The 901,793-nt window shown below is 67.2% G+C and carries 848 protein-coding genes, 5 tRNA genes, 15 pseudogenes and 1 riboswitch (2 of these 869 only partly in view); of the genes and pseudogenes, 455 read left to right on the plus strand and 413 right to left on the minus strand.

Features of this window, described 5'->3' with window-relative positions; all coding sequences use genetic code 11:
• From CSW62_RS09930 to CSW62_RS09990, 13 genes are all read right to left on the minus strand, one after another.
• Positions 1–597, minus strand: partial view of an ATP-binding protein gene (locus tag CSW62_RS09930; protein ID WP_099577337.1) — the 5' end (the start) only. Its footprint begins 726 nt before the window's first position; 597 of the gene's 1,323 nt are visible here — the first part of the coding sequence; the start codon lies at positions 595–597; its stop codon lies beyond the left edge, outside the window.
• 13 nt (positions 598–610) lie between these two features.
• Positions 611–1,381 carry a response regulator gene (locus CSW62_RS09935; protein ID WP_099577339.1) on the minus strand — a complete coding sequence of 257 codons (771 nt, stop codon included), beginning with the start codon at positions 1,379–1,381 and terminating at the stop codon, positions 611–613.
• A 197-nt stretch (positions 1,382–1,578) separates the two neighbouring features.
• Positions 1,579–1,806: a hypothetical protein gene (locus tag CSW62_RS09940; RefSeq protein ID WP_099577341.1), complete on the minus strand. Its 228-nt coding sequence runs from the start codon at positions 1,804–1,806 to the stop codon at positions 1,579–1,581.
• 31 nt (positions 1,807–1,837) lie between these two features.
• The gene (locus tag CSW62_RS09945) at positions 1,838–2,485 is read right to left on the minus strand and encodes a hypothetical protein (RefSeq protein WP_099577343.1); all 648 of its coding nucleotides are present in this window, start codon (positions 2,483–2,485) and stop codon (positions 1,838–1,840) included.
• A 139-nt stretch (positions 2,486–2,624) separates the two neighbouring features.
• Positions 2,625–3,791: an alpha-hydroxy-acid oxidizing protein gene (locus tag CSW62_RS09950; protein ID WP_099577345.1), complete on the minus strand. Its 1,167-nt coding sequence runs from the start codon at positions 3,789–3,791 to the stop codon at positions 2,625–2,627.
• Between the two features lie 87 nt (positions 3,792–3,878).
• The gene (locus CSW62_RS09955; RefSeq protein ID WP_099577347.1) at positions 3,879–5,585 is read right to left on the minus strand and encodes a hypothetical protein; all 1,707 of its coding nucleotides are present in this window, start codon (positions 5,583–5,585) and stop codon (positions 3,879–3,881) included.
• Entirely contained in the window at positions 5,582–7,708 is a 2,127-nt protein-coding gene (locus tag CSW62_RS09960; protein WP_099577349.1) for a DUF4175 family protein, read from the minus strand. The genes CSW62_RS09955 and CSW62_RS09960 overlap by 4 nt, the downstream gene beginning before the upstream one ends.
• Positions 7,705–8,862, minus strand: a complete 1,158-nt coding sequence (locus tag CSW62_RS09965; protein WP_099577351.1) for a BatA domain-containing protein — start codon at positions 8,860–8,862, stop codon at positions 7,705–7,707. Before CSW62_RS09965 ends, CSW62_RS09960 begins: the two co-directional genes overlap by 4 nt.
• Positions 8,859–9,746, minus strand: coding sequence for a DUF58 domain-containing protein (locus CSW62_RS09970; protein WP_099577353.1), 888 nt, complete (start codon positions 9,744–9,746; stop codon positions 8,859–8,861). The genes CSW62_RS09965 and CSW62_RS09970 overlap by 4 nt, the downstream gene beginning before the upstream one ends.
• 6 nt (positions 9,747–9,752) lie before the next feature.
• The gene (locus tag CSW62_RS09975; protein ID WP_099577355.1) at positions 9,753–10,754 is read right to left on the minus strand and encodes a MoxR family ATPase; all 1,002 of its coding nucleotides are present in this window, start codon (positions 10,752–10,754) and stop codon (positions 9,753–9,755) included.
• A gap of 28 nt (positions 10,755–10,782) precedes the next feature.
• Complete coding sequence (locus CSW62_RS09980) at positions 10,783–11,502, minus strand: DUF4159 domain-containing protein (protein WP_099577357.1); 720 nt, start codon at positions 11,500–11,502, stop codon at positions 10,783–10,785.
• 7 nt (positions 11,503–11,509) lie between these two features.
• Positions 11,510–12,841: a TldD/PmbA family protein gene (locus CSW62_RS09985; RefSeq protein WP_099577359.1), complete on the minus strand. Its 1,332-nt coding sequence runs from the start codon at positions 12,839–12,841 to the stop codon at positions 11,510–11,512.
• A gap of 22 nt (positions 12,842–12,863) precedes the next feature.
• Positions 12,864–14,495 carry a TldD/PmbA family protein gene (locus CSW62_RS09990; protein WP_099577362.1) on the minus strand — a complete coding sequence of 544 codons (1,632 nt, stop codon included), beginning with the start codon at positions 14,493–14,495 and terminating at the stop codon, positions 12,864–12,866.
• A gap of 258 nt (positions 14,496–14,753) precedes the next feature.
• On the opposite strand from CSW62_RS09990, the gene CSW62_RS09995 reads away from it, so the two are divergent.
• Positions 14,754–15,650 (plus strand): LysR family transcriptional regulator, encoded by an 897-nt coding sequence (locus CSW62_RS09995; RefSeq protein ID WP_099577364.1) that lies wholly within the window; start codon positions 14,754–14,756, stop codon positions 15,648–15,650.
• A 1-nt stretch (position 15,651) separates the two neighbouring features.
• On the opposite strand, the gene CSW62_RS26395 is transcribed toward CSW62_RS09995, so the two are convergent.
• The gene (locus tag CSW62_RS26395) at positions 15,652–15,822 is read right to left on the minus strand and encodes a hypothetical protein (protein WP_158235419.1); all 171 of its coding nucleotides are present in this window, start codon (positions 15,820–15,822) and stop codon (positions 15,652–15,654) included.
• 171 nt (positions 15,823–15,993) lie between these two features.
• On the opposite strand from CSW62_RS26395, the gene CSW62_RS10000 reads away from it, so the two are divergent.
• The 3 genes from CSW62_RS10000 to CSW62_RS10010 are packed head-to-tail and all read left to right on the plus strand — an operon-like array spanning position 15,994 to position 19,210.
• Positions 15,994–16,656, plus strand: coding sequence for a glutathione S-transferase family protein (locus tag CSW62_RS10000; RefSeq protein ID WP_233206652.1), 663 nt, complete (start codon positions 15,994–15,996; stop codon positions 16,654–16,656).
• A 24-nt stretch (positions 16,657–16,680) separates the two neighbouring features.
• Positions 16,681–18,729 (plus strand): pyridoxamine 5'-phosphate oxidase family protein, encoded by a 2,049-nt coding sequence (locus CSW62_RS10005; protein ID WP_099577366.1) that lies wholly within the window; start codon positions 16,681–16,683, stop codon positions 18,727–18,729.
• 16 nt (positions 18,730–18,745) lie between these two features.
• The gene (locus CSW62_RS10010) at positions 18,746–19,210 is read left to right on the plus strand and encodes a DUF1348 family protein (protein ID WP_099577368.1); all 465 of its coding nucleotides are present in this window, start codon (positions 18,746–18,748) and stop codon (positions 19,208–19,210) included.
• Positions 19,211–19,266: 56 nt separating this feature from the next.
• Here CSW62_RS10010 and CSW62_RS10015 read toward each other — a convergent pair whose 3' ends face one another.
• Positions 19,267–20,163 carry a LysR family transcriptional regulator gene (locus CSW62_RS10015; RefSeq protein ID WP_099577371.1) on the minus strand — a complete coding sequence of 299 codons (897 nt, stop codon included), beginning with the start codon at positions 20,161–20,163 and terminating at the stop codon, positions 19,267–19,269.
• 95 nt (positions 20,164–20,258) lie between these two features.
• Between CSW62_RS10015 and ilvD the strand changes: the two genes are divergently transcribed.
• The gene (ilvD, locus tag CSW62_RS10020) at positions 20,259–22,106 is read left to right on the plus strand and encodes a dihydroxy-acid dehydratase (RefSeq protein ID WP_099577373.1); all 1,848 of its coding nucleotides are present in this window, start codon (positions 20,259–20,261) and stop codon (positions 22,104–22,106) included.
• Positions 22,107–22,115: 9 nt separating this feature from the next.
• On the opposite strand, the gene CSW62_RS10025 is transcribed toward ilvD, so the two are convergent.
• On the minus strand, positions 22,116–23,063 hold the full coding sequence (locus CSW62_RS10025) for a LysR family transcriptional regulator (RefSeq protein ID WP_099577375.1): 948 nt from the start codon (positions 23,061–23,063) through the stop codon (positions 22,116–22,118).
• 121 nt (positions 23,064–23,184) lie between these two features.
• Here CSW62_RS10025 and CSW62_RS10030 point away from each other — a divergent pair, with 121 nt between their 5' ends.
• The 4 genes from CSW62_RS10030 (at position 23,185) to CSW62_RS10045 (ending at position 27,806) form a co-directional block, all read left to right on the plus strand.
• Positions 23,185–24,267, plus strand: coding sequence for an HlyD family secretion protein (locus CSW62_RS10030; RefSeq protein ID WP_099582235.1), 1,083 nt, complete (start codon positions 23,185–23,187; stop codon positions 24,265–24,267).
• Positions 24,264–25,802, plus strand: a complete 1,539-nt coding sequence (locus tag CSW62_RS10035; protein WP_099577377.1) for a DHA2 family efflux MFS transporter permease subunit — start codon at positions 24,264–24,266, stop codon at positions 25,800–25,802. The genes CSW62_RS10030 and CSW62_RS10035 overlap by 4 nt, the downstream gene beginning before the upstream one ends.
• A complete protein-coding gene (locus CSW62_RS10040; RefSeq protein WP_099577379.1) occupies positions 25,786–27,231 on the plus strand; it encodes an efflux transporter outer membrane subunit in 1,446 nt (481 codons plus the stop codon). Before CSW62_RS10035 ends, CSW62_RS10040 begins: the two co-directional genes overlap by 17 nt.
• A gap of 125 nt (positions 27,232–27,356) precedes the next feature.
• Entirely contained in the window at positions 27,357–27,806 is a 450-nt protein-coding gene (locus tag CSW62_RS10045; protein ID WP_233206653.1) for a DUF2147 domain-containing protein, read from the plus strand.
• Here the strand turns inward: CSW62_RS10045 and CSW62_RS10050 are convergent.
• The 4 genes from CSW62_RS10050 to CSW62_RS10065 are packed head-to-tail and all read right to left on the minus strand — an operon-like array spanning position 27,803 to position 31,547.
• Positions 27,803–28,132: a hypothetical protein gene (locus tag CSW62_RS10050; protein ID WP_099577383.1), complete on the minus strand. Its 330-nt coding sequence runs from the start codon at positions 28,130–28,132 to the stop codon at positions 27,803–27,805. The genes CSW62_RS10045 and CSW62_RS10050 overlap by 4 nt on opposite strands.
• Entirely contained in the window at positions 28,129–29,652 is a 1,524-nt protein-coding gene (locus CSW62_RS10055) for an FAD-dependent oxidoreductase (RefSeq protein ID WP_099577385.1), read from the minus strand. The genes CSW62_RS10050 and CSW62_RS10055 overlap by 4 nt, the downstream gene beginning before the upstream one ends.
• A 46-nt stretch (positions 29,653–29,698) precedes the next feature.
• A complete protein-coding gene (locus tag CSW62_RS10060; protein ID WP_099577387.1) occupies positions 29,699–31,174 on the minus strand; it encodes a M56 family metallopeptidase in 1,476 nt (491 codons plus the stop codon).
• Positions 31,164–31,547, minus strand: coding sequence for a BlaI/MecI/CopY family transcriptional regulator (locus tag CSW62_RS10065; protein WP_099577389.1), 384 nt, complete (start codon positions 31,545–31,547; stop codon positions 31,164–31,166). Before CSW62_RS10065 ends, CSW62_RS10060 begins: the two co-directional genes overlap by 11 nt.
• A 140-nt stretch (positions 31,548–31,687) precedes the next feature.
• On the opposite strand from CSW62_RS10065, the gene CSW62_RS10070 reads away from it, so the two are divergent.
• From CSW62_RS10070 to CSW62_RS10140, 15 genes are all read left to right on the plus strand, one after another.
• Entirely contained in the window at positions 31,688–32,269 is a 582-nt protein-coding gene (locus CSW62_RS10070; protein ID WP_099577391.1) for a 2'-5' RNA ligase family protein, read from the plus strand.
• Positions 32,270–32,301: 32 nt separating this feature from the next.
• Complete coding sequence (locus CSW62_RS10075; protein WP_099577393.1) at positions 32,302–32,649, plus strand: ArsC family reductase; 348 nt, start codon at positions 32,302–32,304, stop codon at positions 32,647–32,649.
• A 127-nt stretch (positions 32,650–32,776) separates the two neighbouring features.
• Complete coding sequence (locus CSW62_RS10080) at positions 32,777–33,442, plus strand: HAD family hydrolase (protein ID WP_099577395.1); 666 nt, start codon at positions 32,777–32,779, stop codon at positions 33,440–33,442.
• Positions 33,443–33,487: 45 nt separating this feature from the next.
• The gene (locus CSW62_RS10085) at positions 33,488–33,667 is read left to right on the plus strand and encodes a hypothetical protein (RefSeq protein ID WP_143324366.1); all 180 of its coding nucleotides are present in this window, start codon (positions 33,488–33,490) and stop codon (positions 33,665–33,667) included.
• Positions 33,668–33,676: 9 nt separating this feature from the next.
• Entirely contained in the window at positions 33,677–34,090 is a 414-nt protein-coding gene (locus CSW62_RS10090) for a hypothetical protein (protein WP_099577398.1), read from the plus strand.
• Complete coding sequence (locus CSW62_RS10095; protein ID WP_099577400.1) at positions 34,090–34,605, plus strand: RNA polymerase sigma factor; 516 nt, start codon at positions 34,090–34,092, stop codon at positions 34,603–34,605. The genes CSW62_RS10090 and CSW62_RS10095 overlap by 1 nt, the downstream gene beginning before the upstream one ends.
• On the plus strand, positions 34,602–34,910 hold the full coding sequence (locus CSW62_RS10100; RefSeq protein WP_099577402.1) for a hypothetical protein: 309 nt from the start codon (positions 34,602–34,604) through the stop codon (positions 34,908–34,910). Before CSW62_RS10095 ends, CSW62_RS10100 begins: the two co-directional genes overlap by 4 nt.
• A gap of 118 nt (positions 34,911–35,028) precedes the next feature.
• Positions 35,029–35,415, plus strand: coding sequence for a DUF6249 domain-containing protein (locus tag CSW62_RS10105; RefSeq protein ID WP_099577404.1), 387 nt, complete (start codon positions 35,029–35,031; stop codon positions 35,413–35,415).
• Between the two features lie 33 nt (positions 35,416–35,448).
• Positions 35,449–36,036, plus strand: a complete 588-nt coding sequence (locus CSW62_RS10110) for an RNA polymerase sigma factor (RefSeq protein WP_099582237.1) — start codon at positions 35,449–35,451, stop codon at positions 36,034–36,036.
• Positions 36,029–36,409 (plus strand): hypothetical protein, encoded by a 381-nt coding sequence (locus CSW62_RS10115; RefSeq protein ID WP_199170562.1) that lies wholly within the window; start codon positions 36,029–36,031, stop codon positions 36,407–36,409. The genes CSW62_RS10110 and CSW62_RS10115 overlap by 8 nt, the downstream gene beginning before the upstream one ends.
• Before the next feature lie 123 nt (positions 36,410–36,532).
• On the plus strand, positions 36,533–37,360 hold the full coding sequence (gene panB / locus CSW62_RS10120) for a 3-methyl-2-oxobutanoate hydroxymethyltransferase (protein ID WP_099577408.1): 828 nt from the start codon (positions 36,533–36,535) through the stop codon (positions 37,358–37,360).
• Positions 37,361–37,554: 194 nt separating this feature from the next.
• On the plus strand, positions 37,555–38,316 hold the full coding sequence (locus tag CSW62_RS10125) for a tetratricopeptide repeat protein (protein WP_099577410.1): 762 nt from the start codon (positions 37,555–37,557) through the stop codon (positions 38,314–38,316).
• Positions 38,313–39,743 (plus strand): PQQ-like beta-propeller repeat protein, encoded by a 1,431-nt coding sequence (locus CSW62_RS10130; RefSeq protein WP_099577412.1) that lies wholly within the window; start codon positions 38,313–38,315, stop codon positions 39,741–39,743. The genes CSW62_RS10125 and CSW62_RS10130 overlap by 4 nt, the downstream gene beginning before the upstream one ends.
• 132 nt (positions 39,744–39,875) lie before the next feature.
• Positions 39,876–41,654, plus strand: coding sequence for a ribosome biogenesis GTPase Der (gene der, locus CSW62_RS10135; RefSeq protein WP_099577414.1), 1,779 nt, complete (start codon positions 39,876–39,878; stop codon positions 41,652–41,654).
• An 84-nt stretch (positions 41,655–41,738) separates the two neighbouring features.
• A complete protein-coding gene (locus tag CSW62_RS10140; protein WP_158235420.1) occupies positions 41,739–42,839 on the plus strand; it encodes a serine hydrolase in 1,101 nt (366 codons plus the stop codon).
• Here CSW62_RS10140 and CSW62_RS10145 read toward each other — a convergent pair.
• The 6 genes from CSW62_RS10145 to radA form a co-directional block, all read right to left on the minus strand.
• Positions 42,836–44,305, minus strand: coding sequence for a methyl-accepting chemotaxis protein (locus tag CSW62_RS10145; protein ID WP_099577418.1), 1,470 nt, complete (start codon positions 44,303–44,305; stop codon positions 42,836–42,838). The two genes, CSW62_RS10140 and CSW62_RS10145, sit on opposite strands and share 4 nt — an antisense overlap.
• A gap of 193 nt (positions 44,306–44,498) precedes the next feature.
• Positions 44,499–45,254, minus strand: coding sequence for an SDR family NAD(P)-dependent oxidoreductase (locus CSW62_RS10150; protein ID WP_099577420.1), 756 nt, complete (start codon positions 45,252–45,254; stop codon positions 44,499–44,501).
• Positions 45,255–45,302: 48 nt separating this feature from the next.
• Complete coding sequence (locus CSW62_RS10155) at positions 45,303–46,292, minus strand: bile acid:sodium symporter family protein (protein ID WP_099577425.1); 990 nt, start codon at positions 46,290–46,292, stop codon at positions 45,303–45,305.
• A gap of 8 nt (positions 46,293–46,300) precedes the next feature.
• Positions 46,301–47,800 carry an amidophosphoribosyltransferase gene (gene purF, locus CSW62_RS10160; protein WP_099577427.1) on the minus strand — a complete coding sequence of 500 codons (1,500 nt, stop codon included), beginning with the start codon at positions 47,798–47,800 and terminating at the stop codon, positions 46,301–46,303.
• On the minus strand, positions 47,797–48,414 hold the full coding sequence (locus CSW62_RS10165) for a CvpA family protein (RefSeq protein WP_099577429.1): 618 nt from the start codon (positions 48,412–48,414) through the stop codon (positions 47,797–47,799). Before CSW62_RS10165 ends, purF begins: the two co-directional genes overlap by 4 nt.
• A complete protein-coding gene (radA, locus tag CSW62_RS10170) occupies positions 48,411–49,793 on the minus strand; it encodes a DNA repair protein RadA (protein WP_099577431.1) in 1,383 nt (460 codons plus the stop codon). The genes CSW62_RS10165 and radA overlap by 4 nt, the downstream gene beginning before the upstream one ends.
• A 122-nt stretch (positions 49,794–49,915) precedes the next feature.
• Here radA and CSW62_RS10175 point away from each other — a divergent pair, with 122 nt between their 5' ends.
• Positions 49,916–50,530, plus strand: coding sequence for a hypothetical protein (locus CSW62_RS10175; protein ID WP_099577434.1), 615 nt, complete (start codon positions 49,916–49,918; stop codon positions 50,528–50,530).
• 10 nt (positions 50,531–50,540) lie between these two features.
• Here CSW62_RS10175 and CSW62_RS10180 read toward each other — a convergent pair whose 3' ends face one another.
• From CSW62_RS10180 to rpsF, 8 genes are all read right to left on the minus strand, one after another.
• Positions 50,541–52,718 carry a hypothetical protein gene (locus CSW62_RS10180; RefSeq protein ID WP_099577436.1) on the minus strand — a complete coding sequence of 726 codons (2,178 nt, stop codon included), beginning with the start codon at positions 52,716–52,718 and terminating at the stop codon, positions 50,541–50,543.
• A 39-nt stretch (positions 52,719–52,757) separates the two neighbouring features.
• On the minus strand, positions 52,758–53,846 hold the full coding sequence (gene alr / locus CSW62_RS10185) for an alanine racemase (protein ID WP_099577438.1): 1,089 nt from the start codon (positions 53,844–53,846) through the stop codon (positions 52,758–52,760).
• A 39-nt stretch (positions 53,847–53,885) separates the two neighbouring features.
• Positions 53,886–54,572 carry a MarC family protein gene (locus tag CSW62_RS10190; protein ID WP_099577440.1) on the minus strand — a complete coding sequence of 229 codons (687 nt, stop codon included), beginning with the start codon at positions 54,570–54,572 and terminating at the stop codon, positions 53,886–53,888.
• A gap of 112 nt (positions 54,573–54,684) precedes the next feature.
• Positions 54,685–56,202, minus strand: a complete 1,518-nt coding sequence (locus CSW62_RS10195) for a replicative DNA helicase (RefSeq protein WP_099577442.1) — start codon at positions 56,200–56,202, stop codon at positions 54,685–54,687.
• A 213-nt stretch (positions 56,203–56,415) separates the two neighbouring features.
• Positions 56,416–58,857, minus strand: a complete 2,442-nt coding sequence (locus CSW62_RS10200) for a TonB-dependent siderophore receptor (RefSeq protein ID WP_099577444.1) — start codon at positions 58,855–58,857, stop codon at positions 56,416–56,418.
• Between the two features lie 197 nt (positions 58,858–59,054).
• On the minus strand, positions 59,055–59,639 hold the full coding sequence (rplI, locus tag CSW62_RS10205) for a 50S ribosomal protein L9 (RefSeq protein ID WP_099577447.1): 585 nt from the start codon (positions 59,637–59,639) through the stop codon (positions 59,055–59,057).
• 13 nt (positions 59,640–59,652) lie between these two features.
• Entirely contained in the window at positions 59,653–59,931 is a 279-nt protein-coding gene (gene rpsR / locus CSW62_RS10210) for a 30S ribosomal protein S18 (RefSeq protein ID WP_004615089.1), read from the minus strand.
• 14 nt (positions 59,932–59,945) lie between these two features.
• Positions 59,946–60,326 (minus strand): 30S ribosomal protein S6, encoded by a 381-nt coding sequence (gene rpsF, locus CSW62_RS10215; protein WP_099577449.1) that lies wholly within the window; start codon positions 60,324–60,326, stop codon positions 59,946–59,948.
• Between the two features lie 269 nt (positions 60,327–60,595).
• On the opposite strand from rpsF, the gene CSW62_RS10220 reads away from it, so the two are divergent.
• On the plus strand, positions 60,596–61,255 hold the full coding sequence (locus tag CSW62_RS10220) for a hypothetical protein (protein ID WP_099577451.1): 660 nt from the start codon (positions 60,596–60,598) through the stop codon (positions 61,253–61,255).
• On the opposite strand, the gene CSW62_RS10225 is transcribed toward CSW62_RS10220, so the two are convergent.
• The 3 genes from CSW62_RS10225 to CSW62_RS10235 form a co-directional block, all read right to left on the minus strand.
• Positions 61,230–62,054 carry a sterol desaturase family protein gene (locus CSW62_RS10225; protein WP_099577454.1) on the minus strand — a complete coding sequence of 275 codons (825 nt, stop codon included), beginning with the start codon at positions 62,052–62,054 and terminating at the stop codon, positions 61,230–61,232. The genes CSW62_RS10220 and CSW62_RS10225 overlap by 26 nt on opposite strands.
• A 73-nt stretch (positions 62,055–62,127) precedes the next feature.
• Entirely contained in the window at positions 62,128–63,255 is a 1,128-nt protein-coding gene (locus CSW62_RS10230) for an AraC family transcriptional regulator (protein ID WP_099577456.1), read from the minus strand.
• Positions 63,256–63,341: 86 nt separating this feature from the next.
• Positions 63,342–63,881, minus strand: a complete 540-nt coding sequence (locus CSW62_RS10235) for a peroxiredoxin (RefSeq protein ID WP_099577458.1) — start codon at positions 63,879–63,881, stop codon at positions 63,342–63,344.
• Positions 63,882–63,991: 110 nt separating this feature from the next.
• Between CSW62_RS10235 and CSW62_RS10240 the strand changes: the two genes are divergently transcribed.
• The 8 genes from CSW62_RS10240 to gmk all read left to right on the plus strand — a co-directional run bounded on the left by CSW62_RS10240 (position 63,992) and on the right by gmk (position 70,828).
• Entirely contained in the window at positions 63,992–64,471 is a 480-nt protein-coding gene (locus CSW62_RS10240; protein ID WP_099582238.1) for a group II truncated hemoglobin, read from the plus strand.
• Positions 64,472–64,553: 82 nt separating this feature from the next.
• Positions 64,554–65,498 carry an ACP S-malonyltransferase gene (gene fabD, locus CSW62_RS10245; protein ID WP_099577460.1) on the plus strand — a complete coding sequence of 315 codons (945 nt, stop codon included), beginning with the start codon at positions 64,554–64,556 and terminating at the stop codon, positions 65,496–65,498.
• 19 nt (positions 65,499–65,517) lie between these two features.
• Entirely contained in the window at positions 65,518–66,258 is a 741-nt protein-coding gene (fabG, locus tag CSW62_RS10250; protein ID WP_099577463.1) for a 3-oxoacyl-[acyl-carrier-protein] reductase, read from the plus strand.
• A gap of 252 nt (positions 66,259–66,510) precedes the next feature.
• Positions 66,511–66,747 carry an acyl carrier protein gene (locus CSW62_RS10255; protein ID WP_004615098.1) on the plus strand — a complete coding sequence of 79 codons (237 nt, stop codon included), beginning with the start codon at positions 66,511–66,513 and terminating at the stop codon, positions 66,745–66,747.
• A gap of 180 nt (positions 66,748–66,927) precedes the next feature.
• Entirely contained in the window at positions 66,928–68,208 is a 1,281-nt protein-coding gene (gene fabF, locus CSW62_RS10260; RefSeq protein WP_099577465.1) for a beta-ketoacyl-ACP synthase II, read from the plus strand.
• Positions 68,205–69,308 (plus strand): endolytic transglycosylase MltG, encoded by a 1,104-nt coding sequence (gene mltG / locus CSW62_RS10265; RefSeq protein ID WP_099577467.1) that lies wholly within the window; start codon positions 68,205–68,207, stop codon positions 69,306–69,308. Before fabF ends, mltG begins: the two co-directional genes overlap by 4 nt.
• Positions 69,309–69,312: 4 nt before the next feature.
• A complete protein-coding gene (locus CSW62_RS10270; RefSeq protein WP_099577469.1) occupies positions 69,313–70,194 on the plus strand; it encodes a YicC/YloC family endoribonuclease in 882 nt (293 codons plus the stop codon).
• Positions 70,187–70,828, plus strand: coding sequence for a guanylate kinase (gene gmk / locus CSW62_RS10275; RefSeq protein WP_099577471.1), 642 nt, complete (start codon positions 70,187–70,189; stop codon positions 70,826–70,828). Before CSW62_RS10270 ends, gmk begins: the two co-directional genes overlap by 8 nt.
• Before the next feature lie 117 nt (positions 70,829–70,945).
• On the opposite strand, the gene CSW62_RS10280 is transcribed toward gmk, so the two are convergent.
• The 9 genes from CSW62_RS10280 to lptF all read right to left on the minus strand — a co-directional run bounded on the left by CSW62_RS10280 (position 70,946) and on the right by lptF (position 81,802).
• On the minus strand, positions 70,946–71,203 hold the full coding sequence (locus tag CSW62_RS10280; protein WP_099577473.1) for a GlsB/YeaQ/YmgE family stress response membrane protein: 258 nt from the start codon (positions 71,201–71,203) through the stop codon (positions 70,946–70,948).
• Positions 71,204–71,484: 281 nt separating this feature from the next.
• Positions 71,485–73,113, minus strand: coding sequence for a sensor histidine kinase (locus CSW62_RS10285; RefSeq protein ID WP_099577475.1), 1,629 nt, complete (start codon positions 73,111–73,113; stop codon positions 71,485–71,487).
• A 165-nt stretch (positions 73,114–73,278) separates the two neighbouring features.
• Positions 73,279–73,680, minus strand: a complete 402-nt coding sequence (locus CSW62_RS10290; protein ID WP_199170563.1) for a GNAT family N-acetyltransferase — start codon at positions 73,678–73,680, stop codon at positions 73,279–73,281.
• A gap of 60 nt (positions 73,681–73,740) precedes the next feature.
• The gene (gene rsmA, locus CSW62_RS10295; RefSeq protein ID WP_099577480.1) at positions 73,741–74,559 is read right to left on the minus strand and encodes a 16S rRNA (adenine(1518)-N(6)/adenine(1519)-N(6))-dimethyltransferase RsmA; all 819 of its coding nucleotides are present in this window, start codon (positions 74,557–74,559) and stop codon (positions 73,741–73,743) included.
• Between the two features lie 12 nt (positions 74,560–74,571).
• Positions 74,572–75,573 (minus strand): 4-hydroxythreonine-4-phosphate dehydrogenase PdxA, encoded by a 1,002-nt coding sequence (gene pdxA, locus CSW62_RS10300; protein ID WP_099577482.1) that lies wholly within the window; start codon positions 75,571–75,573, stop codon positions 74,572–74,574.
• Between the two features lie 11 nt (positions 75,574–75,584).
• On the minus strand, positions 75,585–76,955 hold the full coding sequence (locus CSW62_RS10305; protein WP_233206655.1) for a peptidylprolyl isomerase: 1,371 nt from the start codon (positions 76,953–76,955) through the stop codon (positions 75,585–75,587).
• Positions 76,956–77,134: 179 nt separating this feature from the next.
• Positions 77,135–79,567 (minus strand): LPS-assembly protein LptD, encoded by a 2,433-nt coding sequence (locus CSW62_RS10310; RefSeq protein ID WP_099577486.1) that lies wholly within the window; start codon positions 79,565–79,567, stop codon positions 77,135–77,137.
• Complete coding sequence (lptG, locus tag CSW62_RS10315) at positions 79,560–80,666, minus strand: LPS export ABC transporter permease LptG (protein ID WP_099577488.1); 1,107 nt, start codon at positions 80,664–80,666, stop codon at positions 79,560–79,562. The genes CSW62_RS10310 and lptG overlap by 8 nt, the downstream gene beginning before the upstream one ends.
• On the minus strand, positions 80,663–81,802 hold the full coding sequence (gene lptF, locus CSW62_RS10320; protein WP_099577490.1) for an LPS export ABC transporter permease LptF: 1,140 nt from the start codon (positions 81,800–81,802) through the stop codon (positions 80,663–80,665). Before lptF ends, lptG begins: the two co-directional genes overlap by 4 nt.
• A 226-nt stretch (positions 81,803–82,028) precedes the next feature.
• Between lptF and CSW62_RS10325 the strand changes: the two genes are divergently transcribed.
• From CSW62_RS10325 to CSW62_RS10340, 4 genes are all read left to right on the plus strand, one after another.
• Positions 82,029–83,510 carry a leucyl aminopeptidase gene (locus CSW62_RS10325; RefSeq protein WP_099582239.1) on the plus strand — a complete coding sequence of 494 codons (1,482 nt, stop codon included), beginning with the start codon at positions 82,029–82,031 and terminating at the stop codon, positions 83,508–83,510.
• Positions 83,511–83,512: 2 nt separating this feature from the next.
• Positions 83,513–83,974: a DNA polymerase III subunit chi gene (locus tag CSW62_RS10330; protein ID WP_099577492.1), complete on the plus strand. Its 462-nt coding sequence runs from the start codon at positions 83,513–83,515 to the stop codon at positions 83,972–83,974.
• Positions 83,974–84,333 carry a peptidase inhibitor I78 gene (locus CSW62_RS10335; protein WP_369827546.1) on the plus strand — a complete coding sequence of 120 codons (360 nt, stop codon included), beginning with the start codon at positions 83,974–83,976 and terminating at the stop codon, positions 84,331–84,333. The genes CSW62_RS10330 and CSW62_RS10335 overlap by 1 nt, the downstream gene beginning before the upstream one ends.
• A gap of 90 nt (positions 84,334–84,423) precedes the next feature.
• The gene (locus CSW62_RS10340; protein WP_099577496.1) at positions 84,424–86,898 is read left to right on the plus strand and encodes an MASE1 domain-containing protein; all 2,475 of its coding nucleotides are present in this window, start codon (positions 84,424–84,426) and stop codon (positions 86,896–86,898) included.
• Here the strand turns inward: CSW62_RS10340 and CSW62_RS10345 are convergent.
• Positions 86,895–87,293 (minus strand): hypothetical protein, encoded by a 399-nt coding sequence (locus CSW62_RS10345; RefSeq protein WP_099577498.1) that lies wholly within the window; start codon positions 87,291–87,293, stop codon positions 86,895–86,897. The two genes, CSW62_RS10340 and CSW62_RS10345, sit on opposite strands and share 4 nt — an antisense overlap.
• Before the next feature lie 92 nt (positions 87,294–87,385).
• Positions 87,386–89,248 (minus strand): ABC-F family ATP-binding cassette domain-containing protein, encoded by a 1,863-nt coding sequence (locus CSW62_RS10350; protein ID WP_099577500.1) that lies wholly within the window; start codon positions 89,246–89,248, stop codon positions 87,386–87,388.
• Between the two features lie 94 nt (positions 89,249–89,342).
• Between CSW62_RS10350 and ndk the strand changes: the two genes are divergently transcribed.
• The 3 genes from ndk to CSW62_RS10365 all read left to right on the plus strand — a co-directional run bounded on the left by ndk (position 89,343) and on the right by CSW62_RS10365 (position 92,180).
• The gene (gene ndk, locus CSW62_RS10355; RefSeq protein WP_099577503.1) at positions 89,343–89,762 is read left to right on the plus strand and encodes a nucleoside-diphosphate kinase; all 420 of its coding nucleotides are present in this window, start codon (positions 89,343–89,345) and stop codon (positions 89,760–89,762) included.
• A 145-nt stretch (positions 89,763–89,907) separates the two neighbouring features.
• Complete coding sequence (locus tag CSW62_RS10360) at positions 89,908–91,473, plus strand: lipopolysaccharide assembly protein LapB (RefSeq protein ID WP_099577505.1); 1,566 nt, start codon at positions 89,908–89,910, stop codon at positions 91,471–91,473.
• A 65-nt stretch (positions 91,474–91,538) separates the two neighbouring features.
• Complete coding sequence (locus CSW62_RS10365; protein WP_099577507.1) at positions 91,539–92,180, plus strand: YoaK family protein; 642 nt, start codon at positions 91,539–91,541, stop codon at positions 92,178–92,180.
• On the opposite strand, the gene purN is transcribed toward CSW62_RS10365, so the two are convergent.
• From purN to purM, 3 genes and pseudogenes are all read right to left on the minus strand, one after another.
• Positions 92,177–92,758, minus strand: coding sequence for a phosphoribosylglycinamide formyltransferase (gene purN / locus CSW62_RS10370; protein ID WP_099577509.1), 582 nt, complete (start codon positions 92,756–92,758; stop codon positions 92,177–92,179). The two genes, CSW62_RS10365 and purN, sit on opposite strands and share 4 nt — an antisense overlap.
• 15 nt (positions 92,759–92,773) lie before the next feature.
• Positions 92,774–92,859, minus strand: a pseudogene (locus CSW62_RS27445) (hypothetical protein); the annotation flags it as partial.
• A gap of 10 nt (positions 92,860–92,869) precedes the next feature.
• Positions 92,870–93,895, minus strand: coding sequence for a phosphoribosylformylglycinamidine cyclo-ligase (purM, locus tag CSW62_RS10375; protein ID WP_099577511.1), 1,026 nt, complete (start codon positions 93,893–93,895; stop codon positions 92,870–92,872).
• A gap of 134 nt (positions 93,896–94,029) precedes the next feature.
• Between purM and rnd the strand changes: the two genes are divergently transcribed.
• The 4 genes and pseudogenes from rnd to CSW62_RS26110 form a co-directional block, all read left to right on the plus strand.
• Positions 94,030–95,199, plus strand: coding sequence for a ribonuclease D (gene rnd / locus CSW62_RS10380; RefSeq protein WP_099577513.1), 1,170 nt, complete (start codon positions 94,030–94,032; stop codon positions 95,197–95,199).
• Positions 95,200–95,370: 171 nt separating this feature from the next.
• Positions 95,371–97,056, plus strand: a complete 1,686-nt coding sequence (locus tag CSW62_RS10385; RefSeq protein WP_099577515.1) for an ATP-binding protein — start codon at positions 95,371–95,373, stop codon at positions 97,054–97,056.
• A 129-nt stretch (positions 97,057–97,185) separates the two neighbouring features.
• Positions 97,186–98,475 (plus strand): serine hydrolase, encoded by a 1,290-nt coding sequence (locus tag CSW62_RS10390; RefSeq protein ID WP_199170566.1) that lies wholly within the window; start codon positions 97,186–97,188, stop codon positions 98,473–98,475.
• Positions 98,476–98,641, plus strand: a pseudogene (locus tag CSW62_RS26110) (hypothetical protein); the annotation flags it as partial.
• A 6-nt stretch (positions 98,642–98,647) separates the two neighbouring features.
• Here the strand turns inward: CSW62_RS26110 and CSW62_RS10395 are convergent.
• Both CSW62_RS10395 and CSW62_RS10400 read right to left on the minus strand, forming a co-directional pair.
• Positions 98,648–98,920, minus strand: a complete 273-nt coding sequence (locus CSW62_RS10395) for a hypothetical protein (RefSeq protein ID WP_099577517.1) — start codon at positions 98,918–98,920, stop codon at positions 98,648–98,650.
• Positions 98,921–99,076: 156 nt separating this feature from the next.
• Complete coding sequence (locus CSW62_RS10400) at positions 99,077–100,579, minus strand: Ppx/GppA phosphatase family protein (RefSeq protein WP_099577520.1); 1,503 nt, start codon at positions 100,577–100,579, stop codon at positions 99,077–99,079.
• Positions 100,580–100,759: 180 nt separating this feature from the next.
• Here CSW62_RS10400 and CSW62_RS10405 point away from each other — a divergent pair, with 180 nt between their 5' ends.
• The gene (locus CSW62_RS10405) at positions 100,760–101,770 is read left to right on the plus strand and encodes a phosphotransferase (RefSeq protein ID WP_099577522.1); all 1,011 of its coding nucleotides are present in this window, start codon (positions 100,760–100,762) and stop codon (positions 101,768–101,770) included.
• 107 nt (positions 101,771–101,877) lie between these two features.
• Here CSW62_RS10405 and CSW62_RS10410 read toward each other — a convergent pair whose 3' ends face one another.
• From CSW62_RS10410 to CSW62_RS10420, 3 genes are all read right to left on the minus strand, one after another.
• Complete coding sequence (locus CSW62_RS10410; RefSeq protein WP_099577524.1) at positions 101,878–102,264, minus strand: hypothetical protein; 387 nt, start codon at positions 102,262–102,264, stop codon at positions 101,878–101,880.
• Entirely contained in the window at positions 102,261–104,510 is a 2,250-nt protein-coding gene (locus CSW62_RS10415; protein ID WP_233206656.1) for an RNA degradosome polyphosphate kinase, read from the minus strand. The genes CSW62_RS10410 and CSW62_RS10415 overlap by 4 nt, the downstream gene beginning before the upstream one ends.
• 228 nt (positions 104,511–104,738) lie before the next feature.
• On the minus strand, positions 104,739–105,431 hold the full coding sequence (locus tag CSW62_RS10420) for a chromosomal replication initiator DnaA (protein WP_099577526.1): 693 nt from the start codon (positions 105,429–105,431) through the stop codon (positions 104,739–104,741).
• A gap of 198 nt (positions 105,432–105,629) precedes the next feature.
• Between CSW62_RS10420 and CSW62_RS10425 the strand changes: the two genes are divergently transcribed.
• The 3 genes and pseudogenes from CSW62_RS10425 to CSW62_RS10430 form a co-directional block, all read left to right on the plus strand.
• Positions 105,630–106,730, plus strand: coding sequence for an ATP/GTP-binding protein (locus tag CSW62_RS10425; RefSeq protein WP_099577528.1), 1,101 nt, complete (start codon positions 105,630–105,632; stop codon positions 106,728–106,730).
• 2 nt (positions 106,731–106,732) lie between these two features.
• Positions 106,733–107,344: a DUF3226 domain-containing protein gene (locus tag CSW62_RS26115; RefSeq protein ID WP_143324367.1), complete on the plus strand. Its 612-nt coding sequence runs from the start codon at positions 106,733–106,735 to the stop codon at positions 107,342–107,344.
• A pseudogene (locus CSW62_RS10430) lies at positions 107,341–107,523 on the plus strand (EcsC family protein); the annotation flags it as partial. The gene CSW62_RS26115 and the pseudogene CSW62_RS10430, both read left to right, overlap by 4 nt.
• A 184-nt stretch (positions 107,524–107,707) precedes the next feature.
• Here CSW62_RS10430 and CSW62_RS10435 read toward each other — a convergent pair.
• On the minus strand, positions 107,708–108,052 hold the full coding sequence (locus CSW62_RS10435; RefSeq protein ID WP_099577530.1) for a hypothetical protein: 345 nt from the start codon (positions 108,050–108,052) through the stop codon (positions 107,708–107,710).
• 62 nt (positions 108,053–108,114) lie between these two features.
• On the opposite strand from CSW62_RS10435, the pseudogene CSW62_RS26890 reads away from it, so the two are divergent.
• Positions 108,115–108,207 (plus strand): annotated as a pseudogene (locus tag CSW62_RS26890) (hypothetical protein); the annotation flags it as partial.
• A 63-nt stretch (positions 108,208–108,270) separates the two neighbouring features.
• Positions 108,271–109,020 carry an EcsC family protein gene (locus tag CSW62_RS10445; RefSeq protein WP_099577532.1) on the plus strand — a complete coding sequence of 250 codons (750 nt, stop codon included), beginning with the start codon at positions 108,271–108,273 and terminating at the stop codon, positions 109,018–109,020.
• 876 nt (positions 109,021–109,896) lie between these two features.
• Here CSW62_RS10445 and parE read toward each other — a convergent pair.
• The 3 genes from parE to CSW62_RS10465 form a co-directional block, all read right to left on the minus strand.
• On the minus strand, positions 109,897–112,008 hold the full coding sequence (parE, locus tag CSW62_RS10455) for a DNA topoisomerase IV subunit B (protein WP_099577534.1): 2,112 nt from the start codon (positions 112,006–112,008) through the stop codon (positions 109,897–109,899).
• Positions 112,009–112,127: 119 nt separating this feature from the next.
• Positions 112,128–113,480, minus strand: coding sequence for an amidohydrolase family protein (locus CSW62_RS10460; protein WP_099577536.1), 1,353 nt, complete (start codon positions 113,478–113,480; stop codon positions 112,128–112,130).
• Entirely contained in the window at positions 113,480–114,952 is a 1,473-nt protein-coding gene (locus CSW62_RS10465) for an amidohydrolase (protein WP_099577538.1), read from the minus strand. Before CSW62_RS10465 ends, CSW62_RS10460 begins: the two co-directional genes overlap by 1 nt.
• A gap of 124 nt (positions 114,953–115,076) precedes the next feature.
• On the opposite strand from CSW62_RS10465, the gene CSW62_RS10470 reads away from it, so the two are divergent.
• Positions 115,077–115,430 (plus strand): Kazal-type serine protease inhibitor family protein, encoded by a 354-nt coding sequence (locus CSW62_RS10470; protein ID WP_099582242.1) that lies wholly within the window; start codon positions 115,077–115,079, stop codon positions 115,428–115,430.
• Between the two features lie 57 nt (positions 115,431–115,487).
• Positions 115,488–115,889 carry a putative quinol monooxygenase gene (locus CSW62_RS10475; protein WP_099577540.1) on the plus strand — a complete coding sequence of 134 codons (402 nt, stop codon included), beginning with the start codon at positions 115,488–115,490 and terminating at the stop codon, positions 115,887–115,889.
• Between the two features lie 61 nt (positions 115,890–115,950).
• On the opposite strand, the gene CSW62_RS10480 is transcribed toward CSW62_RS10475, so the two are convergent.
• From CSW62_RS10480 to CSW62_RS10490, 3 genes are all read right to left on the minus strand, one after another.
• A complete protein-coding gene (locus tag CSW62_RS10480; protein ID WP_099577542.1) occupies positions 115,951–118,128 on the minus strand; it encodes a TonB-dependent receptor in 2,178 nt (725 codons plus the stop codon).
• A 376-nt stretch (positions 118,129–118,504) separates the two neighbouring features.
• Positions 118,505–119,914, minus strand: a complete 1,410-nt coding sequence (glnA, locus tag CSW62_RS10485) for a type I glutamate--ammonia ligase (protein ID WP_099577545.1) — start codon at positions 119,912–119,914, stop codon at positions 118,505–118,507.
• Positions 119,915–119,961: 47 nt separating this feature from the next.
• Positions 119,962–120,300, minus strand: a complete 339-nt coding sequence (locus CSW62_RS10490) for a P-II family nitrogen regulator (RefSeq protein ID WP_099577548.1) — start codon at positions 120,298–120,300, stop codon at positions 119,962–119,964.
• 234 nt (positions 120,301–120,534) lie between these two features.
• Here CSW62_RS10490 and CSW62_RS10495 point away from each other — a divergent pair, with 234 nt between their 5' ends.
• The 6 genes from CSW62_RS10495 to CSW62_RS10520 all read left to right on the plus strand — a co-directional run bounded on the left by CSW62_RS10495 (position 120,535) and on the right by CSW62_RS10520 (position 126,611).
• Entirely contained in the window at positions 120,535–122,085 is a 1,551-nt protein-coding gene (locus CSW62_RS10495) for an acetyl-CoA acetyltransferase (RefSeq protein ID WP_099577550.1), read from the plus strand.
• A 3-nt stretch (positions 122,086–122,088) separates the two neighbouring features.
• Entirely contained in the window at positions 122,089–122,652 is a 564-nt protein-coding gene (locus tag CSW62_RS10500) for a histidine phosphatase family protein (protein ID WP_099577553.1), read from the plus strand.
• Between the two features lie 24 nt (positions 122,653–122,676).
• Complete coding sequence (locus CSW62_RS10505; RefSeq protein WP_099577555.1) at positions 122,677–124,146, plus strand: NAD(P)H-hydrate dehydratase; 1,470 nt, start codon at positions 122,677–122,679, stop codon at positions 124,144–124,146.
• 12 nt (positions 124,147–124,158) lie between these two features.
• Positions 124,159–124,243: transfer RNA gene (locus tag CSW62_RS10510), tRNA-Leu, on the plus strand.
• A gap of 186 nt (positions 124,244–124,429) precedes the next feature.
• Positions 124,430–125,788, plus strand: a complete 1,359-nt coding sequence (tig, locus tag CSW62_RS10515; RefSeq protein WP_304441777.1) for a trigger factor — start codon at positions 124,430–124,432, stop codon at positions 125,786–125,788.
• 184 nt (positions 125,789–125,972) lie between these two features.
• Positions 125,973–126,611, plus strand: coding sequence for an ATP-dependent Clp protease proteolytic subunit (locus CSW62_RS10520; RefSeq protein WP_199170567.1), 639 nt, complete (start codon positions 125,973–125,975; stop codon positions 126,609–126,611).
• Positions 126,612–126,691: 80 nt separating this feature from the next.
• Here the strand turns inward: CSW62_RS10520 and CSW62_RS10525 are convergent, their stop codons facing one another.
• Entirely contained in the window at positions 126,692–127,363 is a 672-nt protein-coding gene (locus CSW62_RS10525; RefSeq protein WP_099577560.1) for an HAD-IB family hydrolase, read from the minus strand.
• Between the two features lie 339 nt (positions 127,364–127,702).
• Between CSW62_RS10525 and clpX the strand changes: the two genes are divergently transcribed.
• The 6 genes from clpX (at position 127,703) to CSW62_RS10555 (ending at position 134,860) form a co-directional block, all read left to right on the plus strand.
• Positions 127,703–128,965 (plus strand): ATP-dependent protease ATP-binding subunit ClpX, encoded by a 1,263-nt coding sequence (gene clpX, locus CSW62_RS10530; protein ID WP_099577562.1) that lies wholly within the window; start codon positions 127,703–127,705, stop codon positions 128,963–128,965.
• A gap of 397 nt (positions 128,966–129,362) precedes the next feature.
• Entirely contained in the window at positions 129,363–131,762 is a 2,400-nt protein-coding gene (gene lon / locus CSW62_RS10535; RefSeq protein ID WP_099577564.1) for an endopeptidase La, read from the plus strand.
• A gap of 142 nt (positions 131,763–131,904) precedes the next feature.
• The gene (locus CSW62_RS10540) at positions 131,905–132,183 is read left to right on the plus strand and encodes an HU family DNA-binding protein (protein ID WP_099577566.1); all 279 of its coding nucleotides are present in this window, start codon (positions 131,905–131,907) and stop codon (positions 132,181–132,183) included.
• 109 nt (positions 132,184–132,292) lie between these two features.
• Positions 132,293–132,367: transfer RNA gene (locus CSW62_RS10545), tRNA-Val, on the plus strand.
• A 126-nt stretch (positions 132,368–132,493) separates the two neighbouring features.
• Positions 132,494–133,381 (plus strand): SPFH domain-containing protein, encoded by an 888-nt coding sequence (locus tag CSW62_RS10550; RefSeq protein WP_099577568.1) that lies wholly within the window; start codon positions 132,494–132,496, stop codon positions 133,379–133,381.
• Between the two features lie 267 nt (positions 133,382–133,648).
• Complete coding sequence (locus tag CSW62_RS10555) at positions 133,649–134,860, plus strand: glycosyltransferase (protein WP_369827453.1); 1,212 nt, start codon at positions 133,649–133,651, stop codon at positions 134,858–134,860.
• Here the strand turns inward: CSW62_RS10555 and CSW62_RS10560 are convergent.
• The 3 genes from CSW62_RS10560 to CSW62_RS10570 all read right to left on the minus strand — a co-directional run bounded on the left by CSW62_RS10560 (position 134,857) and on the right by CSW62_RS10570 (position 136,158).
• The gene (locus CSW62_RS10560) at positions 134,857–135,849 is read right to left on the minus strand and encodes an LLM class flavin-dependent oxidoreductase (protein ID WP_099577572.1); all 993 of its coding nucleotides are present in this window, start codon (positions 135,847–135,849) and stop codon (positions 134,857–134,859) included. The genes CSW62_RS10555 and CSW62_RS10560 overlap by 4 nt on opposite strands.
• An 82-nt stretch (positions 135,850–135,931) precedes the next feature.
• A tRNA-Asp gene (locus CSW62_RS10565) sits at positions 135,932–136,008 on the minus strand.
• Between the two features lie 73 nt (positions 136,009–136,081).
• Positions 136,082–136,158 (minus strand) — tRNA-Asp (locus tag CSW62_RS10570).
• Between the two features lie 313 nt (positions 136,159–136,471).
• On the opposite strand from CSW62_RS10570, the gene CSW62_RS10575 reads away from it, so the two are divergent.
• The 27 genes from CSW62_RS10575 to CSW62_RS10710 all read left to right on the plus strand — a co-directional run bounded on the left by CSW62_RS10575 (position 136,472) and on the right by CSW62_RS10710 (position 160,976).
• A complete protein-coding gene (locus tag CSW62_RS10575; protein WP_099577576.1) occupies positions 136,472–136,849 on the plus strand; it encodes an NADH-quinone oxidoreductase subunit A in 378 nt (125 codons plus the stop codon).
• Positions 136,819–137,436 (plus strand): NADH-quinone oxidoreductase subunit B family protein, encoded by a 618-nt coding sequence (locus CSW62_RS10580; protein ID WP_099577578.1) that lies wholly within the window; start codon positions 136,819–136,821, stop codon positions 137,434–137,436. The genes CSW62_RS10575 and CSW62_RS10580 overlap by 31 nt, the downstream gene beginning before the upstream one ends.
• The gene (locus tag CSW62_RS10585; RefSeq protein ID WP_099577580.1) at positions 137,433–138,071 is read left to right on the plus strand and encodes an NADH-quinone oxidoreductase subunit C; all 639 of its coding nucleotides are present in this window, start codon (positions 137,433–137,435) and stop codon (positions 138,069–138,071) included. Before CSW62_RS10580 ends, CSW62_RS10585 begins: the two co-directional genes overlap by 4 nt.
• A 3-nt stretch (positions 138,072–138,074) precedes the next feature.
• On the plus strand, positions 138,075–139,325 hold the full coding sequence (locus CSW62_RS10590) for an NADH-quinone oxidoreductase subunit D (RefSeq protein WP_099577582.1): 1,251 nt from the start codon (positions 138,075–138,077) through the stop codon (positions 139,323–139,325).
• Entirely contained in the window at positions 139,322–139,669 is a 348-nt protein-coding gene (locus CSW62_RS10595) for a nuclear transport factor 2 family protein (protein ID WP_099577584.1), read from the plus strand. Before CSW62_RS10590 ends, CSW62_RS10595 begins: the two co-directional genes overlap by 4 nt.
• Positions 139,670–139,679: 10 nt before the next feature.
• Positions 139,680–140,387 (plus strand): NADH-quinone oxidoreductase subunit NuoE, encoded by a 708-nt coding sequence (gene nuoE, locus CSW62_RS10600; protein ID WP_099577586.1) that lies wholly within the window; start codon positions 139,680–139,682, stop codon positions 140,385–140,387.
• Between the two features lies 1 nt (position 140,388).
• Positions 140,389–140,613 carry a hypothetical protein gene (locus CSW62_RS10605; RefSeq protein WP_099577588.1) on the plus strand — a complete coding sequence of 75 codons (225 nt, stop codon included), beginning with the start codon at positions 140,389–140,391 and terminating at the stop codon, positions 140,611–140,613.
• Entirely contained in the window at positions 140,610–140,876 is a 267-nt protein-coding gene (locus CSW62_RS10610; RefSeq protein WP_099577590.1) for a hypothetical protein, read from the plus strand. The genes CSW62_RS10605 and CSW62_RS10610 overlap by 4 nt, the downstream gene beginning before the upstream one ends.
• 3 nt (positions 140,877–140,879) lie before the next feature.
• The gene (gene nuoF, locus CSW62_RS10615; protein WP_099577592.1) at positions 140,880–142,199 is read left to right on the plus strand and encodes an NADH-quinone oxidoreductase subunit NuoF; all 1,320 of its coding nucleotides are present in this window, start codon (positions 140,880–140,882) and stop codon (positions 142,197–142,199) included.
• Positions 142,200–142,204: 5 nt separating this feature from the next.
• Positions 142,205–144,265: an NADH-quinone oxidoreductase subunit NuoG gene (nuoG, locus tag CSW62_RS10620; protein WP_099577594.1), complete on the plus strand. Its 2,061-nt coding sequence runs from the start codon at positions 142,205–142,207 to the stop codon at positions 144,263–144,265.
• Positions 144,266–145,327, plus strand: a complete 1,062-nt coding sequence (gene nuoH / locus CSW62_RS10625; protein WP_099577596.1) for an NADH-quinone oxidoreductase subunit NuoH — start codon at positions 144,266–144,268, stop codon at positions 145,325–145,327. It begins immediately after the preceding gene.
• The gene (locus tag CSW62_RS10630) at positions 145,327–145,566 is read left to right on the plus strand and encodes a hypothetical protein (protein WP_099577598.1); all 240 of its coding nucleotides are present in this window, start codon (positions 145,327–145,329) and stop codon (positions 145,564–145,566) included. The genes nuoH and CSW62_RS10630 overlap by 1 nt, the downstream gene beginning before the upstream one ends.
• Before the next feature lie 72 nt (positions 145,567–145,638).
• Positions 145,639–146,130, plus strand: coding sequence for an NADH-quinone oxidoreductase subunit NuoI (gene nuoI, locus CSW62_RS10635; protein ID WP_056051151.1), 492 nt, complete (start codon positions 145,639–145,641; stop codon positions 146,128–146,130).
• A gap of 82 nt (positions 146,131–146,212) precedes the next feature.
• Positions 146,213–146,830, plus strand: a complete 618-nt coding sequence (locus CSW62_RS10640; RefSeq protein ID WP_099577600.1) for an NADH-quinone oxidoreductase subunit J — start codon at positions 146,213–146,215, stop codon at positions 146,828–146,830.
• Positions 146,827–147,132: an NADH-quinone oxidoreductase subunit NuoK gene (gene nuoK, locus CSW62_RS10645; protein ID WP_099577602.1), complete on the plus strand. Its 306-nt coding sequence runs from the start codon at positions 146,827–146,829 to the stop codon at positions 147,130–147,132. The genes CSW62_RS10640 and nuoK overlap by 4 nt, the downstream gene beginning before the upstream one ends.
• An 8-nt stretch (positions 147,133–147,140) precedes the next feature.
• Positions 147,141–149,240: an NADH-quinone oxidoreductase subunit L gene (nuoL, locus tag CSW62_RS10650; RefSeq protein WP_099577604.1), complete on the plus strand. Its 2,100-nt coding sequence runs from the start codon at positions 147,141–147,143 to the stop codon at positions 149,238–149,240.
• Positions 149,237–150,739, plus strand: a complete 1,503-nt coding sequence (locus tag CSW62_RS10655; RefSeq protein ID WP_199170568.1) for an NADH-quinone oxidoreductase subunit M — start codon at positions 149,237–149,239, stop codon at positions 150,737–150,739. The genes nuoL and CSW62_RS10655 overlap by 4 nt, the downstream gene beginning before the upstream one ends.
• A 7-nt stretch (positions 150,740–150,746) precedes the next feature.
• On the plus strand, positions 150,747–152,192 hold the full coding sequence (gene nuoN / locus CSW62_RS10660; RefSeq protein ID WP_099577608.1) for an NADH-quinone oxidoreductase subunit NuoN: 1,446 nt from the start codon (positions 150,747–150,749) through the stop codon (positions 152,190–152,192).
• Position 152,193: 1 nt separating this feature from the next.
• Positions 152,194–152,949, plus strand: coding sequence for a biotin--[acetyl-CoA-carboxylase] ligase (locus CSW62_RS10665; protein WP_099582243.1), 756 nt, complete (start codon positions 152,194–152,196; stop codon positions 152,947–152,949).
• Positions 152,946–153,731 (plus strand): type III pantothenate kinase, encoded by a 786-nt coding sequence (locus CSW62_RS10670; protein ID WP_099577610.1) that lies wholly within the window; start codon positions 152,946–152,948, stop codon positions 153,729–153,731. Before CSW62_RS10665 ends, CSW62_RS10670 begins: the two co-directional genes overlap by 4 nt.
• Complete coding sequence (locus CSW62_RS10675; protein WP_099577612.1) at positions 153,731–155,410, plus strand: ribonuclease J; 1,680 nt, start codon at positions 153,731–153,733, stop codon at positions 155,408–155,410. Before CSW62_RS10670 ends, CSW62_RS10675 begins: the two co-directional genes overlap by 1 nt.
• Positions 155,407–156,651 carry a radical SAM/SPASM domain-containing protein gene (locus CSW62_RS10680; RefSeq protein ID WP_099577614.1) on the plus strand — a complete coding sequence of 415 codons (1,245 nt, stop codon included), beginning with the start codon at positions 155,407–155,409 and terminating at the stop codon, positions 156,649–156,651. Before CSW62_RS10675 ends, CSW62_RS10680 begins: the two co-directional genes overlap by 4 nt.
• Before the next feature lie 11 nt (positions 156,652–156,662).
• A complete protein-coding gene (gene mce, locus CSW62_RS10685) occupies positions 156,663–157,079 on the plus strand; it encodes a methylmalonyl-CoA epimerase (RefSeq protein WP_099577617.1) in 417 nt (138 codons plus the stop codon).
• Entirely contained in the window at positions 157,079–157,345 is a 267-nt protein-coding gene (locus CSW62_RS10690) for a DUF1467 family protein (RefSeq protein WP_099577619.1), read from the plus strand. The genes mce and CSW62_RS10690 overlap by 1 nt, the downstream gene beginning before the upstream one ends.
• Positions 157,346–157,673: 328 nt before the next feature.
• On the plus strand, positions 157,674–159,002 hold the full coding sequence (proS, locus tag CSW62_RS10700) for a proline--tRNA ligase (protein WP_099577621.1): 1,329 nt from the start codon (positions 157,674–157,676) through the stop codon (positions 159,000–159,002).
• Complete coding sequence (locus CSW62_RS10705) at positions 159,002–160,282, plus strand: lipoprotein-releasing ABC transporter permease subunit (RefSeq protein WP_099577623.1); 1,281 nt, start codon at positions 159,002–159,004, stop codon at positions 160,280–160,282. Before proS ends, CSW62_RS10705 begins: the two co-directional genes overlap by 1 nt.
• Complete coding sequence (locus tag CSW62_RS10710) at positions 160,275–160,976, plus strand: ABC transporter ATP-binding protein (protein ID WP_099577625.1); 702 nt, start codon at positions 160,275–160,277, stop codon at positions 160,974–160,976. Before CSW62_RS10705 ends, CSW62_RS10710 begins: the two co-directional genes overlap by 8 nt.
• A 14-nt stretch (positions 160,977–160,990) precedes the next feature.
• Here CSW62_RS10710 and CSW62_RS10715 read toward each other — a convergent pair whose 3' ends face one another.
• Positions 160,991–162,187: a hypothetical protein gene (locus CSW62_RS10715; RefSeq protein WP_099577627.1), complete on the minus strand. Its 1,197-nt coding sequence runs from the start codon at positions 162,185–162,187 to the stop codon at positions 160,991–160,993.
• 77 nt (positions 162,188–162,264) lie between these two features.
• Entirely contained in the window at positions 162,265–163,224 is a 960-nt protein-coding gene (locus CSW62_RS10720) for a nucleoside hydrolase (RefSeq protein ID WP_099582244.1), read from the minus strand.
• Positions 163,225–163,392: 168 nt separating this feature from the next.
• On the opposite strand from CSW62_RS10720, the gene sidA reads away from it, so the two are divergent.
• From sidA to CSW62_RS26900, 5 genes are all read left to right on the plus strand, one after another.
• Positions 163,393–163,482, plus strand: coding sequence for a cell division inhibitor SidA (gene sidA / locus CSW62_RS10725; protein ID WP_099577629.1), 90 nt, complete (start codon positions 163,393–163,395; stop codon positions 163,480–163,482).
• Positions 163,483–163,517: 35 nt separating this feature from the next.
• A complete protein-coding gene (gene dnaE / locus CSW62_RS10730; protein WP_099577631.1) occupies positions 163,518–166,949 on the plus strand; it encodes a DNA polymerase III subunit alpha in 3,432 nt (1,143 codons plus the stop codon).
• 110 nt (positions 166,950–167,059) lie between these two features.
• Complete coding sequence (locus tag CSW62_RS27240) at positions 167,060–167,191, plus strand: hypothetical protein (RefSeq protein ID WP_255408346.1); 132 nt, start codon at positions 167,060–167,062, stop codon at positions 167,189–167,191.
• Positions 167,192–167,620: 429 nt separating this feature from the next.
• Positions 167,621–167,980, plus strand: coding sequence for a bifunctional 2-polyprenyl-6-hydroxyphenol methylase/3-demethylubiquinol 3-O-methyltransferase UbiG (locus CSW62_RS26895; RefSeq protein ID WP_233206658.1), 360 nt, complete (start codon positions 167,621–167,623; stop codon positions 167,978–167,980).
• Complete coding sequence (locus tag CSW62_RS26900; RefSeq protein WP_233206809.1) at positions 167,893–168,231, plus strand: class I SAM-dependent methyltransferase; 339 nt, start codon at positions 167,893–167,895, stop codon at positions 168,229–168,231. Before CSW62_RS26895 ends, CSW62_RS26900 begins: the two co-directional genes overlap by 88 nt.
• Positions 168,232–168,271: 40 nt before the next feature.
• Here the strand turns inward: CSW62_RS26900 and CSW62_RS10745 are convergent, their stop codons facing one another.
• Positions 168,272–168,922, minus strand: a complete 651-nt coding sequence (locus tag CSW62_RS10745) for a haloacid dehalogenase-like hydrolase (RefSeq protein WP_099577633.1) — start codon at positions 168,920–168,922, stop codon at positions 168,272–168,274.
• Between the two features lie 356 nt (positions 168,923–169,278).
• Here CSW62_RS10745 and rpsB point away from each other — a divergent pair, with 356 nt between their 5' ends.
• The 15 genes from rpsB to lpxB all read left to right on the plus strand — a co-directional run bounded on the left by rpsB (position 169,279) and on the right by lpxB (position 184,226).
• Positions 169,279–170,172, plus strand: a complete 894-nt coding sequence (rpsB, locus tag CSW62_RS10755) for a 30S ribosomal protein S2 (protein WP_099577635.1) — start codon at positions 169,279–169,281, stop codon at positions 170,170–170,172.
• A gap of 149 nt (positions 170,173–170,321) precedes the next feature.
• Positions 170,322–171,260 (plus strand): translation elongation factor Ts, encoded by a 939-nt coding sequence (gene tsf / locus CSW62_RS10760; protein ID WP_099577637.1) that lies wholly within the window; start codon positions 170,322–170,324, stop codon positions 171,258–171,260.
• Between the two features lie 186 nt (positions 171,261–171,446).
• Positions 171,447–172,187: a UMP kinase gene (gene pyrH / locus CSW62_RS10765; protein WP_099577639.1), complete on the plus strand. Its 741-nt coding sequence runs from the start codon at positions 171,447–171,449 to the stop codon at positions 172,185–172,187.
• Positions 172,188–172,215: 28 nt separating this feature from the next.
• On the plus strand, positions 172,216–172,782 hold the full coding sequence (gene frr, locus CSW62_RS10770; protein WP_099577641.1) for a ribosome recycling factor: 567 nt from the start codon (positions 172,216–172,218) through the stop codon (positions 172,780–172,782).
• 50 nt (positions 172,783–172,832) lie between these two features.
• On the plus strand, positions 172,833–173,612 hold the full coding sequence (gene uppS / locus CSW62_RS10775) for a polyprenyl diphosphate synthase (protein ID WP_099577643.1): 780 nt from the start codon (positions 172,833–172,835) through the stop codon (positions 173,610–173,612).
• The gene (locus CSW62_RS10780) at positions 173,590–174,420 is read left to right on the plus strand and encodes a phosphatidate cytidylyltransferase (protein WP_099577645.1); all 831 of its coding nucleotides are present in this window, start codon (positions 173,590–173,592) and stop codon (positions 174,418–174,420) included. Before uppS ends, CSW62_RS10780 begins: the two co-directional genes overlap by 23 nt.
• Positions 174,408–175,607: a 1-deoxy-D-xylulose-5-phosphate reductoisomerase gene (gene dxr, locus CSW62_RS10785; RefSeq protein ID WP_099577646.1), complete on the plus strand. Its 1,200-nt coding sequence runs from the start codon at positions 174,408–174,410 to the stop codon at positions 175,605–175,607. The genes CSW62_RS10780 and dxr overlap by 13 nt, the downstream gene beginning before the upstream one ends.
• A gap of 21 nt (positions 175,608–175,628) precedes the next feature.
• Positions 175,629–176,825 carry an RIP metalloprotease gene (locus CSW62_RS10790; protein WP_099577647.1) on the plus strand — a complete coding sequence of 399 codons (1,197 nt, stop codon included), beginning with the start codon at positions 175,629–175,631 and terminating at the stop codon, positions 176,823–176,825.
• Positions 176,826–176,842: 17 nt separating this feature from the next.
• Positions 176,843–179,209 carry an outer membrane protein assembly factor BamA gene (bamA, locus tag CSW62_RS10795; RefSeq protein ID WP_099582245.1) on the plus strand — a complete coding sequence of 789 codons (2,367 nt, stop codon included), beginning with the start codon at positions 176,843–176,845 and terminating at the stop codon, positions 179,207–179,209.
• A gap of 2 nt (positions 179,210–179,211) precedes the next feature.
• A complete protein-coding gene (locus CSW62_RS10800) occupies positions 179,212–179,850 on the plus strand; it encodes an OmpH family outer membrane protein (protein ID WP_099577648.1) in 639 nt (212 codons plus the stop codon).
• A 50-nt stretch (positions 179,851–179,900) separates the two neighbouring features.
• Positions 179,901–180,941: a UDP-3-O-(3-hydroxymyristoyl)glucosamine N-acyltransferase gene (gene lpxD / locus CSW62_RS10805; protein WP_099577649.1), complete on the plus strand. Its 1,041-nt coding sequence runs from the start codon at positions 179,901–179,903 to the stop codon at positions 180,939–180,941.
• Positions 180,938–181,417 carry a 3-hydroxyacyl-ACP dehydratase FabZ gene (gene fabZ, locus CSW62_RS10810; RefSeq protein ID WP_099577650.1) on the plus strand — a complete coding sequence of 160 codons (480 nt, stop codon included), beginning with the start codon at positions 180,938–180,940 and terminating at the stop codon, positions 181,415–181,417. The genes lpxD and fabZ overlap by 4 nt, the downstream gene beginning before the upstream one ends.
• Positions 181,414–182,205 carry an acyl-ACP--UDP-N-acetylglucosamine O-acyltransferase gene (lpxA, locus tag CSW62_RS10815; RefSeq protein WP_099577651.1) on the plus strand — a complete coding sequence of 264 codons (792 nt, stop codon included), beginning with the start codon at positions 181,414–181,416 and terminating at the stop codon, positions 182,203–182,205. The genes fabZ and lpxA overlap by 4 nt, the downstream gene beginning before the upstream one ends.
• A gap of 9 nt (positions 182,206–182,214) precedes the next feature.
• Complete coding sequence (locus CSW62_RS10820) at positions 182,215–183,057, plus strand: LpxI family protein (RefSeq protein WP_099577652.1); 843 nt, start codon at positions 182,215–182,217, stop codon at positions 183,055–183,057.
• On the plus strand, positions 183,057–184,226 hold the full coding sequence (gene lpxB / locus CSW62_RS10825; RefSeq protein WP_099577653.1) for a lipid-A-disaccharide synthase: 1,170 nt from the start codon (positions 183,057–183,059) through the stop codon (positions 184,224–184,226). The genes CSW62_RS10820 and lpxB overlap by 1 nt, the downstream gene beginning before the upstream one ends.
• Here the strand turns inward: lpxB and CSW62_RS10830 are convergent.
• Positions 184,185–185,927, minus strand: a complete 1,743-nt coding sequence (locus tag CSW62_RS10830) for an ATP-binding protein (protein WP_233206659.1) — start codon at positions 185,925–185,927, stop codon at positions 184,185–184,187. The two genes, lpxB and CSW62_RS10830, sit on opposite strands and share 42 nt — an antisense overlap.
• A gap of 118 nt (positions 185,928–186,045) precedes the next feature.
• On the opposite strand from CSW62_RS10830, the gene CSW62_RS10835 reads away from it, so the two are divergent.
• Both CSW62_RS10835 and CSW62_RS10840 read left to right on the plus strand, forming a co-directional pair.
• Complete coding sequence (locus tag CSW62_RS10835) at positions 186,046–187,788, plus strand: flagellar hook-length control protein FliK (protein ID WP_099577654.1); 1,743 nt, start codon at positions 186,046–186,048, stop codon at positions 187,786–187,788.
• Complete coding sequence (locus CSW62_RS10840) at positions 187,785–188,048, plus strand: EscU/YscU/HrcU family type III secretion system export apparatus switch protein (RefSeq protein WP_099577655.1); 264 nt, start codon at positions 187,785–187,787, stop codon at positions 188,046–188,048. Before CSW62_RS10835 ends, CSW62_RS10840 begins: the two co-directional genes overlap by 4 nt.
• A gap of 55 nt (positions 188,049–188,103) precedes the next feature.
• Here the strand turns inward: CSW62_RS10840 and gltA are convergent, their stop codons facing one another.
• Entirely contained in the window at positions 188,104–189,384 is a 1,281-nt protein-coding gene (gltA, locus tag CSW62_RS10845; protein ID WP_099577656.1) for a citrate synthase, read from the minus strand.
• A gap of 83 nt (positions 189,385–189,467) precedes the next feature.
• Positions 189,468–190,895 (minus strand): glutamate--tRNA ligase, encoded by a 1,428-nt coding sequence (gene gltX / locus CSW62_RS10850; protein WP_099577657.1) that lies wholly within the window; start codon positions 190,893–190,895, stop codon positions 189,468–189,470.
• 212 nt (positions 190,896–191,107) lie between these two features.
• Between gltX and CSW62_RS10855 the strand changes: the two genes are divergently transcribed.
• Together CSW62_RS10855 and CSW62_RS10860 are read left to right on the plus strand one after the other, a co-directional pair.
• Positions 191,108–193,240, plus strand: a complete 2,133-nt coding sequence (locus CSW62_RS10855; protein ID WP_099582247.1) for a ComEC/Rec2 family competence protein — start codon at positions 191,108–191,110, stop codon at positions 193,238–193,240.
• A 43-nt stretch (positions 193,241–193,283) separates the two neighbouring features.
• Complete coding sequence (locus CSW62_RS10860; protein ID WP_099577658.1) at positions 193,284–194,039, plus strand: isocitrate lyase/phosphoenolpyruvate mutase family protein; 756 nt, start codon at positions 193,284–193,286, stop codon at positions 194,037–194,039.
• Positions 194,040–194,111: 72 nt separating this feature from the next.
• On the opposite strand, the gene lexA is transcribed toward CSW62_RS10860, so the two are convergent.
• From lexA to CSW62_RS10890, 6 genes are all read right to left on the minus strand, one after another.
• Positions 194,112–194,816: a transcriptional repressor LexA gene (gene lexA / locus CSW62_RS10865; RefSeq protein ID WP_099582248.1), complete on the minus strand. Its 705-nt coding sequence runs from the start codon at positions 194,814–194,816 to the stop codon at positions 194,112–194,114.
• Positions 194,817–194,987: 171 nt separating this feature from the next.
• Positions 194,988–195,779 (minus strand): class I SAM-dependent methyltransferase, encoded by a 792-nt coding sequence (locus CSW62_RS10870; RefSeq protein ID WP_099577659.1) that lies wholly within the window; start codon positions 195,777–195,779, stop codon positions 194,988–194,990.
• 76 nt (positions 195,780–195,855) lie between these two features.
• Positions 195,856–196,422 (minus strand): lysophospholipid acyltransferase family protein, encoded by a 567-nt coding sequence (locus CSW62_RS10875; RefSeq protein ID WP_099577660.1) that lies wholly within the window; start codon positions 196,420–196,422, stop codon positions 195,856–195,858.
• 111 nt (positions 196,423–196,533) lie between these two features.
• Complete coding sequence (gene trpC, locus CSW62_RS10880; protein ID WP_099577661.1) at positions 196,534–197,322, minus strand: indole-3-glycerol phosphate synthase TrpC; 789 nt, start codon at positions 197,320–197,322, stop codon at positions 196,534–196,536.
• A complete protein-coding gene (gene trpD, locus CSW62_RS10885) occupies positions 197,319–198,344 on the minus strand; it encodes an anthranilate phosphoribosyltransferase (protein WP_099577664.1) in 1,026 nt (341 codons plus the stop codon). Before trpD ends, trpC begins: the two co-directional genes overlap by 4 nt.
• A gap of 10 nt (positions 198,345–198,354) precedes the next feature.
• The gene (locus CSW62_RS10890) at positions 198,355–198,951 is read right to left on the minus strand and encodes an aminodeoxychorismate/anthranilate synthase component II (protein ID WP_099577666.1); all 597 of its coding nucleotides are present in this window, start codon (positions 198,949–198,951) and stop codon (positions 198,355–198,357) included.
• 116 nt (positions 198,952–199,067) lie between these two features.
• Here CSW62_RS10890 and CSW62_RS26575 point away from each other — a divergent pair, with 116 nt between their 5' ends.
• Positions 199,068–199,277: a hypothetical protein gene (locus CSW62_RS26575; protein WP_199170569.1), complete on the plus strand. Its 210-nt coding sequence runs from the start codon at positions 199,068–199,070 to the stop codon at positions 199,275–199,277.
• 22 nt (positions 199,278–199,299) lie between these two features.
• On the opposite strand, the gene trpE is transcribed toward CSW62_RS26575, so the two are convergent.
• Positions 199,300–200,835: an anthranilate synthase component I gene (gene trpE / locus CSW62_RS10900; RefSeq protein ID WP_099577671.1), complete on the minus strand. Its 1,536-nt coding sequence runs from the start codon at positions 200,833–200,835 to the stop codon at positions 199,300–199,302.
• Positions 200,835–202,796, minus strand: a complete 1,962-nt coding sequence (locus CSW62_RS10905) for a peptidylprolyl isomerase (RefSeq protein ID WP_099577673.1) — start codon at positions 202,794–202,796, stop codon at positions 200,835–200,837. Before CSW62_RS10905 ends, trpE begins: the two co-directional genes overlap by 1 nt.
• A 139-nt stretch (positions 202,797–202,935) precedes the next feature.
• Here CSW62_RS10905 and tpiA point away from each other — a divergent pair, with 139 nt between their 5' ends.
• Positions 202,936–203,697, plus strand: coding sequence for a triose-phosphate isomerase (gene tpiA / locus CSW62_RS10910; RefSeq protein ID WP_099577675.1), 762 nt, complete (start codon positions 202,936–202,938; stop codon positions 203,695–203,697).
• A gap of 132 nt (positions 203,698–203,829) precedes the next feature.
• Positions 203,830–205,668 carry an aspartate--tRNA ligase gene (aspS, locus tag CSW62_RS10915; RefSeq protein ID WP_199170570.1) on the plus strand — a complete coding sequence of 613 codons (1,839 nt, stop codon included), beginning with the start codon at positions 203,830–203,832 and terminating at the stop codon, positions 205,666–205,668.
• 85 nt (positions 205,669–205,753) lie between these two features.
• Here the strand turns inward: aspS and CSW62_RS10920 are convergent, their stop codons facing one another.
• The 3 genes from CSW62_RS10920 to CSW62_RS10930 form a co-directional block, all read right to left on the minus strand.
• On the minus strand, positions 205,754–206,626 hold the full coding sequence (locus CSW62_RS10920) for a pentapeptide repeat-containing protein (protein ID WP_099577677.1): 873 nt from the start codon (positions 206,624–206,626) through the stop codon (positions 205,754–205,756).
• 94 nt (positions 206,627–206,720) lie between these two features.
• A complete protein-coding gene (locus CSW62_RS10925; protein ID WP_099577679.1) occupies positions 206,721–207,212 on the minus strand; it encodes a pentapeptide repeat-containing protein in 492 nt (163 codons plus the stop codon).
• A gap of 71 nt (positions 207,213–207,283) precedes the next feature.
• Positions 207,284–210,025: a ribonucleotide reductase gene (locus CSW62_RS10930; RefSeq protein WP_099577681.1), complete on the minus strand. Its 2,742-nt coding sequence runs from the start codon at positions 210,023–210,025 to the stop codon at positions 207,284–207,286.
• A gap of 291 nt (positions 210,026–210,316) precedes the next feature.
• Here CSW62_RS10930 and CSW62_RS10935 point away from each other — a divergent pair, with 291 nt between their 5' ends.
• Both CSW62_RS10935 and CSW62_RS10940 read left to right on the plus strand, forming a co-directional pair.
• Positions 210,317–210,712, plus strand: coding sequence for an NADH:ubiquinone oxidoreductase subunit NDUFA12 (locus CSW62_RS10935; protein ID WP_099577683.1), 396 nt, complete (start codon positions 210,317–210,319; stop codon positions 210,710–210,712).
• A 5-nt stretch (positions 210,713–210,717) separates the two neighbouring features.
• Complete coding sequence (locus tag CSW62_RS10940; RefSeq protein ID WP_099577685.1) at positions 210,718–211,395, plus strand: DUF2155 domain-containing protein; 678 nt, start codon at positions 210,718–210,720, stop codon at positions 211,393–211,395.
• Here the strand turns inward: CSW62_RS10940 and aat are convergent.
• The 4 genes from aat to aroQ all read right to left on the minus strand — a co-directional run bounded on the left by aat (position 211,332) and on the right by aroQ (position 214,359).
• The gene (aat, locus tag CSW62_RS10945; RefSeq protein ID WP_099577687.1) at positions 211,332–211,985 is read right to left on the minus strand and encodes a leucyl/phenylalanyl-tRNA--protein transferase; all 654 of its coding nucleotides are present in this window, start codon (positions 211,983–211,985) and stop codon (positions 211,332–211,334) included. The genes CSW62_RS10940 and aat overlap by 64 nt on opposite strands.
• A gap of 13 nt (positions 211,986–211,998) precedes the next feature.
• Positions 211,999–213,345 carry an acetyl-CoA carboxylase biotin carboxylase subunit gene (gene accC, locus CSW62_RS10950; RefSeq protein WP_099577689.1) on the minus strand — a complete coding sequence of 449 codons (1,347 nt, stop codon included), beginning with the start codon at positions 213,343–213,345 and terminating at the stop codon, positions 211,999–212,001.
• A 5-nt stretch (positions 213,346–213,350) separates the two neighbouring features.
• Positions 213,351–213,857 (minus strand): acetyl-CoA carboxylase biotin carboxyl carrier protein, encoded by a 507-nt coding sequence (gene accB / locus CSW62_RS10955; RefSeq protein ID WP_099577691.1) that lies wholly within the window; start codon positions 213,855–213,857, stop codon positions 213,351–213,353.
• A gap of 61 nt (positions 213,858–213,918) precedes the next feature.
• The gene (gene aroQ, locus CSW62_RS10960; protein ID WP_099577693.1) at positions 213,919–214,359 is read right to left on the minus strand and encodes a type II 3-dehydroquinate dehydratase; all 441 of its coding nucleotides are present in this window, start codon (positions 214,357–214,359) and stop codon (positions 213,919–213,921) included.
• 78 nt (positions 214,360–214,437) lie between these two features.
• On the opposite strand from aroQ, the gene thiS reads away from it, so the two are divergent.
• Together thiS and CSW62_RS10970 are read left to right on the plus strand one after the other, a co-directional pair.
• Positions 214,438–214,638, plus strand: a complete 201-nt coding sequence (gene thiS / locus CSW62_RS10965) for a sulfur carrier protein ThiS (RefSeq protein WP_099577695.1) — start codon at positions 214,438–214,440, stop codon at positions 214,636–214,638.
• Positions 214,639–214,683: 45 nt separating this feature from the next.
• Positions 214,684–215,496 carry a thiazole synthase gene (locus tag CSW62_RS10970; protein WP_099577697.1) on the plus strand — a complete coding sequence of 271 codons (813 nt, stop codon included), beginning with the start codon at positions 214,684–214,686 and terminating at the stop codon, positions 215,494–215,496.
• Positions 215,497–215,606: 110 nt separating this feature from the next.
• Here the strand turns inward: CSW62_RS10970 and CSW62_RS10975 are convergent, their stop codons facing one another.
• From CSW62_RS10975 to CSW62_RS10990, 4 genes are all read right to left on the minus strand, one after another.
• Positions 215,607–216,347, minus strand: coding sequence for a DsbA family protein (locus tag CSW62_RS10975; RefSeq protein WP_099577699.1), 741 nt, complete (start codon positions 216,345–216,347; stop codon positions 215,607–215,609).
• 30 nt (positions 216,348–216,377) lie between these two features.
• Entirely contained in the window at positions 216,378–217,790 is a 1,413-nt protein-coding gene (locus tag CSW62_RS10980) for a M48 family metallopeptidase (RefSeq protein WP_099577701.1), read from the minus strand.
• A 142-nt stretch (positions 217,791–217,932) separates the two neighbouring features.
• Complete coding sequence (locus CSW62_RS10985) at positions 217,933–220,686, minus strand: ribonuclease E/G (RefSeq protein ID WP_099577703.1); 2,754 nt, start codon at positions 220,684–220,686, stop codon at positions 217,933–217,935.
• Positions 220,610–220,828 (minus strand): hypothetical protein, encoded by a 219-nt coding sequence (locus CSW62_RS10990; RefSeq protein ID WP_099577706.1) that lies wholly within the window; start codon positions 220,826–220,828, stop codon positions 220,610–220,612. Before CSW62_RS10990 ends, CSW62_RS10985 begins: the two co-directional genes overlap by 77 nt.
• 437 nt (positions 220,829–221,265) lie before the next feature.
• Here CSW62_RS10990 and CSW62_RS10995 point away from each other — a divergent pair, with 437 nt between their 5' ends.
• The 3 genes from CSW62_RS10995 to prfB all read left to right on the plus strand — a co-directional run bounded on the left by CSW62_RS10995 (position 221,266) and on the right by prfB (position 226,207).
• Positions 221,266–222,462, plus strand: coding sequence for an N-acetylmuramoyl-L-alanine amidase (locus tag CSW62_RS10995; RefSeq protein ID WP_099577708.1), 1,197 nt, complete (start codon positions 221,266–221,268; stop codon positions 222,460–222,462).
• 172 nt (positions 222,463–222,634) lie between these two features.
• Complete coding sequence (locus CSW62_RS11000) at positions 222,635–225,001, plus strand: penicillin-binding protein 1A (RefSeq protein WP_199170571.1); 2,367 nt, start codon at positions 222,635–222,637, stop codon at positions 224,999–225,001.
• 83 nt (positions 225,002–225,084) lie between these two features.
• A protein-coding gene (gene prfB, locus CSW62_RS11005; protein ID WP_099577712.1) for a peptide chain release factor 2 occupies positions 225,085–226,207 on the plus strand; the annotation gives its coding sequence in 2 pieces (ribosomal slippage) (positions 225,085–225,153 and positions 225,155–226,207; 1,122 coding nt in all).
• Positions 226,208–226,212: 5 nt separating this feature from the next.
• On the opposite strand, the gene CSW62_RS11010 is transcribed toward prfB, so the two are convergent.
• A complete protein-coding gene (locus CSW62_RS11010) occupies positions 226,213–226,518 on the minus strand; it encodes a helix-turn-helix domain-containing protein (RefSeq protein WP_099577714.1) in 306 nt (101 codons plus the stop codon).
• An 88-nt stretch (positions 226,519–226,606) separates the two neighbouring features.
• On the opposite strand from CSW62_RS11010, the gene CSW62_RS11015 reads away from it, so the two are divergent.
• Positions 226,607–226,975: a VOC family protein gene (locus CSW62_RS11015; RefSeq protein ID WP_099577717.1), complete on the plus strand. Its 369-nt coding sequence runs from the start codon at positions 226,607–226,609 to the stop codon at positions 226,973–226,975.
• Positions 226,976–227,032: 57 nt separating this feature from the next.
• On the opposite strand, the gene CSW62_RS11020 is transcribed toward CSW62_RS11015, so the two are convergent.
• The 4 genes from CSW62_RS11020 to tyrS all read right to left on the minus strand — a co-directional run bounded on the left by CSW62_RS11020 (position 227,033) and on the right by tyrS (position 230,778).
• On the minus strand, positions 227,033–227,524 hold the full coding sequence (locus CSW62_RS11020; protein ID WP_099577719.1) for a polymer-forming cytoskeletal protein: 492 nt from the start codon (positions 227,522–227,524) through the stop codon (positions 227,033–227,035).
• Positions 227,505–228,656, minus strand: coding sequence for a peptidoglycan DD-metalloendopeptidase family protein (locus CSW62_RS11025; RefSeq protein WP_099577721.1), 1,152 nt, complete (start codon positions 228,654–228,656; stop codon positions 227,505–227,507). Before CSW62_RS11025 ends, CSW62_RS11020 begins: the two co-directional genes overlap by 20 nt.
• Before the next feature lie 246 nt (positions 228,657–228,902).
• Positions 228,903–229,364, minus strand: coding sequence for a peroxiredoxin (locus tag CSW62_RS11030; RefSeq protein ID WP_099577723.1), 462 nt, complete (start codon positions 229,362–229,364; stop codon positions 228,903–228,905).
• Positions 229,365–229,440: 76 nt separating this feature from the next.
• Positions 229,441–230,778 carry a tyrosine--tRNA ligase gene (tyrS, locus tag CSW62_RS11035; protein WP_199170572.1) on the minus strand — a complete coding sequence of 446 codons (1,338 nt, stop codon included), beginning with the start codon at positions 230,776–230,778 and terminating at the stop codon, positions 229,441–229,443.
• Between the two features lie 202 nt (positions 230,779–230,980).
• On the opposite strand from tyrS, the gene CSW62_RS11040 reads away from it, so the two are divergent.
• Positions 230,981–232,087 carry an anhydro-N-acetylmuramic acid kinase gene (locus CSW62_RS11040; protein WP_199170573.1) on the plus strand — a complete coding sequence of 369 codons (1,107 nt, stop codon included), beginning with the start codon at positions 230,981–230,983 and terminating at the stop codon, positions 232,085–232,087.
• Positions 232,088–232,213: 126 nt separating this feature from the next.
• On the opposite strand, the gene CSW62_RS11050 is transcribed toward CSW62_RS11040, so the two are convergent.
• Together CSW62_RS11050 and CSW62_RS11055 are read right to left on the minus strand one after the other, a co-directional pair.
• Positions 232,214–233,494: an NAD(P)/FAD-dependent oxidoreductase gene (locus tag CSW62_RS11050; protein WP_099582251.1), complete on the minus strand. Its 1,281-nt coding sequence runs from the start codon at positions 233,492–233,494 to the stop codon at positions 232,214–232,216.
• Positions 233,495–233,620: 126 nt separating this feature from the next.
• The gene (locus tag CSW62_RS11055; protein ID WP_099577728.1) at positions 233,621–234,271 is read right to left on the minus strand and encodes an alpha/beta hydrolase; all 651 of its coding nucleotides are present in this window, start codon (positions 234,269–234,271) and stop codon (positions 233,621–233,623) included.
• Positions 234,272–234,451: 180 nt separating this feature from the next.
• On the opposite strand from CSW62_RS11055, the gene CSW62_RS11060 reads away from it, so the two are divergent.
• Genes CSW62_RS11060 through CSW62_RS11105 form a run of 10 tightly spaced genes read left to right on the plus strand, consistent with a single transcriptional unit; the run spans position 234,452 to position 241,904 of the window.
• Positions 234,452–234,913, plus strand: a complete 462-nt coding sequence (locus CSW62_RS11060; protein WP_099577730.1) for an Rrf2 family transcriptional regulator — start codon at positions 234,452–234,454, stop codon at positions 234,911–234,913.
• Entirely contained in the window at positions 234,910–236,049 is a 1,140-nt protein-coding gene (locus CSW62_RS11065; protein WP_099577732.1) for a cysteine desulfurase family protein, read from the plus strand. Before CSW62_RS11060 ends, CSW62_RS11065 begins: the two co-directional genes overlap by 4 nt.
• Entirely contained in the window at positions 236,049–237,518 is a 1,470-nt protein-coding gene (gene sufB / locus CSW62_RS11070; RefSeq protein ID WP_099577735.1) for a Fe-S cluster assembly protein SufB, read from the plus strand. Before CSW62_RS11065 ends, sufB begins: the two co-directional genes overlap by 1 nt.
• Positions 237,515–237,904, plus strand: a complete 390-nt coding sequence (locus tag CSW62_RS11075; RefSeq protein ID WP_099577737.1) for a hypothetical protein — start codon at positions 237,515–237,517, stop codon at positions 237,902–237,904. Before sufB ends, CSW62_RS11075 begins: the two co-directional genes overlap by 4 nt.
• Positions 237,897–238,643: a Fe-S cluster assembly ATPase SufC gene (sufC, locus tag CSW62_RS11080; RefSeq protein ID WP_056051275.1), complete on the plus strand. Its 747-nt coding sequence runs from the start codon at positions 237,897–237,899 to the stop codon at positions 238,641–238,643. The genes CSW62_RS11075 and sufC overlap by 8 nt, the downstream gene beginning before the upstream one ends.
• A complete protein-coding gene (sufD, locus tag CSW62_RS11085) occupies positions 238,640–239,692 on the plus strand; it encodes a Fe-S cluster assembly protein SufD (RefSeq protein ID WP_099577739.1) in 1,053 nt (350 codons plus the stop codon). The genes sufC and sufD overlap by 4 nt, the downstream gene beginning before the upstream one ends.
• Positions 239,692–240,918: an aminotransferase class V-fold PLP-dependent enzyme gene (locus CSW62_RS11090; protein WP_099577741.1), complete on the plus strand. Its 1,227-nt coding sequence runs from the start codon at positions 239,692–239,694 to the stop codon at positions 240,916–240,918. The genes sufD and CSW62_RS11090 overlap by 1 nt, the downstream gene beginning before the upstream one ends.
• 7 nt (positions 240,919–240,925) lie before the next feature.
• Entirely contained in the window at positions 240,926–241,285 is a 360-nt protein-coding gene (locus tag CSW62_RS11095; RefSeq protein ID WP_099577743.1) for an SUF system Fe-S cluster assembly protein, read from the plus strand.
• A gap of 14 nt (positions 241,286–241,299) precedes the next feature.
• Positions 241,300–241,704 (plus strand): iron-sulfur cluster assembly accessory protein, encoded by a 405-nt coding sequence (locus CSW62_RS11100; protein ID WP_099577745.1) that lies wholly within the window; start codon positions 241,300–241,302, stop codon positions 241,702–241,704.
• Positions 241,704–241,904: a hypothetical protein gene (locus CSW62_RS11105; RefSeq protein ID WP_099577748.1), complete on the plus strand. Its 201-nt coding sequence runs from the start codon at positions 241,704–241,706 to the stop codon at positions 241,902–241,904. The genes CSW62_RS11100 and CSW62_RS11105 overlap by 1 nt, the downstream gene beginning before the upstream one ends.
• Here the strand turns inward: CSW62_RS11105 and CSW62_RS11110 are convergent.
• Positions 241,901–242,695, minus strand: coding sequence for a 1-acyl-sn-glycerol-3-phosphate acyltransferase (locus CSW62_RS11110; RefSeq protein ID WP_099577750.1), 795 nt, complete (start codon positions 242,693–242,695; stop codon positions 241,901–241,903). The two genes, CSW62_RS11105 and CSW62_RS11110, sit on opposite strands and share 4 nt — an antisense overlap.
• Before the next feature lie 106 nt (positions 242,696–242,801).
• Here CSW62_RS11110 and CSW62_RS11115 point away from each other — a divergent pair, with 106 nt between their 5' ends.
• Genes CSW62_RS11115 through CSW62_RS11125 form a run of 3 tightly spaced genes read left to right on the plus strand, consistent with a single transcriptional unit; the run spans position 242,802 to position 244,585 of the window.
• Positions 242,802–243,776 (plus strand): glycosyltransferase family 9 protein, encoded by a 975-nt coding sequence (locus CSW62_RS11115; RefSeq protein WP_099577752.1) that lies wholly within the window; start codon positions 242,802–242,804, stop codon positions 243,774–243,776.
• Positions 243,777–244,181 carry a DUF6165 family protein gene (locus CSW62_RS11120; protein ID WP_099577754.1) on the plus strand — a complete coding sequence of 135 codons (405 nt, stop codon included), beginning with the start codon at positions 243,777–243,779 and terminating at the stop codon, positions 244,179–244,181.
• On the plus strand, positions 244,178–244,585 hold the full coding sequence (locus tag CSW62_RS11125) for an ACT domain-containing protein (RefSeq protein WP_099577756.1): 408 nt from the start codon (positions 244,178–244,180) through the stop codon (positions 244,583–244,585). Before CSW62_RS11120 ends, CSW62_RS11125 begins: the two co-directional genes overlap by 4 nt.
• Here CSW62_RS11125 and CSW62_RS11130 read toward each other — a convergent pair.
• Positions 244,572–245,375 carry an enoyl-CoA hydratase/isomerase gene (locus CSW62_RS11130; RefSeq protein WP_099577759.1) on the minus strand — a complete coding sequence of 268 codons (804 nt, stop codon included), beginning with the start codon at positions 245,373–245,375 and terminating at the stop codon, positions 244,572–244,574. The genes CSW62_RS11125 and CSW62_RS11130 overlap by 14 nt on opposite strands.
• 152 nt (positions 245,376–245,527) lie before the next feature.
• The gene (locus tag CSW62_RS11135) at positions 245,528–246,589 is read right to left on the minus strand and encodes a GGDEF domain-containing protein (RefSeq protein WP_099577761.1); all 1,062 of its coding nucleotides are present in this window, start codon (positions 246,587–246,589) and stop codon (positions 245,528–245,530) included.
• Between the two features lie 193 nt (positions 246,590–246,782).
• Here CSW62_RS11135 and CSW62_RS11140 point away from each other — a divergent pair, with 193 nt between their 5' ends.
• Both CSW62_RS11140 and CSW62_RS11145 read left to right on the plus strand, forming a co-directional pair.
• Positions 246,783–248,240, plus strand: coding sequence for a coniferyl aldehyde dehydrogenase (locus tag CSW62_RS11140; RefSeq protein ID WP_099577763.1), 1,458 nt, complete (start codon positions 246,783–246,785; stop codon positions 248,238–248,240).
• 46 nt (positions 248,241–248,286) lie between these two features.
• Positions 248,287–249,438: a DUF563 domain-containing protein gene (locus CSW62_RS11145; protein ID WP_099577765.1), complete on the plus strand. Its 1,152-nt coding sequence runs from the start codon at positions 248,287–248,289 to the stop codon at positions 249,436–249,438.
• On the opposite strand, the gene CSW62_RS11150 is transcribed toward CSW62_RS11145, so the two are convergent.
• Together CSW62_RS11150 and CSW62_RS11155 are read right to left on the minus strand one after the other, a co-directional pair.
• A complete protein-coding gene (locus tag CSW62_RS11150) occupies positions 249,435–249,716 on the minus strand; it encodes a hypothetical protein (protein ID WP_099582252.1) in 282 nt (93 codons plus the stop codon). The two genes, CSW62_RS11145 and CSW62_RS11150, sit on opposite strands and share 4 nt — an antisense overlap.
• A gap of 183 nt (positions 249,717–249,899) precedes the next feature.
• Entirely contained in the window at positions 249,900–251,561 is a 1,662-nt protein-coding gene (locus CSW62_RS11155; protein ID WP_099577768.1) for a DEAD/DEAH box helicase, read from the minus strand.
• Between the two features lie 203 nt (positions 251,562–251,764).
• On the opposite strand from CSW62_RS11155, the gene CSW62_RS11160 reads away from it, so the two are divergent.
• A complete protein-coding gene (locus CSW62_RS11160) occupies positions 251,765–252,058 on the plus strand; it encodes a succinate dehydrogenase assembly factor 2 (RefSeq protein WP_099577770.1) in 294 nt (97 codons plus the stop codon).
• Between the two features lie 4 nt (positions 252,059–252,062).
• On the plus strand, positions 252,063–255,530 hold the full coding sequence (gene mfd / locus CSW62_RS11165; RefSeq protein WP_099577772.1) for a transcription-repair coupling factor: 3,468 nt from the start codon (positions 252,063–252,065) through the stop codon (positions 255,528–255,530).
• 710 nt (positions 255,531–256,240) lie between these two features.
• Here the strand turns inward: mfd and CSW62_RS11170 are convergent.
• Complete coding sequence (locus CSW62_RS11170) at positions 256,241–256,756, minus strand: GNAT family N-acetyltransferase (RefSeq protein ID WP_099577774.1); 516 nt, start codon at positions 256,754–256,756, stop codon at positions 256,241–256,243.
• Between the two features lie 141 nt (positions 256,757–256,897).
• On the opposite strand from CSW62_RS11170, the gene secG reads away from it, so the two are divergent.
• From secG to CSW62_RS11230, 12 genes are all read left to right on the plus strand, one after another.
• Positions 256,898–257,443: a preprotein translocase subunit SecG gene (gene secG, locus CSW62_RS11175; RefSeq protein ID WP_099577776.1), complete on the plus strand. Its 546-nt coding sequence runs from the start codon at positions 256,898–256,900 to the stop codon at positions 257,441–257,443.
• 115 nt (positions 257,444–257,558) lie between these two features.
• Positions 257,559–259,211 (plus strand): CTP synthase, encoded by a 1,653-nt coding sequence (locus CSW62_RS11180; RefSeq protein ID WP_099577778.1) that lies wholly within the window; start codon positions 257,559–257,561, stop codon positions 259,209–259,211.
• A gap of 115 nt (positions 259,212–259,326) precedes the next feature.
• The gene (gene rpmF, locus CSW62_RS11185; protein ID WP_010919589.1) at positions 259,327–259,509 is read left to right on the plus strand and encodes a 50S ribosomal protein L32; all 183 of its coding nucleotides are present in this window, start codon (positions 259,327–259,329) and stop codon (positions 259,507–259,509) included.
• Between the two features lie 121 nt (positions 259,510–259,630).
• Positions 259,631–260,632 carry an aspartyl protease family protein gene (locus CSW62_RS11190; RefSeq protein WP_099577781.1) on the plus strand — a complete coding sequence of 334 codons (1,002 nt, stop codon included), beginning with the start codon at positions 259,631–259,633 and terminating at the stop codon, positions 260,630–260,632.
• A 116-nt stretch (positions 260,633–260,748) separates the two neighbouring features.
• Positions 260,749–262,029, plus strand: coding sequence for a phosphopyruvate hydratase (gene eno / locus CSW62_RS11195; protein ID WP_099577783.1), 1,281 nt, complete (start codon positions 260,749–260,751; stop codon positions 262,027–262,029).
• A gap of 359 nt (positions 262,030–262,388) precedes the next feature.
• A complete protein-coding gene (locus CSW62_RS11200) occupies positions 262,389–262,691 on the plus strand; it encodes a septum formation initiator family protein (protein WP_099577786.1) in 303 nt (100 codons plus the stop codon).
• A gap of 166 nt (positions 262,692–262,857) precedes the next feature.
• Positions 262,858–263,889 carry a pyruvate dehydrogenase (acetyl-transferring) E1 component subunit alpha gene (pdhA, locus tag CSW62_RS11205; protein ID WP_099577788.1) on the plus strand — a complete coding sequence of 344 codons (1,032 nt, stop codon included), beginning with the start codon at positions 262,858–262,860 and terminating at the stop codon, positions 263,887–263,889.
• Positions 263,886–265,250: a pyruvate dehydrogenase complex E1 component subunit beta gene (locus tag CSW62_RS11210; protein ID WP_099577790.1), complete on the plus strand. Its 1,365-nt coding sequence runs from the start codon at positions 263,886–263,888 to the stop codon at positions 265,248–265,250. The genes pdhA and CSW62_RS11210 overlap by 4 nt, the downstream gene beginning before the upstream one ends.
• Before the next feature lie 144 nt (positions 265,251–265,394).
• A complete protein-coding gene (locus CSW62_RS11215; RefSeq protein WP_099577792.1) occupies positions 265,395–266,678 on the plus strand; it encodes a pyruvate dehydrogenase complex dihydrolipoamide acetyltransferase in 1,284 nt (427 codons plus the stop codon).
• Between the two features lie 28 nt (positions 266,679–266,706).
• Positions 266,707–267,183, plus strand: a complete 477-nt coding sequence (locus CSW62_RS11220; RefSeq protein WP_099577794.1) for a glutathione peroxidase — start codon at positions 266,707–266,709, stop codon at positions 267,181–267,183.
• 83 nt (positions 267,184–267,266) lie between these two features.
• The gene (lpdA, locus tag CSW62_RS11225; RefSeq protein ID WP_099582253.1) at positions 267,267–268,667 is read left to right on the plus strand and encodes a dihydrolipoyl dehydrogenase; all 1,401 of its coding nucleotides are present in this window, start codon (positions 267,267–267,269) and stop codon (positions 268,665–268,667) included.
• A gap of 20 nt (positions 268,668–268,687) precedes the next feature.
• Positions 268,688–270,151 (plus strand): DUF6880 family protein, encoded by a 1,464-nt coding sequence (locus CSW62_RS11230; RefSeq protein ID WP_099577796.1) that lies wholly within the window; start codon positions 268,688–268,690, stop codon positions 270,149–270,151.
• A gap of 2 nt (positions 270,152–270,153) precedes the next feature.
• Here CSW62_RS11230 and CSW62_RS11235 read toward each other — a convergent pair whose 3' ends face one another.
• Together CSW62_RS11235 and CSW62_RS11240 are read right to left on the minus strand one after the other, a co-directional pair.
• On the minus strand, positions 270,154–271,707 hold the full coding sequence (locus CSW62_RS11235) for an AMP-binding protein (protein ID WP_099577798.1): 1,554 nt from the start codon (positions 271,705–271,707) through the stop codon (positions 270,154–270,156).
• 89 nt (positions 271,708–271,796) lie between these two features.
• Positions 271,797–272,852: an alpha/beta fold hydrolase gene (locus CSW62_RS11240; RefSeq protein ID WP_099577801.1), complete on the minus strand. Its 1,056-nt coding sequence runs from the start codon at positions 272,850–272,852 to the stop codon at positions 271,797–271,799.
• An 83-nt stretch (positions 272,853–272,935) separates the two neighbouring features.
• Between CSW62_RS11240 and lipA the strand changes: the two genes are divergently transcribed.
• The gene (gene lipA / locus CSW62_RS11245) at positions 272,936–273,913 is read left to right on the plus strand and encodes a lipoyl synthase (protein ID WP_099577803.1); all 978 of its coding nucleotides are present in this window, start codon (positions 272,936–272,938) and stop codon (positions 273,911–273,913) included.
• A gap of 4 nt (positions 273,914–273,917) precedes the next feature.
• The gene (locus CSW62_RS11250) at positions 273,918–274,370 is read left to right on the plus strand and encodes a type II toxin-antitoxin system RatA family toxin (protein ID WP_099577805.1); all 453 of its coding nucleotides are present in this window, start codon (positions 273,918–273,920) and stop codon (positions 274,368–274,370) included.
• Here the strand turns inward: CSW62_RS11250 and CSW62_RS11255 are convergent.
• From CSW62_RS11255 to CSW62_RS11265, 3 genes are read right to left on the minus strand one after another with little or no spacing between them, the layout of a single operon-like run.
• Positions 274,367–275,482 carry an FUSC family protein gene (locus tag CSW62_RS11255; RefSeq protein WP_099577807.1) on the minus strand — a complete coding sequence of 372 codons (1,116 nt, stop codon included), beginning with the start codon at positions 275,480–275,482 and terminating at the stop codon, positions 274,367–274,369. The genes CSW62_RS11250 and CSW62_RS11255 overlap by 4 nt on opposite strands.
• On the minus strand, positions 275,482–275,973 hold the full coding sequence (locus CSW62_RS11260) for a CinA family protein (protein ID WP_099577809.1): 492 nt from the start codon (positions 275,971–275,973) through the stop codon (positions 275,482–275,484). Before CSW62_RS11260 ends, CSW62_RS11255 begins: the two co-directional genes overlap by 1 nt.
• Before the next feature lie 34 nt (positions 275,974–276,007).
• Positions 276,008–277,156 (minus strand): bifunctional 2-C-methyl-D-erythritol 4-phosphate cytidylyltransferase/2-C-methyl-D-erythritol 2,4-cyclodiphosphate synthase, encoded by a 1,149-nt coding sequence (locus CSW62_RS11265; protein ID WP_099577811.1) that lies wholly within the window; start codon positions 277,154–277,156, stop codon positions 276,008–276,010.
• A gap of 98 nt (positions 277,157–277,254) precedes the next feature.
• On the opposite strand from CSW62_RS11265, the gene dusB reads away from it, so the two are divergent.
• The 8 genes from dusB to hflX all read left to right on the plus strand — a co-directional run bounded on the left by dusB (position 277,255) and on the right by hflX (position 287,154).
• Complete coding sequence (gene dusB, locus CSW62_RS11270) at positions 277,255–278,262, plus strand: tRNA dihydrouridine synthase DusB (protein ID WP_099577813.1); 1,008 nt, start codon at positions 277,255–277,257, stop codon at positions 278,260–278,262.
• On the plus strand, positions 278,259–279,386 hold the full coding sequence (locus CSW62_RS11275; RefSeq protein WP_099577815.1) for a nitrogen regulation protein NR(II): 1,128 nt from the start codon (positions 278,259–278,261) through the stop codon (positions 279,384–279,386). The genes dusB and CSW62_RS11275 overlap by 4 nt, the downstream gene beginning before the upstream one ends.
• The gene (locus CSW62_RS11280) at positions 279,383–280,804 is read left to right on the plus strand and encodes a sigma 54-interacting transcriptional regulator (RefSeq protein WP_099577817.1); all 1,422 of its coding nucleotides are present in this window, start codon (positions 279,383–279,385) and stop codon (positions 280,802–280,804) included. Before CSW62_RS11275 ends, CSW62_RS11280 begins: the two co-directional genes overlap by 4 nt.
• Positions 280,805–280,906: 102 nt before the next feature.
• Positions 280,907–283,150 carry a PAS domain-containing sensor histidine kinase gene (locus tag CSW62_RS11285; RefSeq protein WP_099577819.1) on the plus strand — a complete coding sequence of 748 codons (2,244 nt, stop codon included), beginning with the start codon at positions 280,907–280,909 and terminating at the stop codon, positions 283,148–283,150.
• Complete coding sequence (ntrX, locus tag CSW62_RS11290; protein ID WP_099577821.1) at positions 283,147–284,535, plus strand: nitrogen assimilation response regulator NtrX; 1,389 nt, start codon at positions 283,147–283,149, stop codon at positions 284,533–284,535. The genes CSW62_RS11285 and ntrX overlap by 4 nt, the downstream gene beginning before the upstream one ends.
• The gene (locus CSW62_RS11295) at positions 284,536–285,399 is read left to right on the plus strand and encodes a D-amino-acid transaminase (RefSeq protein WP_099577823.1); all 864 of its coding nucleotides are present in this window, start codon (positions 284,536–284,538) and stop codon (positions 285,397–285,399) included.
• Positions 285,400–285,555: 156 nt separating this feature from the next.
• A complete protein-coding gene (hfq, locus tag CSW62_RS11300; protein ID WP_013079113.1) occupies positions 285,556–285,804 on the plus strand; it encodes an RNA chaperone Hfq in 249 nt (82 codons plus the stop codon).
• Between the two features lie 12 nt (positions 285,805–285,816).
• Positions 285,817–287,154, plus strand: coding sequence for a GTPase HflX (gene hflX, locus CSW62_RS11305; protein WP_099577825.1), 1,338 nt, complete (start codon positions 285,817–285,819; stop codon positions 287,152–287,154).
• A 21-nt stretch (positions 287,155–287,175) separates the two neighbouring features.
• Here the strand turns inward: hflX and mazG are convergent, their stop codons facing one another.
• From mazG to cobU, 3 genes are all read right to left on the minus strand, one after another.
• Positions 287,176–288,024: a nucleoside triphosphate pyrophosphohydrolase gene (gene mazG / locus CSW62_RS11310; protein ID WP_099577827.1), complete on the minus strand. Its 849-nt coding sequence runs from the start codon at positions 288,022–288,024 to the stop codon at positions 287,176–287,178.
• Complete coding sequence (locus CSW62_RS11315) at positions 287,981–289,378, minus strand: MFS transporter (RefSeq protein ID WP_099577829.1); 1,398 nt, start codon at positions 289,376–289,378, stop codon at positions 287,981–287,983. The genes mazG and CSW62_RS11315 overlap by 44 nt, the downstream gene beginning before the upstream one ends.
• An 812-nt stretch (positions 289,379–290,190) precedes the next feature.
• Positions 290,191–290,709 (minus strand): bifunctional adenosylcobinamide kinase/adenosylcobinamide-phosphate guanylyltransferase, encoded by a 519-nt coding sequence (gene cobU, locus CSW62_RS11325; RefSeq protein ID WP_099577833.1) that lies wholly within the window; start codon positions 290,707–290,709, stop codon positions 290,191–290,193.
• Positions 290,710–290,745: 36 nt separating this feature from the next.
• Positions 290,746–290,936, plus strand: a riboswitch (cobalamin riboswitch).
• Positions 290,937–291,083: 147 nt separating this feature from the next.
• Here cobU and CSW62_RS11330 point away from each other — a divergent pair.
• The 10 genes from CSW62_RS11330 to CSW62_RS11375 are packed head-to-tail and all read left to right on the plus strand — an operon-like array spanning position 291,084 to position 301,302.
• Positions 291,084–293,036 carry a TonB-dependent siderophore receptor gene (locus CSW62_RS11330; RefSeq protein ID WP_099577835.1) on the plus strand — a complete coding sequence of 651 codons (1,953 nt, stop codon included), beginning with the start codon at positions 291,084–291,086 and terminating at the stop codon, positions 293,034–293,036.
• A gap of 4 nt (positions 293,037–293,040) precedes the next feature.
• Positions 293,041–294,054 (plus strand): threonine-phosphate decarboxylase, encoded by a 1,014-nt coding sequence (locus CSW62_RS11335; RefSeq protein WP_233206660.1) that lies wholly within the window; start codon positions 293,041–293,043, stop codon positions 294,052–294,054.
• Positions 294,051–294,887 (plus strand): ABC transporter substrate-binding protein, encoded by an 837-nt coding sequence (locus CSW62_RS11340; RefSeq protein WP_099577837.1) that lies wholly within the window; start codon positions 294,051–294,053, stop codon positions 294,885–294,887. The genes CSW62_RS11335 and CSW62_RS11340 overlap by 4 nt, the downstream gene beginning before the upstream one ends.
• Entirely contained in the window at positions 294,884–295,870 is a 987-nt protein-coding gene (locus tag CSW62_RS11345; RefSeq protein ID WP_099577839.1) for an iron ABC transporter permease, read from the plus strand. Before CSW62_RS11340 ends, CSW62_RS11345 begins: the two co-directional genes overlap by 4 nt.
• Positions 295,867–296,637: an ABC transporter ATP-binding protein gene (locus CSW62_RS11350; protein WP_099577841.1), complete on the plus strand. Its 771-nt coding sequence runs from the start codon at positions 295,867–295,869 to the stop codon at positions 296,635–296,637. Before CSW62_RS11345 ends, CSW62_RS11350 begins: the two co-directional genes overlap by 4 nt.
• The gene (cbiB, locus tag CSW62_RS11355; protein ID WP_099577843.1) at positions 296,627–297,598 is read left to right on the plus strand and encodes an adenosylcobinamide-phosphate synthase CbiB; all 972 of its coding nucleotides are present in this window, start codon (positions 296,627–296,629) and stop codon (positions 297,596–297,598) included. Before CSW62_RS11350 ends, cbiB begins: the two co-directional genes overlap by 11 nt.
• Entirely contained in the window at positions 297,586–299,046 is a 1,461-nt protein-coding gene (locus tag CSW62_RS11360) for a cobyric acid synthase (protein WP_099577845.1), read from the plus strand. Before cbiB ends, CSW62_RS11360 begins: the two co-directional genes overlap by 13 nt.
• The gene (gene cobT, locus CSW62_RS11365) at positions 299,043–300,068 is read left to right on the plus strand and encodes a nicotinate-nucleotide--dimethylbenzimidazole phosphoribosyltransferase (RefSeq protein ID WP_099577848.1); all 1,026 of its coding nucleotides are present in this window, start codon (positions 299,043–299,045) and stop codon (positions 300,066–300,068) included. The genes CSW62_RS11360 and cobT overlap by 4 nt, the downstream gene beginning before the upstream one ends.
• A gap of 2 nt (positions 300,069–300,070) precedes the next feature.
• Positions 300,071–300,826, plus strand: coding sequence for an adenosylcobinamide-GDP ribazoletransferase (gene cobS, locus CSW62_RS11370; RefSeq protein WP_099577850.1), 756 nt, complete (start codon positions 300,071–300,073; stop codon positions 300,824–300,826).
• On the plus strand, positions 300,823–301,302 hold the full coding sequence (locus CSW62_RS11375; RefSeq protein WP_099577852.1) for a tyrosine phosphatase family protein: 480 nt from the start codon (positions 300,823–300,825) through the stop codon (positions 301,300–301,302). Before cobS ends, CSW62_RS11375 begins: the two co-directional genes overlap by 4 nt.
• 1 nt (position 301,303) lies before the next feature.
• Here CSW62_RS11375 and CSW62_RS11380 read toward each other — a convergent pair whose 3' ends face one another.
• From CSW62_RS11380 to CSW62_RS11390, 3 genes are all read right to left on the minus strand, one after another.
• Entirely contained in the window at positions 301,304–301,894 is a 591-nt protein-coding gene (locus CSW62_RS11380) for a DUF2939 domain-containing protein (protein WP_099577855.1), read from the minus strand.
• A gap of 48 nt (positions 301,895–301,942) precedes the next feature.
• Positions 301,943–303,001: an alginate lyase family protein gene (locus CSW62_RS11385; protein ID WP_099577857.1), complete on the minus strand. Its 1,059-nt coding sequence runs from the start codon at positions 302,999–303,001 to the stop codon at positions 301,943–301,945.
• Positions 303,002–303,142: 141 nt separating this feature from the next.
• The gene (locus tag CSW62_RS11390) at positions 303,143–303,523 is read right to left on the minus strand and encodes a hypothetical protein (protein ID WP_099577859.1); all 381 of its coding nucleotides are present in this window, start codon (positions 303,521–303,523) and stop codon (positions 303,143–303,145) included.
• 409 nt (positions 303,524–303,932) lie between these two features.
• Between CSW62_RS11390 and CSW62_RS11395 the strand changes: the two genes are divergently transcribed.
• On the plus strand, positions 303,933–304,097 hold the full coding sequence (locus tag CSW62_RS11395) for a hypothetical protein (RefSeq protein WP_233206661.1): 165 nt from the start codon (positions 303,933–303,935) through the stop codon (positions 304,095–304,097).
• Positions 304,094–304,279, plus strand: coding sequence for a hypothetical protein (locus CSW62_RS11400; protein WP_099577861.1), 186 nt, complete (start codon positions 304,094–304,096; stop codon positions 304,277–304,279). The genes CSW62_RS11395 and CSW62_RS11400 overlap by 4 nt, the downstream gene beginning before the upstream one ends.
• 4 nt (positions 304,280–304,283) lie before the next feature.
• On the opposite strand, the gene CSW62_RS11405 is transcribed toward CSW62_RS11400, so the two are convergent.
• From CSW62_RS11405 to CSW62_RS11415, 3 genes are all read right to left on the minus strand, one after another.
• Entirely contained in the window at positions 304,284–304,481 is a 198-nt protein-coding gene (locus tag CSW62_RS11405) for a hypothetical protein (RefSeq protein WP_099577863.1), read from the minus strand.
• Positions 304,482–304,543: 62 nt separating this feature from the next.
• A complete protein-coding gene (locus CSW62_RS11410; protein ID WP_099577865.1) occupies positions 304,544–305,359 on the minus strand; it encodes a transglutaminase family protein in 816 nt (271 codons plus the stop codon).
• A gap of 15 nt (positions 305,360–305,374) precedes the next feature.
• Entirely contained in the window at positions 305,375–306,337 is a 963-nt protein-coding gene (locus CSW62_RS11415; protein WP_099577867.1) for a transglutaminase family protein, read from the minus strand.
• On the opposite strand from CSW62_RS11415, the gene CSW62_RS11420 reads away from it, so the two are divergent.
• From CSW62_RS11420 to CSW62_RS11430, 3 genes are all read left to right on the plus strand, one after another.
• The gene (locus tag CSW62_RS11420) at positions 306,337–307,125 is read left to right on the plus strand and encodes an N-formylglutamate amidohydrolase (protein ID WP_199170574.1); all 789 of its coding nucleotides are present in this window, start codon (positions 306,337–306,339) and stop codon (positions 307,123–307,125) included. The genes CSW62_RS11415 and CSW62_RS11420 overlap by 1 nt on opposite strands.
• A gap of 54 nt (positions 307,126–307,179) precedes the next feature.
• Complete coding sequence (locus tag CSW62_RS11425) at positions 307,180–307,524, plus strand: CsbD family protein (RefSeq protein WP_099577869.1); 345 nt, start codon at positions 307,180–307,182, stop codon at positions 307,522–307,524.
• A gap of 238 nt (positions 307,525–307,762) precedes the next feature.
• Positions 307,763–308,284 (plus strand): hemerythrin domain-containing protein, encoded by a 522-nt coding sequence (locus CSW62_RS11430; protein WP_099582257.1) that lies wholly within the window; start codon positions 307,763–307,765, stop codon positions 308,282–308,284.
• A gap of 72 nt (positions 308,285–308,356) precedes the next feature.
• Here the strand turns inward: CSW62_RS11430 and CSW62_RS11435 are convergent, their stop codons facing one another.
• Both CSW62_RS11435 and CSW62_RS11440 read right to left on the minus strand, forming a co-directional pair.
• Positions 308,357–309,262 (minus strand): NAD(P)/FAD-dependent oxidoreductase, encoded by a 906-nt coding sequence (locus CSW62_RS11435; RefSeq protein WP_099577871.1) that lies wholly within the window; start codon positions 309,260–309,262, stop codon positions 308,357–308,359.
• Positions 309,263–309,277: 15 nt separating this feature from the next.
• Complete coding sequence (locus CSW62_RS11440; RefSeq protein WP_099577873.1) at positions 309,278–311,473, minus strand: catalase; 2,196 nt, start codon at positions 311,471–311,473, stop codon at positions 309,278–309,280.
• Positions 311,474–311,608: 135 nt separating this feature from the next.
• Here CSW62_RS11440 and CSW62_RS11445 point away from each other — a divergent pair, with 135 nt between their 5' ends.
• The gene (locus tag CSW62_RS11445) at positions 311,609–313,237 is read left to right on the plus strand and encodes an ABC-F family ATP-binding cassette domain-containing protein (RefSeq protein ID WP_099577875.1); all 1,629 of its coding nucleotides are present in this window, start codon (positions 311,609–311,611) and stop codon (positions 313,235–313,237) included.
• 12 nt (positions 313,238–313,249) lie between these two features.
• Here the strand turns inward: CSW62_RS11445 and CSW62_RS11450 are convergent, their stop codons facing one another.
• The gene (locus tag CSW62_RS11450; RefSeq protein WP_099577877.1) at positions 313,250–314,464 is read right to left on the minus strand and encodes an FAD-binding oxidoreductase; all 1,215 of its coding nucleotides are present in this window, start codon (positions 314,462–314,464) and stop codon (positions 313,250–313,252) included.
• A gap of 545 nt (positions 314,465–315,009) precedes the next feature.
• Between CSW62_RS11450 and CSW62_RS11455 the strand changes: the two genes are divergently transcribed.
• On the plus strand, positions 315,010–317,328 hold the full coding sequence (locus tag CSW62_RS11455; protein WP_199170575.1) for an alkaline phosphatase family protein: 2,319 nt from the start codon (positions 315,010–315,012) through the stop codon (positions 317,326–317,328).
• Positions 317,329–317,390: 62 nt separating this feature from the next.
• On the opposite strand, the gene CSW62_RS11460 is transcribed toward CSW62_RS11455, so the two are convergent.
• The gene (locus CSW62_RS11460; RefSeq protein ID WP_099582259.1) at positions 317,391–317,756 is read right to left on the minus strand and encodes a helix-turn-helix domain-containing protein; all 366 of its coding nucleotides are present in this window, start codon (positions 317,754–317,756) and stop codon (positions 317,391–317,393) included.
• Positions 317,757–318,147: 391 nt separating this feature from the next.
• Here CSW62_RS11460 and CSW62_RS11465 point away from each other — a divergent pair, with 391 nt between their 5' ends.
• The 4 genes from CSW62_RS11465 (at position 318,148) to CSW62_RS11480 (ending at position 323,092) form a co-directional block, all read left to right on the plus strand.
• Complete coding sequence (locus CSW62_RS11465; RefSeq protein WP_099582260.1) at positions 318,148–321,099, plus strand: LodA/GoxA family CTQ-dependent oxidase; 2,952 nt, start codon at positions 318,148–318,150, stop codon at positions 321,097–321,099.
• Entirely contained in the window at positions 321,100–322,233 is a 1,134-nt protein-coding gene (locus tag CSW62_RS11470) for an NAD(P)/FAD-dependent oxidoreductase (RefSeq protein ID WP_099577879.1), read from the plus strand.
• 9 nt (positions 322,234–322,242) lie between these two features.
• Positions 322,243–322,722 (plus strand): lasso peptide biosynthesis B2 protein, encoded by a 480-nt coding sequence (locus CSW62_RS11475; RefSeq protein WP_099577881.1) that lies wholly within the window; start codon positions 322,243–322,245, stop codon positions 322,720–322,722.
• Positions 322,723–322,795: 73 nt separating this feature from the next.
• Entirely contained in the window at positions 322,796–323,092 is a 297-nt protein-coding gene (locus CSW62_RS11480; RefSeq protein WP_099577883.1) for a hypothetical protein, read from the plus strand.
• Positions 323,093–323,102: 10 nt separating this feature from the next.
• On the opposite strand, the gene CSW62_RS11485 is transcribed toward CSW62_RS11480, so the two are convergent.
• The 4 genes from CSW62_RS11485 to CSW62_RS11500 all read right to left on the minus strand — a co-directional run bounded on the left by CSW62_RS11485 (position 323,103) and on the right by CSW62_RS11500 (position 325,451).
• Entirely contained in the window at positions 323,103–323,642 is a 540-nt protein-coding gene (locus CSW62_RS11485; protein WP_099577885.1) for a GNAT family N-acetyltransferase, read from the minus strand.
• A 91-nt stretch (positions 323,643–323,733) separates the two neighbouring features.
• Positions 323,734–324,270 (minus strand): phage tail protein, encoded by a 537-nt coding sequence (locus CSW62_RS11490; RefSeq protein WP_099577887.1) that lies wholly within the window; start codon positions 324,268–324,270, stop codon positions 323,734–323,736.
• A 14-nt stretch (positions 324,271–324,284) separates the two neighbouring features.
• Positions 324,285–324,839, minus strand: coding sequence for a phage tail protein (locus CSW62_RS11495; RefSeq protein WP_099577889.1), 555 nt, complete (start codon positions 324,837–324,839; stop codon positions 324,285–324,287).
• 57 nt (positions 324,840–324,896) lie between these two features.
• A complete protein-coding gene (locus CSW62_RS11500; RefSeq protein ID WP_099577891.1) occupies positions 324,897–325,451 on the minus strand; it encodes a phage tail protein in 555 nt (184 codons plus the stop codon).
• A 212-nt stretch (positions 325,452–325,663) separates the two neighbouring features.
• Here CSW62_RS11500 and CSW62_RS11505 point away from each other — a divergent pair, with 212 nt between their 5' ends.
• Complete coding sequence (locus CSW62_RS11505; protein WP_099577893.1) at positions 325,664–327,487, plus strand: glycosyltransferase family 41 protein; 1,824 nt, start codon at positions 325,664–325,666, stop codon at positions 327,485–327,487.
• A 15-nt stretch (positions 327,488–327,502) separates the two neighbouring features.
• Positions 327,503–328,255, plus strand: coding sequence for a hypothetical protein (locus CSW62_RS11510; protein WP_099577895.1), 753 nt, complete (start codon positions 327,503–327,505; stop codon positions 328,253–328,255).
• Here CSW62_RS11510 and CSW62_RS11515 read toward each other — a convergent pair.
• From CSW62_RS11515 to CSW62_RS11530, 4 genes are read right to left on the minus strand one after another with little or no spacing between them, the layout of a single operon-like run.
• Positions 328,252–330,099, minus strand: a complete 1,848-nt coding sequence (locus CSW62_RS11515; RefSeq protein ID WP_099577897.1) for an asparagine synthase-related protein — start codon at positions 330,097–330,099, stop codon at positions 328,252–328,254. The two genes, CSW62_RS11510 and CSW62_RS11515, sit on opposite strands and share 4 nt — an antisense overlap.
• A 7-nt stretch (positions 330,100–330,106) precedes the next feature.
• Positions 330,107–330,364, minus strand: coding sequence for a PqqD family peptide modification chaperone (locus tag CSW62_RS11520; RefSeq protein WP_099577899.1), 258 nt, complete (start codon positions 330,362–330,364; stop codon positions 330,107–330,109).
• A 2-nt stretch (positions 330,365–330,366) separates the two neighbouring features.
• Complete coding sequence (locus CSW62_RS11525; protein WP_099577901.1) at positions 330,367–331,236, minus strand: sulfotransferase domain-containing protein; 870 nt, start codon at positions 331,234–331,236, stop codon at positions 330,367–330,369.
• Between the two features lie 3 nt (positions 331,237–331,239).
• The gene (locus CSW62_RS11530) at positions 331,240–332,148 is read right to left on the minus strand and encodes a hypothetical protein (RefSeq protein WP_143324372.1); all 909 of its coding nucleotides are present in this window, start codon (positions 332,146–332,148) and stop codon (positions 331,240–331,242) included.
• Positions 332,149–332,303: 155 nt separating this feature from the next.
• On the opposite strand from CSW62_RS11530, the gene CSW62_RS26400 reads away from it, so the two are divergent.
• Positions 332,304–332,471, plus strand: a complete 168-nt coding sequence (locus tag CSW62_RS26400; protein ID WP_158235421.1) for a hypothetical protein — start codon at positions 332,304–332,306, stop codon at positions 332,469–332,471.
• On the opposite strand, the gene CSW62_RS11535 is transcribed toward CSW62_RS26400, so the two are convergent.
• On the minus strand, positions 332,468–333,196 hold the full coding sequence (locus tag CSW62_RS11535; protein ID WP_143324373.1) for a methyltransferase domain-containing protein: 729 nt from the start codon (positions 333,194–333,196) through the stop codon (positions 332,468–332,470). The genes CSW62_RS26400 and CSW62_RS11535 overlap by 4 nt on opposite strands.
• Before the next feature lie 173 nt (positions 333,197–333,369).
• Here CSW62_RS11535 and CSW62_RS11540 point away from each other — a divergent pair, with 173 nt between their 5' ends.
• Both CSW62_RS11540 and CSW62_RS11545 read left to right on the plus strand, forming a co-directional pair.
• Positions 333,370–335,040 carry an ABC transporter ATP-binding protein gene (locus CSW62_RS11540; protein ID WP_099577907.1) on the plus strand — a complete coding sequence of 557 codons (1,671 nt, stop codon included), beginning with the start codon at positions 333,370–333,372 and terminating at the stop codon, positions 335,038–335,040.
• Positions 335,037–336,200 (plus strand): nucleotidyltransferase family protein, encoded by a 1,164-nt coding sequence (locus tag CSW62_RS11545; RefSeq protein WP_158235422.1) that lies wholly within the window; start codon positions 335,037–335,039, stop codon positions 336,198–336,200. The genes CSW62_RS11540 and CSW62_RS11545 overlap by 4 nt, the downstream gene beginning before the upstream one ends.
• Here the strand turns inward: CSW62_RS11545 and CSW62_RS11550 are convergent.
• The 7 genes from CSW62_RS11550 to CSW62_RS11580 form a co-directional block, all read right to left on the minus strand.
• Positions 336,187–337,224, minus strand: a complete 1,038-nt coding sequence (locus CSW62_RS11550) for a glycosyltransferase (protein ID WP_158235423.1) — start codon at positions 337,222–337,224, stop codon at positions 336,187–336,189. The two genes, CSW62_RS11545 and CSW62_RS11550, sit on opposite strands and share 14 nt — an antisense overlap.
• Positions 337,221–339,104, minus strand: a complete 1,884-nt coding sequence (gene asnB / locus CSW62_RS11555) for an asparagine synthase (glutamine-hydrolyzing) (protein ID WP_099577912.1) — start codon at positions 339,102–339,104, stop codon at positions 337,221–337,223. Before asnB (CSW62_RS11555) ends, CSW62_RS11550 begins: the two co-directional genes overlap by 4 nt.
• Positions 339,092–340,483: an O-antigen ligase gene (locus tag CSW62_RS11560; protein WP_099577914.1), complete on the minus strand. Its 1,392-nt coding sequence runs from the start codon at positions 340,481–340,483 to the stop codon at positions 339,092–339,094. Before CSW62_RS11560 ends, asnB (CSW62_RS11555) begins: the two co-directional genes overlap by 13 nt.
• Positions 340,484–340,520: 37 nt before the next feature.
• A complete protein-coding gene (locus tag CSW62_RS11565; protein WP_099577916.1) occupies positions 340,521–340,877 on the minus strand; it encodes a hypothetical protein in 357 nt (118 codons plus the stop codon).
• Positions 340,878–340,976: 99 nt separating this feature from the next.
• A complete protein-coding gene (locus CSW62_RS11570; protein ID WP_143324375.1) occupies positions 340,977–342,194 on the minus strand; it encodes a lipopolysaccharide assembly protein LapB in 1,218 nt (405 codons plus the stop codon).
• An 8-nt stretch (positions 342,195–342,202) separates the two neighbouring features.
• Positions 342,203–344,476 (minus strand): GumC family protein, encoded by a 2,274-nt coding sequence (locus CSW62_RS11575; RefSeq protein WP_099577921.1) that lies wholly within the window; start codon positions 344,474–344,476, stop codon positions 342,203–342,205.
• Positions 344,477–344,545: 69 nt separating this feature from the next.
• Positions 344,546–345,193 carry a polysaccharide biosynthesis/export family protein gene (locus CSW62_RS11580; RefSeq protein WP_233206662.1) on the minus strand — a complete coding sequence of 216 codons (648 nt, stop codon included), beginning with the start codon at positions 345,191–345,193 and terminating at the stop codon, positions 344,546–344,548.
• 226 nt (positions 345,194–345,419) lie between these two features.
• On the opposite strand from CSW62_RS11580, the gene CSW62_RS11585 reads away from it, so the two are divergent.
• Positions 345,420–346,208 (plus strand): metallophosphoesterase family protein, encoded by a 789-nt coding sequence (locus tag CSW62_RS11585; protein ID WP_099577926.1) that lies wholly within the window; start codon positions 345,420–345,422, stop codon positions 346,206–346,208.
• Between the two features lie 113 nt (positions 346,209–346,321).
• Complete coding sequence (locus CSW62_RS11590; RefSeq protein WP_099577928.1) at positions 346,322–347,476, plus strand: MraY family glycosyltransferase; 1,155 nt, start codon at positions 346,322–346,324, stop codon at positions 347,474–347,476.
• On the opposite strand, the gene CSW62_RS11595 is transcribed toward CSW62_RS11590, so the two are convergent.
• The 3 genes from CSW62_RS11595 to CSW62_RS11605 all read right to left on the minus strand — a co-directional run bounded on the left by CSW62_RS11595 (position 347,473) and on the right by CSW62_RS11605 (position 350,805).
• Positions 347,473–348,636 carry a glycosyltransferase family 4 protein gene (locus CSW62_RS11595; protein WP_099577931.1) on the minus strand — a complete coding sequence of 388 codons (1,164 nt, stop codon included), beginning with the start codon at positions 348,634–348,636 and terminating at the stop codon, positions 347,473–347,475. The two genes, CSW62_RS11590 and CSW62_RS11595, sit on opposite strands and share 4 nt — an antisense overlap.
• The gene (locus tag CSW62_RS11600) at positions 348,633–349,700 is read right to left on the minus strand and encodes a glycosyltransferase (RefSeq protein WP_158235424.1); all 1,068 of its coding nucleotides are present in this window, start codon (positions 349,698–349,700) and stop codon (positions 348,633–348,635) included. Before CSW62_RS11600 ends, CSW62_RS11595 begins: the two co-directional genes overlap by 4 nt.
• An 88-nt stretch (positions 349,701–349,788) precedes the next feature.
• Positions 349,789–350,805, minus strand: coding sequence for a glycosyltransferase family 2 protein (locus CSW62_RS11605; RefSeq protein WP_099577935.1), 1,017 nt, complete (start codon positions 350,803–350,805; stop codon positions 349,789–349,791).
• A gap of 42 nt (positions 350,806–350,847) precedes the next feature.
• On the opposite strand from CSW62_RS11605, the gene CSW62_RS11610 reads away from it, so the two are divergent.
• Positions 350,848–351,732: an FkbM family methyltransferase gene (locus tag CSW62_RS11610; protein ID WP_099577938.1), complete on the plus strand. Its 885-nt coding sequence runs from the start codon at positions 350,848–350,850 to the stop codon at positions 351,730–351,732.
• On the opposite strand, the gene asnB (CSW62_RS11615) is transcribed toward CSW62_RS11610, so the two are convergent.
• Positions 351,716–353,512 (minus strand): asparagine synthase (glutamine-hydrolyzing), encoded by a 1,797-nt coding sequence (asnB, locus tag CSW62_RS11615; protein ID WP_099577940.1) that lies wholly within the window; start codon positions 353,510–353,512, stop codon positions 351,716–351,718. The two genes, CSW62_RS11610 and asnB (CSW62_RS11615), sit on opposite strands and share 17 nt — an antisense overlap.
• A 166-nt stretch (positions 353,513–353,678) precedes the next feature.
• Here asnB (CSW62_RS11615) and CSW62_RS11620 point away from each other — a divergent pair, with 166 nt between their 5' ends.
• From CSW62_RS11620 to CSW62_RS11665, 11 genes and pseudogenes are all read left to right on the plus strand, one after another.
• The gene (locus CSW62_RS11620; protein ID WP_158235425.1) at positions 353,679–354,320 is read left to right on the plus strand and encodes a bifunctional 2-polyprenyl-6-hydroxyphenol methylase/3-demethylubiquinol 3-O-methyltransferase UbiG; all 642 of its coding nucleotides are present in this window, start codon (positions 353,679–353,681) and stop codon (positions 354,318–354,320) included.
• Positions 354,317–356,404: a bi-domain-containing oxidoreductase gene (locus tag CSW62_RS11625; RefSeq protein WP_099582262.1), complete on the plus strand. Its 2,088-nt coding sequence runs from the start codon at positions 354,317–354,319 to the stop codon at positions 356,402–356,404. The genes CSW62_RS11620 and CSW62_RS11625 overlap by 4 nt, the downstream gene beginning before the upstream one ends.
• Positions 356,401–358,011 carry a heparinase II/III family protein gene (locus CSW62_RS11630; RefSeq protein ID WP_099577944.1) on the plus strand — a complete coding sequence of 537 codons (1,611 nt, stop codon included), beginning with the start codon at positions 356,401–356,403 and terminating at the stop codon, positions 358,009–358,011. Before CSW62_RS11625 ends, CSW62_RS11630 begins: the two co-directional genes overlap by 4 nt.
• Before the next feature lie 5 nt (positions 358,012–358,016).
• The gene (locus tag CSW62_RS11635) at positions 358,017–359,270 is read left to right on the plus strand and encodes a glycosyltransferase family 4 protein (RefSeq protein WP_099577947.1); all 1,254 of its coding nucleotides are present in this window, start codon (positions 358,017–358,019) and stop codon (positions 359,268–359,270) included.
• Positions 359,271–359,277: 7 nt separating this feature from the next.
• Positions 359,278–360,381, plus strand: a complete 1,104-nt coding sequence (gene wecB, locus CSW62_RS11640; protein ID WP_099577949.1) for a non-hydrolyzing UDP-N-acetylglucosamine 2-epimerase — start codon at positions 359,278–359,280, stop codon at positions 360,379–360,381.
• A 100-nt stretch (positions 360,382–360,481) separates the two neighbouring features.
• Complete coding sequence (locus tag CSW62_RS11645; RefSeq protein WP_099577951.1) at positions 360,482–361,840, plus strand: nucleotide sugar dehydrogenase; 1,359 nt, start codon at positions 360,482–360,484, stop codon at positions 361,838–361,840.
• A gap of 34 nt (positions 361,841–361,874) precedes the next feature.
• Positions 361,875–362,552: a phytanoyl-CoA dioxygenase family protein gene (locus CSW62_RS11650; protein ID WP_099577953.1), complete on the plus strand. Its 678-nt coding sequence runs from the start codon at positions 361,875–361,877 to the stop codon at positions 362,550–362,552.
• A gap of 106 nt (positions 362,553–362,658) precedes the next feature.
• Positions 362,659–362,820 (plus strand): annotated as a pseudogene (locus tag CSW62_RS27450) (helix-turn-helix transcriptional regulator); the annotation flags it as partial.
• A gap of 118 nt (positions 362,821–362,938) precedes the next feature.
• Positions 362,939–363,259 (plus strand): hypothetical protein, encoded by a 321-nt coding sequence (locus CSW62_RS26910; RefSeq protein WP_233206664.1) that lies wholly within the window; start codon positions 362,939–362,941, stop codon positions 363,257–363,259.
• Positions 363,260–363,449: 190 nt separating this feature from the next.
• Complete coding sequence (locus tag CSW62_RS11660) at positions 363,450–363,803, plus strand: hypothetical protein (RefSeq protein WP_099577957.1); 354 nt, start codon at positions 363,450–363,452, stop codon at positions 363,801–363,803.
• A 35-nt stretch (positions 363,804–363,838) separates the two neighbouring features.
• Positions 363,839–364,309, plus strand: coding sequence for a hypothetical protein (locus CSW62_RS11665; protein ID WP_099577959.1), 471 nt, complete (start codon positions 363,839–363,841; stop codon positions 364,307–364,309).
• Between the two features lie 6 nt (positions 364,310–364,315).
• Here the strand turns inward: CSW62_RS11665 and CSW62_RS11670 are convergent, their stop codons facing one another.
• Positions 364,316–365,521 carry a glycosyltransferase family 4 protein gene (locus CSW62_RS11670; RefSeq protein WP_158235426.1) on the minus strand — a complete coding sequence of 402 codons (1,206 nt, stop codon included), beginning with the start codon at positions 365,519–365,521 and terminating at the stop codon, positions 364,316–364,318.
• A 149-nt stretch (positions 365,522–365,670) separates the two neighbouring features.
• Between CSW62_RS11670 and CSW62_RS26580 the strand changes: the two genes are divergently transcribed.
• Together CSW62_RS26580 and CSW62_RS11675 are read left to right on the plus strand one after the other, a co-directional pair.
• Positions 365,671–367,152: a hypothetical protein gene (locus CSW62_RS26580; protein ID WP_199170576.1), complete on the plus strand. Its 1,482-nt coding sequence runs from the start codon at positions 365,671–365,673 to the stop codon at positions 367,150–367,152.
• On the plus strand, positions 367,149–367,871 hold the full coding sequence (locus CSW62_RS11675) for a bifunctional 2-polyprenyl-6-hydroxyphenol methylase/3-demethylubiquinol 3-O-methyltransferase UbiG (RefSeq protein WP_199170577.1): 723 nt from the start codon (positions 367,149–367,151) through the stop codon (positions 367,869–367,871). The genes CSW62_RS26580 and CSW62_RS11675 overlap by 4 nt, the downstream gene beginning before the upstream one ends.
• On the opposite strand, the gene CSW62_RS11680 is transcribed toward CSW62_RS11675, so the two are convergent.
• Together CSW62_RS11680 and CSW62_RS11685 are read right to left on the minus strand one after the other, a co-directional pair.
• Positions 367,855–369,129, minus strand: a complete 1,275-nt coding sequence (locus CSW62_RS11680; RefSeq protein ID WP_158235427.1) for a lipopolysaccharide biosynthesis protein — start codon at positions 369,127–369,129, stop codon at positions 367,855–367,857. The two genes, CSW62_RS11675 and CSW62_RS11680, sit on opposite strands and share 17 nt — an antisense overlap.
• 291 nt (positions 369,130–369,420) lie before the next feature.
• A pseudogene (locus CSW62_RS11685) lies at positions 369,421–369,702 on the minus strand (gluconate 2-dehydrogenase subunit 3 family protein); the annotation flags it as partial.
• 2 nt (positions 369,703–369,704) lie between these two features.
• Here CSW62_RS11685 and CSW62_RS11690 point away from each other — a divergent pair.
• Together CSW62_RS11690 and CSW62_RS11695 are read left to right on the plus strand one after the other, a co-directional pair.
• A pseudogene (locus CSW62_RS11690) lies at positions 369,705–370,295 on the plus strand (2OG-Fe(II) oxygenase family protein); the annotation flags it as partial.
• A gap of 24 nt (positions 370,296–370,319) precedes the next feature.
• Entirely contained in the window at positions 370,320–370,850 is a 531-nt protein-coding gene (locus tag CSW62_RS11695) for a hypothetical protein (protein ID WP_099577969.1), read from the plus strand.
• On the opposite strand, the gene CSW62_RS11700 is transcribed toward CSW62_RS11695, so the two are convergent.
• From CSW62_RS11700 to CSW62_RS11760, 13 genes are all read right to left on the minus strand, one after another.
• Positions 370,851–371,549 (minus strand): winged helix-turn-helix domain-containing protein, encoded by a 699-nt coding sequence (locus CSW62_RS11700; protein WP_099577971.1) that lies wholly within the window; start codon positions 371,547–371,549, stop codon positions 370,851–370,853.
• A gap of 7 nt (positions 371,550–371,556) precedes the next feature.
• Complete coding sequence (locus CSW62_RS11705) at positions 371,557–374,142, minus strand: sensor histidine kinase KdpD (protein WP_233206791.1); 2,586 nt, start codon at positions 374,140–374,142, stop codon at positions 371,557–371,559.
• A 108-nt stretch (positions 374,143–374,250) separates the two neighbouring features.
• Positions 374,251–374,829 (minus strand): potassium-transporting ATPase subunit KdpC, encoded by a 579-nt coding sequence (gene kdpC / locus CSW62_RS11710; protein WP_099577975.1) that lies wholly within the window; start codon positions 374,827–374,829, stop codon positions 374,251–374,253.
• A 13-nt stretch (positions 374,830–374,842) separates the two neighbouring features.
• Positions 374,843–375,535: a TorF family putative porin gene (locus CSW62_RS11715; protein WP_099577977.1), complete on the minus strand. Its 693-nt coding sequence runs from the start codon at positions 375,533–375,535 to the stop codon at positions 374,843–374,845.
• 121 nt (positions 375,536–375,656) lie between these two features.
• Positions 375,657–377,717 carry a potassium-transporting ATPase subunit KdpB gene (gene kdpB / locus CSW62_RS11720; RefSeq protein WP_099577979.1) on the minus strand — a complete coding sequence of 687 codons (2,061 nt, stop codon included), beginning with the start codon at positions 377,715–377,717 and terminating at the stop codon, positions 375,657–375,659.
• Between the two features lie 17 nt (positions 377,718–377,734).
• Positions 377,735–379,444, minus strand: a complete 1,710-nt coding sequence (gene kdpA / locus CSW62_RS11725; protein ID WP_099577981.1) for a potassium-transporting ATPase subunit KdpA — start codon at positions 379,442–379,444, stop codon at positions 377,735–377,737.
• 13 nt (positions 379,445–379,457) lie between these two features.
• Positions 379,458–379,550 carry a potassium-transporting ATPase subunit F gene (locus CSW62_RS26585; protein ID WP_143324376.1) on the minus strand — a complete coding sequence of 31 codons (93 nt, stop codon included), beginning with the start codon at positions 379,548–379,550 and terminating at the stop codon, positions 379,458–379,460.
• A gap of 194 nt (positions 379,551–379,744) precedes the next feature.
• The gene (locus CSW62_RS11735) at positions 379,745–379,951 is read right to left on the minus strand and encodes a hypothetical protein (RefSeq protein WP_099577983.1); all 207 of its coding nucleotides are present in this window, start codon (positions 379,949–379,951) and stop codon (positions 379,745–379,747) included.
• Between the two features lie 216 nt (positions 379,952–380,167).
• Entirely contained in the window at positions 380,168–380,974 is an 807-nt protein-coding gene (locus tag CSW62_RS11740) for an MBL fold metallo-hydrolase (protein WP_099577985.1), read from the minus strand.
• Positions 380,971–381,759: a TatD family hydrolase gene (locus CSW62_RS11745; protein ID WP_099577987.1), complete on the minus strand. Its 789-nt coding sequence runs from the start codon at positions 381,757–381,759 to the stop codon at positions 380,971–380,973. Before CSW62_RS11745 ends, CSW62_RS11740 begins: the two co-directional genes overlap by 4 nt.
• Complete coding sequence (locus CSW62_RS11750) at positions 381,756–382,760, minus strand: DNA polymerase III subunit delta' (RefSeq protein ID WP_099577989.1); 1,005 nt, start codon at positions 382,758–382,760, stop codon at positions 381,756–381,758. The genes CSW62_RS11745 and CSW62_RS11750 overlap by 4 nt, the downstream gene beginning before the upstream one ends.
• The gene (gene tmk / locus CSW62_RS11755) at positions 382,760–383,386 is read right to left on the minus strand and encodes a dTMP kinase (RefSeq protein ID WP_099577991.1); all 627 of its coding nucleotides are present in this window, start codon (positions 383,384–383,386) and stop codon (positions 382,760–382,762) included. Before tmk ends, CSW62_RS11750 begins: the two co-directional genes overlap by 1 nt.
• Positions 383,387–383,441: 55 nt before the next feature.
• The gene (locus tag CSW62_RS11760) at positions 383,442–384,443 is read right to left on the minus strand and encodes a septal ring lytic transglycosylase RlpA family protein (protein ID WP_099577993.1); all 1,002 of its coding nucleotides are present in this window, start codon (positions 384,441–384,443) and stop codon (positions 383,442–383,444) included.
• A gap of 105 nt (positions 384,444–384,548) precedes the next feature.
• Between CSW62_RS11760 and CSW62_RS11765 the strand changes: the two genes are divergently transcribed.
• From CSW62_RS11765 to CSW62_RS11780, 4 genes are all read left to right on the plus strand, one after another.
• Positions 384,549–384,638 (plus strand) — tRNA-Ser (locus CSW62_RS11765).
• A 37-nt stretch (positions 384,639–384,675) separates the two neighbouring features.
• Positions 384,676–385,584, plus strand: a complete 909-nt coding sequence (locus tag CSW62_RS11770) for a class I SAM-dependent methyltransferase (protein ID WP_099577995.1) — start codon at positions 384,676–384,678, stop codon at positions 385,582–385,584.
• Positions 385,584–386,324 carry a pseudouridine synthase gene (locus CSW62_RS11775; RefSeq protein WP_099577997.1) on the plus strand — a complete coding sequence of 247 codons (741 nt, stop codon included), beginning with the start codon at positions 385,584–385,586 and terminating at the stop codon, positions 386,322–386,324. The genes CSW62_RS11770 and CSW62_RS11775 overlap by 1 nt, the downstream gene beginning before the upstream one ends.
• Positions 386,317–386,550 carry a sulfurtransferase TusA family protein gene (locus CSW62_RS11780; protein WP_099577999.1) on the plus strand — a complete coding sequence of 78 codons (234 nt, stop codon included), beginning with the start codon at positions 386,317–386,319 and terminating at the stop codon, positions 386,548–386,550. Before CSW62_RS11775 ends, CSW62_RS11780 begins: the two co-directional genes overlap by 8 nt.
• On the opposite strand, the gene CSW62_RS11785 is transcribed toward CSW62_RS11780, so the two are convergent.
• Both CSW62_RS11785 and CSW62_RS11790 read right to left on the minus strand, forming a co-directional pair.
• On the minus strand, positions 386,519–387,484 hold the full coding sequence (locus tag CSW62_RS11785; RefSeq protein ID WP_369827547.1) for a YihY/virulence factor BrkB family protein: 966 nt from the start codon (positions 387,482–387,484) through the stop codon (positions 386,519–386,521). The genes CSW62_RS11780 and CSW62_RS11785 overlap by 32 nt on opposite strands.
• Positions 387,485–387,658: 174 nt before the next feature.
• Positions 387,659–388,786 (minus strand): CaiB/BaiF CoA-transferase family protein, encoded by a 1,128-nt coding sequence (locus tag CSW62_RS11790; protein ID WP_099578003.1) that lies wholly within the window; start codon positions 388,784–388,786, stop codon positions 387,659–387,661.
• A 215-nt stretch (positions 388,787–389,001) separates the two neighbouring features.
• Here CSW62_RS11790 and CSW62_RS11795 point away from each other — a divergent pair, with 215 nt between their 5' ends.
• The 3 genes from CSW62_RS11795 to CSW62_RS11805 all read left to right on the plus strand — a co-directional run bounded on the left by CSW62_RS11795 (position 389,002) and on the right by CSW62_RS11805 (position 393,536).
• On the plus strand, positions 389,002–390,327 hold the full coding sequence (locus tag CSW62_RS11795; RefSeq protein ID WP_099578005.1) for a diguanylate cyclase domain-containing protein: 1,326 nt from the start codon (positions 389,002–389,004) through the stop codon (positions 390,325–390,327).
• 90 nt (positions 390,328–390,417) lie between these two features.
• On the plus strand, positions 390,418–391,077 hold the full coding sequence (locus tag CSW62_RS11800) for a DsbA family oxidoreductase (protein ID WP_369827458.1): 660 nt from the start codon (positions 390,418–390,420) through the stop codon (positions 391,075–391,077).
• Between the two features lie 266 nt (positions 391,078–391,343).
• Positions 391,344–393,536, plus strand: coding sequence for a DEAD/DEAH box helicase (locus tag CSW62_RS11805; RefSeq protein ID WP_099578007.1), 2,193 nt, complete (start codon positions 391,344–391,346; stop codon positions 393,534–393,536).
• 133 nt (positions 393,537–393,669) lie between these two features.
• Here CSW62_RS11805 and CSW62_RS11815 read toward each other — a convergent pair whose 3' ends face one another.
• Both CSW62_RS11815 and CSW62_RS11820 read right to left on the minus strand, forming a co-directional pair.
• Positions 393,670–394,851, minus strand: a complete 1,182-nt coding sequence (locus CSW62_RS11815; RefSeq protein WP_099578009.1) for an NAD(P)/FAD-dependent oxidoreductase — start codon at positions 394,849–394,851, stop codon at positions 393,670–393,672.
• Positions 394,852–394,906: 55 nt separating this feature from the next.
• The gene (locus tag CSW62_RS11820; protein WP_099578011.1) at positions 394,907–396,751 is read right to left on the minus strand and encodes a methyl-accepting chemotaxis protein; all 1,845 of its coding nucleotides are present in this window, start codon (positions 396,749–396,751) and stop codon (positions 394,907–394,909) included.
• Between the two features lie 222 nt (positions 396,752–396,973).
• Between CSW62_RS11820 and CSW62_RS11825 the strand changes: the two genes are divergently transcribed.
• The 3 genes from CSW62_RS11825 to CSW62_RS11835 all read left to right on the plus strand — a co-directional run bounded on the left by CSW62_RS11825 (position 396,974) and on the right by CSW62_RS11835 (position 400,603).
• Positions 396,974–398,299, plus strand: a complete 1,326-nt coding sequence (locus CSW62_RS11825; protein WP_099578013.1) for an Hsp70 family protein — start codon at positions 396,974–396,976, stop codon at positions 398,297–398,299.
• 88 nt (positions 398,300–398,387) lie between these two features.
• Positions 398,388–399,983: an ice nucleation protein gene (locus tag CSW62_RS11830; protein ID WP_099578015.1), complete on the plus strand. Its 1,596-nt coding sequence runs from the start codon at positions 398,388–398,390 to the stop codon at positions 399,981–399,983.
• 83 nt (positions 399,984–400,066) lie between these two features.
• Positions 400,067–400,603, plus strand: coding sequence for a hypothetical protein (locus CSW62_RS11835; RefSeq protein ID WP_099578017.1), 537 nt, complete (start codon positions 400,067–400,069; stop codon positions 400,601–400,603).
• Here the strand turns inward: CSW62_RS11835 and CSW62_RS11840 are convergent.
• Complete coding sequence (locus CSW62_RS11840; RefSeq protein ID WP_099578019.1) at positions 400,600–401,499, minus strand: LysR family transcriptional regulator; 900 nt, start codon at positions 401,497–401,499, stop codon at positions 400,600–400,602. The genes CSW62_RS11835 and CSW62_RS11840 overlap by 4 nt on opposite strands.
• Positions 401,500–401,640: 141 nt before the next feature.
• On the opposite strand from CSW62_RS11840, the gene CSW62_RS11845 reads away from it, so the two are divergent.
• On the plus strand, positions 401,641–402,339 hold the full coding sequence (locus tag CSW62_RS11845) for a pirin family protein (protein ID WP_099578021.1): 699 nt from the start codon (positions 401,641–401,643) through the stop codon (positions 402,337–402,339).
• Between the two features lie 90 nt (positions 402,340–402,429).
• Positions 402,430–403,029, plus strand: a complete 600-nt coding sequence (wrbA, locus tag CSW62_RS11850) for an NAD(P)H:quinone oxidoreductase (protein ID WP_099578023.1) — start codon at positions 402,430–402,432, stop codon at positions 403,027–403,029.
• Positions 403,030–403,159: 130 nt separating this feature from the next.
• Here the strand turns inward: wrbA and CSW62_RS11855 are convergent, their stop codons facing one another.
• The 4 genes from CSW62_RS11855 to ppdK all read right to left on the minus strand — a co-directional run bounded on the left by CSW62_RS11855 (position 403,160) and on the right by ppdK (position 408,075).
• Entirely contained in the window at positions 403,160–404,074 is a 915-nt protein-coding gene (locus CSW62_RS11855) for a DUF4861 family protein (protein WP_099582264.1), read from the minus strand.
• A gap of 13 nt (positions 404,075–404,087) precedes the next feature.
• Positions 404,088–404,546, minus strand: a complete 459-nt coding sequence (locus CSW62_RS11860; RefSeq protein ID WP_099578025.1) for a heme-binding protein — start codon at positions 404,544–404,546, stop codon at positions 404,088–404,090.
• Between the two features lie 88 nt (positions 404,547–404,634).
• Positions 404,635–405,297: a cyclopropane-fatty-acyl-phospholipid synthase family protein gene (locus CSW62_RS11865; RefSeq protein ID WP_099578027.1), complete on the minus strand. Its 663-nt coding sequence runs from the start codon at positions 405,295–405,297 to the stop codon at positions 404,635–404,637.
• Between the two features lie 90 nt (positions 405,298–405,387).
• Positions 405,388–408,075: a pyruvate, phosphate dikinase gene (ppdK, locus tag CSW62_RS11870; RefSeq protein WP_099578029.1), complete on the minus strand. Its 2,688-nt coding sequence runs from the start codon at positions 408,073–408,075 to the stop codon at positions 405,388–405,390.
• A gap of 319 nt (positions 408,076–408,394) precedes the next feature.
• On the opposite strand from ppdK, the gene CSW62_RS26915 reads away from it, so the two are divergent.
• Together CSW62_RS26915 and CSW62_RS26920 are read left to right on the plus strand one after the other, a co-directional pair.
• A complete protein-coding gene (locus CSW62_RS26915) occupies positions 408,395–408,700 on the plus strand; it encodes a hypothetical protein (RefSeq protein ID WP_233206665.1) in 306 nt (101 codons plus the stop codon).
• Between the two features lie 12 nt (positions 408,701–408,712).
• Positions 408,713–408,931: pseudogene (locus CSW62_RS26920) on the plus strand (GNAT family N-acetyltransferase); the annotation flags it as partial.
• Here the strand turns inward: CSW62_RS26920 and CSW62_RS11880 are convergent.
• Entirely contained in the window at positions 408,928–409,761 is an 834-nt protein-coding gene (locus CSW62_RS11880; protein ID WP_099578031.1) for a hypothetical protein, read from the minus strand. The pseudogene CSW62_RS26920 and the gene CSW62_RS11880 overlap by 4 nt on opposite strands.
• 11 nt (positions 409,762–409,772) lie before the next feature.
• Positions 409,773–410,456 (minus strand): hypothetical protein, encoded by a 684-nt coding sequence (locus CSW62_RS11885; RefSeq protein ID WP_099578033.1) that lies wholly within the window; start codon positions 410,454–410,456, stop codon positions 409,773–409,775.
• Between the two features lie 343 nt (positions 410,457–410,799).
• Between CSW62_RS11885 and CSW62_RS11890 the strand changes: the two genes are divergently transcribed.
• The 10 genes from CSW62_RS11890 (at position 410,800) to CSW62_RS11930 (ending at position 419,427) form a co-directional block, all read left to right on the plus strand.
• Positions 410,800–411,456 carry a response regulator transcription factor gene (locus CSW62_RS11890; RefSeq protein WP_099578035.1) on the plus strand — a complete coding sequence of 219 codons (657 nt, stop codon included), beginning with the start codon at positions 410,800–410,802 and terminating at the stop codon, positions 411,454–411,456.
• The gene (locus CSW62_RS11895) at positions 411,453–412,868 is read left to right on the plus strand and encodes an ATP-binding protein (protein WP_099578037.1); all 1,416 of its coding nucleotides are present in this window, start codon (positions 411,453–411,455) and stop codon (positions 412,866–412,868) included. The genes CSW62_RS11890 and CSW62_RS11895 overlap by 4 nt, the downstream gene beginning before the upstream one ends.
• Positions 412,869–412,971: 103 nt before the next feature.
• Positions 412,972–413,637 carry an MtnX-like HAD-IB family phosphatase gene (locus CSW62_RS11900; RefSeq protein ID WP_099578039.1) on the plus strand — a complete coding sequence of 222 codons (666 nt, stop codon included), beginning with the start codon at positions 412,972–412,974 and terminating at the stop codon, positions 413,635–413,637.
• A 13-nt stretch (positions 413,638–413,650) separates the two neighbouring features.
• Positions 413,651–415,042, plus strand: coding sequence for an aspartate aminotransferase family protein (locus CSW62_RS11905; protein ID WP_099578041.1), 1,392 nt, complete (start codon positions 413,651–413,653; stop codon positions 415,040–415,042).
• Entirely contained in the window at positions 415,030–415,965 is a 936-nt protein-coding gene (locus tag CSW62_RS11910) for an arginase family protein (RefSeq protein WP_099578043.1), read from the plus strand. The genes CSW62_RS11905 and CSW62_RS11910 overlap by 13 nt, the downstream gene beginning before the upstream one ends.
• Complete coding sequence (locus tag CSW62_RS11915; RefSeq protein WP_099578045.1) at positions 415,962–416,327, plus strand: permease; 366 nt, start codon at positions 415,962–415,964, stop codon at positions 416,325–416,327. Before CSW62_RS11910 ends, CSW62_RS11915 begins: the two co-directional genes overlap by 4 nt.
• A complete protein-coding gene (locus CSW62_RS11920) occupies positions 416,324–417,166 on the plus strand; it encodes a carboxylesterase (protein ID WP_099578047.1) in 843 nt (280 codons plus the stop codon). The genes CSW62_RS11915 and CSW62_RS11920 overlap by 4 nt, the downstream gene beginning before the upstream one ends.
• Complete coding sequence (locus CSW62_RS11925) at positions 417,159–418,247, plus strand: GNAT family N-acetyltransferase (RefSeq protein WP_099578049.1); 1,089 nt, start codon at positions 417,159–417,161, stop codon at positions 418,245–418,247. The genes CSW62_RS11920 and CSW62_RS11925 overlap by 8 nt, the downstream gene beginning before the upstream one ends.
• On the plus strand, positions 418,244–418,669 hold the full coding sequence (locus CSW62_RS26135) for an EamA family transporter (RefSeq protein WP_143324377.1): 426 nt from the start codon (positions 418,244–418,246) through the stop codon (positions 418,667–418,669). The genes CSW62_RS11925 and CSW62_RS26135 overlap by 4 nt, the downstream gene beginning before the upstream one ends.
• Entirely contained in the window at positions 418,666–419,427 is a 762-nt protein-coding gene (locus CSW62_RS11930) for a MipA/OmpV family protein (protein WP_143324378.1), read from the plus strand. Before CSW62_RS26135 ends, CSW62_RS11930 begins: the two co-directional genes overlap by 4 nt.
• A gap of 123 nt (positions 419,428–419,550) precedes the next feature.
• Here CSW62_RS11930 and ssb read toward each other — a convergent pair whose 3' ends face one another.
• The 11 genes from ssb to flbT all read right to left on the minus strand — a co-directional run bounded on the left by ssb (position 419,551) and on the right by flbT (position 429,395).
• The gene (gene ssb, locus CSW62_RS11935; protein ID WP_099578053.1) at positions 419,551–420,072 is read right to left on the minus strand and encodes a single-stranded DNA-binding protein; all 522 of its coding nucleotides are present in this window, start codon (positions 420,070–420,072) and stop codon (positions 419,551–419,553) included.
• 160 nt (positions 420,073–420,232) lie between these two features.
• On the minus strand, positions 420,233–420,634 hold the full coding sequence (locus CSW62_RS11940; protein WP_099578055.1) for a hypothetical protein: 402 nt from the start codon (positions 420,632–420,634) through the stop codon (positions 420,233–420,235).
• Positions 420,635–420,654: 20 nt separating this feature from the next.
• A complete protein-coding gene (locus CSW62_RS11945) occupies positions 420,655–421,344 on the minus strand; it encodes a hypothetical protein (protein ID WP_099578057.1) in 690 nt (229 codons plus the stop codon).
• 59 nt (positions 421,345–421,403) lie between these two features.
• Complete coding sequence (locus tag CSW62_RS11950) at positions 421,404–424,271, minus strand: hypothetical protein (protein WP_099582265.1); 2,868 nt, start codon at positions 424,269–424,271, stop codon at positions 421,404–421,406.
• A 79-nt stretch (positions 424,272–424,350) separates the two neighbouring features.
• Positions 424,351–424,905, minus strand: coding sequence for a UDP-4-amino-4,6-dideoxy-N-acetyl-beta-L-altrosamine N-acetyltransferase (pseH, locus tag CSW62_RS11955; RefSeq protein ID WP_099578059.1), 555 nt, complete (start codon positions 424,903–424,905; stop codon positions 424,351–424,353).
• An 86-nt stretch (positions 424,906–424,991) separates the two neighbouring features.
• Positions 424,992–425,828, minus strand: a complete 837-nt coding sequence (locus tag CSW62_RS11960; protein WP_099578061.1) for a flagellin — start codon at positions 425,826–425,828, stop codon at positions 424,992–424,994.
• Between the two features lie 175 nt (positions 425,829–426,003).
• Positions 426,004–426,267 (minus strand): hypothetical protein, encoded by a 264-nt coding sequence (locus CSW62_RS11965; RefSeq protein ID WP_369827459.1) that lies wholly within the window; start codon positions 426,265–426,267, stop codon positions 426,004–426,006.
• A gap of 213 nt (positions 426,268–426,480) precedes the next feature.
• The gene (locus tag CSW62_RS11970) at positions 426,481–427,302 is read right to left on the minus strand and encodes a flagellin (protein WP_099578065.1); all 822 of its coding nucleotides are present in this window, start codon (positions 427,300–427,302) and stop codon (positions 426,481–426,483) included.
• 275 nt (positions 427,303–427,577) lie between these two features.
• Entirely contained in the window at positions 427,578–428,399 is an 822-nt protein-coding gene (locus CSW62_RS11975; RefSeq protein ID WP_099578067.1) for a flagellin, read from the minus strand.
• Positions 428,400–428,647: 248 nt separating this feature from the next.
• Positions 428,648–429,010: a flagellar biosynthesis regulator FlaF gene (gene flaF / locus CSW62_RS11980; RefSeq protein ID WP_099578069.1), complete on the minus strand. Its 363-nt coding sequence runs from the start codon at positions 429,008–429,010 to the stop codon at positions 428,648–428,650.
• Positions 428,970–429,395 carry a flagellar biosynthesis repressor FlbT gene (flbT, locus tag CSW62_RS11985; protein ID WP_099578071.1) on the minus strand — a complete coding sequence of 142 codons (426 nt, stop codon included), beginning with the start codon at positions 429,393–429,395 and terminating at the stop codon, positions 428,970–428,972. The genes flaF and flbT overlap by 41 nt, the downstream gene beginning before the upstream one ends.
• 197 nt (positions 429,396–429,592) lie before the next feature.
• On the opposite strand from flbT, the gene CSW62_RS11990 reads away from it, so the two are divergent.
• From CSW62_RS11990 to CSW62_RS12010, 5 genes and pseudogenes are all read left to right on the plus strand, one after another.
• Positions 429,593–431,386, plus strand: a complete 1,794-nt coding sequence (locus CSW62_RS11990) for a tetratricopeptide repeat protein (protein ID WP_099578073.1) — start codon at positions 429,593–429,595, stop codon at positions 431,384–431,386.
• Positions 431,387–431,389: 3 nt separating this feature from the next.
• Positions 431,390–432,109, plus strand: coding sequence for a cytidylyltransferase domain-containing protein (locus tag CSW62_RS11995; RefSeq protein WP_099578075.1), 720 nt, complete (start codon positions 431,390–431,392; stop codon positions 432,107–432,109).
• Positions 432,102–432,680, plus strand: a complete 579-nt coding sequence (gene pseH, locus CSW62_RS12000) for a UDP-4-amino-4,6-dideoxy-N-acetyl-beta-L-altrosamine N-acetyltransferase (RefSeq protein ID WP_099578077.1) — start codon at positions 432,102–432,104, stop codon at positions 432,678–432,680. The genes CSW62_RS11995 and pseH (CSW62_RS12000) overlap by 8 nt, the downstream gene beginning before the upstream one ends.
• Positions 432,681–432,784: 104 nt before the next feature.
• Positions 432,785–433,653 (plus strand): annotated as a pseudogene (locus tag CSW62_RS12005) (AAA family ATPase).
• A gap of 92 nt (positions 433,654–433,745) precedes the next feature.
• Complete coding sequence (locus tag CSW62_RS12010) at positions 433,746–434,576, plus strand: hypothetical protein (RefSeq protein ID WP_099578079.1); 831 nt, start codon at positions 433,746–433,748, stop codon at positions 434,574–434,576.
• A 6-nt stretch (positions 434,577–434,582) separates the two neighbouring features.
• Here CSW62_RS12010 and CSW62_RS12015 read toward each other — a convergent pair whose 3' ends face one another.
• Both CSW62_RS12015 and CSW62_RS12020 read right to left on the minus strand, forming a co-directional pair.
• Complete coding sequence (locus tag CSW62_RS12015; protein ID WP_099578081.1) at positions 434,583–434,960, minus strand: hypothetical protein; 378 nt, start codon at positions 434,958–434,960, stop codon at positions 434,583–434,585.
• Between the two features lie 34 nt (positions 434,961–434,994).
• Positions 434,995–435,807, minus strand: coding sequence for a universal stress protein (locus tag CSW62_RS12020; protein ID WP_099578083.1), 813 nt, complete (start codon positions 435,805–435,807; stop codon positions 434,995–434,997).
• A 105-nt stretch (positions 435,808–435,912) separates the two neighbouring features.
• Here CSW62_RS12020 and CSW62_RS12025 point away from each other — a divergent pair, with 105 nt between their 5' ends.
• Together CSW62_RS12025 and CSW62_RS12030 are read left to right on the plus strand one after the other, a co-directional pair.
• Positions 435,913–436,557 carry a YfbR-like 5'-deoxynucleotidase gene (locus CSW62_RS12025; protein ID WP_099578085.1) on the plus strand — a complete coding sequence of 215 codons (645 nt, stop codon included), beginning with the start codon at positions 435,913–435,915 and terminating at the stop codon, positions 436,555–436,557.
• Positions 436,554–437,534: an NAD regulator gene (locus CSW62_RS12030; RefSeq protein WP_099578087.1), complete on the plus strand. Its 981-nt coding sequence runs from the start codon at positions 436,554–436,556 to the stop codon at positions 437,532–437,534. Before CSW62_RS12025 ends, CSW62_RS12030 begins: the two co-directional genes overlap by 4 nt.
• Here the strand turns inward: CSW62_RS12030 and CSW62_RS12035 are convergent.
• The 3 genes from CSW62_RS12035 to CSW62_RS12045 form a co-directional block, all read right to left on the minus strand.
• Positions 437,500–438,441, minus strand: a complete 942-nt coding sequence (locus tag CSW62_RS12035; RefSeq protein ID WP_099578089.1) for a sterol desaturase family protein — start codon at positions 438,439–438,441, stop codon at positions 437,500–437,502. The genes CSW62_RS12030 and CSW62_RS12035 overlap by 35 nt on opposite strands.
• On the minus strand, positions 438,441–438,824 hold the full coding sequence (locus CSW62_RS12040; RefSeq protein ID WP_199170579.1) for a hypothetical protein: 384 nt from the start codon (positions 438,822–438,824) through the stop codon (positions 438,441–438,443). The genes CSW62_RS12035 and CSW62_RS12040 overlap by 1 nt, the downstream gene beginning before the upstream one ends.
• Positions 438,825–438,957: 133 nt before the next feature.
• Positions 438,958–439,491 (minus strand): porin family protein, encoded by a 534-nt coding sequence (locus CSW62_RS12045; protein WP_099578091.1) that lies wholly within the window; start codon positions 439,489–439,491, stop codon positions 438,958–438,960.
• 238 nt (positions 439,492–439,729) lie between these two features.
• On the opposite strand from CSW62_RS12045, the gene CSW62_RS12050 reads away from it, so the two are divergent.
• Positions 439,730–440,845, plus strand: coding sequence for a beta-ketoacyl-ACP synthase III (locus tag CSW62_RS12050; RefSeq protein WP_099578093.1), 1,116 nt, complete (start codon positions 439,730–439,732; stop codon positions 440,843–440,845).
• A 63-nt stretch (positions 440,846–440,908) separates the two neighbouring features.
• On the opposite strand, the gene CSW62_RS12055 is transcribed toward CSW62_RS12050, so the two are convergent.
• Complete coding sequence (locus tag CSW62_RS12055) at positions 440,909–442,087, minus strand: M48 family metallopeptidase (protein WP_199170580.1); 1,179 nt, start codon at positions 442,085–442,087, stop codon at positions 440,909–440,911.
• 162 nt (positions 442,088–442,249) lie between these two features.
• Between CSW62_RS12055 and tcyJ the strand changes: the two genes are divergently transcribed.
• From tcyJ to recG, 5 genes are all read left to right on the plus strand, one after another.
• Positions 442,250–443,035, plus strand: a complete 786-nt coding sequence (tcyJ, locus tag CSW62_RS12060; RefSeq protein ID WP_099578097.1) for a cystine ABC transporter substrate-binding protein — start codon at positions 442,250–442,252, stop codon at positions 443,033–443,035.
• Positions 443,036–443,038: 3 nt separating this feature from the next.
• Positions 443,039–443,698, plus strand: coding sequence for a cystine ABC transporter permease (gene tcyL / locus CSW62_RS12065; protein ID WP_099578099.1), 660 nt, complete (start codon positions 443,039–443,041; stop codon positions 443,696–443,698).
• On the plus strand, positions 443,695–444,435 hold the full coding sequence (locus tag CSW62_RS12070) for an amino acid ABC transporter ATP-binding protein (protein ID WP_099578101.1): 741 nt from the start codon (positions 443,695–443,697) through the stop codon (positions 444,433–444,435). Before tcyL ends, CSW62_RS12070 begins: the two co-directional genes overlap by 4 nt.
• 131 nt (positions 444,436–444,566) lie before the next feature.
• Complete coding sequence (locus CSW62_RS12075; RefSeq protein WP_099578103.1) at positions 444,567–444,866, plus strand: hypothetical protein; 300 nt, start codon at positions 444,567–444,569, stop codon at positions 444,864–444,866.
• 41 nt (positions 444,867–444,907) lie between these two features.
• A complete protein-coding gene (gene recG / locus CSW62_RS12080) occupies positions 444,908–447,004 on the plus strand; it encodes an ATP-dependent DNA helicase RecG (protein WP_099578105.1) in 2,097 nt (698 codons plus the stop codon).
• Positions 447,005–447,011: 7 nt separating this feature from the next.
• Here the strand turns inward: recG and CSW62_RS12085 are convergent, their stop codons facing one another.
• On the minus strand, positions 447,012–447,959 hold the full coding sequence (locus CSW62_RS12085) for a DUF808 domain-containing protein (protein ID WP_099578107.1): 948 nt from the start codon (positions 447,957–447,959) through the stop codon (positions 447,012–447,014).
• Positions 447,960–448,065: 106 nt separating this feature from the next.
• Here CSW62_RS12085 and CSW62_RS12090 point away from each other — a divergent pair, with 106 nt between their 5' ends.
• Both CSW62_RS12090 and CSW62_RS12095 read left to right on the plus strand, forming a co-directional pair.
• On the plus strand, positions 448,066–449,031 hold the full coding sequence (locus CSW62_RS12090) for a phosphotransferase family protein (RefSeq protein WP_099578109.1): 966 nt from the start codon (positions 448,066–448,068) through the stop codon (positions 449,029–449,031).
• On the plus strand, positions 449,028–449,408 hold the full coding sequence (locus CSW62_RS12095; protein WP_099578111.1) for a DUF6285 domain-containing protein: 381 nt from the start codon (positions 449,028–449,030) through the stop codon (positions 449,406–449,408). The genes CSW62_RS12090 and CSW62_RS12095 overlap by 4 nt, the downstream gene beginning before the upstream one ends.
• Here the strand turns inward: CSW62_RS12095 and CSW62_RS12100 are convergent.
• The 4 genes from CSW62_RS12100 to rfaD form a co-directional block, all read right to left on the minus strand.
• Entirely contained in the window at positions 449,373–450,515 is a 1,143-nt protein-coding gene (locus CSW62_RS12100) for a DUF3089 domain-containing protein (RefSeq protein ID WP_099578113.1), read from the minus strand. The two genes, CSW62_RS12095 and CSW62_RS12100, sit on opposite strands and share 36 nt — an antisense overlap.
• Before the next feature lie 59 nt (positions 450,516–450,574).
• Positions 450,575–451,777, minus strand: a complete 1,203-nt coding sequence (locus tag CSW62_RS12105) for an acetyl-CoA acetyltransferase (RefSeq protein ID WP_099578115.1) — start codon at positions 451,775–451,777, stop codon at positions 450,575–450,577.
• 11 nt (positions 451,778–451,788) lie between these two features.
• Positions 451,789–453,255: an OB-fold domain-containing protein gene (locus tag CSW62_RS12110; protein WP_099578117.1), complete on the minus strand. Its 1,467-nt coding sequence runs from the start codon at positions 453,253–453,255 to the stop codon at positions 451,789–451,791.
• Positions 453,256–453,356: 101 nt separating this feature from the next.
• Positions 453,357–454,358, minus strand: a complete 1,002-nt coding sequence (rfaD, locus tag CSW62_RS12115; RefSeq protein ID WP_099578119.1) for an ADP-glyceromanno-heptose 6-epimerase — start codon at positions 454,356–454,358, stop codon at positions 453,357–453,359.
• Positions 454,359–454,463: 105 nt separating this feature from the next.
• On the opposite strand from rfaD, the gene CSW62_RS12120 reads away from it, so the two are divergent.
• The 4 genes from CSW62_RS12120 to sseA all read left to right on the plus strand — a co-directional run bounded on the left by CSW62_RS12120 (position 454,464) and on the right by sseA (position 459,208).
• Positions 454,464–455,894 carry a deoxyribodipyrimidine photo-lyase gene (locus CSW62_RS12120; protein ID WP_233206667.1) on the plus strand — a complete coding sequence of 477 codons (1,431 nt, stop codon included), beginning with the start codon at positions 454,464–454,466 and terminating at the stop codon, positions 455,892–455,894.
• 47 nt (positions 455,895–455,941) lie between these two features.
• Entirely contained in the window at positions 455,942–457,171 is a 1,230-nt protein-coding gene (locus tag CSW62_RS12125; protein ID WP_099578123.1) for a cyclopropane-fatty-acyl-phospholipid synthase family protein, read from the plus strand.
• 146 nt (positions 457,172–457,317) lie between these two features.
• On the plus strand, positions 457,318–458,316 hold the full coding sequence (locus tag CSW62_RS12130) for a cysteine synthase A (protein ID WP_099578125.1): 999 nt from the start codon (positions 457,318–457,320) through the stop codon (positions 458,314–458,316).
• A gap of 34 nt (positions 458,317–458,350) precedes the next feature.
• Complete coding sequence (gene sseA, locus CSW62_RS12135; protein WP_099578127.1) at positions 458,351–459,208, plus strand: 3-mercaptopyruvate sulfurtransferase; 858 nt, start codon at positions 458,351–458,353, stop codon at positions 459,206–459,208.
• A 12-nt stretch (positions 459,209–459,220) separates the two neighbouring features.
• Here the strand turns inward: sseA and CSW62_RS12140 are convergent, their stop codons facing one another.
• Entirely contained in the window at positions 459,221–460,297 is a 1,077-nt protein-coding gene (locus CSW62_RS12140) for an amino acid ABC transporter substrate-binding protein (protein WP_233206792.1), read from the minus strand.
• Positions 460,298–460,378: 81 nt separating this feature from the next.
• Between CSW62_RS12140 and metC the strand changes: the two genes are divergently transcribed.
• Both metC and CSW62_RS12150 read left to right on the plus strand, forming a co-directional pair.
• Positions 460,379–461,533 carry a cystathionine beta-lyase gene (gene metC, locus CSW62_RS12145; RefSeq protein ID WP_099578129.1) on the plus strand — a complete coding sequence of 385 codons (1,155 nt, stop codon included), beginning with the start codon at positions 460,379–460,381 and terminating at the stop codon, positions 461,531–461,533.
• 79 nt (positions 461,534–461,612) lie between these two features.
• Positions 461,613–462,563 (plus strand): hypothetical protein, encoded by a 951-nt coding sequence (locus tag CSW62_RS12150; protein ID WP_099578131.1) that lies wholly within the window; start codon positions 461,613–461,615, stop codon positions 462,561–462,563.
• Here CSW62_RS12150 and CSW62_RS12155 read toward each other — a convergent pair.
• Complete coding sequence (locus CSW62_RS12155; protein WP_099578133.1) at positions 462,560–462,970, minus strand: GFA family protein; 411 nt, start codon at positions 462,968–462,970, stop codon at positions 462,560–462,562. The two genes, CSW62_RS12150 and CSW62_RS12155, sit on opposite strands and share 4 nt — an antisense overlap.
• A gap of 181 nt (positions 462,971–463,151) precedes the next feature.
• Between CSW62_RS12155 and CSW62_RS12160 the strand changes: the two genes are divergently transcribed.
• The 3 genes from CSW62_RS12160 (at position 463,152) to CSW62_RS12170 (ending at position 466,220) form a co-directional block, all read left to right on the plus strand.
• Positions 463,152–463,625, plus strand: a complete 474-nt coding sequence (locus CSW62_RS12160; RefSeq protein ID WP_099578135.1) for a DUF4126 family protein — start codon at positions 463,152–463,154, stop codon at positions 463,623–463,625.
• A gap of 2 nt (positions 463,626–463,627) precedes the next feature.
• Positions 463,628–465,010: an FAD-containing oxidoreductase gene (locus CSW62_RS12165; RefSeq protein ID WP_099578137.1), complete on the plus strand. Its 1,383-nt coding sequence runs from the start codon at positions 463,628–463,630 to the stop codon at positions 465,008–465,010.
• 130 nt (positions 465,011–465,140) lie between these two features.
• The gene (locus CSW62_RS12170; RefSeq protein ID WP_099578139.1) at positions 465,141–466,220 is read left to right on the plus strand and encodes an alkene reductase; all 1,080 of its coding nucleotides are present in this window, start codon (positions 465,141–465,143) and stop codon (positions 466,218–466,220) included.
• 22 nt (positions 466,221–466,242) lie between these two features.
• On the opposite strand, the gene CSW62_RS26405 is transcribed toward CSW62_RS12170, so the two are convergent.
• Positions 466,243–467,835 (minus strand): NAD(P)/FAD-dependent oxidoreductase, encoded by a 1,593-nt coding sequence (locus tag CSW62_RS26405; RefSeq protein ID WP_369827465.1) that lies wholly within the window; start codon positions 467,833–467,835, stop codon positions 466,243–466,245.
• Between CSW62_RS26405 and cas5 the strand changes: the two genes are divergently transcribed.
• The 7 genes from cas5 to CSW62_RS12205 all read left to right on the plus strand — a co-directional run bounded on the left by cas5 (position 467,744) and on the right by CSW62_RS12205 (position 478,264).
• Positions 467,744–467,983 (plus strand): CRISPR-associated protein Cas5, encoded by a 240-nt coding sequence (gene cas5, locus CSW62_RS27455; protein WP_158235429.1) that lies wholly within the window; start codon positions 467,744–467,746, stop codon positions 467,981–467,983. The genes CSW62_RS26405 and cas5 overlap by 92 nt on opposite strands.
• A gap of 140 nt (positions 467,984–468,123) precedes the next feature.
• Positions 468,124–470,844: a TonB-dependent receptor gene (locus tag CSW62_RS12180; protein WP_099578143.1), complete on the plus strand. Its 2,721-nt coding sequence runs from the start codon at positions 468,124–468,126 to the stop codon at positions 470,842–470,844.
• A gap of 214 nt (positions 470,845–471,058) precedes the next feature.
• The gene (locus CSW62_RS12185) at positions 471,059–474,022 is read left to right on the plus strand and encodes a TonB-dependent receptor (RefSeq protein ID WP_099578145.1); all 2,964 of its coding nucleotides are present in this window, start codon (positions 471,059–471,061) and stop codon (positions 474,020–474,022) included.
• A gap of 100 nt (positions 474,023–474,122) precedes the next feature.
• The gene (locus CSW62_RS12190) at positions 474,123–474,644 is read left to right on the plus strand and encodes an RNA polymerase sigma factor (RefSeq protein WP_233206668.1); all 522 of its coding nucleotides are present in this window, start codon (positions 474,123–474,125) and stop codon (positions 474,642–474,644) included.
• Complete coding sequence (locus CSW62_RS12195) at positions 474,634–475,617, plus strand: FecR family protein (protein ID WP_099578149.1); 984 nt, start codon at positions 474,634–474,636, stop codon at positions 475,615–475,617. The genes CSW62_RS12190 and CSW62_RS12195 overlap by 11 nt, the downstream gene beginning before the upstream one ends.
• 102 nt (positions 475,618–475,719) lie before the next feature.
• Positions 475,720–476,787: a nitronate monooxygenase family protein gene (locus CSW62_RS12200; RefSeq protein ID WP_099578151.1), complete on the plus strand. Its 1,068-nt coding sequence runs from the start codon at positions 475,720–475,722 to the stop codon at positions 476,785–476,787.
• Positions 476,788–476,908: 121 nt separating this feature from the next.
• The gene (locus CSW62_RS12205) at positions 476,909–478,264 is read left to right on the plus strand and encodes an FAD/NAD(P)-binding protein (RefSeq protein WP_099578153.1); all 1,356 of its coding nucleotides are present in this window, start codon (positions 476,909–476,911) and stop codon (positions 478,262–478,264) included.
• Here the strand turns inward: CSW62_RS12205 and CSW62_RS12210 are convergent.
• The 3 genes from CSW62_RS12210 to CSW62_RS12220 all read right to left on the minus strand — a co-directional run bounded on the left by CSW62_RS12210 (position 478,261) and on the right by CSW62_RS12220 (position 481,086).
• Positions 478,261–478,959: an FABP family protein gene (locus tag CSW62_RS12210; protein ID WP_099578154.1), complete on the minus strand. Its 699-nt coding sequence runs from the start codon at positions 478,957–478,959 to the stop codon at positions 478,261–478,263. The two genes, CSW62_RS12205 and CSW62_RS12210, sit on opposite strands and share 4 nt — an antisense overlap.
• A gap of 100 nt (positions 478,960–479,059) precedes the next feature.
• Positions 479,060–479,686 carry a glutathione S-transferase family protein gene (locus CSW62_RS12215; protein ID WP_099582267.1) on the minus strand — a complete coding sequence of 209 codons (627 nt, stop codon included), beginning with the start codon at positions 479,684–479,686 and terminating at the stop codon, positions 479,060–479,062.
• Between the two features lie 65 nt (positions 479,687–479,751).
• Positions 479,752–481,086, minus strand: a complete 1,335-nt coding sequence (locus CSW62_RS12220; RefSeq protein ID WP_099582268.1) for a dicarboxylate/amino acid:cation symporter — start codon at positions 481,084–481,086, stop codon at positions 479,752–479,754.
• A 253-nt stretch (positions 481,087–481,339) separates the two neighbouring features.
• On the opposite strand from CSW62_RS12220, the gene CSW62_RS12225 reads away from it, so the two are divergent.
• Positions 481,340–483,175 carry an ATP-binding protein gene (locus tag CSW62_RS12225; RefSeq protein ID WP_099578156.1) on the plus strand — a complete coding sequence of 612 codons (1,836 nt, stop codon included), beginning with the start codon at positions 481,340–481,342 and terminating at the stop codon, positions 483,173–483,175.
• On the plus strand, positions 483,175–484,518 hold the full coding sequence (locus CSW62_RS12230) for a sigma-54 dependent transcriptional regulator (RefSeq protein ID WP_099578158.1): 1,344 nt from the start codon (positions 483,175–483,177) through the stop codon (positions 484,516–484,518). The genes CSW62_RS12225 and CSW62_RS12230 overlap by 1 nt, the downstream gene beginning before the upstream one ends.
• 6 nt (positions 484,519–484,524) lie before the next feature.
• Here the strand turns inward: CSW62_RS12230 and CSW62_RS12235 are convergent, their stop codons facing one another.
• From CSW62_RS12235 to ccoN, 14 genes are all read right to left on the minus strand, one after another.
• On the minus strand, positions 484,525–486,186 hold the full coding sequence (locus tag CSW62_RS12235; protein WP_143324461.1) for an alkaline phosphatase family protein: 1,662 nt from the start codon (positions 486,184–486,186) through the stop codon (positions 484,525–484,527).
• 89 nt (positions 486,187–486,275) lie between these two features.
• On the minus strand, positions 486,276–489,452 hold the full coding sequence (locus CSW62_RS12240; protein ID WP_099578162.1) for an efflux RND transporter permease subunit: 3,177 nt from the start codon (positions 489,450–489,452) through the stop codon (positions 486,276–486,278).
• A 2-nt stretch (positions 489,453–489,454) separates the two neighbouring features.
• Positions 489,455–490,603, minus strand: a complete 1,149-nt coding sequence (locus tag CSW62_RS12245) for an efflux RND transporter periplasmic adaptor subunit (RefSeq protein ID WP_099578164.1) — start codon at positions 490,601–490,603, stop codon at positions 489,455–489,457.
• A complete protein-coding gene (locus CSW62_RS12250) occupies positions 490,600–491,832 on the minus strand; it encodes a TolC family protein (protein ID WP_099578166.1) in 1,233 nt (410 codons plus the stop codon). The genes CSW62_RS12245 and CSW62_RS12250 overlap by 4 nt, the downstream gene beginning before the upstream one ends.
• Positions 491,833–492,288: 456 nt before the next feature.
• On the minus strand, positions 492,289–493,650 hold the full coding sequence (gene hemN, locus CSW62_RS12260) for an oxygen-independent coproporphyrinogen III oxidase (protein ID WP_099578168.1): 1,362 nt from the start codon (positions 493,648–493,650) through the stop codon (positions 492,289–492,291).
• The gene (locus CSW62_RS12265) at positions 493,647–494,438 is read right to left on the minus strand and encodes a helix-turn-helix domain-containing protein (protein ID WP_099578170.1); all 792 of its coding nucleotides are present in this window, start codon (positions 494,436–494,438) and stop codon (positions 493,647–493,649) included. The genes hemN and CSW62_RS12265 overlap by 4 nt, the downstream gene beginning before the upstream one ends.
• A gap of 45 nt (positions 494,439–494,483) precedes the next feature.
• Entirely contained in the window at positions 494,484–494,648 is a 165-nt protein-coding gene (gene ccoS / locus CSW62_RS12270) for a cbb3-type cytochrome oxidase assembly protein CcoS (protein ID WP_099578172.1), read from the minus strand.
• A complete protein-coding gene (locus tag CSW62_RS12275) occupies positions 494,645–496,816 on the minus strand; it encodes a heavy metal translocating P-type ATPase (protein WP_099578174.1) in 2,172 nt (723 codons plus the stop codon). The genes ccoS and CSW62_RS12275 overlap by 4 nt, the downstream gene beginning before the upstream one ends.
• Positions 496,813–497,319 carry a FixH family protein gene (locus CSW62_RS12280; RefSeq protein WP_099578176.1) on the minus strand — a complete coding sequence of 169 codons (507 nt, stop codon included), beginning with the start codon at positions 497,317–497,319 and terminating at the stop codon, positions 496,813–496,815. The genes CSW62_RS12275 and CSW62_RS12280 overlap by 4 nt, the downstream gene beginning before the upstream one ends.
• Positions 497,316–498,824 (minus strand): cytochrome c oxidase accessory protein CcoG, encoded by a 1,509-nt coding sequence (ccoG, locus tag CSW62_RS12285; protein ID WP_099578178.1) that lies wholly within the window; start codon positions 498,822–498,824, stop codon positions 497,316–497,318. The genes CSW62_RS12280 and ccoG overlap by 4 nt, the downstream gene beginning before the upstream one ends.
• 6 nt (positions 498,825–498,830) lie before the next feature.
• Complete coding sequence (ccoP, locus tag CSW62_RS12290) at positions 498,831–499,700, minus strand: cytochrome-c oxidase, cbb3-type subunit III (RefSeq protein ID WP_099578180.1); 870 nt, start codon at positions 499,698–499,700, stop codon at positions 498,831–498,833.
• On the minus strand, positions 499,700–499,867 hold the full coding sequence (locus CSW62_RS12295; RefSeq protein ID WP_099578182.1) for a cbb3-type cytochrome c oxidase subunit 3: 168 nt from the start codon (positions 499,865–499,867) through the stop codon (positions 499,700–499,702). The genes ccoP and CSW62_RS12295 overlap by 1 nt, the downstream gene beginning before the upstream one ends.
• Positions 499,864–500,607, minus strand: coding sequence for a cytochrome-c oxidase, cbb3-type subunit II (gene ccoO, locus CSW62_RS12300; RefSeq protein WP_099578184.1), 744 nt, complete (start codon positions 500,605–500,607; stop codon positions 499,864–499,866). Before ccoO ends, CSW62_RS12295 begins: the two co-directional genes overlap by 4 nt.
• 8 nt (positions 500,608–500,615) lie before the next feature.
• Complete coding sequence (gene ccoN, locus CSW62_RS12305) at positions 500,616–502,262, minus strand: cytochrome-c oxidase, cbb3-type subunit I (RefSeq protein WP_099578186.1); 1,647 nt, start codon at positions 502,260–502,262, stop codon at positions 500,616–500,618.
• 122 nt (positions 502,263–502,384) lie between these two features.
• Between ccoN and CSW62_RS12310 the strand changes: the two genes are divergently transcribed.
• The 9 genes from CSW62_RS12310 to CSW62_RS12350 all read left to right on the plus strand — a co-directional run bounded on the left by CSW62_RS12310 (position 502,385) and on the right by CSW62_RS12350 (position 512,980).
• The gene (locus CSW62_RS12310) at positions 502,385–502,636 is read left to right on the plus strand and encodes a hypothetical protein (RefSeq protein ID WP_099582270.1); all 252 of its coding nucleotides are present in this window, start codon (positions 502,385–502,387) and stop codon (positions 502,634–502,636) included.
• Positions 502,637–502,938: 302 nt separating this feature from the next.
• A complete protein-coding gene (locus CSW62_RS12315) occupies positions 502,939–505,269 on the plus strand; it encodes a TonB-dependent receptor (protein WP_099578188.1) in 2,331 nt (776 codons plus the stop codon).
• Positions 505,266–505,829, plus strand: coding sequence for a hypothetical protein (locus tag CSW62_RS12320; protein ID WP_099578191.1), 564 nt, complete (start codon positions 505,266–505,268; stop codon positions 505,827–505,829). Before CSW62_RS12315 ends, CSW62_RS12320 begins: the two co-directional genes overlap by 4 nt.
• On the plus strand, positions 505,829–507,361 hold the full coding sequence (locus CSW62_RS12325; protein ID WP_099578193.1) for a PepSY domain-containing protein: 1,533 nt from the start codon (positions 505,829–505,831) through the stop codon (positions 507,359–507,361). The genes CSW62_RS12320 and CSW62_RS12325 overlap by 1 nt, the downstream gene beginning before the upstream one ends.
• 102 nt (positions 507,362–507,463) lie before the next feature.
• Positions 507,464–507,982, plus strand: coding sequence for a peptide-methionine (S)-S-oxide reductase MsrA (msrA, locus tag CSW62_RS12330; protein ID WP_099578195.1), 519 nt, complete (start codon positions 507,464–507,466; stop codon positions 507,980–507,982).
• A 75-nt stretch (positions 507,983–508,057) separates the two neighbouring features.
• Complete coding sequence (locus tag CSW62_RS12335; protein ID WP_099578197.1) at positions 508,058–508,759, plus strand: VIT family protein; 702 nt, start codon at positions 508,058–508,060, stop codon at positions 508,757–508,759.
• Between the two features lie 153 nt (positions 508,760–508,912).
• Complete coding sequence (locus CSW62_RS12340; RefSeq protein ID WP_099578199.1) at positions 508,913–510,202, plus strand: cytochrome c; 1,290 nt, start codon at positions 508,913–508,915, stop codon at positions 510,200–510,202.
• 7 nt (positions 510,203–510,209) lie between these two features.
• Positions 510,210–510,674, plus strand: coding sequence for a (2Fe-2S)-binding protein (locus CSW62_RS12345; RefSeq protein WP_099578201.1), 465 nt, complete (start codon positions 510,210–510,212; stop codon positions 510,672–510,674).
• The gene (locus tag CSW62_RS12350; RefSeq protein WP_099578203.1) at positions 510,671–512,980 is read left to right on the plus strand and encodes a xanthine dehydrogenase family protein molybdopterin-binding subunit; all 2,310 of its coding nucleotides are present in this window, start codon (positions 510,671–510,673) and stop codon (positions 512,978–512,980) included. Before CSW62_RS12345 ends, CSW62_RS12350 begins: the two co-directional genes overlap by 4 nt.
• Here the strand turns inward: CSW62_RS12350 and CSW62_RS26145 are convergent.
• Positions 512,955–513,524, minus strand: coding sequence for a hypothetical protein (locus tag CSW62_RS26145; protein ID WP_143324379.1), 570 nt, complete (start codon positions 513,522–513,524; stop codon positions 512,955–512,957). The genes CSW62_RS12350 and CSW62_RS26145 overlap by 26 nt on opposite strands.
• Before the next feature lie 215 nt (positions 513,525–513,739).
• Positions 513,740–513,985 carry a transcriptional regulator gene (locus tag CSW62_RS27460; protein WP_369827466.1) on the minus strand — a complete coding sequence of 82 codons (246 nt, stop codon included), beginning with the start codon at positions 513,983–513,985 and terminating at the stop codon, positions 513,740–513,742.
• Positions 513,986–514,032: 47 nt separating this feature from the next.
• On the opposite strand from CSW62_RS27460, the gene CSW62_RS12365 reads away from it, so the two are divergent.
• Together CSW62_RS12365 and CSW62_RS26150 are read left to right on the plus strand one after the other, a co-directional pair.
• A complete protein-coding gene (locus tag CSW62_RS12365) occupies positions 514,033–514,455 on the plus strand; it encodes a helix-turn-helix domain-containing protein (protein WP_158235430.1) in 423 nt (140 codons plus the stop codon).
• A gap of 158 nt (positions 514,456–514,613) precedes the next feature.
• Positions 514,614–514,793, plus strand: coding sequence for a hypothetical protein (locus tag CSW62_RS26150; RefSeq protein ID WP_143324380.1), 180 nt, complete (start codon positions 514,614–514,616; stop codon positions 514,791–514,793).
• Positions 514,794–514,973: 180 nt separating this feature from the next.
• Here CSW62_RS26150 and CSW62_RS26925 read toward each other — a convergent pair.
• Positions 514,974–515,141: pseudogene (locus CSW62_RS26925) on the minus strand (hypothetical protein); the annotation flags it as partial.
• A 61-nt stretch (positions 515,142–515,202) separates the two neighbouring features.
• Complete coding sequence (locus CSW62_RS12375; protein WP_099578209.1) at positions 515,203–515,415, minus strand: helix-turn-helix domain-containing protein; 213 nt, start codon at positions 515,413–515,415, stop codon at positions 515,203–515,205.
• A 93-nt stretch (positions 515,416–515,508) separates the two neighbouring features.
• Here CSW62_RS12375 and CSW62_RS12380 point away from each other — a divergent pair, with 93 nt between their 5' ends.
• On the plus strand, positions 515,509–515,745 hold the full coding sequence (locus tag CSW62_RS12380; protein ID WP_099578211.1) for a hypothetical protein: 237 nt from the start codon (positions 515,509–515,511) through the stop codon (positions 515,743–515,745).
• 97 nt (positions 515,746–515,842) lie between these two features.
• On the opposite strand, the gene CSW62_RS26410 is transcribed toward CSW62_RS12380, so the two are convergent.
• From CSW62_RS26410 to CSW62_RS12395, 4 genes are all read right to left on the minus strand, one after another.
• Positions 515,843–516,004: a hypothetical protein gene (locus tag CSW62_RS26410; RefSeq protein WP_158235431.1), complete on the minus strand. Its 162-nt coding sequence runs from the start codon at positions 516,002–516,004 to the stop codon at positions 515,843–515,845.
• 288 nt (positions 516,005–516,292) lie between these two features.
• The gene (locus tag CSW62_RS12385) at positions 516,293–516,766 is read right to left on the minus strand and encodes an MbcA/ParS/Xre antitoxin family protein (protein WP_099578213.1); all 474 of its coding nucleotides are present in this window, start codon (positions 516,764–516,766) and stop codon (positions 516,293–516,295) included.
• Between the two features lie 44 nt (positions 516,767–516,810).
• Positions 516,811–517,947 carry a hypothetical protein gene (locus tag CSW62_RS12390; RefSeq protein ID WP_099578215.1) on the minus strand — a complete coding sequence of 379 codons (1,137 nt, stop codon included), beginning with the start codon at positions 517,945–517,947 and terminating at the stop codon, positions 516,811–516,813.
• A 116-nt stretch (positions 517,948–518,063) separates the two neighbouring features.
• Positions 518,064–518,957 carry a LysR family transcriptional regulator gene (locus CSW62_RS12395; RefSeq protein WP_099578217.1) on the minus strand — a complete coding sequence of 298 codons (894 nt, stop codon included), beginning with the start codon at positions 518,955–518,957 and terminating at the stop codon, positions 518,064–518,066.
• A gap of 127 nt (positions 518,958–519,084) precedes the next feature.
• Here CSW62_RS12395 and CSW62_RS12400 point away from each other — a divergent pair, with 127 nt between their 5' ends.
• The 6 genes from CSW62_RS12400 (at position 519,085) to CSW62_RS12425 (ending at position 525,230) form a co-directional block, all read left to right on the plus strand.
• Positions 519,085–520,071, plus strand: a complete 987-nt coding sequence (locus CSW62_RS12400) for an aldo/keto reductase (protein WP_099578219.1) — start codon at positions 519,085–519,087, stop codon at positions 520,069–520,071.
• Positions 520,072–520,081: 10 nt separating this feature from the next.
• The gene (locus tag CSW62_RS12405; protein WP_199170582.1) at positions 520,082–520,648 is read left to right on the plus strand and encodes a flavodoxin; all 567 of its coding nucleotides are present in this window, start codon (positions 520,082–520,084) and stop codon (positions 520,646–520,648) included.
• Positions 520,649–520,670: 22 nt separating this feature from the next.
• On the plus strand, positions 520,671–521,669 hold the full coding sequence (locus CSW62_RS12410; protein ID WP_099578224.1) for an aldo/keto reductase: 999 nt from the start codon (positions 520,671–520,673) through the stop codon (positions 521,667–521,669).
• Between the two features lie 27 nt (positions 521,670–521,696).
• Complete coding sequence (locus CSW62_RS12415) at positions 521,697–522,836, plus strand: aldo/keto reductase (RefSeq protein ID WP_099578226.1); 1,140 nt, start codon at positions 521,697–521,699, stop codon at positions 522,834–522,836.
• 28 nt (positions 522,837–522,864) lie between these two features.
• Positions 522,865–524,082 (plus strand): carboxymuconolactone decarboxylase family protein, encoded by a 1,218-nt coding sequence (locus CSW62_RS12420; RefSeq protein ID WP_099578228.1) that lies wholly within the window; start codon positions 522,865–522,867, stop codon positions 524,080–524,082.
• Positions 524,083–524,207: 125 nt separating this feature from the next.
• Positions 524,208–525,230: an alpha/beta hydrolase gene (locus tag CSW62_RS12425; RefSeq protein WP_199170583.1), complete on the plus strand. Its 1,023-nt coding sequence runs from the start codon at positions 524,208–524,210 to the stop codon at positions 525,228–525,230.
• Between the two features lie 196 nt (positions 525,231–525,426).
• On the opposite strand, the gene CSW62_RS12430 is transcribed toward CSW62_RS12425, so the two are convergent.
• The 8 genes from CSW62_RS12430 to CSW62_RS12465 all read right to left on the minus strand — a co-directional run bounded on the left by CSW62_RS12430 (position 525,427) and on the right by CSW62_RS12465 (position 533,447).
• Positions 525,427–526,836, minus strand: coding sequence for a S9 family peptidase (locus CSW62_RS12430; RefSeq protein ID WP_143324382.1), 1,410 nt, complete (start codon positions 526,834–526,836; stop codon positions 525,427–525,429).
• 311 nt (positions 526,837–527,147) lie between these two features.
• Positions 527,148–528,140, minus strand: a complete 993-nt coding sequence (locus CSW62_RS12435; protein WP_099582272.1) for an aldo/keto reductase — start codon at positions 528,138–528,140, stop codon at positions 527,148–527,150.
• Positions 528,141–528,236: 96 nt separating this feature from the next.
• Entirely contained in the window at positions 528,237–529,076 is an 840-nt protein-coding gene (locus CSW62_RS12440) for an SDR family oxidoreductase (RefSeq protein WP_199170584.1), read from the minus strand.
• The gene (locus CSW62_RS12445) at positions 529,073–529,483 is read right to left on the minus strand and encodes a cupin domain-containing protein (RefSeq protein ID WP_099578233.1); all 411 of its coding nucleotides are present in this window, start codon (positions 529,481–529,483) and stop codon (positions 529,073–529,075) included. Before CSW62_RS12445 ends, CSW62_RS12440 begins: the two co-directional genes overlap by 4 nt.
• A 26-nt stretch (positions 529,484–529,509) precedes the next feature.
• The gene (locus CSW62_RS12450) at positions 529,510–530,112 is read right to left on the minus strand and encodes an NAD(P)H-binding protein (protein ID WP_099578235.1); all 603 of its coding nucleotides are present in this window, start codon (positions 530,110–530,112) and stop codon (positions 529,510–529,512) included.
• Between the two features lie 30 nt (positions 530,113–530,142).
• Entirely contained in the window at positions 530,143–531,132 is a 990-nt protein-coding gene (locus CSW62_RS12455) for an aldo/keto reductase (protein WP_099578237.1), read from the minus strand.
• 12 nt (positions 531,133–531,144) lie between these two features.
• The gene (locus CSW62_RS12460) at positions 531,145–532,392 is read right to left on the minus strand and encodes a multidrug effflux MFS transporter (protein WP_099578239.1); all 1,248 of its coding nucleotides are present in this window, start codon (positions 532,390–532,392) and stop codon (positions 531,145–531,147) included.
• Positions 532,393–532,457: 65 nt separating this feature from the next.
• Positions 532,458–533,447 carry an aldo/keto reductase gene (locus tag CSW62_RS12465; RefSeq protein WP_099582274.1) on the minus strand — a complete coding sequence of 330 codons (990 nt, stop codon included), beginning with the start codon at positions 533,445–533,447 and terminating at the stop codon, positions 532,458–532,460.
• Between the two features lie 126 nt (positions 533,448–533,573).
• On the opposite strand from CSW62_RS12465, the gene CSW62_RS12470 reads away from it, so the two are divergent.
• A complete protein-coding gene (locus CSW62_RS12470; RefSeq protein ID WP_099578241.1) occupies positions 533,574–534,500 on the plus strand; it encodes a LysR family transcriptional regulator in 927 nt (308 codons plus the stop codon).
• Positions 534,501–534,597: 97 nt separating this feature from the next.
• Complete coding sequence (locus tag CSW62_RS12475) at positions 534,598–536,136, plus strand: sodium:proton antiporter (protein ID WP_199170585.1); 1,539 nt, start codon at positions 534,598–534,600, stop codon at positions 536,134–536,136.
• Here CSW62_RS12475 and CSW62_RS12480 read toward each other — a convergent pair.
• Complete coding sequence (locus tag CSW62_RS12480) at positions 536,133–537,071, minus strand: LysR family transcriptional regulator (protein WP_199170586.1); 939 nt, start codon at positions 537,069–537,071, stop codon at positions 536,133–536,135. The two genes, CSW62_RS12475 and CSW62_RS12480, sit on opposite strands and share 4 nt — an antisense overlap.
• A gap of 78 nt (positions 537,072–537,149) precedes the next feature.
• Here CSW62_RS12480 and CSW62_RS12485 point away from each other — a divergent pair, with 78 nt between their 5' ends.
• The 4 genes from CSW62_RS12485 to CSW62_RS12500 all read left to right on the plus strand — a co-directional run bounded on the left by CSW62_RS12485 (position 537,150) and on the right by CSW62_RS12500 (position 540,312).
• Complete coding sequence (locus CSW62_RS12485; RefSeq protein ID WP_099578245.1) at positions 537,150–537,572, plus strand: organic hydroperoxide resistance protein; 423 nt, start codon at positions 537,150–537,152, stop codon at positions 537,570–537,572.
• 33 nt (positions 537,573–537,605) lie between these two features.
• Positions 537,606–539,030: a coniferyl aldehyde dehydrogenase gene (locus CSW62_RS12490; protein WP_099578247.1), complete on the plus strand. Its 1,425-nt coding sequence runs from the start codon at positions 537,606–537,608 to the stop codon at positions 539,028–539,030.
• 72 nt (positions 539,031–539,102) lie between these two features.
• Positions 539,103–539,780, plus strand: coding sequence for a type 1 glutamine amidotransferase domain-containing protein (locus CSW62_RS12495; RefSeq protein WP_099578249.1), 678 nt, complete (start codon positions 539,103–539,105; stop codon positions 539,778–539,780).
• Between the two features lie 61 nt (positions 539,781–539,841).
• Entirely contained in the window at positions 539,842–540,312 is a 471-nt protein-coding gene (locus CSW62_RS12500; RefSeq protein WP_099578251.1) for a bacterioferritin, read from the plus strand.
• A 510-nt stretch (positions 540,313–540,822) separates the two neighbouring features.
• Here the strand turns inward: CSW62_RS12500 and CSW62_RS12505 are convergent.
• Both CSW62_RS12505 and CSW62_RS12510 read right to left on the minus strand, forming a co-directional pair.
• Positions 540,823–541,448: pseudogene (locus tag CSW62_RS12505) on the minus strand (site-specific integrase).
• Between the two features lie 184 nt (positions 541,449–541,632).
• Positions 541,633–542,622, minus strand: coding sequence for an AraC family transcriptional regulator (locus CSW62_RS12510; RefSeq protein WP_099578253.1), 990 nt, complete (start codon positions 542,620–542,622; stop codon positions 541,633–541,635).
• Positions 542,623–542,754: 132 nt separating this feature from the next.
• Between CSW62_RS12510 and CSW62_RS12515 the strand changes: the two genes are divergently transcribed.
• Positions 542,755–543,582, plus strand: a complete 828-nt coding sequence (locus CSW62_RS12515) for a DUF2306 domain-containing protein (protein WP_233206669.1) — start codon at positions 542,755–542,757, stop codon at positions 543,580–543,582.
• Between the two features lie 157 nt (positions 543,583–543,739).
• Here the strand turns inward: CSW62_RS12515 and CSW62_RS12520 are convergent, their stop codons facing one another.
• The gene (locus CSW62_RS12520) at positions 543,740–544,312 is read right to left on the minus strand and encodes an AAA family ATPase (RefSeq protein ID WP_099578255.1); all 573 of its coding nucleotides are present in this window, start codon (positions 544,310–544,312) and stop codon (positions 543,740–543,742) included.
• Between the two features lie 390 nt (positions 544,313–544,702).
• Between CSW62_RS12520 and CSW62_RS12525 the strand changes: the two genes are divergently transcribed.
• The gene (locus tag CSW62_RS12525) at positions 544,703–545,344 is read left to right on the plus strand and encodes a VOC family protein (protein ID WP_099578257.1); all 642 of its coding nucleotides are present in this window, start codon (positions 544,703–544,705) and stop codon (positions 545,342–545,344) included.
• Between the two features lie 219 nt (positions 545,345–545,563).
• Here the strand turns inward: CSW62_RS12525 and CSW62_RS12530 are convergent, their stop codons facing one another.
• From CSW62_RS12530 to CSW62_RS12550, 5 genes are all read right to left on the minus strand, one after another.
• Positions 545,564–545,863, minus strand: coding sequence for a DUF2188 domain-containing protein (locus CSW62_RS12530; protein WP_233206670.1), 300 nt, complete (start codon positions 545,861–545,863; stop codon positions 545,564–545,566).
• A 25-nt stretch (positions 545,864–545,888) separates the two neighbouring features.
• Complete coding sequence (locus CSW62_RS12535; protein ID WP_099578259.1) at positions 545,889–546,152, minus strand: hypothetical protein; 264 nt, start codon at positions 546,150–546,152, stop codon at positions 545,889–545,891.
• An 11-nt stretch (positions 546,153–546,163) separates the two neighbouring features.
• Complete coding sequence (locus CSW62_RS12540) at positions 546,164–546,646, minus strand: Hsp20 family protein (protein WP_099578260.1); 483 nt, start codon at positions 546,644–546,646, stop codon at positions 546,164–546,166.
• 728 nt (positions 546,647–547,374) lie between these two features.
• Positions 547,375–547,881, minus strand: a complete 507-nt coding sequence (locus CSW62_RS12545) for a glycoside hydrolase family 108 protein (protein WP_099578262.1) — start codon at positions 547,879–547,881, stop codon at positions 547,375–547,377.
• Between the two features lie 130 nt (positions 547,882–548,011).
• Positions 548,012–548,191 (minus strand): hypothetical protein, encoded by a 180-nt coding sequence (locus CSW62_RS12550; RefSeq protein WP_099578264.1) that lies wholly within the window; start codon positions 548,189–548,191, stop codon positions 548,012–548,014.
• Between the two features lie 706 nt (positions 548,192–548,897).
• Here CSW62_RS12550 and CSW62_RS12555 point away from each other — a divergent pair.
• Together CSW62_RS12555 and CSW62_RS12560 are read left to right on the plus strand one after the other, a co-directional pair.
• Positions 548,898–551,072, plus strand: coding sequence for an S-layer family protein (locus tag CSW62_RS12555; RefSeq protein ID WP_233206793.1), 2,175 nt, complete (start codon positions 548,898–548,900; stop codon positions 551,070–551,072).
• Between the two features lie 212 nt (positions 551,073–551,284).
• On the plus strand, positions 551,285–551,503 hold the full coding sequence (locus tag CSW62_RS12560) for a hypothetical protein (RefSeq protein WP_199170587.1): 219 nt from the start codon (positions 551,285–551,287) through the stop codon (positions 551,501–551,503).
• 275 nt (positions 551,504–551,778) lie between these two features.
• Here the strand turns inward: CSW62_RS12560 and CSW62_RS12565 are convergent, their stop codons facing one another.
• The 11 genes and pseudogenes from CSW62_RS12565 to CSW62_RS12610 all read right to left on the minus strand — a co-directional run bounded on the left by CSW62_RS12565 (position 551,779) and on the right by CSW62_RS12610 (position 566,264).
• A complete protein-coding gene (locus CSW62_RS12565) occupies positions 551,779–554,523 on the minus strand; it encodes a PAS domain S-box protein (RefSeq protein ID WP_099582278.1) in 2,745 nt (914 codons plus the stop codon).
• A 66-nt stretch (positions 554,524–554,589) separates the two neighbouring features.
• Positions 554,590–555,228, minus strand: coding sequence for a chemotaxis protein CheX (locus CSW62_RS12570; RefSeq protein ID WP_099578268.1), 639 nt, complete (start codon positions 555,226–555,228; stop codon positions 554,590–554,592).
• Positions 555,225–555,608 carry a response regulator transcription factor gene (locus tag CSW62_RS12575; RefSeq protein ID WP_099578270.1) on the minus strand — a complete coding sequence of 128 codons (384 nt, stop codon included), beginning with the start codon at positions 555,606–555,608 and terminating at the stop codon, positions 555,225–555,227. The genes CSW62_RS12570 and CSW62_RS12575 overlap by 4 nt, the downstream gene beginning before the upstream one ends.
• A 302-nt stretch (positions 555,609–555,910) precedes the next feature.
• Positions 555,911–557,827 carry a chemotaxis protein CheA gene (locus CSW62_RS12580; RefSeq protein ID WP_099578272.1) on the minus strand — a complete coding sequence of 639 codons (1,917 nt, stop codon included), beginning with the start codon at positions 557,825–557,827 and terminating at the stop codon, positions 555,911–555,913.
• Positions 557,824–558,648, minus strand: coding sequence for a protein-glutamate O-methyltransferase CheR (locus CSW62_RS12585; protein WP_099578274.1), 825 nt, complete (start codon positions 558,646–558,648; stop codon positions 557,824–557,826). The genes CSW62_RS12580 and CSW62_RS12585 overlap by 4 nt, the downstream gene beginning before the upstream one ends.
• 29 nt (positions 558,649–558,677) lie before the next feature.
• The gene (locus CSW62_RS12590) at positions 558,678–559,793 is read right to left on the minus strand and encodes a chemotaxis response regulator protein-glutamate methylesterase (protein ID WP_099578276.1); all 1,116 of its coding nucleotides are present in this window, start codon (positions 559,791–559,793) and stop codon (positions 558,678–558,680) included.
• Entirely contained in the window at positions 559,790–561,229 is a 1,440-nt protein-coding gene (locus CSW62_RS12595; RefSeq protein ID WP_099578278.1) for a chemotaxis protein CheW, read from the minus strand. Before CSW62_RS12595 ends, CSW62_RS12590 begins: the two co-directional genes overlap by 4 nt.
• Position 561,230: 1 nt before the next feature.
• Positions 561,231–562,373: a methyl-accepting chemotaxis protein gene (locus CSW62_RS27465; protein ID WP_369827548.1), complete on the minus strand. Its 1,143-nt coding sequence runs from the start codon at positions 562,371–562,373 to the stop codon at positions 561,231–561,233.
• Between the two features lie 102 nt (positions 562,374–562,475).
• Positions 562,476–563,156, minus strand: a pseudogene (locus CSW62_RS27470) (methyl-accepting chemotaxis protein); the annotation flags it as partial.
• 367 nt (positions 563,157–563,523) lie between these two features.
• On the minus strand, positions 563,524–563,928 hold the full coding sequence (gene cueR / locus CSW62_RS12605; RefSeq protein ID WP_099578281.1) for a Cu(I)-responsive transcriptional regulator: 405 nt from the start codon (positions 563,926–563,928) through the stop codon (positions 563,524–563,526).
• Positions 563,925–566,264: a heavy metal translocating P-type ATPase gene (locus CSW62_RS12610; protein ID WP_099578282.1), complete on the minus strand. Its 2,340-nt coding sequence runs from the start codon at positions 566,262–566,264 to the stop codon at positions 563,925–563,927. Before CSW62_RS12610 ends, cueR (CSW62_RS12605) begins: the two co-directional genes overlap by 4 nt.
• Positions 566,265–567,034: 770 nt before the next feature.
• On the opposite strand from CSW62_RS12610, the gene CSW62_RS12620 reads away from it, so the two are divergent.
• Positions 567,035–568,060 (plus strand): IS110 family transposase, encoded by a 1,026-nt coding sequence (locus CSW62_RS12620; protein WP_099582279.1) that lies wholly within the window; start codon positions 567,035–567,037, stop codon positions 568,058–568,060.
• Positions 568,061–568,350: 290 nt separating this feature from the next.
• Here the strand turns inward: CSW62_RS12620 and CSW62_RS12625 are convergent, their stop codons facing one another.
• Both CSW62_RS12625 and CSW62_RS12630 read right to left on the minus strand, forming a co-directional pair.
• Positions 568,351–568,959, minus strand: a complete 609-nt coding sequence (locus CSW62_RS12625; protein ID WP_099578283.1) for a hypothetical protein — start codon at positions 568,957–568,959, stop codon at positions 568,351–568,353.
• Between the two features lie 325 nt (positions 568,960–569,284).
• Positions 569,285–569,617 (minus strand): DUF3768 domain-containing protein, encoded by a 333-nt coding sequence (locus tag CSW62_RS12630; RefSeq protein WP_099578284.1) that lies wholly within the window; start codon positions 569,615–569,617, stop codon positions 569,285–569,287.
• 579 nt (positions 569,618–570,196) lie between these two features.
• Here CSW62_RS12630 and CSW62_RS12635 point away from each other — a divergent pair.
• The gene (locus CSW62_RS12635) at positions 570,197–570,415 is read left to right on the plus strand and encodes a hypothetical protein (protein WP_099578286.1); all 219 of its coding nucleotides are present in this window, start codon (positions 570,197–570,199) and stop codon (positions 570,413–570,415) included.
• 16 nt (positions 570,416–570,431) lie between these two features.
• Positions 570,432–571,889: a recombinase family protein gene (locus tag CSW62_RS12640; RefSeq protein WP_199170588.1), complete on the plus strand. Its 1,458-nt coding sequence runs from the start codon at positions 570,432–570,434 to the stop codon at positions 571,887–571,889.
• A gap of 499 nt (positions 571,890–572,388) precedes the next feature.
• Here the strand turns inward: CSW62_RS12640 and hutC are convergent, their stop codons facing one another.
• The 4 genes from hutC to CSW62_RS12660 form a co-directional block, all read right to left on the minus strand.
• On the minus strand, positions 572,389–573,117 hold the full coding sequence (hutC, locus tag CSW62_RS12645) for a histidine utilization repressor (protein WP_099582280.1): 729 nt from the start codon (positions 573,115–573,117) through the stop codon (positions 572,389–572,391).
• Between the two features lie 62 nt (positions 573,118–573,179).
• Positions 573,180–573,896 (minus strand): PepSY domain-containing protein, encoded by a 717-nt coding sequence (locus tag CSW62_RS12650; protein ID WP_099578288.1) that lies wholly within the window; start codon positions 573,894–573,896, stop codon positions 573,180–573,182.
• A 7-nt stretch (positions 573,897–573,903) separates the two neighbouring features.
• On the minus strand, positions 573,904–574,608 hold the full coding sequence (locus CSW62_RS12655; RefSeq protein WP_012286388.1) for a PepSY domain-containing protein: 705 nt from the start codon (positions 574,606–574,608) through the stop codon (positions 573,904–573,906).
• Positions 574,609–574,670: 62 nt separating this feature from the next.
• On the minus strand, positions 574,671–577,364 hold the full coding sequence (locus CSW62_RS12660; protein WP_099578291.1) for a TonB-dependent receptor: 2,694 nt from the start codon (positions 577,362–577,364) through the stop codon (positions 574,671–574,673).
• Between the two features lie 557 nt (positions 577,365–577,921).
• Between CSW62_RS12660 and CSW62_RS12665 the strand changes: the two genes are divergently transcribed.
• The gene (locus tag CSW62_RS12665) at positions 577,922–579,067 is read left to right on the plus strand and encodes a GNAT family N-acetyltransferase (RefSeq protein ID WP_099578293.1); all 1,146 of its coding nucleotides are present in this window, start codon (positions 577,922–577,924) and stop codon (positions 579,065–579,067) included.
• Positions 579,068–579,130: 63 nt separating this feature from the next.
• On the opposite strand, the gene CSW62_RS12670 is transcribed toward CSW62_RS12665, so the two are convergent.
• Entirely contained in the window at positions 579,131–580,300 is a 1,170-nt protein-coding gene (locus CSW62_RS12670) for an acyltransferase (protein WP_099578295.1), read from the minus strand.
• A gap of 233 nt (positions 580,301–580,533) precedes the next feature.
• On the opposite strand from CSW62_RS12670, the gene CSW62_RS12675 reads away from it, so the two are divergent.
• The 10 genes from CSW62_RS12675 to CSW62_RS12720 all read left to right on the plus strand — a co-directional run bounded on the left by CSW62_RS12675 (position 580,534) and on the right by CSW62_RS12720 (position 589,738).
• On the plus strand, positions 580,534–582,369 hold the full coding sequence (locus tag CSW62_RS12675) for a copper resistance system multicopper oxidase (RefSeq protein ID WP_099578297.1): 1,836 nt from the start codon (positions 580,534–580,536) through the stop codon (positions 582,367–582,369).
• A complete protein-coding gene (locus CSW62_RS12680) occupies positions 582,366–583,562 on the plus strand; it encodes a copper resistance protein B (RefSeq protein WP_099578300.1) in 1,197 nt (398 codons plus the stop codon). Before CSW62_RS12675 ends, CSW62_RS12680 begins: the two co-directional genes overlap by 4 nt.
• 33 nt (positions 583,563–583,595) lie before the next feature.
• Entirely contained in the window at positions 583,596–584,087 is a 492-nt protein-coding gene (locus CSW62_RS12685; protein WP_099578302.1) for a nuclear transport factor 2 family protein, read from the plus strand.
• Between the two features lie 114 nt (positions 584,088–584,201).
• A complete protein-coding gene (locus CSW62_RS12690) occupies positions 584,202–584,813 on the plus strand; it encodes a cytochrome c (protein ID WP_099578304.1) in 612 nt (203 codons plus the stop codon).
• 41 nt (positions 584,814–584,854) lie between these two features.
• Entirely contained in the window at positions 584,855–585,337 is a 483-nt protein-coding gene (locus tag CSW62_RS12695; protein ID WP_099578305.1) for a DUF411 domain-containing protein, read from the plus strand.
• Positions 585,338–585,445: 108 nt separating this feature from the next.
• Entirely contained in the window at positions 585,446–585,814 is a 369-nt protein-coding gene (gene copC / locus CSW62_RS12700; RefSeq protein WP_099578307.1) for a copper homeostasis periplasmic binding protein CopC, read from the plus strand.
• A 4-nt stretch (positions 585,815–585,818) separates the two neighbouring features.
• Positions 585,819–586,736, plus strand: coding sequence for a copper homeostasis membrane protein CopD (gene copD / locus CSW62_RS12705; protein ID WP_099578310.1), 918 nt, complete (start codon positions 585,819–585,821; stop codon positions 586,734–586,736).
• A 355-nt stretch (positions 586,737–587,091) separates the two neighbouring features.
• Positions 587,092–588,621, plus strand: coding sequence for a PAS domain-containing sensor histidine kinase (locus CSW62_RS12710; RefSeq protein WP_099578312.1), 1,530 nt, complete (start codon positions 587,092–587,094; stop codon positions 588,619–588,621).
• Positions 588,618–589,244, plus strand: a complete 627-nt coding sequence (locus CSW62_RS12715) for a response regulator transcription factor (protein WP_012286376.1) — start codon at positions 588,618–588,620, stop codon at positions 589,242–589,244. Before CSW62_RS12710 ends, CSW62_RS12715 begins: the two co-directional genes overlap by 4 nt.
• A gap of 77 nt (positions 589,245–589,321) precedes the next feature.
• The gene (locus tag CSW62_RS12720; RefSeq protein WP_012286375.1) at positions 589,322–589,738 is read left to right on the plus strand and encodes a response regulator; all 417 of its coding nucleotides are present in this window, start codon (positions 589,322–589,324) and stop codon (positions 589,736–589,738) included.
• A 15-nt stretch (positions 589,739–589,753) separates the two neighbouring features.
• On the opposite strand, the gene CSW62_RS12725 is transcribed toward CSW62_RS12720, so the two are convergent.
• From CSW62_RS12725 to CSW62_RS12785, 13 genes are all read right to left on the minus strand, one after another.
• On the minus strand, positions 589,754–590,248 hold the full coding sequence (locus tag CSW62_RS12725) for an SRPBCC family protein (protein ID WP_099578314.1): 495 nt from the start codon (positions 590,246–590,248) through the stop codon (positions 589,754–589,756).
• 22 nt (positions 590,249–590,270) lie between these two features.
• Positions 590,271–591,317 (minus strand): alcohol dehydrogenase AdhP, encoded by a 1,047-nt coding sequence (adhP, locus tag CSW62_RS12730; protein ID WP_099578316.1) that lies wholly within the window; start codon positions 591,315–591,317, stop codon positions 590,271–590,273.
• A 19-nt stretch (positions 591,318–591,336) separates the two neighbouring features.
• Positions 591,337–592,857, minus strand: coding sequence for an aldehyde dehydrogenase family protein (locus CSW62_RS12735; protein WP_012286372.1), 1,521 nt, complete (start codon positions 592,855–592,857; stop codon positions 591,337–591,339).
• A gap of 154 nt (positions 592,858–593,011) precedes the next feature.
• The gene (locus CSW62_RS12740) at positions 593,012–593,377 is read right to left on the minus strand and encodes a hypothetical protein (RefSeq protein WP_012286371.1); all 366 of its coding nucleotides are present in this window, start codon (positions 593,375–593,377) and stop codon (positions 593,012–593,014) included.
• Positions 593,378–593,555: 178 nt separating this feature from the next.
• Positions 593,556–593,987, minus strand: coding sequence for a four-helix bundle copper-binding protein (locus CSW62_RS12745; protein WP_099578318.1), 432 nt, complete (start codon positions 593,985–593,987; stop codon positions 593,556–593,558).
• A 13-nt stretch (positions 593,988–594,000) separates the two neighbouring features.
• Positions 594,001–594,468 (minus strand): DUF1622 domain-containing protein, encoded by a 468-nt coding sequence (locus tag CSW62_RS12750; RefSeq protein WP_099578320.1) that lies wholly within the window; start codon positions 594,466–594,468, stop codon positions 594,001–594,003.
• The gene (locus CSW62_RS12755; protein WP_099578322.1) at positions 594,455–595,171 is read right to left on the minus strand and encodes a cytochrome c3 family protein; all 717 of its coding nucleotides are present in this window, start codon (positions 595,169–595,171) and stop codon (positions 594,455–594,457) included. Before CSW62_RS12755 ends, CSW62_RS12750 begins: the two co-directional genes overlap by 14 nt.
• Positions 595,168–595,896, minus strand: coding sequence for a hypothetical protein (locus tag CSW62_RS12760; protein ID WP_099578324.1), 729 nt, complete (start codon positions 595,894–595,896; stop codon positions 595,168–595,170). The genes CSW62_RS12755 and CSW62_RS12760 overlap by 4 nt, the downstream gene beginning before the upstream one ends.
• Entirely contained in the window at positions 595,896–597,902 is a 2,007-nt protein-coding gene (locus CSW62_RS12765) for a 2Fe-2S iron-sulfur cluster-binding protein (RefSeq protein ID WP_099578326.1), read from the minus strand. Before CSW62_RS12765 ends, CSW62_RS12760 begins: the two co-directional genes overlap by 1 nt.
• Positions 597,903–597,924: 22 nt before the next feature.
• The gene (locus CSW62_RS12770; protein WP_012286365.1) at positions 597,925–598,260 is read right to left on the minus strand and encodes a hypothetical protein; all 336 of its coding nucleotides are present in this window, start codon (positions 598,258–598,260) and stop codon (positions 597,925–597,927) included.
• 62 nt (positions 598,261–598,322) lie between these two features.
• Positions 598,323–598,571, minus strand: a complete 249-nt coding sequence (locus CSW62_RS12775) for a hypothetical protein (RefSeq protein ID WP_233206672.1) — start codon at positions 598,569–598,571, stop codon at positions 598,323–598,325.
• The gene (locus tag CSW62_RS12780) at positions 598,561–599,022 is read right to left on the minus strand and encodes a heavy metal-responsive transcriptional regulator (RefSeq protein ID WP_099578328.1); all 462 of its coding nucleotides are present in this window, start codon (positions 599,020–599,022) and stop codon (positions 598,561–598,563) included. Before CSW62_RS12780 ends, CSW62_RS12775 begins: the two co-directional genes overlap by 11 nt.
• 138 nt (positions 599,023–599,160) lie before the next feature.
• A complete protein-coding gene (locus CSW62_RS12785) occupies positions 599,161–599,511 on the minus strand; it encodes a hypothetical protein (RefSeq protein WP_199170589.1) in 351 nt (116 codons plus the stop codon).
• Positions 599,512–599,980: 469 nt separating this feature from the next.
• Between CSW62_RS12785 and CSW62_RS12790 the strand changes: the two genes are divergently transcribed.
• The 6 genes from CSW62_RS12790 to CSW62_RS12815 all read left to right on the plus strand — a co-directional run bounded on the left by CSW62_RS12790 (position 599,981) and on the right by CSW62_RS12815 (position 607,915).
• Positions 599,981–601,084, plus strand: a complete 1,104-nt coding sequence (locus tag CSW62_RS12790; protein ID WP_099578330.1) for an acyltransferase — start codon at positions 599,981–599,983, stop codon at positions 601,082–601,084.
• A 34-nt stretch (positions 601,085–601,118) separates the two neighbouring features.
• Entirely contained in the window at positions 601,119–601,490 is a 372-nt protein-coding gene (locus CSW62_RS12795; RefSeq protein WP_012286360.1) for a hypothetical protein, read from the plus strand.
• Positions 601,491–601,613: 123 nt separating this feature from the next.
• The gene (locus CSW62_RS12800; RefSeq protein WP_099578332.1) at positions 601,614–601,859 is read left to right on the plus strand and encodes a hypothetical protein; all 246 of its coding nucleotides are present in this window, start codon (positions 601,614–601,616) and stop codon (positions 601,857–601,859) included.
• 148 nt (positions 601,860–602,007) lie between these two features.
• Positions 602,008–603,231, plus strand: coding sequence for a TolC family protein (locus CSW62_RS12805; protein ID WP_099578334.1), 1,224 nt, complete (start codon positions 602,008–602,010; stop codon positions 603,229–603,231).
• Positions 603,228–604,769, plus strand: coding sequence for an efflux RND transporter periplasmic adaptor subunit (locus tag CSW62_RS12810; RefSeq protein ID WP_099578336.1), 1,542 nt, complete (start codon positions 603,228–603,230; stop codon positions 604,767–604,769). Before CSW62_RS12805 ends, CSW62_RS12810 begins: the two co-directional genes overlap by 4 nt.
• Complete coding sequence (locus CSW62_RS12815; protein WP_099578338.1) at positions 604,766–607,915, plus strand: efflux RND transporter permease subunit; 3,150 nt, start codon at positions 604,766–604,768, stop codon at positions 607,913–607,915. Before CSW62_RS12810 ends, CSW62_RS12815 begins: the two co-directional genes overlap by 4 nt.
• 4 nt (positions 607,916–607,919) lie before the next feature.
• Here the strand turns inward: CSW62_RS12815 and CSW62_RS12820 are convergent, their stop codons facing one another.
• Positions 607,920–608,144: a GDCCVxC domain-containing (seleno)protein gene (locus CSW62_RS12820; RefSeq protein WP_099578340.1), complete on the minus strand. Its 225-nt coding sequence runs from the start codon at positions 608,142–608,144 to the stop codon at positions 607,920–607,922.
• Entirely contained in the window at positions 608,141–608,488 is a 348-nt protein-coding gene (locus tag CSW62_RS12825; RefSeq protein WP_099582283.1) for an MFS transporter permease, read from the minus strand. The genes CSW62_RS12820 and CSW62_RS12825 overlap by 4 nt, the downstream gene beginning before the upstream one ends.
• Before the next feature lie 147 nt (positions 608,489–608,635).
• Here CSW62_RS12825 and CSW62_RS12830 point away from each other — a divergent pair, with 147 nt between their 5' ends.
• Positions 608,636–609,055: a helix-turn-helix domain-containing protein gene (locus CSW62_RS12830; protein WP_099578342.1), complete on the plus strand. Its 420-nt coding sequence runs from the start codon at positions 608,636–608,638 to the stop codon at positions 609,053–609,055.
• Positions 609,056–609,109: 54 nt separating this feature from the next.
• Here the strand turns inward: CSW62_RS12830 and CSW62_RS12835 are convergent, their stop codons facing one another.
• Positions 609,110–609,307 (minus strand): heavy-metal-associated domain-containing protein, encoded by a 198-nt coding sequence (locus tag CSW62_RS12835; RefSeq protein ID WP_099578344.1) that lies wholly within the window; start codon positions 609,305–609,307, stop codon positions 609,110–609,112.
• 169 nt (positions 609,308–609,476) lie between these two features.
• On the opposite strand from CSW62_RS12835, the gene CSW62_RS12840 reads away from it, so the two are divergent.
• Positions 609,477–609,836, plus strand: coding sequence for a copper-binding protein (locus CSW62_RS12840; RefSeq protein WP_099578346.1), 360 nt, complete (start codon positions 609,477–609,479; stop codon positions 609,834–609,836).
• A gap of 26 nt (positions 609,837–609,862) precedes the next feature.
• On the opposite strand, the gene CSW62_RS12845 is transcribed toward CSW62_RS12840, so the two are convergent.
• From CSW62_RS12845 to CSW62_RS12855, 3 genes are read right to left on the minus strand one after another with little or no spacing between them, the layout of a single operon-like run.
• Entirely contained in the window at positions 609,863–610,294 is a 432-nt protein-coding gene (locus CSW62_RS12845) for a hypothetical protein (protein WP_143324384.1), read from the minus strand.
• The gene (gene cueR / locus CSW62_RS12850) at positions 610,291–610,722 is read right to left on the minus strand and encodes a Cu(I)-responsive transcriptional regulator (RefSeq protein ID WP_099578350.1); all 432 of its coding nucleotides are present in this window, start codon (positions 610,720–610,722) and stop codon (positions 610,291–610,293) included. The genes CSW62_RS12845 and cueR (CSW62_RS12850) overlap by 4 nt, the downstream gene beginning before the upstream one ends.
• Complete coding sequence (locus tag CSW62_RS12855) at positions 610,719–613,208, minus strand: heavy metal translocating P-type ATPase (protein ID WP_099578352.1); 2,490 nt, start codon at positions 613,206–613,208, stop codon at positions 610,719–610,721. The genes cueR (CSW62_RS12850) and CSW62_RS12855 overlap by 4 nt, the downstream gene beginning before the upstream one ends.
• A 323-nt stretch (positions 613,209–613,531) precedes the next feature.
• On the opposite strand from CSW62_RS12855, the gene CSW62_RS12860 reads away from it, so the two are divergent.
• The 4 genes from CSW62_RS12860 to CSW62_RS12875 all read left to right on the plus strand — a co-directional run bounded on the left by CSW62_RS12860 (position 613,532) and on the right by CSW62_RS12875 (position 615,370).
• Positions 613,532–613,933 carry a DUF305 domain-containing protein gene (locus tag CSW62_RS12860; RefSeq protein ID WP_099578354.1) on the plus strand — a complete coding sequence of 134 codons (402 nt, stop codon included), beginning with the start codon at positions 613,532–613,534 and terminating at the stop codon, positions 613,931–613,933.
• Between the two features lie 131 nt (positions 613,934–614,064).
• The gene (locus tag CSW62_RS12865; RefSeq protein ID WP_012286347.1) at positions 614,065–614,358 is read left to right on the plus strand and encodes a hypothetical protein; all 294 of its coding nucleotides are present in this window, start codon (positions 614,065–614,067) and stop codon (positions 614,356–614,358) included.
• On the plus strand, positions 614,355–614,795 hold the full coding sequence (locus CSW62_RS12870; RefSeq protein ID WP_012286346.1) for a Spy/CpxP family protein refolding chaperone: 441 nt from the start codon (positions 614,355–614,357) through the stop codon (positions 614,793–614,795). The genes CSW62_RS12865 and CSW62_RS12870 overlap by 4 nt, the downstream gene beginning before the upstream one ends.
• The gene (locus tag CSW62_RS12875) at positions 614,792–615,370 is read left to right on the plus strand and encodes an RNA polymerase sigma factor (protein ID WP_099578356.1); all 579 of its coding nucleotides are present in this window, start codon (positions 614,792–614,794) and stop codon (positions 615,368–615,370) included. The genes CSW62_RS12870 and CSW62_RS12875 overlap by 4 nt, the downstream gene beginning before the upstream one ends.
• Here CSW62_RS12875 and CSW62_RS12880 read toward each other — a convergent pair.
• Positions 615,367–616,647, minus strand: coding sequence for a type II restriction endonuclease (locus CSW62_RS12880; protein WP_199170591.1), 1,281 nt, complete (start codon positions 616,645–616,647; stop codon positions 615,367–615,369). The two genes, CSW62_RS12875 and CSW62_RS12880, sit on opposite strands and share 4 nt — an antisense overlap.
• A gap of 179 nt (positions 616,648–616,826) precedes the next feature.
• On the opposite strand from CSW62_RS12880, the gene CSW62_RS12885 reads away from it, so the two are divergent.
• The 5 genes from CSW62_RS12885 (at position 616,827) to CSW62_RS12905 (ending at position 623,513) form a co-directional block, all read left to right on the plus strand.
• The gene (locus CSW62_RS12885; RefSeq protein WP_099578358.1) at positions 616,827–618,749 is read left to right on the plus strand and encodes a DUF4396 domain-containing protein; all 1,923 of its coding nucleotides are present in this window, start codon (positions 616,827–616,829) and stop codon (positions 618,747–618,749) included.
• A 130-nt stretch (positions 618,750–618,879) separates the two neighbouring features.
• Positions 618,880–619,164 carry a hypothetical protein gene (locus CSW62_RS12890; protein WP_143324385.1) on the plus strand — a complete coding sequence of 95 codons (285 nt, stop codon included), beginning with the start codon at positions 618,880–618,882 and terminating at the stop codon, positions 619,162–619,164.
• Positions 619,161–619,664 (plus strand): hypothetical protein, encoded by a 504-nt coding sequence (locus CSW62_RS12895; protein ID WP_199170592.1) that lies wholly within the window; start codon positions 619,161–619,163, stop codon positions 619,662–619,664. The genes CSW62_RS12890 and CSW62_RS12895 overlap by 4 nt, the downstream gene beginning before the upstream one ends.
• Position 619,665: 1 nt before the next feature.
• Entirely contained in the window at positions 619,666–620,928 is a 1,263-nt protein-coding gene (locus tag CSW62_RS12900) for a hypothetical protein (protein WP_099578362.1), read from the plus strand.
• Positions 620,929–621,161: 233 nt separating this feature from the next.
• Positions 621,162–623,513, plus strand: coding sequence for a heavy metal translocating P-type ATPase (locus CSW62_RS12905; RefSeq protein ID WP_099578364.1), 2,352 nt, complete (start codon positions 621,162–621,164; stop codon positions 623,511–623,513).
• Between the two features lie 16 nt (positions 623,514–623,529).
• Here the strand turns inward: CSW62_RS12905 and CSW62_RS12910 are convergent, their stop codons facing one another.
• A complete protein-coding gene (locus tag CSW62_RS12910) occupies positions 623,530–624,099 on the minus strand; it encodes a TetR/AcrR family transcriptional regulator (RefSeq protein WP_099578366.1) in 570 nt (189 codons plus the stop codon).
• A 125-nt stretch (positions 624,100–624,224) separates the two neighbouring features.
• Here CSW62_RS12910 and CSW62_RS12915 point away from each other — a divergent pair, with 125 nt between their 5' ends.
• The 3 genes from CSW62_RS12915 to CSW62_RS12925 all read left to right on the plus strand — a co-directional run bounded on the left by CSW62_RS12915 (position 624,225) and on the right by CSW62_RS12925 (position 626,001).
• Entirely contained in the window at positions 624,225–624,449 is a 225-nt protein-coding gene (locus CSW62_RS12915) for a hypothetical protein (protein WP_099578368.1), read from the plus strand.
• Between the two features lie 2 nt (positions 624,450–624,451).
• Positions 624,452–624,964, plus strand: coding sequence for a hypothetical protein (locus tag CSW62_RS12920; protein WP_099578370.1), 513 nt, complete (start codon positions 624,452–624,454; stop codon positions 624,962–624,964).
• A gap of 140 nt (positions 624,965–625,104) precedes the next feature.
• Complete coding sequence (locus tag CSW62_RS12925; protein WP_099578372.1) at positions 625,105–626,001, plus strand: sterol desaturase family protein; 897 nt, start codon at positions 625,105–625,107, stop codon at positions 625,999–626,001.
• Here the strand turns inward: CSW62_RS12925 and CSW62_RS12930 are convergent.
• The gene (locus CSW62_RS12930; RefSeq protein WP_199170593.1) at positions 625,953–626,735 is read right to left on the minus strand and encodes an AraC family transcriptional regulator; all 783 of its coding nucleotides are present in this window, start codon (positions 626,733–626,735) and stop codon (positions 625,953–625,955) included. The two genes, CSW62_RS12925 and CSW62_RS12930, sit on opposite strands and share 49 nt — an antisense overlap.
• 106 nt (positions 626,736–626,841) lie before the next feature.
• Between CSW62_RS12930 and CSW62_RS12935 the strand changes: the two genes are divergently transcribed.
• Together CSW62_RS12935 and CSW62_RS12940 are read left to right on the plus strand one after the other, a co-directional pair.
• On the plus strand, positions 626,842–627,117 hold the full coding sequence (locus CSW62_RS12935; RefSeq protein ID WP_099578376.1) for a metal-sensing transcriptional repressor: 276 nt from the start codon (positions 626,842–626,844) through the stop codon (positions 627,115–627,117).
• A gap of 7 nt (positions 627,118–627,124) precedes the next feature.
• The gene (locus CSW62_RS12940) at positions 627,125–628,252 is read left to right on the plus strand and encodes a nickel/cobalt efflux transporter (RefSeq protein WP_099578378.1); all 1,128 of its coding nucleotides are present in this window, start codon (positions 627,125–627,127) and stop codon (positions 628,250–628,252) included.
• Between the two features lie 72 nt (positions 628,253–628,324).
• On the opposite strand, the gene CSW62_RS12945 is transcribed toward CSW62_RS12940, so the two are convergent.
• From CSW62_RS12945 to CSW62_RS12990, 10 genes are all read right to left on the minus strand, one after another.
• A complete protein-coding gene (locus tag CSW62_RS12945) occupies positions 628,325–630,352 on the minus strand; it encodes a heavy metal translocating P-type ATPase (RefSeq protein ID WP_099578380.1) in 2,028 nt (675 codons plus the stop codon).
• 112 nt (positions 630,353–630,464) lie between these two features.
• Positions 630,465–630,929, minus strand: a complete 465-nt coding sequence (locus CSW62_RS12950; protein ID WP_099578383.1) for an SRPBCC family protein — start codon at positions 630,927–630,929, stop codon at positions 630,465–630,467.
• Positions 630,926–631,267: a DUF190 domain-containing protein gene (locus CSW62_RS12955; protein WP_099578385.1), complete on the minus strand. Its 342-nt coding sequence runs from the start codon at positions 631,265–631,267 to the stop codon at positions 630,926–630,928. Before CSW62_RS12955 ends, CSW62_RS12950 begins: the two co-directional genes overlap by 4 nt.
• Positions 631,268–631,318: 51 nt before the next feature.
• Entirely contained in the window at positions 631,319–634,555 is a 3,237-nt protein-coding gene (locus CSW62_RS12960) for a CusA/CzcA family heavy metal efflux RND transporter (protein WP_099578387.1), read from the minus strand.
• A complete protein-coding gene (locus tag CSW62_RS12965; RefSeq protein WP_099578389.1) occupies positions 634,552–634,926 on the minus strand; it encodes a hypothetical protein in 375 nt (124 codons plus the stop codon). The genes CSW62_RS12960 and CSW62_RS12965 overlap by 4 nt, the downstream gene beginning before the upstream one ends.
• Before the next feature lie 2 nt (positions 634,927–634,928).
• Complete coding sequence (locus CSW62_RS12970) at positions 634,929–636,092, minus strand: efflux RND transporter periplasmic adaptor subunit (RefSeq protein WP_099578391.1); 1,164 nt, start codon at positions 636,090–636,092, stop codon at positions 634,929–634,931.
• The gene (locus tag CSW62_RS12975) at positions 636,089–637,345 is read right to left on the minus strand and encodes a TolC family protein (protein ID WP_099578393.1); all 1,257 of its coding nucleotides are present in this window, start codon (positions 637,343–637,345) and stop codon (positions 636,089–636,091) included. The genes CSW62_RS12970 and CSW62_RS12975 overlap by 4 nt, the downstream gene beginning before the upstream one ends.
• Before the next feature lie 54 nt (positions 637,346–637,399).
• On the minus strand, positions 637,400–637,759 hold the full coding sequence (locus CSW62_RS12980; protein ID WP_099578395.1) for a hypothetical protein: 360 nt from the start codon (positions 637,757–637,759) through the stop codon (positions 637,400–637,402).
• Positions 637,760–637,806: 47 nt separating this feature from the next.
• A complete protein-coding gene (locus CSW62_RS12985) occupies positions 637,807–639,765 on the minus strand; it encodes a cytochrome c/FTR1 family iron permease (protein WP_099578397.1) in 1,959 nt (652 codons plus the stop codon).
• A 51-nt stretch (positions 639,766–639,816) separates the two neighbouring features.
• On the minus strand, positions 639,817–640,473 hold the full coding sequence (locus CSW62_RS12990; RefSeq protein WP_099582286.1) for a cation transporter: 657 nt from the start codon (positions 640,471–640,473) through the stop codon (positions 639,817–639,819).
• A 67-nt stretch (positions 640,474–640,540) separates the two neighbouring features.
• Here CSW62_RS12990 and CSW62_RS12995 point away from each other — a divergent pair, with 67 nt between their 5' ends.
• The 3 genes from CSW62_RS12995 (at position 640,541) to CSW62_RS13005 (ending at position 642,688) form a co-directional block, all read left to right on the plus strand.
• Positions 640,541–640,945, plus strand: coding sequence for a helix-turn-helix domain-containing protein (locus CSW62_RS12995; RefSeq protein WP_099578400.1), 405 nt, complete (start codon positions 640,541–640,543; stop codon positions 640,943–640,945).
• Between the two features lie 71 nt (positions 640,946–641,016).
• Positions 641,017–642,141 (plus strand): DNA polymerase IV, encoded by a 1,125-nt coding sequence (gene dinB / locus CSW62_RS13000; RefSeq protein ID WP_099578402.1) that lies wholly within the window; start codon positions 641,017–641,019, stop codon positions 642,139–642,141.
• Positions 642,142–642,346: 205 nt separating this feature from the next.
• On the plus strand, positions 642,347–642,688 hold the full coding sequence (locus CSW62_RS13005) for a S1/P1 nuclease (RefSeq protein ID WP_233206673.1): 342 nt from the start codon (positions 642,347–642,349) through the stop codon (positions 642,686–642,688).
• On the opposite strand, the gene CSW62_RS13010 is transcribed toward CSW62_RS13005, so the two are convergent.
• Positions 642,685–643,215 (minus strand): antirestriction protein ArdA, encoded by a 531-nt coding sequence (locus CSW62_RS13010; RefSeq protein ID WP_099582287.1) that lies wholly within the window; start codon positions 643,213–643,215, stop codon positions 642,685–642,687. The genes CSW62_RS13005 and CSW62_RS13010 overlap by 4 nt on opposite strands.
• A 229-nt stretch (positions 643,216–643,444) precedes the next feature.
• On the opposite strand from CSW62_RS13010, the gene CSW62_RS13015 reads away from it, so the two are divergent.
• On the plus strand, positions 643,445–644,173 hold the full coding sequence (locus CSW62_RS13015) for a hypothetical protein (RefSeq protein WP_099578404.1): 729 nt from the start codon (positions 643,445–643,447) through the stop codon (positions 644,171–644,173).
• A gap of 109 nt (positions 644,174–644,282) precedes the next feature.
• Here CSW62_RS13015 and CSW62_RS13020 read toward each other — a convergent pair whose 3' ends face one another.
• The 13 genes from CSW62_RS13020 to CSW62_RS13080 all read right to left on the minus strand — a co-directional run bounded on the left by CSW62_RS13020 (position 644,283) and on the right by CSW62_RS13080 (position 654,637).
• Entirely contained in the window at positions 644,283–644,618 is a 336-nt protein-coding gene (locus CSW62_RS13020) for an MmcQ/YjbR family DNA-binding protein (RefSeq protein WP_099578406.1), read from the minus strand.
• A 249-nt stretch (positions 644,619–644,867) separates the two neighbouring features.
• Positions 644,868–645,089 carry a DUF2274 domain-containing protein gene (locus tag CSW62_RS13025; protein WP_099578408.1) on the minus strand — a complete coding sequence of 74 codons (222 nt, stop codon included), beginning with the start codon at positions 645,087–645,089 and terminating at the stop codon, positions 644,868–644,870.
• The gene (locus tag CSW62_RS13030; protein WP_099578410.1) at positions 645,086–646,231 is read right to left on the minus strand and encodes a TrbI/VirB10 family protein; all 1,146 of its coding nucleotides are present in this window, start codon (positions 646,229–646,231) and stop codon (positions 645,086–645,088) included. The genes CSW62_RS13025 and CSW62_RS13030 overlap by 4 nt, the downstream gene beginning before the upstream one ends.
• Positions 646,228–647,055, minus strand: coding sequence for a P-type conjugative transfer protein TrbG (gene trbG / locus CSW62_RS13035; protein WP_099578412.1), 828 nt, complete (start codon positions 647,053–647,055; stop codon positions 646,228–646,230). The genes CSW62_RS13030 and trbG (CSW62_RS13035) overlap by 4 nt, the downstream gene beginning before the upstream one ends.
• Positions 647,052–647,738: a conjugal transfer protein TrbF gene (gene trbF, locus CSW62_RS13040; RefSeq protein ID WP_099578414.1), complete on the minus strand. Its 687-nt coding sequence runs from the start codon at positions 647,736–647,738 to the stop codon at positions 647,052–647,054. The genes trbG (CSW62_RS13035) and trbF (CSW62_RS13040) overlap by 4 nt, the downstream gene beginning before the upstream one ends.
• Positions 647,738–649,006, minus strand: coding sequence for a P-type conjugative transfer protein TrbL (gene trbL, locus CSW62_RS13045; RefSeq protein WP_099578416.1), 1,269 nt, complete (start codon positions 649,004–649,006; stop codon positions 647,738–647,740). The genes trbF (CSW62_RS13040) and trbL (CSW62_RS13045) overlap by 1 nt, the downstream gene beginning before the upstream one ends.
• Complete coding sequence (gene trbK-alt, locus CSW62_RS13050) at positions 649,003–649,245, minus strand: putative entry exclusion protein TrbK-alt (RefSeq protein ID WP_099578418.1); 243 nt, start codon at positions 649,243–649,245, stop codon at positions 649,003–649,005. The genes trbL (CSW62_RS13045) and trbK-alt (CSW62_RS13050) overlap by 4 nt, the downstream gene beginning before the upstream one ends.
• On the minus strand, positions 649,242–649,961 hold the full coding sequence (gene trbJ / locus CSW62_RS13055; protein WP_099578420.1) for a P-type conjugative transfer protein TrbJ: 720 nt from the start codon (positions 649,959–649,961) through the stop codon (positions 649,242–649,244). The genes trbK-alt (CSW62_RS13050) and trbJ (CSW62_RS13055) overlap by 4 nt, the downstream gene beginning before the upstream one ends.
• Positions 649,958–652,396, minus strand: a complete 2,439-nt coding sequence (gene trbE / locus CSW62_RS13060; protein ID WP_099578422.1) for a conjugal transfer protein TrbE — start codon at positions 652,394–652,396, stop codon at positions 649,958–649,960. Before trbE (CSW62_RS13060) ends, trbJ (CSW62_RS13055) begins: the two co-directional genes overlap by 4 nt.
• Before the next feature lie 3 nt (positions 652,397–652,399).
• On the minus strand, positions 652,400–652,666 hold the full coding sequence (locus tag CSW62_RS13065) for a VirB3 family type IV secretion system protein (RefSeq protein ID WP_099578424.1): 267 nt from the start codon (positions 652,664–652,666) through the stop codon (positions 652,400–652,402).
• Positions 652,666–652,959 carry a TrbC/VirB2 family protein gene (locus tag CSW62_RS13070; RefSeq protein ID WP_099578426.1) on the minus strand — a complete coding sequence of 98 codons (294 nt, stop codon included), beginning with the start codon at positions 652,957–652,959 and terminating at the stop codon, positions 652,666–652,668. Before CSW62_RS13070 ends, CSW62_RS13065 begins: the two co-directional genes overlap by 1 nt.
• 93 nt (positions 652,960–653,052) lie before the next feature.
• Positions 653,053–653,967 (minus strand): P-type conjugative transfer ATPase TrbB, encoded by a 915-nt coding sequence (trbB, locus tag CSW62_RS13075; RefSeq protein WP_199170722.1) that lies wholly within the window; start codon positions 653,965–653,967, stop codon positions 653,053–653,055.
• Positions 653,968–654,313: 346 nt separating this feature from the next.
• Positions 654,314–654,637, minus strand: coding sequence for a hypothetical protein (locus tag CSW62_RS13080; protein ID WP_143324386.1), 324 nt, complete (start codon positions 654,635–654,637; stop codon positions 654,314–654,316).
• 490 nt (positions 654,638–655,127) lie between these two features.
• On the opposite strand from CSW62_RS13080, the gene CSW62_RS13085 reads away from it, so the two are divergent.
• From CSW62_RS13085 to CSW62_RS13110, 6 genes are all read left to right on the plus strand, one after another.
• Positions 655,128–655,811, plus strand: coding sequence for a hypothetical protein (locus CSW62_RS13085; protein ID WP_143324387.1), 684 nt, complete (start codon positions 655,128–655,130; stop codon positions 655,809–655,811).
• 247 nt (positions 655,812–656,058) lie between these two features.
• A complete protein-coding gene (locus tag CSW62_RS13090; protein ID WP_199170594.1) occupies positions 656,059–657,189 on the plus strand; it encodes a hypothetical protein in 1,131 nt (376 codons plus the stop codon).
• A gap of 2 nt (positions 657,190–657,191) precedes the next feature.
• Positions 657,192–659,096: a hypothetical protein gene (locus CSW62_RS13095; protein WP_099578436.1), complete on the plus strand. Its 1,905-nt coding sequence runs from the start codon at positions 657,192–657,194 to the stop codon at positions 659,094–659,096.
• A 3-nt stretch (positions 659,097–659,099) separates the two neighbouring features.
• Positions 659,100–660,194: a hypothetical protein gene (locus CSW62_RS13100; RefSeq protein ID WP_143324388.1), complete on the plus strand. Its 1,095-nt coding sequence runs from the start codon at positions 659,100–659,102 to the stop codon at positions 660,192–660,194.
• Between the two features lie 83 nt (positions 660,195–660,277).
• Positions 660,278–662,185 (plus strand): HAD family hydrolase, encoded by a 1,908-nt coding sequence (locus CSW62_RS13105; protein ID WP_099578440.1) that lies wholly within the window; start codon positions 660,278–660,280, stop codon positions 662,183–662,185.
• 4 nt (positions 662,186–662,189) lie between these two features.
• Entirely contained in the window at positions 662,190–663,191 is a 1,002-nt protein-coding gene (locus CSW62_RS13110) for a PfkB family carbohydrate kinase (protein WP_099578442.1), read from the plus strand.
• A 1-nt stretch (position 663,192) separates the two neighbouring features.
• Here the strand turns inward: CSW62_RS13110 and CSW62_RS13115 are convergent, their stop codons facing one another.
• On the minus strand, positions 663,193–663,687 hold the full coding sequence (locus CSW62_RS13115; protein ID WP_199170595.1) for an NADAR family protein: 495 nt from the start codon (positions 663,685–663,687) through the stop codon (positions 663,193–663,195).
• Positions 663,688–663,732: 45 nt separating this feature from the next.
• On the opposite strand from CSW62_RS13115, the gene CSW62_RS13120 reads away from it, so the two are divergent.
• Complete coding sequence (locus CSW62_RS13120) at positions 663,733–664,131, plus strand: helix-turn-helix transcriptional regulator (protein ID WP_158235433.1); 399 nt, start codon at positions 663,733–663,735, stop codon at positions 664,129–664,131.
• An 8-nt stretch (positions 664,132–664,139) separates the two neighbouring features.
• On the opposite strand, the gene CSW62_RS13125 is transcribed toward CSW62_RS13120, so the two are convergent.
• The 5 genes from CSW62_RS13125 to CSW62_RS13145 all read right to left on the minus strand — a co-directional run bounded on the left by CSW62_RS13125 (position 664,140) and on the right by CSW62_RS13145 (position 670,798).
• Positions 664,140–665,498 (minus strand): hypothetical protein, encoded by a 1,359-nt coding sequence (locus CSW62_RS13125; protein ID WP_199170596.1) that lies wholly within the window; start codon positions 665,496–665,498, stop codon positions 664,140–664,142.
• Positions 665,499–665,582: 84 nt separating this feature from the next.
• A complete protein-coding gene (locus tag CSW62_RS13130; RefSeq protein ID WP_099578447.1) occupies positions 665,583–666,701 on the minus strand; it encodes a DUF3800 domain-containing protein in 1,119 nt (372 codons plus the stop codon).
• A gap of 246 nt (positions 666,702–666,947) precedes the next feature.
• The gene (locus CSW62_RS13135; protein WP_099578449.1) at positions 666,948–667,361 is read right to left on the minus strand and encodes a ribbon-helix-helix protein, CopG family; all 414 of its coding nucleotides are present in this window, start codon (positions 667,359–667,361) and stop codon (positions 666,948–666,950) included.
• The gene (locus CSW62_RS13140) at positions 667,358–669,328 is read right to left on the minus strand and encodes a conjugal transfer protein TraG (RefSeq protein WP_099578451.1); all 1,971 of its coding nucleotides are present in this window, start codon (positions 669,326–669,328) and stop codon (positions 667,358–667,360) included. The genes CSW62_RS13135 and CSW62_RS13140 overlap by 4 nt, the downstream gene beginning before the upstream one ends.
• A gap of 12 nt (positions 669,329–669,340) precedes the next feature.
• Positions 669,341–670,798: a DUF3363 domain-containing protein gene (locus CSW62_RS13145; RefSeq protein ID WP_369827470.1), complete on the minus strand. Its 1,458-nt coding sequence runs from the start codon at positions 670,796–670,798 to the stop codon at positions 669,341–669,343.
• A 772-nt stretch (positions 670,799–671,570) separates the two neighbouring features.
• Here CSW62_RS13145 and CSW62_RS27245 point away from each other — a divergent pair.
• The 3 genes from CSW62_RS27245 (at position 671,571) to CSW62_RS13165 (ending at position 674,131) form a co-directional block, all read left to right on the plus strand.
• A complete protein-coding gene (locus CSW62_RS27245; protein WP_099578457.1) occupies positions 671,571–672,182 on the plus strand; it encodes a transposase in 612 nt (203 codons plus the stop codon).
• Positions 672,179–672,532, plus strand: coding sequence for an IS66 family insertion sequence element accessory protein TnpB (gene tnpB, locus CSW62_RS13160; protein ID WP_062095312.1), 354 nt, complete (start codon positions 672,179–672,181; stop codon positions 672,530–672,532). Before CSW62_RS27245 ends, tnpB (CSW62_RS13160) begins: the two co-directional genes overlap by 4 nt.
• A 72-nt stretch (positions 672,533–672,604) precedes the next feature.
• Positions 672,605–674,131 carry an IS66 family transposase gene (locus CSW62_RS13165; RefSeq protein ID WP_099578459.1) on the plus strand — a complete coding sequence of 509 codons (1,527 nt, stop codon included), beginning with the start codon at positions 672,605–672,607 and terminating at the stop codon, positions 674,129–674,131.
• 89 nt (positions 674,132–674,220) lie between these two features.
• Here CSW62_RS13165 and CSW62_RS13170 read toward each other — a convergent pair whose 3' ends face one another.
• From CSW62_RS13170 to CSW62_RS13195, 6 genes are all read right to left on the minus strand, one after another.
• Complete coding sequence (locus CSW62_RS13170; protein WP_233206674.1) at positions 674,221–675,051, minus strand: lytic transglycosylase domain-containing protein; 831 nt, start codon at positions 675,049–675,051, stop codon at positions 674,221–674,223.
• Positions 675,048–675,512, minus strand: a complete 465-nt coding sequence (locus CSW62_RS13175) for a S26 family signal peptidase (protein WP_233206675.1) — start codon at positions 675,510–675,512, stop codon at positions 675,048–675,050. The genes CSW62_RS13170 and CSW62_RS13175 overlap by 4 nt, the downstream gene beginning before the upstream one ends.
• A gap of 53 nt (positions 675,513–675,565) precedes the next feature.
• Positions 675,566–676,060, minus strand: coding sequence for a DUF2840 domain-containing protein (locus CSW62_RS13180; RefSeq protein WP_233206676.1), 495 nt, complete (start codon positions 676,058–676,060; stop codon positions 675,566–675,568).
• Positions 676,035–676,322, minus strand: coding sequence for an AlpA family transcriptional regulator (locus tag CSW62_RS13185; RefSeq protein ID WP_099578463.1), 288 nt, complete (start codon positions 676,320–676,322; stop codon positions 676,035–676,037). Before CSW62_RS13185 ends, CSW62_RS13180 begins: the two co-directional genes overlap by 26 nt.
• A gap of 119 nt (positions 676,323–676,441) precedes the next feature.
• Positions 676,442–677,185 carry a DUF2285 domain-containing protein gene (locus CSW62_RS26940; protein WP_233206677.1) on the minus strand — a complete coding sequence of 248 codons (744 nt, stop codon included), beginning with the start codon at positions 677,183–677,185 and terminating at the stop codon, positions 676,442–676,444.
• Positions 677,186–677,351: 166 nt separating this feature from the next.
• Complete coding sequence (locus tag CSW62_RS13195; RefSeq protein ID WP_099578465.1) at positions 677,352–677,693, minus strand: helix-turn-helix domain-containing protein; 342 nt, start codon at positions 677,691–677,693, stop codon at positions 677,352–677,354.
• Positions 677,694–677,842: 149 nt separating this feature from the next.
• On the opposite strand from CSW62_RS13195, the gene CSW62_RS13200 reads away from it, so the two are divergent.
• From CSW62_RS13200 to CSW62_RS13215, 4 genes are all read left to right on the plus strand, one after another.
• The gene (locus CSW62_RS13200; protein ID WP_099578467.1) at positions 677,843–678,346 is read left to right on the plus strand and encodes an RNA polymerase sigma factor; all 504 of its coding nucleotides are present in this window, start codon (positions 677,843–677,845) and stop codon (positions 678,344–678,346) included.
• Positions 678,347–678,358: 12 nt separating this feature from the next.
• Complete coding sequence (locus CSW62_RS13205; protein WP_099578470.1) at positions 678,359–679,360, plus strand: FecR domain-containing protein; 1,002 nt, start codon at positions 678,359–678,361, stop codon at positions 679,358–679,360.
• Between the two features lie 148 nt (positions 679,361–679,508).
• Positions 679,509–682,502: a TonB-dependent receptor gene (locus CSW62_RS13210; protein ID WP_233206678.1), complete on the plus strand. Its 2,994-nt coding sequence runs from the start codon at positions 679,509–679,511 to the stop codon at positions 682,500–682,502.
• Between the two features lie 33 nt (positions 682,503–682,535).
• A complete protein-coding gene (locus CSW62_RS13215; RefSeq protein ID WP_099578474.1) occupies positions 682,536–684,995 on the plus strand; it encodes a prolyl oligopeptidase family serine peptidase in 2,460 nt (819 codons plus the stop codon).
• On the opposite strand, the gene CSW62_RS13220 is transcribed toward CSW62_RS13215, so the two are convergent.
• From CSW62_RS13220 to CSW62_RS13230, 3 genes are all read right to left on the minus strand, one after another.
• Positions 684,992–686,743: an asparagine synthase-related protein gene (locus CSW62_RS13220; protein WP_099578476.1), complete on the minus strand. Its 1,752-nt coding sequence runs from the start codon at positions 686,741–686,743 to the stop codon at positions 684,992–684,994. The genes CSW62_RS13215 and CSW62_RS13220 overlap by 4 nt on opposite strands.
• Before the next feature lie 2 nt (positions 686,744–686,745).
• Positions 686,746–687,387 carry a lasso peptide biosynthesis B2 protein gene (locus CSW62_RS13225; protein WP_143324390.1) on the minus strand — a complete coding sequence of 214 codons (642 nt, stop codon included), beginning with the start codon at positions 687,385–687,387 and terminating at the stop codon, positions 686,746–686,748.
• A 620-nt stretch (positions 687,388–688,007) separates the two neighbouring features.
• Positions 688,008–688,571: a GntR family transcriptional regulator gene (locus CSW62_RS13230; protein WP_158235434.1), complete on the minus strand. Its 564-nt coding sequence runs from the start codon at positions 688,569–688,571 to the stop codon at positions 688,008–688,010.
• A gap of 358 nt (positions 688,572–688,929) precedes the next feature.
• On the opposite strand from CSW62_RS13230, the gene CSW62_RS13235 reads away from it, so the two are divergent.
• Positions 688,930–689,427, plus strand: coding sequence for a helix-turn-helix domain-containing protein (locus CSW62_RS13235; protein WP_099578482.1), 498 nt, complete (start codon positions 688,930–688,932; stop codon positions 689,425–689,427).
• Here the strand turns inward: CSW62_RS13235 and CSW62_RS13240 are convergent.
• Positions 689,424–689,762 (minus strand): DUF736 domain-containing protein, encoded by a 339-nt coding sequence (locus CSW62_RS13240; protein WP_099578484.1) that lies wholly within the window; start codon positions 689,760–689,762, stop codon positions 689,424–689,426. The two genes, CSW62_RS13235 and CSW62_RS13240, sit on opposite strands and share 4 nt — an antisense overlap.
• A 372-nt stretch (positions 689,763–690,134) precedes the next feature.
• Here CSW62_RS13240 and CSW62_RS13245 point away from each other — a divergent pair, with 372 nt between their 5' ends.
• Positions 690,135–690,509: a hypothetical protein gene (locus CSW62_RS13245; RefSeq protein WP_099578487.1), complete on the plus strand. Its 375-nt coding sequence runs from the start codon at positions 690,135–690,137 to the stop codon at positions 690,507–690,509.
• 89 nt (positions 690,510–690,598) lie between these two features.
• Here CSW62_RS13245 and CSW62_RS13250 read toward each other — a convergent pair whose 3' ends face one another.
• On the minus strand, positions 690,599–690,919 hold the full coding sequence (locus CSW62_RS13250; RefSeq protein ID WP_099578489.1) for a DUF736 domain-containing protein: 321 nt from the start codon (positions 690,917–690,919) through the stop codon (positions 690,599–690,601).
• A 715-nt stretch (positions 690,920–691,634) separates the two neighbouring features.
• Between CSW62_RS13250 and CSW62_RS13255 the strand changes: the two genes are divergently transcribed.
• Positions 691,635–692,027, plus strand: a complete 393-nt coding sequence (locus CSW62_RS13255; RefSeq protein WP_099578491.1) for a thermonuclease family protein — start codon at positions 691,635–691,637, stop codon at positions 692,025–692,027.
• 118 nt (positions 692,028–692,145) lie between these two features.
• On the opposite strand, the gene CSW62_RS13260 is transcribed toward CSW62_RS13255, so the two are convergent.
• The gene (locus CSW62_RS13260) at positions 692,146–694,338 is read right to left on the minus strand and encodes a ParB/RepB/Spo0J family partition protein (protein WP_099578493.1); all 2,193 of its coding nucleotides are present in this window, start codon (positions 694,336–694,338) and stop codon (positions 692,146–692,148) included.
• Positions 694,339–695,086: 748 nt separating this feature from the next.
• Here CSW62_RS13260 and CSW62_RS13265 point away from each other — a divergent pair.
• The 5 genes from CSW62_RS13265 (at position 695,087) to CSW62_RS13290 (ending at position 702,976) form a co-directional block, all read left to right on the plus strand.
• Complete coding sequence (locus CSW62_RS13265) at positions 695,087–695,365, plus strand: HU family DNA-binding protein (protein ID WP_099578495.1); 279 nt, start codon at positions 695,087–695,089, stop codon at positions 695,363–695,365.
• A 54-nt stretch (positions 695,366–695,419) separates the two neighbouring features.
• The gene (locus CSW62_RS13270) at positions 695,420–695,749 is read left to right on the plus strand and encodes a hypothetical protein (protein ID WP_143324391.1); all 330 of its coding nucleotides are present in this window, start codon (positions 695,420–695,422) and stop codon (positions 695,747–695,749) included.
• A gap of 324 nt (positions 695,750–696,073) precedes the next feature.
• A complete protein-coding gene (locus CSW62_RS13280; protein ID WP_099578503.1) occupies positions 696,074–697,867 on the plus strand; it encodes a recombinase family protein in 1,794 nt (597 codons plus the stop codon).
• A gap of 509 nt (positions 697,868–698,376) precedes the next feature.
• Positions 698,377–701,325 carry a TRCF domain-containing protein gene (locus CSW62_RS13285; protein ID WP_233206679.1) on the plus strand — a complete coding sequence of 983 codons (2,949 nt, stop codon included), beginning with the start codon at positions 698,377–698,379 and terminating at the stop codon, positions 701,323–701,325.
• A gap of 211 nt (positions 701,326–701,536) precedes the next feature.
• A complete protein-coding gene (locus CSW62_RS13290; RefSeq protein WP_099578507.1) occupies positions 701,537–702,976 on the plus strand; it encodes a dicarboxylate/amino acid:cation symporter in 1,440 nt (479 codons plus the stop codon).
• Positions 702,977–702,983: 7 nt separating this feature from the next.
• On the opposite strand, the pseudogene CSW62_RS27475 reads toward CSW62_RS13290, so the two are convergent.
• From CSW62_RS27475 to CSW62_RS13305, 3 genes and pseudogenes are all read right to left on the minus strand, one after another.
• Positions 702,984–703,376: pseudogene (locus CSW62_RS27475) on the minus strand (DUF1003 domain-containing protein); the annotation flags it as partial.
• Positions 703,373–703,852, minus strand: a complete 480-nt coding sequence (locus CSW62_RS13300; protein ID WP_099578511.1) for a low affinity iron permease family protein — start codon at positions 703,850–703,852, stop codon at positions 703,373–703,375. The pseudogene CSW62_RS27475 and the gene CSW62_RS13300, both read right to left, overlap by 4 nt.
• Positions 703,852–704,376, minus strand: coding sequence for a hemerythrin domain-containing protein (locus tag CSW62_RS13305; RefSeq protein ID WP_099578513.1), 525 nt, complete (start codon positions 704,374–704,376; stop codon positions 703,852–703,854). The genes CSW62_RS13300 and CSW62_RS13305 overlap by 1 nt, the downstream gene beginning before the upstream one ends.
• 184 nt (positions 704,377–704,560) lie before the next feature.
• Between CSW62_RS13305 and CSW62_RS13310 the strand changes: the two genes are divergently transcribed.
• Together CSW62_RS13310 and CSW62_RS13315 are read left to right on the plus strand one after the other, a co-directional pair.
• Entirely contained in the window at positions 704,561–705,460 is a 900-nt protein-coding gene (locus tag CSW62_RS13310) for an SDR family oxidoreductase (RefSeq protein ID WP_099578515.1), read from the plus strand.
• A gap of 115 nt (positions 705,461–705,575) precedes the next feature.
• Positions 705,576–706,304, plus strand: coding sequence for a DUF72 domain-containing protein (locus tag CSW62_RS13315; protein WP_099578517.1), 729 nt, complete (start codon positions 705,576–705,578; stop codon positions 706,302–706,304).
• A gap of 210 nt (positions 706,305–706,514) precedes the next feature.
• Here the strand turns inward: CSW62_RS13315 and CSW62_RS13320 are convergent, their stop codons facing one another.
• From CSW62_RS13320 to CSW62_RS26950, 4 genes are all read right to left on the minus strand, one after another.
• Positions 706,515–707,306 (minus strand): SDR family oxidoreductase, encoded by a 792-nt coding sequence (locus CSW62_RS13320; RefSeq protein ID WP_099578519.1) that lies wholly within the window; start codon positions 707,304–707,306, stop codon positions 706,515–706,517.
• Positions 707,306–708,496, minus strand: a complete 1,191-nt coding sequence (locus CSW62_RS13325) for a zinc-dependent alcohol dehydrogenase (protein WP_099578521.1) — start codon at positions 708,494–708,496, stop codon at positions 707,306–707,308. The genes CSW62_RS13320 and CSW62_RS13325 overlap by 1 nt, the downstream gene beginning before the upstream one ends.
• Positions 708,497–708,526: 30 nt before the next feature.
• Entirely contained in the window at positions 708,527–709,114 is a 588-nt protein-coding gene (locus CSW62_RS13330) for an SRPBCC family protein (protein ID WP_099578524.1), read from the minus strand.
• Between the two features lie 214 nt (positions 709,115–709,328).
• Positions 709,329–709,682, minus strand: coding sequence for a hypothetical protein (locus tag CSW62_RS26950; RefSeq protein WP_233206680.1), 354 nt, complete (start codon positions 709,680–709,682; stop codon positions 709,329–709,331).
• 182 nt (positions 709,683–709,864) lie between these two features.
• On the opposite strand from CSW62_RS26950, the gene CSW62_RS26955 reads away from it, so the two are divergent.
• From CSW62_RS26955 to CSW62_RS13360, 6 genes are read left to right on the plus strand one after another with little or no spacing between them, the layout of a single operon-like run.
• Positions 709,865–710,335 carry an iron-containing redox enzyme family protein gene (locus CSW62_RS26955; RefSeq protein WP_233206681.1) on the plus strand — a complete coding sequence of 157 codons (471 nt, stop codon included), beginning with the start codon at positions 709,865–709,867 and terminating at the stop codon, positions 710,333–710,335.
• A gap of 5 nt (positions 710,336–710,340) precedes the next feature.
• Positions 710,341–710,574: a hypothetical protein gene (locus tag CSW62_RS13340; protein WP_099578526.1), complete on the plus strand. Its 234-nt coding sequence runs from the start codon at positions 710,341–710,343 to the stop codon at positions 710,572–710,574.
• The gene (locus CSW62_RS13345; protein ID WP_099578528.1) at positions 710,571–710,846 is read left to right on the plus strand and encodes a hypothetical protein; all 276 of its coding nucleotides are present in this window, start codon (positions 710,571–710,573) and stop codon (positions 710,844–710,846) included. Before CSW62_RS13340 ends, CSW62_RS13345 begins: the two co-directional genes overlap by 4 nt.
• A gap of 1 nt (position 710,847) precedes the next feature.
• Positions 710,848–713,589 (plus strand): cyanophycin synthetase, encoded by a 2,742-nt coding sequence (cphA, locus tag CSW62_RS13350; RefSeq protein ID WP_199170598.1) that lies wholly within the window; start codon positions 710,848–710,850, stop codon positions 713,587–713,589.
• Entirely contained in the window at positions 713,582–714,457 is an 876-nt protein-coding gene (locus CSW62_RS13355; protein WP_099578530.1) for an isoaspartyl peptidase/L-asparaginase family protein, read from the plus strand. The genes cphA and CSW62_RS13355 overlap by 8 nt, the downstream gene beginning before the upstream one ends.
• Positions 714,454–715,284: a cyanophycinase gene (locus tag CSW62_RS13360; protein ID WP_099578532.1), complete on the plus strand. Its 831-nt coding sequence runs from the start codon at positions 714,454–714,456 to the stop codon at positions 715,282–715,284. Before CSW62_RS13355 ends, CSW62_RS13360 begins: the two co-directional genes overlap by 4 nt.
• On the opposite strand, the gene CSW62_RS13365 is transcribed toward CSW62_RS13360, so the two are convergent.
• Positions 715,281–716,243 (minus strand): methyltransferase, encoded by a 963-nt coding sequence (locus CSW62_RS13365; protein WP_099578534.1) that lies wholly within the window; start codon positions 716,241–716,243, stop codon positions 715,281–715,283. The genes CSW62_RS13360 and CSW62_RS13365 overlap by 4 nt on opposite strands.
• Positions 716,244–716,419: 176 nt before the next feature.
• On the minus strand, positions 716,420–717,154 hold the full coding sequence (locus CSW62_RS13370) for a Crp/Fnr family transcriptional regulator (protein WP_099578536.1): 735 nt from the start codon (positions 717,152–717,154) through the stop codon (positions 716,420–716,422).
• A gap of 59 nt (positions 717,155–717,213) precedes the next feature.
• On the opposite strand from CSW62_RS13370, the gene CSW62_RS13375 reads away from it, so the two are divergent.
• From CSW62_RS13375 to CSW62_RS13390, 4 genes are all read left to right on the plus strand, one after another.
• Positions 717,214–717,504: a hypothetical protein gene (locus CSW62_RS13375; protein ID WP_099578538.1), complete on the plus strand. Its 291-nt coding sequence runs from the start codon at positions 717,214–717,216 to the stop codon at positions 717,502–717,504.
• Positions 717,501–718,256 (plus strand): Crp/Fnr family transcriptional regulator, encoded by a 756-nt coding sequence (locus tag CSW62_RS13380; RefSeq protein ID WP_099578540.1) that lies wholly within the window; start codon positions 717,501–717,503, stop codon positions 718,254–718,256. The genes CSW62_RS13375 and CSW62_RS13380 overlap by 4 nt, the downstream gene beginning before the upstream one ends.
• 250 nt (positions 718,257–718,506) lie before the next feature.
• A complete protein-coding gene (locus tag CSW62_RS13385) occupies positions 718,507–718,725 on the plus strand; it encodes a hypothetical protein (RefSeq protein ID WP_099578542.1) in 219 nt (72 codons plus the stop codon).
• Between the two features lie 128 nt (positions 718,726–718,853).
• Positions 718,854–719,843, plus strand: a complete 990-nt coding sequence (locus CSW62_RS13390) for an ATP-dependent DNA ligase (RefSeq protein WP_099578544.1) — start codon at positions 718,854–718,856, stop codon at positions 719,841–719,843.
• A 13-nt stretch (positions 719,844–719,856) separates the two neighbouring features.
• On the opposite strand, the gene CSW62_RS13395 is transcribed toward CSW62_RS13390, so the two are convergent.
• A complete protein-coding gene (locus CSW62_RS13395) occupies positions 719,857–720,273 on the minus strand; it encodes a hypothetical protein (protein WP_099578546.1) in 417 nt (138 codons plus the stop codon).
• 163 nt (positions 720,274–720,436) lie between these two features.
• Between CSW62_RS13395 and CSW62_RS13400 the strand changes: the two genes are divergently transcribed.
• Complete coding sequence (locus CSW62_RS13400; protein WP_099578548.1) at positions 720,437–720,988, plus strand: DNA-3-methyladenine glycosylase; 552 nt, start codon at positions 720,437–720,439, stop codon at positions 720,986–720,988.
• 159 nt (positions 720,989–721,147) lie between these two features.
• Complete coding sequence (locus tag CSW62_RS13405) at positions 721,148–724,237, plus strand: PAS domain-containing protein (protein ID WP_099578550.1); 3,090 nt, start codon at positions 721,148–721,150, stop codon at positions 724,235–724,237.
• A 13-nt stretch (positions 724,238–724,250) separates the two neighbouring features.
• Here CSW62_RS13405 and CSW62_RS13410 read toward each other — a convergent pair whose 3' ends face one another.
• On the minus strand, positions 724,251–725,999 hold the full coding sequence (locus CSW62_RS13410) for a bifunctional diguanylate cyclase/phosphodiesterase (protein ID WP_099578552.1): 1,749 nt from the start codon (positions 725,997–725,999) through the stop codon (positions 724,251–724,253).
• A gap of 236 nt (positions 726,000–726,235) precedes the next feature.
• Here CSW62_RS13410 and CSW62_RS13415 point away from each other — a divergent pair, with 236 nt between their 5' ends.
• The 5 genes from CSW62_RS13415 (at position 726,236) to CSW62_RS13435 (ending at position 729,743) form a co-directional block, all read left to right on the plus strand.
• Positions 726,236–726,649, plus strand: a complete 414-nt coding sequence (locus tag CSW62_RS13415) for a helix-turn-helix domain-containing protein (RefSeq protein WP_099578554.1) — start codon at positions 726,236–726,238, stop codon at positions 726,647–726,649.
• Positions 726,650–726,795: 146 nt separating this feature from the next.
• The gene (locus CSW62_RS13420) at positions 726,796–727,059 is read left to right on the plus strand and encodes a DksA/TraR family C4-type zinc finger protein (protein ID WP_099578556.1); all 264 of its coding nucleotides are present in this window, start codon (positions 726,796–726,798) and stop codon (positions 727,057–727,059) included.
• A gap of 135 nt (positions 727,060–727,194) precedes the next feature.
• Entirely contained in the window at positions 727,195–727,539 is a 345-nt protein-coding gene (locus tag CSW62_RS13425; protein WP_099578558.1) for a hypothetical protein, read from the plus strand.
• Positions 727,540–727,688: 149 nt separating this feature from the next.
• Positions 727,689–728,717, plus strand: coding sequence for an IS110 family transposase (locus tag CSW62_RS13430; RefSeq protein WP_099578560.1), 1,029 nt, complete (start codon positions 727,689–727,691; stop codon positions 728,715–728,717).
• 270 nt (positions 728,718–728,987) lie between these two features.
• The gene (locus CSW62_RS13435; RefSeq protein WP_099578562.1) at positions 728,988–729,743 is read left to right on the plus strand and encodes an SOS response-associated peptidase family protein; all 756 of its coding nucleotides are present in this window, start codon (positions 728,988–728,990) and stop codon (positions 729,741–729,743) included.
• A gap of 5 nt (positions 729,744–729,748) precedes the next feature.
• Here the strand turns inward: CSW62_RS13435 and CSW62_RS13440 are convergent, their stop codons facing one another.
• The 3 genes from CSW62_RS13440 to CSW62_RS13450 form a co-directional block, all read right to left on the minus strand.
• The gene (locus CSW62_RS13440; protein ID WP_099578564.1) at positions 729,749–730,075 is read right to left on the minus strand and encodes a hypothetical protein; all 327 of its coding nucleotides are present in this window, start codon (positions 730,073–730,075) and stop codon (positions 729,749–729,751) included.
• A gap of 96 nt (positions 730,076–730,171) precedes the next feature.
• On the minus strand, positions 730,172–730,540 hold the full coding sequence (locus tag CSW62_RS13445; protein ID WP_099578566.1) for a hypothetical protein: 369 nt from the start codon (positions 730,538–730,540) through the stop codon (positions 730,172–730,174).
• 32 nt (positions 730,541–730,572) lie between these two features.
• The gene (locus tag CSW62_RS13450; protein WP_099578568.1) at positions 730,573–730,926 is read right to left on the minus strand and encodes a hypothetical protein; all 354 of its coding nucleotides are present in this window, start codon (positions 730,924–730,926) and stop codon (positions 730,573–730,575) included.
• A gap of 312 nt (positions 730,927–731,238) precedes the next feature.
• On the opposite strand from CSW62_RS13450, the gene CSW62_RS13455 reads away from it, so the two are divergent.
• The 4 genes from CSW62_RS13455 to CSW62_RS13470 are packed head-to-tail and all read left to right on the plus strand — an operon-like array spanning position 731,239 to position 737,251.
• Positions 731,239–732,027 carry an ImuA family protein gene (locus CSW62_RS13455; protein WP_099578570.1) on the plus strand — a complete coding sequence of 263 codons (789 nt, stop codon included), beginning with the start codon at positions 731,239–731,241 and terminating at the stop codon, positions 732,025–732,027.
• A gap of 13 nt (positions 732,028–732,040) precedes the next feature.
• Positions 732,041–733,477: a DUF6504 family protein gene (locus CSW62_RS13460; protein WP_369827471.1), complete on the plus strand. Its 1,437-nt coding sequence runs from the start codon at positions 732,041–732,043 to the stop codon at positions 733,475–733,477.
• Positions 733,474–736,638: an error-prone DNA polymerase gene (locus tag CSW62_RS13465; protein WP_099578574.1), complete on the plus strand. Its 3,165-nt coding sequence runs from the start codon at positions 733,474–733,476 to the stop codon at positions 736,636–736,638. The genes CSW62_RS13460 and CSW62_RS13465 overlap by 4 nt, the downstream gene beginning before the upstream one ends.
• 4 nt (positions 736,639–736,642) lie before the next feature.
• The gene (locus CSW62_RS13470; RefSeq protein ID WP_099578576.1) at positions 736,643–737,251 is read left to right on the plus strand and encodes an alpha-ketoglutarate-dependent dioxygenase AlkB; all 609 of its coding nucleotides are present in this window, start codon (positions 736,643–736,645) and stop codon (positions 737,249–737,251) included.
• Here the strand turns inward: CSW62_RS13470 and CSW62_RS13475 are convergent.
• The 4 genes from CSW62_RS13475 to CSW62_RS13490 all read right to left on the minus strand — a co-directional run bounded on the left by CSW62_RS13475 (position 737,248) and on the right by CSW62_RS13490 (position 738,553).
• Entirely contained in the window at positions 737,248–737,583 is a 336-nt protein-coding gene (locus CSW62_RS13475) for a hypothetical protein (RefSeq protein ID WP_099578577.1), read from the minus strand. The genes CSW62_RS13470 and CSW62_RS13475 overlap by 4 nt on opposite strands.
• 80 nt (positions 737,584–737,663) lie before the next feature.
• The gene (locus tag CSW62_RS13480) at positions 737,664–738,068 is read right to left on the minus strand and encodes a hypothetical protein (protein WP_099578579.1); all 405 of its coding nucleotides are present in this window, start codon (positions 738,066–738,068) and stop codon (positions 737,664–737,666) included.
• A 62-nt stretch (positions 738,069–738,130) separates the two neighbouring features.
• On the minus strand, positions 738,131–738,364 hold the full coding sequence (locus tag CSW62_RS13485) for a KTSC domain-containing protein (protein WP_099578581.1): 234 nt from the start codon (positions 738,362–738,364) through the stop codon (positions 738,131–738,133).
• Between the two features lie 9 nt (positions 738,365–738,373).
• Positions 738,374–738,553 carry a hypothetical protein gene (locus CSW62_RS13490; protein ID WP_099578583.1) on the minus strand — a complete coding sequence of 60 codons (180 nt, stop codon included), beginning with the start codon at positions 738,551–738,553 and terminating at the stop codon, positions 738,374–738,376.
• Positions 738,554–738,661: 108 nt separating this feature from the next.
• On the opposite strand from CSW62_RS13490, the gene CSW62_RS13495 reads away from it, so the two are divergent.
• From CSW62_RS13495 to CSW62_RS27250, 4 genes are read left to right on the plus strand one after another with little or no spacing between them, the layout of a single operon-like run.
• Positions 738,662–738,982 (plus strand): DUF3606 domain-containing protein, encoded by a 321-nt coding sequence (locus tag CSW62_RS13495; RefSeq protein ID WP_099578585.1) that lies wholly within the window; start codon positions 738,662–738,664, stop codon positions 738,980–738,982.
• Positions 738,983–738,988: 6 nt separating this feature from the next.
• Entirely contained in the window at positions 738,989–739,762 is a 774-nt protein-coding gene (locus CSW62_RS13500) for an exodeoxyribonuclease III (RefSeq protein ID WP_099578587.1), read from the plus strand.
• On the plus strand, positions 739,759–740,100 hold the full coding sequence (locus CSW62_RS13505) for a hypothetical protein (RefSeq protein WP_099578589.1): 342 nt from the start codon (positions 739,759–739,761) through the stop codon (positions 740,098–740,100). Before CSW62_RS13500 ends, CSW62_RS13505 begins: the two co-directional genes overlap by 4 nt.
• Positions 740,101–740,133: 33 nt before the next feature.
• Positions 740,134–740,259, plus strand: coding sequence for a hypothetical protein (locus CSW62_RS27250; RefSeq protein WP_255408351.1), 126 nt, complete (start codon positions 740,134–740,136; stop codon positions 740,257–740,259).
• A 47-nt stretch (positions 740,260–740,306) separates the two neighbouring features.
• On the opposite strand, the gene CSW62_RS13510 is transcribed toward CSW62_RS27250, so the two are convergent.
• Positions 740,307–740,834: an antirestriction protein ArdA gene (locus CSW62_RS13510; protein ID WP_099578591.1), complete on the minus strand. Its 528-nt coding sequence runs from the start codon at positions 740,832–740,834 to the stop codon at positions 740,307–740,309.
• 715 nt (positions 740,835–741,549) lie between these two features.
• On the opposite strand from CSW62_RS13510, the gene CSW62_RS13515 reads away from it, so the two are divergent.
• Positions 741,550–742,500, plus strand: a complete 951-nt coding sequence (locus tag CSW62_RS13515; protein ID WP_099578593.1) for a diacylglycerol kinase family protein — start codon at positions 741,550–741,552, stop codon at positions 742,498–742,500.
• A 17-nt stretch (positions 742,501–742,517) separates the two neighbouring features.
• Here CSW62_RS13515 and CSW62_RS13520 read toward each other — a convergent pair whose 3' ends face one another.
• From CSW62_RS13520 to CSW62_RS13530, 3 genes are all read right to left on the minus strand, one after another.
• Positions 742,518–742,742 (minus strand): hypothetical protein, encoded by a 225-nt coding sequence (locus CSW62_RS13520; RefSeq protein WP_099578595.1) that lies wholly within the window; start codon positions 742,740–742,742, stop codon positions 742,518–742,520.
• 194 nt (positions 742,743–742,936) lie between these two features.
• Positions 742,937–744,778 carry a M61 family metallopeptidase gene (locus tag CSW62_RS13525; protein WP_099578597.1) on the minus strand — a complete coding sequence of 614 codons (1,842 nt, stop codon included), beginning with the start codon at positions 744,776–744,778 and terminating at the stop codon, positions 742,937–742,939.
• Positions 744,779–744,935: 157 nt separating this feature from the next.
• Entirely contained in the window at positions 744,936–747,248 is a 2,313-nt protein-coding gene (locus tag CSW62_RS13530; RefSeq protein ID WP_099578599.1) for an FdhF/YdeP family oxidoreductase, read from the minus strand.
• 40 nt (positions 747,249–747,288) lie between these two features.
• Between CSW62_RS13530 and CSW62_RS13535 the strand changes: the two genes are divergently transcribed.
• The 9 genes from CSW62_RS13535 to CSW62_RS13575 all read left to right on the plus strand — a co-directional run bounded on the left by CSW62_RS13535 (position 747,289) and on the right by CSW62_RS13575 (position 754,070).
• On the plus strand, positions 747,289–747,795 hold the full coding sequence (locus tag CSW62_RS13535; protein WP_099578601.1) for a c-type cytochrome: 507 nt from the start codon (positions 747,289–747,291) through the stop codon (positions 747,793–747,795).
• On the plus strand, positions 747,792–748,796 hold the full coding sequence (locus tag CSW62_RS13540; RefSeq protein WP_099578602.1) for a c-type cytochrome: 1,005 nt from the start codon (positions 747,792–747,794) through the stop codon (positions 748,794–748,796). Before CSW62_RS13535 ends, CSW62_RS13540 begins: the two co-directional genes overlap by 4 nt.
• Positions 748,793–750,712, plus strand: coding sequence for a cbb3-type cytochrome c oxidase subunit I (locus CSW62_RS13545; protein ID WP_099578604.1), 1,920 nt, complete (start codon positions 748,793–748,795; stop codon positions 750,710–750,712). Before CSW62_RS13540 ends, CSW62_RS13545 begins: the two co-directional genes overlap by 4 nt.
• Positions 750,709–751,329: a cytochrome C oxidase subunit III gene (locus tag CSW62_RS13550; protein ID WP_099578606.1), complete on the plus strand. Its 621-nt coding sequence runs from the start codon at positions 750,709–750,711 to the stop codon at positions 751,327–751,329. Before CSW62_RS13545 ends, CSW62_RS13550 begins: the two co-directional genes overlap by 4 nt.
• Positions 751,326–751,661, plus strand: coding sequence for a hypothetical protein (locus CSW62_RS13555; RefSeq protein WP_099578608.1), 336 nt, complete (start codon positions 751,326–751,328; stop codon positions 751,659–751,661). The genes CSW62_RS13550 and CSW62_RS13555 overlap by 4 nt, the downstream gene beginning before the upstream one ends.
• The gene (locus tag CSW62_RS13560) at positions 751,649–752,086 is read left to right on the plus strand and encodes a cytochrome c family protein (RefSeq protein ID WP_199170599.1); all 438 of its coding nucleotides are present in this window, start codon (positions 751,649–751,651) and stop codon (positions 752,084–752,086) included. Before CSW62_RS13555 ends, CSW62_RS13560 begins: the two co-directional genes overlap by 13 nt.
• Positions 752,086–752,952 carry a formate dehydrogenase accessory sulfurtransferase FdhD gene (gene fdhD / locus CSW62_RS13565; RefSeq protein WP_099578612.1) on the plus strand — a complete coding sequence of 289 codons (867 nt, stop codon included), beginning with the start codon at positions 752,086–752,088 and terminating at the stop codon, positions 752,950–752,952. The genes CSW62_RS13560 and fdhD overlap by 1 nt, the downstream gene beginning before the upstream one ends.
• Positions 752,949–753,725 carry a cytochrome c oxidase assembly protein gene (locus tag CSW62_RS13570; protein ID WP_099578614.1) on the plus strand — a complete coding sequence of 259 codons (777 nt, stop codon included), beginning with the start codon at positions 752,949–752,951 and terminating at the stop codon, positions 753,723–753,725. The genes fdhD and CSW62_RS13570 overlap by 4 nt, the downstream gene beginning before the upstream one ends.
• A gap of 69 nt (positions 753,726–753,794) precedes the next feature.
• Positions 753,795–754,070, plus strand: coding sequence for a hypothetical protein (locus CSW62_RS13575; protein ID WP_099578616.1), 276 nt, complete (start codon positions 753,795–753,797; stop codon positions 754,068–754,070).
• Between the two features lie 76 nt (positions 754,071–754,146).
• Here the strand turns inward: CSW62_RS13575 and CSW62_RS13580 are convergent, their stop codons facing one another.
• Positions 754,147–754,917: a hypothetical protein gene (locus CSW62_RS13580; protein ID WP_099578618.1), complete on the minus strand. Its 771-nt coding sequence runs from the start codon at positions 754,915–754,917 to the stop codon at positions 754,147–754,149.
• 48 nt (positions 754,918–754,965) lie between these two features.
• Complete coding sequence (locus CSW62_RS13585; RefSeq protein ID WP_099578620.1) at positions 754,966–755,316, minus strand: hypothetical protein; 351 nt, start codon at positions 755,314–755,316, stop codon at positions 754,966–754,968.
• A gap of 147 nt (positions 755,317–755,463) precedes the next feature.
• On the opposite strand from CSW62_RS13585, the gene CSW62_RS13590 reads away from it, so the two are divergent.
• The 4 genes from CSW62_RS13590 to CSW62_RS13605 all read left to right on the plus strand — a co-directional run bounded on the left by CSW62_RS13590 (position 755,464) and on the right by CSW62_RS13605 (position 761,684).
• Complete coding sequence (locus tag CSW62_RS13590) at positions 755,464–756,003, plus strand: hemerythrin domain-containing protein (protein ID WP_099578622.1); 540 nt, start codon at positions 755,464–755,466, stop codon at positions 756,001–756,003.
• Between the two features lie 43 nt (positions 756,004–756,046).
• Positions 756,047–758,188 (plus strand): catalase, encoded by a 2,142-nt coding sequence (locus CSW62_RS13595; RefSeq protein WP_099578624.1) that lies wholly within the window; start codon positions 756,047–756,049, stop codon positions 758,186–758,188.
• 161 nt (positions 758,189–758,349) lie between these two features.
• Entirely contained in the window at positions 758,350–759,519 is a 1,170-nt protein-coding gene (locus CSW62_RS13600; RefSeq protein ID WP_099578625.1) for an alpha/beta fold hydrolase, read from the plus strand.
• A gap of 74 nt (positions 759,520–759,593) precedes the next feature.
• Positions 759,594–761,684: a glycoside hydrolase family 65 protein gene (locus CSW62_RS13605; RefSeq protein WP_099582294.1), complete on the plus strand. Its 2,091-nt coding sequence runs from the start codon at positions 759,594–759,596 to the stop codon at positions 761,682–761,684.
• Between the two features lie 149 nt (positions 761,685–761,833).
• Here the strand turns inward: CSW62_RS13605 and CSW62_RS13610 are convergent, their stop codons facing one another.
• Entirely contained in the window at positions 761,834–762,511 is a 678-nt protein-coding gene (locus tag CSW62_RS13610) for a DUF4142 domain-containing protein (RefSeq protein ID WP_158235435.1), read from the minus strand.
• A gap of 158 nt (positions 762,512–762,669) precedes the next feature.
• Positions 762,670–762,927, minus strand: coding sequence for a GlsB/YeaQ/YmgE family stress response membrane protein (locus tag CSW62_RS13615; RefSeq protein ID WP_099578627.1), 258 nt, complete (start codon positions 762,925–762,927; stop codon positions 762,670–762,672).
• A 216-nt stretch (positions 762,928–763,143) separates the two neighbouring features.
• On the opposite strand from CSW62_RS13615, the gene CSW62_RS13620 reads away from it, so the two are divergent.
• From CSW62_RS13620 to CSW62_RS13630, 3 genes are all read left to right on the plus strand, one after another.
• Entirely contained in the window at positions 763,144–763,446 is a 303-nt protein-coding gene (locus CSW62_RS13620; protein ID WP_099578629.1) for a hypothetical protein, read from the plus strand.
• Positions 763,447–763,507: 61 nt separating this feature from the next.
• Positions 763,508–763,750, plus strand: coding sequence for a DUF5961 family protein (locus tag CSW62_RS13625; protein WP_143324392.1), 243 nt, complete (start codon positions 763,508–763,510; stop codon positions 763,748–763,750).
• Positions 763,751–763,829: 79 nt separating this feature from the next.
• A complete protein-coding gene (locus tag CSW62_RS13630) occupies positions 763,830–764,720 on the plus strand; it encodes a Ku protein (protein WP_099578632.1) in 891 nt (296 codons plus the stop codon).
• Position 764,721: 1 nt separating this feature from the next.
• Here CSW62_RS13630 and CSW62_RS13635 read toward each other — a convergent pair whose 3' ends face one another.
• Genes CSW62_RS13635 through CSW62_RS13655 form a run of 5 tightly spaced genes read right to left on the minus strand, consistent with a single transcriptional unit; the run spans position 764,722 to position 769,052 of the window.
• Positions 764,722–765,279 (minus strand): cell envelope biogenesis protein TolA, encoded by a 558-nt coding sequence (locus CSW62_RS13635; RefSeq protein ID WP_099578634.1) that lies wholly within the window; start codon positions 765,277–765,279, stop codon positions 764,722–764,724.
• Between the two features lie 2 nt (positions 765,280–765,281).
• Entirely contained in the window at positions 765,282–767,936 is a 2,655-nt protein-coding gene (ligD, locus tag CSW62_RS13640) for a DNA ligase D (protein ID WP_099578636.1), read from the minus strand.
• Positions 767,937–767,991: 55 nt separating this feature from the next.
• Positions 767,992–768,591 (minus strand): ClpP family protease, encoded by a 600-nt coding sequence (locus tag CSW62_RS13645; RefSeq protein WP_099578639.1) that lies wholly within the window; start codon positions 768,589–768,591, stop codon positions 767,992–767,994.
• 20 nt (positions 768,592–768,611) lie between these two features.
• Positions 768,612–768,860, minus strand: a complete 249-nt coding sequence (locus CSW62_RS13650) for a hypothetical protein (protein WP_099578641.1) — start codon at positions 768,858–768,860, stop codon at positions 768,612–768,614.
• Between the two features lie 6 nt (positions 768,861–768,866).
• Positions 768,867–769,052, minus strand: coding sequence for a hypothetical protein (locus tag CSW62_RS13655; protein ID WP_099578643.1), 186 nt, complete (start codon positions 769,050–769,052; stop codon positions 768,867–768,869).
• 159 nt (positions 769,053–769,211) lie between these two features.
• Between CSW62_RS13655 and CSW62_RS13660 the strand changes: the two genes are divergently transcribed.
• Positions 769,212–769,919: a hemerythrin domain-containing protein gene (locus CSW62_RS13660; protein WP_099578645.1), complete on the plus strand. Its 708-nt coding sequence runs from the start codon at positions 769,212–769,214 to the stop codon at positions 769,917–769,919.
• On the opposite strand, the gene CSW62_RS13665 is transcribed toward CSW62_RS13660, so the two are convergent.
• The 5 genes from CSW62_RS13665 to CSW62_RS13685 all read right to left on the minus strand — a co-directional run bounded on the left by CSW62_RS13665 (position 769,916) and on the right by CSW62_RS13685 (position 773,051).
• Positions 769,916–770,815 carry an alpha/beta fold hydrolase gene (locus tag CSW62_RS13665; RefSeq protein ID WP_099578647.1) on the minus strand — a complete coding sequence of 300 codons (900 nt, stop codon included), beginning with the start codon at positions 770,813–770,815 and terminating at the stop codon, positions 769,916–769,918. The genes CSW62_RS13660 and CSW62_RS13665 overlap by 4 nt on opposite strands.
• A 67-nt stretch (positions 770,816–770,882) precedes the next feature.
• Complete coding sequence (locus tag CSW62_RS13670; RefSeq protein ID WP_099578649.1) at positions 770,883–771,281, minus strand: DUF3597 domain-containing protein; 399 nt, start codon at positions 771,279–771,281, stop codon at positions 770,883–770,885.
• 24 nt (positions 771,282–771,305) lie between these two features.
• Complete coding sequence (locus CSW62_RS13675) at positions 771,306–771,911, minus strand: DUF4142 domain-containing protein (RefSeq protein WP_099578651.1); 606 nt, start codon at positions 771,909–771,911, stop codon at positions 771,306–771,308.
• A 159-nt stretch (positions 771,912–772,070) separates the two neighbouring features.
• Positions 772,071–772,490, minus strand: coding sequence for a GFA family protein (locus tag CSW62_RS13680; RefSeq protein WP_099578653.1), 420 nt, complete (start codon positions 772,488–772,490; stop codon positions 772,071–772,073).
• 90 nt (positions 772,491–772,580) lie between these two features.
• A complete protein-coding gene (locus CSW62_RS13685) occupies positions 772,581–773,051 on the minus strand; it encodes a hypothetical protein (RefSeq protein ID WP_099578656.1) in 471 nt (156 codons plus the stop codon).
• 130 nt (positions 773,052–773,181) lie between these two features.
• Between CSW62_RS13685 and CSW62_RS13690 the strand changes: the two genes are divergently transcribed.
• Both CSW62_RS13690 and CSW62_RS13695 read left to right on the plus strand, forming a co-directional pair.
• Complete coding sequence (locus CSW62_RS13690) at positions 773,182–773,403, plus strand: hypothetical protein (protein WP_099578658.1); 222 nt, start codon at positions 773,182–773,184, stop codon at positions 773,401–773,403.
• A 203-nt stretch (positions 773,404–773,606) separates the two neighbouring features.
• Positions 773,607–773,807: an HIG1 domain-containing protein gene (locus tag CSW62_RS13695; RefSeq protein ID WP_099578660.1), complete on the plus strand. Its 201-nt coding sequence runs from the start codon at positions 773,607–773,609 to the stop codon at positions 773,805–773,807.
• Between the two features lie 51 nt (positions 773,808–773,858).
• Here the strand turns inward: CSW62_RS13695 and CSW62_RS13700 are convergent, their stop codons facing one another.
• A complete protein-coding gene (locus CSW62_RS13700; RefSeq protein WP_233206684.1) occupies positions 773,859–774,035 on the minus strand; it encodes a hypothetical protein in 177 nt (58 codons plus the stop codon).
• Positions 774,036–774,444: 409 nt separating this feature from the next.
• Positions 774,445–774,918 carry an Hsp20 family protein gene (locus tag CSW62_RS13710; protein WP_099578666.1) on the minus strand — a complete coding sequence of 158 codons (474 nt, stop codon included), beginning with the start codon at positions 774,916–774,918 and terminating at the stop codon, positions 774,445–774,447.
• 495 nt (positions 774,919–775,413) lie between these two features.
• On the opposite strand from CSW62_RS13710, the gene CSW62_RS13715 reads away from it, so the two are divergent.
• Positions 775,414–775,779, plus strand: a complete 366-nt coding sequence (locus CSW62_RS13715; RefSeq protein ID WP_099578669.1) for a response regulator — start codon at positions 775,414–775,416, stop codon at positions 775,777–775,779.
• 230 nt (positions 775,780–776,009) lie between these two features.
• Here CSW62_RS13715 and CSW62_RS13725 read toward each other — a convergent pair whose 3' ends face one another.
• The gene (locus tag CSW62_RS13725) at positions 776,010–776,297 is read right to left on the minus strand and encodes a hypothetical protein (RefSeq protein WP_099578673.1); all 288 of its coding nucleotides are present in this window, start codon (positions 776,295–776,297) and stop codon (positions 776,010–776,012) included.
• A gap of 86 nt (positions 776,298–776,383) precedes the next feature.
• Here CSW62_RS13725 and CSW62_RS13730 point away from each other — a divergent pair, with 86 nt between their 5' ends.
• The 4 genes from CSW62_RS13730 (at position 776,384) to CSW62_RS13745 (ending at position 781,348) form a co-directional block, all read left to right on the plus strand.
• Positions 776,384–778,735, plus strand: a complete 2,352-nt coding sequence (locus CSW62_RS13730; RefSeq protein ID WP_158235436.1) for a PAS domain S-box protein — start codon at positions 776,384–776,386, stop codon at positions 778,733–778,735.
• 146 nt (positions 778,736–778,881) lie between these two features.
• The gene (locus tag CSW62_RS13735) at positions 778,882–779,157 is read left to right on the plus strand and encodes a hypothetical protein (protein ID WP_099578677.1); all 276 of its coding nucleotides are present in this window, start codon (positions 778,882–778,884) and stop codon (positions 779,155–779,157) included.
• A 15-nt stretch (positions 779,158–779,172) separates the two neighbouring features.
• On the plus strand, positions 779,173–780,429 hold the full coding sequence (locus CSW62_RS13740) for a DUF6880 family protein (protein WP_143324393.1): 1,257 nt from the start codon (positions 779,173–779,175) through the stop codon (positions 780,427–780,429).
• 262 nt (positions 780,430–780,691) lie between these two features.
• Entirely contained in the window at positions 780,692–781,348 is a 657-nt protein-coding gene (locus CSW62_RS13745) for a Crp/Fnr family transcriptional regulator (RefSeq protein WP_233206794.1), read from the plus strand.
• A gap of 312 nt (positions 781,349–781,660) precedes the next feature.
• Here CSW62_RS13745 and CSW62_RS26415 read toward each other — a convergent pair whose 3' ends face one another.
• The 4 genes from CSW62_RS26415 to glgA all read right to left on the minus strand — a co-directional run bounded on the left by CSW62_RS26415 (position 781,661) and on the right by glgA (position 783,969).
• Positions 781,661–781,819 (minus strand): hypothetical protein, encoded by a 159-nt coding sequence (locus CSW62_RS26415; protein WP_158235438.1) that lies wholly within the window; start codon positions 781,817–781,819, stop codon positions 781,661–781,663.
• Positions 781,819–782,004: a DUF3606 domain-containing protein gene (locus CSW62_RS13750; protein ID WP_099582295.1), complete on the minus strand. Its 186-nt coding sequence runs from the start codon at positions 782,002–782,004 to the stop codon at positions 781,819–781,821. Before CSW62_RS13750 ends, CSW62_RS26415 begins: the two co-directional genes overlap by 1 nt.
• Before the next feature lie 94 nt (positions 782,005–782,098).
• Positions 782,099–782,332: a hypothetical protein gene (locus CSW62_RS13755; RefSeq protein ID WP_099578682.1), complete on the minus strand. Its 234-nt coding sequence runs from the start codon at positions 782,330–782,332 to the stop codon at positions 782,099–782,101.
• Entirely contained in the window at positions 782,329–783,969 is a 1,641-nt protein-coding gene (gene glgA, locus CSW62_RS13760; protein WP_099578684.1) for a glycogen synthase GlgA, read from the minus strand. Before glgA ends, CSW62_RS13755 begins: the two co-directional genes overlap by 4 nt.
• A gap of 279 nt (positions 783,970–784,248) precedes the next feature.
• Between glgA and glgB the strand changes: the two genes are divergently transcribed.
• The 9 genes from glgB (at position 784,249) to CSW62_RS13805 (ending at position 799,434) form a co-directional block, all read left to right on the plus strand.
• Positions 784,249–786,324, plus strand: coding sequence for a 1,4-alpha-glucan branching protein GlgB (gene glgB, locus CSW62_RS13765; protein ID WP_199170600.1), 2,076 nt, complete (start codon positions 784,249–784,251; stop codon positions 786,322–786,324).
• Positions 786,321–788,423, plus strand: coding sequence for a glycogen debranching protein GlgX (gene glgX / locus CSW62_RS13770; RefSeq protein ID WP_099578688.1), 2,103 nt, complete (start codon positions 786,321–786,323; stop codon positions 788,421–788,423). Before glgB ends, glgX begins: the two co-directional genes overlap by 4 nt.
• Positions 788,420–790,153, plus strand: a complete 1,734-nt coding sequence (gene treZ / locus CSW62_RS13775; RefSeq protein ID WP_099578690.1) for a malto-oligosyltrehalose trehalohydrolase — start codon at positions 788,420–788,422, stop codon at positions 790,151–790,153. Before glgX ends, treZ begins: the two co-directional genes overlap by 4 nt.
• A complete protein-coding gene (malQ, locus tag CSW62_RS13780) occupies positions 790,150–792,108 on the plus strand; it encodes a 4-alpha-glucanotransferase (RefSeq protein ID WP_099582296.1) in 1,959 nt (652 codons plus the stop codon). The genes treZ and malQ overlap by 4 nt, the downstream gene beginning before the upstream one ends.
• Positions 792,105–794,594: a malto-oligosyltrehalose synthase gene (treY, locus tag CSW62_RS13785; RefSeq protein ID WP_099578693.1), complete on the plus strand. Its 2,490-nt coding sequence runs from the start codon at positions 792,105–792,107 to the stop codon at positions 794,592–794,594. The genes malQ and treY overlap by 4 nt, the downstream gene beginning before the upstream one ends.
• A gap of 79 nt (positions 794,595–794,673) precedes the next feature.
• Entirely contained in the window at positions 794,674–795,027 is a 354-nt protein-coding gene (locus tag CSW62_RS13790) for a hypothetical protein (RefSeq protein ID WP_099578695.1), read from the plus strand.
• Between the two features lie 234 nt (positions 795,028–795,261).
• The gene (locus CSW62_RS13795) at positions 795,262–797,142 is read left to right on the plus strand and encodes a TonB-dependent siderophore receptor (RefSeq protein WP_099578697.1); all 1,881 of its coding nucleotides are present in this window, start codon (positions 795,262–795,264) and stop codon (positions 797,140–797,142) included.
• 1 nt (position 797,143) lies between these two features.
• A complete protein-coding gene (locus CSW62_RS13800; protein ID WP_099578699.1) occupies positions 797,144–797,668 on the plus strand; it encodes a YfiR family protein in 525 nt (174 codons plus the stop codon).
• Positions 797,665–799,434: an ATP-binding protein gene (locus CSW62_RS13805; protein WP_099578701.1), complete on the plus strand. Its 1,770-nt coding sequence runs from the start codon at positions 797,665–797,667 to the stop codon at positions 799,432–799,434. The genes CSW62_RS13800 and CSW62_RS13805 overlap by 4 nt, the downstream gene beginning before the upstream one ends.
• 57 nt (positions 799,435–799,491) lie before the next feature.
• On the opposite strand, the gene CSW62_RS13810 is transcribed toward CSW62_RS13805, so the two are convergent.
• Complete coding sequence (locus CSW62_RS13810; RefSeq protein ID WP_099582297.1) at positions 799,492–799,671, minus strand: hypothetical protein; 180 nt, start codon at positions 799,669–799,671, stop codon at positions 799,492–799,494.
• 111 nt (positions 799,672–799,782) lie between these two features.
• On the opposite strand from CSW62_RS13810, the gene CSW62_RS13815 reads away from it, so the two are divergent.
• Both CSW62_RS13815 and CSW62_RS13820 read left to right on the plus strand, forming a co-directional pair.
• Positions 799,783–800,547 (plus strand): histidine phosphatase family protein, encoded by a 765-nt coding sequence (locus CSW62_RS13815; RefSeq protein ID WP_099578703.1) that lies wholly within the window; start codon positions 799,783–799,785, stop codon positions 800,545–800,547.
• Complete coding sequence (locus CSW62_RS13820) at positions 800,544–801,404, plus strand: NAD(P)H-hydrate dehydratase (RefSeq protein ID WP_099578705.1); 861 nt, start codon at positions 800,544–800,546, stop codon at positions 801,402–801,404. The genes CSW62_RS13815 and CSW62_RS13820 overlap by 4 nt, the downstream gene beginning before the upstream one ends.
• A 63-nt stretch (positions 801,405–801,467) precedes the next feature.
• Here the strand turns inward: CSW62_RS13820 and CSW62_RS13825 are convergent, their stop codons facing one another.
• From CSW62_RS13825 to CSW62_RS13835, 3 genes are read right to left on the minus strand one after another with little or no spacing between them, the layout of a single operon-like run.
• Positions 801,468–802,091, minus strand: a complete 624-nt coding sequence (locus tag CSW62_RS13825; RefSeq protein WP_099578707.1) for a MarC family protein — start codon at positions 802,089–802,091, stop codon at positions 801,468–801,470.
• A gap of 48 nt (positions 802,092–802,139) precedes the next feature.
• Positions 802,140–802,646, minus strand: a complete 507-nt coding sequence (locus tag CSW62_RS13830; RefSeq protein ID WP_099578709.1) for a DedA family protein — start codon at positions 802,644–802,646, stop codon at positions 802,140–802,142.
• Positions 802,639–804,726, minus strand: a complete 2,088-nt coding sequence (locus tag CSW62_RS13835) for a gamma-glutamyl-gamma-aminobutyrate hydrolase family protein (RefSeq protein WP_099578711.1) — start codon at positions 804,724–804,726, stop codon at positions 802,639–802,641. The genes CSW62_RS13830 and CSW62_RS13835 overlap by 8 nt, the downstream gene beginning before the upstream one ends.
• A gap of 400 nt (positions 804,727–805,126) precedes the next feature.
• Between CSW62_RS13835 and CSW62_RS13840 the strand changes: the two genes are divergently transcribed.
• The 3 genes from CSW62_RS13840 to xth all read left to right on the plus strand — a co-directional run bounded on the left by CSW62_RS13840 (position 805,127) and on the right by xth (position 807,493).
• Positions 805,127–806,209: a mechanosensitive ion channel family protein gene (locus tag CSW62_RS13840; protein ID WP_099578713.1), complete on the plus strand. Its 1,083-nt coding sequence runs from the start codon at positions 805,127–805,129 to the stop codon at positions 806,207–806,209.
• A gap of 132 nt (positions 806,210–806,341) precedes the next feature.
• Entirely contained in the window at positions 806,342–806,710 is a 369-nt protein-coding gene (locus CSW62_RS13845) for a hypothetical protein (RefSeq protein WP_099578715.1), read from the plus strand.
• Between the two features lie 3 nt (positions 806,711–806,713).
• On the plus strand, positions 806,714–807,493 hold the full coding sequence (gene xth / locus CSW62_RS13850; protein ID WP_099578718.1) for an exodeoxyribonuclease III: 780 nt from the start codon (positions 806,714–806,716) through the stop codon (positions 807,491–807,493).
• 99 nt (positions 807,494–807,592) lie between these two features.
• On the opposite strand, the gene CSW62_RS13855 is transcribed toward xth, so the two are convergent.
• The 13 genes from CSW62_RS13855 to CSW62_RS13915 all read right to left on the minus strand — a co-directional run bounded on the left by CSW62_RS13855 (position 807,593) and on the right by CSW62_RS13915 (position 817,818).
• On the minus strand, positions 807,593–807,907 hold the full coding sequence (locus CSW62_RS13855; protein WP_099578720.1) for a plasmid stabilization protein: 315 nt from the start codon (positions 807,905–807,907) through the stop codon (positions 807,593–807,595).
• A gap of 227 nt (positions 807,908–808,134) precedes the next feature.
• The gene (locus CSW62_RS13860) at positions 808,135–808,359 is read right to left on the minus strand and encodes a DUF2274 domain-containing protein (protein WP_099578722.1); all 225 of its coding nucleotides are present in this window, start codon (positions 808,357–808,359) and stop codon (positions 808,135–808,137) included.
• On the minus strand, positions 808,356–809,540 hold the full coding sequence (locus CSW62_RS13865) for a TrbI/VirB10 family protein (protein WP_099578724.1): 1,185 nt from the start codon (positions 809,538–809,540) through the stop codon (positions 808,356–808,358). Before CSW62_RS13865 ends, CSW62_RS13860 begins: the two co-directional genes overlap by 4 nt.
• Entirely contained in the window at positions 809,537–810,319 is a 783-nt protein-coding gene (trbG, locus tag CSW62_RS13870; protein ID WP_099578726.1) for a P-type conjugative transfer protein TrbG, read from the minus strand. The genes CSW62_RS13865 and trbG (CSW62_RS13870) overlap by 4 nt, the downstream gene beginning before the upstream one ends.
• Positions 810,316–811,002 carry a conjugal transfer protein TrbF gene (gene trbF, locus CSW62_RS13875; RefSeq protein ID WP_099578727.1) on the minus strand — a complete coding sequence of 229 codons (687 nt, stop codon included), beginning with the start codon at positions 811,000–811,002 and terminating at the stop codon, positions 810,316–810,318. Before trbF (CSW62_RS13875) ends, trbG (CSW62_RS13870) begins: the two co-directional genes overlap by 4 nt.
• A 2-nt stretch (positions 811,003–811,004) precedes the next feature.
• On the minus strand, positions 811,005–812,246 hold the full coding sequence (gene trbL / locus CSW62_RS13880) for a P-type conjugative transfer protein TrbL (protein ID WP_099578729.1): 1,242 nt from the start codon (positions 812,244–812,246) through the stop codon (positions 811,005–811,007).
• The gene (gene trbK-alt, locus CSW62_RS13885; RefSeq protein ID WP_099578731.1) at positions 812,243–812,470 is read right to left on the minus strand and encodes a putative entry exclusion protein TrbK-alt; all 228 of its coding nucleotides are present in this window, start codon (positions 812,468–812,470) and stop codon (positions 812,243–812,245) included. Before trbK-alt (CSW62_RS13885) ends, trbL (CSW62_RS13880) begins: the two co-directional genes overlap by 4 nt.
• The gene (gene trbJ, locus CSW62_RS13890) at positions 812,467–813,183 is read right to left on the minus strand and encodes a P-type conjugative transfer protein TrbJ (protein ID WP_099578733.1); all 717 of its coding nucleotides are present in this window, start codon (positions 813,181–813,183) and stop codon (positions 812,467–812,469) included. The genes trbK-alt (CSW62_RS13885) and trbJ (CSW62_RS13890) overlap by 4 nt, the downstream gene beginning before the upstream one ends.
• Positions 813,180–815,624 (minus strand): conjugal transfer protein TrbE, encoded by a 2,445-nt coding sequence (gene trbE, locus CSW62_RS13895; RefSeq protein ID WP_099578735.1) that lies wholly within the window; start codon positions 815,622–815,624, stop codon positions 813,180–813,182. Before trbE (CSW62_RS13895) ends, trbJ (CSW62_RS13890) begins: the two co-directional genes overlap by 4 nt.
• Before the next feature lie 3 nt (positions 815,625–815,627).
• Positions 815,628–815,894 carry a VirB3 family type IV secretion system protein gene (locus tag CSW62_RS13900; protein WP_099578737.1) on the minus strand — a complete coding sequence of 89 codons (267 nt, stop codon included), beginning with the start codon at positions 815,892–815,894 and terminating at the stop codon, positions 815,628–815,630.
• Complete coding sequence (locus tag CSW62_RS13905) at positions 815,894–816,262, minus strand: TrbC/VirB2 family protein (RefSeq protein ID WP_369827549.1); 369 nt, start codon at positions 816,260–816,262, stop codon at positions 815,894–815,896. The genes CSW62_RS13900 and CSW62_RS13905 overlap by 1 nt, the downstream gene beginning before the upstream one ends.
• A 79-nt stretch (positions 816,263–816,341) precedes the next feature.
• On the minus strand, positions 816,342–817,250 hold the full coding sequence (gene trbB, locus CSW62_RS13910; RefSeq protein WP_099582299.1) for a P-type conjugative transfer ATPase TrbB: 909 nt from the start codon (positions 817,248–817,250) through the stop codon (positions 816,342–816,344).
• A 196-nt stretch (positions 817,251–817,446) separates the two neighbouring features.
• Positions 817,447–817,818: an MmcQ/YjbR family DNA-binding protein gene (locus CSW62_RS13915; RefSeq protein WP_099578739.1), complete on the minus strand. Its 372-nt coding sequence runs from the start codon at positions 817,816–817,818 to the stop codon at positions 817,447–817,449.
• 279 nt (positions 817,819–818,097) lie between these two features.
• Between CSW62_RS13915 and CSW62_RS13920 the strand changes: the two genes are divergently transcribed.
• A complete protein-coding gene (locus CSW62_RS13920) occupies positions 818,098–818,364 on the plus strand; it encodes a DUF2171 domain-containing protein (RefSeq protein WP_099578741.1) in 267 nt (88 codons plus the stop codon).
• A gap of 171 nt (positions 818,365–818,535) precedes the next feature.
• On the opposite strand, the gene CSW62_RS13925 is transcribed toward CSW62_RS13920, so the two are convergent.
• Both CSW62_RS13925 and CSW62_RS13930 read right to left on the minus strand, forming a co-directional pair.
• Positions 818,536–819,162, minus strand: a complete 627-nt coding sequence (locus CSW62_RS13925; RefSeq protein WP_099578743.1) for a site-specific integrase — start codon at positions 819,160–819,162, stop codon at positions 818,536–818,538.
• Positions 819,163–819,382: 220 nt separating this feature from the next.
• Positions 819,383–820,969 (minus strand): hypothetical protein, encoded by a 1,587-nt coding sequence (locus CSW62_RS13930; protein WP_143324395.1) that lies wholly within the window; start codon positions 820,967–820,969, stop codon positions 819,383–819,385.
• 427 nt (positions 820,970–821,396) lie between these two features.
• Between CSW62_RS13930 and CSW62_RS13935 the strand changes: the two genes are divergently transcribed.
• Positions 821,397–821,702, plus strand: a complete 306-nt coding sequence (locus tag CSW62_RS13935) for a hypothetical protein (RefSeq protein WP_099578747.1) — start codon at positions 821,397–821,399, stop codon at positions 821,700–821,702.
• Between the two features lie 196 nt (positions 821,703–821,898).
• Here CSW62_RS13935 and CSW62_RS13940 read toward each other — a convergent pair whose 3' ends face one another.
• Complete coding sequence (locus CSW62_RS13940) at positions 821,899–823,029, minus strand: LuxR C-terminal-related transcriptional regulator (protein ID WP_158235439.1); 1,131 nt, start codon at positions 823,027–823,029, stop codon at positions 821,899–821,901.
• Between the two features lie 165 nt (positions 823,030–823,194).
• Between CSW62_RS13940 and CSW62_RS13945 the strand changes: the two genes are divergently transcribed.
• Together CSW62_RS13945 and CSW62_RS13950 are read left to right on the plus strand one after the other, a co-directional pair.
• Complete coding sequence (locus CSW62_RS13945) at positions 823,195–823,872, plus strand: response regulator transcription factor (protein ID WP_158235440.1); 678 nt, start codon at positions 823,195–823,197, stop codon at positions 823,870–823,872.
• 4 nt (positions 823,873–823,876) lie between these two features.
• The gene (locus tag CSW62_RS13950) at positions 823,877–828,100 is read left to right on the plus strand and encodes a response regulator (RefSeq protein WP_099578751.1); all 4,224 of its coding nucleotides are present in this window, start codon (positions 823,877–823,879) and stop codon (positions 828,098–828,100) included.
• Positions 828,101–828,139: 39 nt separating this feature from the next.
• Here CSW62_RS13950 and CSW62_RS27330 read toward each other — a convergent pair whose 3' ends face one another.
• Both CSW62_RS27330 and CSW62_RS13960 read right to left on the minus strand, forming a co-directional pair.
• Positions 828,140–838,258: a Calx-beta domain-containing protein gene (locus CSW62_RS27330; protein ID WP_143324397.1), complete on the minus strand. Its 10,119-nt coding sequence runs from the start codon at positions 838,256–838,258 to the stop codon at positions 828,140–828,142.
• A gap of 218 nt (positions 838,259–838,476) precedes the next feature.
• Positions 838,477–840,315: an alpha/beta fold hydrolase gene (locus tag CSW62_RS13960; RefSeq protein WP_099578755.1), complete on the minus strand. Its 1,839-nt coding sequence runs from the start codon at positions 840,313–840,315 to the stop codon at positions 838,477–838,479.
• A 231-nt stretch (positions 840,316–840,546) separates the two neighbouring features.
• Here CSW62_RS13960 and CSW62_RS13965 point away from each other — a divergent pair, with 231 nt between their 5' ends.
• The 8 genes from CSW62_RS13965 to CSW62_RS13995 all read left to right on the plus strand — a co-directional run bounded on the left by CSW62_RS13965 (position 840,547) and on the right by CSW62_RS13995 (position 848,192).
• On the plus strand, positions 840,547–841,653 hold the full coding sequence (locus CSW62_RS13965) for a helix-turn-helix transcriptional regulator (RefSeq protein WP_099578757.1): 1,107 nt from the start codon (positions 840,547–840,549) through the stop codon (positions 841,651–841,653).
• A 106-nt stretch (positions 841,654–841,759) separates the two neighbouring features.
• A complete protein-coding gene (locus CSW62_RS13970; protein ID WP_099578759.1) occupies positions 841,760–842,536 on the plus strand; it encodes an AraC family transcriptional regulator in 777 nt (258 codons plus the stop codon).
• A gap of 75 nt (positions 842,537–842,611) precedes the next feature.
• The gene (locus CSW62_RS26420; RefSeq protein WP_158235441.1) at positions 842,612–842,752 is read left to right on the plus strand and encodes a hypothetical protein; all 141 of its coding nucleotides are present in this window, start codon (positions 842,612–842,614) and stop codon (positions 842,750–842,752) included.
• 99 nt (positions 842,753–842,851) lie between these two features.
• The gene (locus CSW62_RS13975; protein WP_099578761.1) at positions 842,852–843,316 is read left to right on the plus strand and encodes a hypothetical protein; all 465 of its coding nucleotides are present in this window, start codon (positions 842,852–842,854) and stop codon (positions 843,314–843,316) included.
• Positions 843,317–843,338: 22 nt separating this feature from the next.
• Positions 843,339–844,553, plus strand: a complete 1,215-nt coding sequence (locus tag CSW62_RS13980) for an alpha/beta fold hydrolase (RefSeq protein ID WP_099578763.1) — start codon at positions 843,339–843,341, stop codon at positions 844,551–844,553.
• 42 nt (positions 844,554–844,595) lie between these two features.
• Positions 844,596–845,558, plus strand: coding sequence for a TraB/GumN family protein (locus tag CSW62_RS13985; protein WP_099578765.1), 963 nt, complete (start codon positions 844,596–844,598; stop codon positions 845,556–845,558).
• An 88-nt stretch (positions 845,559–845,646) separates the two neighbouring features.
• Positions 845,647–846,735, plus strand: coding sequence for a DJ-1/PfpI family protein (locus CSW62_RS13990; RefSeq protein WP_099578767.1), 1,089 nt, complete (start codon positions 845,647–845,649; stop codon positions 846,733–846,735).
• An 83-nt stretch (positions 846,736–846,818) separates the two neighbouring features.
• Positions 846,819–848,192, plus strand: a complete 1,374-nt coding sequence (locus CSW62_RS13995) for a serine hydrolase (RefSeq protein ID WP_099578769.1) — start codon at positions 846,819–846,821, stop codon at positions 848,190–848,192.
• Between the two features lie 202 nt (positions 848,193–848,394).
• Here CSW62_RS13995 and CSW62_RS14000 read toward each other — a convergent pair whose 3' ends face one another.
• The 4 genes from CSW62_RS14000 to CSW62_RS14015 form a co-directional block, all read right to left on the minus strand.
• A complete protein-coding gene (locus CSW62_RS14000; RefSeq protein ID WP_099578771.1) occupies positions 848,395–850,434 on the minus strand; it encodes a PAS domain-containing hybrid sensor histidine kinase/response regulator in 2,040 nt (679 codons plus the stop codon).
• Positions 850,427–851,929 carry an ATPase domain-containing protein gene (locus CSW62_RS14005; RefSeq protein WP_099578773.1) on the minus strand — a complete coding sequence of 501 codons (1,503 nt, stop codon included), beginning with the start codon at positions 851,927–851,929 and terminating at the stop codon, positions 850,427–850,429. Before CSW62_RS14005 ends, CSW62_RS14000 begins: the two co-directional genes overlap by 8 nt.
• Before the next feature lie 318 nt (positions 851,930–852,247).
• Positions 852,248–852,874 carry a site-specific integrase gene (locus tag CSW62_RS14010; protein ID WP_099578774.1) on the minus strand — a complete coding sequence of 209 codons (627 nt, stop codon included), beginning with the start codon at positions 852,872–852,874 and terminating at the stop codon, positions 852,248–852,250.
• A 172-nt stretch (positions 852,875–853,046) separates the two neighbouring features.
• A complete protein-coding gene (locus tag CSW62_RS14015) occupies positions 853,047–853,604 on the minus strand; it encodes a hypothetical protein (RefSeq protein ID WP_158235442.1) in 558 nt (185 codons plus the stop codon).
• 725 nt (positions 853,605–854,329) lie between these two features.
• Between CSW62_RS14015 and CSW62_RS14020 the strand changes: the two genes are divergently transcribed.
• Positions 854,330–854,665, plus strand: coding sequence for a hypothetical protein (locus tag CSW62_RS14020; protein ID WP_143324398.1), 336 nt, complete (start codon positions 854,330–854,332; stop codon positions 854,663–854,665).
• Positions 854,666–854,742: 77 nt separating this feature from the next.
• On the opposite strand, the gene CSW62_RS14025 is transcribed toward CSW62_RS14020, so the two are convergent.
• Both CSW62_RS14025 and CSW62_RS14030 read right to left on the minus strand, forming a co-directional pair.
• Positions 854,743–855,504, minus strand: a complete 762-nt coding sequence (locus tag CSW62_RS14025) for a hypothetical protein (protein ID WP_143324399.1) — start codon at positions 855,502–855,504, stop codon at positions 854,743–854,745.
• A 655-nt stretch (positions 855,505–856,159) separates the two neighbouring features.
• Positions 856,160–856,787: pseudogene (locus tag CSW62_RS14030) on the minus strand (site-specific integrase).
• A gap of 338 nt (positions 856,788–857,125) precedes the next feature.
• Here CSW62_RS14030 and CSW62_RS14035 point away from each other — a divergent pair.
• From CSW62_RS14035 to CSW62_RS14050, 5 genes and pseudogenes are all read left to right on the plus strand, one after another.
• Positions 857,126–857,692 (plus strand): Crp/Fnr family transcriptional regulator, encoded by a 567-nt coding sequence (locus CSW62_RS14035; RefSeq protein ID WP_099578783.1) that lies wholly within the window; start codon positions 857,126–857,128, stop codon positions 857,690–857,692.
• Between the two features lie 43 nt (positions 857,693–857,735).
• Positions 857,736–857,966 (plus strand): annotated as a pseudogene (locus CSW62_RS27480) (transposase); the annotation flags it as partial.
• Positions 857,967–857,972: 6 nt separating this feature from the next.
• Entirely contained in the window at positions 857,973–858,155 is a 183-nt protein-coding gene (locus CSW62_RS26970; RefSeq protein WP_233206686.1) for a hypothetical protein, read from the plus strand.
• Positions 858,152–858,505 (plus strand): IS66 family insertion sequence element accessory protein TnpB, encoded by a 354-nt coding sequence (gene tnpB / locus CSW62_RS14045; protein WP_099578787.1) that lies wholly within the window; start codon positions 858,152–858,154, stop codon positions 858,503–858,505. The genes CSW62_RS26970 and tnpB (CSW62_RS14045) overlap by 4 nt, the downstream gene beginning before the upstream one ends.
• A gap of 69 nt (positions 858,506–858,574) precedes the next feature.
• Positions 858,575–860,146, plus strand: a complete 1,572-nt coding sequence (locus CSW62_RS14050) for an IS66 family transposase (RefSeq protein ID WP_099578790.1) — start codon at positions 858,575–858,577, stop codon at positions 860,144–860,146.
• 855 nt (positions 860,147–861,001) lie between these two features.
• Here the strand turns inward: CSW62_RS14050 and CSW62_RS14055 are convergent.
• The 7 genes from CSW62_RS14055 to CSW62_RS14085 form a co-directional block, all read right to left on the minus strand.
• On the minus strand, positions 861,002–862,600 hold the full coding sequence (locus CSW62_RS14055; protein WP_158235443.1) for a DNA polymerase: 1,599 nt from the start codon (positions 862,598–862,600) through the stop codon (positions 861,002–861,004).
• Entirely contained in the window at positions 862,593–864,236 is a 1,644-nt protein-coding gene (locus tag CSW62_RS14060; RefSeq protein ID WP_099578794.1) for an RNA-directed DNA polymerase, read from the minus strand. The genes CSW62_RS14055 and CSW62_RS14060 overlap by 8 nt, the downstream gene beginning before the upstream one ends.
• 106 nt (positions 864,237–864,342) lie before the next feature.
• On the minus strand, positions 864,343–867,810 hold the full coding sequence (locus CSW62_RS14065) for a DUF4062 domain-containing protein (RefSeq protein ID WP_158235444.1): 3,468 nt from the start codon (positions 867,808–867,810) through the stop codon (positions 864,343–864,345).
• Positions 867,803–868,927, minus strand: a complete 1,125-nt coding sequence (locus tag CSW62_RS14070) for a hypothetical protein (protein ID WP_143324400.1) — start codon at positions 868,925–868,927, stop codon at positions 867,803–867,805. Before CSW62_RS14070 ends, CSW62_RS14065 begins: the two co-directional genes overlap by 8 nt.
• A gap of 168 nt (positions 868,928–869,095) precedes the next feature.
• The gene (locus CSW62_RS14075) at positions 869,096–869,470 is read right to left on the minus strand and encodes a CopG family transcriptional regulator (RefSeq protein WP_369827474.1); all 375 of its coding nucleotides are present in this window, start codon (positions 869,468–869,470) and stop codon (positions 869,096–869,098) included.
• A 38-nt stretch (positions 869,471–869,508) separates the two neighbouring features.
• Positions 869,509–871,464, minus strand: coding sequence for a conjugal transfer protein TraG (locus CSW62_RS14080; RefSeq protein WP_099578801.1), 1,956 nt, complete (start codon positions 871,462–871,464; stop codon positions 869,509–869,511).
• 15 nt (positions 871,465–871,479) lie between these two features.
• Positions 871,480–873,192 (minus strand): DUF3363 domain-containing protein, encoded by a 1,713-nt coding sequence (locus tag CSW62_RS14085; RefSeq protein WP_099578803.1) that lies wholly within the window; start codon positions 873,190–873,192, stop codon positions 871,480–871,482.
• Positions 873,193–873,697: 505 nt separating this feature from the next.
• Here CSW62_RS14085 and CSW62_RS27260 point away from each other — a divergent pair.
• The 3 genes from CSW62_RS27260 to CSW62_RS14105 all read left to right on the plus strand — a co-directional run bounded on the left by CSW62_RS27260 (position 873,698) and on the right by CSW62_RS14105 (position 876,258).
• The gene (locus CSW62_RS27260) at positions 873,698–874,309 is read left to right on the plus strand and encodes a transposase (RefSeq protein ID WP_099578457.1); all 612 of its coding nucleotides are present in this window, start codon (positions 873,698–873,700) and stop codon (positions 874,307–874,309) included.
• On the plus strand, positions 874,306–874,659 hold the full coding sequence (tnpB, locus tag CSW62_RS14100; RefSeq protein ID WP_062095312.1) for an IS66 family insertion sequence element accessory protein TnpB: 354 nt from the start codon (positions 874,306–874,308) through the stop codon (positions 874,657–874,659). The genes CSW62_RS27260 and tnpB (CSW62_RS14100) overlap by 4 nt, the downstream gene beginning before the upstream one ends.
• Before the next feature lie 72 nt (positions 874,660–874,731).
• Positions 874,732–876,258, plus strand: a complete 1,527-nt coding sequence (locus CSW62_RS14105) for an IS66 family transposase (protein WP_099578459.1) — start codon at positions 874,732–874,734, stop codon at positions 876,256–876,258.
• A 94-nt stretch (positions 876,259–876,352) separates the two neighbouring features.
• Here the strand turns inward: CSW62_RS14105 and CSW62_RS14110 are convergent, their stop codons facing one another.
• The 6 genes from CSW62_RS14110 to CSW62_RS14135 all read right to left on the minus strand — a co-directional run bounded on the left by CSW62_RS14110 (position 876,353) and on the right by CSW62_RS14135 (position 879,817).
• Positions 876,353–877,177 (minus strand): lytic transglycosylase domain-containing protein, encoded by an 825-nt coding sequence (locus tag CSW62_RS14110; RefSeq protein ID WP_099578805.1) that lies wholly within the window; start codon positions 877,175–877,177, stop codon positions 876,353–876,355.
• 2 nt (positions 877,178–877,179) lie between these two features.
• Entirely contained in the window at positions 877,180–877,686 is a 507-nt protein-coding gene (locus tag CSW62_RS14115; protein ID WP_099578807.1) for a S26 family signal peptidase, read from the minus strand.
• Positions 877,683–878,141: a DUF2840 domain-containing protein gene (locus tag CSW62_RS14120; RefSeq protein ID WP_099578809.1), complete on the minus strand. Its 459-nt coding sequence runs from the start codon at positions 878,139–878,141 to the stop codon at positions 877,683–877,685. Before CSW62_RS14120 ends, CSW62_RS14115 begins: the two co-directional genes overlap by 4 nt.
• Entirely contained in the window at positions 878,138–878,440 is a 303-nt protein-coding gene (locus CSW62_RS14125; RefSeq protein WP_099578810.1) for an AlpA family transcriptional regulator, read from the minus strand. Before CSW62_RS14125 ends, CSW62_RS14120 begins: the two co-directional genes overlap by 4 nt.
• Before the next feature lie 118 nt (positions 878,441–878,558).
• Positions 878,559–879,317: a DUF2285 domain-containing protein gene (locus CSW62_RS14130; RefSeq protein ID WP_099578812.1), complete on the minus strand. Its 759-nt coding sequence runs from the start codon at positions 879,315–879,317 to the stop codon at positions 878,559–878,561.
• Positions 879,318–879,475: 158 nt separating this feature from the next.
• The gene (locus CSW62_RS14135; RefSeq protein WP_099578814.1) at positions 879,476–879,817 is read right to left on the minus strand and encodes a helix-turn-helix domain-containing protein; all 342 of its coding nucleotides are present in this window, start codon (positions 879,815–879,817) and stop codon (positions 879,476–879,478) included.
• 152 nt (positions 879,818–879,969) lie between these two features.
• Here CSW62_RS14135 and CSW62_RS14140 point away from each other — a divergent pair, with 152 nt between their 5' ends.
• From CSW62_RS14140 to CSW62_RS14155, 4 genes are all read left to right on the plus strand, one after another.
• On the plus strand, positions 879,970–880,476 hold the full coding sequence (locus CSW62_RS14140; protein WP_099578816.1) for an RNA polymerase sigma factor: 507 nt from the start codon (positions 879,970–879,972) through the stop codon (positions 880,474–880,476).
• A 14-nt stretch (positions 880,477–880,490) separates the two neighbouring features.
• Complete coding sequence (locus CSW62_RS14145; protein WP_099578818.1) at positions 880,491–881,486, plus strand: FecR domain-containing protein; 996 nt, start codon at positions 880,491–880,493, stop codon at positions 881,484–881,486.
• A gap of 119 nt (positions 881,487–881,605) precedes the next feature.
• Positions 881,606–884,656: a TonB-dependent receptor gene (locus tag CSW62_RS14150; protein WP_099578820.1), complete on the plus strand. Its 3,051-nt coding sequence runs from the start codon at positions 881,606–881,608 to the stop codon at positions 884,654–884,656.
• A 40-nt stretch (positions 884,657–884,696) separates the two neighbouring features.
• Entirely contained in the window at positions 884,697–887,147 is a 2,451-nt protein-coding gene (locus CSW62_RS14155; RefSeq protein WP_143324401.1) for a prolyl oligopeptidase family serine peptidase, read from the plus strand.
• On the opposite strand, the gene CSW62_RS14160 is transcribed toward CSW62_RS14155, so the two are convergent.
• The 4 genes from CSW62_RS14160 to CSW62_RS14170 all read right to left on the minus strand — a co-directional run bounded on the left by CSW62_RS14160 (position 887,033) and on the right by CSW62_RS14170 (position 890,855).
• Complete coding sequence (locus CSW62_RS14160) at positions 887,033–888,892, minus strand: lasso peptide isopeptide bond-forming cyclase (protein WP_099578824.1); 1,860 nt, start codon at positions 888,890–888,892, stop codon at positions 887,033–887,035. The genes CSW62_RS14155 and CSW62_RS14160 overlap by 115 nt on opposite strands.
• Before the next feature lie 2 nt (positions 888,893–888,894).
• The gene (locus CSW62_RS14165; protein ID WP_099578826.1) at positions 888,895–889,545 is read right to left on the minus strand and encodes a lasso peptide biosynthesis B2 protein; all 651 of its coding nucleotides are present in this window, start codon (positions 889,543–889,545) and stop codon (positions 888,895–888,897) included.
• A gap of 537 nt (positions 889,546–890,082) precedes the next feature.
• Positions 890,083–890,211: a hypothetical protein gene (locus tag CSW62_RS27265; protein WP_255408352.1), complete on the minus strand. Its 129-nt coding sequence runs from the start codon at positions 890,209–890,211 to the stop codon at positions 890,083–890,085.
• 71 nt (positions 890,212–890,282) lie between these two features.
• Positions 890,283–890,855 carry a GntR family transcriptional regulator gene (locus tag CSW62_RS14170; protein WP_143324402.1) on the minus strand — a complete coding sequence of 191 codons (573 nt, stop codon included), beginning with the start codon at positions 890,853–890,855 and terminating at the stop codon, positions 890,283–890,285.
• 331 nt (positions 890,856–891,186) lie between these two features.
• Between CSW62_RS14170 and CSW62_RS14175 the strand changes: the two genes are divergently transcribed.
• Positions 891,187–891,684, plus strand: a complete 498-nt coding sequence (locus CSW62_RS14175) for a helix-turn-helix transcriptional regulator (RefSeq protein WP_099578830.1) — start codon at positions 891,187–891,189, stop codon at positions 891,682–891,684.
• A gap of 21 nt (positions 891,685–891,705) precedes the next feature.
• Here the strand turns inward: CSW62_RS14175 and CSW62_RS14180 are convergent, their stop codons facing one another.
• Both CSW62_RS14180 and CSW62_RS14185 read right to left on the minus strand, forming a co-directional pair.
• Complete coding sequence (locus CSW62_RS14180) at positions 891,706–892,035, minus strand: DUF736 domain-containing protein (protein WP_099578832.1); 330 nt, start codon at positions 892,033–892,035, stop codon at positions 891,706–891,708.
• Between the two features lie 384 nt (positions 892,036–892,419).
• Positions 892,420–892,740, minus strand: coding sequence for a DUF736 domain-containing protein (locus CSW62_RS14185; RefSeq protein ID WP_099578834.1), 321 nt, complete (start codon positions 892,738–892,740; stop codon positions 892,420–892,422).
• A gap of 737 nt (positions 892,741–893,477) precedes the next feature.
• Here CSW62_RS14185 and CSW62_RS14190 point away from each other — a divergent pair.
• A complete protein-coding gene (locus CSW62_RS14190) occupies positions 893,478–893,897 on the plus strand; it encodes a thermonuclease family protein (RefSeq protein WP_099578836.1) in 420 nt (139 codons plus the stop codon).
• Positions 893,898–893,998: 101 nt separating this feature from the next.
• Here the strand turns inward: CSW62_RS14190 and CSW62_RS14195 are convergent, their stop codons facing one another.
• Positions 893,999–896,284, minus strand: a complete 2,286-nt coding sequence (locus CSW62_RS14195) for a ParB/RepB/Spo0J family partition protein (RefSeq protein WP_099578838.1) — start codon at positions 896,282–896,284, stop codon at positions 893,999–894,001.
• A gap of 378 nt (positions 896,285–896,662) precedes the next feature.
• On the opposite strand from CSW62_RS14195, the gene CSW62_RS26590 reads away from it, so the two are divergent.
• Positions 896,663–897,349, plus strand: a complete 687-nt coding sequence (locus tag CSW62_RS26590) for a hypothetical protein (protein WP_199170602.1) — start codon at positions 896,663–896,665, stop codon at positions 897,347–897,349.
• Between the two features lie 81 nt (positions 897,350–897,430).
• Here the strand turns inward: CSW62_RS26590 and CSW62_RS14205 are convergent, their stop codons facing one another.
• Positions 897,431–897,688, minus strand: coding sequence for a hypothetical protein (locus CSW62_RS14205; protein WP_143324403.1), 258 nt, complete (start codon positions 897,686–897,688; stop codon positions 897,431–897,433).
• Positions 897,657–898,034, minus strand: coding sequence for a hypothetical protein (locus tag CSW62_RS14210; RefSeq protein WP_099578842.1), 378 nt, complete (start codon positions 898,032–898,034; stop codon positions 897,657–897,659). Before CSW62_RS14210 ends, CSW62_RS14205 begins: the two co-directional genes overlap by 32 nt.
• A 487-nt stretch (positions 898,035–898,521) precedes the next feature.
• Here CSW62_RS14210 and CSW62_RS14220 point away from each other — a divergent pair, with 487 nt between their 5' ends.
• Positions 898,522–899,241: a hypothetical protein gene (locus tag CSW62_RS14220; protein WP_143324404.1), complete on the plus strand. Its 720-nt coding sequence runs from the start codon at positions 898,522–898,524 to the stop codon at positions 899,239–899,241.
• A gap of 227 nt (positions 899,242–899,468) precedes the next feature.
• Here the strand turns inward: CSW62_RS14220 and CSW62_RS14225 are convergent, their stop codons facing one another.
• Entirely contained in the window at positions 899,469–899,801 is a 333-nt protein-coding gene (locus CSW62_RS14225) for a DUF3768 domain-containing protein (RefSeq protein WP_099578846.1), read from the minus strand.
• 577 nt (positions 899,802–900,378) lie between these two features.
• Here CSW62_RS14225 and CSW62_RS14230 point away from each other — a divergent pair.
• Both CSW62_RS14230 and CSW62_RS27485 read left to right on the plus strand, forming a co-directional pair.
• On the plus strand, positions 900,379–900,597 hold the full coding sequence (locus CSW62_RS14230) for a hypothetical protein (protein WP_099578848.1): 219 nt from the start codon (positions 900,379–900,381) through the stop codon (positions 900,595–900,597).
• Between the two features lie 16 nt (positions 900,598–900,613).
• Positions 900,614–901,793, plus strand: partial view of a recombinase family protein gene (locus tag CSW62_RS27485; protein WP_099582303.1) — the 5' portion only. The gene runs 503 nt beyond the window's last position; the window shows 1,180 of its 1,683 coding nt (coding positions 1–1,180); its start codon is at positions 900,614–900,616; the stop codon falls past the right edge of the window.

The following is a 901,793-nucleotide window of genomic DNA, read 5'->3' on the forward strand; positions in this document are numbered from 1 at the left end:
GACCTTGTCGGCGGCCTCTGCCAGCGCCCGCAATGGGCGGCTGAGATTGCGCAGCACCAGCGCCGCGGCGACGATCACGCCCAGGCCCAGGGTGAAGGCCGAGCCGACGCCGCTGAGCAGCACCGCCCAAGGCGCGACGTGGATGCGCGTGTTCAGCGCCATCCAACTGCCGTCGCGTAGCTTCAGCGCCACCTTCAGATGGGTGTCGCGCGGCACGGCGTGATCGATGTCGGCGCGCAGGCGCAGGTCACGACCGCGCAGGCCCGGCTCCGCCTCGAGGAACTCCTCGCGGAACTCTTCTTCGGCGTCGCGCCCGCCGTCCACCAGGGTAGGCAGGACCGACCAGCTCAGCTGGGTGATCCGAGTGGACATGACGGCCGCCCGCGCGGCGCGCTCGTCCGGGGATGCGTCCTCCAGAAGCGTCTCGGCGGTGACCAGTTGTTCGGCCACGCGCCTGGTCTGGTTTTCGAGATCGGGATAGAGGCGGCTGCGCTCGAACAGCAACGAGCTGCCGATGAACTCCAGGGCCACGGCCAGCATCAGGACCAGGGTGACCTGGCCGACCAGACGCTGCGGCCATAGCCGCAAGGGCTTCATCGACGCTCCCAGTTCATCGACGTTCTACCGTGGCCGTGAAGATGTAGCCGACGCCGCGCACGGTGCGCAGCAGCGGTTCGGCCTGGCCGACGACGGCCAGCTTGCGACGCAGGCGGCTGACCAGCACGTCGATGCTGCGGTCCGAGGCGTCGGAGAAGCGCGCGCGCGACATCTCCAGCAGGCGCTCGCGGCCGATCACCCGCTGGGGCGAGCTAACGAAGGCCAGCAACAGGTCGAACTCGGCGCCCGACAGGTCGACGAAGGCCCCGTCCGGCGACAGCAGTTCGCGTCTGCCAGGATCCAGGCTCCAGCCGGAGAAGGTCATGCGCTGGTGACCGCGCGGTTCGCTGGCCTGCGAGCCGCTCTTGGTCCGCCGCAGGATGGCGCGGATGCGGGCGATCAGCTCCTTCTTGCTGAAGGGCTTGCCGATATAGTCGTCGGCGCCGAGTTCCAGGCCAATCAGGCGGTCGGTCTCGTCCTGGCGGGCGCTGAGCATGACGATCGGCACGTCGCTCTCCCGGCGCACCAGGCGACAGAGATCGAAGCCGTTGCTGCCCGGAAGCATGACGTCCAGCAAGATCAGGTCGACCGTGTTGGTCTCCAGCACTCGGGCCATTTCCGCGCCGTGGCCTGCGCTGAGCGGCTGGAAGCCTTCCTCGCGCAGGAGGCGCATCAGCAGGGTGCGCAGAGCCGGATCGTCCTCGACGATGAGGATGGTGGGCGCAAGCGGCGCGGTCGCCAAGTCGCGCGGCAAGGCGGTTAGTCCGTGGCCAGAAGAATCCATATGCTCGGGCTAGTTAGGCGCCATGGCGCCGGGAACAAGGCCGGAGCCGACGATTTCTCGCCGGCTCCGCGCCAAAACTGGGGATGCCCAAGGCATCCCGCGAAACTGGGCCCTCGCGCGCATTTTGCAGGTAGGGGAGCACGCGAGGGCGGGCCGCCGCTGACGATGAAGCTACGGCGACCGTCTCTGATACCGCGCTAGCCGGCGCGGCAGGTGTCGAAGGGGGCGGCGCCAGGCGTGGCCGCCTCAGCGGCCTGGGCCTTCGGCGCGGGGCAGTCGACGGCCGCCTGGGCCTTGGCGGCGCGTTTCTGGAAGTTCTTCTTGGCGACTTCTTCGGTGAAGGTCAGGCCGGTGCCGGCGGGGCCCGCGAGGGCAGGGGAGGCCAGCAGGCAGGCGGAGAGGCCGAAGGATGCGAGGATTTTCATAAGCGGTACAGACTCCGGGGAACTTTTAGGACTAACCGCCCGCAGCGGTGTCGGCTTGCGCCTGGACGGCGGGCAGGGCGCGGCGGTAGGTGTCGACGGCCTTCAGCAGGCCCTCGATCTCGGCATGGGTGATGGCGGTCCGGTGCTCGTAGCCCTTGGCCGAGGTGAACTTGAACGCCCACGCGCCTGGCGCGGCGGCGGCGCGGCGCAGTTCGTTCTCGGCGACGCCGAACGAGACCTCCTCGCGGCAGACTTCCGGCGCTTCGAAGAGGAAGCAATGGCTGGCGTTGTCGCGGATCTTGGTCAGCGGCGCGGCGACCGGCCATTGACCCGTCTGGTGCGAGACCTCGCTGTAGCCACGGATCGAGCCCGGATAAATCAGGGTCTGGCGGACCTCGAAGCGCGTGGCGCCTGAGCGCTTGTCGACAACCGCTCGCAGGTGGTTGTCGTTGCGGGGCGACTTGAAGACGCCCTTGCCCGTCTGGAAGCCTCGCTCGGTGCTGATCACCGTCTCGATATCCAGCGGATCGTCGATGACCTGGGTGCGGGCGTGGAAGTGGTCGGCGGTCAGCGCGGTCTGCTTCGCGGGCAGGCGGACGGTCTCGGCGCTCGCGGCGCCGGCGACGGCGAATCCAGCGACAGCGGCCAGGGCCAACAGGCGGGTATGGGTCTTGCTCATCCTTGTTCTCCCGAACAGGGGCCGCGCCAACGGGGGCGGCCTTTCAACGGTTCGAGAGTGGCGAGGTCGCCTTGCGGCTCTGCATCGCGATTGTGACAAAGCATGACAGGCGACGATCGCCTGCCAAAAACGCCTGAGGCTAACCCGGCAGGCGCACCGCGCCGGCCTCGCGCAGGGCCTTGATCGTCGGGAAACCGTCGACAGCCATCAACAGATCCGCCTCGGCCAGGAGCGAGCGCAGGACGTGGACCGCGCCTTCCGTCCCGCCCAGGGCCAGGCCGTACGAATAGGGACGGCCAACGCCGACCGCCGTCGCGCCGATCGCCAGGGCCTTGGCGACATCGCTGCCCGAGCGGATGCCCGAGTCGAACAGCACTGGCGTGTCGCCCGCCGCCTCGACCACGCCGGGCAGCATGTCGATCGCGGCGATTCCGCCGTTAGCCTGTCGGCCGCCGTGGTTGGAGCAGTAGATGCCGTCGACGCCCTCGTCCTTAGCGCGGCGCACGTCGTCGGGATGGCAGATGCCCTTCAGCACGATCGGCAGCTTGGTCAGCGACCGCAGCCATGGCAGGTCAGCCCAGGTCAGCACCTTTCCGAAGGTCGCCGCCCAGGTCATGACCGAGGTCTGGAGGTCCGACTTCGGGTCCTTGCCGACCATGGCGCGAAAGCGCGGGTCCGAGAAATAGTTCTCCAGCACATGACCGCGCAGTTGCGGGAAATTGGAGTCGTTGAGGTCGCGGGGCCGCCAGCCGGTGACCCAGGTGTCCAGGGTCACGACGATGGCCTTGTAACCGGCCGCTTCGGCGCGGCTGACCAGGCTGGCGGCCAGTTCCGGGTCCTTGGGCGTATAGAGTTGGAACATCCCCGGCGTGTCGCCCAAGGCGGCGGCGACGTCCTCCAGCGGATCGTTGGTCAGGGTCGAGACCACCATCGGCACGCCCGTCGCGGCGGCGGCGCGGGCGGCGGCCAGGTCGCCATGGCCATCCTGGGTGCAGAGCCCCGTCACCCCGATCGGGGCCATGAACAGGGGACTTGGCAGCTTCATGCCGAACAGGTCGATGGAGAGGTCGCGGGCGGAGCAGTCGACCATCATCCTTGGGATCAAACCCCAGTGCTTGAAGGCCGAGGCGTTGGCGTCCTGAGTGTGTTCGTCGCCGCAGCCGCCTTGGACATATTTCAGGGTCGAGGGCGACATGGCCGCCTGGGCGCGCGCCAAGAGGCCGGCGAAGTCGACGGGATATTTCGGCAGCACGCCGCGCAAGCCCTGGAAATAGATCTCGGTCTGGTAGTCGCCGTAGTGCGGCATGGTTCACTCCCCCGGGGCTGCTCGACGGTCTGGGCGTCGATGCGTCGATCCGATTTGACGCGATCGCGCGGCCGGCCGCTAGTCCCCTCAAGTGCTTGATCGACGCTCCAGCCACCACAGAAGGCCGAGCACGGCCAGCAGGCCGGCCGCCCAGGGCCAGGACGAACCCGGTGTCGTGCGGCTGGCGCGGGCGCCGCGCGTGGCGCTGGCCGCCACTGCATCGAGCGTCGCGGCCCGGTTGGCGGCCTGGGCCAGCGAAGGCGCGGCGTCGGCGGGGTGGACGTAGAAGGTCGCGCCGTCCGAGACGCTGTGCCAGCCGGTCTGGCGGGGCCAGTAGGCGGCGCAAGCGGCGGGACCGGTCGCCGGATCGACGATCGGCCGGCTTTCGACGCCATCCGGGGCGACGACACGGATCGATCCGCTGACGCCGCAGAGCGCCGCGCGTTGGCCTACCCGGGCGATGCCATCCAGGCTAACGCCCGTGCCGTCGCTGGGACGCGCCAGGGCGGAGAACAGTTCGCTCCAAAGCTCGCCATAGCGATCGGCATGGCCAGCCAGGGTCAGGCCATAGCTGTCGGCCACGATCCAGAGCGCCACGCGACCCTGGCCTCGGGGCCGCCAGGCGGCCAGCGGCGCGCTGGTCTTGTCGCGGATCATCGGCACGCCGTCGCGCTGGGCTTGCGCCAGGTCGTAGCGGCTGAGTTCCAGGTCGTTCGCACCGCCGAGCCGGAAGGCCTGGACCTCGCCGTCGCCGGCGGTCGCCATGCCGAGATTCGTCCAGTCGCGTCGGGTGGCGGCTGGGAGCGGACCGGTCGGCCGCAGCAGCAGGCCGAGGCCATCCTGCGTCGCCGCGGCCAGGGTGGCCCGAGCGGCGGTCGACAGGCTTTCCCAGCGGCGATCGTCGACCACGACGAGATCGATCTCGGCCAGGCTCGCCCGGGTGATCGGGGTCGGCGGATCGCCCAGGACCACGCCGCCGCCTACGTCGATGTCCAGGCTCAGTGCGATGCCGGCGTCCTGGCCCCAGCGGCGCAGATACTTGGTCTCGGCGCTGGGCGCGCCGGCCAGGACCAGCACGCCCGGCTGGTGCTGAGCGCGGGTCTCGAGGGGGATCTCGATGCGCTCGACAAAGCGGCCGGCGGTGTCCCTCAGGCGCAGGTCGAACAGCGCCAGGCCGGGTGCGCGGGCGGCGGCCGACAGCTGGAAGCGGCCATTGGCGGCCACGGCGGTCTGGTCGACCACGGCGCCGGCCGGATCGAGCAGTTCGACGGTTCCGGCGCCCCCGACCTGTCCGGTGACCGTGAAGCGAGCGCCCGGGGCGACGGGCTTCGGCGGAGTCAGGTCGAGAAGGCCGCGCGGGGGCGGTGAGGCCGCGAACGTTGCGGGGCGATCCAGCGGGATCCTGTCGCGCTGCGTCAGGCCGTCGCCCTCGATCAGAAGGCGGCCAAGCTCGGGATAAAGCCGCAGGGCCGAGCCGAGGTCGGGCAGACGGACCGCGCCGGGCAGCGGGCCGGCTTCAGGCAGGGCGACGAGCACATCGCCAGACGCGGGCGCCGCAGGCTCCGCGCCCCGCGTGGCGACCACGAGGCGACCGGGCGCTGTACCGACCGAAGGCGGGAAGAGCGTCAGATAGAGCAGCGCGCCGCCCAGGATCTGCAGAGCGATCAGCGCGGCGAAGCGCCAGACGGGAGCGCGTGCGTCGGCTGATCGCCGCCGCAGAACCGTCCGCGCGATGCTCCCTGTCGTGGCGACCGCGATCAGGATCGCCGTCCAGAGTTCGAAGCTCCCCGTCATCGCAGCGCGTCCAGATAGCGTCGGCCGCGCGCGTCGGCGGCATCGCGGCGGTGGACGGCGGCTGGCGGGCGCTCCAGGGCGGTCCACAGCAAGGCGCGCAGCTTGCGGCGGCAGTCCTGGCACTGGGGCTCGTTACGGACCGTGTCGATCGCGGCCGACAGGGCCAGGGGATCGGCCAGGCGCTTCTTGTTGGCGTTCACCCAGCGGGCCAGGGCCTCGAGCGGGAGCGGCGCGTTGGGACGATCCCCCAGCGCGCGCCAGACGTCGACCGCCGGCGTATCGGCGCTATCGCGGGCCGTCGGCGGCAGCCGGCCCGGCACGATGCCCTCCCGCTTGCCGGTCAGGCGACGGGACAGGTCGACAGGCGGCAGCTTCGGCGGCGTGCGCGCCAGGAAAATACGTCCGGCCTGCTGGGCGGTCTTCAGCAGGTTCAGGGCCTTGTAGGCGTGGGGCAAGGCGTCCTTGGGCTTGCCCTGCCGCAGGGCGCGCTCGGAATCCCACATGGCGTCCAGCGCCTGGGCCAGGGTCGAGCGCGTGCCCGGGTCGAACAGCGTCGCGGCGTCGCCCGTGTCGTGGGCGTGGCCGTATTTGGCGACGACGTCGGTCATGTCGTTGAGATTGGCCCCGCCGCCATGGTCGTGGCCGTCATCGTCGTCGTGATGCGCCTCGGCCTTGGCTGGCGTGGCGGGGGCGTCGTCCGTCGGCAGGGCGGGCGCGTCATTGGTCGGCAGGTCCAGGCCGCCACCGCCGCTTTCGCCTTCGGCCTTCTCGCCCATGAACTGGCCGTAGCGCAGGCGCAGTTGGGCCTGGTCGGCGCCGAGGCTGTTCGAGCGGTCCAGGAAGGCGTCGGGGGTGAGCTTGCCGCGCTGGGCGATCAGGGCCTCGGCGTCGATGATGATCTGGCGCTGGCTGCGGAAATAGACGGGCATCACCTGCTTGGCCATGCCGTCCAGACCCTCGGCCAGGCCCATCGCGGTCGGCCAGCGCAGGATCACGCTGGGGCTCTCGACGGTCTGGCGGCGCGGGCTGCGATTGTCGCTGACCACCAACTGCACGATCATGTCGCCACCGGGCGCCAGGCCCTCGCGCGCCAGGTCGAGGGCGGCGGTGAAGCGCTTGAGCCGCGCGGCGCCCTGGCCGACGAGAGGCTGGATCCGCTGTGTGGTGGTGATGTTTTCGCCTTCGCCCTTGGTGACGGTGATGCGCAGTTGGGCAGCGCCGTCGACGCCATAGTCGTCGCGGACCTCGAACACCGGCGCCCACCGGCTCTGGCCCGGCATGATCAGGGTCAGCGAACTATCCGGCGTCACGACGCGGACGACCGGCGGGGCGTCCGGGATCAGTTCCAGCCGGTGCAGGCGCTGGCGGGCCAGGCCGGGGGCCTCAACGCGATAGAGCGCCGAGCGCTCGAACACCCGCCCGCCCAGCCAGCGTCCGCCGTCGCGGCGCAGCGGCAGGACGGCTTCGCCCGGGAAGCTCAGGCTGGCGGCGTCGGGATGCGGCCGGAAGTTCACGACCCACTCGATGCGCGAGCCCTCGGGCGCGCGGGCGTCCAGACCGCCTTGCTCGAAGGAGCGCTGGCCGGTGTAGGCCGGCGGGGTAATCCGCAGCTTGGCGCCGGTCACCGTGGGCGCGCCGGGCGCGGACGCGGTTTCCGCCTCTTGGGGGCCGAGCACGACGCCGGATGCGGGCGGCCAGAACAGGGCGGTGAGGATCACCAGCGCGCTGACGCCGGCGGTCCAGGGGATCCAGCGACTAGACCAGTCGGGACGCATATCGACCGCGGCCGCTTCGGCGAGGCGCGCCTCAAGGCGGGCGCGTTGCAATGCGGCCAGTCCGTCGACGGAGGGTTGGAACAGCAGGGCGCTGCTGTCCTCCAAGCCAGGCGCTTGGGCGTCGAGGGCAGCGATGAGCCAGGCCTGGTCGAAGCGTTGGATGCGTCGGATGGCGATCCAGCCGATCACGAGGGCGCCGATCACGAGGGCGACTACCGCCCCCATGACCTCGAACCCACGCAGAGTCAGCGCAGCGAGCGCCAGGACGACGGGCAGGCCGACGGCCAGCGTGTCGAGGACGCTCCGTTGCCGGGCCGCGCGCAGATGACGGGCGAGGGCGGCGATCATGCGGCCACCGGTCGGTCGCGCCGCGTCGCCAGCCAGCGCTCGGCGGCGACGATCAGGGCGATGAGCAGGGCCAGCCAAGGTCGCAGGCTGACGGGATTCGGGTTGTAAGCCATGCCGCCGGCCGCTGGGCGGACGCTCGGCGCATAGTCGGTCGCCGCGACTCGGCTCGGCGCGGGCGGCGGGGCCAGCAGCGTCCAGAGCTGCGCGGGGAAGTCCGGCTCGACCAGGACCGGCATGGCGCTGGGTTCGAGCGGCCGGGTCAGGCGCAGCACGCGGCCCTCGCCGAAGCGGCCGGCCGTGGCCAGCGGCGCGCCTTCGGCGTCGCGCCAGGCCGTAGGTTGTGCGCCTTCGACGGGCGAAGGGGCGTCGTGGCCCAGCAGGGCGACGCCGCCGGCCTCGATCCAGTCGAGCGTCGCCGCCGGCATGGGTGCGCCCGAGAGCCAGACAAGATAGCGCGCGGTGCGAGGGATCGGGCTGTCTGCGGCTGCGGCGTCGAAGGCGGGCGGCTTGCCGCCCTCGGCGTAGGCGGTCGCCGCCGCTCGGAAATAGCCGACGGCGCGTTCGTTGCCCGGGGCGTAGCGGACGGTCAGTGCGGGCGGTGTTGGTACGGTGACCGTCTTCGAGCGCGCGGGCGCCGCACCGATCCGCCAGTCGACCTTGCGCGAAAGATACAGCCGCTCAGCGTCGGCGCCGGTCAGTTCCGGCGGCGCAACGACCGTGATCGCCGTCTTGGCGGACGTCTCGGCGTCCAGTTGGCGCAAGAGGCTGGCGAAGTCCGCCGACGGCGCGGGCGCTGGCCGGTCGAGGCTCGGGAAGCCGGGGGCGAGCCACACCCGCCGCTCGCCATGATCCGGGACGGTCTTGGCGTCGACCGCTGGGGAGACGGCGATCACGGGGCGGCCATCGCCGGTCGGCCGCAGTACGGGTTCGGCCAGAGCCAGGACGACTGCGATCACCAAGGCGATCCGCACCACCAGCAGCAGCCTCTCGTCTAGGCGTAGCCGCTGGACGGGCTTGGGGTTCGGGTTCAGCCAGCGCAGGGCGGCGAAGTCGATAACTTGCGTCTCGGTGCGGCGGGCGATGTGGATCGCCAGCGGGACCAGGACCGCGAGCAGGGCGCCGAGCGCGGCGGGGGCGAGCAGGGCGGGGATCATCCGCGCGCTACCGGGCGGGACAGGTCCTGGATCGGCTGGTCCGGATCTCGGTCGCTGAAGTGCTCGACGAACCGCGCGCCACGGGCTTCCAGCCGGGCGCGCAGGGCGGCGCGGGCCTCGGCGAAGCGGGCCAGGAAGTCGGCGCGTAGAGCCCGGCCGTCGCCGGCGACCTTCGCGTCGCTTTCCGGGTCGCGGAACAGCAGGCTGCGGTCGAACGGGAAGTCGCGTTCGTCGCCGGTCAGCAGTTGAACGAACGACACGTCGCGACCGGACGCGGCCAGGCGTTCGGCGGCCGCCACGCAAGCGTCGTCGAAGCCGTCGGAAATGAAGATCACGAGATCGCCGGGCGAAATCCGCTCGCCCAGCACCTTCAGGTCTCGCTCCCATTGCGGAGCACCCTCGGGCCGAAGGGGACCCAGCGCCAGGCGGATGCGGTCGCGGTGGCGGCTGTCGCTGGACGGCGGCAGGACGATCGCGCCCTCGGCCCTAGCCACGACCACCCCGAAGCGATCCCCCTGCTGGAGGGCGACTTCGATGATCGCGGCGGTCAGACGGCGGGCGGCGTCGAAGCGCGTCCAGCCGGGCTTGCCCAGATCGGCCTGGGCCATAGAGGCGCTGGCGTCCAGCACGACCCAGATCGCCACCGGGCTCTCACGCTCGGCGTCGCGGACGAAGAACTTGTCCGAGCGCGAATAGAGCTTCCAGTCGATGCGCCGCAGATCGTCGCCGCGCTCGTAGGCGCGGTACTGGGCGAACTCCATGGCCCCGCCGCGATTGCGGCTGGCATGGTGGCCTTCCCCGATCAGCACCGCGGCCGCTCGCGGCGTCAGCGACAGACGTCGCAGACGACTACGCAGGTCCGGGGGCAGGTCGAACGGGGACATCTTCTGTTAGTCGCGGGCCGGCGCGGGCAGGGCGGCCAGCAGGGCGGCGACCACGTCGTCGGTCGACTTGCGTTCGGCCTCGGCGGCGAAGGACATCAGGATGCGGTGGCGCATGACCGGTGCGGCCAGGGCCTTCACGTCGTCGCGCGTGGCGGCCAGGCGTCCGTGCAGCAGGGCGCGGGCCTTGGCGGCCAGCACCAGGGCCTGGCCGGCGCGGGGGCCAGCGCCCCATCGGACATACTCCTGGACGGTGGCGGGCGCGTCCGGGCCGGGACGGGTGGCGCGGATCAGCGACGTGATCCAGGTCAGCAGGCCGTCGCTGACGTGCACCTGGCGCACCCACTTCTGAAGTTCGACGATGTCTTCGCCCGTCATCACCGCCGCCGGGGCGGCGATGGCGCCGCCGGTGGTCAGGGTGAGAATGGCGCGCTCTTCTTCCGCCGTCGGATAGCCGACGCGGATGTTGAGCAGGAAACGGTCAAGCTGGGCCTCGGGCAGGGGATAGGTTCCGGCCTGCTCCAGGGGGTTCTGGGTGGCCAGCACGAAGAAAGGTTCGGAGAGCCGGTGGGTGACGCCGGCGTAGCTGACCTGGTGTTCCTGCATGGCCTCCAGCAGCGCCGCCTGGGTCTTGGGGGGCGTGCGGTTCAGCTCGTCGGCCAGGAAAAGGTGGGTGAAGACGGGGCCGGGCTGGAAGCGGAAGTGACGGTGACCGGTGCCATGGTCTTCCTCCAGCACCTCGGTGCCAAGGATGTCGCTGGGCATCAGGTCGGGGGTGAACTGCACGCGGCGGAAGTCCAGCGACAGCGCTTGGCCCAGGGTTCGGACCAGCAGGGTCTTGCCCAGGCCCGGAACGCCCTCGATCAGGCAGTGGCCGCCGGCCAGCAGGCCGATCAGTAACTGCTCCACGACCTCGTCCTGGCCGACGATGGCCTGGCCGATCGCCGCGCGCAGCTGGCCCAAGCGCTCGAGCTTGGCCGCGATATCGGCTTCGGTGGGGGTGACGCTCATCGGAACTCCGGACAGGTCGTAGGGCGGATCAGGCCGTTAGGGCGTATAGGACGATATTGACCGCGAACTTGGTGTTGTCCTCGGCCAGGAAGCGCTTGTTGCGCCAGTCGTAATCCCACTCGCAGCCGTAATCCTTGTTGCTGTAGAGCACCCCGAGGCGCCCATTGATCTCGATGCCCTTCAGGTAGTCATGGACGAGATCGTCGCCCCAGCCATTCAGCTCGAAGCTGGTGGCGGGCGGGCCGTCGAACTTGAAGAAGCTGCGATAGATCGGATGGTCGTTGGCCAGCTTCTTCAGGGCGTCGCCGCCGAACAGCTTGGCCATCTGGCGCTCGAACGACTTGGCGAACAGGCCGTCGATGTCGTGGTTGCAGTCGTCCACAAGCACGAAGCCGCCGTTGCGGACATAGCGTTGGAAGTTGGCGGCCTCGGCGGGGCTGAACTCGACCAGCTTGTGGCCGGCCAGGTAGCAGAACGGCGCGGTCAGCATGGCCGGGTCCGAGAGGCGCACGACGCGTTCCTCGGTGTCCACGCGCAGGTTGGTGTAGTCGACCAGCGAAGTCAGGATGTTGGACGGCATCCGCTGGTCGACGTCCCAGTCGCCGGAGTCGTAGCGCAGGCGCGTGAACCAGAAGTCGTAGGTCGGCGCGGCTTCAGCGGCGCGTGGTCGGCTGGCGAGCCAGCTCCCCATCGCGCCGCCCGCCAGCAGACGCAGGCACTCGGTACGCGTTACGCTTCTACTCGGCATATGAGCGTCAGACGGCGTCCGACAGCGAGGTGAAGGTGAAGTCCCGCAGGCGCATGGCGGGGACCATCATCTGCATGCGACCGCCCTCGCTGACTCGGACCGGACGGCCCAGGTCATCGATGTTGTTCAGCATGATCACCGGCGACTCGTTGAAGCGGAAGTTCTTCACCGGGTGCTTCAGCTGGCCGTTCTCGATGTAGAAGGTGCCGTCGCGGGTCAGGCCGGTCAGCAGCACGGTCTGCGGGTCGACCATGCGGATGTACCAGGTGCGGGTCACCAGGATGCCGCGCTCGGTCTCGCGCACCAGATCGGCGGTGGATTTCGTGCCGCCCGACATGACGATATTGCCCGGACGGCCGGTGACCTTCTTGCCCTGCTTCTGGGCCCAGTAGGGGCTGTAGAGCAGGTTGGCGATCTTGCCGTTCTCGACCAGCGGCATGCGCTCGCGCGGACGGCCCTGTTCGTCCCACGGGTACACCGGCAGTTCCTTGTCCCACGGGTCGGCCATGAAGGTGACGCGCGGATCGAAGACCTGTTCACCCAGCTTGTTGCCGCCGCCCTTCTTGGACAGGAAGCTGCGGCCTTCGTCGGCCTGGCGGGCGTCGAAATAGTTGAACATGAACGAGATCAGGCCCGAGGCCGCGTTCGGCTCCAGGATCACCGTGTACTTGCCGGGTTCAAGCGCCTGGGCCTCGGCCGAGGCGCTGGCCTTGCGCATGGCGATCTCGATGTCGCTGGCCGCCTTGAAGCCGCTCGAGTCCTGCAGGTTGCGGGCGACCCAGCCCGAGCCGCGGCCATCGGCCGTGCGCACGGTGCAGGTGTAGTCCATCGCCGTGGCGCGCTGATAGCCGAACGCGCCCTTGCTGTTGGCGAAAGCCACGAAGCTCTGTTCATCCTGCAGGAAGCCGGCGGCGACCAGCTTCTCGGCGCGGCACGGGGCGATCGAGGCGCGGGCCACCTCGGCCCGCTGATCGGGCGTGATCGCCGCGGTCGCCGGGCTGAAGGTGTCGCTGGGCTTGTAGGTGGTCGCCTCCACCGCCGTGACGAACTCGGGGTTCTCGGGCGCCAGCTTGGCCAACTCCTCGGCGCGCTTGACCACGCGGGCCAGGGCCGAGTCCGAGAATTCGTTGATCGTCGCCGTGCCGACGCGACGCCCGAAGGCGACGGTGACGGCGAGGTCGATGTTGCTGACGACGCCACTGGTGGAGACGTTGTTCAGGGCGAAGCGGATATTGCCCTCGATCGAACCGGTCAGCTGCGCGGTGCACTCATCGGCCGTCGACAGCTTGATGACTTTCGCGAGGATCGTCTTGGCCTCGGCTTCGGTCATGATGCTCATTGGATAATCTTCCCCGAACCGATCAACCGAGCGAACGCGCGGTGTTGATGACGTTGATGCCGTTGAACCGCGTGGTCGACGAGCCGTGGCTCACGGCCGAGACTTGGCTGGGCTGGCCCTTGCCGTCGAAGAACGAGCCGAACAGGCGATAGTCGCGCTCGTCGCAGATCGCCGAGCAGGCGTTCCAGAACTCGGGCGTGCGCATCTGGTAGGCGACGTCTTCCAGCGGCTGGGTGATCTTGCCGTTCTTGATCTCGTAGAACAGCGTGCCGCCGAACTGGGCGTTGTAGCGCTGCTGGTCGATCGAGAACGACCCGCGGCCCAGGATGTAGATGCCATCCTCGACGCCCGCGATCATGTCGTTCAGGCTGAGCGGCGTCTTGCCCGGCTGCAGCGAGACGTTGGGCATCCGCTGGAACTGCACGGTCGACCAGGAGTCGGCGTAGGAGCAGCCGTCGCTCTCGGTCTTGCCCAGGATGTGGGCCTGGTCGCGGGTCGTCTGGTAGTCGACCAGCTTGCCGTCCTGGATCAAAGGCCAGTTCTTGGTCTTGACGCCTTCGTCGTCGAAGCCCACGGCCCCGAGGCTGCCGGGCTGCAGCTTGTCGGCCACGATGTTGACGATGTCGCTGCCGTATTTGAAGTGCGCCGCGCGCTTGTCCAGCGTGGCGAAGCTGGTGCCGGCGTAGTTGGCCTCGTAGCCCAGCACGCGGTCCAGTTCGAGCGGGTGGCCCACGGACTCGTGGATGGTCAGGCCCAGGTGGTTGGGATCCAGGACCAGGTCGTAGCGGCCCGGCTTGACCGACTTGGCGGTTAGCTTCTCGCGCGCCTGCACGGCGGCGGCCTGGGCGTCCTCGACCATGTCGTAGGACTTGCCATAGCTGATGATGCCGTTCGGCGAGAGGGTCTTATCCTTGGCCTGTGGGTCAAGGTACTCGTAGCCCATGCCCATCGGGGCCGAGAGGCCTTCGCGTGAGCGGAACTTGCCGGTGGTCTTGTCGACGGCCGTGACGGTGAACGGCGACCAGATGCGGTGAACGTCCTGGTCGATGTACGAGCCGTCGGTGCTGGCGAAGTACTTCTGCTCGTTGATCAGGAACAGGCTGGAATTGACGAAGTTGGCGCCCGCCTTGAGCGCCGCGCCATTGACCCGCATCAGCAGGTCGACCTTTTCCTGCAGCGAGACCTCCATGCCGTTGCGGCGCAGCGGCGTGGCCCACCTCACCTCGCCGACGCCCTTGGTCTGGGCCAGCTGCACGGGGGCGGTCTGGTTCTTGGCGTTGGCCTTGGCGATGGCGACCGCCAGGCGGGCGGTGTCGGCAATCGCGTCGACCGACATGCTGTTGGTGGCCGCGAAGCCCCAGGCCCCACCGGCGATGACGCGAACGCCGACGCCGCTGGATTCAGTGTTGGTCACGCCCTGGACATTGGCTTCGCGCGTCTGGATGAACTGGCGCAGGTAGCGGCCCACGCGCACGTCGCAATAGCTGGCCCCGGCGGCCGTGGCGGCGCTCATGGCCGCGTCGGCCAGGCGCTTCTTGACAGCCACGTCGAGGGTCTCGAGCAGCTGTTCTGCGGCGATGGCGCGGCCGAAGCCGGGCAGCAGCACGCCGCCGGCGCCGATCCCGCAGGCGGCAAGGAACTGACGTCTATCCAAGTTTCTTCTCCCCAACGGCCCAACAACACAGGCTTTCGCGCTGGTCTCCGCTCCCGACGGAATCCAAGCGCACGAAGTTCTGTGCCGGCCATCGTCCGAGGTCAAATCTTTCCCGAACATCGGGTGCGGGTATGATCAGATTGCGCGCATCGGCGGCTAGGCCCTGTGCGGCGCGCCGAGCGAGGGTGTCGCGCGGGCCGGTAGTGTCCGTCCGGCGGCGGCGCCTGTAAGGTCGCTGACTTCGGAAAAGGGGGCGTCATGGATCGCTGGCAGGCGATGAGAGTGTTCGTGAAGGTCGCCGAGACCAAGGGCTTCGCCGAGGCCGCGCGCCGTCTGCACATGAGCCCGCCGGCCGTGACCCGGGCGATCGCCACTCTGGAGGAGACAATCGGCGCCCGCCTGCTGGTCCGCACGACCCGCTCTGTGACCCTGACCGACGCCGGCGCGCGGTTCTTCGAGGACTGCTCGCGGATCCTGGCCGACCTCGCCGAGGCCGAAGCCAGCGCCGCGGGCAGTTTCGCCACGCCCACCGGCGCGCTGACCATCACGGCCTCGGTGATGTTCGGCCATCAGTACGTCCTGCCGATCATTTTGGACTATCTGGCGGAGCATCCGCAGGTCAGCATCCGCACCCTGTTCGTCGATCGCATGGTCAACCTTGTCGACGAGGGCGTGGACCTGGCGGTGCGGATCGGCAACCTGCCGAATTCGGGGTTCAGCGCCTTGCGTGTCGGTGCGGTGCGTCGCGTAGTGTGCGGTTCGCCCGGCTATCTAGAGACGAACGGCGAGCCCGCGACGCCGGCGGACCTCGCCGACCACTCGGTGATCGCCGCGACCAGCGCCTGGGCCTCGACGGAATGGCGCTTCGGCCAGGACCAGAAGATCATCGTCCACGTCCATCCACGCCTCTACTGCAACACCAACGACGCGGCGCTGCAGGGGGCGATCAAAGGGTTTGGCCTGACGCGTGTGCTGTCCTACCAGGCCGCGCCGTCACTGGCGTCCGGCGCGCTGCGGACGGTGCTCTCGGCCTATGAGGAGCACCCGCTGCCGGTTCACATCGTCCACCCCGAAGGCCGGCACGCGCCCGCCAAGGTCCGCACCTTCATAGACTTCGCGGCAGAACGGCTACGGGCGGATCGGCGGATCAACTAGGTCAGAGCAGGCCCATCCACGCGATCGCATCGACGGTCTGGCCCTCGCTGAGTTTGAGAAACATGTCATGCAGACTGGCCTTCGGCTTCCATGCCCGGAGGCCGAACTGAGAGATCGGCTTTGTCTCGCTGATTGACCTGCGAAGCCGGCCATCGATTAGCGCGCTATTCATCGTCGCCTCCAGGCGTGGGAACATCGTGGAGGATGGCGCCCGGCAGCGGCCGCAAGAACGGCGAACCGGAGGAATGGATTGTTCCGGGTTTCGGAACGCGAACCATTCCACTGCGCGGAATAGTGCCTTTCCTCCGTCGCGGCTTCAGCTCGTCCGGCGGAAGGAGTGTTCTTGGCTCACCGGATGGACGCCGTGTCCAGCCGCTCCGCAAAGGACACGACGATGCGCCTCTATTACCACCCGCTGTCAGGCCACGCTCACCGAGCTCACCTGTTCCTGTCGCTGATCGGGGCGGACTTCGAACTGGTCGAGGTCGATCTGGTCGCGGGCGAACACAAGACGCCCGAATTCCTGAAGCTGAACCCCTTCGGCCAGGTGCCGGTGCTGGACGACGACGGCGTCATCGTCTCGGATTCCAACGGCATCATGGTCTATTTGGCGCGCAAGTTCGGCAAGACCGACTGGCTGCCGGAGGGCGCCATCGAGGCCGCCCAGGTGCAGCGCTGGCTGTCGGTGGCCGCTGGCGAGCTGGCCTATGGCGCGGCCGCCGCCCGCTTGATCACCGTGTTCGGAGCCAAGCGCGACGCCGATGAGGTCATTGGGCGCGGCGCCGCGTTGCTGACCACCCTGGACGGTCAGCTGGCCGGGCAGGCCTGGCTGGTCGCCGGCCGCCCGACGATCGCGGATGTGGCGCTCTACAGCTATACGGCCCGCGCGCCGGAGGGGAACGTCGATCTTCAACCCTACCCGGCCGTCCGCGCGTGGCTGGCGCGGGTCGAGGCCCTGCCGGGCTTCGTGCCGTTCCGCCAGACGCCTGTCGGCCTGGCGGCGTAACGTCGAGCGCCGGGGAGCGGGCCCATGACCACCATCGACAAGCCCTCTCCCTGGCATCGCGGCGAGGTCGAGATCCAGCGCAGCGTCGGCGTCGAGGCGCGGATGGACGGCATTGGCAGTCGCGTCATCCGCGACTTCCTGCTGGACCAGCACCGCGCGTTCTTCCCGCAGCTGCCGTTCCTAGTGGTCGGAAGCGTCGATCCGACCGGCGCGCCCTGGGCGACGATCGTCGCCGGCCAGCCGGGCTTTGTCACCTCGCCTGATATCCACACCCTGGCGATCAAGGCAGTGCGCCAGTCCACCGATCCCGCCGACGCGGGCATGGAGGACGGCGATGCTGTCGGCCTGCTGGGCATCGAGCTGCATACCCGCCGCCGCAACCGCATGAACGGGACCGTGCGCCGTCAGGCCTACGGCTTCGACGTCACGGTGGGGCAGAGCTACGGAAACTGCCCGCAATACATCCAGCTGCGCGACTTCGCGGTGGTGGGCGACCCTGCCGCGCCCTATGCCGGCGAGGTCGAGACCTCCTCGGATCTGGACGCCGAGGCCCGCCGGGTAATGGGCGCCGCCGACGCCTTCTTCGTGGCGTCGTACAGTGATGAGAACGGCCGGCAGGTCGATATCTCGCACCGGGGCGGCAAGCCCGGCTTCGTGCGGATCGGCGAGGACGGCGTCCTGACCATCCCGGACTTCGCCGGCAACCTGTTCTTCAACACGCTGGGCAACATCCGGCTGAACGGCAAGGCGGGGCTGGTCTTTGTCGACTTCTCGTCTGGTGACCTGCTGCAACTGACCGGCCAGGCCGAGGTCGTGCTGGACTCGCCGGAGATCGCGGCTTTCCAGGGCGCGGAGCGTCTATGGCGCGTGCGTCCGACCAAGATCGTCCGTCGTCGGAGTTTCCTGCCAGTGCGCTGGGTCGACCAGGCCAATGGGGCCTCGCCCAACGCCCTGATCACCGGCGACTGGGATGCGGTGGCGGCACGCCTCAAGGCCGCCGAGCTGGCCGGTCGCTGGCGGCGGTTCCGCGTCAGGAAGATCACCCGCGAGAGCGCGACGATCCGGTCGTTCGAACTGGAGCCGGCCGACGGCGTGGCCGCCATCCCGCACCTGGCCGGCCAGCACCTTCCGATCCGCGTCCAGCTTCCGGGCGATCAGCGGCCCGTCATCCGCACCTACACCCTGTCGGTCGCGCCCTCGGATTCTTTCTACCGGATCAGCGTCAAGCGCGAGGGGGCGGTCTCTCGATACCTCCACGACCATGTGCGCGAGGGCGACCTGATCGAGGCCCGCGCCCCGGCCGGCGACTTCACCATCGACGCCAAGGAAAAGCGCCCGGCGGTGCTGCTGGCGGCCGGCGTCGGCATCACCCCGATGATCGCCATGGCCCGACATCTCCTGTTCGAAGGCTTCCGCACGCGCGGCATTCGGCCGACCTGGATCTTCCAGGCCGCGCGGACCAAGGCCGAGCGGGCGTTTGACGAGGAACTCTCGGCCTTGGTCGAGGCTGGGCAGGGGGCGATCCACCTGACGCGCATCCTCAGCAACACGGAGGGCGCGGACGGTGACGACTACGACCTGCTGGGACGGCTCGACATGGACGCCCTGCGCGCCGAGCTGCCGTTCGATGACTACGACTTCTATCTGTGCGGCCCACCGGCCTTCATGCAGGCGATCTATGACGGCTTGCGCGGCCTGAACGTCGCGGACAAGCGCATCCACGCCGAGGCGTTTGGTCCCGCGTCGCTGCAACGCACGCCGGACACCGGGTCCGCGCCTGCTAAGACCGTCCCGCCGCCGGCGACAAGCTCCAAGCCGGTGTTCTTCATGGAGTCCTCCAAGGAGGCCCGTTGGGAACCTGGCTCTGGCACGCTCCTGGAGCTGGCCGAGGCCCGCGGACTGCAGCCTGAGTTCAGCTGCCGAACCGGAAGTTGCGGTTCATGCAAGACCAGGGTGCTGCAAGGCGTTGTTTCCTATCTCACGCCGCCAACCGCTGCGGTCGCCGAGGACGAAGCGCTGATCTGCTGCGCCGTTCCGGCGGCCGAAGGCGAGACGCTGCATCTGGCCCTTTGATCCCAAGGAGAAACCCATGTCCCGTCCGCCGCTGCCCCCGTTCACCCGCGAAACCGCCATCGAGAAGGTCCGCCTGGCCGAGGATGGCTGGAATAGCCGCGACGCCGCCAAGGTCGCCCTGGCCTATACGACCGACACACACTGGCGGAACCGCGCCGAGTTCCTGATCGGCCGTGATCAGGCCCAGGCCTTCCTGGAGCGCAAGTGGGTCAAGGAGCTGGACTATCGGTTGATCAAGGAGCTTTGGGCGTTCGAGGGCAATCGCATCGCCGTCCGCTACGCCTACGAATATCACGACGACAGCGGCAACTGGTTCCGCGCCTACGGCAACGAGAACTGGGAGTTCGACGCCGACGGCCTGATGCGCAACCGCCACGCCAGCATCAACGAGCAGCCGATCGCCGAGGCTGACCGCAAGTTCCACTGGCCGCTGGGCCGGCGGCCTGACGATCATCCCGGCCTGAGCGACTTCGGCTTCTGACCGCGCTCTTCCAGATCATAACCCGTCTCGGGCCAAGCCCCGAGCCGCGGCGCTCGCTAGGCTTCGTCGAGCAGGGCCAGGACATTGGCCAGGGTGGGGGCGAAATCGTCACGCCGCCAGGCCAGGCCCGTCTCCAGCATCGGCGCCGCGCCGGCCAGAGGGACGTAGCGGACGCCCGCCCGCGCCAGGTTGCGCAGCGAGGCCGGCACGAGGGCGATCCCCAGGCCGCTGGAGACCAGGCTGATGATGGTCTGCATCTGGATCGCCTCCTGGACGATCCGCGCCGTTCCGCCCAGCGAGGCGAAATAGCCGGTAACCAGGTCATGGAAGGCCGGGGCCACGTGCTTGGGAAACAGGATCAGCGGCGAGGCCAGGACCTCGGCGCTGGAGAGCTCGGTCTCGCGGGCGATGCGGCCGTCCTCGATCCAGGCGCTGGGCACGGCGGCGACCAGAGGCTCGCGCAACAGCCGGCGATAGGCGAGGGCCGGCGGCAGGGGATGATCGGCGGGCGGGATGATGATGCCGGCATGGCGTTCGCCGCTGACGATGGCCGGGATCTGCACGTCGCTGGTGGCCTCGAACAGGCGGATCTCGACGTCCGGATAGGCCTGGGAGTAGCGCCGCACCAGCGAGGGCAGGACGCTGTAGTCGGCCGTGCTGACGAACGACAGGGCCAGATAGCCGGTCTGACCATCGCGCATCCGCTGGGCCAGGGCGGGCAGACCGTCCAGCGCCGCCAGAGTTTCATGCACGTACGGTAGCCACTGCTCGCCCAGGGCGGTCAGGCGAACGCTGCGTTTGGTGCGCTCGAACAGCGGCGCGCCCAGGTCGCGCTCCAGGCTCATGATCGATTGGCTGAGTGGCGGCTGGGTCATGCCCAGCCGCTCGGCGGCGCGGCCGAAGTGGAGGGTCTGGGCCACGGCCACGAAGTGGCGGAGCGGGCGAGCGTCCATTGATATTCTCAGTGACCTAATGATGCTGAACTAATATATTTTGAGAGTGGGTGAAACGGCCTTAAATAACCCCATCGCCGACATTGAGATTTGCCATGCCTCCCTATCGCTCACGCACCTCGACCCACGGCCGCAACATGGCGGGGGCCCGCGGCCTCTGGCGCGCGACGGGCATGAAGGACGAGGACTTCGGCAAGCCGATCATCGCGGTGGCCAACAGCTTCACCCAGTTCGTCCCGGGCCACGTGCACCTGAAGGACCTGGGCCAGCTGGTCGCCCGCGAGATCGAGGCGGCCGGCGGCGTGGCCAAGGAGTTCAACACCATCGCCGTCGACGACGGCATCGCCATGGGGCACGGCGGGATGCTGTACTCGCTGCCCAGTCGGGAGCTGATCGCCGACAGCGTAGAGTACATGGTCAACGCTCACTGCGCCGACGCCATTGTCTGCATCTCCAACTGCGACAAGATCACGCCGGGCATGCTGATGGCCGCCATGCGCCTCAACATCCCGGTGGTCTTCGTCTCCGGCGGCCCGATGGAGGCCGGCAAGGTGCGGGTGAAGGGTGAGATCCGCGCCCTGGACCTGGTCGACGCTATGGTCGTGGCCGCCGACGACAAGTATACCGACGAGGAAGTCACCGCGATCGAGAAGGCCGCTTGCCCCACCTGCGGTTCGTGCTCGGGGATGTTCACCGCCAACTCGATGAACTGCCTGACCGAGGCCCTGGGTCTGTCTTTGCCGGGCAACGGCTCGGTCCTGGCCACTCACGCCGATCGCGAGGCCCTGTTCAAGGAGGCCGGCCGCCTGGTCGTCGACCTCTGCCAGCGCTGGTACGAGCAGGACGATCCCACGGCGCTGCCGCGCGGCATCGCCACGCGGGCGGCGTTCGAGAACGCCATGAGCCTGGACATCGCCATGGGCGGCTCGACCAACACCGTGCTGCACCTGCTGGCGGCCGCCCAGGAAGGCGGGGTCGACTTCAAGATGGAAGACATCGACCGTCTGTCGCGCCGCGTGCCGTGCCTCTCGAAGGTGGCCCCGGCCAAGGCCGACGTGCACATGGAGGACGTCCACCGCGCCGGCGGCGTCATGGCCATCCTGGGCGAACTGGAGCGCGGCGGCCTGATCGACACGACCCAGCCGACCGTCCACGCCACGACCATGGCCGAGGCGCTGGCGCGCTGGGACATCGGCCGCACCAACAGCGCGACCGCCCACGAGCTCTTCCGCGCCGCGCCGGGCGGCAAGCCGACCCAGATCGCCTTCAGCCAGGCCGCTCGCTGGGAGAGCCTGGACCTGGACCGCGAGAAGGGCGTCATCCGCTCGGTCGAGCATCCGTTCTCGAAGGACGGCGGCCTGGCTGTTCTGTTCGGCAACCTGGCCCCCGAGGGCTGCATCGTGAAGACGGCCGGGGTCGACGACTCCATCCTGACTTTCCGGGGGACGGCCCGCGTCTATGAGAGCCAGGAGGCCGCGGTCAGCGGCATCCTGGGCGGTCAGGTCAAGGCCGGCGAGGTCGTGGTCATCCGCTACGAAGGTCCCAAGGGCGGGCCGGGCATGCAGGAGATGCTGTACCCGACCACCTATCTGAAATCGAAGGGCCTGGGCGCGGCCTGCGCCCTGATCACCGACGGTCGCTTCTCGGGCGGCACCTCGGGTCTGTCGATCGGCCACGTCTCGCCGGAAGCGGGCGAGGGCGGCTTGATCGCCCTGGTCGAGACCGGCGACTCGATCCTGATCGACATCCCCAATCGCGGCATCACGCTTGAGGTGTCGGACGCCGTCATCGCCGAGCGCCGCGAGGCTCAGCTGGCTCGGGGCGCCAAGGCCTGGAAGCCCCTGGACCGCAAGCGCGAGGTCAGCCCGGCCTTGCGCGCCTACGCCGCCATGACCACCAACGCCGCCCGCGGCGCGGTGCGTGACGTGAGCCAGGTCGAGTAGAGCCAAAGGCTAGAGCTGGGCCGCTGCTTCCCGGCAGAGGTCCAGCAGCCAGCCATTGGGCGAGTCCGCCGCGTCGCTGGCGCGCAGCACCGCGCCGAACGGCATGGGGGGCGGGGCGTTCGGCGGTTCGACCATGAACACCTTGCCGCGATCGGCGGCCAGCTGGGCCAGGCGCCGGGGCAGGATGCAGGTCATGTCCGAGCGGCCGACCATGTTCATGGCGCTGAACGAGTCCTGCACGGTGAACGGCTGATAGGGGTTGTCGCCCAGGGCGTAGGTGTCGCCCCATGAGGTCACGCGCCGCAGGCCCAGGTGCCCGGCCGAGGTGCGGTCGGGATCGTCGTTGCCGCCGCCCGAGACGCCCAGGCGCGGCAGGCGGGCCAGGGTGTCGTAGTCGACGCCGCTCGCGACCATCGGGTGGTCGGCGCGCAGCACCCACACGCCGGTCTCCTCGAACAACGGACTGTAGGAAAACCGTCCCGGGATCGCCTCGAAGCAGCCGACGACCATGTCGAGGCGACCAGTGTCGAGGTCCTCGGTCATGCCGGCATAGAGGTTGTGGAAGTGGATCTGAACGTTCGGCGCGCTGGCGATCACCCGCTCGGCGATCAAAGGGCCCAGGACGTAGGAAATATAGGTCCCGGCAGCGATGTTGAAGGTGTGCGTATCGACCGCCGGATCGAACCGATGGTTGGTGACGGCGCTCTCCAGCAGCTTCAGGGCGGTGCGCGCGGTTTCGGCGATCTCCAGCGCGCGCGGCGTCGGGCGCAGTCCCGTCTGGCCGCGTACAAAGAGGTCGTCGCCGACCATTTCGCGCAGGCGGCGCAGCGAATGGCTCACTGCCGATTGCGAGAGGCCCAGGCGCTCGCCGGCGCGCGTGGCGTTCTTCTCTTCCAGCAGGGTGACGAACACCCGGAAGAGGTTGAGGTCGGCGGTTCTGAAATTAATGGCATTCATGGCTGTCGTGAAGACATATCATTTCTCTCATGACAGGCCGAGCCCTATCTGAGGGCCAAGGTTCGCGAGCCGAACGAACCTCAACGATTCCCCAAAAACCTATCGAGACGTGGAGCAGCGCGTGAGCGACGCTGAAGGTTACGACGCCATTGCCGAGGCCGAGGTCGGCGCGGCCAACAGGCGGCGCGAGAAGACCCTGGGCCAGCGGCTGCGCTGGCCGCTGATGATTGGCGTGCCGCTGGTCGTGCTCGCGGGCATTGGTGTTTTCGTGGTGCTGACGGGCGGCAAGTCCGAGACCACCGACAACGCCTACGTCCAGTCCAGCCGCACCGGCATTTCCACCAGCATCGACGGCCGCGTGGTCGAGATCGACGTCCAGGAGAACCAGCGTGTGGCCAAGGGGCAGGTGCTGTTCCGCCTCGACCCGGCCGACTACCAGGTGGCGGTGTCACAGGCCGAGGCCGCCCTGGCCCAGGCTCGCTTCGACGTCCAGGGCAAGCGCGCGGTCTATAACCAACGCCTGGCCGATCTGGCCGCCGTGCAGGAGACCGCCGGCTATGCCCAGCGCGAGGCCGCTCGCCAGCGCGATCTCGCCGCCGCCGGCGTCGCCACCAAGGCGCAAGCGGACGAGGCTCGCCACGCCGCCGACCAGGCCCAGCGTCAGGTCGCCGTCGTCCAGCAGCAGATCGCGACGGCCCTGGCCGACCTCGGCGGTCGCGCTGACCTCGCCACCGAGCAGCAGCCCGGCGTGCTGGAGGCGTCCGCCAAGCTGGAGCGCGCCAAGCTGGATCGCTCATATGCCGCGGTGGTCGCCCCGACCGACGGCGTCATCGCCAAGGTCGAGCAACTGCAGGTCGGCCAGCGCGTCGAGGCGTCCAGGCCTTTGTTCTTCCTGATCTCGGGCAAGCCCTGGATCGAGGCCAACTTCAAGGAAGACCAACTGGCCCATATGCGAGTCGGCCAGCCGGCGACGATCAAGGTCGACGCCTACGACAAGCCGCTAAAGGCCCATGTCGCCAGCTTCAGTCCTGGCACCGGCGCCAGCTTCGCGCTGCTGCCGGCCGAGAACGCCACGGGCAACTGGGTCAAGGTCGTCCAACGTGTGCCCGTGCGCCTGACCCTGGACCAGGCAGCGCCGAGCAATCTCAGCGCTGGTCTCAGCGCCAAGGCGACCGTGGACATTCGTTCGGGCAAGCACGGATGACTCCCAAGGCGCTCCAGGAAGGGCGCGCCCGCGACGTCGCCAATCGCACGCCGATCACCATCTCGGTGATGCTGGCGACGATCATGATCTCGCTGGACACCACGATCGCCAACGTCGCCTTGCCGCACATCCAGGGCAGCGTCTCGGCCTCGACCGACCAGATCACCTGGGTGTTGACCTCCTACATCGTGGCCTCGACGATCATGACGCCGCTGACCGGCTTCCTGACGGAGCGGATGGGCCGCAAGATGGTGTTGATCGTCTCGATCATCGGCTTCACCGCCGCCTCGATGCTGTGCGGCGTGGCCCAGAACCTGGTCGAGATCGTGCTGTTCCGCCTGCTGCAAGGCCTGTTTGGAGCCGCGCTGATCCCGTTGTCCCAGGCCGTGCTGCTGGACATCAATCCGCCCGAGCGCCACGGCCAGGCCATGGCCGTGTGGGGCGCCGGCGCGGTGCTGGGTCCGCTGCTGGGGCCCGGCCTGGGCGGTTGGCTGACCGACAATCTCGACTGGCGGTGGGTGTTCTTCATCAACCTGCCGATCGGCATCCTGGCCTTCTGCGGCGTGTTCTTCTTCCTGTCCGAGAAGAAGAGTAGCGAGAAGCGCAAGTTCGACACCTTGGGCTTCCTGGCTCTGGCCATCGCCATCGGCGCCTTCCAGCTGATGCTGGACCGAGGTCCGAGCCAGGACTGGTTCGGCTCGCGCGAGATCTGGGTCGAGCTGATCGTCGCCGTCATCGCGCTGTGGGTGTTCGGCGTGCAACTGGCCACGGCCGAGAAGCCGTTCGTGGCGCGTGAGCTGCTGGCCGACGGCAACTTCATCACCTGCTGCCTGTTCGGCTTCTTCATCGGCATTCTGCTCTACAGCACCCTGGCCCTGCTGCCGCCGCTGATGCAGACCCTGCTGGGCTATCCGGTCGCCTTCACGGGCCTGGTGTCCATGCCGCGCGGCCTGGGCTCGTTCATCGCCATGTTCGCGGTGGGTCAGCTGATGGGCTGGATGAACATCAAGCTGCTGCTCAGCATCGGCCTGGCGATCAGCGCGCTCTCGCTCTGGCAGATGAGCCACTACAATCTGCAGATGGACACGACCCTGCTCGTGACCTCGGGCTTCCTGTCGGGCGTCGGCACGGGCCTGATCTTCGTGCCGCTCAGCACCATCGCCTTCGCCAAGGTCATGCCGCAGCACCGGGCGGAAGGCGCGGGTCTCTTCACCCTGATCCGCAACATCGGCTCGGCGGCGGGAATCTCGATCATGCAGGCCCTGTTCGTCAGCGGCATCGAGAAGCACCACGCGGTGCTGGTCGAGCACGCCCGGCCCGACAACCCGCTGTACCAGGCCTACGCCCCGAACGTGTTCTCGACCGAGGCCGCCATGGCCGCGTTCAACGGCGTCATCGGTCGGCAGGCGGCGATGCTGTCCTATCTCGACGACTTCCGGCTGATGCTGGTGATCACCATCGCCTGCGCGCCGCTCATCCTTCTCATGCGTACCCCGAAGCCCGGGGCGAAGGCCGCCAATGTCTCCGACCACTAAGCTCATCGCGGCCCTGCTGGCCGCTTCCAGCCTGACCGCCTGCACGACGGTCGGCCCGGACTTCAAGGCGCCCGACGCCCCCGAGACCACTTCGACCCTGGGCGCGGGCGAGACGGCCCCCGCCGCCGCGCGCCTCGAGGCCGAGGCCGCCAACGCCGGTCCGTGGTGGACAGCCCTGAACTCGCCCGAGCTGGACGCCGTCATCCGCCAGGCGCTGAAGGACAGTCCCACCCTGGCCGAGGCCGACGCCACCCTGGCGCAATCGCAATCGGCGTTGGCGCAGGCGCGCGGCGTGGCGGGGCCTCAGGTCACCGGCAACGCTGGCGTCGCCCGTGAACGCGCCAACCTGCAGGCGTTCGGCTTCACGGGCTTTGGCGACATCAAGCTCAGCAACCCGACCTTCAGCCTCTATTCGGTCGGCGGGGCGGTCAGCTACGACCTCGACCTCTGGGGCGGGAACAGGCGCCGCATCGAGAGCGCGACCGGTCGCGCCGAGGCCGAAGGTCGCCGCGCCGAGGCGGCCTATCTCAGCCTGACCGCCAATGTCGCCCTGCAAGCCGCGACCATCGCCACGCTGCGAGCCCAGATCGCCAGCGTCGAGCGGATGATCGCCGACGACCAGGCCAATATCGAGCTGATCCACAAGGCCAACGCCTTGGGCGGGTCGACCAGCCTGGCCAAGGTCTCGGCCGCCAGCCAGCTGGAAGAGGACCGCGCCCAGTTGCCGGCTCTGCAAGGCGAACTCGCCGCCGCCCGTCACGCCCTGGCCGTGCTGGTCGGCAAGGCCCCGGCCGACTGGAGCGCGCCGGCCTTCGATCTGTCGACGATGGCCCTGAGCGCGCCCGTGCCGGTCACCCTGCCGTCGCAACTGGTCCGCAAGCGGCCGGATATCCTGGCCGCCGAGGCTGAGCTGCACGCCGCCACCGCCGATATCGGCGTGACGACGGCCGACCTCTATCCGAACCTGAAGCTGACCGCCTCGCTGACCCAGGGCGCGCTGAAGCCGGGGGATATCTTCTCTTACGACGCCAGCGGCTGGGACCTGGGCGCTGGCCTGACCGCCCCGATCTTCGACGGGGGCGCCCTGAAGGCCCGTCGCCAGCAGGCCCGCGAGGCCGCCCGCGCCGCCAGCGCCCGCTACCAGCAGACCGTGCTGACCGCCTTCGGCCAGGTCGCCGACACGCTGTCGGCCCTATCGTCCGACGAGGCGGCGCTCGCCGCGCACGCCCGCACCGAGCAGCAGGCGACCGAACGCCTGCGCCTGGCCCGGGTCGCGTTCGACAAGGGCGGCGGCACGCTGCTGGAGGTGGTCGACGCCCAGCGCACCCTCAACGCCACCCGCTCGGCCCAGGCCCGCGCGAAAGGCCAACGCCTGGTCGACGCCATCCGCCTGTTCGCCGCGACCGGGGCCGATTGGCGCACCGGCTGACCGAATAAGGGGACGCCTCAATTCTGACGGCTTCACCTCGTCTTTCCGAGCGGCTAGTTTCGCGCGCCCCGAGGGGCGAGCCCGCTGGCGCAGCCGATGAGAGAATAGCCGTGATGAGCCGAAACATGACGCGTGGACTGGTTGTAGCGCTGGCGCTGTGGGCCGGTGCGGGAGCCGCCACGGCTCAGACCGGAGCCGCGCCGCGGGCGGGCGACATCTACGGCGTGTGGCGCAACCCCAAGGGCAGCGTCCATATCGAGATCAAGCCGTGCGACACCCGCACCTGCGGCGTCGTCGTCTGGGCCAATGCCGACGCGCGCGAAGACGTCAGGAAGAAAAAGAACCAGGACCTGGTCGGCATGCAGTTGCTGCGCGACTTCGCCGTTTCCGATCCCAACGAGTGGAAGGGTCGCGTCTATGTGCCCGACCTGGACATGACCTTCTCGGGCCAGGTCAAGCTGTTGGACCGCGCCTCGCTGAAGGCCAAGGGCTGCCTGCTGCCCAACATCCTCTGCAAGTCGCAGACCTGGACCCGGGTCGACACCGCGACAGCGGGCACGGCGAAGGCGTCCTAGGTCTCGAACGACAGCAGGGCCAGCAGCGCGCCTTCGGTGTCCGACAGTCGCCAGCCGCGATAGGCGAAGACCGATCCTTTTCGGAAGTCGGTCGCGGCTTGATCCCGCAGCCGGGGAAGGGCGGCGAGACCGCGTCCGACCGGGAACAGGCGCCTGGCCAGCACGGCCGCAGTGACGTTCGGATGCAGCTCGCGCCACGCCTTGCCGATCCGCTGGACGGCTCCTGCGTCGAGGCCGGCGAAGGCGTCGGGTGTCGCAGCGCGGGCCAGGGCTGGCGTGGCGGCCAGCGCCACCAGGGCGGCCAGGAGATCGCGGCGGCTGGTCATTGTGCGGTCTCGCTCTTCAGGTGGTCGGCCAGGCGCATGCATAGCGCCAGGATGGTCAGGGTCGGATTGACGATGCCCGACGTCGGGAACACCGAACTGCCGGCGACATAGAGGTTCCTGGCCTCGTGCAGGCGCAGGTCGGCGTCGACGACCCCCTTCTTCGGATCGTCGTGCATCCGCGTCGTCCCCATGTGGTGGCGCGAGGCGCTGGACGTCGCCAGCAGCTTGTCGCGCGGGATCGACCAGCACAGCCGGCCCTGGCCGGCGGCGCCGAGCGCGTCGGCAAGACCCGCCACCGACCGCTCCAGGTCGGCATAGTCCTTCTCGCCATAGGCCCACGTCAGGCGCACGCGCGGCATGCCCAGCGGGTCCTTGTGTTCCGGATCCAGGGTCACGCGGCTGTCGGGATTGGGGAAGTGCTCGGTCATGGCGAAATAGCCCAGCAACTGGGCTTCGTCCTGGCCGGCGACGCGGCCGCTGGTCCGGCGGATCGTTTGTGTGTCGGCGCCGACCTTGGTCTCGGTCCCCGAAGGCGTGGACTTGTAGAGGGTGGCGGTGAAGTTGCCGGTCTTCATCCGCGCCTGGGCCTTCAGGCCCGAGCCGATCACGCAATGGGCCGCCAGGCGCTTGGCGGGCGCGTAGAGCTCCATCGGCGCCGCGCGGGTGACGGCCACGGCCGAGCCTTCGGTCTCGGCGTCGCCGTCGTTCGAATAGGTCACGTGGCCCTGGAAGAACCGCCCGACCAGGTCGTGGCCGTTGCCCAGGTCGTCGGAGGCCAGCAACAGGCGGACGTTCTCGATGCCGCCTGTCGCCAGCACGTAGCGCTTGGCCTTGGCGGTGTGGCGCGAGCCTTTGAGGCAGGCGACATCCAGCCCAACGATTTCAGCGCCTTGGCGGCGGATTTTCACGACATTGGCGTACAGATAGACCGTGATGTTTGGGGCCTCGGCGAACTTCGTGCGCCAGGCGTCGAAGGCCGCCTTGTCGCCGCCGCCGGAGAACTTCGAGAACACGCGCGGCGCCGGGAAGAAGCCGTCGGCAGGGTCCAGCGCCAGGGGCTGGCGGTCTGGCTCGGCGGGCCTTGGCATCTCCAGCGGGAAGCGTGGGATCTCCAGCAGGTCGCAGGCCCGGTCGTAATAGGCCTGCATCTGCGGGCGGGTGACCGGCCAGCCGCTGTAGGGGATCCAGGACCGCTCGGCGAAGTCGGCGGGATCCAGAGGTCCGCACTTGCCGCCCCAGACGTGGCCCGAGCCGCCCAGAGCCCTGATGCGGGACTGTGCCGGATAGTTGTCGAACGGCCGGTCGGGATTGCCGGGCGCCGTCTGGACGCCGGAGCCGGCGTAGAGGGCCTGGTTCTCCATGTCGATTTCCAGGCCGCCGCTCTCCAGGATCGCGACCTTCAGCGGGCCGCCGGCCAGCTCCTTGGCCAAGGTGATGCCGGCCAGGCCGCCGCCGATGATCACGAGATCGGCTTCGATCCGGCTGGCGTCAGGCAAGGTTCGGGCGTCGATGATCGCCATCGTTGAAAAACTCGCTGATTATTGGGGAAAGTGCGGGGCGGGTCCCTTAGGACCGCGCGCCCCGGGTCTTCAGGTAGTTCACGACGGCGCCGTGGCCGTTCTTGCGGGCCTGGCCGAGCGGCGAGCGCATCTCGCCTTCATTGGCCTCGACCGCGCGGTTCACGTCGGCGCCGTGCTCGACCAGGTAGGTAACGATGGGCAGGCTGCCGGCCTGGGCCGCGTTGATCAGCGGGGTCTCGTCGCCGGGGACGAAGATCTCGACATTGGCGCCGCGCGCCACCAGGGCCTGGACGATGTCGAGGTGGCCGGACAGCGAGGCCTGGATCAGCGGGGCGCCGTCGCCGCGCACGGCCAGGTTAGGATCGGCGCCGGCGGTCAGCAGGGCCTGGACGATGTCCATCCGGCCGCGACGGGCGGCCTCGATCAGCGGCGAGCCGTCGCCGACCACCACCGTGTTCACATCGGCCCCAAGGGCGATCAGTTCGCGCACGGCGGCGATGTCCTTGGCGCGCACGGCCTCGAACAGCGGTTGGCCCAGGTGACGGGCGACGGCTGACTTGGCTTGGTCGGGGCTCCGCTGGACGACTTGGGCCGGCTGGGCGGCCCAGGCGGCGACGCCGGCAGAGAGGCTGAGGACCGCGACGGCGGCCGCGCCGGCCAGGTGGCGGCTCCGTTGGGCATGGTGACGGGTAAGCAAGGTGAAGCGCTCCTTCAGTTGGTTGTTGGCCGAGGCGGGCCAATGACAGCCCATCGGCGGGGCGAAGGCGGCCAGCTGGGTCTTCAGCATGGCTTCGCCATAGGCGCGGCGGGTCTTGGGGTGATGGGCCAGGACGGCGGCGTCACAGGCGATCTCCTGATCGATCCGCAGCACGGCCGCGCCCAGATGGACGAAGGGATTGAACCAGAACAGGCACCGCAGGCCGGTGACCACGGCGTTGATCTGGGCGTCGCCGACGGCCAGGTGGTTGCGCTCGTGGGCGATGATCAGCGCCTGCTCCTCGGACGTGAAGCGCTCGGCGAAGTCGGCGGGCAGCACCACGCAGGGCGCCAGGGCCCCAATCACGGCCGGGCCGACGCCCGGACGCTCCGCCAGCAGCAGGCGGGCGTCGTCGGTGACGCTGAGCCGGCCCAGCGACCGGACGAAGCGGCGCTGGCGCTCGGCCTGGACGATCAGGCCGGCGAAGGCGACGAAGGCCCACAGGCCCAACACGATCTCGGCGATCGGGATAGCGCTGACCTGCCTTGGTGCGGGGATCGGCGAAGGCGCGGCCTTGGTGGATAAGGGTGCCTGGGTCCCGATGACTGAAGCAACCGGCTCGGCGCTGACGGGCGCGGGCAGGGTGATGGTGCGGGCCGGGATCAGCAGGGCCAGGATCGACAGCGGTACGATCAGCCACAGGGCATAGGCGCTACGGGCCCCGAAGGCGGCGCGGACCGGCTTGCGAAGGACCAGCACCAGCACGACCGCCGCCGCCAGGGCGAGATTGGCCTTGGCCATGAAGAGGATAAGGTCACTGGTCATCGTCGATCCTGTCCAGCAGGCGGCGCAGTTCGGCGATGTCTTCGGGGTTCAGCTTCTCGCGCTTGGAGAAGTGGCTGACCAAGGGCGCCAGGCGGCCGTCGAACAAGCGGTCCAGCAGGCCCTGGCTCTCGGAGTCCACATAGTCCTCGCGACCGACCAGCGGGCGGTAAAGGAAACGACGGCCATCCTTGTCGGCGGCGATCGCGCCCTTCTTCAAAAGGCGGTTCAGCAGGGTCTTCACCGTGCCCTCGGCCCAGCCGTGGTCCTTGGCCAGGATGGCCAGCACGTCCTCGGCGGGCTTTGGGCTGTCGGCCCAGAGCACTTTCATGACTTCGCTCTCGGCGGCGCTGATGCGTTGCGGGTTCGTATCCATGCTCTAACGATTACGCACGTAAATGATCGCGTCAAGCCAACGATTACGCATGTAAACGAATTGTAATGCCCGGGGTGTCGCGGGCGGTTGGACGCGAACCCGAAGCGGCTTAACCCTGGCGGCGAGACAGGAGGCGCCGGATGGCCGAGACATTGCAGATGGGCCTGCCGGGCTTCGACCCGCCGACGCCGACCGACCGGCTGATGTTCCTGCTGTATCCGGATGCCGCCACGGCGGAACGGATCGCCGCCGAGGCGCGCCGGCTGAAAGAGGCCCTGGGTCTGCGCGGTCAGCCGTTGCTGACGGACCGCTTCCACATCACCCTGCATCACCTGGGCGACTATGTGGGTCTGCCCAATGACATCGTGGCCAAAGGCAAGGACGCCGGGGCGGCGCTGAAGGCCGCGCCGTTCGAGGTCACGTTCGATCAGGCCGTCAGCTTCGCCAACCGGCCGGGGAACAGCCCCTTCACGCTGCAGGGCGGGGAGGGCGTGCAAGACCTGATCGCGTTCCAGAAGGCGCTTGGCGAGGCGATGGCTTGGGTAAAGCTGAAGCCCGACAGCGGCTTCACCCCACACATCACGCTGCTCTACGACGGCCAGGTGATCCCGGCCCAGGCCATCGCCCCGATCCGCTGGACGGTGGATCGCTTCGTGCTGGTGCAGAGCAAGCTGGGCCAGACCCAGCACATCGTGCTCCAGGCCTGGGATCTGACCGGCTAGGATCGGGGAGATTCGCTCCCGGAGACCCGGCCATGACCCCTACCATGTATGGCATCAAGAACTGCGACACGGTCGCCAAGGCGCGCAAGTGGCTGGAAGCGCGCGGCCAGGCCTATGACTTCCACGACTACAAGGCGGTCGGGATCGATCGCGCGACGCTGGAAGGCTGGGTCCAGGAACACGGCTGGGAGACGATCCTGAACCGCGCGGGCACGACCTTCCGCAAGCTGGACGAGGCCGATCGCCAGGACCTGAACGCCGACAAGGCCATCGCCCTGATGCTGGCCCAGCCGTCGATGATCAAGCGCCCAGTGCTGGACCTGGGCGACCGCCGGCTGGTCGGCTTCAAGCCCGAGATCTACGAAGCCGCAATCGGCTAGTCCGCGAACCCGTCCAGGCCTTCCCTCGCGCTGTGAGAGAAGTTTAAGACGACAATTTCCAGGGGATCAGTCTATCACTGGACGGAAGGTCTCGCGTCGTGGCGAGCCATTAGGGGGTTTTTGAAGCGTGGGGGACGCTGTCTCGCGATACGAGCTGGTCATCTTCGATTTCGACGGCACGCTGGCCGACAGCGCGGCGTGGATGATGCGGGCTGTCAATCCGATGGCGCGCCGGTACGGCTTCAAGACCGTCACCAACGAAGAGATCGAGATGCTGCGTGGCCGCAGCACCCGAGAGGTCATCCGCTATCTCGGCGTCTCGCCCTGGAAGCTGCCGCTGATCGCCCGCGCCGGCAAGAAGTTGATGGCCGCTGACGCCCACACCATTCCGCTGTTCCCCGAGACCGCCCGCATGCTGCGCGCCCTGCACGCGGCCGGCGTGAAGATCGCGGTGGTCAGCTCCAACAGCGAGGCGGTGATCCGTCGCGTGCTAGGCGAAGAGCTGGGCGACCTGATCAGTCTCTATGCCTGCGGGGCGTCGCTGTTCGGCAAGGCCCGCAAGTTCAAGCAGGTCACGGCCCGAGGCGTCAGCCGCGACAAGGTCATCTGCATCGGCGACGAAACCCGCGACATCGAGGCCGCCCGCGCGGTGGGCCTGGACTGCGGCGCGGTCGGCTGGGGCTACGCCAAGCCCTCGATCCTGGCCCAGCACCAGCCGACGGTGTCGTTCGCCACGATGTCGGAAATTATTTCGTACGTCTCTGCATCCAGCCCGGCGGTCGGCGGCGACTAACCTTCGAAAGCGCGAATGATCGCGCCCTGATCGAAGGAGCTGACCGTGGCCGACCTGTTCTCTGACTTCTGGTGGCTGATGTTCCCGATCGGCGCCATGGCGCTGGGCGCCTTCCGGTCGTGGATGGACTACCGCGCCCGCCGTGAAGTTGTGGAGGCCCTGCGAGACCTGGCCGCCAAGGGCCAAGAGCCGCCGGCCGCGCTGCTGGCGCAGCTGCAACGCTGAGGACGCGAAATGTTCGAAGACCTTTTCCGTCAGTTCTGGTGGCTGATCTTCCCGATCAGCGCTTTCATGGTTGGAGCGTGGCGCAGCTGGCTGTCCTACCAGGCCAATCGCGAAACGCTGGACCTGATCAAGACCTACGCCGCCGCCGGCCGCGATCCCCCAGCCGAGCTGCTGAGCAAGCTCGAGCGGCGCTGGCCCGACGAAAGCCTGGATGATCATCGACCCCGCTATCGTCGCCGGCGCGAACGCAGCTGGTATCAGGTGGTGCTGTTCGGTCTGTTGAGCGCGGGGTTCGCGGTCTCGGCGGCCACCGACCTCTATGGCTCGGGTGAGGCTTTCACGATCGTGGCCTTCGTTCTCGGAGCCCTTTGCGTGGCGACCCTGGTTCAGGTGCTGCTCGACCGAAACGGCCCGACGATCTGATGGACGCCGCGCTCGTCAGGCAGGCGCGCGCGGGCTCCCAGGCGGCCTTCGCCCGGCTGGTGGCGATCCACGAGAAGCCTCTGCGAGGTTTTCTTCGCAAGAGCGGCTGGACCGAGGCAGACGACATCGCCCAGGAGGCCTTCGTGGCGGCTTGGGCGGGCTTGCCCAGGCTGCGTGAGGACGAGGGCTTCCGGGCCTGGCTCTACGGCGTGGCCTGGAAGAAAGCCCTGTCGCAGCGACGGGGCGCCCAGCGCGCCGCCGCCCGCGACGAGGCCTGGCGGGGAGAGCAGGAGCTGGAGGCGGCCGCCGAGGTCGGGGCCGAGGACCGTATGGCCCTCGAAAAAGCCCTCGCGACCCTGCCGGAAGACCAGCGCGCCTGCGTCACCCTATGCCTGGGCCAAGGCTGGTCCCACGCCGAGGTCTCCGATGCGCTCGGGCTTCCCCTCGGCACCGTGAAATCGCATGTTACCCGTGGCCGCGAGCGGCTGCTGTCTGTTCTTGGAGGTTCCCAATGAACCTGGACGATCAACTCTCGGCGTTCCTGGGCGAAGAACCCAAACAGAGCCGCGCCGACGTCTTCACCGCCGAGGTGATGAAGCGGATCGAGCGCCAGGTTTTCGTGGACCGCCTGACGGCGAGCGCCGCCGGGGCGGCGGTCATCGCTCTGGTGATGTGGGCGTGCGCGCCGATTTTGACGAAAGCGGTGGAGATCATTGCGCCGGGGCTGGCGCCTGTCGCGGCCTTGGGGACTTTCGTCGCTGCGCTCTTGATGGTCGGCGGCTCTTCGGTATGGCGTCGTCTGGGCCTCGCGATCGGCTAGTTTTCTGGCCTTACGAAAGTTTCATCCCGGCGGGCGCCTCCAATCTGGACCGTGAACGCCTCTTACTAGTGAAGGCGGCGCGGGGGCGTCGTCCAAACAACTCGTTGGAGGATTTAAAATGGGTCCTGAAATCATCGTTCCGATCGGCGCCTTCGCCATGATCGTCGCCATCGTGGTGCTGCCGTTCTACTTCAGGAGCCGCGAGCGTCGTGAAATGCAGCGCACCCTGCGCGTGGCCATCGAGAAGGGTCAGCCGGTCCCGCCCGAGGTGATCGAGGCCATGAGCCGCAGCGTGAAGACGCCGCCGACCCGCCTGCGCGATCTGCGCACCGGTGTGATCTGGTTGGCCGTCGGCATCGGCATCGCCGGCGCCACCTACTTCGGCGACTTCATCCATGGCGGCAACGACTTTGACGGTTTCGGCTTCGCCTGCATCCCGGTCGTGATCGGCGTGGCCTTCATCGTCCTCAGCTTCTTCAATCCGAACAAGGAAGAGCGGGTCTAGGCGGCTCGCGAGCCTTGGGAGGGGCATGATCCAATGGGCACGGAACGCCCGCCAACTGGTCACGACGTCGAGCTCGCCGCGCAAGCAGCGGCGGGCGATCGCCGGGCTTACGGGGAGCTGGTGCGCAGGCACGGCTCGGTTGTCCGGGGTCTCCTGAGACGCATGGGCGCCGACTCGGCCACCGCCGACGACCTGGCCCAGGACGCCTTCATGACCGGTTTTGAACAGGCGGCCGAGTTTCGCGGGGAAGGGACCTTCGGGGCCTGGATCAGGAAGATCGCCGCGCGGCTCTATCTGAAGAAGGTCAAGCGCGAGGCGCGTCTGATCTTCTCGGACACCATCGAGCCGGTCGAGGATGTCATGGTGCGCGACGCGTCGAAGGACGCGGCCAGCCGCATCGACCTCGACGAGGCCCTGAAGTCGCTGTCACGCGGTGAGCGCCTGTGCGTTTCCCTGTGCTACGGCGCCGACTGGTCCCACGCCGAGGCGGCCGAGGCCTTGAATATCCCGATCGGCACGGTCAAATCCCATGTCAAACGTGGTTTGGATAAACTCCGGGCGAAACTCGCCCGGCCAGAAGACCAACCTGAGAAAGGCGCGAGGAGGGAAGCTCATGGCTGAACCCGATTTCGAAGCCCAGCTGAGCCGCATGTTCGCTGAGCCGCCGTCGTTCCCCGACGCGGCCCTGTTCAATGCCGAGGTCGCGGCCAAGCTCGACCGTGGCTGGGCGATGCGGCGACTCTTCATTGCCGTGGCGGGGGGCGCGGCGGGGCTGGTCGCGGCCTTCCAGATATTGTCGACCCGCTTCTCCAGTGAAGTCGCGCAGCTGTCGAAGAACGGCAGCCACACGCTGGAAAACGAGATCAGCGCTGGCGTGGCCAAGTTCAACGCCGTGCTGACGACTCCGTCCAGCGCCGAGGCGGTCTGGCTGGCGGCGGGCCTGGCGGTGGTGGCGCTGGCGTTCTTCGTGACGCGCGCGGTGGAGGACTTCTGACGCGGCGGGGCCAAGGTCGGACGCGCCGCGCCGTGCTGAACGGTTATCGCTGTTCATGTTGCGGCGAGGCGCGTTCCAGCCCACAAACGGCCTCTCAAAAGACCCGCTTCAGGGAGCGAACGCCTGTCAGCCCATCGTGAAGAGTCGGTCCGCCGTCTGGCCGCCCCCGACATCACCGCCCGCAAGGGCGGCGTTCCCATTGTCTGCCTGACGGCCTACACCGCGCCGGTCGCCGCCGCGCTGGACGAGGCCTGCGACCTGCTGCTGGTCGGGGATTCGCTGGGCATGGTCGTCCATGGCCTGCCCAACACCGTCGGCGTGACCCTGGACATGATGATCCTGCACGGTCAGGCAGTCATGCGTGGCTCCAGGAAGGCCATGGTCGTCATCGACATGCCGTTCGGCTCCTACGAGAATTCGCACGAAGAGGCCTACGCCAACGCCGTGCGGATCATGAAGGAGACGGGCGCCCAGGCCGTGAAGGTCGAAAGCGGCCCGACCGTGCCGGCGACCATCGCCTATCTCACCCAGCGCGGCGTGCCGGTCATGGGCCACGTCGGCCTGCGCCCCCAGGCGGTGCTACTGGAGGGCGGCTTCAAGGCCAAGGGCAAGGATGAGACGGGCCGCGCCAAGGTGCTGGAAGAGGCCCGCCTGACCGCCGAGGCCGGGGCCTTCGCCATCGTCGTCGAAGGCGTAGCGGAGAGTCTGGCCCGTGAAGTCACGCAGGCCGTCTCGGTCCCGACCATCGGTATCGGCGCCTCGGCCGGCTGCGACGGTCAGGTGCTGGTCGTCGACGACATGCTCGGCCTGTTCGACTGGACCCCCAAGTTCGTCCGCCGCTATGCCGATCTGAAGGGCGAGATCGAGCGCGCCGCGGCCGAATTCGCCCGTGACGTGAGGGATCGCAGCTTTCCGGGCGACGCCGAGACCTACTACGCCAAGAAGCCCTGAAGCGCTTTGGCGACAAACCTGGAACGACGATCGAAATCGCCGTTCCAGCGGGCGTTGCGGCCCGGCGCGGCACGCTATAGGTTCGCCGCCTCGGTGAGCGGCCCTCCGCCCGCCACAATCTGTCTTCAACCCAGCGGCGTCGCTCCAGTGCGGGCGGCACGCCTGGGCTAGCGCCTGTTTCGGAGCCTCGTTTCGTGGTCGATGTTTTTGACGAAGTCGAAGAACAGCTTCGCTCGGAGCGCTATCGTACGCTTGCGGTGAAATCGCTGCCGTTCGTGGCGGCGGCCGTGGCGGCCGTGGTGATCGGCGTCGGGGGCTACTGGGGCTGGACCTCGTACCAGACGACCCAGGCCAACAAGGCCTCGGAAGGCTACCAGGCCGCGCTGGAATCTGCCCAGAAGCAGGGGCCGGCCGGCGCTTTCGGCCAGTTCAAGGCCGTCGCCGACAGCGGCGCCCAAGGCTACAAGGCCCTGGCCCTGCTGCAGATGGGCGACATCCGCCTGGAAGAAAACAAGACCAAGGAGGCCGTCGGCTATTTCGACGAGGCCGCCAAGGCCGCGCCGAATGCCTTGCTGGGCGACCTGGCCCGCCTCAAATCCGCCTTCGCCCTGATGGACACGGCTCCCTACAAGGATCTTGAGTCGAGGTTGACGCCGTTGGCGGGGGAAAAGAGTCCGTACCGCGTGTACGCCAGGGAAGCGCTGGCCTTCGCCAAGCTACAGGCCGGCGACCTGAAGGGCGCGCGCGGAGATTTCGTGATCCTAGCCAATTCGCTGGATAGCAGCACGTCCGAAGAGGTGCGCCAGCGCGCCCAGGCGGCCATGCAACTGATCGACTCGGGCACCGCCAAGGACCTGGCCGCCGCCGTGAAGGCCGCCGCCGCTCTGCCGCCGATGCCGCCGATGAGCCAACTGCCCGCGGGCCTTGCTCCGCAAGCCGCCCCTAACGCCCAATGAGCCGCCTGATGATCTCCAAGCGTTCCGTCGCCCTGGTCGCGCTGATGTCGGCGTCCATGGCCGTCACCGGCTGCTCGACGGTTTCGAAGCTCAACCCTTTCAACGGCAAGGACAAGAACAAGTCCACGGCCAGCCAGGGTCAGCGCATCTCGATCATCGCCTTCGACCAGAAGGTCGAGGCCAACGAGTCGCTGAAGGGCGCCGACTTCTTCCTGCCCGAACCGGTCGCCCAGGCCGAATGGCGCCTGCCCGGCGGCAACGCCGAGCAGTCGATCGAACATGTCGACGCCGGCAAGGACTTCCAGATCGCCTGGAAGAAGGGCTTCGGCAAGAAGAGCGGCAAGACCTTCCATGTCACCGCGCCGCCGGTTTCGGCCGACGGCCGCATCTTCGTGATGGACGGCGAGGCCGACGTCGTGGCGATCGACGCCAAGTCGGGCGCGCAGATCTGGCGCAAGGACCTTCGTCCGGCCGCCGGTTCGATCAAGAAGGCGGGCTTCATGGGCCTGCTGCCCAAGAAGAATGACCGCCTGGGCTTCGGCGGCGGCGTCGCCGTCGGCGCCGACAACAAGCTCTATGTCGCCTCGGGCTTCCGCTTCGTGGCCCAGCTGGATGCCGCGTCTGGCAATCTGAACTGGACGCAGCAGGTCACCACTCCGATCCACGCCGCGCCGACCGTCGCCGACGGCCGCATGTTCGTGGTCTCGACCGACAACGAATTGCTGACTTTCGACGCCGCCACGGGCGCGCCGGGCTGGACCTACCAGGCGCTCAGCGAACCGGCCCGCATCCTGGCCGCCTCGACCCCCGCCGTCAGCGGCGACACCGTTGTGGCCGGCTTCGCCTCGGGCGAACTGGTGGCCCTGCGCGCGACCAACGGCAACGACCTGTGGAGCGAGGCCCTGAGCCGCGCTAGCCGCACGAACGCGCTGTCGGAAATCCGCGACATTCCGGGCCGCCCGGTGATCTACAAGGGCGACGTCTTCGCCGTCAGCCACTCGGGCGTCTTCGCCGCCACCGACCTGCGCTCGGGCCAGGCCCGCTGGAGCCTGCCGGTCACCGCCATCACCACCCCGTGGGTCGCCGGCGACGTGGTCTATGTCGTCGACAAGGCCGGCCAGGTGATCTGCGTCTCGCGCGAGAACGGCTCGGTCTACTGGATCCAGGACCTCAACAACACCGAGGCCCTGTCCAAGAAGCAGAAGAAGAAGCGCGCCAAGCACCCGATCCTATGGTCGACCCCGATCCTGGCCAATGGCCGACTGATCACGGTGTCCAGCACGGGCGAAGCCGTCGCCCTGAACGCCAAGACCGGCGTCAAGGAAAAGACCCTTAAGATCGGCGCCTCGGTGCTGATCAACCCGATCGCGGTCGGAAACATGATCTACCTGGTCACGGACGAGGCCGAACTGGTCGCCATTCGCTAAGCCAGAAAGCGGGCCTTCGGGCTCGCTCGACAACTTGAAACGCTCTTGAGCCCGGGTCCGCGAAAGCTGGCCCGGGCGTTCGCTTTTCCAGCGCCTTTTGCGGTGGGGGCGAAAATCGACTACTGGACGCCTATGCCTTTGAAACTCGCCATCGTCGGCCGCCCCAATGTGGGCAAGTCCACGCTGTTCAACCGCCTTGCCGGCAAGAAGCTGGCCATTGTCGACGACCAGCCGGGCGTCACCCGTGACCGGCGCTACGCCTCGGGACGCTTGGGCGACCTGGACCTGGAATTGATCGACACCGCCGGCTTCGAGGACGTCTCGGACGAGAGCCTTGAAGCGCGCATGCGTCACCAGACCGAGCTCGCCGTCGAGGAAGCGGACGTCTCGCTGTTCATCTACGACGCGCGCGAAGGCGTGACCCCGCTGGACGAAGTGTTCGCCACCCTGCTGCGTCGCCGGGGCAAGCCGGTGATCATCGCCGCCAACAAGGCCGAGGGCAAAGCTGGCCAGTCGGGTATCGGCGAGGCGTACAAGCTGGGCCTGGGCGAACCGATCCCGATCTCCGGCGAGCATGGCGAGGGCATGGCCGAGCTCTACGCCGCCATGCTGGCGGCGTTCCCCGAGGACCAGTACTCCGAGGACGAGGAAGACGACGACAAGCCAATCCGCCTGGCCATCGTCGGCCGTCCGAACGCCGGCAAGTCCACCCTGATCAACCGCCTGATCGGCGAGCAGCGCCTGCTGACCGGCCCGGAGGCCGGCATCACGCGCGACTCGATCTCGGTCGACTGGATCTGGGGCGACAAAAAGGTGCGCCTGGTCGACACCGCCGGCCTGCGCAAGAAGGCCAAGGTGCAGGAGAAGCTGGAGAAGCTCTCCACTCAGGACACCATCCGCGCCATCACCTTCGCCGAGGTCGTGGTGCTGGTGATGGACGCCACCCACCCGTTCGAGATCCAGGACCTGCAGATCGCCGACCTGACCGAGCGGGAAGGGCGGGCCCTGGTGTTCGTGCTGGCCAAGTGGGACCTGATCGAGGATCAGGCCGCCACCCTTGCCGCCTTCCGCGAGCACGCCGAGCGCATGCTGCCCCAGGTGCGCGGCGCGCCGGTTGTGGCGCTGTCGGGCGAGACCGGCAGTGGCGTCAACAAGCTGATGCCGGCCGTGCTGAAGATCCACAAGGACTGGTCGACCAAGGTCAAGACCCGCGACCTGAACGACTGGCTGCAGATGGCCATGCAGCGCCACCCGCCGCCCGCCGTCAGCGGCCGCCGCGTGAAGCCCAAATATATGGCCCAGACCAAGGCCCGCCCGCCGACGTTCGTGCTGTTCTCCAGCCGCGCCGACCAGATGCCCGACCACTATCGGCGCTATCTGATCAATTCCTTGCGCGAAAGCTTCGACCTGCCGGGGGTGCCGCTGCGCATCACCATCAAGTCGGGCGCCAATCCCTATGCCGACGGCGAGGCCAAGGGCCACAGCGGCCGGGGCAAGCGCGAATTCGAGCGCCGCGAACGCGAGGAGGAACGCATCCGCGCCTCGCGCAACACGGTCAAGAAGTCCAAGCGCATCGCCGACGAAGCGGCCGCCAAGGCCGCGATCGAGGCGGGCCTGCCCGATCCGCGCGAGGTCAAGCCGGTGAAGAAGAAGGCTCCGGCCGCGTCCGCCAAGGCTGCTCCGGCTGTCGAGGGCGCGCCCAAGGACGTCGGGGCCGCCGAGCCCGGCAAGGCCGCGGTCAAGTCGGTCAAGAAGCTGGGCCCCAAGGTCCAGAAGAAGGTCTCGACCACGCCCAGCTACAAGGTCGGCGCCAAGTCGGCCGGCGGCAAGGCGGCGGGACCCAAGCGTCCGGTGTCCGGCGCGCGCACCGTCCGGGGCAACACCGGTCCGGGCAAACCAAAGGGGCGCTGAGCCTAAACTTCGCCATACGCGTTCAGCCTTGTGGGCTGAACGTGGAGGATGGCGATGCGAGGCTTGGGGCTGGCGTTGATGTTGATGGCGCCGCCAGCCGCTGCGGCGGCGGGCGACTACAAGCCCGTGGTCTGCACCAGCGCGGTGACATACGTCGGCGCGCCGCTGCACGTCGCCGTCGCGCCGCCGTTGCTGGCCGAAGTCCCCAAGGCCGGGCTCGATCCTGAGGCCGTCGCGCGCCTTGAGGCGGCTTTCGCTCAGGCCAAGGCCGCGACCAAGGCGCCGGCGCTGACCGCCGCCGTGTTGATCCCTGGCAAGGGCGCCTGGAGTCGCACCGACAGCGGCGAGCAGCCGCCTATGCTGTTCTGGGCCAGCGCCGGCAAGAGCCTGGTGGCCGTCGTCGTCCTGCAGCTGGTCGAGGCCGGCAAGCTCAAGCTGGAAGATCCGATCTCGAAGTACGTTGCTGGCGTGCCCAACGGCGATGTGGTGACGATCCGCGACCTGCTGGCCCACACCGGCGGCCTGTTCAGCGCCAACGAGGATCTGAAGGCCCGCGCCGAACGTCGCGCCCACACCCTGGACGAGGATGTGAAGATCATCGCCCGCCATGGGGCCATGTCCTGTCCCGGCGAGCGCTGGCGCTATTCCAATACTGGCTACGCCCTGCTGGGTAAGGCGATCGAGACGGTTGATGGCCAGACGTGGCAGGCCGCCGTCGAGGCGCGGATCATCAAGCCGCTGGGCCTGAAGTCGCTGCGGATGCTAGTTGACGGCGACAAGGGCGAGGACGTCGCCAAGCTGGTCTCGGCCAAGGAAACCCCGATCGAGCCCGCCTGGGCCGGCGCGGCCGGCGGCGCCGTGGGCTCGGCCGAGGACATGGCCCGGGTCTGGGCGGCGCTTTTGGGCGGCAAGCTGCTGAAGCAGGAGACGCTGACGGCGATGTTCGGCCAGCTCTATCCGATGTTCGACGCCAGCAGCTTCTACGGCCTGGGCGCGATGGTCATCGAGGTTCCGGAGGCAGACGGCTCGAAAAGCCTTTGGCTGGGACATCTGGGCGGAACGCCGGGCGCCAGCGCCGTCGTGGCCTATTGGGTCAGGGACCAGGCGATCGTGGCCGTCGCCTTGACCGGAGACGGCTCTGCGACGGCCACGGCGAACCTGCTGCTGAGGCAGCTCCGCCCTTAGAATTCCTGCCAGTCCGCCGGCGCGACGGCGGTCGCGGGGCGGCCTGGGCGGCTGGAGGCCTTGATACGAGCGCGCGGCTCGGCCGCCGGTTGGCGCGCGATGCTCCTGCCGGTCTGGAAGCGTGACACTTGGCGGGCAAGATCCTGGGCCTCGCTCCGCAGCGACGCCGACGCGGCGGTTGCCTGCTCGACCATGGCGGCGTTTTGCTGGGTGACCTGATCCATCTGGTTCACCGCGGCGTTGACCTGGTTCAGGCCCGTGGCCTGTGCCTGCGACGACTCAGCGATCTCGCGGATCAGGCTGTGGATCTCGCCGACCTTGCCGACGATGCCGCTGAGCGCCGCGCCGGTGTCTCCGACCAGGCGCACGCCGCGCTCGACCTGGGCGGTCGAGTTGGCGATCAGGCCCTTGATCTCCTTGGCGGCGTCCGCCGAGCGCTGGGCCAAGGCCCGGACTTCCTGGGCGACGACGGCGAAACCGCGACCCGCCTCGCCCGCGCGGGCGGCTTCGACCCCGGCGTTAAGGGCCAACAGGTTGGTCTGGAAGGCGATCTCGTCGATGACGCCGATAATCTGGGTGATCTGGCCCGAGGACTTCTCGATCTCGCCCATCGCGGTGACGGCCTCGCGGACGACCTCGCCGGAACGGTCGGCGTCGGTCGACGCTGCCGACGCCGCCGTAGAGGCTCGCTTGGCGCCGTCGGCGCTGCGACGGACGGTGGCGGTGATCTCGTCGAGCGCCGCGGCCGTCTCTTCCAGACTGGCGGCCTGCTGCTCGGTGCGCTTTGACAGGTCGTTCGCGGCGCTGGCGATCTCGTTTGACCCGCTCTCCATGCCTCGGGTCGCGTCGGCGATCCCGTTCATGGCCTCTTTCAGGCTGTCGATGGCGCTGTTGAAGTCGTTTTTCAGCTGGGCGTACCGCCCGTTGAACTGGGCCTCGATGCCCGCGGTCAGGTCGCCGCGCGCCAAGCGGTTCAGGCTGTCGGCCAGCGCCGAGACGACGTGTTCCTGCTCGTCCTGCACGGCCTTGCGCTCGCCCTCGACCTGATGTCGCTCGGTCTCGATGGCGGTGATGTCAGAGGCGAACTTGATGACCTTCACCGGCTTGCCGGTGTTGTCGAAGACCGGATTGTAGGAAGCCTGGATCCAGACCGCCTTGCCGCCCTTGCCGATACGCTTGTACTTGTCGGCGAAGAATTCACCCGCGTTCAGTCGACCCCAGAACTCGCGATAGTCGTTACTCGCAGCATAGGCTTCATCGACAAAAAGGCTGTGCTTCCGGCCTTGGATCTCGCTCAGGGCGTAGCCAAGCGTTCTCAGGAAATTCTCGTTGGCGGTGATGATCGTGCCGTCGAGATTGAACTCGATGACCGCCTGAGACCGCTGGATAGCGTCGACAATGCCTTCAAGATCGGCGATCCGAGCTGCGACGCCACCGGTGTCACGACCGCGGGAAAACAGCGCCATCTGCGAACTCCAAACGGCGTGATAGCCGTGCGGCACGATGTCGCGGAGGGCGGGTTAAATAACCGCTAACTCTTCACCGATGAGCGAAGAGTTTATCTTCAGAATTGGCGCTTCAATAGTATTCCAAATCGCCACAACTCAGGCGGTTATCTCTGGAATAGTACTCGACATTTGAGAGGCTCGCGGGTGCGTCTCAAGCGTCGACGCTAGGCGCTTCCTGGCCGCGATCCTTGAAGCGAACCACGCCCTTGGGCGGTTCGCGGTCAGGGCGGACCAGGTCGAGGACGAACGGCACGATGGTCTCGGGCGCGGGAATCGTCTGGGGATCCTCGCCCGGAAACGCGCCGGAGCGCATCCGGGTGCGCATGGCGCCGGGGTCGACGCACAGGGCGCGGACGGCGGTGTTCTCCATCTCGTCGGCATAGACGTCGACAATGGCTTCGAGCGCCGCCTTGGTGGCCGCGTAGGCGCCCCAGAAAGCCGGGCGGGTCTTGGCCACGCTGCTGGAGAAGAACAGGGCCCGGCCGGCGTCCGACGCGCGCAGCAGGGGATCCATGGCGCGGATCAGGCGCCAGTTGGCCGTCAGGTTGGTGGACAGGATCATGTCCCAGCCTTTCGGCTCCAGGTGGCTCACAGGGGTCAGCGGACCCAGCAGGCCGGCTGCGCCGACCAGGATGTCGAGCTTGCCCCAGCGTTGATGGATGGCCGCGCCCAGCTGGTCCAGGCCGTCGGGCTCGCGCAGGTCCAGCGGGACAAGGGTGGCGCGCTCGCCGGTCGCTTCCAGGATGGCGTCGTCCAGGGCCTCGAGCGCGCCTTGGGTGCGGCCCACCGCGATCACGTGGGCGCCGGCCCGGGCAAGACCCAGGGCGACCGCCCCGCCGATGCCGCGCGTGGCGCCGGTGACAAGAGCGATGCGGCCGGCCAGCGGCTTTTGGGAGTCGGAAGTCATGGGCGGGTTCTAGAGCAGGCGAGGGCGGACGGAAACCGGGGCAAGCCCTTAAGCTTGCATCTCCTGTTCGGCGGCTTTCCGGGCGTAGTGCTGGGCGATGACCGAACAGGCCATCAGCTGGATCTGGTGGAAGATCATCAGCGGCAGGACGATGATCCCCGCCGTCGGACCGGGGAACAGGATGCCCGCCATCGGCACGCCGGTGGCCAGGCTCTTCTTTGAGCCGCAGAAGGTGATGGCCTTCTCGTCTTCGGGCGAGAAGCCCAGGGCCCGCGCGCCGAAGGTGGTGGCGGCCAGCACGATGGCCAGCAGCGTCCCGCAGACCGCCAGCAGGATCGCGAGCTGCAGCGGCGAGATCTTGTGCCAGATGCCGCCGACCACGGCCTCGCTGAAGGCGGCGTAGACGACCAGCAGGATCGAGCCTCGGTCGACATAGCCGATCAGCTGTTTGTGGCGCTCGATCCACTTGGCGACCAGCGGTCGGGCCAATTGGCCGGCGATGAATGGCAGGAGGAGCTGGACGACGATGTCCTGCACCGACTTCCAGCCGCCCGAGGCGCCGCCCTGGGTGTGCATCAGCAGGCTGACCAGCACCGGGGTGATGAAGATCCCGAACAGGTTCGAGGCGCTGGCCGCCACGACGGCGGCCGCGACATTGCCGCGCGCGATCGAGGTGAAGGCGATCGACGACTGCACCGTGGAGGGCAGGCAGCACAGGAACAGGATCCCCGCCGCCAGGGTCGGCGGCAGCAGGTTGAGCTTGCTGGCCAGCAAGCCCAGGACCGGGAACATCACGAAGGTGAAGGCCAGGATCAGCAGGTGCAGCCGCCAATGGGTCAGGCCCGCCACCACGTTGTCGCGCGACAGCTTGGCCCCGTGCAGGAAGAACAGCAGGGCGATGGCCAGCTTGACGACGATGTTCAGGCCGTGCGCGGCCTCGCCACGCACGGGCAGGATCGAGGCCAGCACGACCATGCCGAACAGGGCGAGGACGTACGGCTCGAGCTTCAGCTTCTCGAGAACGCTCTTCAGGGTCACGGAAAGACTTAGGCGCTGAGCAGCGAAAGCTGCTTGTCGTTTGTCTCGTTGCGGCCCTCGGCGATCTCGCGATCCGTCAGGCGAGTCGGATAGTCGCCGGTGAAGTAGTGGTCGGTGAACTGCGGCGCGGCCGGGTCGCGCGGACCGGCGTCCAGGGCGTCGTACAGGCCCTCGACCGACAGGAAGCCGAGCGAGTCGACTTCCAGGAACTTGGCCATCTCTTCCAGCGACTTGTTGGCCGCCAGCAGCTGTTCGCGCTCGGGCATGTCGATGCCGTAGAAGTCGGGCCACTTGATCGGCGGGCTGGCCGAGCGGAGGTGGACCTCCGTGGCGCCGGCCTCGCGGACCATACGGACGATCTTCAGCGAGGTGGTGCCGCGCACGATCGAGTCGTCGATCAGGACAACGCGCTTGCCGGCCAGGATGGCGCGGTTGGGGCTATGCTTCATGCGCACGCCCAGTTCGCGCACGCCCTGGGTCGGCTGGATGAAGGTGCGACCCACATAGTGGTTGCGGATGATGCCCATCTCGAACGGGATGCCGCTCTCCTGGGCGAAGCCCAGGGCCGCCGGCACGCCCGAGTCCGGCACCGGCACCACGACATCGGCCTCGATGCCGGTCTCCTTGGCCAGGTTCCTGCCCATGCGCTTGCGCACGCCATAGACCGAGCGACCGTTCACGACGCTGTCGGGACGGGCGAAATAGACATATTCGAACACGCAGGGGCGCGCGGCCTGGGTCTGGAACGGCTTGGTCGAGGTGATGCCCGTCTCCTCGATCACCACCATCTCGCCGTGCTCGATGTCACGCACGAAGCGGGCGCCGATCATGTCGAGGGCGCAGGTCTCGGACGCCAGGACCGGCTTGCCGTCCAGGTCGCCCAGCACTAGCGGGCGGATGCCCAGCGGGTCGCGTAGACCGATCATCTTCTTGTTGGTGATGGCCACCAAGGCGTAGCCGCCTTCGATCTGGCCGACGGCGTCGACGAAGCGGTCGACGATCTTGGCCTTCCGCGAACGGGCGATCAGGTGAAGGATCACTTCGGAGTCCGAGGTGGACTGGAAGATCGCGCCCTCCTGCACCAGGCGCTCGCGCAGGGTCAGGAAGTTGGTCAGGTTGCCGTTGTGGGCGATGGCCACGCCGCCGGTCTCGAGATCGGCGAACATCGGCTGGACGTTGCGGATGCCCGCGCCGCCGGCGGTGGAATAGCGGGTGTGGCCGATGGCCAGGGCGCCCGGCAGGCGCTGGACGAGGTCGGCGCCGGTAAAGGCGTCGCCGACATGGCCCATGTGGCGTTCGGTGTGGAAGCGGGCGCCGTCGAAGGCGGCGATGCCGCAGGCCTCCTGGCCGCGATGCTGCAGGGCGTGCAGGCCCAGCGCCGCGATGGCGGCGGCGTCACGCACGCCGAAGACGCCAAACACGCCGCACTCGAGGCGCAGGGTGTCGTCCTCGGGGTCGCGCCAAGGCGACGAGGAATAGCGGTCAGTCGACTGGCCCAGGAAGGTCATCGCGATTTCTCCACCAGGTCGTCGAGCTTCCGACGCTGGTCATCATCATAGCCTTTATCCGACGACTTCTCGCCGGACGTATTGTCGCCGCCCTCATGAACGGCTTCCTTGATCGCCGGGGCCAGCTTGCCGGCCAGGGCCTTGCCCTTCGGGGCGAAGACCTTGAGCACCGTGCCGCTGGCTTCGGACAAGGGATAGAAAATCGAATCCTCAACCCAGTGCGGCATGCGGTCCGGCGGCGTCGCCAGGTGCAGCAGCAGGTTGAAGACGCCCAGGATGACCACGGCCCGGATCACCCCGAAGGTCGCACCGACCGCGCGGTCCAGCGTTCCGGCCGAGGTCTCGTGCAGGCTGGCGGTCAACTGGCCGCCGATCAGGCGGATGATCAGGAAGAAGACGACGAACACCACCACGATCGCGGCGGCCGTGGCGGCCCAATCCGGGTCCATGAGGCTGCGGAAGATGGGCCCCGAAATGCGCAGGCCGAACAGCGAGATGGCGGCGGCGATGATGAACGACAGAGCCGAGGTCAGCTCCCGCGAGGCGCCGCGCGTCCAGCCAGTGACGCCGGAGATCAGCAGCAGCAGTCCGGCGATGATGTCGAACGGCGTCACGTCAGGCTGCTCCAGATCTCGTCGCCGATGCGGCGGACGGCGTCCGCGACACGGGCGACACCCGCGACCGGCAGGGCTCCGCCGCCTTCGGGAAGACCCGAGAGCGGGCCGAGGGCCCGGCCAAATCCCAGTTTCGCGGCTTCCTTCAAACGCGTCTCCATCCGGCTGACGGGCCGTACTTCACCCGACAGGCTAAGCTCGCCGAACACGACGCAGTCCTGGGGCAGGGCGACGTCCAGAGCGGAGGAGGCCAGGGCCGCCGCCGCCGCGAGATCCGCCGCCGGCTCCGTGATCCGGATGCCGCCAGCGACGTTCAGATAGACGTCCTTGTCGCCAAAACCAAGGCCGCATCGGGATTCCAGGATCGCCAGGACCATGGCGAGGCGTCCGGAGTCCCATCCGACCACGGCGCGACGCGGCGTCCCATACGCGGAAGGCGCGACCAGGGCCTGGAATTCCACCAGCACGGGCCGAGAGCCCTCAATGCCGGCGAACACCGCCGCGCCGGCCGAGCGTTCGCCGCCCTCATTGAGGAACAGGGCCGAGGGGTTCTTGACCTCGCGCAGGCCGACGTCGCCCATCTCGAAGACGCCGATCTCGTCGGTCGCCCCGAAGCGGTTCTTGGCCCCGCGCAGGATGCGGAACGGATAGCCACGCTCGCCTTCGAAGGCCAAGACGGCGTCGACCAGGTGTTCGACCACGCGCGGGCCGGCGATCTGGCCGTCCTTGGTGACGTGGCCGACCAGCAGGATCGCCACGCCCTTCTTCTTGGCCAGGCGCACCAGCTCGGTGGCGCAGGCGCGGACCTGGGTGACGGTGCCAGGGCCAGCCTCGTGGGCGTCGCTCCACATCGTCTGGATCGAGTCGATGACCACGAGATCGAAGTTGTCGCGCTTCAGCCCATCCAGGATATCGCGCAGCGAGGTCTCGGCCGCCAGGCTGACATTGGCCTGGGCCAGGCCCATGCGGTCGGCCCGGCCTCGGATCTGCTCCACGGCCTCTTCGCCCGAGATATAGGCGCAGGAGACGCCGCGCAGGGCGGCGCTGGCGCAGACCTGGAGCAGCAGGGTCGACTTGCCCACCCCCGGATCGCCGCCGATCAGGATGGCCGAGCCCGGGACCACGCCGCCGCCGCAGACGCGGTCGAACTCGTCGACGCCTGTCATAATGCGTGGAGGCGGGGCCGTGTCGCTTTGCAGGCCGGTGAACTGCAGGCCGCGCACGCGGGTGGACTTGGTCGTCGCCAGGGCGCCCGGCGGCCGGGCGCCGACTTCTTCGACCAGGGTGTTCCAGCTCTGGCAGGCAGGGCACTGTCCGGACCACTTGGTCTGGACCGCGCCGCAGGACTGGCAGGCGTAGACGGCGCCGTCGCGGGCCATGAAGTCTCCTGATTCTCGGATAGAGGGAGACTACAGGGTGGCGGGGCGCTGCGCCAAAGCCGGACGCAGCCAAGCTGCGAGCCGATGCGTTTGGATAAGGGCGAATGTCGAGGAGCGAGACGATGCGGAGCAAGGCCTGGTGCGCGGCGATCCTGGCGATGGCGGCCCTGGCGGCCTGCGGTCGCTCCCAGCCCAAGGACACGGACGCCTCCGCGCGCGTCGAGGTCAATGGCGGCGAGGTTACGGTCGGCCAATTGCAGAAGGAGTCCGCCCGCGCCGAGGCGGCGGCGGTGAAGGGAACCAAGCCCCTGGCGCCGGCCAGCTTGCCGGCCCTCCTGCCGGCTACGGTCGGCGGCTTTGTCCGCAGCAATGTCCAGAGCCTGGCCGGAACCGAGCCAGGCATGACCAGGGTAAGCGCTCGCTATGCCAAGGGCGCGGCGAGCTTCACACTGGAGGTCGCGGACCTGGGCGCGATCGGTTCGGTGGGCGCCAGCGACGACGCGGTCGGCGCGAACAGCACGCGTCGTACGGCCACCGGCTACGAGACTGTGACCACGGCCGCCGGCCGCACCGTCACCGAGCAGTGGGACGAGACCGCCAAGGCCGGTCGCTACGCCGTGGTCGCCGCCGACCGCTACAGCATCGCGGCTGACGGCGCCGCCGACAGCGCGACCGTGCTGAAGGCGGCCGTCGAGACGGTCAACGCCGCGCGCTTGCGGGCGTTGGCCGCCCCGTAGCGCGCGACGCCTACTGGCTGATGATCACCTTTTCGACGCCCAGGCCGATCCGGCGAGGGTCTGCCGGCGTCGAGGGCATGGGGGCGCCGATCGCATACTCCAGCGTCAGCGGCTCGCCAGGCTTGATGAGGTCGGAGGGGACGCTGACCCGATAGGGGCGCCAGTTGGCCTTCTCGACGTTCCAAGTGACCAGCTTGCGGCCCTTCACCGACACCTCGATCTTCTGCATCACCTCGGGCGGCTTGTTGAAGCTCATGGCGTGCAGTTCGACGATGAGCGGCGCGCCGGCCGTGAGGTTGGGGACGTTGATCGTCATCACCGAATGCGGGCCATTGGACCAGATCCCCTTGGGATCTGCGGCCGACCAGCCCGAGATCAGCTCTGGCGGGCTGACACCCTGGTCGAAATTGACCTGGGCCAGCACGCGGCTGCCGTTCGGGACGTAGGGCGCGATCTCGGTCAGGCCCGGGACCTTGTCCAGCCCCTGGCCGCAGATCAGGCCGCGCAGGAAGCGGTGGCAGTCCGTGCGCTGGGTGAAGCGCCCGTACTCGGCGCCCGCGCTCTCTTCCATGACCACGGTGATGCGCGGATCGTTGGGGCCGGCGACCTTGAACAGGTCTTCCGGCGTCTGGCACGCGATGCCCTGGTCGCGGGCCGTGGAGGCGCTGTTCGACGTGCCGCCGGTGCGCACCGCCGCCAGGGTGAGCTGCGAGATCTCCATCTGGTCGATGACGTTGTTCGCGCAGAAATAAGTCGGAGCGAACACCCAGGGGCGGTTGTGCAGCACCGTCGATTTCTCGAGGTCGACCGGGTGATAGGACGGCGCGCCTTCGCTGAAGGTGTGGCGTACGCCGGCCCGCATCTCGTGGCTGTCGCCCCATTGCAGGCCGACGGCGATCGCGGCGATGGCCAGCAGGGTGACGGGGCGGGCATAACGGCCGATCTGCACGATCGAGACGGCGGTCAGCAGGTAGCCGGCGGCCCAGAACAGGCGGCCATGGGCGCGGAACAGGCTCAGCCACTCGAACACGCCCGACAGCTTCGGACCCGTGAACAGCAGGCGCTGGGCCAGATAGGGATTGGGACCGATGGCCCAGAGGGTCAGCACGACCATGGCCAGGGCCAGCGGGAGCCAGCGGCGGCTCCACACGCGAGCGGGCGTCGGCAGCCAGCCGTGGCGCACCGACAGCAAGACGCCGGCGGCGATCGTGAAGAGCACGCCAGCGCCCAGGTAGTTGTAGCCCTCGAACCATTGGCCGCCGTTGGGGTCCAGGGTCTGCTTGAACCAGCCGCCCTCGAAGGTCTGGCCGAACAGGGCCGAGCCCTGCGGCAGGATCGGACCCAGTATGTTCATCGAGTAGTAGCCGATGATCGGGCTCTTGCCGCCGCCGGCGCCCTGGCCGACGCCGTAGCCCAGCAGGACGGCGGTCAGGACCATGCCGCCCAGCACCAGGCCCGCGGCCTTGGCGCAGTTCAGCCAGGCCTTCGGGCGCTTCTGGGCGATCTCCGAGGCCATGGCCGCGGCGAAGCAGAAGCCGATCGGCGGCAGGTGATAGGCGTGAATGCCCATGGCCAGCACTGCCAGGCCCGCGAAGACGCCAGCGCGGCGCAAGGTCAGGCCGTGGCGAATGCTGTCGACCGCAGCGGCCAGGGCGAAGATCACCATCCAGTGTCCGCTCAGGGCCACGTGGCCATGGCGCATCAGGAAGGCGGGCGTCAGCAGGGCCAGCAGGCCGCCCATCGCCAGCAGCACGACCTGGCGGACGTTCAGGGCGCGGAGCAGGGTGATCATGGCCACCGGCTGCAGGGCGTAGGACACGAGGAAGAACAGGCCCAGGCCGTTCAGCCAATGCCACAGGCCCGTAACCTTCAGCGCGACCGTCATCCAGGGGATGCTGTCGGTATAGACGGTCGACAGCAGGGTTGGGTTCAGCAGGCGGTCGGTGACGACCAGCGGGAAGCGCCAGGCCTGGCGGAAAACCGCCTCCTGGCCGGCCAGCATGGTGGCCATGTCGTTATGCGGCGCGCGCCAGAAGTCGGCATGGGCGCCGATCAGCTTGAAGCCGATCAGATGATGGAACAGGCCGATGGCGGCGACCACGACAGCCAGGGCGACCCAGCGCCAGCCGGCCTCCTGGCGCGCGGCGGTCAGCAGCGCGCGCTTGGCTTCTTCGTACAGGTCCGACATCGACGCGCCCCCGGGCGAAACTCAATTGCAGGCTGAAGGCTAGTCGCCCCGCGTCCCCACATAGCGGCGCGTCGCGCGGAGCGTCAATCGCGTCAGACGCTCGTAGGCCGTGGTGCCGGCGGCCTCGGCCGCGTCGTCGATCGGCAGGTTCGGACCGAACAATTCGACCATCGCGCCGGGCCGGGCGGCGTCGCAATCGGTGATGTCGACGGCGATCAGATCCATGGACACGCGACCCAGCATCGGCCGCTGGGCGCCGTCGAACCAGACCGTCCCGCGCGGATAGGCGGCGCGCGGAACGCCGTCGGCATAGCCGGCCGCGACGATGGCCACGCGGGTGGTCTCGGTCGCCGTCCAGCCGGCGCCGTAGCCGATGCTTTCGCCGCGCGGCACGACGCGGACTTGCAGGATCGGCGCCTCGACCGTGGCGACGGCGCGGATCTCCGGATGCGGCCGACCTTCGGGGCCGCCGCCATAGAGGCTGATCCCCGGCCGGGCCTGATCGAAGCGCCAGGCCTCGCCCAGGAAGATCCCCGCCGAGTTGGCCAGGCTGCGCCGGGCGTTCGGCAGCAGGGCGACGGCTTCCTGGAAGCGTTCCAGCTGCGTCGCATTGAGCGGATGGCCCGGCTCGTCGGCGCAGGCCAGGTGACTGACGACGAGCTCGATATCGAGCCGCTTGAGCCGATCAAAGGCGCCGACCAGCACCTTCAACTCCTCGGGGCGAAGGCCCAGGCGGTTCATGCCGGTGTCGACGTGCAAAGCGGCCTTCAGGCGGCCCGCGCGTGCCTGGGCGTTCCAGGCCTCGACCTGGGGCAGGCTGTTGAGCACGGGCGTCAGCTTCGCGCCCTCCAGCGTGTCGCCCGAACCGGGCGTGGCGCCGTCGAGCACGTAGATGGCGGCGTCCCGATCGCCCAGCGAAGCGCGAAGGGCCACGCCCTCGGACAGGCGGGCGACATAGAAGCTGCGCGCGCCCTCTGCCCACAGGCGATCGGCGACCTGGGCCGCGCCCAGGCCGTAGCCGTCGGCCTTGACCGCGGGCGCAACCTCGGCCCCGCCAGCGCGGACCCGCAGGGCCGCATGGTTGGTGGCCAAGGCGTCGAGGTCGATGATGATGCGGGTGTCGGTCACGGTTGGGGCGTAGCCGACGCGGGCACGCGGTTCAACGCCTTAACCGTGGTGGACGGCCAGGAACCGCGCCACCAGGTTCTCCGCCCCAGAGGCCATGATCTGCACGCCGATGCATAGCAGCAGGAACGCCACCAGCCGCGACAGCACCCTCGCGCCGCCCTGGCCCAGCAGGCGCATGACCCGGCCCGAGGCGCTGTAGAGCAGCCAGACCAGGATCGCCACCAGGGCCGCGGCCAGCCCGGCGCCGAGGAAGAACGGCGCGACCTTGGCGCCCTCGGTAGGTCGCTGGGAGGCCAGGGCGATGGCCACCGAGATCGAGCCCGGACCGGTCGTGAACGGCATGGTCAGTGGGAAGAACGCCACGTCCTCGTGGCTTTGGGCCGGCTCGGTCTGGCTGGTCTTGCGGTCCTCGTGCTCCTGGGGGTCCATCAGCAGGCCCCAGGCGCGGATCGCCACCACCAGGCCGCCGGCCACCCGCAGGGCACCCAGGCTGACGCCGAAGAAGTTGAGGATGTAGCCGCCAAGCAGCAGCGAACCCAGCAGCACCAGGAAGGCGTAGAAGCCGATCAGCCGCGCCAGCCGTAGCCGCTCGGAGCGGTCCCGCCCGGCCATGGCCTGATCGAAGATCAGCGACGCCCCGACCGGATTGACGATCGAGAACAGCGCCGGAAACGCCAGCAGGAAGGCGCCGATCAGGCTGGAGGTGGGCAGAGGGCTGAAGTCCATGTGACTCGTCGGGGCAGGGGGCGAGGCGGGGACGGTGGCTTGAGGCGCGCGCCTTAGTCAAACACCCAACGCAGTTTCCCCGGCTTTCGCCGGAGAGATCGGATCTGCGGCGCTATTCGTCCGACGGAATGTTCCGCGCCTGGGCGAAATAGTGGTCGCGGGCCAAATTGCCGAACTTGGTGGTGTCGCTGTTGAACGACAGGCGCACCGTGCCGATGGGGCCGTGACGCTGTTTGGCGATGATCACCTCGGCCAGGCCGTGCAGGCGGTCCATCTCTTCCTGCCAGGTCAGGTGCTCGGGCGTGCCTTCGCGCGGCTCGGCGCGGCCCACATAATAGGCCTCGCGATACACGAACCACACCATGTCGGCGTCCTGTTCGATCGAGCCCGATTCCCGAAGGTCGGAGAGCTGGGGCCGCTTGTCGTCGCGCTGCTCGACCTGACGCGACAGCTGCGAGAGGGCGATGACCGGACAGGCCAGCTCCTTGGCCAGGGCCTTGAGGCCCATGGTGATCTGCGAGACTTCCTGAACCCGGTTGGCGTTGGAGCCGAGATCCGAGCCGGTGACCAGCTGCAGGTAGTCGACCACGACCAGGTCCAGGCCGACCTGGCGCTTCAGGCGACGGGCGCGGGCTGTCAGCTTGGCGATCGAAATACCGCCGGTGGCGTCGATATAGAGCGGCGCTTCCTGCAGCTCCATGGCCGCGTCGCGGACCCGGCCGAACTCGGACGCGTCGATCTCGCCCTTGCGGAGCTTGTCGCCCGACACGCCGGAGGCGTCGGCCAGCATACGCAAGGCCAGCTGCTCGGCGCTCATTTCCAGCGAGTAGAAGGCCACGACGCCGCCCTGGACGGTCTTCTTGGTCCCGTCGGGCTGGATCTCGTAGGCGTATTTCTTGGCGATGTTGAAGGCGATGTTGGTCGCCAGCGCCGTCTTGCCCATCGACGGACGGCCGGCCAGGACCACGAGGTCGGAGGGGTGCAGACCGCCGATCTTCTGGTCGAGATCGACCAGGTCCGTCGCGACGCCCGACATGCCGCCCTCGCGGCTGTAGGCTTCGGCCGTCATCTCGACCGCGCCGCGAAGGGCGTCGCCGAACGTCACGAAGCCTGACGAGGCCGCGCCGCTCTCGGCCAGGCTGTAGAGGCTTTGTTCCGCCGACTCGATCTGGTCGCGGGCTGTGCGCTTTTCCTCGTTGCCGCCTTGCGCTGCCGTGGCGATGTCGCCGCCGATGCGGATCAGCTCGCGGCGCAGCGACAGGTCGAAGATCACCCGGGCGTAGTCGCCGACATTGGCCGCCGGCGGAGCGCGGTCGACGAGGTCAGCCAGGTAGCGCAGGCCGCCCAGCTCCTCGAACGCGGGGTCCTTCTTGAACTCGTCGGCCAGCAGGATCGGCTCGGCCAGCTGGCCCTTGCGGACGTGGGTCTCGATCGACTGGAAAAGGCGCTGGTGGAAGGGCTCGTAGAAGCAGCGGGCCTGCAGGTTGTCGCTCAGCCGTTCGTAGGCGGCGTTGTCGTAGAGCAGAATGCCCAGCAGCGCTTGCTCGGCTTCCATGTTGTGCGGCGCCACGTTGATCGTGGGCTCGGGAAGGCCGGGGAGAACAAGGTCGAGCGCGGGAACGAGAGACATCGGCGGAATTTAACGCGAGGGCGGAGGCAAGGCTTGCCTCAGATCAGTCGGGCCATCCAAAGGTGTGAGCTTATCTGAGGATGTTCTGTGTATGTTTTGACGCCTGTTGCGTCAGAAACGGACGCGGTGAAAGGTCTGTGCGATCGCACTTTTTGCCAAGAGAAAAGGCCCGGAGATCGCTCTCCGGGCCCAAACGTTTGCGCGGCTTTCAGCCTACCAGTTGATCGCCAGGCGACCGTAGAAGAAGCGGCCGTTGAAGCCGAACGGCGAGAAGCTGGAGAACGGGTTGCCGCCGCTGGTGTTGAGGTTCGGCGGCACCTGGTCGGGATACTGGTCGAACAGGTTGTCCGCGCCGACCGACACCGTGGTGTGCTCGCCGAAGCGGCGGCGCGCCTCCAGGTCGACGATGCCTTGCGAGCCCGTGTGCCAGTCGCCGCTGCCGTCGGCGGCGGATCCGGGCGCCAGCACGTTGCCATAGAGGGTGGTGCGCAGGGTGGCGCCCCAGGGACCCTTGCTCCAGTCGCCTTGCAGCGAGACCTTGTTGCGCGGCGTGCCTTCCTCGAAGCGCAGCGTGGCTTGGCGGCCGAACAGCGTGGTCGGGGTTGGCAGCACCGTGGTGGTCGGTGTGCGGTTGACCTTGAAGTCGTTGATATTGGCGGCCGCCGTCAGGTCGAACGTGCCGGCCTGTTCGTCGTTGATCCGGTAGCGCGCCACGATGTCGACGCCCTTGGTCTTGGTGTCGACGCCGTTGGTGAAGATGCGGCCGGCCGACGCGCCGTATCGCGACAGCAGGTCGAAGATCACCCGGGCGTTGGTGCCCGCCGCAGCGGTGGCGCTGCCCGTCAGGGTTTCCGACAGGACGATGCGGTTGTCGACATTGATCTGGTAGGCGTCGACCGTCAGCTCGAACGGACCCTTGTGGTAGACCGCGCCCAGCGAGAAGTTCTTGGACTTCTCGGGCTCAAGCGGCTTGCCGCCCAGGGCTTGGCCGACCGTGCTGACCGACGGATAGGTGCCGGTTTCGAACGGCACGGCCGTGGTCACCCCGCCGACCGACTGGTTGATGTAGAGGATCGAGGTCGAGGTGAAGTACTGCTGCTGCAGGCTCGGGGCGCGGAAGCCGGTCGAGACCGCGCCGCGCAGGGCGAAGGCGTCGGTGAAGTCGTAACGGCCCGCCAGCTTCCAGCTCGTGTTGTTGCCGAAGTCCGAATAGTGCTCACGACGGACGGCCGCCGAGGCGGTCAGCTTCTCGGTCAGCTTGCCTTCCAGGTCCAGATAGGCGCCGACGGCGTCGCGATCGACGTCGATGACGTTGCTGGGCGTGAAGCCGGTGAAGCCGCGCGAGCCGAAGGCCAGGGTCGGCGAGACCGTGCCGCGGGCATAGGACGCCACTTCGCCGGCGTTGATCTTGTAGGTCTCGCGACGGGCCTCCAGACCGAAGGCGACGTTCAGCGGACCGGCGAGGCCGACATCGAATTCCTGGCTGGCGTCGAGGCCGAAGACCAGTTGGTCATAGGTCAGGCCGCCGGCCTGGAAGTTGGTCGGCGAGTTCGGGCCATAAGACGGGTTGAGGGTGTTCTTGACGCCGAAATCGAGGTCGTTCTTGCCGTAGACCAGGTTGGTGTCGATCTTCCAGCCGGCCAGGTCGCCGCGCAGGCCGATGGCGGCGGTGACGTCCTCGGTATTGGTGGTGATCAGCGGCAGGTAGCCGTTGGGATAGACGCTGGTGATGGTCTGCTGGGCGTCAGTGGGCAGGCGGTAGGTGGCCGAGGCCTCGCTGTCGCGCTGTTGATAGCCGTACCAGCCGTAGAGTTGCCAGTTGTCGCCGATCGGCTTGCCGGCGTTGGCGTAGAAGCTGACCTGCTCGACCTCGGGATCGCCGAAGCGCGAGGTGACGCGCTGCGGGGTGACGCGGGTGTCGGTGTCGCTGCGGTTGGTGAAGTCGCGGTCCACATACTCGGCCGACAGGGTCAGGAAGCCGTCCGAACCGAGCTTCAGGCCTTGCCAGCCGGCCACGGTCTTGGTCGCGCCGTCGCGACGCTTCTGCTTGGCGCCGGTCTGCAGGCCATCGAAGCTGGTGATGTACTTGCCGGCCGTGACCGTGACGCCGCCGCCGTGGTCGGCTTCGCGCAGGCGCAGGTTGATGACGCCGGCGATGGCGTCAGAGCCGTACTGGGCCGCGGCGCCGTCGCGCAGGACTTCGATGCGATCCAGGGCGACCGACGGGATGGCGTTGAGGTCGACGGCCGCCGAGCCGCGGCCGACGGAGCCGTTCAGGTTGACCAGCGCCGTGGTGTGGCGGCGCGTGCCGTTGACCAGCACCAGGGTCTGGTCGGGGCCCTGGCCGCGCAGGACGGCAGGACGGACCGAGTCGGTGCCGTCGGTGTTGGACGGGCGCGGGAAGGTGATCGACGGGACCGTGGCGGCCAGGGCGGTGGCCAGCTCGGTGCTGCCGCGCTGTTGCAGGGTCTTGGCGGTGACGACGTCGACCGGCGCAAGGGTGTCCAGGCGCGAGCGGCCGGCGGTGCGGGTGCCGGTGACGACGATCTCGTCGACATTGGTGTTGTCGGTCGCTGGCGCGGCCGTTTGGGCATGGGCGGTGGCGGCGAAGGCCGTCAGCGACGCGGCGGTCAGCAGTAAGCTTCTGTAACGCATGAGATATCCCCTGTCTTGGCCGGGGATGAGGCGCGCGTCCTCATGCCCCGAAGCGGGGGTCTTGATTGCCCCCAAGCCGAACATGGGATTTCATTGTTCTGCACACAAGCTGATCATTTCTGTGCTGCGGTGCAGAAAAAAAACGGCGCGGATCGCTCCGCGCCGTTTCTCGATAAAAGCTCCGATCCCGGAAGGGATTAGGCTTCGTAGTGGTCGCCTTCGAACGAGCCGGCGCCGCCTTCCGCCATGTCTTGGGCGGCTTCGGCTTCGGCCGCGCGATCTTCCTCGAATTGCGAGTTGATCACGTTTTCGCCGCGCGCTTGGCGATCGGCTTCGTCGGCGCTGCGCGCGATGTTGAGGGTGACCGTGATGGTCACTTCAGCGTGCAGCTTCACCTTCACTTCGTGGACGCCCAGCGTCTTGATCGGCTTGTCCAGCACGATCATCGAGCGGTCGACCTTGCCACCTTCGGCCTTGATGGCGTCGGCGACGTCGCGGCCCGCGACCGAACCGTACAGCTGGCCGCTTTCGCCAGCTTGACGGATCATGACGTATTGCGTGCCGTCCAGCGATTCACCGTTCTTGCCGGCGGCTTCGCGGTTGCGGACGTTGCGAGCTTCGATCTCGGCGCGTTGCGCTTCGAAGTTAGCTTCGTTGGCCTTGGTGGCGCGCAGGGCCTTGTGGCGCGGCAGCAGGAAGTTACGGGCGAAGCCGTCCTTCACGGTGACCACGTCGCCGAGGACGCCAGTGCCTTCAACGCGTTCGAGCAGAATGACTTTCATCGTGGTGTCTCCCTTACTTCACGACGTAGGGGAGCAGAGCCAGGAAACGGGCGCGCTTGATGGCCTTGGCCAGTTCGCGTTGCTTCTTGGCCGACACCGCGGTGATGCGCGACGGGACGATCTTGCCGCGCTCAGAAACGTAACGCTGCAGCAGCTTCACGTCCTTGTAGTCGATCTTCGGCGCGTTGGCGCCCGAGAACGGGCAAACCTTGCGGCGACGGAAGAACGGGCGGCGAGCGCCGCCAGCGGCGGCGGCCGGAGCGCCGGCTTCGGGAGCAGTCGTATCGGTCATGATCTATCTCTCCCTTACGCTTGAGCCTGGGGCGCGAAGTCTTCGCGCGGACGTTCCGGGCGATCGCCACGGTCACGACGGGCGAGAACCGGCGACAGTTCCAGGTCCAGCTCTTCCACGCGGATGGTCATGAAGCGCAGCACATCTTCATTGATGAGCAGCTGACGCTCCATTTCCTTCACGGCCGGCGCCGGGGCGTCGATCGCGAGCAGGGAGTAGTGGCCCTTGCGGTTCTTCTTGATGCGGTAGGTGAGGTTGCGAAGGCCCCAGTACTCGATCTTGGCGATGTGGCCGCCATTCTCTTCGATGAGGGTCTTCAGTTGCTCGTTCAGAGCTTCGGCCTGTTGCGGCGAGATATCCTGCCGCGCGATGACCACGTGTTCGTAGAACGCCATGTTTTCCTTCTTCCGTTGGGGAAGGCGGCGTGGTCGTCGGCGGAAGTCCGACGTCCACGATGGTTCCTGCACACCGAGCGGGGAAATCCCCGGTCCCGGATGGGTGCGTGCAAGACCGCTCTTCCGTGAGAACGCGCGCTCTTACAGAAGATGGGCCTGAAAGGCAAGCCGCATGGGGTTTGCCGCCGAACCGGGCGATGGCGTGAAATGTCTGATAATTGACATTGGGTGGGTTCCATCTTCGCGACCAACCATGCTAGCAGGCGACCATGGGGATCGGTGATCGTCTCTTGGTGGCATTCGCAGCGGCCTTGGCCGCCGGGACGGCGCACGCCGAGATCATTCAGAAGCCCGTCACCTCGGTTTCGGCTCGTGAAGGCCGCTTCGCCGGCTATTCGGCGGCTTTGCCGCTGGATCTGTCCACCGACACCGAGAAGGTCGCCCTGACGGTCAAGTCTTCGGGCATGATCGAAAATCCCACCTATGGCTTCGACCTGAACCTGACCCAGAAGCCCGACGACCAGCGCATCGGCCAGCGGTCGATGGCGCTGGGCGCTTCGTGGAACGAGAACGAGGCCAAGCTGCGCTCGTCGATGTCCAAGGCGTTCGGCTTCGGTCTGCTGCCGCGCGCCAACTATGTGCGCGTCTCGATGGACATGGACGCCAGCCAGGCCATCGCCGTGCCGGGCAAGATCCCGATCGCCCGCGCCAACATCCGCTCGTCCCTGACCCTGGACGGCAGGCCGGTCGGCTCGATCGCCTTTGGCGGCGGCTCGGCGGGCGACGAGGGTGTCGATCTCAGCCTGACCCGGCCGTTCGACATCCCCGCCGAGTTCACCGTCAGCGTGCGGGGCGTCAACAACCAGCGCGAAAGCTGGCGGCTGCAGGACGCCCGCGCCATGATCAAGCTGGTGAAGGTCGGCTGGTAGCCTCCAGCTCGCTGTCCTTGTCCTTCTTCGGCTTTTTGGCGGTCACGGCCGCGAAGCGCTTCAGATACTCCGGGTGCTCGGTGCCCATGACCCTGTCCCAGAAGGTGAAGTAGAGGCCGTAGTTCCAGCCCGCCTGGGCGTGGTGCAGGTCGTGATGGGTCACGGTCGTCAGGAACGGGAACAGCGGCCGGCCGTCGTTGCGGGCGGGGAACAGCTCGTAACCCGAGTGGCCGATCGTGTTGCGGACGATCTGGTGCAGCATGAACAGGCCGATCACGGGCCACTGGGTGGGAACCACGATCATCCACAGCGGCACGAACACGCCGTTGATGAAGGCCTCGCCCAGGTCGAAGCTGTAGGCGGTGAACGGCGAGGGATTGTTCGACCGGTGGTGCCGGCGATGGAAGCGCCGGAACAGGCGGCGGTCGTGGATCAGCCGGTGCGTCCAGTAGAACCAGGCGTCGTGGGCCACGATCATCAGGACGAGGCTGGTCCAGAACCAGACCGGCCCCCAGCTCTTGGCGATATAGGGCCCCGGCAGCCAGCCGGCGCGGAACAGGCCGAAGGTCAAAAGGCCCAGGGTCGAGAAGATGGCGATCGAACGGATCGAGGTCGCGAACTCGGTCAGCAACTGGCGCGCGGGCGGGCGGCTGTCGCGGATCTTGCGGCCCGCCAGCGGGATCGCCAGGGCGACCCATAGCACCAGCCAGACGCCGACCGAGAAGATCACGTAACGCGTGACGTCGGCCCACATGCTGGCCAGCCAATTGCTGGCGAAGGGGAGGAGGGTGTCGAGCATTTATCCGGGCTCCAGAGCGAAAGACCTCGCCAAGGAAGCTCCCCGCTCTCGGCCCGTCGCGCCGAACCTGAAATCAGGCTCGTTTGTCGCTTTTCGACCGACCTTCGCCGGTTTCGACCAGCCGAAGTTGCGGGTGGGCGGGCGTGACGTCCTGGCGCCAGGCGGTCGGGGTGACGCCGGTGGCGGCGCGGAAGGCGCGGTTGAACGGTCCCAGCGAGGCGAAACCCAGGTCGTAGGCGATGGTCGAGACCGACTTCAGCGCCTGCTCCGGATCGGCCAGGGCGACCTTGGCCGCCTCGATCCGCCGGCCGTTGACGTAGTCGGCGAAGTTGCGGTGGCCCAGCGTGCCGTTGATCAGCTTGCGCAGGCGGTGCTCGGGCGCGCCGACCAGGGCGGCGAGCGCGCCGATCGACAGGTCCTCGCCGCGCCAGACCTCGTTCTCGTTCATCGCCTTGTCCAGGCGGGCCAGGACCAAGCGGTCGGCGGGGGTGAGGTCGAGGGTCTCGACGGGCTTGACCACGGGCGGCTCGCCGGCGGCGGGCGAGGCCTGGACCAACACCGGCTCGGCGCGCAGCAGGGCCAGGGCCGAGCCGACGCCCAGGGCGCCCAGGGCGATAGCCTGGATCAGGCTGGGCAGGACGGGACCTTTCCCCAGGCCGAAGTCGCATAGGGTCTGGACGAGCATGTAGCCCGTCGCCGCCGCCGCGATCGGCGCGCGCAGATGCCGGCGGCGCTCCACGAGGTCGATCCGCCAGCCGCGCCAGGTCATCAGCAGGATATGCATGTTGATCGCCAGCGAGACGGCGGCGAAGATCCACCAGGCGACCGCGCGCGCGTGTGACGGCGGCAGAAGCGCGCCAGGAATCCACAGCGCTATGACCGCTGCGGGCACGGCGAAGCGCCAGGGCGGGATTTTCGGCTCGTCCTCGAACAGCACCGAGCAGAACAGCCAGAGCACTCCGGCGGCCATGGAGCTGAGGAACCAGGTCAGCAGGCTGAAATGCAGGTGTGTCGTGTAGTAGAAATGGCTCTCGAAGCCGTGGGCTATGGCGCAGGCCATCAGCAGCACGCCGACCCAGCGCGTCGGCGTCATGTTGCGGCTGGCGGCCATGGAAACGCCGGTGGCGGCGAAGGCGCCCATGGCGACGCCGCGCAGCCCCAGCTCCAGGCCGGAGAGGTCGATATGGGCGAGGTCGATCATGGACCGATCATCTCCCCAAAGACCGCGCGACCCTCAAGCCGCGCGGCTGGCCGGAACCCGAAAAGGCTGGCTACTTCTTGGCCAAGCTACTTCTTGGCCTTGTAGGCTTTCACCGCGTCCATGGTGTTGGTGACGTGGCCGGCGAAGTTGCCGTCGGTGTAGGACATCAGGATCTTGCCGTCCGGGGCGATCACGTAGGACGTGCGGTTCGACCAGTCCGGCTTCACCATCAGCGCCACGTCGTAGCTCTTGATCAGCGCCTTGTCGGCGGCGGCCACGGCGAACTTGTCGCGGCAGTGCTCCTTGGAGAAGTCCTTGATGCGGTCGACATTGCCGGCCGTGACGCCGATCACCGTGGCGCCCAGCTTTTCGAACTCGGGCGTGGCCTCGGCGAACTCGTGGGCCTCGGCGGTGCAGCCCGACGTGTAGGCGGCCGGGAAGAAGTACAGGACCACCGGGCCCTTCTTCAGGGCCTTGGCCAGGTTGAACTGGAAGTCCTTGCCGGCCAGGGCGGCGCCGGCGGTGAAGTCAGGGGCCTTGTCGCCGACCTTGAGGGCGGCGAGGGCGGGTGAGGTGGCGGCGAGCGTCAGGGCGGCCGCGGTGATACCGGCGAGGAGGCGAGACATCGGAAGACTCCGGAGGAGAGGGATGTTCATGGTCACGACTTGGATAACTCCATTCTCTCGACTTCAAAACCTTTACGTGCCTGGCTACGTCCCGGATGCAGGAGAACGTCATGTCGTCCCAGGAAATTGAGACGCCGAGCCTGTCCGCTTGGGCTGGCGGTCCCGAGCGGTTCGAGGTCTTGTTCTCGACCTTCTACGCCAGGGTTCCCGACGACCCGGTCCTGGCGCCGGTCTTCGCCGGCATGGATCCCCGGCACGCCCAGCACGTGGCGGCCTTTGTCGGCGAGGTGTTCGGAGGTCCCAAGGCCTATACCGAGGCCGGCGGCAGCCATGCGGCGATGATCCGCAAGCATCTGGGGCGTCACCTGACGGAGACCCAGCGCAAGGCCTGGGTGGCGCTGATGCTGGACACCGCCGACGCGGTGGGTCTGCCCGTCGATCCGGAGTTTCGCGCCGCCTTCGTCGGCTATCTGGAGTGGGGAACGCGGCTGGCGGTGATCAATTCCGCCGAAGGCGTCGCCGAGCCCGAGGACGATCCGCCCATGCCGGTCTGGGGCTGGGGCCCGCCCGGCGGGCCCTGGCTGGGATGACCAGACGGGCCTGACTTGCCGCCCGGACGCCTTTGGCCTAACCCTCCGGCCCTTGAATCTGCAAAAGACGGAGCGGGCCACCATGAGCATCGCCTTCATTTTTCCCGGCCAGGGCAGTCAGTCGGTCGGTATGGGCGTCGATCTCGCCGCGGCTTTCGCCAGCGCTCGCGAGGTCTTCCAGGAAGTCGACGACGCCCTGGGCCAGAAGCTGTTCGCGCTGATGAAGGAAGGTCCCGAAGGCGACCTGACTTTGACCGAGAACGCCCAACCAGCCTTGATGGCCGTCAGTCTGGCGGTCACCCGGACCCTGGAAAAGGAATTCGGCGTCGGCATCGATCGCGCCGCCTTCGTGGCCGGTCACAGCCTGGGTGAATACTCGGCTCTGGCCGCCGCTGGCGCTATCACGCTCGCCGATACCGCCCGCCTGCTGAAGCTGCGCGGCCAGGCCATGCAGCGCGCCGTGCCGGTGGGCGAGGGCGCGATGGCCTCGCTGATCGGTCCGAAGACCGATCTGGCCCTAGCCGAAGCGGCCGCCGCCGCCGGCTCGGAAGTGGGCGTCTGCGTCGTGGCCAACGACAACAACAACGGCAATGTCGTGATCTCCGGCGCCAAGGCCGCCGTCGACAAGGCCATCGAGAAGGCCAAGGAGCTGGGCGCGCGAGCCATCCCGCTGAACGTCTCCGCGCCCTTCCACTGCCCGCTGATGCAGCCGGCGGCCGACGAGATGGCCGAGGCCCTCTCCAAGACCACCATCATCGCCCCGCGCACGCCGCTGGTGGCCAATGTCACCGCCGCCCCGGTCCACGACCCGGACGTCATCCGCAAGCTGCTGGTCGAGCAGGTCACCGGCCGCGTCCGCTGGCGCGAAAGCATGACCTGGCTGGCTGGCGAAGGCGGCATCACCCGTTTCGCCGAAGCCGGCGCTGGCAAGGTGCTCTCGGGCATGGCCAAGCGCATCGCCCCGGACTCCGAGGCGACCCCGCTGAACACGCCCGCCGATCTCGAAGCCTTCGCGGCCTCGCTCTAGTTCAAAGGAAGACCGACACATGTTCGATCTGACCGGCAAGACCGCTCTCGTCACCGGCGCCACCGGCGGCATCGGCGGCGCCATCGCCAAGGCCCTGCACGACCAGGGCGCCCATGTCGTGCTCTCGGGCACCCGCGAATCAGCACTTTCGGAGCTGGCCGCCCAGTTCGGCGAGCGCGTCTCGTTCGTCGCCGCGAATCTGTCCGACTCGGCCGCCGTCGACGGTCTGGTCGCCAAGGCCGAGGAAGCCGCCGGCGCGCCGCTGGACATCCTGATCGCCAATGCGGGCGTCACCCGCGACGGCCTGCTCGTCCGCATGAAGGACGAGGACTGGGAGACCGTGATCAAGGTCAATCTGGAAGGCTATTTCCGCCTGGCCCGCGCGGCCGCCAAGGGCATGATGAAGCGCCGCGCCGGCCGCATCATCGGCATCACCTCGGTGGTCGGCGTGACCGGCAACCCCGGCCAGACCAACTACGCGGCCTCCAAGGCCGGCATGATCGGCTTTTCCAAGGCCTTGGCCCAGGAACTGGCCAGCCGTGGCGTGACGGTCAACTGCGTGGCCCCCGGCTTTATAGCCAGCCCGATGACCGACTCGCTGAACGATCAGCAGAAGGCCGGCATCCTGGCGACCATTCCCGCCGGCAAGTTGGGCGAGGGCAGCGATATCGCCGCCGCGTGCGTTTTCCTGGCCAGCGACCAGGCCGGCTACGTCACCGGCCAGACCTTGCACGTCAACGGCGGCATGGCCATGATCTGAAACCGCCAGAGCCTGTCCGTTTCAGGTGTCTCCACCTGAAACGGATAAGCAGGCTCTGACGTTGAAAGCCTGAAGTGCGTTGCGCGGCGAAACCGCTAACACTTTCGCCTAACGCGCTTCGGTTCCTCTTTCGGTCTGCCGCTAGCAAGCCGAAAAGGAACGTGATAGGCGGAGCCCGACACTTCCCGCGGATCGCGAGGCTTAGGCCTCGATGTCCGAGGGCCGAAATTTCATAATGAGGGACTGAACAGAATGTCCGACATTCTCGAGCGCGTGCGTAAGATCGTCATCGAACACCTGGATGCCGATCCCGAGAAGGTCACCGAGAAGGCTTCCTTCATCGATGACCTGGGCGCCGACAGCCTCGACAACGTTGAGCTGGTGATGGCGTTCGAAGAAGAGTTCGACATCGAAATCCCGGACGACGCCGCCGAGCACATCCAGACCGTTGGCGACGCCGTGAAGTTCATCACGGAAAAGACCGCCTAAAAGGCGTCGAGTTCGCTAGTCGAACCTGACCATTTCCGCCGCGTCGCACGGGCTCTTGCCATCGTGCGCGCGGCGGTTTTCGTTTGAGGCTCAAAATACTTTAAGCCAGGGATTCGCGAGTGGCGCGGGCTTGGGGCGATCCCCAAATCCAACCTCGCATCGAAGGTTTGGGAGTGATCCATGCGTAGAGTTGTCGTCACGGGTATCGGCCTGCTGACCCCTCTGGGCCACGGCGTTGACGTGACCTGGAAGAACATCCTCGCCGGTAAGTCCGGCGCCAACCGCATCACGGCCTTCGATCCGACCGACTATGCCTGCAAGGTCGCCTGCGAGGTTCCGCGCGTCGATGGACGCGGCGGCGGCGGCCCGGATGTCGAGGGCTCGTTCAACCCCGACCTGACCATGAGCCCGCGCGACCAGAAGCGCGTGGACGATTTCATCCTGTACGGCATCGCCGCGGCCGACGAGGCCATCAAGGATTCGGGCTGGGTTCCGGAAACCGACGAGGACAAGTGGCGCACGGGCGTCATCCTGGGCTCGGGCATCGGCGGCCTGTCGACGATCGCCGACACCGCGCTGGAGCTGGAGGCCAAGGGCCCCCGCCGCGTCAGCCCGTTCTTCATCTCCTCGGCCCTGATCAACCTGATCTCGGGCCAGGTCTCGATCAAGTATGGCTTCAAGGGCCCCAACCACGCGGTCGTCACGGCCTGCGCCACCGGCGCCCACGCCATCGGGGACGCCATGCGCCTGATCAAGTACGGCGACGCCGACGTGATGGTGGCCGGCGGCGCCGAGGCGGCGGTCTGCAAGGTCGGCGTGGCCGGCTTCATCGCCTGCCGCGCCATGTCGACCGAGTGGAACGACACGCCCGAAAAGGCTTCGCGTCCCTATGACAAGGACCGCGACGGCTTCGTCATGGGCGAGGGGGCCGGCGCCCTGGTGCTGGAAGAGTACGAGCACGCCAAGGCCCGCGGCGCGAAGATCTACGCCGAAGTGGTCGGCTATGGCTTGTCGGGCGACGCCCACCACATCACTGCCCCGTCGGAAGACGGCGAAGGCGGCGGCCGCGCTCTGGCCTCGGCCATGAAGGACGCGGGCCTGAAGCCCTCGGACATCGACTACATCAACGCCCACGGCACCTCGACCATGGCCGACGGCCTGGAAGCCGGCGCCGTCGAGCGCTTCCTGGGCGATCACGCCAAGAACGTCGTCATGTCCTCGACCAAGTCGATGACGGGCCACCTGCTGGGCGCGGCCGGCGCGATCGAGGGGATCTTCTCGGTCCTGGCGATCCGCGACCAGATCGCCCCGCCGACCATCAACCTCGACAATCCCGACGTCCACGTCGCCATGAACCTGGCGCCGAACAAGGCCGTGCCGATGAAGATCGACGTGGCGGTGTCCAACAGCTTCGGCTTCGGCGGCACCAACGCCACCGTGGTGTTCAAGAAGGTCTCGTGAGCAAGAAGCCGCCCGCACCCCGCGCCCCGAAGCGCTCCGCCGCTCGGGCGAACCGTCGCGAAACCGCGTCCGTGGGGCGGCGGCTGATCCGCGCCTTTTTCGGCGCCGTCACGACCCTGGTCGTGGTCGGCATGGTCGCCATTCTCGGCGCGGCCTGGGTCTATAACGGCCCGGGTCCCGCCGCCAAGGCCGGCGACAAGACCACCGTCGTGTTGCGCAAGGGCGCCAGCCTGCCGGAGATCGCCTCCAGTCTGGAGCGGGGCGGGGTGATCCGCTCCTCGTCGATCTTCATGACCGCCGCGAAGGCCACGGGCGCGGCCCGGACCCTCAAGGCCGGCGAATACGAGTTCACTAGCCGCGCCTCGATGGCCCAGGTGCTGGACGCCATCCGCCACGGCCGCATCGTGCGCCACTGGATCACCATTCCCGAGGGCCTGACCTCGGACATGGTCATGGATATCCTGTCCAAGTCCGACATTCTCGAGGGCAGCGCCGCGACCCCGCCCGAGGGCGCGATCCTGCCCGAGACCTACGAGGTCCAGCGCGGCGAGGACCGCGCCGCCGTCCTCAAGCGCATGATGGACGACCGCGACAAGCTGCTGAACCGGCTGTGGGCCAACCGTCAGTCGGGCCTGCCCTACCAGTCGAAGGACGACGCCGTGATCATGGCCTCGATCGTCGAGAAAGAGACAGGCGTGAAGGGCGAGCGCCCGCAGGTGGCGGCGGTGTTCATCAACCGCCTGCGCACCGGCATGCGCCTGGATACCGATCCGACCGTGATCTACGGCATCTCGCGCGGCCGTCCGCTGGGCCGTGGCCTGCGCCGATCCGAGCTGGATAGGGTGACGCCTTACAACACCTACAAGATCGATGGCCTGCCGCCGACCCCGATCGCCAATCCGGGCCGCGCGGCCCTGGAAGCGGCGCTGAACCCGGCCAAGACCAACGACCTCTATTTCGTCGCCGACGGCACGGGCGGCCACGTGTTCGCCTCGACCCTGGAGCAGCACAACGCCAATGTCGCCAAGTGGCGCCAAATCGAGCGCCAGCGGGCGGGCGAAGGCGTGCCGGTCGTGCCTGCGCCTCCGGCTGGGAACTAAGACGATGCCGATTTCGGGGATGACCGGCTTCGCGCGGGTCGAGGGCGCCCACGGCGCGTGGACCTGGGCGGTCGAGGCGCGCAGCGTCAATGGCCGCAATCTCGAGACCCGCTTTCGCGGTCCGCCCGGCTTCGAGAGCCTGGAGCGCGCCGCGCGTGAAGGTTCGCAAGCCCGCTTTCAGCGCGGCCAGTTGACCGTCAACGTCCAGGCCAAGCGCGCCGAGACCTCGGGCGAGACCCAGGTCAATATCGCCACCCTGGAGCGTTACCTGACCGCCGGCGGACCCTATGTCGCCACCGGCATGGTCGCGAAGCCCACGCTGGACGGCCTGCTGTCGCTGAAGGGCGTGATCGAGGCCCGCGAGGACGAGGACGACGCCGAGACTCGCGCCGTCGTCGAAGCCGCCATGGCCGCCTCGGTCGTCCAAGCGCTGGACGGCCTGAAGATCGCACGCCTCGAAGAGGGCGCGGCGCTCGATCCGGTGCTGAACGGCCTGATCGACAAGATCGAGGACCTGACCGCCCAGGCCGAACGCGAGGCCGCTGGCCAGCCGGCGTTGCTGAAGGATCGCTTCGCTCGCCGCATGGCCGAGCTGATCGGCGAGGCGGCCTCCGAGGAACGCATCGTCCAGGAAGCCGCCGCCCAGGCCGTCAAGGCCGACGTGCGCGAGGAACTCGACCGCCTGGCCAGCCATGTGGCCGCCGCGCGCGGTCTGCTGTCGGGCGAGGGAGCGTCGGGCCGCCGGCTCGACTTCCTCTCCCAGGAATTCATGCGAGAATCCAATACCCTCTGCTCGAAATCGGCCCTGACCGCCTTGACCGCGATCGGTCTTGAGCTGAAGGCCGTGATCGAACAGTTCCGCGAGCAGGTCCAGAACGTTGAATAAGCCCCACGACAATACGCGCGGTCTGCTTCTGATGGTCGTCGCGCCGTCGGGCGTCGGCAAGACCTCGCTGACCCGCCGCCTGGTGGCCGATCACAACGATCTGCATCTCTCGATCAGCTACACCACGCGCGAACCGCGTCCCGGCGAGCACGATGGCCGCGACTATCACTTCGTCACGCGCGAAGCGTTCCAGGCGATGATCGACCAGAACGCCTTCCTGGAGTGGGCCGAGGTCTACGGGAACTTCTACGGCAGCCCCAAGCCGCCGATCATGCAGGCCCTGGAGCGGGGCGAGAGCGCGCTGTTCGACATCGACTTCCAGGGGGCTATGAAGGTGCACGCCCAGGCCCGGGAAGACAGCGTGCTGGTCTATATCCTGCCGCCGTCGCTGGCCGAGATGAGCCGTCGCCTGCACGCGCGCAGCCAGGACAGCGAGGAGGTCATCCACCGTCGCCTGTCGCGCGCCAAGGACGAAGTCGCCGACTGGGAGCGCTTCGACTACGTCATTCTCAATGAGGATTTCGATCGGGCCTACTCGGACCTGGCCCACATCTATCACGCCGAACGTCTCAAGCGGGCGCGTAACCCGTGGATCGGCGACTTGGTCAGTGATCTCCTCAAGGAAGAGATCTGAGAGCGGAGAAGTCGTCCTCGTCCTTCGACAGGCTCAGGATGAGGACGACTTTACGCCTTAGCGTTAGAAAACCTCATCCTGAGCTTGTCGAAGGACGAGGTTTTCGGGACCGTGCGCCTACAGCGCGCGACGGCCGAAGATCAGGTGGTACAGCGCCAGGATGACGACGGCGCCGATCGTGGCGACGGCGAGGCTGTACAGGTTGAAACCCGACACGCCACCGTTGCCGAACTGGTTGAACAGCCAGCCGCCGACGAAAGCGCCGACGATGCCGAGCACGATATCGAGCAGCACGCCGCTGCCGGAACGGTTGACGAGCTTGCTGGCGATGAAGCCGGCGATCAGGCCCAGAAGGAGCCAGGCGAGAATGGACATCGTAGGGACTCCGTGAGCGGCCGCCCTGTGCGGCCTTGCCCAATGAAGTCCCGGACGGTGAAGTTAGTTCCCGCGCATGCGCTCTTGCACGAGGGCGATCAGTTTTTCAGCCGGCGGTCGGCCGAACGCGATGAACAGGCCCGAGCCCAGAACGGCTCCGATCAGGAATGTCAGGTCCATCGCGCAAATCCCCTAAGACGCGACTGACCTATTGCAGACGCGGTGTGGCCAGGCCAAGGCGACAAGGGGGCGCTGCGACGATCGGTCTTGGCTTCGCCTGCTCAGACGGCGCCTTTCGCCAAAGAGACCTGCGGCGGCGCGATGATGCTCATCACGCAGGTGAGGCCCTCGGGGGCGTAGTCGAACGTCGCTGAACCTGCCAGATCGCCCTTCAGGCTGGCGGCGATGAGGCGCGAGCCAAAGCCGCCGCGTTCAGGCGGCTTGACCGCCGGGCCGCCGCGTTCGCGCCACTCGATGGTCAGCAGGGTGCGGCCGCCCAGGCTCCACGACACCGCGACCTTGCCGCTGTCGGTGGACAGCGCGCCGTATTTCGACGCGTTGGTGGCCAGCTCGTGGAAGATCATCGCCAGGGCCACGGCGGCGTTGGGCGCCAGCGGTACGGAAGGGCCGTCGAGGCTCACCTGGCTGGCATAGGGCTTCAGCGCCTCGGCCAGCAGTTCGCCCAGATCCGCGCCTTCCCAGTTGCGACGGGTCAGCAGGTCGTGCGCCGAGGCCAGGGTGTAGAGGCGGTCGTTGAACTGGTTCAGGCCGTGCTCGAGGTCGCCCTGATCGGCCACGGGGCGCAGGCTGTGGCGGGCCAGGGACTGGACCACCACCAGGGTGTTCTTCACCCGATGGTTCAGCTCGTTGATCATCAGCTGCTGGCGCTCGGCGGCGCGGCGGGCCTCGTCGTCGCGAGCCCGCAGGATGTCGGCGGCGGCCTGTAGCGAGCCGCGCACCTCCGCGATCTCCTGCAGGTGCGAGGGCGCTGGGTCAAGCGGCGCGCCGGCCGCGAGGGCTTCGGCCTCGCCGACCAGGCCCCGCACGTCGCGTGAGATCGGACGGGCGAAGCCGAGCGCGGCCGCCACGGCCAGGGCGATCAGCAGGGCCGCGCCGGCGACGGCCGGTCCCAGCGAGGTCAGCACGGTCCGGTTCAACTCGTCGCGCGGCACGCCGACGATGAAGGTCCAGCCGGACTTCTGCGAACGACTGAACGCCGACAGCGTCTTGACCCCATCCAGGGTCTGGCTGTGGATCACGCCCTCATTGGCGCGAGCCATGGCCTGCTGCATGTCCCCGCTGGCGTACCTGCCCAGCATCTTCTGCTGGTCGCGCGAGCGCGCCACCAGGGCGGCCTTACGGTCGACGATGCTGGCTGTCCAGGTCTCCGGGAAGGCCTGAGCCGTCATCAGGCTGTGGAAGTTGTCCGGCGACTGGATATAGCCCAGCACGAAGATCTTGCCCTCGACCAGGACAGGCATGTCGAAGCCGATGATCGGCGGCAGCGGGGCGGGGCGTTCGATGAGGTCCGAGACCGTGGTGCGGCCGTGGGACATCCGATCCCAGTCGGCGTCCGACAGACTAATAACCGGCGGCGACTCGCCAGGTCCCATGCGGGTGTTGAGCCATTGGCGGTCCTGGCTCATCAGCACGACCCAGGCGTCACGGCCCTTGGTGGCCTCGCGGGCCTGTTTCTCGAAGGTCTTGAGATCGCCTTCGGCCAGGGCCGGCGACACCGACAAGCCTTGCAGGATGCTCTGTCCCTGGCCGATCTGGCGGTCGGTGGCCAGGGACAGGGCGCGAGTCATGGCCGTCAGTTGCGTGGCGAACCGCCGTTGGCCCTCCGAATACTGCATGGCCACCAGAGCGCCCATCAGCAGGATAGCTGGCGCCGCCAGCGTCAGCGCCATGAACAGGAGCCGTCGCGCCACCGTCGAAGGCGCTTTCACCGTACTGTTGGTGGTCACGTTCGCCCCGCTCAGCCCGCGCGCAAGCTGGAGAGCGCGAGCCTCAGCGTCAATAGGGTTTGGCGTCTATCGTGGGCCGCGCTGGTCAAGCTGGGCGTTCGAGAAGCGCTAGTCCTGTGCGCCCCGCTTGCGAAGCGCGCGGGTGAAGGCCTCTCCCGTCCGGACGAAACCCGTGGCGAGGCAGAAGGCGCGCAGATCGCCCGGCTCGGCGGGCGCATCGAGGATCAGTTCGCCGCACCCGGCGGATCGCGCCGCCTGAGAGGCGGCCTTCAGAAGCAGGCGGGCGATGCCGTTGCGCCGCCGTTCGGGATCGACCAGCAGCATGGAGATCGATCCTACCTTCAGGTCGGCCGTGAGGACCGTCTTCCAATGCGCCGCGATGACGCCGGAGGGCGGCCCCCATTCCTCGGCGATCAGCAGGACGCCGGGCTGGTCAAGAAGGGCGGGCAGGCGTTGCGCCAGCCGGTCCTTGGCGACGGCTTGGCCGGCGGTCGACAGCAGTTCGGCCAAGCCCTCCGCGTCGCTGATCTGCGCAGCTCTGACGGAGAGGCCGTAGCGGCTCGACACGCCTCAGCCCAGGCTCGCCCGCGCCAGCGCCAGGAAGCCGGCCAGGTCGACCACCTCGGCGCGAACGTCGGGGCTGATCCCGGCCTTCTCGCAGAGGTCGCCGCCCCCCAGACCCTTCAGGCTGGAGCGCAGCATCTTGCGGCGTTGGCCGAAGGCGGCGGCGGTGACGCGTTCGAGGGCGGCGATCAGGTCGGCCGGCGGCGGGTCGGCCTTGGGCACGAGGCGCACCACGGCTGAGGCGACCTTGGGCGGCGGGGTGAAGGCCTTGGCCGGCAGGTCCATGACGATCTTGGCGTCGCACAGCACCTGGGAGATGACGGCCAAGCGGCCGTAGGCGTCGTCGTCCGTCTGCGCGACGATGCGCTCGGCGACTTCCTTCTGGAACATCAGGGTCATCGACAGCGGCTTGAAGGGGCCCGTGAGCCAGTTGATCAACAGCTGGGTGCCGACATTGTAGGGCAGGTTGGAAACGACGTGGGCCGGCCCGCCGGCGGCCTTCAGCGCATCGACCCTCAGGGCGTCGCCCTCGACCAGCTCCAGGCGGCCGTCGGCGACCTCGGCGAGCTCTGACAGGAGGGGCAGGAAGCGGCTGTCCTTCTCGATGGCCACGACGCGGGCGCCGGTTTCCAGCAGGGCGCGGGTCAGGCCGCCGGGACCAGGACCGACCTCGACTACGGTGTCGCCTTCGCCAACCTGCGCCATGCGGGCGATCTTGCGCGTGATGTTCAGGTCCAGCAGGAAGTGCTGTCCGAAGCTCTTGCGGGCCAGCAGGTCGTGGCGCTCCAGGGCCTCGCGCAGGGGCGGCAGGTCGGCCAGGCTCATCGTCTCTATCTTTCAGGCGCCGCGGCGGGCGGCGATGTCGGCCGCCAGCTTGATGGCGGCGATCAGGCTATCGGGACGGGCGACGCCGCGTCCAGCGATGTCGAAGCCGGTGCCGTGGTCGGGCGAGGTGCGTACGATCGGCAGGCCCAGGGTGATGTTCACCCCGCCCCAGAAGTCGAGCATCTTGACCGGGATCAGGGCCTGGTCGTGATACATGCACAGCACCCCGTCATAGCCGAGGCGGGCGGCGGGGTGGAACAGGCTGTCGGCCGGGGCGGGCCCGAAGGCGTCGACGCCCAGGTCCTTCAGGGCGCGGACGGCGGGGGCGATGATCTCGATTTCCTCGCGGCCCAAGGCCCCGCCTTCACCGGCGTGCGGGTTGAGGGCGGCGACCGCCAGGCGCGGCGAGGCAATGCCGAAGTCCTTGCGCAGGGCCTGGGCGGTGACGAGGCCGCTGGTGACCACCTTCTCGATGGTCAGGGCGGCCGGGACCTTGGCGATGGCCGTGTGTATGGTCACCAGGGTCGCCCGCAGATCGCCAGCGGCCAGCATCATCACCGGCCCGCGCGCGCCGTCGAACGTCTCGTCGACGGTCAGCTCGGCCAGGAACTCGGTGTGGCCCGGAAACTTGAAGCCGGCTTCGTAGAGCGGCGCCTTGGCGATCGGCGCGGTGACCAGGCCCGAGACGGCGCCGGACAGCGCCAGCCCGACGCCGGTCTCGATCCAGCGGATCACCTGGGGCGCATAGGCGGGGGAGGGCTGGCCGGAAATGACCGGCGATAGGACGGGAATGTCGATGACCGGCAGGGCGTTGGCGAAGACGCCGACGGCCTCGTCCGGACCGGTCACGGCGCGAACCTTTACCCCGCCTCCGGCCGAGGCCAGCAGCTGGGCGTCGCCCACGACCACGAAGGTCGGGCCGTCCTGACGCAGGGCGGCCCAGGCCTTGGCGATGATCTCCGCGCCGACGCCGGCGGGATCACCGGCGCTGAGAGCGAGGGGGCGGAGGGGCACCGGGTTCTGGCCTATCGGGTCTCGATGGTCGCCTGGTTGCGCAGGTCGCGCAGGTAGCGCTTGGAGATCAGCGCCAGCTGCTGGCCGCGCAGGCGGTTTTCGATCTGGTCGTGCGACGGGGCGTTGGCGCCGCCCTGGCGCTTACCGCAGACCGCGATCAGGTGCATGCCGGCGTCGGTGCGGATCGGATCCGAGATCTGGCCGACGTCCAGCTTGTTGGCGGCTTCCTGGAAGGCGGGGGCCAGATCGGTGATCTCGGCCTCGCCAAGGTCGCCGGCGACCAGGCCGTCCACCTTGCCGGCGGTGGCTTCCAGCGTCTGGCAGTTGGTGATCTTGGGCTTCAGGTCGGTCAGCAGCTTGGTAGCCGCGGCGACCTGGGCCTCGGTGGCGTCGGCGGCCAGCGGCGCGGCGACCTGCTTGAGGTCGACGATCGCCGTCTTCGAGCCGGCGCGCTTGTCGCGTAGATAGACGATGTAGACGCCGTCCTTGACCTGGATCGGCTTGGACAGCTGGCCGGGGCGCAGCTCTTCGAGCGCGGCGTCGACTTCCGGCGGCATTTCGCCCGGGCTGACCCAGCCCACGTCGCCGCCGTTGGCGGCCGTTGCCGAACCCGAGAACTGGCGGGCGACGGCCGCGAAGGGCGCGCCTTGCTGCATCTGGTTCAGCAGCTGGGCGGCGCCGTTGGTGGCGACTTCCATGCCGCCGACACGGGCGGCGTCGAGGAAGACTTCGCTGACCTGATACTGCGGCTTGGCCGCGGCGTCGGCGAGGCGCTTCTGGTAAGCCTTGACCTGGTCCTCGCCGATGCGAAGGCGCGAACCGTAGCGGCCCTGGATCCAGCTCTGCCACGAGGAGTCGGCGCGCAGCTGAGCGCGCCAGGTGTCCAGGCCAATGCCTTGCTGGACCAGCGATTGCTTCAGCTGGTCGGCGCTCATCTTGTTGGACTGGGCGATGTCGCCGATCTGCTCGTCGACTTCCTTGTCGGTCGAGATGATCGTGATCTTCTGCTGCTTCTCGAGGCGCTTCAGCTCCTGCATCTGCAGGTGCTCGTCGATCAGCGAGCGCAGGGCTTCCTGCTCGATCTGCGGCAGGTTCTCCTGAGTGGGCTGCATCCCCGAGGTGGCCATCAGCAGGCGCATGCGCTGCATCAGGTCATAGCTGGAGACGATCTCGTCGTTGACGACCGCCGCCACGCTCTCGGACAGCGGGTTCACCGGAGCCGCTGGCGCAGCCTGGGCGGGCGGAGCCGCCACCTGCGGGGGCGCCGCCGCCGGCTGTTGGGCCTGGAGGGCTTGAGCGGGCAGGCCGAGGCTCGCCACGGTCAGGGCGAGAATGGACGCGGCGCCGGCCGCGAAAGTCGTGACGCTACGCGCAGACCGCATGGATAGTGTCGTTCCTCTAGTCCCTGGCCGCACCCGGGGGGCGCGGTCGGTTATCATGTTTTCCGAAGTGACGAACGCCAAATCTGACGTTTCCCCCTGGTCGACCAAGTGGTCGTCGCCCCCGAGACACACCGGGCGGACGCGCGCGGACGCGGCACGCCCCCCCAAGACGTGTTCACTCATTTGGTCCCGTATCCTGCTGCGCCCAATGTGGCGAACGAAAGGCTGAACACGATCGTATGGTCAGGCTGCAGGCGAAGACCGTTGGCCGTCGAGGCGTAGCGGTCCTGCTGCTGGTAGATGACGTCGATGCGGATGCAGTCGTCCTGGTAGGCGACGCCCAAGTCACGGCGGCGCCAGACGTCGGCCACCATGTCGCGCTGACCGAAGGTGGTCAGCGAGAAGTGTTTGGTCAACTTCAGCTCGCCGCGGGCTTCGAAGTTTTCCTGGCGGTTGCCGTTGGAGTCCAGCTCGTCCTTCAGATAGCGCACTGAGGCGTAGCCGCGCTTGGTGAAGGCGTCGATGCCCGTTTCCAGGCGACGGATTTCCTGGGTGTCCGAATCGAGGCGCGTGCGGGCGAAGGCGGTGATCCCGCGGATCGGGGTGACCGTGGCGGCCACGATCCAGTCGGACGACTTGCTCTGCAGGCCGGTGCGGGCCGGGATCAGCGGATCGAACTCGGAGCGGAAGCTGCGGCCGACCAGGATGCTGCCGCTGCGGCCGCCCGGCAGAGTGTAGGTCGCGCGGCCGCCGAGGTTGAGGCGCTGTCCGCCCTCATAGAGGTCGAAGCCCGGAGACTTGTTGGCCTGGAACAGGTTAGTCTCGTCAAACTCCAGGGTCGCGCTGTCCTCGTTGTAGAGGTAGGTCGTCGTTCCGTTGCGAGCCACGACGGTCGTTACGCGCGAGCTGTCCGAGCCGACGGCGACCTGGGCCAGGGGCTCCAGCACGACGCTGCCGCCGTTCTTCAACGGCTTGTAGAACGGCAGGGTGAAGTCGACGCCGCCCACGCCCACAGCGCGGGTATAGGTGTCCTTGGTGTCGTCACCCAGGGCCGCGGCCGCCGGCGTGATGTAGGACTTGATCGAATAGGCGTCGCCGCGCGCCTGGGCGAAGGGCGAAACCTTCAGGCCGTTGCCGACGATCGTGCTGGACCGCCAGTCTGCCTTGAAGCTGGCGCGGGTGGAGTCGACGCCGCTCTGGCCCTTGTAGTCGGGCAGGTAGTAGGGCGGTTCGCCGTACTGCGACTCCGAACGGTTGAGCATGACGCCCGAGCCCTGCAGGCGCAGGCGGCCGCCCAGCACCGGGCTGTCCGGCTCCCAGCGGGCCTCGACCAGCGGGCCGATCAACGGGAAGGCGCCGCTGTTTTCGAAGGCGTTGGCCGAGTTGGTCGTCGGGTTGATGCCCACGACGCGAAGGCCCTGGATCGAGACGGCCGAGACCGAGAACCACGAACGCGCGTCCTGGCGGGTGGCGTAGAGCTGCGACACGAGGCGATGGTCGTCGCTCGTGAACAGGCCGCGCTGCACGTAGACGTCGTTGACCTTGTACTTGTCGAACAGCAGGGCGTCGGAGACGCGTTCGGCCGTGAAGCCCCACTTCCACTTCTCGTTGATGTCGAACTTGCCGTTGGCCAGGATGTAGCTGCGGGCCGTCGACTGACCGAAGCGGTCGCCGTGGATGTCGAAGTCCTTGTCGTAGGTGAAGCCGCCGCGCGCCTCGATCGTCCCCGAGTAGAAGCGCTTGCGATAGTTCACGTTCAGGAACGGATTGACGCCCGTGCTGATCTGCGGGGCGATGATCACGTCCGAGGACGGCGAGATCACATAGTAGTAGGGCTGGTTGTACGAGGTGCCCCGGCCCTTGGAGAAGTCGATCTTTGGCGCCAGGAAGCCCGAGCTGCGCTTGGCCTGCGGATCCGGGTGCCAGAACAGCGGCATGTAGAGGATCGGCGCGCCCCACAGACGGATGGTGGCGTTCTTGTAGTAGATGAGCTGCTTCTGCTTATCCTGTACGATCTTGTCGGCCGAGACCGACCAGGTCGGGGTCGGCTTGTCGGCGCAGACCTCGCACGGGGTGTAGATCGCCCGGTTCAGTTCCTGGATGTTGGCGTTGCGCCGCACAGCCGAGACCGACGCGATCTTCATGTTCTGGTCGAGGCGGGCCGCGAAGTTCTGGGCGAAGCCCGCCTTCATGTCCTTGTCGATTTCCATGTGGTCGGCGAACTCGGCCGTCCCGTCGGGATTGATCAACTGGACGTGGCCGTTGGCAGTGATCTCGCCGGTCTTGGAATTATAGATCACCTCGTCGGCGCGCAGGGTGCGGCCCTGGTAGCGACTCTGCACCTTGCCGCGCGCGGTCATGATCTGGTTCACGTCGTCGCGGATCAGCAGGTCGGACTCGAGGTAATAGCCCTCATCCGTCAGGCCGTCGGACGGCGTGGCGGGGACCACCGGCGTCGGCGGGATCGTGGCCAGGCTTTGCTGGGCGTGGGCCGCGCCGGCGCAGACGAACGCCAGCCAGGCCGCGCCGCTGAACAGCAGCGCGCGGCAGGCGGACGGGACGCTGGGACGCGTTTCAGTCATGAATGACCCTGGAAGCAATGACTCACCCATCTTCCGTATAGCAAAGCAAAGTGAAGCCCGCCAAAAGCGCGACGGTTGGCGGTGTCCATGCGGCGATGAACGGGGCCAGAACATCGGCCTTGCCCAAGGTGCTGCATAGCTCGTTGAAGAAGAAGAACCCAAAGCCGAGGGCGACGCCAGAACCCGCCAGCGCGGCCAGGCCGCCCAGCCGCATCAGGCGCAGCGAAAACGCCGCCGCCAGCACCGACATGGCGGCGAACAGGATCGGCGTGGCCAGGTCCTGCTGCAGGCGCAGCTTGAACGGCGCGGCCGAGAACCCTGCGTCCTCGGTGCGCTGGATCGTCGCCGGCAAACGCCAAAGCGCTACGGCCTGCGGCGTGTTGAAGCGCTCCGAGGCGGTGCGGTCGTCGAGGTTCGAGGGGATCGACAGGCTGTCTGAGCGGATCGCCCCGGCGCCGGGCGTGGCCTCGCGCACGCCGGTCAGGCGCCAGAAGCCCGGCTCCAGCCGCGCCTCGTTGGCTTCGATCCGGCGGGTAAAGTCCATCACGCCCTTGGCGTTGAGGCTGTAGACGAACAGTGACACGCCCTTCAGCCGCACCGAGCCGTCGACCAGGTCGCGCGCGCGGGCGCGGATGACGATCTGAGTCTTGTCGTCGCCCTGGCGCAGCCAGATGCCCTTGGGGGTTTCCTTGAGATAGCCGTTCATGACCCGATCGCGCTCGGTCTCGAACTTGGCGGTCATGGCCGTGGTCAGCGGGTTGAGCAGGGTGATGCTCAGCAGGCCGATGAAGAACGAGGCCATCGCCGCGGGCATGATGAACCGCCAGGCCGACACACCGGCCGCGCGCATGGCGATCAGCTCGCTGCGCCGGTTCAGCTCGACGAAGGCCCACATGGTGCCGAACAGGAACACGAACGGGGCCAGCACCAGGATGGTGGCCGGGGACTGCAGGACGGTCAGGTACAGCAGCTGGAAGAAGCTGGCGTCGGCGCGAGTCCCGACATTGCGGGCGATGTCGACGAAGGCGATCAGCATCACCATCGCGCCCAGCACGGCCAGGGCCGCCACCAGTGCGCTCATGGTGCGCTTGAGGACGTAGCGTTCCAGCATGCCCATGGTCAGCATCACGCGGCTCCCGAAAGGGCGGGGGCGGCCTGGGCCATCCGGGCGGCGCGACGCTTGGAGACTTTCTGGCGGAAAATCTGCGCCAGGCTCCACCACATGGCGGCCAGCGGCACCATGTACTGCAGGACGTTCAGCCAGGCGCTGTCCTCGCAGGCGGCCTGCACGCCGAAGCCGACGATGCGGACTACGGCGGCGGCGGCGCCGACGGCGGCCATCCGCTTGCCATAGCCCATGCGGCTGAACGAGCCGCCCAGCACGGCCGCCAGGGCCATGGTCATCAGGGCGATGTTGTAGAGCGGGGCGGCGAAGCGCGAATGGCCCTCGGCCAGCAGCTTGCCCTTGTTCCTCTGCTCCCAGTCCTGGGTCAGGTCGGGGAAGAACAGCTCGTGCGGATAGCGGTCGGCGATCTTGTAGTGCAGCAGCTCGTCGGTATGCGACAGGCTGGAAAGGTCGAAGGTGTACTCGTCGAACGAGGTGTATTGCAGCACGCCCTGGCGCGAGAACTGCTGGTTGGAGCCATGGCGCATGATCAGCACCGGCTCGCCCTTGCGGGTAGCGATCTCGGCTTCGCGCGACGAATAGGTCGAGGCGCCGCCGTTGGCCGTGTCCTGGTGGATGAACAGGTTCTGGATCTTGTTGTCGCGGTCGATCGACTGCGCATAGACGGTCAGGCCCGGGCCCGGCTCGGTGAACTGGCCCGGCTGGACCAGGGTCGAGGCGACGTCGGTCTTGATGTCGAAAGACGTCTCGCGGATCTGGCGGGCGCTCCAAGGCTGCAGCCACAGGCCCGACACCAGCGATATCAGGGCCGCGATCACCGCCAGGCGCATGGCCGGCGAGATGACGCTCCATCGGCTCATGCCGCCGGCGAAGCAGACGACGATCTCCTGCTCGGTGTGCAGACGGTTCAGCGCCACCAGCGCGGCCACGAACAGGGCCAGCGGCATCATGATGCCCAGCAGCTGGGGCAGGGCCAGGACGATGATCTTCAGGAACACCAGCGCGCTCTGGCGCTGTTCCACCAGGACGTCGAACTCCGACAGGCTGCGCGCCAGCAGCGCAAGCGCCACCAGGGCCGCCGTCGCCAACAGCGTCGGACCCAACAACTGGCGGAAGAGATAGCGTTCTATGAGGCGCATCTAGTGGGGGTTCGGGCGGATGGATTCGTGGGACGAACCCCGAAGATGGGTCGTTCTACACGGGGGCTTCGCGTCCGCACAACCGGTGAGCTGACTTAGCTGTGCCGAGTGGGGGGCAACGGAGCCTTTTCTATGGCGCGGCATTGGACTATGCCGCCTAGTTGAAGATGAGTGGCGGCGCGTCCTAGCACGCCATCTAGACGTCGCCCAAATGCAGGAGCGCGGCATGCGTATCGAGTTCGTCCCCGTCGACACCCAGGCCGGCGCCACGGCCGCCCTTGCCGTCCTGGCCCACGAGGGCGCGGCCCTGTCGCCGGAGGCCAAGGCGGCCAATGAGTCGACCGGCGGCGCCCTGGCGCGCGCCATCGCCGGTGGCCGCTTCACCGGCGCCAAGGGCCAGACCCTGGATCTCGTCGCTCCGCACGGGCTGGAAGCCGCCCGCCTGGTGCTGGTCGGCGTCGACGGCTCGGGCGCGGTGGAGCCGGAAGCGGTCGAGACCGCCGCCGCCTCGGCCTATCAGGCTGTGAAGACCACGGGCGTCACCGAACTGGTGCTGAAGCTGGGCGCCGACGCCGAGAGCGCCGCGCGCGCCGCGTTCGGCGCGCGTCTGGCGGCCTATCGCTTCGACAAGTATCGCACCACCGAAAAGGCCGAGAAGAAGCCCTCGGTCCAGGTGGTCAAGGTCGCCGCCGCCGACCCGATCAAGGCCCAGAAGGCTTACGAGCCCCTGGCCGCCCTGGCCGACGCCATCGTCTTCAGCCGCGATCTGGTGTCCGAGCCGGCCAACATCCTGCACCCCGAGGAGTTCGCGGCGCGCGCCAAGAGCCTCGAGAGCCTGGGCCTGGAAGTCGAAATCCTGGGCGAGGCCCAGATGGCCGAACTGGGCATGGGCAGCCTGCTGGGCGTGGGGCAGGGAAGCCGCCGCGAGAGCCAGCTGGTGATCATGAAATGGCTGGGCGGGGCGGACAAGAACGCTCAACCCATCGCCTTCGTCGGCAAGGGCGTCACCTTCGACACCGGCGGCATCTCGATCAAGCCGGCTGACGGCATGGAAGACATGAAGTGGGACATGGGCGGCGCGGCCGCCGTGACCGGCGTCATGCATGCCCTGGCCGGCCGCAAGGCCAAGGTCAACGCCATCGGCATCCTGGGCCTGGTCGAGAACATGCCTGACGGCAACGCCCAGCGTCCGGGCGACGTGGTCACCTCGATGTCGGGCCAGACGATCGAGGTCATCAACACCGACGCCGAGGGCCGCCTCGTGCTGGCTGACGCCCTCTGGTACTGCCAGGAACGCTTCAAGCCGCAGTTCATGATCGACCTGGCCACCCTGACCGGCGCGATCATCATCTCGCTGGGTCACGACTACGCCGGTTTGTTCAGCAATAACGACGGCTTGTCGGAGAAACTTCTCGCCGCCGGCAAGGGCGAGCGCGAGCCCCTGTGGCGCCTGCCGCTGCCGGCGTCCTATGAGAAGCAGATCGAAAGCCCGATCGCCGACATGAAGAACATCGGCGGCCGCCCGGCCGGCTCGATCACGGCGGGCCTGTTCCTGCAGCGCTTCGTCAACAATGTGCCGTGGGCTCACCTCGACATCGCCTCGGTGGCCTGGAAGAAGCCCTCCACCGACCCGACCGTCCCGGACGGCGCGGCCGGCTACGGCGTGCGCCTGCTCAACCGCCTCGTCGCCGACGCCTACGAAGGCTGAGCATGACCGCCGCGCCGTGCGAGGTCTGGTTCTACCACCTGGAGCGTTCGCCGCTCGAGGCGGTGCTGCCCGAGCTTCTGGAAAAGACGCTGGGCAGGGGCTGGAAGGCGCTGGTGCGCGGCGGCGATCCCCGTCGGATGGAGGCGCTGGACCAGCACCTGTGGACCTGGCGCGAAGACAGCTTCCTGCCGCACGGCCTGGCCAGCGAGCCGATGGCCGAGCGCCAGCCCGTGCTGCTGACCGCCGAGGACGGCAACCCGAACGCCGGTGACGCGCTGTTCCTGATCGACGGGGCCGAGCCGGGCGATCTGGCCGGGGTTTCGCGCTGCATCCTGCTGTTCGACGGCCGGGATGACCAGGCGCTGGCCATGGCGCGCGGACGCTGGTCCGTCTTCAAGAAGGCCGGGCATCCGGTGTCCTACTGGCGCCAGGGCGCCGAACGCGGTTGGGAGAAGCAGGCATGATGCGCGTGATCTCGGGTATCGGGGCCGCAATGGCTTTGGGTCTGGTCCTGGCCTCGTGCTCCAGCGCGCCCGAGCCGGCCCCTCCGCCGCCGCCCAGCACGCCCACCGCGCCGCCGGCCATCGCGCTGCCCGCCAAGCCGCCGGCCTCGTCGTCGGAAGCGGCCAAGGACCAATGCGGCCTGAAAGATGCTCAGGCCTTCGTCGGCAAGCCGCGCACCAGCCTGCCAGCGCCGGTCGACCCGTCGCGCTGGCGCGTGGCCTGCACGACCTGCCCGGTGACCATGGACTACCGCGCCGATCGCCTGAATATCCTGTTCAACGCGGATACAGGCGTCGTCCAGGAAGTGAAGTGCGGTTAGAAAACATGGTCTTCCAAGCTTTTCTGGCGTTTTCCCGGTTCCGATGAAATAACCGACTCGCCGGGGATTCTGCGCCGGCTGGTTCAGCGCATGGTCGACCTCCCGAAGATCGGATCCAAGACCGATGATAACTTGGCGGCCACCTTGCTGGCCGCCGTCGGCGTCGCCTTTGGTTTCGCCGGCTTAGCTTATCTCTGCGTCGAGATTCCCCGCGCCTACGATCACGTTACGCCCATCTGGCTGTCGAACGGCTTTCTGGCCGCGTGCCTGCTGTCGTCGCCGACGCGGCGGTGGCCCGCGCTGGTGGTCGGCGCGCTGCTGGGCGCCCTGGCGGCCGGCGCCCATGCCGGCGACAGGCCGACGCTCAACGCCATCTTGACCACCCTGAATGTCTCCCAAGGCCTGATGGCCGCTGTCGCGGTGCGCCGGATGACGGGCGAGGCGATCGACCTGGGCCGGCCGCGCGACATGCTGGCCTTCGTCCTTCTGGGCGGCTTCCTGGCGCCGACGATCTTGGGAACCATCGCCGCCTCGATCCACACCCTGATGCGCGGCGGCGGCCTGCTGAGCAACGTCACGGGTTGGGTGCTGAACGACATCCTGGGCATGCTGACCATTGGCCCCTGCCTGCTGGTGCTGTTCAGGGCGAAGCTCTATCTGCGCGAGCGCCCGCTGACCCGCGACGGCGTCCTGTCGATCGTCGCCTGTGGCTTGATGACCGCCGTGGTCTTCGGCCAGACCAAATACCCGATGCTGTTCATGGTGCCGCCGGTCATGTTCCTGGCGGCCTGGCGCCAGGAGGTGCTGGGCGCGGTTCTGGGCGTGGTGCTGGTGGCGGCGATCGCGCTCGTCCTGACCATCGCCGGCCGCGGACCCATCCACCTGATCCTGTCGGGCTCGGCCACCCAGTCGACCATGCTGCAGCTGTTCCTGGCCGTCTCGACCTTCGTCGCCCTGCCGGTGGCCGCCTTCCAGCGTCAGCGCCGCGCGATCATGGCCGAGCTGGTCGAGACCAGCGCCGCCGCCGCACGCAGCGAGGCCCAGTTCCGCCTGCTGGCCGAGAACGCCCTCGACATCATCGCCCACAGCGATCTCCACGGGCAGATGACCTATATTTCGCCAGCGGCGAGGGTCATCGTCGGCTACGAGCCGGAAGAACTGCTCGGCGCGCGCGCGCTCGAGATTCTGCACGACGACGACCGCGCTGAACTCCGCCGTGTCGTCGACGCCCAGCGGAACTCTCCGCGGGGCGTCGCTCCGCCGCCGGCCGAGGCCGTCGAATATCGTGTGTTCCGCAAGGACGGCGCGATGATCTGGCTGGAGGCGCGTCCGACCCTGGTCTGCGATCCTGTGACCGGCGAGCCCACTGGCATCACCGACATCATCCGTGATGTCACCGCCCGAAAGACGCTGGAGCTGGATCTCCGCGCCGCGCGCGCCGAGGCCGAGGCCGCCGCCGCCGTGAAGGGCGAGTTCCTGGCGAACATGAGCCACGAACTGCGCACGCCTCTGACCGCTGTCATCGGCTTCGCCAACCTGGCGGCCGACGAGCCGGATTTGTCGCCCCGCGCGCGCCGATATCTCGACCGCATCGCCACCGGCGGCCAGACCCTGCTGACGACGATCAACGACATTCTAGACTTCTCGCGGCTGGAGTCCGGGCGCATCGCGCTGAATGCCCGCCCGACCAGCGTCGCCGATCTGGTCGCCGAGGTGCTGGAGCTGAGCGGCGCCGACGCCATGGCCAAGGGCCTTGCGCTCGCGGCCGACGGCCTGACGGCGCTGCCGCCTCACGTGATGATCGACCCTGAGCGCGTGCGCCAGGTGCTGGTCAACCTGGTCGGCAACGCGGTGAAGTTCACCGAGACGGGCAAGGTCAGCCTCGCCGTCGTTCACCACGAGAACCGCTTGCGCATCGCCGTGGTCGACACCGGGCGTGGCGTGGCGGCCGAGGATCAGGCGCTGCTGTTCGCGCGCTTCTCCCAGATCGACGCGGCCCTGAACCGCCAGCACGGCGGCGCCGGCCTGGGCCTGGCCATCTCCAAGGGGCTCGTCGAGCTGATGGGCGGCGAGATCGGCGTCGAAAGCGAAGAGGGCCGGGGCGCGCGCTTCTGGTTCGAGATCCCGGCCCATGTCGCCCAGGCCGACGATGAGGAGCAGGCCGAGGACGACATCCCCCTGCCGCCGCCCGGCAGCCGCGTGCTGGTGGTCGACGACAACGCCGGCAACCGCGAGCTGGTCCGCTCGGTGCTGGAAGCCGTCGGAGTGGAGGTCGCCGAGGCGGTGGACGGTGAGGAGGGAGTCGCCGCCGCCGCCGCCGCGCCCTACGACGCCATCCTGATGGACCTGCGGATGCCGCGCCTGGACGGCGTCTCGGCCGCCCTGCGGATCCGGGCAGGGCGGGGACCCAGCGCCGGGGCGCCGATCATCGCCTTCTCGGCCGATGTTCGGATGGGGCCGCTGGACCCGGTCTTCGACGGCGCGACGCCCAAGCCGCTGACCGTGATATCCCTGCTGTCGACCCTGGCCGAGGCGATGAGCGAACCCACGCCCGCCAACGCCTAGCGCTTGCCGACGCCGGGGAACATCGCCACGCCGTCTTCGAAGACGCCCAGATAGCCCAGCTCGCCCAGCAGAGGCGTCAGGTCTTCGACCAAGTCGCCGGAGTGGGGCAGATGGGCCGGGCGGCCGGTCTGGTCGTGCAGGCGATAGACCGTCCACATCTTGCCCTTGGGCGCGGCGGCGCCGGGCTGGATGAACTTGTGCTCCCAGCCGATCAGGGGCGGGACGCGGCCGACCACGATGTCGAACGGGCGGTCTCGGAAGGCCAGGTCCATCTCAATTCGCATGGCCTCGCCGATCCGAGCGTTCACCCAGTCGGCGAACGCTTCCAGGACCGAGGACGCGGACAAGCCTTCCGGATTGGCCACGACATGGTTGCGAGGATGGGCGGTGCTCATGCGGCGCACCCTGCGCCGCCAGATGTCGCGGAAGCGCTAAACTTCTTGGTTCACGAGGGTTTACCCTAAACCCTCGATGTCTCTCGTGAAGCTCAGGCCTCCGCCGCCGCCAGTTCCTCGGCCAGGGTCATCCAGGTCGCTTCGGCCTCGTCCAGCTTGGCCTTGGCGTTGTCGCGGCGCTTGGTCAGCTCGGCCACCTTGGTCGGATTCTTGTAGAGCTGCGGGTCGGCCAACTGGGCTTCCAGCTCGTTCACCTGGCGCGTGGTGCGCATGACCACCTGCTCGGCGGCCTCGATCTTGCGCTTCAGGGGCTCGATGGCGACGGACTTCTTCGGCGCGGAAGCCGCCGGCTCGGGGGCGCGGGCCACCTGGGTCGGCTTCACGGCCTGCTTGGCGCGGTCCAGCACGAACTTGGCGTAGTCGTCCATGTCGCCGTCGAAGGGTTTCACCGTGCCGTCGGCGGCCAGCCACAGGCGGTCGGCGACCAGCTCCATCAGCGAGCGGTCGTGGGTGATCAGGATCACCGCGCCACTGTAATCGTTCAGTGCGTCCAGCAGGGCGCGACGCGAGTCGATGTCCAGGTGGTTCGTCGGTTCGTCGAGGATCAGCATGTGTGGCGCTTCCATCGCCACCATGTTGAGCAGCAGCCGGGCACGCTCGCCGCCCGACAGGTTGGCCACCGTGGTCTCCTGCTTCTCGAAGCCCAGGCCGAACTGGGCCAGTTTCGAGCGGCGCGAGCTCTCCGACGCGTCCGGCATGGCGCGGCGGATGATCTCGAGCGGGGTGTCCACCGGATCCATCGCCTCGATCTGGTGCTGGTGGAACCAGCCGACCTTCATCTTTCGGTCGCGGTGGAATTCGCCCGACTGCACGCCCAGCGCGCCGGCGATCATCTTGGCGAAGGTCGACTTGCCCGCGCCGTTGACGCCCAGCAGGCCGATGCGGTCGTCCAGGTCCATGCGCAGGTTGAGGTTCTTGAGGATCGAGCGGCCTTCCTCATAGCCCACATTCGCCCGTTCCAGGCGGATCAGCGGCGGCGCCAGCGGGCGCGGCGGCGAGGGCAGGGTGAAGGGCGCGACACGCTCCTCGATCGTGGTCGACACCGGCTCCATCTTGGCCAGGCGCTTCATGCGCGACTGGGCCTGGGCGGCCTTCGAGGCCTTGGCCTTGAAGCGGTCGACGAAGGCCTGCAGGTGGGCGCGTTCGGCGTCCTGCTTGGCCTTGGCCGACAGTTGCAGGCGAGCCTTCTCGGCGCGGCGCTTCTCGAAGTCGTCGTAGCCGCCGGTGTAGAGTTCCAGCTTGCCGCCGGCCAGGTGCAGCATGTGCGTACAGCTGTTGTTGAGCAGTTCGCGGTCGTGGCTGACGATCAGGGCCGTGTGCGGGTACTTCTGGAGCCTCGCCTCCAGCCACAGCGCGCCTTCCAGGTCGAGATAGTTGGTTGGTTCGTCCAGCAGCAGCATGTCCGGCTCGGCGAACAGCGCTGCGGCCAGGGCCACGCGCATCCGCCAGCCGCCGGAGAACTCGCTCATCGGACGCGCCAGGTCATCTTGCGTGAAGCCCAGACCCACCAGGATTTCCGAGGCCTTGGCGGGGGCGGCGTCGGAATCGATCTCGATCAGACGCGCCCAGATCTCGCCCATCGCCTCGGGATCGGCCGTCTCCAGCCGTGTCAGCAGGTCGTGGCGCTCCTCGTCGGCCTCCAGCACCGTGTCCAGCAGGGTGAACGGCGTGGCCGGGTGTTCCTGGTCCACCGAGCCGATCCGCGCGGACTTGGGCAGGCTGATCTCGTCGTCGCCGGCGTGCAGCTGGCCCAGGATCAGCTTGAACAGGGTCGACTTGCCCACGCCATTGCGGCCGATCAGACCGACCTTGGCGCCCGGCGGCAGGCTGACGCTGGCATGGTCGAAGAACTTCCGACCCCAGGCGTTGAAGGTCAGGTCACGGATCTGAAGCATTTTATGAAGGTTACGCGTCGGGGTTGGCGGGGAGGAGGCGCCCGGCTATAAGCCCGCAACCTCCTAATCCACAACTTTTCTGTGAGATCACTCCGTGACCGAACGCACCTTCTCGATCATCAAGCCGGACGCCACCCGTCGTAACCTGACCGGCGCCATCAATGCGGTGATCGAGGCCGCTGGCCTGCGCATCGTCGCTCAGCGCCGCGTGCGCCTGACCGAAGACCAAGCCAAGAAGTTCTATGAAGTCCACGCCGAGCGTCCGTTCTACGGCGAACTGGTCGGCCAGATGATCGCCGAACCGGTTGTCGTGCAGGTCCTGGAAGCCGAAGGCGCTGTTGCCAAGTATCGCGACGTCATGGGCGCCACCAACCCGAAGGACGCCGCCGAAGGCACCATCCGCAAGCTGTTCGCCCTGTCGATCGGCGAAAACTCGGTCCACGGTTCGGACAGCCTGGAGAACGCCGCGATCGAAATCGCCCAGTTCTTCACGGACGACCAAATCGTCGGCTAAGGCGCTCAGCCTTACCAACGCATCGAGGCCGGCGGGGCGATCCGCCGGCCTTTTTGTTTGGCCGATGCGGAAGGTTGTCTGACGAGCGAAGGTCGCTTTAGGGTGGATCGACGTGTTGCGGAGCTAAGCGTTCGGTGGGGTAGGGATGACGATTGGCCGAGGTCTCGCGGCTAGCCTGCTGGCCGCCGGGTTGCTGGTGAGCCCGGCCATGGCCGCCGCGCCCAAGCCTTGGGGTGACTTGGTCGTCAATCCGCAGGGCACAGGGCGATGGCTGCGAGCCGAGAGCGATCACGTCATTGTCTATACCGATGAGGGCCCGGAGATCGCGCGCCGAACGGCGGAGGACGTCGAGGCCCTGGATCGCGTCCTGCGGACGCTCTACGGCAAGCTGGACGCGCCGCCGCCGCGCAAGTTTCCGATCTATCTGGTGAAGGCGCCCAAGCGCAACGACATCATCAATCCGGACTATCGGCGCTTCATTCCCGACGCCATGATCTCCGCAGTGTCGGTCGATGTCGCCGAACCGGATGACATCTTCGCCATCGTGGTCCGCGACAGCTTTTCCTTCCATAAGGTAGTCGACGAGACGCTGGGCGACGACGGGGTGCTGGGCGCCTATGCGCTGCACTTCTTCAGCGAGAACTTTCCCTTCCGGCAGCCGCGCTGGCTGACCAAGGGGGCGGGCGTCTATTACAGCTCCATCGACATCCGACCCGACTACGTGACTATCGGCGGCATTCCAGCGCTGTTCGACAATGCGCTGGCAGCGAAGAATCTGGACGCCGTTCCCCGCCTGATCGCCGAGCGGGACATTGCGGCCGACCCGCGGGCGTGGGGTTACGACGCCCAGTCGGCGCTCCTGGTCCGCTATCTGTGGTCCGATCCGGACCGCAAGGCGCGGCTGGCGACCTTTCTGGACAAGCTGGAATCTGGGGCGACCGATCCGAAGGCCGCCTGGACCGAGGCGTTCGGTGAACCGCCGGAGGCGTTGGACGTGGGGCTGCGCGCCTTCTTGGACACGCCGCCGGTGCGAACGACGCTACCGCGAACGGAGGGCTCGCCGCCGACCATCCTGATCCGGAAAATGCCAAAGGGCGCGGACGATCTGATCCTTGAGATCCAGCGCCTGAAGGCTAGCCCCAGCGGCAATGCCATTTTTCTGCTGAACCGTGTCCGCGAAGCGGCGGCGCGCCGGCCGGGCGAGCGCTATAGCCGCCAGGCCCTGGCCCGCGCCGAGATCGTGCTGGGTGATCGCGACAAAGGCGAAAAATTGCTGACACAGTTGCTGGATGAGGACGCCGGCAATCTGGAGGCCTTGCGGCTGATGGGGACCAGCAAGCTCTATCGCGCGGCCGCCGAGCCCGAACCTGCGCGCAAGACCGCGTTGATGGTGTTGGCCAGGGGCTATCTGAGGCGCGCCGACGCGGAAGAACCGAACGACTACCAGACTCTGTTCCTTCTGGCTCAGACCATGGTCAGCGGCGAGACGCCGTCGCCGGAAAGGCTGGCCCTGCTGCGGCGGGCGGTCTCGCTGGCGCCGGAGGTGGCGAAGATCCGCCTCGTCGCTGCGGCTGCCTTCCTGCGCGCGAACGACGAGCGAACCGCCTTCCAACTGCTCAAGCCGGTGTCGGCAGACCCCAATGGCGGCGTGGCGGCGCGGCAGGCCAAGGCGCTGCTGGACATGATGGCGCCGTCCGCCGGAACACCGTAGCGGCCTATGGCGCGACGCTGTCGGATCGGTGACGATCCGACCGGTTCTTTGCGTCGGGAGTCGCCATGAAACACTACGAACGGAACGAGGTGGCGCTGGCTGTCGTGCTGGCGGGCGTGGCCGGCTATGTCGACGCGATCGGCTTCCTGAAGCTGGGCGGCTTCTTCGTCTCGTTCATGAGCGGTAACTCCACGCGCCTGGGCGTGGCCCTGGCCACCGCCAACTGGGCGGCGGCGGCGACCGTGCTGACCTTGGTCGGATCGTTCGTGGCCGGCGTGGTGCTGGGCGCCCTGACGGCGCGGGCGTTCGGCGAGAACCGCCGCTCGCCGGTTCTGGCCCTGGAGGCGACGCTGCTGGCGGCGGGCGCGGGCCTGCTGGCCCTCGGCTTCGACACCGCCGGCGTCACGGCCGTGGCCATGGCGATGGGGGCGGAGAATGCGGTCTTTCAGCGTAACGGCGACGTGGCCGTGGGCCTGACCTACATGACCGGCGCGCTCGTGAAGGCCGGCCAGCGCATCGCCGGCGCGCTCACCGGCGGCGAGCCCGCGGACTGGCTGCGCTACGTGCTGCTGTGGATGGGGCTTTCGGCCGGCGGCGCGCTGGGCGCTCTGACCTATCTGACGATCGGCGCTGCCGCGCTCTGGGCGGCCGTGGCGGTCGTCCTGGGCGGCGCGATCTGGGCCGAGCGGCGCTGGCGGTCCGTCTAGAGAGTCCTGACGAACGCGGCCAGCGTGTCGGCGTAGAGCCGGTGCTCCTGCTCCAGCACCCGCACCGCCAGGCTGTGGTCGTCGTCGCCGGCCAGGATCGGCACGCGGGCCTGGCCCAGGATCGGACCCTCGTCGACGCCCGCCGTGACCAGGTGGACGGTGCAGCCGGCCTCGACCTCGCCCGCCGCGATGGCGCGCGCGTGGGTGTCCAGGCCCGGATAGGCCGGCAGCAGGGACGGGTGGATGTTCAGCATCCGTCCCTCCCAGGCGTCGACCAGGAACGGCGTCAGGATGCGCATGTAGCCGGCCAGGGCGATGACCTGGATCCCGCGTTCGCGCAGGGCCGCGTCGATAGCCCGCTCGTGGGCCTCGCGATCCTTGCCGAAGGGCTTCTGGTCGACGCAAAGGGCCTCGATCCCCTCGGCCGCCGCCGTGGCCAGGCCGCCGGCGTCCGGTTTGTTGGCCAGTACAAGGGCGATCTCGAACGGGCAGTCGTCGGCCTTCGCCGCGCGGACCAGGGCCTCCATGTTGGAGCCCCGGCCCGAGATCAGGACGGCGACCTTGGTGCGTTGGGTCATAATTTCAGCTCCGTGGAGCCGTCCTCGTCCTTCGACAAGCTCAGGATGAGGACTACTGCGGCTTGAGTGAAAACCTCACCCTGAGCCTGTCGAAGGGCGGGGCTTTCAGGCTCAGGCCTTGACCAGCTGGCCGCAGATGAAGGCGTCCTCGCCGGCGTTCAGCAGGGCGGCCAGGACAGGCTCAGCGTCGGCTTGCGCCACGATGATGATGAAGCCGACACCGCAGTTGAACGTACGGCGCATCTCGTGCTCGGAGACGCCGCCCACCTTGGCCATCCACTCGAACACCGGGGGCATGGCCCAGGCGTTCCAGTCGAACTCGGCGGCCAGGCCCTCGGCGATGGCGCGGGGCGGGTTCTCGATCAGGCCGCCGCCGGTGATGTGGGCGCCGCCCTTGACGCGACCCGACTGCAGCAGCGGCAGCAGCGACTTCACATAGATACGGGTCGGGGCCATCAGTGCCTCGGCCAGGGTCTTGCCGTCTTCAAACGGGCAGGGCGCGTCCCAGGCCAGGCCCGAGCGCTCGACCACGCGGCGCACCAGCGAATAGCCGTTGGAATGCGGACCCGACGAGCCCAGACCGATGATGATGTCGCCGGCGCGTTGCTTGTCCAGCTTGGGAAGGACGTCGTCGCGGTCGACCGCGCCGACCGAGAAGCCGGCCAGGTCATACTCGCCGTCGCTATACATGCCCGGCATCTCGGCGGTCTCGCCGCCCACCAGGGCCGCACCGGCCAGCTTGCAGCCCTCGGCGATGCCGGCGACGACGCTCTTGGCGACCTCGATGTCCAGCTTGCCGGTGGCGAAATAGTCCAGGAACATCAGCGGCTCGGCGCCTTGCGCCAGCAGGTCGTTGACGCACATGGCGACCAGATCGATGCCGACCGTGGCGTGCATGCCCGCGTCGATGGCGATGCGCAGCTTGGTGCCGACGCCGTCGGTGGTGGTGACCAGCAGCGGATCGTCATAGCCGGCGGCCTTCAGGTCGAACAGCGCGCCGAAGCCGCCCAGGCTGGCTTCCGCGCCGGGGCGGCGGGTGGCTTTCGCCAGCGGCTTGATAGCGTCCACCAGGGCGTTGCCCGCGTCGATATCGACACCCGCCTGGGCGTAGGTAAGGCCGTTCGGCTGATCGCTCATGGTCGCTCTGGCGCTCGCTCTGGTCTATCGGAGGGCGGTGAGCCGTCCGAACACGCGGAAAATTTGCTTTCCCGAGACGCTGGGCGCGTCTTGACGCTTGCAGACTCGGGGGTGCGCGAGGCTATTAGCAGCCGATGAAGCCGATCACCACTACCGCCGAGCTGGCGGCGTTCTGTAATGCGCTCGCGGGCGAGCCTTTCGTCGCCGTCGACACCGAGTTCATGCGCGAGACGACCTACTGGCCCAAGTTGTGCCTGATCCAGGTCGCCTCGCCCACGCACGAAGCCGTCATCGATCCGCTGGCCGAGGGCATCGACCTTGAGCCGCTGCTGGCCGTCATGCGCGACACGAGCATCCTCAAGGTGTTCCACGCCGCCCGCCAGGATGTCGAGATCTTCAACAACCTGAAGGCCATGCCGAGGCCGCTGTTCGACACCCAGGTGGCGGGCATGGCGGCGGGCTTCGGCGAACAGATCGCCTATGACGCCCTGGTCCGCCAGATGCTGCGCATCGATCTCGACAAGTCCAGCCGGTTCACCGACTGGGCCCGACGGCCGCTCAGCGAAGCCCAGCTGACCTACGCCCTGGCCGACGTCACCCACCTGGCCGCCCTGTTCCCGACCCTGCGCGAGCGCCTCGAAACCTCGGGCCGTCTGGCCTGGGTCGAGGAAGAGATGACCGCCATCTCGGATCCGGCCGCCTACGACGTCGATCCCGAGAAGGCCTGGCGTCGCCTGCGTCCGCGCAAGACCGCGTCGAAGTATCTGGCGGTCTTCAAGGCCGTCGCCGCCTGGCGCGAGCGCACCGCCCAGAACCGCGACCAACCGCGCGGCCGGATCCTGAAGGACGAGGCCATCGACGAGCTGGCCACCCAGGCGCCGACCAGCCTGGAGGCGCTGAACAATCTGCGCGGCGTGCCCAAGGGCTTCGGCGGCAGCAAGTTCGGCCCGGACCTGCTGGCCGCGATCAAGGTTGCCCTGGCCGATCCCGAGGGCTACGCTCCGGTCATGGACAGGGCCGGTCCGCCGCCGCCGCAAAACGCCGGCGCCGTGGTCGAACTGCTCAAGGTGCTGCTGAAGGCGCGGGCGGAGGAGGCGGGGGTCGCCTCCAAGCTGATCGCCACGGTCTCGGACCTGGAGAAGATCGCCGCCGACGATAACGCCGCCACCCCGGCCCTGGTCGGCTGGCGCCGCGACGCCTTCGGGGCCGACGCCCTGAAGATCAAGCGTGGCGAACTTGCCCTGGTGCTGGACGGCGCCAAGGTCCGTGTCGTCGAGGTGCGCCGCGCGCCGAAGAGCGAATAGGGCCGCCACCCGACGTTCTTGAGGGGCGAGGGCGTGGCTACCGCTGAGGTTGTCGCGCTCTCCGCTACCCGGAACGGGCCATTTTCCCGTGCGTGCAAAGGTTTGCTGGCGTAAAAGGCCGCGACGTGCGGACTCTCTCGGGAGTAGAGCGCGCCGTGTACGGGGGTTGCGTTGAGTGCATTCTGGGAGAACCTGGCGGACTCCTACCGCCCCGCCGCGGTTTCGCGGCGTCGCCTGATCCCCCTCCGGCTCGTGGTCGTCCTGGTCCTCTGCGCGATGGCGCTGGTGTGGCCGCGCCTGCACTTCCTGCTTGCCTGGTCGGGCGTCTTCGTCGTCGTCCAGGCCGCCAAATTCCTGGCCTTGCGCCATTTCCTGAACGAGGCGGCCCCCGGACGCGCCGTCGCGCTAAATCTCGTCAGCGATTTCCTGATGGCGACGATCTTTGGCTGGCTGGCCATTCCGCTTTGGGCGATGGACACCCAGATGGGCGCGGCCGGCGCGGTCTTGCTGCTGTCCGGCTCGATCTTCACCGCCCTGATGGGCGCGGAGGGCTGCCTCGTCGCCTTCGTCGCGGCGGCGGCCCCTCACATCGCCTATCTGTTCGTCACGCCGCTGGTCGCTGGTGACGCGCAAGATCCGGTCACCGTCTACTTCCTGATCGGGTGCGGCCTGTTCTGCCTGACCTTGTCGATGGTCTTCCTGTGGTCTGAGCGGGCCATCGCCGCCGAGCGCGCCGCGAGGCGGGCGGCTGAGCGCCAGACGGCGGCCAAGTCGGCCTTCATCGCCATGGTCAGCCACGAGCTGCGCACCCCGATCAACGCCATCCTGAACGGCGCGGCGGCCCTGGATAGAGACGGCGCAGCCGCCCTGGTCACCGACGCCGGGCTGATGATGCGGGCCCTGCTCAACGACCTGCTGGACCTGTCAAAGATCGAGGCCGGCCGCATGGGCGTCGAGGTGGTCGACTACGACCTGCCGGCCGTGGTCGGCGACGCCGTCGAGTTCTGGCGCTGCGCCGCGGCGGCCAAGAGCGTCGCGCTGACCCTGACCGGCGTCGAGACCCTGCCGCGCTGGGTGCGGGGCGATCCGATGCGCACGCGCCAGATCCTAAACAACCTGCTCAGCAACGCCATCAAGTTCACGCCCGAGGGCAGGGGGAATGGACCGGGCGAGGTGACCGTCGACGTCCGCGTCGAGCGCGAGCGGCCGCGCCAGGTGGCCATCGTCGTGCGCGACACCGGCCCCGGCCTGAAGGACGACCAGATCGAGCGCCTGTTCAGCCCCTACGAGCAACTGGGCGCCGAGACCGCCCGGGCCTTCGGCGGCACGGGTCTTGGCCTGTCGATCAGCCGCGACCTGGCTCGGCTGATGGGCGGCGAGCTGACGGCCGCCAATGTTCCGGACGGCGGCGCGCGCTTCACCCTGCGCCTGCCCGCGCCCGAGGGCGCTGCGCCCGTCGAGCCGCCCGAGGACGATGTCCAGGCCCTGGCCGTGCGCGACGAGGCGCCGGTGATCCTGGTCGTCGATGACCACGACATCAACCGCCGCGCCCTGCGCCAGATGCTGGAGGCGTTCGGCGCGCGCGTGGAAACCGCCGAGGACGCCCAGGCGGCCCTGCTGGCGGCCGAGCGGCAGATCTTCGACGCCATCCTGATGGACGTCCGCATGCCCGGCATGGACGGGCTGGAGGCCTCCCGCCGCCTGCGCGAGGACGGCGCCAACCGGCTGACGCCGATCATCGCCGTCACCGGCGGCGCCTCGCCTGCGGAGGTCGCCGCCTGCCGCGAGGCGGGCATGACGGGGTGGGTGGAAAAGCCGGTGAATCCGCGCGATCTCTACAAGGCCCTGTTCGGCTAGGACCCGCCACTTCGCCCCTTTTTCGGCGCATATCACGGGCGTTGTCGCTAGAAGAAGACCGGACGGAACGAGTCGCTGCGTGCGCCTCGCCGTGATCGGTTTCCAATCCAGTTCAAGAGTTTACGCGCCGTGTCGAGGATCTGGCAGAGCGAGTGGGAAAAGCGTCGGCGCCTGAAATGGATCGCCGGCGGCGCGGCGGGCCTTGTCCTGGTCGGCGGCCTGGCGACCCTACCGTTTCTGAAGAAGGCCCCCAAGGCGGTGTCCGAGGCGATCGAGCAGGCGGCGCTGAACACCCCGGAGAAGCCGTCCGCCTGGCATGGCGATATCGACTACGACGCCCTGAACGCCCGCATCACGGCCATGGCCGCCGACAAGACCATGGAAGGCCTGGCCGTGGCCGTGGTCGAGAAGGGGCGACTGTCTTTTGTCCACGGCTATGGCCGCACCACCGAAGGCGGCGACAAGGTCGACTCCCGCACCGTGTTCCGATGGGCCTCGCTGTCCAAGACCGTTTCGTCGACCCTCAGCGCCCGGCTGGCGGCTGATGGAGCCCTGTCGCTGACCGAGCCGCTGGTGGCCTTCAACACCAGCCTGCGCCTGCCGGGCGACGCCCAGAACACCCTGACGGTCGAGGACCTGCTGTCGCAGCGCACGGGCCTGGGCAAGAACGCCTATGACGGTCAGCTGGAGGACGGCGTCGATCCGGCCAAGATCCGGGGCTCATATGGCGCGCTGAAGACGGTCTGTCCGCCCGGCACCTGCCACAGCTACCAGAACGTCGCCTATGACACGATCACCGAGGTCATCCAGGGCAAGACGGGCGAGCCCTATGCCGCCACGGTGCAGCGTAAGCTGTTCGGCCCGCTGGGCATGACCGGCGCCTCGATCGGCATGGCCGGCCTGACCTCGGCCGAGCACTGGGCCCGGCCCCACGACCGCGCCCGACGGGAGCTGAAGTTGTCCGACGCCTATTACCGCGTGCCCGCGGCGGCCGGCGTCAACTCGACGATCGTCGACCTGGCTGCCTGGATGCAGGCCCAGATGGGCCTCAAGCCGGACGTCCTGTCGTCGACGGTCCTGGACGAGGTGCAGCGCCCCCGCGTCGCCACCGGGCGGCCCTATGGCCGCCTGAACATCGCCCGCGAGCTGAAGAACCCGGCCTATGGCCTGGGCATGCGCAGCTTCACCTACAAGGGTCACCGCCTGATCGGCCACAGCGGCGGGGTCTCGGGCTATCGCTCGACCATGATGTTCGACCCGGCGACCAAGACGGGCATCGTCATGCTGTGGAACAGCGACGCCAACCTGCCTTTCCGCTTCCAGGGCGAGTTCTTCGACCGCGTCTACCGGATCCCGTTCACGGACTATCTAGACCTGGACTCGGGTCAGCCGGGCGCGGAGGCCTCGCTGTCGGACTGAATCTTCCTTCTCCCCTTGCGGGAGAAGGTGTCGCCGTCGGCGACGGATGAGGGGTTGATAGACCTGTCGGCTTGGCGCTCGGTCTATCTGTCTAGCGGCGGCGTCTTTCTTCGACCCCTCACCCGACCCGCTGCGCGGGCCACCCTCTCCCGCAGGGGGAGAGGGAAATCTCTTAGCGCTGCGCGAGTTGGCTCAATGCGCCGCCGGCGGCCAGGCCCAGGGCGCAGAAGACGCCGAGGTGGAAGACGACGCCGATGGCGACGGTGCGGCGGACCGACCAGGTGTTCTCCTGAGCGAAGACGCGGCTGATTTCCGATTGCAGGGTGCGGGCGGCGCTGGCCACCGGCGCGTCGTGATCGTTGGCGACGTGGAGTTCGGGGCGCTTGCGGGCGTTGGGAGCCGGAGCGATAGCATCCAGGTAGTCGACCTTACGCTTCAACATCACTGACCTCCGTTTATTTCGTTGAGGTCACGCTACGTAAGTAGTGCTAACAAAATGTGCAGTGTCGATGCCGATAGTGTGCGACAACTTGTCGATTTCCCCGTATCGGGGAATTTCAGAGCCGGTTAAGCATAAGTCCCCGCTCGTCTATACCTGAGTTTACGCCGCGATAATCTTTGTCTTCAGGTTCAGGTGTTGGGCGGCGGTATTGGCGCGCTTGCTGGTCTGTTCGCCCAGCAGCAGATTGGCATAGCCGGGCTCTGCCGCCAGGATCAGATGCGTCTTGTCCAGGGTCAGGCGCGAGCGGGCCAGCAGGCTGGGGCTGCGGCCCGAGAGGTCACAGGCCAGGCGGATCGTGGCGCCCAAGGCGCGGGCCCGCTTCAACTGGACGGGGGTGAGCAGGCGCTCCAGGGTCGGCAGTTCGGGCGGGTGGAAGTTGGTGGCGTGGCGGGCATGCGAGGCGACGGCCACAAAGCAGCGCTCGGCGTGGTTCTGGCCGGCGATCGGGGCGCGCAGCACCTGTTCGAACACCAGGTCGGCCCGATGGTCCGGGTGCAGGCGCGCGCCGACGTCCGACAGGCGGCAGGCGGCCGAGACCAGTATGCCGTCGCGTTCGCCGAACAGCGGCGGCAGATTGCGGAAGGCAGGGGCGATCCAGGCGTCCAGGGCCGGGCCAAGGTCGTCGGCGACGCCTTGGCGATGGCCCAGAGCGTAACAGCCCTCGATCAGCGGATCCAGGCCCCGCACGCGCGGCGGCATGGCCTCGAACAGCAGGCCCTCGCGCACGCCATAGGCCGAGATCTCGATGCGCTTGAGGTGCAGTTGCTCGATCAGGGCCTCCAGCACGACGGCGGCGTAGGGCAGGGTCTCCGAGCGTTTCTTGCTCATGCCCTCGATGCGTTCGAGCGAGCTCTTGGACTGGTGGGCGACCAGGCGGGCGGCGTCGAGGGCCTCGCTGGCGCTGATCTCGTACTGGTGGACGACATGCAGCGGGTAACCGGACAGCCGCATGTGCAGCAGGGCGAGATTGCGCCAGGCGCCGCCCACGGCATGAAAGGTGTCGCTGCGGAAGTCGGCGGCGACGGGGGCCAGGCGCTCGCGGGCCAGGCGGCGGACGCGCTCGCCGTCGAAGACGCTACCCGCGGCGCCATTGGGTCCGGCCAGGCTGAACGGGCCCAGGGGCAGGGTCACGCCGCGGCCCGCGCCGGTGGACGAAAGTCGCACGAGTTCCAGGCTGGCGCCGCCCAGGTCGCCGACCACGCCCTCGGCGTCCGGGGCGCCGGCCAGCACGCCGACGGCGGCGTAGTGGGCCTCTTCCTCGCCGCTCAGCACCCGGACGGTGAAGCCAGTCTCGTTGCGGACGCGATCGATGAAGTCCTGGCCGTCCTTGGCGTCGCGGGCGGCGGCGGTGGCGACGACGAAGGTCTCGGCCGGATTGACCGCTTCCAGCACGGCGCGGAAGCGCTTCAGCGCCTGCAGGGTCTGGATGACGCCCTCGGGCGACAGGCTGCCGGTCTTGGCCAGGTCGCGGCCGAGGCCCGCCAGGACCTTCTCGTTGAAGACCGTCCAGATGGCGCGGCCTTCCAGCCGGTACACCACGAGGCGGACCGAGTTTGAACCGATATCGATCACAGCCGCGTCGCGCGGCGCCTGGAAGGGCATGGGGACGGTTTAGCGTATTCGCGGGTTGGGGGAAGCGGTCACGATCGTTTTCGATGGGGAAGAACGCGCGGAAAGGCTTGTCGGAAAACGCCTTGATGATTTTCGCTATTATTGCCCGGGTGATATTGACTCATATTATACCCGGGTAAATAAGGTGGCGATCTTTGAGAGGCTCCGCCGATGTCCGTTTCCCCCGATCCGCTTTGCCCCGATCAGCATCCCGGCGTCCGCAAGGCCTTGCGCGCCGCGTTCGGGACGGAGGTCCTCGACGGCTGGACGCCGGTGTCCGGCGGGCTGTCGGGGGCGGGGGTCTACAAGGTCCGGGTCGGCGGCATCGCCTATCTGCTGCGGGTCGAGACCGGGCGGGTCGGGGCTGGGCGCGACGGGCTGCGCGATCCGCATCGCGGCTATGCCTGTCTGAAGCTGGCCGCCCAGGCCTGCCTTGCGCCGCGCGTACGCTATGCCGATCCGGACGACGGGGTGGTGATCAGCGACTTCATCGAGGCCCGCTCCCTGGCCCTCGACTATGCCGGGACCCGCGCAGACCTCGTGGTCGAGCTGGCCCAGGCGGTGCGGGCGCTGCATGCCATCGAGGGCTTCCCGCCGCTGGTCGACTATCTGGACGGCCTCGACGCCCTGGTGGGCGAGGCGGCGCGCGCGGGCGTGGTCCCGGTCGGGGCCTTTGACGACTGGGCGCGGTTGCGGGCGGTGTGCAAGCGCCTGACGCCGCAGCTAGTGTCCAGCCATAACGACCTCAATCCCGGCAATCTCGTCTATGACGGCCGGCGCATCTGGCTGGTCGACTGGGAGGCGGCGTTCCGGGCCGACCGCTATGTCGACCTGGCCGCCATCGCCAACACTTACCCGGCCGATCCTGAGGGCGAGGCCCTGCTGCTGCGGACCTATTTCGGGCGCGAGGCTAGCGCGGCCGAGCGGGCGCGGCTGTGGCTGTTCCGGCAGGTCAGCCACGTCTTCCACGCGGCGGTGTTCGTCGCCGGCCTGAAGGGGAAGGTGAGGGCGGAGCGCCTGGACGGTCCGGACCTCGACTCCCTCCACCAGCGCCTGGCCCTCGGCGAGCCGCTGCTGGCGACGCCGGAGGGGCGGCTGGCCTATGGCCTGGCGCGGTTGCGGACGGTGGGGGCGAACCTGGCGTCCAGCGCCTTCGCCGAAGCCATAACCCTCGCACGCTGAGGTCCCGAAACCTCGCCCTTCGACAGGCTCATGGTGAGGTTTCTACTTTCGGCCCCAGCCATGATCCTCATCCTGAGCCTGTCGAAGGACGAGGATCACGCACGGCCTCAAGGATTCACCCGACACGCCACCGTGCGCCAGCGCTCGCCCTCGCGGCGGTGATAGCAGGTGCCGTAGCTGACCTGACGCCCGTGGGCGCGCTGGCCGCCCTTGGTCAGGGCCCAGGGCTCGGGGCCGAGCAGTAGCATGTCGGTGGTGTCGGCCTTAGCCGGGCACAGCCCCCACCAGCGGATGTGGTAGCCGCCGACCACGCCCGGGCCGTAGACCTGCGCCACCGCTTGAGCCTGGCGTTCGACACCGGGCGGGACGCCGAAGCGGTCGACGCCGGGGCGGGCGGGCAGGGCCTGGATCGCGCAAATCTCGGCCTGCCGCCCCGGCGCCGGTCCGCAAGCGGCCAGCAGTCCCAGGAGCGGCAGGACGAGAAGCGTCCTCAACGCTTGCGCTTGGTGCCGACGTGGTCGAAGGCCCGGGGCATGTCGTTGGTCTTGTGGCCGCGGCCCGACAGGCTGGGATTGGTCATGAAGTAGTCGTGGGCCGAGAAGGCGCCCTTGGTCTTCCAGGCCGGATCGCGGGCATAGTCGCCCTCGCTGTCGAGACGCCAGCTCTGGGCCTCGTCATTGAGGTTGGCGACCATGATCTGGTCCAGCACCTGCTGGTGCACGGTCGGGTTCTCCAGCGGCACCAGGGTCTCGACGCGGCGGTCCAGGTTGCGCGGCATCCAGTCGGCCGAGCTCATGAACAGGCGCGTCTGCGCGCTGGGCATCGCCGCGCCGTTGGCGAAGGCGATGATGCGCGCGTGCTCGAGGAAGCGGCCGACGATCGACTTGACCCGGATGTTCTCCGACAGCCCCTTGATCCCCGGACGCAGGCAGCAGATGCCGCGCACGACCAGCTCGATCTGCACGCCGGCCTGGCTGGCGGCGTAGAGGGCGTCGATGATCTGCGGGTCGACCACCGAGTTCATCTTGGCCCAGACGCCGGCGGGCTTGCCGGCCCGGGCGTTGTCGGCCTCGGCCGCGATCATCTTCAGCAGGTCCGGCTTCAGGGTCGTCGGCGAGAACGACAACCGCTCCAGATGGCCCGGCTGGGCGTAGCCGGTGATGAAGTTGAACAGCTTGCCGCCGTCGCGGCCCAGGGCCGGATCGCAGGTGAACAGGCTGAGGTCCGTATAGATCCGCGCCGTCTGCGGGTGATAGTTGCCGGTGCCGAAGTGGCAGTAGGTGCGCAGGCCCTCGCCCTCGCGGCGCACCACCACCGACAGCTTGGCGTGGGTCTTCCAGTCGACGAAGCCGAACACCACGTGCACGCCCGCCCGCTCCAGGTCGCGCGCCCACTTGAGGTTATTCTCCTCGTCGAAGCGCGCCTTGATCTCGACCAGGGCCGTGACGTTCTTGCCGTTGTCGGCCGCCTCGATCAGGGCCGCCACGATCGGGCTGTCCTTGGAGGTGCGGTACAGCGTCTGCTTGATCGCCAGCACGTTCGGATCGCGCGCGGCCTGGCGGATGAACTGCACCACCACGTCGAAGCTCTCGAACGGGTGGTGAACCAGGATGTCCTTCTCGCGGATCGCCGCGAAGCAGTCGCCGCCGTGGTCGCGCACGCGCTCGGGGAAGCGGGCGTTGTAGGGCGGGAACTTCAGGTCCGGACGGTCCGGCGGGATCAGCTCCGACATCTGGGCCAGACCCAGCTTGCCGTCGACCAGGATCACGTCCTCCGGTTCGGCGCGCAGGCCCTCGATGATGAACTCGCGCAGGTCCGGCGGCATGGTGGTCTGGATCTTGACCCGCACCACGCGGCCCAGGCGACGCTTCTTCAGCCGCGCCTCGAACTCGCGCACCAGGTCCTCGGCCTCTTCCTCGATCTCAAGATCGCTGTCGCGGTTCAGGCGGAACAGGCCCCGGCCCTCGACCTCGTAGCCGGGGAACAGGTGGTCCAAAAACAGGATGATGAAGCTTTCCAGCGCCATGATCTTGCGCTGGCGCTTGCGGCCGCGCGAGACGACCGAGGACAGCTCCCAGAACCGCCGCACCTGCGAGGGGATCGGCGCCAGGGCGTACAGGTGCTTGTCGTCGGCGATGCGCCGCAGCTTCAGCGCCAGGCAGAAGCCCAGGTTCGGGATGAACGGGAACGGATGGGCCGGGTCGATGGCCAGCGGCGTCATCACCGGGAAGATCTGGTTGAGGAAGATCTCCTCGGCCTTGGCCCGATCCTCGGCCTCGATGTCCTTGGCGTCGAGCAGCTTCAGCCCCTCGTCCGACAGCTCGGTGCGGACCTGGCGCCAGATCTTCTGCTGCTCGCCCATCAGCTCGGCCGCCGAGGCGTTGATGCGCGCCAGCTGTTCGCCGGGCGTCAGGCCGTCCTGGCTGACCACCCGAACGCCCTCGCGCACCTGGCCCTTTAGGCCGGCCACGCGGACCATGTAGAATTCGTCGAGGTTGTTGGCCGAAATCGACAGGAACCGCAGCCGCTCCAGCAGCGGGTGGCGCGGATTGGCGCTCTCTTCCAGCACCCGCTGATTGAAGGCCAGCCACGAGGTCTCGCGGTTGAAGAACCGCTCCGGCGAAGCCAGCAGCTCGGCGTCGAGCGTCAGGCCGGTCTGCGGGGCGGGGATCTCGGGCGCGGCGGGGGCCAGCGGCGCGAGTTGCGGCGTCGGAGTCGGAAGGGCGGCGGCGTCGGTCATGGGCCTCAGTCTAGCGCAGAGTTTTCCGCAGGGTGAACGCCCAATGGTGAAGGAATGGCGTGACGCGGTGACGACAGTGAGTGTGCTGAGCAATCAAAGCCTGTCCGCATACCCTATAACCGCTCATCCCCGCGAAAGCGGGGACCCAAGCCGAGTTCGGGGTATTCCCACGGCGTCAAGAGCATCCGAATCCGCTTGGGTCCCCGCTTTCGCGGGGATGAGCGGGGTTTATTCGGACTCCCCCTCGAACGCCCCCAGCACTTCCCGCGCCAAGGCCTTGTTCATCTCGCGATGCCCGTCGGCCGCCGCCTCGGACAGCAGGGCCGCCGCCGCCTGGGCCTCGGCCGCCGAGCGGGGCAGGCGCGCGACCAGATAGGGATAGAGGTCCGGCTCGGGGTTCCAGAACGCCGCCGCGAAGGCCCGCTTCAGCACCGCCGCCAGCACCTGGTCGTCGGGCTCGTCGATCAAGGCTGCCGACAGGGCGTTGAGCCGCGAGCGCAGGTCGGGCACGCCGGCGTCCCAGCCCAGCGGCGGCGTGCGGCCGGTCAGCAGCACGGTCCCGCCGTCGACCCCGGCCATGTTGAGGATGTGGAACAGGGCCTCGTCATTAAGCGTGGAACTGTCCGATCTCCGGTCGGCGTCCTCGACCAGCACGGCCCGGCCGCGCAGGGGCGCCAGGTCCACGGGCGGGGCCAGCGGATCGGCCGCCTCGACCGTCACCGCCCCGACGGCCCGCGCCCAGTCCCGCGCCAGGTGGGTCTTGCCGCACCCGGACGGCCCGATCAGCGCCAGCCGCCCCTCGGCCCAGTCCGGCCAGCCATCCAGCCGCGCCACCGCCGCCGCATTGCTCGGCGAGACGGCGAAGTCCTCCCGGGCATAGGTCGGCGGCGCGGCGAGCGGCAGTTTGAACTGGGTGGACAATCCCGAGGGTCCGGCGTGGTGAACGTCAGGGTAGGGATATAGGCCGATGGGGCGGGAAGGGCGAGGTGAGGGGGCTGGGGATAGTGGGGATTAGGACTGAAGTAATGTGGATAGACATAAGGTTTGACACCAGAAGGCATCCGCATATCTGTGTCCCGATGGTGCCCAGGCGCTACAGCTATTCATCTACGGTGTGTCATGAACCTTGCTCTCAAAAGTTTTGAAATAAGGGGGTTTAAGGGCTTCGAGCATCTGCGCTTTGGTTCGTTCTCACAAGTAAACCTTTTGGTAGGTAAGAATAATACCGGCAAAACCTCTATTCTCGAGGCGATACGAATTCTTGTTTCTCCGGATCCGTGGATTGGTATCGCTGAAATTTTGGCAAAGCGGGACGAGTTTCAAATTCGTCGACGTAGGAAGCGCGCGACTGCTCCAGCAGTTGGAGACTACCCCCTCGCATTTGAGGCCCTCTTCTACGGTCGCCCCGATGTGGATGTGGGGCCTAGATTTTCGCTCGGGGCAGTTGGTGAGAGGCCTCTAGAGGTAAGTTTGGTTTGGGTGAGACGCATCGAAAATTTGACGGACGGTCAGATTCGATACGCCGCAGTATCCGACGAGGGTGAGGCTCGGCTGGACCCCGATGTGGTGTCAGGTCTGTGCTTCGATAGAGGCTATCGATTGCTAATGCCGCTGGAGCGAATTGAGCGCTGGGGTAGGCGGCGCTTCAGAGAAGAAAATAGCAATATAATATATCTAGCATCATCTGGCATGGCTTTCGATGAGCTTGGGAGAATATGGGATGCTGTAGCTCTAACTGCGGATGAGGATGTTGTTGTCGAGGTTCTAAGAATTATTGAGCCGAGACTGGAGAAACTAGTTCTCGTACAGTCGCCTCGTTCTAGTGAGCGCCTTCTCATGGCGAAGCTATCGAGCTTTCCCGAGCCCATTCCCTTTAGATCGTTGGGGGAGGGCATTTTCCACGTCTTGAGCATAATTCTTGCCCTCATAAAGGCTAGATCGGGCGTTCTCCTTATAGATGAAATCGAAAATGGAATTCATTTTTCGGTTCAGATGTATCTTTGGGCTGTCGTGATAAGTTTCGCGAAGGCGTGGAATGTTCAAGTTTTCTCGACCACGCATAGCTGGGATTGTGTGACGGGCTTTGCTGCCGCGCTCTCTCAAGAGCGTGGAGACGGTGCGCTGTTTCGACTGGAAGGAGAGGCGGGCAATATAACAGCCATACCCTTCGACAGCGACGAACTCCGTTTGGTCTCACACGAGCATATCGAGGTTCGATAGTCATGAGCCAGTATTTGCTCGTGGAGGGCAACGATGACTCCCACGTTATTTGGAGCCTTTTGGAAAAGCACAAAGTGGACGAGAATTTCTCCGTTCTCGATAAAAAGGGTATTGAAAAGCTCCTGCAGGTTCTCCCTGTGCAGCTAAAGTCCAGCGGAGTGAAAAGCGTCGGGGTTGTTATTGACGCTGATGTGAATATTGCCGGTAGGTGGGCTAGCTTAAGATCGATAGCTTCCAGGGCGGGATATACTAAGTTCCCAGATGAACCACTCGCTGGCGGAACTATCGTGGAAGAAGAAGGGATGCCCCGCCTTGGTGCTTGGTTGATGCCTGATAATACCGCATCAGGAATGTTGGAGGATTTTGCGGCTTTCCTAATTCCTGGCGATGACAAACTTTTGGCGAGAGCCAGGTCTGCTTTGCAAGCGATCCCTCCAGATGACAAACGTTTTGTGGGTGCTCACGATAGTAAAGCGCTAATACATACTTGGCTTGCGTGGCAGGAAGATCCTGGAACTCCAATGGGCTTGGCAATTACCAAGAAATACTTGGATGGAGACTGTGAAAAGGCAGTTGAGTTTTCTACTTGGATGTCTAAGCTCTTTAGAAACTGATCTCCCCCGACCTCCTCGCCTGGCGCGCTGACCTCACCAAGCCCGCCGGCCCGCTGAACGGCCTCGCTCGGGCTGCCCAGACGCGGATCAACCGGATCATTCCGGAAAAGGTCCACGCCGCTATCACCGCCGCCATCGAGGGGATGACGCGGGCGTTGCTTACGGGCGCGGACTTCACCTTCCGCTTCCTTCTCCCCTTGCGGGAGAAGGTGGCGCGGAGCGCCGGATGAGGGGTTGATGGCGAGGTCCGCCGCTGGGGCGACCGCAGCGGGCCAGGCCGCGCGACCCCTCATCCGACCGCCTTCGGCGGCCACCTTCTCCCGCAAGGGGAGAAGGGGAGTTGAGGCGCTTTCGCCTTTTCCGCTAGCCCGCCAACACCCACCGCGCCACCAACAACACCACCCCCACCACAATCACCGGCCCGAACACCCGGAACGTGTGCCGCGTGCAGCGCTCCGGGAAGAAGGTGTCGTAGGGGCCGTCCTTGGTCGCGCCGTACTTCACGGCGACGGCGGTCAGGGGGCATTTGAAGCCGCAGGCGGCGAAGACGACGCTCTCGATCGCCGTCAGGCCCAGCGCGACCCACAGCCAGGGACCGCGCGCCCCGGTGATCCCGGCGGCCAGCACGACCAGGGCGGCGCTGGCCATCACCACATAGATCACCGTGTGGACGGCGCGGACGAGGGTCAGGCGCTTGGAGTCGGTCATGGCGGGAGGGTAGCGGATGGCGCTGGCGGGGCCATTGCGGAAACGCCCTTAAGCTTACCCACGCTTGTCATCCCGGCCGCAGCGAAGCGGAGAGCCGGGACCCAGGGGCCACTGCACTGCGCCGGCCCCTGGGTCCCGGACAAGCGCTGCGCGCTTCCGGGATGACAAGATGGGGCGGCCACCTTCTCCCGCGAGGCGAGAAGGGCTACCTCAGGGACATGCCCCTCTCCCCCGACCTCCTCGCCTGGCGCGCTGACCTCACCAAGCCCGCCGGGCCGCTGAACGGCATCGCCCGCGCCACCCAGCAGCGGATCAACCGGATCATTCCCGAAAAGGTCCACGCCGCCATCACCGCCGCCATCGAGGGGATGACGCGGGCGTTGCTGGTCGGGTCGGACTTCACGACCGGCTCGCCGTTGGTCGGCCTGACCCTGGACGAGCGCCGGGCCAGGGCGGCCAAGGCGATCGACGGCTGGAAGAAGGCGGCGGCGGCCGAGGGCGGGGTCACCGGGTTCGGGGGCTTCCTGGCGGCGGCGGCCGACTTCCCGCTGCTGATGAGCTTCAAGATCAAGCTCTTGTTCGAGATCGCCGCCGTGTTCGGCCACGACGGGACGGCGCTGCCCGAGCGGCTCTATATCCTGCACATTTTTGAGTTGGCGTTTTCGGACGGCGTCCACCGCGCCCGGGTGCTGGCGGCCATGGACGACTGGGACGCCAAGCCCCATCCGGCCCACCTGGACGACTTCGACTGGCGGGCCTTCCAGCAGCAGTACCGCGACCACATCGATCTGGCCAAACTGGCCCAGTTCCTCCCCGTGGTCGGCGCGCCGCTGGGGGCCATTGTGAATTGGCGGCTGGTCGAGCGGCTGGGGCATACGGCGGTGATGGCGTATCGGATGCGGGCCGAGCAGGGGGCTTATGCTTCGACTGAGACGGGGGTTGCGCCCACCGGAAACCCTCTCTCATAGAGAGAGGGCGGGGCCCGCCGCGTAGCGGTGGGAGGGTGAGAGGTTTCACCGGTGGCCGGGGAAGCCTGGACCGTTCCGCCGCGCGTTTCGTCGGCGCCTTGTTCGGAGAGGGTGTAACCTCTCACCCTCCCACGCCGCAGGCGTGGGCCCCTCCCTCTCTCAAAGAGAGAGGGTTTCAGGTAAGGCGCCCTCGCGGGGATTGGGCGGCCTCTATCCCCGGCGTTCGCGGCGCCGAACCCCACGAAATCAGCCACTTCCAACTTTTTCGCGCCCCTGCATCATCGGCGTTGAATCCGCCCCGATACTCAGAGCTGTCCCCGTCGCGGGGGAGGGCGTTTGGATCCGGCCCAAGACGGCGGCGGGGGTAGGTTGAGCGGGGCCGCTGGCGGTTCCCGGAGGTTCGAAAGTCGCCCCGTCTGTACTCTTTAGGCAGATCGGTTGGCGAACGGGCAGTCTTCGGGGTTCAAGCCGACAGCGGAGCGACAGGGCGGTGATCGTACAAGCCGCCTATCGTGGATCGTCGGGGTCGAGACGGATGTAGCCGATCGACTTGGTCCGCGCCCGTCCGGGGGCAAATGGGGTCCCGAGCTGAAATACGCTCACGCCCCCCATCCTCACGGGCAAGAACAACCTGGCGGAGCGGTCTGCGAGCCGAAACACAAACAAACCTCACGGTCCCCGGGTTCGCCCGGCCGCTCCGTCGCCTCCCCAACCCACTCGCAGCCGCACGGCGCGAGGTCGATGAAACACGTTCCCTCCCCCTCGATGGGGGAGGGGCAGGGGTGGGGGTGACTACGGCGGGCGATGCAACGCGGGGCGGCTAGCTCAGCATCACCCCCATCCCCGACCCTTCCCCCATCCAGGGGGAAGGGGGAATTACAGATCCAGATCCGCCGAAGCGAATTCCGCATTCTCCTGAATAAACCGGAACCGCAGCTCGGGTTTGCGGCCCATCAGGGTCTCGACCAGACTTTCCACCGCTTCCTCGGAGCGCGGCAGGGTCACGCGGGCCAGGGTGCGCTTCTTCGGATCCATGGTGGTCTCCTTCAGCTGGGAGGCCATCATCTCGCCCAGGCCCTTGAAGCGGCCGATCTCGGGCTTCTTGCCCTTGAACACCGTGGCCAAGAGCTCGTCCTTGTGGGCGTCGTCGCGGGCGTATTCGCTCTTGCCGCCGTGGGCGATGCGGTAGAGCGGCGGCAGGGCGAGGTACAGGTGCCCCTGGCGGATCACGTCCGGCATGGTGCGGTAGAAGAAGGTGATCAACAGGCTGGCGATGTGGGCGCCGTCGACGTCGGCGTCGGTCATGATGATGATGCGGTCGTATCGCAGGTCTTCCTCGCGATACTTGTTCCCGCCCTGGGCCCCCAGGGCCAGCATCAGGTCCGACAGCTCCTTGTTGGCGGAAAACTTCTCGCCGGTGGCCGAGGCGACGTTCAGGATCTTGCCGCGCAGGGGCAGGATGGCCTGGTACTTGCGGTCGCGGGCCTGCTTGGCGGAGCCACCGGCCGAGTCGCCTTCGACGATGAACAGCTCGGCCCCGTCGACCGCGCCGCCGGCGCAGTCGGCCAGCTTGCCGGGGAGACGGAGCTTCCGGGTGGCGCTGGCGCGGGTGACTTCCTTGTCCTTGCGGCGCTTGAGGCGTTCCTCGGCCCGCTCGATGACGAACTCCAGCAGGGCCTGGGCGTTCTTCGGGCTGGACGACAGCCACAGGTCGAACGGGTCGCGCAGCGCCGCCTCGACGAAGCGCTGGGCCTCGGAGGTGGAGAGCTTTTCCTTGGTCTGGCCCTGGAATTCCGGGTTCTTGATGAACACCGAGATCAGGGCGCCGGCCTGGGCGACGACGTCGTCGGCGGTGATGATCGTGCCGCGCTTCTCGCCCTTGAGGTCGGCGTAAGCCTTAAGACCTCTGGTCAGGGCGGCGCGGAAGCCGCTCTCGTGGGTGCCGCCTTCGGGGGTGGGGACGGTGTTGCAGTACGACTGCATGAAGCCGTCGTGCTCGCCGAAGCCCTGGGGCGTCCAGCTGACGGCCCACTCGACCGCGCCGGCCTCGCCCTGGCGCTCGATACGGCCCGAGAAGCTCTCGGGGGTGACGGTGTTGAGGCCCTTGGTCCGCTCGGCCAGGAAGTCGGCCAGGCCGTTGGGGAAGTGGAACGTGGCCTCGGGCGGGGTCTGGTCATGGATGCGGGAGGGATCGCAGGACCATTTGATCTGCACGCCGCGGAACAGATAGGCCTTGGAGCGGGCCATGCGGTACAGGCGCGCCGGCTTGAAGCCGACGCCCTCGCCGAAGATCTCGTCGTCGGGCTTGAAGCGCACCATGGTGCCCTTCTTGCGCGACGGGCCCAGCTGCTCGATCGGGCCCAGCGGCTTGCCGCGCGAGAACACCTGCAGGTGCTCGAAGCCGTCGCGCCAGACGGTGACCTCGACGCGCTCGGACAGGGCGTTGACCACGCTGGCGCCGACGCCGTGCAGGCCGCCGGAGGTCTCATAGGCCTTGCCGGTGAACTTACCGCCGGCGTGCAGGACGGTCATGATGACCTCCAGCGCCGACTTGCCGGGGTACTTGGGGTGCGGGTCCACGGGCATGCCGCGCCCGTCGTCCTTGACGGAGAGATAGCCGTCGGCGTCGAGCTTGACCTCGATGGTCTTGGCGAAGCCGGCCACGGCCTCGTCCATCGAGTTGTCCAGCACTTCGGCGAACAGATGGTGCAGCGCCCGCTCGTCGGTGCCGCCGATGTACATGCCGGGACGCTTGCGGACGGGCTCCAGCCCTTCCAGCACCTCGATGTCGGCGGCCGAGTACTCGCCCGGCGCGCTGACCCTGGCCGGCGCCGAGGGCGGGGCGGGCTTGCTGGACGGTGGCGGGGGCGGCATCGGACGCGGCGTCGGCTCGACGTGCGGCTCCACGCTGGCCTGGAACGGCGCGGCGGGGACAGGCGCCAGGGCGTCGTCGTCGAACAGCGAGGGGGTCTTATCGGAAGATGACATTGGGGCAAGTCTAGGCGATTCGAACGCGGGGGCCTCGTATGGCCTCGCGACCTTCCCCTGAAAAGCAAAATCCGCCCCCAGCTTGGCCGGGGGCGGATCGCTAGAGCCAGGCGGAAAGCCTAGCGGTAGGCGGGCGGATAACCGCTCTGGTCGGTGGCCGCGTAGCGGTTGCGCAGCTGGGTCTGGCGGCTGTCCTGCGGCTGTTCGACGCCGCCGACGAAGACGTTCAGCGGCCAGCTGGTGGTCTCCAGCGGATCGCCGTTCCAGACCACGACATCGGCCAGCTTGCCGACCTCCAGCGAGCCGATCTTGCCGTCCTGGCCCCAGATCTTGGCCGGGACCAGGGTCACCGACGCCAGACCGGCCGCGTAGGGCAGGCCGTTGGCGACCGCGAGGCCGGCGTTCAGCCGCTCCTGGCGCAGGTTGTTGAAGTCCCGCGAGCCGTTGATCGCGACCTTCACGCCGGCCGCGTTCAGGCGGGCGGCGTTGTCCAGCCGGGCGCCCAGCTCCTCGAAGCTGGCGGGCAGGTCGGCCTGCGGATCGACGATGACCGGCACGCCGGCCTTGGCGATCTCGCCGGCGACCAGCCAGCCTTCCTCGACCCCTTCGAGGATGATCTTTATCTTCTCGTCAGCCGCCAGCTTCAGGGCCTGGCGGATGTCGGCGGCGCGGGAGACGCGGATCAGCAGGGGGGTCTTGCCCTGCACGACGGGGACCAGGGCCGCCAGATCGAGACGCGAGAGGCCGAAGTCCCGGGTGGCGCCCTGCTCGAAGGCCGCGCGGCGGCTGGCGAAGGCGCGAGCGTCCTCCAGGGCCGAGCGGATCAGGATCAGGTCAGCGCCGCGCGAACCGCCGGCCGCCCGTGCGCCGCTCTCGCCCAGCGAGACGGTGACGGCCAGCTTGGAGGCCTCGACAATGTCGCTCGCGCCGGACTTCAGACGGATGAACGCCGCCTGGCCGCCGAACAGCGACGGGTCGCCGTCACCGGTCTTGCCGGCGGTCATCTCCTCGACCACGCCATCGTCGGCATGCTCGTGAGCGCCGCCGCCGGTTCCGGACAGCACCGGCACCACGGCCGAGCTGGTGATGCCGCCGTCCCGGGCGAACGGGATGAAGGTCGAGGCCGGGTTGATCCCGTAGCTGATGTCGAAGGCGGCGCTGAGCGCATTGCCGGTGCCGTCGTCGCGGGTCTCACGCACGCCGCTCACCTCGGACGCGCCGAGGTTCGAGGACGAGGCGACGAAGCCCGGGGTTACGACGCCGCCCTTGGCGTCGATAACCTTGGCGCCGGCCGGGACGGCGACGCTGGCGCCTAGGGCGGCGATCTTGCCGTCCTTGATGACCAGCGTGCCGGTCGGGATCGCCGGGCCGGAGACCGGCTCGATGCGGGCGTTGACGATAGCGACCGTTTCGGCCGCCGCGGGGAAGGCCAGCGCGCAGGCGGCGCTGGCGAGAAGCAGTGACCGGATCATCAGTTGAACGCTCCCTGGCCGGGTTGGCCGAGCTCGAAATCGGACTTGGGCTGGAAGCGCGCGTCCTTGCGATCGTATATCAACGCGCCGTCGATGAAGACCTTCTCGGCCTGGGCGTAGACGCTGAACGGGTCGCGGCTCCAGACCACCAGGTCGGCGGCCTTGCCGGGCTCGATCGAGCCGGTCTTGTCGCCGATGCCCATGGCCTTGGCCGGGTTGGCGGTGATCCACTTGATCGCCTCGGCCCGGCTGATGCCGTAGCCCAGCTTGTTGCCGGCAGTCATGGCGATGGCGGCTTCCTGGTTCAGCCGCTGGGTCATGATCGGGTCGTCCGAGTGGATGACCACGCAGGCGCCGTTCTTCCAAAGGATGGCGGCGTTGGCGTCGATGCCGTCCAGGCTTTCCATCTTGAAGCCGGTCCACGAGGCCCAGGTGGCCGAACATATGCCTTCCTTGGCCAGCAGCGGGGCGATCTTGTAGCTCTCGATCGCGTGGTGGAACATCGTGATCTTGTAGCCAAATTCCTTGGCGATATCGATCATGGTGGCTTCTTCGTCGGCGCGGTAGCAGTGGTTCTGCACCAGGATGTCGCCCTTCAGCACGCCGGCCAGGGTCTCCATCTGCAGGTCGCGCTTGGGCGCATCGGCCTTCTCGCCCTTCTGCTGCTTGGCGCGGAAGTCGTCCCACTTGCGAGCGTAGTCGGCCGCGTCGATCCAGGCCTTGCGATAGCCGAAGACGTTGCCCATCGCGGTGGAGGGCGAACGGCCCTTGCCGCCATAGACGCGCTTGGGGTTTTCACCGCAGGCCATCTTCAGGCCGTAGGGGGCGTCGGGGAACTTCATGCCCTGCATGGTCAGGGACGGGACGTTCTTCAGAGTCACGGAGCGGCCACCGAACAGGTTGGCCGAGCCGGGGAGGATCTGCAGGGTGGTCACGCCGCCAGCGCGGGCCCGGTTGAAGCCCGGGTCCTGCGGCCAGACCGAGTGCTCGGCCCAGACCTGGGCGGTGTTCGGGTCCGTGGCCTCGTTGCCGTCCGAGCGAGCCTGGACGCCGGGCGAGGGATAGACGCCCAGGTGGCTGTGGGCGTCGATGATGCCGGGAGTCAGCCACTTGCCGGTGGCGTCGACCTTGACAGCGTCGGCCGGGATCGCGGTGTCGGGGCCGCCGACGGCGACGACCTTGCCGCCAGAGGTGACGACGACGCCGTTCTCGATCTGCTGGCCGGTGGCGGTCAGCACCGTGGCGCCGACGAAGGCCGTGGCCTGCGAGGGGAACGGCTTGTAGGTCGACGGGAAGCCCGTCGAGGCTTGGCCGTCCAAACCTTTGGGCAGCGGCTTGATCTCGGCCTTTTCGGCCGGCTTGTTCGCCGCACCGGACGGTTTGGCGGGACCCCCGGTCCCGGTTGTCGCGCAGGCCGAAAGCCCCAGCGCGAGCAGGCTCACGGCGGTCGCCGCGTTACGCCATCTGATCATGAAAAACCCCGACTCTCGAAGAGGCGGGAAGGACAGACGAAAAGAACCCCGTTATCAAGTTAAAGGAGAGCGAACGGAGCCGGTCGCCGGCAAAATCGTTCCGCCTGTCCTTCGGAGGTCTTCCATGCGCCGCCTGCTCGCCTGTCTCGCTGTCGTCCTCCTGACTGCCTGCACCGCGCCGACCTCGCCGGGACCTTCGGGACCGCCGCAGCAGTCGCCGCGCGCCCCGGTCTCGGAAGGCGGCATGTGTGGCGGATTCGCGGGCTTCCAATGCCAGGCCGGTCTGAGCTGCCAGATGGAGGCCGGGGTCTGCGGGCGTGTCGCCGATGCGGCGGGCGTCTGCCGCAAGATGCCGCAGGCCTGCACGCGGATCTACCAGCCGGTTTGCGGCTGCGACGGCAAGACCTATGGCAACGCCTGCGAGGCGGGGGCGGCGGGAGTCAGCGTCTCGGCTCAGGGCGAGTGCAAGGCGAAGTAGGCTGCTGCCACAATCTGGACCGTGCTGACGCAAGGTGTGGTCGAGGGGAGAAAAGCCATGACTCATATCATCCGGCGCGACGTGTTGGCCGGCGGCCTCGCCGTCGCCGCGCTCGCGCCCGCCGCCGACGCCTCAAGTGTTTTGGCTCAGGAGAAGACGCCCATGTACGGACTGATCGGACAGATGCTGGCTGCGCCCGGCAAGCGCGACGAGCTTCTGGCGATCCTGGGGGAGGGGACCAACGACATGCCGGGTTGCCTCAGCTACGTGATCGCCAACGACCCGACCAATGCCGACGCCCTGTGGATCACCGAGGTCTGGACCGACAAGGACGCCCATGCCGCCTCGCTGAAGCTGCCGTCGGTGCAGGCGGCGATCGCCAAGGGCCGGCCGATGATCGCCGGCTTCCCGCAGCGCTTCGAGACCACCCCAATCATCGGTCACGGCCTGACGGCTTAGAGACCAAAAGAAAAGGCCGCGGATCGCTCCGCGGCCTTTCCAGTCTCAAGACGCGAAGGTCTTAGAAGTTGGCGTTCAGCGAGACGCCGACGACGCGCGGTTCGTTGACGAAGGCGGTCAGGTTGTTGAAGTCGATCGCGCCCTTGATGTTGGCCTCGTTGGTGATGTTGCGGGCGAAGGCCGCCAGCTCCCAACCGGCGCTCTTGTCGGCATAGCCAACCTTCAAGCCGCCCTCGAAGTCGCCCTTCGAGTAGAACTCCTTCGACTGGTACAGGAACAGGTTGGTGTAGCCCTGGACCTTCCAGTCGGTGAAGGCGAACAGCTCGCCCTTGGCGATCGGATACGAGTAGCGGGCCGTCACGTCGAACGTGTACTTCGGCGCGTTCGGGAACGGGTTGCCGTCCACGAGGGCCAGGCCCGCGCCGTTCAGCTTGTCCGTGACCGTGCAGGCGGCGCAGGGGGCGACGGCCAGCGTGCTGTCCTTGATCTTGGTGTGGGCGTAGCTGTAGCCGGCCGTGACGACGAAGTTCGGGGTGACCACGAACTCGCTGTCCAGTTCCAGGCCGTAGGCCTCGCCCTTCTTGGCGTTGATCAGGCGGTTGGAGTTGCTGCCGCCGCCGACCGCGCTGAACTGCGGGTCGTCGATGTTGTACGCGAAGACCGCCCCGTTCAGGCGGACGCGACGTTCGAACAGCTCGCTCTTCAGGCCCAGCTCATACGACATGATCGTTTCGGACTTGGCCGACGACGCCGGCGAGCCGAAGGCGATGTCGCGGCCTTGGATCGACGGGCCGCGGAAACCCGAGGCGACCTTGGCGTAGACGCTGACATCCTCGTCGATCTTGTAGAACGCCGACAGGTCCCAGCTGACCTTCGAGTCCGACACCGAGACGGCCGGCGCCTTGTTCGGGCCCGAGACGACGTTCATGTGCTTCTTGTCGTCGGTGTAACGCAGGCCGCCGGTCAGGGTCAGCTGGTCGTTGACCTTGTACGAGGCCTGGCCGAACGCGGCCCAGGCCTTGTTCGTCTGACGCAGGGTTGTCGCCGGCATGAAGAAGGGATCGGTGCGGTTGTCGTACTTGGTGTCGAAGTAGAAGCCGCCGACCTGCCAGCTCAGCGGGCCGTCGGTGTCGCTGGCCAGGCGCACTTCCTGTGTCCACTGGAACAGGTTCGTCAGGCCGTCCTGGGTGCTCGACTGGAAGGGGATGAAGCCCGGGCCGGTCGGGTTGCCGCCGTCGATGTCGCCCAGGCTGTAGCCGTGGGTGTTTTCGTAAGCGGTGATCGAGGTCAGCTTCACGCCGTCGAAGTCGTAGCCGATGTTGGCTGAGGCGCCGTAGCCCTTGTACTTCTGCGGGTTGTTCGCGGTGTTGTCGAACGCGACCTTATCGCGCTGATAGTTGCCGTTGAGCTTGTTCGAGCCCTTGGTCAGCACGTTGGCGCGGAACACGGCGGCGGTGCCGTCCAGGTCGCGGCCGTGGACGTTGAACAGGGCGCTCAGCTTGTCGTTCGGCGTGACCAGCAGTTGAACGCGAGCGGCCTTTTCATTGAAGCCGCCGAGGGCGTTTTCCTTCTTGGTGTAGGTGTTGTCGATATAGTCGTCGCGACGCTGGAGCAGGAACGAGGCGCGGACCGCGACCTTGCCGGGCACGATCGCGCCGCCGTAGCCGCCGTCCAGCGTGACGGTGTTGTAGCTGCCGTAGGTGGCCGCCAGGCGGCCCTTGGTTTCGTCGCTCGGCTTGATCGTGTCGAACTTGACGATGCCGGCCGTGGTGTTGCGGCCGAACAGGGTGCCTTGCGGGCCGCGCAGGACTTCGACGTGGTCGAGATCGTAGATCGGCGAGCTCTTCAGGACGACGTTCTCCAGGACGACGTCGTCCTGGATGATCGACACCGGCTGCGAGGCGGCCAGGTCGAAGTCGGCGTTGCCAAGGCCGCGAATGTAGAAGCGCGGGGCGACGCGGCCATTCGAGGACTCGGCGTAGAGGCCGGGAGCCTTGCCCGACAGGCTCAGGATGTCTTCACCGGCGGCGAAGGCCGACTGCAGGCGCTCACCGCTGATGGCGGCGACCGAGACCGGCACGTCCTGCAGGTTTTCGCTGCGCTTCTGGGCGGTGACGACGACTTCGCCGACCTGGGTGTCCTGGGCCATGGCGGCCGAGCCGGCGGCCAGCGAGGCCACGAGGGCGGTCAGGCCGCACGACACCGTCAGGGCGCGACGGAAAGAACGGTTGGGGTGCATGGAGACATCCTGTGCTGATGCGCGCCGTCCGCCGACTCTGACTGGGGCGTTAACGACGCTTCTATTGCGCTGCGATAGGCGCAACTGAGGGTCTCGGGATATCTCGTGTGGCTGGAAAACGTCTGTTTGGAGCCGATTACGTCGGTTCTGTTGCGAACTTGCGACAATTTTGTTCAGGCGGCGCCTGGTAAGTAATAAGTCATTCTACTTGCGAGCGGCGGATGACTTGCCGGCGCAACGAAAAAGGGCCGGAGATTGCTCTCCGGCTCTTCATTCGTCCTAAGCGCCGAGCGCGCTAACGCGCTGATCCTTTTAGATCAGAGCCTGTTTATCAGGTCTGGATGGCGACCATCCAAACCTGACAGGCTCAGCGCGATCAGCACTTGTAGTACATGTCGAATTCGACCGGGTGCGGGTGCAGTTGCAGGCGCATCACCTCTTCCATCTTCAGCTCGATGTAGCTGTCGATGAAGTCGTCATCCATGACGCCGCCGGCCTTCAGGAAGGCGCGGTCCTTGTCCAGGTTTTCCAGGGCTTCGCGCAGCGAGCCGCAGACTTCCGGGATCTTCTTCTGCTCGCGGGGCGGCAGGTCGTAGAGGTTCTTGTCGGCCGGCGCGCCCGGGTCGATCTTGTTGATGATGCCGTCCAGGCCGGCCATCAGCAGAGCGACGAAGGTCAGATAGGGGTTGCCCATCGGATCGGGGAAGCGGGCTTCCAGGCGCTTGGCCTTCGGGCTGTCGACGTGCGGGATACGGATCGAGGCCGAGCGGTTGCGCGAGCTGTAGGCCAGCTTCACCGGGGCTTCGTAGCCGGGCACCAGGCGCTTGTACGAGTTCGTCGTCGAGTTCGAGAACGCGTTGATCGCCTTGGCGTGCTTGATGATGCCGCCGATGTAGTACAGGCAGTCCTGCGACAGGCCGGCGTACTTGTCACCGGCGAACAGCGGCTTGCCGTCCTGCCAGATCGACTGGTGCACGTGCATGCCCGAGCCGTTGTCGGCGAACATCGGCTTGGCCATGAAGGTGGCCGTCTTGCCGTAGGCGGCGGCGACGTTGTGGATGACGTACTTGTAGAGCTGCATCCGGTCAGCCATGACGACCATGGTGTCGAACTTCAGGCCGAGTTCGTGCTGGGCCGGGGCCACCTCGTGGTGGTGCTTTTCCGGCTTCATGCCCAGCTCGCCCATGACGGCCAGCATCTCGCCGCGCAGGTCCTGAGCCGAGTCGACCGGGTTCACCGGGAAGTAGCCGCCCTTCGGGCCAGGGCGGTGGCCCATGTTGCCTTCCGGATATTCCTTGCCCGAGTTGCTCGGCAGTTCGCTCGAGTCATACGAGTAGCCGGTGTTGTTCGGCGCGGTCGACCAGCGGACGTCGTCGAAAATGAAGAACTCGGCTTCCGGACCGAAGTAGACGGTGTCGCCCACGCCAGCGGACTTCACGTAGTTCAGCGCGGCCTTGGCGATCGAGCGCGGGTCGCGGTTGTAAGGGGTGCCGTCATCCGGGTTCACGACGTCGCAGAACAGGGCCAGCGTCGTCTGCTGGTAGAACGGGTCGATGATGGCGCTGTCCAGGTCCGGACGCAGCTTCATGTCCGACTCGTTGATGGCCTTCCAGCCGGCGATCGACGAACCGTCGAACATCGTGCCGTCGTTCAGGAAGTCATCGTCGACCAGGTCGATGTCGAACGTGACGTGCTGCAGCTTGCCGCGCACGTCGGTGAAGCGGACGTCGACATACTTGACGTCCTTTTCCTTGATCAGGTTCAGGATATCCTTGGCGGTAGTCATTCCGTATCCCCTTTGTAGGCTCTCTAAGTGTTTGACGAACCGGCCTTTTAGACGGCAGCCGGGCCGCTTTCTCCGGTTCGGATGCGGATCACTTCCGCGATCTCCGAGACGAAAATCTTCCCGTCGCCGATGCGGCCGGTGCGGGCCGCGCGGGTGATGGCTTCCAGAGCGGGCTCGAGCTGGCTGTCCTCGACGACGACCTCGACCTTGATCTTGGGGAGGAAGTCCACGACGTACTCCGCGCCGCGATACAGCTCGGTGTGGCCCTTCTGGCGGCCGTAGCCCTTGGCTTCTAGGACGGTCATGCCCTGGACGCCCATGTCCTGCAGGGCCTCCTTCACCTCATCCAGCTTGAACGGCTTGATGACGGCTTCGATCTTCTTCATCGGTTCCACTTTCGGGCCCGGGCGGCGAACCGCTTCACTGAGCGGGCAACCATCACGCTGGCCCCAGCGCCGCAAGCGAACGCCCCGGACATTTATGACCGTTTGGTTGTCTCGCGAGCATGTGTCTGGAATTTAGGCGCCGGGCGCCTTGGAAATATACATTTCTAGAATGGCCGCCAAATGGCCTTGCGACGCGCCGTTTCGCGCCTACGATCGCGCCCAACGAGCGTTTGAATGGGGGCGGAGATGCGCGACGATACACCGGTTTTGATCGGCGCTGGCCAGTTCACCTATCGGGGCGAGGCGGCAACTTCACCGTCTCCGCTGCAACTGCTGAAAGTTGCGGCGGAACAAGCGGTGCTGGATGCGGGCCTCAAAGGGTCGGTTCTTGCTGATCTCGATGCTTTGGCGGTCGTGGCGTTCAGTATCGATGCGCCGGGAGGTTTGTCGAAGCTGCCGCTGCCCCGGCTGGCCGACCCGCCGGCCTCGCTTGCGCGGGCTTTGTCGGCCTCGCCGGCCTGGAGCGTCTACACTGAAACCGGCGGCAACAGTCCCCAGCAGGCGGTCAATGTCGTCTGCGAGCGGATCGCGGGCGGCGAGTCGGACTTCGCCCTGATCACCGGAGCTGAGTTCCTGGGCTCGCTGATGAAGCGGATGAAGGGCGGCCTGGGCTTCGACGGCTGGGGCGATGACATGACCAGTACGCCGCAACGGATCGGCGACCCGCGCCCCGGCGTGACCCGGCAGGAGGCCGCCCACGGCCTCGGCTATCCGGTCAACACCTATCCGCTGTTCGAGAACGCGCTGCGGGCGCGGGACGGACGATCACTGGCGGAGCACCAGAAACAGCTGGGCGAATTCTTCGCGCCCTTCACCAAGGTCGCCGCCGCCAACCCCTACGCCTGGTTCGCTGTCGAGCGCACGGCCGAGGAGTTGGTCACGGTGACCGACCGTAACCGAATGGTCGGCTATCCGTACCCGAAGTACCTGAACGCCATCATGGAGGTCGACCAGTCGGCCGCCGTCCTGATCGCCAGCGTCCGCAAGGCGCGCGAGCTGGGCGTGCCCGAGGACAAGTGGGTCTTCCTGCACGGTTGCGCCGACGCCTCGGACCTCTGGTATCCGCTGGAGCGCCAGGACTATCACTCCAGTCCGGCGATGCGCCTGACCGGCGAGCGGGCCCTGGAGATGGCCGGGATCGGCGTCGAGGATCTCGACGTCATCGACCTGTATTCCTGCTTTCCGTCGGCGGTGCGGATCGGGGCCGAGGAGATCGGCCTGGCGCTGGACGACCCTCGCGGCCTGACCATCACCGGCGGCCTGCCGTACTTCGGCGGGCCGGGAAACAACTACGCCCTGCACGCCATCGCCGAGATGGTGGGCAAGCTCCGGGCGCGGCCCGGCGCCTACGGCCTGTCGACCGCCAATGGCTGGTTCCTGACCAAGCAGTCGGTCGGCATCTATTCGACCAAGCCGGTCGAAGGAAAATGGCAGCGCGAGCCGCCATCGGTGCTGCAAGGCGAGATCGACGCCCTGCCGCATCCCGAGATCGTCGAGCGGCCGGAGGGCAGGGCGACTATCGAGACCTATACCGTCGTCCACGGCCGCGAAGGCGTGCGGATGGGGATTGTCATCGGCCGTGATGAACAAGGCCGGCGCTTCGTGGCCCAGACGCCCGACGATCCTGACGTGCTGCGCGATCTGGAAAGCCGCGAGGGCGTAGGGCGTACGGGCGCGGTCGGCCCGCATCCGGACGGCGTTCGCAACCTCTTCATCCCGGATTGAGCCATGGCCCTTGTTCACGTGATCCGCCACGGAAAACCCGCCGCGACCTGGGGCGGCAGCGACGAGGATCCTGGTCTCGACGCGATCGGCAAGGCCCAGGCGACCGAGGTCGCCGAGGCGATCCTGGCTCTGCCCGAGCGGCCGACCCGCGTGGTGTCCTCGCCCCTTCGCCGGTGTCGCGAGACCGCTGAGCCGCTGGCGCGAGCGCTGGGCGTCGAGCTGACCATCGACCCGCGCGTCGGCGAGATCCCGACCCCGGCGGCGCTGTCGCATGACGAGCGCCCCGCCTGGTTGAAGCGGGCTTTCGAGGGGCGTTGGGACGAGATCCAGGGCGATCTTGACTATGTCGGCTGGGCGGAGGGCGTGGCGGCCGCGCTGCGAGACTATGCCGGCGCGGCGGTGTTCAGCCACTTCGTCGCCTTGAACGCGGCAGTTGGCGTCGCGACGGGTCAGGCCGAGGTCATGGCGTTCCGGCCCGACCACTGCTCGCGCACCGTTTTCGAGATCGGCGGCGATCGCTTGATCCTGGTGGCCAAAGGGCGCGAAGCTCAGAGTCAGGTCCTTTAGGGCCAGTGCTTTGAAGGAGTAGGCGTGGCGCGAGAGATCCTGACCGTCGCCCAGATGGCCGCGGCCGACCGCGCCGCCGTCGAGGGCGGCACGCCGACCCGCGCGCTGATGGAGCGCGCTGGCGAGGCCGTGGCCGAGGCCGTCCGCGCCCGCTACCCCCGAGGTCCGGTGGTGATCTGGTGCGGCCCCGGCGACAACGGCGGCGATGGCTATGTCGCGGCTCGCCACCTGCGCCGACGCGGGTGGTCCGTCGTGGTGGAAGCGGCCTATCCGCCGTCCAGCGACGCCGCCCGCTGGGTCGCCTCGCGCTGGAACGGGGAGGTGCGGCCGCTATCGGCGGCGTTCACCCCAGGCACGCTCTATATAGACGCTCTGTTCGGCGCGGGCTTGTCACGGCCGCTGGAGGGAGAGATCGCGAGACTGGCGCGCGCCAGCCAGGAACAGCCGCTGACCATCGTCGCGATCGACACCCCGTCGGGACTCCATGGCGACACCGGCCGTCCGCTGGGTGACGCGGCCTTCCGCGCCGACCTGACGGTCACCTTCCACCGGCGCAAACCCGCCCACGTCCTGATCGAAGGCCGCAAAGCGTGCGGCGAGGTCGTGCTGGCCGACATCGGGCTTTCGCCGAGCGAAGGCGTCAACCTGTTCGAGAACGATCCAGGCCTTTGGGGCAAGCGCTTCCCCTGGCCGGCGCTCGACGCCCACAAACATACGCGGGGGCGGCTCAAGGTGGTCAGCGGCGAGATGTGGAGCACCGGAGCGGCTCGGCTGGCGGCGCGTGGCGCTCTAAGAGTCGGCGCTGGCGCGGTCACAGTGCTGTCGCCGCCGGGAGCCTTGGCGGTGAACGCCGCCCATCTTGAAGCGATCATGCTGGCGCCTTTCGGAGCAGAGGCTGACCTCGCCGTCGCGGCCGAGGACGCCGATGCGGTGATCATCGGCCCGGCGGCCGGGGTCGGGGAGGCGACCGCCCGCAATCTGCAGGCCTTGGCCAGCACGGGCGCCGCCCTGGTCGTCGACGCCGACGCCCTGACAAGCTTCCGGCATGACGTCGAAAGCCTGTTCGCGTGCCTCGACCGTGATGACGTCTTGACCCCGCATCCCGGCGAGTTCGAGCGAATCTTCCCGGGACTGCTGGCGAGATCGCCGGAGCGGATCACCGCGGCGCGCGAGGCCGCCAGGAGGGCAGGGGCCGTCGTCCTGCTGAAGGGGCCCGACACGGTGATCGCCGCGCCGGACGGACGGGCCGCCGTGTCGCTCAACGGAACGCCGTGGCTGGCCACCGCCGGCTCCGGCGACGTGCTGGCCGGTTTCATCGGCGGCCTGATCGCCCAGGGCATGGAAAGCTTCGAAGCCGCCTGCGCGGGGGCCTGGATTCACGCCGAGTGCGGGGCTCGCCATGGGCCTGGATTGATCGCGGAAGACCTGCCGGGGATCGCGCCCGTGGTCCTGACCGAGCTCTACGGGCTTGCGCGCCCCGGTTCAAATCCGTAAGCCCGCACCCACGCGGATGTGGCGAAACTGGTAGACGCACCAGATTTAGGTTCTGGCGCCGAGAGGCGTGGAGGTTCGAGTCCTCTCATCCGCACCACCCTTCTCACCAGGCTCTCCAGGCCTGGATGAGTTTTGTCGCCGCCGCTCTTGGATGCTCGCGCACGTCGTGACATAAGGGCGGTCTTTCGCCGCCCCCGGCTCTCGTGGGCGGCGTCGATCTTTTGGACCCCCAGGGCGGAGCTCGGGCGCGCGGCGTCCCGGACCCGAGAAAATAAGAATGTCGATGCAGATCGTTGAAAAGTCGGGCGAAGGCCTCAGCCGCGTTTTTAGCGTCACGGTTCCCGCGAGTGAACTGGCCACGCGCCTGGAAGCGCGTATCGCCGAAGTCGCTCCGCAGATGAACGTGAAGGGCTTCCGTCCGGGCAAGGTGCCCGCCGCCCACGTGCGCCGTCTGTACGGCAAGGGCCTGATGGGCGAAGTCATCGAGCAAGCCCTGAACGAGACGACCCAGAAGGTCCTCGACGACAACAAGCTGCGTCCCGCCGGCCAACCCGAGCTGAACCCGACGTCGGACATGGACAAGGTCCTGGACGGTGGTCTGGACCTGGCGTTCGACCTGGCCGTCGAAGTGATGCCGGAATTCGATCCGATCGACCCGACCACCATCGAGCTGGTCAAGCCGGTCTACAAGGTTGGCGACGAGGAAGTCGACGAGGCCCTGGAAGAGCTGTCCAAGCAAGCGCGCACCTATGAGCCGCGCACGGGCAAGAGCCTGAAGGCCAAGGACGGCGACCAACTGCTGATCGACTTCGTCGGCACGATCGACGGCGTCGAGTTCGCCGGCGGCAAGGCCGAAGGCGCGGAACTCGTCCTGGGTTCGGGTCAGTTCATCCCGGGCTTCGAAGAGCAACTGGTCGGCGCCAAGCCGGGCGACGAGATCGTCGTGAAGGTCAAGTTCCCGGAAGACTACCAAGCCGCCGAACTGGCCGGCAAGGACGCCGAGTTCGCCACCAAGGTCACCGAAGTCCGCGCGCCGGTCGACGGCAAGGCCGATGACGAGCTGGCCAAGCGCCTGGGTCTGTCGGACCTCGCCGCACTGAAGGACCTGCTGCGCTCGAACCTGGGCAGCCGCTACGAGAACAGCTCGCGCTTCAAGCTGAAGCGCGCCCTGCTGGACGTGCTGGACACCAAGCACGAGTTCCCGCTGCCGCCGCGCATGGTCGACGCCGAGTTCGCCGGCATCTGGCAACAGGTCGAGGCCGACAAGGCCCGTGGCGGCCTGCCGCCGGAAGACGCCGACAAGACCGAAGACCAGCTGAAGGACGAGTACCGCAAGATCGCCGAGCGCCGCGTGCGCCTGGGCCTTGTGCTCGCCGAGATTGGCCGCAAGAACGACGTGGTCGTCACCGACCAGGAACTGACCGACGCCATCATGCGCGAAGCTCGCCAGTACGGCGCGCAAGCCCAGCAGGTGTTCGACATGTACCGCCAGCGCGCCGACCTGCAGGCCGCTCTGCGCGCCCCGATCTATGAAGACAAGGTCGTCGACCTGATCTTCAACAAGGCCAAGGTTGAGGAAAAGGAAGTCTCCAAGGACGAGCTCCTGGAAGAAGACGACCTGCCGGAAGGCTACGGCGGCTAAGGCTTCCGTCTCCGGACAAGATCAAGGCGCGGCTCGCGAGGGCCGCGCCTTTTTCGTATCGCCACGAAGCCGCCGGCTCCTTGCAACCTGTTAAGCGCCACGCGATATGCGTGAGCGAGGGCGCACAGGGGCTGATTCGTTTTCGGATCTCTCGGAAGCAAGCGCCAAAGACACACGACGAAGGGTGATCCCGATGATGTACGATCCGATGGCGACGGCCATGAATCTGGTTCCGATGGTGGTCGAGCAGACCAGCCGCGGCGAGCGCGCGTTCGACATCTTCTCGCGCCTGCTGAAGGAGCGGATCATCTTCCTGACCGGTCCGGTGGAAGACGGCATGGCCAGCCTGATCTGCGCCCAACTGCTGTTCCTGGAGTCGGAGAACCCCAAGAAAGAGATCGCCATGTACATCAACTCGCCGGGCGGCGTGGTGACGGCTGGTCTCGCGATCTACGACACCATGCAGTACATCAAGAGCCCGGTCTCGACGGTGTGCATGGGCATGGCCGCCTCGATGGGCAGCCTTCTGCTCGCCGCCGGCGCTCCGGGCCAGCGCATCAGCCTGCCGAACTCGCGCATCATGGTGCACCAGCCGTCGGGCGGCTTCCGCGGTCAGGCCTCGGATATCGAGCGCCACGCCGAGGACATCATCAAGACCAAGCGCCGCCTGAACGAAATCTACGTCAAGCACTGCGGCCGCACCTATGAAGAAGTGGAGCGTACGCTGGACCGTGACCACTTCATGAGCGCCGAAGAGGCCAAGGCCTGGGGTCTGATCGACCACATCAACGAAAGCCGCGACGGCCCGGACATCGCTGAGTAAGCGACGGGCGCTGAAACAGGAAAGCCGCCGATCTCCGGATCGGCGGCTTTTTCTTTGCGCGAAGCCTGCGGCAAATCCGCTCAGGTGGCGGGCTTGCCCCGGAAGACGCGGTAGCCCTTTTCGTCGGCGATCGCCAGCATCTCTGTGTCGCCCGAGGTGTCGCCATAGGCGGCCGTCAAGTGCACGTCGGGGCCGAAGACCTCGCGCAGGCGCTGCACCTTTTCCTTGGCCCGGCAGTTGTTCCCGTCGAGGCCGCCCAGGATGCGGCCGTCTTCGTTGGTCATCAGCCGCGTGCCGATCAGCATATCGGCGCCCAGGCCGCGCGCGAACGGGGCCACTGTGATCTCTGGCGAGGCCGTCACGATGACAAGCTTCGCGCCCCTGGCCCGCCACGCGCGCCAGACGGCCAGGGCGTCAGGACGCAGTAGCGACCGCGCGTGGGTCTCGGCGAAGGTCCGTGCGTCGGTCTCGATCTGGGTGATCGTGGCGCCCTTCAGGAATTCGCGCACCGCGGCGGCCTTGAGTTTGGCGCGATTGCGATCGAACACATAGGCGATCAGCGACGGGGTCAGGCGGATGACGCCGCGCGTCCAGCGACGCCCCGCGCGCCACTTCAAGAACGCGTTGAAGCTGTCCTTGACGGTCAGGGTGCCGTCGAAGTCGAAGGCCACCAGGGCAGGCTCATGACCCATCTCGCCGGTCATCGGGCGCGATGCGCTCAAACCCTTGGCCATCCACGAACGCTTGCCCATCGACCTTCCCAAAGAGCGCGTTTCCGCACTCGACCTCGCATACGATTCCTGGCTTCGTCTTACGGGGTTCCACCGGCGGCGGTAAGGCCCAAGGCGCTCTACGCTTGCGCCGGAGCGCCAATCGCCCAAATTAGATGACGAGGCCATGACACGATCAGGCCGGTTTGGACGTTTGGAGCTTCAAAGGAGCCGCCAAGGGTTGTGAACCGCGCCCGGATCGGGGAATGTCAAGGATTAGACAACTCCCGGCGTATATCCTGTCTGCTTCGGTGGCGGTGTATGCGCTCGGAGGGGCGCCGCGGCGTTAAGCCGTAAGGCGCCATAGTGTGAGAAGCGATCATGACGAAAGCCGCGAGCGGCGACACCAAGAGCACCCTGTACTGTTCTTTCTGCGGAAAGAGCCAACATGAGGTGCGTAAGCTCATCGCGGGACCGACGGTGTTCATTTGTGATGAATGCGTCGAGCTCTGCATGGATATCATTCGCGAAGAGCACAAGATCGCTTTCGTGAAGTCCAAGGACGGCGTGCCGACGCCGCGTGAGATCTGCGAGGTTCTGGACGACTACGTGATCGGCCAAGGTCACGCCAAGAAGGTGCTCGCTGTCGCGGTGCACAATCACTACAAGCGCCTGAACCACGCTTCGAAGAACAACGACGTCGAACTGGCCAAGTCGAACATCCTGCTGGTCGGTCCGACCGGTACGGGTAAGACGCTGTTGGCCCAGACGCTGGCCCGAATCATCGACGTGCCTTTCACCATGGCTGACGCCACGACGCTGACCGAAGCCGGTTACGTCGGTGAAGACGTCGAGAATATCGTGCTGAAGCTGCTGCAAGCCGCCGACTACAACGTCGAGCGCGCCCAGCGCGGCATCGTCTACATCGACGAAATCGACAAGATCAGCCGTAAGTCCGACAATCCGTCGATCACCCGCGACGTGTCGGGCGAAGGCGTGCAGCAGGCCCTGCTGAAGATCATGGAAGGCACCGTCGCCTCCGTGCCGCCGCAAGGCGGGCGCAAGCATCCGCAGCAGGAATTCCTGCAGGTCGACACGACGAATATCCTGTTCATCTGCGGTGGGGCGTTCGCCGGGCTCGAGAAGATCATCTCGGCGCGCGGCGCGGCCAAGTCGATCGGCTTCGGCGCCAAGGTGACCGATCCGGAAGAACGCCGGACGGGCGAAATCCTGCGGAACGTCGAACCCGACGATCTGCAACGCTTCGGCCTGATCCCGGAATTCATCGGCCGTCTGCCGGTGGTCGCGACCCTGGAAGACCTCGACGAGGTCGCCCTGGTCAAGATCCTGACCGAACCGAAGAACGCCTTCGTTAAGCAGTACCAGCGCCTGTTCGAGATGGAGAACATCGGCCTGACCTTCACGGAAGACGCCCTGCACGGCGTCGCCAAGAAGGCCATCGTGCGCAAGACCGGCGCGCGCGGCCTGCGTTCCATCATGGAAGGCATCCTGCTGGAGACCATGTTCGAGCTGCCCAACTACGAGGGCGTCGAGGAAGTGGTGGTCAATGCCGAGGTCGTCGAAGGCCGGGCCCAGCCGCTGCTGATCTACGCCGAGAAGAAGGGCGGGGCGGCTTCGGCCTAACCCCAAGCTTCATCGCGAAATCGAGGCGCGCCTTTTTAGACAAGGGCGCGCCTTTTTCGTGGATAAGCCGGCTTCGCAAACCTCTTGGACGTCCGCTGCGGCTTTGGCGCCACGGGCAGCTTGAGCGAGCGAAACCCACAATAAGTCCAGGGCTTGGGTGAACTTGCCCCTATCGTCGGAATTAGGGGTATGGGGGCGCCAGCTTCGCCGGTCGTACGCGACTTGTCGCCGCTGTCAGGCGAGTGTGCTTGAACCCTGTTGTAAAACGTCCACATAAATAACGACCATCCGCCCAGTCCCGGGCGGACGGGTCGTTCGACTCAGGCGCATCGTCTGATGTTACGGCGGCCCGCATGGCCAGGCGTGCGAAAGCGCCGAGGCCGGGAGTATTGAGCACATGTCCGAACTACGTACGCTTCCTGTTCTGCCGCTGCGGGATATCGTTGTGTTCCCGCACATGGTGGTGCCGCTTTTCGTCGGCCGCGACAAATCCGTACGCGCCCTCGAGGAAGTGATGCGCGGCGACAAGCAGATCCTGCTCGTCACCCAGAAGAACTCGGCGGATGATGATCCGGCGCCGGGCGACATCTTCGACGTCGGCGTCCTGGCCACCGTCCTGCAGCTGCTGAAGCTGCCCGACGGCACCGTCAAGGTGCTGGTCGAAGGCAAGGGCCGCGCGGCGGTCGTGAAGTTCACCGACCAGGAGTCCTTCTACGAGGCCCAGATCGGCGAAGTCAGCGAAGACGAAGGCGTGGGTCCCGAGGCCGAGGCGCTGTCGCGCGCGGTCGTCGAGCAATTCGAGAACTACGTCAAACTGAACAAGAAGGTGCCGCCGGAGGCCCTGGCGTCGATCCCGCAGATCGCCGAACCGGGCAAGCTGGCCGACAGCATCGCCGCCCACCTGTCGGTGAAGATCGGCGACAAGCAGCACCTGCTGGAAATCTTCGACGTCGTGAAGCGCCTGGAAAAGGTCTTCGCCCTCATGGAGGGCGAGATCTCGGTGCTGCAGGTCGAGAAGAAGATCCGCTCGCGCGTCAAGCGCCAGATGGAGAAGACCCAGCGCGAGTATTATCTGAACGAACAGATGAAGGCGATCCAGCGCGAGCTGGGCGACCCCGACGACTCGCGCGACGAGCTGATCGATCTCGAAAAGCGCATCAAGAAGACCAAGCTTTCCAAGGAAGCCCGCACCAAGGCCGAGAGCGAGCTGAAGAAGCTGCGCAACATGAGCCCGATGTCGGCCGAGAGCACCGTCGTCCGCAACTATCTGGACTGGCTGCTGTCGATCCCGTGGGGCAAGGCCAAGACCAAGAAGATCGACCTGCTGGAGGCCGAGGAAATCCTCGACGCCGACCACTACGGTCTGGAGAAGGTCAAGGAACGGATCCTCGAGTACCTGGCCGTCCAGGCCCGGACCAACTCGCTGAAGGGCCCGATCCTGTGCCTCGTCGGCCCTCCTGGCGTGGGCAAGACCTCGCTGGGCAAGTCGCTGGCCAAGGCCACCGGTCGCGAGTTCGTGCGCATGAGCCTCGGCGGCGTGCGCGACGAAGCCGAGATCCGCGGTCACCGCCGCACCTACATCGGCTCGATGCCCGGCAAGGTCATCCAGTCGATGAAGAAGGCCAAGACCACGAACGCCTTCGTCCTGCTGGACGAGATCGACAAGATGGGCAGCGACTACCGCGGCGACCCCGCCTCGGCGCTGCTGGAAGTGCTGGATCCGTCGCAGAACTCGACCTTTGGCGATCACTATCTGGAGGTCGACTACGATCTGAGCCAGGTGATGTTCGTCACGACGGCCAACAGCCTGAACATGCCCCAGCCTCTGCTGGACCGCATGGAGATCATCCGCATCCCCGGCTACACCGAGGATGAAAAGCTGGAGATCGCCAAGCGGCACATCCTGCCGAAGCTGTCGAAGGACCACGGCCTGAAGCCGGCCGAGTTCATCGTTCCTGACGCGGCGATCCGCGACCTGATCCGCTACTACACCCGGGAAGCCGGCGTGCGGTCGCTGGAGCGGGAACTGGGCGCCCTGGCGCGCAAGACGGTGCGTGACCTGGCCCGCGAGAAGCTGGTCACGATCACCATCGACGACGAGCGCCTGGCCAAGTACGCGGGCGTCAAGAAGTACCGTTACGGCGAGACCGACGAAGTCGACCAGGTCGGCATCGTCACCGGTCTGGCCTGGACGGAATTCGGCGGCGACATCCTGACCATCGAAGCCGTGAAGATGCCGGGCAAGGGTCGCATGCAGATCACCGGCAACCTCAAGGACGTGATGAAGGAGTCGATCGCGGCGGCCAACAGCTATGTCCGTTCGCGGGCGGTGCAGTTTGGCATCAAGCCGCCGATCTTCGAGAAGACCGATGTGCACATTCACGTGCCGGATGGCGCAACGCCCAAGGACGGTCCGTCCGCCGGCGCCGCCATGGGTCTGGCCATCGTCTCGGTTCTGACCGGCATCCCGATCCGCAAGGACATCGCCATGACCGGCGAGATCACTCTGCGCGGCCGGGTCACGGCCATCGGCGGTCTGAAGGAAAAGCTGCTGGCGGCTCTGCGCTCCGGCGTGAAGACCGTGCTGATCCCGCAGGAGAACGAGAAGGACCTCGTGGACGTGCCCCAGAGCGTCAAGGGCGGCCTGGAAATCATCCCGGTCTCGACCATGGACGAGGTGCTCAAGCACGGCCTCACGGGCCCGTTGACGCCGATCGAATGGAGCGAGGCCGACGAGCCGATTGCTGCGACTGCGAAGAAGGATGAGGGCGACAGCGACGCCGTCCTCACCCACTAAACGCAACTAATCGTTGATAACTTAAGTGGCGCGGGAGATTCCCGCGCCGCTGTCGTTTGACGAGGCTTTTTCAACAGCCATAATCCTTGATGAGCCAAGCGCTGTAGGCAAAACGCGGCGCTGCTCAGGCTGGGAGAAAAACATGACCACAAAAGCCGAGCTCGTTACGGCGATCGCCGAAAAGGCGGGCATCAACAAGAACCAAGCCAAGGACGCTCTGGAAGCCTTCATCGACGCCGTCACCGACTCGCTGAAGTCTGGTTCTGACGTTCGCCTGGTCGGCTTCGGCACCTTCAAAGCCGTGTCCCGCGCCGCCGGCACGGCTCGCAACCCACGCACCGGCGAGACCGTGAACCGTCCCGCATCGAAGACCGCGCGTTTCCAGGTCGGCGAAGGCCTGAAATCTTCGCTGAACGGCTAAACAGTTTCCGTTTAACAGAGGCGGGGCGTCATCCTGGGGCTGACGTTCCGCCTTTTTGTTTTCGCGCTTTGCGTGAAGCGCAAGGGCGGCTAGACACGCCACCCCAAGAGGGCAGTTAGCTCAGCGGTAGAGCGTCTCGTTTACACCGAGAGGGTCGGGGGTTCGATCCCCTCACTGCCCACCACCCCCTTCGAGCATGCGCATCGTCTCCCCACGGCCCGGGCCAGAGCTGGCGTCCCACGGCTAAGCTTCTACTTGTCGCTCGCAATCAAAGTGATATCATTTTGATCGCAACGCTGGAGGAGCGTCGATGTCCGAAACTCGCACCATCAATCCCACCACCGAGCGCGCCCACGGCGGCATGGCCGGCGGCCTGCCGCTGCTGGCGCTGCCGCTCCTGCTCGCGGCCGGAGCCTGGGCGTTCACGCAGGCCGACAATGGTCCGGTCTATCCGGCGATCGGCGGCGCGCTGATCTTCCTGTTCGCCATGGTCGCCTGCGGCTTCTATTCCCTGCAGCCGAACGAGGCCTATGCGATCACCCTGTTCGGATCGTACGTCGGCACAGATCGCAAGACCGGCCTGCGCTGGATCCTGCCGTGGTACGGCCGCAAGAAGATCAGCCTGCGGGTGCGCAACGTCACCAGCGAGACCCTGAAGGTGAACGACAAGCGCGGCAACCCGATCGAGATCGCCGCCAACATCGTCTGGCGGGTGCGGGACTCGGCGCAAGCCCTGTTCGACGTCGACGACTACATTGCCTTCGTGAACATCCAGATCGAGACCGGCCTGCGCGAGGTCGCCTCGCACTACGCCTATGATCACGCGGAGGAGGGCGAGCCTACCCTGCGCGCCCACGCCGAGGAGGTTGGCGATCGCCTGCAGAAGGACCTGCAGCTGCGCACCAATGTCGCGGGGGTGGCCATCGACGAGGCGCACCTTATGCACTTGGCCTACGCGCCCGAGATCGCCGGCTCGATGCTGAAGCGCCAGCAGGCCGAGGCCGTCCTGGCCGCCCGCCGCACGATCGTCGCCGGCGCCGTCGACATGGTCGAGAGCGCGCTCAGCCAGCTCAGCGAACGGGGCGTCGTCACCCTGGACGACGAGCGCCGCGCCGCGATGGTTTCCAACCTGCTTGTGGTGCTGTGCGCCGACCGCGAGGCCCAGCCCGTGGTCAATACCGGCACGCTGTACGGCTGACGTGGCGAGCGATCCGAGTGAGCCGAAAAGCGGGCGGCGCGCATTCCTGATGCGCGTCCGTCCCGAGGTGCTGAGCGCCGTCGAGCGCCTCGCCGGCGCTGAGTTGCGTAGCGTGAATGCTCAGGTAGAAGTACTGTTGCGAGAAGCGCTTGCACGACGCGGCGTGTCCCTGAAATCGTCCGGGAACGGCGAGGAACCGTGAGTGTCGCAAAAGCTTTATCGTTCCAGGGCCGAATGGGGGGCCTAGGGTAGCGACGAGGAATCGGTGTGACGGATACGAGATCGACCCGGCCGGTCGGCCTGCGTGGTTTTCTTTCCGATATCGCTCCGTCGACTGACGGCGCCGTACGTCTCGTCGACACGACCATGCTATACGCCCCGCGCAGTGGCGGCGTGCGTCGCTACCTCGCTTCGAAGCGCGCCTGGTTGGCCGCCAATCGTCCGGACGTGCGCCATACGCTGGTGGTGCCAGGCGCGCGCGATTCCTATGACGGCCAGGGCCGGGTCTCGATCTACGCGGCGCCGCTGCCGTTCGGGGCCGGTTATCGCTGGCCCGTGGTCAAGGCCGCCTGGATGGACCGGCTGATCCGCCAGCGTCCCGACATCATCGAGGCGGGCGATCCCTATACGCCGGGCCTGGCGGCATTGCGGGCGGGCGACGCCCTGGGCGTTCCAGTCGTTGGGTTCTGCCACACCGACCTTGGAGCCTTGGCCGCATTGCACATCGGCGAATGGGCCGAGAAGCCGGTGCAGAAGCGCTGGGCGGCGATCTATCGCCAGTTCGATCAGGCCGTGGCGCCGAGCCGTTTCATCGCCGGCCGCCTGATCGAGGCGGGCGTGCACAACGCCATCGGCTTGCCGCTGGGCGTCGACACCGAACTTTTCCATCCCGCCCGGGCTGACCGCGACGCCCTCCGCAGGCGCCTCGGCGTCTCGCCAGACGAACGCCTGCTGGTCTTTGCTGGCCGCCCGGCGCGCGAGAAGAAGCTGGATGTGCTGGTCGGGGCGGTCGAAAAGCTGGGCGCGCCCTACAAGCTGCTGTTCGTCGGGGCTGGCGGCGGTGCGCCGATCAGCGACCGCGCCCTCTGCCTGGACTATGTCCGCGATCCGGCGGAGCTGGCCGGGGTGCTGGCCAGCTGCGACGCCTTCGTCCACGCCAACGACAACGAGCCGTTCGGCCTGATCGTGCTGGAGGCCATGGCCTGCGGCCTGCCCGTGGTCGGCGTCGCCGCCGGCGGGGTGGCCGAGTCGGTCGACCACGAGGTCGGCCAGCTGGCGCCCCGCTCGGAGCCGGCCGCCTTCGCCGAGGCGATCGAGGCCCTGTTCGCGCGCGACCTGGCCGCCGTGGGCGCCGCCGCCCGCCGCCGCGCCGTCGAGCGGCATGGCTGGGACGCGGTGTTCCGTCAGCTCTGCGCCATCTATGGCGGCCTGACCGGTCGGAGCGCCTTCGGGGGGCTGGCCCCTCTAAGGGATCACTAGGCTTTCAGACCCGCCAGGATCTCGTAGCAGTGCTTACGGGCGGCGTGATCGTAGATCTGCGAGGCGAACATCAGCTCGTCGGCTTCGGTCAGCTTCAGCACCTGCTCGACCTTGCGTTTGACCGTCTCGGGTGAGCCGATCGCGGAATACTGGAAGGTATGATCCAGGCCCGCTAGCTCGGCCGGCGAGGCATAGTCGCGGATGTCGTCGACCGGCGGGGGCAGCAGCCCCGGTCGTCCGCGGCGCAAGGCCAGGAACTGCTGCTGGGTCGAGGTCGCCAGGCGAGTCGCCTCGGCGTCGGTGTCGGCCGCACAGACCCCGATGCAGACCATGGCGTAGGGCTTGTCCAGAACCTCGGACGGCTTGAAGTGGCGGCGATAGAGGAGGAGGGCGTCCAGCAGTGAGTCGGGCGCGAAATGGGCGGCGAAGGCGAACGGCAGGCCTAGCGCCGCGGCCAGCTGAGCGCTCCAGGTCGAGGAGCCCAGAAGCCAGATTGGCACGTCCTGGCCTTCGCCTGGTACGGCGCGGACGCTCTGCTCGGGAGCGGCTGGCTTGAACCAGTGCTGCAGTTCGACGACGTCCTGAGCGAACGAATCGACCGCCCCGGCATAGCGGCGCAGGGCGCGCATCGTCGGCTGGTCGGTGCCAGGCGCGCGGCCCAGGCCCAGATCGATTCGGCCGGGATAGAGGGCGGCAAGCGTGCCGAACTGCTCGGCGACCATCAGCGGGGCGTGGTTGGGCAGCATGACGCCGCCCGAGCCGACCCGAATCGTCTTCGTGCCGCCGGCCACGTGGCCGATCACGACCGCCGTCGCGGCCGACGCGATTCCTGGCATGTTGTGATGCTCGGCCAGCCAGTAGCGGTGAAAGCCGAGGGTTTCGGCGTGGCGCGCCAGATCCAGGCTGTTGTTCAGAGCTTGGCCGACGGGCGTGCCTTGCGGAACGGGCGCGAGGTCGAGGACGGAGAACGGCGGGTAAGCGGATGTCATGTCCGCTACATGGCGTGCGGAGACGGCAACTCAAGGCGTTGCCGAAGTCATTGTCGATTTGAGAGGAAGAACCACCGGACGGTGGCGCGAATGACGGGACTCGAACCCGCGACCTCCGGCGTGACAGGCCGGCGCTCTAACCAACTGAGCTACATCCGCATCGTTGCGCCTGGGCGCGACGGTCGTCCGTAAACCGAGGGGAGGGCGCCTTCCGAACCCCTCTTTCAAGGGGTGGCGCGAATGACGGGACTCGAACCCGCGACCTCCGGCGTGACAGGCCGGCGCTCTAACCAACTGAGCTACATCCGCATATCCCTTCGCCGAAGCGAAAGTGCGACCCGCCCTGCGGCGAGGGGCGTCTGATATGTCGGGCGAAGACTCGTGTCAACGGCCATATCGAAGAAGCGTCAAATAGCCCGGCGGGCCTCAGCTATTTCATGTGGATGGAGCAAAGCGCGGCCTTTACGTCGGTTCTTTGAGGCACAGGCGATAGCCTTCGCCTGCAATCGATCGCCGTTACCGGAAACAACTCCAGTTGCGATCGTTTCTCAATGTGCTCTGGGGTGTTTGAAGCGCTGGCGACAGTGGGCTACAACCCGCTCGATTCAAGCCAAGGGCTGTCATGACCGCCTTCCTTCTCCAGTATCTTCCGATCGTGATCTTCCTAGGGATCGCGGCGGCCATCGGCATCGTCTTCATTCTCGCGGCCGCCGTGCTCGCGCCTAAGGCGCCGGACCCGGAAAAACTGTCCGCGTACGAATGCGGCTTCAACGCCTTCGACGATGCGCGCATGAAGTTCGACGTCCGGTTCTATCTGGTGTCGATCCTCTTCATCATCTTCGACCTTGAAGTAGCGTTCCTGTTCCCCTGGGCGGTCACGCTGATGAAGCTGCCGCACGACGCGGCCCAGTTCGCCTTCTGGTCGATGATGACCTTCCTGGGCGTGCTGACCGTCGGCTTTATCTACGAATGGAAGAAGGGCGCCCTCGAATGGGAGTGATCGTTCCCGCCAATACGGCCCCCATTGGCTCTTCTGGGGTTCCGGCGCTGTCCGGTGGCCGTTCGACGGTCGAGGGCTATGACCCCAAGCTGCACGACCCGTTCTTCGACGGCGTTTCGCAGCAACTGGCCGACAAGGGCTTCATCACGGCTGCCGCCGACGACCTGATCACCTGGGCCCGCACGGGCTCGCTGATGTGGATGACGTTCGGCCTGGCGTGCTGCGCCGTCGAGATGATGCACTCGGCCATGCCGCGCTACGACCTGGAACGCTTCGGCTTCGCGCCGCGCGCCAGCCCGCGCCAGTCGGACGTGATGATCGTCGCCGGCACGCTGACCAACAAGATGGCTCCGGCCCTGCGCAAGGTCTACGACCAGATGCCGGAGCCGCGCTACGTCATCTCGATGGGCAGCTGCGCCAATGGCGGCGGCTACTACTATTACAGCTACAGCGTCGTGCGCGGCTGCGATCGCGTCGTGCCGGTCGACATCTACGTGCCCGGCTGTCCGCCCACGGCGGAAGCCCTGGTCTACGGCGTGCTGCAGCTGCAGAAGAAGATCCGTCGCACGGGGACGATCGAGCGATGACCGACGTGGTTGCGACTGAAATCACTATCTCGCCGCTAGAGGCCCTGGGCCAGGACATCGTCGCCCGCGCGACCGGCGTGCTGGGCCATTCGGTGGCGTTCGGCGAACTGACCATCGTGGCCAAGACCTCGACCGTGGTCGAGACCCTGACCTTCCTGCGGGATGACGCGGCCTGCCGCTTCCACCAGCTGGTCGACCTGACGGGCGTGGACTACCCCGAGCGCGCCGCGCGCTTCGACGTCGTCTATCACCTGCTGTCGATGGTGAAGAACGCCCGCATCCGCTTGAAGGTGATGACGGACGAGGACACCCCGGTCCCCAGCGTCACGCCGGTGTTCCCGGTCGCCGACTGGTTCGAGCGCGAGGCGTTCGACATGTACGGCATCTTCTTCGAAGGCCATCCCGACCTGCGCCGGATCCTGACTGACTACGGCTTCCACGGCCACCCGCTGCGGAAGGACTTCCCCATGACGGGTTACGTTGAAGTTCGCTACGACGACGAGCTCAAGCGCGTCGTGTACGAACCCGTGAAGATTACCGAGTTCCGTGCGTTCGATTTCCTGTCTCCGTGGGAGGGCGCCAAGTACGCCCTGCCGGGCGATGAGAAGGCCGAGAAGCGGGCAGGGGACGCCTAAGCCATGACTGGAACGAACGCGCCCGCCGCGGCGACCGACTTCTTCCGTGACGAACCGACGACTCCGGCCATCCCGGAGACGCCGGTCCGCAAGTTCAACATCAACTTCGGCCCGCAACACCCGGCCGCGCACGGCGTGCTGCGCCTGGTGCTGGAGCTGGACGGCGAAATCGTCGAACGCGTCGATCCGCATATCGGCCTGCTGCATCGCGGCACCGAGAAGCTGATGGAAGCGCGGACCTACCTGCAGAACATCCCGTACTTCGACCGCCTCGACTACGTGGCGCCGATGAACCAGGAACATGCGTTCTGCCTGGCCATCGAAAAGCTGCTCGGCGTCGAAGTGCCCAAGCGCGGCCAGATCGTGCGCGTGCTGTTCTGCGAGATCGGCCGCGTCCTGAACCACCTGCTGAACGTGACGACCCAAGCCATGGACGTCGGCGCCCTGACGCCGCCGCTCTGGGGCTTCGAGGAGCGCGAGAAGCTGATGGTGTTCTACGAGCGCGCCTGCGGCGCTCGCCTGCACGCCAACTATTTCCGTCCGGGCGGCGTCCACCAGGACCTGACCCCCAGCCTGATCGACGACATCGAGACGTGGGCGAAGGCTTTCCCCAAGATCTGCGACGACATCGAGGGTCTGATCACCGACAACCGCATCTTCAAGCAGCGCAACGTCGACATCGGCGTCGTGACCAAGGAAGACGCCTGGGCCTGGGGTTTCTCGGGCGTGATGGTGCGCGGTTCGGGCATCGCCTGGGACCTGCGCCGCAACCAGCCGTACGAGAACTACAACGAGTTCGAGTTCGACATCCCGCTGGGCAAGAACGGCGACTGCTACGACCGCTATCTCTGCCGCATGCAGGAAATGCGCGAGTCGACGAAGATCATCCTGCAGGCCGTCGCCATGCTGCGCGGCACGCCGGGCCCGGTGCTGACCGAGGACAACAAGGTCAGCCCGCCCCGTCGCGCCGAGATGAAGCGCTCGATGGAAGCCCTGATCCACCACTTCAAACTCTACACCGAAGGCTTCAAGACGCCGGAAGGCGAGGTCTATGCGGCCGTCGAGGCGCCCAAGGGCGAGTTCGGCGTCTACGTGGTCAGCAACGGCACCAACAAGCCGTATCGTTGCAAGATCAAGGCGCCGGGCTTCTCGCACTTGGCGGCCATGGACTGGATGAATCGCGGCCACCAACTGGCCGACGTCTCGGCCATTCTGGGCTCGCTCGACATCGTGTTCGGCGAGGTCGACCGGTGAGCCTTGAAGCCCCTAATCTCGAAAGGGTCGCCCAAGCTCAGCTGGACGCCTATAACGCCCAGGACCTGGACGCGCACTGCGCCCACTTCGCCGACGACGTCGTCGTGGCGGGTCTGAACGGCGACGTGGCGCGCACGGGCCTCGACGCCTACCGCGCCTTCTACGCCAAGACCTTCGCCGAGTTTCCCAAGAACCACGCGAAGCTTCTGAACCGCATCGTGGTCGGTGCGAATGTGATCGACCACGAGCATGTCGACCGCGGTAACGGCGACGCGCCGTTCCAGGTCGCCGCCATCTACACCTTCAAGGACGACAAGATCGTCCGCGTGGATTTCGCACGATGAGCGCCCCCCAATGAGCGTACGCCGTCTCGCCAAGGAACAGCCCGCCAGCTTCGCCTTCTCGGTCGACAGCCAGGCCAAGGCCGACTGGTGGAAAGCCAAGTATCCCGCCGCCCGCAAGCAGTCGGCGGTGATCCCGATGCTGTGGCTGGCCCAGAAGCAGGAAGGCTGGATTTCCGAGCCGGCGATCCAGGAGATCGCCAAGCAGCTAGAGATGCCGGTTATCCGCGTGCTGGAAGTGGCCACCTTCTACGTGATGTTCCAGCTGCAGCCGGTCGGCAAGGTCGCCTTCGTGCAGCTGTGCGGCACCACGCCGTGCCAGCTGCGCGGCGCTGTGGACCTGAAGGCCGTGTTGAAGGCCAAGATCGGCGACGCCAACCACGTCTCGGCCGACGGCAAGTTCAGCTGGGAAGAGGTCGAATGCCTGGGCGCGTGCTGCAACGCCCCGATGGCCGCGATCAACGACTACTATTACGAGGACCTGACGCCGGAGAGCCTGGCCCAGATCCTCGACGACTTCGCGGCTGGCAAGGACCCGAAGCCGGGCAGCTACGACGGCCGCGGCGCCTCGGAGCCGAAGGGCGCGATCCACACGCTGACGGATCCGAAGCTTTACGACGGCACCTACGCCAAGAAGATCAAGATCCCGAACCTGCCCGAGAAGCCCAAGGCTACGAAGGCCCCCTCAAGCAAAGTAAATGGGCCGGAGCCGACCGCCTAACATGACCGCCGACGCCGCCCTTCAGAAGAAGCGCCTGACCACGATGCTCGCCATCGACGTGGTCTGCTTCCTGCTGGCTGGCGTCTCGATCTATGGCGCGGTGTCATTGGGACTGGGGTGGGCCAAGCCCGTCTTCATCCTGGCCATCGTCGCGGGCCTTGGGGCGCAAGTCTGGTTCATCCTGGGCTGGATGCGCGCGACCAAGGCGGAGGGCGCTTCGTCATGATCGACGACAGCGCGCTCAACACCCGCCGCGCGGCCTATGCCGACACCATCCGGGGCCTGCATCGCCGTGAACGCGGCGTGGGCTTCGTGGCCTGCCTGCTGGGCGCGATCCTGCTGATCTGGGGTCGCACCGTGCAGGGCGCCCCGTTCTGGGCCGTCATCGCCGGTCTGGTCACGATTGCCGCCGGCTGGCTGCTTTTCGCCTATGTCATCATTCGTCGGACGCGCTATGTGCGCGCCCATCCATTCGATCCGCAAAGCTGAGTCATGGTCGGTATCCTCGAAGACAAGGACCGCATCTTCACGAACCTCTACGGTCTCCACGATTGGGGCCTCGAGGGCGCGAAGAAGCGCGGCTGCTGGAATGGCACCAAGGACATCCTGGACGCGGGGCGCGACTGGATCATCGACAACATGAAGAACTCCGGCCTGCGCGGCCGGGGCGGGGCGGGCTTCGGCACTGGCCTGAAGTGGTCGTTCATGCCCAAGGAAGTGAAGGACGGTCGTCCGCACTACCTGGTCGTCAACGCCGACGAATCCGAGCCGGGCACCTGCAAGGACCGGGAGATCATGCGGCATGATCCGCACCTCCTGATCGAAGGCTGCCTGATCGCCTCGCGCGCGATGCTGGCCCACGCCTGCTACATCTATATTCGCGGCGAATACGTCCGTGAGCGCGAAGTGCTGGAAGCCGCCATCAAGCAGGCCTACGAGGCCAAGCTGATCGGCAAGAACAACGTCCACGGCTGGGACTTCGATCTTTACGTCCACCACGGCGCCGGCGCCTATATCTGCGGCGAAGAGACGGCCCTGCTGGAGAGCCTGGAAGGCAAGAAGGGCCAGCCGCGCCTGAAGCCGCCGTTCCCGGCCGGCGCGGGCCTCTACGGGATGCCGACCACGGTCAACAACGTCGAGAGCATCGCCGTCGCCGGCACGATCCTGCGTCGTGGCGCGTCGTGGTTCGCCGGTTTCGGCCGCCCTAACAACGCCGGCACCAAGCTGTTCTGCGTCTCGGGCCACGTGAACCTGCCCTGCAACGTCGAAGAAGCCATGAGCATCCCCTTCCGTCAGCTGATGGAAGATCACTGCGGCGGCATCCGTGGCGGCTGGGGCAACCTGAAGGCCGTCATCCCGGGCGGTTCTTCCGTGCCGATGATCCCGGCCGAGCAGTGCGAAGACCTGCCGATGGACTTCGACGCTCTGCGCAACCTGCGTTCGGGCCTCGGCACGGCCGCCGTCATCGTCATGGACAAGTCCACTGACCTGGTCCGCGCCATCGCCCGCCTGTCGTACTTCTACAAGCACGAGAGCTGCGGCCAGTGCACGCCGTGCCGCGAAGGCACCGGCTGGATGTGGCGCGTCATGGAGCGTATGGCGACCGGCGAGGCCGATCCGAAAGAGATCGACACCCTGCTGGACGTCACGACCCAGGTCGAAGGGCACACCATCTGCGCCCTGGGCGATGCGGCCGCCTGGCCGATCCAGGGTCTGTTCCGTCACTTCCGCCACGAGGTGGAAGACCGGATTGCTTCCTATCGTAGCGGTCGCCTGCACGTGCAGGGCGCCAAGCTGATCGCGGCGGAGTAACAAGAATGGCTATCGCCAAGGTCAACGGCGTCGAGGTCGAATTCGAACCCGGCATGACGGTTCTGCAGGTCGCGGAACTGGCCGGGGAAGAAATCCCGCGCTTCTGCTATCACGAGCGCCTGTCCATCGCCGGCAATTGCCGGATGTGCCTGGTCGAAGTGAAGCCCGGCCCGCCGAAGCCGCAGGCGTCCTGCGCCCTGCCGGCCGCCGAGGGCCAGGAGATCTTCACCAAGACTCCGATGGTCAAGAAGGCCCGCGAAGGGGTGATGGAGTTCCTGCTCATCAACCACCCGCTGGATTGCCCGATCTGCGACCAGGGCGGCGAGTGCGATCTGCAGGACCAGGCCGTCGGCTACGGCCGCGACGACAGCCGCTATGACGAGAACAAGCGGGCGGTCGAAGAGAAGGCCATGGGCCCGCTCATCAAGACCGTGATGACGCGCTGCATCCAGTGCACCCGCTGCGTCCGTTTCATCACCGAAGTCGCCGGCTCGCCGGAAATCGGCCTGATCTCGCGCGGCGAAGACGTTGAAATCACGACCTATCTGGGCGCGGCGGTGACGTCGGAGCTCAGCGCCAACGTCATCGACCTGTGCCCGGTCGGCGCCCTGACCTCCAAGCCCTACGCCTTCGAAGCCCGCCCGTGGGAACTGAAGAAGACCGAGAGCATCGACGTCATGGACGCGCTGGGCTCGTGGATCCGTGTCGACAGCCGCGCCGCCGCCGTGCTCCGCGTGCTGCCGCGCAACAACGACGACGTCAACGAAGAGTGGATCTCGGACAAGACGCGTTACGCTGTCGACGGCCTGGGCCGTCAGCGTCTCGACCGTCCGTACGTCCGCATCGGCGGCAGCCTGAAGCCGGCCACCTGGGCCGAAGCCTTCGCCGCCATCGCCGCCAAGGTTAAGACGACCGCGCCTGAGCGCATCGGCGTCATCGCCGGCGACCTGCAGGACGCCGAAAGCTTGAAGGCGACCAAGGACCTCTTCACCGCCCTGGGCGTGAAGAACCTGGACAGCCGCCAGGACGGCGCCGCTCTCGGCGCTGGCCCGCGCGAAAGCTGGCTGTTCAACTCGACGATCGCAGGCATCGAGAACGCCGACGTCGTGCTGTTCGTCGGCGCCAATCCGCGCATCGAGACCCCGGTCCTGAACGCCCGATTCCGCAAGCAGTGGATCGCCGGCAAGACCCGCTTCGGCGTCATCGGCGAGCAAGCCGACCTGACGTTCGACTACGACTACCTCGGCGCCGGCGCCAAGACGCTGTCGGGCCTGGCCAGGAGCAAGGGCGGCTTCATCGACGCCCTGAAGGCCGCCGAGCGTCCCGCCATCATCATCGGTCAGGGCGCTCTGGCCCGCGCCGATGGCGCGGCGATCCTCAAGGCCGCCGCCGGCCTCGCCAAGACCGTCAAGGTCGTCCGCGAGGGCTGGAACGGCTGGAACGTCTTGCACACCGCCGCCGCGCGCGTCGCCGGTCTCGACATGGGCTTCGTCCCGGCCGAGGGCGGTCTGGCCACGGCCGACATGCTGAAGCCAGGCGCTCTGGACGTCCTGTTCCTGCTGGGCGCCGACGAGTGCGAAACCGCCGCTTCGGACGCGTTCAAGATCTATCTCGGCACGCACGGCGATAACGGGGCCCACAAGGCCGACGTGATCCTGCCGGGCGCCGCCTACACCGAGAAGAACGGCCTCTACGTGAACCTCGAAGGCCGGGTCCAGATGGGCCGCCGCGCGGTGTTCCCGAAGGGCGAGGCCAAGGAAGACTGGTCGATCCTTCGTGCTCTCTCCGAAGTGCTGGGCTGCAAGCTGCCTTACGACAGCCTGGACCAACTGCGCGCCAAGCTGTTCGCCGATCACCCGACCTTCGGCCAGATCGACTACGCGCCGGGCTCGGTCGCGACTTCGTTCGATGTCGGCGCCCTGGGCGCTGACGGCGAGATCTCCGACGCGCCGTTCGAAAGCCCGATCAAGGCTTTCCACCTGACCAACCCCGTCGCGCGCGCCAGCGTGACCATGGCCGAATGCGCGGCCGTGGCGTCCGGCGCCGCCAAGATCGCTGCGGAGTAAATCGTGGGCTCGACTTCTCCGCTTCTCTGGTTTGGCCTGACGACCGGCGGCATCCTGCTGGTCGTGATCTGGGTCCTGCTGAGCCTGGCCTTCCTGCTGCTGGCCGACCGCAAGATCTGGGCCGGCGTCCAGATGCGCAAAGGGCCCAACGTCGTTGGTCCCTTTGGTCTTCTTCAATCGTTCGCCGACTTCCTCAAGTTCGTCTTGAAGGAGATCGTGATCCCGGCCGGCGCCGACAAGATCGTCTTCATCCTGGCGCCGCTGCTCAGCCTGGTCTTGGGCTTCGTGGGCTGGGCCGTGGTGCCGTTCGCGCCGGGCTGGGTCGTCTCGAACCTGAATGTCGGCATCCTGTATCTGCTGGCGATGAGCTCGCTGGGCGTCTATGGCATCATCATGGGCGGCTGGGCTTCGAACTCGAAGTACCCGTTCCTGGGCGCGCTGCGTTCGGCGGCGCAGATGGTGTCGTACGAGGTCTCGATCGGCCTGATCATCATCACGGTGATCCTGCTGGCCGGTTCGATGAACCTCTCGACCATCGTCGAGAAGCAGTCGGGCTGGTTCTGGAACTGGAACGTCTTCGGCGGCGGCTTGAAGAACCTGGTCCTGCTGCCGATCATGGTTGTCTCTATGGGCATGTTCTACATCTCGGCCCTGGCCGAGACGAACCGTCCGCCCTTCGATCTGCCGGAAGCCGAATCCGAACTCGTGGCCGGTTACCAGGTCGAGTACAGCTCGACGCCGTACCTGCTGTTCATGGTGGCCGAGTATTCGAACATCGTCCTGATGTGCGCCATGATCAGCGTGCTGTTCTTCGGCGGCTGGAACCTGGGTATTCCGGTCGATCTGGTGGCCATGTGGGGCTGGTGGGGCAAGTTCGCCCTGGCCTTGGTCTTCTACGCCAAGATCTGCTTCTGGTTCTTCATGATCGCCATGGCGAAGGCCATCGTGCCGCGCTACCGCTACGATCAGCTGATGCGCCTGGGTTGGAAGGTGTTCCTGCCGACCTCGCTGGTGCTGGTCGCCGCGGTGGCCGCCTGGCGCGTGTTCGGTCCGGGGACCTGATGCGTCGCGCCACGATCCTTGCTGTAGGTCTTTCCGGACTTGTCCTGACGGCCTGTGCGGGCGTCGCGGCGACGGATCGGTCCTATTCGCTGGGCGACGGGGTGGTCAGCTATGACGACCTCCGCCGCGAAGGCGACAAGTGCAAGGCCTCGGGCGGCGTGATCCAGGCCAAGCAGGACGGGGGCGACCCCGCTCAGCTGTCGAACTACACCTGCGTGATCCCGCGCGGGCCGAAATAGGGCTCATGGCCCACGTCGAGACGGGGAGGGGCCAACGCACCTCCTCTGAAGTATAGGTTTAGGAGAGCTCTGGTGTTCCAGCGCATCACTCAAGCGGTCAAGGGCGCGGCCCTTTTGGACTTCGCGGGCGCCTTTGGCCTCGCCATGAAGTACATGATCGCGCCGAAGAAGACGGTGATCTATCCGAACGAGCGCGGCCCGCAGTCGCCGCGCTTCCGGGGCGAGCACGCCCTGCGCCGGTATCCTTCGGGCGAAGAGCGCTGCATCGCCTGCAAGCTCTGCGAAGCCATCTGCCCGGCCCAGGCGATCACCATCGAAGCCGAACCGCGCGAGGACGGCAGCCGCCGCACTACCCGCTACGACATCGACATGGTCAAGTGCATCTACTGCGGCCTGTGCCAGGAGGCCTGCCCGGTGGACGCCATCGTGGAAGGTCCGAACATCGAGTTCGCGACCGAAACCCGCGAAGAACTTTACTACGACAAGGAACGTCTTCTCGATAACGGCGACCGTTGGGAGCGCCTGATCGCGAAGAATCTGGAGTTGGACGCGCCCTACCGTTAAAGACGGGCGCGAATCCGAAGCAGGCGGTGCGCCGTAAGGCGTAGCGTCATCGAACGTAAGATTTCAGGGGAGCCCTGGGCCAATGCCCTTGCAGGCGATCGCTTTCTATCTGCTGGCTTTCACGACCATCGCGGCGGGCTTGCTCGTCGTGTCGGCTCGGAATCCCGTGCACTCGGTGCTCTTCCTGATCACCGCCTTCTTCTCGGCCGCCGGTCTCTTCGTCCTGCTGGGCGCGGAGTTCCTGGCGATGCTGCTCATCGTCGTCTATGTGGGCGCGGTCGCGGTGCTGTTCCTGTTCGTCGTCATGATGCTGGACGTCGACTTCGCCGAGCTCCGCCAGGGCTTCGTACAGTACCTGCCGTTCGGTGGCGCGATCGCCCTGGTCATCGCCACCGAGATGGTGATGGTCGTGGCTGCGGTCGCCACCAACGGCGCGGCGTCGCGGAACGCTCTGCCGAACGCTTCGCCGGGCGGTGTTCCGAACACCGAGGCGATCGGTCGCGTGCTCTACACTGACTATGTCTTCTTCTTCCAGCTGGCCGGTCTGGTGCTGCTGGTCGCCATGATCGGCGCCATCGTCCTGACCCTGCGTCACAAGCCCGGCGTCAAGCGCCAGGACATCGGCAAGCAAGTCGCCCGTACGCCGAAGACCGGCATGGAACTGGTCCAGATCAAGCCGGGTGAGGGGATCTCCGAATGATCGGCCTGTCGCACTATCTCGTCGTCGCCGCGATCCTGTTCACGATCGGCGTCTTCGGCATCTTCGTGAACCGCAAGAACGTCATCGTCATCCTGATGTCGATCGAACTGATCCTGCTCGCGGTGAACATCAATCTCGTGGCGTTCTCGTCCTTCCTGCACGATGTGGCGGGGCAGATCTTCGCCATGTTCGTGCTGACCGTCGCCGCCGCCGAGGCGGCCGTGGGTCTGGCCATTCTCGTCACCTTCTTCCGAAACCGCGGCGATATCGCGGTTGACGACGCCAGCATGATGAAGGGCTAAGCGACGTCATGCAGACGCCAGTCACCCACATACTTGTCACCATTCTCGTTTTCGCGCCGATTATCGCCGCGGCCATCGCCGGCCTGTTCGGCCGCCGCATCGGCGACGTGGCGTCGCAGTCGGTCACCACCGGCGCGCTGATCCTGGCCTGCGGCCTGTCCTGGTACACGTTCAGCCAGTGGACCTGGGGGCACATGGAGGCCTTCACCGTTCACCTGCTGCCGTTCATCCACATCGGCGACTTCCAGGCTGACTGGTCGATCCGCATCGACGCCCTGTCGGCGACCATGCTGATCGTGGTCACGACGGTCTCGGCCCTCGTGCACATCTACTCCTGGGGCTACATGGCCGAGGACGACAGCAAGCCGCGGTTCTTCGCCTACCTGTCGCTGTTCACCTTCGCCATGCTGTCGCTGGTCACCGCCGCCGACTTCATGCAGCTGTTCTTCGGCTGGGAAGGGGTGGGCCTCGCCTCGTACCTGCTGATCGGCTTCTGGTACAAGAAGCCGTCGGCCAGCGCGGCGGCCATCAAGGCCTTCGTGGTCAACCGGGTCGGCGACTTCGGTTTCGCCCTCGGCATCATGACCACCTTCTGGGCGTTCGGCACCATCCAGTTCGCCGAGCTGTTCCCGATGATCGCCAGCCACGCCGGCAAGACCTGGGAATTCGCGGGCCACACCTGGCCGCTGATGGATATCGCCTGCTTCCTGCTGTTCATCGGCGCGATGGGCAAGTCGGCGCAGTTCTTCCTGCACACCTGGCTGCCGGACGCCATGGAAGGCCCGACCCCGGTCTCGGCCCTGATCCACGCGGCCACCATGGTCACCGCCGGCGTCTACATGCTGTGCCTGCTGTCGCCGATGTTCGAATACGCCCCGGTGGCCAAGAACATCGTCACGGTGATCGGCGCGGTGACGGCCCTGTTCGCCGCCACGGTCGGCCTGACCCAGAACGACATCAAGCGCGTGATCGCCTACTCGACCTGCTCGCAGCTGGGCTACATGTTCTTCGCGGCCGGCGTCGGCGCCTATCAGGCGGCCATGTTCCACCTGTTTACCCACGCCTTCTTCAAGGCCCTGCTGTTCCTGGGCGCCGGTTCGGTGATCCACGGCATGCACCATGAGCAGGACATGCGGAAGTACGGCGCCCTGGCCAAGCTGCTGCCGGTGACCTTCATCGCCATGACGATCGGCACGATCGCCATCACGGGTCTGGGCTTCCCGCCGCTGCACCTGGGCTTCGCCGGCTTCTACTCGAAGGACACCATCATCGAAGCGGCCTTCGCGGCCGGCCAGAACAACGGCATCGGCATGTTCGCCTGGGTGATCGGCGTGCTCGTCGCGGGCCTGACGTCGTTCTACTCGTGGCGCCTGGCCTTCTTCACCTTCAACGGCAAGGCGCGCTGGGGTCATGACGACCATCACGCCCACGGTGACGCCCACGCAGCCCATGGTCACGACGCTCACGCGCACGAGACCCATGACGAGCCGCTGGCCGATGACCACGCGCACGACGATCACGGCCATGGTCACGACCATAAGCCGCACGAAAGCCCGTGGGTGATGCTGTTCCCGCTGGTCGTCCTGTCGCTGGGCGCGGTCTTCGCCGGCTTCGTGTTCACCGACTACTTCGTCGGCCACCACCAGGAAGAGTTCTGGCGCGGCGCCATCTACAACGCCCCGACCAACCACGTGCTCCACCAGGCGCACGAAGTGGCCGAGTGGGTGAAGTGGAGCCCGCTGATCGCCTCGATCCTGGGCCTGCTGGTCGCGGTCTACGTCTATCTCTTGAAGGGCGACGAGCGCCTCGGCCTGAAGATGGCCGAACGCAAGGGTCCACTGTACGTCTTCTTCTACAACAAGTGGTTCTTCGACGAGCTTTACGACGCCACCTTCGTGCGCTTCGCCAAGTTCCTCGGCGACCTGTTCTGGAAGGGCGGCGACCAGAAGATCATCGACGGCCTCGGCCCGGATGGCGTCAGCAAACTCTCGTATGAGGTGGGCAGGCGCACCGGCAAGCTGCAGACCGGCTATCTCTATCACTACGCGTTTGTCATGCTGCTCGGCGTCGCCGGCCTGCTGACCTTCGCCCTGTACGCCTTCCGTTGAGGGGGACGGAGCTCATGAGCGGCCTTCTCAGCCTTACGACCTTCGCGCCGATCATCGGCGTCGCGGTGATCCTCGCCGCGCGCGCCTTCAGTGGCGCGAGCGAAAAGACCGACACCCTGGCCAAGTGGATCGCACTCGCGACCACCCTGGTCACGTTCGGCCTGTCGATCGTCCTGACCCTCCAGTTCGACCCGAAGAACCCGGGCTTCCAGTTCGTGGAAGACTTCGCCTGGTTCGCGGGCCTCCACTACCGCATGGGCGTGGACGGCATTTCGATCCTGTTCGTCCTGCTGACTGCGTTCCTGCTGCCGATCTGCATCATCGCCAGCTGGAAGTCGGTCGAGAAGCGCGTCGTCGAATATCTGATCGCCTTCCTGGTCCTGGAGACCCTGGTGATCGGCGTGTTCTGCGCGCTCGACCTGATCCTGTTCTATCTCTACTTCGAATTCAGCCTGGTCCCGATGTTCCTGATCATCGGCATCTGGGGCGGCAAGCGCCGGATCTACGCGGCCTACAAGTTCTTCCTCTATACGCTGCTGGGTTCGATCCTGATGCTGGCCGCCATCCTGGCCATGATCAATATCGCCGGCACCTCGTCGATCCCGGCGCTGATGACGTTCAAGTTCGCCCCGTGGCTGCAGACCTGGCTGTGGCTCGCCTTCTTCGCCTCGTTCGCGGTGAAGATGCCGATGTGGCCGGTCCACACCTGGCTGCCCGACGCCCACGTCGAGGCGCCGACGGCCGGTTCGGTCATCCTGGCCGGCATCCTGCTGAAGCTCGGCGGCTACGGCTTCATGCGCTTCAGCCTGCCGATGTTCCCCAACGCCTCGGAGATGTTCCAGCCGCTGGTGTTCGCGATGTCGGCCATCGCCATCGTCTACACCTCGCTGGTCGCCTTCCGTCAGACCGACATCAAGAAGCTGATCGCCTATTCGTCGATCGCCCACATGGGCTTCGTGACCATGGGCATCTTCTCGGGCAACGCGGCGGGCGAGCAGGGCGCTCTGTTCCAGATGCTGAGCCACGGGGTGATCTCCGGCGCGCTCTTCCTCTGCGTCGGAGTCGTCTACGACCGCATGCACACTCGCGAGATCGCCTTCTACGGCGGCCTGACCAACCGGATGCCGCACTACGCCTTCGTGTTCCTGCTGTTCACGATGGGCAATGTCGGCCTGCCGGGCACTTCGGGCTTCGTCGGTGAAATCCTGACCATGACCGGCGTCTACAAGGCGTCGACCTGGACAGCGATCGTGGCGGCCACCGGCGTGATCCTGTCGGCCATGTACGCCCTGACCCTGTATCGTCGGGTGATGTACGGCGAGATCACCAATCCCGAGCTGAAGACCATCACCGATCTGGACGCGCGCGAGATCGTGCTGTTCGTTCCGCTGATCGCGATGACCCTGCTGCTGGGTATCTATCCCAATCTCGTGTTCAACCTGACCGCGACGTCCGTCGACGCGCTCGTCGGCGCCTGGCGCGCCGCCGTGGGCGGGTGAGGAGCCTATGACCTTTTCCGCCCACTTCACGCTCGTCCTGCCTGAGATCGTCCTCGCGATCGCGGCGCTGGTTCTGCTGGTCGCCGGCGCCTTCCGGGGCAAGGTCGGGGCCATCTTCACCCTGGCCGCCGTCGCCGCGTTGGTCGCGGCCGCCGCCACGGCGGTGCTGGGTCCGCACGGCCGCGCCTTCGGCGGCGTCTACGTCGCCGACGCCGCGGCAACCTACGCCAAGGTGGCCATCTACCTTTCCAGCGCCATCGCCGTGGTGCTGGGCGACCGCTGGTTGGCCCAGCGCGGCGACCAGAAGTTCGAATACGCCGTCCTGGTGATCCTGGCCGCCCTCGGCATGGGCGTCACCGCCTCGGCTGGCGACCTGATCAGCCTCTATGTCGGCGTCGAGCTGCAGTCGCTGGCCCTGTACGTGCTGGCCGCCATGCGGCGCGACGACGCCAAGTCGTCGGAAGCGGGCCTGAAGTACTTCGTGCTGGGCGCGCTGTCGTCGGGCCTGCTGCTGTACGGCGCCTCGCTGATCTACGGCTTCACCGGCTCGACCCACTTCAGCCAGATCGCTCTGGCCGCCGCCCACGGCGGCGCGCACGGCACGGGCCTGCTGTTCGGCCTGGTGTTCCTGATCTGCGGCCTGGCGTTCAAGGTTTCGGCCGCGCCGTTCCACATGTGGACCCCGGACGTTTACGAAGGCGCCCCGACACCGGTCGTCGGCTTCTTCGCTGCAGCGCCGAAGCTGGCCGCCATGATGATGTTCGCTCGCGTCCTGGGCGACGCCTTCCCGGCCGCCGGCGACCAGTGGCGCCAGATCCTGGTGATCGCGGCCCTGCTGTCGATCTTCGTCGGCGCCTTCGCGGGCCTGGCCCAGACCAACCTCAAGCGCCTGTGGGCCTATTCCTCGATCGCCAATGTCGGCTACGCCCTGCTGGGCGTCGCGGCAGGCGGCGAGGTGGGCCTGCATGCAATGCTGGTCTTCATGGTCCTCTACATGGTCGACGTCACCGGCTTCTTCGCCTGCCTGCAGGCGCTGAACCGCGACGGCAAGCCGATGGAGACGATCGAGGACATGGCCGGGCTGATCAAGGAACGCCCGGGCGTCGCCCTGGCCATGACGGCGTTCTCGTTGTCGGCCCTGGGCCTGCCGCCGTTCTCGGGTTTCTGGTCGAAGTACTATGTGTTCAAAGCCGCCCTGGGCGCGGGCGACGTGGTCCTGCAATGGGCCGCCGTCCTGGGTCTGGTCGGTTCGGTCGTCGCGGCGTTCTATTACCTGCGCCTGATCAAATCGATGTGGTTCGACGCGCCGGCCGGCTCGGTCGACGCGCCGTCGCCTTCGGCTCAAGCCGTCGGCATCGCAGCCGCGTTCTTCTCGTTCCCGATCGTGCTCGTGGCCCTGGTCTGGCTGGATCCTGCCGCCAAGGCTGCCGCGGCCGCCTTTGGTCACGCGTGACGTGGCGGGCGTTTCGCCCGTCGTCGTCCCACCCATCGTCGTTCTCGACGAGATCGACTCCACCAACGCCGAAGCCCGTCGCCGGGCCGAGGCGGGCGAGGCCGGTCCCGTATGGCTGGTCGGCCTGCGCCAGACCGCTGGCCGCGGCCGCCGCGGTCGGGCCTGGGAGACAGGCGAGGGCAACCTCGCCGCCACCCTGCTTCTGCGGACCGACAGGCCGCCGGCCGAGGCCGCTCAGGTCTCGTTCGTGGCCGCCCTGGCCGTGGCGGACATGCTGAGCCAGTACGTGCCAGCTTCGCTGGTCAGCCTGAAATGGCCCAACGACCCGCTGCTGGGCGGGGTGAAGGTCAGCGGCATCCTGATCGAGTCCGGCGCCTCGCCCTTGGGCGGCCTGTGGCTGGCCGTCGGCGTGGGGGTCAACCTCGTCCGCAAGCCGATCGACAGCGAGCGTCCCGCGACCTCGATCGCCACCCATCGCGAAATTCCGCCGCCGAGCGCGCTCGAGGCCGCCCATGCCCTGGCCGAGGCTTTCGAGCGCTGGTCGCGGGTCTGGACCTCGTTGGGCTTTCCCGCCATCGCCGACGCCTGGACGGCCCGCGCCCATGGCCTGGGTGAGCCCTGTGTCGCGCGCCTGGGGACCGAGACGGTCGAAGGCATCGCCGAGGGGCTGGACGGCGACGGGGCTCTGCGGCTTCGTCTGGACGACGGCCGGGTCCGCAGGATCACGGCCGGCGATGTATTCTTCGGAGGCGCGTGATGCTTCTCGCCATTGAACAGGGCAACACCAACACCATGTTCGCCATTCACGATGGCCAGTCGTGGTTGGCTCAATGGCGCTCGGCCACCGAGAGCACCCGCACGGCCGACGAATACGTGGTCTGGCTCTCGCAACTCCTGTCGATGCAGGGCATCGGTTTCCGGGCCATCGACGCGGTGATCATCTCCAGCGTCGTGCCGCAGTCGATCTTCAACCTGCGCAACCTTTCCCGACGCTATCTCAATGTCGAGCCGCTGGTCATCGGCGAGAACGCCAGGCTGGGCATCGATGTCCGCATCGAGAAGCCGTCCGAGGCGGGCGCCGACCGTCTGGTCAACGCCATCGGCGCGGCCATGGTTTATTCGGGCCCGCTGATCGTCATCGACAGCGGCACGGCCACGACCTTCGATATCGTGGCGGCCGACGGCGCGTTCGAAGGCGGGATCATCTCGCCGGGCATCAATCTGTCCATGCAGGCCCTGCACGAGGCGGCGGCCAAACTGCCACGGATCGCGATCCAGCGGCCGGCCGGTAACAGGATCGTGGGCACCGATACGGTGTCGGCCATGCAATCGGGCGTCTTCTGGGGGTATATCTCTCTAATCGAAGGTCTCGTCTCGCGCATCAAGGCTGAGCGCGGCGAGCCCATGACCGTTATCGCCACCGGCGGCGTCGCCTCGTTGTTCGAGGGCGCCACCGACAGCATCGACCACTTCGACTCCGACCTGACGATACGGGGTCTTCTCGAAATCTATCGTCGAAACACCATTTCCGAGACCTGATGAAAAAATCCAAGAGCGACGAGCTCGTCTTCCTGCCGCTGGGCGGGTCGAACGAGATCGGCATGAATTTCAACCTGTACGGCTTCGGGCCGGCGCACGATCGCAAGTGGATCGTCGTCGACCTGGGCGTGACCTTCGGCGACCAGACGACGCCCGGCGTCGAGATCATCCTGCCGGATCCGTCCTATATCGAGCCCTACGCCAAGGACATTATCGGCATCGTCCTGACCCACGCCCACGAAGACCACCTGGGTGCGGTGCACTGGCTGTGGCCGCGCCTGAAGGCTCCGGTCTACGCCACGCCGTTCACGGCCTTCCTGCTGCGTGAAAAGCTGCGGGACGCGGGCATACTGGACGACGTGCCGATCACCGAGGTGCCGTTGGGCGGCAAGTTCTCGCTCGGCCCGTTCGACCTGGAGATGATCACCCTGACGCACTCGATCCCCGAGCCCAACGGCTTGGCGATCAAGACGCCGCTGGGCACGATCCTGCACACCGGCGACTGGAAGATTGATCCCGAGCCGCAGCTTGGCGCGCCGACCGATGACGCCGCCCTACGCCGCCTGGGCGACGAGGGCGTGCTGGCCATGGTCTGCGACAGCACCAACGTCTTCGTCGAAGGCGAGGCGGGTTCGGAAGCGGGCGTCAGGGTGGCGCTGGGCAATCTGATCAAGAGCCTGTCCGGCAAGATCGCCGTGGCCTGCTTTGCGTCGAACGTGGCGCGCATGGACACCGTGATCCGCACCGCCCAGGCCTGTGGCCGCAAGGTCAGCCTGGCCGGCCGTTCGATGCACCGCATGGCCGCCGCCGCCCGCTCGGTGGGTCTGCTGCAGGGCCTCGAGCCCTTCATCAACGACGACCAGGCCAAGCACCTGCCCGAGAATGAGGTCCTGTTCCTCTGCACCGGCAGCCAGGGCGAGGCCCGCGCGGCGCTGTCGCGCATCGCCGACGGCAGCCATCCGCATGTGAAGCTGGGGCAGGGCGACCACGTGATCTTCTCGTCGCGGGTCATCCCGGGCAACGAGATCCCGATCCGCAACCTGCAGAACAAGCTGGCCGACCGTGGCGTGCGTCTGCACACCGAGCGCGACACGCCCGGCATCCACGTCTCGGGTCACCCGTGCCGTGAAGAGCTGCGCCAGATGTATGCGTGGGTGCGTCCCACGATCGCCGTGCCGACCCATGGCGAGCGCCGTCACCTGATCGAGCACGCCGCTTTCGCCAAGGACCTGCAGGTTCCGCACGCCATCTCACCGCGCAACGGCGACATGGTGCGCCTGGCGCCAGGGCATCCGGAGATCATCGACGAGGTGCCGGCCGGGCGCCTGTATGTCGACGGCGGCGTGGTCACGCCCGAGAACGGCGAGGCCCTGCGCGAGCGCCGTCACGCGGCGTTCAACGGCATGCTGGTGGTGTCGATCGTCTTGGACGGTCGCAACAAGATCGTCTCGGGCCCGCAGGTTCGCGGCATCGGCCTGGCTGGCGACGAAGAGTACTCGCTGGACGACGCGCTCGACGATCTCGCCGAGGAAGCCGAGACCGCCTACAAGAAGCTGGGTGGCGACACCCGCGAGCAGGACGAGGCGATCGAGAGCGCCATCTCCCGCGCCGTGAAGAAGGCCGCGTTCCGCATCTGGGAACGCAAGCCGGTCGTGGAAACCACGGTTCTGCGCCTGTGATCTTCCGCCGTAGCCGTTCCGCCGAACCCCAGACGCCGGCCTCGCCGACCTCGGGCGCCGGCGAAAACGGCTACGCGGTCCAGATCGTCCGCCACCTCTATCAGGACCTGCTCAAGCGCGAGCCGGATCACGATGCCCTGGCCGCCTGCGTGGCCTGGATGGGGCGTGGCGCGACGATCGACGACATCAAGACCGAGATCATCGGTTCGCCTGAATATCGTGAGCGTGTCTCCGGGCATCCGATCGCCAAGTTTCCGGCCATCTACCGTCCGGAGCGGATCTCGTACTTCACGCATCGGGGCCGCTTCCGTCCGCTGGCGATCAGCATCGAGACGGTCAATATCTGCAACAACGACTGCGTGATCTGCCCGTACTCGATCCAGACCCGCAAGAAGCAGGGCATGGACATGGCGGTGTTCGCCAAGGTCGTGGCGGACTACGCGGCCCTGGGCGGCGGCTCGGTCACCCTGACGCCAATGGTCGGCGAGGTGCTGCTGGACAAGCAGCTTCTGGAGCGCCTGAAGCTGCTGCGCGCGACGCCGGCGATCTCTCGCGTCTCGGCGATCACCAACGCCACCATGGCCTATCTCTATACGGACGAAGAGCTGGCGGAACTGGCCAGCTATTTCGACCGCATCACGGTGTCGGTCTACGGCCTGGACGCCGAAGAATTCGCGCTGATGACGCGCAAGGACCAGTACGACCAGTTCATGGATTCGCTGGGCCGGCTGATCCGCATCTTCGGCGTCGCCAAGGTCGGGCTGGGCGCGCGGCACCTGCGCGCACGCACTGTCGACGAGATCGACGCATGGCTGGCGGACGTGGCTCAACGCGCCGGCGTCGCGCCAAGCCTGTTGTCGCTGCCCGGCACCAGGACCTACGCCAACTGGACGGTGTTCGACACGTCCAAGCCGTTGCCGCTGGACGCCGAGTGGATGCCGCCACAGCGCAACACCGAGCAGTGCGCATTGCCGCTGGTCAGCCTGCAGGTGCTCTCGAGTGGCCAGGTATCGTTCTGCGGCTGCGCCGATTTCGACGGCAAAACGGCCTTGATGCTGGGCGACATCCGCGACGCCAGCCTGGCGGAGCTCCTCGGCTCCGAGCGTGTGAACGCGCTTTGGGACTGGCAGGGCTGCGGCGTGCCCGAGCCTTGCAAGGGCTGCAGCTTCTACATGCCGATCAGCAAGCTGAACGATCTGCACTCGGCTTTCAGCAATCCGATTGGTACGTTCGGCGGCTAGGGAGAAAGACCATGATCGGCAAGCTGAACCACGTCGGCGTCGCGACGCCCTCGATCGACGACTCGGTGAAGATGTACCGCGACCTCTTGGGCGCGACCTCGGTGACCGAGAAGTGGGCGATGCCGGAGCAGGGGGTGTGGGTCTGTTTCGTCAACCTGCCCAACAGCCAGATCGAGCTGATCGAGCCCTATGGCGAAAGCTCGCCGATCCACGGCTTCCTGGCCAAGAACCCCAAAGGGGGGCAGCACCACATTTGCTTCGAGGTCGAGAACATCTACGAAGCGCGTGACGATCTGGTGGCCAAGGGCGCGACCGTGCTGGGCGAGCCCCGCATCGGCGCCCACGGCACGATGATCATCTTCGTCCACCCCAAGGACATGGGCGGCCTGCTGGTCGAGCTCATGGAAACTCCCAAGGATGCTCACTGATGAGCCCGATCACCTGGTTCGCGATCTACCTGACCATCTGGTGGACGGTGCTGTTCGCCGTCCTTCCACTCGGCTCGCGCAGCTACCACGAGGCCGGCATCAAGACGCCGGGCGGGGGCGACCCGGGCGCGCCGATCAACCCGAACCTGAAGCGCAAGTTCATCACCACGACCTGGGTCTCGGCCGTTGTCTTCGTGCTGTTCTTCCTGATCGTGCACTTCAACCTGGTCACGCTGCCCGACCTGCCTCACTGGGGTAACGCCTAGGCGGACGAGCGAATGCACAAGCCTTGGGCGCGAGGTGAGCAATCTGCCCTCGAACGCCCAAGCCTTGGGCGAACGGTCTCATTGTGAGCGCTTCCCTCGCATGGTCGTGCCCCAACAGATGTTCGGTTGGTAAGGTCACTTCATGAGATCGGCCTTGCCGGTCTCGCTCTGTGGCGTCTTCCCCGACGATGACTTGAAAGGCCGCGCGGCGATCCGCGCGGCCTCTCTTTTATTCGCCACCGGAGCCTTACTTTAGCCTCGCGCGTTGCCAAGCTGTCGGACGAGAGGCTATCTCAGGCCTCCTTGAATTCCCGGAGTTTCCACGCGCATGCGCATGTCGCGCTATTTCCTGCCGGTGCTGAAGGAAGCACCGTCCGACGCCCAGATCGTTTCGCATCAGCTGATGCTTCGCGCCGGCATGATCCGCCAGGAAGCGGCGGGCATCTATGCCTGGCTGCCACTGGGCTTCCGCGTGCTGAAGAAAATCGAGCAGATCGTCCGCGAGGAAATGGATCGCGCCGGCGCCATCGAGCTGCTGATGCCGACGCTTCAGCTGGCCGACCTGTGGCGCGAGTCCGGCCGCTACGACGCCTACGGTCCGGAGATGCTGCGCATCACCGACCGCCACGAACGCGAGCTGCTGTACGGGCCCACCAACGAGGAAATGATCACCGAGATCTTCCGCGGCTCGGTGCGCAGCTACCGCGACCTGCCCAAGAACCTCTACCACGTGCAGTGGAAGTTCCGCGACGAGACCCGCCCGCGCTTCGGCGTGATGCGTGGCCGCGAGTTCCTGATGAAGGACGCCTACAGCTTCGACCTAGACGCCGAGGGCGCGCGCAAGGCCTACAACCGCATGTTCGTGGCCTATCTTAACCTGTTCGAGCGCATGGGCCTGAAGGCCGTGCCGATGCGCGCCGACACCGGTCCGATCGGCGGCGACCTGAGCCACGAGTTCATCGTCCTGGCCGAGACGGGCGAAAGCGCCGTCTTCTGCCACAAGGATCTGGTCGAGATGCCGGCCCCCGGTCCAGACGTCGACTGGTACGGCGACCTGCAGCCGCTGGTGAACGAGCGCACGGCGCTCTACGCCGCGACCGAGGAAATGCACGACGAAGCCGCCTTTGGCGCCCTGCCGGAAGGCGACCGCCTGTCGGCGCGGGGTATCGAGGTCGGCCATATCTTCTCGTTCGGCACGAAGTACTCCGAGCCGATGAAGGCCGTGGTCACGGGTCCCGACGGCAAGGACGTGCCGGTGCAGATGGGCAGCTATGGCGTCGGCGTCTCGCGCCTGCTGGGCGCGATCATCGAGGCCAGCCACGACGAGGCCGGCATTATCTGGCCGGAAAGCGTCGCGCCGTTCGACGTCGGCATCGTCAACATGCGCCAGGGCGACGCCGCCTGCGACGCGGCCTGCGAGACGGCCTATGCCGCGCTCAAGGCCGCCGGCAAGGACGTGCTGTACGACGACACCGACGCCCGCGGCGGCGCCAAGTTCGCCACCATGGACCTGATCGGCCTGCCCTGGCAGCTGGTCATCGGCCCCAAGGGCATCGCCGAGGGCGTGGTCGAGATCAAGAACCGCAAGACTGGTGAGCGCCACACCGCTTCGCTGGAATCGGTCCTCGACGGCCTGACCAAGAGCAAGACCGCCTGATGCCAGACGTCCGCGCCGCCGGTCCCTTCAGCCGCTGGGAGCGTTCCGTCGCTCGCCGGTATCTGTTCGCCAAGCGCAAGAACGGCGGCGTGGCGCTCATCGCGGTCATCTCGTTCAGCGCGGTGATGCTGGCGGTCTTCGCCCTCATCACCGTGATGAGCGTCATGAACGGCTTCCGGGCCGAGTTGCTGGGCCGGATCGTCGGCTTCAACGGCCACCTCTATGCCCAGTCGCCGCTCATAAACGGACCGGACCGGGACACTATCATTCGTCGCATCAAGGCCGCGCCGGGCGTGATCCAGGCCGCGCCGATGGTCGAGGCCCAGGCCATGGTCATCGGCCCGACCCAGGTGACCGGCGCCATTGTGCGCGGCGTGACGCCCGGCGATCTGCGGCACATGTCGCTGATCTCCAGCAACATCAAGAAGGGCTCGCTGCAGGGCTTCGGCCAGGGCGAGTACGGCGGCGACATCGTCCTGATCGGCGACCGCATGGCCCAGACCCTGGGCGTGCAGCCGGGCGACCCGATCACCCTGATCTCGCCGACGGGACCGGCCACGGCGTTCGGGACCTCGACCCGCGAGAAGAACTACATCGTCGGCGGCCTGTTCAGCGTCGGCATGAGCCAGTTCGACGAGGCCTTCATCTATATGCCGCTGGAGCAGGCTCAGCTGTTCTTTGGTCGCGACACCTCGGTCGACTATGTCGAGATCAAGGTCGACGACCCGGACAAGGCCAAGGAATACAAGCACGACGTCGAGGTCGCCTCCGGCCCCGGCGCGCTTGTGACCGACTGGCAGGACAAGAACCACAGCTACTTCACCGCGCTCCAGGTCGAGCGGAAGGTGATGCGGCTGATCCTGTTCTGCATCGTCGCGATCGCGACCCTGAACATCATCTCCAGCCTGGTCATGCTGGTGAAGAACAAGGGCAAGGACATCGCCATCCTGCGCACCATGGGCGCCAGCCAGGGCGCGGTGCTGCGCATCTTCGTTATGGCCGGCGCCTCTATCGGCGTGGCCGGCACCCTGTGCGGCCTAGCCCTGGGCGTAGTGTTCTGCGCCTACATCACCCCGATCCAGAACTTCGTGGAATGGGTCAGCGGCACGGCCGTGTTCAGCGCCGACGTCTACATGCTCTCGCACATCCCGGCCAAGATCGACTGGACCGAGGTCGGCGGCATTGTCGCGCTGTCGGCCCTGATGAGCGTGCTGGCGACCCTGCCGCCCGCCATGCGCGCCTCGCGCCTCGATCCGGTGGAGGCGCTTCGCTATGAGTGATCCGATACAGCCTTCTCCGATCCTGGCCCTGCGCGGGGTCGAGCGAGTCTACAAGACCGAGGCCGGTGATCTGCCGGTGCTGCGCGGCGTCGACATCGACGTCTATCCGGGCGAGGTCGTCGGCCTGATCGGCCCGTCTGGCTCGGGCAAGTCGTCGCTGCTGCACTCGGCGGGCCTGCTGGAGCACCCCGACGCCGGGCTCGTGGCCCTGGAGGGCCGCGACTGCTCCAAGCTGTCCGAGCGCGCCCGCACCCGCATTCGCCTGGGCACGGTCGGGTTCGTCTACCAGTTCCATCACCTGCTGCCCGAGTTCTCGGCCCTCGAGAACGTCGCCATGCCCCTGACCATCGCCGGCAAGAGCCGTCGCGAGGCCGAGGGACGGGCCAAGGAGCTGCTGGAAGGCCTTGGTCTTGGCCCCCGCATGAGCCACCAGCCGGCACAGATGTCGGGCGGCGAGCAGCAGCGTGTGGCCATCGCCCGCGCCCTGGCCAACCGTCCAAAGCTGCTGCTGGCCGACGAGCCGACGGGCAATCTCGACCCGGCCACGTCCGCAGCGGTGTTCCAGGCCCTGTACCAGACGTGTCGCCAGCAGGGCGTCGCGGCCCTGATCGCCACGCACAACATGGAGCTGGCGCGCTACATGGACCGCGTTCTGGCTCTCAAGGATGGCCACCTGGAAGCCCAACGCCTCTAAGCGTGCGGGCTCAGCTAGAACTGGCGCCGGAAGGCCGTCTGCAGGACCGTCTGTTCCTGGGCGGGCGAAAGGCCCAGCCGCGCGCGGTCGCGGCGGAAGCTGTCGATATACAGGGCCTCGAACACGATCTGGGCGTTGGGCCGGACGTCCCATCGATAGGCCGCAAGGGCCGACCAGCCGTGCTCGGCGTTGTTGTCGGTAGCCTTGTTGGTGCGATCGGTCGTCGAGAAATGGTCGTAGCGCACGGTCGCCGACCCCGGCCCAAGCGCTTTGGTCGCCGAGACATAGGCCGCCTCGAAGCCCATGTCGGCCCAAAGGCCCAAGGCGTTTGAATAGCCCATCAGGGTCTCGCCGGTCATGACTTGGCCCTTCACCGCGACGGCGTCGAGATCCAGCCGCATTCCAAGGTTCCAGAACCGCGTTTCCCAAGACCATTCAATGCGGGAGTCGACGCTGATCCGATCGCCTTCGTTGTCATAGCGGAAGAGGTCGAAAGCCAGTCGCGACGACGGCCGCCACTCGATGCGGCCATAGTAGCCGATCCGTCCGTCGATCTCGGCCAGGGGCGTGGTCGACGGCGCCTGGCGCGTGGCCATCTTGGCGCTCAGCGGCGGCAGCGGGAAGCGGCCGAACACCGGCGACTTCAGGTCGTGCAGCGCCCAGCCTCGGAAGGTCAGCTCCGTGCCGGAGGTGTCGCCGTTCTTGAAACCCCCGGCGGTCAGGCTGAAACTCTGGCCGGCGATCGTGCGCCGGATCGTGGCCTCGACCCCGACCACCTTGGTCTCCTCGGCCACCCAGGTGTTGATCGCCGAGGGCGTGATGGTGTCGGGCACGGACCAGTCCAGGCCGTCGTGCTCCAGCGAGATCGGCGGATAGAACACGCCGGCGCGCGCCGAGAGCCGCAGGGATGCGCCGGGCCGCGAGCGGTAGGCCAGATAGCCTTCGCCCAGATCGACCAGATGCCTCTGGCCGTCCTGGCTCTCACCGACGACCACGGCGGAGACGGTGTCGGAGAACCGTGGGTTCCAGACCAAGGCTGCTTCGCCCAGGCGCAGGCCCTGATGGCCCTCGCCGAAGCGGGCCTTGCCCACGGCGCCGTCGACCCACGAGGTCTCGCCGCCGGCCGCGACCAGCCGAAGGTCGACAAGGCCGGAAATCGTATCACGAGAAAAGAAATCGGCCTGAGCATGCGCCGCGCCGACGCCCGTCAAGCTTAGCCATAAGATCAGTATCGCGGTGGCGTGCCGTCCCATGGCCCGAAAACTGGACCCAACCGGCTACGATGAGGTTAAAGCAGGGCGTTCTTCATGGCGGCGAAGAAACCGGCCTGGTCGACCTTCTTGACGACCCTTGCGTTGGGTAGTCGACGTTTGAGGGCAGGATCGGCGATCTCTATATCCGGCAGGATCGCGTGCGAAACACTGAGATAGCCGCGGGTCAGCTCGCCCATCGTCTCGACATCGACCACGCAGTCCTCGGCCTCCAGGATCAACCGCTCGTCGAGCGCGAGGGCGCAGGTCAGGGCGTCCGGATGCAGGCTGCCGTCCAGCCCCTCGGTTTCACGGGCGAAGGCGAGCGAGGCGCGGTTCACGTCTGTGAAGAACCGCGCCTTGTCCGTGTCTAACGCCTCCAGCTCCGCCAGTTGCGCCGTGCTCCACAGGCCGTCCTGAAGGGTGAGGGTCCAGGTGGCGATCGACAGGTTGAAGCCGGCGTTGACGACGATCTTGGCGGCCTCTGGATCGACATAGAAATTGTACTCGGCCGCCGGGGTGACATTGCCGACGCCATTGTCCGTGCCGCCCATCACCCAGAGATGCCTCAGCGCCTTGGCGATGCGCGGCTCGCGCAGATAGGCCAGGGCGATATTGGTCAGCGGCGCCTGGGCGATCAGGGTGATCTCGCCGGGCGCGGCCATGATCCGCCGGACCAGTTCATCGACGGCGTGCCCCTCGGCGGGACGCTGGGTGGTCCTGGGAAAGCCGCTGTCGCTCATGCCGTCGTGGCCGAAGACATAGGCCGCGTCGAGCGGCGCGCGCGCGAACGGCGTCTGGGCGCCCAGATAGACGGGAACTTCGCCGGCCTTGCTGCACCGCTCCAGCGTCACCAGCGCGTTCTCGGCATGCTGGACGAAGCCGACATTGCCGTGAGCGATGGTGATCGCCTCGACAGTCACACCAGGGCGGGTGAGGGCCAGCATCAGCGAAAAGACGTCGTCGCCGGCGGTGTCGGTGTCGATGATGAGGCGCATGGCTTCGATCTGAACCGATCCGCTCGCCTTGGCCATATCGAAATTCGCTATGTGCGGCGGCTTATAGAGTGACTCGGGAGACGAAAATGCGGTGGAACGTCGCGGAACATCTTGTGAACAGAACAAAAGCGGAATATGGAACAAAACAAGAAATCTGTGGAGGCTCCTATGATCCGTATCGCCCGTGAGTCTTTGGCCCTTGTGTCGGTCGCCAGCTTCGTCTGGATGATGTGTACGGTCGCCAACCTGGTGGCTTGAGTCGTATGACGGCGGTCGTCTAGCGGAGGTTGGTCATGGCGGACGAGGAGGGACAGGGTTTCGTCCATCTGCGGGTTCGCTCTGCCTATTCGCTGCTGGAAGGGGCTATCAAGGCCGACCAGATCGGCAAGCTGGCCGCCGGGATCGGCATGCCGGCCGCGGCCATCGCGGACCGCGCCAACCTGTTTGGCGCGCTTGAGTATTCGTCCTACGCCAAGGATGCAGGGGTCCAGCCGATCATTGGCTGCGCCATTCCGATCACCGGCATCGGCGGCGGACCGACCGAGCGCTGGGCCCGGGCCCCGACGATCGTGCTGCTGGCCCAGAACGAGCGGGGCTATCTCAACCTCTCCGAACTGTCGTCGATCGCCTATCTCGACAGCGCCGAGTTGCCCGAGCCAATCGTGCCCTGGGCCAAGGTCATAGAACACAACGAAGGCCTGATCCTGCTGTCGGGCGGAACGGACGGTCCGGTCGACGCCCTGTTCGCCGCCGGCAAGACGGCCGAGGCCTCGGCGGCTCTGGCCGAGATGCATCGCGTGTTCGGCGACCGGTTCTACGTCGAGCTCCAGCGCCATGGGCTGCCCAAGCAGGCTGCAGCCGAGCCAGGTCTGGTCAACTGGGCCTACGAGCACGACGCGCCGCTGGTCGCCACCAACGACGTCTACTTCGCCAAGGAAAGCTTCTACGACGCTCACGATGCGCTGCTGTGCATTTCCGACGGCTCGTTCGTCGGCCAGGATGAGCGGCGGCGGGTAACGCCCGAGCACTGGTTCAAGCCGGCGGCCGACATGCGCAAGCTGTTCTCCGACCTGCCGGAGGCCTGCGACAACACCCTCGATATCGCCCGCCGCTGCGCCTTCATGGTGCACAAGCGCGATCCGATCCTGCCCAGCTTCCCGACCGGCGATGGTCGCAACGAGGCCGAGGAGCTGGAGCACCAGGCGCGGGAAGGCCTGAAGGCGCGCTTCGTGGGCCTGACCTTGTCGGCGACCGAGGAGGAGTATTGGAAGCGCCTCGAGTTCGAACTCGACATCATCAAGAAGATGGGGTTCCCCGGCTACTTCCTGATCGTGTCGGACTTCATCAAGTGGGGAAAGACCCACGGCATTCCGGTCGGTCCGGGACGGGGTTCTGGCGCCGGCTCGCTGGTCGCCTGGGTGCTGACCATCACCGACCTCGACCCGCTGCGCTTCGGCCTGCTGTTCGAACGCTTCCTCAATCCGGAACGGGTTTCCATGCCCGACTTCGACGTCGACTTCTGTCAGGAGCGGCGCGAAGAGGTGATTTCCTACGTGCAGGAGAAGTACGGCCGCGACCGCGTGGCCCAGATTATCACCTTCGGTTCGCTGCAAGCGCGGGCCGTGCTGCGCGACGTCGGCCGGGTGATGCAGCTGCCTTTGGGTCTGGTCGACCGTCTCTGCAAGATGGTGCCCAACAACCCGGCCGCGCCGGTGACCCTGGCCCAGGCCATCGACCTTGAGCCGCGCCTCAAGCAGGCCAAGAAGGAAGACGCCAACGTCTCGGCCTGTCTTGACGTGGCCCTGCAGCTGGAAGGCCTGTTCCGCAACGCCTCGACCCACGCCGCCGGCGTGGTGATCGGCGACCGGCCGCTGACCCAGTTGACCCCGCTTTACAAGGATCCGCGTTCGGACCTGCCCGCCACCCAGTTCAACATGAAATGGGTCGAGAGCGCCGGTCTGGTGAAATTCGACTTCCTGGGCCTCAAGACCCTGACGGTTTTGGACCGGGCGGTGAAGCACCTGAAGAAGCGCGGGTTCGAGATCGATCTCGGCAAGCTGGCCTTCGACGACACCAAGACCTACGAGCTGCTCGCCTCCGGCCAGACGGTCGGGGTGTTCCAGCTCGAAAGCCAGGGTATGCGGGACACGCTGCGGAAGATGCGCTGCGGCTCGATCGAGGAGATCACCGCGCTGATCTCGCTCTATCGTCCGGGCCCGATGGACAACATCGACACCTTCGTCGACTGCAAGTTCGGCCGCAAACCCGTCGATACCCTGCATCCGTCGCTGGAGACGGTGCTGAAGGAGACCTACGGCGTCATCGTCTACCAGGAACAGGTGATGCAGATCGCCCAGATCCTAGCTGGCTACAGCCTGGGTGAGGCCGACCTCCTGCGTCGCGCCATGGGTAAGAAGAAGAAGGAGGAGATGGATCTCCAGAAGATCCGTTTCGTCTCCGGCGCCAAGGAAAAGAACGTCCCCGAGGAACAGTCGGGCTCGATCTTCGAACTGGTGGCCAAGTTCGCCGGCTATGGCTTCAACAAGTCGCACGCCGCCGCCTATGCCTTCATCTCGTACCAGACGGCCTGGCTGAAGGCGAATACGCCCGTCGAGTTCTTCGCCGCCTCGATGAGCCTGGATCTGTCGAACACCGACAAGCTGGCGGTCTTCCACCAGGACGCCCGCAAGTTCGACATCACGGTGCGGGCGCCGGACGTCAATGTCTCGGGCGCCGACTTCGAGGTCGAGAACGGCGAGGTTCTCTACGCCCTGGGCGCCATCCGCAACGTCGGCCTGGAGGCCATGAAGCACCTTGTGGCGATCCGCGAAGAGGGCGGGCCGTTCCGTGACATCTTCGACTTCGTCGAGCGGATCGATCCCAAACAGGTCAACAAGCGCGCCATCGAGAACCTGGCCCGGGCGGGGGCTTTCGACCAGATCCACAAGAACCGCGCCCAGATCGTGGCCTCGGCCGACGTGCTGATCGCCCATGCCCAAAGCTGTCACGCCGACCGCCAGGGCGGGCAGGGCGGCCTGTTCGGCTCTGACCCGGGCGCCGGGCGCCCACGCCTGTCCAAGACCGAGAACTGGAACCAGGTCGACCTCCTGGACGAGGAGCTGTCGGCCGTCGGCTTCTACCTGACCGGTCACCCGCTGGAGGATGTGGTCGGCATGCTGCGCCGGCGTCGCACCGTGATGCTGACCGAGGCCATGGCCCAGGCCGAAGCCGGCATGGAGGCCCTGCGCATGTGCGGCGTCGTGCGTCGCCGCCAGGAGCGCGCCTCGCAGAGCGGCGAGAAATTCGCCTTCGTCTCGTTGTCGGACCCGACCGGCGAATACGAGGTGCTGTTCCCGCCGGAATCGCTGCGCAAGTGCCGTGACGTGCTGGAGCCGGGCAAGGCCGTGGTCATCAAGGTCCGCGCCAAGGCTCGCGACGGCGAGGTCCGTTTCTTCGGCGACGACGCCGAGCCGATCGAGAAGGCCATCGAGAACGTGGTGGCTGGCCTGCGCGTCCACCTGTCGCCGTCGGCGACCGAGATCCAGGCGTTGAAGCGTCGCCTCGAACCCGCACAGGGCCAGAAGGGCGGCGAGGTCACCTTCGTGGCCGCCATTGGCGGCGGCCGCGAGATCGAGATGCGCCTGCCGGGCCGTTACACGCTGGATGCAGCCCTGCGCGGGGCGCTGAAGACCGCACCGGGCGTGGCGTTGCTTGAGGATGTGTAGGAATATATTCCTATTCTGTGTGGGGTAGCGGCAGTTCGCCCTGGGAAGGGCGCCGCCAGCGGCTGCTTTGATCGAAGACCCCCTGAGGGGCCGAACTTGGGAGAAGGCCGATGGCCAGTCACGAAGGCGGTTGCCAGTGCGGGCGCGTGCGCTACGCCGTCGATGTCGAGCTGGACGGCCTGATTCTGAGATCAAGGCGGCGGCGCGTCAAAGCGAAAGGCTGGAGCATGTCGTCGATCTAGTAGGATCGGAAAATGCTCTGGCGCTGACCGGCGGTCGGGGGGCGACCTCTTAAACGTGCGCGAAACCGCCGTGGCCGGCGGAGTGGGCGCGGCTAGCGTTCGGATGGCTTGCTTCAATCGACGAACAGATATCCGACGCCGCTTGGGTCTCCTTTTTCGCGGGGAAAAAGGGCGCCGAATTCCGAGCTTGATCCGGCCCCCAGGGAGGGCGCTTGGACGTCCGGAGGCGGGGGGCTGGCTTACGGGGCTGTGAGCGGGGCAGGCGGCGCCTGCGTCTTCATTTGGAGAGCGCAGATCGGCGAGCGGGCGCTCGGGGCGATAGTTGGTTGCGTCGGATTGCCCTTTTTCCGGGTCTGAATGGCAGCGTCCACTCGCTCCCGCGCCAGGCGGCCATTGTTCCGTCGCCGCGCCCTCGCTTAGATGCAGCGCATGAAACCGCCAGCCGCCGCCTCGCCGGGGTCCGCCGCGTATGACGCGGCGACGCTGCGGTTCTATGCCGACACTGCCCGGATTTACACCGCGACCAGACCCGATGGCGTGAGCCGGCATTTGGACGGATTTCTGCAGCGTCTCGCGCCGGGCGCGCGCGTCCTGGAACTGGGGTGCGGCGACGGTCGAGACAGCGAGGCGATGCTGGCGCGGGGCTTCGACGTCGACGCCACCGATGGGGCCCCGGCGATCGCTCGCGAGGCGTTCGGGTTATGCGGTTCGACGAACTGGAGGCCGCACAGGCGTATGACGGGATCCTGGCCAATGCCAGTCTGCTGCACGCGCCCAGGTCCGCGCTGACGGATATCCTGTCGCGCCTCTTCCGAGCTTTGAGGCCGGGCGGCGTTCATCTCGCCAGTTTCAAGGTCGGTGACGCCGAAGGTCGCGATGGCCTGGGGCGTTACTTCAACTATCTGTCGGGCGACGCGGTGGAGGCCGCTTATCGCGGCGCGGCGGACTGGGAGATCCTGTCCATCAACGACTATGTGGGCGGCGACTATGAAGGCAGCCAGCGGCCTTGGGTCGTCATCACCGCGCGTAGGCCTGTCTAAGGGCTAACCGCACGTTCGACGCCAACCGGAACCAGACCGGTTACCAGGCGGCCGCGCGACCGTTCGCCAGGCCTGCTCTGAACAGCCGCCGTGCGGCCTTCTCGCCGCCCTTGACGATCACGGGCTTCTCCGCGCCGCGCAGAAGGGGCAGGTCGTCGAGGCTGTCGGTATAGGCATAGGCCCAGCGCGCGCCATGGCCGGCCTCGGCCAGGGCCTGGCATTTGCGCTGGTTACGGCAGTGGACGTCGGCGACCCAGCCGCCGCCGCGGTGCTTCAGGGAGGTGCCCAGCACCTCGATCGGATGGCCGAGCGGGCCGATCAGGGCCTGCGCCAGGATGGCCGGCGCGGCCGTGACCACCACGACGCGGTCGCCGGCCTTAAGATGCGCTTCCAGCGCCGCGAGCCCTCCAGCGCGCCAGGCGAGGGCGCTGTCGCCGGCCCGGAAGGTGTCGCCGAACCGCGCGCACGACTCGCGTAGGGCGCGTTCGCTCAAGCCCGCCGTCGCGATCCAAAGCAGGATGGACGCGCCAAGCCGGCGCGTACGCGGAATCATCACCAGCGGGGCGGCGAACGGGGCGACCGCCAGTACCGCCAGGGCGCGCAGGGGAGAGCGCTTGACCCGCCCCCAGAGCCACAAGCCCGTGGAGTCGCCGTCCAGCAAGGTTCCGTCCAGATCGAAGACCGCGAGCATGACGTCCTCCAGCTATGCCGTTTACAACGACGACGTCGGACCGATTGGGCCACATCACTATGTCGGTACGGCGACGGTTTTCCGGTCGTCCTGTGGAGGGACGGTGGATGCTGGCCCGTTTCGGGGACGGATCTTGCGGACGTCGCCGTCACGACGGATCAAGCGTGCGGACGCGCTGATCCTTACGGCCAGGGCTTGCTTTTTCTCCGCTGAGAGACTATCTGCGCGGCCATTCCACACGTGGACGTTCGGTTGCACCGGGGAGACATCCCGGCGTCGCCGTTCCGGTCCCGCTCCAGAATGGTCTGGAACGGGGGTGTCCGCGGAGGTTCAACCGGAAAAAGGATATAGGCCCGATGGCTCTTCCCGAATTCTCCATGCGTCAGCTCCTGGAAGCCGGCGCCCACTTTGGTCACCAGACGCACCGCTGGAACCCGAAGATGGACCGCTACATCTTCGGCTCGCGCTCGAACATCCACATCATCGACCTGTCGCAGTCGATCCCGCTGCTGCACCAGGCCCTGGTGAAGGTCCGTGAAGTCGCCGCCGCCGGTGGCCGCGTGCTGTTCGTCGGCACCAAGCGCCAGGCCAGCGACCCGGTCGCCACGGCCGCCAAGCGCTGCGCCCAGTATTACGTGAACCACCGCTGGCTCGGCGGCACCCTGACCAACTGGCGCACCGTTTCGGGCTCGATCGCTCGTCTGCGCGAGCTGGAAGGCGTCCTGGCCGGCGAAGGCCAAGGCCGTTCCAAGAAGGAACTGCTGCAGCTGACCCGCGAACGCGACAAGCTGGAACTGTCGCTGGGCGGCATCAAGGACATGGGCGGCATCCCCGACATCATGTTCGTGATCGACACCAACAAGGAAGCGATCGCGATCCTGGAAGCCCGCAAGCTGAACATCCCGGTCGTCGCCATCCTCGACACCAACTGCGATCCGGACGGCATCACCTACCCGATCCCGGGTAACGACGACGCCGCCCGCGCGCTGCAACTGTATTGCGACCTGATCGCCGACGCCGTCCTGGACGGCCTGGCCGCTGGCCAAGCCGGCTCGGGCGTCGACCTGGGCGCCGCCGTGAACCCGACCGAGCCGGCCCTGGCTCGCGCTCTGGCTCCGGAACCGGCCCCGGCCGCTGCTGTCGAAGCGACTCCCGCCGTCGAAGCCGCGCCGGAAGCTGCTGTTGAAGCCGCTCCGGAAGCGCCGGTTGAAGCCGTCGCCGAAGCTGCTCCGGAATCGGCCGAAGGCTGATTTCCCACGCGCCTCCCTCCTGGCTTGGCTGGGGTCGGGAGGCCGTCGCGACCCTGACATGCGACCGGGCTAAAAGCCCGGTCGCTACTCTTTGTGGATTAGGCGGGCGACAAGCCCGGTCGCTAACCGTTTGAATATGGAGATTTTCCATGGCTGAGATCACGGCTGCGCTGGTTAAAGAACTGCGCGAAAAGTCCGGCGTCGGCATGATGGACTGCAAGAAGGCGCTGTCGGAAAACAACGGCGACATCGAAGCGTCCATCGACTGGCTGCGCGCCAAGGGCCTGTCCAAGGCCGCCAAGAAGGCCGATCGCGCCGCCGCTGAAGGCCTGGTGGCCATCGCCACGGCCGATCAAGGCGCGGGTGAAACCGCCACGGCCGTCGAAGTGAACGCCGAAACCGACTTCGTGTCGCGCAACGACCTGTTCCAGGGCGCCGCCCGTCAGATCGCCGGCGCCGCTCTGGGCACCGACGGCTCGGTCGACGCCATCACCGGCGCCAAGCTGGCCGGCGGCGAGAGCGTGCAGGACCACCTGACCAACCTGATCGCCACGATCGGCGAGAACATGATGGTTCGTCGCGCTGCCAAGCACACCGTCGAGAACGGCGTCGTCGCCTCGTACATCCACAACGCCACCGCGCCGGACCTCGGCCGCATTGGCGTGCTGGTGGCCCTCGAGTCGACCGGCGACAAGGCCGCCCTGCGCGACCTGGGCCGCAAGATCGCCATGCACGTCGCCGCGACCGCCCCGCTGTCGCTGTCGCCGGACGATCTGGACCCGGCCGCCATCGAGCGCGAAAAGGCCGTGTTCACCGAGCAGGCTCTGGAGTCGGGCAAGCCGCCGGCGGTTGTCGAAAAGATGATCGAAGGCCGTATCCGCAAGTTCCTGGAAGAAGTCGTGCTGCTGAAGCAGGCCTTCGTCATGAACCCGGATCAGACCGTCGAGCAGCTGGTCGCCGAGACCGGCAAGACCCTGGGCGCGCCGATCGCCGTCAAGGGCTTCACCCGTCTCGCCCTGGGCGAAGGCGTGGAAAAGAAGCAGGACGACTTCGCCGCCGAAGTCGCTTCGATGACCGGCCAGGCCTAAGGCCTGATCGCCGGGACCCTCGGGACCCGGCACACAATCAGGGCGCGGCGCGTCTAGACGCGCGCCGCGCCCTTTTTGCGCCTGCCGTTCGACACCCCGTCAGAGGGTGAGGACGGTTGGCAAAACCCTCCCCACTTCTGTAGAACGCACGTATGTGCGTGCCGACGACTCAGGAATAGCGGTCCAATGTCCGATACCAGCGCGCCCCAGAAATATCGCCGCATCCTGCTGAAGGTGTCCGGCGAGGTCCTGATGGGCGACACGCCCTACGGTATCGACACCAACACCGTCCAATCCGTCGCCGACGACGTGGCCGAGATCGTCAAGTCCGGCGTCGAGCTGTGCCTGGTGATCGGCGGCGGCAACATCTTCCGCGGCATGGCCGGCGCGGCCAAGGGCATGGAGCGGTCTAGCGCCGACTATATGGGCATGCTGGCGACCGTGATGAACGCCCTGGCCATGCAGGACGCGCTTGAGCGTATCGGCGTCGAGACTCGCGTGCAGTCGGCGATCCCGATGGCCACGGTCTGCGAACCCTACATCCGCCGCCGCGCCCAGCGTCACCTTGAGAAGGGGCGCGTCGTGATCTTCGCCGCGGGCACCGGCAACCCGTTCTTCACCACCGACACCGCCGCGGCCCTGCGCGCCGCCGAGATGCAGTGCGACGCCCTGTTCAAGGGCACCAGCGTCGACGGCGTCTACACGGCCGATCCCAAGAAGGATCCGAAGGCCGAGCGCTACGATCGCCTGACGTACATGGACGTGCTGGCCAAGGATCTGCGGGTCATGGACGCCTCGGCCGTGGCGCTGATGCGCGACAGCAACATTCCGATCGTGGTCTTCTCGATCAAGGGGCGCGGCAACCTGCTGACCGTCCTGCGAGGCGAGGGCACCCACACCGTGGTCGCCGCCGACCGCGCCGCCTGAAGATAGAGAACAGCGAGGAGAGCCCGCCATGGCCGCCGCCGAGAAACCCGTCCTGTCCGGTTATAAGGACCGCATGGAAAAGTCCGTCCTCTCCCTGAAAGAGGATTTCGCCGGTCTGCGCACCGGTCGCGCGTCTTCCAGCCTGCTCGACCAGATCATGGTCAACGCCTATGGCTCGATGGTGCAGCTGAACACCGTCGCCTCGGTCAGCGTGCCCGAGCCGCGCCAGATCAATGTCAACGTCTGGGACAAGGGCGTCGTCTCGGCTGTCGAGAAGGCGATCCGCAATTCGGACCTGGGTCTGAACCCGGTTCTGGAAGGCAACAATCTGCGCATTCCGATCCCGCCGCTGACGGAAGAGCGCCGCAAAGACCTCTCGAAGATCGCCGGAAAGTACGCCGAGGCCCAGAAGGTCGCCGTGCGCAACATCCGCCGTGACGCCAACGACGACCTCAAGAAGGCCGAGAAGGCTAGCGTCATCAGCGAGGACGATCTGAAGAAGATGGAAACCGAGGTCCAGAAGATCACGGACGAGGCCATCAAGCGGATCGACGAGGCCTTGAAAATCAAAGAACAAGAGATCATGCAGGTCTAATCGCCCCTCTTACGAGTTGATGGGGGAGCGACGAGGGAAGGTTTAAGCGAATGCCGGCGACCACCGGTCCGCAGAACGTGTCGGGGCGCGCCGGGGGCGAGGCGACCGACCAACGTCTGCACGTGGCCATTATCATGGATGGCAACGGCCGCTGGGCGAAACAGCGGGGGATGCCGCGCGTCCTCGGCCATCGCGCCGGGGTCAATGCGCTGAAGCGGACCGTCGAGGGCGCTCAGGACCAGAACGTCGGTGTTCTGACGGTGTTCGGCTTCTCGACCGAGAACTGGCGCCGGCCGGCGCACGAGGTCTCCGAGTTGATGAACCTGCTCAAGGCCTATGTCGAATCGGACCTCGAGCGGCTGGCCAAGGCGGGCGTGCGCGTCCGTATCATCGGTCGCCGCTCGGGTCTGTCGGCCGACATCGCCGAGGTGATCGAGCGGGCCGAGAGGCGCACCGAGGGCAATACCCAGTTCACGCTGCAGGTGGCCTTCAACTACGGCGGCCGGGCCGACATCACCGACGCGGCCCGCGCCTTCGCCGAGAAGGTCGAGCGCGGCGAGGTCAAGGCCTCGGACCTGACCGAAGAGACCTTCGAGCGCTTCCTGTCGACCGCCTCGGCGCCGGCGCCGGACCTGATCGTGCGCACCAGTGGCGAGCGCCGCATCTCGAACTTCCTGCTCTGGGAATGCGCCTACGCCGAGCTCGTCTTCCAGGACGTGCTGTGGCCCGACTACGGGCCTGAGGCCCTGGCGGCGGCCATCGCCGAATATCGCCGTCGTGATCGACGCTACGGAGGGGTCGCTGCCGATGACGTCGCCGTCGCCGGCTAAGCGCTTCAACTGGAGTAACCTGAAGACGCGCGTGGTTTCGGCCACCGTGCTCGTGCCTATGGTCGTGGCCGCCGTCTGGCTGGGGAACTTCTGGTTCCTGGCCCTGGCCCTGGTCTGTACGGCGCTGCTGGCGCGCGAGTGGGGCAAGATCAGCGCACCCAAGTCACCCAACGCCGTTGGCGCCGTGGTCGGCCTGTTCTGCGCGGTCGCCGTCATCGCCGCCTACCTGCATCAATTCCTCATCGCCTGGTCGGTCGTGCTGGCGGGCGCCTTCCTGGCCGGCTTGATCGCGCGCGGCGCGGTGGAGCGTCGGGCCGACGCGGCTTATGGCGTCGTCTATATAGCACCGGCGGTCATCGCCCTGGTCTGGATCCGTTCGTTGCCCTCGGATGGTCTCTGGTGGACGCTGCTGCTGTTCGTGGTCACCTGGTTCGCCGACATCTTCGCCTATGTGACCGGCAGCATCTTCAAGGGGCCGAAGCTGTGGCCCCAGATCTCGCCCAACAAGACCTGGGCGGGTTTCGTCGGCGGCCTGGTGGCGGCGACGATCGGCGCGGTTCTGGTGGCGCATTTCGCCCATCTGAAGCTGGTCTGGCCCGCGGCGGCCCTGATCGGCTTCCTGGGCGGCCTGGCGACCATGGCCGGCGACCTTTGGGAGTCGATCCTCAAGCGCCGCTTCGGGGTCAAGGACAGCGGCGACATCATCCCGGGCCATGGCGGCCTGCTGGATCGCGTCGACGGCCTGATGTTCGCGGCGATCGTCATCGCCGCCGTCCGGCTGGTCGACCACTTGGGATGGGCGCATTGACCTTACCCCGCAAGGTGGTGGTGCTGGGCTCGACCGGATCGATCGGCCTTTCGACCTTGAGCCTGTTCGAAGAGTCCGGCGTCGAGATCGAGATTCTGGCCCTGACGGCCGGCCGCAATGTGGAGCGGCTGATCGAGCAGGCCCGCCGCTGGACGCCGCAGGTCGCGGTCATTGAGGACGAAACCAAGTTTCAGGCGCTGAAGGAAGGCTTGGCCGGAACCAGCGTGCGGCCCGCCGCGGGCGCGGCCGCCGTGGCCGAGGCCGCCGCCATGGGCGCGGACTGGGTGATGTCGGCCATCGTCGGCGCGGCCGGCCTGGCGCCGACGGTGGCGGCGGCTCGCACGGGCGCGATCATAGCCCTGGCCAACAAGGAGAGCCTCGTTTGCGCTGGTCCAGCCTTGCTGGCCATCGCCCAGTCGGCCGGCGGCTCGGTGATCCCGGTCGATTCCGAGCATTCGGCCATCTTCCAGGTGCTGCAGCCGGCGTGCGCCCATCGTGTGGCGCGATTGATCCTCACCGCGTCCGGCGGGCCTTTCCGCACCTGGGACAAGGTCGCCATGGCGGCGGCGACGCCGGAGCAGGCCATCGCCCACCCGAACTGGAGCATGGGCGCCAAGATTTCGGTCGATTCCGCGACGATGATGAACAAGGGGCTCGAGATGATCGAAGCCTCCTACCTGTTCGGAACGTCCGAGGACCGCATTGACGTCGTGATCCATCCCCAGTCCGTCATCCATAGCCTGGTGGAATACGCCGACGGCTCGACCCTGGCCCAGCTGGGGCCGCCGGACATGCGCGCCCCGATCGCCTGCGCCTTCGCCTGGCCGGACCGCCTGCCGTGGCCTGCGCCCCGCCTCGATCTGGCCGCCTACGGACAGCTGACGTTCGAATCACCCGACCTGGATCGCTTCCCATCGATCGGAATCGCCCGCGAGGCGCTGCGCCTGGGCGGAGGCGCGCCAACGGCCATGAATGCGGCCAATGAGGTCGCCGTCGCTGCTTTCCTTGACCGGCGGATTGGCTTTCTTGATATTGCCGCCTCGGTGGCGGGAACCCTTGAGCGTATGAACAGTCTGGGCAACCTCGCCGTGGCGGAAAGTGACGCTGTCGATAATGCGATGATGATCGACGCCAGCGCTCGCCGCATTGCGGCCGAGGTTGTCGCGCAAAAGCATCGCCGGCTCTGATCCGGGGGACCGGCCAACCTTATGACTGACGTCTTGATCTTCATCCTGTCCACGGCCTTCGTGCTGTCCGTCGTGGTGACCATCCACGAGCTGGGGCACTACTGGGCCGCGCGGGCTTGCGGGGTCGCCATCGACTGCTTCTCGATCGGCTTTGGCCCGCCGTTGCTGTCCTGGCGGGATAAGCACGGCGTCGAGTGGCGCGTGGCCTCGATCCCCCTGGGCGGCTATGTCCGCTTCTCCGGCGACGAAAACGCCGCCAGCGTGCCCGACCAGGACAACCTCGCCGCCATGCGCGACTCGATCGTGCGGCGCGAGGGCGAGGAGGGGGTCTCCAAATACTTCCATTTCAAGCCGGTTTGGCAGCGGGCGATCATCGCCGTGGCCGGTCCGGCGTCGAACTTCGTCCTGGCCATCCTGATCATGGCCGTTTTCCTGGTGCTGATCGGCACGCCGCAGCGCGCCGCCAGCGTCAACGGCGTTGTGCCGGGCGGCGCGGCCGCCGTGGCCGGCTTCAAGAAGGGTGACGTCATCGTCGCCGCTGACGGCCGCAAGATCGGCACGTTCCAGGATCTGCAAGGCTATGTCTCGCTGCGCGCCAATCTGCCGATCGACTTCACGGTCAAGCGGGGCGCCCAGCAGGTTCACCTCACCGCCACGCCTCGCCTGGTCGAAATCAACGACAAGATCAGCGGCCGCATGAAGACTGGGCAGCTGGGCATCGAGAACGCCGGGATCACCCAGTTCAAGCGCTCCAGCGTCCTGGCCGCTATTCCCGACGCCACGGTCGAGGTCTGGGGCATGATCAAGACGATCGGCTTCTATCTGGGTCGTCTCGTCACGGGTCAGATGCCCGCCGACCAGATCAGCGGCCTGATCGGCATCGGCCACACCGCCGGCGCGGTGACCAAGGCCAGCGCCGCCGGCGCGCCCGACGTGGCCACCATGGCGCTGCGGGTCTTCATCTCGTCCATGCTGCTGATCGCCAGCCTGTCGGTCAGCATCGGCTTCATGAATCTGCTGCCGATCCCGGTCCTCGATGGCGGACATCTCTTGATGTACGCCTATGAGGCCGTGGCCAAGCGGCCTCTACGGGCGGATTTCCAGGCGGCGGGCTTCCGTGCGGGGCTTGCCTTGATCCTGGGTTTCATGCTGTTCGCGGCGTGGAACGACCTCAACCGCTACGACGTGTTCAAATTCATCGGCGGCCTGTTCACGTGAACGCCCGCTCTTCGTCCATGATTGGTCCCATGCACAAACTTCGCGCCCAAAGCGCCGCGTTCGCCACGGGTATGGCGCTGCTCCTCGGCTCGACGGCCCTGGTGGCTCCGCATCAGGCTTTCGCCCAGGCCGCTGCTCAGACCGGCGTGGTCCAGCGCATTGTCGTTCAGGGCAATGAACGCATCGAGCAGGGCACGGTTCTGTCCTATCTGCCGATCCAGCCCGGCGACACCGTCGACTCCCAGCGCCTTGACCTTGCGCTCAAGACCCTGGCCCGCACGGATCTCTTCGCCGACGTGAAGATCGAGATGCAGGGCGGCGATCTGGTGGTGAAGGTCGTCGAGAACCCGATCATCAACCAGGTGGTCTTCGAGGGGAACTCGTCCCTGAAGGAAGACAAGCTGAAGGACGAAGTGCAGATCCGCCCGCGCGGCATCTTCACCCGCGCCAAGGTGCAGGCCGATGTTCAGCGGATCATCGAACTGTATCGCCGCTCGGGCCGTATCTCGGCGACCGTGACGCCCAAGGTGGTGGAACTGCCGCAGAAGCGCGTCGACCTGGTCTTCGAAATCAGCGAAGGCCCCAAGAGCGGCGTGCTGGGCATCAATTTCCTGGGCAACAGCGAGTACTCGGACAACGACCTGCGTGACGTGGTCGTGACCAAGGAAAGCCGCTGGTACAAGATCCTGACCAGCAACGACAACTACGACCCCGACCGGATCGAGTACGACCGCGAACAACTGCGCAAGCACTACCGCAACCGGGGCTTCTTCGACTTCCGCGTGGTCTCGTCGGTGGCCGAACTGGCGCCGGACAAGAACGGCTTCGCCGTCACCTACACCCTCGACGAAGGCCCGAAGTACAAGTTCGGCAAGGTCACCGTCGAAACCGAACTGAAGAAGCTGGACGGCAATCTGCTGGCCCAGATCCTGCCGATCCGCGCCGGCCAGCTGTACGAGGACGAGCGCATCGAGCAGGCCACGGACGCCCTGACCTTCGCGGCGGGCGCGGCCGGCTTCGCCTTCGTGGACGTGCGCCCGCGCTACGTGCCCAATCGCGAGACCAAGACCGTCGACGTGGTGTTCTCGGTCCGTGAAGGCCCGCGCGTCTATGTCGATCGCATCGACATCGTCGGCAACACTCGCACCCTGGACTACGTCCTGCGCCGCGAACTGGAAGTGGCCGAGGGCGACGCCTATAACCGCGTGCTGGTCGACCGCTCGAAGAACAACATCCGCCGCCTCGGCTTCTTCAAGGAAGTCGACATCGAGGACACCCCCGGCTCGGCTCCCGACCGCACCAGCCTGAAGGTGAAGGTCGAAGAGCAGCCGACGGGCGAACTGTCGTTCAGCGCCGGCTACAGCTCGGTCGACAAGCTGGTGCTCGACGTCGGCATCACCGAGCGTAACTTCCGTGGCCGCGGTCAGAACCTGCGGGCCCGCGCCTCGGTCGGTTCGCTGCGCCAGCAGATCGACTTCGGCTTCAGCGAGCCGCGCTTCCTGGGCCGTAACCTGGTGGCGGGTCTCAACCTGTACACCTTCCGCTACGACCTGTCGGACTACGCGGCCTACGACACCAAGTCGGTTGGCGGCGACGTTCGCCTGGGCTTCCCGCTGACCAACGACTCGTCGATGAGCCTGCGCTACACGCTCCGCCAGGACGACGTCAGCGTGGCCGACAGCCTCTGCACCAGCGGCTCGGTCTCGCAGATCCTCTGCCTGCAGCGCGGCGCCTACATCACCTCGCTGATCGGCTATGGCCTGCGCATCGACAAGCGCAACGACCCGATCAACCCGACCCGCGGCTGGTTCGCCGACCTGAACCAGGACCTGGCCGGCATCGGCGGCGACGTGAAGTACCTTAAGACCGAAGCCGACGCTGGCTGGTACTGGGGCTTCACCAAGGACCTGGTGTTCAGCGCCACGGGCTCGTTCGGCTATATCGAGGGCTGGGGCGGCGACAACGTCCGCATCAACGACCGCTTCTATCGCGGCGGCACCTCGTTCCGCGGCTTCGAGATCGCCGGTATCGGTCCGCGCGACATTTCGAGCACCAACAACTCGATGGGCGCCAAGCTTTACGCCATCAGCACCTTCGAGCTGACCATCCCGACCTTCCTGCCCGAGCAGTACGGCATCAAGGCCGCCCTGTTCAGCGACGTGGGTACGGCGGGTCTGCTGGATGATGTGGATCGTCAGAAGTCGCCTGGCGTCTTCGATCCAAACATCAAGGATAACCTGGGCCTGCGTGCGACGGCGGGTATCTCGATCGACTGGAAGTCCCCAATGGGCCCCATCCGATTCGATATCAGCCGCATTCTGGCCAAGGAAGACTACGATCGAACCGAAACCTTCCGGTTCTCCACCTCCACAAGGTTCCAATAAACATGTCCAAGTTCCTGTCCGCGGCCGCGTCCAGCGTCGTCGCTCTCGCCCTCGCGACCAGCGCCTCGGCTCAGACGGCTCCGGCCGCCGCTCCCGCGGCTCCGGCCGTCACGCACGGCCCGGCCCTGACCGGCGTCTGCATCTTCTCGAGCCAGGGCGCCGTCGGCAATTCGCTGGTGGGCAAGGCGGTCGACGCCCGCCTGAAGACGATCATCCAGCAGGTCAACGCCGAGCTGACCGCCGAGCGCACCGGCCTCGACAACGAAGCCAAGGCCCTCGACGCCAAGAAGGCCAGCCTGGCCCAGGACGCCCTGGAACAGCAGGCCTCGGCTCTGCAGGTCAAGGCCAACGCCTGGCAGCGCAAGGGTCAGCTGCGCCAGAAGGAAGTGGAAGCCACCGAGCAGAAGGCGCTGGCCCGCGTCTATCAAGAACTCGATACGCCGATCCGTCAGGTCTATCAGGCTCAGAAGTGCAGCATCCTGTTCGATCGTGAATCGGTGATGCTGGCCAACCCGTCGATGGACATCACGGGCGCCGTGGTCGCGGCGCTCGACGCTCGCATCAAGACCCTGACCTTCGATCGCGAACGTCTGGACCAAGGCGCTCCGGGCGCTGCGGCCCTGCAACCGACCAATAAGTAAGCGAATCGTCTCCTTTAGGATTACCTAGGGGAACTTATTTGTGAGGAGCCATGCCGGACCCCCGTTTCTTCGACAACCTGGGTCCGGCATCGCTTTCCGAGTTGGCCCGGGTCGGCGCCGCCGAACTGGCCGACGCCGCCTTGGGCGCCAGCGAACTCGGTAGTCGGGCCATCGCCCATGCCGCGCCGCTGGATAGCGCCGACATCGGGGCGATCACCTTCTTCTCCGACGCCAAGCGCAAGGACGCCGCCGAGGGCACCTTGGCGGGCGCCTGTTTTGTGCGTCCGGAGCATCGCGACTTTCTACCGGCGACCTGCGCCGCGCTGATCACCAAACACCCCCAGGCCGCGTGGGCCTCGGTGGCCAACCGCCTTCATGCGCCGCGTCGCCATGATCCGTCGGCCTCCGCGATCCATCCGGAAGCGGCGCTGGAAGAGGGCGTCCTGCTGTCGCCCCAAGTGACGATCGGGCAGGGGGCGAGGATCGGGCGCGGCACGCGGATCGGTCCTGGCGCCGTGATCGGTCCGGGCGTGCTGATCGGCCGGGATTGCGTGATCGGCCCCAACGCCGTGATCGGCTTCGCCTTGCTGGGCGACCGGGTTTCTGTCTCGGCCGGCGCTGTGCTGGGCGAGGCGGGCTTCGGCGCCGCCATCGGACCACGCGGCATGGTCGACATGCCCCAGCTGGGCCGGGTGGTGATCCAGGACAATGTCACGATCGGCGCCAACAGCTGCGTCGATCGCGGCGCCTTCGCCGACACGACGATTGGCGAGAACACCAAGATCGACAACCTCGTGCATGTCGCGCACAACGTCCGTGTGGGACGCAATTGTGTCCTGGCGGCCTATACCGGGCTGTCGGGCAGTACGATCGTCGGCGACGGTGTCGCCTTCGGCGGCAAGGCCGGCGTCGCCGACCATTTGAACATCGGCTCGGGCGCGAGCATCGGGGCGGCCGCTTCGGTGTTCAAGGACGTGCCGGAAGGCGAAACTTGGACGGGATTTCCGGCGCGGCCGCTCAAGCGGTGGCTTCGGGAGACCGCATGGCTGTCGCGCATGGCGGGCGGTCGAGGCACGAGGGGCAGACCATGAGCGAGAACACCGAGCAAACGGTGCGAACCGACATCGACATCGCGGAAATCCTGGCGCGCATCCCGCACCGCTATCCGTTCCTGCTGGTCGACCGCGCCGAGGACTACAAGCCCGGCCAGTCGATCGTCGGCATCAAGTGCGTGACGATCAACGAGCCGTTCTTCCAGGGCCACTTCCCGGGCAACCCGGTAATGCCCGGCGTGCTGATCATCGAGGCCCTGGCCCAGACGGGCGCGGTGCTGATGAGCAAGACGCTGGAGGTCGACACCGAGGGCAAGACCATCTTCTTCATGTCGATCGACGGCGTGCGCTTCCGCAATCCCGTGCGTCCCGGCGACGTGATCCGGATGGAGGTCGAGGTGGTGCGCGCGCGCTCGTCGATCTTCAAGTTCAAGGGCGTGGCCAAGGTCGGCGACAGGGTGGCGGCCGAGGCCGAGTTCGCCGCCATGGTGGTCGAGACGGGACCCAAGGCATGATCATCCATCCCACCGCGATCATCGCGCCCGAGGCCAAGATCGCCGCGGACGTCGAGATCGGGCCCTATAGCATCGTCGGCCCCGACGTGACGCTGGAAGCGGGCGTTCGCCTGCTGTCGCATGTGGTGGTGGAAGGCGCGACGACGATCGGCGAGAATTGCATCGTCCATCCCTTCGCCAATCTGGGCGGCCCGCCGCAGCACCTGGGCCACAAGGGCGAGAAGACCGAATTGCTGATCGGCCCGCGCAATATCATCCGCGAGCACGTGACGATGCACACCGGCACGGCCTCGGGTAAGGGCGTGACCACGATCGGTTCGGACGGCCTCTACATGGTCGGTTCGCACGTGGCGCACGACTGCACGGTCGGCGACTTCGTGGTTCTGGCCAAGGGCGCGACCCTGGGCGGTCACGTGGCGATCGGCGACTACGTGTTCATGGGCGGCCTGGCCGCCGCGCACCAGTTCTCGCGCATCGGCCGCTACAGCTTCATCGGCGGCCTGGCCGCCGTGACCAAGGACGTCATTCCGTACGGCTCGGTCTGGGGCAACCACGCCCATCTCGAGGGCCTGAACCTGGTCGGCCTCAAGCGCCGGGGCTTCTCGCGCGAGACGATCAACGCCCTGCGCGCCGCCTATCGCCTGATGTTCGCCGACGAAGGCACCTTCCAGGAGCGGCTTGACGACGTGGCCGAGACCCACGCGGCGATCACCGAGGTGATGGAGATCGTCGACTTCATCCGCGCCGACGCCAATCGCCCGCTCTGCCTGCCCGAGCGCGAGGTCTAGGATCGGGTGATGCGCAAGCTCGGTCTGATCGCCGGCGGCGGGGCGCTTCCCGTCGAACTGGCGGCCCATTGCGAGGCCGCCGGACGCGCCTTCGCGGTCATGCGCCTGCGCGGCTTCGCCGATCCGGCCCTGGCCCGCTATCCCGGCGCCGAGGTCGGCATCGGTGAGTTCGGCAAGGCGTTCAAGGCGCTACGGGCCGAGGGTTGCGAGGTCGTCTGCTTCGCGGGCGACGTAAAGCGTCCGGACTTCGCCGCCCTGATGCCCGACGCTCGCGGTTTGCTGATCGTGCCCAGCCTGATCAAGGCGGCGCGCCAGGGCGACGACGCCTTGCTGCGTCGGGTGCTGGACGAGTTCGAGAAGGAAGGCTTCGAGATCGAAGGCGCACACGAGGTGGTCGGCGAGATGACTTTGCCGCGCGGCCGCCTGGGCAAGTTCTATCCGCGCGACGATCACATGGCCGATATCGACAAGGCCCTGCTGGTGGCGCGCGAGATCGGCCGGCTGGACGTCGGCCAGGGGGCCGTGGTCTGCAACGGCCTCGTCCTGGCCGTCGAGGCCCAGGAGGGCACCGACGCCATGCTGCGCCGGGTCGCCGAGCTGCCCCAGGCGATCCGGGGTTCGGCCGAACGTCCGCGCGGCGTGCTCGCCAAGGCCCCCAAGCCGATCCAGGAGACCAAGGTCGATCTGCCGACCATTGGCGTCGCCACCATCCAGCGCGCCGCCCGCGCGGGACTGGCCGGCGTGGTCGGCGAGGCCGGCCGCCTGCTGGTGGTCGACCGCGAGGCCGTGACGGCCTGCGCCGACGACCTTGGCCTCTTCGTGCTGGGGGTCGATCCGCAGGGGCGGACCTGATGCTGAAGGTCATGCTGGTCGCCGCCGAGGCCTCGGGCGACGCCCTGGGCGCCAGCTTGGCCAAGGCGCTGCGGGCGAGGCTGGGCGACAAGGTCACGTTCGTCGGCGTCGGCGGGGCCAAGATGGCCGAGCAGGGGGTCGTTAGCCCCTTCGATATAGCCCAGCTGTCGATCCTGGGCATCGTGGAGGGGCTGAAGGCCTATCCGACAGTCGTCGCACGCCTGAAGGATACCGTGGCCCTGGCGGCCCGCGAAAAGCCCGACGTGGCGATCCTGATCGACAGCTGGGGCTTCAACATTCGCCTGGCCCACGCTCTGCGAAAGCTGGATCCCAAGCTGCCGCTGGTGAAGTACGTCGCGCCGCAGGTGTGGGCCTATCGCCCCGGCCGCGCCCGGGGCTTGGCCAAGTCCGTCGACCTGCTCCTGTCGATCCAGCCGATGGACAAGCCCTATTTCGACGCCGTGGACCTGCCCAGCGTGTTCGTCGGCAACTCGGCCCTGGCCAAGCGCTTCGACCATGCCGACGGGGCTCGGCTACGCGCGGCGATCGGCGCCTCGGCCTCCGATCAGATCCTCCTCGTGCTGCCCGGCAGCCGCCCGTCCGAGATCGAGCGCGTCCTGCCCGCCTTCGAGGACGCCGTGCGCCGCCTGAAGGCCGAGCGGCCGGAGTTGGTGATTGTCGTGCCCGCCGCTTACACCGTGGCCGAGGCGGTCAAGGCCCGTGTCGCCGGCTGGCCGTTCCGGGCTCACGTGATCGAAGACGAGCCACTCAAGGATGACGCCTTCGTCGCCGCCGATGTCGCCCTGGCGTGCAGCGGCACGGTGACCACCGAGCTGGCCCTGGCGGGGCGGCCGATGGTTGTGGGTTACAAGACCGCGCCCCTGACCTACGCCATCCTCAAGCGCCTGATGAAGCCGCGCTGGGTCACGCTGTTCAACATCGCCGCCGACCGGGAGGTCGCGCCGGAGCTGCTGCAGGGCGCTTGCGAGGGGCAGGGACTGGCGCGCGAAGTGGCGCGGTTGCTAGACGATCCGGCGTTGCGAGCGCGCCAGGCGGCCGAGCAGAGTGCGGCGTTGGACAAGATGGGCCGTGGGATGCCCGATCCGTCGGAAGCCGCAGCCGATGCCCTAATCGATTTCCTGAAGGCCCGGAGCGTGGCTTCCGCCTGAGACCGCCCGGTCGAGCGCGCCCAACAGTTGGGCGACATCGATCGGCTTGCCGACATGGTCGTCCATCCCCGCCTCGATCAGCAGATCGATCTGGTGGCGCATCGCATTGGCTGTCAGAGCGATCACCGGCGTGCGCGGCCGCCCTTCCTCGGCCTCCAGGCGGCGGATCTCCTTCAGCGCCGTCAGGCCGTCCATGACCGGCATGTGGATATCCATGAGCACAGCGTCCCAGCTTCCCGCGCGCCAGGCGGCCAGGGCCTTGGCGCCATCGTCGACAATGACGGGCTCGACGCCGGCCTGGCGCAGCACCGAGCGTAGAACCAGCTGGTTGGTCGGATTGTCCTCGGCGGCCAGGATCCGCAAGTCCGGCGCCGCGTCGGGCGTGGTCTCGGCCTTGGCCTCCTCGGGCGCGGCGACCTTGGTCAGCGGCAGAACAACGGTGAAGGCGCTGCCTTCGCCCGGGCGGCTGAACAGGGTGACATCGCCGCCCATGCGGCGCGCCAGCTCTCGACTGATGGCCAGGCCCAGGCCCGCGCCGCCGTGGCGGCGGGTTTCGATGTCGTCCAGCAGCACGAAGCGGCCGAACAGACGCTCCTGCTCGTCGACCGCGACGCCGGGACCGGTGTCGGCGATGGTCAGTTCCAGCCGTCCGGCCGCGTAGTCGGCCACGATCGAGACGCCGCCCCGGTCGGTGAACTTCACGGCGTTTGACAACAGGTTGTGCAGGATCTGCCGCAGCCGTCCGGCGTCGCCCAGATAGGCGCCCTCGGCGGTCGTGGCGATCGACAGGTCGTGGCTCAGACCCTTGCCTTCCGCCAGGGCGGCGAAGGTCTGGCCGCAGCCGATCAGCAGCTCGCGCAAGTCGAACGGTTCGGGACGTAGCTCCAGCTGACCGGACTCGATGCGCGCCAGGTCCAGCACGTCGTTGAGGATCTCCGTCAGCGCCTTGCCGGACTGGCGAACCACGCCCAGGCGTTCGCGCTGGGCGGGGGACAGTTCGTCGGCCTGCATAACCTGAACCATGCCCAGTATGCCGTTAAGCGGCGTGCGGATCTCGTGGCTCATGGTCGCCAGGAACGCGGTCTTGGCCCGGTTGGCGCTGGCCGCCTCGGCCTCGCGCGCCTGGGCCAGGGCGGTGGCCTCCGCCATCTGGCGCACCGCGGCCTCGCGATCCAGGGCATAGCGCAGCACATAGGCGAAGAAGCACAGCACAGCCACCAGCGACAGCGCCAGCTGGGCGGGACCTGTCGACGGGAAGGTCATGACCGTCAGGAGCAAAACCTGCAGCACCACGGCGGCCAGGGCGGCCAGGCCGATCCGGCGCGAGATCACGAACTCGGCCGTACAGCTCAGCGCGATGGCCGCCATCATAGCGCCGCCGGCCAGCACCGACGCGCGCTCGCCCAGCAGCACCAGGGCCGACGGCAGGCTGGCATAGATGAAGGTATAGACCAGGGTGAAGGCCGCCAGCACGGTCTCCAGGACCGGCGCGGCCTGGCCATGCTTGGCGATGAAGCGGCAAAGCAGCTGGCTGGCGGCGATCAGCGCCAGGGCGGCGGCCAGCCAGGCGGCGCAGATCCGTGGATCAAGCCAGGCGCAGCTCCCGGCGGCCGCCAGCAGGGTCATCGGCACGATGGACAGCAGATCGCGGCGGCGATGCTCGACGATGCTCAGCCACCGCGTATCCAGAACGCACCTCACACGCCGAAACTAGACTCGCCCTGAAGTCGAGACGTCATGAGTTCATACTTTGAAGGTTAACCAGCGATTTACGCCCGGGGTCTAACCTATCCACAACTGTCGCTGTGGAGCCGTTGTCGTGGCCATCGACCCGACTACGCCCGTGACCCCGATCCTTCCAGCGCCCGCCGCTGGGACGGCGGCAGATTCTGTCGCGACTCTGCAGGCCATGGCGCGTCAGGCGCTCGCCAATTCGACCGCTCAGCTGGGCGAGATCGTCGGCCGTTCGCCGACCGCTCAATCCAAGACCGGCGCACCCGTAGAGCAGGCTGGGCAGGCCGGGACGCAGGACGCCGGCCACACCGCCGATGCGGCGGGCGCCAAGGCCGCGCCTTCAGTGCTTCAGCAAACCGCTCTCGCCAGACCCGAGACACGGCTGGTCCGCGCGGTGCGCGCCGCCGCCGCCGAGGCTGTGCCGCGTCAGACGGGCCTGGCGCCGCTGATGGCCAATGTCCGCGCTGTTGTCGAACGTCCCGACATGCCAGCCGAGGTGCGCGATGCGGGCAGGGTGCTGCTGGCCAAGGCCCCCTCGGCCGCCGAGATCGCCTCGCCCCAGGGTTTGCGCCAAGCCGTCGAGCGCTCGGGCGTCTTCCTGGAGGCCAGGATGGCTCGCGCGGCCGCCACGCCGGCCCAAGAGGGTTCGCCGCGCTTTCCTGAGGCAGGCGACATGAAGGCCGCGTTGCTGGTCTTCCGGGGTGCGCTGTCGGGCTGGCTGGCCAAGGCATCGCCGCAGCCGGTCTTCGATGCGCCAGGCGCCGAGCCTGTGTCGACGCTCGCGCCCGGCGAAGACGCAGAAACGCGGTCGCCCACGTCGCTTCGCGCCGCGCCATCGGTCGCGGCGCCGACAACTCAGCGCCCGCCCAACGCCGCCAATCCCGCGGCCATCCAACCCGGTCTCGAGGCCGCGCCCGAAACGTCGCCGGCCGCAGCGCCTCCGCTTCAGGCAAGCGAGATCCCCGATGCCGCGCCAGCGGCGTTTCCAGCGAGCGCCAAGGCTCCGGAGTCGCCTCCAGAGGAGGACGGCCTGGCCGCCCGCTTCGGGGCGTTCGTCGCCGCACCCAAGCCTTCCGCGCCCGTCCAGACGCCCGTCCGGGCCGCGATGTCGGCGCTGGTCCAGTTGGGCCTGATCGCCGAGGAGGCCCTCACCGAAGCGCCGGTCCCCGGGGCGACCGCCGAGTCCAGGCCTTTGGCCCCAGGGGGTTACGGCGGAGCGCCGGCCGAGGTGGCGCGCTCCAAGGTGCCGCCACCGCCCTACGCCGGCGGCCCGATGGCCGGTCAGAAGCCCGCCGCGCCCGAACTGCCGATCGACCAGTCGCCCGCCGATCTGTTGCGGCGCCTGCTGAAAGGAACCAACGGCGCCCTGGCCCGCCAGGACCTGATGCAGATCGCTTCGTTGCCCGAGGCGCACGAGCCCGAGATCGCCGACGCCCGGCCGCAACAAGCCGGCCGACTGAACCTCGACCTGCCGTTCATGACGCCCCAGGGCATGGCCGTCGCCCAGTTCGAGATCAGCCACGACGGCGGCGGTTCCGGCGGCGGCGTGGTCGGTCCGGCCGAGCGCACCTACAAGGTGCGCTTCTCGATCGACCTCGAGCCGCTGGGGCCCGTCCACGCCTTGGTCACCCTGACCGGGTCGCGCACGCGGGTGTCGCTGTGGGCCGAGCGGGCCGAGACGATCGCCCGCCTGCGCGCGGGCGAAGAAAGCTTGGGCGCGGCCCTGCGTCAGGCCGAGCTTTCGCCCGAGGTCGCCGTCCATTCCGGCGCGCCGATCAGCCCGAGCAAGGCGAGTGCGCTAGGCCATTTCGTGGACCAGGCGTCATGAGCGGGATCACCGGACCGTCCGCGCGGCCGCGCATCGCCGTCGCCTTGCTTTACGAAGACCCCAACGCGCCCAAGGTCGTGGCGTCGGGCCAAGGCTGGCTGGGCGAGAAGATCATCGAGACCGCGCGCGAGCACGGGGTTCCGATCGAGGAAGACCCGGTGCTGGCCCAGGCGCTCTCGACCCTGGAAATCGACGAGGAAATCCCCGAGGCCCTCTACCGCGCTGTCGCCGAGGTGCTGAGTTTCCTGCTCAAGCGCTAAACGAAAAAGGCCCCGCCGAAGCGGGGCCTGATCCGTGTCGCCGAGGGAGAAGCGCTTAGCGCTTCTCGACCGGCACGTAGTCGCGTTGCGTGGCGCCCGTGTAGAGCTGACGCGGACGACCGATCTTGCGGGTGGGGTCCTCGAACATTTCCTTCCACTGGCTGATCCAGCCGACGGTGCGGGCCAGGGCGAACAGCACGGTGAACATGTTGGTCGGGAAGCCCATCGCGCGCAGGGTGATGCCCGAATAGAAGTCGATGTTCGGGTACAGCTTGCGGTCGATGAAGTACGGATCGCTCAGGGCGACCTTTTCCAGTTCCTGGGCGACCTGCAGCAGCGGGTCGTTGTTGTGGCCCAGTTCGGCCAGCACTTCGTGTGCGGTCTTCTGCATGACCTTCGCGCGCGGGTCGAAGTTCTTGTACACGCGGTGGCCGAAGCCCATCAGCTTGTACTTGCGGTCCTTCACGCCCTGGACGTAGTCCGGGATGTTCTCGACCGAACCGATGGTCTCCAGCATCTCCAGCGCTTCCTGGTTGGCGCCGCCGTGCGACGGGCCCCACAGGCAGGCGATGCCGGCGGCGATGCAGGCGAACGGGTGCGCGCCCGACGAACCGGCCAGGCGGACGGTCGAGGTCGAGGCGTTCTGCTCGTGGTCGGCGTGCAGAATGAAGATCCGGTCCATGGCGCGGGTCAGCACCGGGTTCGGCTTCCAGTCCTCGGCCGGCACGGCGAAGCACATGCGCAGGAAGTTTTCCGAGTACGACAGGTCATTGCGCGGCGACACGAACGGCTGGCCGACCGTGTACTTGTAGGCGCGGGCGGCGATCGTCGGCATCTTGGCGATCAGGCGATGGGCGCTGATCTCGCGCTCACGGGCGTCGTCGACATTGATGCTGTCGGCGTAGAAGGCCGACAGGGCGCCGACAGCGCCGGTCATCACGGCCATCGGGTGCGCGTCGCGGCGGAAGCCCTGGAAGAAGGCGTCGAACTGCGCGTGCAGCATCGTGTGGTAGGTGATGTTCTTTTCGAACTGGGCGAACTCGTCCGCGCTGGGCAGTTCGCCGTTCAGCAGCAGGTGGCAGACCTCGAGGAACGAGGACTTTTCAGCCAGCTGGTCGATGGGATAGCCGCGGTGCAGCAGAATGCCCGCGTCGCCATCGATATAGGTGATCTTGCTTTCGCACGACGCGGTCGAGGTGAAGCCCGGATCGAACGTGAAGTGGTCGCTTTCGGCGTAGACTTTCCGGATGTCGAGGACGTCCGGACCCGTGCTGCCCTTGAGGATCGGCAGGTCGTAGCTCTTGTCGCCGATCGTCAGCGTGGCTTTATCGGTCATACTTAGACCCCTTCATAAATTGGCCCCGTTCATAAATGGAATGGGCAGTCCAACTTTCGTTTTCGCAGGTGCGTTATAGCGCCTCATGCGCGCGTCGCCAGGGCGTCGTCAAGGCGCCCCAAACTCTCTTCGCGGGAGAGTGCTGCCATGGTCTTGTTAAGATCAGGCGCCTGGGAGCCGCCGGTCAGAATGCCGCGCAGCGCCGGACCGAACTTGCCGAAGCCGACGCCTTCCGATTCCGCGAACGTTTTCAACACCGTTTCCAGCGTCGCCGCGTCAAAGGCCGGCGCGGCCGCCAACTGATCGCGCAGGCGCTTGAGGCGTTCGACGGTTTCTTCGGTCAGCTGCTTTTGGGTTTTCTCTTCCAGCGCGAACGGTCGGACCTTCAGTGCGAACGCACAGTGATCGACCAGCTCCAGGATGGTCTTGGCGCCTTCCTTCACTTCCGGAACCGTGCGGGCGATCCGCTCCCGGGCGTCGGCGGGCAGGGGCTCGCCGCGCTTCTGGGCGGCGTCGAGCGCCAGGTCGGTCAGGCGGGCGTCGTCGGCCTTGCGCAGGTGTTGGGCGTTGATGTGGTTCAGCTTGGCCCAGTCCAGGCGCGCCGGCGCCTTGACCACGTCGGCGACGTCGAACCAGGCGATCGCCTGCTCGTCGTTGAACACCTCGTCGTCGCCATGGCCCCAGCCCAGGCGCGCGAGGTAGTTGCGCATGCCTTCGGCGATGTAGCCGAGATCGGCGAATTCGCCGACCGCCTGCGCGCCGTGGCGCTTGGACAGCTTGGCGCCGTCGGGACCATGAATCAGCGGGATGTGGGCGAAGGCCGGCAGGTCCCAATCCATCGCCTGATAGATCAGGCTCTGGCGGGCGGCGTTGTTCAGGTGGTCGTCGCCCCGGATCACGTGCGTGACGCCCATGTCGTGGTCATCGACGACCACGGCCAGGTTATAGGTAGGGGCGCCGTCCGCGCGCAGCAGGACAAGGTCATCCAGTTCGATGTTCTTGAACGTCACCGGGCCCTTGACCAGGTCGTTGACCACAGTCTCGCCGTCCAGCGGGCCCTTGAAGCGGATGACGTGAGGAACCGCCAGGTCGCCTTCGGGCGCGTCACGCCAGGGTGAGCGGATGGCCTTGCCTTCGGCGCGGGCCTTTTCGCGGGCGACTTCCAGTTCCTCGACGGTCATCCAGCAGCGATAGGCGCGCCCCTTGGCCAGCAGTTCGTGCACGACCTCGACGTGACGCGGCGCGCGGGTGTGCTGGAAGACGACCTCGTCGTCCGATTCCAGGCCCAGCCAGTTCAGGCCCTCGAAGATCGCCGCGACGGCCGCGTCGGTGGAACGCTCGCGATCGGTGTCCTCGACGCGAATAAGGAACTTCCCTCCCGTATGGCGTGCATATAACCAGTTGAACAGCGCCGTGCGGGCGCCGCCGATATGCAGGAAACCGGTGGGCGAGGGCGCGAAGCGCGTAACGACGCCCGTCGCAATGGGGCCGGTGGGAGTGGGGTTCGACATGGGCTTCAAGACTGTGGGGCTGGACGCGAAATGGCGTTGACGAGCACGAACCGCAAGGCGGCTTGGGCGGCGCGTCTTAGCACGCCGCTTCGCGCCGGACCTAGCGGTTTTCCGCGTGGCGCCGATCTTGGCTCATTCGTCAAAAGTACAAGGGTTTCCGGGTGTTAGGTGCTGAAGTCGCTGGACCTGCGCCGTCTACGTCCGCCCCGCGCCTGTCCTGGTCCGCCGCGAAGGCCGCCCTGCTGACGGAAGGGCGAGTCAATCTGGATCGGGCGTTCCTGTGGGCGCCGGTGGCGTTCGGTCTTGGGGCGTCGAGTTATCTGGAGGCTGGCGTCGAACCCGCGCTCTGGATGCTGGTCTTGGCGACCGGATCGTTCACGGCGGTCTGGTGGGTCTGTCAGCGATGGAATGCCCCCCGCGGCCTTGTCGTGCTAGCCAGTCTGGCCGCGTTCGGGGCCGCCGGCGGTCTGGCCGCCAAGATCCGAAGCGACCGGGTGGCCGCGCCCCTGGTGAGCGGTGAGCGGGTCGTGCGGCGCGTTGACGGCTTCGTGGTCGACGTCGTCAGTCCTGGCGCGGGCGGGCCGCGCCTGCTGATCGCGCCAGTGGCGGTGTCTGGGTTGTCGGCTGACAGGACGCCACACCGGATCCGGGTGACGATCGGCGAGAATGAAACGCCGGCTCCGGGCCAGGCCGTTCATCTGCGCGCCATGCTGGGACCGCCGCCGCCGCCAGCCGCGCCGGGGTCCTACGACTTCGGTCGGGACGCCTGGTTCGATTCGATCGGCGGCGTCGGCTTCGTGATCGGCGAACTGGGGGTGACGCGGCTGGATCCGCCGCCTTTGACCGTGCGCGTGACCATGGCGGTCAATGCTTTCCGCTGGAGCCTGGCCCAGCGGATCCTGGCGCGCATGGGGCCCAGCAGCGGCGGCATCGGCGCGGCCATGGTCACCGGCCACGAGGCCTGGATCACGGAGGACCAGACCGAGGCCATGCGCGCCTCGGGCCTGGCGCATATCCTGTCGATCTCGGGCCTGCACATGGCCATCGTCGGCGGCTTCGTCTTCGGCGCGGTGCGGCTGGGCGTCGCCGCCTGGCCGTGGCTGGCTCTGCGGGCGCCGGGCAAGAAGATCGCGGCGGTGGCGGGGCTGGTCGCTGTGCTGGGCTATCTGGTCATTTCCGGCGCGCCGCCGCCGGCCGAGCGCTCGGCGATCACCGCCAGCGTGGCGTTCCTGGCCATCCTGTTCGATCGACGGGCCATCACCCTGCACGGCCTGGCCGTCGCGGCGTTGCTGATCCTCGCCATGAAGCCCGAAACAGCGGGCGAGCCCGGTTTCCAGATGTCGTTCGCCGCCACCGCCGCCCTGGTGGCCTTGGCCGAGAGCTGGCCGAGGCCGGTAAAGGAGATCTCGACGCCGTGGTGGATCCGCTGGCCGCAGGCGGGGCTGACCTGGCTGGCGGCCTCGGTCGCGGCCAGCCTGGTGGCGGGCCTGGCCACCGCGCCGTTCGCCATGCAGCATTTCAACCGCGTCGCCGTCTGGGGCCTGCCGGCCAACCTGGCGGTCGCGCCGCTGTCGTCGTTCGTGATCATGCCGTTCCTGGCGGTCGGGACCCTGCTGGAGCCGTTCGGCCTGGGCGCGCCCTTCCTGACGGTGGCCGGCTGGGGCGTCGACGGCATGGTCGGGATCGCCAACGGCTTCGCCGACGCCCATGGCGCTCAGCGGATCGTGGCCAGCGCGCCGCCGCAGGTATTGGTGGTCGCTTTCCTGGGCCTGATGATCCTGTGTCTCTGGCGCGGTCGGCTGCGCTGGATCGGCGCGCCGCTGGCCCTGGCGGTCGCCCTGTGGCCAAGACCCGCCGCGCCGGACGCCTGGATCGCCGCCGACGGAGCCACCGCCGCCGTCCGCTCGGGCGACGCCGCCGTGCTGCTGCGCACCGACGCCAAGCGGTTCGGCGCCGAGCTGTGGGCGCGGCGGCGCGGCCTGACGCCGGCGACCTGGAGCCTCTATGCCTGTGACAAGCGGGTATGCGCGCCGGAATCGGGCGCCCCCGTGCGGCTGTCTCTGGCCTGGAGCCGTAAGACGCCCGACGCCGAGACACTGTCGGGCCTGTGCGTCCGCAGCGAGGTGGTGGTGATCCGCGGGCCGGCTCCTGCTCGAACCCCGCCCCTGTGCGCCGACACCGTGCTGCTGACCGCCGAGGATTTCGAACAGGGCGGCGCCGCCGAGCTCTATCACCGTTCCGACGGTTGGCGCATCGTCTGGGCTCAGCCCCTGCGCGGCGATCGGCCGTGGAGCCGTCCATCGGAGAGCCGTCTGCTGACAGCCGATGTCACCAGCGCCCGCTAAACGTCGTGAGAAGGGCGGGGCGTCACCCGCAGGAGGAAGTCCGATGTCCAATCCGTTCAGCGCCCGTCGCGCGGCCTTCCGCGCGCTGCATGCCGAAGGCTGTTTCACCCTGCCCAACCCCTGGGACGCGGGCAGCGCCAGGCGCCTGCAGAAGCTGGGCTTCAAGGCGCTGGCCTCGACCAGCGCCGGAGCAGCCTGGGCGCTGGGCAAGGACGACGGACAGATCACGCGCGACGAGGCGATCCTGCATCTGCGCCAGCTGTGCGCGGCCACGGACCTGCCGGTTAACGCGGACTTCGAGAACGGCTTTTCGGAAACGGTGGAGGGCGTCGCCGAGAGCGTGAGCCTGGCCATCGAGGCCGGCGTCGCGGGCCTGTCGATCGAGGACTGGTCGGGCTCGGCGCTCTACGACCTGCCGGTCGCCGTCGACCGTCTGAAAGCCGCCCGCGCGGCGATCGACGCTTCGGGCCAGGACGTGATCCTAGTCGGCCGCACCGAGGGCTATCTGCGCGGAAACCGTGACCTCCCCCCGACCCTGGAGCGGCTCAAGGCTTACGCGGCGGCGGGCGCCGACTGTCTCTACGCTCCGGCGGTGACCGATCCGGAGGAGATCAGGGCCATCGTCCAGGTCGTGGCGCCCAAGCCGGTCAATGTGCTGTTCTGGGGACCTGAGATGTCCGTCGAGGGCCTTGGCGCGCTGGGCGTGCGCCGGGTCAGCACCGGCGGCGCGCTGGCCGCGGCGGCCTGGGCCGGGTTCGACATGGCCGCCAAGCGTCTGGCGGAGGAAGGGCGGCTTTAAGTGCCACCCCATACGAAAAGGCCCCGATCCTCGGATGAAGATCGGGGCCGAATTTCCAGCGCTCTGAAGCGCCTAGTGATACCGGCGAATGAGCCCCACCAGCTTGCCCTGCACCTCGACCTGGTCGGGGCCGAAGATGCGGGTCTCGTATTTCGGATTGGCGGCTTCCAGGGCGATCGAGCCGCCCTTCTTGCGCAGGCGCTTGAGGGTGGCTTCCTCGCCGACCAGGGCGACGACGATCTCGCCCGAGGTGGCGGTGTCGCCTTTCTTGATGATCACATAGTCCCCGTCGAGGATGCCGGCCTCGATCATCGAGTCGCCCTGCACCTCGAGGACATAGTGCTCGCCATTGCCCAGCATCGATTCAGGCACCGGCAGGCGCTCACGCTCGTGCTGGATGGCGTCGATCGGCGTGCCGGCGGCGATCTTGCCCAGGATCGGCAGTTCGCGGCTGTCATTGGCCGGCGCGGCGGGGGCGGGAGCCGACGACGGCGCGCCGCCGCCTTCGAACACCTGCGGCCGGAAGGCGCCGCGCCCCTTGGGCGGAGCGGCCGTCGTGGCCTGTTGCGGCAGCTTCACTACTTCCAGCGCGCGCGCCCGGTGCGCGAGACGGCGAATGAAGCCGCGCTCTTCCAGAGCCGTGATGAGCCGGTGGATGCCCGACTTGGACGCCAGGTCCAGGGCCTCCTTCATCTCGTCGAAGGACGGGGAGACGCCGGTCTCCTTGATCCGCTCGTGGATGAACATCAGCAGTTCGTGCTGCTTGCGGGTAAGCATGTCGACCTCGGCTGGAGCGCGGAACAAACCGCAAACCTCGCGAATGTTCTCTAGGCGTTCCGCCTTAAAGTCAAGTCGAGCGTCGCTGGTGGCCAAAAGGCCAGGAAATTCAAAGACTAGACCTTGGCCAAATAGAAAAGGCGACCAGAATCAAAAGCTTAACGAAAGCTTTCAGGCGCGCTTGCGGGCGATGATGATGTCCTGGTCCTGCATCGGCTGGCGGCGCCAGACTCCCAGGGCCTGGTTCAGCACGTCGAGGTTCAGGGCCTCGTACTGCGCCAGGATCGGCTTCAGGTCGTAACCGATCACCGCCTCGGGCAGGTCGGGCGTCGCGGTCCAGCAACCGTCTAGGGCGTGGACGAAGTCGAAGGCGATCTCGCCGTTGCCCGTGTTGGCGCGGGCCTCGTCGTCGATCAGGTACCAGGAGACGATGCTGGTCCCGCCCGGCTTCAGCACCCGCGCGATCTCGCGGGCGAACTGGGCCTGATCGGCGGCCAGCAGGTGGGTGAACACCGAGCCCAGCCAGACATAATCGAAGCTGGCGTCCGGATAGGGGAAGACGAAGGTGCTGGCCGGCTGCGAGCCCTCCGGATTGTACCGGTCGCTGTGCATGTCGGCGTGGGTGAACTCGAAGCGTGGATCGCCGATGGCGATGTTGGCTTTGCACCAGTCGATGGCCTGGGTCATCACGTCGAAGCCCGCATAGCGGCCTTTCGCATCGAGATAGTCGACCAGCGGCGCGGCGGCGCGGCCGATGCCGCAGCCCACGTCGAGGATGGCGTGATGCGGCTGTAGGCCAGCGGCGACGAACAGTTCCTTGAACTGCTGGCCCACGCGGATGAAGTCGGCGTCGGCGGCGCCGACAAGGTGCCAGAGCTCCTGCGGAGCGGCGACGGCGTCGGACGGCGGCGGCGCTGGCGTCAGGGAGAGGGCGCGCCGCAGATTGGAGAGAAAGGCCCGCATCCGATTCCTTTTTGTGTAGAGCGGATCGGACCCTAGCGAGCGGCCAAGCCTCAGCCAACCCGGCCGCTGATCCACCCTAGAGGATGGTCTTTAGTTCCGGGTGCCTGGGCGTGACGGGGGCATAGAACGCCGCCAGCGTCGCCAGGTCCTTCTCGTAGTCGCCGCTGGGGATCATCGCCGGACCCAGGCCCACCACCTTGCGCTTGTAGTCCATGAAGCCGGGCACCATCGGCACGCCAGCCTTCAGGGCGATGTTGTAGAAGCCTGTCTTCCAGCCGCCCGCCTTGCCGCGCGTACCCTCGGGCGCGATCGTCAGCATGAATTCGTCGCGGCGGGCGAACTCGTCCGCCATGGCCTGGACCGTATCGCGCGACTGGGAGCGATCGATCGGCACGCCGCCCAGGTCCTTCATCAGCTTCTCGAACGGCCAGCGGAACAGCGACGCCTTGCCCATGAAGCTGAGCTTCAAGTTCAGCGCGTCGGCCGCCCCCAGGAAGTAGACGAAGTCCCAGTTGCTGGTGTGCGGAGCGGCGATGATCACGAACTTGCGCGTCGTGGTCGGCGCCGAGCCTTCGATCGTCCAGCCCTCGCGCTTGAAAAAGGCGACCAGGGACCAATTCACCACGCGGGCGATCCAATGCATTCGCGCTTCCTCGCGTGGCGCCGCCAACGTCCTGGCGCGGCGGCTTTTCTTGTTGATTGGACTGTGAGCGGGCGAAGGGGAAAACGCCAGATGGCGCGTACCCCCTTCCGGTTAGCCGAGCAGGGCCTTGGTGGCGGCCGTGACGTCGGCCTGGCGCATCAGGCTTTCGCCGACCAGCATGGCCTTGGCCCCGGTCGCCTCCATCCGCACGACGTCGTCGTGGGTGAAGATGCCGCTCTCGGTGACCAGCAGGGCGTCTTTCGGCGCCTGGGCCGAAAGCCGTTCGGTGACGGCCAGATCGACGACGAAGCTCTTCAGGTCGCGGTTGTTGATGCCCACCAGGTCTGAACCCAGGGCGCCGGCGCGGGCCATCTCGGCCTCGTCGTGGACCTCCACCAGGGCGTCCATGCCCAGGCGCTTGGCCTCAGCCATCAGCTCGGCGGCCAGGACGTCGTCGATCATCGCCAGGATGACCAGGATGGCGTCGGCGCCCAGGGCGCGGCTCTCGGACACCTGCCAGGGATCCACCAGGAAATCCTTGCGAATGCAGGGCAGGCTGACGGCCGCGCGGGCGTCAATCAGATAGGCGTCGGCGCCCTGGAAGCTGGGACCGTCGGTCAGCACCGACAGGCACGCCGCGCCGCCGGCCTCGTAACTTCGGGCCAGGGCCGGCGGATCGAAGTCGGCGCGGATCAGGCCCTTGGAGGGCGATGCCTTCTTGATCTCGGCGATCAGCGACAGCTTGCCGGGCGCGTGGCCTTGGGCGAGCGCGCGCTTGAAGCCGCGCGGCGACGAGGCGTTGCGGGCCGCGGAGTCCAGGGCGGCCTGGGTCCGCCGACGCTTGCGGTCGGTGACCTCGTCGCGCTTGTAGGCGGCGATCTTGGCGAGGATGTCGGTCATGCGGCGGCTTCCGTGTTGGTTGCGGCCACCAGGTCGGCGAGAGCCGCCTTGGCGCGGCCTTCGTCGATGACGTCGGCGGCCAGTGCGATGCCCTCGACCAGGGTCTCGACCTTGTCGGCGACCAGAAAGGCGGCGGCGGCGTTCAGCAGCACGATGTCGCGATAGGCGCCCTTTTCGCCGTCGAACAGGCGGGTCAGGGCGGCGGCGTTGAAGTCAGGATCGCCGCCGGTGATGTCCGACAGCGAGGCGCGCGGCAGACCAACCGCCTCGGGCGTGATCTTGAACAGATGGATGCGGCCGTCGCGCCATTCTGCGACCTCGGTCTCGCCCGTGGTGGTCAGCTCGTCCATGCCCGAGCCGTGCACCGACCAGGCGCGCTCGGCGCCCAGCGCGCCCAGAGCCTTGGCGATCGGCTCGACGAAGCGCGGGGCCGAGACGCCGACCACCTGTCGCCTGGCGCCGGCCGGATTGGTCAGCGGGCCCAGCAGGTTGAAGATGGTGCGGAAGCCCAGCTGTTGGCGGATCGGCGAGACGTGCTTCATGGCGCCGTGATGGGCCTGGGCGAACAGGAAGCAGATTCCGGCCTCGTCCAGGGCGCGCCGCTGCTGCTCGCGCGTGGCGTCGATATTGACGCCCAGGGCGGTCAGGACGTCGGCCGTGCCGGACTTCGAGGTGATGGCGCGGTTGCCGTGCTTGGCGACCTTCAAGCCCCCTCCGGCGGCCACGAAGCCGACGGCGGTGGAGATGTTCAGCGTGTGCAGGCCGTCGCCGCCGGTGCCGCAGACGTCGATGACCTCGTAGGGATGCTCCAGCTGGACGGCGGCGCGGCGCATGGCGCGGGCGCAGGCGGCGATCTCGCCCACCGTTTCGCCGCGCAGGCGCATGGCGGTGACGGCGGCCGCGACCTGGGCCGGGGTCGGCTCGCCGCGCAGGCAGGCCGCGAAGAAGATCTCTGCGTCGGCGTCGTCCAGGGTCTGGCCGTCGGCCAGCTTGGCCAGCAGCGGCTTGAAAGCGTCGGACATGCTGGCGGCCCTAGACCCAGACCGCCGCGTCGCGCTTGACGCCCGACAGGTCCATGAAGTTGGCCAGCATCTGGTGACCGCCCTCGGTGGCGATCGATTCCGGGTGGAACTGGACGCCGAACACTGGGCGGGTCCTGTGCTGCACGCCCATGATCTCGCCGTCGTCGGTCCAGGCGGTGACTTCCAGCTCCGGCGGCAGGTCTTCGCGGCGAACGGCCAGCGAGTGGTAGCGCGTGGCGGTGAAGGGGTTGGGCAGGCCCTTGAAGATGCCCTTGTCCTCGTGGCGGACCTTACTGACCTTGCCATGCATCACGGCCTTGGCGCGGATCACCTCGCCGCCATAGGCCTGTCCGATGGCCTGGTGGCCCAGGCACACGCCCAGAATCGGCAAATCTTCAGGCGCGGCGCGCAGCAGCGGCAGGCAGATTCCGGCCTGGTCCGGGGCCTTGGGGCCGGGAGACAGCAGCACAGCGGCCGGCGCTAGGCCCAAGGCCTCCTGCACGGTCAGCGCGTCGTTGCGGTAGACGACCGTCTCTGCCCCCAACTCATTCAGATAGTGGACGAGGTTGTAGGTGAAGCTGTCGTAGTTATCGATGACGAGGATCATGACGCCGCCTTTCGGAGGTCGGTTCTAGCGCGGGAGGAGCCGATGTGTAGCGGCAATTTCGCGCGCCCTTGTTAGGAACGGTTACAGTCTTCGCGGAGCTAGGCACTATGGAGGCCATGGACCCGCGTGATTCCGCCCTGGACCCCGTCGCCGTCGCCTATGTCCGCGCTCTGCTGCGGCGCAAGAACCGTATCCAGAAGATGGGGCCGGTTCTGGCCGCCGCGGCTTTCGCCGCGATCTGCGCGCTGGCCTTCGCCACGGTGATGGTGCTGGCGCCGCCGGCGGTCACGCAGCACCTTCCGGACGACCGGCTCGGCGGTCCGTAGGGAAATAAATCAGCCCTAAGGCTCAGCTGAATCGCCAGGCTTCCTCGGCCGCGCGCTTGAGGGCCCGGGACTTGTGCAGGGTCTCGTCGTATTCGGCGTCCGGATCGCTGTCGGCGACGATGCCGCCGCCGGCTTGCACGTACATCATGCCGTCCTTGACCAGCGCCGTGCGCAGCACGATGCAGGTGTCGACCGAGCCGTCGGCGCCGAAATAGCCGACCGCGCCGGCATAGCCGATGCCGCGCTTTTCGACCTCGAGCTCGTCGATGATCTCCATGGCCCGCACCTTGGGCGCGCCCGACAGCGTGCCGGCGGGCAGGGCGGCCATCAGAACGTCGACCGGATCGACGCCGTCCGGCGCGGTGCCCTCGACGTTCGAGACAATGTGCATGACGTGGCTGTAGCGCTCGATCTTGAAGCTCTCGGTCACGCGGACGTTCGGGCCCTTGGGACGCTCAGCGGGCGCATTTCGGCCCTGGTGGTTCAGCATGGCCACGCGACCCACGTCGTTGCGGCCCAGGTCCAGCAGCATCAGGTGCTCGGCGCGCTCCTTGGGATCGGCCAGCAGTTCGGCTTCCAGCGCCGCGTCTTCCTCGGGCGTGGCGCCGCGCGGACGGGTGCCAGCGATCGGCCGGATGGTGATCTTGTTGTCGCGCAGGCGGACCAGGATCTCGGGGCTGGAGCCGACCAGATTGAAGCCGTCCAGGTTCAGGAAGAATAGGAACGGCGACGGGTTGGTCCGGCGCAGCGAGCGGTACAGCGCGAACGGCGGCAGGTCGAAAGGCGCGCGGAAGCGGTGGCTGGCCACGACCTGGAAGATGTCGCCGGCGGCGATGTAGTCCTTGGCCTTGGCGACCACGTCGGCGTAGTCGGCGCGGCTGACCGGGGTCGTGAAGTCCATCGGACCGCGCGGCGCGCGCGGGGCGTCGTGGGCCAGCGGACGGTGCAGGTCAGCCATGACCGTCTCGATCCGCGAACGGGCGGCCGCGTAGGCGTCGTGGGCTGATACACCTGCCTGCGGGCGCACGGCCGTGGTCAGGATAATCTCCTGGGCGATGGCGTCGAAAATCGCGACGATCTGCGGGCGGGTCATGATCCCGTCCGGCAGGCCCAGCGTGTCCGCATTGATGTCGGGCAGGCGCTCGACCAAGCGCACCAGATCGTAGCCCAGGGCCCCGAACACGCCGGCGGCCATGGGCGGCAGGCCCTTGGGCAGCTCCATCCGCGCCTGGGCCACCAGGTCGCGCAGGCTGTCCAGGGCGCCGCCCGGCTGGGGCGTGTAGCGGCCGGCGGCGATGTCGTCGCCCTCGGCGATCTCGGCCTGGTCGCCACGACAGCGCCAGACCAGGTCCGGGTTCATGGTCACGATCGAGTAGCGACCGCGCCAGGCCCCGCCTTCGACGCTCTCGAACAGGAAGCTGTAGGGACGCGCCTGGGCGATCTTCAGATAGGCCGAGACCGGGGTCTCGAGATCGTCGATCAGGCGGGTCCAGACGACCTGCTGCCGTCCGGAATCATAGATTTCCGAAAAGGCGTCGAACGCGGGCTCCAGACTCATTACTCGGCTTTCTTTCCGCCCTTGGCGGCTTCCGCCTTGGCCAGGGCGTCGGTGTCGACGCCGATGGCCTGGCGCGCCAGGGTCAGGTTGCTCTTGGTCTTCAGCTGGACCTTGGCGGCGTTGCGCGAGGCTTCGCCGAGGTCGCGCATCAGGCCTTCACCCGATTGGGCGCCAGCCATGGCGGCGATCTGGGCGATGGCGGCGGTCGGGGCCGAACGGATGGCCTCCAGCTTGGCGACGACATAGGCCTCGCCCTGCGGACCCGCGCGGGTAGCGAACGCTTCGTTCTTCTTGGCCTGGAAGGCGGCGCCGAGGAACTCGCGGCCCAGGCCCATGTGTTGCTGGGCGTTCTGGCGCGACAGGCCAGGGACCTTCTGGACCTTGGACTGAACCGAGGCGGCGACGGCCTCGATCGACTCGCCCTTCTTGACGCGAGCGGCCAGTTCGTCGGCCTTGGCCTTCAGGCGTTTGCTCAGTTCCTGGCCCATCCAGACGGCGGTCAGCTGCGGCTTGATCTCGGCCAGGGGCGGCAGGGCTGCGGGGACGACCTTCTCGACCTTCACGGCGTAGTATTCGCCCTTGCCGGCCTCGATCAGGTCGCTTTCGCCGCCCTGCGACAGGCCGAAGGCGGTCTTGACGATGTCCGGCGTCAGGCCGGCGACGGGTTGGCCCGTCTCGTCCGCGCCTTGCGCCGTGATCGGAGCGGTCGTCAGCACCAGGGCGCCGGCCTTGCTGGCCGCGGCGACCAGGTCGGCGCCGGCGTCATGGGCGTCCTGATAGGTCTGGGTCTGGTCGTAGGCCTTGGTCTGCGAGGCCTGGGTGCGCACCTCGGCCTCGATCTGCGGGCGCACGCTCTCCAGCGAGGCGGTCGAGCCTGGCGTGACCTTGACGATCTTGATGACCGAGACGCCCAGCTCGCCCGTGATCGGGCCGCTGACCTGACCGGCGGCCAGGCTGAAGGCGGCGTCGGCGACCTTGCGGTCCGGAACGGCGGTCTTGGGCTTGTCGGTCAAGACGAGCGGCGTCTTGCCGAACGTCTTGGCGACGGCGACCGGATCCTCGCCCTTGGTCAGGCGCTGCGAAATGGTGGCGGCGGCCTTGGCGTCCGGGGCGACGATCTGGACGATCGTACGCGTCTCGGGCTTGGCCAGGCTGTCCTTGCGGAAGTCGTAGGCCTTCTGCACGGCGGCCGGATCGATGGCGACGGTCGGCTCCAGCGCCTTGGCGCTGACGCGCATGATCGACAGCACGCGGGTTTCCGGACGCGTCAGGCGCTCGGCGTTTTCCTTCATGAAGGCGGTCAGCTGGGCGTCGGTCGGCGGGGCGGGGCGTTCCACCGAGGCCGGATTCACGGCGAAGGCCGCGACGTCGCGGGCTTCCAGCACATAGGCGCCTTGCAGGGCGGCATAGATGCGCGGGGCCTTCAGGCCGCCGGCGACCGCCGAGAAGAAGTGGGCGTTGGCGATCTCGTCGCGCAGTGAAGCTTCGTAGTTCGCCGGCGTCAGGTTGTTCTGGGCCAGGAGGCCGGCATACATCTGCGGGTCGAACTTGCCGGTGATCGGGTTGAACGGCCGCTGGTTGGGCGGCAGTTGGCTCATCTGCTGGTGCACGATGTCGCCGACCAGCTTGTCCGACGGCTTCACGCCCATCCCCTGGATGGCCGCGGCGATCGATTCCTGCAGAGCCAGTTCCTGGACGATCTGGCGGTCGATGCCCTGCTCGACGGCCTGGTCGGGCGTCAGGGCCTGGCCGCTGCGCTGCTCCATGCCCTTGCGGTAGTTGTCGAAGCGCAGCTTGAAGTCCTGGGCGGACAAGGTGCGCGAGCCGGCGCTGATCACGCCTGAGCCCCTGGGACCCTTGAAGACGTCGCTGATGCCGAAAATGGCGAAGCTGACGATCAGCAAGCCAAACAGCAGCACCGCGAACGGCGATTTGGCGAAGGAGCGGAAACCGGCGAGCATGCGTTCGAAAACCTTCCAGGCGGATCGCCGCGCGAATGAGCACGGCGGTCGAGAGCAGCGGGTATAGTAGAGCCGTGTGCGCGTGGGCAAGCGGCGTGGACTTGACTTCCCAAGGGACCGTGACCCCAAGAAGGCCTTCATGACCTTATCGAACACGACTCCCCGGCCGCTGATCGCGGGAAATTGGAAGATGAACGGCCTCTCCGCCGCGCTCGACGAGGCGCGCGCCGTCGCCGCGGGCCTGGAGCGCCAGCCCGCCGGGGCCCGCGTGGCCATCTTCCCGCCCGCCACCCTGCTGCACCGCCTCGCCGAGGCCGTCGAGGGGTCTCATCTGCTGACCGGCGGTCAGGACTGCCACGGCAAGGCCAGTGGGGCGCACACCGGCGACATCTCGGCCGAGATGATCGCCGACGCCGGCGGAACCCTGGTCATCGTCGGCCACTCCGAGCGACGCACCGACCACGGCGAGACCTGCCAGCAGGTCGCCGCCAAGGCCGAAGCGGCCATCGCGGCGGGCCTGGAGCCCATCGTCTGCGTTGGCGAGAGCCTGGATCAGCGCGAAGCGGGGGAGGCGGTGGCCTTCGTCGTCGGCCAGCTGCACAACTCCCTGCCGCCCAGCCTGGCCGGCAAGGCGTTTAACGTGGCCTATGAGCCGCTCTGGGCCATCGGCACGGGCCACGTGGCGTCGGTCGACAATATCATCGAGATGCACGCGGCCATCCGCGCCGAACTGATCGCCCTGTTCGGCGAGCAGGGCGCCGCCATCCAGATCCTCTACGGCGGCTCGGTAAAGCCCGAGAACGCCCGGGAGATCCTGGCCGCGCCGGACGTCGGCGGCGCCCTGGTCGGCGGCGCTTCGCTGAAGGCCAAGGACTTCCTGGCTATCGTCGAGGCCGCCTGAGGCTGAAAAGCTCCCGCGGACGGGCCGTGCAAGCGCGAGACCCGTCCCATTGGCCGTCCCAGAATCCTTGACATCCCGGCGCCCACGTGCGCCTTACCGCGCCTTGCAAATCACCGCGTATTCAAGACTTTCATGACCTCCATGCACGCCTATCGCACCCACAACTGCGGCGCCCTGCGCGCCTCCGACACCGGTTCCTCGGTGCGCCTGTCGGGGTGGATCCACCGCAAGCGCGACCATGGCGGCCTGGTTTTCATCGATCTGCGCGACCACCACGGCCTGACGCAGCTCGTGTTGCACCCGGAGACCCCGGGCTTCGCGATCGTCGAGCGCCTGCGCGCCGAGAGCGTGATCAAGATCGACGGCGAGGTCGTCGCCCGCGACGCCAGCGTCGTGAACCCGAACCTGCCGACCGGCGAGATCGAGATCCGCGTCTCGGCCGTCGAAGTGTTGTCCGAGGCCGCCGAGCTGCCGCTGCCGGTCTTTGGCGAGCCCGACTATCCGGAAGAGATCCGCCTCAAGCACCGCTATCTCGACCTGCGTCGCGAGACCCTGCACAAGAACATCGTCCTGCGCTCGCGCGTGATCCAGTCGATCCGCAACCGCATGTTCGCGCAAGGCTTCAACGAGTTCCAGACGCCGATCCTGACGGCCAGCTCGCCGGAAGGCGCGCGCGACTTCCTGGTGCCCTCGCGTCTGCACCCGGAAAAGTTCTACGCCCTGCCGCAGGCGCCGCAGCAGTTCAAGCAACTGCTGATGGTCTCGGGCTTCGACCGCTACTTCCAGATCGCCCCGTGCTTCCGCGACGAAGATCTGCGCGCCGACCGCAGCCTCGAATTCTACCAGCTCGACGTCGAGATGAGCTTCGTGACGCAGGAAGATGTGTTCGCGGCCATCGAGCCGGTCATGCACGGCGTGTTCGAGGAGTTCTCGAACGGCAAGCCGGTCTCGCCGATCAGCGGAACCCACACCTTTACCAACGACTTCGGTCAATCGTTCGAACACAAGGGTTTCGAGCGCCTGACCTACGCCCAGTCGATGGCCTGGTACGGCAGCGACAAGCCGGACCTGCGCAATCCGATCAAGATGCAGAACGTCTCGGAGCACTTCCGTGACGGCGGCTTTGGCCTGTTCGCCAAGATCCTGGGCGCTGACGCCAAGAACCAGATCTGGGCGATCCCTGCGCCGACCGGCGGCAGCCGCGCCTTCTGCGATCGCATGAACAGCTGGGCCCAAGGCGAAGGCCAGCCGGGTCTTGGCTACGTCTTCTGGTCGGAAGATCAAGGCGGCTGGGGCGGCCCGATCGCCAAGAACCTGGGCGAACCGACGCAAGCCCTGATGGAATCGCTGGGCCTCGGCGCCGGCGACGCCGCCTTCTTCGTGGCCGGTGATCCGTCGGTGTTCACCAAGTTCGCCGGCCTGGCCCGCACGCGGGTCGGCACGGAGCTGAAGCTGGTCGACGAGAACCAGTTCAAGTTCTGCTGGATCGTCGACTTCCCGATGTTCGAGTGGAACGAGGAAGAGAAGAAGGTCGACTTCTCGCACAACCCGTTCTCGATGCCGCAGGGCGGTCTGGAGGCCCTGGAGACCCAGGATCCGCTGACCATCCGCGCCTACCAGTACGACATCGTCTGCAACGGTTACGAGCTGTGCTCGGGCGCGATCCGGAACCACAAGCCCGAGATCATGCTGAAGGCCTTCGCCACCGCCGGCTATGGCCCGGAAGTGGTCGAGGACCAGTTCGGCGGCATGCTGAACGCCTTCCGCTATGGCGCGCCGCCTCACGGTGGCCTGGCCCCCGGCATCGACCGCATCGTCATGCTGCTGGCCGACCAGGTCGCCATCCGCGAGGTCATCGCCTTCCCGCTGAACCAGCAGGGCCAGGACCTGCTGATGAACGCGCCGGCCAACGTGCTCGACAAGCAGCTCAAGGAGCTGCACATCCGCACCGCGCCGCCTATCAAGGTGTAAGCGCGGGCGAGAGCCCAGATACAAAGAAGCCCTCCGGTCTAGCGATCGGAGGGCTTTTTCTTGGTCGGTTGGCCTTAAGCGCCGATCACCACTTCTTGGGCGATGGCGGGGCCGGGGGCGCGGGCGGGGCCGGCGGGGCCTTGGGCACTTCGCGCAGCAGCATGAAGCGTCCACCCTTGATCCCGTTGCACGGCCGGACGGTCAGGCCCGACGGCAGGCGGGTGGCGCTGTCGCCGCAGGCCTCGTCCAGTTGATCCTGTTCCAGGCCCCGGGCGTTCGACAGGTCGGCGCCGCCCAGATTGACCATGGAGAGGTCGGCGTTGCGGAAGTCCGCGCCGTTGAAGAGGGCGCCGCGCAGGTTCGAGCCGGTCATGTCGGCGTTGCGGAACCGGGCGCCGTCGAAGCGCGCGCCCTGGAAATTGGCGTGGTTGATGTCGGCGTTCGAGAAGTCGGCGTCGCGGGCGTTGGCGCCCGACAGGTTGGCGGCGATCAGCTCGGCATTGGTGAAACGCGCCTTCTGCAGGTTGGCGCCGTTCAACTGGGCGGCGTGCAGCTCGGCCGATGACAGGTCGACGCGGAGAAGGGTGGCGCCGGTGAAGTTGGCGCCGCTGCTCTCGATGCCGGACATGCGGGCGTCGGTGAAATTGGCGCCGGTGAAGTTGGCGCCGCGCATCTCTGCGCCGCGCAGGTCGGCGCGGCTGAGGTCCGAGGATTGGAAATTGCTGCCGTAGAACATCGCGCCGCGCAGGTCGGCGCCGATCAGGATGGCCTTGGCGAAGTTGGCGCCGGTGAACTTGGCGTTCATCAGCTTGCGACCGGCGAGATCACAGTTGGCGCACATCCCGCCGAAGGAGGTCAGCTTGGCGACGTCCTTGTCTTCGATCGAGGCCTGAGCCTGGCCGGACATGGCCAGCAGGCTCAGGGTCAACGCGGCGATGGAAGCGCCCAGGCGGGACATCAAGTTCTCCGTTCAGTCCATAAGCGACTGTGTGAGTTACGGTTTGAACCGACGGCCGCCTGGAAGCCACTTAAATTGCGGTAATGACGGGGATTTAACGGCAGAGCGGGATGCGCAGCTTGCCCGGAAGATAGGTAGAACCATCCCCGCAGGCCTGGTCCAGCTGGGCCTGGGTGAGGCCGACCGCGCGGTCCATTTCCGCGCCCGAGAAGTTGGCGCCCGATAGTCTGGCCCCGGAGAAATTCGCGCCCTGCAGATAGGCCCCGACGAAGCTTGAGTTCGTCAGGTCCGCGCGGGCGAAGCTGGCGCCGGTCATGACAGCGCCATAGGCGTTGACGTCGCGCAGGTCGCCGCCGGTGAAGCGGGTGCGGTTCATGATCGCCGTCGAGAAGTCGGCCTGACGCAGGCGCGCGCCGGCCAGGTTCTTGTTCTTCAGCTCCAGGTTCGACAGGTCGGCCTGGAACAGGTTGCAGCGCGGACAGTTGGCGCCGTTGCGGACGGCCGAGATCTGGCCGGCGTTCTGGGCGTTGGCCGAACTGGCTAGAACCAGGACGGCGAGGGCCGAAAGAAGGGCGATCGGTTTCATTCTGGCGCAGGTCCTACGCGAAAAGGGCGTTCGCACCCTGCCGCAGCAAGCTTAACGCCAACCGAACACGGTCAAGACGAGGCCATCGGTCCTGGACGGTCCGACTGGGCCCCGCAGGTGTCGCAAACGGTCATGCCGCCACGCTTGGTCAGCGAGAGATCGCCGCAGGCCGGGCACATCTCACCCTCGGCGCCGGGACGATCCTGGCCTTCCACGCGCCGGCGGCCGAACGAGGCGAAGACCAGGTTGTCATGCGCGGCGCCGCGCGAAAAACCCTTTGAAATGAACAGACTGGCCGGCACGGGAGCAGCCTCGGCCTCGTCGAGCTCGTCGCCCGGGCGGCCCTTGCCCGCGCCCAGGCCGTCGGCGTTGAACTCGCCCGGATCGCCATTGGCCAGGTCGTCGCGGCCCAGATACGACACGCCCAACTCTCGGAAGACATAGTCCAGGATCGAGGTCGCCGACTTGATCGAGTCGTTGCCGGTGACCGGGCCCGCCGGTTCGAACTTGGTGTAGACGAAGGCGTCGACGAACTCGTGCAACGGCACGCCGTGTTGCAGGCCCAGAGAAACGGCGATGGCGAAGTTGTTCATCAGGCTGCGGAAGGCCGCGCCTTCCTTGTGCATGTCGATGAACAGCTCGCCCAGCTCGCCGTCCTCGTACTCGCCGGTATGCAGATAGACCTTGTGGCCGCCGACAGCCGCCTTCTGGATGTAGCCCTTGCGGCGATCGGGCAGGCGGCGGCGCGAGCGATCGCGCTCGACGATCTTCTCGACCACCCGCTCGGTGACGACAGGATCGCGCGCCATCTGTTCGCGAAGGGGCGTAGCGGCGCGTGGCGCTTCGGCGGCGGGCTCGTCGGGCAGGTTTAGCTTGAAGTCGGTCGGGGCGGCGGCGCGCTGCAGACGCAGCGCTCGAATCCCGGAGCGGGCGGCGGCGGCCTGGGCGCGGACGGCGTCGGCCGGACGGCTGTCGAAAGGCACGGGGATCGGGACCGCAGTCGGCAGACAGGCGAAGGCCTCGACGGCGGCCAGCATGGCCAGGCGATCAGCCAGGACCGGCGCCTCGACCGACTTGAAGGCCTCGCGCAACTCCGGGTTCAGGGCTTCGCAGTCGCCCAGCGAACCTGCGCCCAGGGCGTGGCGCTCGGCGGCGGCGATTTCGGCGGCCGAGAAGTCGGCGAAGGCCAGGGTGTCGAAGTCGCGGCGGGCCACGTCCTCAGCCGAGGCGCCCAGCACGTCGCGCAGGAAGCCCGCGCCGATCACGGCCGGGGCGAAGGCGGCGCGCATGCCATGGTTCTCGCGAAGAGCGTGCTCGGCCTTCTCGATCTCGTGAGCGGTGAAGCCGCGCGCCTGCAGCATGGCGTGGTCGATCGCGGGGCTTTCCGCCAGCGAGCCAAGGCCCAGGGCGTGGCGCCGGGCGGCGTCCAGGTCGGCGCCTTCGCTGGACAGGGCCTCGAAGGTGGCGGCGCTGAAGGTCGGCAGCAGGAAGCCGTCGGCGGTCTGGGCGACCGACACCGGCGACATGGCGCCCGCAGGGCCGACCGGAGCGCCGCCGAGGCGCAGGCTGGCCTCCAGGTCCTCGAACGGACCGACCAGGGCGGCCGAGCGCAGGCCGTGCTTGCGGGCCAGGGCGTGGGCGGTGGCCAGGGCGGCGGCGGCCTCGGTAGCCAGGGCCGAGCGCAAGGCTGCAGCGCGGACCCGGCGCTCGGCCAGGGTCTTGAGCACGCTTTGCTTGTCCTGCGCGAAGGCGGCGTCCGGACCCATGACGGCGGCGGCCTCGGCGCTGGCCGACAACGCCGCGCCGACCGCGAGGGCCCAGAGGACGGCCGCGCCGTCTCGGCCCTCGATGCTGGTCTGGGCCCAGCCTTGGCTCAGCAGGCAGTCGCCGACCCCGGCCAGGCCGAGGCGGGCGGGGCGCTCGCCGCGCTCCAGCTCCAGGGCCGTGGCCCACAGGTGGCAGACATAGGTGAAGCGCTCGACGTCGAAGCCGTCGGCGTCCAGGAAGGCGCTGGCGTCGATGGCCGCGCCGATCTCGACGCCGCGCGACAGAAGCTCGGCGTCCACCGGCGACAGGGCCAGGGTGAGGGCGCTGGTCTCCCAGCCGACCTGGGCGGCGAAGGCGGCGGCCTCGTTGCCCGCGGCCACGTCCTGACGCGACGCCGAGGTGACCATCGCCATCTCCGCCACGACCGATGGCTCGGCCAGGGGCGTGCGCGGGGCGTCGGCCGTGGCGATGGCGTCGAGGATGGTGCGGTCGTCTGCGCCCAGTTCGCGGGCCTTGCGGGCGGCTCGGGCCAGGGCGGGGTTCTTGCGGACGTCGGCGCAGGCGCGCGGATCGCCCGAGCAGCGGCGGACCGCGTCGGCCACCTGGGCCAGGGCGGCGTCCAGCCGTGCCGAGGCCTGAGCAGCAAGCGCGCGGCCACGGCGACGGCCCAGGCTCTGCCTGACGATGCTCTGGAACTCGAATTCGGCGATCTCGGGCAACAGGTCCAGGCCCGCCTGGCCGCCGGTCGGCGTGGCGATCCCCGACAGCATGGTCGCCAGCAGGGCCTCGCGGAAGGCGCTGGCGTCGGCCTTGTCACCGAACAGGCCGCGCGCCAGGCCAGCCTGGGCCACGCGCTCGGCGTAGCGGGCCGGGCCGCCACCCAGCGCGGCCTTTGGCTCGATCTCGCCGGCCCAGTCCAGCCAGGCCTCGACGCGGGCGTCGCTCCAGGCGCTGGGCGCGGAGACCACGACGATCTCGTCGGCGCGCTCGAGGTCGCGCCACTCCATCGCGGGAACACTTCCGGCGGCTTTGGCGGGGGTGCGCATGGGCGAGTTCCGGATCTGGTCGGCCAGTCTGATGTCTTACCAAGTTCCTAACGGCTGATTCCGTGCCGCTGGGATGCGCGTAAGGTCGCACCCCACGCTAGAACCTTGATCGCCGAGCCTCAATAGATGTTGCGGGTGCGGGGGCTCTAATCCACAAGATGTTGAAGTTGCGGCAGACGGCGCGACGCTGGACGCTGAGGGCGCGAAACCCTATAGTCCGGCCGCTTCGCCGTGCGTGTCGCGGCCTGCTGAGTGCGCCTTCTGGGCCTTATAAATTCGGGTGCGAACGTAGTGCTGAAAGCGATCTTCACGTGGTGGAACGGCGCGACCATTGGTCAGCGTTTCCACATCGGCCGCCGCGGCGTGTTTGTCGGCAAGGACGATTACGGCAACAGCTACTTCGAAGCCCGCGACAACAGCGACAGCTATGACGCGCGCAAGCGCCGCTGGGTGATCTACAGCGGCTATGCCGAGGCCTCCAAGGTTCCGCCGGACTGGAGCGGCTGGCTGCACTACACCTTTGACGAAGTCCCCACTCAGACGCCGCTGAACCGTCGCGACTGGGAGAAGGATCACATCCCGAACCTGACCGGCACCGTGCACGCCTGGCGCCCGAAGGGCTCGCTGACCCGTGGCGGCGAGCGCGCGGCCGCGACCAGCGACTACGAAGCCTGGAAGCCGGAATAGTCTCGATGGCCCGCCGGGCGTCCCTGGTCGCCAAAGTCACGGCCCTTGGTGCGGTCCTGTCCGGCCTGGCCGTGACGGGCGCCGCCGTGGCGCGCCAGAACAGCGCCCCGCAGGCCCAGACCCCGCCCGCGGCCGTCCAGGCCCCGGTCGCGCCGGCTCCGCGCCCCGTCACGCCCGCGCCGACGCCGGGCGAGTTGCGTCCGGCTCAGCCGACCACGGTGTCGCCTGCGGTCGCCAATCCCGTTCCCCCGGCTTCGCCGCCGCCCGCCACGGCGACCACGCCGAAGGCGGCCGCGACGACCCCGGCCAAGCCGCCCGAGCCGGCCAAGCGCCAGCGCTACACGATCGCCATCCTGCAGGCTCTGGACAAGGTCACGACCGAGACCATGCGGTTCGAGGTCCCGGTCGGTCAGCCGATCCGCTACAAGACCCTGATCTTCACCGTCCGCGCCTGCGAGACCGCCGCCGCCGACGAGGTGGCGCCGGAGACGGCGGCCTATGTAGTGGTCGACACCCAGCCCAAGGCCCAGGCCGGCCGCGCCGCGCCGCCCGGACGTCAGGTCTACAAGGGTTGGATGTACGCCAGCTCGCCGGGCCTGAACCCGCTGCAGCATCCGGTCTATGACGCCTGGCTGATCGCCTGCAAGCAGACGATCCCGGTCGCGCCACCCGCCAAGCCGTAGAAGTCGCCCTGGACCGTCAAGGCCTTGGCCAGCCGTCGGCGATAGTCCACGCGGCTGATCTCGACCGTGCCGAACTGCGTCAGGTGCTCGGTCAGGAACTGGGTGTCCAGCAGCTGGTAGCCGCCAGCCAGCATCCGCGCCACCAGATGCACCAGCGCCACCTTGCTGGCGTCGCGCGCGGTCGAGAACATGCTCTCGCCGAAGAACGCCCCGCCCAGTGAGACGCCATAGAGGCCGCCGACCATCTCGTCGCCCAGCCAGGTCTCGACGCTGTGGGCCAGACCCCGCGCATAGAGCTGGCCGTAGAGGCGTTGGATGGGGTGGTTGATCCAGGTCTCGACCCGCCCGGGTCTTGAGGCCGCGCACGCTTCCACGACCGCGTCGAAGGCGGTGTCGATCCGCACCTCGTACGGCCCGTTGCGGACCGTGCGGGCCAAGCGCTTGGGTATGTGAAAGTCCCCGAGCGGCAGGACGCCCCGCCGCTCGGGATCGATCAGGAAGAGGCTTTCGTCCTCGCGGGCGTCCGCCATGGGGAAGACGCCGCGCGCGTAGCAGGCGATCAGATCGTCGACCGTGAAGGCGTCGTCCATCGCTGTTCCGGACCTAAGCCTCTTGCGCTTTGATCCAGCGTTCCAGCCAGTGGATGTCGTAGTCGCCGGCCAGGATGTCGGGCTGCACCAGGAGGTCCTGGAACAGCGGGATCGTGGTCTCGATGCCGCCGACGACCATTTCGCCCAGGCAGCGCTTCAGGCGGGCGATGCACTCGGCGCGGTCGCGGCCGTGCACGATCAGCTTGCCGATCAGGCTGTCGTAATAGGGCGGGATCGCATAGCCGGTGTAGATCGCCGAATCCAGGCGAACGCCCAGGCCGCCGGGGGCGTGGAAGTCCGTGATCACGCCCGGCGAGGGCGTGAAGGTCCGCGCGTTCTCGGCGTTGATCCGGCACTCGATCGCGTGGCCCTCGAAGACGACGTCTTCCTGGGTGAACGACAGCGGTAGGCCGGCGGCGATGCGGATCTGCTCGCGCACCAGGTCGATGCCCGTGATGGCCTCGGTGACCGGGTGCTCGACCTGCAGGCGGGTGTTCATCTCGATGAAGAAGAACTCGTCGTTCTCCCACAGGAACTCGATGGTCCCGACGCCCAGGTAGCCGATGGCCTTGACCGCGTCGACGACGACCTTGCCGATCTTGGCGCGCCCGTCGGCGGACAGGGCCGGCGAGGGGGCTTCTTCCAGCACCTTCTGGTGGCGGCGCTGCAGCGAGCAGTCTCGTTCGCCCAGATGGACCACGTTGCCGTGGCTGTCGGCGATGACTTGCAGCTCGATGTGGCGCGGCTTCTGGAGGTAGCGCTCCATATAGACCGTGTCGTCGCCGAACGCGGCGCGGGCCTCGGCGCGGGCGGTCGAGACCGCTTCGGCCAGGTCTTCACGCGTCTGGGCGACCTTCATGCCACGACCGCCGCCGCCGGAAGCGGCCTTGATCAGCACCGGGAAGCCGATCTCGTCGGCGGCCGCGAAGGCCTCTTCCTCGGTCGAGACGCCGCCGTTCGAGCCGGGGACGACCGGGATGCCGGCGTCCTTCACGGCCTGCTTGGCGGTGATCTTGTCGCCCATCATCCGGATGTGCTCGGGCTTGGGACCGATGAAGGTGAAGCCGTGCGCGCCGACGATCTCGGCGAAGCGGGCGTTCTCCGACAGGAAGCCATAACCGGGGTGGATCGCCTGGGCGCCGGTGATCTCGGCCGCCGCGATGATCGACGGGATGTTCAGGTAGCTCTTGGCGGCGGGCGCGGGGCCGATGCAGACGCTTTCGTCCGCCAGGCGCACCCACATGGAGTTGCGGTCGGCCTCGGAGTGGACCGCCACGGTGGCGATGCCCATTTCCTTGCAGGCGCGGTGCACCCGGAGCGCGATCTCGCCCCGGTTCGCGATGAGAATCTTGTCGAACATGAGCGTTACTCGATGACGACGAGAGGCTCGCCGAACTCGACGGGCTGGGCGTCGGCGACCAGGATCTCGATGACCTTGCCGGCCTTCGTCGCCGCGATCGGGTTCATCGTCTTCATGGCTTCGACGATCAGCAGCGTCTGGCCGGCCGAAACGCTGTCGCCGACCTTGACGAAGGCGTCCGCGCCCGGCTGGGGCGACAGATAGACGGTGCCGACCATCGGCGACTTCACGGCGTCGCCACGGGCGGCGGCCGGAGCCGGAGCGGCCTCGACGGCGGCGGGCGCTGCAGGCGCGGCGGCGACCGGCGCCGGGGCGTAGGCCGGGGCGGCAGCCTGGACGTAGTTGACCGGGGGCGCGGTCAGTTCGCGGGCCACGCGGATCTTCAGGCCGCCGTGTTCGACCTCGATCTCCGTGAGGCCCGTGTCCTTCAGGATGTCCGCGATCTTGCGGACCAGACGGGCGTCGATGGCCGGAGCTTCGACCGGCTCGGCGGGGGCCTTGGGGTTCGACATGGAAGCTTACCTTGTTCTCTTGAGCGCCTCGGCGGCGGAAAAACGCCGGGCGTTATCGTTGTTAAACGCGGATCAGGCCGAAAGCAGCCTCAAGCGCCAGTTCATAACTCGCCGCGCCGAAGCCGGAGACGATCCCGGTCGCGGCCAGCGAAACGAAGGTGTGGCGGCGGAATTCCTCCCTCGCCGCCGGGTTGGACAGGTGGCACTCGATCACCGGAATGCTCAAGGCCTTGAGCGCATCCAGAAGCGCGATCGAGGTGTGGCCGTAGCCAGCCGGATTGATGATCAGCGCCGAGGCCGACTCACGCGCCTCGTGCACCCAATCGATCAGCACACCCTCATGGTTGGACTGGCGGAAGACCACCTCGACGCCGCGCGAAGCCGCCCGCGCCTCACAGCGCGTCCGGACATCCTCGAGCGTGTCCTTGCCGTAAATCTCAGGCTCGCGGGTCCCCAACAGGTTGAGGTTAGGTCCGCTCAGCACGTGGATCGGTTTTACCATGCGGCTCCGCCGTCGATTCCGAGGGTCTTGTATAGCCGGTTCCGCCGGGTCACAAGCACGGCTCGCTTCGGAGGTGAGATGAGGCTTTTACTGAACGGGGAAGAGCGGGACGTGGCCGACGTCGTCACGATCGCCGATCTGGTGGGCGCCCTGGGCCTGGACGCCCGCAAGGTGGCCGTCGAGCGCAACCTCGAAATCGCGCCGCGCTCGACCTATGCCCACACGGAGTTGGCGGACGGCGACCGCATCGAGATCGTGACGTTTATCGGCGGCGGTTGATCCTCCGCATTTGAAACGCCGGCTTCCCGGGCGTAAACCACCCCCATGAACGCGCATGTTTCCCCCGACACCGTCTCGACGCCGGACACCGAAGAAACCTGGACCGTCGCCGGCCGCACCTTCCGCTCGCGCCTGATCGTCGGCACGGGCAAGTACAAGGACTATGCGACCAACGCCGCCGCCGCCCGCGCGGCCGGGGCCGAGATCGTCACTGTGGCCGTGCGCCGCGTGAACCTGACCGACCCGACGCAGCCGCTGCTGGTCGACTACGTCAAGCCCAGCGAATTCACCTATCTGCCCAATACGGCGGGCTGCTTCACCGGCGAGGACGCCGTGCGCACCCTGCGCCTGGCCCGAGAGGCCGGTGGCTGGGACCTGGTCAAGCTGGAGGTCCTCAGCGACCCCAAGACCCTGTTCCCGGACATGGAAGAGACCCTGCGCTCGCTGAAGCTGCTGGTCGCCGACGGCTTCCATGTGATGGTCTATTGCTCGGACGATCCGGTCTATGCCCGCAAGTTGGAAGAGGCCGGCGCCGTGGCGATCATGCCGCTGGGCGCGCCGATCGGCTCGGGCCTGGGCATCCAGAACCGCGTGAACCTGCGGATCATCGTCGAGAACGCCGGCGTGCCCGTGCTGGTCGACGCCGGCGTCGGCACGGCCTCGGACGCGGCCATCGGCATGGAGCTGGGCTGCGACGCCATCCTGATGAACACCGCCATCGCCGAGGCCAAGGATCCGATCCGCATGGCCAAGGCCATGAAGCACGCGGTCATCGCGGGGCGTGAGGCCTATCTCGCCGGCCGGATGCAGAAGCGCCTGTACGCCGATCCGAGCTCGCCGCTGGGCGGGCTGATCTGACCTCGGACGCTGAAAACCTCGCCCTTCGACAAGCTCAGGGTGAGGTTTTCAAATGATGCGCGGGTGAAGTCGCCCTCATCCTGAGCTTGTCGAAGGACGAGGGCGTCTCCTCAGCCCGCCTTCGCCTTGGCCGCGCGCGTCTGGTCGATCGCCAGCTTCAGCGCGTTGATGTCCGCGCCGGGAACCAGGGTGTCGCCGACGATGAAGGCCGGGGTGCCCGACAGTTGCAGGGTCTTGGCCAGGGTGTCGGTGTCAGCCAGATGCTGAGTCACGGCCTCGCTCTCGCCGGCGGCCTTGGCCCTGGTCATGTCGATGCCAAGACCAGCGGCGATCCGCAGGGCGGCGGCGGCGTCCAGGGCGTTCTCGGCCATCAGCGCCTTGTAGAGCTCCAGGCTCTTGCCCTGGTCCTTGGCGCCCAGCGCCAGGCGGGCGGCGGCTTCGCTGTCGTGGCCGAAGATCACGAAGTCCTTCAGCACCAGGCGGACGTCCGGGTTCTTCTGGACCAGCTCGACGATCTCGGGCGCGGCGTGGCGGCAATAGCCGCAGCGATAGTCGAAGAACTCGGTGACGGTGATCGAGCCGTTCGGATTGATGACGATGTCGCGCGGGTCGCGCTCGATGGCCTGGCGATACTGGCCAATGGCCTTCTGGGCCGAGGCGGTCTGCTGGGCGGCCTGCTTCTCCTGCAGCTTCTGGCTGGCCTCCATCAGCACCTCGGGGTGCTCCAGCAGATAGGCGCGGACCTTTTCCCCGAAGGCCTTGTCGGGCTTGGCCGGGCCGCAGCCGGCGAGAACCATGCCGGTGACGGCCAGGGGGAGAGCGAGGGTCGCGGCGCGACGGAGCAGGGTCATACGAATCTCGGACGTGGAGGGGAAAGTGGCTTAGAGGCCAGGGGTCGATTGAGCCACGCTGTCCTTGGCCAGGTCCTTCAGGTCCTGGTTGGAGGGGCGCGAGGCCAGGACGATGTCGGTGGCGCGGCGCCAGTCGGGGGTGTTTTTGGTCAGAAGCTCGCGGGCCCGCATGGCGAAGACCCGGGCCTCGCGCACGGCGCCCAGCGAATAGTACTGCTCGGCGGTGGCCAGGCGCGCCTCGCCGTCCTTCTTCTGAGTGTCGTAGGCCTGGGCCAGCAGGCGCCAGGTCACCGAGTTGTCGGGATCGTTCAGCAGGCTGCGCTTGAGCTCCTGGACGCCTTCCTCGATCTTCTTGGGGTCGTTCAGGTTGATCAGGGTCTGGCCGAGATTGACGCGTAGCAGGGCCGCGTCGGGCTTCAGCTGCACCGACTTGCGCTGCGGCTCCTCGGCCAGGGCCACCCGGTTGAACTCGAACAGGATCTGCCCCTTCAGCTCCCACAGGTAGGGATTGTCCGGGTGGTCGGCGATCAACGGCTCCAGCAGCTGCAGGGCCCGGTCGGGCTCCTTCATCTGGTAGTAGGCGATGGCGCGCGCGTAGCGGGCCGGAAAGCCGGTGTCGCTCTCCTTGTACTTCATCAAGGCGATCTGCGGGTTCAGGAACCCTTCCAGCTTGGCCTTCATGATCTCGTGCTGGGCCAGATCCTCCGGCGTGTCCACGGCGCTGTAGTGCGGCTGGCGTTCGACGCGGCTGCGCAGCACCTCGATCCGTTCGGACGACAGGGGGTGGCTGCGGAAATATTCGTAGCGGCGGGCCTGATCGAAGACTTCCTGATAGCGGAAGTTGTCGAAGAACTCGACGAGACCCCGGCCCGACTGGCCGGTGGCTTCCAGAAACCCGGCGCCGGCCTGGTCGGCGCGTGATTCCTGTTCGCGGCTGTAGCCGAGAGCGCCCAGCGCGCCAGCATACTGGGCGTTGCCCAGCAGGACGGCGGCGCCGTCCGCGGACCCGGCTAGAGCGGCCAGGACGCCCAGGCCCATGGTCAGGATCATGGGCTTGAGGCCCGCGCGCGTCATCTCGCCCGAGCGGATCGGGTGGCCGCCGGCCAGGTGTCCGGTTTCGTGGGCGATGACGCCGCGCAGCTGGTTTGGATTTTCGGTCTGCAGGATCAGACCGGTGTTCAGGCCCATCTGCAGGCCCTGGGTCGCGAAGGCGTTCAGCGACTTGTCGCCGACGATCAGGATGCGCACGGTCCTGGGATCCAGGCCCGCCGCCGCATAGATCGGGTCGGCGTCGTGGTGGAGGATTTCCTCGATCTCGGTGTCCCGGATCAGGGAGGGGCTATCCTGGGCCAGGGCGACCTGGGGAACTCCGGACGCGAGCACGGCCAGCGCGGACAAAGCCACGCCGAGTCGCCTCCCAGCTTGCCCGCTACGCGAGGTCATTGAGTGATCTCCAGATCGCGCCCCCGCGAACCACGACCAGTCTAACTTGGAAGTCGGAGACGAGGGAACAAGGGTCTCGCTTCGGCTTCGCGACGATTTAGGCCCGCGCATCTTTCGACACGCGGGCCCTCATCAGGTCAGCCTACCGGCGCCACCAGCCCTTGCGGGGCTTTTCGGGCGGGGTGGTGATCTCGTTCGGATCCGGTTCGGCGGGAGCGGCCGGGGCCGTTTCGACGACGGGTTCCGGCTGCGCTTCCACGATCGGCTCGGGCGCCGGCGCTTGTACAGGTTCCGGAGTCGCTTTCGGGGGAACCACGGCGACGCTCTCGGTCACGGTTTCGGCGACGGCCTCGACGGCCGTTTCGGGAGCGGCTTCCGGCGCGGCCTCTTCGGCGACGGCCTTCTTGCTCCGCGAACGGGCGCGCTTGGGCTTCTTCGGCGCTTCCTCGGCTTCAGGCAGCTCGACCCAGACGTCGGACGGCGGCCCGGAGATCACCGGCGGAGCCAGGATCGGCGTTTCGTAGGGCTCTGCGGGTTCAGCGGGGCTGATCGCGTCGACGGCCGAGGTCGCTTGGGCCGAAGCCTCGACCACGGGAGCGTCGTCGCGATTGCGGCGACCACGGTCACGGCCACGACGACCGCGTTCGCGGGCCGGACGTTCCTCGCGCTCGACGCGTTCCGGACGCTCGGCGGTCTCTTCACGCTCGGCGCGGGCTTCCGGCGCCGGGCGGCGCGGTTCGCTGTTGCCGCCGACCAGGGCGGCCGGGTCGTGCCAGGTGAAGACGTTCTCGCCGAACGGGACGCGCGGACGGATCCAGACGAAGGCGTCGGTCGGACGATCGCCGTCCTCGCGACCGCCACGACGGCCGCCGCGGCGACCACGACGGCGACGGCGACGGGCGCCGTCATCGTCATCGCCGAACTCGGCGCGGTCTTCGGCGTCGCCTTCGAGCTCGTCTTCGTCGCCTTCGACTTCGGCTTCGGCCGGAGCCTCGCCTTCGGTCTCGCGCTCGTCACGACGCCCCCGACCACGACCACGGTCGCGGCGGCCACGGCGGCCCTTGCGGTCGCCGCGATCGTCTTCGCGGGTCTGCTTGCGGGCCGAGGCGTCGTCGTCGTCGGTATCCTCGCGCTCGAGGCTGTCTTCGTCTTCGTCGTCGATGATTTCGTCTTCTTCTTCGTCCTCGTCCTCGAAGGCCGTGGGATCGAAGTCGTCGTCTTCGTCGACATACGGCGCCGGGGCGATGGCGATGCGCTCACCCAGTTCGGTGCGCTCGATCTCCTGGTCGCCGGCGTGCAGGCTGTCATCGACCACGACGGTGATGTGCAGGCCGTGGGTCTCCTGCAGGCGCTGCAGATAGGCGCGCTTTTCGTTCAGGATATACAGGCCGACCGAACGCGAGACCTTCAGGATCACCGCGCCGCTGCCCTTCAGGGCCTCGGCCTCGACCGCGCGCAGGGCGGCCAGGGCGCTGGACTCGACCGAGCGGACGCGGCCGGTGCCTTCGCAGTGTTCGCAGACGTGGGTCGTCCCTTCCAGAACGCCGGTGCGGCGACGCTGGCGGCTGATCTCCATCAGACCGAAGCCCGAGATCTTGCCCATCTGGATGCGGGCGCGGTCGTCCTTGAGCGCGTCCTTGAGGACCTTCTCGACCGTGCGGTTGTTCTTGCCTTCATCCATGTCGATGAAGTCGATGACGATCAGGCCAGCTAGGTCGCGCAGGCGCAGCTGGCGAGCGGCTTCCTCGGCGGCCTCGACATTGGTCTTGAGGGCCGTGGCCTCGATGTTGCGCTCGCGCGTGGCCTTGCCCGAGTTGACGTCGATGGCGACCAGGGCCTCGGTCTGGTTGATCACCAGATAGCCGCCGGAACGCAGCGGCACGACCGGCGAATAGATCTGGGCCAGATGGTCCTCGATCTTGTGCTTGACGAACAGCGGGGTCGGGTCGCGGTAGTTGAAGACCTTCTTGGCCTGGCTCGGCATCAGCATGCGCATGAAGTCGCGCGCTTCTTTATAGCCGGCGTCGCCCTCGACCCAGATGCCCTCCAGGTCCTTGTCGTACATGTCGCGGATGGCGCGTTTGACGAGGTCTTCTTCCTCGTAGATCAGCGCCGGGGCGACCGAGTGCAGCGTGTTGTCGCGGATGTTTTCCCACAGCCGCAGCAGATATTCGTAGTCGCGCTTGACCTCGGCCTTGGTGCGCTTGGCGCCGGCCGTGCGCACGATCAGACCCATGCCCTGCGGCACGTCCAGGCTGTTGACCACGCTCTTCAGGCGGCGACGGTCCGACACCGCGGTGATCTTGCGGCTGATGCCGCCGCCACGGGCGGTGTTGGGCATCAGGACGCCGTAGCGGCCGGCCAGCGACAGGTAGGTGGTCAGGGCGGCGCCCTTGTTGCCACGCTCTTCCTTGACGACCTGGACCAGCATGATCTGCCGGCGGCGGATAACTTCCTGGATCTTGTACTTGCGCATCAGCCGGCGTTTGCGGCGCGCCAGCTCTTCTTCGACGTCATCATCGTCGTCATCGACCGCGTGGCCGCCGTTGACGTCGTCCTCGTCGTCGCCGCCCGAGGCGCGACGCGAGACCGGGGTGTCGTCATCGTCATCGCCCGAGTCGTCGCGCATCAGCGCTTCACGGTCGGCGACCGGGATCTGGTAGTAGTCCGGGTGGATTTCGTTGAACGCCAGGAAACCGTGGCGGTTACCGCCGTACTCGATGAACGCAGCCTGGAGGCTGGGCTCAACGCGGGTCACCTTGGCGAGGTAGATATTTCCGCGAAGCTGTTTGCGAGTCTGGCTTTCGAAATCGAACTCTTCAACCCGGGTTCCGTCCACGACGACCACACGCGTCTCTTCGGCGTGTGCTGCGTCGATCAGCATCTTCTTCGACATTAAGGAAGTCTCCACGGCGCGCGGCGGGCGCAAGGCCCGGTCGCCGTTCTGAATGAAGGGCGCGCGCGTCGCCGACCGTCGCACCGTCAGCGCGGTTGCGAAGGGTCGGGTGCCAAAGGCGGTCGGGTGCGGCGCAGCCCATTGGGGGTTTCGTTTTTCCCTACCGCGCGTGAAGCGCGGACTGGATGGTTTGCCTGTCGCGTCACGAATGGCGCGAGGAGGTGGTGTTGTCGCGCCGGATGGCGCGGATCGGATGGCGCGTCGTCGCCAGAAAGGCGTTTGAGCCCGACGCGAGCCCTAGATCCGGCGTCTCGGTAGGCTTCTCGCCCGCCAGATCGGCCGTCTCTCGAACACTATCTAGTCTGCCGCCTCCGCGCCGGAAGAGGTTCAGGACCACTTTCGAGGCTCGGGCGGCCCACACGGAGTCGTGACGATCACGACATTCGCGCACGACGGGACTGTAGCCACATCGACGCACAAAAGAAAAGCTTTCGACGGATGATCTGGACTTAACCCTTTGGCTACCGCCCCGGGAGATATTGACATTCAGTTCACCAGTTTCGGACTACGCGGGCGGGAATGCGTAAGTTTCTTATCAGTTTGGCCCGCATGGGCTGGGTCCGGGCGGCCCTGATTGTCGGGGGCCTGACGGTCGCCGGCGTCGCCGTGGCCACCGCCCAGGGACCGGCCGCGCCCGCCGGCGTGCAGAAGGTCCGCTTCGGCGGCGACCGTAACGAAACCCGCGTTGTCATCGACCTCGACCGCGCCGCGGCCGGCAAGCTGATTTCCGACGGCATGAGCGACCAGCGCCTGGTCATGGCCCTGCCGAACGTCCTGGTGTCTGGCGATCTTCAAGGGTCCGGCCAGGGCCTGGTCAAGCGCTGGGTGATCGACGAGGCCGCCGGCGGCGCCCGTCTGCGCCTGGACCTGACCGGCAAGGCCGAGGTCCGCCGTCGCTTCCTGCTGCCGCCGGGCGATGGCGCGACCGCCTATCGTTATGTCATCGACCTGAAGGCCGTGGACGCCGCGCCCCTGGTCGCCGCCCCGCCGGCGCCGCGCCTTACCTTCGCCAGCGCACCGGTCAAGGCCGCGCCGCTGCGCCTGAAGAAGGTCATCGTCATCGACGCCGGCCATGGCGGCAAGGATCCCGGCTCGCTGGGCGCCAACGTCTTCGAGAAGGACGTCACCCTGGCCGCGGCCAAGGCGCTGAAGGCGCGCCTGGAGCGCACCGGCCGCTTCCAGGTCGTGCTGACCCGCGAGACCGACACCTTCATCCCGCTGGAAGGCCGCGTGCAGATCGCCCGCCGCGCCGACGCCGATCTCTTTATCTCGCTGCACGCCGACTCGGGTCCCGACGTCAGCACGCGCGGCGCTTCGGTCTACACCGTGTCTGACAAGGGCTCCGAGCGCGTCGGCCTCGTCCTCGACAAGGACGACTGGCTGATGAAGGCCAACCTGCCGGGCCGCGACCGCGCCGTCAGCCAGATCCTGCTGGACCTGTCGCAGCGCGCCACCAAGAATCGCTCGGCCGCCTTCGCCCAACTGCTGCTGGCCAGCGTCGGCGAGGAAACCACCCTGCTGCGCCGCAGCCACCGCGACGCCGGCTTTATAGTGCTGTTGGCGCCGGACGTGCCGGCCGTGCTGCTGGAGATGGGCTTCATCACCAATCCGGAAGACGAAGCCTTCCTGACCACCAAGGCCAGCCGCAACCGCCTGGTCGACGCGGTCGGCGACTCCATCGAGGCCTATTTCTCGGCGGGTCTGCGCAAGTCCTGATCTCCCGAAGCGGGGAGCGGCTTTCCCTTTTGCCTGTCGCCCTCTAATCACAGGGGTGATCGTTCGTGCTTCGCGTCGCGAGGTGCGACCGCAAAACCGCTTACGGTTCGGCGCCAAGCGATCTAGTGAAGTGTGTGCGGCAGGCGAGGGGGCCTGCCTCGACGGAGGTCGCGTGGATCTGAAACCCACCGAACGATGGATGGCCATCGCGGGCGTGGCGGTGCTTTCGGCCATCGCGGTCGCGGGTTTCGCGATCGCGATCTACGCCGCCTGGCTGTTCCATGACATGCCCGACGCCGGCGAGTTGCAGGACTATCGTCCGCCGACGGCGACGCGCGTCTACGCCTGGGACGGCACGCTGATCGGCGAGTACAGCAAAGAGCGCCGGATCTTCATCCCCTACGACCAGATCCCGCCGCAGCTGGCCCAGGCCTTCCTGGCGGCCGAGGATCGCAACTTCTTCCAGCACGGCGGCGTCGACGTCGGCGGGCTTTCGCGGGCCATGCTCAAGAACGTGGGCAACGTCGTTCGCGGCAAGCGCCTCGAGGGCGGCTCGACCATCACCCAGCAGGTCGCCAAGAACGTCCTGCTGACCAGCGACGCCACGGTCGGTCGCAAGTTCAAGGAAGCGATCCTGGCCCACCGCCTGGAGCAGTCGCTGACCAAGCAGCAGATCCTCGAGCTGTATCTGAACGAAATCTGGCTGGGCTATCGCTCGTTCGGCGTCGGCGCGGCCGCCTACAACTATTTCGGCAAGTCGCTGCCGGACCTGACCCTGGCCGAATGCGCCTTCCTGGCCTCGCTGCCCAAGGGACCGGACAACTACCATCCGATCCGCAACAAGGCCAAGGCCATGACCCGGCGCAACTGGGTGCTGGGCCAGATGGCCGAGCAGGGCTGGGTGTCGAAGGCCGAGGCCCAGAAGGCCATGGCCGAGGATCTGGTGGTCCAGTCCGCGCCCAAGCGCGCCGCCTACCGCGACGCCGACTACTTCGTCGAGGAAGTGCGTCAGCGCGGCATGGCCACGCTGGGGCCGCGCCTCAGCGAGGGCGGCTACTACATGCGCACCACGCTGGATCCGCGCCTGCAGACGGCTGCGCGCTCGGCGCTGATGGACGGCCTGGAGAAATACGACCGCCGCCACGGCTGGCGCGGGGCCTGGGGCCATGTCGAATCGACCGACCTGGCCTGGGAAAAGACCGCCCTGGCCAAGGCCCCGCCGGCGGAGCGCGGCAAGTGGCGTCAGGCCCTGGTCGTCTCCAACGACGGGCGGGTCCGTCTCGTCAAGGACGAGGGCGAAGGCCAGCTGGTTGGCGAAGACGTGACCTGGGCCAAGAACGGCAAGGGCCTGAAGGCCGGCGACCTGGTGTTCGTCGAGAAGACCGACGCCGGCTATCGCCTGCGCCAGGTTCCGGCGGTCAATGGCGCCCTGGTGGCCATGGAGCCCTATACGGGCCGGATCGTCGCCCTGGTCGGCGGCTACAGCTACTCGCTGTCGAACTTCAACCGCGCCACCCAGGCGATGCGCCAGCCGGGCTCGTCGTTCAAGCCGTTCGTCTACGCCACGGCGCTGGAGAACGGCTACACGCCGGCCAGCGTCGTCGTCGACAGCGCCATCACGTTCAAGGGCGCCAACGGTCAGGACTGGAGCCCGGAGAACTACCACAAGGAGTTCTATGGAGCTCAGCCGCTGCGCAAGGGGCTGGAGCAGTCGATCAACGCCATGACCGTGCGCCTGGCCCAGGGCGTCGGCATGAAGAAGGTCGTCGACTTCGCCCAGCGCGCCGGCGTGGTCAAAAGCATGGACCCCGTCCTGGCCATGGCCCTGGGCGCGGGCGAGACGACGCCGTTCAAGCTGACGGCCGCCTACGCCGCCTTCGTCAATGGCGGCCGCCGCGTCGATCCGCACCTGATCGAACTGGTGCAGGATCGCGAGGGCAAGGTCATCTTCCGGGCCGACAAGCGCGACTGCGAGCGCTGCGACGCCGGCTTCAACGGCGATGAGAGCCCGCGCTTCGCCGCGCCGGGCGACCAGATCATGGACCCGGTCACCGCCTACCAAATCACCTCGATGCTGCAGGGCGTTGTGCAGCGCGGCACCGCGGCCGCCGTCAGCTCCCTGGGCCGTCCGCTGGCGGGCAAGACCGGCACGACCAACGAGTACCGCAGCGCCTGGTTCGTCGGCTATTCGCCCAACCTCGTGGTCGGCGTCTTCGTCGGCTTCGACGACAACCGCTCGCTGGGCGAGGGCGAGACGGGCGCTGTCGACGCCGTGCCGGTGTTCATGGACTTCATGAAGGTGGCGCTGGACGGCCAGCCGGCCGTCGACTTCAAGCCGCCCAAGAACGCCAAGTTCGCCCTGGTGCGCGGCGTCCGCGAGGCCTTCCGGCCGGGCACCGAACCCAAGGTGGAGGTCGCGCCGACGGGGCCGATCCCGTACGAGCAGATCTCGCCGGGCCTGCCGCAGCCGGTCCAGCAGGCGCCTCAGCCGGGCAAGCCGCCGCCGCAGAAGGTCGATCCCCTCAGTGGGCTCTATTAGGGCGGGCTCTACGAACTCTCATTGCGCGGGAGCGCGACGCGCGTTATTTCCCGCGCCCTTCAACACTGTCACGGAGTAACGTGATGCGACCGGATGTCGAGGCCGCCGCGGCTGACATCGAGCAGTCCATTGGACTGCTCAGGAGGCGTCTTTGACTGGGATGTCGCCCTCCGAAAGCTCGATGAGCTGAACGCCCGGGTCGAAGACCCGACCCTCTGGGATCGCCCGACCGAGGCCCAGGCCGTCTCGCGCGAGCGCGCCGCCCTGGCCGCCAAGGTCGAGGCCGTGCAAGGCATCGAGCGCGACGTCAAGGACGCGCTGGAGTATGCCGAACTGGCCGACATGGAGTCCGACGAGGATTCCCTGAACGACGCCCGCGCCCAGCTGAAAGCCATCAAGGAACGCGCCGGCCGCGCCGAACTCGAGGCCCTGCTCTCGGGCGAGGCCGACGGCAACGACGCCTATATCGAAATCAACTCCGGGGCCGGGGGCACCGAGTCGTGCGACTGGGCCGGCATCCTGCTGCGCATGTACACGCGCTGGGCCAACGCCCACGGCATGACGACCGAACTGATCGAAGAGACCGACGGCGACCAGGCTGGCATCAAGTCCGCGACCTTGCTGGTCAAGGGCCCGAACGCCTATGGCTGGCTGAAGACCGAGGCCGGCGTGCACCGCCTGGTGCGTATCAGTCCATATGACAGCAGCGCCCGCCGTCACACCTCGTTCGCCTCGGCCTGGGTCTATCCCGTGGTCGACGACACGATCGAGATCGAGATCAACCCGGCCGACGTGCGGACCGACACCTACCGCGCCTCCGGGGCCGGCGGGCAGCACATCAACAAGACCGACTCGGCCGTGCGTCTGACGCACATCCCGACCGGCATCGCCGTGGCCTGCCAGGCCGGGCGCTCGCAGCACCAGAACCGCGAAGAAGCGTGGAAGATGCTGCGCGCTCGTCTCTACGAGGCCGAACTGCAACGGCGCGAAGCCGCCCAGCAGGCGCTGGAAGACCAGAAGACCGACATTGGCTGGGGTCACCAGATCCGCAGCTACGTCCTGCAGCCCTACCAGATGGTCAAGGACCTGCGGACCAACGTCGAGACCTCCGACACCGCCGGCGTGCTGGATGGCGACCTCGACGCCTTCATGGGCGCCTCGCTGGCCCAGCGCGTCGGGGCCACGCGCGACGCGGTCGAAGGCTAGTACACCTACCGCTCCCGCTGACGCTTCCAGGGCGTCAGTGGGACATAGGTCGCGGCCTCGGTCGGTCCCGCGCGACTGACCGACACCAATCCCCGACGTTTCAGATTGTCGACGGCGTTCTGCACCGTGCGTCGCGACTGGCCCGTGCGCTCGGCCAGTTCGGCGTGGCTGAAACTGGCGCGGCCGTCGGCGTGCGCCGCCACGATCGCGAGATACACCAGGAACGACGACGGCTTGTGGTCGTGGCCGACCAGATCCGCCATCAGGGTGTCGAGCACGTAGCGGTCGATGGCGTAGGTGGGGGCATCCATTGCTATAGCATTGCCTGCATGACTTCACCCCCGCAAGGGCGCCGCGCTACCTCGCTGTCATGGAAGACCCACGGGGCAGGGGATAGAGATGAGCGTGATCAGCAAGTTGAAGTTCGTGGGCATTCCGGTCAGCGACCAGGATCGGGCCCTGACCTTCTGGACCGAGAAGATCGGCCTGCGCGTGGCTACTGATCAGCCGATGGGGAACCAGCGCTGGATCGAGCTCTCGATTCCGGGCGCGGAGACCGGCCTTGTCCTGTTCACGCCCGAGGGCCACGAAGACCGCATCGGCACCTTCTTCAATGGCTCGCTGGCCTGCGACGACGTCGAGCACGCCTATCGCAAGCTGTCCGACAAAGGCGTCGTGTTCGAAGGCCCGCCTGAGAAGCAGCCTTGGGGGACCTTCGCCAAGTTCAAGGATCCCGACGGGAATACCTTTGTGCTCTCAAGCCGCTGATACGAAGAACGCCCCGGAGTGATCCGGGGCGTTCTTGAATTCGGAAGGTCCGAGATCTCAGCCCGCGACGGGCTTGGCCTGGGCGATGGCCAGTTGTTCCGGCTGCGGCGCCGGCTGGGCGGCCGGGGCGGGGCGCTGGAACTTCAGGCTGCGGCCCTGGAAGAAGGCGCCGGTTTCCATGGCCAGCTGCTCGTGGGTGATGTCGCCATCGACGTACGAGGTGCCGTAGAGGCGGACCTGCTTGGAGGTGATCGCGCCGACCACGCGGCCGCGCACTTCCACCGCCTCGGCATAGACACCGCCCTCGACATGGCCGGTCTCGCCGACGGTGAGCCGGCCGACGCGGACGTCGCCCTTGACCACGCCGTCGATCTGCAGTTCGCCTTCGCCGGTGACGGCGCCCTCGATGGTCAGGTCGGCCGACAGCAGGGACGCCACTTTCGGCGGCCCGCGGCGGACCTGGTCGACAGGCGCGGCCGCCATCGGGGTCGGCAGGGGTTCGATGCGAGCCGGGGTCTTGGAGCCCGACTTAGCTTGCTTGCTGAACATACTCACCAGCCTTCAAGTAGCGATTGGGATTCTGGGCCTTACCGTTGACCCAGACTTCGTAGTGAAGATGTGGACCGGTCGAACGGCCGGTCGAGCCCATGGCCGCGATGCGCGAACCGATGGTGACGCGCTCGCCGACGCGGACGCCGATGGTGGCCAGGTGGGCGTAGCGGGTCTTGAAGCCGCCGCCGTGGTCGATCTCGACCGTGTTGCCGTAGCCCGAGCGCACGCCCGTGAAAGAAACGACGCCCGGGGCCGTGGCCATGATCGGGGTGTAGTAGGCGCCGGGGAAATCCAGGCCCGAATGGAAGGCCGGCCGGTGCGTGAACGGGTCGAAGCGGACGCCGTAGCTGGACGACAGGGCCGGATTGCCGGTCGGGCGGTAGAAGGGCAGCTTCTTGGCCGCCGCGCCCAGCGAGCGCATGTCCGACATGTCGTTGGCTGCGTGCTGGATGCGGCTCGCGAAATCCTCGTCGACGTCGAGAACAGCGGCCAGCGCGCGTGGATCCTTGGCCTCGATCAGCGGGCCGCCCAGCGACACGCCCCGGCCGGTGAAGTTGCCGGCGTCCAGACCCGCCATCCGCATGGCCAGGCGCAGGCGCTCGGCGCGGCTCTTGGCGAAGCTCTCGGCGGCGTCGATCAGGCGCTCCTGGTCCATCCGGGTCGCCTGGATGCGCTGAACCGGGCTGGCGGCCAGCAGGCGCGGCTTGGCGACGGTCAGGGCCTGGGCGGCGCCGGGCACGCCCTTGAAGTCGGAAACGAGGAGGGCGAGAGCGGCGTGGCGCTTCTCGACCGAGGCGGCCAGATCTTCGAGCGAGCCGTTGGTGGCCGAAAGCTGGGCCACGGCGCTGTTCAGACGGGCCTGGCGGTCGGCGTTGAGACGCTCGTAATAGGCCTTCTGGCGAATGACTTGTTGGTCGGTCGAGCTGACCGCCAGGGCGTTCACCGCCATCGCAGCGGTGCAGACGCCCATCCACAGCGCGGTGACGGCGACGACGGACGCGCCCAGCAGCTGCTTGTTGGTGGAAAAGACGTAGCCGCGCATCTCGCCGCCGGAGCGGATATAGATGTGCCGTTCGGGAAATAGGGCTTCGAGAGAGTGCCGCAGTCGCTTAAAGCGCTTGATCGCCATCGCCCAAGAAACCCCCCGTTTCAGGTCTGGGGGATATGCTATGAGAAAGCGGAAACGCGCAAGACTGTTCGCGCCCTAAGGGAGCGCGAGTCGCAAAATATAATCTTGCGCTACGTTCCTTAACGATTTCTGACCGCGACGGCCACGTTCACGGCGGCGCGTGCGCGAAAAGGTCACAGGCAGCGGCGCCGATACAACACGCCGGCGAACAACCGGTTCCCGAGACACGAAGAGCCAGGCGAAATTTTACTTGATGGCCTTGGCGGCGTTCATCACGGCCTTGATGTGGCCGGGGACCTTCACCTTGCGCCAGACCTCGCGGACGACGCCCTCGCGGTCGATCAGGAAGGTCGAACGGTCTATGCCCATATATTTGCGGCCGTACATGCTCTTCTCGACCCAGGCGCCATAGGCCTCGACCACGTCGCCCAGAGGGTCGGCGGCGAGATCAATGGTCAGGTCATGTTTCTTGCGGAATTTGGCGTGCGAGGCGACGCTGTCCTTGGACACGCCGACGATCACCGCGCCCAGCTTTTGGAATTCCTCGACTTCCGACGAGAACTGCAGGGCCTCGGACGTGCAGCCGGCGGTGTCGTCCTTGGGATAGAAGTACAGGACGACGTTCTTGCCCTTGAAGCCGGCCAGGCTGACGCGGCCGGTGTCGGTCGGCAGGTCGAAATCGGGGGCCTTGTCGCCGGGCTGCAGCATCGAACGCGTCTCCAGGTAGCAGGGGGTAACCCCGGCCCTTGGCTACGCCAGGGCCGGGACACGGATCAACCCATAACTAAACGGGCTTCACCAACACGATCTTCTTCTTGCCGGCCGCCAGCTTGACGACGCCCTCGACGAGGTCCGCCGAGGTGATCACCCGGTCCGCGCTGGCCTCGGCCTTGTCGTTGACCTTCAGGCCACCGCCCTGGGCCAGGCGACGGGCCTCGCCGCGCGAGCCGGCCAGGCCAGCGTCGGTGAACAGGGCCGCCAGCACGATGCCCGCTTCCAGGTCGGCCGCCGGGACCTCGAAGGTCGGCAGGTCGGCCGAGAGCGCGCCTTGCTCGAACGCCTTTTCAGCGGCGTCGCGGGCCTTGCGGGCTTCCTCGTCGCCGTGGGCCATGCGGGTGGCCTCGTCGGCCAGCACCTTCTTGGCGTCGTTGATCTGGGCGCCTTCAAGGGCTTCCAGCTCGGCGATCTTGTCCAGCGGCAGGTCGGTGAACAGCTTGAGGAACCGGCCGACGTCGGCGTCCTCGGTGTTCCGCCAGAACTGCCAGTAGTCGTAAGGGCTCAACTGCTCGGCGTTCAGCCACACCGCGCCGGCCATGGTCTTGCCCATCTTGGCGCCCGAGGCGGTGGCCAAGAGCGGCGTCGTCAGGCCGAACGCGGCCTTCTGGTCGACGCGGCGGGTCAGCTCTACCCCGTTCAGGATGTTGCCCCATTGGTCCGAGCCGCCCATCTGCAGCACGCAATTGTACTTGCGGTTCAGCTCCAGGAAGTCGGTGGCCTGCATCAACATGTAGTTGAATTCGAGGAAGGTCATCGGCTGCTCGCGCTCAAGCCGCAGCTTGACCGAGTCGAAGGCCAGCATCCGGTTGACCGTGAAGTGCACGCCGTAGTCGCGCAGGAACTGGACGTAGCCGAATTTGCTCAGCCACTCGTCGTTGTCGACCATGATGGCGTCGGTCGGGCCGTCGCCGAAGGTCAGGAACTTGGCGAAGACCTGCTTGATGCCGGCGATGTTGGACTGGATGTCAGCGTCCGACAGCAGCTTGCGGCTCTCGTCCTTACCGGTGGGGTCGCCGACCTTGGTCGTGCCGCCGCCCATCAGGACGATCGGCTTGTGACCGGCCTGCTGCAGGCGGCGGAGCATCATGATCTGGATCAAGCTGCCGACGTGCAGGCTGGGCGCGGTTGCGTCGAAGCCGATGTAGGCGGTGACGATGCCGCCGGCGGCCGCGGCGTCCAGTTCATCCGGATGGGTGATCTGATGGATGTAGCCACGCGCCTCCAGGGTTCGCAGGAACTCCGACTTGAAGGACGATGCGGCGGACATGGTTCGACTCTCTGAAGGACTTGGCGGGCCGTCTAACACGGCGAGGTCGGCCAAATCGAGGGAATGTGAGGGTTTCATTGCAAACTCCAGGCAGGGAGCCGGAGCGCATGATCGACTGGAATGGAGCGACCCCGGCGAGGCGGGGTGGCGACGTGGCTGATCCTCCTCCCGCTATGGCAGCGGGCGGTAATACGGACGAGCTTGGACTTTTCCCAAGAAGATGGGGACGTCGATCATGGGGCCTAGCTACCGTTTGCGGGCCGTGGCAGTCAACGTTTCCATGAAGATCCTGGGATTCATGACCGGCACCTCGCTCGACGCGGTCGACATGGCGGTGCTGGAAACCGACGGCGAAGAGATCCAGGGCTTCGGCCCGGCGGGCGAGCGCAAGCTGCGCGAGGCGACCCGCGATCTGCTGCTGAAGACGACCGACATCGCCCGAGCCTGGCCGCGCGGCGAGCCCGAGCCGGCGATCTTCGATGAGGCCCGCAAGGCTGTCGCCGACGAGCATTTCCACGCCGCCGAGAGCTTCCTGGAAGAGCACGGCCTGGCGTGGAGCGAGTTCGACCTGCTAGGCGTCCACGGCCAGACGGTGCTGCACGAGCGGCCGACCGCCGAGCGTGTCGGCCGCACGGTCCAGCTGCTGGACGCCGAGCGTCTGGCCCGGGCCTGCGGTCGTCCCGTCGCCTACGACTTCCGCACCGCCGATGTGGCGGCCGGCGGGGAGGGCGCGCCGCTGGCGCCGATCTATCACGCCGCTCGCGCCCGGGCCTCGGGCCTGGCAGCGCCGGTGGCGGCGCTGAACGTCGGAGGGGTGGCCAACATCACCCTGATCGGCGCGGACGGGTCCTTGCTGGCCTTCGACACCGGTCCCGGCAACGGCATGATCGATCTGATGCTGCAGGCGCGCGGCATCGCCCGCTTCGATGAGGACGGCAGGCTGGCCTTGGTCGGCCGGGTCGACGAGCGGGCTTTGAACGCCCTGCTGTCGAGCCCGTATTTCGACGCCCCGGTTCCCAAGTCGCTGGACCGCTACGACTTCTCGCTGGAGCCGGTGGCGCACCTGTCGCCCGAGGACGCCGCCGCGACCCTGGTGGCCTTCACCGCCGAAGGGGTGTTCCGGGCCTTCAGCCAAGGCGGCGAGACGCCCAGCGCTCTGATCGTCTGCGGCGGCGGTCGGCACAATCCGGCGATCATGAAGACCCTGGCCGACCGCGCGCCGGTCCCTGTGCAGGCCGCCGAGGCCTGCGGCTGGCGCGGCGACAGCATCGAGGCCGAGGCCTTCGCCTATCTCGCGGCGCGGACGGCCAAGGGGTTGCCGATCAGCTTTCCGGGCACGACGGGGGTGAAGGCGGCGATGACGGGCGGACGGATCGCTACGCCCTAGATCCTCCCCCGCGTTGCGGGGGAGGTGGCCCAGAGGGCCGGAGGGGGCGAGTGCTGCCGACCTCCAGCTAGCCCCCTCAGTCGCTCCGCGACAGCTCCCCCGCAACGCGGGGGAGCATCTAGCCCTTCAATGCAGCTTCAGCCGTCCCGACACCCGCTGCTGCAGCAACCTCGCCAGCGCCAGGGTCGCGGTGCGGCCCACGCCCAGGATCGCCCGGTGGTGATCCAGGTGCAGCGACATGTAGGCCCACTTGGCGATCAGGCCCTCGACGAAGAAGTTCGGTCCGCCCAGCCCGCCCATCAGCGCGCCGACGCCCTTGTTGTCACCCAGCGACACCAGCGAGCCGAAGTCGCGATAGACGAACGGCGCGGCGATCCGCCCCTGGTGCAGCCGAGCGATCAGCGCCCGCTCCAGGTAGCTGGCCTGCTGGTGCGCGGCCTGGGCGCGGGCGGGGATGGTCTTGCCGTCCTTCCACGGCGCGGCGGCGCAGTCGCCCAGGGCCCAGACGTCGGGGGCCGAGGTCTCCAGATGGTCGTTGACCACGAACTGGTTGCCGCGATTGGTCTCCAGGCCAAAGCCGGTATTGGTCTCGGCCGCCTTGATGCCGGCGGCCCAGACGATCAGGTCCGCAGGAATGTCGCCCTGGCTGGTCTCCAGCCGGTCGGCGTGGACCGCCAGAACCTTGGCGCCCGTCTTCACCGCCACGCCCTTGCGCTCCAGGGCCAGCTTGGCCTTGTCGGCGATCTTTAGCGGCAGGCCATTTAGGATGCGCGGCGCGGCCTCGACCACGCTGATGTCCAGGCGGAAGCGCTGCTCGTCGCCCAGGCTGTCCAGCAGTTCGCGGTGCGCCTCGATCAGCTCGGCTGACAACTCGACGCCCGTGGCGCCGCCGCCGACAATGGCCACGCGCATGATCTTCTCGGGCGAGAACGAAGCCTTGGTGAAGGCCGCCAGCAGGCGACCGTGAAACGCCTCGGCGTCCTCGGTGCGTTCCAGCAGGTGCGCCTGCTCCGCGCCGGGCGTGCCGAACAGGTTCGAGCCCGAACCGATCGCCAGCACGCCATAGGTGAAGGTGATGGCCCGCTCGGGCGTCAGCAGCTGGCCGTCGTCGTCGGTGATGGCCTTCAGAGTCAGGCGCTTGGCGGCAGGATCGAAGGCAGACAGTTCGCCGAGCAGGAAGTTGAAGCCGTTCGAGCGGCCCAGGATCGAATAGGAGACGCCTTCCTGGTGGACGTCCAGCGTGCCGGCCGCCACCTCGTGCAGGGTCGGCTTCCAGATGTGGAAGCTGGAGCGATCGATCAGCAGCACGCGGCGCTTGCCGTGCCGGCCGCCCAGCCGACGCCCCAGCCGCGAAGCCAGCTCCAGGCCGCCGGCGCCCCCGCCGACGATGACGATGTCGTAGTGCATCACCGCATCCTTGATATTCATCAACTGGTGAAAATATAGGATTGTGACCGATGTTACGCCAGGGACTTGATCTCGCCCCGCACAAACGAAAAAGGCCTCCCCGGAGGGAGGCCTTCTTTAAGTCGGCTAGATCGGGTTTTCCGCGATGCGCTTGTCGAGGTACTCGCTGACGCTCTTCTCGACGCTTGGCAGGTGCTCGGTCCAGAAGTGGCTGGCCTTGTCGATGACTTCGTAGTCGATCGTGATGCCCTTCTGGGTCCGCAGCTTGGTGACCACGCGCTCCACCTCGACCGGCGGGGTGATGGTGTCGGCCGAGCCCGTCAGGAACAGGCCCGAGGCCGGGCAGGGGGCCAGGAAGCTGAAGTCATACATGTTGGTCGGCGGCGACACAGAGATGAAGCCGTCCGTCTCCGGGCGACGCATCAGGAGCTGCATGCCGATATAGGCGCCGAAGTCGAAACCGGCGACCCAGGTCTGGCTGGCGGCGGGATTGCTGGTCTGCAACCAGTCCAGCGCCGTCGCCGCGTCGGCCAGCTCGCCGATGCCGGCGTCGAACTCGCCCTGGCTGCGGCCCACGCCGCGGAAATTGAAGCGGAGAGTCGCGAAACCGCGCTTCATGAACAGGTGGTACAGCTGAACCGACACCGGGTGGTTCATATGCCCGCCGGCCTTCGGGTGCGGGTGCAGGATCAGCGCGATCGGCGCCGTCTCGGTCTTGCCCGGAGAATAGCGACCTTCGATCCGCCCGGACGCGCCGGTCAAAATCACATCAGGCATGTCGTTCCCTTGAGCTCGCGAGCGGTCCGCCATCCGACGATTTGGGGCGTCGAATACTTGACTACTGCGCTTGGTCTTCCTAGATCGCAACCAGTCGCGGGCTGGAGGGCCCGCGCGCGAAGTCGCGGCTTGTAGCACACGCAAAAGCCGATGCGCGCGGAATCTGCAAGGGGTAAGGCGATGCGCCTGAGCACCAAAGGTCGATACGCGGTCATGGCGATGACCGACCTGGCCAAGCGCCAGGACGAAAGCGAGGGCCGCGCCGTGGCCCTGGCCGAGATCGCGTCGCGCCAACAGATCTCGCTCTCCTATCTGGAGCAGCTGTTCGCGCGCCTGCGCCGCAAGGGCCTGGTGATCAGCGCTCGCGGCCCGGGCGGCGGTTACCGGCTGGCCAAGGCGTCGGCCGACACCTTCATCTCCGACATCGTTCTGGCGGTCGACGAGCCGCTGCGCGCCACCCGCTGCAACTTCACCAAGGGCCAGGCCAAGGGCTGCATGGCCGGCGGCGAGCGCTGCATGACCCACGGCCTGTGGGAAGAGATGGGCCGCCAGATCCACGGCTACCTGGCCTCGGTATCGGTGGCCGACGTCCTGGCGGGCAAGCTGCGTCCGGTCGGCCCCCTGGAGATCGCGGCCGAGTGAGCATGTCCCGCACATCGGTCTATCTCGACTATAACGCCACGGCCCCGATGCGGCCGGAGGCGCGTGAGGCGTTGCTGCGCGCCCTGGAGAGCCCGGCCAATCCTTCTTCGGTCCACGCAGCCGGCCGCGCCGCGCGCGACGTGATCGAGCGCGGCCGCGCCGAGGTCGGGGCCCTGGTCGGGGTGCCGGCCGGTTCGGTGACCTTCGTCAGCGGCGGCACTGAGGCCAATGCTCTGGCCATCGAGAGCGCTAAGGTCGCCGGCGTCCAACGCATCATCCTCAGCGCCGTCGAGCACGACGCGGTGGCCGAAACGGCGAAAGCTTCGGGCCTGGTCGTCGAGGTCTTGCCGGTCAACAGCGATGGCGTCGCCGACCTCGCCTGGCTGGCCGCAGCGCTCGAAGCGCCGGCCAAGACCCTAGTCTGCCTGATGCTGGCCAATAACGAGACCGGCGTCATTCAGCCGGTGGCGGAAGCCGCCAGGCTGGTCCGCGCTCACGACGGGTTGCTGCACGTCGACGCCGTTCAGGCGGCCGGCAAGATCGCGGTCGATTTCTCGGCCCTCGGCGCCGACACGATGGCGCTGTCGGCCCACAAGCTGGGTGGACCGCAAGGCGTCGGCGCCCTGGTCGCCGGAACCCGCGCCACGGTCACCCGCCGCCAGCACGGCGGCGGTCAGGAGCGCGGTCGCCGGGCCGGCACCGAGAACGTCGCGGGGATTGCGGCATTTGGCGCGGCCGCCAAGGTCGCCCACGAAAACCTTGCCTCCGTGGCCGAACAGGCCCAATGGCGCGACGCCTTGGCTCAGCGGCTAACGGCGGAAGGCGCGGTCGTGCTCGGTGAGGGCGCTGATCGCTTGCCGCAAACCCTGTGTTTCGCGGGCGAGGGCTTCGGCTCCGAGGTCCAGGTCATGAACATGGACCTGGCCGGAGTCATGGTCAGCGCCGGCAGCGCCTGCTCGTCGGGCAAGGTCAAGGCCAGCCGCGTGGTGGAAGCCATGGGCCGGTCCGATCTCGCCCCGTTCGCTCTGCGTGTGAGCGGCGGCTGGGCGAGCACGGAAGACGATTGGAACACGTGCGGCGACGCCTGGCTCGCCGCCTGGAAGCGTATCGGCGCACGGCGCCGGGAGGTGGCGTAGTGGCCGCGGTCAAGGAAACTGTCGAAACCGTCGCCGCGCTCGAGAAGTACGAGCACGGCTTCACGACCGATATCGCGCAGGAGTTCGCCCCCAAGGGTCTCTCCGAGGATATCGTCCGCTTCATCTCGGCCAAGAAGGACGAGCCCCAGTGGATGCTGGACTGGCGGCTGGAAGCCTATCGCCGCTGGCTTGAGCTGGAAGAGCCGACCTGGGCGAAGGTGAACTTCCCCAAGATCGACTACCAGGACAGCTACTACTACGCCGCGCCCTCGACCAAGGAAGGCCCCAAGAGCCTGGACGAGGTCGATCCGGAGATCCTGGCCGTCTACGCCAAGCTGGGCATTCCCCTGAAGGAACAAGAGGTTCTGGCCGGAGTCGAAGGCGCGCCGCGCTACGCCGTGGACGCGGTGTTCGACAGCGTCAGCGTCGTGACGACCTTCAAGAAGGAGCTAGCCGCCGTCGGGGTCATCTTCTGCTCGATGAGCGAGGCGGTCCGCGAGCATCCGGAACTGGTGCGCCAGTACCTGGGCAGCGTGGTCCCGACCTCGGACAACTATTTCGCCTGCCTGAACAGCGCCGTCTTCAGCGACGGCTCGTTCGTCTACATTCCGCCGGGCGTGCGCTGCCCGATGGAGCTGTCGACCTATTTCCGGATAAACGCCAAGGATTCCGGACAGTTCGAGCGGACTTTGATCATCGCCGACAAGGGCGCCTATTGCTCGTACCTGGAGGGCTGCACGGCCCCGATGCGCGACGAGAACCAGCTGCACGCCGCCGTGGTCGAGCTCGTCCTGCTGGACGACGCCGAGATCAAATATTCGACCGTCCAGAACTGGTACCCGGGCGATCCCGAGACCGGCAAGGGCGGCATCTACAACTTCGTCACCAAGCGTGCCGACTGCCGGGGCGACCGCTCCAAGGTCTCGTGGACCCAGGTCGAGACCGGCTCGGCCATCACCTGGAAATATCCGTCCTGCGTGCTGCGCGGCGAGGGCAGCTCGGGCGAGTTCTATTCGATTGCCGTGACCAACGGTCATCAGCAGGCCGACACCGGCACAAAGATGATCCACCTGGGCGCCAACACCAAATCGCGGATCGTCGCCAAGGGCATCAGCGCGGGCAAGTCGACCTCGACCTATCGCGGCCTGGTCTCGGCCCACCCCAAGGCCAAGGGCGCGCGCAACTTCACCCAGTGCGACAGCCTGCTGATCGGCAAGGACTGCGCGGCCCACACCGTGCCCTATATCGAGGCCCGCAACGGCCAATCGGTGTTTGAGCACGAGGCCACCACCACGCGCCTGTCGGACGACCAACTGTTCTACTGCCAGCAGCGGGGGCTATCCCAGGAAGAGGCCGTCGCCCTGCTGGTCAACGGCTTCGTCAAGGACGTGCTGCAGCAACTGCCCATGGAATTCGCCGTCGAAGCCCAGAAGCTTGTGGCGATCAGCCTGGAAGGGAGCGTGGGGTGAGCCACGTCACGCTTTACCAGCCGGTCGGCATGGAAGAACTGCAGTCCATCCGGGCGTCGGGCTGGAAGGCGTTTCCAGAGCACGACCCCGAGCGGCCGATCTTTTATCCCGTCGCCAGCGAAGAATACGCCGCCGTGCAGGCCCGGACCTGGAACGCGGCGCACAGCACTTACCGGCGCGGCTACGTCGTGCGGTTCAACCTCACGACCGCGTTCCTGAGCAACTACCAGAACAAGGTCGTGGGCACGCCGGGACACGAGGAATACTGGATCCCGACCGAGGATCTTTCGCTTCTAAACGCCGCCATCCAGGGCCAGATCGCCGTCGCCGGAACCTTCGCGGGTGGTGACGCGGAATACAGAAAAATCGACGAGACCCATGCTTAAGATCCAGAACCTTCATGCCCGCGTCGAGGACAAGCCGATCCTGAAGGGCGTCACGCTCGACGTCCCCGCCGGCGAGGTCCATGCGATCATGGGGCCGAACGGGGCCGGCAAGTCGACCCTGTCCTACGTGCTGTCGGGCCGTGGCGGCTACGAGGTCACCGAGGGTTCGGCGAGCCTGAATGGCGACGATCTGCTCGCCCTGGAGCCCAACGAGCGGGCGGCCAAGGGCCTGTTCCTGTCGTTCCAGTATCCGCTTGAAATCCCGGGCGTTCCGGCCCTGACCTTCATCCGCACCGCCCTCAATGCCCAGCGCCGCGCGCGGGGCGAGGACGAGGTCGCCGCGCCGGCTTTCCTAAAGCTGGCCAAGGAGAAGGCGGCGGCGCTGAAGATCGACTTCGAGATGCTCAAGCGCGGCCTGAACGTCGGCTTCTCCGGCGGCGAGAAGAAGCGGATGGAAATCTTCCAGATGTCGATGCTTTCGCCGAAGTTCCTGATCCTGGACGAGACCGACAGCGGTCTGGACATCGACGCCCTGAAGATCGTCTCCGAAGGCGTCAACGCCCTGCGTTCGCCCGAGCGCGGCATGCTGGTCATCACCCACTATCAGCGCCTGCTGGACTACATCAAACCCGACAAGGTCCACGTGCTGGCCGCCGGCCGCATCGTCGCCTCGGGCGGTCCGGAACTGGCGCTGCAGCTGGAAGCCGAGGGCTACGACAAGTACGTGGCCGCCGCATGAGCCTCGCCTCCGCCCTAAAGACCGGCGACGTCACCGAGCTGCCCTCGCGGCGCGACGAGGACTGGCGCTGGACGGACCTGCGCGGCCTGATCCGGACGCTGCCGAAGGTCTACCAGCACGCCGGGACCGGCGTCGAAGGCCCGTTCCGCGACGGCGTGGCGTTCTCGGCCAGCCGGACGGTTTCGGTCGCCAACGGCTATGTCGATGGCCTGGGCGGCGGCGCGCTGGTGTTCGACGTGCACGATCCTGTCGTGGCGCTGAACGTGCGATCGGCCGGCGACCAGATCGGTCTCGTGACCGCGCTGAAGGTCCGCGTGCCGGCGGGCGTGAGCGGCGTGCTGCTCGAAAGCCATGTGGGCGAGGGCGGTTACCTGGCCGACTTCCGCCTGGACATCACGGTGGAAGACGGCGCCGCGCTGGAGCGTATCGTGCTGGTCGATGATGACGCGCAAGCCGTCAACGTCGTCACCGCCGAGGTCGACCTGGCCCCCGGCGCGGCCTACGCCCAGACTGTGCTGACCTCGGGCGCGCGTCGCCAGCGTATCGAGACGCGGGTCAACCATCCGGGCGCACACGCCCAGGTCCGCCTGGACGGCGTCTATCTGCTGGACGGCCAGCGCCACGCCGACCAGACCACGGTCGTCACCCACGCCGGTGTCGACGGGATTACCAGCCAGCTGACCAAGGGCATGGTCAATGACCAGGCGCGGGGCGTCTTCCAGGGCCGCATCGTGGTCTCGCCCGGCGCCGACCAGACCGACGCGCGCATGGGCCATCACGCCCTGATCCTGTCGGACAAGGCCGAGATCGACGCCAAGCCGGAACTGCTGATCTTCGCCGACGACGTCTCCTGCGCCCACGGCAACACGATTGGCGCTCTGGACGAGGAAGCAATCTTCTACGCCCGCCAGCGCGGCATCCCGGAGCTCGAGGCCAAGGCCATGCTGACCGTGGCCTTCGTCGGCGAGGTGGTCGAGCGGATCGAGCACGAGGGCGCGCGTGAGATCGCCGCCGCCTGGGTCGCCCGCAAGCTGGGGAGCCCGGAATAGTGGCCTTTGACGCTCCGTTCGATGTCGAGGCGATCCGCGCCCAGTTTCCGATCCTGGCCCGCCAGGTCCACGGCAAGCCGCTGATCTATCTCGACACCGCCGCCAGCGCCCAGAAGCCAGACGCGGTGCTGGACGCCATGATGGGCCTGGCTCGCACCTCTTACGCCAACGTCCACCGCGGCCTGCACACGCTCGCGAACGAAACGACGGAAGCCTATGAAAAGGCGCGCGAAACTGTCGCGCGTTTCATCAATGCCGAGCCGACCGAAGTCGTCTGGACCAAGAGCGCCACGGAAGCGGTGAACCTGGTCGCCAGTTCGTTCGGCCTGTCGCTAAACGCCGGCGACGAGATCGTGCTCTCGGAGATGGAGCACCACGCCAACATCGTGCCGTGGCACTTCCTGCGCGAGCGCAAGGGCGTGGTTTTGAAGTTCATCCCGGTGCTGGATGACGGCCGGCTCGACGTGGAGGCCTTCAAGGGCCTGCTGTCCGAGAAGACCAAGATGGTCGCGGTTACGCACATGTCGAACGTGCTGGGCACGGTCAACGACGTGCCTGAGATCGTCCGCCTGGCCCACGCCGCCGGCGCGCCGGTGCTGCTGGACGGCTGCCAGGGCGTGGTTCACACCAAAGTTGACGTGAAGGCCCTGGACGTCGATTTCTACGTTTTCTCCGGTCACAAGCTGTACGGTCCGACCGGCATCGGCGTGCTCTACGGCAAGGCCGAGCGCCTGGCCGCTCTGCCGCCTTATCAGGGCGGCGGCGAGATGATCGGTTCGGTCTCGATGGACCGCATCACCTACGCTGATCCGCCGCATCGCTTCGAGGCCGGCACTCCCGCGATCCTGGAGGCCGTCGGCCTGGGCGCGGCGATCGAGTGGCTGAATGGCCTCGATCGCGACGCAGCCTTCGCTCACGAGCATGCCCTCTACGAGCGCGTCGCCGAACGCCTGCGCGGCGTCAATGGCGTGCGGATCCTGGGCGAGGCGCCCGGCAAGGGCGCGGTGCTGTCGTTCACGGTCGAGGGCGCCCACGCCCATGACATCGCCCAGGTGCTGGACCGCTACGGCGTCGCCGTCCGCGCCGGGACCCATTGCGCAGAGCCCTTGATGCGCCGTTTCGGCGTCACATCGAGCGCGCGCGCCTCCTTCGCCCTATATAATACGGAAGCCGAAGCCGACGCGTTCGTGGACGCGCTGGCCAAGGCCCGCAGTTTCTTCAGTTGAGCCGCCGATGACCGACGCCGCCGCTTCCTCCGAGCCCATGACCTCCCTGTCCAAGGACGAGCTTAACCGGCTGACCGATCAGCTGATCGAGAAGCTGAAGACCGTGTACGACCCGGAAATCCCGGTCGACATCTATGAGCTGGGCCTGATCTACAAGGTCGATGTCAGCGACGACAAGGACGTGGCCATCGACATGACCCTGACCGCCCCGGGCTGCCCGGTGGCCGGGGAAATGCCGGGCTGGGTCCGCGACGCGGTGATGGAAATCCCCGGCCTGAAGTCGTGCAATGTCGAGCTGGTCTTCGAGCCGCCGTGGGATTCCTCGCGGATGAGCGACGAGGCCAAGCTGCAACTGAACATGTTCTGATCGGTTCAAAGCCCATGGAAACCGCGATCACCGCACGCCCCCGCCGCCCGCGCCCCAAGGTCGTCACCCTGACCGACGCCGCGGCCGCGCGCGTCAAGGAGATCATGGCCCGCGCCGACAAGCCCTATGCGGGCCTCCGCGTCGGCGTGAAGAATGGCGGCTGCGCGGGTTCGGAATATGTCTTCGAATACGCCGCCGAACGCGGCCCGATGGACGAGGTGGTCGAGGACAAGGATGTCACCATCCTGATCGAGCCCAAGGCCGTACTGTTCCTGATCGGGACCGAGATCGACTACGAGATCACCAAGTTGTCGTCGAAGTTCGTGTTCCACAATCCGAACGAGACCGACGCCTGCGGCTGCGGTGAGAGCGTGACGATCCAGCCGGCGGCCGAGGCTCCCGAGGCGAGCGAGCACTGATGCTGGCGCGCACGCCGTCCTGCGTCGAATGCGGCCTGGCCTGGGGCGCGCCGCGCTTCAAGCACGAGGACGAGGCGCCGCTCTACTGGTCTGACACCGGCCTGCTGTGCTCCTCGACATGCGCCCAGACCCACTTCGCCAAGCGGCGCGCCGAGGGCACGTTCGTGGCTATCCCGGCGGAGTGTCCGGTCGAGGTTTAGGCCGAGGCTTCCGCTGTCTTCGGCGTCGCGGCCACGTTCTTCCGGCCATCCCACTCCACCAGCACCGAGGGCTTCACCGGTTCTCCGCGCGCCTTTGCGATCAGTTCATTCGTGCGGCCTTCGATCGCCGCCTCCATGCGCTGCATGAAGTCGTCCTTCTCCAGGCCCTGGGGCAGGGGTGACAGGAACTCGACGGTGGCGACTCCGGGCGTCTTGGCCTTCTCCTGCTGCTTCCAGAAGCAGCCGAGATTGGTGGCTACCGGCACGACCGGCAGGTTAAAGTCCTTGCTCATGTAGTAGACGCCGGTGCGATAGCGGAACCGCTCGCCCGGCGCGGCCAGGTGTCCTTCGGGATAGATCAGGATCCGCCGGCCCTCGGCCGCGACCTGGGCGGCGCTTTCCGACAGAGCCTTGCGCGCCTCGGGACCGCCGCAACTGTCGACGACAATGGCCCCGAACTTCTTCAGGATCGCCCCGACCAGCGGGAACTTCTCCAGGTGGTCGCCGGTGACGAAGCTGAGATTGTCGACATGGGCGAACATCACGAAGCCGTCGCCCCAGCTGTGGTGCTTGGCGGCGATGATGCAAGGGCCCTTTGGCAGGTTTTCCTGGCCTTTCAGCTCAACCTTCACCCCGCCCAGCACGTCCAGCGCCCACAGCATCCGGCGGCTATAGAGCCTCAGCGTGAAGGTCACGGCGTCGCGACCCGGCGCCAGGGCGGCGAAGGCCGCCGACAGGCCATAGAAGATCGACAGGACCCAGTAATAGGCGTTGAACAAGGCGCTGCGCATCAGGTCCGTCTTTATCCTCGGGACGCGCAGCCTAGCGGCAGTTCGGGGCAGAATACAGCGCGGGGTTGGCGTTGACCAAGACGCTCGGCGCGGTCCACACACGGCCATGGTCCAGACGGTTCTGATCTATTCGATGGGCGAGGTGATCGGCGATGGCCTGATCAAGCTGCCCTTTATAGCCGGCCTGCGCGCGGCCTTTCCTGAGGCTCGCATCAGCTGGTGCGCGGCCAAGGGCGAGACGGTCTATGCCGGCCCGCTGAAGGCCGTGGTGGCCGGCTATGTCGACGAGGTGATCCTGGACGGGCGCAACGGCGCGCGGCCCCTCGATAGCCTGCCGTGGAGCAAGCCGTTCGACGGTCGCGCGTTCGACCTCGTCATCGACACCCAGGAGAATCTGCGTCGCAGCGGCGTCGCCCGGCGCGGCGCGAGTGGTCGCTTCATCTCGGCCGCCCGTCATGCGCGCGACAAGGACTGGCCGATGGCCGTCACTGACCGCCTGGCGCGACTGCTGGCTCTGGCCACTGACGGGCAGGGCGCGCCGACGCCTCTGGCGCTCAACCATCCCGACGCTTTGAACGCCGCTGAGACCCTGCTGCCGACCGGCCCGACCTATGTCGGCCTAGCGCCCGGAGCGGGCGGTCAGGACAAACGCTGGCCGCTAGAGAACTATTTCGAGCTGGCGCGACGGATCGTCGCCAAGGGCTGGACGCCGGTATTCCTGTTCGGCCCCGACGAGGCCGAGGACGCCGCCGTGGCCGCGCGGGAGGTCCCGCAAGCGCTCCAGCCCGAGCGCAACCGCATGGACGGCTACACGGCCGTGAAGGGGCCGCTGCTGGTCATCGCCTTGGCCAGACGGCTGGCGGCCGGAGTCGCCAACGACGCCGGCCCGGGCCACATGCTGGCCGCCGGGGGCGCGCCGCTGCTGTCTCTGCAACAGGACCGCCGCAAGTCGGTGAAGTTCCGCCCCGCCGCCCGGCGGCTTGAGATGCTGGTCGCGGAAGACTACGGAAGCGGCATGGGCGCCCTGCCGGTCGACGCGGCCTGGGCGGCGCTCGAACGTCTGGTCACGGGAGCCGCCTGAATGTCCATCCTCGCGCCGATCTCGGCGGGCGAACTGGTCGACAAGATCACCATCCTGCGGGTCAAGGCCCAGCGCATCGGCGATCCGGCCAAGGAAGCCAATGTCCGCAAGGAGCTGGCCCTGCTGGAGGCTACCGCGGCCGAGCATCTGCCCAACACCGCCGACATCGCCCGCCTCACCGACGAACTGACCACCGTCAACGCCGCCCTGTGGGACATCGAGGACGGCAAGCGCGACTGCGAACGCCGCCAGGACTTCGGCCCGGACTTCGTCGCCCTGGCCCGCCGCGTCTATATCGACAACGACAAGCGCGCCGCCATCAAGCGCGCCATCAACGAAGCCGCCGGCTCGGAGATCGTCGAGGAGAAGAGCTACAAGCCCTATCTCGCGACGTCCGGAGAATGAGCCAAGTCATTCGCGGCGCTCGGGAAATGGTCGCTGGCATGACGCCGGACCTGAAGCCCGGCGCCTACGTCTTCTGCGCCGCCGGCGACCGCGACTGGGCGGGGCTGGCGCCGCTGGCCATGTTCCGCGAAGCCGATGGCGTCAGCCTGATCCTGGAGCGCGAAGCGGCGCAAGCCGCTGGCTTTCCGGTTGAGGCGCCGATGGCTCTGATCACCCTGAACGTCTACTCGGCCCTCGACGGCGTCGGCCTGACCGCCGCCGTGGCGACGGCCCTGGCCGAGGCCGGGATCGCCTGCAACATGGTCGCGGCGCTGAACCACGACCATGTCTTCGTGCCGGCGGGTCGCGCTGACGACGCCGTTGAGATCCTGCGCCAGCTACAGGCCGCCGCTACCGCCCCTTGAACGACGCCGCGCGTTTCTGGAGGAAAGCGGCGACGCCTTCGAGGAAGTCTTCGGTCTTGCCGGCGAACTTCTGGGCCTTGCGCTCGGCGTGAAGCTGGCCGGTCCAGTCGCTGTCGAGGCTGTCCCAGACCAGCTTGCGGATCGCGCCCAGCGCCGCCGGGCCTCGGGCCAGTTCCTGGGCCAGGGCGCGGGCGGTCGGGATCAGCTCGGCGTCCGGGACGCAGCGATTGACCAGGCCCCATTGCAGGGCGGTGGCCGCCGGGATCTTGTCGCCCAGCAGCATCATCTCCATGGCCCGCGCCTTGCCGATCAGGCGCGGCAGCAGGTAGGTCGAACCGCCGTCGGGGACCAGGCCAATTCGGCGGAAGGCCTGCAGGAAATAGGCGCTCTCGGACGCCACGATGATGTCGCCCATCAGGGCGATGGAGCAGCCGACGCCGGCCGCAGGGCCGTTCACCGCCGTGACGATCGGCAGCGGAAAGTCCTTCAGCAGGGTCATCAGCGGGTTGTAGGTGCTTTCCAGCGCCGAGCCGGCGTCGGGCTTGCCGTCGACGTCCAGTTCACGCCCGGCCGCGCCGCCGCCCGACAGGTTGGCCCCCGAGCAGAAGCCGCGACCTTCACCGGTCAGGATCACCGCGCGGGCCTCGACCTTGCCGGCTGCGATTGAAGCGAAGGCGTGGGTCAACTCGCGGGCGACCTCCAGGCTGGCGGCGTTCAGCGTGGTGGGATCGGCGAGGGTGACGGTCGCGATGCCGTCTTCAGTCGAGACACGGATCTTCTGATAGTCCACGGCGCGGTCCTCCCTTGGTCTTTTCAGAAGTCTAGGCGCCTTTGCCCCTTGGGAAGGCCAGCGGAATTTTCCAAAGAAATCGGAATCTTCACATGAGAACGCCGCCAATCGTGAGACCGGCGGCGCCTAAGGTAGGTCTTCTGCTGAAGAGGCTAGGCCGCGTTGGCCGAGGCCGGCATGGATTCCGCCGCGGTGACGCGGTTGCGGCCGCCACGCTTGGAGGCGTAGAGCGCCACATCAGCGCGTTCCATGAGCGAGTGACCGCTCTCGTTCGCCTTACGCTCGGCGAAGCCCGACGAGATGGTGATCGCGCCCAGGTCCTCGTTGGTCGAGCGCCGCTTGAGCATGCGCGAGGAGACCTCGACGCGGATCTCTTCCAGGGTGGTGGCGACGGTCGCGGCCGACTCGCGCGGGAAGATCATGGCGAATTCCTCGCCGCCGTAGCGGGCGGCGAACCGCGGCGGGGCGGCGACGCGGCCGATCACGGAAGCGACGTAACGGATGACCTGGTCGCCGGTCTGGTGGCCCCAGGTGTCGTTGAAGCCCTTGAAATGGTCGATGTCGAGCACGGCCAGACAGATGCTGGCGTTCTGCTCGTCGGCCTCGGCGCAGGCGCGCTCCAGCTCTTCGTCGAAGGCCTTGCGATTGGCGAGGTTGGTCAGGCCGTCGGTGGTGGCGTCGCGGCGAACCTGTTCCAGGTGCTCGCGCAGGCGCTCGACCTCGGCGGTGGAGTCGGCCAGACGCGTTTCCAGCGACTGGTTTTCCTTGTGCACGCGGCGGGTCGCCTCGGCCAGGCCGCCGACCAAGGTCTTGATGGCGTCGACGTCGGTTGTCTTGTCCAGGTTCTTGCTGGCGCCGGCCAGTTCCTTGCCGAAGGCGGCGTTGGACTTCTGGGCGTTGTGGATGGCTTTGGAGACCGCTTCCAGTTCCTTCGACAGAAGGTCGCCGGCGTCGCGGATCTGTTCGTTCAGGCGCGCCTTGGGCAGGTAGGTGGCGGCCAGTTCTTCGCTGACCAGTTCGGTCATCGGCTCGCCCAGCGAGATCAGGCGGGTCAGTTCACGGGCCAGGGCGCCGTCGGGATCGGCCACATAGTGGGTCCACAGCTCGAAGTTCAGCGCGGTCGGCCAAACCTGGTGGCGCTCCATGAGCTCCAGAGCACGCCCGGCGATCTTGTACGCCTCGGGACCGCGCAGCGTGGTTTCGACGTCCGACATCTCTTCTTCCCCCGTTCAGCGGTTCCCCTCGCGGAAACGCCGACGCTTGGAGCGCCACACTAGGGCGGAGAGTTCTTACGAGGCGTTAAGAACGACGTTCTCTTGCGCAGGAAACGACCAGGCGTCATGGTTATCATCGATAAGATGAGCACCGCGCCACTGTGGCCGGGCCAGGGTAGGGGAGGCGAACATCATGAACGCACCGGTCAATCTGTCGTTCGACGCCCATAAGGCCGCGATGACCGACGTCCTGCAGCGTCAGAAGGCCGCGCATCTGCGCGATGGCGCGCCCAGTCTCGAGAAGCGCATCGACTGGCTGAACCGTTCGATCGACCTGCTGGTCGGCCACCAGGCGCAGATCGGCAAGGCGGTGAACGAGGATTTCGGCTCGCGCTCGCCCGAGGCCACGGCCTTGACCGATGTCGCCGGCTCGATCGGCCCGTTGAAGTTCGCGCGCGAGAACGTCGCCAAATGGATGAAGCCGGAGAAGCGCAAGACGACTCCGGCGATCCTGGGCTTGTTCGGCGCCAAGGCGACCGTGCAGTGGCAGCCCAAGGGCGTCGTGGGCGTGATCAGCCCCTGGAACTTTCCGGTCAACCTGACCTTCGCCCCGCTGGCCGGGGTGTTCGCGGCCGGCAACCGGGCGATGATCAAGCCGTCGGAATTCACGCCGGCGACCTCGGACCTGCTGAAGGCGATGTTCGCCAAGGCGTTCTCGGAGGAGGAAGTCGCGGTATTCGTCGGCGGACCCGAGGTTGGCCAGGCCTTTTCGGGACTGGCCTTCGACCATCTGGTGTTCACCGGCGCGACCTCGGTGGCGCGCCACGTGATGCGGGCGGCGGCCGAAAACCTGGTGCCGGTGACCCTGGAGCTGGGCGGCAAGAGCCCGGTGATCCTGTCGCGCGGGGCCGACATGGCCACGGCCGCGGCGCGGATCATGAACGGCAAGACCCTGAACGCCGGCCAGATCTGCCTGGCGCCGGACTATGTCCTGGCCCCGCAGGAAGAGGTCGAGAGCTTCGTCAAGGAAGCCCAGGCCGCCGTCGGCCGCTACTTCCCGACGATCAAGGACAATCCCGACTACACGGCCGTCGTCGCCCAGCGCCACTACGACCGGGTGAAGGGCTATGTCGACGACGCCCGGGCCAAGGGCGCGCGGGTGATCGAGATCAATCCGGGCGGCGAGGACCTGTCGCAGCAGGAGCACCGCAAGATCGCCCCGACCTTGATCCTGGACCCCACCGACGACATGACGGTCATGCAGGAGGAGATCTTCGGTCCGGTCCTGCCCGTGAAGGGCTACAAGACAGTCGACGAGGCCGTGGCCTATGTGAACGCCCACGATCGCCCCCTGGCGCTCTACTGGTTCGGCACGGACGAGGCCGAGAAGGACCGCGTGCTGGCGGGCACCACCAGTGGCGGCGTGACCGTCAACGACGTGATCTTCCACGTCGCCCAGGAGGACCTGCCATTCGGCGGCGTCGGTCCGGCCGGCATGGGCGCCTATCACGGCCACGACGGCTTCCGCGAGTTCAGCCACCGCAAGGCGGTGTTCCAGCAGCTGAAGAAGGACATCGCCCCGATGCTGGGCCTGCGCCCGCCTTACGGCGAGGGGATCCGCAAATACCTGGCGGGGCAGATCAAGAAGTAGGGCTCGAGACGTAGCCAAGCGCGGCGGGTCATGCTCCAAGCGGCGCATGACCGCGCCGCTGTCCCTGCGCCCCATCGTCGAAGCTCGCGACCTGCCGCCCATGCTGACGGCGGAGCTGCGTGAGCGGTTCAGGCGGGGCGAGACCGGGGTGGCGTTCGCGCCGGAGCATGACGCCTCCATCGGCGCGCCGCCGGGAACGCTGGCTGGGCCGCAGGCCGCCGTCTGGCCTCACGACATCGCGGCGCCCTTGCCGGTCAATGTTCCGGCGCTTTGCGCGGTCGGCGAGAGTTGGTGGTTCCCGCGGTTCGGGGGACTGATCGGCGTCGACGGGGCGCTCTACAACGCCACGATCGGCGAGGCCCGACATGGGTCGGGGGATCTGTCGGCCCTTCCGGGCGTGCTGGACCAGGCCACGCGCTTCGTTCCACCGGCGTCCGCGCCCGAGATCGAGGCCGGGGCGGTGTTCCTGCCGTGGGGCGGGACCTTCAACTACGGTCACTTCGTCATCGACGCCTTGCCGTCGCTGCTGGCGCTGGAGCAGGCAGGGCTGCTGGACGGGGTCCCGGTCCTCGCGCCCAAGCTGACCGCCTGGCAAGGCGACCTGATCGGCATGGCCTTTCCGGATCTGGAAATCCGCGAGGTCGCCGCGCCGGTCGCGCGGGTCAAGCGGGCAGTGTTCGCCACCAGCATGGACCACTTCCTGCACCACCCAAACGGCCTGGTCGCCGACGTCGCCCAACGCGTGCTGGCGCGCGCGCCGGCTGGGCGGGGCGCAAAGCGCGTCTATCTCTCGCGACGCGGTCAGTCGATGCGGGTGATGGTCGGCGAGACGGCGTTCGAAAAGGCGCTGGCGGCGCGTGGCTTCACGATCGTCAGGCCCGAGACCCTGAGCGCTGGCGAGCAGGTCGCGCTGATGCGCGAGGCCGAGGTGCTCGTCGGCGCCAGCGGCGCGGCCCTGGCCAATGCCGTCTTCCTGCCCAAGGGCGCGCGGGTCGTGGAGATCCAGCCGCTGAACTTCACCAGCCAGTGGGTGAGGGCGGCCTGTCGCCAGGTCGGAGTCGACTGGCGCGGCTATGTCTGCGCGTCGCCAGCTCCGGCGCGGCAGGCGCCGGTCCTGGCCAGGCTGCGTCGCGGCTTCAAGTTCGCCTTCAGGCCACCGCTCGACGACCTGCTGAGCGTCGTTGATCAGGCGCTCTAGAGGATGCCCTTGCGGCCCGGCGCCCACGGGTCGAGCGATTGCTGCTCTTCGCGCTTGACCATGCCGTAGTAGCCGGCAACCGAGACGATCACGAAGGTGACGAGGCCGCCCCAGAAGCCGCCCGGCGTCGCGAACCCTACCGTCAGTGCACTGATCGCCGAGGCCAGGCCCAGCATGCACCAGCGCAACAACACCGAGAACCCGTGATAGGTCTTCTCGTGCGCGATCAGCACGGCTTCCTTCTCGGCGAGCAGGGTGTCGGGTTCGATAGCGGCCATGTGCGGTCCTCCCTTTTTCTTGTGGGGCGCGACCGGCCTGTTCGGCGTGATCGAGCCGAAAACGAGCTTTATGATAACATCGTTCTTCGAATAGGCCATGCTTCGATATGGCGGGGAGCGGCCAAAAGAAAAGCGCCGGACGAGAGCCCGGCGCTTCTGCTTTTTCGGAAGATCGGCCGGGGCCTACTTGCCGCGCGGCGGACGCACCAGGAAGGCGGGGACGTCGTTGCCGAAGCCGACCACGCGACGGTCGTCGTCGTCGCGGTCGCGGATCGGTTGGACACCGCGCACCGGGCGCTCGGGACGTTCGCTGCGCTCAGGACGCTCGCTGGCGCGCTCGCTGCGTTCCGGACGGTCGGCGCGTTCAGCACGCTCCGGACGTTCGGCGCGGGCGGGCCGTTCCGTGCGTTCGGGGCGCTCGGTCTCGGCGGCCGGGGCGGCGGCGCGGGGCTCGCGCTCGCCACGGGGTTCGCGTTCACGGCGCGGGCGGCGCTCGCGGGCGGGACGTTCCTCGGCGACGGCGGCTTCGGGAGCCTCGACGGCGACAACGGCGGCCTCGACCGGCGCCTCGGCGGCGGCTTCCTCGGTGCGACGGCCACGGGCGCGCGGCGCCGGACGCTCGCTACGGTCGCCACGTTCGGGACGGTCGCGATCACGGCCGCTGCGCTTGCGATCGCGGTCGCCTTCGCGCTTCACCGTCACGGCGTTCGAATAGTCGAGGTCGAGCTTCTCTTCGTCCGGGGTCGAACCGATCAGCTTAACGACCTTGTCGAAGCCCTTGTCGTCGCCCGGGGTGACCAGCATGTAGGTGATGCCGGTGCGTCCGGCCCGGCCGGTGCGGCCGATGCGGTGGACGTAGTCGTCGGCGTGGTGCGGGACGTCGTAGTTGAAGACGTGGCTGACGGCCGGAATGTCCAGGCCGCGCGCGGCGACGTCCGAGGCCACCAGGATCTTCAGGGCGCCCGAACGGAAGTCCGCCAGGGTCTTCATGCGCTGCGACTGATCGAGATCGCCGTGGATGGCGGCGGCGTCGAAGCCGTGCACGCGCAGCGACTTGGCGACGATGTCGACTTCGGTCTTGCGGTTGCAGAACACGATGCCGGTCTCGATCTGGGCCTTCTCGATCAGCGCGCGCAGCGCCAGGCGCTTGGCCTTGGGATCGGAGGAGGGGACCTTGACCAGCAGCTGGGTGATGTTGGCGTTGGTCGTCGCCGGCTTGGCCACCTCGATCCGGACCGGATCCTTGAGGAACTGCTTGGTCAGGCGGGTGATTTCCGGCGGCATGGTCGCCGAGAAGAACAGGGTCTGCTTCTTGGGCGGCGTCATCTTGAAGATGCGCTCGATGTCCGGAATGAAGCCCATGTCCAGCATGCGGTCGGCTTCGTCGACGACCAGGAACTGCACGCCGGTCATCAGGAGCTTGCCGCGTTCGAAGTGGTCGAGCAGGCGGCCGGGGGTGGCGATCAGCACGTCGACGCCGCGGTCCAGCTTCTTTTCCTGGTCCCCGAACGACACGCCGCCGATCAGCAGCGCCCACGAGAGCTTGGTGCCCTTGGCGTACTTCTCGAAGCTGGAGGCGACCTGGTCGGCCAGTTCGCGGGTCGGGGCGATGACCAGGGCGCGCGGCATGCGGGCCTTGGCGCGGCCGTTCATCAGCTTGTCGATCAGCGGCAAGGTGAAGGCGGCGGTCTTGCCGGTGCCCGTTTGGGCGATGCCGAGAACGTCCTGGCCCGCGAGGGCGACCGGGATGGCCTGGGCCTGAATGGGGGTCGCAGTGGTATAGCCGGTATCGGCGACCGCCTGCAGGGTCGTGGGCGAAAGCCCGAGGTCGGAAAATTCGGTCATTTACACGCTGGTCTGAAACCCGGAGCCGCCCGTGCTTGGGCGAGCGGGCAGCGCGGATTCGCCAGACCTGCTCCGAAGTTGGGGATAAATAAGCCGAAAGTCGCCAAAGTCAATCTAGGCAAGGTGATAGGCGCCTTGGGAGCGTCATGTTGGGTCATCATGGAGTGGCGCAAGCGCGGACGCCGCTCTATATCCGCCGACACATGACCATCGACCACGACTCCCGCCTAAGGCGCCTTCGTTTCCGCGCCTGGCATCGCGGCTTCCGGGAAGCGGACCTCATTCTGGGCCCGTTCGCGGACGTCCATGGCCCGAAACTGACCCCTGAGCAGATCGACACCCTGGAAACCCTGCTCGAGGAGTCGGATCGCGAGATCTATGCCTGGATCGTCGGTCAGGAGCCGACTCCGGAAAAGTTCGAGACGGACGTGCTGGCGATGATCCGCGCGTTCCGGTTCGACGCGCACGCTTCGCGCCCGGTGGGGGATGGCGCTTAAGAGCATGGCCTACGACGCGAAACAGATCGCCAAGGCCGCAGGCGGCCTGACCCTGGCCGGCGCGCCGGAGGGCTTCGACGCGCTGGTGATGGCTGACATCGCCCGGGCGCGTGGCGGCCTGACCGCCTTCGTGGCCCGCGACACCGCCCGCGCCAACGCCTTCGTCGACGCCCTGAAGTTCTTCGCTCCCGAGATCGAGGCGGTGCTGCTGCCCTCGTGGGACTGTCTGCCTTACGACCGCATCGGCCCGTCCTCGGGCGTCTCGGCCACACGGATGGCGACCCTGTCGCGCCTGGCGCGGGGCCTGGGCGAAAAGAAGCCGGCCATCCTGGTCCTGCCCGCGCCGGCCCTGCTGCAGCGCGTGCCGACCAAGGACGTGCTGCTGCGCGCCAGCTACAGCGCCAGGGTCGGCAATGTCGTCGATATCAAGGACCTGGAGCGCTATTTCGCCGTCAACGGCTATGCCCGCGCCTCCACCGTCTCCGAGCGCGGCGAGTTCGCGATCCGCGGCGGCGTCATCGACGTCTATCCGCCGGCCGCCGAGGAGCCGGTGCGCCTGGACCTGTTTGGCGACACGCTGGAGAGCATCCGCGCCTTTGATCCAGAGACCCAGCGCTCGACCAAGCATTTGAAGGAGATCGACCTCCTGCCGGTCAGCGAGGCCCTGCTGGACGCCGAGGGCATCTCGCGCTTCCGCAAGGGCTATGTCGCCGAGTTCGGCGCGCCGGGCGATGATCCGCTGTACGCCGCCGTCAGCGAAGGCGGCCGCCGCGCCGGTCTCGAGCACTGGCTGCCGCTGTTCTACGAGCGGATGTCGAGCCTGTTCGACTACTTGCCCGCCGGATCGCTGATCGGCGTCGACCACCAGACCACCGAGTCGCGCGACGAGCGCCTGGCGATGATCCTGGACGCCTACGAGGCCCGGGCCAGCGCCGACCGCAAGTCGGCCTATCGCCCGCTGGCGCCGCAAGCCCTGTACCTGACCGCAGCGGAGTGGGATCGCGAGCTCACCGACCGCACCCATCGCCTGTTCACGCCGTTCCAGCCCCAGGGCCTGGACGTCGTCGACATGGGCGCCAAGCTGGGCCGGGTGTTCGCCGCCGAGCGGGCCCAGGACAGCGTCAACCTGTTCGAGGCCACCGCCGACCACGCCAAGGCCCTGGCCGCCGCCGGCAAGCGGGTGCTGTTCGGCTCATGGTCCGAGGGTTCGTCCGAGCGCCTGGGGACCATGCTGTCCGACCATGGCCTCAAGAAGATCCCCTATGCCGCCTATTGGCAGGCGGCGAAGGCCAATGACCCCAAGGTCCCGCAGCGCGTTGTGCTGCCGCTGGACCACGGCTTCGAGACCGAGAACCTGGCGGTCATCTCCGAGACCGACATTCTCGGCGACCGCCTGGCCCGCCCGCGCAAGAAGCGCCGCGCCGCCAACTTCCTGGCGGAAGCCAGCGCCCTGACGCCGGGGGATCTGGTCGTCCACATCGACCACGGCATCGGCCGCTATGAGGGCCTGAAGACCCTCGACGTCCAGGGCGCGCCGCACGACTGCCTTGACCTGATGTACGGCGGCGAGGCCAAGCTCTACCTGCCGGTAGAGAACATCGACCTGCTGACCCGCTACGGCGCGTCGGATCCGGATACGGTCCAGCTGGACAAGCTGGGCGGCGCCGCCTGGCAGGGCCGCAAGGCGAAAGCCAAGGAACGGCTGCGGGTCATGGCCGAGGGCCTGATCCAGATCGCCGCCGCCCGCCAGCTGAAGTCCGTCGAGGAGACCGACGCGCCGCAGGGCGTGTTCGACGAGTTCTGCGCCCGGTTCCCCTACGAGGAGACGGACGACCAGCTCAGCGCCATCCACGATGTGTTGGAGGACCTAGCGTCCGGCAAGCCGATGGACCGCCTGATCTGCGGCGACGTCGGCTTCGGCAAGACCGAGGTCGCCCTGCGCGCCGCCTTCGTGGTGGCGATGAGCGGCAAGCAGGTGGCGATCGTCTGCCCGACCACGCTGCTGGCCCGCCAGCACTACAAGACCTTCAAGGACCGCTTCCAGGGCTGGCCGGTCAAGGTCACGCGCCTGTCGCGCCTGGTCACCGGCAAGGAAGCCGCCGAAACCCGCGAAGGCCTGGCCAATGGTCAGCTGGAGATCGTGGTCGGCACCCACGCCATCCTGTCCAAGCAGGTGTCCTTCAAGGACCTGGGTCTCGTCATCGTCGACGAGGAGCAGCACTTCGGGGTCAAGCACAAGGAGAAGCTGAAAGAGCTTCGCGCCGATGTGCACATGCTGACCCTGACCGCCACGCCGATCCCTCGAACCCTGCAGATGGCGCTGTCGGGCATCCGCGAGATGTCGATCATCGCCACCCCGCCGGTCGATCGCCTGGCGGTGCGCACCTATATCAGCCCGTTCGATCCGGTGACCCTGCGCGAGGCCCTGCTGCGCGAGAAGTATCGCGGCGGCCAGTCCTACTACGTCGTGCCGCGCATCAAGGACCTGGAGGACATCGAGAAGTTCCTCCGCACCCAGGTGCCCGAGGTGAAGTACGTCGTCGGCCACGGCCAGATGGCCGCCACCCAGCTGGAAGACGTGATGACGGCCTTCTACGAGGGCCAATACGACGTGCTGCTTGCGACGACGATCGTCGAGAGTGGCCTGGATATCCCGTCGGCCAACACCCTGATCGTCCACCGCGCCGACATGTTCGGCCTGGCCCAGCTCTATCAGATCCGGGGCCGCGTTGGCCGCTCCAAGGCTCGCGCCTACGCCTATCTGACCACGCCGGTCGAGAAGTCCCTGACCCTGTCGGCCGAAAAGCGCCTGCGGGTGCTGCAGTCCCTGGACAGCCTGGGGGCCGGTTTCCAGCTGGCCAGCCACGACCTGGACCAGCGCGGCGGCGGCAACCTGCTGGGCGACGAGCAGAGCGGCCACATCAAGGAGATCGGTGTCGAGCTCTACCAGCAGATGCTGGAGGACGCCGTCGCCGAGCTGCGTCAGCGGCAAGGCCAAGAGGCCCTGCTGGAAGACCGGGGCTGGTCGCCGCAGATCAACACCGGCGCGGCCGTGATGATCCCGGACGAATACGTCCCCGACTTGAACGTGCGCCTGTCGCTCTATCGCCGCCTGTCCGACGCCGAGAAGGCCGCCGACCGCGAAGCCCTGGCCGCCGAGATGATCGACCGCTTCGGCCCGCTGCCGCCCGAAACCGACAGCCTGCTCAAGGTCGTCGCCATCAAGGGCCTGTGCCGCGAGGCCAATGTCGCCAAGATCGACGTCGGACCCAAGGGCGCGGTGGCCAGCTTCCGGAATGATAGTTACGCCAATCCGCTGGGGCTGATGCAGTACGTCGGCAAGAACAGCCTGATCTGGAAGGTGCGTCCGGACCAGAAGGTCGTGATCAAGGGCGAGTGGGACACTCCTGCGCAGCGTCTCGACGCGGCCGAGAAGATTCTCACCGTGCTGGCCAGGCTGGCCAAGGAGTAGGACGGGTCGCTAATCCCGTCGGCGCGCGGGTATTGAATCCCTCTCTCATAGAGAGAGGGAGGGGCCCGCGCCGCAGGCGTGGGAGGGTGAGAGGTTTCACCGGTGGCCGCGAAAACCGATATTGTTCAGCCGCTTACCGGGGCATTGCCCTGTCCGGATAGTTTGTAACCTCTCACCCTCCCATGCTGCGCATGGGCCCCTCCCTCTCTCAAAGAGAGAGGGTTTCAGGGGGATTCGACGAGCATTCGCCGCGCTGTGTCCCCGGCTTCAAAACCTGCCGTATTCTCTCTTCACCTCGTCGCGAGGAAAGGGCGCATGGCCAGCGACCGTTGCGGCGATGAGGGGCGATCGAGCGGGCGCGCTCGTCGGCGCGGGCTCAAGGCGACTTGGGGCCGCAACTGCACCATCCCCGAGGTAGTCGACCCTGGAACACAGAAACGACGGTGGATGCAGGCCGAGGAGAGCGACAGGGGAGCTGAAAGGCTCCTGACCGGGACCAGGCTTCGCGGCCGGGCCTGCCCGTCGGAGGCTTCAAGGGCGTCGAGGTGCGAACAGCATCGGGACGTCACGCTTCCGGATAACGACCGCGCGGAGCGTCGGGCTTCGTCGAAACGGTATTTCTAGTTTCCAACTCCGGACGCTGTCCGGCGCTCCGCATCCCTTTCCACACCTTCAGCGGCCGGGCCGCGTGAAGCGGCGGAGCCGTGGGTCTACAGCCGCAGCCCGTAGAGCCGTCGATCCCGACGCTCGCCGTCGCGGTGCACCGCGCCCTTCAGGTAGCCCTCGGCCTTGAAGCCCAGCTTGTCCAGAAGGCGCTCGGCGCGGTTGTCGCCGACGTGGATGCTGGCCACCAGGCTCTTGAGGCCGCTGCCTGCGGCATGGGCGAGCAGGGCGCTGACCGCTTCGGCGCCGAAGCCCTGGCCCCAGCCCTTGCGGTCGATGACGAAGCGAATCTCGGCCCGATCGTGACGCCGGTCGATGTCGACGAATTCGCAATAGCCCAGGTACTGGCCGCCCTGGGTGTGGCGGATGCTCCAGTAGGCGGCGTCGCCGGCGCTCATCTCGTCGACCTGCGCGGCGACGCGGCTAGCCACCTCGTCGGGATCCTCGATCGGCTCCTGGTCGAGGTTGGACATCACCTCGGCATCGCTGAGGAACGGATAGATCAGGGGCGCGTCGTCGACCGTCAGCGGCGTGAGGGTCAGGCGTTCGGTCTCGAGGATCATGCGGTGCGGCGGTCTGGCTTTCGGGGTTGCGTTTGGCGTCGCGCGTCCCAGCTATGGCGCGGAGCGCTCGCTAGTGGTAGAGGGGCCGCTTCGTTTTTAACGCGGCATTTCGCCCGCGCCCGGATCGAGAATACATTCCACATGCTTATCGGCGTCCTGCTGGCCATTAATATCGTCGTCTGCCTCTGCCTGATCGGCGTGGTGCTCATGCAGCGCTCCGAAGGCGGCGCGCTGGGCATGGGCGGCGGCAACACCGGTTTCATGACCGCCCGCGGCGCCGGTGACCTGCTGACCCGCATCACCTGGATCCTGTTCTCGGTCTTCCTGCTGATCAGCCTGACCCTGACCATCCTGACGGGGCGCGCCAATACCGGCGGTTCGGTGGCCGACCAGGTCAAGGGCCTCGACGCCAAGACCCTGAACGCGGCCCCGGCCCCGGTGGCGCCGACGCCCGGTTCGCTGAATTCGCTGCCGGCCTCGCCGGACAGCCAGCCGGGCGCGATTCAGGCCCCGACCCCGCAGATCAACACGCCGGCCCCGGCCGCCGCGCAACCGGCGCTGCTGGCGCCGACGCCCTCGGCGCCCAAGGCCGAGGCCAAGAAGCCGGCTCCGGCGGCCAAGGCTCCGGCCGCAGCCCTGGCCCCGACGGTCGCGGCGCCGCCGACGGAACAGCCCAAACAACAATAACCGTCCCAAGACGGCGCTTCCACTGACCCCCGAGGGCGACCTCGGGGGTTTAATCTTGTTGATGAACGCAGGTCTTTTCACCCGCGTCGTCGAATCACGGGTAATCTGATCGCCCATGACGCGGTACATTTTCATCACCGGCGGCGTGGTTTCCTCGCTTGGCAAGGGTTTGGCCTCGGCGGCGCTCGGCGCGCTGCTGCAAGCGCGTGGCTACACGGTTCGCCTTCGTAAGCTCGACCCCTATCTCAACGTCGATCCGGGCACGATGAGCCCGTATCAGCACGGCGAGGTCTTCGTGACCGACGACGGGGCGGAAACCGACCTCGACCTGGGTCACTACGAGCGCTTCACCGGCGTGTCGGCCAAGAAGGCCGACAACATCACGACGGGCCAGATCTACAAGACGATAATCGAGAAGGAGCGCCGCGGCGACTACCTCGGGGCGACCGTCCAGGTGATTCCGCACGTCACCAACGAGATCAAGGACTTCGTCCTGTCGCCCGCCATGGACGAGACGGGCAAGAAGCCGGTCGACTTCGTGCTGGTCGAGATCGGCGGCACGGTCGGCGACATCGAGGGCCTGCCGTTCTTCGAAGCCATCCGCCAGCTGCGCCAGGACCTGCCGCGCGGCCAGAGCTGCTACCTGCACCTGACGCTGCTGCCGTTCATCAAGACGGCCGGCGAGATGAAGACCAAGCCGACCCAGCACTCGGTCAAGGAACTGCGCTCGATCGGCATCCAGCCGGACATCCTGCTGTGCCGCTGCGAGCAAGAGATCCCGGCCGAGGAAAAGCGCAAGATCGCCCAGTTCTGCAATGTCCGCCCCAGCGCGGTCATCCAGGCGATGGACTCCTCGTCCATCTACGCCGTGCCGATCGACTATCACGAGCAGGGCCTGGACGCCGAAGTCCTCGACGTCTTCGGTATGCAGGACGCGCCAGAGCCCGACCTAGCGCGCTGGAAGACCATCGACGAGACCGTCCAGCATCCCGACGGCGAGGTCACCATCGCCGTGGTCGGCAAGTACACGGTGCTCAAGGACGCCTACAAGTCGCTGATCGAGGCCCTGCACCACGGCGGCCTGGCCAACAAGGTCAAGGTCAACCTGGACTGGGTCGAGAGCGAGACCTTCGAAGGCGACGAGGGCGCGGCCGCGGCCCGCCTGGAGAACGCCCACGCCATCATGGTGCCCGGCGGCTTCGGCGAACGGGGCGCGGAAGGCAAGATCCGCGCGGCCCAGTTCGCCCGGGAGCGCAAGGTGCCGTACTTCGGCATCTGCTTCGGCATGCAGATGGCGGTCATCGAGACCCTGCGGAACGTCGCCGGCATCAAGGACGCCAGCTCCTCCGAGTTCGGCCCTACCGAGCGTCCCGTGGTCGGCATCATGACCGAGTGGATCAAGGGCAACGAGACCGTCCAGCGTCGCGCCAACGACGACCTTGGCGGCACCATGCGCCTGGGGGCCTATGACGCCGTCCTGACCTCGGGATCGAAGGTCGCCGAGATCTATGGCTCGACCGAGATCAGCGAGCGCCACAGGCACCGCTACGAGGTCAATATCGGCTACGCCCACCTGATGGAGGACGCCGGCCTGAAACTGACCGGCCGCTCACCCAACGGCGTGCTGCCCGAGATCGTCGAGCGGGACGACCATCCGTGGTTCATCGGGGTGCAGTATCACCCGGAACTGAAGAGCCGTCCGTTCGCCCCGCACCCGCTTTTCGCCAGCTTCATCGCCGCGGCCAAGGAGCATGGTCGACTGGTCTAAAGCACGGTGTTGCATCCCCGAAGAGATTCGGGCATAAGCGCGCCCTCACGCGGCGACCTGGGCACCCCCGAGTCGCCGCTCTCGATTTTCACGCTCAACGAGCAGAGTCACTTCGATGGCCGTTCCTAAAAGAAAAACTTCGCCTTCTCGCCGGAACATGCGCCGGTCGCACCACGCCCTGGGCGCTAACTCGTTCATCGAGGACAAGGACACCGGCGAGCTGCGCCGTCCGCACCATGTCGATCTGAAGACCGGCATGTACAACGGCAAGCAGATCCTGACCCCCAAGGAAGACTAAGGTCTCCTTTCGTCAGTGACGATTTCGAAAGCGCCGCCTGGTTCGCCCGGGCGGCGTTTTTCGTCGTATTTTCGTCGTACGTGTAAAAAAGGTGTTAGCCTCCGCGCCGGGAGGTACGCCCATGCTCACACGCCGAAACATCACGGCGGGACTGGGGATTTCAGGACTAGGGCTTTCCGGGGCCGCGTCGACGGCCATGGCCCAGGCCATAACCCCCGCTTCCGTGCCTCAGACTCTGCCGCCGGCGACGACGCTGCCGGACGACGGCTTGCTGATCTTGGACGCCTCGCTGGACGACGATGACCGTCTCACCGTCGACGTCGAGATCAACGGGCGGGGGCCCTTCAACTTCGTGGTGGACACCGGCGCCGGGCGCAGCGTGCTAACTCCGGCCGTGGCCGAGAAGCTCAACCTGCCGGCCGGTCCCCAGATCATCATCCACGGCATCTCCAGCGCCATCACCAGTCCGACCGCGCGGATCGACAGCATGAAGGCCGGCGAAGCCCGCATGGGCGCGGCGGTGCTGCCCGTGCTGCCCTACGAACGGGTCGGGGCCGACGGTCTGCTGGGCGTCGACATCCTGGACCGGCGCAACGTCGTCATGGATTTCCGCAAGCGGCAGATCCTGATCCGCCGCAGCCAGTTCTTCTCGGAGATGACGCGCAGGGCCGACGAGATCTCGGTGCCGGCGGACGCCCGCTTCGGACGCCTGACCCTGACCGACGCCCGGATTTCCGGCACGCGCTCGGTCGCCTTCATCGATTCCGGCGGCGGCGTCTCGATCGGCAATCTGGCGCTTCAGCGAGCGATCGCCGCCAAGCGTCGTCGCACCTCGGACATCGTCAAGCCGGCGCGCCTGTTGACGGCTGGTGGCGAGGTCTATCTGGGCGAATTCCGCGTCGTGCCGTCGATCACCATGGGCAATCTGCAGCTGACCAACATCCCGATGGCCTTTGCAGATGTGCACATCTTCGACGTCTGGTCGCTGAACGACCGGCCAGCGGCCTTGTTGGGCGTGGACGTGCTGAAGCTGTTCGCCAAGGTCGAGCTGGACTTCGGCTCTGACCGCGTCCTGTTCAAGCTGGGCCAGAGGAGCGGGCTGACGCCGATCTACAACGTCTGAGGTCAGCTTCCGACTTCGTGACCGGCGATCAGTCGTTCGCCGAAAAGGAAGTCAAGTTGCGCCCGAAGCGCATGGCGGCTAAAGCCACCGCGCCTTTTGGCCTCTAGGAGCAGCTCATGACCGAGATCGTCGACATCATCGCCCGCGAAATTCTCGACAGCCGGGGCAACCCGACCGTCGAAGTCGACGTGATCCTGGACGACGGCGCGTTTGGCCGCGCCGCGGTTCCGTCGGGCGCCTCGACCGGCGCTCACGAAGCCAATGAGAAGCGTGATGGCGACAAGGCCCGCTACCTGGGCAAGGGCGTCCTGCAGGCCGTGGACGCGGTCAATGGCGAGATCTTCGACGCCCTGTCGGGCGTGGACGCCGAGGACCAGCGCCGCGTCGACAACCTGCTGATCGAGCTGGACGGCACGCCGAACAAGTCCCGCCTGGGCGCCAACGCCATCCTCGGCGTCTCGCTGGCGACGGCCAAGGCCGCCGCCGAGTCGGCCGGCCAGCCGCTCTACAAGTACGTCGGCGGCGTGAACGCCCGCGTGCTGCCGACCCCGATGATGAACATCATCAACGGCGGCGCCCACGCCGACAACCCGATCGACATCCAGGAATTCATGATCCTGCCGACCGGCGCCCCCAGCTTCCGTGAAGGCCTGCGCATGGGCGCCGAGATCTTCCATGCCCTGAAGAAGGCCCTGAAGGACGCCGGCCACAACACCAACGTCGGCGACGAGGGCGGCTTCGCCCCGAACCTGGCGTCGGCCGAAGCCGCGCTCGACTTCATCGTCAAGGCTGGCGAGAAGGCCGGCTACAAAGCCGGCGAGGACTTCGTCCTGGGCCTGGACGTCGCCTCGACCGAGTTCTTCAAGAACGGCAAGTACGAGCTGGAAGGCGAGGGCAAGTCGCTCGACCCGGCGCAGATGGTCGACTACCTGGCCGGCTTGGCCTCGAAGTTCCCGATCCTGTCGATCGAGGACGGCATGGCTGAGGACGACTTCGACGGCTGGAAGCTGCTGACCGACACTCTGGGCAAGAAGGTCCAACTGGTCGGCGACGACCTGTTCGTGACCAACCCCAAGCGTCTGCAAATGGGCCTGGATAAGGGTCTGGCCAACTCGATCCTGGTGAAGGTCAACCAGATCGGCACGCTGTCGGAAACCATCGACGCCGTCGATCTGGCGCACCGCCATGGCTACACCAGCGTCATGAGCCACCGCTCGGGCGAAACCGAGGACAGCACGATCGCCGACCTGGCCGTCGCGTTGAACTGCGGTCAGATCAAGACCGGCTCGCTGGCCCGCTCGGACCGCACCGCCAAGTACAACCAACTGCTGCGCATCGAAGAGATGCTGGACGACCAAGGTGTCTACGCCGCTCGCGCGGCGCTGAAGGGCCGCTAGGTCCTTTCAAATCGCTGAAACGGGCGAAGGCGCGGCTTCCGAAAGGGGCCGCGCCATTTGCGTTTTGGATGCGATTCTCGCCGCCGGGCCGGACTCCGAACGCGTTCCTCCGGTCCGCGACCGCGTTAACCCACAAATTTTCTAAAAGCGCTGCAGTGGTTTCAAACGAGACCATTTCTGCGCTGTTCGCGGTCGCGAAATGGCTTCGGCGGCGCAGTATCTAGATACGCGTGAAACGATCTCACGTGAAAGCATCGTTCGCCTGACCGGCGAACTGTCAAAGACCCTGCTCAACGCCTGGATTTAGAAGGCGTTAAGCACGGTCGGCGATCCTACGAATCCCTCTCTAGGGCCTTGAGATGTTCGCCCGACTGCAACCCTTCCTGCCGACTGCGGCGATCTTTTTCCTGATTTTCTACTTCGCCTTTCATGCTCTGACAGGTGATCGAGGCCTGCTGTCCATTTCGCAGCGCAATGCGGACCTCGCAGCAAAAACAAAGGAACTCAGGAAGATACGCGCGGAGAGGATGGACCTTGAGGCCCGTGCTCGTCTATTACGCAACGGCAGTCTGTCGGCTGATCTCCTGGAGGAACGCGCGCGTTCGCTTCTAGGATATGCCGACCCGAGGGACTATGTGATCCGGGTCAAGCGTCCGAGCTGACGGGTCGCCTATTCCTGGAATCGGCTGTCGGTCAGCTCGTGGATCACCCGATCCCGGATTGATCTTGGCAAGACACCAGAGCGCCTCCCACGCGGAACCGACGTTTTTTCGGCGGGTGGCGCTCTCAGGACGAAGGCCGCGATGAAGATTGGCCAGGGAGATTTGAATGGCGCGTACGCGCAAGGCTGAGGCCTCAGAGGGGAAGGCGGTAGACACCGGTGTCAACGCCTTCGTCGGCAAAGACGAACTCTTGAAATTCTATCAGGACATGCTGCTGATCCGCCGCTTCGAGGAGCGCGCCGGCCAGCTGTACGGCATGGGTCTGATCGGCGGCTTCTGCCACCTGTACATCGGTCAGGAAGCCATCGCGGTCGGCATGCAGTCGATCTCGCAACAAGGCGATCAGATCATCACGGGCTACCGTGACCACGGCCACATGCTGGCTGCCGGCATGGATCCCCGCGAAGTCATGGCCGAATTGACCGGCCGCGCCGGCGGTTCGTCCAAGGGCAAGGGCGGGTCGATGCACATGTTCGACGTCGCCACCGGCTTCTACGGCGGTCATGGCATCGTCGGCGCCCAGGTGGCGCTTGGCACCGGCCTGGCGCTGGCCAACCACTACAAGGGCAATGGCAATGTCTCGTACGCCTACATGGGCGATGGCGCGGCCAACCAGGGCCAGGTCTACGAGAGCTTCAACATGGCCCAGCTGTGGAAGCTGCCGGTCGTGTACGTGATCGAGAACAACCAGTACGCCATGGGCACCAGCGTCGAGCGCGCCGCCTCGGAAACCGCGTTCCACAAGCGCGGGACCTCGTTCCGGATCCCGGGCGAGGAAGTCGACGGCATGGACGTCGTCGCCGTCCGTGAAGCCGGCGCCCGCGCCACCGAGCACGCCCGCAGCGGCCAGGGTCCGTACATCCTCGAGATGAAGACCTACCGTTATCGCGGCCACTCGATGTCGGACCCGGCCAAGTACCGCACCAAGGAAGAGGTCGACGAGGTCAAGACGACCCGCGACCCGATCGACCACATCAAGGAACGCCTGGCTGCGGCCGGCGTCACCGAGGACGACCTGAAGAGCGTCGACGCGGACGTGAAGCGCATCGTCGCCGAAGCCGCCGAGTTCGCCCGCACGAGCCCCGAGCCTGATCCCTCGGAACTGTATACCGACGTCTACCTGGAGGCCGCTCAGTGACGGACATCCTGATGCCCGCGCTTTCCCCCACGATGGAGGAAGGCACCCTGGCCAAGTGGCTCGTCAAGGAAGGCGACACCATCAAGGCTGGCGACGTGATCGCCGAAATCGAGACCGACAAGGCCACGATGGAAGTCGAAGCCGTCGACGAAGGCGTGGTGGAAGCCATCCTGGTTCCGGCCGGCAGCGAAAACGTAAAGGTCAACACCCTGATCGCCCGCCTGAAGGGCGAGGGTGAAGCCGCAGCTCCGGCCGCTCCGGCTGCTGCTCCCGTCGCCGCTGAAGCCGCTCCGGCTCCGGTGGCGGCTGCTCCCGCCGCTGCAGGCCCGATCTCGGCCGCCTCGACCTTCGCCGATCCGGAAATCCCGGCCGGCGCGCCGATGAAGAAGATCACGGTCCGCGACGCTTTGCGCGACGCCATGGCCGAGGAAATGCGCCGCGACGACCGCGTGTTCCTGATGGGCGAGGAAGTCGCCCAGTACCAGGGCGCCTACAAGGTCAGCCGCGAACTGCTGCAGGAGTTCGGCGACAAGCGCGTCATCGACACCCCGATCACCGAGCACGGCTTCGCCGGCATGGGTGTCGGCGCGGCGATGGCCGGCCTGAAGCCGATCGTCGAGTTCATGACCTGGAACTTCGCCATGCAGGCGATTGACCACATCATCAACTCGGCCGCCAAGACGCTCTACATGTCGGGCGGTCAGATCAAGTCGTCGATCGTGTTCCGCGGCCCGAACGGCGCGGCCTCGCGCGTCGGCGCCCAGCACAGTCAGGACTACGCCGCCTGGTACGGCAATGTCCCGGGCCTTAAGGTCATCGCGCCCTATGACGCGGCCGACGCCAAGGGCCTGCTGAAGGCCGCGATCCGCGATCCGAACCCGGTCGTCTTCCTCGAACACGAGATGATGTACGGCCACGAGTTCGATATTCCGGACGTCGAGGACTGGGTCGTGCCGATCGGCAAGGCCAAGGTCCGCCGCGAAGGCACGGATGTCACCCTGGTCGCCTACAGCCGCATGGTGGGCTTCGCCCTGAAGGCGGCCGAGGAGCTGGAGAAGGAAGGCATTTCGGCCGAGGTCGTCGACCTGCGCACGATCCGTCCGATGGACCACGCCACCGTCCTGGAAAGCGTCAAGAAGACCAACCGCCTGGTCACGGTCGAGGAAGGCTGGGGCCCGATGGGCATCGGCGCCGAGGTCGTCGCCCGGATCACCGAGTTCGGCTTCGACTATCTGGACGCTCCGCCGCTGCGGGTGCACCAGGAAGATGTTCCGCTGCCCTATGCGGCCAACCTGGAAGTCCTGTCGCTGCCTTCGGTCGAAAAGATCGTCAAGGCGGCCAAGGCGGTCAGCTACCGCTAAGACCGGCGCGGCCCTTGCTCCTGGCGGGCAAGGGCCGCATCGTCCTGGCCAATGAATTCATCCCGCCGCAAGGCGGGGTATCGCGGACGGCGACCCGGTACACCATGGGTCGACACAGTCCCGAACGATTGAGGAAAAAGCTCAATGTCGATCGACATCCTGATGCCCGCCCTGTCGCCCACCATGGAGGAGGGAACCCTCGCCAAGTGGCACGTCAAGGTCGGCGACACCGTCAAGGCCGGCGACGTGATCGCCGAGATCGAGACCGACAAGGCGACGATGGAAGTCGAAGCCGTCGATGAAGGCGTGATCGAAGCCATCCTGGTCGACGCCGGGACCGAGAACGTCAAGGTCAACGCCCTGATCGGGAAGCTGGCGGGCGAGGGCGAAAGCCCCGCGCCGGCTCCGAAGGCTGAAGCGCCCAAGGCCGCTGCCGCCGCTCCGGCCCCGGTCGCTGCCGCCCCCGCTGCCCCGGCTCCTGCCGCTCCGGTCGCCGCTGACGGTTCGCGCGTGTTCGCCTCGCCGCTGGCCCGTCGCCTGGCTTCGGCCGCAGGCCTGGACCTGAAGGGCATCAAGGGCACTGGCCCGCACGGCCGCGTGGTCAAGACCGACGTAGAAGCCGCCAAGTCGGGCGCTCCGGCAGCCAAGGCTGCGCCCGCCTCGGCGCCCGCCGCTGCCGCTCCGGCTACAGCCGAGCCGCGCAAGGTCCAGTCGCTGGAACAGATGGGCATCCCCGCCGGCTCTTATGACCTGGTTCCGCTGGACGGCATGCGCAAGACGATCGCGCGCCGCCTGACCGACAGCTTCCGCGACGTGCCGCACTTCCCGCTGACGATCGATCTGGAGATCGACGCCCTGCTGGCCGCGCGCGCCAAGATCAACAGCCTGCTGGCGGACCAGGGCGTGAAGGTGTCGGTCAACGACATCATCATCAAGGCCGTGGCCGTGGCCCTGAAGCGCGTGCCGGAGGCCAACGCCTCTTACACGCCGGAAGGCATCGCCATGCACAAGCATGCCGACATCGCCGTGGCCGTGGCCATCGACGGCGGCCTGATCACCCCGATCGTCCGCGCCGCCGAGACCAAGGGCTTGGCCCAGATCTCGGCCGAGGTGAAGGACCTGGCCGCCCGCGCCAAGGCCAAGAAGCTGAAGCCCGAGGAGTTCCAGGGCGGCACCTTCTCGGTCAGCAACCTGGGCATGTTCGGCATCAAGGCCTTCGCCTCGATCATCAACGAGCCGCAAGGGGCGATCATGAGCGTCGGGGCCGGCGAGCAACGTCCGGTGGTCAAGGACGGCCAGCTGGCCGTGGCCACCGTGATGACCGTGACCCTGACCTGCGACCACCGCGTGGTCGACGGGGCTATCGGCGCCAAGTTCCTGGCGGCGTTCAAGCCGCTGATCGAAGAGCCGCTGACCCTGATCGTCTGATCTCGGCTGCAGCGAAAAGGGGACGGCTATGTCGGTCTACGACTATTCGGCCAAGACGCTGGACGGCCAGGACGTGGGTCTGGCCGACTATCGCGGCCAGGTGCTGCTGATCGTGAACACCGCCAGCAAGTGCGGGTTCACGCCTCAGTACGAAGGCCTCGAGGCGCTCTACAAGGCTCACAAGGATCGTGGCTTCACGGTCCTGGCCTTCCCCTGCAACCAGTTCGGCGCTCAGGAGCCGGGAAACGCCGAGGAGATCGCGAACTTCTGCTCGCTGACCTACGACGTGACCTTCCCGGTGATGAGCAAGATCGACGTCAATGGCGCCGACGCCCATCCGCTCTACCGCTACCTCAAGAAGGAGCAGAAGGGCCTGCTGGGCACCGAGGCGATCAAGTGGAACTTCACCAAGTTCCTGATCGGCAAGGACGGCGAGGTCGTCGAGCGGTTCGCGCCGACCGTGAAGCCCGAAGACCTCAAGGTCGCGGTCGAGGCGCTGCTGTAGTTTCCCCCGGATCGGCTCGCTGGCCGATCGATCTAGGCCGTCCGGCTTCCCACGGACGACGTCCAAGCTAGGGTTAGATGAACATGTCCACGGAATTCGATGTCGTCGTCATCGGCGCCGGTCCTGGCGGCTATGTGGCCGCGATCCGCGCCAGCCAACTGGGTCTGAAGACGGCGATCGTCGAGCGCGAGAACCTGGGCGGCATCTGCCTGAACTGGGGCTGTATCCCCACCAAGGCCCTGCTGAAGTCGGGCGAAATCTTCGAGCAGCTGTCGCACCTGGACAGCTACGGCCTGTCGGTCGAAAAGCCGGCCTTCGACTTCACCAAGATCATCGAGCGTTCGCGCGGTGTGGCCAAGACCATGTCGGGCGGCATCGCCTTCCTGATGAAAAAGCACAAGGTCGAGGTCATCGAGGGCGAGGCCAAGCTGGAGAAGGGTAATCCGGCCCCCAAGCTCGTCATCGCCCTGAAGGCCGGCGGCAGCCGCACGGTCCAGGCCAAGAACGTCATCCTGGCCAGCGGCGCCCGCGCTCGCGAGATCCCGGCCATCGGCGCGGTCTCGGACGGCGACAAGATCTGGACCTATCGTGACGCCCTGGCGCCCAAGACCATGCCGAAGTCGCTGGTCGTGATCGGCTCGGGCGCCATCGGCATCGAGTTCGCCAGCTTCTACCGCGCCCTCGGCGCAGAGGTGACCGTCGTTGAAGCTCTTGACCGCATCATGCCGGTCGAGGACGCCGAGGTCTCCAAGGCCGCCCAGAAGGCGTTCGAGAAGCGCGGCATCAAGTTCCGCATCGGCGCCAAGGTCAGCAAGGTCGAGAAGACCAAGGACGGCGTTTCGGTGACCGTCGACGTCGGCGGCAAGATCGAGCAGCTGACGGCCGAGAAGTGCATCGTCGCGGTCGGCATCGCGCCGAACAGCGAAGGCCTGGACGCCGTCGGCCTGAACCTGGATCGCGGCCACGCCGTCACCGACAAGCACGGGAAGACCAATGTCCCGGGCCTGTACGCCATCGGCGACATCGCCGGTGCGCCCTGGCTCGCCCACAAGGCCAGCCATGAAGGCATCCACGCCGCCGAGGCGATCGCCGGCTACAAGACTCCCAACGTCCACTCGCCGATCCCCGGCTGCACCTACGCCAACCCGCAGGTCGCTTCCGTCGGCTATACCGAGGCCGGCGCAAAGGCGGCGGGCATCGAGGTGAAGGCTGGCCGCTTCCCGTTCAAGGTCAATGGCAAGGCCGTGGCTGCGGGCGAGACAGAGGGCTTTGTGAAGACCGTGTTCGACGCCAAGACAGGCGCGCTGATCGGCGCTCACATGATCGGCCACGAAGTGACCGAGATGATCCAGGGCTTCGTCACGGCCATCACGCTGGAAGCCACCGAGGAAGACCTGCACGGCATCGTCTACGCTCACCCGACCATGTCGGAAGCCATGCACGAAGCCGCTCTGGACGCCTACGGCCGAGTCCTGCACATCTAGGCCTCGCTTGAGGAAGCTGGATGGCGCGCAAGGCCGCGACGAAGACGGATGACGCTCCGGACAAGGTGAAGCCGACCAAGGCTCGGAAGGGATCGAAGACGACCCTTTCCGAGGCCAATCTGGTCGACCTCGGTCCTGAGCGCCTAGCCGCCATCCTGCTCGACCTCTCCAGCGACAGCCACGTCAAGCGCGTGCTGCGGCTGGAGCTATTCGCCGAGTCGAACGCCGAAGGCTTGGCGCTGGAAATCTCCAAACGACTGGCGGCGATCGGCAAGTCGTCGTCCCGCATCAACTGGCGCAAGCGCGCGGCCTTCGCCAGGGACCTTGACCTGCATCGCGGCATGATCGAGCGGTTGGCGCAGGACGACGCCACGGCGGCGCTCGACCTGATGCTGGACCTGCTGGATCTGGCGACGCCGACCCTGGATCGCCTCAGTCAGGCGGAGGGCCCGATCGGCGATGTGTTCCTGGCCGCTCGCGACGGGGTCGGCGCGATCGCCGCCGGGGCCATGCCGGACCCGATAGCCCTCGCCGACCGGATCGCCAACCTGCTGCGCCGGGATGACTACGCCCAGTTCGGGCCCGTGGTGAATACGCTGGGACCCTTGCTAGGCCAGAAGGGACAGGCCCACCTCCGCGAGACCTTGGAAAAGCTGCTTGCCACGCGCACCATCCGCGACGCCCGCAGCGGGATCTACAAGGACGCCCTGCGCCGCTTGGCCGACGCCAGCGGCGACGTCGACGCCTTCGAGGCGACCTTTGCGCCGGAGCTGCGCCGCACGCCCCTGGTCTCGGCCGAGATCGCGCGCCGCCTCCTGGAGGCCGGCCGCGCCGAGGACGCCCTGGCGACCCTGCACGCCGGTGCCCCCAGCGATCAGCGCGGCCGTCATCAGAGCTCCCTGGAAGAGCGCTCGGCCTGGGAAGAGGCGATGCTGGACGCCCTGGAGGCCACCGGTCATCACGACGAGGCCCAGAAGCGCCGCTGGGCGGAGTTCGAGCGCACGCTGTCCATCCCGCGCCTGCGGACCTATCTCAAGGGCCTGCCGGACTTCGACGACGTCGAGGCCGAGGACCAGGCCAAGGCGGTCGCCAAACGTTTCCCGCAGTTCGACAGGGCGCTGGCGTTCCTGGTCTCCTGGCCCGACCTGATGGCCGCCTCACGCCTGGTGCTGGCCCGCGCCGGCGAGATCAACGGCGCCGACGACACGCTGATGGCCGAAGCTGCGCGGCGCCTGGAAGGCGCCTACCCGATGGCCGCGACCCTGCTGCTGCGCGGCTCGATCCAGTACGTGCTGACCTACGGCGTGGCGGCTCGCTACGCGGAGGCCGCGCGTCAGCTGCTGGAGGCGGAGTCGCTGTCGGCGATGATCAGCGACTATGGCGAATATCCCGACCATCAGGCCTTCGTGGCCGACCTGCGCGCCATGCACGGCCGCAAGCAGGGCTTCCGCGCGGAGTTGGAAGCCCTGGGAGCCGTGTTCTAGACTTACGCGGCGCGGGCGTCGGTCTCGGCCATCCGCTGGATGGCGACATAGTCGGTCTTGCCGCTGCCCAGCACCGGCACTTCCTGCACCTTTAGGATCTTGCGCGGCACGGCCAGTTCGGGCGCGCCGATGGTCTGGGCGTGGGCGACCAGCGACGCCACGGCGGCGTCGGGACGGTCGGTGACCAGAACCAGCTTCTCGCCCTTCTTCTTGTCGGGCATCGAGATCACGGCGTGGCGGCCGTCGGGCCACACGGCGGAGGCCAGGTCCTCGGCGGCGGTCAAGGAGACCATCTCGCCGCCGATCTTGGCGAAGCGCTTCACGCGCCCCTTGATGGTGATCCACAGGTCATCGGTGACAGTGACCACGTCGCCCGTGTCATGCCAGCCGCCTTGGGGCGCATCGACTCCGCCATCCTCGCGCAGGTAGCCGGCCATGATGTTGGGTCCGCGCACCAGCAGGTTGCCGCCCTCGGGAATGCCCTCGACGGGCTCGATCTTCCATTCCTGGCCCGGCAGCAGGCCGCCGACCGTCCCCCGGCGATTGTCGTTGGGCTTGTTGACGGCGATCACGGGCGAAGCCTCGGTCGCGCCATAGCCTTCCAGCACCGGCACGCCGCCGAACTTCTCGGCGATCAGGTTATGCGTCTCTTCGCGCACCTTCTCGGCGCCACAGACGATGAACTTCAGGCCCGACAGCTCGTCGGGCTCGGCTGAGCGGGCGTACTGGTTGACGAAGGTGTCCGTCGCCAAAAGCACTGAGGCGCCGACGTCCTTCATCAGCGGCGGGATCTGCTTGGTGTGCAATGGCGAGGGGTACTGGAACGCCTTCATGCCGGTCATCAGCGGCAGGATCACCCCAGCGGTCAGGCCGAAGCAGTGGAAGACCGGCAGCGGGTTGAAGAACACCCAGGCCGGATCCAGCGCGATGTGGGCGGCGATCTGATGGGCGTTCGACACCAGGTTGGCCTGGGTCAGCACCACGCCACGCGGCGCGCCGAAACTGCCAGAGGTAAACAGCACAACGCCCTTGTCCGAGGGCTTGGCCTGGGCGCGGAACTGGCGCGGGAAGAGGCCGGCGGCGGCCGCGAACAGCTTGTCGCTCAAGCCGATCGTGCCCCGCACGTCTTCCAGATAGGTGATTTCCGCGATTTCGCCGACGCAGTCGATTATGTCATGCAGCTTGCCCAGCTCGATGAACTTGTGGGCGGTCAGCACGCGCTTGATCTTGGCCAGCTTGCAGGCGGCCTTGATGTTCCGCAGGCCCGCCGTGAAGTTCAGCATGGTCGGCACGCGCCCAAAGGCGTGAAGGGCGAAGAACGTCACCACGGAACCCGAACCCGAAGGCAGCAGTACGCCGACGTGCTCGCCTGGCGCGGTCATGGCCGCGATCTTGCGACCAAGCGCGAAGCTTGCCCGGATCAGGTCCGTATAGCTGAGCGGATTGCGATCCTGGTCCTCCAGGATCGGTTTCTTGGCGCCATACTTGTCGCGGGCGTCGATGAGGGCGTCGAAGATGGCCTTTTCGCCAGCTTGCGCGTTGTAAGCTACCGCCATACCGGCGAAACCTCCCCGTAGAGCGAAAGCGCGCTCCCGTTCCTTGAACGCCGAGTCTGCCGGGGAAGGTCCAGCTTTGCAAGAAAGAGTCACAAACCGTGGGGTTCACCCTTGCGGGGCAAGGGTCTGGCGGTTGTGCGGGCGCGGGTGAAATCGACGATCGCCGCCAGCCAGGCCTTGCGAACCGCGTCCGATTCCATGTGCAGGTCGTGTCTCGACTTCGGGTAGCGGGTCTCCTGGCAGGTGACCATGGCCGCGCAGAGCCTGTCCTGGGGCGTGGCGGAAACGGCTTTGTCTTGGCCGGCGGTCAACATCAGGGTCGGGACGCTGGACTTGCGAATATCCTTCGCGGCGGCCTGCGACGCGTCGAAGAAGGCCGCGAACCAGCCCAGGCTCCGTCCGCCCATGCGTAGGTCCGGATTGGCCCGCATCCAGGCCGCCTGCACCTTTCCGCGGACCGGGTCGTGGGTCAGTCCGTCGCCGGGCGCGTCACGCCGCCAGCCGAGTTGGTCCGGCGTCTTGATCCAACCGAGCCGCATGAACCGCATTGCCGGCGTGAACTTGGCGAAGTCGGCGCGCGGGCGGGGCAGGGCGGTCAGGCCGAAGGCGGGCGAGGACAGGACCAGGCCGTCCATTGCCAGGCCTTGCTGGGCGGCGCGCAGAGCGACGAGGCCGCCCTCGGAATGACCCACGATCACAAGCGGCGCGTCGGGCCTGGGCCGTATCACCCCCTTTACCAGGGCGCGGACGGCCGCGACGTCCGGATCGAAGCTGTCGACATGCCCAAGGTCCCGCCAGGGCGTCTCCCGCTCGGAGCCGCCCTGGCCCTGGCGCTCAAGCACCCAGACCGAGAAGCCCTGGGCGGTCAGGTCCGTGACAGTCTCGAACCACTTCTCGGCGCTCTCGCCATAGCCGGTCAGAATCAGGATCGTCGCCTTGGGCGCGACCGGCGGCGCGGTGACGCCGTAGCGCTGCACCAAACCGTCGCCGCTACGGACATAGCCCCAGGCCCAGCCCGGAGGCGGGTAGAACTGCGCGCTCAGCGACGGCGGCGTCCGGCTCTCGGCGAAAGGCGCGCGAGAGGCCCCGTCGCCACAGGCGGAAACGGTCAAGGCTAGGGCGATAGCGAGGAGGCGGCGACGCATACCGGCACAGTCATTTCGCGCGTTGCTGACTTAAGCAAGATCAAGCGCTTGATCCGCGAGCCAAGAAGACCGATTTAGGCGCCATGGCCACGGTGATCGACACCCTCAAGGCTCGCGGCCCGGATGACCGGGCGGTGCGCCATCCCGAAAAGCAGAACCGTCCGGACACGCCGGTTCTTCGTAAGCCCGAGTGGCTGCGAGTCCGCGCCCCCGGCTCGGGTCAGTACAACGAGACCAAGGGCATCGTGCGCGAGCACAAGTTGACCACGGTCTGCGAGGAGGCGGCCTGCCCGAACATCGGGGAGTGCTGGAGCCAGAAACACGCGACCATGATGATCATGGGCGAGATCTGCACCCGCGCCTGCGCTTTCTGCAACGTCACGACCGGCCTGCCGACCCAGCTGGATCCCGACGAGCCGCGCCGCGTGGCCGAGGCCGTCGCCAAGATGGGCCTCAAGCACGTGGTCATCACCTCGGTGGATCGCGACGACCTGCTGGACGGCGGCGCGCGCCACTTCGCTGAGGTGGTCACGGCCATCCGCGCCGCTGCGCCGGGCACGACCATCGAGATCCTGACGCCCGACTTCCTGCGCAAGGACAGCGCCGAAAACGTGGTGATCGACTCCAAGCCGGACGTCTTCAACCACAATCTTGAGACCGTGCCGCGGCTGTATCTGAAGATCCGTCCCGGCGCCCGCTACTACAACTCCTTGCGCCTGCTCGATCGCGTGAAGCAGCGCGACCCCTCCCAGTTCACCAAGTCCGGCCTGATGGTCGGCCTGGGCGAGACCAAGGAGGAGGTCATGCAGGTCATGGACGACATGCGTTCGGCCGGCGTCGACTTCATCACTATCGGCCAGTACCTGCAGCCGACCCGCAAGCACGCGGCCATCGACCGCTTCGTGACGCCGGAAGAGTTCAAGGCCTATGAGGCGATCGCCCGGGCCAAGGGCTTCCTGATGGTCTCGTCCAGCCCGCTGACCCGCTCGTCGCACCATGCGGGTGAGGACTTCGCCAAGCTGCAGGCGGCCCGTCGGGCCCTCGACGCCCGCACGGCGTAACGCCTTGCACCGTCACGTGGTCACGCGTGTGCTGCCGTACGCGCCCGAGCAACTGTTCGAGCTCGTCGGCGACGTCGAGGCCTATCCGAAGTTCGTGCCGTGGATCACCGGCATGCGCACCTGGAACGGCCGCGTCGACGGTCCGGTCAGCACGGTCGATGCCGAGGCCCAGGTGGGCTTCTCGTTCCTGCGCGAGAAGTTCGCCACCCGCGTGCGCCGCGACCACGAAGCGCTCAGCATCGACGTCAGCCTGCTCTATGGACCGTTCAAGCGGCTCTCGAACGGCTGGCGGTTCGTGCCGGAGGGCGAGATCACGCGCGTCGAATTCGTGATCGATTTCGCCTTCAAATCGGCGCTGCTCGACGCCATGCTTGCCGCCAATATCGACAAGGCCGCCAACAAGCTGATCGCCTGCTTCGAGGATCGCGCGCGGCAGGTCTACGGCGTCAAGGCCTAGTCCTTTTTCGCCACCGCTTCCTCGATCCGTTCCTCGAAGTCGCTGAGATTGCCGAACAGGTTCTCGATCGCGAAGACGAGGCCGAACACCCGCGCGGCGTCGTCGAACTCCAATTCCCGAGTCAGGCCATTCTTGCGCAAACCCTCGACGCCGGCATGGAAGGTCTGATGGGCCTCAGCGAAGGCTAGACGGTCCGGTCGTGCGCCACCGGCAAGAAGATCGGCCGTGCCGCGCAGGAATTTCGCGCTGGCTTCAAGCATGTCGGCGGCGGCTGGGGCTAAGCCTTCGGCCGGCAGAGGCTCACGCAGGGTGCGGCCGACCATCACTGTATCATTGCGCAGCCGCCATAGCGTGCGGGGCAGGGCGTCGGACACCGATCGCTCGCTGAGCTTGGTGGCGTTCTCGCGATCGGCCTCGGTCATGGCTGTCTGCAGCTTGGCCAGAGCCGCGCGCAGGTCGTCCTGGGCCTTGAGATAGTCGGTCGGCCCTGGCGTGCCCCGCAGCATGAGGATGTAGCTGTCGAGGATGTGGGCCTGCAGACCGGCGATCTTCTGGACGCTGGTTACGACAGAGGCGTGGGCCCGGGCCGGGAAGATCAGCAGGGTGGCTGCGACACCGACGAGACTGCCGACGGTGATCTCGGCGACCCGTAGGCTGGCGGCGACCAGCGGATCCATATGCGTCGCCTGGCCGATCAGCATGATTACAGCGGTGACCGGCGCCACCTTCAGCGCCGGCCGCACCGAGACCACGAACGCCAGCAGGGCCACCGTCACGCACAGTATCAGCCCGCCGAACTCCGGCCACTTGGAGTGGAAATAGGCTGCCACGGCGCCGGCCAACGCCCCGACAACCGTCCCCATGAAGCGCTCCATGGAGGCGGTGATTGTCGCGCCCAGGCTGGACTGCACGACGATGACGGCGGTGAACACGGCCCAGTAGCCCTGAGGTAGGCGCAGCAGCGTCGCCAGGGCGAAGGCCGCGCCGACCGCCGCTGAGACGCGGATGGCGTGTCGTATCTCGGTCTTGCGGGCCGCCGCAGCCTTGAGTGCCTTCTGCGAAAAGCCGACGCCTGCGAAGCGCCGCCAGTCGCTGGGCGCGGTCTCCGGCACTAGGCCACTGCCTCTCGCAGCATTTCCAGGGCGGTTCGCACCGCCGCCAACTGAACGGCCTCGCGGGTCTCGCCGGCGAAATGCTCGTGCCGATGGACGACCGAGCGGTTGGCGCGGGCGACGGCGAAGTGGACCGTGCCAACCGGCTTCATCGGCGTGCCCCCGCCAGGACCGGCGATACCGGTGATCGAGACGGCGACATGGCCGTTGCTTTCGCGCAGCGCGCCTTCGGCCATCATCCGCGCCACGGGCTCGGAGACGGCGCCATGGTCGGCGATCAGGTCGCCCGGCACGCCCAGCATCTCGGACTTGGCGCGGTTGGTGTAGGTGACGAAGCCACGTTCGAAGACGTCTGACGCGCCGGAGATCGCGCAGATCGCGCCGGCCACCAGGCCGCCGGTGCAGCTCTCGGCCGCGACCAGGCGCAGCGACTTGCCGCGCGCCTCGTCGATCAGCAGTCGAGCCAGGGTCTCGATTTCCAGCGGGAACATCGGCGTCTCCGGTTTCGTCTTCAGCTTAGCCCGTTCAGGCCGGCGTCTCGACCGCCACGACGGCGGAGGCGGCCAGCCCTTCGCCGCGGCCGGTGAAGCCCATTTTCTCGGTCGTGGTCGCCTTGACGCTGACCCGGTCGAGCGGAAGGGCCAGGATCTCAGCGAGTTTCTCGCGCATCGCCAGACGGTGCGGTTTGATCTTGGGCCGCTCGCAGATCAAGGTCACGTCGACATTGATGATGGCGCCGCCCTTGGCGGTGACCAAGTCAGCGGCGTGCTTCAGGAACTGATCCGAGGCCGCGCCCTTCCACTTCGGGTCGGTCGGCGGGAAGTGGTCGCCGATGTCGCCTTCGCCGATCGCCCCCAGGAGGGCGTCGGTCAGGGCGTGCAGGCCGGCGTCGGCGTCCGAGTGTCCGACCAGGGTCTCGTCGTGCTTGATGGCGACGCCGCACAGCCACACCTCTTCGCCCGGACCCCAGCGGTGAGCGTCGAAGCCCTGGCCGACTCGGGTGATGCGCGCGGCGCCGGCGAGCCGTTCGGCCATGGCGAAGTCCTCGGGATAGGTGAGTTTCAGCAAGAGCGGGTCGCCCGGTGCGATGGCTACGCGGCCGCCCGCGGCCTCCACCACCTGGGTGTCGTCGGTCGGTTCGTCACCGGTCCAGGCGGCATAGCCGGCAAGCAGGACGTTACGACGGGCGGCCTGAGGGGTCTGTGCGCGCCACAGATGCTCCCGCGAAGTCGTGATCGGGCTTTGGCCAGGTTCGGCGCGCTTAAGCGTATCGGCGACGGGCAGAGCGGGGAGGGCGGCGTCGGCGGTGTCGAGCGCCCGCAACACACCGTCGATGGTCGCGCGGGTCACGAACGGACGTGCTGCGTCGTGGATCAGGACCGGCTGGTCCTCTGGACGATCGGCCAGGGCGGCCAAGCCAGACCGCACCGACAGGGCACGAGTCGCGCCGCCAAGCGCCGCGCGCCATCCCGAAAGGCCGGCCAGCACATCGACCAGCGCCTTTTCACCATCTTGCGTTGTCACGATGACGATGTCAGACGCACCGGCCGCCATGAAGGCTTCGACCGACCAGCGCAGCACAGGCTTTCCGGCGACAAGCCGCCACTGCTTGGCCTGGCCCGGACCGGCTCGGCTTCCCGAACCGGCGGCGACGATCACGGCGGAAAAGGTCATGGCGGCTGTTTAGTCCGGTCGCTGCCGAAGTCCAGTCGATAGGGCTTTACTGCGTTGCACAATGTGCCTAAAAAGAATGCTACGGGGATGATCATAAAATGAGCAACACGCTCGATATCGGCGGGGTCGAAGTTCCCGGTCGGGTGTGGATTGCGCCCATGACCGGGGTCTCGGACCTGCCATTCAGGGAAACGGCCACGGCGCTGGGAGCGCCTTATGTGGCGACGGAAATGGTGGCCTGCGCCGAGTTCGCGCGGGGGCGGCCCGATGTGGTGCGCCGCGCGGCCGTGGGCGAGGGGCTGCCACTGATGGTCGTCCAGCTGGTCGGTCGCGATCCAGGCTTGATGGCCAAGGGCGCGCGCATGGCCGCCGACGCCGGCGCCCAGATCGTCGATCTGAACTTCGGCTGTCCCGCCAAGGAAGTGTCCGCCGGCCAGCAATCGGGCTCGGCCATCATGCGCGAGCCTGACCTGGCCGAAGCCCTTGTCAGCGCCGCGGTCGAGGCTGTCGACATTCCCGTCACCGTGAAGATGCGGCTGGGCTGGGACGACAATCTGCGCAACGCCCCTGACATCGCGCGCCGAGCCGAGGCGGCCGGCGCCAAGGCGATCACGGTTCATGGCCGCACGCGCAGCCAGTTTTACAAGGGCGTCGCCGACTGGACCGCCGTCGCTGCGGTCAAGAAGGCTGTCTCGATCCCCGTCCTGGTCAACGGCGACATCATTGATGGCGACACCGCCCGCATGGCCCTGGAGCAGTCTGGCGCAGACGGCGTGATGATTGGCCGTGGCGTCTATGGTCGCCCCTGGATCGCCGGCGCCATTGAGGCCGCGCTTGAAGGTCGCGATTTCATCGAGCCCCAGGCCGAGGAGCGCCTGGCGATCGCGCTCACCCATTTCCGCCGCAGCCTCGCCTTCTATGGCCAGCCGCTGGGCCTGAAGATGTTCCGCAAGCACCTGGCCTCGTACATCGAGGCCGCGCCCTGGCCGGAGACGGCCGAGGCGCGCCGGAATGCTCGCGCGACTCTGTGCCGCCTTGAAGATCCCGCCGCCGTGGAGGCCGCCCTGCGCGACCTGTGGCTGGCGGGCGGGAGATTAGCCGCATGACCGACCGCGCCCGCGTCCTGGGTGGTGTCACCCCCGAGGCCCTGAAGGCCGCCGCCTTCGACCTCAGTCCCGAACCCGCCCTGGTGGTCGATCGCGACGGCGGGCTGGTGGCGGTCAACGAAGCCGCCGAGGCGCTGTTTGGTCATGGGCTGTCGCTGCTGGCGCGTGGCCGCTTCCGCGCCGCACTGCCGCCGGGTTCGGTTCTTGTCTCTCTCCTCGACCGCGCGATCTTCGAAGGCGCTCTGGTTCGCGAGCACGGCGTCGAGGTCAACCTGTTCGGCCAGCCGCCGTTCGAGGCCGACGGCGCCGCGGCGCCCCTGGGCGACGGGTCGGTCCTGCTGACTCTGCACGTCAAGGGCGTCCTGGGCGTGGACAAGGCCGCCGACGCGGCCGGCCTGCGCTCCGTCGTGGGCCTTGGGAAGATGCTGGCCCACGAGATCAAGAACCCGCTGGCCGGGATACGCGGCGCGGCCCAGCTGCTGAAGACCGGCGCCAGCGCCGTCGACCAGCCTCTGGCCCAGCTGATCGTCGACGAGACCGACCGCATCCGCCGCCTGGTCGACCGCATGGAGGCCTTCTCCGAAGAGGCGCCGACCCCGCGTGAGCCCGTCAATATCCACCAGGTGCTGGACCGCGTCCGGGCCCTGGTCGCCAACGGCGTCGCCGACGGCCTGACGCTGAAGGAAAGCTACGATCCGTCCCTGCCGCCAGTGTGGGGCGACGAGGACCATCTGATCCAGGTCTTCCTGAACCTGACCAAGAACGCCGCCGAGGCCGCCCATATGCGAGGCGATGATCGTGGCCAGATCTCCATTCACACTGCCTGGCGCCCCGGGGTCCGCGTGCGCGGCGCCGACGGCAAGACCGCCAGCGGCGCGCCGATCGAGGTCAAGGTGATCGACAACGGCCCCGGCGTGCCGGCCAGCCTGCGCGACCACCTGTTTCAGCCCTTCGTGACCACCAAGGCCAACGGCACGGGCCTCGGCCTAGCGCTGGTCACCAAGCTGGTCACCGCGCATGGCGGTCTGATCGATTTCGAATCCGAACCCGGCCGCACCGTCTTCCGCGTGCTGCTGCCCGTCGCGCCCGCCCTTGATATCGCCCCCGGAGACGTCCGAGCATGAATGCCGCGAGCAAGAAGATCCTGATCGCCGACGACGACAGCTCGGTGCGGCTCGTCCTGAGCCAGGCCTTCACCCGTCTTGGCTACCAGGTCCGCGCCACCGGCAACGCCACCACCTTGCTGAAGTGGGTCACGGACGGCGAGGGGGATCTGGTCGTCACCGATGTGATGATGCCGGATGAGAACGTGTTCGACGTGCTGCCGCGCATCCGCAAGGAGCGGCCCAAGCTGCCCATCATCGTGATGAGCGCCCAGAACACCCTTCTGACAGCGGTCAATGCCGCTGACGCGGGCGCCTTTGAATACATCTCCAAGCCCTTCGATCTCGACGACGTCACCGCGGCGGCTCGCCGGGCCCTGTCGCGCCCGGCCGACGCCGAGGCTTCCAAGGCCCAGGCCCGCGCCATGCGCGATGAGCGCCTGCCGCTGATCGGCCGCTCGGCGCCGATGCAGGAGGTCTATCGCACCATCGCCCGCCTGGTGGGGGCCGACCTGACGGTTCTGATCCTCGGCGAAAGCGGCACCGGCAAGGAGCTGGTCGCCCGCGCCCTGCATGAACTGGGGCGCCGTCGAGACGGCAAGTTCGTGGTCATCAACCTGGCCGCCGTGCCGCGCGAGCGGGTCGAGGCCGAGCTGTTCGGACGCGGTGAGGGCGACAACGGTCGCCTGGTCGAGGCCGACGGCGGCACGCTGTTCCTGGACGAGATCGGAGACATGCCGCTGGACGCCCAGACCCGCCTGCTGCGCGTCATCGACGGCACCGAGCCGGTGATCAATCCCAAGACGGGCCGCCGTCCGAACGTGCGGATCATCGCCGCCACAAATCGCGACCTGCGCGGCCTGATCCAGCAGGGCCTCTTCCGCGAGGACCTGTTCTTCCGCCTCAACGTCGCGCCCGTGCGCCTGCCGCCGCTGCGCGATCGCGTGGAAGATATCCCGGACCTGGCCCGCACCTTCCTGCTGCGCGCCGCCCGGGAAGGTCTGCCGTCCAAGACCATCGACCAGAGCGCGCTGGATCGCCTGAAGACCCATCCGTGGCCGGGCAACGTCCGCGAGCTCGAGAACCTGATGCGCCGGATGTGCGCCCTCTATGCCGAGGAACTGATCACCGCCCGTATCGTCGACCGCGAACTGCAGGACCACACCCCGGCCGTCCGGTCGGAGGAGGGGCCGCTGACCCTGTCTATGCTGGTAGAGCGCCATCTGGCCTCGCACTTCGCCGACCAGCCCGACGGCGTGCCGCCGCCCGGCCTCTACGACCGGATTCTGGAAGAGGTTGAGCGTCCTCTGATCCAGCTGACCCTCTCGGCGACGCGTGGCAACCAGGTGCGCGCCGCGGAGATCCTCGGCCTGAACCGCAACACCCTGCGCAAGAAGATCCAGGACCTGGGCGTCGAGATGACGAGAGGTCGCCGATAGCTTGAGCGCTCACGCGCCGGCGGCCGCCGCGAGAAAACGCGCTGAAGCTTTCTCGGCACATAGCTGTTGAATTTAGGACACACGCTCCTAAACTCGTCGGCGATGTCTTCAGTGGCTTACGCGACGGGATCGGAAGACCCGCCGACCCGGTTCAGCCGGGCCTGGTGGCGGGAACTTCTGCGGTCGCGCTACCTGACGGGCGGGGCCTACGCCCTGGCGGTCATCCTGACCGTCGCCAGCGTCGCCCTGGCCTCGTCGCCGCCTAAGACCGATTCGATCAGCACCGCCTCGACGGTCATCCTGGTGGTGCTGGGTTTCAACCTGGTGCTGATCCTGGGCGTGGCCACCGTGGTCGGCTTGCGCCTCTACGACCTGATCGACGCCCGGGCCAGCGACGCTGGCGCCCGCCTGCACCTGCGCTTCGTCGGCCTGTTCTCGCTGGCGGCGGTGGCCCCGGCGGTTATCGTGGCGCTGTTCTTCGGCGTGCTGGTCAACAGGGGCGTGGACGGTTGGTTCAGTCAGCGGGTCCAGACCGTCGTCGGCAACTCGGCCAAGGTCGCGATCTCCTATGTCGAACAGCAGAAGAACTACATCTCCGAGCACATCGGCCCCATGGCGGCGAACCTCAATGAGGCCGCGCCGGCCCTGGCCCATTCGCCGGTGGCTTTCGGACACTTCCTGGCCGACGAGACCAAGAACAACGGCTTCGCCGCCGCCTACATTCTCGACCGTGACGGCCGCGTCCTGGCGCGGGCCGAGCTGCGGGACGCTCCGCCGTTCCTGGCCCCGCCGCCGTCCAGCTACCAGGCCACGGACACTGGCGAAGTCACCGCCCAGCGGTTTGTCTCCACGGACCTTTTCCGGGCTCTCTACAAGCTGAGCGCCTTCCCGGACGCCTATCTCTATGTGGTCCGGCCGATCGAGAAGGGCATCCTGACCCACCTGATCGAGACCCAGGACGCCCTGGTCTCGTACCGCGACGCCGAGCGCAGCCGCGGACGAATCCAGGCGATCTTCGGCCTTAGCTACCTGGAGACCGCGCTACTGGTTCTGGTGGCCGCCATCTGGGTCGGCATTGCCGCCGCCAACTCGATCGCCGGCCCGGTGGCCGGTCTGGTCGAGGCGGCTGGTCGCGTCTCCGGCGGCGACCTCGACGCCAGGGTGGAGGCCGACACCGGCCCCGAGGAGATCCGGGCGCTGTCCAACGCCTTCAACATGATGACCAGCGAGCTGCAGTTGCAGCAGGCCGCGCTGAAGGCCGCCAGCCTCGACGCCGAGAGCCGCCGCCTGTTCATCGAGACGGTGCTGTCCGGGGTCAGCGCCGGCGTCGTCAGCCTTGACGAGCACGGCAAGGTCTCGGCGGTGAACCGCCGCGCCGTGACTCTGCTCGGCCTGCCGGACGGCGCGCTTGGGACCGACCTCATCGAGCTGGCGCCCGAGTTCGAGACGGTGATGCAGGCGCTGCAGGAAAGCCGCCCCGACACCGATGTCGAGGTCGACATCCAGCGCGAGGGCGAGACTCGGCGCCTGCGGGTCCGCGCCGCCGGCCATGTGGCCGAGGGGCTCGTCCTGACCTTCGACGACATCACCCGCCTGATGGCCGCCCAGCGCAACGCCGCCTGGAAGGACGTCGCGCGCCGCATCGCCCACGAGATCAAGAACCCCCTGACCCCGATCCAGCTTTCGGCCGAGCGCCTGCGCCGCAAGTACCGCAAGGAGATCGCCAGCGACCTGGAGACCTTCGACCGCTGCACCGAGACGATCATCCGTCAGGTCGGCGACATCGGCCGGATGGTCGACGAGTTCTCGGCCTTCGCCCGCATGCCGGCCCCGCGCTTCGAACCGGCCAACCTGACGGAGATGCTGCGACAAGCCGTTTTCGCCCAGCGCTTCCAGGACGCCGAGATCGAGGTCAAGCTGCAGGAACCGGGCGGCGAGGACGTCTGGATCACCTGCGACGAGCGGATGATCGGCCAGGTCCTGACCAACATCCTGAAGAACGCCGGCGAGGCCGTCGGCGCGCGCCGCCTGGCCGATCCCGACCTGAAGGGCCGGATCACCGCGATCCTCAGCGCGGACGCTGACGAACTGTGCGTGACGATCGAGGACAATGGCGTCGGTTTGCCCGCCAAGGACCGCGATCGCCTGACCGAACCCTATGTGACCACCCGCGAGAAGGGGACAGGTCTGGGCCTGGCCATCGTCAAGCGGATCATGGAGGACCATGGCGGCGGCCTGGCCCTGATCGACGCACGCGAGCTTCCCGGAGCCCGCGTGATCCTGAAATTCCCGACGACCGTACGACTGCACGCCGCTATCCGTAGCGGCGCTGAGGAGATGATATGAGCGCCGACGTTCTTGTGGTCGATGACGAAGCCGACATCCGCGAGCTGGTGGCCGGCATCCTGGAGGATGAGGGCTATGCGGTGCGCACGGCCGCCGATTCCGACCAGGCCCTGGCCGCGATCCGAGCCCGCAAGCCCGCGCTGCTGGTGCTGGATATCTGGATGCAGGGCGGCGGCATGGACGGCCTGGAGCTGCTGGACATGGTCAAGGGGTTGGACGCCGACCTGCCCGTGATCATGATCTCGGGCCACGGCAACATCGAGACCGCTGTCAGCGCCATCAAGCGCGGCGCCTACGAGTTCCTGGAAAAGCCGTTCAAGTCCGACCGCCTGCTGATGATCGTCGAGCGGGCGCTGGAGGCGGCCGGGCTGCGCCGCGAGAACCGTCGCCTGCGGACCCAGACCCTGACGCCGGATGGCCTGATCGGCAAGTCGGCGCCGGCCCAGGCCCTGCGGCAGTTGATCCTCAAGGTGGCCCCGGCCAATAGCCGCATCCTCGTCTCGGGCCCGCCGGGTTCGGGCAAGGAACTGGTGGCGCGCCTGATCCACGGGGCAAGCACCCGCGCCAAGCAGGAATTCGTGGCGGTCAGCGCCGCCGGCATGGCCCCAGAGCGTCTCGACGTCGAGCTGTTTGGCGAGGAAGGCGAGGGCGGTCGGCCGCGCAAGATCGGCGTGTTCGAACGCGCTCACAACGGCACCCTCTATCTCGACGAAGTGGCCGACATGCCGCGCGAGACGCAGGGCCGCATCCTGCGGGTTCTGGTCGAGCAGCGCTTCCGCCGGGTCGGCGGCGACAATGACGTCCAGGTCGACGTGCGGGTGATTTCGTCAAGCTCTAGGGACCTGCGTGACGAGATCACCAGCGGGCGCTTCCGCGAAGACCTGTTCCACCGCCTGAACGTGGTGCCGGTCCGCGTGCCGGGCCTGGCCGAACGTCGCGAAGACATTCCCGAGCTGATCGCCTACTTCGTCGACAAGATCAGCGAGGCCACCGGTCTGGCGCGCCGCAAGCTCGGCGAGGATGCACTGGCCACGCTGCAGGTGCAGACCTGGCCGGGCAATGTCCGCCAGCTGCGTAACAACGTCGAGCGTATGCTGATCCTGGCTTCGGGCGAGCCGGGCGAGGTGATCACCGCCGATATGCTAGCCGGCGCCGACCAGCCCAGCGCTGGCCACGCCGGGGCGATCGGAGCCGAGCGGATCATCGCGCTGCCGCTGCGCGAGGCCCGGGAACTTTTCGAGCGCGAATATCTAAACGCTCAGATCCTGCGGTTCGGCGGCAATATCTCGCGCACCGCCAATTTCATCGGGATGGAGCGCTCGGCGCTGCACCGGAAGCTGAAGTCCCTGGGCGTGGCCGGCGCCCGGGCGGAGGAGGAAGAGTAGATGTCGCGTTTCGCCTATGTGAACGGCCGCTTCGTGCGTCACGGCGAGGCCGCCGTGCATATCGAGGATCGCGGCTATCAACTGGCTGACGGCGTCTACGAGGTCTGGGCCGTGTTTGGCGGCAAGCTGGCCGACGCCGAAGGCCACTTCGCCCGCCTGTGGCGCAGCCTGGACGAGCTGCGCATCGCCCATCCGATGAGCGAGGCATCGCTGACCCTGGTCCTGCGCGAGGCGGTGCGACGCAACAAGGTCAAGGAAGGGCTCTGCTACATCCAGATCACCCGCGGCGTCGCCAGGCGCGACCACGCCTTTCCGAACCCGGCCGTCCCGCCCTCGATCGTCATCACCGCCAAGTCGCTGGACCGCGCGGCCACCGAATCCAAGGCCGCCAAGGGCGCCTCGGTGATCTCGGTCCCCGAGAACCGCTGGGGGCGTTGCGACATCAAGTCGATCGGCCTCCTGCCGAACGCCCTGGCCAAGCAGGCGGCCCGCGAGCGCGGCGCGATCGAGGCCTGGTTCGTCGACGACATGGGCCTCGTCACCGAAGGTGCCTCGTCCAACGCCTGGATCATCGACGCCGAGGGCATGCTGCGCACCCGCGACACCAACGCCAACATCCTGCGCGGCATCACCCGCTCGACCTTGCTGGAAGTGATCCGCGAGACCGGCCTGCCGTTCAGTGAGAAGCCGTTCACGATCGCCGAGGCCCAGGCCGCGAGGGAGGCGTTCATTACCGGGGCCGGTTCGCTGGTCACGCCGATCACCCAAGTCGACGGCGTCAAGCTGGGCGACGGAGCGCCTGGTCCGGTGGCGATCGGCCTGCGGCGCTCCTATATCGAGCGAGCGCGCCAAAAAGCCGTCTGAGATCGGAGCGATATTCGATCGACGAGCCTTCGGTCCGCGCGGTCTTGCGGAAATTTTCCCTGCGCGCTTGTCGCTTTCGGCGAAAAATCCTCTAGCATGGCCTTGTTTGTGTGGGGGGCGTGTTGCCCTCCGATAACAATGAGAGGGGAACCCCCGATGTCTGCCGAGAAGAAACAAAACCTTCAGGACACCTTCCTGAACAGCGTGCGCAAGTCGAAGACGCCGCTCACCATCTTCCTGGTCAACGGCGTGAAGCTGCAGGGCGTGGTCAGCTGGTTCGACAATTTCTGCGTCCTCCTGCGTCGCGACGGCCAGTCGCAACTGGTCTACAAGCACGCCATTTCCACCATCATGCCGGCTCAGCCTGTTCAGCTCTATGAGCCCAGCGCCGACTCCGACGACTGAATTTAGAGACGCTTGTCCAAATCCACATCCAGGTCGATTGACCACGCCGCGCCGATCCTGAAGGCGCTTGTCATCCATCCGGCGCGGCAGCTGCGCGGCCAGGCGGCCATCGAGGCCCGGGATCCCCAATCCCGGCTCGAGGAAGCCGTCGGCCTCGCGATCGCACTCGATCTCGACGTCGTCGAGACGGTGATCGCGCCGCTGCGCGCCGTCACGCCGGCGACCCTGTTCGGCAAGGGCAAGATCGAGGAATTCGCGGTGATCTGCGAGGTCGAGCACATCGACGTCGCCGTCTTCGACGACCAGCTCACGCCCATCCAACAGCGCAATCTCGAGAAGGCGCTGGAGGTGAAGGTCGTGGACCGCACCGGGCTGATCCTCGAGATCTTCGCCCGCCGGGCCCGGACCCGTGAAGGCCGTCTGCAAGTCGAGCTGGCCAGACTCGAATACGAACGCTCGCGCCTCGTCCGCACCTGGACCCACCTTGAGCGCCAGCGCGGCGGCACCGGCAATACCGGGGGGCCCGGCGAAACCCAGATCGAACTGGACCGCCGTCTGATCCGCGACAACATTCTCAAGCTCAAGAAGGAGCTGGAGGAGGTGCGCCGCACCCGGACACTGCACCGCAGCGCCCGCAAGAAGGTCCCGTATCCGACCGTCGCCCTGGTCGGCTACACCAACGCCGGCAAGTCCACGTTGTTCAACCGCCTGACCGAGGCGGAAGTCCTGGCCAAGGACATGCTGTTCGCGACGCTGGACCCGACCCTGCGCACCGTGAAGCTGCCCGACGGGCGGCCGGCGATCATGTCCGACACCGTCGGCTTCATCTCCGACCTGCCGCACGAGCTGGTCGAGGCCTTCCGCGCCACCCTCGAGGAGGTGCAGGAGGCCGACGTGGTTCTGCACGTCCGCGACGTGGCCAATCCCGACAGCGAATCCCAGGCCCGCGACGTCCAGACCGTGCTGGCCGAACTGGGCGTGACGTTCGACGAGGGCAAGACCGTCGTCGAGGTCTGGAACAAGGTCGACCTGCTTTCCGAAGACGACCGCGAGGTCGTCGAGGGTCATGCCCGGCGCAAGGAGGCCTCGGCCGTCTCGGCGGTCACGGGCGAGGGCTGCGAAGCCCTGCTGCGTCGGATCAGTGGCCTGATCGACGACTCGCCGCCGGTCGAGATCCAGCTGAAGGCCCAGGATGGCCAGGCCATCGCCTGGATCTACCGCAACGGGCGGGTGCTGAACCGCTACGACGGTCCGGACGGCGACGTCACCATCGTCACCCGGCTGGACAGTCAGGCGCTGGGCCGGTTCGAGCGCCAGTATCCCGGCGCCCTGGTCGGCACGGTCGACTAGAAGCGCCGAGGGGAAGGGCGACTAGCCCTTCTTCTCGGCCGCCTTGGCGTCGTTCCACAGGGAGTCCATTTCCGCCAGATCGGACTGGTCGGGCGTCTTGCCGCGCTCGGCCAGGCCCGCCTCGACGAAGGCGAAGCGGCGGGCGAACTTGGCGTTGGTGGCGCGCAGGGCGTCTTCGGGATCGACGTCGAGCTTGCGAGCAAGGTTGGCGCAGACGAACAGGATGTCGCCCAGCTCCTCGCGCGCCTTGGCCATGTCGCCGGCCTCGATCTCGACCTCGATCTCGGCGGTCTCCTCGCGCAGCTTGTCCAGGACCTCTCGTGCCGAGGGCCAATCGAAGCCGACGCGGGCGGCGCGCTTGGTCAGCTTGACGGCGCGGGTGAGGGCGGGGAGCCCCGCCGGCACGTCGTCCAGCACCCCGGTCTTGGCCTTGGCCTTGCGCTCCTGGGCCTTCAGCTCCTCCCAGCCGGCGATCTGGGCCGAGAGGTCCTCATAGGCGTGGTCGCCGAACACGTGCGGATGGCGGCGGATCATCTTGTCGGAGATGGCCGCAGCCACGTCCTTCAGGTCGAACGCGCCCTGTTCCTCGGCCATCCTTGAATGGAACACCACCTGCAGCAGCAGGTCGCCTAGCTCGTCGCGTAGCTCCGGCAGGTCGTTGCGCTCGATGGCGTCGGCGACCTCGTAGGCCTCCTCGACCGTGTAGGGCGCGATCGTCGCGAAGGTTTGCTCCAGGTCCCAGGGGCAGCCGCCGTCCGGATCGCGCAGCTTGGCCATGATCTCGACCAGGCGGAAGATGGGGTGGCCACCCTCGCCTTGAGAGCCTTCATTCGGCGGGGCCAGGGGCGGGGACTTGCTGGGGGAGGACATTGGCTTCCGGCTCCGCTGCGGGGGCGCCCCCCTGCGCCGCATCCATCGCCGCGAGCTGGCGCTGAATCTCGGCGACGCGGGTCGCATCCAGCGGATAGCGCAACATGATGGCGGCGACCACCAGTCCCATCGTCGCCGGGACGACGGCGTACATGGCGATCAGCGCGTTGTCGCCGGAGACGGTCGGAACCTTGGGGTCGAAACCCATCCACTGCAGGACCGGGAAGGCCCCGATCGCCAGGGCGTAGCCGAGCTTCACCGTACCGGTCAGGATGGCGTAGAGCAGGCCGGTGCGGTCGACGCCGCTGGTCAGCCGCTCCTCGTCGCCGATGTCGGCCATCATGGCGCGCACCAGCACGGGCGCGGCCGTGTAGGGGATGCCAGCCAGGATCAGGACGAGCATGCCGATTCCGGAATTGCCGACCGGCGTGAACACGGTGGCGACCTGGACGATGGCGTAGATCACGGCCGCGACGGACAGAGCGCGGTGCTTGCCGATGCGCTTGGCCAGCAAGGGCCAAAGCGGCGCGCTGAGCAGGCCGGCGAGGAAATAGATCAACAGCAGCACGCCCGACTGCGTCTTGTCGAAATGCTTCACCCGCTCGAAGAAGAACAGGAACAGCGCCCCAGCGATGCCCGGCGCCAGTCCCATCAGCAGGTCGGCCAGCAGCAACATGCGCACCGACGGACGGCCCAGCAGCGCCAGATACTGCTTTATGCCGGCCGCGTGTCGCACGACCGGCGCGGCGGGCTCGCCGACGACGCGGACGGCCATCAGGATGGTGATCGGCAGCAGGGCGACGATGAACCAGCCCATGGCGCGTACGCCCTCGGCATGGCCGGTCTTGAAGACGCCCACCAGCAGCGGCGGCAGGCACAGCACCAGGATCATGCCGACCATGTTGCCGGCCTGCCACCAGCCATAGATCCGCGACCGCTGCTGATAGTCGCTGGACAGCACGCCGCCCCAGGCGGTGTGCGACAGGACGACCATTGAATAGCCGGCATAGGTGAGCAGCAGCCAGCCCCACAGGTAGAAGGCGCTGGCGCCGGGCTGGCCCATGAACAGGGCCAAGGCCCCGATTCCCACCACCGGCATGCCCGCCAGCAGCCAGGGCCTGAAGCGTCCGAGCTTGGTGCGCGTACGGTCCATGATCCCGCCCAGGAACGGGTCCAGCGAGATGTCGATCAGACGCACGAACAGGAAGGCCGCGCCGACCGCCGCGAGCGAGAGCCCGATCGTGCTGACATAGAATTCGGGCAGGTAGACCACGAGCGGCAGGCCGAGCGCCGCGATGGGAATGTTGGGCGAGGCGAAGGCCGCCAGGGCCCACGAAGACCGTCGCTGCGTCATCTGGTTACTCCTCCCCGCGCTGTTGCTCGCGCTCGGACACTAGAAGGCCGCTGAACGACCGTTTGAATGAGTGTGCGAGCATTGTCCGGCGAGCGCCAGCCTCTTCCTTTGACGCTGCACGGCTCCGCCACTTCACGCGGCTGCCCGCTGAAGGTGTGGAAAGGGATGCGGAGCGCCGGACAGCGTCCGGAGTTTGGAAATAGAAATACCGTTTCGACGAAGGCAGACGCTCCGCGCGGTCGTTATCCGGAAGCGTGGCGTCCCGACGCTGTTCGCGCCTGTTCGCCCTTGAAGCCTCCGACGGGCAGGCCAGGCCGCGAAGCCTGGTCCCGGTCAGGAGCCTTTCAGCTCCCCTGTCGCTCTCCTCGGCCTGCATCCACCGTCGTTTCTGTGTTCCAGGGTCGACTACCTCGGGGATGGTGCAGTTGCGGCCCCAAGTCGCCTTGAGCCCGCGCCGACGAGCGCGCCCGCTCGATCGCCCCTCATCGCCGCAACGGTCGCTGGCCATGCGCCCTTTCCTCGCGACGAGGTGAAGAGAGAATACGGCAGGTTTTGAAGCCGGGGACGCGGGGCGGCGAATGCTCGTGCCATCCCCATGAAACCCTCTCTCTTTGAGAGAGGGAGGGGCCCATGCGCAGCATGGGAGGGTGAGAGGTTACACACTATCCGGACAGGGCAATGACAAGGCAAGCGGCTGAAACGGGAGGGTTTTCCCGGCCAACCGTGAAACCTCTCACCCTCCCACGCCTGCGGCGCGGGCCCCTCCCTCTCTCTTAGAGAGAGGGATTCAACGCCCGCACGTCGACGGGATTTCACCCCTGCGGCTTCAGCTTCAACGGCAACCCAGCGGCCACGAAATAGACCTCGTCGACCGCCTGGGCGAGCCGCTGGTGCAGCCGTCCGGCCTCATCCCGAAAGCGTCGGCCCAGCGGCGTCTCTGGCACCAGTCCCAGGCCGACCTCGTTGCTGACCAGCCATAGGCGAGCGGGGCAGGCGGCGACGGCTTCGACCAGGGCGGTCGCCGCCGCCGCGATGTCGCGCTCGTCCAACATCAGGTTCGACAGCCACAGCGTCAGGCAGTCGACGACCGCCACGGCGTCGGCGGGCAGGGCGGCGATCGCCTCGGCCAGGGCCAGCGGCGCCTCCACCGTCCTCCATGATTCGCCGCGGTCGGCTTGGTGGCGGGCGATGCGCTCGGCCATCTCGTCGTCGAAGGCCTGGCCGGTGGCGATCAGCACCGGCGAACCCGCCAAGACAGCGGTTTCCGCCGCTTTCTGGGCGAAGGCGCTCTTGCCGGAACGGGCCCCGCCCAGCACCAGGATCGACGTCATGGAAGCTCCACATTGACCGTAAGCGGTGCAGCCTATAGGGCTGCCCCCGCACCAGGCTCCTCGAAAGAGGATTAAAAGGGAACGAGGTTCAAGACCTCGGCTGCCCCCGCAACTGTAAGCGGCGAGTTCTAGCGTCACATGCCACTGGGGTCTTCGGACCCTGGGAAGGCGACGCCAAGAGCGATGACCCGTGAGCCAGGAGACCTGCCCGGCGCAGTCGTTCATCGCTCGGCCGGGGTGCGCCGAACGAACGGGATCTCCCGCGAAACGACAGTCAAAGGGCCGCGCGACGGTCCGGGGCGTACGCGTGGCTGTCCAGCTGGCGAGTACGTCGCGGGCAGCCGTGCGGGTCGTTCAACTGGGAAGATTGAAACATGATCCGAACGTTCCTGAGCTCCACCGCGCTCGCAACCCTCCTTGTCTCGGGTTCGGCCATGGCCGACGAGCAGAAGGCCCCCGAGGCCGATGTCGCCGGCGCTGTCGGCGCCAATGGCGTCGCCGAACTGATCGTCACCGCCACGCGCACCGCTCAGCCGGTCGAGAAGGTCGGCGCGTCGGTCACCGTCCTGACGCAAGCCGCCATCGAGGCCAGCCAGGCCATCTCGGTGACGGAGCTGCTGGCCCAGACGCCAGGCGTCAGCTTCACCCGCAACGGCGGGCCGGGCACGGCCACCAGCCTCAATATCCGCGGCGCCGAGACCCAGCACACCGTGGTGCTGATCGACGGCGTCAAGCTGAATGACCCGTCCTCGACCCAGGGCGGCTTCAACAGCGGCAACCTGCTGGTCGGCGACATCGCGCGCATCGAGGTGCTGCGCGGCGCCCAGTCGACCCTGTGGGGCAGCCAGGCTGTCGGCGGCGTGGTCAATATCGTCACCGCCGAGCCCACCGTCCCCTTCACCAGCTCGATCGAGGCCGAAGGCGGCGCGCGCAAGACCGGCTACCTGCGGGCCGGCGTCGGCGGCGCTTCGGAGAAGATCACCTGGCGCCTGGCCGGCGGCTACTACACCACCGACGGCTTCTCTTCCTACAAGCTGGGCAAGGAGAAGGACGGCTACCAGAACACCGGCCTGTCGGGCCGCGTGCGCGTGGCCCTGGCCAAAAACATCTCGGCCGAGGTCCGCTCGGTCTACTCCAAGGGCAAGAACGACTTCGACACCTTCAACGGTGACAGCGCCGAGTTCGGTCGCACCGAGGAACTGGTCGTCTATACGGGCCTGAACTTCGCCCTGCTGGATGGTCGCTGGAACAACCGCCTCGGCTACGCCTATACCGACACCGACCGCGAGAATATCAATCCCGCCCGCCCGGCCGCGCCGCTGACCTTCGACGCCGCCGGCAAGAACAAGCGCTTTGAATACCAGGGCGTGTTCGCGGTCTCGGACACCTGGACCGCCACCTTCGGCGCCGAGACCGAGAAGGCGCGTATGCGCACGCGCTCGCCGTCGGTCTCCAAGCCGAACCCCGCGTTCAGCACTGGCCGCGTCGGCGTCGACAGCCTCTATGGCCAGCTGCAGGTCGAGCCGGTGAAGGGCCTGACCCTGACGGGCGGCCTGCGCTACGAGGACCACGACACCTATGGTTCGCACACCCTGGGGCAGGTCGCGGCCGCCTGGGCGCTGAACGAAGGCGACACCGTCCTGCGCGCCAGCTTCGGCCAGGGCTTCCGCGCCCCGGGTCTCTACGAACTCTACAGCGAGTACGGCAACCAGAGCCTTTCGCCGGAAAAGTTCGACAGCTGGGACGCCGGGATCGAGCAGCGCTTCTTCGGCGGCAAGGCCCGCGCTTCGGCCACATGGTTCCACCGCGAGGCCGACAACGAGATCCGCTTCTTCTCGTGCGCCTCTGGCTCGACCACGGCCCTGTGCAATCCGAACGGCGCGTTCCGCTTCGGCTACTATGACAACGTCCAGAAGACCAAGACGCAAGGGGTTGAGCTGATCGGCGAGGTCAAGCCGATCGAGGCCCTAACGATCACCGGCAACTACACTTACACAGACGCGGAGTCCGACTCGGGCGCCAGCAAGGGCAAGCAGCTGACCCGCCGCCCGAAGAACATGGGCAACCTGTCGGCCGCCTATCGCTGGCCCGTGGGCCTGACCACGACGGTGGCGGTGCGTTACGTGGGCAAGACCTACAACAACGACACCAACACCCAGGTGGTGAAGGACTACACCCTGGTCGACCTGCGCGCGGCCTATCCGATCAACGAGACCCTCGAGGTCTTCGGCAGGGTCGAGAACGCGTTCGACAAGGACTACCAGACCATCCTGAATTACGGGACGCCGGGACGCGGGGCCTTCGTGGGCCTGCGGGCGCGGTTCTAGGCTGATGTCGGCGTCGATTTCCACGATCGGCGCCTTCCGGCACGGCGGCCGTCTCCGCGAGGCGATGGCCGCTTTTCCGGACGCGCCGCGTCCCTGGCTGGACCTGTCGACTGGGATCAATCCCGAGCCGTGGTCCGGCCAGCGGGCGCCGGCCGACGCCCTGCGCCGGCTGCCCGATCCGCTTGAGCTGGCTGAACTGGAGGCGGTCGCCGCGCGCGCCTTCGGCGTCGCCGATGCTGGCCGCGTGGTGGCGACCTCCGGGGCGGAGGCGGCTCTGCGTCTTTTGCCCGGTCTGATTGGCGGGGGGCGGGTCGCGCTGCTGGCCCCGATCTATGGCGGCCATGTCGAGACCTGGGCGGGGTCGACGCCGGACCTCATCATGTCGGTCGCCGATCTCCGCGCCTTGGGCGCCGACGTGCTGGTCTTGGTCAATCCGAACAATCCCGACGGCCGGCGGATCGAGCGGATGACCTTGGCCGCTCTGGCGCAGGAACGGTCGGACGCTGGCCGCTGGACGGTCGTCGACGAGTCCTTCGGCGAGGTCGCGCCGGAGCTCAGCGTCGCCGACCTGGAGATCGACCGGCTGGTGACCCTGCGCTCGTTCGGCAAGTTCTACGGGTTGCCGGGAGTTAGGCTGGGTTTCCTGATTGGAAACAAGATGTTCACGGGGGAATTTCGTGCGCTTCTGGGCGACTGGCCGGTCGGGGCCGACGCTCTGGCCATGGGGCTGGCGGCCTATGCCGACGACGCCTGGAAGGCGCGGACCCGGATGTGGCTGGCGACCCAGGCGGGCGCGGTCGACGCGGTCCTGGCCGAGGCGGGCCTGAAGTTCCTTGGCGGCTGCGATCTCTTCCGCTGGGTCGAAGCGCCTGACGCGCGCGGCCTGTTCACCCAGCTCTGCGCTCGGGGTGTGCTGACGCGGCCCTTCGCCGATCGTCCCGACCGACTTCGCATTGGCCTACCTTCATGCAATGAATTCAATCGCTTAAAACATGCTCTTCAGGCGGTGACGTCATGAACCGTCGTGAAGCGATAGCCGGCGCCCTGGCGATCACAGCGGGTGCTCCGTTGCCCATCCCCAGGCGTATCGTGTCGCTCAACAGCTGCCTGGACGCCATGCTGGTCCACCTGGCCGACCGGAGCCAGATCGCCGCCCTCAGCCACTATGCCCGCGAGGCGCAGGCCTCCACCGTCGCCGCCCAGGCCCGGACGCTGCCCTACACCTGGGAGAGCGCCGAGGAGGTCATCGACCTGATGCCCGACCTCGTTCTGGCCAGTCAGCATTCCGCGCTGGCGACGCGCAATGCGCTCAAGCGCCTGCACGTGCCGGTCCAGCGCTTCAAGGTTCCCAAGTCGATCGACGAGAGCCTTGGCCAGGTTCGCAAGGTGGCCAGGCTGGTCGGCCATCCGGACCGCGGCGAGGCCCTGGTCGCCCGTATCGAGGCGGCGATCGCGGCCGCCAAGCCCGCGCCGGGCGCCCGGCGACTGACGGCCCTGATCTATCAGCCCAACGGCTTCGCGGCCGGTCCCGGCACCCTGGTCGACGAGATGATGGACCACGCCGGCTTCGACAATGTCGCTCGCCGCTTCGGCCTGAAGACCTGGGGCAATGTCGGGCTGGAGCGCCTGCTGGCCGATCCGCCTCAGGTGCTGCTGGTCGGCGTTTCCGCGCCTGGCGCGCGCAGCTGGGCCGACCGGATCATGACCCATCCTGCCCTAAAGGCCGTGGCCGGGCGGATGCGCCAGGCGCCGCTGCCCGAAAAGCTTCTCTATTGCGGCGGCCCGGTCCTGATCGAGACCGCCGCGGCCATGGCTCGCGTGCGGGTCCAAGCTCTGAAGGAGGGCGCATGAAGTTGCGGAGTCCATGGGCGATCTGCGGCGTCCTGCTGGCGCTGCTGGTCGTGCTGTTCGGCGTCAGCCTGTGCGCCGGGCGCGTCTGGGCGCCCTGGAGCGCCTGGACCTCGGGCGGCGCCGACCCGCGCTGGGCCATCGTCTTTGGCCTGCGCCTGCCGCGCACCATCCTGGCCATCCTGGTCGGCGGGGCGCTGGGCCTCTCCGGCGCGGCGCTGCAAGGCTACACCCGCAATCCGCTGGCCGATCCTGGCGCCCTGGGCGTCTCGGCGGCGGCGGCGTTGGGCGCGGTGCTGACGCTGTATCTGGGTGCGGCGGGCGAGGCGAGCTGGATACTGCCGGCGGCCGCCATGGTCGGGGCCGGCCTTGGCGTCGCGGCGCTGCTGGGCCTGGCGGGCGTCACCTCCAGCATCGTCACCTTCATCCTGGCCGGATTCGTGATCCAGACGGTCTGCGGGGCGGGCATTGCCCTGGCCCTGAACCTCGCGCCCAACCCTTGGGCGGTAAACGAGATCGTCAACTGGACGCTGGGCTCACTGGCCGACCGCAGTGTCGACGAGGTCAAGCTGGCCGCGCCGGGGATCGTCGCCGGCGGGGTCCTGCTGCTGACCCTGGGACGCTCGCTGGACGCCCTGACCCTGGGCGAGCAGGGCGCAAGGTCGCTGGGCGTCGACCTGTCGCGCACGCGCCTGCTGATGGCCCTCGGCGTCGCCGTGGCGGTTGGGTCCAGCGTGGCGGTGACCGGCGTCATCAGCTTCGTTGGCCTGATCACTCCGCACCTGCTGCGGCCGCTACTGGGCGCCAAGCCGAGCGCGGTGCTGCTGCCGTCGTTCCTGGGCGGCGCGGCCCTGACCCTGGCCGCCGACATCCTGGTGCGCCTTACCCCGGCCGCCAGCGAGGTCAAGCTGAGCGTCGCCATGGCCATGCTGGGCGGGCCGTTCTTCCTGGCCATGCTGATCTCGATGCGGCGGAGGTTGGCATGATTTCCGCCCGAAACTTGACCCTGGCCCTGGGCGGCCAAGCGGTGCTGGACGGCGTCTCGGCCGATTTCGCAAAGGGCGGCGTTATCGCCATCGTCGGACCGAACGGCGCGGGCAAGTCGACCTTGCTGGCGTGCCTGGCTGGCCTACGTCGTCAGGACAGCGGCGCGGTCACCCTGGACGGCGCGGCGGTCTCGGCCATGCCCGGCCGCCAGCGCGCCGGCCGCATCGCCTTTCTAGCCCAGACGCCGGAGATCGCCTGGGACGTCGACGTCCGAGCCTTCGTCGGCCTGGGGCGCACGCCGCACCTCGGCGCCTTCGGCCCTAGCGCCGAGGACAGCGCGGCGATCGACGCCGCCATCGCCGCCGCCGGCCTGGAGACCTTCGTCGACCGCGCCGTCACCCGGCTGTCGGGCGGCGAGCGGGCCCGCGCCCTGATCGCCCGGGGCCTGGCTGGCCAGACCGACTGGCTGCTGGCCGACGAACCGCTGACGGGCCTGGATCCCGGCCACGCCCTCGACGCCCTGGCCCTGTTCCGCCGCATGGCCCACGACCAGGGCAAGGGCGTGATCGTCACCCTGCACGACCTGAACCTGGCCGCCCGCTTCGCCGATCGTGTGCTGGTGCTGAGCCAAGGCCGCCTCGTCGTCGACGGCGCGCCCGATGTGGCTCTGACGCAGGAAACCCTGTCCGCCGTCTATGGCGTCGTCGTCCGCCTTCACGCGGGCGAGGGCGGTCCGCTGATCGAGGTGCTGGGCCGTGCCGGCTAGACTATCGTCCACCAGCCCCTGGATCGTCCTGGCGGCGGCCGTCGTGGAAGCCGCCGTGGGCTATCCGGACGCCCTGCACCGGCGCGTGCCGCATCCGGTCGTCTGGATCGGCGGACTGATCTCGGCGCTGGAGGCGGGGCTCAACCTGCCGGAATTCGGCGCGACGGCCCGCCGCCTGCTGGGCGTCGTGACCCTGCTGACCATCGTCGCGATCAGCGCCCTGGCGGGTTGGTTGGTCGCGGCCCTCGGCGGCGCTTGGGCGATCGTGCTGGTCGGGACCCTGGGCCTGGCCCAGCGCAGCCTGTTCGACCATGTCCGCGCCGTCGCGAAGCCCCTGGCGGCGGGCGACCTGGATAGCGCTCGGATCATGGTCGGCCACATCGTCGGCCGCGATGTGGCGCGGCTGAGCGAAGGCGACATCGCCACGGCCGCGATCGAGAGCCTGGCCGAGAGCTTCTGCGACGGGATCGTAGCGCCGCTGTTCTGGTTCGTGGTCGCCGGCCTGCCGGGCCTGTTCGTCTATAAGGCCGTCAACACGGCTGACAGCCTGATCGGCCACCGCGAGCCGCGGTGGCGGGCGTTCGGCTGGGCCTCGGCGCGGTTTGACGATCTGATGAACCTGATCCCGGCGCGGCTGGCGGGCGGCGTCATCGCGCTCGCCGGGCGCGGTGGCTGGAAGGTCATGCTGCGCGACGCCGGCAAGCACGCCTCGCCCAATGCTGGCTGGCCAGAGGCGGCCATGGCCGGGGCGCTCGGCGTTCGCCTGGGCGGTCCGGCCTGGTATGACGACGCGCTTTCGCAACGCCCGGTGCTGGGCGAGGGCCGGTCGGCGACGCCTTCCGATCTTACCCGCGCCCTGCGGATCTATGTTGTCGCGTGCGGGCTCCTCTGGGTGATGCTGGCAGTCGCCGGGTTCGTCTGGGCCGGGTTCGTCCGGGGAGGATTCGCATGGCCGCTCTGATGATCCAGGGCTGTGGTTCCGATGTCGGCAAGTCGGTGCTCGTCGCCGGCCTCTGTCGTCTGTTCGCCAATCGAGGCCTCAGCGTCCGGCCGTTCAAGCCGCAGAACATGTCCAACAACGCCGCCGTGACCGCCGACGGCGGCGAGATCGGCCGCGCTCAGGCCCTGCAGGCCTTCGCCTGCCGGGTGTCCCCGACCGTCGACATGAACCCGGTCTTGTTGAAGCCCCAGAGCGACGTCGGCGCCCAGCTGATCGTGCGTGGCAAGATGGCCGGGACCTGGAAGGCGCGCGGCTATCAGGAGGGCAAGGGGGCGCTGCTGGAGACGGTCTTGGAGAGCTTCCGAACGCTGGAGGCGGAAAGCGATCTCGTCGTCGTCGAGGGCGCCGGCAGTCCGGCGGAGATCAATCTGCGCGCCAGCGACATCGCCAATATGGGCTTCGCGATCGCGGCGAACGTGCCCGTCGTGCTGGTCGGCGACATCGATCGCGGCCACGTGATCGCCGCCCTGGTCGGCGCCCACGTGGTGTTGGACGACGCGGATCGCGCGATGATCAGGGGCTTCCTGATCAACAAGTTCCGGGGCGATCCCAGCCTGTTCCAGAACGGCCGAACCGAGATCGTCCGTCGCACGGGCTGGGTCGACCTCGGCATGGCCCCGTGGCTGGCGGCGGCGCGGCGCCTGCCGGCCGAGGACGCCGTGGTGCTGGACCGCGCCGCGACCGCTGACGGCCGCAAGGTGCGGATCATCGTGCCGATGCTGTCGCGGATCGCCAATTTCGACGAGTTCGACGCCCTGCGCACCGAGCCCGAGGTCGAGTTCGCCTTCGTGCCCCCAGGCACGGCTCTGCCGGGCGACGCGGACCTGGTCATCCTGCCGGGGACCAAGGCGACCCTGGCCGATCTGGCCTTCTTGCGCGCCCAGGGGTGGGACATCGATCTGGCCGCCCATGTCCGCCGAGGCGGTCGGGTGCTGGGCGTCTGTGGCGGCTACCAGATGCTGGGCCGGCGGGTGTCGGATCCGGACGGTATCGAAGGCCAGCCGGACTCGGTCGAGGGTCTGGGCCTGCTCGACGTCGAGACCATCATGACCGGCGACAAGACCCTTCGACCTGTCGCGGGACGGCTGGCCGGCGGGGCGCGTTTCGAGGGCTACGAGATGCACGTCGGCCGCACCACGGGCGCGGTCTCGCCGATGCTGACCTTTGACGACGGCGTCACCGACGGCGCCGTCTCGGCCAATGGTCTGGTGCGCGGCGCCTATGTCCACGGCCTGTTCGACCGGGGCGAGGCGCGGGCGGCTCTGCTGGCCGAACTGGGCGCGGCGTCCGATGCCGTCGACCAGGCCCTCCGCGTCGACCAGGCTCTGGACGAGATCGCCGCGGCGCTGGAGCAGGCCTTCGACATTCCCGCCCTGGCCGCCATCGCCGGCCTGGAGAATTTCCGATGAATTTGCCGCCTGTCATCCCCGTCGACCATGGCCAGACGGAGCGGCTGCGCGCGCTGATCGACGGCAAGGCCAAGCCGCCGGGGGCGCTGGGGCGGATCGAGGACCTGGCCGTGCGTCTGGCCTTGATCGCCGGCGAGCGGCCGCTGGACAGGGCGTTGCTGCTGGTCTTCGCCGGCGACCACGGCCTGACCGCCGAGGGCGTCTCGGCCTATCCCTCCAGCGTCACCCAGGCCATGGTCGCCACCTTCCTGGCCGGCAAGGCCAGCGCCAACGCCTTCGCCCGCGCGGTCGGGGCCGAGCTGCGGGTCGTGGACGCCGGGGTGGACGCCGAGCTGCCCCCCCATCCGAACCTGCTGGCGGAAAAGGTGCGGCCCGGGACGCGCAATGCCGCCCTTGAGCCGGCCCTGACCGCTGGCGAGGTCGACCAGGCGCTGGAGACCGGCGCGCGGATCGCCAGGGACGCCGCCGCCGAGGGCTTCGAGATCCTGGCCCTGGGCGAGATGGGCATCGGCAACACCGCCTCAGCGGCGCTGCTCATGCACCGCCTGGTCCCCGCGCCGCTGGCCGAGTGCGTCGGGCGAGGAACCGGTCATGACGACGCTGGCCTGGCCCGCAAGCTGGCGGTCCTGGAGCGGGCGGCGGCGCGATCGGGCGCCACGGAGCCCGCCGCCGTCCTCGCCGAGTTCGGCGGGCTGGAGATCGCCATGATGGCCGGGGCCGTGATCGGCGCGGCGTCGGCGCGGGTCCCGGTGTTGGTCGACGGCTTCATCGCCTCGGCGGCGGCGCTGGCGGCGATCCGCCTGGTTCCTGCCGCCAAGGACTACTGCGTGTTCTGTCACCGCTCGGCCGAGCAGGGTCACCAGCGGATGCTGACGGCGCTGGAGGTTGAGCCGCTGCTGGATCTGGGCCTGCGCCTGGGCGAGGGCACCGGCGCGCTGCTGGCCCTGCCGGCCATCCGCGCCGCCTCGCGGCTGCTGAGCGACGTCGCCAGCCTGGACGACGTGCTGAACGGGCGGCTCTGAGCATGGGCTGGCTCGCGCATCAGGTTCGGCTGCTGCTCTGCGCGGTCCAGTTCCTGACGCGTGTCCCGACGCCGACGCTGAAGGCCTTCGCCCCCGACTGGATCACCCGCTCGGCCCGGTACTTTCCGCTGGTCGGGCAGGGCGTTGGGGTGGTCTGCGCCGGGGTGCTGCTGATCGGAGAACATCTCTGGAGCGCGCCGGTGGGAGCGATCCTGGCCATTGCTGTGGGCCTGCTGATCACCGGCGCCTTCCATGAGGACGGCCTGGCCGACACCGCCGACGGCCTGGGCGGCGGCCAGACGCCCGCACGGCGGCTGGAGATCATGAAGGACAGCCGCATCGGGACCTATGGCGTCTGCGCCCTGTTTGGGGTGCTGGCGCTGAAAGTCGCCGTGCTGGCCGGAACGCCTGCCGCCGCCGTCCTGCTGCTCGCCGCCCACGGCCTGGGCCGCGCCGCCGCCGTCGCAGTCATGCGCTTGACGCCCTATGCCCCGAGCGGCGAGGCCGGCAAGTGGAAGCCCGTGCCGCAAGGCGTGCGGACGGGCGAGGTGATCGTCGCCCTGCTGATCGCCGCCTGGCCGCTGGCCCTGCTGCCGCCCGGCGCGATCCTGGCCGGCCTCGCGGGCGGCGCGCTGCTGGCCGGCTTGCTGACCCTGACCGCCAGGCGGCTGATCGGCGGCCACACCGGCGATGTGCTGGGGGCGGTCGAGCAGGTGTTCGAGCTGGGCTTCCTGCTCGGCGCGGCGGCGCTGGCATGAGGTTGCTGGTCGGTCCGATCTCGGCGGTCGGGCGGTTGGCGGGCCGGGCCGATCATGTGCTGTCGCTGATCTCGCCCGACGCCGAAGCGCCGGCCTTAACGCAGCCAAGAACCCTCTTGCGTTTCAATGATATCGCCGAACAACGTGAAGGCTTGATCGCCCCCTCGGCGGCGATGGTCGAGACCATCCTGACGCTCCGCGAGACGCCCACGCTATTGATCCACTGTTTCGCTGGCGTCAGCCGCTCGACGGCGGCGGCCTATGTCCTGGCGTGCGCCAAGCGGCCGGCCGGCGAGGAGCAGGCGCTGGCCACGCAGCTCCGTTCGCTCAGCCCTGAAGCCACGCCCAACGTCCTGATGGTGGCGCTGGCCGACGTGATCCTGGATCGCGGCGGCGCCATGACCCGCGCCATCGCGGGTATCGGACGGGGCGTCGACGCCTATGAAGGCGCCGTAATCGACTGGCGGCTGGACTAGCCTAGACCAGGCCCGGCAGCTCGATCTTCACCAGCTTCCACTTGAACAGACCACGACGCTCCAGCACCAGGCCGAACGGCTCCTGAGCGCCGTCCTTGGGGTCGCGATAGGTGGCGCGGAAGTGATCGAGGTCCAGGTAGCCGTAGTGGACCTCGGTGTCGGACTTGGCCTTGGGCTTCTTAGCCTCTGGCTGGGCCTGCTCGACGACCGGAGCGCCCGGCGTGGCGCTGATGCTCTTGGGCGGTTCGTTGGTCGCCACCATGTTGGCGATGGCGTCCGGGGTCGCATAGGTCTCGACGGCCTTGTCGACGACGCCAACCAGCAACATCTGGCCGAAAGCGGCGAACGGGTTGTCGCGCAGCTTGGGGTCTTCCTCCAACTTGCGCGTCATGCTGGCCTTGAGCTGGCTCTTCAGGTTCTCGCGCACGGCCGGAAAGTCGACCGCGCTCTCCAGGCCGGCCTTGTCGCCGGCCTTGGCCGCCGCCGTCAGGCCCTGCAGAGCGAGGATCGGCGAGGCCAGATAACCGGCGATCAGCGCCGCCACCAACACAGCAGCGCCGGCGCCAATCAAAATACGCTTCGAACGAGTCATCGAGTCCTCCTGGCCAGGATCAAGTCAGGCGGGGGGACCGGGGTCAACCTAAGGCCGCGAGGCGCGCAGGATATCGGTCCAGGGCGCCGGCTTCTTGCCCGTGCGCTTCACCAGGTCGTCGCGCAGCGGCAGGTACCTGGCGTCCAGCAGGCTGGCCAGGGTGTAGGTGCTGACGCCGTTGGAGACGTCCCAGTCGTGCGCCGCATATTCCTTCTGGCCGGAATTGGCGCGGTCGCGGTCGAACTGGATCTTGGAATTGACGAACTCGCTGTGTGTCTTCTCGCCCCGCGCGAAGGCCGCCAACCAGTCCAGCGAATGGGGCAGGCTGGACCCAGTCGGGCTCTTCCAGCTGAACCAGTCCTCGCCATGCGCCTGGGCCGCCAGGGCGGCCATCATCAGCGGGTCGAGGTTGTAGGTCACGTAGTGCAGGGCGTCGCGCTCGTGGAAATCATAGGTCGAGCCGTCGGCATAGAGGTTGACGCCGATCTGCTTGCGGAAGGCCTCGCGAGCGCGAGCGATCAGCTTGGCGTCGCCGGTCTGGTAGGCGGCCAGGGTCGCCATCTTGATCCTGTGGCTCTGCCAGTTGGTCTCGGCGTGCGTCGGGCCGGCGTCCATGGCGTCCAGATAGCCGACCGCCATCCTGCGCCAGAAGGCGTCGACCTTGGCGCGGATCGGGGCTGGCAGGTCGCTCTCCGTCAGGTCAGTGGCCATGACCAGGGTGTCAAAGCCGGTCTCGTCGATCGGGTTGAACGAGATCTGATAGATGTCGGCCCAGTTCTCGAGATAGCGGCTCGCAGTCTCCAGGAACCTGCGGTCGCCGGTCAGGCGGTAGGCCAGCGCGGAGTTCAGCACGATCGGCTGGTCCTCGCGGGCCTTGATGCTGATCTCGCGGATGCCCTTGCCGGGCAGGGTGCCCTCGGTGTGCGCATGGGGGATGGCGCCGGGCGGACGATCCAGGGTCGCGACGGCGCGCGAGACGATGGCTTCCCTCAGCGCCGGCGACACCGCGCCCTTGCCATAGTTCGGGCCGAGCAGACCGTAGTCGGCGGCGTGCGCGGCGGACGCGACGGTCATCAGGGCGCACGCGGCGAACCATGCGGTCTTCATAGGAGCCTCCCAAGCCTTACTGGTCGCCACGCTGCTCGCGGCGTTGAGCAAAGATATCTGGCCAATCAGGAGGCTTGTCAATTATTGGTCATGTCAATTGTGCCGAGTGGTCCGACCGAGACCGATGACGCGCCGCCCGTCTTAGGTCGGGTCGTCGAGCGGCTCGGCGCGGCGCCAGGCGCGGACCCCAAAGTCCACGCTCCACAACGCCGCCAGGATGGCCGAAACGATGAGCAGGGTGTTGAAACCGCGCGCAAGCAGCAGGCGTTGGTCCACCGCCTTGACGGCGGGGAGGGTGGCGCAGTCGCCTTCCGTCCTCGCCGGCGACGGATATTTCTGGGCTTGCCGTTGGGCCAGGCGCTCACTGGTGGCGCGCACCTCGACGCACCGCGTCCAGTCGTCGCCGGGGGCGATCACGTAGGATTTCAGGGGCGGATCGAGCAGGAGATCCGCGACCGAAAACCCGACGGCGCCGACATAGGCCGCGGCGCACAGCGCGAGAAAAGGGCTTCGTTTGATCATGTCGGCTATCCAATTCTGCAGGCGGCGGCGAAGCGCGGAGATCGTCGTCCGGGCCTGAGCCGTGGCGGTCGATCATGATGAGGGGAGTTCGGTGTCCCGGCTTCGGGACCTTGGGACCGTCCCGTTGGGACCCTGTCCGAATGGCGTGACTGCGCGCCGCGTGAAAATCCTAGCACGGACCGTCGCCTGGACGGGAATGATTGCGACATGGGGAGCCATCGCCCCCGCGCCGCGCTATCCTATCCAGGCCACGGATCAGCCCGCGCCATGCGGAATCGTCGGCCCGAAAGGACGTCATGTCCGCCATCTCGAACAATCCAGCCCACAAGTCCGCGGCTCCGGCGTCTCGATGAGTCCGTGGAGAGCGTTGCTGGCGAGCTTTGGCGCACGCCGGGCGTCGCCGCGGGAGGTGCGGGCCGAAGCCTTCTTCCTGGGCAGCCGCCACAAGGGTGAGATCCGGGAGGGCGCGGAAAAGGAACTGCTGGCGCCCGACCTCAGTCCCGATCGCGCCGCCCTGCTGCGGGCGGTCATCCGCATGACGCAAGGCCCCGCCAGCCGGGGAACGCGCCCATGACCGACGAAGACGCCCAGGCCCTGCGTCGGGAGAACGCCTATCTCAAAAGTCGCAACGCCCAGCTGCAGGGCGACGTCACCAGCCTCAGCGGACAGGTCCTGCGCATGCAGCAGGAGCTGGAGCGTTTGAGGGGCCGTCACTCCGGCCACGCGCCCGATCCGCTTGTCGGCGGTCAATCGTAGGCGGCTAGGTCTTCTTGCGATCCGTGGTCTTCAGGAGTTCCGAACCCGCGGCGGTGATCTCCCAGCCCTGCGCCTTCCGCTCCGCCAGGCCGAGATCGGTCAGGACGCGCGCGGCTGCGATGTTAATGTACGGGACCTCTTTGCCCTGACGCTTGCGTTCCAGGTTTTCGAGGGCGTGTTTTTGGGCGTCGGTCAGGGTCATACGGGCACAACGCCCGTCCAGTCGCAAAAGTCCAGCAACATGTCTTTCGCGAGGTTCGAGCCTCAGGTCGCCCCCATGACCTCATCGGTCCTGACGATGAAGCTTTTCAAAAGCGCGGGACCGAACGAGGTGGTGATAGCCGCGTCGGTCGCGTCGCGCCCGCGCGCCATCAGGATGCGGGCGATGCGCGGCGTGTTGTGGCGCGCGTCGAAGGTGCGCCATTCCCCGTCGAGATAGGCCTCGAACCAGGCGCTGAAATCCATGGGCGCATCGACCGCCGGAACCCCAATGTCGCCCAGATAGCCAGTGCAGTATCGCGCCGGGATGTTCATGCAGCGGCACAGGGTGATCGCCAGGTGGGCGAAGTCGCGGCAGACGCCGCGCCGCTCCGCATTGGCCTGCCACGCCGACTTGGTGGCCCGGGCGTGGGCATAGCCGAATTCGATACGCTGGTGGGTGTAGTCGACGATCGCCTGCACCCGCGCCCAGCCGGGTTGGGTTTGGCCGAACAGCGACCAGGCCAGATCGCTCAGGGTGTCGGTCTCGCAGTATCGGCTGCCCAGCAGGAAGACGAGCGCCTCGGGCGGAAGCTCCTCGACCCCGCAGGCGCGGGCGTCGGGCAGGACGGGGTCGGGCGCGCCGCTGTCGCGGATGATGAAATCGGCCGACAGCACCGAGCGCCCCGCCGGCAGCACGACGCGGCTGCAGCGGTTGCCGAAGCCGTCGATATAGGCGTCGATCGGCGCGCCGCTGTCGATATGGATGGTGTCAGGCGTCTCGAGGTCGGCCTCGCGCTCGGGCCGGACATTCAGCATCAGCAGCATCGGCGTCGGCGCCGGGCAATCGTAGGTGATCTCGAAACCAGCTCGGATGCGCATGGAGTGTCCTGACGGCTAACTGGCCAAGGCAACGTCCTCTTGCGCGGGCGGTTGCGCCGCGCGCATCGTCGCGAGCGCGCCGAGGCGATCATGCTCGCTCAGCACCTCGACCTCGACGTCCATGCCCAGATAATCGCCAGCCTCGCCCGTCCAGCCGCCCGATAGCGGCAGGGCCTGGCGAGGATCGCGGGCGATCGCCACGCGGATCAGATCGGCGTTGCCGACGATGCCGTTGGTCGGATCGAACTCCACCCAGCCGCAGACCGGCAGATAGACCCGCACCCAGGCATGGGTGTGTCCGCCGCCGAGCTTGACGGGCAGGCCAGCCGGGCGCGGCGGGCAATAGAGGTAGCCGGAGACGAACTGGGCGGCCAGGCCCAGGGACCGGACCGCCTCCATCATCAGCACCGCGAAGTCTCGGCACGTGCCGCTGCGCCAGGCCAGGGTCTCCGTCGGGCTCTGCGCCGCGCCATGCAGGCGCGTGGCGTAGCGGAAGTCGCTGTAGATGGCCTGGGTCATCTCGGCCAACAGGGTCTGAAGGCTGGTGCGGCCCTCATGGCGCAGGAAGCTGCGCGCCCAGCGTTCCAGCGCGCCGTCTGGATCCGGATGCTGCCGCTCCATCGACCGCAGCAGGTCGGGCATGTCCTCGGGGCTGTAGGCGAACGGCATCGAGCCGCCATAGGCCTCGATCTCGCCGTCGACGCCGGCGAAGGCGGGCAGGGGGCGATGATCCAGCGTCACCCGGCTCTCGAAGGACAGCTCGCGGGCCCGCTCGCCGAAGCGCGCGATGGTCACGCAATTGCCGAACACATCGTGGACGTTGCGGATCAGGCTGGGCTCGGGGCCGATGACCAGGTCGGCGCTGACCAGGCGCTGGTCGTAGCTTTCCAGCGGGCGGAACATCATCCGGTGCTCGCCAAACCCGACGGGCTTGCGATAGCGGTAGCGCGTCAGGTGACGGATCGAGAGGATCGACATTGAACCAGCGTGACCTGAGCCGGGACGATCCGTCGATGAGGCTGCTGGTCGCAGGCGATATTGATCCGGTGGCTGTCGATAATCCGGGCGGTTCCTCGCCGTTTCTGTTGCTGGGGGATCATGCCGGTCGTGCGATTCCCCGGCGACTGGGGGCGCTGGGCCTGGAGAATCACGACCTGGCGCGACACATCGCCTGCGACATCGGCGTCGAGGGCCTGGGCGTGCGGCTCGCCGGGCGCCTCGACGCGACCTTTGTGCGCCAGACCTATTCGCGGCTCGTCATCGACTGCAATCGCGCCCTGGGGTCGGAAGGCTCGATCGCGGCGGTCAGCGACGGAACGCCCATCCCCGGCAACCAAAACCTTGATGCGGCGGGGCGTGAAGCGCGCGCCGCCGAGATCTTCACGCCCTACCACGACCATATCGCCACGACCCTCGATCGCCGTGGGGGCGCGACGATCGTCATCTCGCTGCACAGCTTCACGCCTGCGCTCAGCGGAGAGGTCCGGCCCTGGCTCTATGGCGTTCTTCATCGCGGCGACTCCCCCTTCTCGAACGCGGTCCTCGCGGCGCTGAGGGCGCGGGTGGGGGAGGGCCTGGTGGGCGACAACGCGCCCTATGCAATGGACGGCACCGATTTCACCATCCCGCATCACGTTGATCCGCGCGGCCTGGACTATCTCGAACTGGAGGTTCGCCAGGATATTATCGCTGATCCGACCGGACAGGACGCGGTGGCCGAAAGCCTCGCGGAAGTCTTCCAGGCGCTTGTTCAGGAACGCCAATAGCGTTCGCGGATTGAGTTGGCGCGTCGCCCTTCGGCGGCTAACGGAGGATTACCGATGGACGATCAAGTGATGGGCGTCGCCAAGCAGGGCGTCGGCCGGGTTCAGGACGCGTTCGGCGGCTTGACCGGCGACGGCGCCACCCAAGCCAAGGGCAAGCTGAACGAAGCCGTGGGCAGCGCCCAACAGGCCTATGGTCAACTGGCCAGCGGCATGCGCGACGTGGTGGGCGGCGGCCTGGAGACGGTGCGCGGCGAGATCCACGACCGCCTCGACACGGTCGAGAGCTATGTAAAGGGCAAGCCCCTGCCGGCCGTGGCGATCGCCGCGACGATCGGCGTGGTTCTGGGCCTGCTCCTGCGCGGGCGCAGCAAGACCGTCTATTTGCGCGACCCGCGCTGACTTCAGCGTCGCTTCGTACAGATCGAAGGGCCCGGCGTCACGCGCCGGGCCCTTCGCACGTCAGCAGTAAGCCTGACGGCAATCGTTGAACCAGAGCGCATCGCCGATAGTCTTGAGTGTCTAGTATCCGACGCTGCGGCTTCGCGTAACGCGAACGTCTCGCAAGTCATATCCCGTTCGGAACAGTTGTCGCCGGCCTTCGTTGCTTGTCTCAACAAGTCTCATGGAGATCCAGACGATGGCGCAAGCCGCTAAACTCGACGCCGTGGCCCTGCTCAAGGCCGATCACCGCAAGGTCGAGGATCTGTTCGCGAAATTCGAGGCCGCCACGGGCGACGGCAAGAAGAAGGCCCTGGCCGAGCAGATCTGCATGGAACTGACCGTCCACACCAAGATCGAGGAGGACATCTTCTATCCGGCCTGCGAGGGCAAGGTGGAGGAGGATCTGCTGAAGGAAGCCTATGTCGAGCACGACGGGGCCAAGGTGCTGATCGCCGAGATCGAGGCGGGCGGTCCGGACGACGAATTCTACGACGCCAAGGTCAAGGTGCTGTCTGAAATGATCGAGCACCACGTCAAGGAAGAAGAACAGCGCGTCGAAGGCATGTTCAGCCAGGCCCGCAAGGCCGGTCTCGACATGGACGCCCTGGGCGAGCAGATGGCGGCCGAGAAGGCCGAGCTGATCGCGACCTACAAGGCCGGCGGCCTGCCGGTTCCCGAGACGCCCACCCTGGGCGGTACAGCGCTCGCGGGCCACTGATGGTCTTAGGCGACGGCCGCGACGGCCGTCGCCTCGATCAAGGCCAAGGTCATCCCCTCGCCAGAGACCTGTTCAGCGCAGCAGCGGCGCCAGCGCTGCGAGATCGTTGCGCAGGGCGGTGGTCGCCACCCCGGCTTCGCCCATGGCGTGGCTGATCTGATCCAGCCCCAGCACGACGTCGCCTGCGGCATAGAGGCCGGGAAGGCTGGTGCGCTGGTGGCTGTCGACCTTGATGCAGCCCTCCTCGGTGACCGCCGCGCCCAGGGCGCGCGCAAGGTCCGAATGGATATCCGATCCCAGGGAAGGATAGACGGCGTCGAACCGCAGGCGCCCGGCCGCGCAGGTCACGACAAGCCCGTCGCTCTCGAGATGGAAATCGTGAACTGGTCCAGCGAAACGCTTCACCCCGATGGTGTCGAGACGGGTCCGGGCGGCTTCGTCCAGGCCGTCCTCGCCCGTCAGTCCGATCAGGCTGACGTCCGCCGTATAGCCGCGCAGAAACTCAGCCTCCCGGGCCGCTCGCGGGCCTCGGCCGACGACGGCCACGACTTGATCCGTGACCTCGTAGCCGTCGCAGACCGGACAATAGCGTAGACGACCCTGCCGGAGCGCCTCGGCGTGAAGATCATCGTCCATCAGCGGGCGGCGGTTTGTCACGCCGGTGGCCAACAGGACGGCCCGGGCCGAAATCTCACGATCCGCCAGCGTGGCTCGGAAGCCGTCCGGAATGGGCCTCAAGTCCGTGATGCGCCCCGCGACCAGCTTCGTTCCGTAAAGGGTCGCCTGCTCACGCATGCGCTCCAGCAAAGCCACGCCGGATATCCCTTCGGGAAAGCCGGCATGGTTGCGGGTGAGGGGAATTTGCGCCGCGCGGCTATCGCCGGCGTCGACCACCTGGACAGATAGGTGGAAGCGCGCGGCGTAGATCGCGGCGGTCAGGCCGGCGGGCCCGCCGCCGATGATCAGGCAGTCGATCATGCGAGGTCGGGCCGCTCAGGCCGCCGCGGCCGTGGGCTTGGGCGGCGGACGCACCAGCGGCTCGCGCGCCCAGATGCGGCCCGCCGAGGCTGCGGCGATGAAGTCGTCGACGCTGGCGTCGGGCAGGGCGATCAGGCCCGCGTCGTCATCCGGTCCGACGTCGACGATCCCGCCCGCCGCGAACAACGGCGAAGCCGAGGGGAGGTAGCCGATGACCTTGAGGTGGCCATAGGCGTCGCGCAGGAAGTTGACCGCGGCGGCCTCGATCGCCAGTTGCTCGCCGCCGTCTTCAGACGGCAGGATCGCCACCGCGTCGAACAGCACCGAGGGACCGCCGTCGATCTTGTGGTCGACCGGCAGCAGCGCGCCGCTGGCCGTGGTCACGCCATAGATGGTCGGGCCGATGATCTGCAGCTTGGCGCCCGCCGCCTCGACGGCGGCCTTCAGCTTGCCGACCAGCTTGTCGTCGCAGCCGTCGCTGACCAGGGCGCCGATCTTGCGGCCCTCCAGGGTCGGCGCGGCCTTAGCCAGCAGGCTGAGCATGGGCGAGGCGTCCATGTCCTTGGCGGGGATCGGCGCGGGAGCGGGAACGATCTTGCCGGGGAAGCCCAGGCCCTCGGCCACGGACTGGGCCAGGAACGCATCGATGTGGATCAGCCGCGACAGCACCGCCTCGCGGATGCGCGGCGTCACGCACTTGCTGAGCTCGAAGACCAGGGCCGCGACGATGTGGTCCTGTTCGGGCTTGGTCTGGCTGGCGAAGAACAGCCGGGCCTGGGTGTAGTGGTCAGCGAAGGTCTCGGGCCGCAGGCGCAGCTGCTCGCCGGCCTCGGGATTGGGGAAGGTGTGGAAGCCGTTCTCCAGCGACTCGCGGGCCACGTCGGCGCCCAGGCTGGACGGCTCGTAGTTCACCTGGCCCTTGGGCACGCCCATCTGCATGTGGCCGTCGCGCTGCAGGTTGTGGAACGGGCACTTGGGCTGGTTGATCGGGATCTGGTGGAAGTTGGGCCCGCCCAGGCGCTTCAGCTGAGTGTCCTGGTACGAGAACAACCGGCCCTGCAGCAGCGGATCGTTGGTGAAGTCGATCCCCGGCACCACGTGGGCGGCGCAATAGGCCACCTGCTCGGTCTCGGCGAAGAAGTTGTCCGGGTTGCGGTCCAGCACCATCCGGCCGACCACGCGCAGGGGGACAACCTCCTCCGGGATCAGCTTGGTGGCGTCCAGCACGTCGAAGTCGAAGCCGTCGGCCTGCTCCTGGGTGAAGGTCTGCAGGCAGAACTCCCACTCGGGGAAGTCGCCGCCTTCGATGGCTTCCCACAGGTCGCGGCGGTGGAAGTCGGGATCGGCGCCGTTGATCTTCAACGCCTCGTCCCAGACCACCGACTGGGCGCCCAGCTTGGGCCGCCAGTGGAATTTGACGAAGGTGGAGTCGCCGGCGGCGTTGACCAGCCGGAAGGTGTGGACGCCGAAGCCTTCCATCATCCGCAATGAGCGCGGGATGGCCCGGTCGCTCATCGCCCACATGATCATGTGCATGCTCTCGGGCGTCAGCGAGATGAAGTCCCAGAAGGTGTCGTGGGCGGTTGCCGCCTGCGGGAACTCGCGGTCGGGATCCTGCTTGGCTGCATGGATCAGGTCGGGGAACTTGATGGCGTCCTGGATAAAGAACACCGGCATGTTGTTGCCGACGAGATCGAAATTGCCTTGCTGGGTGTAGAACTTGACCGCGAAGCCGCGCACGTCGCGCGGCAGGTCCGCAGAACCCTTGTTGCCGGCCACGGTCGAGAACCGGGTGAACACCGGGGTCCGCTCGCCGGGACGCTGCAGGAAGTCGGCGCAGGTGACGTCGGCGCAGGACTCCAGGCACTCGAAGAAGCCGTGCGCGGCCGAGCCGCGGGCATGGACCACGCGCTCGGGGATGCGCTCGTGGTCGAAGTGCATGATCTTCTCGCGCAGGATGAAGTCTTGCAGCAGCACCGGGCCGCGCGCGCCGGCCTTCAGCGAGTTCTGGTTGTCGGCGATCGGGACGCCCTGGTTCGTGGTCAGCTGGGTGGCAGGACCGTCGCTCTGCTGGTGCGTCTCGCCGCCCGGCGCAACCAGGACCTCGCCCTCGGTCGACGGACCGGCGGGCTGGGGGACCTTCGCGTTGATGGGGGGCTTGGCGCCGTCGCGCGGGGCCGTCTTGGCCTTGGGTTTCGCCGGGGTGGCCATGAGCGTCTTCCGATTGTTTGGATGTGGGAGGCTAACGCCGGCCGGAAGACGAGGTTGCGGTCGCCAAGTCGACACAGGACAGAAGCGCGGCGCCAAGGCTGGCGTTCTGGTCGCAAGCGCGTTAGCAGACCGCCCATGATCCGCCTCGACAATATCTCCAAGCAGAACGGCCACCAGATCCTGTTCATCGAAGCCTCGATGGGCATTCAGAAGGGCGAGAAGGTCGGCCTCGTCGGTCCGAACGGGGCCGGCAAGACGACGCTGTTCCGAATGATCACCGGCCAGGAACAGCCCGACGACGGGCTGGTCTCGATCGATCCCGGCATGACGATCGGCTATTTCAGCCAGGACGTCGGCGAAATGGCGGGCCAGAGCGCGGTCTCCGCCGTGATGGATGGCGTCGGCCCCGTCAGCGCGCTGGCCGCCGAGATGGCCACGCTCGAGGCGGCCATGGTCGATCCGGACCAGGCCGACGCCCTGGACGCCGTGATGGAGCGCTATGGCGAGGTTCTGGAGCGCTTCCAGGAGCTGGACGGCTATGCGCTGGAGGCGCGGGCGCGCGAGGTGCTGGCCGGCCTCAGCTTCAGCCAGGAACGCATGGACGGCGACGTCGGTCTGCTGTCCGGCGGCTGGAAGATGCGCGTGGCGCTGGCCCGCATCCTGCTGATGCGCCCCGACGGCATGCTTCTGGACGAACCCTCCAACCACCTGGACCTGGAAAGCCTGATCTGGCTTGAGGCGTTCCTCAAGAACTATGAGGGTGCGCTGCTGATGACCTCGCACGACCGCGCGTTCATGAACCGCATCATCGGCAAGGTGGTGGAGATCGACGGCGGCTCGCTGATCACCTATTCGGGCGATCTGGACTTCTACGACCAGCAGCGCGCGCTGGGCGAGGCGCAACGCCAGGCGCAGTACGAGCGCCAGCAGGCCATGCTGGCCAAGGAAATCAAGTTCATCGAGAAGTTCAAGGCGCGCGCCTCGCACGCCGCCCAGGTCCAGAGCCGGGTGAAGAAGCTCGACAAGATCGAACGCGTCGAGGCCCCGCGCCGCCGCCAGTCGGTGCAGTTCGAGTTCCAGAGCCCGCCCCGGTCGGGCGAAGACGTGATCAACCTGCGCGATGTCCATAAGGGCTACGGCGCGCAGCCGATCTATGAAGGCCTCGACTTCCTGGTGCGCCGCAAGGAGCGCTGGTGCGTCCTCGGCGCCAACGGGGCCGGCAAGTCGACGCTGCTGAAACTGGTGGCCGGCGCCACCGCGCCCGATCAGGGCAAGGTCAATATCGGCGCCAGCGTCAAGATGGGCTATTTCGCCCAGCACTCCATGGACCTGCTGGACGGCGAAGAGACGATCTTCGAGTCTCTGGAAAGCTCGTTCCCGCAGGCGGGGCAGGGCGCGTTGCGCACCCTGGCCGGCTGTTTCGGGTTCTCCGGCGACGATGTCGAAAAGCCCTGCCGCGTCTTGTCGGGCGGCGAGAAGGCGCGCCTGGTCATGGCCAAGATGCTGTTCGATCCGCCGAACCTGCTGGTGCTGGACGAACCGACCAACCACCTCGACATGGCGACGAAGGAGATGCTGGTCGCGGCCCTGGCGGACTTCGAGGGCACCATGCTTTTCGTCTCGCACGACCGCCACTTCCTGGCGGCCCTGTCGAACCGCGTGCTGGAGCTGACGCCCGAGGGTGTCCACCAGTACGGCGGCGGCTACACCGAATATGTCAGCCGCACGGGCCAGGAAGCGCCTGGACTGCACCCGGGCGGGTAGGGGCGTCTCAAGTCACGACCTGTAGAGATCCGCGTCCGGGTCTTTCTCGCCCCGCACCTCCGCCGCGACGACCTGCGAGGCGATGACTGAATAGGTGATGCCGTTGCCGCCAAAACCCATGACGGCCCAGGTGTGCGCCATGCCCTCGACCGGCCCTATGCTGGGCAAGCCCGTCGCGCTCTCGCCGAAGGCGCCGGCCCAGCCGTAGTCGATCTTGAACGCCACGTCGGGCAACAGCCGCTTCAGCTTGGTGGCGATGATCTCGCACTTTCGCTCCAGCTTCGCCTTGTCCTGGTGCGCGGTGGCGGAGGCTTCGTCCTCACCGCCGACAATCAGGCGGCCATCGCCGCCCATGCGCAGATAGAGGTATGGATCGGACGCTTCCCACACCAGCATGTCCCGCAGCCAGGCGGGACAGCGCTGACGCGGCTCCGAGGCCATCGCCCAGGTCGAGATGATCTCCGCACCCGGGGTCGGAACGCCCTTGGGGAATTCGTATCCGCAGCAGAACACCAGCGACTTGGCCCGCACCGCATGACCCGCGTCGGTCAGCAGCGTCACGCCGTCGGGATCGCTGACAGCCGTCAGGACCTCGACGGGCGACCAGACCTTCGCGCCACGCGCCTGAGCGCGTCTCAGCAGCCCAGCCGCCAGTCGGGCCGGGTCGCCGCTGGCCGAACCGCTTGAGAGGATGGCTCCGGTTCGATCCACGCCGAAGCGTTCGCGCAGGGTCGCTGAATTCAGATAGCGGCTATCCAATCCGATGCCCGCGCGCGCTTCCGCCTCGGCCTCCAGCGCGCGATGGCCGTAGGCGTCGCCCGCCAGGTAGAGTGACGACTTGTCCTTTAGCCCGCAGGGGATGCGCTCTTCGGCCACGATCCCTTTCAGCGCATCCACGGCCTGGCGCGACCTCAGATAGGCCCGCCTGGCGTTCGCCGCGCCGATCTTCTGGGCGAGCGCCGTGAGCGGCAGGTCGATCTCCCATTGCAGCAGCGCTGTCGAGGCCAGGGTCGACCCCATCAGCGGCGCGCGTCGGTCCAGCACCGCGACCGAGTGATCCTTCGACAGCTCGTGGGCCATGAACGCGCCACTGATCCCCGCGCCGACGATGGCCACATCGACGCTGATCGCGGCGGTCAGCGGCCGCGCCGGGACGCCCAGCCCAGGGCTGTCGGCCCAGAGCGAACGGCCCGTCCTGAGATCGCGTTTGATCGTGGCGCCAGTCATCGAGGCCTCCCTGAAGCGGTGGCATAGTTCCTGAGGAAGCTTCGAGTTCCTCCGGCGGCTCGGGAGGATGCGCCGGCGGAGGCGCGGGCAGGGGTCGTCCGTTGAACGCCTCGGCGTATCGAGGAAACTCTGATCGCAAAACGGTAGCCAGTTGCAAAGCTGACGCGAGAAAATCGTGAATACGCGGCGCGGCGCGGTAACTCGGATACTCGCAGATGCGACGCGCCGCGTTGGGAGTCAGCGGAAAAGACATGCAGCTGCCACGGACGGGCCAGACCCGCGGCGCCAGTAGACCCACATCTCGTCTAAGATATATTATCGGAAGAATGTACTGATGGCAGTTACACCAGAGCCGCGCGCCCACCAGACAAACGCCTTATGATTGTTTTTTGTATTTATCCCTTTCCGATTGACTCGCCGAGAGCGGCGCCCCCACCCTTGCTCAGGTCCTAGTCCAAGAACCGCTCGCATGCCGGCTCGCGCCGTCCGCGAAACCGCGCCGTTTGTCGCCATCGGCGCGCCGACGAAATGGGGAACGTCAGGTCATGTCCACGCCGCAAACGGCTCAGGTCTACATCACCAACACCACCGATGGCGTGGCCGCCATCAGCCTGATGCACAACAACGCCGACTACGGTAACCAGCAGGGACAATGGACCGCCCAGCCCGGCCAGACGGTCGGTCCGCTGACGGTCAATTTCAACACCGGTTTCGGTTCCTGGTCGGTGCTGGACTACTGGGCGTGCGAGATCAATGTCACCGGCGGTTCCACCCCGGGCCTCTACGAGAGCACCGGCGTCCTGCAATACAGCGACTGGAAGGAATGCCAGCTGCAAGGTTCGGACGCGGGCCAGAACCTGACCTTCCAGGTCAGCAGCACGACCTTCAACATCAACCTGAAATCCGGCGGGACCTCGACCCCGATGAACCCGGTCGATCGGGTGTCGGCCCAGGTCTATGTGACCAACCAGACCGACGGCGAAGCCACGATCACCCTGTTCCACAACAACAGCACCGACGGCACTCAAAGCGCGACCTGGGTCGCCCAGCCGGGCCAGCAGGTCGGGCCGCTGACCGTCTATTTCCGCCTGGGCCTGAACGTCGGCTGGGTGCTGGACTACTGGGCGATCAAGCTGGCGGTGTCGAACGGCTCGACCCCGGGCCTCTATTCCAGCGTCGGCTCCTGGGCCGTCGCCAACTGGAAGGAATGCCAGCTGCAGAGCGGCGACGTCGGCAAGACCCTGGGCTTCACGGTCAACACCAGCACGTTCGACATCAACGTGGCGTCCGGCGGGACCTCCACCGGCATGAACAAGACCGGTCCCTATACGGCGATCGACAACGTCTTCGTGCTGATGCTGGAGAACCACTCGTTCGACAACATGTTCGCCCTGTCCAAGATCCCGGGTCTGACCGTCGCCACGCCCGCCGATAGCAATATCTATCAGGGCCAGACCTACACCTTCGGCCCCGGCGGCCCATCGGCCATGCCCACCGATCCCGGCCACGAGTTCCCCGATGTGCTGGAGCAGCTTTGCGGCGCGGCGGTCGCCCAGCAGCGCAAGCCGTGGACCGCCTATCCAGCGACCGACAACAGCGGGTTTGTCTCGAACTACGCCACGACGCGGAGCGAGATCACGTCGGACAATCCCAACCTCCCGACCCAGCCCGAGTGGGGCGACGCCATGCTGGGCCTGGACACGCCCTCGCAGCTGCCGGTGATCTATCAACTGGCCACCACCTTCGCGATCTGCGACGCGTGGCATGCCTCGATCCCCGGCCCGACCTGGCCCAACCGCTTCTTCGTGCACGGCGCCTCGTCAGCCGGCTGGGCGGATTCGCCCTCCAGCAAGCAGATCGCCACCTGGGAAGCGCCCGGCTACGGCTTCACCTATCCCAGCGGTAAGTCGATCTTCGACAAGCTGTCTTACAAGGGCCTGCAGTGGCGGATCTACGCCGACCAGAACGGCTCGGTGCTGGGCGGCATCCCGCAGGTCTCGTCGCTGAAGGGGATCACCTATGGGGTCGACACCAACTCGATCGGCAGCTTCGCCTCGGACCTCCAGGGCCCCTATCCGTACGCCTACACCTTCATCGAGCCCAACTATGGCGACGTCTATGGCGGCTCCTACACCGGCGGATCCTCTCAGCATCCGATGGATTCTGTGGCCGGCGGCGAGGGCCTGATCAAGACCGTCTACGAGGCCATCCGCAACTCGCCCGTCTGGCAGCGCAGCCTGCTGATCATCACCTATGACGAGCACGGCGGCTTTTACGACAGCGTCCAGACCCAGGCCGCCACGCCGCCCGACGACGGCGCGCCGCAGGACCTGTCGATCAATTCAGGTGGCTTCCTGTTCGACGTCTACGGCGTGCGCGTGCCGGCGGTGATCGTCTCGCCGCTGATCCCGGCCGGGACGGTGGACCATACGCTGTACGACCATGCTTCGGTCTCGGCGACGCTGAACGCCCTCTACGGCACGGGTTTCATGACCCAGCGCGACGCCAAGGCCAATCCCCTCACCCACCTGCTGTCGCTGTCGGAACCGCGCACCGACTGCCCCACCACGCTGAATAGTCCCGCCGAGGCCATGGTCAGGGCCGCCACGCCGGCCGTGCTGTCGACGGACGATACCTCGCCGCTGCCGGAGTCGGGCAACGGCATCGGCTTCCTGCAGATCCTGGCGAAGACCGACATCGAGCTGACCCGCGGCGATCCCGCCGAGATCGCGGCCATCCAGGCCAAGGTGACGGCCATCAAGACCGTCGGCCAGGCCGAGGCCTATGCGCGCGAGGTGACCGCCAAGGCGAACCTGGCGCGGAGCGCGCTGGACGGCGCGACCGCCGCACCGCCGATGCGATGACGCCAATGCGGCTCAAATGACCGAGCGCCTGCTCGGGATGCGCGGCGTACGGCGGGGCCGGATCAGCGGGGCGCGTCGTCCTCCCCGGCCATCGCCCGCACCAGATTGAGCAGTTGTGAGCGGGCGCTCTTTGACGTTCGCGGCAGCAGGGTCGCGAACTCAAGGCCCTCGGGGGATAGCAGGAAGGCCTGCAAGGCGTGGGCCTGTTCCTCGGCCTGGCGCATGGCCCCGGAAACCTCCTCGGCGTCCGTCGACGGCAGCCCCTCGAAGAACCACGACACGGGGCTCTGCAGCCTCAAGGCCAAGCCATAAAGCTTCGAAGCGCTGATCCGGTTGTGGCCCCGCTCGTACTTTTGCAGCTGCTGGAACGTCAGTCCGACCGCGTTGGCCAAGACCGTCTGGCTCAGTCCCAGCACGCGACGACGCATGCGAAGACGTGATCCGACGTGGACATCGACAAAGTGAGGCGTGACGTCGTCCGACAAAGCGGTGCTCCAGAAGAATGGACTCAATCCTTGGTGGAGATCGAGCTCTTTGCCCCGGTTGAGCAAGCTTCCGCCTACCGGTCTACTAGCTGAAGGTCGTATTGGCCGCGCTTACGATCAGGACACGAAAAACGGCGCCATATAGCGGGCTGTGGAGGCGCGCCTGCGATGAAAGGCGTCAAGGCGACCTCTCCGCTCCTAGCCTCGCTGTCGCCTCAACGGGCGTCGCGGCGCCGCTTCGAAAGGTGGCGCGCCTCTGACGAGAAGATGATGTTGACACAACCAAGAGAAGCATGAACTCCTTTACTGACGTCGATCATCTGGGATGTGGATCATGAGCAGCCAAAACCCGCCGATACCGCCGTGCTTCGACTGTGGTGACGACCCGATCAACCGCCTGATCGAGATGTTCGTCGACATCGCCCAGAAGAAGCGCATCCGCCTGGGCCAGACCCCGGCCGAGCGCCCGGTGTTCCGCAAGCTGCACGGCGCGGCCCACGGCCGACTGGAAATGGTCAAGGACATTCCCGCTGACCTCAAGGTCGGCGTCTTCGCCCACGAAAGCCTGACGGCCTGGATGCGCTTTTCCAGCGACACCTCGCCCACCTCGCCCGACCTCCAGTCGACGGTCGGCATCGGACTGAAGGTGTTCGGCGTGCCGGGCGAGAAAGCCTATGGCGGGGCCGGCGACACGGCCGACTTCATCCTGCAGAACTATCCGGTGTTCTTCGTCGATAACGCGACTGAGATGTGCGAATTCACCTATGCCGGGGTCGTCCAGGGCGACTATCCGACCTATCTGGCCCATCACCCGAAGACCAACCATATCCTCAACGAGATGGCCAAGGTCGAGGGCAGTGTCCTGACCACCACCTACTGGGGCATCCTGCCGTTCGGGGCGGGGCAAAAGCAGGCGGTCAAGTATCGGCTGGATCCCGAAACCCCGCCGGAAAACGTCGCCAATGACGCGCCAGACTACCTGGCCACAGACATGGCCGGCCGCCTGCTGAAGCGCGAATACCGCTTCAAGTTCATGGTTCAGCGCCGCACCAACCCGGCGACCATGCCGCTGGACGAGGCCACGGTCGAGTGGCCCGAAACCGAGAGCCCGTTCATCCACGTCGCCACCTTGGTGATCCCGCGCCAGGACGTCGACGATCGCGGTCAGGCCGCCTACGGCCAGTCGCTGGCCTTCAACATCTTCCGCGTCCCGCCCGAGCAGGCGCCGGTTCCCGAGTCCTCGATCGCCGCGGTGCGCAAGGCCGTCTACGCCGCCAGCGCCGACACCCGCCACGAGGCCAACGGCCAGCCGCTGCGCGATCCGGCCGAGCCGCGTCAGCCGCGCCTGGCGCCGGACACGCCGCCCGACACCTGTGTGGTCAAGGCCGCCATCTATCCGCCGATCGGCATCGCCCGCGTCGGCAACAGCCCGGACGAATGGTATCTCGGCCCGGAAACCCCCGATCCAGAGCCCCTGCCCCGCGGCGCCTATCGCGACAAGCACGGCCGGCTGAAACGCCAGGCCGCTCGCTTCAGGGTCTACGGCGTCAACGCCAAGGGCGAGATCGTGCGCGAGCTGACCGGCGAGCACGACGACGTCCAGATCGACTGGTCCGTCCAACTGGCGAACACCAAATCGGCCTGGTACGGCTTCCAGCTGGCGCTGGACATTCCCGAGGCCGCCTCAGCCCCGCCGACGGTTCTGCGCAACGCCACCATCGCCGATCGCGCGGGCCTGGCCATCACCCCGAAGGCCCGCCACGTCGCCGGGCGCGCCGCCAAGCCCAGGGCGTTCGACGACGGCGAATTCATGGGCGACAAGGTCTATCTCGGCGAGATCTCGACCGACGCCGAGCAGCGCCTGATCGTGCTGGGCGGCCATGGCAAGTCGGCCTCGTGCGATGGCAGCTGGGCCATCACCTTCGCCAACAACGAAGGCTGGTACGACGACATCTCCGACGGTCCGGTCACCGCCAAGGTCAAGCTGAACGGCGTCCCGCTGGAGGTGGTCCCGGCCTGGGTCGTGGTCGCCCCGCCCAATTTCGGCCCGCAGCGCAAGTCGGTGCGCACCATGTGGGACCTGATGCGCGACGTCGCCATCAAGGCCGGCACCCTGCCCGCGCCCAAGCGCCCGTCCTTCACCCACGACATCCTGCCGATCTTCGAGCGGATGGCCGGGTTGCAGTGGGTCAATGCGGGCTTCGCCGCCGGCTTCGGCTGGAACGGCGCCTTCGACTTCATGACGCCGGAAGGGATCGCCAAGCTGGCCGATCCGGGCCCGGCCACCCAGGAGATCCGCCGCGTCCTGTCCAACTCGTTCCGGCGGTTCGCGGTCGACTCCTGGGCGCCGACGCCCTGGCCGTGGCTGTACGGCGACGCCATGGCCATCCCTGCGGCGCCGACGCCGCGCCAGAACGCAGCGCTCAGCGATTGCCAACTGGCCATGCTGGACCAGTGGGCCAAGGGCGATTTCGACGCCGACTACGACCCCAAGCGCGTTCCGCCGACGTCGATCGATCAGGTCCCCTTGGCCGAACAGGGCGAGGTGCTCACCAAGGCGGCGCTGGACTTCTGCCTGGCCGATGCCTTCCATCCTGGCTGCGAGATGACCTGGCCGGTGCGCGCCTCGACCCTGTACATGGCCCCGTTCCGCTTCGCGCACGTGCTGCCCGACTGGGTCGCGCCGAACCTGGGCGAGGTGCTGACCAGCGACGGCATGACCATCCCCAATGGCCCGCTTTACGGCCAGATCCCCGGCGGCATCACGCGGTGGATGGCCGTTCCGTGGCAGACCGACAGCGCCAGCTGTCGTTCAGGCTACGACACCGCCTACGATCCCTACGTGCCCGCCTTCTGGCCCGCTCGCGTCCCCGACCAGGTGTTGACCGAGGAGAACTACGAGATCGTCATGGACAAGAAGCGGCCGCTGTCCGAGCGACGCGCCGCCTTCGCCAACCGCGCCGCCTGGATCGATCCGCTGGGCACGACCAGCTACACCGACCAGATCAACAACATGATCGAGCACTTCGACCATCTGGGCGTGGTCGAGGTGCGCGAGGGGCCGACGGACACCGACGCCTTCCCGGCGGTGATCGAGGTCGAGGACCGCCGCAAGACCATCCACGACGTGATCCCCAAGAACGGCAAGGGACCCCGCAGCCTGAAATCGGCCGCTCACCAGGGCGCCACCCACGCGGGCTCGCCCGGAACCAACCGCCGGGTGGACATCACGGACATCGACAAGTTCCGCCGCTTCCCGTTGGGCCTGCCGGTCCAGTTCAAATAGGTGGAAGTCGTCGATGTTGTCATCGTCGGGGCCGGGCCGGCGGGAGCGACCGCAGCCCTCAACCTGGCCCCATTCTGGCGCGTGTTGCTCCTGGACCGCTGGCCGACACCGCCGTCCCGGATCGGCGAGTCCTTGCCAGGCGCGGCGCGACGACTGCTGACGGACATGGGCCTGTGGCAAGGGTTCCTGGATGATCGCCATGCCCCCTGTCACCACCATCGCGGGGCCTGGGGGGCGGCTTACCCCCATGAGCGCGACGCCTTGGGCAATCCGGATGGCCACGGCTGGCTGCTCGACCGCTCGCGGTTTGAGCGACGTCTGCGCGCCACCGCCATAGCCCGGGGCGCGCGAGCTTGGTCGCCCGCCCGCCCCCTGACGCTCTCCCGGCGCGCTCAAGGGGACTGGAGCCTGACGGTGGCGCGTTCAGGCGCGTCCGCCCAGATCGCGGCGCGGTTGGTCATTGACGCAGGGGGGCGTGGTTCGCGCCTGGTCTCGGCCTTCGCGCGTCGCCGGGTGCAGGATCGTTTGGTCTGCGCGTGGTTGCGCGCCCCCGCTCCCCTGCCCCCTGGCCTTATCCAGATCGAAGCCGAAACCGAGGGGTGGTGGTACGCGGCGTCGACCCCGGACGGCGGCGCGGTCCTGGCGTTTCACACCGACGCGGACCGCGCCGCGTCCCTGGGGCTGGCGCGCGATCGGACGGCGCTGCTGCAAAGGGCCAGGAGCCTGCCGATGCTGGGCGAAGCGGTCTTGGACAGCACCTGGGACCAGGCGCAGTCCGGTTATTGCGCCGCGCACGGCGCGCGCCTGGATCCGCCCTCAGGCCCCGATTGGCTGGCGGTCGGCGATGCGGCTCTGGCCTTCGATCCGCTGTCGGCTCAGGGCCTGTTCAACGCTCTGTACACGGGGCTAGCCGGGGCGGAGGCCGCCGACAGGATGCTACGCGACCAGAGCGCCGCGCACGCCGAGTACGACGCCGACCTGGCCAGCGTGGCCAATGCCTACCAACGCCATCTGGCGGCCTGGTACGATGTCGAGAGGCGCTGGCCGCAGAGTCTATTCTGGCGACGCCGCCACGAAGCCGCGGCCAGCTTGGCGCGCGCGGGCGGGCTCGCCGACACCGCCCGTCTGAGCTAGCCTGCCAGGATGGGAGCCGCCGCGAGCGAGACAGGCAAGGCGCGTGAGCGCGGTGGCGCGCCAGAGCAATGGCGCGCGCGCGGCGCGCGCGCGCGTCTGTTGCTCGAGGCTGCTGTAGAGTTGACCTGGGCCCTGCGACGCCTGCGCAACACCCCCATCGACACCTTGCTGGCCGGCGAGCGCCATCCCGCGACCGAGCGCATTCCCGCGGCCGCCGCGCGCGACCCAAGCGCGTTCGCGGTGGGCTGGGCCCTGACCGCGGCGGCGCGCAGACTGCCGTGGTCGTGCAATTGTCTGACCATGACCCTGGCCGGACAGCGCATGCTGGCGCGCCGCGGCCTCGGCCCTGTCGTTCATCTGGGCTTGCGGCACGGGTCCGACGGTCTCCGCGCCCATGCCTGGCTCGAAGCCGGCGGCGGGGTCGTCAGCGGCGCCGACGCCATGGACCAGTTCACCCCCCTGGTGCGTATCACCCTACCCCAGGCGTAGCCTTTCATGCTCGCCAAAGTATGATCGAAGCCCGACTCGCGTCTTGGCCGAGTCCCGCTTGCGCCGAGGACCCATGCTCGAAACCCTCACCGCCGAAGACTTCGTTCCTCTGATCGGTCAGGTCGTGCGATTTGATCAGCCAGACTACCAGGAGGCCCTTACGGTTTCCGAAGTCATTGTCATTGCGGCTGATCCGCCAGCGGGAGTGCGGCGCGGCTTTATCGTCGTGCTAGAGGGATCCAACCCGGCGATGATGATCAGTCAAGGCATGTACAGTTTCGAGCTCGGCGCGCTCGGGCGCTATGAACTGCTGGCCAATTGCATCGGCCCTGGCGCGAATGGCTTTCGCTATCAGATCGTCTTTGGTTGAAGCCCCTGGGTCAGATGGGCGTGGGAGACTCGACCTTCGCCAGAGCGAGCTCCAGACGCCAGTATGGCGCCACGTCCTCGACCTCGATGAATCCCAGGCGCTGATAGAGGCGTCGGGCGGGGTTGTCGCGCTCGACATGGATGCTGACCTTGTAAGCCCCGAGGTCGCGAGCCTGGGCGACGAGCGCCTTGAGCAAGGCCGCGCCCAGCCCCCGCCCGCGAGCTTGTGGGATCAATCCGATATCGACGATCCGGAAGTCACCCGCGCTCAAGAGGGCATACAGCTTGCCCACCGGCTGGCCGTGCTGTTCAACGACGGCGTAGGCCGCGTCATAGTAGTGGGCGTCGTAGTGGCGGGTCTGGAGCTCGTACTGCTGATGCAAAAAGGCCAGGCGAACCGCATCCGGCCAGCCGGTCACCGCGGTCTCGGCCCAGCGCGATTCAACGTACACCTCGCGCAGGAACGCGCCGTCCTCGGGGATACGCGGCCGAAGGCGCGCTCCAAGCGCGCGCAAATCCGCGGTGAGCGGCGCAATCGGTGTGGTGTCCATCGGGTTCTGGGGCTCGGGCGTGCGGATCTTAGCGTTGAGGCAAGACGGTCGACGGCCTCACCGCGTGGATGAAGACCGTCAACCGCCAGACTTAGGGGCGCTGAGGATAGACACCGGCCCAGCAGACATAATAGCCCATGCCCAAGAACGGTTGGCGGTTCTCGTGGGCCCCGCCTTGACCGTAGGGAGAGATGGTCGTCGCGGCCATGGTCACCGTGGCGCTGGTGTACGGCGCGTAGGCCGCGCCGCCCAGCGGCGTGCCGGTGGGCGGGATATAGGTCGGGGTCGTCAGGTAGTTGTTGGTCGGCGTGGCGGTCTTCTGCGCCGCGGCGCCGGCGGCGAAGGTCAGGCTGTGACTGTGAGGCGGCACGCTGGCGGGAGTCAGCGTCACGGCCTCGACGCCGAATTGCTCGCCGGTCAGGGTTGGGTCGGAGGCGCCCATCGCCACGCGCGAGCGCAGATCAGGCAAGGCGAAGTTGCTTGTGCCGTTACCTCCATACTGCAGCCCGAGAATGCTGTAGAGCGCGGTATATTGCGAGATCGGGACCAGTTGGCCCGCGCATTGGAGCCAATTCTCCGGCGCGAACACGAACGGGAACAGGCGGATTTCGCCGACATAGGCATCCATGGCGATGTTCTCCGTTAGGGTCGGCTCGGGAAGATGCCCGAGGTCGCGATGATAAAGTTGATGGTCAGCGAGGGCATCTGGTTCACATGCGCCCCGTTCATGCCGGGCGATGCGGACAGCGCGCGCGGGTCGAGCGCGCCATAGGTGGGAGCCGGCGTGGCGGTGCTGGAGATATAGTCGACGATCGCACCGGCGGTGTTGGTGGTCGGGGCGGCGAAAACGGCGTTGTTGCTAAGCGTCTTCGTGGTCGCCGGTTGGGTCGACACCGCAAAACCGTGGTTGTGCGGAGGCATGTTCTGCATGGTCAGGGTCACGTTATTCGTGCCGGCCTTTTGTCCCAGGACGTAGGACGACAGGCCCGGGGACTGCCCCTGGCCGACAGGGAGGCGCGTGCGCAAGTCGGGAATCCCGAACGTGTTCACTCCATCTCCGCCCCATTGGGTGCCAAGGAGCACGTAAAGCGCGTCGTAGTTGGAGATGGGCAAAAGGGCGCCATTGCAAATCAGCCAGTCCAAGGGGGCGAAGGTCCCCCCGAACATGCGGATTTCACCCAGATACTGATCCGACATGGGGATCGTTCCTTTGGTTATGATGTCATGCGATCCGGAACCGTTGCGCCGAGGGCGTCAGGGTCTGGAGGGGTAAATTCCTACCAAGGCGATCGAGAAATTGACGGCCGCGTAGGGCTGAATGTTGGGGTGAGCGACACCGCCGCCAATCGGGCCCACGACCTGGCCGTTCAGCACCGCGCTCAGGGCGCTGCTGCCGTAGATCTGGTAAGCGACCGTCGAGGCGGTGTTGTTGGGCACGGTGCTGGACGGCATCAGGTTCGCCGGCGCCGACGCCGTGCCAGTGCTGGTCACCCCGACCACGTAGTGATTGTGCTGGGGCACGGTGGCGTCGGTCAGGGTGACGTTTTCGGCGCCGCCTGTGGTCCCGGTCGCATAGGCCGTCAGACCTGGGGCTGGGCTCACCCCGACAAGCGAGCCGGCCGGCACGCGACTGCGCAGGTCCGGCAGATTGAACGTGGTGGTGCCGTTGCCGCCAAACTGTACGCCCAGAAGCGAAAACAGAGCCTGGTTCTGCATCACTGAAAGGGACTGGCCATTGCACAGCGCCCAGCCCTTGGGCGCCCAGTCAAATCCGAAGAGCCGGATTTCTCCAACGAAGTTTTCAGCCATCGGCACACCCTCCCCGCGACCGAAAGGCCGCTCGCTTTCAATTGGTTGCTTTTCCGGGATTACCCGCCCAACGGGTTTATTGTAGAATCAGAGTTGCCATTGATGCAACACGCGATCATGGATTGTATTGACAATAAGCTGGACCACTTGGCGTAACATCGTTTTCCGTCAAGGGGTTGGCGGAAACTCAAATCCGGGGCGAAGCGCGCGACATGGATGAACTCGAGCAGGCCAGGGCCCAGGCGGTCGCGCCCCTGTGCGAGGCTGCCACATCATCGTACCTGGCCAGCACCGAGGCCCTCGCCCGCGGCGACGCCGCCCGAGCTCAATCGATGATTGAACATGCCCTGCGCCTTGCGCCGCAGAGTGCGGTTCTGGCCCACCAGAAGGGCGTCATCCTCATGACCGTTGGGCAATTGGACGAAGCCGAGCCGCTCTTGCGGCGCGCGGCGATGATGAACCTGAAGGCTTCGGCGTTCTGCGATCTGGCCACTCTGGAACGACGGCGCGGGCGCTTGACCGAGGCCGAAAACCATTATCGCCTAGCTCTGACGGCCGACCCCGACGCCGGTCTGATCTGGGAGGGTTTGGCGCACGTCAAACGCCTCGGCGGAGACCATGCCGCGGCCGCCCAGTGCCTGCGGCGAGCTTTGCCCAGCGCGGGAGACCGCCAGGCGGCGGTCCTGTCCGAGCTTGTGCATGTCCTGGCTCATCTTGCCGCCTGGCCAGAAATCGAACGGCTCAAGCCTCGCCTGGCCGAAGCGCTGGCGGCCACCGTCCACGAGGCGTCGGCGTTTCCCCTCCTCTCGCTGGAGGACATGGCTTCGGCCCACCGGAAAGCGGCGCGCCGCATGGTCGCCGCCCGACGCCCACCGCTCACCGCGCTGGCTCCCTGCCTGCCACGGCCCAACGCGCGACTGCGGGTCGGCTACCTGTCCGCCGACCTGTTCGATCACGCCACCGCGCGTCTGATCGTGGAGGTGCTGGAACACCACGACCGGGCGGTTGTGGAGGTGGTGCTGCTCAATCACGGTCCCGATGACGCCAGCCCCCTGCGGCGACGTCTGGAAGCCGCCGCCGACCGCTGGGTCGACCTGCACGGCCTCTCGCACGACGCGGCCGCCGAGCGCGTACGCGCACTGGGCCTTGATGTTCTGGTCGACTTGAAGGGCCACACCGCCGAGGCTTGGCCGGAGCTGATCCTGCGCCGGCCCGCCCCGCTGGTCGTGCACTGGCTGGGGTATCCGGGGACACTGGGCGGGCTGGTGGATGCGATCCTGGGTGATCCGATCGTCACACCGCCCGGCGCCGAGGCCGAGTTCGACGAGGAGATCGTGCGCATGCCGGTCTGCTATCAGCCCAATGACGCCCAGCGCCCGATAGGCCCGCGCCCCACGCGCCAGGCCGTGGGTCTGCCGGCCTCTGGCGTCGTGTTCTGCGGCTTCAACGCCATCTACAAGATCGGTCGGCCGGTCTGGCGGCGGTGGATGCGCATCCTTGAAGCCGTGCCAGACAGCGTGCTTTGGCTCCTCGATCCAGGCCCTGTGACCGCGACGGTGCTGCGCCGCGAAGCCGCCTATGCTGGCCTGGATCCCGAACGCCTGGTCTTCGCGCCCTGGCTGGGCGGCGCGGACTATCCCGCGCATCTGGCCCGCCATCAGGTGGCCGACCTGTTCCTCGACGCCAGCCCCTATGGCGCCCACACCACAGCCAGCGACGCCCTGTGGGCTGGCCTGCCGGTGCTGACCTTCGTTGGCCAGGACTTCGCCGGCCGGGTGGCCGCCAGTCTGCTGCATTTCCTGGACTTGCCGGACTTGGTCGCCGCCTCGCCGGACGCCTATGTCGAGCAGGCCATCGCGCTGGGCCGCTCGCCCACGGCCTTGGCCGACCTGAAGGCGCGGTTGAAGCGCTCGCGCCTGCGACCTGGCGGTCCGTTCGACGCGGCTTCCACCGCGCGCGCCGTCGAAGACGCGCTGATCGGCCTGCACCAACGCGCTCTGACCCGACACCCCAACCCGGCGCCCGCCAGCGCCTGAACCTTGGAGCGCACGATGCTGCCGCCAGACTTGCCCGTCCATCATACCGACCTTTTCATCCCGCACTACCAGCCGCTCGAGCAGGGCGACTGGCGGATAGGCGTCGCGGCGATGGCCTTATTGCGCGGCTATTGGAGCCCTCCCGCCCTGGTCACCGAAATGGTCTGTCTCACCCGACGCGGTCAGACCTGGATGTCGACCTCGCCGATGGAACTGGAAAGCCAGGAAATCGGGGTTCGGCTATCGGGGGGGCACGTGCTGATCTATGGCCTTGGGATGGGCTGGAGCGCGCTCAACTGCGCTCTGCGCGAGGAGGTCGAGGCCGTCACGGTGGTGGAACTGGATCCCGACGTCCTGGCGCTGCATCGGACCTTGGACTTGGCCGCCCAGTTGCCGGCATCGGCGCGGGCCAAGCTGAGAATCGTGCAGGGCGACGCCTACGCCTATGTTCCCGACCGCCCCGTGGACCTTCTGATGCCCGACATCTGGCTGCCGTTCATGAACGAGACCCGGGTTCAGGAGGTCGCCGCCATGCAGGAGAAGGTCCAGGCGCGACACATCTACTTCTGGGGCCAGGAACTGGAGATCGCTCTGCGAGCCCGCAAGGCGGGTCTGGCGCTCGACAGGGCCGGAGTCAGCGCAATCGTCTCGCAAATGGGGCTGCCGCTTCTGGGTCCCGCCCTCCCCACCTATCCGGAGACGGTGAGGCAGATCGCCGAAGCGCATCTGGATCGTCTCTCGGCGGGTCTCGCCATGGCGACGGCTTAGCCCCGTTCGGCGGACGAAAGCGCGACCAGGGTGTGGGCGACAGCCAGCACCCGCGCCAGATGCGTCAGGCTCATGTCCTGCGGGTCGACCGCGCCGGGACCCGGCACAGCGCGGCTCAGCGCCTCGTCGACCCGCGCAAAGTCCAGGAAGGCCTCGGCGGCAGGTTCGCCCTCCAACCGCGCGCGCAGCGCCAGCAGACCCGGCCAGGCCTCGGCCAGCCTGGCCGCCAGGTCAGGCAGGGCCATGTACTTGCTATCGCGCAGCCGGACCCGTTCAGGCAGGACGCCCTCCATCGCCGCCCGGAACGGTTGGCGCAGATAGCCAGCGTCAAACAATAGGTGGGAAGGCAGCGACAGGCTGAACGCCACCAGGCGGCGGTCCAGCAACGGAAAGGTCATCGCCAGTCCGTGCTTGGCCGCGGCGATAGCATGATCATTGACACGGTTTGCCATCGACCCCGAGATCACCCGCCGCAACCGGTCGTTGGCCCTTGCGTCAAGGCCGCGGCCTGGGAAGGCGCGGGCCGCCGCCCGCGCCTTCGGCGACAGCATGTCGGCGGCCCGGATCCAGTCGGGCCGGGCCGGATGGACCAGCCAGGGGGCTATCAGCAAGCGATAGGCCATTCGCATAGGCGAGGTTCCGACCCGGCGGGCGCGCGCGACGATGTCGCGCGCCACGGCGAGGACGCGCCCGCGGGCCAGAGCATGGAGGTGGGTGCGCGCATGCTGCTGGCTGATGGTCTCATCGCCGCCCAGGCCATGCATCATCGCCGTGACGCCATCGGACCGGGCCGTCGCCAATAGCGCCGCCATGCTCGGCTCGACGAGCGTAGCCGTCAGATGGTCCACGTCGCCGACGACCGCCAGAGGGTCAAGTTGGCCAAGGTGGCGCACCGAGTTACGCAAGCGTGGCGCGGCGGTCAGCACGGCTTGAATGAACGGGGTCTCATCGTCGACGTCCACGCCCCAGGCTGGATCGGCCAGATAGGAGTAGCCAATCACCGCCTGGGTGGGCGGCGCGCAGCGCGCGGCGAGAATGGCCAGGGCCGAAGAGTCGAGCCCCCCGCTCAACTGGACGCCCACCGGGCCATGCGCAGGAAGGCGATCCGCAACCGCCCGCCGCGTTAGGGTCAAGAGCTCGGCGCGCGCCTCGCGCGCGTCGCCTCGCCAAGCGCCGACCTCCGCCGGGCGAGGCGTCCAGGCCCTTCGTGGGGCGCCGGCTCCCGCGCGGGTCACCACCAGAGTGCTGGCGGCCGGCAACCACAGCACATCGCGAAGGCCCGTGGACTCGACCAGGGGCCGCTTCATCCGCTCCGCCAACACCCCAAGGTCCGGCCGGATCGGCACGAGACCCGTGGCGAGCACGCCGCTGGGCAGCGAGGCGAAGGCGAACGCCCTGCCCGGCTCCAGGGCGTAGCACAGCGGCCGCGCCCCCATGGCGTCGCGCGCCAGGAGCAAGCGCTCTTCGACCGGATCCCAGGCGGCCAGGGCGAAGTCGCCGTCCACCTTGTCGGGCAGCGCCTGTCCCCAGCGCGCCACCGCGCCGGCCACGAGGCGTTCGGGGTCGGTCCGCGGCGGAAGGCCAAGGGACAAGGCCAAATCCGCGACCCTGTCCAGACGGAGATCGGCGGCGATCCATGGACCAGGCTCGTTCCCCAAGTCGGCCAAGGGAAGCGCCGGGTCCGCGGGGGCGAAATCCAAGACCCCCAGGGCCAGCCCCTTGTCGGCGCGCAGACTTTGTCGCGGCGCCAGGCCCGGCGGCGTCATCGCCGCGGCCATGGCCTGGAGCATCGCCGGGTCGGCCGGAGCGCCGTCCAGCCGCAGCAGACCGCAGATCAGCCGCATCGGATCGTCAATCGACCTCGATCAACAGGTTCTGATCGCGCAAAGCCTGCAGAAAGGCGGCGACCTCGGCTTGGCAAACCTCTGGCGCCACCTCGAACTCCTCGCCCAGGCGCGCAATCAGCCCCGCTTGACTGATAGGCGTCGCCAACAACTCCCAGATCCGCGGACCAACGCCGCTCAGACTGAAATAGCGCCCCTGCTCCAGGCTTAGCATCAGAAGCTTATCGTCCAACGGACTGGTGAACACTTCTTCGTGGCGTCGCATCGTCAAAGACCGTCCTCCTCATCGTCCAGGGCCGCAGGCAGATAGCCCAGACGCGCCATCATCACCCTGTGGGCGCGCTCCAGCCGCGCTTGCTGGGCCGGGTTCAGATACTCGCGCCATCCCCCGGCCCGCCCCTGGCGAAAAAATGGCGCGGTGGCGTTCGGCGAGCGTTCGACAAAACCCGTCGCGGCCTCTTGGCGGCGCAGTTCGGCGAAGTCAGCGTGGCGGACCGCCCGCGCCAACTCGTCGGGTCCGAAGTCGACGCCCAGAAAATTCAGCGCCGCGGCGAAGGCTTTAGGGGTGTCCGCCAGCAGATCTTCGTAGCGCAGCAGATGCACGGGCAGATCGTTCTGCCCTAGCCAGCCGCTCGCGTGACGGCTCCAGTCGGCCCAGCCGTGCGCGACCTGATGTCGCCCGCCCCCGGCCGGCGTCCAGGCGCACAGCGTTTCGACGGCCTGGTCAACACTCATCCCCCCATGAAAGGCCAAAGAGACGGCGACGTCGCGCGGATCTCGGACCAGATAGAGCACGGCGCGCTTGCCCCGCCCCATGGCTGCGGTTCCATCGTCCAGCAACTCATAAGCCTCGTGCGTCTTGACGATACTGGGCCCGTCGCGATGGCTCCTCTCGTCCTGGGCGGCGATGGCGCGCGCGCGGGCCAATTCGGAGGGGGTCAGAAGATCGGTGTCGACCAGCAGCTCGCGCTCGATCGCGGTGCGGTCGGCCGAGACTCCATCGGACAGATTCAGGGCGTTGATGTTCTGCGGTTCCTCGTCCTTCGCCAGCAGGTTGGCCAGCAGGATGCGCATCCAGGTGTTGCCGGACTTGGGATAGGACGCCAGCCAGATCGGCCCGGGCGGCAGGGTGGCCATCGCTCACACCCGCGCCTGTCGCCAGTGTTCGAGCAGTTGCGCCACACTCTGGTCGATTGACTCGAGGGCCTCGGGGCGGCGCAGGCTAAAGCCGCCGGCCTGGCTCAGGATCGCCGGAGTCATATGCGGCATCCGGCCCCGCCCCAGCATGGCTAGAGCGAGCTTGGGTCGGAAGGCTTCCTCCAGCAGCATCTGCGCGGTCGTCAGGGCAGGCAGGGGAGTGATGGCTGGCGCGAGGCAGGTCCGATCGAACATCAGGAAATAGACGCCCGCGAGCGGCGCGACCGCGAGCGGCGCCGCAACCGGCGGGCCGACGAAGTATTTCTTGATGCGGCTGCGCACCCGCGTGCGCGCCTGAACGTCCAGACCTAGCTGCGCGATGCTGCGCGGCGTCAGCTTCAGATCGCGCCCATCGGCGTGCAGAACCACTTTTCCCTGAGGATCGACCGCGACTTGGGTGATGTCGTCGCTGAGAAAGCCGGCTCCGGCTTGGCAGAGGGCCGCCGCCAGGGTGGACTTTCCCGCGCCCGACGGGCCACAGAAAGCATAGGCGCGCCCCTCGAAGGTGACGGCCGAGGCATGCAGCAACATCGCTCCACGCTGGTAAAGCAGGGCGGCGATCCCAGTGCCCATGACGAACGGCACGACCTCCTCGAGGCTGCCGCCCGGCTCGGCCTCTATCAGGATCTCGCGCCCCTGCCGCACCAGGAAGCGGCCAAGCCCATGGCCGCGCCATAGGAAGGCCTCATCGGAAAGCGCCCAGAACGGGCGCTGCTGAACCGCGCCGTCCAAATGCTCGGACACGACTCCTTCGCGCAGCACCGCGTCGGGCCTGCCGTCCGCCAGGGGGATCGCGCCCGGCAAGGGACGGTCGGCCTCCACCCTCAGGCCGCAGATCAGATAGGTTGGCACTTGAAACCCGGAAGTCCTAGGATAGCGGCGGAAGATCATTATCGTCCGCGGCGACGAAGCGGCAAGGATAAATGCAACTCCGGCGCGCCACGCGCACCCCTTCCCACTCTGCGTGTATCCGTGCTAGTCAAATCCCAGAGCGCGCGGGAAAGACCATGACCAAGCCAAGCTTTGACACTACCGAGATGCGCGACGAAGCGCGCGCCGCGCGGCGGCCCTGGAGCACGCCGCAGCTAGAAGTGGCCGACGTCAGCGCGGTGACAGAGGCTAAAGACCCCTACAGCCAAGAGCAAAACGTGTTCAATCAGGGACCGCCGAGTTAGAGCCTCTCGAATACCGTCTCGCCATAGGCCTGATCGGCCAGGCGGCTATGGTCGGTGCCAAACAACGGCGTTCGGGGATCGGGCGTGGCGGGCAGAACAAGCCGCGGGGCGAACAGGCGCGCGGCCGGCGTGTCGCAAAGCCTGAAATTGCTGTGATTGACCGCCAGCAATCCGCCGGGACGCAAGACCCTTGCGAAGTCTTCGATCTGCGCGGCGAAGCGATCGAAGCGCAGGATCCCATCGCAGCGCGGCGCACCAGGATGGGCGTTGAGATCTCCCCGGCGCATCACCGCCAGGCAGAAGATCGCATCCATACTGGCTGTCGCCAAGGCGCGGGTGTCACCGGCCCGTCTGAACACGATCGCCGGATCCGGCGCGGCGGCCAGTCGACGGCGACAGCGGGCCACGTTACCCGGATGAATATCCAGGCCCAGCAGATGAGCTTCCGAGAAATAACGGCGCAGGGTGAACACCTCCTCACCCGTGGCGCAACCAAACGAGAGCAGCGCCTGGGCGCCGGGCAGACTGGCCTTGGTGAACGCGAAGATCGTCGGGTAGCGGTCAAGGCCTGTAGTCGCGTCGTCCTGCATCAATCGCGACTCGCCGGACAGGCGCAGCAGGGCGTAACCCGCGGCCTCGGGTGAGCGCAGGGCTCGCCGGGCCCAGGGAGCCATCGTCACGCGCGTGAGCCTCTGGATGGCTCCGCCAAGTCGATTGTGGTTCAACCTCGCCTCCGCACAACTGAAACGAGTAGACGAGCGCGAAACAATCTTGTCCAGTCACGCTCTGATACGCCGAAGACCATAGGAACACCGTGCGCCCCTCAGATCGCGCCCTTGTCGCCGCCGCGCGTCGCTTCTGCCTGGACTTTGCCCGCTACGCTGGACGTCGAGGACCTATGGCGGTGGGGCTGGTGGCCGCCGGAGCCCTGGTCGAGGGGCTGGGGTTGACCCTGCTGATTCCGATCCTGGGCCTGGTCTCCGACCAGGCCGGCTCTTCCTGGCCGGCGCGCGCGACCCAGAAGATGTTCGCCGCCTTGGGGGTGAACGATACGGGCGTGCGCCTGACCCTGTTGCTGGCGGGTTTCCTGGCGCTGATGATGCTGCGCGGCCTGGTGGTCGGCGCACGCGATCTGGCCCAGATGAGCCTCCAGGCGGGCTTTGTCGAACGCCAGCGGCGGGATGTGATGCGAGCCCTGACCTCCGCGCCCTGGGCGAGCGTCGAACGGCTGCGCCATGGCCGGGTGACGCAGGCCATGGGCGGCGAGGTCATGCGCGTTGCCGCCGCCGCCAACTTCCTGCTCACCGCCTCGGTAGCCGCCGTGGCGATCGCTGTCCAATTGACCCTGGCTCTGGTCCTGTCCCCGCTGCTGACGCTGGTGGCGATCGGGCTGGGGCTGCTGGGGCTGGCCACGCTGATGCCCTGGCTGCGGCGCGGCTTCGCCGGGGGCGCGGCATTGACCCAGTTGGGCGGCGGTATGGCCGACATCGTCAACCAGTATCTTGGCGGCATGAAGCTGGCGGTCAGCCAGAACCTCCAGGACGGCTATCAGACGCGCTTCGAGCGCGCGCTGGGTAAGATCTTCGAACACCACATGGCGCTTAGCCGCGAGCAGGTGGCGCGGCGCACCCGGGCGGCAATCGCCACGGCCTTGATCGGCGCCCTGCTGCTGTTCGTCGGCCTACGCGTTATCCAGGCTCCTCCCCTGGTGCTGCTGGCGGTGTTGGCGCTGCTCATCCGCGCCAGCGGTCCAGCCGCCCAAGTCCAGCAATCAGCACAGATCTTCGTCCAGGCCCTGCCGTCCTATCTGCAACTACGCGCTCTCTGCACGGATCTGGCGCCGCCTCCAGCCCCCACGTCGCGCCCGCCGGCCGTCGCGATTCCTCGCCGCCCCGCCATCGTTCTGCACGACATCGGACTGACGCGGGATGAGACCTGGGTGCTTCGTGGGCTTGATCTGGCGCTTGAACCGGGCGAGGTCGTCGGCCTGGCCGGACCGTCCGGCGCGGGCAAGTCCACCCTGGCCGATGTTCTGGTGGGGCTGCTTCCCCCCGGCGAGGGCGAAATTCGACTTGCTGGCTGTGTGCTGGACGAGGGCCAGATCCCGGCTTGGCGCGATCTGGTCGGCTATGTCTCGCAAGATCCTTTCCTGTTCCACGACACAGTGCGCGCCAACCTCGCCTGGGGCGCTCGCGATTGCGACCAGGCCGCGATCTGGGGGGCGCTGGAGCAGACCGGCGCCGCGCCGATGGTCCGCGCCTGGCCTATGGGACTGGAGACCCAGGTGGGCGAACGCGGCACGCTGATGTCGGGAGGCGAGCGCCAGCGCCTGGCCCTGGCCCGGGCGATCCTGCGACGACCCGATCTACTGATCCTCGACGAAGCCACCAACGCCATCGACCTCGACAGCGAGAAGCGGGTTCTGGAAAATCTGCGCGCGCTCAGCCCGCGCCCGACCATCCTGCTCATCGCCCACCGCCCGGAAAGCTTCGCCGCCTGCGACCGGGTCGTGCGGCTGGAGAGCGGCCGCCTGCGTCCGGTCGATCGCGCGGCTCTGGCCAGCGCGTGAACGACCCGGCCTTCGATCTGGCCCGGGCTTGCGCCGCCTGGCCGCCCTCTTCGCACGGCGACCGAGCGATCGTCGCCGCCGCCCGACTGGTCGACTGGCCAGGCTTCCTCGCCGTAGCCCGCCGCCATCGGATCACCGCGCTGGCCTGGACCGCGCTCGTTCGGACCGGAGTGGCCCCTCCGCCCGAAGTAGCCGGCGCCCTGTCCGAAGCTGCTGACCAGGCGGCCCGACGCGAGGGGTTGATGGCGCTGGAGAGCGCCCGCCTTCAGCATCTCCTCGACCGCGCCGGCCTGGCTAACCAAGTGCTCAAGGGCGCCACGCTCAGCGCCCTCGCCTACGGGCGGGACGGCGTCAAGCAATCGCTCGATATCGACCTGCTGGTGCTGCCCGAGGACGTCTCGGCGGCCTCCGAGGCTCTGACCAAGGCGGGATATGTTCGTATCGCGCCGAGCCCAGACCTGGATCCCGCGCGGTTGGCCGTGGCCATCGCCCTCACCCGCGAGGCCGTCTTCCGGCGGCCGCAGGACGGCTTGCTCGTGGAGCTGCAATGGCGCGCCGACATAAACCCCTTGTGGTTGCCGGGCGTCGACGCGCGGTCGGCATCACAAACAGCCCGGCTGCCCGGCTGGCCGCCACTGCGCACTCTCGGCCCCGAGGCGCTATATCCCTATCTATGCGCGCATGGCGCTCGGCATGGGTTCATGCGCCTGAAATGGCTGGCCGACATCGTGGCCTTGCTTCACCGGGCGGGCCCCGAGGACTTGGATCGACTACACGCGCACGCCGTGACGCTGGGCGTGGGGCGGGCCTCGGCGCTCAGTCTGCGGCTCGGCCAGCGCGTGCTGGGGCTTTCGATACCGGACGAGCTCGACCAACGGCTGCCTCGCGTGCGGTGGCTGGTGGCGCTCTGCCTTGACCTCATCGCCGGCGCGGGAGCGCGCGAAGCCGAGACCCGGCCCCTGCACCTCTATCGCCTCGCCCTGCTGCAACTGCTGCTGAATAATCGCGGCGATCAGCTGGTCGCGGAGTTGAAGCTACGCCTGGTCAGTCCCCGCGATCGCATAGCCTTGGCCCTGCCGCCTTGGGCGAGCCTCGCCTATCCCCTGCTACGGCTGCCGCTCTTCTTGGCGCGCCGGTTCGCCGCGCTCAGGGCGCGCTGAGCGCGGCGTCCAGGATCTCGACCATGTACTCGGCCCGCGCGCGTGTCGAATAACCGCTGTCCAGGCACCGCCGCCGGCCAGCTTCGCCCAGGGCGCGCCGCGCGGCCGGATCGGCCAGATAGCGCCTGGCCAAGGCGATCAGGCCGTCGATATCGGTGAAGCCGGCGTAGTCGCGTCCGTCCTTGAAGTGCGCGTCGTGCTCGTCGGTCTTCTCGGCCAGCATCGGGCGGCCGGCGGCTGTGATCTCCAGGCTGCGTTGGGTGATGCGGTCGCGGCTCTGGCGGCGAAGGAAACCCAGCGCCAGGCGGCCGTGGTGCAGGGCTTCGACATAGGCTTGTCCGAACGCCGCGGGACGCAGGGTAATGTCGGGATGCGGCCCGCCCGAGGGCCAGCCGCCGATGACCCCGCCATAGACCACCACAGACAGCCCCGAACGGGCCAGGGCCTGCAGGGCGAGCGCGCGCTCGGCCTCGAAGGATCCAGCGAACACCAGATCGAAGCGCTCGAACTGCGGCCCCACCTGGGCCGGGGACAGAGGCCGGTGCAGGACGGGATCGAAGGCCTTGCCAACCAGCACCGGCCGGCGGACACCCAGGGCCGATAGTTCGGGGAGGTTGAAGCTCTTTGTCGTAAAGAACACGTCCCAGTCTGAAAGGCTGGCCCGCAAGGGCGCCTTGAGGTTTCGCGGGTTCAGCGCGTCGTCCGGCGTGTAGTAGGCCACCAGGCGCGCGCCAGCAGCGCGAAGCGCCCGCAGGTCGAGCGGTCCGAAGACCTTGCTGCTGTCGATCAGCACCACATCGGGACGCGTCTGGGCGACGAACGCCAGAAGTCTCGCCCGCTCTCGCGCCGCGTCGATCGGCCATCCCAACCGCCAGGCGAGCCGCTGGCCCAGGGTGGCAGTGTCGGTGGGCGCCGTGCCGGCCTCATGCCCAAGCACCGTCAGGCCCGGCACGGCGCCGAACGCCTCGAGCCTTTGCAAAGCCGTGCTGCCGGCCCAGAACGGACCGTGGTAGACGAGCTTCACGCCGCCGCATCCCAATCCACGGCCAGGCTGGCGGGATCGATGTCGAAGCGCCTCAGAAACGACTGGACCGCGAGCGCGCGCCAGATCAGGTCGGCCGAGCCTTGGCTCTGGCCAGCCGCCAAGCGCTCGATCTGGCCTTCCATGAAGGCGGTGTCATAGAGCTTCATGTCTCGCGCGCGTTCACCCAGGATCTGGTCGCGGACCCAGTCAAGTTCGGCGTTCAGAAGGTCCGCCAAGGGCGTGTGAAAGCCGATCTTGTCGGTGCGGTCGATGACCGCCTGCGGCAGGAACTCCGCACAGGACTGGCGCAGAAGCGCCTTGCGCCGTCCCTCCAGATAGAAGGCGCGCGGCTCTATTCCGGTCGCCACCTCGGCCAGGCGGTGGTCAAGGAACGGCATGCGTCCCTCCAGCGAATGGCGCATGCCGTTGTGGTCGTCGTAACGGACCAGGTGCGGCAAGGCCAAGGCCTCGACGCTCTCACGCCAGAAAGCCGTCCGCGCGCTGAGCGGAGAAAGCCGCAGGCCATGGCCCCCACCCCGCAGCTTCGGAGACAGCCAATGGAACAGGCGCTGCCGGGATCGCTCGCGCAGGGTCCGCTCGATCTCCGGGGAGATGGCTGAACCCAGGACTCGCAGCGCGTGCGCTGGACCTCGACCCAGCCGCGGAAGTTGGCCCAGGGCCCAGACGGCATCCCCCTCCCGCAGGGCCGAGGCGACCACGGAGGACGACATGTATGGATAGCCCAGGAGGAGCTCGTCGGCCCCCTGGCCTCCGAGCAGCACCTTCGCTCCTGCCCGGGCGGCGGCGGCGGCGAGGGCGTCGTGGGCGATGATCGAGGGATCGCCGAACGGCCCGGCCTGGGCTTCGATGACGCGATCGAGGCGTTCCGACAGGACAATGTGCTGGGAAGGGAACGTCTCGATGTCGAGGCGATCGCCCCACTTCGCCTTGACCGCCGCCACGTAGGGACTTTCGTCGCGCTCCGCGCCCTGGGCTTGGGCGGTGAACACCTTCAGCGGCGCGCGGTCGCCCCGCACGGCCAGGACGCCGACCACGGCGCTGGAATCGATGCCCCCCGACAGCGTCGCCGCCAGCGGCGTGTCGGCAGCGGTCTGAGAGATCACCGCCTCGACGAAGGCGTCGCGAAAGGCGGTTTGGGCTTTCGTGTCGAAGGGGCGTCGGTCCTCATGCGAGGGCGCAGGAAATCGCCAGTAGCGCTCGGGGCGGACTTGAAGATCCGCCGGATCGATCCAGGCTGAGCACCCTGCCGGAAAGCTCAGGATCTCCCGAAAAAACGTCCTCTCGGCCAGATGGCCCCAGGCGCCCGTCGCCAGGAACTCCGCCAGGGCGCCGGCGTCGGCGGCGGGGCGCTCGCCATCGGCCAGCAAGGGCGCGACCTCGCTGGAGAAGGCCAGGGCGCCGCCCGCCAGCTTCCGCGAGTAGAGCGGCTTTTGTCCGTAGCGATCACGCGACACCAGGAGCCGCCGCGTCCGGGTGTCCCAGAGCGCCAGGGCCCACATGCCCACCAGGCGCTCGAGGCTTTCAGGGCCCTCTAGCGCCAGAGCCGCCAACAGGGTTTCGGTGTCGCTTTCGGAGCGGAAGCACCAGCCGGCGCGCTCCAGGGCGGGGCGAAGGGCTCGGTGGTTATAGATCTCGCCATTGTAGGTCAGGGCATAGCGGCCATCCGGCGAAACCATCGGTTGGCGGCCACGGTCGGAAAGATCGAGGATCGCCAGGCGCCTGTGGGCTAGCGCCACGCCTGTCGCCAGGAAAATATCTTCGCCGTCGGGGCCGCGATGGGCCATGAGCCTGTTGGCGCGGCGCGCGAACGCCTGGCCTGCCGAGGCATCTTCGCCGAGCCAGGCGGCTATGCCGCACATGTCGCCGCTCGCGGGGGGGCTGACCGCGTCGCCAGGGCGCAGGCCAGAGCCATCACGAGGGCCATGGCGGGCGTCCGCAGCGGGTAGTCGACCAGCGAATGTAGCAGCAACAGGCCGATGACGAGGGTTCCGGCTCGGCCGAGCGGATCGTTGAGCGCTCCAAACCACTGTTGGCGCAGGGCCAGGCCCCACCAGGCCAGGAAGGACACAATCAGCGCCAGTCCAGGCCAGCCAGCCTCGAGCCAGAGCTCGGCAAAGTCGTTGTGGGCGTGGTTGAGGTAGAAGGGGTCGATGTCTTCCAGCCGCTCGGCGGCGCGATACACCAGGTCGAAGGATCCGAGGCCCGCGCCCAAGGGCTGGTGCAGCCGCGCCAGGTCGAGAACCTGGGGCAAGAGCTGCAAGCGCCCTCCTCCTTGCCCGTTCTCGAAGCGATCGAGGATCAGCCCGCCCTTGGCCAGGACGATCATCGCAATCAGGGTGGCCATCGCCGTCAGCGCCGCCGACCAGGCCAGGGCCCGTCCGCCGAACGCGTCGCCGCGCCGGGGCGAGCGCAGAACCAGGAAACCGCCAGCCAGGGCCGGACCGGCCAGCAGAACGCCCGCCCGGGACAGCGTCGCCAGCGCGCCGACGACCAGCAACGCCATCAGGATAAGCGCCACCGCGGGTCGGAATACCGGGCGGCCGGGCGTCGGTTCGGTGCGCGCCAGGGCGGCGGCCAGGACCGACGCCGACAGCAGGAAGATGGCCTGATGGTTACGGTTGACGAAAAAACCGAGGGGTTGGCCGATGGGCGCGAGAGGGCGCCATCGAAGATAGCCCGCCTCCCCGCCCGCGGCCTGGATCGCGGCGACCACGAGACCCAGAATGCCCGCCCCGACCACCAGCATGGTCAGGCTCGCCCGCTGTCGCGCGCCCATCGGCGCCACAGCCAGGAAGAGCGCGGCCGGTGCGATCAGGCTGAGAAGCGCACGCTGAGTATCCGCCGGCGACAGGGTCATGGGCCGCCAATGCTCCGGCAAATCGGCCAGCGCAACGGCCCGCGCCATCGGCCCGTGACCGGGCAGCTCCATCCAGACGCCGGGCGGCAGCGGCGCCAGCTGCAGAAGTGGTAAAAGCACCATGGCGCTCAGGATCGACATGGGCAGGGCCTGATCCGCGCGAGCAATATCTGTTCGCAACATCGCTGGCCCCAGCAAGGCCACACCGGCCAGTTGCACCGCCATATGACCCACAGGATCGAGACGGCTTGCGCCGCCGATGAGCAGGCCCGCGACCAGCGTGACCGCCGAAACCATGAAGATCGCTTGGGCGCGCCTATCCTGCCCGGTCTCGCGCCAGCCCGCGCCCAGAACCACGCGCCTCATGGACCGTTCGATCATTGGGCGGTTGGCGCCGAGACTCAGCCGGAAGATCCGTTCAGCCGCTCTTGCTGTTGTCGCTCGCGTCGATCACCACGGCGGTCGTGGCCACCGCGGCCGCCACGCCGGTGAACGCGCCCGCGCCGCTCTGCCAGAAAGCGCCCTTGCGCCAGAAGCGGCCAAACTTGCGATAGTTGAAGCCCTTGCGCGCCGTTTCCGCCTGCTGCGCCGACTGAGCGGCCGGGACCACGGCCGGATCCTGCACGTCTTCGGACACTTCATCGGCGCCGATCGAATCCATGGCGAACGAGACGGTCTCGAACTTCGGCGCCAGGGGCGCGAATACATCAGCCGCCAGGGCCGGCCCCGCAAGGGTCAGGAGGGTCACGGCGGTCACGGTCAGAATCTTGCGCACGAGGATCTACCTTGCGTGAACGGCGAAGTTTGAGATGCAACGCTATCGCGCTCGCCGGCATATTGCAACCTGGCATGCGCAACAACGAAGGCGCCGGCGTCAGGTTCCCGGCTCAAGGACGACCGACCCGAACCAGGCCGAGATCGCCGAACGCCGCCCTTGTGGATGTCCGACCAGGGTCAGCCAGACCGCGTCGCAGCCGACGACTGGAACGCGGACGGACGCCTCGAACCGCGACCAAGTCGCGGCAGGACCAGACATTGGGCGCTCGGCCAGCACTGGGCCGTCGGGCGCGCAACGAACCTGCCATCGCAGCCGATCGATGGCTCCGCTCTCCGGATAGACCTCGCCGATCAGGCGATAATCGCGAGGCGTGACCGTGACGAGACGCCGCACGATGTCGCCACCCTCGAAGCCGTCATAGCCTATCCACACCGCCTGCCCGCTGCGTCCCGGCGCGCCAGCGATCTCGATGTCCGCACCGGAGAGGCCAGCCTTGGTCCACGCGAAGGGCGAAAGGCCCGGCGCGGAGGTGAAAGCGCCGGTCCGGACCTGTTCGCGCGTCGCGCGGCCCGCCTGAAAACGCGATAGCGCCTCCTGGGCCTGGCCATAGCGACCCTCGAGCGTCAGCCTTTCGATCCAGCCGGAAAGTTCGCCTTGCGTCAGGGGGGCGGGACCTTGTTCGACCCGGGTCAGCAGATGCTCGATGGCTTCGTCCGTCTGCGGAGTCTGGGCCAGCACCTCGAAGAACTGGGCGCGCCAGGGCGGGCGCGCGGCCAGCCGCTCCGCGAAGGCTTCCGTGGCGATCGGATCGGCGGCCGCGAGCCCGCCCAGGGCGAAGACCGCCGGCCGGAAGGCCTGGCGCCGGCGCGCCAGGGCGTCGGCGCGGCGAAAGGCCGAGCGATAGTCGCGGCGCTGCAGATCGATGTCCAAAAGCCAGGCCTGGACCTGGTTGTCTCGCCACCCCCGCTCCCCGGCGAAGGCTATCAACCGGCGAGCCTCCGCCGTTCGCCCCAGTCCCTGCATCGCCTGGGCCCTTGCGCGGAGCGCCGGCACGTTCAGGGGGGAACGGTCGAGCGCGGCCTGCGCCATCTTGGCGGCCAGGGGGAACTCGCCGCGCCGCACGGCCTTTTCCGCCAGGGCGGTCAGGACCTGCTCGCTGTCCAGTCCCAGGCGCACCGCGCGCGCCGGATCGCGCGAGGCCAGCGCCCCGCCAAGACCCTGATCAATGGCCAGGCGGGCCAGGCATAGGGAAAGCAGGACGACCAGGCCAAGCTTGGCCCGTGCGGTCCAACCGACTGGCTGCTCGCCTCGCACGCCCCGGTTCAAGCGGCGCCGGCCCTGTGCTTTGAGGCGGCCGTGTCGCGGCCATAAGCATAGTCGTAGGCATAGGCCTCGCCATATCCCGCCCCATAGGCTGTCTGTCGGGCGTTGAACTTGGTCAGCACCACGCCCAGGACCTTGGCGCGGGCCATGCCCAGGCGATTGAGCGTATTGACGATCTGGCTGCGCCCCGTGCGGCCGGCCTCGACCACCATGATCGTGCCCGCGGTGACCGAGGCGATCAACGGCGCGTCGGCGAAGCCCAGAACGGGCGGACCATCGAAGATCACCACATCGTACGCCTGTTCGGCAGCGGCGCAGAACGCCTCAAGGCGCTCGCCTGCCAGCAGTTCGGGCGGCGTCGGCGGGATGGGGCCGCTGGTCACGACGGAGAGATTGGCGATCGCGCCCTCCTGGACCACCTCCTCCAGGGTCTTGGCTCCCGTCAGGATGTTGCTCAAGCCCGCTTCGCTGTCGAGGCCCAACACCTGATGCAACGAGGGCTTCCGCAGGTCGCCATCGACCAGGAGCGTCCGCGACCCCAGTCGCGCCAGGCTATAGGCCAGGGCGATCGATGTTGTCGTCTTGCCTTCTGCTGGCCGGGTGCTGACGACCAGGAGGCTGTGGGGCAGGCCCTGCGACGTGGAAAACTGCAGCGCCGTGCGAACCGAGAAGTAGGACTCCCAGAACGGGGAGCGCGAGTCCTGCATCGCCTCCTTGGGGCTCACGCCACGCGTGAGCAGCGGCACGGAGCCCAGCAGAGGCAGTCGCAGCTTCGCCTCGATCTCACTCGGATGACGGATGGCCTGGTCCAACGCCTCGGCCACGAAGGCGAAGACGCCGCCAGCGGCCAGACCCATCAGCAGGGCGAGCGCGAGATTGATCATCGGTCGCGGCTTGGATGGCGCGCGGGGCGTCTGGGCGCGGTCCACCACCGATACGTTGTTGGTGGCCACGCCGGCGGTAACGCCGACCTCCTTGTAGCGCTGCAGCAGGGCGTCATAGATCGTGCGGTTTGTGTCGAGCTCGCGCTGCAGGAAGTTGTAGTGGATGCTCCGCTCTCGCAAGTTCAGAACGTCGGACTTAAGGCCGCCGACCTTGCTGGCCAAAGCTTTTTCCTGATTGAGCGCTGCAGCGTAGTCACCATAGAGCGACTGACGCACGCGCGCGGCTTCGCCCTGGATCTGGCGGTCGAGCTCGTCGATCTGCGCGCGCAGGCGCGTCATCGACGGATAGTCGCTCTTGTAGATCCGCAGATTGTCCTGGTACTCGGCTTCGAGCTTGGCCTTTTCCTTACCCAGCTCCTGGACGGTGGCGCTCTGGAGGACCTGCGAGACCCCCAGGCCAGCGCCCTGCGATTGACGCCATTTCTGCTCGGCGGCGATCCGCGCGGCGGTGGCGGCGGCATAGGCGGCGTTGATGGCTGAAAGATTGGTCTCGGTCAGCGACTCGACGCCGGCGGCCTGTCCAGAGCCACGACTGTTTTCACCCAGATTGACGATCTGCTGCTGCACCGCATAGGCCACCGACTGACGCTCGGACTCCTCAAGCTTGGCCTTGGTCTGGGCGATCTGTTTTTCGAGAAACTCGCGCGCGTAGGCCGAGGATTCGAACTTTCGTTCGAGGTTCATGGCGATGAAGTTGTCGGCGAACGCGTTGGCCAGTTGCGCCGAGAGCGCGGGCGATGTGCTCTGATACATCAGCTGGACCAGACGCGAGCCGCGCACGGGATTGACCGAAAGCCCTGCCGCGGTCCGGTTGATCACCGCCTCGCGCAAGCTCGTCCGGCGACGCGCGGGATCGATCTTGGGGTCGGGCTTGATCGCGTCCAGGCCGTTGGCATGCAGAAAAGCCTGCGATTGCGTCAGATCGAGCGCATCGACGACACGCTCGGCCAAGGCGCGACTGCGGAGAAGCCCGTACTGCGTCTGGTAGAATTCCAGGCCGTTGCCGAACTCCTCGCGAGGAGTCACCTCCTGCAGATTGACCACCTTGGCCGAGGCGCGCTCGATTTCCAGGGTCATGCGGGCGACGTAGAGCGGGGTGGTCATGAGCGTAGCCGTCACGCCCAGCGCCAAGGCCACGATCACGCTGAGCGAGAAGATCAGCCGGTGCTTCCACAGAAAGCGCCAATAGGCCATGAGGTCGAAGCGGAACTCGCCGCCGGCGCCGGCCTGGTAGGCCACCGGCGCGGTCAGGTCGCGTCCCCTGGCCAGTAACGGCCGCGTCTCGTTTCGGACGAGCGCGCCCGTTTCGCCATCATCCCCCAGCGGCATTATCTTCCTGAACTCCAACGCGCGGCGCGGCAGCGGTCCGACCGGCCCGCGCGCGACCTCCAAAACTTGCTATCGAAACAGCGCGAAGATCGAGAACGAGCCCACGTTCTCGACGAGCTCGCGCCAAGCGGCCTTGCCCTTAGACTGCGCGACCACAACCATGTCGTTGGCCTGTAGCGGCGGGTCTTCGACCTCGCCTCTTCGGATCGTTTCCAGATCGAAGATCAGGGCCCGCCGAACGCCGCCGATCTCGCGAAAGACGATGATATGGCGCTCGTCGGCGCGATTGGTCGGGCCCTTGCTCTGGGCCAGGGCCTGCAGCAGCGACGTGCGACTTTGCAGATTGAAAACGCCCGGCGAGGTCACCGCCCCCTCGACGGTGATGGTCTGGGCGTTCTGGCTGATCAAGGAGACCGAGACCTTGGGATCCTGGAGGTATTTGGCCTCAAGGCGCCCGGTGATCTCCTCCGCGATCTGTCGACCGGTGCGACCGGTGGCCTGCACCGCGCCGATCAACGGAAAATCAAACTGGCCCGTACTGTCGACCTGGACTTCCTGCTTGGTCAGCTCCTGAACGCCGAAAACGGTGATCGAAAGCTTGTCGAGCGCGCTGATCCGGTACTCCGTCACGCTCGTCCGCGGCGTGCCGTCAGGCGCCCTTACCTCGGCTCGCGCCGGGCCGGCCAAGGACAGCGATGCAGCGCAGAACGCCGCCATCCATAAGCCTCGCCCATGCCCGCACATTGCGTCTGCCATGCCCTTCCCCTCGACGACACAACCTGAGCTGGAGGCTCGGCGATGTTCCCGCGGGATCATAGGGAGCCCGGTTGCAACTGGAAAGCGTCTTTCCGCATCACAACATCATGACGGGTTTTACTTGCATCGGTCCGCCGGTGGCCGCATGTCGGCAAAGAGCGGTCAGGCGGCCGCTACTGGAAATGAAATGTCCGAAGGGCTGGTTTTCGCGATCGGCGACCTGCACGGTCGCCTGGACTTGGCTTGGGCCGTGGTCGACCTGCTCGCGGCCCAGGGCCGGGACGACGGCTATCGCGCCATCTTTCTGGGCGACTATGTCGACCGGGGGCCAGAAAGCCGCGGGCTGGTCGAGTTCCTGATGTCGCTCGCCCGGGACCCGCGGTTTGTGTTCCTCAAGGGCAATCATGAGGCCATGATGGTCGAGGCGCTGCTGCGGCGTGACGCGGCGGCTTTCACGCGATGGCGAGCGGCCGGCGGCAGCGAGACCCTGGCCTCCTATCACGCCGAGACCTTCGACGAGGCGCTGGCGCGGGTGCCCGTGACGCACCTGCGCTGGATGGACGCCCTGCCCTTGACCTCCGGCGACGGCCATCGCGTCTTCGTCCACGCGGGTCTGTCGCCCGGCGTGCCGCTGGAGCGCCAGTCCGCCGCCAGTTGCCTGTGGATCCGCGACAAGTTCCTCAAGGCGCCGGCGCGGGCCTTCGATGTCCACGTCGTGCACGGCCATACGCCCGTCTGGGATGGAAAACCCGATCCGGGGGAGCCTGAAGTTCTCCCGCATCGGACCAATCTCGATCTCGCCGCCTATGCGACCGGGCGCGTGGCGATTGGCGTCTTCGATCCCGCCAAAGCCGGCGGGCCCTTGGAAATCCTTGTTTTGGACCGTTCCCTGGACGGCGCTATCCGAGTCGAGCGGCGCGCGACGGCGACCGTCAGGCCCCTGGGCTGGTCGGCCCGGCTGGGCTTGCGCGGCTGACCGGCGTCCGCTCGCCACTTTACAGCGGCGCGACCGCGGGTGATGTATAACGCTGAGTTTCATTAGGGGGTGGACGCTCGTCCGAGTTGCGACGAACGGGCGCGGTCGAAGCGATGCTGCAAGCGGTTTGGCTTACCTGGAGCATGGTCTCGGCCTCGGCCCTGGCTGTGGGCCTTTTGGCGATGCTGGCGACCGTCGTGTCGTTGCTGGTTCTGCGTCGCCTCGCGCCGAGCCTGGGTTTGATGGACCAGCCGGGCGGGCGCAAGCGGCACGAGCGCGCGACCCCGGCCGTGGGCGGTTTGGCGATCGCTCTGGGATGCGCGCTGGCGGCCAGCGGGCTTGGGCCGTTGACCCCGCCCGAGGCGGCCTTGGCCCTGGGCGGCATGACCCTCCTGGTCAGCGGCGGACTCGATGACCTGTTTGACCTGGCCTGGCCCTGGAAGGTCGCCGCTCAAGTCGCGGCCGCCATGGTTCTGATCCGGTTCGGCGGCGTGGAAGTGAACTCCATCGACACCGCCCTGGGGTTCAACGGCCGGGATCTCGGTTTCCTGGCGGGCCCTTTCACCATCCTGGCCACGGTCGGCCTGGTCAACGCCATCAACATGATCGACGGGGTGGATGGCCTGGCGGGCGCGGCGATCCTGTCGGCGCTCGCCATGTTGACGGGCGCGGCCCTCTACGCCGGCAATGCCGAACTGGCCAGGACGCTCATTCTCCTTTGTGGCGGCGTGATCGCGTTCCTGCTGTTCAATCTTCGTCTGCCCGGCCGGCCGCGCGCGCGCGTGTTCCTGGGCAATGCGGGCAGCGAGTTCCTGGGCCTGGCGGTGGCCTGGGCATGTTTCCGGCTGACCCAGACGCCGTCCCACCCGGTGACGCCGGTACTGGCTCCGTTTCTGATCGCCGTTCCAGTGATCGACTGCCTGACTTTGGTGTTGCGCCGCATCGCCAAGCGCCGCTCGCCTTTCAGCGCCGATCGCGACCATCTGCACCATGTCCTGGCCGATGCGGGACTGTCCCCGACCGCGATCGTCCTGCTGGTGACGCTCGCGAGCCTGTTCATCGGACTCGTCGCGGCGCTGTGCCTGTTGCAGCATGTGCCGCAGCCCCTGTTCATCTTTGCGTTCCTGACCCTGACGGCCCTCTACGTGGGGGTCAGTCTGCGGCGCGCGCGCTTTGTCGCCCTCGTGCGTGGACTGACCGCGGGCCAAGGCTCGACGCCGGCTTCGGCGATCAAGACGATCGGCGCGTCCGAACGCCTGGGCGCTTAAGTCTTAACCGCTAGGCAAGCGGCCATGACCGCCGCGACGGTGGCGGGGCCGCGATGCGCCTGGGAGATGGCCAGCGAGGCTTCGCCCAGCCGGGCCGCCGTCCGGGGATCTCGAACCTTGTCGATCGCGGCGGCTAGCGCGGCGATATCGCCACAGGAAAAGACCAGGGCGTTACGATCGGGCTGAGCGATGGCCGTAGCGCCGACCGCGCCGACCCGGTCGCTGACCACCAGCGGCAATCCCAGGACAGCGGCCTCCAGCAGGACCATCCCGTACTGCTCGAGCTCAGCGGCGTGGATCAAGGCGTCCGCCGCGGCGTAGACGTCCGGCAGGGCGTCGATGTTGACGAAGCCCAGAAACCGAGCGCCGACGCCCGCGCGGACCGCTTGCGCCTCCAGGGTCGCGCGCTCCGCGCCATCGCCGGCCACGATCAGAATGGGCGGATCGGGCAAACGCGCCAAGGCCGCGATCACATCCCCTACCCGCTTGCCCGCATACAGCTTGCCGACACAAAGCACGGCCGTGTCGCCGTCGGCCAAACCCAGACGTTTTCGCGCGAGGGCGCGGTGCGCGGGCCCGGCGTCACGAACCCGCCAGAACCCTTCGTCCAGCATGGCTGGCGCACGAAAGAGCCGCTCGCGCGGCGCGCCCCGCGCCGCCAGAAACGCCTCGGCCCGGTCGCCGAGGGTGAGGAACGCTGAAAACAGCGCCAGAAGCCGCCGCTTGACGACCCTCGGCGCCAGGCCCGCCGCGTCGATACTGGCGTCGGAGGCCAGGATCACGGGGCGGCGGCGCAGTTTCGCCCAGGCCAGGGCCTTCAGGTTGGTCAAGGAGGCATAGCCGTGGAGGATGACGACATCAGGATCGTGCTCGGCCAGGCGCCTGCCGACGTCGACATTGTTCAGGGCCAGGAATCCCGCGTGCGCGATGCCCTCGGCGCCCGCCAGAAATCGATGGGGATAGCCGCTGGTCAGGTCGGTCTTCCAGGCCATGGCCACGCCCATCGCCGGATCCAGATGATGATCCAGTCCGATACGGCTCGAAAACAACACCAAAAGCTGCAGTTGGGGCGTGGCGGCCAGGGCGCGATAGAGCGGTGCGAAATACTGGATGGGGTGGGAGACGACGATCGCCACCCGCAGCGCCGGCGACGCGCTCATCGGCCACACGCCCGCAGCAACATCTCGCGCAACTGGCGCACCGCGTCGCTCTGGACGGTCTCCCGTTCGGCCTCGAGCCGCGCTCCATCGCGCCAGGCGAGGAAGTCCGCAGGCGACATCGCCGCGAAACGGTCGATGGCCTGGGCGAAGAGGGCGGGGCGCTCAAGCGGCAGGTCGCCCCCCGCCTGGCGCGCCTCAAGACCGCGCCAGGGCGTACGATCGCTGATCAGAGCGGGGGATCCGGCGGCAAGCGCCTCGAAGATGGCATGGCCGAAATTCTCGCCAAGCGTGGGAAGAAACAGCAGGTCGTGCGCGGCCAGGAGCGCTGGAGCCTCGGCGTTGCTGACCTCGCCATGAAAACGCACCGTCACATGAGACGGTAGGCTCGCCGCCAGAGTCTGGCAGGCCTTGGCATAGGCTGGATCGCTGTCGGGGCCGTAGATGTCGTAGATCACCGGCGCCTTGACGCGGGCCAGAACCTTGAGCGCGAAATCCAGGTTCTTGATCCGCGAGATCCGCCCCAGGAAAGCCAGTCGAAGCGGAGCGCCGGGCGCGCGCGCCTGCGTCGTCGGCCTTGCGAACAGAAACCGCGCATTGGGCGCGGTGACCGTGGGCAGGCGCCCGGCCAGCGCGCGACGGATGTCGGCCGCCTCCTCCTCGCCCGTCGCATGAAGCGTCACGCCCTCGAGCAGACCGCAGGCCAGGGCCGAGGCGAGCCAGGCGCGCTTTACGCCCGCCTTCAAGGACAGCGCGCCGGCGCCGAACTCGCCGCGCGGCGAAAGAAGCACGGGCCGTCGGGTCACCAGGCGACCGCGCCGAAGAATCAACGCCGGCAGCGTGAACTCGCGGTCGAAGAAGCCATTGAGCATCAGAAGGTCGTGTGGCGTCTCATTGAGCAACGCGGCCAGTCCACGCGCCCCCAATGGGCCGATCTCGAGATATCGTGCGCGCGCGCCAGAGACGCGGCGCCATCCGGGCCCAGTCGACTGGCTTTCCCGCGCCCCGAAAGCGCGATCGCGCGCCGCGATCCTGAAGTCGAAATCCTCACCCAGGGCCTCGCACATCGCCCTCAGGCTTTGGTTGGGTCCCGAGGCGTCGGCGCCCGGCGAGAAGCACCCCATCAGCACCAGGACGCTGGGCCTCGCCCCCTCCTTAGAGCTCAACGCCATGTCGCGTCCTAAGCCAGGCCTGAAAGGCTTGCGGCCCGTCTCGGCGGATCATGGCGCGCGCCTCGTCGATCTTGGCGTCGATCAGCACGAACAGCCAGAAACCCTGCAGAAAGTGCCAGACGAAACCCCGCCGACCGTCGAGAAAGCCCAGGCGCAGGATGTAGCGCTGTATGAAGTACAGCACCGCGCGCAGGTATAGGGGCGCGCCTGCATAGACCCTGTGACGCAAGAACCGTTTGAGCCGCCCCTGTCCCAGGCCGGCGGACTCGACGCTACGATCGATGGGCGCCAGCTCAAATTCACGAGACACGAAGTCGACCATGTGGAGCGTGGCGTAGCGATTATGCTTGGTCGTCCACCAGTCGATGTCCTTGAGCGAGGCGTCGACGAGGTCGCCGCCAGACAGGCGTATGGCGCGCCCCTGAGTCAGCACCGCCCGCTCGTCCATCCAGCGCTGTTCAATCCGCGCCGCGCCGCGGCGCCAAAGACGCGGCAACCAGGTTCGATAGTAGCCACCGAAACGAATAAACCGTCCACGGAAGATGACCTTGAGCTTGAACTCGACTCCGGCCACCGCGCTGGGAAGGCTTCCCAGGCGTTGACGCAACGCTGTTTGCAAGCCCGGTTCGAGATACTCGTCGCAATCCAGTCGCAGGACCCAGTCGGTGTCCACGCCAATCGTTTCAAGCGCCCAGTTCAACTGGTCAGCGGGGTTCTTCCAGGCCCTCTGCACCACCTCCGCGCCCATCTGGCGGGCGATCTCGACCGTTCGATCGGTCGAAAAGCTGTCAACCACCACGATGCGCGCGACCAGGGGGCGCAGGCGCTCGATACAGCGCGCGACGTGGATCTCCTCGTCATAGGTCAGGACGATGGCGGTGATCGACAGGGGCGCGACCGTTTTCGTCGTCGCTTCCTCCCCTCCCCGTATCGCCAACTCGTCGCCCTCCCGTGGCGCGCGCAACAAGGGCGTCGCCTCCAGATCATCTTTGGCTATCATGGGACGACCCATTCAACCAGACAGCGCAACGGACCGATTTATATGGCTCCGCCCGTTCAAGCCGACATCCTTCATCCGCCGCAGGCGTCGGCCCGGCTTGTGCGCGCGTTGAGGGGCCTGCGACACGTGCGCGGCTGGCGGCGCATCGCCGCGCGCCTGGCGCCGCCAGCCGCGCGCGGCGCCTTCACGATCGAGAATCGGGGCGTGTTGTTCAGCGGCGATCTGGGCAGTTTCCTCGACCGTGAAGTCTATCTCTTCGGCGGCTACGAGGCCGAAGCGCTGGACGCCTTTCTGCGCCGCGTCCCGGCCGGGAGGCGCGGCGTGGCGCTGGATATCGGCGCCAATGTGGGCGTTCACAGTCTTCGACTGGCCCGCCATTTCGCGACCGTTCACGCCTTCGATCCCAATGCGGCGCTGTGGAAGCCGTTCGAGCGGAACGTGGCGCTGAATGGGCTGACCAACATCACCTTGCACCGTATGGGCCTGGGAGATGAGGACGCGGTCCTGCCGCTCTATGACGTGGCGGGCGCCAACGCCGGCTTGGCGACCTTCCTGAGCGCGCCGCAGTACGATCGCCCGCTCCGGCCGGCGGGCCAGACGCCCGTGGCCCGCGGCGATGGCGTCGTCGAACGCCTCGGATCACCGCGCATCGACGCGGTGAAGATCGATGTTCAGGGTTACGAAGCCTACGTACTGCGCGGCTTGACGACGGTTCTTGAGCGCGATGAACCCTTGGTCTGGGTGGAGGCCGGTGGCGACGCGCCCGAGGCTATCCGCACACTAACGGACCTGAAGGCGCTCTTTCCTTATCCGGTCGAGGTGACGCGCTTTCATGGCATGCGCGGCTGGCTGACCCACGGTTGGGTGGCCACCCCCGCCGCCGAGATTCTGCCGCCAGGGGACTACTGGGTTAGCCCGGCGGCCTGAAGGCCTCGGCGACGCTGAGGGCCCAACGGCGCGACTGCACGCGATCGGGTCCGTGGGGCCCAAGCGCCCAATGCGCGGCCGGAATGGCAAAGCCGGTCTTGGAGCGCTTCAGCACCTCCATGGGCAAGCCAAGCTCGGTCGCGTTCGCCAACGCGCGCTTCCCGTCGCCGGGCGAGAGGCCCGCGATGTGGGGCGCCACCGCCCTGAAAAGATCGATGTCCACCAACGGCGTGCGGATCTCCACGCCGTGCGCCATGCCCGCCCAGTCGGCGTCTCGGAGCAATTGGTCGCGCAGATAGGCGCGCGATTCCAGGAGCGCCACCCGACCGTTGTCGCACCCCGGATCCGGTTCGAGCAGACCGTCAAGTCGGTCGACCGGGTTCAAGCGCTCCAGGCCGGTGCGCAACATCTCGGGGTCCATGATGGCGTCGAGCTCGGCGGGCAGTCGCACGGCCCGTCTGAGCATGTAGGCGCCGCCCCAGCTTCGCGCATGGCGAAGTACGCCCAGAACCTTGGGATTGCGCCGGACCGGCCCGGGGGCGAACACGCTGAGCGCCGCGTGCGTGAACGTCGCAAGGCCCGGAACATGCGTGAACGGTCGGGCGCGGCGCAGCAGGCGCGGCAAGGTCTGGAACGTCGAATAGCCCGCCAGCAGTTCATCGCCGCCCACGCCCGAGATCGCGACCTTCAGGCCCTGCTCGCGCGCGGCCTTGGCCACGAACCAGGTATTGATGCCGTCGATCGAGGGTTGGTCCATGGCCGACAAGATGGCGGGCAGGTCGGCTTCGAATTCGGCCTGGTCGACGCGGCGAAGCACATGCCGCGCGCCCTGGGCCTTGGCCATCGCGGCGGCCAGAGGGCCTTCATCGCGCGGATCGCCCGAGAAATCGGGATAGACCAACGTGAGGGCGCGTGGCGCGCCATGACCGGCTTGACGCATCAGGTCCAGCAAAGCCCCCGAATCAACGCCGGCCGACAGGAAGAGGCCGACTTCGACATCGGCCAGAAGATGGCTGCGCACGCTGTCGAGAGCCGCGCCACGGAGCACCTCATTCAGAGGCGCGTCGGGGGGCGGCGCTTCCGCCAGTATCCGCGCCAGGCTTGTGTAAACGGCCGGCGCGGAGACCCCGTCGCGCCCGACCCATATCGCCGTTCCAGCCGGCGCTGCCTGGATATTCCTGTGCAGGGTGAACGGCTCAGGGACATGGCCGAAGATGTGGAAGCCGACCCATCCCGCCGGGTCGATCGTGTCTTCCACGCCGCCGCCGGCCATCAGCGCCTTGACCTGGGAAGCGAAGCGGAACGCGCCGCCATCATCGGCATAGTAGAGCGGTTTGATCCCATAGGGATCGCGCGCCAACAGCAGTCCGCCCTTTCGCCCGTCCCACAAGGCCAGTGCGAACATGCCGCGCAATCGCCGCAACATCGCCACGCCCTCGTGGGCGTACAGCCGAAGGATCACCTCGGTGTCCGACTGGGTGACGAAGCGCTCACCCCGCGCTTCCAGTTCCGCGCGCAGCTCCCGGTGATTGTAGATCTCGCCGTTGAAGACCAGGGTGAGGTCAGCCTCGGGCAGGCGCATCGGCTGGGCGGCGCGGTCGGCAAGGTCGATCACCGCGAGTCGACGATGGGCAAGGCCGACCAGACCGTCGGGCGACCACCATGCCCCCTCCCCGTCGGGTCCCCGGGCGCGCATGTGGTCGCGCGTGGCCAGCAGTTCTCGCGGCTGCGGCGGCGCGACGCCGGCGCCGTAGGCGAAAATTCCGTTGATGCCGCACATGATTCGACGCCCCCCCGCGCGCCGCAGATTGCACGTTGTCTCGCCAAACTATAATCCTTGAGAAATGCAACCCTAGGGGATGGGTTGCCCAAAGGGTGGGAATGCTCGGGAAATGCCAAGCGTGACGCGCGCCGTGGGCGGCAAACCGGCTTCTACGGGGAACGGCGTGACCTTTCATGACCGTCTCGCGGACGGTTGGAGCGCGCGTTATCGCCGTGGCGGCTTCGCGCGGCGTCGCCGGTTCCTTGAGACGGAGATCCTCGCGCCCTTGCCGATCAGCGGGCGCTGGCTGGACGCGGGTTGCGGCGCTGGCGACTTCACGCACTGGCTGGCCGCGCGCGGCGCCCAGGCTCGTGGACTGGACGCGTCGGCGGCCATGATCGCCGCAGCGCGCGTAGGCTCGCCCGCGACGAGATTCGATCAAGGGTTGGTCGAACAGCTGACCGACAGCGCCGTTTATGACGGCGCACTCTGTCTGAGCGTGCTGGAATATGTCGACGATCCGAAGACGGCGTTGGCGCGGTTGTCGGCCGCGATAAGGCCGGGCGGCCATCTGATCCTGTCAGCGCCGCGCCGACTTTCGATCCTTCGCATGGCCCAGAAAGCGGCTCATCGCCTGTCCGGCGGGCGGCTCTTCGCCTACCTCGCCAGCTCCCACAACGCCTGGGGCAAGGCCGAACTCGTCGCGGCGCTGCGCGAGCACGGCTTGGTGGTCGAGAGCCTGCGTGAATTTGATCCCCTGCTGCCGCGGTTCCTGGGGCCGCTGGCGAGCCTTTGGGTCGCCACCTGCCGCAAGGCGGCGCCATGAAGCAGGTTTTGCAGGATCTGAACGGCGGGACCGTGCTGGTCGAGGACGTGCCCGCCCCCCTGGCGCGCGCGGGCTTCGTGCGCATCGCCACCACCACCAGCCTCGTCTCGCCTGGCACCGAACGCGCGCTGTTCGATTTCGCGCGCGGATCCCTGGCGTCCAAAGCGCTGCAACAGCCCGAGCGCGTGCGCCAGGTGCTGCGCAAAGCGGCCGTGGACGGCGTGGCCGCGACCCTCGAAGCCGTCCGCGCCAAACTCGATGAGCCGATGGCGGTGGGCTATTGCAATGTCGGACGCGTGCTCGACGGCGGCGCGACAGGCCTGCGGGTAGGCGAACGGGTCGTGTCAAACGGCCGACACGCCGGCGTCGTGCTGGTGGGGCGCAACCTGGTCGCGCGGGCGCCGGATGCGGTGGACGATCAGGCCGCGGCCTTCACGCCACTAGCGGCCATCGCGCTGCAGGGGGTGCGGCTGGCCGCCCCGACGCTCGGGGAAACCTTCGCGGTCGTCGGGCTTGGCCTGGTCGGTCTGCTGACCGTTCAGATCCTGCGCGCCAACGGCTGCCGCGTGCTCGGGCTCGATCCAGACCCAGCCCGGACAGCCCTGGCCCGGGCCTTCGGCGCCACCACCGTCGATCTGGCGGCGGGCGAGGACCCGCTGGCCGCAGCTGCTAGCCTTACCGATGGCCGAGGCCTGGACGGCGCGCTGCTGACGCTGGCCGCGACCAGCGACGAGCCTGTCGCCCAGGCGGCGCGCATGTGCCGGCGTCATGGTCGTCTGGTCCTGGTCGGGGTCACCGGCCTGCGCCTAAACCGCGCTGACTTCTATGAAAAGGAACTCAGCTTCCAGGTTTCCTGCTCCTACGGGCCTGGACGCCATGACCCGGTCTATGAGGAGCAAGGACACGACTACCCGCTGGGCGACGTGCGTTGGACCGAACAGCGCAACTTCGAAGCCGTTCTTGAGCTGATGGCCTCCGGCGCCCTCGATGTCACGTCGCTGATCAGCGCCCGCTTTCCCGTCACCGAGGCGGCGCAGGCCTACGCGCTCCTCGGCGCGGGCAAGGCCCTGGGCATCCTTCTGGACTATCCCGGTGAGCACGCGCGCGCCGACCCGACGCTCGATCGGCGCACCGCCATCGCCTCGCGCCCCACCCAGCCTATGGTCGGTTTTTTGGGGGCGGGCGCCCAGGGGCGCAAGCTGATGGCCAGCTTCGTGGCGGCGGGCGCCCACCTGACGACAGTCGTCTCGGCGACCGGAGTCGGCGCCGCCCACGCGGCGCGACGGTTCGGCTTCGCGCGGGTATCGACGGATCCTCAGGCCGTGCTCTCAGACCCCAATAGCCTCGCGGTCTGCATCGCCACGCGGCACGACAGCCACGCCGACTACGTCCGCGCCGCCCTGGCTGCGGGCAAGGCCGTGTTCGTGGAAAAGCCGCTCTGTCTCGCTCGGGATGACCTCGAGGCGATCGCGCGCGCGGCGTCCGCCCCAGGCGCGCCGATGCTGATGGTCGGCTTCAATCGCCGCTTCGCGCCCCTGGTCGTCGAGATGCGCCGTCTTCTCGTAAGCCTTAGCGCTCCCAAGGCGATGGTGATGACGGTCAACGCCGGCGCGGCGGCGCCCGACCACTGGACGCAGGACCCAAGGATCGGCGGCGGGCGTATCGTCGGCGAAGCCTGTCATTTCATCGATCTTCTGCGGCATCTGGCCGGCGCGCCCGTCGAGACGATGCAGGTCGCCGCTTCCGCGTCCGATGTCGCCATCATCACGCTTGGATTCGCCGATGGCTCGATCGGCGCGATCCACTATCTGGCCAACGGTCATCGCGGTCGCGCCAAGGAGACCCTCGAGGTCTTCGTTGGCGGACGGACCTTGTATCTCGACAACTACCGCCGCCTGACCGGCCATGGCTGGCCGGCGTTTCCGGGGCGACGCGCTTGGCGCCAGGACAAGGGACACGCCGGCTGTGTGAGCGCCTTCGTTTCGGCCTTGCGGAACGGCGAGCTGTGCCCGATCCCGCTCGAAGAAGCGCTCGAGGTCAGCGGCCTGGCCATCGAGGCGGCCGATCAGGTCGCGCGCCGATGAGCCTTCCTCGCCTGGCGCGTACGGTCCGGTGGCTGAAACCGGTCCAGATCTATGGGCGGATCCTGCATCACGCTCCACGGCCCGGACCGCACTGGACCCCGCCGCCGGCCTTGCGTCGGCCGCGCGCGGTCTGGCGAGAAGCACTGCTTCGCCCTTCGCCGCTCCGTGGACCCGCGCGGGTTTGCCATCTGAACCACGAGGTCGAGATCGACGCCCCCGGGGCCTGGAACGATCCCGCTCAGTCCCGGCTCTGGCTCTATAATTTGCACTACTTCGACGGGTTTTCCCCGCAAGACCAGGGCGAGCACGATCTCCGTCTCGCGACGCTGATCGAGCGTTGGGTCGACGAGAATCCTCCGGGCCAGGGCGTGGGGTGGGAGCCCTACCCCACCTCGCTGCGCATCGTGAATTGGATCAAGCGCCATCTCGCCGGTGGGTCGCTGAGCCCCGCCGTTCTGGCCAGTCTCGCCCATCAGGTTCGGTGGCTGGCAGGCCGCCTGGAATGGCGGCTCCTGGGCAACCACCTGCTGGCCAACGCCAAGGCGCTGATGTTCGCGGGCCTGTTCTTCGAAGGCGCCGAGGCCGAACGCTGGCGAACACGCGGGCTCGGGATCCTCAGGGCGCAGCTGGCCGAACAGATCCTCGCCGACGGCGGCCATTTCGAGCGCTCGCCCATGTATCACGCCCTGGTGCTTGAGGATCTTCTCGACCTGCTGAACCTGGCGCGGACCTATGCGACGCCTGAAGAGGAATGGGTCCGCCTTATCGGGCCGATGCTGGCCTGGCAGGCGAACCTGACCCATCCCGATGGCCGCATCGCCTTCTTCAACGACGCCGCGTTCGGCGTGGCCGGCGACCTCGATGCGCTGGAAGACTATGCCTTGCGACTGGGTCTGGCGCCAGCGACGCGTCCCGGTTCTGGCGTCTGGATGGGCGCGTCCGGTTACGGACGTCTGGCGACGGATGAAGCGGTGGTGCTTCTGGACGCCGCGCCGATCGGACCCGACCATCTTCCGGGTCATGCCCACGCCGACACCCTTTCGTTCGAGTGGTCGCTCGGCCCCGACCGGGTTGTCGTCAACGGCGGCACGTCGCTCTATGGCGAAGGCGCCGATCGCGCTCGCGAGCGCGCCACCGCTTCGCACAGCACCGTCGAGATCGATGGCCTGGATTCCTCGGAGCTTTGGTCCGGGTTTCGCGCAGGTCGGCGAGCCCGTGTCCAGGGCGTCGAGGTCGCGCGGGACGAGGCTGGCCTGCGGGCCAGCGCGGCCCACGACGGTTATGCCTGGCGGCCGGGCCGTCCTCGTCATCGCCGCGACTGGCGGCTGAGCAGCGGTCGTCTCGACGTGACGGACCGGATAGACGGTCGCGTGGACAAGGCCGAGGCCCGCTTCCACCTCGCGCCCGCCTGTCGCGCGACCCTTCACGACGGCGGACGATCCGGCTCGATCACGACGCCCTCCGGCCGGATCATCACCTGGTCGACAAGTGCGCCCGCCCGCCTCGAACATTCGGAGTGGCGACCTGAATTTGGCCTTCGCCAGCCCAGCACGCAGTTGGTCGTTCAGTTCGACACCCCGCGCCTGCACACGCAATTCGACTGGTGAGGGGCATGCATATCCTGTTTCTCACCGACAACTTCCCGCCTGAGGTCAACGCGCCAGCGTCCCGAACCTTCGAGCATTGTCGCGCGTGGGTGGCGGCGGGACATCGGGTAACGGTCGTAACGTGCGCGCCCAATTTTCCCAGTGGCCGGGTGCATCCCGGCTATCGCAACCGGCTTTGGTCGCGCGAGACCATCGAAGGCGTAGAGGTGGTGCGTGTCTGGTCGTTCATCACGGCCAACGAGGGCCTGTTCAAACGCTCGCTGGACTATGCCAGCTACATGGTCGGTGCGGTGCTGGCCGCGCCGTTCGTGCGCGGCGTCGACATCGTCGTGGCCACTTCGCCGCAATTCTTCACCGCCTGCGCGGGCGCGATCGTGGCCGCCGCGCGCCGCAAGCCTTTCGTGTTCGAAGTCCGCGACCTGTGGCCCGAGTCGATCCGCGCGGTCGGAGCCCTGGCCAACGAACAAGTCCTCAATTGGCTCGAGCGCCTCGAACTCTTCCTCTATCGCCGCGCCAGCGCGGTCGTGGCCGTGACGCACGCCTTCCGGGACAACCTGACTCGCCGCGGCGTCGACGGGGCGAAGATCCACGTGGTGACCAACGGCGCGGACCTCACGCGGTTCGCGCCGATCCCGCGCGACGCCGAACTGGCCCGCAGCCATGGTCTCACCGACAAGTTCGTGGCCGGCTATATCGGCACCCACGGCATGGCCCATGCGCTGGATACCTTGCTGGAGGCGGCCGCGCGCCTGGAGGCCCATCCGGAGGGTCAGAGCGTGCGCCTGCTGATGCTAGGCGACGGCGCGACCAAGCAGGCCTTAAAGGCCCAGGCCCGGGCCATGGGCCTGACGTCTGTCGTCTTCCTCGACAGTGTCGCCAAGAGCGAGGTCGCGCGCTACTGGGGCCTGCTAGACGTCTCGATCATCCATCTGCGCAAGGCCGAGCTGTTCGCCACCGTCATTCCCTCCAAGCTTTTCGAGGGCATGGCCATGGGCGTGCCGGTGGCGCACGGCGTGCCAGGCGAATCGGCCATGATCGTGGAGCGTGAGGGAGTCGGGCTCACGTTCGAATCCGAGAATGCGGACTCCCTGGTGGAGGCCCTGCTCACCCTGGCCCGGGACCATGCCCTGCGCGCCGAGCACGCCCGACGTGCGCTTGACGCGGCGGCCCGTTACGACCGCGCCGTCCTCGCTGATCAAATGCTGGCCGTGCTGGAGAGGGTGGGTCGGCCAGCCGCCAGGTTCACGCCCGCCGAATGAGACCCTCATGAGAATCCTCAGCGTCGTTGGCGCACGTCCAAACTTCGTCAAGGTCGCGCCCATCGCGCGCGCGTTGGCCGCACGCCCGGACAGGTTCGAGCACCGGCTGGTCCATACTGGCCAGCACTATGACGGCCGGATGAGCGACGCCTTCTTTGCCGATCTCAACCTTCCAGACCCGGATTATCACCTGGGTGTCGGCTCTGGCAGCCACGCCCATCAGACCGCCGCGGTCATGCTGGGTCTGGAGCCCGTGCTCGAGGCCGTGGCGCCCGACGTCGTCCTGGTGGTCGGCGACGTCAACTCGACCCTGGCCGCGGCGCTGACGGCCAAGAAACTCGGCATCGCGGTCGCCCATGTTGAGGCCGGCTTGCGGTCGGGCGACATGACCATGCCCGAGGAGATCAATCGCCGCTGTGTCGATGCGATCTCGGACATTCTCTTCACCACCGACCGGCTCGCGGACGAGAATCTGGCTCGGGAAAACCCGCCGGGTCGCATCGTGCGGGTCGGCAATGTGATGATCGACACGCTCCTCGACCAGTTGCCGGCGGCTAGCGGTCTGGACATGCCCACGCGACTGGGACTGCCCGCCAAGGGCTACGGCGTCCTGACGCTGCACCGTCCCGCGAACGTCGAGAACCGGGACATCCTGGCGGATCTGCTGGACGCCGTACGCGCCGGCGCCGACGGCCTGCCGGTGGTCTTTCCAATCCATCCGCGCACCCGGGGGCGCATCGAAGCGTTTGGCTTGGCCGACCGTCTCAGCGACGATCCCCATGGACCAGGCCTTTTCGCCACCGAGCCGCTTGGCTACCGGGAATTTCTCGGTCTCATCCACGGCGCGCGCGTCGTCATGACCGACAGTGGAGGCCTGCAGGAGGAAACCACCGTGCTGGGCGTGCCCTGCGTGACACTACGCGAGACGACCGAACGGCCGATCACGGTGCTGGAAGGTGGCAACCGTATCGCCGGCGTGGCCCCGCTAGCGGTGCGAGCAGCCATCGCCGAGGCCCTGGATCGCCGCGCAGAACCCCGCCGCCCGGCGCTCTGGGACGGCCATGCGGCGCAGCGCATCGCTGACGTGTTTTGCGAACTTTACCCGTCTTGAGGGAAAGACACTGGCTTACGTTGTGATTTTGCGCAATGTAACCTTAACGGCGCTGCTGGGGAGGCGGCGCCGAGCCAAGCGGACGGAAGACCTCAAACGCATGACCGCGCATATCCCGACGGGTCGAGCTTCCGCTTTCCAGAGTCTGCTCGACAAGGTTGCGGAGCGAACGGCCCAAGTTGGCGTTATCGGGCTCGGCTATGTCGGTCTTCCACTCGCGGCGGCCGTGGCCAAAGCCGGTTTCGGCGTGATCGGCTTCGACATCGACACCAGCAAGCCGGAGCATATCCATGCTGGTCGCTCCTATATCCCCGCCGTGCCGAACGAGACGCTGGCCCGTCTCGTCCAGACCGGGCGGTTGACGGCCACCAGCGACTTCGCCTTGCTTTCGGTCTGCGACGTCATCGCCATATGCGTGCCCACGCCACTGGGCCCGCATCGCGAACCCGACCTCACCTTCGTGCGCTCGACCAGCGAGGCCATCGCGCGGACCCTGCGTCCGGGCCAACTCGTCTCACTGGAATCGACCACCTATCCCGGCACGACGCGAGAAATCCTCAAGCCAGTCCTCGAGGCGGCGGGGCTGGTGTCCGGGCATGACATATTCCTGGGCTTCTCGCCCGAGCGCGAGGATCCGGGCAACTCGCGGTACGATACGGCCAGCATTCCCAAGGTGGTCGGCGGCGATGGCCAGGAGGCCCTGGCGCTGATGGAGGCGTTCTACGGCGCCGTCGTGGAGTCGACTGTCCCCGTTTCATCCCTGGAGACGGCCGAGGCGGTCAAGATCACCGAGAACGTCTTCCGAGCGGTCAATATCGCGCTGGCCAACGAGCTGAAGGTCATCTTCACGGCCATGGGCGTCGACGTCTGGGAGGTGATCGACGCGGCCAAGACCAAGCCGTTCGGATATATGCCGTTCTATCCCGGACCCGGTCTGGGTGGTCACTGCATTCCCGTGGACCCGTTCTATCTAAGCTGGAAATCGCGCGAGTACGACGTCACCACCCGCTTCATCGAGCTGGCTGGCGAAATCAATGTGGCGATGCCGCGCGTGGTGGTCGACACCCTCACCACAGCGCTGGATCGCCAAGGTGGTCTGCCGCTTGGCGCGGCCCGGATTCTCCTCATGGGCCTGGCCTACAAGAAGAACGTCGCGGATCTGCGCGAAAGCCCCTCGCTCAAGCTCTTGGAACTGCTGCGGCTTCGCGGCGCGCGGGTCGACTACCACGATCCGCTCATCGCCCAGGTGCCCAGCACCCGCAACTACCCCGCGCTGGAAGGCCTGAGATCGGCGGCTCTAAGCGCCGAGGTGATCGCCGACTACGATGCGGTGCTGATCGCCACCGACCATGACGCGGTCGACTACGGCCAGTTGGCCCGTCACGCCAAGCTGATCGTGGATACGCGCAATGTCATGGCGCGCGCGGGCTATTCAGGCCCTCGCATCGTCAAGGCCTGAGGCGCCCCGACGGGGCAATCCGCTAAGCAAAATCATGAGCCCTGTCTCCACGCCCACACAAATTGACCGACTGCCAGCGGCGCTGGCCGCCACGTTCGACCGCGACGGCTATCTCGTTCTGCGCGGCGCGGTTCCCGCGGCGTGGAGACAGGCGCTGCGCGAGACCTTCGACGCCGGTGTCGGAACGCCCGACCAGTGGGCCGCGCCACGCGCGATCGGCTGGCGACACGCCCTGGTCGATCTCGATCCGATCGTGCGGCAGGTCTGTCGCGCGCCCCTGGTCTTGGCGACGGCGGGGCATCTGATCGACGAGCCCTTCTTCTTCAGCCAGGTTGAAGGGCGCGAGCCCTTGCGCGACGGAGGCCACCAGCCCCTGCACCGCGACGGCTTGGGGCAAGGATCCGTCGCCGCCCTGGTCTTTCTCGACGACTATGGGCCTGACAATGGGGCGACGCGGGTGGTTCCACGTCATCTTGACGCTGGAGAGACGGACGAAGCCCTGGCCTTGGTCCTGGCGGGCGAGGCCGGTGACATCCTGGTCTTCGACGCCGATCTGCTGCACGGCGCGACATGCAACCGCTCCGGCGCCCGGCGTCGCTCCCTCTTGCTGAGCTTCATCCCGGAACGCCATCGCGCCAGGGACGACGCCTGCAAGGCCGCGCGAAATGTCCGCATGGATACCCGCGAGGTCTTCGTCCGTCGGACAGGATGAGAATTGTCCTGCCCCCGGGATGGTTGCGGTTCGCCGAGTTCCAAGGTGACGCGAAGGGCGAGCCGAGGTTTATTGCTCGGTCTCTATCGTCGATGAAAACCGATCCGTGATCGCCCCCCTTTCCGACCGACAACGCCAGATCCTTCGCCTCGTGGCGCGTGGTCGCACGTCGAAGGAAATCGCCCTGGCGATCGGGCTCTCTCCGCACGGCGTCGATATGAGCCTGCGAAAATCGTGTGAGCGTCTTGGCGTCGCCAATCGCCGCGAGGCCGCGCGCCTGCTTGAGGCTCACGAGAGCAGTATCAACGATACGTACTACGGTTCGGCCGACCTTTCCGACACGCCGCCTCCCCTGCCATCCCGTGAGCCATTCGGAGAGGAAGGCCATGGACAACTTTTCCCCCCAGCAGGCCGTCGAGAGCGCCCGCGCTCTTCGCCGGGACATTCTGGAGTTCGAGGAGAAGTTCCCGTTGCTCCCCTCGGAACAAACTCAGATGCCGAGGTTCACATGGGCGCAATTGGAACGACAACTGGAGGACCTTTCGCGCTTGTCGACCTGCTCGCAGGATCAAGTGCGGAGCGTAATCGCCATGCTGCGGCTGAAGGCGCTTTCGGCGCCGCCCGAACTGCTGCTGCGCGAGCTGCTGGTGGCGGCTTCGATCCTCCTCGAGGAGGATTTGGTCGAGGACCTTTCAGCCGACAACTGACTTCACTGGAGTCGATCGCCCTGGCCCTTGGCCTGGCGGTGTTGATCGGCCTGCTGCTCGCCGGCGTCCTTGTCGCCGCCGGAAGCTTCATGGGCGCGATGCAGCGCACGATCGAAGCGGCGAGCCGCGGCGCCTGAATTCGACAACAACCCGAAACGCATCGCGCTGTGGCCAGCGCCGAGGAGAACCCATGCCTGTTCCGCAAGAGATCGGCCGAGAGGTCGCCGACAAGCTGTTCGCCGCCGAGCGCGCCGTCGACGACGCCATCAGCGCCATCGCCCAGTTCCAGGGCATGCTGCCGGACGCCGGACGCCGCGCCGGGCTGTCCTTCGGCTATATCCAGGCCCCGATGGCTCATCTCGCGACCGCCAGCAGCGATCTGGTCCGGGCGCGCGAAAGCACGTCCTCGGTCCACAGGAGCCTTGAGGTCATCCAGCGCGCGACCGGCTTGGCGGCGGTTTCCTATGGACCGTTCGTCGACAAGCCCGACGCCCAGCCTCAGCCGTCGGGCCGTCTTGAAGTCGTGAAGACCGAGGCCGCCTAACTGGCGCCGCCCCGGCCTTGGCAGTATGCAAGCGTATGTTCGACACGCTGCGCTACATGGTCGGGGCGGCCTTCTTCTTCGGCGCGATCGCCTACGCCCTCTGGAAAGGCGACTGGCCAGAGCGCGTCACGGCCCTGGCCATGCTGGCCGCGACCGTACTGACCCCGCTGGTGTTCCGTCACTCGGCTTTCGCCGATCCACAGTGGGCGGTGGCGGCGGTCGACCTGGCCCTGCTCGCCGTTCTGACGGTCGTGGTCGTGAAATCGCGGCGAATCTGGCTGGTTCTGGCGCTGGCGGTTCACGCCCTTGGCGCGGCGTCCCATGTGGCGCTGATTTTCGACCCCCAGATCAGGGCCCTGGCCTATCTCTCGTCGATCGTGGTGTGGAGTTACCTGGCCAATGGGTTCCTGATCGCCAGCGTCGCGCAAGCGCAGCGGCGTCGCCTGCGTCAAGAGGCCGACCCCACCATCCCCCGGGTTGGCGCTAAGACCGTGGCCGAGGGGTGACGAGCTCTATCGCCCCCGATCAAGCAGCTCATCGTAGAGGTCGAGATAGGCGCGGCCGGCGGCGGCGTCGCTGTAACGCGCGCCGACCTTGGCCAGAGCGGCCAGCCGCATGGACGACGCCAAGTCGGGGTTGGCGTGCAGTTGAGCCAGGCGCGCGGCCATAGCGGCCGCGTCGCCGCGATCGACGAGGAAGCCGTCTACCCCATCGGAAATGACGCCCTCTGGACCGCCGCAGCGGGTGGCGATGACCGGCGCGCCGCAAGCCATCGCTTCGATCAACACCATGCCGAACCCCTCCTCTTCCGAGGACAGCAGCAGGCAAGAGGCCTTCTGATAGAGCGCGATCAAGGCCTCCACGGACGGCGCTTCGACGAAACGGATATGGGGCGCAAGCCCCGCAGCTCGCGCTTTGGCCCAGAAAGCCGGTGGCGGCGGGGTCGCGCCGGCCAGCACCAGCTTGGGCGCGTCCGGCCGCCCGGCGGCGAAGGCGCCATAGGCCTCCAACAGCATCATCGGGTTCTTGCGGGGATCCGAGAAACGTCCGACCGCGAGGACATGAGGAGGGCCCGGCCGAGGATGGTCGGCCGGCGCGGGATGATAGAGCGTGGTGTCGACACCGGGAGGGGCCTGGACGACCCGAGCGCCGCGCGCCGCGGCGTGAGCCTGCATCCACGAGTTCTCGACCTGGACGACATCGACCGCGCGCAAGGCTCGCTCATCCATCCTGTCCATGGCCCGGGTCATGGCGCGTCGCCAGGCGCCGCGAGGGCCTACGCTTGCGCCGTCGCGCGCCCGCCGTTCGACCGCCGTCAGCGTCGCGGCCTGGACCAGAACCGGCTTTCCGAGCCCCAGAACCGGGGTCGCCCAGGCCGGTACGCCCGCCACGACCTGGATGAGGTCGCAGTCGGCGAGCGCCCGGGCCAGGAGCGGACGCGGCGCCACGCGGAGAATCTCGATCTCACCCAGCGCCGCGCCGACATGAAGGTAGTCGCGACCGCGGGCGGTCTTGGCGAGCGTCACCGGACCGCGCGCCCAGGTGCGGGGATCGAGGATCAACTGGCTGGCGGGATCACGCGCCCAGGTCGCCAGGGAGATGATGCGAATAGTCAGGTCCGTCCGAGCCGAGAGCACCCGGAGCAGGAAATCGGCCACCGCGCCGACACCGCCGACGTCATTGAACGAGGGCACGACCATCGCCAGGGTCGACCGCATCTCTCGCCTCCCCGTCATCGCGCGCCCATCGCTTCCGCCTCGGTCCGAACCCTGCTTATCGTCATGGAGGAATGGGGACAACAGGGGCGCCGCAGGTTGTCCCGCACCTCGCCGCCCTATAGCCTCGGCCGCGAACAGGGGGAGTCAGCATGCGCGTCGCGGACGGGCGGATCGCGCCGGTGCGGGTCTGGGAGTTGGTCGCGCTCGCGAGCCTCCTCGGGGTCTATCTGGTCACCATGGCCCTGTATGACGAGGCCGGGACCCCGGCGGTGAATCTCTTTGGCGCGATCGCGCTGGGCGTCATCATGCTGCTCGGCGCGGTGCCGCCGGCCATGCGCGAGGCGACCGTGATCTGGACCCCGCTGTTCTGGTTCCGCATCGCCACGGCCGCCTATTTCAGCTTCGGCAACGCCATCGTCCACTTCGTCAACGACGAGAGCCGCCGGATGATGGAGGCCTTCTTTCAGGACTACGAGAGCCTGATGGGCAAGCTCAACGCGGTGATCACCCTGGGCGCGCTGCTAACCCTGGCCAGCGCCTGGGTTCTGGACGCCGCCTGGCGGCGAGGCGCGCCTCAGGTCGACGAACCGCCGAGATCGCGACTGGAGGTCGGCGAGCCCAGCCGGCTGCTCACGGTCGGCATGGGCTTCCTGGCGGTCGGTGGGACGGTGAAGTTTCTCTTCACACTGCCGGCGACCTTGGGCGTCATCAGCTTCACCTTGCCCGGCGCGCTGGGCGCGCTGGCGCTGCTTGCCGACGCCGGCGTCTATCTGCTGGCGGTATGGGCCTGGCGCTTCCAGCCCCGGTTGCTGTGGCTTCCAGTCTGCCTGACCGGTCTCAATGTCGCCCTGGGCCTGCTGGCCTTCTCCAAGACCGAGGTGATCGCCTCGATCATGGTGCTGGCCCTGGGGTGGCTTTCCAAGGGGCTTACCTGGCGACGCATGCTGGTCACGGCCGGTGTGATCACCATCACCTTCGCGCTGATCGTTCCGTTCGTGGCGGCCAGCCGCACCGAGATGGTGCGTCGCTATCAGAGCCTGCAGGGGGCGGGCTTGTCCGAGCGGCTTGAGATCGCCAGCTTCTATCTGCAGCCGACCAGCGGCCTGGACAATCCCCAGCAGACGGGACTCATCCGGTTCAGCTATGTCAATGGCAGCGCCCTGGCGCTCGCGCTGCAAGACAATGGCAGCGCCGGAGGCACCCTGGCGACCCTGCCGGCCGTCTTCGTTCCGCGCGCGCTGTGGCCCGACAAGCCGGACATGACGGTGATTGGCCGCGAGTTCAACTACCTGGCCACAGGCAACGAGGAGAGCGCCTCCAGTCCAGGCTGCTTTGCCGAGGCCTACTGGGATTATGGCTGGCTGGGCCTGCCGCTGCTGATGATCCCCCTCGGTCTGATCCTGCAGGCATGGTCGCTTGTCTCGCTGTGGATCATCCGCGGCGAACAGTGGCTGTTTTTCCCGTTTTGCCTGCTGGGCATGAAGGTCGGCTCGAGCATCGATGGCTTCATGGTGCCCACGGTGTTCGGCACCGCGGTCCTGGCCCTCGTCGCGTTCGTGGCGCTGCGTCTGGCCCTGCGGCTCAACAGTCAGATCGTCGCCGCCGGCCCCAGCGGATATCGTGCGCGATGAGCGCCCGCGCCGCGCTGATCCAGCGCTTTTACGGTGATCCCCGTCACGACGGCACGCGTCGGTTCTACGAAGACGTACGTCGCGGGCTCACGCCACAGAGCCGGGTGCTCAATCTCGGGGCCGGGCCGGCCACGGGCAATCCGGTGCGCACCCTGCGCGGCGAAGTGGCCTGGGTGGCGGGCGCCGATGTCGACCCGTGCGTGCTGGACAACCCCGAACTGGACGAGGCAGTCTTGATCTCCGGCGGGCGACTGCCCTTCCCCGACGCCTCCTTTGACATGGTCATCAGCGACTACGTCTTCGAGCACGTGCGTGCGCCTGCCCCGTTTCTGGCCGAGGCGGCCCGGGTTCTGCGGCCGGGCGGGACACTGGTGTTCCGCACGCCCAACCTCGCCCACTATGTCGCCGTGATCTCCGCCCTGACCCCCCACGCGGCCCATGCGCGCTTGGCCAACGCCGTGCGGCGCAATCCCGCCGGCAGCCAGGAGCCTTGGCGAACCTGTTACCGGATGAATCGAGTTGGCCGGCTTCGCCGTCTGGGGCAAGCCGCCGGGTTTGGGTGTCTGGACGTGGAAATGGTCGAGACCGAGCCCGTCTACCTGCGATTTTTCGCGCCGCTGTTCCTGCTCGGCGTCGCCTATGAGCGGCTCGTCAACAGCTCCCCGCTGCTGGCGCCCCTGCGCGCCAACATCTTCGGCCGCTTCACGAAGCCGTCCTGAGCGCGCCGCGCAGCAACACGGCCGTCACCAGCCCCTGGACAAGGAAACTGGCGGTCGTGGCCTGAGCCGCGCCCACCGCGCCCTCGCGCGGGATCAGAGCCAGGCTGAAGGCCAGATTGGCCAGCCCCCCCGTGATCAAGGGAATGAGCAGTCGTCGGGTTCGGTCCAGGGACATCAGGCGGGTCTCGACCACCTGGATCACCCCCTGCGCGCCGTAGGCGATGGCCACCCACACCAGCACGGCCGGCGCATCGTGACGGTAGGCCGGCGCAAGCAGCAGCGTCGAAAGCCACGGGCCCAAGGCCCAGAGCCCCAGGACGCAGGCCAGGGCCGCGGCCGACCGGACCCATAACCAGTGTCGAAAGACCTTTCGCGCCTGCTGGACCTGACCGGCATTGACCGCCTCGAACAGGGCCGGGCGATAGAGATCGTTCAAGGCGCCGCCGATCAGCGACACGCCGCGGCTGGCGATCGAGAAGGGCGCGACGTAGCGCCCCGCCGCCGCCGGGCCGGCCAGGGCGGCCAGCACATAGCGATCGACCATGTTGGCCAGCCAGGACAGCAGGCTCATCGGCGCGAACGGGGCGCCATAGCGCCAGGTACGGCGTGCAAAACTTGGCTCGCCGAAGTCGGCCGGCCCCCTCAAACCGGGCGCGACCAGCAGGCCCAGCAGCGCGGCGATCGCCATGCCCGCAGCCTGACCGATAACATAGCCGTCGACCGTGGGCGCCACACGCAGTGACAGACCCGTGCAGCCAGCCACGGCGACGGCCTCGGCCATCAGAAGACTGGCGTAGGCGCGATTGCGGCGGTCGGCCTGGACCCGGCCATAGAGGACGCCTCGGACCAGGGTCAGAAGACCCAGGAGCAGCGCACCGGCCGCGCCGGATCCGCCAAGCCGGGTCTGACCCATCGCCGCCAGCCCCGCCCATACAAGGGCCGCGATCGCGCAGACGGCGCCCCCCGCCCCCAGGACATGCGCGAGAACCTGGCGCGTGAACCCATCGCCGCGCCCGGCCGCGACCGCGGCGCTGTGAAACCGCAACTGGGTGTTGGTGAAGGGCGTGGAGACCGTGGTCAGCGCCAGGATGAGGAGCGAAAGGAGAAGATTGGCCTCTCCAAACACGGCCGGCGGCGCCAGTTCGGTGAAAAGCCGGATCGAGGCCAGGCCGACTGCCGCCACCATCAGATAGCCGCCCAACACCCAGACGCCAGAGGCGAGCAAGAACCGGCGGGGGCTTCGGGACACGGCGGTCATGCGTCGGCGGGCCCTTCCCCAAGAACGCCAGCCATCGCCCGGTGGCGGTGGTCGCATACAAGCCTAGCGTGAACCGTGGTCCTCGCGAAGCGGAGGCAGCGACAGACAGTCGACGGATAAAAAACAAGCCCGGTCTCTTAAAGGCCGGGCTTGCAGGAGGCCGCCGAGCGGTGGGGTGCTCGTATGCAGCAGAGTTGAGACCCTAGAAGGACCAACCCAGATCAGACAACCGAAAATAGACTATTTTACAATTGCCTCCCGGGCCGCTCCCAGCGTCTCGATGGTGTTAAGCTAGCGCGTCGCCCAGGCGCGGCCGATCTCGGACAGCGGCACGCAGCCGTGATAGGCGCCGGGTACAGGCTCGTACTTCAGCGCCATGGTCGCGCCGGGTTCGGAAGTGAAGTAGCCGACCGTGACCATGTCCTCCAGCGCCGGGAAGAAGTGCGACTGGCCCTGCCCCTGTGCGGCCCCGGCCTCCTGGTCATACGCCGTCAGCAGCGCGACCTGTTGCTCCGGCGTCAGCGCCACGAAGACATCGCCGTGCGCCGCGCGGGCGTCAGCGTCCATGCGCGCGCCTGACCTGGAACATCGTGGCGCCCGACGAGGCGTCCGAAACGCTCGTCATCACGCCCGAGGTGATCAAGAAGTTCGGCGAAGCCCAGGTCCGGCAGTTCCTGCAAGGCGCGCTGAAGCGCGCCGCGAACGGCTTTTCGTTCGTGCACATGTCCTATGCTTTGCAGGACGAATATCAGCGCAGCGCCGAAGCACGCATCCACCGGGCGACGCAGTTCCTGCAGAGCGAGGACTTTCTGGACTTCGGCCGCAGGGTGATCGGCGCGCCCGCGGTGACGGGCGTTCGGGTCCAGGCTTCCTACTACCGCCCTGGCGACTTCCTCACCCTGCATGACGACAGCCACCGCAAGGACATGCGCCTGGCCGCGTTCACCCTGGGCTTCACCCGAAACTGGCGCGCCGACTGGGGCGGGCAGCTTCTGTTCCATGACGCCGAGGGCAACGTCACGCGCGGCTTCCAGCCCGCGTTCAACGTACTGACCCTTTTCAAGGTGCCTGCCGCCCATTCGGTGGCCCAGGTCGCCTCCTACGCTGGGGCCAAACGGCTTTCGCTGACCGGATGGCTACTGGGCGACGCCCAAGTCGCCGTCTAAGACTTCGCCGCGTAAGGATTTCCAATGACCAAGCTGCTGCTCGCCGCCGCGATCGCCCTCATCGCCGCCCCCAATCTCGTTGAGGCCGCCGAGCCAGCCGAGCCGGCGGTGATCGCCGCGCTGAAGGCGTGCCGCGCCCTCACGGCCGACGCTGAGCGGTTGGCCTGCTACGACAAGGCCGCTCAGTCGGTGACCAAGGCCCAGGAGACGGGCGAGGTCATCATCATCGACAAGCAGACGGCGCGCGCCGCGCGCCGCCAGGCTTTCGGCCTGGAACTGCCGACGCTGTCGATCCTCGACAAGGGCGCCGACAAGGCCGAGACCGAGAAGCTGCAGTCGGTGGTGAAGAGCGCCCGCGTCGACGCAGAACAGCGGCTGGTGGTCACGCTGGAGGACGGCGCGGTCTGGCGCCAGATCGACGACACCATGCTGGGCAAGCCGCCCAAGGCCGGCGACACCATCGAGGTCCGCAAGGCCGCCATGGGCAGCTACATGATGAAGATCGGCAGCCAGCCGGCCATCCGCGTGCGCCGCATCGAGGGCGGCGGGCGCTGATCAAGCCCCGTCGTCAACGAAGCGGTAGCCAACGCCCGGCTCGGTCTGCAGAAGCTTCGGCGACGCCGGATCGGCCTCCAGCTTCTGCCGAAGTTGGCCGACGAAGACGCGCAGATACTGGGTGTCCTGCGCGTGCGCTGGGCCCCAGACGGCAGTCAGCAACTCCTTGTGGGTCAGCACCTTGCCGTGGCCCAGAGCCAGACGGACCAGGACGTCATATTCACGCGGCGACAGCTTCACGGTCTCGCCGGCGCGGGTGACGCGACGCTTCTCCAGGTCTATCTCGACGTCGCCTGCGCGGATCGGCCCGCTGGGGGCCTGGGCCCGGCCGGCTTGGCGCATGGCGGCGCGCAGACGGGCCAGGAGCTCGCCGACCCCGAAAGGCTTTTCGACATAGTCGTTGGCGCCCCGGTCAAGGGCCTCGATCTTCTCGATCTCGCGGTCGCGGGCTGACAGGATCAGGATCGGACCTTCGTAGAAGGCCCGGGCCTTTTCCAGCACATCCTTGCCGTCCATGTCAGGCAAGCCGAGATCCAGCACCACGGCGTCGGGCGACCACAGGGCGATGGCGCGCAGGCCCTCCTGGCCGCCGTCGGCGCGCAGCGGCTCGTAGCCGGCCGCGTCCAGCGCCGGACCCAAGAAACGGTGGATCTGCGGCTCGTCGTCGATGACGAGGATGCGTTGGCGTCCTGTGTTCATGAGCGGCTCATAGCAGATCGCGCGGCGTGGCGACGGCCTTGGGCAGGCTGATCAGCATCCGCGTGCCCCGCCCATCGTGGATCGGGCTGGCGGCGGCGATCCGGCCGCCCATGGCGTCGACGAAGCCCTTGGCGATCGCCAGACCCAGGCCGGCGCCCTGGTGGCGATCGCTGGGCTCCTCCATGCGGCGGAACTTGTCGAAGATCCGCTCCAGCTCGGCCGGCGGCACCCCTCGCCCCTCGTCCTCGACGCTGATCACGACGTTGCCGCGATCCTCATAGGCCGCCAGCTCGATCCGGCTGCCCGGCTCGCTGTAGGTGATGGCATTTTCCAGAATATTGACAATGACTTGCTCGAGAAGGCTCGCGTCCGCCTGGACTAGCGTCAGGGAGCCCGGATAGTCGCGGACCAGGCCCCGCCCACCCAGGCGACGCGTCACCCGCTCCGCGGCGGCGTTGAGCACGTCGCGCACGTCGACCCAGTCGGTGCGAAGCTTCAGCCCGCCACCCTCAAGCCGGGTCATGTCCAGCAGATTGGCGACGTAGCGGCTGAGGCGCTCGGCTTCCTCGCGGATGCTGACCAGCAGGTCGTCGCGCACGGCCTTCTTCATCTTGTCGCCGTAGTCGAGCAGCGTGCTGGAGGCTCCCAGCACCGTCGACAACGGCGTGCGCAGGTCGTGACTGACCGAGTTCATCAGAGCCGAACGGAAGCGGTCGGCGCGGCGCAGGGTCTCGGTCTCCAGCGCCTCGGACGCCAGCTGCGAGCGCTCCAGCGCCACGGCGCCCTGCTCCAGCAGCGCCAGGACCAGGCGCTCCAGGTCCGAGCCCGGCGGGGCGGCGCCGGCTTCGACGCCGGCCACGCCGGTGCGGGCTCGTACGCCCTGCAGCGGCCAGAAGGTCCAGCGGGCTTGCGGCAGGGTGCCAGTGCCAAAGCCCGCCGCCTCGCCCTTTTCCCAGGCCCAGCGCGCGGCGGCCATCTGGGCGGCGTCGAGGGCTTCCAGGCTGGGCGCGCCGGCGGTCGGGACGATTTCCTCGCCCTGCGGCAACAACACCATCGAGCGCCCGCCCGCGGCGGCTGCGACCTGCTCGGCCAGGGCGTGGGCGACGGCGTCCCTGCCGGTGGCGGCCGAGAGCGTCCGGCTGGCGGTCAACAGGGTGGCGACGGCGGCGGCGCGGCGCTGCGAGCCCACAGCCTGGTCGCGGACCCGCCCCGCCAGACCGCCGGACGCCAGGGCCACGGCCCAGAACACCACCAGGGTGATGAAGTCCGTCGGCGAGCCGACCGCCAGGCTGTAGCGCGGCTCCAGGAACAGGTAATTGTAGATGACGAAGGCCACGGTCGCGGCGACCAGCGCCGGTCTCAGGCCATGCAGCACGCCGGCCGCCAGCACGGCGGCCAGGAAGATCATCCCGAGATCGACGTGGTCGAAGACGACGTCCAGACCCCAGGCGCCGAGCGTCGCGGCGACAACGAACAGCGCGCCGACAGCATAGCCCTGCCAGGCGCCGAGCCCGAAAGGCTTCGCGGGTTTCGACTGACGCTCATGGCTGGCTTCGGTGACCACGTGGACGGCGACGCCCCGAGCCTCACGAAGCAGGGCCACCGCCAGCGACCGCCCCAGAAGCTCGCGCCACCGGCTCTCGACCGATTTGCCGATGACGATCTGGGTAACGTTGCTGCGCCGGGCATAGGCCATGACGGTCGCGACGATGTCGCCGCCCGTCAGCGCGACGGTCGTCCCGCCCAGCTGTTCGGCCAGGCGATAAGCCTCGCTGAGGCGGGCCGCGCTGCCCTGCCCCGCCGCCGGACGATCGGTGCGCTCGACGTGAGCGACGATCCACGGCGCGTCCATCATCATGTCGGACAGCCGCCGCCCCGCCCGCACCAGCGAGCCGGCCATGGCGTCGCCGCTGACCAGGACCAGGATCCGCTCGCCCGCCGCCCAGGGCCCCTCGACGCCCTTCTCGCGCATGGCGGCGACCAGTTGATCGTCGACGGTCTGGGCGGCGCGGCGCAGGGCCAGTTCGCGCAGGGCCGTGAGGTTCTCGACCTTGAAGAAGTTGTCCGCCGCCAGCCGCGCGGTCTCGGGGACATAGACCTTGCCGGCGGCCATCCGCTCGCGCAGCTCTTCGGGCGTGATGTCCACCAGCTCGATGGAGTCGGCGCGGGACAGGGCGCTGTCCGGAACCGTCTCGCGCTGGCGCACACCCGTGATGCGCAGGATCACCTCGACCAGGCTTTCCAGGTGCTGGACGTTCAGGGTGGTCCAGACGTCCACGCCCGCCGCCAGCAGTTCCTCGACATCCTGCCAGCGCTTGGGATGGCGCGAGCCGGGCGCGTTGGAGTGGGCGTATTCGTCGACCAGCAGGATCTTGGGCTTCCGCGCCAAGGCCTCGTCGAGGTCGAACTCCATCAGCACGTTGCCGCGATGCTCGATCGACTTGCGCGGCAGGACCTCCATGCCGCGCAGCAGGCTTTCGGTTTCGCGGCGGCCGTGGGTCTCGACGACGCCGATCAGGACATCGACGCCCTCGGCCTTGCGGCGACGGGCGGCGCGCAGCATCTCGTAGGTCTTGCCCACACCCGGGGCCATGCCCAGAAACACCTTGAGGCGCCCCCGGCGCGCCTTGTTGGCGGCGGCCAGGAGCGCCTCGGGATCGGGACGCCCAGGTTCGTTGTGGGAGCGATCCTCGGTTGGCAACTAGCCGTCCTTCGGGAAACGCGCGTCGAGCGCCCGGTTGACGGCCAGGACGTTCACCGCCGGCTGGCCGATGAAGCCCAGTAGCGGCGCCGTGGTGTGGGCGTCAATCACCGCCTGGACCTCGCCCACAGGCACGCTGCGCGACCGGGCGATGCGGGGCGCCTGGAAGCGGGCGTTGGCCGGGGAGACGTCCGGATCCAGGCCCGAACCCGAGGTGGTGACCGCGTCGGCCGGGATCGCGGCGCCGGGATTCTCGGTCCGCAGCGCGGCGGCGTCGGTTTTCTCGCGCTCGATCAGCTTGTCGTTCAGCGGACCCATGTTCGAACCGCTCGATGCCGAGGCGTCATAGCCGTTGCCAGCCGCCGACGGACGCGGGTGCAGGTATTGCGGCTTGCTGAAGCCCTGGGCGATCAGGGACGAGCCGATGACCGTCCCCTTGGCGTCCTTGACCAGACTGCCGTTGGCCTGGGCCGGGAACGCCGCCTGGGCGACCCCGGTCACGGCCAGAGGATAGGCGACGCCCAGGAGCGCCGTGAACAGGCCCATCGAGACCAGGGCCGGACGAAGATGCGAGAGCATGGCGGCGTCTCCTCTAGAAGGCGGCTTTGAGCGAAATGACGCCACGGCTGCCGTAGGTCTTGCCGAAGGCGTGCTCGTCGGTGTCGTGGTAGCGCAGGTCCAGGGTCAGCGTGCTGTTCAGGGCATAGGCCGCGCCGACGTTCCAGGTCGTGTAGTCGCCCGAGCCCTTGTAGGTCTGGCGACCGACAGCCGCCGAAACCGACAGCTTGTCGACGACCGGATAGCTGCCGTTGAGCTCGTAGTAGACGGCCTCATCAGCGGCGCCGAAGCTGTCGGGGCTGTAGAACACCGCCGCGCCCAGGGCGCCCTTGCCGGCCGGGATCGAGCCGGCGGCCTTGAACTCGACATTGCCGTAGTCGGCGCCCTTCGGCGCGCCGGCGTAGCCGTAGTAGATCACGCCGAAGTCCAGCGAGGCCACACCCAGGGTCGGCTTGTAGCCGGCATAGAGGTCGATCTCGGCGTCGGTCTTGTCGCCGAAATCGACGTTCGACGCCCACGTCCCGGCGTAGAACTTGCCGGCGGCCAGGTCGACGCCGCCGAACAGCTGGGCGTTCTCGCTGGTCTGGCTGACACCGCGGAACACATAGTCCGAAGCGGCGCCGACATTGTAGCTCAGCTTCGGCCCGTCTTGAGCCTGCGCGACGCCGGCCGTCAGGGCCAGGGCCGAGGCGGCGGCGAGAACACGGAAAGCGAACTGGGAGGTCATTGGAACGGTTCTTTCAGAGGAGAGAATTAGGCGGACCAAGCCGCCAGGAAGAGGATCCCGATCGCCACGGCGCCGAAGATCACATCTCTGATCATGGGATCCGGGGCGATCGGGCCGCGCATCAGGCCAGGCCCAGGGCCGAGATGATCAGGTCGATCAACTTGATGCCGACGAACGGGGCGATCAGACCGCCCAGGCCGTAGACGGTCAGGTTGCGCGACAGGAGCTTGCCGGCGCCGATGGCGCGATACTTCACGCCCTTCAGGGCCAGAGGGATGAGCGCCGCGATGATCAGGGCGTTGAAGATCACCGCCGACAGGATGGCGCTTTGCGGGCTGTGCAGATGCATGACGTTCAGCGCGCCCAGGGCCGGCAGGGCGACCACGAACATCGCCGGGATGATGGCGAAGTACTTGGCCACGTCGTTGGCGATCGAGAAGGTCGTCAGGGCGCCGCGGGTGATCAGCATCTGCTTGCCGACCTCGACGATCTCGATGACCTTGGTCGGGTCGCTGTCGAGATCGACCATGTTGCCGGCCTCGCGAGCAGCCTGAGCGCCGGTCTGCATGGCCACCCCGACATCGGCCTGAGCTAGGGCCGGGGCGTCATTGGCGCCGTCGCCGCACATGGCCACCAGCCGGCCCTTGGCCTGCTCGTCGCGCATCAGGCGCAGCTTGTCCTCGGGCGTGGCTTCGGCAAGGAAGTCGTCGACGCCGGCTTCCGAGGCGATGGCTGCGGCGGTCACCGGGTTGTCGCCGGTGATCATCACGGTGCGCAGGCCCATGCGGCGCAGATCGGCGAAGCGGGCCTTCACGCCGGGCTTCACCACGTCCTTCAGGTGGATGACGCCGACCAGGGCGCCGTCCTCGCTGACAGCGAGCGGCGTGCCGCCCGAGCGGGCGATACGGTCCACGGCGGCGTTGACCTCGGCCGGGATGGTCTTCGGATCCAGGGCCAGCGAACGATAGACAGCGTCCACCGCGCCCTTGCGCCAGCTACGGCCACCGGCGTCCAGGCCCGACTGGCGGGTCGTGGCGCTGAAGGCGATGGCGGTCGCGCCTTCCGGCGCCTCGACCACGACACCCTGGTTGCGGCCCAGCTCGATGATCGAGCGGCCTTCCGGGGTTTCGTCCGCCAACGAGGCCATCAGAGCGGCGCGGAGGGCGACGTCCGGACGCACGCCAGGAGCCGGGATCACCTCGGTGGCCATGCGGTTGCCGAAGGTGATGGTGCCGGTCTTGTCCAGCAGCAGGGTGTCGACGTCGCCGGCCGCTTCCACGGCCCGGCCCGAGGTGGCCAGCACGTTGACCTTCAGCAGGCGGTCCATGCCGGCGATGCCGACAGCGGACAGGAGGCCACCGATGGTCGTGGGGATGAGCGTGATGAACAGCGCGCCCAGCACGATCGGGTCCAGATTGACACCCGAGAACTTGCCCAGGCCCAGCAGGGTCACGACCGCGATCAGGAAGATCAGGGTCAGGCCGGCCAGCAGGACGGCCAGGGCGATCTCGTTCGGCGTCTTGCGACGGTCCGCGCCCTCGACCATGGCGATCATGCGGTCGAGGAAGGTCGAGCCCGGGGCGGCGGTGACCTGGATCTTCAACCAGTCCGAGACCAGCGTGGTGCCGCCGGTGACGGCCGAGCGGTCGCCGCCGCTCTCGCGGATGACCGGCGCGCTTTCACCGGTGATGGCGGCCTCGTTGACGCTGGCCACGCCCTCGATGATCTCGCCGTCGGTCGGGATGACGTCGCCAGCCTCCACCAGGATGATCTCCCCTACCCCCAGCCTGTGGGCCGGGGTCGGGATCCAGGTCCCGGTCTTGGGGTCGACGATCAGCTTGGCCTTGGTGGTGACGCGGGCGGCGCGCAGGCTGTCGGCCGCGGCCTTGCCCCGCCCTTCGGCGACGCTTTCGGCCAGGTTGGCGAACAGCACGGTAGCCCAGAGCCACAAGGCCACCTGGAGGGCGAAGCCCGCCGGCTGGTGCGCGGCCAAGGCCGCGACCGCCGAGATGGTCGACAGCAGGGCCACGATCCAGGTGGCGAAGATTACCGGATTGCTGGTCAGCTTGCGCGGATCCAGCTTCACGAAGCTGTCCTTGGCCGCGCGGGCCAGGACCGCCCCGGAGAGGCCGCCGGCGATGGCGCGACGGCCTTCGCCAGCGTGGGTTTCAACGGTTGTCATGGAATGATCCCTTTGGATCAGTGGCCGGCCACGAAGGCGAGCGCTTGGAAGTGCTCGACGATCGGACCCAGGGCCAGAGCGGGGAAGAATTGCAGGCCGCCGAGGATCAGGATCACCCCGATCAGGAGGCCGACGAAGAGGCCGCCGTGCGTGGGCAGCGTACCGGTCGACGGCGCCAGCTTGGGCTTGGCCGCCAGGGCGCCGGCGATGGCCAGCACCGCGACGATCGGCGGGAAGCGGCCCAGCATCATGGAGACGCCCAGGGTCGTGTCCCACCACGGCGCGTTGGCCGTGAGCCCCGCGAAGGCCGAGCCGTTGTTGGCGGTGGCCGAGGTGTAGGCGTAGAGGATCTCCGACAGACCGTGCGGCCCGGCGTGCATCAGCCCCTTCAGCGCCTCCGGCAAGACCGCGGCGATGGCGGCGAAGCCCAGGGTCGAGACCGGGATAGCCAGGACCGCCAGGATCGACAGCTTCACTTCGCGAGCCTCGATCTTCTTGCCCATATATTCCGGCGTGCGGCCCACCATCAGGCCGGCGACGAACACGGCCAGGATGGCCATGACCACCATGATGGCGATGCCCGAACCGATGCCGCCGGGCAGGATCTCGCCCAGATGCATCAGGAACATCGCCATGCCGCCGCCCAGCGGCATCAGGCTGGAGTGCATGCCGTTGACCGAACCGTTCGAGGCGCCGGTCGTGGCGGCGGCCCAGGCGGCGGTGGCTGGCGCGCCGAAGCGCACTTCCTTGCCTTCCATGTTGACGGTCGTCTCGACCCCGGCAGCCAACTGGGCCGGCGGCGTGCGGGTCTCGGCCGCGTAAATGGTCGAAGCGCCGGCGAACAGCAGCACGGAGGCGGCGATCACCAGGGCGCGAATGTCCTTCTTGGCCAAGGCGCTACGGCCGAAAGCGAAGAAGGCGGCCCAGCCCAGCACGTTGATCGAGATCGCCGTGATCAGGTTGGTCAGCGCGGACGGGTTCTCGAACGGGTGCGCGGAGTTGGCGTTGAAGATGCCGCCGCCGTTGATGCCCAGCATCTTGATGGCTTCCTGCGAGGCCACGGCGTACAGCGAGATCTTCTGCTCTGCGCCTTCCATCGTGTGGGCCAGGACGCCCGCCGACAGGGTCTGGGGCAGGCCCAGGGCGACCAGCAGCACCGCCAGCACGAACGAAAGCGGCAGCAACACATAGAGCGTGGTGCGGATCAGGTCGGCCCAGAAGTTGCCGACGCCCTCGCCGCGATTGGCCGTGAAGGCCCGCGCCAGGGCAGCGGCCACGGTCGCGCCCGTCGCGGCCGAGACGAAGTTCTGGGTGGTCAGCACCAGCATCTGGCTGAGCGTCGACATGGTCGTCTCGCCCGCATAGCTCTGCCAGTTGGTGTTGGTCACGAAGCTGACGGCGGTGTTGAACGCCAGATGCCCCGACAGGCCGGGAAAGCCCTGCGGGTTCAACGGCAGCACGCCTTGCAGGCGCAGCACCCCATAGGTGAACAGAAAGCCCATCAGGTTGAAGGACAGCAGCGCCAGCGCGTAGCCGTGCCAGGTCTGGCTCTTCCTGGGATCGATCCCGCAGGCCGTGTAGAAGAAGACTTCGAACGGCTTCATCACCGGATCGAGCCAGGTGCGCTCGCCATTCCAGACGCGCGACATGAAAACGCCTAGCGGCCAGCCGATCGCGACCGCCAGGCCAAGCGTGAGGGCGATTTCCGCCCACCCTTGCCAATTCATAGGGGTATGTCCGTCAGAACTTGTCGGGTCGCAGCATCGCCGCGACCATGTAGCCGGCGACGACGATCGCCCCGGCGGCCCACAGGAAGTTCACGAGCATGGTCACACGCGCCTCAGCGCGGCGGCGAAAGCGCCGAAGAGGGCGAACAGGCCAAGCGCCAGCGCCCCAAAGATAAGATCAGCCATAACGGCCTCCTTTGGTGTTGGAGGCCAGGGACCATGTCCGGGCGTAAGGGCTCTATGCCGAAGCGGAGCCGCCGCATAAGGGCGGCATAAAGATCGGCTCTAGGCCGAACGCGCCTACGCCGCGAGCCGGGCGTCGAGCGCGGCCAGCTTGGCCAGGATCCGGTCGAGGGTCGAGCGTTTCACCGGCTTGCCGTCGCGCAGCTTGGTCCAGGTGGTTTCGCTGATCGCGTAGCAGTCGAACAGGTGCTCGCGCGTCACCGCCGGCAGGCGCGAGCGCAGGCGCTGGAAAATCTCTCGGGATATGGTGACGGTTTCGGCCATGGGATGGTGTGGTCAATGACGCTCGGGAAGATGACCCTACCGCGTCCCTATGACGATGTTGTTGGACGAGCTTATTTCAACGCTGTTACGAAAAGCCAAGTTTTCGCCAAACTTGGCAAAAGTTGCCGCGAAGCGGGCCTTTCGACGCCCATAACGCATACAGGCTCCGTTGGAGGCGGCGCGTTTGGAGAACTCCACAGCCCTTCGAAAAGTTGCCTACAGCGTGAACCTTAGCCCGTCGTAGCCCGCCTCGACGCCCGGAGGCAGACGGGCGGACAGGGCGTTGTAGTCCAGGTCGATGTGCAGGTTGGTCAGGATGGCCCGCTTCGGCTTGGCCTTGGCGATCCATTCCAGGGCCAGGTCAACATGGGCATGGGTCGGATGCGGGGTCCAGCGCAGGGCGTCGACGATCCAGACGTCGAGATCGGCCAGGTCCGCCCAGCTGCCGTCCGGAATGGCGCGGACGTCGGGGGTGTAGGCCACGCCGCCGAAGCGGTAGCCAACGGCGCGGATCTCGCCATGGTCGACGTCGAAGGTGTGGACGGGGATCGCGCCGGAAGGGCCGTCGATCCGAAAGTCCTCTCCCAATGGCGGGATCAGGCGCGGCTCCAAAATGGCCGGGTAGCCGCCTCGCGTCTCGAAGATGTAGTTGAACCGCGTCAGCAGGCCATCATGCGTGGCTTGGTCCATCCAGGTCGGGATGCGGACGCGCTGGTTCAGGAAGAACGGCCGCAGGTCGTCGATGCCATGGGCCTGGTCGGCATGGTCGTGCGTGTAGAGCGCCGCGTCGACCCGCTTTACCCCAGCCAGGGCCGTCTGCAAGCGCAGGTCCGGCGAGGTGTCGACCACGACGGTGGTCTCGTGGAGCGCCCCGCCCTCGCCTTTGCGGCGCACCAGCAGCGAGCAGCGCGAGCGGTGGTTCTTGGGTTCCGCCGGATCGCAGTCGCCCCAGTTGCCGTCGGCGCGCGGCACGCCGCCGGACGAGCCGGAGCCCAGGATGGTGAACTCCAGCGGACCGGTCATGGACGGGGGATCCGGTCAAACAGGTTGAAGAAGGCGTCTTCGGTACGGGCTTCCGTGTCCGCGCGGCTCCAGCCCCGGATCTCGGCCAGCTTGTCGTAGATATGCGGCAGATAGGCGGGCTCGTTGCGGCGGCCGCGCATCGGCACGGGGGCCAGGTACGGGCAATCGGTCTCGACGATGATCCGGTCGGCGGGCATGTCGCGGATCACCTCCCGCACGTCCTCGGCCGCCTTGAAGGTGGCGATGCCCGAGACCGAGAACCAGGCGCCCAGAGCCATGGCGCGGGCGGCCAGGGCCGGACCGCTGGTGTAGCAGTGCATCAGAAGTTTGAAGGGCCCGACCGCGTGCTCCTCCTCGAGGATCTGGCCCATCACGTCGTCGGCCTCGCGGGTATGGACCACCAGCGGCAGGCCGCTCTCGCGGGCGGCGATGCAGTGCTGCCGAAACACCTGGGCCTGCACTTCGCGCGGCGACAGATCGTAGTGGAAGTCCAGGCCGCACTCGCCGATGCCGATGACGCGCGGGCGTTGGGCCAGCTCAACCAGGCGCGCGGCGGTCAGGTCGGGATCTTCCTTGGATTCGTGCGGATGCGTGCCGACCGTGCACCAGATGTCGGGCTCGGCCATGGCGATCGCGTGGACCGCCTCGAAGGACGAGACCTTGTCGCAGATAGTGACCATCAGGGCGATGCCGGCCTCGCGGGCGCGGGTGATGACGGCGTCCTTGTCCTCGGCGAACTGAGGTGCGTGGAGATTCACGTGGCTGTCGATGAGCATGCCGCTCAAATCGCCGTCTTGGCCGCCGCGCGCAAGTCCGAGATCACGCTCCAGAACACATCGGCGCGGTCGAGGTTCACGGCCTCGGCCTCGCCCGGCACGTTGGATAGCCGCTCCCACACCGCCGCCCACCGGTCGAGACCAGGCGAGTTCTTGCCGTCGGCCGCGACCTGGGTGGCGAAGATCCGCACCTGGTCGGCCATGCGCTCCATCAGGAGCTCGAACCGCGCCGCCCCCTCGCCGCCCCGGAAGGTGTCGGTAAGCGCGAGCAGCGCGCCCTCGTCCAGCTTGGGCAGGCCGCGCAGGATCTCGTTGGCCGCGTCGTCCATCTCGATCGCCTTGGCGGCGGCCAGTTGCAGCGCCTTGCCCGGCGCGCCGTGGGCCATGCGGGCCAGGCGTTCAGCGTCGCGCTCGGAAACGTCGGCCATGCGCTCGACCATCTCGGCGGCCGCCCGCACGCCCGGCGCGGGCACGACCAGGCGGCGGCAGCGCGAGCGGATGGTCGGCAACAGCTTGCCCGGCGCATGGCTGATCAACAGGATCACCCCGCGCGGCGGCGGCTCCTCCAGCGTCTTCAGCACGGCGTTGGCGGCGTTGACATTGAGGTCGTCGGCGGCGTCGATGATCGCCACGCGATAGGGCGAGACGGCCGGCGAATTGGCGAAGAACTCCGGCAGGCGGCGGGCCTCGTCGACCGGGATCGACTTACGGGCCTTGCCGTCGTCGGTCAGGCGCTCCAGCACCATCAGGTCGGGATGCGAGCGGGCGGCGACCTGGCGACTGACAACGTCGGAGGGCGCGGCGCCTAGCAGGCCCATGGACGGCTCGGGCTTCGCGCCCAGCAGGCGACGGGCCATGCGATAGGCCAGCGTCGCCTTGCCCACGCCCTCCGGGCCGGTCAGCAGCCAGGCGTGATGCAGCCGGCCGCGATCCAGCGCGTCGAGGAATGAGGCCTCGGCGGCGGACTGGCCGTCCAGGCCGTAGACGTCGCGTGGATGGGCGGGGTTCATCAGAGATCCAGCCGCTGAGTCACGGCCTCGGCGATCGCGGCGGTCACGGCGTCCAACTCGGCGTCGGCGTCGATGACGACGCAGCGCTCGGGCTCCTGGCGGGCGATCTCCAGATAGCCGGCGCGCAGGCGCTGGTGGAAGTCGAGCCCCTTGGATTCGAACCGCGCCGCGCCGCCCCGTGTCTCGGCGCGTTGCAGACCAACCTCGGCCGGCAGATCGAGGATCAAGGTCAGGGTCGGCAGCGTACCGCTCAGAACGTGATCCTCCAGCGCCGCGATCAGGCTGGCCGGCGCATCGCCGCCCGCGCCCTGATAGGCCCGGGTGGAATCGGCGAAGCGGTCACACAGCACGACCTTGCCCTGCGCCAGCGCCGGACGAATAACCCGCTCCAGGTGGTCGCGGCGCGAGGCGTACATCAACAGGGTCTCGGTGACCGGAGACCAGCGATCGGCCGAACCGTTGACCAGTAACTCCCGGATCGCCTCGGCGCCGGGGCTGCCGCCCGGCTCCCGGGTGACGACGACGTCATGGCCAGCCGCTTGCAGCCGCTCGGCCAGGCGGCGGATCTGGGTGGACTTGCCCGCCCCCTCCCCGCCTTCGAAACTGATGAAAGAACCCTGGGTCACCCGGCCTCATTCGACCGGTTTCCAGGGCTTGTCCAGAGGTGGTTGCGGCCCCTCGTTACGGACGAAGAACCGTCGCGCCCTGATAGCCCAGCGACTCGACCCGCTGGCGCAGGCTCCAGGCCTCGCCCTCGTTCGGACCGGCCGACACGGTGACGCGGTAAAGCGTGCCGCTGGCCCGCTCGATGGCGTCGATCTTCGCCTCACCCGCGCCCGAAAGCTGGCGCACGGCCTTCTCGGCGTTCTCGCGGCTGGAGAACGAGCCGGCCTGGACCCGGAAACCGGACCTGCTAGCCGAGGCATAGACGCGATCGGGCGGATTGATCGGCGGGGCCGACTGCGGGACGGGCGCGCTCCAGTCCGGATCGGGCTCGCGCGACGGGATGACCTGCACGCGCTGGGTCGGTTCCTGGATATCGTCGAAGCTGCGCTCGCGCGGCGGAGGCGGCGGCGCGGTCTGGGTGACGGCGTACTGGCGCGGGCCATCGAAGGCGTTCTTGGGGGCCGGGCCGACATATTTCACCCGCACGCGGGCGACGCCCTGACGGTAATAGCCTAGCTGTTGAGCAGCGGCCTTGGACAGGTCGATGACGCGATCGCCGACGAACGGCCCGCGGTCGTTGACCCGCACGATCATCTTCTTGCCGTTGTCGAGATTGGTCACCTCGACCAGGCTCGGCAGAGGCAGGGTCTTATGGGCCGCCGACGGGATGTCCATGTCGAAGACTTCGCCGTTTGACGTGCGGCGGTTGTGGAACTGCGCGCCGTACCACGAACCAACGCCGACGACGTTGTAGTCCTTGTCCTGGCGCGGATAGTACCAGACACCGTTGATCTGATAGGGCTTTTCGGTGCCGCGCAACGGCTTGCCGTCGCGGCCGACCGTCGAGCCGGAGCGCGGCGACGAACCGCGCGAGGTCTCGTTGCGGGCGCTGGCCGTGTAGCCGGACTTGCCTAGATCGTATTTCGGCGTGGCGCAGGCGGCGAGGCTCACGGCCGCCAGGGCCATCAGGCCCAGGTTGCGCGCAATTCGCCAAACCTGATCGATACGCTGGTTCATCCGATGGTCGTCCAGGCGGGTAGCATCCCTTCCGAGCGCACATCATCGCCGCTTTGTTTTGAAGTCTGGTTAAGGCGCCGACGCGCTGATATAGCCGCCTGCTCCGGGCAGGTGGCCGAGTGGTTTAAGGCAGCGGTCTTGAAAACCGCCGTAGGTGAAAGTCTACCGTGGGTTCGAATCCCACCCTGCCCGCCAGAGCTCTTGGCGACCGGAAAACCCTTTCAGGACAAGCATGTCGGCTTCCAATACCGCGATCTATGGCCAAGCCGATCATGACCTGGCGCCGTCCGCGGCGGACGCCGTACAGCTGTCGCCGCTGGTCGTCGGCACCGGCGACATCGCCTCGGTGGCGGACGAATCCTTCGCCGCCGTGACCGTCCGCGCGCCCGCCGGCGCGGTGGAGCGACGATTTGTCCTCGCCCAGGCGTTGCGCGTCCTGGCCCAGGGCGGCCGCATGACCGCCTTCGCGCCGAAGGATCGCGGCGGCCTGCGCCTGAAGAAGGAACTCGAGGCTCTGGGCTGCGAGGTCGGCGAGAGCGCCCGTCGCCACAACCGCATCTGCCTCGTGGTCCGCCCCGCCGTGATAAAAGGCCTGGCCGAGGCCATCGCCGCCGGAGCGCCGCGTCAGATTTCAGAGAACGGCCTGTGGACCCAGCCCGGCGTGTTCAGCTGGGACCGCCTGGACGCCGGCACCAACGCCCTGCTCCAGGTCCTGCCGCCGTTCGCCGGGACCGGCGCCGATTTCGGCGCGGGCATCGGTCTCCTCGCCCTCAACGTCCTGGCCGAGCCCAAGGTCACCAAGCTGACCCTGGTCGAGCTGGATCGCCGGGCGCTGGACGCCGCCCGCCGCAACGTCGCCGATCCGCGCGCCGACTTCGTCTGGGGCGACGTCCGTCAGACCGCATTGACGGATCTGGACTTCATCGTCAGCAACCCCCCGTTCCACGAGGGCGGCGGTGAGGACAAGACCTTGGGCCAGGCCTTCATCGCCTCGGCCGCCGGCGCCCTGCGCAAGGGCGGCCTGCTGTGGATCGTGGCCAATCGCCATCTGCCCTACGAGGCGATCCTCGGCGAGAGCTTCGCCAAGGTCCGGCTGGCCGCCGAGGGCGGCGGCTACAAGGTCTTCGAGGCCCGCAAGTAATGAGCAAGGCCCTCATGGCCCGGCTGGACCGGCTGTTGGCCAACCTCGGCTACGGCAGTCGCAAGGAGGTCCAGGCCCTGGTCGCCAGCGGCAAGGTCGTGCTGGACGGCAAGGTCCTGAAGGACGCCGGCCTTCGCGTCGCCGTCGACGCTAACCTGCCTGAGCGCATGACCATTCGCGGCGTCGCCGTCGACCCGCCGGCTCCGCTGGTGCTGCTGATGCACAAGCCGCTGGGCGTGACCTGCTCGCACAAGGAAGACGGCGAAAAGATCTACGACCTGCTGCCGCGCCGCTGGCGGGTGCGGGACCCGGCCCTGTCGACCGTCGGGCGCCTGGACAAGGACACCAGCGGCCTGATCCTGATCACCGACGACGGCGACTTTCTGCACCGGGTGATCTCGCCCAAGCGGCATGTGCCCAAGACCTATCTGGCTAAGCTTGACCGACCGCTGGCCGGCTCGGAGGGCGAGGTCTTCGCCGCCGGCACGCTGATGCTGGAGGGCGAGGACAAGCCGCTGTTGCCGGCCCAGCTCGACGTCGTCGACGACAAGACCGCCCGGCTGACCATCACCGAGGGCCGCTATCACCAGGTTCGCCGGATGTTCGCCGCCGTCGGCAACCACGTGGTCACGCTGCACCGCGAGCGGATCGGCGGTCTCACCCTGCCCGCCGACCTGGAGCCTGGCCAATATCGCATCCTGCCGGCCGACGAAGCCGAGTCGGTGTTCGCCCATGGCTGATCCGATCCTGGTCGACGCCCGCGGCCATCACTGCCCAGTGCCCACACTGAAGCTGCGCAAGGCCCACGAGACCGCCGCGCCGGGCGCTGAACTTGTCCTGCTGGCCACCGATCCGATGGCCCGGATCGACGTCCCGCACTTCGCCGCTCAGATCGGCGCGACCGTGCTGGAGATCACCGACCAGGACGGCGGCGTCATCCGTTTTCGAGTTCAGAAGGCGTCTTAAGGGGGATCGCCCTTGGCCCTTCCAGGAGGGCGCGCGGGCGTTCGTCCAGGGCGATCTCGACCTCGGTGGCCAGGGCCCCGCCGAAGAAGATGGCGTTCACGCTCCACGACAGCCAGATCAGGAAGATGATCACCGCCGAGATCGAGCCGTAGGTCGCGCCCAGGTGGACAATCTTCTCGACATAGAAGGCGCTGGCCCACGACATGAACACGCAGAGGGCCGCCGCCGCGACGCCGCCCGAGATCGAAGCGCGCCAGCCGACCACCTCGCGCGACATGGCGTAGCGGTAGACAAGGCTCATCCCGACCACGATGCCGAAGCTGGCCCAGGTCCATTCCGACTGGATCCACGAGACCCCGGCCAGCGGCTTCAGATCCATGGCCGAGCCCAGCAGGCGCAGGGTCAGGAACACGCCGGACATGAAGAACAGCAGGCCAAAAGCAGCCATCAACACCAGCAACGCCATCAGGTTGAACCCGAAGAAGCCACGCTGGTCCTCCTCGTCGTGGATGAACGATAGCCCCGCCAGCAGCGCCTTGAAGCCGCGATGGGCGGCATAGGCGCCGACGACCAGCACGACACCGCTCTGCAGCGAAATGGTCTGGCCGGGCGCGTGGGCCAGGCGCGAAAGCTCGTCCTGGAACATCGAGCGGGCCCCGGAGGGAATCAGTTCGGCCAGCTTGGTCGCCTGGCGCGCGGCGCTCTCGGGCGTCAGGAAGAAGCTGTAGAGGCCGATCAGAATCGCCAGTCCGGGAAACACGGCCAGCAGCGCGAAAAACGAGACGCCACCGACGTACAGCATGACGTCGCGGCCCCACAGGCGCGACAGGGCCAAGCCCAGAACGCGGAGGATTTCACGAACCCAGTGGATCGGATCAAGCTGAAGGTCGCGCCAACGAATTTGGTGCTGCGGATCTTGCATCCGGCGGACCATGGCGATGCGGGCCTCCAGAGTCAAAGACGCGCCGCCTAGGGGAAGGCGACGCGTCTCCGCAGGAAGTACCTGTGAACCGACCGCCGCATCGAGGGACGGATGGCGCGACGGCCGGTCGACACACGCAATCTGGGGCTTCGCGCCTGAACCGCACCTGAACGCGATCAGCAGGTTTCAGAGGGCTCCGGCCGCCTTCAACCCCGCGATGGCGTCGGCCGAGAATCCCCAGTCGGCCAGGGCCTCGTCATTGTGGGCGCCGATCTTCGGCGGCGGTCCTTGGATGACGCCCGGCGTGGCCGAGAAGCGCGGGGCGGGCGCGGGCTGGACGACGCCGGCGACCTCGACAAAGGTCTCGCGGGCGGCGTTGTGCGCGTGACGGGGCGCCTCGTCCATGGTCAGGACGGGAGCGAAACAGACGTCCGTGGCGTCCATGATCGCGCACCAGTCGTCGCGGGACTTGGTCTTGATGACGGCCGCCAGCTTCTCACGCAGTTCCGGCCACTCCTCGCGGCTCATCTGATGCTGGAACTGCGGGTCGGAAATCCCGGTCTTCTCCAGCAGCAGCAGGTAGAACTGCGGCTCGATCGAGCCGATCGAGATCCACTTGCCGTCGGCGCATTCATAGGTGTCATAGAAGTGCGCGCCGCCGTCGAGTAGGTTGGCTCGCCGACCTTCGTTCCACATGCCGCCGGCCTTGAAGCCATAGAACATGGCCATCAGCGAAGCCGCGCCGTCGCTCATGGCGCAGTCGATCACCTGGCCCTGCCCCGTCGCGCGGGCGTGGATCACCCCAGCCAGCAGGCCGAAGGCGAGATATAGCGCCCCGCCCCCGAAGTCCCCGACCAGGTTCAGCGGCGGCACGGGCTTGTCGCGCGTCCCGATCGCGGCCAAGGCCCCGGTGATGGCGATGTAGTTCATGTCGTGGCCGGCGGCCTTGGCGTAGGGCCCCGTCTGGCCCCAGCCTGTCATGCGGCCGTAAACGAGCTTTGGGTTGCGAGCCAGAGCCACGTCGGGCCCAAGACCCAGGCGCTCCATGACCCCCGGTCGGAAGCCCTCGATCAGGCCGTCGGCGCTTTCCAGCAGCTTCAGGCAGGTCTCGATCGCCTCGGGATGCTTGAGATCCAACGCCACGGAACGGCGGCCGCGCGCCGTGACATCGGCCGGCGAGCCGCGCCCCTGGCCCTTGCGGTCGATCCGCACCACGTCCGCGCCGAGATCCGACAGCAGCATGCCGCAGAACGGTCCCGGACCGATGCCGGCGAACTCGACGATCTTCAGTCCCGAAAGCGGCCCCTGGCCCATGATCGATCTCCCTATCGGCTCTACGAACGCGGCCGGTTTCGATCACTAGAACGACCCTGACGTTCGGTCAGGCAAGCCCCCATGAGAACGGGCGTCGATTACCCCCCGCCTGCGGCGTTCCGGAGCTTTGACCGCGCAAAGCCTCTGCTATGTTGCAGCGTCGAATCTCAGGGCCGTTGTGGGCGGCCCCCATGAGATTTCGGGCGGAGGTTGGTTTGGCGGTTGACGCCCGGATCCTGATCGTGGCGCGCGACGATGTTCGCGCCGGACCGCTGGCCGAAGGGCTGGACCGGTTGGGCTGGCGCACGATCACCGCCCGCGGCCCCTATGCCGCCCTCGCCGCTTTGGGCGACCTGCCGATCGAGGCGGTCATCGTCGACCTGGCCAGCGCCGGTCCCGAGACCCAGACCCTGGCGCGCCGGCTGAAGGCCGCCGTGGCCCCCCGCCGTCTGCCGGTCATCGCCATCGGCGACCCGGACGGCGATTATCGCAATCAGGCCTTCGACCTGACCCTCTCGCCGCCGCTGCACCCGTCCCAGGCTGCCCTGCGCCTGGAGAGCCTGGTGCGGACGGCGATCGCCGAGGAAGAGTTCGAGCTGCGCCTGGAGACCTTCGGCGAGCGCGGCCGGCGCCTCGATCTGCCCGAGCCCCCGGACACGCCGGTTCGGATCCTGGCGGTGGGCGAACCGGCCCCGCAGTTCCTGGCCCTGTCCAACGCCCTACAAGCGAGTGGAGCGGAGGTGGTCGGCGCTTTCACCGCCTACACGGCCTTCGACTACCTGCACGAGCGGGCCTTCGACTCGGTGGTGCTCTGGGCCGGCGACAGCCAGCAGGAAGCGCTGTCGATCGCGGCCGGCATGCGCCGCAACACCCGCCTCTTCCACATCCCGGCCCTGCTCTATCTGAAGGCCGAGAGCTATGTGACCATGTCCGAGGCGTTCCATCGCGGCGTGTCCGATGTGGCCTCGCCCGAAACGCCCGAGATCGAGACGGCCCTGCGCGTCATGGAGCTGGCCCGCAGCTACCGGCGCGGCGAGTCGATCCGCGGCGCGCTGGAAAAGGCCCGCAGCTCGGGCTTGATGGACGCCGCCACCGGCCTCTTCACCCGCGACCTGTTCGCCGCCCACCTGGCGCGCCTGGCCAAGGCCGCGATCGAGCGCGCCCGGCCTTTGTCGATCTGCGTGCTGCGCGTCGCCGACAAGCCCGAGACCGTCTGGGCTCGCCAGAACGGCTGGCTGGACCGCGCCATCCCGCAGATCGGGTCTATGATCGGCCGCCTGGTCCGCGTCGAGGACACCTCGGCCCGCCTGGCGACCGAAGTCTTCGCCCTGGCCTTGCCGGCGACCAATCTGGGCGCGGCTAAGGCCGCCGCGGAACGGATCGCCGCCGTAATCGGCTGCACCGCCTTCGACGCCGGCGAGGATCGCCCGCCGTTCGTCTGCGAATTCGACATCGGGGTGGCCGAGGTCCAGCAAGGCGAAGGCGCCGTCCGGACCCTCGAGCGCGCCGCCGCCAACGCCCTGCGCCGCGAAGCCAGCTGAGCCAAAGTCGAAGCTAAGATTGGGCGCCGTAACGGCAGCTCCTATATGGAACCTGTCCTGTAGCGGACAACAGTTCCCGAGGAGTACGCCGTGGCCCAGCAGCCTCAGACAGCCCCGCTGATCATCGACGTCGTCGCCGACGTTGTCTGCCCCTGGTGCTATCTCGGCTGGAGACGCCTGAAGTCGGCCCTGGCCCTGCGCCCCGACGTCGAGGCCAAGCTGATCTGGCGGCCCTACCAACTGGACCCGACCCTTCCCGAGGAAGGTGTCGACCGCAAACAGTACATGGCCAGCAAGTTCCGGGACCCCGAGAAGCTGAAGGCCGTCCACGCGGCCCTGGTCGAGGGCGGCGCCGAGGAGGGCATCCGCTTCGACTTCGAGGCGATCGAATTCTCGCCCAACACCAACGCCGCCCATCGCCTGATCCGCTGGGCCCTGACGGCCGGCGCGCAGGACGAGGTCGTCGAGGCGCTGTTCAAGGCCTATTTCACCGACGGCCTCGACATCGGCGACCCGATGGTGCTGGGCGACATCGCCGAAGCCGCCGGCATGGAGCGCCTGGTGGTGCTGCAACTGCTGTCGGAAGGCGCCGACAAGGAGGCCGTGGCCCGCGAGCACGCCATGGCCGTCCAAGGCGGCGTCACGGGCGTGCCGTTCGCCATCTTCGCGGGCAAGGTCGCCGTCGTCGGAGCGGAGTCTCCGGAACGCATCACCCAGGCAATCGACCAGGCCCTGGCTTCGGCGTCCTGATCGGGCGCGCCGACCAGCCAGCTCGGCCTCAAAGGCCACACAACTTCACGACGCTTGCTTTTGGCGCCGCAACAGGCGCATAAGGCCGCTCATCAAGCCTCGTTTCTCCGCCCGAGCATCGTCTCGGCGGCGAAACGAGGCTATTTTCGTTGGAATTCGACCAATAAGCGGTCCAAGGGAAGCGTTACTGGCTTCAGGGGTCCGATTTGGTCATTGGCGCGAGCCGCGCGTTTTTGTGTGCGCGGCCGCAAATGAACTGGACCTAGATGCCCTTCCCCGCCTCCCACCCCGCTCTCGAGCGGGCTCTCGCCGCGCAAGGCTATGCCGAGCCCACCCCCGTCCAGGCCGCCGTGCTGGAAGCCGACGCCGAAGGCCGCGACCTGCTGGTCAGCGCCCAGACCGGCTCGGGCAAGACCGTGGCCTTCGGCCTGGCCGCCGCCCCCACCCTGCTGGGTGACGAAGAGATTCTCGGCCGCGCCGGCGCCCCGCTGTGCCTGGTCATCGCCCCGACCCGCGAACTGGCCATCCAGGTCAATCGCGAGCTGACCTGGCTTTACGCCCAGGCTATGGCCGTGGTGGTCAACTGCGTCGGCGGCATGGACGCCCGTCGCGAGCAGCGCGCCCTGAACTACGGCGCCCACATCGTGGTCGGCACGCCTGGCCGCCTGCGCGACCACATCGAGCGCGGCCACCTGGACCTGTCGGAGCTTAAGGTCGCCGTCCTCGACGAAGCCGACGAGATGCTCGACATGGGCTTCCGCGAAGATCTCGAGTTCATCCTCGACGCCGCCCCGGCCGAGCGCCGCACCCTGCTGTTCTCGGCCACCCTGGCGCGCGAGATCGTGCAACTGGCGAAGAACTACCAGAACGACGCCGTCCGCATCGACACCGTCGGCCGCAACGAACCGCACCGCGACATCGAATATCGCGCCGTCCGCGTCGCGCCCAACGAGGTTGAGCACGCGGTCGTCAACCTGCTGCGCTTCTTCGAAAGCCCGGGCGCGCTGGTGTTCTGCAACACCCGCGAAAGCGTTCGCGCCATGCACAGCAAGCTGCGCGAGCGCGGCTTCGACGTTGTCGGTCTGTCGGGCGAACTCTCCCAGCGCGAACGCGCCGACGCCCTTCAAGCCCTGCGGGACGGCCACGCCCGCGTCTGCGTCGCCACCGACGTCGCCGCCCGTGGCCTGGACCTTCCGGACCTGGGCTTGGTCATCCACGCCGAACTGCCGGTCAACAAGGCCACCCTGCTGCACCGCTCGGGCCGCACCGGCCGGGCCGGCAAGAAGGGCGTCAGCGCCCTGGTCGTCCCCTACACCCGCCGCCGTAAGGCCGAGCAGCTACTGATGGCCGCTGGCGTCGAAGGCCATTGGGGCGGCGCCCCGACCGCCGACGAGATCCGCGTCAAGGACACCGAGCGTCTGCTCGACGACCCGATCTTCGACGAGCCAGCGGTGGAAGAAGACACCGCCCTGGCCGAGGCCATGCTGGCCAAGCGCACACCGCTGGAAATCGCAGCGGCCCTGATCCGCACCCGCCGCGCCAAGCTGCCGGCCCCGGAAGAGATCTATGACGATCCGCGCCACGGCGCCGATCCGGGCCCGCGCGGCCGCGAACCGCGTGAGCCTCGCGAATTCGGCGGCGAACGCGATTTCGGTGAACGCTCCGAGCGCGTCAGCATGGACGGTTCGGCGTGGTTCCGCCTCAACACCGGCCGCCGCAACAACGCCGACCCCAAGTGGCTCATCCCGCTGATCTGCCGTCTGGGCCACATCACCAAGAAGGACATCGGCTCGATCCGGATCTTCGACTACGACACCAAGTTCGAGATCTCGGCCGAGGCGGCCGTCAAGTTCGGCGCAGCGGTCCAGCAGACGGTGCGCGAAGACGTCTCGATCACCCCGACGGCCGCGCCGGCCGCGCGCGAAGCCGGTCCGCGCCGCGAATATGCGCCGCGTCCGCCTCGTGACAACGACGCTCCGCGCGAGTACAAGCCGCGCCCGTCCAGCTACGGCGACGACGGCGTCAGCAACGCCAAGCCGTACGGCCGTGGCGAAGAGCCGAAGGGTGACTACAAGCCTCGCGAGTTCAAGCCCCGCGCTCCGCGTGGCGATGACGCCCCGCGCGACTTCAAACCGCGCGCGCCGCGTGATGAAGCGCCGCGTCCGTATTCGCCGCAGGATTCCGACAGCCCCAAGCGCGCCTACAAGCCGCGCGCCGAAGCTGGCACGGATGCGCCGCGCGAATTCAAGCGCGCTCCGCGTCCGGACGGCGATGGTCCGAAGAAGCCCTTCAAGAAGGCGTTTGGCGACAATGCCGCCGGCGCCAAGCCGTACACGCCCAAGCCCTATGCCGGTAAGCGCGACGACGCGGGCGCCGGTAAGCCTTTCAAGGGTCCCAAGCCCTTCAAGGCCAAGAGCTTCGACGGCAAGCCGGCCGGCAAGCCGTTCAAGAAGAAGTAGTTTTCGTTAGATGCTCCCCCGCTATGCAGGGGAGCTGTCGCGGAGCGACTGAGGGGGCGAACGCGGCATGCGTCCAGCTAGCCCCCTCCGGCCCTCTGGGCCACCTCCCCCGAATCGCGGGGGAGGATTTTTCTTATGCGGCCTGCCCCGCCGACCAGCCGGACGCCCAGGCCCACTGGAAGTTATAGCCGCCCAGCCAGCCGGTCACGTCGACGACCTCGCCGACGAAATAGAGCCCGGGCACGGCCTTGGTCTCCAGTGTCCGCGAGTCGAGTTCGTCCGTATCCACGCCGCCCAGCGTCACTTCCGCCGTGCGATAGCCTTCCGAGCCCACCGGCTTGAAGATCCAGGCGTTGACCGCCGCGGCCAGCCGGCCCAGCACCTTGTCGGAACAGTCGGCGATGTTTCCTTTCGCTCCCTCCTCGTCCTCGGCGATCAACTGCGCGACACGTTTAGGCAGAAGGGTCGCGAGCACCGTCGCCACCGCCTGACGCGGCGAGGCCGTGCGGGCCGCCTTCAGCGCCGCCAGGGCGTCGACGCCCGGCGCCATGTCGATCCGGACCTCGTCGCCCTCGCGCCAGTAGGACGATATCTGCAGGATCGAGGGGCCGGACAGGCCTCGATGGGTAAACAGCATCCCTTCGCGGAACTTGGTCTTGCCGTGGGCGACCACGGCGTCCAGCGCCACGCCCGACAATGGGGTCAGCCGCGCCAGTATGCCGGCCTCGAAGGTCAGCGGCACCAGAGCCGGACGAGTCTCGACGATGTTCAGCCCGAACTGCTTGGCGATCTCGTAGCCCAGGCCCGTCGCGCCCATCTTCGGGATCGACTTGCCGCCGCACGCCACCACAAGCGACGCGCAGCACACCGCGCCGGAAGACAGTTCAACCTCGAAACCGGTTTCGGTCTTGGCCACGTCTTGGAAGCTCGTTTCCAGCCGCAGCTTGACGCCGGCGGCCTTCATCTCGGTCAGCAGCATGTCGATGATCTGCCTGGCCGAGCCGTCGCAGAACAACTGCCCCAACGTCTTCTCGTGGTAGGCGATGCCGTACCGCTCGACGAGCGCGATAAAGTCCTTGGGCCGATAGCGGCGCAGGGCCGACAGGGCGAACTTCGGGTTGGCCGACAGGAAATTATGGATCGACGCGCCGGTGTTGGTGAAGTTGCACCGCCCGCCGCCGCTGATGCGGATCTTCTCGCCGGGGGCCTTAGCATGGTCAATGACCAGCACCGAGCGCCCGCGCTTGCCGGCCTCGATGGCGCACATCATGCCGGCCGCGCCTGCGCCGATCACCAGGACGTCGAAGTTTTCCAAGGTCTTCCCGCTACTTGCTCCGGCCTCTTCGACCGGAGCCTGACGGCGGAGTCAATCAGCCCGCGTGACGATAGCCCGGCCGCGAACCCGCCTGTTGGCGCTGCGGCGCCGTCTTCGCGCTGACCTCGAAGCGGCCGATCATGCGCACGAGCCCGCTGATGTCGCTCTTCAGCGCGTGGCTGACGGCGGTGGCCTGCTCGACCATGGCCGCGTTCTGCTGAACGCCCTGGTCCATCTGGTTGACGGCGGTGTTGACCGCGCTGAGGCCCGTTGCCTGTTCCCGGGCGGAGGCCGCCAGTTCGGACACCAGGGCGTCGATCTCGCCGACCTTCAGCACGATGCCGTCCAGGGCTTCGCCGGTCTGGCCGACCAGCCGCACGCCCTCGTCGACCTGGGCGGTCGAGGCGCTGATCAGGGTCTTGATCTCCTTGGCCGCATCCGCCGAACGCTGGGCCAAGGCCCGGACCTCCTGGGCGACGACCGCGAAGCCCCGGCCGCTTTCGCCTGCGCGGGCCGCTTCAACCCCGGCGTTCAGCGCCAGCAAGTTGGTCTGGAAGGCGATCTCGTCGATGACGCCGACGATATTGCCGATCTGGGTGGAGGACTTCTCGATGCCGGTCATGGCCGCGACCGCGCCGCGCACGACCTCGCCCGAGCGCGCGGCGTCCGAACGGGTGGAGGTGACCACGCGGCTGGCCTCACCGGCGCCCTGCGAGGCGCGGCGGACGGTGGCGGTGATCTCGTCAAGGGCCGCGGCGGTCTCTTCCAGGCTGGCGGCCTGTTGCTCGCTGCGGCGGGCGGTGTTGTCGGCGGCGGCGGCGATCTCGTCGGCGCTGCCGCCGACGGTCCCGGCCACGGCGACAATGCCGCCCATGGCTTCGTCCAGTTGGGCGATGGCGGCGTTGAAGTCGTCGCGGATGGCTTCATAGCCTCGCGGGAAGGCGTCCGTGAGGCGGACCGTCAGGTCGCCGCCCGACAAGCGGGACAGGGCGTTGGCCAGCCGCTCCATGGCGAAGGCCTGGTCCTTGGCCGCGGCCGAGGAGACCGCCTCGCTACGGGCTCGCTCACTGTCGCTGGCGGCCGAGATCCGGGCCTGTTCGGCTTCCGAGGAGCGCAAGGCCACGGCGTTGTCCTTGAACACCTGGACGGCGCGGGCCATCAGCCCGACCTCGTCCTTGCGCCCGGCCCCCACCACCTCGACGTCCAGACTACCGTCCGCCAGATCGGTCATGCCGCGCGACAGCGACCGCAGTGGGCGCGAAATCTTCGACGAACCGATCCACAGGGCGAACAGCATGCCGCAGGCCGCAGCGCCCAGGCCGAACAGCAGGGTCAGCCACGAGCCGGCGGCCGCCGACTTGCCGGCCGTCTCGACCATGACCGCCGTCTGCTTGTTGTAGACGTCGCCCCAGGCCTTGCCTTCCTTGGCCATGGCGTCGATGGCCGGATCGACCCGGGTCAGGCCGCTGACGGCGCCGGCGTCGTCGTTCTTCAGGGCCAGATCGGCGGCGGACCGGGCGTCGAGATAGGCCGCGTCCAGCTTGGCCTTCATCCCGGCCGTGTAGTCGGCGGTCGTCGGATCGGCGGCGGCGATCTTGTCGAGGCTCTCCTTGCCCTCGCCATAGACCTTGTCGAGCTCCTTGGACGCCGCGGCGGCCTGCGCTGACGCACCCTCGTAGGTCGCCGTCCGATGGGCCGCGTAGCCCATCATGCTGATCCGGCGCAGGAAACGGGCCGATTGCACCTCGGCGGGCGAGCGATGCTTGACCAGCTGCTCGGTGGCGGCCTCGGCGCGCTTCTGCTGCCAGACGCCCAGGCCGGCGCAGGCCAGCGTGGCGGCCGCCAGCACGGCGGCGGGCAACAGAACCTTGGAGGAGATCTTCAGGTCGTCGAGCTTCACGGCGTTTCCCCACTCCTCCCGACACCACTACACGGCGTCGCCTGAGTTATTCCGTTCCCTGCAGACACCGGTGTCAGGCGAATCGTAATGCGCCGGCTCAATTGCGCGCGAGAGTCCGGCGCAGACCGTAAATGAGCGCTTAAAAGGGCCCAGACCGCTTGACCTTCTCGCGAGAGGCGCTACGACGCACGCCCCTCCCGACCGACAACATCGAGCCATCCCATGACGGCCGCTCCAGCTGCGCCGACCATTGGCGTCGACTTTGGCACCACCAATACCGTCGTCTCGCTGACGCGCGGCGACGATCACGCGCACCTGGTCCGCTTCTCGATCGACAATCGGGAGCTGTTCGCCTTCCGCTCGGCGCTGAGCTTCCACAGCGTCCAGGGCCAGAACGGCGCGGTGAACGAGCGCGTGGTCGAGGCCGGCCCGTGGGCCATCGAGTCCTATCTGGAAGATCCGCTGGAGACGCGCTTCATCCAGTCGTTCAAGACCTTCGCCGCCTCGCAAGCCTTCACCGAGACGCGGATCCTGAACAAGCGCTACCTGTTCGAGGACCTGCTGGCCGCCTTCCTGCTGCGCCTGCAGGAGCATGCCGCGGGTCAGCTGGACGCCCTGCCCCCGCGCGTCATCGTCGGCCGTCCGGTGACCTTCGCCGGCAGCTCGCCGAACGAGACCCTGGCCCTGACGCGCTATGAAGAGGCGTTCAAGCGCCTGGGCTTCACCGATATCCGCTATGCGTACGAGCCGGTCGGCGCGGCCTTCTTCTTCGCCCGTCAGCTGACGGAGGACGCCACGGTGCTGGTGGCAGACTTCGGCGGCGGCACGAGCGACTTCTCGCTGGTCCGCTTCGAGCGCGACGCCGATGGCACGCTACGCTCGACGCCGCTGTCGCGCTCGGGCGTCGGCATCGCCGGCGACGCCTTCGACTACCGGATCATCGACCAACTGGTGTCGCCGGAGCTGGGCAAGGGCTCGGACTACCGGTCGTTCTCCAACAGCCTGCCGATCCCGCAACGCTATTACGCCGCCTTCGCCCGCTGGGACCAGTTGGCCCTGCTGCGCGCCTCCAAGGACATGCGCGACATCCGCGCCCTGGAGCGCACGGCCGTGGAGCCCGAGAAGATCGCCGCCCTGATCGAAGTGCTGGACGGCAATCACGGCTACGCTCTCTACAAGTCGGTCTCGGCGCTGAAGGAGGCGCTGTCGGCCCAGACGGAAGCGACGTTCCACTTCGCCGCGGGCTCGGTCGAGATCGAGAAGCCGGTTCAGCGCAGCGAGTTCGAGAGCTGGATCGCCCCGGAACTGACCGCCATCGAGACCGCCGTCGGCCAGGCTCTGGAGCGCGCGAACCTGACCGAGGCCGGCGTCGACCGCGTCTTCCTGACGGGCGGCAGTTCGTTCGTACCGGCCGTGCGCGAGATCTTCCTGCGCCGCTTCGGAGCCGAAAAGATCGAGAGCGGCGGCGAGTTCGAGTCGATCGCCTCGGGCCTGGCCCTGATCGGGCGCGAGAACGATCTGGATCTCTGGACGATGCGCGCCGAGTAGGCTTTCTCGCCGCATGGTCGTGTTGGGTCGTTTCGCATAAGGTTAACGCGACCGATTCACGTCGCGACCTTGTGGGGCAACGAGTCCAGTGCCGATTTCGTACCTCTCCGCCGCCCAGATCGCCGCTCTGTCGGCGTCGACGATCACCAATCTCTCGACCACCAAGCTGGAGACCCTGGCCAGCACCCAGGTCGCCGCCCTGTCGAACACGGCCTTGGGCAGCCTGTCCGCCAGCCAGGTCTCGGCCCTGTCGAACACCGCCGTGAAGGGCCTGACGGCCACCCAGATCCCGGCCTTCGCCCCGAACCTGATCTTCGACGCCGAGCAACTGGCGGCGTTCAGCGGCGGTCAGCTGAACGCCCTGACCTCGACCCAGCTGGCCAAGCTGGACACCGAACGGCTGGAGAAGCTGAGCGCCGCCCAGATCGGCGCGCTGGACACCACGCACTTCACGGGCCTGGACGGCACCCAGATCACGGCGTTGAACACCACCCAGGTCAAAAGCCTGACGGCGGCGCAGATCGGGGCCATGAGCCTGGAAGACCTGGGCGAGATGTGGCCCGATCAGTTGCAGGCCTTGTCGCCAACCCAGCTGTCGGCCCTGCCCGCCACCCTGATCCCGGCCTTGGACGACCTGCAGTTCGCGGCCTTGACGACCAGCCAGTTCAAGGGCCTGACCGCGACCCAGGTCGGATCGCTGTCGCTGGATCAACTCAGCGACCTCGACACGGACTTCAACGTCTTCTCGGCGGCTCAATTGGCCGGACTGACTGGCGCCCAGACCGACTCCCTGTCCAACACCCAGTTCTCGGCCCTGACCGCGACACAGTTGGCGGGCCTTTCCAGCAGCGGCTTCACAGGCCTCTCGGCCACCAAGGTCGCCGCCCTGACGGCCACCCAGATCGGTGGCCTCACCGCCGCCCAGGTCCGGACGCTGAGCGTCACCGACTTCACCAAGCTGACCCCGACCCAGGTGGCGGGTTTCACGGCGGGCCAGCTGTCGGCGCTGTCGACCGAAAACTTCAACGCCCTGTCGGCCACTCAGATCGCAGCCCTGAGCTCGACCCAGCTAGCGGGCCTCGCGGCCACCCAGATCGCCGGCCTGACGGCGACCGACTTCGCCGAGCTGTCGGCCACCCAGTTCCAGAGTCTAAGCTCCAGCCAGATCGGCGGGTTGTCGGCCGAGAATCTGTCCGGCCTGGACGCGACCGCCTTCCAGACGATCAGCGCGACCCAGATCACCGGACTGACCGCGACCCAGCTGGCCGGTCTTTCGACCACGGACATGGCCGAGTTCTCGACCACCCAGGTCCGCGCCCTGAGCAGCGGCCAGCTGGGCGCGATCTCAATCACCGACCTGTCGGCCCTGTCGGGCACCCAGGTCGGAGCCCTGACGACCAGCGCACTGCGGGGTCTGTCTCCCTATCAGATGCGCAGCTTCTCGCAGGTCGAGTTCAGCCAATTCAGCGTGACCCAGGTCCAGTCGCTGAGCTCCACTCAGATCGGTTCGTTGGGCACGACGGTGATCGCGGGACTGACCACGACCCAGGTCAGCTACCTGTTGCCGGCCCAGATCCCAGGCCTGACCCTGAACCAGCTACAGGCGCTGTCGTCGACCAACCTGGCGTCCATGACCCCGCTGCAGGTCGGCGCCCTGACGCCGACCCAGGTCGCCAGTCTCTAGGTCCGAAAGCCTGGGGAAGAGAAAGCGCCTAGACGAACCGCGTCGCCCGGGCGTCTGATGGCGTCTCTCCAAAGAGGCGCTCCATGATCCGTTCCGCCCTTCCCGTTCTCGCCGCCGCCGCCAGCCTGATGCTAGCCGCGCCCGCCCAGGCGCAGACCGGCCCGCTGGGCGCGATCGGTCTCTGGAAGATCGATCTCGCGGCCTCGCACTTCAATGAGGCCCTGACTGGCCCGGCGCCGCTGAGCGCGGAACTCGACGTCACCAAGGACGACGGCAGGAGTCTGGCCTGGACGCTGATTGAGGAAGACGAAAGCGGCCTGGCCGCCATCCAGTTCGCCGACGCCCCCTTGGACGGCACGCCGACCAAGGCCGTGGTCAACACCCAGATCGTGATGATCAGCGTCCGTCGCGACGGGACCAGCGGCGTGATCAGCGGCGTGACCAGCGGCGTGACCAGCGGCGTGACCAGCGGCGTGACCGCCGTGACCAGCAACAAGAGCGGCCGCAAGCAGTCTATGAAGGTCTGGCTCGTGGACGCCAACACGCTGAAGGTCGAACAGGACGTCGACGGCCAACCGGGCCCGCCAGACCAGAGCCTGACCTTCAAGCGCGTGCGCTAACCTTTGGCTGAAAGCGCCTTGCCCAGATAGTTGGCCAGCACATCCACCCGCGCCGGACGCGGACCGCCGGGCGGCATCACCAGGTGCAAGGCGATCGGCGCGGCCGTCCAGTCGACCAGGATCGCCTCCAGCCGGCCGTCGGCCACGGCCGGGCCGACGATGAAGTCGGGCAGCACCGCCACGCCGACCCCGGCGATCAAGGACGGGACCAGCACGTCGCCATTGTTGGCGCGGATCACCGACTTGGGGCGCACCGAGGCTTCCTCGCTGCCTCTCTGGAAGCGCCAGGTCTCGGGCGCGGCCTGGTGGCCGTAGGTCAAGCCGCGATGCTCGGCCAAGCCCGCCGGATGGCCGGGCCGTCCATGCTTGTCCCAGTAGGCCGGCGCGGCCACGACGTGCCTCTTCACGCCCCGCAAGCGGCGGGCGACCAAGGAACTGTCCGGCAGCGATGCCACGCGCAGGGCGAGGTCGAAGCCCATGCCGACAAGATCGACCGTGGCGTCCGACAGGTGCAGGTCGACCGAGACGTCGGGATAGGCCTCGAAGAAGCCCGGCAGCACCGGCCCCAGGGTGGTGATACCCAGCGACATCGGCACGGCCATCCGCACCGTCCCCCGCGGCGCCGAGGACTGGCTGGAGGCCTCCTCCTCGGCGGCTTGCGCCTCGGCCAGCACGCGGCTGGCGCGCTCGACCAGGGACTGGCCGGCGTCGGTCAGCGCCAGGCGGCGCGAGGTACGATTAAAGAGGCGCGCGCCGAGACGTTCCTCAAGGCGAGTCACCGCCTTCGACACCGTGGCCTTGGACATCGCCAGCTCCTCGGCGGCGGCGGCGAACGAGCGCAGTTCCACCACCTTGGCGAACACGGCGAGGCCTTCGAGATCGGGCAGTTTGGACATGACGAGAGCTTAGTTTTGGAAACGATAAGTTTCAACAGTTTCCATTTCGGATCCTGTGCGATCCCCTATCTTCTCCTCAACAGGACGCGCCGACGCGGCGCACCGAGGGCCAAGGCCCAGAGGGAAAGAAAGGTTAGAGCCATGATCGACCGCAGACCGTTCGACAAGCTTGGCGGCGCCAACCACGGTTGGCTGAACGCCAAGCACCACTTCTCGTTCGCCAGCTACTACGATCCCAGCAACATGAACTGGGGCGCCCTGCGGGTGTGGAACGACGACGAGATCGCCCCCAACACGGGCTTCCCGCCGCATCCGCACAGCGACATGGAAATCATCACCTACGTCCGCGACGGCGCGATCACCCACCAGGACAACCTGGGCAACAAGGGTCGCACCGAGGCCGGCGACGTCCAGGTGATGAGCGCAGGCACGGGCATCCGTCACTCGGAGTACAATCTCGAGCCGGAAACCACCCGGATCTTCCAGATCTGGATCGAGCCCAAGACCTTCGGCGCGGCTCCCTCGTGGGGCGCCAAGCCGTTCCCGAAGGGCGACCGCTCGGGCAAGTTCGTGACCCTGGCTTCGGGCTTCAAGGATGACGCCGACGCCCTGCCGATCCGCACCGACGCCCGCGTTCTGGGCGCCACGCTGAAGGCCGGCGAAAGCACCACCTACGCTCTGGGCAAGGACCGCAGCGGTTACCTGGTCCCGGCCGTCGGGGTCGTCGAAGTCAACGGCGTCAAGCTGAACGCCCGCGACGGCGCCGGCATCAAGGACGAGGACGTCATCACCGTCACCGCCCTGGAAGACGCCGAACTCGTCCTGGTCGACGCAGCCTAAGCGCGGCCGTTCCATTCAAGAGCCGGCGCGAGGAAACTGAAATCCTCGCGCCGACTTTCCTCCCCGACATTCGTTTCCAAGGAGGCCGCCATGGCCAAGGTTCTCGTCCTCTACTACTCGTCGTACGGCCACATCGAGACGATGGCCAAGGCCGTCGCCGAAGGCGCTCGCGAAGCCGGCGCTCAGGTCGACATCAAGCGGGTGCCCGAAACTGCCCCGCCTGAAGTCGCCAAGAACGCCCACTTCAAGCTCGACCAGGAAGCGCCTGTGGCCTCCATCGCCGACCTGGCCGACTACGACGCGATCATCGTCGGCACGGGCACCCGCTTTGGCCGCATGAGCTCGCAGATGGCGGCGTTCCTCGACCAGGCCGGCGGCCTGTGGGCTCGCGGCGCCTTGCACGGCAAGGTCGGCGGCGCGTTCACCTCGACGGCGACGCAACACGGCGGTCAGGAGACCACCCTGTTCTCGATCATCACCAACCTGCTGCACTTCGGCATGGTGATCGTGGGCATGGACTATGGCCACGCCGGCCAGATGACGCTGGATGAAATCACCGGCGGCAGCCCCTACGGCGCCACCACCATCGCCGGCGGCGACGGCTCGCGTCAGCCCACCGAGAACGAGCTGACCGGCGCTCGCTACCAAGGTCGCAAGATCGCGGAAACGGCCGTCAAGCTGCACGGTTAAGCAACTGCACGGCTGATCCTCTCCCCCCAAGGATCTATAGCCGCAGCCGCCGTCCGCACCCTCCCCCCAGGCGGACGGCCAACGACCGCCCCGAGGCTCCCCTCCGCCTCGGGGCGGTTTTCGTTTTGGTCTAGTGCGTCGGGTCGAAGTCCGCCTTCGCGCCCGACACGTAAGCGTCCCACTCGGCCGGCGTGTGGACGTCCAGGCCCTTATCCCAGGCCGCGCCCATGTAGTAGACGAACGGCTTGCCTGGCTCGACCTTGATCAGGACGAGATAGTTGTCGAAGTCCTGGCGCACCTCGACGACTGACTTGGGGTCGACCATCAGGGCGATGGCCATCGCGCCCTTTTCCGGATCGGCCGGCTCCCAGAACGTCACGCGGCCGGGCGCCAGGTCCTTCTTGAACACGCCTGAGCCGCTGGCGCGCTTGCGCTTGCTGATGCCGATGCCGACCACCAGAGGACCCGGCTTGTCGGAGCTGATGGTGGAGACCATCCGCGTGAAGTTCGTACCCAGCGGCAGGGTGAAGGTCCGCGTCTCCCAGACCTTGCGATCCACATCGACCGGCCACGGCGCGTAGTCGACGCTGAAGCTGGCCACATCCGGGCCATTCTGGATCATCTTCCAACTGGACCAGTTGCGCGAGGTCCACAGCTTGTTGTCCTGCCAGACGCCCAGCCCGCCCGCGCCTCGTCCCGTGCCGACGTCGTAGAAGTCCAGGCCTTCGCCGTGGTTCTGGTGCTGGTCGCCGGTCTTCAGCTGGCGGTCCATATAGGGCCAGCGCTCGCTCTTGCCCCAGGCGTCGATGCCGGAGGTCGACGGCGGCTCGGCCTTCTCCAGGTCGCGGCTGTAGATCCGGTGGGCGGTGCGGTCGTTTTCCCAGAGGATGTCGTTGAAGCGGTAAGGCGCCAGCACGACGGCGGCGCGCGGCTTCTGGCCCTCGGCGTCGGGCTTCTCCAGGGGCTTGGCGGGGGCATGCTCCTGGGCGTGAGCGGCGGTCAGCGACAGGGCAAACGCGGCGGCGAGGGAGAGACGCTTCATCATCGGGACGCTCATCTCAGTGGAACTGCGTGAACTTTGCCAGGGCCGCGCGGGCGCAACCGTCGGCCGTCTCGTGGGTGGTGTCGGCGATCGCCAGGCCGCCGACGACGGTGGTCCCCACATGCAGCGGCAGCGAGCCGGCGTGCGGGTTCAGGTGGTCGGGATCGGCGGCGATCTTGGCGGCGAACTCGGGATCGGACTTCTGGCGCGGCTCCATGATCGAGCCGGGCTGGTCGAAGACGACCGCGGCATTGGCCTTACGGGGCGCGGCGATCGGCGGCTTGGGGCTGAGTTCGTCGCGCAGCACCACCAGCGGATTGCCCTGGGCGTCGACCACGGCGGCCGAGACATGCGCGCCCTGGGCGGCGCAGGCGCCGATGGCGGCCCTCGCCAGATCGATCGCGACGGGAAGCGTCAGGACTTGAGGTTCAGGCGTCGTCGCCAGACCAGCGGCAAAAGCCAGGATCGTCAACATCGTGCTTCCTCCCAGAAGTCTCGCTTCCGGATATAGCGCGCGGCAAAAATTGGTCTAGCCAAATTTTGAAATTGGATAATCCAGCTCGTCAGCGAACCCTGGGACGCACCACGGCGACCAGCCAGCCGCCGCCCCAAGGCGTGTTGATCACCGCCTCGTCGAGCACCTCGCCCAGGACCTTCAGGCGATGCCAGAGGCGTAGCGGCTTCAGCGCCAGCCACATGGTTAGGCCCACAGCGCCGCCCGGCTTGAGGTTCGTTTTATAGTGAGCCACTAGGTCCTCGACCTCGCCCAGATGTTCGATGCATTCAGAGAACACCACGACATCGAAGGTCTCGTCGGTCGCGAAGGTCCGCCCGTCGCCCAGCAGCATCTTGACCTCGCCGATGGCGATCTCGGCCGCGAGACGCACCTCGCCACGCTCGACGGCGGGCCTGGAGAAGTCCACCCCGACATAGCGGGCCGGCCTGTGCGCGCGCATGGCCTCGTAGAACACGCCCTCGCCCGCCCCGATCTCCAGCACGCGCGGATTGGGCCAGCGGTCGGCGATCATGGCGGCCAGCAGGCGGTGGTGGTGACGTTGCTCCGAGCGGTTCAGGCGGTCGTAGATCCCGTCCTGATATTCGGCGTCCCACTTCTCGACAGGCGCGGCGACGATCGGCTTGCCCCGCTTGCGCATGAACAGCTCGCCCAGCCACGGCCTGTCCAGCGAGAGAAGCTCCGTGAACCGGCGCCAGCGCAGATAGGCCATAGCATTTCCCCCGAGAGCCCCGTTCCCGGATAGGAAAAGGGCCCGGCGCTGTCCAGCGCCGGGCCCCTTAAATCAAGCCTTGTCGGCCTGCTAGCGCTTGTTGGCGAGCGCCGCTTGCGCCGCCGCCAGACGCGCGATCGGCACGCGGTAGGGCGAACACGACACGTAGTCGAGGCCGACCGTCTCACAGAAGCTGATCGAGGCGGGGTCGCCGCCGTGCTCGCCGCAGATGCCCAGTTTGACGTCGGGACGCGCCGCGCGGCCGCGCTCGGCGGCGATGCGGATCAGGTCACCCACGCCTTCCTGGTCGAGGCTGACGAAGGGGTCCTTCTCGAAGATGCCCTTGTCGATATAGGCGCCCAGGAACTTGCCGGCGTCGTCGCGGCTGATGCCGAAGGTCGTCTGGGTCAGGTCGTTGGTGCCGAAGCTGAAGAACTCGGCGTTGGCGGCCAGGTCACCAGCCCGCAGGGCGGCGCGGGGCAGCTCGATCATGGTGCCGACCGTGTACTTCAGGTCGACGCCCTGCTCTTCCAGCACGGCCTTGGCGGTGCGGTCGGTCAGGTCGCGCAGGTACTTCATCTCTTCGCCTTTGGCGACGAGCGGGTGCATGATTTCCGGCACCGGAGCGGCCTTGCCCGACTTGGCGATCTCGCAGGCGGCCTCGATGATGGCGCGGACCTGCATCTCGTAGATCTCGGGATAAGAGACGCCCAGGCGGCAGCCGCGATGGCCCAGCATGGGGTTGGTCTCGTGCAGCTCCTTGGCGCGACGCATCAGCTTGGCGGCGTCCAGGCCGGTGGCCTTGGCCACGGCTTCGACGTCTTCCTCGGTGTGCGGCAGGAACTCGTGCAGCGGCGGATCCAGCAGGCGGATCGTGACCGGCAGGCCCTCCATGATCGTGAAGAGCTCCACGAAGTCGGCCTTCTGGAACGGAGCGATCTTGGCCAGGGCCGCGCGGCGGCCCTTCTCGTCGTCGGCCAGGATCATCTCGCGCACGGCGGCGATCCGGGTGTCATCGAAGAACATGTGCTCGGTGCGGCACAGGCCGATGCCCTCCGCGCCGAACTGGCGGGCGGTCTTGGCGTCCAGCGGCGTCTCAGCGTTGGCGCGCACCTTCAGGCGGCGGACCTGGTCGGCCCAGCCCATCAGGGTGGCGAAGTCGCCGGTCAGCTCGGGCTCGATCATCTTCGGCGAACCGGCCAGGATTTCGCCGGTCGACCCGTCGATGGTGATGATCTCACCGGCCTTGAACTCGCGGCCACGGACCCGGAACAGGCCTTCCTTAGGGAAGATGGAGACATCGCCGGCGCCCGAGACGCACGGGCGCCCCATGCCGCGCGCCACGACCGCGGCGTGGCTGGTCATGCCGCCCCTGGCCGTGATGATGCCGCGTGCGGCGTGCATGCCGTGAATGTCTTCCGGCGAGGTCTCCTCGCGCACGAGGATGACGCTTTCGCCGGCGGCCGAGGCCTTCTCGGCGGCGTCGCTGTCGAAGACGATCTTGCCGGTCGCCGCGCCGGGCGAGGCGGGCAGACCGGTGGTGATCACGTCGCGATGGGCGGTCGGGTCGATGGTCGGGTGCAGCAGTTGGTCCAGCGAGGCCGGCTCGACGCGGCCGATCGCCTCTTCCTTGCTGATCACGCCCTCGGCGGCCATGTCGACGGCCGTCTTCAGCGCGGCCTTGGCGGTGCGCTTGCCGTTGCGGGTCTGCAGCATGTAGAGCACGCCGCGCTCGACGGTGAACTCGATGTCCTGCATGTCGCGATAGTGACGCTCCAGCGTCTCGACCACCGACTTGAACTGGGCGAACACCTCGGGCATCGCCTCTTCCATCGAGGGGGCGACGTCGCCCATTTCCTCGCGGGCGGCCTTGGTCAGGGACTGCGGCGTGCGGATGCCGGCCACCACGTCCTCGCCCTGGGCGTTGATCAGGAACTCGCCGTACAGACGGTTGTCGCCGTTCGACGGGTTGCGGGTGAAGGCCACGCCTGTCGCGGAGGTGTCGCCCATGTTGCCGAACACCATCGACTGGATGTTCACGGCCGTGCCCCAGCTCTCGGGGATGTCGTGCATGCGGCGATAGAACTTGGCGCGGTCGTTCATCCAGCTGGCGAACACGGCGCCGACAGCGCCCCACAGCTGCTCCTGGGCGTCCTGCGGGAACGGCTTGCCCAGGTGATCCTGAACAGCGGCCTTGTAGTCCTTGATCACGGCGGCCCAGTCGTCGGCGGTCAGGCCGGTGTCGACATGAACGTCCAGGCGATCCTTATGGTCGTCCAGGATCTCCTCGAACATGTGGTGCTCCAGATTGAGCACGACGTTCGAGTACATCTGGATGAAGCGGCGGTAGCTGTCATAGGCGAAGCGGCGGTCGCCCGACAGCTTGGCCAGGCCCTCGACCGTCTCGTCGTTCAGGCCCAGGTTCAGCACGGTGTCCATCATGCCCGGCATGGAAGCCCGGGCGCCCGAGCGCACAGAGACCAGCAGCGGGTTGGCGACGTCGCCAAACGCCTTGCCGGTCAGCTCCTCGACCTTGGCCAGCCCGACGGCGACCTGCTCGGTCAGCTCGGCCGGGTACTGCTTGCCGTTCGAATAGTAGTGGACACAGGCTTCCGTGGTGATGGTGAAGCCTGGCGGAACCGGCAGGCCCAGGGACGACATCTCCGCGAGATTAGCCCCCTTCCCACCCAGCAGGTTCTTCATCGAGGCGTCGCCGTCAGCGCCGCCTCCGCCGAATGCATAAACCCAACGGGTCTTGGTCAACGTCTCAACCGGCATATGCTCTCACCCTGCGATCAGTGAAGATGGCCGCGCCTCTCTTTGGAGGTCGTCTCGCCCTGGAACAGCGCTGCTTTGTCGTGATCCCGCAGTGCAATATCCGGGCGTCTCAGTAGCACTTCGCTCAAGAACGCGTCCACTGGCGCTTAGCGTTCCACGGCTCGACACGAGAATTCGGCAAATAATTCCAATGACAACGTTGTCCGACCGAGCCCGCTGGCGGGGTTTCGAGCAATCTTACGCCAAATTCGCGATGTGAGCCGAAACCGGACGATCACAGCCGCTTGTTTTCGCAGCGCGCAACGCTTCCATTCCGTGCATGGAACCGCACATTGTCCGACTCGGCACGTCTCGGAATGGGGCGGACGCCATCGCCGACCTGCACACCCGCAGTCGCCAGGTCGCCTATCGCGGTCTCTATGGCGACGCCCATCTGGACCACGCGCTGCCGGAGATCTCGCGGACCGTCTGGCGCAAGCGGTTCGAGACCTTCGACCCGGCGACCGACCTGATCCTGGCGGCGATGGAGGGCGGCGAGCCGGTCGGCCTGGCCTACGCCTCGTTCAAGCTGAATCCATCCGTGGGCGCCTTACTCGACAATCTGCACGTCGCGCCCGAGCGCTAGGGCGGCGGGCTTGGCACGGCCCTGCTGGCCGAGGTGGCGCGGTGGCTGATCGAGGACCACGGCGGCGCGCCGCTGCACCTGGAGGTCTACGCGCCCAACCAAGACGCGCTCGGGTTCTACATCCGCAAGGGCGGCGTGGAGACGGCGCGCTATCGCGAGACCGCCCCCGGCGGTAGGGACGTCGATGTCGTGCGCTATCGCTGGGCGCGGCCTGACGATCTGCTGGCTTAGCGCTCCAGCTCGGTGGCCATGGCCGAGGTCAGGGCGCCTAGTTGATCCGGCCCGATGCGATCGGTCTTCAATTTGTAGAGGCCGCGCAGATAGGCCTTGTCGGAAGCCGTCATCCGCTTGGGGCCGCCCGGCTCGACAAACAGGTTCAGGATCGAGGCCTGGTCGGGCTGGGTGGCGTCGGGGCGGATGTCCGCCAGGGCGACCAGACTGACATAGTCGGCCAGGGCGCCGATCTCGACCCCGTCAGTCTTGCGCGCGTCCACGACCACCAGGCTGTAGTGCAAACGGCTGGCGACCGGCTGGAGGATATGGCTGTCCGGGGCCCGCATGGCGCGGATATCGGTGTCACCGGACGAGATGTCGCCATAGGCCGGAACCTCGCCGGTGTAGCTGAGCCAGCGCACGGGATTGGTATTGGCCTTGAACCGGTCGATGCGTGGAAGCGAGATGGTGTCGTAGCGAATCTTCCCGCGCCTGCGCGCCTGATCCAGCATGAGCTCTGGCTCCCGCGAGAACAGGATCATCAGGTTCGGATAGCACTTCTGGGTCTCGAACCGCAGGCCGACATCGCCCGCGATCTGGCGCAGCCGTGACCGCACATAGTCGTCAACGATCTTGCCCGCGCCAGCCACCACCGGGCAGAGCTGCGGCGAACGGCGGCTGACCATACCGTTCGATAGCTCGGTCGCCGCGCGGACGTAGTTCATGGTGCGGGCGCGGTTGGCGGACTTGACCACCAGAGTGTCAGAAACCAACGGCGGCGCATCCTGCGCCACCGCCGCCATCGGAACCATCGCGGCCAGGACCAGGCCGACAGCCCAGGACCGCATCGCGCCCTCACCTATCGCGTGCGGTAGACCGCGCGGAGATAAGCCCGGTCCGCCTCGGTCATGGCCTCGGCCTTGCCGTTGTCGAACAGGTTCAGGATCGTGCCGTCGGCCGGCGCCGCGCGAGCTTGAACATCGGCCAGCGAGACCATGGTCACATAGTCCGCCAGGGCCGAGACCTTGACGTCCGCGGCCTTGTTGGCGTCGACCACGACCAGCGAGTTGTAGGGGCGCGCGTCCCGCGTCTTCATCCCTGGGGTCGCACTGCCGTGCATCCAGCGGACCGGCTGAGTGCTGGTCTTGAACTGCTGGGCGCGCTGGGCGGTGACGCCGCTATAGTTGAACCGCTTGTCGCGCGAAGCCGCATTCAACAGTTGGTCAGGCTCCGATGAGAACAAGACCACCACATTGGGCTCGCAATCCCAGCGCGCGTACTCGGCGCCGACATCCTTGGCCACCTGGCGCATGCGCGCGGCGACGTAGTCGTTCACCTCGGCCGAGGCGCCCCGGACCAGCGGGCAAACGCCTTGGCGGGCGCCGCCCGTCGGGCCATTGCCGCTCCGCAGCCGCGCCATCTCCACAGCGAGGCCGTTCTCCCGCCGCGCATCGCCCATCATGGTATCGCTCTGACGCGCCGAGACAGCAGAACCGGACGCCAGCAGCGTCATCACACCGATACCCAGAAGCACTCGTCGCATCGTGTATCCTCCAAAGGTGAGCGAAGGAGAACACAACCTCTGACTGAGAACAAGCGTATCGCGCAGCTAAAACGTAAGCGGCGGGCGATCGCTTTCCGGACGGTCGATCTCCTGCGACGGCGCGGTCATCCTGACAAACGGCGACCAGGGGCCGGGTCGCGGGCCTTGTGGGTCGGGTTCACCTCGACGTAAGGCTCAGCCGGTGCTCGTCTAGACTTGGCGCCCCGGTTGTTTGGCGCGCCTTCCCGCCGATGTAGGATTTTTGTCCGACCATGACCGACACGGCCTCGCCCAAGCCAGACCGCCACCGGAACAGCGAAAGTCAGCCGCGCATGGCCGCGGCGTGAAACTCTTGCTCGTCGAGGACGACGCCATGCTGGGCGCGGCGATGAAGCGGGGCCTGGAGAAGGCCGGCTATGTCGTCGACTGGGCCCAGGATGGCGACGAGGCGCTGGGAGGGCTCAGCGCTCAAGCCTATGAGACCGTGATCCTGGACCTGTCGCTGCCGCAGGTGGATGGCATCGAGGTGCTCAAGCGGATGCGCGCCCGCCGCGACACCACGCCGGTCATCATCGTCACGGCGCGGGGACGTGGCGATCAGAAGATCGACGGGCTGGACGCGGGCGCCGACGACTATCTGGTCAAGCCCTTCGACCTCGACGAACTGCTGGCGCGCATCCGGGCACAGATCCGCCGCGCGGAGGGGCGGGTCAACGACGTGCTGCGGGTCAAGGACGTGGCCCTGGACATCGGCGCGCGTCTGGTGCGGCGTGGCGATGCGGCCGTGCAGCTGACCGCCAAGGAGCTGCGGGTGCTCGATGTCCTGATGCGCAGGGCCGGCCGCTTCGTCAGCAAGGACGACCTGGAGAACGCGCTCTATGACGCCGCCGGCGGGGTCGAGAGCAACACTATCGAGGTGACCATCTACGCGCTGCGCAAGAAGCTCGGGACCGACTTCATCCTGACGGCCCGCGGGCTGGGCTACATGGTGGGCAAATGAAGTCGCCCCGCCCTCTTGCTCCCCGCACCTTCGATCCACGGGCCTCGGTCACCGGTCAGCTCTTCCGCCGGGTGACCGCCCTGCTGATCGCCATCATGATCACCGTCTTCGGGATGATGTACTGGACCGCCCGCAACGAGATCGACAAGGTCTATGACGGCCAGCTGATCACCGGCGCCAACGTGCTGCGCGCCCTGATGAGCGAAGAGATCAAGGAGCGCGGTCAGAACCGGTCTGGCGTCTCGCTGGAGATCGGCGACGAGTGGCTGAGCGACGAGGACCGCAAGGCCTTCGACGCCTATGCCGACTGGCGGATGTTCAGGATCTGGAAGGACGGGCGCCTGGTCCTGGGCTCCGACACCGGCCCCAGCCTGGCCCCGCCGCGCGGCCAGAAGGGGTTCGAGACCGCCAAGGTCGCAGGCAAGCATTGGCGGATCTTCAACCTGCCGGTGGGCGAAGCCGGCGTCACCATTCAGGTGGGCGAGCGCACCAGTATCCGGTCGGTGCTGGTCAAACAGATCCTGGTCGAGCTGGCCATCCCGCTGATGCTGGTGCTGCCAGCCAGCCTGGCGCTGATCTGGCTGGCGCTGAAGGACGGCCTGCGGGCGGTGCGCGCCCTGGTCGCGGCGATCGGCGATCGCGGCTCCCGCGACCTCAGCCCGCTCGACACCCGGACCTGGCCGCTCGACCTGCAGCCGATGGTGCGGTCGGTCAACGACCTGCTGACCCGTCTGCAGCGCAGCTACGAACACGAGCGGCAGTTCATCGACAGCGCCGCCCACCAGCTGCGCACGCCCCTGGCGGCGCTGAGCCTTCAGGCCCAGCTGATCGCGCAGGAGGACGATCCGGTCGAGCGCGCGACTCAGGTCCAGCAACTGCGCGAGGGCGTGGCCCGGGCCAGCGAACTGACCGAACAGTTGCTGACCCTGGCGCAGTTGGGACCGCGGATCGACCGGGACCTGACCGCCGATCCGCGCGCCGAGGCCACCGCCGCCCTGGCCGAGATCGCCGTCATCGCCGCCGCCAAGGGCGTGGCTCTGGCGCTGGAGGGCCAGACGCCGCGGGTCCAGGGCGACCCGGCCCTGGTCCGCCTGATCCTGGCCAATCTGATCGAGAACGCCGTCTGCCACGCCCCGCCTGACTCGGAGGTTCAGGTCCTGCTCTCCAGCGATCGCAACCTGGGCTGGGTGACCGTTTCCGACCACGGTCCGGGGATACCTACCGACGAGCGCGAGCGCGTCTTCCAGCGCTTCTTCCGCGGCGCCAACGCCCGTGGATCGGGCTCAGGACTAGGCCTGGCGATCGTCGAGGAGGCCTCCCGCGTCCTGGGCGGGCGGGTTATTCTTGCGGATCGCGCGGACGGCGCCCCGGGTCTGGAGGCTCGCTTCGGCCTGCCAAAGGCCGCTTCCTAGACGGTCCCTCCGACAGCGACCGAAATCGCCTCATCATTGCCCGCTTCTCTTCAGCTTCGCATCAGGTTCGTCGCCCACACCTCGCGCCGAACCGGAGCGGCGCATGCAAGTTTTCTGTGATTTCGACGGTACGATCGCCAAGGTCGACACGACCGATCTGGTCCTGACCCGTCTGGCCGACCCGGCCTGGGAGGACCTCGAGGACCAGTGGAAGCGCGGCGAGATCACCGCTGCGGCGTGCATGCGCGGCCAGGTCGCCCTGATCGGCGGCGACGACGCCGCGCTCGACGCCGTGCTCGACAGCGTCGAATTGGTCAACGGCTTCGCGGATTTCGTCGCCTGGTGCCAGGCCAGCGCCGTGCCGCTGACCGTGGTCAGCGACGGCGTCGACTATTTCATCGCCCGGATCCTGAGCCGCCACGGCCTGGGATATCTGCCCGTCGTCGCCAACCGCCTGGTCGGTGACGCGGTCGCTGGACGCCGGCTGGAGCAGCCCTGGTCGCGCGCCGGCTGCGCGGCCGGGTCGGGGGTCTGCAAGTGCCAGGTCGCCTCGACCGACGCCCAGACCGACAACCTCATGGTCTTCATCGGCGACGGGCGCTCTGACTTCTGTGTCTCGGGTCGCGCCGACCTGCTGTTCGCGCGCGACAAGCTGGCCGCCTACGCCCGCTCACGCGCCATGCCGCACCACGAATTCTCGGACTTCCACAGCATCACCACGACGCTCGCCGCGGTCCACGGCCGCCTGGCCCGTCGCGCCGCCATCTGATCGGAGTTTCCCCATGTACGACGCCGAACACCCCGTCCTCGACGAAGCCGCCCTGCGCGACCTCGAGGCCCAGTACTGCTCCTACGGCGATACGGTCCACTATCTGCCCGACCCGAAGTTCTTCACGGGCTGCGAGGGCTCGTTCATGTACGACGCGCAGGGCCGCGAGTATCTGGACCTGCAGATGTGGTACTCGGCCGTCAATTTCGGCTACCGCAATCCGCGCCTGACCGCCGTCGCCCACCGCCAGCTCGACACCCTGCCGCAGGTCGCCAGCCAGTACCTGCACCGCGAGAAGGTTGAGCTCGCCGCGATGATCGCCCAGGACGCCGAGAAGAAGTTCGGCCGCAAGGGCCGGGTCCATTTCAATGTCGGCGGCGCCCAGGCCGTCGAGGATTCGCTGAAGCTGGTCCGCAACGCCACCGGCGGCAAGCAGCTGATGTTCGCGTTCGAGGGCGGCTATCACGGCCGCACCCTGGGCGCTTCGGCGATCACCTCGTCGTACCGCTATCGCCGCCGCTACGGCCACTTCGGCGACCGCGCCCAGTTCATCGAGTTCCCGTACCACTTCCGCGGCCCCAAGGGCATGAGCAAGGAAGAGTACGGTCACCACTGCGTCCAGAAGTTCGCCCGCCTGTTCGAGACCGAATATAACGGCGTGCTCGACACCAAGACCGGCCAGGCGGAATACGCCGCCTTCTTCATCGAGCCCATCCAAGGCACCGGCGGCTACGTCATCCCGCCGATGAACTTCTTCTCCGAACTGAAGAAGGTCCTCGACCAGTACGGCATTCTGCTGGTGGTTGATGAGATCCAGATGGGCATGTGGCGGACCGGCAAGCTGTGGTCGATCGAACACTTTGGCGTGCAGCCGGACGTACTGGTGTTCGGCAAGGCCCTGACCAATGGCCTGAACCCCCTGTCGGGCGTCTGGGCCCGCGAAGAGCTGATCAATCCGGAGATCTTCCCGCCCGGTTCGACCCACTCGACCTTCAACGCCAACCCGATGGGCACCTCGGTGGCGCTGGAGACCCTGCGCATGACCCACGAGGTCGACTACGGCGCCCAGGTGATGGCGAAGGGCGCCTACTTCCTGGAAGGCCTGAAGGAGTTGCAGAAGCGCTGGCCGCAGATCGGCGACGTCGACGGCCTGGGTTTGGCCCTGCGCGCCGAGATCTGCGAGGCGGACGGCTTCACGCCCAACAAGGTCCTGCTGAACAAGATGGAAGAGGTCGCCATGTCGGGCGAGCTCGAGGTCGACGGCAAGACCATGGGCCTGATCCTCGACGTCGGCGGCTACCACAAGAACGTCATCACGCTCGCGCCCTCGCTGGAGATCAGCAAGGACGAGATCGACCTGGCCCTGAAGCTTCTGGATGCGGTGCTGCGCCGGTGCGTCGACTGAGTGATCGCCTGACCCCGGTGCTCCTGGACCTCGACGGCGCGTTCGAGGACCAGACGCTGCTGGCCGCTGAAACCCTGGCCGCGGGCGGTCACCAAGTGACCGCCCGCGACCTTGGTCCGGCCCTGCGCCTGTGGAGCCGCCCGCCCGCGCTGGAAGCCCTGCGCGAGCGCCTGCGGGCGGGTGTCCAGACCAGCCCCAGCCTGGTGTTCACCGGCTCGGGCGACTTTCACCACGTCTCGCCGCTGCTGATCGAGCGGGCGATCGAGGCGTCGTGGAGCGAAAGCGTGACGGTGCTGCATTTCGACAACCACCCCGACTGGGTGCGGTTCGAGGACGGCATGCACTGCGGTTCGTGGGTCGGGACGGCCGCGCGCCTGCCCGGCGTGGCCAAGGTGGTCACGGTCGGTGTGTGCAGCGACGACATCGCCCATCCGACCGCCAAGGGCGCGCATCTGGACCTGGCCGACGACGGTCGGCTGGAGCTGTACGCCTATCGCGCGCCGGACGGCGGCGCGGCCGTCCGCGTGGGCGCCGCCGCGTGGCCGACGGTCGAGAGCCTGGGCGAGGAAGCCTTTGTCGACTTCCTGGCTTCGCGCATCGAGACCGACGCCGTCTATGTCACGATCGACAAGGACGTCCTGCGACCGGAAGACGCCGCCACCAACTGGGACCAGGGGCGCACCAGCCTGCGGTTCCTGGAGGCGATGCTCGACCGCATCCTGGCCGAACGCCGCCTGATCGGGGCCGACATCGTCGGCGACTGGAGCCGTCCGCGCTATGGCGGCGGCGCCGTCGCGGCCCTGCTCAAGCAAGGCGAGGCGTTGCTGGACCAGCCCTGGTCGCCGCCTGCGCCCCAGGCCCGCCAGGTCAATGAGGGCGTCAACCGGCGCCTGTTGCGCCTGTTCGTGCAGGTCGCCGCATGAGCCGTATCCTGTCCTCGGCCGCCTTGGGTCTGGCCTTTTGCGTCGTGACCGAGATCACCCGCGAGCTGTGCTTCAAGGCCGCCGCCAACCGGGCTCAGGACGGTTCGAACTACGTTCTCGACCTGGCGCGCCAGCCGGTCCTGTGGCTCGGGCTGGCGTTCTGGATCAGCGAGACCATCGCCCTGGTCCGCGTCCTGGAGATCGCGCCGCTGTCGGTGGCCTATCAGATCACCACCTTGCCCTATGCCGGCATCCCGATCGCCGGCGCCCTGGTGTTCCGCGAGCGCCTGACCCGAGGTCAGGTCGCGGGCGCGGTGCTGATCGGGCTGGGCGTGATCCTGGTCGGAGCCTCCGGCCTATGACCGTTCAAGACCGCAGCTTCCGGCTGAAGGCCGAGGGCCGTCGCGGCGTATTGCTGATCCACGGCCTGACTGGCGCCCCCGACGAGATGAAGTTCCTGGCCAGGCGGCTGCACCGCCAGGGCTTCGACGTCATGGTCCCGCAGCTGGCCGGACACGGCGCCGACATGGCCACGCTGCTGCGCAGCACCTGGCGCGACTGGCTGGACTCCGTGGTCGCCGCCTACGACGCCTACGCCCGCGAGGTCGACGAGATCTTCGTTGCTGGCGTCTGCGTCGGCGGCGCTCTGGGTCTGGAGCTGGCCGCCCAGCGCCCCGAGATAGCCGCCGCCGTCGTCTATTCGATGACCTTCGAATACGACGGCTGGAACATGAAAGGCTGGATGAAGGGCGCCTACCTGATCCAGGCGATCGCCAACCTGCCGCTGGTGCGCCGGATCAGCTTCGCCGAGCCGTATCCTTTCGGCCTCAAGGACGAGCGCCTGCGCGAACGCGTGGCGCGCGCGCCGGAAGCCTTCATCGAGGGCTCTCTGGACCGTCTGCCGTTCGGAGCCCTATTCCAGATGTATCGCCTGGGCCGGCGCCTAGAGCACGACGCCAGCGCCATCGACATCCCCTGCCTGATCATGCATGCGCGCGAAGACGACATGAGCGATCCGCGCAACGCCTGGCGCTTGAAGCGCGCCCTGGGGCCAAAGGCCGAAGTGCGGCTGTTCGAGGACAGCTACCACATGCTGCACGTCGACAAGGAGCGCGCCCTGGTCGCCGACGAGACCGCCGCCTTCTTCCTGCGCCACGCCGCCAGCGCCCCGGCCTTCGCGGCCGAGCCCGTACATGCTTGAAGCCCGTGTCGTCGACACCCTGGCCGCCGTCGACCCCGCCGCCTGGGACGCCCTCTTCCCCGGCGAGGTCGAGCGCTATGACTATCTGGCCGCAGTCGAGGCCGCCGGCCTGGAAGGCTTCGCCTGGCGCTATGTCCTGGTCGAGGAGGATGGGCGGCTGCTGGCAGCCGCGCCGGCCTTTCTCACCCGGTACGCCCTGGAAACCACCGTCGACGGCGCCGCCAGGACTATCCTGCGCGCGATCGGCCGGGTCGCGCCGGGACTGACCACGCTGCGCCTGGCCTGCCTTGGCTCACCGTGCACGGAGACCGCCCAGCTCGGACTGTCGCCCGACGCCGACCCGGTCGTTCTACTTGGCCTGATGATGAAGACCTTCGAAGACGCTGCGCGACATGAGCGCTGCGGCCTGATGGCGGTCAAGGACGTGCCGGCCCCGCATGCCGCCCTGTGGGCCAATGCCCTAGGTCCGGCCGACTACCAGCCGATGACCGGCCTGCCGCTGGCCAGCCTGGAGGTCGATTTTCCCGACCAGGAAACCTATCTGGCGCGGCTGTCTCCGGCGACCCGCAAGGACATGCGCCGCAAGCTGCGCGCCGCCCAGGTCGTGAGGGTCGAGGTTCGCCGCGACCTGACAGGCCTCGAGTCCGAGGTCATGGCCCTCTATGCCGAGACGAGGGCGCGCGGCGACCTGCAATTCGAGACCCTTACGGCGGACTATTTCACCGGCGTGCTGGACCGCATGGGCGAGCGCGCTGCCTGCGTGCTCTATTTCGTCGACGACGTGCTGTTGGCCGCCAACCTAGTCCTGATCGACGCCGGAACCCTCGTCGACAAGTTCTTCTGCATGCGGGCCGAGGGCCGCGACCACAACCTCTACTTCCTGAGCTGGTTCACCAACATCCGGCTTTGCCTCGACCTGGGCCTGACCCGCTATCAGAGCGGCCAGGCCGCCTATGCCAACAAGCTGCGACTAGGCAGCGGCCTGATCCCCACGGCCATGTATTTTCGCCACCGCAACCCGTTGCTCAACCGCGCCCTGCGCTGGCTCGCGCCGCTGCTGGCGCCGGACGTCCCCCATTGACCCCACCTGAACCGGTCGTCGATCCGGCGCCCCCGACCACCTTCCGCGCGCGATGGGCCAAACGCTTGCTGTTCCTGGCCCTGCCCCTGCTGGGCCTGGCCTATCAGGTGACCGCCAAGGAGACCGCCCAGGTCATGTCCGGCGTCCCGTTCGGCAGGCTATGGCTTTCGAAGGTGCTGACCGTGCCGTGGGCCGAGGCGCTGATCGCGCTGGAGATCATCAGCTTCTGCGCCTGGATGGTGGTGCTGTCCGAGATCAAGCTCAGCGAAGCCTTCCCGCTGTCGGCGCTCAGCTACGTGCTGGTCGTGGCGGCCAGCTGGACCGTCTTCCACGAGCCCGCCAGCCTGCTGCAGATCCTCGGCGGCGTCGCCATCCTCGCCGGGGTCTGGCTGATGGGCCGCTCCGGCGAACCGGCGCAATGAGACCCAGCGCGATCGTCCTGGCCGCCTTCGTCGTCGTGAGCATGGCCAGCGCGGCCAAGGCTGAAGCGGGCTCGCCCGACTATGGTCCTTGGACGGTGGATGTCGGATTGATCTCCCGCACGCGCCCCGTCCATCTGGGATCGTCTCGCTACACGACCGATCTGCTGCCGATCGTCTCGGCCAGCTACGGCGACCTTGTGGAGTTCAGCCTCGACGATGGCCTGACCGCCAGCCTGTGGCGCGGCGGCGGCTGGTCGGCTGGTCCTGTGGTGGAATACCGCCAGTCCTATAACGACCGCGTGCCCCGGCGGGCCTTCGTCATGGAAGACGCGGTCGAGGTCGGCGGCTTCGTGAAGCGCCTCACGCCCATCGGCGATGTCAGCCTGCGGGTGCGCAAGGCGGTCGACGGCTATGGCGGCTGGTCCGGCGACCTGGCGTTCGATACCGGCGCCCAGGTCTCGCCGCGCTGGAAGGTCGGCGCGCAGGCCCGTCTCTCGTGGGCCGACAGCAGCTTCTCGCGCGAGTATTTCGGCCTGCGACGGAAAGCCGACCGGCCCCAGCAGCTGCCGCGCTTTGCCGAAAACGACTTCTACAGCGCCGGTCTGGAACTGGACGCCGCCCGGGCTATTGGTCCGCGCACGGCCATCGTCGCCACGTTCAGCGAGGACCGCATCCTGGGCGAGGAGTGGCGCAGTCCGCTGCTGCGCACCCGCGACATGGTGACGTTCGGCTTGGGCCTGACCTACCGGTTTGGCTGATAACGGTGAACTCTGGTTGGCTTTACCCACCCTAGCGCGACCAGCCCGAATTGTGAGATGCAATAAAGACGGCCGGCTCCCAGGAGAACCGGCCGCTGTTTACAGTTCGAGTGTTCTTCCGCTCTAGAACGGAATCTCGTCGTCCAGGTCGGCCGAGAAGCTCTCGCGCGGGCCGCTGGGCTGGCTGCGCTGGCCGCCGCCGCCGCCAAAGCTGGAGCCGCCGCCACCGCCCGAATAGCCGCCACCGTACTCGTCACCGCCGCCCGACGAGGCGCCAGCGCCCGCGCCGTCGCCGCGACCGCCCAGCATGGTCAACTCGCCGCGGAACTTCTGCAGCACGATCTCGGTCGAGTACTTCTCAGCGCCCGTGTTGTCGGTCCACTTTCGGGTCTGGATCGCGCCCTCGATATAGACCGTCGAGCCCTTGCGCAGATACTGCTCGGCGACCTTCACCAGGTTGTCGTTGAAGATCACGACGCGGTGCCACTCCGTCTTTTCCTTGCGCTCGCCGCTGGTGCGGTCGCGCCAGGTCTCGGAGGTGGCGATGCGAAGATTGGCGACGCGGTCGCCCGAACCGAGGCTGCGGATCTCGGGATCAGCCCCGAGATTGCCCACCAGAATGACCTTGTTGACGCTGCCAGCCATCGCTCGCCCTTGTTCTCGCCCGGCGACCTTCGCGCCGGAATCTGGAGCGAGACGTTAACGAGAGCTTGCGGCTCGCGCAAGTTTTGTTCTCATAACGTTCTTGTGGACGGGAAAGACGGCTGTGGACGGACGAGCCATCCACTCGCTGCTGCGCAGAACGCTACTGGCTGGGTTCGCGGCGGATGGCGCCCGGCACGGCCAAGCGTCCGTCACCGGTGCGGACCAGCGACATGAAGCGCGGACCTTCATAGGTCTGGCCGACGTAGATGCCCTCCTTCTCAAGGAAGATGAACGAGCCCTGGTAGGCGCCAACCATGCCCACGCTGTTGGACTGGCCCAGGCGCACGAAGCGCTGACGCGCGCCTTCAAGCGCCGCCGCGCACAGCTCCATCTGCGGCACGTTACGCTCCACCGGATTATAGCGCAGCGTGCCGTCCTTGTTGGTCGCCACCTGGAAGCACACGCCCTGTTCGAACGGGGCCTTGGTCTGCTTCTCGCAACCGGCGAGCGCGAGACTGGAAACGGCCAGAACGGCGGCGACGGCGAGGACGGTCTTGCTCATGGATTACACTTATAAACCTATCAGCCGTTGGGGATAGAGCAGTTTGGGCCCTGGTCGAACGCGGTGTGGAAGCTGCGGTTGTCGGACGAAATCTCGACGCGGCCAGGCACCAGCCGCAGCGTTTCCTCGCCCCAGCGGCCATAGGTGGCGCCGCCGGTCTTCTCGCAGCGCCCGCCGAACAGCTGCTGGGCGCAGGCGTTCAGGGTGATCTCGCCGGGCAGCCGCCGCCACTCGTTGCCCGCGTAGCGCCAGCAGGCGCCGAGCGGGGTGTTGGCCGCGGTATTGGCCGACGAGGCTGGCGTCGCCGCAGGCGTCGCCGGGGCCGCGGCGGGCGCGGAGACAGTCGGGGTCGGCGGCAGCGGAGTCAGGACCGTGCCCGCCTGGTCGGCGGCGGCCAGGGCGCCCGTCTCGTCGACGCCGACATCCAGGGCGCCGGTGGCCACCCCGTTTTTCTTGGCGCATTCGGCCAGGGTGATCTCGCCGACGAAGGCGCCGCCCACGAAGCAGCGCAGCGGTCGCGCGGGATCCAGCTTGCTGTCGTCGTCACGGCCCGTCTCGACGATCAGACCGCCCCGAGAGGCCGGCGGAGCCTCGTCCGGCTTCTTGTCATGGCCCGACATCAGGGCCACGGCGATGCCCAGGCCCGCCAGCAGCGCGAGTGCGCCACCGCCGGCGAAGATGAGGGTTCGGCGATCTTTCAGAAAGTCCATGGCCCCTGGCTACGACGCGTCGATGACGCTTTCAAGCTCGACGGGCCAGAATATGAGGCCTAGCCGCCGCCCGTCAGGCGGTTCAGCGCCGCCTGGTAGTTGGCCAGCTGGCTGGTCAGATAGGCCGGAACCTTGCCATCGGTCTTTCCCGCGCTTTTCGAGCTGTCGCTCTTCACGCCCATGGCCGTGTCGGCGATCTCGCGATAGGCGCTGCGGACCGACGACATCGCTCGTTGGATGACCATGGTGGCGTTCTTGCGTCCCGCATCCGAGGTCAGGTCCAGCTCGGGCGGCAGGCTAAGACCATAGACCGGACCGCTGCCGTCGGCCGAGACGGTCTTACCGTCGTCGGTCTTGGTGGCGCGCACGACGCCGCCGGCCAGGCCCAGGGCCGTCAGCACATCGGCGCCGCCCTTGCCCGCCACGATCTCGATCGTCGAGGTGTTGGAGGCGGGGCTGATCTTCAGGACGCGGCTGTTGCCGCTGGTAGCGGTCTCGACCTTGGCGCGGTAGCCAGAGGCGCGCTTGATCTTGTCCGCCAGGGTCTCGAGCGTGTCCTTGGCCTCGATGGTGATCGTGGCCAGGTTGCCGCGCTCGCGGGTGCGGATCTGGAAGGTGTCGCCGGCCCGCGCCGCGGTCGCCGAGACGATGCGGTCGGACTGGGCGTAGTTCACAGCGCCGGTCGGCAGGCCAAGGGCGTCCAGCGAAGAGGCGCCGGTCTTGGCCACCGCCACAGAGGTCGGCGTCGCATAGCCGTCCTTGCCGGTCAGGCGCTGGCTCCAGTCGACATTGCCCGTGCCGACATTGACCTGGGCGACGTAGCCGTCCTTGGTCCCGACCGTCGCCTGCCCATCCAGGTTGGCGCCGGCCGAGCCGACCAGCCAGGCCGTACCGTTCGAGACGTCGAAGCCGGTGACCGTATCGTCGCCGGTGCCGCCGTAATAGGTCAGCGCATCGCTGCCGTTGTTGGAAAGGTCCAGCGACATCCGGCCGACGAAAGCGTCCATGCCGCCCGACGGCGCCGTCGTGGCGCCATTGATCGACATCAGGGTGTTGGCCGTGGAGCCGCCGACATAAAGCTGGCCGCCGTCGATCTTCAGTCCCACCAGATCGCCGCCCTTCAGCGAGCCCAGGTCGCGCTTGGCGCCGGCCGCGACCGTGGCGGTCTTGGTGTAGGTGACTGGCACGGTCTGATAGGCGCCGTACTGATCGAGCTTGCTGACGTTCTCGGTCACGACATTGGCCGAGACATCAAAGCTGCGCAGGGTCGCCGAACCGTTCTCCTTGGATCCGACGATGACCTGCGAACCGTTGACGATGATGTCGGAGACGCTGTCGTTCTCGGTCGTGCCGAATTTCTGGGTGAACAGCGCCTGCGGCTTGCCGGCGCTGTCGGTGGCGAAGGCCGTCAGATAGGCGTCATAGCCGCCGCTGGGGTCCGAGCCGACCGCGCCGGGCAGGTCCGACTTGCTGCGGCCGCCGACATAGAGAACGCCATCCGAGCCGAACGCCAGGGCCGTGGCCTCGTCGTCCTGCAGGCCGCCGCGGCGCACCGTCCACTGCTCGTCGCCCTTGGAGTCGTAGCGGGTGACGAAGCTGTCGCTGGTCTTTCCGGTGTCGCCACTGTTGATCGGACCGTTGACCGCGCCGTTCAGGCGGCCCGTGACGGAACCCGCCACGGCCACGCTGCCGTCGTCGCCAACGGCCAGGGAGAGGCCATTGGCCTCGTCAGTCGCGCCGAGGGTTCTGGCGTAAAGCAGATGGCCGGCGCTGTCGTATTTGAGCAGAGCGACGTCGCTGTCGCCCTTGATCGGCTGGCCGTTGAGGTCGAGCTTGCCGTCCACCGAGGTGTCGACGTCGGCCAGCATGTAAACCGAGCCGTCCGCGCCCGTCACCGACTTGCGGACGCTGTTGATCGTGCCCTGCAGAGTCTCGGTGAACACCTTGCCGCCCGGCGCGCCTGCGTTGGGGCCGCTTCCGGTCCCGGCCGCGCTGTACTTGGTCAGGGTGTTTTCATAGACGGCGTCGTTGGTCTTCGAATCCTTGTCGGGATCCGGATTGCCGGCCTTGGTGGTGACATAGACCGCTGGCGCCGTCGTCGGGGCGCTGAAGCTCACCTGCTCGGCGATGTCGCCGTTGATCTTCAGGGCGAAGTCGTCGCCGGTGGCGGGAAGGGTGACAGGCTTACCGCTGACCTGGACCGTGCGCTCCTGGCCCGCCGTGCGCTGCACCGAGAAGCTGGTGTTGAACCCGGCCGCCTTCAGCTTGCCGTTCATGTAGCTGACGACGTTGGACATGGTCCGGGGCGTCGAGCCCATCTCGGACAGATCCATGGCGACATTGGAGGTCACGCCGAAGCTCTTGACCGAGACCCCGAACGAGACATCGCCCTTGAACCGCGGCACCTCGTCGTCGACCTGGCCGCTATAGAGCGTGTCTGTCGTGTAGGTCGTGCTGTTCTTGGGGACCCCGACCGTGGCCTTGTCGCTGGTCATCACCGCGCCGGTCGTCAGGCGCATCTGATCCAGCGACAGTCCCTGGACGTAGCTGGTGACCTCACCCAGGCCACGCCCCAGCGCTGTCTGCAGGCGCTTGATCTCGCCGTCGGTCTGGCCCTTCTGCCCCGCCTGGGTGACGAGGGCGGCCATCGTGCTGAGCGCCTGGTACGATGCGAACAGCTTCTTGTAGTCGGGACTGACGCCCTTGAGACTGGAGGCGTTGGCGCCTTCGTCGACGAACTTGCGGCCGTTCAGGGCCGAACGGACCTGCTCGCTGGCCGCGGGCGCGTTGCCCAGCCAGGGCGCGTTCGGCACGACGGCCTTCTTGCCGCCCGACGCCGTCGTCGCCGTTCCCGACGCAGCCGCTCCCGTCACGCCCGCGCGGGCCTGATAGTAGTTGAGCAGGAGGCTGGAGTCGAAGCTGATCACGACCTGTTCCAATCAGGGCGCAAAGCGCCCCTGGGTTACCCTTGTCAGACCTTCGCTGACGACTCCTTAACGATTAGCCTTAAGCGGCGATAAGGTTGGCGTCCGACAGCGCCCGGCGAGCGCCCTCGCGCAGCCCCGCCCACTCCGAGGCCAGGATTCCCAGCAGCACGACGTCGCGCGGCTCGCCGCCCTTCAGCACGTGGCCGCGCAGATAACCTTCGCGGCGGAATCCGGCCGAGGATTGAGCCTTCAAGGCCGCGTCGTTATCGGCCATGACCTCGGCGAACACCTTGTGCAGGCCGAGCTCGCCGAAGGCGAGGTCCAGACCCAGAACCTGGGCCGCGCGCCCCACGCCCCTGCCCCGCGCCTCGGCCGAACCGAGGAACCAATGCAGGCTGGCGCGGCGATGGTGGCTGCCAAGGCCGGTCAGGGTGATCAGGCCCATGGGCGCGTCAGAACGGGTGATCATCCAGCCGCGCATGTCGGGATCGGTCCGCAGAGCGTCGAACCAGGCCGCGTGAGCCGCCCGGCTCGGCAGTTCTGCGTCGGACATCCAGCGGTCTACCTCCGGTTCGGAGCGCCACTGAAAGAGGATCGTCTCGTCCTCGTCTCGCAAGTCGCGAAGTTCGATCATGCCCGTCGCCGAATCCCCGGTTCGCCTTGCGGAACCTTAGCCCGCGGATGCGACAGGACCTAGGCTCCCCTTGGCCTATCTTGGCCCTAGCCGCCCTTGAACAGCGACAGGATGATCTGCGGCGCGCTGTTGGCGATCGAAAGCGCCTGAGCGCCCAGCTGCTGCTTCACCTGCAAGGCCTGCAGGCGAGCGCTCTCCTTGGCCAGGTCGGCGTCCACCAGGTTGCCGACGCCCGTCTCCAGCACGTCGCTCAGCTTGCTCACGAAGCTGTTGTGAGCCTCGATCTGCTTGGCTTGCGTGCCGATGTTGCCGACGGCTTGGTTGACGGCGGTCATGCTCGCGTCGAGGCGCTGCAGCACGGCGTCGGCATTGGTCGGCGTCAGGATGTCGTCGGTCGTCGTCAGGGTGTTGATCGTGCCGCCTAGCGACAGGTCCTGCGCGGTCAGGGTGATGGCCTGGGTCGCATCGGCGTCGGCCAGGAAGGTCATGCCGACCGTCTGGCTGCCATTTAGCAGGTTCGCGCCGTCGAAGACCGCGCTCTTGACGACCTGGTCGAGGTTCTTGATCAGCCCCTGGAAGTCGGCATTCAGAGAAGTGCGCGACGAAGTGGTCAGCGAGGTGTCCTTGGCGGCCACCACCTTCTCGCGCAACAGCTTCAGCAGATCGGACACCGACTCGCCGCCGGCCAGAGCCACGTCGGCGATAGAGGTCGCGCGGTCCAGGCTCATCTTGACGGCGCTGAGCGCGCTCATGTCGGAGCGCTGCTCCTGAGCGATCGACCAGACGGCCGCGTTGTCTTTCGCGGTCGAGATCGACAGGCCCGTGTTGATGCGCGTCTGCACCGACTGCATGTCGTCGTTGGTGCGGTTCAGATTCTGCAGCGCGATCAGCGCGGGCTGGTTCGTGTTGACGCTCAACGTCATGCGCGGCCTCCGATCGGCGATTTTGCCGTTGGTTGCGATCGCGCGCGATTCGGCGAGCGATCTTGTCGCTGCCGAATTTGGGGTCAGAAGGTAAGATTATGGTTAACGCTTATAAACCATATCCATTTACGACTGCGGCCAGCCGTCGCACCCGTTCGGGAAACCTAGCGCCCGCTCAGGCTTGGCCGTCGTAGACGTCGCCGGAAGCGTAGTTGGTCGCCTCGCGCAGCTTCAGGATCTGCTCGCGCGGAAACTGCTGCAGCGTTTCGCCCGTTCGGCGGTCAACGGTCTTGTAGACATATTCGCCAGAGTCATTGTCCTGCTCGATCACCAGGCGCAGGTCGCCAGGTTGCGGGCCGACGTCGACAGGCGCGGGCGGCTCGTGCTCAGCCGCCTGGGTCTTTGGAGCCGCTGGCGCCGTTTGGGCCGCTGGAGCCAAAACGACTTTCGCGCCCTCGGACAGGTCCGGGGCGTTCGTAGCGGGAGCGGTTGAGGCGACGAAATCTCTGATCGCCGACAAAGCGGCCTTGGGTTCCATTTTCTGACTGCCGGCCCTGCGGACCGGCCCTCCTCTCTCTTGCTTTTACTCTCCCTTCGTCGATCACCGGAAAAGGCGGAGGCGGGCCACGCGGACCCGCCTCCTCCCTGTCCCTTAACGGAACAGGCTCAGGATCGACGACGAGGACTGGTTGGCGATCGACAGCGCCTGCACACCCAGCTGCTGCTTGGTTTGCAGCGACTGCAGCTTGGCGCTTTCCTTGGCCAGGTCGGCGTCCACCAGGTTGCCGACGCCGGCGTCCAGGCTGTCTTGCAGCTTGCCGACGAAGGTCAGGTGGGTGTCCAAACCGGTCGAGCTCGTGCCCAGCGAGGCCAGCTTGTTGGTCGCGGTGCCGATGGCGTTGTCGATCTGGGTCAGGACCGCCTTGGCCAGAGTGGCCGTGGTGAAGGTCGAACCAGCCGACAGACCGATACCGGCCAGGCCGAGGGTCTTGGCGTTGACGGTGAAGCCCGAGCCATCGGTGTTGGCCAGGAAGGTCATCTTGGTGGTCTTGCCGTCGGCCAGGCTGACGCCGTTGAACTTGGCGTTGTCAGCGGCCTTCGTGATTTGGTCGCGCAGAGAGGTGAAGTCGGCCTTCAGCGCGTTGAACGAGGCGGTGTTCAGCGAGGTGTCGGAAGCGGCCAGGGCCTTTTCCTTCATCTTGCCGAGCAGGTCGGTGATGGTGTCGCCGGCGGCCAGGGCCACGTCGATGGTCGACTGGCCGCGTTGCAGCGAGTCCTTCACCGAATTCAAGGCTTGCGAATTGGCCGATTGGTTCTTGGACATGGCCCAGATGGCGCCGTTGTCCTTGGCGTTACCGACCTTCTTGCCGGTGTTGATGCGTTGCTGAACCATCCCCAGCTCGGTGTTCGTGCTGTTGAGGTTCTGCAGGGCGATCAGGGCGCCAGAGTTCGTATTGATGCTATTCAGCGGCATACGAGTAGTTTCCTTTTCAAGGTAGCCGACGCCATTTTGGCTGCCGGGAGCATTTTGCTCGAAAAGGTCTGTAGCAATTGCCGGGCCATTCTTGCCCAGCAGCAACGCCTCGCTAAATTGCTGAAATCATTGCGTTATACATCCATTAACGACGAAGGCTCCCGGCAATTTCTGCCGGGAGCCTTTCGCCATAGGCAATTGTTGCCGGGCACAATATGCGCACCCGGCGGAAAGAGGCGCCGGGCGGCTTTTGATGGCCGCCCGGCGTATCGGGCTCACCCCTTGAACAGCGACAGGATCGTCTGCGGGCTCTGATTGGCGATCGAGAGCGCTTGGACGCCCAGTTGCTGCTTGGTTTGCAGCGACTGCAGCTTGGCGCTTTCCTTCGCCAGGTCCGCGTCGACGAGGTTGCCCACGCCGGCGTCCAGGCTGTCCTGCAGCTTGCCCACGAAGGTCAGGTGAGTATCCAGACCGGTCGAGGACGTACCCAGGGAAGACAGTTTGTTCGTGGCCGTCTGCAACGCGTTGGTCATGATCGCGATCATGGCTTTCGCGTCCGTAGCGGTTGAAAAGCTGGTGCCGACCGACAAGCTCAGGCCGTCCAGGGACAGCGTCTGAGACTTGATCGTGAAGTTGCCGCCATCCTGGTTGGCCAGGAACGACAACTTCGTGGTCTTACCGTCGGCGAGACTCACGCCATTGAACTTCGCGTTATCCGTGGCCTTGGTGATCTGGTCACGGAGAGAGGTGAAGTCAGACTTGAGCGCGTTGAACGAGGCGGTGTTCAGCGAGGTGTCGGAAGCGGCCAGGGCCTTTTCCTTCATCTTCGTGAGCAGATCGGTGATGGTGTCGCCTGCCGCGAGAGCAACATCGATCGTCGACTGACCGCGCTGGAGCGAATCCTTCACGGCGTTCAACGAGCTCGAGCTCGCGCTTTGCATCTTGGCCATCGACCAGATCGCGCCATTGTCCTTGGCAGATCCAACCTTCTTGCCGGTGTTAATACGGCCTTGGGTGGCGGCGAGCTCCGTGTTGGTTGCGTTCAGGTTTTGGAGCGCGATGAGGGCGCTCGGATTCGTGTTGATCGAGTTCAGCATTTGATACCTACCGTTTTGGTGGGATTTGCCCGGCGTATTGCCGGTCGGGCGTTTTGCCCCGCGCGAACCATCGCAAGCGGCGGGCCAACCGAACCGAGATCGGCGCCAAAACCTAAGTCACTGATTTTGATGAGATAATTTTGAGACTACGACAAAAACGAAACCGCCCGGCGAATGCAGGATTCGCCGGGCGGCAGGTTTTTCCGGAGCAGGTAGGCAAGACGTTCAGTCTTGCGGTAGTCGAAGAATCAGGCGGCGTCGGCGCGCGCGGACAGCCCTTGCATCATCATGCGGTTGATCTCGATCAGGGGCTCGAAATCCTCCTCCTTGCGCATCACGGCGCTGGAGTGACGACCGACCCAAAGGCTCAGCGAGATGATGCTGGCCCGAAGCTCTTTCGGCAGTTGGTTTTCAGGCAAGGAACAGTCTGTCGCCAAGGCCGACCAGACCTTGCGATTCCAATCCAATGCGTCGATCCGCGTGGCAATGTCGTCCGCCGGGGCCTGGGACGCGTCCATGAGGGCGCGCGTCACCTGACCGAACAGGCGGTACTCCATTTCACGGGGGTTCTCAGCCCGCGTCGCCGCCTGCTGATAAGCCCGAAGAGACATGCCCCAACCTCTCGTCTTCGTATTCAATCAACCTACGGCTCAACATCAGAGCCTTGTAGTACTCGCGCGCCATCACGTGCTTCGAAATGGCGATGCAGTCCTGCAGAACCACAGGATTGCGGACAACTCCCACGAATTCGTTAAGGCGACCCGCGAAGTCCTCGAAGAACTTCTCGGCTGCGGCCTCGTCGAGGTACATCATCATCACCGGGAAATAGATCCGACGCGCGGGCGTCGTGACCTGGTCCGGCTGCATGATGTCCTTCTCGCGGAGGACGGAGGCCTTGTTCTGGAGCACCAGAACTCCGCGCCGATCCCCATTCTGGACCACGGCGCCGTTGAGAACGAACTTTTCGCCGGGCTTCAGCGACAGCTTCAAAGGCACTTAAGGCCGCTCCTTCGTTGACGCCGCTTCGCCCGGTTCCGTCGACATGACGGGTTGGGTGGAAGCTAGGCGAACACGTGTTAACGCCGTCTTGCCGCAATTCACTCGGTCTTGCGACCGTAAGACGCGGCTTAGGACTCAATTAAGCATAGCCCCTCAAAACATGGTTAATAACAGAGTCCGAAGGTCGGTTCGCCATGTCCCGTAAAAGCGCCCTCGAAGCGTCCGTCAGCGCCATGGCTCAGGCCGATGTCATGGGCGCCGTGCCCATCCAGCCCGGACAGATCGTGACGGCGATGGGCGATTCGGCGTCCGCCGACGCCCTCGAGCGTCTCAAACGCTCGGCGCAGGAGATCAAGACCGCCGAGAACGGCAAGATCGTCGGCCAGGCGATCGAGGCTGTGCACAAGCAGGATTTCGCCAAGGCCGAGAAGCTGGCCATGAAGCTGCTGAAGAAGGACGAACAGCTGGGCCTGGGCTGGCATATCCTGGCCATCGCGCGCGAGAAACAGGGCGACTTCGCCTCCTCCCTCAAATGCTACGAGGCGGCGCTGACGCTGCTGACCGACCACAGCTCGGTCGCCGGCGACCTGGGACGCCTGGCCTTCCGCATGAACATGTTCGAGTTCGCGGCCAAGTTCTTCGCCCACTTCCGCCTGGCCCGGCCCGACGACGTCGAAGCCGCCAACAACCTGGCCTGCGCCCTTCGCGAACTGAACCGGGAGAACGAGGCGATCGAGGTGCTGAAGGCCGTCTTGCGGATCCATCCCGAAGCCCCGGGCCTCTGGAACACCCTGGGCACCATCCTCTGCAATGTCGGCGACCCCGGCGGCTCGCTCGTCTTCTTCGACGAAGCCCTGCGCCTGGCGCCCAGGCACAGCAAGACGCTCCACAACCGGGCCTATGCCAAGGCGGACCTTGGCGACATCGCCGGCGCGCTGATCGATGGCGAAGCGGCGATGAAAGAATCCAAGGATCCCGCCGACCTGGTGGTGATGGAGTTCGCCCGCGCTACGCTGCTGCTGGCGCTGGGCCGTATCGCCGAGGGCTGGCAGGCCTATGAGGCCCGCTTCTCCCCCGAAATCGCCGACGCTCCCCTCTTCCATATCCCCGCGGCCCGTTGGTCGGGCGAGGACCTCAAGGGCAAGACCCTGCTCATCGTCGCCGAGCAGGGTCTGGGCGACGAGGTCATGTTCTCCAACATGTTGCCCGACATCCTCGACTGGCTGGGCCCCGACGGCAGGCTGACCCTGGTGGTTGAACATCGCCTCAAGCCGCTCCTTGAGCGCTCGTTCCCCGGCGTTGAGGTCAGTTCGCACCGGACCATGAAGTACGAGGGCCGCGTCTATCGCACCGCGCCCTATATCGAGGACTGGGAACGTTTCGACTGTTGGGCCGCCCTCGGCGACTTCCTTCGACCCCTGCGCAACACGGTCGAGGCCTTCCCCCACCGGAAATCGTTCCTGTCGCCCGATCCGGAGCGCGTGGCCTACTGGAAGGCCGAGCTCGACAAGCTGGGCCCATCGCCCAAGATCGGCCTGCTGTGGAAGAGCCTGAGCCTGAAGGGCGACCGAGCGCGTCAGTTCTCGCCGTTCCAGCTTTGGGAACCCGTGCTGAAGACGCCCGGCGTCACGCTCATCAACCTGCAGTACGGCGATTGCGAGGAAGAGATCGCCCTGGCCAAGGAACAGTTCGGGGTCGAGATCTGGCAGCCGCCCGGCATCGACCTGAAGCAGGACCTGGACGAGCTGACCGCCCTGTGTTGCGCGGTCGACCTGATCATCGGCTTCTCCAACGCCACCACCAACCTGGCGGGCGCGGCGGGCGCGCCGATCTGGATGCTCACCGCCCCGGCGGTGTGGACCAAGCTCGGGACCGACGCCTATCCCTGGTATCCGCAAGCGCGGGTTTTCTCGCCGCCAGAGCTTGGCCAATGGGCTCCCGTGATGGCCGAGGTCGCCCAGGCCTTGCGCGAAAAAGTCGCGGGCTAGGCCGTGGTGCTCGCCATCCTGCAAGCGCGCATGTCGTCGACCCGCCTGCCCGGCAAGGTGCTGGCGCCGGTGGCCGGAGCGCCGATGATCCTGCGCCAGATCGAGCGCCTGCGCCGCGCCCGAAAGCTGCGGCGCATCGTGGTCGCCACCTCGATCCGGGCCGACGACGACCCGCTGGCCGAGGTTCTGGAGACAGCGGGCGTCCCCGTATATCGCGGCGACCTCGACGACGTGCTGGGGCGCTTCATCGGCGCCCTTGACGCCTTCGGCCCGGCGCGGACCGTGGTTCGCCTCACCGCGGACTGTCCGCTGGCTGATCCAGAGGTGATCGACGCCACCATCGCGCGGTTCGAGGACACCGGCGCGGACTACGCCTCCAACGTCGTCGAGCCCCGCACCTTCCCCAAAGGCCTGGATGTCGAGGTGATGACCGCCGCCGCCCTGCGCCGCGCCGCTGTCGAGACCAGCGACCCTCACGACCGCGAGCATGTGACGCCCTATCTCTACGGGCATCCGGACCGCTTCCGTCTGGCCGGCTACGCCCAGGCCGCCGACGAGGGCGCGGTGCGCTGGACCGTGGATCGGCCCGACGACCTTGAGTTCGTCCGCGCGGTCTATGACGCGCTCTACGCCGGCGATCCGGACTTCACGTCCGATGCCGTCCGCGCCTTCGTTCGAGGCCGACCGGACCTGGCCATGCTGGGAGGCGATCGTCGTGCCTGATGTCGGTCTGCGTCCCGTCGACGAAAGCGATCGCGACCGGCTGCTGGCGTGGCGAAACAGCCCCCAGGTCGCAGCCTTCATGTATTCCGACCACCTGATCGGCCGCGAGGAACACGATCGATGGTTCGACGGCCTGGTCGGCCATCCGCGTCGCCGTGACTGGGTTGTTCTGCTGGACGGCGCGCCCGTCGGCCTGACCAGCCTGGTCGATATCGACAGCGGCCAAGGCCGCGCCGCCATAGCCCGCTACCTCGCCGAGGAAAGCGCGCGGGGCCTGGGCGTCGGCGGCTTCACCGAGTTCAAGGTCGCCGACCACGCCTTCCAGGTTCTGGACCTGCGCAAGCTTTGGTCCGAAGTGTTGGCCACCAACGAGGCCGCCCTCGCCTCCCACCTTTCGAGCGGCTTCCAGCGCGAGGCCCTGTTCCGCGCCCACGTCGTCAAGCGGGGCCAGCCAACCGACGTCATAGGCCTCGGCCTGTTGGCCCAGGACTGGCGGGAGCATCGGCCGCGCCTCCGCGCCCGTCTGGTCGCCAAAGGCTTCACCGAGACCGCGCTTGACGCGCCGCTGTGACCGGCTTCCGCCACGGGCACTTGCCAAGCGCGTAAGCGCCGGTAGTTTGATCCATTCGTTTTGAACAACTGTTCGAACCGGACTTGATTCCGGCGGAGATGGGCATGAGCCAGCGCTTCGAAGGCACTTCAGACTATGTGGCGACCGACGACCTTAAGGTCGCGGTGAACGCCGCGGTCGCTCTGGAGCGCCCACTTCTGATCAAGGGCGAACCCGGCACGGGCAAGACCGTGCTGGCCTACGAGGTCGCCAAGGCGATGGGCGCGCCGCTGATCACCTGGCACATCAAGTCGACGACCAAGGCCCAGCAGGGCCTCTACGAATACGACGCCGTCACCCGCCTGCGCGACAGCCAGCTGGGCGACGAGCGGGTCAAGGACGTCAAGAACTACATCAAGAAGGGCAAGCTCTGGGAGGCGTTCGAGAGCCAGCAGCGCCCGGTGCTGCTGATCGACGAGATCGACAAGGCCGACATCGAGTTCCCGAACGACCTGCTGCAGGAGCTCGATCGAAACGAGTTCTACGTCTACGAGACCAATGAGACGATCAAGGCCAAGGTCCGGCCGATCATCATCATCACCTCGAACAACGAGAAGGAACTGCCGGACGCGTTCCTGCGCCGCTGCTTCTTCCACTACATCCGCTTCCCCGAGGAGGCGACGATGCAGGCGATCGTCGACGTCCACTTCCCGGGCATCAAGCAGAAGCTCGTGTCGGAAGCGCTGCGCATCTTCTACGACATGCGCAAGGTGCCGGGCCTGAAGAAGAAGCCGTCGACGTCCGAGCTGCTGGACTGGCTGAAGCTGCTGCTGGTCGAGGACATCGATGACAAGGTTCTGCGCGAGAAGGACCCCACCAAGCTGATCCCCCCCTGCACGGCGCCCTGCTCAAGAACGAACAGGACGTGCATCTTTTCGAACGCCTGGCCTTCCTGGCGCGTCGCGAGGGTTCGGGGTCTCGTCCGGGCCAATAGGCCCGCGACCAATTGGTCGTTACTTGGATTTCACTGGACGCGCGCCCAGCGCGCGCCCAACTTCCCGCCAAATCAGGGAAGACCGACAACCCATGCGTTATTCCAAATCGCGGGCGAAATGGCTGGCCACGGCGCTGATGATCGGCGTCGGCGCGACCGCCCTCACCGCCTGCCAGCGCACCGAGACCACCAAGACCGAGCACGCCGAGCGCAAGCTGGGCCGACGCGAGCCCATCCGGGTCATCGAGCGCCTCGACTGTCCCGACCAGCAGGGCGAGCTGAAGCTGGTCTCCAAGGCCGACGACGGCCAGTCCTGCGCCTATGCCTCGGCCGAGGCCACGGTCGATCTGCGCCTGGTCAAGCTGAACGGCGGCGACGCCGAGGCCGCCCTGGCGCCGATCGAGACCGAGCTGAAGGGCATCATGCCCCTGCCACCGGCCGCGCCGAAACCGCCCGAGCACAAGGGCGCGGGCAAGAACCACACTAGCATCAACCTGCCGGGCGTGAAGATCGACGCCAGCGACAACGGCGCCGACATCCGCATCGGCCATCTGACCATCAATAGCGACGGCGGCGCCGCCGAGGTGAAGGTCAACAAGAACGTCAACTTCAAGGGCGACGATGGCCACGGCTCGGTCAATGTCCAGGCCGAGGACGAGCACGAGGGCGACGTCACTATCAAGGCCAATGACCACGGAGCGGAAATCCGCGCGAAGAAGGGCGGCAACGACTCGGTGCGCTCCACCTTGATCCTGGCGAACGACAAGGCCCCGAAAGGCTATCGCCTGGCCGGCTACGAGGCCCGCGGCCCCAAGGGCGGACCGCTGGCCGTCGCCGTCGTCAAGGCCAAGACCCGCGACACCGACGACCACGACCTGTTCAAGGACATGAAGGCGCTGGTGCGCCACAATGTGGGCGGCTGACGCCGTCTACTGCGGAATCGGCTCGACCTGCATCACCTTGTAGGTCAGCAGCCGGCCGTCCTCGTCGGTGACGGTGACGTATTCGCCCAGGGCGAACCGGTGCTCGCCCAGGCGGTGCAGCGGTTCGTCGTCGGCGACATCATCGCTGTCGTAGTCGAAGAACCAGCGCGCGCCGCGCTTGTTCAGGCGGCCGTCCACGGCCTCCTCGTCGGGCGCGAACCGGCGCACGCTGCACGCGCCCTTGACCTTGGCGTAGGCCCCCTCGTCGATATGGCCGTCCTCGGTCAGGGGGGCCGTCAGGGCATAGCCGCGGTGGTCGTCGCCGCCGGCGAACTCGGTGCCAGGATTGCGCGCAAGGCGCATCACGATGCGAGACAGAGACATTCCAGACCTCCCCTTATTTTGAGATTTCAGCGCCTTAGTGCGACAGGAACAGGGACGGGCCTTCGCTGCTCAGCAGCGTGCGGGTCGTGCCGCCGAAAATGAACTCCTGCAGCCGAGGATGACCGAATGCGCCGGCGACCAGGAGGTTCGCCCCGACGTCCTTGGCCGCGCCCAGCAGTAGGCTGGCGGCGTCGTTGCCGCCCTCCAGCAGTTTGACGCTCGCCGTGACGCCGCGCGCGGCCAGGAACTCGACCAGCCGATCCGGCTCGAACGCCCTTGATGAGGCGCCATGCGCTCCCGCCACGATCACCGAACTGGCTTTCTGCAGCAGCGGCAGCGCCGTGCGCATGGCCCGGCTGGCCTCCTTGCCGCCATCCCAGGCGACCAGGGCCACGCCGTCGACCCGGAAACCGGGACGCGCGACCAGGGTCGGGCGCTGCTCGTCGGCGACCAATTGCTGAAACGACTCCGCCAACGGCCCTTTGCCCCGCGCCGAGGCGTCGTCAAAGACGATGAGGTCCGACAGGCGACCTTCCATGGCCAGACCCGCCCAGACCGGCGACTCCAGGCTGATCACCCGCGTGCGCGGATAGCCGGTCTCGGCCGCCAGCTTGCCGCAGGCGCGCGCCCCTTCCTGGGCGGCTTCCTTCAGGCTTTCCAGCGCGGTGACCTGGACGCCGCCCATGAAACCTTCGCCCATCCAGGGCATCAGGTCGGCCATGTCAGCGGGTGCGTGAACACAGGCCAACTCGGCCTGGAACGCGCCCGCGAGCGCCGCAGCGGTGGTCAGGACGCCCTTGTCGTTCGAAGTCCCGGCCAGCGGAACCATAATTCTCGCCCAACTCATGATCGAACTCCCTTTCAGGGTATTTCCACAGATGACGGCGACGGCCACATTGATCTTTCTCAATCGATAGGCCAGTCAACCACCTTCACTGTGAGGAACGATCTCGTGGCCAAAGGGCTGCATAGGGGCGGACCGCCCCGTGCTTGGCAAAGAATGCTCTCCGGACGTCGGCTCGACTTGCTCGATCCGTCGCCGATGGACATCGAGATCGAGGACATCGCCCATGGCCTTGCCCGCGTCGCCCGCTGGAACGGCCAAACGGTCGGCGACCACGGCTTCTCGGTCGCCCAGCACAGCCTGGTGGTCGAGGAGATCGCCGCGCACATCAAGCCGGACCTGGAGCCGCGCTGGCGCTTGGCCGCGCTGCTGCACGACGCCAGCGAATATGTGATCGGCGACATGATCAGCCCGTTCAAGACGGCGCTGGGCGTCAGCTACAAAGACTTCGAGGCCCGACTGGAGGACGCGATCCACATCCGCTTCGGCCTGCCGGTGAAGACCCCCGCCCCGATCAAGAAGCTGATCAAGCAGGCCGACCGCGCCTGCGCCTTCTTCGAGGCCACCCAGTTGGCCGGCTTCGAACATTCGGAGTCCCTGGCGATCTTCGGCGCGCCGCCGACCGGCTATGACCTGAAAATCACGCCGCAGCCGCCGTTCGAGGCTCAGGCCCGCTACGTCCAGCGCTTCCACGTGCTGTCGCGCGCCGCGGGCTTCGAGTCGGCCCCCGGCGCGGCGTTCGAAACGGAATGAACACTGCGGTCGTCATCGGCCTGTCGGCGGTGGTCGTCGCGATCCGCGACGGCGAGGCCGTCGTCCTGACCGTGCGGCCGCACGATGCGATCACCGATGTCGCCTCGCCACTCTCGGGCCTGCCGTTCGGTCCGTTCGATCCCGAGGCGCACCGCACTTTCGAGCTGGGCCTGCGGGCCTTCGTGACCGCACAGACCCGTTTCCAGCTGGGCTATGTCGAGCAGCTCTACACCTTTGGCGACAAGGGCCGCGACGCCCCGCGCGCCGAGGTCGGAGCCGGCGCGGCGCGGGTGGTCTCGGTCGGCTATCTGGGCCTGACGCCCAAGGCCGTCGACACCGACGCCCCCGACACCGCCTGGGCGCCGTGGACGCGGTTCTTCCCCTGGGAGGACTGGCGCATCGGCCGTCCCGCTCTGCTGGACGACGCCATCGCGCCGGCCCTGAAGCGCTGGGCTGGAGACGACGCGACCAAATGGTCCCGCGCCCGCCTGGCCTTCGCCCTGGACGGGGCGCCGTGGAACGAGGAACGCGTCCTGGAGCGCTACGAGCTGCTCTACGAGGCTGGGCTGGCTCCGGAAGCGGCCCGCGACGTGGCCCGCGCCGACGGTCATGATCCCGCCGAGCCCCAGGCCCTGTCGGCGGCCCTGGGCGAGCCAATGATCTCCGACCACCGGCGGATTCTGGCCACCGGCCTCTCGCGCCTGCGCGGCAAGATCAAGTACCGCCCGGTGGTGTTCGAGCTGACGCCGGAGGAGTTCACCCTATCGACCCTGCAGCGCACGGTCGAGGCCATCGCCGGCGTGCCGCTGCACAAGCAGAACTTCCGCCGCGTGGTCGAGCGCGAGGAACTGGTCGAAGGCCTGGGACGCCTCGACGCCGAGACCGGCGGCCGCCCCGCCGAGCTGTTCCGCTTCCGCCGCGAGATGCTGGCCGCTCGGCCGGCTACGGGACTTTCACTTCCGCTGCTGCGGGACTAGCGCCCTCGCCCGCTTCCATCCGCGCCCGCCACTTGGCCTTTAGCGTGTGGGAGGTGTCGCGCGAACCGTCGGGGCTCCAGCCGGGCGGGCCGAACACATAGCCGAGCGCCTCGCGGGGCGATTTCGAAGCCGCCACGTCCTTGCCGATGCCGATCCACTCGTGGAAGACGTTGTGGAAGAGGTTGAAGTTGCCCAGGTTCTTCACCGTGCCATAGCGGCAGGGCTCCTCGTCGACCTCGGGGACGAAGGTGCCGAACAGGCGATCCCAGATGATCAGGATGCCGGCGTAGTTGGCGTCCAGATAGCGGGCGTTGCGAGCGTGGTGCACGCGGTGATGCGACGGCGTGTTGAACACCGCCTCGAACCAGCGCGGCATGCGCTTGATCGCCTCGGTATGGATCCAGAACTGGTAGACGAGGCTGACGCCCTTCTGGATCGCCACCATGGCCGGCGGGAAGCCCAGGAACGACAGCGGCAGCCACAGCAGCCAGGTGCCGGCGACGCCGCCGGTCCAGGTCTGCCGCAGGGCTGTCGACAGGTTGTAGTGGGTCGAGGTGTGATGGTTGACGTGGCTGGCCCACCAGACGCGCCGCTCGTGCGCCAATCGGTGGAACCAGTAGTAGGTCAGGTCCTCGAGCAGGAAGACAGCGACCCAGGCCCAGACGGCGGTCATCGGGATCGTGAAGATCCGATGATGCCAAACCCAGACGGTCGTGGCGAAGACCACTCCACCGAACAGCAGGCCAGCCACGGTGCTGCCCAAGCCCATGGTCAGCGACACGGCCGTGTCGCGCGCCTCGTAGTTGGCCTTGGCCTTGCCGAAGCGGCCGATCAGGATTTCCAGGATGATGGCCAGCACGAAGAACGGGATGGCCAGCTGGACGGGATCGAACGGGGCTTTCAGCATCAGGCGAGCTCCTTCGGCGGCCAGGCGTCGTCATTGACGGCGAACACGGGACGGGCGTCGCCCAGGCGCAGGGCCAGCCGGCCGCTCTCCGGCTTCAGGCCGGCGATCGCGCTCCACGGCAGGTCGCGCGCGACATAGCTGTCGCCGCGCCGGTAGAGCACCAACGCTAGATCTCCCTCGCGCCCAATGACCCCCGCGCCGTCGGCGGAGATCCAGACGGCGTCCGGCTTGTGATCGGGAAATTCCAGCGCGACCAGCGCGCGGGCGGAATCGGGATCGAGCGGGGGCGTCGCTCTGGCCACCCCCATCCACGCCGCGAACGCCACCAGCAGAGCCACGGCGACTATCGAGCCGCCCAGCTGAATCAACAGCGCCTTGTCCAAGACCGACGCATCCCCCCCGTAACTTATTGCCGTTCAGATTGACGGCTCCGAGGGCGGCGTCAAGTCGCCAAAGCGCGAACGGCGCGCCCCTACCGAGGGCGCGCCGTCCTGTCAGGCTACGAGGACCGTTCGGCTAGAACTTGCGGACGTAACCTACCGCCACCGTGTTCGAACTCAGATCGCTCTTGGTATATTCGGACTTGGTCCAATCTGCCCGAATGCCGTTCTTGTCGTCGAACTTGTATTCGGCGCCGACGCCATAGTTCCAGCTGTCGTGGCTGCCGTCGAAGTTCGTGGCGGCCGGATTGTTGGTCTTGAACTTGGTTGTCCCGTAGCCGGCGCGCGCCAGCAGATCGAGATTTGGGGTAACCGGCAGGTAGCCGACCGCGTAGCCCGCGACCTGATGCTCCATCTTCACGCTGGAAGGACCGCCGGGCGTGTAGACCGTGTCGCCGTCGACGCCGCCGGCCGCCTCGGCTTCGACACCGAAATTAGGCGTAAGCTTGGCGCCGACACGCCCTTGAATAGCACCGGTGTCAGCGCCGCGCGTCCGAGTTTGGCTATAGTTCAGCGAACCATAGACCTCGGTCGTATTCTGAGCCTGGGCGAACATTGGGATCGCGAGAACCGAACCGGCGATGAGGGTAGCAGTGATGAGAGACTTCATTCTTGTACTCCAATTCTACTCGTAGTCTTCAGCGCCCTCAGCCAGCTTTTGCTAATCGGATAACGCGGCGAGCATGCGGCGGTTCACGGTCGCGTTCGAGGCCATTCCGTGTCGTGACCGAAAAGCCGCAGTTGATGACGCCCGCGCCATCCGTGCTATCTACGAGTCAAACAAGCGTCAGAACGCGGACCCGCTCCCACCAGGGACGAGGCCCGCGCGCATCATCGGGACCGTCGTCTTGCCGCAAGCCGTCATCGCCGCCACGGGGCTGTACACCCCGCCGTTTTCCATTTCGAACGCCGAGTTGGTCGAGGCCTTCAACACCTTCGTCGAGCGATTCAACGCCGCCAACGCCGAGGCCATCGCGGCCGGCGAGGTGGTCGCCCTGGCCCCTTCCTCGCCCGAATTCATCGAGAAGGCCTCGGGCATCAAGTCACGTTTCGTGATGAACAAATCGGGCATCGTCGATCCCGAGATCATGCGCCCGATCATTCCAGAGCGCCCGAATGAGCAGCTGTCGATCCTGGCCGAAATGGCGGTCGAGGCGGCCAAGCAGGCGATCGCGCGCTGGGGCAAGCCGGTCAGCGAGATCGGCGCGGTGATCTGCGCCGCCTCGAACATGCAGCGCGCCTACCCCGCCATGGCCATCGAGGTGCAACAAGCCCTGGGCATCGAAGGCTTTGCCTTCGACATGAACGTGGCGTGCTCGTCGGCCACCTTCGGCATCAAGACCGCCGCCGACTTCGTCGCGACCGGCAGCGCCAAGGCCGTGCTGATGGTCAATCCGGAGATCTGCTCGGGCCATCTGAACTTCAAGGACCGCGACAGCCACTTCATCTTCGGCGACGTGGCCACGGCCGTGATCGTCGAGGACGCTTCGCAGGCGACCGACGGCTGGGAGATCCTGGGCGCGCGACTGAAGACCCAGTTCTCCAACAACATTCGCAACAACTTCGGCTTCCTCAATCGCGCCGCGCCGGAAGGCGAAGGCGCGCGCGACAAGCTGTTCGTCCAGGAAGGCCGCAAGGTGTTCCGCGAGGTGGTGCCGATGGTCAGCGAGATGATCATCGAACACGCCGCCGACCTCGGCATCGACCCGACCGGCCTGAAGCGCCTCTGGCTCCACCAGGCTAATATCAACATGAACGAGATGATCGGCCGCAAGGTGCTGGGCCGCGATCCCGCGCCGGGCGAGAACGTCATCATCCTGGATGAGTACGCCAACACCAGCTCGGCCGGCTCGATCATCGCCTTCCACCAGGCCAATGACGACTTCGCCCCGGGCGAGACCGGCCTGATCTGCAGCTTCGGGGCCGGCTACTCGGCCGGCACGGTGTTCGTCCGCAAGCGCTGAACCCAAACACGACCCGAACAGAATGAAGCCCCGCGCCCTAAGGCGCGGGGCTTTTTTCACGCCTCAAGACTTCGGATGCGTCGCCTTCCAGTACATGGCGCGGCGGACGCGGACGCTGACGGCCGGATGGTCGTAGAACAGCACCTCTTCCAGCTTCGAGGGCGTGGCGGCACGGTACTCGATGGTCTTCACCAGGGCCTTGGCCAGGCCGTCGGGCTCGTTGAAGTTCACCAGGCTGTAGCGGTCGGCATCGCTCTCGACCTCGCGGATCAAGGTATTGGTGATCGGCCCCCCGACCAGGCCCAGCACGGCCATGATCACCGCCAGGACCGGAAGGCCAGCCGGATCGGCGATGCCGGTCACCCCCTTGGCGTTCAAGGCCTGTGCGAACCACGGGAACGTCCGGTCGACGATGAAGAAGGCGATGACCGCCAGTACGGCGAAGATGCCGGTGATCCACAGGCTGTGCTGGTGGGCATAGTGGCCCATCTCGTGGCCGACGACACCGCGCACCTCGGCGATGTCCGCACCCTTCTTGAACATCACGTCGCTCATCGCCACCCGGGCCGAACCGCCCAGGCCCGAGACATTGGCGGTATAGGCATTGGATTGCTTGGAGCCGTTGTAGACGAAGATCTTGTCGCTCGGGATGCCGACCGACTTGGCCATGGCCACGACCTCATCGCGGACAGCTCCAGGCGGCGCGGGCGTGTACTTGTTGAACAGCGGCTCGATATAGATCGGGGCCAGCAGCATACCGAACACGATAAAGCCCGCCGTCAGGCCGCCGGCCCACAGCCACCACAGGCGGCGCGCGCGGCGGATCAGCACGTAAAGCAGCGCCAGGAAGATCGCGGTGAACACGATCGAGATCGCCGTGCCCATCAGGTTTTCCGTCAGCCAGCCGCCGAAGGCCTGGCTGGTCAGGCCGTACTGCTTCTGCCGCCACCAGTTGGAATAGACCGACCAGGGCAGTTCCAGCAGCCAGCTGAAGGCGACGAAGACGGCGGCGACCGCGAAGCTGGCCAGGAACGGCCGCGCCTTCTTGCGCTCGACGCCCTGCCCGACCTTGGTCAGGACGCCGGTGCGGATGATGACCCAGGCGGCCAAAACCGAGATAATGAAGCCCCACAGCAGCAGCCAGTGGCCGCCTTGAGTGTAGTGCTGCGCCTTGACGTGCGCTTCGGGCGGAAGCTGCGCCAGATAGGCGGCCGTGGCGGCCGCCGGGTCGAATTGAGCCATGATCTTCCCCTCCCCGGGATGAACCTGGCAGCAAGCCCCGAGTCCGTGTCGACGTCAGCTTAATTCTCGGTCAGGTGGAGAGCGCTTCGCCATGTTCAGGCTGGCGAAGCGCGCTCGCCCGTATAGAACTGCGACAGATTGTTTCGCCCAAAGGTTCGTCCGATGCGATTCCCTGCCCGCCGCGCCGTCCTGTCCGGCCTTGGCCTCGCCCTGCTCGCCGCGTGCGGCAAGACGCCGGACGTCGGCGCCAGCGCCTGGGACAGGATCAAGGCGTCGGGAACCCTGCGCATTGGCCTGGAGGGCACCTATCCGCCCTTCAATTTCCAGGACAAGAACGGCCAGCTGGCCGGTTTCGAGGTCGACTTCGCCAAGGCTTTGGCCGCGCAGTTGGGCCTGAAGCCGGATTTCCGCCCTGCCCCGTTCGCCGGCCTTCTGGGCGCGCTGGAGTCGGGCCGGGTCGACGTGGTCATCAACCAGATAACCATCACGCCCGATCGCCAGGCCAAGTACGACTTTTCAGAGCCCTACACCGTCTCGGGCATCCAGATCATCAAGCTCAGGGACAAGCCGGGCCTGGAAAAGCCCAAGGACCTGTCCGGCAAGAAGGTCGGCGTGGGCCTTGGCACCAACTACGAACAATGGGCGCGCGCCAATGTGCCCAAGGCCGACATCCGCACCTATGACGACGATCCCACCAAGTACCAGGACCTCAAGGCCGGCCGCACCGACGCGGTGCTGAACGACCGTCTGGTGGCCGCCGACTTCGTCAAGACCTCGCCGGAATTCGTCGCCTCGGGCCCGCCCTTCGCCGCCCAAGGCGCTGGCGTGGCGATGAAGAAGGATCCGGCGCTGAAGGTGATCATCGACCAGGCCATCGAGGCCCTGCGCGCCAACGGCAAGCTGACGGCGATCTCGCAACAGTGGTTCGGCATGGACGTGACGCACTAGGACATGGAAACCGGTCTGGACCTGCTGCGCCAGTCCGCGCCCCTGCTGCTGAAGGGCGCCGGCTACACCGTGCTGCTCAGCGTCATCGGCATGGGCGTCGGCGTCGTGCTGGGCTTCGGCCTGGCCCTGATGCGCCTGTCACGCTCGCCGCTGCTGCGCTGGCCGGCGGCGGTGTATGTTTCGGCCTTCCGGGGCACGCCGCTGCTGGTGCAGCTGTTCCTTATCTATTACGGCCTGCCGCAGTTCGGGATCGAGATGCCCGCGCTGGCGGCGGCGGGCATCGGCTTCTCGCTGAACGTCGCGGCCTATTCGTGCGAGATCCTGCGCAGCGCCATCGACGCTGTCGACAAGGGCCAGTGGGAAGCCGCCAGCGTGCTGGGCATGAGCCGTGGCCAGACCCTGCGCCGGGTGATCCTGCCCCAGGCCGCCCGCACCGCCGTGGCGCCGCTGTCGAACAGCTTTATCGGTCTGGTCAAGGACACCTCCCTGGCCGCCACCATCCAGGTGCCGGAGCTGTTCCGCCAGGCCCAGTTGATCACCGCCCGCACCTACGAGATCTTCACCATGTACCTGGCCGCGGCGGCCATCTACTGGATCCTCTCCGCCGTGCTCGCGGCCGTTCAGGGCCAGTTGGAACGCCGCGCTTCGGAGGGCCGCGGATGAGCGCGATCGACGCCAGGGGCCTGAAGAAGAGCTTCGGCGACACCCCCGTCCTGGCGGGCGTCGACCTGACCGTCGACCCTGGCGAGGTCGTGGCCATCATCGGCCCCAGCGGCTCGGGCAAGAGCACCCTGCTGCGCTGCCTGGCGGGCCTGGAGCTGCTGAACGGCGGCGACCTGACCATCGCGGGCGTCACGGCCGGCGGAAAGGTTCCGCTGGCCAAGGTCCTGAATGGCCGGGTCGGTTTCGTGTTCCAGAGCTTCAACCTGTTCCCGCACAAGACGGCGCTGGAGAACGTGATAGAGGGTCCGGTTGTCGTCCGCAAGGAAGATCCCGCCAAGGCCCGCGCGCGCGGCCTGGCCCTGCTGGAGAAGGTCGGCCTGGGCGACCGGGCCGAAGCCTACCCCGCCGCCCTCTCCGGCGGCCAGCAGCAGCGCTGCGCCATCGCACGGGCCCTGGCCATGGACCCCGAGGTCATCCTTTTCGACGAGCCGACCTCGGCCCTTGACCCCGAGCTGGTCGGCGAGGTGCTCGCCGTGATCCGCGACCTGGCGGCCGAAAAACGGACCATGGTCATCGTCACCCACCAGATGGACTTCGCCAGAGATGTCGCTGACCGGACGATTTTCATGGACGGCGGCGTCATCGTAGAGCAAGGACCCTCCCGTCAGTTGCTTGCCTCCCCGCGCGAAGAACGTACCCGCAAGTTCCTGGCCAGGTCGGGTGTCCTACAGCCATAATTTGGCCCACGGGACACTTCACGTCCTGCTAGCGCGTCAGGCGAATTGCGTAGGCGGCCTCGCTGCTCAGGCGCGCGATTAACGATCAAATCCAAAGCCCTACGCCGGGTGGCTTTTATGGCGAGGACAGCGTGAAGCCTTATATCGAACTCAAGGGCGCCTCGGGCGCCGTCTACCGCTACAAGCTGGCCGAGAACGGCGACCCTGCGACCACGATCGCCGGCAACTACGTCTATGTCGACGCCAAGGGCGCGGTGGTCTTCGCCGGTGAGGCCAACAACCTGATCGACGCCAAGACCCGCTGGTCAGAAGCCTATTCCCGCCATGGCGCGACCTGGCTGTACACGCGCCTCAACGTCTCGGGCGCGTCGCGGGCGGATGAATATTCCGACCTAGTGATCGCGCTTCAGCCTGTGATGAATCAGGACTAAGGCCTGCTCCCCGGGCGCGGAGGCGGCTAAGCTCTCGCCAGATGCGCCCGGAGATTCTCTTCCCCCTGTTCAGCTCGGTGTCCACGCTCAAGGGCGTGGGTCCGCGAGTCGCGCCGCTGGTCGAGAAACTGGCCGGCCCGATCGTGCGCGACGTGCTGTTCACCGCGCCAACCGGCCTGATTCGCCGGTCGGTGACCACGGTCGACCAGGCCGTCGAGGGCCAGGTCCAGACCTTCATCGTCACCATTGACCAGCACCAGACGCCAGGCCGCCTGGGCCAGCCCTGGAAGATCCGCGCCTGGGACGGGACAGGCTTCCTGACCTTGGTCTGGTTCAAGGGCCACGGCCCGCACCTGGAACGTCAGCACCCCAAGGGCGCGCAACGCGCGGTCAGCGGCAAGGTCGAGCGGCCAGACGGCTATGCCTCCGAACTCCAGATCGCCCATCCTGACTACATCGTCGAAGCCGAGCGCGCCGGCGAGATTCCCGAGATCGAGCCCGTCTATCCGGCGACGCACGGCCTGCCCTCGCGCACCTTCCGGAAGTTCGCCCTCGAGGCCCTGAACCGCGCACCGGAACTCCCCGAGTGGCAAGACCCCGCCTGGCGCGAGCGCGAAAAGCTTCCCGGCTGGCGCGAGGCCCTGGCGGCCATGCACGCGCCCGCCAGCGAGGCGGACCTGTCGCCGCTGGCCAGGCCGCGCCGGCGTCTGGCCTATGACGAACTGCTGGCCCACCAGCTGGCTCTGGCCCAGCGCAAGGCCTCGCGCCGCGCGACGCCCGGCCCGCGCATTCCGTCCGGTCCCCTCTCGGAAGCCGCAGAGAAAGCCCTGCCCTTCAGGCTGACCGGCGCCCAGATTCGTTCGCTTTCGGAGATTCGCGGCGACCTCGCCTCCGGTGAGCGGATGAGCCGGCTACTGCAGGGCGATGTCGGCTCAGGCAAGACCGTGGTGGCGATGCTGGCCATGGCCGACGCGGCCGGCGCCGGCTTCCAATCGGCCCTGATGGCCCCGACCGAGATCCTGGCCCGCCAGCACTTCGAGACCATCGCCGCGCCCCTGCAGGCGCTGGGCCTGTCGGTGATCCTGCTGACCGGCCGCGACAAGGGCGCCAGCCGTTCGGCCAAGCTGCTGGGCCTGGCGGACGGGACCCACCACGTCGCCGTCGGCACCCACGCCCTGTTCCAGGACGACGTGGTCTTCGACCGCCTGGCCCTGACGATCATCGACGAACAGCACCGCTTCGGCGTCAATGAGCGTCGCCGCCTGCAGGACAAGGGCCCTTCTAGTGAAGATTGGGGCGTCCACCTGCTCGCCATGTCGGCCACGCCGATCCCGCGCACGCTGGAACTGACCGTCTTCGGCGATCTGGACGTCTCGCGCATCGACGAGAAGCCGCCGGGCCGCACGCCGGTCGCCACCCGCGCCGCGCCCACGCCCCGCGTGCCCGAGATCGTCGAGCGCCTGCGCGGCGCCATCGCCAGCGGCGCCCAGGCGTTCTGGGTCTGCCCACTGGTTTCCGAATCCGACAAGGTCGAGCTGCGCGCCGCCGAGGACCGCGCAGCGGACCTGGCCCGCCATCTGCCCGGCGTCGGCCTCGTCCACGGCCAGATGCCCGCCGCCGAGAAGGACGCGGTCATGCAGCGCTTCGCCGACGGCGAGGTCAGCGTGCTGGTCGCCACCACGGTGGTCGAGGTGGGGGTCAATGTCCCAAACGCCAGCATCATGGTCATCGAGCACGCCGACCGCTTCGGCCTGGCCCAGCTTCACCAGCTGCGCGGCCGCGTCGGCCGGGGCGCGCGGGAGAGTTCGTGCGTGCTGCTGTACGATCCGCCATTGTCGGAAGTGGCCCAGCAGCGTCTGGACATCCTGCGTCGCAGCGACGACGGCTTCGAGATCGCCGAAAAGGACCTGGCGCTGCGCGGCGGCGGCGACCCACTGGGCCTCAAGCAGAGCGGCTTCCCGGCCTATCGCCTGGCCGATCCCGTCGCGCACCGCGACCTGATCACCGTCGCCGCCGACGACGCCCGTCTGATCCTGGCCCGCGATCCGGACCTCACCTCGCCACGCGGCCAGGCGCTCCGGACGATGCAGGAACTGTTCGACTGGAAACCGGCCTCGCCGTTGAACGAGGCGGGGTAGCGGGCCGCTAGTGCGCGATGGTCGCGCCCTTGCGGTGATGCCAGAGGTGCATGACGCCGGCCAGGACGCCGCCGATCACGAGACCAACCACGGCCGAGCCCAGCGCGAAGGCCAGCCAGCCGGTCACGGCGCCGATGCCCGGGACGCCATGCGCCCAGTGCGAGAAGCCCTCGACCCAGTGCGGGATCGGCGTCAGGTGGAACTTCTCAAGGCCGTGCACGATGATGCCGCCGCCGACCCACAGCATGGCCGCGGTGCCGATGACGGTCAGGGCCTCCATGGTCACCGGCATGGCCTTGACTAGGCCACGGCCGAACTTCTGCACGCCCTTGGCCTCGCGGCGCGACAGGTGCAGACCCATGTCGTCCATCTTCACGATCAGCGCCACCGCGCCATAGACAATGATCGTCAGCAGTACGCCGACGATGGCCAACGCCGCCGCCTGCATCACGAGGCTCAGGTGAGCGACTTCAGCCAGGGCGATGGCCATGATCTCGCCGGACAGGATCAGGTCGGTCCGGATCGCGCCGTCGACCTTCTGCTTCTCCAGCTCGGGCGCGCTGAGCGCTAGATCCTCTATCGCCTCGCCCTCCGCCCCTGCCGTGAACGCCTCCAGGATCTTCTCTGTGGCCTCGAAGGCCAGATAGGCGCCGCCGACCATCAGGATCGGCGTCACCGCCCACGGCGCGAAGGCCGACAGCAGCAGAGCGCCGGGCAGTAGAAACAGCAGCTTGTTGCGCAACGAACCGACGGCGATCTTCCAGACGATCGGCAGCTCGCGGTCGGGTGTGAAGCCCATGGCGTAGCCCGGCGTCACGGCCGCGTCGTCGACCACCACGCCCACGGCCTTGGTCCCCGCCTTCCCGGCGGCGGCCCCGACATCGTCCAGCGAGGCGGCGGCGAGCTTGGTGATGGCCGCGACGTCATCCAGCAGCGCGGCGAGACCGGAAGGCATGAGGGATCCTGAGCAGAGTTGAAGCTTGTTGCGTAAGGCGCGCCGGGCTCGCCGTAAAGTCGCGAGGCTCTTGCCTGACGTAAGGTGAAAGCTGGAAGCTTGTTCCATGGACGTCGCCGCCTCTCTCGATCGCCTCGCCTCGCGCCTGTCGCCGACCGCGACCAGGGCCGCCAACGCCCGCCGCCTGTCGGGCGGCGCCAGCCTGGAAACCTGGGCTTTCGATCTCGACGACGGCACGCCGCTGATCCTGCGCCGTCGCCCGGACGGCGCGGCCATACGCGAGACCGCCCTGGCCCTTGCCTCCGAAGCCGCTTTGATCCGCGCCGCCGATCAGGCCGGCGCGCCGGCGCCCAGCGTGGTTCATGTCTGCACGCCCGACGACGGCCTCGGCGAGGCCTATGTCATGCGCCGCCTGGAGGGCGAGACCCTCGGGCGCCGGATCGTCCGCGACGAGGCCTTCGCCGCTGTGCGCCCCGACCTTGCCCGCCGCTGCGGCGAGGTGCTGGCGCGGATTCACGCCGCGCCGACCGAGGACCTGCCGGACCTGGCCACTTCCGACGCAGGAGGCGAACTCGCGCGCTACGAGGAGATCTACCGCCAACTGGGCGTTCAACGACCAATCCTGGAGGCCGCCTTCCGCTGGCTGGAGACGATTGCCCCGCCGCCGCCCGAACGGCCGGTGCTGGTCCACGGCGATTTCCGGAATGGCAATCTGATGATCCATCCGACGGACGGCCTGGTCGGGGTGCTCGACTGGGAGCTGGCCCATCTGGGCGACCCGGCCGAGGACCTGGGCTGGATCTGCATCAATTCCTGGCGCTTCGGCGAATGGCGGAAGCCCGTGGGCGGCTTTGGCGACTATGCCGACCTGTTGGCCGGCTACGGCGGCAGGGTCTCGCTGGAGCGCGTGAAGTTCTGGCAGGCGCTCGGCTCACTGAAGTGGGGCGTCATGTGCCTGATGATGTATTCCAGCTTCGCCAGCGGCCAGGATCGCTCGATCGAGCGCGCCATGATCGGCCGGCGGACCAGCGAGACCGAGATCGACCTTGTGGCGCTGATGGAGCCGGCATGATCAGTCACCCGACCGCCGTCGAACTGGCCCAAGCCGTCGCCGCCTTCGACGCGGAGACCGCCATCCCCGGCGATGCGCGCCAGGCCTTCCTGTCCCGCGTCGCCGACAACGCCCGCGCCGCCCTGGCCCGCGAAGCCGAGCTCGGCGCGACCTTGGAGGCCGAGGCGGTCGAGCGGCTCGGGGCCTTGATGGCCGACACCGGCGACTTCGCCACGCTCAACGCCAAGCTCTGCGAGGCCTTGCGGACCGGCGCGATCGCCCCGCTCGATCCGGCGCTTTTGGCGCACCTGCGCGCCACGGCCATCGGCCAGATCGCCATCGACCAGCCAAGCTACGGCGGCCTAGCGGCGCTCCGGAACCGTGGAGACGGCGGTTAGCGGGCGGCCGACCATAGTCGCCGACCGCGCCAGGGCGTCGGCCTCGATATCGGCATAGAACAGGTTGAAGGCGTCGACCTTTCGCCGATCGGCCCACGAGCCGCTGTCGCGCAGCGCACTGGACTTGGGTTTGCTGGTCCGCAGCAGGCCGTTCTCGCAGCGCGCCGACACCTGCCTTTGCAAGAAGGGCGGCCGCGCGCCCCAATCCAGACCCGTGGCGTTGGCCGCGCCCAGGTTCAGCTTGGCCGGCGCGCGCTCCAGGCTGGTCCCGCCCAGCAGCGGGTTGAAACACAGCGGCGTACGGTGCTCGAGATTGACCAGTTGGTCGGTCGCGTCCCAGATCAGCGAGCGGCCCGTCAGTTCCTGCACGGCGCGGAAGTCGCCCTCCTGAGCCGAGGCCCAGGCCGCCACGCAGCCTGTCTCGCCCTTGTGCTCGCAGGCGGGGATCGGCGCATTCGGTCCGTATTCGTCGGCCGGCGCCACCGTCTCGATCAGATAGGCGGCGACAAGGCGGCGCTTCAGGTCCGGATCGGTGGCGATCTCCTCACGGAGCAGGCGAACGGCGAGGGAGCCGCCCTGCTCCACCCCAACGATGATGAACGGCCGCGCCTCGCCGTAGCGCGACAGATAGGTTCTGAAGGCCAGCTTGACGTCGCCATAGGCGAAGCGCCGCGCGTCGCGGGCGTCGTCGCGCAGGGTCAGGTAGGTATAGAGGCTGGCCTGGCGATAGCGCGGCGCGAACACCCGGCCCACACGGTCGAACGGTCCGGCGTAGTTCGGGATCACCACCCGCGACAGGAACCGCTGGGCCTTCGGCTGGTCGATGCCGCCGTTCCAGTCGCGACCGCCGTCGAAGGTGGTCGGGTGGACGAAGAACACGTCGACCGGCTGGTTGGCCCGGGCGGGGCCCGGCAGCAAGGCCCAGGACGAGCGCTGGCCATAGTCCGGGGCCGGCGGCGGGCGGTAGGTCAGGAACGGGACCTTGGGGTCCAAAGCGTTGCTGAGGATATCATAGCGGAAGACGAAGGCGGCCGTCAGGAACAGCGCCAGGAACAGCGCCAGCCCCGCGCCGATCCAGAGCCTGAAGCTTTTGAACGAACCGCCCATGCCTCTGGTTACACCATGGCCCCCTCGACTCAAAGGGACGGCTTTAAGCCTCTTTTCCGTCAAGCGCCTTCCTGGCCGATGATCGCCACCGAGCAGACATTGCTGGCCGGCGCGCCGCCCAGATTGTGGGTCATTCCGAAGACGGGATTGGAGAGCTGCCGCTCGCCCGCGCGGCCTTGCAGCTGCAGGTACATCTCGTAGAGCATTCGCAGGCCCGAGGCGCCGATCGGATGGCCGAAGCACTTGAGGCCGCCGTCGATCTGGCACGGCATCTCCCCGTCGGCGTCATAGAAACCGTCCAGCACGTCACGCCAACCCTGGCCCTCCGGCGAGATGAACAGGTCCTCCATCGTCACCAGCTCGGTGATCGAAAAGCAGTCGTGCACCTCCATCATCGAGATCTGGTCGCGCGGCCGCTCGATACCGGCCTCCTTGTAGGCCTTACGCGCGGCGATGCGGGCGGTGTGGAAGTGGCTGCCGTCCCAGCCGTTGTACTGGCTCTCATAGCCGTTCGAGACCGACAGCTGCAGGGCCTTCACGGTGACCAGATCGTGCTTGCCGAGCGCCCGGGCGATCTCGGGCGTGGTGACGATCGCCGCCGCTGCGCCGTCCGACACGCCGCAGCAGTCGAACAGGCCCAGCGGCTCGGCGATCATCGGGGCGTTGAGGGCCTGTTCGGCGGTGATCGGCTTGCGCAGGTGCGCCTTGGGGTTCTTGGCGCCGTTGGCGTGGCTCTTGACCGAGACGTGAGCGATGGCGCGCTTCAGGTCGTCCTTGGAGACCCCGTGCTTGGCGCGATAGGCGCTGGCCAGCTGCGCGAAGTTGCCGGGCGCGGAGCCGTTCGGCATCACCTGCGGATTGAGCGTGCCCGGATGGGCGACCGGCAGGCCGCCATAGCCGGTGTCCTTCAGCTTCTCGACGCCGACGGCGAGCGCGATATCGGCCGCGCCGGCCGCCACGGCATAGACCGCGCCGCGGAAGGCCTCCGAGCCCGAGGCGCAGAAGTTCTCGACCCGGGTGACGGCGATGTTGGGCAGGCGCAGGGCGATCGACAGCGGCGTGCCGCCCTTACCCGAGCCGATCTCGTCGATGTGCGTCGAGAACCACGCAGCGTCCAGCTGGGTCTGATCGATGCCAGCGTCCTGCATGGCCTCCAGATAGGCCTCGACCATGAGGTCGTCGGGGCCAGCGTCCCAGCGCTCGCCGAACTTGCTGCAGCCCATCCCGAGGATGGCGACCTTGTCCCGGATACCCTGCGGCATGATCGGTCTCCCTATTCAGCGGCTTGAGAGGTTTGGGCGGCGATTGCGGCGCGATCCGGCGTGGCCTTCCAGAAGTAGCGGACGAAGCCGCGCTTTTCGTCGACCTCCTTGATGCGGAACACCATCCGCACCGGCAGGCCGGTCTCGACATCACCCGGCGCGACGTCGGTGATGTCCATCATGATCCGGCCGCCGCCCTCGAAGACGATCATGCCGTAATGGTTTGGCGGGGCCATGGAAAAGGTAAGGTAATCAGCCGAATAGCTGAGAACACTCGCGCGGCGCTCGGCGAAGCGATACGGCTCCTGGGTGTCGACGGCGGGGTTGTTCGGCGCGACCGAGATGCGGGTGCGTGGAAACTGCACGACGCCGGTCTCGCGGCAGCGGCCGCCAACCAGGCCAAGGATCATGTCCTCGTTGCGGTAGAGGGTGGTCAGGGCCGTCTTGTTGTCCTTCTCGGCCCGCATGCCCTTGTCCCATTCGACCAGGCCATTGAAGGTCAGGAATTTCAGGTAGTTGGTCTCAACTTCTCGATCAGCCAGCGACCCCGTGACGCCCCGCGCGGGACGCTGGCCTTGGCCGGTGGCGCGGAACACCATGGCCTCGGCGCCCTGGCCGAACTGGGCGACCAGGATCACCTCGCCCGCCTTGGCGTCCTCCAGCGCGTGGGCCAGCATAATGGGTCCGTGCGCGCAGCCGGCCTCGCCCATCACGGCGGCGAGGTTGTCGCGAACGGCCTCGGGCCTGATCCCCACGGCCTTGGCCAATGTCGCGGCCATGCCAGAAAAGGTCGATGGAAAGCAGAAATGATCGACTTCAGAAGCACTTAGGCCCGCAATCTCAAGCGCCTTTCGAACGGCCGGCGGCACGAGCTTGACGATGCCCTCATCGCGGATCCAGCGCTCCTCCCAGTAGTAGTCGAAGCCGCCGTCGTCGCCGCGGAAGTGGTCGACGAAGTCGTCGGTGACCGAACCCCGCCCCAGCATTTCGGCCGCCCCTGGGCCGTCGGTGACCACGAAGGCCGCCGCGCCGTCGCCGAAGTCCAGTTCCTGGGCCGAGACCGCCCGGGCCCTGCGGCGCTCGCCGACGGCGACCAGGGAGGTCCCGCCGCTCGCCAAGGCCTGTCCCAGCGCTGTCAGGCCGCAGCGCTGCGAACCGGTCACGTCACTGGCGGTGATCGACTTCTCAAGGGTCAGGGCCGCCGAGACGATCCCCGCGTTCAGCCGGTCGGCGAACGGCGCCGTCGTGGAGGCGAAGTAGAAGCTGTCGATGTGGCTGCGGTCGTCGTCGGGGCCGAGGGCGTCGCGGGCCGCCTCGACCGCCATGGTCAAGGCGTCCTCGTCCCAGTTGGCCATGGAGCGCTCGCCCTTGCCCTTGGCCTTGAGGTTCGGCGCAACCCAGGCATTGGCCTCTGTCACGGCCTTACGGCTAAGGCGCAGACGCGGCGCATAAGCGCCCCAGGCGGCGATGCCGGCCATGATGAACTCCCTGACGTCGAGGTTCGCGCCTCGATCTCGGGGTCAGCCTACGCCGGGACTTGGACCGGACAAGTGTTCCGTGGCGTCATATCCGACAGCGACTATCGGTAGGGGTCGTCGGTATTCAGGTAGCCCGCCACATAGTCGGCGACGCCGTCTTCCAGCGTGGTCATCGGCGCATCATAGCCGGCGGCCCGCAGGCGGCTCATATCGGCCTGGGTGTAATACTGGTACTTGCCGCGCAGCACCTCGGGCATGTCGATATAGGTGATGTCGGGCGCGCGGTTCACGGCCTCGAAGGTGGCCACGGCGAGATCCCGGAACGAGCGCGCGTGGCCAGAACCCAGGTTGAAGACGCCATTCACCGCCGAATTCTGGGACAACCAGGCGATCACGTCGACCGCATCGCGGACATAGACGAAGTCGCGCAGCTGGCCGCCATCCTCGTAGTCCGGGTGGTGTGACTTGAAGAGCTTGACCCCTTCGCCCGCGGCGACGCGCGGCCAGATCTGGGCCACCACCGACTTCATGCCGTCCTTGTGGTCCTCGTTGGGGCCGTAGACGTTGAAGAACTTCAGGCCCGCCCATTGGGCCGGGGCATGGCCGCGATGGGCCTCGCGCACGGCGTAGATATCGAACAACGCCTTGGACCAGCCATAGGCGTTCAGCGGCCGCAGGGCCTGCAGCGAGGCCAGATCGTCCTTGCCCTCGAAGCCCAGCGAGCCGTCGCCATAGGTCGCCGCCGACGAGGCGTAGATCAGCCGCTTGCCGTGTTGCGCGCACCAGTCCCATAGGTCGCGCGACAGCACGAAGTTGGACTGCACGATCTTGTCGGCGTCCTGCTCGGTCGTCGACGACACCGCGCCCATGTGGATGATCAGCTCGACCTCGGCGCCGCGCCTGGCCAGCCAGTCGAACAACTGCTCGGGGGCCACGAAGTCGGCGATCGGATGCTTGGCGATATTGCGCCACTTGCCACTGGCGGCGTCACGAAGGCGGTCGCAGACCACGACGTCTAGCGCCGGATCCTCGCAGACACGCGCGACGATGTTCGAGCCGATGAAGCCCGCGCCGCCGGTGACGAGAACGATGCGCCGGTTCATAGAGCGACTCTGCGGGCGACGACTTGCGGATGATCCAAGGAAGCGGTTCCGACGTAATACGAGTGCAGGCGCCTGAGAGGTGGCCTTTCGGGCGAGGTGAAGCAAGTGCGGACGGACAAAGACCAGGAGCCGATCATCGTCTGGTTCCGCAAGGACCTGCGCTTAGCCGACAATCCCGCCCTGCGCCATGCCGCCGACAGCGGCCGGCCGGTGATCCCCCTCTATATTCTTGATGAAACCAAGGACATCCGGCCGATGGGTGGGGCCTCGCTGTGGTGGCTGGACAAGTCGCTGAAGAGCCTGGCCGAAAGCCTTGAGAAGCTTGGCAATAAGCTGGTCCTTCGCAAAGGCTCCGCCGCCGATGTGCTGGACGACGTGATCGCCCACAGCGGCGCGACCTGCGTGCTGTGGAACCGTCTCTACGACAAGGCCAGCATCGACCGCGACACCGAGATCAAGGCGCGCCTGAAGGACGCGGGCGTCGACTGTCAGAGCTTCAACGCCAGCCTGCTGAACGAACCCTGGACCGTGCAGAACGGCTCCAAGCAGCCCTACAAGGTCTTCACGCCGTACTGGCGGGCGGCGCGCGAACACCTTAGCCACGTCACTGTAGAGTCCGCGCCCCAGCGCCTGAAATCACCTGAACATTTCCCTCGCAGCGAAAGTCTCGCCGGCTGGGGCCTGCATCCGACCAAGCCGGACTGGTCGAAAGGCTTCGACCTCTGGACACCCGGCGAGGCTGGCGCGCTGGATCGCCTCAACACCTTCCTGTCTGGCCCGGTCGACGGCTATGGCGAGAAGCGCGACCTGCCGGGGATCGAGGCGACCTCGCGCTTGTCTCCGCACCTGCACTTCGGCGAGATCGGACCGCGCCAAGTCTGGCTGGCCGCGCGCAACGCCGCCGACCATGGCGACGCTCCCACAGGCGAGATCGACAAGTTCCTGTCCGAACTCGGCTGGCGCGAGTTCAACCACGCCATCCTCTTCCATTGGCCGGACCTGCCGACCCAGAGCTTCCGGCCGGAGTTCGACGCCTTCCCGTGGAAGAGCAACTCCGCGTTCTTTGAGGCGTGGACCAAGGGCCAGACCGGCTATCCGATCGTCGACGCCGGCATGCGCGAGCTTTGGGCCACCGGCTTCATGCACAATCGCGTGCGCATGATCGTGGCCTCGTTCCTGATCAAGCATCTGCTGGTCGACTGGCGCGAGGGCGAGGCCTGGTTCTGGGACACGCTGCTCGACGCCGATCTGCCCAACAATGTCGGCAACTGGCAGTGGGTGGCCGGCAGCGGCGCCGACGCCGCGCCCTACTTCCGGATCTTCAACCCGATCGCCCAGGGCGAGAAGTTCGACCCGCGGGGCGTCTATGTCCGACGCTGGGTGCCCGAGCTCAAAAACGTTTCCGACGAGGTTATCCACAAGCCATGGACCCGCGCCTTGCATCTGCCGGCCGAAGCAAAACGTCTCTATTCGAGACCAATCGTCGACCATGCGCAGGCGCGCGAGAAGGCCATGGAGGCCTATCGCAGCCTCTAGAAGGTTTACGGGCCGGTCCTTAACAGCGTTAATGAACGCGTAACCGGATGCGAGGCCCCGCCTTGGATACGACGCTTTTGAACCATCCCGACCTGAAGGCGGCCCCGACCGCCTTTCGAACCGCCTTGCGGGTGGCGGCGACGAACTGGGAGTTCGGCTCGGTCACGTTCGTCCTGCCGACCGGCAAGGCTGTGACGGTGAGCGGGCGCCAGCCAGGTCCAGAAGCGACGATCCGGATCCGCGACTACAACTTCGTCCGCCGCGCCTTTTCGTCCGGCGACATCGGTTTCGCCGAGGGCTTCATGGCCGGTGAATGGGAAACGCCTGACCTGTCGGCGGTGCTCGAGGCGTTCTCGCTGAACTTCGACAAGCTGTCGGCCCTGGTGGACGGCAACCCGGTCATGCGAGTGATCAACGTCCTCTACCACCTGTTCCACCGCAACAGCCGCGATGGCTCACGCAAGAACATCCACGCCCACTACGACCTGGGCAATGCGTTCTATTCTCGCTGGCTGGACCCAAGCATGACCTATTCCTCGGCCCTCTATGAGCGGCCGAACCAGTCCCTGCCCGAGGCCCAGACCGCCAAGTATGCGGCCCTGGCCCGGACCATCGACCTGGCTCCCGGCAAGCACGTGCTGGAGATCGGCTGCGGCTGGGGCGGCTTCGCCGAGTTCGCCGCCAAGGAGGTGGGCGCCAAGGTCACCGGCATCACCATCTCCCAGGCGCAGTACGACTTCGCTCGCAAGCGGCTGTTCGAGCAGGGGCTGGCGGAGAAGGCCGACATCCAGCTGATCGACTATCGCGACGTCCGGGGCCAGTTCGACGCCGTGGCCTCGATCGAGATGTTCGAGGCGGTCGGCGAGGAGTACTGGCCCTCGTACTTCGGCAAGATCCGCGACGTGTTGAAGCCCGGCGGTCGCGCCGGCCTGCAGATCATCACCATCCGCGACGAGCTGTTCGACGACTATCGTGGGCGCACCGACTTCATCCAGCGCTACATCTTCCCGGGCGGCATGCTGCCCAGCGAGGCGCGGCTTAAGGAAGAGACCGAGCGCGCGGGGCTGGAGTGGAGCGATCTCAAACGCTTCGGCCAGAACTATGCCGACACCCTGGCCGAGTGGGCGCGACGCTTCGAAGCCGCCTGGAGCGACATCCGCAAGGACGGCTTCGACGAACGGTTCCGGCGCCTGTGGCGGTTCTATCTCAGCTACTGCGAGGCCGGCTTTCGCACCGAACGGACCAATGTCATCCAGCTAGGCCTCAGCCGCAGCTGATATCCACAGTTTGTGGATATCAGCTCAAGCCATGGTCAAGCTTAAGGTTTGGCGGTCCGCGCTGAGGCTTTCAGGAAAACTGGGGTTGCGCCGGCCTTTCGCCGCACGATCTTTCAGCCAACCGAAGATCCTTTCCAAGGCTCCCCATGACCGCCCTGCTAAGCGTTCTAGACGCGATCGGAAACACCCCGCTGATCCGCTTGAACCGCGCCAGCCAGGCCACGGGCTGCGAGATCCTGGGCAAGGCCGAGTTCATGAACCCTGGCCAGTCGGTCAAGGACCGCGCGGCGCTGGGCATCATCCGTGACGCGGAGGCCAAGGGCCTGCTGAAGCCTGGCGGTCGCATTGTGGAGGGCACCGCCGGCAACACCGGCATTGGCCTGGCCATGGTCGCCTCGGCGCTGGGCTACAAGACGACGATCATCATCCCCCGCACCCAGAGCCCGGAGAAGAAGGACGCCATCCGCCTGCTGGGCGCGGAACTGGTCGAGGTCGACGCCGTCCCCTATTCCAACCCCGACAACTATGTCCGCTATTCCGGGCGCTTGGCCGAGGAACTTGCCAAGACTGAAGCCAATGGCGTTGTCTGGGCCAACCAGTTCGACAATGTCGCCAACCGTGAGGCCCATTATCGCACGACCGGCCCGGAAATCTTCGAGCAGACGGGCGGTAAGGTCGACGGCTTCATCTGCGCGGTGGGCTCGGGCGGCACCCTGGCCGGCGTCGCAGCGGCCCTGCGCGAGCGCAAGCCCGGCGTGAAGATCGGCCTGGCCGACCCCTACGGCGCTTCGCTCTACAGCTGGTACAGGGACGGCGAGCTGAAGTCCGAAGGAACCTCGATCAGCGAGGGCATCGGCCAGGGCCGCGTCACCGCAAATCTAGAAGACCTGGTTGTCGACCATCCCTTCCGCGTCAGCGACGAGGAGATGCTGGACGTGGTCTTCGACCTTGTCCAGCACGAGGGGCTCTGCCTGGGCGGTTCGGCCGGCGTCAATGTCGCCGGCGCGGTCAAGCTGGCTCGCGAACTGGGTCCTGGCCACACCATCGTGACCATCCTGTGCGACCACGGCTCGCGCTATCAGTCCAAGCTGTTCAATCCCGAATTCCTGAAGGAAAAGGGCTTGCCGACGCCGCCTTGGATGTAAACTCACCGCCGAGTCTGATCCCAAGAGGCGTCCCATGGCCATTCCGTCCGATCCGCTGGTCTCCACCGCCTGGCTGGCTGAACACCTCGACGCGCCGGATGTGCGCGTGGTCGACGCGTCGTGGCACATGCCGGCCGCCCAGCGCGATCCGCGCAAGGAGTTCCTGGAGGCCCACATCCCCGGCGCGGTGTTCTTCGACATCGACGACATCTCCGACGAGACGTCGGACCTGCCGCATATGATCCCGACGGCGGTCAAGTTCGCCTCGCGCGTCAGGAAGCTGGGCCTGGGCGATGGCTCGCGGATCGTCGTCTACGACAGCAGCGGCATCCTGCCGGCCGCGCGCGCCTGGTGGCACTTCCGCGCCATGGGCCACGAGGACGTCGTGGTGCTGGACGGCGGCCTGCCCAAATGGATCGCCGAGGGTCGCCCGGTCGACGACGGCCCGGCCTCGCCGCAGGAACGCCACTTCACACCGCGTTACCAGGCCGACATCTACCGGTCGCTGGAGCAGGTGCGCGAGATCGTCGAAACCGGCCGCGAGCAGATCATCGACGCCCGCGCGGCAGGCCGCTTCGAGGGCCGAGATCCCGAGCCCCGCGCCGGCCTGCGCGGCGGCCACATGCCGGGCGCCCGCAACATCCCGCTGTCGGCCCTGCTGGCCGCCGACGGGACCATGCTGCCGGCTGAACACTTAAAGACGGTGTTCGAGGCCGCCGGCGTCGACATCAATAAGCCGATCACCTCGACCTGCGGCTCCGGTATCACGGCCTCGGTCGTGGCCCTGGCCCTGGCCCGTTTGGGCAAGCCCCGCTCGGCCGTTTATGACGGCTCGTGGACAGAATGGGGCGGCTTGGCCGACACGCCGATCGCGACCGGCCCCGCCGCCTAGCGCCCCGAAAGCCTAACGCATCGGCGGCGCGTAGAGCAGGCCGGGCTTGGGCGCGTTCCACAGCGCGTTCAGGCCTCGATCCAGCTTCAACGCCGAACCGCCGCCGATGTCCCGGTCGAAGATCTCGCCATAATTGCCGCCGGCTGCGATGGCGCGCGTGGCCCAGTCGGGATCTAGGCCCAGCATCGCGCCGAACCCGCCCTCGCCCAGCAGCCGTCGCGCCTCGGGATCGGCGCCGGCTTTCATGTCCTTGGCGTTAGCTTTCGTGACGCCGTGCTCCTCGGCGAGAACCAGGGCGTACAGGGTCCAACGGACGATATCGGTCCAGGCCGGATCGTCCTGGCGCACCAGCGGCCCGAGCGGCTCCTTGGATATGGCGTCGGGCAGGATCACGTGGGCGCCCGGATCGTCCAGCACCGACCGCGCCGCCGCCAAGGCGGAAATGTCGGCGGTGAAGGCGTCGCACTTGTCGGCCTGATAGGCCGCGCGGGCCTGCTCCTCGCTGTCGAAAACCATGGCCGTGTAGGCGATGCCGCGCGCCCGGAAGAAGTCCTCCAGGTTCTGTGCCGAGGTGGCGCCGGTCTGGACGCAGATCTTGGCCGTGTTCAGCTCGACGGCGCTGGTCAGGTTCAGATTGCGGCGGACCAGGAACCCCTGGCCGTCGAAATAGGAGATCGCCGCCATATCCAGCTGGTCGCCGACATCGCGCGAGAAGGTCCACGAGGTATTGCGCCACAGGACATCGACCTTGCCCGTCCGCAAGGCGGTGATCCGCTCCTCGTTGCCCAGCGGCACGAAGGTCACCTTGTCGGGCATGCCCAGCACGGTCGCGGCCAGTGCCCGACAGAAGTCGACATTGAAGCCGCGCCAGCGCCCGCCATTGTCCTGAAAGGCGAAGCCCGGCAGCTCAGGATTGACCCCGCAGCGCAATTCGCCGCGCGCCTTAACGGCCTTCAGGGTCTTGCTGGGCGCGGCGGGCTTGATGGCCATGGGCGCGGCCGTCTCGGCCGGCTTGGGTTCAGGCGTGGCCGTGCGCTGGCCGCACGCCGCGAGCGCTAGCAAGGACAGAACCACTACGCCAAAACGCACCGACAACCGATCGCTCCTTGAACCGTGCGCGCGGAGCCTTAAACCACAAGCGGTAAGCCGCGTCGCCGAGAGTCCCCCGCCATGGATGAAGAAACCCGTCTGGTCCGTACAGGCTCCGAGCCGACCGCCATGGCGCGCACCGTAAATCCGCCGATCCAGCGCGCGTCGACGGTGCTGTTGCCCAATGCGGCGTCACTCTACGACGATGACCAGATCACCTACGGCATCACCGGCCTGTCCTCGCCCGCCGCCTTGCAGAAGGCGCTGGCCGAGCTGGAGGGCTCGCCGGACGTCACGCTCTATCCGTCGGGCCTGGCGGCGATCACCGGCGCCATGCTGGCGGTGCTCAAGGCTGGCGATGAGATCCTGGTGGTCGACAGCGCCTACAAGCCGACGCGCCGGTTCTGCGACCGGGTGCTGAGCCGCTTCGGCGTCGCCACCACCTACTACGATCCCGCGCTGGACGCCGACGGCCTGATGGCTCTGGTGACGCCCAGGACCCGGATGATCCTGCTGGAAGCCCCCGGCTCTCTGACCTTCGAAATGCAGGATGTGCCGGCCATCGCCAAGGCCGCCAACGATCGCGGGATCATCACCCTGATCGACAACACATGGGCGGCCGGCCTCTATTTCAAGCCGCTGGCCCATGGGGTGACGATCAGCGTCCAGGCCCTGACCAAATATGTCGGCGGCCACTCGGACTGCTTCATGGGCTCGGCCACGACCATGGACGTCGACATCGGCAACGCGCTAGGCAACGCCATGTGGGACATCGGCTGGTCGGTGTCGCCCGATGACGCCTACACCATGCTGCGGGGCCTGCGGACCCTGACCACCCGCCTGCCCCGCCATCACGAGAACGGTCTCGTCATCGCGCGCTGGCTGCAGGCGCGGCCCGAGGTCGCCCGCGTGCTGCATCCCGCCCTGTCCGACGATCCGGGCCACGCAATCTGGAAGCGTGACTTCACCGGCGCCTGCGGTCTGTTCGGCGTGGTGCTGAAGCCGTGCAGCCAGCGCGCCGTCCACGCCTTCCTCGATGAGCTCAAGCTGTTCGGCCTGGGCTTTTCCTGGGGCGGCTATGAGAGCCTGGCGATCCACTGCGATCCGCAACTGAAGAACCGTTCGGTTCCGGTCAACCTGGAAGGCCCGCTGCTGCGCCTGCACATCGGCCTGGAGACGATCAACGACCTGACCGCGGATCTAGACCGAGGTTTCGCGGCGCTGCGGTCGGCCTAGGCGCCGTCGCTTCGGGACGGTCAAGCTGGCCCCGAACTTGCGGCGGCGCCAGTCAGGGTTCCCATTGCGAGACACCGCCATGACGTCGATGATCGATATTCCGGCCCACGACGCCGCGAAGATCAAGGACGAGATCGTCCTCTTCAATCACCGCTTGGCCGAAACCGGCCTGTTCACCGACGAAGCCCTGGCTCAGCTGCTGGACGAGTATCCGCGCGACCAGGTGACCATCTGCACCATGCGCGAGAACCCGCCGCCGGCCGAGCGCTGGATCGCGGGCGATGCGACTGATCTCTCGGGCGCCGAACTGGTGGAGGCCACGCGTCGCGGCCGCCTATGGATCAGCCCGCGCACGGCGATGATCGACCATCCCAAGTACCGCCCGGTCTACGACAGGGTGATGGCCGAGTTCACCAGGCAGACGGGCGTCCAGGTGCTGCGCGGCAGCGCCGCCATCCTGATGTCCAGCGCCCGGATGGGAGTCTTCCTGCACGTCGACGCCGCCGAAACCATGTTGTGGCACGTGCGCGGCGACAAGACGATGTACGTCTATCCGACCAGGGAAGAGCTCATCTCGGAACGCTCGCTGGAAGCCATCCTGCTGAAGGAAACCCTCAGCGACCTGCCCTATGAGCCGTGGATGGAAGCCGAGGCGGTCGCCGTGCCGCTGGCGCCGGGCGAGGCCGTCTCCTGGCCGATCCACGCGCCCCATCGCGTCGTCAATGGCGACAGCACCAATGTCTCGGTCTCAGTCGAATACACCACACGCCGGTCGATGCTGAAGAACGGGGTCCATTGCCTGAATGGCCGCGTGCGCCGCGAACTGGGTCTAAACCCTAAGGCCGGGAACGTACCCGCGCTCCTGAAGCCGGCCTATTGGGCCGCGAACAAGGCCTGGCAGAAGCTTGCCCCGCCGAAGTCAAACGCCCTGGCCAGCCACGGTCGCCAGTTCGATGTCGACCTCTCCGCGCCCAATTGCGTGCGCTGGCGTCCAGGCTGTGATCCGGAAGCAATGAAGCTCGCCGCCTAGAGGTAGCGCATCTCGGCGGCGCTGGGCTTTTCCCACCACAGATTGTCACGGCCGTTGCCATAGTTGATGGGCACGACCGCCAGTTCGTCTGGCGTGACGTCGTCCAGGGTCGCGACCTGAATCGACACGACCTCTCCACCCAGCTCGGCGACATTGGCCTGCCCGAACACGCGCACGCCGCAGGTCATGCAGAAGCGATGATCGCCGCTCATCGTGCCAAATCGATAGGCGCCAAGACGATCTTCACCGGCCAACAGCCGGAAGGCGTCGGGCTTCACGATCACGCCCCAGCTACGGGTCTTGGCGCAGATCGAGCAATTGCAGCGGCCAGTACCAGAAACCAAGTCGATCTCAGTTTCATAGCGTACGGCGCCGCAGTGGCAGCTGCCAGTGTGGGTCTTGAGCATCGGGCGTTCCTCTCGGTGTTTCGTTGCCCCCTTCTAGGAACACGCTGCTGCCAGCCTGCCGTCAGTATCGGCGTCGCGATCACGCCAAAAGCGATTGGAACATGCAATCGCCCCGTAGGCTCTTGCGGTCAGGTTGCAAGGCACGCCAGTGTCGGCGCCTCGATGTGAGGGGGAGTTTTCCATGTTGCTCTACGTATTCGCGTTGCTGATCGGCGTGATCGCCGGCCTGCGCGCCATGACCGCGCCCGCCGCGGCCGCCTGGGCCGCCCGCCTGGGCTGGCTGCCGCTCGCCGGCTATCCCCTGGCCTGGCTAGGCGGGCTGATCCCGGTCCTAGTCCTCAGCGCCCTGGCCGCGCTGGAGCTGATCGCCGACCAGCATCCCAAGACGCCGAGCCGCAAGGTTCCGCATCAGTTCATCGTCCGCGTGCTCACCGGCGCCTTCGCCGGCGCGGCCCTGATGATGCCCGGCACCCACTGGCTGCGGGGCATGCTCCTCGGCGCGGTAGGCGCGGTAATCGGCACCTTCGTCGGCGCCGACGTCCGCGGTCGCCTGGCGGCCAGGTTCGGCAAGGACAAGCCGGCCGCGATCATCGAGGACGTCGTCGCTGTCGTGGGCGCCTTCGCGATCTTCTTCCTGGCCAAGGCCGCGATCTGACCATGGCCGCCGCCGAAACCTTCGACGCCATCATCATCGGGGCCGGTCAGGCCGGCCCCTCCCTGGCCGGTCGGCTCAGCGCCGCCGGCTGGACCGTGGCGATGGTCGAGCGCAAGGACTTCGGCGGCACCTGCGTCAACACGGGCTGCATGCCGACCAAGACCTTGGTCGCCAGCGCCTATGCCGCGCATCTGGCGCGCCGCGCGGGGGACTACGGCGTCGTCCTCCAAGGCGACGTCGGCGTCGACATGAAGCGGGTCAAGGATCGCCAGCAGACGGTGGTCCGCAACGCCCGCGGCAATGTCGAGAAATGGCTGCGGAGCATGAAGGGCGTCACGGTCATCGAGGGCCACGCCCGCTTCGAAAGCGCCGACACCGTCCGCGTCGGCGAGCGCCTGCTGACCGCGCCGAAGATCTTCCTGAATGTCGGCGGGCGGGCGAACGCCCCGGACATGCAGGGAATCAACGACATCGACTACCTGACCAATGTCGGGATTATGCAGCTGGATGCGCTGCCCGAGCATCTGGTCATCGTCGGCGGCAGCTATATCGGGCTGGAATTCGCCCAGATGTTCCGCCGCTTCGGCAGCCAGGTGACCGTCGTCGAGATGGGCCCGCGCCTCATCGGCCGCGAGGACCCGGAGATTTCCGACACGGTCCGCGAGATCCTCGAAGCCGAGGGCGTCACCGTCCGCCTCAACGCCGAGTGCATCAGCTTCAGCAAATGCCCCGAAGGCTACTGCGTCCACGTCACCTGCGAGGCCGGCGCGCCACAGGTGACCGGCTCGCATGTGCTGCTGGCCGTGGGCCGCAAGCCCAACACCGACGAGCTTGGCCTGGAGGCGGCCGGGATCGCGACCGACAAGCGCGGCTATGTCGTGGTCGACGACCAGCTGAAGACCAATGTCCCCGGGATCTGGGCGATGGGCGACTGCAACGGCAAGGGCGCCTTCACCCACACCGCCTACAATGACTTCGAGATCATCGCCGCCAACCTGCTGGACAATGATCCGCGCAAGGTCAGCGACCGCATCACCTGCTACGGGCTGTACATCGACCCGCCGCTGGGCCGCGTGGGCATGACCGAGGCGGAGGCCAAGGCCACTGGCCGCAAGCTGCTGGTCGGCCAGCGTCCGATGACCCGCGTCGGCCGCGCTGTCGAGAAGGGCGAGACGCAGGGCTTCATGAAGGTGGTGGTCGACGCCGAGACCAAAGAGATACTCGGCGCGGCGATCCTGGGCCTGAACGGCGACGAGGTCGTCCATGGCATGCTGGACCTGATGTACGCCAAGGCGCCCTACACCGTGATCTCGCGGGCGGTGCACATCCATCCGACGGTTTCGGAACTGGTGCCGACCATGCTGCAAGAGCTCAAGTCACTTTAGATTTTCAAATTTCACCGCTTCGCTTTCAGACGAAATCGATCCTGTTGCGATTGCGATACGAAACCCCGTCCCCACCTAGCTTCGCAGACGCCGACGGATGGTCGGCGCCCCGTTCTAGGGACAAGTCTCCATGCCTAACCTGTTCGACCCGCTGCGCGTCGGCGCTCTTGAACTGCCCAACCGCGTCGTCCTGGCGCCGCTAACCCGCCTGCGCGCCGGGCCGACCCGCATCCCCAACGCCTTGATGGCTGAGTACTACGCCCAGCGCGCCTCGGCCGGCCTGCTGATCACCGAAGGCGTGCCGGTTAGCCCGCAAGGCGTCGGCTATGCCGGCGTCCCGGGAATCTGGTCCCAGGAACAGGTCGAGGGTTGGAAGCTGGTGACTAAGGCCGTGCACGACAAGGGCGGCCGCATCTTCATGCAGATCTGGCACGTAGGCCGGATCTCCGATCCCGAGCACCTGAACGGCGACCTGCCGGTCGGTCCCAGCGCCATCGCCGCCAAGGGCCATGTCAGCCTGCTGCGTCCCGAGCGTCCCTACCCGACCCCGCGCGCCCTGACGACCGAGGAAGTCGGCGGCGTTGTCGAAGCCTTCCGCCAAGCCGCCCAGAACGCCAAGGACGCCGGCTTCGATGGCGTGCAGTTGCACGGCGCCAATGGCTACCTGCTCGACCAGTTCCTGCAGGACGGTTCCAATCAGCGCACCGACCAGTATGGCGGCCCGATCGAGAACCGCGCCCGCCTGCTGCTGGAAGCCACCGATGCGGCGATCTCGGTGTTCGGCGCAGATCGCGTGGGCGTCCACCTTGCCCCGCGCGCCGACAGCCACGGCATCAGCGACAGCAACCTGCCGGCCACCTTCGGCTATGTCGCCAAGGCCCTCGGCGAGCGCAAGATCGCCTTCATCTCGGCTCGCGAGCACGAAGCCGCCGACAGCCTGGGCCCAGCGCTGAAGGCCGCGTTCGGAGGCGTCTACATCGCCAACGAGAAGTTCGACCTCGACAGCGCCAACACCGCGATCGCCGCCGGAACGGCCGACGCGATCATGTTCGGCAAGGCCTACATCGCCAACCCGGACCTGATGGAGCGCCTGCAAAAGCGTGCGCCGCTCAACGCGCCCGATCCGGCGACCTTCTACGGCTTCGCCAACGGGTCCAAGGGCTATACGGACTACCCCACGCTCGAGCAGGTCAGCGAGCCCGCCGAGTAGTCGATACGGTCCCCGCGATGGCTCAGGTCGTCGCGGGGATTAGCCCTTCGGCCAGGTAGGCCTGCGCCACGGCCTCGGCGACCTTGATGCCGTCGACCGCCGCCGAGAGGATGCCGCCGGCATAGCCCGCGCCCTCGCCGGCCGGGAACAGGCCGGCGGTGTTCAGGCTCTGGAAGTCCTTGCCCCGGGTGATCCGGATCGGCGAGGACGTCCGGGTCTCGACGCCGGTCAGCAACACGTCCGGATGGTCGTAGCCGGCGATCTGGCGGCCAAAGACCGGCAGCGCCTCGCGCATCGCCTCGATCACGAAGTCCGGCAGGCAGGCCGACAGGTCCGTCAGCGTCACGCCCGGCTTGTAGGACGGCGCGACTTCGCCCAGATCCGTCGAGGCTCGACCGACCATGAAGTCACCGACCTTCTGGGCCGGAGCGGCATAGCTGGAGCCGCCAGCCACATAGGCCAGGCTCTCCCACTTGCGCTGGAACTCGATCCCGGCCAGCGGATGGCCCGGATAGTCGCGCTCCGGGTCGATGCCGACCACGAAGCCGGAGTTGGCGTTCCGCTCGTTGCGCGAATACTGGCTCATGCCGTTGGTGACGACCCGGCCGGGCTCCGAGGTCGCCGCCACCACCGTGCCGCCCGGGCACATGCAGAAGCTGTAGACGGTGCGGCCATTCTTGCAGTGGTGCGAAAGGCTGTAATCGGCCGCGCCCAGGTCGGGGTGGCCGGCGCAGGTCCCGAAGCGAGCCTTGTCCATCCAAGACTGCGGATGCTCGATGCGCACGCCGATCGAGAACGGCTTGGCCTCGATATGGACGCCGCGATCGTGCAGGACTTCGAAGGTGTCGCGCGCGCTGTGGCCCAGGGCCATGACCACGTGCGTCGTCGCCATATAGCCGCCACCGGCGATGTGCAGGCCCTTCAGCCGGCGCGCGCCATCGGCGCCGACCGCGATGTCGAAGTCCTCGACCTTGTGTTGCCAGCGATATTCGCCGCCCAGGCTCTCGATCAGCGCGCGCATCTGCTCGACCATGTGCACGAGGCGGAAGGTGCCGATGTGAGGATGGGCCTCGGTCAGGATCTCTTCCGGCGCGCCCGCCTTGACGAACTCCTCCAGCACCTTGCGGCCCAGGAAGCGCGAGTCCTTGATCTGGCTGTAGAGCTTGCCGTCCGAGAAGGTCCCCGCCCCGCCCTCGCCGAACTGGACGTTGGATTCCGGGTTCAGCTCGCTCTTGCGCCACAGGCCCCAAGTGTCCTTGGTCCGCTCGCGCACGACCTTACCCCGATCGATGATGATCGGCTTCAGGCCCATCTGCGCCAGGATCAGGCCGGCGAACAGGCCGCAGGGGCCCGCGCCGATCACCACCGGGCGCGGGCCGTCGAAGCCCTCCGGGGCCTTGGTCACGAACTTATAGTCGGTGTCGGGCGTAACGCGCACATGGTGGTCGCCCGCGAAACGCGCCAGCACAGCGGCCTCGTCGCGCAGGACCACGTCGACCGAATAGACCATCAGGATCGCGGCCTTGCGGCGCGCGTCATGGGCGCGGCGCGCGACCGCGAAGCTCACCAGATCGTCGGCCTCGATCCCGAGCCGTTCGACGATGGCGGGCTTCATCGCCTCCGGCGGGTGGCCGAGCGGCAGCTTCAGTTCCGAAATACGCAGCATGGCGGGCGTCTTAGCCAAAAGCAGGGCCGCGCGCCATCGTGATGCGCATCCTTGGCGCCCCGTCCAAAGCCATCCGCACAAGGATGGATCACGATAACCGTCGCAAACACTTCATAAAATTCCAGTCCCGAAAGCTGTCCCCGCACGGGCCTCAGCCGCCTCTCCCCGCGTGACGACCGACGGGGAAGCCTCCCCGTCCCGTCATCGCTCAAGCGGAAACCGCAAGGGATCGGGGCCATGCTCAAAGTCACCAAGTTCAACCTTCTGACCACGACGGCGCTGACCGTCGCCGTGCTGGGCATCGCCGCTCAGGCGCAGGCCGCCGAGACGCCGGCTGCGGCCTCCGCGCCGGCTGCCAGCGACGCCTCGGAAGTCGACGCCATCGTCGTCACCGGCTTCCGCGACAGCCTGCTGCACGCCCGCGACCTGAAGCGTAAAGCCGTCGGCGCCGTCGATGTGATCGTCTCCGAAGACATCGCCGCCTTCCCCGACCTGAACCTGGCGGAATCGCTGCAACGCATCCCCGGCGTCGCCATCTCGCGCGACAGCGGCGAAGGCCGTCAGATCACCCTGCGGGGCCTCGGTCCCGACTTCACCCGCACCCAGCTGAACGGTATGGAAGTGCTGGGCAACACGGCTTCGGGCATGGACAATCGCGGTGGCGTCAGCCGCTCGCGCGCCTTCGACTTCAGCCTGTTCGCCTCGGAACTGTTCAACCGCGTGACGGTGCAGAAGTCGTACGCCTCCGAACAGGACGAAGGCGGCATCGGCGGCACCGTTCAGCTTCAGACCGCCAAGCCGTTCGACTATCCGGGTTTCAAGGCCGTGCTCTCGGCCAAGGGCCAGCGCAACAGCAACGCCAACGACAAGATCACGCCGCGCGTGGTCGGCCTGATCTCCAACCGCTGGGGCGACTTCGGCGCTTTGGCCTCGATCGCCTATGGCGAGACCGACTCCAACGAGTTCGGCTATCGCAGTTTTAACTGGGGTCCGATCCGCGCCAATGCCGGCAATATCGGTTCGGGCGTCAGCGCCGCCGACGCCGCCAAGCTGACGGCCGCTACGGCGACCATCTACGCCCCGCAGGCCAACACCTATTCGACCTGGTTCGACCACCGCAAGCGCCTGGGCGCGACCGTGGCCCTGCAGTACGAGCCGGGCGACAAGCTGAAGCTGGCCTTCGACGGCCTCTACAGCCAGCTGGAAAACAGCCGCCGGAACTTCTCGCTGGCCACCTCGGGCGTCAACAGCCTGACCGGCAACATCATCGGCACGCAGGTGATGCAGAGCGCCGTGATCCAGGGCAACACCCTGATGGCCGCCAGCTACACCGGCGTCGACATCCGCAGCGAGTTCAACCGTGAGGAAGACAAGACCAAGTTCTATCAGCTGGGTCTGAGCGGTTCGTACCAGGCCACCGACAAGCTGCTGCTGTCGGGCCTGATCGGCTACTCGAAGTCGGACTACGCCCTGCCGGTCTTCGACAAGGTGTTCCTGGAATCCAAGAACTACGCCTTCAGCTTCGACGACCGTCCGAGCATGCCGGTCAACACCTACGGCCCCGGCCTGACCGACCCGGCCAAGTGGGACCTGATGCGGATGGACACCCAGGAGAACAGGATCTCCTCGGAGTACACGAACGCCAAGTTCGACGTGGCCTTCGCCGCCAACGAGATTTCCACCCTCAAGGGCGGCGTCTCCTACAAGAAATTCCAGAACTACGGCGCTCAGTGGGGCGACAAGCAGTTCCGCAACGTCCCGGCCAACACCAAAATCCCGGACAATCTCAAGCTGGTCGTGCCCTTCAAGTCTCTGGGCGCCTACATCGTCGGCGACGTCGATCCGGTCTACGCCCAGATTGGCCAGACGCGTGACCTGGAAGCCCAGGGCGCGAAGTACGCCACCCCCGGCACCGCCTTCACGGTGACCGAGGAGACCCGCGCGGCGTACCTGCAGTACGACCTGAGCACCGAGATCCTAGGCAAGGGCGTCCGCGCCAACGCCGGCGTTCGCTATTACTCCACCGACCTCAGCTCGGACGGCACGCTGAACACCGGGACCAGCCTTCAGCCGGTGTCGATCAAGCATAAGTGCAATGGCTGGCTGCCGGCCCTGAACGTGGCCGTCGACGTCAACGAAGGCCTGGTCGCCCGCTTCAGCGCCAACCGCGACATCAGCCGCCCGGCCCTGGGCGACCTTGCCGCTGCGGGTTCGCTGACCACCGCCCCGTTCGGCGGCACGATCAGCACCGGCAATCCGAACCTGACGCCGTTCACCTCGGACTCGATCGAAGGCTCGCTGGAGTTCTACGACGGCAAGGTCGGGTCGTTCACGATCGGCGTCTTCTACAAGAAGCTGAAGTCGTTCATCACGTCGCAGACCAGCATCATGCCCTATTCGCAAACGGGCTTCCCGCTGTCGTTCCTGCTGCCCGGCCAAGACGGCACGATCCTGTACAATGTCAGCCGTCCGGTGAACGGCCCCGGCGCCGACATCCAGGGCCTGGAAGCCTCGTTCCAGCGTGACTTCGACTTCCTGCCGGCTCCGTTCAACCACCTGGGCGTCGTGGCCAACGGCACCTATGCCGACGGCTCCTCGCCGGTGATCATCAGCGGCCAGTCGGTGACCCTGCCGCTGTTCCAGCTGTCGAAGTACTCGGCCAACGCTACCATTTATTACGAGACGGATGCCTGGGGCATGCGCCTGTCGACCGCCTATCGGGACCAGTACCTGGACGGCGCCGGCGGCAACGGCAACATCGGTAGCGGCGTCAAGGCGACCAACAACATCGACTTCGCCGCCCACTACAACGTCCTGCCGAAGCTGAAGCTGACGCTGGAAGGCATCAACCTCTCCAACCAGCACAGCATCCAGTTCACCGACGTCACCGCCAAGCGGACGACGGTGAACGTCAGCAGCGGTCGCACCATCCTGATCGGCGCGACCTACGAGTTCTAAGCCCCTTCCAAGAGACCCCTTGAACTGGGCCGCCGTCCCCTCCCGGATGGCGGCCCTCTTTTTTCTTACGAGCGCCGAGCCGGACGTTGCCGTTGGGCCACGCCGCAGGGCTCTGATAGATCCGTCCACAGAACCTTCAAATTAGTGACATGCGTCCTTTGTAGGGGTTCGCGCGGCGCCTAAAGCTTTGCCGGCCGCCGTTGTGAGGACCCTTATGGCGGGACGGCGCGCCTGGCTGTCGGGATCAGGTCCAGTCGTGGCCGGCTCGATGCTGGCCCTGGCCGCCGTAGCGCCCGCGAGAGCCGAGGCGCCGAAGCGCTTCGATATCCAGGGCGGCGACCTCAGTCAGGCCCTGAACGCCTTCTCCCACCAGGCCGACGTGTCGGTCATGACCCTGGCCGACATCCGCCGTCGCACCAGCCGCGGCGTGCGCGGCTTGCTAACACCCGAGCAGGCCCTCAACCGCCTGATCGACGGCCAGAACCTGCGCGCCGTGGCGGCCGGGGGCGGCTATGTCCTGCGCGAAGCGATCGCCGCCCCGTCCCCCTCAGCGTCCGCCGCGCCCCTCTACGTCCCGCCGCCCGAGGCGCCGACGCAGGTCGACCAGGTCGTCGTCACCGGCTTCCGCGAGACCCTGCTGCACGCTCGCGACCTGAAGCGCCGCGCAGCCGGCGCCCAGGAGGTGATCCTGGCCGAGGACATCGCCGCCTTCCCGGATCTCAATCTCGCCGAGTCGCTGCAGCGCGTGCCCGGCATGACCATCTCGCGCGACACCGGCGAGGGTCGGCAGATCGCGCTGCGGGGCCTGGGTCCAGACTTCACCCGCGCTCAGCTGAACGGCATGGAGGTCTCGGCCTCGACCGCCTCAGGCATGGACAATCGCGGCTCGGTCAGCCGCACCCGGGCCTTCGACTATTCGATCTTCGCCAGCGAGCTCTTCAACAAGGTCACGGTCTGGAAGTCCTACGCGGTCGATCAGGATGAAGGCGGCATCGGCGGCACGGTCGAACTGCGCACCGCCAAGCCCTTCGACTATCCGGACGACAAGCTGGCCTTCTCGGCCAAGGCTCTGAACAACAGCGCCACCGGCGTGGTCAGTCCGCGCATCGCGGCCCTGGCCTCGCGCCGCTGGGGCGACGTCGGCGCGCTGGTCTCCGTGGCCTATAGCGAGAACGACGCCAACGAGTATGGCTACCGCAACTGGGGCTGGTCGCCGGTGACCTTCGGCGCGGCCAATATCGGCCCCGGCGTGGCGCGCGATGTCGCCGACCGCCTGCTGGCCACCGGCGCCAACCGGGTCGTCGCCCCGATGGCCGAGAGCTATTCGACCTGGTTCGACCACCGCAAGCGGCTGGGGGTCACCCTCTCCTTGCAATACGAGCCCGGCGACCGAGTGAAGCTCGGCGCAGACCTGCTCTACGGACGCCTCTCCAACGATCGCGACGAGTTCTCGCTGGCGGCGGCGGGCGACAATCCTCTGACCGGCGACGTAAAGGGAACCCAGCGCCTTCGCGCCGCCGAGATCCGGGGCGAGAGCCTCGTCTATGCCGACTATTCCGGCGGCGTCGATCTGCGCAGCGAGCACAAGCGCTCGGAGGACACGACCGTCTTCCTGCAAGGCGCCGTCAATGGCGAGATCCAGGCCAGCGACCGCCTGAGCCTGCGCGGCGCGGCCGGCTATTCGAAGTCCGACTTCGAGGGACCGGTCTTCGACAAGATCTTCCTGCAGGCCAACGACAAGGCCTTCGCCTACGACCTGCGCGGCGGCGATGCGGCCGCGAATAGCCGCTACGGCTTCGATCCGGCCGATCCGATCCAGTGGAGCCTCATGCGGGCCGATACCCGTGAGGACCAGGTCGTCAACCAGTTCACCACCGGACGCCTCGACTTCGACTACAAAGCCGCGCCGGCCCTGACGATCGAGGGCGGCGTCCAGTACAAGTCGTTCCGCAACGACGGCTACACCCGCCGCGGCCGCGCCGACTATCCGACCGGCGGCCTCGCGCCGCAGGCGGTCAAGGAACTGATCTTCGAAAAATCGCTACGGCCCTACATCGTCGGCGACATCGACGCGACCTTCGCGCGCCTCGCCATCAACCGCGACCTGACCGAGGCGGACGACATGCCCGGCTCGCACTATTCCCTCCGCGAGAAGACCTGGGCCGCCTATCTGATGGCGCGGGTCAACAGCGTGGCGGGCGACAAGACCTGGCGCGGCGATTTCGGCTTCCGCTACTACGCCACCGACCTGACCTCGGCCGGCATGGTCAATACCGGGACCAAGCTGGAGCCCGCCTCGATCCACAGCCACTATGATGGCGTGCTGCCCGCCCTGAACCTGGCGGTCGACCTCTCGCCGCGCGTCGTCGCCCGCGTCTCGGCCAACCGCAACATCAGCCGGCCAAGCCTCTCCGACCTGCGTGCGGCCGGTAACGTCAACTCGGCCCCGTTCGGCGGAACCATCGCGGCCGGCAATCCGAACCTGCGCCCGTTCCTGGCCGACGCGGTGGAGGGCGCGCTGGAGGTCTACCAGGGCCGCGGCGGCTTTTTCGCCGTCAGCCTGTTCTACAAGCGGATGGACTCGTTCATCACCACCGCGACCAGCGCCGTGCGTTATGGCTCGACCGGCTATCCGCTGGCGTTCCTGTCGCCTGGCAACGGCCCCGACACGGTCTACACCTTCGTGCGCCCGGTGAACGGCGACGGGGCCTCGATCAAGGGGATCGAGCTGGCCTGGCAGCGCGACTTCACCTTCCTGCCCGCCCCCTTCGACAAGCTCGGCTTCGTCGGCAACGTCACCCACGCCGCCGGACGCTCGAAAGTGCTGATCGAGGACCGCTCGATCGACCTGGACCTGTTCCAGCTGTCGAAATGGACCTCTAACGCGACGCTCTACTATGAGACCGCACGCTGGGGCGCGCGGGTCTCCTCGGCCTATCGCTCGGGCTATCTGGATGGCGCGGGCAGTCCCGGCTCGATTGGCTCGGGCTACAAGGCGTCGAACAACATCGACTTCGCCGCACACTACAACACGGCCGGCGGGCTCCGGATCGTGCTGGAGGGCGTCAACCTCACCGACGCGCCGATCACCCAATACAGCGACATCACCGAGAAACGCCTGACCGCCCGCACCGTCAGCGGCCGCACCTTCACCCTCGGCGTCACGTATGAGTTCTGACGGGCGGACTCTGATGCCGAAACATTTTCTGTCCCCGTTCGCGCGGCTCGCGCCTCTTCCCTGCATGGACGCGTGCACGACCATGCCGACTGGAAGCGCCATGAATGACGTCCTCGCGGCGCTGCGGCCCCACGAGCGCAAGCTCGCGGCCTATATCGTGCGGCGGTCCAAGGACCCGGCGCGCGCCGAGGACATCCTTCAGGAGACCCTCCTGACGGTGCTACGCCAGGCGCGAAAGCAGGAGATCACCCAGCCCCTGGCCTATGCCTACCGGGTGGCGGACTCGCTGATCTACGCTCAGGCTCGCCGCGACCGGCGCGAGGAGCCGATCGGCGACGAGGACTTCGGCTGCGACCTGCCCCTGCCGGACGCGGTGCTGGAGCACAAACAGCGGGCCGCGGTGTTCGAGAAGGCGCTCAAGCGCCTTTCGCCGCTGCGCCGCGACATCTTCATCCGCCGTCACATCGACGGCCAGTCCAGACAAGCCATCGCCGACGATCTTCGGATCAATGTGGAGGCCGTCAAGAAACACCTCGTGCGGGCCATGACCGAATTGGCCGGCGCGATGCAGGACGCGGCGGTCAACGCCGCGCGAGAAGGGAGCCGCCAGGATGCGCGCTAACGACAACTGGCGCCTGCCGTCCGACGAGGATCTCGAGGTCGCCGCCGACTGGGCCGATCGCCTGCCCGAGCTGACGCAAACCGAACGCGCCGAGCTGGAAGCCTGGCTGGCCAGCGCGCCCAGCCGCGCCGCCGCCTTCGCCCTGATGCGCGACACCCAGCGCGACACCGCCCTGCTGGACGCCGCCGAGCGCCTCCGCGCCGCGCCCGCCAAGACGCGACACCTGCGCATGGGTCTCATCGCCGCCGGCGTCGCCATGGTCGCGGGGCTGTCGGTCACGGTGCTGATGCGTCCGTACCTGAGCGAAAAGACGATCGACCTGGCCACCCCGGTGGGCGCGCGCGCCGAGCATCGGATGAGTGACAAGTCCGTGATTACCCTGGCCGCCGACACCGGCGTCTCGGTGCGCTACAGCCGGGCGGCCCGCGACGTGGCGCTGAACAAGGGTGACGCTGTGTTCGACGTCGCCAAGGACGCCAAACGCCCCTTCCGGGTGCAGGCCGGTAACACCCAGGTGACCGCCGTCGGCACCACCTTCGAGGTCGAGCTGGTCAGCGACGCCGTCCAGGTGCGCGTGTTCGACGGCGTGGTGCGGGTCAATCGCGACGGCGCCGAGCGCCGCGTCTGCAAGGGCGAGTGGCTGATGCTGGTCGCCGACCGCGCGCCGGTCCAGGGCCGCCTGGGCGCCGACAGCTACCAGGCCTGGCGGTCGGACTGGCTGGACGCCGACGCCCTGCCGCTGAAGTACGTGATCGCCCGCCTCAACCGCTACACGGCCCAGAGCGTGGCCCTGCATGACCCGGTCCTGGGCGAGCTGAAGGTCAGCGGCCGCTTCAAGCTGGATCGCCCCGCCGAGTCCCTGGCCATGATCGCCGCGGCGCTGGACATGCGGGCCGACCCGGACGGTCGCAAGGTCTATCTCTCGCCCCGGCAGGCCCCCACGCATCGAGCGGCGCGGCCCCCGACGACCTAGCGTCGCGCGGACGAACGCCTATGTTCGAGCGGCGTTCTTCCGCGTTCGGCCGGGACGCGATCAGCGCCGTGAACGCCGCGCTCGACGAACTGGACAAGGCCTATGAGCAGCATCCTGCCACGGATCGGCGTGCGACTTCCGATCGTGCAAGCGCCGATGGCGGGAACGTCGACACCCGCTCTGGCCGCGGCGGTGACCAACGCCGGCGCCCTGGGCTCGATCAGCGTGGGCGCGGTCGAGGCCGCCAAGGCCGGCGAAATGGTCGGCGCGCTGAAGGCGCTGACCGACGGCCCGTTCAACGTCAACGTCTTCACCCACGCGCCGGCCAAGGCCGATCCGGGCCGCGAGCGCGCCTGGACGGAGGCTTTGCGCCCGATCTTCGCGGCCTATGACGCCGAGCCGCCGACGACGCTGAGGGAGATTTACACCAGCTTCAACGTCGACGCGGCGATGCTGGAGACACTGCTGGCGGCGCGGCCCGCCGTGGTCAGCTTCCACTTCGGCCTTCCGCCCGCGCCCATCATCCACCAACTTAAGGCCGCGGGGATCGTCCTGCTGGCCAGCGCCACCAACCTTGACGAAGGCCGCGCCGTCGAGCGCGCCGGAGTCGATGCGGTGGTGGCCCAGGGCTGGGAGGCCGGCGGCCATCGTGGCGTCTTCGATCCGGCCGCGCCGGATGCGCAACTGGGTGCGTTCGCGTTGACCCGACTGCTGGTGCGCAAGCTGTCGATCCCGGTCATCGCCGCTGGCGGCATCATGAATGGCGCCGGCATCGCCGCCGCGCTCGATCTGGGGGCGCAGGCCGCCCAGCTTGGCACGGCCTTCATCGCTTCACCGGAATCCAGCGCCGACGCCTATCACCGCGCGGCTCTGCTGGGCCCCGGCGCCGCGGCCACCGAGATGACCCGGCTGATTTCCGGCCGACTTGCGCGGTCCCTGCCCAATCGCTTCACGGCCTTGAAAGACGCCCTCAAGGGCGTCGCCCCGCCCGAGTATCCGATCGCCTATGACGCGGGCAAAGCCCTGGCGGCCGCCGCCCGGGCCAAGGGCGAAGGCGGCTTCGGCGCCCAGTGGGCTGGCCAGGGCGCGCCGCTGGCCCGCGCCCTGCCCGCCGCCGAACTGATCGCGACCTTGGCGGCCGAGCTGGCAGCGGCGCGAAGAGCGCGCTGATCCCTCGCCAAGCGCGTTCTAGCGGATGACGCTCGCTCTCATTGTGGCGTGTTCTGCAAGCCCCTTGCCAGACTCCGCCCCATGGTCGAGAAAAGTCCATCGGCTGCATAGAGTTTCGTGAATGCCTCGACGTCCAGCGCCTGTGATCGCGGTCATCGGCGCGGGATTCAGTGGCGTGATGACGGCGCTGAACCTGCTGCGCCAATCTCCCGACGCCAAGGTCATCCTGTTCGAGCGGCGCGCGCCCGTCGGCCTCGGCGCGGCCTATGCGACGCACAATCCGCATCATCGGCTGAACGTTCGGGCCGGCAATATGAGCGCCTGGCCGGACCGGCCCGGGCACTTCGTCGACTGGCTGGCGGCCGAGGGTCTGGGTCTGGGCGCGGCCGATTTCGCGACCCGCGCCGACTATGGCCGCTACCTGCAAAGTCAGGTCGCCGAGATCGCCGAAGGGCCAGCCGGCGCCGGTCGCCTCGTGGTGAACCCGGACGCCGTGGTGGCGCTGGAACCTGGGGGCGACGGCTGGCGGCTGCGCTGCGCCATGGGCCGCACTGTCGAGGTCCACGCCGTCGCCCTGGCTCTGGGCAATCCGCCCCCGGCGCGCCCACCGGGCATTGACGAGGCCTTCGCGGCAACGACCGCCTATGTCGCCGATCCCTGGCGCTGGAACGCCGCCGAGCTGCCGCCGGGTCCGATGCTGCTGATCGGCACGGGCCTGACCATGGTCGACGTCGCCCTGTCGCTGGACGACGCCCAGCGCGGCCGGCCGATCCTGGCGCTGTCGCGGCGCGGCCTGGCCCCGCTGGAGCACGACGGCGCGCCGCCACCCCAGCCCCTGCCGCCGCCGCCCGAGGACCTTTCGCCGCTCGGCGCCTTCTCCTGGCTCAGGGAAGCCGCCGCCGAGCATGGCTGGCGCACGGCCATCGACGCCGTCCGCGCCTCGACCCAGCCCCTTTGGCGCCACTGGTCCGTAGAGCAGAAGCAGGCCTTCCTGCGCCACGCCCGTCCCTTCTGGGAGATCCATCGCCACCGCCTGGCGCCGCAGGTCGCCCGCCGCATCGCCGCGATGCGCGCCACCGGCCAACTGACCATCGCGGCCGGCAAGATCCGCGAGCTGGCCCTGAAGCCGGACGGCTGGGCGCTGTGCAAGTGGCGCGGCAGGGGGGAGCGCGAGACCTACGTGGCGCGGGCCGCCGCGGTGATCAACTGCACCGGCCCGACCGGCGACGTGTTGGTCTCCACCGATCCGCTGATCCAGGATCTGGTGCGGCGTGGCCTGGCCCGTCCCGACGCCCTGCGGCTGGGTTTCGACATCGACGAGGCCAACCGCCTGCGCGACGTGTCCGGCGCGGCCTCCGCCACACTGTTCGCCGTCGGCCCGGCCACGCGCGCCGCCCACTGGGAAATCACCGCCGTGCCCGACATCCGGGGCCAGGCCGCCGCCGTCGCTCGCGCGATCGCCGCGGCCTTGGGTTAGCCTTCGACCGGCTCGCCGATCGCGATGAAGCCGTGGGCCTGGCTTCGCGTCGCCTCGCCGGTGGTGACGCGCATCAGGGGGTTGGGCCGCGGCTCGGCGACCTTGGTCAGGGTGTTGCGGTCGACGTGATGGAACGGCGCGGTGCGGCCACGGACCTGCAGCATGGTCGTGGACACGTACGACCAACCGCCATCGGCCTCGAACTTGACGTCCAATTGGTAGGAATCCGTCCGGAACGCCCATTCCAGGAAATCGGTCGAGCAGATGCCGTAGCCCGGTGCGCCCCGCTCGGCGCGGACCATCAGGCCCGAACCATCCTCGCTGGCCCGGCCGGCCGCGAGCGCCACCTGGCCGCGCGGAATGGCCAGGGTCTGCTGGATCAGCCCCGTCGCCGGCTCGTACAGCCAATAGCCGATCTGGTCGTGGAAGGTGGTCTCCTCGTCCGAGGCGACGATGTGGACGTGGTAGCGCAGGCCGTAGAACAGCTGCGGGCCGTTGGCCTGGGGATCGATCGGCTGCATCTCGATGCGCTCGAGAAAGTCGCGCCGCTCGGGCCCTTCGGCCTTCGGGTTGAGGTCGACGCCCTTGAGGCCCTCCCACACGCCGGCCAGACGACGCAGCGGACCCAGATTGGCCAGCGCATCCGGATCGACGTCCGAAGGCTCGGTGAAGATGTCGTCGGGGAAATTGATCATGCCGGCCTCTGGTGACGCTTGGCCCCGGCTCTAGCGGCCAGAGCGCGCCGGTCAAGTCGAAGAGCGGGCGAACTCGGCCGTAGCTGAAGAAATGCCTCGCCTAAGCCGCCTCGGCCTCCTGCGCCGCCTTGGCGGCCAGAAACCCCGGCCGCGCGGCCAGACGCTCCCAATAGGCGGCGACCTCCGGACTGAACTTCTGGTCCAGACCCAGGGTGCGGGCCAGCAGCAGAGCGTAGCCGACACACAGGTCGGCCGTCGTGAACCGGCCGGCGCACAGCCATTCGCGGTCCGCCAGGGCGCGGGTCAGATGGCGCAGGCGCGACAGGAACCACTGGGCGTAGTCGTCGGCGGCCTGCTTCACCCGACGCTCCTCGGGCTCCAGCCGCGTGTAGCGCAGCACGATCGTCTGCGGGAATGTCAGAGTCGCCTCGCCGCGATGCATCCAGTCCAGCCACAGGCCATAGTCCGGCTCATCGACCCCGACCGCCAGCGGCGTGGGCCCGTGGCGGGTCGCCAGGTACTGCGGGATAGCGGCCGACTCGGTCATCCGCGTCTCGCCGTCGACCAGCAGCGGAATGGTGCCCAGCGGGTTCTGCGCCAGATACTCGGGCGCCAGGAGGCGCGGCGGAAAGGGCAACAGGTGCAGGCGATAGGCCAGCCCCATTTCCTCCAGCGTCCACAGAACGCGGAACGATCGCGCGTCATGGCAGTGATAGAGTTCGATCATGCTGGCCGCCTCCCCGCGGTCGCGCATAGAACACCTATCTCCAGCCCGCGAGCAAACCGACGGCCTTAAGGGCGCATCGGCTCCTGCACGGGAGCGTCGGCGGCCGACGGATGCTTCCCCGGGTTCAGCGCCGACTTCAAGGCCGCGACGTCGAGGCCCTTTTCCCAGCGCGAGACGACGATCGCCGCCACCGCGTTGCCGGTAAAGTTGGTCAGGGCCCGGCACTCGGACATGAAGCGGTCGACGCCCAGGATCAGGGCCATGCCGGCCACCGGAACCGAGGGCACGACCGACAGGGTGGCGGCCAGGGTGATGAAGCCGGCCCCCGTCACGCCCGCAGCGCCCTTCGAGCTCAGCATCGCTACGCCCAGCAGCAGCGCCTGCTGCTCCCACGACAGGTGCACGCCGGTGGCCTGGGCGATGAACAGCGCCGCCAGGGTCATGTAGATGTTGGTGCCGTCCAGATTGAACGAATAGCCCAGCGGGACGACGAGACCGACGACCGACTTCGGGCAACCGGCCTTCTCCAGCTTCTCGATCAGGCTGGGCAGCGCGGCTTCCGACGAGCTGGTGCCCAGCACCAGCAGCAGTTCGGCCTTCAGGTAGCGGATCAGGCTGAAGATCGAGAAGCCGTTGGCGATGCCCACCGCGCCCAGCACCACCACCACGAACAGCGCCGAGGTCAGGTAGAAGGTGCCGACCAGCATGGCCAGGTTGGCGACCGAGGCGATGCCGTACTTGCCAATCGTGAAGGCGAAGGCCCCGAAGGCGCCGATCGGGGCGGCCTTCATCACGATGTGCACGAATTTGAAGAAGGCCTGAGCGACCAGTTCCAGGAAGTCGACCACGGGACGCCCCGGCTCGCCCACCAGGGTCAGCGACAGACCGAACAGGATCGAGATAAGCAGCACCTGCAGGATCTCGCCCTCGGCGAAGGCGCCGACCACGGTGGCCGGGATGATGTGCATCAGGAAGCCGACAATAGACTGGTCATGCGCCTTGGCGGCGTATTCGGCGACCTTGTCGGTCTTCAGGGTGGCCGGATCGATGTTCATGCCCGCGCCCGGCTGGACGACATTGGCGACGATCAGGCCGACGACCAGGGCCAGGGTCGAGAAGACCAGGAAGTAGAGCAGCGCCTTGATCGCCACGCGACCCACCTTCTCCAGGTCGCGCATGCCGGCGATGCCGGTCACCACGGTCAGGAAGATCACCGGAGCGATGACCATCTTCACCAGCTTGATGAAGGCGTCGCCCAGCGGCTTCAGCGACTGGCCGATCTGCGGATAGAAGTGGCCGATGGCTCCGCCCAGGACGATGGCGAGCAACACCTGGAAGTAGAGGTGCTGGAAGAAAGGCTTGGATCGTTCGGGGGCTCGCGCGGGCGCGGCCGGTTGGATCGTCTTCACTGTCGCCTCTTGGACTGGCCTGTTGGCCGCGTTTCCACCCTGCGCCCCTTTGTCAGGACGCCTGGATAGACGATCCTTTCAGGCGGAAATCCGCGCAAGCCACCTTGAAGAGCAGGTCAAAAACGTTGATTTTGTTGGATTTTTCGACTTCCAAGACAGCGCAGGCCACTGCGATCTCTGCGGAAATCCCCACACGAAATCCGGCATTTGTGCGAAAGTCCGCACAAATCCAGGGAAACCGCTGATGACGACGGCGCGGCCGCTGACTCTCGCCGATCCGATTGTCCGCCGCTGGGCGGCCTATTGCGCGGTGAGCGTGATCATCCTGGCGGCGGTCGTAGGCTTTGCCGGCGCGGTGGCCGAACGTCGCGCCGAGGCGGATCTGGCGCGCCAGGCCCAGACCTCCGCCACCCTGCACGCGGCTGTGCTGCGCAGCGAACTGGCCAAGCACCGTTCCCTACCCTTCGTGCTGGCCCAGGACCCGGATGTCGCCGAGACCCTGCGTTCGGCCGATCCGCGCGGCATCGATGCCCTGAACCGCAAGCTGGAAACCCTGAGCGGCGGCACGCGCGCGGCGGTGATCTACGTCCTGAACGCCAAGGGCAGGACCATCGCCGCCAGCAACTGGCCCGCGCCGACCAGCTTCGTGGGCTCCGACTACAGCTTCCGCCCCTATTTCAAGGAGGCCAGCGCCAACGGCGTCGCCGAACTCTTCGCGCTCGGCACGGTCAGCCGCCGACCAGGCCTGTTCATGTCCCGCCGTGTCGAGGGGCGCGAGGGCATGCTGGGCGTCGTGGTGGTGAAGGTCGAGTTCGAAGCGCTGGAGGCCGAGTGGTCCGCCGCCGAACCCGCCTTCGTCGCCGACCCGCGCGGCGTGATCCTGGTGACCTCGATACCGGCGTGGCGGTTTTCGACCCTCACCCGCCTGCCCCGCGCCGAGCAGGAACAACTGCGCACCGAGCACCGCTTCGGCGACGCCCCGTTCTCGGTGCTGAAGGTCTCGCCTGCGCCGTTGGCTGGCCGGCCGCCCGTCCTCACGACGGCGGCGATGGCAAAGGGCGACACGCGCTTCATGGCCGCCAGCGCCGATCTGGGGGCCGCTGGCTGGACGGTCTTCACGTTCACGCCGGTGGGCGAAACCTTGCGGGCCGCCGTCGCCGGGGCGCGCGCCATCGCCCTGCTGGTCGGCCTGGTCGTTTGCGGCGTCGCCTTCGCCATCCTGCGGTGGCGGGGTCAGGCCAGCGTTCGCGCCGCCCGCCAGGAAGCCGCCCGGCTGGAGCTTGAGGCTCGCGTCGCCGAGCGCACAGCAGAGCTTAGCGACACCAACCAACGCCTGGTCGTCGAGATCGAGGAGCGTCGCCGCGCCGAAGCCTACGTCCACCTGATGCAGGACGAACTAGTCCAGTCGAACAAGCTGGCCACCCTGGGCCAGATCGCCGCCGGCGTGGCGCACGAGATCAATCAGCCGGTCGCCGCCATCCGCGCCTATGCCGACAACGCCGCCGCCTTCCTGGACCGCGCCGACGACAAGACCGCCAGGGCCAATCTCGGCCTGATCGCCGGCCTGACCGAGCGTATCGGACTGATCACCGACGAACTGCGCGCCTTCGCCCGCAAGTCCAGCGCGCCCGCCGCGCCGGTGACCGTGCGCGACGCCATCGACGGCGCCTTGCTGCTAGTCGGCCCGCGTGTGCGCCAGCAGCACGTTCGGGTGATCCGCGAGGAGGCCGACGAGGCCGCCCGCGTGATGGCCGAGCGCTTCCGGCTGGAGCAGGTGCTGGTCAACCTGCTGCAGAACGCCCTGGAAGCGCTGGAGGACACGCCCGATCCCGAGATCCGCATCGCGGTGGCAGTCAAGCGATCGCAGGTGCGGATCGTGGTCGCCGACAACGGTCCCGGAGTCGCCCCCGAAGCGGCAAGGAGCCTCTTCACGCCCTTCGCGACCACCAAGCCGCGCGGGCTTGGCCTGGGCCTGGTGATCAGCCGCGACATCGTCGCCGAATTCCGCGGCGAGCTTTCCCTGGAGCCCGCTCCAGGCGGCGCCCGCTTCGTCATGTCCCTGCCCAAGGCGCGTCCCTGATGCTTGCTTCCGTAAACCTTGTGGCCTTCATCGACGACGACGACGTGCTGCGGGACGCCAACGTCCAGACCCTGCGACTGGCCGGGTTCGAGGTCATGGCCTTCGCGTCGGCCGAGGCGGCGCTGGCCGCCCTGCCCGCCGGTTTCCCCGGCGTGGTGGTCAGCGATATCCGCATGCCCGGCCTGGACGGCAGCCAACTGTTCCGCCGCCTCAAGGTCCGGGACGAGGACCTGCCCGTCATCCTGATCACCGGCCACGCCGACGTCTCGGAGGCGGTCGAGGCCATGCACGACGGAGTCTACGACTTCGTCGCCAAGCCCTACGCCCCCGAGCGCCTAGTCAGCAGCGTCCGGCGGGCGATGGAGAAGCGTCGACTTGTGCTGGAAAACCGGTCGTTACGCACCCTGGCCGTCGAGGCCCAAAGCGACTGGCCCCTGATCGGTCAAACGGCGGTCATGGAGCGCCTGCGCGCCACGCTGCGACAACTGGCCAACGCCGATGTCGACGTGCTGCTCGAAGGCGAGACCGGGGTCGGCAAGGAGTTGGCCGCGCGAGCCCTGCATGCCTGGGGCCGCCGCCGCGATCGCGAGTTCGTCGCCGTCGACTGCGCCGCCCTGCCCGCCATCGCCGTGGACAGCGAGCTGTTCGGCCACGAGTTGGGCGCGTTCAGCGGCGCGGTGCGCCAGCGGGCCGGGCGCATCCAGCAGGCCGATCGCGGCACCCTGTTCCTCGACGAGATCGAGACCCTGGCCCCGGAAGCGCAAGGCAAGTTCCTGCGCGTGCTGGAAGAACGGGAGGTCACGCCCATAGGCTCCAACCGCCCTCAGACCCTGGACCTGCGCGTCGTCGCCGCCGGCAAGTCGGACCTGTCGGACGCCGTGGCCGCCGGGACGTTCCGCGAGGACCTGTTCCACCGCCTGGACGTCGTGCGCATCCGCATCCCGCCGCTGCGCGAGCGGCGCGAGGACGTGCCGCTGCTATTCGCCCACTTCCTGGCTCGGGCCTGTGAACGGCTGGAGGGTGAGCCGCCCAAGATCGACGACAAGATCCGTTGGCGGCTCTACAACCACGACTGGCCCGGCAATGTCCGCGAGCTCAGCCACTACGCCCAGCGGGTGGCGCTGGGCCTGGCGGACCAGAGCGGCGATGCGCCGGCGGATCCGCCGCCCCTGCCGGCGCGCGTCGCCACCTATGAAGCTCATCTGATCGAAGAGGCCCTCGCGGCCGGCGACGGCGATGTCCGCAAGGCGCTGGAGGTCCTTCGCATTCCGCGCAAGACCTTCTACGACAAGATCGAGCGCCACGGCATCGACCTGGCCCGGCATCGCCGCCGATCGCGCTAGCCGCCCCTAGCCGCAGGGCTGGCCGTAGACCAGCGGCCGGCAGACGCCGTCAATGTCGGCCGGCGCCTTGACGCCTGTGACGGCGGCGATGGTCGGGGCGATGTCGACCGTGTCCAGCGGCAGCACCCGCTCGTGCGGCGTCGCGCCCTTCCACCAGAACAGGATCGGCACGCGGCGGTCGTAGTCCCAGGGGCTGCCGTGGGTCGACACATAGGTCGGTCCAGGCGTCGAGGGGACGCGGTTGGGCTTGAAGGCCACCAGGATGTCGCCGACGCGGCCCGGATAGACGCTGCGGCGCACGCGCTCGGCCACCGACAGCTCTTCGATGGCGGCGTCGGCCGGAGCCGGCGCCATGGTCAGGATGGCGTTGGAGTCGAAGGCCTCTGCCACGGCCGGATCGCGCTGGATCAAGGCCAGGGCCGCGGCGGCGATGCGGGCGCGGTCGGTGATCAAGGGCGCCTTGCGATCCGGTCCGACGACGTAGATCTGATCGATGCCGCCGTCGGCGATCAGCGGATCCCACGACAGTTCGAGATCCCTGCGCAGTTGGGCGTTCAGGCTGGCGATCCACGGCTTGCCGATCACGCGCTCGCTGTCATAGCCCTCGTCATGCAGGCGCTCGACGAAGTCGGCGCCGCCGTGGTCGGCGGCCAGCACGACCAGGACACCGCCCTTGACCTTGTCCAGGCTCTTGAGGAACGCACCCAGGCGGTCGTCGAGGCGGGCGATCTGGTCGCACATCTCCGGACCGCGCGTTCCAAAGCGATGGCCGATGAAGTCGGTGGCCGACAGGCTGACGGTCAGCACGTCGACCTGCGGACCGTCACCCAGGGCGTAGGTCTCGCGCAGGGTCTGGGCCAGTTCCAGGGTCACCTGGTCGGTATAGGGGCTGGCATAGAGGTCGCGCTGCTGGCCGGCCTCGTCGGACGCGACCGGGATCGGCAGGGCCGCGCGCCACTTGCGGCCGCCGGTCTCGTAGTCGGCCTCCAGCGCCTGGCAGCGCTTGGCCGAGCCGCCGATCAGCTTCTTGTCGTAGTCCCAGACATAGGGATGCTTCTTCAGATCCGCCGCCAGCCTGGCGTTGAAGGCGGCGACGGGCTTGAGGCGCTCTTCCGCCGTCTGACCCGTAGGAACCCAGGTCGTGAAGCCGAACCCCGCCTGGTACCAGAACTGGCCGTCGGCCCGGTGGCCCGACATGGTGATCGCCCCGCGATCCTTGCCCGACACGCCGAACACCCGGCTTTTCGGCGACACGGCCTTCAGCCAATCGCCATAGGTGGTGGCGACCAGATTGGCCGGCGACACGGCCCGCCCCTTGGGATTGTCGGCCGGCGTCGCGCTGGGGTCGGCCAGGCAGTAGACCGTCTTGCCGGTAGCGACGTCGTACCAGTCATTGGCGCTGATGCCGGTCTTGTTCGGATGCTTGCCGGTCAGCAGGGTCGAATGCCCCGGGCAGGTCTCGGTGAAGGCGTGCGACTGGTAGCCGTTCGGATAGACGACGCCGCCGCTCAGCGTCTTCAGCCCGCCAGTGAACTCGGGCCTGTGCTGAGCGTAGAGGTTGGCGCTGAACTGATCGATCGAGATGACCACGACCAGCTTCGGATCCGGTTTGGCCGAGATCGTCGAAGCCTGGGCGGCGAAACCCGTCGATAGGGCGGCGGCGAACAGGCCGCAGGTAAGCATCTTCTTCATTCGCAGCGATTTCGCCCGAACCGACCATCCGTGCAAGGATTGAAACGATCCGGGCGACACTCATCTCATCCTTGCCTCGGATCCAGGCGGAAGCCTCGGCGCCTCGCCAGCCAGACGTAGAAGCTCGGCAGCACCAACAGAGTCAGCACGGTCGAGGTCAGCAGGCCGCCGACCACCACCGTGGCCAGGGGTTTCTGGACCTCGGCGCCCGGACCGATGGCCAGGGCCATGGGAATGAATCCCAGGATCGCCACTAGCGCTGTGGTGAGCACCGCCCGCAGGCGTCCGACCGTTCCGTCGATCACGGCGGCGGCAATGTCGGTCGCGTCCTGCATCCGCTGCTTGATGCTCTGCATCAGGACGAGGCCGTTCAAGGTCGCCACGCCCGAGACAGCGATGAAGCCCACCGCCGCCGAGATCGAGAACGGCATCCCCCGCAGCAGCAGCGCCAGCGCCCCGCCCACCAGAGCCAGAGGCACGCAGGCGAAGACCAGAGCCGCTTCCGTCGCCGAACCCAGGGCGAAGAACAGCAGCACGGCGATCACCAGGAACACGGCCGGCACGATGATCGCCAGCCGCGCGCTGGCACGCTCCAGGTTCTGGAACTGACCGCCCCATTCGAGCCAGGAGCCGGGCGTCGGCCTGACCTCCCGCGCCACAGCGTCCTGGGCGTCGGAGACGAAGCCGCCAAGGTCGCGGCCCCGAACATTGGCTTGCACCACGATGCGCCGCTTGCCGTTCTCGCGACTGACCTGGTTGGGCCCCTCGGCGGTGTCGAAGCGGGCGATGCTGGACAGCGGGATAGCCGTCGCGCCCTCCCCGCTCTCCGACACGACCGGCAGCTGTCCCATGGCCGCCGGATCGGCGCGCGAGCCGTCGTCCAGGCGAACGACCACGTCGAAGCGTCGGTCGCCCTCCAGGATGTGGCCCGCCTCGCGACCGCCCAGCCCGATCTCCAGGGCGTCGGCCGCGTCGCTGGCGTGGACCCCGAGAGCGGCGGCCGCCGTACGGTCGACGCTGGCGGTGATCGTCGGCTGGCCGGAGATCTGCTCGACCTTCACGTCCGCCGCGCCCGGGACCTTACGCAGCGCGGCGGCGACCTGGTCGGCGGTCTTGCTCATGGCCGCGAAGTCATCGCCATAGACCTTCACCGCCACGTCCGACCGCACGCCGGCGATCAACTCGTTGAAGCGCATCTGGATCGGCTGGGTGAATTCGTAGGCATTGCCGATCAGCTTGCCGAGGTCGCCCTCCATGCGTTCCACCAGCCTGGCCTTCGACAGGGTCGGATCGGGCCAGTCCTTGCGCGGTTTCAGGATCACGAAGGTGTCCGAAGCGCTGGGCGGCATCGGGTCCGAGGCGATCTCGGCCGTGCCCGTGCGGGTGAAGACCACGGCGACCTCGGGCTGGGCCGAGAGCGCCTTCTCGACCTCGAACTGCATGGCCTGGCTCTCTTCCAGCGAGATGGAGGGCACGCGGCTGGCCTGGACCAGCAGGTCGCCCTCGTCCAGCGTGGGGGCGAACTCGCGACCCAGGGCGAAGAAGGCGACGATACCGAGCGCCAGCGCCAGGACCGCGCCGCCGACCACCGCCTTCGGACGCGCCACGGCCGCGCGTAGAACCGGCTCGAAGCGCGTGCGGACGGCGGCCATGGCCTTGGTCTCGCCGTGACCTTCCGGCTCGCGGACCGCCAGGGCGGTCAGGGCCGGGACCAGGGTCAGGGACAGCACGAAGGCGCCGGCCAGGGCGAACATCACCGTGGCGGCCATCGGCGTGAACATCTTGCCCTCGACGCCCTCGAAGGTCAGCAGCGGGGCGTAGACCAGCAGGATGATCGCCTGGCCGAAGGCGGCGGGACGCGCCATCTCCTTGGCCGCATCAATGGCGATCGACAGGCGTTCCCCGGCGGTCAGGGCGCGCCCCTCGGCGTCCCGGCGTTGCGCCAGACGTCCGAGGGTGTTCTCGATAACCACAACTGCGCCGTCGACGATCAGGCCAAAGTCCAGCGCCCCCAGGCTCATCAGATTGCCGCTGATCCCGAACCGCCGCATGGCGATGGCGGCGATCAGGAATGACAGCGGGATGACCAGCGCCGTGATCAGGGCGGCGCGGAAGTTTCCCAGGGCGAAGAACAGCACGGCGATGACCAGCAGGGCGCCGACCGTCAGATTGTGCTCGACGGTGCGGATCGTGGCGTCGACCAGGCGGGTGCGGTCCAGCACCGGCTTGATGATCACCTCGGGCGGCAGGCTGGGCGCGATGGCCTTGAGGCGCTCGTCGACACGCGCGGCGACGGTGCGGCTGTTCTCCCCAACAAGCATCAGGGCCGTGCCGATCACCACCTCGCGGCCGTTTTCGCTGGCCGAACCCAGGCGCGGGGCATGGCCGATGGCGACCGTGGCGACGTCCGAGACCTTGACGACCGCGCCCGCTCGGCGGCCGATCGGGGTTTCGGCCAGTTCCGCCAGGCTCTTCACCCGCGCGTCCGTGCGAACGATATAGGCCTCGCCGCCGCGCTGGACGTAGCCGGCGCCGGCGATGCGGTTGGAATGCTCCAGGGCCTCGACGAGTTGCGGCAGACTGATCCCCCGCGCGGCCAGCTTGGCCGGATCGGGATGGACGGCGTATTCCTTTACGTAGCCGCCCAGCACATCGACGCCCGCGACACCGTTCAGGGTCTTCAGCTGCGGCGCGACGATCCAGTCCTGGACCGTGCGCAGATAGGTGGCCTTCTCGATGTCGGTCCGTAGGGTCTCCCCCTCGGGCGTGACATAGGGAACGTCCGTGCGGGCAGGCAGACCCTTGAACTCGACGGTCCAGATATAGACCTCGCCCAGGCCGGTGACAGGCGGCCCCATGCCGGGCTCCAGACCGTCGGGCAGGTTGGCCCGCGCGGCCTGCAGGCGCTCGTTAATCAGGGCGCGGGCGAAATAGAGGTCGGTCTTGTCGGTGAAGACGGCGGTGATCTGCGAGAAGCCGTGACGCGACAGCGACCGGGTCTCGACCAGGCCCGGCGTCCCGGCCAGGGCGGTCTCCAGCGGGAAGGTCACCTGGCGCTCGACCTCCTCGGGGCCGAGGGCCGGCGCGATGGTGTTGATCTGAACCTGGCGGTTGGTGATGTCGGGCACGGCGTCGATCGGCAGGCGCGACAGCTGCTGCAGGCCGAACGCGAACAGCGCCACGGCCAGCAGGACGACGATCCACCGGAAGCGGACCGAAAGGTCGATGAGGCGGTTCAGCATGATCAGTCCTCGTGCCCCGCCTCGCCCTTGCCCAGCTCGGCCTTCAGGCGGAAGGCGCCCTTGCCGGCGAGGGTCTCGCCGCCGGTCAGGCCTTTCAGGATCTCGACGGAACCGGCGGCGGTGCGGCCGGTGACGACGGGTTTGGCGCGGAAGCCGTTGGGCTCGGCGACGAACACCACCGTGCGCCCCTCCAGGGTCTGGACGGCCTCGGCCGGGACCGTCAGCCCCCCATCGCCCTTTGCCAGGATCACCCGGGCCGAGACGATCGCGCCGATCTGCGGCGCGGGCGTCGTCGGCCTGGCGCGAACGATCGCCGCGCCCGCGCCCAGGGCGCTAGGAGCGACAGCGACGATACGGGCGCTGGCCTCCCCGCCGTCAGGTCGCTGGACCATGACCGTGTCCCCGACATGGATGGCGTCGGCCGAGGCCGGCGGCGCGTCGAGGACGTATTCGACCTGGCTCTGGTCGGCGATCTCGGCGACGAGGCCGCCTTGGGTCAGAAAGCCGCCGACACGCGCGTCGATGCGGGTTACGACGCCGGCAATCGGCGCGCGCAGGATCGCCAGACCGCTGGCGCTCGGCGCGCCCTGGGCGGCGACTTGGGCGCGGGCGGCGCGCAGCTCGGCCTGGGCCTTGGCGGCGCCGGCCTGGCTGGCTTCCCAGTCCTGGCGCGCCACGACGCCGGCCTCGAACAGGCGACGATCGCGCGCGGCGGCGGCCTGGGCGGCCCCCGCCCCGGCGGCGGCGACGTCGACGCTGGCGCGGGCGCCGGCGCCCTCCGCGCTGCGTAGCGTGGCGATGGCCGCGCCGGCGGCGACACGATCGCCGGCGGCGACATGGACACGCTCGACCGTCCCCGACACCGGCGCGCCAAGGGCGGCCGAGGCGTTGACGGCCAGGGCGACCCGGCCGGGCAGAACCAGCTCGGAGCCGCCGCCGCGCCCAACCGTGGTGGTCAGCACGCCGGCCTTGGCGGCGTCGGCGGCGGAGAGCGCCACGAAGCCCTCTTCGTGCGGGGTGGCCTCTTGCTCTTCGTGGGCTGGCGCTTCGGCCGCAGGCTTTTCCATTAGCCGGCCCAAACCAAAGCCAAGGCCGGTGGCGGCGACCAGCGCAGCGCCCGCGCCAGCGAGAATCCATTTGCGGTCGTTCATTGCGCATCCCCGAAAGCGATCTGTCCGTTGGCCTGGGCGAGGTCCGCCCGGGCCTTGGCGCGCATCAGGCGCGCCTCGACGTTGCGTTGGCGCGCGGCCACGAGTTCGCGGCGCGCGGAGAGAAGTTCGAGCAGCGGCAGCTTGCCGGCCTCGTAGCCCATCCGGGCCAGGCGGTAGGCCTCGCGGGCGGCGGCCTCGCCTTCGCGGGCAGCCTCGACGGACTGGTCGGCCGCCTTCGCCTCGCCTGTGGCGCTACGACGGTCGGCGACCGCGTCGGCGTGCGCCATCAACAGCCTGGCGCGCGCGGCGTCGGCTTCGGCTTGCGCCGACTTCACCGCGCCGCGGTTGCGATCGAACAGAGGCAACGGCAGCGAGAACCCCGCCACGGCGGCGGTGGCGTCCTCGCCGGCCAGGCGGCGGACACCGAAGCTGACCGTGACGTCAGGCGTGGCGCGACGGCGCTCCAGATCGAGTTTTCGCGCAGCGGTCCGCTGCTCGGCCTCGGCGAGGGCGACGGCGGGCGCCGGGTTCGACGACGATACTCGCCACGCGCCATCCAGCACGCCCGGAGTCACGGCGGTGAAGGTGCGCTCTCCGCCGGTCAGGGCCGCCAGCCGCGCCAAGGCCGCGCCGAACTCCGCCTCGACCCGCGAGACCTCGGCCTGGGCCGCCGAGACAGCCGCGCGGGCCTGCAGCGCGCGCAGTTCCGCCTCCTTGCCATTGTCCACAAGCAGCCGCGCCGCGCGGGCGTCGGCCTCCGCGAGGTCGCTCCCCTCCTTGGCGACCAGCAGCCGCTCACCGGTCGCTTCGGCCGTCGCATAGGCCACGACGAGGTCGCGGGCGTAGGCGACGCGGCCCAGGTCGGCGCGTGATCGCGCCGTGCCGAATTCGGCCTGGGCGGCGGCGACCCGCGCGCCGCGCTTGCCGCCCAGCTCCAGGACCTGACCGATCGACAAGGTCGTCTCGGCGCCCTGGAAGTCGCGGTAAGGCCCGTTGCCTCCAATGTTCTCGACCTGAAGGTCGAGCGTCGGATTGGGCCGGGCGCGGGCTTGCAGGGCGCGGCCTTCGGCGGCGCGGGTCTCGGCCTCGCCGACCATCAGGCGCGGCGCGGCGGCTTCGCGCAGCAGGGTTTCCAGAGGCGGCGCGGTCTGGGCCGACGCAGCCCCGCAGAGCGCGCCACAGACGGCGGACGCCAAGGCCGCACGCAGCGGCCAGCGGTTCGATGACATGAAGATTCCTCGCGATGACAGGACGACGGCGCGCGAAAGCGCGCGGGTCGTCAGCCGCGAGGCGGTCTATCGAGAGCGGAAACCGTCAACGACGGCAAGATGTGGCCCGGCGCTACGGCGAGACGCGCGTCCGTAAAGGCTGGCGTGGCGAGGCTCGAAAGGGGCGCATCAAGCGCGGGACCGACGTGGTGACAGTGACCGCCAAGGCAGCAAGCGGCCTTGCACGGCGCGCCGTCCTGACCGTGGTCGGCCTGCGCCGCCTGACCCATGGTCGCGGCGGCTGCGTCGTTAGCGCAGAGGCAAGCCGCGGCGCTGGTCATCGGCGCGCCGACGAGCAGGGACAGCACACAGGCGGCCAGAAGGCCTCCCAGGTTCCGCCACCATGTCGTCTTGCGCCGCATGACCGCTCTCATAACGCCGAGGCGCGCACTTGAGAACGCGTTACATAATCACAGTTCAGACCGCCTTGGCGTGCCGCTCGGCCGCCTTGGGCAGGCGGGCGTCAAAGGCCGCCGCGACCACGCGCATCAGGCGTCGAGCCGTCTCCGGGATCGAAATCACCGCGCCTTCACGGCGGCAAAGGCCGGCCAGCGCCAGGGCGTCGATGGCGTCGAGGCTCTCGGCCAGCAGGTCGCTGGGCATTCCCTGATCGCGACAGATCGCCTCGACGTCGACGGACAGGTCGCACATCAACCGCTCGATCACGAGGGCGCGCAGGCGATCCTCATCGCCCACCGCCAGAGCGCGGTTCAACGGCAGCTTGCCTTCAGCGATCCGGGCCGCCCACTGGTCGGTCGGCACGTGGTTCTGGACGAAGCCCTCGCGGAACTGGCCGATCGACGACGGCCCCACGGGGATCAGCACCGCCGCCGCGTCGTCCGTATAGCCCTGGAAGTTGCGCCGCATCCGTCCTTCCGCGGCCGCGCGGCTGAGCGCGTCGTCCGGCAAGGCGTAGTGGTCGAGGCCGATCCGCACATAGCCCGCCTCGATAAGGGCCGCGTCGGCCGCCTCGGCCTGCAGCCAGCGTCCGTCCAGACCGGCGAGGTCGGTCTCGCGGATCATCGTCTGGTGCTTCTTCATCCATGGCACGTGGGCATAGCCGAACACGGCGATCCGGTCGGGCCGCAGGGCGACGGCCTCCTGGGCGGAGGTGTAGACATTGTCGGGCGTCTGGCCCGGCAGACCGTACATCAGGTCGAAGTTTAGGCCGCCGACGCCCGCGCCGCGCAGGCCTTCGACCGCCCGCGCCACCTGGTCATAGGGCTGGACGCGATTGACCAGCGCCTGGACGGTCGGATCGAAGGTCTGGACACCGAGGCTGACCCGGGTCACGCCGGCCTCGCCGACCGCCTCGATGAAGCCCTTCGACAGCATGCCGGGATCGAGTTCGGCGGCGATCTCCGCGCCCGGCCTCAGGCGGAAGGCGCGCGCCAGCCGGGCCGTCAGGTCGACGAAGTCGGCGGGCCGCAGGGCATTGGGGCTGCCGCCGCCGAAATGCAGGTGCGCCAGGCCGTCGTGATCGCCCAGGCGCGCGGCGACCAGGTCGATCTCGCGGCGGAGCACATCGAGATAGTTTCCCACACGGTCGTAGGTCGGGGCGATCGAGGTATGGCAGCCGCAGTACCAGCACAGGCGGCGGCAGAACGGCACGTGGACATAGGCCGACAGCGTGTCGTCCGGCCGGGTCGCCCCGTACCAGCCCTCGGCCTCGGTGGCGTGGGCGCTGTCGAAGGCCAGGGCCGTTGGATAGCTGGTGTAGCGCGGCAGGTTGCGCTCGGCGTGCAAGCGCTGGGCGGCGGGCAGGATCGTGGCGGTCATGGGCGGGTGTCCTCGGGGACCGGGAAATCGATGGCGACGAAGCGGCGGCGCTCGCGGTCGGCCTGTCCCGGGCGGGCGGCGTCGAAGGCGGCGTGGTTGTCGATCGATGCGTCGGGACTGGCCAGCAGCGCCAGGGCCTCGGGCTGTCGCAGGGTGACGGTCGGGCCGTCGACCTCGACCCCCAGCGGCGCGAGACTGGCGAAGCCGCGCGACAGGTTCTCGGGCGTCATGCCCAGCAGCGAGGCCAGCACCCTTTTGCGGCTGGGCAAGGTCAGGCGGGTCGCGCCCCCCTGGCGCCGCTGCTGGGTCAGCAGATAGTTGGCCAGGCGCTCCAGCGTGCCGCGCAGCCTCTGGTTCTTGAGGGCGCGGACCACGCCGCTGTAGCAGCCAGACAGTTCCTCGGCGACGGCGAAGGCCAGGGCGGGATCGGTGCGCGCGGCCTGACGCAGCGCCTCGGCGGGGATCAGCAGCACCTCGCTGCGGGGCGCGGCCCAGGCCGTCACCAGCGCCGGCGCGTCCAGCACGGCCGAGGCCAGCATCACGGTGGACGATGGCTCCAGCAGCGCCAGGGTCGCGCCGTGCCCGTCCCGTCCGCTCTCCAGAGCGACCGCGCCCTCGATCAGGATCGCGAGATGGGCGCTGACCTCACCCTCGACCGTCAGGACGGCCCGGCGCGAGGCGCGTTGCAAAACGGCGTCGCGCGTCAGCCGGGCGAAGCTGTCGGCGGAGGCGGCCGCCAAGAGAGGCAGCTTGCGGAAGCGGTTCAGATCGGTGCTTTCGAACGGCATGAATCACACCATTCCGCGTTCAGCGATCGCGAACCTTGATCGGCGTCAATCTTCCGCTGGCGGCTTGTCGTCCAGATGATCGTAGAGGATGCGCGCCGCGTCGCCCTTGGGGTCCTCGTACTGGCCCGAACGCATCGTCCAGAAGAAGGCCAGCAGGCCCAGCGCGCCGAGGCCGATCGAGGCCGGGGCCAGGAACAGGATGATGTTCATCGGCGCCTCCAGAGGCGAGGCCTGGCGGCGTTCAAGAGCACCACCATCGAGGACCCCGACATGGCCAGGGCGGCGATGAACGGGTTGACCAGACCGGCCATCGCCGCTGGCATGGCCACGACATTGTAGAGCGCCGAGAAGCCGAAATTCTCCAGCGCGCGACGGCGGGCCGAGCGCGCGGTGTCGATCGCCTCGGCCACCACGCCGAGCGCCTCGCCGGTGAAGACCAGATCCGCAGCGTTCTGGGCGGCGTCCACGGCCGCGCCGGGGGCTATCGAGGCATGGGCCTTGGCCAGGGCGGCGGCGTCATTGAGACCGTCGCCGACCATCAGCACCTTGCGCCCTTGCGCCTTGAGGCCGTCGACGATGGCGGCCTTGTCGAAGGGCGTCAGCTCCGCCCGCCATTGGTCGATGCCGACGGCCTGGGCGATGTCGCGCACCGGGCCGGCGAGATCGCCCGACAATACCTCGATCGACAGGCCCATGCGGCGCAGCCGTTCGATGGTCTCGGCGGCGTCGGCGCGGGGCCGGTCTTCGAACACAAAGCGGATCTTCACGTCGCCTTCGAAGCCGAACCACAGCTCCGTCTCACGCGCGTCGCCATCCATGACGCCAACGAAGGCGGCGCGACCGAGGCGCGCACGGCGGCCGTTGATCAGACCCTCGACGCCCTGCCCGGCCGTCTCGACACAGTCGGCGGCGACGGGACCCGCGCCGGCCTGCGCGACCAGGGCCTTGGCCAGCGGGTGGCGCGAGGCGCGCGCCAAAGGCGCGGCCAGGGCGACAAGATGGGCTGGCGCGTCGACCAGGCGGGGGCGGCCTGCGGTCAGCACGCCGGTCTTGTCGAAGACGACGTGGTCGACCTCGGCCAGGCGCTCGAGAGCCGCGCCGGATTTGACCAGCACGCCCTTGCGGAACAGCCGACTGCTGGCGGCGATCTGGACGGCGGGCGCGGCCAGGCCCAGGGCGCAGGGACAGGTGACAATCAGCACCGCCGCCGCCCGCAGCAGCGCCTCGCGCGGGCCCAGGCCCAGCGCCCAGCCGCCGATAAAGGTCGCCGCAGCAACGGTGTGGACCACCGGCACGTAGAGCGCGGCGGCCTTGTCGGCCATGCGCACATAGGCCGAGCGGGTCTGGGCGCCGGCCTCCATCAGGCGGGCGATGGCCGCCAGGGTAGAGTCCTCGCTGCGCGCCGTGGCGGTCATGACCAGGCGCCCGGACAGGTTCAGGGCGCCCGCGTGCAGGCGCGCGCCGATCGCGACGGGCGTCAGGGCCGTCTCGCCGGTGATCAAGGCGTTGTCAATCTCGGAGCGGCCGGTCTCGACCACCCCGTCAACAGGAACCCGATCGCCGGGAGCCACGACCAGCCGGTCGCCAACGACGATCTCGGCGACGGGCACGCCGTGCTCGGCCTCGCCCGACAGACGCACGGCCACCGGGGCTTGCAGGGCCAGCAGGTCGCGCGCCGCCGAACGGGCGTTGGCCCGCAGGCGGTGATCCAGGTAGCGGCCGATCAGCAGCAGGAACAACAGGGTGACGGCGGCGTCGAAATAGGCGTGCCGGCCCCGCAGCATCGTCTCCGAGAAGCTGACGATCAGGGTCAGGATCACGCCGATCGAGATCGGCACGTCCATATTGGCCTTGCCGCGCTTCAGCGACGCCCAGGCCGAGCGGAAGAATGGCCGACCCGCGAACAGCGCGCAGGGCGTCGCGACGATCGCGGCCATCCAGTACATCAGGGTCAGGGTGGCCGGCGTCAGCTCCTGACCGAACAGGCCGGCCCAGGCCGGGACCGTGAACATCATGACGTTGCCGGCCCCGAACCCGGCAACGCCCAGCGCCACGGCCAGTTCGCGGCCCTCGCGATCGACCGCCGCCACGGCCTCGGCCGGATCGAACAGACAAGCGCGATAGCCCAGCCCCTCGACCGCCTCGACCACGCGCTCGGGATGCGCCTCCTGGCCCGCAAGCTCGACGGCCAGCTTACCGGTGGTCAGGTTCAGGCGCACGCCGGCGACGCCCGGAAGGCCGGCCACGGCCGTCTCGATCTTGCGGATGCAGGCGGCGCAGCGGGCGCCGCTCACCAACAGCTCAAGCCGCCCTCGCCCCGCCTCGTCGCGGCGAACGAAAGCCTCCAGGTCGCGCTCCAGGGTCAGGCTGGCGCTCATTTGACCGGCTCCAGCAGACGCGTTTCCAGTTCGAAGACGTCGCGGCCGTTGCGCGCCGTGGCCCGCAGGTCCCAGGCGCCGTCGAGGCGAGCGTGGGTCTGGTAACGCCCCCCGCCCAGGGGCTTGAAGTCCAGGGTCTGGCGTCCCGTCTCGGTGGCGGGGCGCTCCAGGACGCCGGTCAGCGACAGCCGATCCAGCGGTGCGCCGGTCCTGTCGACGAGCCGCACCACGACCGTGTCCCCTTCGGCCTTCTCGACCGAAGCCGTCCAGCCCAGGGCCGCCTCGCGCTGGCGCTGGGCCAGGGTCTTGTTGAACGCCAGGCCAGCCTCATAGGGGTTGGAAGCGACCTCGCCGGAGAAGGTGCCGTAGGCCTTGATCATGAACAGCGTGTCGACGCCGATCACCACGGCGAAGAACGCCACGACGGCGATCAGCACGTGCCAGCCGGTGATGGGCTTGCTCGTGTCGGGCTGGGCGAGCTTGGGGGACGAGGCGGCGGTCATTGCGGGTTCGCGGCTCCTGAGAGGAAGACGGTCTTGGCGTCGGCCTGGACGTCGCCTGCGCGGGCGATGAAGCGGGCCGGCGTACTGGGCGCGAGCCCCGCGTCGGGCGGCGCGGTGACGAAGACCCGGACCGAGGCGACCTGGTCAGCCGGCACGGTGACGCTGACGGCGCCCGCTTCGCCTGGCTGGCTGAGGCGTGCGCCGGTCACCCCGTCGAACGCGATCTCGAACCGGCGGTCGAAGAAGGTCCGGTTGGTGATCTTCAGCGTGTAGCCGTCCCGCACCGCGCCATCGTGCATCCGCACGAAGATCGGGTTGCGGTCGCGGATGACGTGGAGATCGGCCTTGGGCCGGCTGATCAACGCCGCCAGCGTCAGGCCGCCGACCGCCGTCAAGGCCAGGGTGTAGTAGATGGTCCGCGAACGCACGGGCTTGTAAACCGCCTTGTCCCCACAGGCGCGGGCGGCGACGGCCGCATCCGTGTCGTAGGCGATGAGGCCGGTGGGCCGCGCCATCTTGCTCATGATCTCGTCGCAGGCGTCGACGCAGAGACCGCAGTTGATGCACTCCAACTGGCTGCCGTCGCGGATGTCGATGCCCATCGGACAGACCACGACGCACTGGTGGCAATCGATGCAGTCGCCGCGTCCCGCCCAGTCCTGGCCCTTCTTGTGCGCGCCGCGCGGCTCGCCGCGATCGCGCAGATAGGTCACCTGCAGCGAGTGCTGGTCCAGCATGGCGCCCTGGATGCGCGGCCACGGGCACATGTAGGTGCAGACCTGCTCGCGCATCCAGCCGGCGAAGACATAGGTGGTCACCGTCAGCAGGGCGCAGGAGACATAGGCCGTGGCCGGAGCCTGGCCGATCCAGAAGGTGCGGATCAGGGTCGGGGCGTCATGGAAATAGAAGATCCACGCCCCGCCGGTGCCGAAGGCGATGCCCAGCCACGTCAGGTGCTTGCCCGCCTTGCGCCAGAGCTTGTCGAAGGACAGCGGCGCGGCGTCCAGGCGCATGCGGGCGTTGCGGTCGCCCTCGAACAGGCGCTCGACGACAATGAAGAGGTCGGTCCAGACGGTCTGCGGGCAGGTGTAACCGCACCACAGCCGCCCGAACAGCGCCGTGACCAGGAACAGGGCCAGGGCTCCGGCGATCATCAGCCCCGTGATGATGTGGACGTCCTGGGGCCAGAGCTGGATGTCGAAGAAGTAGAAGCGTCCGTCGGCGAAATCGACCAGCGCCGCCTGCTGGGGAAAGCCCTCGGGCCGCCGCCAGCGGATCCATGGGGTGACGTAGTAGATCGACAGGGTGGCGATCAGCAGCGCCCACTTCACCCGGCGCCAGGTTCCGTGGACCAGCTTGGGATAGATCGGCTCTCGCGGCTTGTAGAGGCCATCGCCCGTCGGCGCGCCCTTCCCCTTGGCGCGGGCGGCGGCGGAGACCGCCGCCCGTCCATGTTCGGAGTTCGCCTCGGACTTGGGCTTGGTGTTGTCAATCAGCGTGGGCATGGCCCGCTATTGCCCGCCTGCGTTGGCGTGGACGTAGACGGAGATGGCCTTGATGGTCTCGGGGCTGAGACGGCCACCCCAGGTGGGCATCACCCCGCCGTTGCCGGCGAAGATCTGGCCGCGGATGGCCGCGCGGTCTGAACCGTAGAGCCATTCGCTGTCGGTCAGGTTGGGAGCGCCCAAGGCCTGGTCGCCCTTACCCTCCAGGCCGTGACAGGCCACGCACTGGGTGTCGAAGATCGGCTTGGCGCGGGCGATGGCCCCGGCGTCGGCCGGACGGTTCGACAGGTGGACGACATATTCGGTCAGGTCGTCGATCTGCTCGGGCTTGAGCAGTTCGTCGCGACCGAAGGCGGGCATCTGGGACATGCGCGCGCCGGGGGCTCCGGTCCGCACGCCGTGGGTGATGGTGTACTGGATGTCCTCCAGCTTGCCGCCCCACAGCCAGACGTCGTCGCGCAGGTTGGGATAGCCCTTGCCGCCCGTGCCGCCGATGCCGTGGCAGGTGGCGCAGTTGTCGCCGAACACCGACTGGCCGACCTGCTGGGCATAGGCCTGCAGCTTCGGGTCCTTCTCGATCTGCTCCAGGCTGGCGGTGCGCAGCTGGGCCGCGCCCGCCCCGCGCTGGACGTCCAGCGCCTTGAGCTCGTGGCCAACGGCGGCCCGGTCGGACTGGTGCAAGAGGCCCTTGGTGTAGCCATGCACGCCCGGCCAGGCGGGCATCAGCACCCAGTAGCCGACCGCGAAGGCGATGCAGGCATACCAGGTCCACAGCCACCAGCGCGGAAGCGGGTTGTCCAGTTCGCGAATGCCGTCCCACTCGTGGCCGGTGGTCTCGACGCCAGTGACGTCGTCGGTCTTGCGTTCGGAAGCCATCAGGAGAGCTCCTCGTCATCCAGCGGCATGCGCGCGGCGTGTTGGAATTCAGCCTTCTTGGAAGGCCGCAGGGCATAGGCGACACCCGCCAGGAAGATCAGGCCGAAATAGATCAGCCCGCCTTGCTGCGCGAAGCGCGCCACGGTCTCGTAGGAGAGCTGGCTCATCGCTGGTTCTCCGGGGCCTGAGCCTTGTAGGACTTGAAGTCGACCTGGGTCCCGAGCATCTGCAGATAGGACACCAGGGCGTCCATCTCGGTGATCTTGTCGGGATCGCCGTCGAAATCACGGTTGACGACCTTGGCCCCGTAGCGGCCGCGCAGGGCCACCGCGTCGGTCGAATAGGGATCGGCCTGGGCCTCGAGATCCTTCTTGGCGTTGGTCAGTTCGTCGGCCGTGTAGGGCACGCCCTCGGTGCGCAGCACCTTCATCCGGTCGACGATGTCGTGGTAGTCCAGCTCCTTCTCGGCCAGGAACTTGTAGGGCGGCATCACCGACTCCGGCACCACCGATCGCGGGTCGATCAGGTGGTCGCGGTGCCAGGCGTCAGAATACTTGCCGCCGACGCGGGCCAGGTCGGGCCCGGTGCGCTTGGACCCCCACTGGAACGGGTGGTCGTACATGCTCTCGGCGGCCAGGCTGTAGTGGCCGTAACGCTCGACCTCGTCGCGCAGCGGGCGGATCATCTGCGAGTGGCAGAGATAGCAGCCCTCACGGACATAGATGTCGCGGCCGGTGAGCTCCAGCGGGGTGTAGGGACGGACGCCCTGCACCTTCTCGATGGTGCCCTGCAGCCAGAACAAGGGGGCGATCTCGACCAGGCCGCCGATCGAGACGACCACGAGGATGCCGACGATGAGCAGCAGCGAATGCCGCTCGAACTTGGCGTGATGCTTCCAGACAGACATGGGCGGCCTCAGGCGATCGCGGTGGCGGGAGCGGCCGTTTCATCGGCCGGCTCGGCGGAGGGCGAAGCGATCGTCTTCCAGATGTTGACGATCATGATCAGGGCGCCGGACAGGTACATCAGGCCCCCGACCGTGCGGATGACGTTCTCGATGTGCTTGGCCGAGACGGTCTCGATGAAGCTGTAGGCCAGGAAGCCTTGCGGCGTGTAAGCGCGCCACATCAGGCCTTCCATGATGCCCGACACCCACATCGCGGCGATGTAGAGCAGGATGCCGGTGGTCGCGATCCAGAAGTGCCACTCTATCAGCTTGGTCGAGTACATGTCCTTCTTCTTCCACAGCCACGGCACCAGGCAGTAGACCGCGCCGAAGCTGATGAAGCCGACCCAGCCCAGGGCGCCGGAGTGCACGTGGCCGATGGTCCAGTCGGTGTAGTGGCTGAGCGCGTTGACCGCGCGGATCGACATCACCGGGCCTTCGAAGGTGCTCATGCCGTAGAAGGCGATCGAGACGACCATCATCCGGACCACGGGGTCGGTGCGCAGCTTGTCCCAGGCGCCCGACAGGGTCATCAGGCCGTTGATCATGCCGCCCCAGGAGGGCATCCACAGCATGATCGAGAAGGTCATGCCCAGGGTCTGAGCCCACTGCGGCAGGGCCGTGTAGTGCAGGTGGTGCGGACCGGCCCAGATGTAGATGAAGATCAGCGCCCAGAAGTGCACGATCGACAGGCGGTAGCTGTAGACCGGCCGCTCAACGCGCTTGGGCACGAAGTAGTACATCATGGCCAGGAAGCCGGCGGTCAGGAAGAAGCCGACCGCGTTGTGGCCGTACCACCACTGCACCAGCGCATCCTGCACGCCCGAGAAGACGCCGTAGGACTTGTGGTTCAGCAGGCCCACCGGGATGGAGGCGTTGTTGACCAGGTGCAGCAGGGCGATGGTGACGATGAAAGCGAGATAGAACCAGTTGGCCACATAGATGTGGGGTTCCTTGCGCTTCCAGATCGTACCCAGGAACACCAGCAGATAGGCGACCCAGACAATGGTCAGCCACAGGTCGGTGTACCACTCGGGCTCGGCGTATTCCTTGCCCTGGGTCGCGCCCATCAGATAGCCGGTCGCGGCCAGCACGATGAACAGCTGATAGCCCCAGAACACGAACCAAGGCGCGATACCGCCCGCCAGCTTCGCCTTGCAGGTGCGCTGCACGACCCAGAAGGACGTGGCGATCAGGGCGTTACCCCCGAAGGCGAAGATCACCGCCGAGGTGTGCAGCGGCCGCAGGCGGCCAAAGTTCAGCCAGCCGGCTTCGGGGAAGTAGAAGATGCTCGGCCACGACAACTGGGCGGCGATGATCACCCCGACCAGCAGGCCGGCGGCGGCCCAGAACATCGTGGCGATGACCCCGGCCTTGATGACGTTGTCGCTATAGCGGTCGGGATGATGGACGAGCGTGCCGCCCGAGAGGCCGGCGTTCAGCACGAAGGCGGCGATGACGCCAGCCAGGGCGATGGTCTCGGCCTGCATCCGGAAGATCGGATCCTGGCTCAGCCCCGCGCCGAGGATCGCCAGGAAGGCGCCTACGGCCGAAACGATGAGTAAGGCGCCGGATCCCGCTGGGGACCTGACGCTGGTGTGGGACGGGGCGGACATGCAGACTCCCTGCGGCGAACGTCGCACCGTGGTGTCATGCGCCGCCAAGCGCGGCTTTGATGCGCATCAAAGCCGGGAACGCGATCCGGGAGGACTGTGTCTCCATGCTTCCGGAGAGCTTCATGTCGGCCAAGTTTCGCTTCATCGCCCCATTCGCTGGCGCGACCGCCCTGGTCGCCTGGGCGATCGCCCTCGCCCAGGCGCTGCCGCGCCTGATGGCCGGTCCGCTGTGCAGCAGCCGGCAGGACGCCTGGTCGATGGCCGGCCATTGCCCCGCCTGCTTCGTCGCGGCCGGCCTGACCGTACTGTGCGCAATGAGTCTGGTGCTGGCTCGAGCCGAATCGAACCGGATCAGGCTCCCCGCGCGGGGCTGAGACCGGCCCCCGGTGGAATGTGCGCGCGGAAGACCGCCTAGCCGCGCCGGAGCATTTCGAGGTCTCGGCGGCGTCCAGACTGTCATCGAAGGTCAGCTAGCGGCGCCAAAGCGCGCCTGACAGTCCAGGGCGCTTGCTGCGCCGCTGGCAGTCGCCTCTTCGCCGTCTGGAAAGGCGTGTCTATCCCGCCATCGCGTGATCTGCACGGCCCCGAGAGTCCTCCCCGCTTGTTGATAATGAGATTGACTCGCATTTTTAACTAGCTTAGCGCCCTCCCCCATTGTTCGATTTTGGGGGACTTGATGCGCCGCTCTCTGCTGACCGCTTGCTCGCTTGGGATTCTGGCCCTGGCTCACACCGCCGCCGCCGAGGCGACGGCGCCCGCGACGCCGCCCGCCGCCGATCAGGCGACCGCCGTCGAGGCCGTGGTGGTGACCGGTGAGAAGACATCCCGCTCACTGCAGCAAACCGTGACGAGCGTCGCCGTTACGACGGCCGCCCGCATCGAGCGCGAGAACCTGCGGACCTTCTATGACGTGGTCGCCCGAACGGCGAACATGAGCGAGACCTACGGCAAGACCGGCTTCACCATCCGCGGCGTCAGCAACATGAACGTCTCGGGCGGCGGCACGGCCGGCCTGGCCACCGTCTATGTCGACGGCGCGGCCCTGCCGCTGGAAGCCACCTTCGGCGGCCCGCTGGAACTGTGGGACGTCGGCCAGGTCGAGGTCTTCCGGGGTCCGCAGTCGACCCTGCAAGGCCGCAACTCGCTGGCCGGCGCGGTGATCATCACCTCGGCCAACCCCAGCTATACGCCCAGCTTCCGCGCCAGCGTCGGCCTGGCCAGCGGCGACGAGCGTACGGCGGGCATCGCGGCCGGCGGCCCGATCATCGCCGACCAGTTGGCCTTCCGCGTCGCCGTACAGAAGAAGGAAAGCGACGGCTTCGTCTACAATCCGACGCTGCAGCAGGACGTCGAAGCGGTCGACAACCTCTATGTCCGCGGCAAGCTGCTCTACACCCCCACCGCCCTGCCCGACCTGAAGGTGCTGGCCACCTACGCCCACAACAAGCGCGAGTCCGGCTACCAGTTCACCTATTCGCGCACCGACCGGCCCGACTATTACGATCATCGCGTCGACCTGTCGGGCGATCCGTCGCGCACGCGTTCCAAGGTCGACATCTTCACGGTCGACGGCAGCTACAAGCTCTCCGAAGCCCTGACGCTGAACGCCATCGTCTCGTGGAACAAGGTCAAGACCGACGCCACGATCGACTTCGACTTCGCGCCGGTCCGCTCGTCATACGGAACGCGCGACCAGACGACCGAGACCACGTCCCAGGAAGTCCGGCTGAACTATGAGGGCGGGCGGCTCAAGGGCCTGGTCGGCCTCTACCACGCCAATCGCGACGCCAAGGACTTGTCGATCAGCCGGACCAACGTGCCGTTCCCACGCGCCACTCTGGTCAATGTTCTGACCTCGACCCTGCTCTCTGGCCAGCCGAACCCGACGCCTGCGCAGCAGGCGGCCGCATCAACCCAGGCCAACGGTTTCGCCAACCTCTACATCGCCGCCATGCCGGTTATCCCGGTCGACTATTCCGGCGATCAGCCTTCGACGATCAAGACCAGCGCTATCTTCGCCGACGCCAGTTTCGCCCTCACCGATAAGTTTTCGCTTCTGGGCGGCTTCCGCTACGACCACGAGGAGAACACCGGCGCCACGAAGCAGACCGCCGTCTTCGCCGGGACCTATCCCAGCGCGGCGAGCTTTGGCCCCTATGCGCCTTACGTCACCCAGGTAAACGGCTTCGTCGCCAGCATGATCGCCCAGGCCAACGCTTCGGCGCCCGAAGATACCCGCAAGTTCAACGCCTTCTTGCCGAAAGTGGGCCTGAAGTACGAATGGACGCCCAACATCAACACCAGCCTGACGGCACAGCGCGGCTATCGCTCGGGTGGTTCGACCGTGAACCAGGCCCGCTCCAGCGTCGCCGCCTATGATCCGGAATACACCTGGAACTACGAGGCCTCGCTGCGCACCACCTGGCTGGACGGGACCCTGACGGTTAACGCCAACGCCTTCTACACCGACTGGAAGGACCAGCAGGTCGTCGTCAATCTGGGCCTCAACGCCTTCGACTCCGAGGTCAAGAACGCCGGCAGATCGCACCTCTATGGCTTCGAGCTGGAGGTCGCCCGGCAGCTGACGTCGCAGCTGTCGTGGTACGCCTCGCTCGGCCACGCCCGGACCAAGTTCGACGACTTCACGATCACGACGGGCGAGGTCAATCGCAACCTGTCGGGTTCGGAATTCCCCTACGCCCCGCGCTGGACGGCGGCGCTCGGCGGCGATTACCGCTTTGGCGACGGCTGGATCGCCCACCTGGACGGGAGCTACAAGTCCAAGGCCTACTCGGCCGCCGGCATCGACCAGGCCCAGGACTCCCAGGTCAAGGGCCGTGTGCTGTTCAACGGCCGCTTCGGCTACGAGCGCCAGCACTGGGGCGCTTACGTCTATGGCAAGAACCTGCTCGACGCGACCTACAGCCAGTACACCCGCACCGACATCCCGGTGTCGATGCTGGGCGAGCCGCGGGTGGTGGGCCTGACGCTGGAGACTCGCTGGTGAGCCCGCTCTGGAGTCTGGCGCTCGCGCCGCTGCCGTTGACGGGCGTGTCTCTCCTGAAGCGGGCCTGGAACGAACCCGGGCCCGAACGCCCTTGGCGGATCCTGGGCGGCTGGGGTCTGCTGGCCGCAGCCATCGCCGCCTCGGTACCGCTGCTGGGCGCGGTCCGCGGACCTGCGGCCATGCTGACCGTCGCCTCCGCCGTCGCCCTCCCCTTCGTCGGCGCCGGGGTCGAACGGCGCGATGCGAGGAAGAAGGCCGCGCGCGAACTGGCTCCCGAGCCTTCCGACCGCCGCCGCGTCGTCTGGCGGGGCTGGCTGCGAGGCTTCCTGGCCGGACCGCTGGCCGGCGTCGCGGCGCTGGGCTGCGGTCTGGCCGTGGCCATCTGCGCGCCGGGCCAGATTCAGAGTCGCATGGTCATCGGCGGACTTATCGTGCCGTTCCTGTGGGCCGGCGGCATGGCCTGGACCCTTTCCGACAACAGGATCCTGCGCGCCTTCGCCGTCCTGGCCGGCGTCTCGGTCGCGACCCTGGGCGCGGCCTTCCTGAAAGGAGCGTTGTGATGGACGGCTCGACCACCGCCGCGTCGGCCAAGCGCGCCAAAGCCCCTAAAGCCAAGACTGGTGGCAAGCCGATCTGGCCGAAAATCCCCGCCGACTTCGTCCGCGCCATGCTGGCCGGCCACTCGGCGCTCGGCCTGGCCTTCGCGGCCCTGATCTACCTGGTCTGCTTCTCGGGCTCGATCGCCGTCTTCACCTACGAGTTCAACCGCTGGGAACAGCCCGCCGGACCGGTGCTGTACGACGCCGCGCCCCAGGCCGCCGACGCGGCTTTCCGCGCGGTCCTGGCCAAGAACCCGAAGGCCCACGACCTCTTCATCCGCCTGCCCGAGCCCGCCTCGCCCCGCCTGTCGGTGCATGGCGAGGACGCCAAGGGCGGCGAGCACACCTACCTTTTTGACGCCTCCGGCCGCTTGGCCGGTGAACAGAATCTGCCCTGGAGCGAATTCCAAGCCGAGTTGCACACCGTCCTGCACCTGCCCCGCGCCTGGGGCGGCTTCGTCGTCGGCCTGACGGGTGTGGCGTTGCTGTCCTCGTTGATTTCGGGCGTGCTGTCGCATCCGCGGGTCTTCAAGGACGCCTTCGCCTTCCGCTGGGGCGGCTCCAAGCGCCTGCAGGAGGCGGACCTGCACAATCGTATCTCGATCTGGGGCCTGCCGTTCCACCTCGTCGTGTCGCTGACGGGCGCCTTCCTGGGTCTGACGACGATCATCGTCGGGGTTCTGGCCTTGGCCACCTTCAAGGGCGACACCAGCAAGGCCTATGCTTTGTTTCGAGGTCCCACCGTCGCCGACGATCCCCGCCCGGCCGCCAGGCTGATCGACATCGCCGGCGCCCTCGAAAGCCTGAAGAGGCAATATCCGCACGCCCGCGCCAGCTACATCCTTGTCCAGCACCCCGGCGATGCCGGCCAGCACGCCAGCGTCAACCTGGTCACCGAGGGTCGCTTGTCCCGTGGCGAAACGGTCGTCGTAGACGGCGCAGGCAAGCGTCTGGGCGAGGTCGGCTACGAAAGCGGCTCGGTCGGCGTCCGCGTGCTGGGCGCCGTGGCCCCGCTGCACTTCGGCTGGTTCGGCGGCTGGCCGGTCAAGGTCGCCTACTTCCTGCTCGGCCTGGGCCTGACCACCGTGACCTCCAGCGGCGTCGCCATCTGGCTGGCCCGCCGTCGCGACAAGGGCCGCCCGGCCCCGCGTTGGGAGCGGGTCTGGATCGCCTTCGTCTGGAGCCAGCCGGTCGCCTACGCCGCCTCGGCCTTGGTCGCCCTGGTCGCGCCGGCTCCGCCTGTCGCCGTGTGGGGCCTGGTCACCCTGGCCGCGAGCGCCACGACGATCGCCTGGACGCCAGCGGTGATCTCCGCACGTCTGCGGCTTCTGTCGGCGACGCTGTTCGCCGGAGTCGCCCTGGTCCATATCGGCCTGCATGGCGGTCGCTTCGCCGATCCCGTGGCCTGGGCGGTGAACCTCGGCTTCCTCGCGGCGGCGCTGCTGATCATGGGCAGCGTGTATCTATCGCGCCCGAAACCCACAGCGAGCTGAAGGGCCGGAGCACGCAATCCTGGACATCTCCGCATCCATACCCACTTGCTAGGCGTCGCGTGAAACACGCGACGCTCTCAGCTCTTGATAGGACGCGCCGCCATGAACGCCAAGGTCGAAACCGCCATCCTGGCCGGCGGATGCTTCTGGGGCGTCCAGGATCTGCTGCGCCGCTACACGGGCGTCATCTCGACCCGAGTCGGTTATTCCGGCGGCGATACGCCCAACGCCACCTACCGCAATCACGGCGACCACGCCGAGGCGATCGAGATCCAGTTCGATCCGGCCTTGATCAGCTATCGCCAGCTTCTGGAGTTCTTCTTCCAGATCCACGATCCGACCACGCTGAACCGGCAGGGCAACGACCTTGGCCGCAGCTATCGCTCGGCCATCTTCTACACGTCCGAAGATCAGCGACGCGTGGCGGTAGAGACCATCGCCGACGTCGACGCCTCGGGCCTGTGGCCCGGCAAGGCGGTGACCGAAGTCGAGCCCGCCGGAGACTTCTGGGAAGCCGAGCCCGAGCACCAGGACTACTTGGAGCGGATCCCCAACGGCTACACCTGCCACTTCATCCGCCCGGGTTGGCGCCTGCCGCGGCGCGAGGGCGCCCAAGCCTGACCCCGCGAGCAACCCTCCCCCGTGTCCGCATCACCTCCTGGGTGATGCAGACGCACGTCCCGGAAAGATGCCGCCATGGTCCGATCCTATCGCCACCCCGAAGCCCATCTGGTCTCTCGCATCGGCTGGCTGCGCGCCGCCGTGCTGGGCGCCAATGACGGCCTGGTCTCCACGGCCAGCCTGATCGTCGGGGTCGCCGCCGCCTCCGCCAAGTCCAGCGAGATCCTGGTTGCGGGCGTGGCGGCGCTGGTAGCCGGGGCCATGTCGATGGCGGCTGGAGAATATGTGTCGGTCAGCTCCCAAGCCGACACCGAGAAAGCCGATATCGCACGGGAGACGGAAGAGCTGAAAACCGACAGCGAGGCCGAGCACGCCGAGCTGGCCCAGATCTATGTGCAGCGGGGTCTCGAACCCGAGACCGCGAAAATCGTCGCCACCCAATTGATGGCCAAGAACGCGCTGGACGCTCACGCCCGCGACGAACTGGGCATCTCGCTGGCGACGACGGCGCGGCCGGTGCAGGCGGCCCTCGCCTCCGCCGGCAGCTTCACGGTCGGCGCGGCCGCGCCCCTGATCGTCGCCGTTCTGACGCCGGCGTCCGTGATCGTTCCCAGTGTGGTCTTGGTGGCGCTGGTTTGCCTGGCGCTTCTGGGCGTCGCTGGCGCCAAGGCAGGCGGGGCCTCGCCTTGGCGAGCGGCGTTGCGCGTCACCTTCTGGGGCGCGCTGGCCATGGCCGTAACTGCCGGTATCGGCCGTATGGTGGGCACGGTCGTCTAGCGAGCCGGTTGGATATCGCCCGCGTGGCTGAGATCGACTCGCACCTGAGCTGAACAGCTTGCCGCGCCACGAAATAGCTCCCAAGCTCCGCGCATCTGGCCTCGCTGCGGATGGGCGTTACGCGTCCGCGCGGGACCGCCAGGAGGGTCTCCCGTGCTGAAACGAATCCTTGTCGGACTGCTGGCTCTGGCGGCCGTGGGGCTGGTCGGTTTCAGTGTCTTCGCCTGGCGGCCGGCCATCGGCAAGATCGCGCCGCCAGCGCCGTCAAGCTTCGCCCCGGACCTGATCGCGCGCGGCGAGGTGCTCGCGGGCGCCGGCTATTGCTCGACCTGCCACACGGCCAAGGGCGGCCAGCCGTTTGCCGGCGGCTACCCGATGAAGACGAGCTTCGGCACGATCTACTCGACCAACATCACCCCCGACGAGAAGACCGGGATAGGCACGTGGTCGGAGGCGGCCTTCCGCCGGGCGATGCACGAGGGCGTGGCGCGCGACGGCGCCCACCTGTTTCCGGCCTTCCCCTATGATCACTTCACCAAGCTGTCGGACGGCGATGTCACGGCGCTCTACGCCTACATGATGACGCGGCCGGCGGTCGTCGCCCCGGCGAAGCAAAACAGCGTCCCGTTCCCGCTGAACATCCGCGCGCTTCAGGCTGGCTGGAAGCTGCTGTTCTTCAAGCCCGGCCGCTTCGAGCCCGACAAGACCAAGAGCGCGGAATGGAACCGCGGCGCCTATCTGGCCGAAGGCGTCAGCCACTGCGGCGCCTGTCATACGCCGCGCAATGTCCTCGGCGCCGAGAAGCACGACAAGGCCTTTGCCGGCGCGGCGATCGACAACTGGATCGCCCCGCCCCTGACCGCCGCCAATCCCTCACCTGCTCCCTGGGATCAAGCCGAGTTGGTCGCCTATCTGCGCACGGGGGTCAGCCGCTATCACGGCGTCGCGGCGGGCCCGATGGCGCCGGTCGTCCACGATGGACTCATCAAACTGCCCGACGCCGACATCCATGCCCTGGCGGTCTATTTCGCAGATCGCGACGGCGCGGCGACACGCGCCTCGACCCTGGCCCCGGCCCTGCAACGCGCGGTCGCAGCCAACCGGCTGAACGTCGGGCCGCAGAACGATCCGTCTGCAAGGCTCTACACGGCGGCCTGCGCGTCGTGCCACTACAACGGCGCGGGCCAGCCCAACCCGCTCCGTCCGGACCTGGCCCTCAACAGCGCCGTCAACCTGGATGATCCGACCAACCTGATCCAGGTGGTGCTGTACGGCGTCAGCGCCAAGGACGGCGCGCCGGGCGTGGTGATGCCGGGCTTCAGCCGCTTCAGCGACGCCGACATCGCCAAGCTGTCGACCTATCTGCGCGCGACGCGCACGGACAAGCCCGCCTGGCCGAACCTCGAGAAGAAGGTCGCGGCCATCCGCGCGCAGGGAAAGTGAACCAGCCATGACCCAGTTCACGATCAACGGTCGGGCCGTCTCCATCGACGCCGACGAAGATACGCCCCTGCTGTGGGTGATCCGCGACGACATCGGCCTGACCGGCACCAAGTTCGGCTGCGGCATTGGCATGTGCGGCGCCTGCACGGTCCATGTCGGCGGTCGCGCGACACGCTCCTGCATCACGCCAATCAGCGCAGTCGACGGGGCCGAGGTGACGACCATCGAGGGCCTGGACCCGGCCGGCCAGCACCCCGTCCAGCAGGCCTGGTTGGAGCTGCAGACCCCGCAATGCGGCTACTGCCAGTCGGGCCAGATCATGCAGGCCGCCGCCCTGCTCAAGGACTTCCCCGCCCCCACCGACCAGGACATCGACGCCACCATGAGCGGCAACCTGTGTCGCTGCATGACCTATGTCCGCATCCGCGCCGCCATCAAGCAGGCCGCCGCCGCGATGGGAGAAAAGTCGTGAGCCGCCTGCCGACGAAAAGCGCACCGGGCAGCCTGCTGTCGCGTCGCAACTTCCTGGTCGCCTCCACCGGCGCCGGCCTGGCCTTTGGCTTCTCGGCCCTGGTCGAGGCGGCGATGGATCCGGCCGCGCCCGGCGGTGTTCCGATGACCGCGACCGGCCCTCGTTTCGAGCCGACCTTGTGGTTCGCCATCGATGGCGAGGGGATCGTCACGGTCAACATCATCCGGGCCGAGATGGGCCAGCATGTCGGCACCGCCCTCGCCCGGATCCTGGCCGACGAGCTGGACGTGGCCTGGGACAAGGTCCGCATCGTCCATGTCGACACCGATCCCAAGTGGGGCCTGATGGTCACCGGCGGCAGCTGGTCGGTGTGGCAGACCTTCCCGATCTTCAGCCAGGCCGGCGCGGCCGGACGCATCGCCCTGGTCGAGGCCGGGGCCAAGCTGCTGAACGTCTCGCCGACCGGCGGGACGGCGCGCGGCGGCGTGGTCCATGTCGGCGGCAAGTCGATCTCGTACGGCGACATCGTCAAGCGCGGCGGCGTCGCGCGGCAGTTCACGCCCGAGGAACTGGCCAAGCTGCCGATCAAGCCGGCCGCCGAGCGCAAGCTGATCGGCAAGCCGGGCAAGGCGCTGGACATCGCCGCCAAGACCAACGGAACGGCGATCTACGGCATAGACGCCAAGGTCCCCGGCATGGTGTTCGCGCGTCCCAAGCTGCCGCCTACCCGCCACGGGGCCAAGGTGCTGTCGGTGAACGACAGCGCCGCGAAGAAGATCAAGGGCTACCTGCGCTGCCTGACGCTGGAAGATCCGTCGGACACCGTGCCCGGCTGGGTGCTGGTGATCGCCGAGAGCTATCCGGCGGCCTTGCGCGCGTCGGAACTGGTCAAGGTGAAATGGGCCGCCGGCCCCGGCGCCAAGGTGTCGGAAAAGGACCTGCAGGACCACGCCGCAAGCCTGATCGCCAAGGCCGACGGCGGGGCGCTGCTGGAGAACAAGACCGCCGACACCGCTTCGGCCTTCAAGGCCGCCAAGTCGGTGCTGGAGCAGACCTACACCGCCGCCACCGTGCTGCACTTCCAGCTCGAGCCCCTCAACGCCCTGGCCTTCGAGAAGGACGGGGTGATGGAGATTCACACCGGCAACCAGTGGCAGAGCCTGATCCTGCCGACCCTGGCCAAGGCCCTGGGACGTCCCGAGACCAAGATCGTCATGCGCACCTACATGCTGGGCGGCGGTTTCGGGAGACGGCTGAACGGCGACTACGCGGTGCCGGCGGCCCTGGCGGCCAAGGCGCTGGGCAAGCCGGTCAAGCTGGTGCTGACCCGTGAGGACGACGTGCGCTTCGACTCGGTGCGCTCGCCCTCGGTGCAGACGATCCGCATGGCCTTCGACGGGGCGGGAAACATCCTCGCCCAGGAGCATCACGCCGCCGCCGGCTGGCCGACCCTGGCCAATGCGCCGGCCCTGATGCCCAAGGGCAAGAATGGCGTGGCCTATGACCCCTTCGCCATCTCCGGCGCCGACCACTGGTACGAGGTCGGCGCGCACAAGGTGCGGGCCATCAACAACGACCTGGCCAACGAGACCTTCCGTCCAGGCTGGCTGCGATCGGTGGGACCGGGCTGGACCAACTGGGCGGGTGAGAGCTTCATCGACGAGGCCGCCCATCACCTCAAGACCGATCCGGTAGCCCTGCGGCTGAAGCTGCTGACAGGCGCGGGCGCCAACGCCGGCAGCGACGCCAGCACCAAGGGCGGCGCCAAGCGCCAGGCCGAGGTCGTCAGGCGCGCTGCCGAAGCCGCCGGCTGGGGCAGGCCCCTGCCCAAGGACACCGCCCTGGGCCTGGCCACCAGCTTCGGCCAGGAACGCGACATGCCCACCTGGGTGGCGTGCGTCGCCCGCGTCCACGTGGATCGCGCCACCGGCGTGGTCACTGTGCAAAAGCTTACCCTGGTGACCGACGCCGGGACCATCGTCGATCCCGACGGCGCCCTCGCCCAGACCGAGGGCGCGGCGTTATGGGGCCTGAGCATGGCCCTGCACGAGGGGACCGAATTCGTGGACGGCCAGGTCAAGGACCTGAACCTCGACACCTATACGCCGCTTCGGATTTCCGACACGCCGGAGCTGGACATCCAGTTCGTCGACAGCGTCGAGGTCCCGGTCGGCCTGGGCGAACCGGCGACGACAGTGGTCGCTCCGGCCATCGCCAACGCCATCTTCCGCGCGGTCGGCGTCCGTCTGCGCCATATTCCGATCCGCTCCGCCGATGTTCTCAGCGGGCTGACAGGCCGTTCCTGAACGCGTCGAGCCGCGTCACAACCGTCTTGGAAACGGCGCTTAAGAAGTGGTCAAACGCTTGACCAGAGCGCCGAGCAGCGTCGTGGTCTCCGGCTCGGGCGGGCCGACAAGGTCCGCCGGCGCACCAATGTGGCCGGCCGCCCATGAAGTCGACGAAGAGCTTCTCGCCCGCCAGGTGCTCTTGCCGCATGACGAGGCCGAAGCGTTTGCGACTTTTCTGAAGGCGGCGACAGAACTCGCGGTAAGACATTGCATCACCGCTCGGCACGCTATCCTCGTACTCCTCCCAGAGCATGTAACGATCTACGCCCTTTTTTCGGAGCTGCGCCTCTACAATAGTCCAGTCTGGCTCGATGAATTTATTCTCGCCCTCCCTTTTTGGGTTAATGCCGGCCGCAATCTCGTCGTCGGTTAATGATCGGACGTGTTCAGTCGTCCAGCCAAGTTTGAGCGCTACTGATTTGTACCTCGAAACTGTTGAATGGGCGCAGTTCAGACGCAGCGCGATCCTTCGGGCGCTGTGATCAGTGGACAACGCCTGCATAACTATAGCTCTATGATCTACCATTTGCCTCTCCACGTTCTTGGGAGGCGGATAGGCGCGCGACATCGCGCCGTGCGGTCGGCGCACGGTTGACAGCGGCGCGTGAGCGAGGGAAATTTAGAAACCGGTTCCAAACGGTTCTAGATTTCAGACGCCCCGGACGCGCCAACGTCCGGGGTTTCGCTTATCCGCCAAGCTAAAAATTCAAGTCAGATCTACTGGGGCGCTTCTCCCTCGGTTCTTTGCTGATAGCGCTCCGGCCAAAGATCTCGCGGGGCAAGACCCAGGGCCCCGGCGATCGCGCTTTCAATGCGCTCGGATCGACGTAGACCTTGGCTCACAGTCGTCACAGTCGACGCGCGAACCTCCAGCTGCCGAGCGATCGCTGAAAGCGACGTGCCTCGAAGTTGAAGGCTGGCCTTGATGCGCTGATGTTGCCGCATGGCTGGAGTCATGCGCATATCTAACGAAAGAAGTTAGACTAAAGCTAGCACAAATGGGTATGCTGATGGCTGACTATCCCAACGCCGCTATAGGACTGCGCCTGCTCCGGCTTCGACAAGCCAAGGGTTTAACCCAGGCGGGAATGGCCGACGCCGCGGGATTGGGCCTTCGCACGTACCAAAACTATGAGCGCGGTGAGCGCGAGGTATCCGCCACGGCCGTGCGCAACCTCTATCGTGTGTTTGGAGTCGATCCGGTCTGGCTATTGGACGGCGGCGACACCGATCCGCGAGACTACGCGGCAGAGGTGGATTTCCAATTGCTCACGATAGTGCATGAAGAGGTAGAGCGCCGCTTGGCGGGACGGTTGCGCCCGCTTGAGCAGGCCCGAAAGGTCGAGCTCATCATGTTGATCTATCGCCATTTCGTCAGCGTCCGGGGCGCTGATCCGGCGTTTCTCGACCATGCAATGCGGTTGGTCGCCTAATGAATGACAATCAGCCCAGTCCGACGAAGCAGCTGGCGACGCCCGAAACCGAACGTCTGCGCGCTAGGATCAGAAGCCTGCTTGCCGACGAAGCCTGCGAGGCCTGCACTTCGGAGACTTGCTTGGCGCATATGCCACGAACGGAGCGCTGGGCTCGGATGCTGATTGTTGGCGCCGTGATCGGATGGATGCTGGCTCAACTGGGATTTCCGCAAACGCGCTGGATTTCGGAATGGCTCTGCTATGGCGTCGCCGCTATGGGCACGGTCATGCTTCACCATGGCCGCCGCCGACGTCACCTCATCGCAAAATCGGCTGGATCGGATGCACAGGTGTAACGCTGAGGATATGCGCGCCGAGCGCGACGCATTTTCATCCCAAGACTAGGTCTGAGATCGGCGCAGCGAAGCCCACCAACTAAAGAGCCGCCGAAGCAAGGTCTTCCTCGCCAAAAGCTCTGGTCCCGCAGACGGCGCGTTTACGGCGGGCAGCTCAGGTTTGGCATGACACGCTTGCTCATCGGCGGGTACATAGTAGAGACGGCCGTCGGGTCTCCGTTTCAGTACAGCGCCCTTGCCAGCTCGTCTCTTCTCTCGATCGAGCCGTATAAGCTCATCATAACCGCCCGCCCTTTTGGCGGCGGCTCCGACGCGGATTTGGTCTCGTGTTGTTGTCAGCACGACCATGACGGCCCTCGATCACGAGGACATTGTAGCTGAAGCTTATTTAGCCGTCTTGCTCTGCGCGCTAGGCTCGAAACAGCTCAGCCGGCTCGACGCCCAGCCCTCGCGCCAGAGCATAGACTGCTTTTAGGCCAGCGTTCCTCTCACCGCGCTCAACGCCGCCGATATAGTTGCGGTGGAGTCCCGACCGGTCGGCCAGCTCTTCCTGGCTAAGCCCAGCTGCGGAGCGCAGCAGGCGCACCGTTCGGCCAAATCTAAGGAGGTCAGCATTCGACACACGACAAGCGTTGCGGGCCTGGGGCCAACCCTCTACACATGATGAGTGTGATTTTCACACTCGATGTGTGTAACTTGAGAGCGCGGATCGGTTATGGAAGCGCCGGCCATACGGGTCACGTCCCTCATTGACGCGGTCGTGGAGTCTATCGGCGGCGCGGATCAGCGTTCACGAGTGGATGTCCATATCGCGATCTTCAACCACGCGATGTTGGAGATCGTGCGGGCCAGCGAGGGGGCGCCGGAACGCGCGTATGCGAGAGATCGCATTCTCGCCGCCCTGACGCGGGTGATCGACGACACGCTCCTACGTCCTGATGTCAGACCTTGATGCTCGGGCCCGGGCAACCGCGCGAGGGCTGCTCAATTCAAGAGAAGATCTCCGCTCCTCTGGAGGGACAGTTCCGTTACGCGAGGTGTGCGCTCGCCTAGGCCTTTCCCGTCGAAACGTTGATGTCCTCGTCGCCAACGGTTCGCTTTTGGCCGTCAGGGGCGTCGGGGGGCGCCGGTATTTTCCCGCAGCGCAGTTTGATGGCGACGGCCACGTTGTTGTTGGTCTGGCGGATGTTCAAGCTGCGCTTGGCTTTCAAAGCCCTTGGTCGGTGTTGAACTTCTTGGTCAATGAGAATGACCTCCTGGGCGATGAACGGCCAATCGAAGTTCTGATGCGAGGCGACCTAAGGCGGGCACTGCAGGTAGTGAATGTCCAAGGTGTTCACGGAATATAACGATCTTCCCGCTTTCCCGAGTGCAAAATACAGAGAGCATTGACAGGCAAGCGCCGTGAGTAGACGTCGGTGTCTGTCCCGCAAGGAGACCCGCAGGGGCCTCTCCTTGAAAGCAAGGTCTACGTTTTGGCCGGCAATTAGCGAGGCCGCTTAGACGTAGGCGCTGCTCTGCATCTGGGCCAGAAGGCGCGACAGCACGACGCGACCATCCCAAGTATCCAAATACTCGATGGGGCGCTCGCCGCTCAGAGCCGGTAAGGGTGACGTCACCCACTGGGCAAACCAGTTGGACGCGTTGAACTCGGCAGGCTCACCGGAAGCTCTCACCATCGTTTCAATCTGGCCAATCAGCACCGCTATTCCAAGGGCGCATTCGCTTCTTCCTACGGACAGGCGCGCGCCGATGGCCGCCATTCTGCCTATGCCCCTCTGGGAAAGCTTCAGAGTCGACAGTTCTCGTCCACACCCAAGCATAAAATCACCAAGAGCGAGTTTGACCCAGCGTGCGGGCAATCCGCTCTTGGCTACCGCGATCCGTTCGATCGGTGCGGCCTTGAACGCATCCATACAGGTCCAATTCAGGAGCGCTTCTGGGGCGTGATCGGCGATTGAGGGTGGGGTCATGCGACTCCTTCATGCCCTGTAGCGGCCTCTGGCCAAGCACCTAGTCAGTCTGCCTGATAGATTACCCGCGCGTCGATCCACTTCAGAATGAGGTCCGCGATCCGCAGGTTGTTCTTGTCCTGCATCAGCATGTGGCTGTTGCCGCGTATGCCCAGCTCGGCGGTCGCGATGATGTCAACCCGACCGCCAGCGGCCTTGATGCGCGCGGCATAGGCGCGGCAGCCATCGAGGCGGTTTTGCCATGTGATGCCGTCCAGCCCTGTCGGAACCGCCAGGTTGTCGCCGAACACCACCAGGGTCGGAATCTTGGCCAGCTTGGCGATCTGCTCGTCCGTGTAGTTGCCTCGGCAGGCGCCCGGCTCGACGGCGACAATGCCGGCGACGCCCGTGGGGTCGATCAGCGCCGCATCCATCGGAAAAGGTCCCGACTGTGAGTGGCTGATGAGCACTGCGTGGTTCAGCTGGATCGCGAGATCCGACAAAGCCTTCAGCGTCGGATTGGGAAACGGCACTTGCGAGGTGAGGTCGGGAATGGCCTGCTTGGAGAGTTCGCCAATGGCCTCGACGGGAAACTGTTGTCCTGGGAAGGCTTTGCCGAACTTCGGCCCGAAGCGGAAGTTGGTCCAGACGCCCACCCGGTCGCCGAAGCGGAAGGCCCCCTGTCCCATCGCGGCTGGCGCGCCGGGCGCGGTCGGCGCGACCGATCCGGTCGGCGCGGCGCTGGCGCCGGACAACCTGTTGTTCAGCGCGGCCTGGTTGAACCCCGAGCGCGCCCGGCCGACTTGGTCCACGACGTAGGTCGGATGCGCCTCGCGGACGAAATACTCAAACCACCCCATGCGACCGTCGGGCGTGGTGTCGTAGCTTTTGCCGCTGAGCGCCGCGCCATGGATCATCACCACCGGAAGCTTCGCCTTGCCGACCGGGACCATGTACTCGACGTACATCTGGTCGACCGTGACGCTGTCATCGGGGCCGAGGAGGATCTCGCTCGCCTTCTGCTCCACCGAGCGACCGCCCACGAAGAAGCTGCCCCGGCTCTTCAAGACCAGGGGCTTGTCGGGAACCTGGACGGACTTCAGCGTCTGCGACACGGCCGTGGGCGCGAGGCCAAGGACACCAAAGGTCGCGCAGAGCGCCATGACACTGGCGCGGAACGAAAGGCTGGCGGTCACGCCCATTGTCGATCTCCCTTCGAACTTCGAAGCAAGGCTATCGCGGCGACAAAGCCTCGATTAGCGGGCGGAAACGACTTGGTGTTTTTAGCCGATCTAACAAATGTGTCCGCGATGGCCGCTTAGCGTTCCTTGAATCGGAGCGCCTCGATCAGCAGCGAGAAGGCCGGCGAAGCGTGTCTGCGGCTGGGATAGTAGAGATGATAGCCCGTGAACGGCGGGCACCAGTCTTCCAGCACGCGGATCAACTCTGCGGAGGCGATGCAGGGCGCGGCGACATCCTCGGGCATGTAGGCCAGACCAAGACCCTGCAGCGCCGAGTCCAGACGCTGGCGAATGGTGTTGAACACCAGTTGCCCATCCACCCGCACCTTCACCTCGCGTCCATCCCGCTCGAACTCCCACGGGAAAAGGCCGCCATAGGTCGGCAGGCGCATGTTGATGCAGTTGTGGTCCGTGAGGTCCTGTGGCGTGAGCGGTCGCTGGCGCCCTTCGAAGTACGCCGGTGATCCGACGACGGCCATGCGCATGTCGGGGCCTATGCGCAGGGCGATCATGTCCTTGGCCACCTGCTCGCCAAGACGTACGCCAGCGTCGAACCCCTCAGAGACAATGTCCACCAGTCCATAGTCGACGACGATCTCGACACGGATGTCCGGATAGTCCGGCAGAAGCTTGGCCAGGCCCGGCTGCAGGACCGCGCGCGCCGCGTGTTCGCCGGCGGTGATCCGGATCGTGCCGGCGGGTCGCTCGCGCATGTCGGCGAGCGCGGCCAGCGCCTGCTCGATTTCCTCGAAGCGCGGGGCGATAGTTTGCAGCAGGCGCTCTCCCGCCTCCGTGGGCGCAACGCTGCGCGTCGTGCGCGTCAGGAGGCGAACGCCCAGCCGCCCCTCCAGCCCCTTGATCGTCTGGCTAAGCGCCGAGGGCGATACGCCAAGCTTGGCGCCGGCGCGCGTGAAGCTGCGCTCCTTGGCCACCGCGGCGAACGCGGCCAGTTCGTCGAAACCCTGAGCCATTTATTAGTCTCGCTAAAAACGACATGGCGATTATGGGGCCTAATCGCCGGAACCAGCCAGGCCTATCTTGCCAACCATGCGAAGGCGCAAGGGGGCTCCGCGTTCGCGACAGCAAACGGAGCACCACATGGAAAAGCGCATTCTTGGGCGTAGCGGTCTCGAGGTGTCGGCCCTGGGCCTTGGCTGCATGGGCCTGAGCCACGGTTATGGCCCGGCCGTCGACAAGGACGCCGGGATCGCGCTGATCCGCGCGGCCGTCGAGCAAGGGGTCACCTTCTTTGACACAGCCCAGATCTACGGCGAGGCCAATGAGGCCATGGTCGGCGAGGCGCTGGAGCCGTTCAGAGACCAAGTGGTGATCGCCACCAAGTTCGGCTTCGAACCGGGCCAGTCGTTCGGCGAGCAGAAGCTCTCAAGCCGCCCCGAGACCATCCGCCAGGTCACCGAAGGCTCGCTGAAGCGTCTGCGGCTCGAAGCCATCGATCTCTACTATCAGCACCGCGTGGATCCCGAGGTGCCGATCGAGGACGTGGCGGGTACGGTCCGGGACCTGATCGCCGAAGGCAAGGTCAAGCACTTCGGTCTTTCCGAAGCCGGCGTCGAGACCATCCGGCGAGCTAACGCCGTGCAGCCGGTGACGGCGCTGCAAAGCGAATATTCCCTCTGGTGGCGCGAGCCCGAGCAGGCGGTGATCCCCACCCTGGAAGAGCTCGGCATCGGCTTCGTGCCCTTCAGCCCGTTGGGCAAGGGCTTCCTGACCGGGTCCATCGCCGCCGACGCGACCTTTGGCAAGGACGACTTCCGCAGCATCGTTCCACGCTTTGGCGGTGAGGCGCTCAGCGCCAACCAGGCCTTGGTCACGGTGCTGAAGGACCTGGCGGCGAAAAGGGGCGCGACCCCGGCCCAGATCGCCTTGGCCTGGCTGCTGGCACAGAAACCATGGATCGCGCCGATCCCGGGCACCACGAAGCTTCACCGCCTTTCCGAGAACCTGGCCGCCGCCGATCTTGGGCTGAGCGCCGCGGATCTGGCCGCGATCGAGGCGGCGGTGTCGCGGGTGACGGTCCAGGGCGACCGCTATCCGGCCCATCTGCAAGCCCGTGTCGGGCGGTGAGATGAACGCCATGTCTCGACGCGCGGCCTTGAGCGCCCCCGCCGCTCTTTTGCTCGCGACAAGCGCCGCTGCCTGCGCACAGGAACGGACGGCGACGGCTTCGCGCACCCTGGTGGCGTACTTCAGTCGCTCGGGAAACACCCGGGTCATCGCCGGCCAACTGCACCGGGAGCTGAAGGCCGATCTTTTCGAGATCCTGCCCGCCATGCCGTATCCCGAGGAATACGAGCAGACGGTGGAGCAAGCCCGCCAGGAGCGCGACGCCGGCGTCCGGCCGCCGTTGAAGGCGAGCGTCCCGAACATCGCCGCCTACGACACCGTCTTCCTCTGCTTTCCGATCTGGGGCGAGACCGCGCCGCCGATCGTCCGCAGCTTCCTGGCCGCGCACGATCTGGCGGGCAAGACGATCCGGCCGGTGATCACCCACGGGGGCTATGGCCTGGGCGACAGCCTCGCGGTCCTCAAAAGCCACGCCCCGAGCGCCCGCCTGGAACCGGCCTTCTCGATGGAAGCCGACCAGGAGCGACGCACCATGACCCAAGTCCGCGAATGGCTCGGCGCGATCACGCGAGCCTGACCTCATTTACCGGAGCACCCACATGCAAAAGCGCAAACTCGGCCAAGCCGGCCTTGAAGTCTCCGCCCTCGGCTACGGCTGCATGGGCCTGAGCGCCGCCTATGGTCCTGCGACGCCTCACGACGAAGCGGTCGCGGTCATCCATGCGGCGTTCGACGGCGGCGTCACCCTGTTCGACACCGCCGAGGCCTACGGTCCCTTCGACAATGAAGCCCTGCTGGGCGAGGCGGTCGCGCCGTTCCGCGACCAGGTGGTCATCGCCACCAAGTTCGGCTTCGACATCGACCTGGAGACGGGCGCCCGGACCGGCGGCCTCAACAGCCGGCCCGAGCACATCAAGGCCGTCGCCGAAGCGCAGCTGAAGCGTCTACGCACCGACCACATCGACCTGCTCTACCAGCATCGGGTCGATCCGGCCGTGCCGATGGAGGATGTGGCCGGCGCGGTGAAGGACCTGATCGCGGCTGGCAAGGTCAAGCACTTCGGGCTCTCGGAACCCGGCCTGGAGTCGCTGCGCCGAGCCCACGCCGTGCAGCCGGTCACCGCTCTGCAGAACGAATATTCGCTGTGGACCCGCGACGTTGAGCATAATGGCGTGCTGGCGGCCTGCGAGGAACTGGGCGTCGGCTTCGTGCCGTTCAGCCCGCTGGGCGCGGGCTTCCTGACCGGCAAGATCGACACGACCACCCAGCTGGACCCGAGCGACTTCCGTTCCTTCTCGCCGCGCTTCGCCGCCGACGCCCGCGCCGCGAACATGGCCCTGGTCGATCTCCTCAAGACGATCGCCGCGCGCAAGTCGGCGACCCCGGCCCAGATCGCGCTGGCCTGGCTGCTGGCCCAGAAGCCCTGGATCGTACCGATCCCCGGCACCACCAAGCTTCACCGCCTTACCGAGAACCTGGGCGCGGCCAGCGTCGAGCTGACGGCCGAGGATCTGGCGGCGATCGAGGAAGCCGCCGCGAAGATCCCGATCCAGGGCGCGCGGCTGCCCGAAGCCGTCCTGGCCCAGACCGGCCGCTAGCCTGACCCGACGCGACAGGAGATATCCATGGACGACAAGAACCCCACGACCTCCGGCGTCGGACGCCGCGACCTGCTCGCGCTGAGCCTTGCGCTGCCGGCCGCCGTGGCCGCAGGCGTCGAGGCCCAAGCGAAAGCCACTCCCTCCGCGTCGAGCTTGGGACGCCGCAAGCTGGGCAGCCTCGAGGTGTCGAGCATCGGCATGGGCGTGCAGAATATGCACCGCGCCTATCCGACCACGATCCCGTATCGCCCCGAGATGGTGAACATCATCCGCGCCGCCCACGAGCGCGGCGTCACCTTCTTCGACACCGCCGAGGCCTACGGCCCGTTCGAGAACGAGCGCATCCTCGGCGAAGCGATCGCCGCGTTCCGCGACAAGGTGGTGATCACCAGCAAGTTCGGCTGGAACATCGACCCCGAGACGGGTCGGCGCGGCCCCGGCCTCAACAGCCGCCCCGAGCACATCAAGGTCGCGGTCGAAGGCATGCTCAAGCGCCTGCGCACGGACCGGATCGACCTGCTCTATCAGCACCGCGTCGATCCGCAGGTCCCGATCGAGGACGTCGCCGGCGCGATCAAGGACCTGATGACCCAGGGCAAGGTTCTGCACTGGGGCCTCAGCGAGATGGGGCCCCAGACCCTGCGCCGCGCTCACGCCGCCCTCCCGGTCACCGCCGTCCAGAACGAATATTCACTGCTCTGGCGCGGGCCGGAAAAGTGGGTGTTGCCGACATGCCAGGAGCTCGGCATCGGCTTCGTCTGCTGGAGTCCGCTGGGCGTCGGCTTCCTCAACGGGGCCATCGACGCGGGGACCCGCTTCGCCGACGGCGACATCCGCAAGGTGGAGGGCCGCTTCTCCCCCGAGAACCTGCCTCACAATCTGGCCCTGGTGGATCTGCTGAAACGCTGGGCCGAGCGTAAGTCGGCGACGCCAGGCCAGATCGCCCTGGCCTGGCTGCTGGCTCAGAAGCCGTGGATCGTGCCGATCCCGGGCACGACCCAGATGGCGCACATGATCGACAACGTTGGCGCGGCCGCGATCCGCTTCACGCCCGCCGAGCTCGGCGAGTTCACCGCCGCCGCTTCGGCGATCCAGATCCAGGGCCTGCGACTGCCCGAGGGCGTCCTGGCCTTCTCCGAGGTCGAGGCCCCCGCCCGCACCTGACGCCGGCCCCTTCAAGCAGGAGTTTCCCATGAAGCCTGTCGCAGCCGCTATCGCGGCTCTCGCCCTGGCGACGCCGGCCGAGCCTCAGGAACGCAAATCCGTGGCGCCCAAGGCCATGCAGGCGGTCGCGCCGGGCCTTGCGCGCTACACCGACGACGTACTGTTCGGCGACGTCTGGATCAGTCCGGCCCTTAGCCCGCGCGATCGTAGCCTGGTGACCGTGTCGGTGCTGATCGCCACCGGCAAGACGGCGCAGCTGACCGGCCACTTGGGGCGCGCGCTCGACAATGGCGTCAAGCCGACCGAGATCGCCGGGATCGCCACCCAGCTTGCCTTTTACACAGGCTGGCCAAACGCGGTCTCGTCACTTGAGGTGATCGACAAGGTCTTCACCGACAGAGGCGTGGACAAGATGGCGTTACAGGCGCCGGTGGCCGCCAGTCTGCCCGCTCCCGCCTCGGACGCCGCTCGAGCTCGGGCCGTGGCGGCGAACATTGGGCCGGTGGCGCCCAAGCTGGCGGCGCTGACCAACGATGTGCTGTTCGCCGACCTGTGGCGGCGGTCCGACCTTGGTCCGCGCGATCGCAGCCTGGTCACCATCGCCGCGCTCGCCGCCAATGGCGATGAAGCCGGGTTGGCGTTCCATATCGACCTGGGTCTCGAAAACGGGCTCACACGCGCCCAGATCGGCGACCTCCTGACCCATCTGGCGTTCTACGCCGGCTGGCCCAAGGCGACGGCCGCTGTCGCCGTCGCGGACAAGGTGTTCAAGGCAAAGGGCGCCGAACCGGCGGCCCCGGCCGCCGGCGCTCTGGAGGTCATTCCGCCCGGCGCGCGTCCAGTCCAGGGACCGTCCGCCACCTTCACCGGGGCCGTCACCGTGACCTCGCCGTTCAGGGGCAGCGGTCAGGCCCGGCTCGGCGGCGCGACCGTCACTTTCCAGCCTGGCGCGCGGTCCAACTGGCACACCCATCCGCTGGGCCAACTCCTCATCGTCACCGCCGGCGAGGGTCTTGTGCAGGCCGAGGGTGAGCCTATCCGGCGGATCAGGCCTGGCGACGTCGTCTGGACCCCACCCGGCGTGAAGCACTGGCACGGCGCGGCTCCGACCAGCGCCTTGACCCATGTCGCCGTCGCCGAAGCCTTGGATGGCGTCAGCGTGACCTGGCTGGAGCCCGTCACCGACGCCGAATATCGCGCGCCGCCATCCGCTAGCGACGCTGCTTCCTCCGCCTTGAAGCCGTGACCGGCGCGTCAAGCAAATCAACCCATGGAGTTCCGATGACCGGCGTCCCCATTGGCAAGAACAGACGCGAGTTCCTAGGCGCTTCAGCGCTCGTCCTTTCAGCTTCGGTTCTAGGAGTCACCACGATGACCACGACCCCCGCCTCGGCCGCGGCCGAGACGACCAATCCCTTCACCCTCGTCTATGGTGGCGCCATCACCAAGAACGAGCCGGGCAAGGTCAACATCCACCCGGTCACCTACAAGCTCGGCGGCCTGGACATCGTCGCCAATGTCTACACGCCGGCGAACTACGCTCCGGGGCAGGCCTATCCGGCGGTCGTGGTGGCGCACCCCAACGGCGGGGTGAAGGAGCAGGTCGCGGGCCTCTACGCCCAGCGCCTAGCCGAGCAGGGCTACATCACCATCACCGCCGACGCGGCCTATCAGGGCGGTAGCGGCGGGCTCCCGCGCAGCGTGGACAAGCCGATGTTCCGGATCGAGGACATCCACGGCATGGCGGACTTCATCACCCGCTATCCCGGGGTCGACGCCGAGCGCCTGGGGCTGCTTGGGATCTGCGGCGGGGGCGGCTATTCGCTGGCGGCGGCCAAGACCGACAAGCGCTTCAAGTCGATCGCCACGCTCAGCATGTTCAACTCCGGTCGGGTTCGCCGCAACGGCTACCAGGACTCGGCGCTGGCGACGATCCAGGACCGCCTGAAGCAGGCCTCGGCCGCCCGCGCCCAGGAAGCCGCCGGCGGCGAAATCCTCTATTCCGGCGACGCCAACCTGAGCGACGCCCAGATCGCGGCCCTGCCGTTTGATCTCTATCGCCAGGGCTATGAGTACTACTGGAAAACCCATGCCCATGCGGGCTCGACGTTCAAATATACGACGAGCAGCCTGCTGGACCTAATGCGCTGGGATGCGACCGACCAGATCGCGTTGATCGACGTCCCGCTGCTGATGATCGCCGGAGCTAAGGCCGACAGCCTCTACATGACCGAGGACGCCTTCGCCAAGGCGACCGGAACCAAGGACAAGACGCTGTTCAAGATCGACGGCGCCACGCACATCGAGACCTACTGGGTTCCGCAATATGTCGACGCCGCGGTGGACCAGCTCACGCCGTTCTTCAAAAGGACGCTCGGCGCCAGTCAATCCTGAGATCGACGACGGCGAGCGTAGTCTCCTGTGCTGACCTTAGCCACGTTTTTACACGTCCGTCGTCAGGCGATTGCGCGGCACTAGCGACCTTGGCGTGGCTCCAGAAACCTGACGTTGCCGCCCATTTGCGCGGCGCTCCACGCTATATCCCCATAGCGCGTACTTTCGCGCGCGGGGGGGGGGTCAGACGGCTTTGCTATCGGACCGCTGCCCCATCTCCTGTTCGGACGCGATCCACCATCCAGCTGGCCATGAGCTCAAGCGCGTGGGGTGACACGGTCTCGTCGATGTCGACGTATTCTTCGGGACTGCCGGTCTCCGCCCGCTGAAGCAGGTGGTTGAGGCCCGGCATCTCGACGACCGTCGCGCCCTGCACGTCCTTCAAGGCCTCACGCGCTATCACGGCGTTGTCGGCGGCGGGGACCTGGGCGTCGAGTCCGCCGTAAACCGCGAGCACCGGGATCTTGAGCCCGCGCAGGACCAGTGCGGGATCATGGGCCAGAAAGTAGCGCTGCCACCGCGAAGTAATGCTCTTGGCCAGACTGTCGGCCTCGCCGGCGTCCACGAGCTTGTTCTCGACACCTCGCGCCAAGATCGTCTTCGCCTCAGCGCGCGCCGCCTCGGCCGTGGGGGCGGCAATGACCGCTGCGTAGAGTTCGCGATCGAGAGCTTGTCGACCAGCGACATAGGCTTCGGGCGCGCCGTAGAGCCTGGCCACCTTGGCCGACTGAGCCACGAACAGCTTATCTCCGCGGATGGCTGGCACGGCCATCATGACAATGAAGGCAACTGTGGGGTCGCTCGCGGCCACCATAGGCGCGATCACGCCGCCTTCGGAGTGACCCAGGACACCGACGCGGAGCGGGTCGATTTCGAGATACGCCATAAGGAACCTGACAGCGGCGGCGCCGTCGGTCGCGAAATCGGCCGTGGTGGCGCCCCGATAGGCGCCGCCGGAGCCGCCAACGCCGCGCTTGTCATAACGCAGCACCGCCAAGCCTTGCCGTACGAGCGCGTCGGCCAGCACGGTGAAGACCTTGTGTCCGTCGACCTCCTCGTCGCGCGTGTTAGGCCCCGTCCCCGAGACCAGGACCACGGCCGGAAACGGTCCCGCGCCCTCGGGCAGGCTGAGCGTGCCCGCCAAGTCGATCCCTGCCGTCTCATTCCTGAACACCACACCCCGCTCGACATACGGTCGCGGACCAGACGCGATAGCGTCCTCTTGAGGACGCTTGCGAACCCTGGCGGCCATGCTTCCGGGCGCGGCGCGTTGTAGCAGTAAGGGGTGACTGCCCTGGAAGACGAGATCGCCTCGCCATCCCTTGCTGCCCCCGTCCCAGGCGGCGTCATAGCGAAGGCCTAGCTTCTCGACGGCGAAGCTCAACTTCGTGCCATCAGAAGTGACGGTGTCGAGGGTTGTCTCCATGTTGCTAGGATTGATCAGAACCCCCGCATAGCCGGTCGCAGTTTTGTCGATGCGCAGCCTGACCTTGAAGCCGGATGGCAGGCTACCGGTCCAGTTACCGGTAGCCTCCTCGGCCCCGGCCGATGCTCCAGCAGCCAGTATCGTCAGCACGATCGCGCCAATCGCTCCAAGCTTTTCCACTAGTCGTCCCCCGGGGCGATAATTTGCGCGAGCATCGACTAACCCAGGCCGGCGGCAAATTAATTCGCGCTCATCAGGGCCGCCGTCGCGTCAATCCAGAGACCATTGGCCTTGGCGCGCCAGAAGCTGACGTTTCGATCGCTTCAGATCCCAGACATTGAAACCGCCCCCGCCCAACGATCCACGGTCTTGGGTAGATAGCGCCAGTCACGCCGCCGTCGCACAGGACGGACGCATAGAGCTTGTTCCAAGATCACGGGTCTTGTCCGGTGGCCGATCGCAAGCCCTAAGGCCGCGATCAGCCTGACGCGTTACATCATTCCAAGCACTGGGTGGGTGACGTAGGGGTTTTCAAGCGCTTCGATTTCCTCTGCGGACAACACGATGTCGAGAGCCGCGACAGCCTCTTCGACATGGGAGACCGCCGTCGTGCCGACGATTGGCGCGGTGACATAGGGCTTGCTCAGCATCCAGGCCAAGGCCATCTGCGCCATCGATATGCCGCGCGCCTTGGCTAGCGCCTCCAGATTGTCGATGACGACCTTGTCGAGCGCGTTGGTGCTGTCCCAGACCCATTTGGAGACTTCGTCGATCTCCACGCGCGGGGTGACCTTGCCCCATGTGTGGGCCAGACGACCGCCGGCGAGCGGGCTCCAGGGCGTGATGCCGATCTTGCGATCCTCGCACAGAGGGATCATCTCCCGCTCTTCTTCGCGGTAGATCAGGTTATAGTGGTTCTGCATCGCCACGAACTTGGTCCAACCGTTGTTCTGGGCGATGTTCTGCAACCGCTCGAACTGCCAGGCATACATGGTCGAGGCGCCGATATAGCGCGCCTTTCCGCTCTTCACGACGTCATGCAGCGCCTCCATGATCTCCTCCATGGGAGTCAAGGGATCGAGGCGGTGGATCGTGTAGAGATCCACATAGTCCAGGCCCAGCCGCTTGAGGCTTTTGTCGATCTCGCTAAGGATCTCCTTACGCGACAGCCCTCCGCCATTGGGTTTGCCGGGGCGCATCTCCATGCGGACCTTAGTGGCGACGACGATATCGTCACGGTCTAGCCCGTATTCTCGGATGAGCTTGCCAGTCACTTCCTCGCTGGTGCCCAGCTGGTAGATATTCGCCGTATCGAAATAGTTGATCCCTAGTTCGATCGCCTTCCGGAAGATGGGCTTTGCGTCGTCAAAATCCCTCGCCCAAGGGAACAAGCCATGTTCGCTGCCTGGCTTGCCGAAGCTCATCATGCCGAGACAAATCCTGGACACATCGACGCCCGTATTTCCGAGCTTCACGTATTTCATGGCCATTCCTTTAAAGGATGTGTTTGGAGCTAAGAGAAGCGGCCGACGCGGGGAAGCGAAGCGCTGGCCCAGACTAGAAAAGGGGCGACGCCCGGGTCAGGCTGGCGCCAGCTCGCCGAAGAAGTAGCTGGCGGTCACGCCGCCATCGATCAGGAAATCGCTGCCGGTGATGAAGGCGCCGTCGGGCCCCATCAGATAGGCGCCCAGGAGACCGATCTCGTCGGGCGTGGCGGCACGTCCTGCGGGCGATCTGGCGAGCATGTTGCGATAGCCTTCGCCGCGCGGCCCTGTCAGCTCGTCACGCGCGAGCGGGGTCATGACGATGCCTGGGCTGATGGTGTTGAGGCGCGCGCCGCGTTTCGCCCAGGCCACGGCCTCGGCCATCACCCGCAGCGCATTGCCGCGCTTGGAAAGTTGATAGGCATGGAGCGTGTCCTTGACCGCGCCGGGTGCCAGCATCGGCAAGGCGAGCAAATCATCCGCCGGCGTTGTAGCGAGCGCCCTGTCCTCTTCCGGCGTCAGCGCCGGCAGGCGGTGCCCAGATTGTGAGGCGATCACCACGCCCGCGCCGCCGTCGGCGATCACCGCGCCGAACTCTTCTAGTACAACCGCCGTACCGAAGAGATCGACCTTGAGGATCGCCTCGATCGGCGCCTGGGACGGCGAGACGCCGGCGGCATGGATCAGCCCGGTCACCTGACCGAGCGCGGCGGCCTTTTGGACCAACGCTTTGACCGAGGCGCGGGAGGAGACATCGACGGTGGCGGTGCTGATCTCGAAGCCCGCATCGGCGAAGACGGTCGCAGCCGCATCGGCCGCTTCAATCCGTAGGTCGGCGAGCAGGACATGCTTGCCCGCACTCACCCGTCGGGCAATCGCCTGGCCGATCGAGCCGGCCCCTATCACGACGACGACTTGGCTGATTTTCGTGTTCATTTCTGTACCTCCTCGGCGAGATAGTCCTCGTCGGTGACATGCTCCATCCAGTCGACGGCACGGCCATCAAGGCTTTCGGCGATCGCGATATGCGTCATCGCCGTGGTCGACGTTGCGCCGTGCCAATGGCGATGTCCCACCGGACACCAGATGACGTCTCCGGCGCGGATCTCCAGCTTTGGCTCCCCCTCGCACTGGGTCCAGCCGACCCCACTGGTCACGATGAGCGTCTGACCCAAGGGGTGGGTGTGCCAGGCGGTGCGAGCGCCGGGCTCGAAAGTGACGATCGCACCGCCAGTCCGTCCTGGCGCCGGCGCTTGGAACGGCATGTCGATCCGAACGTCGCCGGTGAAGGTCTCAGGCGGCCCCTTGATCGAGGGCGATGCGCCATTGCGTTTGATCTGCATCGACAGTCTCCTTGGATCCGCAGGAGTTAGAGGTGATGAACTCCGAGGCTCTCGCGCACGCCAAACCCGGGCTCGCTTACGAGCCGCACGATCAGGTCCGCGATGCTCTTGCGCGATACGTAGGCCGAGGAGTTTTCAAAGGGTTCGCCCTTGACGCTCGTGCCATAGGCGATCTCGTCCCGGTCATTGAGCCAGGCTGGCCGGATCACGGTGTAGTCGAGGTCCGAGCCCTCCACGACCGCCGCCGAGCGACGATACGGATCCAGGATCGCGCCGTGCGTCTCGCCATCCTCATCATAGATGCCCATCGAGCTGATGAAGATGAGCCGCCTGACGCTCGCCTTGTCCATCGCCGCAACGATGGCCCGCGCCTGCCGCTCCATGTCGCCGGCGAGATTGGCGTAGACGATGTCATGCCCCGCCATCGCCGCGTCGAGCGCGGCCTGGTCCAGGACGTCCCCCTCTATGATCCGCACCCGGTCTTGGCCCGCCCACTGGCGCAGCCGCGCCGCGTTACGGAGGTAGAGCGTCAGTCGCGCCTCGGTTCGCTCGACCAGAAGGCGCGTGGCGACGCGCGCGATCTGCCCGTTCGCCCCAAGGATTAGGATGTTGCCAGGCGAGGATGTCACGATCGTTGACCTTTGCGCGTGGAGGACGAGTTACCGATAGGAAAGCTGGAGCAGGCCCTCGGGCAGACGCGCGCCCGCCACCTCTAGGTCGTCGAAAGCAGCTTCGATCTTGGCCATGTCCTCCTCCCCGAGGATCACGTCCGTAGCGCCCAGATTTTCCCTCACGCGCTCGAGCTTTCGCGTACCAAAGATCGGAACGATGAAGGGGGTGCGCGCCAACAACCAGGCCAGGGCGACCTGGGCCGCCGTCGCCTGCTTCTCGGCGGCTATGCGGTTCACCAGGTCGACAATTCCTTGGTTGGCGTCGCGCGCCTCCTTGGTGAAGCGTGGCGAGGTGGCGCGAAAATCAGTGGGCGCGATCGGGGTGTTGGCGTCGATCTTGCCGGTCAGGAAACCTGACCCCAGCGGCGCCCAAGGCACGAAGCCAATGCCCAATTCCGCGCAAAGCGGCAGCACGTCTGGTTCTGGGTCTCGCGTCCAGAGGGAGTATTCGCTCTGGATGGCCGTGACCGGCTGGACAGCGTGGGCGCGCCGGATCGTGTCAGCCGCCGCCTCGGACAGCCCGAAATGCTTGACCTTGCCAGCGGCGATGAGGTCCTTGACGGTCCCCGCCACGTCCTCGATCGGCACATTGGGATCCACCCGGTGCTGATAGAGCAGATCGATCGACTCGATGTTCAGTCGCGCGAGGCTGGCGTCGACGACATGGCGGATATGGTCGGGACGACTGTTGACGCCGCCCTGACGTTGGCCGGTTTCCTCGTCAATGGCGAAGCCGAACTTGGTAGCGATGACGACCTCATCGCGGACCGGTGCCAACGCCTCGCCGACAAGCTGTTCATTGGTCCAGGGCCCATAGGCCTCGGCGGTATCGAACAGGGTGACGCCGAGATCATGCGCGCCGCGGATCACGCGGATCGCCTCGGCCTTATCCGGCGCTTCGCCATAGGTCGATGCGAAGCTCATCGTGCCGAAGCCAATTTCCGAGACGGTGAGATCGCCGAGTAAGCGGGTCTTCATGGGACAGTCCTTTCAATCAAGACGAGGGGCCGGCGCATCGGTGCGCGGCAACCATCGGGACAGGATGAAGCAGGCGAGGCCACCTACAGCCACGGCTAGCCCCAGTGGGCGCGGCGTTCCGTCCGCCAGCAGGGCGACTAGACCTGAACCGGCCATGCCGATCCCATAGTGCAGGGCGCCGACGAGGGCGGAAGTCGCCCCCGCTCTCCGCGGCTGGGTGGTGAGCGCGCCGGCGATCGAGTTGGCGACGATCAGGCCCGACATGGCGCAATAGGCCAATAACGGCAGGACCAGGCCGACGAGACCGTCGATGCCCGTCAACGCCATGATTAGAGAGACAGCGCCGGCAGCGGCCGCGCCGATGGCGCCCGTCTGCAGCAGCTTGCGGCTGCCCCTCCGCGGAACCAGTCGTACATTGACTATATTCATCGCCATGATGCCGATGATTGAGGCTCCAAAAAGAAAGCCGTAGATTTGCGCGGGCACCTTGTAATATTCGATGAAAACGAAGGGCGTGCCGGAGATATATGCATATATTCCGACATAGAATAGGCCGCCGACGATCGCGTTTAGCATCACATTTCGGTCGCGTATGACGTCGAGGTAACTGGCAAAGGCGAGACTCAGAGGACCTGTCCTGCGCGAATTTTCCGGCAAAGTCTCATCGATGGTGAACAGCGCCGCCAGAGTTGCCAGGCCGAAAATCGCCATGCTCCAAAAGATCGCGGGCCAGGCAGCGATCCGGAGAATCTGCCCGCCGATCAGCGGACCAAGCAGAGGCGCAACCGCCATGATGGTGATCAGCGTCGATAGCATCTGCGCAGCGCGACCGCCCGGATAGAGATCGCGGACCATGGCGCGGGCCAGCACCACGCCCGAGCAGGCGCCCAGCGCTTGCACGATCCGCCAGCCGATCATCTGCCAGGCGTCGCTCGATAGCGCGCAGCCCGCCGAAGCGACGACGAACAGAAGCAACCCAAAAGCAACTGGCGTACGCCGGCCGTAACGGTCGCCGATCGGCCCCCAGATCAATTGCCCAAGACTGAAGCCGATCAGATAAGCGCCGATGGTGAATTCAACCGTGCCGTGGCCGGTGCGCAGCGCCTTAGCCATGACAGGAACGGCAGGCAGATAGAGATCGGTCGAGATCGACCCGAACCCCATGAGCGCGCTGAGCACGATCATCACCCAGAGCTGGGGCCGCCTCGCCGACGCCAGCGGTTTGGCCGCCGGCTCGGCGGCGGCAGTGTCGGTTGACATGACCACTCTCGTTTTCCTCGCCGCAAGGGCTATGGCATTGCCGTCTTGCGCGGACGGGACTCTGCTCAGCGCCCCGTGGTCGCTAGCAGATGCGCCGGATAGCGCTCGCCTTCGATATCGAGGTCGGCCAGAGCCTGAGCGATCTCGAAGAGATCGCCGTCATTCAGCTCGAGATCAGCGGCGGCCAGGTTCTCTTCCAGGCGATGCAGTTTGGTGGTGCCAGGGATCGGTACGATCCAGGGCTTCTGCGCCAGGAGCCAAGCCAAAGCGACCTGCGCGGGGGTGGCGCTCTTCTGCGCCCCGATGGACTTGAGCAGATCGACCAACGCTTGGTTCTTCGCCATGGCCTGGGGGGTGAAGCGCGGCAGGTTGTTGCGGAAATCGCCTTCGCCGAGCTTGGTGTCCTTGCTCATCGCGCCGGTGAGGAACCCCTTGCCAAGCGGGCTGTAGCAGACCAGGCCAATGCCTAGCTCTTCGCACGCCGCGAGTATGCCGTTGGTCTCGACGCCACGTGACCAGAGCGAATACTCGTTCTGCAGGGCGGCGACCGGTTGCACGGCATGGGCGCGTCGCACCGTCGCGGCGCCGGGCTCCGACAGGCCAAAATGGCGCACCTTGCCCGCCGCGATCAAATCCTTGACCGCTCCAGCGACGTCCTCGATTGGCACGTCGGGATCAACGCGATGTTGGTAGAAGAGGTCGATGGCCTCGATGCCGAGCCGCTGGAGCGAAGCGTCGGCCACCGCCTTGATATGCTCAGGCCGGCTGTTGAAGCCTCGGCTTTGCCCCTCAACGATGTCGAAGCCGAACTTGGTGGCGATCACGACCTGGTCGCGGATTGGGCGGAGAGCTTCGCCAACCATCACCTCATTGGTGAAAGGACCGTACATCTCGGCCGTATCGAAGAAGGTGACGCCGCGATCAGCCGCCTGGCGGATCAGGGTGACGCCCTCCTCCTTGCTCACCTTGGTGGCGTAGCCGAAGTCCAGCCCCATACAGCCGAAGCCGAGGGCGGAGACCTCGAGCCCGCTCGCGCCCAGTTGTCGCTTGATCATCGCCATTTCCGTTCATCACGCATGTGACCTTGACGGCGCCAAATTAGGCGGAAGCGATTGATCGAATTAGATGGCAATATTTTCTAGGCTATATGACCTACAGTCATCAATTTGCGGGCTTTCCTAATGCGGCGCGAAGACATCGCCGATCTCACCATATTTCTGGCCGTCGCCGAGGAAGGAAGCTTCACGGGCGCCGCCAATCGCCTTGGGCTCTCGCAATCGGGACTGAGTCATAGCATCCGCCGCCTGGAGGATCGCCTGGGTCTCAGACTTCTGGTGAGAACGACCAGGAGCGTTGCGCCGACTGACGCTGGCGAGCGTCTGCTTGAAATCCTTCAACCCGCCATGAACGGCATTGAAGGAAGGCTCGCTGAACTGACCGCGTTGCGCCAAACCCCGGCGGGCACCATTCGGATTTCGACTTCGGAACACGCAGCGCAAGCAATACTCTGGCCCGCGGTCGATCGGCTCATCGCCAAGTATCCCGACATCGTCGTGGAAATCTGCACCGACAATGGCTTCATCGATATCGTCGCCGACCGGTTCGATGCTGGCGTCCGCTTGGGTGAACAGGTCCAGAAGGACATGATCGCGGTGCGTATCGGGCCGCGCATGCGCATGATCCCCTTCGCATCTCCCCACTACATCGAGACCCATGGCGCGCCGCTGACTCCGCACGACCTCGCGCGCCATCGCTGCATCAATCTGCGTTTCACGAACGCTGGCGGCATCTATGCCTGGGAGTTTGAGAAGCAGGGCCGCGCCATGCATGTGAAGGTCGAAGGCCCACTCGTCTTCAACAGGACGCCGTTGGTTATTCAGGCCGCGATCGCAGGACACGGCATCGGCTTTCTGCTTGAGGACGCGGTTGCGCCCTGGATTCAGAAAGGAGCGCTAGTGCCGCTGCTCGATGACTGGTGTGAGCCGTTCGACGGCTATTTTCTCTATTACCCGTCTCGGCGCCACTCTTCGCCGGCATTTAAACTGCTGGTGGACGAGCTTCGCTATCGCGAAAGGGACGCGCCGGCTGCTCATGACCGGGAGTCATGAGATCAATCGATATTCATCTGTAGCGGACGAAGAGATGCCTCTCGTATTCTCCATCGTATTCGCCGTATCTCGATCGAAACAACGGGCTGAATGACGATTGGCGCTGTTTGAGATCCTGCTCGCCATGCTGCTTGCGGCAGCTCTGCTGTCGATGTTCGCGACACGCATCGGCGTGCCCTATCCCACGCTTCTTGCGCTCGGTGGCGCGGGCTTGGCCCTTTTACCGGGCATGCCGACCATCGCGGTGGAGCCAGAGCTGATCCTCGCTCTCTTCGTGGCGCCGGTTCTGCTCGACGCCGCGCATGATGTCTCCTGGCGCGACCTGAAATCCAACTGGCGCCCCGTGCTTTCGCTCGTTCTGGTCGCCGTCGGCCTAACGACGATCGCCGTCGCGCTCGCCGCCCGCTTTTTCGTGCCCGAAATGCCCTGGGCCGCAGCGATCACGCTTGGCGCGCTGCTTGCGCCGCCCGACGCCGTGGCGGCGCTGGCCGTAATGCGCTCGGTCTCGCCTCCGCACAGGCTGCGTGTGGTCCTGGAGGGCGAAAGCCTGCTCAACGACGCCTCGTCGCTTCTCATCTACAAACTCGCCGTCGCGACCGTGGCTTTGGGGACGTTTAGCCCTGCGAGCATCGCGCCGACGATGCTTCTCATGTCGGTCGGAAGCGTGGCTGTCGGATGGGTCCTGGCCAAAGTCGTCACGCGAATGACGCTTTTTGTCCACGACCCAGCGACCGCCACGATCATCCAGTTCGTCGCGACGTTTGGCGTGTGGGTTATGGCCGAGCATCTGGGCTTGTCGGGCGTGATCACTGTCGTGGCCTTCGGCGTCACAGCGGGCCGACGTTCGTCGGAAGCTTCCAACACCGAGGTCAGGGTCAAGTCTTTCGCCGCCTGGGAAACCGCGACGACGGTCCTCAACGTCCTCGCCTTCACGATGGTCGGCCTGCAACTACGCCCAATCGTCGCCAACCTGAACGCCGCACAGTGGCGGGACTACCCGCTGTATGCCCTGGCCATACTCAGCATCGTGATCGGGGTTCGCCTGACATGGGTGTTGCTCTATGGGGCCGTCAGGCTTGTCTCGGGCCATCAGCCTGATCAATTGCTCGGGACCTGGACCGGCACGCTCAAAAGCGGCTTAGTGGTGGGGTGGTCTGGCATGCGCGGCATAGTGACAGTCGCCGCCGCGCTCGCTCTGCCCCAAGGCTTTCCTCAGCGTGAATTCATCCAGCTGGTCGCTTTCGTCGTCGTTCTGGGCACACTCGTGATCCAGGGATTGACGCTCAAGCCTCTGCTGAAGGCGCTAAGATTTCCGGCCGACACCGTCGTGGCTGACGAAATTCGGCGCGCGCGCGAGGCCGTAGCGCTCGCCGCCCTGCAATCGCTGGGCGACAGGGAGGGAGATGCGGTCGAGCGCTTGAGGGTGAAATATGGCGAGGCGATCGCCGCAGCGAAGGCTGACCACGACATGGGGATTTCCGCAGACACGGCCCTGAGGCTTTCGACCCTGCCCGCCTCGAGGCAAGCGCTTGATCGGCTTCGCCAAGACGGAACTATCGGCGACGAGGCTTTCAGGGCGGTGGAAGAAGAACTCGACTGGCTGGAGCTTGGCGCCGCCCGCCCTAGCACTCCCTAACGCTTGCGCATGCCGCGCAGAAGCGCCTGGCGCGCGTGGGCCACACGGGGATGCCGCAACGCGGTGGAGAGCCAGACCAGCGAATAGCTTAGGCTCATCCCTCTGTTCGGTGCGGGGATCTCGGCCAAAGCTCCCTGCTCGATCTCTCGCTGGCAAAGATAGTTTGGCAGAATAGACCACCCCGTCCCCGCGGCGAGCAGGTTGCGCAGGACCCGAAGATCCGGACAAGTCACCGCGGGAGACGCCGCCAAGTCGCCCAGGTTATTGCCGGCCAGCCAAGTGTCGACCATGGGCCGGTCCAGGCTGTAGGACAGCACCGGCTCGCGCCTGAGACCTTCATTCAAGCCGGATGCGGACAGAATGCGCTCGGCCACGGCCGGAGCCGCCACCGCCCGCAGCGCCTCCTCGCGAATGACCTCGGAGCGCAGACGGCTATCGGTGATCGGATAGGCCGAAACGCCCAGATCGAAGTTTCCCTCGATCAGCATCTGCTGCACCACGTCTCGGTTCGCGGGCTGGAGCCTGATGCGGATGCCCGCCTCCACCAGGGCGGGCAGATGCTGGGTCACCACTTCGCCAATGAAATCGGCGTGGCCAAGAATGCGAACCGCCCCGGTAAGCTCGGATGATCGCGCCCTGGCCTCCGCGAGCGCTTCTTCGGCGCGGTCCAGGTGGTCGGCCAGATCAGCCGCCAGTTCGTCCGCCGCGAGCGTGGGCCGCACCCCCCGCGCCAGTCGCTCAAAGAGCGACCGACCGAGCGCCACCTCGAGGCCGGCGATGTGCTGTGAGACGTTCGATTGGGTCAGGTTGAGGCTTCGGGCGGCGCTGGACAGCGACCGTAACCGATAGACTTCAACGAAGGTTCGCAGCCGAGGAAGGGACATCGACAACCCATCATATTTTTGATGGCAGAGAGCAAGCGCGTTGTGAGTCAAGGCGCGTGCTCAGGCCTACAAGGGCGGCCATGCCGCTCCGCCGCAACGCCGAGCGCGACCAGACCAAGGGATCACGCCATGCTGACGAAGACGCTCTATCAAACCTCCGCCACCGCCAACGGCGGGCGCGACGGCCGTGTCCAAACCGCCGATGGGTCCTTGAACGTCTGGCTCGACCTGCCCGTGGAACTGGGCGGCAAGGGGCATGGCAACAACCCTGAACAATTGTTCGCCGCCGGCTATGCCGCCTGCTTCCTGTCCGCCCTCAAGACTGTCGCGAGCGCCCAGAAGGTCCGCGTGCCGGCCGAAGCGACCGTTTCGGCCACCGTCGGTATCGGCCCGCGCGCCGAGGGCGGATTTGGCATCTCAGCGGCGCTGACGATCAGCCTTCCCGAGCTGGAGCGTGAAGAGGCCCAGGCGCTGATCGAGGCCGCCCATGCGACCTGCCCCTATTCCAACGCGCTGCGCGGCAATGTCGACGTCGCCCTGACCCTGGCCTGAACCGGCGGCCGCGCCTTTACCAAGGATCCTCCCATGACCGATACAAGCACCGCCCAAGACCTGCAGGCCATCTTGCAGACCATGAAGAGGGCTCAACGCGCCGCCGGTCCGGCCAGCGCCGATCTGCGCCACGATCGACTGACGCGCGCTGCGGCTCTGCTGCAAGACAATCGCGACGCCCTGGCTCGCGCCATGAGCGACGACTTTGGCCATCGCGCCGTCTATCACTCTCTGACGGCTGATATCGCCACCACGGTCGCCGCCCTTCGCTACAGCGCCGAACACGTCGCCGAATGGATGGTCCGTGAGGACGTCGTCACCGCAGACAGCGCGGTGAAGGCCTGGATCGAGCCGCAGCCGCTGGGCGTCGTGGGCATCGTCTCGCCTTGGAACTTCCCGCTCAACCTGGCCTTCTCGCCGCTGGCCGGCGTGTTCGCCGCCGGCAACACCGCGCTGATCAAGCCCTCGGAACTGACGCCTCGCACCTCGGATCTGCTCGGCGAGTTGGTTGGCACGCTTTTCGACGCCGATGAATTGGGCGTCGTGATCGGCGGGCCGGACGTGGCCCAGGCCTTCACCGCCCTGCCCTTCGATCATCTGGTCTTCACCGGCAGCGGTAATGTCGGGCGCCAGGTCATGCGCGCCGCCGCGGCGAACCTCGTGCCCGTGACGCTGGAACTGGGCGGCAAGTCTCCCGTGGTCATCGACGAAGGCTTCGACGTCGCGATCGCCGCGGAACGGACCCTGACGGTGAAGACGTTCAACGCCGGGCAGATCTGCCTGTCGCCCGACTATGTCATGCTGCCCGAAGGGGCCCAGGACGCGTTCGTCTCGGCGGCGCGCGCGTTCATCGCGGGCGCCTTTCCGTCGATCCAGAGCAATGACGACTACACGTCTGTCGTCTCCGATCGGCATTTTGCCCGTCTGGTCGAGTTGATCGATGACGCCAAGGCCAAGGGCGCTTCGGTGGTCTCGCTAGCCCCGGCTGGAGAGCCCGCCCACAACGCCGAGACGCGCAAGATGGCGCCCGTGCTGCTGCTGGGAGTCGATCAGACCATGCAGGTGATGCAGGAGGAGATCTTCGGCCCGATCCTGCCCGTCATGACGACCTCGGGTCTGGATCAGGCCATCGACCACATCAACGACCATGATCGCCCCTTGGCCGCCTATCTGTTCACCGACAGCCAGGCCTCCGTCGAACGGGTCTCGGCCCAGGTGACCTCGGGCGCGCTGATCGTGAACGACATCATGCTGCACGCCAGCATGGACGCCTTGCCTTTCGGCGGCGTCGGCGCGTCGGGCATGGGAGCCTATCACGGCGTCCACGGCTTCCGCCGCTTCAGTCACCTAAGGCCGGTCGTGCATCAGGGCCAGGCGGGGACGAGCGGCCTGCGGCTACGGGCGCCCTACGCTCAGAAGCAAGCCGCGCTTGAAGAAGCGCTCGCCGCGCGCCGCTGAAGCCGGCCGTCGTTTTCAAACCACCCCACCACGAACCCGCCCTCAGGGGCGGACCGAAATTGGAGAAAAGACATGAAAGTCCTGATGGTCCTGACCAGCCACGACACCCTCGGCGATACGGGCAAGAAGACCGGCTTCTGGCTCGAAGAGTTCGCCGCGCCCTACTACACCTTCCTGGACGCGGGCGCGCAGATCACGGTGGCCTCGCCCGCCGGCGGCCAGCCTCCGCTGGACCCCAAGAGCGACCTGCCCGACTTCCAGACCGAGCTGACCCATCGCTTCAAGGCCGATCCGGCGGCGCAGGCCGTCCTGGCCAACACCATCAAGCTGGACAGCGTTCGCCAGGAAGACTTCGACACCGTCTTCTATCCCGGCGGCCACGGCCCCCTCTGGGACCTGGCCGAGAGCCCGGTCTCCATCGCCCTGATCGAAAGCTTCGAGCGCGCGGGCAAGCCGATCGGCTTTGTCTGTCACGCCCCCGGCGTTCTGCGCCATGTGAGGGCCGGCAATGGCGACCCGATCGTCAAGGGCCGCGCGGTCACCGGCTTCACCAACGGCGAGGAAGCCGCCGTCGAGCTCACCGACGTCGTGCCGTTCCTGATCGAGGACGAGTTCATCGCCCAGGGCGCGGACTACCGCAAAGGTCCGGACTGGGCGCCCTTCATCGTCGAGGACGGCAAGCTGGTCACTGGCCAGAACCCCGCCAGCAGCGAAGGCGTCGCCAAGGCGCTGATCAAGCAGCTCGGCTGATCCCGACTCCCAAGGCGGCATCGAGCCGCCTTGGGCCTCTCAATCTGGAAACGAGCCCACCATGAGCAGCAACCTCTCCAACGACATCCACGCCGCGCTGAACGGCCTCATCAATCAGTTCTGGGCCGGGCTAATCCAGCACCGCAGCCACGTGACCATCTTGAGCGCGCTCGGCTATGACAAGCTGGCCAAGGACATGCAGCAACGCATCCTGGACGAACCAGAGACCATCGAGGCCCTGCAGAAGCGCCTTCTGGAGCTCGATGGTCAGATCGCTTTCCAAGCCTATGCGCCAATGCTTGGACGGGATGTCCGCGGCATCCTGGGCAATGACCTGCAGCTACAGGAACAGGGCCTTCCCGTACTCGCCGAGGCGGCGCGATTGGCGGCCGAACGGTCTGACACCGCCACGCGCAGGCTGATCGAGGACATCATCGTCGACGAAGAGGCCCACCTCAACTGGCTCAAGGACGAGGTCAGTCTGCTGGAACGGTTGGGGGATCCCCTCTACCTGGCCAGATCTGCGAGATGATCTCGCCGCGCGCGGCGGATCCTGGCGCCCTGGCTTTTCCGGGATCGTCTTCAACATCGAGTCGAAAGCCTCGATCTAGTTGAGTGGCGGGAGCAAGGCTACGCCGCTAGCAAGCGCCGCTCCCGCAAACACCACCTAGGTGTCAAGTCAGGGCCTGGGCCGGCGTCGCGATGGCCACCGCCCACAAGCAGACCTTCCCAAAGGCAGGAATGAGTCATGTTTGCCAGTTCGCAGGAAGCGCGTCAGCTGAGCTCGCGTGCTTCTGGACAGGGACTGTACCAATGCATGGCAAGGCTGGGTTCGCTCGTCCCAGCGCTGCACAGAGCAACAGCCTCACGAGCTAAGGTTCTTACGCCGACGTGATGTTGCTAGGCCGTACGGTGATGACGACCGAACCGCTGCGTGTTGCGGGACCTCCGCGGCTCGGTCGTCACACTTTCTGGAGTCGGTGATTGGCGATCGCTGGAGTCGAGGGTTGGCGGCGGCAGGCCGATCGAGTGGCGATATGCACTAAAGGTCGATCTGCTCAGACATCTCCAGCGCGTCATCGACCTCGATGCCAAGGTATCGGACCGTACTCTCGAGCTTCCTATGTCCAAGTAGCAGTTGGCATGCGCGGAGGTTGCCGGTCGTGTTGTAGATCAGCGCCAGCTTTGTGCGGCGTAGACTATGAGTGCCGTAAGCCCGAGGTTCGAGTTCAATCATCGACACCCACCTGTCAACCAGTCGGGCGTACTGGCGCGTGCTGACGTGGTCGCCTGTCGGCTGCGGCTGGGAAACAGCCAGTCGTCGCTACGCCATCCACGCATCTTCAGCCAAACCGTCAAAGCGTCTCTGGTTGGCTCGGTGATCTCGAATGGGACGGGCTGTCCGGTTTTCTGCTGGATGATCGTGGCGCGCGCTCGCAGCGCGCCGCCCGGCGCCACGTCGCTGACACGTAGCTTCACCAAGTCGCAGCCCCTGAGCTTGGCGTCGATGGCGCAATTAAACATGGCGAGGTCGCGAACTCGCCCGTTCGATTTGAGCTGTTGCCGTATCCTCCAGATGTGTCTGGGCTTGAACGGCGGCTTAGGGCCGATGATGCGGCCAGTGTTCCAAGGACGCTGGGGTGGAAGGAAGAGGTCAAATTGCGCCATGTCCGCCTCCTGCGAATTGGCTACTCCCCTCAGCTCATCCTACCACATTCACGCGGCCGGAGCTCTGGTTACGTATTGCCGACATTGGGCGGTGCCAGACTCCGGACATTGTATCATCGATGCGTTCGGCCGCTTGCGACCCAAGTCGGACTTTGTGCCCTTGCCTTCAGCGCGTCAAACTCCATCAAAGCGCGGAGGTTCTTCGGAATTGCTGGGGGGTGAGACCTACCTCGGCTTTGAACGCCCGGTTGAAAGGGCCGATCGAGCCGAACCCACAATCGTAGGCAATGGTCAAAATTGGCAGGTGATCGTAGGCGGGGTCGGCCAACCGCCGTTTTGCCTCTTCGATCCGGAAATGGTTGGTCATCTGGTTGAAGTTGCGAAACCCCAGGGGACCTGTGATGCACTGGGTGATCTTATATTCGGGCTCACCCAGGCAGCGGGCTAGGTCCGCGACCTTCAGGCTGTGGCGGGTGTAGATGGCGTCTTGCGCCATGAGGTTTTCAAGCGAGGCCGAAAGGCCGCTTGCGTCGGCTGTTCTGCCCCGTCGGCTGAGATGTTGGCGCGGCAATAGAGGATGGCGGCGGCGATACCAGATGGCGGAAGCCATCCCCAGCAGAGCGGTGGCCGCGCAGGCGGACTTGATCATCATCCGCCACTGCGCCGTCGCCCCGCCGCTCGGCGCGCGGTCCACCCAGATGACGGCGACAGTGAGCAAAGCCATATAGCCGGTGGCAAAGGCGATGCGAAAGCGCCGCTCATTCTGGCCCATCTCCGGTGTCAGCGACTTTACCGGTTCGATGGCTGCCAGCAGGAGCAGGGCGGAGCTGACGAGCCCGCCGAAATTCCCGACCATGCGCGGCAGAGGAGCGGGGCTATCGCCATACAAGCGAAGGACGGCGCCGGACGCCACCAGGATCAGCACCAGCCCTAGCGGCCAGTGAGCTGGCCGCGGCTTCGCGGGCTGAAAGAGCGCCCGGACCAAGAGCCATGACCAGCCGCATGTCGCGTCGCCAGCGATGGCGACGACATCGGACAGAAGACCGAGCCGGTGTCCGATGATCTGGGTGAGGCAGAACGCGCCGACGGCGCCGCCGAAGAGGACGCCGTAAAGAAATGTGTCATCTGGACGGCTTCCCAGGCGAGGCCTGACGATCAAGCCTTCAGCGCTCATCAACCTGCCCTCCGTCCGATCGCACTGTCGATCACGGCTCCAAAATCTCTCGCCGATTTCCAAATCGGCGAGACGATCTGCGCACGATCCCCCACGCCCTGCTCACCAGTAACATGCAAGGAGCACAGTGACGTGGAGACAGTAAAGCGTGCAAGCCCGACGGTCACCGCGTCGTCGGTCGAAGGCCTATTACGGCGATCGGGTCTTGCCTGGTTCGTGATCGCAGCGGTGGGACAGGGGGCGTTTATCTGGATGATCGTGGCCCACTACGGCCGCAAGACATTCATTGGGGATCTGGCCGGATGGAACGACAAGCCAATCATCAAGGGCTACGTTTCAGGGGATCACGCGGGCAACCTCATGTTCGCGATCCATGTGCTGCTCGCAGCCGTGGTCACGTTGGGCGGGCTGCTGCAATTGGTCCCTGCGGTTCGCCGACGGGCGCCCGCACTACACCGCTGGACCGGACGGGTTTTCTTTATCATCGCCTATGTGATGGCCTTGAGCGGCCTTTGGCTTACCTGGGAGCGGCATACCTATCTGTCCTTGATCTCCGCGATCTCGGTGTCCGCCAACGGGGTGCTCATTCTGATCTTTGCGACCCTGGCGTGGCGAACGGCGATCGCGCGGGATTGGGTTTCTCACCGTCGCTGGGCCATGCGCGCCTTCATGGTGGTCAATGGCGTGTGGTTTCTTCGCGTGGCGATCATGGCCTGGGTGCTGATGTCGGGCGGCGGTCTCGGAATGAACCGAACCCTTTCCGGCCCCGCCGATATTGGACTGCAGTTTGGGTCGTATGTAATCCCGCTCATCGTGCTCGAGCTCTATTTCCGCGCCCAACAGAGCACCTCGCCAGCGGTCAAATATCGGGCTGCGGGCCTCGTGATTGGGATGGCGGTGATCACGGCGTTAGGCGTCGCCGGCGCCATTAGCTTCATGTGGGGGGCGTACATGATCTGAGCTGAAGCTCGGCGGTGGGGAGGCCATCTTCGCCGGTGATTGATCCGCGCCAACGGCAGCAAACCACCCTTCCCCGCCGATCGCGACACCCGCTTGTTCGGCGCGTCGCGCCAGTAGCTGCCGTTGGCATCTTTCGTGGAACCCGACATTCAGCCTGTCACGCGCAGGGACGAGATCGACCTAGGTAGACTCTTCGACCGTGTTGCGTCGGCGCTGCGAGCAAAGCATCGGCACGCGCTTCCACGGTCCCCTTAGGCAAGACAACCACACGATAGTCGAGCATCAGATACGCTCGCTCAAGTCTTTCATACTCAGCAATCGCATCCTCAAAGCCGTGTCGTCGGCCCGCGTCGGTGGCGTAGATTTCAGGCCGCGGGGTCAAGAAAACAGTCTCATTGTAGCGGTACTGCCGCCCGAGCTGTTCCAGCACAGGTTCGCCCGTGGCGTGCTCCAAAGCGGCCGCAGCGTCCACTAGGCCCCGATCGCAGAAAACGAGATTAGGCCACGCGCCCGCCGTTTCGTGATCGGCGATCGAGGTCCCAATCGCCTGACGCGCGAAGGCAGCTAAATCGATCCACGGAAGCGCGCGTCCGCCGTTTTCAAGCTCCGCCTCGACCACACGCCGTCCGGGTTCGTCCACGACCGCGTGGCCTCGACGCCGAAGCTCCGTCAGGAGAGTCGATTTTCCACCGCCAGAACAGCCCGACAGCACGACGTAGCGATTGCTCATGGCGTCCTCCCTTGATGATCGAGCGGTAGAAAACCGCCCGGCTCGGCGGTTGAAACGGTCAGCTTCATTTCTGCCGGCGCGGTGAAGGCTGCGACTGCGCGAGCGCCAATTGCTGCCGTCGGCGCCTCTCGGAACGCGACGTTCGCGCCCGACCAAACGAAGGCAGTTTACCCCCGTTTGCGGGCACTCAACCGTACCGTTTGCCGCTAATTGCCGCCGTTGCGCCCCCTCCAGCAAGCTGACTTCTAGCCCACCCGGGGCGAGATCGACCAGTTGCGACGTTGACCTGCGAAAGCCGCATCCATAAGGCTCTGGGGTTACTGTAGGGCGCATCGGTTCTAACACCGGAATGGCTAAGCCCGCCTACGACGCCTCAATCGTAACGCGCCCATGCTGAACCTCGAAAATCTGCGCAAGCAGGCCAAGCTTCACCTACGCTGGCATCGCGAACGGTATTTTCCCATCGCGAGCCAGATCAGGTCGCTGCTGCCACGCTACGGCGGCCTGACGGACCAGGAGATCCTAGCCTCGCCCTTCAAGCTAAGCGACGCTCAGGACCTCGTCGCGAGGAAGGTGGGATTCGAGACCTGGTTGGCGCTAACCAAGGGCCTTTCATCCATGCCAGTTGCAAACCCGTCGCCCTCCTCGGCCATTATCGCCGCCGAACCACAGCTGTTCGTCTCCGATATGGCGATCGCGCTCGCGTTCTATGAGGAGAAGCTCGGTTTCCGACGTGTATTCGCCTCCGGCAAGCCCCCCTTCTATGCCCAGGTCGCGCGCGATGGCGCGAAACTGAACCTGCGTCGTGTCGACGGGCCGGTGTTTTCCGAACATCTCCGCGCTCACGAGCCGGACGCCCTGTCCGCGACCCTGACGCTCGACGACGCCAAGCCGCTCTTCCTGGAGCTTCAGGCCGCCGAAGTGACCTTCCACCAGACCTTGCGCAGCGAGCCCTGGGGCGCACGCACCTTCATCGTCGGGGACCCGGATGGAAACCTCATCCTTTTCGCGGGCGCGAGTCAGGTGCGCTAATCACCCTGCCGAGGCAGATCCGAGGGCCTGTCTCGAGCTAGGCAGCGCCAGGCGCGGAACTTCAAATCGCTTCTGAAGGTCGACGTAGCGCCCCATCGCCTTCGATGCGGGAGCGTCTCGGTGGGCGACGGGGATGAGTGTCGTTGGGGTTGCGGGTGCTGCCGTCACCATCGCTTTCGATCCGTTCGCCGGTCTCTTGCCTTGCGGCCTCGTCCACGGCTAGGCGCGCTGCGCCGGTATTGCCCCCGGTTCGCCCCCATAGGGTGGAAACAGGAAGCGTCCGCCCCGCGCGCCATCGCGCAAGCGGATTTCCAGGACGACCGGCTCGCCAGCGTCAGCCAACCGGTGGGCAAGGTCGCGCGCGGCCTGTTCGGCGCGGGCGCCGGTGGCGAAGTTGAGGGGACCGCCTTCAAAATCGCCGCGAACGATCCAGCCGTCGTCAGACGGCTCGACAAAGATAAAGCAGGGCATGATCACAACGTAAATACAGAACAGCGGGCCAAGTTGGCGGCCGGCCATCCGATGGCCGGCCGCCCGCCCCGACTCAAGGGCGCGCGTCGCGATCCAGTCGGTTCAGCGCAGACAACACCTCGCTGAGCGGAACCGGCGCGGGCGTTCCCAGGAGCCATCTCTGGCTTGGTCGATGCTCGACAGCACTGGCGTCGGAGGCCCAAGCCGCCAGGATTTCGCGCTTCCCGGCGGGATCAAGATCCTGATCCTTGAGAACCTCCAACGGATGGAGGAAGCCAACCGCGGGCCGCACCGGCCACGGACGCGCCCGATCAACCAGATTGGAGTCCATGCTCATGGCGAGCCTCCCTAGGCGGCCTTGCGAGCTTTTGCCGGCTTGAGGTCCAACGCCTGCTGGGCCGCGCCGACGCCAATGGGAATTTGCCTCGGCTTCAAGGCGTCCGGCACCTCCCGTGCCAGATCGATCGACAGGACGCCGTGGGCATGGCTGGCGTCCTTGGCCACAACATAGTCGGCCAGCTCGAATCGGCGTTCGAAGGCGCGCTGGGCCAAGCCCTGGTGCAGGAAGGATCGGGCGCCCTGCCCGTCTCTCGTCGGCCGCTCGCCCTTGATGACCAGGAGGTTGGGTTCGGCGACGATTTCGAGGTCGCTGGGGGCGAAGCCGGCCAGCGCCAGAGAGAGGCGATAGGCATTCTCGCCGGTCTTTTCGATATCGTAAGGGGGATAGCTGGCGCTCGCCCCGCTGCGCAGGGCGGTCTCGACCAACTCGACCATACGGTCGACGCCGATCATCGAGCTGTAGAGCGGGGTGAAGTCAAAAGCGGTGCTCATTTCCATCTCCTCGAAAGCAAGTTGGACATGAGGGGCGCTAGGCCAAGCGCCGCGCGCCCCAGGCGCCGGACCCTGTCGGCGCCCGGCAAGCAAACGTTGAAATAGAGTGCCGCGAAAAGGCGTCAAGGCGTGCCCAAGCGAAAAATTCGGCGAGGTCCGGAAAGACGCTACTCGACCGGGTAGAGCACTGGGTAGATGTGACGGGACACCTCAAGGTCCCAGAGTTCAGGGTCTGAGCAGTATCCCGTGATGCATACGCCTTCCATTCGTAGGCTGTCCCTCCGAAGGCAACGATCTCGGAGAGACGAACTCCGGAATCGGCTTCGACAGGTCCAACGGGGCTTCGGGAACGCCGGGATGGCCCGAGAGGGCGTTGTCGTGCAGGTGCACAGCGTCAACACCAATGATGCAGGCACGATCGCCTTCGACAGGGACATAGCGGGTCACCTCCTGAAGCTTGACGCGGGTGCGCCAGCGGATTTCGGTCTCAGTGATTTCGAGCTTGGTCGAGACGTCGGTCGTGATGGCGTCGCTCTTCTTCTCGACGGTGCGAGCCTTGGCCTCAGCCTTCTTCTGGGCGGCCTCCCAGACGCCGCGCTCGTGCTTGGCGCAGGCGGCGTAGCGAGCTTCGCCATAGCCCTAGACAAACAGGGCGGCGGCGATCATCAGCAGGACGCAGCGCCCGACCGGCGACTTGGCGTAGGTCCAGGCCTTCAGCGCCAGGGCGATCACGACGCCTCACGCACGGCCCACGCAGTGGCCTCCGAGAGCCGCCGCATCCAATGGTTGCCGAAGCGTCCGAAGGTCGGCAGCGAGCGAAAGTGCGCCTCACGTAGGGCGGAGAAGGCCTTCACAGCGCGCTCGGCGTAGACGCGCTGCACGGCGGCGATCGAGACCGGGCCGATGACGCCGTCAGCAGCGACGCCAGCCACGGTTTGAAGCCACTTGGTGGCACGGCCGACGCCCTGGTTCATGGCGCAGTCGAAGACAATGTAGTCCAGGCCGGTCGGGCAGATCTCAGCCGACGACGCCAGCCAGTAGCCTCGATGGTAGACCGGCGCCACGGCGGCGGGCGTCAACGCCTTGACGTCCGCCTTGTCAACGTCGCTGTCGCCGTCCATGCCCAGCTTGAAGGCGCGAGCCGTGGCCAGGGTGACGCCGAGCTTGGTCACGCCGCCGGGGTCGTGGACGTCATCGACGTAGCCCCCTTGTGCTGAAGGATGCGCGGCAGGCAGGTTTGGAAGCGGGCGAGGCTCATGGCTTGGTCTCCGTAGCGGGGGCTGTGGCCGACACGGTCCCGCTGGCGGGGGCGGTCACGCTCGCGGTCAGGCCGCCTTCGGCTTCGGTCGTGGGCTTCTTCTTCCCTCAGCGAACTCCGACGTAGGCGCCCAGAGTGGCGCCGAACGTCCCTGACGACAGGGACGCTAGGATCGGGAGGTTGGCTTGGGGGATGGTCAGGAACGCCAGCGCCCACATGACGAAGGCCATGATGACCAGGCTGGCGACGACAACGATGGCATCGAGAGTGCGATAGTCGCGGGTCATGGCTTGCTCCGAGTCCTCGACGGTGGCCGGCGGAGCTCGGCAGGCGCCGGCTCGCGCATCCACCTGACGCTGGCGTTTAGCTCTTTCAGCTGCTCAATTCAGATGTCCTGACGCTCACCGATATTGCCGACCTGGATCCGCAATTCGGTGAGGGCTCCGATCTCGACCTCAAGCGCCAACCTTTTTGCCCAGCGCCTGGACCGTGCCCCGAAGCACGTCGTAGCCGATGGCCAGGGTGAGCAAATTCAGGACGAGCGACGTCAGGCCGATACCAAGCGCGATCCATGATGCCGGCGTCATTGCGCGCCACCCAGCGCACCCAGGACCGCGCGCACGCGAACGGGGCCAAAGTCCCTGGGGGCCCTCCGATGACAGCAACTAGGGGTAAGCCGTAACGGCGCGCGGCTTATCGGCCAGCGCAGCCTATGGAACGTTCACGCCATGCAGTTGCGGCGGTTCTTCAGAGAGGGCCGGCACGTCGTGCCGATGCTCGTTGCGACTATGGTCGCCAGCTTGGCTCTGTACGTCGCCGACCGGGTGACGGGGCCCTATCGCATCGTCATCCAGGACGGTTGGCCGCCTAGGGTTTGGCTGGAGCGCGGGCGCTAAGCCCTCACAATCGGGCCGCCGGCGTCTCTCGGCGGCGCGGGTGGGCGCACGATCTGCCACCAACGTCGCGAGCTTGGTGTTTGGCTGGTGTAGCTTGGTGGATTTCGATTGTTTGAATTTGCGCGTCGAACGTGATTACTGTTTTGCAATAAGGCTAGAAAACGGGGGAGACCAAATGGCCAGACCATCTGTATCTGAATTGCTGTTGGCTTCGGGCTATAGCTCTAGTGATATTTCCTATTTGTCACGAGCTTCGGCCACGCTTTACGGCAATGTTGGCGCCAATGTTGACGAAAGAAATTGGTCCGCAATTCTAGCAAGTGCAAATCCGCTTGAGGCTGCAGAAGCTGCTTTGCGGGCAATGTATGTCAATAAAGCCTACCTGGCGCGTAATGCAGACTACCTCATAACGCATGGATATGGCGCCGCCCAGATTGAGTGGACATACCGCAGTCTATCAAAATCGATGGGACTGTCCTATTCGCCGGACTGGTCTGCGGGAACCATGTATCAGTCCTACGGGCAAATGTCGGACTCGCAGTTAAAGGCTGCCGCGGAGCTCGAATATTATAGCTCTATTGCTCCTGCCGCCCCTGTGCTCGGATTCAGCGTCTCGGGCCTGACCGTTCAGTCGACGGGCGGGACACTGGCGCTTTCTGTATCAGGATCTGTGGGTTCCGCCGCCAGCGGCTCGGTCACCCTCACTGAGCAGAGCTCGGTTAAGGAGGGCTATCTCAAACTCATCAACGGCTATGGCGCTTCAAGCACCTACACCGAGCAGTATGTGATGTTGGGCACGTCGGGCGGCGACACTCTGAGCGCGTCGGGAACGCGAAAGGACTTCATCTTTGGCGGCGGCGGCAACGATACCATCAACGGCGCCGGCGGTGACGACGTGCTGCTGGGCGGCGGCGGCGGCGACGTAATCACAGGCGGCGCCGGCAACGACATCATGGCTGGTGGGGCGGGCAACGACACGTTCAATGTTGATTCCGGATCCGACACGATCCTCGATCTGGCGACCGGCGACATCCTGGTTGTCAGCGCGGGAGCGACGGCCGTAGCCAACGATGTCGCAGCTTTCGTCGCCTCTGGCTCGACAACGAACGCGGGCGTCGCAACCCTGAACGCGGCAAGTTCGGGTGGCAATATCGACGTGTCCCTGGCGGGCGGATCAGCCGGGTTCACCCTGGTTGGATCGGCTGTCGCCGACACCCTGCTGGGGACGAACTTCGCGGACACGATCTCGGGCGGCGGTGGCGACGACACGATCAATGGCGGGGGTGGAGCCGACACTTTGAGCGGCGGGGCCGGCGACGACGTAATAACGGCCACGGATCTCGCGACTTTGATCGACGGCGGAACGCACGTGAGCGGTGATGTCGTGAAGTTCACGACGTCGGTTTCCGCCACGAATTTGACCGATAGCCACTTGATCAACATCGAAAAGGTGGTCCTGGCGAACACCTCGGCCGCGGCCTTCGACTTCTCGGCTCAGTCCGAGACTCTGGCCTTCAGCGGCAGCGGGCTTGGCGGCGCCATCACACTCATTGGCGGCGGCGCGGCGGACACGTTCAACTTTACTGGCGACGAGGTCGTCAACTACGTGACGTCGATCAACGGCGGCGGCGGCTCCGACACCCTCACCATCTCGTCCATCACCCAGTCTATCGACCTCACGGGAAAATTGACCAGTGTCGAGACGGTTTCTCTAACCGCTGGGAGCGGCGCGGTTACGTTGACCATTCCGACGGTCAATGCGCTGAATATCACGACGGGCTCCGGGGCCTTGGCCGTCAACTTGGGCGCGGGCGGTCAAGCCGTCACCCTAACCTCCGGTGGGAATGGGGCGACGACCGTCACGAGTGGCGCTGGGGCTGATACCATCACCATGCCCAGCACCAGCACTGGGACCTTCGTCCTCACGGAGACCGGAGCTGGGATGTCGACCAAGACGTCGGTCGACACTATTGTCGATTTTAATACGGCAAATACCGTGTTCAAGACCGGAGTAGGTGCAGCGTCGGTCGGATCCTATATCATTGGCAACGCTGATATGGGGAACTACCTTTCGACTATAGCGTCCGGCTTATCGATAGTTCTGAACAATACCGGCCAATCTTATCTTATTACAATCCAAACAGGCACTGCTACTGGAACTTATCTCTTCCAAAACACTGGTTCAGATACTTCGCAGTTTGATACGACTGATTTCTTCGTCAAACTTGTCGCCGTTTCGGGCGGCCTGACGACCGCAAACCTGATCGCCTAACCAAACGAAGGTCGCCGCTCCTTCTGCGCGGCGGCCTTCGCCTCTGGCGAACCTGGCCTTCACTACCGCGACCTAGTTCAGCGAGAAGCTGTTATCGATCTCCTTCAAGCCCAATACCGATAAGATGCAGGGGTGTGTTACGGAGAGATGCTGGTCTCATCATGCCCGGACCAAGAGGGCGGTGGATGCCCGCCTAGAACTTGTAGCCAACATTGCCTCACTTTGGCGGAATTGAACCGCAGACCAACGCCGATGCGGTCCTTGACGGCCTCGGGTATATCATCATCGCCATCGCGGTCTTCGATGTCGCCAAGTATCTCTTCGACGAAGAGGTCCGCCGCGACAGCGACAAGCGGAGCGCCGCCGAGGTGCGGCGTAGCCTGACCAAGTTCCTGTCCACGATCGTCATCGCGCTCTTCCTTGAAGCGTAGGCCTGGGAGCTTTCAGCGCTTTTCGGCCGCCGTCGAGGAAAAGGTGGGTGAGGAAGACGAGATCGAGGCGCGCAAAGATAAGGCTCGCTGAACGGCCGATGCCCCCAAGGGGACACCTCTCACGCCTGTCGAGTTCCTGGTGCATCCCGAAACAAGCGGTCGCTGAAGCACGTTCCGCGCGACAAGCGGACTTTGGGACAACTCCAAGACGACGACGATCTTGTCAGGTATTTCGCTGCTCGCCCGACAATAAGTTTGGGGCTGCCGCTGCGGCGCTAGGGCGCGCTCCGTTTTAAGATCTCTCCGATCCGCCGTCCAAGCTGTTCGATTGCGAAGGGCTTGGTGATGATCTCCATGCCGCCGCCAAGGAACGCCGCCTGGTCCGCGGCCTGCTTGGCGTAGCCGGTCATGAACAGGATCGGCAGGTCGGGCCTTGTCTCGCGGGCGATCTCGGCCAGTTGCCGGCCATTGAGACCCGGCAGCCCTACATCGCTAATCAACAGATCGATCTTTCGCGAGGATTCCAGAATGGGCACGGCCTGCCGTCCATCAGCGGTCTCGACGCCTTGATAACCTAGCTCCTCCAGGACCTGCATCACCAGCAAACGAACTGCGGGGTCGTCTTCGATCACCAGAACGGTCTCGCCCGCCCCCGTAGGCGCGGCCTCATCGCCAGCCAGAACCTCTTCCTCGACCGGTCCAAGGTGCCTCGGAAGGAAAAGACGGATAGTCGTGCCGCGCCCTTCCTTGCTGTCGATGACGACGTGGCCGTGAGACTGCTGGATGAATCCGTAGATCATAGACAGACCCAAACCCGTCCCCTGCCCCAGCGGCTTGGTGGTGTAGAAAGGGTCGAACACCTTTTCCAAAACCTCGGCGGGCATGCCCGTGCCGGTGTCGGTCACGCTGATCTCGACATAGTCGCCGGCCTCGGCGTGGTCGCTCTCGGCCAACTCCAGGTCGGAAAGATAGACGTTACGCGCGGCGATGGTCAGTTCGCCCCCGCTCGGCATGGCGTCGCGCGCATTGATCGCTAGATTCAGAATGGCGCTCTCAAGCTGATTGTCGTCCGCCACGGCCGTCCAGAGCTCGGGCTGAGTGTCGATCCGCAACGCCACCTGCTCGCCTAGGGTTCGTGTCAGCAGGTCCGCCATCGACACAGTCAGTGTTCCGACATCGAGCGCGCGGTTATCCAGGGTCTGGCGGCGCGAGAACGCTAACAGCCGGTGGGTCAACGCCGCCGCGCGCTGGCCAGACTGCATCGCCGCGTCCAGGAATCGGTCGACATCGCCCATTCGTCCCTCGGCGAGGCGTCGCCGCACCATGTCGATCCCGCCCAGAATGCCGGTGAGCATGTTGTTGAAGTCGTGCGCCAAGCCGCCCGTCAACTGACCGACCGCTTCCATCTTCTGGCTTTGGCGCAGTTGATCTTCCAGCACCTTACGCTGGGTGACGTCGCGGCCGACACCGTAGATCGCCTCGCCCTCCGGCATGGCCGTCCAATTGACCCAGCGATAGGTCCCGTCCTTGGCGAGCATGCGACAGTCGAAGCCGCTCGCCGACCCGCCACGCGACAACGCGTTGAAGCGTTCCAGCGCCTCATGTCGGTCGTCGGGATGCACCAGGCTGCCCGCGGGCTTGCCGATCAGCTCGCCTTCGTCATAGCCCAGCAATGAAGTCCAGGCCGGATTAGCCGCTCGATAAAGGCCGTCGGGGCCGATCACGTGCAGCAGGTCGCGCGACAGATTCCAGACTCGGTCGCGCTCCTGGGTGCGCGCCGCGACCCGGACCTCGAGCGTCTCGGTCAACACCCGAAGCTGCTGTTCGGAACGCTTGGTCGAGGTGATGTCGTAGATCACGCCGATAAAGCTGACCCCGCCGGGACCTTCCTGCCGGTACTCGCCACGAGAGGCCAGCCATCGCTCTTCACCGGTGTCCGCGCGCAGGATGCGAAACTCGTGAAAGGCTGGACCGAAGGGATGCTTGCCGTCACGGCCCTGAATGATCGGGGGATCCTCGGGATGCACCACGGCGTTGATGGTCCGCACCGGCAGGCTTGTCGCCCGCTGCAGGCCCAGGAGCCGACAGAATTGCTCGGACACCTCGGCCGTACCGAAGCCGCTGAGATATTCGAATGACCCGACCCCGCCGGCGGTCTGCGCGATGAGCAGTCGCTCCTCGACACGCTTCTGGTCGGTGATGTCGGCGAGCACGCCGGAGAACCGGACAGGCTTGTCGTCAGCGTCGAGATAGGTTCGCCCCCTCGCTGACACCCAGTGGACAACGCCATCCAGCACGACGCGATAGTCCCTGGCGAAGACCTCCGCGCCGTTCAGGGCGCCGGCCACGGCGATCTGCAGGCGCAGCCGGTCGTCGTCATGGACGGGCGCGAAGAAGGTCGAACTCGGTATGCCGCGCGCGGCCACGACCGGGTCCAGGCCGTACAGGCTCGCGAAGCGGACGTCGGCGACCAGAACGCCGCTGGCGATGTCCCACTCCCAGGCTCCGGCGGCGCCCGCGATGGCCTGCGCGACGCGAAGGCGCTCCTGCGCCTCGGCCAGCTTCTGGCGACTGGCCCGAAGTTGCTCGACGACGACGTCATCCGCGTATTCGCCGGTGACGTCGGCTTGGGTCGCGAAGCGGTAGACGGGCGCGCCGTGTTCGTCACGTAGGGTGGTGATGTTGACGCGGTTCCAGAAGGGCGAACCATCCTTGCGGCGATTGAGCAGGTCGGCGGTGACGGCGCCGTCCCGAGCCAGGGTTTCGGCGATGCGCAAGGTCGTGGCCGCATCAGTCGCGCCATCCTGCAGGAACCGGCAGTTTCGCCCGACCGTCTCCCGCGCGGAATATCCCGACAAGGCCTCGAACGCCGCGTTCACATAGACGATCGGATCGTCCTCGCGCCGCGGTTCGGTCACGACAACGGCCACCCCGGACTGAGCCAGAGCATCGAACAGTGGACCAGCCAGAGCTCGTAACGCTTCAAGCGCCTGCCCCGCCTCCCGAACATCTTGGCGCATCTCGGCGTCTGTGGCCTCGGTCGTCACCGCAGGACAACTCCAACCGTGGCGATAGGTTCGGGCATCTCAGGCGACGTCGCCAACGACACGTTGGATGAAGTCGGCGATCAAGCCCTTCAATGCCTGCAACGACGGCAGGTCCATCAGCATGGCGATATAGCCGCGGATGTCGCGATCGTTGATGGCGAAGTTGATATAGAGAAACAGCACGACTCCGCCGTCCGGGCTGCCGGGCGAAAGATTGAACAGCATCGAGCCATCGCCGCGGATCACCTCTGGCAGCGACATGGTCAGGGGACGCTGCAGCATGTTGGCCATGGTCGCCAGGCAGCTATTGAGCACGACGTTGCCCGTCTCGGCCAGAGCCTCCTGCTCCATATCGGCCGCCTCGGCGGGCGAAAGGGCGCCGCCCGTCACGGCATGCACGAGCGCCATGCTGTTGGACTGGGGAAAGATAAGCAGTGCTCGTCCGGAGAACACGCCCTCGAAATCCTGGCGAACAGCGACAAGCTCGCCGCTTTCGCGCTCGCGGATCAAGGTGGTGGCGCCCGCGCGGCTCACGACCTCGACCGATGGCACCGACAGCAGGACGTGCTCGCCCACCATCTTGCGCAGATTGGCCGCGGCGCGGCTGACGCCGATATTGACGAGCTCGGTCAGAGCATCGAGCTCCAGGTCATCGAGCAGGTTTGCGTGCGCGTTCATTGCGCCGCCGTCTTCAGCCGCAGCGCCGCGCCGGACAGGAAACCGCGCATGCCGTCTTCCGTCACCGGCTTTGCGATGAAGGTCGCGTTGGCGGCGCGGGCCCTGGCGATGATCTCGTCCTGAACATTGGCGGTAGCGACGGCGATGGGCATCGTCGGGAAGCGCGCGCGCAATTCTTCGGCCAGGGCCAAACCGTCGCGCCCCGGCATGTTGTAGTCGAGGATCGCGACATCGATGGCCTGCGCGTCGAAGGCCGCGACGGCCTCATCGGCGTTGCTGGCTTCGAAACGCACCCAGTCAGGTTGCAGGGCGGCGATTGCTTTGCCCAGCACGATGCGAGCCAGCTTGCTGTCGTCGACGATGAGAACTGCCGTCCCCATGGATTACTTCTCCTGCTGCCGCCACGCTTCACGCGGCGTTGAACTGAAACTCTACTGGCCGGACGCTCGCTCGGCGATCACCGCGGGCAAGAGCCAATCTCGAACGAAAGCGTTTTCAGGAAGGCCGATAATCTTGGGATGGAAAGCCAAGATCACTTGGACAACCGCCCCATGCAGACCTTCGCACGCCGACAGGTCCAAGGTGGAGTCTGAAATGCCTTGTAGCAGAGCTGTCAGAGGTTCGGCGTCCTCTACCCGACAAACACCTTGAAGACGCACGGTCGAGCCATCGCGAGTGACCGTCACAGGACAAGCTCCGCAAGGTCTAGGATCATCAGCACGGCGCCGTCGGCCAGAAGGGTCGTGCCCATCACGCCGGGCGCGCCAGCCAGCAGTCCAGTCATCGGTCGCACCGCCGCGTCCATCCGATCGACGATAGCGTCCACGGCGAAGCCGACCTGTTCTCCTTGCACGCGCGCGACGACGACCCGTTCGATCGGACGTCGCTGGGGCTCGGCCGCTCCAACCAACGAGCCCAAAGCCAGCAACGGAATAACGTCGTCGCGAAGCTGGAAGGCCTTCCCCGCGCGGATCGAGGCAATGCTGTCGGCGGACACCCGCACGGTTTCGACGACGGTGCCCAAGGCCAGGCCGTATCGCTCGGCGCCGCAGGTCACGATCATCACCTTGGTCAACACCATGCTGACTGGCAGCACGAACTTCACGATAGAGCCCTGGCCGCGTTGACTGTCGACGACGACCTTGCCGCCGAGCTTGACCGCTGCTTCGCGGACGACGTCCATGCCGACGCCCCGTCCGGAAACCGCGCTGACTTCCGCCGCCGTCGAAAACCCCGGCGTGAAGATCAGATCTATCGACGCGCGGTCGTCCAGGGCCTCCGCCGCCTCGGGTGTCAGCAATCCACGCCTGACCGCCAGCGCGCGGATAATCGCCGGATCGATACCCGCTCCATCGTCGCGAACCTCGATCACCACCTGATCCGACGCCGTGACGGCCGAAAGCCTGACAACGGCGACAGGCGGCTTTCCCAACCGGGCCCGATCCTGCGCCGTCTCGACGCCGTGGTCGATGGCGTTGCGCAGAACATGCAGAAGCGGTTCGAACAGGCCGTCGACGATCGCCTTGTCGACCTCAACCTCGCCGCCGGAGACTTCGAGCAGCACGGTCTTGTGCAAGGCGTTGGCGATCTCTCGCGTCAGGCGGTGGAACCGGCCGAACAATGGACCCAACGCGACCAGCCGCACCTTGCCCACGGTGGCATGCAGGTCGTTGACCAACCGATCCAGCTGGGCTTGCCGACCGCGGAGGGCTTGGCTCACGGCTTGCCCGCCAGGTAGACGCTCAGCGTGCGCTGCCAAATCCGCCAAACCGTTCTTGGCGATGACCAGCTCGTCGGCCAGGTCGGCCAGCCGGTCCACCCGCTCGGCGTCGATGCGCAACGTCTTTCGCGCGCCATCGCCTCGCGGCCGCGTGACGGGTTCGCCGCCGGTCAGATCCGCGAGTTCGATCTGATCGGATACGAACCGCAAAGCCGCCTCGATTTCCGGCCGCCCGGCGGTCGAGGCGGCTTCCAGGACCAGGTTGCAGGCATAGGGATCGTAGCCGTCCAGCGAACCCCAGGGCTCCCGAGGCATAATCCTCAGCGCTGAGAGCCCGGGCAGCCCCGCTATGATCGAGACAGGATCATCGCCCGAGAAATAGCTGTCGGCGCGCGCGGTGTAGCGGACAGCGACCGTGCCCTTGGTCTCAAAGTCGGCCGGCGGATGCCAGGTCCGAGGCGCGGCCGAGGACGCAGCCTCAGCCGAGGCGCCAACCGACGCGACAAGCTCCCGGAGGCGTCGCCGCTCTACGTCTCCGATCTGCTGGGCGTCGGCCGGCAGATGGCCCGTGCGGTCCAGCGCGTCCAGCCATCGATCGACATGGTCCACGACGCTGAACAGTGCTTCAAAATCGGCGGCGACGCCGGTTCGCTCGGCGCGCAAAAGACTCAGCAAATCCTCCGCCGCATGGAGCATTACGCCCATGGGGACGAGATCGAACAGACCGGTGGAGCCCTTGAGGGTGTGGATGGCCCGGAAACAGCTATCCAGCGCTTTGGCGTCGTCGGGTCGCCGCGCCAGGGTCGCCAGATCGCGCTCGGCGCCGGCGACCAACTCGCGGCCTTCGCTGAGAAACTGAGCCATCAGATCGTCGGTCACGGCCCGCGTCCCGGTCGCTGAAACACGATGGCGTTCTCGAACCGGCGAACCAGGAACCGGTCGGTTATCCTGCTCATCGACTCGGTGTGGCCCAGGCAGAGATAGCCTCCAGGCGCGAGTCGGTCATAGAGATTATTGGCCGCCAAAAGCCGCGACGCCTCGTCAAAATAGATCAGCACATTGCGGCAGAAGATGACGTCGAACGTTCCCTGGCTGGCCATGTTCTCCCCATCCACCAGGTTGACTTGGGTAAAGGTCACAGACTCCCGGAGGTCCTTGATCAGCTTACGGCGATGGCGACGCGCGGGTTCAAAATAGGCCTCCACGACATCCCGCGGCAGACGGGACAGGGCGCGCTCGCCATACAGGCCCTCGCGAGCGGCCGACAGCGCCCGCGTGTCGATATCGGAGCCGACGACCTCGACATTGTAGGCGTCGACCATGCGCCAGTTATCGAGCAGCCAGATCGCGATCGAATAGGCTTCCTCACCTGTCGAGCAAGGCGACGACCAGATCCTGATCTTGTCGCCAGGACGGCGTGAGGTGATCAAGTCCGGCAACAGCGAGCGACTAAGGCACGCCAGTTGGTGCTCTTCGCGATAGAAGTAGGTCTCATTGACCGTGAATGCGTTGATCAGCGCCTCGCGCTCACCGGGATGGGAGCGCAGTTGGCTGAAATAGGCCGCGAAGTTGGAACAGCCCGTAAGAACGATCCTCTCGGTCAACCGACGCTCGATATAGTAGCGCTTACTTTCGCCGAACTGCATGCCGGTCAGGCGATACAGGAACGCGCACACCTTCCGCAGGTCGTCGGTGCTCAAATGCGCCTGTTCGGGTGTCGCCGACGGCGTCACCCCGCGCCGACCATGTCGAGAATCCGTTCGGCGATCTCGCCCAGAGGGGCCACGACATCCGCGCCATCGGCCTTTACCAGCTCGCCAGGCATGCCCCAGATCACCGCAGTATGCTCGGACTCAGCGATCGTCTGTCCGCCCGCCGCACGCAGGTCCGCCATGGTGCGCGCGCCGTCATTGCCCATGCCGGTCATCAACACGCCGACGAGGCGGTCCGAGGGCATGGTCGCCGCTGCGCTGGCGACCAGACGATCGACGCTCGGATGCCAGCGATACTCGGGACTGGAGGGCACGGGCAATGCCACCGGTCCCGCGCTGCGCCGGCTGACCGTCATGTCGGCGTCGCCGCGCGCGATATAGATGTGACCGGCGACAAGCGGCATGGGTCGGGTGACCTCGATCACTTCAAGAGCACAAAGGCCATCCAGCCGACGGGCCAGGGACGCCGTGAAGGCGGCGGGCATATGCTGCGCCACCAGGATCGGCCACGGAAAATCGGCAGGAATCGCCGACAACACCGTATCCAGAGCGGGGGGACCGCCGGTCGACGTTCCGATGATCACCAGACCCGGAGGCGCGCCGTCGGACGCTGGTGAACGGGACGCGGTGAGCCTGGTTCTGATCTTGGGTTTGAGTTTGGGGGTCACCGGCGGGGGCTGCGGCTCTGCGGCGCCATGCAAGGCTCGAATCCGCTCGGCCAGGCGATGCGACCGGCGCAGGCGAGAGGCCGCGGCCATCTTGACCTTCTCGATCAGGATCGGCGCGAAATCGTCGAGCGCCAGCGACACCGCCCCATCGGGCTTGGCGACGAAATCCACAGCGCCCAGTTGCAGCGCCTCGAGCGTGGCGTCCGCTCCCTCGGCCGTCTGTGACGACACCATCACCACCGGACACGGCCGCTCGACCATGATCCGGTCGAGGCAGTCGAGCCCGTGCATGCGCGGCATCTGGACGTCGAGCGTAACTACGTCCGGCTCGAACGCGTGGAGCCTTTCCAAAGCCTCGACGCCGTCGCGCGCAAAGGCGACCTCGAACCCCGCTTCGTTCTGGAAAACCTCGCCCAGCACGCGACGCATCAAGGCGGAGTCATCGACGACCAGCAGTCGGGTCACGAGGCGTGCGACTTCGCCGTCAGGTCGCGCAGCAGGTCAGCTTCGGCGCGATCGAGCAAGGCTCGCGGATCGATGAGCAAGATGACGTCTCCCTCGCCTTCGAGCTTCGCGGCGCGGTCGAACAAACGGCCGCCTTCGTCGGACAGTTCCGGCGCGGGCATCAGGTCGTTATCGGCGATCTCAATGATACGAGAAACGGCGTCCACCGCGAAACCGGCCTGGAGCTTGCCCAGCGTGACCACGACGACGCGACGCATTTCTCCGGCCGCCTCGCCCATGACCGAGAACCGCCGACGCTGGTCGATCACTGGGATCACCCTGCCGCGCACGTTCATCACCCCCTGGACGTAGGCCGGAGCCTTGGGCAGACGCGTCAAGGCGTCGGGCAGGCGCAACACCTCGTCGACCGCCGCGATAGGCAGGCCATAGGTCTCATCGCCCAGCCGGATGACTAGAAAGCGTTCGCGCTTGGCCGTCGCGGTCGTACTGGTCATGGCCTCCTCCTTCCGGTCGATCGTCTCGGCGATCAGGCGGGACACGCGTTCGTCGGCCAAAATCCGGTCCGGCGTGAGGATCGAAACCAGACCCCGCCCGTCTGGCAGACGCAGCACGGAGTCGATCCGCGCCTCGCCCGCGCCGCGATTGAACAGGCTGGGCGCGGGGCCAACCGCCGCGCGCGGCGCGCGCAGAATGACGCTGACGTGGTCGACCAGCAGCGCCAGGCGCTGATCGCCGATTTCGACCACAATGACGCGATCGTCTTGTGAAACGTCGCGGGGCGCTAGGCCCAGCAAGGCCCGCAGGGATACGACGGGCAGGACGGACCCGCGCAAGTCGAAGACCCCGATCAACACCGCTTCGGTTCGCGGCAAGGCGGCGATGGCCTTGGGAACCGGGATGACCTCGGCCACCGCGTCGAGCGGCAGGGCGTAGCTCTGCTGCGCCAAGGTGAAGCCCAGGAACGCAAGGTTTTCGACGGCGGCCACGGTCGGTCTAGCGACCGTCTCGCCGTCCACGCTCCGGCGTGACGCGCGAAAGGCGGAGAAGCGATCCTTTAGGGCTGTGTCGAGATCGAACCATCGCGCGCCGCCGTCGTCATTCAGCAACAGCCGACCGTGCTGGGGCGTTGCGTCTTCCGGACCCGCCGTCTTCAAGGTCTCGATGGAATCCACCGCCAGACCGATCGGCGGATCGCGACGCAACACAACCACGCGTGTAGAGTCAGTTTGATCTTGATTACCCAGTAAGGCGCCCAGCGAAACGACAGGCAGCACGACGCCGCGCAGATGGGTCACGCCCAACAGGCCCGGTGGTCCGTGTGGCATCCGGGTGATGCGCGGCGCGCGGATCACCTCGGCCACGCCGACGGCGGCCATGGCCACCCGGGCGCGCCCAACGCGAACGGTCAAGCGCTGGCTGGTCTCGCCGGTCGTCATCTCAGCCTTCCGAAGCTTGCTGCAGCTCGTTGGCCAGAAGGGCGATCTCCTCGATCGCGGCGGCTAGATCCTCAGCGCTCTGAGACTGCTGACGCGCCGCTGCGGCGGCCTGGGCGGCGGAGCTGCTGGCCTGCTCGGCGGCCGCGGCGATCTGGCCGATGCCCGACAGAACTTGAGCGCTCGCGGACAGGACGTCCTCGGCGCCCTTTGCGATATCGTCGGCTCCGCCCTTCAGGGCGACGGTCTCGACCACGACCAAGGCCAGTCGATCCTCGATCGCCCGGTTCTTGTCGAGCTCGGCTGTCGCCACGGCGTTGATCTGATCAACTTCGCGCCGAACCTTGGCGATCTGGCCGACGATGCTCGCGACCAGATCCTTAACCGCGTCCGAATTGTGCGACGCGTCCCGGGCCAGGGCGCGGATGTCGCCCGACACGACGGCGAAGCCGCGCCCAGCCTCGCCAGCCCGCGCCGCTTCGACGGCGCCGCTGGTGGCCAGCATGGTGGTTTGGACAGCGACCAGACCCAGGCCGTCGACGATCTTGCCGATCGCGCCTGCCAGCTCTTCCAGATCTTCGATGGTCGCGAGTACGGCGCTATTTTCGTCGACCGACGTCGCGACGCCGACCGCTAATCGACTTACGGCCTGCTGGCTCGCCAGCAGCATGGCCTGCATCGTCGAAACGCGCTGGGCGCTGGCGATGGCGTTGGCGCTGGACCCCCGCGCGGCCTTTTCGATTTCTTCCATGGCCGAGCTGGCCTGCTGGGTCGCCGCCGCCTGAATCTGCGCGCCACGGCTGATCTGATCGATCGCCACCAAGATCTCGCCGGCCGCGCCGGAAAGTTCTTGCACCGTAGCCGACAGCTCCTCGGCGGCGGCGGCGGCTTCCTGCGCCGCTTCCGTATCGCCCCTGCCGCCGACGAGTATCTCGATCATCTCGGCCAGGGAGTCGGACGCCGCCTGACTTTGCTCCAGCGATTGTCCCTGCTGCTGCACCGCGCGCTGCGCTTCGGCGGCGGCCGCCGCCTGCTCCTCGGCGGCGCTCGAAACGCTCTCTGCCCCACGCCGGGTTTCATTGGCCGCGCCGACCGCCTCGACGGCGGAAATCAGGATGAGCTGGCTGTCTTCGCCTAGGATCGCCATCTCCTGGCGCACGGCGGCCAAAGTCTCGCCGACCAGCGCCCCGGCGGCGGCTTCGGCCTGGGCGGTCGCCGCCGCCGCCCGCAGTCGATCGGCGGCGTCTCGCACGGTCTTGGCGATCCGCTCGGCCAGGACCTGGACGTCCTGAGACCGTTTCTCCGAGCCTTCCGCCAGGGCGCGAACCTCGTCCGCGACGACCGCGAAACCACGACCGCCATCGCCGGCCCGCGCCGCCTCGATGGCCGCGTTCAGCGCCAAGAGGTTGGTTTGGTCAGCGATATCGGCGACGCTCCTGGTGATCTCGCCGATGCGCGCCGCGTGACGTTCAAGCGTCTCGATCACCGCGACACTGGCCAACTGACGCTTGGCGTTGGCGTCGACGGCCTTCACCGCGGCCTCGATCGCCGCGCTCGACTCTGTCAGCAAGGTCCGCAAAACCTCGGTGCGCTGGCGTGCGCCCTCGGCCCGCTCGCGCGCCTGGGCGAAGCTGGCGCTCATTGCCGTGACGGCGGCGAGGGATTCGTGCGCGGCGCCGGCCGCCTCCTCCGCGCCGCTGGCGATCTGAGCCAGGGCCCGTCGGAGTTCTTCCACCGAGCTTGAGGCTTCGGCAATGCCGCCGGCCAGTTCCAGGGTGGCCGCGCTGATGCGCTCGCTGGCGTTTTGTCGGCGCGAAAGGGCCTTTCGGACGGGTGCGCGTTTTACTGTGGCGGCTTCCGCCCGCTCGGCGAAAGGCTCTTTGCGCGTTTTCGATCGCGAGGCCAACGTCGTCGTCTTCACCAGAGCCATCTCTTCGCCCCCTAAGCGCAGCCCCCGACCGGCCGCCTTACGCTAATCTGTTCATGCGATTATCAGGTCGTCGCATCGCCGAAACGAAGACGCTGAATGACGCGCCAAAGCAAGCTTGGCCGAAAATGATCAAGCTTGAGCATAGGAAAGCCCCTGGCTTGACCATTGGTTCCCATCGTCAATGCCGGTTGTCGCCGGTTCGGACTAATATCGATAGTCGCGGAGGCGGCCTAGCAGCGGTCGCTCGGACCGTTCCAAACTCCGGACCCTCAGACACTGGCGCCGCTCGAAGGTTGCCCCCTCGAGAGTTCTCTTGGCATGAGCCTGAAACCCATAGGCCTCGGGTCATGCTATGCACCCGCCGAGTTCAGGTCAGGAGGCGACTGTCCTGTAGCAGGCGCTCAAGGATCGGACAGTCGGGGCGTGCGTCGCCATGGCAGTGTTCAGCCAGGTCCAGCAGCGCGGCGCGCATGGCCTCCAGCGCCATGGCCTTGGTATGAAGGTCATGAGCCCGGGCCAAGGCCATCGCTTTAACCTCGGCGCTAGCGCGCCCTGCGTCGCCCCACAACGATAGCAACTCCCGGATCTCCTCGATGGGAAACCCAAGGTCGCGCGCGTTGGCGATGAACCGCAGTCGATTTACGTCGGGTTGGTCGTATTCGCGGTAGCCGCTCTCGCGGCGCGGCGGCGGCGGAACCAAGCCGATCTTCTCGTAGTGGCGGATCATCCGCTGCGACACGCCGGTGGCGGCCGAGGCCTGGCCAATATTCACAGACGGGCTCCGTTCAGACGCAGGGCGTTGGCCACAACGGTGAAGGACGACAGGGCCATGGCCGCGCCGGCCAGCATGGGCGACAGCAGGATGCCCGCCACCGGATAGAGCACGCCAGCGGCGATCGGCACGCCAATGCCGTTGAACAGGAACGAGAAGAACAGGTTCTGGCGGATGTTACCCATGGTCGCCCGCGCCAGCCGGCGGGCGCGCACCGCCGCCGACAGATCGCCGCCGGTCAAGGTCATGCCGGCGCTTTCGATCGCGACGTCCGAACCCGTGCCCATCGCCAGACCAACATCGGCGGCCGCGAGCGCCGGCGCGTCGTTAACGCCGTCCCCGGCCATGGCGACGCGCGCGCCGGCCGCCTTGAGCTCGCCGACGATACGCGCCTTATCTTCAGGCTTGAGGCCGGCTCTCACCTCATCGACGCCGCCGATGGTCAGCGCCACCGCCTGGGCCGTCGTGGCGTTGTCGCCGGTCAGCATGACAATGCGAAGACCTTCGGCGCGCAGATCAGCGATGGCCTGGCGTGCGGAGGGCCGAACCGGGTCGGCAACCGCCAGGAAGCCGGCCAGCACGCCGTCGACCGCCACCAGCATCACGCCGCCGCCCTCCAGGCGCTGGGTCTCCGCAGCGCTCGCGACGGATGACGGATCGACACCCAGGCTCTCCATGAGCGCGGCGTTGCCTACGGCGACCGTGCGGTCGCCAACGCGGGCGGTGACCCCCTCCCCCGTTTTCGAGACGAAGTCCGTAACCGCGGTGAGTTTCAGGCTCTGGTCCTTGGCCGCCAGAACGACGGCGTGCGCGAGCGGATGTTCGGAGCGCTCCTCGACCGCCGCCGCCAGGGCCAGCACATCCTCCTGCGTAAACCCGCCAACGGTCTGGATCGCCACCAGTTTGGGCCGGCCTTCCGTCAGGGTTCCGGTCTTGTCGATCACCAAGGTGTCGACCTTTTCGAAAGCCTGCAGAGCCTCGGCGGTCTTGATGAGCACGCCAGCGCGCGCGCCGCGCCCGGTTCCGACCATGATCGACATCGGCGTAGCCAGTCCCAAGGCGCAGGGACAGGCGATGACCAGGACCGCGATGGCGTTGAGCAAGGCGTGTCCAAGGCGGGGCTCGGGTCCGACGATCGACCAGACGCCGAAGGTCGCCAAGGCGATCAGCACGACCAGCGGTACGAACCAGCCACTAACGCGGTCGGCTGTCGCCTGGATCGGCGCCCGGCTTCTTTGAGCGACGGCGACCATAAGCACGATCCGCGCCAACACCGTATCGGCCCCCACGGCGCGCGCCTCTATCACCAGGCTGCCTGTACCATTGACCGTTCCGCCGGTTACGACGGCTCTCGCGTCCTTGCTGACCGGCGCCGGCTCACCCGTGAGCATCGACTCGTCCACTGTGGAGCGCCCTTCCACCACAACGCCGTCGACCGGGACCGCCTCACCAGGGCGGACGCGGATCTGGTCGCCGGGCGCCACCTCGGCCAGGGCGATCTCCTCTTCGGTCCCGTCGGGCTTGATCCGGCGCGCGGTCTTGGGCGCCAGGTTCATCAGCGCTCGGATCGCCCGCCCCGTGGCGGCGCGGGCGCGCAGTTCCAGAACCTGGCCCAGCAAGACCAGCGCGACCACCACGCCGGCTGCCTCGTAGTAGACGGGAACCATGCCGCCATGGACCTGGCCGGTCATAGGGATGAGGTCAGAAACGAGCGTTGCAACCAAGCTGTAGCCAAAGGCCGTCCCGACGCCGAGCGCGATCAGCGTGAACATGTTGAGATGGCCGGTCCGCACCGACGTCCAACCGCGCTGAAAGAACGGTGCGCCGGCCCACAGGACGATCGGGGCGCTCAAGGCCAGCTGCACCCACGGCGACGCCGCTGGGCTGACGATGTGGAGACCCAGCATCTCCGCGCCCATCGAGATCAACAGGAGCGGAACTGCCAGCACGCCAGCCACCCAGAGCCGCCGCGTAAAATCCAGTAGCTCGGGGTTGGGGCCGTCGTCCAGCGACGGCGCCTCGGGTTCCAGCGCCATGCCGCAGATCGGACAGCTGCCGGGAGCTGGTCGGCGGATCTCCGGGTGCATAGGGCAGGTCCACGGTCCTCCCGGCGAGACGGCCTCAGCCCTGGACGGCCCGCCGACGATATAGGTCGCCGGATTGGCGACAAACCGGGTCCGGCATCCAGCGCTGCAGAAATGGAAGGTCCGGCCGCCGTGCTCTGTATGATGGGACGTCGTCGCCGGGTCCACGCTCATGCCGCAGACAGGATCCTTCACCGTCGAAAGTGATGAATCCCGAGCGTGGCTGCAGCCGCCCTGATGTTGATGGTCCATCCGGATCTCCTATCCGGAGAAACACTCAGGCCTGACATCATGTCAGGGTCAAGGCTCTGATGGGCTGCCTATAATTTGGAGGCCTCGTCCGGGGGCAAAGCGCCACGAGCGGACATTCGACCTGCTCCAGACACACGACGTTCAGGCAGGCGCGCTTGGGGCAAGAAGCTGAGCTTGGCTTGCCCATTTCGGCCCCAAGCCCTGAAGGCCTAGCCCCCTCGTGAAGGAACCCATTTCGATAGCTGTCCACGCTCGGCCAGGCTCGTGCCCAGGCACAACGACGGCGGCAATGGAGGGGGCGAGCTTTTAGCTTTTAACGTGCGAGGTGCAGCCCCTTGGCCAAATATCACCATCGATATGGTGGCCCTTTAGAGCGCGATTTCCGAGACCTAGCCGCATTACCTTACGACTGACGAAGCGGCACAGCCGTTTCGGCTTGCTCGCGGCACGCTCGCCAAGCACGGCGTTTACGGCACCGGACCAGCTAACCAGAAGATCGGCGGACGGGTGATCTACGCACTGCCGACGTTATCGCGTGGGTCGAGACCGGCGCCAGAGGCTCGACGTCTGACGTCCGGCCAGGGCTGTCACCTGCCAAGAAGCATTTCGCTGCCCAACGCACACGCGGTCTCGGTGCCGAAGCCGCGCCTGCGCCTGTCGCCAGAAAGCAGCCTCTCCCGCCAGCAACAATGGGTGATGGGGTGGACGCCCCCCGAGGGCATCTACGTGCCAGAGTGAGGAGTGTTGAACTTCACTCGAGGGAGGCGCCCATGGGCGAGCTTACCATCATCGGGCTGGATATCGCGAAGTCAGTGTTCCAGGCCCACGGAGCCGATGCAGCAGGCACGGTTACGTTCCACAAGAAGCTTGGGCGAGGCCGGCTGCTGGCGTTTTTCGCCGGGCAACCTCGCTGCTTGGTCGCCATGGAGGCCTGCGCTGGAGCCCATCACTGGGGCCGTGAGCTGGCGGCGCTCGGCCATACGGTCAAATTGATCCCGCCGGCCTACGTGAAGCCGTTCGTGAAGGGGCAGAAGAACGACGAGGCCGATGCGGAGGTCATCTGCGAGGCGGCCCAGCGGCCGACGATGCGCTTCGTGCCCGTGAAGAGCCGCGAGCAGCAGGCCAGCGGCGTGGTGTTCCGCGCCAGGGATCTGCTGGTGCGCCAGCGCACGCAGATCATGAACGGCCTGCGCGGCCACTTGGCCGAGTTCGGCTATGTCGCCCCAAAGGGCGTGATGTACGTCGAGCGCCTGGTCGCCGAGATCGAGGATCCCGAGAGCCGACTGCCGCTGGCCGCCCGCGTGAGCCTGCAGGTCATGGTACGGATTCTGGCCTCGCTGCAGACAGAGATCGCCAGCCTGGATGCCGAGATCGCCCGTCGCGCCAAGGAGGATCCCGTTGCTCGGCGGCTGATGACAATCCCAGGCATTGGACCTGTCACGGCCTCGGCGATGGTCGCCCTGGCGCCGGGAGCGGAGGCCTTCCGCTGCGGGCGGGACTTCTCGGCTTGGCTGGGCGTGACGCCTGTCCAGCGATCAAGTGGCGGCAAACAGAAGCTTGGCCAGATCACCAAGGCCGGCGAGCGAACGTTGCGACGACTGCTGGTGATCGGCGCCAGCGCCGTGATCAAGCAGGCCTTGATCCGCGGCGCGCCGCCCGGATCGTGGCTGGCCCAGATGCTGGCCCGCAAGCCGCGGATGCTGGTGGCCGTGGCGCTGGCGAACAAGACCGCGAGGATCATTTGGGCGCTGCTGGCCAGGGGCGGCGTCTACAGGGCTCCGGTGCTGGCGGCCTAACGGCCGCTGGCTCCAGAGGCGTCGAAGCGTAGTCGGACGACGGAGGGTATGGCGCACAGTCGGTGAGACGGGATCGGGAAAACCAGGGCTTTCCACCGTGCCTCTTGAGCACGCTATGGGTGATTTGGACCTGATCCGCGAACTTCCATACAGGCCAGCGCTTAAGGGCGCACAACAGGCCGGACAGATGGCAGCATCCGATCGAGCGTCAGAACTTCAAAAACCGTCTTGCGCTGAAGGGGGCGTCCACAGATGGGAAGCGGACCACGCCTCTTTAAATAATGGCTTCGCTAAGCGGATCGTCGCCGAACGAGATGGCGATCTCCAGCAGGAGTAAGGGACCAGTAGCCGTTCCTATCCTTCACACCGCGCTTCTTAATGCCGACGTCTATAAGACCAAGCGCTCTGAATTGGATGATGACTTCATTGAAGCATTCCGGCTCAATCTTGGCGTAGGAATTATGCACAAGAATTTGATCTTTCTCAAGATGAGCGAGAACATGGAAGCGCGAGAGAATTCCCTCAATCGCTTGGCTTGTGGCTTCGTTGATCAACGCAGGCCCGAGGTCTCGAAAGATATCATCCCAAGTGACGTTCGCCTCCCAGTCCGCCCTGTAAGTCCCTTCGGATTTTTCGTAAATTTGGTGCGTGCCGAATAGCTTGCACTGGTCACTGCCACCCTCCAGATCTTCATCCACCGTCTGGGCGGTTTCAGCGCGAAGTTTCTGGTTCTCTGCGGCCAAGGTATTGATCTTCTCCCGTAGCTCAATTGGAGAGGCACCGTCGTTCCGGACCCAACCGGGGCGAGGGTTGATCTTTATCTCGCGCACGAGAGCGCGAGACACCAATCCGCCGAGTTGCTTGCCGTCAGACCACTGGCCGACTGGATGGGCGGCCATAACTCTCGACCTGAAGGCCTCCAATTTTGTGCGACCGGGGGCCTCTAATTCACTCTTCCCCATTGGAATGGTCTCTGGAGCTGAGTGGACAAACGCCAAGATCGGGCCGCCGAAGGTATGGTCCCTCGACACGAGCCCGGCCGTCGCACGGATGCTCCCGCGCCTCAACTGTCCCGTAATTGCGTCGGCGCCGTCCCGGCGTCCCCCGTCCAAAGGAAAACGGCCGATCCCAAAAGGATCGGCCGCACAGACGCCATTCAGCGCCCCGCCCTAACCTACTGAACAAGGGGACGCCGCCGCAACCAGGTGCGGCGGCGTCCAGCCCTCAATATTCCTCGGCCAACAACAAGGTCAGCACCCGGTGGGTCACGGCCGGGTCGGCCGGATCGGGTGAAGCCATGCAGAGGTCGAGGTCGTAATAGTCGATTTTCCAGAACAGCCGCGCGCGGCCGACCGTGACCGCGCCAAAGTCACGCTCGGCATAGGGATCGTTGTCCTCGGAGAAGTCCGAAAACCGCGTGACGGCGGCGAAGGCGCTGGCCTGATCGGCCACCGACGGCCCGCGCACGCCGGGGGTCAGCAGCCAGCCCGCGCCGGGCTCGGCCCGGCAGGCGTCGTTCAACGCCGCGATAGCGGCGGCATGGTCTTGCTCGGTCATTGAAGTCTCTCCCTCAGGGGTTCGGGTTCAGGCGCAAAGCGCGCCTGAACCCGGCGCCCGTCGGCGAGACCGGGTGTGCAAACGGAGGGGCGGCTTTGCGGGGACCCGGCTGCAGGGCGTCGTTGACCGATAGCCAAGCCCTGCCCGTTTCGCCCGAAGCTGGGCGGAAGCCGATCCGCAGTGCGCCGAGGGCGGAGCCCTAAGACCCGCGCCCGCCAAGGCGGGCGCCCCCGAACAATGAAGCCTGCACAGGAGCCCGCGCAAAGCGCGTGGCGGGAGGCGGCGTCGAGCGTCCGGCGGCAGGCCAAAGGCTGCCCGAAAGGGTCACGCCCGAGGGAGCGGCGAAAGCCGCAGGACCGAGCGTGACCGCCGGACGCTCACCGTGTCGGTGAAGCCGCGCGCGAAAGCGCGCGGCGAGAACCCTCTTTTGGCTCGGGTTTCCAAGTCCGGGATCGTTCCCCGAAGCGACGCGGTCGGCCGAGCACCATAAAGACGCCGCATGCCTGTCTTTCTAGCCGGCAGTACGCTCGCGCGAGGTTGGGGTTTGCAGTGGCGAGCGATGAGCGCAAGCCTCCAGGCATGCCCAAGCAGCGACCTTCTTCCTGTACCGTCGACCTGGACCTCTATGACTACCTAAATATTTTTCCGCCGCGACTACCAACACCCCCTGCCCCGCGCGCCTCCCTGTCGGTCACCGATGATTGGCCCTCTGCCGTGCCCATCGGCATGCGGGAAATCGAAGTGACCGAGACCCATTTGGAGAAGGTGCTGGCCGAATTGCTCGGATCCTTGCCCTGATCCCAGGAGCATCGGCATGGCCCGCAAGCCTCGTCTGCAAACCGCCGCCCCCGTTGTCACCAAAGCGGCACTCTATCTCAGAGTTTCCACCGGCCGCCAGGCCGAGAGCGACCTATCGATCCCCGATCAACAGCGGCAGCTGGCGGCGTATTGCGCAACGAAGGGCTGGACCGTCGATCAGGAGTTCGTTGAGCCTGGCAACACGACGACCGACGACAAGCGCCCGCAATTCCAGACGATGATCGACGCGGCGCTGAGCAAACCGCCGCCGTTCTCGGTGATCCTGGTGCATTCCTTCTCGCGCTTCTTCCGCGACCAATTCCAATTCGAGTTCTACGCCCGCAAGTTGGCGCGCAACGGCGTTCGGATCATCTCGATCACCCAGGAACTGGGCGATGATCCGATGAGTCTGATGATGCGTCAGATCATGAACCTGTTCGACGAGTACCAGTCTCGCGAAAATGCCAAGCACACGCTGCGCGCCATGAAGGAGAACGCCCGCCAGGGGTTCTGGAACGGCGCGCGTCCGCCGGTCGGCTACAAGATTGTCGGCGCCGAGCAGCGCGGAACCAAGATCAAGACCAAGCTCGAGATCGATCCGGTGCAGGCTGACAAGGTCCGCCGGATCTATCGCCTGGCGCTGATGGGAGACGAAAACACCGGTCCCATGGGCGTCAAGGCGATCGCCTCCTATCTCAATGAGCGGGGCATAACGACCCGGAACGGAGGGCGCTGGGGGGTCTCGTCGGTCTATTATGTGCTGACTGCACCGACCTATGTGGGCGAGCATCACTTCAACAAGCGGGTCGCCAAGACCGGTGAGTTCAAGGACGAGGACGAACACGTCGTGTTGGCCGTGCCGCCGATCGTCACGCGCGAACAGTTCGATGCGGTGCAGCGGCTCATGATCCAGCGCCGGCCGACCACGGCCCAGTCTCAGGCCTACTGTGGCCCAACCCTGCTGGGCGGGATCATCTTCTGCGGACAGTGCGGCGGGGCCATGACGCTAAGGACCGGGCGCGGCAACGGAGGACAGTACCGCTACTACACCTGCTGCACACGGGCGCGGACCGGGGAGAGCGGCTGCAAGGGCGTGACCATGCGCCAGGATGCAGCTGACGCGGCGGTGGTCCACCACCTGGAGAACCGCCTGCTCGAACCCAAGCGTTTGGCCGCGATGATGGAAAACATCATCGATCGGCGCGACGCGTTCGTGCAGCGCCGCAGCAAACACATCGCCGACCTGCGTAAGCGGGCGACCGAGACCGACGCCAAGCTTCAACGGCTCTACCAGGCGATCGAGGATGGCCTGACCGATCCACGCGACAAGTCGCTCAAGTCCCGGATCTTCGAGCTAAAGGAAATCCGCGACGGTTTGGAAGGCGAGGCCACGCGCGCCGCCGCGGCCGTCGAACGGATGGGCACGAGCCTCACCCCGGCGCTTCTGAAACAGTTCGCCAAGGCAACTCGGTAAATGTTGAGGAGTCAAAACGGCGGCTATCGGCGGGATCTGCTGAAGGCGGTTGCTCAGCGGGTCGAGGTGACCCCAGAGGGGGGTCTTCGCGTCAGCGGCTGCAAGGTCGAGTTGCTGAGGACGATTTCAGCGAACAACGGCGTAGAGTCGGCGGCTCTAGACGTTCATACGCGTGTACCGGAGTGGCGCGCCATGTTGGATACGGGTGGGAACTACTCGTTCGAGATTTCTATAAAGAAACCTCGCCGACGCAAGGCGTCACAACGTTCTCCTACGGTCTCGCTGCTTGTCTAGGTAAAGCCCGATAAGAAGCTGGGGGCTGAATGGAGGCTGAAGCGACCTCGACAACCTGAATGCGCGGCGACAAGTGCGGAACGAGCCCTCTGATCTCAAGTTGGCAGCAATCTGCTGCCATTTTGGGGAATCGCAGCCTGAACTCTGATCGCGCGCCCCAGTTGCGCCAAGCACGTCTTGCTTGGGTAGGAGAGGGTCTGTGATGTCAAACGCCCGTCGGCGTGGGCGAAAACCGCGCCATCAGATCGTAGACTTCACCTGGGAATAGCAGCCGAACACAGGTGATCTGGTCATCACCTCGCCACGTGCGCCGCTCCAACGCCAAGCAAGCCGCGCTGGCGTTTATGCCAAGCAAATTGGCCGTGAAGCGCGAGACGTTGACGGCGCTGATGCGATGCTCGGCCTCGGTCCAAGCGACCGTCCCGAGCAGCCAGGCCCCCGGCGGCGCCCTTGAGAAATCTGCCTCCGCGGCGTCGGGCACGGCCGTCAGATTGATCACCCGTTCCTCCAGCGCGAACGGGCGCTCGTTGGAGCGATGCAGGCACGTCAAGGCCAGAACCCTACTCGAGGCGGTCAGGTCGAGTTTGGTCATTTCGACGCGATCAGGCCGCCGCAGCTGGCGTGACAGAAGTTCGTAGCGATAGGCCGCGCCGCGCCCGCTGATCTCGGCCTGGATGTCAGGGATATCCAGGACCACGGAATGGACCCTGGGGTGGCAGACGAAGGAGCCCGCCCCGCGCTGGCGGATGATCAGGCCCCGCTCGGCGAGCGGCGACAGCGCCTTGTTCACGGTCATCCGCGAGCAGCCGTACTGCGCCATCAGTTCGTGCTCGAAGGGGATCCGATGGCCCGGCGGCCAGGCGCCCGATCGGATGCGCTCGCCGATATCGGTTCGGATGCGCTGATGTAGCGTCGAGGGGGTGTCGCGGGCCATGGCCAAGGAGATCTCGCGGACGCAAGGGACGAGGTGGCGCGGGGCCGCGCTGGTGGCGGAGGCTAACGTGAGCGCAAGCGGTCCAGTCCGTCCAGAGCCCAGGCGAAATCCGATCGCCTGAAGCTGCGAAAGAGCAGGATGACTCCGCTGAGGGCCAACCAGGCGACGCCTGTCGCCACCGTGATGATCAGCGGGTGGTTGAAGCTGGTGCGATTGGAATAGTCCATGATGTGCAGCATCCAGAAGACGTCCCACAACCGCCAGGTGTCGGTTCGGCGTTCGACCACGTCGCCGGTGGCGGCGGCGACATAGAGGGTGGTGTGGTCCGCGTCGTTGAAGCTGGCCTTCCACAGGGGCAGGACCAGGCCGCGCGTCTCCAGGCCGTGCTGGGTCACCGGTTCGACGGCGGTGATCTTGCCATCGCCGACATAGGCGGCGTCGGCCAGGCCGCGCGCGGCGACGGCGTCGATGACCACCGGTCGGCCGGTGGTGGCCTCCAGCATCGAAGTCCCTGCGGAGGTCTTCGCCTCGTACACGTAGCGGCCGTTCAGTGGCCGCAGCTTGACGCTCTGGATTGGCGCGCCAACCAAGGTGGCTAGCTCGCCGATCGGCACGAGCTTCGTCGGCGCCGCCAAGGCAACAGGCGCACGCACAGTGTGCTCGCCCGAGACCTTGTGGTGGTCGAGCAAGGCCATCATCGCCCCGCTCACCGTCCACAGCAGGAACTGCAGGCCCAAGATCAGGCCAAACCATTTGTGCAGGGTGCGGATCAGCAACATGACGGTCTCACGCGGCGGCTTTGCGGGCCCGCCGACGACGGCGGAAACTGAAGATCAGGAGCCAGGCGCCGCTGGCGCAACTGGCCACGGCCGCCCAGGTGGCGACGCGCAGGAGCGTGTTGTTGACGTTCTCGCGCTCCTGGTAGTCCATGATGTGGAACATCCACACGAAGTCGAAGATGCGCCACAGGTCGTGGCGCTTGGCGACCAGCTCACCGGTCTGGGCCGAGATGTAGAGCGTCGGTCGCCACCAGCCCTGGAACTCGATGCGCCAGAGCGGCGCCGGACGACCGCGGATTTCCGGCGGCGCCTTGCCGAGCAACTCGACGGCTTTGATCGGCCCGACGCCGGCATAAAGCGCCTTGGCGCGAGCTTCCGCAGCGGCCTGGCCCAGCGGCGACAGCTTGTCGCCGGTGCGTGCGTCGAACAAGGCGCGCTCCGGGCCGCCCGTCACGACGTAGACCGGCTGACCCAACTGGGTCTCCAGCCGCACGGCCTGGCTCGGCGCCGCCGTCATCACCGCGCCGGGCTCGACCAGGTTGGCAAGCTCCAGCGGTGGCGATGGCGCGTGGCGCACCAGGTGGTCGCCATGGATGATGTCGAGATGGACGGCGGTCATGTAGAGGCCGCTGAAGGTCCAGAAGACCGCCTGCACGCCGATGACGAGGCCGAGCCATTTGTGAGTGTTCCGGGCGAGGGCCGGCCAACGCATAGTCTTCACCTGATCGAGAGGCGCCTGGCCGGCCCACGAGGCCAGCCAGGCGCGGAGACGGACTAGTTGAACTTGTAGCTCAGCCGCACATAGCCCCGCCGACCCAGCAGGTCGTAGGTCATGGTGTCGGTGTTGCCGTCGGTCCAGCTCTGGATGAACGGCGCCTTCTTGTCGAAGAGGTTGTCGACGCCGACGGCGATGTCGGCCTGCCCCCCCAGCCGGTAGGCGAACTGGGCGTTGTGGTAGAAGACGTCGGGCGTTTTGTAGCCGATCGCCGTGGGCGCGGCGTTGAAGTCGGTGGCCTTGCCGATCCACTGCACCGAATAGGTCCCCGTCCAGCGTTCGGCCATCAGCGAAAAGCTGCCATTGGAGCGCCAGTGCGGATAGCCGCCGTTGCCGCCGCCGATATGGCCGTCGAAGACGATAGGATCGGCGCCCTGGAACGGGGTCACCACATAGCTGTCGAGATAGGTGGTGTTCCAGTCGAGGCTGGCGCGCAGGCCCCGGATGTCGAAGTCATAGCGAACTCCGACATCGACGCCCTTCATCTTCTCCAGGCCGGCATTGGTCGGCTGGGCGGACAGATAGGTGATTTCGCCGGTCAGCGGACTGCGCGTGAAGTTGGAGGCGCCGCAGAACGGGTGAGCCAGGCTGGGGGTCGCATAGCAGACGGCCAACTTGGTGGAGCCGGGGATCGAGCGGATGGCGTCCTTGATCTCGATATCGAAGTAGTCGACCGTCACCGACAGGCCCGGGATGATCGGCGGTTGGATCACCGCCCCCAGCGTCAGGGTCTTGGCGGTTTCCGGCTGCAGGTTCTGGTTGCCGCCGACGGTCGTCAGCACCGTATTGCCCAGTTGGACGTAGTTGGCCGGAACGCCAGTGGCCTGGCAGTTGGCGATCAGGGTGGCGTTGCCGCTGCTGGCGTAGCGGCTGCACGGATCGGTGGTCGTCAGGTTGCCCTCGGCCACCCCGCCAAACAGCTCGGGCACGCTGGGGATACGGAAGCCCGTCCCATAGGTGGCGCGCAGGCGAAGGCTGGGGATCACGGCCCAGTTCAGGCCGATCTTGTAGGTCTCGTTCGAGCCGAACAGGTCATAATCCGAGTAGCGGACCGCCGCGTCCAAATCCAGGCTCTGGACCATCGGCAGGTTGGCCAGCAGGGGCGCCGAAAGTTCCACATAGGCTTCCTTGGCGGTCACCGAACCCGAGATCGGGTCCTGCTGGTTGGTGTTGGCGATGCCGAGCACCGTCAGGGCGTCGGGATCACGCCAGCCCTTTTCCTGGCGATAGACGACACCGGCGGCCACCGCCAGACGGCCGGCAGGCAGGCTGAGCAGCGTGCCGGTGACATCGGCGGTGACGCTCTTTTGTTCGTTGCCACCGGTGTCGCGGGAATTGAACAGGATGTACTTCAGGGCCGCGGGCGTCACATCTCCAGCGCCGAGATAGTCGATGCAGGGGATCGCCGCGCCGGGCGTCGTGCTGCAAACGCTGGTGTTGACCGAGTTACGCACCCGCTCAAGATTGGCGATGTTGCTCATCGCATCGACGCCGGTGTTGCGGCCCCAGTTGGCGGCCGCCTCCCAGGTCCAGTCGCCCGCCAGCGAACCGCGCGCGCCGCCGACGAAGCGGTAGGTGTCGGTCTCCTGCGAGAAGATCCGCGGGCCAGGCTCGGCCAGGCGTCGCTGCAGCAGGGTGATGTTCTGGCCGGTCGGATTGGTCGGGTTGCTGGCCAAGATCGCCAGATTGCGCAGCGTGCCCGGCGTGGCGATCTGGTGGCTTTCCCGGTGGGTGAAGAACAGCTCGCCAAACAGGGTGACGGTGTCGGTCAGCTTGTAGTCGGCGAGGAAGGCGGTGCTGATCCGCTCGATCGGGCTGACGGCGTTGAGGAACGGGTTGGAGTTGAAGTTATGCTTGGCGGCGCTGTAGGGCTCGTAGAAATTGCCGTTGCCGCCGGGGGTCTGGTTGAAATTGATCTGCTGGCCATTGGGCAGCACGGCCCGGCCGCCGATCGTCGAGGCGCTGGAGATGCAGACCAGTTGGCCGCCGACCTCGCCCAGGCCGCAGGGCGCGCGGCTGGCCAGGTTGACCGCCTCGGTCTTCTGGTAAGTCAGCCCCGCCGTCACCCCGCCGCGTTCGTTGCGCATGCCCCAGAGCACGTCGACCGTATAGTCCTGGCCGTCGCCCTCGTCGGTGACGCCGTACTTGGCCGAGAGCTTCAGGCCCTCGAAGTTGTTCTGGGTGATGATGTTGACCACGCCGGCCACGGCGTCGGCGCCGTAGATCGCCGAGGCCCCGTCCTTGAGCACGTCGATGCGGCCGATGATCGCTGTCGGGATCATGTTCAGGTCGGGCGCGCTGTTGGCGCCGGTGCCGCCGTTCACCACCCGGCGGCCGTTGATCAGGGTCAGGGTGCGGTTGATGCCCAGGCCGCGCAAATTGACCTGGGCGGTGCCGTAGCCGTTGCCGGTCCAATAGGCGTTGGTCTGGTTGCCGGCGTTGCCGGCCGAGGCCGGCAGGCGCTGCAACAGGGACTCGACATTGGTCAGGCCCGTCCGCTCGATCTGGTCCTGCGAAATCACGGTCGCCGGCCCAACCCCGGTGATGTCGGCGCGCTTGATGCGGCTGCCGGTGACGATCACCTCCTCGACCGTGGCCGTCTCGGTCGCTTGGGCGAAAGCCTGTCCGGCGCCGACCAGCGTCGCCATGGCGGCGACGCTCGCCAGCAGAGTTCGTTTGTCGATCAGTTTCATGGCGATCCCCTCACCTCATGGCCCCGTCCGCCGTCCCTTTGGCGGTCACGTCGGGCGAGGTTCCGGGTTCGTCCGGGATCAAGTCAATCTATGTATATACATTTGGGAGGAGGCAGACGGGGTCCATTCTTGCCATCACGCTACCCCCGGAAACGAGATCATCCGTGGCATATCCAGTCTGCGCGGAAAATAATGCCCCAATTTTCCGCATTACCCACGACGACATGACTATTTCACAAAAAATCATAATCAACACCCTTCGAACCCAAAGGCGCTGAAATTGTCACAAAATATCACCTCGTGATGGATAGATAATCACCTCGCATGGCGACATGCTATACCATCATGGTAAGGTTTGTAGTTACCCGTTATCGAGTCACAGCCGTCAATCAACTCAGATGTACGAGCATTTGAACATTCCAATCATGGGAATGTTGAATTTTACTTTTACAGCACGGTAAGGTCTCGCCGTCAGACTGAACTTCCCTGAACCCACATGAAGCCTGGGCGCTCCGGCCAATCCCAGGATTTCGGCCGCTCGGATCTGGGAGATCGCCATGCTCGAGACCCGATCCGTTCACCCGTGCGCGCTGGACAGCCAGGACGTCGAGACATGGCGCGCCATGGCCTCGGCGCATCCTGAGTTCCGCAACCCTCTGCTCGGCCCGGATTTCGCCCAGGCGGTCGGCGCCCTTCGGCCCGATGCGCGCGTGGCGATCTTTCGGCGCCACGGCCGCGTGCTGGGCTACCTGCCCTATCATCGCCGGGCCTGCGGCCAAGCCTGGCCGATCGGCGCGCCGTTGTCGGACTATCACGCCCTGGTCGGCGTCGCCGACGCCGGGCTCGACGGCCGTGACGCCCTCGCCGCCGCCGGATTGTCGGCGTTCCGCTTCGGCGGCCTGGTCGATCCGTTCGGGGTGATGGGCCCAGGCGCCGATCAGGTCGGCCATGTGATCGCGCCGGCCGACGGCCCCGAGGCCTATCTGGAGCAGGTCCGGGCGGCCAATCCCAAGAAGATCAAGAACTACCGCCGGCTGGGCGCCAAGCTGGAACGCGAGTGCGGCGCCGTGCGCCTAGTCGCCGACGACCGGTCACGACCGGCTTTCGACCAGTTGATCGCCTGGAAGCGCGAGCAGCTCATGCGCACCGGAACCCACGACTTCCTGGGCGCCGATTGGTCGCTCGACCTAGTGACCCGGCTATTCGAAGGCCAGCAGGGCGAGCTTCGCGGCCTGATGATCTGCCTCTATGCCGGCGACACCCTGGTGGCAGGGCATTTCGGCGTGCGGCAGGGCGAGGTCTTTCACCCTTGGATCGCCTCCACCCACCCAGACTATGGGCCTTGGTCTCCCGGGCATCAGCTCTTCCCGCGTGCGATCGCGGCCATGCCCGCCCTGGGCCTGACAACCTACGACCTCGGCTGCGGTCACGATCACTACAAGAGCGTCTACGCCTTGCGGACCCGCATCGTGACCGCGGGCCTGGCGACCGCCGGCAACCTGGCCGGCGACATCGCCCGCTCCATCGACGCCGCCTGGCTGCTGGCCGGCGCCGAAAGGCCCGGACCGGTCGGCCGCCTGCGGCGACGGATGGAGGTCATCGCCAGCGTCGATCTGACCTTGGCCGGCCGCGTGCGGGGCCTGGCCTTCGCCGTGGCGAGCCAGGGACGCCGCCGCCGCGCCACCGAACGCGAGCAGCCGTGAACCGGGCTGGGCCGGCGCGGACGACGATGCGGCGCATCCCAACAGCGGCTCGCGCAGTCCTGCCTAGACGTCCGGAGGCTGCGATCCGGACCCCATGATCGCCTTTGCGCCGGTCACCGGCAGCAAACGGTCGGCGCCGCGCCGAATCCATGTTCGCGCGGGTCTCTCGACGAAGACATGCACAGCGAACGCGGCAACGAGCGTGAGCATGAGCAGGCACGATACCTCCCACCACGCCAGCACATAGGCGCTCGGCCGCTGCGTCAGAGCGGAATTGACGCCCTTCCATCCAATCAGAATAGGCATGTGGACCAAGTACAAGGCGTAGGAGGCCTCGCCTGCGGCCAGCATCGATGGCCGGGCGACCGCGCGATCAGCGCCCGATTTCGACAGAAGGGCCAGGCTGAGGACCAAGGGCCCCGCCGCAGCCACCACGATCCGCTCGTCCGCTTTGAAGTGCATGAGCAGCAACAGAATGATCGCCGACAGCCAGGCCGCGCCGATCGCTTGGCGCCGTGTGAGCCGCATCCGCTGTCCCAACCGGTAGAGGCCTATGCCATAGAGAAACTCGGGTATGATCCGCAGCACACCCATGTTCAGTTGGGCGTGGACGACCAGGTCGCCAAACACCGCCTGGTAGATCAAATCCAGCGCCAGGAAGACCAGCGCCGACAGGGCGAGCAGGATCCATGGTCGACGGGCCAGAACGAGGCCGATCCAGGCAAAGGCGGGAAAGGCGAGATAGGCGAACCATTCGGCGGAGAGCGACCATGAGGGGCCGTTCCATTCCGCCACGACGGTTTCAGGCAACCAAGCATGCACCAGCAGGACGGTCGTGAGCAGACCGAGAGGATTGTAGAGCCGCCGATCAAACTCAGCGCCGATCAGGGTTCCCGCGCCAACCATCACCAGCACGAACCCCAAAACGGCGATGTGGGCCGGGTAGACGCGTGCGAAGCGCGCCGTCAAGAAGCGGCGGTAGTTCAGCCGCCTTTCTACCAGCGCCTGACGATAGGCATGGGTGAGGACGAAGCCGGACAAGATGAAGAACGCATCGACGCCGAGCCCGGCTCGATCAAGGACCCCTGTCGAGGCCATGGCGTCCCAAGACCATTGGAGTTGGTAGTGGAAGAGCACCACTCCCATGGCGAGCGCAAAGCGGACCGAGGTCAGCGCGGGCAGATCGTTCGGGAAGGGCGTAGCTTCGCGTTTAAGCGGCTTGGCTGATCGCATTCTGGTCCCCACCCTGTCGTGTCCATACGCGCGGGGGAGAGGTCAGCCCTCATCCTTCCTGCTCGGCCGCGAGCCCGACGGTCTTCAGCGCCGCTGAAGGCGCGGCGAGGTCCCGAATATTGAGCATGCGGCAAAAATCGGCTGGATCGGCGAGGGCTATGATCGTGTTGAAACGTAGTGACCAGGACGGGATTGCTCTAGCCGCATCCTGGTCACCAGTCGCAGGATCTCGGATGATGACTCAATTTGACCGTCGGCAGCTGTTGCGCGGAGCCGCCGCGGTGGGCGCGGGCCTGGCGACCGGGGCTCTTCTCCCGACCTGGGCGCAGAGCGCGACGCAGGGCCTCGGCTCCACCCTGCCCACGGTTTCGGGACAGGATATCAAGCTGACCATCGGCCATTCCGAGGTAACGATCGACGGTAAGACGAGCCACGCGGTGACCATCAACGGCACGGTGCCCGGCCCCCTGATCCGCCTGAAGGAAGGCCAGACCGTCCGGCTCTCGGTGACCAACACCCTAGACGAGGAGACCTCGATCCACTGGCACGGGTTGCTCGTGCCTTTCCAGATGGACGGCGTGCCAGGCGTCAGCTTCCCCGGCATTCCGCCCGGCGAAACCTTCGTCTACGAATTCCCGGTCAAGCAATCGGGCACCTACTGGTATCATAGCCATTCGGGCCTGCAGGAGGCCGAGGGGCACTACGGCCCCCTCGTCATCGAGCCGGCCGGGCCCGATCCGGTCGCCTATGATCGTGAGCATGTGATCGTGCTCTCCGATTTCAGCTTCATGCACCCCCACCTGATCTTCAAGCGCATGAAGCAGCAGGCCGGCGTGTTCAATTACCAGAAGCAGACCCTCTCCAGCCTGATGGCCGGCAAGGACCAGACACTCCAGGAGCGGATGGAGTGGGGGAAGATGCGCATGGACCCCACCGACATTTCCGACGTCACCGGCGCGGTGATGACGTTCCTGGTCAACGGCCACGGCCCCGCCGACAACTGGACCGGCCTGTTCACGCCGGGCGAGCGGGTGCGCCTGCGGTTCATCAACACCGCCGCCCAGATGATGTTCAACGTGCGGATTCCCGGCCTGAAGCTGACCGTGGTGGCCGCCGACGGCCAGACGGTGCGTCCCGTCGAAGTCGACGAGTTCCAGATCGGCAACGCCGAGACCTACGACGTCATCGTCCAACCCACCGAGGACAAGGCCTTCACGCTCGTCGCCGAGGCCGTCGACCGCTCGGGCATGGCGCGCGCCACGCTGGCACCGCGCGCGGGGATAACCGCGCCGGTCCCGCCCCTGCGCGAGCGGCCCCTGGCCACCATGAAGGACATGGGCATGGACATGGGCAACATGGACATGGGCGGCATGGATATGAGCAGTCCAGGCGCGATGCAGGGGATGGACCACGCCGCCATGGGTCATGAGATGGCGGGCATGAGTCCGCCACCGGGTATGGCCGCGCCCAAACCCCGCGGCTCGGACGCCATGGGCGATATGGGCGGCATGAAGATGTCGATGCGGGACGGGGCCAACGCGCCCCAGATCAAGCTCGGCCCCGGGGTCCAGACGATCGCGCCGATGCCCATGGATCGCACCGGCGAGCCTGGGCAGGGCCTGGAAAGCGTCGGCCATCGGGTGCTGGTCTACAAGGACCTCGTCGCCTTGACACAAAACCCCGACGTGCGCGCGCCGACGCGGGCGCTGGAGATCCGGCTGACCGGGAACATGGAGCGTTTCATGTGGGGGTTCGACGGGCAGAAGTTCAGCGAGACCACCAAGCCCTACGCCTTCGAAAAGAACGAGCGAGTCCGGGTCACCCTGGTCAACGACACCATGATGGCCCACCCAATCCACCTACACGGCCACTTCTTCGAGCTGACCCATGCGCCGGTCGGCTACGGCCCGCGAAAACATACGGTCATCGTGCTGCCGGGCGGCAAGGTGTCGTGGGACTTCACAGCCGACCCGGGTGATTGGGCCTTCCACTGCCACATGCTCTACCACATGCACGCGGGCATGTTCCAAGTGTTCAGCGTGCGGCCGCTTGAAGGAGCCGCAGCATGAAGACCGCAGCTTTGATCGGCCTCCTGCCGCTGATGTTGGGCGCGCCGGCGCTGGCTCAGACCATGGACCATTCGATGATGCCGGGCATGCAGATGCCCGCGCCCACGGCCAAGCCGGTTGCCAAAAAACCGCCTGCCCAGAAGCCGGTTGTCAAGAAGAAGGCGGCCCCTCGGAAGGCCGCTGCGCCACGGACGACGGCCAAGCCCGCCGCCGGGCGCGCCATGGGCGCGATGGCCATGCCATCGCCCGCCAGCGGCCAGGTCGCCGATCCCCACGCGGGCCACGACATGAGCACGATGGCCATGCCCGCCGCCCCGACGGGCCAGGACATGGGGGCCATGCCGATGCCTGCCACGTCCGCCGATCCGCACGCCGGCCACGACATGGCCGCGATGCCCATGCCAGGGATGAACACGGACCAGGCCATGAGTTCGATGGCTGACATGGGCGATATTCCCAATACGCCGCCGCCGCCCGCGCCCACCGACCATGCAGCCGACAATGTCTTTGACCCGACGGGCATGGCCAAGGCGCGCGCGCTGCTGCGTAAGGAGCACGGCGGTGGCATCACCTCGCTGGTGATGGCCAATTTCGCCGAATGGGCGCCACGGTCGGGCAAGGACAGTTATCGCTGGGAGGGCGAAGCCTGGTTTGGCGGCGACATCAACCGCCTGACGCTCAAATCGGAAGGCGAAGGCCTCAGTGGCGATGGGCTGAACCGCGCCGAACTTCAAGCGCTCTATTCGCGCAGCGTCGGGCCGTACTTCAATCTCCAGGCCGGTGTGCGCCATGACTTCGAGCCCAGGCCTTCACGGACCTATGCGACTATCGGCTTCGAGGGCCTCGCGCCCTATTGGTTCGAGGTCAGCGGCGCGGCGTTCCTGTCCAACAAAGGCGACCTGTCGGCGCGTTTGGAGGGCTACTACGATCAGCGCCTGACTCAGCGCCTGATCATTCAGCCGCGCGCCGAACTCAATCTCGCCGCCTCGAACGACCGGGCGACCGGCGTCGGCTCCGGTTTGTCGGATGTCGAGCTTGGCCTGCGCCTGCGTTACGAGATCCGCCGCGAGTTCGCGCCCTATGTCGGCGTCACCTACGACCGCAAGTTCGGCAAGACCGCCGACTACGCCCGAACCGGCGGCGAGGATGTCGAAGACGCCCGCGTCGTACTGGGCCTTCGCGCCTGGTTCTAGAACGGCCTCAGCGCCCATCGGTTGGAGATCTGAATGACACGTTCGATATCGCTCTTAGCCGCGGTCGTGCTTGTGGCGGCGAGCGCCGCGCAGGCCCACGAACCGGCCAAGACAGCGGCCCCATCAGGCCAGGTGTCGCCGTCGGCCCGCGCCGCTCGACAGGCGGTGGAAGGGTTCCACGCGGCTCTGGCCGCGGGCGAGACGCAACGGGCCTTGGATTATCTGGCGCCTGATGTCCTCATCGTCGAGGAGGGCGGCGCGGAGCGTTCGCGGGCCGAATATGCCAGCCATCACTTGGCGGCCGACGCCGCCTTCACCCACGCGGTGCCCAGCACGCCGCTGGCCAGCACCGGTGAGGCGATCGGCGACTTGGCCTACATCGTCACCGAGAGCCGCATGACCGGGACCTACAACGGCAAGCCGGTGGACAGGCTGTCAGCCGAATCCATGATGCTGCGCAACGGACCCGCGGGATGGAAGATCGTCCACATCCATTGGTCGTCGCGCGCCGCCAAACCCAAATAGCCTCAGGCACAATCACGGTGCGGCGAGGGATGGACGCCGGCTGGCGCGTAGACGTTGCAAGGATCACATCCAAGATCGGCGTCCTGGCCGCCGATCGTTTCGCGGAGCCGAACGATGACCGAGAAGCAGCGTCTCGATTTCAAGCGGCACTTTCCGAGCCTGCCCTTCGTCACGGTCGCGGCCCTGTTGATTGGCGGGATCGTCGGCGCGGGTCTCTACGCCGGGCTCTACAATATCGGCGCCGATGTTCCGCACACAAAGCCGACCTATTGGATGATCCAAAGCCTCCGCGACCGCTCCATCGCCGTGCGCGCTCGCAACATCAAGGTCCCGGCCGACCTCAATGACCCCAAGCGCATCGCCGTCGGCGCGGGCCTCTACACCGAGATGTGCAGCGGCTGCCATCTAGGACCAGGGCTTGAGAAGACCGAGATCAGCCAGGGTCTCTACCCGCAAGCGCCCGAACTCTACCGCACCTTGGGTCATAGCCCGGCCCAGGAGTTCTGGATGATCAAGCATGGGGTGAAGATGACCGCCATGCCGGCCTGGGGCCGCACCCACAGCGACGAGTTGATGTGGGACATGGTCGCCTTCGTGCGACAATTGCCATCGATGTCGCCCGAACAATACCAGGCCGCCATCAAGAGCGCCCCGGAAGATCACGACGCGATGATGCGTGACATGCCGGGGATGTCGAACATGCCGATGCCCGCCGGCAAACCTTAGCCTCGCCCGGCGCCTTGGCCTTGGAACCGCAGGACCTCCCAATGACACGTTTCACCCCGGTCTCGCCCATAGCCCGGCGCACCGTTCTGCTGGGCGCGGCTGCGGCGGCCACCCTGCTCGCCGGCTGCGCCAAAGCCGCCGACCCGCTCGCCATTCAGGTCTACAAGACGCCGGTCTGCGCCTGCTGCGGTAAGTGGATCGACGCCCTGGCGTCGGCCGGCCTCAAGCCGCGGGTATCGGTTCTCAACGATCTGACGAGCGTGCGGGCGACCTATGGAGTGCCCGACGCGCTGTCGTCCTGCCACACCGCGCGGATCGGCGGCTACACTATCGAAGGCCATGTTCCACCGGCCGATATCCTGCGGCTGCTGAGAGAACGGCCCAAGGCGCTGGGCCTGGTGCTGCCAGGCATGCCGATCGGTTCGCCCGGTATGGAAATCGCGGGAGCGCCCTCCGAACCCTATGCCACTCTTTTGCTGCTGGACGCCAAGGGCTCCACACGCGTTTTCGCGCGCCATGGCTGACCGCGGACTTCGCGATCGGGAGAATTCTTCACGGCGTCGCGAGGGCTCGGCTCTGAATGGCGCGTATCATCATCGGGCGACCGGGGCGTCGTCTCCTGGAGACAAGTCATGACCACCAAGACCCCCTCGACCCTGCTGGCGACGATCGCCGCCGGCGCCATGCTCCTGGGTGCGTCCCAGGCGCTCGCCCACGCCAAGCTGGTGACCGCCAATCCGGCGCCCAACGCCACGGTCGCCGCCCCCAAGGCGCTGAACCTGAAGTTCAGCGAAAAGTTGGAACCGAAATTTTCGGGCTTCGAGATCGCCAACGCCGCCGGCGCGGCTGTCTCGATCAAGACGACGGTCGCCGCCGACGGCATGGGTCTGGAGGGCGCGCTGGCCGCTCCGCTGGCGCCCGGCGCCTATAAGGTCACCTGGCACGCCGTCACCGCCGACGCGCACCGCATGAACGGCGCCTACACCTTCACGGTGCGCTAGGCCCATGATCGAACTGGCCGTCGTTCTCGCGCGCCTGGTCCAGTACATCGGCGCGGCGGTCCTATTCGGATCGCCGCTCTTTTGTCTCTATGGCTTGGCGAGTGGCGGGGTCACGATGATCTGGCCGAGACGCCTGGTCCTGGCTGGCGGCGTGGCCGTGATGATCGGATCGGGTCTCGCCCTGCTGGCCCAGACCGCGATGATGGCCGGAAGCGCGGCCGACGCCTTTGATCGCGAGACCCTGGCGATGGTCGCGACCGGCACGCAATTTGGCCTGTCGGTGATCGTCCGCTTGATCGCGGGTCTCGCCGCCGTGATTGTCGCCCTGGGCGGCCGCCCCTCGCGCGCCTTGTGGTCGGCCGCGTCCGCCCTGGGCGCCATTGCCCTGGGCAGCTTCGCCTGGAGCGGACATGGCGCCGACGGCGCGGGCCTGAGCGGCGCGTTCAAGCTGGTCGCCGACATCGTCCACCTGCTGGCGGCCGGTGTCTGGCTGGGCGCCCTGGCGGCCTTGGCGGCCCTGATCCTTGGCGCTCGCACCCCGAGCGAGACGTCGTTGCGCGAACTCCACCAGGCCCTTGAGGGGTTTTCCGGCGTCGGTTCGCTGGTCGTCGCGACCCTGGTGCTGACCGGCCTGGTCAATGTCTGGTTCCTCGTCGGGCCGAGCCAAATTGTCTTGGCGGCCTCGACCGCGTGGGGCGTGGCGCTGCTGGCCAAGCTGGTCGTCTTTGGCTTGATGCTCAGCCTGGCCGCGCTCAACCGTTTCGCGCTCACGCCTCGGCTGGAGCGGGATATGGCCCGCGCCAGGGGGACCTCAGCGCTTTCCGCGCTCAAACGCAGCGTGGCGCTGGAATCGGCCGCCGGGCTCGGGGTGCTCGCGCTCGTCGCCTGGCTGGGCACGTTGGCCCCGCCAGCGGCCCTCTAGACTCTACCGCACAATGGATATGGCCGGCAAAGGGCGGCCACTCGGCGGGCTCGGCGGTCACCTCCTGCTCGGCTCCGTTCTTTGGGGCCTTGCCGCATCAGGGCGCTTCGAAATCGCCTTGGGCCGATTGCTTGAGGGATAGACCCAACCGGACGCGTATCCCTCGAAGCGTTTCCTTGTGAGACCTCTTGATGCATGGCCGGTGCTTACACGACGGGACACTCCAAGCTGTGGCGCGTCAGCGGGCGGCGGCTTTACGGCAGTGGGGTGTTCCAAGCCTGCGCAGCGCCGGCAAAACACTGATGAAGCGCCCCCCTCGTCCATCCCAGCGGCTTGATCACGCGCGGAGATTGGCATGAGCGTTAGCGATGGGAATGCCCGCGCGGCCTCGAAGGCGAGCGCGCTTGGGGCCCTGATGATGCGCCAGGCGAGCGGCTACGCCATCGTGTTGCTGGATCCGCAAGGCGTCATCCTCGATATGAACAACGCGACCGAGGTCGTCGGATATTGGCCTCCCGAACAAGTGCGTGGGCGTTCCCACGAACTCTTCTACCCGCCCGACGGAATTGCCGAGGGACGGCCCGCGGCCGATCTGTCTGCCGCGGTGAAGGACGGCCTCCTGGAACGTGACGCTTGGCGCGTTTGTCACGACGGTTCCGAGTATCTTGCACGGCTGACGATAAACGCGCTGTGGGACGAGAGCGGCGTCCTGCGGGGCTTTAGCTGCATCGCGCGCGACATCACCGTGGATGTTGCCGTGCGGGCGTCGATCGAGGCCCGAGAGCAGCATCTGCAGTCCATACTCGCCACCGTTCCCGACGCCATGATCATCATCGACGAGCGAGGTACGATTACCTCGTTCAGCGCGGCGGCCGAGCGCCTGTTCGGCTACGGGGAAAGCGAGCTGCTCGGCAGGAACATCTCCTGTCTCATGCCGGAGCCTGACCGCGGCCGCCACGACCAGTATATCGCCCACTATCTCGAAACCGGCGAGCGCCGCGTCATCGGAATGGGTCGCGTGGTGGTGGGCCAGCGCCGTGACGGGACCACCTTTCCCATGGAGCTATCCGTCGGCCAGGCCGGCGAGGACGGCAGCCGGATCTTCACCGGCTTCGTTCGGGACCTGACCGCGAAGGAGCGTGACGAGCTCAGGCTCAAGGAACTGCAGGCGGAACTCGTTCACGTCTCGCGACTGAGCGCCATGGGCACTATGGCCTCCACCCTCGCCCACGAAATCAACCAGCCTTTGACGGCGGTGGCCAACTACCTTGAGACAATCCGCGATCTGCTGATCGGCGACGCCGAGATCGACCGCTCCCTATTGCGCGAGGCCGTTGGGGAAGCCGCGAGCGAGACGTTGCGCGCAGGATTTATCGTTCGCCGGCTTCGGGATTTCGTCGCGCGCGGCGACGTGGACAAGAGCATCGAGGACCTACCCCGGCTGATCGAGGAAGCCGGCAATCTGGCTCTGGTCGGTGCGCGAGAGCGCGGCGTCAGGAGCTTTTTCAGGTTCGATCTCGAGGCTACGCCGGCCCTCGTCGATCGCGTGCAGATCCAGCAAGTCCTCGTGAACCTCATGCGCAACGCCGTAGAGGCCATGGCGGAATCAGAGGTGCGAGAACTGACCGTGTCGACCTTGCTCCGGCCCGACGGCGCGATCGAGGTGTCGGTCGAGGATACGGGGCCCGGCATTTCCGACGAGATCGCGCCTCGACTGTTCCAGGCTTTCGTCAGCAGCAAGGCCGAAGGCATGGGTCTTGGCCTGTCGATCTGCCGAACGATCATCGAGGCGCATGGCGGACGCATCTTGGCCGACGCGTTGCCGGGCGGCGGCACGGCCTTCCGATTCACACTCATTCATGGGCGGGCGGATGAAGAGAAATGAGAGACAAGCGGATCGTCCATCTCGTCGACGACGAGGAGGCCATAAGAAAGTCCGCAGGGTTCCTGCTGCGGTCCTCGGGCTATCTCGTCCATAGCTACGCGTCCGGCGTAGAGTTCCTGAAGGTCGCCCGGAACGCCGAGGTCGGTTGCGTGCTTCTCGATGTCCGGATGCCTGACATGGACGGGCTTCAGGTGCAGACCGAGATGGCCGCTCGTGGGGTCAACATGCCCGTTGTGGTGGTCACCGGACACGGAGACGTCTCGATCGCCGTGCAGGCGATGAAGGCCGGAGCCATCGACTTCCTTGAGAAGCCCTTCGAGAAGGCGGCCGTGCTCGACGCCGTCGCGCGGGCGTTCGCCCGGCTCGACAATGCCGACATTCGAGCGACGGAAGAGGCCGAAGCGCTGGTGCGCGTTGCAGCGCTAACGCCGCGCGAACAGGAAATCCTGGAGGGTCTGGCCCAAGGCTACCCCAACAAGACTATCGCCTATGATCTGGGCGTGTCTTCGCGCACCGTGGAAGTTCACCGCGCGAGCTTGATGACGAAATTGGGAGTTCACTGCCTTTCCGACGCGCTGAGGATCGCCTTTGCGGCCGGTATGGGGGCGTCCTCCAAGCGCTAGGACGTTTACGTAGCGACTGCGCGGGGCGGGTCTGAGATCGTATCTCGACCCCTGCCCTGTGCGAGCGTACCCAAACCATGCCCCCGACCACCGGCTATACGGCCGAGCAGCGCTTTACGATCCTGCTGTCGGATGACGATCATGGGGTGCGCCGGTCGATCCAGCTGATGCTGACGGCCCGTGGCTATCACGTGCGGGGATATACCAGCGGGCGCGCCCTTCTGGCCGATCCCCAGTCGTTGTGCGCCGACTGCCTCATCGTCGACTACCGGATGCCCGACATCGACGGCCTGGCGCTTCTCAAGGGTCTCAGGAGTAAGGGCTGGCGGGGCGGCGCCATCATGATCTCCGCCTATTATGACCCGCGGCTGGAAAAGCGGGCGCAAGAGGCCGGCTTTGACGATGTGATCGCAAAGCCGATCATTTTCAGGGCTGTTCTTGACGCTGTGGCGCGACACTCGAATGATCAGCAACGCCTCGCTGGTAGCGCCTGATCGCTCGGAGCGCGCCTAGAGTGAATGGGACTGGGCAAAATAGGTCGCCGCGTCGCGCGCCATCTGGCCCACGCACCACTTGGCGTAGAATGGCGCCAGGAACGGGCCTAGCCAGCGGCCGAGCAGGCCCGGCGGAAGGTTGTAGGCGATCCAGACGCGCAGGTCCGAACCACCAGCCACCGGTGTGATGTCGAAGCCCATCCGGTAGGCGCCGACCACGAGTAGGCGTGGGTGGCCGACCGTTTCCCAGGCCTTGCGGCGCGGCGGCTCGCGCTCCGTCACGACTTCGTCCACGTAGAGGGAGATTCCGAACGCCGAGCCGCCCATCTTGATGTGGGAGCCTATGGCCTGACCGCGCCTCCCATCGAACTCAAAGGTCATGCGGCCGCCGCCCATCATCGCGGAGGGCTGTTCCATGTGCGCGCCCAGCCGAGTCTGATCGTCGAGTCGGGCGAAGACAGCGGTCGCCGGCGCCGCGATATGGACCAGGGTCTCTAGGTTTGTCGGCATCGTCGTTCTTCCGGACGGCGAGTCATGAACCACTGCGGGGTCCATCCGACAGGTCGAGCACGACCCGGCCCTCGATCTCGCCGCGACGCATGCGGTCGAAAACTGCATTGATGTTCTCGAGCCGATCGGTCGAGACGGTGGCGCGCACCTTTCCCTCACCGGCAAAGGCCAGAGCCTCTTGCAGGTCCAGCCGCGTGCCGACGATCGAACCGCGGATGGTGATCCCGTTGAGCACGGTGTCGAAGATGGAGAGGGGGAAATCCCCCGGCGGCAATCCATTCAGGGCGACGGTGCCGCCTCTGCGCACCAGGCCCAGCGCCTGGGCGAAGGCCTTTGGCGAGACGGCGGTCACGAGGACGCCGTGGGCGCCGCCGATCTCCTTCTTGAGCACCGCCACCGGGTCGGCGTGGAGCGCGTTGACGGTCACGGTCGCACCAAGAGCGCGCGCCAGGGCCAGCTTCTGGTCATCGATATCGACGGCGGCGACGTTCAATCCCATCGCTCTAGCGTATTGGACAGCCATGTGCCCAAGGCCGCCGACGCCAGAGATGGCCACCCAGTCGCCCGGCTTGGCCTCGGTCATCTTGAGGCCCTTATAGACCGTGACGCCCGCGCACAGCACGGGGGCGATCTCGACGAAGCCGACGTTGTCGGGCAAGTGGCCGACATAGTTGGGATCGGCGAGCACATAGTCAGCGAAGCTGCCGTTCACCGAATATCCGGTGTTTTGCTGCAGTTCGCAGAGGGTCTCCCAGCCGCCGAGGCAATGAACGCAGTGACCGCAGGCGGAGTAGAGCCAGGGCACGCCGACGCGGTCTCCTTCCCGGACATGGGTGACGCCCGCGCCCACGGCGACCACATGGCCGGCGCCCTCATGGCCTGGAATAAAGGGCGGATTGGGCTTGACCGGCCAATCGCCCTGCGCGGCGTGCAGATCGGTGTGGCAAACCCCGGCGGCGGCGATCTTGACCAGGATCTGGCCGGGGCCGACCTGCGGAACCCGCACCTCCTCGATCACGAGCGGCTGGCCGAAGGCGCGGACCACGGCCGCCTTCATTGTCTTTTCCATGGGTGTCCTCAGCAGCCGGTCAGAACAGACCCAGGGGCGCCTCGTCGTAGGAGACGAGGAGGTTCTTGGTTTGCTGGTAGTGATCCAGCATCATCTTATGGTTCTCACGGCCAAAGCCCGAGGCCTTGTAGCCGCCGAACGCGGCGTGGGCCGGGTAAACGTGGTAGCAGTTCGTCCAGACCCGCCCAGCCTGCAGAGCGCGGCCGACGCGGTAGGCGTTGTTGCCGTTGCGCGACCAGACACCGCCGCCAAGGCCGTAGGGCGTGTCATTGGCGATATCGATCGCCTCTTCGACGCTGCTGAACCGCGTCACCGAAAGCACCGGGCCGAAAATCTCTTCCTGGAAGATCCGCATGCGGTTCTCACCGACGAACACGGTCGGTTGGACGAAATAGCCCTGGTTCAGCTCGCCGCCCGGAAGCGCTCGCTCTCCGCCGATCAGGCACTCGGCGCCCTCGGCCTTGCCGATCTCGACATAGCCGAGGATCTTGCGCAGTTGGTCCTCGGAGGCCTGCGCGCCGACCTGAGTGACCGGATCCAGCGGGTCGCCCTGACGGATGGCCGCGACGCGGCCGAGCGCCCTTTCCATGAACCTGTCGAAGATCGATTCATGCACCAGCGCGCGTGATGGGCAGGTGCAGACCTCGCCCTTGTTGAAGGCGAACAGCGCAAACCCCTCCAGGGCCTTGTCGAGGAAGCGATCGTCCTGATCCATCACGTCGGGCAGGAAGATGTTGGCCGACTTGCCACCGAGTTCCATCGTCTGGGGGATCAGATGGTCGGCGGCGTAGTGCATGATCTGGCGCCCGGTCGTCGTCTCCCCGGTGAAGGACACCTTGGCGATCCGCGGATTCTCCGCGATCGCGCGACCGACGGTCCCGCCGGGACCCGTCAGGACGTTGAGGACGCCCGGCGGCAGGATGTCAGCCGTCAGTTCGGCGAACAACAGCAGGGTCAGCGGCGTCTGAGAGGCAGGTTTGATCACGGTGCAGTTGCCCGCCGCCAGCGCCGGGGCGATTTTCCACGCCGCCATCAGCAGCGGGAAATTCCATGGGATGATCTGGCCGACCACGCCGAGCGGTTCGCGGAAATGGTAAGCGATGGTGTTGTCGTCGATGGTCGAGATGGCGCCTTCCTCCGCTCGGATGCAGCCGGCGAAATAGCGGAAGTGGTCGATCGCCAAGGGAACGTCAGCGGCGCGCGTCTCGCGGATGGGCTTGCCGTTGTCGATCGTCTCGGCGAGGGCGAAGAATTCGAGATTGTCCTCCAGCCGGTCGGCGATGCGGTTGAGCATTCGGGCGCGATCCGAGGGCGAGACCCGGGCCCAGGCCGCCTTGGCGCCGTGAGCGGCGTCGAGGGCGAGTTCCACGTCTTCAGGCCCGGACGATGCGAAGGTGGCGATGGCGCGGCCATTGATCGGGCTATGGTCGGTGAATGAGGCGCCGCCGAGCGGCGCGACCCATCGTCCACCAATCCAGTTGTCGTAGCGCTCGCGGAAGAGCGGCGTGGATTTGACGGTCTTGATGGCTTGCTCGAACATGACGCCGCTCCTCCAATGGTGAGGTCGAACGGTATTTGTCAGCCAGGCGGGGAGTGAATAGGTAGAGTCCGCAGAACTCACCCCCCAACCTTGACTTAAGAAAAGCCCGCATCCCGATCACCGGGGCGGGCCTTTCCTCCTCATCAACGCCGTTTTACATGTGGTCTTTCATCGGCATGGGCGCGTCCGGCTTATCAGCGGGCATGGCGGGCATGGCGGGCATCGTCTTGCCCTTGCAGCCGGAGCCGTCGCTGCAGCCCATCTTCATGCCCGACGAGGCCGGCGGGTCCTTCTTGGGCGGCATGCCAGCCATGTTCGCCATGCCCGCCGCATGGTCCTTCATCATCTGTTCGTGCATCTGGTCGCCGCCGTGCTGCATCCCTTGCTGATGCTGCGGGGTCGGCTTGGCGGCGGCGGCCGGCTTGGCCGGCATGGGCATCTTCATGTCGTCGTCGGCGTGTGCCGCCGATCCCAGCGCAAGAAGGCTGAGGGCGGCGATCAAGAGTGACGTCTTGCGCATTGGGTTTCTCCAAGAAAAAGGGGCCGTTCTTGGCTGAGGGAGCATGGTTTTCGCCCTCGGCCAGCTTGCGGTCAGCATGCGTGGCGGCGATCGGCGGCCATATACGTGGAGTTCACATCGACGATGCTCGTCCTACCGTTCGTCGCCAGAGCAACGGCGGCGAACCGGCCGTCGCCTCTCAATGACTGGTCATCGCCATCATCGCGCAGCTGGCCGCACAGTCGCGGCAGCTGGCCGCGCATCGCTGCATCCGCACATCGTCGAAGCCGGCGCAGTTCTTCGAACAGGCCTCGCAGGCCTTGGCGCAGGCCTCGCAGAGGACCGTATGGATCGGCGATCCCCGCATCATCGACGTCGCCGTCGCCTGGCAGAGGTCGGCGCAATCCAGCAAGATCGCGATATGGCCCGGGGCGGCGTGGGCGCCGCCCTTCTCCAGGCTATGCCGGGACGTCTCCATGCACAGACGATAGGTGGCGAGGCAGGCGTCGATGCAGGCCTGCATCGACATGGCGCCCTGACCAGGGGCCATGGTCGTGGGCTGGGCCCGGGCGGCGGCGGCAACGGCGGCGAGCGCCAAGCTCGAGACGAGAAGTCCGCGGCGGTCTTGCATAGGGTGTCTCCGATCAGGTTGACGAGGCGGCGGCGGGCGGCGTCGACGATGCTCCAGGCCTGCGCCCCCTGGTCGCCCCCCGTGCTTGGGACGAAGCCGCGACGGCCTCCCGGGCCATGCGCGTGTCCTGCCAGGGCCAATGGCCGTTGATCTCGACCCCGAGCGAGATACTGAGGAAGGTGCGCACCAGAACGAGTCCGGCCAGCACGATCAGGTCATCGAGGGTGGGGTTGATGACCAGCGATTTGACGATGTCGCCCGCGACCAGGAATTCGAGACCGAGCAGGATGCTGCGGCCCAGGGCCGAGCGGAACGGGCTGTAGGCCTCGGAATGGTCGGCGCGCCAGGCGCGCTTGAGGAACAGGAAGGTGGCCAGGGCGGCCCCGGCCAAGATCGTCAGGGCGCCGGCCAGTTCGAGGACGACCACGGCCAGCTTGAAGAAGGCGCTGAGGATGTCGCCGGTAAAATCAGTGGTGATCATACCAGCCTCGCTTGCGGATGTTGTTGAAGCTGTCGGTCGTGTGACAGGCGGAGCATTGATCGACGCGCGCCTTCTCCCCGGCGACCCGTTGCGACACCATGCTAAAATGCATCATCTGGTGACTGGGCGGCGGCTTGTGGCATTCGGCGCATTGGGTCGAGTTGACCGAGGGATGCCGATACCCCTCGACGCGCCAACTGGTCACGCTGTGGCAACTGGCGCAGGTCTCCCCGAACAATCCCTGGTGCGGATCCCGCATTGAATGGCAACTGGCGCAGTCCAGGCTGGCGGTCCCGGCATTCCTGGCCACCGCCGGAATCCCCATGGGATGCTTCCAGACCTTCGGATCCAACAACGCCGGATGGTTCATGCGGGCGAGGCTACGGCCGCCGTCGTGCTCGACGTGGCACGATGTGCACTCGGCGACGGTCGCGTGGAACTGGGTCGACTGCTTGCCGCCGAAATCCTGCCCGGCATGGCAGCTCAGGCAGGTTTTCGTCTCCACGCCCTTCAGCGGCGTGTGGCAGGTCGTGCATTGACCGGCGAAGGTCTGGTGGGCCGCGGAGAGCGGCCCTGGTGAAACAAGACCTTCGATCATGCCGCTGTTGGCCGGCGTATTCGTCCGCATGACCGCCGGCAAGCCGACCACAACGACCAGCAGCGCCGCGATGAACAGGCCATAGAACAGCGTCGATCGCTTCATAGCCAACGCAGCCCGTAATAGAGGGCCGCCCCGACGTGGAGCAGGATCAGCCCATAGAGAATGACCCCGGCCACGATATGCAGCAGGCGCCACTTGGCGAACAGCGAACTGGTCGCGGCTTCCGCCCGAACGGCGTATTCGCTGTCCGACAGCGCGGCGGCCAGCGTCGCCTTGTCGGCGGGCGCCGGCGCCGCGGGCGGGTCACCCGGCCTGAACAACAAGCGGGCCAGCCGACCGAGTTGGCGCGGCGGCGGCTCCACGCCCGTGGGCGGCGGCGGCAGGTTCAGATAGGCCGCCTTGAGCGAGGCCAGCTCGGTCTTGCGCCCGCGCAGCGCCCGCGCCAGCTCGGCCAGGAGAAATCGGCCAACGAACCCGCTCAGGACGGTGAGCAGCAGGAGGCCGGTCAGCATCACCCCGAGGGGACTGTCGAGCTTGTGCGCCGCGTGAAGCAGGGCGAGCAGCGGCGCGAGCACGCCGGCGTAGACGTGGACCGCCAAGAGGGTCGGCTTGGCCACAAATCTCGACAGGAACCGGTCGACAGCGCCGATGTGCTTGGCCGCCACATAGGGGAGCGTCAGCAACATCATCAGCACGGCGAGAACGCCAAGCATGCCGCCGGCGAAGCTGCCCGGAAACCGCGACGAGACGTGGATCATGAACCCCAGCGGGAAGACGAGGATGAAGCCCGCGAGCAGCGCCACGAGGATGTCGCCACGCTCGCGCATCAGGCTTCGACCACGAGCGGCTTGCCGGTCGTCTTAGCCTGGCAGGCGAGGATGTAGCCCTGGACCTTGTCCTCCGGCGCGAGGCCGGACTCAACGGCCATGGTGACCTCGCCGTCGATGAGCTTGGTGACGCAGACGCCGCATTCGCCGACACGGCAGGAGTAAGGAATCTCGACTCCCGCGCCTTCGGCGGCTTCGAGCACCGTCTGGGTGGCGGGCAGCGGCGCCGAGACCCCGGAAACCGAAAAGGTGATGGTGGCGGCTAAGGTTTCCGCCCCCCCTGCGGGCGGCGGCGTTGGCGTCGGGCCGGGCTTGCCCACGGCCGGGGCGACGGTCGCGGCTTGGGCCGGCGGCTCGAGCGGATCGATCGGCAGGGACGCCGGCCCGAACGCCTCGGTATGGAGCTGCGCCTCGGGGACGCCAAGCTCGGCGAGTTGGGCCTTCATGGCCGCCATCATGGCCGGCGGACCGCAAAGGTGAATGCGGCGGCGCGCGAGGTCCGGGACCACGCTGGTGAGCATCTCCTTGGTGATCGGCCCTTCGGCCCCATGCCACACGGTGCCGGGCGCCCGGTGCATGGCGGCGAAGACGTGCAGGTTCTCGTGGCGGCGTTCGAGGCGCTCGATGTCCTCGCGGAAGGCAAATTCTTCGGTCGACCGTGCGCCGTAGAGGAAGAAGATCTCGCCTGGCCAGGCGGTGTCAGTGAGATAGCGCAGGACCGACATCATCGGCGTGATCCCGACGCCGCCGGCGATGAGCACGACGCTGTCAGCGTCGGTCCCCGTGAAGGTGAAGGCGCCAAAGGGGCCAGAGATTTTGACTAACTCTCCGACCTTCACGTGATCGTGGAGAAAGCGCGAGACAGCGCCCTGCTCTTCGCGCTTCACGGAGAGTTCGACATGGGCGCGCTGGGTCGGGGATGAGGCGATGGTGTACGACCGGCGCGCGGTCTTGCCAGGCTCGGGCTCCACCTCGACCTGGAGAAACTGCCCGGGAAGAAAGTCGAACGGCAGCCGGTCGGCGGCCGGGTCGGCGAGCCGGAAGGTCAAGATGGTCGGCGTTTCGCGCAGGATCTGCGCGACTCGCAACGCGCCGGTCCAGCTTCTTGGCTTGCGCGGCGTCGCGCCGGACGGGTCCAAGGCGCTGCTTGGGGCCACAGCCTTCGCCCCGCCTGGCGCGACGGTCGCGGCCGGAGCCGGCGCGGCGGCTTTTCGGTCGTTTCCAGCCGCGGCCGAGACCGCCGTGGCGCCTGGCGCAGCCGGCGCCCCGGCGACGATCTTGCGGATGCGTTGCAGGCGAAACAGTTGCAGGGCGATGAGGCTGGCGCTGACGAGCGTCAGAAATAACATCAGCAGCAGATGCGCCGGCGAAATCCCGAACGGATGGGCGGCGTGCTCGCCCGATAGGACCGTGCCGACCGAAAGCTGCGTCCGGAACCAATTGGTCGCAACGTTCGGTCCCGAGGTCTCGCCTTCCAGAGCGCTCTTCGCGGCCGCGCTGCTGGCGTAGAGATCGGCGCCCTCTCGAAGCTTCCGCGCCGCCGCCGCACGGGCGGTCGAATTGGAGGCGTGCATGCCTTCGGCGGCGCCCTCGCCCGCGAGGACAAGGCCGTTGTGGACCCGCGCCTCCGCGTCTCGCGCCAGCGCTTGGCGGGCCTCAGAATCGAGGCCTGGTAGGCCCAGCAGGCGCGAGAAGAACGGACCGTTGTTCTGGCCGGGGCCGCAACAGCCCGCCATCTGGTCCATCTTCTCCATCATCCCCCCCATCCCCGCCATGGCGGCGTCCTGGGGCGCGCCCGCCCCCGGCATGGCGGTGGTTGGCATGGCGGGTGTCGGCATGGCGGAGGCGGACGCGGGCGCCATCGCGCCAGGCGCGGCTGGGTCGGCGGCCACGGGATGATGGGCGGCGTGCTCGTCAGCGTCCTGCGCCGGCACCGGCGCCGCGGCGGCGACGACGACCAAAAGCGCGACCGCGAGCAGACCTGAAAGGGTTGTCGGTAAGCGCATCGATGGCCCCCGCCCCCCAGGCTCACATGTGCTTCATCGGCGCGGGCGGGCTGTCGGCGGGCGGCGGCGCGTCGGGCTTGGCGGCGCCCGCGCGCATGTCGGCATGATCCATCGCCTGTTTGTGATGATGTTCCATGTCGGCGACCTCGTTGCCGGTCCCATCGGCGGGCTGGGCCGACGCATCAGCGGGCGAAGGCGGCGGCGTCGATCCGACGGGGTTCGTCGTGCTCGCGGTAGCGGCCGCCGGTGTGTTGGCGGTCGAGGTTGAGCTGTCGCGGTTGCAGCCGGCGAGTGCGAGTCCCGCCATGACCGCCACGCCGCTGATCAGCAGCGATCGGCAGTTGCCGTTGATTGTCATCAAGGTCTTCCTTTTGCGAACGTGTGGTCCGGGTGACCAGAGCGCTGATCACCCGGCGCCGATCATTTCGACTGCCGCAGGATCTGCCGGCAGCGATCGTGCGAGAGGTTCATGGGGTTGCGCCCCTGTCCCTTCATCTCCGAGTGATCGTGTCGGTCGGCGACCCCCATATCGCTCTCCATCTGACGACAGCTGGCGATCTGGCTCTCGGTCGGCGCCGTGGTGGCGCAAGCGCTGAGAAGCGTGGCGGCTGCAAGGGCTGCAGCAACTGCATAAGTCTTCATGGTCATTCCTTCGCTGTCAGGTTTCACGGTTCTTCTCCCCCCTCGTCGTTTCTGGCTTCGCCGCGGCGCGGGCGCGGGGCCTCGCCGAAATGAAGGCCAGGATCGGGCAGTCGCGGGTTGGGGCCTCGCCCGGACACGCCGCAGCCAGCCCCTCTAGAATCGTTCGGATAAGGTTGAGCTCATCCACGCGCGTCTCCGCCTGGCGGATCTTGTCGCACGTGATCGCGAGCACAGCCGTAGCTCTGGCGGTGTCAGACGTCTGTAGGGTGAGAAGCTCGCTGGTTTCGGCGAGCGTGAAGCCCAACCCCTGTCCCGAACGGATGAATCTGAGCCGGAGAAGATCGTCGTCGCCGTAGAGCCGATAGCCCGCGCCCGACCGACCCGGCGAAAGCAGCAAACCCGTCCGTTCGTAGTAGCGAATGGTGTCGCGGCTGACACCCGCGGCCGTAGCCAGTTCGCCGATTTTAAACTTTCCCATGGCATCCGCCCCTTCTGCAGGTTGGACCGTGGTCCAAGGTCAAGCGAGGCATGCGGGGTTTGCTCAAGGTTTCTGAGCTAAGGCCCCGGTCGATGTCCTGCTCGGCGGAAGGGGGGGCGGACGCCGCCCCCCGATGGATCAGTTGCGAACGAGTTCGACGATGTCGTGCTTGGCGGCGGCGCCGTCGGCGACGCGCACATGGGCGAAGTGTTCGTCGAAGATATGGTCGATCGTCACGTGGCCGACGAGATCACGGCGATACGACGGGGGACCCTTTGCTGGGCCCGGAAGGGTCTTGACCCGATAGACCTCCAGGCTTTGGCCAACTTCAGCCCCATCGGCCTTGCCGATGCAGATGACCGTGCCGGTGCTGTCGGCCTGGACGATCGAGCCCCGCATGAAGAAGGTGTGGCCGATGCCCTGGGCCAGGACGGGGGTGGCGGCCAGCATCGCGACGCCAGCCAGAGCCGCTACGATCGACTTTTTCACGATTGTCTCCTTTGAAGTTGAGCCGCTCGGAGAGACCGAGGGGAATGAGGTTTCCTTCCCCACCAGGACTAAGGTCCCGGGTCCCGGGTCTGAATACGTAGATGTCACATCGCGTATTTTTCGAGGATCTCTTCAAATGGCGCCGGCGAGCCTCACCGATCTTTCAAGCTGCTTTCGCCGGTGGTTTCGTCGTCGCCAATGGTCGTCGCCAAAGGGAGCGCGTCGGCAACGGGCCACGACTGCGGGGCAGGAGCTCGATGGTCCGCGGCCTCACCCACCCAGCTGCAGTACGCGCCAGCGCGCGTAGCCCCGCCCAGCCAGGTGCGCGTCGGCCGGTTGGGCGGGGCTGCGGCGCGAACCTTCCCATAATGGGCAAGGTCTTGAAACCAAAGGCGATTCTCAAGCTGTTAGGTAGTTCGGCGCTAGGCTTGGCCATGACCGTCGGCCCAGCGCCGCGACACCAGGCCCGATGACCATGCCGCTGAACCTCAAATCCCTCACCAGCCTGCGGTTCTTCGCCGCCATGTGGGTCGTGGCCTATCATTTTTGGCCCAACCTCGGCCTGGCCATGCCCGCCGTAATCGCCAAGGGCTATCTGGGCGTTGAGCTGTTCTTCGTGCTCTCTGGCTTCATCCTTTGCCACGTCTACCTGGAAAATTTTGGCCAGGGTCGGTTCGACTACCGCGAGTTCCTCTGGGCTCGCCTGGCGCGGATCTATCCGGTTCATCTGGCGGTTCTGTTGGGCTTGATGCTGCTGATCGCGACGGCCGCCATGATGGGCGTTTCGGCGGGCGACAAGCTGCTGATCTGGCCATCCCTGCCAGCCCAACTGACCCTGACCCAGGCTTGGGGCCTGTCGCCGCTGGGCGGCTGGAACCATCCGTCCTGGTCGATCTCCGCCGAATGGTTCGCCTATCTGAGCTTCCCGGTCTTCGCGTTCTTGGCCTGGCGGCTGATCAGCCGGCCAAGACTGGCCCTGGTCCTGGCTTTGGGCTTGGTGGTGGCGCTCAATATCGGCTTCCCGGCCGTCGCCGGCTTTCCCCTGACCAAGGCTACCTTGCTCTGGGGAGCCCTGCGGATCGTGCCGTGTTTCGCGCTCGGCTGCGCGATCTGGCTGGCCTGGCGCGCTGATCTGGTCACCGGCAAACCCTCGGGCCTCGGCCTGACTCTCATGGCGCTGTCCGGCGTCGTGGCCGCGGCGCTCTTGCAGGCCCCGGACTTTGTCGCCGTGGCGCTGTTTGGCGCGCTGATCCTGGGTCTGGCGGCGATCTCCACCTCAGGCTCGTCATTCCTGGCCCAACCGGCCCTGGTCTATCTCGGCGAGGTCAGCTTCGCCGTCTACATGGTCTGCATTCCTTGGGAGTCGGTCTTCACCCAAGGCCTGGGCAAGGTCATCGGGCTGGAGCCCTCCCATATGCCCATAGGCTTGTGGCTGGCGCTCTATGTTGGGGTCATCCCCGTGGCCATGGTCTTGCATCACGCCGTCGAGCGGCCGATGCGCACGCTGATGCGCCGCCATGGTCCGCCCTTCGGCCGCGCCAGGGCGGCGAGCCCCGCCCCGGCCAACGCCTGATGACGGGGTCGCGTAAACAGACTAGGGTGAAGCCATGCTGAGACATGCGCTCGCTTTCCTGGCCGCCATGGCCGTCGCGTTCAGCCCGCTGGCGGTCAACGCCGCGCAGGCTGATTGCGACATGGCCGGCATGGACATGAGCGCGATGAGCATGACGATGCCCGCCGCTGAAACCGCCCCCGACACCGCCCAGCCAGACCCCTGTTGCGACCACGGCAAGGCGATGTCGGCCAAGGACTGCGCCAAGGCCTGCGCCACCAGTTGCGCGCTGGCGGTCGGGGTGCCCGGCGACGCGGCGATCAGCCATTCGCCGATCGTCTACCGCGTCGAGGTCAGTTGGTCCAACACCAGCGGCCAGACCCACGATCCCATCCCGGAAGATCCTCCTCCAAGATCGCTGATCTAGCGACCGGCCAAGCGCCGGTCTGACGCTTCCGCGCCCGCCGTCGTGCATCCCACACCCGGCCAAGCGCGCGGTCGCTTGCCCGCTCGCGGGCGCTTCAGATCACGATTTTCAAGGAACGATTCCATGACTCTTCGCACCACGATGCTGGCCGCCTTGGCCGCCGGCCTGACCTTCGCCGCCTCGGCCGCCCTGGCCGCCAAGCCCGCGCCTTGCAGCCACCTGCAGGCCCAGTCCCCGCCGTCCAATCCCAAGGACGTTTTCCGGACCGCCCTGCGCATCTGCGACATGCCGGCCAACTGCGGGATGATGTCGATGATGGCCGGCCCGGCTTCCCCGGCCAAGCCTGAAGCCACGGGCCCGACCCGCTAGGATCGGCTGAACCGGGCGGCGGGCAATCCCCTCCCGTCGCCCGCTCGGTCGGCTCCGGCGGACTGGCTGCAACCGCTCCGCCGGAGCGCCTCTCCCCTTCTCGCGCGGCGGCCGACGCCGCGCGCTACGCGACAGGATCTTCTGTTCAATGCGCTTCATACTGCTTCTGGCGGGCAGCCTTAGCCTGGCCAGCGCGGCCCAGGCTGGCCCTCTGACCTTCGAAGCCGCTCAGCGGCTGGCCCTGCAGTCACCGGCTCTGGATGGAACCGCCGCCGATCTGGAGGCCGCCAAGGCCCAGGGACGGGCGGCCGGCAAGTTGCCCGATCCCAGGTTACGGCTGGGTCTGGACAATGCCCCGATCTCCGGACCGCCGGCCGGGACGTTCGGCGGCGACAGCATGACCATGGTCAGCGTCGGCTTGATGCAGGATCGGCCCAGCGCCGCCAAGCGCGAGGCCGCGCGTCGAGCCGCTTCGGCCGAGGTCTCGACCGCCGGCGCCCGCCAGGCGCTGGTGGCGCGCGAGACGCGGCTGGCCGTCGCCCTGGCCTGGATCGATCTCTACTACACCGACCAGAAGCTGGCCGCGCTCGCCGCGGTCGAGAAAGCGATCACGCCGCTGCGCGACACCGCGCCGGCTGCCTTGACGGCTGGCGACGCTCGCCCGGGCCAGACCCTGGAAGCGCAACAGAAGCTGGCCCTGCTGGCCGATCGGCGCAGCGAACTGCTGGCCGACCGCGCCCGCGCCGCCGCCGAACTGACCCGCTGGACCGGAGAGCCAGGGCCACAACCCATCGGACCGGCGCCCGATTTTCCCATCGACCCCGAGACGCTGCGCGCCGGCCTCCCCGACCATCCCAGCCTCATGGCGCTGGATGCGGCGCGCCAAATGGCCGGAGCCCAGCTGGCCCAGGCCCGCGCCGAGGCCCATCCCGACACCAGTTGGGACATCGCCTATCAGAAGCGCGACGGCGCCTACGGCGACATGGTGTCGCTAGGAGTGACCTTCGGCCTACCGCTGTTTGGCCAATCCCGGCGCGAACCGCTAATCGCCGCCCAGAGCGCGCGGGTTCGCGGCGCGGAGAGCCAGAAGGCGGCGGGCGCGCGCCAACTTCTCGCCGCGCTGGAGAGCGACCTCGCAGACCACCAGATGCACCATGAGCAGTTGGCGAGGGCCCAAGAGACCTTGGCGCCGCTGGCCCAGCAGCGCGCCGACCTGGAGACCGCCAGCTACGGCGCCGGCCGCGCCAGCCTGACCGACGTGCTCGGCGCTCTGCTCGATCTGGCCGAGACCAAGCTTTCGATCCTCGACCGCCAAGCCCTCGTCACGCGCGACAGCGCCAAGATCAACCTGACCTATGGAACCGCGTCATGAGCCGCGCCACGACCCTTTCGCCCCGATCCCTGATCGCGGGCGCCGCCGCCATCGCCCTTCTGGCTGCGGCCGGGGGCTATGGCCTGGGCCAGTGGCGCAAGGCGCCCGTCCCGGCGGCGGGCGATGCGCCCGGCCGCAAGGTTCTCTACTGGTATGATCCGATGGTGCCGGCCCAACGCTTCGACAAGCCGGGCAAGTCGCCGTTCATGGACATGCAGCTGGTCCCCCGCTACGCGGACGAAGCCGCGAGCGCGGCGTCGCCTGGCGTGGCCGTCGATCCGCGCGGCGCCCAGACCCTGGGCCTGCGTTTGGCCCGCGCCGAGATGACGCCGCTCGCCTCTGGCTTGACCGTCCCGGGGTCGATCGACTTCAATCAGCGTGACCTGGCCATCGTCCAGACCCGAACCGCCGGCTTCGTCCAGCGTGTCTATGGCCACGCCCCCGGCGACATCGTCGCGGCCGGCGCGCCGATCGCAGACCTGCTCAATCCCGACTGGGCCGGCGCGCAGACCGAATATCTGGCCGTGCGCCGCGTCGGCGATCCGCGCCTGACGGCTGCGGCGCGCTCACGCCTGGTCTTGGCCGGGATGAGCGAGCCCTTGATCGCCGCGGTCGAGCGCGGCGGCAGGGTCCAGCCGATCTCCACGGTGCGCGCGCCGATCGGCGGGGTGATTCAGACCTTGGACGTCCGGGCCGGCATGAGCCTGACCTCGGGCCAGACCCTGGCGCAGATCAGCGGCCTGTCGAGCGTTTGGCTGATCCTGTCGGCCCCCGAGGCCCAGGCCGGACTGATCAAGATCGGCCAGGCGGTTTCCGCCCAGTTGGCCGCCTTTCCTGGCGAGACCTTCAACGGCCGGGTCAGCGCCATCCTGCCTTCCGCCCAAGTCGACAGCCGCACCCTGCAGGTACGGGTCGAACTGGCCAATCGCGACGGCCGGCTGCGGCCGGGCATGTTCGCCACGGCCAGTCTCGGGAGTGATGCGGCGCCGGTCCTGACCGTCCCCAGCGAGGCGGTGATCCGCACCGGCCGTCGGGACTTGGTGATGCTGGCCCAGGGCGGCGGCCGCTACCAGGCCGCCGAGGTCCGTGTCGGTCGACAGGCCGGCGGTCGCACCGAAATCCTCGGCGGCCTGAAGGCTGGCGATCAGGTCGTGGCCTCCGGCCAGTTCCTGCTCGACTCGGAAGCCAGCCTCGCCGGCTTGGAACCCAGGCCGCTGTCGGCGGATGAACCGGTGAACTCAATGCCGGCGGGTCCGGCCACGAAGTCCGCCGCGCCGGCGATGAAGCCGGCGCCGGCCGCCGCCAAGGCGCTGTTGCAAGCGGAGGGACGCATCGAGGAGATCACCGCCGATACCATCACCCTGAGCCATGGACCGGTGCCGGCGATCGGCTGGCCGGCGATGACCATGACCTTCAAGCTCGATCCGCCAAGCCTGGCTCGGGGATTGAAGGCGGGCGACCAAGCGGCGTTTGGCTTCGAACAACGTCCTGACGGGCCCGCCGTGCGCAGCCTTCGCCGCGTGGAGGCCAGCCGATGATCGCCGCCGTCATTCGCTGGTCGCTGGGCAACCGCTTCTTCGTGCTGCTCGGGGCCCTGGTCCTGCTGGCCGGCGGGCTGGTGGCGCTGCGCGAAACGCCGCTCGACGCCCTGCCTGATCTCTCCGACGTCCAGGTGGTGATCCGCACGCCAGCCCAGGGCCAGGCGCCGCGCCTGGTCGAGGACCAGATCACCTATCCGCTGGCCACCACCATGCTGTCGGTGCCGGGCGCCAAGACCGTGCGCGGCTATTCCTTCTTCGGCGACAGCTTCGTCTATGTGCTGTTCGCCGACGGGACCGATCCCTATTGGGCCCGCTCGCGGGTCCTGGAATCGCTGAGCCAAGTCCAGAGCCGGCTCCCGGCCGGGGCCCGCCCTGCCCTGGGTCCCGACGCCACGGGTGTGGGATGGATCTTCGAATACGCCCTGGTCGACCGAACCGGCCGCCATGACCTCAGCCAACTGCGATCCTTGCAGGACTGGTTCGTGCGCTATGAGCTCAAGACCCTGCCGGGCGTGGCCGAGGTGGCCAGTATCGGCGGCATGGTGCGTCAGTACCAGGTGGTGCTCGACCCGCAGAAGCTGGCGGCCTACGGGGTCACCCACCAGGCCGTGGTCGACGCGCTGAACCGGGCCAACCAGGAAGCCGGCGGCTCCGTCGTCGAGATGGCCGAGGCCGAATACATGGTTCGGGCCAGCGGCTATCTGAGCAGCCTGGACGACTTCGCCGCCGTACCGGTCAAGACCGCGGCCGGCGGCGTGCCGATCGCCCTGGGTCAGGTCGCCACGATCCAGATCGGACCGGAGATGCGCCGAGGGGTCGCCGAACTCAATGGTCAGGGCGAGGTTGCCGGCGGCGTGGTCGTTCTGCGTTCGGGCGAGGACGCGCGCGCCACGCTCAAGGCCGTGCAGGACAAGCTGAAGACGCTCAAGGCCAGCCTGCCGCCAGGCGTTGAGATCGTCACCACCTACGACCGATCGGGCCTGATCGACCGCGCCATCGACAACCTGAAATCCAAACTCTTCGAGGAGTTCATCGTCGTCGCCCTGGTCTGCGCGCTCTTCCTTTGGCATCTGCGCTCGGCCCTGGTGGCGATCATCGCCCTGCCCCTGGGCGTGCTGACCGCCTTCATCGTCATGCGGGCCCAGGGCGTCAACGCCAACATCATGTCGCTGGGCGGCATCGCCATCGCCGTCGGGGCCATGGTGGACGCGGCCGTGGTGATGATCGAGAACGCCCACAAGCATCTCGAACGTTGGGCGCACGACCATCCCGACCAAACGATCGGCGATCGCGAGCGCTGGGACGAGATCGCCGCCGCCGCCGTCGAGGTCGGCCCGGCCCTGTTCCTGAGCCTGCTGATCATCACCTTCTCGTTCATCCCGGTCTTCACCCTGCAGGGCCAGGAGGGGCGGCTGTTCGCGCCGCTGGCCTTCACCAAGACCTATGCCATGGCGGCCGCGGCCCTGCTGTCGATCACCCTGATCCCAGTGCTGATGGGCTATCTGATCCGCGGCAGGATCCCGGCCGAGACCGCCAACCCGATCAATCGGGCGCTGAGCGCGCTCTACGCCCCGGCCCTGGACTGGGTGCTTGGGCGTCCGCGCACCACGCTGGTCATCGCCGCCCTGGTCTTCGCCACCACCCTGGTCCCGCTGTCGCGGCTGGGCGGCGAGTTCATGCCGACCCTCGACGAGGGCGACCTGCTCTACATGCCCTCGGCCTTGCCCGGGCTGTCGGCCGCCAAGGCCAGCGCGCTGCTGCAGCAGACCGATCGGCTGATCAAGACCGTGCCCGAGGTCGACAGCGTGTTCGGCAAGGCCGGCCGCGCGGAGTCGGCGACCGATCCGGCCCCGCTGGAGATGTTCGAGACCACCATCCGCTTCAAGCCGCGCGACCAGTGGCGCCCCGGCATGACCCCGGAAAAGCTGGTCGAGGAATTGGACCGCACGGTGGCGGTGCCGGGACTCTCCAACGTCTGGGTGCCGCCGATCCGCAACCGCATCGACATGCTGGCCACCGGGATCAAGAGCCCGATCGGGGTCAAGGTGTCGGGCGCGAACCTTGATGACCTCGATCGGGTCGCCCAGCAGATCGCCCAAGTCGCCAAGACCGTGCCAGGGGTCAGTTCGGCCCTGGCCGAGCGATTGACCGGCGGGCGCTATGTCGATGTCCGCATCGATCGGGCCGCCGCCGGCCGCTACGGCCTCAACATCGCCGACGTCCAGGCTATCGTCTCGGGCGCGATCGGCGGCCAGACGGTGGGCGAGACCGTCGAGGGCCTGGCCCGCTATCCGATCAGCGTGCGCTATCCGCGCGAGGTGCGCGGCGATCTGGAGGCCTTGAGGGCGCTGCCGATCCTCACCCCGTCCCTGCAGCAGATCACCCTGGGCACGGTGGCCCAGGTGGCGATCAGCGAGGGCCCGCCGATGCTCAAGAGCGAGAACGGGCGGCCGACCACCTTCGTCTATGTCGATGTGCGCGGGCGCGACCTGTCTTCGGTCGTCGCCGATCTGCAGCGGGCAGTGGCCAAGGACATCAAGCCGGTCACCGGCGTGACCATCAGCTATTCGGGTCAGTTCGAATATCTGCAGCGGGCGGTCGAGCGGCTGAAGATCGTCGTGCCGGCGACGCTGCTGATCATCTTCGTGCTGCTCTACCTGACCTTCCGCCGCTTCGACGAGGCGGCCCTGATCATGGGCGCCCTGCCCTTCGCCCTGACCGGCGGCTTCTGGGCGCTCTACCTATTGGGCTTCAACCAGTCGGTGGCCACCGGGGTCGGGTTCATCGCCCTGGCGGGCGTCTCGGCCGAGTTCGGGGTGGTGATGCTGATCTATCTCAAGCAGGCCTTGGCCGAGCGCCAGGGTGTTCTGAGCGACGCCGACCTCAGCCAAGCGATCCGCGAGGGCGCCTTGCTGCGGGTCAGGCCCAAGGCCATGACCGTGGCGGTGATCCTGGCGGGGCTGATCCCGATCCTGATCGGCCACGGCGCCGGCTCGGAGGTGATGAGCCGGATCGCCGCGCCGATGATCGGCGGCATGCTCAGCGCGCCGCTGCTGTCGATGTTCGTGGTTCCGGCCGCCTATCTGCTCATCGAACGTCGGCGTCTTAGTCGGCCTCGCGGCCCCACCATTGCTCATGGATAGCCGGCTAACCGCAGCATGGCCCGCCATCCCCGGCCTGGATCGGCGGGCAGGCGACGTCGCCGTAAGAGCAGTAGACGCAGCAATCGCCCCGCTTTGGCTTGAGCACCACACCGCAACCCTTGCAGTCGTAGAAATACTGGCAAGCGTCCGTCGGCATGGTTTCGGTCTCGCGATGGCCGCAATGCGGGCAGGTCAGCGTGGATCCAAGCGTGATCGGTTTGCGGGTCATGCGCGAGCGCTTCGGATAAGGGTCAAAGCCCAAGGCTCGATGATCGGGCGCCAGGCCAAGGCGAGGAGAACAAGAAGCGTCGCCGCGCTGAGCAGGCCGATCGCCAGCCGCGACGGCGCGCGGTCCGTGCAGTCGCCTCGACGCGGCCGGCTCCGCCGCCAAGTCACGATCCAGCCGGCGGCGATCACGCCAAGCGCCGCGAGCGTGAGCCAGACGCGCTGGCCGGCGGCCCAGCTCAAACCGCCCAGCCCCAAACCCGCCAACGCCAGGGACAAAGGCAGAACGCAGCACGCGGACCATGCGAAAACGGCCCCGAACGCGGCGAGAACCGCCGCGCCGCTCAAGGTGTTCTCCGCTACGCGGCGGGTCCTGTCGCCGGTCTCGGGGCGAGAACCGCTTTTGGTCGTCATATCGTCGTCTCCTGGCGCGTGCGCCACCAGGATGCCATCTGTAGCGGCTACAGACTCAAGCCCCAATCGCAAGGCCCTCCGATGTCCCCCCAGACGATACAGATCGGCCAGCTATCTCGCCTCACCGGCTGCAACATCGAGACGATCCGCTATTATGAGCGCATCGGCCTGATGCTGACGCCGCCACGCAAGGGCCGCTACCGAAGCTACGGCGATGGTGACGTGGCGCGTCTGGGTTTCGTGCGTCGCGCGCGGCAGTTGGGCTTTACCTTGGAGACGGTGCGCGTGCTGCTGGACCTCTCGGCTGGGCCGCAGGGCGCATGCACCGATGTGCGAGACCTTGCGGCGGCGCACCTGAATGACGTGCGTTCGCGGATCGCGGATCTGAGACGGATGGAAGCGGTTCTGACTTCCTCGGTGCAAGCCTGCGACGCCGGGCGCGAGTCCGGCTGCCCGCTGATCCAGACGCTTTATGCGAAGCCTGTCGCCTTGCAGGCGTGACGGCCGCCCCGGCGGACTTGGTCGTCCGCGCCAAAGGTCGGGGTGGCCAAGCGGTCAAGCCGGAGTCACACGATAGCCGGCGGCGGCGATCGCTGCCGATATGCGGTCCGAAGCCGCGGCCGTGGCAATTTCCAGTCGTCGCCCTGCGATATCGGCCCGAACCTTGGCATGGGCGTCCACGCCGCACACGGCCTTGGTGACGGTGGCGACGCAATGGCCGCAGGTCATGTTCTCGATGGTGTAGCGAAGCATCTTGTTCGTCCTTGTTCGACTTCGCTGCAACAGATGGGGCTTCCCATCATGGCAAGGTCAAGAGGCGCCTCGCCGAAATCCTGCTGAGGGATCGGCCTGGGCCGGCGCGTATCTCTCTGGCGCAGGACGGCCCTCTCCGGTCGATCCGCACCGACAGGAGACAAAATCGATGAAGACCTTCCTCGCCGCCGGCGCCCTGTTCCTGGCCCTCACCGGCCCCGCCCTTGCTCAATCCGACATGAAGATGGGCGATATGAAGATGGGCGATATGGCGGGCATGAAGCACGACGCCGCGCCCGCCCCGGCCAAGACGGCCGACGGCCAGGGCGTGATCAAGGCGATCGACGCCAAGGGCGGCACGGTGACTTTGCAGCACCAACCGATCCCGGCGCTGAAGTGGCCGGCCATGACCATGAAGTTCAAGGCCGCTCCGAACGTTCTCAAGTCGTTCAAGGTCGGTCAGGCCGTCAATTTCAAGCTCAAGCCGATGGGCGCTGCAGCCGAAGTCGTGGCGATGTCGGCCAAGTAGCACTTCAGGACGGTTCGCCCGGCGCATCAACGCGGCGGGCGAACAGGTCCGGTGGCCGGCGACGGCCCCGCGGCGCGCGGCGGATCGGCGACCTTGAGGTTGACGCTCGCGGCCTTGGTCGGTTCACCGACGGGCTGAAGGGTGAAGGCCAGCACCCAGTCGCCGGTCATGGGCAGGTCGGCGCGGAACCGAAGCTGGTCATAGTCGAGCGAAGGCTCGAAAAAGGCGGGAAACACCGCTGTTCCACGCCCCGAGGTCAAGCTGACCGTGGCGTCGCGCGCCGACAATCGCGGCATAATGCGGGCGGGTTCGACGGGAGTGACTTTCACCATAATGGTCGTCGCCACGCCGCGGGTCAGGTTTGGCGAAACGGCCTCGAACCTGTAGTCGGCGGCGTTGCCAGCCAGCGGCCCCGCCATCAGGCAGACACCCGACAGCCAAGCCAGAGGCCGCTTCACCGAAAGCCCCGGGACGGAGCTGGCTCGCGCCGTGGCGGCGCGCCCGAACCGAGGTCGGCCAGGATCGGACAGTCGGGCCGATCATCGCCCGCGCAATCGCGAGACAGGTCGCGTAGCGTGTCGGCCATGGCCTGCATCTCCACGATCTTGGCCTCTAGTGCCTGGACATGCCCATCGGCGATCGCCTTAACCTCGCGGCTGGGCCGGACACGGTCGCGCCAGAGCGACAACAGGTGAGTGATCTCCTCGACCGAAAATCCCAGCGAACGGGCGCGGCGAATGAACCTCAGCTCATTGACCTCACGCTCGCTGAAGCTGCGATAGTTGCTGTCGGTGCGGCCGGCGGGCGTGATCAGTTTGATCTGCTCATAGTAGCGGATCATCTTGGCCGAGACCCCGGACGCCTTGGCCGCCTGTCCGATGTTCATGCGTGCGTGCTCCTTGGCTTGGCGGCGGGCAGAGGCGAGGTGAAGGCGCGCAGGCGCAAAGCGTTGGACAGGACGCTGACGCTGGACAGCGCCATCGCGCCGGCCGCCACCATCGGCGAAAGCGACAGACCAAAGGTCGTCGCGAGCGCGCCCGCCGCCACCGGGATCAGGACGACGTTGTAGCCGAAGGCCCAGACCAGGTTCTGGCGGATGTTGCGCAAGGTCGCCCGGCTCAGCGCCAAGGCGTTGACCACGCCGCGCAGATCCCCGCCCATCAGCACGACGTCGGCGCTCTCGATGGCGATGTCTGTCCCCTGCCCCATGGCCAGGCCGACATCGGCGCTGGCCAGGGCCGGCGCGTCATTGACGCCGTCGCCGACGAACGCCGTCGCGCCATGGCGGGCGCGCAGCGCCGCGATCGCCTCGGTCTTGCCCTGGGGCAGCACCTCGGCCACGACCTCGTCGATACCGAGGATTTTGGCGACCGCCTCGGCGGTGCGGCGATTATCGCCGGTGATCATCGCCACCTTCAGGCCCTGGGCGTGCAGGGCGGCTATGGCGGCCGGCGCGGTTTCGCGAATGGGATCGGACACCGCGAGAATGGCCGCCAGTCGTCCGTCGAGCGCCACATAGAGCGGGCTCTTGCCGGCGTCCCCTAGGCGGGCGGCGTCCCTGGCGAAGGGCCCGACGTCCAGCGCCAGGCGCAGCATGTAGCGATCGGCGCCGATCTCGACGCGGTGGCCGGCCACGATCCCTTGCGCTCCAAACCCTGGCGTCGAGGCAAAATCGCTCAACGCGCCGAGCGTCGCGCCTTCGGCCTTGGCCGCGGAGACGATGGCCTGGGCGATCGGGTGCTCGGAACGCGCCTCGACCGCCGCCGCCAGGCCCAGGACCTCGCCCCGGCCAAACCCTTCCGCGAGGATCAAATCGGTCAGTTCGGGCCGGCCTTTGGTCAGGGTGCCGGTCTTGTCGAGCGCTACGACCTTGGCGTCCTGCAGCGCCTGCAGGGCTTCGCCACGGCGGAACAGAACGCCCAGCTCGGCGGCTCTGCCGGTCCCGACCATGATCGAGGTCGGCGTGGCCAGACCCATGGCGCATGGACAGGCGATGATCAGCACCGCCACCGCGTGAACGAGCGCCAAGCCCAGGGCGGGCGACGGGCCGAACACCAGCCAGGCCAGGAAGGTCGCGACGGCCACGGCGATGACGGCGGGCACGAACCAAGCGGTGATCTTGTCGACCAAGGCCTGGATTGGGAGCTTGGACCCCTGCACGGCCTGGACCATGCGCACGATCTGGGCGAGCAGGGTGTCGCCGCCGACCTTGGTCGCCTTGAACCGCAAGGCGCCGGTGGTGTTGACCGTGCCGCCGACCACCAAGGCCCCGACGGACTTCTCGACGGGGATCGGCTCCCCTGTGATCATCGCCTCATCGACAAACGACACACCGTCGATAACGACGCCATCGACCGGGAGGCGTTCACCAGGACGGACCAGCACCAGATCGCCGGGCACGACCTCGCCGATGGCGACCTCGACGGCCTGGCCATCGCGTTCGACCCGCGCGGTCTTGGCTTGCAGGGTCATCAGCCGCTTGATCGCCTGGCTCGTCGCGCCCTTGGCCCGGGCTTCGAACCATCGACCCATCAAGATCAGGGTGACGATGACCGCGGCGGCCTCGTAGTAGACGCCGTCCGTCCCGGCCGGCAGCAGGCCCGGCGCCAGGGTCCCGACCAGCGAATAGCCGAAGGCCGCGCTCGCGCCGAGCACGACCAGGCTGTTCATGTCGGGCGTCAGGCGCAGCAGGTTTGGGACGCCCTTGCGATAGAAGCGCAGTCCAGGCCCGAACAGCACGATGCTGGCCAGAACCAGGCTGATCAGCCGCCAGGCTTGCTCGCCTAGCGTCGCCGCCAGCAGATGGTGGGCGCCTGGGACGAAATGGCGGGCCATCTCGACGACGAAGAGCGGCGCGGTGGCCAGGGCGGCGATCAGAACCGCGCGCTTGAGGCCAGCGATCTCCGCCTCGCGGGCCTTGGCTTCGTCGTCGCCGGCGTCGCCGCTGGCGTCTGGCGCCAGGCTCGCCGTGTATCCCGCCTCGGCAACTACCTTGATCAGCGCATCGGGGTCCAGAGCGCCGCGCGCGCCGCTGACGCTAGCCCGTTCTGTGGCCAGGTTGACCACCGCCCGCTCAACCCCAGGCGCCTTCAGCAACGCCTTTTCGACGCGAGAGACGCAAGATGCGCAGGTCATGCCGACAATGCGCAGATCGATCGTCTGATCGACGAGATCATAGCCGGCCTGGCGGATCGCGGCGCCGATCGCGATGGGATCGCCGCCTTCAACGTGAACGCGCTTGGCCGCGAGATTGACGCTGGCGGACGTCACGCCCGGCACGGCGGCAACCGCCATTTCGACCCGCCGCACGCAGGACGCGCAGGTCATTCCGACCACGGGCAGGTCCAGGATGTTGAGGTTTTGGTCGGGCATCGACTGTCTCCTGTTCTCGATGCCCAGCTTTGTGATCCCTCCCATCATGGGAAGGTCAAGGCGGTGTTTGGCGGCGCCCGAGAGGTGTACGCGCCGGCCCAGGGCTTCCCCTCATCGGAAGGTTTCTCTGCAAGTCGAAAAACACTCACCACACACACGACAGCCGATCCAAATCATCCAATCCATACCTACAATGATGGGAATGTTCGATGGATGTATGTGCGCTCGTATTCGGCAACGAATACCTTCGATTGCTGTTCTAGTCGGGCGACCAGCGCCGCTCTTGGCGCGACCGGATCAGCAGCACTCTGGAAGACGAACAAATGCGCAAGATTTTGACTACGTTATGCGTGGCGGGCCTGCTCGGCGCCGTCGGCGCCGTCGGCGCCGTCGGCGCCTCGGCTCGGTCCATGGCCGGGCACGACATGAAGGGCATGGATATGTCCAAGACCAGCATGAAGGGTCACGCTCAGATGGGCCGCGACGCCTTGAAGATGGACGAAATGCGGATGAGCAAGGCGATGATGGCGGCCAAGGCCTCCGACTTCGACGTGCTGTGGGCCAGGAAAATGATCGCTCATCACCAAGGCGCGATCGACATGAGCCAATCGCTGCTCAAGCACGGCGGCGACGCCGAAGCCAAGCGCATGGCGCAGATGACCATCGACGAAAACACCAAGGCCAAGGCCGAATTGGAGGCTTTCGTCCGCAAGCACGGCGGATAGGCTGCCTGTAGAAACTGGCGCCGGCGCACCTTGCGCCGCGCGTCATTTTCGCGCGCGGTTCCAAACTTGCGGGATAAAGGGGTTCTGCTGCGTATAGTCAGCGGGACACCTCCGGGGGCGAAGGACCGAGCATGACTCTGAACTTGGATGACTTGGTCGATCAGCTGGCGGCGCAGCCGCTGGACAGATCGCTGGACGGCCTGGAATGGGACGTGGCGCGCGGCATTGCCCGTCGACGCGCCGACCTCAAGACGGGGGCCGCCCTGGCGCCGATCCGGGTCGCATCGGTCGGTCTGGCGCTGGCGATGGGCGTCACCGCCGGCGGCTTGGCCGCGGCCAGCACCGTCTCCGCGCCACAGCAGTTCAGCACCTTTTCGGTCTCGGCTCATCTGGCGCCGTCCACCCTGCTCGAGGGTGATCAGTGAGCGTTACCCGCAGCATCATTCTGACGTTGGTGCTTTCGACCCTGGCGGCGGCGATCGGCGCCTGGGGCGGCGGACAGTATGTCGTGCGCCGGATGCACCACGCCACGCCCTTGCATCAGTTGGTGCATGAGAAGCTCAACCTCACGCCGGATCAGGAACGGCGGATCGACGGGCTGGAGCGTGACTACGCGGCGCGCCGCAAGGTCCTTGAGGCCGAAATGCGCGCCGCCAACGCCGAGCTCGCCCAGGCCATTCAAGAGCAGCACAGCTATACGCCCAAGGTCCAGGCGGCCATCGACCGCTTCCACATGGCAATGGGCGCCCTGCAGAAGGAAAGCATCCAGCACGTTATCGCCATGCGCGCCGTGCTGACCCCGCAACAAGCCGCCCGTTTCGACGACACCGTCGTCAAGAACCTGACCGAACAGGCGCAGTGATCGCGGCGACGCCCACCGACGAAGCGCTCGCGGCGCAGGCCGCGAGGGGTGACGAGCGCGCGTTCGCGCAGCTGGTCGGCCGACACAAGGAAAGTCTCTACCGCCTGCTGCGGCGTTATACGGGCGATGCCGATGAGGCCTATGAAGCAGCCCACGAAGCGTTCATCGCGGCCTGGGCGGCTTTGGGCCGATATGACCCCTCGCGCTCTTTCGGCTCCTGGCTGCGCACCATCGCCATCAACAAGGCGCGAGACCGCGGGCGGAAAATGGCCGTGCGGCGCTTCTTTTTCGGGTCTGTCGCGCCCGATGACGCCCTGGCCCAAGCCGTCGATCCCGGTGCGCTGGCCGACGACCAGCTGCGCCAACACCAGTCGATGGGTCTTCTCAACCAGGCGGTGGCGAAACTTCCCGACGCCCTGAAGGCGCCGCTCGTGCTGACCGCCTTCGAAGGCCTGTCACATCATGAAGCCGCCGCGATCCTGGGCGTCTCGCCCAAGTCCGTCGAGACCCGCGTCTATCGGGCGCGCAAAGCCCTGGCGGCGTCGTTGGATCCGGAAGCCTTTCGCGATCGCTAGCGCGACACCCCCTGGCCAGGGGTAAGCCGATGGGACACCGATTCCAGCGCCTGGATACCCGTTCCGAACCGCCCAATGGCCTCGCGATGCTTGTCCAGTTCGCCATAGGGCAGGTAGCGAACCGACAGATCCCCGATCCGGCTGAAGGCCGGCCGGGCGATCTGGGCGCGAACATCGACTTCCCGTTTGTCGGGGGCGACCAGGTAGAGCGCATGCAGGCTGCCGGCCGCGCCGCCGAGCGCCAGATCGAGCATCCGCACGATGCCCGAATAGATGGAGGTGCTGTGCTCGACTTCGAAGGCCGCGATGATCGTGTCCGGGTCCGACAGCCACAACACATCGATCAGCCGCACGGCGTCCGCGCCGGGCGCCGCTTCCAGCCGGCCACCCAGCCGCGTCAAACACCCCTCGCCAAGCTTGCCGCCCTCGTGCAGACGCCCTTGATCGTTCTGGGCGATGAACACCTTGTAGCCCAGGGCCAAGCCCAGATCGCGCAGCCAGCCCTGGACCTGGGTATGGGTGCGCTCGTCCTGTTCGACCCCGGGCTTAAGGGCTGCGGCTTCCCGAACCTTGGCCAGATCCTCGCGCCAAGACGCCAGGGCGGCGACGTCGTCCTGACGTGGCGGCGACGCATAGAGACCCATGCCGATATCGAAGCAGAAGGCGGCGACCGCGCCCAGATCGTTGGAGAGCAGATCCCGATGCTTGCTGTTGAAAGCGATCAGGCCTTGGCGCATGGCCAGGTACTGCTCCCAGCGCCCTAGCTTCACATTCGCCCCGAACAGGGCGTTGTAGCCGCGGACGATCGCGGTGTTGAACGGCGGGGCGATCGTCGGGTGCAGGAAGTAGAGGATGTTGGCGACGGCGGGTCCGAGCCCCTTGATCTGCAGGGCGTCGATCCGATGGATTTCGGCCAGGACATGCTCGGCGGTGTCGCAGCAGACGCAAGCGTCCAGCAGGCGCCCGAAGGCCCGCTGGTTGCCGGGATGCTCGTAGATGTCGGGAATGCGCAGCTTGGGCTTCCACAGGAAAGCGTGGTCGGCGCCCTTGAAGACCTGGCGCTGCTCGGCGATCGAGTGGACGACGGTCTCGAGCGAGGAGCCGCGATAGGCCACGCCGAACCGTCCCTCGGCGATCTCCTCGGCGACCTGCTGCACGCCGCGCCGGATAGAACGGAAGTTCTTGATCCGGTCTTCCCACAGAAACCACGTGCGATAAGCGCCGCGTGGATCGTCGCGCCAGCGCCGCAAAAGATCGCGCATCAAGTCGTCGGACAATCCAGCTCTCCCCGGCCGCACCCTTGGTCAATAGGCGGCGACGCCTTGCTTTCCAAGTCAAGAAGCGGGCAACCTCGACCGATCATTCGCCGTTGTCGTGTCGATGGCTGGTCCCAATGAATTTGACCGGGTCGATATCCTTCCCATCATTGGAATCTTTATTCCGGCAGGAAGCACCGATGCTAATCCAACCGATCGACTACTTCCTGGTGGGCTGGTTTTCCGTCGCCGCGCTCAGCACGCTCTATGTCGCCATCGACCAGTATCGCAACAACCCCGAGCCGGTTGTGATGAAGTGGGGCTTCATCCTGGTGACCCTTTATACGGGCCCCATCGGCCTGCTGCTGTACGTCCTGGCCGACAAGGAGCCCCGCCCCGGTGAGCACGAAGCCTTCGTCAAGCCGTTGTGGAAGCAGGGCGTCGGCTCGACCATCCACTGCATCGCCGGCGACGCTACGGGGATCATTCTGGCGGCGGTGATCACCGCGACCCTGGGCCTGCCGATGTGGCTGGACCTCCTGGTCGAATACGCCTTCGGTTTCGCGTTCGGCCTGTTCATCTTCCAGGCCCTGTTCATGAAGTCGATGATGGGCGGGACCTATTGGCAGAATGTCCGCCGCAGTTTCATTCCCGAACTGATCAGCATGAACTTCATGATGGCCGGCATGGCTCCGGTGATGAGCTTCCTGATGATGGGCCGCGACATGCGGGCCATGGTTCCGACCGAACTGATCTTCTGGGGCGTGATGAGCCTGGGCGTCATCGCCGGCTTCGCCCTAGCCTTTCCGTCCAATGTCTGGCTGGTCTCCAAGGCCCTCAAACACGGCCTGATGACCGAACGCAAATCGGGCGCGAAGTTCGACCTTGGGTCCCAGGCCAAGGCGAAGGCGACCGCCGTCCCGCATGCCGGCCACAAGATGGCCAAGGCGATGGCCGGCGGCGAACAGCCGAGTCATGGCGCCCACGCCGCAACCGCCTCTGACAGCCCCGGTATGGCGTCCGACGCCACCTCGGCCCAGATCGCCACGCTCGGCATCGTCTCGAGTCTGGCCGTGGTCGCGGGGATGATCGCACCCTGGAACTGGATCAACATGACATTGTCGGCCCACCAGGTCGGCGGCGCGATCATGCCGCCAGGCATGATCATGGATCGCGACACGCCGGCCGAGGCGATGATCGACATGGCGGCGGTCGATCCGCGTCAGGTCAAGGCGACCTACGGCGTGGAGGTGCGCGGAGCCCGCCCCCTGCCCTTCCGCCTGGAGAACGGCGTCAAGATTTTCGAATTGGAGACCTCGGTGTTCCGCTGGACGATCCTGCCGGGCGTCACGGTCGACGCCTATGGCTTCAACGGCCAGGTCCCGGGCCCGACCATCCGCTTCAACGAGGGCGACAAGGTTCGGATCGACGTGACCAATCGACTTCCAGAGTCCACCACTGTCCATTGGCATGGGTTGATCCTGCCCAATATCATGGACGGCCCGGCGATGATCACCCAGGCGCCGATCGAGAACGGCAAGGCCTATCGCTACGCCTTCACCGCGGTGCAGAGCGGCGCCTACCTCTATCACTCGCACGACCATGTTGACCGCCAGCAGGGGCTTGGGCTTTACGGCGCGCTCATCATCGACCCCAAGACGCCCGACCCCAGTCTAAGGGCCGACCACGAATATGTGCTGCAATTGCAGGAATGGCTGAAGCGCGAGGGCCTGACCTACCCGGCGATGCCCATGGACGGCGGCCAGCCCAACTTCTTCACCTTCAATGGCAAGGCGTTTCCGGCAACCGACACCATTCACATGAGGGTGGGCGAAACCCTCAAGGTCCGGATGATCGGCTCCAACAACGGCTTCATCCACCCGATCCACATCCACGGCGGTCCGTTCGAGGTGGTGGCCCGCGACGGCGAGACCCTGCAGCCCTCGGCCCGCTTCAAGGCCGACACGATCAATATCGGACCTGGTCAGCGCTACGACGTCATCTGGACGGCGCTCAAGCCCGGAAAATGGCTGATCCACTGCCATATCGGCCACCACACGACCAACAACAACGTCGAGACCCAGGGCGGCGGCGGCCTGATGATGGTGATCGACGTCCGCTAGCCGCGGGCGTGGCGCCTGGCCTTTTCGCCCTGAAACCCTGGTCGGGGAGTCATCGGCGGTGAAGGAGGCCTGAACGCGTGGAACCATTGCGGACGCGGCGGCTTGGACTCTCGGAAGGACTCCCTTGGTCATGGCGAACTCCGGCGACACCCGCGCTATCCGTGGGCGGCTCCCCGTTCTTCGTAGCGCGCTCGCGGTCGCCGCCACGCTGGGGGCGGTGTTCCTGCTGTGCTGGAGCGGCGCGGCGATCGGATGGCTCAGCGCCAGCCACATGTACGTTGCGATTTTCACGGTGGAGCCCGCCGGATCGGTGGCGGCCCTGGCGACGGGCCTTTGCTGGTCGCTGGCTTTTGGGACCCTGGTCGGCGCGTTGCTCGCGCTGGCCTACAATGCGCTTTCGTTCCTGGAACGTTGATCGATCGCCCCTCCCATGCGGCTGACCACCAGCCCCCAGATCCCGGCGCAGCGTCGGCGAGCCCCCATCGCCTCGCCGCCCTGCTGCTGGGTGCTTGCGCGGCCTATCAACTGGCGATCGGCCTCTACTTCGCCATGCTCCGCCCGCCGCTCCTTGCGGAGGATCTTCGGTTCCTTGGGACGGCGTCCGGAGCGCTCGCGGCGGCGGCGCCAAGGCTGGAGCGCTGGCTGCAGTTGGTGTTCGTCGTGCTGGGCGGGCAGATGGCGGCGGTGGGGGTGTTGACCGCGGCGCTTGCATTGCGCCTAAGCCGGGGCCATGCGCCGGATCGGCGCGAACTTGCTTTGCTTGGCGGCGCGGGCGCGCTGTCGGTGGGAACGATGAGCGTGGTGAACCTTGTCCTGGCGTCCGACTTCCGATGGCTGCTGATCCTTCCCGTCGCGACCTGGGCCGGCGCCATCGCCCTGGCCGCGCGCGACGCGGGCCGCCTGAACGAGCGCTGAGATGAACCGTCCCCCTGATCGCGACGCGGTGCTGAACAGGGAGTGTTTCTGCATCACGCTCGACAGCGCCGGCCTGCTGGCCGCGATCCAGGCGCAAGCGCCGGAGCCAGGCCTCGTCGCGACCCTGATGGCCGCACGACCCAATCTGTTCTCCGGCGGACCGGTGTTCATCGCCAAGGGCGATCTGGCGGCGATGCTTGATATTGTCGGGGCCATCGAGGCGGCCGCCAAGGACCCCGCCTACCAAGCGGCGGTCCTGCGCTGGGCGCCGGCGATCGCGCGACAGGACTTTGGCCCGCGCGGGGTCTTCATGGGTTACGACTTTCACCTCGGCGCAGACGGGCCCAAGCTTATCGAGGTCAACACCAATGCGGGGGGCGCCTTCCTCAACGCCATGCTGGCGCGCGCGCAAAGAGCCTGCTGCCGCGAGGCGGACGATGCGATGCGTGGCGCGCCGCCAGGTCAATTCGACGCGGTCGCCTGGGAGATGTTCCTGGCGGAGTGGCGGGCGCAGGGTCGCGTGGGACAGCCGCGAACCATCGCCATCGTCGATGATCGCCCCGCGGAGCAGTACCTGTTCCCTGAGTTTCTACTGGCGCAACGCTTCTTCGAGCACCACGGCCTGGAGGCCTGGGTGGTCGATCCAGGGCAACTGCGCTTCGCCGATGGCCGGTTGGCGTTCGAGGGCCAGACGGTCGATCTTGTCTATAACCGCCTGGTGGACTTCGCCCTCAGCGAAAGCAGCCATCAACCGCTGCGAGAGGCCTATCTGGCGGGCGCCGTTGTCCTCACCCCCAACCCTCGCAACCACGCGCTCCTGGCCGACAAGCGCAACCTGACCCTGCTGTCGGATCCGGGCATGATGAGCGGGTGGGCGATCACGCCCGGTCAGCGGCAGAGCCTGAAGGCCGTGCCCACGACCGTCATGATCACCGCGGACAATGCCGACCAACTCTGGGCGGCGCGCAAGCGCTACTTCTTCAAGCCGGCGGCGGGTTATGGGGGCAAGGCGGTCTATCGCGGCGACAAGGTCACGCGAGGCGTCTGGGAGGACATCCGGCAGGGCGGCTACATCGCCCAGGCCTTCGCCGCGCCGGGCGAGCGGCGGATCAGGATCGACGGCGAGACCAAGTCGCTGAAGCTGGACGTGCGCCTTTACACCTATGCCGGTTCGCCGCTCCTGACGGCCGCGCGCGTCTACCAGGGACAGACGACCAACTTCAGGACGCCGGGCGGAGGCTTCGCGCCGGTTTTCGTCATCTGACGGCGGGCGCAGCAAGTCGTCTCCCCAGCGATCGTCCTGAACGCCGGCCGAAGTCGCGCCGGGCCTTTGATGCGGTCTAGGCGATTGAGCGGCCTGGGCTTGTCTTGGATCAAATCCCCAGCTGTGGAGTTGCGGCATATACCCCGCGAAGGCGTCTCGCCCATTCTCCATTGCGCATATGGGCGCGCGTCCACACGATTTGCGAAGCCGTCGCGAGGCTAGATAGGGACGACATGACCCGCGCCCAGAGTCACGATCACGACCATGGGGCGCAGACGAGCGTATCGCCCCAAGCCGATCCGGCCATCGATCCCGTCTGCGGCATGACGGTCGATCCGCGCAAAACGCCCCACCATGTCGAGCATGGGAGCAGGACGGTTTCCTTCTGTTCGGCGGGCTGCCGCGACAAGTTCATCGCCAGCCCCGAGCGCTATCTGGCGACGGCCACGCAGGCCGCGCCCGCCGCGGCCGAAGGGACGATCTACACCTGTCCCATGCACCCGCAGATACGGCAGGTCGGCCCCGGCTCCTGCCCGATCTGCGGCATGACGCTCGAACCGGTGACGGTGACGGCGGACTCGGGACCAAGTCACGAACTCGACGACATGACCCGGCGGTTCTGGATCGGCCTGGCGCTCACCGTCCCGGTCTTCGCGCTGGAGATGGGCGGTCACCTCAGCGGCTTGATGATGTTGATGAGCCGCCAGACATCCAACTGGATCCAGCTGGCGCTGGGGACGCCTGTCGTGCTCTGGGCCGGCTGGCCCTTCTTCGTGCGCGGCTGGGCCTCACTGCGCACGCGCCAGCTCAATATGTTCACGCTCATCGCCATGGGCGTCGGCGTATCCTGGCTCTACAGCATGGTGGCGGTGCTGGCTCCCGGCGTCTTCCCGCCCGCTTTCCGCGACGCCGCGGGCGCTGTTCCGGTCTATTTCGAAGCGGCCGCCGTGATCACCGTGCTGGTGCTCTTGGGCCAGGTTCTTGAACTGCGAGCCCGCGAGCGGACCAGCGGGGCGATCAAGGCCCTGCTCAACTTGGCGCCCAAGACCGCGCGGCGCATCCGCGATGACGGGACCGACGAAGAGGTCACGCTCGACCTTGTCCTCGTGGCCGATCGGTTGCGTGTCCGTCCGGGCGAGAGGGTGCCGGTGGACGGCGAGATCGTCGAAGGCCGCGTGTCGATCGACGAGTCCCTGGTGACGGGCGAGTCCATGCCGGTGACCAAGGAGCCGGGCGGCAAGGTCATCGCCGGCTCGATCAACAAGACCGGCTCCTTCGTGATGCGGGCCGAAAAGGTGGGAGCCGACACCTTGCTCTCGCGCATCGTGCAGATGGTCGCCGACGCACAGCGCAGCCGCGCGCCGATCCAGCGGATGGCCGATCAGGTCGCCGGCTGGTTCGTGCCCGCTGTCATCGCCGTGGCGGCCGTCGCCTTCGCCGCGTGGGCGATCGTCGGGCCAGACCCCCGGCTGGCCTATGCCCTGGTCGCCGCCGTCTCGGTGCTGATCATCGCCTGCCCCTGCGCGCTGGGCTTGGCCACGCCGATGTCGATCATGGTCGGGGTGGGCCGGGGCGCGCAGGCCGGCGTGCTGATCAAGAACGCCGAAGCCCTCGAGCGCTTCGAGAAGATCGACACCCTGGTGATCGACAAGACCGGCACCCTCACCGAGGGTCGGCCGGCCGTTACCGCCATCGAGACCGTGGTCGGCATCGATGAAGGCGAGCTCCTGCGGCTGGCGGCCAGCTTGGAGCGCGGCAGCGAGCATCCCCTGGCCGACGCCGTGCTGCGCGCGGCCAAGGATCGCGGCCTGTCGCTGTCGGAGGCCGTCGACTTCGACTCGCCGGTCGGTCGGGGCGTGATCGGCGTGGTCGATGGCAAGAAGATCGTGCTCGGCGGCGCGCCGCTGATGGCCGAGCAGGGTGTCGACCTAACCGCGCTGCTGACGCAGGCCGAAGCCCTGCGCCAGGACGGGACGACCGCTGTCTTCGCGGCGATCGACGGACGCCTGGCCGGCGTGCTTGGGATCGCCGACCCGATCAAGCCGACCACGCCGGAGGCGGTGCGCGCCCTGCAGGCCGACGGCGTCCGGCTGGTGATGATGACCGGCGACAACCGCACCACGGCGCTGGCCGTCGCCAAGCGCTTGGGCATCGAGGATGTCGAAGCCGAGGTGCTGCCGCAGGACAAGGCCAAGGTCGTCCAGAAACTGCGCGCCGAGGGCCGCGTCGTGGCCATGGCTGGCGACGGCGTCAATGACGCCCCGGCGCTGGCCGCCGCCGATGTCGGCGTCGCCATGGGCGCCGGTTCGGACGTGGCCATCGAGAGCGCCGGGGTGACGTTGCTGAAGGGTGACCTGCAGGGCCTCGTCAGGGCGCGCCGCCTGTCGCGGATGGTGATGCGCAACATCCGCCAGAACCTGGTCTTCGCTTTCATCTACAATGTGGCCGGAGTCCCGATCGCCGCGGGCGCGCTCTATCCCATGTTCGGCTGGCTGCTTTCGCCGCAGATCGCCGCGGCGGCCATGGCGCTGTCGTCGGTCAGCGTGATCAGCAACGCCCTGCGGCTTCGGGTCGTGAAGCTCTGAGCCGAGGTGGACAGGGTCAGGGCTGCGGGCGCAAGCCCGCCAGGGTGACGGCGACGAGCCGCTGAACGGCGGCCTTGGACGTAAGACTACTGGCCGCCGTCAGGGCGTGCAGGCAATAGGTCGCAAGCTCATCCGGCGCGATGTCGTCGCGCAGCGCCCCGGTCTTCGCGCCCTCGATCACCAGATCACGAATGAGGTCATGTAGTTGCTGGTGCGCCCGGACGACATGATCGCCACGATGCAGCAGCGCCGCCAGCTCGCCATCGTGGCGCTGATGGGAAATCAGCGCGAAGGCCTCAAGGACGGCTTGCAGCTTCTGGCCAGGATCGCCCGCCTGGTCGCGCACCGCGGCGAGCTGTCGAAGGTGGTGGCCGACCTGCCGTTCGTGCCAGGCCATCAGGATCGCTTGGATGTCGGGGAAGTACTTGTAGAGCGTCGCGCGACCGATGCCGGTCTGCGCGGCGATCTTCGACATCGTCACCGACGCCAGCCCGTGCTCAGCGACCAGCGCCGCCGTGGTGTCCAGCGTCGCTTCGCGCACCGCCAGGCGATGCGTCTCGATCGTCTCGTCCCACAGCTTCGGCATCCGCCCAGCATAGGCGGCTCGACGACGATGTCCAAGGTCGAGACATTTTGACTTCATCGAGACACTATGTATTGATAAATGGCGGACGCACGCCCCCCAGCCCCTTTCCTTCGTCGAGGACCAATATGTCCAGCCCCTCTCCCGACGCCGCTGACGACGCCGATGACGCATCCGGCCGGCCGCCGCCCCATCGCACGCCGGGCTGGGTGAGGACCTTTCAGGTGGTCGGCGTCGTCCTCGTCCTGCTGTTCGTCGTCCTGCATCTCACCGGGCTGGCGCCGCGGCACGGCCTTGGCGATTCGGGCCGACACCCGTCCGCCGCCATGGATCACGGACCTCGACCGTCGTGATCATGTCGCCGGGTCTGCGCAAGCTGGCGCTCACCGTCCACGTCACCGCATCGGTCGGCCTGCTCGGCGCCATCGCCGCCTTCCTGGCGCTGTCCGTCGCCGGCCTGGCCGGCCGCGACCCTCAGATGGTGCGCGCCGCCTATCCGGCCATGGCTTTGATCGCCCGGCTGGTCGTGACGCCCCTGGCCCTGGCGGCCCTGGCCACCGGGCTCATCCAGTCGCTGGGCACCGCCTGGGGGCTGTTTCGCCACTACTGGGTCTTGATCAAGCTGCTGATGACCCTGTTCGCCACCGCCGTACTGCTGGTGAAGCTCGACTTGATCGACCAGGCCGCCCGTCTGGCCTCCGAGACGATCCTGGCCAGGGCGGATCTTCGCGCCGTGGGGATCCAGCTTCTCGTCCACGCCGCAGGCGGGCTGCTGGTGCTGCTCGTGCCCGCGGTGCTGTCGATCTACAAGCCGCAAGGCCTGACGCGATACGGCGCGCGTCGGCAGCACGCGCTGTTGCGCCGCTAGACGCTTCGGCGCCGCCAAGGCCGGAAGGCCGTCATCGGCCAGCGTCGAGACATGCCGCCCCAACCAGCCCCTACGTTCAAGCGCCTCGGCAAGGCAGGTTCCACAGTCCGGCGGACGGATCATCCGCCCGGAGACTGCCCATGCGCGCCGCCCTGACCCTGTTCTATGCGCCCGCCATGCTGCTGGGCTTCAACGGCCTGGCCATCGCCCTGGTCGCCATGGGCGCGCCGCTGTGGCTGCTGGCCCCGCTGCTTGTCATGGCGATCGGCGCCTCGTTCCTGGCCGAGCGCCTGGCGCCCTATGAAGCCGACTGGAACCGCGACCATCACGATCGCGGCCGCGACATCGCCCATGCCCTGGTCAACGAGGCGAGCAACAGCCTGGCCCTCGGCCTTATCCCCCTCTTGACGCTGATCTCGCCGTTCAAGGCCCTGTGGCCGGCGAACCTGCCGCTCGCGCTCCAGCTTCTCCTGGCCATTCTGGTCGCCGACGCTGGCATCACCTTGACCCACTACGCCAGCCACAAGATCAGCTGGCTGTGGCGCTTCCATGCCGTCCACCACTCAGCGCGCCGCCTCTACGGCCTCAATGGGCTGATGAAGCATCCGGTGCATCAGGCCGTCGAAACCTCGATGGGGGTCGCGCCGCTGATCCTGATCGGCCTGCCGCTGAACATCGGCGCCCTGCTGGCCTTCGCCGTGGCGATCCAGTTGCTCCTGCAGCATTCGAACGTCGACATGCGGATCGGGCCGCTGCGTCGCATCCTGGCGCTGGCGCCGGTGCATCGCTTCCACCACCAGAGCAGCGCTCGCCTGGGCAATGTCAATTTCGGCCTGTTCACGACGATCTGGGACCACCTGCTGGGAACGGCGGTCTTCGACGCCCAGCGCCGCTTTGCCTCGCGGGACCTGGGGATCGAGGAACGCCCCGACTATCCGTCTGGCTATGTCCGCCAACTCGTCGAACCGTTTCACCCGCAGACCGGGGCTCAGGATAGGCGCGACCCAGGCGCCAGCCGGGGCTTCGACAAGGCCTGACCGGCGGTCACGCCGAACATCGCTCGCAGGGTCCGGGCGTAATGGGACTGGTCGGCGAAGCCCGCGGCGTGGGCGGCGTCGGTCGCATCCGCCCCTTGCATCATGGCGACGGCCGCCAGGCGCAGCCGTCGCCACAAGACATACCGGCGGAACGGCAGTCCGAAGCTTTCGGAAAAGCGATGCCGGAACCGAGAGCTGGAAAGCCCGAACGCCGAGGCGGCGGTTTCGAGGCGCAGCAGCCCGAGCGGCGCGAGCCGATCGATCAGATCGGCGAGGCGTTCCGAACCAGGCGGCGGCCAGGGCGACGATCGCGCTTCTCCGTCGAGCCATGCGCGCCAGAAGCCCGCCTCGGGCGGGCCAATGATGGCGATCGTGTCCCGCGCCGCCCTGATGCTCTCAAGCAGCGGGGCGACGGCGGGCGCGCCGATCGCGCCCTGTTCCACGAACAGGATCTGGGCCTCCACGATGGGCAGGAGCGCGTGGCGGACAAGCGGATCGATCAGGATCACGGTCGCGCCATGCCGCTGGCCCTCGCCATCGACAACACACGCCCCCATCGGCGCGATCACGGCTTGCGCCGCCAGATGGCGATGCGGGGCGGCGTCGCCGGCCGCCCCGCGCCATGAGGCCCAGAGGTCGCCGACCACCAGCTCGCCTCGCCATGACGGCGGCTCATCTTCAAGCGGATCGGGGCCGTGCGGTCGCATCGCGGTCATCGTCACCTCGTTGCGCATCCTGGCCCCCGCGCCTCAGCAGTCAAGCGATACGCCCGCGTGCGAGGCAGGGCGATCGTCCGAAACTGGCTGGACTTAATCCCCTCCTGGGGGATAGGACATTTGCATGGCTCACGTAGTCCACGAAACCCATCCCGAGATCGTCAATCGGCTCAAGCGCGCCGAAGGACATCTGCGCAAGACCATCGCCATGATCGAGGCGGGCCGCACGTGCCTGGACCTGGCCCAGCAACTGCACGCCATCGAGAAGGCGGTCGCCGCCGCCAAAAAGACCTTGATCCACGACCATATCGATCACTGCCTGGCCCATGCGGCCGAAAATGATCCCAAGGGCGCGGCCAAGGCGATCGACGAACTCAAGACCATTACCAAGTACCTCTGAGGCGCCCATGACATCCCTCGCCGATCTCCTCGCGCAGGGCGCGGGGCATGCCTGGCTGTTCGTGCCCTCGGCCCTGCTGCTGGGCGCGTTGCACGGTCTTGAGCCGGGGCACTCCAAGACGATGATGGCCGCCTTCATCGTCGCGGTGCGCGGCACGGTCTGGCAGGCGATTCTGCTGGGGCTGTCAGCGACCGCCTCCCACACGGCGATCGTCTGGATCATCGGTCTGGCGGGCCTCTATTTTGGCCGCAACCTCGACCTCGACACGGCCGAGCCCTGGTTCCAACTGGCCTCGGCGGCGATCATCGTCGCCGTCGCGCTGTGGATGGTCTGGCGAACTTGGCGCGAAGGACGCGCCGCGGCCAACGAGCAGGACCACGATCATGGCCATGCTCATGACCACGACGACGAAGTCCGGCGGATCGACACCGGACACGGCGTCGTCGCCCTGGCGATCTTCGAGGATGGCGTGCCGCCCTGCTTCCGCATCACCGCAGAGCGCGGGCGCCCGCCGCGGGCCAGCGAACTGACCGTAACCACCACGCGGCCCGATGGCGCGGTCCAGACCTTCGCCTTCGCCGACAAGGGCGCTTTCCTGGAGTCGGTGGAGACGATCCCCGAGCCCCATGCGTTCGATGCGCGGCTGTCGATCGCCCATGGCTCGCACAGCCACGACTTCGACGTCGTCTTCGCCGAACACGACCATGGGCACGGCCATGACCATGGCGGCCTAGACGTCTCCGATCCTGGCTACCAGGACGCGCACGAGCGCGCCCACGCCAACGACATCAAGCAGCGCTTCGCCGGCCGCGACGTCACCACCGGCCAGATCCTCCTGTTTGGACTGACCGGCGGGCTGATCCCCTGCCCGGCCGCGATCACGGTCCTGTTGTTGTGCTTGCAGCTCAAACAGGTCGCGCTCGGCGCGACCCTGGTGCTGTGCTTCTCGATCGGCCTGGCCATCACCATGGTCACCGTCGGCGTGGTGGCCGCCTTGGGTATGCGCCATGCCGAAAAGCAGTTCGGGAGCGCTTTCGCGACCCTTGCCCGTCGCGCGCCCTACGCCTCTGGCGCGCTGATCACCATCGTCGGCTTGATCCTCGCCGTTCAGGCGGTTGGCGCGATCGTCACCTGACCGCGCGTCCACAGGTCGTAAGCTTGACCCCGCCCGAAGGGGCGGAGCCGGCGAAGGCCTTTTAGCCCGGACTCAGGCGGTCCGATCCCGATAGGCCAGCAATCGCAGCGCGTTGGCCACCACCAGCAAAGTCGATCCTTCGTGGAACACCACGGCCGCGCCGATCTTCAGGCCAAACAGCGTCGCCGGGATTAGCACCACAACCATGCCCAGGCTAACCCAGAGGTTCTGCTTGATGATCCGGCTGGTCTGCCGGCTGAGACCAACAGCGAAAGGCAGATGGCTCAGATCGTCGGCCATCAAGGCCACATCCGCCGTCTCCAGCGCCACGTCCGATCCCGCCGCGCCCATGGCGACGCCGACGGTCGCATTGGCCATGGCCGGCGCGTCGTTGACGCCGTCGCCGACCATGGCGACCTTGCCTTCCTGGGCTTTCAGCTCGCGGATGATGGCGACCTTGTCCGCGGGCATCAGCCCGCCGCGCGCCTCGTCCAGACCAAGCTCCTTGGCCACCCCGCTGGCGACGGTCTGGTTGTCGCCCGACAGCATGATGATGCGCTTGACGCCCAAGGTGCGAAGCCGCGCGATCACGCCCTTGGCGGCCGAACGCGGCGTGACCATCAGGCCCAGGGCGCCCAGAAAGCGATCCCCGTGGCGCACGACCATCACCGTGCGCCCCTGCGCTTCCAGGTCTTCAGCCAAGGCGCGCATGGCCTCAGACAGGACCGGCGCATCCTTGCCGTCGAACAGGCCCGGCTTGCCGATCACGGCGTCCTGGCCTGACACCCGCGCCTGGACGCCCTTACCTGTCAGACTGCTGGCCCCGTCAGCGACAAGACGCGGATGATCCCCCAAACGCTCTCCGCCATCCCGAACCACCGCGGCGGCCAGCGGGTGATCGCTGAGCGCTTCGACGGCCACGGCTACGGCGAGCAGTTCGCGCTCATCGACAGCCTCCAACGGGCGGACGTCCGTCACCCGGGGCTTGCCCTCGGTCAGGGTCCCGGTCTTGTCGAACGCCATGGCGTTCAGGGTGCCCAGGTTTTCGAGCGGGCCGCCGCCCTTGACCAGGACGCCGCCGCGTCCGGCCCGGGCCACACCGCTCAGAACGGCGCTGGGAACCGAGATCGCCAGAGCGCAGGGACTGGCGGCGACCAGCACCGCCATGCTGCGATAGAAGCTGACGCTGAACGGCTCGTCGATGACCAGGAAGGCCAGCATCAGGAGGCCGACCCCGATCAGGACCGATGGCACGAAGATGCGTTCGAACTTGTCGGTGAACTGCTGGGTCGGCGAGCGCTGGGCTTCGGCTTCCGCCACCATCTTGACGACCCGGGCCAGGGTGGTTTCGGACGCCTTGCGCGCTACGCGAACATCGAGCGCCCCCGCCCCATTGATCGTCCCGGCGAACACGCGGTGCTCGGCGCTGGCGCGCTCGAAGCTGATGGCGGGGTCGGCGACGGGGCGCTTGTCGACGGGCACGCTTTCGCCGGTGACCGGGGCCTGATCGACACTGCTCTGGCCGGCCACCACCACGCCGTCCGACGCGATCCGCTCATTGGGCCGGACCAAGACGATGTCGTCGATCTGCAGGTCTTCAACCGGCACCTCGACGACCGTGTCGCCGCGCCGGACGCTGGCGCGTTCCGGCGCCAGCTTGGCCAGGGCCTCAATGGCGCGGCGCGCGCGGCCCATCGCGAAATGCTCCAGTGCATGGCCAATGCTGAACAGGAACAGCAGCAGCGCGCCCTCGGCCCACTGTCCCAGGGCCGCGGCGCCGGCCGCGGCGACCAGCATCAGGCTGTCGATCTCGAACTGGCGCTTGCGAAGGTTCTCGATCGCCTCCTTCAGCGTGAAGAAGCCGCCCAGGCCGTAGGCGATCAGGAAGAAGGCCAGGGGCGCCAGGCCGGTCAGGCGCAGACTTATCAACCAGCCCGTGGCCAGGGCAACGCCCGAGCCGATCGCGAAGATCAGTTCGGTGCGCTCACCGAAGACGCCGCCATGCGCGTGGTCGTGACCGCCCGCTTCGCCGCCACCATCATGGTCGTGCTCGTGACCGGGCTTTTCGCCGTCTTCAGGGTGTGGCTTGGCGGTGGCCATGGGGTCGTCTCCGGCGTCAGGGTGCGGTTTGGCGGCGATGGCCGCCAAACCCAACGGTCGAGATGGCTTCAAGGCTCACCAAGCCCCTCGGCGGTATGAAAAAGTCTCGGCGTCAAAGTCGGATCTTTGGCAGGGCTAGCCGACGGGCGATGGCGGCGTCGAGCGCCCGCATGACCCCGCCATAGGTGCGCAGCAGACCCTTGCCGATCAGCCCTCTGAGCCGGCCATCGCATTGGACGCTATGGCTGATCTGCGTCCCGGCCCGCACCTGGGCGATCTCGAAGGTCTCCAGGAGCCGGATGCCAAACCCACCCATCCGCCAGGCGATCAGGCGGCCGGGCTCACTGACCACGACCTCGCCGGCCATCACGAAGGGCGCCGGGATCTTGCCGACCCAAATCCGAAAATCCAGCTGCCCGGGCCCGGCTTGCCTGGCCGCCGGCACGATGGTCAGGAACGGCGCCCAGGTCGCATAGGCCGGAAGATCGCTGATCAGCTTGAACGCCATCTGCGGCTTGGCGGCGACGATCTGGCTGGTGGTCAGAATGAACGGATCAGCCTGCGCGACGGCGGTCATGAAACCGCCCGGACGGGGCTTGGCGGACCGCGGCGCAGGACCTCCACGCGCTCCAGCGTGACGAGGCCGATGTCGGGCAGGTCGTCCAAGGTCGCGACAAAGGCCCGCAAGGGCTCCTCCTCGTCGATGATCTCGATGACGATCGACTGGTCGTCGTCGAGGATATGGCGGGTATGGGTATGGGCCGACTTGCCAAAGCCGATCAGGGCCTGAAGCACGGTCGCCCCGGCCAGCTTGGCGTCGCGGACACGGGCGGCGATCACCTCGAAGACGCGGCGGTCGCCAAAATAGGTCGCCTCGTCTGTGTAGATCCTCAGCAGCATCATTGAAGGACTCATGGCGCTCTCCGGAAGGAACGCCCCGACGCCAAGCGACGCCGGGGCGCAGGGCTAGTGGGCGGTCAGGGGTTCGGCGTCGTGATCGACCTTGGCCGACCGGCCGCCGATGCGCAGGATCACCTGACTGATGGCCGGCAAGACGAGCAGGGTCAGGGCCGTGGCGGTGATCAGGCCGCCGATGACGACGATGGCCAGGGGCTTTTGCACCTCGGCCCCCGTGCCATGGGCCAGGGCCATGGGCACGAAGCCGATGGCCGGAACCAGGCCCGTCATGATCACCGGCCTCACCCGCTCCATGGTCCCGTCGATGATCGCCTGGGTCAGTTCGACGCCGTCTTCCAGCCGCTGGCGCACGCTGCTCATGACCACCAGGCCGTTGAGCACCGCCACGCCCGACAGGCAGATGAAGCCCACCGCCGCGGACACCGAGAACGCGATCCCGGTCAGGCCCAGGGCGAAGACACCCCCGGCCAGGCCCAGCGGCACGGCGGTAAACACCGCCAGGGCCCGGCCGATGCCGCCCAGCGCCATGTAGAGGATGGCGAAGATCAGGGCGAAGCACAGCGGCACGACAATGGCCAGGCGGTCGGACGCGGCCTTCAGGTTCTGGAACTGGCCGCCCCATTCGAGCCAGGCGCCGGACGGCAGGGCCACCGCCTCGACCTTGCCCGTGGCCTGCGCCACGAACGAGCCGACGTCGCGGCCCCGAACATTGGCCTGGATCACCACCCGACGCTTGCCGTTCTCGCGGCTGATCTGGTTGAGACCATCGGCGAATTTGAACTGGGCGACGGCGCGGAGCGGAACAGAGCCCCGAGCATGGCCCGCTTCCTCGGGCAGCATCACCGGCAAGGCGCCCAGGACGTCCAGGTCATTGCGGGTGGCGGCCGGCACGCGGACAACGACGGCGAAGCGCCGATCGCCCTCGAACACCAGGCCGGCCTCCCGGCCGCCCAGGGCGGCGGCGACGGTGTCGGCCACATCTTCGACGCTCAGACCAAAGCGCGCGATGGCCGCGCGGTCGAACTGAACGTCGAGGGTCGGGGCCCCGTCGGTCTGTTCAACCCGGACGTCGGCAGCCCCAGGGGTCGCTTGCAGGGCCGCGCCGATCTTGGCGGCCGCGGCGCTCATCTCCTCCAGATCATCGCCATAGAGCTTGATGGCAACGTCGCCACGAACCCCGGCGATCAGTTCGTTGAAGCGCATCTGGATCGGCTGGGTCAGTTCGAAGCTGTTGCCGACCAGGCCGTCGAGCTTGGCCTGCACCCGTTCCAGGATGTCGGCCTTGCTGTCGACGCCCTTGGGCCAGTCCTTCTCGGACTTGAGGATCACGAAGCCGTCGGAGATGTTGGGCGGCATCGGATCGGTAGCGACCTCGGCGGTGCCGGTCTTGGAGAACATCCGCTCCACTTCCGGCAGGCTGGTGATCGCCTGTTCGACCTTCCTCTGCATGGCCAGCGACTGCTCCAGGGAGGTCGACGGAATGCGCTGGGAAGACAGGGCGATGTTCTTTTCATCCAACTGCGGAATGAACTCCTGGCCCAGCAGGGTGAAGACCACCCCGGCGATGGCGAAAAGACCAAGGCCCGCGGCGATGAACGGCCAGGGCCGAGCAACCGAGCGGCGCAGGACTGGCTCGTAGATCCGCTTGATCCAAGCCACGACCGGGACGTCCTTTTCGGCGACCTTGCCCCGGATCAGCAGGGCGACCATGGCCGGCACGAAGGTCAGGGACAGCACGAAGGCGCTGGCCAGGGCCAGCATCAGGGTGATGGCCATGGGCGAGAAGGTCTTGCCCTCGACGCCCGTGAAGGTCAGCAGGGGCGCGAAGACCAAGAAGATGATCGCCTGGCCATAGACGGTCGGACGGATCATTTCCTGCGAGGCCAGGACCGTTTCCTGCAATCGCTCGCGCAGGGTCAGCAGCCGGCCCTCGTGGTGCTGGCGTTCGGCCAAACGCCGCAGGCAGTTTTCGATGATGATCACCGTACCGTCGACGATCAGGCCAAAGTCCAGGGCGCCCAGGCTCATCAGATTGCCCGAGACCTTCAGCCCGTTCATGCCGATGGCGGTCATCAGGAACGAGAACGGGATGATCAACACCGCGATCAGCGCCGCGCGGACATTGCCCAGCAGCAGGAAGAGCGCCGCCGCCACCAGCACCGCGCCCTCGAGCAGGTTTCGCTCGACGGTGGCGACGGTGGCGTTGACCAGCTTGGAGCGGTCGAGCGTCGGGGTGACGATGATCCCTGGCGGCAGGGACTTTTCGACCTGGGTGAGTTTCTCGCCGACTGCCTTGGCGACGGTGCGGCTGTTCTCGCCGATCAGCATCAAGGAAGTGCCGATCACCACCTCGTGGCCATTCATGCTGGCCGCGCCGGTGCGAAGCTCGCCGCCCAGCTTGACGGCGGCGACGTCCTTGACCGCGACGGCGACACCGCCACGCGTAGCGATAATCGCGTTGGCGATCTCGTCGATGCTTCGGATCCGGGCGTCGGCGCGAACGAGATAGGCCTCGCCCGCCCGCTCGACGAAGTTGGCGCCGACCGAGAGATTGGCCGCCTCCAGCGCCTTGGCCAGTTCGGAGAACGAGACGCCATAGGCGGCTAGCTTCACGGGATCGGGTTCGACCACGTACTGCTTTTCAAAACCGCCGATGGTGTCGATGCCGGCGACGCCGGACACGCCGCGCAGCTGGGGACTGATGATCCAGTCCTGGACGGTGCGCAGGTAGGCCGCGCGGGAAACATCGTCGTTCAGCCGAGCGCCATCAGGCGTCAGGAACGACCCGTCGCTTTGCCAGCCCGGCTTGCCGTTCTGGATCTTCGCGCCGCGACCGCCGGGATTGGCGAAATCGATGGCGTACATGAAGACTTCGCCCAGACCGGTGGTGACCGGGCCGATCTGCGGCTGGACCCCTTCGGGCAGGCTGTCGCGGGCCTGGGCCAAGCGTTCATTGACCTGCTGGCGCGCGAAGTAGAGGTCGACGTTCTCCTTGAAAACGGCGGTGACCTGGGAAAAGCCGTTGCGCGAGATCGACCGGGTGGTCTCAAGACCCGGAATGCCGGCCAAGGCCGTCTCGACCGGGAAGGTCACGCGTTTTTCGATCTCGATGGGCGAGAGCGACGGGTCGCTGGTGTTGATCTGCACCTGCTTGTTGGTGATGTCGGGCACGGCGTCGATCGGCAGCTTGGTCAGCTGCCAGGCGCCCAGCACCGAGATGCCCAGGACGACGAACAGCACGGCCCAGCGGGCGCGCACCGAGAAAGAGAGAAGCTTGGCGATCATCGGCCCGCCTCCATCGCGCGATGGTCAGCCAAGTGATGACTGACCACGATCCGGGCGACATCCGAGGCCGCCACATCCAAGCGCACGGCGTAGCCGGCCGGGTGGGATCCGCGTCCGCCGTTCAGAAGACCGTTCCATCGCGTCGTGCGATGCGCGATCAGCACACCGGTCGCCGCATAGGCGTCGACATCGAGATGGCCACCGGCCACGACGACCGTCGCGCTGCCGCGACGCACCTGGCCGGCGACGAGCAGACCTTTTGGGTCCGGATTGGCGTGGGCCCAGAGAATTTTGAGTCGCGGGCTGGATCGAGTTTCGATCACAGGCCCGGCGACCGCCGCGGGCGGCGGCGGGAGGTTCATCGACGCCATGACTATTCTTCCTCCCCGCTACCCTTGCCGAGTTCGGCCTTGAGCAGGAAGGCGTTCTTGGTGGCGACCTTCTGGCCGGCCGAAAGACCGCCGAGGATCTCCACGCGGCCGGCGCTGCGCGCCCCGACCTGAACGGCTGCCGCCTTGAAGCCCTGGGCGGTGCGGACGAAGACCACGTCCTTGCCTTCCAGGGTCTGGACCGCCTCCTCGGGCACGACGATGCCGCCGGTCCCCGACGCGCGGGCCGGCAGGATGCGAACCCGCAAGGTCTGGCCCGGCTGCAGGATGCTGGCGCCCTCCGGCAAGGTCAGCACCACCGTGGCGGCGCGGGTTTCGGCGTTGAGGCCGGGCGTGATCGAGCGGACCGCGACGTTGAGCGTGCGACCATCCGTCAATTCGAGGACGGCGCGGTCGCCTGGCGCGATACGCTGAGCGTCGGGTCCGGTGACCGAGGCCTCGATCTGGATCTGGCGCGGATCGGCGACCCGGAAGAGTTCGGTCTGGGGTTCGACGAAGGCGCCCAGGCTGACCGACGCGGCGGTGACGCGGCCGGCGATCGGACTGGTGACCATGACGCCCCGGCCATCGGCCGTGACCCGCGCGGCGCCGGCGGCGACCTGTGCGCGGCGCGCTTCGGCGTTGGCGGCGGCCGCTTCGGCCTGCGCTTGCTCATAGTCCTGGCGCGGTGAGATGCGCTGGTCGTAGAGCGACTTCTCGCGGGCCAGGGTCTTCTGGGCCAGGGTCGCCTTAGCGCCGGCTGCGGTGCGGTCGGCGGCGATCTGGGCCGCGTCGCCGCTTTCGACGATCGCCAGGGTCTCCCCCGCGCGCACCGGGTCGCCTAGGCGCTTGAAGATGCGGGTGACCGCGCCCCCGGCCCGGGCGGTCAGGACCGCCTGGCCGCTGGGCGAGGCCGTGACCGCCCCCTGCGCCAGGATCTCGGCCGAAAGACCGCCGGCCGCGACGGTTTCGGTCAGGATGCCGGCCGAGGTAATCGCCTCGGGCTTCAGCACGACCTGGTCGACATGACCCTCGGCGGCCGCGGGCGCTTGGGCGGCCGGAGCCGCCGGAGCCTTTTGGGTGAGCTTGGCCAGGCCAAACCCGCCGACGCCGGCGATCAGCACGGCGGCGGCGACGCCGCCATAGAGCGGCATGGAAGAGGACTTCATGGTTGGTCTCCAAACGGCGCGGCGCCCTGCAGGCGCGCGAGGCCGGCTTCGGCGGTGAGCCGCTCGAGCCGGGCGTTGAGGATCTGGTCGCGGGCGTCGATCAGTGCGCGACGGGCGTTGAGGACTTCGACCAGCGGCAACTTGCCGCCTTCGTAGCCCAAGCGGGTCAGGCGGTAGGCCTCGGTGGCCGTCGTTTCGGCCTGCCGACTGGCCCCCACCCGGATCTGGGCCGCGTCCGCCTTGGCCAAGGCCGAAGCGATCTCGGCCTGGGCGTCGAGACGCGCGGCGTTGAGCCGGGCGTCGGCGGCGACAAGGGCCGCTTGCGAGGCGGAGATATTGCCCTTGTTACGATCGAAGATCGGAAACGGCGCGGAGACGCCGGCGACCAGGGCGGTGGCGTCATCGCCCGCCAGGCGGCGAACGCCCAGCGACACCGACACGTCCGGCGCGGCGCGGGTCTGTTCGACCCGAACCCGGCGCGCGGCCGCCTCCCGCTCGGCCTGCGCCGCCAGATAGGGCGGCGTGGCGATCGGATCGACGACCGGCAAGGGCTCCATCCGATCGGCGTGGGCTAGGAGACTGAAAGCGATCGAGGTGATCGGCAGGTCGCCGCCGGCCAGAGCCGTCAGCCTGGCGAAGGCGCCGGCGCGCTCGGCTCGGGCTTCGCCCAGTTGGGCGCGGGCCGCTTCAATCACCGACTGGGCCTGGAGGCTGCGCAGGTCGGCCTCCTTGCCGGCCTCGACCATGGCCCGGGTGACGCGAAGGTCCTCCTCGGCCAGGGCGATCGCGTCGCCGGCCAGCTTCAGCCGAAGATCGGCGGCCTCGGCCTGGGCGTAGGCGGCGGCCAGGTCGAACGCGAAATCACCCTGGGCCTGGGCGGCCTTGGCGCGGGCCGCTTCAAGTTCGGCGCGACCGGCGGCGATGCGGGCCGGACGCTTGCCGCCCAGTTCCAGCGCCTGTTCGAACGCGGCGGTGCTTTCGGCGGCGTCGCCGCCCTTGAACGGGCCCGATCCGCCGAAGTTCTCGACATTGAGGCTGAGCGTCGGGTTGGGACGGGCTCCGGCCTGGCGGGCCAGGCCTTCGGATTGGGCGACGTCCGCGCGGCTTTCGGCCAGACGGGGGGCGGCGGATTGGGCCCGCCGCAGGAGTTCGGCGAACGGGGGCGCCGGGTCGGCATAAGCCGGCGCGGCGCAAAGCGCTCCCGCGGCGGCGCAGGCCAAGGCCGCACGGAGCGGCCATCGAGTCGATGACATGAGAATCCTCGCGATGTGACGGAAAAGAGCGCGCGCGAAATCGCGCGCAGTCCGTCAGGCGCGTGGAGGACGTTCGGGGCCGGCCGGGGCAAGGGACGGCGCGGGGCTAGCGTTGAGGGTCGGATGCAAGGTCTGGCGCAAGGGACGCACCGGCTCACTGTCCAGTTGGGCGATCAACATCGGCGCACTGTGGTGACAGTGCCCGTGCTGGCAGACATCCCCGCCGTCATGGCGATCGGCCGGCTTGGAGTCCGGCTTGGCCACGGAGGCGACCTCGGCGACCGGCGCGGAAGCCACGCCGCTGTCGCCAAAGCAGACCGCGGCGTCGATCGTCGGCGAGAGAACCATGAGCGCCAGCAGGCAGGGCAACAGGAGCCCTCCCACGCCGCGCCACCATGTTCTCAGCTGCTTCATGCTCGCCCTATAGCCTTCGAGGATCGATCCGTGAATGCGTTACAAGATCACGCTCGGTCGCCTGCCTGCCCGGCCGCGCTCGCCCCACGCCGTGACCACCAGAACCCGATGACCAGGATCGCCAGCGTCAGCGCCTGGGCCGCGCCCCCCTCTATCGTGGGGAAAAAGCCCAGCAGCTCGATGCGTGGCAGGGCCAGCGGGTGCAGGTCCAGAAGGCCCGCCTCCTGCAACGCCGCGACGCCCTTGCCGGCCAGGACGACCGCCAGGATCGCCATCAAGCTGGCGCTGTATTCGAAGAACTGGCCGATCGGCAGGCGCTTGGAGAACCGCAGCATGGCCCAGGCGATGATGGCCAGTACGACGATGGCCAAGGCCACCCCCGACAGCACGGCCGTCGCGCCGCTCTGGGTCCAGAGCGCGGTCAGGAACAGGATGGTCTCGAAGACCTCGCGATAGACGACGATGAAGGCCAGCAGAAACAGGAACCAGGCCGACTGCTTGGAGAGCGCATGGGAGAGCTTCTCGCGGATATAGACCTGCCAGGCGTCGGCCTGGGCCTTGCCGTGCATCCATAGGCCCACCGAGATCAGCACCGCCGCGGCGATCACCGAGCCGAACCCTTCGGTCAGTTCGCGGCTGGCGCCGCTGATCGAGATGAAGAAGGTCGCCGCCGCCCAGGTCAGGCCGCCGGCCGCCAAGGCCGCGATCCAGCCGCCGTGGACGTAAGGCAGGACATCGGTTCGCTCGGCCTTGCGCAGGAAGGCGATCATGGCGACCACGATCAGCAGGGCCTCCAGACCCTCGCGCAGCAGGATGGTGAAGGCGCCGGCGAAGCTCGACAGGCTGCTGGCCTTCTCCGGCGCCAGGGCCCGACCGGCGGTGGCGAACAGGGCGTCCAGGCGCTCGATCTGGCTGCGGACCTCGCTGGCCGGCGCGGCCTTGCCGATCGCACCACGCACATCGCCCATCGCGCCCTCGATGCGCCGCATCAGGGCCGGGTCGCGCGCGCCCAGGATCGGTTCGACAGGCTCGAAGCCGTCGAGATAGGCGGCTAGGGCCAGGTCGGCGGCGGCCTTGCGGTCGCCGGCCTCATAGGCCTTGAGGCTGGCGGCCAGCTTCTGGTGGGCCACTTCGAGCGAGCCGCCGTCCTTGCGGGTGGCGACCTCCGGGTGGCGGCGCAGATAGGCGGTCAGGGCGCGCGCCCTGGTCTCGCCAATGGTCTTGGCCAGGGCGGCGGGCGTCTCCTGGGTCAGCGCCTGGAGGTTGGCGAAGTGGGCGCGCACGGCGGCGTCACCGTTCCAAAGTTTCTCGCCCTCGGCGGCCTCGGCGTCGCTGAACGCAAAGCGCCCGACATAGAAGGCCAGGTCCCAGCGATCGTCGGACGGCAGGTGGGCGTAGCTGGCCATGGCCGTGCCGTCGAGCCCCTGCTGGATCACCTGGTAGAGGCCAAAGACGCTGCGCTGGCGAGCGCGATCGGCGTCGGCGAAGGCGATCGGCGGCGGATCCAGACCCGCCGCATTGGGACCGTCGGCCTTGCCGGTCTCACCGTGGCAGGCCGAGCAGTTCTCGGCATAGAGGGCCGCGCCGCGCGCCAGGTCCGGCGCCCGAGTCGGAGCCAGGGGCGTGGGATAGGTGGCCAGCAGGTCGTTGGCCAGGGCGTGGGCCTTGGTCGAGACCACAGCCGGCTCCTGCTTGGCGGCGATCGTCGCCTGCAGGCTTTCGGCTTGGGCCAGCAGGGCGGGCTGGGCCTTGGTGGCCGGAAGGCCGGCGATGCGCTCGCGCACCTGGCCGGCGAACTCGTTCATCTCGGCATATTCGGAAGGACTGATGACCTTGCCGTCCTTCACCGCGCCGGCGTAGTCGACCGACAGGTAGTCCAGCAGTCGCCAGGCGGTCTGGGACGAGGTCGCCTCCTGGGCGTGGGCCATCGGCGCCACCGCGAAAACCAGGACCGCCAACAGACCGGCAAACATCGAGGCCAAGCGGCCCTTGAGATCAGTAATCATTATCAATCCATGGGCGCAAAGCGGCGCATGTGGCAAGAGCTTGAGCATGTGTCAGGAGGTCGCGAGGTCGGCGCGGTGTTCGTCGAGGGCTTGGCGGATGATCTGGTAGGCGGACATAAGGAAGACCCCAGCCAGGAGCACGCCCACGATCAGGTCGGGCCAGCGCGAGCCGGTCAGCCAGACCAGAACGCCGGTTGCGGCGACGGCCAGGCACTGGATCAGATCGTTGCGCGTGCAGAGCCACACCGAACGGACGTTGGCGTCGCCGTCGCGGTAGCGAACCAGGAGCCCTGCGGCGACCAGATTGGCCAGGGCGCCAAACAGCCCTAGGGCCGAGATCGCCTCACCGGACGGCGCCGCGCCGCTCCAAGCGCGCCACGCGGCGAACCCGACAACGGATAGGGCGACCACACCGAGGCTGACGCCCTTGAACAACGCCGCGCCAGTGCGAACGGCCACGGAGCGTCCGATGGCCCACAGGCTGATCGCGTAGGTGGCGCTGTCGGCCAGGAAGTCCAGGGCGTTGGCCGACAAGGAGGCCGAGCCCTGGATCAGGCCACCAATCAGCACGACGACAAAGCCGACCAGATTGATCGCGATCACCCACGCCAGGGCGCGGCGATAGGCTGGGGTAGCGCCGTCGAACTTCACCTCGGCGCCGCAACCACAGCCCGAGGCGACCGGCTTGCTGGAACAAGAGTCGCTCATGACGCCACCGTGCATCCTCTAGCCACTAGAGGATCAAGGGCCTATTTGCGTCGGGTGAGGAAATCCCATGACCCTATCGATCGGCCAGTTGGCCAAGGCCTCGGACGTCAAGGTCCCGACCATCCGTTTTTATGAGGAGATCGGCCTGCTGCCCGAGCCGATCAGGACCGCCAATGACCGGCGTGTCTATGATGGGGCCGCCGTCCGGCGCCTGGCCTTCATCCGCCATGCCCGGCAGCTGGGTTTCTCGGTTGAAGCGATCCGCAATCTGCTGGATCTTTCCGACCACCCCGAACGCCCTTGCGGCGAGGCCAACCTGCTGGCTACCCGCCAGCTTGGCGACGTCGAGGCCAAGATCGCCCAACTGGAGACCTTGCGCGGCGAACTGCGGCGAATGGTCGAGGCGACCTGCGACGGCCGAGCCGCCGACTGCCGGGTCATCGAGGCGTTGGCCGGACAGGCGGCCGCCTGAAGGCCAGCGGCTGGCGCCGCGACGTTACGCGATGTTTCCGTTTCGTTCCCACCCTGCTAAGCTGTTCGTTGATGGAGTCGGAACCGCGCAAGATCATCCATATCGACATGGACGCCTTCTTTGCGTCGGTCGAACAGCGTGACGACCCCAGCCTGAAGGGTCGCCCGCTGGCGGTGGGCCACGGGGCCAGACGCGGCGTGGTCGCCGCCGCCAGCTACGAGGCGCGCGCCTTCGGCGTCCGCTCGGCCATGCCCTCGACCACGGCGCTACGCCAGTGCCCGCAGTTGGTTTTCGTGCCGCCGCGCTTCGAGGTCTACAAGGCCGTCTCGCGCCAGATCCACGCGATCTTCGCCGACTACACCGACCTGATCGAGCCGCTGTCGCTGGACGAAGCCTATCTTGACGTCACCTTGAATAGACGGGGCCTGACCACCGCCACCGACACCGCCCTGGAAATCCGGGCTCGGATCCTGGCCGAGACCGGCCTGAACGCCTCGGCGGGGATTTCCTACAACAAGTTCCTGGCCAAGCTGGCCTCGGATCAACGCAAGCCCAACGGCCAGTTCGTCGTCCCGCCCGGCAAGGGCGAGGCCTTCGTGCAGGGTCTGCCGATCGGCCGTTTCCACGGGGTCGGCGCGGTCACCGAAGCCAAGATGAAGCGGCTGGGCATCCACACCGGCGAGGACCTGCACCGCCAGACCCTGGCCTTTCTGCAGCATCATTTCGGCAAGTCGGGGTCCTGGTACTACGCCATCGCCCGCGGCGAGGATCAGCGTCAGGTCAATCCGGACCGGGTGCGCAAATCGTCCGGCTCTGAGACGACCTTCGACCAGGACCACACCGCGCCCGAACTGATCGAAGCCGGCGTCCTGGCCATGGCCGACGATGTCTGGGCGTGGTGCGAGAAGACCGGCGCACGCGCCCGCACGGTCACCGTGAAGATCAAATGGGCCGACTTCCAGCAGGCCACCCGCAGCCGCTCCCTTCCCTCGCCCGTCGCTGACCGCGCGACCTTGCGCCGCGCGAGCCTGGACTTGGTCCGCTCGGTCTATCCGCCGCGCCTGGGCATTCGCCTGGTCGGCGTCACCTTGTCCAACTTCGACCAGGCGATCACGCTGAAGGACGAGCAATTGGGCCTGGGCCTGGACAGTCCTCTCGCCGCGCCGACGCTGGCGCGCGCCGTCCACTTCGCCTAAGGCTCGCCCCATGCCGCCTCGACGCCGCCCGACCACTAAACTGCTGACGACCGCCGGCTGGGCCAGCCTTGCCGGGCTGGCGACCTTGGTCGTGGCGGCGGCCGTGATGGCGGCGCGCTGGCTGCGCTAGGCCTGCCCGTCGCGCGTCTTGCCGCGTCCTGACCGCGCGGGCATGACCAGCCCTCATCCGCGAAGGAACCGTCTCGTGCGTCGTCTGGCCCTGCTCTGCGCCCTGCTCCTCCTCGCCGCCCCCCACGCCGCCCTGGCCTGGGGCCGCGAGGGCCACGCCGTGGTCGCCCAGATCGCCCGGGGCTATCTCACGCCCAAGGCCGCCGCCGCCGTGGAAGCCCTGCTGGCGGCCGACACCGACGCCCTGACGAACCCAGACCTGGGCGCACGCGCCTCCTGGGCCGACGCCTGGCGCAAGGATCATCGGGAGACGACGGAATGGCACTTCGTCGATATCGAGCTGGAACATCCGGATCTGACGGGGGCCTGCTTCGGCTTTCCGGCCAGCGCCACGCCGGCCAGCAACGGGCGGCCCTAACGAGACCAGAACACATGGACCTCGTCGTGGGCGGTCTCCACGGTGAAGACCTCGCCGTTCAACCGCGCGTCCCGCCCCATGGCCTCCCAATCGATATAGAGGCGCAAGGCCTCTGGAATGGTCAGGGTCTCCTCGGTCATGTCCTGGTAGCAGTCGGCGAGGCTCTCGAAGACGCCGCGATAATCCTCGTCCAGCGCGCCCGCCGCCGCGTCCAGGTCGCCGCAGAAGTGCTCCAGCACCGAGGCGCCCAGGCTCCCGCGCTGACGTAGGAAACTCGCGATCCGGACCACCTTGTCGACCCCGGCATATTCGGCGATCTCCACCCCGCCAAAGCCCTCATGATCGTGAATGGCGTACTCCTCGGCCCCCGCTACGGGCGAGGCCTTCAGCATCGCGTTGATGGCGTCGCGAATGGCGTCGGCGTCATCCTCGACATCAATCCAGGCGCCATGCAGCCAGCCGTTGTTATAGGCGGCCAGGCAGGCGACATAGATGCGGGGTTCCAGCTTTTCAGTGGCTTGTCCCATGATCTTCATCCTCATAGCAGGGGTTCAGCATGAACCCTTGCCCGTCGGCGAGACCGGGGGTGCAAGCGGAGGGGCGGCTTCGCGGGGACCCGGCTGGCAGGCCGGCAAAGCCGGCCGAAGCTGGGCGGAAGACGATCCGAAGCGCGCCGGGGGCGGAGCCCCAAGCCTTGCGAGCGACGCTGTCTGCAAGAAATGCCAGTGTACGCGCTGACCTCCAGGGAGACGGTTGATGCGGCCCGCCGAAAGCGAGACGACCTACTTCCTCAAAGATCGCACCACTTTCATCCGCTACTATTTCGACGAGGCCGCCAAACCGTTCGTCGACATCCACGAGCGCATCGATGCAGGAACCTCACCGTTCGAGCCCTACGGCGATCCAGAAGACGGCGAGCCCCTGTATCAAGCCGAATGGGAGGGCGCTGAGATCGCGATCGCGCTGATCGGCCAGACCTGCGTATCGCTGCTGGCCGACAGCCTGAAGCTCTATCTGAACACCTGGCGCCAGCGCGAATTTCGGTTCGCTTTCGACAAGCACGAAGACAAGCTGGCCGCGCGCGAAGGCTTTGTCGCCGCCTATCGCGCCGCCTTCTCCGACATCTTCGGCCCGCGATGGAGCCAGTGCGCCGTCCGCTTCGACATCATCGACCAGGTCGTGTTGGCGCGTAATCGCAGCCAGCACGGCGACAGCCTGCTCTCCATGCGCGCGCGGCATGATCGCAAGACACTCGACAAGCACCCCTTGCCGTTCTTCGCCCGCCCCGCGGAGGTCCAGGCCTGGGTTCCGCGCGACGATCTCTTTGGGTCCTATTTGGCCCCGCCCTTGCGGATCTCCCGTGAAACGCTTTGGGCGGCCATTGGCGAGATCGAGGCTTGGGCCGAGTGGCTCGACGCCAATGTCGAGCACGCTTGGTCCTGGCCCACGCTCAGCGTGGAGGATGATCCAAAACCGCCGCGGTGAACCGCATTCGATGGGGTGAGGAAGACACGCGCGCCCCGGCCAGCTTGATCACGGCGCGGCTTGATCGAAATCGACGGGCTTGGCGGCCCCTGACAGGCCGCGATCCGGCTTAACCCGTCTTGGACAACGGCGCCGGCGAAGACATCGCCGACTGCCAGGCGGCGATCAGCACACGATTGGCGACCGCTTCGCTGAGCACGGCCAGACGCACGAGGGTCACGCCCCTGGACCCGCGTCGCCCTGACTCCGCCTCAAGCGCGTTTGAAACTTCGATCAACTGAGCCTGGTCCGGGGGAGACAGCTTGACGACGGCCCAGTCGGCCCCAGGCCAGCCGACCGTGGCGAAAACCTTGCCATGGACGGCCAGGCGCACCGCGCCCATCACGGCCTTGGACTTGACCATGGCCAATCCGGCTCCGATCGCGGCAAAGGCTTCAGGGCTCATTGGCGCGTCTCCCAGGTCAACTTCGATCGCGGACGGACGAAATCATGAGTCGGCGCCCTACCAAACGCGGCCTGTCTCAGGGATCCGGCGCCAGACGCACCGCAACGGCGATGGCTCAACGCAGGCCCTGGAACCAGACGCGACTGACGCCGGGCCTGTCCGCGCTTGATCGTCGGCGCTCTGCCCGGCTTGATCAGGCACCGACCCCGGAGCGAATCCAAAGGCCTGGCCAAGGCCTCCCAGACGCCGTCAGTCGTTGCGCTTTCGGCCACGCGCGAACCCGCGGTCAGTGGCCATGAACCGCGCCAGCATCGGAGCGATCAGCTTGACCGGCTCGGCGACCTTCCCCCCGGTCTCGGCGGCCAGGGCCTTTGCGTAGTCGGCCAGGTCGCGATGCACCGCGGCCGGAAGGTCGACCGTGATCTTGACCGGCAGGTCGTCTTCGAGCGGCCCCAGCTTCAGCTTGCTCATGGTCGCGCCTCCTCGTTGTAGGGTTCGAGCACCAGATCCCGCGACAGCAGAACGCGAAGCGGCGCGCCGGGCCGGATCGTCAGGGTCGGGGTCAAGTTCAGGCTCCGGCCCACGGCCTGCTGGCCGACATCGCTGACCGACTGACTGGCGCCGCGGCGGATCGCCCGCTCAAGGTCGCCGCCATCGCTGGATTGCCCAGTCTCCGCGCCGATCGCCAGCACGGTGCTGAGCGCGGCGGCGGCGAGCACCGCCCGGCCATGGCGATCGACACCGTCTTGCAAGCCGGCCATGCCTTGGGCGTCGGCGGCCGGCAACTTGTCCAGGACGATCGAGCGTCCCGACGGCAGGATCAGGCGCGTCCAGATCACCGCCAGCCGGCTCTGCCCGGCCTTGGTCGTGGTTTCGTAGTCACCGATCAGGCGGGCGCCGGCCGGGATCAGAAGATGATGACCGCCCAGGCTGTCAAAGACGTCCTGGCTGACCTGGGCGATGGCCAGACCGCTGGCGTCCGATCGCAATCCGGTGACAAGGGCGGCGGCGATGATCGAGCCGGCTTGCAGGAGGTAGGGCGAGGCTGGCGCCTGCAGCCGCTCGGGGCTGGTCGTTCGCGGATCGTCGGCCCGGGAGGCGACGACCGGCGCGGCGGGCGCCGACGACAACGGCGTGGCGGCCGCGAACAGGGCGCTGGCCCGGGCGGCCTGACGCGCGGCGATGACCGGATTGGGCCGCGGCGCGGGACGGGCGCTAGAGGGCGACTGAGCCTCGAACGCGCTCGGCCGCACCGCCTCCGGACCGCCACCGGCGCCAGCGGCCTCACGGGCGCGCTGGGCGCTGAGGATGGGGCGGCCAAGGTCGCCGGGCAACGGCGGTCCCAGGACCGGCGTGTCGCCGCGTTTGAGATAGTCCTTGGGCAGGCCCGTGACCTGTTCGGGGGGCGAGGCGACCTGCGTCACGACACGGCTGGGCGGCGCGCGATCGTGGTCGCGCAGCGACCAGGCCAAGGCCGCGGCCACGCCGGCCGCCAGGACCGCCCCGGTGACCACCAAGGCCTTGCGCGACACCTGGGTCACCGACCGGGCCGACCCACGCAGCCGAAGGTCCTTGGCGATGGCCTGTTGCTCCTGTTCGATCGTCTCGGTCATCGTCCGATCTCCTGGGCCGCGGAAACTCGCTCGAGACGCACCCGACGCTCCCAGCGCTTGAGCCCGAGACGCAGCTCGGCACGGTCGAACAGGCGATCGACCACCAGCCGCCGGCCCTCGACGCGATAGTTGACCAGTTCGGAGCTCTTGCCGTCCGCGCCGACCAGGAACAGCGGCGGCAGATCGGCGAGCACGACGCCCGGTCCTAACTCGACATAGGTTCGCACCCCATCGTCGAAGACCCCGGTGGGCCGCCAGGCCGCCGCGCCCTTGATCCGATAGGCCCGATTGAGCGGCGCGGCGGCCAGGGCCGCCGCCGTCGGCGCGCCGGCGCCCGATGCGGTCGCATCGACCGCCGCGACGGGCGCGGCGGTCGGCTTGTCTTGGGCGCCCGGCGCCGCCGCCGGGTAGCGCCACCGCACCTGGGACAGGAAAGCGCGCTCCGAGGCCCGCAGGTCGAGATGATAGGTGCGGCGATTGGTGTTGATGATCAGGTTGGTCGACAGCCCCACCTGCACCGGTTTGACCAGGATGTGGACACGGCGCGCCGCACCCTCCCCGCTGGTGGTGTTGCCGATCACCCAGCGCAGCGTGTCCCCCGCCGCGATCGGATTGGTGTCGACCAGGGCCTCTCCGGCTTCGAGGACCAGATCGGTGATCCGTCCTGGCGCGGCCACGATGTCGAAGACGCCGCGTTCGCCATAAAGGAACTCGACGTCGGCCACCGTCTGGGGCGCGGGCGCGGTTCGCGCGGCCAAGGCCGACCCGCCCAAGCCGGCGGTCAGGCTCGCGCCGAGCGAGGCGATCAAAAGCGGCCGGATCATGCGCCGTACTCCCGCGACCAGGCGATGGCCCGGACGAAAATGCCGAAGGGATTTTTGACGAAGGCGTCGGGCGAGGCCGGCGGGGCGATCACCAAGGTGAGGATGGCGCTCCAGCGCTGGGTTGAGACCAGCTGGCCTTCGACATAGCGTCGCTCGATCCAGGCCAGGCGAAAGCTGTCGGGCGAGGCGCGCACGACATTGCTGATCTCGACCGAGACCTGGGCCTTGCCGACCTGTTCGAAGGGATTGGCGCCCCGGGCGTAGTCGGACAGGGCCGCGGCCCCCTCGGCGTCGGTGAAATCGTAGGCGCTGCGCCAGTTTTGCCCCAGCACCACCGGGTCGGCCGGCAGGGACCGGGTGTTCTCGACAAAGCGCGCCAGGGTCCAGGCGATGACCGGATCGGGCGGGCGATAGCCGCGCACCGCCGGGCCGACCGCCTGGATCTGGCCCAACCGGTCGACCTCGACGACCCAGGGGACGAGCGCGCCGCGCGAGGCCTGCCAGATCAGCCCGCCCGACTGGATGAGGTTGGCAGCGAGCAATCCCAGGGCGATCAGCCGCCAATTGGCCGCCTGGACGCGGGCGCCGCCGATCCGCGCGTCCCAGGCCTGCCCGGCCTTCTGATAGGGGGTTTCAGGAACGGGGGTCGCGCCCAGGCGCGTGGGGCCCTTGAAAGGGTTCATCAGCTTTGCTCCGAGAGAGAGGGACTAGCGCCGCCGCTATGGTCGTCGCCGCTGGCCAGGCCGTGGGCGGCCAGGCTCGCGCCATGGGCCAGGGCCTGTTGAGACTTGAGCTCGCGGGCCCAGGACGGCGCCTCCGCGCTCTCGGAGGCCGGCGCCGATCCGGCCGGCGGGGCGCCGGACCCCGACCCGCCACCGTCCGATCCAGAACCCGCGGCCGCCTTGGCCGCGGCGGCGCTGGGCGCGGCCGGGCCACCTTGGGGCGAGGGTCCGCCGCCGCTGGGTCCGCCACTGGGTCCGCCTGGTCCGGCAGGCGGCGGCCCGCCCGCCGGCGGACGAGCGCTCCCGCCCGCCCCGGCCGCGGCGGAGGCCAGGCTCGCGCCGCCGCCGGCCGCCATCTGCACCGCGCCGGCTCCGACCATGGCCATGCCCGCCACCGTCAAGCCGGTTCCGATCGCCGCGCCGGCGCCAAGCTGCGGCGCGCCGGTGACCAGGCCCGAGGCGACGCTGGGACCGAAGATCGACAGGCCCAGCAGGGTCAGGGCTGCCAGGGCCATGGCCAGCACCTCTTCCAAGGTCGGCTGACCGACCGAGGCGTTGGTGAACTCGGCAAACAGCGTCGAGCCGATGCCGACGATCACCGCCAGCACCATGACCTTGACGCCCGAGGCGATGACCGCGCCCAGCACCCGCTCGGCCAGGAAGGCGGTGCGTCCAAAGAGCCCGAACGGCACGAGGACGAAGCCGGCCAGGGTGGTCAGCTTGAACTCGATCAGGACGACGAAGATCTGCACGGCGATGACGAAGAAGGCGACGATCACCAGCAGGGCGACGGCCAGCAGGATGACGATCTGGACGATGTTCTCGAAAAAGCCGGGAAACCCGCCCAGGTCGCTGGCGGCCTGAAGGATCGGCTTGCAAGCGGTGATGCCCAGGGCGGCCAGCTTGCCGGGCCGCAGGAAGTCCTCGGTGGAAATTCCCGCGCCCGACGCCTTGAGGCCAAGGCCCGAGAAGCTCTTCAGGACGATCGCGCTGAGGGCATGAAAGTTGCCGATCAGGAACGCGAAGAAGCCGACATAGAGGGTCTTCTTGACCAGCCGGGCGGTGACGTCGTCCTGGGCCCAGGCCCAAAACAGCGCCGCCAGGGTCATGTCGATGGCCACCAGGGTCGTGGAGAGGAACGCGACCTCCCCGCCCAGCAGGCCAAAGCCACTGTCGATATGCTGGGTGTAGACGTCCAGCATCCGATCGATGACGCCGGTGTCGCTCATGACGCCGGCCGCCCGAAGAAGCGCTCGCGCGCCGCGGCCCAGGCCGCGCGGCAGGCCAGGTCGCCCTGCGGCGCCGTGCGGCATCGCGCCAGCTCGCGCTCGGGTCCGGCGTCCAACGCGCCCGTCACGCCGGCGGGCCGACCCGCGCCAGAGGGTGGAGCCTGGGACGCCCTGCCCGCCAAGACAGCGGCCCCAAGCAAGATGATCAGTGAAGTCCCCCAAACCAGGGACCGGGTCATGGCTGGGGCGCGGCTCCCATGAACTTGGCAAAGCGGGCCTTGGCGTCGGCGCGGGCCGCGGCCCGGTCGGCCGCGTCCAGAGCCTCGGCCCGGCCATTGGCGACCACGACGGCGGTCAAGGCCGACAGCTGCTGGGCTTGCAGGGCCAGAAGCTGGTTGCCGGCCTGGGCGGCCTGCAGCGCGCCGCCCGCGCCCTGGCTGGCCGAGACCAGGCTCTGCATCTCGACGCGACTGGTCTCCAGCCCCTCGACGACGCCGGCCTGGACCTTCAGGGCGTCCTCGAAGCTGGCCACCGAGGTCGCCCAACGGGTTTCGGCCCGCAGGGTCAGGTCGGCGTCGCTGGCGGTGAGGTCGGCCAGGCCATAGCGCCGATGGAAGGCGTCCTGGATATCGCGAACATTATAGGCCAGCGCGCGGGCCTCGCCGAGCAAGGCCTGGGTGGCGGCGACCTGTTCTTGCAGGGCCGACAGCGACGAATAGGGCAAGCTGGCCAGGTTGCGCGCCTGGCCGATCAGCATCTGGGCCTGGTTCTGCAGGCTGGTGATCTGGTTGTTGACCTGCTGCAAGGCCCGCGCCGCCTGCAGGACATTCTGGGCGTAGTTGCTGGGGTCGTAGACGGCGACCTGGGCCTGGGCCGTCGGGGTAAGGCTGGTCGTGGTGGCGATCATGGCCGCGCCGCACAGCAGCGCCGCCAGACGGCGTCGGGTCATATTCATCGCAGGGACTCCGGGACGAGAATGGAAGGCAGGAGGTCGGCGGCCCAGGCCAGCCGGCGATGGCGCAGCCAGGCGGCGGCGAAGCCGTCCGGACCGTGGGCGGCCAGAACCTGGGCGATGTCGGCTTGGTCGGTCTTCGAGGACGCGGCGCAAAAGGCGCGGGCGATGGGCCCCAGACCCAGGTCGAAGAGCCGTTCACCGGCCCTGGACTGGACGTAGTAGTCACGCTTGGGCGTGGCCTCGGCGACGATGTCGATCTGCCGGTCGTTGAACCCGAACCGGCGGTAGGCCGCGGCGCCCTGCGGGTCGCGCGCCCATCCGTTCGGCAGGAAGATCCGCGTCAGGCACAACTCGGCGATCGCCGAGGCGATGGGACTCTTCTCGATCTGCGACAGCGAAAGGGTCGTGAGGACGACGGACCCGTTCTTCTTGCGGATCAGGGCCAGCCAGGCCTCCAGCTGCGGCCCGAACGTCGGATCCACCAGGGCAAGCCAGGCTTCGTCCACCAAAACCAGCGTCGGCCGACCGTCGAGGTCGCGCGCAAGACGGTGAAAGAGGTAGGCCAGTACGGCCGGGGCGGCGAGCGTGCCCAGCAGGCCTTCGGTCTCGAAGGCCTGGACCGCGGCGGCGGCCAGCGCTTCATGATCGGCGTCAAGCAACCGTCCCCAAGGACCCGCCAGGGTGTAGGGCGCCAAGGCGTTCTTCAGGTCCAGGGTCGGCAACAGCGCCGCCAACCCCGTCAGAGTCCGTTCTTCGCGAGGCGCCGAGGCCAGGCTCGCCAGGGCCGACCAGATGTGATCGCGCACGGTCGGGGTCATGACGACGCCCTGTCCGGAAATCAGGGCGGCGATCCAGTCCATGGCCCATACGCGCTCGGCGGGGTCGTCGACGTCCGCCAGGGGCTGCAAGGCCACGGCGGGTCGCTCGGCGTCGAGCAGCACCCCGCCCAAATCATGGAAGACGCCGCCCATACCGAGGGCCGCGGCGCGAATTGAGCCGCCGAAATCAAAGGCGACGATGCGCGCGCCGGCGTAGCGTCGAAACTGCAAGGCCAACATCGCCAGGAGCACGCTCTTGCCGGCGCCGGTGGGACCCACGACGAGGGTGTGGCCGACATCGCCCACGTGCAGCGAGAGCCGAAACGGCGTCGAGCCTTCGGTCTTGGCCATCAGGAGCGGCGGGCCGTCCAGGTGGGTGTTGGTCTGCGGCCCGGCCCACACCGCCGACAGCGGCGCGATGTGGGCCAGGTTCAGGGTCGACAGCGGCGGCTGGCGGACATTGGCGTAGGTCTGGCCGGGCAAGGTCCCAAGCCAGGCTTCGACCGCGTTGATGCGCTCCTTGATGATCGTGAAGTCGCGACCGGCGATGACCTTCTCGGCCAGGGCCAACTTGGCGTCCGCGCGCTCGGGGTCGTCGTCCCAGACCACCAGACTGGCGGTGACCAGGGCGTAGGCCACCGCGTCGGCGCCCAGATCCTGCAGGGCCTGGTCGGCCTCGCCAGCCTTGTTGCTGGCGTCATTATCGACCAGGGCCGAGGGCTGCTGGGTCAGAGCCTCCTGCAGCAAAGCCCCTATAGACTTGCGCTTGGCGAACCACTGGCGACGGATCTTGCCGATCGTCCGGTTGGCGTCGGCCTTGTCCAGGCACAGGGCCCGGGTCGACCAGCGGTAGGCGAAGGCCAAGCGATTGAGCTCGTCCAAGACGCCCGGCAGGGTCTGGCTTGGAAAGCCGACAAGGGTCAGGGTGCGCAGGTGGGCGCCGCCCAGCCGCGGCTCCAGGCCGCCGGTCAGCGGCTGCGTCGCCAGCAAGGCGTCCAGTTGCATCGGGGTCTCGGGAACCCGCACGCCTTGGCGCCGGGTCGTCACCGCGCCGTGCAGGAAGCTCAAGGTCGCCGCGTCGTCGAGCCAATCGGCCTCGCGGGTCAGGCCTTGAACCAGGGCCAGCAGGCGGTTGGAGCGATCGACAAAGCCGGCGACCTGGCCGCGCCAGTCGATCTGGCCGTGCGCGCGGCCCTCGACGAAGAGGTTCTCCAGACGCCCGGCGCGCTCGGCCGGCGGCAGGAACACCAGCGTCAGGAAGTAGCGGCTCTCGAAATGAGCCCCCTCCTCCAGGAAGGCTTGGCGCCGCTCTATGTCGATGAGGGCCGAGACCGGATCTGGAAAGACGCTGTCGGGATAGGCCATGGCCGGATCGCGGCGGGCCTCGATGAAGATCGCCCAGCCCGAGCCGAGCCGTCGCAAGGCGTTGTTGAGGCGCGCGGCGACCGCGGCGACCTCGGCGTCGCCGACCGATTCCAGGTCAGGCCCGCGAAAGCCAGCGGTGCGTTGGAACGATCCGTCCTTGTTGAGGATCACGCCGGGCGCGATCAAGGCCGCCCAAGGCAGATAGTCGCATAGCAGCTTGGGACGGCGGGCATATTCGCGAAGGTCCAGCATCGGCTAGACCTCCAGCCGCGCGGGAAGCCGCACGTGGCGGCGCCCGACATCGAAGATCAGGGGGTCATGGCGCGCGGCCCAGACCGCCAGACCGTGGCCAACGAGCCAGACGACCAGGCCCACCAGCCAAAGCCGAAGACCCAGGCCCAGGGCCGCGGCCAGGGTGCCGTTGACCAGGGCGATCGCGCGGGGCGCGCCGGCCAGGAGCATCGGCTGCGTCAGGGCCCGATGAACAGGCGCGGCGAAGCCGGTCGCGCGATCACCCGCCATCAGACCAGCGCTCCGCCGCCGAACGAGAAGAACGACAGGAAGAAGCTGGAGGCGGCGAACGCGATCGACAGGCCAAAGACGATCTGGATCATCTTGCGCGAGCCGCCGGAGGTGTCGCCGAACGCCAGGGTCAGACCGGTGACGATGATGATGATCACCGCGATGATCTTGGCCACCGGGCCTTCGATCGACTCCAGGATCCGCTGCAGCGGTTCTTCCCAGGGCATGGACGAGCCGGCGGCCTGGACCGGACTGGTGGCCAGGATCGCCATGCCCCAGAGACCGGCGATCATCGACCGGAGGCTCAGGGACGAGAGCCGAAAGCGCGGCGGCGGGGGAGACAAGGATCCAGGCGAGACGAGGCTACGAGACATCGGCATTCTCCTTCAGGTCAGGGCGGGGGTGAACTGGTAGGCGCCGTCGGGGCCAAGGCCCTCCAGGCGGGCCAGATCGACCAGGCGGCGCAGCCGGCCGCGGCCGGCGATGACGGCCACAAGGTCGATGGTTTCGGCGATCAGGCCGCGCGGCACGGTGACCACGGCCTCCTGGATCAGTTGCTCCAGGCGCAGCAGGGCGCCGAGGCAAGAGCCGGCATGCAGGGTGGCCACGCCCCCTGGATGACCCGTGCCCCAAGCCTTGATCAGGTCCAGGGCCTCGGCTCCGCGAACCTCGCCGATGATGATCCGATCGGGCCGCAGTCGCAGCGAGGAGCGGACGAGGTCGGCCAGGCTCGCCACGCCTTCCTTGGTGCGCAGGGCCACCAGGTTGCGGGCCGGGCATTGCAGCTCGCGCACGTCCTCGATCAGGACCACGCGCTCATCCAGGGCGGCCACCTCGGCCAGCAGGGCGTTGACCAGGGTGGTCTTGCCGCTGGAGGTCGGCCCCACGACCAGGATGTTGCGGCGCTCGCGCACCGCGTCGGCGAGCACCCTCGCCTGCCCGTCGCTCATCACGCCGTGCTCGACATAGTCGCCGAGCGGAAAGACCACGCTGGCGGGCTTGCGCAGGGAGAAGGTCGGGCCCGAGACCAGCGGCGGCAGAAGGCCCTCGAAGCGCTCGCCGCCGCCGGGCAATTCCGCGGCCAGGCGCGGCCGACCGGCATGGACCTCCACCCCGACATGGTGGGCGACCAGGCGGATGATCCGCTCGCCGTCGGCGGGGCTCAGCGACAGGTCGGCGGGGCGAAGGCCGACATCGAAGCGGTCAATCCACACCGCGCCGTCGGGATTGAGCATGACCTCGGCGACGCCGGGGTCCTCCAGCCGCGCCAGCAGCAAGGGGCCCAAGGCCGTGCGCAGCATGCGATGGCTACGCGACATCTCCAGATCAGGCTTGGAAGGCTCCACGGCGCATCCCCGTTGTTGACGGGGACGAGTAAGAAGACCGCGATCAGGCCGGCCTCAACAGCCAAATCGGCCGGTCAATCAGCGAGAAAGAAAGAGAACCTGACGGCAGGTTTGCCTGCGGCCAAACGCCGATCTCATCACCGCCGGCCGCTCGCGGAGCCTGGTTTGACGCTGCAATCTCAATGACCACCGCGCGGCCGATCACATGGGCTGAGCCGCCCGCCTGCCAGGGTTGACCCGCGCCAAAACCAGGACGCTCAGCCCTGCACGGACAAGCGGCGCCGACGCAGGCGCGCCGACGCTAGTGGCCGCCCTCGACCCAAGGCACGCCGGCCGCGAGGAACGCCTCGGCGAGCGCGGCCTCGATCTCCAGCGACTCCCACTGGCGCATGGGATTGAGATGGGCGGCGAGATCGGGCAGGAGCCGAACGCCAAACCGTCGCGCGGCGCTGCTGGCCTTGTAGCCGGCCTTGTGCTGATCAAAGCGCAGGTCGGGATCGCGAGAGGTCTGGCCGACATAGAGGCCCCAGGGATCGCTGCGCCGGCCATCATGCAGCAGCACCACATAGACGGAGTGCTTGGCGCCGCGCGCGCGATGGGTCGTCGCTGAGAACCCGCGCGCCACGCGGCCGGCCTTTACGATCCAATCTGGCCCCGAACCCAACATAGCGCCAAGGCTATGGCCGCCCTCCCCCTGGCGCTAGCCCTCTGGCCGCCGGCTGTGTGTAGCCGCCAAATGCCCGAGCTCCGCGAAAGGCCCCTCCTGGCCGATGCGAGGCGTGGCGGATGAGCGATCTAGCTCGTGCCGCTGGCGCAAAAAGCCGCCAGCCGCTTTAGCGTAAGCCAACACGGCGGCAGGTCCAGGAGGTCACAGGCTTGGTCGCACCAAGAGCTGCCGTTGGCTTGCCTCCAGGAACCGGACGTTCAGCACCCAGTTCGCGAGCCCACGCACGCGAGGTTTGGCGGCGCCCATCTCTTCGGGCGGCGACGCGGTACAGATACCGGTGCCAAAGCACCCAGGTCGCGCCGGCAGCGGATGTTGGCCTACTTCCAGGAACCTGACATCTGTTCACGGAAACGCTGCTTTCGGATACGCCACGCCTATGCCCCGACGCTTGACAATCGACGACATGACACCCGCGGCACGGCTGGCCGCAGCTCAAACTAAAGCCTCAGACCTCTTCTCTCTGATCGGCTTCGTGATCATGTGCCACGAAAACAACCGGCACCTCATTTATGGTCGTCCCCTGCCAACAGCAGTAGGGACATCCAAAGCAGCAAACGCCTTCACAGTCCTTCAGCGCCAGACGTTTGGCTTCGAACTGATTAGGCTGATGTCGATCTGGGACAGCGCCAAGCCTGACCGAACAAGCATCCCTACTATCTGGAAGCTGATCGACCATCCCGAAGTCCGAGCTGCGATGCGCAAAGACATCCACGACTGGTGGGCTCGTCCAGAGGGCGGGGAGCGACCGTCCGCCTTCGTTGACGCAAAGCTTGTCGAACACGACCACTTCCTTCGTCGCCTAGAGCGGATCGTGCCAGCCGTCTTGGCTTCGCGCCGCCTTAGAGCTTTGCGCGCTCACCGGGATGCATTCATCGCCCACAATCTCCCTATGGATAACGGCGCTCCCACGCCGCGTTACGGACAAGAAAGCCGCCTGTTGGCGACAACTGAGTACATCGCTAACTATTTAGGTCTGGTCGTGAACAACACGAGCGCAGCCTATTTTGCCGCGCGTGCAGTATCGCGGGATACTGCCGATGCGCTTTGGACCAACGCGAGGTTCAAGATTTAGTACCCACCGGGACCAATTGGCGACCGCACTGCGGGGCACGACAGCGGGCAAGAGGGGCTCGCCCGATCACGCAGTCGCAGTGGCGAGGCCAAGCCGGTTTGTTACGGTATGGGCCGCAATCTAGACATTGAGCTTCAATCGATTGCCTACACCCGCCCAAGCTGTAGCATGAGCAATGTCACTATCGCGCGATGAGTCGGTTTAACGTGCGCACGACAGCACCGAAAAAGTAAGGGCGGCAAACCTCGTGAACGATCAGATGGCATTGGGCCTACTGGCCGAAATCATGGGCTGGCCCGCCGATGACGGCGCCATCGCGACACGCGAGTATGGATGGCTGCGCCTGATGTCGGCTGTGAAATACGATGGTTATTCTGACTTCCGCGCGGGCGCGCGATTTCTCGAAAGTCTAGCAACCTGGCTAAAGCAATTCCCTCTTGAAGATCGCCCGGCGCCCTATGACTTCGTGAAGAAACGTCTCGTCTATGTTTCTCTTCCCGAACTTCAACGACTGATAGAAGCTTTCATACCTGAGATCGTTACACCGAGCATTAGGGCGGTGGCGGCCAAGGAAATCGGAGTTAGCCCTTACGAGATATGGCGAACAGCCGAGGGCAGCGAAGCATTCAAACGTAACCTCAGAAAGACGCTGTTTGTCGGTATGAGCGATGGGAGTCGCATCGATATCCTACGGCGTGCCAATGCCGGAAAGATATCCCAAGAACAAGTTCTCCCAATGATGAACATCGACGACGCAAAATGGCAGGAAATGGCCAAGGATTTGCGCGATGATCAAGGAGACGGTGCGAAATTCGAACGCATTTTCCTTATCGACGATTTCACCGCATCGGGAACAACGTTTATCCGGCACAGCAAAGGAGTCTGGAAGGGCAAGCTCAATCGATTCAACAAATTGATTAGCGAAGCGAGGAAGCACCTAAAAGATGACTTTCCAATCGTCGAGAGTTACGAACTCAATATCCACCACTATATATCTAGCCATCAAGCACGCCTGAGCCTAACCGAACGGCTACTCGAGGCTGATACGCTGTGGAGCGAGAAATCGTTTGGCTCTGTCAATCTCACCGAGAGCCTACTCCTGCCTGAAAGCCTAAAACTCAACGCCGACCATGACGCGGCGATGCTGGCGCTTTGCGACAAGTATTACGACCCCGCTCTCTACAAACGCCTCGAAAAGCACTGCAAGGAGGCCGGGCAGGACGACATGAAACTCGGTTACGCGAATTGCGCGCTACCGATTGTCCTTGATCACAACACCCCCAACAATAGCATCTCGCTCCTTTGGGCCGAGACCAAAGGCGAGAACGGCGCTCACGCTATGCGCTCCCTGTTTTTCCGCCGCGACCGCCACGGATAGCCATGTCGAACCCCTTCCTTCGTCGAGCGACCGAGTACATCCGCGACGACTCGGCATTTCTGGCGATCGTCAGCCCTGAGCCTCTGACGGCGTTTTTGGCCCGTCACAAAAAGAAGGAGGCTATCTTCGACATGCCGGTCCGCCTGATCGGCACTCCCGGCAGCGGGAAGACGATGATGGCCACATTAGTGGAATACCGCCTGCTGGAGACCATCCTTCGCGATCAGAGCAATCAGAGCAATCGCGCCTTGGCTTCGGCGCTCGCCGCGACCGGATTTACCGATGGCGAAACGCCGAGCGTGGTCGCGGTCAGACTCCCGATGGAGTCAGAGTATCGCGACTATTGGGAACTTCCCTTCGACGCGGCGATCAAGACGAAGCTGGTCATGTCGCTGATCCAAGCTCGCGCGGTCATCGGCTGGTTGCGTAATCTAACTGCCAACAAGCGCCGCAGGCTCGACGAAATCCGCATTATCGCGCGAGATGACGCTGGCGCGCAGATCGAACAGATTGGCGGAACCACCGCTGCTGACATTTTGGCCCGCGCGCGAGAAGTGGATCGAGCGGTTTATTCGGTCGGCGCGAGCCTTTTGCCTCCCAAACCTGAAGATATACCCGCCGCGGCGCGAGAACCGTATCAGCCGTTCGAGACCATTCGAGAAATCGAAATCGAATGGAACGGCAAGCCAGTCCGATTGCGTCCGCTCGTCATCCTGGACGACGTCCACACGCTTCACCCCGACCAACTGGACGCGCTGTTCCGCGCCTTGACGCGCCGGGAGATGCGGATCGGCCGCTGGATGATGATGCGGCTTGACGCGCTATCGCCGGCAACCGTTTTCCAGTCTGGTCAGCAGGACGCGTTTCCCGGCCTCAAACCGGATCGAGACTATCTCGACATTTTCATGCAGTCGCAGCGCGCCGGCGACCGTAAGCAATTTCGCCGGTTAGCCGCGGACATGTCCGACCGCTACCTACGCTTGGTGCCTTCGCTAGCCAATCGCCAGCATACACAGTTCACGAGGTTGCTGAGCCGTGAACCGCCAACTTTGACTGACGCAAAGCTCGAGGAGCTTCGCCAGCAGGTCGGCAAGGATCAGCGGCGCCTGAAGGTGACGCCAGAGCGTCGGTCCGCCATTGAGGAGCTCGTCGGGAGCTACGTCAAAGGCTCACAATCGGTCGATATCAATGAGGACGTTCAGCTGGCGATGGTGCGCGTGTTGATGCACCGCTATGACGTCAGGGTCTCGGCACAAACACCGTCACTCTTCGAGGCGGACAATCCCGAACCAAGAACGCCGCTAAAAGCTGATGTCGATGTAGCCGACGCCGCGCGCATCTATTTGGCGCATCGCTTCGATCGTCCGCTTCACTATGGAATCGACGACATCGCGAACGCGAGCAACGAAAACGCCGAGCTGTTTCTGCACATGGCAGGTGCCCTGGTCGATCGCATGGAGACCCGTGCGATCCGTAATCTAGATCCCGCCTTGTCGCCGGCTCAACAACAGGCGGCGCTGAGCGACAAGACCGCGGAAATGATTGCGGGCTGGTCCTTCCCTTACGCCCGAAAGGTACGGGAGTTTGTCACGCATATCGCCGGCGAGTGCTTGGAAGAGTCCCTATTGGGTAATGCCCCCCTCGGCCCAGGCGCAAACGCGATCGCTGTTCCGGACTCGCAAATGGACGAGTTGCTGGCGAGCGACCACGAGTTGGCTCAGGTTCTCAAGTACGCTCAAGCCTATGGCGCAATCGTCGCTGTCCGAGAATACGGCCAGGGCGGCAAAGAGTGGTGCCTCCTCGAGCTTGCCGGACCGGTTTGCCTCAACCACCGGCTCACCCTCAAGCGCGGCGGATTCCTGGAACGACGGGTCGAGGATCTGATCAACGTCGCGGAGGCCATCTGAAGCATGACCTCTCGACCGCACTGGGCGAATTGCATCACCCACTCCGACAAAGGCGTTGACGACTTCATCGCGGAGTATTTCGCGCAACCTGATCGTACATGTCTTTTGGTCGGCGGCGCCGGTTTCGACCCACGTGCTCGAATGGTTGCCGAACGCATGGGGCCGGTGATGGGCGACCGCCTCCAGGCGATCTTCATTCGTGAAGAGCGGAAGGATCCTAACGGCGATTTGGCCGCGGCGGCGAACACGACGGAAGTCGAACTGAAGAAGCTGGTTCCCAGGTCCGAGGTTCAGCACATCCAGATTTTCGCCGATGACGGCGCTTCCGTTGGCGGCATGCGCATCAGCCAGATGCTCCGTGATATGCCCTGGCCTAACGTCACCGACGTAGTCCTGGACCTCAGCGCGCTATCGGTTGGCATTGGATTTCCTGCGGCCAGGGTGCTTTTGGCGCAGTGTGAAGCGCGGCCAGACGTAAACTTCCATCTCATGGTTGTCTCGAATCCGGAGCTGGACGCCCAAATTGTCCCCGAACCCTCCAGCACTGCGGTTGCGGTAAGGGGCTTTTCTGGTCCTCCGACGGAATCCTCAGAACTGGAAGTTGCGCGGGTCTGGCTTCCCCACCTAGCCCCAGGCAAGCGCGCGACACTTTCAAAGATCCATGGCCAAGTTGAAGGGGACTATAAGATATGTCCGGTGGTGCCCTTTCCCGCCCGCGACCCTAGGCGTCCAGACGCACTGATCGCCGAGTACCACAACGAGCTGCGCAACGAATGGAACGTTGACGCCCGCGACTTGATCTATGTCTCCGAACGGAATCCCCTCGATGCCTATCGAACCTTCTCCACGCTCAAGGCGCGGTACGATCGAACGATGGAGGGCATCTACAAGCCTGAGCTAATCCTTTCGCCGGTGGGCAGCAAAGTCATGGCGGCCGGCGCACTCATGGCCGCCATAGAGCACGACTTGATCGTCCTTCATGTTGAAGCGGTTCGGTATGAGTTGGACGCGAAGGTTGAGGCCGCTCCTGATGCGCCAGGCTACATGATCGTCCACGTCTGGATGCACGGGCCGATCTACGATGGCTACCAAGCCTAGGATCGAGCTCCTTCCAAACGGGAGCAGAACATACCGTTGAAATGCCAAGCGCCCCCATTGCAGTTGGGCTATAGGCCCTCACCATGAGCCTCTATGCCGAGAAACTCGATGGTGTGGTCGAGACGTTGCGCATGGTCGCACGCCAGCCCACCGCCAAACTCCGCATGGCTTTGTTGGACGGTGAAAGCCGCCTGGCGATTGCGGTCGGCTCGGGTGGTTCGGCAATCACCGCCAACTTCCTCGCCGACTGCCGGCGCACGCTTGGCTATTCCCCGACGCTCGTGATGACGCCCATGGAGTTCGTCATGGGTGCCCAGCGCTTTCGGGGCGCGCAGATATGGCTGTTCAGCGGCTCGGGAGAAAATCCCGACATTATCGCGGCCGCGCAGACCTGCATCAGCCTGGCTTTGACCGACGTCCATGTGGTGACTGGGCGGGGGCAAAGCACCTTGGCCGAACTCACCGCGCGTTGCGGGACATTATATCTCACTGAACTCGCCGACGAGAAAGATGGCTTTCTCGCCACTCATAGCCTCGCCGGTGCGATCGCCAGCTTGCTGTTCGCGGCGGACACCGCCTGTCCTCGCCCGCTCGCAGAAACCTTGGTCGAAAGCTTCCTCGTTGCGGGCCAGCAGCGTCTCTCCAGCGCCCATCGTGAGAGCCTGAAGCAGTCTTTTCTCGCGTTCAAACCCTCTCAGACACTTTTTGTGCTTTGCGATCCCCGCCTGACCGCGGCGGCCGTGGCGATTGAGACATCGTGCTGGGAAGCCGCGCTGTGCCCCGTGCAACTGGTAGACTTCCGCAACTTCGCCCACGGTCGACATGTGTGGCTCGAACAGCGCCCAGGAGATGCGTTCCTGTTGGCGCTGTCCAGCACCGAGACACGGCAAATCTGGGACGAACTTGAAGCGTCGCTGCCTAGGTCAGCTCCCCGGATGACCCTGCATGCGCCGTTTCCTGGGCGACTGGCGTCTGCACTCCTAGTGTTAGAAGCCCTCGCCGTGGTCGAAGCGTTGGGCGAGGCGGTCAGTCGCGATCCCGGCAAACCGGGGGTCGGCGACTTCGGTCGCGACGTATATTCGGCCGTTGGCCTCGTCGATCTAGCAACGGCATTGCCGGCGCCGGTTCGGCTCAAACGAGCTGCCGTGGAGTTGTTCGACCCGCTTGACGCGGGCGATCATGATCTCGCGGCCTGCTGGACGCATCTACGGGAGACGTGGGCAACCACGGCGATCGAAGGTCTTGTTCTGGATTATGACGGGACGATCGTTACGGTCGAAGATCGTGAAAAGCCCGTCCCAGACGATCTTGTAACAAGTCTCGTTACGTTGATGGATCAGGGCCTCAAGCTCGGGGTTGCCACAGGACGCGGGGACTCGGCTGGTCGCGCGATGAGATCGGCTCTCCCGGAGCGCCTCCATCCCGACGTCACCATCGGCTACTACAATGGCGGCTGCGTGCGCACCCTCGACATCGATCTCAAGACCGCCAGGCCCACGCGCCCTGGAGAGATGGAAGCCGTCCTGTCTTGGTTGACACAGTCAGCTGGCTTTTCCGTCAATCGGATCAAGGATGGGTTCGTTCAGCTGACTCTCCCTCTTGAGGATGTCACAGACATGGAGCAGCTCGCTCACGATTTGGCGAACGCCGGTATCGAGGGCTTGCGACTCGCCCGTTCTTCTCACACGGTCGATATCTGCTTGCGCTCCACGTGCAAGACGAGCGTTGTTCAAGCCCTGGCTGACCGTTGGGGATTTGAGGCTTCGTCAGTGCTGCGCGTCGGCGATAGCGGGGGTCCCTTGGGCAACGACCACGTTTTGTTGGGAAGCAAGATGGGGGTGACAGTGGGCGAAGTTTGCGCACGACCAACCGAAGGTTGGCCTATGTTTGGCCCTGCCGTCGCGGGTCCGACAGCGTTGCGCAGGATCCTAAAAAGCTTGCAGCCCGTCGGTGACGGACGGTTCCAAATTGATCTGAACGCGTTGAACTAGGCGTATGATCGCGATGGAACAACAGGGTTGGCCTCTTCAAGCCCAAGGCGAGCCAACCAGCGGCGGGGTTGATGTCGCCGGCACAGGCTTCACCGTGCTTGATCGCCTTTATGCCGACGGCGGCAAGATGAGCGAGGCGTTAGGCGGTTCTTGCGGCAATGTGCTCGTCTCTCTGGCGATGCTGAGCCGTACGGTGGCCCCAGTCCTCGCCTTAGGCTGTGACGAAGTCGGCGACCAATTAGTCGAAACCTTCCACGCAGCTGGCGCCGATACGCGCTACATCGCCCGGCGCCGAGAGATCGCTTCTCCGATCTTGGCTCAGCAACTCGACATAGTTTCGGGACAGCATTGGTTCAGTTTCGTCTGCCCCGAAACGGAAGAGAAGCTGCCGCGCTATACCAGCATCGACGTTCAAGATGTCGAGCACGCTGTCGACGTCATCAACGGTTGCAGTGTCTTTTACGCGGATCGCCTCTCCGAGGCGATCATCGACGCCATGGAGACAGCGGCCAATGCCGGCGCTCTCGTGTATTTCGAGCCTTCGGCTATTGATGATATCGATCTGCTTTCGCGGGCGCTGCGCCTGACCCGGATTCTGAAATACTCATCTGATCGGCTCGAGGATATCGTTGGCGCGTCTCAACTGCGATCTGACGCGATCCTCATCGTCACTCATGGCGCCGACGGCCTTGAGCTGCGCCAACAAGGCGCGAGCGCCTGGTGCCAGGCGATACGCGCGCCGCGCGTGAGGGACACCTGCGGTTCTGGCGATATGGTGACGGTTGGGATTATCGATTGGATTCTCGACCGAACCGCTCGGGATTACGAATCCTGGACGCTGGACAATCTGATGGGTGGCGTCGTTGCTGGCCAGCGCCTCGCCGCAGCCAACTGCGCTTACGCCGGCGCACGAGGCCTCTTCGCACGAAACGATCTATCGATGGTTCGGCGAATCCTCTCGGGAGACATGGCCCCCTTCGATCTTCAAATGGACCTCTTCGACTGAGCTACTCTGCGGCGAGGATTTCTTGACCGCCCCGCTCGCGCCTAAGCTCGGTCCGTAGTTCCATTAGCATTATGCCAAGCGTGTTTTCGCCAACGCCGTTGACTTCCCCCCAGAGGCGATTGACGGGGCTGTCGACCGTCGCAGACTCCACGAGCCTCAATTCGCCCGTCGACAGCAGAAGCTCGGCTAGGTCGGGGTGCTGTGTAAATTTGGCGCGAAGAACACCTCGCATTCGGTCGAACTTGAGCTTCGACCATCCTGGCGAGACGTCCCAATAATAAAGTCCATGCGCGGCCATCGCGAGCAGGGCCGGTGACGGCGCAGCCATGAGCCATGCCTTGACCTCTGGCTTACGCGCCTTGCCAGCCTGATACGCGTGTTCCGCCGTCATGAAGCGATCGCCTTCAAACTCGATCTCGCGACGATAGAGATTGCTGAAGACGCCATAGGGCTTCTCGCTCGCTCGGTAGAACCGGATTTCCGCAATCTCGACCACGGTAGCTCCTTGCAAATCAGCACGCGTCAATATATGCAAATTTGCATGAAACTGAGCGTTAAATCAAGAGAAAACCTCGCGCGCCAATTGCGCGAAGTGATTAAAGAACGCGAGGTTACCTATGCTGAAATCGCTTCACTGTCTGGCGTTCATCCCAGCCAGGTAAGCCGCATTTGTCGCGGGGAATTCAAAACCGCCAGCGCAAATCTCGTGCAAATTTGCACCGCGCTCGGACTTGCCGAGGACAGAAGCACCTCCCCAGCCCCTAATCCCTCACGGCAACTTTTGGAGAAGTCGATCGGCGCCCTCTGGGATCAAACCCCTGAAGACGCGGACCGGCTTCTGAAGCTGATGCGCCAACTCGCGGAACTACGAAGGCAGCCGCGTAAGCGCCGCCTGAGCGCCCTGCCGCGCGCGAGTGCAATCCGCACCGACCCGTGCTGATCGCTACGTCACTCCTCGACGAGAACAGTCGTCATCGAGGAGAGGACACTGTTGGCCCATATGGAGTCGCAGCCGATCTCACCGTCGCGCTCGAACCAATGGGTTGCCCCAGGCAGGAGGTCGAAGGCGATCGGATGGTCGGCCAGGGGATTGTGGAAAACCTCAAGCTCCTGACACCACTGCTCGCCCCAGGGCCAGAGGGCCGCGTATTCGGGGCTTTGCACGTCGAGTTCGAAATCGATCGGCTCCAGCGCACCTGCCGTGCGGTCGTACAGGATGCCCTTGCGCACCATCCGCAGCCCCTTGGGAGCCCAACCGGCCAGCAGACCCATGCGGTTGAATTTGCTGAAGGTCGCTGCGTTGCTGAAGATTATCGCCGAGAGGTGAGCGAAGGCCGGGTCCCGGAAGAGGCCAGCGGGAATGGCGTCCGGGCCTTCCAGCGTTGACACGGTCGTTGAAACGCCGACCCGGCGTCCACCGATCGTCTCGACATGCGCGAAGGCGCCGTAGAGATAGGACGGTAGCGCTTCGCGGCTCCAGACCAGCGACGACGGTGCGTGAAAGTCTGCCAGCGCCAGGGCGAAGGGCTTGCCTTGGACGTGGGGCAAGATTTCGTAGTTGCGCTGAAGTTTGCTGCGAAGGGTCTTGGCGAAACGAACGGCGGGCGCGCCCAGGAGACGTTCCCGCTTGTTTTCCGGCGCGGCAACGGGCCGCGTAGGGCCCTGAGGCGACAACTCGGGAGCATGTGCGGTGACGGCCTCGACCCAGGCCTCATGGCCCTCGCGGGCGAGATGGAAGTCTGGCGACACCACCGTTTGGGACACGGAAACTTCCTGCTCGCGGAACGCTGCCAAGAGGTAGAGTTCAAAAAGCCTGGCGTCGAAATTGGCGCCCTGGAAATCGGGAACGAAGTTGGCGTCCGGCTTGGGCAGCGCCAGATAAGCCTCGCCCACGGTCATCAGCGCCGGATAGTGCGACAGCGTCGTGGTCAGAAGCTTGAAGTTCTTTCCGGGCGTCGAGCGCCCCGCCTGCAACAATGGCGGCCGCCGCCGGGCCTGCGGCGGCAAGGGTAGCGGAGGCGTGTCGCGCTCAAGTTCTGAGCCGACCAGGAAGACAGCGGTTTGGTGGTCGGGGACATCCTGGCGATCGAGGGCCACAGCCCAGCGGTGATCAACTTGACGCCGCAGGACGAGGGCACGGCACATGCCGGTCTCGTGATTCATCATGGCAAGCCCAGCCGCCTCGCAGCCCTGGGTGCGCCATCCCGCGAACGGCGTGAAGTCGCCGAAGTTGGGTCCGGTGGGCAAGGCGAGCGCGTAGACTTCGAATTGGCGCGCCGACATGTCGATGAGCTGGCGCGTGTCCACCTCCCCTTCCGCGACTAATGCCAGAGCAGTGGCGCGGTGTTCCGGGCCGGCGTCAAGGCGCGTTTGGCCAAGAGGCGGGCCACGCTACGAGACTGCGTTCGGGCCGTCGACGAGGCGCCAAAGCTTGTAATGGTCCTCCAGGCTCAGGGTGAAGTGGAGGAAGGCGGGGGTCTCCGCGAGACTTCTGGCCAGGAGCCTAGACAGGCTGGCGAGATTGCCCGTCTGGCGTTCGGTCAGGCTCTCGCGGATCACGTCCAGCGCGTCCCGATCGTGAGCGACCACGAAGGTGAAAAGGCGCCCCAGTAGGCCGACCACGACATCGGAGATCTGCACGCCCGGCTCCTCGTGCGACTCCGCGAAGCCGAAGTTCTCGAAAGGTTTGCCGGCGTCGACCAAGGTGTGACGGGCCAACTCGTCGCGGATCGCGGGCTCCACGTCGAGGATGTGGCGGGCGTTTTTAAACAGACACAGGCGCTGCAGGAAGAACATGCCGAAGCGGTCGATCAGGACATTGGGGGTCTCGTCCTCGAGGAACGGCAGGCGTTCCAGCCCCCTGGCGATCTGCAGGGTCCCCTTGAGCATGTAGTAGCTGAAATGGGGAAATGCGTCCTCATGCTGCTCAAGCAAGTCAAGGAGTTCGGCGACGAAGGCCGGACGGCGCGCGGCGCCGACGTCCGGATAGTCATAGCGCTGGAAGAGGTCGATGGTGTGGTCCGGGTTCAGGCGCAGCAAGCCGTAGAGGTCGTTCTTCAGGTTCTGGTGCGCAGCCGACAGACGGGGCTCACGGTGCTCGGCCAAGATCGAGTCGATGACGTCTACGACCGACCAGTAGAGCGGGTCCAATGCGAAGAAGTGGACCTCCAGATCCTGCGCCAGCAGCCAGTCGAGGAAGATCTCGATCTTTCGGGTGTCGAGCGCGTCGAGAAGATCGCCGTCGGCCAGGTGCTTGAACTTCATCTCTTTGATCGACGGCTGCAGACGCAGCTCCGTCGTCAGGGCGGCCAGACTAAGCTCGCGTGGGTCGCCCCGATGGACGACGCCACCCAAGACGAAAACTTTCAGATCCTTGACGTTCAGGCCGTCGGATCGGATGTGCAGACGCCGGATGTTGTTGGTCTCGTCGTAGTAGAGGGTATAGGCCTCGTTGATCCGCGGCAGGCCCATCGCCAGCATCGGTTTGCGCATCTCATTGATGTCAATCATCTGCGACTCCAGGCACGGCGGCGGCGCGGCGCGGCGCGGGAACAATCCTACCGGGTCTGGCCCATTGGTACAGTTTGCGGGCGGCTACTCGGCAGGACGCTTTGCGACCATGTCGGAAGGTCGGGGCGAATGGTGAATGTAGCAGCCGAATAGCGGACCTTCCCAAGGTCGCCTGAGAGTCAGGTCTGCGCCTTAGCGAAAAACGGCCACCGCTAGGAAGCGAACCTTCCCAACTTCGGCGCGGGGTCAAATCCGCTCTGCCGCCACGTCGGACAAGACCTCGCCTCGCAAGAGTCGCCCCTCTGAAATCCGACGCGATAGCAAGTCGATAAACGCCGCATAGCGCTCCTGCCCCTTTGCGCTTGCGGCCCGATCTTCAACCGAAGACATCGCTGGCGTGACCTTCAACCAGGTTTTCACGAACAGTCCGATTGCCTCGTTGGCGATGGTCACGTCCCGCTCTAGCCGATCCAATTGCCGTGACATTCGATCAAGCCGTCGGAAGAGCGCCGCTTCACCGGCTTCTGCGCCATCGGGCGAGAGGTAAGCCTCCAGCGCTGCCCGCACGATCTCCGATTTCTGCCGGCGTGTACGCCGGGCTCTTTCATCCAGCACTTTTATGGTGTCGCTGGTCAGGAAGACCTTCGTGGGGATCTTCATGCGTCGTCACCGAGCGGTATGCCGTCATCGCGGTCCATGGCCGCCTGGCGCGCCGTGCCTGTGAATCGACGCTGCAGCTCCCTTCCCTGCTGCTCCTCATCGCCTTCACCGTCGCCGACAATTTCGAGTTCATCATCAAGTGTCGCCGGCGCCGCCTCAACGACGTCGAGTTCGGGCTCCCGTTTGAGACCGCCTTCATCCAATTGGGCCGAGCGCGAAATAACCGGCGGCACGCCGTTTTCCACAGTGGCTGCCGTCCAGTCTTCGGCGATGGGTGACCGCGGCACGCCCGCCTTGGCGTCAAACACACACACACGATCCGCCAAACGTGCGTCTGCATAGTAGCGGATTTTGGTGGCCCGGATTGGCGGAGCCCCCGCCACCAACACGACCGCTTCATGCGCCGGAAGCTGCATCACTTCACCCGGCGTCAGCAATTGACGCGCCGTCTCCTGGCGGGAGACCATTAGGTGGCCGAGCCACGGTGACAGGCGATGGCCCGCGTAGTTGGCCATGGCTCTCATCTCCGTTGCAGTACCGAGCGTGTCGCTAATCCGGCGCGCGGTTCGTTCGTCATTTGTCGCGAACGCCACCCGCACGTGGCAGTTGTCGAGGATCGAGTGATTGGGCCCGTACGCCCGCTCAATTTGGTTCAAACTTTGGGCTATAAGGAAGGCCTTGATGCGGTATCCGGCCATGAAGGCCAGCGACGCCTCAAAGAAGTCCAGCCGCCCCAGGGCCGGGAACTCGTCAAGCATCAGCAGCAGCGGCCGGCGGGTCCGCGCAGCCTCGAGGCCTTCGGTAAGTCGTCGGCCGATCTGATTGAGCACGAGGCGGATCAGAGGCTTGGTTCGGCTGATATCCGAGGGCGGCACCACGAGGTAAAGGCTGACCGGCTTGTCGGACCCGACGAGGTCGCCGATGCGCCAATCACAACGGGACGTCACCGCCGCGACGACAGGATCTCGGTACAAGCCCAAGAAGCTCATGGCCGTGGAGAGCACCCCGCTGCGCTCGTTGTCGCTCTTGTTGAGGAGCTCGCGCGCCGAGCTGGCCACCACGGGGTGGACGCTTTCGCCAAGGTGGCGCGTCGTCATCATCGCGCGTAGCGTTGTCTCGATTGGGCGCGAGGGATCGGCCAGGAAGTTGGCCACGCCAGCCAACGTCTTGTCGGCCTCGGCATAGAGCACGTGCAAGATGACGCCGACCAAAAGACTGTGGGAGGTTTTCTCCCAATGGCTTCGACGCTCCAGGGCGCCCTCCGGGTCCACCAGAATGTCGGCGATATTTTGCACGTCCCTCACTTCGGTCGGGCCGCGTCGCACTTCCAAAAGCGGATTATACGCGTTGCTGCTGGCGTCGGTGGGATCGAACCGCAGGACGTGCCCGAACTTCGCGCGGGCGCCGGCCGTGAGTTGCCAATTCTCGCCCTTGATGTCGTGAACGACAGTGGAACCGGGCCACACCAACAAGCTCGGCACGACCAAGCCCACGCCCTTGCCGCTGCGTGTAGGAGCAAAGCACAGCACGTGTTCTGGACCGTCGTGGCGAAGGTAGTGGTCGCCGTGCCGGCCCAACATCACACCGGTATCGCCGAGCAGGCCAGCCGATTTGATATCGGCGAACTCAGCCCAGCGCGCCGAGCCGTACGTCGTCACTTTCTTGGCTTCGCGAGCGCGCCAAATCGACATCGTAATGGCGACCGCGACGCCAAGCAGCGCACCAGAGGCTGCGATGAACCCTCCGCGCAGAAACACCGAGGGCGCGTAGGCGTCGTAGATGAACCACCACACGAAGAAGGCTGGCGGCGGATAGATCGGCAAGGCGCCTAGCCGTAGCCAAGGTGGTCCCAGACCGGGCTGATAGGCCAACTGCCACGCCGTCCATTGCGTGGCGCCCCAGACGCCCGCGAGCGCCAAGGCGCCGATCAGCAGGATCTGGCCCCAGAGTATTTTCTGACCGTTCATTTGCTTGCACCTTCAAAGTCCAAGCCCGCGCTTTTTTCCCAGCGACCAGTCCATCCCGCCGCTGGGCGTAACCGTCCCCCTCACCTCCTGGCCAAGATAAGCGTCAAGCGATCGGGTCCACGGGACCAGCTGGAACCCAAGGCCGTCCTCGATCATGGCGAAACGACCCGAAACCAAATCCAACCGTCGGCTATAGAGCCCTGCGACCATGTCGCCCTTGCTAGCCTCGATGTAGGCCGCCCCCGTCTCCGCTCGGAGGTTGGCGGCGACCCGTTCCAGTTCTCTTCCCCGAAGCGTGGCGATCAGATTGCCGACGGGCCTCCACGCGCTGTCTGGCCGGCTGGCCAGACCGATGCGCTCCAGATGGGCCCGCCGCTCGTCGAGCGCCGTTCGCACCTCCTGGCCAAACCCGGCTTGAGCGAGCGCATGAGGCTCGCGAGAGACCATCTGCCGATCGAGCCAAGTCGCCCCTGACGCTTTGACCTGGGCGGCTAGATCCAGGTCGGAGCGGTGCAGAAGTTCAAGCCGAGTGGCGCCGTCGTCCAAGACTCGCGAGCGCACCTCGACAAGGCCGCCGATCGGGGTGTCGCCGGTGTGCGATAGGTCGCCGAACCGGATATGGTGGCTTCGTCCGTCGATCGCGTCGACGACGACGTAGGCTTGGCCGGTGAGCTCATCGTGCAGGCCTCGATCCGCCAGCTTGCCGAAGATCGGCGAGCCGAGTTCACGCCCCTGAATCACGACAGCGTTCAGATCGCGGCCCTTCCCGCTTAGCGTCGCGTGAAGCGTCTTGATGATATCGCCGCGTTCGGCCAAGCCGCGAAGCTGTGGTTCCAGATCTTCGACCAAACCCCAGCGGCCAGGCTCCTCGACGCGCGCTAAACCCAGGCGCTCCAGATATTGAGCGCGCCCGACCAGGCGCGGGTCGACACTCCCCACGCCTGCCCGACCGGGGCGCAGATCAACGCCACCGCGCTCGTCTGTCAGTTCTCCTAGTCGGCGATCCAGTTGGGTCCAGCGGTCGGCGGTCATCTCTCGATCGAGGCTTGCCTTGATCTCGGCCTCGGTTCTGGGACCAAGCTCCAGCGACACCAAGGCCTCCGCGATTTCCCGAAAGCCGTGCTTGATGAAGTGGGGGTTGATGACCAAGTCGCGGCCATCATCGGCAACGCCACGAACAAGGACATGGACGTGGGGATTGTCGGTGTTCCAGTGATCGACCGCGACCCAGTCCAGCCGCGTGCCCAGCGCCTGCTCGGCCCGCTCCATAATGCCCTGCGTGGTGGTGCGCAGGTCTGAGAGTTGCACCGCGTCGTCGGGTGAGATGATGAAGCGGAAATGGTGGCGATCGTCGTCGCAGCGCCGGGCGAAAGCCTCGTGATCCGCCACGCCGTCGCGATCGAACATCTCCGCTCGTTCGCCATCGCGCGTTGCGCCCTGCCGGCGAAGATAGCTGAGGTGCATCTTCATCGGAGCTGCCCGATAGCGAGACCCCTTGTGCTGGATGATGCGCGCCTTGATGACGACCCGTCGGGACGCCAAGCGCCCTCGTGATGTCGAGGCCCCGCGTCCAAACCGTCCCGACCGTCCCCTGGCGCCCATGTCGAGCGCGCCAAGTCCCGATCGACGGGCTGCGGTCAGAACCTCCCCGACAAATCCGCGGGCCTTGGCGCCCGCGCCGGCGGCTTGGTCGCGGGGGCGGCCGACTCGTGGCCGAAAGTCATTCTCGCGCCTCATGAGCCCGCCCTGGCGGAAAGGTCCCGGCCAAGCCCTTGAGCGCATTGGGAAAATGGCGCGACGAGGAACCTGCCCCCTCTCTTGGGTTCCGGAAATTCTTCAACACCATCAATGACATGGGACCAAAAGGTCCCTGTCCTTTTATCTTGCCCTAGACCTGAGTTCTCCGTTTGCGTTCGGTTGTTGCACTCTTGTTCTCCTTCCATGAGACGAACCATGTCGGGCTCCTGATGATCGAGGGAGGTCGGCCGTGGCGTCGAAGCGCTACCAAAACCGAGGACTGCGGACCTATTGGGCGGTCCACATCGAAGCGTGGCGGCTGAGCGGTCTGTCGCGCGCGGCATACTGCGGCGAGCACCGGCTCCAGCCCGGCGTCTTCAGCAGCTGGCTGAAGAAGATCGGTGACGCCGACGCCTTGCAGCACAAGCCTTCGAGCAAGCGAAAGCCGCCGCCGCGACGTTCCACCAGCGAGGTCCGCAACAGGGCCGTGCAGGCGTTCTGGGCCATGCACGTCGAGGCCCAACTGTGGAGCGGACTGAGCGCTGCGGAGTACGCCAGCGCCCATCGACTGACGACCTCGTCGCTGCGTCAGTGGCGTCAACGCCTGGACGAAGACCCCCTTGGGATCGATTGGCGAGAGCTCGTTCATCCCAGCGCCCGCCCGTATGTGGGTCCCAGACGAAGCACTAGTGCTAAGGCCCGGACGCCGGAATCCGGCTTGACGGACGTGACCAGGACCATCCGCGACGGTGACGGTCGGAGTAGCCGACGGACGTTCAGCGACGCGCAAAGGCGCGCCATCGTCGCCGAGACGGAAGCGCCCGGAGCCACGGTCAGCGCGGTGGCCAGGAAGCACGGCGTGGTCACCAGCATGGTGTTCCGGTGGCGCGCCCAGATGGGCCTTGGCCAGGACGAGCGCGCCCGGCTGGCTCGCGTTCGGCTGGTCGGCGATGGTCTCAAAGCGGCGGGCCAGACTCCCACGGCGGGCATCCCACTGCCCATTCCCGAGGGCGCGGTGGCCGTCGATCTTGGCGACGGACGCCGGGTCTTCGCGCCGCCCGGGAGCGATCCGGACGAGGTCCGGCGGTACGTGGCCCAGCGGGAGGCGGCCCGATGATGATCATCCCCTCCGGCGTGAAGGTGCATCTGGCGCTGGGTCAGACCGACATGCGCAAGGGCTTCGACGGCCTGTCGATGCTGGTGCAAGACCTGCTGAAGGAAGACCCGTTCTCGGGCCACCTGTTCGCCTTCCGGGGACGAAAGGCCGACACCATCAAGCTGCTCTACTGGGACGGAACGGGCCTGTGCCTGTTCACCAAGCGGCTGCAACGCGGGCGCTTCATCTGGCCCCATATCACCACGCCGGGCGGCTGCGTGGTGCTCACGCCCGCCCAGCTCGCCATGCTGATCGAAGGCATCGACTGGCGGTTCCCAGAGCGCACCTGGAGGCCCGCCATCGCCGGCTGAAGCCACGCCAAAACCCCTGCCAAATAAGGGGAAAATGCTTGGTCGCGGAGTCCGAAAATAGTAGAATCGGGCATGCGGCTGGATCTGGAAAACCTGCCTACCGACACGGCCTTGCTGCACCAGTTGGTGCGCGAAATGGCCGGCTTCGTCGGTGAGCGGGACAGCGAGATCGAGCGGCTCAAAGCCATCATCAAGCAGCTCCAGCGCGCCCAGTTTGGCCGCCGTTCCGAGCGCCTGGACGCCGATCAACTGGCGCTGGCCCTGGAGGATGTGGAGACCGATCTGGCCGCCGCCGAAGCGCGCCGGCCCGACATCCTGCCGACGCCCGCGAAGGCTCAGCCCAAGCGCAAACCGCTCCCCGACCATCTGCCGCGCGAAGACCGGTTGATCGACATCGACAGCCCGGTCTGCGCCTGCGGCGGCGCCCTGCACAGCATCGGCGAGAGCGTCAGCGAGATGCTGGACTGGGTCCCGGCGCAGATGCGGGTGATCCGGATCGTGCGCCCCAAGTACGCCTGCCGGGCCTGCGCCACGGTGGTCCAGGCGCCGGCGCCGGAGCGGCCGATCGATGGCGGCCTGGCCACGCCGGCGCTGCTGGCCCAGGTGCTGGTCAGCAAGTACTGCGACCACACCCCGCTCTATCGGCAGTCCAAAATCTTCGCTCGGCATGGCGTGGATCTGGAGCGCTCGACGCTGGCTGGTTGGGTCGGCGGGGCGTGTTGGTGGCTGCAAGCCCTGCACGACAGGCTGGCCGAAAACCTGTTCGCCAGCGGCCATCTGTTCGCCGACGACACGCCGATCCCGGTGCTGGATCCTGGTCGGGGTCGGACCAAGACCGGACGCCTCTGGGCCTACACCCGTGATGATCGGCCGTGGGGCGGACCCGAGCCGCCGGGCACGGTCTATGTCTATGCGCCGGACCGAAAGGGCGAGCGCCCGGCCGCCCATCTGGGCCGGTTCAAGGGCGTTCTCCAGGTCGATGGCTATGCCGGCTTCGAACCGCTGACGGCGTCCGGGGACGTCAAGCTGGCGGCCTGTTGGGCGCACACTCGGCGCAAGTTCTATGAGATCGCCGAGTCCACCAAGGCGCCCGTGGCCGTCGAGGCGTTGCGCCGGATCGGCGAGCTCTACGCCATCGAAGCCCAGGTGCGCGGCCAGTCGGCGGCGCTGCGGCGGGCGGCGCGTCAGGAGTCTTCCCGTCCGCTGGTCGATGCCCTGCACGCCTGGTTCGAACGTCAGCTCACCCGCGTGCCGCCGCGCGGCGCTCTGGCCGAGGCCATTCGCTACGCCCTGGGCCGCTGGGACGCCCTCAGCCTGTTCCTCACCGATGGCCGCATCGACCTGGACAACAACCCCGTCGAGCGCGCGATCCGGCCCATTGCCTTGGGCCGCAAGAACCACCTGTTCGCCGGTTCGGACGGCGGCGGCGACCGCTGGGCCGTGGTCGGTTCGCTGATCGAGACCGCCAAGATGAACGGCGTCGAGCCCTTCGCCTACCTGCGTGATGTGCTGGAGCGCATGGTCGATGGGCACCCCGTCAACCGCCTCGACGAGCTGCTGCCCTGGGCCTGGAAGCGCGGAAATCACGTCAACACCTGACCGACGTGCAGCGGCCGGACGCTTACAGTTCTCCCCGACCTCGTTCCTACCGCCAGCCCGTCCAACCCTGATCGCGACCCGAAACGCCCTCATGGCCACAACCCGCCCATACCCGCGCGCTCTGTCTGGTCCTTGATCGACGCGTCGCCTGTAGCACTCGGAGCCACGAACAGACCGGCGGCCCTTGGGTCCACGTTAGTGACCGGGCGTGTCATGGGCATCGGTTGCTCGAGCAAGGGAGCCACACGCTGAATGTAGATCTGGGTCTCGCGTGGCAGGGTTTGCGTGCCCGCCAGATGGTTCGCGTAACGCTGCGGTCCGGCGTTATAGGCCCCAAGCAAACCTGGCGCGCCGAACCGATCATACATGCGGCGAAGATAAGCTGACCCGGCCAGAACATTGGCGCGCACGTCAAAGGGGTCGTCGCCAAGCCCGAGCTCAAGGGACATTTCGCGCCAAGTGGCCGGCATCACCTGCAGCAAGCCCATCGCGCCTTTTGGCGATCTCGCGTCAGGTCTGCCGCCGCTTTCCTGGCGCATCACCGCATAGATCCAGGTCTCAGGAAGACCAAACCGAAGCGCCGCCTCTGATACGGCCTGGGCGATCTCACCGCGGGCCTCCACCCGACCATTGGAGAACCCCGCTGCGGATTGCGCGAAGGCCGGAGCTTTCAACGCAGACCCGCCCAGGAGCGCAACCAGAGCAACCACCGCGCACGTTCCGCGCAAAGGTCTTCCGTTCTTCGCGGTCGCATCGATCGTGCGGCCGTGCTTGCCGGCGTCAAGGGCGAGGCGCGAGACGCGCCGGCCTGGCGGCCTCCCTTGACCCCGGCCGCGCGCGACCGCTGACAAAATCTCGACCGGGACGAGGAAAGGACCGGCAAACCGACCGAACAAGGAAAGGCTGGAAAGTCGCTTCACGGCCGCGCATCCCACGTCCAGAGGGGCCGTGCGCGACCGATGATCCCGCGTACCGGCAACGGCCCGAAGTAGCGGCTGTCCAGGCTGTCGGCGGCGTTCCGATTGACGATCAGGACCTCGGCGGCGGTCAGACGATGGCACCCCGAATAGGCCGGTAGCCCCCTGCCCCACCGATCTGTCCGGCGCATGCGGGCGACCATCTGACCGTCGATCCACAAGCCGTCGGAGCGCCCGCAAACCTCCTGCCCGTGACGCGCCGCGACTCGCTTGAGAAGCGGGACGTTGGCGGGAAGGTAGTGACGCCGCGCCATCCAAAATGCCAGGCGGGCTGGTGGCTTGATCGCAACCCATTCGCCAACGCGCGGCGCGCCAGGATGCAAAGTGTAGAAGCCGATCGGCGCACTCGCCGTCGTGTTGAACAGCAGGCGAGGCGCGATGGTTTCGCGACTGGCCAGAAGCATCAAGACGCATCCCGCGCCCGCCCAAACGGCGAGACCAAGTTTCGATCGGGCGCTCATGACAACAGCTGGCGCAGCAGCCATGCGCGATGACGGCGGCGGGAATAGACGCGCGGCGGCAGGCCCGCGCCAATCCTTGCGCCGACATGGCGCCAATAGTCGGGCGCGGCCTGCTCTGGCCGAACGCCGGCTCGCTCCACGCCGTCGATCGCTTCGAGCACGGCCTGGACCTTTGACCAGCTCGCCAGATCGAGCAGGATTTCCGCACCGGGCGAGACTTCCGGATAGGTCGTGAATGGCTGCCCTTGCACCACCGCCCGCAGGATGGCGATGCGGGAATCGACTGTCCCATAGTCTCCCGCCCGCCAACGCACGAAGGCAAAGACCGCGCCCGGCGCAAACAGGACGGTGCGGCGGCGGCGGTCATGAACCTGCTCGCCGACGGGTCGGCCAAAGCGGATCCAGCGTTCGATGCGCTCCTTCAGGAACAGGAGTTCGACGCGGGTGAGGCTGGGAGGCGGTCGCTCAAACATCGCCGAACCGCCGTACATAGGCCGGAGCCAGGGCCGCGTGCGCCTTGGCCGGCGGCGTCGTCACCGCCGCTTCGTCGCTGGTCGAGCGCCGCTCGCCGCGACGAGACCAAGCCTCCAAGTCGGCCAAGGTGTAGACGATGCGCCCGCCGTTCTTGCGATAGACCGGGCCGGTGCCGTAGCACCGGTGCTTGGCTAGGGTGCGTTCGGATATGCGCAAAAGCTTGGCCGCCTCGGGCGCCAGCAACAAGCGCTCGGAGGTCGGCAGGTCGTTTGGCGACATGCTCTGGTCCCTAGGCCGCCGGGAAATCTCCGGACATCGGACGGCGGCTGGGGGAAAACCTGACGTTCAGTCGGCGGGTCGAGGGATGGCGAAGATGGCCCAGGCCTGATTTCGCCACCCTAGAAGCCGGCCCTCAGCAGCTTGAGATAGCCGCCCGCCATCAAGCTTCGGCCTCGGCGCACCAGCCGGATGGTGACGTCACGCAGGGAAGACGTCTTGAAAGCGTCGCTGTCGAGGTTTTCGTCGCCGAACAGGCCGGCGGCGATGTCGCGGTAGCTTTGCGCTCGGAGGGACCCATCGAGCGCGAAAAGGCTGCGGGCCAAGCGCGCTCGTTGCTCGGTGTTGAAGCGCGACCTCGGCGGCGCGTCGGTCTGGGTGGCGCGCCGCAAGGCGTCGACGGCTCGAACACGTAGATTGAAGTCCTCGTCGTACGACAGCACGATCATCAGCGGTCCGTCGGGCGCAGCATCACCGCGGAACAGCAGCTGCAGGCCGCTCGCCAGCCTCAGATGTCGTCCGTCCGCGCCATCGACCGGCGCGCCATTCACGGCCGGAAGCGTCCTGGCCGCTCCGAACGATCGCCGCTCCAAAGGCACGACCAAGCCCGGCGCGGCGTCAGCACGCCACACCACACGCGCGGCCTCGGCGGATAGATCGGGATCGGCGGGCGCGCTCAGGCCCCACCGCGTCTCCAGTGCGCCCCCGTGCTTCAGATCATCGAAGTGGAGCCGGTATGCAGGGTTTCGGCGCAAAAACTCCCAGCAAAGGCCGGGGATCGTAAGCCGTAGAAACGTATGCCAGCCACCGCCGTCGCTGCCGCGCGGCGCCCGATCCGTGCCCGAGGTGGCGTGCGCGGCGGCCATGTCACTATGGCGACAGGCTCCATGCGCGTGCGCATCTTCTCACTATCAAAACGGGCGTATAGAGCGAGCTTTCGGCAATATGTCGATCTGGTCACGGCGACGATTAGCGGAACGATACGCAGCGTGCCGTACAGAGCGCGTTCAAATGCTGCCGTTCGACACGCGACTATGTTCGGCGCAATTTCAGACCAGCCTCGACCAGCACTTTGATCGCCGCCAGTTCAGGCTCTGAAAGCGGCGAAAGCAGCTTGATGATGTCGACCAACGAGTCATCCCGATCACTGCGGGCCGCGAAATCGCCGCAGCCGAACAGATCACGCGGATCGACTTCTAAGGCCTGAGCCAAACGATCAATGGTCTCGAACGTCGTGCCCTTCTTGCCGCTCTCGATGTTTTTGATCGCGTTCAGTTGGCGATCAATCTTCTCGGCCAACTGCGGCTGCGTGAGATTCAATCTCTTACGGTGATGGCGGACGAAAGCCCCGAATTGCTCCTCCAGCCTTGCCATGCACCGGTCCACTCGTTCGACAGAGCGCAATGTTCCGTGACTAGGCGAAAGACACACAGCCTCTCAAAACGACCTCTTGTCCGATTTAGTATCTTTTAAAGATCCTTTTTCCGTAGGATTCTGTGGGGCAATCTCTGGTGGATCGTCCGATGGATGGCTTCTTCCCTCCCGTGCCCCCGCGCTCGGACCTCGCGCTCGCCGTTGAGTCGCTGTGCCGACGCTATGACACATGGTTTCGCGACGTGCTGCGCCGGCGCTATGGCGACCAAGCCGACGACTTAGCGCACGAGGCTTATTTGCGTACGGCCGCGCACGAGGCCCAGGGCAAGGTCCAGCACCCCAAGGCGTTCCTGCTCAACGTGGCCAACAACCTCGCAACGGATCAGCGGCGCCGAGAAAAGCGGGAGAACGACTACGCGACCTATCGCGGCGCCTTCCCCGCGCAATCGACGGCGGCGACCCAGGAGATGGCGCTTGCGGTCAAGCAGATCATGCTGGCCCTACCGCCAGAGTTGCGCGATTGTTTGATCATGAGCCGCCTCGACGGCCTGACGCATGGGGAGATCGCGTTGCAGCTCGGACTCACCAAGCGCACTGTGAAGGATCGGGTGCGACGAGCCGCCATCTTGGTCGCGGCATCCATGCAGGACTAAGGCGCGATCGCGATGATCAAGGACCCGAAGAAAGCGCCTCGCCCTGTCCGCGAGGCCGCCGACTGGTTCACCCGGCTCAACGAGCCGCCCATAGAAACCGAGGAGCTTGAAGCGTTCTCGGCTTGGAAAGCCAAACCCGAAAATCGCGCGGCCTACGAGCGGCTGGAGGACATCAACCGCGCGATGCTCACGCTGAACGATGATCCCGACATACGCCAAGCCAAGGCAGATGCGTTGGCGCGCGGCGCGGCGCGGCGCCGTCAACGGTTCGCGAGCTGGCGCACATCGCCGCGCGCGATCGGCATCCTCGCGGCAGCCTGCGTGGTCGCCGCGATCGGCGCGGCGGCGGTGCTGCGCCTGCCGACCTACTCGACCCGTATCGGCGAGACGTTCAGCGCGACGCTTGAGGACGGGTCTCGGATCCAGCTGAACACCGACAGCGCCGTCAGGGTTCGATATTCAGCGGGGCAGCGTCGCATCGAACTCTTGCGCGGCCAGGCCATGTTCCAAGTCGCTCACAATGCGCAGCGCCCTTTCATCGTGGTCTCAGGCGATGCCGAAGTGCGCGCGCTCGGAACGCGCTTCGATGTGCGCCGCCTTGGGCAGACGATGCGCGTGGTTCTCGCCCAGGGCAGCGTCGAGGTTACTGACAAGTCCGTGCGCGAGACGCCCTGGCGTCTGACGGCCGGCCAGGCCTTGGCGCTTGGTCCGAAGGTTAAAGTAGCGCCTATTGCCCAATCTGTTGACGTGCCGTCCGCCACCAGTTGGACGACCGGCAGCGTAACCTTCGAGGGCGTTGCGCTTTCCGAGGCGGTGGCCGAACTCAATCGCTACCGGCGCGACAAGATCATCCTGGCGCCAGGCGTGCCTGTCGGGCGGCCGATCGGGGGCGTGTTTACCGCCGGCGACAACGACGATTTCATCGCGGCCGTGTCGGCGCTCTACCGGCTCAAGAGTGTCCGCCGGCCAAATGGAGACTTGGAATTGCAACCGGAAGCGGGCGAACTTGGGTGATGTCATAATTTTTTCATGAGGCCGATGTCCTGCGACGCCACCCCAGTCGTCTCACCCCAGAGCCAGCGACGGGGCCACAGCGCATCATCTTGAGCGCCCCCGTCGTCGGCGGGGGAAACTAGCGATGAAACCTGTTCTTGGGGACTTGTTGAGCGGCGCCTGCGTCGCTGTTCTGGCGGCGGCGGCGGTCGCGCCATCTTACGCCCTCGCCGCCGAGCCGGTGATTACGTTCAACTTGCCGGCTGCCCCGATGCAGGCCTCTCTGGTGGCCTTGGCCAGGCAGGCCGATATCAAGATCCTGTTCGAAAGCGACCTTGTCGCGGCCCTCAGCGCCGCGCCCCTGCAGGGAAAGTTCACAGCGCGTGAGGCGACCGAGCGCCTACTGGCCGGCAGCAGGATTTCGGTCGAGCAGGTCCGACCTGGCGTGCTGGTCTTGCGCGCCGCGGGATTGCGCGTCGGTGAGGCGAGCGGCGCGTCGATCGAGGCCCTTGAGCTGGCTCAGGCCTCGGCGAGCGCAATCGATGACGACAACACGGTCGCCGAGGTGGTGGTCGGCTCGCACATTCGCGGCCTCAGCGATGGGCCTTCCCCGGTGGTCATCCTCAATCGCAACGACATGGATCGCGGTGGCTATGCGAGCATCGGCGAAGCGCTGACGTCGATGACCCAATCGTTTGGCGGCACCGCCAGCGAGGACTCCGTGTCCAGCGGGGCGGATCCAACGGGGTCCAACGTCTCACGCGGGACGGGCGTCGATCTGCGCGGTCTCGGCGCCGACGCCACCCTGGTGCTGTTCAACGGTCGCCGCATGTCAGGGGCCGGATACTACGGAGACTTCGCCGACGTTTCCTCCATCCCGTTCGCGGCCGTGGGCCGGGTTGAAGTGCTGCTGGACGGCGCCTCGGCGCTCTACGGCGCGGACGCGGTCGGAGGCGTCGTCGACATTCGCTTGCGCACCGATCTCGACGGCGGCGAAACCCGCGCCAGCGGCGCGACCGCCACGCGCGGCGGATACGACCGCTATCTGTTCAGTCAGGCGCTCGGCAAGACCTGGAGCGGCGGCCGACTCCTGGCCGCCTATGAGTACACGCGCAACAGCCGACTTCGCGCCACCGATCGGCCTTACACCGGATATGCCGACCTGCGCCCGTTGGGTGGATCCGATTGGCGACGAAGCACCTTCACCGCGCCGGCCAATATCCTCCGGCCCGACGCATCCGGGTCCTATGTGCCCGCCTACGCGGTGCCGGCGGGTCAGGACGGTGTTGGCCTCACACCCGCCGATTTTGTGCTGGGCAGCGCCAATCTGGAGAACCAGCGCGCCACGATTGATGTACTTCCGCGTTCGACGCGGCACAGCGTGGTCGTTTCGGCGGCCCAGGATGTCGGGCCTGTCGCGTTCTCCGGGGACCTTCGTTACGCGCATCGCGACACCGCCAACAGTAATCTGCCGCCTTCAGCCACGGTGATCGTCACCGCCGCCAACCCTTTTTTCGTATCGCCGACCGGCCAGCCTTTTGAGCGCCTGGGCTATTCGTTTTCGCGAGAGATCGGAGGCGTGTCGAACCCGGTGATGTCCGAGAGCCTCGGCGTCAGTCTGGCCGCGGACGCCCATCTCCCGGCGGGCTGGAAGGCAAGCGTCTACGGTACCTACGCACAGGAACTGACGATCAGTCGCGGCTCGCACCAGGTCAACGTCACTCGGCTGGCCGAGGCGGTTGGCACGACGCCCGACAGTCCGTTGACAAGCTTCAGCGCGGCACGTGACGGCTACTTCAATCCGTTCATCGGCGAAGGCTCCAATCCGGCGGCCGTACTCGATTTCGTCCTGTCGGGCTGGGACCTCAGCAAGTTCCGCAGTGAGATCCGTTCGGCCAACGTGGCCTTCGACGGGCCTCTGTTCGATCTCCCGGGCGGCACGGTGCGGCTGGCGGTCGGCGGCCAGCTTCGCCGCGAGGAGCTGCGCACCGGCGGGGCCAGCTTCTTCTTCGCCTACGCTCCCACGGCCAAGGCCACGCGTCGCTACAGCCGCGACGTCAAAAGCGCCTATGCCGAACTGAACATCCCGATCATTGCCGCGGCCAACGCATTGCCGTTGGTCAAGCGTTTGGAGCTGTCGCTGGCCGGACGAGTCGAAAGCTATGACGACGTCGGCTCCACGGCCAATCCGAAGGTCGGCGTGGTCTGGGAGCCCGGGAACGGCTTCAAGGTCAAGGGCAGCTACGGGACGTCCTTTCGCGCGCCATCCCTGCCGGAGCTGCAGTCGCCGTTCACAATCAGTCCGCTGGAGCTGAGCTATGGGGCGGGCGACGTGCCCACGCTGTTCTTCCAAGGCGGCAATGCCGCGCTCAAGCCTGAGACCGCAAAGTCCTGGACGGCGGGCCTAACCTACAGTCCTCCCTCGAAACCCGCGCTAACCCTGGGGCTTTCGGCCTACCGGACCCGGTTCACCAACCGGATCGCCTCGCCGGTGATCAGCGGTATCGGCCAGGCGCTGACGGCGCCGGACCTAGCGCCCTTCCGCACCTTCGTAAGCCCAGCGACCAGCGCGGCGGACCGAGCCAAGGTGCAGGCCTTGATGGACAGCCCAAACGCGCTGAACACGGACATCTATGATGTCACCGACTACCGCGCCATCGTCGAGGCTCGCAACGTCAACACCGGCAGCCTTGAGGTCCAGGGCCTGGACGCCACGGCCGCTTACCAGACCACCCTGCTGGGCGATCCGCTGGCGTTGAACGCCAGCCTATCCTGGCTGACGCGGTACAAGCGCCGGACCACACCGACCTCGGTGGAGACCGAACTGTCAGGTCATGCCGGCTTCCCGGCCGACCTGCGCGCCAGGCTTACGGCCACTTGGACCCACGGCGATTACGGCGCGACGGCAGGCCTCAACCACGTGGGCGACAGCACCACCGACACGGGACGTCGCGTTAAGCCGTGGACGACGATCGACGCTCAACTGCGCTGGCAGCCCAGGAGTCTATTGGGCGTCGACGGCCTGACCTGGTCTCTGAACGTTCAAAACCTCCTCGACGAGGGTCCGCCCTTTTACGACAACCCGTTGGCCATCGGGTATGACCCGGCCAACGCCGATCCCCTGGGTCGCATGGTCACCCTGCAGCTGACCAAGGCCTGGTAGCCCCACTCCCCCCTCGATAATCGGAGAACGACCATGCGACGCTATACAGCGTTCGCGGTCGGCTGCGCGTTGGTGCTCCCAATGCCGGCCTTGGCCGCCCCCTTCACCGTCGACCGTCTGCTGGCCTTGGAACAGCTCGGTGCGGCCAAGCTCGACCCCACTCAACGCTGGCTGGTCGTCCAGCGCTACGAGCGCTGGGACAGCGCCCCGACCTGGGATTTGGAACGCCAGACCAATCTTAGCCTTGGGCGTATCCAGGTCTTCGACATCACCGCCGGCGGCGTCGAGCGCCCCCTGCAACTGCCCAGAGGAGCCGGCTACACGGCGCTGGGCGTCTCGCCGGGCGGTAAGCGCCTGGCCGTGGGACGGCTGACCGGCCACGCCTACGAGTTGGGCGTGATCGATCTGGAGACTGGCCAGGCGCGTTGGCTTGGAGTCCATCCGCGGATCCCGGCCTTTGGACCGGACATCCTGTGGCGCTCCGACGATGAGATCCTTGTCGCCGCCGTGGCCCCCGACTGGCCCGATTTCCAGATCGGCTTTGGCTTCCAGCCCACGGCGCGCCTGACCAGCATGTGGGCCGACCACGCTCGCGGCCAAGCCTCGGTGGTCGCGATCGGCAGCGGCCGCTACCGTGACCTACGGCCCAAGGCTCCGGACCTGGGCCTGGTCTCCGTCGATGTGCGCACCGGCGCGGCGCGTACCCTGGTCCCTGGCGCGATCGACGACTTCTCTATAGCGCCCGGCGGGCGGTCGGCAGCCGTGCTGATCGAGGAAGAAGACATCCAGCCCTTGAACGAGGGTCCCAAAACCACGGCCTCGCCGCTGCGGTTCCAGCGCCTGAAGATCGTCGACCTGGGTAGTGGCAAGATCAGCGTTCCTTGCCAAAGTTGCGAGGTGATGGAGCGTATGCTGGCCTGGTCCGAGAAAGGCGAAGAGGTTTTGGTCTTCGCGCGGCAAGGCGACGTGCCGTTCACAGCGGGCCGGTTCTGGCGCTTCGCCGTCAAGGGCGAAGCCAAGGCTCTCGACCTTGGCGCACTGCTCCCAGACTTTGGCCCAACCTATGACACTCAAGGTTTCGCGCGCGGCGAATGGCTGGACGGCGATCCGGTGGTCGCGGCCCGACCACGAGGCGGCGGACGCGCCGATTATTGGCGCATCTCGCAGAAGGGGCTCCAGAATTTGACGGCCTGCCTGCCCGACGAGGCTGAGGCCCTTGGGGTCTCCGCCAAGGCGTGGGCGGTGGCGGCCGGGGCCAAGGTCTGGCGGGTGACCTCCTCGGGATGTCAGCCTTGGGGGGTGGAGTCCTCCAAGGTTCGGTCTCGGGGCACGAGGCCGCCCGGCTTTCGCGGCGACCAGAATTTCGTGCCGCGGCTGAACCAATTGGCCCTGTCCGACGACGCCGCGCCCATCCTGCCTTGGCCCGGTCCGCGCATGCCGGTCGCCACGGCCGACGCGGGTTTCGTCGATGCCGCGCCTACCGGGACGGTCCAGAAGATCCGCGACGCCCACGGTGTCCAGACAGTCTCCTGGACGCCCAGAGCCGGTTCGCCCAAGGTGCTGGTGCGCGTCAACGCAGCCCTCGCCGAAGTCGAGTTCGCTCAGCCGATCGAGATCCGGCACAAGGGCCTGGACGGCAAGGACCTGGTGAGCTGGCTCTATCTGCCACCTCACCCCAAGCCCGGCGGAGACAAGCCGCCGGTCGTGGTCCTGCCCTATCCAGAGTCTCCGGTGAACCCCTCCAACGCCCTGGCGCCAGGGCGCCTTTATCTAACGACCAATCCGCTGATCCTCGCTGCCCATGGCTATGCCGCCCTGGTGCCGGCCATGCCCTATCTTGCAGGCCGCGAGCCGACGGAGGGCATGGCCGAGCAGATTCTGGCCCCGGTCGATGCAGCCGCCCAGCAGGGCTTGATCGATCCTGATCGGGTCGCCCTCTGGGGACATAGCTATGGCGGCTATACCGTCGTCGCCGCCGCGACCCAGTCCAAACGCTTCCGGTCGGTGATCGCTGGAGCCGGCGCCGTCAACCTGATCAGCGCCTATGCCATCCTGGGGCCGACGACCTACACCATCCCGGAAACTGGCCTTCACATCATGGCCGCCACAGGGTGGCACGAAACCGGGCAGGCCCGGATGGGCGCGCCGCCCTGGGTCGACCCGCAACGCTATGTGCGCAACAGCCCGATCCTCAAGGCCGACAAGATCACCGCACCGATGCTGATCATCTATGGCGATATGGACCGGTTCATCGACCAGCCTCAATCACTGTTCGGAGCGCTCTATCGGCAAAACAAGGACGCGGTCTTTCTGACCTATCGCGGCGAGGGTCATGTCATCTCCTCGCCGGCCAATGTGCGAGACCAGTATCAGCGCATCTTCGCCTTCCTGGACGAGACCCTGGCTGTGAGACCTGCCGCCTCGTCGCCCGCTACCCCGGCGCCGGCGTCCCCCACGCCGACACCGAGGCCCCAGGCCGGCCAGCCCCTCTAGGCCGACTGGGCGTTGGAGGCCTGGAGCGGCCAATGGCGGGTCCAGGCCTCCATCGAAAGAAGGATGAAGACCTGAGAGGCGAAATTGGACCAGATCATCTGGTCGGCGCTCAGCGCCTCGTCCACCCGCTTCAGGTCGAGCAAGCCCATCTGCGCCAATCGGCCTTCCAGCAGGAACGGTCGCAGCGCATCCAGACTGGCGGCGAGATTTTGCAGGAAAAAGCGGGTGACGTCGCCCTTCGATCCGCGCGCCAGGATGGAGGATGGCAGGCGATCTGCAAAGGCGCGCCGGGCGAACGGCCGGTTGAGCGTCCCGATTGCCAGGACGCCCGCCGGGACGGCCAGACAGTATTCGACAACCGGCTGGCTCATCAGGGGATCGACCACATCGGCGACCTGATGATGGCGGGTGTCGCCAAATGCGCCCAGCCCGTTGACGATCATCAGGATCTGCAACTGCTTGGCTGGGCCCACGGCCTTGGCCTGCGCCAGCCAGGGATGTAGGGCGGCGGGGCGGGCCGCCACCGCGTCGGACAAGAACCTCTGGACGCCGCCCCCGACGGTCAGGTCCTGTGGCGCCAGACCTCGCCGTAGAATGGACCAGACCGTCGTACTCTGACGCCGGGCGAGGACGTCCAGAGCCGCCAGCGGCGAGCCGGCCACGCCTTTCAAGACGTCGCGAACCAGGCTGGGGTGGGCCGGCTGATAGAGGACCCCGTCCCCGCCCGAGCCCGTAAACAGCATATCGATGTCCGGCGCCGCCAGGCGCTCGGCGAGATCGAGGTCATGATCGGGATCGCCCCCGGCATAGTTCAGGCGCATGCCGCCCGCCCCCGCTACGAGCTTGTCAGGCGTCAGCTCCAGTTGCTCGCGCTCGACAACCACCAGCGGGACCCCAACCTGGTCGGCCAGATCCTGGGCAAAACCGCGCTCGTCGCCTTCCTTCTCCGGATAGGCGTGGTTGAGGCCATAGCACACCGGCGCGGCGACCTTGGCCAGACTTGTGGCGACGATCGCGGAGTCTAGACCGCCAGACATCTCGCATAGAATGCCGGCCCGTCCCTGCGCCCAGGCCGCGACGACGCCGTCGACGACCTGACGCAGATCCGCTGGATCGGCCTTCGAGCTCGCCCGCCGGACAAAGGCGGCCGGCGACCACAGAGCGGGCCCTCGGCCGCTGGCGTCCGCCAGCACGCCAGGCGGGTACGCGTGGACGCCGACCAGCGGGCAAGTCAGGCTGGCCAGGTTCTTCTGCCGCAAGATTTGGGCGACCGCGTCGGGATCGAGCGCCAAGTCGATGGGCCACAACGCACGCATGTCCGGAAGCCGCGAGCCGATGAACCGCAAGGCGCCCCGGCGCCAGCCGAGGGCGTTCATCGCGCCGAGCGGATCGCGCAACACCCGGGCCGGGCCTCGATCATCATTGAAAATGGCGACGTAGCGGCCAAAGCCTCGGTCAACGAGACTGGAGGCCAGGGCGTCCGGCTCGGCGCCGAAGCCCATCAGGTCGAGTGGACGGCCAAGCCCTTCTCGGGCGGCCTGACTGTCGAAGATCTCGCCGATCAAGCCACCGGCAACGCCCGGCAGATGACGGTAGGCCGGCGGCTTGGCCGCCTCGACGAACACCGAAAACCAGCGACGCTCGGCGACCTTGGTCCAGGCTCCACTCTCCAGCAGCCGCGCCTCGGCGTCGCGGCGTATGGCTGGGTCGGCCTGGGCCTGGCTCTCGATGACCAGATAGTCTCGCATGGTCAGATCACCAGGATTGGGGTGTAGCTGCCCGCGTGCTCTGGCGTGTCGTCAAGGACGACGTCGCCGGCCTGCAGCCAGCAATGGGCCTCGAACGGCCAGGTCCGCACGCCAAAAATCCAAGCCGCCGACAGCCCGCGCCGCGCCAAGTACAGGCGTTGTTGCAGGCTACGCATCAGGCACAGCCCCTCGCGCGGTAGCCATGGGGCCATGCGCGCAAAGCGGCTGCAGTCCTCGATCAGCGCCGCCGACGGCCCAACCAGAACCTCCTCGCTGAGCGTCCCGGCCAGGGCGAGTATCTCGACGAACGACAGATGACGAATGGCGTGGGCGGCCCTGGCGTTCGCCGCGATTGCCGCGCCGACCGCGCCCGCCGAAAGAGCAGCCTTGGCCGGCTCGAGCCCGCGCACGACCGGCGCCGGCGCTATGTGCCGCGTTCCAGCGCCTTGGCTCGCAAGCAGTCCCGCCTCGAGGAGATCAGTAGCGGCCTGGGGTGGGTCGGCCTCGATCCGGCCCCCAGGGCCAAGCCGCAGATATTGCGCGGCGTCGGCGAGGCAGAGATAGGCGTCGGAGGCGATGTCCAAGAAGACGATGTCGGAGGCGATGCGCACCGCGTGGACCTGCGGCGCGAGCCAAAGCGCCATGGCCGTTTCCCCCGTCTCAGAGACGTTCACGGCATATAGGCGTTGATGGGGTCCTTGCTCTCCAGGTAGCCGACTAGGCCGCCCTGCGTCAGAGTCTTGGCCGCGCCGACGCGGATGGGCCGAGGGGTCTTGGTCATGATGATCTCCGAAGGATTGAGGTCGACGTCGCCGGCGCAAGTCATGCCGGCGACGTGACAGCGGGCACGTCGCGCCTGGCGACGGCCGATGGGCGTTAGACGCCCCAGCGGTTGGTCGGGTCCTTGGACTCCAGCATGCCGGTAACGAGCATCGCTTGGGTCAGGGCTTTGGCGGCGCCGATCCTGAGGAGACGGGGTTTGCTGGTCATGGTTCTGGTCCGTCGCAAGATATTGAAGGACGCCGCCGGCGCCCGGGCGCCGGCGGCGAAGCGGCAGTTGGCTAGACGCCGTAGCCGTTGAGCGGATCCTTGGACTCCAGGCGGCCGAACGGAATGGCGGCTTGGGTCAGGGTCTTGGCCGAGCCGAGACGGATCAGCGCGATGGTGGTGCGGGTCATGATGACCTCCTTGGGCTGGTGACAGCCGCTTGTTGCGGCCCACCAAGGAGGCCACCCTGAGGTTGTATATTCAAATCTATATTTGATCAGTCGACGCCGAGGGCGTGGCGCAGGATTTCACCGGCCTTCCGCGCACGCCGGCGATAGTAGCGCCGAGCCTGTTTGGCGATGACCCGAGCCGGTTGCCGCTCGGCCAAAGCCCGGTCGAGCGCCGCCAGGTCCGCATCGCCCAGCAGGGTCAGCGCGGCGGCGTCGAAAGGGATCAGTTGATTACGCACACGCGCGAAGGCCTGCCTGGAGACCTCTGTCCCGCCCGCGCCAAGCGCCTCGTGAAAGCTCGGCGGCGGCTGGTCGGGCGCGATGATCAGCACCGCCAGCGTGGCCTCCGCCAACAGGCCGGCCAAGCCGTAGAGCTCCGCAAGTTCGCGCCGGTCCCGGGTCACGGTCGCGTAACCGGAAGTCGGCGTCCTGGTCACCAGGCCCTCGCCCGCCAGGCGCGCCAAGGCTTCACGCACGGGAGTGGAGCTGACGCCCAAGTCGGCGGCCAAGGCATTGACCGCCAGAGGCGCGCCTTGCGGCAAGCCGCCTTCGGCGATGCGATGCCGCAACGCTTCCAACGCCCGCTCGAACGGATCACGATCTCGGCCCACATCAGCTCTCCGGCTATCGAAGGGCGACTGTCTCGCGCTCTGGCGGCCTACGTCGATCAAACCCCGCCGCGCCCTGGCTCAAACCGCAGATGTCTGTGGATGATTGATTCGATGCGCAACGATTGGACCCGTTGGTCCCAAATCGTTGCGCATCCCGTGCGTGATCGTTGCCGGTCCATACGCAACAGCAGCGCAACCGGGCCGAGAAACCCGGGCGCCGAGCGTTGGTATGGGAAATCTTCCGTCAGCGGACGGCATACACATGCAAAGCAGTTGCAGGACGGCGAAGCCGCTGGCCTACTGTACTTATAGTTGATTTCGGTCTGGAGCGTAGTATGGCCGCCCCCCAAAGACGCCGTTGTCGCGTCAGGCCAGACTGCTCTCCAAGATCGTCAAGATGGTCCGCAAGGAGCGCAACATGACTGGCGCGGAGACCGCGGCCGGGATGGGCGTTTCCTTGCGGACCTATCAGGATTTCGAGGCCGGGCGCCGCGAGTTTGATTTCAACAAGGTCCGGCTGTTCGCCAAGGCCACCCGTTCGGACGCGGTCGGCATTCTGCTGGCCATCCACTATGGTTGGCCCGAACTGGCCGTCCTGTTGATGGACAACAAGCTGGCGAGCGCCTGCTACATCCTGATCCGCGATCTTTTCGCCGAGGTCGGGCCGCGCTTGTCGCGCGTGCCCTCGGCGCTGTTGGTGTCTGGCTTCCGGTTCATTCGCGACGAGGTGCTCAAGCTCTTCGCGCGGCAGGACGCCAGTAGCGAAAACTATATCGAGCGGGCCATCACCGAGAGCTATGAGGCGCCGCCCGAGCCGCCGGACGAGGACGAGCCCGGCGACGACGACAAGCCCTAATCGGACGGCGGCGGCGCGGCCGACCGTTCGGGCGGATCGCTTCTGCGGATCCAGGTCAGCGGGAAGACCCCGTCTTCGGCCGCCATAAGCCGGGCATTGACCGGTTCGGCCCAGGTCGGATCGTCCAGCTTGATGTTGAGCAGCGCGCCGCTGGTGTCGCCCGCCTTCCAGGCGGCCCCGACCTCGGTGGCGTCGCCGACCAGGGCAATGAAATCGGGGCCCTTGGCCGAGACCCGATGGGCGGGGGCAAGCCGCAGGGTGGCGTCCAGGCCCAGGGTCGCTATGCGCCCGGTGAACCCGTCGCCCTCGCGGCGGAAGTGACCAATGATCGACATGATGGGAGGCTCCGGCCCGCCGGACGGTGGGAGGGGCCAGGAACGGCGGCCCGGCGGACGGTGGGGGAACCGTCTGCCGGGCCGCCGCGACCGGGTCCGCCGGGGGGAGCGGCGAGGCCCGGTCTGGCCTGCGCGGACCTTGAACAACGACGCCTGGCGGGCGGTTGGGGGCGTCTGTCCGGATCGCGCCAAACGGTTGTGGTCCGTCGCCCCCGCCGCCTCAATCCACCCGGCCGCCGGATCGACGAGAGAGACCCTCTGGCAAAGAATCGGCGGCCGGCCCTCGCCTTCGGCGTCAACGGATTCGACTCGGGCGCGGATCATGTTCTATGTTTGTTCACATTTGGCGAATTGGACCCTGGGAGCGGCGCGATGAGCGATGACAGCGTGGTGATCGACGGCGTCCGGTTCATGAGCCTCTACCACCATGACGGCCGCTTCGTGCGCGGGGCCGGCTTGTTCGCCTTCGCCCGGCGTGACCCCGACGGCGGCCGGACGATCTTCTGTCTGGAGCTGGCCCAGGATATCAGCCGCCAGGCCGACTGCGGCCACGCCGCCTGGGGCCATGCGGTCTCGCACGGCATGAATGAGCTCTTGGTGCATTTGGCGGGCTCCCAGCAGACGCCGGGCGAGGTTGGGGCCGACGCGACCTTCCCGCCCCTGCGCTACGCCCTGGTCGAAGCGGCCGCCGCGCCGGGCGGCGACGCGGCCATGCCCGCCAATCCGGCCGACCAGGCCGTCGCCTAGGGCGACGCTCCTCTCAGCCGACGACGGCGTTGGAGCCAAGGCGGCGAGCCGCGCCCGCCCCGCCGGATCGGCGGGGCGGGCTGGCCCGATCAGTCCTCCTTGGGGCCGTTGCTGCGCGACCAGACCAGGCTGTGGGCGCCGTCGATGACGACCAGGGCGGCGTTGATGGCGGCGGCGAACGACGGGTCGTCCAGCTTGACCGACAGGTAGTCATTGTTTTCGCGGCTGGTCTTTTTCCAGGCCGCGCCCAGCTCCGCCTTCCCGGCGAACACCCGGAAATCGGGGCTCTTGTCGCCGGCCTTGTCGGTGACCGGGCGGAATTGGACGGTCTTGAGGTCGATCGTCAGGGTGCGGATGGCGCCCGAGAACGAGCCGTCAGCATGGGCGGTGAAGGTGCCGATGGTAGCCATGGTGGTCTCTCCGATTTGTTCCGGGCCGCGCCGATCGCGGCCTCGATGGCGATCGTTGGACCGGGGCCGACATCCGCCCCGCAGAGCGCGCCCTGCCCCAGCCCTTGAGCGTTCTGGGGCGCGCTCCCGAAGCCTTGGCGAAGGACCGAAACGGCCAAGTTTCTTGTCTCGCGAGGAATGGGGGCCAAGAGAACACAGTGAGCCCCCAGGGGAAGAAAGGCGGCCGTGAGGTTGCGGGAGCGGACCGGCTCCCGGTCAGATCAGGCCAGAAGAGGACGCGGTCGGAGCGCCCGGACCAAATCCCTGGAGAGGCCATCATGGCTTCCTCGGCGCGTTCGCCGTCCCATCTGACGCGAGGTCTTGGGCGCCATCCGCATCCTGGCGGCGGGCTCAACCCGTCCCATTCCACTCGGTCACCGACGAGGCCGACGTCATGCCCCGCTTTCCGAGGGACTCGCTGGGAAGGTGGAGCTGGCCTCGACCTGGGCAAGGCCCGCCGCGAGACAATGACGACCTGTCGGTCAAGCGAGATGGCGCGGTGTCCGCCGCCGTCGCCAATGCCGCCCTGGGTCGTCATCGACGGCGCCCACAGCCTGATCTGGCCGGGCGGCGACGGCCCCAAGGAAGACTGATCGGGCCAGCCTGCATCGTCGATCCGGCGGGGCGGGCGCGGCTCGCCGCTGGCCAGGCGCGCCCTGCAAGCTATACCGGCGCCATGACCGCTCTTGTCTTGCTCGCCGCCACCGTGATCGCCTGCACCACGCCCAAGGTCCATGACGGCGACACCCTGCGCTGCGGGGCCGATCGCATCCGGCTCTTTGGGGTGGACGCCCCCGAGGTGCGGCGCGGCCAGACCCCAGCCGAACCACTCGCCTACGAAGCGCGCGACCTGCTGGTCAGCTTGACGCGGGGGCGGGTTGGTTGCCGGGTGGTCGATCACGACCGCTATGGCCGCCATGTCGCCCGCTGTTGGTCGGACGCCTCGCCCGATATCAACGCGGCCCTGATCCGCTCGGGCCTGGCCACCGAATATCGCCGCTACAGCAAGGGAGCCTACGCGGCCGCCGAAGCCGAAGCCAAGCGCGCCCGTCGCGGCGCCTGGAAATAGCGACGCTCAGGAAATAGCGACGCCCTATGCGCAAAAGCGGCCGATCCCAAAGGATCGGCCGCCCCGGTCTTCCCATCGAAAGAACGCGCGGGGCGGCCCAGGGCCGCCCCGCCTTCAGCTATTCGGCCGCAATCTCCTCAGGCTCGGCTTGAAGCGCCTCGACCTGGGAAGCCGGTTGATCCGCTTGCCCATCCGCCGCCGACGTCTCGGCGTCGGGTTCGGCTTCGGGCGAAGGGCTCTGGCCCTGCGCCGTATCCGACACCGCCCCGTCGACGGCCTGTTCGGCGTCATCGCCCGTGGAGTCCGAGGCCAAGCCCAGCTTCACCGTGCGTAGCAAGGCGGGGAGCCAGGGGGTCTGGACGAGCATCGGCTCGGCGGCGGCCACCATCTCGGGCTTGCGTAGGCCCGCGATGCGCCCCGCCGCCTCGGCCGACACGCCCTCGGTCACGGCGGCCAGGACATGGGCCTTGGTCACCCGGTCGAGGTAGCGCCCGGCGGTCGGCTTCCAATAGGCCGTCATGTCGAGGTCCAGGGCCGTGGCCAGGGTCTCGGCATGGGCCAAGGCCAGCGGACGGCGCTCGAAGCCGCGCACGGCGTTGAGCGACAGGCTCACGCAGTGGGCCAGCAGGCTGGCGCGGCTGTCGCCGTCCAGGCCGACGACGAAGTCCCACATCGCCTCGGCGCCCTGCGGCATCTGCCGAGCCCAGGCCGCATGACGCTCGGCGTTGGCCAGACCCGCGAGGCTGTCCTCGATGCCATCGCCGTCATTCGACAAGACATGGGAGCCCATCCGGATATCCAGGCAGGAGGCAAAGCCCCCGACCCCAAACACCCGAAGGACCAAGGCATGGACCAGGGCGACCAGAGCAAGGTCGGGATCGCCCGCCAAGGCGTCGCGCAACGCGGCGCTGCGGTGGGCGGTCAGGTCGGCGACCAGCCGGGCCGAAAGCGGCGCGGTCGCATCGCCGACCGGCTCGTCCGGGGCTTGGGTCTGGGCGTCGTCACCCTCGCCGTCCTCGCCCTGCCCGCCGCCGTACCCGTCCGCGTCTTCGTCACCCTCTCCGTCGGGCTGGCCCGTCTCGTCACCTTCGACTTCCTCGGGCTCAGGCGCGGGTTCGTCCTCGGGCCGCACGAACCCGCGATCGATGCGGGCCTCGCCATATTGGCTGAGGACCACGAACACCCCGGCCCGCGCCTTCTCGGCCGGGTCGTATCCGTAGGTTTCGCCGAAGGCCTCCAGGGCGTCCTGGATCGCTTCGAACCGCGCGGCGACCTCGGGCGGCGGCGGCTCGACATCGGCCCATTGCTCGGTCAGGGCCGCGTCCTCGGTCTGCAAGGCGTTGATGGCCTCGACGTCCTGCGCTGAACGCTGCATCACCCGTTCCCAGACCCGCGAGCAGCCATGAGCGCCGGGGAAGTCGAGATAGGCCGCCGACCACTTCCAGCCCTCGGTGTCGCGGACATTGACGGCGATGGCGGCGAGCTTTTCGAGCACAAGCTGGTCGAGCAGCACCACATCCTCGATCCAGCCGCCGCGATCCTCGGTGAAGAGATCGCGCAACACAGGGCCGCCTGCCTCGGCATAGGCCTCCAGGCCGACGAATTGGACGCGCCGGTCATCGGCGGAGACCTTGGTGTCGGTCATGGCGCGGCGGATCGCATAGGCTTGGCGGTTGTTCTGGGGCAGCTGGGCGAACACCTGCATCTGGCGCTCGGGGTCGGGATTGACGGCGAAGGCCATCATCTGTTCCAGCGTCAGGGCGTCCTCGCGATAGAGGTCCAGCAGCGCCGGGGCGACCGAGCCCAGGCGCAAGCGCTGACGCACGATCTGCGGCGAGACCCCGAACCGCGCGCCGATCTCCTCGGCCCCGTAGCCCTTGCGGTCGGCAAGGTCCTTGAAGGCCTCGAACTGGTCGGCGGGGTGCATGTCGCGGCGCGAAACGTTTTCATCGAGAGAAATCTCGGCGGGGTCGTTCCGCGTATCCACCACGCATCGCACAAGCTCGGCCTTGCCAATCAGCTTGCGCTTGGCCAGCAGCTTGAGGGCCTGACGGCGGCCTTCGCCGATGGTGACGAGGTAATAGCCGCTCTCCTGGCCGCCCTCCTTGACCTCCGGTTCGACCACCAGGGGTTGGAGCAGGCCCTTGACGCGGATGGACGCGGCGCGGGCCTCGACATCGTCGGCCGTATGGCCGACGCGCCGCGCATTGCGCGGCGAGGCTTTCAGCTTGTTGAGGGCGATCTCATGCACGTCGCCGGACTGCACCGGCGCACGGCCGGGGTTCGTCGGGGTTTGGGTTTGCAGGGACATGATGGCCTCCTTTGGGGGCTCGGGGTTCAGGCGCAAAAAGCGCGCCTGACCCCGACGCCCGTCGGCGAGACCGGGGGTGAAGCGGAGTGGCCGGCTTCGCGGGGACCCGGCTGCAGGGCGTCGACTGCCGCTGTCGCCAAATTGTCGAGACGACCGAAGCTGGGCAGAAGCCGGTCCGTAGCGCGCTGGGGGCGGAGCCCTAAGCCGCCGGCCGCGGGAGCGGCCAGAAGGACAAGCCCGCGGAGCGGCCCGACCAATGCCCCAGGCCGCGCCAGCGGCCGTCTCTTCGCAAGATGAAGACTGCGAGGAGCCCGCGCATGCGCGTGGCGGGAAGCGGCGTCGAGCGGCCGGCGGCAGGCCCCATTCTTCTCTACTGGGGCCTGCCCCCAGGCATCGCGCCCGAGGGAGCGGCGAAAGCCGCGGGACCGAGCGTGACCGCCGGCTGCTCTCGATATTGGGGAAGCCGACCGCGCAAGCGGGCGAGCGGACCCTCTTCTAGCGAGGCCGCTACCCGCCGGATCGTGGGTCCTACGGGGGTGGCCCGACGTTTCTCACGCCGCCGGGCCTGTCACCGGCCGTTCTCACGCAACCGGCGACGGAGGCAAATCTGGCGCAGGATCCGTGACCGCGCAATACCGGAGAAATACGGGGTCCCCTCGAACCATCCAGCCCGAACGGCCGGCGGCGCGTGACAATCTGGTCCGCTCGCAGCAGGGTTCGGCTTCGATTCTCAACAAGGACAGTGCTGATGAACGTTTCGGACCTGATCGATGCGGCCGTGGCCGCCGAACCCAAACTGACCAAGACCCAGGCCAAGGCCCTGATCGATGGCGTCTTCAAGGCGCTGACCGAGGCCGCCGTGAAGGGCGAGGAAATCTCGATCCCGGGCTTTGGCAAGTTCAAGGTCCAGGCCAAGCCGGCCCGCACCGGCCGCAACCCCTCGACGGGCGCTGCGATCGAGATCGCCGCCTCCAAGAAGGTGGCGTTCACGCCGGCAAAGCAACTGAAAGACGCCGTCAACGGCTGACATCCCGGCGGCGCGCCTGGCCCGAACGTGGGTCCAGGCGCGCCGGCCAAGAACTTGGAGGCCGCCATGGACCTTGCTGAGCGTATCGACCGCCTAGAAGCTGAACTGGCGCGTCAGCGCGACCGCGCGCTGGCCAACGAGATTCTCGCCAACCTGTTCTACGCCCGCCTGCTCAATATCAGCGAGCTCGTCGGTGACCCCATGGACCTTGATGCGGTGCTGCTTCGACTTGGCGGCGACATGGAAGAAGCGGTCGCCAAGGCGGGCACGCCCGCTCAGGCCCGATCCTGGGAACGCGTCCATGCCCTCGCGGCGGCAATGATCGCCGAAATCAGGGACATGCGCCTGGCCTTCCGGCCCGCCAACGAAGACGGCGGCGACTGACGCGCCGTTGGGCGGAAACGTCAGCGCCGCGCGGCGCGGCCCGCCGCTTGTTTTCCCCTGTTTGTCTCTCGACGCCCCCTGATTGCGCCAGGGTGCGTCCGGACGGCAAGTCGCGCCATGGTCCGCCGCCCGCCTCGTCCAGCGCAAAATAAATCCTCCGCGCCGATGTCCCGGGGCCGACCGCCAGTCGTCTCTATCAAGGTCACGGACGATTGGCCGGAGGCGGTTCCAATCTCGGAACACGAACTCCGCGTCGTCGAGACCCATATGGCCCGGGTCCTGGCGCAGTTGCTTGGCCCCCTGCCCTGACCGGGAGTCAAAACCATGGGCGCCAAGCCTGCACGTTCAACAGCCGGCCGCGTGGCGCTGTACTTGCGCGTTTCGACCGGCCGACAGGCCGACAGCGACCTGTCGATTCCTGACCAGCGGCGACAGCTGGCCGCCTATGCGCTGAGCAAGGGATGGACGATCGCCTCGGAATTCTCAGAACCGGGCAGCTCGGCGACGGACGACAAGCGTCCCGCGTTCCAGGCGATGATCGACGAGGGAATGACCAAGCCTGCGCCGTTCAGCGTCATTCTGGTCCACTCGTTTTCCCGCTTCTTCCGCGATCAGTTCCTGTTCGAGTTTTACACCCGCAAGCTCGCGCGCAACGGCGTGCGCCTGGTCTCGATCACCCAGGAACTGGGCGACGACCCGATGGGGCTGATGATGCGTCAGATCATGGCGCTGTTCGACGAGTACCAGTCACGGGAAAACGCCAAGCACACCCTGCGCGCGATGAAGGAGAACGCCCGCCAGGGCTTCTGGAACGGCTCGCGGCCACCTCTCGGCTATTGCGTCGTCGACGCCGAGCTGCGCGGCGCGAAGATGAAACGGAAGCTGGCGATCGACCCCGTACACGCCGAGACCGTGCGCCTGATCTTTCGTCTCGCCCTGATGGGAAAGGACAACTCTGGTCCGCTGGGCGTGAAGGCCATCGCCTGCCATCTCAACGACCGTAGCATCCGCACGCGGGACGGCGGCCGTTGGGGGATCAGCGGGGTGCATCAGACGCTCACCCGCGAGACCTACAAAGGCGAGCATCACTTCAACAGCCGGGTGTTCAAGACCGGCGAAGTCAAGGACGCGTCGGAGCACATCGTGTCTTCCGTCCCGCCGATCGTATCGACCGAGGAGTTCGAGGCGGTCAGGCTATTGATGGCGGGGCGCAATCCTCGAAGCGAGCGAGGCCGTTTTTCCGGCAGTCCGATCTTGCTCGGAGGGATCTGCTTCTGCGGTCTGTGCGGCTGCGCCATGACGCTGCGGACTGGCAAGAATGGCGCCTATCGCTACTATACCTGCGCCTCTCGGGCACGGTCGGGGCCGACGGGGTGCGGCGGCATCACCGTGCGGATGGAGGCGGTCGACGAGGCGGTCATCGATCATCTGGAGAATCGACTGCTCGAGCCAGGTCGGCTGGCGGAGATGATGACCAACATCATCGACCGCCGAAGCGTGTGGGTCGAGCAAAGGCATAAGCATGTCGCCGATCTTCGCAAACGCGCCACCGAAGCCGAGGCGCGGCTGCACCGGCTCTACGAAGCGATCGAGGCGGGCCTGGCCAGTCCATCCGATCCGCAGTTGAAGGTCCGAATCGGCGACCTCGTCGCCCAACGCGACACCGCTATCGAGGACGCCGACCGAGCTGAGCGGGCGATAGAACGTCTTGGCCCTCTGGTGACGCCCGACCTTCTGAGGAAGTTCGCCAAGGCGACCCGCAAAATGCTCAGGGCGGAAGACGGCGCCTATCGACGCGACCTGCTGCGCGCGGTCGCCCAGCGAGTGGAAGTCCACTCTCCGACAAGCTTGGTGATAAGTGGTTGTCGCGTAGAGCTTTTCCGGACGCTCGCGGCGACCGGGGGAGTGAAGGAGGCCGCTCTCGCGGTTCCTACGCGTGTTCTGGGGTGGCACCCCATGTCGGACACGGGCGAGAACCGCACCGCAGGCGAATCTGGAGTTCCTACGCGTGTACCGGTGTGGCGCCCCCTGTTGGATATGCGTGAGAACTACTTCTACGATATTCCCCCCGTTCGCACGCCACGGCGCGATAAGGGCAAGAAGCGACCCAAGCACTGAGACCTGAAATCGGTCTCGACGTGCTCGTTCCGCGGTTATCCAAACGCGGCAACTTCCTCGCTTCCGCCGAGTTTGGCCTGCACGCCACGTCAATCGCAGCGTTTCAAGAGTGCCCCATGATCGACGAGCCCGATGCCCCTTCCGTTGGTGAGACGCTGCATCCAGGGGCTAAGCCAGAACCTACAGGTTCGGAATCCATTCAAGCGCCACCCTCCGCTATCGCAGCCGCGCTCTCCCGCAGCCCTGCACGCGGAATCCAGGTTCACGTCGCTTCGAGCGAAAGACGCGCCGAGGAGATCGGCCGCGCGCTCGCGGGCTTGGCGCCTGGCGTCGAAGTCCTAGTCCTGCCGCCTTGGGATTGCTTGCCGTGTGACCGCGCTTCGCCCTCACGTGACGTGATGGGCCGCCGAATGCGCGTTCTGCAACGTCTAACCCAACCCATGGATCGCCGATGTATTGTCGTCACTTCTCCGGAGGCCCTGGTGCAAAAGCTTCCGCCCCGAGAGGTCTTGGCTGACGCTTTCGTTGTCTTGGAGCGAGGCCATAGGCTCGACCGCGACGCTCTCGCGCACTTCGCCGCCCGTGCTGGCTACATCACCGACGATCGCATTGATGAGCCTGGCGAGATCGCCTTTCAGGGCGAGGTCATCGACATTTTCCCCGCAGACGCATCCCGGCCCGCGCGCATCGCCTTGGCCGACGGCGACCTAATCGCGGAGATCAGAAGCTACGACCCGCTATCCCAGCGGTCCGAAGGGGAAATCGAGCGCCTCTCGATCGGCCCGGCCAGCGAATTGATCTTGCCGCCGCTCTCCGCTGGCAGCGACTTAGCGCAGATACAAGAACCCAGGCCGCCCGGCCTGGAGCACGGGCTTGCCGAGCACTATGGCGCTCTTGAAACCCTGTTCGACATCCTTCCGCGCGCTTCTCTATCCCTGGATCCGAAAACGATGGCCCGTCTGGCTGATGTCGAGGACCATGTGCTTGAGGCTTTCGACGCCCGCCGTACTCTAGGCGGGCTGGAAGCGCCGACGACTTCCAACCCGGCGGCGCTATATCTGGTCGGCGACCAGCTTCAATCTGCGTTGGCAGGCTGGAAAACATCCGCGTTGGATCTGGATGCAATCCAGCCCATCCCGAATCTGGCGCTCCAGCGCAATCCCGGGCGAGCGTTTTGTGATTTCGTCCAAGGTCAGCGGGATGCTCATCGTCGGGTCGTGTTGACCGGCCTGCGGCATGAGCAGCGAGCGCTAGCAAAGGCCTTGGCCCGCGGCCTGGCGGTGAAGCCAGAGCCGGTCGCTGACTGGGAGGCGGCGCTCTCGGCCGAGCTGGGCCAGGTCGTCAGCCTGCAGGTCGATCTGGACGCCGGCTTCATCGACCCTTCCGCCGGCCTGGTTGTGATCGCCTCAAGCGACGTGGTCGGCGGACGCATGGCCGCGCGCTCGGTGTCAAATCCACAGGACTTGCTGGTCGAGCCCGACCTGCGGATCGGCGACGTCGTCCTGCACGAGGATCACGGCGTTGGCGTGCTCCGCGACCTCAAGACCGTCGAGATCGACGGCGTCGAGCGCGACACCCTCCAGCTGGAGTATCACGGCGGCGACAGCCTGCTGGCCCCCATTGAGGAGATCGGCCGTATCTGGCGCTACGGCGCCGAGGCCAGCGCGGTGACGTTGGACCGGCTGAAGGGCGAAGGCTGGGCCAAGCGTCGCGCCGAGGTCAGCCGGCATATCGACGAGGCCGCCGAGCAGTTGGTCGCCCTGGCCAAGGCCAGGGAGGCGCGCACCTGCGAACCGATCGTTCCGCCCAAGGCCGCTTACGCCAAGTTCGCCGCGCGCTTCGCCTACCCCGAGACGCCCGACCAGTCGGCGGCGATTGAGGCCGTTCTCGCCGACCTGGCGTCCCGCCGGCCCATGGACCGTCTTGTGTGTGGTGATGTTGGCTTTGGAAAAACCGAGGTGGCCTTGCGGGCCGCAGCCGCTGTCGCCTTGAGCGGGCGGCAGGTGGCCTTGGCCGCGCCGACCACCGTTCTTGCTCGCCAGCACGTCGAGACTTTCAAGCGCCGATTTTCCGGCAGCGGTATTGGGGTGGCGCACCTTTCGCGCTTGGTCACGCCCGCCGAGGCGCGGGCCGTCAAGGCAGGCCTGGAGAGCGGCGAGGTTCGGATCGTCATCGGCACTCAGGCTCTGGGCGGCAAGGACTTCGTCTTCGACAATCTGGGCCTGATGATCATCGACGAGGAGCAGAAGTTCGGTGCGGCGCTCAAGGACCAGTTGCGCGGCCTGGCCGTCGACGGCCACCTGCTGACCATGACGGCCACGCCGATCCCCCGCACGCTACAGGCGGCCATGGTCGGCATCCAGGACGTCAGCGTCATCGCCAGCCCGCCCGCCCGCCGACGGCCGATCCGCACCTTCCTGGCGCCGTTCGACGCCGCCAGCCTGCGCACCGCCCTGCTGCGCGAAAAGCGGCGCGGCGGCCAGAGCTTCGTCGTCGTCCCACGCATTGAGGACATCACTTCCCTAGCCGAACGCCTGGCGAAATTGACACCGGAACTGTCGGTCCGCATCGCCCACGGCGGACTGTCCGCCGACGAGGCGGACGCGGTGATGGTCGGCTTCGCCGATGGCGAGGGCGACATCCTGCTGGCGACCAACATCATCGAGAGCGGGCTGGACGTCCCACGCGCCAACACAATGATCGTCTGGCGTCCCGATCGCTTTGGTCTGTCGCAGCTTCACCAGCTCAGGGGGCGCGTCGGCCGCGGACGGGTTCAGGGTATCGCCTACCTGCTGTCCGATCCCGAGGCCGACCTGTCCGAGGCCACGCGCGCGCGGCTGTCGACGCTTGAGGCCTTCGACCGGCTAGGATCTGGCCTGGCGATCAGCGCCCGGGATCTCGACCTTCGCGGCGGCGGCGACCTGGTCGGCGAGGATCAGGCAGGCCACGTCAAGATGATCGGCGCTGCGCTCTACCAGCGCCTACTCGAGCGCGCCGTGCGCGTGGCGCGCGGAGAGATCGAGGGCGGCGAATGGACGCCGGACCTGATGGTGGGCGAATCCGGCTCGATCCCGATCGATTACGTTCCCGATGCGGTGACCCGCATTGGCCTCTATGGCCGTCTGGCGCGTATGGCGACCTTGGACCAGATCGACGCCTTCGAGGAGGAACTGGAAGATCGGTTCGGCGCAATTCCCGATCAGGTCGAGACGCTACTGTCTCTTGCGCGGCTTCAGGCGCTGGCGCGCGCGGCGGATGTTCGTCAGGTCCGTGCCGGACCCAAAGGTGTGGCTCTCACCTTGCCGCCGCTGGCCGCCAAGGACGTGGCCCGTCGCCTTTCGAGCCAGGCGTCCGAGATCTCGATGGACGAAGGCAAGGTCGTCATCGCCTCGCCAACGGCGAGCGATGTGGAGCGGCGTGAGCTGGTGGAGCAACTGCTTCTCAAGCTCGCGCCATAGAGCGTTTCCAGGCGCTAGGCCCTGACGCAGCGGCGTCGGCTCGGTTCGCTACACCCGTCGCTAGGCGTTCATAGCCGCCGGCTCGCAGATCGCCCACTTGTCACAAGCGCCCCTGAGAGGGGGTTAGCCTCTGTTTCTACAACGTCCCGTCTGGGCCGGGGGAGCCAATGCCTTCCACCGTCGTTTGGCTTGCTCAAAGGAGGGCAGGACGATGGACTCATCACGGCGAGGCTCGGTCACCGGACGTTGGAATAATTCGTCCACGCGCATCCTTCTTGGGCTCGTCGTCGGTCTCCTGGCCGGCGCGACCCTAAGCGGGGGCGCGTCGCCGACCCGCGAGCTGCTGTTGGCTATCAGTACGCCGGTTGGACAGCTGTGGCTTGATGCCCTGACGATGACGGTCGTGCCCCTTGTGTTTAGTCTCCTCGTCACGGGCGTCGGATCGGCGGCCTCCAGTGCTGCGGCCGGAAGTGTAGCGACCCGCGCGATGCTGTGGTTCGTCGTCCTGCTCGTCGCCGCCTGCGCGCTCAGCGCCACACTGACCACCTTGGCGCTGGCTTGGGTCCCGGTTCCCGCCGGCGGCGGCTCACTGCGCACGGCCGGCGCGGGCGCGCCGGTGATCGCCGAAGCGGGAGCTTGGTTCAGCGGCATCATACCCGCCAACCCCGTCAAGGCCGCCGCCGAGATGAGCATGGCGCCCTTGGTGGTCTTTGCCCTGTTCTTCGGGTTCGCCGCCAGCCGCATCGACGCGCCGCTACGCGGGTCGCTGACGACGTTCTTCGAAGCCGTAGTGGCGACCATGTTGGTGATCGTCCGCTGGGTGCTGCTCGCCGGCCCTGTCGGCGTTTTGGCGCTCGGATTTGGGGTGGGCGTCCAGATGGGCTTGGGCGCGGCTGGCGCTCTCGCGCACTACGTCCTTATCGTGGTCGCCGCCTGCCTTTCGATCACCCTGGCGGCCTATGTCCTGGTCGCGCTGGCAGGACGTATCTCTCCTCTTACCTTTGCCAAGGCCGCTTTGCCGGTCCAGGCCGTGGCCCTGGGCACGCAGTCCTCGCTGGCCTGCCTTCCGGCAATGATCACCGCGACGGGGGCCCTGCGCACATCACCGGGGACCTCGGAAGTCGTCCTTCCGCTTGCGGTGTCGATCTTTCGCGCCGCGAGCGCCGCGGCGAACATCGCCGTGGCCATCTACCTGGCGCATCTTCACGGGGTCGCCCTGTCGCCCGCCACGCTGTGCGTGGGTGTCATGGTAGCGGCCGCGGTGAGCCTGGCGGCAGTCGGTCTACCGGCCCAGGTGTCGTTCTTCGCGACGATCGGTCCGGTCTGCCTGGCCATGGGCGTGCCGCTGACCGCCCTGCCCGTTCTCCTGGCTGTCGAGACCGTCCCGGACCTCTTCCGCACCCTTGGCAATGTCACCACGGATCTGGCTGTGGGGCGCATTGTCGGCCAAGATCGGGTCGCCGCGAACGTCGACGAGCCCGAATGGCCCGAGGTCGCCCCCCCTAAGAAGGCGCGTCGCCGCCGGATTTGTCGGCGATCGAGGCCGCGACAGCCTCGGGATCAGTGGGCTTGGCCATATCGTCGGATTCCGCATCGATCCGATCGGCCACGTCGGGCTGATCCCGGCGCAGCTCCTCGAGAAGCTGGATGATCTTGGCGCTCTTGCGATCGGCCAATAACGCCAGTTCCAAGGTCAGCTGGGCGCGACGGTCCGCCAATTGGTCCTCACGTCGTTGGGTGACCAGGATCAGAATCGAGACCAGAAAGGCCGCGACGGTCGCGGCCAACTCAAGCCAGGCGAAGGCCGGTTGATCCACGGCGCCGCCGCCGCGCCACGCTGCGTAAGCGGCCCATCCGATCACCACCGTCATCAAGGCCAGGGGAGCGGCGGGCCGGCCGAGCCGCTCCGTCACCTTGTCGATGGATCGTTGAAGTCCGGTGGCGCTGCCATAGTGCTCGCGATGAAGCTTGGCGACCGCGTCCACCGAATCCTCGACATGCCGCGCCATGTCACCACGGGCGCTCGGACTTTGGGCTTCGGGCGGCGTCATCGGCGTTGGCGCGCGGCGGGCGAAGCCGAGCTCTTGGGCTTGGCGGCTCGGCTCTTGGTCGCCGCCTTGGCCTTCGGCTGCTGGCGCGACTTCCGCTCGGCCTGTGCCCGGGCCGCGATCTTGGCGCTGCGCTCGGCGTCTTTCTGACACCGGGCATGGAGCGCCTCCAGCTCTTTGTCGGTCAGCTTTTCGATGCCCATGAACTCGTCCTGGGCGTCTGAGGCGCGGATCAACTCGTCGAGCTTGGTCTGTACCGCCGCGCCATCGCGATTCTGAGTGTTCTGGATCAGGAAGACCATCAGGAAGGTGATGATGGTCGTGCCGGTATTGATCACCAGCTGCCAGGTCTCGGAGAACTTGAAGACCGGCCCCGAGGCCGCCCAGACCAGCACCGCCGCGACGCACAGCAGAAAGGCGACGGGGCTCCCCGTCGCCTTGGCCGTGGCGTTCGCGAATTTCGCGAACAGCTTGTCCATCAGTGGGCCGCGAGCCTCGTGCCCTCCAGGGTCGGCGTCTCGGGCACGGGCAAGCCGCCGGCCTTGTAGGTCGCGATCAGTTGTTCCTTCTCGGCGGCCATCTGTTCGCCCAGGGCGTCCATGTCGAGGCCGGCCTTGCGGGCCTGGCTGAACATGCCTTCGACGCGCTTTTCCTCTTCCTCGACGTGGTGCTCGATCATCTCCGACAGCACCTTGACCTTGGCGTCATAGAATTCGTCGTCCGGACCGCCCGCCTCGATCTCGGCGATCAGCACCTTGGCGCCGTCGTGCTCGACATAGGCCTCCTTCAGCAGGTCTTCCTCCACCTTGCCCTCGCAGGCCGGGTAGAAGATGTCCTCCTCGATCTTGGTATGAACGGTCAGCTCCATGCAGATCTGCTCGGCCAAGGCCTTCTTCTTGCCGTCGCCCTTGGCGGACTTGAATTGAGCGAACAGGTCTTCGACCTTGCGGTGGTCGGCTTTCAGTAGTGCGACGGCGTCGAGCTTGGGGGCGGCGGTGGCCATGGCATGATCTCCTCGGGACAGCGGCGTCTGTGAACCCAAGCAACGGCGACGTTTGGCCGATGTTCCCGCTTTCAGCCAGTTGAGAGACGTTCGCGAAACATCATCCAGGTTGGTCGGCAGCGCGGACGGAACAGCAGCCGGACCATCTCGTTTGGGTGCTTGGAACACCACGCGGAGAGGAACCATGAGCCAAGACAGCCGTCTGACGATGCAGGATCCGCGCGAGCAATATCCCAAGCCGCCCTTCCCGCCCCAGCCCCAAGCCGCGCCCGGCCTAGCCGCGCGCATGGAGCCTCGCCCCGATCACGGCGAGACCAGCTATCGAGGGTCGGGGCGCCTGGCCGGACGCAAGGCGCTGGTCACGGGGGCGGACTCCGGGATCGGCCGCGCTGCGGCAATCGCCTTCGCGCGCGAGGGCGCGGACGTGGCGATCGGTTATCTACCCAGTGAGGAACCGGACGCGCGCGAGGTCATCGCCCTGATCGAGGCCGAAGGCCGCAAGGCGATCGCCTTGCCCGGCGACATCACCGACGAAGCGTTCTGCCGTGAGCTCGTCGCCCAGGCCGTCGCGGGTCTGGGCGGGATCGACATCCTGGTCAACAACGCCGGCAAGCAAGTGACCCAACCCGATATCGAGGACATCTCCAGCGCTCAGTTCGACCAGACGCTGAAGACCAATCTCTACGCGATGTTCTGGATCACCAAGGCCGCCGAGCCCCACCTGCGGCCGGGAGCGGCCATCATTAACACGGCTTCCGTCCAGGCTTATGAGCCATCCGAGGGTTTGCTCGACTACGCCACGACCAAGGCCGGCATCGTCGCCTTCACCAAGGCGCTGGCCAAGCAAATGATCAAGAAGGGGGTGCGGGCCAACGCCGTAGCGCCCGGCCCGTTCTGGACGGCGCTGCAGCCGAGCGGCGGGCAAACCCAGGAAAAGGTTCAGCACTTTGGCGAGCAATCCCAGTTGGGCCGACCCGGCCAGCCTGTCGAGATCGCGCCGGTCTATGTTCTCCTGGCCTCGCAGGAAGCCAGCTTCATCACCGGGGAAGTTTACGGCGTGACCGGCGGCGCCGGCATCGCCTAAGCGCTCCGCTGTTGAGGATCGGCCGTCGCCGCCAGAGCCGAACGCGTCCTGGCGCCGCCGCCACGAACGGAGCTTCAACGGCAAGGGCGGCCGACGGCGACCGCAGGGAGACTACATGGATAAAGTCGCGCGTGTTGGCTGCTCGGGCTGGGCCTACGACGACTGGCGTGGCCCCTTCTATCCCAACGAGGTCAAACTGAAGGATCGGTTGACCTATTACGCGAGCGTTTTCGACACGACGGAGATCAACGCTAGCTTCTACCGTTTGCCCACGGACAAGGCTGTCCAGGCCTGGGCCGACCAAGTTCCTGATGGCTTCCTCTTCGCTTGGAAGGTGTCGCGCTACATCACCCACAACAAGAAGCTGAAGGATTGCAAGGAGAGCGTCGATCTGGTGTTTGGCCGCATGGCGCCCCTGGCCGAAAAGCGGGGCCCGGCGCTTGTCCAACTCCCGCCCATGCTTCATCGGGATGATGAACGTCTCAACCGCTTTTTGGCTTGGATGCCCAAGGGTCAGCCCGTGACCGTCGAGTTTCGGCACCCCAGTTGGCACGAGCCGGCCATCCTAGACATTCTTCGCAACCACGGCGTGGCGCTTTGCGTCTCCGACCACCACGACGCGCCATCCCCCTGGGAAACCACCGCAGACTTCGCCTATGTGCGAGGACATGGGCCCGGCGGACATTACCATGGACGCTACGCGCCAAGCGATCTGCGCGCCTGGGCCGACTGGATCGGGTCCTGTAAAGCCGCTGGGATCTCGGTCTACAACTACTTCGACAACGACATCAAAAGCGCCGCGCCGCAGGACGCGACGGCTCTGATCTCACACCTGAGCGGATAGAGATGAATCCGCCCCCCACACCGCTCGCGCCCGCACGTCCGGCGCGTCAGTCGGCGCCGTTGCCTGGATCGGTCGCGTCGGGGTCGTGCGTGTAGGACGCCCTGCGCGTCGGATCGGCGGTCGGCGCCAAGGGCGCTTCCAGACCTGCGTCCTGGGCGGGCGCCGGAGAGGGTTTTGGGACGGACTCGCGGAATGGCGGTTCAATCGCCATCACGATTTACCTGAGCCGGGCTCGGCCATTTTGCGGTGCTGCTCGGCCAGAACGCTCTGCGGGGTGACCGCCGCGACCGCCGCCTGCAGCTTGTTCTTGAAGCCCGCCACGACGTCGCCCTCGCCCTTCTGCATGGCGCGGTAGCCGGTCAGCGCCACGTCGGCCGGATCGGCCTTCTTCGGATCGGCCCCGACCTTGGTGTCCAGCATGTCGGCGCGCTCGAAGAACTCGGTGTCGGTCGGACCCGGCATCAGGCAGCTGACCGAGACGCCGGTGTCCTTCAGCTCGTTGCGCAACGCCCAGGCGAAACTGTCGAGGAAAGCCTTGGTGCCGTTGTAAACGGCCTGGAACGATCCCGGCATCAGGCCGGCGATCGAGCCGGTGATCAGGATGCGACCCCGCTCGCGCTCGCGCATGTCGCGGGCGATATTCTGGATCAGATAGACCGTGCCGGTGACATTGGTGTCGATCACGAACCGCGCCTCAGCCCAATCCTGATCGAGGAAACCGTGGCCCAGGCCCCGGCCGGCATTGGCCATCAGGGCGTCGACCTGTCGCCCCCCGATCAGGGCGAGCAGCTTGTCGACGCCTTCGGTGGTCGACAGGTCGACCTGCAGGGCCTCGACTTTGCCGCCGTGCTGCTCCAAGGCGTCCTTGGCCTCGACGATCGAGGGCTCGTCGGCGGCGATGACCAGGTCGTAGCCGTCTTCGGCGGCCAGACGGGCCAGCTCGTAGCCGATGCCGGACGAGGCGCCGGTAACGACGGCCAGGGGGCGAAGATCCTCGATCATCAGGCGGCTTCCTTTTCCCACTCAGGCTTGAGGACGACCTTGGTCACCTCGTTCTGGTTTTCCTTGAACATCTTGTAGCCGTCCGGCGCGCGCTCCAACGGCAGGCGGTGACTGATCAGGAAGGTGGTGTCGATGACCCCCTCGCCGATCAGGTCCAACAACGTTCGCAGGTACTTTTGGACGTGGGTCTGGCCGGTGCGGATCTGCAGGCCCTTCTCCATCAGCGCGCCGATCGGGATCTTGTCGCCCATGCCGCCGTAGACGCCCGGGATCGAGACCCGCCCGCCGGTGCGGCACGCCATCAAGACCTCACGAAGGACGTGGGCGCGGTCGGTGCCCAGACGCGTGGCGACCTTGACCGCGTCGACCACGTTGTCGATCGAAAAGCCGTGGCTCTCCATGCCGACCGCGTCGATGCAGGCGTCCGGCCCGATGCCGCCGGTCATGGCCATCAGAGCCTCGCGGACCTTGACGTCGTGGTAGTTGATCACCTGGGCGCCGAGCGACTTGGCCAGCTCCAGGCGGTGCGGATGGTGGTCGATGGCGATGACCTTGTGGGCGCCCTGGATCAAGGCGCTCTGGATGGCGAACAGCCCGACCGGACCGCAACCCCAGACCGCCACCGTGTCACCCGGCTCGATCTGGCAGTTCTCGGCCGCCATCCAGCCGGTGGGCAGGATGTCGGACAGGAACAGAACCTTCTCGTCCTCCAGGCCATCGGGAATGACGATCGGCCCGACGTCGCTATAGGGCACCCGGACATACTCGGCTTGGCCGCCGGCATAGCCGCCGGTCATGTGCGAATAGCCGAACAAACCCGTCATCGCCGTGCCGTAGGCGATTTCGCCTAGATCTTGCGTCTCGGCTGGATTGGAGTTCTCGCAGCCCGAGAACTGCTGTTTCTCGCAGTGGAAGCACTTGCCGCAGGCGATCACAAACGGGACGACCACCCGCTGGCCCTTCTGCAGGGTCGAGCCTGGCCCGGTCTCGACGACTTCGCCCATGAACTCGTGGCCCAGGATGTCGCCCTTCTCCATCGAGGGGATCATGCTGTCATAGAGGTGCAGGTCCGATCCGCAGATGGCGGTCGAGGTGATCTTTATGATCGCGTCGCGAGGATTGACGATCTTGGGGTCGGGCACGGTGTCCATGCGGACGTCGTGTTTGCCGTGCCAGGTCAGGGCGCGCATGGGCGTCTCCGTCTAGAAATTTGTGTTGGATCAGCCTTGCGGCGCGGCTTCGGGGGTCTTGGCCGTGGAAATCTCGCCGGTTTCCATCAACTGCTTGAAGCGGCGCAGCTCGCGGCGCGCCTGGATCTTCGGCTCCTTCTGGAAAAGCTTGGCGATCAGCTTGCCAAGATCGCCGCCCGGCGGCTCGTAGACGATGGTGGCGGTGACCTCGGTCCCGCGCCCCGGCGGGCCGTCCTTGAACTCGATGCGGCCGGCATTCTTGATGTCGGCGCCCTCAACGGACTCCCAGGCCAGCAGCTCGTTCTCGACCTCCTCGGTCAAGAGGCTGTCCCACTCGACGGTCTTGCCGGCCGGGGCCTTGACCACCCAGTGCGAGCGCTTGTCGTCGCCGGGCGTGACGCTCTCCACGTTCTCCATGAAGAGCGCCAGGTTCCGGAAATCGCGCCAGAAGGCGTAGAGCTCCGCCCGCGGACGATTGATGGTCACCGTGCGGCCGACCAGGGCCGCCTCGTGCCAACCGCGCTCTTCGGCGACCTCATGGGCGATGTCGCGCTGGTGCACCGCGGCGGTCAGCGGCGCGTCACTCTCAAGCGTGCGGGCGATGGTCTCTTCAGACATCGTCGATCTCCTCAATTCCGCAGATCAACAGTCCGAGCCGCCCCTTGTTCCGACAGCCAAGGTTGTGCCCCGCCCAACTCATCAAATGAAGAGATGGGCAGGACCGGACCACGGCTGGGGCCCGGTTTCCGGGGCTTTGGTTGCGCAGCATTCCCGACATTGGAACGCCAGGCGCAGGGCTCCGTTTGAGCTGCTCGCCGCCAAAAAGTGCGGTTCAAGTCAAAACCGGGAGGAGATGATCATGCGCGAGACGCAGTCGAACGCTTCCCCACTCGCCAGGAGAGCAACCATGTTTGGTGGCGAACGTCTTTCGCGCCTCGGCGCCTTTAGTCCTCAATTTCCAGACGCCGAGGCCCTGCACAAGGGCCTGGCGCACTGGAACCATCACCGGCTTTCGCCGCAAGCGCCCATCGAGACCTGGCGCGAGACGATCGACGAGGAACGGCGGATGAAGCGCGTGGAAGGCGAGTTCATAGAAGCCTTCCGGAGCCACATCGCCCACCTCGTCGACACGGTCCCTGAGGACGCGGAGGCCTTCGTCGCCTGGTTCGAAGCGCTCAAGGATCACGGCCCCGGCCAGTGGGACCCATTGTTCGATTGGCTGGAAGGTTCGGCGTCGCTCGAAGACCTCAAGTGGTTCCTGACCCAGGAAGCGGCCGGCGAGGCTGGGTTTGACGACCTGGTCGCCTCACCCAGGTCAAGATCCCCGACCGCGCCAAGCTCGAACTGGCCCGCAACTACTGGGACGAAATGGGCCGAGGCAACGCCAAGGGCATGCATGGTCCGATGCTGGAGCGCACCAGCGCCACCCTGGGCCTCTCGCCCACCATCGACGCCACGCTCTGGCAGTCGCTGTGCCTTGCCAACACCATGACGGCCTTCGCCACGACGCGGCGCTACGCCTGGCACTCCATCGGCGCCCTGGGCGTGGTCGAGCTGACCGCCCCAACCCGCGTGGCCTGTGTCGATGCGGGCCTCAAGCGCGTCGGCGTCTCGCCCGACGCGCGCAAGTACTTCGCCCTGCACGCCCATCTCGACGTGGAGCACTCCAAGGCTTGGAACGCCGAAGCGCTGATCCCGCTGGTCGCGGAGGATCCGACCCGGGCGCGGTTCATCGCCGAGGGCGCGATCATGCGCTTGATCTGTGGCGAGCAGTGCTTCGAGACCTATCGCGCCCATCTGTGGGCCCACACCCACCCGCTCGTCTACGCGGCGGAGTAAGCGTCATGCCCAGCATTTTCGATGTCTCGCCCTTTGACGGGGGCTGGTGCGTGAAGATCGCCGACACCGGCGAGGTCCTGTTCTTTACGGCGCGGCGGCAAGCGATCGCCGAGGCGCGGGCCTTGGCGCGGCTCTGGCCAAAGGAGGTCAAGGTCAAGGTACGTCCGCGCCGCGTCCCGGGCCTGACCGAAACCTGGACGCCCGCCGACTTCGCCTATCCCTTGGGCGCGCCCGCATGAGCGCCCTCAACGCTCCATCAAGCTGGCGCCAGGCCGATCGCGGCGCGAGCGGTCGTGCCGACGGTCACGACACCATGATCGGCTTCTCGATTTCGCCGACAGGCTCAGGGACTTGGGCCTGGCGCGCCTGCGACCAGTCGGGCCGCGTCCGCGCCCAGGGCGTGGCGGGAAGCCGCAAGCTGGCGGCGGCCCTGGTGATCCATCACATCGTCTCGACGCGGGCGGAACGCGTCGCGTCGTCCTCCCCCGAAACCCGCGCCAAGGCGGCTTAGGATGATGCGCGTTCTCGAAGCGGCCACCTATCGCGGACCTCATCTCTACGCCAACCGGCCGATGATGCGGATCCAGCTGGACCTGGGCCCCCTGGAGGCCTGGCCGACCAACCGGATCCCCGGCTTCACCGATCATTTGATGGTCGCCCTGCCGGGCCTGGAGGCTCACGGCTGCTCCTACAAATCGCACGGCGGGCTGCTGCTGCGGATGCGTGAAGGCACCTGGCTGGGCCACGTGATCGAGCACGTCGCCTTGGAACTGCAGAAGTTGGCCGGGGTCGAGGCCGGGCGGGGCAAGACGCGGTCGGTCAAGGGCCGGCCCGGCGTCTACAACATCCTCTACGTCTATGAAGGCGAAGGCCTGGGCCGCGCCGCCGGCCGCGCCGCAGTCGAACTGGTCCACAGCCTGCTGCCGCATGACCTGCAGGGCCTGGCGGGGCTCGATCGGATCGCGCCGCCGATCGGTGACCTGACTCCGCCTTTCTTCGACCTGCGTCGCACGTTGGAGCACCTGCGCACGATCGCCCGGCGCGAGACCCTAGGCCCGACCACGCGCTCGCTGGTCAACGAGGCGCGCCGCCGAGGCATTCCGGTCCAGCGTCTGGACGACCAGAGCCTGGTCCAGTTGGGCTGGGGCGCGCGACGCAAGCTTATCCGCGCCAGCATCACGGGCCAGACCGGCCACATCGCCGTGATGACCGCCGGCGACAAGGCTCTGACCAAGACACTGCTGGCGGCGGCGGGGGTGCCCGTCCCACGCGGCGGCGTCGTGCGCACGCTCGAAGAGGCCCTCGCCCAGGCCGAACGGATCAAAGGCCCGGTGGTCCTGAAACCCCTGGATGGCAACCACGGCCGGGGCGTCAGCCTGGGCCTGGAGACGCCCGAACAGGTGCGCTGGGGCTACGAGCAGGCGATCAAGCACGGCCGCCGGGTGATCGTCGAAGAACAATATGTCGGTCGCGACTACCGCATCCTGGTGGTCGGCGGCCAGGTCACAGCCGTGGCCGAGCGTGTGCCGGCCCGGGTGATCGGCGATGGCCAAAGCACCGTCGCCCAACTGATCGAAAGCGTGAACAAGGACCCGCGACGCGGGATTGGCCACGAGCAGGTCATGACCCGCATCGTCGTCGACGACCAGGTCCGCGAGATGCTCGCGCGGGTCGATCTTTCGCTGGAGGCGGTTCCTGAGCCCGGCGCCGTGGTCACTTTGCGCGCCACCGCCAACCTTTCGACCGGCGGCACGGCAATCGACCGCACCGATATCATTCATCCCGACAACGCCGCCATCGCCCGCCGCGCCGCCCTGACGGTGGGGCTCGACGTGGCCGGAATCGACTTCATGGCCCCCGACATCACGCGGTCGGTCCGCGAGACCGGCGGCGGCATCGTCGAGATCAATGCCGCGCCCGGTTTCCGCATGCACCTGGAGCCTTCCGAAGGCCAGCCGCGCGACGTGGCCAAGGCCGTGGTCGCCGACCTCTTCCCACCTGGCGCCCGTAGCCGCATCCCGATCGTCGCGGTCACCGGCACCAACGGCAAGTCGACCGTCGTGCGCATGGTCGCCCGCATCGCGCGCGAGATGGGCAAGACGGTGGGCCTGACCAACACCACCGGCGTCTACGTCAATGACGAGCGGGTCGTGGAGGCCGACGCCAGCGGCCCCAAGAGCGCCCGCATGGTGTTGCGCGACCCGACGGTCGATGTGGCGGTGCTGGAGACCGCGCGCGGCGGAATGCTGCGCGAAGGCCTGGCCTTCGACCGCTGCGACGTCGGCGTCGTCCTGAACGTCACCGCCGATCATCTGGGGCTGAAGGGCGTCGAGACGCTGGAGGACCTGGCCTCGCTGAAGTCGATCGTCACTGAAGCGGTCTCGCGGCGGGGCGTCAGCGTCCTCAATGGCGACGATCCCCTGACTCTGCGAATGGCCAAGCACGCCGGCGGTCGCATCGCCTATTTCACCCTGAGCGGCGGCTTCGAAGACTTGAGCCCCTTCCTGCAAAAACACGTGGCCGAAGGCGGGCTGCTGGCCGCGCGCGAAGCCTCGGTGCGCGGCGGTGAACTGGTGCTCTACGACAAGGGCCGGCGCATCCCGGTGATCCACGCCGACGAGATCCCCGCCACGCTGAACGGCATGGCCCGGTTCAACGTCGCCAACGCGCTGGCGGCGATCACCGCTGGCCACGGCCTGGGCGCCAGTCCCGCGCAGATGGCCAAGGCTCTGCGCGCCTTCACCTCCTCGCACGCCGAGAACCCGGGCCGGTTCAACGTCCATGACGCCCACGGTTTTCGGGTCATCGTCGATTATGCCCACAACCCCGGAGCCATGCGGGCCATGGGTGACCTTGTCGCCAAGCTGCGGCCGACCGTCGGCCGGGTGATCGGCGTGGTCAGCATCCCTGGGGACCGGCGCGACGAGGACATCCTGGAGATGGGCGCGATCGCGGCGGAGATGTTCGACGAGCTGATCTTCCGCGAACTTCCGGACGGACGGGGTCGTCCGGCCGGTTCGGTGCTGTCGCTGTTGACGAAGGGGGCGCTGGACGCGGGTTTCCCAACCGATCACCTGCACCGCATTCTCAGCGAGAGCCGCTCGATCGACGCGGCGCTGCGCATGGCCACGCCCGGCGACCTCGTCCTGGTCTTCCCGACCGCGGTGGACGCGGCGTGGCGCCAAGTCACCGCCTTTCAGCCGCAGGGCCTGGCCGCGCCGCACGGCCTCGAGGCGGCTGGCGTCCATGTCTGAGACCGGCTGGGCGATCATCGTCCATGGGGGCGCCAAGGACATTCCGCCGGGCCTGGAAGACGCGCACCGGCGCGGTTGCCTGCTGGCCCTGGCGGCCGGGCAAGCCATCCTCGAGGCCGGCGGCGCCGCCATCGCCGCCGTCGAGATGGCGGTGCGGGCCCTGGAGGAGGACCCTACCTTCAACGCCGGACATGGGGCGGTGTTGAACGCCGCGGGCGAGGTCGAGTGCGACGCGGCCATCATGGATGGCGCGACTCTGGCGGTGGGCGGCGTCGCGGCCGTCAAGACGCTCAGGCATCCAATCTCGGTGGCCGCCGCCCTGCTGTCGCGGACGCCGGTTTTGTTGGTGGGCGCCGGGGCCGAAGCCTTCGCTGGCGCGCACGGCGGCGAACTCTGCGATCCCGCCGACCTGATCGTCGCGCGGCCCGGAGACCCCGGATGCGACACGGTCGGCTGCGTGGCGCTGGATCGCCACGGCAATATCGCGGCCGGAACCTCGACGGGCGGCCTGACCGGCTGTCATTCGGGCCGGGTCGGCGATAGCCCCCTACCCGGCTGCGGCCTCTATGCCGACAACGTCGTTGGCGGGGTCTCGCTGTCGGGCGATGGCGAGAGCCTGATCCGCACGACATTGGCCGCCCGCCTGATGCACAGCCTGGAAGCGATGCCGCCGGGCGCCGCGATCCAGGCGGCTCTGACCTATCTCGCCCGGGTCGGCGGCGAGGCCGGACTGATCGTCATCGACACCGAAGGCCGCGTCGATTGGGGTCACAACAGCGCCCAGTTCGCCGTCGCCCACGCCCGCGCGGGCCAACCCGCCCGGGCTTTCGTCAACCGGGCGCAAGACGCCCAGGAAGACTACCCATGACCACCGCATCCACCATCGAAGGCCCGCTGATCATCATCGGGGGGCACGAGGACAAGGAGGGTGACAAGATCATCCTCAAGGCCGTCGCCGAGCGTCTCAACGGCGGCCGGCTGGTCGTGGCCACCATCGCCTCGCATGCGCCGGAAGGCTATTTCGAGACCTACCAGAAGGCCTTCGGGTCCCTGGGCGTCACCGACCTGGTCGAGCTCTATATCGAAGACCGCGCCGAGACCCACGACGCCGCCAAGCTGGCCCTGCTTGACGGCGCGGCCGGCGTGTTCTTCTCAGGCGGCGACCAGTTGCGGATCAGCAGCCAGATCGGCGACACGCCGATCGAAGCGCGCATCCGCGAGATCTGGCGGTCCGGCGGCGTCCTGGCCGGAACCTCGGCTGGCGCCTCGGTAATGAGCGACACGATGATGGTCCGCGGCGCCAGCGCAGAGACCCATCGCATCGGCGATCTGCAGATGGCGCCGGGCTTGGGGCTGGTGCGCGACACGATCATTGACCAGCACTTCGCCGAGCGCGGTCGCATCGGGCGGCTCCTGGGCGCGGTGGCGCAGAGCCCGCGGGTGCTGGGTGTTGGCATCGACGAGGACACCGCCATCGTCTTGCAGGGGGACGACTTCACGGTGATTGGCAGCGGCGCGGTCTATGTCGTCGACGCCGAGGGCGTCAGCGCCTCCAACATCGCCGAGGCCAAGACCGAAAGGGCCTTGTCGATCTTCGACGTCCGCCTGCACGTGTTGGCCAGCGGCGACGGCTTGAACCTGACGACCCGGCGGCCGCACGGCCAGCCGATACCGCCTGCCCCTTCCGACGGCTAGCCGTTGCGCTGGATCACGGCCCCCACCGCGGCGATACGCTCGACATCCGCATAGGCCTCGCGTCGCAGTTCGCCGCCGAAGATGTCGGGATCGAGCTCCTCGTAGGTCAGGCGATAGGCTGATCCCGCCACCAGGCCTTCCAGCGCGACCCGAAAAGCGTCGATCCCGCCGTCGAGGATGGCGCTGCCGGTATAGAGCACGAACTTGCCGCCCGGGCTTAGCCGCCCCAGCGCCTGTCCGGCCCAGTCCAGCGACAGGCGCGCGCCGTGCATGTCCCCGCCGTCCTTATAGGTGCGCCCCGACTCGCCCGCGACGTAAGGCGGATTGGCGACAATCAGATCATAGGGACCGTGCAGACCCGCCATGCCGTTGCTGATCCGCGCTTCGGCGACCACGCCGGCATGGGCGGCGTTGATGGCCGCCAGTTCCAGCGCCCGGGTGTTGACGTCCCCCAGCACCAGCCGCGCCGCTGGGTGAAGCCGGGCGGCCGCCAAGCCTCCGACCCCGGCGCCGCAGCCGATCTCCGCGATCGACAGGACACTGTCGTCGCGGGCCGATTGCGCGATGAAACGCGCGAAGCGATAGGAGTCAGGGCCCAGGAACACCGCGTCGCTCGCCTTGGCCGGAAAGGCGGAATGCAGGAACAGCATGCCGGCCAGGCGTGACACCCGTACGCGGCTTCTGAACCGGTCGCCCTCCTGATCCAGCGCGTCCGCCGCCCGCAGCAGCTCGAACAACGCCGGTTCCAGGGCATGACGCTCGAAGGCCTGGCTCCAGCCGAAGATGGCGCGCACGGGCGAGCCTCGCGACAGACCGCGTTCGACCGCGCGACGTCCGACCGATGGCGTGGGCGTGACGAAGTCATAGGCCTGGGCGTCAAGGTGAGCCAGCAGAGCCTGAAGCGCCATGGCCCGGCCAGACAAGCGCGCCTCGTCCGCCGCCTCATGCTGCAAAGCCATTCGACCCTCCAAAATCAAACGCTGCGAGACAGGCCCCGTCGTCAGCGCGGCTGTCGCAGGCCTAATAAGGTCAAGCTCGGGCTTGGGTTCCAAACTCGTTGAGCCGTGGCTGGAACGCGCCACACAGCGTGACGGCTCGCTTGCGACATCGCCCCATTTAGGACGGCGCAATCCCGTCAGACCGCATCACGATGCAGTCGAAGATAGGTCGGATCGAACGCCCCAAGACGAACCAGGCCAGGCCAATCCTTGATCGTCACCTGGCCCGCCTTCCACTCCAGGAGATCTTGCCGCCGAAGCTCCATCAGCACGCGGTTGACATGGACCTGGCTCAAGCCGAGCACGTCGCCCAGATCGGCCTGGGTGATCGGCAGGCCAAACCTTTGGTCGCAGGCCAGGCCCGCCGCCTCCAGGCGGCAATAGAGTTCGCAAACGAGATGGGCCATGCGGCTGGCGGCATTCTGCTGGCCCAGGGTCACCAGCCATTGACGGTGGATGGCGCCGTCGACCACGGTCTCCAGCCAAAGAAGCCGGGTCAGGTGCGCGGCCGTCTCGGTCAGGCGACGCAGATCGTCATGCGCCGCCGGTGCGATCACACAGTCGGCCAAGGCGATGACGCCGTGATCCATCTGGCGCATGAGCATGCTGTGGAGATCGACGAAGTCGCCGGGCACATTGATCTCGGTGAGCTGGCGCCCGCCGTTCGGCGTCAGGCTGAAGCGGGCGCATAAGCCGCTCACCAGGAAGGTGCTGAAACTGGGACGGTCGCCCGGTTCGATCAGCATCTTGCCGGCGGCCACGGTGCGAACCGGCCCAAGCAAGGTGGAGAGCGCTTGGCGCTCGGCCGGCGAGATCGCGTCGCGCCGCGCCATCTTTTCGATCAGTGGCGCGATCGCCGAGGATGGGGCCATGGGCTTGTCTGGGAGCAACCGTCCCTCTCCGGTTTGCGATGTGGGCGAGCGTCCACCCAATGGCCGATCAAAAGATCAGCGCCAATAACCTAGATCAACGCGCGCCGCCGCCGATGGGCTTAACCGTTCGGGCTCACGCGGAGGTTTTCTTGCTCCCCAGCCTCATCTTTCTCGGCGTCGCCGGTGATCGGACGTCCACGTTCGTCGATATCGACATTGATGTGGCCGATCCGGAAAAGCGCGCGCGCGAACTGCTCGCCGAGCATCGCAGCTGCGATCGGGTCGAGGTCTGGCGCGATGAGCGCTGCATCGGCGTGATCGCCCGCGCCCGGTCCCAGGAGTCCCTGTGAGCCGCCTTCTGATCGCCAGCCTGGATCGCTTCGGCCCGCTGCGCGACGGCGTGCGCGAACGACTGGCGGCCTGTGACCAGAAGGCGGAAACCTTCGAGCCCGGCCAAGTGATCTTCGCGGCCGGCGCGCGCTCCAAATTGCGCCTGCTGGCGCGTGGCTTGGCGATCAAGGTTGCGGTGCTCCCGGAGGGCGGGCGGCAGATCTTCGCCGTGGCCGTCCCCGGCGACCTGATCGATCTTGCCGGTCTCTTTGTCGGTTGCGATCACGAGGTGCGCGCCTTGGGGCCCTGCGAAGTCCGCTCGCTCAGCAGCGGAGACGTCCGCGCCCTGCTGCAAGATCATCCAAGCCTGGTGGCCGCGCTCTGCCGCGCCGTGCTGACCGAGGCTCGCATCCAGCGCAACTGGATGGTCAGTCTTGGTCGAAGGTCGGCCGCGGCGCGCACGGCCAATCTGCTTTGCGAGGTCTATTGGCGTCAGAAGGCGCTGGCGCTCGCGGGGGATGGCCGTTGCGCGCTGCCGGCGGTGCAAAGCGATATCGCCGACGCCCTGGGGCTTTCGGCCATTCACATCCATCGCGTTCTGCGCACCCTTCGCGACGAAGGCCTGGCCACCTTGCGAAACGGGGCGCTGCACATCCAGGATTGGGAACGCCTGGCCGCCTTGGGCGCGTTCGACCCCGATGTCCTGCGGCCGCAATGCGATCCGGAAAGCGCCGGTGGCGTCTATCGCGCGATGGCGGGCCAGACCGCCTAGACGCGACGATCAATTGATTGTCGCGGCCGACCAAAAAGCGCCTCGCTAGGGCCTGACGCGCCAGATTGGATGAAGGCCTGGAACGGTCCGGGCGGCGGCGATTTGGCTTGGGGAGGCATTGTTCATCCACCGGCGCGTCACGCCCGTGACTCCGGCGGCTGAGCTTAGGGAGCAGCGACATGATGATCATCCGCCGCCTTCGGCGTCGTCCTGCGCGGCCCAGCGGACCTCGCGCGCCGAGGAGCCGGCGATGAGGACCTATCACTTCGACATCTTGAGCGACGGGGCGGCGGCGACCGAGGTCGCCGAGGCCGCCGATGACGGCGCGGCCGTTCGCCAGGCCCTGCTGCTCCTTTCCGAAATTGTCCGCGACCGGGCGCTCTCCAACGGACGCGCCATCACGGTGGAGCTCGCGGTTCGAGACAGCGAGGGCCGGGCCCTCTGGACCGGCTCGGCCAGCGGCCGCTAGGCCGCCAAGCGGAACCAAGATTTGGCCCGGCCCTTCTTCAAACGACGAGGAGCGAAGATGACCACACGATCCCGTGGCGCGGACACGCCAGCTTCGCCGTCCACAACGCAGCCACCGGCCCGCCTCGCATGAGCCGTCCCCGCGTGCGGCTCACCAGCGCCCAGGCCATGGAAGCGCGGTCGGCCGCGACGCTGCCGACGGAGCCTGGCTGGTGGTACGAGCCCAAGTGGGACGGCTTTCGCTGCCTGGCGTTCCGCCAGGGCCCCGAGGTCGTCCTGCAGGCCAAGTCCGGCAAGTCTTTGACCCGTTACTTTCCAGAAGTGGTCGCGCGTCTGGCCGCCCTGCCGCAAGACAGCTTCGCTCTGGATGGCGAGCTCTTGATCGCCATCGGCGGCCAGACCTCGTTCGAGGCCTTGCAGCTGCGACTGCATCCGGCCCAAAGCCGCATCCAGCGCCTTGCCACGGAAACCCCCGCCAGCCTGACCGCCTTCGACATGCTTCAGGCCGCCGACGGCGAGGACCTGCGCCCGGCCCCGCTCACCCGCCGCCGGGCCGTCCTGGAGGATCTCCTAAGCGGGCTGACCGGTGAGGGCCTCAGCTTGACGCCGGGTGCCGATGACCCGGCCTTGGCCCAGGCCTGGCTTGACGAAGGCAAGCTCGAAGGGATCGTCGCCAAAAGGCTCGACGGACCCTATGTCGAGGGCGAGCGCGCCATGATCAAGGTCAAGCGCCAGCGTACGGCCGACTGTGTCGTCGGCGGCTTTCGCTACGGCAAGGACAGCGGTCTGGTCGCCTCGCTGCTGCTGGGCCTCTATAATGATGACGGCCGCCTGGACCATGTCGGCTTCACGTCGGGCCTGGCGGCGGTCGACCGCGTCGCCTTGACCAAACGGCTGGAAGCCCTGGCCGGCGGCGAGGGCTTTACCGGAGACGCGCCGGGCGGCCCAAGTCGATGGGCGAGCGAACGCTCCAGTCAGTGGACGCCGCTGGACCCCAAGATCGTCGTTGAGGTCTCGTTCGACCACGTCTCGGGCGGGCGCTTTCGCCACGGCACGCGGTTGATCCGGTTTCGGCCCGACAAGGCGCCGCGGCAGTGCCGGCTGGACCAGATCGCCTGAACCGGCCGCCCCGTCAGGCGGGCGTGGCCATCCAGACCTCGATCTCATGCACGGCGCCGGGGCCTTCCGGGTTGAGGCCGAGCGAGACGCGCCAGGCGGCGAGATCCGGGTGGCTTGCGAAAAAGCCCAGGTCGTGGGCGGCGTGCGCGATGAAGGTGGCGTCCGCCTGGCGGGCGGGAATGGCGTGATTGACCGGCACGGTCTCCTGAGCGGGCGCGACACCGGGCTTGAGCCAGACCAGCACGTCCCACAGCGCAAGGTCCGCTTCCCCCGCCTTCATCGTCACCTTGTAGGTCGCCACCTGTGGGTGACGGTCCCAGAACGCCTGGTCATGGGGCCGGGCCCTGACCAGAAGATCGGCGCCCTCCGGCGCGGCGGGCGCGGGGATCGGCGCGGCTTGGGCCGGGTCGGCTGAAACGGTTTCCAGCATCGGGCTTTCCTTATCCAGCGCGCCCAGGACGGGCGTGCCTGTGAAGGCGCGAGGCGACGTCGGCGCGCCTCACGCTCCTCAAACCGCGCTCGCGGGGAAAGGTTTCGCTGATGATCGCCTTGCTTCAAGCACCGGGCCGTCGCGGCGGCGCCCGGCGTGCGCCATGATCGATTGGCTGGCGCTGACGCCGCAAGCGGCCGCGCGGCGGCTGATCGGCGCGACCCTGATGCTCGACGGCGTGGGCGGGCGGGTGGTCGAGACCGAGGCCTACGACGCCGAGGATCCCGCCTCCCATAGTTTCGCCGGACAAACGCCACGGAACGCGGCGATGTTCGGCCCGGTCGGGCGGGCCTATGTCTATCGCGCCTATGGGCTGCATTGGTGCCTGAACCTGGTCTGCGGGTCGCGTCCCGGCGGCGCGGTTCTCTTTCGGGCCCTGGAGCCGCTGACGGGCATCGACCGGATGATCGACCGTCGCGGCCTGACCGATCTTCGGCGCTTGGCGTCTGGGCCGGGCCGGCTCTGCCAGGCGCTAGCGGTCGGGGCCGAGCACAACGGACTTGAGATGACGGCCCCGCCCTTCACCCTCGCGCTGGCTGCGGATCGGGCGCAGATCGCCAGCGGACCCCGCATCGGCATCACCAAGGCGGCGCACCAGCCCTGGCGCTACGGTCTGGCCGGCTCGCCGTTCCTCAGCCGGCCGATCAAGCCTTGAAAGAGACCGGGCGTAAGCGGCGGCGAGCGACGCAATGAACCGACGATATCAAAAGATGACCTCGCAACCCGAGCTTGGCTTTGACGTTGTCCAGCGGGGCGGTCTGTTGCAAGGAAGGGCTCCCCGCCCTTCAACCCTTGTCGGACCGCGCCGCGCCCTATGATCTCGAACGATAGACCGCTCGCGGCTCGCGGGGATGTCGCCGAACGGCTCGCGGCCGGCGATTGGCGGCAAGATCTTCTGGGTCCGACCAGCCAGTGGCCGCACGCCCTGCGCCAGCAGATCGAGGTTCTGCTCAACGCCGCCTTCCCGATGTTCCTGGTCTGGGGTCCAGCGCGGGCCCTGATCTACAATGACGCCTATCGGGCCATCCTGGGAGACAAGCACCCAGGGGCTCTTGGGCGAGGCTTCTGGGACGTCTGGCCCGAGGTGCGCGCGCAGATCGAGCCGGTGATCGAGACCGCCTTCGCCGGCCAGGCCTCGTTCTTCGAGAACCTGCAGGTCGATCTTGATCGCGGCGGGACGCTCGAACCGGCCTGGTTCACCTTCTCCTACAGTCCGATCCCGGCCGACGACCGCATTCCGGGGGTCCTCTGCGTCTGCGTTGAAACCACCACTTTCGCTCTCGAACGCGCCGCGCGCCAGGAGAGCGAGGACACCCTGCTGTTCCTCGACCGGCTGACCCGCGCGACCTCGGCCTTGGCCAGCGCCGACGCGGTCATGGTCCAGACCACGCAACTCCTGGGACAGCAGATGGGGGTGAGCGTCTGCGCCTATGCCGACATGGACGAAGACGAGGACGGCTTCACCATCCGCGGGGACTGGGCCGCGCCTGGCGCGCGCTCGATCGTGGGGCGTTACCGCCTGGCCGATTTCGGGCGACGGGCCGTGGAAAACCTGTCGCGCGGCCTGCCTTTGGTCATCAACGACAACCGCGTCGAGATCGCCCCACACGAGGCCGCCACATTCCAGGCCATCGGCATCGGCGCGACGATCTGCATGCCGCTGGTGCGCGACGGACGGCTGCGCGCCCTGATGGCGGTGCACCACGCTGGAGCGCATGCTTGGACCGATCGCGAGCAGGCGCTGGTGCGTGAAGTCACCGAGCGGTCCTGGGCCTTTGTCGAGCGTGTCGGCGCCGAGGCGGAGGTGCGCCAGGCCGCCGACGAGCTGCGCAGCGTCACCGACGCGGTGCCCCTGCTGATCTCCTATGTGGATCGCGAGCAGCGCTACAGCTTCGTCAACCATGCCTACGAGACCTGGTTTGGCAGGCCGCGCGACCAGATCAACGGCCGGCTGGTCGCCGAGGTCCTGGGTCCGGCCTATGGCGAGGTTCGCCCGCGCCTGGAGGAGGCCCTGGCCGGCGCGCGGGTCAGTTTCGAAAGCCGGATGGCCTATCCCGACCTTGGTCAGCGCGACATCCAAGTTGACTATGTTCCGCGTCGCGATGCGGGCGGCGAGGTCATTGGCGTCTATGCCGTGGTCGCCGACATCACCAAGCGGGTGGAAGCCGAACGCGCCCTGGTGGGCAGTGAGACGCGTTTGCGCCTGGCCACCGAGTTTGCCGAGGTCGGACTTTGGGATGTCGACGAGGTCGGCGGGGAGCTCTTCTGGGACGATCGGGTCCGGGCGATGTTCGGCGTCGCCCCGGGCGCCCCGGTCTCGATGACCACCTTCTATGACGGCCTGCATCCCGACGATCTGGACGCTACGGCCGCGGCCTATGCCGCCGCCGCCGATCCGGCCCGGCGCGCGCTTTACGACGTGGAGTATCGCGCCGTCGGTGTGGAGGACGGGGCGGTGCGCTGGGTGGCGGCCAAGGGGCGAGGCCTCTTCGACGCGGACGGCCGCTGCCTTCGGGTCGTGGGCACCGCCATCGACATCACCGAGCGCCAGCGCCTGGCGCGGCGGCTGCGCGAGGAATCCGAGCGTGTGCAGCTGGCCCTGGACGCCGGCGCGATCATCGGCACCTGGGTGTGGCACATTCCCACCGACACGATCACCGCCGATGAGCGCTTCGCCCATGCCTTTGGCCTGTCGCCCGAGGCGTGTCGGGAAGGCCTGCCGCTGTCGGCCGCGTTCGGCTCGATCCACCCCGACGACGCGCCGCGCGTCGAGGCGGCCATTGCCGCGGCCCTGGCCGGTCCTGGCCCCTATCGGTGCCAATACCGCGTGCGCCAGGCCCAGGGCTACCGCTGGATCGAAGCCAATGGCCGCGTCGAGCGCGGCGATGACGGCGCGCCCTTGCGCTTCCCGGGCGTCCTGCTCGATGTCGAGGCCCGACGCGCGATCGAGGCTCAACGCGACCAGGCCATCGACCTGCTGTCGCGGTTCGTCGAGGCGGCGCCGGGCATCGTCTACGCCAAGGATCGCGCCGGACGGATGACCTTGGCCAATCGCGGCCTTTTCGCGCTCCTGGGCCGCGAGCCCGCGGAGGTGCTTGGCAAGACGACCGCGGAGATCTTCGGCCAGAGCGAAACCGACGGCTTGCTGATGGCCAGCGATGAAGAGGTCATGCGCAGTGGCCAGGCCGACCAGCGCGAGGAGTTCGTCGCCACGGCGGACGGCCAGATCACCTATTGGCAGTCCAACAAGGCCCCGCTCCGCGACGAGGGCGGCCAGATCACCGGCCTGGTCAGCACCTCGGTCGACATCACCGCGCGCAAGCACGCCGAAGAGGCGCGCGACCTGCTGATGCGGGAGGTCGATCACCGGGCTCGCAATTCGCTGGCCGTCATCCAGTCTGTCGTGCGGCTCACCGATGCGGCCGACCCCGCGGCCTTTCGCCAGGCCATCCACGGCCGCATCGAGGCCATGGCCCGGGCCCAGGCGGCCCTGGCCAAGAGCCAGTGGCGGGGCGGGACCATCGGCGAGGTGGTGCGCGATGAGCTTTTGTCGTCGGTGACCGCGGCCTCGCGCGTGCGGCTGTCGGGGGCCGAGATCCCCCTGCCCGCCGACCACGTCCAACCGCTCAGCATGGTTCTCCACGAGCTGGCGACCAACGCCACCAAGTATGGAGCTCTGTCCGTGCGCGAGGGCGTCATCGATATCCGCTGGGCCTCGACCTCCGAAGGCTGGAGCCTGGACTGGCAGGAACGCGGCGGACCGCCGGCCGCCCCGCCGTCGCGCACCGGCTTTGGATCTCGGCTGATGAACAGCCTGGCCCGGCAACTGAATGGCAAGCTCGAGTTCGATTGGGGCGCGGACGGCCTGTCAGTGACCCTGACGAGCGGCCGCCCGAAACCCTAGCCGCCTCGCCCCGCTATGAGGACAGGCCAAAACCCCGCACGAAGCCGGCGACCTCGCCAGCCGGCATTGGTCTGGCGAAATGGTAGCCCTGCACCTGGTCGCAGCCATAGGCGCTGAGCGCGGCCAGCTGGTCGGGCCTCTCGACGCCTTCGGCCACGACCTTCATGCCCATGCTGGCGCCCAGATTGATCACGGCCCGGACGATGGCGTCATCCTCGGCGTTCTGGACAAAGGACTTGTCGATCTTCAGCCGATCGACCGGAAATTGCCGCAGGTTCGCCAAGCTGGCGTAGCCTGTGCCGAAGTCGTCCAGCGCGATGAGCACCCCGGTGGCGTGCAGCGCGCACACCGTCTCGGCCACGACGTCCGCGCCCCAGCCCATATAGACGTTCTCGGTGACTTCAATGGTCAGGCGGTCGGCCGGCACGTTCCAGGCCGCCAGCTTTTCAGCGATATCCTTGGCCAGGCGCCCGGTGCGGAACTGCTCGCTGGAGATGTTGACCGCCACGCGGCCAAACTCGACCCCTTCGTCCATCCAGGCGCGCATCTGGCCAAGCGCGCGCTCGAAGGCGACCTCGCCCAGTTGCAGGGCCAGGTCGGTGTCTTCGAAGGCGGCCATGAAGGCGGCCGGCGGCAAGACGCCTTGCTCGGGATGGCGCCAGCGCATCAGGGCCTCGAAGCCGGCGACCTCGTTGGCCTCCAGGTCGACGACGGGTTGATAGTAGAGGTCGAACTCGCCCTGGGCGATGGCCAGGCGCACCTCGCGCAAGAGCTCAATGCGTTGTTCGACCTGGGTGCGCATCGAGGGCTTGAAGACGACGCAGCGGTTGCGGCCGCCGGACTTGGCCTCGTACAGCGCCACGTCGGCGTTCTTGAGCAGGTGCAATGGGTCGGCGTCGGGATCGTCGTGGATTGCCGCGCCAAGGCTGGCGCTGATCGTGAAGCTGCGGCCGGCGTGCTCGACCGGCTTGCGAAGATGGCTCTGCAGCACTTCGATCGGCCGCAGGAGGTCCTCGGGCCCGTTGAGGCCGCGCAGCACCACGGCGAATTCGTCGCCGCCCAGGCGCGAGACCGTGTCGCCGCGGCGGAAAGCCTTGCCCAGGGTCCTGGCCAGGTTCAGCAGCAGGGCGTCGCCGGCGTCGTGGCCCAGGGTATCGTTGATGTCCTTGAAATGGTCGACGTCGATCATGATCACGCCGAACATCTCGCCGGTGCGTTCAGCCGCCTCGACCGCCGCATCGAAGCTGCGCTGAAACTCCGTGCGATTGGGCAGGCCCGTCAAGGTGTCGCGATAGGCCAGGAACTCGATCTTGGCCGAGGCCGCGATCCGATCGGTGATGTCCTCGTGGGTGGCGACATAGCCGCCATCCTCGATGGGGGTGTGGGAGATGCGGATGGTGCGTCCGTCGGCCAGCGCCAGTTCGCCGATGATCGACTGGCCCGGCTGGGCCTCGGCGCTGCGCGCCAGATACTCGCTCACGCCGGAGATCGGACCCTGGCCCGAGGAGAACCCGTGCTCAAGAATGGCTTCGCGCGACGTGCCCGGCGCGGTGAGCGCTGGCGTTAGTCGGTACATGGCCGTGAATGCTGGATTGCACAGGATCAGCCGCGCGTCTGCGTCCACCATGCAAAGCCCATGGGGCATGTTGTTCAAGGCCGCGGAGAGCAGGTGGATCTGCCCCGCCAGCCGCGCGCGCTCGGACTCGCCGGGGCGTCCGTGCGGGTGATGGCGATCGAGGGTGACAACGTTGGAAGACGACATGGGCGCGATCTCGGTTCAGACCTGGAGTTTGCTCGGCGATGGCTAACAACTCGTCGCCAACGGGACGTGACCTTCGGCCGCAGAGACTTCGCGCCCCCACTGGACAAGATTTCACAAGAGCGCCGACGCTCGGTCTGCGCGCTTGCGAGAACATGTCGGATGGGCGACTTAAGTTCGGCGTTGCAGAACTTGACCGTCCTGGTCCACTCCTCTGGCTTCACTGAAGAGAGACGCCCATGGCTCAGGCCCTAGCCCCCGCCGCAAATCCGGTGGACCTGCATGTCGGGTCGCGCGTTCGCATGCGCCGGAAAATTCTCGGGGTCAGCCAACAGCAGCTGGCCGACAGCCTGGGCCTGACCTTCCAACAGGTGCAAAAATACGAGCGCGGCGCCAACCGGATCAGCGCCAGCAAGCTCTACGCTGTAGCCACGGCTCTTCAGACGCCGGTGTCATACTTTTTCGAAGGCCTGGCCGACCCCCAGACTGGCGCGCCGGACGGCGCCGGCGACGCATCAGCGCTAGCGGTGCAGTCCTTCCTCAACACGCCCGAGGGGCTGGAACTCGCTGCGCTTTTTGCGCGCCTGGGTCGCGGCGCGGTTCGGCGCCAAGTGCTCCACCTGGTTCGCGCCGTCGCCTTGAACGACGACTAAAAGGTCGCCGCGATCGGCGCGGGAGGCGGACGCGACCAAGGCCTTCCCCGCGACAATTTGGCCGCGCCTCCAGGTCGCCTTACCCCTTTGAACTGGGTGAGAAGTTCCTATCTAAGACCCTGACAAAACAAGGGAGTTTAGGGTCGATGGCCGGCGGTTGGACACATGACGGGGGCGTTCTGGATCAGATCGAGGACACCGTCACCGACGGCGTCCTCAATGCGCGCGCCCGCCTCCCGGCGGGTGAAAGCCTGCTGTTCTGCGTCGCGTGCGGCGAAGACATTCCCGAGGCCCGGCGCCGCGCCCTGCCCGGCTGTCGAACCTGCATCGAATGCCAAGCTGGACGCGATAAAGAGGTCGTCTTCAGCAGCATCAATCGCCGCGGCAGCAAGGACAGCCAGCTGCGCTGACCGGTGTTCCTCAGGGGCCGGGACGGGCCTGCCGCCTTCAAGACGCGCGGCGATACCTGGACTCTGGCCCGGCGCCTTGGCCTTGGGTCCCTTCTTTGCGTTGTATCCTAACCCTTCAAGGATCAGTCCGCCGCCATGACCCGTGAACGCCTCGCCGCCGCCAGGTCGCTGATCGCCATCGACCTCGTCGGTGAGCCTACCTATCTCCAGACCCTTCCGGCCACGATGCATTTGGGCGTCGGCCAGGGTGGCCGTGTCCTCGTCTGGCTGGGCGATGACGCGGGCGATGAACCTCTGCTCGATCCGGTCCGGCCCGATCGACCGCCGGAGGTCGAGCTTCACGGTGAAGGCGCGCTGCCCCGGGCGGTGCTGAACCATCCGCGGGCGCAGCACGTGGAGACGTTCTTCGATGGCTTGGGCGACCCCGAGGCCGCGCCCTTGGGCTGGTGGCATGCGCGCGTTTGGCTGAGGGCTGCATAGCGCCTGGTCGAGCGCGCTTTTCAGCGGCTTGCGCCATCGCTAGCGTCAGGAACCATCGCAGGAGCCTTCAATGTGTTGGTGTGGACGGCCTCTCATCCCAACGGTTTGATGGCGCTTAGCGTCAACAAGCCAGTCGAGAGGAGAGCAACATGGTTACACCAGTGCGTATCGGCATGGACACGGCTAAGTCCGTGTTCCAGCTCCACGGAGTGGATGAGAACGAGATTGTAGTTCTGCGGCGCCAGCTCCGGCGCGCCGACATGATCCGCTACTTCGAAAAGCTTCCGCCGGCCCTTGTCGCCATCGAGTCCTGCGGCAGTTCCCACCATTGGGCGCGGCTCCTGGAGTCATTCGGCCACGAGGTGAAGCTGATCCCGCCGCAGTACGTGAAGCCGTACGTTAAGCGCGGGAAGAACGACGCGGCCGACGCCGAAGCGCTCTGCGAGGCCGTCACCAGGCCGACGATGCGCTTCGTGCCTGTAAAGTCCAAGGAGCGTCAGGCGGCCTGCATGTTGATGACCGTGCGCGAACGCCTGGTCATGGTGAAGTCGCAGCTCAGCAACGCTTTCCGGAGCTATGCGGCGGAGTTTGGGATCGTGGGCCCGTCCGGCCGGCAGAACGTCAACGGTCTGATCGCGCGTGTCCTCGAAGATGACACGCTGCCGGAACTGGCCCGCGAGCTGTTCCACTTCCAGGCCAAGGAGTACGCCGCAGTCGAGGCGCGCCTGGCGGAGATCGACGCGAAGCTAATGAAGTGGCACCGCGCTGACGAGCTGAGCCGGCGCATCGCCACCATTCCCGGCGTCGGTCCTATTGGCTCGACGATGCTGAGCATGAAAGCGCCGCCGGCGGAGACCTTCGGCTCCGGGCGCGACTTCGCGGCCTGGCTTGGTCTCACGCCGCGAGACCATTCGACGGGCGGTCGATCAAGGCTCGGCGGGATCACCAAGGCCGGAGATCCATCGATCCGGTCAACGCTGATCGTCGGGGCCACAGCGCTGCTGCGCCATGTGCGCCTCGGGCATACAAAGCCATCGCCATGGCTGGCCAAGCTCATGGAGCGGAAGCCGCCCAAGCTGGTCGCGGTAGCGATGGCCAACAAGTTCGCCAGGATCGCTTGGCGGCTGATGGTGTCGGGCGGAGTATACACCCGACCCGCAGCGCTGAACCCGACCTGATCTGAGACCGGCGCCCGGAAGCCAACGAGGCTGCACCCGGACCGCCCAGGAGACTTGCACGAACGAATAGATGGAAATGACCGATCGGTCGGTACGCGCGACATTCCGAAGATTGCACTGGCACCCAGATGTCGCCAATGTGTTTGGAGCGCGAGTAGCGAACACCATCTTGGCCAGCGAGGTTTCCTCGCGCAAAATAGGCCGGACATCTGATAGCAAGCGATTAGGTCAGACAGTCTATGCGTTCACTGCAAGCGGGGGGCCGTCCACATCTGCAACCTCTACGCCCTGATGAAGGCGCGCGCCGAAGTCGCCGCCTTGGCGCGGGCGATGACCGATCTCAACAACAACCAGCCGCCCATGCCCGGGATTTATCCGGACTATGCCGCGCCGATCATCGTCAATGGCGACGATGGGCGCAGGATGATGCGCGATGCGCGCTGGGGCATGCCGTCTTCGAAGGAAGCCCTGTTCGCAGCCGCGACCAAGAGGGCCGACAAGCTCCGCGCCAAGGGCGCAGAGTTCGACTTCGCCGAACTGCTGAAGATGGAGCCCGACAAGGGCACCACCAATGTGCGCAACACGGTCAGCTTGAAGACCGGCAGGATCAATACCCACTGGAAGGCCTGGCTGGGTCCGGAAAACCGCTGCCTCGTCCCCTTCACGTCGTTCGCCGAACCCGACCAGGACCATGAGAAGACCCGCAAGAACATCTGGTTCGCCCTCGATGAGAGCCGTCCCGTCGCCTTCTTCGCCGGCCTCTGGACGCCGCACGCCTGCGTCAGAATGATCAGCAAGGGTTGGGAGGATGTCGTCGCCTATGGCTTCCTGACCACGGACTCCGCCGAGCCGGTCAGAACCTACCATTCACAGGCCATGCCGGTGATCCTGACCGAACCGGAGGAATGGGATCTGTGGATGAGCGACGCGCCATGGAGCGAGGTCGCCAGGCTTCAGCGTCCGCTTCCGGAACGCCTGAAGATCGTCGCGGTCGGCGGCAAGAGCGACGAGATCATTCCAGCCTGATCGGCTCAGCGGTCCGGCGGCGTCCAGGACCAGACGCCATCGTAGAGGTGCGGAAAGACGGCCACGTCCTTGGAACCGCAGCCCTCCTCGCCGGTGCAGGACAGGCGCGCGGCGATATCGGCGATCTTGACGTCGACCCGACGCTCGAACTTCTGGACCAAGTCCTCCGGCGTCCATTCGATCAGCCGTGGGCACGCGCGACAGCAGATCGCCAGCGAGTAGCCCTTGGTGAGGTAGGTCCGGACCGTGTCGGCGCCGACCTGGCCAAGGTGGAACCGGCGGATTAGCGCGTCGGGCGGGCGCTTGAGGGTCGAGGGTGGCTTCGGCGCCAAGGGCGATCTCCGGATCAACAGCGCAGATATCAGATCGCCCGAGGGCGTCACAGCCTGTAGCAAATCGGCCAGGCGTCCGGCTTGGGCAAGCCCGCGTCAGTGCCCTCCTTCGACCCAGGGCACGCCGGCGTCACGGAAAGCCTGGGCCAAGGCCGCCTCCAGGTCGAGCGACTCCCACGGGCGCATGGGGTTCAAATGTTGCGTCAGGGCCGGCGCCAACCGCACGCCAAAGCGCTTGGCCGCGCCGCTGGCCTTGTAGCCTGCCTTGTGCTGGTCGAAGCGCAGGTGCGGATCCCGCGAGGTCTGGCCGACATAGAGGCCCCAGGGGTCGGTGCGGCGCGGGTCGTGCAGGATGACGACGTAGACAGAGTGCTTGGCGCCCTTGGCGCGGTGGGTTGTCGCCTTGAAGCCGCGCGCGGCGCGTTCGGCTCTCGGCCACCAGGCGGGAAGGCTGGACTGGACCATCCTCCGAGCCTAGGTCGTGGGGTCTTTCAAGCCTAGTCGTCGTCGGGTGATCCGAACAGGCGCACCACCAGGATCGCGTCCGGGTCGCCGTCGTCAGCCATTTCCAGGGTCTGAGGGCTGGTTGTCTCGGCGACGAAGATGTCGAGATGGGCCTCATGGACCTCGGTCCAGTTCAGCATCTCGCCCGGCATGACGACCCGCATATCCGGATCGAACCGTCGCAGCTGCGCGATCAGCTCGCCGACCGTGAGGGCGCCATAGGGGTCGCGTCGGGCGGCGATGGCGTCCTGTCGCCGCTGCAGATAGGCCCAGGCGCGACGCAGGGCGACGAGCGGTTTGCGCCGCCAGCGCTGGGGGCGTGGGTCAGACAGCTTGAGCCCTGGCATAGATGGACGGCTCCATTGGCGCGAAGGCGAAACAGCCGGCGTCGGAGCAGCCGCGTCCTCCCTCTTGGTGACCAAGGCGCGAGGACGGCGCGCGGTTCCTCGCGCTCATCGTTCTTGGATAGCCCCAACCGGCCCAACCGGCCCAACCGGCCCAGCTTACGTCAACCCCGGTCGCCGCCAAAAAATTCCGATTCCCCTCAAAGCCTTGGCGCGCCTGCATCTTGGCCTTGGCGTGCGCCTGCGCCGCACCCAGGCCCCGTTGACTCTCGCTGATCGACGAGAACAAAGATGGAACATATCCATTTTAGCAGCATGACCCCTTCAAGCCCCTCACCCCCGCCCCCTGTCGCGCTCGACGCGCTTCGCCGCCAGGTTCACGCCCTCGAGGTCGAAGGCCGTGCGACGCGCGCGGTGTTGCCGTTTGGCGTCGCCCAGATCGATGAGCGGTTGCCCGGTGGCGGCTTGCTGCTCGGCGGGCTGCACGAGGTGGCCGGCGGCGCGGATGGCGCGCTGCACGGCGCGGCCGCGGCGCGCTTCGCCGCCGGGATCCTGGCCCGCGCCGACGGCGATGTCCTGTGGTGCCTTCGCCAGCGCGACCTTTTCGCCCCGTCCCTGGCCCAGGTCGGCCTGCCGCCCGAGCGGGTGATCTTCGCCGAGGCCGGCGACGAGGCCGGCGTCCTGGCCTCGATGGAGGAAGGCCTGCGTCACCCGGGCCTGGCCGGGGTGGTCGGCGAGGTCGCCAAGCTGTCGATGACCGCCTCGCGCCGCCTGCAGCTGGCGGCCGAGAAAAGCGGCGCGATGTGCATCGCCATCCGAAGATGGAGACGGGTGGCGGACGCGGCCGATCTTGGCCAGCCGACCGCGGCCCTGACCCGATGGCGGGTGTCGGCCCTACCCTCCTCACCGTTGCCTGTTCCCGGCGTGGGCCGTCCCCGCTGGTTTCTCGAACTTCTCCGCTGCCGCGCCGGCGACGCCTTCGACATCGAGCTGGAAGCCTGTGACGCCAAGGGTCATCTCCGTATTCCTGCCCCGCTGGCCCACCGACCGGTTGGCCCGGATGCAGGCCAGAACGCCCCCGGCTGGGACCGCACCGCCGCCTGACGTCCCTATCGTCATGGTCGGACGGGTCGGCCGGCGCCGGGCGATCGCGCATATGAACCTGGCCGCCGCCCGCACGGGTCTGCGCCTTGGCCAGGCGGTCGCCCACGCCACGGCCCTGGTCCCGGGCCTGGTGCTGCGCGATCTCGACGCGGCCGGCGACCAGGCCGCGCTCGAGCGGTTGGCCCTGTGGGCCCAGCGGCTCTACTCGCCCACGGTCGCGGCCGACCCGCCCGATGGCCTGGTCATCGACGCCAGCGGCTGCGCGCATCTGTTCGGCGGCGAGGAGGCGATGCTGATCGACATCCGCCAGCGCCTGGCCAAGGTCGGTTTGGCCGCGCAGGTCGCCATCGCCGACAGTTGGGGCGGCGCCCACGCCCTGGCCCGCTACGGCCGCCGGGCGATCTTCATGGCCGCGCCCGGCGCGACCGGCCGTGACCTGCGCGACCTGCCGGTGGCGGCGCTGCGGCTGCCGGGTCCGCTGGTCCAGGTCCTCGCCAAGCTTGGCTTCGACACCATCGGCGAGCTGGAGGCCACGCCCAAGGGGCCGCTGGCCCATCGCCTGGGCCTGGAGCCCATCCGCCGGCTCGACCAGGCCTTCGGCCGCGAGCGCGAGGCGCTCGAGCCGGTGTTCGCGCCCCAGACCCTGCGCACGGCCAGGGTGTTCGCCGAGCCGATCGGCGCGCCCGAGACCCTGGCGCGGTATCTGGGCGCGCTGACCCTGGAGCTTTGCGCCCTGCTGGAGGCCGCCAGCCTGGGCGCAAGGTCGCTCGACGCCTTCTTCTTCCGGGTCGACAACCGCATCGAGACCGCGCGGATCGGCCTGGCCGTCCCGGCCCGCGACGCCAAGCGCCTGACCCGGCTGCTCTGCGAGAAGCTTCAAACCGTCGATCCGGGCTTTGGCGTCGACAGGATGGTGCTGGCCGCGCCGGGGGCCGAGCCCCTGGCCTATCGCCAGGACGAGGTGGCGTTAGGCCCCAAGGCCGGCCCCGGACACGACGCCGACCACGCCGGCCTGATCGATATCCTCTCCAACCGCCTGGGGCCCGAGCACGTCTATCGCCTGACCAGCGCCGACAGCGACCTGCCCGAACGCAGCGTGCGCAAGGCGCCGGCCCTGGCTCGGCCGCCGGCCTTCTCCTGGCCGGCCGATTGGCCAAGGCCCACCCGCTTTCTGCCGCGTCCCGAACCGATCGAGACCCTGGCCTTGCTGCCCGATCAGCCCCCGGCCTCGTTCACCTGGCGCGGGGTGCGCCGGCGCGTGCGGTGCGCCGACGGCCCCGAGCGCGTGTTTGGAGAATGGTGGAAGGCCGACGCGGAGCTGGCGCGCAGCAGAGACTATTTCCAGGTCGAGGACGAGGCCGGAGAGCGCTACTGGATCTATCGCGACGGCGACGGCGAGGATCCGGCCAGCGGCACGCAGCGCTGGTTCATGGCCGGGGTGTTTGGATGAACAATCCCGCGCAAGGCCTTGAAGACCTGGGCGATTACGTCGAGCTGCAGTGCGCCTCGCACTTCTCCCTGCTGCGCGGCGCCTCTTCGCCGGGCGAGCTCTTCGACGAGGCCCAGCGCCTGGGCTACCGGGCCTTGGCGCTCTGCGACCGCAACAGCCTGGCGGGCTTGGTGCGCGCCCACATCGCCGCCAAGGCCACCGGCGTGCGGCTGATCGTCGGCTGCGAACTGGTGCTGCGCGAGGGCATGACGGTCCTGGTCTATCCCACCGACCGGCCCGCCTATGGCCGGCTGTGCCGGCTGCTGTCCTTGGGCAAGAGCCGGGCCGGCAAGGGCGCGTGCGACATCGACCTTTCCGACCTGGCCGCCCATGCCCAGGGCCTGATCGCCATCCTGGTCCCCGACCGGCCCGACGCGGCCTGCGCCGTCCAGCTCAAGAAACTCAAGGCCGTCTTCGGCCCGGAGGCCCATGTCGCCCTGACTCTGCACCGACGGCCTGGCGACGCCCTTCGGCTGCATGAGCTGGAGGCGCTGGCCCGCGCGGCGGGCGTGACGCCGGTGGTGACCAACCGGGTGCTCTTCCACGACAAGGACCGGCGCCTGCTGCAGGACGTCGTCACCTGCATCCGGGAGAACACCACCATCGACGATGTCGGCTTCAAGCGCGACCGTCACGCCGACCGTCATCTGAAGGCCCCGCGCGAGATGCTGCGGCTCTTCCCGCGCCACCCCGCGGCCCTCGCCGCGTCGGCGGCGATCGCGGCGCGATGCCTCTTTTCGCTCGACGAACTGACCTACCAGTATCCCCGCGAGGTCGCCGAGCCCGGCCAGACTCCCCAAGAGACCTTGGCGCGCCTGACCTGGGCCGGCGCGGCCCGCCGTTTTCCCGAGGGGGTGACGCCGGAGGTCAAGGCGATCCTCGATCATGAGCTGAAGCTGATCGGGACCTTGGGCTATGCGCCCTATTTCCTGACCGTCAACGCCATCGTCGCCTATGCCCGCAGCCAGGACATCCTCTGCCAGGGCCGCGGCTCGGCCGCCAATTCGGCGGTCTGCTACGTGCTGGGGATCACCTCCATCGACCCCGAGCGCAATGATCTGCTGTTCGAGCGCTTCGTCAGCCAGGAGCGCGACGAGCCGCCCGACATCGATGTCGACTTCGAGCACGGTCGGCGCGAGACCGTCATGCAGTGGGTGTTCGAGACCTACGGCCGTCACCGCAGCGCCCTGGTCGCCGTCGTCCAGCGCTTTCGGCCGCGCGGGGCGGTGCGCGACGTGGGCAAGGTGCTGGGCCTGCCCGAGGACATGACCAAGGGCCTGTCCAGCCAGATCTGGAGCTTCAGCCGCGAGAAGATCGAGGAAAAGCACGCCCGCGACCTCGGCCTGGACCTGTCGGATCGCCGGCTGCGCCTGACCCTGACGCTGGCCCAGCAGCTGCTCAACACGCCGCGACACTTTTCCCAACACCCGGGAGGCTTCGTCCTGACGCACGACCGGCTCGACGAGCTCGTGCCGATCGAGCCGGCGCGGATGGAGGGCCGCCAGATCATCGAATGGGACAAGGACGACATCGACGCGCTGAAGTTCATGAAGGTCGACTGCCTGGCGCTGGGCATGCTCACCTGCCTGAAGCGCGGCCTTGATTTACTGAAGGATCACAAGGGCGTGGCGCTGGATCTTGCCACCATTCCGCCGGAGGACCCGCGCACCTATGCGATGATCCGCAAGGCCGACACCCTGGGGGTCTTCCAGATCGAGAGCCGGGCCCAGATGGCCATGCTGCCCCGGCTCAAGCCTCGCTCGTTCTACGACCTGGTCATCGAGGTGGCGATCGTGCGACCCGGCCCGATCCAAGGCGACATGGTCCATCCCTATCTGCGTCGGCGCGAAGGCAAGGAAAAGGTCTCCTATCCCAAGCCGGAGCTCGAGAAGGTGCTGGGCAAGACCTTGGGGGTGCCGCTCTTCCAGGAGCAGGCCATGCGGGTGGCGATCGAGTGCGCCGGTTTCACGCCGGGCGAGGCCGACCAGCTGCGCCGGGCCATGGCGACCTTCAAGTTCACCGGCGGGGTCAGCCACTTCAGGACCAAGCTGGTTGGCGGCATGGTCGAGCGCGGCTACCCGCAGGACTTCGCCGAGCAGACCTTCTCCCAGCTGGAGGGCTTTGGCTCCTATGGCTTCCCCGAAAGCCACGCCGCCAGCTTCGCACTGCTGGCCTACGCCTCCTCCTGGCTCAAATGCCATCATCCCGAGGTCTTTTGCGCGGCCCTGCTCAACAGCCAGCCGATGGGTTTCTACCAGCCCGCCCAGATCGTCCGCGACGCGCTCGAGCACGGGGTCGAGGTGCGCCCGATCTGCGTCAACGCCTCGCGCTGGGACTGCACGTTGGAGGAAAAATCCGATGGCGTCCTGGCTGTGCGCCTGGGGCTGCGCATGGCCGGCAAGCTGGCGGAGGCGGACGCGGCCCGCCTGGTCCTGGCCCGCGCCGAAGACCCGTACCGCTCGGTCGACGACGTCTGGCGCCGCGCCCAGATCGGGACCGGCGCCCTGTCGCGCCTGGCCGAGGCCGACGCCTTCCAGCCCAGCCTGAAGCTGGGGCGGCGCGAGGCGGCCTGGGCCATCAAGGGTCTGCGCGACGTCGCCCTGCCGCTGTTCGACCAGCCGGGCGCGGCGGAACTGAACGAGGCCGCGCCGGCCCTCAAGGCCATGACCGAGGGTCGCCAGATCGTCGAGGACTACAGCCATGTGGGCTTGAGCCTGCGCCGCCATCCTTTGGCCCTGCTGCGCGAGGACCTGGCGGGTCTCGGCCGCGTCCCTTGCCAGGTCGCCACCGGCGCGCGCGACAGCCGTCACGTCAAGACCGCGGGCCTGGTTTTGGTGCGACAGACGCCGGGCACCGCCAAGGGGGTGATGTTCATGACCATCGAGGACGAGACGGGCGTATCGAACCTGGTGATCTGGAAATCCCTCTACGAGAAGCAGCGGCGCATCGCCCTGGGCGCCCACCTTATCGGCGTGGATGGACGCATCCAGCGCGAGGGCGATGTCGTTCACCTGGTGGCCTACAAGCTTCATGACCTTTCGGGCCTGATGGCGACCCTGCAGGATCGCGGCGCCGACGCCGGCGATCTGTCCTGGGCTCGCCGCAGCCGCAACTTCTGTTGAGCCGATGAGCGACCAGCCTAGCCTCTTTAAGCTTACCGACGCGCCGCGCGCCGCGCCGCCGCGCGGGCTGCCGGACGGCCTGGTCTACCAGCCGGACCTCGTCGGCGCCGAGGACGAGAGGGCCCTCGTCGCCGCGGTCGCCGACCTGCCGCTCAAGCCGTTCCAGTTCCAGGGCTATGACGGTCATCGCCGCGTGGTCTCGTTCGGCTGGGCCTACGACTTTGCCCGCCAGGTCCTGGAGCCGGCCGAGCCGATGCCGGCGTTCCTCCGGCCGCTACGCGACAGGGTGGCGGCCCTGGCCGGGCGCGATCCGGAGGATTTCCAGCAGGCCTTGGCGATCGAATATGCCCCGGGCGCGGGGATCGGCTGGCATCGCGACCGGCCGCAGTTCGACATCGTGGCCGGCGTCTCGCTGCTGTCCAGCTGCCCTTTCCGGTTCCGGCGGCGAACCGGTGAGCGCTGGGAGCGCGCGACGCTTCGGCCCGCGCCGCGCTCGGCCTATGTCCTGACCGGGCCCGCGCGCACCGCGTGGGAGCACTCGATCCCGCCCGTGGAGGCGCTGCGTTATTCGTTGACCTTCCGCACCTTTCGGACGCGTCCCGGCGCGGCCTAGTCGCCGGGCTTTTTCTCGGCCGCCCAGGCCGATGGCCCGTCGGGGACGATGCGGGCGTCCTGGAACGGGGCTTGCGGGGTTTGGATCGGCCGCAAGGTCGACTCGCAGGCATTGGCGTCCGACGGCGGCTCGACCGGGGCCGGGATGGTGTGGACGACCTTGGCGATCTGGTCGGGATCGTCGACGAAAGCGTCATGGCCAGGGATCGGTCCGCGGGCCACGACGACGGGCTCGGCGCTCGCCGCGGGAGCGGGCGCGGGCGCCCTCGGCTCGGCCACCTTGTGGACGCCGCCCAGGCCGTCGGCGGTTTGGGGATCCTTGCCCGTGCTCATGATCGCGCTCCTTGGCTTGATGGCTGGAAGACCAACGCACGGCCGCCCGGACCGTTTCTGTCCAGCTTCAGGGCTCCCGCTCAGGCCAAGGGGTCCGCCGCGTCTCCCAGGTCCAGGGAGACCAGGTAGGCCTCGATCAGCGGCGCGGCCATGGCCTCGAACTTGCCCGACAGGACCTTGGGGATGCGGGCCGCCGCGCCGCCGAGGCTTCGGGTCAGGGCCCCGCCGGTCAGGCCGACGATCAGCTCCAGTTGGGCGGCCGCGTCGCGGGACGCGCCGCTGGACCCCAGCGCGGCGACCCGCGCGCCTGGCGGGATCACGAAGCGAAAGACCACCACCGGCCGGGTGGCGGCGGCATAGGCCTGGAGGCGCTCGCGCCGTTGGGCGATGTCGTCCAGATCGACGATCTGGGCGTCAAGGCGCGCCTCGGCCTCGTCCTGGGCCAGGGGCGTTTGGGCGGCCAGGGCCGCGAAAATCGGGGGCATGGATATCATATGGGAAGCCCCCGCCGCCCTGCCAGGGGGGCGCCGGACCGCGATGGGCCATCCTAGAAAAGCGTTCGCTGATCGGGCTCGGCTGCCGGCCCGGTGACCGGGACGCCCGTGAAACGGTCGCGGATGGCGGTATTGAAGTACTCGCCCTTGGCGAAGGCCAGGCGCAGGCCTTGGGCGATGTCGGCGGGCACGTCCTGGTAGGCGTAGACGCGCCCGCTGACGAAGGTGAGGGTCAGGACCTGGCCTTCGGGGTCGTAGGCAAAGGCCTTGATGACCGTAGAGGGCATGGCCGCGCCTTAGGTCTGGCGATCGCCCTTGTCGCCCTGGCCCTTGCCGGCGTCGTGCTTGGCGTGCTGGCGCTGGTCGGCGGCCAGGGACTTGCCGACATCGACCTGCTCGGAGAACTGGCCCTTGTCGTCACGGCGCGCGAAGCGCTTGTCGCCGGGGTTGGGTTCGATCAGTTCGCGTTTGGACATGGTGGTCTCCTCCTGTTGCAAAGCGAATCCGCGACTCAGGCGATCGGTTCCCGCAGCGTGACTGGAACGGGGGGCGGCCGGGTTCGTTACCCGGCCAGGAGGCGCCCCATGGCCAACCCGCCCTATGATACGCCAAGCCAGGTCCAGCCGATCGACGGCGAGGTCGTCGTCATCGGCCCCGGCGCGACGGGACTGTCGGTCACGCCCGAGGCGGCCCGCCAGACGGCCGCGCGGCTGACACGGGCCGCCGAGCAGGCCGACGACGGCCACGTCGAGCAGATCGATCCCGACGACGCCGAAGCCCTCGCCCGCTGGGCCGAGCGCCTGGGCGCGTCGGTCCAGGCGGTGCGCAATGCTGTCCTGGCGGTTGGCGGCGATAGTGAAGCCGTGGCGCTGCGGCTAGGGTCGGCGCGCGGCGCGGCCGACTGACCGCGCGTGAAGATCGCCACGCTCAACATCAACAACGTCAATGCCCGGCTAGGGCCGCTGACCGCTTGGCTCGAGGCCGAGGCGCCCGATGTGGTCTGCCTGCAAGAGCTCAAGGCCGACCAGGGTGCATTTCCGCAAGAACCGCTCGCGGCGCTGGGCTATGAGGCCGTCTGGCGCGGCCAGCGCACCTGGAACGGCGTGGCGATCCTGGCGCGGGGGATGACGCCGATCGTCACCCGAACCGCCCTGCCCGGCGACCCCGACAAGACCCAGGCGCGCTACATCGAGGCGGCGGTGAACGGCGTGTTGATCGGCTGCCTCTACTTGCCCAACGGCAATCCGCATCCGGGACCCAAGTTCGACTACAAGCTGGCCTGGTTCGAGCGCTTCAACGCCCATGCCGCCACCCTGCTCGCCTCGGGCGCGCCAGTCGTCCTGGCCGGCGACTATAATGTCGTGCCGACCGAGGCCGATCTCTATCCAAACCATTCCTACGGCGACAACGCCCTGCTCGCCCCGCAAAGCCGGGCGGCCTTCCAGCGGCTGCTGGACCAGGGCTGGACCGACGCCCTGCGCGCCGTCCATCCGGAGGGGCCGCTATGGACCTTCTGGTCGTATCTGCGCCACCGCTGGCCCAATGACAAAGGCCTGCGGATCGACCACCTGCTGTTGAGCCCGGAGCCTCGCGGCCAACTCATCGACGCCGGGGTCGATCGCTGGGTGCGGGGCCTGGAGGGCGCCAGCGACCACGCGCCGGCCTGGATCGTGCTCGATCGATGAGCGGGTCGGCGACCAAGGCGGGGCCGCCGACGACGCCCGACGGTCGCTACATTGTCGTGCGCGGCCGGCTCTGGCGCGCCGCCAATCCGCATTTGTCGCAAGCCGCCCGCCGAGCCCTTGTTGATCAATTGATGAGCGCGCGCCGCGCCGTGCGCGAGGCCCGCATGAGCGCCGACCCCGAGCGCGTGGCGCGAGCGCGCGAGCAGGTGCAGGCCGCCAAGGTCGGGCTGGGCGAGCGGGGTCCGGTGTGGTGGGACGACAGCGCGCCCGATCTCAACCGCCACCTGGCCCGGACCACGTCCTATGCCGATTGGTGGGCCAAGTTCGACGCCGGCTAGCGCGGCCATGAGCGGCGCCTTACCATGAGCCCCATGCCCGCTCGTTCCCGCCCCACCGCCCGCCTGTTGACCCCCGCTGGATGGCTGGGCGTCCTGGCCGTGGCCGCGCTCGCCGTCGCGGCGATCGTCTGGGCGCTGTCGGCCTTGCCCCGGGTTTAAAGGCGTAGACGCTCTCACGGGCTCGCCTTCCGGGGCGCGGCGTCAGGTCAGGCGCGCCAAAAGACATGGACCTTGTCGTGGGCGGTCTCGACCGTAAACAGCTCGCCGTTCAGCCGCGCGTCGCGGGCCATGGCCTCATAGTCGATATAGAGCCGCAGGCTTTCGGGTATGACCGTGGTCTCCTCGGTCAGCTCTTGGAGGCACTCGGCCAGGCTGGCGAAGGCGCCATGGTACTGCTCGTCCAGAGCCCTGCCAGCCGCCTCAAGGTCGCCGCCGACCTCGGCCAGCACCAAGGCGCCGAGCGCGCCGCGCGCCCGCAGGAAGGCGGCGATCTCGACGACCGTCGCGATGCTGGCGTATTCAGCGATCTCCACACCGCCAAAGCCCTCATGGTCGTGAATGGCGAATTCCTCGGCCATAGGCTCGGGCGAGGCCTTCAGCATCGCCCGGATCGCGGCCCAAACCGCGTCTTCCTCCTCGACTTCGATCCAGGCCCCATGCAGCACGCCGCTGTTGTAGGCGGCCAGGCACGCCACATAGATGCGGGGCGCAAGATCATCGGCAGCTTGTCCCATCGTCTTATCCTCAAGGCAGGGTTCGAGTCCTCGAACCCTTGCCCGTCGGCGAGACCGGGGGTGCAAGCGGCGTGGCCGGCTTCGCGGGGACCCGGCTGCAGGCCGGCCGCAGGACGGCCGAAGCTGGGCGGAAGCCGGTCCGAAGCGCGCCGGGGGCGGAGCCCCAAGCTGGCCGGGCGCGGAGCGCCCGAAGGAGAGTTGGCCGGCGATAGGGCCTGGCGGGCTTTGCTGGCCGCCGCGCGATCCGTCACCGCCGGGGCAATCGCCGCCGACGCGTCGCGAACCGAGCAGGCCCGACAGGTCCAACAGGCCGGCGCGCTATGGGCGGTCGACGCGTCTTGAACGCCAGGACCTGGCCCAACCGATCAAGGCCTTGTCTCAGGGTCCAGGCCCGCCTCCGCTGACCGAGATAGACGCAGATCAGGATGAGCAGCACCGCAAGCTTCAGACCCAGGAAGACAAGGGTCCTGGAATCGAGCGTGTCGGCGCCATTCATCGCGCGGCCACCAGTTTGGCGAAGGACAAGGTCGGGCTCCGCAGATCACGCGGCTAGCGTTCGCCTAGAGCCGCTGTTCCGTCCAACAGGACCGATCGCCGGCCGCCTGACGCGTGGCGACCGGTTTTCGCCGTCCAGGGCCATCAATTGATAGCGGCGCGCGCCGCGTCGGCGGAACGCTCCGGCCCCCAGGCCGTTGGCTGGCCACAAGGGGGAGCCATGGACACGCTTGCCGACATCAAACCCGATAGCCCGCTGGATTTCGCCGCCGTGGGACCTAGTCTCTACCGGGCCGCGCCGACGCTCTCCACGCTCAAGGTCGGCGCGGTGATCAACACCGCCAGCGGAAGCTGCGACGCCGACGCCGAGGTCGACCTGGCGATGATCTGCGAGCGGGCGGGCCTGCCGCTCGCCAAGATCTGGTGCGCCAGCGGCGCCGACCTGGCGCCGGCGCTGGACGAGGCCAAGGACGAGGCGCTCGACCTGCTGATCGTGCTGGGCGGCGATGGCACCATCCGCTCGGCCGCCGCCCTCTGCGCCGCCGAGGGACCCTTGCTCATTCCGTTGCCGGGCGGGACCATGAACATGCTGCCCAAGGCCCTTTATGGCGAGCGAGACTGGAAGCAGGCCCTGGAGGCGACGCTCGCGGCGCCGGTGCTGCAATCGGTCAGCGCGGGCCAGGTGGCCGGCGAGCGGTTCTATGTAGCCGGCATCTTCGGGGCGCCCTCCCTGTGGGCCAGGGCGCGGGAGGCCGTCCGCGTCGGCGACCTGACCACCGCGCTCGGCCACGGACAGGTCGCGCTCGAGAAGAGTTTTTCAGAGCCTGTGCGCTACAGCCTGCCCGGCGAGCAAGCCCAGGCCCAGGCGGTCTCGGTCCTGTGCCCGCTGACCTCCAAGGCCTTGCCGGCCGACGCCCCGGCCCTGGAAGTGGCCGCCCTCAATCCCGATGGGGCATTCAGCGCCCTGAAACTGGCCTTGCGCGGCCTGGTGGCCGACTGGCGCGACGACCCCAGCGTCACCGTCCATCGGTCGGCCAGCGTCGCCCTGGCCAGCGACGAGCCGATCCCCGCCATCCTCGACGGCGAAAGCCTGACCCTGTCGCCTACCGAAACCGTGACCTTCGTGGCGGAGGCCTTCACCGCCGTCCGGCCCTCGCCGCACAGGGCCTGAGCCGAAAGGCCAGAGCGTCAAGTCCCGGGCTGGCGCGCGGCTTCGGTCTTGGCCGACTTGGCGGTCGGGCGCCCGTCATTGACCGGATCGGGAAGCTTTTCGCGGGTGGCGCCGACGCCGGCGGGCGCGGAAGCGGCGGCTTTGTCCGAACTGCTCTCGGGCGTCGGCGGCGGCGCGCGGTCCGAACAGGCTCCCAGAAGAAGGGTGGCGGTGAAGGCTAGCAGGAGGGGGGTCTTGGTCATGGGGACTCCGAGGTTTGACGCCTGGCCGCCAACACCGACTGGCCACGGGCTGTGGGCCAACGCCCCGGCCCGCGTTTGGAGCCCGAGCCGCAACACCGCCTCGTGGGGTCGATCCGGCTTCACGCCACGCGCCGCCCGCTTTCACCAGCGCGTGCGCCCCAGCGCCTTATCAAAAGACGGTTTCGCGAGCCCCGCTAGAGCGCCGCCAGGATCCCGTCCAGCCGTCGCCGCGCCCCCGGCACCGGGTCCAGATGCGGAAATCGGTGCCCGCCGTCATAGTCCAGGCGAAGATCCTCATGGTGCAGACCCCGCTTGACGCGCAGCACCAGCGGCGCGTCCTGCCGCGTCGCCGCGACGGCGCGCCAGATCGCATCGATGCTGAAGTCGCGGCCATTGACAGCCAGGATCGACGCGCCCGCCGTCAAGCCCGCCTGAAAGGCCGGGCTTTCCCACATGACCTCCTGTACCAAGCCGGCGGCATTGACGGCCAGCCCCAGCGAGAACCGCAGATTGACGATGTCGCTGAGGGCGTCGGCCTGGGCCGCGAAAGGCGTGGGCGTGTCGCGGTAGACCAGTTGGTAGCCGCCCCGCGTAAGGCCCTCCAGATGCGTTCCGGCCTCGCGGCTTTCGAGGCGCTCGATCAGAAGCCCGGCCCAGTCGTAGGGCGCCAGATCGCTCAAGGCCGCCACCACGTCGTCGAACCGATAGGTCCGGGTAACCTCATTCATGGCCGGCGCGAAGAACGTCCTGGCGAAGCCGTCCAGGCTGGCGGTCTCGCCGGACAGTTCGCGCAGCAAGGTGTCGATCTCAAGCCACAGCAATTGGCCTTCGGAATAGTAGTCCTCGCTCCGCTGCCAGCTAAGCCAGGGAAGCGGTTGACGGCTGGCGATGATCGGATCGCGGGTGGTGTCGCTCATCGGTCGCCAGCGGCCGCCGGCCCGGTTGGCATAGACCGCCGCCGTCACGGCCAGGGAGTCCAGGGCCTGCTGGCGCGTCCATAGCCCCGAGCGGGCCGCCAGGACCTGGCCCCAATACTGGGTCTGGCCTTCATAGACCCACATCAGGCTGTTACGGATCGGTTGCTCGAAACTGGCGGTCCAGGAGTCCGCCCCGCGCCGGTGCTTGCCGTTCCAGGCATGGACATATTCGTGGGCCGCCACATCGCGCCGCGAGGCGTTGGTCTCCCAGGCCGAGAAGTAGTCGGGAGGGGTGGCGATCTCGCAGGAGCAATGGTGCTCCACGCCCATCCCGCCCAGCGCGCCGCTAAGCGCCAGCAGGAAGTCATAACGCTCGAAGGGCCGGCCCCCGAACAGTCGGTCGGCCTGGACGACGAGGGCGCGATGGGCATCGATCTGCGCATCGGTAACGTCCAGCTGGTCGGGGCGGTCGGAAAAGAGGTTGAGCGCCACCGCCCCGTCGTCATCCAGCGGGATGCGGCGAAAACATTGGCCGGCGAACAACGGCGAGTCGACCAGGACATCCAGGCCCACTGGCTTGAAGCGGGCCTCGCCCGGCGCGATCGGCTCCAGCGCGCAGGCGAAGGCCCAGTCTCGCGGCAGTTGGACCTCGGCCTGGACCTGGACGCGACGCGCGAAATAGCCAGCCGGATAAAGCAGGACCGTGTTCCACCGCAGCGCCTGCAGGTCGGGCGTCACGACCACATCACCCTGGCTTTGGGCGGTCGGGGTCAGGAACTGGAGCTCGATCTCCAGCGCCTGCGCGCCGGCCGGGACGTCGACATGGAACGCATAGACCTCCACGGGGTCGCGCCGCCAAGCCAAGTCCTCGCCGAGGGCGGCGATCCGCAGGCCGGCGAGCAGCTCGATCGGCGCGGCCGGGCTGTGATAACCCGGCAACCACTTGGGGAACATCAGCACCTGGGGTCCAGCCTGGGCGACCGGCAGGCTCTGGCGCGCCCGGATGATTCCGCGCCGCACATCGGTGGCGTCGACCTCCAGGGTGATCACGCCAGGATAGGCGATGTCGCGCGGGGCCGGGATCGAGGGTGGCGGCGGCAGGGGATTAGGCTCTGTCATCCGCAGCTAATCGCAGCTCGCGCCAAGCGTTCCGTCCTCTCTTCCCGCGGCCTCACGCCGTCGCGATCACCAGGCCGCCGCGCACGCCTGGCGACCCGCCGGGCCTCGCCCTCCCATCGTCAAATGATGACCCCGAGGCGGTCGGGCGCCGATCCGGTCAGGCGGTCGCCTGCCCGGCCTCGCGCAGCAACCTCACCGGCACGGACTTGGCGGCCGGCGTTTTGCTCTCCTCGGCATGGTGGCCGACAGGGATCAGGACATTGCACTCGGGGTAGTAGGAGCCCAGGCATCCGACCGGGATGTCATAGGGGGTGACCCGCAGACCCGGCTTGACGCGCGACAGCCCGTCGTCGATCGCCGAGGCCAGGCTGACGATCGCCCCCTCCTCCAGGCCAAGGCGGGCCATGTCGGACCGATTGATCAGCACGACCTCGCGCGTGCCCTCGATGCCCCGGAACCGGTCATCGTAGCCGTAGACGGTGGTGTTGAACTGGTCGTTGGAGCGCAGGGTCATAAGGCGAAAGACATCGTCCTGCGCCGCGAACCCGGTAGCCGACAGGCTAAGCGGGGTGATGAAGGCGGCCTTGCCGCCTTCGACCTCGCTGAAGTCGCGCTCGCGGGCCTTGTTGGGACGGTGAAAGCCGCCGGGCTGGCCAAAGCGCTGGTTGAAGCCCGAGAACCACTGGGGATAGGTCGCTTCGATGGCGTCGCGGACCTTGGAATAATCGCCTACCCAGGCGTCCCAGTCGACCTTGGGATTGGGGGCCAGCAGGGCCTTGGCGAGTCCGGCGACGATGGCGGCTTCGGACTTCAGGTTCGCGCTTGCCGGGCGCTGGTCGCCATAGGAAGCGTGGATGCAGCTGGTGGAGTCTTCCATCGAGACGGTCTGCGGCCCGCTGGCCTGCTCGTCGCGTTCGATCCGGCTCAGGCAGGGCAGAAGATAGGCGATCTTGCCGTTGACGAGATGGCTGCGGTTGAGCCGCGTGGCGATCTGGACGGTGAGCTCCAGGTTCGGCCAAGCCGCCTCGATGCGCGGACTATCGGGGACGGCGCGCAGGAAGTTGCCGCCCAGCCCGACATAGGCGCGAACCTTGCCTGACAAAATCCCCTCGCAGACCTCAACGGTGTTGAGGCCTTTCTCGCGCGGCGGCGCGAAGCCGTACTGCTCGGCCAGCCGGTCGAGCGGCGCCAGTTCCGGCTTTTCCGTAATGCCGACCGTGCGTTGACCCTGGACGTTGGAATGGCCGCGCACCGGGCAGAGTCCCGTCCCCGGCCGCCCGACATTACCCTTCAGCATCATCAGGTTACAGACCATGTGGACGTTGTGCACGCCCAGCCGATGCTGGGTCAGGCCCATGCCATAGACGCCGATGGTCGCGGCGCTGGCCCCGTAGGTCGAGGCGGCCTTGGACAGGTCGGCCCGCGTCAGTCCGCTGGCCGCTTCGATAGCCGCCCAGGGCGTCTGGCGGCAAAAGCCGGCGAACGCCTCGAAGCCTTGGGTGTAGGTGGCGATGAAGGCGTGATCGAGGACCGGTTCGCGTCCCGCCTGGCGCGCCTCGTCGTCGGCTTCGATCAGCCATTTACAGAGGCCCGTCATGGCCGCGATGTCGCCGCCGGCCATCAATTGATAATATTGCGACGAGATCGGCGTCGAAGATCCGGTGAGCATCTGGAACGGCGACTGGGGGTTGGCGAAGCGCTCAAGGCCCCGTTCGCGCAGCGGATTGAAGGTGATGATCGCCGCGCCGCGGCGGGCGGCGTGCTGCAGGTCGTGGAGCATGCGCGGGCTGTTGGAACCGACGTTCTGGCCGAAGAAGAACAGGCAATCGGCCTTTTCGAAATCCTCCAGCGTCACCGTCCCGACCGGCGCGCCGATGCTCTTCTTGAGGCCCACCGACGTACTCTCGTGGCACATGTTGGAGCTGTCGGGGAGGTTCTGGCTGCCGTACATCCGCGCCATCAGGGCGTACATGTAGGACGTCTCCAGCGAGGCCCGGCCGGACGCGTAGAACACCGCCGCCGTCGGCTCGATCGCCTGGAGCGCCTGGCCGATGGCCCTGAACGCCTCATCCCAGCCGCAGGCTACGTAGCGGTCCGATGCTGCGTCATAGCGCATCGGGTCGGTCAGTCGGCCCAGCTGTTCCAGGTCGTAGTCGCTCCACCCGCGCAGGGCCGTCAGCGTGTGCTGGGCCAGGACATCGGGCGTGCAGCGCTTGGGCGTCAGGTCCCAGGCCGTGGCCTTGGCGCCGTTCTCGCAGAACTCGGCCGGGTGGGGCTTGGCGGGCTTGGCCCAGGCGCAGCTGACGCAGGCGAAACCGTCAGGCTTGTTCTGGCGAAGGAGCTGGCGCATCGGCGCGACCTCTTCGCGCTTGAACACCTTGGCGATCCCGATCAGCGAGCCCCATCCCCCGGCCGGTCCTGTGTAGGACGTGAACTTGACCTTGCCGACGGTTCGAGGGGAACGGGCCATGGTGTCCTGCGTATTGTCAGCCTAGGGCCAGGGGGAACGGATGGACGCCGTCAAGGTTCGCCGTCACGCAACGCCAGTTTCGAAGCTGTGCACGCCGCTAATATGCGTGCTCGCCCTGCTGCTGGTCGGCTGCGGCGCCGAAAAGCGCCACCTCGGCGCCGCCGTCCCCCTCACCCCGCCGATCCTGGCCGACGACCCCCGCGCCGCTGGCCTGGAGACCAATGCCTTTGAGCTCTCCGAGGGCGGCCGCCAGTTTCGATGGGCGGCCTGTGGCCAATGTCATGGCAGTCAGGCTCAAGGCGCCGCCCGCCTCGACGACGACGCCTGGCGGTGCGGCGGGACCACCACGCAGATCTATCGTTCGATCGCCCAGGGCTGCGGCGCGGCCATGCCGGCCTACGCCGCCAAAGCCACGCCCGACCAGATTTGGCGCATGGCCGCCTATGTCCACAGCCTGTCCAGGACCGACGCGAAAAAGCGCCGCCGCGCCGACAACGCCCTGGCTGGAGAGCCCCAGGGTTCGACTTGGAAAGGACCGCTGACATGACCCGGGTCCTGCTGAGATTGGGCCTTGCGACCGCTCTGACCGCCGTGGCCGGATGCGCCGGCGAGCAATCCGTCCTGGCGCCGGGCTCTGACCAAGCCCGCGACCTGCTGGTCCTGGGCGTCCTGCTGACCCTGACCTGCGCGTTGGCCTATCTCGTCGTGCTGACCTTCCTGAGCGCGGCCCTGGCCCGGCGACGCCGAACCGCCGCCGCGGCGGACGGCGCGGGCGACCCAGGCGACGACGCGCGGCTGGCGCGCGGCCTCAAGCTGTGGATCGGCTTCGTGGGGGCCGGCGTCTGCTTGCTGTCGGTCGCCAGCTTCACCGCGGACCGGGTGTTGGCCAGACCCGCCGCCAGCCCACCGCTGGACGTGCGCATCACCGGCCACCAGTGGTGGTGGCGCATCGCCTATCGCGACCCCACGAGCGGCCAGTGGATCGAGACCGCCAATGAGCTGCACCTGCCGTTGGGCCGCCCCGTCCGCCTCGAGTTGACCTCGGCCGACGTCATTCACAGCTTCTGGGTCCCCGGCCTGCACGGCAAGCTCGACATGATCCCGGGACGGACCAACGTCCTGGCCATCACCCCCCAAAAGGCTGGCTGGACCCGCGGCCAGTGCGGCGAATTCTGCGGCCTGCAACACGCTCAGATGGCGCTCTGGACCAAGGTCGAGGCCCCTGGCGCCTTCGACGCCTGGCTGGCCAACCAGGTCCGCCCCGCCCAAGCGCCGGCCTCGCCGGGTCTGCAACTGATCGAGACCGGGCCCTGCGCGGCCTGCCATACGGTGCGGGGCACGCGGGCGGCGGGACGCGCCGGCCCCGACCTCACCCACCTGGCCGCGCGGCGCGATCTGGCGGCCGGGACCCTGCCCTTCACGCGCGGCGGCCTGGCCGGTTGGATCAGCCAGCCCCAGGCGCTCAAGCCGGGCGCCGAGATGCCGCCTTCGGGCCTGGACGGCCAGCAGACCCAACAGGTCGTGGCCTATCTGGAGGCGCTCAAATGACCGCCGCCAAGACCCGCGCGATCGATCGCGACAAGGCGGCGGCGCGCTGTGAGGTCGCCTGGCGCGACGCCCCCGGGCTGTGGGGGTTCCTGACGACGGTGGATCACAAGCGCATCGCCGCGCGCTACGTCCTCACCACCCTGGCGCTGCTGTTCCTGGCCGGAATGCTGGCCCTGGACATGCGGCTGCAGCTCACCTTCCCCTCCCTGCATCGGATGGGCGCCCAGGGCTATAACGAGGCCTTCACCCTGCACGGCTCGACCATGCTGTTCCTGGTCTCGGTGCCCGTGATGGAGGCCATGGCCATGTGGCTGACGCCGCTGATGCTGGGCCAGCGCAATATGGCTTTCCCGCGCCTGAACGCCTTCAGCTACTGGATGTACCTGGGCGGGGTGTTGATGCTGTGGGTCCCGCATGCGCTCAATATCACGCCGGACCTGGGCTGGTTTCAGTATCCGCCGCTGTCTGGACCCGGCTACGCGCCGGGCCATCGGGCCGACATCTGGGCGCAGATGATCACCTTCACCGAGGTGGCGGCCCTGTCGGTGTCGGTCAATACGGTCGCGACGATCCTGCGCATGCGCCCGCCCGGCATGACCCTGGCGCGCATGCCGCTCTTTCTTTGGGCGATGCTGGTGGCGGCGGGCATGACGATCCTGGCCCTGCCGGCTGTGATGCTGGTCACCAGCATGTTGATCGCCGACCGCCTGGTCTCCACCCACTTCTTCGATCCGGTGGCCGGGGGTGACGTGGTGCTGTTCCAACATCTCTTCTGGTTCTTCGGCCACCCGGAGGTCTACATCATCTTCGTGCCGGCCCTGGGGTTCGTGGGTCAGATCGTCGAGACCTTCTCGCGCCGGCGGGTGTTCGGCTACACGCCGATCGTCCTGTCCTTGCTGACCATCGCCATCCTGGCCTTTGGCCTTTGGGTGCACCACATGTTCGCCGTGGGCCTGCCCAAGCTTGGCGCCAGCTTTTACACCGCCGCCAGCATGGCCATCGCCCTGCCCACCGGCCTGCAGATCTATTGCTGGATCGCCACCCTGTGGGGCGGACGGCCACGCTTCGACACGCCCCTGTTGTGGGTGATCGGCTTTATCGTCACCTTCGTGATCGGCGGACTGTCGGGCGTGATGACCGCCTCGGCGCCGCTCGACCTGCAGCTGACCGACACCTATTTTATCGTCGCCCACCTCCACTATGTGCTGATCGGCGGCGCGCTGTTCCCGTTGTTTGGGGCCTTTTGCTACTGGTTTCCCAAGGCCACCGGGCGGCTGTTGTCCGAGCGCCTGGGCAAGGTCAGCTTCTGGCTCGTGTTTAGCGGGTTCAATCTCGGCTTCTTCCCGATGCACATCCTGGGCCTGATGGGCATGCCGCGCCGCATCTATACCTATGGTCCGCAAATGGGTTGGCAGGCCCTCAACATCGTCGCCACCGCCGGGTCGGCGATCGCCATGGTCGGCGCCCTGCTGTTCGTCGCCAACGCCTGGCTGAGCCTGCGGCGCGGCGCGGCCGCCGGCCCCAACCCGTGGGGCGCGCCCACCCTGGAATGGGCCGTGGCCAGCCCGCCGCCGCCCTATAACTTCACGCATCCGCCGGTGGTCGACAGCCTCACGCCCTTATGGCCGCCTCCCGAGACAATGGCCGTGGTCACCGGCGTCTCGCTGGATCGCCGCGAGGTGCTGGTGACCAGCGCCGTGGACGCCGAGCCCGTTCATCTTCAGGCTTCGGCGGAGCCCTCGATCTGGCCCCTGGCGGCGGCGATCGCCACCAGCGCCATGTTCGTGGCCAGCATCTTCACCCCGTGGGCGCTGGTCTGGGGGGCCTTGCCGGTCTTGGTGACCCTGACCGGCTGGTTCTGGCCGCATCGCAGCCTGACCCCTGGCGTTCGCCGGATGCTGGGGCGGGCGTCATGACCCAGAGCCTGCCCAAACTCACCGCCGCCCTGGACGTCTCCCATCTGCCCAACGCCGCCATGGGTCCGGCGAGCCTGGTGTGGTGGGGGACGTTGGGGTTCATGCTGATCGAAGGGACAGGCTTTGTCCTCGGCGGCGGCGCGCTCCTCTACCTGGCCGCACAAGCTCCGCAATGGCCGCCGCGCGGCGACGCCCTGCCCGACCTGGCGTTCGGCACGGCTTTCACGGTGCTGATCCTGCTCAGCGCCATCCCCAACCTCTGGCTGGAGCGCCGGGCCCGCCAATGCGACCTCGCCGCCTGCCGATGGGGCCTGGTGGTCATGAGCCTGATCGGGGTCGCCCTGCTGGTGCTGCGCGGCTACGAGATGGCCCATCTCAACGTGCGCTGGGACGCCGACGCCTACGGCTCGCTCGTCTGGCTGATGATCTTTCTGCATCTGACCCATGTCATCACCGATTTGGCCGACACGCTGGTCATCGGCGCCTGGCTCTTCACCCATGAGCCGGGACACCCACAGTACGCCGACATCAGCGACAACGCCGGCTATTGGAGCTTCGTGATCCTGGCCTGGCCGCCGATCTATATTCTGGTCTACTGGCTGCCGAGGTGGTCATGACCAGCGTCGCCAAGCTGCGCTCACGTCTCATGCAAGCCCGCCCCTGGTGCGGGATGGTCGTCGCCCCGATGGCCTGGCTGGCCCTGCAGCAAGGCCTGGGAATCCTGGTCTATTGGGCCTGCGCCCAGGGCGGCCCGCCTTTGGGCCCTACCGCCGGGATCGCCGCCTGCGCGTCCTGTCTGGCCGCGGCCTGGGTCTCAGGCCATCGCCTGCCCGCCGCGGGACGGACGCGGTTCGTCGGCCAGGCCGCCGCGGGCCTCGCCGCCCTCCTGGCGTTTGCCTGCGCCCTCCTGACCCTTTCGGCCGTCCTGGTGCCCGCATGCGCACGGTAGCCGCTGGTCCCTCCGCCTGGCCCGCGGCGCTGGCCATGACCATGGGTCTGCTGGTCCTGGCGCTCTTGGCCGGGGCCGTCTCCCTGGTCGTGCAAAAGCGCCAGTCCAATGTCGAAAAGACCCGCGCCGCCGCGGCCATGACCGGCGGCGATCCCCAGGCTGGCCTGACGGCGATGGCCCGCCATGGCTGCGGCGCCTGTCATCAGGTCCCCGGCCTGCCCCAAGCCGATGGGCGCGTGGGCCCGTCCCTGGACAAGGTCGCCACGCGCGCCTTCATCGGCGGGTCGCTGCCCAACCAGCCGGCCGCGATGGCGCGGTTCGTCGCCCAGCCGCAACATCTCCAGCCCCAAGGCGGCATGCCGGACATGCCCGTCACGCCGGGCGAAGCGCGCGACATCGCCGCCTATCTCTACACGTTGCGCTGATGACGATCGCTCTGCCCGACCCCCGTGGGGCGCGCCCCCTCCCTGTTCTCCAGGTCATCGACGGCAAGGCCGCCGCCGCCACCCGATGGACGCCCGAGGAGGTGGCCGTCGCCCTGGTTCACGACGCGGGGACGACGGCGGTGATGATGGCCACGCCAAGCGACATCGAGGACTTGGCCATCGGTTTTAGCCTGACCGAAGGGATCATCGAGTCTCCAGCCGAGATCGCCCGCCTGGAGGTGGTCAGCACCGATCTTGGCGTTGAGGCGCGCCTGTGGCTGGTCGCGGCGCGGTCGGCGAAACTGGCGAGCCGTCGTCGCAGCCTGGCCGGGCCGACGGGCTGTGGCCTGTGCGGCGTCGACAGCCTCAAAGCCGTCGCGCGGCCCTTGCCCAAGGCCGGAGGCGACCTTCGCCTGACGGCGCAGGACGTCCAGGCCGCGCTGAAGACCCTGTCGGAGCGGCAGGACCTGGGAAGGGCCACCCGCGCGGCGCACGCCGCGGCCTGGTGGACGCCGGGCGAGGGCCTGGTCATGGCGCGCGAGGATGTCGGCCGCCATAACGCCCTGGACAAGCTGGCCGGCGCCCTGGCCCAAGACCCGATCGCGCGTGCGCCCGGCGCCGTGGTCCTGACGAGCCGGGTTTCGATCGAAATGGTCCAGAAGGCGGCGATGATCGGCGCGGAGGCCATCGTGGCGATCTCCGCGCCCACCGCCCTGGCGGTCGAGGCCGCCGACCAGGCGGGGATCACCCTGGTGGCGATCGCGCGGGACGACGGGTTCATGGTCTTCAGCCATCCCCAGCGGCTGGTCGGCCTGGGCCGCGACCCGAACGGCGACGCTGTCACCCTTGTCAGGAGCGCGCGATGAGCGACCGTCCATGGCGACCCTATTGCGGCCCGGGGCCAACGCCCGGCGAGCTTCTAGGGCGCTGGAACCTTGATCCGTTGCTGCTGGCCGGCCTGGTCGGTCTTGCGGTCCTGATGTGGTCGGCGACGCGCGGCGCGCCGCGGCGGCGGCGATGGGCCTTGGCGGCCTTGACGCTCCTGATCGTCACCTTCGTGTCGCCGCTCTGCGCCTTGAGCTCGGCGCTGTTCGCGGCCCGCACGGCGCACCACATCCTGCTGGTCGCGCTGGCCGCGCCGCTTCTGGCGCTGTCCTGTCCTCCGGCCCGCGCAAAGCTGCCGCTGTCGGCCCTGACGGTCCTGCACATCGCGATCCTGTGGGCGTGGCACATCCCCGCCGCCTATTCGGCGGCCCTGGCCGACACCCTGGTCTATGCGGCGATGCAGGTCTCGCTGCTCGGCTCGGCGGTGCTGTTCTGGCGGGCGGCCTGGGCGGCGCGGCCTTGGCCGGGCGCCTTGGCCTTCACCGCGGCCATGATGCAGATGGGCCTCTTGGGCGCCCTGATCACTCTGGCTCCTTTCGCCCTTTATGCGCCGCATCTGGCGACCACGGCGGCCTGGGGCGTGTCGCCGCTTGAGGACCAGCAATTGGCGGGGCTGATCATGTGGATCCCGGCCGGCGGGATCTATCTGGCCGCCGCCGTCGCCTCGGCGCGCAGGGCGCTCGTCTCGCGGCCGACCGAGGCCAAGCCGCTGGCGGCGGGGACCTTCGCCCGCCCCGCCATCGACGAGGGGTGACCATGGACGCCCTGCGAACCGCCAAGCCGGCCGGCCGCCCGTCCTGGCGCCGGCTCAGGCCCGTCTAGCATGTCCAGCCCGCTGCGCGATGGCCCGCCGCCCAACGCCCACGACCGGTGGGCCGCGAGCGCGCGCCTGGTCTCGCAGAGCGGCGGTCTTGCGACGGTGGAGCTCAGCTTCCGCAACCAAGCGCTTGGCCCGCTTCCGGCGGTTCGGCTGACCATCAGTTGGAAACCCGGCATGGAGGCTCGCGACGTGGAGGCGCTGGCCCTGCAGTTGGCCGGCCAGTCTCTGGCCTTCCTCAGCCGCGCCTGCCTGGAGGCCGCCGCCGCCAAGACGATCTGATCGGCGCGCCGCCAGCGCCAAAGAAAAGGCCCCGGGGCGTCCCGGGGCCTTGGCGGTCCGATGAACCGGACGCTGACTAGACGGCGCTGGAGCCAAGGCCCGTGACCGGGCGATCGGCGTCTTCGCGACGCAGCCGCTCGACCTCGTCGGGCAGCGCCCCGTCGTCGGCGTTCGCGAACGATCGATCCTCGCCGCGATAGAGCGAGCGCTCGCGTTCGATCTGCTCGGCGCTGTAGGGCTCGGCGTCGGGGTCGAAGCGCGACCAGCCGGCTTGGCGATAGGCCTCGCCGCGGCCCAGGGCGTCGACACCGCGGCGGCCGTTGAGCACGCGCTCGATCTCGGCGACCCGCGCCTCGTCGGCCTTGACGCTGACCAGGGTTCCGCCGCGCCGCACGCCTTCGGAATAGACATTGGCCTCCTCGTCCGAGTGGCCGGCGTCCTTCAGGGCGCCCAGCAAGCCACCCGTGGCGCCGCCCGCCGCCGCGCCGACCAGGGCGCCAACGGCCGTGGAGGCCAGCCAGCCGGCGGCCACCACCGGGCCCAGGCCCGGGATCGCCAGCATGCCAAGGCCCGCCAGCAGGCCGGCGCCGCCGCCGATCAGGCCGCCGGTGGTCGCGCCCTTGCCCGCGCCCTCGGCCACGTCGTTGTCGCCATCACGATCGGCGTCGCCCAGGGGGCCATCGGTGCCCAAGGCGCGGCCGGTCCGCCAGTCTCCGGCGTGCCAGTTGTCGGCGTTGTTGGAGACCAGGCTGATGCGGTCGCGATCGACGCCGGCGCGTTGCAGATCGTCCACGGCGTCGAGGGCTTGGATATGGGTATCGAACAGTCGCGTGATGGTCTTGGTCATGGGAATTTCCCTTGAACTATCTTTTGATGAGTTTGGCGGGCTGCGCGCCTAGTTCTTTGTGATGGCGCCCTTGTAGTCGACCGAGACGCTGACAGCCTGGCCGTCCTTGGTCGCCTTGCCCTGCCACAGGCCGTTGGCGTTTTGCGTCAGGGGGCCGACGCCGGTGTAGCCCGCCGTCTCAATCGCGCTCTTGGCTTGGGCTTCGGTGTAGGAGCTGGCGCCCGGCGTGGGGCCGGTTTCGCCCGTGGTCGGGGCCGTATCGACCGCTTCGTTGCGCGGTTCCTGCGACGTCGAGACCACGGGCCCCTCCGTCCGGGCCGGCTCGGTCTTCTCGCTCTTGGGACCGCAGGCGGCGAGCAAGGCGGCCGCGGCGACCAGCGTCATCATCGGTTTGATCATGGTGGTGTCTCCCTTGGGAGCCAGGACAAGGCGCACAGGCCGCGCGCGGTTCCGAAACGACCACCCCGAAAGCGCCATGCCGGCTGGAACAGCGGCCGGGCCAGACAGTTTAGGTCGCGCCCTTCAACACTATGTGGAAGTCGATCCATGGCCACGACGGCGAAGACCAAAGCCAAGCTTAAATCCGCGCGCGCCGCCACCAAGGCGCAAGCCGCGCCGAAGACCCGCGGACCCGACGCGATAGCCTTGCTGGAGGCTGATCACCGCGAGGTCGAAGACTATTTCGAGACCTATGAAAGCTTGACCGATGCGACCGAAAAGAAAGCCTTGGCCGACAAGATCTGCCTGGCGCTGAAGGTCCACACCCAGATCGAGGAAGAATTCTTCTATCCGCCGGCCCGCGAGAAGACCGGCGACGGCGACCTGATCGACGAGGCCGTCGTCGAGCACATGGGCGCCAAGACCCTGATCGCCCAGATCGAGGCGGGATTGCCCGGCCAGCCGCTCTACGACGCCAAGGTCAAGGTGCTCGGCGAGCAGGTGCGCCACCATGTCGAGGAAGAAGAGCAAGAGCTCTTCCCGGAGGTGCGCGCCACCGATCTCGATCTGGACGCGCTGGGCGCCAAGTTGGCGGCGCGCAAGGCCGAGCTGATGGCCGCGCTGGCTCCGCCGCCGCCCGCCGCCTGATCCCAACCTCAGTTCCGCCGCCCTCCCAACGCCAGGACAACCCATGCCCAACACGCCCAAGACCCCCAAGACGCCCGCGCCGCCGATCCAGGCGCCCGACACCACCGTCGGCATCGAGACCCTCGTCGCCCCTGGCGGCGAGCTGCATCAGCAGGCCAGCGACGAGGCCACCCAGCTGACCACCAACCAGGGCGTACCGATCGCCGACAACCAGAACTCGCTGAAGGCCGGGGCTCGGGGCCCGGTGCTGCTGCAGGACTTCATCCTGCGCGAGAAAATCATGCACTTCGACCACGAGCGCATCCCCGAGCGCGTGGTCCATGCGCGCGGCTCGGCCGCGCACGGTTTCTTCGAGTGCCTGGAGGATCTGTCGGACATCACCACCGCCGACTTCCTGCAGCGGCCGGGTGAGCGCATTCCGGTCTTCACGCGGTTCTCGACGGTGGCCGGCAACAAGGGCTCGATGGACCTGGCCCGCGACGTGCGCGGCTTCGCCGTCAAGTTCTATACCCAGCAAGGCAATTTCGATCTCGTCGGCAACAACATCCCGGTGTTCTTCATCCAGGACGCCATCAAGTTTCCCGACCTGATCCATGCGGCCAAGCAGGATCCCGACCGCGAGTTTCCCCAGGCCCAGACCGCCCACGACACGTTCTGGGACTACATCTCGCTGACGCCCGAGAGCATGCACATGATCATGTGGATCATGTCGGACCGGACGATCCCGCGCTCCTACCGGATGATGGAAGGCTTCGGCGTCCACACCTTCCGCCTGGTCAACGCGGCGGGTCAGAGCACCTTCGTGAAGTTTCACTGGCGGCCCAAGCTCAATTCTCAGTCGGTGGTCTGGGACGAAGCGGTCAAGATCAACGGCGCCGATCCGGACTTCCACCGTCGCGACCTGTGGGAAGCCATCGACACCGGCGACTTCCCCGAATGGGAGTTCTGCCTGCAAACCTTCACCCAGGACCAGGCCGACGCCCTGCCCTTCGACGTGCTGGATCCGACCAAGATCATCCCCGAGGAGGTCATTCCCCTGCGGGTGGTCGGCCGGATGGTGCTGGACCGCAACCCCGACAACTTCTTCGCCGAGACCGAGCAGGTCGCCTACTGCGCCTCGCACGTCGTGCCCGGCATCGACTTCACCAACGACCCGTTGTTGCAGGGGCGCCTGTTCTCCTACCAGGACACTCAGCTCAAGCGCCTGGGCTCGCCCAACTTCCATCAGATCCCGATCAACCAGCCCAAGTGCCCGTTCCACAATCTGCAGCGTGACGGCCACATGCAGATGAGCGTGCCCAAGGGCCAGGTGAACTACGAGCCCTCCAGCTTGGGTGAGGACATCAAGCGCGAGAGCCAGGCCAGCGGCTATCGCACCTTCCCCAATCCCGAGAGCGGCGAGCAACTGCGGGTCCGCCCGGAAACCTTCGCCGATCACTACACCCAAGCCCGTCTCTTCTTCAAAAGCCAGACCGAGCCAGAACAGAACCACATCGTCTCGGCCCTGATCTTCGAGCTGTCGCGCTGCAACGTGCCGCGCGTGCGCCAAGCGGTGCTCTCGCGCCTGATCAATATCGACGAGACCCTGGCCGCGCGGGTCGCCGCCGGTCTGGGCGTTCGCGATCCGATCGTCCCGGCGCCCGCGCCGATCCCGGCTGGCGACATGGAGCCCTCGCCCGCCCTCAGCATCCTGGCCAAGGCCGTCCCGGGCCTGGTCGGACGCAAGATCGGCGCGCTGGTGACCGACGGCGTTGACGACGCCTTGCTGGCCGAGCTGAAGGCGGCGGTCGCCGCGGCCGGCGCCAAGTTGGCGATCATCGCCCCGACCATCACCGGCGTCGTCACCGCCGGCGGTGAACTGGTGCCCGCCGACTTCCGCGTCGACGGCGGCCCGTCGGTCCTGTTCGACGCGGTGGCCATCCTGCCGTCGGACGCCGGCGGCGCGGCCCTGGCCGAGGAAGCCACGGCGGTGAACTTCGTGCGCGACGCCTTCGGCCACCTGAAGGTCATCGCCTACCTGCCCTCGGCCGCCCCGCTGTTCGTCAAGGGCGGGCTCTCCGACGCCAATCCAGACGCGGACGCCGGCCTGATCAACCTGCCCGTCAAGGCCATTGGCGACTTCATCGCCGCGGCCGAAGGCGGCCGGATCTGGGGCCGCGAGCCCCTGGTCCGAAAGGTCTTCTAGGCCCCGGGCCAAGCCGTCTCGGCGCGCCCGTCAGGGCGCGTCGGGGCGACCCGCGCCGCTCCCCCGTCCCGCCACGCCCGTCGGCGGCGACAGCTTTTCCGTAAGACCGCGCGTTCGCGCCGCGGCCGCCTTCGCGGCCGCTTCTTCAATCAAGGTCCGCCATGCCCCTGACCGTCCTCGCACGCTGGACCCTGTCCCTGGCCTCCCTCGCCGTTCTGGGCGCCAGCTTCTATCTCCTTTGGTCGTGGTGGGACGGCGCATGGTTGGTGGACGCCGCCAGCGTGGCGCATCATCTGCGCCAGCCCTGGCGCCTGTGGACGGGCCTTGGACTCCTGGCCTGGTCGTTCCTTGGCCGCTCGCCAATCACCTGGCTGCTGGCCAAGCCCGACAGCGATCCGACCCGGCCCGAACGCGGCGATCATCAGATGATCGCCAGCCCGACGGGATCGACGCTCTATGTCGAGATCTCCGGTCCCGCCGACGCCCCGCCGGTGATCCTCACCCATGGCTGGGGCCTGGACAGCACCATCTGGTATTATCTGCGCCGTGACCTGGCCAAGCGCTTCCGGGTCATCGTCTGGGACCTGCCGGGCCTGGGTCGCTCGCGCGCCGCGAGCGGCAAGGCCATCGACCTTAGCCACTTCGCCCAGGACCTGAAGGCGCTGCTAGCCCTCACAGACGGCAAGCCCGCGGTGCTGGTGGGGCACAGCATCGGCGGCATGACGCTGCAGACCCTGGTGCGCGACCATCCAGAGGTCCTGGCTGGCCCCGTCGCGGGCCTGGTGCTGGTCAACACCACCTACACAAATCCTCTGCGCACCATGGTGCTGAGCGGCTTGGCCCAGGCGCTGCGATGGCCCTTGCTGGAGCCGATGTTCCGTTTGGCGATCTGGCTGCAACCCTTGGCCTGGCTCAGCGCGTGGCAGAGCTATCTGAGCGGCTCGGCTCACCTGGCCAATCGCCTGGGCTTCGCCGGAGAGGTCACGCGCAGCCAGCTTGAACACAACACCCTCCTGGCGACGCGCAATCCGCCGGCCGCCTTGGCGCGCGGCAACCTGGCGATGTTCCGATGGGACGCGCACGGCGCGCTCCAAGGCATCGCCGCGCCCATCCTGATCCTGGCCGGCGACAGCGATCTGGTCACCAAGCGCGAGGCCAGCCAGGTGTTGGCGCAGGCGGCGCCGGCCGCTCGCCTGGAGGTGATTTCCAACGCCAATCACATGGGCTTCCTGGAACGTTCAGCGCTTTACAATCGCCAGATCGAGGCCTTTTGCGAGACCGCCCACGCCCAGGCGGCGGCCGACCGCGAGCCCACCCGCACTCAGGCCTGATCTCGGAAACCAGCCTTCCGCTCGCGCATTTTGCCGGTCAGATCTTCGACGTTCGACGCCAGGGGAGCGCGATCATGAACCAGCCGATCAATCCACCGACCGTCCGCGGATCAGGGCGGCGCGAGCTTCCCGCCTACGTCAGTAACGGCGTGATCGGTCTGCGCGTGCGCGAGCTGCCGCTGACGTCCGGCATGACCTTGGTGAGCGGATTCAGCGGCGAGCATTTCGAGCGGCGGATCGAGGCGGCCGCCGTCGCGCCCTACCCCATCGCCGGCGACATCGCCATCGACGGGGTGTGGCTGTCGGACGTCCCGCACCAGGCGGAGAACCTTGAACAGGACTACGATTTCGCGTCAGGCGAACTCACGACGCGATTTGAATTTCGCGCCGAGGGCCGCTTGGCCAAGGTCGAGGTCTTGACCTTCTGCAGTCGGCAGGATCCGACGCTCGTCTGCCAAGAGGTCGCCGTTACGCTCGACGGCGCCTGCGCCTTGGGCCTGCGCGCCGCCATCGACGCGGGCGGGGTCGATGGCCGGGCGCTGCGCCACAGCCGCCAGACACCCGGTGAAGCCGAGCCGGCCACGGATGGAACCCTGCTTTGGGAGGCGGCCGGCGCCCTGTCCACCTGCGGCCTGGCGCTGGTCACCCAGGTGCTCGGCGCCGGCGATCTGCAACCCGAACGGCCGCCGCTGCGCGACCACCGCCTGACGAGCGAATATGGCCTGCGCGCCCGTGCCGGACGCACGGTGCGCTTGCGTCAGATCGCGTCGGTTATCCCCAGCGCCATGCACGCCATGCCCGATCAACAGGCCGCGCGCCTGGCGGCCAAGGCTGGCGCGGATGGGTTCGACCTTATTCGCAAGCAAAACCGGTTGGCCTGGGACGAGCTCTGGAAGGGGCGCATCCGGGTGACGGGGGCCAGCGAGCGCTGGCAAGGCCTCATCGATGCGGCCGTCTTCTATCTCAACAGCTCGGTCCACGCCTCCTCGCCCGCTTCGACCTCGATCTTTGGCTTGGCGACCTGGCACGACTATCACTACTATTTTGGCCATGTGATGTGGGACATCGAGGCCTTCGCCGTTCCCCCGCTTTGCGTCCTCCAGCCCCACGCGGCCGCCGCCCTTCTGGCCTACCGCAGCGAGCATCTGGCCGGAGCCCGGCGCAACGCCCAGATCATGGGCCGCCGGGGGCTGCAGTTTCCCTGGGAGAGCGCCCCGGCCAGCGGCGAGGAAGCCGCGCCCCTGCCCGGCTCGGCCGCCTGGCACGAGGATCACGTCTCGCTCGACGTCGCCCGGGCTTTCGCCCTCTTCGCCGATGTCACCGGCGATCGCGAGTTTCTGCGCACCCGCGCCTGGCCGGTGCTGTCGGGCGTCAGCCAGTGGATCGCCAGCCGGGTGACCCCGACGCGCGACGGCTATGCGATCAACGCCTCCATGGGCATCGCCGAGCGGGAAAATCCGGTCGACAACGCCGCCTTCACCAACATGGGGGCGGTGGTGGTGCTGCGCGAGGCCGTGCGGGTGGCCCAGGCCCTGGGCCTGGAAGCCGATCCTGCCTGGACGACGATCGCCGAGAGCCTGCACATCCCGATGCGTGGTAAGGCCGTGATCTCGCATGACGCCTACCGGACAGACGAGGAGAAGGGCGCCACGCCCGACCCCCTGATGGGCCTCTTCCCGTTCGGCTTTCCGCTCGACGCCGATCACGAGCGCGCGACGCTGGATCTCTATCTTGGCCTGGCCCAGGACTATATCGGCAGCCCGATGCTGTCGGCGCTCTACGGCGCCTGGGCGGCGCGGTCGGGCGACCGGTCGCTGGCGCTGAAGCTGATGGAGGACGGCTATGGCGCGTTTTGCGTCGGCAGGTTCCTGCAGACGCTGGAGTACAGGGCCGACCGTTTTCCCGAGCAACCGCAGGCCGGGCCGTTCTTCGCCAATATCGGCGGGTTTCTGACCGGACTGCTGTTTGGATTCACGGGCCTGGAACCGGGCCCGGAAGACGACCCGCAAAGCTGGTCCCGGCGTCCGGCCAACCTTCCGGCCGGCTGGACCGCGATCGAGGTCGATCGCCTGTGGATCCGCGGCCGGCCCATGCGCCTGACCGCGCGCCAGGGGGAACTCGCCGAGTTGAGACCCGTTGCGGGCCAGGTCATGGCGTTGTCCTGATCGACGCGCAGACGCCCACGGCCTCCTGATCCGCCGCCGAGCGCGGAACGCCCGGTGGCTAGGGGCTTTGAGAAAGACGCATGAGCTTTCCCAACCTGGAACGACCCGCCGCGACGCGCGGCGGGTCGTCTTTTCAGCGCATCGTTCGACTAGGACTTCGTCTTGTCGGCCGCCTTGCCCAAGGCGTTGGTCTTGGCCGCCGTGCCGGCTCCGGCCTCATCATCGGCGTTGGTCGACCGGTCCAGCTTGGTCACCATCTGGGCGTGGTGCTCGAGCTTGGGAGCCGTCTGCGCCGCGAACGCCTTGACCTCGGCGTTGTCGCCGGCCTTGGCGTAACCGTTGAAGGCCAAGAGGGCCTCGTGGTGCGCCATGGTCTGCTGATCAAGATAGCGGTCGTCGAAGTCCTTGGCCGCCGCGCCGGTGAGGTTGTCCAGCATGCCCTTGCGACGCTCGTCCAATGCCGCCGGAAGCGGACCTGGCGCCTTGCCGGCCGCCACCAGGGCCTTGAGCTTGGCGTCGGCCGCGCTGTGATCGTCGATGATCATCTGGGCCGCCGCCTTGACGTCGGGGTTTAGCGAACGCTTCAAGGCGAGCTTGCTGGACTCGATCTCATAGAGCCCGCCGATCGCCGCATCCTTGACGAAAGCCTCGGTGTCCAAGGCGCCCGCCGCCCCGGTCGCCACGCCCGTGGCCGCGGCGGCCACGTCCTGGGCGATATTGACCGGTTCGTTCTTCTGTCCCTCGGCGCGCTGTTCGCCCGGTTTTGGCCCACAGGCGGTCAGCAACAGGCCGGCCAGGCCCGCGACCATCACTCCACGGTGCATCATCTTGCCCTCCATCGAAGATCCCGTCGATCTTCCGCCAAGCTCAACGCAAACCTGGCAACGGGGTTCTCTGCGGGGCTTTGGTCCCCGCAGAGACGCGCGGAAAGGGCCCCTGGAGCGATCCAGGGGCCCTTAAACCAAGGTCTCGTCGAGGCGCCGGGCTAGAGCGCGCGTCGGCCCGCCAGCAGGTGGTAGATCCACAGCACGACCACCGCGCCGATCGTGGCCACCAGCAGGCTGTAGAGATTGAAGCCGGTCACGCCGGCGCTGCCGAACTGGTTGAACAGGAACCCGCCGACCACCGCGCCAACGATGCCCAGAACGAGGTCGAGGACCAGGCTGCCGCCCGTGCGGCTGACCAGCTTGCTGGCGATAAATCCCGCGACAAGGCCAAGAACGACCCAAGCCAGAATGGACAAGGTTCTTCCTCCGATGTGATGCGCCGTCACCGGCTGAAGCCTTCAAAAGCGCCTCCCGCCCGAATGGTTCCCGCCGCGGTTCGCGTCGCGAGGGCGCGGCCGAGGGCGGGCGTGGCGCGCCGGACACGATCTCGAGCCTTCGCGCCGTTTACCGTGAAAGCCGCTTGCGGCGGTCCGCGATCAAGCCAACTCTTGGACAGTTTCCCAGGTAGCCCGATGATCTTGGTCCAACGCCACGTCGCCAACGACAACCGCCAGGTCTCGCGCGCCTTGGCGGCGCTGGTTGTGGCCCTGACCGCGCTCTTTGGCCTGGTTGTCGCCGTCGTTTTCCTGGGAACCAGCCCGATGCCCGCGGCCTCGGGGTCGGGCCGGACCTCCTCGGCCGCCAGCAGTTCGGCGCTGGCAGACACCCCCGCCTGCAGGGCCGCGCTGGCGCGGGCCCGGGCCAGCCAGGCCTTAGGCGGCCAGGAGGCGGTGGCGGCGTCCACGGCCATGCTGCGGGTTTGCCGAGGCGCGTAAAGTCCGGCCAGACCGGAATCCTTTGTCGCCCTCGCGCGTTGACAAGGCCAAGGAGCCCCTCATGACCCAGGCCGCCAACGACGATCGCCGTTTCAGCGTCCACGCCCGACACGCCGGGCCCCATCACGCGCGCATCGTCCAGGAACCGAGTTTCGAGGCCGCAGCGGTGGCCTATGTCGAGGACCTGGCCATCGCGCCCGATGACGGCGGCGAGATCAGCGTCGTCGTGCGCGACCTGGACACCCACCACGAGCACTGCTTCCGCATCGACCTGGAAACCGGCGAAACGGCGGCCTGCGGATAGCGAAACGAATCACCCGGCTCGTCGTTGAGTCCGCACGCCCCTCTCGACACAGGCCCGGTGGGCGGCAAGGAACCTCGACATGGCATACCGCCCGACCTGGCAAGGACATCTTCGGCTCTCGCTCGTGACCTGCCCGGTGGCGCTCTATACGGCCACCAATGCCGGGGGCGAGGTCCATTTCAACCTGATCAATCCCAAGACCAACAACCGCATCAAGATGATCACGACCGACCCCGACACAGGGCCGATCGAGCGCGCCGACCTGGTCAAGGGCTATGAGGTCTCCAAGGGCGAATACATCCTGCTGAGCCAGGACGAGATCAACAGCGTCAAGCTGGAGAGCACCAAGACCATCGACATCGAGAAGTTCGTGCCCGCCGAGGACATCGACCGGGTCTATTGGGACAATCCCTATTATCTGGTCCCCGACGGCAAGCTGGCCCAAGAGGCCTTCGCGGTGATCCGGGAGTCCATGGCCAGGGCCGGCCAGATCGGTATCGGGCGGGTGGTGATGTCCAGCCGTGAGCGCATCGTGGCCCTGGAGCCGCGCGGCAAGGGCATCCTGGCCTATACCCTGCGGACCGACGCGGAGGTGCGCAAGGAGGACGAGATCTTCGGCGGGATCAGCGACAAGGATCCCGATCCTCAAATGATCGCCATCGCCCAGAAGATCATCGAGCAGCAGGAAGGCCCATTCGATCCGTCCCAGTTCGTGGACCGCTATGAGGAAGCGCTCAAGGAGCTGATCGCCGCCAAGCAGAAGGGCCACAAGGTCGCCAAGGTCGAAGAACCCGAAGACACCAATGTCATCGACCTGATGGCCGCCTTGCGCGCCAGTCTGTCGGCCAAGGACGCGCCGGCCGCCAAGGCCCCGGCGAAGGCCGGCGCGAAGGCCAAGGCCGCCGAGAAGCCCGCCGCCAAGACCAAAGCCAAGGCTCCCGCCAAGACCGCGCACAAGAAGGCGAGCTAGGCTAGGCCTCTCCGCCGTTCGCGCGATAGTCCCGCCGCGCCTTGTCCAGTTCGTCTTGCGCCGCTTTTCGCGCCTTGGCCCAGCGCTGTCGCGCGGCCAGGGCGTCGGCTTCCAGCGCGTCGCGACGGCGCTGGAGTTCCCCCTCTTCGGCCAGGCGCTCGGTGTTGAGGGCCGTGAGCCGCTGCTCGGCGGCGGCGAGGCCTGAGCGGTCGGGCGGCGGCTTGAAGGCTGGCGCGGGTGGCGGCGCAGCTTCCTTGGCCACCAGTTTCAGCCGTGGCTTGGGACGCGAAGGCCCGGCCGGCGCCTGGGGCAGCCCCGGCTCCAGGCTGAAGGGGTCGTCCGATCCCACGGCCCGACGCAACGGGATCTCCGGATGCGCCAAGGCCGCGGCGACCGCGTCAGGATCGTCGGTCACCTTGGCTCGGCCCTCGGCGAAGAGGTTCTGGCGGATGCCCCAGGCGGCCAAGGCCGCGACCTGGCTGGGCGCGGCGACCACCGAGTCATGGAAGCCGAACTGGGCCTGGAAAACCTTCAGGCGTCGCGCCGGCGCCTTAGCCATGGCTAGACCCGACCCAGGCGCTGGATGGCCGGTTCGAGCGGCCGCTCACCGTCGCAATAGTCCTCCCAGGCCGTCAGCTTGCGCACGAGGGCCGGGACGGTGCGAACGGTGTACTTGGCTGGGTCCAGCCCTTTCTTGACCTGGGTCCAGGAGATCGGCATCGAAACCGGCGCGCCAGGGCGGCCGCGCGGCGACAGCGGCGCCACTGCCGTGGCCATGCGATCGTTGCGCAGATAGTCCAGGAAGATCCGTCCGCCGCGATCCTTCTTGGCCATGGTGATCAGGTAGCGTTCGGGGTCATCGGCGGCCATCGCCTTGCAGACATCGCGGGCGAAGGCCTTGGCGATATCCCAGGTGAGCCCCTCGGCCGACAGCGGGGTGACCACGTGCAGGCCCTTGCCGCCGGTCGTCTTGCAGAACGAGACCAGGCCTAGGTCGGCGAGGCGATCGCGCACCTCGCGCGCGCCCTCGATCACCCGGTCGAACGGCACGTCGGGCGCGGGATCCAGATCGAACACCAGCCGGCCGGGCTGTTCGGGCAAGAAGGGTTCGCTGTTCCAGGGATGCAGCTCCAGGGCTCCGACCTGGGCGGCGGCCACCAGGGCCTCGACCTTGTCGAACTGCAGGTAGGGCTTGCGGTCGCCCCAGACCTCCACTTCGGTGATCAAGGCCGACTGGCCCTGGCCGGTGTGGCGCTGGAAGAACTTCTGCTCGCCCTCGATGCCGTCTGGCATGCGGATCATCGAGCAGGGTCGGCCACGCACGTGCTCGATCATCCAGGCGCCGACCGCCTCGTAATATTGCGCCAGGTCCAGCTTGGTGACCAGCCGGCCATCGCCCGCGTCCGGCCAAAGGGTCTTGCCGGCGTTGGAAATAGTCTGGCCCATGACCACGGCCGAACCCTTTGGACTGACGGTCGGCGATGTGACCGTCGCCGCAGCGGAGGCGGCCTTCTGGGCCTTGGGCTCGGCCACCTTGGCGCCGGCCGGCGCGGGCGTTTCGGCCTCGACCTCGGCGGCCGGCTTGTCCGCGCGCAGCCCCTTGAAGGCGGCTTGTCGGATCTGGCCGTCGGCGGTGAAGCCTTCGTACTCGATCTCGGCGACCAGTTCGGGACGCACCCAGTGGACCTCGCCGAGCCTTCCGGCCCGGCTCTTGCCCTCCTTGCCGTCGAACGGCGACGTAGGGGTTTCCAGCGCCTTGAGCCGCGGCAGGATCGTGGCGACCTTGTCGCGGCCAAACCCGGTGCCCACCCGGCCGACATGGATGAGCTTGCCGCCCTGGTGCACCCCGGCGATCAGCGAGCGAAAGGCGCCGTTGGTCGTGGTGTAGCCGCCGATCACCACCTCATGGCCGGCGCGGCACTTGGACTTGGTCCAGGTTTCGCCGCGCCCCGAGCGATAGGGCGCGTCCAGGCGCTTGGAGACGATGCCTTCCAGATCCATGCGGCAGGCCGACAACAGCACCGCGTCCCCGGCCGTGATGAAATGGTCCACATAGCGCAGACGCGGCCCCGCGCCGTCGACATGGGCGGCCAGCCGGTCCTTTCGCGTCGCCAGCGGCAGGTCGCGCAGATCCTCCGGGCCCTCGAACAACTGGTCGAAGACGAAGAACACCAGGTCGGCGGTCTTGCCCTCGGAAATGGCCGCTTGCAGGGCCGCGAAATCCGGCGCGCCGCTGTGATCCAGCGCGCAGATTTCGCCGTCGATGATCCCGTCGCCAAGCGCCGCGCCGGCCGCGGTGATCTCGGGGAACTTGGCCGACCAGTCCAGGCCCTTGCGCGTGCGCAAGGTCGCCTTGCCGTCCACCGTGCGCAGTTGCATGCGGTAGCCGTCGAACTTGATCTCGTGGGCCCAGCCCGGCCCGGCGGACGGCTTTTCGACCGGCTTGGTGAGCTGCGGCTCGACGAAGTCTGGCAGGACCTTGACGGTCTTGGTCTTGGCCGGCGACGAGGCCTTCAGCGGCTTGATCAGGCCCGCCGGGGCGCTGTCGTCGCGATCGCTTTGCCAGACCGCACCGGCGTCGGCGCCCTCCCCGGTCATGAACGGCGTGGCGGCCTTGCCCTTGCCATTGGCGATCTCGGTCATGGTCCGGCCCGAGGCGATCGAACGGTCCTCGTCGGTCGGACCGCCGGGATTGCCGGGCTGGGCGGCTTCGTCGCGATGTTTGATCAAGATCCAGCTGGCCCGGCCGCGGCTGTCGCGCTTGGTGCGCACGATCACCCAGGAGCCGTGCATGCGTCCGCCTTCCATGACGAACTTCAGCTCGCCCTTGCCCAGCGCCGCGCCGATCTTTTCGAAGCCCTTTTCAGGCGCCCAGTAGCCGCGATCCCACAGCATCACCGTGCCGCCCCCATACTGGCCCTTGGGGATCGTGCCTTCGAAGTCGCCGTAATCGAGGGGATGGTCCTCGACCTCCATGGCCAGCCGCCGCTCGGCCGGGTCCAGCGAAGGTCCCTTGGGCACCGCCCAGGACTTGAAAGTCCCGTCATATTCCAGGCGCAGGTCGAAATGCAGGTGACTGGCGGCGTGCTTCTGGATGACGAACCGCAAGGCTTGCGACGGCGCGACCTTGACCTTGCCCGACGGCTCGGCCGTCTGCGAGAAGTCGCGCATCGCCTGGTATTTCGAAAGCTTCGACGGGGGTTTCGCGACGGCCATGTGGATCCTCCAGGGCTTGAACGGCCAGCCAGGCCTGGCGATCCTTGATCGCGCTTCAGATCACGCCGCGGATGAGGCCCAAGGCCTTGGCTTCCTGGGCTTCTAGGTACCAATTGGCGGGGGCCCGCTGGAGCACCTCCTCCATGGTCACGGCCGAACCGCGCACGAGGTTCTCAAAGCCCTCGTTCTGGATGGCGATCGAATGCTCGATCTCGTGCAGCAGGGCCCGGACAGACGCGACGCACGTGGTCAGGGGTCCGTTGATCTGCAGCGTCTTGTCCAGCTTGCGCTCGTGGATCATCAGCCGCGCGCCCCGCGTCAGATAGCGATTGGGCGTGGCGAAGAAGCTCATGAAGGTCGCGCCGGCCGAGTAGATCGCCGCCTTGCCCAGAAAGGCCAGCCGCCGCTCGGGGCGCACCTCGCTCTGGAAGCGGATATCCTCGCCCATCATCCGGGCGACCTCGGGGTCGCCGCCTAGGGTCGATAACTCCACGACGACCAGGCCCTGCGCCGGGGCCGCGTCGAGCTGGTCGCGAAAACTGTTGTACATGGCGTAGTCGACAGGGCCGGCCAGCCGGATGCGCGGACCGGCGAAGTCGGCGGGGCCAAGCGTCAGGCCATCGTCGGCCGGCGCCTGGGCGATATCGTAGCCCATGGTCTCAAGTCCTATAGGTGTTAGGCGGCCTGGCTGAACCGGGCGGGCGCGGCCAAGGTGTAGCGCTCACCGCGCCAGGCCCCGAGCAGGCCGCCGTCGGCGTCGAGGATCCGGATTTCGGCGAGCCAGCCCTTGACCTCATGGCGCATGGCCAGCCATCGCGCCCGGGTCTCGGCCTTTGTGAAGTCGTCGAACGTCAGGCCTTCGGTCGCGTCCTGCTCAGTCAGACGCCAGCCGCCGCGTCCAGGCCTGATCTCCCAAACCTGCATGGCGTTTCAACCCAGCGGCTTTTGATAGGTTTCCGGCTCGCCGACGGCGCCGAGCACGGCCTGAAGCCGCGCCACCGTGGCCTTGGCCGCGTCCAGGGTCATCGTGCTTTGGAAACCGTTGGGACCGGTGATCACCACGCCGCCGTCGATCACGTCGGCCTGGAGAGGAGTATCGAGGATTTGCTGTGTCATGGCGTGCAAACGCAGAAAGCGAGACCGGGTTTCAGCGCCACGGCCGTCCGGCGAAAGGCGCCCGCTTCCCTCGTGCGAACGCCCTGCAACTAGCCTTGCCATGGGAACCGCCCTCGCCCTCGTCCCTTGATCTTTCGACGCTTTTACGGGAGCCGACACATGTCGATCGTGGACAAGATACTGGGCGCCGTCACCCCGCCGGAATCCGAAGAGGCCCGGTCCAAGGCGACCGCCAAAGCCCGCGCCGCCGCCGCGCCTGGCGACTGGTTGTCGATGGCGCTCGACCATCACGGTCAGATTCGTTCGGCCTTCGAGCGGGCCAAGAGCGCGGGCTCCGCCGAGGACCGCTTGGCGGCGTTCAAGGCCCTGGCCACCGTGCTCAATGGACATTCGCTGGCCGAGGAGGTGGTGCTCTACCCGGCCCTGGCCAAGAATGGCGAAAAAGCTCATGCCGGTTTGGCCTATACCGAGCAGACCACGGCCAAGATGCAAATGGCCGAGTTGGAGCGCATCAATCCGGCCGACGCGGCCTGGCGCGATAAGCTCGAGCACATCCAGGGCGCGGTCCTGCATCACATGTTCGAGGAGGAAGGAACCTGGTTTCTGGAGCTGAAGGAAAAGGCCCCCGACCAGGATTTCCTCACCAAGCGCTTTGCCGAGGAATACGGTCGCTACGTCTTCGGCGTGAGCGAAGCCCCGCAGGGTCAGGCCGCCGCTGAACCCCGCTCGTTCGCCGACCAGACCAGCGAGGTCAGCGGCGCGGCCAGCGGCGAAAGCGACGCCGCCCTTGAAGAGATCGGCCGCTCCGACGCGGGGCCCTTGCAGCTTGGCGATCGCACGCAAGACGAGGCTGGCGGCCGCCCCTAGGCCGGCGACAGGGCCGCGACAGCCTGGGTCACCGCCTGGGGCGCGGCGTGGTGGATCATATGGCCAACCCCGGGCAGGAGCGTGAACCGGCCGCGCGGCGCTAGGGCCGCCAGCATCTGTCCGTGCAACAGGTTGTTGACGACCAGGTCGGCCGACCCGCCTAGCACATGGAGCGGCGCCGCCAAGCTCGGCGCGCAGGCCAGCAACGCCATCAGGTCTGGACCGACCGACAGGCTGTCTTCACCCGCCCATCGCGTCGCCTCCGCCTCGCCGGCCAGAGCGAAGGGGAAGTCGGCCTCCAGCCGCGGGGGCATGGCCTGCGGGAGGAACATGGCGCGCCAGAGCAGCGGCAGCAGCCGCTCGTCTAAGCCCGCGTGGCGCCAACCCGACAGCCAACCGCCGAGCACCGGCGCGCCGCGCGGTCCAAACAGCAATTGCTCCAGCCGCGCTTCGGGCAGGACCAGGGGGGCCAGCGACACCACGCCATGGACGCGCTCGGGAGCGGCCATCGCCATGGCCAGGGCGACAGGCGCGCCGAACGAATGGCCGACCAGGACGGCGGGGCCCAGGTTCAAGGCCTCGAGCGCCTGGTTCAGCCGCCGGGCCTGGCGCAGCACCCCCGCGTCCAGGCCGGTGCGGCGAGGGCTTTGGCCAAACCCTGGACGATCCAAGGCGATGATCCGGTAGTCGGCCAGACCGTCGGCCAAGGCCATTAGCATGTCGTCGAGCGCCGTCAGGACGCCGTGCACGAGGACCACCAGGCGATCACCGGTCCCCACCTGGGCGTAGGCGATCGGACCACCATCGGTCTCGACCCGCCGGCGCATGAAGGGCCGACCGGGCCGACGCAGCAGCCCGTCGCCCGACACCGGGGTCGAGGCGGCCAGAGGGCTCATGCGCGCCGAACCAGCGAAATCTTGGCCAGACCCGCAAGCCGGCCCGCCGCTGGTCCGGCGCGCTGGCTCATCGGTAGAAGCTTTCGGGGACCTGGCCGCCGTTTTCAGCCAGCTTCTTCATCACCGCCTTGTGCAGGGCGATGTTCTGCTCGGCGCTGCCGGGTTCGCCGGCATGGACGTTCAGCTCGTCGGCCAAGCCCTTGCGCGCCTCCAGGCTGGAATCCAGCCGCAAGAGCTTGAGCAGGTCGACGATCGACGCACGCCAGTTGCCGCCGCCGCCCTCGATCTGCGCCATCGAGGCCAGCACGGCCTCGACATCGACCGGCGCGGGGCTCGACGCCGTTGTCGCCGCAGCCGTGGCTTGGGGCGCGGCCGCGGGCGGCGCCGAGCCCTGGCCCGCCGGGGCGGCGGGCGCGGCGCGGTCATGGTGGAAGATTTTGTCGACAATCTTGGAGAAGAGACCCATCAGGCGCTCCCTATCAAATGATGACTAGTGAGCGCTGGAGGCCAGGCCCTGGACGTGTTCGAGGTGGGCCTTGATCTTGGGCAGCGCCTTGGCCGCGCCGCCCTTCAGGCCCGCGTCATCGCCATGGTCGGCATAGCCCTGCATCAGGGTCAGGGCCTCGTTATGGGCGGCTTCCTGCTGGCTGATGTAGACCTTGTCGAAGTCGGCGGGCGCGGCGGCGCTGAGGTTGTCGATCAGGCCCTTGCGGCGCTCGTCCAGGCCAGCGGGCGCGGTCTTGCCGGCGGCGATAATCAGCGGCTTCATGGCGTTGGACAGCGCGGTGTGGTCGGTGACCATCTGCTTGCCGAACGCCTTGACGGCGGCCGACTGGCCTTTGGTCTGGGCGATCTGGCCGGCCTGGATCTCGTACATGTCGCTGATGGCGGCGTTGGCGACGAAGGCGTCAGTGGAGGCGGGTCCGGTCACCGCGGCGGCGGTCCCCACGGCGGTCGAGGTGGCGTCCTGGGCGGCGTTGACGGCGGCATTGCCCGTGCCGGGATCGGTCGGCGCCGGCGCGGCGTCCTTCTTCTGGCAAGCGACAAGCGACAGGGCCGACAAGGCTGCGGCGGCCAGTAGGGTGTGACGAGCCATGGGTGGCGTCTCCGTGGTTGGGGATGTCCCCTGAACGGAGCACGCCTGGCAACGTTCCCGTCGCTCGCCTCGAGGATGGCAAGACAGCGGTGGAGCTATGGCGAAGCGCGCTGGCGTCTCGAATTCCACAGCCGTGCAGTCCATCCGGCGAACTGGCGGTCAGCCAGTGTCGCCGATCACACGCTCGCGCGGATGCTGCGGCGCCAGGAGCGGCGCGAGCCAGGGTTCGCGGCGCACCGTCCAGCTTTCATATTGCGGGCCAAACCACCCTGTCGCGTCGAAGCTGCCCAGGGAAAGCTCGTACTCCCGGCCGCTGTCTCCGTGGCTGTTTTCGGCCAGGACGCGCCCGCCGCAGGTCCCGCAGAAATAGCGGACATAACCGGGCGAACTTTCCCAGGCCGACATCGCCCCTGTGATCTCGACGTCCCGTGGGTCGTAGACCACGAAGGGATTGAAGGCGGCGGCATGGGCCTTGCGGCAGGTCATGCAGTGGCAAAGCCCGCCGCGTTTGGGCTCGGCCAGGGTGTTGAAGCGGACGGCTCCGCAGGCGCAGCCCCCCGCGCGGCGTTCAGACGTCATGGCGATCCTCCCTGTGGGGCCCTCTAGCCCTCGGCGCCCCCGGGCCAGGGGGCTGAGCGGTCCATGCGCCGTCCTGGCCGCGACGGAGGCCTAGGGTCTGGGTCTGACGGCCAGCGCCACGACCGCGGCGCCGACGCCGACCACCAGCGCGTCCTCGATAAGGCCGCTGCGGGTCTGCCCCAGGCCGGCCATGGCCCGCTTGCGCCCGGCCAGGGTGAGGTAGGCCAGGGGCGTCGCGGTCGCCACGGCGATCAGCGCGCCGGCCCGCGCCTTGCCGCGTGGGGCCAGGGCGGCGCCGGCGATGCCGGCGCTCAGCGCCCGCGCCAAAAGGCCCAGGAAGACCGTGCGGTCAGGCGCGGACTTCATCTTGTCGCCCAAGAGCTCCCCCGCCCCCATGGCCAGGGCGCCGAACTTGAACACGGGGTGGTCGAGAAGCAGCAGCGGGCCAGGCGTGCGCGCCCCCGCCAAGCGCGCGGCCGCGAGCGCCGCCATGGGGGTCATCGACCGCGCGCTGGCGACCGCGCCGATCAGGGCCGAAGGCCAAAGCCGAGAACTGTTCATGCCGGGCTCAACTCGCCAGGGCGCGCAAAGGTTCACGCCCCTGGGCCGCCCCGCCGCACCGAACCGCACAGGTCTCGTCCGCGGAACCGCCGGCGGGGCTTTGGCTTTCGAGAGCGGCAAAGGAGATCCCATGCCCCCTGCCCCGAGCACGCCAGACGCGCCGCAGACCGCCATGATCGAACTGACGGGTGGTCGCGTGACCTTGCGCGCGGAGGTTCGCGTCACGCCCAAGGGCCTCCTGGCGGTCGGCGCTCTGGTTTCCGGCGTCCTTCTGTCCACGGCGGCCCTGGTCTGGACCGCCACGTCGGTGGCGCGGCGCCACCCCTTGGCCACGCGCATCAAACCAAGATAGGCCGGTCGTTCAAAAGCCCCGCCCGTAAGCCAAGGCGGCTAACCGGCGGCTGGGCGGTCCTGCGCGCATTGGCGCCCTGGGAGGCTCTCCGGGCGCCACCGTCCATTTGACCCTAGGCCGTCCCGCGACCGTGAACGTGGCGCGCGCAACGGCGTTAAAAAGCCCAACGGCGCGCTCTTGCGTCCATCAATATGGAGTCTGCGATGTTCACCCCTGAGGTGCTCTGGCCTATCGGCGCCCTGCTCCTGCTCGGCGTCCTCATCTACGGGATGATCCAATACAAAACGCGCAACCGGCGCAACGATCCCATCACAGAGGCGGCGGCCAAGCGTCTGTTCGACGATCCGGCGAGCTATGACGAGGCCACCCGAGCGGAGCTGGAAAAGGGCGTGCGTCCATCCTAGCCGCCCAGCCGCCCGGCCTCGGATCGCCATAAGTCGCCTGAACCGCCGCCGCTAGGCCGCGCGCGTCAAAGGTGGAGCCATGGCGGGCGCGGCGGGGCAGACGAAGCGGCCCGCCACCGCGCCGTCTCGCAGCCGCAGTTCCAGCAGGCAGTCGAGGCCGGCTTGGCTCAGGCGATCGGCAAGGGCCCGCGCCGCGCCTTCAGCCTGGGCGCCGCTCCTGTAGAGCATGGGATTGTCAAAAAGCGCTGGGCAGCGAACGGCCCAGCCCGCGCCCTGGGGCGCGACCGAAATCATCGTCGGCATATCGCTACAACACACAAGACAAAAGGCGGCGGCCGGCCTTCCACCGGCCGCCCAACAGTTAAGCCACACTCATGGCGTCCAGGCGCCGCAAGGCGTCGAGCACCTCGCTCAACGGCACGGGCGCGTGGGTTCCCAGCAGCCATCGGTGGGTGGGTCGATCCTCCACCGCGCTGGCGTCCGAAGCCCAGGCCGCGAGAATCTCGCGCTTGGCCTCGGCGTCCAGGTCCGCGTCCTTGACGACTTCCAGGGGGTGGAGAAATCCTACCGCAGGGCGGCAGGGCCATGGTGCGCGCTTGGCGATCTCAGGGCCGGCAAGCCTGATGAGCCTCCGTCGTCAGGCCGCTTTGCGGGCTTTTTCAGGCCCGGCCAGGCGCTGCTGCGAGGCTTGCCCGATCTCGATGCGGCGGGGCTTCAACGCCTCGGGGATCTCCCGCTCGAGTTCGATGGTCAGCAGGCCGTCGGCATGGCTGGCGGCCCGCACGACGATATGATCGGCCAGTTCGAACCGCCGCTCGAACCCGCGCATGGCGACGCCGCGATGCAGAAAGTTACGCTGCCCCTCCTCGCCCTTGGCCTTCTTGCCGGAAATCACCAGCAGATTGGGTTGGGACGTGATCTCCAGTTCGGCCGGAGAGAAACCGGCGGCGGCCAGCGTGACGCGGTAGCTGTCCTGGCCGGTCTTTTCGACATCGAACGGCGGATAGCTGGTGTCGGCGCTGCTGCTGAGAGCGGCCTCCAGCACGTCCGCCATGCGGTCGACGCCGATCATCGAGCGGTACAGGGGGGAAAGATCAAACGCAGTGCTCATTTCCATCTCCTCGCAAGCAAGTTGGACATGAGGGACGCCCGAAGCGTTCGGCGCCCCAGAACCGAACCCCTGAGGCATTCGGCGCAACGAAATCTAATATACGCCAAGCCGGCGTCAATCACCCCCAAGCACATTTTTTTCGATCACACCCAGCGCGGCGTCGCGCGGCCTCCGTTGCTCTCAAACCCGAGCATAGCGCCAGCTTCGGGAGGTGACACAGATCGTCAATACAGTATTGATGCCGCTATCTGCAGCTTGACGGCGTGACATCTCAACCACCTCGCTCTGACCTCTTGAACTCGGGGCGACAGGGCCCCGCGCCCGGCTAAACCATGCCTTGGCGGGCTGAGACGGCCGATCCTTTTGGCGCCGGCGGCGTGGACCGGCGGCGCGCCGCGACCCAGCAGCTGCGACGCCGCAGCCACAGACTCACTCTTTCACGCGATGAACGCCTTTGGGCCGGGAACGCGGCGCGCGGTCGGATGTTCGGTCGCCATGTCCTCACGCCAACCCCTTGTTCTGATCGTCGAAGACGAACCCCTGATCCGGGAATTGGCTGGCCTTGCGGTCGCCGACGCGGGTTTTGACGTCGTGGAGGCCGCCGATGCGCAGCAGGCGCTGGAAATCCTGAACGCCCGCAGTGACGTCGGCGTGCTCTGCACCGATGTCGACATGCCCGGCGCCTTGAACGGGTTGGAACTGGCGCGTCTGGTGCACGAGCGCTGGCCCGCCATCCGCCTGGTCGTGACGTCCGGCCGCCCCCTCCCCGCGCCGGTCCCTGACGATGGCCGGTTCTTGAGCAAACCCTATTCGCTCGACGCCCTGACCCGGACCGTGGCGGACGTTTCAGACCCCTCCTGAGGCAGCGACCTAGGTCGTCGGAGCGCTGTCGCGCAGCACCAACGCGCCCTGTGACAGGACGATACGCTCTCCCGGATGGGCCGTAAGCGCAGCCTCGAAAATGGCGTTGGCGAGGATCATCGTGGCGGCGCGCCCAAGGAGACGCCCTGGGCCGCGGCTCGTCCGAAGTTCGACGGTGAAGGGAGCGCTGTCCTGAAAGGTCGCCGCAGCCATGAGCCAAATCCGACCGGCTACTGGGGCTTGGCGTCCCAGCGGCTCATGATGCGATCCTGGTGGCGCAGCACGACGACGCGGCCGGGATATTCCCGCGTGGCGGCATAGTAGGCCGCGTAGCCAATCGATGGAGAGGCGCTGACGGCGACCACCTGTTCGAGGGCGCCCATATCGGACGACCAAAGCTCGACGCTGAACGGAAGATCTTCCTCATCGCTTTGGAACTTCTGCCCCGGAGGCGGCGTTTTCGACCGACGGTCGAGGGGGCTGTCGGCGGGGCTTAGCTTGGCAATCTGCGGGGCCATGATGTCCTCCCGTGAGACATGGCAGGCTTGCTCCAGTGGATGCTTATGTCAATTAACAGATGCGAGCGGGACGGAAAGATCAGCAGATGACTGAGCCCAACGATCGCCGGTTCGAACTGCTTGTCGAGTCGCTGACCGGCTACGGCGTCTACATGCTCGATCTCGCCGGCAAGGTCACAAGCTGGAACCGCGGCGCACAGAACCTCAAGGGTTACAGCGCCGAGGAGATTCAGGGCCAGCCGTTCAGCCGTTTCTTCACGCCGGAGGACCGCCGCGCGGGCCTGCCCGAGCACCTAATCGATCAAGCGCGAAAAGACGGTCGCGTCGACGGCGAAGGCTGGCGGGTGCGCAAGGACGGCAGTCAGTTCTGGGCGGTGGCGACGTTGCATCTGATGCGCGACGACCACGGCGAGCCGATCGGTTTCGCCAAGGTCACGCGCGACATGACCGAGCAGCGCGCCGCTCAGCAAGCCCTGATCGAGAGCGAGCGGCGCTTCCGCTACCTCGTCGAGGGCGTCGTCGATTACGCCATCTACATGCTCGACGTGAACGGCGTCGTCACCAACTGGAACCGCGGCGCGCAACGCATCAAGGGCTACGACGCCGAGGAGATCGTCGGACGCCATTTCGGCGCCTTCTACACGCCTGAGGATCGCAGCGCGGGACGCCCCGCCCTGGCGCTGGCCACCGCCAAGGCCGAGGGCCGGTTCGAGGGCGAAGGCTGGCGGCTACGCAAGGACGCAAGCCGCTTTTGGGCGTCCGTGGTGATCGATCCGATCCATGACGAGGCCGGGACCCATATCGGCTACGCCAAGATCACCCGCGACATCAGTGAGCGCAAGGCGGCCGAGGAGGCGCTAGCCCAGAGCGAACGCCAGTTTCGGATGCTGGTCGAAGGCGTGGTCGACTACGCGCTCTACATGCTCGATCCCAATGGCATCATCACCAACTGGAACGCCGGCGCGCAGAAGATCAAGGGTTACCAGGCCAGCGAGATCGTCGGTCAGCACTTCTCGAAATTCTACGCCCCGGAGGACCGGGCCGCCGGCCTGCCGCTGCAAGGTTTGCATCAGGCCGCCAGCGAGGGCCGCTTCGAGGCCGAGGCTTGGCGCGTGCGCAAGGACGGCACTCGCTTTTGGGCCAACGTCGTCATCGACCCGATCCGCGATGAGACCGGCCACCTGGTGGGTTATGCCAAGATCACCCGCGACATCACCGACAAGAAGCGCGCCCAGGCCGAGCTCGACCAGGCCCGCGAGCGGATCGCGCACAATCAGAAGATGGAGGCCCTGGGTCAGCTCACCGGGGGCGTGGCGCACGACTTCAACAACCTCTTGATGGTCGTTGGCGGCCAAGCCCACCTGCTTCGCGCCAAGGTGGGCGATGACGCCAAGGCCCACCGCGCCCTTGACGCGATCGAGACCTCGGCGCTTCGCGGCCAGGACCTGACGCGACACCTGCTGTCCTTTGCCCGCCGTCAGCGCCTGCAAACGACCGTGGCCCCCTTCGCCGAGCGGATGAGCGGCGTGCGCGAACTGGTCGCCACCAGCCTACCGGCCAGCATCGAATTGGAACTGATCATCCCCGAAACCCTCTGGTCGGTCGAGGTCGACCAGGGCGAGCTGGATCTGGCCATCCTCAATCTGGCGGTCAATGCCCGCGACGCCATGCCGGCGGGCGGCAGACTGACGATTTCGGCGCGCAATACGAGCCTGCCCCCATCGGCTGGCGGGCTTGAAGGTGATTTCGTCGAGGTCTGCGTCGCCGACACCGGAACCGGCATCGCCCCCGATATCCTGGAGCGGATTTTCGAGCCGTTCTTCACGACCAAGGATATCGACAAGGGGACGGGCCTTGGCCTGAGCCATGTCTACGGGTTCGCCCAGCAGGCTGGAGGGGACGTCCAGGTCCATAGCGCGCTGGGCGCGGGCACGCGCTTTTCGATCCTCCTGCCCCGATCGCGTGAAACCGCGACGCCCAAGGTCCAGGCGTCGGCGGCGAGTGGTCAGATCGCGGCCGCCAAGGTGCTGCTCGTCGAAGACAATCCCGATGTGGCGGACGTGGCGACCGGATTGCTCGAGAGCCTGGGCCACCAGGTGTGGGTCGCTATCGACGCGGCGACCGCCCTGAGCGCGATGCAGAAGGAGCCGCTCCCGGATCTGGTGATCAGCGATATCGTCATGGCCGGTGAAATGGATGGCGTGGGGCTGGCGCGGCTGCTGCGGGAGCGTCACCCCGATCTGCCGATCCTCTTGGCCACCGGCTACAGCCAGTCGGCCGAGCATCTGGCGAGCGAGTTTCGCATCCTTCGCAAGCCCTACAGCCTTGACGACCTCAGGGACGCGATCCAGATGACCATGACGCAGGCTTCGGCGATCAGCCAAGGCACGGTCATCCCCCTCGCGCGCTCGCGCGGCGGCCGTGAACGTTCGGCCTAACCCCCCGCGGCGGATGCGCAGCTGGCGACCGCAAGCTTCGCCTCGCTTGCGATCCGCCCGCGACGGATCACTTGGCCCGCAGCGCCGTTGTCCTAAAGCCAGCGACGCTCCGTGCGCCGCGCCAGTGTCAACGCCAAGGGGCCAGCATGAATCCTGGAGTCCGCGCGCACTATCGAACCGAGCTTGAGCGCATCACAGAGCTCGTTTCCGGACCGGCGAGCCACGCGACCTTTCTCTTCGACGACCTCGCCGCGGAAGCCGACTTCGTGTGCAGGGTCCACGCGGTGCCGTTCTGTACGGCGCTACGCGCGGCCGTCAGCGCTTTCCAGATCGCCTTTGTGTCGTCCAAGGACGCCGCGGTCGCCCACGCGGCCGCCTGCGCTCGGCTGGAGGTCATCGCCCTCCTGGCGGACGGGCGGTGAGCGCAGGCCTGGTCCATGGCTAGATCAAGTGTCGCCGCTCTCAAGAAGGTGACGCCCGAGAACCTCGCGGGGCTCGGCGCCGAGCGGTTGGCCGAGATCCTGGTCGAGGTGGCCGACACCCGGACCGATCTCAAGCGGCGGCTGCGCATGGAACTGGCCGCCGGGCTTGGCGCGACCCACCTGGCGCCGGAGATCGACAAGCGGCTTGGAGCCCTGGAAACCAGCCGAGGCCAGGTGACCTGGCGCCAGAAGCCGGCCTTCCTGCGGGACCTCGACGCGCTACGAGGCCTTATCGCCGAGCGGCTCGCGCGGCAGGAACCGGACGCGGCGCGCGAGCGGATGTGGCGCTTCCTGGCCACGGCGGGCCAGACATCGCCGCGGTTGCGCGATCCAGATGATGCGTTCGAGGCGATCTACGCCCGGGCGGCCGGCGATCTTGGCCGGCTGCTAGCCCCACATGATCCTCAGCTGGCGGCCAACGCTGTGGTCGAAGCGGCCCAGGCCGCGCCTCAGGCCTGGGCCAGATGGATGCCGAAGGTGATGGCCGCCCTGCCGGTCCAGACGGCGAAGGCGGCCCTGGCGCTCGCGCTGGCGCGCGCCAGGACCGCGCCTGGTTGGACGGTGGTGATCCGCCATCTCGCCGACGCGGCCGGTGACGTCGAGGCCTACCGCGACACCTATAGCGCCCCCGCCATGCAGACCCCGGCCGTGGCGGTCGAGCTCGCCCAGCGGTGGCTGGAGGTCGGCGAGGTCGAAGAGGCCGGCGCGGCCTTGCGTCTGGCTGCGCCCAAGCCCCAGGGCCAAGCGGCCCGTCTGGCCGCGCCGGACTTCGATTGGGAAACGGCCTGGCTCGACTATCTCGAGGCCACGGGTGAGGCCGCCGCCGCTCAGGCCGTACGGTGGGCCTCGTTCCAGCGCACCTTGGACATCGGCCGCGCCAAGGCCTTCGTCGGCCGGTTGGATGGGTTCGAGGACGTAGAGGCCGAAGGCCAGGCGCTGGCCCACGCCGCCACGCACCAGGACTTTCAAAAGGGCTTGGAGCTGTTGATGGCTTGGCCTGCTCTGCCCGAGGCCAGCCGCATGATCCTCGCGCGAGCCCAGGACGCCAAGATCGATCCCGAGCAGGCCGAGATTTGGGCCGCCAAGCTTCGCAAGCGCTTTCCCGCCGCCGCCCACCGGCTGTTGAGGCGGGGCGCGGCGACGGCGTTCAAACAGCGGGCGTTGAAGCTTTCGCAGCGACTCTCCGAGGAGGCCGACACGATCGGTCTGTGACGCAGCGCCCCCAGACAAAAACGCCAGCCGCTTTCCGTTGGCATAGCCGCGGCGCAAGGCGCATCCTGCACGGATCGAGAGCGTCTCACCGGCCTGCTCCCGCTTAGGAGATCTCGTACTCCGGCCTCGCGGAGTAGAGCCCTTGTCGCTTCAGATTCGTCATCACCAGAGCCCTGCTCGGCCCACGACGAGCGCTCCAGGTCCGTCTTCGATCGTGGCGCGGCGGCTGGCCGCCCACAGTCTTCTTGGTCCGTCCCTCAACGTGCTTGACGAACTGCTCGGCCAAGCGGTCGACTTCGATCCTCGAGCCTTGATCGCCGAGGCTGGCGACGCGCCCCGCGATATCACGGTCATCCGTCAAGGCTGGGCTTGTCGGATGACGCTGCTGCCCAATGGACGCCGCCAGATCCACGCCGTCCTGCTCCCCGGCGACACGGCCGACGCGGAGGCTTCGCTGCTCGAGGCTCGTCCAGACAATATCGAGGCGCTGTCGCGCTGCTCGGTTTGGTCGGTTCCCCATCAGCGTCTAGCCCGTCTCGCCGTCGATCATCCTGAGCTCGTCAGCGCGTTCGCGCGCGAAGTCGCCATCGGCGCCAACGTGGCGCGCGCCTGGGTGGTCAATATCGGACAGCGAGACGCGACCCAGAGGATCGCGCACTTCCTCTGCGAACTGCAGGCGAGACTCAGCGCCGTCGGAGCGGCCGATCCAAACGGTTTCATGCTGGGGGCGACGCAAGCCGATATCGCCGACGCGCAAGGGCTTACGACCGTCCACGTCAACCGGGTGCTGCAGGACTTGCGCGCGCGCGGTCTGATCCGGCTCGAGCGGCGCCGGTTGACCATCGTCGACCAAGCCAGGCTTGAGGGCCTGGCGCTGTTCGATCCGCTCTATCTGAGCCTTGGCGCCGTGATCGCCTGATCACCCAACCATCGATCAAAGCCGCGCGGATACGGCGACCGCCGGTTTGCGCTCTGCGTGTGGCATGACCAGCTCGGTTCGGCGACGAGGCGCGCCGCCGCGAGGATTGCGAAGGGGCGCTCGCCATGCGCCGACGAGCCTTGCACGGCGGCTTGGCTCCTCTGCGACGGCACGCGGCTGTCCGCTTACCTGATTATACCTGGCCCGCCCTCGCGCTGACGCGGGTTCCACCCCAGCGGCCGCAGTGGCGCGTTGCGCGGGCTGGCGGAGGGGCCCGGAAGTCAGGATAGTGCGCATTGGGAACTACTGGCGTCAGCGGCTGGCGCAGAGTGGCAGTCCCGCGCCAGGTCGCGTCCCATCGCCCAAGGCGAACACGGGCGCCGCCTCAAGGGCGATCAACATCACCAGCAGCGCCACCCGCGTCAGGCGCCGGCCAGAGGGCTTGGCCCGGGCGCTCTGGCGGTGCGACATTAATGGGCGCCGCGCTGCAAGAACGCGCGGACCGCATCGGCGCTGACGCCCGCTTGCGCCACGGCGTGCTCGAGCGCCTGGCGCGAGACCCCAAGAGCCTGCGTCCAATAGGCCACCTCATAGTCTTCGCTCAGGTTGATGCGTGAGGCGTCTTGCGGACCGGACCTGGTCTTGTCGTCGGACATGCTCATACCCTCGTTTCAGTTTCTGCTCGCGGCTCGACCCCGACCATCGGGACCACGCCGGCGCTCCTTGGCAGCTTCCGTCGCGTGGTCCGGCCTAGTCGCGCAAGTCCGCCGCGCCCGAGCTTGAAACCATCAGCAAGAATGGAAATCCGGTGAGCCGGACCGCGCCGCGTTGGGCCGCCGGACCGCCGCCAAAGTGCTCGGCCTCCACGCGGGTCACGTCGATGACGGGTTCGCTGGCTTGGCCGACCGCCGAGGCCGCCGGGATCAGGACGATCGCCTGGGGATCGCAATCGCCAAGCGCGGTGATCAGATCGGCGACCGTCATGCCTTTGTCGCCCCTCGCGCGGCAGCCTTTCTCGGCGCGGACCGCGTGACGGCGGCTTGCGGCGAAGCGCGCTCCGGCCCGTCCGGATCGACCGCGCCACCAACCGGCGCGAAGCTGCGCGGCTCGCCGCTCGCCGAGCCGGTCTTGGCGGCGTCGGCGGCCCGATTGATCGCCGAACGCGCCGACAATTTGCGAAAGAGGCTCGCATATTCGGCCGCCGATACGCGCCAGGAGCTGTCCGAGGCCATGGCGTTAAGCTGGACGCGTCGCCAGCTGACCGGATCGCGATAGAGCGCGCAGGTGCGCCGAATGGCGTCCTCGAGCATATCCTGGGTCGCTGGCGCGAACTGGACACCGGTGGCCGCTGACCGCGCGATGCCGGCCGTGTTGGCGTCGATGATGGTGTCCGACAGCCCGCCGGTGCGTGAGACCACCGGCACCGCGCCATAGCGCATGGCGCACAGCTGGGTCAGGCCGCAGGGCTCGAACCGCGAGGGGGCTAGGATGGCGTCCGCGCCGGCCTGGATCAGGTGCGCCAGCTCCTCACGATAGCCTAGGTAGCGGCCCATGGACCCTGGGTGGCGCTCGGCGGCCTCGGCGAAGGCGGCCTCATAACGCGGCTCGCCCTGGCCGCAGACAATCAGCTGCGCGCCCTCGCCAAACAGCACCGGCAAGGCGCCCAGCAGCAGATCGACGCCCTTTTGGTCCGTCAGACGCGACAGAATGCCAAACAGCGGCGCCTCGGGATCAGGTCTGAGGCCAAACTTGGCCTGGAGAGCGAGCTTGTTGATCGCTCTCTGCTCGATGGTCTGGGCGCTGTAGCGGGCGCTGATGTCGGGGTCGGTCTGCGGGTTCCAGACATCATCATCGATACCGTTGAGAATTCCCACCAGGCGCTTGGCGCGCGCCTTCAGCAACCCGCCCAAACCCATCCCGCCGTCTTCGGTGGTGATCTCGGCGGCATAGCTCGGCGATACCGTAGTCACTTGGTCGGCGAACTGGATGCCGGCCTTCAGGAAGCCGATATCACCCCAGTATTCGACGCCTTCCACCGCGAGGGCTTCGGGCGGCAAGCCCAACTTTCCGAGCAGCTCGGCCGGAAACAGGCCCTGGAAGGCCAGGTTGTGGATCGACAGCACCACAGGCGGCGCTTTCAGGCGACGGTCCTTGCGGCGCGCGTAGAACAGGTAGGCCGGGGTCAGGGCCGCGTGCCAGTCGTGGGCCTGGATCACGGCTGGGCGGTAATCCGCCAGGAGACCAAGGCCGATCTCGGCGGCGACCTTGGCCAGGGCCCCGTATCGCAATCCGTTGTCGGGCCACGGCTCGCCCGGCCCCTTCAGATACGGATTGCCCGGCCTGTCGTAGAGATGCGGCGCATTGATCACCAGGAGTTCAAGGGCGCCGGCGCGCGCCCGTAGCAGCCGGGCCTCTCCGTCCATCAGGTCGGCGAAGCGGTGGACCTCGGTGGAATCCTCGAGCGCGGCCATCACCGCCGGGTAGCCCGGTACGAGCGTGGTCACGCGCACGCCTTCGCGCGCCAGGGCGAGCGGCAAGGCGCCGGCCACGTCGGCGAGGCCGCCGGTCTTGACGAGGGGGAAGATCTCCGCGGCGACGGAAAGGACCTCGGGGCCGGTCATCGCGCCGCGCCCACGACGGGCCGGCGAAGACAAGCTTCGCTACCGCACACAAAGTTCTGCCCCGCCCCGAACGCCATCGCCTGAAAACTCCTTGGAGATGTTCGAGAAACAACGAGCGTGACCAGCAGTTCCCGGGATTATTTTTTGATGAGTCACGGCACAGATTGGACGGTTGTCCGTTGTGCACCTGCAGCAAATCGGAGGCGGCGGGTGGGGTTGGATAGCAAGGTGTCTTGGGCGTCCGATCCGTTCGGATACCTCGGACGTCACGGGGGCGTGGTGCGGACATTTCAACCGGGCGCCAGCGCGGTGGAGGTCATCGCGCGCAAGTCCCGTCGTCGCTTGGCGAGCCTTCCAGAAACCGCGCCCGGCCTGTTCGAAGGCGAACTGAAGGGCTCATCGCCCTATCTCCTGAGGATCGTCTGGCCCGATGGCGTTCAGGAGACCGAAGACGTCTATGGCTTTGGACCCGCCCTCCCCGATGCGGTGTTGGACGAGGTTGGCCGAGGCGAGCCTCTGCGCCTGGCCGAGCGCTTGGGGGCGGTCCCCCGAAAACTCGAGGACATCGACGGCGTGGCCTTCAGCGTCTGGGCGCCCGATGCCCGTCGCGTCAGCCTGATTGGAGACTTCAACAGCTGGGATGGCGCGCGCCATCCGATGCGGCTGCGTCACACCCAAGGCGTCTGGGAAATCTTCGTGCCGCGGCTTCGCGCCGGCGCGCGCTACAAGTTCGAGATCGAGGGCGCCGACGGCGTGGTCCGTCGCAAGGCCGATCCGCTTGCCAGGGCCAGCGAGACGCCGCCGGCCACCGCATCGATCGTCGCGCCGCTGCTCGATCACGCCTGGAGCGACGCCGACTGGATGGCCGGCCGCGCGGGCCGCCATCATGCCGGCGCGCCGATCAGCATCTATGAGATCCATGCCGGATCGTGGAAGCGACCCTGGGACGGGCAAACCCTGCACGACTGGGACGCCCTGGCCGACCACCTGATCCCGTATGTCACGGGCCTGGGGTTCACCCATGTCCAACTGATGCCGATCATGGAGCATCCGTTCGGTGGCTCCTGGGGCTATCAACCGCTCAGCCAGTTCGCCCCCAGCGCCCGCTATGGCGCGCCCGAAGCCCTGGCGCGGTTCGTCGACCGCTGCCATCAGGCCGGCCTGGGCGTCATCCTCGACTGGGTGCCGGCGCATTTCCCGAGCGACGCCCACGGGCTTGAGCAGTTCGACGGCACCGCGCTCTACGAGCATGCCGATCCGCGCGAGGGGTTCCATCCCGACTGGAACACCCTGATCTACAATCTGGGGCGCGAAGAGGTCGCCACCTTCCTGATCGCCTCGGCCCTGCATTGGCTCGACCGCTTCCACATCGACGGCCTGCGCGTCGACGCTGTGGCCTCCATGCTCTACCGCGACTACAGCCGCAAGGCCGGCGAATGGACGCCCAACGTCCACGGCGGCCGCGAAAACCTGGAGTCGATCGCCTTCCTGCGCCGGCTCAACGCCGAGGTCGCCCGGCGCTTTCCGTCGGCCATCACCATCGCCGAGGAATCGACCGCGTGGCCCGGCGTCACCACTCCAGTCGACCAAGGCGGCCTGGGCTTTTCCTATAAGTGGAACATGGGGTGGATGAACGACACCCTGCGCTACATGCACCGCGACCCGGTGCATCGCGGCTGGCATGGCGGCGACCTTGGCTTTGGCCTGACCTATGCCTTCACCGAGCGCTTCGTCCTGCCGCTCAGCCATGACGAGGTCGTGCATGGCAAGGGCTCGCTGATCTCAAAGATGCCGGGCGACCGCTGGCGCCAGTTCGCCAACCTGCGCGCCCTGCTCGCCTTGATGTGGGCCCACCCGGGCAAGAAGCTGCTGTTCATGGGCGGCGAGATCGGCCAGTGGCGCGAATGGAACCATGACCGCGAGTTGGACTGGGCGCTGGCGGACGAGGCCGATCACGGCGGCTTGCAACGCCTGGTCGGCGACCTCAACCGGGTCTATCGGGACGAGGGCGCGCTGCACCACACCGACGCCGACCCGCGCGGCTTTTCCTGGATCGCCGAGAACCACGACCGGGATGGCGTCTTCCTTTTCGAGCGCCGCTCGTTCCATGGCGGCGCGCCGATGATCGTCGCCGTCAACATGACGCCCGAGCCTCGCCTCGGCCGTTCGGTTCTGGTCCCGTTCGCCGGGCGCTGGACCGAAATCCTCAACACCGACGCGGCCCTCTACGGCGGCGGCGACCTGGGCAACCAAGGCGGCGTCGACAGCCGCAGCATCGATGGCGCCGAGACGATCAACCTAACCCTGCCGCCGCTGGCCGCGGTCTACCTCCGCTATGAAGGACCCCACGCTTGACCACGCTTCCCGAACGTCTCGAGGCTGGATCCCCCTACCCGCTCGGCGCGAGCTTTGACGGGCTAGGGGTCAATTTCGCGGTGTTCTCGGCCAATGCCGAGCGCATCGACCTTTGCCTGTTCGACCCTTCGGGACGCAAGGAACTGGCCCGCTACCCTCTGCCCGAATGCACCGACGAGGTATGGCACGGCTACCTGCCCCACGCCCGTCCCGGCCAGCTCTACGGCTTTCGAGCCTATGGCGCCTACGCGCCCGAGCAGGGTCACCGGTTCAATCCCAACAAGCTGTTGCTGGACCCCTATGCACGGCGCCTGGCCGGCCAGCTGCGCTGGACCGACGCCGTTCACGGCTATCACGTCGGCTCGCCGCGGGCCGACCTGTCGTTCGATCGCCGCGACAGCGCCCCGGCCATGCCCAAGTCGGTGGTCACGGCCGACAGCTTCGACTGGGACGGCGATCGCCGCCCCAACACGCCGTGGTCCGAGACGGTGATCTACGAGGCCCACGTCAAGGGGCTGACCGCGCTCCTGGAGGAGGTCAGCCCGCCCGAACGCGGCACCTTCGCGGCCCTGTCGCATCCCAAGGTCATCGACCATCTCAAACGCCTGGGCGTGACCGCCTTGGAGCTGATGCCGGTTCACGCCTTCACCCAGGACCGCTTCCTTCAGGAGAAGGGCCTCTCCAACTATTGGGGGTACAACACCCTGGCCTTCTTCGCGCCCGAGGCCCGCTACCTGGCCCATGGCAGCGCCGACGAGTTCCGCCTGGCCGTGCGCCGCCTGCACGCCAGCGGCATCGAGGTCATCCTCGACGTCGTCTACAACCACACCGCCGAAGGCAGCGAGATGGGGCCGACCCTCTCCCTACGGGGCCTGGACAACGCCACCTACTATCGCCTCCTGGCCGACAATCCGCGCCACTGCGTCAACGACACCGGGACCGGCAACAGCCTCAACATGGCCTCTGCGCGGGTGATCCAGATGGTCGCCGACAGCCTGCGCTACTGGGCCCAGTCGTTCCGGGTCGACGGCTTTCGCTTCGATCTGGGGGTGACCTTGGGCCGTGAAGGCGACGACGGCTTCTCGCCCGGCGCGGCCTTCTTCGACGTCTTGCGTCAGGATCCCGTGCTGGGCCGGCTGAAGTTGATTTCGGAGCCCTGGGACATCGGCCCCGGCGGCTATCAGCTAGGGCACCATCCGCCCAGCTTCGCCGAGTGGAACGACAAGTTCCGCGATACCACCCGCCGCTTCTGGCGCGGCGACGCAGGCCAGCGGCCCGACCTCGCCGCGCGCCTTTCGGGCTCGGGCGATCTCTTCGACAGGCGCGCCCGTCGTCCCTGGGCCAGCATCAACATGCTGACCGCCCACGACGGCATGACGCTCAACGATGTGGTCAGCTACGATGAGCGCCACAACGAGGCCAACGGCGAGAACGGCCAAGACGGCCACAGCGAGAACTATTCGCGCAACTGGGGGGCCGAAGGTCCAACCGAGGACGACGCCATCCAGGCGACGCGCGACCGCGTCCGCCGCTCGATGCTGACCACCCTGATGACCTCTTTGGGCACGCCGATGCTGCTGGGCGGCGACGAATTCGGCCGCACCCAGGGCGGCAACAACAACGCCTATTGCCAGGACAATGCGATCAGCTGGTTCGACTGGAAACGCGCCGCCAGCCCCGAGGGTCAAGCGCTAAGCGCCTTCACCGCGCGCCTGATCGCGCTGCGCAAAGCCCATCCGCTGCTTCGGGCCGGCGCCTTCCTCTATGGCCAGGAGGAGGTCGCGCCAGGCGTGCTCGACATCGAATGGTTCGACGAGCGAGGCCAGCGTCTTTCGCCCGACGACTGGCAAAATCCCGAGGGACGGGCCTTGTTGATGCGCCGCGCCCGTCGCCTGCCGAGTGGTGAGCTGGAGCTGCTCGCCCTGGCGCTCAATGGCGCCGATCAGACCCTGAGTTTCTCCCTGCCCTCCGAGGGTCTGGCGTACGAGCGGCTGGTCGACAGCGCCGATCCCCAGGCTGGGCTCGGGCCGGTCGGCGAGACCCTGGAGCTTCCCGGCGGCGCGGCCGTGGTCCTGCGCGGCGTCGGGTCGGTACCGTGAGCGGGACGTTCGGCCCTGCCTGGCTCGCCGATGGCCAAGTCCGTTTCGCGCTCTGGGCGCCAGGCTGCGCGCGGGTCGAGCTCGAACGCGACGGCGCGACGGCCCTGGCCATGACGCCAGATGGCAAGGGCTCTTTCAGCCTGGTCACGCAGGCCGAGCCCGGCGCGCGCTACCGCTTTCGCATCAAGCCCGACCTGGCCGTCCCCGATCCGGCCGCGCGGGCCCAGGCCAGCGACGTGCATGGCTGGAGCGTTTTGCCCGCGCCCGACGCCTATGTCTGGGTGCATGACCAGTGGCCGGGCCGGCCCTGGCGCGAAGCGGTGCTTTACGAAGCCCACTGCGGCTTGCTTGGCGGCTTTGGCGCGGTCGCCAAGCGTCTGCCCGAGCTGGCCGAACTGGGGATCACGGCGCTGCAGCTGATGCCGCTCAACGCGTTCTCCGGCGAGCGCAACTGGGGCTATGACGGGGTTCTGCCCTATGCGATCGCGCCCGCCTACGGCACGCGCGATGAGCTGAAGGCTCTGGTCGACACCGCCCACGGCCTGGGCATGATGGTGATGCTCGACGTCGTGTACAACCACTTCGGTCCCGACGGAAACTGCCTGCCGTCCTATGCCGGCGCCTTCTTCGACGAGGATCGCCACACCCCATGGGGGCCAGCGATCGCCTTTGGTCGTGAGCCCGTGGCGCGTTTCTTCATCGACAACGCGCTCTATTGGCTCGAGACCTTTCGGCTGGACGGCTTGCGCTTCGACGCCGTGCACGCCATTGGCGACAACGGTTTCCTCGATGCGATGGCCGCAGAGATCCGGGCGCGCATCCAGGACCGTCCCATCCATCTGGTGCTCGAGAACGAGACCAACGACCCCGCCCGCCTCGTGGCGGGCTACGACGCCCAGTGGAACGACGACTTCCACAATGTCGTCCATGTCCTGCTGACCGACGAGACCTACAGCTATTATCAGGACTTCGCCGACCGGCCCGCCGAACGCTTGGCGCGCAGCCTGGCCGAGGGTTTCATCTATCAGGGCGAAGGCTCGCCCAATCACGACGGGCGCTCGCGCGGCGCGCCCAGCAGCCACCTGCCGCCGACGGCCTTCGTCAACTTCCTGCAAAACCACGACCAGGTCGGCAACCGCGCCCTGGGGGAGCGCCTGACGCGCCTTGTGGCCCCCGACCGGCTGCGCGCGGCCATGGGCCTGCTCCTACTGAGCCCGCAGATCCCGATGCTGTTCATGGGCGAGGAGGATGGCTCGGCGAGCCCCTTCCTGTTCTTCACCGATTTCCACGACGACCTCGCCGACGCCGTGCGCGAGGGCCGCCGCCGGGAATTCGCCAAGTTCCCCGCCTTCGCCGATCCCCAGGCGCGCGCGCAAATTCCCGACCCCAACGCGCTGACCACCTTTGAAGCCTCCAGGCCCATGCCTGGACCGGAGGCGGCGGCCTGGCGCGCGCTCATCGGCCATCTCTTGAAGCTGCGACGCGAGCATCTGGCGCCGCACATCGACGAAGCGGTGAGCCTGGGCGCGAGCGCCATCGGCGCCAAGGCGGTCCAGGCGACTTGGCGGCTGGGCGCCAAGACCTACAGCCTGGCGGTCAATCTCGGGCAAAGCGCCGTGGCCATGCCCGCGGCCCCGGCCGGGCCGCCGCTTGCCGTGGTCGGCGAGGGCCTGACCGAGGGATGGCTCGCGCCGGCCTCCTGTGTGACCTGGCTGGAGGCGGCGCCATGAACCAGGATCCGTTGCTGGCCCTGGCGCAGGACGTGGGCGTGGTCGTCGACTGGGTGGACTTCGACGGACAGGATCGGCGGGTCGGTCGTGAGACGATCGCCGCGGTGCTCACGGCCCTGGGCCATGACGCCGATACGCCGCGCCAGGCGCAGGACGTCCGCCGCGCGCTGGCGCCGCCAGCCTTCATCGTCGCCCAGGCCGGCGCGACCGTCACGCTGCCTTGCCCGGCGCGTCACGCCAGGGTGATCTACGAGGATGGCCGGGGCCTGGACCTGCAAGTCCGCGACGGCGCCCTGGCTTTCGCGCTGGCCGAGCCCGGCTACCATACCCTCGAGCTGGAGGATCGTCTTGTCACCCTGGCGATCTGCCCACCGCGCTGCCTGACGCCGCGCGATCTCTTGGGCCGCCGTGCTTGGGGCCTGGGCGCGCAGCTCTACGCCGCGCGTGACCATGGAGATTTTGGCGACTTCGCAAGCCTGGCCGACCTGGCCAAGGCCGCCGCCACGGCCGGCGCCGACGCCCTGGCGATCAGTCCGACCAACGCCCTGTTCCCCGCCGCCCCGGCGCGCTGCAGTCCCTACTCGCCCTCCAGCCGCGACCACCTCAACATCCTCTATGCCGATCCCAGCACGCTCGGCGCCGCGGCCGCGCCGCCTGGCGGTCCGGACCTGATCGATTGGCCTAGCGCCTCGGCGGCCAAGCTGGCGCGGCTCGACGCCGCCTACCAGGCCTTCGGGGGCGATCCGCGCTTCGAGGACTTCATCGCCGCGGGAGGCGTGGAGCTTCGTCGCCACGCGTTGTTCGAGGCGCTGGACGAGCATTTCGCCCCCACGCTGGGCGCGGGAGGTTGGCGGGCCTGGCCAAGCGCGTTTCGCGATCCGGCCAGCGCCGAGGCCGCCGCCGAGGCCCTGGGCATTGGCGAGCGGACCGGATTCTTCCTGTTCGCCCAATGGCTGGCGGACTTGGGCCTGCAAGCGGCCCACGGCGAGGCCAAGGCGGCGGGCATGGGACTTGGCCTGATCACCGATCTGGCCGTCGGCCTCGATCCAGGCGGTTCGCACGCATGGCGGCGGCCGCAGGACCTGATGATCGGCCTGACCCTGGGCGCGCCCCCCGACGCTTTCCAGGCCGCCGGCCAAGGCTGGGGCATCACCAGCTTTTCACCCCAAGCGTTGGCGACGTCCGGCTACGCGCCGTTCCTGACGACCCTGCGCGCGGCCCTGCGCCACGCCGGCGGCCTTCGCATCGACCACGCCTTGGGCCTTGGCCGCTTGTGGGTCGTGCCCGACGGCGCGCCGGCCGACCAGGGCGCCTATCTGCGCTACCCGATCGACGACCTCCTGAACCTGATCGCCCTGGAATCGCGCCGCGCCGGCGCCGTGGTCATCGGCGAGGATCTGGGGGTCGTTCCCGAGGGCCTGCGCGACAAGCTGGCCGAACGCGGCCTCCTGGGCATGCGCGTCCTGCCGTTCGAGCGCGACGCCGATGGCGCGTTCAAGCCGCCGGCCGATTGGGATCGCCTGGCCGTGGCCATGACCAGCACCCACGACCTCTCGCCCGTCGCCGGCTGGTGGCGCGGCGGCGACATCGCCTGGCGAGAGCGCCTGGGCGCGCCCGGCGATCGCCTGGCCGAGGGGGCCGCGCGTGAACAGGATCGCAAGACCCTTTGGGACGCGGCCCGCCAGGCCGGCGTCGCCGAAGGAGCCCCGCCAGACAGCGATGAGCCCCAGGCGGCGGTGGACGCGGCCCTCGCCCTTGTCGCGGAAACGCCTTGCGAGTTGGCCCTGATCCCTCTGGAGGATCTTCTGGGCCTCGAAGACGCCCCCAACCTGCCCGGCGTTGTCGAGGTCCATCCCAACTGGCGCCGGCGCCTTCCTGGCCCCGCTGAGGCGCTGCTTTCTCAACCGCTCGTCGCCGCCCGCCTGGCGCGGCTGAACGCCCAGAGACCCCGATGATTCCCACCGCCACCTATCGCGTGCAGTTCCACGCCGGGTTCACCTTCGCCGACGCGGCGAACCTGGCGCCCTATTGGGCCCGGCTGGGGATCAGCCACCTCTACGCCTCGCCGATCGCCACGGCGCGACGCGGCTCGACCCACGGCTATGACGTGGTCGATCCGACGACGATCAACCCGGCCCTGGGCGGCGAGCCGGGCTTTCGAGCCATGGTCGAGGCCTTACGCGCGCAGGGTCTGGGGATGGTTCTCGACATCGTTCCCAATCATGTCGCCGTCGGCGGCGACGACAACGCCTGGTGGCTGGACGTCCTGGAGAAGGGCCAGGCCAGTCCCTTCGCCCGGTTCTTCGACATCGACTGGAATCCAGCCGAGCCGGGCCTGGCGGGCAAGGTCCTGGCCCCCTTTCTCGGCGCGCCCTATGGCGAGGCCCTGGCCGCCGGCGCCCTGGCGCTGGATGTCGAGCAAGACACTGGCCGCCTGTCCGTCCTCGCCCACGAGGCCCACCGCTTTCCACTGCGGCGCGAGGACTATGAGGAGGTTCTGGCCGCAGCCGGGGCGGCGCGTCTCGAAGAGCTCGATCGCGAGCGTCTTGCGCGCGCCTATGACCCGGCCCGGCTTCACGCGCTCTTGCAGCGCCAGCACTACCGCCTGGCCTGGTGGCGCACGGCCGGCGACGCCATCAACTGGCGCCGGTTCTTCGACATTACCGAACTGGCCGGACTGCGGATCGAGGATCCGATGGTGTTCGACACCGTCCACGCCCTGCCCTTGCGGCTCTATGGCGAAGGCCTGATCGAGGGTCTGCGCGTCGACCATGTCGACGGGCTGGCCGACCCGCCGGCCTATTGCCGAGCCTTGCGTCGAGCGCTCCAAGCGGCCGACCCGCAGCGCGCGCCGTGGCTGGTCGTCGAGAAGATTCTTGGGGCCGGGGAGGCCCTGCCAACCGACTGGGGCGTGGACGGCACGACCGGCTATGAGGTGATGAACGAGATCTCCGCCCTACAGCATGACCCGGCCGGGGCCGAGCCCCTGGCGCGGTTTTGGGCGCGGGTCAGCGGTCGACCGGCGAACTTCGAGGTGGAGGAACAAGCCGCCCGCCGTGAAATCCTGACGCGGGATTTCGCTGGCCAACTGGACGCTGCGGCGCGGGCGTTTCACCGGCTGGCCACAGCTGATGTCGTCACCCGCGACCTTGCCTTACCGGCTTTGCGGCGCGCCTTGACGGCCATCGTCGTCGCCTTCGGGGTCTATCGCACCTATGCCGCCGACACGAGTGTCGCGCCGTTGGACGCCCTGTCCAAGGCCATAGACGCCGAGCCGGCGTCCGGCGTGGCTCTGGAGCAGATCGGCCGCTGGCTGTCGGGACAGAGCCCAGCGCCCGCCGACCTGCGCGCCGAAGCGATCCGGCGTTTCGAGCAGCTCAGCGCGCCAGTCGCGGCCAAGGCGGTCGAAGACACCGCCTTCTATCGCTACGGCCGCCTGCTGTCGCGAAATGACGTCGGCTTCGATCCCCACCGGTTCTCGACGACCCCGGCGGCGTTCGCCCAGCGCGCGGCCGAGCGCGGCGCGGCGTTTCCAAGCAGTCTCCTGACCACGGCCACCCATGACCACAAGCGTGGCGAAGATGTGCGCGCGCGCCTGGCCGTCCTCAGCCAGATCCCCGATCTCTGGATCGAGCACGCCAGCGCCTGGCTCGACCTCGCACCGCTAGGCCAGGTCCAGCCGGGAGACGCCCATATGCTCCATCAAATGATCGTCGGCGCCTGGCCGCTGGACCTTGTGGCCGACGACGCCGTCGGCATGGGCGCCTTCGCCGACCGCCTGGCCGATTGGCAGCGCAAGGCTCTGCGGGAGGCCAAGCTTCGCACCTCCTGGACGGTTCCGGACGACGCCTACGAGACGGCTTGCGAGGCCTACCTGCGGCGCCTGCTGACCGGCGGTGACGCCAGCTTCCGCCAGGCCTGCGCCAAATTCGTCACGGCCCTCGCCCCGGCCGGCGTCGCCAACAGTCTGGTGCAGACCGGCCTGCGACTTACCCTGCCCGGCGTGCCCGATCTCTTCCAGGGCGCGGAGTTTTGGGACTTTAGCCTGGTCGACCCGGACAACCGCCGCCCCGTCGACTACAGCGCGCGACAGACCGCTCTGAGCGCCCGGCGCGCGCCGTCAACCTGGCGCGATGGCGCCCATAAGCAGGCCCTGATCGCGCGACTGCTGGGCCAGCGGCGCGCCCGCCCCGATCTCTTCACCGCGCCATTGCGTCCCATCGCGCTGACGGGCGCCCGCGCCAGGCAGGCGCTCGCCTTCGAGCGCGCCAGCCCTACAGGCAGACTTCTGGTCCTGGCAGCGCTGCACGGCGCGCGGGCCTGCATGGAACGCGGCGAGCCCCTCATCGACCCTGGCTGGTGGGCGGATACGGCCCTGCCCGATGGCCACCGACTGGCGCAGGTCATGGACCAGGAGCCCTTCTGGTGGTCGATCGACTGAGACGCTGCGTCGCGGGCCAGCCTGGTTGACAGCGCGCGCATTACCCGGCGCCATGGTCAGGCTTCTGGGGAGGGGCGCCATGGCTAAATTCGCCATCGACTATGAGGAAAAACTCTATCTGGCGCTCGCGGCCTTGCGCGGGGCGGGGTATGCGCCGCAGCGTCTGGTTCTGGACCGGCCGACGCGCCTAGGCCCGACCAGCATCGACTGGACGCCCGCCAAGGCCGGCGACGCTCCGCGCGCCTTGGACCTGGACGTTGAATTCGAAGATAGCGGGCCGCCGACCATCGCCGTGGTCAAGGACGGCCGGGCGTTTCGGGCCCCGGTCAGTCTCAAGCCCTTGGCGCGCTGGCTGGCCTCGGCGGCCGGCGAGCGCGAGCCGCTCGCCCTCATTCCCGCCTACGCCGTCGCTCGACTGCGGGCGGTGGGTTGAGAGGGATGCGCGCGCGACACCACACGAGGGTCCGCTGACCAGGGCCCATTCGCCGCTCGGCGATGATCACATCTGGCGCCCCAACCGACCGTCAGGCGGTCCACCGAAGCGGAGCAAAAAACACTGCAATCCGATCGGCGCCACGCGGTTCGGATCACGGGAACGAGCTTGAGCAGTGCGCGTTCGTCCCGCAAGCGCCACGATGAGGGCGCGGGGCGTTATCGGGGATGTGGAATGAAGATATGGGGGCTCATCGGCCTGGGCGCCCTGCTGCCGGGTGTCGCCTGGGCGCAGTCTTCGGGCGACCTCACGCGCCTGTCGATCGAGGACCTCTCGAATGTCGAGGTCACGTCGGTTTCCAAAAGACCCGAGCGATTGGCCGACGCCCCGGCCTCGGTCTATGTGCTCAACAACGAAGACATCCGCCGCAACGGCGTCCAGACCGTCGCCGAGGCCCTCCGCCTCGCGCCGAACCTCAACGTCCAGAAGGTCGACGCTCTGGACTATGCGATCTCGGCGCGCGGCCTCAATGGCTTCGAGAGCGCCAACAAGCTCCTGGTCGTGGTCGACGGCCGCAGCGTCTACTCGCCGTTCTTCGGCGGGGTGGAGTGGAGCCAGATCCAGCCGGATCTGACTGATGTCGATCGTATCGAAGTGGTCAGCGGGCCAGGCGGGACCTTGTGGGGGGCCAACGCCGTCAACGGCGTGATCAACATCGTCACCCGGCCGGCCGACCTTACCCAGGGCCTGGCCGGCCAGGCCGTGGCGGGTCGCGGCTATCAGTTCTACAGCGTGCGCTATGGCGGCGCGGTGGGCCAGACCGGCGCCTACAGGGTCTATGCGCGCACCTTCGATCGCGCCGACACCCTTCGCGCGGGCGCGCAGGCCGGCGATGGCTGGCGTGGCGGCCAGATCGGCTTTCGGACCGACTTCGACGGCCAAAGCGGTCATTTCACGCTGCAGGGCGATTCCTACTACGATCACGTGCCATCGCAGATCCCCGCCAATCCTCGCGGCAAGCTCGTCGGCGACAACCTCTTGGGCCGTTGGACGCGGTCGCTGAGCGACAAATCCGAGTTCGAGCTACAGGTCTATTATGACCGCTATGAACGCATCGCGCGGGGCATTCTGGACGGGGTCGCCACCTACGACATTCAGGGACAGCAGCGCCTCGAGCTTGGCCATCACCAGTTGGTGGTCGGGGCGGGTTATCGGCGCTGGTCGGACCGCTTCGAAAATTTCCTCAACCCGTTCGTCCTGGATCCGCCGCGCGCGACCTCCGACCTGTCCAACGCTTTCGTCCAGGATCAAATCAGCCGCGGCGACGTCACCGTCATCCTGGGCTTGAAGGCCGAACACAATAGCTTCACCGGCCTGGAGTGGCTGCCCAACGCGCGGCTGGCCTGGCGCGTCAGCGACAATGCGCTGCTGTGGTCGGCCGTCTCTAAGGCGATCCGCACGCCCTCGCGCCTGGACCGCGACCTGGTCTATCCCTCGATCGTGGCGCGATCCGACTTCCAGCCGGAGAAGCTGACCGCATACGAACTGGGCTACCGCGGCCGTCCCGCCTCGCGGATCTCGGTTTCGGCGACGCTGTTTTACCACGACTATAAAGGCGTGCGCTCCAACGAGCCCGCGCCCGGGACCTTCTTTCCGATCCGCATCGGCAACGGCTTGGAAGGCCACACCTGGGGCCTGGAAGCCTGGGGTGACCTGGATCTTTCCGAGGCTTGGCGCATCAGCGCGGGCGGCACGACGCTGGCCAAGCAGTTCCAGCGGGCGACCGGCTCGCAGGACATCTCCAACCTGGCGGCGGCGGGGCACGACCCTGACTATCAGCTGCTCGTGCGCTCCAACAGTCGCCTGACCCGATCGATCGATCTGGATGTCCGCCTGCGCTATGTAGGCTCGACGCCGGCCGAGGCGGTGAGCAACTATCTCGTTGCGCCTGCCTATGGGGAAGCGGATCTTCGCCTGACTTGGCGTGTGTCGGACAAGGTGCAGCTTTCGCTGGCCGGCTCGAACCTTCTTCACGACCAGCACCCCGAAGCGACCGAGCCGCGACGCACGGAGACGAGACGAAACTTCCAGGTCGCCCTGCGCTACGGTTGGTGAGATGGGCCTGCGGATTCTTCTTATCCTGGGTTTACTCGTCTGCGGCGGCCCCGTCGCCGCGGCCCAGGAGCGCTCGCTCGAATATCCCGTCAAGGCGGCCTTCCTGTATCGCTTCGGCTCGTTCGTGGACTGGCCCGCCGGCGCGTTCGCCAACGACCGCCAGCCCTTGCTGATCTGCATCATCGGCCGCGATCCCTTCGGCCCCACCCTGGATCGTCTCGTCTCGGGCCAGACGGTCGAAGGCCGGACCCTTTTGGTGCGTCGTCTACCGGCCGCGGACCCCGACGCCGGTTGCCACATCGCCTATCTCGGCGGCTCCTCCAGCCAGTCGGTCGGCGCCGCGGCGCACGCCCTGGCCGGGGCGCCGGTGTTCACGGTCGCGGAGTCGGCCGCACCTGGCGTGGTCGCCCAGTTCGTGCTGCGCGCCAATCGGGTCCGTTTCCGGCTTGATACGCGGGCGGCCGCCGCCGCCCGGCTGCGCATTAGTTCGAAGCTGCTGAACCTGGCCGTGGAGGTGACACAATGAGTCGCGGCGCCTCCATCGCGTCGACCTTCGGCGCGATGATCCTGGTTCTGGCGGGGCTGGTCATCGGCCTGTTCAATGAGCGCGCCTATCAGGCCGGCCGCATGCAGGCCCTGACCGCTCAGGCCGAAGTCCTCGCCGCCACCGTCGAGCCGGCGGTGGTCTTTTTCGATCGGGCCGCGGCCGCCGAATTGGTGGGCGCGCTCGAAGCCGATCCACAGATCGACGCGGTCGGCGTCTATGACGCCTCTGGGGTCAAGATCGCCGAGCTTGGGCGCGCGCCGGCGCGCAGCGCTCCGCCCTCGGGCGTTGGCGCGAACCTCGCCCCCCTCGCGCGCAGGCACGCCGTCACCGCGCCGATCATGCATGAAGGCAAGGCGATCGGACGGGTCTATCTCCACAGCGCGCCAGACGCCGCGGTCTTGGTCGTGCAGCGCCATGCCGGTATCGCCCTGCTGATGATCACGGCCGTTCTGCTTGTCGCCTTGGCGCGAGGGGCGCGTGACAGCGAGCTGAGAGCCGCGCGCGAAGCGGGCTTGCGCGCCGATGAACTGGCCCGCCTCAACGCGGACCTGGAGCAGCAGGTTCAGCGGCGCGAAGCGGCCGAGGACGCCTTGCACCAAGCCCAGAAGATGGAGACGCTGGGTCAGCTCACGGGCGGCATTGCCCATGACTTCAATAATCTTCTCCAAACGGTCCAGGGCGCCTTGGACGTCATCTCCAAGCGCCCCGATGATCTCGAGCGCGTCCAGCGCTGGTCGCGGATCGGCCTGGACGCCGCCGAGCGCGGGGCAAGGCTCACCTCGCAGCTCCTGGCCTTTTCGCGATCGCAGAAATTGGAAATGCGACCCATCGACGTGGGCGCGGTGATCCATCGCCTACACGAACTTTTGCCCACCGTGCTAGGCGGCGGTGTCGAAGTGCAGTTCCAGACCGACGGCGACGAGCGCCCCGTGGTCGCCGATGCCGTTCAGCTCGAATTGGCCGTCCTGAACCTGTGCATCAACGCTCGAGACGCCATGCCCAATGGCGGGCGGATCCTCGTTTCTGTTCTATCCGAGCATATCGAAGATGATCTGGAGCTTTCGCCGGGACCTTATCTTCGGCTTAGTGTCGCCGACAATGGCGTCGGGATGCCCGCCGATGTCAAAGCCAGGGCCTTCGATCCCTTCTTCACCACCAAGGGCGTGGGCAAGGGCACGGGGCTCGGGCTGGCTCAGGTCTACGGGATCGCAAAGCAATCTGGGGGTCTGGCGCGGATCGAAAGCTCGGCGGGCCGCGGGACGACGGTGACCATCTTGCTGCCCCAGATCCTAAAAGGACTGCAAGACGACGCGCCTGCCAGCGCGACGCCAGATCCAGAAGGCGGCGCTTCAGCCCGAGTGCTGGTCATCGACGATGACGAGGGCGTCCGTGCGTTTATCTGCGATGTCTTGGATTTGAACGGCTATGACTGTCTCGCCGCCAAGGACGGCGAGGCCGGCCTGAGCCTGCTGGCGCGCGAGAGCGTCGACCTGATGGTCGTCGACTACGCCATGCCTGGCATGTCGGGGGCCGAGGTCGCCGCCGCGGCCCTGGCGTTGCGACCGGGCCTGCCCATGATCATCGCTAGCGGCTATGCCGAGTCCGCCGCCCTTGAAGAGGCGCTCGGACGCCCCGTCGACCTCTTGCGCAAACCCTTCGATTCGAGCGCGCTGCTGGCGCGCGTGGCCAAGGGTCTGCGTGAGCGGACCCCGCCCGTGACGCCGGCCCAGGCCCCGCGCCGCTGACTGCCGCGCGACTGACCTGTCGGCGCGCGGCGCTCAGCTCTCCAGGGTCGATCGCTCCTAGGGCTTGGCCTTGAAGGTGTCGCCCACTTCCGTCGCGTCCGGACCGTCAGGACCGGCGGCTTTCTGGGCCTTGCGACCCGTCTTCTCAATGGCGGCCTTACCGCCGTCGGCCGTGAACGCTCCGGGCGCCTCGGCTTGGTTGGCCTTGCGGCCCTGCGAATTGAGATCGTCGGTCATGGTGGTCTCCCAGGCGCGGCGCTGAAGGTCGTCGCTGGAGAAGAACAATCAGCCGAGCCGGTGGTTTCGCGCCGCGCAGAACCAAGTGCGTGATTACGAGTTGACCCTGGCATGGAGCAACGCTGGCCAAACCGACTTTGGATCGTCCGTCATGGCCAGAGCGCCGGCAATGTGGCGCGAGACGCGGCCGATGCGGCGGGCATGAGCCGCATCGACATCGCCGACCGTGACATGGACGTGGCGCTGAGCGCCCTGGGCCACCAACAGGCCGCCGCGCTCGGACGGTGGTTCGCCGGCCAGCCCGCGCAGGACCGACCGCGCACCGTTCTGACCTCGCCCTACTTGCGGGCGATCCAGACCAGCCAGGCCGTGCGCGACGCCGGCGGCACGGTCGAGCCGCATCGCAAGTTCTGCATCGACGAGCGGCTGCGCGAGAAGGAGTTCGGCATTCTCGATCGCCTCACCCGTCATGGCATCGAGGCTCAATTCCCCGACCAGGCGGAGTTTCGGCGGCTGTTGGGTAAGTTCTATCACCGACCGCCGGGCGGCGAGAGCTGGTGCGACGTCATCCTGCGCCTGCGGAGTCTCATCGATACGCTCAGCCTGCATCACCGCGGGGACGATGTATTGATCGTCGCCCACCAGGTCGTCGTCCTATGCCTGCGCTACCTGCTGGAGGGCCTGACGGAAGAAGAGATCCTGGCCATTGACGCCCAGGCCGACATCGCCAACTGCGGCCTCACCGAATATCGCTTCGATCCGACCCGAGGCCCAGGGGGCGAACTCGTGCTCACGCGCTACAATTTCACCGCGCCCCTCGAGGCGCAGGCCGCGCCGGTCACCGCCGCGCCCGACGCCAATGTCGCCGCCCGATGAGTACTCCCGATCCCCTTGATGCGGCCTGGATGCGGGCCCATCGCCTCCCCTCGCCTGGCGACGGTGGGAAAGAAGAACGCGGACGGGTGCTGGTGATCGGCGGCGAGATCGAGCTGGCCGGGGCGGCGATGTTGGCTGGGGTCGCCGCCTTGCGCGCCGGCGCGGGAAAGCTGCAGGTGGCCGTCGCCGAGCTCGCCGTGCCGGCCGTCAGCGTGGCCTTGCCCGAGGCGCGTGTGCTGGCCCTGCCTCGGGACACCGCCGGTCACGCGAGCAACCAGGCGGTCGAGGTGGTGATCGATAACGCTTCGCGGTGCGACGCCCTGCTGATCGGCCCAGGCATGATGGATGACCGCGCTGGCCTGGCCAAGACGCTCCTGGAGAGGGCGAGCAGTCACGCCGTCGTCGTCGACGCCGGCGCGCTGGACGCTATCGCCCATGCCCCGGCGCGCGCCGGCCGGGTCCTCACGCCCAATGCCGGCGAGATGGCCGGGCTGCTAGGCTGGGAGAAGGATCGCGTCGACGCCGACCCGCTGACGGCGGGGCTGGAGGCCGCCCGTCGCTTCCAGGCCGTCGTGGCGATGAAGGGGGCAATCACCTACGTCGTGTCGTCGGAGGGGCGCGCCGGGCGCTACGCCGGCGGCGGCCCGGGTCTTGGCGTCTCGGGGTCGGGTGATGTCCTGGGAGGGTTGATCGCCGGCCTCCTGGCGCGCGGCGTTGCGCCGTTCGACGCGGCGGCTTGGGGGGTTTTCGTTCACGGAGAGGCGGGGGCGCGCCTGGCCTCGAAGATCGGCGCGCTGGGCTATCTGGCGCGCGAGATCGCCGACGAGGCGCCCGCCATCCTGACGAGCTTCGGCTAAGGCCCAAGCCCGCTGGCCGCAGCCGGACCGATGCCATTGAAGCCTTCTCACAGGCCGCCGACTTCAAAGCCCCGCCTGACGTAGGCCGTCGAAGACGAACTGGACCGCAAGGGCCGCGAGCAGAACGCCCGAGACCCTGCCGACGACATCGGCCCCGGTCTTGCCCAACCAGCGGGTCAAGGGCCCGGAAAGGCGCATGGCCAGGTAGGTCAGGGCCAGGCAGACCAGAAGGCTGGCGAACACCGCGATCTCGGCCGCCCAATTGGTCGCCCGACCCTCGAGCAGGACGATCGCCGAGAGACTTCCTGGCCCGGCGATCAGGGGAAACGCCAACGGAAAGACGGCCATGTCGCCGGCGCCTTGAGCCTCGCGCCGTTCGCCCTCGTTGATCGACGACAGTCCCGGACTGGCGAAGGTCAGGGTCAGGGCTTGCAGGAAGAGCAGCACGCCGCCGGCGACGCGGAAGGCGGGCATCGAAACATGCAGCAGCGATAGCACCGTGGCCCCGGCGATCCCGAAAAGCGCCATCACGCCGCCAGCGATCGCCACCGCCCGTTTGGCCAGGCCTTTGCGCTCCTGTGGGGTGAACCCCGCGGACAGGCCCGCGAACACGGCGGCGGTTTCGATCGGGCCGATGGTGACCAACAGGGTGACGAAGTCGGACGAAAGATTGGAGGTGGGGACCATGGCGAACAGGCGGACGGTTGGCGCTGGGCTCTCTTCTGAACTTGGTATTTAGGAGGTGAACATCAAGGCGCCTAGCGCGCCGACCGCCAGCATCGCCGGGGGCCAGGCCACGCTGGCGACGGCGTTGGCGATCGCGAAGCGGCCGCGCGGCAGCCCCGACCATCCCGCCAGGAAGGGCGTGACGGTCGCGGGCGGACCCATGAAGCGGGCCAGCACGATGGCGGCCGCGCCGTGCCGCTGAAACAGAGCTTGCGCTGCCGCCTGCGCCTTGGGGCGCAACCGCGGCGCGGCCCTGCCGCGCGCCCGAAACTGTCGGCCAAGCTCGTAGGACGTGAAGGCGCCTAGGAACGCGCCCGCCATGATCCACAGCAGCAGGCCAGGACGCATCAGTCCGCTGGCTATCCCCGCGCCCAAGGCGACAAGCAGGGGTGTGACCGGCACGAAAAGCCCGATCACCACCAAGGCTTCGGCGAACGCGGCCACGGCCAGCAGCGGTCCAAGCCAGGGCGCACCGGCCTGCAGCATCCCCACCAAGCGCGCGCCAAGCTCAGCCATCGCCGTGCGCTCCGGCCGCCAGCGCGGCGCGCTCGCGCCGCCGCGCGCGCGCGGCCGCGACCAACCCCTTGAACAGGCGCCGATGCGCCGCCCGGTAAAGCATCAGTTCCGGATGGTGCTGGACGCCGATCCAGAACCGGCGGGATCGATCCTCGATGACCTGGACGACTCCGTTCGTCTGGCGCGCGGCGACGGTCAGGCCGACACCCAAGCGGTCGATGGCCTGTTGATGGATCACGTTCACCGCTAGCCGGGGCTGACCGCAGATGGCGGCAAAGCGCGATGACGGGTTCACGGCGACGATCTTGCGGGCGAACAGCTTCTGCCATGGCGAGGGCTGGAGATTTGCGCCCTCGAACCCGGCCAGATCCATGTGCAGACCGCCCCCGGCCAGGACATTGAGCATCTGGGCGCCGCGGCAAACCCCCAACACCGGCAGGTCGTGACGACGCGCGGCCAGGAGCCAGGACGCCTCCATGGCGCCCCGCGCCAGGTCGTAGGCATAGCCCGGCTTGGGCTGGCCCTCGAAGGTCGCCGGGAAGACATCCGAGCCGCCGCCCAGGATCAGCCCGTCGACGGTGTGCGGGTCCTGCGGCGCGCGCGCCGTCAGCCTCACCGCACGGCCGCCCGCGAGCCAGACCGCAAGGCGCATGGCCATCCACGCGGCGGTCTCGCCCTGGTCGGGCATGGTCACGCCGATCGTTGGGCGGGCCGATCTTGGCGCCTTGCGGCCGGGTCGTCCGGCGTCCGCCCCCGCATCGTAGGTGATCTCGTCGGGCAGCTTGCCATGCTTGACCAAGGCGCTGAGCACGAACAGGGCCCCTAGACCCACCAAGGGATCGTCGTCCTGATCGAATTCGCTGGGCGCGTCGCGGCCTTGGGCCAGGGCTTGACGCAGGCGCGCGACGATCTCGCCGAGCGACTGAACCCCGCTCATCTGGCCAAGATCCTTGCGCAGGTCGGCCCACTGTCCCGCGCTCAACCGGGCCTTGATGTCGCGCCAGGCTTGACCGCCCGCGCTCGACTGGCCGCTCGCGGCGGCGACCTCCTCGATGGCGGCCAGCAGCCACACCCCCGGGGTCTTGGTGCGGGCGCCGATATGGGGCTGGCCGATATGGTCGAGCGGTTGACCGATCGTCTGCAGATAAAGCAGCCAGGGGAAATCCACGGCGGTCTGGATGGAATGGAACAGGCCCGCCCAGAAGCGAGGATTGACCTCGATCAGGGCGGGAGCGTCGCCTGGCTGGCCGGTCCAGCGAAAATCCAGCTGCGCCAAGCCGGTCCAGCGGCTGGCCTGCAGCAGCGCTTCGGTGGCTGTCCGAAACGGCTCGGCGTCCACCGTCTCGCGGATTGCCCCAGCGCCGGCCTTGCGTGGAAATTTCGTCAGGTTGCGATAGGCCATCATCGTGGCCAGACGCCCCTCGTGGGCCAAGGCCGCCACGCAATAGTCCTCGCCTGGCGAGACCTCCTGGAGCAAGGGCGGCGGGGCGAAGCCCAAGGCCTGGACCTTTTCGATCGCCGCGTCCGCGGACTCGACCATGCTGACGCCACGTCCGCCCTCACCCCGGCTTGGCTTGACGATCAGGGGATATCGCCGCCGCGGCGCCAGCTCGGCGAGGGCCTCGGCGCTCTCGACCACCCAGGACTTGGGCGCTGGGAGCCCGACCGCGTCGGCCAGTCGGGCCAGATGGTCCTTGGGATGGACCAGGTCGATGCTTTCCCAACTGGGCGCGGCCAGCTTCACCGTGGGCTCGAACCGCGCGCGGTGACGGGCGATCAGTTCGCCCTCGGCGAAGACCGGCATCAGCACGTAGGGACGGTCGTCACGCGGCGCGTAGTCGCGCACGGCCACTTCAAGGTCGTCGAGAAACCGCTCCGGCGCGGTCTTCCAGGGCGCCACGGTGAAGGTTTCCTGAACGTGTTTTGAAAACGACAAGACTGTCAGATCGACGTCGTCGCAGCCGATAACCTCCACGCCCCGCTGGGCCAGGGATCTGGCGATGACCAGGGCGATCAGGCTGCGGCCATAGGTGAGGATCACCCGCCCCGCTGACGGCGATGATCGCGGCTTGTCGAACATGCTTGCGCCTCCAGCCGAAAACGAAGCTTGAGCGACGAGACGGCGCTTGAGTTCCCCGGCATGGCGACAGGATCGAAAAAAATCTCAGATCGCCCGTCAAAGTGCTCAAGCACCTCTCAACCCGCGGCGCGGCCTGCAGAACGGCCACTCGTCCGGCTTGTCGTGACCATATCGGTCCGCTCGCCCGCCCCCGTCGTCCCGCGCCGGCGCCGAACGCGCACGCGGCGGCAGGCGGTCTGAACGGCTCACGAGATGACATGCGCCTCTTGGCCCCTCCTTTGAAACCCAGGACTGGCGATCAGCGCGGGCCTTGCGCAAGGGGCCTAAGACGACGCGCCGGCGATCGCCCTTGAGGCAGCCCACCGCTGGAGCCTCTCTCCACGACACGCGTTGCACCGCCATGTCATTCTATTCCGACCGGCTCGACGGGCTGCCCTGGGTTCCTACGTGGGCCCCGCCCTGGGCCGTGAGCCTTGGCCTGACCGGCGTGGCCATCTTGGTGGCGCTCGCCGCTCACCAGATCCTGGTTCTCGTCATTCGGCGCGGGTTGGCGGGCCGGGACGCCTTTTGGCCCGCCTTGGCGGTGCGCGCGCGACGGCCCACGCGCTGGGTTTTCATCGTGGCCGCGTTGAGCGCGGCGGCTTCGGTCGCGCCTCTGACGCCAGGCCAAGCCGCAGGCGCCAAGCACCTGCTGGTGGTCCTGTTCATTCTCCTGATTGGTTGGATCGTCTTGACGTCGCTCGACATCGGCGCAGCACTTTATCTCAGGCGCTTCCGGGTCGACATCGAGGACAATCTCCTGGCGCGCAAGCATCTGACACAGGTGCGAATCCTGCGCCGGGCAAGCGCCGTGGTCGTGGGGCTTTTCACCGTGGCTCTTGCGTTAATGACGGTGCCTGGCGTGCGGCAGTGGGGCGTCAGTCTGCTGGCGGCCGGCGGCGCGGCCAGCTTGATCGTCGGTCTGGCCCTACAGCCGCTGCTGACCAATCTCATCGCCGGTATACAGATCGCCGTAACCCAACCCATCCGTATCGACGACGCCGTCATCGTGGAAAAGGAATGGGGCAATATCGAAGAGATCAACGCCACCTACGTGGTCGTGCGCCTCTGGGACTGGCGGCGGATGGTGCTGCCGCTCAGCTACTTCATCCAAACCCCATTCCAAAATTGGACACGGGAATCGGCGGCGCTGATCGGGACGGTCATGATCTATGTCGACCACTCCGCGCCAATCGACGTCCTGCGGGCCAAGCTCGAAGACATCGTGAGGGCTTCGAGCCTTTGGGATGGCAAGGTGGTCAATCTGGCGGTCACAGACATCACCGCCCAGGTTCTGGAGGTGCGCTGTCTGGTCAGCGCCCGCAACGCCCCGACGGCCTTCGACCTTCGCTGTGAGGTGCGCGAAAAGATGATGGCGTTCATCGCCCAGGAGCTGCCCCTCGCCCTGGCGCGCCAGAGATTGGCCTTGGCCGATCCCGCGTGACCGGCGCCCGGGCCCTAAGGTTTGACCTCGCCGCAAAGGGCCCTCGTCCAAGATTCTGCCTGCACACAGCCTCGTGCATGGGAATCTGAACCCCGGCAACCAATCACCGCCTGGACCTTTTACAGTCTCGTCATGCGCATCTCCGGCATCGATTACGCGGCCGTCACGACCACAAGGCCTGCCGAAACCGCGCCCTCCCTGGGCGAGGTGCTGGGGCGCGTCCGGCCGCGCCGCGCCTGGCCCTTCTCAAGCTATAGGCTTTACGTCGGCGACGAGGAGGTCGCCCACGGGGTGGAGGCCGACCCCGGCGCGGCCAGTTCCCCGGCCCACCGCATTAATCGCGCCGCCCTGCGGTTGCCCATTTTCGACGCCACAGTGATCCAGCTTGGGGACGGTGACGTTCCGATCGAGACCGGAGCGACAGACGGCGCGCCGCGCCAGATTCACGGGATCGACGCCAACGGCTTTGGTGTCGGGCACAACGCGCCAGGCCTGGGCTGAGCCATGCGGATCGCCACCTTCAACGTCAATGGGATCACCGCGCGCCTGCCGGCGCTGCTGACCTGGCTTGACCAGAGCAAACCCGATGTCGTCTGCCTGCAGGAGTTGAAGGCGCCCCAGGAGCGCTTTCCGCAGGCGGCCTTGGAGGCGGCCGGCTATGGCGCGATCTGGCACGGACAGAGCGCCTGGAATGGCGTGGCGATCCTGCGGCGCGGCGGCGCGCCGCTCGAGCGCCGGCGGGGCCTGCCTGGCGATCCGGGCGATCTGCACAGCCGCTATATCGAGGCTGAAATCGACGGCCTGGTAGTCGGCTGCCTCTACCTGCCCAACGGCAATCCCGCGCCGGGGCCCAAGTTCGACTACAAGCTAAGCTGGCTCAAGCGGTTCGAGGCCCATGCCCAGAACCTGCTGGCCGAAAGCCGGCCGGTCGTGCTGGCCGGCGACTACAACATCATCCCCACCGACCTGGACGTCTATGTCCCCGATCGCTGGCGCGAGGACGCCCTATTTCGGCCCGAGGTTCGCGCGGCCTACGCGCGGTTGCTCGGCCAGGGCTGGATCGACGCCTTGCGAACACAGCATCCCGGAGAAACGATCTATACCTTCTGGGACTATCTGCGACGCCGCTTCGATCGCAACGCGGGGCTGCGGATCGACCACCTGCTGCTGAGCCCGGACTTGGCGCCGCGCTTGAAGGCCGCCGACGTTGATCGCTTCGCTCGGGCCGGTGAGCGGCCCAGCGACCACGCGCCGACCTGGATCGAACTGCAGGGCCAGAAATAGCGGCGGTCGACGATATCGACGTCGTCTCCAATCTAGCTGGACGAACCGGTCCGAGGTGTCGAACGCCACATCGCCTTTGCCCGGTTCGCAGGTCGCAGCCTAGTGGGCGTGGTGCTCGGCGTTGCGCTTGCGCGTCGCGGCCGCCTTTTTGGCGGAGGCCGACCGGTCGGCGGCGCTGCGTTGGCCAGAGGCCTTGCCGCCCTTCTCGCCCCCCTTGTGGGCGGCGGGATGACCTGTGGTCTTTCCTCGACCGGATCCGGACTTCTTGCCGCCGCCGTCATCCTTGTTGACGGTGGCCCAAGCCCGGCGCTCGGCTTCCTGGGTCGATACGCCCTTGTCCTCGTAGGACTCGGCGATGTGATCGGCCTTGCGCTCCTGCTTATCGGTATAGCTGGACTTGTCGCCACGTGGCATTTCGGGACTCCCTTCCGGCCGGTCATCCGCCGGCTGGTTTTGAAATGCCGCGTGCGGCTGGTCGTTCCTATAGCAAAGCCAAGGCGCGCCTCGTCGCGACCGCTCTTCAGCGCTGTGGCGCCGCCCTGCCCGATCGCTGCCCGCCGCATCAACAACGCCGCTCCAGGCGTTTTTTAACGCGCTGACGGCGCACTCTGGAGTGTCGGGACTGTGGCTCCGGAACGGCACTAGCCATCCCGAGGCTTGCGGCCCCTGACGAACGCCCGATCGGTGGCCATGAACCGGGCGAGCATCGGCGCGACCAAGCGGGCTGGCTCGGCGGCCTTGCCACCTTCCTGGGCGGCATGGGCCTGGGCATAGGCGACGAGGTCGCGATGGATGGCGGCCGGCAGCTCCAAGGCCAGCTTGACGGGCGTTTCGTCCTCCAGCGGACCAAGCTTCAGTTTGCTCATCGAACGCTCCTTTCGAAATAGGGCTCGAGAACCAGATCGCGGCTCAACAGCACGCGTAGCGGCGCGCCGGGCCGGATGGTCAGGGTAGGCTTGAGATTCAGGCGCGCGCCGACGACCTGCTGGCCAACCTGGCTGGCGGTGGTCGAGCCGGCCCGGCGCAAGGCCCTGACCAGTCCGTCTTCATCGCTGTCTCCGCCCGCTTCCGCGCCGATGGCCACGAGGGTCGAAAGCCCCGCGGCCGCAAGCAGGCCCCGGCCGTGTCGATCGACGCCGTCCTGTAGTCCGGCCATGCCCTGGGCGTCGGCGGCGGGCAGCTTGTCGAGGACGATCGAGCGGCCAGACGGCAGGATCAGTCGCGTCCAGGCGACCCGCAGGCGGCTTTGGCCGTCCTGGATGTCGGCGTCGTAGTCGCCCACCAACCGAGAGCCGGCGGGGATTAACAACACGCCGCCGCCGAGGCTGTCATGCACATCCTGGGTGACCTGGGCGATGGCCAGACCCGGCGCGTCGGATCGTAGTCCCGTAACGAGGGCCGCGGGGATCACCGAACCGGCCTGCAGCACATAGGGCGAGGCTGGAGCCTGAAGACGCTCGGTGCTGGTGGTCCTCGCATCCGCCTGCGCCACCGTATCCAGCGCCACGGGCGTCGGCCGCCCTTCCCCGCCGCCCTGCGCGGCGGCCACGAACAGACCACTCTGTCGCGCTGCCCGATGAGCGACGGATCGCGCCTGAGCCGCCACATCCCCCTGCGCACCTGGCGCCGACGATGGCGACACCGACGAGGGCGCCCCGGCATTCCCTTCACCGGGAAAGTCCGTCGCCCCAGCATCCCTGGGCCAATCGGTGGCTTTGCCCTCGCGCTGGGCCTTCAGCATAGGCCGGCCAAGGTCGCCCGGAAGCGGCGGCCCAAGGGGCGGAACCCCGGCCGGCCCCTCATAGCCGCGCGGCAAGGCCGTGACCCGCTCGGACGGCTGGGCCGGCTGCGGGACATCGGTGGCTGGCGGCCGCGTCCGCTCGCGCTGAACGAGCGACCAGCCGACAGCCCCGAAAAGACCGGCCGAGACGAGAACGCCCGTGACGATCAAGGCGCGACGCGACAAACGCGCCACCGGCGCGGGGTCGCCGCGCAACCGTAGCGTCTTGGCGATCGCCTCTTCGGCCGGGTCGAGATCCGGGCTCATCGGGCCGTCTCCCCTTGAGCGGCCCGCCGGACGAGAAGCACCCGCTGAGCGGCGCGTTTGACGCCGAACCGAAGCTCCGCGCGGTCGATCAGCCGGTCGGTGACGATCCTGCGCCCCTCGACATGATAGTTGATCAGTTCGGCGCTCTTGCCGTCGGGGCCGGTGCGATAGAGCGGCGGCAGGTCATCGAGCACGACGCCCGGGCCAAACTCGACATAGGTCCGCCGGCCGTCGTCGAAGACCGCCACCGGCCGCCAGGCCGGATGGTCGCCTTGGACCCGGTAGTCGCGGTTCACCCGCGAGAGATCCAAGACGGGCGGCGTCGGCGCAGGCGGCGCGGCGACCACGACGACAGAGCCAGACGGGGGATAGCGCCAGGAGACCTGGGCCTGCCAGGTGCGGCCCGAGGCGCGCAGCTCCAGATGATAGGTGCGCCGGTCGGTGTTGATGACCAGGTTGGTGGCGAGGTCGGCGGCCGTGGGCTTGATCAGGACATGCACGCGTCGGGCCCCGCCCGCGCCGCTGGTCGTATCGCCGATGACCCAGCGGGCGGTGTCACCGGCCGCGATCGGTCCAGAGGCGACCAACCCCTCCCCCGGTTCGAGGACGATGTCGGTGATGCGGCCGGGCGTGGCGATGACCGGATAGACGGCGGTCTCGACATAGTCGAAGCGCGCCATGCCGGCCGGCGCGCCCAAGCGCGGGTCGGGCTCCGAGGCATGGCCGGCGGACGCGGCCAGCAGCATGGCGAGGCCCGCGATCGAGATCGAGCGGCTCATGCCCCGAACTCCTTTGACCAGGCGATGGCGGTGACGAAGACGCCGAGCGGGTTGGAACGCAGCCCCTCCGGATCGCGCGGCGGCTTCAGGGTGATGGTCAGGATGGCGCTCCAGCGCTCGGTGGCGACCAGTTGCCCGTCGGCGTAGCGCTGCTCGGTCCAGGCCAGCCGGAAACTGCTGGGCGAGGCGCGCACGACGCTGGTGATGGTCACCGTCGCCTGGACCTTGCCGACCTGGCTGAACGGGTCCGCCCGGCGGGCATGATCCGACAGGGCGGCGGCCCCGTCGGCATTGGTGAAGTCGTAGGCGCGCAGCCAGGCCTGGCGCATCAGCACCGGATCGGTCGAGATTGTGCGCACGTCGGTGACGAAGCGCGCCAGGGTCCAGGCGATCAGCGCGTCGCTGGCCCGCGCGCCCTGAACGGCCGGCGCGGCGACGCGCGGCTCGCCCAGATGATCGACCTCGACGACCCAGGGCGTGACCCCGCCGCGAAGCGATAGGGTGACAAGGCCCGCCGACAGGCCTGCGCTGAGCGCTAGCAACCCCAGGGCCATCAGGCGCCAGTTGAAGGCCTGCACACGCGCCGATCCCAGGCGCGCGTCCCAGGCCTGACCTTCCTTCTGATACGGCGTCTGCGGCGACGGCGCTTTGCCAAAGCGGGCCGGTCCCTTCAAAGGGCTCATGATCAATCCTCCTTGAGGCTAGGCGCCGCGCCGGCGCTGTGGTCGTCGCCGCTGCCGGCGGCGTGGACGGCCATGGTCACGCCATGGGCCAGGGTTTGACGGTGCTGAAGGTCGCGGGCCCAAGGGGGCGGACCAGCGGCATCGCCCTCCCCGCCGCCGCCGCCTTCGCCGCCTGGATCGTTGGTCGGCGACGGTGTCGGCGAACCGGTCGGCGCCGTGCCCGCAGCGCCGCCTCCGCCGCCTCCCGACGGGCCGCCCCCCGGCGGACTTCCAGGGGCCGGCGCGCCACCGGCCGGAGGCGCGCGTCCACCGGCCGGGCCCGCCGCCGCCGCGCCCGCGCCGGCCGCGCCGGCTCCCGTCGCCACCATCTGGGCCGCAGCCGCGCCGGCCATGGCCATGCCGCCGACCATCAGGCCCGTGCCGACCGCAGCGCCCGCGCCCAGCTGCGGCGCGCCTGATACCAGGCCCGAGGCCACGCCCGGACCAAAGATCGACAAGCCCAGGAGCGTCAGGGCGGCCAGTGCGATGGCCAGGACCTCTTCAAGGGTCGGCTGGCCGCTCGAAGCGCTGGTGAACTCAGAAAACAGCGACGAGCCGATGCCGACGATCACGGCCAGCACCATGACCTTCACGCCGCTGGCGATGACGTTGCCCAGCACCTTCTCGGCCAGAAAGGCGGTTCGCCCGAAGAGGCCGAACGGCACGAGGATGAAGCCGGCCAAGGTCACCAGCTTGAACTCGATCAGCACCACGAAGATCTGGATGGCGATGATGAAGAAGGCGACGATGACGAGGAGCGCCGCCACCAGCAGGATCAGGATCTGGACGATGTTCTCGAAGAAGCCGGGAAAGCCGCCTAGCTCGGCGGCCGCTTCCAGCAGCGGCTTGCACGACGACACGCCCAGGGCTGCCAGGCGCCCCGGCCGCAGGAAATCCTCGGCCGAGATCCCCGCGCCGGACGCCTTCAGGCCCAGCCCCGAGAAGCTCTTGAGCACGATCAGGCTCAGGGCCTGGAAGTTGCCGATCAGGAAGGCGAAGAACCCAACATAGAGGGTCTTCTTGACCAGGCGCGCCAGGATGTCCTCGCCCTGGGCCCAGGCCCAGAACAGAGCCGCCAGCGTGACGTCGATGGCGACCAGGGTCGTGGACAGGAAGGCGACCTCCCCGCCCAGCAATCCAAACCCGCTGTCGAGATAGCGGTTGAAGGTGTCGAAGAAGCGATCGATGACGCCGACGTCGTTCATGACGCCGCCCCGCCAAAGAAGCGCGACCGCGCCGATGCCCAGGCCGCTCGGCAACGGGCGTCGTCGCCGGCCGCCTGGCCCAGGCCCTGGCAGCGGGCCAGCTCGCCGTCCTGCGGTCGGGCCGCCGTCGGCGCGGGTGGCGCATGCTTGGAGGCCCCGCCCGCCAAGACAGCGGCCCCCAGCAAGATGATGAGTGTGGTCCCCCAAACGAGGGACCGGGTCATGGCGTGGTCGGGCTCCCCATGAAGCGGCCAAACCGCGCCTTGGCGTCGGCGCGCGCGGCCGCACGGTCGGCGGCCTCTAGCGCCTGGGCGCGGCCTTGGGCGGCGCTCAGCGCGATCAGGTCGGCCAGTTGCTGGGCTTGCAGCGCCAGGAGCTGGTTGCCGGCTTGCGCCGCCTGCAGGCCGCCGACCGCGCCCTGACTCTGGCCCACCAGCGCCGTGAGTTGATCCCGGCTGGGGCCCAGGCCGCCCACGACGCCGGCCTGCACCTTCAGAGCGTCCTGGAAGCCGGCGATGGCCGCGCCCCAGCGGGCGTCGGCGCGCTGTGTCAGCGCCTTGTCGGTCACCGACAGGTCCACCGCCCCATACTGGGTGCGGAAGGCCTCGCGGATCTGCTGGACGTCATAGGCCAGACCTTGGGCCTGACCGAGCAGCTCGCGGGTGCGATCGACCTGGGCCTGCAGGACGGCCAGGGACGAATAGGGCAGGCTGGCGAGGCTCTTGGCCTGGCCGATCAGCATCTGCGCCTGGTTCTGCAGCGCGCTGATCTGGTTGTTGATGGTCTGCAGGGCCCTGGCCGCTTGGAGGACGTTCTGGGCGTAGTTGGTCGGATCGAAGACCGTGAACTGGGCCCGGGCGGGCGAAGGGGCCGCCAGGGGCGCAGCCAACAGGCCGGCGGCCAGGGCCGCCGCCAGGCGGCGTCGCGTGAAGGTCATGACGATGTCTCCGGTGAAGCGCTGGCCGCGGCGGCCGATCCGCCCGGCAAGAGGTCGGCGGCCCAGGCCAGGCGCTTGGCGCGCAGCCAAGCGGCGGCGAAGCCCCGGCGGCCGTGGCTGGCCAGGACCTTGGCGATCGCGGCCTGGTCGACTTTTGATGAGGCCGCGCAGAAGGCCAGGGCCACGGGTCCAAGGCCCAGGTCGAACAGGCGGTCGCCGACCCGCGATTGCAGGTAGTAGTCGCGGGCCGGCGTGGCGCGGGCCAGGATTTCGATCTGGCGGTTGTTGAGGCCAAAGCGGGCGTAAGCCGCCGCGCCCTGCGGCTCCAAGGCGCGCGGGTTGGGCAGGAAAATCCTCGTCGGGCAGCTTTCGATGATCGAGGCGGCGATGTCGCTCGCCGTCACGTCCGCCAGGGACTGGGTGGCGAAGACCACCGAAGCGTTCTTCTTGCGCAGGGTCTTGAGCCACTCGCGCAGCTGGGCGCCGAAGGCTGGGTCGTCGAGCGCCAGCCAGCCTTCGTCGATCAGGATCAGGGTCGGTCGGCCATCGAGACGCCGGCCAATGCGATGGAAGAGATAGGCCAGCACCGCCGGAGCGGCCGCGCCCCGCGCCAGCCCCTCGGTCTCGAAAACCTGGACGTCGGCGTCGCCGAACGTCTCGCCTGCGCCGTCAAGCAACCGGCCGTGCGGGCCGCCCAACACGAAGGGCGCCAAAGCCGCCTTTAGCGGCGGACTGGCCAGCAGCGCCACCAGGCCCGTGAGGGTACGCTCGGCGACTGGGGCGCCGGCCAGACTGCCCAGCGCCGCCCAGAGATGCTCGCGCACCGCCGAGGTGACAGCCACGCCCTCGCGGGCCAGGATCGCCGCCAGCCAACCGGCCGCCCAGGCCCGCTCCTCGACCTCATCGATCCGGGCGAGCGGCTGCAGGGTCGGGGCGACACCGCCCTCCCCCGACAGATCATGGAAATCGCCGCCCATGCCGAGCACGGCCGCGCGACTGGACGCGCCGAAATCGAAGGCGAAGATCTGGGCCTGCGGGTAGCGCCGAAACGACAGGGCGAGCAGGGCCAGGAGCACACTCTTGCCCGCCCCGGTCGGCCCCACGACCAGCGTGTGACCGACATCGTCAACGTGAAGGCTGAGCCGAAACGGCGTCGAACCGGCCGTGCGGGCGATCAATAGCGGCGGACCATCCAGGTGCCGGTTGCGCTCGGGTCCGGCCCACACCGCCGACATCGGCGCCAGATGCGCCAGGTTCAGGGTCGAGAGCGGTGGCTGGCGGACATTGGCGTAGACATGGCCGGGAATGGTCCCCAGCCAGGCCTCGACCGCATTGACGTCCTCGCGGATGACGGTGAGGTCTCGGCCCTGGATGACCTTTTCGGCCAGGGCCAACTTGGCGTCGGCGCGGGCCGGATCCTCGTCCCAGACTACGAGGCTCGCGGTGACATAGGCGTAGGCGACCGCGTCGCCGCCCAGGTCCTGCAGCGCCAGATCCGCCTCGCCGGCCTTGTTGGCCGCGTCGTTGTCGACCAGCGCCGAGGGCTCCTGGGTCAGGGCCTCGCGCAGCAGCACCAACACCGACTTGCGCTTGGCGAACCACTGGCGGCGGATCTTGGTCAGCAGGCCAGCGGCCAGCGTCTTGTCCAGGCACAGGGCCCGGGTTGACCAGCGGTAGGCGAAGGCCAGACGATTGAGCTCGTCGAGCAGACCCGGCGTGGTCAAGGGCGGAAAGCCGACGATGGTCAGGACCCGCAGGTGGGCGCGGCCCAGACGCGGCTCGAGGCCGCCCGCCAGACCTTCCGTCGCCAGCAGGCTGTCGAGATAGATCGCTGTCTCTGGCACGGCGACGCGCTGGTGCACGGTCGAGACCGCGCCGTGCAGGAAACTCAAGGTCGCTGCATCGTCCAGCCAGGCCAGGCGCGGCATCAGCCCGTCGAGCAAGGCCAGCAGGCGGTCGGCGCGATCGATGAAGGCGGCAAGCTGGGCGCGCCAGTCGATGTCCGCCCCTGCGCGGCCCTCGACGAACAGGCGCTCCAGGCGCCCGCGCTGCTCGGCGGGCGGCAGATAGGTCAGGGTCAGAAAATAGCGGCTCTCGAAGTGCTCGCCACTCCGCAGGAAATCGGCGCGGCGCTCCTCGTCGACCAGGGCCGACACCGGGTCGGGAAAGACGCTGGCGGGATAGGTCACCGACGGATCGCGGCGCGCCTCGACGAAGATCGCCCAGCCGGTCCCTAGGCGCCGGAGGGCGCCATTGAGCCGTGCGGCCACGGCGGCGACCTCGGCGTCGGTGGCGCTGTCGAGGTCGGGTCCCCGGAACTCGGCGGTGCGCTGAAAGCCGCCGTCCTTGTTGAGGACCACGCCGGGCGCGACCAGGGCCACCCAAGGCAGGAAGTCGGCGAGCAAGGCTGGACGGCGGCGGTATTCGCGAAGGTCGAGCATGGGCTAGACCTCCAGGTGGCTTGGCAGGCGCACGTGGCGGCGGCCGACGTCGAAGATCTGCGGGTCCCGGCGCGCGGCCCAGACCGCCAGGCCATGGCCCACCAGCCAGACCACCACCCCGACCGCCCAGAGGCGAAGGCCCAGGCCCAAGGCCGCAGCCAGGGTGCCGTTGACCAGGGCGATCGCGCGCGGGGCGCCGGCCAGCAGCATCGGTTCGGTCAGGGCCCGATGGACGGGCGCGGCGAAGCCCGACGCGCGATCGCCGGCCATCAGACCAGCGCCCCGCCGCCGAACGAGAAGAACGACAGGAAGAAGGAGCTGGCGGCGAAAGCGATCGACAGGCCAAAGACGATCTGGATCAGCTTGCGCGATCCGCCCGAGGTCTCACCGAACGCCAGGGTCAGGCCCGTGACGATGATGATGATCACAGCGATGATCTTGGCGACCGGGCCCTCGATCGACTCCAGGATCTGCTGGAGCGGCTCCTCCCAGGGCATGCCGGAACCGGCGGCCTGGGCCTGGGCGCTCAGCAGGGCCAGGCCCAGCGTGAGGCCCGCCAGGATCCAAGGCCTGGGGCGGGGAAGCCGGCCAAAACGTGGACGTGAGCGCGAAAGGCCGGACGCCTGATGGACAGGCATGGGGGCGCGCGACAGGGCAAGGCTCGTGGACACGAGGCCATCTCCTTCAACAAGATCGGGGTTTGGGGGCTCTAGGGTCTCAGGCGGGGCTGAGCTGGTAGGCGCCGTCGGGACCAAGGCCCTCCAGGCGGACAAGGTCGATCAAGCGTCGCGCTCGCCCGCGTCCGGCGAGCACGGCGATGACATCGATGGCCTCGGCGATCAGGGCGCGCGGCACGGTCACTACCGCTTCCTGGATCAGCTGCTCCAGGCGCAGCAGCGCGCCCAGGGCCGACCCGGCGTGCAGGGTGCCCACCCCGCCGGGATGCCCTGTGCCCCAGGCCTTGATCAGGTCCAGGGCCTCGGGGCCGCGCACCTCGCCGATGATGATGCGGTCGGGACGCAGGCGCAGGGCCGAGCGCACCAGATCGGTCAGGCTCGCCACGCCCTCGCGGGTGCGCAAGGCGACCTGATTGACCGCCGCGCACTGCAGCTCGCGCAGGTCTTCCAGCAGGATGACGCGGTCGCCGCCCAAGGCGATCTCGGCCAACAGCGCATTGACCAGGGTAGTCTTGCCGCTGGAGGTGGGGCCGGCGACCAGGATGTTGGCCCGGTCGCGCACGGCGTCGGCCAGCACCTGCCCTTCCCGCGCGGTCATGATCCCGGCGCGAACATAGTCGTCGAGGCGAAAGACCAGGCTGGCGGGCTTGCGAATGGAAAAGGTCGGTGCAGCCGCGATCGGCGGCATCAGGCCCTCGAAGCGCTCGCCCGTGCCGGGGAGTTCGGCCGACAACCGCGGCTGGTCGGCATGGATCTCGGCGGCCACGTGGTGGGCGACCAGCCTCAGGATCCGTTCGGCGTCGTCAGCCGAAACCGACAGGCCCGCATCGACCAGACCCGCATCGAAGCGGTCGATCCACACCCGACCATCGGGATTGAGCATGATCTCGGCCACGCCGGGGTCTTCGAGCCGCGCCAGAAGGAGCGGCCCCAGCGCGGTGCGCAGCATCTGGCGGCTGCGCTCGCGTCCCGTCTGAGCTTGGTCGGCTTGGGTTTCGGAATAGTCCACGGCGGATCCCCGTTGCTTACGGGGATGAGTAAGAAGACCTGGTCTTGGCGGATCTCAACAGCCAAATCGGCCCGTCGTACCGTGGCGTACAAAGACAGGGAAACGGCGACCAAGCGACGTCGCGCCGACGCCTAGCCTAGGCAGACAAGCGCCCAGCAACCGCTGAAGACGCCACCGCCCTGACCCGCCGCGTCGCCGCGCCGTGCGCGAACGACCAGGCCGCCGCCAGAAGTTCGGACGCCACGGCCTCGTCGATCACGGCCAGCCGCATCAGCACGATGCCGGCCTTGCGGCGACGTCCAGGCTCAGGCGCGACACCATCGCTCAAGGACAAGGCCCAGGCCTGACGCAAGGGCGCGACCTTGACCACCGCCCAACCCACAGCCGGCCAGCCCGAGGTCGCGAAGGCCTTGCCGCCGACGCGAAACTGCACGGTCTCAAAGATCGTCTTGGACTGGACGCTGGGTCCAAGACCCTTGGCGAGCGCGGTAAAATCGTCTGGGGTCATCGCATCCTCGTCGGCGCCGGATCAAAGTCCGAGTCGCGCTCAACGCGCAAAGTGGTCGTCGCCTACGTCAACCCGGACGGTGGAAAAGACACCCAACTCAAGGGCTTGATTGCGCCAAGACCAGCGGAGGGGCCCACTTCGCTTCCGAACCGCCACGCGATGAGGGCTAACAGTCCGCCCCCACCATCCCCGTGACGGCGAAAGGCGTCCAAACTTTGGAACAGGCCAGACCGGGGTCCGTTGAGAGCGGATCAGAAGAACCGAAAAAGGACCCTACTCATGGCCGACCTGAGCGCGATCAAAGAACATATGGACGTCATCGGCGCCGATGGGGTCCACCTGGGAACGGTGGACAAGGTGGAAGGAGACCGGATCAAGCTGACTCGCGCCGACAGCGGCTCTCATGCTGACCACCATCACTACATCTCCGCGGGCCTGGTCGCCGAAGTCGAAGGCGACAAGGTCCGTCTGTCCGCGAATGCCGCCAACGCCGCCCTGCTCGAGGAAGAAGAAGGCGGCGGCGCCATCGCCGACAAGCGCGACTAGAGGTTTCGGGCGAAGGCTGGCGTTGCTGGTGCATCCAGCACGCAATTCCAGCCGACGCCTGAGCGCCAACAGCGGACCTTGGGATCGCTCCAGAATCCGGACATTCAGTGGCCATCAAGGCAAGCTCGATCCGAAGCGACATATGGCCTCCATCCAAACCGTGAAGCGACGTCAGAGATCGATCTGCTCTGACATCTCCAACGCGTCGTCCACTTCGATCCCAAGATAGCGCACGGTGCTTTCCAGTTTCCGATGGCCGAGCAGAAGTCGGCAGGCCCGGAGGTTGCCCGTTTTCTTGTAGATCAACGCTACCTTGGTTCTGCGCAGGCTATGTGTGCCGTACGCACAGGGCTCCAAGCCGATCATGGCGACCCAGTGATTTACGAGCCGAGCGTACTGCCGGGTCGTGATGTGCTCGCCGGGCCGAGAGCGGCTTGGAAAGAGCCAGTCGTCAGTCCGGCGCCCGCAGCGCTGCAACCAAGCCGCCAGAGCATCTCGAGTCGGCTCGGTGATCTCAAAAGGCACCGGCTGGCCGGTCTTCTGCTGGATGATCGTGGCGCGCGCCCGTAGCGATCCACCCGGGGCAACATCGCAGATCCGCAGCTTTACGAGATCGCATCCTCGAAGCTTCGCATCGATTGCGCAGTTGAAAAGCGCGAGATCCCGAACGCGCTTCATGGTCTTCAGCTGCTGTCGGATCCCCCATACGTGCTTCGGCTTGAAAGGCGGTTTGGGACCGATGAGCCGGCGATGGTTCCAGGGTTGCTTGGGCGAAAGAAAAAGGTCGAGCTGAGCCATGTCACGCCTCCAGCGTGCCAATGTCCCTCTTCTCCATCTTACACCCGTTTTCAGGGGCCAGCGGCCACGATCCGATTGGCATCACTCCAGGAACGCGAGCTTCGACCGTCGGGTCCGAACGTCTGGATACCGCCCGAGCGCTTCCTTCCGTTCCCGACCCAATGGAGACATTGCCGTCGGGCGAGTGCGAGACGCACTGTCACCCGTGTTGGCCGCCGAGCTATTCTGACGGGCGTGCGAGACCCCGGTTTCTGACCACAAGGGAAAGCAGCGCCACCATAGCTAGCGAAATCAGGGCTATGGCGTCGCCCAGCTTTTCGACACTCTCGCGGACGATGTGAATCCGATAGACGTGCTCTCCCGGTTGGGCCTCGAAGGTCAACAGTCGGGACGGTCCGGTTGCACTAGTGTTGACTTTTAGGTCGTTGCCCGGCCGAACGATGTCGGCGCGCCAGGAGACGAAGAAAAATCGGCGCACGACGACGGGCGTTGCGATCGGCGTTTTGATCCGAAGCGCTACGCTGCCGTCTGGATACTGGCTCGCTGCGATCACGCGGGCGCGTGTGTCGCCTGGCGCAGCCAAGGGCAGCCGTTCAAAGCCGTCGAGATAGACGCGACTGACGACGATCTTTGGGTCGAAGAAGAAGTCGGCGGGTAGGTGCTCTTCAGGCAAACGGGCTCGGCGGATACGTTCGGCGATGACGACATCGACATCGAGAGGATAGCGTTCAGCACGCACGAAGCTGGAGCCCACGGCCACCTTGACCGGCATGTAGAGCGCCACGCAAGTCAGCGACGCGAGCGCGGCGACGCGCCAACGCCCTTGGGCGAGGGCCAAACAAAGCGCGCTGATCAGAGCAAACTCCACCATGACCAGCATGCGAAAGGGGAACTGCATTTTCCCGATGATCGGTGCGAGCGGACCGTGCCAGACGCCCGGAAATGCATAGGTGGCGATCGCGACCAGACTGACCAAGGCCCATACCCGCGCCATCGCCGCGCGGGGACCCGACGCGCGACCCACTATCAGGAGAACGCCGAGCGCGACTGCGCCGTATGTCCATCCTAGCCAAGCCATAGAGGAGGCCAGAGGCTGGGAGGGCCAGTATTTCGAGTTCAAGAGGGTCCAACTCGCTGGGTCAGCGGCGGAGAGAGGTGGCCCCCACATGAATTTCATCGAAGAGGCGCTTTGCAGAGCAAGCGCGGGTGCGAGGTATGTCGCCGACAATCCCAAGCCCAGGAGCGCGCCCGCCGCCAGCCGAGCCGCGCTGGCTGTCCGGCTGCCCGGTACTGCGCGAAAGATCAAGTAGAGTGAAACGACGGGCGCTGCGATCAAGGCAATCGGCACCATCGCCGCGACATGTCCAAGGATCAGGCCGGCGAAACTCAGCGCCAAGAGCGGAACCCAGGCGAGCCGTTCGCTGGCTCTTTGAAGCGACAAGGCAAAGAGCGGGAGGACGGCGTGTACGGCCACCTCGCCAAGCGCACCTCGGGCGAAAATGTCGAAGAGATAGTACGGCGCGAGGGAATAGATGACGCTCGAAAACAGAGCCGGGCGCCAACCCGCTTGCGGCCGCAGCCAAGCGTACATGCCAACACTTCCAGTGAAGGACATGGCAAGGCAGGCCCATGCAGTCACCTGCTCGGGGGTCAGGGCGCCGCCTGTGAAAAAAGCAACGACCGCGCCGAAATAAAAGGCAAGCGGCGGGTAGAAATAGAATGACGAGGCCCCCAACCCCTGAAAGCCTTCTGGAAGCCAACGCGGTGGAAATTCGCCCCGTCTCAGTGCGGCTGAGAAGCTCTCCATCCAGATCGAATTGTAGCTATCAACTGGGGCGAGCCCGCTCCAAAGAGCGTGTGACAGAGGTAAGAATCCGCCAACCAGCAGAACTAAGCAGATGATGGTTTTAGATGGCTCCTCAGACTCGGGACTTCGGGGCGTCATGCTGCAGCGTCTTCCGGAAGGACAATATGATGAAATCTGCGGCTTAATCGCCGCAACACACGTTTTTCAGCGCTCGACTCAATCCTTGATAGCATCCGGGAAGCAGTCGGGGGAACGCTGATCGCGATGGTCGATGACGGCCTGCTCCCTCTGAAATTAGAAACCGACGCGGACGAAGACCCGTTGGCGCTAGAGCGCCATAGGTGAAGGCAGCGACGCTGCGCTCTCACGGGTCTAGGTCTCCTGACCACCCTGGTCTGTCGTCGAAAAGATCAGCTATCGTGCTCGGATGTTGAAACACATTCGCGCACGCTGGCCCGAGATCGATGTCCCTCCGGGCGAACCGACGTGGCTGCTCTACGAGTTGGACGAACAGGTGGACGAGGTCGTTCGCTCTGCTAACGTCTTTGCAGACGGAAGCGTCGCTCGAAATAGCATCGAGATCGAGGAACGCGACGGGAAGCTGTGCCCCTCACTTATAGACTGCTCGCTGGCTGAGGGCTTTACCGGTGTCGACGCAGAGCAAATCACGCTTGAGGAGTTTGATGCGGCCTGGGCAAAAGGCGTCGATAAGCCTTTCTGGAACGTCCGATAACCACCCGTTGCGGCCCTTGGCGACGTCCGCTTTGCGACGGCCGCGACGCTATCCGCTGAGCGCTAGAAGCACACTCTGGCTTACGTCCAGGACGCGGACATCCAATGCGCGGGGCCAGGATCGAAAGAAGTTCGTGGTGGCCTTCGTTGGCGCCCATCCAATAGACGCCACGCCCGTCCAGGCTGTGCGCACCACGTCACCGCAGGTCGGCGAACCGCGCCAGGAGTTCGACCTGGCTGCGGACGCCGGCTTTGGCGAAGAGATTGCGGATGTGGGTCCGCACTGTTCCGGTCGAGACGCCTGTGCGCTCGGCGATCGCCTGGGGGCCCGCGCCTGCGGCCATCTGAGCGGCGACCGCGGTCTCGGCGTGAGTCAGGCCAAGAAGCGCCTGGGCGCGTTCGCCGATCGGCGTGGTGCTCTGGCCGCAGGGGCGAGCCACGACGAGCACGGCTGCGCCGAACTGCTGGACGCGCCGCCCCGGGACATGGGTGACCTCAAGCAGCAGCGGCGCGCCGCCAGTCGCGTCGCGCAAGACAATGGGTCGGGCCGGGGTCGCCAGGGCCTGTCCCGCCCCCGCGGCATCGGCCAAGGCCGACTGGAGCGCGATCGCGTCCGCGGGCCGCGCGGCCTGCAGCCGGCCGCCTTTCACTCTCAGATGGCCGCCGTTGGCGACCAGGGCTTCGGCGGGCGGCGACATCGCCTTCACCCGCCCGTCGGCGTCGCAGAGAACGGCGTGGACCGACAGGGCGTCCAGCAAGTTGGACAACAGGCCGCGTCCTTCGGCCTCCATCGCCATCTGAACGCGAACGGCGCTGCGTGCATAGGGCGCCAGGGCGGCAAATATTCTCTTCTCCCGGCTGGCGACTGGGCCTTGCCTGCCGGAACGGGCAAACGCCAGGCCGATCAGCATGTCGTCCCGTCGGAGCAAGGGAGTCAGGCATACATCGCCAATGTCGTAGCGCTCCAGCCAGTCGCCATAGGCCGGATGACGGCGTGCGTCCTCCTCGGTCGTAAAGGCGCTTTCGTCCAGGATCTCGAGCTCAGCGGCGCGCAACCCGGCGCGGACGCGAGAATTGATCCTGGGATCGCCACCGCCCGCCGCCATGAATTCGGTCGCGGCTTCGGCTGGGAGGCCGCTCATCCAGTTGAACGGGACGGCGGCGGCCTCGCCCAGGCCGATCAGCTCGCCGCAAAAGCCGCCAGCGACATAAGCGAGGCCCGCCAGGGCCTGGTTCCAGTCGCCCGCGCCCAGGGCCGCGTCCTGGAACAGGTCCGCGACCTCGAAGACCCGACTGTCCAGATCGCTGGTGCTTCTGAAGTAGCCCACGCTCGCCCCGCCCGACCATCTCCCCTTGAGAAGCCGCGACGTTGCATCCTCTCGGCGAGCGGCGCCCATGAACAGGTTGTTGACAACCGCGCCTCCGCCGCCGGTTACTAGGAGCAATCCTGGCCGATCGAACGGCCATCCGAGGGGGGCGTATTGCCGGGCGGATTGCGCATCATCATCGTCGAGGACGAGCCGTTGACGCGCGCCAGCCTGGTGGCGTTCTTCGCCAAGGACGGCCATTGGGTGCGTCCCGCCAGCTGTGTCGCGTCCTGCCGCGCGGCGTTGAGCCAGGAGCCGGCGGACATCGTGCTGCTCGACATCGGACTGCCCGGCGAGGATGGCATCAGCTATGCGCGGGAGCTGCGCGCGTCGGCCGCTTGCGGCGTCATCATGGTCAGCCGGGAAGACGAGGTGGCGACACGGATCGCCGCTCTCGACGCCGGCGCAGACGACTATGTCACCAAGCCCATCGACTTCGACGAGCTGGCGGCGCGGGTGCGCAGCGTCGTCCGCCGGCGAGCATCGGCGCGCCGGACAAGGCTCGCCATTGGCCATCTCACGCTCGACCTCGACGCCCGCACCGTGGCGGCCGACGGCGTACCGGTGACGCTCAGCCGCGGTGAGTTCGACCTGCTGTGCAAGCTGGCCGAGGCCGACGGCAAGATCGTCTCGCGGGAGGCGCTCAGCGCGGTGGTCTCTCGCGGCGAAGGCGACTTGCGGTCGGTGGACGCCCTGGTCAGCCGTCTGCGGCGCAAGCTCGGCTCGCCCGACGGCGAGATCATGATCGCCACCGCGCCGGGTTTCGGCTACCGCCTGGCCGCACCGGTCCGAGAAGCCGGATGAGGTGATGGCGCCGCTACGCCAATCCGGACCTCCGCCGTTGGTGGGGCGAGCCGCCGAACTGGAGGCGGTGCGCGTGGCGCTGGGTCAGCGGGGCGTTCGCGCGATCGTCGCCCACGGCGCCGGCGGCGTCGGCAAGACCGCCCTGCTCCGACACTTCCTCGAAACGGCCGCTCAGGACGGCGCTATCGTCGGCGCGGGAAAATATCCCGAAGGCCGCGACGGCCGTGACCTCGACCCCATCGTCGCGGCCGTGGAGGCCGCGATCACGGCCGGCCTCGACCAGCTCTACGACCCCGAGGCCGGCCTGCGGAGCCTCGCGCAGGCCCTAGGCGAGAACGCCAGGGTGCTGGCAGGCGTCGGGAGCGGCCTGCTCAGGGCGCTGGCCGAGACCGGATCTGGTCCACGCGTGACGGCCGAGGAGGGCGAGGCCCAGATCGGCCGGGCGCTGCTGCGCGTCCTGCGCTGGCTCGAAGGGTTCGGCGCCCCCGTATTCCTGATGATCGACGATTGGGGACGTGGCGGCCAACGGGCGCAACGATTCTGTGGCCTGTTGCTGTCGGATTCCGGCCTCAAGCTGACCCGCCTGCTCGCCACCGAACGGGATGATGAAACCGCCGAAAGCGAACGACTGATCGGGCTCGTCCGGATCGCCGTCGATCCGCTCGGCGCGGACGATCGGCTGGAACTAGCGCGCCTGTCCCTGGGCGAGCGTCGCGCCGCGGCGGCCGACATTCTCGCGTTCGTGGGCCCGGCGGCGGCCCGGCCCTTCGACCTAATCGAGTCGACACGGGTGCTGATCGCGGCGGACGCGGTCGTGAACGCCGGCGGAACCTGGCGTCTCGACACGGCGCGAGCGGCCTCGGCCCTGGCCGGCGCCGCGGCCATCTCGGCGGTCAGACAGGCCCTGGCCTCGGCCCCCGAGGCCGAGGCGGTGGCGCGGGCCCTGGCGGTGCACGGCGATGGCGCGCAGGCATCCGACCTGGCCCGAGCTTGCGGGTTCTCCGAGATCGTTGTGCGCCACGCCTTGGCGCGATTGGCCGACAACGGCTTGGTACAGTGGTCCTGCGAAGGCGCTGAATTCGCGCACGATCGTTTGCGGGCCGAGGTGTTGCTGGGCGCGCCGCCTTCGGTTCGCGTTCATTTGGCGGAGGCGCTGGCCGAGGCCTTGCGCGCCGGCGGCGTCGCGCCGGGCGACGGGGCTCGGAGCATGACCATGCTCTGGCTCAGACAGGAAGCGGGCCTGCGCGACGCGGAGCCCATATGGTGGCGCGACGCCTTCACCACCGGCGCGGTGAAGGCGCGCGCCACGGGTGACCGAGTCGCCGCCGAGCGCTTCGTCGCCTCGGCTATGCAACTGGCCGCCGTCGGTCCTGGCGAGACCTATCCCTTGCTGGCCGAAGCCGCGTTCGTGGCCATCACCCAGGGGCAGGACGCCGAGGCGCGGCGGTTCGTCGATCGCCTCGAACTGTTCGCGACGACGCCGATCGAGCGCGCGGTGGCCGAGGAGATGCGGGTCTTCGCACGCCGCGCCACCGGCGACCTCGACGGCGCACTGGAGGTCGCGCGCGCCGTCCTGACCCGAAGAGGCGTCAAGGTTCCGCGCGGCGTCACGGCCTGGAGCCTGACGCGTGCGCTGATGCGCATCTTGTCGATGGACCCGCGCAAGGCGACGAAGCCGCTGGAGGCGGACAGGCTGGCGCTGGAGGCGCCGATGATGCGGGCCATCAACGGCCTCGGTTCGCTGATGTTCGAACGCGATCCGCGGCTGGCTGTCGTGCTGGCGACGCAAACGCTGTCCAGGGACCTGATCTATGGCACCGCCGCCGCCGCCGGCACCTACAGCCTGATGTGCTGCGCCATGGGCGACTACCGGCGCGCGGCCGCCTGGGCGGAGGCCTCGGACCGCCTGCAGCGGCCCGAGCAGCCCCTTCGCGCGGTGGCCAAGCAGTACTCCGCGAGTTTCGGCCATGTGTTCGCGCGCCCACGTCCGGTTACGCGCGCGCGGGGCGACGAGGCGACCGCCCTGGCCTATATCGAGGGCGACTTGGCCGTGGCCGCCTACGGCAATCGCGACAAGGTGCTGGACGCGCTTTTCTGCGACGACCCGTTGGACGACACCACCGCCCTGGCGGACCGGGCGATCGAGGTGGCGATCCAGTTGGGCGAGCCCGCCACCATTCCGCACGTGCAGTCTCTCAGGCAATTCATCGCCCAACTACGCCAGCCCGATCGCCAGCCCTGGCGGCTCGACGGCGACCACTTCGACGCGCCCGTGCAGTTGGCCCGGCTGCGGGACGAGGGGCTGGCCAATGTCGGGCGCGCGATCGCCGCCCTGGAGGCGCTGCTGGCCGTCCTGTTCGGCGCCCACGCGGAGGCGGCGCGGATCGCCGATCGTCCCTGGCCCCAGTTCAGCGGATCGCCCTTCCAGGGGCAGAGCCAAATCTGGGGTTTCGCCACGAGCCTGGCGTTCTATCGCACCGGCCGGCGGCCAAGGCCCTTCGTCCGCTGGAACCTGAAGCGGCTGAGCCGGCTCAATCCCAATGACTTTCTCCATCGTGAGCGCCTCCTGGCGGCCGAGCACGCCCGCATCGCGGGACGCCGCCGCCAAGCGTTAGGCGCCTATGCCGAGGCCGTCGAAGCCGCAGCCGTCTCGCGTTGTCTCCTCGAATACGGCCTGGTGGCGATCAGCGCCTCACAGGGCGCGGACCTGTTGGGCGCCAGCGCCGAGGCCTCGCGGTGGCGAGAAGCCGCGCGCGGGGCGTGGCGGCGCCTGGGCGCGGACGCCCTGCTCTCTCATTGGTTCGGCGAAACGCCGGAGGCACAGGAAAAAGATGTCCAGCGGGCCGTTCTCGCCCGAACGGCCGCCGAGCGCGCCAGCCAGGCCAAGTCGCGCTTGCTGGCCACGGTCGGACATGAGCTACGCGGCCCCTTGCAGGGCGCCCTGAGCTTGATCGACCTCGCCGAGGCCAGGGAAGACCAGGCCGACCTCCCGACCCTCCGCCGCGCCATCCATCACCTGGCAGGCATGGTCGACGATCTGACGAACCTCGGCGCGCTGGATGGCGGTGTGCTGGTCCTGCGCAAGGCCGCCTTCGACGCCGCCGGTCTCGCTTCGGCCGTCGTGGCTCTGCAACGGCCGGCGGCGGAAGCGGCCGGACGGACCTTGGCGCTGGAAACGCCCGGCGCGCCGTTGTGGGTGTTGGGCGACGAGGGCCGGCTGGGCCAGGTGCTGGGCAACCTCGTCGCCAACGCCTTGCGACACGGCCAGGGGCGCGTGAGCGTCTCGCTGGCCTCAACGGCGCCGGACCGGCTTACCCTCTTGGTGGCGGACGAAGGTCCCGCGTTGGGCGAGGCCGAGGCCATGCGTATCTTCGAGCCCTTCGATCGCGGGGGGCGCGGCGGAGACGAGACCGGCCTCGGCGTCGGCCTGTTCCTCGGGCGCAGCCTGGCGCGGGCCATGGGTGGCGATCTGACCACGCGGCCGCTGCCCCATGGCAAGGCGTTCGCGCTGGAGATCGAAGCCCCGGCGGCAGCGGCGCCGACGGTGACGAGCGACGGCGGGATCTCGGGATTACGGGTCCTGCTGGCGGAAGACATCGACCTTAGTCGGAAAACCCTCGCCGCCCTCCTCCGGTCCGAGGGTTGTATCGTCGATGAGGCCGCGACGGGCGAGGCCGCGAGAGCCTTGGCCGCCGCGGGGCCCTTCGACCTGCTGTTGCTCGATCAACACATGGGCGCCGTCACAGGCTTGGATGTCGCCGCCTTCGCCGCGCGCTTGCCGACCTCGCCCCGCGTCATCCTGATGACCGCCGAGACCAGTCCAGAGCTCATCGGGCAAGCCCGAGACGTCGGTGTCGACCTGGTGCTGGCCAAGCCCATTTCGCTGGCCGCCCTGCGAGGCGCGGCGCGGACGAAGCCCTCCCCCGCCAAGGGCCGGCGCGTCGAACTAGGCGCCGCCCTCGGCGACGCGGCGGCGGCGATCCTGGCCGCGCTGCGACCGGCGATAGAGTACGAGCTCGACCAATTGGAACGCGCTGTGGCCGCCGAGGACGCCGATGCCGTCCGCGCTCAGCTTCATCGATTGAGAGGGATGGCCGCGCATTTCGGCCTGGAGCTGATGACCCGCGCACTCAACGACGTGTCGTTGGCGGACCCGACGATGATAAGCCAGCTCCGCGCAGCCACGGCGCGGGTGGACTGGTCGGCTATCGGAAGCGTGGGGTTCTAGGACACGGCGGCGGATCGCGCCGCCGTGTCCAGCCGGGCGTCAGACCAGTTCGCCCGCCATCAAACTCGACGCGCCGCCGCCGATCAGGTCAACATTGTAGGTCGGTGTTCCGGTGAACATGTCGCCGAGATAGTGGACCGTGGCGTCGTAGTACTTGCCTGTCTCGAATTCGACGCCAGCGTACATGATGAAACCCACCATCGCCGCCTTCATCCCGATGTCGTCCTTACCCAGGGCTAAGAAGTAGTCCTTCTGGCTGACCAGGTAGGCGATCGCCTTGTCGACGTCGATGCCGTCCGCCGTGGCGTTCGCACGGCCGATGATCGCCTCGTAAGCCTTGGCGACCGCCGCCTCGAAGCTGAGCGCCCCGTAGTTTTGGGCGAACGCGACCTTACCCTCGCCATCGTGGCCCAGGTTCACCGCGAAGTTGATGAAGCGGTTCCCGGTGTTGAACATGGCGTAGTACGGGTCGGTCAGGTCGTTGGGATTGTCGGCGCTGTCGACCAGGTAGGACATGCCCATCTTGGTCGGCGTCTTGCCGGTGAAAAACTGGTAGGCCTGCAGGGCTACCATCGAGGTGTCTTCCGAGTATCCGACGATCGCCTTGAGCACATCGGCCTGGGTCACCGTGCCGGCGCCATACCCCGTCAGCAGTTGGCTCAGCGCCTGGTTCTCGAGATAGACGGGGTTCGGGATCACCTTGCCGTCCGGCAGCGTGATGGTCGGCGAAAGGACCTTGTCGCTGACCACGCCCGTGAGGTCGCCGAACGCGACCTTGATCGTCTCGACCGTCTTCGGGGGCTGGCCGCCACCTCCGCCAGTACCTCCACCGCCCACGCCAGCCGCCGGCGTGTCGTCGTCCAGAATGACGCCTTGAGCGGTCGAGTAGGTCAGCCCGCCGCCGACAGGCGTCTGCAGCGTGACCGTGAAGGTCTCGTCGCTTTCGTCCACGCTGTCGCCAATGACCGAGATCTCGATAGTCTTGCTGGTCTCGCCAGCCGCGAACGAGACCGTGCCGTTCGGCAGGGTTCCACCAGCGAAGTCCGCCGCGCTGGCGCCTCCCACGCTGACCACCCAGTCAACCGAGGCCGCGCCAGAACTGTCGCCGCCGCGCGTCACGACGAACTGATAGACTGTTGTCCCGCTGGCGCCTTCGTTCTTCTGGATCGAGGTCGAGGCCGCGAAACCCATAGTCGTCGGCGGAGCGGTGTCGTCGTTGACGATCGCGCCGATCGCCGTGCCCACGCCGATGGTTCCGCCGCTCACCGAGCCGAGACTGACCGAGAAGCTCTCGGTCGCCTCGAAGGTCGTGTCGCCCACGACGTTGATGACGATGTCCTTCGAACTCTCGCCCGCCGCGAAGCTCAGGACGCCGCCCGGCAGAACACCGCCCGAGAAGTCGGTGGCGTCGACATCGCCGGAGACGCTCCAGTTTACCGAGGTGGCCCCGGTCGTGCCGGTCCGGGTGACATGATAGGTGAAGGTGGTCGTTCCGGAGCTGCCTTCAGAGTGGCTGACCAGCGCGGTGGAGAAGTTTAGCTCGGGTGTCGGTGGCGCGTCATCGTTGGTGATCGTGGCCAGGACAGAGCCGGCGATCACGTTCCCCGACCGCGGGGTAATCGCGAACTTGAAGCCCTCGGTGTCCTCGTAGGTCGTGTCGCCCTTCACCAGGATCGTGACCGTCTTCTCGGCTTCGCCGATGGCGAAGGTGACGGTTCCGGTCAGGGCCTGACCGTCGTCGAAGTCCGAGGCGTTGGCGGCGTTCGCGGCGCCGTCGAAGATCTGTCCCGTGACGGCCCAGTCGACGTTCAGGGCGCCGGACGTGTCGCTACGGTAGACCTTGAACGTGTAGGCGACCGTGCCGCCGTGGCCTTCGTCATGCGAGGTGACCGCCGCGCCGACGCCGACCGTCTGGAACGCCGCCGCCGAGGCGCCGACGTCGGCGCTGACGGTCGGCGGCGCCGTGCCCGAGGCGCCCGCGCCCGAGGACAGGAAACCCTTGTCGCCCGTCAGCAGGTAGTCGCGAACGGCCGCTTCCTTCAGGGCTGGATCGGTGATCCCCGCCGCGTCCGCCGCGTTCTGAGCCGCGGTCACCAGATCGGTCGGGAAGTCGGTGATGCTGACCTTGGCGTCGGGCTTGACCGGCCCGGTAAAGTCCGTCGTCGTCTTGCCGGCTGGATAGTCCAGCAGCGTCTCCGACTGCTGGACGCGCCAGGACGCCACGAAGTCCTCATAGAAGTCATCGAAAGCGACGGGTTGCGGCAGGACCGTACCGTCCCGCTGCGCCAAGTCGTTGGCGGTATTGCCGTCGAAATTGCCCAGCAGCCCTTTGAACTGGCCCGCGCGGGTGGGATCGGTGGCGAACGAGACGTCCAGGCGGTCACCCAGATCGAGCACGATCAGGGCCGACTTGCTGGCGCCCGAGTACATGACGATCCAGCCCTCCGAGCCATTCTGCGAATAGCGGCTGATCGCGCCGTCGCCGAAGGCCTTGGTCGTCTCGCCGGCCGCGAAGGTCACGGCGACCCCGTCGACCATTAGGGCGTCGGTCCGCGCGCCGTCGATCGTCACCTTCGCCGTTCCCAGCTTGGTGGCGACCTGGACGATCTCGGAGGCGTAGGCGTTGACCGCGACCGTGCGGACATGGACGTCGATCTCCGGACCCGTGATGCTCTCGATCAGCACGAACTCGCCGACGGCCTGCATCTCGTACTGCAACCCGTCCAGGGTCACGAGGTGGGGGTCGCCGAAGTTGATGCCGCGCGCCCAGCCGGACGGGATGTTGACGACATTGTCGTCGTTCAGGATCCGGCCCGTGGCCTGCTGGCGCACGAAGTCGACCGCGCCGGTCGTCGGCTGATTGAGCGTGACCGTGAAGGATTCGACCTCCTCGACCGTGACGTCGCCGATCACCGGCACGCGGATGGTGGCGGTCGACTGGCCGGCGGCGAAGCTGACCGCGCCCGACAGCGACGTCCCCGTCAGGCCGGTGATGTCGTCCGTTCCCACGCCGCCCGAGGTCGTCGGGGCGATCAGATAGGGCAGAACCAGGGCCCCATCGGCGCTCGTCCGCGTAACGACGAAGTCGAAATAGGTCGTGCCGGAGGCGCCTTCGTTCTGGCTAGTCACGGCCGGGCTGATGGAGACGCCCGCCACCAGCGACACCGTGGCGTCGGCGAACTCCAGGGTCTCGACCTGGACCAGCTGGTCGACCCCGTCGTCGCCGTTGCTGGCGTCGATGTCGGTGACCTTGAAGCCGCCGGCCACGGCGGTGATCGAATAGCCGGCCCGATCGCCTTGGAAGAGCGCGGTGTCCACGCCGCGCCCGCCGACCAGGGTGTCGTTGCCCGCGCCGCCGACCAGGGTGTCGTCCCCGCCCCCGCCCATCAGCACGTCGGCGCCGGCCAGCCCGTACAGCGCATTGGCGTTGTCGTCGCCGATCAAGGTGTCGCCGAAGCCCGCGCCGGTGAGGTTTTCGACATTTAGGATCTGACCCGTACTGCCGAATCCATCATTGAGAACTGTCTCGGCCGAGAGATCGACGATGACGCCGTTGATGGTCGCCTCGGTGATGAAGGCCGTGCCGCCGGCGTTGACCCCCGTGACCCGTATAGAGTCGAAGCGCACGGAGTCGACCCCCGCGCCGCCGTCGATCTTCACCGGCGCGCCGGCGGCGATGATGGAGTCGTCGCCGCCCATCGCCTCGAGCGTGTCGCCCGTGCCGATCAGGAACAGATTGCCGGCGCCGTCGCCTCGGAAGGTGTCGGCGAAGATCGTGCCGCCGCCCAGGCCTTCGACGCCCGTCATGGTCTCGGCGTTCCCGAAGCCGTCATTGGCGATCTGGCCGGTCGCCAGGTCGGCGACCACGCCCTGAGTGGCCTTCAGGGAGGCGAACGACACACGGTCGAAGCCAGCGCCGCCATCGAAGGTGTCGACGCCCTCGTCGCCACGCATCAGGTCGTCGCCATCGCGACCGAACAGGCTGTCGTCGCCAAGGCCACCATTGAGCGTATTGGCGCCGGCATGACCCTTGATGACATCGTTGCCCTGGTTGCCCAAGCCGATCAGCACGACGTCGGCGCCGGCGCTCGGATAAAGCGCTGCAAGGTCGATGTTGTCGCTCAGCTGGGTGCCATTGACCACCGCGCTGCCGTTCTGGACGGCGGGTGTCGTGATCGCCAGCTGGATGTTCAGGAAGCGCGCCTGGTTGAAGGGCTCGGGGAAGAACTGCAGCGACTCCACGCCCGTAACGGTGTCGGCCCCCAGGCTAGCGGCGGTCCCCAGGCCTTGGACAGTCGTCACGCCATCAGTGGTGCTGATCTTGAACACCTGTTCCACGGTCGAGCCGTCGACCCGCTCGACGAAGGTCGCGCCAGCGTCGGCGCCGGTTCCCGCGGCGGCCCTGTAGGAGCCGACCGTCCCAGTCGGCAGGTTGAACACCGCGATGTCGGAACCCGTCCCGCCGTTCAAAGTGTCGTTCCCGGCGCCGCCGACCAGACGATCATCGCCGCCGCCGCCGTTCAGGGTGTCGGCGCCGTCGCCGCCATTGAGCGTTTCAGCGGCCGAGCCGCCGTTGACGGTGTCGTCGCCCGCATTGGCGTTGACCGACCTGCGCCAGGTTGAATCGAAACTGGCCAAGGCGGTCGAGGCGTCGATGACATCGTCGAAGGCCGAACCCTCGACCCAGGCATCCTTGTTGGGCTCGTAGCTACGCACCGTCGGGGCCAGCGGCAGCCAGATGAACTGAGCCTGGTCGGTGAAGTTCTGCACGAAGAATTGCAGCTCCTCGACATTCGTCACCGTGTCGACGCCGCTGCCGGCCAAGCTGCTGAGACTGGTGACCGTCGTGGTCGAGCCGACGTGGGTGACCTTGTAGAGCTGTTCGACCGTGGAGCCGCTGACCCGCTCGACGAAGAAAGCCCCCACGTCGGCGCCCGTCCCCGGCGTGAAGCGCAGTGTCCCGGTTGTGCCCTGCGGCAGTCGGAAGCTGGCCACGTCACGGCCCGCGCCGCCGTCGATAGTGTCATCACCCGCGCCGCCGGCCAGATAGTCGTCGCCGCCGCCGCCATTCAGGGTGTCGTTGCCGTCGTCTCCGTCGAACGTCTCGGCGCGGTTCGTGCCGGTGATCGTGTCGTCGCCTCGGCCGCCCGAGACGTACCGGTTCCAAGACGCATCCTTGTCCTGGTGGAAATTGGCGAGGTCCAGCGTATCGCCAAAGATCGAGCCGGTGACGCTAGCGTACTTGTAGGTCGCGTCGGCATAGGTGGTGACGCCGATATTGGCGCTCCAGGTTTGGAAGACCGAGCCCTTCTGGATCACGACGTTCAGTCGCTCGACATTGCTGATCGCGTCGGAGCCTTCGGAAGCGCCCAGGCCCTGGCCGACCACCGTCACCTTGCCGTCCTGGGCCCGCGCAACCTTGAACACGGACGCGTAGCTTGAGCCCTCGCCGATCTGGATGAATTGGCTGCCGGCGTCAGCACCGGTCCCGTCGACGATCCGGAAGCCACCGGCCGTGTCGTTCGGCAGGTTGAAGCTGGCGGTGTCCTCGCCCGCCCCGCCATCCAGCGTGTCGTCGCCCCCGCCGCCGACGAGATAGTCGTTCTCGGAGCCGCCATTCAGGGTGTCGTCACCACCGTTGCCGAACAGCGTGTCGTTGCCGCCGCCGCCCAAGATCACGTCCTTGCCGATCGTGCCCTCGACGGTGTCGGCGCCGCCGCCGGCGAAAACCGACGAGGTCCAGACCGAGAAGTCCTTGCTGGGATGCAGATCGACGATGCGGATGTAGTCGTCGCCCGGGCCGCTGTTGACCCCGGCGATCTTGTTAATCTCGTCTTGCCACGGCGCCGGGCCGAAATAGAGCGAGGCGCCGTCCATTGGCCGGCCTGCGACGAAGAAGCGAAGCTCTTCGATCGAGGTCAGGGTGTCCGTGCCGTAGGTCGCGGCGACAGCGCCCATCCCCTTCACGGTGATGCCGCTCTCGCCCAGCGTGACCTCGAACATGACCTCGGTCGTCGTCCCGTCGACGCGCTGGATCAGGATGCTGTTGGAGGCCGGGCCGGCGACCGCTTGCAGCCGCCCGACCAGCGAGCCGGCCACCTCGTAGGCGGCCACGTCTCCGCCGCCGCCGCCGTTGAGCGTGTCGTTGCCGGCGCCGCCATACAGGGTGTCGGGCCCGCCATTTCCGTACAGGGTGTCGTCACCGGCCTCGCCGTAGAGCGCTTCCCCGAGGTTGCCGCCGTACACGGTGTCATTGCCGCCACCGGCGTGGACGATGCGGTCCCAGGTCGCGTCCTTGTCCTGGTGGTAGTTGTTGACGCTGATGATGTCGGCGTTATCGGTGCCGTCGACGCCGACGTCGTGGTTTGGTTCGTAGACCCACGCGGTCGGAGCGATCTTGACAGTCAGGGACTGGGCGGGATCGAACGGATTGTTGGCGACGAAGAACTGCAGTTCCTCGACATTGACCACGGCGTCGGTTCCAAGGTTCGCCGCGATGCCCAGGCCGGTAACCCCGGCCGATCCCTGAGTTCCACCGGGCGTCACGCGGAAGACGGCCTCGCCGACGCCGTTGTTGACCAGTTCGACGATCCAGTTCCCGGCTTCCGAGCCGGTCCCCTGCACAACGCGGAACGTTCCGGTCGTGCCTGTCGGCAAAGCGAACGAGACGGTGTCCCGCCCTGCCCCGCCGTCAACCGAATCGGAACCCGCTCCGCCCTGGAGATAGTCGTCGCCCTCGCCGCCGCGGAGCAGGTCGGCGCCGTCGTTGCCGAAGATCAGGTCGTTGCCGGGCCCGCCATTCAGGATGTCAGCGCCGCCAGCCCCGTGGATCTGATCATTTCCGCCCGCGCCGTTGATCGTGAACGCCCAGACATTGGTGTCCCGGCCGCCCAGGAAGTCCGTCAGGAAGATCGTGTCGTTGGCGTCGCCGCTGTTGACCCCGCCCCGGTGATTGACCTCGTCAGCCCAGGGCGTCGGCCCGAAGAACCAGGACGCGCCGTCGCTGGGCCTGCCCGGAATGAAGAACCGCAGTTCCTCGATAGTGGTGATCGTATCGACGCCCTTGTCAGCCTGGGCGTTTAGGCCGGTGACCGTAACGCCGCTGGAGCCGATATTGATCCGGAACAGGTTTTCGGTCGTGGCGCCGTCGACGCGCTGGACCAGCTTTTCGCTATCGCTGGCGCCCGCCACGATCTGCAGGCGTCCGACCAGATTGGACGGCAGCTCCCAGGACGCCACGTCGCCGCCCGCTCCGCCGTCGATCGTGTCGTTCCCCGTCCCGCCCAGAAGCTCGTCATGCCCGCCGCCGCCGTTCAGCGTGTCGTCGCCCGCGTCGCCGCTGATGCGCTCGTTCAGGTTCGTTCCGTAGACGATGTCGTTGCCGCCGCCGGCGTTGACAGAGCGATCCCAGCTAGCGTCCTTGTCCTGGTGATAGTTGGCCAGGTTGATCGTGTCGGCGGCGTCGGTCCCATCGACGCCGACATCGTGGTTGGGCTCATAGACCCAGGCCGTCGGCGCGATCTTGAAGTTCAGCGACTGGTTCGGATCGAAGGGGTTGTTGAACACCTGGAACTGCAGGTCCTCGATATTGGTCACCGTGTCGGTTCCCAGCCCGGCGGCGATACCCAGACCTTTTACCGTCGCCGCGCCGGTCCCGGTGATGGTCACCTTGAAGACGGGTGTTCCCGAGCCGCCGTTGACCAGTTCGATGATCCAGCTGCCGGCGTCCGCGCCGGCCCCTTCGACCGCGCGGAAGGTCCCGGCCGTGCCCGTCGGCAAGCCGAACGAGGCGGTGTCGCGACCCGCGCCGCCATTGATGGTGTCGTCGCCGGCGCCGCCTTGCAGGTAGTCGTCGCCGTCGTCGCCGTTGATGACGTCCGCACCGCCGTTGCCGAACAGATTGTCGTTGCCCGAGCCGCCGTTCAGTCGATCGACGCTGTCCAGGCCGAAGATCTGGTCATTGCCGCCCGCCCCATTGACGGTGAAGCTCCAGACGCTGGTGTCTTTTCCGCCGTGGAAGTCGCCCAGATTGATCGTGTCGTTGCCGGGGCCGCTGTTGACGCCGCCCTGGTGGTTCATCTCGTCGGCCCAGGGCGTCGCCCCAAAGAACCACGACGCCCCGTCGCTGGGGCGATTGAGGATGAAAAACCGCAGCTCCTCGATGTTGGTGATCGTGTCGACGCCCTTGTCGGCCTGGGAGTTCAGGCCGGTGACCGTGACGCCGCTGGAGCCGATGTTGATGCGGAAGAGATCTTCCCGCGTCGCGCCGTCGACGCGCTGGACCAGCTTCTCATTGGCGCTGGCGCCGGCCACGATCTCTAGGTGGCCCACGAGGCCGGAAGGCAGCTCCCACGAGGCCGCGTCGCCGCCTGCGCCGCCGTCGATCGTGTCATTGCCCGTTCCGCCCAGCAGTTCGTCATGGCCGCCACCGCCGTTCAGCGTGTCGCTGCCGGCGTCGCCGCTGATGCGCTCGTTCAGATTGGTCCCGTTGACCGTGTCGTCGCCGCCGGCGGCGTTGGCGAACCGGTCCCAGCTGGCGTCCTTGTCCTGGTGATAGTTGGCCAGGTTGATCGTATCGGCACGGTCGGTGCCGTCGACGCCGGCGTCATGGTTGGGTTCGTAGACCCAGGCCGTCGGGGCGATCTTCAGATTCAGCGACTGGTTCGGATCGAACGGGTTGTTGAAGACGAGGAACTGCAACTCCTCGACATTGGTCACCGTGTCGGCGCCCAGACCGGCCGCGGGTCCCAGACCCGTCACCGTGGCCGAACCCGTCTGGCCGCCCAGCGTCACCTTGAACACCGCTGTCGTCGTGGCGCCGTTGACCAGGTTGATGATCCAGCTGCCAGCGTCCGCGCCGGTTCCATCCACGGCTTGGAACGTGCCGGCCGTGCCCGTCGGCAAGCCGAACGAGGCCGTATCCCGGCCCGCGCCGCCATCGATGGTGTCGATGCCGGCGCCGCCCTGCAGGTAGTCGTCGCCGTCGCCGCCGTTCAGCGTGTCGTTACCGCCGGCGCCGAAGAGGTTGTCATTCCCCGGCCCGCCATTCAGGCGATCCACGCTGTCCAGGCCGAAGATCTGGTCGTTGCCCGCCGCCCCATTGACGGTGAAGCTCCAGACGCTGGTGTCCTTGCCGCCGTGGAAGTCGCCCAGATTGATCGTGTCATTCCCTGGGCCGCTGTTGACGCCGCCTTGGTGATTGATGGTGTCGGCCCAGGGCGTGGGTCCGAAGAACATGGACGCCCCGTCGCTGGGACGGCCCGGAACGAAGAACCGCAGCTCCTCGACAGTGGTGACTGTGTCGACGCCCTTGTCGGCCTGCGAATTCAGGCCGGTAACCGTAACCCCGCTGGAGCCGATCGTGATCCGGAAGACGTTCTCGATCGTCGCGCCATCGATGCGCTGGACCAGCCGCTCGTCGGCATTGGCCCCGGCCACGATCTGCAGGCGGCCGGCCATGTCGGCCGGAAGTCCCCAGGCCGCCGCGTCGCCGCCCGCGCCGCCGTCGATCGTGTCATCACCTTGCCCGCCTTGCAGCTCGTCGTGACCCGCGCCGCCATGCAGGGTGTCGTTACCGTCCTCGCCGAACAGATGGTCGTTGAAGTTCGAGCCCGTGACCGTGTCATCGCCCTCGTCGGCGTTTACGAACCGCTCCCAGCTGGCGTCCTTGTCCTGGTGGTAGTCGGCCAGGTCGATGTCATCGTCCATGGACGTGCCATCGACGCCGACATTGTGATTGGGCTCGTAGATCCAGCCCGTCGGCGCGAGACGCGCGGTCAGCGCCTGGTCCGGATTGAACGGGGTGTTGAAGACGAGGAACTGCAGTTCTTCGACATGGGTCACCGTATCGGTTCCGAGGTTGGCCGCGGGCCCGAGGCCCGTCACCGTCGCCGAGCCTGGCTGACCGCCCGGCGTCACCTTGAACACCGCCGTCGTCGTGGCGCCGTCGATTAGGTTGACGATCCAGCTGCCGGCATTCGCGCCCGTTCCCTTGACCGCCTCGAACGTACCCGGCGTTCCCGTCGGCAGACCGAACACCGCCAGGTCGCGCCCCGCGCCCCCGTCGATGGTGTCGTCGCCCGCGCCGCCGACCAGGAAGTCGTCATCGGCGCCGCCGGTGAGGGTGTTGTTGGTCTCGTCGCCGTTGATGTTCGCCATGGTCGCCGCCTGGTCCTGATGTCGGCGCGTGGCGATCGTTTCCGCCGATCGCGCCGATTCCCACACACCGCCGCGATCACACGCGGCGCGTGGCAGACTAGGGTTGACGCTCCGGGCTGCGCGTCTTCAGAATTGTAGAGGCGAACATTGTTATCCGACCAAAAAGCAAGTTTCGGCCTAGCGTGTTCGCGGACCAGATCGGGCGCCGGCACGCCGCTTCAGGTCCGGAGCGCTTCGACGACGCGGTTGGCGTGGGTCATCGCCAGGAAGCGTCCGGCGTCCGGCACGCGCTCGAAGCGGCTGTCCGGCAGCGCCAGACGCCAATAGCGCTCGACATGATCCGGATCGTGCATGGTGTCGTGCGCACCGATCAGCACCCGCCAGTGGTCCAGGCCGCGCATTGGCTCGGGCGCCCCGCCCCGCGCGATCGCGACCTGCTCGGCGACATAGCCGTCGATCCGACCGGTCGCGAACATGCGCACCGAGCGCCAGAAATCGTCGGCGATGCGCGGGTCGGCGGTGGCGCGCTCGTCGGGAGGACTGCCGCGCATCGACTGCAGGAGCATGCGCTGCATGCGCTCCCGGGTCAGGCTTCCAGCCAACAGGCGCGCGAAGGTCGCGATCAGCTCCGGGCGGCTCAGATAAGCTTCCTTGAACACCCCTATCGGCCCGTGGCGGTGGTCGTCGGAGGCCGAATGCGGATCCGGATTGACCAGGACCACCTTGCCCAGCCGTTCCGGCGCGCGCCGGGCTAGCGCGAGCACGGCCTGCGCCCCGCCCCGCGCGACGATGTCGATCGTCGGAAGCCGCAGAGCCTCCAACAAGGCGAGCACGTCGGCCACCGCCGCGTCGAACGGGTCGTGGTCACCCGCGCGAAGCCCCGCTAGGGCGTCGCTCATGCCAAAGCCTGGACGGTCCATGGACAGGACGCGATACCCGGCGGCCTGCAGGGCCAACACCAGCCCGGACGGCGCCAGCCGCGTCGTCGTGCTTGAGTGCACGATCAGGACCGGCCTGCCTCCGACCGGCCCATAGTCGCTCCAAGCGATGCGTGAGCCATCCGCCCGAGGCAGCAACCGTAGCGGCTCACCGCGAGGATCGGTGAAGCCAAGCCGGCCCCGAGTGGCGCCCAGCAAGGCGCCGAGCGCGCTCATCGTGGAGACGGTGCGCGCCAGCTCGCCAGCGGAGCGCACATGAAGGGCGGCGAAGATCTGCTCGAGCTCCTTGCGCACGACCGCTACCGACAGACCCAAGGCGCGCGCCGCCTCCTCCCGGGAGGCGCCGCTGGCCACCAGCAGCGCGATCGAGGCCTGGTTTCGCCGCAAGCCCCAGACGTCGACCAGGAGGGATGCGTAGTCGGACTGCGACGGCAACAGCCCGAATGCCAGGCCTGACAACAGGCCGACCAGTTCGGGAAGTCGGCGCGCGCCGGTGCGGCGATAGACCTCCGAGAGCGTTTCACGGGCCGTGACATGCGAAATGACCAGCGCCTGCGCCGCCGCCTTGATCGATCCCGCCCGGACAACCGCCAGGACCACCCGTGTCTGCGACGCTGTCAGGCCGAAAGCGCCGCAGGCCCGTTCGAGCGGCCCCGAGCGCGCCGCCAGCGTGGTCAGCACAACCACCTTGCCACCTTGCGCCGCCTCGGTGATTTCCGGGGGCAGGTGCCAGGTCGGGATCGCCACCGCAGCCGGGGCGTAGACGAAAATCACCGATTCCAAGCCGTTCGCGCTCTCGACGGCGACGGGCGCGGCGATCAGCTTGCCCGATCGCAGGGCGCGATCGACCAGCCCCGGATCGACATAGCGCTCGCCGCGCTCTTCGACAAAAAGCCGCGAGGCGACGCGGACGCCGCCATGTGCGTCTAGCACGGCCGCCGCGATGCTCTGGGGATCGAGCATAGGCAAGAAGCCTGCCTGTGCGGCGTCAGTCTCGATCCGGCCGGCCAAGGTGTCCGGCGCCGACAACGTCGTTTCGAGAACAGCGTCGGCGTTTTCCAGAACCGCCCGCAGAAACTCCGGCAAGCGCAGGTCGTCAAAAGGATCGGCTTCAGTCAAACGCCGCTCCCAAAAGGAAAATCAACGGCAAGGTTCCAAACTTCCAAGCGCCATGAGCTTGGCGCGCGGGTGGCGAGCCGTCCAGAGGCCACGTGCCGGGCCGCGGAACGACAAGACCCCCCTACAAACGGCGATGCCCCTGCCCGCACCCCAGACTTAGCTGTCGTTGCGCGGTGCGGCCGCGCCCCTGGAGACGGGGCCGCGCTGGAGAGAGCGAGGTGGCGAAGCACCGTGCTTAGGAACGACCACCATTGGCTCGAGATCAGCGACCTCTTCGCCACCGCGGCGCTTGATGGCGGCTGGGACACGGCGCTCAACCGGTTCGCCGATGCCTGCGGCGGCGCGCACGGGCAGCTCTCCGGCGTTGGCTCAAAACCCTTCGGGTTCAATTGGACGCCGCGCATGGCGCCACAGGCGCTGGAGGAATTGATCAACATGGACGCCGAGCCGGCGTCGAACCCTCGGGCTCGCATGGGGCTTCGCCTGCCAGTTCTGACGGCCTGGCACGACGCCGATTGCGGCGTCGAGGCCGAGCCAGGCCTTGACGCGTCCTATGCGGACTTCTGCCGGCGTCACGACATCCCTCACGGCAGCCAGACCAACCTGCTGCGCGAGCCTTCCGGCTTGATCAGCCTGGCCGTATTGCGGACCAAGGCCCAGGGCGTTCCTGACGCGGAGGACCGTCGGGCTTTCGAGACGCTGGCGCCGCAGGCCCGTTCGGCGGTGAAAATCCAGCTTGCTTTGGAGGGACGCGGCGCCGAACTCTTGTCCGGAGCCCTTGAGGGCCTGGGACGCGCCGCCTTCGTCTGCGACAATTCGGGTCTGGTGCAGAGCCTGACGCCCCAGGCCGAGACCCTGCTCCGCACCGGCCTCTTTCACCTCCGTCGAGGCCGCCTTTCCGCGGCTCACGGCGAAACGCACCGCCAACTGGAGACGGCGATCGATGCCGCGCGCCATAGCGTCTCCAAACCGGGGCATGGACGTGTCACGAGCCTGATCGTCCGGCGCGAGGCCTCCGACGCGTTCGAGATCATCGACGTGGTCGGCCTGCCCAAGGCCCGCTACGCCTTTGGCTTCGAGCCGCGTGTGCTGGTCGTCGTCCGGGGCGCCGAACGCGACCCGGACGAGATCGAGCGTCTCCTCCAGGCGGCCTATGGCCTGACGGCCGCCGAGGCGCACGTCGCCATGCGGCTGGGCGCGGGCGAAAGCCCGGACGCTATCGCCTGCGGCCGCCAAGTGTCCGAGGGCACCATCCGCACCCAACTCAGAGCGATCTACCAGAAGATGGACGTCAGTCGACAATTGGAGTTCGCGGTTAGCCTCGCCCGTTTCCGCTGAGTAGACCCCTGCACGCATAGGGAAGGTTCGCGCCAGGAGCGGACATCGGCCTAACGCCATACTGCGGACATTAGAGGCGGTGCGGTGTCCGCGCCAAGCGGTTAGCATGTTGGCGATGGAGCAACTGGCCGAAGCAAGGATCGTCGTCTGGCAAGGAGGAGCCTTGTGGTTGCTCGACACCCCACCGCCGCACTTGCGCAAGACGCCCAGCACCGACTTCCACGCCCATCACGCCATCCAGATCGTGATCGGCCTTGGTGGCTGCTTCCAGCTTTGGCTATCCGACACGACGCTAACCGGCGATGTCCTGGTAGTCGCGCCGGACGCGCCGCACCGCTTCGAGGCTGAGGGGGCGTATGCGATCCTGTTCGTGGAGCCCGAAAGTTCCGCTGGGCGCTCCATCATGCGGGAAATCCTGGGGGCCGCAGCGCTCAAGACCATGCCGGATGATTATTCGGCCTGGCTGAACAGCTTCCTGGACGACCTCAAAGGCTGGCCGTGTGGCGAGGAGTTGGTGGGGCTCGGCAAGACGATGATCAAACGCTTGGCGCGAAACACCCATCACGACCCGGTCGACGATAGGATTCGCCAGGTCATCGCCTGGGTGGCCGGACACCAAGAGGAGCGCATCGCCCTGACGAACGCGGCCGCAGTCGCGCGCCTATCTCCCAGTCGCCTCAGCCATCTCTTCGTCGAGGAGACAGGCCTATCCTTCAAAACCTACCTGCTGTGGGTCCGCCTCACGCGCGCTCTGCAGTTGATGTCGGAGGGATCGAACCTGACCGAAGCGGCGCACGGGGCGGGATTTTCCGATTCCGCCCACTTCAGTCGGACCTTCCGACGCATGTTCGGCGTCGCCCCGGCCAACCTCAAGCTCGTCTAGCTGCTGCGTTCAAGCGCGAGCACGATTGCGCTCGCTAAGATCCGATCATCCAACCTCCTCGAAAAGGATGATCCAATGTTTGAAGACAATCAAAACCCCGCTCCGCGCGAAGCCGCTGACGCCGACCCGTGCAACGCGCCGTCCTGCAAGTGCGGCCCGAACTGCCGATGTGGCGACGCCTGCGTCTGCACGCCCGCGACCAACTGCGCCGACTAAGGCCAGCGATCGACGGCCCGCCCCACTCCCTCGCGTGGCCGTCGACCACCCCCTTTTCCAAATGAGCACTCTCATGAACGCGCGGAACTCGACGCCGCTATGCCTGGTCGCACGCCTGTGATCGGCGCCGTGAAACTGGCCCAACTGGCCAGCGGCCTCCTGTTCCTCACGGGTATGGGGACGGGCGTTTGGAAGTACCGCGCCATGATCACCGACGCTGACGGACAGGCGCCGGTCTATGTCGATGTCTGCCATCGCGCCGCGCTTATGTACGCCTTCGCCTGCCTGGTGCTGGCGGAGTTTGCGCGCCTGAGCGTCTGGCCCGAGCGTGTGAACCTCGCCGCGGTCGCCACGCCGGTGCTGTTCTTCGCGCTAGCGGTGCTGAGCTACGCCATTCATGGCGTCTTTGGTGACACCGACAACCAGCTTCGCCGCCCCCATCGGTTGGGCCGCGGCCAAGTCCACAGCGCCGCGATCAGCCTATTCATTTACGCCCTGACCGCCGGGGAGATCGGCGGCTTCCTGGTCCTATTTGCAGGGTCGCTTCCCGGGCTGCTCGCCTAGCCCTCACGTCTTGGAGGACGATATGGACATCATCATCGGCGCCCTGGGCGGTCTCGCCCTCTGCGCTTTCGCTACCCTCGTCGGCTTCGACCGCGATCGAGCCTTCTATCCGGTGATGCTCGCGGTGATCGCGGGTTATTACCTGCTGTTCGCCATCATGAGCGGTGATACGAGCGCGCTGGTCCTCGACGGCCTGGTTATGATCAGCTTTCTGGCGGTCGCGGTCATCGGTTTCAAGACCAATCTCTGGGTCGTCGCCGCGGCGCTGCTGGCTCACGGCGTGTTCGACGCCTTCCACCGCCACCTCATTGATAACCCGGGCGCGCCGCCTTGGTGGCCGACGTTCTGCCTGACTTTCGATGTCGCCGCCGCAGCCTATCTCAGCTTTCGGATCCGGAAGTCGGCGCCAAGCCGGCGGATCCTGGGCGCCGGAGGATTGGTGGGCGCCCTTCTCCTTGCGGCCGTGGCCGGCGCGGCCTTCGGCGGCGATAGCCAGGCGCTAGCCCGCGGTGGCTTGAAGATCGCCAAGATCGATGGCCGCCAGATCGCCTATCGCGTCACCGGCGAAGGGCGTCCCGTGGTCGTTCTAATCTCCGGCGTTGGCGAGGGCATGTCCTCCTTCGCCACGGTCGAACCTGAGCTTGCCCGCCAAGCCACAGTCATCAGCTATGACCGCGCCGGCTACGGCATGAGCGACGCGCCAGTCGGACCACGCGATGCCGCGGCGATCGACCGAGAGCTCACGGGCCTCCTCAAGGCGACGGGCATCCCCGGCCCCTACGTTCTGGCGGGCCATTCGAGCGGCGGACTCTACGCCCAGTACTTTGCCGCCCATCACCCGCAACTGGTCGCCGGCCTCATCTTCATCGACGCGCGGCCGGCCGAGTTCACCGAAGCCTGCCGTCGAGCGGGTATCGAGGCCTGCATCGCGACCCCTGCCATGGTTCGGTTCAGCCCGAAGGGCGCTCAGGCCGAAGTCGCGGCGCTTCACAATGAAGAGACGTCCGTCAAGGCGCTCAACTTCAGTCGAACGCCCCCCACCCTTGTACTGTCCCGGGCCCAGGTTCCGACCACGGATGCCTTTGCGCGAACCTGGTCGGCGACCCAAGCCAGCCTCGCCGGCCTCTACAGCGGCTCGGTCCACCTGACCGCGCCCAAGGGCGGGCACGACATCCATCGCAGCGCCAAAATCTGGTTCGTCGCCTCCGTGAGCGCCTTCCTGCGGACACTCCGCTAGCAGCGACGACCTTTCTCCGCCACCAGACTTCAGGAGCCGACCTTGCGCGCCTTAACCCTTGCCTTGATCGCCTTTGTCAGCACGCCCGTGGCGGCCGCGCCGCAACAAGCGGCGAGCGGCCCGCAGCTGGCGGACCCAGAGGCCAACCTCGTGGCTGAGCTCGTCGTCCAGGCGGCCGAGCCCGGCCCCGCTTGGTGGCGGATTCGCCGCGGCCAGGCGACGATCTACATCCTCGGTGTACCCGACACCCGCCTGCCACCCGGCGTCGTCTGGAATCAAAGCGTGCTAGAGCGTCGGATGACCGGCGCCAACACCGTCGTCGGCGGCCCCTATCTGCATGCCGGTCTGCGCGACGTCCCCACCATGCTCAGCTTGCGCGCCAAGTTGAAATCCAAGACGCCGCTGGAGGACGACTTGGCTGCGCCCCTGCGGGCGCGGTTCGTGGCGGCAAGGCAGCGGATAGGCCGTCCCGCCGCCCGCTATGCCGGCTGGTCGCCGATCGTGGCGGGCCAGCTGCTGGCGATCGACGCCCAGGAGGCCAAGGGCGAAACCTGGGTCGTCAACCAGATCACGGCTGTCGCGCGGCGAAAGCACGTCAAGATCAGCCGTCCGACTACCTATCAGGCCACGCCTTTCTTCCGCGACGCGGTCGCCGAACTTACGCCCGCCAAGCAAACGCTTTGCCTGGAGGCGGCCTTGGACGACGTCGAGGCCGGGGCCGCGACGCGACAGGCCGCCGCCGAAGCCTGGTCGCGGGGCGATACGGCCGGGGCCCTGAGCGCCCCGCGCGGCTTCGACCGGTGCCTCCTGGCCCTGACCGGCGGCGAGGCCATGTGGCGCCGGATGATCGCCGATCAGGCCGGCGACATCGTCGCGGCCCTCGACCGGCCGGGCCATGCGATCGCCTTTGTCGGCCTTCGTCGGCTGCTGGCCCAGGACGGCGTGATCGCCGCGCTCCGCAAGCGGGGCTTCCAGGTCGCCGGCCCCGGCGAGGCCCTCGAATAAACGGCTAGCTGCTGCGTTCAAGCCGCCCCTCAAACCGCAGCGCTAGACCTCGCACCTGACCTCCTCGCTATCCCCATCCGGACCACCCATGCCTTCCTCTCACCCCATGCTCGTCGCCGTCGCGAGCGCCGCAGCCCTGGCTGTCCTCTGGCCGGCCGGCGCCCAAGCGGGTCCGCTTTCCCTGCCGGCGCCCAAGGCCGGCCACGCCCAGCGGCTCGTCGTCATCGCAGCCGAAAACGCCGGGGCCGAGATCACCGATTTCGTCGCGCCCTATGCAGTGCTCAAGGACTCCGGCCTCTTCGAGGTCCGCACGGTCTCGACGACATCGGGGCCTGTCCAGCTTCGCCGAGCCGTCCGCATCGTGGCCGATCAAACCCTGGAGGGCTTCGACACGACCACACCCGAAGGCGCCGACATCGTCATCGTGCCTGCGCAGGCAGATCCGAACGATCCCGCGCTCATCGCCTGGGTGAAGGCCCAGGCGGCCAAGGGGGCCACGATCGTCTCAATCTGCGAAGGCGCGCGGCTAGTCGCCAAGGCCGGGGTGTTCGACGGCCGGCGCGCGGTCACGCACTGGTCAGCCATCAAGAGCCTGGAAAAGTCTTCCCCGACCACCACCTGGCTGCGCGACCAGCGGTTCGTGCAGGACGGTCCCGCGATTTCCACGACCGGCGTCACCGCATCCCTCCCCGCCTCGATGGCGCTGATCGACGCCGCGGGCGGCACGGCTGCGGCTGAGCTGGTCGCCGCGCGCCTCGGGCTCGCCGACTGGAGCTCGCGTCACCGGACCGCCGACTTCAGCCTCAGCCCGTTCGACTATGTCCGCGCCGTGGGCTCGCTGCTGGCGTTCTGGACACACGAGACCGTCGAACTGCCCGTGATCGACGGCGTCGACGAGCTCGGCTTGGCCCTACGCGCGGATGTCTGGACGCGTAGTCTGCGGGCGCGCGTGAAGACCACGAACGCAAGCTCCAAACCGATCCGCTCCGCGCGGGGCCTGACAATCCTGGTCGACGCCGCACCCGCCGCGGGGAGTTATGTTCCACCGCCAGGCCAAGTCGCGCCTGCCCGCGCGATCGACGTCGCCCTGACCGAGATGGGTCAACGTTACGGCGCTTATCCCGTCCACATGGCCAGGATGAGCATGGAGTATGCTGGCCCGGCCTCAAAGCCGTAGCGCCAGAGAGAACTCGCTCGTCCCGCGCGCCAATAGCTGATCCGCGCCTAGTCAAAGACGCACCGCAGAAAGGCGAGAACCCCATGGCGGTCCCGACATCCACGCGAGCCGTGGCCTTGGCCACGATCGTGACCCTGTTCGCCGGCGCGCCCGCATGGGGACTGATGCGTCCCGATCATGCCTTGGCGGTCGCCGTCGGCCTGACCGCCCAGACCCTGTGCGCCGAGACTTTCATCTCAGGCCTGCCACCTGAGCGGATTTTCCACGACAGCGTCGCCGCGCGGCCGGGCCTCAACCTCATCGCCTGGGGCCTGCGCTATAATATCGACCAACAACGGCGGGAGGTTTCAGCAAGCTGGCTCGGTCTGGCCCGCACAAGCGCCGTCCACAGAGGCCCAGCCGGCTGCCAGCTCAACCACGGACGCCCCATCGCGCCAGCGCCCATCCTGGCGCCGATCGCGGTCAGCACGACGCCCTGGATCAAAGCCCCTGCAGACACCCGGATCGAAGCCGCTCTCGACCAGGCCTTCGCCGAACCGGCCAAGGGTGCTCATCGTGTCCGCGCCATCGTGATTGTCCGCGACGGCCAGATCGTCGGCGAGCGCTACGGACCAGGCGTGCGATCCGATACGGCGCTACCCGGCTACTCCCTAACCAAGACCGCCATCGGCGCGCTCACCGGCGTCGCGGTCCGCCAAGGACGCTTGCGGATGGACCAGGCCGCGCCGGTGACCCAGTGGCGCGCCGCAGGTGACCCACGAGCGACGATCACCCCTAACGCGCTCTTGCGCATGACCAGTGGTCTCGACGCGGCCGAGACCCACTCGGGGTTCGATCCCACCTCGCGCATGCTCTTCCTCGAGCCCGACATGGCCGCGTACGCGCAAGACCTCCCGGCAAAACAGGCGCAGGGACACGCCTTCGCCTACCAGAGCGCCAACACGCTGATCCTCTCACGGATTCTCGCCAACCTCGCCGGCGGACGCGAAGCCGACGCCCTGAGCTTCGTGCGGCGCGAGCTCTTCGCGCCCCTCGGGATGACGACCGCGGTGCTGCAGACAGATGCAGCCGGAACTCCGGTCGGATCAGAAGGCATGCTAGCCTCGGCGCGGGATTGGGCTCGACTGGGCCAGCTCTTCATGGACGATGGGATCCACGACGGACGACGCATCCTGCCAGAAGGCTGGGTGGCTTACGCCACACGGCCGACACTGGGCGGCCCCTATGGCGCGGGCCTTTGGTTGGCGCGCGCTTCGAAACCGACGCCGCTAAGCATTATCACCCAGGCCTCCCTCCCCGCCGACGCCTTCTACGCTTCGGGGGACCTTGGGCAACGCATCTACATTCTACCTTCGGCCCGTCTGGTGGTCGTGCGGCTGGCGGCGTCCACCGGACCGGCCTTTGGAATACGAGCCGACATGACGCTCCTTGGAGCATTGTCCAGCGCCTCCGATTGAACTGGCCGGCGGCCTTGCGCCAATAGCGGACATTGGCTCACCGCCAGAAACCGACCGTTCAGATGCGGTTACACATGGTGTGTGCACTCAAATGGACATCAGTACGATCTCAATTGGGTTACGTGGCCAATATGCGCCACAAACCCAACTGTTGCACCCAGTCGCACAAGGCTGAGATCCAGGCGACCTTGTGCGGCTTCTCCTAACCTACGACGACAGCGCGCTCGTCCAGCGCTTTCCGAACAGCCACAGCTAGATCGCTGACCTTGAATGGCTTGCGCAGAACGGCTTCGGAATTGACTAGCTCGCGGATCGCGCCAGCGTCGGCATAGCCGGTGATCAGCAGCATGCCGAGGGACGGAATGACCTGCCGCGCCCGCCTGGCGACCTGGGCGCCGTCCATGCCTGGCATGGCAAAGTCGACGACCATCAGGTCGGGCCGATCCTCGACCAGGCGCGCCAATCCCTCCTGCCCACCCGACGCTTCGGTGACGCGGTAGCCCAGCGATCGCAGGCACTGGACCAGGAAACGGCGGACGCTGAGATCGTCGTCGATCACCAGGACGCGCTCGCCTTCGCTGAGCGGGGTCTCGTTCAGCGGTATGTCGCTGGGTCGGATACGATCGCCGGCCTCGGTGATCGGCAGCCAAATCTCGATCGTCGTGCCGACGCCGACGGTGCTGTCGATCCGCACGGTGCCGCCCGACTGGGTGGCGATGCCATAGACCTGGCTGAGGCCCAGTCCTGTGCCCTTGCCCACGCTCTTGGTGGTGAAGAAGGGGTCGAACACCTTCTGCAGTAGCGCCTCGGGAATGCCGTGGCCGGTGTCGCTTACGGCGATCACGATGTGGTCGCCGGGCTGCAGACCCTCGTGCCACTCGTCGGAGATCCGGCTGGAGACGGTCACCGTGCCGCCGTCGCCCATGGCGTCGCGGGCGTTGATGGCCAGGTTCAGCACCGCCAGTTCCAGTTGGTTGGCGTCGGCCTTGGCCCGCGCCGCGCCGGCGGCCAGCGCCGTGCGCACCTCGACGGTGTGGCCCAGGGTCCGGGTCAGCAGATCGTCCATGCCGATGATCAGCGCATCGACCTCCACCGGCTGCAAGTCCAACTGCTGGCTGCGCGAGAAAGCCAGGAGTTGAGCGGTCAGCTTGGTGGCGCGCTCCACGCCTTCGCGAGCGTTGGCGGCCATACGCTTGACCCGCTCGTCGTCGCTGCGCCGCTCGATCATGTCGATATTGCCGACGATGGCGGTCAGCAGGTTGTTGAAGTCGTGGGCGATGCCGCCGGTCAGCTGGCCGATGGCGTCCATCTTCTGGGCTTGGACCAGCGCGGCCTGGGCCTGCTCACGCTCGCTGATTTCGGCCAGCAGGCGCTCGTTGGCGCGCTGGAGATCGCGAACGCTGTCGGCGATGCGCTCTTCAAGCGTCTCGTTGAGCAGCCGCAGCTCCGCCTCGGCGGTCTTGCGGGCGGTGATGTCGAGGCTGATCCCCGATATCCGGCGCGGTTCGCCGGTCTGAAGTCGGTTAAGTCGACCGCGCACCTGCACCCAGTGCAGCGAGCCGTCCGGCCAGAAGATCCGATACTCGACGTCGTAGTCCTCACCACGCGCGATGGAAGCGTCCACAGCGCCCGCGCGCAGAGCCTCGTCTTCCGGATGCACGGCGGCCTCGATACCGGCCATGGTCAGGGGCTGATCCGGTTCGTGTCCGAAATGCGCGCGTGTCGCCACCGAAGTTGTCAGAGCGCCGCTGTCGACATCCAGATCCCACTCGCCCAGCTTGCCGGCCTCCAGGGCGAAACGCAGTTGCTCCTCGGCCTTGGACTGGGCGTACAGATGGTCGCGGGCGATGTATTGGCGATGGCGGACGCGGATCGCCGAATGAGCGGCGCTGATCAGGGTCTCGGCGTTGATCGGCCGCTCCAGCAGCACGATGTTGCCGATAGCCTTAAGACGTTCGGCGTCAGCGTGGGCTCGCTTTCCAGGCTGTTTGGTGACCAGGACAATGAATGGGAAGTCCGACCAGGCGGGCTGGCCAGCCAACCATCCGGTCAGAGCTTCGGTGACGCCTTGAGCCAGCGCCTCCTCGGTGAGGATCGCCGCGCCAGCCTCGTCGCCCAACATCCGCGTCAGCGTCTCGAGGTCGGCGCAGATCCGTGAGGCTTGACCGACATTGGCCAAGGTCTCGGCGATCACCGCTGCGTCGCGCCCTCTCGGCGCCAAGATGAGGATCGGCTTAGGCATCAACCGGCCGAGCATTCTCCTCACCGAGCATGTCAATCTTGCCCTGGTAGGACGGCAGGCCGGACATCACGCCCTGGAAATCGGTCAGCGCCTGGCCTACCTCGATGCCGTGCTCGGTCAGGCGGATCTCGCGGATGGTCTTTTCGTGGGCGGCCGTGCGGCTCTTGACCGCCGAGATCGCCGTCAGCACCGAGCCGGCGGCCTCGAAGAAGCGGAACAGCAGGATGCCGTCGCTGAGATAGCTGAGATCGATGTCGCTGCGGACCTCGCCGATGAAGCCGTGCTGACCAAGGATCAGCAGAGTCACCACGCCCTGCTGATTGAGATAGGTCAGCAGCTCGTGCATCTGCAGCAGCAGGAACTTCTGCCCGGGCATGGCCTGCAGATAGGCGTTGAGACTGTCGATGACGATGGTGCGTGCGCCGAACCGCTCGACCGCGTCACGAACGTGGAAGGCGAATTCGCCCGGCGACAGTTCGGCCGGATCGATAGCGCGGACCACCAGACGGCCGTTGTCGATATAGGGCTTCAGGTCCATGCCCAACGCCTTGGAGCGCGCCAGAAGCGTTACAAGGCCTTCGTCAAACAGGTAGTAGGCGACGGTCTCGCCCCGCTCGAGGGCGGTCAGCGCGCAGCGCACCGAGGTAGTGGTCTTGCCCACGCCGGATGGGCCGCTGATCAGGGTGTTGGTGCCCCGCGAAAGCCCGCCGCCCATCAGAGCGTCGATGCCGGGCGCGCCGGTGGACACCATCTCCTGGACAAAGGTCGCTGAATGGTCGGCCGCCACCAAGCGCTCGAACACCTGGATGCCGCCGGTGTCGAGCGAGAAGTCGTGGAAGCCGCCACGGAACTTGATGCCCCGCATTTTGACGACCTCGAGCTGGCGACGCTGGGCGCCGTACTCCTGGGTCATCCGGCGAAGGCTAATCACGCCATGGGCGATGCTGTGCAGTTGCAGGTCGCCGTCCTCGGCGGTCTGGTCGTCGAGCAACAGGACTGTACATCTTCGGGTGGCGAAGAAGTGCTTCAGCGCCAGAATCTGGCGGCGGTGGCGCAGCGGGTTCTGGGCCAGCAGCCGCATCTCCGACAGGCTGTCGAACACCACGCGTAGCGGCTTGGTCTCCTCGACCTGCTTCATCACCCCGCGCGTGGTCTCGCCCAACTCGATGTCGGACGGGTGCAGCACCGACTGCTCGCTGTCGGGATCCAGGCCCTCTTCACTGACCAGTTCGAACAGGTCGATACCGTCCAGCGACCAGCCGTGGCTCGCGGCTGCGGCCTTCAGCTCCGGTTCGGTCTCCGACAAGGTGATGTAGAGCCCGCTCTCGCCCAGCTCGCGGCCCTTGAGCAGGAATTGCAGCGCCAGGGTGGTCTTGCCCGAGCCCGGCGTGCCCTCGACCAGATATATGCGATCGCGCGTCAGGCCGCCGCCCAGGATCTCGTCAAGCCCGGGCACTCCAGTGCTGACACGGGTCTCGACCTTGGCTTCAGACATGCTCGCTCCGCAGAGAACGCGCCGGCCCCCTTAGCGGCGCACAGCGGTTCAACGCCGAAGCCAAGGCTAAGTTCAGTGCAAGGCGCCGAAGCGGGTTGGACGAGCAGCCTGTAGATGACGGCGCCTACTTGGTCCTGCCAGATACAGGCGAACCGGAAGTTACCGGGCGCCAATCCATCATGGCCTTGAGCTATGCGTTGTGGCTGCTCGGGGAAGATCGGTTGGGCACCATATGCTGACATTGGCGCGCCTCCAGGAACGCGACCTTCAGTGGAGGCGCGCCGTTCACTCGAACCGCGTAAAGACGGGGCTGATCCGCTAGAGATCGATCTGCTCGGACATCTCCAACGCGTCATCGACCTCGATGCCAAGGTATCGGACCGTGCTCTCGAGCTTCCTGTGTCCAAGTAGCAGTTGGCATGCGCGCAGGTTGCCGGTCTTCTTGTAGATCAGCGCCACCTTTGTGCGGCGGAGGCTATGCGTGCCGTAAGCCCGGGGTTCGAGCTCAATCATCGACACCCACTTATCGACAAGTCGGGCGTACTGCCGCGTGCTGACGTGATCGCCTGGTCGACTGCGGCTGGGAAACAGCCAGTCGTCCTTGCGCCGTCCACGCGCTTTCAGCCAAACCGCCAAGGCGTCTCTGGTGGGCTCGGTGATCTCGAACGGAACCGGCTGCCCGGTCTTCTGCTGGATGATCGTGGCGCGCGCTCGCAGCGCCCCGCCTGGCGCCACATCGCTGACACGTAGCTTCACCAAGTCACAGCCCCTGAGCTTGGCGTCGATGGCGCAATTGAACATGGCGAGATCGCGGACTCGCCCGTTCGCCTTTAGCTGTTGTCGTATCCCCCAGATGTGTCTGGGCTTGAACGGCGGCTTAGGGCCGATGATGCGGCCAGTGTTCCAAGGACGTTTTGGTGGAAGGAAGAGGTCAAATTGAGCCATGTCCGCCTCCAGCGAATTGGCTACTCCCCTCGGTTCATTCTACCACGTCTAGGCCCGGGGCGCTCCGGCTGCGCGCAGCGGACATTACGGGCCGCCGGACTCAGGACATTGCCTCGTTGGCGCTGTTGACGGCTTTCGACCCATCGCAGACTCGTCGTGCGGCTGTTTTGCGCTAACGGAAGGGCGAGTTCTCGGCGTTGAAATGAGGAATTGGTGTCGGCCCGTCGCTCGGATCCCCAGTGTCAATGTTGCACCAACTGGACAGCGTCTTTCCCGTAGTGGCGTCGGAGATCAAATTCACGACCTGACAGCCTCCATGGAAGTATTCGGGAAACTGATCTCGCTCGCGCACCACATGGACTCCCGCTGGCGCAGACGTCCATACGCTTGGCGTTCGCACGAACACGGCAACCCATACTCTTCGAGGCGCGTCCAGCTTGGGCGGTTCACCGGAGGTGGTGAATGGAAGCTCATCGCCGGCGTGGACCGTCATCAGCATGTAGTGCCGGATGAAGTCCGTCTTCTTTAGGCCAGCGGCGGGCAGGATCGCTTGCGCGTCAACCTGCGCGACAGGTGGTTCCGCACTAGAACACGCCGCAAGGCTTAGGCTCGCACACGCGAACACAGCGGTGGCTTTAAGGCTAATCAGGCTCATGCTGAAGACAATGCGGCAGTCGATGTCCATAGCCAATACTGAGTTGGCCTGTCCTCGATAGTGGGCTACGCCCACCGGGTCCCTTCCCTACGTAGCGGTCTGACCTCGTCGACAATTTCCCCACGCCTCGCCTCGACCCTCTCTGCTCGGCAGAACCACGGATCCCTGCACATGGGATGAGTGCAAATGATGTAGAAGCAACAGGCGACAATTGCCGCGGTAAAGACGTGAAGCGGTAGACCAGCGCGGCGGAATATTATGGATCCAAAAATAGCAAGTAGGGAAACCAGGCCTTCGTAAAGGTGTAAGGATACTGGCAGCCTAAGCATGCTATGGAAGTCAAAAAGCATCAAAAGCAAGATCGCTGCACAATACACATAAGTATATCGATCTGCCCTGGCGTTCTTAGCTAGCATGATGGAAAGCCGTTGATCGCGCTGCATTTTCCGGACCGCCCTTGGTGGTCATCCCCCGTGCTCTCGTACCTGCATCTTGTTCGGTCTTGTTGCTGCGGGTCAAGCGTGACAGGAAGTCTAGCGTGATCAGCTTCGTGGAACGTAATCCGAACTGGCTCGGTGGGATTGTCCAGGTTTGACTTGATCGGGCTCGCTATTTAGGGGCGCTGGCTGCTTGGCTGGAGCAACGGTTGGACGAGTGGAAACCAGTCCGCGTCTTCGGCACTTAGAGTCCGCTCACCACCCTTCCTTGACTGCCGGAACGTCTGCTACGCGTTCGCTATGTTTGGAGCACGCGTAGCGATCGTAGGCCTTTCGACCGTCCTCATGGTCGGCTGCTCCCCCATGGCCCGAGAGGTCAGTGGCCCTTTCTACGTGATGTACGTCGCTGACAGTAATGAGCGAGCGTTATTCCGCTGTCCGGACGGTCCCAACGAGGGATGCGCGATTGACGGCTTGCCCGGTCCGGATGTGTTTGCCGCTGGCGGAAACGCGACGTACATCGTCGTTGCGCGGCATCGCGCGGGTCGCGATGAATATTTCTATTTCCGTCGCGTTGCCGAGGAACGGCGCGGGTGGGGAGACAATCCCGAGGTTATCGTTGGGCCGCTCCGAAAGCCCGAGTTCGACACTGCCTCCAAGCAGTTGGAATTGCCGGCGCTGATTGATTTTTCACGGTAGGGCCGACGTCCGCTCGCCACCCTTTTGAGACTTTTAAGGCGTCAGGTCGCCGGCTTGTCTCCTAACGCTCCACAGCCTCACTTTGAGGGGTTTATCTCGGCGGGAGCTGTGAACAATCCAAAGGCCGACGCGGGAATACGGCTGGAGTGCAGGCCGTTTGTGATCCAGGCAGCTTGCAGACCAGCGTCTGCCGCGAAGTTCGCCATGAACTGGGCATCCGCTTCGCTTGGCGCCAACACGCCGTCGAGCGATGGCTGACCCGGGTGAAAGCTGTGATTGTGCAACATGATCTCCATGCGCCAGCCAGCCTTGATGTCGACCATTGCGGGCGCTGTGAGCGGCGACATGCGGCCGATCCCGTCCTCATTGATCGTGAGGTAGTAGATCCGCAGCCGGTCGCGCTCGGGCGAGCGCAATACTAGAGCGGCGAACTCGGTCGGACGCTCGAAGAGGTTTACGCGTCCGTGCTGCACCGATAGCAGCAGCTTCTCCAGGCAACCGGCTGGACGAATCCATTCGCTAGCCCGGCCGGCCACCAAGGCGTTGCCCTGCTTCAGTCGTGGATTGTCCCAGGCCGGCGAGGTCCGAAGCAGCCGGACGGGATCGGTCGACGGGACGCGTTTTGCCACGTCGGCGACGAAGGTTCGAAAGGCTGGATCTGCCGGGTCCGCCGTCGTCCAGTAAATCCGCGCTTCGGGAACATCCCAGACTTGAAGGAGCCGTGAGCCCTTGGCGCTGCTCACGCCCTCGTTGGCGATGACGCGAGGCGGCGTCGGAAAAGCGCAAGTTTCGGCCGCCGACGCCTGCATGGCGCCCGGAGCAAGCGCTAGCAGCGCCATTGCGATCGATACGGCCCAACGGCCAACGCACCCAGTCTTCATAAAGCTAAGTACAGGCGGCCGCTGTATCGCCGTCAACGTCGCGCTTCCACCCGTTGCGGACCTCGGCCGAAGCGCTAGCCTGCGGTCATGAGAAAGAACCGAGCGTATCGAGCCGCGACGCTCCTGATCGGCCTCGCCGCACTCGCTCTACCGGCCTGCAGAGGTGAAGCCTTCCGGTCAACCGCGCCGGAAAACGCTACGGGTGTTTGCTATCGGCGACTTGAGTGGTTTGATGCGGGTGCGCTTCACGACCGCTTCGAGACGCTCGTCGTCGTGCAGTCGTCCAAGTCTGCGACAGACATCGCGCGCGTGGCTGATATGGAAGAGGCTGGCCTAGGTTCGCCGTCCCGTCATCATCTGGTACCCAATCGCTGGCATAGCGCTTGGCTGACCGACACGATGCATGACTTCACTTAAGGGCCTTCGTGCGCGCACCTACCGGCATTTACCGAGCGCCGATGAAGTCCGCTGACGACCCTACTCAGCCGATCCGAAGGTCCGGGTAGCCGGCCGGCTTGCGCCAACTGCTGCCGTTGGCGCGCCTCCAGGAACGAGACGTTCAGTGGAGGCGCGTCGTGCATTCAGAGCGCGCTAAAGCTGCTGGGTTGATCCGCTAGAGGTCGATCTGCTCGGACATCTCCAGCGCGTCGTCGACCTCGATGCCAAGGTATCGGACCGTGCTCTCGAGCTTTCTGTGTCCGAGTAGAAGCTGGCATGCGCGCAGGTTGCCGGTCTTCTTGTAGATCAGCGCCACCTTCGTTCGGCGGAGGCTGTGTGTGCCGTACGCCCGGGGCTCGAGTTCGATCATCGACACCCATTTGTCGACGAGGCGTGCGTACTGTCGCGTGCTGACGTGATCGCCTGGTCGACTGCGGCTTGGAAACAGCCAGTCGTCGCTGCGCCGTCCGCGCACCTTCAGCCAAATCGCCAAAGCGTCTCCTTGTGGGCTCGGTGATCTCGAACGGGACTGGCTGTCCGGTTTTCTGCTGGATGTTAGTGGCGCGTGCACGGAGGGTACCGCCCGGCGCCACATCGCTGACGCGGAGCTTCACCAGGTCACATCCTCTGAGCTTGGCGTCTATTGCGCAATTGAACATGGCGAGGTCGCGGACTCGCCCGTTCGCTTTGAGCTGCTGTCGTATTCCCCAGATGTGCCTGGGCTTAAACGGCGGCTTGGGGCCGATGATGCGGCCCGTGTTCCAAGGGCGCTTAGGCGGAAGGAAAAGATCAAATTGAGCCATGTTCGCCTCCTGCGAATTGGCTACTCCCCTCGGTTCACTCTACCACGTCTGAGTGTTCGTGCTGAAAATGCAGCCAGTAATTCGCCAACCTGACTTTTTCAACACAATCGACCCAGAGCAGACGTTGACGTCTGGGAGGGTTCGGACGTTGCGGTCTATGAGCTTGGCGATCGTGAGACGGTTGGACGCGCCGTCCCGGTGCGTCACCGGCAGCCTTAGTTGCACATCACTTAAGAGACTCAGCTATAGTGGTTCGGGTTGAAATAGTGTAACGTAGCAATAACCCAAAGACCGAGTGAAGCGTCACACGACGCTAACGGCGGCCTCGAACGCTATCCATGCAATTCAAAAACTCTTTTATCTCAGCGTTGAGCGCTGATGACTTCGCACGCCTTAGCCCATCCATGTCAGAAATCATTTTCAGGCAGGGCCAGTCGATCTACGAAGCGGGGGATGAGGTCCGGTTTATTTACTTCCCTACGTCCGCTGTGATGTCAGTGGTTACACCTCTTCTGCCGGCAAACGGCATTGAGAGCGAGACGATTGGGCACGAAGGTGTCGTGGGCCTAATATCTGGTCTCAGCCGGTTACCAGCCCCTTGTCGTGCATTTGCTCAGGTCGGCGGCTCTGCGCTCCAGTTGCCAGCTAGCACGCTGAGAAGCGAGATCGCGCAAAGTACGACCCTACTGGACTTGGTCATTACGCACGTCGACCTAACCCTTGCCCAAGCGCAGCAATCGGCGGCATGCAACGCCACCCACTCTGGCCGGGCGCGCTTGGCAAAGTGGTTGTTGATGACCCAAGACCGCGTGGGCGGTCCCCAGGTCCCGCTCACCCAGGAGTACCTCTCCGTTATGCTGGGCGTGCGTAAGCGCGGCTTTTACCCCACCTTGTGTGTCGGCTGAATTGGGTCACCTTGCCGGCGAGTGGCGGGTTAGGTTTGCATATATGGACGTGGATATATTGGCACATGCTGGGTCGGAAGGTCGGGCGGATGTGCAGTATGGGGTAGAGCGACGTCGTCGTTGGACGGCCGAGCAGAAGGGCCAGATTGTCGCGGCGTCGTTCGCGGCCGGCACGACGACCACGGAGGTAGCCCGGCGCTACGGGATAAGTCCCCAGCACCTATTCCTGTGGCGCAAGGCGGCTAGAACGGGGCGGCTTGTGTTGCCCGTGGACGATGAGATGACCTTCGCGCAGGTGGTGTTGGAATCCGGCGCTGCGGTTGGCGTGGCAGGCGCGGGGCTTGGGCGCAGGCCGAGCGGCGGTGTTGAGGTTGAGATCGCTGGGGCGCTGATCCGGGTGACGGACGCGACGGATCTGAAGTTGCTGGTCAGGGTAATTGGCGCGCTGAAGGCCGCAGCATGATTGGGTTGCCGCCTGGGACGCGGGTCTTGGTTGCGACTAGGCCAGTGGACTTTCGGCGCGGCGCGGAGGCCTTGGCGGCGATGGCCAAGGAGGTTCTGCGGCAAGATCCGTTCTGCGGAACGCTGATCATCTTCCGGGCCAAACGCGCTGACAGGATCAAGATCCTCAGTTGGGACGGAACGGGTCTTTGCCTGTTCTGGAAGGCCTTGGATCAGGGCGCGTTCAAATGGCCGCCGATCAGCGATGGGGTCATGAGGTTGTCGGCGGCGCAGGCAGGGGCTCTTGTTGAAGGCCTTGATTGGACGCGGGTCCATGCGCCCAGAACGGTCAGGCCGACGGCGGTTCGATGACTGCGACAAGTTGAATCAGGGTGTTCGCAAGGGCGCCTCAAGCGTCGAAAACTTTGCTAAAACCTATGTATGGAAACGGTTTGCGACGCTTTGCCGGGGGACATGGACGCGCTGCGCGCCGAGGTTCTGGCCCTGCGCGCCGAGCGGGCCGAACTTCAGATCGAAAACGTCAGGCTGGGGGCCAACGTCACCCACCTTGAGCATTTGCTCGCCCAGTTGCGCCGCCTGAAATTTGGCCGCGGCTCGGAGAAGCTGGATCCAGAACAGCTCCAGCTGGCGCTTGAGGATATCGAGCAAGCGATCGCCGAGGCCCAGGCTGAGGGCGAGAAGGCCTCGCCCAGCCTGAAGGCCGAGCGCACGCGCGAGCGGCGTGAAAATCGTCCGTCCTTGCCCAGCGACCTGCCTGTGGTCGAGGTGGTGATCGAGCCACAGAGCATCGCCTGCCCGTGCTGCGCGGGCGGTATGCACAAGATCGGCGAAGAGACGTCGCGTCGGCTCGACATTGTCCCCGCCGTGCACCGCGTTCTGGTCACGCGCCGCCCGAAATACGCCTGCCGCGCTTGCGAGGGCCAGATCGTCCAAGCTCCGACCCCGGCCCGGCTGATCCAGGGTGGGCTGCCGACCGAGGCCCTGGTCGCCCAGGTGCTGGTCAACAAATACGCCGACCACGTCCCTCTCTATCGGCAGTCCCAGGCTCTGGCCCGGCAGGGCATCGTGATTGACCGCTCGACCCTGGCCTTCTGGGTTGGCTACGCCGCCGCCGAGTTGAAGCCGCTCTGGTGGTTGATGCGCAAGATGCTGCTGGGTTCAGCCAGGCTGTTCGCCGATGAGACGACCGCACCGGTCCTGGACCCAGGGCGAGGTCGAACCAAGGTCAGTTATCTTTGGGCGATCGCCCGGGACGATAGGCCCTGGGGCGGGCAGGAGCCGCCGGCGGTCGTCTATACCTATGCGCCTGGGCGCGGGACCGAGCATGCCCTGGAACTTCTGAAGGACTTCTCCGGCGTCATCCAAGTGGATGGTTATAGCGCCTACAAGGCCTTGGCAAAGGCGCGGGGCAACAGCATCCTGCTCTCCCACTGCTGGACCCATTTTAGGCGGCGCTTCTACGATCTGGTCAAAGCCGGCTCGGCGCCGATCGCGACCGAGGCTCTGGTCAGGATCGCTCAGCTCTATGCCGTGGAGGCCGATGTTCGTGGCCAGGCGCCTGAAATCCGCAAGGCCGCTCGGCAAAGCCGCAGCAAGATCATGGTCGATGACCTCAAGGTCTGGCTTACCGATCAGCTCAAGTCTCTGCCCGGAAGCTCCAAGACCGCAGAGGCCATCCGTTATGGCCTGCGTCATTGGGACGGCCTATGCCGGTTCCTCGACGATGGGCATCTGGAGATGGACACCAATACGGTCGAGAGAGCGATGCGACCCATCGCCCTCAATCGGAAAAATGCCCTGTTCGCCGGTTCCGACGAGGGCGGCCACACCTGGGCCTGCATCGCCACCTTCATCGAGTGCTGCAAGCTCTCGGGCGTCAATCCGCAGGCCTACCTGACCGACGTCCTCACCAAGCTCGTCAATCAATGGCCCAATAGCCGCCTGGATGAGCTCACGCCATGGGCATGGAAAGCTTCCAACCCCACGCCCTGACCGTCAAGCCCTCGCCCAGAGGGTGGAAAAGCCACGCTTACGGGCGTGCAGCGTACAACGGTTACTAGTATCTGCATCGCATTGAGGGATGCACGCCTCATTGGGTATCGGCGAGGCAAAATCACTGTCGTTGACCGGCCCGCTTTAATGGCGGAGGCTTGCGAGTGCTACATGGTGACCGCCGAACGTCAGCACAGCGCGCTTGGGATAACGGCCGGAAATAGCATCTAGCACGAACGGTCTAGCTTCACGTTATGCGCTCTGCATCATCAAAAGATAGCGACCAATAACCACCCTTAGCTGACCTTCGCCCTGTCCGCTGTGGGCATGGCGGCCAATGGCCGGTCACTGGCGCGGTCACCAATTCCGGACCCGACCTATCTGAGACATTCAGAGCGCCAAGTCAGCCGCTCGTTTGATCGCCAGTCGAATTTGTCGCGCTTCCAGCCTCAACTCAACCATCCGCGCGGTTGTCGCAGCGGCGCGTGCCCGCGCGGCCTTAGCCTTTGCCATTGCTTCTTCTGCCTTGTGTCCGGTGGCGCGCGCTATGGCAACGGCAACCCTGGCTCGCGCCTTCGCCCGGCGAATGTCGACTGAAAGAGGGCCATGCATGCCCTCTAAAGTGCTCGAGCGTCCCGTTGGCGCCGGCCTTCACCTTTTGAGGTTAGGGCTGCAATCCACCCCTTCCTGCCGATCCGAAGGTCCGCATCGCCGGCTGGGTCGCGCCATTAACGGACGTTGGGCCAGTTCCAGGAACCGGACGTTCAGCATCAAGACGCGCGAGGGGTAACGACCCGTTGCTGCCTTTGGAGACACAGGAAGCTGAGGTCGCGCCCGCGACAGCACCGGAATGCTTCAGAAGTGATCGGCAACGACCACTCGACCACTGACTCCCGGACAACGGTTGTGGAGCGCCGAAAGCATTGCGTGTTCTGCGACCTCAACGTCGGCATCATAGGTCTCTTCGGGAAGCTCCAGCAGGAGCGCATCATGCATGGGCAGCATCACAACCTGCGCTCCGAGTTGCTCAGTCAATCGAAGGACCGCCTCCTTGAAAATCAGCGAGGCTGTTCCTTGCACTGCTTGGCTGGCGGCCCAGCGCCGCTCGTCGTGCCGCAGCTCACCGTTGCTCGTGCGGTATCGGCGATTTCCCAGCGCCGTCTCCACGTGGCCTGATTGCTGAAGTGCGTCTTCCATCGCCTTGCGGAAGCGCATCAAGCCTGGGAACTCCGAAACGAACGCCTGAAAGGCGGCTAGAGTCTCCGCCCGCGCCCCACCGCCGAGGATGTCTACAATCCTGTCAGGCGACATCCCATAGCTGAACGACAGGAACATTCGCTTGGCGACATCTCTCCGATCAGCAGTGTTGAATAGAGCGATGGCGAGTTCGCGGTAAATGTCGCCGGCGTTGTATCTCTCCAGAAACTGCCGATCCGCTGCGAGGGATCCAAGGATACCAGGCTCAAACTGCGCGAAATCGAGATAGGCCAAGCGTTTCCCAGGCCCGGCGGTGAGAACGTCCCGATAACTGCGGCGCATCTGCTGAAGGGCGGGGTTTGAGACGAGGATCCGTCCTGTCACCGTTCCCATGATCTGGAACTCTGGCCGAACTACACCTGCAGCGTCTCCTCGCAATCTAGCCAAGGCACGGAGATCGCGGGTCGCCCGTACCAAGGTGACAAGCTGGGCTGCGAAAGTGGAATATGTCGCCGCCAAGCGAACGTATTCTTCGAAGTTTGCCGCCGAGACGTGCGGAGTAAGATGGGCTGCATCGGTCCGCTCCAGCCAAGGCCCCACGTTGCGGAAGGTCAGTCCAGACGGGCTGACGCCCAAAGTCTCGGCGATGCGATTGTAGGCGGTGTATTTTTCGCGGTCAGCGACCGAGATCAGGGTATCGATTTTCGCTAGGTCCACGCTGATCCCGGCGCTCTGGCGACCGTAAAAAACCTGCGCTACCGGACGTTCAACGCCATCAAAGCGCTGCAGCTCTCCGCAATCGTCCAGCTCGTCGAGAGCCGCGTGCCATGCTGCTCTAAGCACGGCGAGCACCTGTTCAGCGACTGCTAAACGCTCTGCTTCGCCGGGCCATTCCGTCTCAGAAACAAACATCTTTTGAAACGACGCGGTGGCTGCCTCGGACGGCTCCCCTGAGGCAGTCTGCTTCAACATGCGCCATGGATCAGCAGCTTTGGCTCCCCCGTCGTTCTTGGCCTTACCGCGCAGAAGGCGGAGCGCTTCGCCGAGATCGATGAGGTCCGGAGGTGGAGCGACCCCCAGCGAACGGAGTTCAGTAATCAAGCGGGCAGCTTCTACAGTCACTATCGGGACTGCAGTTTCAGCTACCTCAGCCGCTGCGACCCGGCGGGACTGGCCCGCCGCCTCGGACAGGAAGAATTCGGCCCGCTCCAAGCCGAACGGGTCAGGGAGGTATGCGAGAACAGCGGCATCACGCATAATCCCGCTCCGCATCGATTATCTGACTGATGGAGGTAGACTCCAACGGCGAGAAATAAATTCGCTCACGCCGGTTGAGTGCCCGGTAGACACCATGCAGGTCGGCGCGAACATGCGGTGCGACATGGTCCCGAATAGCCGGAGCGAATGGCACTCCCTGCAAAGCGACTAGAGCCGCTCGCTGCCCAAGGAAAGATCGGAGGCTTCCGAACCTCGCCGCCACGTGTTCACGGTCTTCATCGGCACCAAGGCAGCCCAGGTAGAGGGTTGCTCCTGCTCGGCTCGCGCCATCGTCCTTCTCTGCGATAACTGTCCTTGCCCTCGCGATCAGATCCGGTCTGGCGAAGCCGCGCTGTCCCATCAGCTTCCAAAGGCGATAGTTCTGCCAGCCGTATAGTGAGCGATGGTCATCCAAGAGGTAGTGCGCGACCCCATCCTGCTCAGCCTGGCCCAACGGAACCGCGCGCAGATAGCGCACAAACTGATCGGTTGCAGCCGGATGGTCCGCCAGTCTCTCGATCACCAGCCGGGTCACTGGCTCGAAGTAGGCTGAGGGAACCGCAAACTCCGAACAGGTCGCAAGCATGACCATTCGATTCATGCAGTATCGAAACTCCCGAGTATCGATCCGCTCCCCATCGCCCTCCCGGAGAGCTCGTTCAGTGAGTTGCCTGAGGAGCGGAAACGACCTTGCGACCACCTGTCTCGAGCGAGTCGCCCACAGGGCGTCCAAATGCGAGATGTCGGGACTCCCAGCATCAAGACAATCGTTCACCGCTTCAACGTTTTCTACAGCGCAGATCGTTGTCTTTTTGGAGTTCACGGCAAGGCCGCGGTCTCTCAACTCGACGATCAGGTCCTTCAGGGCGCGTCGGGCTGCGTAGACATCCGGGCAAATGATCTTGATGTCGTCCATGTATCGGAAATACCGATACCCTTTCCCCCGCATCGCAAGGTCGATGGGCAGCATGTAGACATTCGCCAAGAATGAAGAGGCGTCACGGTTTTGAGGCAACCCTCTTCCGATCTCGAACGTCCAGTCTTGCAGGAGCTGAAACAACAACGTCACTTCGCTTCGAAGTTGCGCCTTTTCCGCAGGACTGCAGTTCGCCTGTGTAATGAGATCTGAAAGCAGGTCGCGGAGCTTCACCAAATCGATGTTATCGAAATAGTTGGTCAGGTCTGTCGATAGGAGCTGCTCCCCGGGCTGCAAGTCTGCGCGGACCGAGCCGACAAAGTCCTGCCAAGCCGCGATGCTTCTCCGGAAGAAGTAACGCTCATCTCGTCGATGAGGGTCGCGTCGGTGGCTATAAATGACTGGCGGGATCAGTGGGTCGATATGGACCGAAATCGACGACGCCAACGCATGATAGACAACCCGGTCGCAGATGCTCGTTTCTAGGCCGTAGCGAACCGTGAAGTTTGGTTTGGGGATGTTGAACACGTCGCGTGACGTGGGGACGTAGCGGCCATGATTGGCGGTGAAGTTCTGCTCTATGCGACTGCGCGGATCGCCAGATCGCATCAGGTCTTCATAGCCCAAGGCGTCCGGGAACCAGTCGTCGCGCATGTCCTGCCGGAGTTGCCGCAGCAGGATCGCCTCGTCGAACGAAATGGTTCCTAAGCTGATCGTCAAAGCGCCTCCCCCTACACCACAGATACCAGCGGGAACGCGTGACGTTCAAGCGCGACCGGTCTCCTCAACGAGGGCGGGGGTGCAGGCGGGCGCGCCGCCCAGACGATCAGCGGAAGACCTGCATGAGCAGGTCGCGAAGTTTGGCGCCGAACGTCTCATCGTCGACGGTCTTGCCGAGCGTCGCATGCACAACCTCCTGCAGGAAACGCATCAACATCAACTCAAGCTCGGAGCTGTGCTCTTCGTTGGCCTGCAGCTGTATGGTGGCGTCAGGCCGCACGTACATGACAATCGGCGTTTCCTCGTCGCCTTCAGGTTCGATCCTGGCCGTGCCCACCGCCTTATCCTTCAGCCCCTCGGCGAAAAACTTGGACACGTGCTCGGACTCGTTGGCCTGGGCGAAAATCATCACGTCGATGACCGCGCCTTCGGCAGGGCCGTCTGCGAAGAGAATATCGGCCAGCTCGTCGCCGAAGGCGTCCAGAAAGGACCCGATGCAGAGGGCCACAAAGATGGATTCGGCGCGTTTTCCCTCGTCCCGGATGGTGAAGAGAACCCGTTCGTCCTTTCCCAGATGGATGACCTGGATGAAGTCATCGTTTGGCCGATGACGAATAATCAGCCGATCGAAGTCGCTGATACACAGCGACGCCAGGGTCAGGAGGTCCTGCGTTGAAAACTGCCGATGGCGACTAAAGCCGAGGACCGCCAGCAACAACAACGAGCCCAGCGCCGGCCTTGTTGTCAGGTTGCGCATCTGGGAAGCCGCAAGCAGGCAGCGTGTGAAATTGGCGAACCACCAATCGTCGACGCCGAGGTCGAAATTCCTGACCAGGACGCCCAATACATGGGGTGCGACCGCGCGAGGGCAGTGTTCGAGCGCGACCTTGAGCGCCTCGACCCACACCCCGCTCCTTCCCAGCGCCTTCGCGTCAAGCGCGGTTCCAAATGCGCGCGCCATGATCTGCGGGGCGCTCTCCACATCCTTCAACGCCGCCGCCAAGAAACGCAGCAACCGCGAGGCCTCGTCCTGGTCGTCGGCCTTCAGGTAGGAAGCCACGGCGTCGGCATAGTCGTCGATCGCTTCGGGCATGCGGTCTTGCCAGCGTCGGGCGTCGCCGCGCTCTTCGAGGGCAAAACCATATTCGGACCAGGCGAAGCTGTCGGCGAACAAACCCGCGGCGTGGATGGCGTATTGCTCGGCGCGCTCGGCATGGGCTCGTCTTTCGGCACCGCTGGAGGCTTCGGCCGCCTCGTTCTCGGTCAACGCCAGGAGTCGGGAGCTGCGACCCTCGATATCAATGCGCCCGATCTTCTGACCGTTTTGGCCGGAAAGCTTATAGGCCTTGATTGCTTCGTCGATCCGGCCGCCCTCGCGCAGGACGTTGCCCAGGATGGTCTGGTTGATGGCGACGAGATATTGGTCACCCAGGGACTCGCCGATTGCCACGGCCTCGTTGGCCATCGCTTCGGCCTCGGCGAAACGCTTCTCGCGCCGCAACTTGGGAACCAGGAGGTTGCACAACCAGGCGCGATAGCGCGGCGAGTTCTGCTCGCCGCCGAGCGTGGCGCGCAGACGTTCGGATTCGGCCGCTCCGTCCGGCGAGATGGAGAGCGCGCCAATGAGATTGCGCGTGGCGGTATCGACGCCGTAGGCGTCCTTGAGATCGATGAAGATCTCGCGGGCGGACCGGAAGGCTGGCGCGGCGACGTCCACCTCGTTGGCGCTGAGAAGCGCCACGCCCTCCTCGATGAGGAGACGGCCATAGTCATCGAGCCGCCCCTCGTCCTTGGCCGCTTGGCCCAGTTGGCGAATGCGGGCCAAGTTCGCCACGGTCGGTGTGCGGCGCAAGGCGATCGAAGCCTGCAGCACGTCGATCGTCCGCTCCGCTTCCGCATCGCCGATCGTCCGAGCGATGGAGGAGGCTTCCTCGAGCAAGACGGGAACCTCGGCGGGACGGCCTTGATGGGCCTTGGCATCGGCCAGCGACAGTAACACCGAGATCAACGGACCATGTTCGGCCCGGTCTCGGTAGTAGGTCGCCAGGAACTCCAAGGCGTCTACGAGGTGACGGGTTGAACCGGTGAAGGCCGCCTCCCGCACGGTGCGGTTGGCCAGTCGCTCGGCAAGCTGGGGATCATCGTAGCGTCGGAGCGCGAAGGCCGCCCAGGCGCGCCCCGTTCGGGCAAGCTGCTTGGCCAAACGATCCAAGAGCAGCGCGCGCAGTTGGGGGTGATCGCCGAGCCGCGCGACGAGGCCCTCGCGATAATGCTCGTGGACGAAGCCAAAGCCCGCGGGCGTTTCGATCAGGACATCGGCCATCGGTTCGAGCTTGTCGACGATGGCGGTGGCCGCGCCGACCGGGCCGCCGACCAATGCGGCAAGGTCCGAGAGCGCCAGTGGCGTGGGCGACAACGCCATATAGCCAAGCAGCTCGCGGGCCCCCGCGTCGAGCACGTCGAAACTCTGGATAGGCGAAGAGCCACCGGCCGCCCTGCGCACTGCGATGGGCAGATCGCCGGGCTTGGCCGGAACGGTCGATCCGGCGATAGCCTCCAGCGCCGCTAGTTCATCAGGCGTAAAGGCGCTGACCTCGACGCGCTCGCCGGGGAGGTGGGCGGCGACGTCGCGGACCACGATAACGACCGAGCCCGTGCCGCTCGTCGCCAAGCACTCGCTCAGCACCGACCACACCGCCTCCACGTCGTCGGGATCATCCAGGACGATCGGCCAGCGGGTGGCCGACGCCCATCGCGAAAACAGCAGCGCACGGGCGTCGTCGAAAACCGGCGCGGCAAGTTCGGCGCCGTCGGCCACGCCCAAGGCGCGAACCATCTCGACCAAGGTCGCCCGGGGATCCAGGCCCCGCGCGTTGACGTAGGGCGCAGACCGTTCGGCGGCCCATTCGGCCGCCAGCGCGGTCTTGCCGGCCCCGGCCACGCCGTTGACCCAGACGATCCGCCCCAAGGCCGCCGCCTTGGTCAGGTGTTCCAGGAGCCCGGTCCGACGAATACGGAACGGGCTGCCGCGGAAGATGCGCTCCAGCAAGGCGCTCGCCGAACCGACGGACGAGTCCGCGCTCTGGAACTGCGCGACCTGGCGCGAGACGAGCGCTGTGATGTCGTCGCGAATACGCGCTTCGAGATCTTCCCCCTCTTCGTAGAAGTAGAGGGTGTTGGGGCCGGACATGATCTCGTCCAGCATCGACGCCAGCCGCGGGTTGCGGTCTACAGGCGGCTTGAGGACGTAGACCAGCAAATCCTTTTCGAGCCGCACGGCTTCGCGGTACTCGTCCTCGAGCCCGGAGATCATCATGCCCTTGGCTTCGTCGATCCAACCATAGGCGTTTCGGTAGATGGCTACGACGATGTGGGCACCCTGAAGCTTGCGCAGGTAGAAGGCTCGGGGTGCCTCGGCTCGAGCGCCCTCCCGCTCGAACTGTACGGCCGTGAAGTTGAGGCCTAGGATCGCACGACGCGCGGCTTCGCGCTCAGCGGCGCATTCGGCGATCGTCGAGCTGATGAAGACCTGGAGCCGGTCCGACAGGGCCATGGTCGCGGTGTGTTCAGCCATGGCCAAGCTCGCGCAACTGTGCATTCAGGTCGGCCAGAATTCCGGAAACCTTGGCGTCTTTGTCGAGCCTGCGGACCAGAAAAGCCGCATCGAGCTTAGCTTGCTCAAGGACCGCCTCGAGTTCGATCGTTTCCGGCCAGAAGGACGTGGACGCCGGCTCGACAATCACCGATCTGATCTTATCCAGCATCGCCAGCCGCTTGGCCTTTCCGTTGGGTTGATAGGCCAAAAAATCCGGGACGCGCAGATTGCACACGGCCTGCTCGGCTTGCCAGGGCGCACAGCCCGCCGCCTTGGCCCTATCGAGCAAGGCCTTGCCGTCCTGGCGATGGCGCAGCACGTGCAGGGTCTTGGGCAAGGCGGCCTTCAGGCGACGCTCGCGTTGCCGCGCCAGGGCCTGGGGCGACTGGTCGGGGTCGGGAAAGCGTTTGGTTAGTTCCGGCGGCGGCTCATGGCGGCCCCTCACCGCCGAGAAGGCCGGCCGATCCTCCGCCCGCGCATAGATGTTCAAGCCCGGCAGCATGATTGCGTTGGCGTGGTCGGGGCGAAAGCCGATCGTGCTGATGAGGGTGCCCGGTCGAGAGGGGGGCTGTTGCGCCACCGTCAGCACGATCGGCGCGATCGGCTCGTTGGCGTATTGCGCCAACTGCTGCAGGAAGGGGTGGCGGGTGTCCAAGGTCTTCATGACACTCGTGGTCATCAGCATCGGCTGGAGCACGGTGTCCAGGCCCGTCAGGCGCAGACGTAGCAGATCGGGCTGCTGGGACAGCGCGATCGCGTAGCCGGGATCGTCGAGCAGGATTTCCAGCTGCAGCGCGTTGGGCCCGACCGCGTCGCTCCACTCGCGGATCAGTGCCATGGCCGACTTCATGCCCGCCAGATTGGTTCCCACCAAGCTGAGGAAAGGCGGCCCGTCGGGCGACATGAGTCCATAGGCGCATCCGCTAAACCCGCCCGCGCTAAGGCGCCGGATGAGTTCGAGATTGGCGGCGGCCATCTCCGTGCGCGGCCAGCCCCAATCGTAGCCGCCCGCATCGGTCAGCAGCGAGGCGTCCGCCCTGGCGTCGCCGGCGGGCCCCTTGGCCTTGGCGCGCTTCTGGTGCTGCTTTTTTCCCATGATGCAACCCATGCTTACAGCGTCGCACCGCCGCAAGCCAACGCTCAAGCTTTCATTCCGGGTACGCCAAACACGGTCGCTCTCGCCCGGATTGGACCATCAGCTCGGGCGAAGACTGGTTCGCGCGCAAGCCGACCATCAGCAGCCCTTCTCAAGGTCTGAGAAGAGTCAGCTCTCCCCCTTCCAATCGCGATCATCCAGGACCTCCCTGCACAACAATCGACCTGACGCCAGCCGCCGGGACAATGCCTCCAGAAACCCCGCGTAGCGCTCCTGTCCCTTGGCGTTTTGCGCCTTCTGGTCCCCCGCCGCCAAACTAGGGGTCGCGGTCAGCCAGGCTTTCACGAAAAGCGCGATAGCCTCGTTGGAAATGGTGACGTCGCGGGCCAGCCGCTCGACCTCTCGGGTGATCCGGTCCAGACGGCGGGTCATGGCCGCCTCGGCGACCTCCCCACTATCAGCCGATAGGTACGAAGCCACTGCCGCTTGAACGATTTCCGACTTGGACCGCTTCATCCGCCGCGACGCCGCGTCCAGGGCCAAGACCGACTCCCGGGACAGGAAGACCTTCGTCTGGACCTTCACAGCGGAATTCCATCGTCAGGGTCCAGCGCCGCGATCCGCGCCGCATTGCGAAAGCGCCGCGACTGTTCGGCTTGAACACCGTCGTCGGCGTCGAGGTCGAGCTCAATATCTAGAGTGGCACCCTCCTGCGCCGGCGCGACCTCCGCCGGCGGATCCAAGTCCGGTTCTATCCGGTGCCCGCCCTCGTCATCGTCGGGATCACTGGCGCTGGCCGACTTCGTCCTCGAGGCTACAACCGACACCCATTCGATGACGTTCGCCGACACGAGGATCGCTGGTTTCGCAGGCGGCTTCTCTACCCGACCGGCAAGCTGCCGATCCAAATAGTAACGAGCCTTGGCGGCGCGGATCGGCGGAACCCCCGACACCTGCACGATCGCCTCGTCGGCCGGCAACTGCATCACCTCGCCGGGCGTCAGCAGAGGGCGCGCCGTCTCCTGGCGGCTGACCATCAGATGGCCGAGCCATGGTGACAGCCGATGCCCGGCATAGTTCTTCATCGCCCGCATCTCGGTTGCGGTGCCAAGGCTGTCGCTGATCCGGCGCGCGGTCCGCTCGTCGTTCGTGGAAAACGCGACGCGGACATGGCAGTTATCGAGGATAGAATTGTTCTCCCCGTAAGCCTTGGCGATCTGGTTCAAGCTCTGCGCAATGAGGAAGGCCTTGATCCGGTAGCCGGCCATGAACGCCATCGCCTGCTCGAAAAAATCGAGCCGTCCGAGCGCAGGAAACTCGTCCAGCATCAGCAGGAGCTGAGGTCGGCGCCTCGCCGTCTCGAGCCCCTCGGTCAGCCGCCGTCCGATCTGGTTGAGGATCAGACGGATCAGGGGCCGCGTGCGGCTGATGTCCGACGGCGGCACGACCAGATAGAGCGTCACCGGCCGCCCCGGAGCGACCAGATCGTCGATCCGCCAGTCGCAACGGGAAGTCACGGCCGAGACGATAGGGTCCCGGTAGAGGCCCAGGAAACTCATCGCCGTCGACAGGACGCCCGACCGCTCGTTCTCGCTCTTGTTCAGCAGCTCCCGCGCCGCGCTGGCGACCACAGGATGGACGCGTTCGCCAAGATGCGGCGTCGCCATCATCGCTCGTAGTGTGGCCTCGATCGTACGGCGAGGATCGGCGAGGAAGTTTGCGACACCCGCCAGCGTCTTGTCGGTCTCGGCGTAGAGAACGTGGAGGATCGCGCCGACGAGGAGGCTGTGGCTGGTTTTGTCCCAATGGCTGCGGCGCTCAAGCGCCCCATCGGGATCCACCAGGATGTCGGCGATATTCTGAACGTCGCGAACTTCGGTGGGGCCGCGCCGAACCTCCAGCAGAGGATTGTAGGCGCTGGAGATCGGGTTCGTCGGATCGAACAGCAGGACCGGTCCGACCGTCGCGCGGCATGTGGCGGTGAGCTGCCAATTCTCACCTTTTATGTCGTGGACAACCGCCGAGCCGGGCCAAGTCAGAAGCGTCGGCACGACCAGGCCCACGCCCTTGCCCGAACGCGTCGGGGCAAAGCACAGGACGTGCTCGGGACCGTTGTGTCGAAGGTACTGCTGCCCCAGTCGACCGAGGACGACACCGTCCTGACCGAGCAATCCGGCAGCCTTGGCCTCGCTCTCCGTAGCCCACCGCGCCGAGCCGTAGGTAGTCACCTTCTTGGCTTCGCGGGCGCGCCAGATCGACATCCCGATCGCCACAAGCACGGCGACCATTGACCCGCCGGCCGCCATGAACGCGCCGCGCGCGAACACATCGGGCGCGTAGGCCTCGTAGATGAACCACCAGACAAAGAAGGCCGGCGGCGGATAGACGGGCCACGACCCGAGGTGAAACCAGGGCGGCCCGAGTTGCGGCTGGAAGCCCAGTCGCCAGGCGGTCCATTCAGTCGCGAGCCATATGCCGGCCAAGGCCAAGAGGCCAACGACCAGGATCTGGCCCCAGAGGATTCTCGTTCCACTCATGGAGGAGGCTCACGTTCAAAGCCCTCTCCCCCGCTTGCGTCCGAGCGCCCAATCGACCCCTCCGCCCGGGGTCATGGTTCCTTTCACCTCCTGTCCGAGGCGGTCTTCCAAGGTCTTGGTCCAGGGCACGAGTTGGAAGCCAAGCCCATCGTCGATCATCGCGAAGCGGCCCGACGCCAGGTCCAACCGTCGCTGGTAGACGCCCTGCACGAGGTCCCCCGGCTTCAGGTCCGTGAAACTGCCGCCGCCGTTCGAGGCAATGTTGGCCGTGACGTGCGCGATCTCCCTGGATCGGAGTCCGGTGAGCAGCCCCGCCCGAGGCCGGCCGAACCGATCGATAAGACCCTGCTGTTGGAGATGACCGCGCCTTTGATCCAAGGCGTCACGCACCTCGCGGCCGAACCCCTGCTCTGCCAAGGCCGTCGGCTCCTTGACTACCAGTTGGCGGTCCAGCCAGGTCGCCCCTCTCGCCCTAACCTGCTGGTCGATCGGCAGGTCCGATCGGTGCAAGAGTTCTAGGGCGCGACCGCCTTCGTCCAGGGTGCGGATGCGAATCTCGACGAGACCGCCGACAGGGGTGTCACCCGCCGCGCCCAGGTCCCGAAAGCGAAAGTGATGCAGACGGCCATCGACGCCGTCCACCACCGCGTAGGCCTCTCCGGTCAACTCGTCATGAAGGCCGCGATCGCTGAGCCGTCCGACCAGCGGGGCCTCCAGTTCATCGCCTCGGATCTGCAGCTCGGAAAGGTCGCGTTCGCTTCTCCACGCTCTGTGCAAGGTCTTGATGATGTCGCCGCGTTCGCCCAGAGCACGCAGCCGGGCCTCGGTGTCCTCGTCGAGCCGCCAACGCCCGCCGACGTCATCCGCGAGATCCAGCTTCTGTAGAAACTTCACCCGGCCTATCAGCCGCGCAGGAACTTGGCCCGGCGCCGCTGCATCAGGTCGCAGATCGATCAGACCGTCCTCGTCGGCCCGCTGGCGAAGCCGCCGATCCAGGCTCGTCCAGCGCTCGGCTTCGACCTCGCGATCTAGCCCCGCTGCAATCTCCGCTGTTGTCCTTGGACCAAGTTCCAGGGACACCAGCGCCTCGGCGCGCCCGCGCATGGCATGGCCGATGTAGTCACGGTCGATTACCAGATCGCGGCCGTCCTCGCCGACACCTCGGACAAGGAGGTGAACATGCGGGTGCTCGGTGTTCCAGTGGTCGATCGCGACCCAATCCAGCCGCGTGCCCAGATCCTTTTCCGCCTGGGCCATCAGCTCTCGCGTCGTGGCGCGAAGGTCCTTCAGCGCCGCAGCGTCCTCGGGCGAAACGATGAAGCGGAAGTGGTGACGGTCACCGTCGCACCGATTGGCGAAGGCCTCGTGGTCCGCTTCACCATCGCGGTCGAACATCTGGGCCGGCGCCCCGTCCTTGGTCACGCCCTCGCGGCGGAGATAGAGCATGTGCCTGGTCAGCGGCGCGGCGCGGTAACGGCTGCCGCCATGACGGACGATGCGGGTCTTGATGACGACGCGGCGGTTGGACAGGGAGGATCGACGACCAGCGTCCCGCCCGCGGCCGGATCGCCGATACCGCGCCCCGCCCTTCAGATCGATGGCGCCCAGGCCGCTCTTACGTGTCGCGGCGAGCACCTCGTTCACGAAGCCGCGGCTGCGGGGCGCCGCTCCTGGGCCACGGTCGCCGATCCGTCCAAGGCGGAGGAAAAACTCGTGGTCGTCAGACATATCGGCAGCCCTGGCCGAAGGTCCCGGACAACGCTTTGAAAAACCTCTTGGACCTTGGAAATCCGGGACCAACCTTGTCCAGCAGGTCCCGGAATTTCCTCAACACCACCAAGGACATGGCCCCAAAGGGTCCCGGCCCTTTTATCTCGCCATCTACCCCGCTCCCGAGTTTGCGTTCGGTTGTTGCACTCTTGTTCTCCTTCCATGAGACGAACCATGTCGGGCTCCTGATGATCGAGGGAGGTCGGCCGTGGCGTCGAAGCGCTACCAAAACCGAGGACTGCGGACCTATTGGGCGGTCCACATCGAAGCGTGGCGGCTGAGCGGTCTGTCGCGCGCGGCATACTGCGGCGAGCACCGGCTCCAGCCCGGCGTCTTCAGCAGCTGGCTGAAGAAGATCGGTGACGCCGACGCCTTGCAGCACAAGCCTTCGAGCAAGCGAAAGCCGCCGCCGCGACGTTCCACCAGCGAGGTCCGCAACAGGGCCGTGCAGGCGTTCTGGGCCATGCACGTCGAGGCCCAACTGTGGAGCGGACTGAGCGCTGCGGAGTACGCCAGCGCCCATCGACTGACGACCTCGTCGCTGCGTCAGTGGCGTCAACGCCTGGACGAAGACCCCCTTGGGATCGATTGGCGAGAGCTCGTTCATCCCAGCGCCCGCCCGTATGTGGGTCCCAGACGAAGCACTAGTGCTAAGGCCCGGACGCCGGAATCCGGCTTGACGGACGTGACCAGGACCATCCGCGACGGTGACGGTCGGAGTAGCCGACGGACGTTCAGCGACGCGCAAAGGCGCGCCATCGTCGCCGAGACGGAAGCGCCCGGAGCCACGGTCAGCGCGGTGGCCAGGAAGCACGGCGTGGTCACCAGCATGGTGTTCCGGTGGCGCGCCCAGATGGGCCTTGGCCAGGACGAGCGCGCCCGGCTGGCTCGCGTTCGGCTGGTCGGCGATGGTCTCAAAGCGGCGGGCCAGACTCCCACGGCGGGCATCCCACTGCCCATTCCCGAGGGCGCGGTGGCCGTCGATCTTGGCGACGGACGCCGGGTCTTCGCGCCGCCCGGGAGCGATCCGGACGAGGTCCGGCGGTACGTGGCCCAGCGGGAGGCGGCCCGATGATGATCATCCCCTCCGGCGTGAAGGTGCATCTGGCGCTGGGTCAGACCGACATGCGCAAGGGCTTCGACGGCCTGTCGATGCTGGTGCAAGACCTGCTGAAGGAAGACCCGTTCTCGGGCCACCTGTTCGCCTTCCGGGGACGAAAGGCCGACACCATCAAGCTGCTCTACTGGGACGGAACGGGCCTGTGCCTGTTCACCAAGCGGCTGCAACGCGGGCGCTTCATCTGGCCCCATATCACCACGCCGGGCGGCTGCGTGGTGCTCACGCCCGCCCAGCTCGCCATGCTGATCGAAGGCATCGACTGGCGGTTCCCAGAGCGCACCTGGAGGCCCGCCATCGCCGGCTGAAGCCACGCCAAAACCCCTGCCAAATAAGGGGAAAATGCTTGGTCGCGGAGTCCGAAAATAGTAGAATCGGGCATGCGGCTGGATCTGGAAAACCTGCCTACCGACACGGCCTTGCTGCACCAGTTGGTGCGCGAAATGGCCGGCTTCGTCGGTGAGCGGGACAGCGAGATCGAGCGGCTCAAAGCCATCATCAAGCAGCTCCAGCGCGCCCAGTTTGGCCGCCGTTCCGAGCGCCTGGACGCCGATCAACTGGCGCTGGCCCTGGAGGATGTGGAGACCGATCTGGCCGCCGCCGAAGCGCGCCGGCCCGACATCCTGCCGACGCCCGCGAAGGCTCAGCCCAAGCGCAAACCGCTCCCCGACCATCTGCCGCGCGAAGACCGGTTGATCGACATCGACAGCCCGGTCTGCGCCTGCGGCGGCGCCCTGCACAGCATCGGCGAGAGCGTCAGCGAGATGCTGGACTGGGTCCCGGCGCAGATGCGGGTGATCCGGATCGTGCGCCCCAAGTACGCCTGCCGGGCCTGCGCCACGGTGGTCCAGGCGCCGGCGCCGGAGCGGCCGATCGATGGCGGCCTGGCCACGCCGGCGCTGCTGGCCCAGGTGCTGGTCAGCAAGTACTGCGACCACACCCCGCTCTATCGGCAGTCCAAAATCTTCGCTCGGCATGGCGTGGATCTGGAGCGCTCGACGCTGGCTGGTTGGGTCGGCGGGGCGTGTTGGTGGCTGCAAGCCCTGCACGACAGGCTGGCCGAAAACCTGTTCGCCAGCGGCCATCTGTTCGCCGACGACACGCCGATCCCGGTGCTGGATCCTGGTCGGGGTCGGACCAAGACCGGACGCCTCTGGGCCTACACCCGTGATGATCGGCCGTGGGGCGGACCCGAGCCGCCGGGCACGGTCTATGTCTATGCGCCGGACCGAAAGGGCGAGCGCCCGGCCGCCCATCTGGGCCGGTTCAAGGGCGTTCTCCAGGTCGATGGCTATGCCGGCTTCGAACCGCTGACGGCGTCCGGGGACGTCAAGCTGGCGGCCTGTTGGGCGCACACTCGGCGCAAGTTCTATGAGATCGCCGAGTCCACCAAGGCGCCCGTGGCCGTCGAGGCGTTGCGCCGGATCGGCGAGCTCTACGCCATCGAAGCCCAGGTGCGCGGCCAGTCGGCGGCGCTGCGGCGGGCGGCGCGTCAGGAGTCTTCCCGTCCGCTGGTCGATGCCCTGCACGCCTGGTTCGAACGTCAGCTCACCCGCGTGCCGCCGCGCGGCGCTCTGGCCGAGGCCATTCGCTACGCCCTGGGCCGCTGGGACGCCCTCAGCCTGTTCCTCACCGATGGCCGCATCGACCTGGACAACAACCCCGTCGAGCGCGCGATCCGGCCCATTGCCTTGGGCCGCAAGAACCACCTGTTCGCCGGTTCGGACGGCGGCGGCGACCGCTGGGCCGTGGTCGGTTCGCTGATCGAGACCGCCAAGATGAACGGCGTCGAGCCCTTCGCCTACCTGCGTGATGTGCTGGAGCGCATGGTCGATGGGCACCCCGTCAACCGCCTCGACGAGCTGCTGCCCTGGGCCTGGAAGCGCGGAAATCACGTCAACACCTGACCGACGTGCAGCGGCCGGACGCTTACGCTCCCGAAATCCGCCCCTTCACGGCCTGTCCAAACCTCCTCCGAGGCGGCCGCTTGCAGCTGAGCGGTCATGGCGTCACACGACCCGGCGCGCCGACGAACAGCAGCCCTGGGGTCGCTTTGCCCTGATGATCCGGCGTGATGATAAACAGTCCGGCCGCGCGCCAATCGATCCCGGCCGGCGCAACCCTGACCGCCTTGTCGGCGCCCGACGCCAGGATCGACCGCTCGACCTTGGCCACGTAGTTCAGCGTTTCCGTCGGCAAGGGCCGGACCCCCGCGCGCGCCTCGGCGTAGCGCGTAGGCCCAGCATTGTAGGCGGCCAGAAAACCCCGGGGCCCGAACTGATCGTAGAGCTGGCGAAGATATGCTGCTCCGGCCATCACGTTTCTACGCCGATCGAACGGATCCGAACCCAGCCCATGCTGCGCGCTGAGGGCGCGCCAAGTGGCGGGCATCAACTGCATCAAGCCCATCGCGCCCTTGGGCGAGATCGCGTGCGCGTCACCCCCGCTCTCGGCGGCGATCACGGCGTGGATCCAATTGGATGGCAGCGCGAAGCGCGCGGCGGCCTCATCCACCAGGAAGTTGACCGACGCCTCTTGAGAAGCAGGCGTCGCGCCGTAGGAGCCCGCCAGCGGCGTCAGGGCGGCCGCCGCAGAGAGGCCTAGGATCACCAGAACGGTTGATGCCTTGCAGGATGGCTTGTGCGATGTCCGGTCACTCTCAAGCGTGCGACCGTGCTCGCCACCCTCAAGGGGAGCGCGCAAAGCGCGCCGGCCCAAGGGCCGCCCTTGACCGTGCCTGCGCGCGGCCGCTGTCGCGACCTTGGCCGGGACGAGGAAAGAAGCGCAAAGCGGGCCGAACAAGGAAAGAGGAGACGCGTGGAGCATACTCAGCGCCCCCAGGTCCAGAGCGGCGTCACGCGGCCAAGGACGCATCGGCGTGACAGCGGCCCGAAGTATCGCCCGTCGAGGCTGCGTGGCGCGGAGTTGAGGAGGAAAATCTCGTCCGGACCCAGGCGTCGGCAAAGCACCGATGGTGTCAGCCTGCGGCCAAGAAGATCACGCCTCAGAGCGATCCCGACGTCGACGCCATCGATCGTCACCACGCCCGATTGGATACAGACGGCCTGCCCTTCGACCGCGGCAATGCGTTTGATCAGGGGGACATTGAGCGGCAAGTAGTGGCGTGACGCCATCCATCGAGCGAGCGGGGGCGGTGGCCGAACGAGCGCCAAGTCGCCCACTCGGGGCGGGCGCGTTCCATGCCAATAGAACCCGACAGGCGCGCTGCTGGTGGCGTTATACACCAAGCGTGGGCCGGGCCGCATCACCAAGGGCGCTAGGACAAGCGCGCAGCCGACTGCAGCCGCTGCGATAACGCGGGATCGGGCAGTCATCGTGCCAACTTCCGGCGCAGAAGCCAGGCGCGATGGCGCGTCCGATCATAGGCTCGCGGCGGCAAACCCACACCGAGCCGAGCACCGACATGACGCCAGTAGTCCGGCGCGACGGCGCTCGCGATTACCCCGAGCCGCTCGACCACGTCGATCACTTCCAGGACGGCTTGGACCCTCGCCCAGCCGCCGAGATTCAGCAGAATCTCGGCGCCCGGCGCGACGAAGGGATAGGTGGTGAACGCCTCGCCCGGCCTGACAGCGCGCAGGATGGCGATACGGGACTCGACGGTGCCGTACTCGCCGTTGCGCCAGCGCACGAAGCAAAACACCGCGCCCGGCGCGAACTCGACGATGCGGCGGCGGCGATCGACGATGCGCTCGCCTGCGCTGTGGCCAAACCGGATCCAACGTTCAATCTGGCCGTCCAGCCATAGGAGGTCGACCTGGGTGTTCATCGCCCGGTCTCCTCGCCGCGCGTGACCGGCGCGATAAAGGCCGGCGCGGAGGCGGCGTGGCGCTTGGCCGGCGATACGACCTGAGCATTGGGATCGCTGGTTGAGGTGCGCGCGCCGCGCTCCGACCAAGCCTGCAGATCGTCGAGCGTGTAGACAACGCGCCCGCCGATCTTGCGATAGATCGGGCCCGTCCCATACGAGCGATGCTTCTCCAGAGTACGGTCGGACAGGCCCAGAAAGCGGGCCGCTTCCGGTGTTCTGAGATGCCGCGGAGGACCCGCGGCGCCGTTGGTGGTCATGGCGTATCCTCGGCGACGCTCGGATACGGCCGGCGTCATTCGGATAGGCTGGCGGATGAACGGCGCCCTGGGGGATGACGAACACAGCCTCCCCTGTTTTCGTCACCCCTTCAGGCGTTCAGAGACCGCCGCGCAAGAGTTTGAGATAGCCGCCGCTCATCAACGCCCTCCCCGCCTGAACCAGCCGAATGGTCGATGCCCTGACGGACGCGGTCTTCCACGCGCCCTCTTCCACCCTGCGTGTCCCGAACACGTGCTCGGCAATTGTCCGATAGCTGTCGCCTGCCAGGGCGCGGTCCAACGCGACAAGGCACCGGTCGAGGCGCGAGCGTTGCGCGCCCGTCAGGTGGGATTTCGGCGGCGGACGGCCAGCCGACAAACGTTCCAAGGCGTCGATGGCGCGCACCCGAAGACCCAAGTGCTCATCGTAGGAGAGCGCAACGATCAGCGGACCTTCAAGTGATCCGCCGCCTCGAACGAGAACCTGCAGCCCCCAATCGGTCCGAAGGTGAAGACCATCATCAGCGTGAACACGTCGCCCGTTGGGCAGCGATCGCGGTCCGGCGCCGACGGTATCGCCCAGCCTGACTTCGAGTGGCAGCACTACGCCTGGAGCGACTTCCGGCAACCAAAATACTTGGGCTTCCTCAGCGATGAGCGCCGGGTCTGCCGCGAAACGCAGACCCCACCTCCTATCGATCGGCGCGAGCGGTTCGAGCCCTTCCCGCCGCCAAGACGCATAGGCGGAGCGATAGTCCGGGTTTCGTCGCAGGAATTCCCAGGCCAATGCCGGCGCGGAGAACCAATGTCTCGCGCCTCCGCCCCAGCTATTGCCGGGCGGCTGTCCTGCTCCCGACGAGACAACGGACAAGGCCATGCTTCCATGGCGCCAGACAGTTCATCGGTGCGCACAGCTAAGCCATAGAAAATTGTCTGCACTGACGCTGCGTGGAGGCATCTCGGCAGGGTTTCAGACAACGCGGTGAGATTCACCGCGCTCCGCTTGCTTTTTCACTGCACCTAAACTGGCAGAGTTTAGGCGGGCTTGAAACGAAGCGTTATGGCGAGGACCTCGTCGATCCACTCCAACTCTTCGGTCGTCAAACCAGATAGGCGCTGAACGATCCCCACAAGTGGATCCTCCCGCCCGTCTTTGATAGCGAACTCACCGACGCCGAATAGATCGCGCAAAGGCATATCGAAGACGGCGGCCAACCTAACGAGAGTTTCGAAAGTGGGCGCGTTGCTGCCGGCTTCCAAACTTTGCACTGTTCCAGGCTGACGATCGATCCTCTCGGCGAGCTGGGATTGAGTCAGCCCAAGCCGCTTGCGGTGATGTTTCACCACAGCGCCAAGCTGTTCCTCCACTTTCGCCATAAGCTCTGAAGCCCATCCGTTGCCCGCAACGGATGTTCAGCTAGGGCAATGAAACCACACAGACGCTCAAAACATATCTTTTCTGATTTTCTATCTTTCAAACTTGGTATTCACGTACGAATCTGTGGGCGATCGTAGTTCGGACTATCACCGTGGACGTGACCTCACCGCCTGCCCCGCCCCACCGCGCGCTCGTCGACTCGCTGGAACAGCTCTTCAAGCGGCACGACCGCTGGTTCCGGCCGATGATGCGTCGTCGTCACGGCGACGCGGCCGCGGAAGATCTGGTGCACGAGAGCTACCTGCGCGCGGCGCCCTATGCGGCGGCTGGGACGCTGCGGCATCCCGAGGCCCTGCTAATCCGGATCGCCGAGAACCTCGCGTCGAACATGCGGCGAGATCGCTATCGCGAGGTCACCCATGACCTTGGCGAAACCGCGCTCGAGAAGCTCGCATCGCCAGCGACCCAGGACCACGCGGTGACATTCAAACAGATCGTGCTGGCCCTCCCGACGGAGTTGCGCGATGTTTTCATGCTCAACCATGTGCACGGCATGACGTACGAGGAGATCGCCGTCCATTTGGGAATTCCGCGGACGACGGTGCACCATCGGATGCGTAAGGCCCTGGAGAAGACCTCGAAAGCGATGCGGGACTAAGGCGGAAGCTCGACATGATCGATGACCGACGACAGGCCCTCCGCCGGGAAAAAGAAGCGGCTGCCTGGTTTACGGTGCTCAACGACGCGGCCGGCGAAGTCGAGAACGAAGACCTCGAAAAGTTCGACAAATGGATCCAGCGCGACGGCAATCGCGCCGCCTATCGGCGAATCGAGGACATCAGCAGCACCGCGAGCGGCCTTCGAGACGACCCGGAGCTGCAAGCTGCGGCGCGCGAAGCCTTTGCTCGACCCAGGCCCAAGCGCTCTACTGCATCGCGCTTCAGCCTGCGCGATACCCGTCTCTGGGGCGGGGTGGCGTTCGCCGGGGCGGTGGCCGCGGCGCTTGTGGTGTTGGTCGGCGGCCAAGCCAAGACTTACCAGACCGAGGTCGGTGGGCGCCTGACCGCGCACCTCGACGACGGATCTACCGTACAATTGAACACCGACACGCGGCTGAGCGTCAGGTTTACCCACGGCGCGCGCCAGCTCGAACTGGTCAAGGGCCAAGCGTTTTTCGACGTCGCCCATGACGCAAATCGTCCGTTCCTCGTCACGGCCGGACCCATGGAAGTGCGCGCTGTCGGCACGCGCTTCGATGTGCGGCACGATGGCCCCGGCGCTTCCGTGGTTCTGGCTCAAGGCCAAGTCCGCGTGCGGGGCGACGCCCCGAACGCCGCTTGGACGCTCTCGCCGGGACAAGGCCTCGTTCTGCAGCCGGGCGGCAAGGCGCATCCTGAGCGCGTCGATGTCGCGAGCCTGACGGGATGGACCAACAACGTCATCACCTTCCAGGACGTGAAGCTGATCGACGCGGTGGCGGAGATGAACCGCTACGCGCGCAGCAAGATCACGCTGGCGCCAGGGGTCCCCAGCCAAGCCAAGATGAACGGATTATTTTCGCCAGGCGAGCAACGCGAGTTCGTCGACGCCGCGGTCGCGAGCTTCAATCTGGAGGCTGTGCACAAACCCGACGGCGGCGTGGAACTACGGCCACGCTCTGGCGCTTGATGACATAATTATTTCGCGGACCCGCTACCAACGGTCCGCCCCTCGCGTGTCTCCACCCGAAAGCACGCCGGTTCAAAGCGCATCATAAGGATCGCGGCCGGCGTCTCCCGGGGGTTTGTATGAGTCGGTTTTCCAAGCGTTTGTTGATCAGTTCGGCGTTGACGGTGCTCATGTTCGGCTCGGCGCAGGCGTCTTACGCTGCGCCGCCGTCGGCGACCGAACAGCGTAAGACCTTCTCGATCCCCTCCGGACCGCTGAACAACGCGCTGCTACGGCTGGCTCAGCAAGGCGGCGTGCGCATCATGTTCCCCAGCGCGCTAGTCGCCGGACGCTCGGCGGCGGCGATCAACGGCCAAATGTCTGTAAATGAAGCGCTCGATCGGTTGCTCGCGGGCACTGACCTTGAGGCCCAGCAGCCACGCCCCGGCATCATCACCTTGCGGGCTCGATCGGTGCCGACGCCGCGCAAGCGCGCCTCCGTGACGGGTGTCGCCGCGCGGGAGGCGGCCGAACCGCTCAGAACGCAGCCGGCGGCGGACAATCAGGAGGTCACTGCGGTGGATGAGGTTGTCGTCGGCAGCCACATTCGAGGCGTCAAGGACGGCCCTTCTCCGGTCATCGTCCTGGGTCGTGAGGATATCGACCGCGGTGGCTATGCGACCGTGGCCGACGCCCTGACGAGCCTGCCCCAAGCCTTCGGCGGTACGACGGCCGATGACGTGCTGATGGTGGGATCCGATCCAACCAACACAAACAGCGGCTTCTCCACGGCCGTGAACCTGCGCGGCCTCGGCGCAGACGCGACGCTGGTCCTGATCAACGGTCGCCGGATGGCCGGTGCGGGCCTGATGGGCGACTTCGCCGATGTGTCGATGATCCCGCTCTCGGCCGTGGCTCGCATCGAAGTGCTGACCGATGGCGCCTCGGCGCTCTATGGCTCGGACGCTGTCGGCGGCGTGGTCAATGTGGTGATGCGAGATCGCTTCGACGGCGTCGAGACCCGTGCGCGCATCGGCGGTTCGACCCACGGCGACCTTGGCCAATACCAAGTCGCTCAGACCTTTGGCAAAAGCTGGGCCAGCGGTTCCGTGCTGCTGTCTGCGGAGTTTCAGCGACGCAATAGCCTGGCCGCTTCTGCTCGCGACTATACCGCCAACGTCGATCTACGCCCGCTCGGCGGCACCGATCACCGGCTATTCTACAGCCAGCCAGGCACCGTGCTGACAGTCGATCCGGTCACCTTCTCTCTGGTGCCAAGCTACGCGATACCGTCTGGCCAGGATGGGACGCACCTCACGCCCTCCAGCTTTTTGCCAGGGCAGAAGAACCTCGCGAACTATCGCGAAGGGAGCGACATCCTGCCGACCCAGGAGCGGGGCAGCGTTTATCTCGCTGCATCTCAGGATATCGGGCGCCACGTCACGCTGAACGCGGAGGTGCGCTATAGCGACCGTCGCTTTTCCACCACCGGCTATGCGCCGCTGGCGGCCCTGACCGTCACAAGCAAGAACCCCTACTTCGTGTCGCCGAATGGCGCGTCGAGCAACTACATCGCCTACTCGTTCGCCAACGACACCGGCGGCACAACGTCGGCGGGCGAGGTGCAGAGCCGCAGCCTGACCCTGGGCGCCAAGGTCGATCTTCCAGCGACTTGGCGGCTCGACGTCTATGGGCTGCACGCCGAGGAACTGGGGTCCTATCGCGCATCCGGCTTGCTGAACTCGACCTTCCTGAATGAGGCCCTCGGCAGCACCGCCGATAATCCGGCAACCGCCTACAGCGCGCCGCGAGATGGCTATTTCAACCCGTACATCGGGACCGGGCGCAACAACGCCACGGTGCTGGCCTTCGTCACCCAGGCCTATCAGCTGACCCAAACGGTGGGTCGGCTTGATGCGGCGAGCGTATCGGCAGACGGCCCGCTTTGGCGGCTGCCGGCCGGCGCGATCCGGCTCGCGGTCGGGGCGCAGGTGCGCACCGAGGGGTTGAAGAACACCGGCTGGGCCTGGTCGTCGGGGCTGACGGCCTACCGCACCACGCTACGTCGAGGCGACCGGACGGTCGGCTCGCTTTACGCCGAGCTACGGGCGCCGTTGTTCGGTGACGCCTACCGACTCCCCGGCCTTGAGAGGCTCGAACTGTCAGCGGCAGTCCGAACCGAGCACTACGAGGGGGGCCTCAAAAGCACGGTTCCAAAGTTCGGCGTGATCTGGTCCCCGCTCACCGACTGGACGGTGAAGGGCACCTATGGGCGCTCGTTCAGAGCCCCGTCCCTGGGCGAACTGAACGATGCTCAAAAGGCCTCGCCGACCAACCTGACGGTCAATGGCGCCAATGTCCTGACGCTGCTGCTCATTGGCGGCAATCCCAATCTGCGCCCGGAAACGGCGACCTCCTGGTCGGCTGGCCTAGAGTATGCGCCCGCCGCCCACCCCGAGCTTCGGGTCGCCGCCACGCTGTTCGACACCAAGTTCCAGCAACGCATCGGCCAGCCGGCGCTCAACAACCTCTCGACCGTCCTGACAGCCAGCGACCTGGCGCCGTTCCGTCAGTTCATCAACCCGGCCAGCAACGCCGCCGACCTGGCGTTGGTGCAGTCTTACCTGCAGCTGAGCACTTCGGCATCGGCTTCGCTCTACCCGCCGCAGGCCTACAACGCGATCGCCGACGCCCGCTATGTCAACACAGGGACGTTTGCGGTGCGTGGTCTTGACCTCACCGGGAGCTATCGGCTGACGGCCCACAACGACCCCGTCGTTCTCAGCGGAAATCTCTCCTGGCTGATGTCTTACTCGCGCCAGATCACCACCGCGGCGCAAAAGACCGAACTGGTTGGGACGGCGGAAAACCCGGCCGACCTGCGGGTACGGGCTTCGGCGGCCTGGACGCATGGCGACCTGACCAGCACGCTTTCGCTCAACCACACCGGAGACCTCTACACGAGCGCCGGGCTGCGCCTCCCGAGCCAGACCACCGCCGACCTGCAACTGCAATATGTGTCGCCGGCCAAGGACGGACCGCTGCGCGGCCTGAACCTGGCGCTGACCGTCCAGAACCTCTTCGATAACAACCCGCCCTTCTATGACTCGCCCCAGGCCGTGGGTTTCGACGCCGCCAACTACGACGTCATGGGGCGCGTCGTGGCGCTGCAACTGACCAAGACCTGGTAGCGCGCTCCGCCCCACCCATCACACCAGAGGATTTAAAGCCATGCGAGTTTTCGCAGGGGTGGCGCTTGCCTGCGCGCTCACCGCCACCCAGGCCGCCGCCGAGCGTCCTTTCACCATCGAGGACCAGTTATCCATCCAGGACTTTGGGCGGGTCGCCTTTTCCCCGGACGGACGCTGGTTGGTCGCTGAGCGATACGGGCGCTGGAAAGACGCCCCTACGTTCGATCACGAGTTTCTCGATCATCAGACCAGCAGCCGGATCTTCGTCACCGACCTGAGCACGGACGGCCCACCGCGTCCGCTGCTCGCCGAGGACCGGAAAGCCGGCGATACATTCGGCGCCTTCTCGCCGGATGGCGCGCGGGTCTTGGTCTTTCGGCAAAAGGGACACCGGCGGGAGATGGGCGTGGCTGCCCTGGCGACCGGGGCCGTGATGTGGTCGGGGTTGACCGCCGACCCGGAGGTTTGGTCTGCTCAGGTGCGCTGGCGAAACACCCATCAGGTCGTCCTGATAGCTCGCGCGCCGGACGCGCCGTCCATACTTCTTGGCGCCGGCTGGCAAACCCAGGCGCGCACCCAGGAGGCGTGGGCGGCCATGGGCCGAGGCGAATATTCGGGTGTGACGCTTGGCGCAGCCCGGTACGCCGGCTTGAACCCGCCGCCACCCGACTACAGCCTCACTCTGTTTGACATCACGACCGGGCGGTCCCGCGTTCTGGCCGTCGGCGCCTTCTTCGAAATGCTGATCTCGCCCGATGGCAGGACCGTCGCTGTCAGCCAGGAGGGCGAGCTGACGCAGCCCGACGCTTCCCTTCCGGTGGTGCGCTTTTCCAGTCCCCACCGTCGGCGGCGCCTTACCCTGGTTGACCTCGACACCGGCGCGGTGAAGCGGCCCTGCCCCCAGTGTGATCTGGCTCCGGGGACCTGGGCCTGGTCTCCGGACGGGAAGACGCTGGTGGCGGCGGCGCGCGATCGCCCGGGCTTCGACGCCTCATACGGCTACTGGCGCTTCGACGCCCGAGGCGCGGCGGCTGCGCTGGCGCCTGAGCTGCGGGTCAATCTGGTGGTGGGCGGCGGCATTTCGAACCTGACAGGGCAAGTCGCCTGGTTGGGCGGTGACCCGATCATCCTGGCGAAGGCCGAGGGCGGGCAACGTCCTGATTGGTGGAAGATAACGGCTCATGGTCCGGCAAATCTCACAGGGGCCTTCAGCCCGCCCCAGGGTCGGGCCCTGGCCTTCGACAGCCATGGCGTCCTCCTCAACAGCGCGTCCGGGCTCGTACGCCTGTCGCCCGATGGGCGCGCCCGCGTTCTCGTCCCCCCGTCGATCGCCTGGCAGTCCGCCCGGACTCTCCCCGGCGCGTCCTCCGACCAGATCATCGGAAAATTCGAGGACGGTGGTCGGGTCATGACGCCTGACGGGCGGATGCAGTCGGCCGCTGCGGTTCCGACAAGCGCGCGGCTGATGGCGACGTCTCGCAACGGCTATGTCGCCGCGATCGTCAAGGACGCCCACGGGCTCAAGACCCTGACGGTCTATCGGCCCAAGGCCGCGCCGCGTCCGCTGCTGACCATCAACCGCGAGCTCGCCGACGTCGCCTTCGCCCAGCCCGTGCCGATCCATCATGAGGGCGCGCGTGGCGCCGCGTTGACGAGCTGGCTCTACCTGCCTCCCGAGCACAAGATCGGCGATGATCGGCCCTTGATCATCGTCCCCTATGCCGGCGACCGTTACGACCAGCCGCTAGGCCGGTTCGAGCCAGGGTCGGTCTCCCCGCTGACAAATGTCCAGCTGATGGTGGCCAAGGGCTATGCGGTCCTTGTTCCGAGCCTGCCGGTCGGCCTGGACGACGAGCCGTCGGCGGGTCTGGCCGACGCGATCTTGGCGGTCGTCGACGCCGCTCACGCCCAGCACCCGGAGTTCTCACCCAACCGGCTGGCGGTCTGGGGTCATAGCTACGGTGGCTGGACGACGCTGATGGCTGGTGCGCAGTCCCCACGCTTCAAGGCCTTGATCGCGTCGGCTCCGACGACGGACTTGGTCACCATGCACAGCAGCCTGCGGCTGGCCAGCTTTGCGGTTCCTGAAGTTTACATGACCTTGACCGGCATGCAGGGCTGGGCCGAGGGCGGTCAGGGCAGAATGGGCGGTCCGCCTTGGGCGGCGCTCGACCGCTATGTTCGAAACAGCCCGTTGCTCCAGGCCGACAAGATCACCGCGCCGGTGATGTTGATCTATGGGGACATGGATTTCGACCCGACCCAGGTGGCGGCCATGTTCGAGAGTCTGTCGCGGCAGGGCAAAGACGTCCAACTGCTTTTCTACCGCGGCGAAGGCCATGTCGTGGTCAATCCGGCGAACCTGCGCGACCTCCATCAGCGTGCGTTCGCATTCCTGGCTGACGCGTTAGGCCCGGTCGCGCCACCCTCAACACCGAAGGTCGGCGGCGGCGGCGTGGCAGCGTCGCCGGCGATACGACCCTCCCAATGACGCACCCAGGCCTCCAGGGCGGCCGCCGTCAGGATTTCCCGGGAGGCGTCTTTCCAGACAATGGCTTCGGGCTCGAGCGCGGCGGCCAACTCGAGCCCATCGACCAGACCGCGCGCCGCCAAACGGCCGCCAAGCAGGAAGTCGCGAAGGAAAGGACCGCTGGCGGCCAGGCAACGGTTGAGATGGACGCTAATCTCACCCTTGGACCGCCGTTCGACGACCAAACTCGGCAGACGGTCGGCGAAGGCCTCTCGGGCAAAACTGCGCTCTCGTTCTCCAGCGCTGAGGACAGGCGCAGGGATTGCAAGGCAGACTTCGACGACCGGCTGAGCGAGCAAGGGATGGACAATCCTGGCTCTCTCGCCCCGGCCCGTCGCGCCGTTGGCCGTCAGGTTGGAGACCAGCGCCCGGATCTGCCGCCGCTTGGCCACTGGCACCCCAAGGGTGTCGGCGACCCAAGGGTGGGACGGTCCGGCTCGGCGAACCTGCTCGGCCTCCTTCCGCAGGAGCTGTCCTTCAATCGATAAGGCCGAAGCTCGTCCGGTCAGCGCCTCCAACGATAGGCTCCAGATCGAACGCCGGGTTCGCCGAGCCACCTCCTCCAGACGCTGCAGGCGCGATCCCTCGCACGGCTCCCCGCGCAGGAGATCCGCCGCCAAAGCGCTCGCGGCCACTTGATAGAAGACCGTGTCGCCCCCGTGACCGGTGAACAGCGCCTTGGCGTCGGCTGCCACCAAGGCCTCGATCAGACCCGCATCGTAGGTCGCATCCAGAGCATTGAAGTTGGGGCGGGCATCCCTGCCGCTGACGTCGAGGATCGCGGCGTCAAAGGCGAAGGGCGTGCGGCGGACCGTGCGCAATGGCACGCCGATACGGTCGGCGACCGCTTGAGCATAGCGACGCTCGTCAGCTTCAGGCTGGTCGCCATAGAAGTTGACGGTGGCCGTCGGCCCAAGCCCCTGGGCGGCCAGGCTGGTGGCGACGATAGCCGAGTCCAGGCCGCCGGAAATCTCGCAGACCATCCGGTCCGGACCGTCCGCCAGAGCCGCCACACAGCCATCGACAGTTCGACGAAGGTCGGCACGGCTGGGCCACGGCCTGCCCCGCCCGCCCCGGACGACGGTGGCCGGGCTCCAGAGAACGACTTTGTCCCGCAGATCAGGACCGTGCAGCGCCACGCCCGGATCCACCTGGGTTAGGCCCGTTAGTGGCGGCGGACCGATGGTCGCGCTGATCGGATCGGCGATGATCTGGGCGACCCGAGGCCAGTCGATGGCCAGTCCTACCGGACCGGCCCGGCCGACAATCGGGCGCGAACTGACGACGGTGACGTCATCGCGCCGCCAGACCAGAACTTCGAACCCACCGGACGGATCGCGAAGGATCGTCGGACCGGCCTTGGAATGACCGATCCAGACGCCGAGATAAGTCCCCCAGGCGCGTTGGATCAGCCGCTCGCACCCCTCAAGGGGATCAATCTCAGCCATCCCGACGAGATTGGCGGTAGCAACCGCGCCCGCCGCCGTCGCCGCCCGGTCAAACACGCGGCCGACAAGGACGCCGGCCACTCCGGCGCGCCCCACAAGCGGCGTCACGCGCGGCGGGACCCGACTTTCGGTCAAAACAGCCAGACGAAACGATTGATGGGCCAGCGTCCAGCCGCCGCCGACCGTCAGCGCTTCCAGCATTTCTTCGAACGCCAAGGAGGCGGCGCCAGGGGGGTGGGTGAGGACGACGTAGCCCATGGCTAGCGCACCATGATCGGGTGGTAGGCGACGAGACGTTCAGCCTCATCATCAAGCGCCAAGTCCCCGACCTGCAGCCAGCAGTGCGCCGCGAATGGCCAGGTTCGCACCCCGAAGATCCAGTCCACCTCATGCCCCAGCGACGTCAAATAGTTGCGCAGGAGGTGGCTGCGAAAAAGACAGGCTCCATCGAAAGGCAACCAGGGCTGCAGCTGGCGGAAGGCGTCGAGATCGGCCAACAGGGTCGTGCCGGCGTCAGGGGTTTTGCGCGCGGACAAAGGCGGAAGGCGGTCGGCGAAGGGCCGACGTTCCGCGGCGCGACTGGCAAAACCAGCCGATATCGCCTTGAGCCAGTGGCCAGCCTTGGGCCGTCGTCGTTGGCTCGGATCCAGAGTCTCGATGACCGCGCGCGCCGTCCTTCGGGGAACCATGGCCGACGACGCGGGCTCGGACGTCGGCGCCGTCGCCGCAAGGCCGGCGCCAACCAGATCGTCCGCCAGCCCCTCGGACGCCGCCTTCAGCGCCCGTCCCTCCAGGCTCAGCACGGACCCGATCCCCGGCAAGCAGAAATAGGCGTTGCTGGCGACGTCGAGGAAGACGGCGTCGTCGTCGATCATCACAGCATGCACGCCGGCGCTCAGCCAGTATCCCATCGGCTCCTCCTGAAAACCCGTCCCCGCCTGTGTGAGGGAGCCACCACAAAGCCGCTGCCCTGCGGTGGCCGGAACATCGTGACGCGTCGCCGCGTCTATGCCGGGTCGTATCGGACGATGCTGATGTCTTCCAACAGAAGGCCCACCAACGCCCCGCGGGTGAGCCTGTGCGCGTCGCCCAGGCGGATCAGTCGAAATGAAGAAATCACCGGCAGTCTCCTTGCTGGTCCACAACCGCAGATCGCGGCGCGGACAAGGAGGCGGCGGGGCGAACATATATTCAAACCTATATTTGCGGCGTCCGCCCGCCGGCCCGGCAGTCAGTCCGGCATGTAGTAGCCGGGCAGGAAATCTTCCTTCATCAGGCCCACGAACTCGCCCTTGGTCAGGCGGTGGGCGTCGCCGATCAGGATCAGGCGGAGCTTGTTGGTCATCGGATCGTCCTCTCAGGACCTTGGCCGCATCTCTGCGGCGTGGTTGACGAAAGCGGCGGCGTGGCGGTGGCCTGAGCCGGCCGTCACGCCGCCGTCGGCGTGGTCAGCCCTGGGTCTCGCGGGCGAGCGGGTTGATGCCTTCCGGCTCGCCGACTTGGGCGCCCTGGGTCAGGCGGTGAGCGTCGCCGACGCGGATCAAGCGCTGGCGCGCCACGGTGCTCTTCTTGGACATGGTCTTCATCCTCTGAGACGCTGCTGATCGCAGCCTCTCAATGACGCGACCTTCGATGGCTATATTCAAATCTATATTCGGGGAGATTTGATAAGGCCCAGGGCCACGGCCAAGATGCGGCCGCTATGGGCTGCACGGCGCGCGAAATGGCGGCGGACGGCGCGCGCCAAGGCGACCTTGCCGGCGCTCCAGGCGACGGCCGGGCCGTCGCGTTCCGCGGCCGCGCCCAGAAGCTCATGTTCGGCGACAGACATCGGGGCCAACTGCGCCTGGACGCGAGCGCTGGCCCGCGCCAAGGCCTGGTTCGGCGCGGCCTGCGCGGCGGTGAGGGGATCGGCGAGATCGAACGCGGCGAGATCCATGCCCGGGGAAAGGGCCGCAGCCGCCGCCAGGACGCCGGCGAGATCGTAGAGTTCCGCGATTTGGGCTGGGTCGTGAAGCAAGGCGGCGTAGCCGTGTGGGGTTCTGACGATCAACTCCTCACCAGCCAGTCGCGCCAAGACTTCACGCACGGGTGTCGGACTCACGCCGAGCTCCTCGGCCAACCCGCTGATCGGCAGAGCCGCGCCCTGCATCGGACCCGCTTGCGCCAAGCGACGGCGCAGGGTCTCAAGCGTTCGGTCGAAGGGATCGCGATCGCGCACCAAGCCAGGCTCCTGAACGGCCTGATATGCTGAGCGCGGAGACGCGAGCCGTCGAGGCCGGGGGCCCGGCAAGCGGCGAACGACGCTGAGTTCGAGGTCAGACCGACTCCCAACGCGGCCGATTGGGCCAAGAGGTGCGATTTGCCGCCGGTCCAACGCCGAAACCTTGCCGGTTCTGGCGCAAGGGCACGCCTCGCCGGGAACGCGCGGTCAACTATTGCGGGTGAAATGCTCCGAGTCCGGCATTTCTCGCGCGCCATACATTCTCACGGTTGCACTTGAGAGGGGTCTTCGGTGATCATCTGGAAGTTGTTTAGCTCGGAGCGTGCGTATGCTCGGCTCGCCGTCTGCGCCGCTCGCGCGCCAGGCCCGTCTGCTCTCCCAAACCTTGAAGCTGGTTAAGGACGAGCGGCGCATGACCTCGCTCGAGGTCGCCTTCAAAATGGGCATTGCGCTGCGAACCTATCAGGACTTCGAGAAGGGCAAGGGCGACTTCGACCTCTGGAAGATCCGACGTTTCGCCAAGGCCACGCGCAGTGACGCGATCGGCATCGTCCTGGCGGTGATGTACGGCAATCCGAAGATCGCCATCGTCGTGATGCGCAGCAAGTTCCTGATGACGGGGTGGCTTGGCTTCAATGAGTTGTGGCGAACGCTGGGCGACCGGATCCATCTGATCCCGGCCGCCCAGGTCCTGTTGGGAATGCGCAAGACGGGTGAACACTTGCAGCAGTTTCTGGACCGTCGCGCCGCCTCGTTCGAGCACTGGTTGGAGACGTCCCTGGACGAGCTTTACGAGGATCCCGGTGAGGCTGACGAAGACCGTTGAGGGACGCGCCCCCCTAACGCGCTAGCCAGGCGGCGCGGGGACGGCCGGCGGCGGATCGGCGCGCCGGATCCACACGAGCGGCAGGACGCCATCCTCGGCGGCCATGATCCGGCCGCTGACCGGCTCGGGCCAGGTGGGATCGTCGAGCTTGAGGCTGAGCACCGCGCCACTGGTGTCGCTGACGCGCCAGGCCGCGCCGCACTCCTGGTCGCGAACCTGGGCGATGTAGTCGGGGGCCTTGGGCGAGAACTTCTCGGCCGGGGTCAGGGTGACGGTGACGTCGAGGCCCAGCGTGGCGATACGCCCGGTGAAGCCATCGCCCTCGCGACGGAAGTGGCCGATGGTGGTCATGGAACATCCTTGCGGCTGAAGGACCCGCCCAGAGGGGGCGCCGGTTGGCCCGTCTGGCGGCGGCTCGAGGTCCAGCTGGGGGGAGTTGAGCTGGTCGGTCGAGCCGCCGCCTCGCCGCGTTCCGGGGGGGACGGGAGCGCGGCGACGGCGCGGGTGCGAAATGGACGCCTGGGCGGGCGGTTGGAAGCGTCCTCGCGAGACCCGCCCCACCGTTCTGATCCGCAAAAATCGGTGCCTCAAGAGGCCCGGACGGGCCGTCGTACAAAGACAGTACATGGCGTAGAAACGGCGGGTCCGGCTCTGTCCCGACCCGCCGCCGTCATCCCAAAATTGAAGGCGCGCGCCGCGCCCGCCCCGCCGGATCGGCGGGGCGGGCTGGCCGCCTTAGTCCTCCTTGTGGCCGTTGCTGCGCGACCAGACCAGGGTGTGGACGTGCTCGATCACCACCAGGGCGGCGTTGATCGCGGCGCCGAACGACGGGTCGTCCAGGCGGACCGACAGGTAGTCGTTGTTGTCCTTGCTGACCTTCTTCCAGGCCGCGCCCAGATCGGCGTTGCCGGCCGTGACCCGGTAGTCGGGGCTCTTGTCGCTGGACTTGTCGGTGACCGGGCGGAACTGGACCTTCTTGAGATTGATGGCCAGGGTGTGGATGGCGCCCGTGTACGAGCCGTCAGCATTGAGGGTGAAGGTGCCGATGGTAGCCATGGTGGTCTCTCCGATCTGAACCGGGCCGCGCCGATCGCGGCCTCGATGGCGATCGCTGGACCGGGGTCTAAAGTCCGCCCCGCAGGGCGCGCCCTGCCCCCGCCTCTTGGTGTTTGGGGGCGCGCTCCCGGAGCCTTGGCGGAGGACCGAAGGCGTTGAAGTTTCTTGTCTCGCGAGGAATGGGGCGTGCGCCCCAGGGGAAGAAAGTCCAAGGCCAAGGTTGCGGGGACGGACCGGTCCCCGGTCAGATCAGGCCAGAAGAGGACGCGGTCGACGCGCCCGGCTCTAGATCTCCTGGAGAGATCACCTGGCTGCCGGCGGCGCGTTCATCGGAAGACTGACGGCTCGTACACGGGCGTCGTCCGCGCCCTGGCCTCTAGCTCAAGGGTCCAGGCCCGCCCGGTCATCGACAAGCCTGGCGACTAGGGCCCCGACTGCCAGGTCGCGGCCATCAACGCCGACCCAGCGCGGCCTGGAAGGGGTCAGCAAGGACAACAACGACGATCTGTCGGTCCGCCCTGGGCGCTCCGTCGTTCGGGGACGCGATCAACGCCGCCCTGGTGGTGATCGACGGTGTCCACACCTTGGTCTGGTCGCGCGGCAACGGCCACACGGCGGACCAAGGCGGCCAGCCCGTCCGCCGATCCGGCGTGGGTGGGCGCGGCGCGCGCCTCCTCCGGCGCCATGGCGCCGGGCCTTAGGGTGGAGGTCGGGGCGAACCGGTCTATAGGGCCGCCATGACCGCCCTTGCCCTCCTCGCCGGCGCCGTGATCGCCTGCACCGCGCCCACCGTCCACGACGGCGACACCTTGCGCTGTGGCCAAGACCGCATCCGGCTGTTTGGGGTCGATGCGCCGGAAGTGCGGCGCGGATCAGCGGCAGCCGAGCCCTTGGCCTATGAAGCTCGTGACCTCCTGGCGAAGCTAACGCGCGGCCGGGTCGGCTGCCGGGTGGTGGCCCAGGACCGTTATGGGCGTTCGGTGGCCCGCTGCTGGTCCAGCGCCAGCCCCGACATCAACGCCGCCATGATCCGCTCGGGACTGACCACCGAATGGCGCGCCTACAGCAAGGGCGCCTACGCCGCCGCGCAGGACGAGGCCCGCGCGGCCGGGCGCGGGTTCTGGGCGCCCGGCGCCCCGGCCCGCCGCGCGCGATAAGCCACGACGGCGCGCGCTCAGACACAGAAGCGCGGCCGATCCCAAAGGATCGGCCGCGCCCGGACCAAGGTGACGGGCGGCCCGGGGGCCGCCCGTCAGGTTCAGCCCGCCACGGGCAGCAGGGCCTCGACCTCGTCGGCTTCGGCCTCGGACAGCGCCGCCTCGGGCTGATCGGCATCGCCCAAGGTCGCCAGCGGCTCGGCCTCGTCCGTCAGAGGCTCGGCCGGGTCGAGCGACGTCGCGGCAATCGCCTCGGCCTCAGCCTCGGCGCCGTCCGCTTCGGTCTCGACAAAGGCCGCGCCGCCCTCCTCGTCCCCGTCCACCATGGCCGGATCAGGCTCCGACGCTTCAGGCTCGGACGCCTCGGGCTTGACCGTGCGCAGCACGGCCGGGAGCCAGCCCGCCTCGACCAACAGCGGCTCTGCGATCGCGACCATGTCGGGCTTCTTGAGGCCCGTGAGGCGCGCCGCTGCTTCGCCCGACACCCCGTCGCCGACGGCGGCGACGATCTGGGCCTTGGTCACCCGGTCCAGGTAGCGCATGGCGGTGGGCTTCCAGTAGGCGCGCATGTCGAGGTCCAGAGCCGTGGCCAGGGTCTCGACATGGGCCAGGACCGTCGCGGGGCGCCGCTCCCAGGACTTCACACCGTCGAGCGTCAGGCTCACGCAGTGGGCCAGGAGGCTGTCGCGCCTGTCGCCATCCAGCCCGACGACGAAGTCCCAGAAGTCCTCGGTCCGGGTCGGCATTTGACGCGCCCAGAGCCGATGACGCTCGGCGATGGCCAGTCCCGCCGGGCTGTCCTCGATGCCCTCGCCGAATTGGTTGAGGTCGCGCGAGCCCCAGCGGATGTCGAGGCAGGTCGCCGCGCTCCCCATGCCGAACACCCGGCTGACCAAGGCGTGGACCAAGGCCACCTGAGCCAGATCGGGGTTCTGGGCCAGGGCGTCGCGCAAGGCGGCGCTGCGATGGGCGGTCAGCTCGGCGATCACCCGATCGGGCAAGGGCGCGGCCGGATCACCTGCGGGGTCCTCGGTCTCGCCAACGGTTTCGACGTCGCCGCCTTCGCGCCCCTCGTCGTCATCGCCTTCGTCATGCTCGTCGCCGGGGCCAAACGGGGCGCGCGCGCCTTCGCCCTCGGCCTCGGCCTCGGCTTCAAGCTCCGGTTCCGGCTCGGGCGTGGGCTCATCCTCGGGGCGCACGAACCCCCGGTCGATCCTGGCCTCGCCATAGGGGGTCAGGACCACCAGAACCCCGGCGCGGGCCTTTTCTTCCGGAGTGTGGCCGTAGTCGTCGCCATAGGCCTCCAACTCGGCTTGGATGGCCTCGATCCGGGCGGCGACCTCGGGCGGCGGCGGGTCGATGTCGGCCCATTGGTCGGTCAGGGCCGCTTCCTCGGCTTGCAGGGCGGCGATGGCCTGCGCCGCCTCGGGCGTCCGCGTCAGCGCGTGTTCCCAGATGCGGGAACAGCCGTGACCGTGCGGGAAGGCAAGATGGGCGGAAGCCCATTTCCAGCCCTCGCGCTCGCGGATGTCCTGGGCCATGGCCACGAGCTTTTCGCCGACGAGACGGTCCAGCAAGACCACATCCTCGAGCCACCCCTCGTTGTCCGGGGTGAAGAGATCGCGCAAGACCGGCCCGCCCGCCGCGACATAGGCGTCCAGTCCGACGAACCGCACGCGGGTGTCGTCGGCGGCGACCTTGGTGTCGGTCATCGCCCGGCGGATGGCCTGGGGCTGGCGATTACCGGCCGGAAGCTGGGCGTAGACCTGCATCTGCCGCTCGGGATCGGGATTGACCGCGAAGGCCATGACCTGATCGAGGGTCAGGGCTTCCTCGCGATAGAGGTCGAGCAGCGCGGGGGCGACGGCGCCCAGACGCAGGCGTTGACGGACGATCTCGGGCTTGACCCCGAACCGCGCACCGATTTCCTCGGCCCCGTAGCCCTTCCGTTCGGCGAGGTCCTTGAAGGCTTCGAACTGGTCGGCCGGGTGCATCGGTTCGCGACTTAGGTTTTCATCCATCGACACCTCGGCGGGGTCGTTGGTCGTATCGACCACGCACCGCACCGGCGCGCCCTTGGCCAGGGCCTTGCGCTTGGCCAGCAGACGCAAGGCTTGGCGACGGCCTTCTCCGGCGCTGACGAGATAGTAGCCGGTCTCGCGACCGTCCTTGACCTCGGGCTCGACGACGAGCGGCTGAAGGACACCCTTGTAGGTGATCGAGGCCGCGCGGGACTCGATCACCTGGGCGCTGTGGCCGACGCGCCGGACGTTCTTGGGCGAGGCTTTCAGCTTGTTGAGCGGGATATCCCGCACCTCGCCGTACTGGACGATGATGGGGCCGGAAGACGCGGCCTTAGGGGCCGCTGGGGTTTGCTGGGTCGTCATGATCTGCCTCCTTGGGGGCTGGGGTGCAGGCGCAAGGCGCGCCTGAACCCTTGCCCGTCGGCGAGACCGGGGGTGCAAACGGAGGGGCGTCTTCGCGGGGACCCGGCTGCAGGGCGTCCTCTTCCAACCGCCAGGCCCTGCCCGCCTCGCCCGAAGCTGGGCGGAAGACGATCCGAAGTGCGCCGGGGGCGGAGCCCCAAGCCACGGGCCGCGGTAGCGGCCTATCAAGGACAGCGCGCGCAGCGACCGGCGCAACGCTGGACCCGTTGGACTTCGCGATCCTCGCGAGAACGAACCTGGAGCCGGCCGTCGCAGAGATGGACCCTCGCGCCGTCCTGCGATCTTGACCTGGGCGGCCTCCGGGGCCTTGGTGCGCCGATGAGCGACGCGTCCGACATCGACGAGCAGGCCTGGCGAGCGGCCTTGACCCTGGCCCTGGTCGAGAAGGGTTTTCGCAACTCGGGGCTGGAGGAGCTTCACACCGGCGTTTCCCCGGCTACGGCCGTGGGCGACTACAGCGATGTGAAGGTCATCACCCCCTATGGCGAGATCGCCTGGGCCGATGTCGCGCGGCTCGACGATGCGGAAATGAAGGCGCTGATGATAGAGGTGGTCGATCGGGTCTTCACGATCCTGCGCCATCCCGAGCCGTTCTTGGCGCCGATGGCGGCGCAACATTGGAACAGGCCGAGCCCCGACCCGGCCATGATGGACCAGGTCGCCCGGTACGAGGCGCGCCAGCGCGGAATGGCCGAGGCCGAGGTTTGGAAGACTTGGCCGCTGGACGATGGCCCGCGACGCCCGCCGCTTCGCAACGAGCACCGCGTCGCTCAAACGCCGATCGCCCCCCCGACCGAGACGGACGAGAGACACGCTCCGCCATCGGTCCCGCCATCGGTCGAGGTCACACCCGACAGCCTGCGCGCGCTCGCCGAAGCGCCGATCGCTGACCCGGCCTGGATCGCGAAGGCCCGCCAGGCGCTGGCGGCGGCTGCCGAGGGGTGGGAACGCGCCGAACTGCGGATCCTCGACGAGATCGAGGTGGGGACCTACGGCCAGGACTGAGCGACGCGCCTTACGACGAGAGACATCGCGATCGGCGCGGCCGCCGCGAAGATGGCCCTCGCACCCGGCCCAGAGTCGATTTCACTGCAATTGCGCCGGTGCCCGTCCGCAAAGTTCCGCAACCCTTCGCTCGACCGACGCGGCCTTGTTGAAGACGTCGACGGCGTTCTGCGAGAACCAACTTTCGGTGACGATCGGGCTGTCGGTAAGGCTGGCCGTCTGGAACTGCGCGGCGCGCCGTTCGGCCACGACGATCATGGTGCTCTGCAGGTTGAAGACCGCCGTGGCGAGGATCGGATCGTCGAACTCAGACAGTTTGAGCTCGCCCAACACCTTCATGGAAAGCGTCAGAGGCCCGTGCTCTTGCAGCGCCACGAAGGCCTTGAGACTGAGTCTTGCCTTCGACGGCCCGTTGGACCGCCTGGAACGTCTGCAGGACCCACCGCGCCGTGGAGGCGGCGTTTTCATAAGTCCGGGTCTTGGACGCGATGGCTTGGCGCGTGATGAACCGCTCCTGCAGCCAGGCGGCGGCAAAGACAGCCGCCGCGGCGAAGACGGCTTGCGCCCAGGCCGCGACCGTGGCGCCGAATAGGCTGTTGTCCTTGGCCGTGGCGCCACCGAGGAAATAGCCGGCGATCGCGACGACGATCATCAGCACCAGAACGGGGCGAGACAGCTTGACCATGACCGGAGCTTGGCCGAACGCCGTTCGCAAATCCAGCGTGGTCCCGCCCAAGTCTGACCACGTCGCCTAGGCGATGCGTTCAGCCGAGCTTAGCGAGCAAGGCTTCACAGCGGGGTTTGAGCCCCCCGAGACTGGGATGTCCCTGGAGCCAGGCCCCGAAAGCGAGGATTTCCGCCTCCTGAGGCGCGGACCAGCCCTCGCCATGGACCATCGCGCTATAGAGGTTCTGGATCTGGCGACGAGGATCCGGAGCGCTGGCGTAACCGCGAAGCAGGCGGCGGGCCGTAGTGAGCGCCTCAGCGCGGGTCGTCTTGAACACGAAGCGAAGTTCCAGGTTTGCGAAATCGGTCGACGCCGACTCCAGCGATCTAGGGCAGGACGTCAAACCGGCTTTCCTCATCATCAGATCGCGGTCAAGCTTCACAGTTCGTCACGTCACGGTGAGGCCATGCCCACTCCAGCTCTTGCCCTTTCGCAGGCTCCTGCGGTGATCGACACCGCCGTGCTGATCAAACAGGCGATCTTCTCGGCCGGCGTCGTGGCCGCCATCGTCGCCGGCGCCATCGCATTGATCAGCCTGTTTGCGAACTATCGCCTGGCGCTGAAGGTCCACCGTCAAAGGCTTGGCCACGAACGGGACCTGGCGCAGGAGCGCCAACGCGCCGAAACAGAGCTCGCACAATTGAAACTCCGGGAGGATCGGCGCTCGGCCTGGCTCGCGAGGCGGGCCTTGAACGCCGAAGGCATGCTGGCCGCTCTTTACGAGTTGGCCCACGCGCTTCGTGCAATTCGCAGCCCGTTGGTGCTTGGGGTCGAAATGGCGCCTGAGGAAGGCGTGGCCGACGATATCGCCTCTCACCCGGCCTACGCCATCATCCGCCGAATGCGCACCCACGAGCCCAAGATCGTGGCGATCGACGCCAAGCGCTTTGCCTTCCAGGCCTTGTTCGGCCGCGATAGCGATCCCCAGTTCCAGGCCCTGACGCGCCTTTGGAACAGTATCCACCACGCCGCGAGCGAACTCGTGCGATACCGAAACAACGATATCCCCCAGCAGGAAGCCTTTCTCGAACACTGCCGCCGCATAACGACGCTGGGGCTGGACCCGGACAACACGGAAGCGGCGTTGAACCAAGTCGTCGAGGCGTTCGAAGCCATCTGTCGCCCAGCGATCGAAGCGGCCGAGACTGTCGATGCGCCCGATTGATCTGGCGGTAGGTGAGGTCTTTCCAGGGGCGCCCCGTCGCCTCGTCCTTCCAGTGATCGCAGAGAGGGTTCCTCACGAGGCCGAAACGCCGCTCCGTCAGCGCGAGGCGCCGTCACCATAATAGCGGCCGATCCCAAAGGATCGGCCGCGCAGGCGCGGCCCCGCGTGCTCCGCCTCTCCAGCCTAAGAACGACGCCGCCGCACTCAGGCGCGGCGGCGTCCGGTCCTCAGTATTCCTCGGCCAACATCAAGGTCAGCACCCGCTTGGTCACGGCTGGGTCGGCCGGATCGGGCGAGGCCATGCAGAGGTCGAGGTCGTAATAGTCGATCTTCCAGAACAGCCGCGCGCGGCCGACCGTCACCGCGCCAAAGTCGCGCTCGGCATAGGGGTCGTTGTCCTCGGAGAAGTCCGCAAAGCGCGTGACGGCGGCGAAGGCGCTGGCCTGATCGGCCAGCGAAAGAGCGCGCACGCCTGGGGTCAGCATCCAGCCCGCGCCGGGCTCGGCCCGGCAGGCGTCGTTCAACACCGCGATAGCTGCGGCATGGTCTTGCTCGGTCATCGAAGTCTCTCCCTTCAGGGGTTCGGGCTCAGGCGCAAAAGGCGCGCCTGAACCCGACGCCCGTCGGCGAGACCGGGTGTGCAAACGGAGGGGCGGCTTCGCGGGGACCCGGCTGCAGGGCGTCCTTGAACAATGGCCAAGCCTTGCCCGCTTCGCCCGAAGCTGGGCGGAAGCCGATCCGAAGTGCGCCGAGGGCGGAGCCCTAAGCACGCGGGCAAAGCCCGCCCTCCAAGAATGAAGCCTGCACAGGAGCCCGCGCACCGCGCGTGGCGGGAGGCGGCGTCGAGCGGCCGGCGGCAGGCCAAAGCCTGCCCAAAAGGGTCGCGCCCGAGGGAGCGGCGAAAGCCGCGGGACCGAGCGTGACCGCCGGCCGCTCACCGTGTCGGGTGAAGCCGCGCGCGAAAACGCGCGGCGAGAACCCTCTGTTGGCTCGGGTTTCCAAGTCCGGGATCGTTCCCCGAAGCGACGCGGTCGGCGGAGCATCATAAAGTCGCCGAATGCCTGTCTTTCTAGCCGGCAGTACGCTCGCGCGAGGTTGGGGTTTGCCGTCGCGAGCGATGAGCGCAAGCCTCCTGGCATGCCCAAGCAGCGACCTTCTTCCCGTACCGTCGACCTGGACCTCTATGACTACCTAAATATCTTTCCGCCGCGACTACCAACACCCCCTGCCCCGCGCGTCTCCCTGTCGGTCACCGATGATTGGCCCTCTGCCGTGCCCATCGGCATGCGGGAAATCGAAGTGACCGAGACCCATTTGGAGAAGGTGCTGGCCGAATTGCTCGGACCCTTGCCCTGATCCCAGGAGCATCGGCATGGCCCGCAAGCCTCGTCTGCAAACCGCCGCCCCCGTTGTCACCAAAGCGGCGCTCTATCTCAGAGTTTCCACCGGCCGCCAGGCCGAGAGCGACCTGTCAATCCCCGACCAACAGCGGCAGCTGGCGACGTACTGCGCAACGAAGGGCTGGACCGTCGATCAGGAGTTCGTTGAGCCTGGCAACACGGCGACCGACGACAAGCGCCCGCAGTTCCAGACGATGATCGACGCGGCGCTGAGCAAGCCGCCGCCGTTCTCGGTGATCTTGGTGCATTCCTTCTCGCGCTTCTTCCGCGACCAATTCCAATTCGAGTTCTACGCCCGCAAGCTGGCGCGCAACGGCGTGCGGATCATCTCGATCACCCAAGAACTGGGCGATGATCCGATGAGCCTGATGATGCGTCAGATCATGAACCTCTTTGACGAGTACCAGTCGCGGGAGAACGCCAAGCACACATTGCGCGCCATGAAGGAGAACGCCCGCCAGGGGTTCTGGAACGGCGCGCGTCCGCCGGTCGGCTACAAGATCGTCGGCGCCGAGCAGCGCGGAACCAAGATCAAGACCAAGCTCGAGATCGACCCGGTGCAGGCTGACAAAGTCCGTCTGATCTACCGTCTGGCGCTGATGGGGGACGAAAACACCGGTCCCATGGGCGTCAAGGCGATCGCGTCCTATCTCAATGAGCGGGGCATAACGACCCGGAACGGCGGGCGCTGGGGGGTCTCGTCGGTCTACTACGTGCTGACCGCACCGACCTATGTGGGCGAGCATCACTTCAACAAGCGGGTCGCCAAGACCGGCGAGTTCAAGGACGAGGACGAACACGTCATATTGGCCGTGCCGCCGATCGTCACGCGCGATCAGTTCGATGCGGTGCAACGGCTCATGATCCAGCGCCGGCCGACCACGGCCCAGTCTCAGGCCTACTGTGGCCCAACCCTGCTGGGCGGGATCATCTTCTGCGGACAGTGCGGCGGGGCCATGACGCTAAGGACCGGACGCGGCAACGGCGGACAGTACCGCTACTACACCTGCTGCACACGGGCGCGGACCGGGGAGAGCGGCTGCAAGGGCGTGACCATGCGCCAGGATGCAGCTGACGGGGCGGTGGTCCACCACCTGGAGAACCGCCTGCTCGAACCCAAGCGCTTGGCCGCGATGATGGAAAACATCATCG

The sequence above is a fragment of the Caulobacter sp. FWC2 genome (assembly GCF_002742625.1).
GTDB lineage: Bacteria > Pseudomonadota > Alphaproteobacteria > Caulobacterales > Caulobacteraceae > Caulobacter.

Bases quoted from the DNA above. Each gene is read 5' to 3' on its own strand.
- CSW62_RS11495 (WP_099577889.1), bottom strand. From the start codon at position 324,839: ATGTCGGATCAGTATCTGGGTGAAATCCGCATGTTCGGGGGGACCTTC.
- CSW62_RS12835 (WP_099578344.1), bottom strand. From the start codon at position 609,307: ATGCTTCGCTACACCATCGAGAACATGACCTGCGGCCATTGCGTCGCC.
- CSW62_RS14005 (WP_099578773.1), bottom strand. From the start codon at position 851,929: ATGTCTGAAGCCAAGGTCGAGACCCGTGTCAGCACTGGAGTGCCCGGG.
- CSW62_RS13670 (WP_099578649.1), bottom strand. From the start codon at position 771,281: ATGGGTCTCTTCTCCAAGATTGTCGACAAAATCTTCCACCATGACCGC.
- CSW62_RS14175 (WP_099578830.1), top strand. From the start codon at position 891,187: ATGCTCGGCTCGCCGTCTGCGCCGCTCGCGCGCCAGGCCCGTCTGCTC.
- CSW62_RS13750 (WP_099582295.1), bottom strand. From the start codon at position 782,004: ATGTCCGACGACAAGACCAGGTCCGGTCCGCAAGACGCCTCACGCATC.
- CSW62_RS13390 (WP_099578544.1), top strand. From the start codon at position 718,854: ATGAGCCGTCCCCGCGTGCGGCTCACCAGCGCCCAGGCCATGGAAGCG.
- CSW62_RS11295 (WP_099577823.1), top strand. From the start codon at position 284,536: ATGTCGCGTTTCGCCTATGTGAACGGCCGCTTCGTGCGTCACGGCGAG.
- CSW62_RS11010 (WP_099577714.1), bottom strand. From the start codon at position 226,518: ATGGATGCCCCCACCTACGCCATCGACCGCTACGTGCTCGACACCCTG.
- CSW62_RS13620 (WP_099578629.1), top strand. From the start codon at position 763,144: ATGATCTTGGTCCAACGCCACGTCGCCAACGACAACCGCCAGGTCTCG.
- CSW62_RS12240 (WP_099578162.1), bottom strand. From the start codon at position 489,452: ATGCTGAACCGCCTCATCGACCTTTCGGTCCGCTTCCGGTGGATCGTC.
- CSW62_RS11855 (WP_099582264.1), bottom strand. From the start codon at position 404,074: ATGATGAAGCGTCTCTCCCTCGCCGCCGCGTTTGCCCTGTCGCTGACC.
- sufD (WP_099577739.1), top strand. From the start codon at position 238,640: ATGAGCCTCGCCTCCGCCCTAAAGACCGGCGACGTCACCGAGCTGCCC.
- CSW62_RS14155 (WP_143324401.1), top strand. From the start codon at position 884,697: ATGCGAGTTTTCGCAGGGGTGGCGCTTGCCTGCGCGCTCACCGCCACC.
- CSW62_RS13995 (WP_099578769.1), top strand. From the start codon at position 846,819: ATGGCGGTCCCGACATCCACGCGAGCCGTGGCCTTGGCCACGATCGTG.
- CSW62_RS13540 (WP_099578602.1), top strand. From the start codon at position 747,792: ATGACCCGGGTCCTGCTGAGATTGGGCCTTGCGACCGCTCTGACCGCC.
- CSW62_RS12820 (WP_099578340.1), bottom strand. From the start codon at position 608,144: ATGACCCGCAAACCGATCACGCTTGGATCCACGCTGACCTGCCCGCAT.
- CSW62_RS11200 (WP_099577786.1), top strand. From the start codon at position 262,389: ATGTTCGCCCGACTGCAACCCTTCCTGCCGACTGCGGCGATCTTTTTC.
- CSW62_RS13630 (WP_099578632.1), top strand. From the start codon at position 763,830: ATGGCATACCGCCCGACCTGGCAAGGACATCTTCGGCTCTCGCTCGTG.
- CSW62_RS12945 (WP_099578380.1), bottom strand. From the start codon at position 630,352: ATGGCCACCGCCAAGCCACACCCTGAAGACGGCGAAAAGCCCGGTCAC.
- purN (WP_099577509.1), bottom strand. From the start codon at position 92,758: ATGACCCAACGCACCAAGGTCGCCGTCCTGATCTCGGGCCGGGGCTCC.
- CSW62_RS10540 (WP_099577566.1), top strand. From the start codon at position 131,905: ATGACCACAAAAGCCGAGCTCGTTACGGCGATCGCCGAAAAGGCGGGC.
- CSW62_RS10090 (WP_099577398.1), top strand. From the start codon at position 33,677: ATGTTCGAAGACCTTTTCCGTCAGTTCTGGTGGCTGATCTTCCCGATC.
- CSW62_RS12915 (WP_099578368.1), top strand. From the start codon at position 624,225: ATGTCCAGCCCCTCTCCCGACGCCGCTGACGACGCCGATGACGCATCC.
- CSW62_RS13990 (WP_099578767.1), top strand. From the start codon at position 845,647: ATGCCTTCCTCTCACCCCATGCTCGTCGCCGTCGCGAGCGCCGCAGCC.
- CSW62_RS10425 (WP_099577528.1), top strand. From the start codon at position 105,630: ATGAACCTTGCTCTCAAAAGTTTTGAAATAAGGGGGTTTAAGGGCTTC.
- CSW62_RS12635 (WP_099578286.1), top strand. From the start codon at position 570,197: ATGCCCAAGCAGCGACCTTCTTCCTGTACCGTCGACCTGGACCTCTAT.
- CSW62_RS11900 (WP_099578039.1), top strand. From the start codon at position 412,972: ATGCAAGTTTTCTGTGATTTCGACGGTACGATCGCCAAGGTCGACACG.
- glnA (WP_099577545.1), bottom strand. From the start codon at position 119,914: ATGACTACCGCCAAGGATATCCTGAACCTGATCAAGGAAAAGGACGTC.
- CSW62_RS12345 (WP_099578201.1), top strand. From the start codon at position 510,210: ATGACCCAGTTCACGATCAACGGTCGGGCCGTCTCCATCGACGCCGAC.
- trbK-alt (WP_099578731.1), bottom strand. From the start codon at position 812,470: ATGACCCGGTCCCTCGTTTGGGGGACCACACTCATCATCTTGCTGGGG.
- CSW62_RS13920 (WP_099578741.1), top strand. From the start codon at position 818,098: ATGGCCGACCTGAGCGCGATCAAAGAACATATGGACGTCATCGGCGCC.
- gltA (WP_099577656.1), bottom strand. From the start codon at position 189,384: ATGACCGATAAAGCCACGCTGACGATCGGCGACAAGAGCTACGACCTG.
- CSW62_RS11170 (WP_099577774.1), bottom strand. From the start codon at position 256,756: ATGATCCTCGAGACCGAACGCCTGACCCTCACGCCGCTGACGGTCGAC.
- CSW62_RS10150 (WP_099577420.1), bottom strand. From the start codon at position 45,254: ATGACTTCCGACTCCCAAAAGCCGCTGGCCGGCCGCATCGCTCTTGTC.
- CSW62_RS12525 (WP_099578257.1), top strand. From the start codon at position 544,703: ATGCTGAACCTCGAAAATCTGCGCAAGCAGGCCAAGCTTCACCTACGC.
- CSW62_RS12395 (WP_099578217.1), bottom strand. From the start codon at position 518,957: ATGGCTCAGGGTTTCGACGAACTGGCCGCGTTCGCCGCGGTGGCCAAG.
- CSW62_RS13795 (WP_099578697.1), top strand. From the start codon at position 795,262: ATGAAGATATGGGGGCTCATCGGCCTGGGCGCCCTGCTGCCGGGTGTC.
- CSW62_RS12010 (WP_099578079.1), top strand. From the start codon at position 433,746: ATGCGTTATTCCAAATCGCGGGCGAAATGGCTGGCCACGGCGCTGATG.
- dinB (WP_099578402.1), top strand. From the start codon at position 641,017: ATGGAGTCGGAACCGCGCAAGATCATCCATATCGACATGGACGCCTTC.
- CSW62_RS11885 (WP_099578033.1), bottom strand. From the start codon at position 410,456: ATGCGACGAGTGCTTCTGGGTATCGGTGTGATGACGCTGCTGGCGTCC.
- CSW62_RS11825 (WP_099578013.1), top strand. From the start codon at position 396,974: ATGACGGCCGCTCCAGCTGCGCCGACCATTGGCGTCGACTTTGGCACC.
- CSW62_RS11315 (WP_099577829.1), bottom strand. From the start codon at position 289,378: ATGACGCAGCGACGGTCTTCGTGGGCCCTGGCGGCCTTCGCCTCGCCC.
- CSW62_RS12745 (WP_099578318.1), bottom strand. From the start codon at position 593,987: ATGCAAGACCGCCGCGGACTTCTCGTCTCGAGCTTGGCGCTCGCCGCC.
- CSW62_RS12550 (WP_099578264.1), bottom strand. From the start codon at position 548,191: ATGACCCGCGACTATCGCACTCTCGATGCCATCGTTGTCGTCGCCAGC.
- CSW62_RS11095 (WP_099577743.1), top strand. From the start codon at position 240,926: ATGACCGACGCCGCCGCTTCCTCCGAGCCCATGACCTCCCTGTCCAAG.
- CSW62_RS14185 (WP_099578834.1), bottom strand. From the start codon at position 892,740: ATGGCTACCATCGGCACCTTCACCCTCAATGCTGACGGCTCGTACACG.
- CSW62_RS12495 (WP_099578249.1), top strand. From the start codon at position 539,103: ATGAAAGTCCTGATGGTCCTGACCAGCCACGACACCCTCGGCGATACG.
- CSW62_RS12670 (WP_099578295.1), bottom strand. From the start codon at position 580,300: ATGCGATCAGCCAAGCCGCTTAAACGCGAAGCTACGCCCTTCCCGAAC.
- CSW62_RS10675 (WP_099577612.1), top strand. From the start codon at position 153,731: ATGAAAAAATCCAAGAGCGACGAGCTCGTCTTCCTGCCGCTGGGCGGG.
- CSW62_RS12425 (WP_199170583.1), top strand. From the start codon at position 524,208: ATGACCACGACCCCCGCCTCGGCCGCGGCCGAGACGACCAATCCCTTC.
- CSW62_RS12315 (WP_099578188.1), top strand. From the start codon at position 502,939: ATGCGCCGCTCTCTGCTGACCGCTTGCTCGCTTGGGATTCTGGCCCTG.
- trpE (WP_099577671.1), bottom strand. From the start codon at position 200,835: ATGAGTCTGGAGCCCGCGTTCGACGCCTTTTCGGAAATCTATGATTCC.
- purM (WP_099577511.1), bottom strand. From the start codon at position 93,895: ATGAGCGATCAGCCGAACGGCCTTACCTACGCCCAGGCGGGTGTCGAT.
- CSW62_RS12575 (WP_099578270.1), bottom strand. From the start codon at position 555,608: ATGGGGACGGCAGTTCTCATCGTCGACGACAGCAAGCTGGCTCGCATC.
- rsmA (WP_099577480.1), bottom strand. From the start codon at position 74,559: ATGAGCCTGGCCGACCTGCCGCCCCTGCGCGAGGCCCTGGAGCGCCAC.
- CSW62_RS13340 (WP_099578526.1), top strand. From the start codon at position 710,341: ATGCCCAGCATTTTCGATGTCTCGCCCTTTGACGGGGGCTGGTGCGTG.
- CSW62_RS13180 (WP_233206676.1), bottom strand. From the start codon at position 676,060: ATGTACGGCGGTTCGGCGATGTTTGAGCGACCGCCTCCCAGCCTCACC.
- CSW62_RS10575 (WP_099577576.1), top strand. From the start codon at position 136,472: ATGACCGCCTTCCTTCTCCAGTATCTTCCGATCGTGATCTTCCTAGGG.
- CSW62_RS11715 (WP_099577977.1), bottom strand. From the start codon at position 375,535: ATGACCTCCCAGTTCGCTTTCCGTGTTCTCGCCGCCGCCTCGGCCCTG.
- ccoG (WP_099578178.1), bottom strand. From the start codon at position 498,824: ATGCCCACGCTGATTGACAACACCAAGCCCAAGTCCGAGGCGAACTCC.
- CSW62_RS13650 (WP_099578641.1), bottom strand. From the start codon at position 768,860: ATGCAGGTTTGGGAGATCAGGCCTGGACGCGGCGGCTGGCGTCTGACT.
- CSW62_RS13825 (WP_099578707.1), bottom strand. From the start codon at position 802,091: ATGGTCCCCACCTCCAATCTTTCGTCCGACTTCGTCACCCTGTTGGTC.
- CSW62_RS10590 (WP_099577582.1), top strand. From the start codon at position 138,075: ATGACTGGAACGAACGCGCCCGCCGCGGCGACCGACTTCTTCCGTGAC.
- CSW62_RS12130 (WP_099578125.1), top strand. From the start codon at position 457,318: ATGACCGCCCTGCTAAGCGTTCTAGACGCGATCGGAAACACCCCGCTG.
- CSW62_RS12630 (WP_099578284.1), bottom strand. From the start codon at position 569,617: ATGACCGAGCAAGACCATGCCGCCGCTATCGCGGCGTTGAACGACGCC.
- CSW62_RS11780 (WP_099577999.1), top strand. From the start codon at position 386,317: ATGGCTGATCCGATCCTGGTCGACGCCCGCGGCCATCACTGCCCAGTG.
- CSW62_RS13310 (WP_099578515.1), top strand. From the start codon at position 704,561: ATGAGCCAAGACAGCCGTCTGACGATGCAGGATCCGCGCGAGCAATAT.
- CSW62_RS12955 (WP_099578385.1), bottom strand. From the start codon at position 631,267: ATGAGTCCTTCAATGATGCTGCTGAGGATCTACACAGACGAGGCGACC.
- CSW62_RS12885 (WP_099578358.1), top strand. From the start codon at position 616,827: ATGCTAATCCAACCGATCGACTACTTCCTGGTGGGCTGGTTTTCCGTC.
- CSW62_RS13365 (WP_099578534.1), bottom strand. From the start codon at position 716,243: ATGGCTTTGCAGCATGAGGCGGCGGACGAGGCGCGCTTGTCTGGCCGG.
- CSW62_RS12735 (WP_012286372.1), bottom strand. From the start codon at position 592,857: ATGTTCGAGCAAGCCATCAAGACCGTCAAATCCACGCCGCTCTTCCGC.
- CSW62_RS10330 (WP_099577492.1), top strand. From the start codon at position 83,513: ATGACCGCCGCGCCGTGCGAGGTCTGGTTCTACCACCTGGAGCGTTCG.
- CSW62_RS11230 (WP_099577796.1), top strand. From the start codon at position 268,688: ATGGCGCGCAAGGCCGCGACGAAGACGGATGACGCTCCGGACAAGGTG.
- thiS (WP_099577695.1), top strand. From the start codon at position 214,438: ATGAGGCTTTTACTGAACGGGGAAGAGCGGGACGTGGCCGACGTCGTC.
- CSW62_RS13215 (WP_099578474.1), top strand. From the start codon at position 682,536: ATGCGACGCTATACAGCGTTCGCGGTCGGCTGCGCGTTGGTGCTCCCA.
- CSW62_RS12295 (WP_099578182.1), bottom strand. From the start codon at position 499,867: ATGAGCCAGCTCTCCTACGAGACCGTGGCGCGCTTCGCGCAGCAAGGC.
- CSW62_RS10235 (WP_099577458.1), bottom strand. From the start codon at position 63,881: ATGTCTCGCCTCCTCGCCGGTATCACCGCGGCCGCCCTGACGCTCGCC.
- CSW62_RS12795 (WP_012286360.1), top strand. From the start codon at position 601,119: ATGCTGAGACATGCGCTCGCTTTCCTGGCCGCCATGGCCGTCGCGTTC.
- CSW62_RS12390 (WP_099578215.1), bottom strand. From the start codon at position 517,947: ATGGGCGTGACCGCCAGCCTTTCGTTCCGCGCCAGTGTCATGGCGCTC.
- CSW62_RS12780 (WP_099578328.1), bottom strand. From the start codon at position 599,022: ATGGGAAAGTTTAAAATCGGCGAACTGGCTACGGCCGCGGGTGTCAGC.
- msrA (WP_099578195.1), top strand. From the start codon at position 507,464: ATGAACGCCAAGGTCGAAACCGCCATCCTGGCCGGCGGATGCTTCTGG.
- eno (WP_099577783.1), top strand. From the start codon at position 260,749: ATGACCGAGATCGTCGACATCATCGCCCGCGAAATTCTCGACAGCCGG.
- CSW62_RS26910 (WP_233206664.1), top strand. From the start codon at position 362,939: ATGGACAACTTTTCCCCCCAGCAGGCCGTCGAGAGCGCCCGCGCTCTT.
- CSW62_RS10060 (WP_099577387.1), bottom strand. From the start codon at position 31,174: ATGACCAGTGACCTTATCCTCTTCATGGCCAAGGCCAATCTCGCCCTG.
- CSW62_RS11240 (WP_099577801.1), bottom strand. From the start codon at position 272,852: ATGCGTCGCCGCCTCCTCGCTATCGCCCTAGCCTTGACCGTTTCCGCC.
- CSW62_RS12830 (WP_099578342.1), top strand. From the start codon at position 608,636: ATGTCCCCCCAGACGATACAGATCGGCCAGCTATCTCGCCTCACCGGC.
- CSW62_RS12195 (WP_099578149.1), top strand. From the start codon at position 474,634: ATGCGCGCTAACGACAACTGGCGCCTGCCGTCCGACGAGGATCTCGAG.
- CSW62_RS10255 (WP_004615098.1), top strand. From the start codon at position 66,511: ATGTCCGACATTCTCGAGCGCGTGCGTAAGATCGTCATCGAACACCTG.
- CSW62_RS12995 (WP_099578400.1), top strand. From the start codon at position 640,541: ATGACCCTATCGATCGGCCAGTTGGCCAAGGCCTCGGACGTCAAGGTC.
- CSW62_RS13970 (WP_099578759.1), top strand. From the start codon at position 841,760: ATGTTGGCGATGGAGCAACTGGCCGAAGCAAGGATCGTCGTCTGGCAA.
- CSW62_RS11135 (WP_099577761.1), bottom strand. From the start codon at position 246,589: ATGTCGGACGTCGAAACCACGCTGCGCGGTCCCGAGGCGTACAAGATC.
- CSW62_RS12275 (WP_099578174.1), bottom strand. From the start codon at position 496,816: ATGAGCGCCAGCCTGACCCTGGAGCGCGACCTGGAGGCTTTCGTTCGC.
- CSW62_RS12250 (WP_099578166.1), bottom strand. From the start codon at position 491,832: ATGTCATCGAACCGCTGGCCGCTGCGTGCGGCCTTGGCGTCCGCCGTC.
- CSW62_RS12415 (WP_099578226.1), top strand. From the start codon at position 521,697: ATGGACGACAAGAACCCCACGACCTCCGGCGTCGGACGCCGCGACCTG.
- CSW62_RS11760 (WP_099577993.1), bottom strand. From the start codon at position 384,443: ATGAACCAGCGTATCGATCAGGTTTGGCGAATTGCGCGCAACCTGGGC.
- CSW62_RS11375 (WP_099577852.1), top strand. From the start codon at position 300,823: ATGAGGTTGCTGGTCGGTCCGATCTCGGCGGTCGGGCGGTTGGCGGGC.
- CSW62_RS26590 (WP_199170602.1), top strand. From the start codon at position 896,663: ATGAGCGACGCGTCCGACATCGACGAGCAGGCCTGGCGAGCGGCCTTG.
- CSW62_RS13175 (WP_233206675.1), bottom strand. From the start codon at position 675,512: ATGCTTCTGGCCAGTCGCGAAACCATCGCGCCTCGCCTGCTGTTCAAC.
- CSW62_RS26415 (WP_158235438.1), bottom strand. From the start codon at position 781,819: ATGTCGCACCGCCAGAGCGCCCGGGCCAAGCCCTCTGGCCGGCGCCTG.
- CSW62_RS11895 (WP_099578037.1), top strand. From the start codon at position 411,453: ATGAAGTCGCCCCGCCCTCTTGCTCCCCGCACCTTCGATCCACGGGCC.
- CSW62_RS11675 (WP_199170577.1), top strand. From the start codon at position 367,149: ATGAGCGCCCGCGCCGCGCTGATCCAGCGCTTTTACGGTGATCCCCGT.
- CSW62_RS11945 (WP_099578057.1), bottom strand. From the start codon at position 421,344: ATGGACTTTCTGAAAGATCGCCGAACCCTCATCTTCGCCGGCGGTGGC.
- CSW62_RS10480 (WP_099577542.1), bottom strand. From the start codon at position 118,128: ATGCACCCCAACCGTTCTTTCCGTCGCGCCCTGACGGTGTCGTGCGGC.
- pyrH (WP_099577639.1), top strand. From the start codon at position 171,447: ATGTCCGATACCAGCGCGCCCCAGAAATATCGCCGCATCCTGCTGAAG.
- CSW62_RS11465 (WP_099582260.1), top strand. From the start codon at position 318,148: ATGAGCAGCCAAAACCCGCCGATACCGCCGTGCTTCGACTGTGGTGAC.
- CSW62_RS26580 (WP_199170576.1), top strand. From the start codon at position 365,671: ATGCGCGTCGCGGACGGGCGGATCGCGCCGGTGCGGGTCTGGGAGTTG.
- CSW62_RS13645 (WP_099578639.1), bottom strand. From the start codon at position 768,591: ATGGGCTACGATATCGCCCAGGCGCCGGCCGACGATGGCCTGACGCTT.
- CSW62_RS09980 (WP_099577357.1), bottom strand. From the start codon at position 11,502: ATGCCGAGTAGAAGCGTAACGCGTACCGAGTGCCTGCGTCTGCTGGCG.
- CSW62_RS13370 (WP_099578536.1), bottom strand. From the start codon at position 717,154: ATGGCCCCATCCTCGGCGATCGCGCCACTGATCGAAAAGATGGCGCGG.
- CSW62_RS11520 (WP_099577899.1), bottom strand. From the start codon at position 330,364: ATGCGACGCCACGAAGAAGTGTTCACCAGTCCGTTGGACGATAAGCTT.
- CSW62_RS12325 (WP_099578193.1), top strand. From the start codon at position 505,829: ATGGACGGCTCGACCACCGCCGCGTCGGCCAAGCGCGCCAAAGCCCCT.
- trbJ (WP_099578420.1), bottom strand. From the start codon at position 649,961: ATGAATATGACCCGACGCCGTCTGGCGGCGCTGCTGTGCGGCGCGGCC.
- flaF (WP_099578069.1), bottom strand. From the start codon at position 429,010: ATGTCTCTTCGGGCTTATCAGCAGGCGGCGACGCGGGCTGAGAACCCC.
- CSW62_RS13585 (WP_099578620.1), bottom strand. From the start codon at position 755,316: ATGATCAAACCGATGATGACGCTGGTCGCCGCGGCCGCCTTGCTCGCC.
- CSW62_RS09995 (WP_099577364.1), top strand. From the start codon at position 14,754: ATGGATCGCTGGCAGGCGATGAGAGTGTTCGTGAAGGTCGCCGAGACC.
- CSW62_RS12695 (WP_099578305.1), top strand. From the start codon at position 584,855: ATGACACGTTTCACCCCGGTCTCGCCCATAGCCCGGCGCACCGTTCTG.
- wecB (WP_099577949.1), top strand. From the start codon at position 359,278: ATGAGAATCCTCAGCGTCGTTGGCGCACGTCCAAACTTCGTCAAGGTC.
- CSW62_RS13415 (WP_099578554.1), top strand. From the start codon at position 726,236: ATGGCTCAGGCCCTAGCCCCCGCCGCAAATCCGGTGGACCTGCATGTC.
- CSW62_RS10705 (WP_099577623.1), top strand. From the start codon at position 159,002: ATGCCAGACGTCCGCGCCGCCGGTCCCTTCAGCCGCTGGGAGCGTTCC.
- CSW62_RS11125 (WP_099577756.1), top strand. From the start codon at position 244,178: ATGAGCCAAGTCATTCGCGGCGCTCGGGAAATGGTCGCTGGCATGACG.
- CSW62_RS10190 (WP_099577440.1), bottom strand. From the start codon at position 54,572: ATGGACTTCAGCCCTCTGCCCACCTCCAGCCTGATCGGCGCCTTCCTG.
- CSW62_RS10475 (WP_099577540.1), top strand. From the start codon at position 115,488: ATGACTCATATCATCCGGCGCGACGTGTTGGCCGGCGGCCTCGCCGTC.
- CSW62_RS13900 (WP_099578737.1), bottom strand. From the start codon at position 815,894: ATGGCCGGCGATCGCGCGTCGGGCTTCGCCGCGCCCGTCCATCGGGCC.
- CSW62_RS12405 (WP_199170582.1), top strand. From the start codon at position 520,082: ATGTCTCGACGCGCGGCCTTGAGCGCCCCCGCCGCTCTTTTGCTCGCG.
- CSW62_RS10345 (WP_099577498.1), bottom strand. From the start codon at position 87,293: ATGAGCACCGCCCATCCTCGCAACCATGTCGTGGCCAATCCGGAAGGC.
- CSW62_RS13400 (WP_099578548.1), top strand. From the start codon at position 720,437: ATGATCGATTGGCTGGCGCTGACGCCGCAAGCGGCCGCGCGGCGGCTG.
- lpxD (WP_099577649.1), top strand. From the start codon at position 179,901: ATGCCGGACCCCCGTTTCTTCGACAACCTGGGTCCGGCATCGCTTTCC.
- CSW62_RS12725 (WP_099578314.1), bottom strand. From the start codon at position 590,248: ATGCCGACAAACCTAGAGACCCTGGTCCATATCGCGGCGCCGGCGACC.
- CSW62_RS11510 (WP_099577895.1), top strand. From the start codon at position 327,503: ATGCTGCCGCCAGACTTGCCCGTCCATCATACCGACCTTTTCATCCCG.
- CSW62_RS10175 (WP_099577434.1), top strand. From the start codon at position 49,916: ATGCGGAGCAAGGCCTGGTGCGCGGCGATCCTGGCGATGGCGGCCCTG.
- CSW62_RS27330 (WP_143324397.1), bottom strand. From the start codon at position 838,258: ATGGCGAACATCAACGGCGACGAGACCAACAACACCCTCACCGGCGGC.
- CSW62_RS11220 (WP_099577794.1), top strand. From the start codon at position 266,707: ATGTCGGTCTACGACTATTCGGCCAAGACGCTGGACGGCCAGGACGTG.
- CSW62_RS13595 (WP_099578624.1), top strand. From the start codon at position 756,047: ATGCCCAACACGCCCAAGACCCCCAAGACGCCCGCGCCGCCGATCCAG.
- CSW62_RS13545 (WP_099578604.1), top strand. From the start codon at position 748,793: ATGACCGCCGCCAAGACCCGCGCGATCGATCGCGACAAGGCGGCGGCG.
- CSW62_RS10435 (WP_099577530.1), bottom strand. From the start codon at position 108,052: ATGACCGACTCCAAGCGCCTGACCCTCGTCCGCGCCGTCCACACGGTG.
- CSW62_RS11940 (WP_099578055.1), bottom strand. From the start codon at position 420,634: ATGAGCAAGACCGTCCTCGCCGTCGCCGCCGTTCTGGCCGTTTCCAGT.
- CSW62_RS10930 (WP_099577681.1), bottom strand. From the start codon at position 210,025: ATGCGCACCCCCGCCAAAGCCGCCGGAAGTGTTCCCGCGATGGAGTGG.
- CSW62_RS10005 (WP_099577366.1), top strand. From the start codon at position 16,681: ATGACCACCATCGACAAGCCCTCTCCCTGGCATCGCGGCGAGGTCGAG.
- CSW62_RS09945 (WP_099577343.1), bottom strand. From the start codon at position 2,485: ATGAGCAAGACCCATACCCGCCTGTTGGCCCTGGCCGCTGTCGCTGGA.
- lipA (WP_099577803.1), top strand. From the start codon at position 272,936: ATGGCCACGGTGATCGACACCCTCAAGGCTCGCGGCCCGGATGACCGG.
- CSW62_RS13715 (WP_099578669.1), top strand. From the start codon at position 775,414: ATGTCCTCACGCCAACCCCTTGTTCTGATCGTCGAAGACGAACCCCTG.
- CSW62_RS10280 (WP_099577473.1), bottom strand. From the start codon at position 71,203: ATGTCCATTCTCGCCTGGCTCCTTCTGGGCCTGATCGCCGGCTTCATC.
- CSW62_RS13250 (WP_099578489.1), bottom strand. From the start codon at position 690,919: ATGGCTACCATCGGCACCTTCACCGCCCATGCTGACGGCTCGTTCTCG.
- CSW62_RS10745 (WP_099577633.1), bottom strand. From the start codon at position 168,922: ATGCTCGCGGTCTTCGATCTGGACGGAACCTTGCTGGACGGCGACTCC.
- CSW62_RS13130 (WP_099578447.1), bottom strand. From the start codon at position 666,701: ATGATTGACATCAATGAGATGCGCAAACCGATGCTGGCGATGGGCCTG.
- CSW62_RS11280 (WP_099577817.1), top strand. From the start codon at position 279,383: ATGAATGCCGCGAGCAAGAAGATCCTGATCGCCGACGACGACAGCTCG.
- CSW62_RS13830 (WP_099578709.1), bottom strand. From the start codon at position 802,646: ATGGCTGAGCTTGGCGCGCGCTTGGTGGGGATGCTGCAGGCCGGTGCG.
- CSW62_RS13560 (WP_199170599.1), top strand. From the start codon at position 751,649: ATGCGCACGGTAGCCGCTGGTCCCTCCGCCTGGCCCGCGGCGCTGGCC.
- CSW62_RS09955 (WP_099577347.1), bottom strand. From the start codon at position 5,585: ATGACGGGGAGCTTCGAACTCTGGACGGCGATCCTGATCGCGGTCGCC.
- CSW62_RS13555 (WP_099578608.1), top strand. From the start codon at position 751,326: ATGACCAGCGTCGCCAAGCTGCGCTCACGTCTCATGCAAGCCCGCCCC.
- CSW62_RS13330 (WP_099578524.1), bottom strand. From the start codon at position 709,114: ATGTCTGAAGAGACCATCGCCCGCACGCTTGAGAGTGACGCGCCGCTG.
- CSW62_RS11145 (WP_099577765.1), top strand. From the start codon at position 248,287: ATGACCGCGCCGCTGTCCCTGCGCCCCATCGTCGAAGCTCGCGACCTG.
- CSW62_RS13165 (WP_099578459.1), top strand. From the start codon at position 672,605: ATGCGGCTGGATCTGGAAAACCTGCCTACCGACACGGCCTTGCTGCAC.
- CSW62_RS10335 (WP_369827546.1), top strand. From the start codon at position 83,974: ATGCGCGTGATCTCGGGTATCGGGGCCGCAATGGCTTTGGGTCTGGTC.
- CSW62_RS11560 (WP_099577914.1), bottom strand. From the start codon at position 340,483: ATGATCGAACGGTCCATGAGGCGCGTGGTTCTGGGCGCGGGCTGGCGC.
- CSW62_RS14190 (WP_099578836.1), top strand. From the start codon at position 893,478: ATGACCGCCCTTGCCCTCCTCGCCGGCGCCGTGATCGCCTGCACCGCG.
- CSW62_RS13455 (WP_099578570.1), top strand. From the start codon at position 731,239: ATGACCCCTTCAAGCCCCTCACCCCCGCCCCCTGTCGCGCTCGACGCG.
- lpdA (WP_099582253.1), top strand. From the start codon at position 267,267: ATGTCCACGGAATTCGATGTCGTCGTCATCGGCGCCGGTCCTGGCGGC.
- CSW62_RS12650 (WP_099578288.1), bottom strand. From the start codon at position 573,896: ATGTTGCTGATCCGCACCCTGCACAAATGGTTTGGCCTGATCTTGGGC.
- CSW62_RS12020 (WP_099578083.1), bottom strand. From the start codon at position 435,807: ATGAGTTGGGCGAGAATTATGGTTCCGCTGGCCGGGACTTCGAACGAC.
- CSW62_RS13600 (WP_099578625.1), top strand. From the start codon at position 758,350: ATGCCCCTGACCGTCCTCGCACGCTGGACCCTGTCCCTGGCCTCCCTC.
- CSW62_RS12675 (WP_099578297.1), top strand. From the start codon at position 580,534: ATGATGACTCAATTTGACCGTCGGCAGCTGTTGCGCGGAGCCGCCGCG.
- CSW62_RS13735 (WP_099578677.1), top strand. From the start codon at position 778,882: ATGAATCCTGGAGTCCGCGCGCACTATCGAACCGAGCTTGAGCGCATC.
- kdpC (WP_099577975.1), bottom strand. From the start codon at position 374,829: ATGCTCTCGCATCTTCGTCCGGCCCTGGTCTCGATGGGCCTGTTCACG.
- CSW62_RS10350 (WP_099577500.1), bottom strand. From the start codon at position 89,248: ATGCTTCAGATCCGTGACCTGACCTTCAACGCCTGGGGTCGGAAGTTC.
- CSW62_RS12170 (WP_099578139.1), top strand. From the start codon at position 465,141: ATGCCTAACCTGTTCGACCCGCTGCGCGTCGGCGCTCTTGAACTGCCC.
- CSW62_RS14195 (WP_099578838.1), bottom strand. From the start codon at position 896,284: ATGACGACCCAGCAAACCCCAGCGGCCCCTAAGGCCGCGTCTTCCGGC.
- CSW62_RS13490 (WP_099578583.1), bottom strand. From the start codon at position 738,553: ATGTCCAAACGCGAACTGATCGAACCCAACCCCGGCGACAAGCGCTTC.
- CSW62_RS12095 (WP_099578111.1), top strand. From the start codon at position 449,028: ATGATCAGTCACCCGACCGCCGTCGAACTGGCCCAAGCCGTCGCCGCC.
- CSW62_RS12205 (WP_099578153.1), top strand. From the start codon at position 476,909: ATGCCTCGACGTCCAGCGCCTGTGATCGCGGTCATCGGCGCGGGATTC.
- CSW62_RS10010 (WP_099577368.1), top strand. From the start codon at position 18,746: ATGTCCCGTCCGCCGCTGCCCCCGTTCACCCGCGAAACCGCCATCGAG.
- CSW62_RS12920 (WP_099578370.1), top strand. From the start codon at position 624,452: ATGTCGCCGGGTCTGCGCAAGCTGGCGCTCACCGTCCACGTCACCGCA.
- CSW62_RS11590 (WP_099577928.1), top strand. From the start codon at position 346,322: ATGCTGCAAGCGGTTTGGCTTACCTGGAGCATGGTCTCGGCCTCGGCC.
- CSW62_RS13695 (WP_099578660.1), top strand. From the start codon at position 773,607: ATGTTCACCCCTGAGGTGCTCTGGCCTATCGGCGCCCTGCTCCTGCTC.
- trbL (WP_099578416.1), bottom strand. From the start codon at position 649,006: ATGAGCGACACCGGCGTCATCGATCGGATGCTGGACGTCTACACCCAG.
- CSW62_RS13510 (WP_099578591.1), bottom strand. From the start codon at position 740,834: ATGGGACAAGCTGCCGATGATCTTGCGCCCCGCATCTATGTGGCGTGC.
- CSW62_RS12100 (WP_099578113.1), bottom strand. From the start codon at position 450,515: ATGGGCGGTTCGTTCAAAAGCTTCAGGCTCTGGATCGGCGCGGGGCTG.
- CSW62_RS13305 (WP_099578513.1), bottom strand. From the start codon at position 704,376: ATGGCCACCGCCGCCCCCAAGCTCGACGCCGTCGCACTACTGAAAGCC.
- CSW62_RS10035 (WP_099577377.1), top strand. From the start codon at position 24,264: ATGACTCCCAAGGCGCTCCAGGAAGGGCGCGCCCGCGACGTCGCCAAT.
- CSW62_RS11840 (WP_099578019.1), bottom strand. From the start codon at position 401,499: ATGTCCAAACTGCCCGATCTCGAAGGCCTCGCCGTGTTCGCCAAGGTG.
- CSW62_RS12655 (WP_012286388.1), bottom strand. From the start codon at position 574,608: ATGCGTTGGCCGGCCCTCGCCCGGAACACTCACAAATGGCTCGGCCTC.
- CSW62_RS12035 (WP_099578089.1), bottom strand. From the start codon at position 438,441: ATGCTGAAAGCCCCGTTCGATCCCGTCCAGCTGGCCATCCCGTTCTTC.
- CSW62_RS26395 (WP_158235419.1), bottom strand. From the start codon at position 15,822: ATGAATAGCGCGCTAATCGATGGCCGGCTTCGCAGGTCAATCAGCGAG.
- CSW62_RS26150 (WP_143324380.1), top strand. From the start codon at position 514,614: ATGCTGATTGTTGGCGCCGTGATCGGATGGATGCTGGCTCAACTGGGA.
- rnd (WP_099577513.1), top strand. From the start codon at position 94,030: ATGAAGCCGATCACCACTACCGCCGAGCTGGCGGCGTTCTGTAATGCG.
- CSW62_RS12400 (WP_099578219.1), top strand. From the start codon at position 519,085: ATGGAAAAGCGCATTCTTGGGCGTAGCGGTCTCGAGGTGTCGGCCCTG.
- CSW62_RS13070 (WP_099578426.1), bottom strand. From the start codon at position 652,959: ATGATCGCCGGTCTCTGGGGCATGGCGATCCTGGCCACCAGTCCGGTC.
- CSW62_RS09975 (WP_099577355.1), bottom strand. From the start codon at position 10,754: ATGAGCGTCACCCCCACCGAAGCCGATATCGCGGCCAAGCTCGAGCGC.
- CSW62_RS13925 (WP_099578743.1), bottom strand. From the start codon at position 819,162: ATGGCTCAGCTCGACCTTTTTCTTTCGCCCAAGCAACCCTGGAACCAT.
- CSW62_RS13020 (WP_099578406.1), bottom strand. From the start codon at position 644,618: ATGAGCCCTGAAGCCTTTGCCGCGATCGGAGCCGGATTGGCCATGGTC.
- cueR (WP_099578350.1), bottom strand. From the start codon at position 610,722: ATGAACATCGGACAGGCGGCCAAGGCGTCCGGGGTCTCGGCCAAGATG.
- CSW62_RS13700 (WP_233206684.1), bottom strand. From the start codon at position 774,035: ATGCTCTACAGGAGCGGCGCCCAGGCTGAAGGCGCGGCGCGGGCCCTT.
- CSW62_RS10065 (WP_099577389.1), bottom strand. From the start codon at position 31,547: ATGGATACGAACCCGCAACGCATCAGCGCCGCCGAGAGCGAAGTCATG.
- uppS (WP_099577643.1), top strand. From the start codon at position 172,833: ATGCCGGCGACCACCGGTCCGCAGAACGTGTCGGGGCGCGCCGGGGGC.
- CSW62_RS13140 (WP_099578451.1), bottom strand. From the start codon at position 669,328: ATGAACGGTCAGAAAATACTCTGGGGCCAGATCCTGCTGATCGGCGCC.
- CSW62_RS11285 (WP_099577819.1), top strand. From the start codon at position 280,907: ATGTCTTCAGTGGCTTACGCGACGGGATCGGAAGACCCGCCGACCCGG.
- CSW62_RS14035 (WP_099578783.1), top strand. From the start codon at position 857,126: ATGCAATTCAAAAACTCTTTTATCTCAGCGTTGAGCGCTGATGACTTC.
- CSW62_RS13915 (WP_099578739.1), bottom strand. From the start codon at position 817,818: ATGACCCCAGACGATTTTACCGCGCTCGCCAAGGGTCTTGGACCCAGC.
- CSW62_RS13320 (WP_099578519.1), bottom strand. From the start codon at position 707,306: ATGATCGAGGATCTTCGCCCCCTGGCCGTCGTTACCGGCGCCTCGTCC.
- CSW62_RS11600 (WP_158235424.1), bottom strand. From the start codon at position 349,700: ATGTGCGAGGCCCTGGGTGAGGATTTCGACTTCAGGATCGCGGCGCGC.
- CSW62_RS12860 (WP_099578354.1), top strand. From the start codon at position 613,532: ATGCGCAAGATTTTGACTACGTTATGCGTGGCGGGCCTGCTCGGCGCC.
- nuoF (WP_099577592.1), top strand. From the start codon at position 140,880: ATGGTCGGTATCCTCGAAGACAAGGACCGCATCTTCACGAACCTCTAC.
- CSW62_RS13395 (WP_099578546.1), bottom strand. From the start codon at position 720,273: ATGCTGGAAACCGTTTCAGCCGACCCGGCCCAAGCCGCGCCGATCCCC.
- CSW62_RS13425 (WP_099578558.1), top strand. From the start codon at position 727,195: ATGACCCGTGAACGCCTCGCCGCCGCCAGGTCGCTGATCGCCATCGAC.
- CSW62_RS10100 (WP_099577402.1), top strand. From the start codon at position 34,602: ATGAACCTGGACGATCAACTCTCGGCGTTCCTGGGCGAAGAACCCAAA.
- CSW62_RS12105 (WP_099578115.1), bottom strand. From the start codon at position 451,777: ATGCCGCAGGGTATCCGGGACAAGGTCGCCATCCTCGGGATGGGCTGC.
- CSW62_RS10015 (WP_099577371.1), bottom strand. From the start codon at position 20,163: ATGGACGCTCGCCCGCTCCGCCACTTCGTGGCCGTGGCCCAGACCCTC.
- CSW62_RS26575 (WP_199170569.1), top strand. From the start codon at position 199,068: ATGGACCCGCGTGATTCCGCCCTGGACCCCGTCGCCGTCGCCTATGTC.
- CSW62_RS11405 (WP_099577863.1), bottom strand. From the start codon at position 304,481: ATGACCCTGACCGACGCCCAAAAACACGCCCTCGAAAACCTGGAACGC.
- CSW62_RS12335 (WP_099578197.1), top strand. From the start codon at position 508,058: ATGGTCCGATCCTATCGCCACCCCGAAGCCCATCTGGTCTCTCGCATC.
- CSW62_RS14225 (WP_099578846.1), bottom strand. From the start codon at position 899,801: ATGACCGAGCAAGACCATGCCGCAGCTATCGCGGTGTTGAACGACGCC.
- CSW62_RS26940 (WP_233206677.1), bottom strand. From the start codon at position 677,185: ATGGCCGCCGCGCACGCCACCTCGGGCACGGATCGGGCGCCGCGCGGC.
- CSW62_RS10980 (WP_099577701.1), bottom strand. From the start codon at position 217,790: ATGACCTCGCGTAGCGGGCAAGCTGGGAGGCGACTCGGCGTGGCTTTG.
- CSW62_RS12470 (WP_099578241.1), top strand. From the start codon at position 533,574: ATGCGGCGCGAAGACATCGCCGATCTCACCATATTTCTGGCCGTCGCC.
- tsf (WP_099577637.1), top strand. From the start codon at position 170,322: ATGGCTGAGATCACGGCTGCGCTGGTTAAAGAACTGCGCGAAAAGTCC.
- CSW62_RS13975 (WP_099578761.1), top strand. From the start codon at position 842,852: ATGCCTGGTCGCACGCCTGTGATCGGCGCCGTGAAACTGGCCCAACTG.
- CSW62_RS13820 (WP_099578705.1), top strand. From the start codon at position 800,544: ATGAGTACTCCCGATCCCCTTGATGCGGCCTGGATGCGGGCCCATCGC.
- CSW62_RS12540 (WP_099578260.1), bottom strand. From the start codon at position 546,646: ATGAGCACCGCTTTTGACTTCACCCCGCTCTACAGCTCGATGATCGGC.
- trbF (WP_099578414.1), bottom strand. From the start codon at position 647,738: ATGAACCCTTTCAAGGGCCCCACGCGCCTGGGCGCGACCCCCGTTCCT.
- CSW62_RS13010 (WP_099582287.1), bottom strand. From the start codon at position 643,215: ATGGGACAAGCCACTGAAAAGCTGGAACCCCGCATCTATGTCGCCTGC.
- CSW62_RS13385 (WP_099578542.1), top strand. From the start codon at position 718,507: ATGAGGACCTATCACTTCGACATCTTGAGCGACGGGGCGGCGGCGACC.
- CSW62_RS13590 (WP_099578622.1), top strand. From the start codon at position 755,464: ATGGCCACGACGGCGAAGACCAAAGCCAAGCTTAAATCCGCGCGCGCC.
- lpxB (WP_099577653.1), top strand. From the start codon at position 183,057: ATGCTGAAGGTCATGCTGGTCGCCGCCGAGGCCTCGGGCGACGCCCTG.
- CSW62_RS12595 (WP_099578278.1), bottom strand. From the start codon at position 561,229: ATGACGACCGGCGAGACCAGCCAGCGCTTGACCGTTCGCGTTGGGCGC.
- CSW62_RS12925 (WP_099578372.1), top strand. From the start codon at position 625,105: ATGCGCGCCGCCCTGACCCTGTTCTATGCGCCCGCCATGCTGCTGGGC.
- CSW62_RS10110 (WP_099582237.1), top strand. From the start codon at position 35,449: ATGGGCACGGAACGCCCGCCAACTGGTCACGACGTCGAGCTCGCCGCG.
- CSW62_RS12760 (WP_099578324.1), bottom strand. From the start codon at position 595,896: ATGCGCGAGCGTGGCGACATCCTCGTGGCGCTGCTCGCGGGCTTCATC.
- CSW62_RS11030 (WP_099577723.1), bottom strand. From the start codon at position 229,364: ATGCTGCAGCCCGGCGACAAGGCCCCCGATTTCGACCTGCCGACCGAC.
- dusB (WP_099577813.1), top strand. From the start codon at position 277,255: ATGAGCAACACGCTCGATATCGGCGGGGTCGAAGTTCCCGGTCGGGTG.
- CSW62_RS11260 (WP_099577809.1), bottom strand. From the start codon at position 275,973: ATGTTCCCGCTGGAAATCGAGACCCTGGCTCGACTGCTGATCGACGAG.
- CSW62_RS12765 (WP_099578326.1), bottom strand. From the start codon at position 597,902: ATGCGCTTACCGACAACCCTTTCAGGTCTGCTCGCGGTCGCGCTTTTG.
- CSW62_RS12500 (WP_099578251.1), top strand. From the start codon at position 539,842: ATGAGCAGCAACCTCTCCAACGACATCCACGCCGCGCTGAACGGCCTC.
- fabG (WP_099577463.1), top strand. From the start codon at position 65,518: ATGTTCGATCTGACCGGCAAGACCGCTCTCGTCACCGGCGCCACCGGC.
- aat (WP_099577687.1), bottom strand. From the start codon at position 211,985: ATGGACGACGCCTTCACGGTCGACGATCTGATCGCCTGCTACGCGCGC.
- CSW62_RS12385 (WP_099578213.1), bottom strand. From the start codon at position 516,766: ATGACCCCACCCTCAATCGCCGATCACGCCCCAGAAGCGCTCCTGAAT.
- CSW62_RS11235 (WP_099577798.1), bottom strand. From the start codon at position 271,707: ATGGCGGTAGCTTACAACGCGCAAGCTGGCGAAAAGGCCATCTTCGAC.
- CSW62_RS13930 (WP_143324395.1), bottom strand. From the start codon at position 820,969: ATGGAGAGCTTCTCAGCCGCACTGAGACGGGGCGAATTTCCACCGCGT.
- CSW62_RS13430 (WP_099578560.1), top strand. From the start codon at position 727,689: ATGGTTACACCAGTGCGTATCGGCATGGACACGGCTAAGTCCGTGTTC.
- CSW62_RS12565 (WP_099582278.1), bottom strand. From the start codon at position 554,523: ATGCGCCAAGATGTTCGGGAGGCGGGGCAGGCGCTTGAAGCGTTACGA.
- CSW62_RS14025 (WP_143324399.1), bottom strand. From the start codon at position 855,504: ATGGCGCTGCTAGCGCTTGCTCCGGGCGCCATGCAGGCGTCGGCGGCC.
- frr (WP_099577641.1), top strand. From the start codon at position 172,216: ATGGCCGCCGCCGAGAAACCCGTCCTGTCCGGTTATAAGGACCGCATG.
- CSW62_RS14115 (WP_099578807.1), bottom strand. From the start codon at position 877,686: ATGACTGCCCGATCCCGCGTTATCGCAGCGGCTGCAGTCGGCTGCGCG.
- CSW62_RS13200 (WP_099578467.1), top strand. From the start codon at position 677,843: ATGGATGGCTTCTTCCCTCCCGTGCCCCCGCGCTCGGACCTCGCGCTC.
- fabD (WP_099577460.1), top strand. From the start codon at position 64,554: ATGAGCATCGCCTTCATTTTTCCCGGCCAGGGCAGTCAGTCGGTCGGT.
- CSW62_RS10180 (WP_099577436.1), bottom strand. From the start codon at position 52,718: ATGTCGGACCTGTACGAAGAAGCCAAGCGCGCGCTGCTGACCGCCGCG.
- adhP (WP_099578316.1), bottom strand. From the start codon at position 591,317: ATGGAAAAGACAATGAAGGCGGCCGTGGTCCGCGCCTTCGGCCAGCCG.
- CSW62_RS10925 (WP_099577679.1), bottom strand. From the start codon at position 207,212: ATGAAACCGATCGCCCTTCTTTCGGCCCTCGCCGTCCTGGTTCTAGCC.
- CSW62_RS11430 (WP_099582257.1), top strand. From the start codon at position 307,763: ATGGCGCAAGCCGCTAAACTCGACGCCGTGGCCCTGCTCAAGGCCGAT.
- bamA (WP_099582245.1), top strand. From the start codon at position 176,843: ATGATTGGTCCCATGCACAAACTTCGCGCCCAAAGCGCCGCGTTCGCC.
- ccoP (WP_099578180.1), bottom strand. From the start codon at position 499,700: ATGGCTTCCGAACGCAAGACCGACGACGTCACTGGCGTCGAGACCACC.
- CSW62_RS10310 (WP_099577486.1), bottom strand. From the start codon at position 79,567: ATGGGTGAGTCATTGCTTCCAGGGTCATTCATGACTGAAACGCGTCCC.
- CSW62_RS11050 (WP_099582251.1), bottom strand. From the start codon at position 233,494: ATGCACTACGACATCGTCATCGTCGGCGGGGGCGCCGGCGGCCTGGAG.
- CSW62_RS12855 (WP_099578352.1), bottom strand. From the start codon at position 613,208: ATGCCCGACCAAAACCTCAACATCCTGGACCTGCCCGTGGTCGGAATG.
- CSW62_RS11180 (WP_099577778.1), top strand. From the start codon at position 257,559: ATGACGCGGTACATTTTCATCACCGGCGGCGTGGTTTCCTCGCTTGGC.
- CSW62_RS12280 (WP_099578176.1), bottom strand. From the start codon at position 497,319: ATGACCGCCGCCTCGTCCCCCAAGCTCGCCCAGCCCGACACGAGCAAG.
- CSW62_RS27465 (WP_369827548.1), bottom strand. From the start codon at position 562,373: ATGGCGATCCTAGGCGAAGACAGCCAGCTCATCCTGATTTCCGCCGTC.
- CSW62_RS09960 (WP_099577349.1), bottom strand. From the start codon at position 7,708: ATGATCGCCGCCCTCGCCCGTCATCTGCGCGCGGCCCGGCAACGGAGC.
- CSW62_RS11605 (WP_099577935.1), bottom strand. From the start codon at position 350,805: ATGATAGCCAAAGATGATCTGGAGGCGACGCCCTTGTTGCGCGCGCCA.
- CSW62_RS13675 (WP_099578651.1), bottom strand. From the start codon at position 771,911: ATGGCTCGTCACACCCTACTGGCCGCCGCAGCCTTGTCGGCCCTGTCG.
- nuoG (WP_099577594.1), top strand. From the start codon at position 142,205: ATGGCTATCGCCAAGGTCAACGGCGTCGAGGTCGAATTCGAACCCGGC.
- CSW62_RS13570 (WP_099578614.1), top strand. From the start codon at position 752,949: ATGAGCGACCGTCCATGGCGACCCTATTGCGGCCCGGGGCCAACGCCC.
- CSW62_RS10940 (WP_099577685.1), top strand. From the start codon at position 210,718: ATGGCCCGCCGGGCGTCCCTGGTCGCCAAAGTCACGGCCCTTGGTGCG.
- CSW62_RS13105 (WP_099578440.1), top strand. From the start codon at position 660,278: ATGAGCCTCTATGCCGAGAAACTCGATGGTGTGGTCGAGACGTTGCGC.
- pdhA (WP_099577788.1), top strand. From the start codon at position 262,858: ATGGCGCGTACGCGCAAGGCTGAGGCCTCAGAGGGGAAGGCGGTAGAC.
- CSW62_RS12980 (WP_099578395.1), bottom strand. From the start codon at position 637,759: ATGAAGCAGCTGAGAACATGGTGGCGCGGCGTGGGAGGGCTCCTGTTG.
- CSW62_RS11660 (WP_099577957.1), top strand. From the start codon at position 363,450: ATGCCTGTTCCGCAAGAGATCGGCCGAGAGGTCGCCGACAAGCTGTTC.
- CSW62_RS13950 (WP_099578751.1), top strand. From the start codon at position 823,877: ATGGCGCCGCTACGCCAATCCGGACCTCCGCCGTTGGTGGGGCGAGCC.
- CSW62_RS11265 (WP_099577811.1), bottom strand. From the start codon at position 277,156: ATGACCTTTTCCGCCGTGATCGTCGCCGCCGGTTCGGGAAGCCGAGCC.
- CSW62_RS11630 (WP_099577944.1), top strand. From the start codon at position 356,401: ATGAGCCTTCCTCGCCTGGCGCGTACGGTCCGGTGGCTGAAACCGGTC.
- asnB (WP_099577940.1), bottom strand. From the start codon at position 353,512: ATGTGCGGCATCAACGGAATTTTCGCCTACGGCGCCGGCGTCGCGCCG.
- CSW62_RS12110 (WP_099578117.1), bottom strand. From the start codon at position 453,255: ATGGCCGGCATCGCCGCCTGGGGCGCTTATGCGCCGCGTCTGCGCCTT.
- accC (WP_099577689.1), bottom strand. From the start codon at position 213,345: ATGTTCGACAAGATTCTCATCGCGAACCGGGGCGAGATCGCGCTCCGG.
- CSW62_RS13520 (WP_099578595.1), bottom strand. From the start codon at position 742,742: ATGACCAAGACCCCCCTCCTGCTAGCCTTCACCGCCACCCTTCTTCTG.
- CSW62_RS14160 (WP_099578824.1), bottom strand. From the start codon at position 888,892: ATGGGCTACGTCGTCCTCACCCACCCCCCTGGCGCCGCCTCCTTGGCG.
- malQ (WP_099582296.1), top strand. From the start codon at position 790,150: ATGAACCAGGATCCGTTGCTGGCCCTGGCGCAGGACGTGGGCGTGGTC.
- ccoO (WP_099578184.1), bottom strand. From the start codon at position 500,607: ATGTCTGTCTGGAAGCATCACGCCAAGTTCGAGCGGCATTCGCTGCTG.
- CSW62_RS13315 (WP_099578517.1), top strand. From the start codon at position 705,576: ATGGATAAAGTCGCGCGTGTTGGCTGCTCGGGCTGGGCCTACGACGAC.
- CSW62_RS11440 (WP_099577873.1), bottom strand. From the start codon at position 311,473: ATGGCCACCCCGGCGAAACCCAAGGCCAAGACGGCCCCGCGCGACGGC.
- CSW62_RS10220 (WP_099577451.1), top strand. From the start codon at position 60,596: ATGGGGATCGGTGATCGTCTCTTGGTGGCATTCGCAGCGGCCTTGGCC.
- CSW62_RS10550 (WP_099577568.1), top strand. From the start codon at position 132,494: ATGTCCGAAACTCGCACCATCAATCCCACCACCGAGCGCGCCCACGGC.
- trbB (WP_199170722.1), bottom strand. From the start codon at position 653,967: ATGCTGCGCACGGCCTTGGGCCCCTTGCTGCTGGCGCGGCTGGAGGAC.
- CSW62_RS13690 (WP_099578658.1), top strand. From the start codon at position 773,182: ATGCCCCCTGCCCCGAGCACGCCAGACGCGCCGCAGACCGCCATGATC.
- ligD (WP_099578636.1), bottom strand. From the start codon at position 767,936: ATGGCCGTCGCGAAACCCCCGTCGAAGCTTTCGAAATACCAGGCGATG.
- CSW62_RS14010 (WP_099578774.1), bottom strand. From the start codon at position 852,874: ATGGCTCAATTTGACCTCTTCCTTCCACCAAAACGTCCTTGGAACACT.
- CSW62_RS10585 (WP_099577580.1), top strand. From the start codon at position 137,433: ATGACCGACGTGGTTGCGACTGAAATCACTATCTCGCCGCTAGAGGCC.
- CSW62_RS11635 (WP_099577947.1), top strand. From the start codon at position 358,017: ATGCATATCCTGTTTCTCACCGACAACTTCCCGCCTGAGGTCAACGCG.
- CSW62_RS11740 (WP_099577985.1), bottom strand. From the start codon at position 380,974: ATGACCGGTCCGCTGGAGTTCACCATCCTGGGCTCCGGCTCGTCCGGC.
- CSW62_RS12750 (WP_099578320.1), bottom strand. From the start codon at position 594,468: ATGATCACCACTGATTTTACCGGCGACATCCTCAGCGCCTTCTTCAAG.
- CSW62_RS10465 (WP_099577538.1), bottom strand. From the start codon at position 114,952: ATGATCAGATGGCGTAACGCGGCGACCGCCGTGAGCCTGCTCGCGCTG.
- CSW62_RS12380 (WP_099578211.1), top strand. From the start codon at position 515,509: ATGGAAGCGCCGGCCATACGGGTCACGTCCCTCATTGACGCGGTCGTG.
- CSW62_RS14210 (WP_099578842.1), bottom strand. From the start codon at position 898,034: ATGGTCAAGCTGTCTCGCCCCGTTCTGGTGCTGATGATCGTCGTCGCG.
- trbG (WP_099578412.1), bottom strand. From the start codon at position 647,055: ATGATCCGGCCGCTTTTGATCGCCTCGCTCGGCGCGAGCCTGACCGCC.
- CSW62_RS09965 (WP_099577351.1), bottom strand. From the start codon at position 8,862: ATGATCCCCGCCCTGCTCGCCCCCGCCGCGCTCGGCGCCCTGCTCGCG.
- CSW62_RS10710 (WP_099577625.1), top strand. From the start codon at position 160,275: ATGAGTGATCCGATACAGCCTTCTCCGATCCTGGCCCTGCGCGGGGTC.
- CSW62_RS11020 (WP_099577719.1), bottom strand. From the start codon at position 227,524: ATGTTCAGCAAGCAAGCTAAGTCGGGCTCCAAGACCCCGGCTCGCATC.
- CSW62_RS12420 (WP_099578228.1), top strand. From the start codon at position 522,865: ATGAAGCCTGTCGCAGCCGCTATCGCGGCTCTCGCCCTGGCGACGCCG.
- CSW62_RS10115 (WP_199170562.1), top strand. From the start codon at position 36,029: ATGGCTGAACCCGATTTCGAAGCCCAGCTGAGCCGCATGTTCGCTGAG.
- CSW62_RS13805 (WP_099578701.1), top strand. From the start codon at position 797,665: ATGAGTCGCGGCGCCTCCATCGCGTCGACCTTCGGCGCGATGATCCTG.
- sidA (WP_099577629.1), top strand. From the start codon at position 163,393: ATGATCCGTATCGCCCGTGAGTCTTTGGCCCTTGTGTCGGTCGCCAGC.
- CSW62_RS10285 (WP_099577475.1), bottom strand. From the start codon at position 73,113: ATGGCGCTGACGCTGGCGGCGCCAGCTATCCTGCTGATGGGCGCTCTG.
- CSW62_RS13145 (WP_369827470.1), bottom strand. From the start codon at position 670,798: ATGAAGATGCACCTCAGCTATCTTCGCCGGCAGGGCGCAACGCGCGAT.
- CSW62_RS12125 (WP_099578123.1), top strand. From the start codon at position 455,942: ATGCGAGGCCCCGCCTTGGATACGACGCTTTTGAACCATCCCGACCTG.
- CSW62_RS11330 (WP_099577835.1), top strand. From the start codon at position 291,084: ATGATCCGAACGTTCCTGAGCTCCACCGCGCTCGCAACCCTCCTTGTC.
- CSW62_RS12410 (WP_099578224.1), top strand. From the start codon at position 520,671: ATGCAAAAGCGCAAACTCGGCCAAGCCGGCCTTGAAGTCTCCGCCCTC.
- CSW62_RS12245 (WP_099578164.1), bottom strand. From the start codon at position 490,603: ATGAACGACCGCAAATGGATTCTCGCTGGCGCGGGCGCTGCGCTGGTC.
- rpsB (WP_099577635.1), top strand. From the start codon at position 169,279: ATGGCTCTTCCCGAATTCTCCATGCGTCAGCTCCTGGAAGCCGGCGCC.
- hfq (WP_013079113.1), top strand. From the start codon at position 285,556: ATGTCTGCCGAGAAGAAACAAAACCTTCAGGACACCTTCCTGAACAGC.
- kdpB (WP_099577979.1), bottom strand. From the start codon at position 377,717: ATGACAACCGTTGAAACCCACGCTGGCGAAGGCCGTCGCGCCATCGCC.
- CSW62_RS13470 (WP_099578576.1), top strand. From the start codon at position 736,643: ATGAGCGACCAGCCTAGCCTCTTTAAGCTTACCGACGCGCCGCGCGCC.
- copD (WP_099578310.1), top strand. From the start codon at position 585,819: ATGATCGAACTGGCCGTCGTTCTCGCGCGCCTGGTCCAGTACATCGGC.
- CSW62_RS14165 (WP_099578826.1), bottom strand. From the start codon at position 889,545: ATGGGATACTGGCTGAGCGCCGGCGTGCATGCTGTGATGATCGACGAC.
- CSW62_RS11450 (WP_099577877.1), bottom strand. From the start codon at position 314,464: ATGACTGGCGCCACGATCAAACGCGATCTCAGGACGGGCCGTTCGCTC.
- CSW62_RS12530 (WP_233206670.1), bottom strand. From the start codon at position 545,863: ATGGCCGGCCGCCAACTTGGCCCGCTGTTCTGTATTTACGTTGTGATC.
- CSW62_RS14050 (WP_099578790.1), top strand. From the start codon at position 858,575: ATGGAAACGGTTTGCGACGCTTTGCCGGGGGACATGGACGCGCTGCGC.
- fabZ (WP_099577650.1), top strand. From the start codon at position 180,938: ATGAGCGAGAACACCGAGCAAACGGTGCGAACCGACATCGACATCGCG.
- CSW62_RS11485 (WP_099577885.1), bottom strand. From the start codon at position 323,642: ATGGACACCACACCGATTGCGCCGCTCACCGCGGATTTGCGCGCGCTT.
- CSW62_RS13225 (WP_143324390.1), bottom strand. From the start codon at position 687,387: ATGGCGCTTTGGCTCGCGCCGCAGGTCCACGCGGTGCGCATCGCCTCC.
- rpsR (WP_004615089.1), bottom strand. From the start codon at position 59,931: ATGACCGATACGACTGCTCCCGAAGCCGGCGCTCCGGCCGCCGCCGCT.
- CSW62_RS14125 (WP_099578810.1), bottom strand. From the start codon at position 878,440: ATGACCACCAACGGCGCCGCGGGTCCTCCGCGGCATCTCAGAACACCG.
- CSW62_RS13710 (WP_099578666.1), bottom strand. From the start codon at position 774,918: ATGAGCACTGCGTTTGATCTTTCCCCCCTGTACCGCTCGATGATCGGC.
- CSW62_RS13030 (WP_099578410.1), bottom strand. From the start codon at position 646,231: ATGACCGAGACGATCGAACAGGAGCAACAGGCCATCGCCAAGGACCTT.
- CSW62_RS27460 (WP_369827466.1), bottom strand. From the start codon at position 513,985: ATGCGCATGACTCCAGCCATGCGGCAACATCAGCGCATCAAGGCCAGC.
- CSW62_RS10495 (WP_099577550.1), top strand. From the start codon at position 120,535: ATGGGGGCGGAGATGCGCGACGATACACCGGTTTTGATCGGCGCTGGC.
- CSW62_RS11215 (WP_099577792.1), top strand. From the start codon at position 265,395: ATGTCGATCGACATCCTGATGCCCGCCCTGTCGCCCACCATGGAGGAG.
- CSW62_RS10445 (WP_099577532.1), top strand. From the start codon at position 108,271: ATGCCCCTCTCCCCCGACCTCCTCGCCTGGCGCGCTGACCTCACCAAG.
- CSW62_RS12225 (WP_099578156.1), top strand. From the start codon at position 481,340: ATGACGACGGCGCGGCCGCTGACTCTCGCCGATCCGATTGTCCGCCGC.
- CSW62_RS26955 (WP_233206681.1), top strand. From the start codon at position 709,865: ATGGGCCGAGGCAACGCCAAGGGCATGCATGGTCCGATGCTGGAGCGC.
- CSW62_RS11515 (WP_099577897.1), bottom strand. From the start codon at position 330,099: ATGCGGCTGATCTGCGGTCTGCTGCGGCTGGACGGCGCTCCGGCCGAC.
- CSW62_RS09970 (WP_099577353.1), bottom strand. From the start codon at position 9,746: ATGTCCCCGTTCGACCTGCCCCCGGACCTGCGTAGTCGTCTGCGACGT.
- CSW62_RS11915 (WP_099578045.1), top strand. From the start codon at position 415,962: ATGAGCCGTATCCTGTCCTCGGCCGCCTTGGGTCTGGCCTTTTGCGTC.
- CSW62_RS13835 (WP_099578711.1), bottom strand. From the start codon at position 804,726: ATGTTCGACAAGCCGCGATCATCGCCGTCAGCGGGGCGGGTGATCCTC.
- CSW62_RS11460 (WP_099582259.1), bottom strand. From the start codon at position 317,756: ATGCGTCGTCGCGTGCTGGGACTGAGCCAGACGGTCTTGGCCAACGCG.
- CSW62_RS14105 (WP_099578459.1), top strand. From the start codon at position 874,732: ATGCGGCTGGATCTGGAAAACCTGCCTACCGACACGGCCTTGCTGCAC.
- CSW62_RS13495 (WP_099578585.1), top strand. From the start codon at position 738,662: ATGGCCAACCCGCCCTATGATACGCCAAGCCAGGTCCAGCCGATCGAC.
- CSW62_RS11400 (WP_099577861.1), top strand. From the start codon at position 304,094: ATGACCGACGAAGACGCCCAGGCCCTGCGTCGGGAGAACGCCTATCTC.
- CSW62_RS11150 (WP_099582252.1), bottom strand. From the start codon at position 249,716: ATGGCCGCTATCGAACCCGACACCCTGCTCGCCGAGAAGGAAGCCGTG.
- nuoK (WP_099577602.1), top strand. From the start codon at position 146,827: ATGATCGGCCTGTCGCACTATCTCGTCGTCGCCGCGATCCTGTTCACG.
- CSW62_RS10985 (WP_099577703.1), bottom strand. From the start codon at position 220,686: ATGTCGAAGAAGATGCTGATCGACGCAGCACACGCCGAAGAGACGCGT.
- nuoL (WP_099577604.1), top strand. From the start codon at position 147,141: ATGCAGACGCCAGTCACCCACATACTTGTCACCATTCTCGTTTTCGCG.
- CSW62_RS10870 (WP_099577659.1), bottom strand. From the start codon at position 195,779: ATGCGGGCCTTTCTCTCCAATCTGCGGCGCGCCCTCTCCCTGACGCCA.
- CSW62_RS12455 (WP_099578237.1), bottom strand. From the start codon at position 531,132: ATGAAGACCCGCTTACTCGGCGATCTCACCGTCTCGGAAATTGGCTTC.
- CSW62_RS13245 (WP_099578487.1), top strand. From the start codon at position 690,135: ATGAGCGATGACAGCGTGGTGATCGACGGCGTCCGGTTCATGAGCCTC.
- tnpB (WP_099578787.1), top strand. From the start codon at position 858,152: ATGATTGGGTTGCCGCCTGGGACGCGGGTCTTGGTTGCGACTAGGCCA.
- CSW62_RS13480 (WP_099578579.1), bottom strand. From the start codon at position 738,068: ATGCCCCCGATTTTCGCGGCCCTGGCCGCCCAAACGCCCCTGGCCCAG.
- CSW62_RS12685 (WP_099578302.1), top strand. From the start codon at position 583,596: ATGACACGTTCGATATCGCTCTTAGCCGCGGTCGTGCTTGTGGCGGCG.
- CSW62_RS10975 (WP_099577699.1), bottom strand. From the start codon at position 216,347: ATGACCCTGCTCCGTCGCGCCGCGACCCTCGCTCTCCCCCTGGCCGTC.
- CSW62_RS12030 (WP_099578087.1), top strand. From the start codon at position 436,554: ATGAACACTGCGGTCGTCATCGGCCTGTCGGCGGTGGTCGTCGCGATC.
- CSW62_RS13220 (WP_099578476.1), bottom strand. From the start codon at position 686,743: ATGCGAGACTATCTGGTCATCGAGAGCCAGGCCCAGGCCGACCCAGCC.
- CSW62_RS11865 (WP_099578027.1), bottom strand. From the start codon at position 405,297: ATGGCCTATCTGCGCTGGCGCCGGTTCACGGAGCTTCTCTCGCTGGAC.
- CSW62_RS11160 (WP_099577770.1), top strand. From the start codon at position 251,765: ATGACCATCGACCACGACTCCCGCCTAAGGCGCCTTCGTTTCCGCGCC.
- CSW62_RS11860 (WP_099578025.1), bottom strand. From the start codon at position 404,546: ATGTTGACGATCCTGGCTTTTGCCGCTGGTCTGGCGACGACGCCTGAA.
- CSW62_RS12230 (WP_099578158.1), top strand. From the start codon at position 483,175: ATGCTTGCTTCCGTAAACCTTGTGGCCTTCATCGACGACGACGACGTG.
- purF (WP_099577427.1), bottom strand. From the start codon at position 47,800: ATGACCTTCCTGGGCCAGTCGACTGACCGCTATTCCTCGTCGCCTTGG.
- CSW62_RS11140 (WP_099577763.1), top strand. From the start codon at position 246,783: ATGAACGCACCGGTCAATCTGTCGTTCGACGCCCATAAGGCCGCGATG.
- CSW62_RS13550 (WP_099578606.1), top strand. From the start codon at position 750,709: ATGACCCAGAGCCTGCCCAAACTCACCGCCGCCCTGGACGTCTCCCAT.
- CSW62_RS11435 (WP_099577871.1), bottom strand. From the start codon at position 309,262: ATGATCGACTGCCTGATCATCGGCGGCGGGCCCGCCGGCCTGACCGCC.
- ppdK (WP_099578029.1), bottom strand. From the start codon at position 408,075: ATGCCGGTTGAGACGTTGACCAAGACCCGTTGGGTTTATGCATTCGGC.
- CSW62_RS11505 (WP_099577893.1), top strand. From the start codon at position 325,664: ATGGATGAACTCGAGCAGGCCAGGGCCCAGGCGGTCGCGCCCCTGTGC.
- lpxA (WP_099577651.1), top strand. From the start codon at position 181,414: ATGATCATCCATCCCACCGCGATCATCGCGCCCGAGGCCAAGATCGCC.
- wrbA (WP_099578023.1), top strand. From the start codon at position 402,430: ATGGCCAAGGTTCTCGTCCTCTACTACTCGTCGTACGGCCACATCGAG.
- CSW62_RS27265 (WP_255408352.1), bottom strand. From the start codon at position 890,211: ATGTCCAAGAAGAGCACCGTGGCGCGCCAGCGCTTGATCCGCGTCGGC.
- treY (WP_099578693.1), top strand. From the start codon at position 792,105: ATGATTCCCACCGCCACCTATCGCGTGCAGTTCCACGCCGGGTTCACC.
- trbL (WP_099578729.1), bottom strand. From the start codon at position 812,246: ATGAACGACGTCGGCGTCATCGATCGCTTCTTCGACACCTTCAACCGC.
- CSW62_RS11930 (WP_143324378.1), top strand. From the start codon at position 418,666: ATGAGACCCAGCGCGATCGTCCTGGCCGCCTTCGTCGTCGTGAGCATG.
- der (WP_099577414.1), top strand. From the start codon at position 39,876: ATGCCTTTGAAACTCGCCATCGTCGGCCGCCCCAATGTGGGCAAGTCC.
- ccoN (WP_099578186.1), bottom strand. From the start codon at position 502,262: ATGTCCGCCCCGTCCCACACCAGCGTCAGGTCCCCAGCGGGATCCGGC.
- CSW62_RS12935 (WP_099578376.1), top strand. From the start codon at position 626,842: ATGGCTCACGTAGTCCACGAAACCCATCCCGAGATCGTCAATCGGCTC.
- proS (WP_099577621.1), top strand. From the start codon at position 157,674: ATGCGCATGTCGCGCTATTTCCTGCCGGTGCTGAAGGAAGCACCGTCC.
- CSW62_RS14055 (WP_158235443.1), bottom strand. From the start codon at position 862,600: ATGCGTGATGCCGCTGTTCTCGCATACCTCCCTGACCCGTTCGGCTTG.
- CSW62_RS13360 (WP_099578532.1), top strand. From the start codon at position 714,454: ATGACCACCGCATCCACCATCGAAGGCCCGCTGATCATCATCGGGGGG.
- hutC (WP_099582280.1), bottom strand. From the start codon at position 573,117: ATGGCCCGCGACACCCCCTCGACGCTACATCAGCGCATCCGAACCGAT.
- CSW62_RS14145 (WP_099578818.1), top strand. From the start codon at position 880,491: ATGATCGATGACCGACGACAGGCCCTCCGCCGGGAAAAAGAAGCGGCT.
- mazG (WP_099577827.1), bottom strand. From the start codon at position 288,024: ATGTCCTCCCCCAGCAAGTCCCCGCCCCTGGCCCCGCCGAATGAAGGC.
- lon (WP_099577564.1), top strand. From the start codon at position 129,363: ATGTCCGAACTACGTACGCTTCCTGTTCTGCCGCTGCGGGATATCGTT.
- parE (WP_099577534.1), bottom strand. From the start codon at position 112,008: ATGTCATCTTCCGATAAGACCCCCTCGCTGTTCGACGACGACGCCCTG.
- CSW62_RS12840 (WP_099578346.1), top strand. From the start codon at position 609,477: ATGAAGACCTTCCTCGCCGCCGGCGCCCTGTTCCTGGCCCTCACCGGC.
- CSW62_RS13530 (WP_099578599.1), bottom strand. From the start codon at position 747,248: ATGGCCCGTTCCCCTCGAACCGTCGGCAAGGTCAAGTTCACGTCCTAC.
- CSW62_RS12085 (WP_099578107.1), bottom strand. From the start codon at position 447,959: ATGCCTTCCGGTCTCGCCGCGCTGCTGGATGACGTCGCGGCCATCACC.
- CSW62_RS13065 (WP_099578424.1), bottom strand. From the start codon at position 652,666: ATGGCGGGTGATCGCGCGACCGGCTTCGCCGCGCCTGTTCATCGGGCC.
- CSW62_RS10195 (WP_099577442.1), bottom strand. From the start codon at position 56,202: ATGTCTCTCGTTCCCGCGCTCGACCTTGTTCTCCCCGGCCTTCCCGAG.
- CSW62_RS13665 (WP_099578647.1), bottom strand. From the start codon at position 770,815: ATGAGCCCTCTGGCCGCCTCGACCCCGGTGTCGGGCGACGGGCTGCTG.
- CSW62_RS10230 (WP_099577456.1), bottom strand. From the start codon at position 63,255: ATGATCGACCTCGCCCATATCGACCTCTCCGGCCTGGAGCTGGGGCTG.
- CSW62_RS11610 (WP_099577938.1), top strand. From the start codon at position 350,848: ATGGCTCCGCCCGTTCAAGCCGACATCCTTCATCCGCCGCAGGCGTCG.
- CSW62_RS14070 (WP_143324400.1), bottom strand. From the start codon at position 868,927: ATGGGAAAAAAGCAGCACCAGAAGCGCGCCAAGGCCAAGGGGCCCGCC.
- CSW62_RS11350 (WP_099577841.1), top strand. From the start codon at position 295,867: ATGATTTCCGCCCGAAACTTGACCCTGGCCCTGGGCGGCCAAGCGGTG.
- trbE (WP_099578422.1), bottom strand. From the start codon at position 652,396: ATGCTGGACCTTCGCGAATATGCCCGCCGTCCCAAGCTGCTATGCGAC.
- CSW62_RS12710 (WP_099578312.1), top strand. From the start codon at position 587,092: ATGAGCGTTAGCGATGGGAATGCCCGCGCGGCCTCGAAGGCGAGCGCG.
- CSW62_RS12310 (WP_099582270.1), top strand. From the start codon at position 502,385: ATGTCGGCCAAGTTTCGCTTCATCGCCCCATTCGCTGGCGCGACCGCC.
- CSW62_RS10720 (WP_099582244.1), bottom strand. From the start codon at position 163,224: ATGCGCCTCATCATCGACACCGACACCGCCGGCGACGACGTCTTTTCG.
- CSW62_RS10500 (WP_099577553.1), top strand. From the start codon at position 122,089: ATGGCCCTTGTTCACGTGATCCGCCACGGAAAACCCGCCGCGACCTGG.
- CSW62_RS10325 (WP_099582239.1), top strand. From the start codon at position 82,029: ATGCGTATCGAGTTCGTCCCCGTCGACACCCAGGCCGGCGCCACGGCC.
- CSW62_RS10890 (WP_099577666.1), bottom strand. From the start codon at position 198,951: ATGATCCTCGTCATCGATAACTACGACAGCTTCACCTACAACCTCGTC.
- CSW62_RS11445 (WP_099577875.1), top strand. From the start codon at position 311,609: ATGATCCGCCTCGACAATATCTCCAAGCAGAACGGCCACCAGATCCTG.
- CSW62_RS27245 (WP_099578457.1), top strand. From the start codon at position 671,571: ATGCACGTCGAGGCCCAACTGTGGAGCGGACTGAGCGCTGCGGAGTAC.
- CSW62_RS10095 (WP_099577400.1), top strand. From the start codon at position 34,090: ATGGACGCCGCGCTCGTCAGGCAGGCGCGCGCGGGCTCCCAGGCGGCC.
- CSW62_RS27250 (WP_255408351.1), top strand. From the start codon at position 740,134: ATGCCCGCTCGTTCCCGCCCCACCGCCCGCCTGTTGACCCCCGCTGGA.
- CSW62_RS13515 (WP_099578593.1), top strand. From the start codon at position 741,550: ATGGACACGCTTGCCGACATCAAACCCGATAGCCCGCTGGATTTCGCC.
- CSW62_RS11705 (WP_233206791.1), bottom strand. From the start codon at position 374,142: ATGGCCCCGGGTGTGGGCAAGACCTACGAGATGCTGCGCGCCGCCCGT.
- CSW62_RS12810 (WP_099578336.1), top strand. From the start codon at position 603,228: ATGAGCCGCGCCACGACCCTTTCGCCCCGATCCCTGATCGCGGGCGCC.
- CSW62_RS11410 (WP_099577865.1), bottom strand. From the start codon at position 305,359: ATGCGCATCCGAGCTGGTTTCGAGATCACCTACGATTGCCCGGCGCCG.
- CSW62_RS12465 (WP_099582274.1), bottom strand. From the start codon at position 533,447: ATGATCAAGCGACAACTGGGCGCGAGCGGGCTCGAGGTCTCCGCCCTC.
- CSW62_RS13845 (WP_099578715.1), top strand. From the start codon at position 806,342: ATGCGCATCTCCGGCATCGATTACGCGGCCGTCACGACCACAAGGCCT.
- CSW62_RS11275 (WP_099577815.1), top strand. From the start codon at position 278,259: ATGACCGACCGCGCCCGCGTCCTGGGTGGTGTCACCCCCGAGGCCCTG.
- metC (WP_099578129.1), top strand. From the start codon at position 460,379: ATGGATGAAGAAACCCGTCTGGTCCGTACAGGCTCCGAGCCGACCGCC.
- CSW62_RS13610 (WP_158235435.1), bottom strand. From the start codon at position 762,511: ATGATGCACCGTGGAGTGATGGTCGCGGGCCTGGCCGGCCTGTTGCTG.
- CSW62_RS12015 (WP_099578081.1), bottom strand. From the start codon at position 434,960: ATGTCTCTGTCTCGCATCGTGATGCGCCTTGCGCGCAATCCTGGCACC.
- CSW62_RS12055 (WP_199170580.1), bottom strand. From the start codon at position 442,087: ATGGCTCAATTCGACCCGGCGGCCGCCACGGCCGCCTATCTGGCGCAG.
- kdpA (WP_099577981.1), bottom strand. From the start codon at position 379,444: ATGAATTGGCAAGGGTGGGCGGAAATCGCCCTCACGCTTGGCCTGGCG.
- CSW62_RS12215 (WP_099582267.1), bottom strand. From the start codon at position 479,686: ATGATCGAACTCTATCACTGCCATGACGCGCGATCGTTCCGCGTTCTG.
- CSW62_RS26420 (WP_158235441.1), top strand. From the start codon at position 842,612: ATGTTTGAAGACAATCAAAACCCCGCTCCGCGCGAAGCCGCTGACGCC.
- CSW62_RS13680 (WP_099578653.1), bottom strand. From the start codon at position 772,490: ATGACGTCTGAACGCCGCGCGGGGGGCTGCGCCTGCGGAGCCGTCCGC.
- CSW62_RS13790 (WP_099578695.1), top strand. From the start codon at position 794,674: ATGGCTAAATTCGCCATCGACTATGAGGAAAAACTCTATCTGGCGCTC.
- recG (WP_099578105.1), top strand. From the start codon at position 444,908: ATGCGCCCGGAGATTCTCTTCCCCCTGTTCAGCTCGGTGTCCACGCTC.
- CSW62_RS10970 (WP_099577697.1), top strand. From the start codon at position 214,684: ATGAACGCGCATGTTTCCCCCGACACCGTCTCGACGCCGGACACCGAA.
- trbK-alt (WP_099578418.1), bottom strand. From the start codon at position 649,245: ATGACCCGGTCCCTGGTTTGGGGGACTTCACTGATCATCTTGCTTGGG.
- CSW62_RS11750 (WP_099577989.1), bottom strand. From the start codon at position 382,760: ATGAACCCCGCCCATCCACGCGACGTCTACGGCCTGGACGGCCAGTCC.
- CSW62_RS11595 (WP_099577931.1), bottom strand. From the start codon at position 348,636: ATGAGCGCGTCGCCGGCGCTGCGGGTGGCGATCGTCGTCTCCCACCCC.
- CSW62_RS11650 (WP_099577953.1), top strand. From the start codon at position 361,875: ATGAGCCCTGTCTCCACGCCCACACAAATTGACCGACTGCCAGCGGCG.
- CSW62_RS13660 (WP_099578645.1), top strand. From the start codon at position 769,212: ATGTCGATCGTGGACAAGATACTGGGCGCCGTCACCCCGCCGGAATCC.
- CSW62_RS13410 (WP_099578552.1), bottom strand. From the start codon at position 725,999: ATGTCGTCTTCCAACGTTGTCACCCTCGATCGCCATCACCCGCACGGA.
- rpsF (WP_099577449.1), bottom strand. From the start codon at position 60,326: ATGGCGTTCTACGAACACGTGGTCATCGCGCGGCAGGATATCTCGCCG.
- CSW62_RS13855 (WP_099578720.1), bottom strand. From the start codon at position 807,907: ATGCCACGTGGCGACAAGTCCAGCTATACCGATAAGCAGGAGCGCAAG.
- CSW62_RS10820 (WP_099577652.1), top strand. From the start codon at position 182,215: ATGCGCAAGCTCGGTCTGATCGCCGGCGGCGGGGCGCTTCCCGTCGAA.
- CSW62_RS10200 (WP_099577444.1), bottom strand. From the start codon at position 58,857: ATGCGTTACAGAAGCTTACTGCTGACCGCCGCGTCGCTGACGGCCTTC.
- lptF (WP_099577490.1), bottom strand. From the start codon at position 81,802: ATGCGCCTCATAGAACGCTATCTCTTCCGCCAGTTGTTGGGTCCGACG.
- CSW62_RS13730 (WP_158235436.1), top strand. From the start codon at position 776,384: ATGACTGAGCCCAACGATCGCCGGTTCGAACTGCTTGTCGAGTCGCTG.
- CSW62_RS13810 (WP_099582297.1), bottom strand. From the start codon at position 799,671: ATGACCGACGATCTCAATTCGCAGGGCCGCAAGGCCAACCAAGCCGAG.
- CSW62_RS11110 (WP_099577750.1), bottom strand. From the start codon at position 242,695: ATGCGCAGCGCCTTGTTCAACGCCTATTACTGGGTCCTGTCGATCTTC.
- CSW62_RS11500 (WP_099577891.1), bottom strand. From the start codon at position 325,451: ATGGCTGAAAACTTCGTTGGAGAAATCCGGCTCTTCGGATTTGACTGG.
- tnpB (WP_062095312.1), top strand. From the start codon at position 874,306: ATGATGATCATCCCCTCCGGCGTGAAGGTGCATCTGGCGCTGGGTCAG.
- CSW62_RS10920 (WP_099577677.1), bottom strand. From the start codon at position 206,626: ATGTCCCGCCTGGGCGCTTCCATCGCCGCGTTGACCCTGAGCCTGCTG.
- CSW62_RS10905 (WP_099577673.1), bottom strand. From the start codon at position 202,796: ATGCTCGCCGGTTTCCGCTCCTTCGCCAAATCGCCGTTCGCGGTGCTG.
- CSW62_RS12610 (WP_099578282.1), bottom strand. From the start codon at position 566,264: ATGGACCATCAACATCAGGGCGGCTGCAGCCACGCTCGGGATTCATCA.
- CSW62_RS12460 (WP_099578239.1), bottom strand. From the start codon at position 532,392: ATGTCAACCGACACTGCCGCCGCCGAGCCGGCGGCCAAACCGCTGGCG.
- rplI (WP_099577447.1), bottom strand. From the start codon at position 59,639: ATGAAAGTCATTCTGCTCGAACGCGTTGAAGGCACTGGCGTCCTCGGC.
- CSW62_RS12180 (WP_099578143.1), top strand. From the start codon at position 468,124: ATGCTCAAAGTCACCAAGTTCAACCTTCTGACCACGACGGCGCTGACC.
- CSW62_RS10790 (WP_099577647.1), top strand. From the start codon at position 175,629: ATGACTGACGTCTTGATCTTCATCCTGTCCACGGCCTTCGTGCTGTCC.
- CSW62_RS12755 (WP_099578322.1), bottom strand. From the start codon at position 595,171: ATGAAGCGATCGACGCTGTTCTATGGCCTGTTCATCGCGGCGCTGCTG.
- CSW62_RS13445 (WP_099578566.1), bottom strand. From the start codon at position 730,540: ATGGTCCAGTCCAGCCTTCCCGCCTGGTGGCCGAGAGCCGAACGCGCC.
- trbJ (WP_099578733.1), bottom strand. From the start codon at position 813,183: ATGACCTTCACGCGACGCCGCCTGGCGGCGGCCCTGGCCGCCGGCCTG.
- CSW62_RS12815 (WP_099578338.1), top strand. From the start codon at position 604,766: ATGATCGCCGCCGTCATTCGCTGGTCGCTGGGCAACCGCTTCTTCGTG.
- CSW62_RS11120 (WP_099577754.1), top strand. From the start codon at position 243,777: ATGTCCATCCTCGCGCCGATCTCGGCGGGCGAACTGGTCGACAAGATC.
- CSW62_RS11015 (WP_099577717.1), top strand. From the start codon at position 226,607: ATGAGCGTGATCAGCAAGTTGAAGTTCGTGGGCATTCCGGTCAGCGAC.
- CSW62_RS11540 (WP_099577907.1), top strand. From the start codon at position 333,370: ATGGCGGTGGGGCTGGTGGCCGCCGGAGCCCTGGTCGAGGGGCTGGGG.
- CSW62_RS12045 (WP_099578091.1), bottom strand. From the start codon at position 439,491: ATGAAGTCTCTCATCACTGCTACCCTCATCGCCGGTTCGGTTCTCGCG.
- rfaD (WP_099578119.1), bottom strand. From the start codon at position 454,358: ATGAACCGGCGCATCGTTCTCGTCACCGGCGGCGCGGGCTTCATCGGC.
- CSW62_RS10560 (WP_099577572.1), bottom strand. From the start codon at position 135,849: ATGACATCCGCTTACCCGCCGTTCTCCGTCCTCGACCTCGCGCCCGTT.
- CSW62_RS12535 (WP_099578259.1), bottom strand. From the start codon at position 546,152: ATGAGCATGGACTCCAATCTGGTTGATCGGGCGCGTCCGTGGCCGGTG.
- CSW62_RS10860 (WP_099577658.1), top strand. From the start codon at position 193,284: ATGTCCAATCCGTTCAGCGCCCGTCGCGCGGCCTTCCGCGCGCTGCAT.
- CSW62_RS11345 (WP_099577839.1), top strand. From the start codon at position 294,884: ATGAAGTTGCGGAGTCCATGGGCGATCTGCGGCGTCCTGCTGGCGCTG.
- CSW62_RS11700 (WP_099577971.1), bottom strand. From the start codon at position 371,549: ATGAACACAGGACGCCAACGCATCCTCGTCATCGACGACGAGCCGCAG.
- CSW62_RS13460 (WP_369827471.1), top strand. From the start codon at position 732,041: ATGGTCGGACGGGTCGGCCGGCGCCGGGCGATCGCGCATATGAACCTG.
- CSW62_RS10070 (WP_099577391.1), top strand. From the start codon at position 31,688: ATGGCCGAGACATTGCAGATGGGCCTGCCGGGCTTCGACCCGCCGACG.
- CSW62_RS12440 (WP_199170584.1), bottom strand. From the start codon at position 529,076: ATGAACACGAAAATCAGCCAAGTCGTCGTCGTGATAGGGGCCGGCTCG.
- secG (WP_099577776.1), top strand. From the start codon at position 256,898: ATGCTTATCGGCGTCCTGCTGGCCATTAATATCGTCGTCTGCCTCTGC.
- CSW62_RS10690 (WP_099577619.1), top strand. From the start codon at position 157,079: ATGAGCCCGATCACCTGGTTCGCGATCTACCTGACCATCTGGTGGACG.
- CSW62_RS10130 (WP_099577412.1), top strand. From the start codon at position 38,313: ATGAGCCGCCTGATGATCTCCAAGCGTTCCGTCGCCCTGGTCGCGCTG.
- CSW62_RS14110 (WP_099578805.1), bottom strand. From the start codon at position 877,177: ATGCTCCACGCGTCTCCTCTTTCCTTGTTCGGCCCGCTTTGCGCTTCT.
- CSW62_RS10225 (WP_099577454.1), bottom strand. From the start codon at position 62,054: ATGCTCGACACCCTCCTCCCCTTCGCCAGCAATTGGCTGGCCAGCATG.
- CSW62_RS13635 (WP_099578634.1), bottom strand. From the start codon at position 765,279: ATGGCTAAGGCGCCGGCGCGACGCCTGAAGGTTTTCCAGGCCCAGTTC.
- aspS (WP_199170570.1), top strand. From the start codon at position 203,830: ATGACCTCCATGCACGCCTATCGCACCCACAACTGCGGCGCCCTGCGC.
- CSW62_RS12940 (WP_099578378.1), top strand. From the start codon at position 627,125: ATGACATCCCTCGCCGATCTCCTCGCGCAGGGCGCGGGGCATGCCTGG.
- CSW62_RS10075 (WP_099577393.1), top strand. From the start codon at position 32,302: ATGACCCCTACCATGTATGGCATCAAGAACTGCGACACGGTCGCCAAG.
- trbG (WP_099578726.1), bottom strand. From the start codon at position 810,319: ATGAGCCGCTCGATCTCGATCGCGGGCCTCGCCATGCTGCTGGCCGCG.
- mce (WP_099577617.1), top strand. From the start codon at position 156,663: ATGATCGGCAAGCTGAACCACGTCGGCGTCGCGACGCCCTCGATCGAC.
- glgA (WP_099578684.1), bottom strand. From the start codon at position 783,969: ATGACCGGCCCCGAGGTCCTTTCCGTCGCCGCGGAGATCTTCCCCCTC.
- CSW62_RS11580 (WP_233206662.1), bottom strand. From the start codon at position 345,193: ATGGCGGCGTTCTGCGCTGCATCGCTGTCCTTGGCCGGCCCGGCGCGA.
- tcyJ (WP_099578097.1), top strand. From the start codon at position 442,250: ATGCGATTCCCTGCCCGCCGCGCCGTCCTGTCCGGCCTTGGCCTCGCC.
- CSW62_RS26970 (WP_233206686.1), top strand. From the start codon at position 857,973: ATGACCTTCGCGCAGGTGGTGTTGGAATCCGGCGCTGCGGTTGGCGTG.
- radA (WP_099577431.1), bottom strand. From the start codon at position 49,793: ATGGCCCGCGACGGCGCCGTCTACGCCTGCCAGTCCTGCGGCGCGGTC.
- CSW62_RS13300 (WP_099578511.1), bottom strand. From the start codon at position 703,852: ATGGACAAGCTGTTCGCGAAATTCGCGAACGCCACGGCCAAGGCGACG.
- CSW62_RS11970 (WP_099578065.1), bottom strand. From the start codon at position 427,302: ATGCCGCTGAATAGCATCAATACGAACTCTGGCGCCCTGATCGCCCTG.
- CSW62_RS11695 (WP_099577969.1), top strand. From the start codon at position 370,320: ATGACCAAGCTGCTGCTCGCCGCCGCGATCGCCCTCATCGCCGCCCCC.
- CSW62_RS13980 (WP_099578763.1), top strand. From the start codon at position 843,339: ATGGACATCATCATCGGCGCCCTGGGCGGTCTCGCCCTCTGCGCTTTC.
- CSW62_RS26115 (WP_143324367.1), top strand. From the start codon at position 106,733: ATGAGCCAGTATTTGCTCGTGGAGGGCAACGATGACTCCCACGTTATT.
- CSW62_RS12905 (WP_099578364.1), top strand. From the start codon at position 621,162: ATGACCCGCGCCCAGAGTCACGATCACGACCATGGGGCGCAGACGAGC.
- fdhD (WP_099578612.1), top strand. From the start codon at position 752,086: ATGACGATCGCTCTGCCCGACCCCCGTGGGGCGCGCCCCCTCCCTGTT.
- CSW62_RS11385 (WP_099577857.1), bottom strand. From the start codon at position 303,001: ATGAAGACCGCATGGTTCGCCGCGTGCGCCCTGATGACCGTCGCGTCC.
- CSW62_RS11455 (WP_199170575.1), top strand. From the start codon at position 315,010: ATGTCCACGCCGCAAACGGCTCAGGTCTACATCACCAACACCACCGAT.
- CSW62_RS12990 (WP_099582286.1), bottom strand. From the start codon at position 640,473: ATGAGCGACTCTTGTTCCAGCAAGCCGGTCGCCTCGGGCTGTGGTTGC.
- CSW62_RS11990 (WP_099578073.1), top strand. From the start codon at position 429,593: ATGTCCCGTAAAAGCGCCCTCGAAGCGTCCGTCAGCGCCATGGCTCAG.
- CSW62_RS13025 (WP_099578408.1), bottom strand. From the start codon at position 645,089: ATGAGCAAGCTGAAGCTGGGGCCGCTCGAAGACGACCTGCCGGTCAAG.
- CSW62_RS10305 (WP_233206655.1), bottom strand. From the start codon at position 76,955: ATGCGGTCTGCGCGTAGCGTCACGACTTTCGCGGCCGGCGCCGCGTCC.
- CSW62_RS12960 (WP_099578387.1), bottom strand. From the start codon at position 634,555: ATGATCGCCAAGCTTCTCTCTTTCTCGGTGCGCGCCCGCTGGGCCGTG.
- CSW62_RS13205 (WP_099578470.1), top strand. From the start codon at position 678,359: ATGATCAAGGACCCGAAGAAAGCGCCTCGCCCTGTCCGCGAGGCCGCC.
- CSW62_RS13355 (WP_099578530.1), top strand. From the start codon at position 713,582: ATGTCTGAGACCGGCTGGGCGATCATCGTCCATGGGGGCGCCAAGGAC.
- CSW62_RS11025 (WP_099577721.1), bottom strand. From the start codon at position 228,656: ATGGCGATCAAGCGCTTTAAGCGACTGCGGCACTCTCTCGAAGCCCTA.
- CSW62_RS13740 (WP_143324393.1), top strand. From the start codon at position 779,173: ATGGCTAGATCAAGTGTCGCCGCTCTCAAGAAGGTGACGCCCGAGAAC.
- CSW62_RS12570 (WP_099578268.1), bottom strand. From the start codon at position 555,228: ATGAACGCGCACGCAAACCTGCTCGATGACCTGGAGCTCGATGCTCTG.
- CSW62_RS13405 (WP_099578550.1), top strand. From the start codon at position 721,148: ATGATCTCGAACGATAGACCGCTCGCGGCTCGCGGGGATGTCGCCGAA.
- CSW62_RS12985 (WP_099578397.1), bottom strand. From the start codon at position 639,765: ATGATTACTGATCTCAAGGGCCGCTTGGCCTCGATGTTTGCCGGTCTG.
- CSW62_RS11835 (WP_099578017.1), top strand. From the start codon at position 400,067: ATGATCCGTTCCGCCCTTCCCGTTCTCGCCGCCGCCGCCAGCCTGATG.
- CSW62_RS26400 (WP_158235421.1), top strand. From the start codon at position 332,304: ATGACCAAGCCAAGCTTTGACACTACCGAGATGCGCGACGAAGCGCGC.
- CSW62_RS26145 (WP_143324379.1), bottom strand. From the start codon at position 513,524: ATGCAGGCGTTGTCCACTGATCACAGCGCCCGAAGGATCGCGCTGCGT.
- CSW62_RS12210 (WP_099578154.1), bottom strand. From the start codon at position 478,959: ATGATCAATTTCCCCGACGACATCTTCACCGAGCCTTCGGACGTCGAT.
- CSW62_RS13860 (WP_099578722.1), bottom strand. From the start codon at position 808,359: ATGAGCAAACTGAAGCTTGGTCCGCTGGAGGACGAAACGCCCGTCAAG.
- CSW62_RS13605 (WP_099582294.1), top strand. From the start codon at position 759,594: ATGAACCAGCCGATCAATCCACCGACCGTCCGCGGATCAGGGCGGCGC.
- tnpB (WP_062095312.1), top strand. From the start codon at position 672,179: ATGATGATCATCCCCTCCGGCGTGAAGGTGCATCTGGCGCTGGGTCAG.
- CSW62_RS12720 (WP_012286375.1), top strand. From the start codon at position 589,322: ATGCCCCCGACCACCGGCTATACGGCCGAGCAGCGCTTTACGATCCTG.
- CSW62_RS10995 (WP_099577708.1), top strand. From the start codon at position 221,266: ATGCGTAAGTTTCTTATCAGTTTGGCCCGCATGGGCTGGGTCCGGGCG.
- cphA (WP_199170598.1), top strand. From the start codon at position 710,848: ATGATGCGCGTTCTCGAAGCGGCCACCTATCGCGGACCTCATCTCTAC.
- sseA (WP_099578127.1), top strand. From the start codon at position 458,351: ATGGCCATTCCGTCCGATCCGCTGGTCTCCACCGCCTGGCTGGCTGAA.
- CSW62_RS10365 (WP_099577507.1), top strand. From the start codon at position 91,539: ATGAAACACTACGAACGGAACGAGGTGGCGCTGGCTGTCGTGCTGGCG.
- CSW62_RS13375 (WP_099578538.1), top strand. From the start codon at position 717,214: ATGGCCGATCAAAAGATCAGCGCCAATAACCTAGATCAACGCGCGCCG.
- CSW62_RS10240 (WP_099582238.1), top strand. From the start codon at position 63,992: ATGTCGTCCCAGGAAATTGAGACGCCGAGCCTGTCCGCTTGGGCTGGC.
- trpC (WP_099577661.1), bottom strand. From the start codon at position 197,322: ATGACCGACATCCTCGCCAAGATCGCCGCCTACAAGCGCGACGAGGTC.
- CSW62_RS14180 (WP_099578832.1), bottom strand. From the start codon at position 892,035: ATGACCACCATCGGCCACTTCCGTCGCGAGGGCGATGGCTTCACCGGG.
- CSW62_RS13290 (WP_099578507.1), top strand. From the start codon at position 701,537: ATGGACTCATCACGGCGAGGCTCGGTCACCGGACGTTGGAATAATTCG.
- CSW62_RS12790 (WP_099578330.1), top strand. From the start codon at position 599,981: ATGACCATGCCGCTGAACCTCAAATCCCTCACCAGCCTGCGGTTCTTC.
- CSW62_RS10405 (WP_099577522.1), top strand. From the start codon at position 100,760: ATGTCCGTTTCCCCCGATCCGCTTTGCCCCGATCAGCATCCCGGCGTC.
- CSW62_RS12070 (WP_099578101.1), top strand. From the start codon at position 443,695: ATGAGCGCGATCGACGCCAGGGGCCTGAAGAAGAGCTTCGGCGACACC.
- CSW62_RS13110 (WP_099578442.1), top strand. From the start codon at position 662,190: ATGATCGCGATGGAACAACAGGGTTGGCCTCTTCAAGCCCAAGGCGAG.
- CSW62_RS11415 (WP_099577867.1), bottom strand. From the start codon at position 306,337: ATGTCGATCCTCTCGATCCGTCACCTGACGCGCTACCGCTATCGCAAG.
- CSW62_RS14080 (WP_099578801.1), bottom strand. From the start codon at position 871,464: ATGAGTGGAACGAGAATCCTCTGGGGCCAGATCCTGGTCGTTGGCCTC.
- CSW62_RS13475 (WP_099578577.1), bottom strand. From the start codon at position 737,583: ATGAGCACGGGCAAGGATCCCCAAACCGCCGACGGCCTGGGCGGCGTC.
- CSW62_RS12365 (WP_158235430.1), top strand. From the start codon at position 514,033: ATGGCTGACTATCCCAACGCCGCTATAGGACTGCGCCTGCTCCGGCTT.
- CSW62_RS13465 (WP_099578574.1), top strand. From the start codon at position 733,474: ATGAACAATCCCGCGCAAGGCCTTGAAGACCTGGGCGATTACGTCGAG.
- CSW62_RS11670 (WP_158235426.1), bottom strand. From the start codon at position 365,521: ATGCGGTCGACCCTGGCGATGGTCGTGCCCTCGTTCAATGACGTCGGC.
- nuoN (WP_099577608.1), top strand. From the start codon at position 150,747: ATGACCTTTTCCGCCCACTTCACGCTCGTCCTGCCTGAGATCGTCCTC.
- CSW62_RS13015 (WP_099578404.1), top strand. From the start codon at position 643,445: ATGCGGCCCGCCGAAAGCGAGACGACCTACTTCCTCAAAGATCGCACC.
- fabF (WP_099577465.1), top strand. From the start codon at position 66,928: ATGCGTAGAGTTGTCGTCACGGGTATCGGCCTGCTGACCCCTCTGGGC.
- CSW62_RS13655 (WP_099578643.1), bottom strand. From the start codon at position 769,052: ATGACACAGCAAATCCTCGATACTCCTCTCCAGGCCGACGTGATCGAC.
- CSW62_RS14065 (WP_158235444.1), bottom strand. From the start codon at position 867,810: ATGGCTGAACACACCGCGACCATGGCCCTGTCGGACCGGCTCCAGGTC.
- CSW62_RS11665 (WP_099577959.1), top strand. From the start codon at position 363,839: ATGTTCGACACGCTGCGCTACATGGTCGGGGCGGCCTTCTTCTTCGGC.
- CSW62_RS09935 (WP_099577339.1), bottom strand. From the start codon at position 1,381: ATGGATTCTTCTGGCCACGGACTAACCGCCTTGCCGCGCGACTTGGCG.
- CSW62_RS12510 (WP_099578253.1), bottom strand. From the start codon at position 542,622: ATGAGCGCTGAAGGCTTGATCGTCAGGCCTCGCCTGGGAAGCCGTCCA.
- CSW62_RS13575 (WP_099578616.1), top strand. From the start codon at position 753,795: ATGTCCAGCCCGCTGCGCGATGGCCCGCCGCCCAACGCCCACGACCGG.
- CSW62_RS12890 (WP_143324385.1), top strand. From the start codon at position 618,880: ATGGCGAACTCCGGCGACACCCGCGCTATCCGTGGGCGGCTCCCCGTT.
- CSW62_RS12805 (WP_099578334.1), top strand. From the start codon at position 602,008: ATGCGCTTCATACTGCTTCTGGCGGGCAGCCTTAGCCTGGCCAGCGCG.
- dnaE (WP_099577631.1), top strand. From the start codon at position 163,518: ATGGCGGACGAGGAGGGACAGGGTTTCGTCCATCTGCGGGTTCGCTCT.
- hemN (WP_099578168.1), bottom strand. From the start codon at position 493,650: ATGACCGCCACGATCCTGCCCGCCGCCCAGCGCTTGCACGCCGAGCGC.
- CSW62_RS10145 (WP_099577418.1), bottom strand. From the start codon at position 44,305: ATGGCGCTGTTTTCCCGCGGTCGTGACACCGGTGGCGTCGCAGCTCGG.
- CSW62_RS13525 (WP_099578597.1), bottom strand. From the start codon at position 744,778: ATGACAGAGCCTAATCCCCTGCCGCCGCCACCCTCGATCCCGGCCCCG.
- CSW62_RS12200 (WP_099578151.1), top strand. From the start codon at position 475,720: ATGAGCAGCATCCTGCCACGGATCGGCGTGCGACTTCCGATCGTGCAA.
- CSW62_RS11425 (WP_099577869.1), top strand. From the start codon at position 307,180: ATGGACGATCAAGTGATGGGCGTCGCCAAGCAGGGCGTCGGCCGGGTT.
- CSW62_RS10990 (WP_099577706.1), bottom strand. From the start codon at position 220,828: ATGGGCTGCGCCGCACCCGACCGCCTTTGGCACCCGACCCTTCGCAAC.
- dxr (WP_099577646.1), top strand. From the start codon at position 174,408: ATGGGCGCATTGACCTTACCCCGCAAGGTGGTGGTGCTGGGCTCGACC.
- CSW62_RS13100 (WP_143324388.1), top strand. From the start codon at position 659,100: ATGACCTCTCGACCGCACTGGGCGAATTGCATCACCCACTCCGACAAA.
- CSW62_RS14135 (WP_099578814.1), bottom strand. From the start codon at position 879,817: ATGGCGAAAGTGGAGGAACAGCTTGGCGCTGTGGTGAAACATCACCGC.
- CSW62_RS13755 (WP_099578682.1), bottom strand. From the start codon at position 782,332: ATGACGGTCGCCGATCTGATCACCGCGCTTGGCGATTGCGATCCCCAG.
- CSW62_RS10460 (WP_099577536.1), bottom strand. From the start codon at position 113,480: ATGATCCGGTCACTGCTTCTCGCCAGCGCCGCCTGCGCGCTGGCCTTC.
- CSW62_RS13185 (WP_099578463.1), bottom strand. From the start codon at position 676,322: ATGTCGCCAAACGACCTGCCGACCTCCGAGCGCTTGTTGCTGGCGCCC.
- CSW62_RS10340 (WP_099577496.1), top strand. From the start codon at position 84,424: ATGGTCGACCTCCCGAAGATCGGATCCAAGACCGATGATAACTTGGCG.
- CSW62_RS11340 (WP_099577837.1), top strand. From the start codon at position 294,051: ATGAACCGTCGTGAAGCGATAGCCGGCGCCCTGGCGATCACAGCGGGT.
- tig (WP_304441777.1), top strand. From the start codon at position 124,430: ATGCAGATCGTTGAAAAGTCGGGCGAAGGCCTCAGCCGCGTTTTTAGC.
- CSW62_RS13685 (WP_099578656.1), bottom strand. From the start codon at position 773,051: ATGAACAGTTCTCGGCTTTGGCCTTCGGCCCTGATCGGCGCGGTCGCC.
- CSW62_RS13535 (WP_099578601.1), top strand. From the start codon at position 747,289: ATGGACGCCGTCAAGGTTCGCCGTCACGCAACGCCAGTTTCGAAGCTG.
- CSW62_RS12485 (WP_099578245.1), top strand. From the start codon at position 537,150: ATGCTGACGAAGACGCTCTATCAAACCTCCGCCACCGCCAACGGCGGG.
- CSW62_RS13905 (WP_369827549.1), bottom strand. From the start codon at position 816,262: ATGCCTGTCCATCAGGCGTCCGGCCTTTCGCGCTCACGTCCACGTTTT.
- CSW62_RS13095 (WP_099578436.1), top strand. From the start codon at position 657,192: ATGTCGAACCCCTTCCTTCGTCGAGCGACCGAGTACATCCGCGACGAC.
- CSW62_RS11905 (WP_099578041.1), top strand. From the start codon at position 413,651: ATGTACGACGCCGAACACCCCGTCCTCGACGAAGCCGCCCTGCGCGAC.
- CSW62_RS11190 (WP_099577781.1), top strand. From the start codon at position 259,631: ATGCTCACACGCCGAAACATCACGGCGGGACTGGGGATTTCAGGACTA.
- CSW62_RS14000 (WP_099578771.1), bottom strand. From the start codon at position 850,434: ATGCCTAAGCCGATCCTCATCTTGGCGCCGAGAGGGCGCGACGCAGCG.
- CSW62_RS11735 (WP_099577983.1), bottom strand. From the start codon at position 379,951: ATGGCCGAAACCGTCACCATATCCCGAGAGATTTTCCAGCGCCTGCGC.
- CSW62_RS11845 (WP_099578021.1), top strand. From the start codon at position 401,641: ATGATCGACCGCAGACCGTTCGACAAGCTTGGCGGCGCCAACCACGGT.
- tcyL (WP_099578099.1), top strand. From the start codon at position 443,039: ATGGAAACCGGTCTGGACCTGCTGCGCCAGTCCGCGCCCCTGCTGCTG.
- CSW62_RS09985 (WP_099577359.1), bottom strand. From the start codon at position 12,841: ATGAGCATCATGACCGAAGCCGAGGCCAAGACGATCCTCGCGAAAGTC.
- sufC (WP_056051275.1), top strand. From the start codon at position 237,897: ATGCTTAAGATCCAGAACCTTCATGCCCGCGTCGAGGACAAGCCGATC.
- CSW62_RS27260 (WP_099578457.1), top strand. From the start codon at position 873,698: ATGCACGTCGAGGCCCAACTGTGGAGCGGACTGAGCGCTGCGGAGTAC.
- CSW62_RS10040 (WP_099577379.1), top strand. From the start codon at position 25,786: ATGTCTCCGACCACTAAGCTCATCGCGGCCCTGCTGGCCGCTTCCAGC.
- CSW62_RS09950 (WP_099577345.1), bottom strand. From the start codon at position 3,791: ATGCCGCACTACGGCGACTACCAGACCGAGATCTATTTCCAGGGCTTG.
- CSW62_RS11390 (WP_099577859.1), bottom strand. From the start codon at position 303,523: ATGATCAAACGAAGCCCTTTTCTCGCGCTGTGCGCCGCGGCCTATGTC.
- CSW62_RS11805 (WP_099578007.1), top strand. From the start codon at position 391,344: ATGCCCTTCCCCGCCTCCCACCCCGCTCTCGAGCGGGCTCTCGCCGCG.
- CSW62_RS10610 (WP_099577590.1), top strand. From the start codon at position 140,610: ATGATCGACGACAGCGCGCTCAACACCCGCCGCGCGGCCTATGCCGAC.
- CSW62_RS10045 (WP_233206653.1), top strand. From the start codon at position 27,357: ATGACGCGTGGACTGGTTGTAGCGCTGGCGCTGTGGGCCGGTGCGGGA.
- CSW62_RS12740 (WP_012286371.1), bottom strand. From the start codon at position 593,377: ATGCGCAAGACGTCACTCTTGATCGCCGCCCTCAGCCTTCTTGCGCTG.
- ccoS (WP_099578172.1), bottom strand. From the start codon at position 494,648: ATGAACATCATCCTGTTCCTGGCCCCGGCCTCGATCGGCCTCGGCGCG.
- CSW62_RS11585 (WP_099577926.1), top strand. From the start codon at position 345,420: ATGTCCGAAGGGCTGGTTTTCGCGATCGGCGACCTGCACGGTCGCCTG.
- CSW62_RS11680 (WP_158235427.1), bottom strand. From the start codon at position 369,129: ATGACCGCCGTGTCCCGAAGCCCCCGCCGGTTCTTGCTCGCCTCTGGC.
- ntrX (WP_099577821.1), top strand. From the start codon at position 283,147: ATGAGCGCCGACGTTCTTGTGGTCGATGACGAAGCCGACATCCGCGAG.
- CSW62_RS12150 (WP_099578131.1), top strand. From the start codon at position 461,613: ATGACGTCGATGATCGATATTCCGGCCCACGACGCCGCGAAGATCAAG.
- CSW62_RS12185 (WP_099578145.1), top strand. From the start codon at position 471,059: ATGGCGGGACGGCGCGCCTGGCTGTCGGGATCAGGTCCAGTCGTGGCC.
- CSW62_RS10875 (WP_099577660.1), bottom strand. From the start codon at position 196,422: ATGCATTGGATCGCCCGCGTGGTGAATTGGTCCCTGGTCGCCTTTTTC.
- CSW62_RS12625 (WP_099578283.1), bottom strand. From the start codon at position 568,959: ATGGCCGCCCATCCAGTCGGCCAGTGGTCTGACGGCAAGCAACTCGGC.
- CSW62_RS11960 (WP_099578061.1), bottom strand. From the start codon at position 425,828: ATGACGTTGAGCGTCAACACGAACCAGCCCGCGCTGATCGCGCTGCAG.
- CSW62_RS12950 (WP_099578383.1), bottom strand. From the start codon at position 630,929: ATGACCGCCGTCGCGCAGGCTGATCCGTTCATTCTGACCACCAGCCAG.
- CSW62_RS10050 (WP_099577383.1), bottom strand. From the start codon at position 28,132: ATGACCAGCCGCCGCGATCTCCTGGCCGCCCTGGTGGCGCTGGCCGCC.
- CSW62_RS12665 (WP_099578293.1), top strand. From the start codon at position 577,922: ATGCTCGAGACCCGATCCGTTCACCCGTGCGCGCTGGACAGCCAGGAC.
- CSW62_RS13815 (WP_099578703.1), top strand. From the start codon at position 799,783: ATGGAGCAACGCTGGCCAAACCGACTTTGGATCGTCCGTCATGGCCAG.
- CSW62_RS11525 (WP_099577901.1), bottom strand. From the start codon at position 331,236: ATGGCCACCCTGCCGCCCGGGCCGATCTGGCTGGCGTCCTATCCCAAG.
- CSW62_RS14130 (WP_099578812.1), bottom strand. From the start codon at position 879,317: ATGGCCTTGTCCGTTGTCTCGTCGGGAGCAGGACAGCCGCCCGGCAAT.
- CSW62_RS10525 (WP_099577560.1), bottom strand. From the start codon at position 127,363: ATGGGCAAGCGTTCGTGGATGGCCAAGGGTTTGAGCGCATCGCGCCCG.
- CSW62_RS13935 (WP_099578747.1), top strand. From the start codon at position 821,397: ATGTTGAAACACATTCGCGCACGCTGGCCCGAGATCGATGTCCCTCCG.
- CSW62_RS11625 (WP_099582262.1), top strand. From the start codon at position 354,317: ATGAAGCAGGTTTTGCAGGATCTGAACGGCGGGACCGTGCTGGTCGAG.
- aroQ (WP_099577693.1), bottom strand. From the start codon at position 214,359: ATGGTAAAACCGATCCACGTGCTGAGCGGACCTAACCTCAACCTGTTG.
- CSW62_RS12660 (WP_099578291.1), bottom strand. From the start codon at position 577,364: ATGAAACTGATCGACAAACGAACTCTGCTGGCGAGCGTCGCCGCCATG.
- CSW62_RS12970 (WP_099578391.1), bottom strand. From the start codon at position 636,092: ATGAAGTCCTCTTCCATGCCGCTCTATGGCGGCGTCGCCGCCGCCGTG.
- CSW62_RS10025 (WP_099577375.1), bottom strand. From the start codon at position 23,063: ATGAATGCCATTAATTTCAGAACCGCCGACCTCAACCTCTTCCGGGTG.
- CSW62_RS13420 (WP_099578556.1), top strand. From the start codon at position 726,796: ATGGCCGGCGGTTGGACACATGACGGGGGCGTTCTGGATCAGATCGAG.
- CSW62_RS13255 (WP_099578491.1), top strand. From the start codon at position 691,635: ATGACCGCTCTTGTCTTGCTCGCCGCCACCGTGATCGCCTGCACCACG.
- CSW62_RS11785 (WP_369827547.1), bottom strand. From the start codon at position 387,484: ATGGTCCGCCGGATGCAAGATCCGCAGCACCAAATTCGTTGGCGCGAC.
- trpD (WP_099577664.1), bottom strand. From the start codon at position 198,344: ATGTCCGACGCTTTCAAGCCGCTGCTGGCCAAGCTGGCCGACGGCCAG.
- CSW62_RS10630 (WP_099577598.1), top strand. From the start codon at position 145,327: ATGCGTCGCGCCACGATCCTTGCTGTAGGTCTTTCCGGACTTGTCCTG.
- CSW62_RS13450 (WP_099578568.1), bottom strand. From the start codon at position 730,926: ATGCCAGGGCTCAAGCTGTCTGACCCACGCCCCCAGCGCTGGCGGCGC.
- CSW62_RS11100 (WP_099577745.1), top strand. From the start codon at position 241,300: ATGGAAACCGCGATCACCGCACGCCCCCGCCGCCCGCGCCCCAAGGTC.
- asnB (WP_099577912.1), bottom strand. From the start codon at position 339,104: ATGTGCGGCATAGCCGCCTGGCTCGGCGAAGATGCCTCGGCAGGCCAG.
- trbF (WP_099578727.1), bottom strand. From the start codon at position 811,002: ATGAGCCCTTTGAAGGGACCGGCCCGCTTTGGCAAAGCGCCGTCGCCG.
- CSW62_RS12155 (WP_099578133.1), bottom strand. From the start codon at position 462,970: ATGCTCAAGACCCACACTGGCAGCTGCCACTGCGGCGCCGTACGCTAT.
- CSW62_RS26915 (WP_233206665.1), top strand. From the start codon at position 408,395: ATGGAACCGCACATTGTCCGACTCGGCACGTCTCGGAATGGGGCGGAC.
- CSW62_RS14120 (WP_099578809.1), bottom strand. From the start codon at position 878,141: ATGAACACCCAGGTCGACCTCCTATGGCTGGACGGCCAGATTGAACGT.
- CSW62_RS13120 (WP_158235433.1), top strand. From the start codon at position 663,733: ATGAAACTGAGCGTTAAATCAAGAGAAAACCTCGCGCGCCAATTGCGC.
- CSW62_RS26895 (WP_233206658.1), top strand. From the start codon at position 167,621: ATGAAACCGCCAGCCGCCGCCTCGCCGGGGTCCGCCGCGTATGACGCG.
- cobT (WP_099577848.1), top strand. From the start codon at position 299,043: ATGAATTTGCCGCCTGTCATCCCCGTCGACCATGGCCAGACGGAGCGG.
- CSW62_RS11040 (WP_199170573.1), top strand. From the start codon at position 230,981: ATGAAGATCCTGGGATTCATGACCGGCACCTCGCTCGACGCGGTCGAC.
- CSW62_RS11880 (WP_099578031.1), bottom strand. From the start codon at position 409,761: ATGCGGTCCTGGGCTGTCGGCCTGGTCCTGGCCGCGATGGTTCCGATG.
- tyrS (WP_199170572.1), bottom strand. From the start codon at position 230,778: ATGAAACCCTCACATTCCCTCGATTTGGCCGACCTCGCCGTGTTAGAC.
- CSW62_RS13580 (WP_099578618.1), bottom strand. From the start codon at position 754,917: ATGACCAAGACCATCACGCGACTGTTCGATACCCATATCCAAGCCCTC.
- CSW62_RS10470 (WP_099582242.1), top strand. From the start codon at position 115,077: ATGCGCCGCCTGCTCGCCTGTCTCGCTGTCGTCCTCCTGACTGCCTGC.
- mfd (WP_099577772.1), top strand. From the start codon at position 252,063: ATGGCCTACGACGCGAAACAGATCGCCAAGGCCGCAGGCGGCCTGACC.
- CSW62_RS10270 (WP_099577469.1), top strand. From the start codon at position 69,313: ATGCCGATTTCGGGGATGACCGGCTTCGCGCGGGTCGAGGGCGCCCAC.
- CSW62_RS13345 (WP_099578528.1), top strand. From the start codon at position 710,571: ATGAGCGCCCTCAACGCTCCATCAAGCTGGCGCCAGGCCGATCGCGGC.
- CSW62_RS12090 (WP_099578109.1), top strand. From the start codon at position 448,066: ATGGACGTCGCCGCCTCTCTCGATCGCCTCGCCTCGCGCCTGTCGCCG.
- CSW62_RS12640 (WP_199170588.1), top strand. From the start codon at position 570,432: ATGGCCCGCAAGCCTCGTCTGCAAACCGCCGCCCCCGTTGTCACCAAA.
- CSW62_RS10400 (WP_099577520.1), bottom strand. From the start codon at position 100,579: ATGCCCTTCCAGGCGCCGCGCGACGCGGCTGTGATCGATATCGGTTCA.
- CSW62_RS13840 (WP_099578713.1), top strand. From the start codon at position 805,127: ATGTCATTCTATTCCGACCGGCTCGACGGGCTGCCCTGGGTTCCTACG.
- CSW62_RS12965 (WP_099578389.1), bottom strand. From the start codon at position 634,926: ATGGCGTCGATGAACCTCCCGCCGCCGCCCGCGGCGGTCGCCGGGCCT.
- CSW62_RS11360 (WP_099577845.1), top strand. From the start codon at position 297,586: ATGGCCGCTCTGATGATCCAGGGCTGTGGTTCCGATGTCGGCAAGTCG.
- CSW62_RS12190 (WP_233206668.1), top strand. From the start codon at position 474,123: ATGAATGACGTCCTCGCGGCGCTGCGGCCCCACGAGCGCAAGCTCGCG.
- CSW62_RS11105 (WP_099577748.1), top strand. From the start codon at position 241,704: ATGCTGGCGCGCACGCCGTCCTGCGTCGAATGCGGCCTGGCCTGGGGC.
- CSW62_RS13485 (WP_099578581.1), bottom strand. From the start codon at position 738,364: ATGCCCTCTACGGTCATCAAGGCCTTTGCCTACGACCCCGAAGGCCAG.
- CSW62_RS12265 (WP_099578170.1), bottom strand. From the start codon at position 494,438: ATGCCGTTCGAAAGCACCGATCTGAACCGCTTCCGCAAGCTGCCTCTC.
- CSW62_RS13265 (WP_099578495.1), top strand. From the start codon at position 695,087: ATGAACGTTTCGGACCTGATCGATGCGGCCGTGGCCGCCGAACCCAAA.
- CSW62_RS10360 (WP_099577505.1), top strand. From the start codon at position 89,908: ATGACGATTGGCCGAGGTCTCGCGGCTAGCCTGCTGGCCGCCGGGTTG.
- CSW62_RS12930 (WP_199170593.1), bottom strand. From the start codon at position 626,735: ATGCGCAACGAGGTGACGATGACCGCGATGCGACCGCACGGCCCCGAT.
- CSW62_RS13325 (WP_099578521.1), bottom strand. From the start codon at position 708,496: ATGCGCGCCCTGACCTGGCACGGCAAACACGACGTCCGCATGGACACC.
- nuoE (WP_099577586.1), top strand. From the start codon at position 139,680: ATGAGCGTACGCCGTCTCGCCAAGGAACAGCCCGCCAGCTTCGCCTTC.
- xth (WP_099578718.1), top strand. From the start codon at position 806,714: ATGCGGATCGCCACCTTCAACGTCAATGGGATCACCGCGCGCCTGCCG.
- CSW62_RS12800 (WP_099578332.1), top strand. From the start codon at position 601,614: ATGACTCTTCGCACCACGATGCTGGCCGCCTTGGCCGCCGGCCTGACC.
- CSW62_RS11055 (WP_099577728.1), bottom strand. From the start codon at position 234,271: ATGCCTGATGTGATTTTGACCGGCGCGTCCGGGCGGATCGAAGGTCGC.
- trbB (WP_099582299.1), bottom strand. From the start codon at position 817,250: ATGCTGCGCACCGCGCTGGGGCCGCTCCTTCTGGCGCGGCTCGAAGAC.
- CSW62_RS12520 (WP_099578255.1), bottom strand. From the start codon at position 544,312: ATGAGCAATCGCTACGTCGTGCTGTCGGGCTGTTCTGGCGGTGGAAAA.
- CSW62_RS12490 (WP_099578247.1), top strand. From the start codon at position 537,606: ATGACCGATACAAGCACCGCCCAAGACCTGCAGGCCATCTTGCAGACC.
- lexA (WP_099582248.1), bottom strand. From the start codon at position 194,816: ATGCTTACCCGCAAGCAGCACGAACTGCTGATGTTCATCCACGAGCGG.
- CSW62_RS11790 (WP_099578003.1), bottom strand. From the start codon at position 388,786: ATGGGCCAGGGGCCGCTTTCGGGACTGAAGATCGTCGAGTTCGCCGGC.
- accB (WP_099577691.1), bottom strand. From the start codon at position 213,857: ATGTCGAACCCCAAGGCCCCCGCCGAGCCGGTCGAAGCTCCGGCCATC.
- gltX (WP_099577657.1), bottom strand. From the start codon at position 190,895: ATGTCGAACCCCACTCCCACCGGCCCCATTGCGACGGGCGTCGTTACG.
- CSW62_RS13865 (WP_099578724.1), bottom strand. From the start codon at position 809,540: ATGAGCCCGGATCTCGACCCGGCCGAAGAGGCGATCGCCAAGACGCTA.
- CSW62_RS14205 (WP_143324403.1), bottom strand. From the start codon at position 897,688: ATGAAGGTGTTGGGCGAGCTCAAACTGTCTGAGTTCGACGATCCGATC.
- CSW62_RS11060 (WP_099577730.1), top strand. From the start codon at position 234,452: ATGCGCCTGAGCACCAAAGGTCGATACGCGGTCATGGCGATGACCGAC.
- CSW62_RS12715 (WP_012286376.1), top strand. From the start codon at position 588,618: ATGAGAGACAAGCGGATCGTCCATCTCGTCGACGACGAGGAGGCCATA.
- CSW62_RS11475 (WP_099577881.1), top strand. From the start codon at position 322,243: ATGGGAGCCGCCGCGAGCGAGACAGGCAAGGCGCGTGAGCGCGGTGGC.
- CSW62_RS10055 (WP_099577385.1), bottom strand. From the start codon at position 29,652: ATGGCGATCATCGACGCCCGAACCTTGCCTGACGCCAGCCGGATCGAA.
- CSW62_RS14085 (WP_099578803.1), bottom strand. From the start codon at position 873,192: ATGTCTGACGACCACGAGTTTTTCCTCCGCCTTGGACGGATCGGCGAC.
- CSW62_RS11490 (WP_099577887.1), bottom strand. From the start codon at position 324,270: ATGGATGCCTATGTCGGCGAAATCCGCCTGTTCCCGTTCGTGTTCGCG.
- CSW62_RS11770 (WP_099577995.1), top strand. From the start codon at position 384,676: ATGTCGGCTTCCAATACCGCGATCTATGGCCAAGCCGATCATGACCTG.
- CSW62_RS11775 (WP_099577997.1), top strand. From the start codon at position 385,584: ATGAGCAAGGCCCTCATGGCCCGGCTGGACCGGCTGTTGGCCAACCTC.
- CSW62_RS26405 (WP_369827465.1), bottom strand. From the start codon at position 467,835: ATGAAGCCCGCCATCGTCGAACGGCTCGGGATCGAGGCCGACGATCTG.
- CSW62_RS10105 (WP_099577404.1), top strand. From the start codon at position 35,029: ATGGGTCCTGAAATCATCGTTCCGATCGGCGCCTTCGCCATGATCGTC.
- CSW62_RS10140 (WP_158235420.1), top strand. From the start codon at position 41,739: ATGGCGCCGCCAGCCGCTGCGGCGGCGGGCGACTACAAGCCCGTGGTC.
- CSW62_RS10640 (WP_099577600.1), top strand. From the start codon at position 146,213: ATGCCCTTGCAGGCGATCGCTTTCTATCTGCTGGCTTTCACGACCATC.
- CSW62_RS13505 (WP_099578589.1), top strand. From the start codon at position 739,759: ATGAGCGGGTCGGCGACCAAGGCGGGGCCGCCGACGACGCCCGACGGT.
- CSW62_RS13800 (WP_099578699.1), top strand. From the start codon at position 797,144: ATGGGCCTGCGGATTCTTCTTATCCTGGGTTTACTCGTCTGCGGCGGC.
- CSW62_RS12900 (WP_099578362.1), top strand. From the start codon at position 619,666: ATGAACCGTCCCCCTGATCGCGACGCGGTGCTGAACAGGGAGTGTTTC.
- cobS (WP_099577850.1), top strand. From the start codon at position 300,071: ATGGGCTGGCTCGCGCATCAGGTTCGGCTGCTGCTCTGCGCGGTCCAG.
- CSW62_RS10780 (WP_099577645.1), top strand. From the start codon at position 173,590: ATGACGTCGCCGTCGCCGGCTAAGCGCTTCAACTGGAGTAACCTGAAG.
- CSW62_RS12165 (WP_099578137.1), top strand. From the start codon at position 463,628: ATGGCCGCCGCCGAAACCTTCGACGCCATCATCATCGGGGCCGGTCAG.
- CSW62_RS14230 (WP_099578848.1), top strand. From the start codon at position 900,379: ATGCCCAAGCAGCGACCTTCTTCCCGTACCGTCGACCTGGACCTCTAT.
- CSW62_RS11480 (WP_099577883.1), top strand. From the start codon at position 322,796: ATGCTCGAAACCCTCACCGCCGAAGACTTCGTTCCTCTGATCGGTCAG.
- rpmF (WP_010919589.1), top strand. From the start codon at position 259,327: ATGGCCGTTCCTAAAAGAAAAACTTCGCCTTCTCGCCGGAACATGCGC.
- ilvD (WP_099577373.1), top strand. From the start codon at position 20,259: ATGCCTCCCTATCGCTCACGCACCTCGACCCACGGCCGCAACATGGCG.
- ssb (WP_099578053.1), bottom strand. From the start codon at position 420,072: ATGGCTGGCAGCGTCAACAAGGTCATTCTGGTGGGCAATCTCGGGGCT.
- pseH (WP_099578059.1), bottom strand. From the start codon at position 424,905: ATGATCGAACTTCGCGACTTGCGAGACGAGGACGAGACGATCCTCTTT.
- CSW62_RS12680 (WP_099578300.1), top strand. From the start codon at position 582,366: ATGAAGACCGCAGCTTTGATCGGCCTCCTGCCGCTGATGTTGGGCGCG.
- trbE (WP_099578735.1), bottom strand. From the start codon at position 815,624: ATGCTCGACCTTCGCGAATACCGCCGCCGTCCAGCCTTGCTCGCCGAC.
- CSW62_RS13260 (WP_099578493.1), bottom strand. From the start codon at position 694,338: ATGTCCCTGCAAACCCAAACCCCGACGAACCCCGGCCGTGCGCCGGTG.
- CSW62_RS11380 (WP_099577855.1), bottom strand. From the start codon at position 301,894: ATGACTCGTTCGAAGCGTATTTTGATTGGCGCCGGCGCTGCTGTGTTG.
- CSW62_RS11925 (WP_099578049.1), top strand. From the start codon at position 417,159: ATGCTTGAAGCCCGTGTCGTCGACACCCTGGCCGCCGTCGACCCCGCC.
- CSW62_RS26900 (WP_233206809.1), top strand. From the start codon at position 167,893: ATGCGGTTCGACGAACTGGAGGCCGCACAGGCGTATGACGGGATCCTG.
- CSW62_RS12770 (WP_012286365.1), bottom strand. From the start codon at position 598,260: ATGACAATCAACGGCAACTGCCGATCGCTGCTGATCAGCGGCGTGGCG.
- CSW62_RS12620 (WP_099582279.1), top strand. From the start codon at position 567,035: ATGGGCGAGCTTACCATCATCGGGCTGGATATCGCGAAGTCAGTGTTC.
- CSW62_RS12160 (WP_099578135.1), top strand. From the start codon at position 463,152: ATGTTGCTCTACGTATTCGCGTTGCTGATCGGCGTGATCGCCGGCCTG.
- CSW62_RS13625 (WP_143324392.1), top strand. From the start codon at position 763,508: ATGACCCAGGCCGCCAACGACGATCGCCGTTTCAGCGTCCACGCCCGA.
- tpiA (WP_099577675.1), top strand. From the start codon at position 202,936: ATGACCTTATCGAACACGACTCCCCGGCCGCTGATCGCGGGAAATTGG.
- CSW62_RS27240 (WP_255408346.1), top strand. From the start codon at position 167,060: ATGGCCAGTCACGAAGGCGGTTGCCAGTGCGGGCGCGTGCGCTACGCC.
- CSW62_RS10605 (WP_099577588.1), top strand. From the start codon at position 140,389: ATGACCGCCGACGCCGCCCTTCAGAAGAAGCGCCTGACCACGATGCTC.
- cobU (WP_099577833.1), bottom strand. From the start codon at position 290,709: ATGACGTCGATCCTGGTGCTGGGCGGGGCCCGTTCCGGCAAGAGCGCC.
- CSW62_RS11975 (WP_099578067.1), bottom strand. From the start codon at position 428,399: ATGCTGAACTCGATCAACACGAATCCGAGCGCCCTCATCGCGCTCCAA.
- CSW62_RS11335 (WP_233206660.1), top strand. From the start codon at position 293,041: ATGTCGGCGTCGATTTCCACGATCGGCGCCTTCCGGCACGGCGGCCGT.
- CSW62_RS12910 (WP_099578366.1), bottom strand. From the start codon at position 624,099: ATGCCGAAGCTGTGGGACGAGACGATCGAGACGCATCGCCTGGCGGTG.
- CSW62_RS10840 (WP_099577655.1), top strand. From the start codon at position 187,785: ATGAGCGGGATCACCGGACCGTCCGCGCGGCCGCGCATCGCCGTCGCC.
- CSW62_RS13240 (WP_099578484.1), bottom strand. From the start codon at position 689,762: ATGTCGATCATTGGTCACTTCCGCCGCGAGGGCGACGGGTTCACCGGG.
- CSW62_RS10415 (WP_233206656.1), bottom strand. From the start codon at position 104,510: ATGACCGACGCCGCCGCCCTTCCGACTCCGACGCCGCAACTCGCGCCG.
- CSW62_RS13280 (WP_099578503.1), top strand. From the start codon at position 696,074: ATGGGCGCCAAGCCTGCACGTTCAACAGCCGGCCGCGTGGCGCTGTAC.
- CSW62_RS12435 (WP_099582272.1), bottom strand. From the start codon at position 528,140: ATGAAATACGTGAAGCTCGGAAATACGGGCGTCGATGTGTCCAGGATT.
- CSW62_RS13135 (WP_099578449.1), bottom strand. From the start codon at position 667,361: ATGAAGATCCCCACGAAGGTCTTCCTGACCAGCGACACCATAAAAGTG.
- CSW62_RS11920 (WP_099578047.1), top strand. From the start codon at position 416,324: ATGACCGTTCAAGACCGCAGCTTCCGGCTGAAGGCCGAGGGCCGTCGC.
- CSW62_RS12975 (WP_099578393.1), bottom strand. From the start codon at position 637,345: ATGTCATCGACTCGATGGCCGCTCCGTGCGGCCTTGGCCTGCGCCGCC.
- CSW62_RS12865 (WP_012286347.1), top strand. From the start codon at position 614,065: ATGACTCTGAACTTGGATGACTTGGTCGATCAGCTGGCGGCGCAGCCG.
- CSW62_RS12690 (WP_099578304.1), top strand. From the start codon at position 584,202: ATGACCGAGAAGCAGCGTCTCGATTTCAAGCGGCACTTTCCGAGCCTG.
- CSW62_RS10800 (WP_099577648.1), top strand. From the start codon at position 179,212: ATGTCCAAGTTCCTGTCCGCGGCCGCGTCCAGCGTCGTCGCTCTCGCC.
- CSW62_RS10490 (WP_099577548.1), bottom strand. From the start codon at position 120,300: ATGAAGAAGATCGAAGCCGTCATCAAGCCGTTCAAGCTGGATGAGGTG.
- CSW62_RS12445 (WP_099578233.1), bottom strand. From the start codon at position 529,483: ATGCAGATCAAACGCAATGGCGCATCGCCCTCGATCAAGGGGCCGCCT.
- copC (WP_099578307.1), top strand. From the start codon at position 585,446: ATGACCACCAAGACCCCCTCGACCCTGCTGGCGACGATCGCCGCCGGC.
- CSW62_RS13195 (WP_099578465.1), bottom strand. From the start codon at position 677,693: ATGGCAAGGCTGGAGGAGCAATTCGGGGCTTTCGTCCGCCATCACCGT.
- CSW62_RS11575 (WP_099577921.1), bottom strand. From the start codon at position 344,476: ATGCCGCTGGGGGATGATGGCGAAACGGGCGCGCTCGTCCGAAACGAG.
- CSW62_RS11155 (WP_099577768.1), bottom strand. From the start codon at position 251,561: ATGACCGAATTTTCCGACCTCGGGCTTTCGCCCACGACCCTGCAGGCG.
- CSW62_RS13725 (WP_099578673.1), bottom strand. From the start codon at position 776,297: ATGGCCCCGCAGATTGCCAAGCTAAGCCCCGCCGACAGCCCCCTCGAC.
- CSW62_RS09940 (WP_099577341.1), bottom strand. From the start codon at position 1,806: ATGAAAATCCTCGCATCCTTCGGCCTCTCCGCCTGCCTGCTGGCCTCC.
- CSW62_RS10580 (WP_099577578.1), top strand. From the start codon at position 136,819: ATGGAAGAAGGGCGCCCTCGAATGGGAGTGATCGTTCCCGCCAATACG.
- clpX (WP_099577562.1), top strand. From the start codon at position 127,703: ATGACGAAAGCCGCGAGCGGCGACACCAAGAGCACCCTGTACTGTTCT.
- CSW62_RS14150 (WP_099578820.1), top strand. From the start codon at position 881,606: ATGAGTCGGTTTTCCAAGCGTTTGTTGATCAGTTCGGCGTTGACGGTG.
- CSW62_RS11115 (WP_099577752.1), top strand. From the start codon at position 242,802: ATGGTCCAGACGGTTCTGATCTATTCGATGGGCGAGGTGATCGGCGAT.
- CSW62_RS14020 (WP_143324398.1), top strand. From the start codon at position 854,330: ATGGCCCGAGAGGTCAGTGGCCCTTTCTACGTGATGTACGTCGCTGAC.
- CSW62_RS11645 (WP_099577951.1), top strand. From the start codon at position 360,482: ATGACCGCGCATATCCCGACGGGTCGAGCTTCCGCTTTCCAGAGTCTG.